This window comes from Lentisphaera marina (assembly GCF_028745505.1).
GTDB classification, from domain to species: domain Bacteria; phylum Verrucomicrobiota; class Lentisphaeria; order Lentisphaerales; family Lentisphaeraceae; genus Lentisphaera; species Lentisphaera marina.
On the sequence record NZ_JAQZZL010000002.1, the window covers coordinates 634,388 to 1,557,133 of the forward strand.

General features: G+C 40.2%; 666 protein-coding genes, 8 tRNA genes, 1 other RNA gene, 6 pseudogenes and 1 riboswitch (2 of these 682 only partly in view). Of the genes and pseudogenes, 333 read left to right on the top strand and 348 right to left on the bottom strand.

The window, feature by feature from the left end; all coding sequences use genetic code 11:
* From PQO01_RS13840 to PQO01_RS13915, 16 genes are all read left to right on the top strand, one after another.
* Positions 1–279 carry the final stretch of a glycoside hydrolase family 16 protein gene (locus tag PQO01_RS13840; protein WP_274314678.1) on the top strand. It extends 1,149 nt beyond the left edge of the window, so only the last 279 of its 1,428 coding nucleotides appear in the window; its start codon lies off the left edge, out of view; the stop codon is at positions 277–279.
* A 239-nt stretch (positions 280–518) separates the two neighbouring features.
* Complete coding sequence (locus PQO01_RS13845) at positions 519–1,532, top strand: AAA family ATPase (protein WP_274314679.1); 1,014 nt, start codon at positions 519–521, stop codon at positions 1,530–1,532.
* A 3-nt stretch (positions 1,533–1,535) separates the two neighbouring features.
* Positions 1,536–2,435, top strand: coding sequence for a DUF58 domain-containing protein (locus tag PQO01_RS13850; RefSeq protein WP_274314680.1), 900 nt, complete (start codon positions 1,536–1,538; stop codon positions 2,433–2,435).
* A gap of 3 nt (positions 2,436–2,438) precedes the next feature.
* Positions 2,439–4,556 carry a vWA domain-containing protein gene (locus PQO01_RS13855; protein WP_274314681.1) on the top strand — a complete coding sequence of 706 codons (2,118 nt, stop codon included), beginning with the start codon at positions 2,439–2,441 and terminating at the stop codon, positions 4,554–4,556.
* On the top strand, positions 4,553–6,877 hold the full coding sequence (locus PQO01_RS13860; RefSeq protein WP_274314682.1) for a vWA domain-containing protein: 2,325 nt from the start codon (positions 4,553–4,555) through the stop codon (positions 6,875–6,877). The genes PQO01_RS13855 and PQO01_RS13860 overlap by 4 nt, the downstream gene beginning before the upstream one ends.
* Entirely contained in the window at positions 6,874–8,496 is a 1,623-nt protein-coding gene (locus PQO01_RS13865; RefSeq protein WP_274314683.1) for a hypothetical protein, read from the top strand. Before PQO01_RS13860 ends, PQO01_RS13865 begins: the two co-directional genes overlap by 4 nt.
* Positions 8,496–10,271, top strand: coding sequence for a hypothetical protein (locus PQO01_RS13870; RefSeq protein WP_274314684.1), 1,776 nt, complete (start codon positions 8,496–8,498; stop codon positions 10,269–10,271). Before PQO01_RS13865 ends, PQO01_RS13870 begins: the two co-directional genes overlap by 1 nt.
* A 116-nt stretch (positions 10,272–10,387) precedes the next feature.
* Entirely contained in the window at positions 10,388–11,392 is a 1,005-nt protein-coding gene (locus tag PQO01_RS13875) for a prenyltransferase/squalene oxidase repeat-containing protein (protein WP_274314685.1), read from the top strand.
* Positions 11,392–12,468 (top strand): hypothetical protein, encoded by a 1,077-nt coding sequence (locus PQO01_RS13880; protein WP_274314686.1) that lies wholly within the window; start codon positions 11,392–11,394, stop codon positions 12,466–12,468. The genes PQO01_RS13875 and PQO01_RS13880 overlap by 1 nt, the downstream gene beginning before the upstream one ends.
* Entirely contained in the window at positions 12,468–18,539 is a 6,072-nt protein-coding gene (locus tag PQO01_RS13885; protein WP_274314687.1) for a hypothetical protein, read from the top strand. The genes PQO01_RS13880 and PQO01_RS13885 overlap by 1 nt, the downstream gene beginning before the upstream one ends.
* A gap of 328 nt (positions 18,540–18,867) precedes the next feature.
* Positions 18,868–21,384 (top strand): DUF1592 domain-containing protein, encoded by a 2,517-nt coding sequence (locus PQO01_RS13890; RefSeq protein WP_274314688.1) that lies wholly within the window; start codon positions 18,868–18,870, stop codon positions 21,382–21,384.
* A 9-nt stretch (positions 21,385–21,393) separates the two neighbouring features.
* Positions 21,394–22,653 (top strand): DUF1552 domain-containing protein, encoded by a 1,260-nt coding sequence (locus PQO01_RS13895; RefSeq protein WP_274314689.1) that lies wholly within the window; start codon positions 21,394–21,396, stop codon positions 22,651–22,653.
* 203 nt (positions 22,654–22,856) lie between these two features.
* Positions 22,857–23,753: a TIM barrel protein gene (locus tag PQO01_RS13900; protein ID WP_274314690.1), complete on the top strand. Its 897-nt coding sequence runs from the start codon at positions 22,857–22,859 to the stop codon at positions 23,751–23,753.
* An 8-nt stretch (positions 23,754–23,761) separates the two neighbouring features.
* Entirely contained in the window at positions 23,762–27,142 is a 3,381-nt protein-coding gene (locus tag PQO01_RS13905) for a DUF7133 domain-containing protein (RefSeq protein ID WP_274314691.1), read from the top strand.
* A 5-nt stretch (positions 27,143–27,147) separates the two neighbouring features.
* Positions 27,148–28,905 (top strand): arylsulfatase, encoded by a 1,758-nt coding sequence (locus PQO01_RS13910; protein WP_274314692.1) that lies wholly within the window; start codon positions 27,148–27,150, stop codon positions 28,903–28,905.
* 177 nt (positions 28,906–29,082) lie between these two features.
* Positions 29,083–30,213, top strand: a complete 1,131-nt coding sequence (locus PQO01_RS13915; protein WP_274314693.1) for a Gfo/Idh/MocA family protein — start codon at positions 29,083–29,085, stop codon at positions 30,211–30,213.
* Between the two features lie 33 nt (positions 30,214–30,246).
* Here PQO01_RS13915 and PQO01_RS13920 read toward each other — a convergent pair whose 3' ends face one another.
* The 4 genes from PQO01_RS13920 to PQO01_RS13935 form a co-directional block, all read right to left on the bottom strand.
* Positions 30,247–31,719 (bottom strand): sulfatase-like hydrolase/transferase, encoded by a 1,473-nt coding sequence (locus PQO01_RS13920; RefSeq protein ID WP_274314694.1) that lies wholly within the window; start codon positions 31,717–31,719, stop codon positions 30,247–30,249.
* A 4-nt stretch (positions 31,720–31,723) separates the two neighbouring features.
* Positions 31,724–32,743 (bottom strand): alpha/beta hydrolase family protein, encoded by a 1,020-nt coding sequence (locus PQO01_RS13925; RefSeq protein WP_274314695.1) that lies wholly within the window; start codon positions 32,741–32,743, stop codon positions 31,724–31,726.
* 156 nt (positions 32,744–32,899) lie between these two features.
* On the bottom strand, positions 32,900–33,463 hold the full coding sequence (locus PQO01_RS13930) for a 3-keto-disaccharide hydrolase (protein WP_274314696.1): 564 nt from the start codon (positions 33,461–33,463) through the stop codon (positions 32,900–32,902).
* A gap of 1 nt (position 33,464) precedes the next feature.
* Entirely contained in the window at positions 33,465–34,973 is a 1,509-nt protein-coding gene (locus PQO01_RS13935) for an arylsulfatase (protein ID WP_274314697.1), read from the bottom strand.
* 236 nt (positions 34,974–35,209) lie between these two features.
* Here PQO01_RS13935 and PQO01_RS13940 point away from each other — a divergent pair, with 236 nt between their 5' ends.
* Positions 35,210–37,051, top strand: coding sequence for a sulfatase family protein (locus PQO01_RS13940; protein ID WP_274314698.1), 1,842 nt, complete (start codon positions 35,210–35,212; stop codon positions 37,049–37,051).
* Positions 37,052–37,170: 119 nt separating this feature from the next.
* Positions 37,171–37,629: a hypothetical protein gene (locus tag PQO01_RS13945; RefSeq protein ID WP_274314699.1), complete on the top strand. Its 459-nt coding sequence runs from the start codon at positions 37,171–37,173 to the stop codon at positions 37,627–37,629.
* Positions 37,630–37,690: 61 nt separating this feature from the next.
* On the opposite strand, the gene PQO01_RS13950 is transcribed toward PQO01_RS13945, so the two are convergent.
* The 4 genes from PQO01_RS13950 to PQO01_RS13965 all read right to left on the bottom strand — a co-directional run bounded on the left by PQO01_RS13950 (position 37,691) and on the right by PQO01_RS13965 (position 40,522).
* Entirely contained in the window at positions 37,691–38,542 is an 852-nt protein-coding gene (locus PQO01_RS13950; RefSeq protein ID WP_274314700.1) for a PA4780 family RIO1-like protein kinase, read from the bottom strand.
* Positions 38,543–38,687: 145 nt separating this feature from the next.
* On the bottom strand, positions 38,688–39,383 hold the full coding sequence (locus tag PQO01_RS13955) for an SDR family NAD(P)-dependent oxidoreductase (RefSeq protein ID WP_274314701.1): 696 nt from the start codon (positions 39,381–39,383) through the stop codon (positions 38,688–38,690).
* Between the two features lie 19 nt (positions 39,384–39,402).
* Positions 39,403–39,828 carry a hypothetical protein gene (locus PQO01_RS13960; protein ID WP_274314702.1) on the bottom strand — a complete coding sequence of 142 codons (426 nt, stop codon included), beginning with the start codon at positions 39,826–39,828 and terminating at the stop codon, positions 39,403–39,405.
* A 235-nt stretch (positions 39,829–40,063) separates the two neighbouring features.
* Positions 40,064–40,522: an SRPBCC family protein gene (locus PQO01_RS13965; protein WP_274314703.1), complete on the bottom strand. Its 459-nt coding sequence runs from the start codon at positions 40,520–40,522 to the stop codon at positions 40,064–40,066.
* Between the two features lie 134 nt (positions 40,523–40,656).
* On the opposite strand from PQO01_RS13965, the gene PQO01_RS13970 reads away from it, so the two are divergent.
* Complete coding sequence (locus PQO01_RS13970; protein ID WP_274314704.1) at positions 40,657–41,928, top strand: heme-binding protein; 1,272 nt, start codon at positions 40,657–40,659, stop codon at positions 41,926–41,928.
* Between the two features lie 24 nt (positions 41,929–41,952).
* Here the strand turns inward: PQO01_RS13970 and PQO01_RS13975 are convergent, their stop codons facing one another.
* The 5 genes from PQO01_RS13975 to PQO01_RS13995 form a co-directional block, all read right to left on the bottom strand.
* A complete protein-coding gene (locus PQO01_RS13975; protein WP_274314705.1) occupies positions 41,953–42,717 on the bottom strand; it encodes a carboxylesterase family protein in 765 nt (254 codons plus the stop codon).
* Between the two features lie 81 nt (positions 42,718–42,798).
* On the bottom strand, positions 42,799–43,749 hold the full coding sequence (locus PQO01_RS13980; RefSeq protein WP_274314706.1) for a sugar phosphate isomerase/epimerase family protein: 951 nt from the start codon (positions 43,747–43,749) through the stop codon (positions 42,799–42,801).
* A 57-nt stretch (positions 43,750–43,806) separates the two neighbouring features.
* A complete protein-coding gene (locus PQO01_RS13985) occupies positions 43,807–45,324 on the bottom strand; it encodes a DUF5077 domain-containing protein (RefSeq protein ID WP_274314707.1) in 1,518 nt (505 codons plus the stop codon).
* Between the two features lie 143 nt (positions 45,325–45,467).
* A complete protein-coding gene (locus PQO01_RS13990; RefSeq protein WP_274314708.1) occupies positions 45,468–47,645 on the bottom strand; it encodes a glutamine synthetase III family protein in 2,178 nt (725 codons plus the stop codon).
* A 234-nt stretch (positions 47,646–47,879) separates the two neighbouring features.
* Positions 47,880–48,389, bottom strand: a complete 510-nt coding sequence (locus PQO01_RS13995) for a L,D-transpeptidase family protein (RefSeq protein ID WP_274314709.1) — start codon at positions 48,387–48,389, stop codon at positions 47,880–47,882.
* Between the two features lie 153 nt (positions 48,390–48,542).
* Here PQO01_RS13995 and PQO01_RS14000 point away from each other — a divergent pair, with 153 nt between their 5' ends.
* The gene (locus PQO01_RS14000; protein ID WP_274314710.1) at positions 48,543–50,012 is read left to right on the top strand and encodes an IS5 family transposase; all 1,470 of its coding nucleotides are present in this window, start codon (positions 48,543–48,545) and stop codon (positions 50,010–50,012) included.
* A 181-nt stretch (positions 50,013–50,193) separates the two neighbouring features.
* Here the strand turns inward: PQO01_RS14000 and PQO01_RS14005 are convergent, their stop codons facing one another.
* The 9 genes from PQO01_RS14005 to PQO01_RS14045 form a co-directional block, all read right to left on the bottom strand.
* Complete coding sequence (locus PQO01_RS14005; RefSeq protein WP_274314711.1) at positions 50,194–50,919, bottom strand: SIMPL domain-containing protein; 726 nt, start codon at positions 50,917–50,919, stop codon at positions 50,194–50,196.
* A 142-nt stretch (positions 50,920–51,061) separates the two neighbouring features.
* Positions 51,062–52,495 (bottom strand): SUMF1/EgtB/PvdO family nonheme iron enzyme, encoded by a 1,434-nt coding sequence (locus PQO01_RS14010; protein ID WP_274314712.1) that lies wholly within the window; start codon positions 52,493–52,495, stop codon positions 51,062–51,064.
* 11 nt (positions 52,496–52,506) lie between these two features.
* Positions 52,507–53,475: an FAD:protein FMN transferase gene (locus PQO01_RS14015; RefSeq protein ID WP_274314713.1), complete on the bottom strand. Its 969-nt coding sequence runs from the start codon at positions 53,473–53,475 to the stop codon at positions 52,507–52,509.
* Positions 53,476–53,553: 78 nt separating this feature from the next.
* Entirely contained in the window at positions 53,554–54,330 is a 777-nt protein-coding gene (locus tag PQO01_RS14020; protein ID WP_274314714.1) for an endonuclease/exonuclease/phosphatase family protein, read from the bottom strand.
* Positions 54,331–54,333: 3 nt separating this feature from the next.
* Positions 54,334–55,191, bottom strand: a complete 858-nt coding sequence (locus PQO01_RS14025) for a sugar phosphate isomerase/epimerase family protein (protein WP_274314715.1) — start codon at positions 55,189–55,191, stop codon at positions 54,334–54,336.
* Positions 55,192–55,197: 6 nt separating this feature from the next.
* Positions 55,198–56,475, bottom strand: a complete 1,278-nt coding sequence (locus tag PQO01_RS14030; RefSeq protein WP_274314716.1) for a Gfo/Idh/MocA family protein — start codon at positions 56,473–56,475, stop codon at positions 55,198–55,200.
* A 284-nt stretch (positions 56,476–56,759) separates the two neighbouring features.
* Entirely contained in the window at positions 56,760–57,044 is a 285-nt protein-coding gene (locus tag PQO01_RS14035; protein WP_274314717.1) for a hypothetical protein, read from the bottom strand.
* Positions 57,044–57,961 (bottom strand): hypothetical protein, encoded by a 918-nt coding sequence (locus PQO01_RS14040; RefSeq protein ID WP_274314718.1) that lies wholly within the window; start codon positions 57,959–57,961, stop codon positions 57,044–57,046. Before PQO01_RS14040 ends, PQO01_RS14035 begins: the two co-directional genes overlap by 1 nt.
* 55 nt (positions 57,962–58,016) lie before the next feature.
* Positions 58,017–58,736, bottom strand: a complete 720-nt coding sequence (locus PQO01_RS14045) for a Rossmann-fold NAD(P)-binding domain-containing protein (protein ID WP_274314719.1) — start codon at positions 58,734–58,736, stop codon at positions 58,017–58,019.
* A 91-nt stretch (positions 58,737–58,827) separates the two neighbouring features.
* Between PQO01_RS14045 and PQO01_RS14050 the strand changes: the two genes are divergently transcribed.
* Genes PQO01_RS14050 through PQO01_RS14065 form a run of 4 tightly spaced genes read left to right on the top strand, consistent with a single transcriptional unit; the run spans position 58,828 to position 63,200 of the window.
* The gene (locus PQO01_RS14050) at positions 58,828–59,502 is read left to right on the top strand and encodes a hypothetical protein (RefSeq protein ID WP_274314720.1); all 675 of its coding nucleotides are present in this window, start codon (positions 58,828–58,830) and stop codon (positions 59,500–59,502) included.
* A gap of 35 nt (positions 59,503–59,537) precedes the next feature.
* Positions 59,538–60,809, top strand: coding sequence for a hypothetical protein (locus PQO01_RS14055; RefSeq protein WP_274314721.1), 1,272 nt, complete (start codon positions 59,538–59,540; stop codon positions 60,807–60,809).
* 1 nt (position 60,810) lies between these two features.
* Positions 60,811–62,793 carry an excinuclease ABC subunit UvrB gene (uvrB, locus tag PQO01_RS14060; protein ID WP_274314722.1) on the top strand — a complete coding sequence of 661 codons (1,983 nt, stop codon included), beginning with the start codon at positions 60,811–60,813 and terminating at the stop codon, positions 62,791–62,793.
* A complete protein-coding gene (locus PQO01_RS14065; RefSeq protein WP_274314723.1) occupies positions 62,793–63,200 on the top strand; it encodes a DUF3293 domain-containing protein in 408 nt (135 codons plus the stop codon). The genes uvrB and PQO01_RS14065 overlap by 1 nt, the downstream gene beginning before the upstream one ends.
* Here the strand turns inward: PQO01_RS14065 and PQO01_RS14070 are convergent, their stop codons facing one another.
* From PQO01_RS14070 to PQO01_RS14080, 3 genes are all read right to left on the bottom strand, one after another.
* Complete coding sequence (locus PQO01_RS14070; RefSeq protein ID WP_274314724.1) at positions 63,201–64,169, bottom strand: DUF3500 domain-containing protein; 969 nt, start codon at positions 64,167–64,169, stop codon at positions 63,201–63,203.
* A 132-nt stretch (positions 64,170–64,301) separates the two neighbouring features.
* Positions 64,302–66,923, bottom strand: a complete 2,622-nt coding sequence (gene leuS, locus PQO01_RS14075; RefSeq protein WP_274314725.1) for a leucine--tRNA ligase — start codon at positions 66,921–66,923, stop codon at positions 64,302–64,304.
* Between the two features lie 126 nt (positions 66,924–67,049).
* Positions 67,050–68,387: a hypothetical protein gene (locus PQO01_RS14080; protein ID WP_274314726.1), complete on the bottom strand. Its 1,338-nt coding sequence runs from the start codon at positions 68,385–68,387 to the stop codon at positions 67,050–67,052.
* 327 nt (positions 68,388–68,714) lie between these two features.
* Between PQO01_RS14080 and PQO01_RS14085 the strand changes: the two genes are divergently transcribed.
* From PQO01_RS14085 to nspC, 4 genes are all read left to right on the top strand, one after another.
* Positions 68,715–70,337, top strand: coding sequence for an MFS transporter (locus PQO01_RS14085; protein ID WP_274314727.1), 1,623 nt, complete (start codon positions 68,715–68,717; stop codon positions 70,335–70,337).
* A 137-nt stretch (positions 70,338–70,474) separates the two neighbouring features.
* Entirely contained in the window at positions 70,475–72,622 is a 2,148-nt protein-coding gene (locus PQO01_RS14090) for a DUF4159 domain-containing protein (RefSeq protein ID WP_274314728.1), read from the top strand.
* A gap of 55 nt (positions 72,623–72,677) precedes the next feature.
* A complete protein-coding gene (gene moeB / locus PQO01_RS14095) occupies positions 72,678–73,763 on the top strand; it encodes a molybdopterin-synthase adenylyltransferase MoeB (RefSeq protein WP_274314729.1) in 1,086 nt (361 codons plus the stop codon).
* A gap of 8 nt (positions 73,764–73,771) precedes the next feature.
* Positions 73,772–74,941: a carboxynorspermidine decarboxylase gene (gene nspC, locus PQO01_RS14100; RefSeq protein ID WP_274314730.1), complete on the top strand. Its 1,170-nt coding sequence runs from the start codon at positions 73,772–73,774 to the stop codon at positions 74,939–74,941.
* On the opposite strand, the gene larC is transcribed toward nspC, so the two are convergent.
* From larC to PQO01_RS14115, 3 genes are all read right to left on the bottom strand, one after another.
* A complete protein-coding gene (gene larC, locus PQO01_RS14105) occupies positions 74,936–76,276 on the bottom strand; it encodes a nickel pincer cofactor biosynthesis protein LarC (protein ID WP_274314731.1) in 1,341 nt (446 codons plus the stop codon). The two genes, nspC and larC, sit on opposite strands and share 6 nt — an antisense overlap.
* Positions 76,277–76,402: 126 nt before the next feature.
* Positions 76,403–77,248 carry a sigma-70 family RNA polymerase sigma factor gene (locus PQO01_RS14110; protein WP_274314732.1) on the bottom strand — a complete coding sequence of 282 codons (846 nt, stop codon included), beginning with the start codon at positions 77,246–77,248 and terminating at the stop codon, positions 76,403–76,405.
* A 362-nt stretch (positions 77,249–77,610) separates the two neighbouring features.
* On the bottom strand, positions 77,611–78,126 hold the full coding sequence (locus PQO01_RS14115) for a DUF5063 domain-containing protein (RefSeq protein WP_274314733.1): 516 nt from the start codon (positions 78,124–78,126) through the stop codon (positions 77,611–77,613).
* A gap of 100 nt (positions 78,127–78,226) precedes the next feature.
* Between PQO01_RS14115 and PQO01_RS14120 the strand changes: the two genes are divergently transcribed.
* On the top strand, positions 78,227–78,754 hold the full coding sequence (locus PQO01_RS14120; RefSeq protein ID WP_274314734.1) for an NUDIX hydrolase: 528 nt from the start codon (positions 78,227–78,229) through the stop codon (positions 78,752–78,754).
* A gap of 237 nt (positions 78,755–78,991) precedes the next feature.
* On the opposite strand, the gene PQO01_RS14125 is transcribed toward PQO01_RS14120, so the two are convergent.
* From PQO01_RS14125 to PQO01_RS14150, 6 genes are all read right to left on the bottom strand, one after another.
* On the bottom strand, positions 78,992–80,680 hold the full coding sequence (locus PQO01_RS14125) for a hypothetical protein (RefSeq protein WP_274314735.1): 1,689 nt from the start codon (positions 80,678–80,680) through the stop codon (positions 78,992–78,994).
* A gap of 472 nt (positions 80,681–81,152) precedes the next feature.
* Positions 81,153–83,714, bottom strand: a complete 2,562-nt coding sequence (gene acnB / locus PQO01_RS14130; protein ID WP_274314736.1) for a bifunctional aconitate hydratase 2/2-methylisocitrate dehydratase — start codon at positions 83,712–83,714, stop codon at positions 81,153–81,155.
* A 205-nt stretch (positions 83,715–83,919) separates the two neighbouring features.
* A complete protein-coding gene (locus PQO01_RS14135; protein WP_274314737.1) occupies positions 83,920–85,809 on the bottom strand; it encodes an ATP-binding protein in 1,890 nt (629 codons plus the stop codon).
* Between the two features lie 15 nt (positions 85,810–85,824).
* Entirely contained in the window at positions 85,825–86,961 is a 1,137-nt protein-coding gene (locus tag PQO01_RS14140) for a cysteine desulfurase family protein (RefSeq protein WP_274314738.1), read from the bottom strand.
* A complete protein-coding gene (locus PQO01_RS14145; protein WP_274314739.1) occupies positions 86,948–87,478 on the bottom strand; it encodes an inosine/xanthosine triphosphatase in 531 nt (176 codons plus the stop codon). The genes PQO01_RS14140 and PQO01_RS14145 overlap by 14 nt, the downstream gene beginning before the upstream one ends.
* A gap of 27 nt (positions 87,479–87,505) precedes the next feature.
* A complete protein-coding gene (locus PQO01_RS14150) occupies positions 87,506–88,324 on the bottom strand; it encodes a hypothetical protein (RefSeq protein WP_274314740.1) in 819 nt (272 codons plus the stop codon).
* A gap of 225 nt (positions 88,325–88,549) precedes the next feature.
* On the opposite strand from PQO01_RS14150, the gene PQO01_RS14155 reads away from it, so the two are divergent.
* Positions 88,550–90,052 carry a glycerol-3-phosphate dehydrogenase/oxidase gene (locus tag PQO01_RS14155; RefSeq protein WP_274314741.1) on the top strand — a complete coding sequence of 501 codons (1,503 nt, stop codon included), beginning with the start codon at positions 88,550–88,552 and terminating at the stop codon, positions 90,050–90,052.
* Here the strand turns inward: PQO01_RS14155 and PQO01_RS14160 are convergent.
* The 6 genes from PQO01_RS14160 to PQO01_RS14185 form a co-directional block, all read right to left on the bottom strand.
* Positions 90,046–90,243, bottom strand: a complete 198-nt coding sequence (locus PQO01_RS14160) for a SlyX family protein (protein ID WP_274314742.1) — start codon at positions 90,241–90,243, stop codon at positions 90,046–90,048. The genes PQO01_RS14155 and PQO01_RS14160 overlap by 7 nt on opposite strands.
* Positions 90,227–90,958, bottom strand: coding sequence for a glycerophosphodiester phosphodiesterase family protein (locus PQO01_RS14165; protein ID WP_274314743.1), 732 nt, complete (start codon positions 90,956–90,958; stop codon positions 90,227–90,229). Before PQO01_RS14165 ends, PQO01_RS14160 begins: the two co-directional genes overlap by 17 nt.
* Before the next feature lie 2 nt (positions 90,959–90,960).
* Positions 90,961–92,106, bottom strand: a complete 1,146-nt coding sequence (locus tag PQO01_RS14170) for a leucine-rich repeat domain-containing protein (RefSeq protein WP_274314744.1) — start codon at positions 92,104–92,106, stop codon at positions 90,961–90,963.
* A gap of 110 nt (positions 92,107–92,216) precedes the next feature.
* Positions 92,217–92,735, bottom strand: coding sequence for a MerC domain-containing protein (locus tag PQO01_RS14175; RefSeq protein ID WP_274314745.1), 519 nt, complete (start codon positions 92,733–92,735; stop codon positions 92,217–92,219).
* 102 nt (positions 92,736–92,837) lie between these two features.
* Entirely contained in the window at positions 92,838–94,037 is a 1,200-nt protein-coding gene (gene arsJ, locus PQO01_RS14180) for an organoarsenical effux MFS transporter ArsJ (protein WP_274314746.1), read from the bottom strand.
* A gap of 10 nt (positions 94,038–94,047) precedes the next feature.
* On the bottom strand, positions 94,048–95,055 hold the full coding sequence (locus tag PQO01_RS14185; RefSeq protein ID WP_274314747.1) for an ArsJ-associated glyceraldehyde-3-phosphate dehydrogenase: 1,008 nt from the start codon (positions 95,053–95,055) through the stop codon (positions 94,048–94,050).
* Positions 95,056–95,364: 309 nt separating this feature from the next.
* On the opposite strand from PQO01_RS14185, the gene PQO01_RS14190 reads away from it, so the two are divergent.
* Positions 95,365–95,823, top strand: a complete 459-nt coding sequence (locus PQO01_RS14190) for a DUF6746 family protein (protein WP_274314748.1) — start codon at positions 95,365–95,367, stop codon at positions 95,821–95,823.
* Between the two features lie 163 nt (positions 95,824–95,986).
* Here the strand turns inward: PQO01_RS14190 and PQO01_RS14195 are convergent, their stop codons facing one another.
* From PQO01_RS14195 to PQO01_RS14255, 13 genes are all read right to left on the bottom strand, one after another.
* Positions 95,987–97,210 carry a tetratricopeptide repeat protein gene (locus PQO01_RS14195; RefSeq protein WP_274314749.1) on the bottom strand — a complete coding sequence of 408 codons (1,224 nt, stop codon included), beginning with the start codon at positions 97,208–97,210 and terminating at the stop codon, positions 95,987–95,989.
* Positions 97,210–97,962, bottom strand: a complete 753-nt coding sequence (locus tag PQO01_RS14200; protein WP_274314750.1) for an energy transducer TonB — start codon at positions 97,960–97,962, stop codon at positions 97,210–97,212. Before PQO01_RS14200 ends, PQO01_RS14195 begins: the two co-directional genes overlap by 1 nt.
* Complete coding sequence (locus tag PQO01_RS14205) at positions 97,962–98,369, bottom strand: ExbD/TolR family protein (RefSeq protein ID WP_274314751.1); 408 nt, start codon at positions 98,367–98,369, stop codon at positions 97,962–97,964. Before PQO01_RS14205 ends, PQO01_RS14200 begins: the two co-directional genes overlap by 1 nt.
* Positions 98,366–98,998, bottom strand: a complete 633-nt coding sequence (locus PQO01_RS14210) for a MotA/TolQ/ExbB proton channel family protein (RefSeq protein ID WP_274314752.1) — start codon at positions 98,996–98,998, stop codon at positions 98,366–98,368. Before PQO01_RS14210 ends, PQO01_RS14205 begins: the two co-directional genes overlap by 4 nt.
* Positions 98,998–100,338 (bottom strand): MotA/TolQ/ExbB proton channel family protein, encoded by a 1,341-nt coding sequence (locus PQO01_RS14215; RefSeq protein ID WP_274314753.1) that lies wholly within the window; start codon positions 100,336–100,338, stop codon positions 98,998–99,000. Before PQO01_RS14215 ends, PQO01_RS14210 begins: the two co-directional genes overlap by 1 nt.
* Entirely contained in the window at positions 100,338–101,075 is a 738-nt protein-coding gene (locus PQO01_RS14220) for a DUF3450 family protein (protein WP_274314754.1), read from the bottom strand. Before PQO01_RS14220 ends, PQO01_RS14215 begins: the two co-directional genes overlap by 1 nt.
* 336 nt (positions 101,076–101,411) lie before the next feature.
* Positions 101,412–103,994: an ATP-dependent chaperone ClpB gene (gene clpB / locus PQO01_RS14225; protein WP_274314755.1), complete on the bottom strand. Its 2,583-nt coding sequence runs from the start codon at positions 103,992–103,994 to the stop codon at positions 101,412–101,414.
* Positions 103,995–104,207: 213 nt separating this feature from the next.
* Positions 104,208–104,810, bottom strand: a complete 603-nt coding sequence (locus PQO01_RS14230) for a nitroreductase family protein (RefSeq protein WP_274314756.1) — start codon at positions 104,808–104,810, stop codon at positions 104,208–104,210.
* A gap of 80 nt (positions 104,811–104,890) precedes the next feature.
* Complete coding sequence (locus PQO01_RS14235; protein ID WP_274314757.1) at positions 104,891–105,850, bottom strand: FecCD family ABC transporter permease; 960 nt, start codon at positions 105,848–105,850, stop codon at positions 104,891–104,893.
* On the bottom strand, positions 105,840–106,697 hold the full coding sequence (locus PQO01_RS14240) for an ABC transporter substrate-binding protein (RefSeq protein WP_274314758.1): 858 nt from the start codon (positions 106,695–106,697) through the stop codon (positions 105,840–105,842). Before PQO01_RS14240 ends, PQO01_RS14235 begins: the two co-directional genes overlap by 11 nt.
* Positions 106,698–106,712: 15 nt before the next feature.
* A complete protein-coding gene (locus tag PQO01_RS14245) occupies positions 106,713–108,716 on the bottom strand; it encodes a TonB-dependent receptor (RefSeq protein WP_274314759.1) in 2,004 nt (667 codons plus the stop codon).
* Positions 108,717–108,840: 124 nt separating this feature from the next.
* Positions 108,841–108,970: riboswitch (cobalamin riboswitch) on the bottom strand.
* Positions 108,971–109,003: 33 nt separating this feature from the next.
* Complete coding sequence (locus tag PQO01_RS14250) at positions 109,004–109,744, bottom strand: ABC transporter ATP-binding protein (protein ID WP_274314760.1); 741 nt, start codon at positions 109,742–109,744, stop codon at positions 109,004–109,006.
* A 2-nt stretch (positions 109,745–109,746) separates the two neighbouring features.
* Entirely contained in the window at positions 109,747–111,261 is a 1,515-nt protein-coding gene (locus tag PQO01_RS14255; protein ID WP_274314761.1) for a serine/threonine-protein kinase, read from the bottom strand.
* A gap of 452 nt (positions 111,262–111,713) precedes the next feature.
* On the opposite strand from PQO01_RS14255, the gene PQO01_RS14260 reads away from it, so the two are divergent.
* The 5 genes from PQO01_RS14260 (at position 111,714) to ssrA (ending at position 118,103) form a co-directional block, all read left to right on the top strand.
* The gene (locus PQO01_RS14260; protein WP_274314762.1) at positions 111,714–113,216 is read left to right on the top strand and encodes an ammonium transporter; all 1,503 of its coding nucleotides are present in this window, start codon (positions 111,714–111,716) and stop codon (positions 113,214–113,216) included.
* 17 nt (positions 113,217–113,233) lie between these two features.
* Entirely contained in the window at positions 113,234–113,578 is a 345-nt protein-coding gene (locus PQO01_RS14265; RefSeq protein WP_274314763.1) for a P-II family nitrogen regulator, read from the top strand.
* A 316-nt stretch (positions 113,579–113,894) separates the two neighbouring features.
* A complete protein-coding gene (locus PQO01_RS14270; RefSeq protein WP_274314764.1) occupies positions 113,895–115,589 on the top strand; it encodes an alpha-L-fucosidase in 1,695 nt (564 codons plus the stop codon).
* Between the two features lie 9 nt (positions 115,590–115,598).
* Positions 115,599–117,353, top strand: coding sequence for an alpha-L-fucosidase (locus PQO01_RS14275; protein WP_274314765.1), 1,755 nt, complete (start codon positions 115,599–115,601; stop codon positions 117,351–117,353).
* A gap of 386 nt (positions 117,354–117,739) precedes the next feature.
* Positions 117,740–118,103: a transfer-messenger RNA gene (ssrA, locus tag PQO01_RS14280) on the top strand.
* Between the two features lie 376 nt (positions 118,104–118,479).
* On the opposite strand, the gene PQO01_RS14285 is transcribed toward ssrA, so the two are convergent.
* From PQO01_RS14285 to PQO01_RS14300, 4 genes are all read right to left on the bottom strand, one after another.
* A complete protein-coding gene (locus PQO01_RS14285; RefSeq protein ID WP_274314766.1) occupies positions 118,480–118,800 on the bottom strand; it encodes a hypothetical protein in 321 nt (106 codons plus the stop codon).
* 10 nt (positions 118,801–118,810) lie between these two features.
* A complete protein-coding gene (locus PQO01_RS14290) occupies positions 118,811–119,140 on the bottom strand; it encodes a hypothetical protein (RefSeq protein WP_274314767.1) in 330 nt (109 codons plus the stop codon).
* Positions 119,141–119,142: 2 nt separating this feature from the next.
* Complete coding sequence (locus PQO01_RS14295) at positions 119,143–119,271, bottom strand: hypothetical protein (RefSeq protein WP_274314768.1); 129 nt, start codon at positions 119,269–119,271, stop codon at positions 119,143–119,145.
* Between the two features lie 105 nt (positions 119,272–119,376).
* Complete coding sequence (locus PQO01_RS14300; RefSeq protein WP_274314769.1) at positions 119,377–119,916, bottom strand: hypothetical protein; 540 nt, start codon at positions 119,914–119,916, stop codon at positions 119,377–119,379.
* 268 nt (positions 119,917–120,184) lie between these two features.
* On the opposite strand from PQO01_RS14300, the gene PQO01_RS14305 reads away from it, so the two are divergent.
* The 4 genes from PQO01_RS14305 to PQO01_RS21660 all read left to right on the top strand — a co-directional run bounded on the left by PQO01_RS14305 (position 120,185) and on the right by PQO01_RS21660 (position 121,420).
* Complete coding sequence (locus PQO01_RS14305; protein WP_274314770.1) at positions 120,185–120,334, top strand: hypothetical protein; 150 nt, start codon at positions 120,185–120,187, stop codon at positions 120,332–120,334.
* Positions 120,318–120,647, top strand: a complete 330-nt coding sequence (locus tag PQO01_RS14310; protein ID WP_274314771.1) for an FAD-dependent oxidoreductase — start codon at positions 120,318–120,320, stop codon at positions 120,645–120,647. The genes PQO01_RS14305 and PQO01_RS14310 overlap by 17 nt, the downstream gene beginning before the upstream one ends.
* Before the next feature lie 132 nt (positions 120,648–120,779).
* A complete protein-coding gene (locus PQO01_RS14315) occupies positions 120,780–121,172 on the top strand; it encodes a hypothetical protein (RefSeq protein ID WP_274314772.1) in 393 nt (130 codons plus the stop codon).
* 23 nt (positions 121,173–121,195) lie between these two features.
* Entirely contained in the window at positions 121,196–121,420 is a 225-nt protein-coding gene (locus tag PQO01_RS21660; protein WP_420792921.1) for an FAD-dependent oxidoreductase, read from the top strand.
* A 2-nt stretch (positions 121,421–121,422) separates the two neighbouring features.
* Here PQO01_RS21660 and PQO01_RS14320 read toward each other — a convergent pair whose 3' ends face one another.
* Together PQO01_RS14320 and PQO01_RS14325 are read right to left on the bottom strand one after the other, a co-directional pair.
* A complete protein-coding gene (locus PQO01_RS14320; protein WP_274314773.1) occupies positions 121,423–124,539 on the bottom strand; it encodes a transporter substrate-binding protein in 3,117 nt (1,038 codons plus the stop codon).
* Between the two features lie 182 nt (positions 124,540–124,721).
* Positions 124,722–125,456 carry a hypothetical protein gene (locus PQO01_RS14325; protein WP_274314774.1) on the bottom strand — a complete coding sequence of 245 codons (735 nt, stop codon included), beginning with the start codon at positions 125,454–125,456 and terminating at the stop codon, positions 124,722–124,724.
* Between the two features lie 693 nt (positions 125,457–126,149).
* Between PQO01_RS14325 and PQO01_RS14330 the strand changes: the two genes are divergently transcribed.
* Positions 126,150–126,284: a hypothetical protein gene (locus tag PQO01_RS14330; RefSeq protein ID WP_274314775.1), complete on the top strand. Its 135-nt coding sequence runs from the start codon at positions 126,150–126,152 to the stop codon at positions 126,282–126,284.
* A 1,119-nt stretch (positions 126,285–127,403) separates the two neighbouring features.
* Here PQO01_RS14330 and PQO01_RS14335 read toward each other — a convergent pair.
* Positions 127,404–128,852, bottom strand: coding sequence for a cryptochrome/deoxyribodipyrimidine photo-lyase family protein (locus PQO01_RS14335; RefSeq protein WP_274314776.1), 1,449 nt, complete (start codon positions 128,850–128,852; stop codon positions 127,404–127,406).
* Positions 128,836–129,930, bottom strand: coding sequence for an FAD-binding domain-containing protein (locus tag PQO01_RS14340; protein ID WP_274314777.1), 1,095 nt, complete (start codon positions 129,928–129,930; stop codon positions 128,836–128,838). The genes PQO01_RS14335 and PQO01_RS14340 overlap by 17 nt, the downstream gene beginning before the upstream one ends.
* Positions 129,931–130,196: 266 nt before the next feature.
* On the opposite strand from PQO01_RS14340, the gene PQO01_RS14345 reads away from it, so the two are divergent.
* On the top strand, positions 130,197–130,589 hold the full coding sequence (locus PQO01_RS14345) for a hypothetical protein (RefSeq protein WP_274314778.1): 393 nt from the start codon (positions 130,197–130,199) through the stop codon (positions 130,587–130,589).
* A 197-nt stretch (positions 130,590–130,786) separates the two neighbouring features.
* Here PQO01_RS14345 and PQO01_RS14350 read toward each other — a convergent pair whose 3' ends face one another.
* The 7 genes from PQO01_RS14350 to PQO01_RS14380 all read right to left on the bottom strand — a co-directional run bounded on the left by PQO01_RS14350 (position 130,787) and on the right by PQO01_RS14380 (position 140,322).
* A complete protein-coding gene (locus PQO01_RS14350; protein ID WP_274314779.1) occupies positions 130,787–131,617 on the bottom strand; it encodes a DUF4114 domain-containing protein in 831 nt (276 codons plus the stop codon).
* A gap of 16 nt (positions 131,618–131,633) precedes the next feature.
* Positions 131,634–132,515, bottom strand: coding sequence for a DUF4114 domain-containing protein (locus PQO01_RS14355; RefSeq protein WP_274314780.1), 882 nt, complete (start codon positions 132,513–132,515; stop codon positions 131,634–131,636).
* Positions 132,512–134,158: an exosortase C-terminal domain/associated protein EpsI gene (locus PQO01_RS14360; RefSeq protein ID WP_274314781.1), complete on the bottom strand. Its 1,647-nt coding sequence runs from the start codon at positions 134,156–134,158 to the stop codon at positions 132,512–132,514. The genes PQO01_RS14355 and PQO01_RS14360 overlap by 4 nt, the downstream gene beginning before the upstream one ends.
* Positions 134,159–137,050 (bottom strand): tetratricopeptide repeat protein, encoded by a 2,892-nt coding sequence (locus PQO01_RS14365; RefSeq protein WP_274314782.1) that lies wholly within the window; start codon positions 137,048–137,050, stop codon positions 134,159–134,161.
* 456 nt (positions 137,051–137,506) lie between these two features.
* Positions 137,507–138,250: an IS3 family transposase gene (locus PQO01_RS14370; protein ID WP_274314783.1), complete on the bottom strand. Its 744-nt coding sequence runs from the start codon at positions 138,248–138,250 to the stop codon at positions 137,507–137,509.
* 14 nt (positions 138,251–138,264) lie between these two features.
* Positions 138,265–138,534 (bottom strand): transposase, encoded by a 270-nt coding sequence (locus PQO01_RS14375; protein ID WP_274314784.1) that lies wholly within the window; start codon positions 138,532–138,534, stop codon positions 138,265–138,267.
* Between the two features lie 468 nt (positions 138,535–139,002).
* Positions 139,003–140,322, bottom strand: a complete 1,320-nt coding sequence (locus tag PQO01_RS14380; protein ID WP_274311999.1) for an IS1380 family transposase — start codon at positions 140,320–140,322, stop codon at positions 139,003–139,005.
* Between the two features lie 409 nt (positions 140,323–140,731).
* On the opposite strand from PQO01_RS14380, the gene PQO01_RS14385 reads away from it, so the two are divergent.
* Positions 140,732–142,069: an IS1182 family transposase gene (locus PQO01_RS14385; protein ID WP_274312506.1), complete on the top strand. Its 1,338-nt coding sequence runs from the start codon at positions 140,732–140,734 to the stop codon at positions 142,067–142,069.
* A 513-nt stretch (positions 142,070–142,582) separates the two neighbouring features.
* Entirely contained in the window at positions 142,583–143,842 is a 1,260-nt protein-coding gene (locus PQO01_RS14390; RefSeq protein ID WP_274313421.1) for an IS110 family transposase, read from the top strand.
* A gap of 317 nt (positions 143,843–144,159) precedes the next feature.
* Here PQO01_RS14390 and PQO01_RS14395 read toward each other — a convergent pair whose 3' ends face one another.
* Positions 144,160–145,074, bottom strand: coding sequence for a GTP-binding protein (locus PQO01_RS14395; RefSeq protein ID WP_274314785.1), 915 nt, complete (start codon positions 145,072–145,074; stop codon positions 144,160–144,162).
* A 754-nt stretch (positions 145,075–145,828) separates the two neighbouring features.
* On the opposite strand from PQO01_RS14395, the gene ltrA (PQO01_RS14400) reads away from it, so the two are divergent.
* On the top strand, positions 145,829–147,175 hold the full coding sequence (ltrA, locus tag PQO01_RS14400; RefSeq protein WP_274312433.1) for a group II intron reverse transcriptase/maturase: 1,347 nt from the start codon (positions 145,829–145,831) through the stop codon (positions 147,173–147,175).
* A gap of 195 nt (positions 147,176–147,370) precedes the next feature.
* On the opposite strand, the gene PQO01_RS14405 is transcribed toward ltrA (PQO01_RS14400), so the two are convergent.
* Together PQO01_RS14405 and PQO01_RS14410 are read right to left on the bottom strand one after the other, a co-directional pair.
* On the bottom strand, positions 147,371–148,867 hold the full coding sequence (locus PQO01_RS14405) for a sulfatase (RefSeq protein ID WP_274314786.1): 1,497 nt from the start codon (positions 148,865–148,867) through the stop codon (positions 147,371–147,373).
* A 40-nt stretch (positions 148,868–148,907) separates the two neighbouring features.
* Positions 148,908–149,699, bottom strand: coding sequence for a type II secretion system protein (locus tag PQO01_RS14410; RefSeq protein WP_274314787.1), 792 nt, complete (start codon positions 149,697–149,699; stop codon positions 148,908–148,910).
* Positions 149,700–149,906: 207 nt separating this feature from the next.
* Here PQO01_RS14410 and PQO01_RS14415 point away from each other — a divergent pair, with 207 nt between their 5' ends.
* The 13 genes from PQO01_RS14415 to PQO01_RS14475 all read left to right on the top strand — a co-directional run bounded on the left by PQO01_RS14415 (position 149,907) and on the right by PQO01_RS14475 (position 169,830).
* Positions 149,907–150,701 carry a sugar phosphate isomerase/epimerase family protein gene (locus tag PQO01_RS14415; RefSeq protein WP_274314788.1) on the top strand — a complete coding sequence of 265 codons (795 nt, stop codon included), beginning with the start codon at positions 149,907–149,909 and terminating at the stop codon, positions 150,699–150,701.
* Between the two features lie 2 nt (positions 150,702–150,703).
* Entirely contained in the window at positions 150,704–151,327 is a 624-nt protein-coding gene (locus PQO01_RS14420) for a 3-keto-disaccharide hydrolase (RefSeq protein ID WP_274314789.1), read from the top strand.
* Between the two features lie 152 nt (positions 151,328–151,479).
* On the top strand, positions 151,480–153,528 hold the full coding sequence (locus tag PQO01_RS14425) for a beta-galactosidase (RefSeq protein WP_274314790.1): 2,049 nt from the start codon (positions 151,480–151,482) through the stop codon (positions 153,526–153,528).
* Positions 153,525–154,931: an MFS transporter gene (locus tag PQO01_RS14430; RefSeq protein ID WP_274314791.1), complete on the top strand. Its 1,407-nt coding sequence runs from the start codon at positions 153,525–153,527 to the stop codon at positions 154,929–154,931. The genes PQO01_RS14425 and PQO01_RS14430 overlap by 4 nt, the downstream gene beginning before the upstream one ends.
* 25 nt (positions 154,932–154,956) lie before the next feature.
* The gene (locus PQO01_RS14435; RefSeq protein ID WP_274314792.1) at positions 154,957–156,666 is read left to right on the top strand and encodes a hypothetical protein; all 1,710 of its coding nucleotides are present in this window, start codon (positions 154,957–154,959) and stop codon (positions 156,664–156,666) included.
* A gap of 219 nt (positions 156,667–156,885) precedes the next feature.
* On the top strand, positions 156,886–158,295 hold the full coding sequence (locus PQO01_RS14440) for a Gfo/Idh/MocA family protein (RefSeq protein WP_274314793.1): 1,410 nt from the start codon (positions 156,886–156,888) through the stop codon (positions 158,293–158,295).
* A 24-nt stretch (positions 158,296–158,319) separates the two neighbouring features.
* Positions 158,320–159,444, top strand: coding sequence for an N-acetylglucosamine-6-phosphate deacetylase (gene nagA / locus PQO01_RS14445; protein ID WP_274314794.1), 1,125 nt, complete (start codon positions 158,320–158,322; stop codon positions 159,442–159,444).
* Positions 159,445–159,629: 185 nt separating this feature from the next.
* Positions 159,630–161,429: a hypothetical protein gene (locus PQO01_RS14450; RefSeq protein WP_274314795.1), complete on the top strand. Its 1,800-nt coding sequence runs from the start codon at positions 159,630–159,632 to the stop codon at positions 161,427–161,429.
* 69 nt (positions 161,430–161,498) lie between these two features.
* Complete coding sequence (locus PQO01_RS14455) at positions 161,499–162,191, top strand: GDSL-type esterase/lipase family protein (RefSeq protein WP_274314796.1); 693 nt, start codon at positions 161,499–161,501, stop codon at positions 162,189–162,191.
* Positions 162,192–162,542: 351 nt separating this feature from the next.
* Positions 162,543–163,973: a hypothetical protein gene (locus PQO01_RS14460; protein ID WP_274314797.1), complete on the top strand. Its 1,431-nt coding sequence runs from the start codon at positions 162,543–162,545 to the stop codon at positions 163,971–163,973.
* A gap of 43 nt (positions 163,974–164,016) precedes the next feature.
* Positions 164,017–165,555: a DNRLRE domain-containing protein gene (locus PQO01_RS14465; RefSeq protein ID WP_274314798.1), complete on the top strand. Its 1,539-nt coding sequence runs from the start codon at positions 164,017–164,019 to the stop codon at positions 165,553–165,555.
* Positions 165,556–165,606: 51 nt separating this feature from the next.
* Entirely contained in the window at positions 165,607–167,496 is a 1,890-nt protein-coding gene (locus PQO01_RS14470) for a hypothetical protein (protein WP_274314799.1), read from the top strand.
* A 21-nt stretch (positions 167,497–167,517) separates the two neighbouring features.
* Positions 167,518–169,830: a hypothetical protein gene (locus PQO01_RS14475; protein ID WP_274314800.1), complete on the top strand. Its 2,313-nt coding sequence runs from the start codon at positions 167,518–167,520 to the stop codon at positions 169,828–169,830.
* A 55-nt stretch (positions 169,831–169,885) separates the two neighbouring features.
* Here the strand turns inward: PQO01_RS14475 and PQO01_RS14480 are convergent, their stop codons facing one another.
* Together PQO01_RS14480 and PQO01_RS14485 are read right to left on the bottom strand one after the other, a co-directional pair.
* Entirely contained in the window at positions 169,886–171,265 is a 1,380-nt protein-coding gene (locus tag PQO01_RS14480; RefSeq protein ID WP_274314801.1) for an arylsulfatase, read from the bottom strand.
* Positions 171,262–172,656 (bottom strand): TIM-barrel domain-containing protein, encoded by a 1,395-nt coding sequence (locus PQO01_RS14485; protein ID WP_274314802.1) that lies wholly within the window; start codon positions 172,654–172,656, stop codon positions 171,262–171,264. Before PQO01_RS14485 ends, PQO01_RS14480 begins: the two co-directional genes overlap by 4 nt.
* 154 nt (positions 172,657–172,810) lie before the next feature.
* Here PQO01_RS14485 and PQO01_RS14490 point away from each other — a divergent pair, with 154 nt between their 5' ends.
* Positions 172,811–174,871: a serine/threonine protein kinase gene (locus PQO01_RS14490; RefSeq protein ID WP_274314803.1), complete on the top strand. Its 2,061-nt coding sequence runs from the start codon at positions 172,811–172,813 to the stop codon at positions 174,869–174,871.
* A gap of 10 nt (positions 174,872–174,881) precedes the next feature.
* Here PQO01_RS14490 and PQO01_RS14495 read toward each other — a convergent pair whose 3' ends face one another.
* Positions 174,882–175,220 carry a beta-propeller fold lactonase family protein gene (locus tag PQO01_RS14495; protein ID WP_274314804.1) on the bottom strand — a complete coding sequence of 113 codons (339 nt, stop codon included), beginning with the start codon at positions 175,218–175,220 and terminating at the stop codon, positions 174,882–174,884.
* Positions 175,192–175,932, bottom strand: a complete 741-nt coding sequence (locus PQO01_RS14500) for a lactonase family protein (protein WP_274314805.1) — start codon at positions 175,930–175,932, stop codon at positions 175,192–175,194. Before PQO01_RS14500 ends, PQO01_RS14495 begins: the two co-directional genes overlap by 29 nt.
* A 107-nt stretch (positions 175,933–176,039) precedes the next feature.
* Between PQO01_RS14500 and PQO01_RS14505 the strand changes: the two genes are divergently transcribed.
* Positions 176,040–177,359, top strand: a complete 1,320-nt coding sequence (locus tag PQO01_RS14505) for an IS1380 family transposase (protein WP_274314806.1) — start codon at positions 176,040–176,042, stop codon at positions 177,357–177,359.
* 342 nt (positions 177,360–177,701) lie between these two features.
* Here the strand turns inward: PQO01_RS14505 and PQO01_RS14510 are convergent, their stop codons facing one another.
* Complete coding sequence (locus PQO01_RS14510; protein WP_274314807.1) at positions 177,702–180,278, bottom strand: DUF7133 domain-containing protein; 2,577 nt, start codon at positions 180,276–180,278, stop codon at positions 177,702–177,704.
* Between the two features lie 247 nt (positions 180,279–180,525).
* Here PQO01_RS14510 and PQO01_RS14515 point away from each other — a divergent pair, with 247 nt between their 5' ends.
* From PQO01_RS14515 to PQO01_RS14535, 5 genes are all read left to right on the top strand, one after another.
* The gene (locus PQO01_RS14515) at positions 180,526–182,115 is read left to right on the top strand and encodes an arylsulfatase (RefSeq protein ID WP_274314808.1); all 1,590 of its coding nucleotides are present in this window, start codon (positions 180,526–180,528) and stop codon (positions 182,113–182,115) included.
* Positions 182,116–182,125: 10 nt separating this feature from the next.
* Complete coding sequence (locus PQO01_RS14520; protein WP_274314809.1) at positions 182,126–183,520, top strand: sulfatase; 1,395 nt, start codon at positions 182,126–182,128, stop codon at positions 183,518–183,520.
* Between the two features lie 254 nt (positions 183,521–183,774).
* A complete protein-coding gene (locus tag PQO01_RS14525; RefSeq protein ID WP_274314810.1) occupies positions 183,775–185,373 on the top strand; it encodes an IS1182 family transposase in 1,599 nt (532 codons plus the stop codon).
* Positions 185,374–185,687: 314 nt separating this feature from the next.
* Positions 185,688–187,172, top strand: a complete 1,485-nt coding sequence (locus PQO01_RS14530) for a sulfatase (protein WP_274314811.1) — start codon at positions 185,688–185,690, stop codon at positions 187,170–187,172.
* A gap of 236 nt (positions 187,173–187,408) precedes the next feature.
* Positions 187,409–188,032, top strand: coding sequence for a discoidin domain-containing protein (locus tag PQO01_RS14535; protein ID WP_274314812.1), 624 nt, complete (start codon positions 187,409–187,411; stop codon positions 188,030–188,032).
* 308 nt (positions 188,033–188,340) lie between these two features.
* Here the strand turns inward: PQO01_RS14535 and PQO01_RS14540 are convergent, their stop codons facing one another.
* Entirely contained in the window at positions 188,341–189,828 is a 1,488-nt protein-coding gene (locus PQO01_RS14540) for a sulfatase (RefSeq protein ID WP_274314813.1), read from the bottom strand.
* Between the two features lie 213 nt (positions 189,829–190,041).
* Here PQO01_RS14540 and PQO01_RS14545 point away from each other — a divergent pair, with 213 nt between their 5' ends.
* The 5 genes from PQO01_RS14545 (at position 190,042) to PQO01_RS14565 (ending at position 199,118) form a co-directional block, all read left to right on the top strand.
* Entirely contained in the window at positions 190,042–191,613 is a 1,572-nt protein-coding gene (locus PQO01_RS14545; RefSeq protein WP_274314814.1) for a sulfatase family protein, read from the top strand.
* Entirely contained in the window at positions 191,613–193,019 is a 1,407-nt protein-coding gene (locus PQO01_RS14550; RefSeq protein ID WP_274314815.1) for an arylsulfatase, read from the top strand. The genes PQO01_RS14545 and PQO01_RS14550 overlap by 1 nt, the downstream gene beginning before the upstream one ends.
* Before the next feature lie 69 nt (positions 193,020–193,088).
* On the top strand, positions 193,089–194,756 hold the full coding sequence (locus PQO01_RS14555) for a hypothetical protein (RefSeq protein WP_274314816.1): 1,668 nt from the start codon (positions 193,089–193,091) through the stop codon (positions 194,754–194,756).
* 128 nt (positions 194,757–194,884) lie between these two features.
* Entirely contained in the window at positions 194,885–196,813 is a 1,929-nt protein-coding gene (locus PQO01_RS14560; protein WP_274314817.1) for a metallophosphoesterase family protein, read from the top strand.
* A gap of 355 nt (positions 196,814–197,168) precedes the next feature.
* A complete protein-coding gene (locus PQO01_RS14565; RefSeq protein WP_274314818.1) occupies positions 197,169–199,118 on the top strand; it encodes a sulfatase-like hydrolase/transferase in 1,950 nt (649 codons plus the stop codon).
* 629 nt (positions 199,119–199,747) lie between these two features.
* On the opposite strand, the gene PQO01_RS14570 is transcribed toward PQO01_RS14565, so the two are convergent.
* Entirely contained in the window at positions 199,748–200,827 is a 1,080-nt protein-coding gene (locus PQO01_RS14570) for an IS110 family RNA-guided transposase (RefSeq protein WP_274314819.1), read from the bottom strand.
* 356 nt (positions 200,828–201,183) lie between these two features.
* Here PQO01_RS14570 and PQO01_RS14575 point away from each other — a divergent pair, with 356 nt between their 5' ends.
* From PQO01_RS14575 to PQO01_RS14600, 6 genes are all read left to right on the top strand, one after another.
* The gene (locus tag PQO01_RS14575; protein WP_274314810.1) at positions 201,184–202,782 is read left to right on the top strand and encodes an IS1182 family transposase; all 1,599 of its coding nucleotides are present in this window, start codon (positions 201,184–201,186) and stop codon (positions 202,780–202,782) included.
* Between the two features lie 278 nt (positions 202,783–203,060).
* Positions 203,061–204,701, top strand: coding sequence for a glycoside hydrolase family 31 protein (locus tag PQO01_RS14580; RefSeq protein WP_274314820.1), 1,641 nt, complete (start codon positions 203,061–203,063; stop codon positions 204,699–204,701).
* Positions 204,702–204,714: 13 nt separating this feature from the next.
* Positions 204,715–206,433, top strand: a complete 1,719-nt coding sequence (locus PQO01_RS14585) for a beta-galactosidase (protein ID WP_274314821.1) — start codon at positions 204,715–204,717, stop codon at positions 206,431–206,433.
* Between the two features lie 10 nt (positions 206,434–206,443).
* On the top strand, positions 206,444–207,442 hold the full coding sequence (locus tag PQO01_RS14590; protein ID WP_274314822.1) for a ThuA domain-containing protein: 999 nt from the start codon (positions 206,444–206,446) through the stop codon (positions 207,440–207,442).
* Between the two features lie 252 nt (positions 207,443–207,694).
* A complete protein-coding gene (locus PQO01_RS14595) occupies positions 207,695–208,783 on the top strand; it encodes a transposase (protein ID WP_274312032.1) in 1,089 nt (362 codons plus the stop codon).
* Between the two features lie 114 nt (positions 208,784–208,897).
* Positions 208,898–210,508, top strand: coding sequence for an IS1182 family transposase (locus PQO01_RS14600; RefSeq protein ID WP_274314823.1), 1,611 nt, complete (start codon positions 208,898–208,900; stop codon positions 210,506–210,508).
* Positions 210,509–210,596: 88 nt separating this feature from the next.
* On the opposite strand, the gene PQO01_RS14605 is transcribed toward PQO01_RS14600, so the two are convergent.
* Together PQO01_RS14605 and PQO01_RS14610 are read right to left on the bottom strand one after the other, a co-directional pair.
* Positions 210,597–212,069 carry a sulfatase family protein gene (locus PQO01_RS14605; protein WP_274314824.1) on the bottom strand — a complete coding sequence of 491 codons (1,473 nt, stop codon included), beginning with the start codon at positions 212,067–212,069 and terminating at the stop codon, positions 210,597–210,599.
* Positions 212,070–212,216: 147 nt separating this feature from the next.
* Positions 212,217–213,788, bottom strand: a complete 1,572-nt coding sequence (locus PQO01_RS14610) for a sulfatase-like hydrolase/transferase (protein ID WP_274314825.1) — start codon at positions 213,786–213,788, stop codon at positions 212,217–212,219.
* A gap of 48 nt (positions 213,789–213,836) precedes the next feature.
* Between PQO01_RS14610 and PQO01_RS14615 the strand changes: the two are divergent.
* A pseudogene (locus PQO01_RS14615) lies at positions 213,837–215,108 on the top strand (IS1182 family transposase); the annotation flags it as partial.
* Positions 215,109–215,116: 8 nt separating this feature from the next.
* Here the strand turns inward: PQO01_RS14615 and PQO01_RS14620 are convergent.
* On the bottom strand, positions 215,117–216,109 hold the full coding sequence (locus tag PQO01_RS14620) for an IS30 family transposase (RefSeq protein WP_274312668.1): 993 nt from the start codon (positions 216,107–216,109) through the stop codon (positions 215,117–215,119).
* Positions 216,110–217,027: 918 nt separating this feature from the next.
* Here PQO01_RS14620 and PQO01_RS14625 point away from each other — a divergent pair.
* From PQO01_RS14625 to PQO01_RS14635, 3 genes are all read left to right on the top strand, one after another.
* Positions 217,028–218,278 carry a DUF1552 domain-containing protein gene (locus tag PQO01_RS14625; RefSeq protein ID WP_274314826.1) on the top strand — a complete coding sequence of 417 codons (1,251 nt, stop codon included), beginning with the start codon at positions 217,028–217,030 and terminating at the stop codon, positions 218,276–218,278.
* A 39-nt stretch (positions 218,279–218,317) separates the two neighbouring features.
* A complete protein-coding gene (locus tag PQO01_RS14630; protein ID WP_274314827.1) occupies positions 218,318–221,254 on the top strand; it encodes a DUF1592 domain-containing protein in 2,937 nt (978 codons plus the stop codon).
* A 156-nt stretch (positions 221,255–221,410) separates the two neighbouring features.
* Positions 221,411–222,013 carry a type II secretion system protein gene (locus PQO01_RS14635; RefSeq protein ID WP_274314828.1) on the top strand — a complete coding sequence of 201 codons (603 nt, stop codon included), beginning with the start codon at positions 221,411–221,413 and terminating at the stop codon, positions 222,011–222,013.
* A gap of 256 nt (positions 222,014–222,269) precedes the next feature.
* Here the strand turns inward: PQO01_RS14635 and PQO01_RS14640 are convergent, their stop codons facing one another.
* From PQO01_RS14640 to PQO01_RS14795, 34 genes and pseudogenes are all read right to left on the bottom strand, one after another.
* Positions 222,270–222,533, bottom strand: coding sequence for a Txe/YoeB family addiction module toxin (locus PQO01_RS14640; protein WP_274314829.1), 264 nt, complete (start codon positions 222,531–222,533; stop codon positions 222,270–222,272).
* On the bottom strand, positions 222,530–222,772 hold the full coding sequence (locus PQO01_RS14645) for a type II toxin-antitoxin system Phd/YefM family antitoxin (RefSeq protein ID WP_274314830.1): 243 nt from the start codon (positions 222,770–222,772) through the stop codon (positions 222,530–222,532). Before PQO01_RS14645 ends, PQO01_RS14640 begins: the two co-directional genes overlap by 4 nt.
* 431 nt (positions 222,773–223,203) lie before the next feature.
* Positions 223,204–224,442 carry an IS4 family transposase gene (locus PQO01_RS14650; RefSeq protein ID WP_274314831.1) on the bottom strand — a complete coding sequence of 413 codons (1,239 nt, stop codon included), beginning with the start codon at positions 224,440–224,442 and terminating at the stop codon, positions 223,204–223,206.
* Positions 224,443–224,682: 240 nt separating this feature from the next.
* Complete coding sequence (locus tag PQO01_RS14655) at positions 224,683–226,836, bottom strand: DUF7133 domain-containing protein (RefSeq protein ID WP_274314832.1); 2,154 nt, start codon at positions 226,834–226,836, stop codon at positions 224,683–224,685.
* Between the two features lie 236 nt (positions 226,837–227,072).
* Positions 227,073–227,219: pseudogene (locus tag PQO01_RS21665) on the bottom strand (carbohydrate-binding protein); the annotation flags it as partial.
* Positions 227,220–227,322: 103 nt separating this feature from the next.
* Positions 227,323–228,165, bottom strand: coding sequence for a hypothetical protein (locus tag PQO01_RS14660; RefSeq protein ID WP_274314833.1), 843 nt, complete (start codon positions 228,163–228,165; stop codon positions 227,323–227,325).
* A gap of 783 nt (positions 228,166–228,948) precedes the next feature.
* On the bottom strand, positions 228,949–229,719 hold the full coding sequence (locus PQO01_RS14665) for a LamG domain-containing protein (protein ID WP_274314834.1): 771 nt from the start codon (positions 229,717–229,719) through the stop codon (positions 228,949–228,951).
* A 511-nt stretch (positions 229,720–230,230) separates the two neighbouring features.
* Positions 230,231–230,668: a glycoside hydrolase family 95-like protein gene (locus PQO01_RS14670; protein WP_274314835.1), complete on the bottom strand. Its 438-nt coding sequence runs from the start codon at positions 230,666–230,668 to the stop codon at positions 230,231–230,233.
* Between the two features lie 157 nt (positions 230,669–230,825).
* Positions 230,826–233,762 (bottom strand): right-handed parallel beta-helix repeat-containing protein, encoded by a 2,937-nt coding sequence (locus PQO01_RS14675; RefSeq protein ID WP_274314836.1) that lies wholly within the window; start codon positions 233,760–233,762, stop codon positions 230,826–230,828.
* A gap of 34 nt (positions 233,763–233,796) precedes the next feature.
* Positions 233,797–235,680, bottom strand: a complete 1,884-nt coding sequence (locus PQO01_RS14680; RefSeq protein ID WP_274314837.1) for a sulfatase-like hydrolase/transferase — start codon at positions 235,678–235,680, stop codon at positions 233,797–233,799.
* A gap of 57 nt (positions 235,681–235,737) precedes the next feature.
* Positions 235,738–237,498, bottom strand: a complete 1,761-nt coding sequence (locus PQO01_RS14685) for an alpha-L-fucosidase (protein ID WP_274314838.1) — start codon at positions 237,496–237,498, stop codon at positions 235,738–235,740.
* 41 nt (positions 237,499–237,539) lie between these two features.
* A complete protein-coding gene (locus tag PQO01_RS14690; protein WP_274314839.1) occupies positions 237,540–239,468 on the bottom strand; it encodes a sulfatase family protein in 1,929 nt (642 codons plus the stop codon).
* Between the two features lie 65 nt (positions 239,469–239,533).
* Complete coding sequence (locus PQO01_RS14695; protein ID WP_274314840.1) at positions 239,534–242,251, bottom strand: glycosyl hydrolase family 95 catalytic domain-containing protein; 2,718 nt, start codon at positions 242,249–242,251, stop codon at positions 239,534–239,536.
* A 34-nt stretch (positions 242,252–242,285) separates the two neighbouring features.
* Positions 242,286–244,166 carry a sulfatase-like hydrolase/transferase gene (locus PQO01_RS14700; protein WP_274314841.1) on the bottom strand — a complete coding sequence of 627 codons (1,881 nt, stop codon included), beginning with the start codon at positions 244,164–244,166 and terminating at the stop codon, positions 242,286–242,288.
* Positions 244,167–244,203: 37 nt separating this feature from the next.
* A complete protein-coding gene (locus PQO01_RS14705; protein WP_274314842.1) occupies positions 244,204–246,978 on the bottom strand; it encodes a glycosyl hydrolase family 95 catalytic domain-containing protein in 2,775 nt (924 codons plus the stop codon).
* Between the two features lie 14 nt (positions 246,979–246,992).
* Positions 246,993–249,428, bottom strand: coding sequence for a sulfatase-like hydrolase/transferase (locus PQO01_RS14710; protein WP_274314843.1), 2,436 nt, complete (start codon positions 249,426–249,428; stop codon positions 246,993–246,995).
* 61 nt (positions 249,429–249,489) lie between these two features.
* Positions 249,490–252,378, bottom strand: coding sequence for a carbohydrate-binding protein (locus PQO01_RS14715; RefSeq protein WP_274314844.1), 2,889 nt, complete (start codon positions 252,376–252,378; stop codon positions 249,490–249,492).
* Positions 252,379–253,761: an MFS transporter gene (locus PQO01_RS14720; protein ID WP_274314845.1), complete on the bottom strand. Its 1,383-nt coding sequence runs from the start codon at positions 253,759–253,761 to the stop codon at positions 252,379–252,381.
* Positions 253,751–256,033 (bottom strand): hypothetical protein, encoded by a 2,283-nt coding sequence (locus PQO01_RS14725; protein ID WP_274314846.1) that lies wholly within the window; start codon positions 256,031–256,033, stop codon positions 253,751–253,753. Before PQO01_RS14725 ends, PQO01_RS14720 begins: the two co-directional genes overlap by 11 nt.
* On the bottom strand, positions 256,026–256,286 hold the full coding sequence (locus PQO01_RS14730) for a hypothetical protein (RefSeq protein WP_274314847.1): 261 nt from the start codon (positions 256,284–256,286) through the stop codon (positions 256,026–256,028). The genes PQO01_RS14725 and PQO01_RS14730 overlap by 8 nt, the downstream gene beginning before the upstream one ends.
* Positions 256,279–258,570, bottom strand: a complete 2,292-nt coding sequence (locus tag PQO01_RS14735) for a glycoside hydrolase family 31 protein (protein ID WP_274314848.1) — start codon at positions 258,568–258,570, stop codon at positions 256,279–256,281. Before PQO01_RS14735 ends, PQO01_RS14730 begins: the two co-directional genes overlap by 8 nt.
* Positions 258,571–258,575: 5 nt before the next feature.
* Positions 258,576–259,088 (bottom strand): hypothetical protein, encoded by a 513-nt coding sequence (locus PQO01_RS14740; protein ID WP_274314849.1) that lies wholly within the window; start codon positions 259,086–259,088, stop codon positions 258,576–258,578.
* Between the two features lie 132 nt (positions 259,089–259,220).
* Positions 259,221–259,292 (bottom strand): annotated as a pseudogene (locus PQO01_RS21670) (prepilin-type N-terminal cleavage/methylation domain-containing protein); the annotation flags it as partial.
* A gap of 169 nt (positions 259,293–259,461) precedes the next feature.
* Entirely contained in the window at positions 259,462–260,346 is an 885-nt protein-coding gene (locus tag PQO01_RS14745; RefSeq protein ID WP_274314850.1) for an AraC family transcriptional regulator, read from the bottom strand.
* A 599-nt stretch (positions 260,347–260,945) separates the two neighbouring features.
* Positions 260,946–262,850, bottom strand: a pseudogene (locus PQO01_RS14750) (sulfatase family protein).
* Between the two features lie 146 nt (positions 262,851–262,996).
* Entirely contained in the window at positions 262,997–264,403 is a 1,407-nt protein-coding gene (locus tag PQO01_RS14755) for a DUF7133 domain-containing protein (RefSeq protein WP_274314851.1), read from the bottom strand.
* On the bottom strand, positions 264,403–265,689 hold the full coding sequence (locus PQO01_RS14760; protein ID WP_274314852.1) for a c-type cytochrome: 1,287 nt from the start codon (positions 265,687–265,689) through the stop codon (positions 264,403–264,405). The genes PQO01_RS14755 and PQO01_RS14760 overlap by 1 nt, the downstream gene beginning before the upstream one ends.
* A gap of 77 nt (positions 265,690–265,766) precedes the next feature.
* Positions 265,767–267,920, bottom strand: coding sequence for a DUF7133 domain-containing protein (locus PQO01_RS14765; RefSeq protein WP_274314853.1), 2,154 nt, complete (start codon positions 267,918–267,920; stop codon positions 265,767–265,769).
* 112 nt (positions 267,921–268,032) lie between these two features.
* The gene (locus PQO01_RS14770; RefSeq protein WP_274314854.1) at positions 268,033–270,972 is read right to left on the bottom strand and encodes a hypothetical protein; all 2,940 of its coding nucleotides are present in this window, start codon (positions 270,970–270,972) and stop codon (positions 268,033–268,035) included.
* A gap of 104 nt (positions 270,973–271,076) precedes the next feature.
* A complete protein-coding gene (locus PQO01_RS14775) occupies positions 271,077–271,613 on the bottom strand; it encodes a carbohydrate-binding protein (RefSeq protein ID WP_274314855.1) in 537 nt (178 codons plus the stop codon).
* A 52-nt stretch (positions 271,614–271,665) separates the two neighbouring features.
* The gene (locus PQO01_RS14780) at positions 271,666–273,111 is read right to left on the bottom strand and encodes a sulfatase-like hydrolase/transferase (protein WP_274314856.1); all 1,446 of its coding nucleotides are present in this window, start codon (positions 273,109–273,111) and stop codon (positions 271,666–271,668) included.
* Between the two features lie 253 nt (positions 273,112–273,364).
* Positions 273,365–274,177 (bottom strand): ThuA domain-containing protein, encoded by an 813-nt coding sequence (locus PQO01_RS14785; protein WP_274314857.1) that lies wholly within the window; start codon positions 274,175–274,177, stop codon positions 273,365–273,367.
* 124 nt (positions 274,178–274,301) lie between these two features.
* Positions 274,302–276,473, bottom strand: a complete 2,172-nt coding sequence (locus tag PQO01_RS14790; RefSeq protein WP_274314858.1) for an MGH1-like glycoside hydrolase domain-containing protein — start codon at positions 276,471–276,473, stop codon at positions 274,302–274,304.
* A gap of 18 nt (positions 276,474–276,491) precedes the next feature.
* Positions 276,492–280,865: a discoidin domain-containing protein gene (locus PQO01_RS14795; RefSeq protein ID WP_274314859.1), complete on the bottom strand. Its 4,374-nt coding sequence runs from the start codon at positions 280,863–280,865 to the stop codon at positions 276,492–276,494.
* A 538-nt stretch (positions 280,866–281,403) separates the two neighbouring features.
* On the opposite strand from PQO01_RS14795, the gene PQO01_RS14800 reads away from it, so the two are divergent.
* From PQO01_RS14800 to PQO01_RS14820, 5 genes are all read left to right on the top strand, one after another.
* Positions 281,404–284,382 (top strand): DUF7133 domain-containing protein, encoded by a 2,979-nt coding sequence (locus tag PQO01_RS14800; RefSeq protein ID WP_274314860.1) that lies wholly within the window; start codon positions 281,404–281,406, stop codon positions 284,380–284,382.
* Positions 284,383–284,586: 204 nt separating this feature from the next.
* Positions 284,587–286,539 carry a serine/threonine-protein kinase gene (locus PQO01_RS14805; protein ID WP_274314861.1) on the top strand — a complete coding sequence of 651 codons (1,953 nt, stop codon included), beginning with the start codon at positions 284,587–284,589 and terminating at the stop codon, positions 286,537–286,539.
* Between the two features lie 126 nt (positions 286,540–286,665).
* Positions 286,666–288,171: a DUF6288 domain-containing protein gene (locus PQO01_RS14810; protein WP_274314862.1), complete on the top strand. Its 1,506-nt coding sequence runs from the start codon at positions 286,666–286,668 to the stop codon at positions 288,169–288,171.
* 314 nt (positions 288,172–288,485) lie between these two features.
* Positions 288,486–292,196, top strand: a complete 3,711-nt coding sequence (locus PQO01_RS14815; protein ID WP_274314863.1) for a 3-keto-alpha-glucoside-1,2-lyase-like domain-containing protein — start codon at positions 288,486–288,488, stop codon at positions 292,194–292,196.
* Between the two features lie 839 nt (positions 292,197–293,035).
* On the top strand, positions 293,036–293,827 hold the full coding sequence (locus tag PQO01_RS14820; RefSeq protein ID WP_274314864.1) for a type II secretion system protein: 792 nt from the start codon (positions 293,036–293,038) through the stop codon (positions 293,825–293,827).
* Between the two features lie 88 nt (positions 293,828–293,915).
* Here the strand turns inward: PQO01_RS14820 and PQO01_RS14825 are convergent, their stop codons facing one another.
* Entirely contained in the window at positions 293,916–294,521 is a 606-nt protein-coding gene (locus PQO01_RS14825; protein WP_274314865.1) for an RNA polymerase sigma factor, read from the bottom strand.
* Between the two features lie 178 nt (positions 294,522–294,699).
* Here PQO01_RS14825 and PQO01_RS14830 point away from each other — a divergent pair, with 178 nt between their 5' ends.
* The 7 genes from PQO01_RS14830 (at position 294,700) to PQO01_RS14860 (ending at position 303,624) form a co-directional block, all read left to right on the top strand.
* Positions 294,700–297,738 (top strand): hypothetical protein, encoded by a 3,039-nt coding sequence (locus PQO01_RS14830; RefSeq protein ID WP_274314866.1) that lies wholly within the window; start codon positions 294,700–294,702, stop codon positions 297,736–297,738.
* 37 nt (positions 297,739–297,775) lie between these two features.
* Complete coding sequence (locus tag PQO01_RS14835; protein ID WP_274314867.1) at positions 297,776–298,432, top strand: 3-keto-disaccharide hydrolase; 657 nt, start codon at positions 297,776–297,778, stop codon at positions 298,430–298,432.
* A gap of 96 nt (positions 298,433–298,528) precedes the next feature.
* A complete protein-coding gene (locus PQO01_RS14840) occupies positions 298,529–299,251 on the top strand; it encodes a prepilin-type N-terminal cleavage/methylation domain-containing protein (RefSeq protein ID WP_274314868.1) in 723 nt (240 codons plus the stop codon).
* Between the two features lie 585 nt (positions 299,252–299,836).
* The gene (locus PQO01_RS14845; protein WP_274314869.1) at positions 299,837–300,544 is read left to right on the top strand and encodes a type II secretion system protein; all 708 of its coding nucleotides are present in this window, start codon (positions 299,837–299,839) and stop codon (positions 300,542–300,544) included.
* 64 nt (positions 300,545–300,608) lie between these two features.
* The gene (locus PQO01_RS14850) at positions 300,609–301,130 is read left to right on the top strand and encodes a hypothetical protein (RefSeq protein ID WP_274314870.1); all 522 of its coding nucleotides are present in this window, start codon (positions 300,609–300,611) and stop codon (positions 301,128–301,130) included.
* Entirely contained in the window at positions 301,130–302,944 is a 1,815-nt protein-coding gene (locus PQO01_RS14855) for a DUF7133 domain-containing protein (protein ID WP_274314871.1), read from the top strand. The genes PQO01_RS14850 and PQO01_RS14855 overlap by 1 nt, the downstream gene beginning before the upstream one ends.
* Before the next feature lie 50 nt (positions 302,945–302,994).
* Positions 302,995–303,624: a 3-keto-disaccharide hydrolase gene (locus tag PQO01_RS14860; protein ID WP_274314872.1), complete on the top strand. Its 630-nt coding sequence runs from the start codon at positions 302,995–302,997 to the stop codon at positions 303,622–303,624.
* Between the two features lie 153 nt (positions 303,625–303,777).
* On the opposite strand, the gene PQO01_RS14865 is transcribed toward PQO01_RS14860, so the two are convergent.
* The 6 genes from PQO01_RS14865 to thrS all read right to left on the bottom strand — a co-directional run bounded on the left by PQO01_RS14865 (position 303,778) and on the right by thrS (position 313,675).
* Positions 303,778–303,859: transfer RNA gene (locus tag PQO01_RS14865), tRNA-Leu, on the bottom strand.
* 134 nt (positions 303,860–303,993) lie between these two features.
* Complete coding sequence (locus PQO01_RS14870) at positions 303,994–306,420, bottom strand: acyl-CoA dehydrogenase (RefSeq protein ID WP_274314873.1); 2,427 nt, start codon at positions 306,418–306,420, stop codon at positions 303,994–303,996.
* A gap of 51 nt (positions 306,421–306,471) precedes the next feature.
* Positions 306,472–307,653 (bottom strand): thiolase family protein, encoded by a 1,182-nt coding sequence (locus tag PQO01_RS14875; RefSeq protein WP_274314874.1) that lies wholly within the window; start codon positions 307,651–307,653, stop codon positions 306,472–306,474.
* A 10-nt stretch (positions 307,654–307,663) separates the two neighbouring features.
* Positions 307,664–309,952, bottom strand: coding sequence for a 3-hydroxyacyl-CoA dehydrogenase/enoyl-CoA hydratase family protein (locus PQO01_RS14880; protein ID WP_274314875.1), 2,289 nt, complete (start codon positions 309,950–309,952; stop codon positions 307,664–307,666).
* 11 nt (positions 309,953–309,963) lie between these two features.
* A complete protein-coding gene (locus PQO01_RS14885) occupies positions 309,964–311,709 on the bottom strand; it encodes an AMP-dependent synthetase/ligase (protein WP_274314876.1) in 1,746 nt (581 codons plus the stop codon).
* Positions 311,710–311,869: 160 nt separating this feature from the next.
* Positions 311,870–313,675 carry a threonine--tRNA ligase gene (gene thrS / locus PQO01_RS14890; RefSeq protein ID WP_274314877.1) on the bottom strand — a complete coding sequence of 602 codons (1,806 nt, stop codon included), beginning with the start codon at positions 313,673–313,675 and terminating at the stop codon, positions 311,870–311,872.
* A gap of 107 nt (positions 313,676–313,782) precedes the next feature.
* On the opposite strand from thrS, the gene PQO01_RS14895 reads away from it, so the two are divergent.
* Positions 313,783–314,418, top strand: a complete 636-nt coding sequence (locus tag PQO01_RS14895) for a thiamine phosphate synthase (RefSeq protein WP_274314878.1) — start codon at positions 313,783–313,785, stop codon at positions 314,416–314,418.
* Here PQO01_RS14895 and PQO01_RS14900 read toward each other — a convergent pair.
* From PQO01_RS14900 to PQO01_RS14910, 3 genes are read right to left on the bottom strand one after another with little or no spacing between them, the layout of a single operon-like run.
* On the bottom strand, positions 314,415–315,371 hold the full coding sequence (locus tag PQO01_RS14900) for a tyrosine recombinase XerC (protein ID WP_274314879.1): 957 nt from the start codon (positions 315,369–315,371) through the stop codon (positions 314,415–314,417). The genes PQO01_RS14895 and PQO01_RS14900 overlap by 4 nt on opposite strands.
* A 2-nt stretch (positions 315,372–315,373) precedes the next feature.
* A complete protein-coding gene (locus tag PQO01_RS14905) occupies positions 315,374–316,930 on the bottom strand; it encodes a formylglycine-generating enzyme family protein (protein WP_274314880.1) in 1,557 nt (518 codons plus the stop codon).
* A gap of 1 nt (position 316,931) precedes the next feature.
* Positions 316,932–317,384, bottom strand: a complete 453-nt coding sequence (locus PQO01_RS14910; protein ID WP_274314881.1) for a PTS sugar transporter subunit IIA — start codon at positions 317,382–317,384, stop codon at positions 316,932–316,934.
* Between the two features lie 220 nt (positions 317,385–317,604).
* Between PQO01_RS14910 and PQO01_RS14915 the strand changes: the two genes are divergently transcribed.
* The 5 genes from PQO01_RS14915 to bioF all read left to right on the top strand — a co-directional run bounded on the left by PQO01_RS14915 (position 317,605) and on the right by bioF (position 324,283).
* A complete protein-coding gene (locus tag PQO01_RS14915; RefSeq protein ID WP_420792934.1) occupies positions 317,605–318,777 on the top strand; it encodes a phosphoribosyltransferase family protein in 1,173 nt (390 codons plus the stop codon).
* 9 nt (positions 318,778–318,786) lie between these two features.
* A complete protein-coding gene (locus PQO01_RS14920; RefSeq protein WP_274314883.1) occupies positions 318,787–320,436 on the top strand; it encodes a fatty acid CoA ligase family protein in 1,650 nt (549 codons plus the stop codon).
* 11 nt (positions 320,437–320,447) lie between these two features.
* Complete coding sequence (locus PQO01_RS14925) at positions 320,448–321,161, top strand: hypothetical protein (RefSeq protein WP_274314884.1); 714 nt, start codon at positions 320,448–320,450, stop codon at positions 321,159–321,161.
* A gap of 88 nt (positions 321,162–321,249) precedes the next feature.
* Complete coding sequence (locus PQO01_RS14930) at positions 321,250–323,145, top strand: protein kinase domain-containing protein (protein ID WP_274314885.1); 1,896 nt, start codon at positions 321,250–321,252, stop codon at positions 323,143–323,145.
* A complete protein-coding gene (bioF, locus tag PQO01_RS14935; RefSeq protein ID WP_274314886.1) occupies positions 323,105–324,283 on the top strand; it encodes an 8-amino-7-oxononanoate synthase in 1,179 nt (392 codons plus the stop codon). Before PQO01_RS14930 ends, bioF begins: the two co-directional genes overlap by 41 nt.
* A 26-nt stretch (positions 324,284–324,309) precedes the next feature.
* On the opposite strand, the gene PQO01_RS14940 is transcribed toward bioF, so the two are convergent.
* Positions 324,310–325,563, bottom strand: a complete 1,254-nt coding sequence (locus PQO01_RS14940; RefSeq protein WP_274314887.1) for a Glu/Leu/Phe/Val family dehydrogenase — start codon at positions 325,561–325,563, stop codon at positions 324,310–324,312.
* 145 nt (positions 325,564–325,708) lie between these two features.
* Here PQO01_RS14940 and PQO01_RS14945 point away from each other — a divergent pair, with 145 nt between their 5' ends.
* The 11 genes from PQO01_RS14945 to PQO01_RS14995 all read left to right on the top strand — a co-directional run bounded on the left by PQO01_RS14945 (position 325,709) and on the right by PQO01_RS14995 (position 338,719).
* On the top strand, positions 325,709–326,161 hold the full coding sequence (locus PQO01_RS14945) for a hypothetical protein (protein WP_274314888.1): 453 nt from the start codon (positions 325,709–325,711) through the stop codon (positions 326,159–326,161).
* Between the two features lie 166 nt (positions 326,162–326,327).
* Positions 326,328–327,152 carry a sigma-70 family RNA polymerase sigma factor gene (locus PQO01_RS14950; protein WP_007281108.1) on the top strand — a complete coding sequence of 275 codons (825 nt, stop codon included), beginning with the start codon at positions 326,328–326,330 and terminating at the stop codon, positions 327,150–327,152.
* 9 nt (positions 327,153–327,161) lie between these two features.
* Positions 327,162–327,962 carry a pyrroline-5-carboxylate reductase gene (gene proC, locus PQO01_RS14955; RefSeq protein WP_274314889.1) on the top strand — a complete coding sequence of 267 codons (801 nt, stop codon included), beginning with the start codon at positions 327,162–327,164 and terminating at the stop codon, positions 327,960–327,962.
* 35 nt (positions 327,963–327,997) lie between these two features.
* Positions 327,998–329,005 carry an ROK family protein gene (locus tag PQO01_RS14960; RefSeq protein WP_274314890.1) on the top strand — a complete coding sequence of 336 codons (1,008 nt, stop codon included), beginning with the start codon at positions 327,998–328,000 and terminating at the stop codon, positions 329,003–329,005.
* 13 nt (positions 329,006–329,018) lie between these two features.
* The gene (locus PQO01_RS14965; protein ID WP_274314891.1) at positions 329,019–330,305 is read left to right on the top strand and encodes a protein kinase domain-containing protein; all 1,287 of its coding nucleotides are present in this window, start codon (positions 329,019–329,021) and stop codon (positions 330,303–330,305) included.
* Positions 330,283–331,137, top strand: a complete 855-nt coding sequence (locus PQO01_RS14970; RefSeq protein ID WP_274314892.1) for a uracil-DNA glycosylase family protein — start codon at positions 330,283–330,285, stop codon at positions 331,135–331,137. Before PQO01_RS14965 ends, PQO01_RS14970 begins: the two co-directional genes overlap by 23 nt.
* 69 nt (positions 331,138–331,206) lie before the next feature.
* The gene (locus PQO01_RS14975) at positions 331,207–332,748 is read left to right on the top strand and encodes a YifB family Mg chelatase-like AAA ATPase (RefSeq protein WP_274314893.1); all 1,542 of its coding nucleotides are present in this window, start codon (positions 331,207–331,209) and stop codon (positions 332,746–332,748) included.
* Positions 332,749–332,857: 109 nt separating this feature from the next.
* Positions 332,858–333,751 (top strand): NAD-dependent epimerase/dehydratase family protein, encoded by an 894-nt coding sequence (locus PQO01_RS14980; RefSeq protein WP_274314894.1) that lies wholly within the window; start codon positions 332,858–332,860, stop codon positions 333,749–333,751.
* A 137-nt stretch (positions 333,752–333,888) separates the two neighbouring features.
* On the top strand, positions 333,889–336,555 hold the full coding sequence (locus PQO01_RS14985) for a PSD1 and planctomycete cytochrome C domain-containing protein (protein ID WP_274314895.1): 2,667 nt from the start codon (positions 333,889–333,891) through the stop codon (positions 336,553–336,555).
* A gap of 10 nt (positions 336,556–336,565) precedes the next feature.
* On the top strand, positions 336,566–337,987 hold the full coding sequence (locus PQO01_RS14990) for a DUF1501 domain-containing protein (RefSeq protein WP_274314896.1): 1,422 nt from the start codon (positions 336,566–336,568) through the stop codon (positions 337,985–337,987).
* A gap of 3 nt (positions 337,988–337,990) precedes the next feature.
* Positions 337,991–338,719 carry a polysaccharide deacetylase family protein gene (locus PQO01_RS14995; RefSeq protein WP_274314897.1) on the top strand — a complete coding sequence of 243 codons (729 nt, stop codon included), beginning with the start codon at positions 337,991–337,993 and terminating at the stop codon, positions 338,717–338,719.
* A 4-nt stretch (positions 338,720–338,723) separates the two neighbouring features.
* On the opposite strand, the gene PQO01_RS15000 is transcribed toward PQO01_RS14995, so the two are convergent.
* Entirely contained in the window at positions 338,724–339,455 is a 732-nt protein-coding gene (locus PQO01_RS15000; RefSeq protein WP_274314898.1) for an AraC family transcriptional regulator, read from the bottom strand.
* Positions 339,456–339,565: 110 nt separating this feature from the next.
* On the opposite strand from PQO01_RS15000, the gene PQO01_RS15005 reads away from it, so the two are divergent.
* From PQO01_RS15005 to PQO01_RS15015, 3 genes are all read left to right on the top strand, one after another.
* Positions 339,566–342,367, top strand: a complete 2,802-nt coding sequence (locus tag PQO01_RS15005; protein ID WP_274314899.1) for a PSD1 and planctomycete cytochrome C domain-containing protein — start codon at positions 339,566–339,568, stop codon at positions 342,365–342,367.
* 11 nt (positions 342,368–342,378) lie between these two features.
* Positions 342,379–343,776, top strand: a complete 1,398-nt coding sequence (locus PQO01_RS15010; RefSeq protein ID WP_274314900.1) for a DUF1501 domain-containing protein — start codon at positions 342,379–342,381, stop codon at positions 343,774–343,776.
* Positions 343,777–343,893: 117 nt separating this feature from the next.
* Complete coding sequence (locus tag PQO01_RS15015; RefSeq protein WP_274314901.1) at positions 343,894–350,979, top strand: hypothetical protein; 7,086 nt, start codon at positions 343,894–343,896, stop codon at positions 350,977–350,979.
* A gap of 290 nt (positions 350,980–351,269) precedes the next feature.
* Here the strand turns inward: PQO01_RS15015 and PQO01_RS15020 are convergent, their stop codons facing one another.
* The 8 genes from PQO01_RS15020 to nadE form a co-directional block, all read right to left on the bottom strand.
* Entirely contained in the window at positions 351,270–352,625 is a 1,356-nt protein-coding gene (locus PQO01_RS15020) for a sulfatase family protein (RefSeq protein WP_274314902.1), read from the bottom strand.
* 11 nt (positions 352,626–352,636) lie between these two features.
* Positions 352,637–354,061: a sulfatase gene (locus PQO01_RS15025; protein ID WP_274314903.1), complete on the bottom strand. Its 1,425-nt coding sequence runs from the start codon at positions 354,059–354,061 to the stop codon at positions 352,637–352,639.
* Positions 354,058–354,996, bottom strand: coding sequence for an NHL repeat-containing protein (locus PQO01_RS15030; RefSeq protein WP_274314904.1), 939 nt, complete (start codon positions 354,994–354,996; stop codon positions 354,058–354,060). Before PQO01_RS15030 ends, PQO01_RS15025 begins: the two co-directional genes overlap by 4 nt.
* A gap of 41 nt (positions 354,997–355,037) precedes the next feature.
* Positions 355,038–356,375 carry a sulfatase family protein gene (locus PQO01_RS15035; protein ID WP_274314905.1) on the bottom strand — a complete coding sequence of 446 codons (1,338 nt, stop codon included), beginning with the start codon at positions 356,373–356,375 and terminating at the stop codon, positions 355,038–355,040.
* Positions 356,376–356,575: 200 nt separating this feature from the next.
* Entirely contained in the window at positions 356,576–357,913 is a 1,338-nt protein-coding gene (locus tag PQO01_RS15040) for a sulfatase family protein (RefSeq protein WP_274314906.1), read from the bottom strand.
* Positions 357,914–357,915: 2 nt separating this feature from the next.
* Positions 357,916–359,256 carry a sulfatase family protein gene (locus PQO01_RS15045; protein ID WP_274314907.1) on the bottom strand — a complete coding sequence of 447 codons (1,341 nt, stop codon included), beginning with the start codon at positions 359,254–359,256 and terminating at the stop codon, positions 357,916–357,918.
* Between the two features lie 227 nt (positions 359,257–359,483).
* Complete coding sequence (locus PQO01_RS15050) at positions 359,484–363,050, bottom strand: 3-keto-alpha-glucoside-1,2-lyase-like domain-containing protein (protein ID WP_274314908.1); 3,567 nt, start codon at positions 363,048–363,050, stop codon at positions 359,484–359,486.
* Positions 363,051–363,205: 155 nt separating this feature from the next.
* Positions 363,206–365,125, bottom strand: a complete 1,920-nt coding sequence (gene nadE / locus PQO01_RS15055; protein WP_274314909.1) for an NAD(+) synthase — start codon at positions 365,123–365,125, stop codon at positions 363,206–363,208.
* Between the two features lie 98 nt (positions 365,126–365,223).
* On the opposite strand from nadE, the gene PQO01_RS15060 reads away from it, so the two are divergent.
* Positions 365,224–365,523, top strand: coding sequence for a hypothetical protein (locus PQO01_RS15060; RefSeq protein ID WP_274314910.1), 300 nt, complete (start codon positions 365,224–365,226; stop codon positions 365,521–365,523).
* Here the strand turns inward: PQO01_RS15060 and PQO01_RS15065 are convergent.
* The 6 genes from PQO01_RS15065 to xylA form a co-directional block, all read right to left on the bottom strand.
* Entirely contained in the window at positions 365,520–366,371 is an 852-nt protein-coding gene (locus PQO01_RS15065) for an alpha/beta hydrolase (RefSeq protein ID WP_274314911.1), read from the bottom strand. The two genes, PQO01_RS15060 and PQO01_RS15065, sit on opposite strands and share 4 nt — an antisense overlap.
* Positions 366,372–366,422: 51 nt before the next feature.
* Positions 366,423–368,159: an aminodeoxychorismate synthase component I gene (gene pabB, locus PQO01_RS15070; RefSeq protein ID WP_274314912.1), complete on the bottom strand. Its 1,737-nt coding sequence runs from the start codon at positions 368,157–368,159 to the stop codon at positions 366,423–366,425.
* Entirely contained in the window at positions 368,152–368,814 is a 663-nt protein-coding gene (locus PQO01_RS15075) for a hypothetical protein (protein ID WP_274314913.1), read from the bottom strand. The genes pabB and PQO01_RS15075 overlap by 8 nt, the downstream gene beginning before the upstream one ends.
* Positions 368,815–368,885: 71 nt before the next feature.
* Positions 368,886–369,914, bottom strand: a complete 1,029-nt coding sequence (locus PQO01_RS15080; protein ID WP_274314914.1) for a serine/threonine protein kinase — start codon at positions 369,912–369,914, stop codon at positions 368,886–368,888.
* Positions 369,915–370,045: 131 nt separating this feature from the next.
* Entirely contained in the window at positions 370,046–371,560 is a 1,515-nt protein-coding gene (locus PQO01_RS15085; RefSeq protein ID WP_274314915.1) for a xylulokinase, read from the bottom strand.
* A gap of 3 nt (positions 371,561–371,563) precedes the next feature.
* Complete coding sequence (xylA, locus tag PQO01_RS15090) at positions 371,564–372,874, bottom strand: xylose isomerase (protein ID WP_274314916.1); 1,311 nt, start codon at positions 372,872–372,874, stop codon at positions 371,564–371,566.
* Between the two features lie 181 nt (positions 372,875–373,055).
* Between xylA and PQO01_RS15095 the strand changes: the two genes are divergently transcribed.
* A complete protein-coding gene (locus PQO01_RS15095; protein ID WP_274314917.1) occupies positions 373,056–374,087 on the top strand; it encodes a LacI family DNA-binding transcriptional regulator in 1,032 nt (343 codons plus the stop codon).
* A gap of 2 nt (positions 374,088–374,089) precedes the next feature.
* Here PQO01_RS15095 and PQO01_RS15100 read toward each other — a convergent pair whose 3' ends face one another.
* The 3 genes from PQO01_RS15100 to PQO01_RS15110 form a co-directional block, all read right to left on the bottom strand.
* Entirely contained in the window at positions 374,090–375,856 is a 1,767-nt protein-coding gene (locus PQO01_RS15100) for an O-antigen ligase family protein (RefSeq protein WP_274314918.1), read from the bottom strand.
* A 65-nt stretch (positions 375,857–375,921) separates the two neighbouring features.
* Positions 375,922–376,746 carry an undecaprenyl-diphosphate phosphatase gene (locus tag PQO01_RS15105; RefSeq protein ID WP_274314919.1) on the bottom strand — a complete coding sequence of 275 codons (825 nt, stop codon included), beginning with the start codon at positions 376,744–376,746 and terminating at the stop codon, positions 375,922–375,924.
* Between the two features lie 3 nt (positions 376,747–376,749).
* A complete protein-coding gene (locus PQO01_RS15110; protein WP_274314920.1) occupies positions 376,750–378,876 on the bottom strand; it encodes a polysaccharide biosynthesis tyrosine autokinase in 2,127 nt (708 codons plus the stop codon).
* Between the two features lie 290 nt (positions 378,877–379,166).
* Between PQO01_RS15110 and PQO01_RS15115 the strand changes: the two genes are divergently transcribed.
* From PQO01_RS15115 to eboE, 7 genes are all read left to right on the top strand, one after another.
* On the top strand, positions 379,167–379,820 hold the full coding sequence (locus tag PQO01_RS15115; protein WP_274314921.1) for a 2-hydroxychromene-2-carboxylate isomerase: 654 nt from the start codon (positions 379,167–379,169) through the stop codon (positions 379,818–379,820).
* Positions 379,820–380,368 carry a hypothetical protein gene (locus tag PQO01_RS15120; RefSeq protein ID WP_274314922.1) on the top strand — a complete coding sequence of 183 codons (549 nt, stop codon included), beginning with the start codon at positions 379,820–379,822 and terminating at the stop codon, positions 380,366–380,368. Before PQO01_RS15115 ends, PQO01_RS15120 begins: the two co-directional genes overlap by 1 nt.
* Before the next feature lie 2 nt (positions 380,369–380,370).
* Entirely contained in the window at positions 380,371–381,219 is an 849-nt protein-coding gene (locus PQO01_RS15125; RefSeq protein ID WP_274314923.1) for a PHP domain-containing protein, read from the top strand.
* On the top strand, positions 381,212–381,910 hold the full coding sequence (locus PQO01_RS15130; protein ID WP_274314924.1) for a TIGR01621 family pseudouridine synthase: 699 nt from the start codon (positions 381,212–381,214) through the stop codon (positions 381,908–381,910). The genes PQO01_RS15125 and PQO01_RS15130 overlap by 8 nt, the downstream gene beginning before the upstream one ends.
* Before the next feature lie 9 nt (positions 381,911–381,919).
* Positions 381,920–382,801: a UbiA family prenyltransferase gene (locus tag PQO01_RS15135; RefSeq protein WP_274314925.1), complete on the top strand. Its 882-nt coding sequence runs from the start codon at positions 381,920–381,922 to the stop codon at positions 382,799–382,801.
* Positions 382,802–383,043: 242 nt separating this feature from the next.
* The gene (locus PQO01_RS15140) at positions 383,044–384,198 is read left to right on the top strand and encodes a 3-dehydroquinate synthase (RefSeq protein WP_274314926.1); all 1,155 of its coding nucleotides are present in this window, start codon (positions 383,044–383,046) and stop codon (positions 384,196–384,198) included.
* Positions 384,189–385,289 carry a metabolite traffic protein EboE gene (gene eboE, locus PQO01_RS15145; RefSeq protein ID WP_274314927.1) on the top strand — a complete coding sequence of 367 codons (1,101 nt, stop codon included), beginning with the start codon at positions 384,189–384,191 and terminating at the stop codon, positions 385,287–385,289. Before PQO01_RS15140 ends, eboE begins: the two co-directional genes overlap by 10 nt.
* An 8-nt stretch (positions 385,290–385,297) precedes the next feature.
* Here the strand turns inward: eboE and PQO01_RS15150 are convergent, their stop codons facing one another.
* Positions 385,298–385,789 (bottom strand): hypothetical protein, encoded by a 492-nt coding sequence (locus tag PQO01_RS15150; protein WP_274314928.1) that lies wholly within the window; start codon positions 385,787–385,789, stop codon positions 385,298–385,300.
* A 279-nt stretch (positions 385,790–386,068) separates the two neighbouring features.
* Here PQO01_RS15150 and PQO01_RS15155 point away from each other — a divergent pair, with 279 nt between their 5' ends.
* Positions 386,069–387,031: an ROK family protein gene (locus tag PQO01_RS15155; RefSeq protein ID WP_274314929.1), complete on the top strand. Its 963-nt coding sequence runs from the start codon at positions 386,069–386,071 to the stop codon at positions 387,029–387,031.
* Positions 387,032–387,347: 316 nt separating this feature from the next.
* Here the strand turns inward: PQO01_RS15155 and PQO01_RS15160 are convergent, their stop codons facing one another.
* Positions 387,348–394,793 carry a glutamate synthase-related protein gene (locus PQO01_RS15160; RefSeq protein WP_274314930.1) on the bottom strand — a complete coding sequence of 2,482 codons (7,446 nt, stop codon included), beginning with the start codon at positions 394,791–394,793 and terminating at the stop codon, positions 387,348–387,350.
* 397 nt (positions 394,794–395,190) lie between these two features.
* Positions 395,191–396,129 carry an adenylate/guanylate cyclase domain-containing protein gene (locus tag PQO01_RS15165; protein WP_274314931.1) on the bottom strand — a complete coding sequence of 313 codons (939 nt, stop codon included), beginning with the start codon at positions 396,127–396,129 and terminating at the stop codon, positions 395,191–395,193.
* Positions 396,130–396,563: 434 nt separating this feature from the next.
* On the opposite strand from PQO01_RS15165, the gene nhaD reads away from it, so the two are divergent.
* Entirely contained in the window at positions 396,564–398,063 is a 1,500-nt protein-coding gene (gene nhaD / locus PQO01_RS15170; RefSeq protein WP_274314932.1) for a sodium:proton antiporter NhaD, read from the top strand.
* Between the two features lie 77 nt (positions 398,064–398,140).
* Here the strand turns inward: nhaD and PQO01_RS15175 are convergent, their stop codons facing one another.
* From PQO01_RS15175 to PQO01_RS15220, 10 genes are all read right to left on the bottom strand, one after another.
* Positions 398,141–398,452, bottom strand: a complete 312-nt coding sequence (locus tag PQO01_RS15175; RefSeq protein ID WP_274314933.1) for a hypothetical protein — start codon at positions 398,450–398,452, stop codon at positions 398,141–398,143.
* Between the two features lie 282 nt (positions 398,453–398,734).
* Positions 398,735–400,291: a sulfatase family protein gene (locus tag PQO01_RS15180; RefSeq protein WP_274314934.1), complete on the bottom strand. Its 1,557-nt coding sequence runs from the start codon at positions 400,289–400,291 to the stop codon at positions 398,735–398,737.
* Positions 400,292–400,364: 73 nt separating this feature from the next.
* Positions 400,365–401,828, bottom strand: coding sequence for a hypothetical protein (locus tag PQO01_RS15185; RefSeq protein WP_274314935.1), 1,464 nt, complete (start codon positions 401,826–401,828; stop codon positions 400,365–400,367).
* A gap of 124 nt (positions 401,829–401,952) precedes the next feature.
* On the bottom strand, positions 401,953–403,917 hold the full coding sequence (locus PQO01_RS15190; protein ID WP_274314936.1) for a protein kinase domain-containing protein: 1,965 nt from the start codon (positions 403,915–403,917) through the stop codon (positions 401,953–401,955).
* The gene (locus PQO01_RS15195; RefSeq protein WP_274314937.1) at positions 403,917–404,516 is read right to left on the bottom strand and encodes an RNA polymerase sigma factor; all 600 of its coding nucleotides are present in this window, start codon (positions 404,514–404,516) and stop codon (positions 403,917–403,919) included. The genes PQO01_RS15190 and PQO01_RS15195 overlap by 1 nt, the downstream gene beginning before the upstream one ends.
* 149 nt (positions 404,517–404,665) lie before the next feature.
* Complete coding sequence (locus PQO01_RS15200) at positions 404,666–406,078, bottom strand: glucoamylase family protein (protein ID WP_274314938.1); 1,413 nt, start codon at positions 406,076–406,078, stop codon at positions 404,666–404,668.
* 8 nt (positions 406,079–406,086) lie between these two features.
* Entirely contained in the window at positions 406,087–407,979 is a 1,893-nt protein-coding gene (locus PQO01_RS15205; protein ID WP_274314939.1) for a hypothetical protein, read from the bottom strand.
* Positions 407,976–411,710 carry a hypothetical protein gene (locus PQO01_RS21715; RefSeq protein ID WP_274314940.1) on the bottom strand — a complete coding sequence of 1,245 codons (3,735 nt, stop codon included), beginning with the start codon at positions 411,708–411,710 and terminating at the stop codon, positions 407,976–407,978. Before PQO01_RS21715 ends, PQO01_RS15205 begins: the two co-directional genes overlap by 4 nt.
* Positions 411,711–411,779: 69 nt before the next feature.
* The gene (locus PQO01_RS15215) at positions 411,780–415,193 is read right to left on the bottom strand and encodes a GH36-type glycosyl hydrolase domain-containing protein (protein ID WP_274314941.1); all 3,414 of its coding nucleotides are present in this window, start codon (positions 415,191–415,193) and stop codon (positions 411,780–411,782) included.
* A gap of 321 nt (positions 415,194–415,514) precedes the next feature.
* Complete coding sequence (locus PQO01_RS15220) at positions 415,515–417,173, bottom strand: MFS transporter (protein ID WP_274314942.1); 1,659 nt, start codon at positions 417,171–417,173, stop codon at positions 415,515–415,517.
* 160 nt (positions 417,174–417,333) lie between these two features.
* Here PQO01_RS15220 and PQO01_RS15225 point away from each other — a divergent pair, with 160 nt between their 5' ends.
* The gene (locus PQO01_RS15225) at positions 417,334–417,906 is read left to right on the top strand and encodes an RNA polymerase sigma factor (RefSeq protein ID WP_274314943.1); all 573 of its coding nucleotides are present in this window, start codon (positions 417,334–417,336) and stop codon (positions 417,904–417,906) included.
* Here PQO01_RS15225 and PQO01_RS15230 read toward each other — a convergent pair.
* The 4 genes from PQO01_RS15230 to ilvA form a co-directional block, all read right to left on the bottom strand.
* Positions 417,891–419,759, bottom strand: coding sequence for a serine/threonine-protein kinase (locus PQO01_RS15230; RefSeq protein WP_274314944.1), 1,869 nt, complete (start codon positions 419,757–419,759; stop codon positions 417,891–417,893). The genes PQO01_RS15225 and PQO01_RS15230 overlap by 16 nt on opposite strands.
* A 1-nt stretch (position 419,760) precedes the next feature.
* A complete protein-coding gene (locus tag PQO01_RS15235; protein ID WP_274314945.1) occupies positions 419,761–420,882 on the bottom strand; it encodes a mechanosensitive ion channel family protein in 1,122 nt (373 codons plus the stop codon).
* Positions 420,883–420,887: 5 nt separating this feature from the next.
* On the bottom strand, positions 420,888–423,314 hold the full coding sequence (locus tag PQO01_RS15240) for an ATP-binding protein (RefSeq protein WP_274314946.1): 2,427 nt from the start codon (positions 423,312–423,314) through the stop codon (positions 420,888–420,890).
* Between the two features lie 87 nt (positions 423,315–423,401).
* Complete coding sequence (gene ilvA, locus PQO01_RS15245; protein ID WP_274314947.1) at positions 423,402–424,913, bottom strand: threonine ammonia-lyase, biosynthetic; 1,512 nt, start codon at positions 424,911–424,913, stop codon at positions 423,402–423,404.
* Positions 424,914–425,076: 163 nt separating this feature from the next.
* Here ilvA and PQO01_RS15250 point away from each other — a divergent pair, with 163 nt between their 5' ends.
* The 9 genes from PQO01_RS15250 to PQO01_RS15290 all read left to right on the top strand — a co-directional run bounded on the left by PQO01_RS15250 (position 425,077) and on the right by PQO01_RS15290 (position 435,992).
* The gene (locus PQO01_RS15250) at positions 425,077–426,915 is read left to right on the top strand and encodes a 2-oxoacid:acceptor oxidoreductase subunit alpha (RefSeq protein WP_274314948.1); all 1,839 of its coding nucleotides are present in this window, start codon (positions 425,077–425,079) and stop codon (positions 426,913–426,915) included.
* A gap of 2 nt (positions 426,916–426,917) precedes the next feature.
* On the top strand, positions 426,918–427,970 hold the full coding sequence (locus PQO01_RS15255) for a 2-oxoacid:ferredoxin oxidoreductase subunit beta (protein WP_274314949.1): 1,053 nt from the start codon (positions 426,918–426,920) through the stop codon (positions 427,968–427,970).
* Between the two features lie 183 nt (positions 427,971–428,153).
* A complete protein-coding gene (locus PQO01_RS15260) occupies positions 428,154–429,128 on the top strand; it encodes a Fic family protein (protein WP_274314950.1) in 975 nt (324 codons plus the stop codon).
* Positions 429,129–429,290: 162 nt separating this feature from the next.
* Complete coding sequence (gene serB / locus PQO01_RS15265) at positions 429,291–430,178, top strand: phosphoserine phosphatase SerB (protein WP_274314951.1); 888 nt, start codon at positions 429,291–429,293, stop codon at positions 430,176–430,178.
* A 66-nt stretch (positions 430,179–430,244) separates the two neighbouring features.
* On the top strand, positions 430,245–431,363 hold the full coding sequence (locus PQO01_RS15270; protein WP_274314952.1) for a DnaJ-like cysteine-rich domain-containing protein: 1,119 nt from the start codon (positions 430,245–430,247) through the stop codon (positions 431,361–431,363).
* On the top strand, positions 431,360–432,337 hold the full coding sequence (locus PQO01_RS15275; protein ID WP_274314953.1) for a hypothetical protein: 978 nt from the start codon (positions 431,360–431,362) through the stop codon (positions 432,335–432,337). Before PQO01_RS15270 ends, PQO01_RS15275 begins: the two co-directional genes overlap by 4 nt.
* Positions 432,327–433,193 (top strand): EI24 domain-containing protein, encoded by an 867-nt coding sequence (locus tag PQO01_RS15280; protein ID WP_274314954.1) that lies wholly within the window; start codon positions 432,327–432,329, stop codon positions 433,191–433,193. Before PQO01_RS15275 ends, PQO01_RS15280 begins: the two co-directional genes overlap by 11 nt.
* Before the next feature lie 48 nt (positions 433,194–433,241).
* Positions 433,242–434,975, top strand: coding sequence for a DUF3592 domain-containing protein (locus tag PQO01_RS15285; protein WP_274314955.1), 1,734 nt, complete (start codon positions 433,242–433,244; stop codon positions 434,973–434,975).
* Between the two features lie 129 nt (positions 434,976–435,104).
* Positions 435,105–435,992: an alpha/beta hydrolase gene (locus PQO01_RS15290; RefSeq protein ID WP_274314956.1), complete on the top strand. Its 888-nt coding sequence runs from the start codon at positions 435,105–435,107 to the stop codon at positions 435,990–435,992.
* A gap of 116 nt (positions 435,993–436,108) precedes the next feature.
* Here the strand turns inward: PQO01_RS15290 and PQO01_RS15295 are convergent, their stop codons facing one another.
* The 7 genes from PQO01_RS15295 to PQO01_RS15325 all read right to left on the bottom strand — a co-directional run bounded on the left by PQO01_RS15295 (position 436,109) and on the right by PQO01_RS15325 (position 445,938).
* A complete protein-coding gene (locus PQO01_RS15295; RefSeq protein ID WP_274314957.1) occupies positions 436,109–437,272 on the bottom strand; it encodes a Shedu anti-phage system protein SduA domain-containing protein in 1,164 nt (387 codons plus the stop codon).
* 394 nt (positions 437,273–437,666) lie between these two features.
* Positions 437,667–440,366 (bottom strand): hsp70 family protein, encoded by a 2,700-nt coding sequence (locus PQO01_RS15300; RefSeq protein WP_274314958.1) that lies wholly within the window; start codon positions 440,364–440,366, stop codon positions 437,667–437,669.
* 2 nt (positions 440,367–440,368) lie between these two features.
* On the bottom strand, positions 440,369–442,135 hold the full coding sequence (locus PQO01_RS15305; RefSeq protein WP_274314959.1) for an Hsp70 family protein: 1,767 nt from the start codon (positions 442,133–442,135) through the stop codon (positions 440,369–440,371).
* Positions 442,136–442,325: 190 nt separating this feature from the next.
* The gene (locus PQO01_RS15310; protein WP_274314960.1) at positions 442,326–443,111 is read right to left on the bottom strand and encodes a LicD family protein; all 786 of its coding nucleotides are present in this window, start codon (positions 443,109–443,111) and stop codon (positions 442,326–442,328) included.
* Entirely contained in the window at positions 443,111–444,190 is a 1,080-nt protein-coding gene (locus tag PQO01_RS15315) for a pyridoxal-phosphate-dependent aminotransferase family protein (protein WP_274314961.1), read from the bottom strand. The genes PQO01_RS15310 and PQO01_RS15315 overlap by 1 nt, the downstream gene beginning before the upstream one ends.
* Positions 444,191–445,570: a Gfo/Idh/MocA family oxidoreductase gene (locus tag PQO01_RS15320; RefSeq protein WP_337994465.1), complete on the bottom strand. Its 1,380-nt coding sequence runs from the start codon at positions 445,568–445,570 to the stop codon at positions 444,191–444,193.
* 286 nt (positions 445,571–445,856) lie between these two features.
* Positions 445,857–445,938, bottom strand: a tRNA-Leu gene (locus tag PQO01_RS15325).
* A gap of 218 nt (positions 445,939–446,156) precedes the next feature.
* Here PQO01_RS15325 and PQO01_RS15330 point away from each other — a divergent pair.
* On the top strand, positions 446,157–446,792 hold the full coding sequence (locus PQO01_RS15330; RefSeq protein ID WP_274314962.1) for a transglutaminase-like cysteine peptidase: 636 nt from the start codon (positions 446,157–446,159) through the stop codon (positions 446,790–446,792).
* Between the two features lie 56 nt (positions 446,793–446,848).
* Here the strand turns inward: PQO01_RS15330 and PQO01_RS15335 are convergent.
* Positions 446,849–446,930 (bottom strand) — tRNA-Leu (locus tag PQO01_RS15335).
* Between the two features lie 244 nt (positions 446,931–447,174).
* Between PQO01_RS15335 and PQO01_RS15340 the strand changes: the two genes are divergently transcribed.
* From PQO01_RS15340 to PQO01_RS15365, 6 genes are read left to right on the top strand one after another with little or no spacing between them, the layout of a single operon-like run.
* Positions 447,175–449,322, top strand: coding sequence for a carboxy terminal-processing peptidase (locus tag PQO01_RS15340; protein WP_274314963.1), 2,148 nt, complete (start codon positions 447,175–447,177; stop codon positions 449,320–449,322).
* A gap of 8 nt (positions 449,323–449,330) precedes the next feature.
* Positions 449,331–449,912, top strand: coding sequence for a histidine phosphatase family protein (locus PQO01_RS15345; RefSeq protein ID WP_274314964.1), 582 nt, complete (start codon positions 449,331–449,333; stop codon positions 449,910–449,912).
* The gene (gene cobU / locus PQO01_RS15350) at positions 449,891–450,430 is read left to right on the top strand and encodes a bifunctional adenosylcobinamide kinase/adenosylcobinamide-phosphate guanylyltransferase (RefSeq protein WP_274314965.1); all 540 of its coding nucleotides are present in this window, start codon (positions 449,891–449,893) and stop codon (positions 450,428–450,430) included. Before PQO01_RS15345 ends, cobU begins: the two co-directional genes overlap by 22 nt.
* Positions 450,423–451,463 (top strand): nicotinate-nucleotide--dimethylbenzimidazole phosphoribosyltransferase, encoded by a 1,041-nt coding sequence (gene cobT, locus PQO01_RS15355; RefSeq protein ID WP_274314966.1) that lies wholly within the window; start codon positions 450,423–450,425, stop codon positions 451,461–451,463. Before cobU ends, cobT begins: the two co-directional genes overlap by 8 nt.
* On the top strand, positions 451,456–452,217 hold the full coding sequence (gene cobS, locus PQO01_RS15360; protein WP_274314967.1) for an adenosylcobinamide-GDP ribazoletransferase: 762 nt from the start codon (positions 451,456–451,458) through the stop codon (positions 452,215–452,217). Before cobT ends, cobS begins: the two co-directional genes overlap by 8 nt.
* A gap of 1 nt (position 452,218) precedes the next feature.
* Positions 452,219–453,280 (top strand): M28 family peptidase, encoded by a 1,062-nt coding sequence (locus tag PQO01_RS15365; protein WP_274314968.1) that lies wholly within the window; start codon positions 452,219–452,221, stop codon positions 453,278–453,280.
* Positions 453,281–453,322: 42 nt separating this feature from the next.
* Here the strand turns inward: PQO01_RS15365 and PQO01_RS15370 are convergent, their stop codons facing one another.
* From PQO01_RS15370 to PQO01_RS15390, 5 genes are all read right to left on the bottom strand, one after another.
* Positions 453,323–453,805 (bottom strand): chalcone isomerase family protein, encoded by a 483-nt coding sequence (locus PQO01_RS15370; RefSeq protein WP_274314969.1) that lies wholly within the window; start codon positions 453,803–453,805, stop codon positions 453,323–453,325.
* Positions 453,798–454,301, bottom strand: a complete 504-nt coding sequence (locus PQO01_RS15375; RefSeq protein WP_274314970.1) for a DUF2878 domain-containing protein — start codon at positions 454,299–454,301, stop codon at positions 453,798–453,800. The genes PQO01_RS15370 and PQO01_RS15375 overlap by 8 nt, the downstream gene beginning before the upstream one ends.
* Before the next feature lie 146 nt (positions 454,302–454,447).
* The gene (locus PQO01_RS15380; RefSeq protein ID WP_274314971.1) at positions 454,448–455,563 is read right to left on the bottom strand and encodes a phosphoserine transaminase; all 1,116 of its coding nucleotides are present in this window, start codon (positions 455,561–455,563) and stop codon (positions 454,448–454,450) included.
* A 15-nt stretch (positions 455,564–455,578) separates the two neighbouring features.
* Positions 455,579–456,136, bottom strand: coding sequence for a NifU family protein (locus tag PQO01_RS15385; protein ID WP_274314972.1), 558 nt, complete (start codon positions 456,134–456,136; stop codon positions 455,579–455,581).
* 124 nt (positions 456,137–456,260) lie between these two features.
* On the bottom strand, positions 456,261–457,124 hold the full coding sequence (locus tag PQO01_RS15390; protein WP_274314973.1) for a DMT family transporter: 864 nt from the start codon (positions 457,122–457,124) through the stop codon (positions 456,261–456,263).
* 411 nt (positions 457,125–457,535) lie between these two features.
* Between PQO01_RS15390 and PQO01_RS15395 the strand changes: the two genes are divergently transcribed.
* The 4 genes from PQO01_RS15395 to PQO01_RS15410 are packed head-to-tail and all read left to right on the top strand — an operon-like array spanning position 457,536 to position 461,333.
* Positions 457,536–458,993, top strand: coding sequence for a glycine--tRNA ligase (locus PQO01_RS15395; RefSeq protein WP_274314974.1), 1,458 nt, complete (start codon positions 457,536–457,538; stop codon positions 458,991–458,993).
* Positions 458,994–458,995: 2 nt separating this feature from the next.
* Complete coding sequence (locus tag PQO01_RS15400) at positions 458,996–459,574, top strand: anthranilate synthase component II (protein WP_274314975.1); 579 nt, start codon at positions 458,996–458,998, stop codon at positions 459,572–459,574.
* The gene (gene hisC / locus PQO01_RS15405) at positions 459,571–460,626 is read left to right on the top strand and encodes a histidinol-phosphate transaminase (RefSeq protein ID WP_274314976.1); all 1,056 of its coding nucleotides are present in this window, start codon (positions 459,571–459,573) and stop codon (positions 460,624–460,626) included. Before PQO01_RS15400 ends, hisC begins: the two co-directional genes overlap by 4 nt.
* The gene (locus PQO01_RS15410; protein WP_274314977.1) at positions 460,623–461,333 is read left to right on the top strand and encodes a pseudouridine synthase; all 711 of its coding nucleotides are present in this window, start codon (positions 460,623–460,625) and stop codon (positions 461,331–461,333) included. Before hisC ends, PQO01_RS15410 begins: the two co-directional genes overlap by 4 nt.
* A 52-nt stretch (positions 461,334–461,385) precedes the next feature.
* On the opposite strand, the gene PQO01_RS15415 is transcribed toward PQO01_RS15410, so the two are convergent.
* Positions 461,386–462,345 (bottom strand): Gfo/Idh/MocA family protein, encoded by a 960-nt coding sequence (locus tag PQO01_RS15415; protein ID WP_274314978.1) that lies wholly within the window; start codon positions 462,343–462,345, stop codon positions 461,386–461,388.
* A gap of 198 nt (positions 462,346–462,543) precedes the next feature.
* Between PQO01_RS15415 and PQO01_RS15420 the strand changes: the two genes are divergently transcribed.
* Both PQO01_RS15420 and PQO01_RS15425 read left to right on the top strand, forming a co-directional pair.
* Positions 462,544–462,849: a nucleoside triphosphate pyrophosphohydrolase family protein gene (locus PQO01_RS15420; RefSeq protein WP_274314979.1), complete on the top strand. Its 306-nt coding sequence runs from the start codon at positions 462,544–462,546 to the stop codon at positions 462,847–462,849.
* A gap of 349 nt (positions 462,850–463,198) precedes the next feature.
* On the top strand, positions 463,199–464,023 hold the full coding sequence (locus PQO01_RS15425; protein WP_274314980.1) for a hypothetical protein: 825 nt from the start codon (positions 463,199–463,201) through the stop codon (positions 464,021–464,023).
* A gap of 349 nt (positions 464,024–464,372) precedes the next feature.
* On the opposite strand, the gene PQO01_RS15430 is transcribed toward PQO01_RS15425, so the two are convergent.
* Positions 464,373–465,080 (bottom strand): type II secretion system protein, encoded by a 708-nt coding sequence (locus PQO01_RS15430; protein WP_274314981.1) that lies wholly within the window; start codon positions 465,078–465,080, stop codon positions 464,373–464,375.
* A gap of 822 nt (positions 465,081–465,902) precedes the next feature.
* Here PQO01_RS15430 and PQO01_RS15435 point away from each other — a divergent pair.
* The 4 genes from PQO01_RS15435 to PQO01_RS15450 all read left to right on the top strand — a co-directional run bounded on the left by PQO01_RS15435 (position 465,903) and on the right by PQO01_RS15450 (position 471,213).
* Positions 465,903–466,907 carry a Fic family protein gene (locus PQO01_RS15435; protein WP_420792936.1) on the top strand — a complete coding sequence of 335 codons (1,005 nt, stop codon included), beginning with the start codon at positions 465,903–465,905 and terminating at the stop codon, positions 466,905–466,907.
* Between the two features lie 344 nt (positions 466,908–467,251).
* Positions 467,252–468,283, top strand: a complete 1,032-nt coding sequence (locus PQO01_RS15440; RefSeq protein ID WP_274314983.1) for a virulence RhuM family protein — start codon at positions 467,252–467,254, stop codon at positions 468,281–468,283.
* A 326-nt stretch (positions 468,284–468,609) separates the two neighbouring features.
* The gene (locus PQO01_RS15445) at positions 468,610–470,373 is read left to right on the top strand and encodes an arylsulfatase (protein WP_274314984.1); all 1,764 of its coding nucleotides are present in this window, start codon (positions 468,610–468,612) and stop codon (positions 470,371–470,373) included.
* A 336-nt stretch (positions 470,374–470,709) separates the two neighbouring features.
* Positions 470,710–471,213 (top strand): hypothetical protein, encoded by a 504-nt coding sequence (locus PQO01_RS15450; RefSeq protein ID WP_274314985.1) that lies wholly within the window; start codon positions 470,710–470,712, stop codon positions 471,211–471,213.
* Positions 471,214–471,508: 295 nt separating this feature from the next.
* Here the strand turns inward: PQO01_RS15450 and purU are convergent, their stop codons facing one another.
* Together purU and PQO01_RS15460 are read right to left on the bottom strand one after the other, a co-directional pair.
* On the bottom strand, positions 471,509–472,360 hold the full coding sequence (gene purU / locus PQO01_RS15455; protein WP_274314986.1) for a formyltetrahydrofolate deformylase: 852 nt from the start codon (positions 472,358–472,360) through the stop codon (positions 471,509–471,511).
* 67 nt (positions 472,361–472,427) lie between these two features.
* The gene (locus PQO01_RS15460; RefSeq protein WP_274314987.1) at positions 472,428–472,805 is read right to left on the bottom strand and encodes a DUF423 domain-containing protein; all 378 of its coding nucleotides are present in this window, start codon (positions 472,803–472,805) and stop codon (positions 472,428–472,430) included.
* A gap of 95 nt (positions 472,806–472,900) precedes the next feature.
* Here PQO01_RS15460 and rimO point away from each other — a divergent pair, with 95 nt between their 5' ends.
* Both rimO and elbB read left to right on the top strand, forming a co-directional pair.
* Positions 472,901–474,310: a 30S ribosomal protein S12 methylthiotransferase RimO gene (gene rimO / locus PQO01_RS15465; protein WP_274314988.1), complete on the top strand. Its 1,410-nt coding sequence runs from the start codon at positions 472,901–472,903 to the stop codon at positions 474,308–474,310.
* A gap of 140 nt (positions 474,311–474,450) precedes the next feature.
* Entirely contained in the window at positions 474,451–475,098 is a 648-nt protein-coding gene (gene elbB / locus PQO01_RS15470; protein ID WP_274314989.1) for an isoprenoid biosynthesis glyoxalase ElbB, read from the top strand.
* A gap of 418 nt (positions 475,099–475,516) precedes the next feature.
* Here the strand turns inward: elbB and PQO01_RS15475 are convergent, their stop codons facing one another.
* The 4 genes from PQO01_RS15475 to PQO01_RS15490 all read right to left on the bottom strand — a co-directional run bounded on the left by PQO01_RS15475 (position 475,517) and on the right by PQO01_RS15490 (position 481,763).
* Positions 475,517–476,596, bottom strand: a complete 1,080-nt coding sequence (locus PQO01_RS15475) for a glycoside hydrolase family 5 protein (RefSeq protein WP_274314990.1) — start codon at positions 476,594–476,596, stop codon at positions 475,517–475,519.
* Positions 476,597–476,608: 12 nt separating this feature from the next.
* Positions 476,609–478,228 carry a sulfatase family protein gene (locus PQO01_RS15480; RefSeq protein WP_274314991.1) on the bottom strand — a complete coding sequence of 540 codons (1,620 nt, stop codon included), beginning with the start codon at positions 478,226–478,228 and terminating at the stop codon, positions 476,609–476,611.
* 8 nt (positions 478,229–478,236) lie between these two features.
* A complete protein-coding gene (locus PQO01_RS15485; protein WP_274314992.1) occupies positions 478,237–480,027 on the bottom strand; it encodes a glycoside hydrolase family 9 protein in 1,791 nt (596 codons plus the stop codon).
* A gap of 155 nt (positions 480,028–480,182) precedes the next feature.
* Positions 480,183–481,763: a glucose-6-phosphate isomerase gene (locus PQO01_RS15490; RefSeq protein ID WP_274314993.1), complete on the bottom strand. Its 1,581-nt coding sequence runs from the start codon at positions 481,761–481,763 to the stop codon at positions 480,183–480,185.
* A 114-nt stretch (positions 481,764–481,877) separates the two neighbouring features.
* On the opposite strand from PQO01_RS15490, the gene folP reads away from it, so the two are divergent.
* From folP to PQO01_RS15505, 3 genes are all read left to right on the top strand, one after another.
* Complete coding sequence (folP, locus tag PQO01_RS15495; protein WP_274314994.1) at positions 481,878–482,723, top strand: dihydropteroate synthase; 846 nt, start codon at positions 481,878–481,880, stop codon at positions 482,721–482,723.
* Between the two features lie 60 nt (positions 482,724–482,783).
* Positions 482,784–483,332, top strand: coding sequence for a hypothetical protein (locus tag PQO01_RS15500; protein WP_274314995.1), 549 nt, complete (start codon positions 482,784–482,786; stop codon positions 483,330–483,332).
* A gap of 153 nt (positions 483,333–483,485) precedes the next feature.
* Positions 483,486–483,620, top strand: coding sequence for a hypothetical protein (locus PQO01_RS15505; protein ID WP_274314996.1), 135 nt, complete (start codon positions 483,486–483,488; stop codon positions 483,618–483,620).
* A 77-nt stretch (positions 483,621–483,697) separates the two neighbouring features.
* Here the strand turns inward: PQO01_RS15505 and PQO01_RS15510 are convergent, their stop codons facing one another.
* Positions 483,698–484,780, bottom strand: a complete 1,083-nt coding sequence (locus PQO01_RS15510) for a YHYH protein (RefSeq protein ID WP_274314997.1) — start codon at positions 484,778–484,780, stop codon at positions 483,698–483,700.
* A 297-nt stretch (positions 484,781–485,077) separates the two neighbouring features.
* Between PQO01_RS15510 and PQO01_RS15515 the strand changes: the two genes are divergently transcribed.
* Entirely contained in the window at positions 485,078–485,800 is a 723-nt protein-coding gene (locus PQO01_RS15515; RefSeq protein WP_274314998.1) for a YebC/PmpR family DNA-binding transcriptional regulator, read from the top strand.
* A 77-nt stretch (positions 485,801–485,877) separates the two neighbouring features.
* Here the strand turns inward: PQO01_RS15515 and PQO01_RS15520 are convergent, their stop codons facing one another.
* The 5 genes from PQO01_RS15520 to trxA form a co-directional block, all read right to left on the bottom strand.
* Positions 485,878–486,891 (bottom strand): SDR family oxidoreductase, encoded by a 1,014-nt coding sequence (locus tag PQO01_RS15520; RefSeq protein WP_274314999.1) that lies wholly within the window; start codon positions 486,889–486,891, stop codon positions 485,878–485,880.
* Positions 486,891–488,138, bottom strand: a complete 1,248-nt coding sequence (locus PQO01_RS15525; protein ID WP_274315000.1) for a nucleotide sugar dehydrogenase — start codon at positions 488,136–488,138, stop codon at positions 486,891–486,893. Before PQO01_RS15525 ends, PQO01_RS15520 begins: the two co-directional genes overlap by 1 nt.
* 131 nt (positions 488,139–488,269) lie before the next feature.
* Positions 488,270–489,073, bottom strand: coding sequence for an enoyl-ACP reductase FabI (locus PQO01_RS15530; protein ID WP_274315001.1), 804 nt, complete (start codon positions 489,071–489,073; stop codon positions 488,270–488,272).
* Position 489,074: 1 nt separating this feature from the next.
* Positions 489,075–489,863 (bottom strand): tRNA threonylcarbamoyladenosine dehydratase, encoded by a 789-nt coding sequence (locus PQO01_RS15535; RefSeq protein ID WP_274315002.1) that lies wholly within the window; start codon positions 489,861–489,863, stop codon positions 489,075–489,077.
* 151 nt (positions 489,864–490,014) lie between these two features.
* On the bottom strand, positions 490,015–490,401 hold the full coding sequence (gene trxA, locus PQO01_RS15540) for a thioredoxin (protein ID WP_274315003.1): 387 nt from the start codon (positions 490,399–490,401) through the stop codon (positions 490,015–490,017).
* A gap of 162 nt (positions 490,402–490,563) precedes the next feature.
* On the opposite strand from trxA, the gene PQO01_RS15545 reads away from it, so the two are divergent.
* From PQO01_RS15545 to PQO01_RS15555, 3 genes are all read left to right on the top strand, one after another.
* Positions 490,564–491,601 carry a Gfo/Idh/MocA family protein gene (locus PQO01_RS15545; RefSeq protein ID WP_274315004.1) on the top strand — a complete coding sequence of 346 codons (1,038 nt, stop codon included), beginning with the start codon at positions 490,564–490,566 and terminating at the stop codon, positions 491,599–491,601.
* A 4-nt stretch (positions 491,602–491,605) separates the two neighbouring features.
* Positions 491,606–492,553 (top strand): D-2-hydroxyacid dehydrogenase, encoded by a 948-nt coding sequence (locus PQO01_RS15550; protein ID WP_274315005.1) that lies wholly within the window; start codon positions 491,606–491,608, stop codon positions 492,551–492,553.
* Positions 492,554–492,735: 182 nt separating this feature from the next.
* A complete protein-coding gene (locus PQO01_RS15555) occupies positions 492,736–493,515 on the top strand; it encodes an IclR family transcriptional regulator (protein WP_274315006.1) in 780 nt (259 codons plus the stop codon).
* Here the strand turns inward: PQO01_RS15555 and PQO01_RS15560 are convergent.
* A complete protein-coding gene (locus tag PQO01_RS15560; RefSeq protein ID WP_274315007.1) occupies positions 493,512–494,315 on the bottom strand; it encodes a helix-turn-helix domain-containing protein in 804 nt (267 codons plus the stop codon). The two genes, PQO01_RS15555 and PQO01_RS15560, sit on opposite strands and share 4 nt — an antisense overlap.
* Positions 494,316–494,397: 82 nt before the next feature.
* Here PQO01_RS15560 and PQO01_RS15565 point away from each other — a divergent pair, with 82 nt between their 5' ends.
* Complete coding sequence (locus PQO01_RS15565; RefSeq protein WP_274315008.1) at positions 494,398–497,379, top strand: glycoside hydrolase family 2 TIM barrel-domain containing protein; 2,982 nt, start codon at positions 494,398–494,400, stop codon at positions 497,377–497,379.
* Between the two features lie 50 nt (positions 497,380–497,429).
* Here PQO01_RS15565 and PQO01_RS15570 read toward each other — a convergent pair whose 3' ends face one another.
* Positions 497,430–498,407: a Gfo/Idh/MocA family protein gene (locus PQO01_RS15570; protein ID WP_274315009.1), complete on the bottom strand. Its 978-nt coding sequence runs from the start codon at positions 498,405–498,407 to the stop codon at positions 497,430–497,432.
* A 130-nt stretch (positions 498,408–498,537) separates the two neighbouring features.
* On the opposite strand from PQO01_RS15570, the gene PQO01_RS15575 reads away from it, so the two are divergent.
* Both PQO01_RS15575 and PQO01_RS15580 read left to right on the top strand, forming a co-directional pair.
* Positions 498,538–502,629, top strand: a complete 4,092-nt coding sequence (locus PQO01_RS15575) for a DUF1549 domain-containing protein (protein WP_274315010.1) — start codon at positions 498,538–498,540, stop codon at positions 502,627–502,629.
* A gap of 12 nt (positions 502,630–502,641) precedes the next feature.
* Positions 502,642–504,075, top strand: a complete 1,434-nt coding sequence (locus tag PQO01_RS15580) for a DUF1501 domain-containing protein (RefSeq protein WP_274315011.1) — start codon at positions 502,642–502,644, stop codon at positions 504,073–504,075.
* A 94-nt stretch (positions 504,076–504,169) separates the two neighbouring features.
* Here the strand turns inward: PQO01_RS15580 and PQO01_RS15585 are convergent, their stop codons facing one another.
* Together PQO01_RS15585 and PQO01_RS15590 are read right to left on the bottom strand one after the other, a co-directional pair.
* Positions 504,170–505,249 (bottom strand): tetratricopeptide repeat protein, encoded by a 1,080-nt coding sequence (locus tag PQO01_RS15585; RefSeq protein ID WP_274315012.1) that lies wholly within the window; start codon positions 505,247–505,249, stop codon positions 504,170–504,172.
* Between the two features lie 181 nt (positions 505,250–505,430).
* Complete coding sequence (locus tag PQO01_RS15590; protein ID WP_274315013.1) at positions 505,431–505,862, bottom strand: helix-turn-helix domain-containing protein; 432 nt, start codon at positions 505,860–505,862, stop codon at positions 505,431–505,433.
* Between the two features lie 175 nt (positions 505,863–506,037).
* Between PQO01_RS15590 and PQO01_RS15595 the strand changes: the two genes are divergently transcribed.
* On the top strand, positions 506,038–507,558 hold the full coding sequence (locus PQO01_RS15595; protein WP_274315014.1) for a hypothetical protein: 1,521 nt from the start codon (positions 506,038–506,040) through the stop codon (positions 507,556–507,558).
* A 10-nt stretch (positions 507,559–507,568) separates the two neighbouring features.
* On the opposite strand, the gene PQO01_RS15600 is transcribed toward PQO01_RS15595, so the two are convergent.
* Both PQO01_RS15600 and PQO01_RS15605 read right to left on the bottom strand, forming a co-directional pair.
* Entirely contained in the window at positions 507,569–509,410 is a 1,842-nt protein-coding gene (locus PQO01_RS15600; RefSeq protein ID WP_274315015.1) for a LamG-like jellyroll fold domain-containing protein, read from the bottom strand.
* Positions 509,407–509,919, bottom strand: a complete 513-nt coding sequence (locus tag PQO01_RS15605) for a sigma-70 family RNA polymerase sigma factor (RefSeq protein WP_274315016.1) — start codon at positions 509,917–509,919, stop codon at positions 509,407–509,409. Before PQO01_RS15605 ends, PQO01_RS15600 begins: the two co-directional genes overlap by 4 nt.
* A 168-nt stretch (positions 509,920–510,087) precedes the next feature.
* Between PQO01_RS15605 and PQO01_RS15610 the strand changes: the two genes are divergently transcribed.
* Complete coding sequence (locus PQO01_RS15610) at positions 510,088–512,949, top strand: PSD1 and planctomycete cytochrome C domain-containing protein (protein WP_274315017.1); 2,862 nt, start codon at positions 510,088–510,090, stop codon at positions 512,947–512,949.
* Between the two features lie 9 nt (positions 512,950–512,958).
* On the top strand, positions 512,959–514,323 hold the full coding sequence (locus PQO01_RS15615; RefSeq protein WP_274315018.1) for a DUF1501 domain-containing protein: 1,365 nt from the start codon (positions 512,959–512,961) through the stop codon (positions 514,321–514,323).
* 80 nt (positions 514,324–514,403) lie between these two features.
* Here PQO01_RS15615 and PQO01_RS15620 read toward each other — a convergent pair whose 3' ends face one another.
* Entirely contained in the window at positions 514,404–516,620 is a 2,217-nt protein-coding gene (locus tag PQO01_RS15620; protein WP_274315019.1) for a TonB-dependent receptor family protein, read from the bottom strand.
* Between the two features lie 288 nt (positions 516,621–516,908).
* Here PQO01_RS15620 and PQO01_RS15625 point away from each other — a divergent pair, with 288 nt between their 5' ends.
* The 12 genes from PQO01_RS15625 to PQO01_RS15680 all read left to right on the top strand — a co-directional run bounded on the left by PQO01_RS15625 (position 516,909) and on the right by PQO01_RS15680 (position 534,008).
* The gene (locus PQO01_RS15625; protein ID WP_274315020.1) at positions 516,909–518,606 is read left to right on the top strand and encodes an arylsulfatase; all 1,698 of its coding nucleotides are present in this window, start codon (positions 516,909–516,911) and stop codon (positions 518,604–518,606) included.
* Between the two features lie 147 nt (positions 518,607–518,753).
* Positions 518,754–520,010 (top strand): DUF1501 domain-containing protein, encoded by a 1,257-nt coding sequence (locus tag PQO01_RS15630; RefSeq protein WP_274315021.1) that lies wholly within the window; start codon positions 518,754–518,756, stop codon positions 520,008–520,010.
* Complete coding sequence (locus tag PQO01_RS15635; RefSeq protein ID WP_274315022.1) at positions 519,994–522,261, top strand: PPC domain-containing protein; 2,268 nt, start codon at positions 519,994–519,996, stop codon at positions 522,259–522,261. Before PQO01_RS15630 ends, PQO01_RS15635 begins: the two co-directional genes overlap by 17 nt.
* A gap of 2 nt (positions 522,262–522,263) precedes the next feature.
* Positions 522,264–524,669: a DUF1549 domain-containing protein gene (locus PQO01_RS15640; protein ID WP_274315023.1), complete on the top strand. Its 2,406-nt coding sequence runs from the start codon at positions 522,264–522,266 to the stop codon at positions 524,667–524,669.
* Positions 524,659–526,347, top strand: coding sequence for a WD40 domain-containing protein (locus PQO01_RS15645; RefSeq protein ID WP_274315024.1), 1,689 nt, complete (start codon positions 524,659–524,661; stop codon positions 526,345–526,347). Before PQO01_RS15640 ends, PQO01_RS15645 begins: the two co-directional genes overlap by 11 nt.
* A gap of 140 nt (positions 526,348–526,487) precedes the next feature.
* The gene (locus tag PQO01_RS15650; protein WP_274315025.1) at positions 526,488–528,203 is read left to right on the top strand and encodes a SulP family inorganic anion transporter; all 1,716 of its coding nucleotides are present in this window, start codon (positions 526,488–526,490) and stop codon (positions 528,201–528,203) included.
* Between the two features lie 186 nt (positions 528,204–528,389).
* Positions 528,390–529,076 (top strand): FadR/GntR family transcriptional regulator, encoded by a 687-nt coding sequence (locus tag PQO01_RS15655; protein WP_274315026.1) that lies wholly within the window; start codon positions 528,390–528,392, stop codon positions 529,074–529,076.
* A 15-nt stretch (positions 529,077–529,091) separates the two neighbouring features.
* Entirely contained in the window at positions 529,092–529,868 is a 777-nt protein-coding gene (locus PQO01_RS15660; RefSeq protein ID WP_274315027.1) for an SDR family NAD(P)-dependent oxidoreductase, read from the top strand.
* Between the two features lie 28 nt (positions 529,869–529,896).
* Positions 529,897–530,745 (top strand): fumarylacetoacetate hydrolase family protein, encoded by an 849-nt coding sequence (locus tag PQO01_RS15665; RefSeq protein ID WP_274315028.1) that lies wholly within the window; start codon positions 529,897–529,899, stop codon positions 530,743–530,745.
* 61 nt (positions 530,746–530,806) lie between these two features.
* Positions 530,807–531,589, top strand: a complete 783-nt coding sequence (locus tag PQO01_RS15670; protein ID WP_274315029.1) for an L-fucose dehydrogenase — start codon at positions 530,807–530,809, stop codon at positions 531,587–531,589.
* 9 nt (positions 531,590–531,598) lie between these two features.
* On the top strand, positions 531,599–532,738 hold the full coding sequence (locus PQO01_RS15675; RefSeq protein ID WP_274315030.1) for an alpha-hydroxy acid oxidase: 1,140 nt from the start codon (positions 531,599–531,601) through the stop codon (positions 532,736–532,738).
* A gap of 181 nt (positions 532,739–532,919) precedes the next feature.
* Positions 532,920–534,008, top strand: a complete 1,089-nt coding sequence (locus tag PQO01_RS15680) for a transposase (protein WP_274312032.1) — start codon at positions 532,920–532,922, stop codon at positions 534,006–534,008.
* A gap of 169 nt (positions 534,009–534,177) precedes the next feature.
* On the opposite strand, the gene ald is transcribed toward PQO01_RS15680, so the two are convergent.
* Positions 534,178–535,251, bottom strand: a complete 1,074-nt coding sequence (gene ald / locus PQO01_RS15685) for an alanine dehydrogenase (protein ID WP_274315031.1) — start codon at positions 535,249–535,251, stop codon at positions 534,178–534,180.
* Between the two features lie 173 nt (positions 535,252–535,424).
* Between ald and PQO01_RS15690 the strand changes: the two genes are divergently transcribed.
* The 5 genes from PQO01_RS15690 to PQO01_RS15710 all read left to right on the top strand — a co-directional run bounded on the left by PQO01_RS15690 (position 535,425) and on the right by PQO01_RS15710 (position 543,440).
* Positions 535,425–537,269, top strand: coding sequence for a BatA domain-containing protein (locus PQO01_RS15690; RefSeq protein WP_274315032.1), 1,845 nt, complete (start codon positions 535,425–535,427; stop codon positions 537,267–537,269).
* Complete coding sequence (locus tag PQO01_RS15695) at positions 537,269–539,353, top strand: hypothetical protein (protein ID WP_274315033.1); 2,085 nt, start codon at positions 537,269–537,271, stop codon at positions 539,351–539,353. Before PQO01_RS15690 ends, PQO01_RS15695 begins: the two co-directional genes overlap by 1 nt.
* 152 nt (positions 539,354–539,505) lie before the next feature.
* Positions 539,506–540,582, top strand: a complete 1,077-nt coding sequence (locus PQO01_RS15700; protein ID WP_274315034.1) for a DapH/DapD/GlmU-related protein — start codon at positions 539,506–539,508, stop codon at positions 540,580–540,582.
* Positions 540,583–540,941: 359 nt separating this feature from the next.
* Positions 540,942–542,594, top strand: coding sequence for a UxaA family hydrolase (locus tag PQO01_RS15705; protein WP_274315035.1), 1,653 nt, complete (start codon positions 540,942–540,944; stop codon positions 542,592–542,594).
* Between the two features lie 24 nt (positions 542,595–542,618).
* Positions 542,619–543,440, top strand: coding sequence for an amidohydrolase family protein (locus tag PQO01_RS15710; RefSeq protein WP_274315036.1), 822 nt, complete (start codon positions 542,619–542,621; stop codon positions 543,438–543,440).
* Between the two features lie 103 nt (positions 543,441–543,543).
* On the opposite strand, the gene PQO01_RS15715 is transcribed toward PQO01_RS15710, so the two are convergent.
* Positions 543,544–544,284: a type II secretion system protein gene (locus PQO01_RS15715; RefSeq protein ID WP_274315037.1), complete on the bottom strand. Its 741-nt coding sequence runs from the start codon at positions 544,282–544,284 to the stop codon at positions 543,544–543,546.
* 388 nt (positions 544,285–544,672) lie between these two features.
* Positions 544,673–545,515, bottom strand: a complete 843-nt coding sequence (locus PQO01_RS15720) for a helix-turn-helix domain-containing protein (protein WP_274315038.1) — start codon at positions 545,513–545,515, stop codon at positions 544,673–544,675.
* 145 nt (positions 545,516–545,660) lie between these two features.
* Between PQO01_RS15720 and galE the strand changes: the two genes are divergently transcribed.
* The 4 genes from galE to PQO01_RS15740 all read left to right on the top strand — a co-directional run bounded on the left by galE (position 545,661) and on the right by PQO01_RS15740 (position 550,785).
* The gene (gene galE / locus PQO01_RS15725) at positions 545,661–546,674 is read left to right on the top strand and encodes a UDP-glucose 4-epimerase GalE (RefSeq protein WP_274315039.1); all 1,014 of its coding nucleotides are present in this window, start codon (positions 545,661–545,663) and stop codon (positions 546,672–546,674) included.
* 12 nt (positions 546,675–546,686) lie between these two features.
* The gene (locus tag PQO01_RS15730) at positions 546,687–548,543 is read left to right on the top strand and encodes a sodium:solute symporter family protein (RefSeq protein ID WP_274315040.1); all 1,857 of its coding nucleotides are present in this window, start codon (positions 546,687–546,689) and stop codon (positions 548,541–548,543) included.
* 15 nt (positions 548,544–548,558) lie between these two features.
* Complete coding sequence (locus PQO01_RS15735) at positions 548,559–549,641, top strand: phosphotransferase enzyme family protein (RefSeq protein ID WP_274315041.1); 1,083 nt, start codon at positions 548,559–548,561, stop codon at positions 549,639–549,641.
* A gap of 232 nt (positions 549,642–549,873) precedes the next feature.
* Positions 549,874–550,785: a nucleotidyltransferase family protein gene (locus PQO01_RS15740; RefSeq protein ID WP_274315042.1), complete on the top strand. Its 912-nt coding sequence runs from the start codon at positions 549,874–549,876 to the stop codon at positions 550,783–550,785.
* 185 nt (positions 550,786–550,970) lie between these two features.
* On the opposite strand, the gene PQO01_RS15745 is transcribed toward PQO01_RS15740, so the two are convergent.
* The gene (locus PQO01_RS15745; protein WP_274315043.1) at positions 550,971–551,213 is read right to left on the bottom strand and encodes a hypothetical protein; all 243 of its coding nucleotides are present in this window, start codon (positions 551,211–551,213) and stop codon (positions 550,971–550,973) included.
* Positions 551,214–551,436: 223 nt separating this feature from the next.
* Between PQO01_RS15745 and PQO01_RS15750 the strand changes: the two genes are divergently transcribed.
* The gene (locus tag PQO01_RS15750; protein ID WP_274315044.1) at positions 551,437–553,689 is read left to right on the top strand and encodes a DUF1549 domain-containing protein; all 2,253 of its coding nucleotides are present in this window, start codon (positions 551,437–551,439) and stop codon (positions 553,687–553,689) included.
* A gap of 9 nt (positions 553,690–553,698) precedes the next feature.
* The gene (locus PQO01_RS15755) at positions 553,699–554,952 is read left to right on the top strand and encodes a DUF1501 domain-containing protein (RefSeq protein ID WP_274315045.1); all 1,254 of its coding nucleotides are present in this window, start codon (positions 553,699–553,701) and stop codon (positions 554,950–554,952) included.
* 7 nt (positions 554,953–554,959) lie between these two features.
* Here PQO01_RS15755 and PQO01_RS15760 read toward each other — a convergent pair whose 3' ends face one another.
* The 4 genes from PQO01_RS15760 to PQO01_RS15775 all read right to left on the bottom strand — a co-directional run bounded on the left by PQO01_RS15760 (position 554,960) and on the right by PQO01_RS15775 (position 558,570).
* On the bottom strand, positions 554,960–556,093 hold the full coding sequence (locus PQO01_RS15760; RefSeq protein WP_274315046.1) for a DNA-binding transcriptional regulator: 1,134 nt from the start codon (positions 556,091–556,093) through the stop codon (positions 554,960–554,962).
* A 110-nt stretch (positions 556,094–556,203) separates the two neighbouring features.
* Positions 556,204–556,770, bottom strand: coding sequence for a hypothetical protein (locus PQO01_RS15765; protein WP_274315047.1), 567 nt, complete (start codon positions 556,768–556,770; stop codon positions 556,204–556,206).
* A 94-nt stretch (positions 556,771–556,864) separates the two neighbouring features.
* Positions 556,865–557,656 carry a carboxylesterase family protein gene (locus PQO01_RS15770; RefSeq protein ID WP_274315048.1) on the bottom strand — a complete coding sequence of 264 codons (792 nt, stop codon included), beginning with the start codon at positions 557,654–557,656 and terminating at the stop codon, positions 556,865–556,867.
* On the bottom strand, positions 557,656–558,570 hold the full coding sequence (locus PQO01_RS15775) for a ThuA domain-containing protein (RefSeq protein WP_274315049.1): 915 nt from the start codon (positions 558,568–558,570) through the stop codon (positions 557,656–557,658). The genes PQO01_RS15770 and PQO01_RS15775 overlap by 1 nt, the downstream gene beginning before the upstream one ends.
* A gap of 182 nt (positions 558,571–558,752) precedes the next feature.
* On the opposite strand from PQO01_RS15775, the gene PQO01_RS15780 reads away from it, so the two are divergent.
* The 3 genes from PQO01_RS15780 (at position 558,753) to PQO01_RS15790 (ending at position 562,170) form a co-directional block, all read left to right on the top strand.
* Positions 558,753–559,337 carry an RNA polymerase sigma factor gene (locus tag PQO01_RS15780; protein ID WP_274315050.1) on the top strand — a complete coding sequence of 195 codons (585 nt, stop codon included), beginning with the start codon at positions 558,753–558,755 and terminating at the stop codon, positions 559,335–559,337.
* Positions 559,338–559,347: 10 nt separating this feature from the next.
* The gene (locus tag PQO01_RS15785) at positions 559,348–561,288 is read left to right on the top strand and encodes a serine/threonine-protein kinase (RefSeq protein ID WP_274315051.1); all 1,941 of its coding nucleotides are present in this window, start codon (positions 559,348–559,350) and stop codon (positions 561,286–561,288) included.
* A gap of 129 nt (positions 561,289–561,417) precedes the next feature.
* On the top strand, positions 561,418–562,170 hold the full coding sequence (locus tag PQO01_RS15790; RefSeq protein WP_274315052.1) for a type II secretion system protein: 753 nt from the start codon (positions 561,418–561,420) through the stop codon (positions 562,168–562,170).
* A 285-nt stretch (positions 562,171–562,455) separates the two neighbouring features.
* On the opposite strand, the gene PQO01_RS15795 is transcribed toward PQO01_RS15790, so the two are convergent.
* Positions 562,456–563,775 (bottom strand): IS1380 family transposase, encoded by a 1,320-nt coding sequence (locus PQO01_RS15795; RefSeq protein WP_274311999.1) that lies wholly within the window; start codon positions 563,773–563,775, stop codon positions 562,456–562,458.
* 227 nt (positions 563,776–564,002) lie between these two features.
* On the opposite strand from PQO01_RS15795, the gene PQO01_RS15800 reads away from it, so the two are divergent.
* Positions 564,003–564,782 (top strand): type II secretion system protein, encoded by a 780-nt coding sequence (locus tag PQO01_RS15800; RefSeq protein ID WP_274315053.1) that lies wholly within the window; start codon positions 564,003–564,005, stop codon positions 564,780–564,782.
* 272 nt (positions 564,783–565,054) lie between these two features.
* Here the strand turns inward: PQO01_RS15800 and PQO01_RS15805 are convergent, their stop codons facing one another.
* The 3 genes from PQO01_RS15805 to PQO01_RS15815 are packed head-to-tail and all read right to left on the bottom strand — an operon-like array spanning position 565,055 to position 567,947.
* On the bottom strand, positions 565,055–565,912 hold the full coding sequence (locus tag PQO01_RS15805; protein ID WP_274315054.1) for a sulfatase-like hydrolase/transferase: 858 nt from the start codon (positions 565,910–565,912) through the stop codon (positions 565,055–565,057).
* Positions 565,909–566,562, bottom strand: a complete 654-nt coding sequence (locus tag PQO01_RS15810) for a sulfatase-like hydrolase/transferase (RefSeq protein ID WP_274315055.1) — start codon at positions 566,560–566,562, stop codon at positions 565,909–565,911. The genes PQO01_RS15805 and PQO01_RS15810 overlap by 4 nt, the downstream gene beginning before the upstream one ends.
* A 35-nt stretch (positions 566,563–566,597) precedes the next feature.
* Positions 566,598–567,947, bottom strand: coding sequence for a glycoside hydrolase family 28 protein (locus PQO01_RS15815; protein ID WP_274315056.1), 1,350 nt, complete (start codon positions 567,945–567,947; stop codon positions 566,598–566,600).
* 223 nt (positions 567,948–568,170) lie between these two features.
* On the opposite strand from PQO01_RS15815, the gene PQO01_RS15820 reads away from it, so the two are divergent.
* From PQO01_RS15820 to uxaC (PQO01_RS15835), 4 genes are read left to right on the top strand one after another with little or no spacing between them, the layout of a single operon-like run.
* The gene (locus tag PQO01_RS15820) at positions 568,171–569,211 is read left to right on the top strand and encodes a TRAP transporter substrate-binding protein (RefSeq protein ID WP_274315057.1); all 1,041 of its coding nucleotides are present in this window, start codon (positions 568,171–568,173) and stop codon (positions 569,209–569,211) included.
* Positions 569,212–569,736, top strand: a complete 525-nt coding sequence (locus tag PQO01_RS15825; protein ID WP_274315058.1) for a TRAP transporter small permease — start codon at positions 569,212–569,214, stop codon at positions 569,734–569,736.
* Positions 569,736–571,031, top strand: coding sequence for a TRAP transporter large permease (locus PQO01_RS15830; protein WP_274315059.1), 1,296 nt, complete (start codon positions 569,736–569,738; stop codon positions 571,029–571,031). Before PQO01_RS15825 ends, PQO01_RS15830 begins: the two co-directional genes overlap by 1 nt.
* A gap of 35 nt (positions 571,032–571,066) precedes the next feature.
* Positions 571,067–572,476: a glucuronate isomerase gene (gene uxaC, locus PQO01_RS15835; RefSeq protein ID WP_274315060.1), complete on the top strand. Its 1,410-nt coding sequence runs from the start codon at positions 571,067–571,069 to the stop codon at positions 572,474–572,476.
* A gap of 76 nt (positions 572,477–572,552) precedes the next feature.
* Here uxaC (PQO01_RS15835) and PQO01_RS15840 read toward each other — a convergent pair whose 3' ends face one another.
* Both PQO01_RS15840 and PQO01_RS15845 read right to left on the bottom strand, forming a co-directional pair.
* The gene (locus tag PQO01_RS15840) at positions 572,553–574,160 is read right to left on the bottom strand and encodes a sulfatase family protein (RefSeq protein WP_274315061.1); all 1,608 of its coding nucleotides are present in this window, start codon (positions 574,158–574,160) and stop codon (positions 572,553–572,555) included.
* On the bottom strand, positions 574,157–576,034 hold the full coding sequence (locus PQO01_RS15845; RefSeq protein ID WP_274315062.1) for a sulfatase family protein: 1,878 nt from the start codon (positions 576,032–576,034) through the stop codon (positions 574,157–574,159). The genes PQO01_RS15840 and PQO01_RS15845 overlap by 4 nt, the downstream gene beginning before the upstream one ends.
* 169 nt (positions 576,035–576,203) lie before the next feature.
* Between PQO01_RS15845 and PQO01_RS15850 the strand changes: the two genes are divergently transcribed.
* Together PQO01_RS15850 and PQO01_RS15855 are read left to right on the top strand one after the other, a co-directional pair.
* Entirely contained in the window at positions 576,204–577,622 is a 1,419-nt protein-coding gene (locus tag PQO01_RS15850) for a c-type cytochrome (protein ID WP_274315063.1), read from the top strand.
* Between the two features lie 13 nt (positions 577,623–577,635).
* Complete coding sequence (locus tag PQO01_RS15855; protein WP_274315064.1) at positions 577,636–579,078, top strand: sulfatase; 1,443 nt, start codon at positions 577,636–577,638, stop codon at positions 579,076–579,078.
* 1 nt (position 579,079) lies between these two features.
* Here PQO01_RS15855 and PQO01_RS15860 read toward each other — a convergent pair whose 3' ends face one another.
* The 7 genes from PQO01_RS15860 to PQO01_RS15890 form a co-directional block, all read right to left on the bottom strand.
* Positions 579,080–580,468: a GH1 family beta-glucosidase gene (locus PQO01_RS15860; protein WP_274315065.1), complete on the bottom strand. Its 1,389-nt coding sequence runs from the start codon at positions 580,466–580,468 to the stop codon at positions 579,080–579,082.
* A 3-nt stretch (positions 580,469–580,471) separates the two neighbouring features.
* Complete coding sequence (locus PQO01_RS15865) at positions 580,472–581,866, bottom strand: sulfatase-like hydrolase/transferase (RefSeq protein ID WP_274315066.1); 1,395 nt, start codon at positions 581,864–581,866, stop codon at positions 580,472–580,474.
* 39 nt (positions 581,867–581,905) lie between these two features.
* Complete coding sequence (locus PQO01_RS15870; RefSeq protein WP_274315067.1) at positions 581,906–583,273, bottom strand: sulfatase; 1,368 nt, start codon at positions 583,271–583,273, stop codon at positions 581,906–581,908.
* Positions 583,274–583,403: 130 nt separating this feature from the next.
* Complete coding sequence (locus PQO01_RS15875) at positions 583,404–584,900, bottom strand: sulfatase (RefSeq protein ID WP_274315068.1); 1,497 nt, start codon at positions 584,898–584,900, stop codon at positions 583,404–583,406.
* A 59-nt stretch (positions 584,901–584,959) separates the two neighbouring features.
* The gene (locus PQO01_RS15880; RefSeq protein ID WP_274315069.1) at positions 584,960–587,386 is read right to left on the bottom strand and encodes a glycosyl hydrolase family 28-related protein; all 2,427 of its coding nucleotides are present in this window, start codon (positions 587,384–587,386) and stop codon (positions 584,960–584,962) included.
* Positions 587,387–587,610: 224 nt separating this feature from the next.
* Positions 587,611–589,239, bottom strand: a complete 1,629-nt coding sequence (locus tag PQO01_RS15885; protein WP_274315070.1) for a sulfatase family protein — start codon at positions 589,237–589,239, stop codon at positions 587,611–587,613.
* A 54-nt stretch (positions 589,240–589,293) separates the two neighbouring features.
* A complete protein-coding gene (locus PQO01_RS15890) occupies positions 589,294–591,006 on the bottom strand; it encodes an MFS transporter (RefSeq protein WP_274315071.1) in 1,713 nt (570 codons plus the stop codon).
* A 196-nt stretch (positions 591,007–591,202) separates the two neighbouring features.
* On the opposite strand from PQO01_RS15890, the gene PQO01_RS15895 reads away from it, so the two are divergent.
* Both PQO01_RS15895 and PQO01_RS15900 read left to right on the top strand, forming a co-directional pair.
* The gene (locus PQO01_RS15895; protein WP_274313841.1) at positions 591,203–591,586 is read left to right on the top strand and encodes a transposase; all 384 of its coding nucleotides are present in this window, start codon (positions 591,203–591,205) and stop codon (positions 591,584–591,586) included.
* Complete coding sequence (locus tag PQO01_RS15900) at positions 591,583–592,419, top strand: IS3 family transposase (protein WP_274315072.1); 837 nt, start codon at positions 591,583–591,585, stop codon at positions 592,417–592,419. The genes PQO01_RS15895 and PQO01_RS15900 overlap by 4 nt, the downstream gene beginning before the upstream one ends.
* A 98-nt stretch (positions 592,420–592,517) precedes the next feature.
* Here the strand turns inward: PQO01_RS15900 and PQO01_RS15905 are convergent, their stop codons facing one another.
* Together PQO01_RS15905 and PQO01_RS15910 are read right to left on the bottom strand one after the other, a co-directional pair.
* Positions 592,518–593,918, bottom strand: coding sequence for a sulfatase-like hydrolase/transferase (locus PQO01_RS15905; RefSeq protein WP_274315073.1), 1,401 nt, complete (start codon positions 593,916–593,918; stop codon positions 592,518–592,520).
* A gap of 18 nt (positions 593,919–593,936) precedes the next feature.
* Complete coding sequence (locus PQO01_RS15910) at positions 593,937–596,981, bottom strand: glycoside hydrolase family 2 protein (protein WP_274315074.1); 3,045 nt, start codon at positions 596,979–596,981, stop codon at positions 593,937–593,939.
* 214 nt (positions 596,982–597,195) lie between these two features.
* Here PQO01_RS15910 and PQO01_RS15915 point away from each other — a divergent pair, with 214 nt between their 5' ends.
* Genes PQO01_RS15915 through PQO01_RS15925 form a run of 3 tightly spaced genes read left to right on the top strand, consistent with a single transcriptional unit; the run spans position 597,196 to position 601,366 of the window.
* Positions 597,196–598,185: a c-type cytochrome gene (locus PQO01_RS15915; RefSeq protein ID WP_274315075.1), complete on the top strand. Its 990-nt coding sequence runs from the start codon at positions 597,196–597,198 to the stop codon at positions 598,183–598,185.
* Positions 598,185–600,545 carry a DUF6807 family protein gene (locus PQO01_RS15920; RefSeq protein WP_274315076.1) on the top strand — a complete coding sequence of 787 codons (2,361 nt, stop codon included), beginning with the start codon at positions 598,185–598,187 and terminating at the stop codon, positions 600,543–600,545. Before PQO01_RS15915 ends, PQO01_RS15920 begins: the two co-directional genes overlap by 1 nt.
* On the top strand, positions 600,542–601,366 hold the full coding sequence (locus PQO01_RS15925) for a sugar phosphate isomerase/epimerase family protein (protein ID WP_274315077.1): 825 nt from the start codon (positions 600,542–600,544) through the stop codon (positions 601,364–601,366). The genes PQO01_RS15920 and PQO01_RS15925 overlap by 4 nt, the downstream gene beginning before the upstream one ends.
* Here the strand turns inward: PQO01_RS15925 and PQO01_RS15930 are convergent.
* The 16 genes from PQO01_RS15930 to pepN all read right to left on the bottom strand — a co-directional run bounded on the left by PQO01_RS15930 (position 601,361) and on the right by pepN (position 616,774).
* Positions 601,361–601,684 carry a GNAT family N-acetyltransferase gene (locus PQO01_RS15930; RefSeq protein ID WP_337994466.1) on the bottom strand — a complete coding sequence of 108 codons (324 nt, stop codon included), beginning with the start codon at positions 601,682–601,684 and terminating at the stop codon, positions 601,361–601,363. The two genes, PQO01_RS15925 and PQO01_RS15930, sit on opposite strands and share 6 nt — an antisense overlap.
* Entirely contained in the window at positions 601,677–602,627 is a 951-nt protein-coding gene (locus PQO01_RS15935; protein ID WP_274315078.1) for an IS1595 family transposase, read from the bottom strand. Before PQO01_RS15935 ends, PQO01_RS15930 begins: the two co-directional genes overlap by 8 nt.
* Before the next feature lie 35 nt (positions 602,628–602,662).
* Complete coding sequence (locus tag PQO01_RS15940; protein WP_274315079.1) at positions 602,663–602,890, bottom strand: hypothetical protein; 228 nt, start codon at positions 602,888–602,890, stop codon at positions 602,663–602,665.
* Positions 602,891–602,899: 9 nt separating this feature from the next.
* On the bottom strand, positions 602,900–603,835 hold the full coding sequence (locus PQO01_RS15945) for an AEC family transporter (RefSeq protein ID WP_274315080.1): 936 nt from the start codon (positions 603,833–603,835) through the stop codon (positions 602,900–602,902).
* A gap of 9 nt (positions 603,836–603,844) precedes the next feature.
* On the bottom strand, positions 603,845–604,138 hold the full coding sequence (locus tag PQO01_RS15950) for a hypothetical protein (protein WP_274315081.1): 294 nt from the start codon (positions 604,136–604,138) through the stop codon (positions 603,845–603,847).
* Complete coding sequence (locus PQO01_RS15955; RefSeq protein ID WP_274315082.1) at positions 604,135–604,785, bottom strand: alpha/beta hydrolase; 651 nt, start codon at positions 604,783–604,785, stop codon at positions 604,135–604,137. Before PQO01_RS15955 ends, PQO01_RS15950 begins: the two co-directional genes overlap by 4 nt.
* Before the next feature lie 88 nt (positions 604,786–604,873).
* A complete protein-coding gene (locus tag PQO01_RS15960) occupies positions 604,874–605,617 on the bottom strand; it encodes a hypothetical protein (RefSeq protein ID WP_274315083.1) in 744 nt (247 codons plus the stop codon).
* The gene (locus tag PQO01_RS15965; RefSeq protein ID WP_274315084.1) at positions 605,617–606,315 is read right to left on the bottom strand and encodes a 16S rRNA (uracil(1498)-N(3))-methyltransferase; all 699 of its coding nucleotides are present in this window, start codon (positions 606,313–606,315) and stop codon (positions 605,617–605,619) included. The genes PQO01_RS15960 and PQO01_RS15965 overlap by 1 nt, the downstream gene beginning before the upstream one ends.
* Entirely contained in the window at positions 606,308–608,290 is a 1,983-nt protein-coding gene (locus tag PQO01_RS15970; RefSeq protein ID WP_274315085.1) for an ABC transporter permease subunit/CPBP intramembrane protease, read from the bottom strand. Before PQO01_RS15970 ends, PQO01_RS15965 begins: the two co-directional genes overlap by 8 nt.
* A gap of 87 nt (positions 608,291–608,377) precedes the next feature.
* Positions 608,378–608,524, bottom strand: coding sequence for a hypothetical protein (locus PQO01_RS15975; protein WP_274315086.1), 147 nt, complete (start codon positions 608,522–608,524; stop codon positions 608,378–608,380).
* A 9-nt stretch (positions 608,525–608,533) separates the two neighbouring features.
* The gene (locus PQO01_RS15980) at positions 608,534–609,115 is read right to left on the bottom strand and encodes a D-sedoheptulose-7-phosphate isomerase (RefSeq protein ID WP_274315087.1); all 582 of its coding nucleotides are present in this window, start codon (positions 609,113–609,115) and stop codon (positions 608,534–608,536) included.
* A gap of 34 nt (positions 609,116–609,149) precedes the next feature.
* Positions 609,150–610,253, bottom strand: coding sequence for a GSU2086 family protein (locus PQO01_RS15985; RefSeq protein WP_274315088.1), 1,104 nt, complete (start codon positions 610,251–610,253; stop codon positions 609,150–609,152).
* Positions 610,254–610,353: 100 nt separating this feature from the next.
* Positions 610,354–611,340 (bottom strand): histone deacetylase family protein, encoded by a 987-nt coding sequence (locus tag PQO01_RS15990; protein ID WP_274315089.1) that lies wholly within the window; start codon positions 611,338–611,340, stop codon positions 610,354–610,356.
* A complete protein-coding gene (locus PQO01_RS15995) occupies positions 611,330–613,147 on the bottom strand; it encodes a GNAT family N-acetyltransferase (protein WP_274315090.1) in 1,818 nt (605 codons plus the stop codon). Before PQO01_RS15995 ends, PQO01_RS15990 begins: the two co-directional genes overlap by 11 nt.
* Positions 613,148–613,171: 24 nt before the next feature.
* Positions 613,172–614,113, bottom strand: a complete 942-nt coding sequence (locus tag PQO01_RS16000; RefSeq protein WP_274315091.1) for an aldo/keto reductase — start codon at positions 614,111–614,113, stop codon at positions 613,172–613,174.
* 51 nt (positions 614,114–614,164) lie between these two features.
* Positions 614,165–616,774, bottom strand: coding sequence for an aminopeptidase N (pepN, locus tag PQO01_RS16005; protein ID WP_274315092.1), 2,610 nt, complete (start codon positions 616,772–616,774; stop codon positions 614,165–614,167).
* 68 nt (positions 616,775–616,842) lie between these two features.
* On the opposite strand from pepN, the gene PQO01_RS16010 reads away from it, so the two are divergent.
* Positions 616,843–617,496, top strand: a complete 654-nt coding sequence (locus PQO01_RS16010; protein WP_274315093.1) for a VOC family protein — start codon at positions 616,843–616,845, stop codon at positions 617,494–617,496.
* Here the strand turns inward: PQO01_RS16010 and PQO01_RS16015 are convergent.
* Positions 617,493–618,041 carry a thioredoxin-like domain-containing protein gene (locus PQO01_RS16015; protein ID WP_274315094.1) on the bottom strand — a complete coding sequence of 183 codons (549 nt, stop codon included), beginning with the start codon at positions 618,039–618,041 and terminating at the stop codon, positions 617,493–617,495. The two genes, PQO01_RS16010 and PQO01_RS16015, sit on opposite strands and share 4 nt — an antisense overlap.
* A gap of 198 nt (positions 618,042–618,239) precedes the next feature.
* Here PQO01_RS16015 and PQO01_RS16020 point away from each other — a divergent pair, with 198 nt between their 5' ends.
* The 3 genes from PQO01_RS16020 (at position 618,240) to PQO01_RS16030 (ending at position 626,405) form a co-directional block, all read left to right on the top strand.
* Positions 618,240–620,174 carry an ATP-dependent helicase gene (locus tag PQO01_RS16020; RefSeq protein ID WP_274315095.1) on the top strand — a complete coding sequence of 645 codons (1,935 nt, stop codon included), beginning with the start codon at positions 618,240–618,242 and terminating at the stop codon, positions 620,172–620,174.
* 207 nt (positions 620,175–620,381) lie between these two features.
* Positions 620,382–624,923: a glutamate synthase large subunit gene (gene gltB, locus PQO01_RS16025; RefSeq protein WP_274315096.1), complete on the top strand. Its 4,542-nt coding sequence runs from the start codon at positions 620,382–620,384 to the stop codon at positions 624,921–624,923.
* A 9-nt stretch (positions 624,924–624,932) separates the two neighbouring features.
* Complete coding sequence (locus tag PQO01_RS16030; protein WP_274315097.1) at positions 624,933–626,405, top strand: glutamate synthase subunit beta; 1,473 nt, start codon at positions 624,933–624,935, stop codon at positions 626,403–626,405.
* A 431-nt stretch (positions 626,406–626,836) separates the two neighbouring features.
* Here the strand turns inward: PQO01_RS16030 and PQO01_RS16035 are convergent, their stop codons facing one another.
* Both PQO01_RS16035 and PQO01_RS16040 read right to left on the bottom strand, forming a co-directional pair.
* Positions 626,837–627,181 carry a P-II family nitrogen regulator gene (locus tag PQO01_RS16035; protein ID WP_274315098.1) on the bottom strand — a complete coding sequence of 115 codons (345 nt, stop codon included), beginning with the start codon at positions 627,179–627,181 and terminating at the stop codon, positions 626,837–626,839.
* 18 nt (positions 627,182–627,199) lie between these two features.
* A complete protein-coding gene (locus PQO01_RS16040) occupies positions 627,200–628,702 on the bottom strand; it encodes an ammonium transporter (protein ID WP_274315099.1) in 1,503 nt (500 codons plus the stop codon).
* A 617-nt stretch (positions 628,703–629,319) separates the two neighbouring features.
* Here PQO01_RS16040 and PQO01_RS16045 point away from each other — a divergent pair.
* The 4 genes from PQO01_RS16045 (at position 629,320) to PQO01_RS16060 (ending at position 636,302) form a co-directional block, all read left to right on the top strand.
* Positions 629,320–630,021: a 3-keto-disaccharide hydrolase gene (locus tag PQO01_RS16045; RefSeq protein ID WP_274315100.1), complete on the top strand. Its 702-nt coding sequence runs from the start codon at positions 629,320–629,322 to the stop codon at positions 630,019–630,021.
* 1 nt (position 630,022) lies between these two features.
* Entirely contained in the window at positions 630,023–634,213 is a 4,191-nt protein-coding gene (locus PQO01_RS16050) for a c-type cytochrome (RefSeq protein ID WP_274315101.1), read from the top strand.
* Between the two features lie 95 nt (positions 634,214–634,308).
* Positions 634,309–634,827 carry a sigma-70 family RNA polymerase sigma factor gene (locus tag PQO01_RS16055; protein ID WP_274315102.1) on the top strand — a complete coding sequence of 173 codons (519 nt, stop codon included), beginning with the start codon at positions 634,309–634,311 and terminating at the stop codon, positions 634,825–634,827.
* On the top strand, positions 634,824–636,302 hold the full coding sequence (locus PQO01_RS16060) for a LamG-like jellyroll fold domain-containing protein (protein ID WP_274315103.1): 1,479 nt from the start codon (positions 634,824–634,826) through the stop codon (positions 636,300–636,302). The genes PQO01_RS16055 and PQO01_RS16060 overlap by 4 nt, the downstream gene beginning before the upstream one ends.
* Before the next feature lie 23 nt (positions 636,303–636,325).
* Here PQO01_RS16060 and PQO01_RS16065 read toward each other — a convergent pair whose 3' ends face one another.
* From PQO01_RS16065 to PQO01_RS16080, 4 genes are all read right to left on the bottom strand, one after another.
* A complete protein-coding gene (locus PQO01_RS16065; protein ID WP_337994444.1) occupies positions 636,326–637,258 on the bottom strand; it encodes an IS3 family transposase in 933 nt (310 codons plus the stop codon).
* A gap of 23 nt (positions 637,259–637,281) precedes the next feature.
* Positions 637,282–637,590, bottom strand: coding sequence for a transposase (locus PQO01_RS16070; RefSeq protein WP_274312221.1), 309 nt, complete (start codon positions 637,588–637,590; stop codon positions 637,282–637,284).
* Positions 637,591–637,812: 222 nt separating this feature from the next.
* Entirely contained in the window at positions 637,813–638,430 is a 618-nt protein-coding gene (gene can, locus PQO01_RS16075; protein ID WP_274315104.1) for a carbonate dehydratase, read from the bottom strand.
* A gap of 92 nt (positions 638,431–638,522) precedes the next feature.
* Positions 638,523–639,971, bottom strand: a complete 1,449-nt coding sequence (locus tag PQO01_RS16080; protein WP_274315105.1) for a sialate O-acetylesterase — start codon at positions 639,969–639,971, stop codon at positions 638,523–638,525.
* A gap of 152 nt (positions 639,972–640,123) precedes the next feature.
* Between PQO01_RS16080 and PQO01_RS16085 the strand changes: the two genes are divergently transcribed.
* Entirely contained in the window at positions 640,124–641,185 is a 1,062-nt protein-coding gene (locus PQO01_RS16085) for an Lnb N-terminal periplasmic domain-containing protein (RefSeq protein WP_274315106.1), read from the top strand.
* On the opposite strand, the gene PQO01_RS16090 is transcribed toward PQO01_RS16085, so the two are convergent.
* The 11 genes from PQO01_RS16090 to PQO01_RS16140 form a co-directional block, all read right to left on the bottom strand.
* Entirely contained in the window at positions 641,175–643,292 is a 2,118-nt protein-coding gene (locus PQO01_RS16090) for a Tex family protein (RefSeq protein ID WP_274315107.1), read from the bottom strand. The genes PQO01_RS16085 and PQO01_RS16090 overlap by 11 nt on opposite strands.
* A 115-nt stretch (positions 643,293–643,407) precedes the next feature.
* Entirely contained in the window at positions 643,408–643,995 is a 588-nt protein-coding gene (locus tag PQO01_RS16095; RefSeq protein ID WP_274315108.1) for an RNA polymerase sigma factor, read from the bottom strand.
* Positions 643,996–644,007: 12 nt separating this feature from the next.
* Positions 644,008–645,372 carry a DUF1501 domain-containing protein gene (locus PQO01_RS16100; protein ID WP_274315109.1) on the bottom strand — a complete coding sequence of 455 codons (1,365 nt, stop codon included), beginning with the start codon at positions 645,370–645,372 and terminating at the stop codon, positions 644,008–644,010.
* Between the two features lie 4 nt (positions 645,373–645,376).
* Positions 645,377–647,722, bottom strand: a complete 2,346-nt coding sequence (locus PQO01_RS16105) for a PSD1 and planctomycete cytochrome C domain-containing protein (protein ID WP_274315110.1) — start codon at positions 647,720–647,722, stop codon at positions 645,377–645,379.
* 61 nt (positions 647,723–647,783) lie between these two features.
* Positions 647,784–649,712, bottom strand: a complete 1,929-nt coding sequence (locus PQO01_RS16110; RefSeq protein WP_274315111.1) for a serine/threonine-protein kinase — start codon at positions 649,710–649,712, stop codon at positions 647,784–647,786.
* 186 nt (positions 649,713–649,898) lie between these two features.
* Positions 649,899–650,573 (bottom strand): class I SAM-dependent methyltransferase, encoded by a 675-nt coding sequence (locus tag PQO01_RS16115; RefSeq protein ID WP_274315112.1) that lies wholly within the window; start codon positions 650,571–650,573, stop codon positions 649,899–649,901.
* A gap of 23 nt (positions 650,574–650,596) precedes the next feature.
* Positions 650,597–650,983 carry a DUF3010 family protein gene (locus PQO01_RS16120; RefSeq protein ID WP_274315113.1) on the bottom strand — a complete coding sequence of 129 codons (387 nt, stop codon included), beginning with the start codon at positions 650,981–650,983 and terminating at the stop codon, positions 650,597–650,599.
* 7 nt (positions 650,984–650,990) lie between these two features.
* Positions 650,991–651,566: a thioredoxin family protein gene (locus tag PQO01_RS16125; RefSeq protein ID WP_274315114.1), complete on the bottom strand. Its 576-nt coding sequence runs from the start codon at positions 651,564–651,566 to the stop codon at positions 650,991–650,993.
* A gap of 1 nt (position 651,567) precedes the next feature.
* Positions 651,568–652,086 (bottom strand): NUDIX hydrolase, encoded by a 519-nt coding sequence (locus PQO01_RS16130; protein ID WP_274315115.1) that lies wholly within the window; start codon positions 652,084–652,086, stop codon positions 651,568–651,570.
* A gap of 8 nt (positions 652,087–652,094) precedes the next feature.
* Positions 652,095–652,910, bottom strand: a complete 816-nt coding sequence (locus tag PQO01_RS16135; protein ID WP_274315116.1) for an NAD(+)/NADH kinase — start codon at positions 652,908–652,910, stop codon at positions 652,095–652,097.
* Positions 652,911–652,939: 29 nt separating this feature from the next.
* On the bottom strand, positions 652,940–654,388 hold the full coding sequence (locus PQO01_RS16140) for a DEAD/DEAH box helicase (RefSeq protein WP_274315117.1): 1,449 nt from the start codon (positions 654,386–654,388) through the stop codon (positions 652,940–652,942).
* 145 nt (positions 654,389–654,533) lie between these two features.
* Here PQO01_RS16140 and PQO01_RS16145 point away from each other — a divergent pair, with 145 nt between their 5' ends.
* The 3 genes from PQO01_RS16145 to lpdA are packed head-to-tail and all read left to right on the top strand — an operon-like array spanning position 654,534 to position 659,983.
* Positions 654,534–657,299, top strand: a complete 2,766-nt coding sequence (locus tag PQO01_RS16145; RefSeq protein WP_274316150.1) for a 2-oxoglutarate dehydrogenase E1 component — start codon at positions 654,534–654,536, stop codon at positions 657,297–657,299.
* Between the two features lie 17 nt (positions 657,300–657,316).
* Positions 657,317–658,567 (top strand): 2-oxoglutarate dehydrogenase complex dihydrolipoyllysine-residue succinyltransferase, encoded by a 1,251-nt coding sequence (gene odhB, locus PQO01_RS16150; RefSeq protein ID WP_274315118.1) that lies wholly within the window; start codon positions 657,317–657,319, stop codon positions 658,565–658,567.
* 12 nt (positions 658,568–658,579) lie between these two features.
* The gene (gene lpdA / locus PQO01_RS16155; RefSeq protein WP_274315119.1) at positions 658,580–659,983 is read left to right on the top strand and encodes a dihydrolipoyl dehydrogenase; all 1,404 of its coding nucleotides are present in this window, start codon (positions 658,580–658,582) and stop codon (positions 659,981–659,983) included.
* Positions 659,984–660,132: 149 nt separating this feature from the next.
* Here the strand turns inward: lpdA and aat are convergent, their stop codons facing one another.
* Both aat and cobA read right to left on the bottom strand, forming a co-directional pair.
* Positions 660,133–660,816: a leucyl/phenylalanyl-tRNA--protein transferase gene (gene aat, locus PQO01_RS16160; RefSeq protein ID WP_274315120.1), complete on the bottom strand. Its 684-nt coding sequence runs from the start codon at positions 660,814–660,816 to the stop codon at positions 660,133–660,135.
* Positions 660,797–662,179: a uroporphyrinogen-III C-methyltransferase gene (cobA, locus tag PQO01_RS16165; protein WP_274315121.1), complete on the bottom strand. Its 1,383-nt coding sequence runs from the start codon at positions 662,177–662,179 to the stop codon at positions 660,797–660,799. Before cobA ends, aat begins: the two co-directional genes overlap by 20 nt.
* Positions 662,180–662,355: 176 nt before the next feature.
* Here cobA and PQO01_RS16170 point away from each other — a divergent pair, with 176 nt between their 5' ends.
* From PQO01_RS16170 to PQO01_RS16190, 5 genes are all read left to right on the top strand, one after another.
* Positions 662,356–663,219 carry a hypothetical protein gene (locus PQO01_RS16170; protein ID WP_274315122.1) on the top strand — a complete coding sequence of 288 codons (864 nt, stop codon included), beginning with the start codon at positions 662,356–662,358 and terminating at the stop codon, positions 663,217–663,219.
* A 2-nt stretch (positions 663,220–663,221) separates the two neighbouring features.
* A complete protein-coding gene (locus PQO01_RS16175; protein ID WP_274315123.1) occupies positions 663,222–663,686 on the top strand; it encodes a SixA phosphatase family protein in 465 nt (154 codons plus the stop codon).
* A complete protein-coding gene (gene rlmN, locus PQO01_RS16180) occupies positions 663,679–664,707 on the top strand; it encodes a dual-specificity RNA methyltransferase RlmN (RefSeq protein ID WP_274315124.1) in 1,029 nt (342 codons plus the stop codon). The genes PQO01_RS16175 and rlmN overlap by 8 nt, the downstream gene beginning before the upstream one ends.
* A 472-nt stretch (positions 664,708–665,179) precedes the next feature.
* Positions 665,180–665,812 carry a hypothetical protein gene (locus PQO01_RS16185; RefSeq protein ID WP_274315125.1) on the top strand — a complete coding sequence of 211 codons (633 nt, stop codon included), beginning with the start codon at positions 665,180–665,182 and terminating at the stop codon, positions 665,810–665,812.
* A 77-nt stretch (positions 665,813–665,889) separates the two neighbouring features.
* Positions 665,890–666,219, top strand: coding sequence for a hypothetical protein (locus tag PQO01_RS16190; protein WP_274315126.1), 330 nt, complete (start codon positions 665,890–665,892; stop codon positions 666,217–666,219).
* Between the two features lie 82 nt (positions 666,220–666,301).
* Here PQO01_RS16190 and PQO01_RS16195 read toward each other — a convergent pair whose 3' ends face one another.
* On the bottom strand, positions 666,302–667,540 hold the full coding sequence (locus tag PQO01_RS16195) for an IS4 family transposase (RefSeq protein ID WP_274312963.1): 1,239 nt from the start codon (positions 667,538–667,540) through the stop codon (positions 666,302–666,304).
* Between the two features lie 36 nt (positions 667,541–667,576).
* Between PQO01_RS16195 and PQO01_RS16200 the strand changes: the two genes are divergently transcribed.
* The 4 genes and pseudogenes from PQO01_RS16200 to PQO01_RS16215 all read left to right on the top strand — a co-directional run bounded on the left by PQO01_RS16200 (position 667,577) and on the right by PQO01_RS16215 (position 671,664).
* Entirely contained in the window at positions 667,577–667,975 is a 399-nt protein-coding gene (locus PQO01_RS16200; protein WP_274315127.1) for a hypothetical protein, read from the top strand.
* 86 nt (positions 667,976–668,061) lie between these two features.
* A pseudogene (locus tag PQO01_RS16205) lies at positions 668,062–669,381 on the top strand (IS1380 family transposase).
* 231 nt (positions 669,382–669,612) lie between these two features.
* Entirely contained in the window at positions 669,613–670,086 is a 474-nt protein-coding gene (locus tag PQO01_RS16210; protein ID WP_274315128.1) for a hypothetical protein, read from the top strand.
* 108 nt (positions 670,087–670,194) lie between these two features.
* Positions 670,195–671,664 carry an IS5 family transposase gene (locus tag PQO01_RS16215; RefSeq protein WP_274315129.1) on the top strand — a complete coding sequence of 490 codons (1,470 nt, stop codon included), beginning with the start codon at positions 670,195–670,197 and terminating at the stop codon, positions 671,662–671,664.
* A gap of 589 nt (positions 671,665–672,253) precedes the next feature.
* Here PQO01_RS16215 and PQO01_RS16220 read toward each other — a convergent pair.
* The 4 genes from PQO01_RS16220 to PQO01_RS16235 form a co-directional block, all read right to left on the bottom strand.
* Positions 672,254–672,325: transfer RNA gene (locus PQO01_RS16220), tRNA-Gly, on the bottom strand.
* 71 nt (positions 672,326–672,396) lie between these two features.
* Complete coding sequence (gene acpS / locus PQO01_RS16225) at positions 672,397–672,780, bottom strand: holo-ACP synthase (RefSeq protein ID WP_274315130.1); 384 nt, start codon at positions 672,778–672,780, stop codon at positions 672,397–672,399.
* The gene (locus PQO01_RS16230; RefSeq protein WP_274315131.1) at positions 672,777–674,159 is read right to left on the bottom strand and encodes a Mur ligase family protein; all 1,383 of its coding nucleotides are present in this window, start codon (positions 674,157–674,159) and stop codon (positions 672,777–672,779) included. The genes acpS and PQO01_RS16230 overlap by 4 nt, the downstream gene beginning before the upstream one ends.
* Positions 674,156–674,647, bottom strand: coding sequence for a hypothetical protein (locus PQO01_RS16235; protein WP_274315132.1), 492 nt, complete (start codon positions 674,645–674,647; stop codon positions 674,156–674,158). Before PQO01_RS16235 ends, PQO01_RS16230 begins: the two co-directional genes overlap by 4 nt.
* 139 nt (positions 674,648–674,786) lie before the next feature.
* On the opposite strand from PQO01_RS16235, the gene PQO01_RS16240 reads away from it, so the two are divergent.
* Positions 674,787–675,884 carry a phosphoribosylaminoimidazolesuccinocarboxamide synthase gene (locus PQO01_RS16240; RefSeq protein ID WP_274315133.1) on the top strand — a complete coding sequence of 366 codons (1,098 nt, stop codon included), beginning with the start codon at positions 674,787–674,789 and terminating at the stop codon, positions 675,882–675,884.
* A 110-nt stretch (positions 675,885–675,994) separates the two neighbouring features.
* On the opposite strand, the gene PQO01_RS16245 is transcribed toward PQO01_RS16240, so the two are convergent.
* The 3 genes from PQO01_RS16245 to murD form a co-directional block, all read right to left on the bottom strand.
* Positions 675,995–676,813: a 3-keto-disaccharide hydrolase gene (locus tag PQO01_RS16245; RefSeq protein ID WP_274315134.1), complete on the bottom strand. Its 819-nt coding sequence runs from the start codon at positions 676,811–676,813 to the stop codon at positions 675,995–675,997.
* 72 nt (positions 676,814–676,885) lie between these two features.
* A complete protein-coding gene (locus PQO01_RS16250) occupies positions 676,886–678,211 on the bottom strand; it encodes a LysM peptidoglycan-binding domain-containing protein (protein WP_274315135.1) in 1,326 nt (441 codons plus the stop codon).
* The gene (gene murD, locus PQO01_RS16255) at positions 678,208–679,524 is read right to left on the bottom strand and encodes a UDP-N-acetylmuramoyl-L-alanine--D-glutamate ligase (protein ID WP_274315136.1); all 1,317 of its coding nucleotides are present in this window, start codon (positions 679,522–679,524) and stop codon (positions 678,208–678,210) included. The genes PQO01_RS16250 and murD overlap by 4 nt, the downstream gene beginning before the upstream one ends.
* Before the next feature lie 88 nt (positions 679,525–679,612).
* Here murD and proB point away from each other — a divergent pair, with 88 nt between their 5' ends.
* The 9 genes from proB to PQO01_RS16300 all read left to right on the top strand — a co-directional run bounded on the left by proB (position 679,613) and on the right by PQO01_RS16300 (position 687,195).
* A complete protein-coding gene (gene proB / locus PQO01_RS16260; protein WP_274315137.1) occupies positions 679,613–680,761 on the top strand; it encodes a glutamate 5-kinase in 1,149 nt (382 codons plus the stop codon).
* On the top strand, positions 680,758–682,014 hold the full coding sequence (locus PQO01_RS16265) for a glutamate-5-semialdehyde dehydrogenase (protein WP_274315138.1): 1,257 nt from the start codon (positions 680,758–680,760) through the stop codon (positions 682,012–682,014). Before proB ends, PQO01_RS16265 begins: the two co-directional genes overlap by 4 nt.
* Positions 682,014–682,757 carry a TlyA family RNA methyltransferase gene (locus PQO01_RS16270; RefSeq protein ID WP_274315139.1) on the top strand — a complete coding sequence of 248 codons (744 nt, stop codon included), beginning with the start codon at positions 682,014–682,016 and terminating at the stop codon, positions 682,755–682,757. Before PQO01_RS16265 ends, PQO01_RS16270 begins: the two co-directional genes overlap by 1 nt.
* Positions 682,758–682,903: 146 nt before the next feature.
* On the top strand, positions 682,904–683,758 hold the full coding sequence (gene cdaA, locus PQO01_RS16275; RefSeq protein ID WP_274315140.1) for a diadenylate cyclase CdaA: 855 nt from the start codon (positions 682,904–682,906) through the stop codon (positions 683,756–683,758).
* Entirely contained in the window at positions 683,748–684,668 is a 921-nt protein-coding gene (locus PQO01_RS16280; RefSeq protein ID WP_274315141.1) for a CdaR family protein, read from the top strand. Before cdaA ends, PQO01_RS16280 begins: the two co-directional genes overlap by 11 nt.
* A gap of 1 nt (position 684,669) precedes the next feature.
* Entirely contained in the window at positions 684,670–685,233 is a 564-nt protein-coding gene (locus PQO01_RS16285) for a nitroreductase family protein (protein WP_274315143.1), read from the top strand.
* On the top strand, positions 685,233–685,991 hold the full coding sequence (locus PQO01_RS16290; RefSeq protein ID WP_274315144.1) for a TatD family hydrolase: 759 nt from the start codon (positions 685,233–685,235) through the stop codon (positions 685,989–685,991). The genes PQO01_RS16285 and PQO01_RS16290 overlap by 1 nt, the downstream gene beginning before the upstream one ends.
* 95 nt (positions 685,992–686,086) lie before the next feature.
* A complete protein-coding gene (gene folE / locus PQO01_RS16295) occupies positions 686,087–686,758 on the top strand; it encodes a GTP cyclohydrolase I FolE (RefSeq protein ID WP_274315145.1) in 672 nt (223 codons plus the stop codon).
* Positions 686,759–686,760: 2 nt separating this feature from the next.
* On the top strand, positions 686,761–687,195 hold the full coding sequence (locus PQO01_RS16300) for a 6-pyruvoyl trahydropterin synthase family protein (RefSeq protein ID WP_274315146.1): 435 nt from the start codon (positions 686,761–686,763) through the stop codon (positions 687,193–687,195).
* Here PQO01_RS16300 and PQO01_RS16305 read toward each other — a convergent pair.
* The 3 genes from PQO01_RS16305 to clpS are packed head-to-tail and all read right to left on the bottom strand — an operon-like array spanning position 687,192 to position 691,114.
* Positions 687,192–688,478 carry an MATE family efflux transporter gene (locus PQO01_RS16305; protein ID WP_274315147.1) on the bottom strand — a complete coding sequence of 429 codons (1,287 nt, stop codon included), beginning with the start codon at positions 688,476–688,478 and terminating at the stop codon, positions 687,192–687,194. The genes PQO01_RS16300 and PQO01_RS16305 overlap by 4 nt on opposite strands.
* Positions 688,479–688,481: 3 nt before the next feature.
* Complete coding sequence (gene clpA, locus PQO01_RS16310) at positions 688,482–690,746, bottom strand: ATP-dependent Clp protease ATP-binding subunit ClpA (protein ID WP_274315148.1); 2,265 nt, start codon at positions 690,744–690,746, stop codon at positions 688,482–688,484.
* 56 nt (positions 690,747–690,802) lie between these two features.
* Positions 690,803–691,114, bottom strand: a complete 312-nt coding sequence (gene clpS, locus PQO01_RS16315; RefSeq protein WP_274315149.1) for an ATP-dependent Clp protease adapter ClpS — start codon at positions 691,112–691,114, stop codon at positions 690,803–690,805.
* A 79-nt stretch (positions 691,115–691,193) separates the two neighbouring features.
* On the opposite strand from clpS, the gene PQO01_RS16320 reads away from it, so the two are divergent.
* Complete coding sequence (locus PQO01_RS16320; RefSeq protein ID WP_274315150.1) at positions 691,194–693,146, top strand: DUF455 family protein; 1,953 nt, start codon at positions 691,194–691,196, stop codon at positions 693,144–693,146.
* Positions 693,147–693,201: 55 nt separating this feature from the next.
* Here the strand turns inward: PQO01_RS16320 and PQO01_RS16325 are convergent, their stop codons facing one another.
* The 4 genes from PQO01_RS16325 to PQO01_RS16340 all read right to left on the bottom strand — a co-directional run bounded on the left by PQO01_RS16325 (position 693,202) and on the right by PQO01_RS16340 (position 697,350).
* Positions 693,202–693,375, bottom strand: a complete 174-nt coding sequence (locus tag PQO01_RS16325) for a hypothetical protein (RefSeq protein WP_274315151.1) — start codon at positions 693,373–693,375, stop codon at positions 693,202–693,204.
* Between the two features lie 123 nt (positions 693,376–693,498).
* Entirely contained in the window at positions 693,499–694,104 is a 606-nt protein-coding gene (locus PQO01_RS16330) for an RNA polymerase sigma factor (protein WP_274315154.1), read from the bottom strand.
* Positions 694,105–694,110: 6 nt separating this feature from the next.
* Positions 694,111–695,388, bottom strand: coding sequence for a serine--tRNA ligase (serS, locus tag PQO01_RS16335; protein WP_274315155.1), 1,278 nt, complete (start codon positions 695,386–695,388; stop codon positions 694,111–694,113).
* Positions 695,389–695,535: 147 nt separating this feature from the next.
* On the bottom strand, positions 695,536–697,350 hold the full coding sequence (locus PQO01_RS16340) for a UbiD family decarboxylase (protein WP_274315157.1): 1,815 nt from the start codon (positions 697,348–697,350) through the stop codon (positions 695,536–695,538).
* Between the two features lie 153 nt (positions 697,351–697,503).
* Here PQO01_RS16340 and PQO01_RS16345 point away from each other — a divergent pair, with 153 nt between their 5' ends.
* Both PQO01_RS16345 and PQO01_RS16350 read left to right on the top strand, forming a co-directional pair.
* A complete protein-coding gene (locus PQO01_RS16345; protein ID WP_274315159.1) occupies positions 697,504–698,046 on the top strand; it encodes a hypothetical protein in 543 nt (180 codons plus the stop codon).
* A 9-nt stretch (positions 698,047–698,055) separates the two neighbouring features.
* On the top strand, positions 698,056–698,826 hold the full coding sequence (locus tag PQO01_RS16350) for a DUF2071 domain-containing protein (protein ID WP_274315161.1): 771 nt from the start codon (positions 698,056–698,058) through the stop codon (positions 698,824–698,826).
* 177 nt (positions 698,827–699,003) lie between these two features.
* On the opposite strand, the gene PQO01_RS16355 is transcribed toward PQO01_RS16350, so the two are convergent.
* Positions 699,004–700,857, bottom strand: a complete 1,854-nt coding sequence (locus PQO01_RS16355) for an MFS transporter (RefSeq protein ID WP_274315162.1) — start codon at positions 700,855–700,857, stop codon at positions 699,004–699,006.
* 214 nt (positions 700,858–701,071) lie between these two features.
* On the opposite strand from PQO01_RS16355, the gene PQO01_RS16360 reads away from it, so the two are divergent.
* The gene (locus tag PQO01_RS16360) at positions 701,072–701,851 is read left to right on the top strand and encodes a substrate-binding periplasmic protein (protein WP_274315163.1); all 780 of its coding nucleotides are present in this window, start codon (positions 701,072–701,074) and stop codon (positions 701,849–701,851) included.
* On the opposite strand, the gene PQO01_RS16365 is transcribed toward PQO01_RS16360, so the two are convergent.
* The 7 genes from PQO01_RS16365 to PQO01_RS16395 form a co-directional block, all read right to left on the bottom strand.
* Positions 701,848–702,837: a GntR family transcriptional regulator gene (locus PQO01_RS16365; protein WP_274315165.1), complete on the bottom strand. Its 990-nt coding sequence runs from the start codon at positions 702,835–702,837 to the stop codon at positions 701,848–701,850. The genes PQO01_RS16360 and PQO01_RS16365 overlap by 4 nt on opposite strands.
* Before the next feature lie 21 nt (positions 702,838–702,858).
* Complete coding sequence (locus PQO01_RS16370) at positions 702,859–705,174, bottom strand: PVC-type heme-binding CxxCH protein (protein WP_274315166.1); 2,316 nt, start codon at positions 705,172–705,174, stop codon at positions 702,859–702,861.
* Positions 705,164–706,072 carry a sugar phosphate isomerase/epimerase family protein gene (locus PQO01_RS16375; RefSeq protein WP_274315167.1) on the bottom strand — a complete coding sequence of 303 codons (909 nt, stop codon included), beginning with the start codon at positions 706,070–706,072 and terminating at the stop codon, positions 705,164–705,166. Before PQO01_RS16375 ends, PQO01_RS16370 begins: the two co-directional genes overlap by 11 nt.
* Before the next feature lie 9 nt (positions 706,073–706,081).
* Positions 706,082–707,179, bottom strand: coding sequence for a Gfo/Idh/MocA family protein (locus PQO01_RS16380; RefSeq protein ID WP_274315168.1), 1,098 nt, complete (start codon positions 707,177–707,179; stop codon positions 706,082–706,084).
* 8 nt (positions 707,180–707,187) lie between these two features.
* Positions 707,188–708,606, bottom strand: coding sequence for a sulfatase (locus tag PQO01_RS16385; protein ID WP_274315170.1), 1,419 nt, complete (start codon positions 708,604–708,606; stop codon positions 707,188–707,190).
* Positions 708,607–708,716: 110 nt separating this feature from the next.
* Positions 708,717–710,411: a divalent metal cation transporter gene (locus PQO01_RS16390; RefSeq protein WP_274315172.1), complete on the bottom strand. Its 1,695-nt coding sequence runs from the start codon at positions 710,409–710,411 to the stop codon at positions 708,717–708,719.
* Positions 710,411–711,115: a 3-keto-disaccharide hydrolase gene (locus PQO01_RS16395; RefSeq protein ID WP_274315173.1), complete on the bottom strand. Its 705-nt coding sequence runs from the start codon at positions 711,113–711,115 to the stop codon at positions 710,411–710,413. The genes PQO01_RS16390 and PQO01_RS16395 overlap by 1 nt, the downstream gene beginning before the upstream one ends.
* Positions 711,116–711,293: 178 nt before the next feature.
* On the opposite strand from PQO01_RS16395, the gene PQO01_RS16400 reads away from it, so the two are divergent.
* A complete protein-coding gene (locus tag PQO01_RS16400) occupies positions 711,294–712,421 on the top strand; it encodes a DNA-binding transcriptional regulator (protein WP_274315175.1) in 1,128 nt (375 codons plus the stop codon).
* A gap of 399 nt (positions 712,422–712,820) precedes the next feature.
* On the opposite strand, the gene PQO01_RS16405 is transcribed toward PQO01_RS16400, so the two are convergent.
* From PQO01_RS16405 to uxaC (PQO01_RS16420), 4 genes are read right to left on the bottom strand one after another with little or no spacing between them, the layout of a single operon-like run.
* Positions 712,821–714,080, bottom strand: a complete 1,260-nt coding sequence (locus PQO01_RS16405; RefSeq protein ID WP_274315177.1) for a nickel-dependent putative hexonate epimerase — start codon at positions 714,078–714,080, stop codon at positions 712,821–712,823.
* The gene (locus tag PQO01_RS16410) at positions 714,070–714,549 is read right to left on the bottom strand and encodes a gluconokinase (RefSeq protein ID WP_274315178.1); all 480 of its coding nucleotides are present in this window, start codon (positions 714,547–714,549) and stop codon (positions 714,070–714,072) included. Before PQO01_RS16410 ends, PQO01_RS16405 begins: the two co-directional genes overlap by 11 nt.
* A 1-nt stretch (position 714,550) precedes the next feature.
* Entirely contained in the window at positions 714,551–715,378 is an 828-nt protein-coding gene (locus tag PQO01_RS16415) for an SDR family oxidoreductase (RefSeq protein WP_274315179.1), read from the bottom strand.
* A gap of 9 nt (positions 715,379–715,387) precedes the next feature.
* Positions 715,388–716,788, bottom strand: coding sequence for a glucuronate isomerase (uxaC, locus tag PQO01_RS16420; RefSeq protein WP_274315180.1), 1,401 nt, complete (start codon positions 716,786–716,788; stop codon positions 715,388–715,390).
* A 191-nt stretch (positions 716,789–716,979) separates the two neighbouring features.
* Between uxaC (PQO01_RS16420) and PQO01_RS16425 the strand changes: the two genes are divergently transcribed.
* A complete protein-coding gene (locus PQO01_RS16425) occupies positions 716,980–717,321 on the top strand; it encodes a cupin domain-containing protein (protein WP_274315182.1) in 342 nt (113 codons plus the stop codon).
* Here PQO01_RS16425 and PQO01_RS16430 read toward each other — a convergent pair.
* Positions 717,318–717,521: a hypothetical protein gene (locus tag PQO01_RS16430; RefSeq protein WP_274315183.1), complete on the bottom strand. Its 204-nt coding sequence runs from the start codon at positions 717,519–717,521 to the stop codon at positions 717,318–717,320. The genes PQO01_RS16425 and PQO01_RS16430 overlap by 4 nt on opposite strands.
* 548 nt (positions 717,522–718,069) lie before the next feature.
* Between PQO01_RS16430 and PQO01_RS16435 the strand changes: the two genes are divergently transcribed.
* From PQO01_RS16435 to PQO01_RS16450, 4 genes are all read left to right on the top strand, one after another.
* The gene (locus tag PQO01_RS16435) at positions 718,070–718,360 is read left to right on the top strand and encodes a Dabb family protein (protein ID WP_274315184.1); all 291 of its coding nucleotides are present in this window, start codon (positions 718,070–718,072) and stop codon (positions 718,358–718,360) included.
* A gap of 74 nt (positions 718,361–718,434) precedes the next feature.
* Complete coding sequence (locus PQO01_RS16440) at positions 718,435–719,844, top strand: sulfatase family protein (protein WP_274315185.1); 1,410 nt, start codon at positions 718,435–718,437, stop codon at positions 719,842–719,844.
* A gap of 2 nt (positions 719,845–719,846) precedes the next feature.
* Positions 719,847–721,229, top strand: coding sequence for a sulfatase family protein (locus tag PQO01_RS16445; protein ID WP_274315186.1), 1,383 nt, complete (start codon positions 719,847–719,849; stop codon positions 721,227–721,229).
* 320 nt (positions 721,230–721,549) lie between these two features.
* A complete protein-coding gene (locus tag PQO01_RS16450) occupies positions 721,550–723,406 on the top strand; it encodes a protein kinase (RefSeq protein WP_274315188.1) in 1,857 nt (618 codons plus the stop codon).
* A gap of 146 nt (positions 723,407–723,552) precedes the next feature.
* Here PQO01_RS16450 and PQO01_RS16455 read toward each other — a convergent pair whose 3' ends face one another.
* Together PQO01_RS16455 and PQO01_RS16460 are read right to left on the bottom strand one after the other, a co-directional pair.
* Positions 723,553–725,376 carry a glycoside hydrolase family 99 protein gene (locus tag PQO01_RS16455; RefSeq protein WP_274315190.1) on the bottom strand — a complete coding sequence of 608 codons (1,824 nt, stop codon included), beginning with the start codon at positions 725,374–725,376 and terminating at the stop codon, positions 723,553–723,555.
* A gap of 54 nt (positions 725,377–725,430) precedes the next feature.
* Complete coding sequence (locus tag PQO01_RS16460) at positions 725,431–726,876, bottom strand: sulfatase family protein (RefSeq protein WP_274315191.1); 1,446 nt, start codon at positions 726,874–726,876, stop codon at positions 725,431–725,433.
* A 165-nt stretch (positions 726,877–727,041) separates the two neighbouring features.
* Between PQO01_RS16460 and PQO01_RS16465 the strand changes: the two genes are divergently transcribed.
* The 3 genes from PQO01_RS16465 (at position 727,042) to PQO01_RS16475 (ending at position 730,211) form a co-directional block, all read left to right on the top strand.
* Positions 727,042–727,629: a sigma-70 family RNA polymerase sigma factor gene (locus tag PQO01_RS16465; protein ID WP_274315193.1), complete on the top strand. Its 588-nt coding sequence runs from the start codon at positions 727,042–727,044 to the stop codon at positions 727,627–727,629.
* Positions 727,626–729,455, top strand: coding sequence for a serine/threonine-protein kinase (locus PQO01_RS16470; protein WP_274315195.1), 1,830 nt, complete (start codon positions 727,626–727,628; stop codon positions 729,453–729,455). The genes PQO01_RS16465 and PQO01_RS16470 overlap by 4 nt, the downstream gene beginning before the upstream one ends.
* 72 nt (positions 729,456–729,527) lie before the next feature.
* Positions 729,528–730,211 carry a prepilin-type N-terminal cleavage/methylation domain-containing protein gene (locus PQO01_RS16475; RefSeq protein WP_274315196.1) on the top strand — a complete coding sequence of 228 codons (684 nt, stop codon included), beginning with the start codon at positions 729,528–729,530 and terminating at the stop codon, positions 730,209–730,211.
* 80 nt (positions 730,212–730,291) lie between these two features.
* Here the strand turns inward: PQO01_RS16475 and PQO01_RS16480 are convergent, their stop codons facing one another.
* From PQO01_RS16480 to PQO01_RS16495, 4 genes are all read right to left on the bottom strand, one after another.
* Complete coding sequence (locus tag PQO01_RS16480; protein WP_274315197.1) at positions 730,292–731,332, bottom strand: substrate-binding domain-containing protein; 1,041 nt, start codon at positions 731,330–731,332, stop codon at positions 730,292–730,294.
* Positions 731,333–731,463: 131 nt separating this feature from the next.
* Positions 731,464–733,047: a right-handed parallel beta-helix repeat-containing protein gene (locus PQO01_RS16485; protein WP_274315199.1), complete on the bottom strand. Its 1,584-nt coding sequence runs from the start codon at positions 733,045–733,047 to the stop codon at positions 731,464–731,466.
* Positions 733,031–735,046 carry a sodium:solute symporter family transporter gene (locus PQO01_RS16490; protein ID WP_274315200.1) on the bottom strand — a complete coding sequence of 672 codons (2,016 nt, stop codon included), beginning with the start codon at positions 735,044–735,046 and terminating at the stop codon, positions 733,031–733,033. Before PQO01_RS16490 ends, PQO01_RS16485 begins: the two co-directional genes overlap by 17 nt.
* Positions 735,047–735,050: 4 nt before the next feature.
* Positions 735,051–736,361, bottom strand: coding sequence for a glycoside hydrolase family 99 protein (locus tag PQO01_RS16495; protein WP_274315201.1), 1,311 nt, complete (start codon positions 736,359–736,361; stop codon positions 735,051–735,053).
* Between the two features lie 222 nt (positions 736,362–736,583).
* Here PQO01_RS16495 and PQO01_RS16500 point away from each other — a divergent pair, with 222 nt between their 5' ends.
* Both PQO01_RS16500 and PQO01_RS16505 read left to right on the top strand, forming a co-directional pair.
* Positions 736,584–739,706, top strand: coding sequence for an alpha-mannosidase (locus PQO01_RS16500; protein WP_274315202.1), 3,123 nt, complete (start codon positions 736,584–736,586; stop codon positions 739,704–739,706).
* A 150-nt stretch (positions 739,707–739,856) separates the two neighbouring features.
* Positions 739,857–741,443, top strand: coding sequence for an arylsulfatase (locus PQO01_RS16505; protein WP_274315204.1), 1,587 nt, complete (start codon positions 739,857–739,859; stop codon positions 741,441–741,443).
* 13 nt (positions 741,444–741,456) lie between these two features.
* Here the strand turns inward: PQO01_RS16505 and PQO01_RS16510 are convergent, their stop codons facing one another.
* Complete coding sequence (locus tag PQO01_RS16510; RefSeq protein WP_274315205.1) at positions 741,457–742,284, bottom strand: helix-turn-helix domain-containing protein; 828 nt, start codon at positions 742,282–742,284, stop codon at positions 741,457–741,459.
* 264 nt (positions 742,285–742,548) lie between these two features.
* Here PQO01_RS16510 and PQO01_RS16515 point away from each other — a divergent pair, with 264 nt between their 5' ends.
* Genes PQO01_RS16515 through PQO01_RS16535 form a run of 5 tightly spaced genes read left to right on the top strand, consistent with a single transcriptional unit; the run spans position 742,549 to position 749,254 of the window.
* A complete protein-coding gene (locus PQO01_RS16515) occupies positions 742,549–743,202 on the top strand; it encodes a cyclase family protein (RefSeq protein ID WP_274315207.1) in 654 nt (217 codons plus the stop codon).
* A gap of 21 nt (positions 743,203–743,223) precedes the next feature.
* The gene (locus PQO01_RS16520; protein WP_274315209.1) at positions 743,224–744,585 is read left to right on the top strand and encodes a hypothetical protein; all 1,362 of its coding nucleotides are present in this window, start codon (positions 743,224–743,226) and stop codon (positions 744,583–744,585) included.
* On the top strand, positions 744,586–745,971 hold the full coding sequence (locus tag PQO01_RS16525) for a tripartite tricarboxylate transporter substrate-binding protein (protein WP_274315210.1): 1,386 nt from the start codon (positions 744,586–744,588) through the stop codon (positions 745,969–745,971). It begins immediately after the preceding gene.
* Positions 745,971–747,479, top strand: a complete 1,509-nt coding sequence (locus tag PQO01_RS16530) for a tripartite tricarboxylate transporter permease (RefSeq protein ID WP_274315212.1) — start codon at positions 745,971–745,973, stop codon at positions 747,477–747,479. The genes PQO01_RS16525 and PQO01_RS16530 overlap by 1 nt, the downstream gene beginning before the upstream one ends.
* A 53-nt stretch (positions 747,480–747,532) precedes the next feature.
* Positions 747,533–749,254 carry an arylsulfatase gene (locus PQO01_RS16535; protein WP_274315213.1) on the top strand — a complete coding sequence of 574 codons (1,722 nt, stop codon included), beginning with the start codon at positions 747,533–747,535 and terminating at the stop codon, positions 749,252–749,254.
* A 68-nt stretch (positions 749,255–749,322) separates the two neighbouring features.
* Here the strand turns inward: PQO01_RS16535 and PQO01_RS16540 are convergent, their stop codons facing one another.
* On the bottom strand, positions 749,323–750,222 hold the full coding sequence (locus PQO01_RS16540; RefSeq protein ID WP_274315214.1) for an alpha/beta hydrolase: 900 nt from the start codon (positions 750,220–750,222) through the stop codon (positions 749,323–749,325).
* 281 nt (positions 750,223–750,503) lie between these two features.
* A complete protein-coding gene (locus tag PQO01_RS16545) occupies positions 750,504–751,496 on the bottom strand; it encodes an IS30 family transposase (protein WP_274312668.1) in 993 nt (330 codons plus the stop codon).
* A gap of 269 nt (positions 751,497–751,765) precedes the next feature.
* Here PQO01_RS16545 and PQO01_RS16550 point away from each other — a divergent pair, with 269 nt between their 5' ends.
* From PQO01_RS16550 to PQO01_RS16595, 10 genes are all read left to right on the top strand, one after another.
* Entirely contained in the window at positions 751,766–753,637 is a 1,872-nt protein-coding gene (locus PQO01_RS16550) for a sulfatase (protein WP_274315215.1), read from the top strand.
* A 74-nt stretch (positions 753,638–753,711) separates the two neighbouring features.
* Positions 753,712–754,455: an endonuclease/exonuclease/phosphatase family protein gene (locus PQO01_RS16555; RefSeq protein WP_274315216.1), complete on the top strand. Its 744-nt coding sequence runs from the start codon at positions 753,712–753,714 to the stop codon at positions 754,453–754,455.
* Between the two features lie 74 nt (positions 754,456–754,529).
* Entirely contained in the window at positions 754,530–755,174 is a 645-nt protein-coding gene (locus tag PQO01_RS16560) for a hypothetical protein (protein WP_274315217.1), read from the top strand.
* 191 nt (positions 755,175–755,365) lie between these two features.
* A complete protein-coding gene (locus tag PQO01_RS16565) occupies positions 755,366–756,919 on the top strand; it encodes a sulfatase (RefSeq protein WP_274315218.1) in 1,554 nt (517 codons plus the stop codon).
* Complete coding sequence (locus PQO01_RS16570; RefSeq protein ID WP_274315219.1) at positions 756,916–758,769, top strand: DUF1549 domain-containing protein; 1,854 nt, start codon at positions 756,916–756,918, stop codon at positions 758,767–758,769. Before PQO01_RS16565 ends, PQO01_RS16570 begins: the two co-directional genes overlap by 4 nt.
* Before the next feature lie 6 nt (positions 758,770–758,775).
* Entirely contained in the window at positions 758,776–760,056 is a 1,281-nt protein-coding gene (locus PQO01_RS16575) for a DUF1501 domain-containing protein (RefSeq protein WP_274315221.1), read from the top strand.
* A gap of 93 nt (positions 760,057–760,149) precedes the next feature.
* Positions 760,150–760,818: a 3-keto-disaccharide hydrolase gene (locus PQO01_RS16580; RefSeq protein ID WP_274315223.1), complete on the top strand. Its 669-nt coding sequence runs from the start codon at positions 760,150–760,152 to the stop codon at positions 760,816–760,818.
* 572 nt (positions 760,819–761,390) lie between these two features.
* Positions 761,391–764,702, top strand: coding sequence for a DUF7133 domain-containing protein (locus tag PQO01_RS16585; protein ID WP_274315224.1), 3,312 nt, complete (start codon positions 761,391–761,393; stop codon positions 764,700–764,702).
* An 89-nt stretch (positions 764,703–764,791) separates the two neighbouring features.
* A complete protein-coding gene (locus tag PQO01_RS16590) occupies positions 764,792–765,103 on the top strand; it encodes a hypothetical protein (protein ID WP_274315225.1) in 312 nt (103 codons plus the stop codon).
* Positions 765,104–765,260: 157 nt separating this feature from the next.
* On the top strand, positions 765,261–766,103 hold the full coding sequence (locus PQO01_RS16595) for a carboxylesterase family protein (protein ID WP_274315226.1): 843 nt from the start codon (positions 765,261–765,263) through the stop codon (positions 766,101–766,103).
* Positions 766,104–766,120: 17 nt separating this feature from the next.
* On the opposite strand, the gene PQO01_RS21680 is transcribed toward PQO01_RS16595, so the two are convergent.
* From PQO01_RS21680 to PQO01_RS16630, 8 genes are all read right to left on the bottom strand, one after another.
* Positions 766,121–766,282: a helix-turn-helix domain-containing protein gene (locus PQO01_RS21680; RefSeq protein WP_420792937.1), complete on the bottom strand. Its 162-nt coding sequence runs from the start codon at positions 766,280–766,282 to the stop codon at positions 766,121–766,123.
* Positions 766,283–766,563: 281 nt separating this feature from the next.
* Positions 766,564–767,250: a type II secretion system protein gene (locus tag PQO01_RS16600; protein WP_274315227.1), complete on the bottom strand. Its 687-nt coding sequence runs from the start codon at positions 767,248–767,250 to the stop codon at positions 766,564–766,566.
* Between the two features lie 181 nt (positions 767,251–767,431).
* A complete protein-coding gene (locus PQO01_RS16605) occupies positions 767,432–768,817 on the bottom strand; it encodes a hypothetical protein (protein WP_274315228.1) in 1,386 nt (461 codons plus the stop codon).
* A 174-nt stretch (positions 768,818–768,991) separates the two neighbouring features.
* Positions 768,992–770,464: a sulfatase-like hydrolase/transferase gene (locus PQO01_RS16610; RefSeq protein WP_274315229.1), complete on the bottom strand. Its 1,473-nt coding sequence runs from the start codon at positions 770,462–770,464 to the stop codon at positions 768,992–768,994.
* A 16-nt stretch (positions 770,465–770,480) separates the two neighbouring features.
* Positions 770,481–771,980, bottom strand: a complete 1,500-nt coding sequence (locus PQO01_RS16615; protein WP_274315230.1) for a sulfatase family protein — start codon at positions 771,978–771,980, stop codon at positions 770,481–770,483.
* A gap of 166 nt (positions 771,981–772,146) precedes the next feature.
* Positions 772,147–773,514, bottom strand: a complete 1,368-nt coding sequence (locus PQO01_RS16620) for a sulfatase family protein (protein WP_274315232.1) — start codon at positions 773,512–773,514, stop codon at positions 772,147–772,149.
* A gap of 18 nt (positions 773,515–773,532) precedes the next feature.
* On the bottom strand, positions 773,533–775,182 hold the full coding sequence (locus PQO01_RS16625; RefSeq protein ID WP_274315234.1) for a sulfatase family protein: 1,650 nt from the start codon (positions 775,180–775,182) through the stop codon (positions 773,533–773,535).
* A gap of 8 nt (positions 775,183–775,190) precedes the next feature.
* Positions 775,191–776,681, bottom strand: a complete 1,491-nt coding sequence (locus PQO01_RS16630; protein WP_274315236.1) for a sulfatase family protein — start codon at positions 776,679–776,681, stop codon at positions 775,191–775,193.
* 378 nt (positions 776,682–777,059) lie between these two features.
* Between PQO01_RS16630 and PQO01_RS16635 the strand changes: the two genes are divergently transcribed.
* The 15 genes from PQO01_RS16635 to PQO01_RS16705 all read left to right on the top strand — a co-directional run bounded on the left by PQO01_RS16635 (position 777,060) and on the right by PQO01_RS16705 (position 796,800).
* The gene (locus tag PQO01_RS16635; RefSeq protein ID WP_274315238.1) at positions 777,060–778,532 is read left to right on the top strand and encodes a sulfatase; all 1,473 of its coding nucleotides are present in this window, start codon (positions 777,060–777,062) and stop codon (positions 778,530–778,532) included.
* A gap of 58 nt (positions 778,533–778,590) precedes the next feature.
* Complete coding sequence (locus PQO01_RS16640; RefSeq protein ID WP_274315240.1) at positions 778,591–780,222, top strand: sulfatase family protein; 1,632 nt, start codon at positions 778,591–778,593, stop codon at positions 780,220–780,222.
* A gap of 267 nt (positions 780,223–780,489) precedes the next feature.
* Entirely contained in the window at positions 780,490–781,464 is a 975-nt protein-coding gene (locus tag PQO01_RS16645) for a hypothetical protein (protein WP_274315241.1), read from the top strand.
* A 28-nt stretch (positions 781,465–781,492) separates the two neighbouring features.
* The gene (locus PQO01_RS16650; protein ID WP_274315242.1) at positions 781,493–783,331 is read left to right on the top strand and encodes a hypothetical protein; all 1,839 of its coding nucleotides are present in this window, start codon (positions 781,493–781,495) and stop codon (positions 783,329–783,331) included.
* Between the two features lie 243 nt (positions 783,332–783,574).
* Entirely contained in the window at positions 783,575–784,963 is a 1,389-nt protein-coding gene (locus tag PQO01_RS16655; RefSeq protein ID WP_274315243.1) for a sulfatase, read from the top strand.
* Positions 784,964–786,352 (top strand): sulfatase, encoded by a 1,389-nt coding sequence (locus tag PQO01_RS16660; RefSeq protein WP_274315244.1) that lies wholly within the window; start codon positions 784,964–784,966, stop codon positions 786,350–786,352. It begins immediately after the preceding gene.
* 70 nt (positions 786,353–786,422) lie between these two features.
* Entirely contained in the window at positions 786,423–787,313 is an 891-nt protein-coding gene (locus PQO01_RS16665; protein ID WP_274315245.1) for a carboxylesterase family protein, read from the top strand.
* A gap of 13 nt (positions 787,314–787,326) precedes the next feature.
* On the top strand, positions 787,327–788,703 hold the full coding sequence (locus PQO01_RS16670) for a sulfatase-like hydrolase/transferase (RefSeq protein ID WP_274315247.1): 1,377 nt from the start codon (positions 787,327–787,329) through the stop codon (positions 788,701–788,703).
* Between the two features lie 145 nt (positions 788,704–788,848).
* Positions 788,849–789,547 (top strand): type II secretion system protein, encoded by a 699-nt coding sequence (locus PQO01_RS16675; protein WP_274315249.1) that lies wholly within the window; start codon positions 788,849–788,851, stop codon positions 789,545–789,547.
* A gap of 152 nt (positions 789,548–789,699) precedes the next feature.
* On the top strand, positions 789,700–790,398 hold the full coding sequence (locus tag PQO01_RS16680; RefSeq protein ID WP_274315250.1) for a type II secretion system protein: 699 nt from the start codon (positions 789,700–789,702) through the stop codon (positions 790,396–790,398).
* Positions 790,399–790,502: 104 nt separating this feature from the next.
* Positions 790,503–791,198 carry a type II secretion system protein gene (locus PQO01_RS16685; RefSeq protein ID WP_274315251.1) on the top strand — a complete coding sequence of 232 codons (696 nt, stop codon included), beginning with the start codon at positions 790,503–790,505 and terminating at the stop codon, positions 791,196–791,198.
* Positions 791,199–791,213: 15 nt separating this feature from the next.
* Positions 791,214–792,776, top strand: a complete 1,563-nt coding sequence (locus PQO01_RS16690; protein ID WP_274315252.1) for a sulfatase family protein — start codon at positions 791,214–791,216, stop codon at positions 792,774–792,776.
* 265 nt (positions 792,777–793,041) lie between these two features.
* Positions 793,042–793,563: a sigma-70 family RNA polymerase sigma factor gene (locus PQO01_RS16695; protein ID WP_274315253.1), complete on the top strand. Its 522-nt coding sequence runs from the start codon at positions 793,042–793,044 to the stop codon at positions 793,561–793,563.
* Positions 793,556–795,412: a LamG-like jellyroll fold domain-containing protein gene (locus PQO01_RS16700; RefSeq protein WP_274315254.1), complete on the top strand. Its 1,857-nt coding sequence runs from the start codon at positions 793,556–793,558 to the stop codon at positions 795,410–795,412. Before PQO01_RS16695 ends, PQO01_RS16700 begins: the two co-directional genes overlap by 8 nt.
* A gap of 230 nt (positions 795,413–795,642) precedes the next feature.
* Positions 795,643–796,800, top strand: a complete 1,158-nt coding sequence (locus PQO01_RS16705) for an alpha/beta hydrolase (protein WP_274315255.1) — start codon at positions 795,643–795,645, stop codon at positions 796,798–796,800.
* 67 nt (positions 796,801–796,867) lie between these two features.
* Here PQO01_RS16705 and PQO01_RS16710 read toward each other — a convergent pair whose 3' ends face one another.
* Positions 796,868–797,731: a helix-turn-helix domain-containing protein gene (locus PQO01_RS16710; protein ID WP_274315257.1), complete on the bottom strand. Its 864-nt coding sequence runs from the start codon at positions 797,729–797,731 to the stop codon at positions 796,868–796,870.
* A gap of 122 nt (positions 797,732–797,853) precedes the next feature.
* Here PQO01_RS16710 and PQO01_RS16715 point away from each other — a divergent pair, with 122 nt between their 5' ends.
* From PQO01_RS16715 to PQO01_RS16730, 4 genes are all read left to right on the top strand, one after another.
* Positions 797,854–799,032, top strand: a complete 1,179-nt coding sequence (locus PQO01_RS16715) for an AGE family epimerase/isomerase (protein WP_274315258.1) — start codon at positions 797,854–797,856, stop codon at positions 799,030–799,032.
* A complete protein-coding gene (locus tag PQO01_RS16720; RefSeq protein WP_274315259.1) occupies positions 799,029–799,874 on the top strand; it encodes a carbohydrate kinase family protein in 846 nt (281 codons plus the stop codon). The genes PQO01_RS16715 and PQO01_RS16720 overlap by 4 nt, the downstream gene beginning before the upstream one ends.
* A 6-nt stretch (positions 799,875–799,880) precedes the next feature.
* Positions 799,881–800,741, top strand: a complete 861-nt coding sequence (locus PQO01_RS16725; protein WP_274315260.1) for an aldose epimerase family protein — start codon at positions 799,881–799,883, stop codon at positions 800,739–800,741.
* Between the two features lie 346 nt (positions 800,742–801,087).
* Positions 801,088–801,450, top strand: coding sequence for a CoA-binding protein (locus tag PQO01_RS16730; RefSeq protein ID WP_274315261.1), 363 nt, complete (start codon positions 801,088–801,090; stop codon positions 801,448–801,450).
* 14 nt (positions 801,451–801,464) lie between these two features.
* Here the strand turns inward: PQO01_RS16730 and PQO01_RS16735 are convergent, their stop codons facing one another.
* The 3 genes from PQO01_RS16735 to PQO01_RS16745 all read right to left on the bottom strand — a co-directional run bounded on the left by PQO01_RS16735 (position 801,465) and on the right by PQO01_RS16745 (position 806,321).
* Positions 801,465–802,118 (bottom strand): YdcF family protein, encoded by a 654-nt coding sequence (locus tag PQO01_RS16735; RefSeq protein WP_274315262.1) that lies wholly within the window; start codon positions 802,116–802,118, stop codon positions 801,465–801,467.
* Positions 802,119–802,135: 17 nt separating this feature from the next.
* On the bottom strand, positions 802,136–802,801 hold the full coding sequence (locus PQO01_RS16740) for a type II secretion system protein (RefSeq protein ID WP_274315264.1): 666 nt from the start codon (positions 802,799–802,801) through the stop codon (positions 802,136–802,138).
* A 169-nt stretch (positions 802,802–802,970) separates the two neighbouring features.
* Positions 802,971–806,321, bottom strand: coding sequence for a glycoside hydrolase domain-containing protein (locus tag PQO01_RS16745; protein ID WP_274315265.1), 3,351 nt, complete (start codon positions 806,319–806,321; stop codon positions 802,971–802,973).
* Between the two features lie 179 nt (positions 806,322–806,500).
* Here PQO01_RS16745 and PQO01_RS16750 point away from each other — a divergent pair, with 179 nt between their 5' ends.
* Positions 806,501–808,078, top strand: a complete 1,578-nt coding sequence (locus PQO01_RS16750) for a beta-N-acetylhexosaminidase (RefSeq protein ID WP_274315267.1) — start codon at positions 806,501–806,503, stop codon at positions 808,076–808,078.
* Positions 808,079–808,103: 25 nt separating this feature from the next.
* Complete coding sequence (locus PQO01_RS16755) at positions 808,104–808,580, top strand: GNAT family N-acetyltransferase (protein ID WP_274315268.1); 477 nt, start codon at positions 808,104–808,106, stop codon at positions 808,578–808,580.
* A 57-nt stretch (positions 808,581–808,637) separates the two neighbouring features.
* Here PQO01_RS16755 and PQO01_RS16760 read toward each other — a convergent pair whose 3' ends face one another.
* Positions 808,638–809,708 (bottom strand): ROK family transcriptional regulator, encoded by a 1,071-nt coding sequence (locus PQO01_RS16760; protein WP_274315269.1) that lies wholly within the window; start codon positions 809,706–809,708, stop codon positions 808,638–808,640.
* 142 nt (positions 809,709–809,850) lie between these two features.
* Between PQO01_RS16760 and PQO01_RS16765 the strand changes: the two genes are divergently transcribed.
* From PQO01_RS16765 to PQO01_RS16800, 8 genes are all read left to right on the top strand, one after another.
* Entirely contained in the window at positions 809,851–810,903 is a 1,053-nt protein-coding gene (locus PQO01_RS16765) for a family 20 glycosylhydrolase (protein ID WP_274315270.1), read from the top strand.
* Between the two features lie 73 nt (positions 810,904–810,976).
* Positions 810,977–813,004 (top strand): sodium:solute symporter family protein, encoded by a 2,028-nt coding sequence (locus tag PQO01_RS16770; protein ID WP_274315272.1) that lies wholly within the window; start codon positions 810,977–810,979, stop codon positions 813,002–813,004.
* Between the two features lie 54 nt (positions 813,005–813,058).
* Entirely contained in the window at positions 813,059–814,186 is a 1,128-nt protein-coding gene (locus PQO01_RS16775) for an SGNH/GDSL hydrolase family protein (protein ID WP_274315273.1), read from the top strand.
* 160 nt (positions 814,187–814,346) lie between these two features.
* Complete coding sequence (locus PQO01_RS16780; protein ID WP_274315274.1) at positions 814,347–815,117, top strand: type II secretion system protein; 771 nt, start codon at positions 814,347–814,349, stop codon at positions 815,115–815,117.
* An 83-nt stretch (positions 815,118–815,200) separates the two neighbouring features.
* Positions 815,201–815,965 carry a type II secretion system protein gene (locus PQO01_RS16785; protein WP_274315276.1) on the top strand — a complete coding sequence of 255 codons (765 nt, stop codon included), beginning with the start codon at positions 815,201–815,203 and terminating at the stop codon, positions 815,963–815,965.
* A gap of 38 nt (positions 815,966–816,003) precedes the next feature.
* On the top strand, positions 816,004–817,449 hold the full coding sequence (locus PQO01_RS16790; protein WP_274315277.1) for a sulfatase: 1,446 nt from the start codon (positions 816,004–816,006) through the stop codon (positions 817,447–817,449).
* Between the two features lie 196 nt (positions 817,450–817,645).
* Positions 817,646–819,139: a sulfatase gene (locus PQO01_RS16795; RefSeq protein WP_274315278.1), complete on the top strand. Its 1,494-nt coding sequence runs from the start codon at positions 817,646–817,648 to the stop codon at positions 819,137–819,139.
* A gap of 108 nt (positions 819,140–819,247) precedes the next feature.
* A complete protein-coding gene (locus PQO01_RS16800) occupies positions 819,248–819,838 on the top strand; it encodes an RNA polymerase sigma factor (RefSeq protein WP_274315279.1) in 591 nt (196 codons plus the stop codon).
* Positions 819,839–820,132: 294 nt separating this feature from the next.
* On the opposite strand, the gene PQO01_RS16805 is transcribed toward PQO01_RS16800, so the two are convergent.
* Positions 820,133–821,452 carry an IS1380 family transposase gene (locus tag PQO01_RS16805; RefSeq protein ID WP_274315280.1) on the bottom strand — a complete coding sequence of 440 codons (1,320 nt, stop codon included), beginning with the start codon at positions 821,450–821,452 and terminating at the stop codon, positions 820,133–820,135.
* A 112-nt stretch (positions 821,453–821,564) separates the two neighbouring features.
* Between PQO01_RS16805 and PQO01_RS16810 the strand changes: the two genes are divergently transcribed.
* The 5 genes from PQO01_RS16810 (at position 821,565) to PQO01_RS16830 (ending at position 826,708) form a co-directional block, all read left to right on the top strand.
* On the top strand, positions 821,565–822,044 hold the full coding sequence (locus PQO01_RS16810) for a type II secretion system protein (RefSeq protein WP_274315281.1): 480 nt from the start codon (positions 821,565–821,567) through the stop codon (positions 822,042–822,044).
* A 153-nt stretch (positions 822,045–822,197) separates the two neighbouring features.
* A complete protein-coding gene (locus PQO01_RS16815) occupies positions 822,198–822,377 on the top strand; it encodes a hypothetical protein (RefSeq protein ID WP_274315282.1) in 180 nt (59 codons plus the stop codon).
* Positions 822,378–822,466: 89 nt separating this feature from the next.
* Positions 822,467–823,918 (top strand): sulfatase, encoded by a 1,452-nt coding sequence (locus PQO01_RS16820; protein ID WP_274315283.1) that lies wholly within the window; start codon positions 822,467–822,469, stop codon positions 823,916–823,918.
* Positions 823,919–823,993: 75 nt separating this feature from the next.
* Positions 823,994–825,364, top strand: coding sequence for a sulfatase family protein (locus tag PQO01_RS16825; protein ID WP_274315284.1), 1,371 nt, complete (start codon positions 823,994–823,996; stop codon positions 825,362–825,364).
* 177 nt (positions 825,365–825,541) lie between these two features.
* Entirely contained in the window at positions 825,542–826,708 is a 1,167-nt protein-coding gene (locus PQO01_RS16830) for an IS256 family transposase (protein ID WP_274312071.1), read from the top strand.
* Between the two features lie 161 nt (positions 826,709–826,869).
* On the opposite strand, the gene PQO01_RS16835 is transcribed toward PQO01_RS16830, so the two are convergent.
* From PQO01_RS16835 to PQO01_RS16850, 4 genes are all read right to left on the bottom strand, one after another.
* Positions 826,870–827,280, bottom strand: a complete 411-nt coding sequence (locus PQO01_RS16835) for a hypothetical protein (RefSeq protein ID WP_274315285.1) — start codon at positions 827,278–827,280, stop codon at positions 826,870–826,872.
* 195 nt (positions 827,281–827,475) lie between these two features.
* Positions 827,476–828,642: an IS256 family transposase gene (locus PQO01_RS16840; protein ID WP_274313618.1), complete on the bottom strand. Its 1,167-nt coding sequence runs from the start codon at positions 828,640–828,642 to the stop codon at positions 827,476–827,478.
* Between the two features lie 766 nt (positions 828,643–829,408).
* Positions 829,409–830,533, bottom strand: coding sequence for an ISL3 family transposase (locus tag PQO01_RS16845; protein ID WP_274315286.1), 1,125 nt, complete (start codon positions 830,531–830,533; stop codon positions 829,409–829,411).
* The gene (locus tag PQO01_RS16850) at positions 830,482–830,625 is read right to left on the bottom strand and encodes a hypothetical protein (RefSeq protein ID WP_274315287.1); all 144 of its coding nucleotides are present in this window, start codon (positions 830,623–830,625) and stop codon (positions 830,482–830,484) included. Before PQO01_RS16850 ends, PQO01_RS16845 begins: the two co-directional genes overlap by 52 nt.
* A gap of 418 nt (positions 830,626–831,043) precedes the next feature.
* On the opposite strand from PQO01_RS16850, the gene PQO01_RS16855 reads away from it, so the two are divergent.
* The 4 genes from PQO01_RS16855 (at position 831,044) to PQO01_RS16870 (ending at position 832,665) form a co-directional block, all read left to right on the top strand.
* Entirely contained in the window at positions 831,044–831,241 is a 198-nt protein-coding gene (locus PQO01_RS16855; RefSeq protein ID WP_274315289.1) for a type II toxin-antitoxin system VapB family antitoxin, read from the top strand.
* Entirely contained in the window at positions 831,238–831,636 is a 399-nt protein-coding gene (gene vapC, locus PQO01_RS16860; RefSeq protein WP_274315290.1) for a type II toxin-antitoxin system VapC family toxin, read from the top strand. The genes PQO01_RS16855 and vapC overlap by 4 nt, the downstream gene beginning before the upstream one ends.
* Positions 831,637–832,035: 399 nt before the next feature.
* Positions 832,036–832,356 carry a hypothetical protein gene (locus PQO01_RS16865; protein WP_274312900.1) on the top strand — a complete coding sequence of 107 codons (321 nt, stop codon included), beginning with the start codon at positions 832,036–832,038 and terminating at the stop codon, positions 832,354–832,356.
* Between the two features lie 87 nt (positions 832,357–832,443).
* Entirely contained in the window at positions 832,444–832,665 is a 222-nt protein-coding gene (locus tag PQO01_RS16870; protein WP_274315292.1) for a hypothetical protein, read from the top strand.
* Here PQO01_RS16870 and PQO01_RS16875 read toward each other — a convergent pair.
* Both PQO01_RS16875 and PQO01_RS16880 read right to left on the bottom strand, forming a co-directional pair.
* Positions 832,662–833,828: an IS256 family transposase gene (locus tag PQO01_RS16875; protein ID WP_274315293.1), complete on the bottom strand. Its 1,167-nt coding sequence runs from the start codon at positions 833,826–833,828 to the stop codon at positions 832,662–832,664. The two genes, PQO01_RS16870 and PQO01_RS16875, sit on opposite strands and share 4 nt — an antisense overlap.
* A 177-nt stretch (positions 833,829–834,005) precedes the next feature.
* Positions 834,006–834,236, bottom strand: a complete 231-nt coding sequence (locus PQO01_RS16880) for a hypothetical protein (RefSeq protein WP_274315295.1) — start codon at positions 834,234–834,236, stop codon at positions 834,006–834,008.
* Between the two features lie 518 nt (positions 834,237–834,754).
* On the opposite strand from PQO01_RS16880, the gene PQO01_RS16885 reads away from it, so the two are divergent.
* The gene (locus PQO01_RS16885; RefSeq protein ID WP_274315297.1) at positions 834,755–835,447 is read left to right on the top strand and encodes a response regulator; all 693 of its coding nucleotides are present in this window, start codon (positions 834,755–834,757) and stop codon (positions 835,445–835,447) included.
* Between the two features lie 74 nt (positions 835,448–835,521).
* Here the strand turns inward: PQO01_RS16885 and PQO01_RS16890 are convergent, their stop codons facing one another.
* Positions 835,522–836,346: an HAD-IIA family hydrolase gene (locus tag PQO01_RS16890; RefSeq protein WP_274315299.1), complete on the bottom strand. Its 825-nt coding sequence runs from the start codon at positions 836,344–836,346 to the stop codon at positions 835,522–835,524.
* Between the two features lie 208 nt (positions 836,347–836,554).
* Between PQO01_RS16890 and gcvH the strand changes: the two genes are divergently transcribed.
* The 3 genes from gcvH to PQO01_RS16905 are packed head-to-tail and all read left to right on the top strand — an operon-like array spanning position 836,555 to position 839,135.
* Positions 836,555–836,917, top strand: a complete 363-nt coding sequence (gene gcvH, locus PQO01_RS16895; RefSeq protein WP_274315301.1) for a glycine cleavage system protein GcvH — start codon at positions 836,555–836,557, stop codon at positions 836,915–836,917.
* Positions 836,917–838,215, top strand: a complete 1,299-nt coding sequence (locus PQO01_RS16900) for an aminopeptidase P family protein (RefSeq protein ID WP_274315303.1) — start codon at positions 836,917–836,919, stop codon at positions 838,213–838,215. The genes gcvH and PQO01_RS16900 overlap by 1 nt, the downstream gene beginning before the upstream one ends.
* Before the next feature lie 2 nt (positions 838,216–838,217).
* A complete protein-coding gene (locus PQO01_RS16905; protein WP_274315306.1) occupies positions 838,218–839,135 on the top strand; it encodes a hypothetical protein in 918 nt (305 codons plus the stop codon).
* Here the strand turns inward: PQO01_RS16905 and PQO01_RS16910 are convergent.
* Positions 839,128–839,919 carry a TrmH family RNA methyltransferase gene (locus PQO01_RS16910; RefSeq protein ID WP_274315308.1) on the bottom strand — a complete coding sequence of 264 codons (792 nt, stop codon included), beginning with the start codon at positions 839,917–839,919 and terminating at the stop codon, positions 839,128–839,130. The two genes, PQO01_RS16905 and PQO01_RS16910, sit on opposite strands and share 8 nt — an antisense overlap.
* 302 nt (positions 839,920–840,221) lie before the next feature.
* Here PQO01_RS16910 and PQO01_RS16915 point away from each other — a divergent pair, with 302 nt between their 5' ends.
* Positions 840,222–840,758, top strand: a complete 537-nt coding sequence (locus PQO01_RS16915; RefSeq protein WP_274315309.1) for a hypothetical protein — start codon at positions 840,222–840,224, stop codon at positions 840,756–840,758.
* A gap of 155 nt (positions 840,759–840,913) precedes the next feature.
* On the opposite strand, the gene ltrA (PQO01_RS16920) is transcribed toward PQO01_RS16915, so the two are convergent.
* Both ltrA (PQO01_RS16920) and PQO01_RS16925 read right to left on the bottom strand, forming a co-directional pair.
* Positions 840,914–842,245 carry a group II intron reverse transcriptase/maturase gene (ltrA, locus tag PQO01_RS16920; RefSeq protein WP_274312562.1) on the bottom strand — a complete coding sequence of 444 codons (1,332 nt, stop codon included), beginning with the start codon at positions 842,243–842,245 and terminating at the stop codon, positions 840,914–840,916.
* An 11-nt stretch (positions 842,246–842,256) separates the two neighbouring features.
* Positions 842,257–842,430, bottom strand: a complete 174-nt coding sequence (locus tag PQO01_RS16925; protein WP_274312561.1) for a hypothetical protein — start codon at positions 842,428–842,430, stop codon at positions 842,257–842,259.
* A gap of 460 nt (positions 842,431–842,890) precedes the next feature.
* Here PQO01_RS16925 and PQO01_RS16930 point away from each other — a divergent pair, with 460 nt between their 5' ends.
* The 5 genes from PQO01_RS16930 (at position 842,891) to PQO01_RS16950 (ending at position 853,556) form a co-directional block, all read left to right on the top strand.
* Positions 842,891–844,450, top strand: a complete 1,560-nt coding sequence (locus tag PQO01_RS16930) for an IS1182 family transposase (protein WP_274312601.1) — start codon at positions 842,891–842,893, stop codon at positions 844,448–844,450.
* 191 nt (positions 844,451–844,641) lie between these two features.
* Positions 844,642–847,512 (top strand): glycoside hydrolase family protein, encoded by a 2,871-nt coding sequence (locus tag PQO01_RS16935; protein ID WP_274315310.1) that lies wholly within the window; start codon positions 844,642–844,644, stop codon positions 847,510–847,512.
* A gap of 1 nt (position 847,513) precedes the next feature.
* Positions 847,514–849,319: a sulfatase gene (locus tag PQO01_RS16940; protein ID WP_274315311.1), complete on the top strand. Its 1,806-nt coding sequence runs from the start codon at positions 847,514–847,516 to the stop codon at positions 849,317–849,319.
* 108 nt (positions 849,320–849,427) lie between these two features.
* The gene (locus PQO01_RS16945) at positions 849,428–852,064 is read left to right on the top strand and encodes a PSD1 and planctomycete cytochrome C domain-containing protein (RefSeq protein WP_274315313.1); all 2,637 of its coding nucleotides are present in this window, start codon (positions 849,428–849,430) and stop codon (positions 852,062–852,064) included.
* 10 nt (positions 852,065–852,074) lie between these two features.
* Positions 852,075–853,556 carry a DUF1501 domain-containing protein gene (locus tag PQO01_RS16950; protein ID WP_274315314.1) on the top strand — a complete coding sequence of 494 codons (1,482 nt, stop codon included), beginning with the start codon at positions 852,075–852,077 and terminating at the stop codon, positions 853,554–853,556.
* Between the two features lie 69 nt (positions 853,557–853,625).
* Here the strand turns inward: PQO01_RS16950 and lptB are convergent, their stop codons facing one another.
* The 4 genes from lptB to kdsB are packed head-to-tail and all read right to left on the bottom strand — an operon-like array spanning position 853,626 to position 856,112.
* The gene (gene lptB, locus PQO01_RS16955) at positions 853,626–854,351 is read right to left on the bottom strand and encodes an LPS export ABC transporter ATP-binding protein (protein WP_274315316.1); all 726 of its coding nucleotides are present in this window, start codon (positions 854,349–854,351) and stop codon (positions 853,626–853,628) included.
* Positions 854,351–854,980, bottom strand: coding sequence for an LptA/OstA family protein (locus PQO01_RS16960; protein ID WP_274315318.1), 630 nt, complete (start codon positions 854,978–854,980; stop codon positions 854,351–854,353). Before PQO01_RS16960 ends, lptB begins: the two co-directional genes overlap by 1 nt.
* Positions 854,977–855,378, bottom strand: a complete 402-nt coding sequence (gene lptC, locus PQO01_RS16965; RefSeq protein WP_274315319.1) for an LPS export ABC transporter periplasmic protein LptC — start codon at positions 855,376–855,378, stop codon at positions 854,977–854,979. The genes PQO01_RS16960 and lptC overlap by 4 nt, the downstream gene beginning before the upstream one ends.
* Positions 855,378–856,112, bottom strand: coding sequence for a 3-deoxy-manno-octulosonate cytidylyltransferase (gene kdsB / locus PQO01_RS16970; protein ID WP_274315320.1), 735 nt, complete (start codon positions 856,110–856,112; stop codon positions 855,378–855,380). Before kdsB ends, lptC begins: the two co-directional genes overlap by 1 nt.
* A gap of 127 nt (positions 856,113–856,239) precedes the next feature.
* Here kdsB and PQO01_RS16975 point away from each other — a divergent pair, with 127 nt between their 5' ends.
* Genes PQO01_RS16975 through sfsA form a run of 3 tightly spaced genes read left to right on the top strand, consistent with a single transcriptional unit; the run spans position 856,240 to position 858,121 of the window.
* Positions 856,240–856,764 (top strand): hypothetical protein, encoded by a 525-nt coding sequence (locus PQO01_RS16975; protein ID WP_274315322.1) that lies wholly within the window; start codon positions 856,240–856,242, stop codon positions 856,762–856,764.
* Positions 856,692–857,432, top strand: a complete 741-nt coding sequence (gene rsmG / locus PQO01_RS16980; protein WP_274315324.1) for a 16S rRNA (guanine(527)-N(7))-methyltransferase RsmG — start codon at positions 856,692–856,694, stop codon at positions 857,430–857,432. The genes PQO01_RS16975 and rsmG overlap by 73 nt, the downstream gene beginning before the upstream one ends.
* Entirely contained in the window at positions 857,429–858,121 is a 693-nt protein-coding gene (gene sfsA, locus PQO01_RS16985) for a DNA/RNA nuclease SfsA (RefSeq protein ID WP_274315326.1), read from the top strand. Before rsmG ends, sfsA begins: the two co-directional genes overlap by 4 nt.
* A 3-nt stretch (positions 858,122–858,124) precedes the next feature.
* Here sfsA and PQO01_RS16990 read toward each other — a convergent pair whose 3' ends face one another.
* Together PQO01_RS16990 and PQO01_RS16995 are read right to left on the bottom strand one after the other, a co-directional pair.
* Positions 858,125–861,469 carry a DUF1588 domain-containing protein gene (locus PQO01_RS16990; protein WP_274315328.1) on the bottom strand — a complete coding sequence of 1,115 codons (3,345 nt, stop codon included), beginning with the start codon at positions 861,467–861,469 and terminating at the stop codon, positions 858,125–858,127.
* A 1-nt stretch (position 861,470) separates the two neighbouring features.
* Positions 861,471–862,679 carry a DUF1552 domain-containing protein gene (locus tag PQO01_RS16995; RefSeq protein ID WP_274315330.1) on the bottom strand — a complete coding sequence of 403 codons (1,209 nt, stop codon included), beginning with the start codon at positions 862,677–862,679 and terminating at the stop codon, positions 861,471–861,473.
* A gap of 396 nt (positions 862,680–863,075) precedes the next feature.
* Between PQO01_RS16995 and PQO01_RS17000 the strand changes: the two genes are divergently transcribed.
* The 4 genes from PQO01_RS17000 (at position 863,076) to PQO01_RS17015 (ending at position 867,242) form a co-directional block, all read left to right on the top strand.
* Complete coding sequence (locus PQO01_RS17000) at positions 863,076–864,089, top strand: inositol monophosphatase family protein (protein WP_274315332.1); 1,014 nt, start codon at positions 863,076–863,078, stop codon at positions 864,087–864,089.
* A gap of 118 nt (positions 864,090–864,207) precedes the next feature.
* A complete protein-coding gene (locus tag PQO01_RS17005; protein WP_274315334.1) occupies positions 864,208–865,725 on the top strand; it encodes a sulfatase in 1,518 nt (505 codons plus the stop codon).
* A gap of 81 nt (positions 865,726–865,806) precedes the next feature.
* Positions 865,807–866,463, top strand: coding sequence for a type II secretion system protein (locus tag PQO01_RS17010; protein ID WP_274315335.1), 657 nt, complete (start codon positions 865,807–865,809; stop codon positions 866,461–866,463).
* 134 nt (positions 866,464–866,597) lie between these two features.
* Positions 866,598–867,242, top strand: coding sequence for a prepilin-type N-terminal cleavage/methylation domain-containing protein (locus tag PQO01_RS17015; protein ID WP_274315337.1), 645 nt, complete (start codon positions 866,598–866,600; stop codon positions 867,240–867,242).
* Here the strand turns inward: PQO01_RS17015 and PQO01_RS17020 are convergent.
* Genes PQO01_RS17020 through PQO01_RS17035 form a run of 4 tightly spaced genes read right to left on the bottom strand, consistent with a single transcriptional unit; the run spans position 867,239 to position 874,238 of the window.
* Complete coding sequence (locus tag PQO01_RS17020; protein WP_274315339.1) at positions 867,239–869,482, bottom strand: efflux RND transporter permease subunit; 2,244 nt, start codon at positions 869,480–869,482, stop codon at positions 867,239–867,241. The two genes, PQO01_RS17015 and PQO01_RS17020, sit on opposite strands and share 4 nt — an antisense overlap.
* 3 nt (positions 869,483–869,485) lie before the next feature.
* Positions 869,486–870,319: a CvfB family protein gene (locus tag PQO01_RS17025; protein ID WP_274315340.1), complete on the bottom strand. Its 834-nt coding sequence runs from the start codon at positions 870,317–870,319 to the stop codon at positions 869,486–869,488.
* Between the two features lie 58 nt (positions 870,320–870,377).
* Positions 870,378–872,690: a RecQ family ATP-dependent DNA helicase gene (locus PQO01_RS17030; protein ID WP_274315342.1), complete on the bottom strand. Its 2,313-nt coding sequence runs from the start codon at positions 872,688–872,690 to the stop codon at positions 870,378–870,380.
* A 3-nt stretch (positions 872,691–872,693) separates the two neighbouring features.
* The gene (locus tag PQO01_RS17035; RefSeq protein WP_274315343.1) at positions 872,694–874,238 is read right to left on the bottom strand and encodes a sigma 54-interacting transcriptional regulator; all 1,545 of its coding nucleotides are present in this window, start codon (positions 874,236–874,238) and stop codon (positions 872,694–872,696) included.
* Positions 874,239–874,446: 208 nt separating this feature from the next.
* Between PQO01_RS17035 and PQO01_RS17040 the strand changes: the two genes are divergently transcribed.
* Positions 874,447–874,528, top strand: a tRNA-Tyr gene (locus PQO01_RS17040).
* Between the two features lie 44 nt (positions 874,529–874,572).
* Here the strand turns inward: PQO01_RS17040 and PQO01_RS17045 are convergent.
* Both PQO01_RS17045 and PQO01_RS17050 read right to left on the bottom strand, forming a co-directional pair.
* Positions 874,573–876,243, bottom strand: a complete 1,671-nt coding sequence (locus PQO01_RS17045; protein ID WP_274315345.1) for an Eco57I restriction-modification methylase domain-containing protein — start codon at positions 876,241–876,243, stop codon at positions 874,573–874,575.
* Positions 876,244–876,438: 195 nt separating this feature from the next.
* Complete coding sequence (locus tag PQO01_RS17050) at positions 876,439–877,998, bottom strand: IS1182 family transposase (RefSeq protein WP_274312601.1); 1,560 nt, start codon at positions 877,996–877,998, stop codon at positions 876,439–876,441.
* Between the two features lie 315 nt (positions 877,999–878,313).
* Here PQO01_RS17050 and PQO01_RS17055 point away from each other — a divergent pair, with 315 nt between their 5' ends.
* From PQO01_RS17055 to PQO01_RS17085, 8 genes and pseudogenes are all read left to right on the top strand, one after another.
* On the top strand, positions 878,314–879,840 hold the full coding sequence (locus PQO01_RS17055; RefSeq protein WP_274315346.1) for a sulfatase family protein: 1,527 nt from the start codon (positions 878,314–878,316) through the stop codon (positions 879,838–879,840).
* The gene (locus tag PQO01_RS17060) at positions 879,840–881,339 is read left to right on the top strand and encodes a sulfatase-like hydrolase/transferase (protein WP_274315348.1); all 1,500 of its coding nucleotides are present in this window, start codon (positions 879,840–879,842) and stop codon (positions 881,337–881,339) included. The genes PQO01_RS17055 and PQO01_RS17060 overlap by 1 nt, the downstream gene beginning before the upstream one ends.
* The gene (locus PQO01_RS17065) at positions 881,336–882,781 is read left to right on the top strand and encodes a sulfatase family protein (RefSeq protein WP_274315350.1); all 1,446 of its coding nucleotides are present in this window, start codon (positions 881,336–881,338) and stop codon (positions 882,779–882,781) included. The genes PQO01_RS17060 and PQO01_RS17065 overlap by 4 nt, the downstream gene beginning before the upstream one ends.
* Positions 882,782–883,096: 315 nt before the next feature.
* Positions 883,097–883,405 (top strand): transposase, encoded by a 309-nt coding sequence (locus PQO01_RS17070; protein WP_274312221.1) that lies wholly within the window; start codon positions 883,097–883,099, stop codon positions 883,403–883,405.
* Positions 883,406–883,452: 47 nt separating this feature from the next.
* The gene (locus tag PQO01_RS17075; protein ID WP_274314052.1) at positions 883,453–884,361 is read left to right on the top strand and encodes an IS3 family transposase; all 909 of its coding nucleotides are present in this window, start codon (positions 883,453–883,455) and stop codon (positions 884,359–884,361) included.
* Between the two features lie 97 nt (positions 884,362–884,458).
* Positions 884,459–884,554: pseudogene (locus tag PQO01_RS21560) on the top strand (transposase); the annotation flags it as partial.
* Positions 884,555–884,596: 42 nt separating this feature from the next.
* A complete protein-coding gene (locus PQO01_RS17080) occupies positions 884,597–884,800 on the top strand; it encodes a hypothetical protein (RefSeq protein WP_274315352.1) in 204 nt (67 codons plus the stop codon).
* A complete protein-coding gene (locus PQO01_RS17085; RefSeq protein WP_274315072.1) occupies positions 884,797–885,633 on the top strand; it encodes an IS3 family transposase in 837 nt (278 codons plus the stop codon). Before PQO01_RS17080 ends, PQO01_RS17085 begins: the two co-directional genes overlap by 4 nt.
* Before the next feature lie 324 nt (positions 885,634–885,957).
* Here the strand turns inward: PQO01_RS17085 and PQO01_RS17090 are convergent, their stop codons facing one another.
* On the bottom strand, positions 885,958–886,878 hold the full coding sequence (locus PQO01_RS17090) for a nucleotidyl transferase AbiEii/AbiGii toxin family protein (RefSeq protein WP_274315354.1): 921 nt from the start codon (positions 886,876–886,878) through the stop codon (positions 885,958–885,960).
* Entirely contained in the window at positions 886,875–887,468 is a 594-nt protein-coding gene (locus tag PQO01_RS17095) for a type IV toxin-antitoxin system AbiEi family antitoxin domain-containing protein (RefSeq protein WP_274315356.1), read from the bottom strand. The genes PQO01_RS17090 and PQO01_RS17095 overlap by 4 nt, the downstream gene beginning before the upstream one ends.
* 422 nt (positions 887,469–887,890) lie before the next feature.
* On the opposite strand from PQO01_RS17095, the gene recC reads away from it, so the two are divergent.
* The 4 genes from recC (at position 887,891) to PQO01_RS17115 (ending at position 897,983) form a co-directional block, all read left to right on the top strand.
* A complete protein-coding gene (gene recC / locus PQO01_RS17100) occupies positions 887,891–891,163 on the top strand; it encodes an exodeoxyribonuclease V subunit gamma (RefSeq protein WP_274315358.1) in 3,273 nt (1,090 codons plus the stop codon).
* Positions 891,163–894,942 (top strand): exodeoxyribonuclease V subunit beta, encoded by a 3,780-nt coding sequence (gene recB, locus PQO01_RS17105; protein ID WP_274315359.1) that lies wholly within the window; start codon positions 891,163–891,165, stop codon positions 894,940–894,942. Before recC ends, recB begins: the two co-directional genes overlap by 1 nt.
* Complete coding sequence (recD, locus tag PQO01_RS17110) at positions 894,935–896,773, top strand: exodeoxyribonuclease V subunit alpha (protein ID WP_274315360.1); 1,839 nt, start codon at positions 894,935–894,937, stop codon at positions 896,771–896,773. The genes recB and recD overlap by 8 nt, the downstream gene beginning before the upstream one ends.
* Positions 896,774–896,990: 217 nt before the next feature.
* Complete coding sequence (locus PQO01_RS17115; protein WP_274312668.1) at positions 896,991–897,983, top strand: IS30 family transposase; 993 nt, start codon at positions 896,991–896,993, stop codon at positions 897,981–897,983.
* Between the two features lie 292 nt (positions 897,984–898,275).
* On the opposite strand, the gene PQO01_RS17120 is transcribed toward PQO01_RS17115, so the two are convergent.
* The 19 genes from PQO01_RS17120 to PQO01_RS17210 all read right to left on the bottom strand — a co-directional run bounded on the left by PQO01_RS17120 (position 898,276) and on the right by PQO01_RS17210 (position 920,808).
* Complete coding sequence (locus tag PQO01_RS17120) at positions 898,276–899,355, bottom strand: IS110 family RNA-guided transposase (RefSeq protein WP_274315362.1); 1,080 nt, start codon at positions 899,353–899,355, stop codon at positions 898,276–898,278.
* A gap of 120 nt (positions 899,356–899,475) precedes the next feature.
* Positions 899,476–899,547: transfer RNA gene (locus tag PQO01_RS17125), tRNA-Cys, on the bottom strand.
* 3 nt (positions 899,548–899,550) lie between these two features.
* A tRNA-Gln gene (locus PQO01_RS17130) sits at positions 899,551–899,621 on the bottom strand.
* A gap of 4 nt (positions 899,622–899,625) precedes the next feature.
* Positions 899,626–899,698, bottom strand: a tRNA-Asn gene (locus tag PQO01_RS17135).
* 357 nt (positions 899,699–900,055) lie between these two features.
* Complete coding sequence (locus tag PQO01_RS17140; protein WP_274312071.1) at positions 900,056–901,222, bottom strand: IS256 family transposase; 1,167 nt, start codon at positions 901,220–901,222, stop codon at positions 900,056–900,058.
* Between the two features lie 469 nt (positions 901,223–901,691).
* Positions 901,692–903,674, bottom strand: coding sequence for a glycoside hydrolase 5 family protein (locus PQO01_RS17145; RefSeq protein ID WP_274315364.1), 1,983 nt, complete (start codon positions 903,672–903,674; stop codon positions 901,692–901,694).
* Between the two features lie 158 nt (positions 903,675–903,832).
* Positions 903,833–905,344, bottom strand: coding sequence for a sulfatase family protein (locus PQO01_RS17150; RefSeq protein WP_274315366.1), 1,512 nt, complete (start codon positions 905,342–905,344; stop codon positions 903,833–903,835).
* 9 nt (positions 905,345–905,353) lie between these two features.
* On the bottom strand, positions 905,354–907,015 hold the full coding sequence (locus PQO01_RS17155) for a glycoside hydrolase 5 family protein (protein WP_274315367.1): 1,662 nt from the start codon (positions 907,013–907,015) through the stop codon (positions 905,354–905,356).
* Position 907,016: 1 nt separating this feature from the next.
* Positions 907,017–908,855, bottom strand: coding sequence for a sulfatase-like hydrolase/transferase (locus tag PQO01_RS17160; RefSeq protein ID WP_274315369.1), 1,839 nt, complete (start codon positions 908,853–908,855; stop codon positions 907,017–907,019).
* A gap of 146 nt (positions 908,856–909,001) precedes the next feature.
* Entirely contained in the window at positions 909,002–910,564 is a 1,563-nt protein-coding gene (locus PQO01_RS17165) for a sulfatase (RefSeq protein WP_274315371.1), read from the bottom strand.
* 9 nt (positions 910,565–910,573) lie between these two features.
* Positions 910,574–912,085, bottom strand: coding sequence for a sulfatase (locus PQO01_RS17170; protein ID WP_274315373.1), 1,512 nt, complete (start codon positions 912,083–912,085; stop codon positions 910,574–910,576).
* Positions 912,086–912,195: 110 nt separating this feature from the next.
* Positions 912,196–912,789 (bottom strand): hypothetical protein, encoded by a 594-nt coding sequence (locus PQO01_RS17175; RefSeq protein WP_274315375.1) that lies wholly within the window; start codon positions 912,787–912,789, stop codon positions 912,196–912,198.
* Positions 912,790–912,892: 103 nt separating this feature from the next.
* Positions 912,893–913,996, bottom strand: coding sequence for a GntR family transcriptional regulator (locus PQO01_RS17180; protein WP_274315377.1), 1,104 nt, complete (start codon positions 913,994–913,996; stop codon positions 912,893–912,895).
* Between the two features lie 74 nt (positions 913,997–914,070).
* The gene (locus PQO01_RS17185) at positions 914,071–915,645 is read right to left on the bottom strand and encodes a sulfatase family protein (protein WP_274315379.1); all 1,575 of its coding nucleotides are present in this window, start codon (positions 915,643–915,645) and stop codon (positions 914,071–914,073) included.
* Between the two features lie 381 nt (positions 915,646–916,026).
* Complete coding sequence (gene nagB, locus PQO01_RS17190) at positions 916,027–916,812, bottom strand: glucosamine-6-phosphate deaminase (RefSeq protein ID WP_274315381.1); 786 nt, start codon at positions 916,810–916,812, stop codon at positions 916,027–916,029.
* 8 nt (positions 916,813–916,820) lie between these two features.
* Positions 916,821–917,669 (bottom strand): PIG-L deacetylase family protein, encoded by an 849-nt coding sequence (locus PQO01_RS17195; RefSeq protein ID WP_274315383.1) that lies wholly within the window; start codon positions 917,667–917,669, stop codon positions 916,821–916,823.
* An 8-nt stretch (positions 917,670–917,677) separates the two neighbouring features.
* Positions 917,678–919,066 (bottom strand): ROK family protein, encoded by a 1,389-nt coding sequence (locus PQO01_RS17200; RefSeq protein ID WP_274315384.1) that lies wholly within the window; start codon positions 919,064–919,066, stop codon positions 917,678–917,680.
* A gap of 179 nt (positions 919,067–919,245) precedes the next feature.
* Positions 919,246–919,977, bottom strand: coding sequence for an SGNH/GDSL hydrolase family protein (locus tag PQO01_RS17205; protein ID WP_274315385.1), 732 nt, complete (start codon positions 919,975–919,977; stop codon positions 919,246–919,248).
* Positions 919,978–920,004: 27 nt separating this feature from the next.
* Positions 920,005–920,808: a DUF1559 family PulG-like putative transporter gene (locus tag PQO01_RS17210; RefSeq protein ID WP_274315387.1), complete on the bottom strand. Its 804-nt coding sequence runs from the start codon at positions 920,806–920,808 to the stop codon at positions 920,005–920,007.
* 231 nt (positions 920,809–921,039) lie between these two features.
* On the opposite strand from PQO01_RS17210, the gene PQO01_RS17215 reads away from it, so the two are divergent.
* Positions 921,040–922,746 carry the 5' portion of a protein kinase domain-containing protein gene (locus PQO01_RS17215; RefSeq protein ID WP_274315389.1) on the top strand. The gene runs 351 nt beyond the window's last position, so only the first 1,707 of its 2,058 coding nucleotides appear in the window; the start codon lies at positions 921,040–921,042; its stop codon lies off the right edge, out of view.

A 922,746-nucleotide genomic window follows, 5' to 3' on the forward strand; every position in this document is an offset into this window, starting at 1 on the left:
AATAGTTTCGGTCAAGGCTGGGAAGATCACTTCCACGTATGGCGAATGGATTGGGATGAAAACTACATTAAAATTTATGTCGATGATGTCTTATTGAATAAGACAGACCTTTCTAAGACGATAAATCCTATGAACTGGGGACCTAAAAACCCTTTCCAAAGCGAACATCACTTTATCCTCAATATGGCTCTTGGTGGAGATAATGGTGGCACGCCTATTGAAAAGGAGTTCCCAGCTCATTTTATTGTCGACTACGTACGTATCTATCAGAAGAAGTAAGTAAACAGATAGAAAACGAGATAGGCTTTAACTTTTTATAGGCTTTATACTAAATTTTGTTAAACTATGGGCATTAGTCTCTGTTATAATACTTAATGAATCATTAGATTGTGTTTGAGATTGATGAAAAAGTGTTGTTTTACGAAAAAAAATCAAAATTCTATTGCAGGACGCACAATAAAAAGTAATCTAGTTCGTATATAGTATATATTTTAAACTAAACAATCAAGGAAAAAGTTATGAGTGAAGTTTTAGAAACACAAAGTAACGATGTGGAAATGGTCGCTGAAATTGGTCAGGCTTATGCCCGTATGAAAAAAGAGATTCATAAAAAGATTGTGGGTCAGGAAGAAGTGGTTAGCAATCTACTTATTTCAATTTTTGCCGGTGGTCACGTTTTACTCGTTGGTGTTCCTGGATTAGCAAAAACTTTACTTGTGACTTCATTGTGTGAAGCACTGGATCTTGATTTTAAACGTATTCAATTTACTCCAGATTTGATGCCTTCAGATATCGTGGGAACGGAAGTGATTCAGGATGATCCCGTGACTAAGGAGCGCATGTTTAAGTTCATGGCGGGTCCGATCTTTTCAAATATTATTCTTGCAGATGAGATTAACCGTACTCCTCCAAAAACTCAGGCAGCTCTTCTCGAAGCGATGCAGGAAAAGCAAGTTTCCGTTGGTGGTAAAGTTTATCCACTCTCTAAGCCTTTCTTTGTTATTGCCACGCAAAACCCCATTGATCAAGAAGGTACTTACCCACTTCCGGAAGCCCAACAGGACCGTTTCCTCTTTAACCTTTTCGTCGATTACCCAGAGGATCAAGAAGAAATGGATATCGTCCGTATGGTGACTTCTGGTGCCTTTGAAGATATTGAATCTGCAGTGAGTGGTGAAGATATTTTGCGTTATCAGCAAGTGATTAAAAAAGCACCCGTATCCGAACATGTTTTGCGCTATGCGATCAACCTTGTACGTGCAACTCGTCATAAGAAACCGGAAGCGACTGATTTTGTTCGTAAATGGATGGCGTTCGGGGCGGGACCTCGTGCTTCGCTTTCCTTGATTTCTGCGGCAAAATCCCGTGCGATACTCAACGGCAATTACCATGTTTCAACTGAAGATGTTGCGGCAGTGGCGGTCCCTGTACTTCGTCACCGTATTGCACCAAACTTTGCGGCTATGGCAGAGGGGATTAGTGCCGAAGACATAGTTAATCACCTTTTGGAAACTATTCCTCAAAACGCTTAATTGATGAAGGCTTTAGCTAAATACCTGAATCCAAGAGTTATCTCAAGGGTAGGGGCGTATAATATCGACCCCAAGAGCATCGTAGAAGGCAATATTGCCGGTGCTCATAAATCTCCCTTTCATGGTTTCTCTGTGGAGTTCGCTGGCCACCGCGAATACATGCCTGGTGATGACCCCAAGCATATTGACTGGAATGTGTACTACAAAAGAGATAAATACTTCTGTAAGCAGTATGAGGCGGAAACTAACCTTATTTCTCAGATCTTTTTGGATGCCTCAGAGTCCATGCGCTTTAAATCAGATGATCAATCCAAATTGGATTATGCAGCTTATCTCGCAGTTTCCTTATCTTACTTAATCACTAATGCACGCGATAGCGTAGGTATAGGCGTTTTTAATGATAAAATCGTCGATTATATGCCAGCGAGTAATGCCATGCAGATGGTCTACAAAATTAGTGATCTCATTGAAAAACGTGTTCCCGCCAAGAAGACCGCCATGGGTGCGAGTCTCATGGGTTTTGCTCAGCGTATTGGTAGAAGGCAAATTGTCGTCATCATCTCCGACTGCCTGCTAAAGCCTGAAGAACTTAACGACGGCTTATCGCGCTTGCGTTTTGACCACCATGAATTAGTGCTTTTTCACGTAATGGATCCCATGGAATGCGATTTTAACTTGCAGGGCATGGTAAAATTCAAAGGTCTTGAAAGTGGTGGAGAAGTTAAGCTCGATGCACAACGCGTTCGTAAGCTCTACATGGAAAAATTCAAAGCTCACCGTAGAGAGATTATGGGAGTGTGTGAAAAAAATCGCTGTGAATATGTGACTGCCAATACCGGTCAGCCACTAGAAGAACTTCTCATGTCATACCTCAGTTCAAGAATGACTCATATGGAAAGATGATTTATGTCCTTTATTAATCCTTTTTTACTCTGGGCTCTGCCTCTAATTTCTGTGCCGGTGATCATTCACTTGCTGCGCAAAAATAAGGTGATTGAGCTGGAATGGGCCGCAATAGATTTCCTTATGGATGCGGTTCAGGAACAGAAGAAGCGTTTTAAAATGGAAGATCTTTTACTTCTTCTACTAAGAACTCTGCTTATCTTATTTTTAATTCTTGCACTGGCCCGCCCAGTTACAAATTTAGTGAGTTCAGACAATAATGAACCCAAGCTGATTTCTATAGATGATAGTTTTTCTATGGCGAGTAAAACTGGTAGCCAAAGCCGCTTTGACCGTGCAGTGGAGGTCGCTAATAAACTCAATACATCAGATGATACAGCTAAGGCGCTCTTGATTAATAGCTCCAGCCCTAGAAGTTTGATAGCTAATTTTTCTAATGACAAAAGCCTCGTGACAGAAACCTTAAAGCAAATTAAGGTGGGAGATTTCGGGGGAGATGCACAGGCTTCTACACGTGCCTGTCTCGACTTTTTAAAGGATCAAAGTTCTCTGCCGCCAAGTATTTACTTTGTGTCAGATTTTCAAAAGACTCAATGGGAAGAGCCTTCAGCAGTATTAAATGAAATGCTGAAAGAGCTCCAGGGGAAATCCAACTTGGTCTTTGTTCATGTTGGTGATGAAAAACAGGAAAACTTATCAGTAGGCAATTTCCGTGCTTTGCAGGATGCGGCTAAGCTCAATGAAGATTCCTGGTTTACTGTTGATATAAGAAATCATGGTATGGAGGATGCCGAAGATGTGGAAGTGAAATTTCACCTCAATGATGAATTATATGAAAGTATTAGTACTAATGTGCCTGCTGGGCAGGCTATTACAGTTAATTTTAAATGTCGTGTCCAGCAGGCAGGATTTCATAAGATCAGCGCTGAAATTGCTGCGGATATCAATCTAAAAGATAATCGCAGCTACAGTCATTTTTATGCAACGGAGAAATTAAAAGTTCTCGTCGTTCAGAACTTTATTCCCGAGTCAGTTTATGAAAAAAAGAGCTTGTTCTTTGATTTTGCACTGAATCCTTATCCAGGTGGATCAAGTTCAGAAAAGGCACTTTACGAATTTGAATGGCAAGATGCTCAGGTATTGGAAACGGAAGATTTAAATGAATACGCCTTCATCATACTCGATGACCTTCAGGCGATAACTGCTTCTGAGTTTGATTCCGTTCAGCAATACATAGCTGAAGGTGGCGGCGTTTTAGTGAATTTGGGAGCAAGTACTGATGTCGAAAACTTTAACGATACATTCGTAGCAGGTGGACTTATTAGCTGGCCTTTATTTGAACAAAACTTCAAAATGAAGCAGGGCGGGGATTTTCTTCCTACGATCATTAGTAATGAGCAGAGCGAACTTTGGAGTTTTGCTGACTCTATAGATTCTTTGGAAAGCTTTAAGATCAAGCAAACATTTGGCATGAGTAAAGTTGATGGTAATGGTCAGTCTTTCATGGAGCTTAAAAGAGAAGAGGAGGAGAACCTCAGTCTTATTTCCTCATTTGATTATAAAAACGGTAAAATCATCGTCTTCGCCTCCGGAATGGATCTCGAATGGAATAACTTTGCGACTCGACCTTATTTTCTACCACTCTGTCGTCAGTTGAGTGCTCAGCTCATTAAAGATGAGCACAGAATCATTGAGCGTCGCGTGGGTGAATCTTTTTATAAAGAACTCAGTGATGATAAAAGCAGAAGTACTTTTGATCTTAGCACTCCCGATCAACTTAAAGAGACTTACAATGTTGAACTTAAAGATCAGAGATCATTCCTCAATATACCGGAATTTAAGCTGGCAGGGACTTATAAGCTTCAGGAAAGTGGAAGCAGTCAGCAGGACTTTATTTCTGTAAACCTTGATGAAGAGGAAAGCGCTGTAGCTTCTATGAGTATAGAGCAGTTGCAAAATACCTATCCAGAAATTACCGTTATTTCAGGTGATAATCAACTGGGTTCAGTTGGTTCTGCTCACGGCACAGACTTATCTAAATTCTTTTTGATCCTGGCTATCCTATGTTGGCTCGGAGAAAATATTTTGGGACTGATTATTAGTCGGAGGGCCGCAAGTTGAAAAGCCTACTCAAATTATTTTATGCTAATGAAAACACGGAAAGCATTAGCTCATACGAGCTCACTCTTGCAGGTGGATTACCTTCCTGGCTATTTGTTCTCTTTACAGCGGGCATCCTTGTTTATGCTTTTATAAGCTACCTCAAAGAAAGCCCACGCATGAATAAAAAGCTTCGAGCTATTATTTCCTTAACGCGTTTTGCTATAGGATTTGTACTTCTTCTCCTCCTTCTTCAGCCAACAATAAAAATGGATACACTGGAAAATAGCAGAACTGTTTTGCCGGTTCTCATCGATGTTTCTAGCAGTATGAGCATTATTGAAAGTAAAAGCAGTGATGATTACCTGCGCGATATGGCAGAAGTTTGCGGAGTCAGCAAAGAGGAAGTTTCCAAGTTTAAAAGAATCGATCTTGTTAAGGCCATTTTAAATAATGAAGATCTCGACCTGATTAATAAGTTGCAGGATAAATACAGTGTAAAACTTTATCTTTTTGATCAGCAGACTCGCCAGTTGAAAATAGCTGATGAAATTATTGAACTGCCGAAGGCTGAAGGTGAAGCAACATCGCTAAGTTCAGCGGTTCGTTATGTGGAACAAAGCCTGCGGGGTCTTCCACTTGCCGACATGATCATCTTTACTGATGGTGTTCACAACAAAGGAAGCTCACCTCAGGAAATGGCGGCTGAACTCAAAATTCGTGACATACGCTTGTTCCCCGTAGGCATTGGCATGCCAGAGAATATCGACGTCCGTATCGAAAAAATTGTCATGGATGACTTGTTGTTCATTGATGATGAAGTCGAAGTTAAAGTCAATTTCTCCGCCAGTGGTATTGAAGAAGGAATTCTTCCTGTGCAACTCAAACTTGGACCCAAAATAGTGAAGTCCAAAAACGTTGAATTCCGCAATGGCCGTTTTAGCGAAAGTTTTGTCATTCAGCCGAATCAGAAAGGCGACTTCAATTTCTCAGTGGAAGTTGAGCAGTATCCCGATGAGTTTTTCGTAGATAACAATATTCAAAACAAGCAAATTAAAGTTATTGATTCTGAAATCCGAGTTCTTCTTGCCGTGCAAAATCCGAGCTGGGAATACCGTTACCTCAAAGGCATGCTCGATGGCGATAAGCGTTTTAAAACAAAAGTATTTATTCGCACGGGTGATAGCAGTCGTAGTTCGCGTGACGATCAGTTCCTGGATGCATTTCCCATCGATGAACTCGAAGAAACAGATATCATCATCATTAATAACCTTGAACGCGATTACTTCAGTTTTGATGACATGAATAAACTCCAGGATTTTGTGGCAAAACAGGGTGGTTCACTACTCATGATTAGTGCTTCCAGTGGAACTCCATCGTCTTACGTTGGTACGCCAATTGAAGAGATGCTTCCTGTTACAATCAGTAAAGTTCAGGAGAGTGATGATCTGGACACTGAACGTAGCCGAACTCGTCCCTTTAAACTGGATTTAACTCCTGAGGGCCGTGATAGTATTATTACTCGCCTTGTGCCTCTTGCGGAGGATAACGTTAAAGTTTGGCAAAAGCTTCCTAGTCAGCACTGGTATTACAAGGGTATAAATCGCCTTAAGCCTGGTGCTACAGCTCTAGTTAAGCACGGAAGTGTGAAAAATGAGTTCGGAGCGATTCCACTCATGTCTTACCACCGCTTTGGTGATGGCCAGGTTCTCTTCCTCGGTTTTAATTCTGTCTGGCGCTGGCGTTACAAAGTTGGGTCACTCTACACGGACCGCTTTTGGTCACAGACAATTCACCACATGGGCCTCAATCACCTTCTTGGAACAAGTAAAGGCGTGCATTTCCAAACTTCGAAACGCGATTTTTCTGCTGGTGAAAAAATTCCTGTCTCAGTTAAAATTGTTGGCAATGCATTGCGAAGTGGTGATGAAAAATCAGTAGAAGTCACGGCAATAGAACTCGAGAGTGGTGAAGAGAAAAACTTTAAATTGGCCCATTCAGGTAGCAAGGGTAATTACGCCGGTCAGGTCGTTTTGCCTGAAGGTACCTGGGATCTTCAAATTGATGATGAAAAGCACCGTTTGAGCATCAGTAAATCACAGCTTGAATTTGAACGTGTTTCCATGGATAAAACTGGCCTCACTGAACTTGCGAAGCTCTCTGCGGGTCAATTTATCGAAATCGCTGATTTGAACAAAATTCCCGAGCTCATGCTTGAGAAACCGAGAACTCGTAGCGTTATTTTAGAACGCAGCCTTTGGGATAACTTTTTATTCATTTTATTGATAAGTTTACTGACAGCTACTGAGTGGCTGCTGAGAAAAAAGGAGAATTTGCCATGAGTCAAGCTCTTGATCAACTCAATGTCGAACTCGAAAGTCTAAGTAAAAAGCTTCGCCAGCAAGTTTTGATTAAAGCTGTTTTTGAGGGGGCGGCTTATTTCCTATTTGGCTTAGTTGCCTTTTTTATTCTGGATCGCTTTGGTGATTTTCCAATGGCTTTTAGAATCATTGTGTTACTTTCTGGAATAGGATGTCTGCTTTATTACCTAAAGACTAAATACTGGTTGAATTACACGAGTCCTTACAGCCGAGAAGAAGTCTCTCTTTTAGTCGAGAAAAAGTTTCCGCAATTTCGCAGTCGCTTAATTTCAACTCTGCAGTTTAGCAAAAATAAACCCGGAAAAATGGTTTCAGCTGACTTGGTGGATGGAATGATGGATCAGACTTTTGATATGTATGGAGATTATAATTTTTCTGAGGTGATCGATACTGAAGCCCTAAAGAAAGTACTTAAAGTTTTTGTTATTTCTTTAGCGGGCATAATACTTATGAGTATCATAGCACCACAGTCCTTTCCAATTTACCTCCAGCGTTTTTATTCACAATTGGCTTACCCGACTTCCACTCAATTCGAAGAGATTAACTTGCCTGAATATGCCATTGCGGGTGAAGAAACATCTATGAGCATAAAAATGACTGGTGAACTTCCAGCTTCAGGGTACATCACGGTTTATAGCTCTGAAAGCAAGGCTGAATATGATGTGGATCAGTCTGAAGAAAAGGGAGTTTATCAATTTGCGATTCCCGCACAAATGGAAAATCTTTCCATGCGTTTCAAAATAGGTGATTATTCCAGTCAAGCTTACGATCTACCCATCAAAAAACGTCCGGCAATTGCCGAGCTGAAAGTTGAGGTTATCCCACCTGCTTATACAGGTATAAAAGCTTACACAGAAGAATCAGGTAACCTGCAGGTGCCTTTTGGTTCAAAACTGAATTTCTCTCTTAAAACTAGTAAAGAATTGAATGAATTTAAACTCATTCCCAAAATTGATGAAGTCGTACTACCTAAGGTTCAAGGAGCTGGCAGTCAGTGGAATTTTAGTTTAAATGCTGAAACAAAAATGAAGTACACTTTCCAATTGTTGGATCAGGACTCACTGGAAAGTAAGGGGATTCCGGAATTCAGCTTGCGTGTCAAAGTAGACAAAGCACCACGAGTCAGACTTATTGAACCATCTGCCCTGAGAGAGTTGTCTCCGATTAGTCGTATGCCTTTGGAAGCTGAATTTGAAGACGATTACCAAATAGCTTCAGTCAAAGTTCTCTACACTGTAATTGATAGTGAGTACGACCAGGATTTGGATTTTGATGAATTTAAAGTTTGGAAATCATATGCCGATATTAATGATAAGACTTTTTCTCTCAAAGAGCTTTGGGATAATCGTTCCATAGAAGTTGAGGCAGGCCGAAATTTAAAAGTACGAATTCAGGTTACGGATAATGCACCAGAACCACAGACGAGCTTTTCTCAGGATATACTCATTCCGATTATTTCTCAGGAAGAACTTAAAGGGCGTCTTGCAGATGAGTTCCTAAACTCAGTTGAACCTGTCGAAGATATTTTACTGAAGCTCAATGATGTGAACCGAAAAATGGATAGATTAGGAGATAAATAATGAGAAAAGAATTCACTCTATCAATAACTTTATTTTTACTGACTTCTACTTTTGCGGACGACGCAAAAATCAAAGAAATGCGTCAGCATATGGCGAAAACTCGTCAACTTAAGCGCAGTACTTTGACCATCAAGAAAAATCTTACTGAAATCAGAAACCAAATGCTCTTGTCGGGGGTGATAGAAGAGTCGATGATTGAGGTGGTTGATATGGTATTGGAAGAAGCCGACAAGGCAGGGTCTCAGTCACTGCAATCAGCTGTGCAGAATATAATGTTGGCCTTGGATAACTCTGATCGCAAAGAAGAATACCTTAAGAACGCGTCTGCTGAGCAGAAAAAAGCGATTGTTTCCTACGAAACAATTCTTGAAAAGGCTATACGTGAGGCCGAGCATGAAAAGGCACAAGCAAAACTCGATGAGTTAATTGATCAGATGGAGAATCTCAATGAGCAAACTCAAGAAGCTTCTAATGAAGACATGTCTCAGGAGGAGCTCGAGAAACTCGCTGATCAGCAAAAGGAAATAAGTGACCAAGCCGAACAGCTTGAGAAATATCTAGAGAAATTCGAGGAGCTTAAACAAAAGGATAAAGGCTCTAAAGAAGAGCAAGAAGACGAAAAAGATCAGGACCCGCAAGAACAAAAAGATCAACAAGAAAAACAAGAAGATAAAGATCAACAAAAAGAGGGAAATCAGCAAGAAGAGAAAGAGGAGGATCAGCAAGCAGAAGAGCAGGAACAGAATGAATCCCAGGAATCTGGTGGTGAAAGTGAGGAAGAACAGGATCAGGAAGATGATGCTGAAGAAAATCACTCCGGTGCAGACCCCTTAAATCAGCAGAAAATGCAGGAAATCAATGAGAAATCAGACGATATTGCTGAAAAAATTCAAGATGGTGATTTAGCTGAAGCGGCACAGGAACAGGAAGCTCTTTTAGAAAAACTTAAAGAGATGAGTGAAAAAGCTCAAGCTTCTACCAATGACCCGCAATCTGGCGAAGATCCAGCAGAAAGTGAAGATGGTATCAGCCCTGAAATGAAGGAATTGGCTGACTCAATAGAAAATCAAATTGCTCAGCTCGAGGATTTAGAGGCTGATTCAGATGGTGCTCCAGAAGAAAGCGAGAGTTTTGATGATGCACTAGCGAATCAAGAAGAACTTAGTCAGGCTGGAGAGAACTCAGAAAACGAAGATGTTCAAGAGGCTCTTGAAAAAGCAGGAGAGAAGCTCGCTGAAGGTGACCTAGAAGCTGCGAAAGATGAATATGAGAAAGCGATGGCCTTAACATTAAAGCCAAATGAGCAGAGTGGCACGGGAGAAACTGATCCTACAAAAGAAAGTAAACAGGGTGATAAAGCTGGTAAACAAGGCGGTTCAGCACAGAGCACCCAGACGGCTTCCAGTAAAAATAAAATTAAAATGTTGGAGCAACAGGAAGGCAATGGTCAATCTTCTGAATCAGGCGATAAGGACCTTGCACAACAAGATCAGGATGGCGAAGGAAATGCATCTTCGTCTAGTATGACCGCAGGGAAAGGCGATAAGCCGGGGCAGGGTGGCAAAGGTGGCAAACCTGGTAAGTCTCAAACTGGTGGAGGATCCGAATCGATGCAGAATCAATTTAAAACTGCTTCCTATGAAAAGAAAAAGGCTTGGGAAAAGGAGTTTGAGAGCTTTGAAGGTCAAAAAATGCAGGGCAAACTCGAGCAGGCTCCGCAACAGTACCGTCAGCTTGTTAAACAATACTACGAAGCCATTGCGAGGCAAAAATGATCAGACATACTCAATCCACTAAATTAACGTCAGTTGATTTAGTAAAAGTTTCCGACTGGTCAAGGATTTGCAAATCCTTGCAGGGAGAGTGTGAGAGGGGCAGAGCCCATCTCACTATGAAAAACAAACTTGTTTGTTTTCTTCTCCTTTTTAGCTGTTTTAGCCTTTCTCTAACAGCACGCGAGACCACAGTGCCCATTTCAGCTGAACTCAGTAAGAGCCTTAATAAAGGCCTTAAATTCCTAGCGGCATCACAGCAGGATGATGGTTCCTGGAATGGTAATCATGGTCGCAATGTTGGTGAAACATCCCTTTGCCTTATGGCTTTTATGTCCATGGGTAATTTACCAGGCGAAGGGGAATACGGTCATGTTATTGGCAAGGGCGTCAACTGGGTTGTTGATCAGGCCAAGCCAAATGGTCTCATTCAGTATTCGAATCAGGAAAAGCAGGCGGCGGTTATGTATGGTCATGCTCTGGCGACACTGATGCTTTCAGAGGCTTGGGGACAAAGCCGTAATGAAAAAATTGGCAAAGTTCTACGCAATGCGGTGAAACTCATTCTTGAAGTACAGGGAAAAAAAGGTGGTTGGGGATACAAATCAGTGCCCGAAGATGGTGATACCTCAGTGATGGTTATGCAGATTATTGCCCTCAAATCAGCTCAGGACGCAGGTATTTATGTACCGCAAAAAACTATTCAAAAAGCCCTTTCATTGATTAAAACCCGTTTTAATGAGACTCAGAAGATGTATGGTTATTCATCGACAAAAATTAGTAAGAATAACTACGGATCCAGTGCTGCTGGTACATGCATTATGTTTATTTGTGGAGAGAATGAAAAGAAATATACTTCCGATACCGTGGGAGCACTTTTAAAGATTATGAAAAATGATCCCAAAAAACAAAAAGTAGGGCATATACCTTATTTCCTTTACTACGCGTCTGTTGCTTCTTATTTTGAAGGTGGAAACTCCTATCGTGAATGGGCAAAAATGTTGGAAAAATATCTTATTCGTGAACAGAAGAGCAAGGGTGAGTGGGGCTCTTACTATCAGACAGCTTTTTGTATTCTCGGGGCTAGTCTGCCGTATCAGTATATACCGGTGTATCAAAAGTAATGAAGAACCTAGTACTTAGCCTTTTATTTAGTTTCAGTCTTTTTGCTGATTCCGTTTTATTCAATGACGGCAAAAAGCAAGAAGGGAATATTGCCTGGTCAGCAAGTGGGTTCAGTATTGATAACAAAAAGCTGAATTTAGCTGAGCTTCTCAAAGTAGCTTTCGACCGCCCATTAATTTCAAATGAAGGTGAGTACATCATCTTTACGGATGGCAGTATGATAAAGGCGCAGAGTACAAAACTACTTAATGATGAAAAAGCCTTGCTTATTGATTATCGTGGAGAAGAAAAAAAACTAAGCCTAAGTCTAATTAGCTCGATATCATTTCAGGGAGCTCATTATTTCAATCAAGCTGAACCTGGTTTTTACACTTTAAATGATTTTCATTATCCTGGCGAAGCGGCGTACTTTACTAAATCCAGCATTGGCCAAAACAAGCCATCTAAGAAACGCCACAAGAAGGCTCTACTGAATTCACTTCATATACAAAAAATAACCAAGTCTTCATCAGAATATGTTTTTTACACTACATCACGAGAAATTATCTATGGTAAGCTTGTGAAGCAAAGTTCTGAAACGATTCAGATTGAAACAGTTTTTGGTATCATAGATTATCCTACAGTTGAAATTATCCAGTTAGCGAAGAACCATGTTTCAATAAGTTCTGAAGATATTAAAGAGATCAAGTACACGGCATTTATTGATCAGTGCAGAGAATTAAATTTTAATAAGTCTTGTACAAACTCCCAAATTTTAGATCAGGGTTTTTCAACGACTAATTTTATTTCTATGCATTCCAGAACTGAATTTGTGATTACTCCAAGAGCAGGGACGCGTGCCTTGCTTTTTTCAACGACTTTTGATCCATTGAGCCATAATGGGCACGTGCATTTAAGTATAAGTCAAAATGGCACGAGTCTTCTTAAAAAAGCTATATCTTCTTCTGAGTTTCATTCGGATCTATTTGTAGCTGTACGCCAGGGGGAAATCCGTGTTCTTCTCGATTACGGCAAAGGTGGTTCGGCCGGTGATTATTTTATTTTGCTGAATCCGCAATTTATTGGGGTTCAATAATGAAGTTTTTTAGTTTAATATGTTTGCTTAGCTTCGCAGCTTTTGCTGCAAATTGGCAAGAAAGTATTGCTGAACTAGCTCCGGAATTAGTGATTGATGCAGCTCATAACAATTCTTTATCTCAGGAATTACAAAAGTCTTTTGAAAAGAATAGCGCGGTAGCTTTCCCTTTTAAATCACCTGTTGGAAGTATCAAATTTGTTCAGGATAAAGGAGTAAAAACACTTGAGAAGTCGGCATCTTTTAAACAAGGTGTTCACCATCAGGGAAGAGATTATGCGGTATATCGCTACAGTACCACGGTTCCTAAAGACATGAAGATCTTGGCTAAAATCCAATATGGAAAACTCTTTAAAACATATTTGAATGGCAAAAGTCTTGCCCAACATGAAAATGGTATGTTGTATCATCGTGAGTCTCCCTACCAGACTTTGTCACTCAGAAAGGGGCGTAATGACCTGGTGTTTATTTCTATCACCAAAGATCATCACATACCACATTTAAGAACGGTTCCCTATACAGATAAAGTTATCGAGGGTTTTTATAAGTACCTAAATAAATTTAATGAAATTAAAGATGAGGATTTAGAGGAATGGCTTGGGATTCAATTAGCTTTGAGGAATACAGGCTTGATAGATGCTCAGGTCCACGGTTTAAATCAAATCCTTACTTTGGATTACAAGAAAGTTTCTCAAGGCCGTATTAGACACTTCTTTCATCTCGGAATTGATCCGCGCGTCATGGCTCAGGCGATGAGTAAAATTGATACTCAAAAATTAGTGGATTTGATGATTTATATTAATCACCCCCACACCAAAAGCTATTTTGATGTTCTGGCAATTGAAGGAAGAGGCAAAGAAATCGTTCATTTCTTCAATCTGTATGCAAAAAAATATAAAGCTAATAGTGGATATAGCTGGGGTAATAATCTTTATGGGATCGCTGAGTTTTTACTCATGCAAGGCGATACTAAATCAGCCCATGAAATGTTTTTACTTTTCGATAAAGTCGCTGAGAAAAAAAATAGCTCAACAAAGAAAAATATTGAATATGCTTTACTCGAATCTCAGGATGATTCAGGGGTACGTCCGCGTTTTACAGCTGATCCAGAAGTAGAAGTCTATGTAAATGATCTTGATCGCCTCTTTAAGCAAAAAGCCGATCGCGATACTTTAGCTCAAGTTTACAAAACGATTCGTGAGCACCAAGATAAGTTATTTAGCAGTGATCATCAGCTTTATTCACTTAAGACTTATTTTCAGCAAAAGCTGACCGCAAATCCTGACTTTGCCGAAAAGTTTTCAGCCTACTTAAAAGAACGTTACGACAGTCGCGTTGCTAAAGCCATAGAAAATTTTGACATCGATAAACTACAGGATTATTTGAGAGAAACATCGGGGCTTGCTTCTTTCCCCGAAGCAGAAGTACTTTTGATGCAGGAATACTACAATCGTGGTGATCTTTCCATTGCAAGAGCGTATGCTGGGCGTTTAATTCAATATGCGGACTACGCAAAACAGGCAGCTGCCTATTTACTTATCATTGAAGGTACTTTGGAAACACCGGAAAAACTTCGCCATGAATTTTCTAATGATCTTTTGGGAAGTAGCGTTCAGTTTAAAGGGCAAAGTATTCAGCTAAAAGAATTAGCCACCAAGTCATTTCCCAAAGCAAGTAGTTCAAAGGGGCCAGGAAGCCTAATAAGTAAAATTCCACTCAGTACAGATCTAAAAAGTACCATCGATGGACGGACCTCACAGTACGACTGGGACCAGTACTTTATCAATCGTTCTCAATGTAAAGTCATTTACAATAGCGATAAATGGTTCTCCTCAAGTCCCATGGGTACAGAAGTCTCTGATTCAAAAGGTCAGCAACTCTGGAGCACCTATTCATTTACACCGGCGGATACGCGCATTCAAAACGCTCCTAGATCCTTTAAAGGAACGCTTATCAATAAGTCTTATTATAATTTAAACTACAATGGCGCAAGTAAGACCTTTGCTCTCCAAAAGAGAAACTTGCAGGGTGAGCTGCAATGGGATAGTAGCTATTTGCAATCCTTCAAAAACTGGGAGCCCTGCAGCATACCTTATTCAAAAATGGGCAGTCAAATAATCCTACTTGTTGAAAGGGATCGTCAGGCTGCCCCAGTATTTGCGGTCGCTTTTATTGACCTTCAAAGTGGTGAGCTTGAGTCGGTAAAAGCTCTGGCAAAAATCCGTGATCCATTCCAAGAGGAAGGTCGTTACGACATTTTTAGAAGCTTACTTCAATATGATAATTTTTGCGATGACCGCGAATCCATTTATCTTTATTCAGGTTCTGGCTTAGTTGTAAAAGTCAATGCCTATGAAAAGCGAATTGAGTGGGTTCGTTCATATACCTACAAAACTCGCAAAAACCATGAGGGTGACTCCTTCGACTGGACAAACCCTGCCAGAACAGCATCACCTTATATTGGAATTATAAAAGGCAAATTGATTCACTTCGATAATGCCACTATGTCCTGGTATGCCTTAGATCCTGAAACTGGAAAAATCTTGTGGAAAAACCCTCTTGATTTACCAACATATATTCACTCGCGAGATGCTGATGAAATTATATTTTCTCGTTTAAATAGAAGAGGGCAGCATACTCTCAAGTCACTTTCTTTAAGTACTGGGAGTGTGATGTGGCAGCAAAACCTTGGTAACCTTTCTGTTAGAGGTGAGGGTGTAATCAAAAACAATAAGCTCTTCCTACCAGTTAAACGTGGCCTTGTAAGTTTTGATCTAAAAAAGAAAGAGCTCATTGCTCGCAAACTTCTCAATATATCCCCCTCGGCGATCGAGTCTCACAAGGATAAGTTCTTACTCTATACAGAAACAAATGCCTTTCTTTTAGCTTCTGATGATCAATTGCCTTCAACAATTGATGACGAAGCGCAGCCAAAAAATATCGCTTTTGAAAAAGCAGATGATGTTGATTTAAAGTTCTTCTCTAATGACGGTTTGATGACTTTCCCACTCACGGATATTTATTTCAAAGAGCGTCCATTTGCCCATTCTCTCGATAATTCAGCTTATTCCCTGATTCAATACTTGTCTGATTACATTCTTATCAAAGAAGCGACTCTTGTGAATGGTGAATATTCACCTTCCAGACTTCTATGGCAAAAGCGCCTGCCAAACTTTCAGCTCAAAGGTTCTAAAATATTAAATTACAGTTCTGGTTCAGTTGAGATTATGGATGCCTACACACTTCAATCTGAATTCACTTATAAAGCAAGTAATGGCGAAATAATCAACGCGGCTCGGTGGTCTGATGATCATCTCTATATTCTTTCCTCCAATGGATCTTTAAAGCAGCTTAATTTTAAATCGAAAAAGCTGATTAAGGAATTCCAATTATACGCTCGTGACTTTGTCGTTTTGGGGAATCGCTTATTGACTTTCCCGCAGAATCATTCCCACAAAAATAAAGTTTACGAAATTACTGATAAGCTAACTGAATTAAAAACACTAGATAAAGCTTATCGCATGGGAGATCAACTCCAGGGTAATTCTTTTGCACAGGGTTGGTTAAGTCATGGAGCCCTTCACGTTTTTGATTTTAAACAATTAAAAATGCATCAAAAGAAAATGGGCTATACCCCACATAGGTCTTGGCGTTTATGTGAGAAATATGCTGCGGAAAATTATGGTGAGCTCATTGATTTAAGTAATGGCAGTTTTAAAAAGCATAATTTTCATCTCCTCGGCAACAAGGGATCCATTTATGGTCAGGGCAACGATTATTATTATGCTTCAAATCGCGGGCTCATGAAGTTGGAGCGCTTTACGGATAAAATAAAGGTCTTCGATGATCACCTCACTAAAGGTAAAAAAGTGATCGGCTGGTGCCGTGAAGTGGGAGATCTACTCATCGTTTGTAGCAGTAAAATGCGAAATGTTTACGACCTCAATTCAGCTGAGTTAATTTCACGGCAGTCAATTGATGGCTCTCAAACTGAAAAAACGATTCTCACTGACCATAGCTTAATAAAAGTGCATAATGGTAATGCTTACCTCTATAATTCTTTAAAGCTGAGCAATGAAACTATTGCCTACAGTCCAGCAAAAATCGATTCACTTTTTTGGCAAAAAGTTGATAAAAAGTTCTGGCATGGAAAAAGTTCTTATCCAATGCCTCAGGTAGAATACCGTCTCAGTGACAGTTCAAAATACATTCATCTTCAGTTGCGAATGAAAGGCCATGAAAAGTTTGTTAATCACCTGGGCGTATCTCTCAATAGTCATCGCTTTCACGATGCCTTCTTTGCGGAGTTTACCGAGAAAGGCAACAATATTGGGCACATGCTTGGCGATAAACTAAAAGAATCTTTTAAGCACTACTTCTCTGCAGATGGATATGAGTACATGGAATTAAAAGTAGAAAAGCCTGACGCCCTTAATAACGCTTTTGATGGAGTTATAAGCTTTGAACTGTCATTGCTTGATCAAGGTAATAAAGTGGGCTCCATGCGCTTTGGGTCAACTTATCAGCCCAATACTTCCTATCGTGAGAATACATACTCAGCCAGATCCTATGAGTGTATGGATGCCGAACGTTATGCAAAGTTTGAGAAGCTCTATGCTGAAGCAACAGAACTGTTGGCAGATGGAAACAGTTTATCACAATTTATCAAAGCTCGTAGGACTCACCACTCTGTGCCGTCCAATGTCACTTATCTTGAAAAACTGTTGGCTAAGCATAACAAATCAGTTCAGGCGCATAACATTTTATCAGTTCTCTTTATTGAATACTTGAAGTCATTAAAAGCTTTTGATTTTACCGATGATGACCTTCGTAAGGCTTACTCTCACTGTAAAGCCCTTGCCGATAAACATGGCCTCAAAAACTATGAACGGGGGCTATCTTTTGTTGTCTTCGATTTTAACTCTAATGAAAATCCCTATATACAGCCGACGAGGGCTAAACTAGCTGGTAGGGGAGACGTTACCTTGGATTTAAGCGGTAGCCTACAATTTTCTGCATCAGACGGCCGAGTCGTTCTCCCAATGGGCTTCTTTGGCGATCAGCTTAAAGAATTGGATCGACTGGAATTAGATAGCCCAAGAAGATTTAAACCGGCCTTAGGCTCTATGGCGTTGTTCCACAAGGGCAATTTAACTGCAGTAATTGATAAAGAGGGCAAGGCTCAGTCGGGACTTAAAGAAAGTAATTGGAAGAATGCACACGAAAGCCTATTTAACTTTTATGGCCCCAATAGACTGAAGAGCTGGTTCCCTAAAGGTAACAGGATTCGGGTTCAGAAAATCACCTTTGATTCCCTGGAGACAATGTACAATTGGGATGAGAATTCTTTGTTACTCAACCTGAGATCTAACCCAGTTAATCGCTGGCGAGCCGATGAAATGCTCAGAGAATATATAGCGCTTAAGGGCTCCAGTGATTTATTTGAATTATGCACAGAAATATTGGCTAGTGATCCGAATAACGAACATCTTCTCGAGGCAATTCTAAGTAAATATGGTGAGAATGCTGGTAAGGATCTGAAAAAATATCAAAGCCTTATGAGTAAAGCGCGTGTGCCAGTGAATTTGCGTAAGACTATGTCCTTGGAGCTTTTTGCCGATCAAGACTGGTCACAATTAGGACCAGTTAAGCTGGAAGAGAGTAATGTAGAACTTCTGCAAAAGCCCGAAGAAAATTTCAGTAAATCGAGCTTTAAACTCTCTAACGAGACAGAACTTAAATTTGAGCCTCAGAAAGATAATGGCAAAGATTACGAAGGCTTCATGTACCTGCGTAAAGAATTTGACTCCACTTCATCTTCCAACGCCTATTTGCACATCAAGCCTGAAAGACGTAGAACAGCATTCAATAACCTGCGTATTTGGCACAATGGCAAAATTCTATCTGACACCATTATCAATACGGAAAAGAACCAAGCGACGTCATTAAAAATCCCACTCCGCAAAGGGAAAAATTCCATACTCATTAAGTACAGCTTCGAGCATTACACAAATCTGAAACTCAAACTCGGCAATGTTTACGGGGGCGACCTTTCCTATATCAGCAATTGAGATTAAACGCGAAGGATGATCGATATAGTGCTTCAAAGTTCAATTTTTAAAGCCAACAAAAATGATGGCTTGATATATATTTAAGATTCTCACGTTAATTCTCATCCATGATCTCATATAACTCGAGTCTTCAATTAAGCGAGAATGGTATTTAGAAAAGGTAGATCTAAAGCTTAAGTTTAGTGAAAGAATACAAATCAGCTGTAAGAATAGGGGGCGAATGCCCGTATAAAGCACATACTCAGTTAAGCTATTCTTGGGAAGAATTAGTCACTTTTTGTTTTACTGAGTGTTCTCTTTTTAGCTAAATCATTTTGTCGAGAATCGTATGTCATTGAAAGCCTTTACTTTATTCATTTTATTATCTGTTTATATCCAAGCAGATAAGCTCCATGACTATCAAAGTTTTTTTAAGGCCCATTGCCTTGATTGCCATAACGAAAAGAAGCAAAAAGGGAAAGTTCGTTTAGATAATATTTCGCTAAAAATCAGTAATCTTGAGGAAGCAGATCAATGGCAAGCGATTCTTGATGCGGTACAATCAGGAGAGATGCCACCAGAAGAAGAACCTGAGCCACCAGCGGCTGAGAAATTAGATTTTTTAAGTCAATTATCACATAAACTCGTTGAAGCGAGGACTGAACTCAGTGATTCGGGTGGAAAAGTCATTATGCGTCGCCTTAATCGCAATGAGTATGCCAATACTATAGAGTCTCTCTTAGGGGTGAAAGTTGAAGTGGGTAACCTGCCGGATGATCGCTCAGCGGAAAGTTTTGATACGGATGGCGGAGGACTCTTCATGTCCCCCGATCAGTTAGTTCAATATTTATCTATAGCTCGCGGAGCATTAGAAAAAACTTTTCGAAGAAGTCAGCCACAAAAAATCACTCAACAGCGTTATCAAGTGGAGAAGAAAAATGCTTTTATCAAGAAACAAAGAGAGAAATTGTTGAATGAATACAAGAGCGTTCAAGCTTTTCGAAATCGCACAAACCAAGAAGCGAAGCCCAGTGACTTTGGTATAAAAGATCTACGAGCTACACAAATTATTAGCAATGATTACAAACGTTTTTTTCCTGCATTCGAAAGATATTTAAATGATCCATTAAGCGAGCAGGGTTTTTTACTTGCTCTCTTTCGACCCATTCCTCAACTTGCGGTGGATTTAAAAACTCAAGTTAAGCAAAAAAATAATCCTCATAAAATGAAAACTATTTGGGCACCAGAGGGGATGTATAAGCTAAGAGCGCGTGTCGCAAAAACTGAAAATGCAGACCCCGAAAGATCATTTATGGATCTTAATATAATGACTGATGATGGTTTGAAGAGGGTAGATAGTTTTCATATAACGGCCTCAACAGATGATCCACAAATTATCGAAGCATTAATTGAAGTGAAAGAAGGTAGTCGACGGGTAGTACTATCAGAAAAATCGAATGAGGGTACAGCACGCGCTAAATTTGCTAAAAGTCGTATAGACAAAAGCAAGAATTACTCTGGACCAGGTCATGCAGTTTGGGTTGATTGGGTAGAGTGGGAAGGCCCCTTGGAGTTTAATCAAACGACGCAAGTACAAAAAATCCTTGAAGCAAGCCAATCAAAATTACCTGAGGAAGAATTGAAAGTTTTTCTCGAAGCTTTTGCGTATGAGGCCTTTCGAGGTGAACAGGCCAACGAAACTTTTATTGATAAGCTCATCAATATATACAATAAAGAAATGCAGTTAGGCAAAAATAGTCAGGAGGCACTTATTGAGCCCTTGGCGATTATTTTATCATCACCTAGTTTTTTATACCTGTCTGAAGCGAGCGTAGATAATGAGAAAAAACCTTTGTCACAAAGAGAACTGGCCAATCGTTTAGCCTATTTTTTATGGAGTTTCCCGCCAGATGAGCACTTGGTTTCATTAGCTAATAAAGGGCAACTCAAAGCTGAGGTTTTAAGAACTGAGGTCGATCGCATGCTGGCCAATTCTAAATCTAAAAATCTCTATCAATCCTTTGTATATCAATGGCTTGATATGGAGCGTCTTTACTTATTTCAGTTCGATCCTAAAAAGTACCCCAATTATGATGAAACTTTAAGAGATAACGCCGCCGAAGAAGTGTATCAAACAGTGAAATATATTGTCGATAATGATTTGAGCACTAAGAATTTAATTCAATCCAATTTTGCCATTTTAAACGGCATGATGGCAAGGCATTATGGTATGGGAAATGTTATTGGCGACGAATTTAGAAAGGTTGATTTGCCGAAGGACTCGGTTCGTGGAGGCCTCTTAGCTATGGCTGCGATATCCGCAATGGGCTCCGATGGTCAACATACCTCACCAGTGGAAAGAGGAGTGTGGGTCTTAAGAAAATTACTCAACAACCCACCGCCACCAGCACCTGCCAATGTACCGCAACTCAGTCGCTTGGAAGGGAAAGATTTAACGGTTCGAGAAATACTCAAAGTGCATCAAGAAGAGCCTCAATGCTCACATTGCCATAAAAAAATTGATCCCATAGGTTTAGGTCTAGAGAATTTTGATGCAACGGGACGTTGGCGCGCCGAAGATAATTACAGCAAAAAGAAGATCGCGATTAATCCTGCGGGATCTCTCTACAAGGGACCCTCATTTGCAAGCTATGAGGAACTGCGCGCAATTATTTATGAACGAGCCGATGACTTTAATTATGGACTCATCAGTAGTTTATTATCTTATAGCTTAGGGCGACCCATAGCATTTTCTGATCGAGCCTTAATGGATGACTTACATCTGAGAATGAAGAAAGACAACTTCAGTATGCGCAGTCTTATTCATGGAATAGTACAATCTAAAGAATTTCAAACAAAGAAGTAGAGGTAAATAATGGATAGAAGATATTTTCTAAAGGGTTTAGGGACGACTTTAGCCTTGCCATATATGAACTCCCTTCAGGGTGATGTGAAAAAAGATCATCAAAATAACAAAATGCTTTTCCTTTCTTTTGGCTGGGGCGTAACGAAACAGTCTTGGTATCCAAATAGTAAGCAAAGGGGCGCGGACTATGAACTGTCAGAAGGACTTAAACCCTTAGCCCGTCACAAAAAAGATTTTAGCTTAATACTTGGTACTGAGCATCAATTTAATAAACAGGGGCATTGGGGTAGCACCATGTTTTTAACAGGAGCAAATCGCTACGCAGTTCCAGGGCAAAGTTTTAGTAATACCATTTCTTGTGACCAAATAGCAGCTCAAGCCTGGGGAGCTAATAATCGTTTTTCATCTTTACAATTTGATTGTGCTAAGGCAAGTAGCTCGGGACATGGACCAGGGCTTTCAATGTCTTGGAATAGAAGTGGTAAACCCATGGCGGGAATGCAGAACCCGGTCTTGGTTTACAATAAACTTTTTGGTAATGAGGGAATGTCCATTGCAGAAAAGCAAGAACTGATTTCCAAGAGGGGAAGCTCATTAGATGCCATTTTATCTGATGCTAAAACAGTGAGTAAAAAACTTAATTCAGAAGATAAAGATAAATTAAATGAATACTTCGATTCCGTACGCGAAATAGAACTTCAGCTGAGTAAAGAACAAGCTTGGTTGGGTAAAGCAAAACCCAAAGCACCTTTGCAAGAACCGCAAAAAGGCTTAAAGGGCTATGATGAAATTAAGATAATGTATGACCTTTTAGTAGCGGCTTTACAAACGGACTCAACGCGAGTGATTACTTATCGCCAACCAGTAGAAAGCCTTTTACAAAGTTTAGATGTTGGTATTACCTCCCATAATATGAGTCATTACGGGCAGGGCGACCGCCTAGCAGTTTCTAAACTTCGTGATGAAAAGCAGAGTGAGCTTTTGGCCTATTTAATGGATCGTATGAAGCAGGTCAAAGATGTGAATGGTGTGAGCCTATTTGATTCAACTACATTAGTCTATGGCTCGAATATCTCTACCTCTCATACTCTTACGAACTGTCCAGTACTTGTGGCGGGTAATAAGAACATACTCAAATTAGGTGAGCATAAAATCATGCCCAATGGTACTCCTCTTAATAACCTATGGCTTACACTGCTCAATGCTAATGGACTCAAGCAAAAATCCTTTGGTGATAGCACTGGGATGATTGAAGACATTTTAGTCTAAGACTTTCTCGAGGATATTTTAGTCATTTTATTTAAAAAAAAAGTAACATCTGCATAATCAAGCCTGTAGTACTTTTATAGTCACTTTAAAAACTTCTTTTAAGTAATCGTATCTATTATTTTAGAAAAGATTAATAAAGCTGTCGCATTTTATTCTTGGGAAGCGAAAGAGGGTAAACGAGTAAAATAAAAAAGGAATATCATATGTTTAATCGCAGAAATTTTTTCAAAGGTGCGGGTGCTTTGACCGCAGGTTCACTTTTCACAGCTTCATGTGCAAGCCAAGAGCAAAAACCACTTTTTGATATTTCCTTGGCACAGTGGTCGCTTCACAGAAAACTAAAAGCCAAAGAATTAAACAATTTACAATTTCCTGAATTTACTAAAAAAACTTTTGGGATCAATGCAGTTGAGTACGTCAACAAATTTTTCCAAAGTACAGATGAGTCCTATTTGCGCGGCCTTAAGCAGCGTTGTGATGATAATGGAGTAAAGAGTTTGTTGATCATGTGCGATGGCTTAGGTCAACTTGGTGATGCTAATGAGAAAAAGCGTAAAATGGCTGTAGAAAAACACTTTGCATGGGTAGAAGCGGCAAAATACCTAGAATGCCATTCTATTCGCGTCAATGCTCGCTCAAATGGTACTTATGAAGAGCAAATGGGGCGCGCGGCCGATGGTTTAGCTTCCTTATCCGAATTTGCATCTAAGCACAATATTAACGTTATTGTAGAAAATCATGGTGGGCTCTCTTCTGATGGAGAATGGCTTGCCGGCGTGATGAAAAAAGTTAATATGAAAAACTGTGGTACTTTACCGGATTTTGGTAACTTCAAAGAATACGATCGCTATAAAGGGGTTGAATTGCTTATGCCTTATGCGAAAGGAGTTAGTGCCAAGAGTCATGATTTTGATGCTAATGGAAATGAAATACACACGGATTATCGCCGTATTATGAAGTTAGTTTTAGATGCGGGGTATCGCGGTCACGTAGGAGTAGAATACGAGGGTAAGACTCTCGGTGAAATTGAAGGGATAAAAGCCACACGTGACTTGCTCTTGAAAATCAGAGCCGAATTCAGCACTAAATACTCAGCATAGGTGAAACTATGCTGAAATTTCCAAAAAGATCTCTTTGGCTTTCTTCATGTTTAATTTTTTGTAGTCTGAGTTTATATTCAAAAAGTCCTCAGGACTATGAAAAAGCAGAAGCTCAAAAAATAAAAAACTTCAAGATGCCCGCAGGCTTTGAAGCCAAATTATGGGCAGATAAGTCGCAGATTACGAATCCCATGGCCATCGCTTTCGACTCGCGAGGTCGCCTCTTTGTGACCGAAATTCATCGCTGGCGTTTTGGTGTGGATGATATCCGCCACCGTCCCTATATGCTTTTAGATGATATACTCATTCAGTCAAATGAAGATCGTTTGACGATGTATAAAAAGCATTACGATAAGTTTCCAGAATCACATTACACAGCAAAGCAAGATGTGATCAAAGTTCTCGAGGATAAGAACGGCGATGGTCGGGCGGACAGCGCGCGAGTTTACGCTGATGGTTTTAATGATATTCTCGATGGGCCAGGTTTAGGTATCATCGAGCGCGATGGCAAAGTCTATTACACCAATATTCCTCATCTATGGATGATGGAGGATAGTAACGGAGATGGCCTTTCAGATAAAAGAACATCTCTACAAGATGGTTTTGGCATACGTATGAGCTATTCTGGTCATGATATGCATGGTTTAGCTTGGGGCCCCGATGGAAAACTCTATTGGTCAATTGGCGATCGTGGCTTCAGCTTCACAACAAAAGAGGGCAAGAAATTTCATGGACCTAATGAGGGGGCAGTTTTTCGCTGTGATCCCGATGGTTCGAATATGGAAGTGTTTTACGATCGTTTGCGCAATCCGCAAGAATTAGTTTTCGATGATTTTGGCAATCTTTTTACCGCTGACAATGATTCTGATAAAGGTGATCTAGAGCGCATCAACTACCTCATTGAGGGTGGTGACTCGGGTTGGCACGCAGGTCATCAAAATCTTTTGGCATTTGCCTCAAAACTTCAGTTTCGATCTTATGATTATGCAGAAAAAAGATCGTTGAACAGTGCATGGATAAGCGAGCGTTTATTTTACGCTAATGAAGAAAATCAACCTGCGTATGTAATGCCGACCATAGGTCAAATTTCTGGTGGACCATCAGGTTTTTTATTTAATCCTTCTAATTCATTTGGAGAAAAATTTAACAATAAATTTTTCGTCAACATTTTTAAGGGTGGTTCACCAAAGACTCGCATATCGATGTTTGATGTGGAGGAAAAAGGAGCAGGCTTTATAATGAAAAATTTAGAAGAATTTTTCACGGGCTCCAATCTCGTAGATCTCGACTTCGGCCCCGATGGCAAAATGTATATTTCTGAGTTCAATAATGGCGGTTACCTCAATCGTAATGAAGGTAATGTTTTTGTTCTCGATTTACCTGCTGAAACTAATAAAACTGAAGTTAAAGAAAATCAAAAAATCCTGACCAGTGACTTCACGAAATTAACTGCTTTAGAACTCTACGATTTACTCGCTCGTGATCACCAGCAAATTCGCTTACGAGCTCAATTTGAATTAGCTAAGCGTGATAATGCGGCCACATTTTTTGCGAAAGCCGCAAAAGATAGCTCTGCACCGCAGTTACAACGCGTTCATGGCGTATGGGGTCTAGGGATGGTAGCGCGTAAAAACTTAAAGCTCTTAAAGCCGCTTCAATCATTATTATTAGAAGACAAAGATGATCAGGTCCGAATTCAGTCGGCACGTGTACTGGGGGACCATCGTGACCCTTCAGCAGTCCAAGTCTTAGTTAAAGCTCTTAATGATTCTCATGCTCGAGTCGCCATGTACGCGGGGATTGGTCTTGGTAGAATTGCAGATGAGTCTGCGATCCCCGCAATAATTGAAGCGCAAAGAAGGAATGCAGCAGAGGATCGTTTTCTTCAACATGGTTTAATGATGGGGCTAGCGGGGCTGAAGAATTCTAAGGCATATGCGCAGTACGCCACAGATAAATCTTCCGCAGTGCGGATGATGGTACTTTTGGCCATGAGGAAAAACCTCAACCCGAACATTAAAGTATTTTTAAGTGATACAGATTCTAAAATTTCTTACGAAGCAATACGTGCGATTAACGATCGAGTCATCGAAGGCGGAGCCCAAGAAGCTTTGGCGCAGCTTTTAGTAAGTTTGCCTAAGCCAGAGAATAAAGTGGACGAGCTTATGCACTTACGAGTGATGAATGCCAATTTTTATTTAGGAGATGAAAAATCTGCCGAACGCCTGCTTAAATATGCTTGTCGTGAAGATCTATCCAGTGATATGATTCAAGAAGCAATTGCTACTTTACAGGCTTGGAATGACAAGGCTCCATTGGATAATACGACGGGTTTACCGCGAGACTATAAAAATGAACGTACAGAAATAAAAAATCTTCTTCATACATATTTAAGCAAACTCTTTAAAAGTGCAGAGGGCAAAGTTTTAGCTCAAATCAATCGTTTGGCAATAAGTTGTGATTTCCCTATAAATTCCGAGATTTTGTTAGTTCAATTAAATAATAATAAATTGATCGATGAAGTTCGTTTGGGAGCTTTAGACACATTAGTACAACGCAATGAATTGACATCTCTTCAATTGGAGAACTTACTTAAAGATAAAAGTGAGGCAATCAGATTAAGTTCTTTGCGACTATTAAATAAAGTCGATGTTTCAAAGGCTCAAAAAGCAGCTGCAAGAATAAGCCAAGCGGCTTCTACGGCGGAACGTCAGTTAGCTTATAGTTTAATGGCAAGTAACTCAGCCAATGATAAGCTTTTATTAGCTCAGCTCAATAAGATAATCAATGAGCAGGGTGATCCTTCCGTCATGCTGGAAATTTTAAATTCAGCACGTGCAAAAAAATCCCCTGAGTTTAAAAAGCTCTTGGAATCATATGATGCAAAAATGGCGAGTGCGAATACCACGCAAAAATTCTCTTATGCAATAGAAGGTGGCAATGTCGATCGAGGTCGCGATATATTTTTCAATCACGGCGCAGCACAATGTTTGCGTTGCCACAAAGTCAATGGCATGGGAGCAGATGTAGGCCCCGACTTGAGCCTCATGGGAAAAATGTATGATCGTCGCTATTTATTAGAAGCTATTGTAGATCCGGGTGCGGCCGTAGCGCCAGGCTTTGGTATTGCGAGCTTAAAGACTAATGATGGAAAAGTCCATAGCGGTACTTACATGGGAGAAAATGACAAAGAAGTCAAGATTAAGGGAGCTGATGGAAAAGTGATAAAGCATAAGCGCAAAGATATCAACACGATGATGCCACCCGTATCACCCATGCCACCGATGCATTTGTTGCTCAAAGGGGAAGAAATTCGCGATTTAGTAGCCTACCTAAAGAGCTTAGATAAGCCATTGAAAAAAAGAAAGCGGGATAAATCAGCCCATTAATTAATATGAAAAAAATCATTGTATTCATCTTCTTTTTAGCAAGTGTTTATGCGGACTCCGCAAAGCCCAATATCATTGTCTTTCTAAGTGATGATCAGGGCTGGGGAGATCTGAGCATTAATGGTAATAAAGATATTTCAACACCCCATATAGATTCCCTCGCTCAAGATGGTGCCTTGTTTGAAAACTTTTATGTTCAGCCAGTTTGTTCACCGACGCGGGCCGAGTTTCTCACAGGGCGTTATGCCTTTAGAAGTGGCGTTCAAAGTACATCAGAAGGAGGCGAACGCTTTAATCTGGATGAGCAAACAATCGCAGATGTTTTTCGTCAAGCAGCTTATGCAACAGCGGCATTTGGGAAGTGGCATAGTGGGATGCAGTATCCTTATCACCCAAATGGACGAGGGTTCGATGAGTTCTATGGCTTTTGTTCCGGTCATTGGGGGAATTATTATTCTCCCATGCTTGAACACAATGGCAAAATAGTTAAGGGCGAGGGTTTTTGTGTCGATGACTTTACTGAACGTGCGATGGCTTTCATGGAAGCCAATAAAGAGAAGCCTTTTTTTGTCTACCTGCCTTATAATACCCCTCACACTCCGATGCAGGTTCCGAGTCGTTTTTGGGACAAATTCAGTTCCAAAAAATTGAGTATGAAGAATAGCTTCAACAAGAAATCCGGACATGGTGAAGATTTTGTAAAAGCTGCTCTTGCCATGTGTGAAAATATTGACTGGAATGTGGGGCGCGTCCTCAACAAACTTGACGATTTGAATATCGCAGAAAATACAATCGTTTTATATTTTAGTGATAATGGACCCAATAGTCTTCGCTGGAATGGCAACATGAAGGGTAAAAAAGGAAGTACAGATGAAGGAGGGGTACGCTCACCTTTACATATGCGATGGCCGCGAAAAATCAAACCACAACAAAGAATCAAGGAAGTCACTGGAGCTATTGATTTACTAGCCACTTTAAGTTCTTTGGCAGGCGTCGAATTTCAGGGAAAAAAGCAATTAGATGGCTTAGATTTCAGTTCCTTATTGATTGATAAGAAAAGAGAATGGGACGAGGATCGCATGCTTTTGGCTTACTGGAAGGGAAAGTCGAGTTTACGATCTCAAAATTATCGTTTGGATACGCAAGGTAAACTTTATGATATGCGGAAAGACAGGCAACAAAAAAATGATCTATCAAAGCAATTACCAGAAACCCAAGCAAGACTTCAATCACATTTAAATGGCTTACTACAAGAAGTATCGGAGCAATTGCCCGCAAAGGATCAACGTCCCTTTCTTATCTGTCACGAAAATTTTGAATGGACTCAAATCCCGGCGCGAGATGGTCATGCCCATGGGGGGATAAAACGATCTAACCGTTGGCCGAATTGTAGCTTTTTTACTAATTGGACATCTTTGGACGATCGCATAATTTTTGATGCTTATGTCCAAGAACCAGGGACTTATGAACTTGAGATTTACTACACATGCCCAAAAGGCTCAGAGGGTTCTGAGTTTAAAATTAGTTTTGGAAAAAATTCCATTAAAGGTAAAATCATAGAAGCCCATGATCCACCCCTCTTTGGAATGAATCAGGACCGTAGCAAGAGAGCTGAATCATATGTCAAAAACTTTAAGCGTCTCAACTTGGGACAAATTGAATTAAATCAAGGAGCACAAAAAATAGAAATGCAGGCCCTTAAAATAGTAGCTGGCGAAGTGATGGATTTTCGTCTGCTCATGCTGCGTAGAGTTGAACAATAGGAATCTTTTCAGTCCTATAGGCTTTGATTAAATTTGACGTTTTTTTACTAAAAAAAAGCTTAGCCTACCAATATGATTTAATAAATGAATTTTATTGTTAAGACCATATCAGTGAATTGAAGTGTTCAGTCTTCAGTTCATATGAGAAATATGTTTAATTGCGAAAGGTCTTATATAATGAAAGATACAGTAAAAGTAGCCATTGTTGGTTTGGGTTTTGGTGCGGAATTTATTCCCATCTATCAAAGATATGCAGGTGTAGAATTGGCAGCAATCTGTCAACGTTCCGAAGAAAAATTAAATGAAGTTGGCGATCAATTTGGTATAAAAAAGCGCTATACTTCCTATGAAGAACTACTCGAAGATCCAGAGGTTGATGCAGTTCACATTAATACTCCGATTCCCAATCATGGTGAACAGTCCATAAAAGCTCTAAAGGCAGGTAAGCATGTGGCTTGTACTGTGCCGATGGCAACATCTGTAGAAGAATGTCGAGAGATTGTTCGTTTAACAGAAGAAAAAAAGCTTAAATACATGATGATGGAAACCGTTGTTTATGCCCGCGAATTCCTCTACATGAAAGAACTTTATGATAAAGGTGAGCTAGGGAAAATTCAATTTCTTAAAGCTACACATCAGCAAGATATGGACGGTTGGCCCAATTACTGGCCCGGACTACCCCCCATGCATTACGCGACTCATTGTGTGGGACCTGTTTTGGGCTTAACCCGAGCAGAAGCAGATGAAGTTTCATGCTTTGGGTCGGGAACAATTCGCGAAGAACTTATCAAAGAATATAATTCACCTTTCGCAGTAGAATCTTGCCACATAAAATTTAAAGATTCCGACCTCTCGGCTCATGTTTACCGTTCACTTTTTGATACGGCTCGCCAGTATCGCGAAAGTATTGAAGTTTATGGTTCTAAGAAATCGGTTGAATGGCCTTTGATTGAAGATGAGGGATTGGTTTTACATACAGCAAAAAAACCAGAGCCTGAAATTCCTGAAAAAATAGAATGTCCCGATTTTGCCCATTACTTACCAAAAGAGATTCAAAGTTTTACTAGTCATGGAGTATACAATAATGATGGTGATGAGCACCTTTCCTTTACACAAGGAGCTGGTCATGGCGGTTCACACCCACATTTAGTACATCAATTTGTCAGTATGTTACTCACTGGTGAAGACTCATACCCAAATGCACGAGAATCAGCGAATATTACTTGTGTGGGTATTTTGGCTCATGAATCAGCGCTACAGGGTGGCATCAATATAAAACTCCCAGATTTCACTTTTAGAAAGAAGTAAATTTTCTCTAATTATTTGGCGATGTAGCCCTAATCAGAACTCTTTAGGCTCGGGAAGTAAATCGACGAAGTCACCATCTTGTTTATGAAATTCTTCGATAGTTTTGGCGCGTAGCTTCTTGAGTATAGTTTTGTATTCGGGATTGACCGCGAGGTTATTGAGTTCTTTGGGATCTTTCTCGAGGTCATAGATTTCTTCAATAACATTATCCTTAAAGTGACGGATGTATTTATACTTGCCGTCGCGCATCATCATCCAGGCATAGAGTCCTTTGCGTTTAAAAGCATCGTAGTTTTTCGCTTTTAGCTCAGCATTAATTTTATCGCCATAAACATGAGTGGTATTGATCATTAGCATGGGAGAATTCAGCGAAGACTTAGGCTCTTTAAGTAGAGGCATAAGACTGCGGCCGTGCATTTTCCATTGCGATTTGATTCCAGCGAGATCGTGAATGGTGGTAGTGATGTCGACGCCACTTACGGGTTCTTTGCTCACAGTCCCCGCAGTCGTTAAATTCGGGGCTTTGATAATGAGTGGGGCCACAATATTAGCATCGTAGGGGAGCCACTTCTCCTTGGATCCATGCTGCCCCCAAGCAAAACCTTGATCAGAAGTAAAAATCACGATAGTGTTTTCCAGTTGGCCACTTTCTTCCAGAGTCTTCATCAAAGTTCCCACCGCTTCATCAAGAGATTTTACGGCGTTGTTGTATTTGATAACTGACTTACTGAAGTTTGCGGGTTGGCCATTTTTATCTTTTTTCCAGCGTGTCATGTTTTTTAAATGCTGTGGTTTTGTGGGGCGTGGACCAAAGATGTCTGAAGGAATTTCAACACTTACGTCCTTGTAAAAATCTTTGTGACGCTCAGCCGGGGTATAAGGACCATGAACACCAGGGTAGCAAAGCCACAGATACCAGGGCTTATCTTTAGGTTTTTTGATATAGTCCACGGCGATTTCAGTAAAACGGTCAGTTGTGTAGCCCCCAAGCGACTTACGTTCACCACCATTAGTGCGTACGAGAGAATTATTGAAGTATGCATATTTATTCTGCTTTGGTCCACCACGGTCCCAAATAACGGAGTAATCCCAATCGCGACCATGGCCCAGATCTTCACCTAAATGCCATTTGCCTATGCACGCAGTTTCGTAACCCTGCTGACGAAAAACAGAAGGAAAAAAGGGGAGTTTGTCTGGGTCATAAGATGCCATGGGGTAGTCAGTAATCTGAATAGAATCCAAGGAATGTTGAAGTAGGCCAGTAAGCTTACTGGCACGCGATGGCTGACACCAAGTTCCCGTGTAGCAAGAAGTAAACCGCATTCCCGAAGTAGCTAATTTATCGATATTTGGTGTTTGCACCCAATCATGAGCCTCATCATAGCAGGATACTGAACGATGAGTTTGATCGTCAGTAAAGATGTAGAGGATGTTGGCTCTTTTATCAGCTGCAGATATGGATGAATAAGCTAGAGATAGAAGTAAGAAATAGAGTGATTTTTTCATAGCTTTATAGCCCCGACTGATGACTGTTTTGAGTGGCAGATGTTTTAGAGATTTTTAATGGTTTCCAGACAGCAGAGTTTCCTTTTCTTTGCGCTTTCAACCAATTTAGAGCCGCGTGTGTAATAATTTGATGACCACCATCAAAGATATTAACCCTAGTGTGTTGAGTGAATTTTCGAGATAAAACCTTTTTTTTACCAAATAGCGGATCTTCACCTTTAAAAACTAATGTATTTGGAGGGATTTGGGTTTTGTAGAATTCTGTAATCAGATTATTGGGGATTTTGTGTTTTGGTTCAACAATTGCGTTAAAAGCATTTAAAGTGTGACAGAAGGGAACACTACCTCCTTTACGGCCGTCACTTATACCAGCACTTATATCAATATTGACTTCGCGTGCTTTATCTAAGTAAGTGATTGGAGAACGTCGTTTTGCCTGTGTTATTGCTAATTGATTTTTAGTGGGCTTTGCGTCAAGAACTTTTTCTATATGACGAGCATATTTGTCATACCGAGTGTTATTACATTCATTCCACCATTGGTTAAGATCAGAGATTGGTACCCAGGCAGAAACGCCCGCCCATATTTCAGGGTGACGCCCAGCCATGATCAAGGCCATATGTCCACCTCCAGATGAACCTATGAGGTATATCCGTTTATTATCCACTTGATAGTTTTTTTGCATGTATTGAACTGCATCAATTATATCTTGCACAGCTTTGTCAGAGGCGCATGCCTCAGAGTTGTTATTTGGACCCCGAAAGTTTGGGTGAATAAAGTGCCAATTATTCTCTAAACACCATTGTACTGCTTCTATTTGCCAGCCTGTTTGCTTGTAATCACCTGACCAACTATGAAGAGCAAGCAGTAGAGGGCGTTCTTTATTCCCTTTAGCGGAATATAGCTTCATTGGCTGCAGACTATTATCCATTGAGCTCGCGTATGTGATATCAATAATTGAATCTGGCCATTTTGCCTCAATATTAATTGATAGGATAATGAGAATAAGCAATAAAGTTTTCATTATTTTTTCTTTTTTAGAATAAAGAGTTGAGCAGAAAAATGCTGTTTTTAGCTATTTACTTCACACACGCTTTTAGCGTGAGGGAGAAGAGTTTGTGCGCAGCAGGAGCTGCGCGGTTCGAGGGTGATATGCAGGCGAGTCGTCTGCGATCCCGGATTAAAATTCTTTGAGAGAAAGAATTTCAAATTCCATTTTTTGGTGAACGCCAGAGTGAAGCTGTAGGCCGATGGGACCTTGATCCTTAATTTTCACACCATCATAGTTCACTGTTTGAGTACCATTGAGGAATACCTGCATGTTTTTACCTTTGACGATGATTTTCATCTCATTCCATTCACCGAGTTTATGTAATTCTTTAATTTGATTACTGGCAGCAGGATACTTCCCCTTTTTATCAGATGGAGCATAGATGCAGGCAGTTAGATCTTTTTTGAGTGAGCGAGAAACGCCGATTTGTACTTGGTGGCTATTACCTCGAAGGAAAACACCTGAGTCATAATCTTTTGAATCAGTTTTGAATTTAATGATGAGCTCATAATCTTTGAAGTTTTTCTTTGTCCAAAGAACGGAGTTTTTCTTGTCGGCATTTTCACCGATGATGAGTTGATCTTGACTTGTCCAGTAAGATTTCTCCGTTTTTTCTACCCATTTTTGACCGGCATTTTCTAATGCCAAAAGAGATGAGCTGAGAGCTAGTAGGGCGAGTGCGAATTTTTTCATATTACTTTCCTTGTGATTTGGTCTGGCTGTACCAGGTATTATAAGATTTTTTAAGAGCTTGAAGTTTTTCGGGGTATTGAGACGCGAGGTCATTGGACTCGTTTTGATCTTTAGACATATCAAATAATTCCCATTTCTTTCCCCAGAACACGGCTTTCCAATTTTTATCACGAACGCCACCTCCCTTTGACCATTGCCAAAAAAGTGGCTTGGCTCTATTAAGTACTTGAGCTGAAAAAGTGGGGGCAAGACTTGCTCCTTGCATGGGGGTGACTTTTGATGGATAGTTTGCACCTGTTAACTCAACATAAGTACTCATAATATCGATGAAATGAACAGGTTCACGATTAAATGAGCCGGGCTTAGATATTTTGTTGGGCCAATGAGCGATAAAAGGCGTGCGAATTCCACCTTCGTGAGAATAGTTTTTCCAGTTGCGGAGTGGGGTGTTTTGAACTGTCGCCCAAGCTTTGCCAACGGTTTCGAAACTGGCGACTTTCCCAAAGTCTTCGATCTTAGTTGATTTGCGTTTGGCGCCACTTCCTTCCGCGCAGGCACCATTATCTGAAGCAAACATGATGAGGGTATTTTCAAACTTGCCCTGAGATTTCAGCTTGGCAATAACTTTGCCGACACTGCGATCTACGTGCTCAAGCATAGCGGCGTAAATTTCCATTCTTAGCTTTTCTTTTTCGAGTTCAACTCCCTTGAGGCTAGACCATTGACGGTCAGGCCATTTTGCCAAAGGACTTTTTTCTGGATCAATGATTCCCAGTTTAAGCATGCGTTTGTAGCGTGCTTCACGAATGGCTTCGTAGCCCTCATCATATTTGCCTTTGTACTTTGCTATATCTTCCGGCCAGGCGTGGAGAGGGTAGTGGGGCGCAGTGTATGAAAGGTAAAGGAAGAAGGGCTGAGAATCGAGTTCTTTTTCGTCCATCCAGTCAAGAGCTTTGTTAGTGAAGGCATCAGTTACGTGAAAATTTCGATCTTCCGGAGTGTAGTTTGTGACAGTTTGTTCATCATCACACCAATAACGATCACGTCCTTTGTTTCCAGGTGCGGGTTCACCTTCGCGCTTCTTACCGGGGTTCCACATATTACAGCCGCCATCTCGCAAACCATAATAGTGATCAAAACCACGATCATAGAGATTTTCAGTGCCGTGATGTTTTCCCGAAGCAAAAGTTCTGTAGCCCGCTGTTTTGAGAACTTCGCCAAGGGTGGCGGAATTCAGCATCTTTGCATGTTTTTTATCCATGCCAGATTGCTGAGCGTAGATGCCTGTGAGCAAACAAGCACGAGAAGGAAAGCATTTAGCCGTATTATACATTTGAGTATAGCGCAAACCATTTTGCGCTAGGGAATCAATATTTGGGGTACTTATTTCGCCTCCATAGCAGCCCAAGTCTGAGTAGCCCATATCATCAACGAGGATGAAAATTATATTGGGTTTCTCTATGGCAATTAGACTAGAGACTAAGCTAAATAAGAGAAAATAGTACTTCATATGAGACCTTAAAAAATATTTGTTTTAAGATCATATAGGATAGAAATGGCTATTGCCTCAATCAAATCACGAAAAAAAGGTTAAATTTGCGCAAATACTTACTTTATATACAAAAATACGCTTTTTTTGTCAGATAGTTCTATTTAGTGTGTTATTTACATAAATAATCCGAAAGATTATCAAGTTTCCAGTGAATAAGCTTTATGAAACAATAATGAGATACCAAAAGAGATACGATGAATAAAATTTTAATGACCTTGCTGATTACTGTATTTTTGAGTTTTAATATTTACGCTCAGAATAAACCGAATATTCTTTGGCTATTTCAAGAAGACACTTCTCCCTGGATGGGCTCTTATGATTATGCTCCTCAAAAGGGCAAAACTCCCATCATTGATAAAATGGCTAGTGATGGAGTACTTTTTAATCGAGCTTTTGTACCTGCTCCCGTTTGTTCATCTTGTCGTTCAGCTGTGATCGTTGGTGCCAATCAATTTCGCTTTGGCGGTCATGAGCATCGCTCCCGCAGGGGTAAAGCGGGTTTGCCACTTCCAGAAGGAATGAAATTACTTCCTCAGCTATTTCAGGAAGCAGGTTATGCTACTTTTAATCAGGGCAAGGATGATTACAATTTTACCTATCCTTCGAGTACATATATCAAAGTTAATGGAAAACAAAGCTCTATGCCCTGGCGAGAGATGCCGAAAGACAAGCCTTTCTTTGGGCAGATTCAGCTCAAGGGAGGAAAGACTAATACCACGAAATTCCCTGAGGACAGAAGAACTGATCCTGCCAGTGTGACTGTTCCTGCAGATTATCCTCAGAATCAAATGTATCGCGAAATCGTGGCTCAGCATTGCGATACAATTCGCTCCGATGACGATCGTATTGGCCTCATCCTTTCGGAACTTAAGAAAGACGGTTTAATGGATAAGACGATAGTTGTGTATTTCTCTGACCACGGCGCTAATAATTTGATTCGTCACAAACAAATGCCAACTGAAGCAGGTTTGCACGTACCTCTTGTCATCATAGGTCCGGAAAAATGGGTGCCAAAGCAAGGCACTAGAAATGATTTAGTGAGTATATTGGATGTCTCTGCAACGACTTTAACATGGGGAGGAATTGAATATCCCGAATGGATTGAAGGACAAAATTTATTTGCTCCGGATTTTAAAGAACGCTCATTCGTTGGCTCAGGTCGCGACCGTTGTGACCACACGATTGATCGCGTTCGCACGATACGAACAGACAAGTATCGCTACACACGCAATTATAAGTTGGATAGAGTTTTTCTACAGCCACAATATCGCGATAATAAAGACTACCTTAAATTCATGCGAAGTGAATATGCCAAAGGAAGCCTGGATCCAAAGTTAGCAGAAATTTATTTTGGTGAACGCCCAGCTGAGGAACTCTATGATATTAGCCTTGACCCGGCTCAAGTGAATAACTTAGCAAAACTTCCTGAATATAAATCTGTGCTCGAGGAACATTGCCAGATTCTAGAATCGTGGCTTGCCAAAGGAGACCTTGGAGCAGGGCAGGAACCAGATATTGAGCTTGTGATGAACGGTAATGGACGATTTAAAGGTGTCAATGAAGAATATGAACGCGTGCGTACCGATTCAGATGGTGACGGTTTATCAGACCTCTGGGAAAAATATAACAATCGTGATGCTAATGATGGCAAGCTACAATTCGAATTTGATTGTGGTGGTTGGCAAACAGAAGGCTGGAAAGCTGAGGGTGAGCAAGAAAATATTGCAGGGCGTCAGGGCTTTTTAGATTTCGAGTTAAAAGCCGAGAAAGCAACAATCACTCGTAGTGGATTAAAAGTTGATACGAGCCGCAATCAAGGTCATTTACAGATAAGACTACGTTCAAACCAGCCTGCTGAGATTAAGTTTTATGCCAATGGCAAGCTTATTTCAACTACCAAGCTTTCAGGGGCTAATAAGTTCGATGACAAGCAATTTAAGCTCAGTGAAAATTGGTCTGGAATCATTAAAGACCTCAAACTCGAATTTAATGCTCCCAAAGGAACGAAATTTGAAATCGATTGGATGCGAATTTAATAAAATGCTTTAAATCTGTCTTTGGCTTTGTTATTTTAAATGTCTTTTGTATACTGGTGGCATCTATAATTAATTAGCCTTGAGCTAAATAAATAATTTGCCCAAAGGGACTTATAATCATGACAATACTTTCAATACGCCCGGCGGCTAAAGAAATAACTTACGTACTCATCAAAAATGATAAATCAGATAAACTTGATTTGATTGCACAAGGAAGCCTAAAATTAGCAAAGAGTACTTCTCGTACTGCTGATATAGCGGATCTCTATAAGCAATTAAAAAAGCTGATGACTACAGAGCAAGTCAACTATGTGTTGATTAAGGCAAGTGTGGTTTCGCAGGATATGACATTAGCCCATTTACAGACGGCTGAACTTCGAGGTAGTTGTGTGATTGCGGCGACAACGTCAAAAGTACAGCTTAAACTCATTACTCCAGCAGTGACTTTCGCTAAATCTGGGAAAGTAAAAGAGACCCTAAAAAATGACGATTTATTTGAAAGAAATATTTCTGGAGAGCTGCCAAAAACAAAGCGTGATTTAGCTCTTCTAGTAATCAATCATTTAGATAGAAAATAAGTCTAACTCATTACATTTTATGAGGCCTCTGACAATCATACTGTCGAGGCCTTTTTTGGTTTTAAGCTCTACTAGCTGCGTAAAGTCGAGCCGCTTCGGCCTCTTCTCTAGCGACTTCAATTTCCTCAAGAACTTCATCAACATTAGCGAGTTTTTCGTCAGCAGTAAATTTCCCACTCAAAATTGTCTCGGGTCTAAGTTCACCGCTTTCATAAATCTCCCAGATCTCGGGGCCATATTGAGTCTCCAAAATTTCGGGTACATGCGCACCAAAAAAGAGTCGTAAATTATTGACGTCGCGTTCAAAGATCATTTTTGCATTGTTATTTGCAGAGGCATCAACTGCTTGGGGCAAATCAATGATGACAGGTCCATGTTCGTCGACGAGGATATTGTACTCTGATAGGTCACCATGCACCAAGCCCGCACACAACATGCGTACGAGCTCAGTCAAAAGTATTTGATGAAACTCTGCTGCGATCTCCGCATTCATTTCCACTTCACTCAATCTTGGTGCAATATTACCATGTTCATCACTGACGAGATCCATGAGTAAAACGCCATCAAAGCAACCGTAAGTTATGGGAACTCTAACGCCCGCATCAGCTAAACGATTGAGGGCATGAACTTCGGCGTTTTGCCATGAATTCTCTTCTTCTTTTCTTCCGTAATTAGATCGCTTTGCCATGGCGCGGGCTTTACGAGAATTGCGCTCTTTGCGACCCTCGCGATAAATAGATGAATTCTGAAAACTTCTTTGGTGCACATCTTTATAAACTTTGGCACAGCGATACTCATCATTTACTTCGACAAGGTAAACTTTAGCTTCTTTACCGCTCATAATGGGGCGAATAACTTTATCGATTATACCATCTTCCAAAAGAGGTTTGAGGCTTTTTGGGGTTTTCTTCAAGTTAACTACCTAAATAAATGATTGTGTGATTAATGAATAAGTATCAATCACAAAAAGCCACATTTATATAAAAGCAAGTATTCATATTTAAATATGCAAAATAATGAATCATGTTTTATAGTTACGAACAAATAAGGGCGTTGATTCACCAAGGGATGGTATCTCCATTCCAATTTAAAAAGGATCCATTTTGTTCAGTATCTAGATTCGCAATGACATTATAAATCCTTTCAGCACTTTGCTCCGCAGAGTAAAGTTTGTCAGGTCTTACTTTAAATGGTTTAGACATTGGGGAATCTGTTGTACCTGGATGCAGGGCGATAACACAGTTTTCTCTATTTTTTCGTTTCCATTCTATGGATAGACCTTTCACGAACATATTTAAGGCAGATTTACTCATTCTATATGAGTACCACCCGCCTAAATGATTATCATTGATACTACCTACCATAGCGGAGAGAGAAACCCAGAAGAAACGATTACCGCTTATTTGTGTATCGATTAATTTTGCTAGTTGAATGTGAGTAAATAAGTTAACACGCAGACTTTCTTGAAGCCAAGCTAGATCTATATCACCGACTTGTTTTTCAGGCATATTGTTTTCATTGTGCAAAATCCCACAACAATTAATTATACCCGATAAGTTTAAGTTCATTTTACTTAATTCTTGCACAAAATTTTCATTTTGTGACTCATCAAATAGGTCTACAACAAAGTGTTGATCTCTTTGCTGATGAGCACGGCTCATAGTCCAAACCGAAAAGCCTTCCACCTCAAATTTACTTATTAAAGCTTTGGCAATTTCGCTTCTTGAACCAGCAATGAGAATATTGTCAGACATATTCAAAGGTGTCCTATGACTATTGTGCTACTCGATATTCTTCTACGTAAAAACGATCTGTATATTTGGTGTTGTGCCCGTGGTGGTCATCCATAACGTGATGCACGAGATCTCTGACTTTTAATTTTTTTGCAGGTACACTTAAATGTATCATTCCTTGCTCAAGGTCTGCAGTCAATTGATCAATCGCTTTTTCCTCTGCCTCACTGATGATCTTGTGTATTTTTCTTGATATCATGGGCCAGAAACCATGTTCAACACCAGTCGGATCAAAAGCTTTTACTCCCTCAGCACCATGTAGGATATAAAATTTGCTTTTGTCGAGTCCTTTATTCTCAAGATCTTCGAGTGCTTTGAGAAAATCTTCTTCAGTTTCAAAATCACAAGAAATGCGATTAACTTCGTATGCGACATACTTCTTAGGGTATTGATTGTAGTTTTTCATAATTTGTAATCCTTTGTTATTGAATAGATTAAATAACTTTCGCTTTTACAAAAAAAACAAATTAAATTATACTTTCTAAATTTGATCACATGAACATTTTCTTTTCTTAAATACTTATTTTAAATGGTTTATACTGAATAAAAAAATATTTTATTTTGCAAAATTAGCGTATGAAGGTGCTGAAACTAGATAATTATTTTGGTGAATGAGCAAAGTTGTAGGCACTGAAAATTAACTAATCTATTTTGCCAAAACGTTCAATAAGTACTTTTTCGCGGTAATCAAAAATTTCTTTAAGTTTGGATTGAATCGACAACTTGTTGATCATTGGTGCTATTAATTTAAAGGGAGGCAAATAATGAATTTCATCTATACACAAAGTTCCACCAGGTATTGATTTAAAAAAATGTTTGTGATGCCAAAATTTATATGGACCAAATCGTTGTTCATCAACGAAAAATTCACCTTCTCGAACATGAGTGATTTCTGTTACCCAATTAACCTTTATATTTAGGAGGGGACTAACAGTGTAAGCAATTATTTGTCCTTGATACATTTCTGTGCCTCCCCCTTCAATGATATCGAAACCCATGTAATCGGGTGTGATGATTTTGAGGTTCTCTGGTGCAGAAAAAAAATCCCAACACTCATCTTTACTTACCTTAAGTTTGATTTGCCTGTATAGCTTGTACATAATAATCCTTTTTTCATGCAAGTAATACCAAAAAGATTATAAAAAAATTCTACAAAGAATTTTTTTATTTATTCATTGGAAGAAGATTTAAGCAATGAACGTTTTGAACGTTTTAATAAACTAGGATACCAATCATGAAAATATTGACACTATTATTTTTAACATTAATGAGCACACATGTATTAACAGGCAATGATATCCTTGATGTGGCAAGGGATTCAGGGAAATTCAAAATACTACTAGCAGCTGCACAGGAAGCTGGCTTGAGTTCTGCGCTTCAAGGAGCAGGGCCTCTAACAATATTTGCCCCCAATGACGAAGCTTTTGGGAAATTACCAGAAGGCACAGTTGAGGACTTATTAAAAACAGAGAATAAGAAAAAGTTAATTGCCATTCTTAAATTACACATAATTCCTGCAAAGTTTGAAGCTAAAGATGTCATTAACAAAGAGCTAATATCACTTAATGGCGAAACCTTAAAAGCTTACATTAAAGGTGGTCAGTTGTACGTAAATAAAGCTAAATTAATTGCAAATGATATAAGTGCTTCAAACGGAATAATACACATTATAGATCGTGTTTTATTACCTGCAGCAAGTTTGAATAATGCTGAGAAAATGACTCAAATCATTGAGTCGGCAATAAATAAAGGAGTTCCACTCTACAACCACGGACAGCATCAAGCTTGCGTAGATGTCTATAGTTTGGCACTGGAATCTTTGGTTTTATGGGACGATAATTTAATTGAAGCTGAACTCAAATCATCAATAAAAAATAGTTTAAAGAATACTCAAAATAATCATAAGGCAGGTAAAAATGCTTGGGTACTTCGCAAGCTGTTGGACAAAGTCTATGGGGAAATAAATAATGAAAAACAAAAAGAAAAAATGATGAGCAATTTTAAACCCATTATAGAATCTAAAATGCCTAAGGGCTTTCCTAAACCTGGTCCACTGGGTGAATTAGTAGTGAAAAATTATCCGGAATATCGTATGGCAAGGGCAGAGTCAGGGGGGCAAAATAGTACATTCATGAAGTTGTTTTTTCATATCCAAAAATCTGGCATTGGAATGACTTCTCCAGTGGAAATGACCCTAGATGATAAAGATCAATCACGTGAGAATATGGCTTTCATCTACGCTAATAAAGAAATAGGCGAATTAGGAGATAGAGGCAATGGAGTTAATGTCTATGACATGCCTGCAAAAACTTACTTAAGTTTAGGCATCCGTGGAAGTCAGTCTAAGGAAAAAATATCTGATGCCATTGAGGAGATGAAAGCTTATTTACTCAAAAATCAGCAATGGCAACTAGATGGTGAAGCGCGTTTATTGGGCTACAATAGTCCAATGGTTCCGCAAGAAAATCGCTATTGGGAAGTACAGCTTCCCGTAATAGGAAAATAAGTTTGGAAACAAAATTTAAAGGCTTTACTTCTTTTTTTGATTAAAGAGCCAAGTCATGAACTGACTCTCTGGATCACAGCGTGGACCACTAAGCTCTGTCATCCCGCTGGAATGGCCATGAATAAAGCGGTCAGAAACGCCATGATTACCACCTTTCCAAGAAGTCAGTTTAAAATTGCCATTAAGCTGCTTCATTTCCTCAAGAACTTTGACAATTCGATCATAAGGACAAACTCGATCTTGATCACCATGACTAGCCCAAACCGGAATATCTTTGATGATTTTTGCTTTTATAAAGTCGGCGGTAGATTTTAAACCAGTTCCCGCAGAGGGTGCTGCAGCCGCAAAATAGGTGGGGTCCGCTTGGATATAAATAAAAGTCCCGTGCCCACCCATTGAATGGCCCAAAATATAAATGCGATCCAAATCGGCATTGGGAAGTGCAGCAATTACTTCTTTGATGAGGTCTAACATTTGAATGTCCCACAAGCCTGGTGATTGAGGCGCTAAAACATAAGCAGGGTAATCTTTTCTAATTTGATCTTCAGCGAGTTGTTGATTCCAAGCTTTGAGTTGACGCTTGTTGTCAGTACCTTTGCCTCCCGCACCATGGAGTGAAACAATGACGGGGTATTTCTTGCCGGAATCCATACTTATAGGGGACATTAGCCTGTAGGGCATAGTTTCATGCGTATGTGGTTTATAAAGTTCTTTCCACGGCGTGAATTTGTTTTGAGCACCCAAAGTCAAAGTGCTCACAAAGAAAAGTAAAGTAATCAGTTTATTCATCGTCTATCCTTAGTTAGTTGTACTAGTAGTACGTAAGGTCAAGTAAAGATATAACAGTTCTCGTGTAGAGATTTTTACTTTTTAGACTTTTTCTAAGACTGCGCGTGTTTTTTCGATGGCTTCGGCAAGAAAGGCTTTGGGTTCACGTTTACGATACTCTGGATTATAGAGTTCTAGTGAGATACAGCCTTTATAATTTATATCCTTGAGTGGCTTGAGGTAAGATACTAGGTCAATTTGTCCGTCTCCAGGAAGAACACGATGTTTATCAAGGCCTTTGGCATTGCTCGGTTTTAAACTTTTGGCCGCATCGGCAAATTGAAAAATAGTAATCATTTCTGGATTAAGGCGTTCAAGTCCAACGGGTGATTCACCCGTTAGAAACATGTGAAAGGTATCTGGGATAACTTGTGATTTTTCAACACCAGAGAGTAGCGCAATATGAACGGCATCAGCGAGTTTCTCTAAACCAGGGACAAAATTAAGAAAAATGATTCCGGGATCTAAATGATAGTCTTTAGCCATTTTACAGACTTCTGCATAGGCCCATGCGGCATTATAGTGATTTAGTGACTCTGTACGGTCAAATTTGGGGATGATTTGAGCGTGAGAGGCACCAACATCACTAATCATGCGTAAGCGCTCACGGTGTTGATCACGTTCATTTTCAAAAGTTTGTTTATCTGGAGCTAATGAGCCCCAGACTCCAATGACACTGGGAACAAATAAACCGAGATCTTTGATTTTTCGATTGAGATCTTTGAGGCTTTTTCCAGATTCTTCATGAGCTTTTAATTCGCGATCCCAAGGTTCAATTGCATCAAATCCAGCAGCGGCAGCGAGTTCAACTTTTTCTTCGAGTGAAATTTTTCCTGATAGGGTGGCAGTGTCGAGACAGATGGGCCAAGAACTTCGTCCTGATTGCCATGATTGACTGGGACGAGTTGTTTTTTGTATAGAATTACAAGAAGCGAGGCTCATCGAGGCTGCGCTTGCTGCTAGTGTTGATTTGAGGAAGTCTCTTCTTTGCATATTCTATCTCCTTAAACGGTTTACTATTGTTTACACCGACTAAAATAAATCTTTACATTAGATGTATATAAATTCTGATTTTTTAGTAACTTTTTCTACGTCGTGAATTTCTGTTGATTGTTTATTATTAGGGGCTTCTTGGGGCTTGTCTATTGGTGTAATACTTGATATGTCAGAGTTTTGTAAACTTGACGGCGGATGAACTTCTTTTTTTATGGAGTTTGTTAAATCATGGGCTTTTTCAGGAGCTGATACTATTTTGCTCGCATAGTTTTTTTCAGAATTAGCTGTGTAATGAAAAACGGTCTTATGTGTATCTGTGGTGAGCTTAAAAACAGGGAGACCACTGATTTTTAGATTGCGTAGATTCATAACGGCCACGCCAGGTTTATTCTTAGGGACTAGGGTGATGGTATAAGTACCTGGCTCATTTATATAGATTTTTCCGAGCTCTATTTTTTTGAAGCTTCCCCAACTTTCGGTTTGGACAACTTTGGCTTGGAGTTCTTCGGCACCAATATTTATACTATATTCTGCAAGCTGTTCATCTGGGAAAGCTTGTTCGATACTTACATCCACAAATCCAGGATGTTTGAGTTCGATTTGCCATTTAATCCAAGTTTGAGGATCATTCCAAAATTCTAGCGCACCATTGATGAATCGTGCTTCACCTTGATTGACGAGAGTACCTTGCTCTGCATTTAGGGTGTAGTGGAGTTGGCTGGCCGCTTCTTTTTTCTCTAAAAACTCTTCTACGCTATATAAAGATTCAGGCAGTTTTTTCCATTGTGCTGTGCTGTAAGTGCGATAGAGGCTTTTATGGTGGGTCTTAAAGATCTTCTTATTGATATACCAGGCTAAACTATGGATCGTGGGGTCTTTCAGATCACGATGTTGTTTAATGTATTTATATAGTTGAGCATGACTCGCAAGCGAACGCTTTACTGGCCGGAAAGTACCTTTGACGTGTATGGTCATTTTTTCACCATGACATTCAAAACATTGATTTTTATAGAGTTCATCAGTATGAGTGTAGAACTTTTGCTCGGTCTCAGGAGACATGAGAAAGAATTCTTTTATGCTAAATTTATTCAATGGTATAATACGCATGCGGTGAATGATGACGGGATGATCAAAGTTGAGGGTGATGAATTTTGTGTCTTCTTGATCTTGAACTAAGGATCCTTCAAAGTAGCTAGGGTTAAACTTTGCACCTTCACCAAAATATTGACTTTTTTGGCCGGAGAGGCGAATTGATCTTTGTTCGTCTTTTAATCGACGATAGGTGAAACTGAGGTGTTGAGACTCACTTTTGACTAAGTTAAGATTTTTAACAAGTTCTCCATCGACTTTCAAATGGGTGTCTGCCTTTACTGCCTGTATCATGATATCAATTTGTACTGCAGCTTCATTGCTCTCAATAAGTAAATTGCCAAGGCCCTTCAGACTACTTCCACTTTGTGTAAACTTATCAGCTTGTAGTGAGCTTAATTTTTTACCGTCAAACAGGTGAAGTCCTTGGTTGGAGCCAAATAGCATGAAGTGACTAATGGCTAATGCTAAAAATAATTTCATCGTAGTCTCCTTTTTTATTTACCATAAGATGTAAAAATAACAATATCAAATAGATCTAGTGTATATCTAGTATGTTTTTTAATTTATGCACAAAAAAAGACCGGCTAAAAAGCCGGCCTTTCGATCAATCAGATAATCTTAGATTATTTGATGAAAAGCATCTCTGTGTAGTTAGGGAGAGGCCATAGGTCGTCAGCAACAGATACTTCAAGAGCATCAGCAGCTGCACGTACTTCGAGCATTGCAGGAAGAAGTGTACCTGAGTAGTATACGCACTCTTCAGTTGCATCTTCTATGTGCTTGCTGCGGAGAGTCTTAAGATTAGCTATTGTAGAGCTAAGAGCTGCAATTTGACCAGTGATAGCTTGGAGAGCTGACTTGTCGCCTTCTACACCAGCTGCTGAGAGAGAAGCGATGTTTTCTGCGAGTTCAGTTTGGTAACGAACTGCAGCAGGAAGGATTTGAGTTTCAGCCATACGCTCAGTGAGGTTAGCTTCAACGTTAACCTTAGCAACATATTGCTCTTGATAGATGTTTTGACGTGATTCGAGTTCAACTTTAGAAAGAACGCCTTGTTTCTCGAACATAGCGATGTTTTCAGCAGAAGTAAGCTCAGGAAGTGCTTCAGCAGAAGTCTTAAGGTTTTTAAGTCCGCGCTTAGCAGCTTCAACTTGCCACTCATCAGAGTAACCATTGCCATTAAAGACAATTTGACCAGACTCGTCCATAACTTCTTTTACAGTTGCGAAAACTGCATCTTCGATTGAAGAACCACCAGAAATTTTAGCTTCGAGTGAATCACCGATAGAAGTAAGAGCATCAGCCATCATTGTGTTGAGTGCAACTAAAGGACCAGCGATTGATTGGAGTGAGCCAACAGCACGGAACTCGAAACGGTTACCAGTGAAAGCGAAAGGTGAAGTACGGTTACGGTCACCAGCATCACGTGGAAGCTGTGGCATTGAATCAACACCTAGGTTCATGATACCACCATCGATAGATGTAGTCGCTTTACCAGCGCTCTGGATTTGAGCAAAAACGTCAGCGAGTTGGTCACCGAGGAAGATAGAGAGAATTGCAGGAGGAGCTTCGTTAGCACCAAGACGGTGATCGTTAGAAGCAGAAGCAATAACAGCACGGAGTAAACCCTGGTTTTTCTCTACAGAAGAAATAACAGCAGCACAGAAAGTGATGAACTGAAGGTTATCGTGAGGAGTTTTGCCTGGATCGAGGAGGTTACCCTGTGTAGAGTTACCAAGTGACCAGTTGAGGTGCTTACCAGAACCATTAAGACCTGCGAAAGGCTTCTCGTGGAAGATAGCAGTCATGCCGTGCTTTTTAGCAGTAGCTTTAATGATGTGAACGAGGAGCTGCTGGTGATCAGTAGCAACGTTAGCAGTTTCGTATACAGGAGCGATTTCGAACTGACCAGGAGCAACTTCGTTGTGACGAGTTTTTACTGGGATAGCCAGTTTGAAAGCTTCTTGCTCAACTTCCATCATGAAGTTAAGAACACGTGCAGGAACTGCACCGAAGTAGTGATCGTCGAACTCTTGACCTTTAACTGGAGCAGCACCGAAAACGGTACGGTCAGCAGAGATAAGGTCAGGGCGTGCGTAGAAGAAGTTAGTGTCAACGAGGAAGTACTCTTGCTCAGGACCAGCGAAAGAAGTTACTTTGCTTACTTCTTGGTTACCGAGAAGCTTAAGAACTTTTTGAGCTGCTTTGTCAACAGCCTGCATTGAACGTAGAACTGGAGTCTTCTTATCGAGTGCTTCACCAGTCCAAGAAACGAAACAAGTAGGGATACAAAGAGTTGTACCATTGTCTGATTCGAGGATGTATGCAGGAGAAGTTACGTCCCAAGCAGTGTAACCACGTGCTTCGAAAGTGTCACGGATACCACCGTTAGGGAAAGATGATGCATCAGGCTCACCTTGAACGAGGAGTTTACCAGAGAACTCAGTGATACACTTGCCTTCGCCATCAGGAGAAAGGAAAGAGTCGTGCTTTTCAGCTGAAGAACCAGTGAGAGGGTAGAAAACGTGAGTGAAGTGAGTTGCGCCTTTTTCAAGTGCCCAGTCTTTCATAGCTGTAGCAACAACGTCTGCAGCGTTAAGATCAAGATCAGAACCAGCTTCAATAGTAGCTTTAACTGATTTGTAAGTGTTTTTAGGAAGACGAGCTTTCATTACTTCGTCAGTGAAAACATTGCAACCATAGAACTCAGTTACAGGATTGTCGATATAGTTCATTGGCTCGACGTAAGTACCGTCGATAACTGCCTGGATGGCATTTTGTCTAGAGATAGAACCACTCATTGTGTGTAGCCTCATTTTTTCTTGTTTAGGTTAAATTACAAAATTGTAAACTTTTCAATTTTTATGTCCGATACTGTAAAAGTGTAATTAATACTGTCAAGTAATTAGACTATCAAAAGTCTTAAAAAATGGCCTTTGCGAAAAAAAATAACATTATTGTAATGGGGATTCATTAAAATGAGTATAAATAAGGGCCTCAAGAAATATTAAGCGCTTGTATAAAAGGGATTAAGTTCATTGCCATGGAGTGTTATTAAAGGGCTTTAATTCATTGTGCAGCCGTTGATATTTGTGCTTTATCCAAGGCTTCATCTCGACTTTATAGGGATTTTTCTCTATTCGTATATTATTGGGAGCAATAATTAGCTTTGTGTTCGCTAAACCCACTTTATGAACGAGAAAAAAGAGTTTTTCTATATTTTCATCACCAATTGGAATGCAACCAATACTAAGCGAATTGCCATGAATGAAAATATTTGAACCTAGATTAGTACGGCCATCAGTTTTGGCGCTTTTTTGATCAAAGTTATTAGGGTAATTTATTTTTAGTGATAGGTGATAAGCACTGTTTGGATTTAAGGAAGTGATTTTGTAAATACCCTCAGGGATTTGACCATCACCTTCGCGTAGTTTTGGGCCTAATTGACCACTGGAACCAGTAAAAGGGAAATTGATAAGGTGAATAGCTTTGTTTGGAGTTTTTGCCCACAGTTCTAATCGTCGTTCTTGCTTTAAGGCAATCAAATATAAAGAAGACTCAGTTTCGTCTACTTCTTTACCTTTATATAGGGCTCACTTATTAAGTCATATATTACTTATAGTCAATGAGATAAGTGGTAATTATGCTATATTACATGCAAACAAAACCCCTCAAAACAATCATTAGGTTTGCATAAGATGTATAAAAATACGGGCACAGAGCCCAAAATGGCCAATCTACCTTATTTTCTAGACGGAACACTCAATATCAATAATCGCTGGGTCAAGCTAGCGGCAACAATACCATGGAAAGATGTAGAAGAAATTTATGCACTAAATTTCACCAGCCATACTGGGCCCAAAGCTCTACCTGCAAGAACTGCATTTGGTTCCCTGATCATTCAAGTAAAGCTGAGTTTAACTGATGAAGAAACTGTAGAAATGATTTCTGAAAACCCCTACCTTCAATATTTCTTGGGGTTTGAAAGATATAAGCAGGAATCACCTTTTGATCCGAGTATGATGACTCATTTTCGAAAGCGTTTTGGAGCTCAGGATATTAAAGATATTGATGATTTATTACATAAAACAACACGTCCAAAAGAAGAAGACTCCGATAAGGATTCAGACAATGATCCTCCGTCAAATAAGGGTGCTTTAATTGTTGACGCTAGTTGTGTCCCTGCTGATATTCACTATCCAACAGATCTTGGTTTACTAAACAAAGCCCGCGAAAAAACTGAAGAAATCATCGATATTCTTTGGCGTCATCACTTTAATACCGAAGATAAGGTCAAGCCTCGGACTTATCGTGAAGACGGCAGAAAAATCTTTTTAAGTGTTGTCCTAAAAAAACGTGTATCGAAAAAGAAAAGGCGTGAAGTGATTAATAGACAACTTCATTGTGTAAGGAGGAACCTCGCTAGTATAAATGAACTCAAAAAGCATGCCGATCTGGGGCTATTGAAACCTAGTTTATACCGCGAACTACTGGTGATCGGGACACTTTATCAACAACAGCAATACATGTATGATAATAAAGTAACAAGTGTTGATGATCGCATTGTAAGTATTCACCAACCACATATTCGTCCCATTGTTCGCGGGAAAGCTGGAGCTCATACAGAGTTCGGAGCTAAAATATCTATCAGTGTCGTCGATGGCTGGACCTTTGTCGATACGATTAGTTTTGATTCTTATAATGAAGGAACCGAACTAATTTCACAAGTTGAAAAATATAAAGAGCGTTTCGGTTATTATCCCGAATCAGCACATGCTGATAAAATCTACCGAACTAAAGAAAATCGAGCGTATTGTAAAAAACACGGAATAAGGATAAGTGGACCCAGTCTTGGAAGACCTCCCAAAGATGCGATTTTACGTGAAGAACAAAAGGAAATACAACGCCAGGATGAAGCTATAAGAAATGAAGTAGAGGGCTGTTTTGGTGTAGCCAAAAGACGCTATAAACTCGATCGAATCTTTACGAAAACCAGGACTTCATCCGAAACACTTATTGCTTTAGTATTCATGGTGATGAACTTGGATAAGGCTTTAGCCTTTTTGTCACTTTTCGGCCAGTATTATAAGCAGCTATTCGCGCACGTTTATTGTTTTATAAGTCTCATTAACGAGAATGAGCATTTCAAAAGGCGAGTAATTCAGTAAGCCCTATATATGTCATGCCAAAAAATACCATGTTTTACTTCTAAGTCTTGGCAGACTTCTTCAAGTGTTTTCTTTCCGAGTAGTTTTAGCTTTATAGGACTCCATAGAGAACGACCATAAATATAAACTAAACCGAAAGAAATGAGCGAGACATAGATAATGAGTCGCCATTTATGCTTTCTCATTTGTCTAAATAAAATGTTATGGTGGTGACGACGCGAACGTCTTTTTCTAATTTATTACTATCGCCATACTCACTGCCTGCATCACGTACATAAAAGTTGCCTTGACGGGCATTTCGAATACCACCAACTTTAACTCCGGCATGAGAGGCGAATTCACCCGCAGCAATTCGAGCATTTTGAGTGGCTTCTTTTAACATCTCAGGTTTAATTTTATTTAAATTTGTATAGTAATACTTGGGAGCCTGATTATTTAAATCTATACCTTGAGCAATGAGTTTATTCAATTCTGTTCGAGCTGCTTTGATGAGGTCAACTTTTTGTGAATCTATATGGATAGAAGAATTTAGGATATGGTTTTCGGAAAGGAGCTTTTGTTCTTTGTTACGAAGGACTTTGTGATGGTAGTCGATGACCCCGAGCTCAATTTCACCTTTGTCGAAACCGTGTTTTATTAATGTTTTTTGGATCATTTTCTGAATTTCTTCAGCTCGTTTATAGAGCAGGGGGAGTTCCGTTTTATGACTGGAGTTCACAGAAAAACTTAGTGTCCAGCTCACTAAGTTAGCTTTCACTCTGCGTTCAGCTAAGCCTTTGGCTTCAGCTGTATTTAATGCAACTTTCGCATTATACATGGTTTGACCAATAAAATATCCTGCACCTGTGATTCCGCTTGCTAGGACTATTCCACAGATGATGGCTGAAAGGGATTTTGTTTTGTTCATATTTCATTCTCCTGATTAGTTTTAATCAGTTTAAGTTTTACTGAATGAAAAACTTTGATGAGAATGAGAATTATTTGTGAAAAGTATGTGAATACTCTGAGCTAATTTAAGCTCAGAGTATTTAATAGATTCCTACTAAGAATTATTCGCCACGTTTGGGGATAGCTTTGATTTCCTCGTCTGTAGGCCAGTATTTATGCAGATCTTCCAGCTTAGGAACTGTACCTGATCTCACAACACGGAAACCAACCCACACGGCATCAGTATGATACCAAACCGACTTTGGAATTTGCGGATCTTGCACTTTCCATTCGGGGTTAGATATGAAGCGTTTAGCGGAGCGTAGTTCACTTGCATCATTTAAATAAGAACCACCACGAACCACGCGTTCATAAATTTTGTTTGGCCAAAATTCAGTTTCTTCAAATGGGTTTTCTAAGGGAGTGTTTGGGGCTAAATTTACGGGGTCTTTCTTGGGGCCATTTGCATAAAATTCTGGATCAAAGCTATCGAGAACCCATTCCGAAACATTACCATGCATGTCGTGTAATCCCCAAGCATTAGCTTTTTTCTGTCCGATGGGCTGATATGATTCATTTGCGTTGTCCGCAAACCACGCGTAGTCACCAAGTTTATCGGCATCATCGCCAAAACCATAAGCTGTTTTACTTCCTGCGCGGCAAGCATATTCCCACTCAGCTTCAGTTGGTAAACGGTAGAAGTGGCCAGTTTTTGCACTGAGCCACATGCAATAAGCTTTGGCAGCTAATTGCGTCATGCAAATGACAGGACGTTTTTCTTTGCCCATGCCAAAACTCATATCTAAGTAAGGTCCGGTTGGACGAGAGACGATGTCGGCATTTTTATCGAGCTCATTCATGGTGAAATTTTCTGGTGTTCGACGTTCAATATCGAGGTCGAATTGCCAAGCTTCATATTCTGCCCAAGTGACTTCGTGTTTACCCATCCAAAAAGGTGAGATCTCAATTTCTTTAAGGGGAGATTCATCTTCTTGATCTGATCCACGTTGATACTTTCCTCCAGGGATAGGCATCATGGTAAATTCGTTTTCAGCTCCTTTGTTTACTGTGTAAGAAGTTTCGACTTTAGGTGCTTTCCCAGCTTGAGCTTCAAAGCCTAGAGCTTTGTAAAGCTGTGTTGCCATAATGATTTCTCTTTCACCACTCGCAGAAGAAAGAGTTTTGACGAATTCGCCAGAACTTTGTTTTTCTTCTGGCCAATTCGCCCCTTGGTCAATCCACGTTTTGAGTGTTTCAGATTCTTTTTTACTGAGAGTTGTTGGCATCGGCATTTTTGGATCATTGGCGGGTAAAATGGCCAAGTTATAAATAGAGCTTTTACTGGCATCACCTGCGGTGATTCTAACCCCGTGTTTACCTTTGGCAAAAGCGCTTGCCTTATCAGTGATAATGAGTCCGCCAGCACCAAGGTTTTTATTGTGACAAGTCATACAATGTTTTTCAAAAATTGGCTGAATGTCTTTTTTGAAATCAACTGCAGATACATAGCTTGATAAAACTAAGCTTGTACTAACACACTTTGTGAGAAAGTTCATACTAGGGTCCTTTAATGAATGAGTGGAAAGTTATCAGATTTAATTATACTGTCTTGAGTCTTGATCATTACAGAGTTTTGAGGGTTTTTCTTTGAAAAGTTAATAGAATCAGCAGATTTCATTACGGATAAAGCGGATGCAAGTGCGTCGGCTTCCATTGCAGTGGGTGCTATCATGGTAATGCGTTGATGATGGGTGATGGCTTGGCCAGTTCGAGGATCAATAATATGTGAGTAAGTTTTATCGTTTTTCTTTAAGTTCTGCAGCGCACTTCCTGAGGTAGCGACGGCGCCTTGTTTGAGTCGGATAAAAGAAGCAGAGTTCGAACTGTTTTTATCATTGATAAATATTTTCCAAGTGGAAGTGGGGTGTGCACTCATGAGTAAGTCTCCAGATGCGTCTATCATGGCGTGTTTGATACCCTCACGATTAAGGGTTTTCATCGCTGCATCAGCGGCATAGCCTTTGGCGATAGCGCCTAAATCAAGTTTCATGTGAGCCGTATTCAAGCGTACGGTTTGCTTGTCTGAGTTGAGTTCAAGTTTTTTGTATGAACAACGCTTTAAAGCTTTTTCGATTGATGCGGGTTCAGGTAACTTATTTCTATAGCGAGCAATGCGCCATTGGATAGATAATGGGCCACAAGTCACATCGAAAGCTCCGTGAGTTTGCTGTGAAATTTTTTGTGAATAAGCTAAAATTTTCCAAAGATCGCTACTAACGGGAGTCCATTGCATATGAGTTTGGCTCAAACGATTTAATTCACTATCGCTCAAGTAATCGCTACATATCTTTTCTAATTGATCTATTCTTTGAAAGGCTTTTTGCGCTGCTTTTTGAGCTTGGCTAGGATCTGAGCTATAGATTTTAAGACGGAAATCACAACCCATGAGCTCTTTCTTGAAATTATATTCATTGAGCTCAGAAGAGGTAAGTGAGTGTGTCAGTAAACAACAGATTAATGTAAGAAAAATATTCACAGTTTCCTTGGTCTGGATTCATCTTAAAGTATGTATTCGCAATAATGAGAGAATCTTGTGTACTAAAAATAGAAAATATTAATTTTCAGAGAATTCAAACTCAGCAAAGATAGGGCGGTGATCAGATATTATACTTTCTTCAATAACATAATGATCGACCGTATGACTAGGTAAATGACGGGTCATGATGAAATCAATTTCAGTTTCGGGTTGATCACTGGGCCAAGTTTTGTTGGGGCTCTTTTGTAAAATCGACCAGTGATTAGCCTTTAAATGAATGAGTGCAGGATCTGCTTGATCACCATTGAAATCACCTGCTAAGATAGTAGCTCGATTTGATTTAAGTTTGTCATTTAGGATTTGGGTTTGCGCTAGTCTTATTTTATTCCTATTCCATTCGTTGTGAATATTGACAAAAGAAATCATTTGTGATGTGTAGGGAGTGATAAGTTGAACTTCAATGGCACATCGCGGCTCGCTTCCTTTGGGCAAGTCATGCCTAATGGATTCGAGGATCGGAAACTTTGATAAAATGGCCATACCATATTCGCCACCATCATAGTTCATGAATTTTTCAAAATGATAATGCATGCCGAGAAGGTTAGCGAGTTCTTGGGCGATATCTCTATTTTCACTTCGAGCACAGTTTTTATCAACTTCTTGCAGAGCAATGAGTTCAGCGCCACTTTTTCTGAGTAAATCCGCTATTCGTTTAATGTCGATTTTGCCATCCATACCTTCGCCATGGCGTATGTTATAAGAACATACTCTGAGACTATGTTTGGGTTTTTGACTGATACAAGCATTACATATGAGCAGGATTAAGACAGTAAGATAAAAAGAAGAGCGACGCATATCTTAGTGTGAAAATACGGTTCTCATATTTTTTAGGATTTCTGCAAGGCGATCCTTATTGCCACCACCGACTTCTGCTGTGGCCCAACCTGAATAATTGATAGCTTTCAAGGATTTACAAACCGCTGGCCAGTCATTACTATCTTGACCAATTTTTGCTTGAAAACCCTTCCAGACATTGCCACCTTCAGGCTGAATAATATAAGGCTTTACATCTAGTTTCATGATCTTGTTGCCAAGAACAGGGGCCCAAGAAGCGGGTGGGTTGTAGCGAACTGTATTGCCGATGTCAAAATATGATCCAACTAAGTCAGAGTTGAGCTCATTAATGTATCGAAGCGTCTCTTCAGGAGTCGTTAAGAAGTCATTCCAAACGTTCTCTAAGAGGATATTGATATTTAACTCTTTGGCTAAGGGGAGTGCTTTTTTGACTTCAACAATACTGCGTTGCCAGCATTCCTCGTAAGTAGTACCTTTTTTTACTTTGCCAGGAACTAAGAGGACGGAGCTAGCGCCATAAAATTTTGCATCGCGAATAGCTTGTTTAAAGCCTTCAAGTCCTTTGGCACGAGTTTCGGGATTTGGATCCGATAGCAGAAGTTTCCAGTGGGTACTACAAACGACACCATGGATGGGGAGGCCAGTAGCTTCACTTGCGGCTTTGAAGGCCTCGCGCTTACCAGAGGGGGCGTTGACTTCTATGCCATCGTAACCTAAATCTTTAACAAGCTGAAACTTTTCTTGTACGGAGCCTTTTTCTTTGATCATGCCGTATTTGAGGGCAAACTTGATCTCGAGTTTATCAGCCGAAACTGAAAAACAGACTAATAGGATTGAGAGCAGTAAACTTGACTTTTTCATCTTGGGTTACACAAACTTTGTGATGCCAGGTTGAGCCACTGGTGCAACAGAAATAGGCGTGTCTAATGTGTAGGCACTAGGACTTAAATCCTCTTTAGATTTCATGAGGTGATCCCAAGTAAGTTTCTTCCCTGTGTAACCTGACATACGACCTAAGATTCCTAAGCCACAACTTTTGATGGATTCTTCGCCATTGTTGAAATATTTACCTGCACGTAGGTGCTCAACTAAAACGCGTTGTTCATGCTGGTGCATCTGTTCAAATTTTCCTTTGACGGCCCAAATTTGCTCACCTTTGGAGTTGTAGATTCTACCGCGTTGAAAGTCCACTTTTCCTTTGGTACCATAGGCGACGTCACCTACATAACGATCTGTGCCCCCCTGTTGACGGCAAGTGAAATTACCGGTTATGCCATTCTGGAATTCGTAGTTTACTGAAAAATGATCATATACATTACCAAATTTTGCATCTGTTCTTGATTGACGACCTCCGAATGAAAGCACGGATTTAATATCGCCATCGCCAGCTAACCATTGCATTTTATCGATACTATGAATAGCTTGTTCCACAATATGGTCACCAGATAACCAAGTGAAGTAGAGCCAGTTTCTCATTTGCCATTCCATATCAGACCAATCTTCCTTGCGACCACGGTGCCAGAGGCCTCCCGCATTGTAAGAAGTTTGAATGTTGATGATGTCACCAATAATACCTTCTTTAATTTGTTTCATGGTTTCGACTTTGGGGCCGTCGAAACGATAACAGAAACCGCATAAGAAGTACAAGCCTTTTTCTTCACATTTACGAATGGCTTCGGCAGCTCTTTTTAAACCTGCAGGGTCGCAAGCTAGTGGTTTTTCAGCAAAAATGTGTTTTCCAGCATCAACGGCTGCTTCCATATGAATAGGGCGAAAGTGTGGGGGGCTTGCAAGAAGTACAATATCAACTTCAGGCATGGCCATGACTTTTTTGTAGGCATCAAAACCTGAAAAGCAGGTATCATCACTTAATTGTACTTTATCACCTAAGCGTGAGAAGCGTTTTTGAGCGGCAGCCACTTTGTCGGGGAAAAGATCAGCTAAAGCTACTAATTGAATATTGTTATCAACCTTAAGGATTTGGCTAGCTGCTCCTGAGCCACGACCGCCACAGCCAATTAATGCAACTTTAAGTTTTTTTGTCTTTGCTGCGGTGTCAGCAAAGGCAGATTGAGTAGCAATTGAAGAAGTGAGTAAGGCAGCAGAGCCTTTCATAAAGTTACGGCGATTGTGAGTTAAGTTCATGTTATTCTTCCTTGGCTAATGATTTATAATAGCTTTATATATCATGTGAAATATCTTAGGTCAAATCATTTCACATATAAAAAATTGTATTTTTTGGTAATTTAAACATTTTTCTTCTAGTCTTTAAGTAGGCTTATTGGTGTAAAAGACTTAGTTTGACTCGTGTCTAAGTGTATTTTTTATAGAGTGATTAATGAGTGCTTGATCTCGTATAGACGCCAGTGAACACCACTATGCATTGCTTAGTAGTGTCTATAATGAAAATAGAAGGGGAGAGTTGCTCTTTATTTACTTTCGAGTTCTTCTGGTGAAGGAAGTTTGTCGTGGATCGGCCAATTTGAGAAGGCTAATACCCAAAAGAAAATAAAGGGGCCTATAATAGGTATAAGGCAAATGGTGGCTTTGGAAGTGTGCAAGCCCGTTTTTTTGCAGGCAATCGAAGAAAGGATAAAGATGCTCAATGTGAGGCCGATTAAGATTAGCCAAGGAGACCATTGAGCGGGATTGACAGGTATGAGGTCTATTGAGCTTGAAGCATAAAATGTTTCAATATTTAATAAAGTACTCATTAGTTTTCTCCCTCTTGTGCACAGAAACTGGAGTGGAGTTTCCAATTATTAAAACAAATTATCCACATAAAAATAAAAGGTCCAAGAACAGGAATGATACAGACTGCAGCTAAAGAGCTTGAGAAACCAGCTTTTTTACAGATCGCAATAGCAGGCCAGAAAAGGGAAAGTCCCAAACCAAGGACGATTATCCATGCGACTGAAAAACTACTCTCTAATTTTTCTTGTAGGGCTACTTTTTCTTCAACGCTCATTACCTCTTTTTTGTTACGGTCTGAGAAATCAATGTTCATATTGAGATATGATTTAGCATCCTTCCAATTACTCTCTTGCCCGACTTCAGAAAAAATAATTCTCGAGATTGTATGTTCGTCTTTAAGAATTTTCGCGAAGGGGATGGCAATCTCCATGTAATTACCTTTGGAGGCATTCATGATACTGTCGGCGGAATAAGAAACAACTTTTTTGGGTGCAGTGCCCTTTTTGCTGATATTGTAAATGTCATAATAAGGCACGGCTTTATTATTGAGTTTTACTGGTATAGCGTATTCAAAACCAGGTGCTTTAACGTACTTGTTTAAACGCAGGTTTTCATCTGAACCAGTTGCTTTATTGTTGTCTACATCAAAAAGGATTTTTAAAAAGGCTTCGTCTTTAATGGCGCCAACATGGTTTTTTGTGTTGAGGAGTAGGTAAATGTGTTCTTGATCCATGGCCATTTTGATGGACATGATATCGGTATATGGAGGTTTGAGATTTATACCAAAATTTTTGCTCAAATAAGGTATAGATTTCCAGTCTTGAATAGAGCCATCAATTTTGATGCTTTTACTCACAGGAACCTTGTAGGCCTCAGTTTGGTCTTGTGCAAAACAAGTTGTATAAATTAATAAAAGAGAGAATAAAATATGTCTCAAAAAACACTCCACGTAGTTGTAATAAAGTTTACATAGTTTTTTCAGCTACGCAAGATCAACTCAAGCTAGAAAAGTCGGTGGCTCGTAAAAAAGAATGATTTTTTCCTAATAAAGTCTCTAATACTTCACTTTTTACGGTTTTGCGCAGAATTGTATCTTCTTTTAGTTCATCAGGAAAACGGTAAGCATAGTGCGCTGCCAATTTCGACCAAGAGTCACTGACGCCACTACATAAGTTTATTCTACGCGAACTTAGAGATAGATCCGCCAGCTCCAGCGTAAGTGTAATGATGTCATCCACATGAATGAGATTGACTGTTTTTTGAGGGTTTTTTATTAGGCCTTTTAGAAGCCAGTTTTTTGGATCGCGTTGGGGACCAAAAATCCCACTCAAAGTGAAGATGTTGGCGCCTAATTTTCGAAGCCTTTCTTCGGCAATAAGTCGTGGATTATCAAGTTTGAGTGGGGTGGATTCAGTGATCACTTGATTATCAAATTCATGTTTGTAGACTGATGAAGTTGAATAGATGATGATTTGCTGAGATTTCTTTAGCAAGTATTCATAAAAGAGAAGTTCATTTTCTTGGTTTTTGCAGGCAAAAGTCCAGATGACGATTTTTGCCTCAGGTAAGCTACTCCAAGAATCCTTATCGTTTAAGTCAAAATAGATCTGTTCGGAGGATTCTGGGATGCGGCTAGTTATACGAGCATTTTTTATTTTTTTGATTAAACGAGAGCCACAATAGCCATTGCCTAAAATTAGATAGTCATACATAGGTTAACTTAAAATATTTTTATTCGAAAGAGAGTTGTAAAAAAGGGTAATAGAATCAGTTTTTAATTAAACGTCAATAGGAGACTAGACTATGGAAAAACAAGAAGAAAAATCAAATGGCCTATTAAAATTTTTAGGCATAGGCTGCTTAGGTTTTATTATTTTAGGAGGCCTCACTACCTGGTATGTGGTGAATAATATAAAAAGTATCACAGCCGAAGTTGCCCAATCAATTGCCGAAACCTTGATTAGCAAAACTGAATTGTCGGAAGAGGATAAAAAGGAGCTCATGCTTATCCTAGATGAAATTACTGAAGAAGTTAAGAAAGGTGAAATCAGCGAAGCGCAATTCAGTGCCATGCTACAAAGCTTTAGTGAGAGTGGTTTATTACCAGCTTTGGCCTTACACTTTTTTGAGAATACATATCTGAGCAAGGCAGACTTGAGCCAAGAAGAAAAAGATGAGATGCTAAAGCACTTGAGTCGTTACCGTTGGGGCCTGATCAATGAAAAAATAGAATATTTCACTCAATCAAATACGAAGATAATGGATATCGTCAGCGTTAAAAATGGTGAGACGGATGAGCTTAAGCAAGAACTCACAAAGGAAGAGTTGGAGACGGCCATTCAAATTATGAAAGACGCGGCAGATACAAATAATATTGCAGATAAAAAGTATAAAATTGAAGTAGCCAAAGAGATTCGCAAAGTTCTGGATCGAGCTAAAAATAAAACTTTAGAACAAGAATCTTCCGAATTACAATAAACTCATAATATATTAAGAAAAAAGCGAGCCCATTTATGCGTTACCTTATCCTCTTATCCTTTTTCTTTTCAGCCTGTCAAGTTATTGATCCCGTAGATCAATATGAAGCGAAGCAGTTGAAATCAGAACAAGATCAATTCCTCGAACGGCAAGTTCGTTTAAAGAAAGAAGCTGAAAGCCATAACTTAGAAGAAAAAGCAGCGTATTTCGAAACTAATATTAAGCAAAGGTTGCCTGCTGGTCTGGCAATGATTCCCAAGGTTTACACTGAAAGTGGAAAGCAAGAACTACGAGTTGACTTAAATTGCCAATTATTAGCAGCAATGGCCTTTAAATATGATGTCACACGTGATGAAAAAGATTTGGAGTTTATCAAAAAGCTTTTTAATAGTTTCATCCAAGTTGATGCAGCTAATGGTATGGATGGCTACTTACCTGTTAAAGTTAAATATGATGACGAAAGAACGCAGATTTTAAATAACGAATGTCATGAAAATGTTTATGTACAGTTATTTTTTGCTTATCAAATTGTTTATGATAAAGTCCCGCAATTAAGAGAAGAAATCCGACAGCATTTAGAAGTTATTTTTAGACATTTCATGAAGAACAATTTTACTTTGCATGATCAACACGACCAGGAAGTTCCTTATAGTGATTTGAGCCCTAATGCCTGGCAGGTTTATAATAATCGTCGTTTGTCGTTGATTTCGATGATAGATTTAGGTCGTCGTTGTTTTGGCGGAGAATTACGTGCTGAATTAGAGTTGATTTATTTACAGTTGCTCAACCTTTCTTATCCGTATTTTGTGCAGCGCCAGACATATAGAAGTTTTGGCTTGGAATTTCCGACGCACTCAAGTTCTTGGCTGAACTACCTGAAAACATACAATGGCTATAATGCATCAGGCTCGAGTTTTTATAAGAAGACTTTTCAAAATTTAGAAAAATTTTACAAGGGGCAAAATAACCCTTTCAGTCAGTTGATAGGAGTGAAGATGGAGCTCTATGATTTAGAAGAAGTTAGTGGAGTGGTTAAACAAAGCTTAGAAAGCTTTCCATTAGATCTACGTCAATTTCCTACCTTTGGCTCAATGAATAGAGATCATAAATTAGGTAGGTATGTTAAATTAAAAGCACAGAATGAGTCAAGGGAATTCGTCCCTGTCTATGCACGCCCCTTAGAATCAATAGAATGGAAACACAATCAATTGCGTTTGGATGGTAATTTCAACTCCAAAGGAACAAAGACTTTTACTGGAGTGGATTACTTAATTGTATACTGGATGTGGCAGAGCTTAAAAAAATAGTATGGAAATCCCCTTTCAATTACAGTCTGATTTTGAACCTGCAGGTGACCAGCCGGAAGCAATAGAAAAACTTTTAGCAGGGCTTGAATCTGGACAGCAATTTCAGACTCTTTTGGGGGTGACTGGCTCAGGAAAAACCTTTACGGCAGCTCAACTTTTGGCGAAGGCGGGGCGCCCCGTTTTGGTATTGGCACAGAACAAAACTTTAGCAGCGCAGCTCTTTAGTGAATTTAAACATTTTTTCCCAAAAAATCGAGTCGAATACTTTGTTTCGTATTTTGATTATTATCAGCCCGAAGCCTACATACCGCAAACAGATACTTACATTGCTAAAGATAGCTCTGTAAATGATGAGATAGAGAAGTTTCGCTTGTCGGCAACTTGTTCCTTACTTGAGAGACGAGATGTCATTGTGATAGCGTCCGTTTCGTGTATTTATGGCTTAGGGGATCCCGAAATGCTGACACGAATGAGTGTGAAGCTCGCAGTTGGTGATGAAATGGACCGGGATGAACTCATCCACTTGTTGATTGACAGTCGTTATGAACGCAACGATACTGCGCCGAGTCGAGGTGAATTTTCGGTCAGTGGCGATGTGATTAATATTTTTCCATCTTACAAGGATGATTATATTCGCATTGAGTTTTTTGGTGATGAGATTGATGAAATTACGCTGCGTGATGAACTCAATCATTCGGTGATAGAGAGTATGGAAAATACTTTGATTTTCCCCGCATCACATTTTGCTACCTCAAAAGATCGTTTAGAAAAAATGGTTCCCCAAGTTTTGGAAGAATTAGATGAGCAAGTCTCTAAGTTCGAAAATGAAGGCAAGTTAGTAGAGGCCCAACGCATTTATCAAAGAACTAATTACGATATGGAAATGATTGCCGAGTTGGGGTATTGCCAAGGGATAGAAAACTATTCGCGCTATGTGACTGGGAGGCCGATTGGTTCGCGTCCATTTACCTTAATAGATTTCTTTCCGGATGATTACCTTACGATTGTCGATGAAAGCCATGTAACCATTCCGCAGTTTAGAGCGATGTATAATGGTGATAAAAGCCGTAAGTCGAGTTTGGTCGACCATGGCTTTCGACTTCCTTCAGCCTTAGATAATCGCCCTATGAAATTTGAAGAGTTTGAAGCGAAAATGGGACAAACTATTTTTGTGTCGGCAACTCCCACAAATTATGAAATAGATAAAAGTCAGGAAGTGGTGGAGTTAGTTGTTCGCCCGACAGGGCTTCTTGACCCAGTAGTAGAAATTCGTCCCCTTACGGGACAGGTGGATGATTTGTTAGCGGAGATAAGGGATCGTGCCGCAAGGAAAGAACGTGTAATCGTCACTTGTTTGACTAAGAAGACATCGGAAGACTTGAGTGATTACTTACAAGATTTGGGTGTAAAATGTACTTATATTCATTCTGGAATTGATACGATTGAAAGGATTGAGATTCTGCGTGAATTGAGATCGGGAGAAATTGATGTCGTTATAGGTATCAATCTCTTGCGAGAAGGCATGGATTTGCCCGAGGTATCTTTAGTGGCCGTTTTAGATGCCGATAAAGAGGGGTTCTTGCGTTCAACAACAGCGCTTCTACAGATTTCAGGTCGAGCGGCAAGGAATGCCAATGGTTGTTGCATACTCTATGCGGATAAAATAACTGGAAGTATGCAAAGATTCCTAGATGAGACCGGTAAGCGTCGCGAGAAACAAATAAAATTCAATGAAGAAAATGGTATTGAGCCCAAGACAATTATTCGCAAAGAACAAGAAAGCCTTTTCTCGGGTGGTGGCTCAGCTCCTGGAAAACGAAAGAATAAAAAAGAAAGTGTCGTCGAGTTGCGTGAAGAGGATATTAGTGAAGAGCTTTTGCGTGATTTGAAAAATGAAATGATTAAAGCTGCTGAAGCATTAGAATTTGAGCGTGCTGCAGAACTGAGAGATAAAATCAAAGAGCTGAAAGAAAAGCTTTACTGATGAATGACTTAATAAAAGCTTACAAGCAAACAGATTATTTAGTGCCTGAGTTTGATCTCTGTATTAAAATTGATCAATGTTCTGAGGATTTGAGGGCCTTTTGCGAGAAACGCAAAGTTGAATCTTGGGCTTTTATTACAGCACACAATCCCTATTCCAAACTCTTGAATCCTATGGAGAATGAGGCCAGAAATCAAAGCTTAGAGCAAGACCTTTTAGACTATGACTTTTTTCATGGCTTGGGACGTGGGAAAGATTCCGACTGGCCCATAGAGAATAGCTTTTTCGTCTTGAATATAAGTCTTGAAGAAGCTGTTTTATTAGCAAAAAAACATCAGCAAAACGCGATTGTTTATGGCCTCAAAAATTCAGAGGCCAAGCTCATCTTGAATCGAGATTTTGAGTAATTATTTACCACCAAAATCAGCTTTGCGACTTCTCCAGATTTGGTGAACGTGATTCACTTTAGTTTTTTGCGTGCCGTTTTGTGTATTAAATAAGAGGATCACTAAATCATTACCAATGATTTGGTAATGGTGAGGCTCCTGTAAGTTAGTTCCACCATAATAAGTGAAGCGCATGTTCTCCTTGTCGGCTTCAATTTCCTTCCATACTTGATTGGCATAAATTTCCTGTAAGTCATCAATATAGGCTTTGCGAATCAGAGTCATCAAATCCTTTTGTTGTTGTGACTTCAGTTGCTTCCAGTTAATGCCATCTTTATCATACTCACCTGGGCTAGCTTTTTTGCCTTCCTTCATGTCACGCATGGTGATTTTTTCTTTATGAGCTAAGGCTTTTTGTGAGGGATCAAAAGATTTAACTAAATCAAAGGCTGCGTCTTCCGCAAAAGCGAGAGGGCGTTCACCTTCTCGTAGGCTTGAGCTCGAGTTCTTAAAAATTTTTGCGGGATTCGCACCAAAAAACAGGGGGGTGCCGCTGATTAAGGTCTTGTCATTAAAAGTAAAATTGACTGAAATGTGGTGACCTTCAAAACTGAAGCCCCACTTACCCTGATTAACTTTGCCAAAGAGGGTGAAATAAAATTTCTTTGGGTCACGATGATCGCCTTCGACTTCACGGAGGATTTTTTCCATTTCGATCACAGCTTTAACTTTTTTAATTCCTTGATCAGAGAGCACATGAGCCATGATATGAAACATTTCGTCACTCTGCTCTTGAGTCATTGCGGAAATCGCTAAGCCCTTTCGTTCTTTCATGGGGACATAGTGCCATTGAGTTCGCTCAGCAGAATCAAAGTCTTTACTCACAAGGGCTTTTTGTTTTTCATCGAGCTCTTGGTACCATTCATCAAAACCGTGGGCAAAGAGAGCGCTGTTGAGGGTGAATAAACTTAATAGAAATACTTTTATCATGACAAACTCCGTTAATTGATATCTTATATTTATGCTGCAACTTCGCCTAGATTAACAGTGAATAGAAAATAAAACACAAAAAAAGGTCATAAGCTGAAAACTTATGACCTGATTATTGAAGTGTATGAGGCTTTATGTGGCGACGATATTAACTAATCGGCCAGGTACCGCAATAACTTTGCGAACAGTTTTACCTTCAATACGTGATTTAACATCAGTATCTTCCAAGGCAATAGCTTCAAGTTGCTTTGCATCGCAGTCAGCGGCTACCATAATTTTTTTAACTGGCTTACCAAGAACTTGAATCAAGATTTCTACCTCAGAGAGTTTGAGGTAATCTTCATTGAACTCCGGCCACTTAACATAAGCAATCGTTTCATTATGTCCGAGTTTCTCCCAAAGTTCTTCAGCAAGGTGAGGTGCAAATGGAGAGAGTATGGTAACAAAATCTTCAATGGCTGACTTTGGAATAGATTTTAGTTTACTAAATTCGTTGATGAAAATCATCATTTGTGAAATCGCTGTGTTAAAGCCAAAGCTTTCGATGTCTTCGCCAACTTTTTTGATTGTGGCGTGAAGTGTGCGACGTGACTCTTCGCTGAGTTCGGCATCGTCAGTAATATTTGAATTGAGTTGACCTTCTTCATTAACAACAAGTTTATGGCAGCGCGTCAAGAATTTATTGATGCCATTGATACTGCTAGTAATCCAAAGTTTAGAGTCCGCTAGGGCACCCATGAACATTTCGTAGAGGCGGAGTGAGTCAGCACCAAATTCTTTAACAATATCATCGGGGTTGACGACATTTGAGAGAGATTTAGACATTTTACCTGCCATTTGCTCGAGCTCTTCACCAGTGTCTTTATGGAAGTACTTTTTAGTTGAATCGAGTTCCATGTTAGAGGGGACGGGTTCGCCTTTTTCATCAACAACAAGATCCGTACCAACCCAAAAACCAGCTTTATTCTTATAAGAAACAGCGAGGATCATACCTTGGTTAAAGAGTTTCTGGAAAGGTTCTTTGACAGAGACAATGCCTAGATCATAGAGGACTTTATGCCAAAAACGAGCATAGAGAAGGTGAAGGACGGCGTGCTCAGCACCACCGATATAAAGATCGACAGGCATCCAGTATTTTTCAATCTCAGGATCAAAAGCTGCTTCGCTATTACCTGCATCAATATAACGTAGGTAATACCAACACGAACCCGCCCATTGTGGCATGGTGTTAGTTTCACGACGACCTTTCATGCCCGTTTCAGGACAAGTGTAATCAAGCCATTCAGTGGCGTTGGCTAAAGGAGATTCACCAGTAGAAGAAGGGTGGATGTTTTCCATTTCAGGAAGTCGTACGGGAAGTTCATTTTCAAGAGTTTTAATGGAACCGTCTTCCATGTGAACAATTGGGAAGGGCTCGCCCCAGTAACGCTGACGTGAGAAAATCCAGTCACGTAAACGGTAGTTGGTTTTTTCTTCGCCAAGGCCCTTGCTTACGAGCCAATCAGTGGCTTTGCGCTTGGAATCTTTAACTTCCAAGCCATTAAGATCTAAGCCATCTTCATTAGCGGAATTAATGAGTTCGCCATTGCCCGTCCAACAAGCTTTACCAGCAAGTGCTGCTTCAACATCCACACCTTCGTATTTAGCTTCTTTAAGGTTTGGCGAGATGATACATTTGATGGGGAGTTCAAAGGCTTGGGCAAATTCGAAGTCACGTTCATCATGTGCAGGTACAGACATAATGGCACCCGTGCCATAGCTTGAAAGGACGTAGTCAGATATCCAGATGGGAAGTTTTTCGCCATTAACGGGATTGATCGCATATGCTCCCGTGTGAACTCCAGTTTTTTCCTTATTCTCTGAACGGTCTTGTTCCGACATATTGCGAGCTCTAGTAACATAGGCTTCGATTTCGTCTTTTTTGTCAGTCGTAGTAATTTGAGAGACGAGATCATGTTCAGGAGCGAGAACCATATAAGTTGCTCCGAAGAGTGTGTCTGGACGTGTTGTATAAACGCGAATTTTTTCATCGTGGCCATCAACGGTGAAGTCGACTTCGGCTCCAATAGATTTACCTATCCAGTTACGCTGCATTTCTTTGATGCCTTCAGGCCAATCGAGATCATCAAGACCTTCTAGGAGCTGTTCGGCGTATTCGGTGATTTTGAAAACCCATTGTTTCATCGGTTTGCGTTCAACCGCATTGCCTTTTTCATCCATGCCGTTATTAACTTCTTCGTTGGCTAATACAGTGCGCGTCGCAGGACACCAGTTGACGTCGACATTATCGATTTTTGCAAGGCCTTTTTTGTAGAGCTGAAGGAAGATCCATTGAGTCCATTTATAATATTTCTCATCAGTCGTATTAATTTCGCGATCCCAGTCATAAGAAAAGCCGAGTTCCTGTATTTGACGACGGAAGTTATCGACGTTTTTCTCAGTCGTAATCGAAGGGTGAACACCCGTCTTCATGGCATATTGTTCAGCGGGAAGTCCGAAGGCGTCCCAGCCCATGGGGTGAAGCACATTGAAGCCTTTTTGACGTTTGTAGCGACAGATGATATCCGAAGCCGTGTAGCCTTCTGGGTGACCGACGTGAAGACCAGATCCTGAGGGGTAGGGGAACATGTCCAAAGCATAAAACTTTGCTTTGGTTTCGTCTTTTTCGACTTTAAAAGTTTTGTTTTCGAGCCAGAATTTTTGCCATTTACTCTCGATGGCTAGGTGGTCGTAATCTTTAATGATTTCAGACATAAATGATTCTCGTTTATAAATTTTAAAAAAATGTCGGGAAATCTATCATAAGAAGTCTAAAAACCAATAGGCAGATAGAAGAACTTTAAGTTCTTTTAAAGTGGATGAGATGATTGAGCTTGTGGACTAATTACGACCACGAATTTGTTGGATAATATCATTGATGAGTTTGTTATCCAAACGAGCGCCAGGAAAGTGCGAAAAGACTTCTTTGATATGATTGTAAATTAATACACTTACAGTCTTTAAAGAAGTGTGGACAGGGATGCAAATATCTAAAGTGATTTGGTCCGATTCACAGGGGCTGCCAAGAGGAAGGTGATAGTCGTAGTCAGTCCAGGATTCGAGTTTGCGGCCTTTCATACCACTGAGGACGATTTCAATATTGGCACTCTTATCGTCGGGGATATAGAAGACTCGTGCAAAGTTAATGCTAGCATCAATGATTTCGCAAATGCGAGTTATCAGACTTACTGGATCCATGCAGCGTTCTTTATGGAAATAGAGGTCGGAGTTCAAGACTCGCTTGTGGTAGAAGTAGCCTTCGGGACTCGCACGCCAGAAATCTAAGTGGCTCTTTTGTTCATGAATGGTGTCTTCCTTAAATAGGCGACAAATGTAGCCCTCAAAACAGTTATCATAGGGCTCGATTGTACTGCCTTCTTGACGCACATCCAACCAAAAGGGCCAGCCACTTAGGTTGCGATTTGCCCCTAGGAAACGCTCCAAAAAGCGTCCGTCTAAACTTTGCCCAATGCATTTGTGGTTCAAATTGACCGAGGCCTCTAAGTAGGCAAACTTACGATTAAGCTTGGGGCCGGCATTATACAAAAAACGTTGGCGAGAATTGAGGACGAAATTCTGGAAAGGGTTATAAAGGTCAATGCCTTCGCTCACATTGTTGAGTGCGGTGAATTGTTGCATCAGGTCATCGAAGTGACGGCGCATAAATCTTGCTATATTGGCCTCGCGATTATCAATACAGATTTCCATCATGAAATTCATTTCTTCGTACTCGGCCATCTTAGTTTCAAACTTGCCCGCCTTAAAAGCTCGTACATAAGCAACGTTTTGTTGAATGAGCATTTTATCACCCATCATTAAGGGCCTGCGGATACCAATAATTTTCTTTACACCTGAGCCTACGTTGAAGACGGGGTACTCGAGACCATCTTTTTTCCAGAAATTTAAAGTGACAGGGAAAGCAGAGGAGCAATAACGGTGGAGTAAAAGAAGGACAAAGTCAATTGAATAAATTTCGCGGATGTCCCCATCGGGTCTGCGTTCTAGGTCAGGGCGACAGTTGTCGTCGCAAAAGCCGATAATGAGCCGTCCACCATTGACGTTATAGAGGGCGGAAAGAGCCTTGATGATTTTTGCCTGATGTTCAGGATTGTCGAGATCTAACCAGGTTTTTAATTCGGTAGAAAGGTTTTCTACAGTGAATTCTAAAGGGTTGTACATGACGGATCCTTTTAATCAAACGTTTCTTTACTTTAAGTGCTTTATTGACTTTCTAAAAGGCTATGAAGCTCAGTGCGTTTGATTTATGATGAATTTTTCATGAATCCTTATTAGATGATAATTAAAAACCCTTTCTAAAATGATTATTAAAGATTAACTTGGCGAGTTTTGATTTGACTGAGTTCAAACAATTGCTTATGGTGGTTTTAACATAAAATTTGACGTAATCATACAATATAAATAATGATTTGAATTTATTGTAAGCATTGATTTTTTCAGATCTTAGAATTTTAAAAATCTTATAATAAAAATTAACGGAGTGTTTATATGAGTGATGTAACATGTAAGTCGGGGCTCACTGAGTCCGAGAAGTCCACGGTGTTTTGGGCATCTTTTTTAGCCCTATTAGCTTGTGGTGTTGGTTTTACTTTCCGAGTAATGACAATGGGTAACTGGCAAAAAGAATTTGGTATAAGTGGTCAAGAAGCTGGTGTTATATTTGGTTATTCCTTATGGCCAATTGCGGTTACAATGATTTTATTTAGTCTTATTGTAGACAAAGTTGGTTATAAGCCATCTATGTATTTAGCATTTATTTTACAAGCGATATCAGTAGTTATGTGTGCTATGGCCAATACCCCTGAGTTCTTAAAATGGGGTTGTTTCATGGCGGGTTTAGGCCATGGTATTGTTGAAGCTGTAATTAACCCAGCGTGTTCTTCTATGTACACCAATGACAAATCAACAAAGCTCAACATACTTCACGCGGCATGGCCTGCCGGTATTGTGGTTGCTTGCTTGTTCATCTTACCCGTAGGGGTTGCCGAATCAGCTGCAGGAGTTGCTGTTGTTGAAGGTTCTAGTGGCTTGGCATGGAGAACTCATTCATGGTGGATGTTGCTCCCCGTAGCTATTTATGGTGTGATGTTTCTTAAAGCTAAATTCCCAATTGATGAGCGTGTACGTGCAAATGTTACTTATAAAACCATGTTACAAGACGTTGGCTTTTTAGGTGTGTTGATTGCAGGAACATTATTGTTTTTCGAACTCTATAAAGTATTTACTGCAACTAATCCAGAAAATCTAATTTGGTGGAGCCTTGGTTTTGGCCTTGTTTTTTCTGCGGCCTTTGGTGCTTACACTAAAAGCATCGGTAAACCATTATTTTTCTTCTTATGCTTACTAATGATTCCCTTGGCGACAACTGAACTAGGTACTGACGCTTGGATTAAAGAACTTATGACTCCAGTAATGGGTGAATGGGCAGGTTGGGCGATTGCGTTATCTGCATTCATTATGATGTTTTTACGTTTCTTTGCGGGTACACTTCTTCACAGATTTAACCCTCCTATCGTATTGATGATTAGTTCCTTCTTCTCAATGTGTGGTTTGATTATGCTTTCTAAAGTTTCTGGTGGCGTTGTTTTTGCAGCATTTGTTCTCTATGCTATTGGTCAAACTTTTTACTGGCCAACAGTATTAGGGTTAGTGTCAGAGCGTTTCCCTAAAGGCGGCGCATTAACACTTAATACGGTGTCAGCAATTGGGCTTCTTTCAGTCGGTATTATTGGTACACCAATCATGGGTGCATTTTATGATAGTAATTTAGCTAAAGAAGTGAAAAAAGTTGATACGGTTATTTACGAGTCTGCTCAATCTGAGAAAAATTTCTTCTCTGCCAAGTACACTGGTATTGACAAGGCAAAAGCTGAGACTGCTGCGGTGACTGCAGGTAAAGATAAAGAGTTTGCAGTAGCTGTTGATAATGCTGGTCGTGGAGCTCTTCAAACTACTGCATTAGCATTTCCTTTAGTGATGCTCATTTGTTTTGGTTTGATTGCTTTTTACTTCAAAACCCAAGGTGGCTACAAACCTGTAATGCTTGAAGACGGTGACGATAACGTTCATGACGACCCAGAGGGTGAGCCTATCCCAGGTGTAGAACTCTAAGATTTTCTACTAGATCTTTTAGCGGCTGAGTTAATTCTCAGCCGCTTTTTTTTGTCTTGATCTTATGGAAAAGCTCTTATCACTTTGCTAAATATCTTCATAGACATTACTTTGCTTAAGTTAATGGAGCCTCTTTCATGTTTAAGCATTTTTTACTAAGTCTTTTTATTTCCTTGCAAGCTTTATTTGCAGTAACAGATCGAGACTTGGCGCAATCAATTAATTTATTGATCAATCAGATCAAGTCAGATCAGCTACCCAATGGTCATATTGGTAGAGGCAAGGGTTATACGGCTATCAATGCTTTAGCCTTGTCCTATGCCGGTGTTAAAGCCAGTGACCCAGTCATGAAGAAAGCTCTCAAGGCGCTTTTAGATGCGCCACCGTCACGTATCTATGACCTCTCTGTTTACATTATGCTCTTGGCAGAAGTGGACAAGGTTCGCTATAAAACCGAGATCAATAAGCAGGCACAAGTCTTAATTAGAACACAGGCAAATAATGGAACTTGGAATTATACGGGAAACGGCCCAGGAGATAATTCGGTCACTCAATTTGCTTTGTTGGGCTTGCATGCGGCACGTTCTGCAGGAGTTAAAATTCCCGCCGTGGTTTTCGAGCGTTCTCGAAATCATTATATAAATCAACAAAACAAAGACGGAGGCTGGGGTTATGTTTCTAGTCGCTCAGTAACTCCGAGTATGACGGCTGCGGGCCTCTCTTCTTTGAGCATATGTGGTGAAGAATTAGAAGAATCTTTAGAAGTTAAAAAAGGACCGCGTTTTATTGGTAAATACCTTTCGAACCCCAAGATTCAAAAATCGATGCAAAGACTAGAAGTCACACTTAAAACGTCTCCCCAAAGTATTTTTTCTGATGGTTACACAAGTTATGGCCTAGAACGAGTAGGGATATTCTTTGACCGTCGTTATATAGCGGGAGTCGATTGGTATCGTTATGGCGCCACGAGTATGATTCGCAATCAATTTCGTTTTCGTACTCATAGTGAAGCTTTTTTCCCCTTACTCTTTTTAGCAAAGGGTAATACGCCACTTTTGATGGGTAAACTCACCCCTAATTTTGCAAAAAACAACTCGGATTTACGTCGCAGTGACTGTCGAAATATGATGAAAGATTTGACGAATTTACTAGAGACAAAAGTGGATTGGGAAAAAGTTTCTTTGAGTTCTCAAAATACATCCTTGGGGAAATTGCCCATATTGTATTGGTCTGGTTACAATGTCACTCGTTTGACTGATGAAGAAAATCAAGTGTTAAAAAAGTTTCTTGATGATGGTGGCACACTCCTTATTGCACCTGCATTGGCGAGTCAAGCATTTGAAGATGGCGCCCTACAAGAGTTAAGAAAAATCTATCCAACGGCCGTCTTTGAGGATTTGCCTGGTGAGCATGAGCTACGTCAAATGTATTATGATTTACGTGATCAATATGTGCCTTTAAAAGTCTTAAGTTCTCATTGTTTAAAACATAAAGTCTTCTTATTGGAAGATGATTTTTCTATTCAGTATGAAGCCAAGAAAGTTCACAAAATCAATCGCTTAACTTTAGCTAATTTAGCTCGTTTTGCGATGGGAGAAAAACCTCTTTTAGGTCGCTTAGTCCAAAGGCAATTAGAAGTCAAAAAAGAAGTGAAAAACAAAGGCATTAATCTGGATGAAAAAGATGATCAGGATGGTATGCAGTTGGCTTACCTCGCTTACTCGGGAGTTCAATCCCTACAGAAAAAATCTCAAGGTTTAGAATTGATGCAAGCGTATTTCCGTCAATCTATGAACTTTCCTTCCCGCAACAAAGCCAAAGAAGTGGATTTACGTGATTTAAAAGCCATGCAGCAGTATCCCTTTATTTCTTTTTCAGGTTCAAAAGTACTAAAGCTGAGTACAGAAGAAAAGGCCAATCTAAAATATTATTTGGAAAATGGGGGCTTCATTTTTTGTGAAAATACCTGCTCGAAACCCGCTTTTAGTGAATCAGTCGAAGAACTCATTTTAGAACTCTTTCCTCAAGAGAAACTGACAAATGTCCCACTTGATCACGTACTCTACAAAGAGCCATATTCCCAAGACCTAACTTTGTTGGGGAAGGCAAAGGGACAGAGTCAGTTCCTCAAGGGTTTGCGACTCTCGCAACGCTACGTTTTGGTGCTTTCTCCCTATGATTTAAGTAGTTCAATTGGCGGCGGTGCTCACGACTTTGGTGGACTTGATACTGAATCTGCCATTCGCTTATTTACTAATATTATTTCTTATGCTTTAAGCTACTGACTTGTTCAAATCACTCATGAGAGTAAAATAGGCGCATAATAAACCACGGTAGAAAATGCTAACTGAAGAAGAAAAATTACGCTATAGTCGTCATCTACTCTTAGATGGCTTTGGAGAAGAAGCTCAAAACAAACTCAAAGAGAGTTCTGTGCTCTTAATTGGAGCAGGGGGCTTGGGTTGCCCTGTGGGGCTTTATTTGGCCGCCGCAGGAGTGGGGCAGATCACCATAGTTGATTTTGATTTAGTCGAAAATTCGAACTTGCAGCGACAAGTCGCTTTTGAAAGTGATGATTTAGGTTTACCGAAAGCAGAGCTTTTAGCAGCGAAAATGCGACAGTTAAATCCTTTCATAAAAGTGACCAGTATTTGTGAGCGCTTTGATCAAAAGAATGCCGCAGAACTTTTAGCTAAACACGATGTTTTAGTCGATGGTTCTGATAATTTTTCTACTAGATACCTCTGTAATGATGCGAGTTACCTCTATAAAAAACCACTGATTTTTGCGGCAGTTTCTCGTTATAGTGGGCAATTATCGGTGTTTAATCAAAATGAAGAAGCTCCATGTTATCGCTGTTTATTTCCCCAAGAGCCTGAGGCAGGTATTACTGCGAATTGTTCTGAAGCTGGAGTACTAGGTGCTTTGGTGGGCGTTTTAGGCACACTTCAGGCAGTTGAATGCTTGAAAGTCCTGGCAGATGTGGGAGAAAGTGCTTCCGGAAAATTTGTTACTTATGATATGCTGAATAGCCAGTTCAGTAGCTATAAATTAGCGAAGTCCGCAAATTGTCAATTATGCAGTGATAAAGCAAGTATAAAATCACTCATGACCCATGAAGAACATTGTGATTTAGAAGATAAAAGGTCCTTAGATTTAGATGAGTTTAAAAAGATTTATGAGCAAGAAAATGTTGAGCTTTTAGATATTCGTGAAAATGCTGAAAAGTCTTTATTTCCGATTCCCTACGAAAGCCAGCATATCCCTTTGAGTGAACTGAAAAACCGCATTGCTGAACTCGATGAAAACAAGCTTTATTGTAGCCTATGTCAATATGGCGAGCGTTCTCGCAAAGCGCATTTAGTTTTAAAAAAGAATAAAATAAAGTCCTATTACCTTAATGAGGGAATGGATAAATTACTTTAAATAAAAAGATGACTTACTACCAAGATATTTTTGTCCATCGTCCTTACTTGGAAGATATGAAGCTCAAGGATTTTCCTGAGTCACCAGCTTATATCATTGATGAGCTAGCGCTTGAGCGTAATTTAAAAATCCTCAAAGAAATTAAAGATCAAACGAATTGCAAAATTTTGTTAGCTCTCAAGGGCTTTGCCAATTATAAAACTTTTCCATTAATCAAACAATACTTGGACGGTTGTTGTGCATCTTCTTTATGGGAAGCACAATTAGCTCGTGAAGAATTTGGTCTCGAAGTGCATACTTATTCACCTGCATATAGCGCTGATGAAATCCAAGAAATCAGTCACATCTCTAATCATATTATTTTCAATTCTGTTCAACAAATTGAACGATACAAAGATTCAGTTGGCAATAAAGAGATAGGTCTGCGCATTAATCCAGAACATTCAGAAACGGAAGTCGAACTTTATAACCCTTGTTCTCAATCTTCGCGTTTGGGGGCAAAATTATCTGACTTAGGTGATTTAGATTGTTCAGCTATCTCGGGTTTCCATATGCATACTCTTTGTCAAAAAGGAGCCGATGCTTTGGCGAGAACTCTGGAAGTATTTGAAGATAAATTCAAATCATATCTTCCACAGCTCAAATGGCTTAACTTAGGTGGTGGGCATCATATTACTCAAGAAGGATATGATACTGACTTGCTGATTAAACTAATAAATGATTTTAAAAACAAGTATGACCTACAAGTTTATTTAGAGCCAGGAGAAGCCGTGGCAATTAACACGGGTTCTTTACTCTGTACGGTTTTAGAGACTTTTGAATCCGCAGGAACAAATCACGCTATTTTGGATATATCGGCAACTTGCCACATGCCAGATGTACTCGAAATGCCTTATCGTCCAGATATCAGAGATGCAGATGAAGCAGGGATTAAAGCTTTTACGTATTTATTGGGTGGAACTTCCTGTTTAGCAGGAGATTGCATTGGCAAATATTCCTTTGATGAGCGTCTAGAAGTTGGTCAGCGTTTATTGTTAGATGATATGAGCCATTACACCATGGTGAAAACACATTTTTTTAATGGCGTTAGGCATCCCGCTATTTATTTAAGAGATAAACAGCGAGACAATGTCCTTTTACGTGATTTTTCGTACTTAGATTATAAAAATAAATTATAAACTATCTAAGTAGTTTTGGCACAAGGCTTCGCACTTTCTATGGACATCGATAAGTGCTATGTCCTGCTGTAGAGCAATGGCTTTCATATCTTCAAATTCAGCACTCGCTTTGATAACTTTTCCCTTGTGTATACCAAGCTTGATATTTAGCTCTCCCCAAGGGCTTTCAATAGTTTCTATTCGACGTTCGAGAATGAGGCGTTTTTCTTCGCGAATCCTCAAGCCAAAGCTAGTCGTTTCTCGTAAAATTATATCGGCAAATTTATTCGTATCACTGACTTGGCAAATAACTTGTATCTGGCTCGCAGCACGAGACTTCTTCATTTGAATTGGAACTAAGCAAGCATCTAAGGCGCCTTCTTGCATGATTTTATCAAAGACCTGTGCCAGAATTTCAGGACTCATATCATCGATATTTGAAGTGAGAACAGTGACCAAATCACTGGCTTGCTTGTTGTCATTTTCCAAAAGCATGACTTTGAGTACGTTTGCGTGACTCGCAAAGGTTTTTTTGCCTGCCCCATAGGAGACTTTATTAATTGAACCCTTGAAAACGCCACTAAAATCAGAACAAAAAGTCTTTATTAGTGCTGCGCCAGTAGGGGTTGTGAGTTCAAACTTTGCAGGGCCCGCAAAAATGGGAAAGCCTTCTAGGAGAAGTGAAGTTGCCGGAGCGGGGATGGGTAAAATACCATGAGCCATTTTCATCGTGCCACTGCCAACTGCAATGGGTGTGGAACTACAGTTATCGACATGCAGTTCATAAAAAGCTGCACATGCAGTGCAGATGTCGGCAATCGCATCTATTGCACCCACTTCGTGGAAATGAACACTATCAAAAGTTTTGCCATGTATACGAGCTTCAGCATTCGCTAAATGAGTGAAAGCTTCAATAGCGAGCTTCTTGGCACCCTCAGGCATGGGAGATGATTCGATAAGAGCAATGATTTTTTTGGGAGTTCGCGAATCGTCGTGTGAGTGATCGTGTGAGTGATCGTGTGAGTGATCGTGTGAGTGATCGTGTGAGTGATCGTGTGAGTGATCGTGTGAGTGATCGTGTGAGTGATCGTGTGAGTGATCGTGTGAGTGATCGTGTGAGTGCAGATCGACATGCTGATTGTCCACAAACTCATTTTTATGGGGGTCTAAAACTTTAAATGAAAATGAACTTATACCATTTTTCATCGTGGCTTCTAAGCTGGTTTGATAGCCATTTAAGTCGGGGAGATAAGAAAAAATTTCTTCTTGTTTTTGCGGACTTAGTAGACCTAATAAAGCTGCGGAAAACATGTCGCCAGCTACACCAGAAAAGGGGTCGATAAATAAAGTTTTCATTGAGTTTCCATAAATTTAATTTTCTACAATTTAGCACTCTACAGGCACAAAACAAAAAACCCCAATAGATAGTCTATTGGGGCAGTAGATAAGTACGAGTTTTACGTTGAAGAGGATAAAGAGCTCTTAAGCAGCAGGGCGGTTAATGAGCCCTTGTAACTCGTGTGGTGCAAGCTTACAACGTAGGCGTCTAAGGGCCTCTTGTTGTAATTGGCGAACACGCTCTGACGTGAGTCCGACTAATTCGCTTGTTTCAGCTAGAGTTTTTGCCTCTCCATCTTCAAGACCGAAGCGTGCAGATAAAATGCTGTATTCACGCTCACTAAGTTCTTGTCGTACAATTTCCATCAAGGTTTTGTAACCATCGTGAAATTCCATTACTTCACCAGGGTTGGGCGAATGAGAATCAGGTAAGAGTTCGCCTTTTTCAGTCGCTTTACCATCTTGATTAATTTGTTCATTAATGGAGAATGAAGAAGTATCGACGTGAAGACTAGTAGATCTGACAAGCTTTGGGCTTATTCCCACTTCTTTAGCAACTTGGTGATCATCAGTTTTACCCGTATTCTGTTTGATTTTAAGGCGAGCATTTTTGATTTTTTGCATGCGAAGCAAAGATTGAACTGGAACTCTGACAATTCTTTTGTCGTCGCGAATAGCTCTGCGAATATTTTGTTTGATCCACCAAGCGGCATAGGAAGCGAATTTTGCGCCATGTCCGGGTCTGAAACGTTGAGCGGCTTTGACTAAACCATGATTGCCTTCTGCGATGAGTTCTGCAAGTGCAACACCGCGATTCATGAATTGTTTAGCAATCGTAACAACCAATCTCAAATTAGCGAGGGTTAGTTCTTGAATGGCAGATTCATCACCATTAGCAATTTTGTTTGCGAGCACAATTTCTTGATCACTATCAATGAGATCGTAATCACTCAGGTTTTTTAGGTAGTTATCCAATGCGTTGGCAACCATTTTGTTTCTCCGTTAGTTTTAATGTTCTATAGACAATTCAGAGAAAAAAGAAAATCCTTACAAGCTTTTACAAAAAAAATTAAATTTTTTATTATTTGAGCTCAAAAAAAAGTATTTTATTACTATTCAAGTATGTTTTTGGAGAAAAAAAGTTGCTGTGTCAACGGCACTGAGCATAATTCAGATTATGGTTTTAACCATAGATCATTAGTTTAGTTGTTTCATTCCGTTCTGCAGGAACGGCGAATAGACTAAAGTCCATCGTCAAGGGCGTGGAGTAGTTCTAAAAAGCTATCTTCTCTTTAGTGAAGGTATGAGGTAGCTACCTTATAAGAGCCCAGTCTATAGAAGATTTCTCTGATCTACTTTTTTGCGCTAGAAAAAACTTCCCAGTCAGCTTTGTCTTCAAAGTAGGCGTGCAGGGTATTCATTACCGATAAAAGGCGTCGACCCCAATGATATTCAAAAGTTAGCCTCCAGTGCCAAAGGCCATCATTCTTCAAACCAGATCTATAAAGTTCGAGCCCTTCCGCCACATCTTGATAGATGTCGGCCAATTCCTCTTGTATATCTGTTCGAATGAGTTCGTCATCACTTTGCAGTGGATTAATGACATCAACATATGAGGTGACTGGGAGCGAGTCAAAACGATCATAAACATTACGCCATTGATCAATGGGAATGCGCTTCTCAGAATGGAAATCTTCTTCATCAGGTAAATCGAGTCCAGCTAAGCCCAAAAGTGCAGCATAGAGTAGTGACATGTTCTGCAAGCCAATACGTGCTTCATTTTCAGTATCAGTAGGTTCGTTTTCAGCCCAATCACAAAAGTTTTGTGCTGCGGTCACTAAATTATCAAAGATTTCATTCGTAGACATGATTTACATCCCATTTGTTTGATACTTCAAACTAACTGAGAGTTTGACGCTTTCCAGTCATTAACTTATTTTTATCTTACTTAATAGATAGGGATATTTTATGCACAAATGGGAACAGAAAAGTTCGGACCTGGTTTTTGAAGCCGGTTTTATGAAATTACAGAAAAATAAATGTATTAATCCAAGGAATGGACACGAAGGGGATTATTACGTGTTTCACTTTCCCGATTGGGTTACAATTGTTCCCTTCACGAAAGAAGGCAATATTGTCATGATCCGCCAGTACCGTCACGGTAGTCAAGAATACGAACTGGAATTGCCAGGTGGTGCGATTGAAAAAGGAGAGGAAGTTTTAATCGCAGGTCTAAGAGAGCTGCAAGAAGAGACGGGAGGAACCTGTTCGGAATATAGCTTGGCAGGAAAAGTTCGCCCGAATTCTTCCATGCAAGATAATTGGTGTTACACAATGATTGCCAAAGATGTTTCCCTCGGCGCCGAGCGCAACTTAGACCCCGGTGAAGATATAGAAGTCTTAGAAATGACTCCCGAAGCCGTTCGCCAAGCCATTTTTTCAGGAGAAATCACTAATACCATGATGATCTCCTCACTCTATTTCGCCGGAGTGTAAGACTTCCCCCCCCCCAAGATTTACAAAAGCCTTACAATTTTCATCATGATATGATGAAAGCTTGTTATATAATCATATCACATCAAACAAGGTATTAAGTTTTGATTTCGGGACTAATGATCTAGGGGAATAAAGGATAGTTGATCTTGAGGTGCCAAGCTGTAAGCTTTTTGTAAATAATAAAAAAGGGAGCCCTTTGAGCTCCCTTTTTCTATGACTTAATGAGTCTAGTTCGACTTAATTATCAGTTTTAATAGAGTGAGCCTTCAACCACTCATTAAATTGTTCCTGAGTTCGAATGTTAGGGACGCGTTCGACATGGCCATCACCAAACAAAACAAGAATTGAGCCATCTTTTTGCATACCTGGGCGTGTTGCGATCATCGCAATATCAGGATCTTCAAAGTCATTGATATGCAGGCCAGGTTTAAAGAGGATACGGTAATCAGTTTCGTCTGCAATGACTTGTTCAAGAGTCGGGTTGGGGTGATCTTTAGAAGCAAACAAGGACATTTCGAATTCTAATTTATTTAAGTCGTCAGGGATGACGCTTTCCGAACCATCAGAAAAATACATTAAGATAAAAATACCCATTTGTTTAAGGTTGTTAATGTCTCTCTTTTGTACGGCTTTGGCTCGGGCTTTACCTAGTGCAGGAAGAACCATGGCAGCTACGACGCCTACATAGGCAGCCTGTAACTGTGTAGGAGATACGGCAAAGGCTGATTGACCATTTAAGGAAACCGCTCCAGGTTTAATCGTACTCGCAAACCAAAAATTACTCAATTGTTTCTCTTGCATTTTACTGACAATCATAGAAATGGATTTTTGGGCATCTTGATCGGGAATATTTGGGATGAGTTTTTCTGCCCAGTTGAGTGTTGACTGAGTGTTGAGAAAGCCGAAGGAGTTTCCAGAGTAACTTGATTCAGTAAGCTTAGTAGAACTCATGTCAGCAGCTTTTTGATTAAAGTCAGTTTTGGGAATGAGCCAGTCACTATCTGAGCTCAACATGATCCATTGATCATTGATGGCAAGAGTAGGACTTTTGTCGATAGGGAGCTTGTCTGCAGAAGCATAAGTTGTCCAACCATTTTTCTCTGCACTGGTGATTTTTTTAGCCTCAAGACCCTTTTTCAGAACCATCTTATTGAGGAGTTCTGCAAGATAGCCACTCTTGTTACCAATAAGTAGTTTGATTTTGAGTGAAGGAGCTTCTAAGCCAGGAAGAGCAATTTGCTTTCCTTCTTCAAAAGAAATGGCTAGAGCCATCTCTGTATCGAGGGCCAGTTTAAGTTTTTCAAAATCAATTTCCATCATATTCAACATAGCGGGGACTGATTGAACTTGTTGAGTGAACTCAGCTGCCTCAGGAATGGATTGAGACGTTTTAAGAATAAAGTCATAGAGCACGCCTGGATTAAAGCGGCCGGCAACCACTAAATCAGAATCAGAATCTATATACTTAAGTGATTCGAGTGTGGCATTTGCACCACCTGCTAATTGTGCCGCTGGCTTAGTTTCGTAACCATCTTTAGTCATCATATAAAACTTGACTGCGTAACCATTGTCTTGCTTCTTGTTACTTAAGGCATAGGCTTTACTATCAAACATTCCATAATCATCAAGTCCTTGATAGATTTTGTTGACAATAGCTTGTTTCGATGGATCTTGTTTAAAGTCATCCGTCGATAGAATGAAGTCGCGAATTCCTTCGTACATAGCATTATCTTGCTCTTCATACATGAGGAATGATCCGCCTGTATCGACATTTTGCATAGCTAAATTGAATTGGCTATTATCTGTTTGGATACTTTTTTCTGTTTCTTTGACAGTGTTATCTGCCTTGTTTACTTGTTCATTGTCTTTGCATGAACTGAGTAAGATGGAAGCAGCGAGTGTGCCTCCTAATAAAAGTTTCTTCAAATTAAATCCCTCCGAATTTCGTGCCAGATTTTGGCATCATTTAACAATGGCTTGCTGTCAAGTTTGGTAGCCCTCCAACAACCGTACTTAAAATTAACAAGTTATAGAATTTATACAATTGGATTAATTGAGTACTCAAGAGTTTTTACCACTCTTTCACAGTGTGAATAGTCATAAGGAAAAAATGAGAGCTTATCGGAGATAGGTCATTTTAAGATTTTTGTAGAATTGATTTTTTCGTTTTTTTTTTATGAAGTCGGTACGGATTTAAAATTTCACATCTTCCCTCTCAAAAGTTGGAGGAACCTTAAATTAAAAGGAGAAAAAATTATCCCCAAAAACCCCAAAAACCCCGAAGAGCTGATGGAGAGCGAGTAGATAAGTTTAATGAAATACTTGAATCTGATTACTGATAAGTGAATAAAAAAGGCCGATCATAGTGATCGGCCTTTTGAATCAGTTTAGAGTCTGATTAAACTGTTAAACCATCCTCGAGGAGGTGGAAGTTGAGGTATTGATAAATTGCATCATCTTTACCTTCAAGCTTTGGTGTCACAATGTCTTGGTATTCCTTTGGAGTAGGAATGTGGCCCAAGAGTGAAACTGCGGCTGCGAGTTCCGCAGAACCGAGGTAAACTTGTGCGCCATCACCGAGGCGGTTGTTGAAGTTACGTGTAGAAGTTGAGAATACGTGAGCATTGTCTTGTACACGAGCCTGGTTACCCATACAGAGTGAACAACCTGGCATTTCGATACGAGCACCAGCAGCTGAGAATTTTGAATAGTAGCCTTCTTTAGTGAGTTGCTCTGCATCCATTTTTGTTGGAGGGCAAACCCATAGGCGGGGCTCAACTTGACCTTCGCCTTCAAGTACAGTGGCAGCGGCACGGAAGTGACCGATGTTAGTCATACAAGAACCGATAAAGACTTCGTCGATTTTGTTACCAGCAACGTCAGAGATCTTTTTAACGTCATCTGGATCGTTAGGGCATGCTACGATAGGCTCAGTCATTGCATTGAGGTCGATTTCGATTACAGCAGCGTACTCAGCGTTAGCATCAGCTTCCATGAGCTCGCCATTAGCAATCCAATCTTTCACATCAGCAATACGCTTGCGAAGTGTATCAGGATCTTTATAACCACCCTCAATCATAGCTTCCATGAGCGTAATGTTTGAGTTGAGGTATTCTTCTATTGGCTCACGGTTGAGTTTGATTGTTGCGGCAGCGGCAGAACGCTCTGCAGCAGCATCAGTTAATTCAAATGCTTGTTCAACTTTAAGATCTGGAAGACCTTCGATTTCGAGAACACGGCCAGAGAAAATATTAACTTTACCTTGCTTTGCAACAGTGAGGTGACCCTCTTGGATAGCTTGGTAAGGAATCATGTTAACCACATCGCGAAGAGTAACACCAGGCTGAAGTTCTCCTTTGAAACGTACGAGTACTGATTCAGGCATATCGAGTGGCATAACGCCAAGTGCTGCAGCAAAAGCTACGAGACCAGAACCTGCAGGGAAAGAAATGCCGAGAGGGAAACGCGTGTGAGAATCACCACCAGTACCGACTGTGTCAGGTACGAGAAGGCGGTTGAGCCATGAGTGAATAACGCCATCACCAGGAGCAAGAGAAACGCCGCCGCGGTTGGAGATGTAGTCAGGGAGTGTTGCGTGAGTATTTACGTCAGTAGGCTTAGGGTAAGCCGCAGTGTGACAGAAAGACTGCATAACGAGGTCAGCGTTGAACTTTAAACAAGCGAGTTCAGTCATTTCTGACGCAGTCATTGGACCCGTAGTATCTTGTGAACCAACAGTCGTCATTTTTGGAAGACAAGCTGTACCAGGAAGGATACCTTCTACGCCACAAGCTTTACCGACCATTTTCTGTGCGAGTGAATAACCTTGACCCGCTGCTGGAGCTGGATTGTCAGGGTTGACAAAAAGACCGCTTTCTTCAATTGAACTAAGTCCGAGTACGCCACGAGCTTTCTCTGTGAGCTGTTTACCAATAATAAGTGGTACACGTCCACCTGCACGGAATTCGTCGAGGATAGTGTTAGGCTTAACTTCGAAAGAAGTGATTACAGAACCATCTTCTGCAAGGATTTTACCTTCGAGAGGTTTAACTGTGATCACTTGACCAGTAGAAAGTGCACTTACATCAGTTTGGATGGGGAGTGCACCAGAGTCTTCTGCAGTGTTGAAGAAAATTGGAGCAATGATGCCACCTATAATTACACCACCACGACGCTTATTTGGAATGAAGGGGATGTCGTCGCCAATGTGCCAGAGAAGTGAGTTACAAGCTGACTTACGTGAAGAACCTGTACCTACAACATCACCAACGAAAGAAACAGGAAGACCTTTTTCTTCGAGTTTTGCGATTTCCGCAGGACCTTCTGGGAAGAGGCTACCGCCCATGCAAGTTGAGTGAAGTGGAATATCCGCACGAGTGAAGGCGAATTTAGCAGGAGAGAAATCATCTGTATTGATTTCGCCATCTACTTTATAAATAACTGTTTTGATTTCTGCAGGAATGTCTTCAGCATTAGTGAACCATTCAGCATTTGCCCATGAAGTTACGACTTCCTTAGCTGTAGCGTTACCGCCTTCAGCGAGTACGTTCACATCTTCGAAGCAGTTAACTGCGAGAACCATGTTTTTGAGAGATTCAGCAGCAAGAGGTGCAAGCTCTGCATCTTCGCTAGCGACAACGTCGATAAGACCTTGGAGGTTATAACCACCAACCATTGTACCAAGAAGTTTTACAGCATCAGCTTTTGAGATAACTTCACATGTGTTAGCACCTTTGACAACACCAACGAGGAAATCAGCTTTTACGTGAGCTGCAGGGTCCACACCAGGGTTAATGCGATTAGTAAGGAGGTCAAGAAGTTCTTCACCTTTACCACTAGGGATATTTTGGAGGAGGCTTACTAGCTCTTCAGCTTGTGATTTACTTAGTGCGAGGGGAGGGATGCCTTGAGCTTCACGCTCAGCAACATGCTTGTAGTAGTCTTCGAAAAAAGTCGACATGAGGATCTCAAAATTTACAGTTAACAAATAAACATTTATGACGTAATAAGTACGTAAAAATAACCCGATAATAATAAATTCATTTTAGAGAAAAACAATCGTCAAAATCAAAAGCTTGAGAAATAATCGAAAATAGTTGGTTGAGTTAAGTTTTTTACGTTTTTGGAATTTTAACTCGAGATAAAAACTCAGTCAAATCAGTACTTTATTCAAAAACAAACTGATTGAGTGCTAAGAGAGTATTTTGGTGATTGAGTTCAAGGCTATCGTAGAGATCAAGAGCAGAATCAAAATTCCCTTTTCTTGTGCGCGCTTCCATTGTTTTGGCAATTTCTCTAATCGTATTAAAACCTAAACTAGCCGCACCACCCGCATACTTATGCGTGTAACGCATAAAGTTTTCTTGGTCGCGGTCTTTTTTTGCTGTTTTGATATTGCGAAGCATTTCTTGTACTTCTATTAAATATATTTCTATCAATTTATGGAAGCCTTCGGAACCGAGTGTTTGGTGGATGTCTAGTAACATTTTAGAGTCAATTAATTCTAGAGGGGTATTGGTGGGGTCTTTGTCGATGCTTAATTGGGAGGGAGAATTGAGGAGTTTGCTGACCGTTTTTAAGAGGAGTTCTTTAGAGTAAGGTTTAGGTAAATAGGCGTTCATCCCTAATTCGAGGTAGCGTTCACGGTCGCCTTCCATAGCATTTGCGGTGACCGCAATAATGGGAATGTTTTTATAATCTTCATCAGATTTTCGTATAAGTTCAGTTGTTTGAATGCCATCGAGTCCGGGCATTTGAATATCCATAAGGATTAGATCAAACTTATCTGACTCGAGGAATTCAATCACTTCAAAACCATTATCCGCAGTTTTTATATAGTGTGTTTCATCTGAGTTTAAGTATGAATACATGACACGTTGATTAACATGGTTGTCTTCGGCAATGAGTACGCGAAGAGGTGGTAGAGCGGGAGCACGAGTTTTAGTTTTTTCTGAAGGCTTTTTGGTGACGGGCAAAGTAATGGTGAAGCTAAAAGTAGAACCAGCGCCAGGTTGAGAGTTAAGCTCAAGGTTTGAATTCATGCACTGCAAAATCATTTCTGAAATAGGGATGCCAAGTCCCGTACCTTCATTTTGTCGTGAATGTGAGTTATCTACTTGAGTGAATTTTGAGAAAATTAGGTCATTTTCTTCGGAACTAATGCCGATACCGGTGTCGGCCACAGAAATAGTGACTTTGGCTTTTTTATCATTTTTTTCGATGAGGTCGAGTTTTAATTTAATATAGCCTTGGTCGGTGAATTTGACCGCATTTGAGACGAGGTTAGAGATGATTTGGCGCAAACGGTTTTTATCACCCATAAGCACGAGTTTTTCAAGTTCTTCGGGGGCATCAAGGTAGAGCTCTAATTTATCATTATTACAGCTCGTTTTAGCTAAATCGATCACTTGCAGGCAGAGTGAAAAAAGTGAAAAAGGTTCAGGCCGCAAGGTTAACTGCTTACCTTCGAGCTTGGCAAAATCCAGAATGTTGTTGACTAGGTTGAGTAGAGCCTCTGATGAATGAGAAATAATATTAACGAGCTCAGCCTGGCGTTTATTGAGATTGGTTTCTTGCAGGATATTGAGGATGCCAATAATTCCATTGAGAGGAGTGCGAATTTCGTGACTCATGGTGGCGGAAAACTCTGATTTTATACGTAATGCATTTTCTAGGTCGCGATTAACTTCATCTTGCGCTATCAAACATTGAACTCGAGATGAGAGTTCTTCCTTGCATATAGGAGGGTAAAGGAGGTCTGAGCAGTTAAGGCTGTAATAGTCTTGTATTTCTTCAGGATTAAATGCAGGTAACAATATTAAGGTATTTTGAGTATTTAAACTGGCAACTTTCTCAAGAAAAAAACTTTGCTGAGAAGCGGCTTGTGAGTGATCAATAATTACGAGAGATAGATGATGTTCTGCGTCAATATCCTCTAATTGAGTGAAATCTTTACAGAGATAGAGGTTGATAAGACTGTGATCAAGCTGGTGGCTGATTGTTTTAAAGCTTTCTGCAGTACTATTACAGACAGCGACGTGGGCAAGTTTTTTCATGGGAGTCTCTATTGATTAGTAATTCAGTATAAGCTCTTGTAATTGATTAATGAAATCTTTGATATCGTCTTCTGAATTTTGCCAAGCAAAGCTAATGCGTAAAACGCCAAAACCATTTTGATCGTTTAAACCTAGGCTTTTGAGTGCGGGGCTAATTTGTTTACTATCTGCAGAACAAGCACTACCCGTGCCGACGATAATGTTTTTACTTGAGAGGGCTCGCATTAAAATGGCTCCCTGCATATTTTTAAAATTCGCTAAAAGGATATAGGGGGAGGCGCTTTCACATGAAATGATTTCTACAGGACAATTTTGATCCTGCGTTTTGAGTTCTTTGAGTTTATTGCGACAAAGTTGATTCAGGGCTTTAATTTTATTACTTTGCTTAGTTTTTTCTTTTGCGTTAAATTGAGCACTAAAACCCAGTGCCGCCACGGCGGCAGCGTCAAGTGTGCCCGACCGTAAGCCATCTTGTTGTCCCCCACCAAATATCCTGGCTTTTGGAAGGTGTTTTTTGTGGACGATTAAAGCCCCGCTACTATTTGGACCATGAAATTTATGTCCTGCAAAAGATAGTGAGCTTATGCCCCAATCATCGATATCTAAAGGTGTTTTACCAAAACCTTGGACTGCATCTATATGTACGTGAATACCACTTCCGTAGGTGAGTTCACTTAAGCGATCGATATCCAAGAGACCGCCCGTCTCATTGTGAAGAAGGGTGAGGGAAATTAGACGAGTTTTGGAATTAATAGTTTTTTCTAAAATATCTAGATCTGGTGCGCCAGTGTGATCTAAGGGGATGTAATGAATTTTGACAGGTTGCTTCTCTATTTCTTTAAAAACATTTAAAATAGAGGGGTGCTCAGCTTCACAAGTAATTAGTTCATCACCCTCTTTAAATTCACTTCCCAGTAAGGCTAAGTTATTGGCTTCAGTTCCTCCACTAGTGAAAATGACGGTGTAATCATTCTTGTCGGCTTTTGATGCTTGGAGTATTTGTCCTCTGGCTTTGTCGGCTAGACGTAGGCATTCTCTAGAAAGTGCGTGTCCTGCATGAGGGTTGGCATAATAGCGTTCGATAGCATCGAAATAAAACTTTTTGATTTCGGACAAAAGGGGAGTTGATGCCGCGTTATCAAGATAAATCATTTTGGAGTTTCCAGCTGCTAAAAAGGTTGAGTAAAGCTTGGCGAGTATAGTTTTTTCTAATGAGCTGACCTTTGCTAATTACACTAATTGCGCCACCAAGAGAACCTATGTTAGGATTTGTACATAAGCCTGCTTTGACTAATGCTTCTGATAGTTCAAGGTGCTCATTTTCTATTATTGCCTGCACGTCGGAGGGTAATTGAAAAGATGAAGAACTAGCGAATAAGCTATTTTGACCATCCCATAGGCATACACAGCAAATGTTGAGAAGTTTTTTATCAATATGATAACAGCCATCTTCAATTCCAATGGAAAAATCGCTATCGTTTTGATAGGCTGCTTTAGCTCTATTGATTGCACCAGAAAAGCTCTCTTCTAAACTGCGAGGCTGTTTTTTAACTCCAGATTCGACATCAATAGAAATGACAGAAGCATCTATTCCTTGATTAGTGAGTTCTTCACTAAGTGCTTGGACTTTAGCTTGATTGCGAGTGCCGATGTGGACTCGCAAAGTCATTAGCGCTTTTTCTTGATGCTGATTTTTTTACGAGCACCAGGTGCGCGCATTTTTTTTGGCTGCGGTCGGTGCTGGTGCGGCACTTGCTGCTGGTGCGGCTTCTTCCACGGGTGGAGTGGAAGCATTGCCCGCTTTAGAGGCACTTCCAGCACGACGAGCATTGAGTTTGGATTTACCTGCTTTAAGTGATCGAGTAGGGCGCTTTGGTTTCTTCATGTTAGAAGAAGTTCCAGTATCGATACCAGATTGAGTTGCCTTTGTCTGAGAAGCAATAGGCTGAGGAGCTGGGACATCAGCAGGCATGGGGGCTGCGGCTAGAACATTGCCATTGCGAACTAAATAAACCATGTTAGAAACTTTTTCGTAGCCTTGGGCATCCGAAGCATGGTAACAATCATTGAGGTAAATGAGGAGGGCTTCAGGCACAGCGGCAGCAATAATCGTATTGCGATTAGGAACGGCGAAGCCGACTGATTTAGTGCCGAAATGCTGTTGGATTTCTACGAGGAGCTTTTTGCGAAGAATACTACTAGCCGTTAGGTCGTCACCTTCTCTTTTGAGTAGCGTGTGAGTAGCACCTTGGTACTTGACCTCGACCGGTTCCCATTCAGGTTCTTCGTGTTTATCTAAAGCTTGCATAGCTAGGCCTTCGACAAAATCAAGCGACCAGTTATTCTCGAGTGCTTCTCTTCGACCGATGAAGTGAGTTTCCCCATTTTGCTTAAAGCCATAAGAGACAAGGGCTCTATTATCATTGCTGTTGGCAATGAGATCGCGGTGAAGAATTTGGTCAATATTATGAATCGTCAAATTACTAAGGATGGGGACTGGTACAACTTCGGTCATTTTTAGCTCCTAAATTATTATGTGTATAAGTTAAGACGAGCTAGCTGATTATCAATTTTGTGATTTAGCTAAAAAATAAAAAATGTCAATAAAAATGAGGAAACTTAAGGGAAAAAGTAGAAACTTAAAAAGTCTTTGCCCTAATTTTTAGCCTAAGCCAATTTAAATTATTTATTTTTGAATTCAGAGGTCATATATTGAATTTAAATTATGGATTTTATATCAGTGAACGAATATGATGTTATTGTAGTTGGGGGAGGGATAAATGGCGCCACGAGTGTTGCGAATTTATCCTATCAAAACCTGAAAGTTGCTCTCATAGAACAAAATGACTACGCTTCGATGACAAGCCAGGCTTCCTCAAATATGATTTGGGGAGGAATAAAATATCTCCAATCAGCAGAATTCACTTTGGTGCGAGCACTTTGCGAATCTCGCAATCGCCTGCTGAAATCTTACCCCGACAGAGTGCGTGAAATCGCTTACTTTACCAGTTTTTACAAAGGTAACCCTTACTCATCCAAGCTCATTTATGCAGGAGCCTGGTTTTATTGGTTGATGGGGGGATGTCAAACTTTTAAACCTCGCTATGTCAAAGCCAAGCAAGTCCGACATGAAGCGCCTTTATTGAAGCAAGAGGGGTTGAATGGTGCGGTATCTTATGCCGATGCTTATTTACCAGATAATGATGCTCGATTTGTCTATCAATTCATTCGTGATTCTCAAAAAAGAGGAGCGGAGTGTTATAACTACACAAGAGTAGAAAAAACCCTTTACAAAAATGGTTTTTGGGAAGTGGATTTATTAGATTTGCGAACTCAGCAAAAACGTCAAATCCGAGCGCGAGCTCTGGTGAATGCCTGTGGGCCGCAATTGAAATCCTTGAGCGAAGATGTTCCCGTAAGTAATCAAGTCGCCTTTTCCAAAGGGGTGCATTTAATTGTGCCGAAAATAGGCCCATCCGACCGCGTTTTAACCTTTTTTTCTAAAGATGGACGTTTGTTCTTCGTCTTGCCGATGGGAAACCGTAGTTGTATAGGGACCACCGATACCCGTGTCGCCAGTCACGAATGTGAAGTGAGTCAGGGCGATCGTCAGTTTATTTTGGATAATATTAACTCTTATTTAAATGAATATAAAGACCTCAGTCTTAAAGATATAATTGCCGAACGTTGTGGTGTACGCACCTTGATAGTCGAAGGAGATGATCAGGGGGAAGATTGGATAAAGCTGACTCGCAAGCATAAAATAGAGTTAGACAAAGATAGAAAGTCATTGACGATTGTCGGAGGGAAAATTACTGATTGCCTCAATGTCGGAGAAGAAGTGGGGGAGGCCATTTGTGACTTGTTAAAAACTCAGTATCGCAAGGGTGTTTGGTATGGCGAAAGTACTGATAAAGATGATTTTCTCGAGGCTGCTAAGAAACTGAATTTACCAAGCTACTTTGATGGGCTAAGTTTACTTGCAGATCATTTGTGGAGACGTTACGGGAAAGAGGCTCTGAAGATTTTAGATCTTCTAAAAGACGATCCCAATTTAATGAATGAAGTTCATCCAGGAAGTGGATATATTAAAGCTGAATTTGTCTACATGGGAAAAGAAGAACAGGTGCATGAACTGGAAGACGTTTTACGTCGCCGTACGACTTTGGCCATGGAGTATAAATTAGATGAAATGGATCTAGATATGATGCGTGAACTGCTGGGGCTCGAGAAGCTTCAGTAGTGAGGCGGCCTTTGATTCATGTCGATGGGCTCTTGTTCTATCGTTTCCTGCATGTTTTTAAGTTCCCTTTGTAGTGCTTGTAAATCCATGTGTTGACGGGTAATAACTTCATTCAGAGTTTCAATCATATCATCTTGCATGCTAACTAGACTTTCGAGGCGTATGAGGCGCTTTTCAAAATCTGAGCTCATTTTTTAATTCCTTTAAACCTTTTCGTATGAAGCCTGGACAATTAGTGGAGATGGAGTGACAGCCAAGTTGTTCGAGTTCATGGTAACGTTCAGCTGAGTCAACTGTCCAGCAATTGATTTCTAGGTCTTTAAATTCGTTTATAAATTCTTTGTTTATGTGAGTTGCGTTTGAACTGATGCCATTAAATTTATGTTTTTCAATGACTGCGCGAGTTTCTTTTAAATCCGGAGAGATCCGTCCTTTACTTAAACGAAAGTGACGGATCCATAAAATCTTGATTTCTGGGCAGAGTTTTCTGAGGCGAATGAGTGTTGGAAGTCGAAAAGAAATGACTGTGACCTGGTCTAGAAGAATTTGCGAGCTTCGAAAAGTTTCGATAAGCTCTTGCTCAACTTGACGACCACACTTTAATTCAATAAAGATTTGCTTGCCTTGCGGCAGTATATCAAGAGTCTCGTGGAGTTCGGGGATGTAGTAGGGGCTGAATTGGCGTATTTCATCTAGAGCAAGAGATTTCGTGGCTAGATCTTTCCCGAGTAATCGTTTGGTGTTGAGGTCATGAAAGGCAATGATTTTGCGATCGCGAGTGAGTAGGAAATCTCCTTCAATGCCATCTGCACCTTGTTCGAAAGCTAAGTTAAAGGCCTCTAGGGTGTTTTCTTTAGCATCTGCACTCGCGCCACGATGAGCAATAAGACTCGTAGTCTGCCCCATTTTTAGTTATTAATGCGAAATTTACAGTCCGGTAAAAATTTCTTAAGTATAGAGATTTCTTCATCAGGAATCTTGAGACTATAACTTATGTGACGCAAAGATTTGCTCTTATGTAAAGGAGATAAATCTTGAATATTAGTTTTGCTGAGGTTTAAACTTTTTAAATTAGGACAGAAAGCCAGTGCTGAAAGATCCTTTATGGCCGTATCAGAGATATCTAAGGACTGCAATTGTTTACAAGATTTAAGCGGACTTAAATCAGTAACTTTAGTACCAGATATATCGAGATCTTCTAAGTGGATCTTATTTTGTAAAACAGTAATACTCGTAATTAAGCTATCTGTGAGATCGATATTTTTGATTTTTTGACAGTTTTTTAAAGCTTCAATATCTTGCAGTTTACGACACCACTTGAGTTTAAGTTTTACTAATTGTGTAGCGTTTTTCAGGAAGTTCACATGAGTGATGAGCTTATTATTGCTAGAACTGAATTCTTCTAAGGCCGTTAAATTGGCAAAGACCTGCATATTCTCGTTGCTAGCTTGAGTATTCATGTAGGTGTTGAGTTTTTTGATTGTGACAAGATTCTTGAGGGGGGCATAATCCTTGAAAGTATGTTTGAAACCGTATAGGTCTAATTCCTCTAAGTTAGTCAAGTTTTCAAGAAAACTTATATCATTGACTTCACTCATGTAGAGGCTGAGCTTCCTGAGCTTCGTAAGGTTTTTTAGACTGGCAGTGTTGTTAATACGGGTGGCATAAAAATTTAAAACTTCGATTTCAGTTAGATTTTCAAAAGGACTTAGGTCAATGGATGTTTCTTCTGACTGTGTCCAACTAATCGCTTCGAATTGACGTAAGTTCTTTAGCTTTGCGAGGGGGGCAAAAGAGTTGAGGTTCTTGTTGCCATACTCAGTACTTAAATCAGAAATCCATTTTATGTCTGAGCAGATTTTTGCAAAAGTCTTTTGGTCAATTGCTTGTCCAATACGAAGTGAGTAATTTTTACTCTCTTCAATATCTTTTAATTTCGATCTAGTTTCAGAACTATATTCTTTAATATTAGCTGAGTATTTAGAAATTTGACTTTGTTCTGCAAATAGGCTACTCAAGCTAAGTAAGCCACTGATTAAGAATTTTTTAAACATGCTTTTTCCCTCAAATTATTTTTCACATACAATAGCGCAAGCAGGGCAATTGTTTCAACTTAGCTGAGAGAAAATATAAGTTTTATGAAAAATTAATATAGTAGCTGGTTTTAACTGAGCGGCTTAGCACAACATCGAATTTTGCATTTTTTTCTATGTTTAAAGTTTAAAATATGTGCAAATAAAATAAAAGCGACACCCCATGGTACGGCTTTGAAATCAGTTTCAGTATTGGTGAAATCTATATCGAGAGAGTGTAGTTCCAAATCTGTCTCGGATGAGTGAATGATTGAGTCACAATCCGTACAGTCTGTAGTAGGTGTTTTTACTTCTAATTCATGAGGGCAACAGGCGTCATCAATAAAAGTGCCGTAACTCGTTAAACTCAGACCTAGAACTCCCAAAAAAAGTACTAGCTTTGAGTTGTACCTAAAATATGATCGAAGAAAGACTGGTACACCTATCAACAAAGCAACAATAAGCATTAAGTGATGGAAGAGTGGATGACTGAAGTATTGGCTTAACCAAGCACCTGAAAACATAAGAACCCACGGCATGAATAAACAGTGGATTAAGCAGACGACAGAAGCAATACTACCAATTAAATCGGCATCGAGTTTTTTGAACATAGTGAGATTTATTCCTAGAAAAATTGATATTGATAATTCATTATCAATAAAAATAGAGAAGTTTATTATCTATTCAAGCCGACTTTTTAAGTTAATACGGGCCTATTTTTCAAATTGAAGTTTTTTACTAATGACGCTGGTACTGATAAGGAAGATAAGTGAGCCGATTAAGCAGGCTATGAGTCCTCCGACTTGGTAGAGAATACCAGAGAGTAAAGTACCGAAGAGTCGCCCTATGGCATTCGCCATATAATAGAAGCCAACGCTCATAGCGGCTTTGTCTGAGTTTGAAAAAGATAAGATAAGGTAGGAGTGAAAGGAAGAGTTAAGTGCAAAGAAAAAACCGAATAGCATTAAGCCACCCACAAGCACAATGGACGTGTAGCCATAGCTGGCGGAGGCCACAATAATGAGGGCCATAGAAGCGCAAAGGGTCAGTGATAGTAAGAAAGCTTTATTATTATCACCGGCAGAACCATCGGCAGTTTTGAGGATTTTTGGGGCAGAAGATTGAACGGCACCATAGGCGATGACCCAAAGTGCGTGAAAGGTGCCCACCTGAGTGAAGGACCAATGAAGGTATTCGTGAAAGAAAACGGGTACAGCGACCACAAACCAAATATCTCGCGCACCAAAGAGGAAAACACGGGCAGCAGCCAAAAGATTGATTTTACGTCCTTGATTAAAGAAGTCCTTGAGGCGGTCTTTACTTTTTACTTGTCCAAGGTCGCCTTTTAATTTCCACAAGACCATTATTAAGATCACTGCGATTCCCGCAGCCATAATCAGTAAAGATTTGCTAAAGCCCCAGTTTTGTAAAAGGAAGGCACCAAAGAAGAAGCCCAATCCTTTAACGGCATTTTTTGACCCGGTTAAAACAGCGGTCCATTTGAAGAGCTTGGAGGAATCGTCTGGAACAAGGAATTTCACAGCAGTTTTTGAACTCATTTTGGTGAGGTCTTTTGCGACTCCCGCAAAAGCTTGTGCTCCCATGACAAAGGCCAAGGAGAGAGCGGGTTTCCAATTGTCACTTAATTGAGAAAGAGCTGATAGGGCAAAGACTTGTAAGCATAAACCACTAATCAAACTTTGACGTAAGCCTTTTCTTTGTGCATACCAACCGCCAAATAGGTTAGTTAAAACTCCGCAGAGTTCATAAAGCAAAAACATGAAAGCCAGTTCGACTGGAGAGAAGCCCTGGCTATGGAAGTATAAAAGACAGAGCATGCGCAGCGCACCATCTGTGAGCATGAAACTCCAGTAAGCGGCTGTGACAATGCAGTAATCTTTTATATTTTTCATGAGGATAAGCTTAAAGCGACTTTTCCACTTTATTGAGTAGGTCAACCATGCGGTTGATATAACCTATCTCATTATCGTACCAAGCTAGAATTTTCACTTGAGTTTCGTTGATGACCATTGTTGAGAGAGCATCGATTACCGAAGAACGCTTTTCGTCTTTGTAATCAACTGAAACGAGTGGTTTCTCTTCATAGCCTAAAATGCCTTTGAGGTAGCTTTCTGAAGCTTCTTTGAAAAACTGGTTGACTTCTTCTTTCGTGGTAGGGCGATTAAGTTCAAATACACAATCTGTCAAAGAGCCATTGAGAAGGGGAACGCGTACTGCCAAGCCATTGAGTTTGCCTTTAAGTTCTGGATAAATCACTGTTATAGCCGTAGCTGAACCAGTGGTGGTGGGAATTAAAGATTCTCCACAGGCACGAGCACGACGTAGATCTTTGTGCGGAGCATCAATAATAGTTTGAGTATTAGTGATGTCGTGAATAGTCGTCATACAACCGTGTTTGATACCGAACTTTTCATTAATAACTTTAACAACAGGAGCTAAGCAATTGGTCGTGCAAGAAGCAGCTGTCACAATATTTTGACTTCCATCATAGAGTTCATCATTAATACCATAAACAATATTGAGTGCCCCTTCTTCTTTGATGGGAGCTGAAACAACAACTTTTTTAACGCCCATGTCAAAGTAGGGCTGAAGGCTTGCGACTGTTTTGTGTACGCCAGTACACTCTAAAATGATATCTATTTGTTTGGCGGACCAATCATAGTCAGAAGGTGAACTCGCATTAGAAAAGCTAATTTCTTTACCATTGACAATGATCGAGTTTTCCGTGAAGCTGATATTACGATCCCAGCGACCATGAACAGAATCGAACTCGAGTAAGTGAGCGGCGCATTCGGCGTTGCCATGTAATTCATTGATGTGAACGATGTTGAGCTCATCACGATCAAAAGCTTCGCGAAAAGCAAGGCGACCCATACGACCAAAACCATTGATAGCTATTTTTGTAGACATAATATATTCCTTAATTGTTTTTGGGACTTTAGTCTTATCAGCTTATTATGAATAGTGCATTTAGTTAAAATCTGATTAAAACATACCTTTTTCTGAGTCTGGTGGTATGATTTATGAGCTTTACTAAAATCTATTCATTTCACTGATCTTCATTCAAAATACACTTATAAAAAGACTCTAAGAAGATGCTGTATGTTCAAATCAAAAAGTAGCAAAAAATGAAATTGAGATAAAGTTTCAGGATTGAATAATATTTCAGGTAGTATTACTCTTTTTGGATACAAAACATATGAAGACCAGGGAAAATCAATGAAAAAATTATTTATCTCCACACTCCTAGTAGCGACATTTATGTCCTGTAAGCAAGAAGAAGTAAAAGCACCTGTAGTTCCTGCTGAAGTAAAAGAATCAGTGGCACCATCTGTAGAAGATGCAAAAAAGCCTGTTCAGCACTTAAAGATTGCAGATATTAGCTCTATGGATAATGCTATAAAAGTTTTTAATGAAACAGTTGAGAAGCTTAAATCAAAAAACAAATTTGATGCAGCAGAACTTCACGATATTCATATGATCACCTACTCAACAGAAAAAGCTATTGCGTATTTTTCAGAAAACCTCACTGCTGAGCAGAAAGAAATTGCCAAAAAAGCTGCTGTTGTTTTAGAGGAAGTTCACCTCGCATCTGAAAGTAATAATAAAGAAGCTACGCAGAAAAATCTAACTGAGTTCTTAAGTTTAGCTGCTAAAATCGCGATAAACTTAAAATAGTTTTAGGCGTATCCATTTGTATAGCTCTTCTTAAGAAGGGCTTTATAAGTTATTTTACATATTGAATAAAAATTAAGACTTCTTTTTTGAAGTGATTTTCGAAATCATTATTACGAAGTGAAAGTCATAGTTTAGCACTAGCTTCTAAACTCACTTCATTAATTTAACGTTGGATACTATCAAGAATGTTTTGAGCAAAGGCTTTGGAGTTTTTGTTGGCCTGTGAATTAATGACGGCTTTGGCATCTTGCTCGGCAAGTGACCATTTCTCCTGGATCAGGTAGATTCGCGCTCTTCGCAAAAGTGCATTTATCATTAAATCTTTGTGTTTCAGACTACGAGTATAAAAATCAATTGCGAGCTCATAGTCCGCCTCTTGGTCGGCGACTTGTGCAATCGCCATGAGTGTGAGTCCACTATTAGCATTGTACTTGAGTGCCTCTTGATAGAGTTTAAGAGCTTCTTTGTTTTTACCTAAATTCATTTGGACTTGAGCGTAGACTTGGAAATAAGACTCTTTGTTATTGAATTCAATATCTCGGAGTTTAGCAAGAATATTTGCGGCCTCCGCAAATTTTTGAATATTCATCAAGGCATAGGCCTGTTTAAGTTTCGCACCGACTTCGAGTTCACCTGAAACTTGTCCAAAATACTTTGCAGCGGCCAAGTAATTTTCTTGCGAGTAATAGAGTCCCGCAAGATTTGATTTTTCTGAGTCATTGAGCTCAAAGAGTTGCTCGAATAAAATAAAGTTGGCTAAAGCCTCTTCCTGCTTGTCGAGTTGATTGAGGCAAGAAATGTAGGTGAGCCAAGTATTGCGATCTTGTGGTTTTTCTTCAATTATTTCTTTCGCAAGCAATTGTGCTTCTTGGTAGTTTTCCTGGTGCATGCGGATGTCGAGGAAATACTTTTTGAGCTGAGGGTTCTTTGGTTCAAAAAGGCGTACGTTTTCAAAGGCGAACCAAGCCGCTTGCCAGTTTTTTAGACTCATGTGGACATAGGCAAGGTTCTTCCAAGTACTTGCGTCGCCACTTCCTAGGCTAATGACTAAAGAGAGGTGTTTAAGTGCTTGTTCGTGTTTGTTTTGTTCCAAGTAGAGGAAAGCGAGGGCTTTGTGTGCACGAGTAAATTCGGGAAGCTTTTTTACGGCTTGAGAAAATTGAATGAGTGCTTTGCTTTGATCTTTTTTATCAAGGTAAATACTACCCTCGAGATAGTCAAAAATGGCTGAGCGTTGAGCATCCATATCCCCAAGTTCGACAAGAGCTTTGTCAGGGTCTTTGGAAATTAATGCAATGACTTCTTGGTATTGGTTTTTTTGCTCACGAGGAACCGTGGGCTCAAGTGCCAAGAGAGTGAAACTGAGGAAGTAGAGAAGGTACTTCATTATTTTAACCTAAAATCGTAATTTATAATTCTTTTTGAACTGACGGAGCGGCCATTTTTTGTGGCGGCTTTATAATTATCTGCAAGCAGAGCTTTAATGCAGGCTTTATCGAAAACCCCTCGGTGAGGGGATTTTAAAATCTTGTAGGTGGAAACTTGGCCATCTTTGGTGATTAAAACTTCTACACTCAGAGTTCCCGTTAGACCCCTTTGCATGGCGCGACGGGGATAGAGGGGTTGCACAAATTTGAGACGGCGCGCTTGTTGATCGACTTCATTAATTTCAAAAATGCCAGAGTAGTCGACAGCAGTCTCAGCACTAGCATTTGAACTTGCTTGTACAAGGGGAGGGCTAGCAGCTTCAATAGCAAAGTCAGTCTCAAAATTTTGACTTAAAGTCATTTTACTCAGTTGGACTTCGCTTGCAAAGGAAATCGGTGGCAAATCAACTTTCATGTTGATGGCTTTTACGGGCAGTGGCTTAGGCGGAGTCGGGACTTTTTTAAGTTCCTTTTTGACTTCCTTAGGATTATCTAATTTCTGATTTAACTTTTTGGCTTTTTTCTTTTTAGTGATTTGTGGGATTTCTCTAATCTTTATGTCTTTTTTGAGGACTTCGGGAGATTTGTTCATTAGGGGTAAGATAAGAAAAAAAGCAGAGCCAAACACGATCGCAAAGAGGCAGTTCATCCACGCTTGTTTATAAGATGACTTTGAGCTGCGGTAAATGAGGACTTCACTATTGTTGACCATTATTCAGTCTCCGTTGCGAGGCTGATTTTTTTGGCGCCAGCTAAACGACATTCATCCATGATATCGGCTAAGTCACCCACGTCGGCATCGATGTCGGCCATAATGACCACGGCTTGATCTTTTGAGTTAATTTTCTTTGCTACATAGGAGCGCAGGCTATTAAAGGAGATGTCACGGCCATCGGCACGTAGCTTGCCTTCTTTAGTAAGTGCAATCATAATATTTTCTTTGGCAACCTTGCCTGCAGATTGTTGTGAGGGACGTTCGATATCCATGCCTTTGTCTTTGGCAAAGACCGAAGTCACAATAAAGAAAATGAGTAGGATGAAAACCATATCAATGAGTGGGGTCATGTCGACGTTTTGAGTGTCGTCATCCATTTTGAGTCTGGAGTAAAGGCGCTTCATGCTTTGACCTCATCAGTGCTGTCGCCCAATTTAGCTATGTGGTATATGAGGCGTTCCAATTCCATGGACAAACGCAAAAACTTTCGTTTGAGGTAAGCAGAAGCAAAAACACCAGGCAAAGCAATCAGCAAGCCAAGTTGCGTTGTTAGCAAAGCCTTCGAGATTCCTTGGGAGACTAAGGTGATATCACCAGATTGGCTGAGGGCTGCAAAGGTTTGGATCATGCCTGCCACAGTTCCAAGTAAACCGAGTAGGGGCGCGGATTTGACTAGGGAATTGAGGACTCCAAATTCTTTGTGAATACTTGTGACCTCAGTGATACTCGCTTCTTCATAGCGTTCTTTGAGGGTAATTTTACGATGGTCTTTACTTGCGAGCACGTAATTGATAATATGTGGAACGACGCCTTTTTTATTACAAAGCCAAGTACGGATATCGTGTTTGCTTTTACCATCCAATAATAAGTGAGTAATGTCTTTACTCAGTTTACTCGTATTAAACCAAGTGCGTGTGAGCTTTTGGTGAAGCTTCAGTAGGTAGATCCAAGAAACAAAAGACAAAAACCACAGGGCTAAGGCAAACCAACCGGCCTCAGACCACATGTCTATAACTGTTTGCCAGTAAGTCATTATGCGCGGAGACCATTGATGAAGCTAAGACTAGCTTTTTCAAGATTGGAAACAATGCTGCGTAAGCGACGGTTGAGCAGGGAATAAGTAATGAGAGTAGGGATGGCAACGATAAGTCCAACTTCAGTCGTTACTAATGCTTCAGAAATTCCTAGGGAAAGTTGATTAGTATCGGCAGTGCCGTAGATGCCAATCATTTCAAAAGTTTTAATAATGCCCATCACTGTGCCGAGTAATCCCATAAGAGGAGCTGCACCTGCAGAAACTGATAAGATATGCATGAGGCGGTCGAGGCGTGGAAGTTCGCTAAGAATAGTTTCGTTGAGTAATTCTTCGAGGTCTTCACGGGGAGCGTCTTTGTATTTAAGTGCTTCGGAAAGCAAGGCGCGAATGGGTTTTTTAAGTGTGCTCACGTAGGCTTCGGCTTCTTCTTTCTTACCCTCTTTCAGTAGTATGATCAACTTGATGACTTTGTCGTCATACTGACTGCGGATACTGAAGAGTTGAACGAATTTATAGAGGGCAATAAGAATACAGATAGCGCCGAGAAGCAGTAGGGGGTAGACCATGATACCACCAGCTTTAAGGTGATCCTGGATTGTTTTCTTTTTGGCAGAGTCTTTGAAAACTAAGCCATTACTAAAATCCAAATTTAAAGAACAAGTTCCATTTTGGGCAAAATCATCAAAAGCGTGCTTAGATGATTCAATGGCAGTTATTTGCGGATAGATGGAGTCGCTCTTGTGTGTACCAATGCCACTGAGCTGATCTAAACGGTAGTAATTTTTAGCGCGTCCAATGGCCAAAACTTCAGCTTCTTTAATAAGGCCTTTATCATCAGCAACTTTGGCTTTGCTTAAATGAATCTCAAAACCTTTCGACATAATTGACTGACTTAGTTCAAGACTTTGAACGAGAGCTTCTTGGAATGATTTTTTCTCGAGTGACTGATCCCAGCTTTGAAGAGCTTCCTCGACTTCTTCGATTTCTCCCTGAGACAAAAGACTTTCGAATTGACGACGATTTTCTAAGAGGCCATCTTGGAAAAGTTCGGTCTCATTTTCGAGTTCTTCGATCGCCAAGATCGAATTGCTTAGTTCATCTTGCAAGGCTTTGATTTCTTCATCTAAACTTTGGACGGCCAAAGCGTTCAATTCATTTTTTGCCGCATCAATATCTGAGAGTAGAGTTTGGCGCTGAGAAAAAATATCTTCCTGTAGTGAACTTAGAGTTTTGTTGGCTTCTAAGTATTTGCTCTGTAATTGTTCAGAGGCTTTTTGTAAATCCACCGCATAAGTATTGCACAAGAATAAAACTAGAACGAGAATAACTTTTTTCATTATTTGTCTCCCAGTTTTAACTTCACGAGTTCAGGGCGACCATCACGGTTAAATTGTGCAAAGGCAGAATCAATTTCAGTCAGCATGTTTAAATCAGACTTTGCCGCCCATTTATTATTGGAAAAATTTAAAGTTCCACAGAGTGATTTGTCTTTGTTGATGAAGTAGCCCTGAGCGGTACCAATGTAAAGACAGGAGACTTGCCATTCTTTGCCGTCAATCATGTGTGTCTCAACAAGTAAATGAACTTTAGTTTGTAGCTCTAAGTAGCTTTGTGTGTAGACTTGAATATCTTCAAAACTTTGAATAAGTGCATGATCTTTACTCAGGGCTTCATGTTCACTTTCTAAAAGGTTTTGTAAAGCTTGGGGCAATTGTGGGTGCCATTTCTCAAGGAGTTCTTGCTTGTGCTTTTTTAGAGTTGCTTTGTACTGCTTAATATTTTTTTCTAAAAGAGCCTGTGTGTTTTTGGATTGAGCTAAACTTTCCTTGAGTTTTTTCACTAAGTCTTCTTTAGTGGATTTATCACTTTTAGCTGCAAGTGCTTGTTTCTTCAGAAGCTCGACTTGTAAGTTTAAAACTTGCTTTTCTTCTTTCCATTTAAGTTCTTCATTTTGAACTTGTAACTCAAGTTCATTTGTTTTTTTGATGAGTTCTAGCATGTCTTTTTGAGAGAGGTCTTTTGCAGTCAAAAGTAAACTGGGCAGACAAGCTAAAATAAGCCAAAGTTGTTTCATGTGAGTTCCGTATATAATCAGCTAATAAATTCCCGAGAATTTAGTCTAAAAAGAGGAATATTCTATACTAAATGAGATATATTCTCAATTTTAAAATCAGTCATGTTTTAAGGATAAAAAAAGGGAGACACGAAGTCTCCCTTTCAACACCATAAGATAAACAAACAAGTTCTAGAAGAACATTGATAAATCTATAATAGCCTGCTTAAAAAAGCTTACAAAATAAATTGAGATTTAATATCATTTATAAGCTAACTTATTTGATTTAGTGAAATTCATAGGACAAAAAAGTAGCGCCAGTAAAAATATTTTTACTGACGCTATCCCTAATAGGGCTTAATGAAGTTTAAGCTCACCATCCTTTAATTCGATATGGATGGATTTATCATCCTCGAGTTCGCCTGACAAGAGAGTTCGGGCAATCATAGTTTCCAATTGACGTTGGAGGTAACGTTTGAGGGGGCGAGCTCCGTAAACGGGGTCGTAGCCCTGTTCGCCAATAAAAGCTTTAGCTTCATCAGAAATACTCAAGTCGACTCCTTGATCCTTCAGTCGATGGCTGAGGTCTTGAGTCAAGAGAGAAACGATTTTGAGGATCTCAGATTTCTGCAATTGCTTGAAGAGCACGATCTCATCAATTCGGTTAAGGAACTCGGGACGGAAGGAGGATCGAAGTTGAGTCATCACTTCATTGCGCGCTTCTTTATCTTGTGCTTCATCTTCACCTTGGATTTTCAGCAAATGCTCAGAGCCAATATTTGATGTTAGGATAATGACGGTATTGCGGAAGTCTACAGTACGTCCACGTGAGTCAGTTAAGCGGCCATCATCGAGAAGCTGCAAGAGGATGTTAAAAACATCTGGGTGCGCTTTTTCAATCTCATCAAACAGCACGACAGAATAAGGCTTGCGACGAACGGCTTCTGTTAAGTAACCGCCTTCCTCATAACCAACGTAACCGGGAGGCGCCCCGACCAGGCGTGATACGGCATGTTTCTCCATGTATTCACTCATATCAATGCGAATGAGTTCTTCTGAATCAAAGAGTGAGTAGGCTAAAGTTTTTGCCAGTTCAGTTTTACCGACACCAGTAGGGCCGAGGAAAATAAAACTGCCAACAGGGCGTCGAGGGTCTTTGATACCAGCTCGAGCACGAATGACGGCATCGGCTACAGCTTGAACCGCTTCATCTTGCCCAATGACTTTTTCGTGAAGAGTTTCATCGAGCTTGAGTAGTTTTTGCTTTTCTCCTTCGACGAGACGCGTCACAGGTATGCCAGTCCAACGAGCGACGACATCGGCGATTTCGTCTTCTTCGACTCGTTCGTGGATAAGAGCATTTTCTTGAACTTTGGCGGCCGCTTCTTCGAGCTCTTTAATTTCAGCTTCGAGCTGAGGAATATCATTGTACTGAATTTGCGCGAGTCGTTCAAAGTCTTGACTATTCTGCACATTCTGAAACTCCGTGCGTAATTCATCTAGCTGTTCACGTTTATTGCTAACAGCTTGGATGGCCTCTTTTTCTTTTTGCCATTGAGCTCGCATGGAGGAAGAGCTTTCCTTGAGGTCGGCAAGTTCTTTACGAAGTTGAACAAGACGTTCTTTAGAAGCGCGATCTTTTTCTTTTTTGAGTGCGACTTCTTCAATCTCGAGGCGCATGATTCGTCGCGTGATTTCATCGAGTTCAGCGGGCATGGAATCAATCTCGGTACGAATAGAGGCACAGGCTTCGTCCATGAGGTCAATAGCTTTGTCCGGTAAAAAGCGGTCGGAAATATAACGATCGGAAAGCATCGCTGCGGCAACTAATGCGGTGTCCGCAATTTTGACCCCATGGTGAACTTCGAAACGTTCTTTGAGACCACGCAGGATAGAAATGGTATCTTCTACATTAGGAGCATCCACCATGACTGGTTGGAAACGGCGTTCAAGAGCAGCATCTTTTTCAATGTATTTGCGATGTTCGTCAAGGGTCGTTGCGCCAATACAGTAGAGTTCACCACGAGCTAGCATGGGTTTGAGCATGTTACCCGCATCTGAGGAACCCTCTGTTTTACCAGCTCCCACAATGGTGTGAATCTCATCGATGAAGAGAATGATGCGACCTTCAGCATTTTTGATTTCTTTGAGAACGGCTTTGAGTCTTTCTTCAAAGTCACCACGGAATTTAGCTCCAGCCATGAGTGCGGTCATGTCTAAAGAAAAAATTGTTTTATCTTTCAGCCCATCGGGGACATCGCCACGTACGATACGTTGTGCAAGTCCTTCGACAATGGCGGTTTTACCCACACCAGGTTCACCGATGAGAATGGGATTATTTTTTGTTTTACGAGAAAGAATTCGGACAATTGAGCGAATCTCTGTGTCGCGACCGATAACGGGATCTAATTTGCCACTGCGTGCTAATTCGACTAAGTCTGAGCCATATTTCTCTAGGGCTTCATAAGTATTTTCCGGATTGGGAGAATCGCATTTTTGTCCACCGCGAATGCTCATGCAGGCCTCACTTATTTTTTTATGATTGAGATTAAATTGTTTGAAGAGTTGACCAATATCGCTATTATTCCCTTCATGAGTAGAAGCAAGTAAGAAGTGTTCTGCGCTTAAGTAACTATCATCCATTTTCTTAGCTTCTTTTTCAGCTTTGCTGACAAAAGGTGTAAAGCGAGAAGAAAAGTAGACTTCGCTCGGCTGATCGAGTTTGCCTTTTGAATCGAGCGCTTTCTTTAGTTCTTGAATAAATTCCTGTGAAGAACTATCACAACGATCAATGATTCTAGCGCTCAAACTTCTTTCTTGATCAAGTAGGGCTAAAATAAAATGTTCAAGATCGAGTTGTTGATGATGCATTTCAGTCGCCAAATTTTTAGCTTCATTTAAAGCTTCACGGGACTTTTCGGTGAATTTGTTAATATCCATAATGTTATCCTTTTATTTAATTTGCCATTATAGAAAAGACTGAATGCCAGTGATCTTGTCTTGATCTTAAGGTTTTAATTATTAGTAGCTTATGTGATTTATGTTTAGCCTGTAGTTTTTTTGCTGTGTCACTTTGAGCAGTGCTGGCACAGAGTTTGGTAGCATTATGGCACTCCAAACTCTTGTGTTTAATGCTAGTTTTAGATAAGAGCTTTAGAAACGGTTTTCAATAACGACTTGCTCATAATCAAAACTACCAGGTCTCGGCCAAGCATCTTGAGTGCCTTTGCCTATGGCAATACACATGGTGATAATATGATCTTCGGGTAAATTGATGAGTTGAGCCACGGCATCAAAATCAAAGCCATCCATTGGGCATGAATCATAACCCATTTCTTTGGCAGCTAGCATGATGGTCTGAGCAGCAATACCACAGGAACGAAGTCCTTCGTCACGTTGAACAGAAGGCTTATCGCGATAATAACCGTCGATCGCGGGAACGAGGATGTCTTGCACAGCTTGCGGTGCACCCGTCCATAAAGCGGCGGGGTTTTTCTGCCAAGTTTGAGTGTCAGCACAAAGGACGATAAAAAGTGATGAGTCGGTAACTTGTGCTTGATCCCATGCGACTGCACGGATTTCTTTGCGGAGTTCTGGATCATTAACGTTAACAAAACGCCAATGTTGTAAGTTAAAAGCAGAGGGAGATAGACGAGCGAGCTCAAAGATTTGTTTAATTTCTTCATCGCTCATTTTGTGATTAGGATCGTAGTGTTTAACGGAACGGCGACTGCGGATAGCTTCGAGTGTATTCATAATAATCTCCTTTTTTTATAGACAGAGAGAAAGTATGTGGATAGGCTTTATAAATCAAATTTATGAGCGCTGGATTGAGCTTATTTTTTGAAGATTATATAAATGAAAAATGGAGTTCCAATGAGTGCGGTCATAATACCGATGGGGAGCTCTCCTTGTTTGGGGAGTACGCGACAGAGTAAATCACAGAAACAGAGGAAAGAGGCACCTAGGAAAAGACTTTGCCAAAAGAGCTTCTTGTGACTCGGACCATAAATTCTCCGTCCGATGTGTGGAACAACAAGGCCTACAAAACCGATGGGGCCACAAAGAGAAACTAAGCCTGCGCACATCAATGAGACAGCTAAGAAAATACGACCTTGGCATTTGCGTACTTGAACTCCGCGACTGGCGGCTAATTGTTCACAAGTAAAGAGCAAGTCGAGCTCATTACGCAATGAATAAATGATAAACATGGCGGGTAAAACAAGGGGGGCAATATACAGCAAAGGTTTGTAGCCGACGATTTGCATGCCACCCATCATCCAGTAAACCAAGCTCGTTATATCGTCGGGATTGGCCATGTATTGAATGAAAAGAATAAGGCTATTAAAGACAAAAGAAATAGCTACGCCTGCAAGTAGGAGGTCACCGATGGGAGCTCTAGGGCGTAACCGATGGAAAAGTAAGATGAATGCAATAGCAATGAGGCTACCCAAGAAAGCGGCTAAAGAGTAGAAGACGGAGCTATTATCATTAATGATCTGAATTTCGACCATAGTCATGATGGCGACACCCAATGCAGCGCCACCAGAGACCCCTAGAGTAAATGGACTCGCAAGTTCATTGCGAAAAAGTGCCTGAAAGGACATGCCACCGATAGCCAGCCCTGCACCACAGACCCAGCATAGTAAAATGCGAGGTACGCGAAACTGCCAAAATATAAAGTGCTGCTGGTGACCGGGGTCAAAAATATTAGCTAGCTCAATCTCGCTAAACCCATATAAAGGGCACAGAATAAGTGCCACAAGGCTAAGGAGAAAGGGAAGCTTATTTTTCATGAGAGGCTTTTTGTAAAATTTGACTAAAATCGTTCATGCTTCGAGAGATTTTAGGTCCGGGAATCATGATGTGGGAATTGCCAATAAAAAAGATTTTCTTCTCGCGAACAGCGCTCAGGGTGGGGACTTGTTGCCAGGCTTTTATTTCTTGTACTTGTTGTTCTTCGCTAAGTTCCCTAGGGGTGAGAATAATAATTAAATCGGGATTAGATAAAATGAGTTCTTCGGCGGGGATTTGGTAAAAGCATTTTTCATTTTGAACTGCAGATGGAGAATTGAGGCCTGCTAGTATTTCGCCATAAAAACTTTTGTTACTCGCTACCCAAGGAGCAAGCTTACCTGGGGTGGTACTGAGTCTAGAAATGAGGACTAATGATTTTTGTGACTTACCTTGATGGAGCTTTGCGAGCTCAGCAAAATTTTCTTTTGTTTGATCTACGAGTTTTTGAGCAGCTTCATCAGCTCCACAGAGTTCGCCGATTTTAATGTAGGATTGATAGATTTTCTCAAGAGAATCATTGTGGATGTTTAAGGTTTTGATTCCCGATTTATTCAGGTTGTTAATAGTTTTTTTATCACTGTGAAGAGTAATGACGAGATCTGGTTTTAAAACGACTAGGCCTTCAAGTGCGGGGTTCATACTGCCGACAAGAGTGATTTTTTTACCTGAAGGAGGGGTAGGGCAGTAATTAGTAATCCCCACTAATTTACTCTCGAGTCCAAGGGTATATAGGGTATCGGTAATTGAAGGAGCTAGCGAGATGATGCGCTGAACATTAACTGGTTTTTCAGCAAAGCAACTTAAAGCTAAAAATAGTGTTAAGCATATGAATTTATTCAGCGACATCATCATTTACCTTTCTTAGAATTCGTGAGTGATTACAAAGCCAGTAACAAAGTTACGATCTGGAGCTGTATATTCACTAGTGGCAGATGTGAATTCATTATATTCTTCATCAAATAGGTTGTTAATTCCACCATAAACCGAAAGCCAGTTCCATGTATAGGTAACTCTAGCGTCTACAGTTATGAAACTATCCTGTTTATCAGAACTGTTTGCATAATCGGATTCAGCGTATTGATCATCATTCCAATGAGCATTCATGTTGAGGTTCCAACTTTCAATGAAGTCCCAAGAAAAACCAAAATTGGCAAATTGCTCCGCTACACCAGGGATAGTGTTCCCGTCATTGGCGTTATTACTTGAACTATCCTTACCAAGTTCTGCGTCCATGTAGGTGTAGTTTGCATAAAGAGATAAGTTTTCAGTAAGTAAGTAGCTAGAACCAAGTTCAAAACCTACACGAGTTGTTTCACCATAAGATGTGTTTTGACCTGAGAAGATAATACCTGGTAGAGTTGTATCATAAAAAATTTCATTATCAGATTCTATATGAAATAGAGTTAAATCACCAGCCCATTTTTCGTTGAACTGATGCTGAATACCCGTTTGCCAAGTTTTAGAGATTTGAGGATCAAGGGCTTCGTCGAAAGCTAAGCCTCCGCCTTCATCGACACGCTGAGTTCTAAATGAACGATCGTAAGAGGCAAATATTTTACTGTTTGGAGCATAATTGTAGGTAAGTCCAGCACTGAAGGCATCAAGGTCATTCGTGTCGTAATTGTTACCATTATTAAGATTCATACGAACAGCTTCACGTCTATAACCCAAATCTAAAAATAAAGTTTCGTCTAAAAATGCACTTGTATTATAGATGTAAGCACCTGTTGAACGTCTGATTTTATCTGGGCCAAAATCTTCCATTTTACTATAACGATGGTCGAGGCCAACAATGAAAGTATTATTGATACCATTCCATTTCTCACGAATCGTAAGTTTTGGTGAGAGACTTAGGTCTTTTGATGTATAAGTGTCTGGAGATGGTCCCCATGCAGCAGGGTAGGTGTAATCAAATTCTGCTTCTCTATAGTTCATTTGAAGTTCGATATCGACATCGTTAGTGATCCACCATTTGGGTGTAATTGTTAAGTACTCTTCTTTTAAGTCCCCATAATAGCCGTCATATGAAGCGCTATCACGTTGGCCATTTCTTGGGCCGGGGATATCAAAGTGAGATTCGCTTTTTCCACCAGAAATAGCTAACTCTAGGTTCTCGAATTCAGTTGATAAAACACTGAAGCCCACTGTTTTTGTACGATAAGCACTATTGTCATGGTAGCCGTCGCTTTCAGTATAACTACTATCAATTGCATACTGTAGGTCCTCTGCAAAACCTTCTAAACTTGCACCTAATCTATAGTATTCGTATGAGCCGACTTCTGCATTTAAAGTAAGAGTGTTTGCTTTTTTACTTTCTTTTCTAGTTATTATGTTAATGACGCCACCAGTTGCATTGTCTCCATAGAGGACTGAACGACCGCCACGATAAACTTCTACTTTTTCAACACGATTAAGGGGGATAGTATCAAGATTCATACCACTTAGGTCAGGCATGTTTATTTTTCGACCATCAACTAAAACTAGAGTGTTAGCTGATGCAACTTCTCCAAAACCACGCACGTCAATACGGTATGAGCTTGGCGTGTTGAGTTTTTTCTTAACATCAACACCTGCTTCGTATTTCACGAGTTCAGCTACATTGCGAGCATTGCTTTGAGCAATTTTTTCTGGGCCAATGATAGTGACATTAGCAGCGAGTGTTTCGGGAGCTCTTTCATTACGACTTGCGGTAATGAAGTGAGTTTCATTTGGAAGGCTTTCTTGCGAGCTTTTGATCTCGTTTGGAGTTTCTTTTTCAGAAATTTCTTCTTTATTTGAAGGCTTTTGTGAATCTGAAAGATTGGCGTCCTGCGCAAAGAGGGCGCCGCCTAGAAATAGGCTTATAAAATAATGTTTGTAATTCATGTGTTATTTTGGTCTTGCTAAAAAAAATGTACGAATAACCAGCGTTATACGAAGGGGTAGAACGAGGCAGAACATTCGTGAACAATTTTTTTCTTTTGAGCTTTACCATTTTCAAGTCTTGTTTCGCGAAGACAATCATACCGAGGTGCTCTGACTTACCTTAATAAGGCTCACAGTGGCGCGTCCGTTCCCGAATTTCACGGGATTCCCCTGTTCATTTAAGCAGGAAAAGCTCAGGATGGGCGAATATTAGCGTCACAAGCCATTTAATCAAGTGAGTCTTAATTTTAGATTAAGTATTTTTTGCCTTGATCATCTTTGAGTACTTTGAATTGTTTATCAAAGACTTGTGAAAGAAAATGAGCATCTTCTAGAAGAGTGGGTTTATCATCAAAAATGAGTTCAGAGTTTTTTAAAATTAAAATTCTGTCGGCATAATTTAAGGCACTATTAATATCATGTGTAACCCATAGGTAAGTTAGCTCATGAGAAGTTCTAGTTTTGTGAATCAATTGACATAGTGAATCATGATGTGCAGGATCAAGCCCTGCAGTGACTTCATCCAATAAAATAATTGGACTGGCTTGATAGAGTGCCGATGCAAAGAGGCAGCGCTGCATCTCACCGCCACTAAGAGTGGAAATATCTTGTTGATCGATAGATTCTAATTCACAGGTCTTTAAAATTTCATCTAAACAAGGGATTTTTTGTTCCGCTGTATGTGAGTAAGAAGCTTGTTGGATGAATTCTTTAACAGAAAAAGCGGGTAGAGAAGATGATTTTTGCGGAACATAAGCAATCTCACTTGCTCGTTGGGTCTCATTCATTAAACTTATGTCTTTATTATTTATATATATAGACTCATGTTTAAGTTTGCTAAGCCCGCAAATTTGCTTTAGCAAAGTTGTTTTACCTGCACCATTTGGACCTAAAATACAAGTGATAGAATTTTTCTCTAAGTTGAAGTTAATATCTTTAAGTATGTTTTTGTTATCAATCGAATAGGACAAGTTTTTAACAGTCAGCATACTTATTTGATTTCATTTAAGAGATTGAGTAATTGAGTTTCGTTCGGATAATCTTGGAGAGCACGTTCAATTTCAGAATGTGCCTTATCGAAATTTGTAGCTAAGATATAAAGTTTAATCAATTTTATATTATTTTCTAAGTTGTCTTCTAAAATAATGAGTTTTTTACTGAGAAGAATAGCTCGTTCAAACTGGTCCTCTTGAACTAAATATTTGATATGATCATCAATATAGGGAACAATTTCTTTGCTCATACTTAAACGATTGCGTAATTTACGTTGCTGTGCTTTTTGTTTTAAGGTATAGAGGTTTCTTGAATCTGTTTGGATCAAGGCAGCTTCTTGATCTAATTGAGCAATTTTGAGTTTCGTGTTGATCTGAAAAATGAACACAATAATAGAAATCAGTAAAAGAGAAATGACTATGCCTAATCTTTGGTGTCGAATGAAGAGTAATTTAAGCAAGCGTACTTGGCTAGCGCCTTCAGCATCAGTTGCATAACCATTGATCCAGTTTTCCAAGTCATGTTTTAAATGACTTGCTTTTTGATAACGTTTTTCCGGATTTACTGCCATGGCTTTTTGAACCACAGATTCAAGAGAGCTAGGAACATTGAGATCTTTTTTCTTACTCAAAGACTTAACGCGTTTTGAGGCCGGAATAATATTGCCTTTGATTTTATCTTGAAAGATCTCTTTGAGCTTGGTGCTTGGGTGGGGGGCTTGAAGAGTTAATAATGCATACAGGATGCCTCCAAGTGCGTAAATATCAGCACGAGGATCAATCTCATAATCAAGACAAGTTTGTTCTGGAGCCATATAGATGGGGCTGCCAAGGATTTGACCATGAAAGGTAGAAGAGACGTTGACTTCACTATAAGCACTTAAGGTACGGATAAAAGAGTCGTCTAGTTCGGTGGGGAGTTTACTTCGCATCAGTTCTTTAGTTTCCATGAGATTGCAAACTTTAGATATGCCCCAATCCATGACAAAGACTTCACCATATTGCCCAATCATGATATTATCAGGCTTTAAATCCCGGTGCACAACATTTTTGGATGCCGCAAAACCGATAGCGTCACAGACTTTGATAAAGATATCAACTAGTCGTAGAAGAGGGTATTTCTTAACATAAGTCGTGTTGCCGTTTCTTAATTCGTTAATAATCTTTTCAAGGGTTTCCCCCTTGATCATCTTCATTACATAAAAGGGCTGTCCATTAGGAGCACGACTAAATTCGTATATGGGGACTATGGAAGGGTGATCGAGTTGAGAGGTGATTTGAGCTTCTTCGATAAAGCGACGTACAAGTTCATCTTCTTTATTGTTATCTTCAATCATCATTTTTAAGGCGACTGAACGTTGGCAATTGGTGTCAATGGCGTGGAATACATAAGCCATGCCACCTTTAGCAAGCATTTTTACAATTTTATATTTGTAGTCAGATTCGATGAGGCTCTTGGCGTCTACCAGAGCTTCTTCATTCGATTTTTCTATTTTTTTAAAATCTTCTTGCATTTTATCCCAATTATTATCCTACCCAATTTGTCCCTCAAATTATCGTATATTTTTTGTATGAAGTCAATCGTCTAAGCTTATTATAGCCATTTTTTTTATGTCTTTAAAAGAATTTTGTTTACTTTTGGTCGGGGTAGGATGCGAATATGGACTTGTTACTCCTTAGATTCAATGAGTTTCTAATATGCCAAAAAATGGAATTTACCCCAAAATAGATTACAAAAATGTAAATAATTGAACTGTTGTTTCTTGCTTTAGTTTTTTTTTGATTTTTTATATCTAGATAAAAATATAATATAAGCCATTGATTTTCAATTACTTAAGTTATATTTATTACACTTTATGTATCTTTTTATTTATATTTTACGTTTTTAGTGGGTTGTTGATTTTTCAATCTTTTTATGTATCTTCACTTCACCTAAACAAAAAATAACTACTTAGGAATCTAAGCTATGAATAAACTAATAATCAGCCTCTTATGTCTTATGACTTTGGGCGTTTTTTCCTCTCAAGCTGGTACGGAACTCGCGGTAAGCGGTGAAGGTATCACGTTAGAGAGTTTTAAGGGGAGTGTTAAAGCCTCTTGGGATGAACTAGAGACAAAAGAAGAAACTTCTGCATCAGTAGAAGGTAGCAAAACAGTTACCGATGATGGCATTAGCGAAACTTACACAGGTGTGATTACTTATACGATCGCAGCTGATGGTGAAGGTAGCTTAAGTTTTGAGTCAGACGACAAGTTCTGGACTTCAAACGTCTTCATGATGTTTTGTGCGGTTCTCGTATTCATCATGCACTTGGGCTTCTGTTGTTTAGAAGTTGGTTTTTCACGTGCGAAAAACTCGGTTAACATTATTTTCAAGAACTTCACAATTGTCGCGATTGCCACATTAATTTACGGAGCGATTGGTTTCAATATCATGTACCCAGGCGATTTTAGCATTGGTTCATTCTTCGGTTTTGCAGGTCCTGGTCTCGGCGGTACAGCTGGTGAAATGGGCATGACTTATAGCGATGGCTACACTTACTGGACTGACTTCCTTTTCCAAGCGATGTTTGCCGCTGCAACAGCTTCAATTGTTTCAGGTGCTGTATGTGAGCGTATCAAAATTAACTCTTTCCTTATTTTCTGCACAATTTTCGCAGGTGTAATTTACCCAATCATCGGCTCTTGGGGCTGGGGTGGTGGTTTCCTAGGTGACTGGGGTTTCCATGACCTTGCAGGTTCTGGTTTAGTTCACGCTACTGGTGGTGCAGGTGCTCTTGCAGGTGCAATTGTTCTCGGTCCACGTATCGGTAAATATGTCAATGGCAAAACTTTTGCTATCATGGGTCACAACATGCCCATCGCTGCTATTGGTGCTTTCCTTCTCTGGTTCGGATGGTTCGGTTTTAACGGCGGTTCACAACTTAATGGTGATCCAATGGGTACTTCTGGTATCATGGTTATGACTCTACTCGCTTCTACTGCAGGTGTTGTTGCAGCAATGATCCTTTCATGGATTCTTTCTGGTAAGCCTGACCTTTCTATGGTTCTCAATGGTGCTCTTGCAGGTCTAGTAGGTATCACTGCTGGTGCTGATGTTGTTAGTCCTTTATATGCTGTAATCATTGGTGCAGTTGCAGGTCTTCTCGTAGTTGTTGCTGTTATCGCACTCGACAAGCTTAAAATTGACGATCCCGTTGGTGCAGTCCCAGTTCACTTGGTTTGTGGTTCTTGGGGTGTTGTTGCAACAGGTATTTTTGGTACAGCTGAAGGTTGCACAGTACTCGGCCAGATTAAATCGATCCTCTGCATAGTAGTTTTCGCTTTTGTTTGTGCTTTTATCATCTTTACAATCATCAAAGTGACTATCGGTCTCCGTGTAAGTGAAGAAGAAGAACTCGAAGGTCTTGACCTTGGCGAACATGGTATGGAAGCTTATAGCGGTTTCCAAATCTTTACTAACCAGTAATTTAGGAGTATATAACAATGAAATTAATCGTAGCATATATTCAGCCACAAAAACTCAATGCAGTTAAACAGGCTTTGTATTCAAAAGAAATTTCTCGTATGTCAATTACCAATGCTCTTGGCGCTGGACAACAAGGCGGTTATACAGAGAATTACCGTGGAGTTGAAATTGAAGTAAACTTACGCAAGAAAGTAAGAATAGAAATTGCCGTTAATGATTCTTTTGTGGATTCCACTGTAGAAACTATTATCGAAGCTGCTCGCAGTGGTAAGATTGGTGACGGTAAAATCTTTATCTACCCCATCGAAGAATGCATCCGTATTCGTACCGGTGAGAAAGGTACAGATGCCATAGGCGGCTAAGTTTTAACTTAGTTTACTTTAAAAAGCCCTTAGCTTATGCTAGGGGCTTTTTTGGCTCTTCACGGAATTGAGTTAAAGGTGCTTTAATCTCTTTCCCCCAGATGCATAGAATAATATTAGCTATCAATATAATTTTTTAGCATGGTTTTGAGGAATTTGCAAAAATAGAGAGGCTGTTTGAGTAAATAGAAATTTCATAAATAAGTAAAAAATACAATATTTTAGATCTGTTTGAGGGAAAGATTTCTTCAGTACCACAAAGAATGCTTTGTTTACTTTGTTTGATTTGGAAAGATCAATTTATCCAAGGAAAATAATGAAGACTTTAACAAAATCATTCTTAACATTAATGCTCTCGACATCAGCGCTTTTTGGGGCAGCAGGGGATGACCGTCCCGTACACGCCGACCCCGAGGTGGGGTGTCAATTAGATAAGCAAGAAGCAGCTTACGTCAAAAGTTTTTCAGGTCAGTATAAGATCCCTATGTTTAAGCGTCCTGGTAAAGGCTTTGAAAATGACTGGGCCGAGATTGCTTCCAAAGAGATTCCAGAATGGATGATTGATGCGAAGTTTGGTATCTATACCCATTGGGGTCTGTACTCTCAGGCTGAGTTTGACGGTAATACTTACATACAACACATCTATAATCCGAAAGATCGCAAAGCAATTTCCAAAACAAACAACTTGACTCATTATGATTTTCACCGTCAGAAGTATGGTCCTGCAGAAGAGTTTGGCTATACAGATTTAGTTAAATCTTTCACTTGCGAAAAATACGATGCCGTAGAATATGTGGATCTAATGATGGAAGCTGGAGCAAAATTTGGTGGCTTAGGTGTTGTTCACCACGAGGGTTACCTAATGTGGGATTCCGATGTGGGGCGTTGGAATGCAGGGAAGACAGGACCTAAGCGCGATCTTTTCGGTGAGTTTATGAAAGCTGCCGATACTAAAGATTTCAAAACTTGTGCAACTTTTCACCATGCGAGGTCATATGATTACGCACTCAAATCACTACGTGTTAAAGGCAAAGAAGATCAACTCGAAACTATTTTAAATAATGCTGCTTACGATATCAACCAAGATGAATTTAAAGATTTCTTTTTTCCTGCCCACAAATATCCAGTAGAACAATTCGCACAAGAATGGCACGACAAGATCATTGAAGTTATGGATAAATATACTCCGGACATGATTTGGTTTGATGGTGTCGCTATTGACAAGCCCAACTCTCCAGAACATCATGTAGTAGATTTCCTTAAATTCTATTTTAAAAAAGCTGCAGAGCAGGGCAAGCAAGTAACTATTTGCAATAAATTACCTGGCAGTGATAAGAGTGGGGTTACGCGTTTCAATTTCCCTCAAGGCGTCGGTATTCGCTGTTATGAAAATGGAAGAAATATGCCACCTGATAATGCCGGTTACTGGCTTTGGGATCGCGCCATTAGCTACCCTTGGTCTTGGGTGAAAGATAAAAACTATAACCTAACTAGTGAATACCATGTACGTAGCTTAGTCGATATTGTCGCTCGTGGAGGAGTTTTTTTTCTTTCACTTACTCCTAAAGGCAATGGAGAAATTCCCGCTGAAGAAAAGCAGATTTGTCGTGAAATTGGAGCTTGGTTAAAAATTAATGGTGAGGCCATCTACTCCACTCGTCGCTGGGCAATTCCTGCCGAGGGCGACGTGAAGCTTAATGCCTATCAATATATTGCTAAGCGTAAAGGCTTTTGGTACAAGTACATGAAGACCTCTCCACAACAGATTCGCTTTACACAGAGCAAGGATGGCAAAGACCTTTTTGTCATGACCCTAGGATGGCCAAAATCGGGTGAGATTCTCGTGAAAAACTTAAAAACTAATTCACCACATTTCCCAGAAAAAATTACTTCAGTAAAAATGCTCGGTTCTGATGAAGAAATTCAATTCACACGCACAAGTGAAGGACTTAAAATTCACTTCCCTTCTCAAAAACCCTGTGACTTTGCCTTCAGTTTTAAAATTAATTAGGAAAAAATCATGAAATTCACACATAAAATTTGTTTAAACCTCGGTCTTGTCGTGAGCATTTGTGGCGCAGGGAAAAGCGACTTTAAACTTTACCCAGACCTCAATAGAACAGCATTGGGAGAAGATGCTCAGAAACGAGTAGCAGAAATGGAAGGGCAAAAATTTAATAAACCTCATTTCCGTATTCCCGATAAAAAATACCGTGAAGCATGGGAGGACTTACGCCATAAACAGGATCCCGAATGGTTAAAGGACGCCAAATTTGGGATATACACGCATTGGGGTCTATTCTCCATACCAGCTAATCGTGACGCCAGTAACACATATGTGCGTTATATGTATAAAGATGAAGTTAGTAACAAGAAAAAAAGTAAAGCGTATAAAAAGGGGGTCAGTTCCTTTCATAAGCAACGTTTTGGCGAACCCACCGAATTTGGCTACTCAAATTTTACTGACTTGTTTAAATGCCAAGATTTTAATGGTGCAGAATACGTTGAAATCATGAAAGATGCGGGGGCAAAATTTGGTGGACTAGGAATTGTTCACCACGATGGTTTCCTCATGTGGGATAGTGAAGTTGTACCTTGGAATGTTGGGAAAATGGGACCCAAACGCGATATCTTTGGTGAGTTTGTAGAAGCGGCAAAAGAGGAAGATTTCAAGACCTTCGCATCCTTCCATCATGCGCGCAGTTTTGGCTATGCAACTTCCTATTTAGAAGAGTCCGATTTTACTGAAGAAGAAAAATCTAAACTCGATATCTTTAATCCTAAATATGATTCTTGGTATTTTCCAAAATGGGGAACGGCAAAGGCCGCACAATTTGATGATTTATGGCTTAAAAAGGTACGAGAAGTTATTGATAAATATCAACCCGACAGTCTTTGGTTCGACGGTTTATCTCCTCAAGAACATTGCACCGAAGCAAGTCATGTGAACTTCATGAATCATTACTATAAAATGGGCGAAGAGCAGGGCAAGGATTTAGCAGTATTTAACAAACTTCCTGGGAGCGGTTTTTTTAATTTCCCTCAAGGGGTGGGTATAAAATGTTATGAGGGTGGTCGCGATATGCCTCCTTATACCACGGGCTCATTTTTAATTGACAAAGCTATCAGTTACCCTTGGTCTTATATCGAAAATAAAACTTATAAATTTGGTCCTGATTATCATGTGGACGCAATTATCGATGTTACTGCACGTGGTGGTTATTATCTCATGTCATTGACCCCTAAAGCATCAGGTGAAATTCCTCAAAAAGAAAAGGAGATTTGTGCAGAAATAGGTAAGTGGATGCGCATCAATGGAGAGGCTATCTATGGTACGCGTGAGTGGGTGATTCCTACAGAAGGCCCACTGAATACATTTATGTATAAACCTGAAAAAGGGGTCGTATACTGGGATTACCGTGCACCCAATAAGCAAGGTGAAATACGCTTCACAAAAAAAGGTGACGATATGTATGCGGTTTTCTTAGATTGGTGTGATGATAAGTTCGATATCCGATCACTGGGGAAACAGATGATTCCAAATGCCGAGATCGCAAGTGTAGAACTTCTTGGTCATAAGGGTGAACTCAGTTATGAACAAACTCCCGAAGCCCTAGTGATTCAAAGTCCAAAAGAAAAACCATGTAAATATGCCTATGCGTTCAAAATAAAACTAAAAGGCGATGTTGGTAATGCCATGGTGGCTAATAAACCAGTGAAGATGGAAGAGAATACCATGCTTTATGACGACATAGAGCAGAAATACTCCAAGTAAACTTCATTTATAATATATGCTTTGACTCATAAAGTGAGACATAGCCCCTAAGCGCTTGTGGCCACCTACATTTCTTATCCCCTGGGCTCACCAAGCATCAGCTTCGCATTTTTAGTTTCTATGTGATAGTAGGCGTCCCGCCTGCTTATTTAATCCCTAGCTTTAATTAAAAATTCATCATTCAAAATTATAAGCCAGGCCATTCTGCAGTGAGACCCGCGAACGATCTTTTAGCTGCCACCTGAAACCTAAGCGTCAGCGCCACCTCAGGAACTCCGTTCCGTTCTGCAGTGAACAAGGTGAACTACGAACTGATTTATCGAGGCTGTTATTTTGTGAAGAGCTTATTGAATTCCCCTTCAAGTCACCTATAGTAGAGTACTCATGGGGGCGCCCGGTTTCGACTGTTAGGGTCACTCTTGAGTTGCATGTCGAGGTTGGCCGGTTGGCCTCGTAAAAAGCCGTCCAAAACATAAATGCTAACGATACTGATTACGCATTAGCGGCATAAGATAAGCCCGCTGCCTTTCCCACTCGACGCCTAATAGAGTGACGACAGGCCCAAACTTATTAGGCTGGCTTCAAACCTGATCTTCAGGGGGGAGAAGTAAGACTTCACTGCAGATTGCCGCTTCACTGGTTTTGTTTTCCGACAGGTGAGGAGGTCAAGAAACAAAGGTAAACTACACATGTAGACGCTCCTGTAGTACTTTACTCAGGACGGGGGTTCGATTCCCCCCGCCTCCATTTAAAGGCGTGAATTGCTGATAATCAGTAATTCACGTCTTTTCTTTTATGAGTGTTCACGTCGCCCTATATCTTTTACTTTGGGAGCGCAGGCCTACCGCCAACTGAATGAGTTGCTGAGACCGCCAAGCTTCAGCTTGGCTCTTTATGTTCGCCCGTATGGCAATACCCAGTAATTGGCAATTGCGGACAACACTTCATCTACAGCAGGAAACAAAGACCTAAGCTATCCACAGATTACAAAGATTAAGTCAGATAATCAACAACTCCGTTTCATTCTTTAGTGAGCCCTACAAATCATCTTTTAGCTGTAACATCTTTCCTTAAAATCAGCCATAGGTCTAATAAATATTCTAACTATTGGATTATAAGTCTAAATTTAATCTAAATTCACGTAATAATCCCAGTCAATCCAGGTTTTACATCTAGATTTTAAATTCTTATCTAATTCATTTATGTTCTTTTTGAAATCTTCAGGGTCAGTGGTGTTAGATGAAATATCTATATACCATTTATAGTATTGACCATCAATATCTTCACCGCCGTAATTTTTGAATATTTCAATTTTCAAATTTTGTAGAAAAAAAATTGTTGGGTAATGAAAAAAAGTAGACTTTGTTTGTATACGTAATATTTTTTTTATGGATTGACTTAAATTTCTTTCTGAAATTTTATCACAAAATATAACGGCAGTTTTCATCGTCTCCTCCTTAGGCTACTTTCGTTTTTAAATGACTATAATTGAAGAGCTTCGATGGGCGATGATGAGCCGCTTTCATATCCTCATTACGCAGCTTACCAATAAAAGACTTTGTGTTTACATTCATTTCGTCACCAAAATTAATGCCATCGAAATCATAGTGGTAGAGAAATTTAAGAATGTCATGATCAATAACTTCGGGTTCACCTTTGGGTTTAAAGGAATTTTCATGTGAACCTAATGTAATGAAGATACGTCGTGCTCCAAATGATTTTACTTTTTCTATATCTGTAGATATGAGTTTAGTTCGGAGATGATTTTTAAGAAATTCTTGAGACATACTTACATACCTAAAATGTATATCTGAGTTGAAAAAATTAGAGCATCATAAGCATGTTCGGCCATTTGAGTAAAATTGCATTTGTGGTGACTCGACTCATTCATGTAACCAGTCATTATAGCGTTATCCATCATCTATCTCCTCATAATATTTGGTATCTTCTATCTCCTTAATAAGATATTGTTTTTGTCTTTCAGCTACAATAACAGAGATGGTTCAGATAGAGGTCAGTTGTCTTAGAGACGGTCAACTTGTTGAAAGTGCAGCTTTTTATCTGGGCTTTGCAATAAACTAAGTTTTAGTGGAATAGCCTTATTTCTCATGTTTGTCATAATAGCAACACAAGAAACAGAGAGTTTCAGGCCCTCTCCTTGTTTATCCAATCTGTAACCAAGAGGAAAGTATTTAACGCAGTTAGTACTTTTAATGAATTTCCTAAAAATACTAAGTGATAGTTTACACAATTCATTACCGACGGCTAAATCACCGTGAATTTTTAGGGGTTTTGTCGTTAAAACTTGAATGATTCCTCTTATACTTTCGGATATTTCTACGAGGAAGAACTTAATCTTTTTATTTATATATTTATAACATCTAAATTTTTTTATAGTTGGTTTTTTTATATTTGTCGATTTTGATAGGACTATGTAATCATCCCCTGTTAACTTCTTAAGTTGTTGATTAAAGAAATATGATGTTTGATTATTAAGAGTTGAAAATTCAGTCCAGCTTACATCTACATTAACAGTTATTTGATTTTTACTTTTTAAATTCATCTTATCAAAACCTTAATTTATTAAAAGTACATTTATAAGATAGGTTTTTATTTATTGATTCTCAAAATATGGAAAGGCTTACTTAGAGCTCAGTTTATTAATTACTCGATCTTAAACTGAACTTTAAATGAGCTATTCCTCTTGTTGATAGGGATAATTTTAAAGAGTAATTATTCTAGTTATTCTCTTTTTTCAACCAAATAAAAAAAATATGGGCTCTATGAGAATGTTGTAAATGTTGTGCCATTAACAATAAGGAGTAGTAAGAATGAAAGTTGAAAACATGTTCAAAAATAGTGGCTTTTTGCCAACTATTGAAGATTTATTTCCTGCACCCCAAATTAAAGAAGATTTTGTAGCTTGGCCATTTATTGATAATTTATTTGATTTCACAAAGCTTATTGGAAAAAAAACTTAGCCAAACATGTATCTCAAAAGTAAAATCTAAAAAAGTTGCAGTGATCGGCGCTGGTGTTGGCGGTATGTGCGCAGCGTACGAATTAAAGAAATGCGGAATCGATGTTGAGGTAATAGAAGCGGGAAACAGGATAGGAGGGCGATGCTGGTCCAAACGTTTTACAAACAGAGATGGTTCACTGTCAGATGTGTTCGCTGAATTAGGAGCGATGAGAATTCCACTTTCACAAAAAACTTTTTGGTCTTGTGTAAATGATTTGAAGTCTGCTTTAAGTTTCCCTGATCCTGGAACAGTAAGAACAAAGTTCTTTTAAGATAATAAATCATATGACTGGGAATCTGGGCAAGAAGCCCCCGGTTCATTTGGTGAAATTGCTAAAGATTTCGGGATATGGCTTAATTATTTAAAGGGAATCTTGTATAAACCTTTTGCTGAATGACTGCAATTGCCAAATAAAAAAGACTTATTAGAACTCACCCGTGTGTGGCAAGTCGAATTTATTGATAAATATAAAGGTTGTAGTTTTTTTAAAGCTGTTTCCGATGTTATGACTGATTGGGGAACTGAAGATTTTGGAGCTTTGGGAGTAGGGTTTGGGGACTTTGGTTCGCTCTATCCAGTTAATATGTTAGAATTAGCTCGAATTATCCTAATGCAGTGGGAGGAGAATCAGCAAATGTTTCCTTCTGGGGTGGAGGTACTTCCTAATGCATTTTATACCCATTCAATTGAAATTAATGGCGAGAATATTAATTCTTTGGAAAAATCTAAAGCTGTAAAATTTAATACAAGAGTTAAAAACATTTCATATAGAAATAGTTTAACAAGCCCTTGGTAACTTTTGAAAGTGGTGAAAAACGTATGTATGATGCAGTTGTTGTAGCGACTACGACAAGGGCTATGTCGTATATGGGTTTGATTATGCCTATGAGAGGTGTAAAGCAATCTATTATGCCCGACAGTGTTAAAGTCGCGATTAGAAATTTACATATTACTAGTTCATCAAAAAAGTTTATAAGAACTCGTTCAAAATTTTGGTTAGCTACTGAAACTAACAAAAACTCATTAGAGTTTAGCTTGTTCTGAAATTATATACCCCAGCCTCCATTCCAGCGAGTTTTTGAACTCTCAAGAAACCTAGACCAATCTTCTTTAGATCTAGATAGGGGGTAGGGGGTAGGGGCAATAGGCTGATCAGAAGACCATAAAATATGAAATAGTCCATCTTTGCCAACTTGAGCAATATGTGAATGTCTCCAAATATGTTGATTGTCTTCATCTATATACGCAATGCCGCCTGGACCATAATAAGATAGGCCCTTGATGGCTTCGGCTATTTTATGAGCTTCAAAGGATTGACATTTTTGTATAGCTTTGGCCCAAAGTTGAACGCCAACATAGGCGGACTCCATATAACCAGCAACTCTTTGCTGTTTGCCATATTTCAGTTTAAATTCTTGTAGAAAATCATTATTACTATACTCATCGTTATTTTGGAAATAAGTGAAAATACCATATAAGCCTTCGCAATGTTCTAAGGGGATGTGATTGATCTCATTATCAGATAGAACGAGAGAGATAATTATAGTATTATTGTTTTGATTCATGTTTGATTCATGATATTGTTTTAAAAAGGCTTTATTACTTTCTACAGAGGCTAAAGTTAATATGATTACCTCAGGTTTTTTATCTTGTATTTGTTCAATACATCTATGGAAATCAGTACTGCCAATGGCTAGATAATCTTCGCCTAATAAAACACTATCATGAACTGTAATAGCTTCTTTTAATATCTCATTAGTTACGACAGGATATATGTAATCGGAGCCCACAAAATAAAATGAATGCGGCTTTATTTTATCAAAGAGCCAATCAATGATTGGTAAAGCTTGAAGGTTGGAGGTTGGGCCTGTGTAAATAATGTTTTTTGATGACTCCAAGCCTTCGTAATGAAATGGATAAATAAGAAGCTTGTTACTTTGTTCAATAATAGGTTTTACTTGTTTACGAGTTGAAGACGTAGAACACCCAAATACAGAAGTGATATTATGATTCTTAACTATGTTTTTCGCTTGCTCTGCAAAAACATATTCATTTGATTGACCATCAAAGATCTCGTATGTGATTTTATGATCCAGTAAACCACCATTTTTATTAATTTCATCAAAAGCCACGATGTAAGATTTGATTACACCTTCTTCATGTTCTTTTAAAATACCACTTGCAGAATGTAGAAATGCGACCTTGTGTTGTTTTTCTAATGTGCTCTTTGTGTCCGGTCTTTTGACTTCATTGAAGTTTTGAATGCTAGTTTTGAAGGCTTTGGATTCTTGGTAGTTGATTTGTTTTGGTACGGTGTTTAAAGAATGAGTACATTGCTTGAGGTAAAATTGATATTTATCAATACTATTTTTATCCTCCGGGCTTAGTGTATCAGTAACAAGTTCTTTAGCTTTAGTTAGGTAATTGAAAGATAGTTCGAAGCGTTGATTTACCGCATAAATTTCTGTTAGTTCCATATATATTTGAAGTTTATTTTCAGAAAGCTCAGTTGTGTGTAAAGCTTTTTCTAAATATTGTGTAGCTTTGGCCGGAAGGTCAAGCATTTTTAATAAGACGCCCTTCATATAGTATAGGGCATACAACTGAGAATTATCTGGAAGAGCTAAAGCAATATCAATCTGATTAAGTGCCTCACAGTAGTCCTGTTTTTCATAAAGAATTCTGGCATGTTTTTTGATTTCATGAAGAGCTTTTTGAGTTTGATTAGCTTTTCTCAAATGTAGGGTGAGTTTAGCTTGGTCTAACTCTTTATAGAATGATGCCGCAGATTCATGAATTTCAATTTTGATTTCTTCTGGTATATTTTGATATATACTTTGCCTTATTAAGTCATGCTTAAATTCATAATTTGATGAATCTTTAGAGATGAAGAAGTTGTATTGAATGAGCTTAGATAAATCTAAATTGGCTATTTGGCTTATTTGTTCCACATCACTCAGCTTGAACTCATGCCCCAAGGCGGATGCATAAAATAAAAAATTCACAGCTTGTTCATCTAGTTTAGATAACTGTTGTCGAACGAGAGATGTTAATGATTGCGGAAGAGAATTATCTTTGTACTTGAATCCCATGTCTAATAAATATCTAAAAAATAGTGGGTTGCCATTAGACAATTTTATATATTTATCTTGAACCGCACTAGGAACTGAGAGTGTATTACTACCAACTTTGATTAGTTCATGTTTATTTAGTGGAGAGAGGTTAAAAAGCTCCAAAGGAGTATTTAATACTGTGTTATTCCAGATTTGATACAAGGGACTTTGAATCAAGCGACTCGAAAGTGTGAGTATTAATGGATAAAGTCTGATTTCATGAGTGAAACTTTGGATTGTGCTTATTATTTCACTAGAGGCCCAGTGTATATCCTCAAGAACAATATTTATAGGTCGATCGATCTGTTTGATTAAGGTGAAAACCAACTCAATTTCATTTATTATTGTTTCTTTATATTTTCTAGACTTATCAATGTCTGTATTTTGACCAAAAAGTGTAAAAAGTGTTTTTTTTGTTTTTTTATCTAAGCCAGTATTCAATGAAAAATACTCTAAACAGTCTGGATATATCCTCATTGAATTTTGGCTATAATTAAGGTTTGTGCATTGGGGATAGTGTGAGTTAGCTGCATGCTTGGAATTTATTATTTCAATAAATTCACGAACTAAATCTTGCAGTAATTGTCTCTTGCTAGTAACGCCATCATATATGGGGAGAGTGAAGTTGATGAAATTATACTTTTCGGCATAGCCAATCAGTTTACTAATAAAGTGAGTTTTTCCTATTCCCGGTTCACCTTGCACGAAAATGACACTCCCTCTTTTTTCGTCTTTGACACGAAAAATACTTGAACAAGCACGGTGTATTTGTTCATCTCTACTCAAGGGAGGTGTTTTCTTATCTGGGTTGGTGCTGCTTAGTGAGCTGTTTTTTAGTTCATCTATACTGACTTTTAGGATTGACGCAATATCTTGAGCAGTGCGATAATATATTTTATTACCTGCTTCCGCTCTCTTTAGTGTTGATACTGAAAGGTAACACCCCATTTCTTGACTCTTAGAAGAGAACATATCACGACTTAAGCATTGTTTTAAACGGAGTGCTTTTATCGTTTCTCCCTTTAAAATAACCCTTCCATCAAAATCCATATAAACTAAACCTTAAATAAATAAATAAACAGTCATGACCAAATGTTCTTGTCAAACATTTCTGTATAAAAACTGTATTAAGTTAATAAGATGTACTCTAAAAGGAATATTTTCCTATTTTTTAAAGATATTTTATGATGTTTTTAGTTGTTTTTTAATATGGACGTTTGAATTTAGGCTTTTTAAGGAGCTTGTGTATAAAATTCCGTTTGTTTAAATGGCTTAGAACTTAATTTAAGCCAACCAGAAGATGAGTATGAAAGATTTCTTTTACACATGATGTTATCAAAAAGATTTTTGTAATGAACCCAATATTTTTTTTGTGTATTTTGCGTGATTTCAATTAGTAAAACATTATGATTTATATCATCAAAAGCTTCCATCACACAATAAGCATTATTGCTATCTGTGTTGCCATATAAAGAGTTCTTATTGATATTAAATATCATAATTTCATCACTCCTATTATAATTATTCAGATTATACCTAAACCTATTTAAAGCTTTAGAATAATTAAGCTCATCATATTGTTTGTATTCAGAAACTAAGAGGTTAATTGAGTCGTTAATTTCATTAAAAGAAATTTCTTTGTATGAATTAATTTCGGTACTAATTTTTTTTAATTTAAACTTTGATTTATCATAGATATCAAGAGTGACAGACTCTAAATAGTAATTAAGACTATTGCCACGTTTACATCTGTCATTAATTTCATCTTCAAGTATTTTAATTTTTTCGTAGTCCAAGGAATTTAAAAGGTGCCTGTGCTCATTGTCATTATAGTCGATTACCAAAAGCTCACCTGGCGTATTTTGTGTAACACAACCATTAACCAATATAATTAACAATGCCCCAATAAGATATTTCATTATAAACCTCCATTTATTTGGTTTCACTTTTAGTAGTTTTTCTTTCATAGTTTATCCTCATATATAAAACATATGTTTTAAGTTTTTCAGTCACAAGTGAGTTATTGGTTCATTTAAAGTTCAGATGGATCAATGTGAATTTTTAGTTAAGATTTTAATGGGAGATGTAGTTATAAGTCTTTGATAAAAAGTATATTAAGATTTTGTTAAGTCGTTTTTAATACTCTTTCTTCTATGCAATAGAATAGGCAGTTGTTTTAAAAAATGGTTCAATAATCATTAATGCTTAAAACTCTTTCAAGTTTTTTGTTAAACGCTAATATTTTCCACCTTGATTAACAAAGACGAGAGTTTTGCCAACCGAGAATTTGTCTCATCTCTTTGATCAGATTATTCAATCTACTCAAGCACCGGCCCTACAACTAAAAATTCATCGTTACAATTAAAAATACTGGGGAGTCCCAGCAGGCATCACCTTCGACTTGTATCCTGTTAGCTCAGCGCAGCGTCAAATCAGAAACTCAGTTCCGTCCCTATACTGTTTTCTAGGGGGGAGTGTACCAATACCATACATAAGTTTAGAAATGGTATGGATTCTCACATTTATATCTGATTAAGAGAATAAATTCACTCCTACAAAGATCCGTAATATACTTATTATAAATAGTTTGTGAATTTTTTTATGTGGTTTAGCACGCGATCTTCTTTACTCCTTTCAATTAATAATAAGGAGATAGACAAATGAAATTAAGTGAAACAATGATTGTAAGTTCCAGCTTTGTTATGGATAGCAAAAAACATAAAAAAAATCCTGTAATGAACAAGATTTCTTATTTAGCTTTCAAGCTTGGCTTACTTCGTTCAAGAACATTCTAAGGGGGTGAAGTAATGAAATTAGATCATACAAGCGTAGTGTTTATCAATAATGATGATAGCAAAGTTAAAACTAGGCCTAAAGCGATCTTAGCGAAAGATTGTTCTTTATGTAATGATCAATGGATCTACTCTGGCTACCATCCAATTTTAGGCTTTATAAAAAAACTCTTTCACCCATCAAGTAGGTATTGTCAATGTCAGAATAATCGTGTTGATATGTTTTGATGGAGGAGGTGACTTTAACAGCCATAAATTTTAAATGGAGGCTAGATGTAGGTGACCCTGATATGTGGAGCTGGTTAATAACCTTTGCCTACTTCACCTGCTTTTTTATAACTATTTATAGCTATAAAAATCTTAAAAAGCTATATTCCAAGCAGTCTTTATTTAGCCATAAATTAGCTATTTACTTACTGCTATTTTTAGGACTCAACAAACAATTAGATATACAAGTTTTAGTCAATGATTACGCGGGTTATTTACTGAATACTTTTGAATTAAGAAGTTACAAATATCACATTTTAACAGTGGCCATGATCGTAATGATGACGATGATTATCCTTGTGGTTTATCATTTTTCAAAGAACTCTAAACATCAATTTAATAAGTATTTGATGGTAGCCTACAGTGTGTTGTTCTTATTTATTTCTCTCAAAATAATTTTTATTTATAAAGGTGATTTTATTGCTAAGCTTAGTTATAATGCACAAAGCAAATTACTGAAATCTTTAGAGAGCTTCAGCCTTTTATTAATTTTTTATGGTCAAGTTAAGCTCATACGAAGCTTCAATAAAACATTATCGAAAAAAACATAATCCCAATAATATTAGTACCTAGACGTACAGACATTTACCTCATTGATTAGTTCTTAGTTCCAATTCAAAATTGAGAATTTAAAAATTGCACCTGCCACCTATTTCCCTTTTCCTCAGCGCAGCGTCAACTCAGGCATCAGCCCTAAACTAAGCGCAGCGTCAACTCAGGAACTCCGTTCCGTCCTGCCGTGAGCCCGGCGAACGATCTGCCAGCGAATGTTATGAGCGATCTTTAGGCCGCAGGCCGTCCTGCAGTGAGTTCGCGAACGATACTCCACCTGGCAAATCTATAGTTCAGTATCAGTCAACGCGTGTGAGTATTCAAAATTCTTTTTCTTTCCTCTTGAACTAAAGGGTTCTTTCGCAGACCCCAGATGCGATCCCTAGCAGCACGATAAGTCAGTTTTAAGTCAATTATGGGTTTGGGGTAGGATTGAAAGAGTTTATACCCCTTCATTTGGACTTCCATAGGCTCAATTTTCCAAGGTTCATGAATTTCCTCTTTATTGAGTTCCACAAGTTCAGGCAGCCATTGACGAATAAAATCACCATCGGGATCATGATCCATCGATTGCTTGACGGGATTATAGATTCTCACCGTATTGATCCCAGTGGTTCCTGCCTGCATTTGAAATTGAGTGAAATGAATGCCGGGTTCATAATCCAAAAATAGTTTAGCCAAATGGTAGACTCCATCCCGCCAATCTTGTGCTAAATGATGGCAGAAAAAACTCGTCAGCATGGCTCGCATACGAAAATTGATCCATCCGGTTTTTTCGAGGCATCGCATACAAGCATCAACCAAGGGATAACCCGTGCGGCCTTTTTTCCAGGCCTGAATAAATTCTGCATTATAATCAGTACGCATTAATTCGTAAGCTTGGTTTAAGCATAAAAATTCATAAGAGCATTCCACCTCAAATTTTTGTATGAAATGACTACGCCATTTCACTCGAGTTAAAAAAGCACTATAGGCCCTTTTGTGACACTCATAAGCTTTGGATTCTTTCACCTTTTGATACACTTGTTTAGAACTAATATTTCCCCATGCCAAGTAGGGCGATATGCGACCACAATACTTTCGGCTCAGGCCCGGTTTAGAAATATGCTTTTGGTAATTTTTCCCTCGCTCTGACAAGAAATTGCTTAAATAGAGGTGAGCCGCATCTTCTCCGGGGATCTGCATTTCTTTAGGATTTCCCTTTATGCGCTCAAAAAAATCTTCTATAGGCTTAAATAAACCTTCATCAAATTCAAAATCACTTGAGCTGTAGCTATTTTCAATCAAGCTTTCCTGATGCCAAGAAAACCAAGCTTTATCCCAGTTATCTCGGTTTTGAATACCCCGTTTTATAGCACTAGTTTCGGCCTCGAGTAAATCAAGGCCTTGGCGTTTGCAAAAATCTAAAATACTGCGATCACGACGCCAAGTTCTTTGCGTACCATGTTCCTGATAAGCCAGGATATTTTTAATTTTGTATTCTGAAGCAATTCTTTCAAAAGCCTCCAGAGCCGAGCAATTCACTATGAAAACAGGACGATTGAAAGGCTTCAGTTTGGCTTGCATTTCCAATAGCGAAACTTTGATAAAGTGGAGGTGACGATCAGACAGATCTGGGGCTCGTATCAAATCCGGCTCAAAACAGTAGAGCAATAAATAGGGGGCCTGCATCAATTCCGCTGCAGCTAAGCAAGCGTGATCATTTAAGCGCAGGTCTCTCTTTAGCCAAACTACGTTAATTTCTTTCTTCAAGCAGCTGTCTCTTACATTGTTTCCAGAATTTAAAGAAAGATGAATAATTTCCTTCTAGGGAGGACAAGCTTTCGCGTTTGTCTTCCACACCAACATAATTGTTTAATGGATGCTGACGATAATAAATCTCACCACGGCATAATTTTTTGAGTTCGGCAAAATCACCCACAAAGATAATGAGATCATCAATATTTTTACTCAAGTTCATAAAAAACCTCATCACTCTTTCCGAAACGGGATAAGCTTCAAATACCTTGGGCTCAATGAGCAAGATCCGATTAGCCACTTGCCCAGAGCGCCACTTGGGATCCAAGTTATAATAGTTATAGATCAAGCTATCATCATGCTTAAGAGCATTAGGATTGTCACCAGATATTGGCTTCCACTTCAAATCAACCGTACTCAATTCCTGCAGTTCTTCGACCTCATCATAGCGCGTTAAATCTCTATAAGTTTTATCTAAAAAGTTATCGCCTTCATCGACTCGACAATACTTATTTATGTTCTCTTGGTTTGCAATATATTTTCTTCCATTTAAGCAAGCGGCTACCCACTGCCAACTCAAAGCATTAGAAGCCCAATCACCATCCAATAAATGATAATACATCCATCGAGCAGGCTCATACCAATGATAAGAAGCTATATTACAGATACTCATGGCTACATACATCCGCATATGATTGTGCATGTATCCTACATTGTACAGATCTTTTATAGCCTCGTTAAAGACTCCAATACTACTGCGAGCCTCCATTAAACTGGCCGGCATACCATCCTGCTTAGTCGCTTCTTGATTGAAGTTTAAATCCCTATTTATCTTTGTTCCATGATAATTCCATTGGCTCTGCCAATAATCTCGCCAAGCCAACTCTTGCACAAACTTTTCTACCTTTTCTAAGCTGTAACGCTTCATTAGAGAATCATAAACACTGCGTGTGCTAATAACACCACGAGAAATGTAGGGGGATAGGTAGGACACATCACCATCTAAAAAATTTCTCGTCCGAGCGTAATTTTTCACATCATATGACTCCAGTAAATCTATAATCTCATCATAAGCATATGTAAATTCATTCATTTTTTTGTCTCACTAAATTTTTAGTTTAAGTATGTTTGACTCATACTTAAAAACAAACAAAAAACATTCAAAACGTTCATTTTGTGAGATTTGTTTTAACTCATACACTCATGAAATAAAAATGGGTCGAATTATAGCGCTCTAAAGAAATTTGATTATCTAATCATGTGGAATATAACATTCAAATAATTGTAATGGGATTCTTCATATTGGAGGAACACATGACAGGTTAAGCAAAAGCAAATTATTTTAAGAGGACGGAAACCATGGCTAAGACAACTTTAATTTTTTCTTTGATTTACATAATAATGGGAGTGGGTGGTTACTTTGCTTCTGGTAAAGCGAGTGTTACTGCGCTTATCCCATCTTTTTTTGGTATCTTATTCTTTATATTTTCAATAATTGCCATTAAAAAACCAAGTTTGAATAAACACATGTTGCACGGCATCATGTTTCTCGTACTCGTGAGTCTAGGCGGGACTTTCAAGGGATTTGGTAAAATGCTTGCTTGGCTCAATGGACAAGAGATTGAGCGCTTACTTGCCGTACAAATCCAGGGTACTTTTTTTATTCTTAACTCAATTCTTTTGATCTGTGGAATTTATTCATTCATCCAAGCAAGAAAAACAAAAGATTCCGAAGTTCCAAGCCCTAATTAAAAATTAAACATTGCAACTCTGTTGCGTAATCTCAGCAAAGAGTTCTCCTGGGTACGCCAAGCTACAGCTTGGCATTTCCCGATAAACAACACCTTAATTCTTAGCCCAAATTAAAAATTTAAAATTCACCATTAAAAATTAAAAATTGCTGAGATCTATTGCGGGAAAAATATTATTAACATGTATTCGAGTACCTATTAAACTTTAGATAAACGATTCTGATTATTAAAATATTTTAAACAGAATAGGCCAACAATGATCATCAATAAAAACTCTTCAGGTTCAGGAACTAAAGCCGATGTTTCTATTAACTCTTGTACATTAGCCAATCCAATGTCCACTGCAAAAAGAAGGTCGTCATAATCTCGGTCGCCACCACCATAAATATCTTCAAAACCCAAAAATAAATATGCCGAATCTTGTACCGCAAAACTGACAACATGCTGTAAACCATCTCCATTTGCATCAGTATCTGTAGAGAAAACATTGGATCCGCCATTGGCACCATTAGCAATTAAAAAGAAATCAAGACTGGTCCCAGCACTAAAGGTACCAAGCTCTACAAAATCTCCGGTATTCACTGGGTAGTTTTCACTAGTGGAACCAGAACGTCTACTTGCGTCGGGAAATATCAATTGTGGGTTGCCATCACTAATTCCAGGCCCCTCAGTGTTGAACCCAAGGGTATTGTGATAACCAGCACCTTCGCCAACAAAATAAACGCGTAAATCAGAGTCGTAGGCTAAATCTAATTTCGTAGAATCTAGAGCTAAACTCGATACGGTTTCTGTACTCAAGGCAACTCCAGAAGCTAAATTATTTTGGACAATTTGCTGTATTTCTGGTAGATAATTGTTTTGGAAATCAATTGAGTCATCATCAGATGCTGCTGTGTAGACTTCACCAACAATATCCAAACCAAAGGGACGGTCAGTCGATTGATATGGGGATAAACTTCCTTCTGCATATAAGAAAGCGTTGAAGCATAGGGATAAACTTAAGATTCCTAGCTTGTGTTTTATTTTCATTTTTCCTTCTCCAAAATTACTCAATATTGAGTAGTTTATTATTGTTTATGTGTTGAGAGCCTTTCAAATATTTTAAAAGACAGAGAGCGAATATTATTGTCAGCAGGACTTCCTCAGGCTCAGGGACCAAAGCTGAAGTCTCAATTAGTTGATTCACATTCATTGTTCCGATATCTACCGCAAAAAGTAGATCATTGTAATCCCTGTCACCACCATTATAAAGATCTTCAAAACCCAAAAATAAATAGGAAGAATTTTCTATTGCAAAGCTAACTACATGCTGAATACCATCGGGATTTACGCTCTCATCAGTTGAATAAACATAGGAACCGCCATTGGCACCATTAGCAATAAGGAAAAAGTCCAGTTCTGTACCTTCGCTAAAAGTTCCTAGCTCAACAAAATCACCTTGAGCTAATGGAGTATTGTTATTCCTATTAACCGGATTATCGGGATTAAGGTAATCACTGCTCACGCTAGCGTCGGGAAAAATTAATTGTGGGTTTCCAGTTTGAATACCTCCAGCTTCAGTATTAAAACCCAGTGTATTATGATAACCAGCTCCCTCACCAACGAAATACACTCTTAGATCTGCATCATAGCTTAAATTTAATTTGTTGGGGTCTAGAGCAATACTATCCAGAGTCTCATTATTTAGACTCATTCTCTCGCCTAGATTATTCTGAACAATTTGATTGATTTCTGGGAGATAATTATTTTGAAAATCAACTGAAGCCTCGTCAGATGCAGCGATGTAGACTTCGCCAACAATGTCTAGCCCAAATGGTCGTTCACTCGCTTGATAAGGGGATAGGCTAGCATCTGCATAGGTGTTTTGTATAAAGTACATCAATACTATACAAAGAGCTTTAGTTAGTGATTTCTTTCCATTTCTCATTGTTGAACTCCTTTATCTATCAGTGTTTTGTTGAGTGCTAATTCATTATTTGATTTTTCTGCCATAAAATATTTTAAGAAGTTGATTATTTGCTCTTTATCTTGGGCTTTAACTCGGCTTAATACCCAATGACCCTGTTGGCCACGCAAGCGTAAATTGATATCTTCTTTGAGAACCTTGAGCATATCCGTATAAAATTCTCCATTTTGAGAAAACCAATACGCGTAATAATACTTTTCTTTCCCTTTTTCAGCTCTCACCAACTTGACTTGATGTCCTTTTGGGAACTGGCGAATTTCGGAGTCAACTATATCCCAATTAGCCCCTTTCAGGCAGTACTCTGGGGAATGCATACTATGACGTTCACTACTGTGGACAGAGACCATGAGCTGAACATCTTTATTACCTGATGTATAATTTCGACAGATAACATTACCATTCTCAAAAAAATTAATTAAATAAGCAGGGACATCACGTTTCTCTCCCGTCCATGGCCCAATGACATAGCTGGGGTAAGCTTGTTTGAATTCAGATTTTTCACTTGTTAAAACAAGACTAAAAGCCGCGTAAATGACAATCAATAAGTAAGAATGTTTAATTCGACTCAAAGCTTCAAACCTAGGCACATCCACTTTTTCTTTAGGTCGAATAGAATAATAAATAGCAAACATCAATACCGAGATTAATAATTTTATCACTAATGGATCAACCTGATAACTAGACCCCAAAGGCATGTAGGTCGCTATTACATAAGTACTCGCAGGAAAAGCACAAGATAAAACAACAAATGCAGGAATGAATAAGTAAAGGTTCTTTAAGCCTTTGTACTGGATTAAGTACGCGGATAGCAAGAATAAAAATGCCATCATCCACAAGGTGTTCATATCAAAAAATAATGCCGTAATAATCATGACTTGAACATGGTTAAAAGCAATCAGCCCCCCATTGATGAACGAGGATTTGTAAGTCAAGTTTTTTGACGTAAGCCTTACTAAATAGAGAGCCAAAATAAAGAATACCCATGAAAATTTATCTAAAGGTGAATCTAACCAAGCATCAAGAGTATCAGAGAAAAAAGGATAAAATAACGTCAAATAGCACAGTGCAATCACAAGTTCCTTTCTAAAGCCCTGTTTTTTCTCTTGAGTATCATTACTACTAAGCTCTTTGAGACCCATAAAAAAGTGAATGCTCATCATGCTAACAAAAAACCAGATCAAGCCCACAACACTATGTAAAGCACCTTCAATGGGCGCATCATTATAAATTCCCAAGATAATTAGAGTAGAAATTCTGAGGGAATTAAAGCAGAGTGCCATTAATACGAGAGTGAGTAAATAATAGAAGCAATTCTTTAAACAAATTTTACGCGACATAACGCATAAAATTGTACCAAAAGTTAAGATGTACTTCAAAGTGGAAGAGCCACTGCAAGCAGGGACTACATCAAACTTTATTCCATGTGAGCTAATTATCGTCCCACTAAGGCTTATATCCTCAATGAATAATTGCAGGAACGCATAAGAAAAATTACTGGAGAATTGACGGAGAGGAAAGTTAAGTATAGGCTCGCATATGCTTAGTAGCAAATACATTAAGGCACCAGATGACAAGGCACCAACAACTTGTTTCTTCCTAGTCATTCAATGCACCCCTTCGATTTGAGCTATATAAGTCTCTATTTTTTGCATCGATTCAGAACTCACTTGCCCAAAGCCTTCTTGAACACTTTTTAGGCAAGCCCTATAGCTAAATAGTGCTTCCTGATTGCGTTTTAAATGGCGATAACTTTCAGCTAAGTTGTAAAGTGTTTTTGGATCTTTATTAGCTAAATCAATCGAATTTTTAGGGGCCAAAATCTTTACCGTTTTTTCATACAATTCATTGGCGTTTAAAATAGATGTATAAGTATGCAGTATTCTGTAATCATAGGGAGATAGATCATGTGCTTCTTTAGCACTTATCAGAGCAGCTTCATACTGGCCGTCCAGAAATAAATTCCATGCAATATTATTGTGTATTTCAGCCTTTTGTTTACTGAATGGTAGGTGGAATTCATATAATTTGGCAGCCTCACTAAATAAATCAGTTGATTCACAGAGTAGGGCGAGTCGAAGAATATCGTTGGCATGTTTTTTACTCGTATGAAACTGCTTTTCAAGTAAATCAAAATTCCCCAAGTGTATCTGAGCTTCAGCCCAATAGTAAAATGCGGAAGCATTGTTTGTTTTGTATTCATCCAAGGATTCGACTACGGAGTCATATTTTTTTTCATATAGTTGAACCGCTACCTCAGCGAGAACCATTTTTGTGTCTTTAGCTATATCTTGATTCACCAGCAAAAGCTTTTTCGCCTTATTTAGGTCTTGCTTCTTCAAAGCCTCTTTAACTGAAAAATAACAGATTAAAGAAGAACTATTTTCGAGCAGGTCATGATCTTGAATATATTCATTAGCGAATTCGTATTGTCCCAAGCCAATATAACACTCGGCTAATAGTATTTTTTCTCTTCGCATGGAACATAGGTCCGCTTGGTGTTCAAAGAGGATGATTGCTTGCTTCCATTTACCCTCAAGCATTAATGCTTTTATATTTAGCAGTGTTATTTGTTTATGAGAACGGTAGTGAAGTGGTAGTTGAGCAATTAAAGCTAGTGCCTCTTTGCCTCTTTTATCGATGAGTTCGAAGTTGATTTTTAAGATCTCAAAATTAACAGAAACAAGCTCTTTATTCAATAATTCTTCATAGTGCTTTCGTGCTAAAGCAAGTTCATTTTTATGTAAATGAATTAGGCAAATACCAAGCTTAGCCTCATCCTCAAAATCTTTATTCTGCTTAAGTTGATCAAATAATTCATAAGCCTCATTAGTATTACCTTCGTACAAATAACGATAGGCCAGACTCAGACCATTCGTGCCCTGCTTGACCCAGAATTGTTTAGCCTCTTCATTTATATCTTTTAGTTCAATATTTTGCAGCAATAAAAAACTCAGACTTTCAGTTCTTTTACTACCTAGTTTACCTTCCTTCAAATCCTTTAAAATGACCTCGTGCCTTTGATGAATAAAAGCTTCATATAGACTCATTTCCTGTAGAGTAAAAAATGGACTCTCATGCAACTTTAATAATTCTTCTGCTTTTTCAAAATCTTTTTTCTGGAGATACAAAGTCATTAAATCATTAACAGATTTCTTATCTTTGGGAAAATACTTAACTTTAAGTTCCGCAAGTCGAAGTAGGGTATCATTCTTATTATTTAGCGCATATATAGAAGCTAGCTGATCGAAGAAAGCTTTGCTGTATACTCCCTTTCTAAATTGTCTTTTGATTATTTGTTCCGCAAGGACGTGCTGACTCTCTTTGATTAATGAACTTGCCCAAAGTGACGTTAATAATGGACTCGACTTCAGCACGGGATCACTCAAGCCATTGGCTAAGTCAATCAGCTTCTTATCTTCAGCCCTAGAATGATAATATTGAATTAATAACAAGCGACTCAAGGCTGTCTTAGGTAAAAGACGCTTAATTTTTTCTTCCGTCAAAGCTGAATCCATTTGGGGCTTTGTACAAATCTGATAAAGTAAACTTTCACCTTCCAATCTAGGATCATCAGACTTCAACTTGTCAAGCAAACTCGCTAGCTCAATAAAATTCTTTTGGGCAAAATAAATATTGCCCGCAAGTAGGCGACGATTAATCATTAAATTATCATCATTCTCTAAATTCAGCGTATCAATTTGACTTAAAATTTTTAAACTTTCGTCATACTGATTCATCAAAAATTTTGCATAGGCACCCTCAATCAAAACATTTGCTGATTGCGGGTATCGCATTCTAGATTCCACAAGTACAGACTCTGCAGCATCATAACGACCTGCAATCATGTAGAGTCGGCAATAACTTACAAGTCCTTTTTCTTCCAGGATTCCATTGCGATAACATTGAGCTAAAAACTCTATGGCGCCCTGGTAGTCATTTTTTATGATATAGCAATTGGCAATTCTTTGTGCCACTTTTGCATTTGGAAAATCTTTGAAAAAATATTCCCATAAATCCCAAGCTTTGTCAAGTTGTTTAAACTGAATGAGTAAGTCACCGTGAGTTAAGACTTTTTTCACGGGATCTTCGAGTTCATTGGCCATTTGAATTAGCCTTTCTTGTTCCCCGTAGTTGGATTGAATCTTGAGTTTATTTAGACTATAGATTCTCAATAGAACTTCTCTATTCTTCAGGCCGTTTTCCCAGGCCTTTTCTGCATAGGCAACACTATCACTTCTTTTTGATAGGGTTTGTGCAATTGAACTCGTTTCCCACAGTAAAGATTTATCTTTGGGTTTCAGTGACACCGCCTTTACAATAGCCTTGTAGGCTTGATGATAATGACCCGATTCTTTAAAACGATTAAAATTATTTATGTGATCTTCATAAGTGAGTGAAACCTTAACCTCTTTTGGGCTAAATTTCTTTTGAATAAAATAAAAACTAGCAGAGCTTACTACTAGTAATGAGACAAATAACAATAATTTTTTCAGCATAGTTCTAGATCTTTATGATTATAGATGAAAACGATAAAGCATGTCCAATTCTAGAGTTGTCTAATGAGGCGTAAGGTGTTAATTTTCTTGGATTTATATAATAAATCATTTTAGTTTATTTGGCTTTGTGTGGGTATGCATATATTATTTGTCTGACTTATGTAACATAATTCCGACCTTTTAACCTCCTAGATAACACACCCCGCGCATAGAATTAGCCCCTGGGATCTTCAAACTTCAGCTGGGCTCTTTAATCCGCCCGCGGAGGGCCCCATCACCCCGCCGGTCGATGGCTGACAAGCCTCGCAGGGAAGGGGACAGCGTCCCAAAACTAAAAATCAAAATTATCCCGTATCCCCTATAAGCATCAAGTACTATCTGTGTAATGCCCCCCTTTTTCAAGGGGTAACATTACGTAGTGCGAGTTAAGAGTCGCAACTTGTTGTTTTAAGGTAATCATGCAACTAGGCTCGCATTGAACCAAGCTTCATAATCGTATGGGGTCATGTAGCCCAAAGATGAATGAGGGAAGTCCTCATTATAATTTTGAATCCATTTAGTAAGTTCTTCTTTCAGCTCATAAATGTCCTTCCATTCTCGAGGCCAAACTAAATCCTCCTTAATGGTTCGGATAACTCTTTCAGTATCCGCATTTCCTTTAGGGTTATTATAGGAAGTGAAAATCTGCTGAATACCTAGAGATTTACACTCTGAAATAAAACGTTTTGAAGTAGGCTGACAACCATTGTCTGAAACCAATTGCAAATAAGGATTAGCTTCTTTAATCCCATTAGGAAATTGATTGTTTATCCCCATATGGAGAGCACTTAACCAATCATCCGTACGACTTGTTGATTCCAATGAATGACCAATGATTTTCTTGCTACCCCAGTCAATTAAAACATGAAGGTACACCCAGCCCGAGTTTGGAATTAAAATTTTAGTCATATCCGTACCCCAAATCGAATTAGGCTCAATGGTCCTAGGTTTGCTCCGAGTAGGAGTTCTCTTTGATTTAAGCTTAAGGTTGGGCGGAACTAAAAGGTTTTCTAGTTTCATGATTCTATGAATGCGTTTCTTATTCACATTAATATTTTTACGAAATTTTAGATATGCCCAAACTCTTCTATAACCCCAGGAAGGGTGTTCATTCTTCATCTTTTTGATCTTCACTAATAAATCCTGATTAGCAGCACTCAAAGTTCGTTTCCTTTTCAGAATTCGTTTTTTTTTAGTTCCACAGTCAAATCACCAATAATAGTTTTAAGCTTATTTACTTCACTTTTTAAACGTTCTTCAGTTTTATCTACACCACCATGAGCAAATACCTTTGAACCATCAGACAGAAGCTTGTCTCTCCACTGGTAGTACTGCGTTTGAGTTATCTGGTGGCGGTTGCAAAGCTCGCTGACAGTGCAGTCAGCTCTAAGCCCTTCCATAACGATTTTAAGTTTCTCTTCTGGTTTCCATTGGCGTCGTTTCATGTGATACTCCGTGTTTATATACTATCTAATTTACACGACTTCTTAAATGGGAGCACTATATCTGGGCTCTTTTATCCGCCCGTATTGCGATACCCAGCTTGGAAATTTCGGACTAAACTTCATGGTTAGCAGGACTTTGAACTGTGCTGCTTCAGCGGAAATTAGACAGTTAGGCATTTTTTCTTAGCTGAGATTTGTTACATTACTGGCTTCATTACTCCAAGCGATAAACTTATTCCTGAATCCGTGATCAGGTTTTGAGATTCATGAGATAATGGTTTGGTCGAGTAATTCTTAGATCGTTTTTATCCCAGATTGTGAGATGTCCTTATTTCTTAAGCCTATCGCTCGTGATCAGGTGTCTAAGGATAGTAAATATAGCAATTTCTAAGGCAATTCACCCAACTTGGACAGAGTAAAGCACAAAACTCAATAAAAGAGCTTTGCAATAAACTTCTTATTAGTGGATTAAAGGCTAAATGATATTTTTTGATACAGCTTAAACCAAGGGCTATGTCGACCAAACTTGAGAGTTTCATCTCCTGCGTGCTTTACGTGTTTACAAGCGGTTAAAATCAAGTCACGTATCACGCACCGTAGGCGGCGTCGTTGGGCTTTGATTTTAATTGGAGCCAAGGATTTATTATGGATAAGGTGATTACCAATGACTCTGAGCACATTAAAAGCGAGCATAGCGCAGTGCAAAAAGAATTGATTCGCTTTAAATTTCCCTGAGGGTAAACGCTCTACATTCATATCGCTCTTCAATTCGCTATGGAACTGCTCACTGGTTCCATGATCGTGATAAAGTTCGATCACATCCTCGGCTTCTAAAGGTAAATTCGTCCAATAGGTCTCCACTTCGATTTCTGGCATCAAAAGTCGATTGCCATCTTGATCTTCGAGTCGTTCCGTAACTTTAAAAATAACAGGAACCACTTTATGTTCTTCATTGTTTCCAGGATGTTTGTGATGGAGTTCACCGACAAAGACACTCTTACCATCTCGAGATTTAAGCTGTCGCCCTAAACGCCGTGCGTTGGATAGCCACTGTTCTTTAGATTCCTTTCTAAGGTTCCGTTTAATCAGAAAATATTGATCATCAGGAAGGTGTCCGAAATTAACCTCAGCATCGTGAGCGGAATCTAAACGAAGTAGTACGGGGTGCTTAAGCTTTAATTTTTTGATCATAGTAAAGCTGTCATCTAAGAACTCTGGCATCCCTTTTTGTGCATGCTGTGAACCTGGACGCAGCTCATTATTTAGCATAAAGCCCTCAGTTCCAAGGTAGGCAAACATGGGAGAAAATCCGTCATGATTTTTATATGTCCAACTCACATTTTCTTTATGGCTACCGGAGTTATCCATGGGTGATACATCCATATCGAGTGGAATAAAATTCATCCCCCCTTTTGATATATTACCTATACACTGTTTTTTGAGCAGGTTTGTATTCGCTGATTTTAAATGCACTTCATGCTCAGAAGACATGATTTCTAGTCGTTGACGCAAACGTTCCTCGGATGGAACTTTGTTTAATCCAAGTGATTTCATAAAGACTTCGTTTTCACGAAACTGACTAATATCTGTGAAGCGTTCACGCCCCTGAATCAGTAACCCCACCTGTGATTTGAAAATATCTAGATCTTGAAAGATATGATTGGCCTTGTGATCTGTATTGAACTCATCGTCAATTTCACTTTGTTGAAGGACTTGGCCACCTAAAAATATTCCGCCAATACTGTGAAGGGAATCATTGCCTGTGTCGAGTTTAAATGCTTTATTCATGAGAAAACCTGTTGGGTGATTTTGGTGTCGTAACTTAAATTACTATAAACCAACAGGTTTTCTTGTTTTTAAGCTGTTTTTTAAGATCAGCTCACGGATTCAGGTTATTGGTAAAGATGTGAGTATTATTCAAGAAAGAAAAAGAAAACTCGCTGAGGCAAAAATTCGTAGGTTAGAGTTCTTTGCAGAAGCTTCATAAGCCAGTAATGTAACAAATCTCAGCTAAGAAAAAATGCCTAACTGTCTAATTTCCGCTGAAGCAGCACAATTTTGAATTGTTGGATCAGTAGTTGAGTCATATAAAGCACAGATCGATCAGATGAGAAAGATGAAGCAACAGAGTTGCACAGACTGTTGACAAAGTCCTCCCGTGTGGAGGACTTTTTTATTGGTTAAATTATATTGACTAATGATTAAAAAACAGTCAAAACAGTCCGAGTTTGAATTCGTTTGCCTTGAGCAATTAGTTCCGCAAGACCACCTTTTGCGGAAGATCGACTCCATTGTCGATTTTGAATTCATTCACCACAAGGTGGCACACCTCTATTGCCCAACAAATGGTCGTCCCGGCGTTGATCCAGTCGTTCTTTTTAAGATGCTTTTTATTGGATATCTATTTGGTATTCGCAGCGAGCGTCAACTCATTCGTGAGATAGAAATGAATATGGCTTATCGCTGGTTTCTTGGTTATAACTTACAGGATAAAATTCCGCACCACTCAACCATCAGCCAAAACCGTCGCCGTCGTTTTCAAGAGAGCAATGTTTATCAAGAAATATTCGATGAGATCGTTCTCTTAGCTATGGAGCGTAAGCTTGTCGATGGAAAGCACCTTTATACCGACTCTACTCACTTAAAGGCTAATGCCAATAAGAATAAATTTGATAAGCAAGACGTTGAGAAGTCGACTCGAGATTATTTAGATGTTCTCAATAAAGATATCGCGAAAGATCGAGCTCAAAATGATAAGAAGCCTCTCAAAAAAAAAGATAGTAGCCCGGTGATTAAAGAAACGAAGATCAGCACCACTGATCCAGACAGTGGTTATATGGTCAGGGATGGTAAACCCAAAGGCTTTTTCTATCTAGATCACAGGACTGTCGATGGGAAGTTTAATATTATCACTGACAGTTTTGTCACCGCGGGAAATGTTCACGACAGTATCCCGTATCTCAAGCGCTTGGATCACCAACTTGAACGGTTTAATTTTAATGTCGAAGCTGTTGGTTTAGATGCCGGTTATTTCACCGCGGGAATCTGCAAAGGACTTGTGGATCGAGATATTTTCGGTGTGATAAGCTATCGACGCCCGAACCATATTAAAGGTTATTTCCGGAAAAGTCAGTTCATTTACAACTCTACAGACAATAGCTATACCTGCCCGGCAGAGCAGGTACTTCCTTATCGAACAACCACTCGCGAAGGCTTCCGCGAATATGCTTCAAACCCTAAAACCTGCACCAACTGCTCATTGCGAAGCCAGTGTACAAAAAGTGCGAATCACACAAAGATCGTCACACGACATATCTGGGAGGATCAAAAAGAGTGCATCAAGAAAAACCGACTCACACCAGAAGGTAAAATCCTATATAAACGAAGGCAGGAAACCGTGGAGAGGAGTTTCGCTGACTCAAAGCAATTACACGGTCACCGTTATGCGAAATTGCGTGGAATTAAAAAGGTTCAAGAGCAGTGTCTTTTAGCCGCCGCATGCCAAAATATGAAGAAAATTGCTATCGCTTCGTAAAGGAGCACTGCATTTCTTGATGAACGCAGAATTTCACTCAAGAAAACACCAACAAGCTCCTGCAAGACATTTCTACATACTGTAAGAACCTTTTGTTGAAATTATAAAATATTTGCTTTTCTGTACAAAAAGAAAACCCCTGTTACAAAAACGGGGGTTTATCAACAGTCTGAGCAACAGAGTTGCAATTTTTAATTTTAAATTCTCAATTTTGAATTTTTAATGTGGGTTAAGAATTAAGCAGGCGGGACGCCTGCGCTCCTATAGTAGTCCAAGTAATTAAATAGATAAATATAATGAGGGGGTCTGGGGGAGAAATTTTAGAATTAAAAAAGGAACATATAAATTTAATTATTCTCGGTACGAATTGGCGCTCCTGTCTTTGAAAGACTTTCTGGGCACTTCGACCGGGAATGATTATCAGCAAGACGAATACTCAGAAAGCTTCCACCACGAATGCTATAGGAATTTCGCACGCTGACTTTTAAATCTATATATTCCTAAGGAGTAAAAATGTATTATACAAGAACTAAAAAGCCATCTGAATACTCAGTTATTATTGCGATTGACTGGGCTGATCAAAAGCATGATCTACGAATCCTTCGGGATTGTGAAGAAGAATGTAAAGTTATCAGTAGTGATTTACTTACGCTCAAAAAATTCTTTAATGAACTCATACTTGAATCTGTTAATGATCCCATCGCGGTTGTCATCGAAAGCTGCCAATCTGCACTGATGAATTTATTGATATCCATTAGTGAATTTGATGTCTATACAGTTCACCCGACCACTTCTTCGAAGTTTGCTAAAACATTCCATCTTAGTGGCGCGAAAAGTGACCGAGCAGATACCAAATCATTACTTGAACTATACTTAAAACACCCTGATAAAGTTAAAAGAGTAGACGAATCTTTTTCAAAAGGAAAACTGAAGCGACTGAATACAAAAAGGCGTGATTTAGTAAATGATAGAACTCGTTTAACTAATCAACTCACTGCATTGTTGAAGATCTATTATCCAAATGCACTCAAAGTCGTGGGGAATCATTTATATGCAGACATGTTTCTAGATTTTTTGGATAAATATCCAAGCCCGCAGGATATCATTAATGCTCATCAAATCGGCATTACTAAATTCTTTAACAAACGCAGTACAAGCCATACAAAAACAAAAGTGAGGGTTCAAATATTACGCGCTTCTGTTATTGTTGTTAATGATGAAGATGAGGTGGATTACTACATATTTGAGATACAACAATTCTGCCACAGAATCCGGAGTTTAAATAAGGTTATTAAAGCTTATGACGAAAAAATTGAGCAAGCTTATAGGGAAAATGAAGATCATGAAATATTCCAATCATTTCCAGGAGCAGGTCCTAGTATCGGACCACGTCTTATGGCCTTCTTTGGAAACGATCGAGAAAAATTTCAGTCTGTAAATGAGGCTCTTAAAATCAGTGAAATAGCTCCTGTGACAATTCAGAGTGGGAAAATGAATATTGTCCGAAGACGTTTTTTATGCGACAGGTTCACTCAACTTAGTTTTGTTGAGTTTGCCAATAATTCCATAAGGTCATCAATATGGGCACATGAATTTTATTATCATAAGAAAGCTCTAAACATACCTCACTTCACAATACTTAGAGCTTTGGCGTACAAATGGATTCGTATCATGTACAGTTGTTGGAAAACGAGAACTCCATATAATGAAAAGACCTATCTAGAAGTATTGGAGCAGAGGCGACCAGCATGGTTTCAGAAATTCGTTAATTAATCTCGAATTCTAGTTGTAAGTGCACTCAGAAAAGCCCAGGGAAGTGCTTGCGCTGAGGAAGCAGGAAGCAGGAAGCAGGTGGTAGTGCAATGTTTAATTTTAAATTCTCAATTTTGAATTAAAGACAAGAGCAAGCTTGAAAAGACAAATCAGCTTAAAAAGCAAATCGATGACATCGCTCAAAAACATGACTGAGCCACTAAAAGTAGAAGCTAATCAGTCTTAGCCAGATTTTAATTCTTAAATCACACCAATTAGCTGACTAATCTCTGGGTTCTAAAATATGACTATTAATACCTATTTACTAAAATAAAGCTTCACTTTACGGTACGAAACTTAGCTTTTTCGAGACTAGTTGTAATGACTGATTTGAGAAGTTCAGGTTTACTGCCTGGCCCAACCGTTAAAAGTTTTGGGCCGGTTAGAGGTTTACTAGTTGAGGGCTTGATATAAACAGTACCATCAGGGCAACGCTCAAAATTGATATATTGCTGAGCTATTTTACAACAACCTTTGACGCGGAGAATACTATTCGGCAGGGCATTACAAATATCTTCAACACATTCTTTATCAGGAAGGTCTGGAAGATCTGACGAGCATGACGCCCAGTGAGCTTTTTTGTGATCAAGCTTTTGGGCCTCATTATGTGATGGCATAAGTTGAGGCAAAAGTGAAATATCCAACTCATTTAGTGAAAGAATCTTTGCAGTCGGATTAAGCTTATTGACTTGATTAATAACCTCCTCGCATCTATCCTCAGAAGCTTCATCCATGTGTGTAAGTACAATAAGAGAAGAGACCTGTACCTGGTTAGCTTCAAGTTCATTATGTTCTCCTCTAAGCTGCCAGTTTTTGACATCCACCACCGAGAGTTGAACAGGTGGGAGGAAGCGTTCTGCAATCCCAACTCCAAGAAAACCCATCAAGGCACAGGCATCAGAAGTTCCATTAGCTTCAATAAGTGTAATGCCTTGGTCGCGAGCTGGAATGCAATTTACAAATTCTCTCAATTCATTAATACCACTGCAGCATACGCAACTACCATTAAGGGCTCGAATCCACTGAGGCTCAATTTGACCGCTAAACTGCTGAAGGTCAACAAAGGCATTTTCGTAATCATTTAGAATAATAAATGGATTCCAACCTGCTTTACTATAGCTCATAGTAAGGTGCTTAAGTAAAGTTGTTTTCCCGGCCCCAAGAAAGCCAACAATAGCTACAATAGATTCCATTTTCCCAAACTATCTTTAGTTTTATAATCTTAATTTTTCACACCGCCCGCATAAAGATGAGCTAGCTTAACTGGCGGACAATTTAAATCAATTTTTTATAAACTAAAATGAATTTCTTGGTAATGTAACAAGTTTTGTGCTTTGAGTAGAAAAACCATGACGACCTTAATGAGATTCATGCAGGGCTTTCGAGTATTCAAGAAAGTCGGATTCCTATAAAAAGGTAAGCTCGTCTGAGATACTAAAATTTTTAATTTTTAATTTGGGCTAAGAATTAAGCAGGCGGGACGCCTGTGCTCGTGCGCCTGAGAGCGCACACAATCAATGAGGTGAAAGTCCTCATCAACAAAGGCTGATTATGTTGTAGTCGAACCTAACTGCGTTGTCGTGAGGCGGGGTGGAGAGCAAGGCAAGACGAAACAGCAGTCCGTAGGATGACGAACTCGATTCGGCTTTATAGTACTGGCGAGCCTGCGTGCGCTTGGCGAAGCTTGGAACAGAAAGAAAAAAAAAAAGGTAGTTCTGAAAATCCTCTATGCTGAATATCAGCGAGTAGCAAAGCAGTAGAGGAAGTCTATAGGGTGGTTGGAGACGGAATGCCGTGAAGGTTGTGTGACGTTAATCAGGGAGATCTGCATGTGCAGTGCAATAAGGCATGCAGAAGTCAGAGCTCTCATAGTAGTAAAGAAGGCGGTGAAAGCCGTCAGAGCGAAGGAGAGTAGGAAGATGAAACTGAGAAGAAAAGAATGAAGGAATGAAACAATTGTCAGAGACGACTAAACATTCATGGGAGCAGTTAGGGCGCACCGAAGAGATTCGTGCGTGGGCCTCAACTTCAGTCTGGACAGATCAGATGCTGGGAACTCTTGAAACAAGAGTTGAAGGTAGGAAATGGTATAGCTTAATAGATAAAGTAGCGCGAGAAGTGAACCTTGTAGAAGCCTGGGAATCTGTTCGTGCAAACGGCGGGAGTCACGGGGTGGATATGGTGAGCTTGGATCGTTATGAATCAGAGTTAGAGCACAATACTGAACAATTGATGAAGCAATTACAGGCGGGGACTTACCTTCCGCAATGCGTTCGCAGGGTAGAGATCCCAAAAGCCGACGGTAAAACGCGTGCATTGGGAATACCAACCGTGCGAGATAGAGTTGTTCAGACTGCGCTCAAGAATGTTATTGAACCGATATATGATGCGGAATTTTCTGCACAGAGTTTTGGTTTTCGTCCGCAACGGGGATGTAAAGACGCGCTTAGGCGGGTTCATCATCTACTTACGCAAGGACAGCTCTATGTCGTTGATGCGGACATTCAAAGTTACTTTGATATGATACCGCACGACAAACTCATGGCACGAGTCAAAGAGAAAATAAGTGATGGCAAGGTCCTTGACCTTATAGAAGCTTTCCTCAAAGCGGGGATATTCGACGGAATCAAGGAGTGGGAACCCGAGAAAGGGACTCCGCAAGGAGGCGTAATTAGCCCACTGCTCGCCAATATTTATCTCGATGAATTCGACCATAGGATGAGAGACGCTGGTTTTGAAATAGTGAGGTATGCGGATGACTTTCTGGTGATGTGCGATAATGCAAAATCGGCTAAACGGGGCTTGCGCAAGATAAAGCGTTGGATGAAGGCCCATGGTCTGAATCTTCACCCCGATAAAACCCGAATTGCCGACATGAATCAGCAAGATGAGTACTTTGAATTTCTAGGTTATCACTTTGAGCGTTCGAAAAGGACGGGCAGAATAAATAGGTGGCCCCGAAAACAGAGTATGGCTAAAATTAAGGATACTATACGCAAGCGTACGAGGCGTTGTCATTGGCAATCCATAGAAGAAATTATTAAAGCCCTCAGGCCTAGTCTCAAAGGTTGGTATGAGTACTTCAAGCATTCCAATCGTTGGACCATGCTCGAAGTTGATGCTTTCTTTCGAAGAAGGTTGCGCAGTATCATCGCTAAGTACAACCGTAAGAGAGGTACTCATCGGATTATCGATAACAAGAAATATACCAAGAAATACTTTGTAGAACTAGGGTTCTTTTCACTGGAAGAGGCCTGGTTACTGGAATCTCAGTCTCTTCGGAGTAAGCATTGACCGGAGAGCCGTATGCGGGAGATCCGCACGTACGGTTCGGAAGGAGGGGAGGCTCCGCAAGGAGCTTTCCCTACCCTTATCCAGGGACTTTCCACTTTGAGCGAAGCGCCACCTTGAGGACGCAGTCCGATACCTAAGTGAGCAACGTGAACGCTACCTTGAGCCGCTAGGCGCCACCTTGAGCGGAGTGACACCTTAATCCAAAGGTGGCTGAAGCCCTTCACTTTGGAAGGTTTTGTAGTGTTTTTTATAGCTTTGGATAACGCGCTCGGGACGGTCGGCATCGGCTACGTTGTAGAGTTTGATACCGGTTTTGATTTGCGGAGCTTCTTTTTTCGGAAGCCATTTATCGGCAAACTCTTTTTTGAGCGAAGCGTACTCTGGGTTGTCAGCGAGGTTGGTCCATTCATTGCTGTCCTGAGTTTTATTGTAGAGCTCTTCAGTGCCGTCGAAATAACGAGTGTAGCGCCACTTTTTTGTTCTCAGGGTGTAGTTACCACGGCCCCAGGTAGTCATAGCCGGAGATATTTTTTCCTTGGATGGATTATCGAGCCAGGGACGAAGGCTAATGCCGTCAACGTAGGATGGTGTGCCGATTCCTGCTAAGTCGCAGAGGGTTTTGTAAACATTGATGAGTCCTACTGGCTCATGACATTTCTGGCCATTGCCTTTGCGGCGTCTATCCCAAATGATAAAGGGAGTGCGTGTAGCTTCTTCCCAGAGAGAAAATTTACTAAAAGAGCGCTTTTCACCCAGGTGGAAGCCGTGATCAGACCACAGGATAACGATGGTGTTATCTGCGTACTCACTTTTCTCGAGGGCATTCATGACCATTCCGACATTATCGTCAGTAAAGTTAATGCTGGCTAAATAACCGCGTCGAACTTTTTCCCAGGCATTGTCACGAGCCATAGGAATTTCGACATAGAGTTGGGCATTACTTTGACCGGCAATGGGGATATCTGTCAGATCATTAGCCTTGATTTTTGGGGGCTGAATGGGGAAGTTAAAGCGGTCGTAGTTTTCTTTTGGAGTGATAAAGGGCGTGTGAGGAAGAATAAAACCTACTGAAAGGAAAAAGGGCTTGTAATGCTTTTTCTCAAGGAATTTCTTTGCGTACTTCGCAGTTTTGAAGTCGCGAAAATCTTCCTTGGGGTTTTCCGCAGGGCAGGCTACAAGACGCTTTTGGTAGGGTTCGGGGTAATAGCCGTAATCCTTGATGAGTTTTAGTTTTGAGTCACCAAAGGATTTGTAGTCGTCCCATTGAACATCCTGCATGTAGGCGTTGTCAGGGTTGTGGTACACTTTGGTGATACCCACGGTTTCATAGCCATTATTTTTGAAATGCAGTGGCATGGGAGTGAGACGGTCGAGTTCACCTGTGGTAATTTCAACTATATCGTAGAAAGGGTAGAGACCTGAGTTGTGGGGCTCTATGCCAAACATGAGGGCATTCCTACTCGGAGAACATCCCGGCGAAGTGCAGTGTGCGTTAGTGAAGTTTACGCCATTAGCAGCTAGCTTGTCCATGTTTGGGGTGAGTGCCTGGGGGTGACCATCCAGAAATCCCACCCAGTCATTCATATCGTCAACACAAAGCATGAGGATGTTGGGTTTTTCTGCTCCTTCCGCAAAGGAGTTAAAAGTTATGAATGTAAGTAGTAGGGATGCAAGAAGTTTAAGTTTATGCATAATTATCCTATGTTTTAATTTTAGCTTGTTTGAATGTATCTTAGTCTTGGCAGTCAAAAAGAGTATTCTGAGTGACGCCTGTGCTCCACATGTCTAGTCCGGAGTTCCCGGCGAGGGAAATGAGGTTTCTCAACTCAATGTGGCCATCTACAAACAAGTAGTTTGTGGCGTAAGTTTTTGTATGTTTTTTTGGTGTCCCAAGTAAGCTATCTCTAATGTTATCTAAAGTAGCATAATGAAGACTATTGAGTCCTACAGTCGAGTTTCCTGTTAAATTGTCAGGGTCGATCTCCACTTTGTAGATAGCTGAGTTAGGGCTATTAACTTCAGAAAACCTCATCGACCATGGTGTTTCATTATTATTTTCAACAGCCCAACCATTTAATGTGACTCCGCGCTCCCAAGTATTGTTGCCTAAGGATGGGTCCTTGGCTCTCATAAATGAATATGAACGACGAATGTTACTTGTGTTTGCCGCAATACCTTCATAATATTTGTCTTCTTCAGGGCAGTTAAAAAAAGATAAGCGATTTCCAATATCTTCATATCGGTAGGGCGCACTGAGCTGACTATTGCCATAGCTTAGGATTTTTCTATCAGTATTACCTACAGTCGTATCTGTCGCTGCAGGAAAGTGTCCTGTGTTATCATCTGCGTAGAGTAGGTACATTGTATTCAATGTTTTGAGATTGTTGATGCAAATAGACGCTCGACTTTTTTGACGAGCTTTACCTAATGTAGGTAGAAGAAGAGATGCCAGTATGCCAATTATGGCAATAACCACGAGCAACTCGATGAGAGTGAACTTTAAGCGGGTTCTATTTTTTATCATTATGCTCAATTCCATTTTTTAAATTAAGTGGCTCTCCTTAAGAAAAACAAATCCAAAGAGTCTGATGCCGAATATTTCTTATTTTTAATATTTATAACACGAAAAAATCACTATGTCAACCAATTTTATTTAAATGTTTAACATTTACTTGTAAGATCGCTATTTGCTTATTATTATGTAATATATTTAATATAATGGAGTCAAAAAATGAGTATTATTAAGATATCACTTGCGCAATGGTCTTTGCATAAACGTTTTCAAAGTGGAGCTCTAGAAAATTTAGATTTTCCAGCTTTTACTCGTGATCATTTTGATTTATCAGCACTTGAATACGTCAATATCTTTTTTAAACAGACAACAAATTCATATGTAAGAGAACTGAAACAAAGGTGCGATGACAATGGGGTTAAGAGTCTTTTAATTATGTGTGATGGCCTTGGACGTTTAGGAGATCCAGATAGAATTAAACGTGAAAAAGCGGTGGAAAATCACCTCATATGGTTAGAGCTTGCCAGTAAATTATCTTGCCATTCTATAAGAGTTAATGCGGAGTCGGAAGGAAGTTTTGAAGAGCAATGTCAATATTCCGTTGATGGTTTGCGGGAGCTAAGTCAAAAAGCCGACGATTTTGACTTGAATATCTTAGTAGAAAACCATGGGGGACTTTCATCGAATGGTGCTTGGCTAAGTCAGGTAATGCAGGGAGTTCATTTAGAGAATTGTGGAACTCTACCTGATTTTGGTAATTTTGATGATTATGATAAGTATAAAGGAGTAAAGGAGATGATGCCTTGGGCCAAGAGTGTGAGTGCTAAGAGTTTTGACTTCGATAATGAAGGAAATGAAATCAATATAGATTATCATAAAATGATGCAAATTGTTCTTTCACAAGGATATTCATCTTACTTTGGTATAGAGTATGAAGGCGATAAATATTCTGATATTGAAGGTGTGAATTTAACAATAGATCTTTTAAAAAGTTTTGAAAATACAGAGGTATGATTATGAAAGTTATTTGTACAGTAATATTGCTTGTTCTATCACTACAATCAGAAGATAAATGGTTAGTTTTGTTTGATGGGACAGATTTAAATCAATGGCAGAAAAGCACGGGTAATTGGCAGGTAGATAAAAATGAGACTTTGCTTATCCAACCTAGAAAGGGTGAGAGTGGTTGGGAGCGGTACAGTTCATACCTTTACACGAAGAAGCAGTTCTCAGACTTCACTATTGAATTTGAATACAGCTATCCCAAAGGAGGAAATAGTGGTCTTTATTTTCGCGTAGCGGACATGAAGGATGCAACAAAAAGTGGTATGGAAGTGCAAATCCTCGATTCTTTAAATAAGAAGGGTAAACTTTCCCATCACGATCATGGAGGAGTTATAAAAACTGTTGCACCGAGTAAAAACATGTCGAAGCCTGCAGGGTATTGGTTTAAGGCACAATTGAGTTTAAAAGGGCGCCATATTCTTTACATACTTGATGGTGAAAAAATTATTGATCATGACTTTTCTAAAAATCCAAACACAGGGAAGAAGCCACTAAAGGGTTACATTGCTTTGCAAGATCATGGATATGGTAATGACGTGCGCTTTCGGAATATTCGAATAAAAGAAATCAAATAAACGTAACAACAAGGTAAGCAGAGTAAAAGTTTCACGATAATAAAATGGTTAACATTTAATAATAAATGTTTATTTATTTCACCAATAAGGTTGACAAGTTTGCTCTCTTGCTTTAATTAAGGAAATGATTAACATTTAAGATGAGGTGCGATATGAGCTTACCTAGAATAGGATCCCAATTATTTATAAATCGTGGAGATAGTCCGGAACAGGCCCGTGAATGGGTTGATCAAATGAACACCGTAGGTTTGCGAGTTATTCGTTTATTCATGTTATGGGATTTAGTTGAATCCCGCGAAGGGCACTGGACTTGGGATGTGTTTGATGCGGTCTTTGATCAAGCAGCTAAGAATGACATGGGAGTAGTACCGACTCTTTGGGCATTGACCTCGCCAGGTTGGATGAGACGAGTTCGTTCCTTGCAAGGGATTGATGATTTAACGGATAAGAAATTCACGGATAGGGCAATGGATTATGTGGATCGCTGTGTTTTACGTTATGCTAATCACCCGGGTCTTGATTCTTGGATTATATGGAATGAAGCAAGTTTGGAACTGGTTCCAGAAAAGAAATGGCAAACGCAATATCGTGATTTTTTGAGTTCTTATCATGGAAGTATTGAAGAGTACAACCGCCTTTCATATCATCAATTTGAGAGTTTTGATGAAGTACAAATTCACGAGGGTGAGTTAAATGATTTTTGGGCCCCGCACATTGAACAACTGGATTGGGCGCGCTTCAATCGTTCACAGCTCCTGTACTGGATGAAAGTCATTACTGAGCGTATACGATCTAATGACCCGAATCATCCGATTCACGTTAACCCGCACGCATTAGTTAGTAATTATACTAAAACGGGACAAGAGGTTTGGGAGGAAGGCAAAGTTGTGGACTTTCTCGGATGCAGTGCTCACCCGGTTTGGCATTTTACCCGTTTTGAGAGAAAAGCTTGGCCCCAGGCAATTGCCATGTCGACAATTTTAATGCGCAGTGCCAGTAAAGGTCAGCAGTTCTGGTTGAGTGAACTTCAGGCTGGTCCGGCAATTGATTCGGGTTTGATTTACGATACTCCTACAGGGGATGATTTTCGAGTCTGGCTGTGGACGGGAATCGGTACAGGTGCAGATGCTTTGGTATTCTGGTGTTTTAATGATCGCAATGATGGCGCGGAAGCAGGTGAATGGCGTTTGATGGGACCGGCCGGTGGAGAAACAAAGCGCAGTAAAGTTACCACAGAAGTTTGTGAAAAGCTTATTCAACACAATGAATGGTTTGAAAATAGTCAGGCTAAAACACCATGCGCACACATTTTACATAGTACTCCAAGTAGAACTTTTGCGTACCTCGCAGAAGAAGGCCCCGTTGAAAATCCCCGTTCACAGGATTCGGCGGATGATGCACTTTGTGGAGCTTGGACTCTATTGGATGATTTGGGGATTGAGGCGGGTTTTGTCAATGAGGCAAAAGTGAAAAGTCTTGATCCAAAACAGAGTCCCTTGTTGATTTGTCCCAACGTGACCTGCGTAGAAGATAAGTCACTCATTGCTGAACTGCATCAATATGTTGAGCATGGGGGTACTCTTATTGTCGATGGCGCTTTCGCCAGTAAAGATCAGAACGGCTGGATGCTTCGTGAACAAGTTTTTGAATTGGAAAAACTCATTGGAGCTAAAAAAACTGATCAGACTTGCTTCAGAGAAAAGACTTTAATTCAGGGACAAAATTCCTACTACGAAGCTTTCTTTATGAGAAATGATTTTGTTCCAACTGAAGGTACTCAAGTTTTTGCGACATGGGAAGATGGTGATCCGGCTGGCTTATGTCATTCTTTTGGTCAGGGGCGCGTTATTACAATAGGAACCTGTTTTTTCCAAAAGTATTTTGTGAACCAGGATCCAGCCTTACTTAAGGAAATGCTGATCATGCTCGATATGGATGATTTATTACCAAGTTTAAGTTTTGCCAATCAGAACTTAAGATCACTTCGTCACAGCGTACTTGATTCTAAAAAAGGAGATTTGCATATGTTTATTAATGATTTTAGTCAAAGAGATGTAAAACTTATGGTTCATGTTGACGGAATAGTGGAATTTATGGATACTGAGGAGTTAAAGTCAGTAGCTAAAGGTGAAGTTTTTAATGTAAGTTTACCGTCAAAAGGTGTCCTTTTGCTCGGCTTTAAGGAGAATGAGTTAGTATGAGTGATTCACATATAACAGATCCTAAGGACATTGTTCCTTTAAAGCAAAAGCTCGCAGTGGGTGCCGGTGGTTTTCCCATCCAGAACGGTGGCCTAGTGGTTCAGTATATGGCGCAACCAATTTTCCAGATTTTCCTCGGTTTAAACCCCGCCTTGTTTGGATTAGCCATGACTATTCCGCGTATTTGGGATGCATTTACAGACCCTATTATGGGGCGTGTATCAGATCGCTATAAATCTAAATATGGTCGCCGTCGTCCCTTTGTCTTTGTGGGAGCAATAGCCGTTGCCTTATGCTTTTTGTCTATTTGGATGGTACCCGAAAGCATGGGAGAAACAGGTACTTTTTGGTGGTTAACTATTGGCAGTGTGCTCTTTTTTACTGCGTTCACAGTTTATTCGGTCCCTTATAATGCTTTAGTGTATGAACAAACACCAGATTATCATGAGAGAACTAGATTGATGTTCTATTTGGCCTTGTTTTATAATATTGGGAATTTATGCGTGAATTGGTATGTTCCTGCAACTAATTGGAGTGGCTTTGAAAACCCCTTAGTTGGAGCTCGATGGATTGCTGTGGGCCTAAGTGTTTTTGTCTTTTTAGGCTTGGGATTACTTCCTGCTATCTATGGTAAAGAACGTTTTTATGAAGTGGCACAAAAAGAAAATAATGAAATAGGCTTTTTTAAAGCAATTGGTCAAGCAGCATCATCCAAACCTATGATGGGCTTAGTAGGGATAGTTTTTGCACTGAATTTTTGTGGGACGATTGCAGGGAGTATTGCCATGTACATTGTAATTTATCACGTAAAGTCTGGCGATGTAGCCGGTGGTTTAGTACTCAATGCCTGGAATGGTACAGGTTTTGCGATTGTCGGTTTTGCAGGTATTTTTATTTTGCGCTGGTTGGCAATTAAATTTGGTAAGCGTAAAGCAATGTTTTATGTCTTGCTATTAACGGCTTTGGGAGGTGTTTCAAAATGGTTTATCTTTACGCCAGAGCATCCTTACCTACTTCTTTTAGATGCCGTTCTAAATGGTCCAGTGTGGGTTTCATTGGGAGTCATCGTTCCTTCTATGATTGCCGACCTCTGTGATTGGGATGAGCACAAATTTGGCGAACGTCGTGAAGGCATCATCAGTTCAGTATTTACCTGGATTACAAAGTTTGGTACATCATTCACTTTTTTGGTTTCGGGTATAGCACTTCATTTCAGCGGATTTGATGAGGCCTTAGGGGCAGATCAACCAGAGGGGACAATGACAACTCTACGCATATTTTTTGTAGGCGCTTCAGTTGCCGCACCAGTCTTAGCAATGTTTTGCTTAAAACTTTACAATATTAGCGAAGAAAGTGCCTACCAAGTTCGCAAGGAATTGGAAGAGCGTCGCGGTACAGTTTAACTTCAGTGTATTTGGAAAATATTATATGAAATATCTTTTTACTTTATTGTTTGTTCTTAACTTCTCACTTATTGCAGGATTGCAGCCGATTACGGCAAAAGACGGCGTACTCTATTATGCCGATGGCAAAGAGGTTAATCTATGGGGAGTAAATTTTCAGCCAAGTTTAAGTTTTGAGCATGCCGCTCGAATGGAGAACCAAAACTTGCTTATGCCCTTACGTGTGGAAGACTTAAAAAGTGTTACAGATGAAAGTTTTGATGAAGTGCAACTCATTGGTTCTGAACTTATTCGTATTCATCTCGATCCGGCGGATTATTCTGATGAAAAAGGTAACTTAGTCGAGACGATTTGGCTAGATATTCTTGATTATACAATGGCTGAATCTGAAAAGCGCGGCGTTTATGTCTATCTTACTTTTCTCAATCACTTAGCTCACGAAGGCAGTCAGCACCTAGGGCCTAAGGACTCTTACATCAAAGCGCCTCGCGAAGACTGGATGTTTGAAGATCATTTGATTAATGCGGGGAAAAATAATGTGCGTCAGCTACTGAATCGCCGCAATCCATATAATGGGCTCTTGTATAAGGAGCACACATCCCTAGGCCTGGTTGAGCCGATTAATGAGCCTGCCTTTGTTTGGTATGAAAAATGGCTACAAAAGAACCCAGGGCAAAGCAAAAAAAACTTCAGTGATTACAGGTACAAAGCAACCTTAAAGTATCTCAATGAAATGGTGGAGCTCTTTCGAGAGGAAGGGCTGAAAATTCCTGTTATCTGGAATAGCAATTGGCCTAAAATGATTCGCAACCATAAAGATGTCTTCCAGGCTATTGCCGATTCAAAAGTGGATGGCGTTTCCTTTTGTAATTACCCCGGGCAGGATGATTTAAAGGCACCTTTTTGGAAATACCCTAAATGTCTCGATGAAAATAATTATCTTCCCTACCTTCAGCAGTGTTTTGATGAATGGGACTATCTTGGTTGGGTTAAAGATGAGCGATTCAAAAAAAAGGCAAAAGTCGTTTATGAATATGAGACAATGTTTAATCAGACGGGCTATATGTATCCTGCCATGGCAAAGGTGTTTCGCGCACTTGGAGTTCAGGTTGCAGCTCAGTGGACCTATGGTTTGACTTCCTACATCACTCATCAGGGTGGCTCGCACGTGTTTAATCTCAAATCTATGCCATCCAAAACAGCATCATTTATGGTGGCTGGTGAAGTCTTTAAACAGGAAGTACGAGGTGGTGTATACAAAACTGATAGCAATAAAGGGCACAAAGAGGCTAATGTACTTTTTTCCTTTAGTGATAAGCTTTCAGCCTCGTATAAAGATGGTGTACTAACTTATAGCAATAATCTAGAATCCGCACTCGTACCGAAAGATGAATGGCCAACAAAAATATTTGGTTTAGGGAATTCAGAATTCGTTAACTACAGTGGGAATGGATTATACATACTCGAAGAGCAGGGGAATATAATTCGTTTAACTGTTTATCCAGATCGCGAATATGTAAATCCTCATTGGAAAGAGCTCCATACCGGTGAAGAAGTGATGAAACTCCATTCAAACCGCATGAATCAAATGAGTTTAAAGTTAAGGAATCCGGAAGCGCAGTATCGTGTTTTTAAGAAAGTAGCTTATCGCTGGGAAACGATGACTTTCGCCAAAACAGTTAATTCTCTTAATCTTCGTCTTAATGCAGGTGAATACCTTATAGAAAAGCTTTAGTGTGTTTAGGAAAATTATGGTTTCCCCCTAGGCCATGTTTTATGCGCTACAGGAATATGTCAATGACACCACATACATATTTCTGTAGCTCGATTTTTTTTGTTCATTAAGATGTATTTTTTATTTAGTTTTCAAAATATTTATACATGAAAACTTGTAAGTTTTAGTTTTTCTTATATTGTTTAATTCATTAAATGAACTAAATAGAGGTTTTTTACTGTGTCGACATTCATTAATAGAAGAGAATTTGTTAAGTTATCTGCTTTTGCAAGCGGGAGTCAATTACTGAATTCATGCTCTACACAAGCTACAAGTATGAGTCCTCATAATATGTGTGACTTTGCAGCTCCGAAAATAGAAAAAGTTAGAGTCGCCGTAGTGGGGCTAGGAAATCGCGGATATGGCGCGGTACAGAGGTTAATGAAGATTGCCGATCTAGAAATAGTGGCCTTTAGCGATTTGGAAGAAGCTAAAGTAAAAAAAGCCAATACGCTTTTAAGAAATGCAGGTCTAAAAGAAGCCAAAGAATTTTTCAGTGGGCCCGAAGACTATAAGAGCATTTGCGACATGGGAATAGATTTGATGTATTGTGTCACATCTTGGGATTATCACACACCAATTTCAGTTTACGCAATGGAGAGTGGTGTTCATGCCGCAACTGAAGTCCCGGCAGGTAAAACAATTGATGAGATGTGGGAATTGGTGGAAACATCGGAGAAAACACAGAAACACTGCATGATGCTGGAAAATTGCTGTTATGACTTTTTTGAACTGACGTCATTAAATATGGTGCGGCAGGGAGTTTTTGGTGAGCTCACTCATGCAGAGGGAGCTTATATTCATTGTTTGAGCGAGTCAATGATGGGCTCCAGTAGTGAAAATAGTGGAGGCTGGCGTACTAAAGAAAATGTTGGTATCCATGGTAACCTCTATCCAACACATGGTTTGGGGCCTGTAGCACAATGCTTGGATATCAATCGTGGTAATCGCTTTGAATATCTCGTGTCAATGTCGTCTCAGGAAGCGGCTTTTAGTTCCTTTGCTCGTAAGAAAGGTAGAAAGGATATGCTGAACATAAATTTTAGAGGAGACATGAATACCTCTGTGTTGAAAACAGTCAAAGGTCAAACAGTGATGATTCAGCACGATGTCAGTAGTCCACGTCCTTACAGTCGAATACACATGCTGCAGGGGAATCGTGGTATGGTGAGAAAATATCCACGAGAAGAGTACGCTTTACTTGACTATCATAAAGCGCATGAATTCTTGGATAAAGAAGAAAAAAAGGAGTTGGAGGCAAAATACCGTCACCCACTTATCAAAACTTTAGGCGATGTAGCTAAAAAAGTAGGTGGACATGGTGGCATGGACTTCATGATGGATTACCGCTTGATTTACTGTTTGAAAAATGGCTTGCCTTTGGATCAAAATGTCTATGATGCGGCGACATGGACGAGCCTGTACCCCTTGAGTATTGAATCAGTTAAACGGCGCTCAACTTCAGTTGATGTACCTGATTTCACTAGAGGAAAATGGAAGAACAATAAACAACTTCCCATCGTTGATGTGAACCCTAAAAAATTGAAGCTCTACAATACGGATACAGCAAGTGGGCAGTTGAGTGTTTAGTCTCATTAAGAAAAGGGTAGATTTGTGGAAACCATATTTGTAGAAAACTTCTTTGATGGAGATGAAATGCATAAGAATATGCATGTCTCTATTGAAAATGGCCTTATCAAAAAGTTAGAAAAGAAGCCTAGTCATGGTGCTGATATAATTAAAGGCTTTTTGGTTCCTGGCTTTGTGGACTTACAAGTCAATGGCGGAGGAGGAGTTCTCTTTAATCACAGTCCCAATTTGGCAAGCCTTAAAACAATGGTGAAAACTCATGCATCTTATGGTAGTACCTCGATCTTGCCGACAATTGTGAGTGATAGTAGCGAGGTGATGCTAAAAGCTGCTGATGCAGTGGCCGAAGCTATATCAGAAAAACTCTTAGGGATTGCAGGAATTCACTTTGAAGGTCCACAGATATCGAAAGCTAAAAAGGGAGCCCACTCTGAAGAACACATTCGTTCTATTTCAGATGAAGAATGGAAGATTTACGAGAGAAAAGATCTAGGAGCTATCTTGTTAACTGTTGCACCGGAAACTGTCACTCTAGATGATGTTCGACGTTTGGTGAAAATGGGCCTTAAAGTTAATATTGGTCATAGTGCAGCTAATTATGAACAAGTCGAGGAACTTTTAGATGCAGGAGCCGATGGTTTTACTCATTTATACAATGCGATGTCCCCACTAAATTCTCGGGATCCTGGTCTGGTGGGATCGGCCTTATTAAGTGAAAAAGCTGCCTGTGGTATTATCATGGATGGTATCCATGTGCATTATAAGTCCTTTGAGCTTGCGGCAAAAATTAAAGCTCCTGGAAAACTTTATTTAGTCACAGACTGCATGTCATTTTTAGGCTCAGAAGAAACTGAATTAAACTTTTTTAATAAGAAGATTTTTAGGCAGGGTAATGAATTACGCTCATCAACGGGTGAGCTTGCAGGCTCTAATTTAGACATGTGTTCGGCTGTGAGAAATTGTTTTAATAATACTGAGATGGAGCTCAGTGAACTGCTGCGCATGAGTTCCCTGTACCCAGCGCGACACATGGGTTTGGAGAAAGGCTGTTTAAAAAAGGGCATGGCGGCAGATATGCTTCTTCTATCTCATGATTTAAGAGTGGAAAATACCTGGCTCAATGGAATCCAGGTCAGCGAGATTTTTTAGATATAGTTGTTTTATACGAAATCAATCTCAGTATGTTTGATCGTGAATCAATCAATAAAATATTATATTCCCATCTTAAATAATTATTTATATTGTAAAATAATACAATTTATTAGTTTGGTGACTTGATTTAATTCTTTTTGTGAATAAAAGTAGGGTAAAGAAATAATATAAGGTGATTTATTATGATAAAGGCAAGTAAAAAACACGCCATCTTCCTTGTGACTTGGCTTGTGATTTGTTTAAATGTAGGGGCATGGGAGATTGTGGAATCAACTGAGTACCTCAACAAAAATACAGAGTATTCAAGTCTTGAAATAAAGAGTGGTGCTAGCCTCACAGTATCTAGTGGCGTGCAGCTGACTTTAAAGTCTTCGTCTAAGCTTCATGGAGAATTGATATTAGAACAGGGAGCCCAGCTAGAATTGGATTTTGCCAGTGCGGGAACTTTAGATATTTATTCATCAGGGGTTTTAAGAGTGAATGGAAGTATAGATTCTCGTTGTCGCGTTTTTGTCAAAGAAGGGTCGGCGTCGGCATATATAAGTGATGGTAAAAGTAATGGTGGAGGAAGTATTGTTGCTGCTTATTGTGATTTTGTCAGTTTAGGAGCTCAGCCGAATTACAAGGCGATTGAAACTTGGGTGAGTGCTGACTCAGAAGGCTTGATATTTACGGATTGCACTTTTGATAAATGTGCACAAATCAAACATCGTTATGGATTGCCCAAGGGAGCTAAACAAGAATTTTTACGTTGTAAATGGACGAACTCAGTTGAAAAACCTAAGTCAGAACGCAAGCAGTATGAGCTGTGGCACATTCTCGAAGTCCCCTCGGCGTTCGGTAGTGAGGGGAGTATAATTAATTGTGATTTTGATAAAAAAATTGGTTTTTTTAATGCGGCCGACTTTGTCCTAGAGGGAAATGTCTTTCGCGAGGGCATTCAAACCTACTCTCATTGGTGCCCCAAGTGGAAGTCCTTTAAGGGGAATTTTATTCAATCCATGGTGGATGGCATTGAGATGTCGATTTCTTATGGCAATAAGATAGAAGATTGTGTGTTTGTCAAAAACTCTAATAGTTGGAACCCTCATTTTATTGGCGTGGGTTTAGGTAGTGGAAAGGGTAGTGTGTCGGGATCGGTTTTTTGGTTTATTGCCCCTAAAAGTAGTTCAAAAACTCTTGAAGGCGATGGCTTAATGGTGGGAGCTGCTAAAGAAGGCACGCGTGAAGAAAATGTATTCACAATTAAAAATAATATTGTGCTGCCCAATACTAATGGTTTGGATCATAAAAATAATCTCTCATGTACCTTGTTGACAGTTTTATCAAAATCATCTAACTCAAGTATAGAAGTTTTAAATAATACGATTTTTAATGGCAATACGGGAGGGATTAATTTAGGAGAGACAAATCCTTGTGAAGTCGGACGCATAAAACAAATTCGCAATAATATTTTTGTAGGAAGAAATGGCGATGGCTATAAGATTAAAAATTTAGGTCATACTGAAGTCGATGTGATTACATATGAAAATACTTCCCATAATGCATCTTGGGATATAGCTCAGGGTGATTTGAGTTCAGCCAAAGGCTATGTAAACTTGAAGTTTTCAGGCACTCCTACACTTGGAGAGTATGATATAGATGATGTGAACCCGGATTTTGCGAATATGACTCGCACCCCTTACACTTGGGCTTTGAGCCAAGGAGATCAGGCCAATATTAATTCCGTTATGGATCAACTGTCTTGTACCAACAAAATAACCGATCTATTAGCGCATATTCGCGAAGGTTGGAGACCGCAGAATCTAAATTTTAAAGCCTCGGGAAACTATAATGGAGAATTAAAAGACTTGGGAGCCGTAAATCTATCTGGAGTAAGATCTGTCAAGAGTGAAGCAGTAGAAGTTTCAAAGAATAAGTCAGTCGAAAAAATTAATCAAGGACATAAGAAGCCAAAGAAAAGAGCTGTGATTTCTATTTAGGGAGCTCAGTCAAGTCCCTTGTTTGTACTTTTTACATGAACTATGAATTTTAAAAATATAAAGGAAAAAATGAAGAAAATACTCATGATATTAATTTTGCTTAGTATGAGCAATTTAGCTTTTGCTGAACTAGCAGAATATCCCTCTCCATTAAGATTCGAGGAGAGCATTAAAGCTTTTGGAAAATTAGAAAAAGAAAGTAATCCTCCTAAGGGAGCTATTGTGGTTACAGGTAGTTCCACCATCCGCATGTGGAACACAATTCATGCAGATCTCAAGCCACTTAAGCTTATTCATCGAGGTTTCGGTGGGAGTAACATGAATGACCTCTATCATTATTCAGATGAGCTAATTATAAAGCACAAAGCTAGAGCTGTTGTTATTTATGAAGGTGATAATGATTTAGCTGCGGGGGTTTCTCCAGAGCAAATTCATAATAAGTTTCTGGAATTGAAAAATAAACTCTTGAAATCGGATGAAAACTTAAGGATTTATCTCCTTTCTGTAAAGCCTAGTATTGCCCGTAAGTCTTTTTTAGATAAAACTAGAGAAGTTAATGACTTATTTAAAAAGACTTGTGCTTCGAACGAGCAGTTATTTTTTATTGATACCTTTAGTCAAATGATGGAAGACGATGAGATAAAGAGTGATGTTTTTATAAAGGATAAACTTCATTACAATAAAAGGGGTTATGAGATTTGGTCGAAAACTATTCGTCTAATTTTACTCAAGCATGAACTGAAATACGAACAAATACAATGAGAAGATAATCACGATTAGCGACTTAACGATGTATATACATTTACAGTATATATAAATTATGGTGAAACCATTAAACTTTAAATAGCTTAGGGCAAAGCCCTAAGGCAAACGAAGGGAGAAATATACACTATGCCTTCTCATAGAAGGCACACAATTTTTTGGCCCTCGCACTACCCCCCACATTACATGTGGGGCTATTTAAAGTGACATCGCTCTGCGATGATGATACTTGGTTTTCATTGTTAACTGGGCAACTGTAAAGATAGGAGCAGTAGTCATCTTTTATTTGATGATTGGCGTCGTTTTTAAAGCTTTAAGATAGATAGATTTAATAAATTTAAGGATTGAATTATGACTAAAAAAATTTACAGCATCATTTTGGCTTGCTTATGGCTGAGCTTATCTAGTACAGCAAGTAATGTTCCCGATTTGCGAACTTGGCATATTGATGAGGGCAAAGCTAGTCATAAATTTATGATTGAAGCGCAAGGAGAATTTCGTCTAGGATTTGTACGTTCCATGAATTATGGCTTGTCCGAGTGGTACGACCTACATCTTGACCCTGAGGCCAAAAGTAACCTAACTCGCAGAGATTTGGGTGAAGCAGCCAATGGTTTTCAAGGGGCTTTATTTAATCAGGTCATTAATCCCCATGATGTTATTGCCCATATTGGTTTGGCAGGTACGCGCTTTAAAGATGAACCGCGCAATTTTAAAATCATCGAGAATAATGCACGACGAGTGATTGTTGAAGCGACTTATTTTACCATGTTATCTTCAACCGTGACTAAGGATTTTAAATTAAAAACCCGTTACGTGATTTATCCTACGGGCCGCATTTATATACATAATACGATGATCTTTTTAAATGATTATACATTAACTACCTGGCGTCACGCAACAATTAGTTTGGGCGATCCCCAGCATTATGCGTACGGCTCGAAAGAGAAAGGAACTGTAGAAGTCAGTGGGAAGAATAAACTTCGTAATTCAGAGGCTAATTGGAAACCAGGAAGTTTAAAAAATATGGTCTTACAGCAACCTAAATGGAATAGCTGGTTGATCTTGGACAATACCGAGACTGAATTGACTATTGGCCAGCAAATTGGTGGTAGAGATCCTCTAAAATCAGGAACCTATGATATAGGTTCTCATGAAACGATTTATGGTTGGCTGCGAGGGGATAATAATACTAACCCTACTTCTTGGAGCAAGGATGAATCGAAATTTTGTTTTACTTACTGGGATAAAACGACTCCCGAACCCTACAGGGATTATTCGCGAGCAAGTATTTTGTTGGCTCCTTCGCCAGAGAACGAAATCAAGGGTACATCGCGACTTCATAGTTGGATAGGTTTTAAGCGTCAGTATTTTGGTGGAGACTTTAAGATTAGTCGAAAAAAGGGTGAAGAAATTCACCAGCATTATTTAATGCAACTTGGTGCTGAAAATAGTAAATTATTACCCAATATACGCAAGAAAGAAGTGGGCGCAATTTATGCGAATCCTTACCTAAATCCACAAGAAGATTTATCTTTTGATCGCAAAGACGGCGTCTATCTCGTGAACTTGCAGCAAGGTGCGGAATTTTCAGTACAGCGTCAAGACAGCAAGCCAGTATTACTCTGTACAGGTGCTGGGGGCGAGCCAAAAATAAGTTTGAACGAGAAGATACTCCTTGCCGGTAAGGACTATTTGTCAATGAAAACAGATAAAGGCTACTTGATTCAATTTCTAAGTGACTGGAAAGAGAGCGAGCTTTATAAGCTTCGACTTAAGTAATTGACCTTCATTAATCCACAGTGCCATGAATAAGCTGATCTTGATGATAAAAGAATTACATGATAGTGCGTTTGTAAGTCAATACAGTGCGAATGGATTTAGTCATGATTTTTCTGATATAGAGAAGAAACGGCAGGGGTCGGCCTCCTCACTCTTAGCTAGGCTTTCCTACTTATTCTTGCTTTGCATGGGCAGCACCTCATTACATTCAGGTGAAATCATTGATCTAGCACATTCAGAGATCCTATTTGACTTTGAGAGTGATATTAGTCATTCTTGGTTGAATCAAAATTTGAAAGGATATAGTGAAGGGAAAGTCACAATCGAGACCTCTGATCAACATCTAACAAGTGGATCAAAAAGTTTAAAATTGACTTTCCCTGAAGGACACTTGCCTAGTGTTTACACGGAAAAGATTGCGATTGCAGATTGGAGTCAGTACAAAACACTCTGTGCCGATGTCTTTTTAGAAAGGGATTCCCTAGTGGTCTTCAGGGCACTTCAGGAGAAAAGTACCCGGGATAATGGCTGGGATGGATACATGGGGCGCTTTGAAAGAGCCGCCCTTATGAAAAAAGGACATCATACTATGGTGGCTCTTTTAAACCACAAGCGTGATCATCAGTTTCGTCCTAAATACGGCGCAGTCATTCGTTTTGAAATCGCTTTATATGATGCGCAGCAAGGGGAATCCATTTTTATTGATAATATTCGCCTCTCAAAAGACCTTCCAAAGGCCAAGGATATTCCCTTATCTCAGCTCAATGAATACATCCCCACACGAGGAGAATTATTTGAGCTTATGGGAATGAATAGCAAAGTAAAAGATTTTGCGGACTTAGCAGAGCGCGTCAAAGGCAAGTGGGAAAAACCATATGAGCGTTCAGTTGAAGAAGTGGAAGCCTCATTTATTGAGAAATATAATGAAATTGTAAAAGAATACCCCAAGGCGAAATTAGCCATTCTGAGAAATGGGCAAAAGGCTTTTGATCGTGCGGACATGAACAAAAGCTACGAGGGTTGGGATGATACCTATATTACCTGCCATGAGCCCGAGAGTATGCTGATGTACTCAGGCTTGGTGAATCATGGCAAAGCTCCCATGTATGAAATGTTTATGAGACATAGGTCGGCATTAATGAGGGTCGATTTATCTCATCTCCCCAAGGAAAGTAAAATTCATCATGCTTCTTTGTTGGTGTGTAGAACGTCTCGATTTGAGCCCTCACGTTCTCACTTAAACCCCAATCTTTGGGTTGTGGAACTCTGTAACCGTCCATGGGTGGAAGATGAAGCCAATGCTTTTCAGTTCGCGAAACATAAGTATTGGAATAACTACAGTGGTAGAAATTGGGATGGCGAAAACCCTGACTCATTGCCCATTTATGCGGCTCATGGTCCAGGGCAGGGCCAGACCAATGTTTGGGATATGACTGAAGTGACAAGGAAATGGCTTAAGGGTGATATTGCTAATCACGGATTTTGGTTATATGGCGACTCGAAAGACTGGTTGCTGAGTGCTCACTATAGCGAAAGTAATGAACTTAATAAAAGGCCCACATTATATGTCATTTATGAATAAAAAGAATCAGCTCTTTCGCAAACAAGTCAAATCATATATACTGGAATTATTATGAGATACTTCGGCATAAAACAAAAAATTCTTGGCTTCTTCTTGCCCGCACTCGGGTTCATTAGCTTGAACCTACAGGCTGAGCTCATCACCAGCCAAAGTGATGGGAAGTGGGGGGATAAATCAACTTGGGATTCGAGTTCCATACCGAAGCTTGGTGACCAAATTATTATCAATCATCATGTGGAAGTTCACGGCAAAAAGGAAATCGGGCATTCTCCTAAGACGGTAGATGCGGAAGCCGCTATAATTATCCAAGATACAGGGAAACTCGAGCTTAAAAAAAGCTCAACTTTGCTTTCCAGAGGTGGCGTATTTGTCCATGGATCTTTAGTTTTAGCCGAAAATACGGATTTTCAAATAAATGCTGAGGGGGCAGGTGATGAAATTTCTTACCCCTTATGTCTTTCACCGACAAAAGAAGGTTTAGGCAAACTTATTCTTCGTGGCAGAAAAAATCAATTAGCCAAAATTTCTAGCGTTCCCCTCAATCGAGCTTTCATTACAGATGGCCATCGTGTGAAAAAACAGCAGGGTGGCTCATTTTATCGCTTTCCAGTAAAAGGGGGCAGTATTGATGCGGAATACGCGCATTTTTATGGGCTGGGTAATGATAAAGAACCTGCATGGCAATACTCCCAGAAAGATGGTATGGTCCTTAGAATCTTGCATTCTCTTTTCGAAAAATCGGGAAGGATTGAACCACGAGCACTGGCAAAAATTAAATTGAATATCGAGTACACAAAATGGCAGGACTCACTTCCCCTCAGTGAAAAAGATGTCGGTCGAGCGAAAGCTTTATTCAGGACCTCTGCCAAAGCGGGATCCGATTGTACCATCCGATTTTGTGATTTCGATGAATTAGTTTCCTTGTCAATGTGCTTCGGCTACAGTATAGAAGACTCTATTTTCAGGAAGGGTATCGTCCGTTATCAAGGGAAATGGCATGAGGGTGACCTCAAGAGTTTTGAACGGAATTTAGTTCGTTGGCCCGAGAAATATAGCAAGGGTGGTATCAGGTTAGCTTATGGCGAGACCTTCAAAGACTGTATCTTTATTCAAGATTATCAAAGCCACAATAATCCCCACTTTATGCATGTTGCGGGAAAAACGGGCATTGCCAAACTCAGTGGATGTATTTTCTGGTTTACGGGTCCCAATGACTTTAGTTTTGGTCCAGAAGGAGATGGCCCCATGACCGGGAGCGCTGACTACGGAAGTGTTGAAGATAATAAATTCATCATTGAGAAATGTATCATGATGCCCAATAGTTTGGGGCCGAATAAGGCTAGAAATTTATCTGCAAATCTGACAAGTGGAATTTTTGGGACGACCAATAGCACTGTCATCCTTAAAAGAAACACCGCTTTTTCCAGTGGATCGGGGGGCGTCTGTATCGGAGAGACGAATCCCACAGTGAAAGGAGCACTAACTTATGTAAAATCTAATCTTTTTGTCGGTAGTGAAAAGTATGATGGCATCAAAGTTCACGATTTTCACTTGGGGGTCAAGGGGGCAGTTCGAGCTCAAGATTGTGATTATAATGTCGGCTATCGCCTTAGAAAAGGCAGTAATTATGTTCAGGGCAAAACGGGCAAAGGTTATAATGACCTAAAACTCGTGGGAGATCTCGATATTGGGAAACATGATATCGATGATATTGACCCCGTCTTTGTCGACCCCTTTAGGACCCCATATACTTGGTCAAGTTCCCTTAAAGGAGATGGCACTATGGTTGATGCGATGAATCAAATGATGCCTACTGGGACTCGCAAGGTTCAGGATTTGTTAAACTATCTTCGCGAAGGCTTTCGCCCACAAAACCAGAAATTGAAAAATGCTGGTGATCCCGAGGACGGAAGTCCAGATGTCGGCGCAGTGGATTTATAATAGTAAAATGGATTTAGGAAAGTGAAAAAAATACTATTCCTAGTGTGTGGCTTGCTGATGTCGACCTTAGCGGCAGAAACGAAAATTCATCCTCAACACCCACGATTGTTGTTTAGGGAAGCAGATTTGGAGTGGATTCGGGAAAAGTGTAAAAAAGAACCTTATGCAAGTGTATACCAAGCGATGAAGTCCTGGGCAGATAGACATGTGGGCTCAAAGTCATCTAAAGAAGATATGACCATATATGGCTTCTTGTATCAAATTGAAAATGATAAGTCTTACTTAGAAGAAGCGAAGCGCCGTTTGATGGAGGCCTCCAATCATGAACTTCAGTTTCTTAAGCCCACCTATGAAATGAAGTACACCTATGACTTAATTTATAATGGTCTGGATAAGAAAGATCAGGCTTTTTTAGCGCAAAAATTATTAGCCATGCATGTGAGTAACCCCTATAAGCCAGATGTCATGGGGATTCACCAGATCTGTAATGAAGGCTCATCGACCCTAGCGGTCTGGGGGGATGAAGGTGTGGATATGGAGATGCTTAAAAAACGTTTTCAAAAGGAACGAGATGCTTACCTAGACAGGAATTTTAGAGTGGGGAACACAATTGCTCAGCGTTGGGGTGGTTGGCATAGAAGTTTCGAGTGCCGTTGCTGGAGAAAATATATTCCACGTTTTGCTGAGATGTGGTTAAATGCAACTGGGGAAGATACTTTTGACAATCCCTTGATTCGATCCCAAGGGGCTTGGTATTTATATCACACACTTCCAGGCTTTAAAGATCACAAAAATTTTCGCATTATTCCAGATAGTTATACAGCATTTGGTCAAGGCAATGATTACAACGATTGGGATAATCCTTTGATTTTGGCCAAACGTTTGAATGAAGGTCTTTCTCAGTGGTGGTGGCAGCAACCCTTGTCGAGAAATCAGATTTGGGGATATGGCGCGTATAGGATTTTTTTTGTGAATTTGAGTTTAGAGAATTTACGCGAAAAGGATATCGATCGTTTGGCGCAGACGGGGATTTTTTGGCGTATTATTTTATATCATGAACAAGAAGTGGAGACAGTATCTCCAGAGAAGTTTCCAGAAGATGCCTATCACGAGGGGATGGGCTTAGTAAGTATGAGATCGAGTTGGCAAGATGATGCCGCATTTGGCTTTTTTCACTGCGGTAGAATTGCTTCCGGGAAACCCGATGATTTAGATAATAATAATTTCTTCATCTATCGCAATGGCTACTTAGCTACGGATGGCTGGCCAAGGGGTAAAACGGCGCATTACGGTTATGAATGGGATAATTATCGACGTCGTACCATTGCGCATAATTTGATTACAGTTTATGACCCCGACGAACCCTTAGAAAACTTTTATAGTCAATATGCACGAGTTAACGTGCCTACGCATACGGCGGGTAAAGTAGAATCAAATGATGGAGGCCAGCTTGGTCAGCACGTTCTTGAGCTAGACCCCAATTTACACCCTTGGAAAGAAGAGAAAGCCACTAATATTTATAAGCAGAATGGCTTTATTCGAGCTTTTCGTTCTAGCCCTGAATACACCTACACTCTAGGAGATGCGACTGAGTCCTATTCAGCTCATAAACTCGAAGCTTTCACCCGTGAATTTGTCTTTTTAAAACCGGGGATATTCGTGGTCTTTGATCGTGTCGTCAGTAATAAGAAGGAATTTAAAAAGACCTGGCATATTCACCCCATGGAAAAGCCTGAGATTAATGGCAAAGATTTTAAATGGAAGGCATTCCGACCCAAAGCAGCTTATAGTAATAAATCCCCCTTAGGTTGGCTTGCAGGGACAACTTTATTGCCGAAAGAGTCAAGTACAGAACTTATTGGCGGCAAAGGCAAAGAATGTTGGGTTGATGGTAAGAATTATCATACCGTTCGCGGTGAGGATATCAGTCGGGGACACTTCACGAAACAAGATGAGGAAGAATGGAAAAATTCTTGGCGTATAGATATACGCGATAAAAATGAGGAAAAAGAAACTTTCTTCCTCCATGTTTTACAGACTTTTCCAGATGAGCCTGAAAAACTTGCTCAAGTCAAATTACTTGAAGAAAGTAATTCTTACGGGGTCCGCATCGAAGATGAAGGGAAAGTTTGGGAACTCACTTTTAATAAAGATGGTGGGGGTAAGGGAAAAATTTCACTCAAACAAGACGGCAAAAGCATTATCTCTGAGCACTTACCAAGTAAAGTAGAAGATACTTATAAGGCTTGGGAAAAAGATCCGCGATATGAGAACTGGATTCGTGACAAGCGTTACCGCTTGGTAATCCCCCAAGAAGATTTCATCAAAGAATAAAAAAAGCCCGTGAAGGTTCACGGGCTTTTTGATGTGTGCTATTTCTTGCGAAAAATTATTTCTTTGAAAAGAGGGGGAATTCAGTTGAGGGAGTACGACTGGCATCCATTTCTTTTTCGAGCTTCTGAACGATCTCGGGGTACTGTTGAGCGAGGTTGTTTTGCTCTGCAGGATCTTTTTTGAGGTTGAAGAGTAGAGTTTTCTTCTTATCGGGATTATTGATGAAGAGTTTGATGAGCTTCCAGTCACCCATGCGCAGCGCACGCTTACTTTCGTGAAGGTCGATTTCCCAATAGAGGCTACGGTGAGCCGGCTGAGAACCTTTGGCGAAAAGTGTTGGTGTCATTGAAATGCCATTGATATCAGCAGGTGCTTTGGCATCTGCGATGTCCGCAAAAGTAGGAAGGATATCCCAGAAAGCTGAGATATGATTGGATTCAGTGCCAGCTTTAATTTTTCCGGGCCAGCGCACGATAAATGGTGTGCGAATACCCCCTTCATAAAAATCGCGTTTGTGACCTGTGAAAACCCCATTAGAACCAAAGAACTCGGGATCAGCACCGCCTTCGATATGTGAACCATTATCGGAAGAAAACATAACAATTGTATTATCATCAATACCAAGTTCTTTGAGTAAATCCATAAGAACACCAATGTCTTTGTCCATGCGAGTCACCATGCCTGCAAACGCCGTTCTTGGCTTTTCTTGAGGGTAGTAGAATTTGTTACCTTTAAAAGTTTTTGTTTCTTTGATTTTACCATCATACTGAGCCATGGAATCCGCGGGGACATCGAGGTCAGCGTGGGGAATGATTTCCGCTAGGTAAAGGAAGAAAGGTTGCTTGTTTTTAGCGTGCTTACGGACAAAATCTTCGGCTTCGCGATGAATAATGTCATGAGCATAAACTTTGCCTTTGAGCATTACTTTTTTATCATTTTTCCAAAGGAAGTCGGGGTAGTAGTGATGCGCGTGCTTTTGGCATTTGAAGCCGTAGAATTCATCGACGCCATGGAGCGCGGGATTACCACTATTATGTGTGTAACCAAGCCCCCATTTACCAAATACACCTGTTGCGTAACCCGCATTTTTAAGCATGGTAGGAATACTCTGAGTTCCGGCAGCTAAAGGCGTTTGACCAAACTCGTATTTGCCGTTGGGAGAATTGGCACGAATTTGTGCGTAACCTGATGTTTTGCCTGTAAGTAGAACAGATCTAGAGGGCGCGCAAACTGTCGAACCCGAGTAGTGTTGATGAAACTTCATGCCCTCGGCAGCCATTTGATCTAGGTGAGGGGTTTTGATGATCTTTTGGCCATAAGTTCCTAGATCACCAATCCCAAGATCATCTGCAAGGATGTAGATGATGTTTGGCTTCTCAGAGGCCATGGTGCAAAAGCCCAGCATGAGAAGAAAACTGAAGAAGTAGTTAATCATTTTTGCTTACCATAAGCTACGAAGAGGCAAGCATTAGCAGGAATAGTTACCCAGTCGCCTTCCTTTAGCATTTTCTCGCCCCAAATATCGCGGAGGCTAAGGCCATCAAGACTATCTAAGCCTAAGTAATGCTTACTGAGCTTGATTTTACGCGTTTTTTCACCGCGATTAAAAATGCCAACCCAGCCTTTGCTCTCGTCAGATTTGTTTGGAGTGACCCATGTTTCCATCTCGCTACCTTCGAATTCAAGTGTGCCTTGAACACCATTTTGGTTACAAGCAAGCATGTCTTTATTAGTGATGAGTTTGAGAGAAAATTCATCGAGAGTTGGTAGATCACCACCCATCATCAAGGGAGATGCCGAAAGGGCACGCATGGTCATGAAAGTGTACATTTGTTCAGAAGTGAACTGAGACCAACGCTTGTAGCCGTGACCCGCAAGACGAACAGCTTTTTGATTCTTTTCTTTTACTTTGGGTTCGGGAGACATTAATTGAAGTTGACCGAAAGGAATCATGTCCATATCAATCCAGAAACCAGGTTCAGAGTACCCAGACCATTTACGCCAGGCTTCGAAGCATTGATCAAGACCTTTTTGTTCATCCCAGATATCCGCAGTTACGCGCAGCATATTACCCATTTTGAAGGATTTTACGGCTTCTTCGTTTTGCGGTGCATTATTACCCGGTGAGAGGGAGAGAAGCATTGGGCGACCTGTTTTCTTAATAGCTTTTGCGACGGCCGCAACTTCGTCCGGGTGAGGAACAATATCGTCGTACTTAATCATATCTACGCCCATATCAGCCATGTGTTGCATGAGTCCGTCGTACCATTCCTGAGCACCAGGTTTGGACATGTCAACTGCGTAATTATACTTACACCAAGTACAATTTTCTTTGGGGTCGGTATTGGCTATATCGCGAGCGGTGTAATTGGTTCCTTTGATTGGAAGATTGAGGTCGTAGGCTTTTCTTGGAATACCACGCATGAGGTGAATGCCAAATTTAATTCCGAGTTCATGACAGCGGTCGATAACTGGCTTGAGGCCATCTTTGAAATAAGTTTCAGAAGGTAGGAAGTGACCATATTCGTTGATCGCTATGTCGTGAGCATGTTTTTCGTTAGGTAAGTTGGTGCCTGGCTTTAATTTGTATTCGCCAAACCAGCCATTGTCGATAACGAAGTATTCGTAGCCATGTGGCTTAAGTTTTTTGGCAAAGTCTTCAAGGTTAGCCATGGCGGCTTCTTGAGGGATATATACACCATAACTATCAAAGCTATTCCACCCCATCGGTGGAGTTTGAGCGAGCTCTTGCTGTTTAGAGCTTTGGCAGGATGCAAGGAGTAGAGCCCCTGCCGTTAAAATAAATTTTTTTGTGATTAGTTTCATAAAATTCCCTTAGTGCTATTTGTTTTTAATAGTTTCACTAACAAACGTCTGGAAATTGGACTTCTATACACTCAAAAGTGATTATTTTTATTAAATCATCCGCAAGATTAGCTTTAAGACTTCGTATATTATAGATGAAACTAAATGAGAGCCTATGCCCAAAAATATACAGACTTTAGTAGATGATTTAGATCATGATTTATCTTCCTTGTATGATGCAGATGATAGTGAGATTGATGAAGCCGTGGTTTTTCCTCTTTGCTCATCTCTGAAAAATAATTTGAACTACTTGGATGAAGTCGAAATTGATCGAGGCGGGGAAAAGAGAATTTTTAAAGCCTATGACCCTCGTTCCGATCGCCATATTGCCTTGGCGCGGCCACTCAAAGATTCTAAAGAAAATGAAGAACGCTTTTTGCGAGAAGCGCGCATATGTGCAGGGTTGGAACACCCAAACATCATCCCTGTGTATGATATTGAATTAGATGACGACGAAAAGCCTTTTTTCACTATGGAACTCTTGAAGGGTCAGACCCTTAAGGACTTATTAAAAGACCATCATAGATCAGTTGAGTGCAAATCTGGCTTGGCACAATTACTAGATATTTTCGTCAAGGTATGTGATGCAGTAGCTTTCGCCCATTCTAAAAATGTCCTGCATTTAGATGTTAAACCGGAGAATATTAATGTAGGTGAATATGGGCAGGTCCTTTTAATTGACTGGGGCTTAGCCAAAATTCTCAATGATTCCTTGAGTGAGGATTTATTCTCTGATGATAACAGTCTAGATATGGATTTACTCAATGATATGACTCAAGTCGGGACTCTAAAAGGAAGTCCAGGCTTTATGGCGCCCGAACAAGCTGAAACTAAAGGAGTCAAAACCTCAGCCACAGATATTTATTCTTTAGGTGCTTTACTTTACTCTATATTAACCGCGGAAATGCATGTCCAAGGTGAATCAATTGAAGAATTATTGGTCAACACTCGACAGGGTGAACTTCGAGATTTTCCAAAGGATAAATATATACCGGATAGTTTAAAAGCGGTTTTTTATAAAGCTTGTCAACTAAAGCCAGAAGAACGCTATGATTCTGTGGAAAGCTTAAAAGGGGAGATTCAGTCCTTTTTAAGGGGCTATGCAACCCAAGCAGAAGAGGCAGGATTTTTAAAATTGCTAAAACTCGTTTACCATCGCAATCGCATTCGTTGTCAACTTATTTTTGGTTTCCTAATTTTTAGTTTGCTTGGAACATCTTTGTTTATCCAAGCCTTAAGGGAGAGCGAAGCGGAGGCAATTGTAGCGAGAAATAAGGCTGAGACTGCGTTGGTTCTATATGAAAAAGAAAAGAGAGGTCGCGAAAGTATTATTGCTGACTTTGATGAATCACTTGAAAATTTCAAAGAGAACTTGGGGAGTTCTAGTAATATCGAAGATCACTTTAATCGCTTATTAGTAGGCACGGCGATTAGCTCTAGTCGCCAGTTAGACTTTGATATGGCACTGGCTTTGACTGAATTGGCAATTCAAAAGAACCCTAATGACTATAATGCGATTGCCGAGAAAGGTTTTATTCATTTGGTAAGACATGAATTTAACAAAGCTAATGGGGAATTTAGAAAATGTTCGACTCATACGCCCCATATCTATGATCTCATTCGTATAGCAAATGATTATGCCCAGATTAAACCCAACGATGAGAAACGTTTGACAAATAAACAGTTTTTAGAGCTTGTTCGGACCTTACCGGATAATCGTTCGTGGTTAAAGCATTATATGTTGGTTTATGATCATAAAGTCAACCCTTCTTTGCAAGAACATAGCGAATTGGTAAAGGGCTACCTACTTATGTTAAACCCAGAACTTGATGAGAAGAATTTCAATTTTAATTTCATTCAAAGTCAAGATGGCAATCGTTTAGATCTTTCTGGCAACTCCAAGCTCCATACGCTTAAAAATATGGGCGGCAAATTTTTCCCCTATCGTTCAATATTACGCACTTTGGATTTAAAATATTTAGATTTAAGTCATAGTGGCTTATTAGGGTTTCAGCCTATTGTGGAGTTAGACTTAAAAGAACTTAATTTAGCCCACACACCGATAAAATATTTTAAGTTTTTGTCAGAATTTAAAGAAGTTCCGAAATTATATTTATCAAAATCGCAGGGGTTTAATGCTGGACCCACCAATGTGAAACCCATCATAGTTGAATGATTAAGTGGGCTTATTTTTTTAAGCAATTAATCCACATTGGTTTAGAAGCTACATCGTAAGTTTTTAAAATGGACAAAGTTCCTGTGGAGTTATTCATTTTGAAAATACTTAGGGTATTTGAATTAACTGCAGAACAAAGTACGAATTTGTTTTCTTTATCTATTGTTATGCAACGCGGCTTACTGCCGACACTAAATGTGCCGATGCGACTAATCAAAGAGCCCGATTCTGAATCGAGTTGATAAGCTACGATGCAATCTTTTCGCGACTGAATATTTTCGTCGGTGTAGTCTCTTTCTGCAATGTAGATAAAGCGCGCATCAGCACTTATGGCGGATATCCGAAGCACTAAAGCGTCGATCGCTTTTTTCAGGTAGAGTGGATACGGTTTGGACTAAATTAAGTTGACCTGTTTTAGACCGACTCCAAAGGGAAATCCCACCACCTTTTTCATTTGAACTATAAAGTAGGTTTTTAAAAGGATGAAAAACAAAATGACGAGGTTCATGATATTGCTTATCTGTATGGGGCCCCATACTAGCCTTCGGTGATAAAAAGCTTAAACGCTCATTCTTAAAACTAAATTGATAAATTTTATTAGGAGAAGTGTGAGGCGCGTAGACAAAAGATCCTGTTTTATCGATTCCGATTGAGTGGGCTCGATCATCTGTTTTAAGATCATCAAGAACTTGACCTTTGTATAAGTGATTTTCTAATTGATAAGACGTCACTCTACCATCTGAATAATGTGAAGCAAAAAGGTATTGACCATGACGATCTATAGCAAGAAAACCACAAAAATATGGTGTCTTTGCATACGCGACGCTTTTTAAAGTTCCATCATCATTAATTTGAAAAGTTTCAATTCCACAATTTTTCTTATCCTTAACTGAAACGTATAAGAATTTTTTATTGGGAGCCATGACCGAGTTACCTGGCGCAGCTTTGCTCATCGCACTTTGTTTAAAGGTTAATTCTCCATTTTCTAGAAGCTGATAGACTTCTATTTTTTTATCACCTTTGGATGATAAATAAACAAATTGCTCAGCTAAAATAGGCATGGACCTGAATCCGTGAGCTGATCTTAAAAAACAGCTTAAAAACAAGAAAACCTGTTGGTTTATAGTAATTTAAGTTACGACACCAAAATCACCCAACAGGTTTTCTCATGAATAAAGCATTTAAACTCGACACAGGCAATGATTCCCTTCACAGTATTGGCGGAATATTTTTAGGTGGCCAAGTCCTTCAACAAAGTGAAATTGACGATGAGTTCAATACAGATCACAAGGCCAATCATATCTTTCAAGATCTAGATATTTTCAAATCACAGGTGGGGTTACTGATTCAGAGGCGTGAACGCTTCACAGATATTAGTCAGTTTCGTGAAAACGAAGTCTTTATGAAATCACTTGGATTAAACAAAGTTCCATCCGAGGAACGTTTGCGTCAACGACTAGAAATCATGTCTTCTGAGCATGAAGTGCATTTAAAATCAGCGAATACAAACCTGCTCAAAAAACAGTGTATAGGTAATATATCAAAAGGGGGGATGAATTTTATTCCACTCGATATGGATGTATCACCCATGGATAACTCCGGTAGCCATAAAGAAAATGTGAGTTGGACATATAAAAATCATGACGGATTTTCTCCCATGTTTGCCTACCTTGGAACTGAGGGCTTTATGCTAAATAATGAGCTGCGTCCAGGTTCACAGCATGCACAAAAAGGGATGCCAGAGTTCTTAGATGACAGCTTTACTATGATCAAAAAATTAAAGCTTAAGCACCCCGTACTACTTCGTTTAGATTCCGCTCACGATGCTGAGGTTAATTTCGGACACCTTCCTGATGATCAATATTTTCTGATTAAACGGAACCTTAGAAAGGAATCTAAAGAACAGTGGCTATCCAACGCACGGCGTTTAGGGCGACAGCTTAAATCTCGAGATGGTAAGAGTGTCTTTGTCGGTGAACTCCATCACAAACATCCTGGAAACAATGAAGAACATAAAGTGGTTCCTGTTATTTTTAAAGTTACGGAACGACTCGAAGATCAAGATGGCAATCGACTTTTGATGCCAGAAATCGAAGTGGAGACCTATTGGACGAATTTACCTTTAGAAGCCGAGGATGTGATCGAACTTTATCACGATCATGGAACCAGTGAGCAGTTCCATAGCGAATTGAAGAGCGATATGAATGTAGAGCGTTTACCCTCAGGGAAATTTAAAGCGAATCAATTCTTTTTGCACTGCGCTATGCTCGCTTTTAATGTGCTCAGAGTCATTGGTAATCACCTTATCCATAATAAATCTTTGGCTCCAATTAAAATCAAAGCCCAACGACGCCGCCTACGGTGCGTGATACGTGACTTGATTTTAACCGCTTGTAAACACGTAAAGCACGCAGGAGATGAAACTCTCAAGTTTGGTCGACATAGCCCTTGGTTTAAGCTGTATCAAAAAATATCATTTAGCCTTTAATCCACTAATAAGAAGTTTATTGCAAAGCTCTTTTATTGAGTTTTGTGCTTTACTCTGTCCAAGTTGGGTGAATTGCCTTAGAAATTGCTATATTTACTATCCTTAGACACCTGATCACGAGCGATAGGCTTAAGAAATAAGGACATCTCACAATCTGGGATAAAAACGATCTAAGAATTACTCGACCAAACCATTATCTCATGAATCTCAAAACCTGATCACGGATTCAGGATGGATAAAAAAATCATCCCTATATAAATCCACTTCATCATTTACACGTTTCCTTAATCTACTTCATTCACAATTAAATTAAGCGTAATTTGTGAGTGAAATTAGCTTAACTTATTCGAGCTCTTTCTGAGTCCATGGTTTGCTCCGGCTACCATAGGAACTGCGAATTTTTTGAATTTGTCGAGCTTGAATAGCTGAGGCGCCATTTCCCCATTCATTGCGAATGTAAGTTGTGATAGAACTCATCCATTCGTCATCATTGGATCCCATGGGTGCCATGAGTCCACTATAGGTTTTGCCATCAATGGGTCCCGTCATTCCATGAAGTAAAATTTTGATCAGGGTATTTTGGTGTCCCTTAACTCTGGGGTTGTTTACTAGTGCAGGGGCGAGCAGGCTTTTACCATCGGTTCCGGTAATCCCCATGCCATCTTTACCATGGCAGGCATAACAAAGACTATCGTAAATGATTTTTCCTTTATCGAAGCGTTGTTTATCTTTACCTTTAAGTACGGCAAGACGTGGCTTGTCGTAGCCGGGCTGACCAGGCCAGGTATACCAATACAAAGCTTCGTTGATGAATGCATTTAGGGCTTTGTGATTTTTAGCTAGGGCTTCAATCTTTGTGATTGCGGCAGGCTTTTCGGTGAACTTATAGGCTTCGTGCTTGGTGTAATCGATTTCTCCTTTTCGGGTAAGTGGAAGGGCTTTTTCCATAGCCTGAATCATTGCGGGTTGGTACTTTTTGTCATTTGCTAGAATCGAGTCTAAGTATCGTAAAGCACGTTGCTTATTCTTGGATATTAGGATCATTCTCGTCATGCCGTTAATCCATTCTTTGGCATGTTTTACATCTGGATTCTGCGCCAAAAGGTTTTTCAAAACTAATTCTTCTTTATCTTTCATTGCGGTCATAGTACAGGCCGCTAAAACTCTGTTATCGAGATGTTTCATAATGGTTTGACTGATGAGATGGCTCGCTGCTTCGCGGTTTTCCTGAGCAATATCTTTTAATGAATTACAAAGACCGAGGGAGAGGACGATTTGCTTGGCAAGTTTTGGCTTGGAGTTATCTAACTTGCCGATCTCCTCAATGAAAGTCGTGTCTTTTTGCATCAGTGATTCACTGGCTCGGACGGCATTAACTTGAACAGATATGTGCTTGTCCTTAATGGCTTGTTTTGCGAGCTCCGCATTCCACTGTCCTAAGCCATGGAGGGTCCACATGGCGTGGAGTCGACCATAATGCGATGTACTGTTTAAGACCATTTCTTTCAAACTTGCGACAACAGATGTATCCTGGGCAAGAACTAGGCGTTTTTGAGCTTCATCACGCCACCAGCCATTGGGGTGAGCCAAAGCTTCAACGAGCTGTGTACTAGAGAATTCATCGAGTTTGGGTACGGCACCGGGTTTGAGACCTTTTTTGCTGATACGGTAAATACGTCCGCGCTGAATATTGTTTTGCAGCTTCCTGCGTTCTACTTCATTGCGTAAGTATGAACCCGGTTTTACCCAATTGCCGTCCTGGATAATACCGCGATACATATCAACGATATAGAGGCATCCGTCAGGACCGGTGTAAGCGTGGACAGGTCTAAAGTTTGCATCAGTTGAAGCAATGAATTCAACTTTTTGATCTTTATTTGGATTTGTGAGTCTGCGGTTACCTTGCTCATCTTCCACAAACTTAGCATGCCTAACTAAGCGGCCAACAGGCTCGGGGATCCAGTAACTTTCTTTCATTTCTTCACCGAGCTTGTCGCCTCGAAAAATGAGTTGACCGCCAATAGCAGTGAAGTTTTTTAGTGTATTATTTTCCGGGCGAATTGCGCCTTTGCCACCTTGGACATCGGGAGTGCCGACAATCGGGTATACTTCTTTAAAGTTGGATTCAACCATTTCTAAACCCTTAAGGAAATTCGCATTGGAAAGTCCTGCCGGTTCTAAATAATCCAGTCGGAATTGTTCGCCATACCAGGGATTGGTGTTGCCTGTGGAATAAAGGTTGCCTTCACTATCCTGAGTAATTCCCCACTGACCTCTGAAAACAGAGCGATGACTAGTGATTTTTCCGCCATCTTTGTCCGGCGTATAAGTGAATTTTTCAGCACTTTTGGCGTTGTACATATAATTATCAAGACCCCACATGAGACCATTGATTTTATGTTCCACATTACCGCTGCGCTTGGCAAATTTATCATAAATTGATTTGCGAACATCGGCAACTCCGTCGCCAGTTGTATCCTGACAAAAGAAGATTTCTGGTGGTGCACCAATGAGCATGCCTCCCTTTACGGCAGCAATTGTTCTTGGTTCAACGAGTTTATCGACAAATACACTTTGCTTATCCATGATGCCGTCGCCATTGGTATCAACTAAACGAACAACCTGGCCAACAGGGTCCTGAGCTCCGGTGTGATCCGCATCTTGCATATAACCACGCAGTTCCACGACGTAGAGGGCGCCGTCACCACCCCATGCCATGGCGATGGGTTCGTTCACCATGGGCTCGGCGGCAACTAGATCAATCTGAAATCCTTCTGGAACTTTGATCAGCTTGTGTGATTCCTGTGGGCTGAGTGGTGTAGCATCCGGATCCGGGTTAATACGGTTTGCGGACTGCGCAATACATAAATGACTTAGTGCTGTGAAGGCCATGAATTTAGCTAACAATGAAAATTTCATATTTATACCTGAACTTGTTTTTTAATATTAACTATTCATCGACTGCAAATTAAGTTTCTGACCCCTAACACTAAAAAATAGGCAACTTTTTTGAATTTCATATTATGTACAATATTGTATCCTTTTTAGATCCCCATAACTAACAGAGTTTAAAAATGCTCTGTATAGAAAGGACTTTGTCTTGCGTTTAGATATTATTAATAAGTAGTAGTCATTTAATAACAGTGTTCACTTTTAAGGAGAAGCTATGAGTCGTATATATTTTCTGATCATCTCATTATTGTCTTTGGGATTTGTTTTTGCACAAAGTCAAAAACCAAACATAGTATTAATCATGTTTGATGATATGGGTTATTCAGACCTGGGTTGTTATGGAGGAGAGGTAAAAACCCCTCATATTGATTCTTTAGCAGAGGGAGGTGTAAAATTCAGGAATTTTAAAAATACTGGTCGTTGTTGCCCAAGTCGAGCGTCTTTACTGACTGGGCGACATCAGCATGCCGTGGGGCTTGGTTGGATGACTGCGGTGGACGAATATCGTCCCGGGTACCGCGGTCAAATCAGCAGCAAAGTCCCTACAATTGCAGAAATTTTAAAAACAGAGGGCTACTCAACTTATATGTCCGGCAAGTGGCATGTGAGTGTAGATGGGGGCTGGAAACCTAAGGGTAGCAAACCAAATGGGAGTTATCCATTAGAAAGGGGCTTTGATAAATTTTATGGGACGATGAGTGGAGGCGGAAATTTTTATAAACCCAAATCACTTTATAAAAACGATAAACTAATAAGCCATTATGATAAAGATTATTATTACACTGATGCCATAACAGAAAACGCTTTGGAGTTCATTGAAAACCATGATGCTGCCAAGCCTTTTTTTCTTTATTTGGCACACTACGCACCCCATCGTCCGCTTCAAGCTCCTAAAGAAAGAGTAGAATTATGTCGAGAGCGCTACAAAGTTGGATATGATCGACTGATACAAGAACGCTTTGAGCGAATGAAGGGCTTGGGTTTAATCGACTCCAATCAAACACTTTCATCTGAAGTAGCTGAATATAAAGGCAAAGCTCGTCCGAATTGGGAATCTTTAAGTGATAAGATGAAAGAGAGCTGGATAAAAGAAATGGCGACTTATGCGGCGATGATTGAGATAATGGATGATGGTATTGGAGAACTCATACAGGAGCTCAAAAACCGTGGTCAAATTGAAAACACATGCTTTATCTTTTTGAGTGATAATGGTGCAACAAATGAGGGTGGGCAAATATCTCAACTGGCAGCTGATTTGAGTAATACGCCATTTAGATCCTATAAAGCAAAGACTCATATGGGTGGTATCAGTTCACCACTGATTTTTCATGGTTCTCATAAACTGAAAGGCAAGGGTGTCCGATCTGAATTTACCCACATCACAGATCTGCTTCCCACTTGCCTGGAATTAGCTGATGTAGATTATCCTAAAAGTTTCAATGGAGAAGAAATAGCATCAGTCGACGGTGTGAGTCTGCTTCCCAATATCAATAATGACAAAAAAATAACACGCGACTTTTTCTTTGAACACCAAACTTCCTGTGCCATCATTTCCGGTGATTGGAAGTTGGTACGCATGAACAACAACGTGTCATGGGAGTTATATAATATTAGCGAAGATCCATTTGAACATAAAAACCTAGCCAAAAGTAATCCTGAAAAAGTGATGAGTTTAGAGGGGAAATGGCATGCCTGGGGAGAGCAAAACAATGTCTTACCTTTGAACCCCAAAGGGCTTTCGTGGAATAAACGCGTTGAAAAATATACTAAGCTCAACCCTGATCAGCTTGGTCTCGACAAATAGGAGAAGCAAAATGACTTTTAAAATATTTCCCTTTGTATGCTTGGTATTGATATCAATAAATTCTGTATTTGCGGAATCAGGTAAGCCAAATGTTGTATTCTTTTTAGTTGATGATTTTGGCTGGGGAGCACTATCAAGTATGGGGAGCGATTTTCACGAAACGCCAAATATTGATCAGCTCGCCAAAAGCAGTATGGCTTTTACTGATGGCTACGCAGCCTGTACGGTTTGTTCTCCCAGCCGTGCGGCAATTTTAACTGGAGCATATCCGGGACGTACCAAGCTGACGGATTGGATAGCTGGTCACAAGAGACCCTATGCAAAACTTAGTGTGCCCGATTGGAATATGAAGATGGAGCACGAACGCATCCTCCTCCCAGAAGCTTTAAAAGAGGCTGGTTACGCAACGAGTTTTATTGGTAAATGGCACCTCTTACCAATAAAGGATGAAGAGTTAATGAAAGATCATTTTCCGGAGTCTCATGGTTTTGATCAAAATATTGGAGGACGTGAATGGGGACAGCCTAAAGGACGTGGTAAGTATTTTCACCCTTTTGATATGCCAAATATGACCAGTAAAGAGGGCGATTATCTCACGGATCGCTTAACTGATTACGCTGTTGAATTTATAGAAAAAAATCAAGACAATCCCTTCTTACTCTATTTTTCATACTACACTGTACACGGGCCCCTGCAGGCTAAGTCGGACTTGGTGGAAAAATATAAGGCTAAATGGAAATCAGGTAAATATAAACATAGAAACCCTGTTTACGCTGCTATGGTTCAGAGTTTAGATGAAAGCGTTGGGCGGGTTTTAAATAAACTGGATGAATTAGGGATTGCAGATAATACAATCGTAATTTTTACGGGTGATAATGGTGCAGTTGGAACAAATTACTGCGGAGGATTAAAAGGAGCGAAAGCACTTTCCCACGAAGGTGGTGTTCGTGAGCCATTTTTTATTAAAGGTCCGCGTATTGAAGCGGGAACTTCCAGTGTTCCTGTAATTGCTACGGATTTTTATCCAACAATTCTGGATTTGGCTGGTCTGGATCTGAAACCTGAAGAGCACGAAGATGGTGTGAGTTTGAAGCCTTTACTTCATCGTACGGGAAAGATAACAGAGCGCGCACTTTATTGGCACTACCCTCATTATCATAAGACCAATCCATATGGAGCTATTCGCAAAGGTGACTACAAACTCATTGAGTTTTTTGAAGATGGATCTCTGGAGCTCTATAATTTGAGAAATGATCAATCAGAGAAAAATAACCTCGCTGAAAAGCTGCCTGAAAAAGCTGCCGAGTTACTTAAAGACTTAAAAGAATGGCGAATCAGTGTTGAGGCACAGATGCCAACGCCAAATCCAAAGTTTGATCCAGCGAAGGATAAGAAGAAGCAGTAAGCGTTCGCGCTGCTCACTTAGGTATCGCTTCGCTCAAGGTTGCGTTCGCTTTGCTCACTTAGGTATCGCTTCGCTCAAGGTATCGAACTACGTCCTCAAGGTATCGCTTCGCTCAAAGTATCGGACTACGTCCTCAAGGTATCGCTTCGCTCAAGGTATGTAGTCCACGCTTGAGAGGCTGTGTGAAAAACAAACACAACTTTAATACTAATATATACATGGTATTTTATATTAGTATTAATTAGGAGAACAAAATGAACTTGATACAAGGTGATGATCGGAGAGAAAGTATTTTCTTTCCTCAATGTTTAGATGATTATATTGATTCAAATAGTGAAGTTCGTATAATTGATCAGTTTGTTGACTCTCTCAATTTAATGGAATGTGGTTTTGTATTTCCAAAAGAAGATCCTCTTGGACGAGGTCGAGCAGCTTATGACCCTGCTGATTTATTGAAGCTTTTTATTTATGGTTATTTCAATGGTATTCGTTCTGGCCGTAAACTTGAGAAAAACTGCCATATTAATCTCGAAGTCATTTGGTTGCTTAAGCGCTTGAAGCCAGACTTTAAAACTATCTGCGATTTTCGCAAAAATAACCGCAAAGCCTTTAAGCAAGCAACGACTAAATTCACCTTGTTATGTCAGAAGCTAAAGCTCATTGCGGGTGAAACCATTGCAGTAGATGGAACAATAATTAAAGCGTCAAATAATATTTCTAAAAGTTGGAGTTCAAAGAAGCTGGAGAAGAATTTAAAACAAACTGAAGTTCTGATTGAGCAGTACCTTAATGACCTTGAGGGATTAGATGATGATCCAGCTCCAGAGTCAGGACAACGAAAAGAAGCCCTTAAGCACAAGCTTGATTATGAACAGACAAAGGAAATTCAACTAAATGAAATTAAAAGTGTCTTGGATAAATCTTCTAAGAGTCACCTTTCCTTGACTGACCCAGACAGTAAAACAATAAGTAAACAGGGTAAATCATGCGTGGGTTATAACGTCCAAACTTCCGTAGACAGTTTACATAAACTCATCGTTTGTTGTGAAGTCACCGATAGAATTAACGATTTAGGGCTTCTCACTCCCATGGCTCAAGAAACAAAAAATCTCTTGGAATTGCAAGAACTATGTGACCTTACTGCGGACTCTGGTTACTATACTTTAGATGATTTGAAAGATTGTGAAGATATGGGGATGATTCCTTATTTACCGACAGTTAAAAAGTCATCGAATGTCCAACAAGGTCTATATGGTAAAGGCGCTTTTCTTTACAACTCCAAAGAAGATACATATCTCTGTCCCAATAAAATAACCTTAAAGAAAATCCGGACTACTGAGCAACGAGGAAAACGATTCCATCAATATACCCATAAGAGTGCCTGTGGAAATTGTCCTTTAAAACTCCGCTGTACAAAAGCAAAACAACGGGTGCTATCACGCTGGGAACATGAACAATATCAAGAGCGAGCAACAAAAAGAATTCTCGAAAACAAAGAAATGATGGCAACACGTAAAGGAACAGTGGAGCATCCATATGGGACTATCAAAACTCAGTTTCTTAGCAATGGTTTTTTAGTTCGCGGTAAGGAAATGGTTCAGGCTGAATGTTCTCTTGCACATTTGGCTTACAACTTGAAGCGAGTTTTAAACATTATGAAATTTGATGACTTGATTACAATCCTTGGCTACAGGACGGGACTATACTTCAAAAATGTCGCTATAAATGGGTTAATACGCCTTTGCACAAAGCCTATAGAGCTGAAATATAATAAAGGTAGACCACGATCATTGTGGTATACAAAATTTAAGAGGCTTCACCATGAAAGCTTGTTTTTCACACAGCCTCTTTAGCGTGAGGGAGAAACATTAATGCGAAGCAGGGGCTTCGCGGTTCAATACGTAGTCTTATCACCAGATTAATTAAATTTCTGTGTTAATCCGTGTTTTCATTACATTATCGAATTCTCAATTACCCTGAATATACCTTGAGCGTAGCGATACTTTAAGCCGAAGGCGCAACCTTGAAGACGAAGTCGGCTATCTTCTAACCTTGATGACGAAGTTTGAAATTTAAAACGTGAATTAAAACTTGATCTGTATAGATGGCTGTACTTGATTCGTTTAAACTTTAAAATTATGATAATAGATTGCTTAAAGGATTAGCTATGAACAAACAACTTCTCAATATGTCAGTAATAATGCTACTTTTTACTTTGTGTACTACTGGAGCGCTGCAGGCCAAATCTACTAAAGATATGAATGTGCTTTTTATTGCCATTGATGACCTCAATGATTGGATAGGCTGCTTTGAAGGCAATCCTCAAATCAAAACACCGAATTTTGATAAGTTTAATGCCAATGGAGGCATGGTGATGTTTGATGCCCATTGTTCATCAACCGTTTGCGGGCCATCGCGTTCCTCGCTCCTTACGGGTAAACACTGCTACAAAACCGGTGTGTACGGCAATACAACCAACCTTAAAGATGCACCAAAGATGAAAGACGTCCTGACTATTCCTGAATATTTCAGTCAGCATGGCTATCACTCACTATCAAAGGGTAAGATCTTCCATAAGCATGGAACAGCAGATAAACTTGATGAAGGCCAATGGGCCTTTGATGAGTGGCACCCAGCTAGTGGTTATGCAGCACCCATTAATAAGCAGCGACCTGCAAACGGCATCAAACCCCTAGACCATGAAAAAGGCTATCATAGAACCGGATTCGATTGGGGACCAACGGTCGGTAATGATGAAACAAAGATGAAAGATTACAACACGGTGAAATGGGCATCAGAGCAGTTCAATACTCGTGATTTCGATGGTAAGCCCTTCTTCATGGCCTTGGGGATAAGCAAGCCACATTTGCCTTGGTATGTTCCGCAAAAATACTTCGACATGTATCCCCTTGACAAAATTCAACTTCCTAAAACTCTCGCCAATGATCGCGATGATATTGTTAGCGATAAAGGGAAGCCCTTATATCACTTAAGCACCACTTGGGAGCGTTTTGAAAAAGCTGATAAGCACAAAGAAGTTGTACAGGCTTATATGGCAAATGTATCCTTCGTCGATGACTGTCTGGGTGTTTTGTTGGAAGGCTTAAATAAAAGTAAATACGCAGACAACACGATTGTTATTCTCTGGGGAGATCATGGTTGGCATCTAGGGGAAAAACAGCGCTATGGTAAAACCTTGCTTTGGCAAGAATCGGCTCGTGTACCGATGATGATTAAAGTGCCTGGAGTGACGCCAAAGAGTAAGCGCTGTAATGGTGTGGTTAATCTCATTGATATGTACCCAACACTTGCAGATTTATGTGGTTTGCCTCCCTATTCAGAAAATGATGGACGTAGCTTTGCTGATTTGATTCGCAATCCGGATATGAAATGGAATAAACCAACCTTGACGACCTATGGCATGGGTAACCATCGCATCTATGATGGTCGCTATAGTTACATCAATTATAAGGGTGGAGAAGAACTCTATGACCATAAAACTGATCCCATGGAATGGACCAATCAGGCCCGTAACCCCGAGTTTGCATCCATTAAAAAGAGCTTGCAGGCTTTCGTTCCAAAGACCAACGAGCCTATGTCTCCCATAAATAAATTTAATGGTAATAAAACGGCGAAGAAGAAAAAGAAGTAAAAAGTACGCGCATAGCGCTGAAGTAAAAAGTACGCGCAAAGCGCTGAAGTAAAAAGTACGCGCAAAGCGCTGAAGTAAAAAGCCACCAGCTATTAACTTCAGGCCTTTAGGCCTTTAGGCCGTACTCGCAACTTAAAACTCCGGATCCGGCTGATCTTCATCAAAAAAACTATCGAAACTTGTTTTGTCACCTAAATTATTGCATACTAAATGTGTAATCCAAAAATAGGTGAATTTTGAAACAATTTTTTCTTTTGTGTACGCTGCTCTGTTCCCAGTTATTTTCAGTCGATACAACGATTGTAAAAGTAACTTCAATGGAGAGACCTATACCGACCTTTAAAGGTGGAAATGTCCTTGATGGTAGCATGAAAAGTCGTTGGAGTTCAAAATTTGAAGATCATCAGGAATTGAAGATAGTACTTCCCAAAGCATTACTCATTGAATCTATAGAAATACATTGGGAGGCCTCTTATGCAAAGCACTACAAAATTAAGACTAGTGAAGATAAAAAGAAATGGTCTCTAGTTCACGTTCAAAAAGATAAAACCGACTCTAAAAAAGATTTAATAAAACTTAAAGAAGCAAAGAAAGTTCAATATATCAATTTTGATTTGGTTAAACGTGGCACTCAGTACGGTTTTTCTATTTTTGAAATTAAGTTAAATGGGAAAAAACTTAAAGACTTTTTAGCGCTTAATGGAATCGATAACTTTCATGTTGAATCAATCATTATAGGTGCAAACAAGAAAGTTGACGAACAAAATAAAGTAGAGCAGAAAACATCTAAATCTAAAGAATCTCCTAAACCCAAGTCCCCGCCTAAATCCAAAAAGACGGATGACTTCATTTATATTTAAGTATTGCTTCACTCAAAGTGTGAAGCTACGTAGTCAATCCTTCAGGTACGTTTAGAACAATCTGTGTACATCAGATGTTAATCTGTGGTTTTATTAAACTCAGAACCAATACAAAAATCCCCCAACTCTGCTGCTTAGTATCTCTGCGTGAGAATATCCAATTGCGAAAATAACAATTATTGCTTCTAAATTGATTTAATGTATGTAATACAATCTTAAATATATCTCTGTGTTCATTGGATCAACTGGCTAAATTAATCAATAGATAATTGTGGATTTCTCGATTAGACAAATCCACAGTTCACCAATTAATGACTCGCTACTTTCGAATTGTTGACTGAACTTATCTTAAGACGTTTTTCTACGATGGATTTATATTTTTCTGGGGGTGGAGGAAGGGTAGAGTAGGTCTCGGTCAATTTAGTCATGAGGGCTTTTTTGAGTTCCTCTGCTTTTTCAGGGTTTTGAGACAGGATATTTTTCATTTCTTCCTTGTCATTGCTGATGTTGTAGAGTTCATCTTCGTCACCATTGAAATACATGATGTATTTTAGGCCGGACTTGGTGTCGAAAATAGCGGCATTGGCACGCTGACCCCAATGTTCTCTAGAATCTGGGAAATACCAAACGAGCTGGCGATCCGTGTCGAGCTTTTTACCTTTGAGTACAGGCATAAGCGAGATGCCGTCGCCATTGAAGTCTTTGGGGAGTGTGGCCCCACTAGCTTCAACAATAGTATTAAAAACATCGGCAATGGAGATGATTTCCTGACTCACTGAACCAGCTTTAACTTTGCCAGGCCAGGTAATGATTGCAGGTATACGAACGCCGGCTTCGTAAGTCGAGTTCTTGCCGCCATTAAATGGCGCGCAGGGGACGTCGTCAGTAGTGGAACCATTATCCGATAGGAAGATAAAAAGAGTGTTTTCGTATTCGCCAATTTCCTTAAGTTTATTCACTACTCGGCCCACTGATTCATCGAGGCTTTGAATCATGGCGGCATAAGCGGGATTATTTTCGCTAGTAACTAGTTTTTTCCCCGTTTTAGGGTCGAGGCGGAAGCTGGGGGCTATGCCCATATCTTTAATTTTTTTGCTATACTTATTTACGAGTTCGGCTTTACCCTGTTTGCGAGGCTTAGTGATATAAACATTATGAACTGTGTAGTACCAGAAGTTCATGAAAATAGGTTTGTTTGGGTCGCGTTTATCAATGAGCTTTAGAGCTTCGTCAGTTAGGCGATCAGTAATGTACTCACCTTCTTTACCGGATTTTAGGCTATTGAAATTTGCGGAATCCGGCGGGATATTTTTTTGAGTCTTTTTCGGGAAACGGTAGGGCCAATGAAAGGAACCGGGCTCCCAGGCTTGCGTGCCGGCAATATTTTTGTCGAAGCCAACTTCGTGAGGCAAAGTTTTGTCTTCTGGCTTACCAAGGTGCCATTTGCCAATATGCCAAGTTTGATAGTTTTGCTCCTTAAGATACGCAGGTAAAATTTTACCAACATTTGGAGGGAGAATATGCAGGTGATTCCACATTTTTTGTTTCATGGGGTGTGTACCAGTCATAAGCGAGGCACGGGCGGGTGAACAGATGGGGGCAGTGGTATAGGCGCGTTCGAATTTCATCCCATCGGCACAGAGTTGGTCGATATTTGGAGTCTCGTAGAGTTCAGCACCATAGCAATTTAGATCCTTCCATCCTAGGTCATCAACGAGGAAAAATACGATATTTGAGGGCTTAGCCATGAGACTAAGTTGAGCAAGTAAGAAAAGTGATATGAATAATTTGATCATAGAGGCATCCAGTTAGTTTTTTTAAATTAAACGCAAGTAGGATGCGGCATCTTTACAGGCTGGTGAAATATTTCCTTTAGTTCAAGCTGGGGGAAGTGCAATTTGATTAGCTTAGCAATTAAATGAATATAATTACATAAAAGCCTGTAAAGGAAGTCCCAATTACTATCGTTTAATGGTGTAAGTATTGAAAAATTTATAGGGAAATTATTTATGATAAAGAAGTTTTTAACTTTACTACTTATGGCCTCAGCGGTCAATGCAAATGAAAAACCTAATGTCATTATCATCAATTCAGATGATTACGGTATAGGAGATGTGAATTGTTATAACCAAGAGTCAAAATTTTATACTCCTGCAATTGATGCCTTGGCTGCTCGTGGTATGCGTTTTACTGATCACCATACAACCGCATCTACTTGTGCTCCGACGCGCTACAGTATTCTTACAGGTAACTATGTACAACGTGGGCTGAATCCCCGCGGAGTTTGGAACTACAGTACCAAGAGTCAGATCCTAGAAGATCAAAAAATCACACTTGGTAAGCTTATGCAGCAAGCTGGGTATAATACGGCAATGCTGGGAAAATTTCATATTGGTGGAACCTTCTACGAGCGCGGATCAGATAATTTAGCCATGGATGAAAAAGATTATAAAAAACTGGATTTCAGCCGTCCATTTAAAATGGGACCCTTGGACTTGGGTTTTGATTATTCCTTTATTCTCCCCAATGGTATTCAGGAATCACCTTATGCGCACTTTGAGAACGACGTATTAGTGGGTGATCAGGAAGATCTTGTTTTACAAGAAGGTCGTTGGACGAGGGCAGAAAAGGGTCAAACAACTCATCGTGGTTACTATCAGGTGGGAATGCCTTATTGGGATTTTTTACAGGTAGGACCAGTTCTTGCCAATAAGGCTTTGGGTTTTATCGATAATCACTATAAAGAAAATCAAGATAAGCCCTTCTTTTTATATTTCTGTACGCAGAGTATTCATGGTCCGAATACAGCAGCTAAAGAAATAAATGGTATAAAAGTTGCAGGGATTACCGCCGAACGCCACCCTGAAATGAAGGGCAATTATAACTTTTGTTCCTATGGTGATTTTGTCTATGAAACCGATGTAACCATTCGTTTACTCATGGAAGATTTAGAGAAACGTGGAGAACTTAAAAATACACTTTTTGTTTTTACAGCAGATAATGGAGCATCACCAGGTGCACTCCCTTTTGGACAGGATTCAAGTGGTCTTTATTCTGGTTATAAAGGCTCAATTTGGGAAGGTGGTCACCGCGTTCCATTTATAGCAGCTTGGGGCGATGGAACAAAAGAAGGTTCGATTATTGAGCCAGGTTCAGTCAACAATAATCTGATTGGCCAGCAAGATATATACGGCACACTCGCTGAATTGACGGGACAAGCTATTCAGCAGGGTGGATGTGGTCAAGACTCCATTAGCTTTCTTTCTCAGCTTCAGGGAGATAGTAAATCAACGCGTGAATATATGTATTCTCAAGGGAAAATTGAGGCGCGAATTCGCAAGCCCAAAAAAGGGGCTTCCAAAGATCCGGAAGCGCGCATGATCCGTAAAGGTAAGTGGAAGCTCTGTGTTCACTGGGATATGAAAAACAAGTCACTTAACGACAAGCCCTTTGCACTCTATAATTTAGAAGACGACCCCCAAGAAGAAAATGATATGCTCAAGAATCCTGAGTACAAAAAAATGATTGAAGAAATGCTTCAAGAACTCAAGAAAATCACTAAGAAACAAGCGAAAATCTAATGACGAAATATATCTATACCTTACTGATTTTTATTTGCGGGAGCTATGCAGCAGATAAGCCCAATATCATATATTTATTGGTTGATGACCTAGGCTATGCAGATTTAAGTCTGTATGGACAAAAAAAGTTTTCTACCCCGAATATTGACCGCATTGGCAAAGAGGGCATGATCTTTTCGGATCATTACGCAGGATCTACCGTTTGTGCACCTTCACGTGCAGCTTTGATGACGGGTAAACATACTGGCCACGGTCTAGTTAGAGGTAATTACGAAGTGGGACCTCATGGCTTTGGCGGTGAGTTACCTCTACGACCAGAGGATCTAAGTTTAGCTGAAGTGATGAAATCTGCGGGTTACCGCACGGGACTCGTGGGCAAGTGGGGTATGGGTATGGATGGAACGACAGGCGAACCTCGCAAAAAGGGCTTTGATTATTCCTATGGTTTTTTAAATCAAGCTCATGCTCATCACTATTACCCTGAGTACATTTACAAAAATGGTGAAAAAGTAATGATACCAGAGAATAAAAATGGTGCTAGGGGGCTTTATATCTCGGATAAATTCGCTGAAAAAGGGATTGAATTTGTAGAAGAAAATAAAGATAAACCATTTTTCCTTTTTTGGGCTTTTGTGACTCCACATGCCGAGCTTTTAGTACCAGAAGATTCACTCAATAAGTTCAAAGGCAAATGGCAAGAAACGCCTTTTGTGATGGGCAAGCAGGGGGGAGATGGAACGGCAAATCCCTTTGGCGTCTATGCGAGTCAAAATCATCCACGAGCTGCATTCGCCGCTATGATCACACGTTTAGATCAACGAGTGGGGGAGCTTTTTGATAAGTTGCAAGAACTCGGTATTGATGATAATACCATCATTATGTTTTCCTCGGATAATGGCCCACACAAAGAGGGTGGAGCAGATCCAGATTTTTTTGATTCCAATGGTGACTTTAGCGGTTATAAAAGAGATTTAACTGAGGGTGGTATTCGAGTCCCATTTATGGTACGTTGGCCAGCGAAAATCAAAGCGGGAAGTCACTCTAATCATATCTCTGCTTTTTGGGATGTACTACCTACTTTTGCGGATATCGCAAAGGTAGATAGCCCAAGTGATATCGATGGTATTTCTTTCTTGCCAAGTTTGCTTAAGCAAAAACAAAAAGAGCATGACTACCTCTACTGGGAGTTCCATGAGCGCGGCTACACCGAGCAGGCACTTCGCATGGGCAAATGGAAAGCTTTACGTCACGGCCCTAATACCCCCGTAGTGCTCTATGATCTTTCAAAAGATATTTCTGAACAGAACGATCTAGCCAAAAATCATCATCAATTAAGAGCCAAAATCACCAAGATTTTGGATACAGAACGAAGTGAATCTAAACTTTGGCCTTTAAAAAATCGCTAAATTAAAGTAGAAGAAAAAATTTAATTCATCTATGTATACTTTATAGAGATGAAAAGAGGAAATTAAATAATGCTAAAGAAAATCCTTTCGGGCTTAATGTTCTTTTGCTTAGGACTACAGGCAGAGCCAACTAAGCCCTTTAATGAGCAAGCCGCAGGAATTTATTCTTGGGCCAATTGGAAGCCACACAAAGCCAACAGGGAACTCACTCCGGACCTTAGAGGTGTCGCGGTAATTTTGGGCTGGAAGAAACTTGAGCCAAGGGATGGGGAATACAAGTTTGATGAGCAATTTGGTGAACTTCTGAAAAAAGCTCATGCGAATGATTATTATGTGCACATCATGATTTGGGTGGCTCCAGGTACGCCTGAGTGGGTCTATGAAATAGGCGTGCCGAAAGTCTTCACTGACCGAAAAGTTAATGCCCTAGGTCATGCGACTAATCAGAATTACTTCCCATATTATTTTGATGCGCTCTATCAGAAAAGGTATTTTAAGCTTTTATCTGCTTGGGGTGAATATATTGATCAACTTCCGGATCATTTGCACAAGCGCATACTCTTTGTCCAGAGTTGTGAAGGATCAACGGGTGATGGTTGGGGCTACAAAGGCAAGCCTTTAGACAAAAAGTATGCTGTTAGCCGTGAACAATGGGACGATTTTCGTATCATGGTCTGGGGGAAGATGAAACAGATCTTTCAGGAGAAATCTAGAAGGCCTTTGTTGATTGCGGTTAATTCCGATGCCAACACCAGTAAATCTGATCAGTGGTTAAAGAATAATCTGGGTGATTTTGGTTTAAAAATGGGCATGTCCAGCCACGGTTATCACGTCAGTGATAATCAGCAACGTTATGATCTTTGGCAGGAGAAAAGAGCTGTCAACCCAAACCTTTTTTCGCGCGGTGAAATGGATGGCGAGCTCTACACGATGAATTGGTCAAAACACGATATCCCCACCGTTCTTTATTGGTCAGGCCTTTTTTCCCTACACATGAATCTGGATATTTGGAACATCCCGCAGAATGTTTTGCAGGATTCGAAAAACTCACCGGCATTTCAGTTCTTTAATGAGTATGCACCCATGCGGAATCCGCAAAAATCGACCAAGGGATTTTGCGCCCTCCGCAAAGGCTTAGATGCTGCGAATATCCAAGAGTTTCCTCAGCAAAGCTATGGTTCAGGGAAGGGCGCCATGCGCGTGGACCTAAAGCGTTACAAGGATATCGTCAAGAAGTATGCGGCTTATGGAGCCCAAATGGAAGATCCTAAAGCTGCGAGCTTAGGCGGAATGGCTAATCGTAACCGCAAGGGCATTAATGATGCTGGGTGGAAGATTATGCCTGGGAATTATGAACGCTTTGTGTACCAGCTCGATGCCGATGAAACGAGTCAGCCCTGGTGGAGTGTGGATGAATCAATTTACGGTCGCTTTGCCCGTTCTTTTGGAGACAAGGGGGGAAAGATGTTTTTTAAAATCAATGAGCAATTTGCGAAGTCCGCAAAAAAGATGAAGCTGACTATTACTTACCTAGATAAGGGGCAAGCGCAGTGGACGGTGAATCAAGCTGGGAAAGATCTACAAACGATCCGATGCCGTAATTCTGGTGAATGGAAAAAAGCTGAGTTTACTTATATCCCTAAGGCTAATGAGAATCAGGATGAACATGATTTTATTATCAAAAAAATCTCAGGAGTTGACGTAACTTTCCACCTTATCGAAGTGGAAAAAATATAAAGCTTTTTTCGGTCTGTTGGCTAGCAGTGCAAAGGAGTATAGATGATTAGCACAGGTATGCAGTCTGGGAGCTCGCTAGAAATCTCTAGCGAAGTCATTTTTTAAAATATATTAATAGAGGATTCTTCATGTTAAAAAAGTCATTTTTATTGAGCTGGGGCTTAAGCATATTCAGTAGTTTAGCTGCAGATCAAATCGACTACAATCCAAGACCTTTCGGGGATGGTGAACGTGCCGTTGTACTGGAAACTCTTACTACGGGGAAGTGGTGGAAAACAAAAGCAAAAAATATGCACCAGAAATTCATTGCCGAGCGCGAACGATCTAAGGCAATTGGATTTGCGTTTTACGCGAGTGATCATGGTGTCTTAAAACTAACTGTTCAATGCTTTCCTCTTTTGCCTAATGAACCTCGACAAATCGATTTGGAAATAAGAGATAAGGGTAAATGGAAGAAAATTGCGAGTCAAGCAGTTCTCTACCCAGGTTGGAGTGCTCACTTTCGTATTGAAAATTGGGATAATTCAAAAACGGTGGACTACCGTGTGAAATTAGGTGAGCTATCCAGTTTTGAAGGAACTTTCCGTAAAGACCCCAAGCATAAACAAGAGATTGTTGTGGCTTCATTATCCTGTAATTCACCGAAGGATGAAACGCCTTATCAACGAACTGAGTATATCGAAAATTTAACTTATCATGATCCAGACCTACTCTTTTTTGCAGGTGATCAAAGCTATAATCACCAAGAACATACCTACGCCTTTCTTCAGTTTGGGGTACAGTTTGCCGATGTTTTAAAAAATCGTCCCACAGTGATGATTCCCGATGATCATGATATTGGTCAAGCAAACTTTTGGGGCGAGGCCGGAGCGGTCGCAGATGCAATGGATGGCAGTTCAGGAGGTTACTACTTTCCTGCGGAATATGTCAAGATGGTGGAACGTCAGCAAACCTTTAATCTACCTGACGCTTATGATCCGACTCCTATTGCTCAGGGGATTGGAGTTTATTACACAGACCTAAATGTGGGTGGTATCGATTTTGCGATTATTGAAGATCGTAAATTTAAAACGGGCCCCAAAGGAACTATTCCTAATATGGGGCCGCGTCCAGATCACATCAATGATCCAAGCTATGATCGCAAATCAGTAGATTTACCAGGTTTAAAACTTCTCGGTGAACGTCAGCTAAATTTTCTGCATAATTGGGGACAAGATTGGACTAATTCTCAAATGAAGGCCGTTCTTTCTGCTACGGCTTTTACTGGTGCAGTGCACAAACATGGTCAACTAGATAATCGTTTACTAGCTGATTTAGATTCAAATGCCTGGCCTCAAACAGGGCGTAATAAAGCTCTCGTGGAAATTCGTCGTGGTCTAGCTACGCACCTTTGTGGGGATCAACATCTTGGTGTATCAGTACAACATGGTATAGATGACTTCCGAGATGGACCTTATGCTTTCACTAATCCAGCTATTGTTAACACTAAGTATGGTCGTTGGTGGTGGCCTGAGAGTGAATCCGCTGGTGGTGGGAAAAAAATAGATGGCCCACTCCCTTGGACAGGAGATTACTTGGATGGCTTAGGTAACAAAATGACCATGCTGGCTTACGCTAACCCAAAATATGCAACAAAAGAAGAACTTCAGAAAAACAGGACGTCACGTGCCGATGGTTATGGACTCATTCGTTTTAATAAATCTAACAACCAGGTTACCTTTGAATGCTGGCCTCGTTTTAGCGATGTTAGCAAAGGTGATTCAGAGCAGTTCCCTGGTTGGCCCATTGAGTTCAAAATGGAAGAAAATGATGGTAGAAAAGCAATTGGCTACTTAAGCAAACTAAAATTTGATACTCCAAATCCAGTTGTGCAGCTGATTGAGGAATCCACTGGTGAAATCCTTTACACACGCCGTATACAAGGTCATGAATTTAGTGCCCCCGTGTATAGTCAGGGAACTTACACAGTAAAAGCTGGAGTCGACAAAGCTAACTTATGGTCACGGAAAAAGTTGCGTCCAAATTCCAATGAAGTCATTAGCGTTTCTTTTCAATAATTAGATTCATCATCCATTAAAGACAATTCAGGTTTTACTTGGCACACGAGGAGGGACTCTGTCCCCCTCGTGCTCTCTTAGTAAGGCCTTGCCAATCCTTGATCTAGCAAAATTTGCATTATTTCCTCTCCGTATTGATAGCACTTGTCAGAAGTAATAAACAAAACCTTCATTTTTTCTTTAACGCTTATTTTTCATGCTTTGTCCCAAAATAATATTTCATTAGGTGATATGAGATAACACCCTGTGTACAAAACATACGAGGGGTACTTGAAGTAGGTGTAATTATTGGTGATTAAACCTAGCTTGAAGGCAAATAAATTTGTTTATGTAGCAGGAATTGAAGAGGAAATAAATGAAGCACTATAAAATCTTGAGTAAAGTTTTAATTGCCTGTGTACTTAGTATTTATACTCTTATTTGTCAGGCATCTGATTTAAAACGCCCGAATATTTTATGGCTGACAAGTGAAGATAATAATGCCTCTTGGTTGGGCTGTTATGGAAATGAAAATGCGAAGACTCCCAACCTAGATAAACTAGCGGCTGAGGGTTTTCTTTATGAGAATGCCTTTGCTAATGCTCCTGTTTGCGCACCATCACGCTGTACTTGGTTGACCGGTGTAAATGCGGTGTCCATGGGGACTCATCCCATGCGAAGTTCCCATAGTATCCCCTATGATAAGATTAAGTTGTACCCACAAGTCCTGCAAAAGACTGGGTATTTCACGGCAAATGGTTTTAAAACAGATTATAACCTTGGATCAAAGGGTCGCACGACTAAAAAGATTTGGGATTTTCAATCGAAAAAAGAAAATAAGGATGTTCGCAGCACTTTTCATTTTTGGCGTTTGCGCAAGAAGGATCAACCATTTTTTTGTGTGATCAACACGATGACGAGTCATGAAAGTAAAGCACAGGGTCTTAAGGGCTATAAGCATGATCCTGCTAAGGTGACGCTAGCAAAATATCATCCTGATACCCCGATTATGAGACAGAATTACGCTAAGTATCACGATCAGATTTCTTTGATGGATGCGGAAATTGGTTACACCTTGAAACTTTTGGAAGAGGATGGCTTAGCAGATGATACAATTGTTATCTACTGTTCAGATCACGGCGGTGTGTTACCACGCAGTAAGCGCTTCCTATTTGAAAGTGGGATTCATGCGCCTTTAATTATTCGTATACCTGAGAAATATAAGCATTTGTGGCCAGCGGATAAGCCGGGAGCACGTATTAAAGAGCTTGTGAGCTTTGTAGATATGCCCAAAACCTGGTTGAGCATTACGGGCTCGGAGATCCCAAAATCCATGCAGGGACGGGTGTTCTTAGGAAAAGATAAAGAGAACGAGCAAGAATATCATTTCAGTTTCCGTGGGCGCATGGATGAACGTGTGGATAACGAACGATCAGTTCGCAATGGTCGCTTTACTTATATAAGAAATTACATGCCCTTTGCACCTCGTGGAGCGATGTTAAACTACTTGTGGAAAATGCCAGCTACGCAATCCTGGATTGCAGAACACAAGGCTGGAAACACTGATGAAATTACCAGCCGATTTTTTAAGCACAAGACACATATCGAAGAACTTTACGATACGAGCTCGGACTCAGATAATATCAATAACCTCATTAATCACCCAGAGTTTAAAGAAGTAGCAGTACAGATGCGTAAGGCTTTGCGAAATGCGCAGGAAAAGTATTATGATGCGGGACTTCTTCCTGAATATGAAATGGTACGTTTAGCAGAAAAATATAAGACGACCATGTATGACTTAGTGCGTAACCCGCAACAATTTAAGCATTCAGCCTGTCTCGATGCCATTGATGTGGCATTGGCAAAGGACTCCGCGAACATAGAAATGCTAATTAAGTTGCTGGAGGATAAATCTCCTGAGCTTCGCTATTGGGGAGCAACGGGTTTGTTGCTTTTAGGTGAAGGTGCTAAGCCTGCGCGTGAACAGTTGATTGACGCTTTGAATGACGAATCAGATCACATACGCATTATGGCTGCTTGGACACTTTTGAAGATTGGTGAAGCAGAGAAATGCTATGCCACTATTGGTGAAATCATTGAGAAACAATCTCCCGCACTCATGTTTGCACTCAATGTCGTGGATTGGATGGGAGAGGAGGGCAGACCTTTGGCTAAACAAGCGCTTGCTTGTAAAGCAGGGGGCTATGTACCACGCATGCAGATGGCTATTGCAGATACGCTCGATTTAGAGTTATCAGCAACTAAAACTAAAACTAAAACTAAAACTAAAACTAAAAATAAAAAAACTAAGAAGAAAAAGAAGTAAGTCTTGCCTCGCTCAAAGAATCGGACTTCGTTCTCAAGGAATCGCTTCGCTCAAAGTATCTGACTTCGTCCTCAGGGTATCGCCTAGGGCTTAAGGTATCGCCTTCGGCTCAAAGTACGCATAGAATGCTGAAGTACGCGCAAAGCGCTAAAGTCACTCACCACTTCAGGCCCTTTGGGCCGTACTCACTACTTCAAACTCCAGCTCATCTGGTCTAATCAGTGTATATCTGTGGTGAGTTAATTAATAGTTTAACGGTTGAATTGGCTAATCTTATCAACAAACCTGGGTACGCCAAGCACCAGCTTCCATGAGAAGGCATTTGCAAGTTACGGTTTGCATTAAAGTTATATTTTTCTGAGAATTGAGAAAACCAGTTTTCAAATGCCATCAAATTGTCTTGCTTCCATTCGCATTCTTTTATGGACTGCCTAGTCCGATGCATGATTGTATCCTATTTGATGCTGCAATCTTGGCAACGAACTTTCAACAAGGTCTGGCAAACCTATCATTCTGCTGGTGCTCCGCAGTCATCGCATAAGACATTTGATAAACTCTTTTCTTTTTAAATTTCTTCCTTAATTGTGATTATAAGAAATATTGGGGAGGTTGGCTGGATTGGTGGATAATCATGATGCTTTTTTTAAAGCCTGTTTGTGGAGTGGTTCATAATTATCGCCACTGACCCAAAGTCGATGCATTAAAACAGCTAGCTTCCTAGCTATGGCTACTTTTGCTTTTTTTCTCCCCGCGCCACCACCTCGTGAGGCAATTCGATGTCCGTACCTCTTCAAATCAGAATCCGGGGATCTATCGCTAAAAATATGTTGAGCACAAATAACCAGTAATGATCTCAAGTACCTATCTCCATGCTTTGTTATTCTTAGTTGTTTATCTTTTTCTCCCGATTGGTCCCGCTTTGGAGTTAGGCCTAAAAAAGCACCTATATCACGACTCTTATTAAAACGGGTTGGATCATCAATAGTTAAAACAAATGCCAAGGCAGTAACTGGTCCCACTCCAGGAATCTGCCGCAGGTGCTGAGCCTCGGGACAAGACTCTTCACTAATCAGTTCAATTCGATCATCCAACCTCTCTATTCGATCAGTCAGTTCTTGACATTCGTATAGCATCTCACCTAAAGTTGGCAATAAATCATCACTTACATATTCATACATCTTTTCACTGAAACGATTAGCTTCGCACTTAGGGAGATCACTAACTCCTAAACTCTTTAGTATACCCCTTAATGAATTCATCGTTTGGGTTCGCATCTTCACAAAATGCTCACGAGCACGCAACACTGTAAGCATTTGCTGGGAGTCCATACTTCGGTGTTGAATGCCGTACAAAAGTGATGGATCCATTCGGGCTACCCGTGCTATCTTTTCAGCGTCTTTTTCATCGCACTTATTCGTGCTGTCCCATATCATTCGGAGCTTACGAGCATTTGCTACAATTACATTGAAGCCCATACTTTTGAGTTTACTCGATATCCATAAAGAGCTACTTCCTACTTCTAGAGCTACTCGGATTTTATGAGGGCGTTCATAATTCGAAAAATATACACTTAACGATTCCAGATTATTTTCAATTTTTGCTTGTTCGACGATTTTACCTTCAGAATTTAAAACACAAATATCGTGTTTTTGATTTCCAAGATCCATTCCAATTGTTATTTCAGGTACAGTGATAGTAGTTTTAGACATGGCAGTTCTCCGTTAATTTTGGTCGTAACTTAATTAATGTCAGGCAAGGTCTGCTAGCAAGTGGACTTTGCCGAGGGCTGCCTTCTCATACTATCTTGGCAAATGCGGATAAAGATGAGGTACTACACACAGATTCAGCAGGTTATTTTTCATGTATTCCGAGGCTGTAGTGATTAAAAAAATAGCCAACAGCCAATTTGACCTTCGACTTTTTTTAAACACAGCGTTTCAACGGCTCTGTGCGAGAAATAGAGAAGTTTAGTCGCGCACGCTTGAGAGGCTGTGTGAAAAACAAACACAACTTTAATACTAATATATACATGGTATTTTATATTAGTATTAATTAGGAGAACAAAATGAACTTGATACAAGGTGATGATCGGAGAGAAAGTATTTTCTTTCCTCAATGTTTAGATGATTATATTGATTCAAATAGTGAAGTTCGTATAATTGATCAGTTTGTTGACTCTCTCAATTTAATGGAATGTGGTTTTGTATTTCCAAAAGAAGATCCTCTTGGACGAGGTCGAGCAGCTTATGACCCTGCTGATTTATTGAAGCTTTTTATTTATGGTTATTTCAATGGTATTCGTTCTGGCCGTAAACTTGAGAAAAACTGCCATATTAATCTCGAAGTCATTTGGTTGCTTAAGCGCTTGAAGCCAGACTTTAAAACTATCTGCGATTTTCGCAAAAATAACCGCAAAGCCTTTAAGCAAGCAACGACTAAATTCACCTTGTTATGTCAGAAGCTAAAGCTCATTGCGGGTGAAACCATTGCAGTAGATGGAACAATAATTAAAGCGTCAAATAATATTTCTAAAAGTTGGAGTTCAAAAAAGCTGGAGAAGAATTTAAAACAAACTGAAGTTCTGATTGAGCAGTACCTTAATGACCTTGAGGGATTAGATGATGATCCAGCTCCAGAGTCAGGACAACGAAAAGAAGCCCTTAAGCACAAGCTTGATTATGAACAGACAAAGGAAATTCAACTAAATGAAATTAAAAGTGTCTTGGATAAATCTTCTAAGAGTCACCTTTCCTTGACTGACCCAGACAGTAAAACAATAAGTAAACAGGGTAAATCATGCGTGGGTTATAACGTCCAAACTTCCGTAGACAGTTTACATAAACTCATCGTTTGTTGTGAAGTCACCGATAGAATTAACGATTTAGGGCTTCTCACTCCCATGGCTCAAGAAACAAAAAATCTCTTGGAATTGCAAGAACTATGTGACCTTACTGCGGACTCTGGTTACTATACTTTAGATGATTTGAAAGATTGTGAAGATATGGGGATGATTCCTTATTTACCGACAGTTAAAAAGTCATCGAATGTCCAACAAGGTCTATATGGTAAAGGCGCTTTTCTTTACAACTCCAAAGAAGATACATATCTCTGTCCCAATAAAATAACCTTAAAGAAAATCCGGACTACTGAGCAACGAGGAAAACGATTCCATCAATATACCCATAAGAGTGCCTGTGGAAATTGTCCTTTAAAACTCCGCTGTACAAAAGCAAAACAACGGGTGCTATCACGCTGGGAACATGAACAATATCAAGAGCGAGCAACAAAAAGAATTCTCGAAAACAAAGAAATGATGGCAACACGTAAAGGAACAGTGGAGCATCCATATGGGACTATCAAAACTCAGTTTCTTAGCAATGGTTTTTTAGTTCGCGGTAAGGAAATGGTTCAGGCTGAATGTTCTCTTGCACATTTGGCTTACAACTTGAAGCGAGTTTTAAACATTATGAAATTTGATGACTTGATTACAATCCTTGGCTACAGGACGGGACTATACTTCAAAAATGTCGCTATAAATGGGTTAATACGCCTTTGCACAAAGCCTATAGAGCTGAAATATAATAAAGGTAGACCACGATCATTGTGGTATACAAAATTTAAGAGGCTTCACCATGAAAGCTTGTTTTTCACACAGCCTCTTTAGCGTGTGGGAGAAACATTAATGCGAAGCAGGGTCTTCGCGTTCCGATACGTAGCCTTATCACCAGATTAATTAAAACTTCTGTGTTTATCAGTGTCCATCCGTGGTTTCATTACACTATCGAATTCTCAATTAGATCTTACCTTCCCACCTTAAACCGCAGGCGCCACCTTGAGCGCAGCGATACTAATCTAAAAAAATTAAACAAAAAACACCAATGACTTGTAAAGATCTCCTTTTTGTTTGCGGTTAATTTCCCAAACAACTGGAGTTAATAAAAAATGAAAAAATTACTATTTACATTAGCTGCTCTCGGAGCAGTGGCAGCACAAGCAAAAGACAAAGAGTATAAAGTTGAAATCCCCCTCGAAAAAGGCGAAGCCTGGTGGGGCGGTTTAAGTGTTGATGGTCACAAAATGCCATACCTTGAAGAAACGAATTATACGAGAGATTTACTTGGTAATAACTACGGTAACCAAGCTCAGCCTTTGTTAGTATCTAATACTGGGCGTTACGTTTGGTGCGAAGAGCCCATGAAGTACGAATATAAGAGTGGTAAGCTCGTAGTTAGTTCTCAATTTTCTGAGATCAAATGGGGTGATGCAGGTGATACTCTAAAAGATGCATATGAGTATTCATCTAAAAATTTCTTTCCTACTGACGGTAAGATTCCAGATGAACTACTTTTCACTGAGCCTCAGTATAACACTTGGATTGAGCTCATGTATGACCAGAATGAAGAAGATATTCTCGAATACGCTCAAAAACTCATTGATCAGGGCTACCCACCAGGCGTGTTGATGATCGATGATAACTGGCAGGAAAATTATGGCGTCTGGGAGTTTTCCGCCAAGCGTTTTAAAGATCCAAAAGGCATGATTGAAAAACTCCATAAAATGGGCTTTAAAGTTATGATGTGGGTGTGTCCTTTTGTGACTGCAGATAGCGCAACTTATCGCTACCTTGCCCAAGAAGATTTACTCCTCCGTGACCCGGGGAAAACGCAAAATATTCTCTGGGCAAATACATCTAATAAACCAGCTATTGTACGCTGGTGGAATGGTGCGAGTGCTTGCCTTGATTTAAGTAACCCTAAGGCGATGGATTGGTTTAAAGATCAGCTCGACCACCTTGTAGAAGAGTATGGTGTTGATGGCTTTAAATTTGATGCAGGTGATGCGCGTTTTTATAAGAAGGGCGTGGTATCTAAAAATCATACACACGCTAATGATCACACGATTTACTTTTCTGAACTCGGTCTTCATTACCCTCTCAACGAATACCGTGCTTCTTGGAAGCTTGCCGGACGCCCACTAGCTCAGCGTCTTCGTGATAAAAAGCATAATTGGGGTGATATGCAACAGTTGATTCCCGGTATTATTGCTCAGGGTCTAATGGGCTATGCTTTTACTTGTCCGGACATGATTGGTGGCGGAGAGTATCAATCATTCCTGAAAACTGACAGTATTGACGAGGAACTCGTTGTTCGTTCAGCGCAGTGTAGTGCACTTATGCCCATGATGCAGTTTTCAGCGGCACCATGGAGAGTGTTAAGTCCTGAAAATGCAAAAATTTGTAAAGATATGGCAAAACTTCACTCTAAATTAGGGCAGGATATTTTAGCCATGGCTAAGAAATCAGCTAAAACGGGTGAACCAATTGTTAAATCTCTAGAGTACCTCTTCCCTGAAGGCGATTATGAAAAGATTCAGGATCAGTTCATCCTAGGTGATAAGATTATGGTCGCCCCGGTATTGGCTCAAGGCGCTCGTTCTAGAGAAGTTGTTTTTCCAAGAGGTACATGGAAAGGTGATGATGGTTCAACTGTAGTTGGTCCGACAAAAGTGACTATCAATGTACCGCTTGAGCGTTTACCTTGGTATGAAAAAGTTCAAGATTCCACATCTGTAGCATCTAAGTAATTAAAGGAAAATCATGAAGCTACTCACTTTTACAGCAACTTTAGCTTTAGCTTTATTTTCTTGTGATAATAACACGAAAGTAGATCAAAAAGTAGAAACAAAAGCAGAAGTAGCTTCTGCTTCCAAGGTGGTCCTAACGGAAGTAGCTTCTGCTCCTCTCCCACAAAGTCCTGGAGCTTATAAATACTGGCCCAAGTATGAAAAGACTCCAGTGACGGAGATGAGGGCAGCTGAATGGTTAGAAGGAGATCATATAAGTAGTGGTTGGGATTGGTCCTTACCTTCTCATGTCAAACCATCACCCAATGGCCGTTTGTGTATCGCAAGACTAAATCGTTTAAATTATAATACTGACAAAGCACTGAAAGAAATCAAGGCTCCAGTCACACCGGTTTTAGCTCTATGGCTAAAATGGAAAGATATGGAGCCGGTTGAGGGTCAGTACAACTTTGACTTGCTCAATCAAAAAATTAATGAAGCCGCAGAAAGAGGCTATAAGGTGGTTTACAGGCCATTATTTTCGGCGACGGTTTTTGCTCCCGATTGGCTTAAAAAATATAAGATTCCCCATCGCGAAGAGCACAAAGATGCAAAAGTTACTAACTACCAAGTAGATCACCCGGAATTTCATTCCAGATACTTGCGCTTCATTAATGCCATGGGCAAAAGTAAAATTGTCCAAAATCCTAACTTAGTTGGCGCCTTCTTTGGTTATGCTTCACCAAGTTATGGAGATGAGGGCATTGGGCCTCATGGAAAAGATCCAGATAAAGTCCCACATGTCATTGAGCGTATCAATGCCTGGGCCCAAGCCTTTAAAGGACATGAAAGTAAAGTCTTTATGGGTGGTTGGTCCAAGCTTGGGGTCAAGAAAGGCTTTGGTCTGCGTCGAGGCTTTGTAGAGATGTATCTCTACCATCTTCCCAGCGAAGAAACTGGTCAGCGTTTAGATAAAGATTTTTATCTTGATGTGGATGAAGATAGTTTTGCAGTTGATGGGCGCTTTAATGGTGATGAGAATGAGGAATATGAAGAAAGCTGGGCTAGCGCCAAAAGAGGCTTCCGCTTTGGCAAGAATACGGATTCCTTCTCTTACCGTTACTTCACCTCCAATTTGCGTGCTCTGCAAATGAGAAGTAATTATCTGCTCTACAATCATTTCAGTCTTATTCCTGAGCAGTTGGTTTGGGTCGGTCAAAGCATGGGTAAATCAATTGAAGATAGTCCGGATGTTTGGTGTGCACTTCGCGAAAGTTATATCAAGACTTGGGGATTCAGAAATTATAAACAGGATTATTTTTCGGAGAGTATTAAAGGTAAAGAATTTTTACCAGTGAAAAATTTTGAGAGGGGTTTAAAACAAAGAAATACGGCTGTTTCCAAGAGTGAAGCTCTCGTAAAAATCCCTCATGGAGTACATCAATGGATGACGCCAAAAGATCGCAGTTATGACTTAATTGCTCGTAAAGCCGATCAGCTGATCTTCAATATTGACAGTGCTTGGCTGGCAAAATGTGGTGAAAAAATAGCCGTAAAAATATCTTACTTTGATCACGCAAATGGCGAAATTTATTTAAAGGGTTTCAATAAAAGCAAAGTTATTCTAAAAGGATCAAACGATTTAAAGACCGTCACCTATTTCATTAACAAATCAGAACTTAAAGGTCAGCAAATAATCATTGAAGGTGCAGCTCCGCTTTCATTTGTTCGCTTGATTAAAGTTAATCCTTAAGGAAGATCATATGTTTAAATTAATTCTTACCATTTCTATTTGCTTAAGTATGTTTAGTCTTCAGGCTGAAGAATCGGTTGCGGAATTAAAAAAGAGGGGACAGGCTTTTATGAAACAGGCGAAGCCCCTCAAAGAAACTGATAAAGTTAAGCACTACAAACTCAGAGCACAAGGAAGTGAATTACTGGCCCAGGCCAAGATGATTGAGTATGCTCATGATTATGAAAAAATGATTCACAAACTTCATATCGTAAAACCCAAAAAGAAAAGAAAGTTACTTGCTTATTCACATACCACGGGCTTTCGTCATGGCTCAATTGAATTTGGCACAAAAATGCTGGCGGCAGTCGGAGAACAAACGGGGGCTTATGAGCTTGTTCATACTGAAGACGAAGCCGTTTTTACCGATGAATCGCTAGCACAATTTGATGGCATCATGATTATCAATGCGACTCACAATGCTATCGCATCACCTCAGCATCGAGCTGCCTTTGAGAAGTTTTTTGAATCGAAAAAAGGCTTGATAGGCATTCATGCTGCCACCGACTGTCACTCTGATTGGGCCAACTATAAAGAAGCCATGGGTGGCTTGTTCGACGGCCACCCCTGGTGGGCAAAAGAAACTGTGACTCTGTACAACGAATGTCCTGACCACCCTTGTTCGGATATGATTCCTCAGAGCTATAAAATCAACGATGAAATCTATCAGTATAAAGATGATTCACACTTTACTCGCGATAAGCTGCGTGTCCTCGTAAGTCTGGATGTCTTTGCTCCCGGAATGAAACGCGACAAGATGAAGCGCAAAGATAATGATTACCCCGTATCTTGGGTGAAAACTTATAAGAACTCAAATGTTTTTTACACCAATCTTGGGCATAACCAGTCTACTTACGAAAATCCCATCGCACTTCAGCACATGGTCACAGGCATTCAATTTGCCTTAGGCGACATCGAAGCCGACACAACTCCAAGTGCTAAAATTGGTAAGCTTCCGAAGAGTGAGTAAAAGGTATGTAGTCCACGCTTTGGAGGCTGTGTGAAAAACAAACACAACTTTAATACTAATATATACATGGTATTTTATATTAGTATTAATTAGGAGAACAAAATGAACTTGATACAAGGTGATGATCGGAGAGAAAGTATTTTCTTTCCTCAATGTTTAGATGATTGAGCCTTTTGCAAAAGTCATAAAACAAGCTGAATAAAAGTAGAAACATGTTATCTCAATAGTTACCAAAACAAAAAGAGAAAAAACATGAATCTACCCGGCTTATGGGATACCATAGAAAAGTATTTATTTCCAGGCTTAGAAGAACTTTTAGGCGGAGAATTAACTAAGAAAGAGAAAGAGTTTGTTCGCATCTGCACAATAACTGAGCTTGATCAGTTCAGCCATGAATTTGAATGGTGTGGATTTGGGCGACCTCCGAAAGATCATTTTAATATAGTGAAAGCTTACATAGCCAAATCCGTTTATAACTTCGATACAACAAGATCTTTTATAGACTTTCTCAAATCAAGTACAAAGATACGTCGTTTATGTGGTTGGGAATTTGCAAAACAGCTTCCTCATGAAAGTACTTTTTCTAGAGTATTTGCAGAAATCACCGCCTCTCAGCTCTGCCAAAGAATCCATGAATTCTTAGTGGTAAAACATTGTGGAGACACCTTAGTACCGCACATTAGTAGAGATTCTTCAGCAATTGAAGCTAGAGAAAAAGTCATGTCTGAACCAGGGGCTGAGCCTAAAGCCCCTAAGAAACGAGGGCGGCCTAAAAAAGGTGAGATCCGAATTAAAGAAAAAACCGTAGTGGAAAAGCAGGTCGACCGGTCACTTGAAGAAAACTTAAAAGAGCTCCCAACGCACTGTAATAAAGGGACAAAGAAAAACAGTAATGGTTATAAAGTTTCATGGAAAGGCTACAAGCTTCACTTAGATTGTATTGATGGAGATATACCAGTCGCAGGCCTATTGAGTTCAGCGTCTTTACACGACAGCCAAGCGGCAATCCCTTTAGCACAGATTAGCGCACAACGCATAACTAATTTATATGATTTAATGGATGCAGCCTATGATTCACCTTCTATCCATAAATTCAGCCATCTTTTAGGACATAAATCTATTATTGATCACAATCCTAGAAAAACTGGGGAGAAAAAGATTTTTGACCCGCCTGAAAAAGAACGGTACAAACAGCGGTCATCTGTTGAAAGAGTCTTTTCGAACTTAAAAGACAACTATGGTGGTAGGATGATCAGAGTACGAGGACATGCAAAAGTCATGACTCATCTAATGTTTGGCATTATTGCAATAACAGCAAACCAACTCTTCAAGACTATTTAGCAACTAACATAAAACTATACGTCATGATCAACTTGCGTCCATTTTTGGCTTGTTTATACTCACATGTATCCAATTTCGAGATACATGTGAGCGAGATCTTAAGATTTATCCTGGATGAACTTTTTAATCACTCTAATTCAGGACTTTTGCAAAAGGATCGATTATATTGATTCAAATAGTGAAGTTCGTATAATTGATCAGTTTGTTGACTCTCTCAATTTAATGGAATGTGGTTTTGTATTTCCAAAAGAAGATCCTCTTGGACGAGGTCGAGCAGCTTATGACCCTGCTGATTTATTGAAGCTTTTTATTTATGGTTATTTCAATGGTATTCGTTCTGGCCGTAAACTTGAGAAAAACTGCCATATTAATCTCGAAGTCATTTGGTTGCTTAAGCGCTTGAAGCCAGACTTTAAAACTATCTGCGATTTTCGCAAAAATAACCGCAAAGCCTTTAAGCAAGCAACGACTAAATTCACTTTGTTATGTCAGAAGCTAAAGCTCATTGCGGGTGAAACCATTGCAGTAGATGGAACAATAATTAAAGCGTCAAATAATATTTCTAAAAGTTGGAGTTCAAAAAAGCTGGAGAAGAATTTAAAACAAACTGAAGTTCTGATTGAGCAGTACCTTAATGACCTTGAGGGATTAGATGATGATCCAGCTCCAGAGTCAGGACAACGAAAAGAAGCCCTTAAGCACAAGCTTGATTATGAACAGACAAAGGAAATTCAACTAAATGAAATTAAAAGTGTCTTGGATAAATCTTCTAAGAGTCACCTTTCCTTGACTGACCCAGACAGTAAAACAATAAGTAAACAGGGTAAATCATGCGTGGGTTATAACGTCCAAACTTCCGTAGACAGTTTACATAAACTCATCGTTTGTTGTGAAGTCACCGATAGAATTAACGATTTAGGGCTTCTCACTCCCATGGCTCAAGAAACAAAAAATCTCTTGGAATTGCAAGAACTATGTGACCTTACTGCGGACTCTGGTTACTATACTTTAGATGATTTGAAAGATTGTGAAGATATGGGGATGATTCCTTATTTACCGACAGTTAAAAAGTCATCGAATGTCCAACAAGGTCTATATGTTAAAGGCGCTTTTCTTTACAACTCCAAAGAAGATACATATCTCTGTCCCAATAAAATAACCTTAAAGAAAATCCGGACTACTGAGCAACGAGGAAAACGATTCCATCAATATACCCATAAGAGTGCCTGTGGAAATTGTCCTTTAAAACTCCGCTGTACAAAAGCAAAACAACGGGTGCTATCACGCTGGGAACATGAACAATATCAAGAGCGAGCAACAAAAAGAATTCTCGAAAACAAAGAAATGATGGCAACACGTAAAGGAACAGTGGAGCATCCATATGGGACTATCAAAACTCAGTTTCTTAGCAATGGTTTTTTAGTTCGCGGTAAGGAAATGGTTCAGGCTGAATGTTCTCTTGCACATTTGGCTTACAACTTGAAGCGAGTTTTAAACATTATGAAATTTGATGACTTGATTACAATCCTTGGCTACAGGACGGGACTATACTTCAAAAATGTCGCTATAAATGGGTTAATACGCCTTTGCACAAAGCCTATAGAGCTGAAATATAATAAAGGTAGACCACGATCATTGTGGTATACAAAATTTAAGAGGCTTCACCATGAAAGCTTGTTTTTCACACAGCCTCTGAAGCGTGGACTACATGCTTTTGTCAATTGAAAATAGAAACTGGAGAATCGATAATTATCAATTCCCCGATTAGTCAAATTCACAGTTCACCAATCATCAGCCAACTAATTATTGAATTCTATTTCTTACGTTCTTTTTGGGGGATGTCTACGACTTTGTATTGAGCACGAAGCTTGGCGAGTTCTTTTTTGAGTTTTGCGATCTCAGCAGCGTATTCCGGGTTGTCGTACTGACTGGTCATTTCTTTGGGGTCATTTTTTAGATCAAAGAATTCCCATTCTTCGCCATTTGGAACATCTATGCCGTAGTAGCGAATAAGTTTAAAGCGCTTGCCTGATACACCTTCGTGACGTCGTACACTGTGGACTGCTGGGTATTCATAGTAATGGTAATAGAGGTGGCTGCGCCAATCTGCAGGAGTCTTGCCTTTGAGCAGGGGAACTAAGCTCTCGCCTTGCATATCCTTTGGGGCTTCAATGCCTGCAAGATCTAGGAAGGTCTCAGCGAAATCAATGTTTTGAACGAGATCGGAATTACGTGATCCGGCTGCAGTGACTCCCGGCCAATGAGCGAGAAGAGGCGTGCGGTAAGATTCTTCATACATGAAACGTTTATCAAACCAACCGTGTTCACCTAAATAGAACCCTTGATCAGCTGAATACATGACAATTGTGTTTTTGTCTAATCCGGTTTCTTTCAGATATTCGAGTAAGAAACCAATATTTTCATCCACACCGGCAATACAGGCAAGGTAGTCACGCATATACCACTGATACTTGAGGCTGATTAAGGCTTTTTTATCATTCTCATCAATTTTATTCAATTCTTGGGTACGTTCAGGAAGTTTTGCTTTTACATCACGACTCATGCGCATGGTTATGTCAATCGACATGTCTTGTTTATTAGCGGCAGTCCCACGCCCTTGATAGTTATCAAAAAGTGTATCTGGCTCAGGGAAAGTCATTGCCTTAAATTTTTCTTTCCAACGTGTGGTGGGTTGCCAAGCTCTGTGTGGAGCTTTGTAATGAACCATAAGCATGAAAGGCTTTTCTTGATCAGGATCATTCTTTAGCCAGTTCATAGCTCGTTTGGTAATCACATCAGTGGAATGCTCATCCTTGTAAGTTGTTTTTCCATTTGCAGTGATAAACTCTGGATTCCAGTATTTTCCCTGACCGGGTAGCACTTCCCAGTAATCAAAGCCCTGCATAGCACCTTTCAAATGAATTTTTCCAATCATCGCGGTCTGATAGCCTTCTTTTTGAAGGATCTTCTGAAATTGCTGCTGATCGTGATCAAATGAACCACCATTACTTGTCTGTCCATTGATATGACTATGCTTGCCCGTCAATAGAGTCGCTCGACTAGGTGCACAAATAGAGTTTCCCACATAGGCTCTCTCAAAGGTCATTCCACCTTTAGCAATGCGATCGATATTTGGAGTTAAATTGAGGTTTTCAAATCTGCCGCCATAAGCACCAATAGCTTGGAATGCGTGATCATCTGAAAACATCCAAACAATATTTGGTCGTTCACTGGCGAAACTTGCACCGCTCAGTAGTAGAAATAAAGCTGTAATAGTTTTTTTCATATGCTTCTCTTTGTTCAAATTAAGTGATTAATACTCTTACACAGATGGCTGATGAGATATGTGACTAAGGAAGTAAACTAACAACAATAATTTACGGGAAAATATGAGTTGTTCATTTATGTCGCTCAAGCAGCTATAGAAACGGCTTTAGTTTTTCCCTTTAGGCTTTTTGTCTTTTTTAGGCTTTTTATTCTTCTTCATTTTTTTCCTTTCTAAAGTGGGGTATTGATTGTGTAGCTCCATGGCTTTTTGGCGTAGTTCATTAGTTATTTCTGGCATGTTTGCCGAGAGGTCAGTCATTTCTGCAGGATCATTTTCAAGATCAAAAAGCTGCCAGTGGCCATCAGGGTATTTTTTCGAGTCCTTCACTGAACCAACAAGTTTCCATTTGTCTTTTCGTGCCATTCTATAATTCTTATAAGAAAAGACGAAATCACGATTCACTCTAGAATGACCTTTGAGTAGAGTTAAGATATTGGAGCCATCCATTGGATTGAGTTTACGTTCACCAATATTTGCAGGGTAGTTTGTACCTGTAGCCGCATAAATAGTTGGGGCTATGCCCATTATTTGCACCGGTTCCCGAATGTAAGTATCGGTGCTTGAACTTGCCATGTTTCCAGGCCAGTTAACGATCATTGAAGTACGCATTCCTCCTCCCCATAAAGATTGCTTGGCACCTCGTAATGGAGTGTTTTGAAAAGCAGCGACTGCTGAGCCACTATCTCCTGCATGGGCAAAAGGAGGGACACCTAGTTGAGCGATTTCTTCCATTTTCATGTCATTGATCTTGGTATTTCCATACTTACCACGCACTGCACAGGCACCATTGTCAGAAAGAAAAAATATCAGCGTATTTTCATACTGCTTCGTTTCTTTGAGCATAGTTATAATTCTACCTACTTGTTCATCTGCTACATCGAGCATGCCCGCAATCACTTCTAACTTACGAGTAAATAACCTTTGTTCTTTACTATTAAAACCTTCCCATTTAAAGGGCTTGGATTGTTCGCCATCATGTGAAAGTGGAGGGAGCTTCCAAGTCGCCGGATCAATAATACCTTTATCCACCATTTTATTATATCTTTGATTACTCATTTCACTGAGTCCTGCATCATAGCGACCCTTGTATTTATCAACATATTTCTTTGGCGCGTGAAAATCAAAATGAGGCGTATGGACTGAATAGTATAAAAAGAAGGGCTTGTCTTTATCAATGGCTTCTTCTTTGATCGTTTTGATAGCATGATCAGTGTAGGCAATAGTGCTGTACCAGTCATCTGGCAGGCTACTTTTATCAATGGATTGATCCTGATGCATTAATTGCTTCACTGAGTCCTTAAAATATGAGGCCCTGTAGCGTTCACCGAAACGATATTGGAAACCCGCCTCCAGTGGTTCTGTACGAATATGCCATTTGCCAGAGAGTATTGTTGTGTAACCTGAGTCACCAAGTACTTCAGCAATGCACGCAGCGTTGTTTTCGATAAAGTCTCCACCTGCTTCACCTTGGATGCCCAGTCGTTTAGAGTTCATTCCCGACATGAGTGCACATCGAGTGGGTGCGCATTTAGCATTATTCATACAATTTAGAAAAGTGACACCTTCATCAGCCAGTCTTGAGATGTGAGGCATTTGGGCTTCACCACCCATGTATTGAGGGTCAGAATAACCCATGTCATCAAATAAAATAATGATTACATTCCAGACTGTTGACAAAGTCCTCCCGTGTGGAGGACTTTTTTATTGGTTAAATTATATTGACTAATGATTAAAAAACAGTCAAAACAGTCCGAGTTTGAATTCGTTTGCCTTGAGCAATTAGTTCCGCAAGACCACCTTTTGCGGAAGATCGACTCCATTGTCGATTTTGAATTCATTCACCACAAGGTGGCACACCTCTATTGCCCAACAAATGGTCGTCCCGGCGTTGATCCAGTCGTTCTTTTTAAGATGCTTTTTATTGGATATCTATTTGGTATTCGCAGCGAGCGTCAACTCATTCGTGAGATAGAAATGAATATGGCTTATCGCTGGTTTCTTGGTTATAACTTACAGGATAAAATTCCGCACCACTCAACCATCAGCCAAAACCGTCGCCGTCGTTTTCAAGAGAGCAATGTTTATCAAGAAATATTCGATGAGATCGTTCTCTTAGCTATGGAGCGTAAGCTTGTCGATGGAAAGCACCTTTATACCGACTCTACTCACTTAAAGGCTAATGCCAATAAGAATAAATTTGATAAGCAAGACGTTGAGAAGTCGACTCGAGATTATTTAGATGTTCTCAATAAAGATATCGCGAAAGATCGAGCTCAAAATGATAAGAAGCCTCTCAAAAAAAAAGATAGTAGCCCGGTGATTAAAGAAACGAAGATCAGCACCACTGATCCAGACAGTGGTTATATGGTCAGGGATGGTAAACCCAAAGGCTTTTTCTATCTAGATCACAGGACTGTCGATGGGAAGTTTAATATTATCACTGACAGTTTTGTCACCGCGGGAAATGTTCACGACAGTATCCCGTATCTCAAGCGCTTGGATCACCAACTTGAACGGTTTAATTTTAATGTCGAAGCTGTTGGTTTAGATGCCGGTTATTTCACCGCGGGAATCTGCAAAGGACTTGTGGATCGAGATATTTTCGGTGTGATAAGCTATCGACGCCCGAACCATATTAAAGGTTATTTCCGGAAAAGTCAGTTCATTTACAACTCTACAGACAATAGCTATACCTGCCCGGCAGAGCAGGTACTTCCTTATCGAACAACCACTCGCGAAGGCTTCCGCGAATATGCTTCAAACCCTAAAACCTGCACCAACTGCTCATTGCGAAGCCAGTGTACAAAAAGTGCGAATCACACAAAGATCGTCACACGACATATCTGGGAGGATCAAAAAGAGTGCATCAAGAAAAACCGACTCACACCAGAAGGTAAAATCCTATATAAACGAAGGCAGGAAACCGTGGAGAGGAGTTTCGCTGACTCAAAGCAATTACACGGTCACCGTTATGCGAAATTGCGTGGAATTAAAAAGGCTTGAATTCAACTCATAAGTGCAACACCCACTTTTTTTGTTAAATCAATTCCAGTTAGTTTCTGAAATACTTCATAAGGTGTTTTAAACTTCAAGCATTTTCGAGGTCTATTATTAAGCTTGTGAACAGCAATTTCAACCTCTGAAACATTAACTTTATCAAGAGGCATATTCTTAGGGAAATATTGACGTAGCAAACCATTGGCATTTTCATTCTGCCCTCGCTCCCATGAATGATATGGTTTAGCAAAATAGCTTTTACATTCCAAGATTTCAGAAATACTTTCATGTTTAGCAAATTCTTTCCCATTATCAAATGTTAGGGTATGAACTTGTTCTTTAATGGGTTTTAACAAATTAATGATGGCTTCACTAACTAAAGAAGCCTTTTTTTGAGAAACAGGCAGTGCTAATCGTACTTTTGATTTACGGTCATCCATTGTTACTATTGCGCCTTTATGAGCTTTCCCTATGATTGTATCAAGCTCCCAATCACCAACTCGTTCTCTTTTATTAGCCGCTTCAGGGCGCTGATCTATATCAACTCTGTTGGGAATGCCATTCCTACTGTGTTGGTTACCATATCGCTTACGGTAAGGTTTACCTTGATGTCGAAGCAATTTATACAATTCGCCTCCAGACTGCTTGTCTTTGAGAATGTATTGGTAAATGGTTTCATGATGAAGAGACACTGCCTTATCATCTTTTAATCGACCTACTATTTGTTCAGGGCTCCAATCCATTTCAAGATGTTCATTGATATAAGTCTTAATCTCAACGTTTAACTTAACTGCTTTCGCTTTCTCTTTTTGTCGCCTTTGAGCTAGTTCATTAGCCTGTTTATTACGATATCCACGTTGGCCTATATTACGATTAATCTCACGTGATAACGTACTTGTTGAACGACTGAGCTTTTTTGCTATTTTATTGAGTGATTCGCCTGCCTTTCGCTCTAACTCAAGGTAATGTCTTTCTTCAAGACTCAGGTGTTTATAGGACATGATAGTCTCCTCTGTGTTTAGTTTGGTCACTAATACAGATTACATCTGAGTCTTGTTTTACTCGATATCTTACATACTAGTGACTAACAGAGGTGTTGCACTTACTACTCGAATTCAGCAGGTTCAAGAGCAGTGTCTTTTAGCCGCCGCATGCCAAAATATGAAGAAAATTGCTATCGCTTCGTAAAGGAGCACTGCATTTCTTGATGAACGCAGAATTTCACTCAAGAAAACACCAACAAGCTCCTGCAAGACATTTCTACATACTGTAAGAACCTTTTGTTGAAATTATAAAATATTTGCTTTTCTGTACAAAAAGAAAACCCCCGTTACAAAAACGGGGGTTTATCAACAGTCTGTAATGATTACATTCGTTTTTTCTTTTGCTTTTATGGTAGAAGTAAAAACAAGAGTGCTAGTAGCGATTAAGAACATTACTAAGGTTTTCACAGTGAGTCTCCTTATTGATTTATAGTATGTATTGATATAGTTCTACACCACAAATAAGTTGGCACTGGGACACAAGTTATTTACAAAAATGCTTGGATATGATGGTTCGCTTATCATGTATAAGTTCTGTTTTTCCCCTTAAAAGTGAAATAAATTAAAAAATACTGTTGCTCGATTAATAGTTTACCCCAAGCCATCTATGAATAAATTAAAGATGTTTTTTAATTCGTGTCCCAAAACTTTTGAACGCTTTGTGTATGAAGTGAAATACATGTTTTGATGATCCATAAATATGCCTTGAGGGTGGAGTATATTTACTTATGATAATCACGTGTTTTAATCCTTTATCTTACTCATGACTTGATGTGAGGTAGGACTTGTGAGTCATAGATATGCATAATCAATGACTTGGGAAGTTTTTTTGTGCGGCATATAATTATAGGATGAATATTTATCGTGAGTCTTAGAATGAATAGAAGAACATTACTGAAAGGTGCTGGTGTGGCACTTGCACTGCCTAACTTGGAAATGTTCGCGGATGTTAAAAAACCTGAAAAAATCAGACGTTTCGTAGGCTTCTGTGGACCTTTAGGCGTTTATCCACCGGCATTTTTCCCTGAGAAAGGCGGGAAGAATTATCAATTGACTGAAACAACTCAAGCCTTGGAAGTCCACAAAAAAGATATCACGATTTTTAAAAATTTAGACCATGGTTTAAGAGGTGGGCACAAGGCCATACACACTTTTTTGAGTGGAGTGAAATTGGAAGACGCGGCGTCAAATATTTTATACCCTGAAAAGAATATTAGCCTAGATCAAAAGTTTGCTGATCACTTTGGTCACAAAACGCGCTTTCACTCATTTGCGGTATGCCCATCAGAGAAAAATCGCTTGGGTTTAATGAATACGACCACATGGACGAAAAATGGAATCGCAGTTCCCAATATCGAAGATCCTCTGATTCTTTTTAATAAGTTGTTTAAACAGGATAGTCCTGAACAAATTCAACAAAATTTACGTAAAACCGATATTCGCAAAAGTATTTTAGATGCCGTTTTGGTACAGTCTAAAACGATGAATGCCAAGTTAGGTCGTGCAGATCAACAAAAAATGGATCAGTATTTCACTTCTATTCGTGAGTTGGAACAAAAAATTCAGCTCCGTAGGACTTGGATTACAAAAGACAAGCCTCAGGTCGGTGATTTTAATAATACAGCTGGTAGTCAGGATGAGTTGTTTGAAATCTTTTTTGAACTCCTTCATTTAGCTTTAGTAACTGACTCGACCAGATCGACAGTTTTTCACGTTCCCTTTGGAATTGACTTAAGTGGGATCGGAGTAGCTAATCGTGGTTATCACGGTTGTTCACACCACGGTAAGAGTCCTGAAATAGTAGCGGACCTTAAAAAGGTTGATAGCTTCCTAATGAAAAGCTTGGCAGATTTTATTGGCAAGCTCAAAGAGAGTCAAATATTAGATGACACTGTGGTATTATTTGGTAGCGGCATGAGTGATGGTTCACCCCATAGTAATGAGTGTCTCCCAGTCATTGTGGCTGGAGGTGGGTTTAATCATGGTGAACATAAAATCTATTCAACAGAGCCAGGAAAGAAAACGCCTTTGTGTAATCTTTATTTGACAATTTTACAGTCTTTGGGTTTGGAGATTGATCGCTTCTCAAATAGTACCGGAACTATCAATAGCTTTGGTATGGCCTAAAATGGGCTTGTTTAATCGTCAAAGACTGGAGCTGGAAAAATGGAAGTGAAGTTTTTCTGCCCGCATTGTGAACAAAAACTAGCTTGCGATTCAAATGTCGCAGGTAAAGAGATTCAATGCCCTCAATGTACGAATGCTATCACAGTACCAATGCCATCTGTACAAGAACCAGAGGTTCAGGAAGCCACAGAATTTACCCCACTTGAAGAAAGTCCACAGCGTAAGCCTTCACGTAAAAAAACGATGCGGGGAACTAATAGCAAACAACGAAGTTCCACAAAAAGGCGAATGCGACCCAAGCAGAAAAGTGGAAATGGGATTTTCGTCGTTCTAGGTGTTTTTGCTATTCTTATTGTTTCAGCAGTCTTTATTTTTAAAGATGATTTAGAGGCGGCCATAAATGGCGGTCAAAGAATTGCTGAAAAAGCTTCTTCACAAACAGAGGTTGGATTAGAGGGAGAAAAATCCTACCCTGAATTGGATGTAGATAAGCCTGAGGAAGTAAAGCAGGATGACCAGGAGATTATTGAAGAGGGTCCCTATGTAGAACAAGTGATCGAATCTACCGTACCTTTCTTGAAACCTGAACCGGTAGGGCCACCTGTGATTACAGGGGTAGATGAGAAAGTGAAACCCTTTTTAACTCAATACTGTCTCGATTGCCATAACAACAGCAAGGACAAAGGGGAGATAAACCTAGAACTGCTTAATGGCTTTCATACCAATGCAGATACCCTAGAGATGTGGCATGATATTTATGATCAAATCAAAGAGGGTGAGATGCCTCCAGAAGAGGAAAATCAGCCGAGTGATCAAGAGCGAAAAAATATTATGGCTTGGATTCAGGCGCAGATGATCGCTGGCAAAGAAGACATGAAGAAGGCGACCTATACTCATTTGCGTCGACTTAATAATGATGAGTACAATCGCACCATTGGTGACTTATTAAAGATAGATACTTCACTGCTCAATTTAAGTAGAAATTTCCCAACAGATGAGCGTAAAGAAAATTTTAAGAATAATGGCGAAGCCCTTCAGGTGTCGGCATTTCATTTAGAAGCGTATATAGAAGCCGCAGAAGAGGCCATCAATAAGGCTGTCTACTTTGGAGATAAGCCAGAAGTGGTCACAAATACTTTCCGCCCTCCCTATTCAAAAAGTAATAATGTCTTGAAAGCCGCAAGGGTTTTAGGGAAAGATAAGTTTATAGACCTTGTGGAGCAACGTTCCTATGCGTTTCATCCAGATCAGCTCAGTGGCGTCCCTGAATCCGGCTATTACAAGGTTACAGCAAAAGTTCAGGCACGTAATCGTAAGCACGACCTGAATCCCAAGGCCTTTTCCGTTCCAAAGGATCAGTTACTCAGAGCTTCTATTGTTTTGACGGATCCACGAACGGGTGACTCCAATTACTTCACGGCTTCCGATAGAACCGCACAAGAATTTGAACTAAAAGATGAAAAAGTCATGGAGGTTTCTGGTAAGTATTGGATCGATAAAGGTTACACAGCAAAAATTGGTTTTCCCAACTCGATCCCGTTCTTCAAGCCTGCAAAAGGGAAAATTGACCGCAAGAAATTTAAGAAATTCTTTAAGGGTAGGAAAGGGGCTTTTGGTGGTTTCCTAGGTGGTCAGGACGTGATGAGAGATCATGGCCCAGTCGTTCGAGTATTTGAGTACAAAATTGAGGGCCCTTTTTATGATGAATGGCCGATTGCATCACATAAAAATCTATTTGCTAAAAAGACTTTAAACGAGATCAATATCAATACAGCGATTGATTCTTTTGCGAACATGGCTTTTAGGCGATCGATTAAGTCCGAAGATACCCTAGCAATAAAAGCAATGATGAAACGCCTATTATCGAGTGGTTTCACGAAAGAGGAAAGTCTCAAGGCCGGTTTAGTTGCAGTCTTATCTTCACCACAATTCTTTTACTTACAGGAAAATGAGGGGCGCTTAAATGATTACTCTTTAGCCAATCGCCTTTCTTACTTCCTTTGGTCATCCATGCCCGATAAAGAGTTGATGGCTTATGCGAAAGCCGGGAAATTACGTCACCCAAGCGTATTAGAAAAGCAAGTTATACGTATGATGAAAAGTCCTAAGATTGAGGGCTTCATTAATAATTTCTCGGATGGTTGGTTACAACTCAATAAACTTGGTACAATGCCACCCGATCGCAAGCTGAATGTGGATTATTACGTCAATGATTTGGAGCATGCCGGGCGTCAAGAAACACTTCATTTTGTTAAAGATTTGCTGTATAGCAATGGGAAAATAAACAATTTTTTAAATTCGGATTACACTTTTATGAATCGTGGCTTGGCGACTTTTTATGGTCGAAAAGATGCTTCATCATTTAAGTATAATAGCTATAAAAAAGTAAAATTGTCAGACCCACGAAGAGGTGGGCTTCTAGGACAAATGAGTTTGCTTACCGCAACGGCTGATGGTATTGATACTATGCCCGTCATTCGAGGTGCTTGGGTGGTAGAAAATATTTTTGGAGAACACTTAAAAGAACCACCTGGAGTTCCTGCAATCGAGCCTGATATACGAGGGGCAAAAACTGTTCGTCAGCTTTTAATCCAACATACGACGGACAAAAACTGTGCTTCCTGCCACGACAAAATTGACCCTCCGGGTTTTGCCCTAGAGAACTATGACCATGTAGGGCGCTGGCGCGATAACTATAATGAAAACCGTAAGAAAATGCAGCTTATGCCAGTTGATGCTTCTGGGAGAATGTCGAGTGGTAAACGCTTTGATGATATAGTGGATTTTAAGAAAATCCTGATGTCCAAGCAGGATGTTTTTGCCAATGCCTTAACGACAAAATTGCTCACTTATGGTCTAGGGCGTGAAGTTCGTTCTTTCGAACAACATAAGGTAACGGGCATTGCGAGAAGTAAAAAGAACTTTAGAGACCTTATTGTCGCGGTAGTGAAATCAGAAATGTTTCAGAGGAAATAATTTCATATATTAAATGAGCTATTTGAGATAAAAATTCATCTATTTTTTATCCAAGATCTTACATCTGTATCACTTAAAACATATATTTTTTTCTATGAGCGTGTCCACTGGTGCTTGTGAGCCTTGTGTTTATGTATAAATGGGTAAGATAAACGTATGAAAAAATTCACTTTGATTGAACTACTTGTCGTTGTTGCCATTATTGGCATTTTGGCCTCTTTACTTTTACCGTCTTTAGGCAAAGCCCGTAAGAAAGCAAAAAAAGCGATCTGTGTTAATAATCAGAAGCAGATTGCTGTAGCCCTCTATATGTACACAGATGATTCAGATAGTCAATTTCCGATTAATACATCTGGAGACTCCATAGGGAATATCAGTTGGGCTGATCGTATATCTGCATATCTCAATTTAAATTTGACTGAAACTCAAATACAGAACAGAAACTTCGGTATAGTGGATGGAAAAAACCAGGTGACGAGTTATCCAGTTTTTGCCTGCCCGGAATTTGTACCAAGTGATATTTATACAAATTTAACTGTGAGCTCATATTCTCCTAGTAGGTATCAATTAAAGAATAACGGAGATGTGAAGGGCAAAAAAAGAGGCTGGATGGCTCCTTGGGAGGAAAATAAAACTGATGGGAGAAGTTTGACGCTAAATGAAGTGAATAATAACTCAATATTAGTGGGGGAAGGCAGAGAGCAGGTCCTTGGTACAGCATCGAATACTGATATGGATATTGAAGACTATGCAGGATAGCAAAATAATCCCAGCTTTTGGCTTCATGATGATTATAAACTCAATTGGTCTATGGTAGATGGGTCAGTTCAGTATATGAGTTTTATGCAAACGACTTACCCCCTTTTCGATGCCTGGACAACCGGTGATGTTCGTGAAACTTTGTGGGATTCCTGGCTGACAGAATAATAACTGATGAGTATTAAAATAACACAAGCCGAATTCACTTGAATTCTGCTTATTTTAATAAATAGCTCTCTGTAGTTATACATTTGTCTTATTCGTAATGAGTCCACATTCTTAGGACTTTGATCGTTTTTTGATCCTCAATTACTTCATATACTAATCGGTGTTGAATATTAATTCTTCTTGAATATGCACCACTTAAATCCCCGATTAATTTTTCGTAGGGTGGGGGAGTTTGATATGGATTGTCTTTGATTGTTTCAATAAGCTTTACAACTTTGTTTTTGAGTCCAGAGCTAGAAACTTTCTTGGCGTCTTTTTGAGCATGTTTTGTATATACTATTTTCCAGCTCACCAATCAAGATCCTCACTACAGTCTTCGACTGAAGTGGCTAATCCTTCTTTAATAGAATCAGTCATACCTGCAATTGATGTAAGCATGAGTGTTTCTTGAATTGACCCCCAATCTTCTTCTGAAATAAGAACTGCTGAATGTCTTTTTCCTGTTATATGAATTGGGTCATGTGATTCATGAACTGCATCAACAAGTTTATAAAGGTTAGTTCTTGCTTTTGTTACGGACATTGTAGTCATTTTAAAATCTCCTTATTATACGTACGCTTTAATGTACGTGTTGTTTTTGAGAATTCAATTTTTTATTTCATTCTGATCTAACGTCTAAGCTTACCTGAATTTGAGGAACGAGAATTTCAGGTTCATTTTCTGGTTCTACTTTTTCTTTTTAAATTGTTTGTTGAATCTATCTATTTCTGATTGAGGAATCGGTAATAATTTTTTGAATATTCTTTCCATTTCTTCAGTTGTTTGTAAGGTTCCATTGCCAATGGGATATTTGAAATCAAAGTTACTACAAAACCAACAAAATGTTGATTCAAAAATTAATACATTTTGTTCACAATCATCCCATAAATCTTTAAAATAGCCTTATCCGCTTAACCTTTGAGCTTAGAAACTTCTCTTTTCTAAAGAGGGGGTTTAACGGTTTTTACTAAAACTGAGCTTAATTAAACACATGCTGTCCCATAGAATGCTTTATCAAAGTTAGGTAAATACGCTTGATCTGGAACTGCTTTGATCTTTGGAGGATCACTGGCTGTCCCACAAGTTTTCAAAAGAGATGATAAATCGAAATAGCTCCACAAAACACCTCGGATTAGAGTCGTAATTCTTGAAAAGGAATGTGGCCACTGAGATCTAAAAGCTAAAAACCTTAGTAAAACATACGTAAGTAGAGCCGTCCAAACTTGCCATTGAATTGCATTTTTATTATGACCTAAGAAGTCAGCTAGCTTCAAGTTTTGTTTTAGTTGTTTAAAGAAAACTTCAATACCCCATCGCGATTGATAAATAGAAGCGATAGAGCTTGGTGCCCACTGTAAATTATTACTTAGAAATTTCAGGGTCTTCATTTTTCCATCAACCTCAACATTAGTGGTAACTAATCGGAGGACTTTGGGGTAATGTTTTTCGGTATTCACCCCATTCAGTTTAATGAGTTGATCTGAAATGATATCCCCTTTAGAGGGCCGTTCCTCAATTATATCATAAGTCATATTGTCTTTAGAACGAGTCACCCAATTGACTCCTCGGGCATCAAGGTGAAAAAGGTGCTTGAAATCAACATAAGCTTTATCGAAGACAACGATTTCACCATCTTTAATGGTAGCACACATCTCCTTGGCTTCTGTTGAATCATGAGTATTAGCTTCTTTAACAATTGCATAGGAAGGTAAAAAAGTTTGAAGGTTTAATTGCATATGACATTTAGCCGCAGCTTTGCGGCGACGATGTTTGGCCCAATTCAAACAATGAGCTACTAATTTAATTGTCGTAGAATCAACCGCATATACGGCTCTTTTGAAACGTTGTGGAAAGTTTGAATTCTGTTTATCTAAACCAAAGCTAGGAAGTTGAGACTGCAGTGACTTTAAAACTTCCCAAAACAAATCTTCCGCCATTGCTGCATTTCGTGTTCGATTGGCATTTGAGAAAGTGTTTCTTTTTGGTGCTGTCGCACCTCTAATCTGAAATAATGAACTGGAGTGATAATGCAAACCATCACATACATCATTTAAACTTAGAGCATGAGAGAGCTGAGTATACAATAAACTTACGACGTGACTCCACGAACTGAATTTACGAGTCTTTATTCCATGCTTCTTAGCAAGTTTATTAACTATGTGAGGTGGGATTAATTGGCAGATCTGTTTTAAGGTTGATAGATTACTTTTGTTTGGCTTCATTGTAGTTCCTTTATTTGTGGTAATTTAAAGTACTCAATGAAGCCAGACTTACTTTCAGTTAGTCCAATTTATCATTTCTTATGGGATGACTGTGGATTTTCTTGATCATATTGATCCCATTTTTTTAAGTTTAAAAGTTATTTTTATCTTTCACTTTGTTAAGTTGGAAGCATTATGTTTTTTATTAGCACTGACTTAAATTTTTAATAGATTTGAGTCTGATTTACCTAGAGCAATACTTTATTTAAGTTCGGCCAAGGTCCATGGCATTTTACGTTTTTTATTGTGTTTTCGAGTGTGCTTTACATCTTGCGGGGAAATTAATTTAGCTGAATTACCCCATGAATTGCGAATGTAAGTCAAAACCTCAGAAATGTACTTATCATCGTGGGAAGCAAGTGACTCCATGGCTCCTGGGTAGGTCTTGCCATCTATAGGGCCCATGAGGCCGTGAAGGGCTATTTTGATTAATTTATCTTTGTTGCCAAGAACTCTTTTTGAGCCTTTTAAAGGCGGTGCGAGCATGGTGTCAGTGCCAGCCATTGGGGTGCCTTCGCCATTTGAGCCGTGGCAGACAAAACACAATGATTTATAGTGCTTGTCGCCCGCAGTCATGATCTTTTGAAAGATGGGTCCCTTGCCGGCAAGAGCGTCTAACTGTTCTTGTTTTTTGCGCTTTTCATCTTTATCTTTGCGCCATTGAGCTAGATGATGTTTTAGTATTTCATCTTGTTCATATTTGGCGATGAATTCTTTGAGGTTTTCATGGGAATTTGAGTCTTTAAGGCTTAAAAAGACTTGAGTAAGAACTGGCTTGGACTGGGCATTTTTAATAATATTTTTTAATTCACTCAAGATATCTTTGTCAGCTTCTTCGATTAAGGATTCTGAACTTCTGATTGCGTGAATAGCAAGACGTTCATCGCTGGATTTTATCTGAGTAAGAATAAAATCTTTATCCAAAGCTTGTAGTCCTTCAAGAGTCCAGAGGATTTCAATTGTCTCTTGGGTATTAGTAGATTTAGATAAAGCTTTTTTGAGGAGGGGGACAATACTTTTGTCATTGCGAAGGATGAGTATCTTTCTAGCGGTACTTCTCATCCAGCCATTTTTCATGGCAAGCAGCGGGATGATCTCTTCAGAGCTTTTTTTCAAGATCTCGGGGCGAGCAAATTTAGCTGAGTAATCCTCTGGTATTAGGCGATAAATTCGTCCCATCTGAATGTTTTTTGCGAGTCCATATTGATCTATAATGTTACGGAGGTAAGAGCCTTTTTTTGTCCAGTTACCTTCCTGGATAATACCTCGGTACATATCCACGATATACAGAGCACCATCGGGGCCAGTTTTTAAGTTTACGGGGCGGAAATTAGCATCTGTGGATCGAATGAACTCTGAATTGGGGAAGACATTGCGCATTTGTTTGAAACCAAGTGAGGTATCGACTTTTGTCATGCGAATTAGGCGACCCACAGGTTCTGCAAGGAGGTAGTTGCCGTAAAACTCCGGCATGAGTTCTCCGCGATAGACAGTTTGCCCACAGGCAGCGGTGACATGATTGAGCGTATTATCTTCTCTTAGTCTTCTCTGACCACCTTGAGTGTCGGGAATGTTATCGATGGGCCAGACTTTATTAAAGTCCTTTTCCAGTTCATTGGGGAATCTGTAATTTGAATAGTGTACTGGAGCTTGAAAATATTCGAAACTTTTTTCAGGACCCGCAGCACCGATGGCAAGATTACCATCATCATCATGTCCCAAACCCCATTGTCCCTTTAGGTTTCCACGGAAAGCTTTTTGGACTTTACCATCGACAATTTTTAGACTGAAGTCGCTTTTAGTCGTATAAATCCAGTTGTCAATATTCCAAATTAAGCCGCTTGCCTGGTGCTCTAAATTACCGCCGCGGCGCCCCCCCTTAAACCATATTGTTTTTTCATCTGCAGAACCATCGCCATTGGTGTCGCGGTAGGCGTAGATATCGAATGTATTGGTTTCGCATACAAGAATTCGGTCATCCAATGGAAGAATCATGCGGGGGAGCACTAAACCGTCAATAAAAACGGAGGACTTATCCATGGTGCCATCGCCATCTAAATCAGTCAATTTCATGACGCGGCTAGTTTTGTTATATTGACCTTTGCCATCTGCATCCTGCATGTAGGTTTTCATCTCAATGACATACATGTCGCCATTGGCATCCCATACGCAGTCAACGGGTTCGGTGATCATGGGCTCAGAGGCAACAACTTGTAGTTTATAACCCTCGGGGACTTGAATAGTCTTCATGCTCTCTGTAGGGCTGAGTGCTTTGACTTGCTCATAAAGAGAAACTACTGGTTCCGCCATTAAGGAAGAGCCCAAAAGTATGAAGCTTAGAAATTTTTTGTTCATAAAAAAGCCGTGATATATTTAATATTAATAATATAAGAGCACTAAACTTAGTCTGTGTAACAAATTAGATTTCACAAAGCTATTAATTTTTTAAAATACTTAAAAAACAGCTTTGAGCTTTATATTTAAATGTATATCAATTCAGGGCTTTTCTTAATTGATCCCTTTTTTACATGCAATCTCTTGCTAATTGAGTTATTTTGTGGACCAGCGTTTATCTGCTATTCAGATGTGGACTATTTCTTCCACTCAACTTTCTTATCAAATACAAACCAGTCAATATTGAACATGCCGCCCCCTTGTCCGGTAAAGACTAGATAGAGATCCTGCTTGCCGCTCAGGCCGCTTACATCGCAGGACATCTCTTCCCAGAAACCCCAGTTTCCAGTAGGTTTCGTAAGAAAACAAGACGCTGGAGTTTAGGTATCGAAGGTTTTAATGTTGGGCCGGGAATATGGTAATATATATTTGAATAATTTTGCGTAATTACTTAATTTTTCTCATTTTATAGTCCGCGGCACCTTTAATTGCAGCCTCGATGTAATCTTTATGTAAGCGCACAGTAAGCTTTTTGCCGTTGGGGACGATAATTACGGCATCTTGAGAAGTAACAGACACAACAGTGGAAGAGAGTTTTTTGTAAATTTTACCATTCCATTTTACAGTAAGATTCACAGTCGGAAGCCTAGGATCTCGAGTCTGATTGATGGGTACCTTTTTAACTGCCTTTACTTTTGGTTTTACTTTTCCCTTACCATTACATCTGAGGCATGTACGAGTTCCCATTCCCTTCATTTTTGAGGTAAGTCTTTTCTTGCCTTTGCACTTTTCACAGGTGATATAATGAGATGTGTCTTTCACTGATTTTTTATCAACACTACCCTTTCCCTTACAGCGCTTACAGGGAGTCGGACCTGCCCCCTTAAAGGATGACTGACTTGTGGATAGGCCTAAACATTCAGGGCAGGAAGTGTATTCAATGTGTGGGTTCTTACAGGCTCTTCTCTGCAGTTTTCCTACACCATTACATTGAGTACATGTACGAGCTGTAGAATCTTTGAGGGTAGATTTAATGATGCCCTTTCCCTTACATTCATAGCAACTAATGATTTGCTCGCCATTTTTAATTGGATTAGCTTTTTCTTTTTTTGATTTTGGCGCCATTCCTTCCCCTCTGCAAGAAGTACATTTAAGGTCTTGACCACCTTTTAATGATGATTTAAGAATGCCCAATCCGTTACAGCGAACACATTTAAATAACTCTTCTGAAGATGCCTGAAGTGATAATGTAATAACAAAAGTCAGAATGATAATTAGTATGTTTTTCATATAAGACTCTTGTCGTTTGGCCTGAGCTTGGGGCTCTTGCTATTTTTAGCTCCACAGCATTTAGCATAGGCATTTCTTACACTGATGTGAATCAATATTACTTTAGGGTGTATCGCATAGGATTGTGACTTCATGAGAACTTCCTGGGAATTTGTGAGAATACCTAAAAGATATGTCAAAATGAAAGTAATAACCTTAACAATCCTCTCAAAAAACAGCATTATATAAACAGGGTGAGAAGAGGCTTTTTGAGAATAAAAAAGAAATGTTGCTGTAATACCGCTAATGCTAGGATAAGTAAAACTTAGACGAAGAAAATTTTTTTTTATAGAGTGGATCCTATAGTTTTATTGACTTGACCGCGGTTTATTTCTCCACAGCAAAGCTGATCTGCATTCTCCACAAATGGAAACAGCCTCAATCCACAATACGGGCTTCAGGGGGAGAGGAGAGTTCGCCGTAGCTGAGCACAGCCTGCGCTTATCCCATGTGATAACTACGTCAAAATTGCCTTGATCTATCAGCTTCATTGACTTACAGCTTTTTTCAAAAGACCTAGGGGAGTGTTCCTGCATAAAGTTGTAAAGTTCTGAAAACAAAATCACTACAGGATTATTTCAAAGCCAACTTATGGATAGCTTATACAAATTTGGCTCAACTCAATGGGATCACTAATCTCCAGCTTTTGTTTGAATGCAGTCAATCCAGTTTTAGAATCAAACATTAAAAAAAATATCCACCATCATCTTGCATGAGCTGAAGAATAAAGCGAACAATATCACCTTAGGGTCTTCCCATGTCATACCAATTTTCAATTTCCTGATCAGAAAGTGCTCGTGAATATATGGCTACCTCATCGATCCAACCATTCCACTCTCTGCCTGGCCGCTCGGAGTTTCCGCCAATCCATATCGGTTGGTAATCATACCTAATTGCTCCACTTCTTGCTCTACTATTTTCTAGTTTACCATCTACAAAAACCTTTGCTGTTGTCCCATCATAGGTGCCAGCCACCATATGCCATTGACCATCAGCCACGGATGTGGATGCTTGCAGATCAGCATCACCGCTTGGACCATTTAGGCTGAAAGCCACTGTATCAGTGTCTCCTTTTCGCGCTAAACGCCAAGTATGGTCGCCTTTTGTAATGATTCCTGTCCAAATTTCTGGCCAGTCAACCCACTTTACCCAGGCAATCAGTGTAATCGATTCAGTTATCGAAACAGATTGAGCTCCCAACTCGATGCGACCATCGTTCCCAGGAGGATTGTAAATAGCCACTTTCCCAGGCCAACGTCCAGTGTCCCTCAACAGACCATTAACCGCTTTTCCATCAAAAACCTCCGGATCGTACTTATCGATTCCGGTTCCTTCAGCCTCATTGCTAAGGACAGTCGAGTCACCGCCTGATAACATTCTGTGATGTGCAAGGTTCTGTTGGTCGATTCGTATATTATTGCTGAATCCAAGCCAGTTTGCATAACGGGCCTTAGCTCTCGATTGACTAAATACCGGCAACAGGATTGATGCCAATATTCCAATAATGGCTACCACCACAAGAACCTCAATTAAAGTAAATTTTGATTTTACAAAATGACCTTTTTTTCTTAAAAAGAAATCTTGCATGAAATTGCTCCTTTAGTTTTCGGTTTAGATATCTTTCTAAATATAAGACTCTTGTCGTTTGGCCTAAGCTTAGGGCGCTTGCTATTTTTAGCCCCACAGCATTTAGCATAGGCATCTCTTACACTGATGTGAATCAATATTACTTTAGGGTGGATCGCATAGGATTGTGACTTCATGAGAACTTCCTGACAATTTGAGAGATTAATTAAAAGATAAGTCAAAATCAAAGTAATAACCTTAACAATCCTCTCAAAAAACAGCATTATATAAACAGGGTGAGAAGAGGCTTTTTGAGAATAAAAAAGAAATGTTGCTGTAATACCGCTAATGCTAGGATAAGTAAAACTTAGAAGAAGAAAAATTTTATTTATAGAGTGGAGCCTATAGTTTTATTGACTTGACCGCGGATTATTTCTCCACAGCAAAGCTTATCTGTATTCTACACAAATGGAAACACCCGCAATCCGCAATCCGCAATCTGCAATACGGGCTTCAGGCGGAGAAGAGAGTTCACCGTAGCTGAGCACAGCTTGCCCTTATTCCATGTGATATCTACGTCAAAATTGCCTTGATCTTTCAAGTCCTTCACTCTGCCTTTTGGTAATTTCGAAGGTAGGGCAGGGCACATGTGCAGCTCACCCACGTTGGATTGCAGAAGCATTTCTACTAAGCCTGAGGTAGCTCCGGCATTCGCGTCGAGTTGAAAGGGCGTACACAGCGGATTGGCAAAGCATTGCTCAAAACACACTCCCTCGTCCGACAAAATATAGATAATATTCGGCCTGGATTGAGCCAAATCTTTGCTTTGCTCAGCTGCTGATGCCGACAGTGTTAATAGCCCGACTACTAATAGTGTTAGATATGATTTTGTTGACACTTGATTTCAACTCGTTTTTGTTATCTATAAAGAATGCTCTTTATAAAAAACAGAGCGGTAATACAGCACCGTCCCCGTTCACCGAGAATCCTAAAGGGGCTCCACAAAAGACCAGTCCCCTGCGGATTCCCTTTGATTTCATTTTTTTTGTTGTGATTCAACGACCTGAATACGATCCGATTTTATCTAATGGAATGAAATTCCAGGGAAGAAGGAGAGGCTTTATTGATTCCAAGGAATCTGCATTAACTTTCTTTTTCTCTATTTTATTGGCAAAGGAAAATGCATGTTTATGTCCTCCCAGACGGCTAGGAGCGAAAATCTGATTACCAATCAAGTAGCACAGATTATCATCACCGTTCATAAGGTCTTTAACCATCGGATATTTACTCTTCCAGGCTTCTGACTGCCAATCGGTCTCTTTCAACATTTGTCTTGAACGAGCATGCCCACGAATGTAACTCCCCCACTCTTCACCGACCAGAATACCTCCACTCCAACTAAATGCACTATGCCAGTCGATAAATATATTTCCTTCCGTATAGTTATCAGTTCCTCTGTTATTCTGAACAGCACCGAAGCCTTTATGAGACCCCTTACGGAAAACGTTCTCAGAAATCATGAAACCACAGATTGCATCATCGAAACGAACTGCGGCCGCTCCCATATGCGATGACTCGTTGATGATGCGGTCAAAATCATTCCAACGGATGATGTTGCCCCGGTAGAGTGGATTTGCCCACATATCGATTGCACCTTGATCTCCGGATTCGTAAACGCAATTGAAGAAATAATTCAATTCGATCAAAGCATCACATGCTTCCAAGCGAATCGCACTACTTGGAATATCGGTAAACGAGTTATGTCGCACTTTAATACCCATCCCTTCAAGTAGAAGAGCTGGCGTATACGTGCGATCAATGCGTGACAGGTTGGAGAGATGGCAGTTCTCAACAATTGAATTTGCCGGAATAAGTTTCTGCCAGTCACCACATAAAAGGTCAATGGCACCGCGTCCCGTGCTGTTTATACGGCATGAGTGCAACATGTGTCGTACTCCTCCCATGATCTTTATGCCCAGTCCGGAACAGTTCTGAATATCTACCCCGCTGATCAGTAGGTCAGAACAGTTCGTCATGGACAGAGCATCTCCACGAATAAAATTGAGTTTAAGATCACGCAACTGGAGAAAGGAACAGTTGTCAGCAACTAAAGGAGTATTGAATGATGAGATGATACATGTTTTGGGATCGAAACCTTCTGGGGGCAAAAAGTAAATTCTGCTATTCTTTGAGTCTAGGTGCCATTCTCCTGGCAGATCAATCTCACACAAAGCATTAATCACATGACCTAGCGAATGAGGACCATCAATCATTTTAACTCCAGAGATATTAATTGGTGGAGCAAGATTGATTTTTCCATTGGCTTCAATATCCGCTACTTTTTCATAAACATCTGCCCAGCTCCAAGCAATATATCCGTGTATCCATAGATCCTTTTCTTTAGCCCATTGTTCACTACGAGCTTCCTTTTTCTCGGGAACTCTATTCAAAAAGAAAGTTGTTTCTTTCTCATTCGGCCAGCGTGCCATCATTTGCACATTGTTATTGAGAAATAGTTCCGGAACAGGAAAGGTCTTAAAACGATGATCGGAACGAGGCGTAAGAGATGCCCGTGAACTTTGAAATCCACCAAAGACGAGTTCGCCCATATCTTTTATCCCATGAGCTTTCAAATCACAAACAAGTACTTTTTCCTTCACGCCATCTGGAAGACGCTCAAGAATAGACTTGTCTGTAACTTTTTCCCAATTCTTCAAAACAGTTCCACCTGTCAATTCCGCCGGGTTGTCAGGATGTTCTGATCTAATGATCAATGGACTTTCAGCCGTCCCAGAGTCATCTTTTGTCAGTTTCATCGTCTCTTTTATAAGATAGCGTCCAGAAGCTAGAACGATTTCAATCGAGCCGTTACCTGGAGACTTACGTAGTTGTCTTGCTCGTTTTATAGCACTTTCTATGGATGAAAATGGTTTAGCTTTGGAGCCAGCTCCACCAGGGCCAGCTGAAGCACTGACATAAATGCTTGACCGTACTTTGCCAATAGTCGGTATTGGGGTTCTTTGTAATCCCGGATTCGGCTTGCCGCTAATGACTACCTTCATCTCTTTGGCTGCCAGTGCATGGTGTTCAGGAACATAGTCCATCTTATCAAGAAGAGCTAATGTCTTCAGGCAGGCATCGTTATCACGTGACGCCAGTTGAGCCTTAGCTATGCGCATGATGATTAAAGACCTGAGCATTTGCATTTTATATCGTTCAGGCAGTGTTTCCAAAATTGTCTTATATATAGGTATGGCAGATTTAGGTGATTTTTTAAGCCACTCCTGATCCGCATGATCAAACAGGGACACAATCCTCGCATTCTCCTCAAGCACTCTTGCTGCTTCCCCCTCCTTAAATTCAGTCTCCTTAATCTTTGCTATTTGTACCTCGTTCAGTTTAGGAACTGTTAAATATTCACCTTTAATAACCCCTAGCTTAAGCTTGGGTCCTGACCATCCTGCGGAAAAATGACCGCCACCACTGCTTTGCTTCTGCAGCCCTCTAATTAAATATTTCCGGCCTTTTTCAAGACGAATTTCTTTCGACTTTTGGGATGCGTGGTTTTTAAACTGATTGCGATGCGTCCATCTCGACACACTTGCTATAAGTTTTAGATTTTTGGAAGTGTCGTCACTGCTAAGCCAAAGTTCACCGCAATCATCCGCTGCAGCATAGAAGGTATATTTCCCTGTTTCTGGCACTGTTATTAATGCTGTAAAACGAGCTCCGTAACTACTCGCGCCGGAATTTAATTCAACACTCTCGACAATCTTGACTCGATCTGCGATTTCCTTGTACTTTGCTGATTGAGTAAGATCTTCCACCTTGGCGCCATTAACTTTTTCCCAGACTTCTCTAAGAACGCCATTTTTCTCAGGTAGAAACTTTTGTTCTTGGGCAGGGTCATTGGCCGCATCCGCGGCGAACAACTGACCGGCAAAGGCCAGGGCAGCTACCGTGAGGATGGTTTTTATTTTTAGTGTGTTCATGTTATATCCTTTTTCTTTTCTCGATTGTTGCTGCCTACTTTGTGCCCAGATGTATCTCGGCGAATTGAAGACCAGAGGACTTTTTCACAGATTCTGTAACCACAAGTTTGTACTTGCTGAATGACTGGCTGGTGGCTATGGTGAAATCACGCGCTTGATGGCGGGAGGAAAATTTCTCATCCGTACGTTTGTCCAGCGACGTCCATTTTTTACCATCATTTGAGCCCAAAAGTTCCCACGACTTTGGATCGCGCTCAGGCATATCGTTGGCACTGACAATGGTGTATGTTGTTGCTGCCATTGAGGACCCTTTCAATGAGAAAACAAAGGAGGCCGGGAATGTGACATTGTCATGGTAATATTTTGTGCCGTAGTCCCCGTCCACCAGTGTCTTTGGGCTGTGTTTGCCTTCAGTGTTTGCACTGGCACTGACCGACGCATCCAGTCGGCGGCTTGTCGGTTTCGGATTGTCAACTTTATGATGAGATTTGTAGGTAACAGGCTTACCGAGTTTATCGACGTTTAAATTATCTCCCATCTCTTGCTGAAGTTCGGCAAATTCGCTCTTTAATTCCTTTATCTTTGTGGCGTACTCAGGGTTATCTATTAAGTCATTCATCTCAGCCGGATCGTTCTTGATGTTGAACAGGCGCATTTTCTTTGCCGCAGTTGGATAGAAAATAAGTTTCCAGTCATCCTTCAGAATCATACGCTGAGTGTTTTGGTAACTGCCGTAAATTCTGTCATATTGAACCTTCTTCTCTCCCTTGATCAAAGGCATCAGACTTTTGAATTCCACATGTGCCGGTTTTTCGGCACCGGCAATCTCAATAGCCGTTGCCATGGCATCCTGAAGGTAGATTGGCGTATCAATTTTAGAATTTGGTTTTATCCCTGGTCCAACAACAATAAATGGAGGACGCATCGAGTGTTCATACATACTCTGCTTGCCCATAAGACCGTGATGGCCTGCAGCCAGACCGTGGTCAGCAGTAAAGATGATGTAGGTATTATCCGCTTTTCCACTCGCTTCCAGTGCATCCAGCATACGCCCGATATGGTGATCCATATAGGTAATTGATGCGTAGTACTCCTGACGGTTGCGTTTGACAGCGTATTCTGTACGCGGGTAAGGAGCCAATCTCTCGTCACGTAGATTTTTCCCGCAGATCGCGTTGGCGTATGGATATTCAGGCAGATAGTTTTTCGGAACCTTGATCGAATCAAGCGGGTACATATCCACATACTCTTTTGGAGCCTGACGCGGGTCATGCGGCGCGTTAAAGGCCAGATACATGAAGAAGGGCTTGTCATCATTCTTGACCTGTTCAAAGAACGTAAGAGTATTATCGGCCACCACCTGAGTCCAATGGGTTTTCCCTGCCCAGAATCCCCCGTGTTTTTTGTCCCATGGCAGCCATTCGCTCTCATAGAGCTCAGGATTAAAAGTGCGCCTATAGCGTGCGGCAGCCTGATTCGGCATACTGCCACGCACATCCTTCAGTACGTCAAAACGCGGTTTGCCGGGACAATTGACGTGCCATTTTCCAGTGATATAGGTTTTATATCCGGCACCCTTCATAATTTCAGACCAGTGTGGATACTGTTTGACACCTTGATCGGCCCGGTGGACAAATTGGCCCGAGTTGAGCATGGCGCGACTGGCAACACATACCGCGGCGCTCCGAGATCCCATATTATAGGTGTGGGTAAACGATACCCCACGGTTAACCAAACGGTCAAGATTGGGCGTTTTAATATTCAATTGTCCGTACGCACCAATCGATTCATAGGTCTGATCATCTGCAAAGATAAACATGACGTTCGGCTTTTCCGCAGCACCTTCCGCGGCTGACAACTGGCCGGCAAAGGCCAGGGCAGCTACCGTGAGGATGTTTTTTATTTTTTGGGTTATCATGTTATATATCTTTTTTTCTTTTGATAAAATGAATAGCTTCGCGGGTAAATTTTCTCATTATTTATTGATAGGTCGTAAAATGACAGCCTTCAAATTGAACAAAGCCTCGCTCTTTTTTTCGGTCATCTTGAGACTGAATGTGTAATTGGTGATCTCTGGTAAATTCAAAACTCCAGCATTCAGCTCCTGATACTTTTCCCAAGCACCGGTTTGATTCACTGTGCCCGTAAGCTTCTGCTCAGCAGCTTCCAAGACAAACTGACTGCCTCCTTTGGGGGATGCACAAATTAGTAAGACCCTGTACTGACCAGGGATCACCACCTCTTGCTTCCAAGTGGCGACATTGTCTTCCGAGGACCAGTAACCCAGGTTCTTGTTTTTACCCTCATATTTGAGTGTGCCAGAACCCGTGATTTCAGCTTTTTTAGCACTTAACAATAGATCGCCCTCTTTCAATGGCACACTTGCATCTGGCAACTCGAAGGTTTTGATCGACCCCGGAGCTGCCACAAGTTTAATGACTGAGCTATACTCGTTGCTACCTTTAGCGGGTATACGAATCAGCAAAGACTTGTCCTTGTTCTCTGCACTCACTTTTTCCTCAGAATTCATGAGCATTAGCTCTTGAACGTCTGCATTTAAACCGGCCACCGTTAGCTTGCCATCTGCTGGCCAATCGAAAACGTGTAGATAAATCGTATCGCCTTTTTGAAGCACACGCCCCCAGTCTTGAAGAGGGATGTCTGCAAAATTCGTTTTATAAATCGCCTCACTATGGGTCTTGAGCCAGTCGCCCATTCCCGCTAATCGGTCAAGGCATCCTGGAGGAAACTCACCCTCGGTCGTCGGGCCAATATTGAGTAACAAGGCACCACCTTTAGAGTTGATATCTACCAGCTTTTGCACGAGCTGTTTGGTCGTCTTCCAGTTTTTATCGTGTTCTTTGTATCCCCACGAGTGATTGATGGTCCAGCAGGCTTCCCAGTAATAATCAAGTTTTGTGCCAGGTGTGAATTGCTCAGGGGTTCCGAAGTCGATTTTCGAACTGTTGCGTTTACTAACTCGGTTATTGATAATAGCTGTAGGCTGGATCTCGCGGAGGTAAGCATACAGGTCCTCACCGTCGGCCATACTCCAGTTCTTCCACCAATCCCCATCAAACCAGAAGATCTGAGTATCGTAGCGGTCGACCAACTCCTTGAGTTGATTCTTCATATATTGAACATACTCTTCCTTAGCATTGGGCCCGGCCCAATCAGGATTACCCCATTTTTTCCAAAAATCACCGCTAGCTGGTTTCTGAGTTGGGTGATGCCAATCGATGATGGAGTAGTAAGTGCCAAACTTTATACCGTGTTTTTTGCATGCCGCACTGAGCTCCCCCAGCAGGTCTTTTTCAACACCGGCCGCATCTTTGATATCGTACTCGGTGTACTTGGAATCCCATAAACAGAAGCCATCGTGGTGCTTGGTCGTGATGACCATGTACTTCATGCCGGCCTGCTTGGCCGTTTTGATCCACTCCTCGGCATTAAATTTTGAAGGATTGAATCGCTTAGCAACCTCAGAGTATTCCGCTTTAGGAATGTCTGCACCAGCTTGAATCCACTCGGCGTAACCATCGATCTGTTTACCATTCCAGGATCCTGCCAGTGTTGAGTAGGAACCCCAGTGAATGAAGAGCCCAAACTTAGCCTCATCAAACCACTGCATTCTAGCATCAAAGTCTTCTTTGCTTTCTTTAGCCGCTAGCGGACTTATACAAGCTAACGCAACTGCAGTTGCCATGAGTATGTTTTTTATTTTTGGGGTGATCATGTTATATCCTTTTATTAATTTTTTTTCGATCGCTGCTGAAATCATTTCACTTCAAACTTTACCAGATTGCCTCGGAATTCTCCTTTTGGAGCCTTGGGGTCTACGGGGTTGCCATAATCGAAACCAATACTCAAGTCTTCGGCAGGCCACTTGCTTATCCAATGGCCGCCTGTTTGAGAGCTCACGGTCTCGTTGTCGCCAACCTGCACAAACAGGTGCCCTTTATCATCCAACCCCGTCTCAAAGCTGAATTTCCCTGCTGGAGCTGGAGTTTTGACGCGCTCAAGGTGATTCTTGCCTGTCGCAACGGCAAACACCAGCTCTTTGCCGTTGAGATAGAGAGAGTAACCGACTGCGGTTCCACCATGGGCCAGAACAACTTGCTTCGCCTCGGCAGCAACTTCCATTTCTCCGCTGATTTTGAACGCCTTTTTCACTACTGCAGGTGCACTCTTTGATGCATAAACATCACCCGTCTTGATCTTCGACCAGACGAGTTTTGCGGCAACTTCCGCTTTGGTGCCTCCGGGCTTAATGCCAGTACCAATCTCCTTTTGCTTTTCGGTAATGAGACCCTCGAGGCGTTTGAAGACTTCAGGATACTTGTCTGCGACATTCTTTTTTTCTCCTGGATCAGACTCTAAATCGTACAATGCTCCTTTGCTTCCCGCCTTCCTCTTTAAGCCATAAGCGCCTCCACCGAGGAACTCCTGCAGCTTCCATTTGCCACTGCGAACGGCCTGTACATCCCAGCCATATACATAAAAGAAGTCTTTCTCAGGTACCTCTCCTTCTTCAAGGGCAAGGAGTGGCCAAATGTTTTGCCCATCGATCACTCTGTCGTTCGGCAGTGGCTGACCCGCCAGTGTTGCAATCGTTGGGAACAGATCCAACATGGAAGCGACCTGGGAACATTCTCTACCGGCAGCCACCTTCCCGGGCCAGCGCATGATCATCGGTACACGTTGACCACCCTCATGAGTTGAAAATTTTCCACCCTTCAGGGGCTTGGCTCTTCCACTCAGCTCCCCCAAACCAAGCCAGGGGCCGTTGTCCGAGGTGAAAATGACCAGGGTATTGTCGTCAATATTCAGTTCTTTCAATGTTGTCAGCAGACGCCCGACATTGAAATCCAGTTCCTCAATGGTATCACCATAGAAGCCCTGCTTGCTCTTGCCACGGAATGCGTTGCTCGCTGCAAGGGGGATGTGGGGCATCGCGTGCGGCAGATAGACAAAAAACGGCTTATTATCATTTGCATTGGTTTTGATAAATTTTATGGCTTCATCGGTATAACGCTGAGTCAGGGTCGTCTGAATCACCGGAAACTCAATCACCTCTTCATTGAGCATAAGAGGCAACTGAAATTTCTCATGGGGACTTGTTAAGCCACCGCCCTTCTTCGAATAGGCGCCAGATCTGATTTTATCCACCGTAGCTCCTCCGTTGAGCTTCAGGTCAGATGCCAGGGGTGCTGTTTTATCAATCCACATATCGTTGCTGTAGGGAATCCCCAAGTAGTAATCAAAGCCCTGGCGAGTAGGAAGAAACTCAGGCTTGTGCCCCAAGTGCCATTTCCCGATACAAGCCGTCGCATAACTGGCCTTCTTAAGAATTTCTGCAATGGTCACCTCTTTTGAGGGAAAACCATGGGAGTCACGCGGGAATAGCACTTTGGGTACATTACAGCGGGTCGGATAACGTCCGGTTAACATCGCAGCACGCGAAGGTGAGCATACTGCATTTGCCGAATAAAAATCGGTAAACCGAACACCTTCAGCAGCCATGCGGTCGAGGTTGGGTGTACTGATATCTTGCGCCCCATAGCATCCTGCATCGGCATACCCCATATCATCGGTGAAAATCAGTATCACGTTGGGGGTCTTTGCTGCAGTTTCCGCCGCGAACAACTGGCCGGCAAAGGCCAGTACAGCTACCGTGAGCATGGTTGTTATTTTTTGGGTTATCATGTTATATTCTTTTTTAGTTTTTCTACCCGTACTTTGACTGGTTTTTTCCCGAGCGACTCAAGGAGCTATTTCACACCCGTGCACGTGATTCTTTTGTCGTCAGAGCCGACGGCAACACCCGCTATCCGCAGCACGGGTTTCAGGCCGGAAAGAGATCTTACCGTCGCAGAAGTCAACTTCCCCTCATCCCATGCTATATCCACTTCAAAATTTCCCTGAGCTTTCAAGCCCTTCACACTGCCTTTGGGCCATTTGGAAGGCAAAGCTGGAAGCATGTGCACCTCACCCATGTGTGATTGGAGAAGCATCTCAGTCACTCCTGAGGTCGCACCGAAGTTTCCGTCAATTTGAAATGGCGGATGCGTGTCAAACAAATTAGCCATCACACTATGCTTCATCAGTTCTGAGAGGAGCCTATGTGACCTGTCGCCATCGGCCAAGCGGGCCCAGAAATTAATTTTCCAAGCTTTACTCCAGCCTGTTCCGCCATCTCCACGAGCGTTGAGAGATATTCTTGCTGCCTCTGCATATTTAGGTGTCAGCGCTGGAGAAATCTGTCTGCCAGGATGTAATGCGAATAAATGCGAAACGTGTCTATGTTTATTACCTCGGTTATCCCAATCTTCTTTCCACTCCTGCAATTGCCCCCAATGGCCGATCCGCAGTCCGGGATCCAGTTTAGCCAGCTTCGCTTTCAGAGTATCCCGAAAGGCGGCATCAACCCCTAACACCTCGGTTGCTGCAATGGTGTTTTCAAACAGTTCCAATACAATTTGCTGGTCCATACTGGAGCCGGCGCTATGCCTACCGTGTTCAGGTGAAAATGATGGCGAGGAAACGAGCTTGCCATCCCGCGGATCGGTGACCAGAAAATCGACCCAGAACAGGCAGGCCTCTTTCATGATCGGATAGCCAAGCTCCTTCAGGAATTTCTTGTCTTGGTTGAAGGTGTAATGCTGCCAGATATGCTGACAATTCCACGCCGCGCCTGCAGGTGCCCAGAAGGCATTAAAATAATGACTAAGCCCGGTCTTACCCCAAATACTCTGTCCATGCCCCGCGATAAAACCTTTGGCACCAAACTGAGCCGCGGTCTTTCTGCCAGGTACCAGTTGAGCGTTCATGAAATCAAAAAGCGGCAGGTGACATTCACCTAAGTTCGTCATCTCAGCCGGCCAATAATTCATCTGGAGGTTGATGTTATACCAGTAGCCTGAAGTCCAAGGGGGATTGTTACTATTGTTCCAGATACCCTGCAAATTGGCAGGCAGCGTCCCTTTACGGGATGAGCTGATCAGCAGGTATCGACCGTACTGGAAGAACAACCTTTCAAGGGCGCGATTATCCCCGTTGTAGGATGCTCTCTGCTCATTCGTTGGTTTGGATTGGGGTTTTTGATCGAGATTCAGACGAACGCGATCAAACAATGACTTGTAGTCTTTCTGGTGCGTTGCTTTGAGCAATTGGCGACCTTTTGCAGTGGCAGCGGCTAGCGTCTTTGTCACTCTATCATGTGGATGCTCCCCCTGATAATCCGGGTAGACATCAACGTAAGAAGTCCCTGCGGTCAGGATGATCGTTGCAGAATCAGCACCTGCCACCTCGATGCCTTCGCCATGTTCGGTCGTCGTTCCACCGCTAGCCAGCACTTTATACTGAGTCTCGTGCTGGAGCTTGTTCTTTAACGTGCCTGAAGATGTGACCACACCCTCTTTGACCGAAGAGCTTACCTTGTGAGCAAAGTCAAAACGGGTTTTAAAGGAAATAGAGCCAGGCTTATCCGCCTTCAAATGGATCACGAAAACATTGTCAGGATAGCTGACAAAATACTCGCGGCTGTAGTTGATGCCGCCCTTGGTATAGCGCACACCACCCGTTCCTTGTGCGAGATCAAGTTTTCTGCAGTAATGACTTATGCCACCTTTACCGCTATCAGGAGATTTAAAGCCACCAATATCAGCCAACTGCATCTCAGTGCCTTTGTTATTCTCCATCTCAAACCGATAATGCATATAAGCTTTCTTACTCGAGGTCGTGAATGACAGCTCCTGCTTCCTGTGAGGAAAATCGATTCCAGACCTGGTATCAATAACAGCCCAACTTTTGCCATCATTCGATGCTTTCACTGTCCAGTTAGCTGGATCTCGGTCTGGCGAGTCGTTCGCGGATGTAAAAGAATACTCCGGCAAGGCTCGGGCCTCAGTCAAATTAACCTGCACCCAAAAAGGGGCGTTATTCTCAGCTCCGGTAAACCATTTTGTGTTTGGATTATTATCCAATAGCATGGCACCAGTCTCCTTTGGAGCATTTTCGGAACTAGTGGCAACTTGCGTAGTCCCTCCAAAATCGAGGTAAAAGTTTCCCAGGGTCTGGTACGCACCCATATTTTGTTGTGTTCCTCGCAGTGCGTGCATAGCCTCCCTGGCACCATCCCAGTCTTTGGCGTTGATTTTTTTGCGCACCGTTTCGAGACTGGCAACATGCCCCCCAGGGCCCGCAGTATTGCCGTAGTGATAATTTTCCATGGATCCCGGTCCGCCTGACCAGAGGCTCTTTTCATTGATGTTGAATTGTTCGCTTTCTACTCCGCCAAAGAACATGGCACCAATACGACCATTGCCCAATGGCAAGGCCTCTTGTTCCCATTTCTTGGCAGGACTTGAATACCAAAGTTTAAGATCATCGGCTTTTTGAACCTTTTTTTCAGACTCAAAGGCGAATACAGCTCCAGAAAAAGCGAGTGCAGCTACCGTGAGCATGGTTTTTATTTTTTGGGTTATCATGTTATATCCTTTTTCTTTTCTTGATTGTTGCTGCCTACTTTGTGCCCAGATGTATCTCGGCGAATTGAAGACCAGAGGACTTTTTCACAGATTCTGTAACCACAAGTTTGTAATTGCTGAATGACTGGCTGGTGGCTATGGTGAAATCACGCGCTTGAAGGCGGGAGGAAAATTCCTCATCCGTACGTTTGTCCAGCGACGTCCATTTTTTACCATCATTTGAGCCCAAAAGTTCCCACGACTTTGGGTCGCGCTCAGGCATGTCGTTGGCACTGACAATGGTGTATGTTGTTGCTGCCATTGAGGACCCTTTCAATGAGAAAACAAACGACGCCGGGAATGTGACCTTGCCATGGTAATATTTTGTGCCGTAGTTCCCGTCCACCAAGGTCTTTGGGCTGTGATTGCCTTCAGTGTTTGCACTGGCACTGACCGACGCATCAAGTCTTGGTCTTGTTGGCTTTGGTGCTACAACCTTACGCCCCTTATTGTGTTTATCTTCCCATCGAACCAGCTTATCATCAGAGAGAGGATCTCCCATCTCTTTCTTAAGTTCAGCAAATTCGCTCTTTAATTCCTTTATCTTTGTGGCGTACTCAGGGTTATCGATTAAGTCATTCATCTCAGCCGGATCGTTCTTGATGTTGAACAGGCGCATTTTCTTTGCCGCAGTTGGATAGAAAATAAGTTTCCAGTCATCCTTTAGAATCATACGCTGAGTGTTCATGTACTTTCCGTAAATTCTATCGTACTGAACCGTCTTCTCTCCCTTGATCAAAGGCATCAGACTTTTGAATTCCACATGTGCCGGTTTTTCGGCACCGGCAAGCTCAATTGCTGTAGCCATGGCATCCTGAAGGTAGATTGGCGTATCAATTTTAGAATTTGGTTTTATTCCTGGTCCAACAACAATAAATGGAGGACGCATAGAGTGCTCGTACATACTCTGCTTACCCATAAGACCGTGATGTCCTGCAGCCAGACCGTGGTCAGCAGTAAAGATAATGTAGGTATTATCTGCTTTTCCACTCGCTTCCAAAGCATCCAGCATACGCCCGATATGGTGATCCATATAGGTGATTGATGCATAATACTCCTGACGGTTGCGCTTTACCGCATACTCCGTTCGAGGATAGGGTGCCAGAATCTCGTCTCGTAGTTTTTTCCCGCAAATCTCTGCTGCATACGGGTACTCAGGCAGATAATTTTTCGGAATTTTAATCGAATCAAGCGGGTACATATCCACATACTCTTTGGGAGCCTGACGCGGATCATGTGGCGCGTTAAAGGCAAGGTACATGAAGAAGGGCTTGTCATCATTCTTGACCTTGTCAAAGAACTTAAGGGTATCATCGGCCACCACCTGGGTCCAGTGGGTTCCTCCTGTCCAGAATCCCCCGTGTCTTTCGTCCCACGGTAGCCATTCGCTCTCATAGAGCTCAGGCTTAAAGGTGCGCCTATAGCGTACGTCAGCCTGGTTCGGCATTCCACCACGTACATTTTTCGTTACATTAAAGCGCGGCTTACCTGGAACGTGCCATTTACCTGTCATATACGTGGTATAGCCGGCGCCATTCATGATTTCAGACCAGTGCGGGTATTGTTTGACACCTTGCTCAGCACGGTTGACAAATCGGCCCGAGTTGAGCATGGCGCGGCTGGCAACACATACTGCTCCGCCCCAAGCTCCCATATTATAGGTATGGGTGAATGATACACCACGTTTCACCAAACGGTCAAGATTCGGCGTTTTAATATTCAATTGTCCGTAGGCACCAATCGATTCATAGGTTTGATCATCTGCAAAGATAAACATGACGTTCGGCTTTTCCGCAGCACCTTCCGCGGCGAACAACTGGCCGGCAAAGGCCAGTACAGCTACCGTGAGCATGGTTGTTATTTTTTGGGTTATCATGTTATATCCTTACTATTAAATTTTTCTTTTTTGATTTTCAAGGTTTGCTCAGCACGTAAATCGCGCCTTCCATGGTCTTAAATTCAATAACTCCCTCATTGACGGCTTTCTTAACGGATTGTCCAGAGGTGCTGATCTGCCACATTGCAGGTTCAGGTAGTTTGACTCTGCAGGGTTTTCCGGCGAGTGAATGAATCTTCACCTCGCTTACCTCCTCATCTGTCCAGCGCGCCGTAACCTCGAATCCCCCACGGGCGCATAGTCCAGAAAAATGACCACTGGACCAAGCCTTCGGGCAGGCGGGGAGCAATTGGATGTATCCGGAATGACTCTGGATCAGCATCTCTGCAATGCCTGCTGTACCGCCAAAATTGCCGTCGATCTGGAATGGCGGATGCGTGTCCCACAGGTTGGGCATGGTTCCACGTGAGAGCAGAGTATTAAGCAGTTTGTAGGTTCGCTCTCCATCTTGAATGCGCGCCCAGGTATTCAACCGATGCGCCATGGCCCAGCCTGTGCTCTTGTCGCCGCGCATATTGAGCGATACCCGTGCAGCAGCCAGCCATTCGGGCGTCGTGTTGTTAATCAGTCCACCCGGAAACAACCCCACCAGCTGTGAAATGTGCCGATGATTCTTTTCGTGGCCAAACTCCCCATACACCGTCTCCTTTCTAAACTCCTTGATCTGACCGGAAGCACCGATCTGAATAGGGTCCAACAACGGTAACTGCCGCTTGATTTCATCAATCAAGGGGTCATCTGAAATCCCAAGTAAGGCAGCCGCTTTTATGGTGAGTAAGTGTCCCTCGTAAATCAACGACTGGTCATACGTACTCCCTGGCTGAGGAGATTTCAGATGATTCTCAGGTGAATAGGATGGTGTACATAGCAGGAGCTCACCATAACCGGGAATGTTTTGCACGACCTTCGATGTAAACAGACTGGAAGCCCGCAAAAACGGCCAGATACGTTTTAGTATATCCTTGTCCTGTGTAAACGCATAGTATTCCCACATGTTTTGAATAATAAAAGGGCCCGTTCCAAACCCTGACGTATTTCCTATTCCACCACAGTGATAGGGGGAGTTCCCTGTGCCCGCCATCATTCCGCAGTCGTCGGCCAGGGCTTTAGGGTTATGCTTTTTTACAAGCTCCACTGCCATCCGGCTCCGGGCTTCCAGCCCGGCCTCAAAAAAATCCATGAATGGACCATAGGTTTCGCGAAGATTTGTATTAAATGCCGGCCAGTAGTTCATTTGCAGGTTGATATTCGCCCAATAACCACCGGTCCATGGCGCAAATTGATGAGCATTCCAGGTTCCCTGAAGGTTCGCGGGCAGACAGCCCAGACGCGATGAGGCGATCAAAAGATAACGGCCATAATGAAAATACAAAGCTTCAAGATAGGGGTTTTGGGGGGTCTTCTTGTACTGCTCCATAAGCACATCTGTCGGAACCTTTTCCTGAGCCTGCGATTCATCAAGCTTCAGGGCGACACGCGAAAACAGTTCTCGATAGTCCTTCCGATGTACATCGCGAAGCTGAGGCCAGGTCTTTTTGCATGCGGCATCCAGCACCTTTGTAAGCTCCTCATGCGGATGCGGAAACCCCTTAAGTTTCTGACCATAATTCTCATTTGAGAACACCGATGATTCCATTTTATAATTTGTGCCGATAGAGACTATCAGGCTAACCTCATCTGCGTTCTTTATCTCAATGCCATCCGGCAAAGTGCGCACATGTCCCCCCGTTGCCACCACCTCACATTGGCCTTCATACAGGAGTCCGAATGTTTTCATTTCTCCTTTGAAAAGAATTCTGTTCTCTGACACCTCCACTTTCCCTGTGCGTGAGCTACTAAGAAATGGTAGCTTTGCCTTGACGGTAAAATTGACACTCCCTTTTTCAGATGCTGTCTCGCGCAATACAAATACCCGATCCGGATAGGAAGCGAACATTTCACGCTGATATTTAATTTTGCCGACTCGGTAGGATACACCTGCAACAGCCTCGTTCAGGTCGAGGGTTCGTTCGTAGTCCTCTACCGCTTTAGATTCGCCAATGCCGACAAAGCCGCCAATATCAGCTAACTGACACGTAGCGCCTTTGTTATTCTCCAGTTCAAACAAGAAGTGCTTATAAATATCCTTACTTGAGGTCTTAAATGACATTTTCTGATGCCTACGAGGGAAATCTATTCCGGACCTGGCATCAATAACAGTCCAATTCTTGCCATCATTGGATGCTTTCACTTTCCAGTTCAAGGGGTCCCGGTCTGGGGAATCATTAGCGGACGTAAATGAGTACTCCGGTAAGGCCTGGGCCTGGGCATCGTGCAGGACAATACGAATCCAGTGAGGACCACGCCCCACTTCGGTAAACCATTTTGTTCCTGGATTATTATCCAATAGGTTCTTCGGTACTTCCTTAGGATTGGAGGCACTGGCGGTAATAGCTTTAGGACCGCCCATATCGAGATTAGAGATCAACATAATATCGGCGAAACTTGTCAAACAACGCCTTTTCCAGGAATCATATCCCCTGTCGGCCCACAGGGATTTATCGGTAAACTGCAGTCGCTCCTCTGTAACACCACCAAAAACGTTCACACCGAAATGACCGTTTCCGAGCGGCAGGGAATACTTCTCCCACCCATGCATGGTATTTTCGGCTGGCTTATTATACCGCATTACCCACGTAGACTCCGCCGCGTTTCCGTCCGGGGCGACGTCGAATGTTTCGGCGGCAAACAACTGGCCGGCAATGGCCAGAACAGCTACGGTGAGGATAATTCTGACTTTTGGTGTGTTCATAGTATTCCTTTGATCTATTTTATCTTGATGGTGTAGACGACCTTCTTGATGGTGCCGTCTTCGTTGAAATGCATCTCATCGAAGCATGCGGAACGGCGATGAAAGCTCCCATTGTTGACATCGCCACGATGGTAAAAGAAGTACCATTTGCCCCGGAACTCGATTGCAGAGGTGTGATTCGGCGCCTGCGGCGCAGCGGAAGCCAGGATGCCACGATGGCGGGCATAGCCTTCCGGGCTGGAGTGAGTCGGTGTCTTCGGGTTCTTCGGATTGCCTGGAAACGGCAAGGGGGTGTCCGCCATCCAGTAATCTGTGTTACTTCCCTTGCGCGCCATGAAATAGTAGATGCCGTTTCGCTTGAAAATCGTGACCGCCTCGTTGACGGTCTCTTTGGAAAGGCGCTGCCAGGGCCCGTCGAGTTCGATCATATTGTCTTTGAGCTTGGCTCCCATGATATGCCAGCCCTTGTCGCCGTTATCCACCTTGTGGTCGTTGCCATAAATATAGGCCTGGCCGTCGTCGTCAACGAAGACAGTAGGGTCAAAGATCGTTGTGATCTTGTCACTTGCCGCACTTTGCCAAGGTCCAATAGGTGTTTTGCTTTTCGCTACCCCAATATGGGTTTTGTCATAAGGGAAGTAATAATAATACCAGCCGTCTTTGTATGCAACATCCGGTGCATTCATCTGTCCTTTGGCGTACTCGAACCCCTTATCTGTTCGTGGGCGCAGCACCACGCCGTGGTTGATCCAGGTCTTGAGGTCCGGACTCTCGAGGACGGAGTAGTCCTGCATCGTACCGAAACCTTTTGCCCCTTTCACGTCGCGGGAACAGTAGACATACACCTTACCGTTGAAGACTTCCGCCGCGGGATCCGGGGTATAGATGAAATTCGGGTTGTCCTTCATCCTAATGATCGGGTTACCCGCAAACTCACTCCGGCCGGGCGCTTTGTGCGCTGTCTTATGCCCTTTATTAGCAGCCCAATGGCTCGTCAATTTGTCAGCGTATTCTTTGTGTTGTGACTCCCAAGTAACCAGTTTGCCGAGCTTACCAACATCGAGTGGATCTCCCATCTCTTTCTGAAGTTCAACAAATTCGCTCTTTAATTCCTTAATCTTTGTGGCGTACTCAGGGTTATCGATTAAATCATTCATCTCAGCCGGATCGTTCTTGATGTTGAACAGCCGCATTTTCTTTGCCGCATTTGGATAGAAGATAAGTTTCCAGTCATCCTTTAGAATCATGCGCTGAGTATTCATGTACTTCCCGTAAATTCTATCGTACTGAACCGTCTTCTCTCCCTTGATCAAAGGCATCAGACTTTTGAATTCCACATGTGCCGGTTTTTCGGCACCGGCAAGCTCAATTGCTGTGGCCATAGCATCCTGAAGGTAGATAGGCGTATCAATTTTGGAATTTGGTTTTATTCCCGGCCCGACAACAATAAACGGAGGACGCATAGAGTGTTCATACATACTCTGCTTGCCCATAAGACCGTGATGTCCTGCAGCCAGACCGTGGTCCGCAGTAAAGATAATGTAGGTATTATCTGCTTTTCCACTCGCTTCCAAAGCATCCAGCATACGCCCGATATGGTGATCCATATAGGTGATTGATGCATAATACTCCTGACGGTTGCGCTTTACCGCATACTCCGTTCGAGGATAGGGTGCCAGAATCTCGTCTCGTAGTTTTTTCCCGCAAATCTCTGCTGCATACGGGTACTCAGGCAGATAGTTTTTCGGAATTTTAATCGAATCAAGCGGGTACATATCCACATACTCTTTGGGAGCCTGACGCGGATCATGTGGCGCGTTAAAGGCAAGGTACATGAAGAAGGGCTTGTCATCATTCTTGACCTTGTCAAAGAACTCAAGGGTATCATCGGCCACCACCTGGGTCCAGTGGGTTCCTCCTGCCCAGAATCCCCCGTGTCTTTCGTCCCACGGTAGCCATTCGCTCTCATAGAGCTCAGGCTTAAAGGTGCGCCTATAGCGTACGTCAGCCTGGTTCGGCATTCCACCACGTACATTTTTCGTTACATTAAAGCGCGGCTTACCTGGAACGTGCCATTTACCTGTCATATACGTGGTATAGCCGGCGCCATTCATGATTTCAGACCAGTGCGGGTATTGTTTGACACCTTGCTCAGCACGGTTGACAAATCGGCCCGAGTTGAGCATGGCGCGGCTGGCAACACATACTGCTCCGCCCCAAGCTCCCATATTATAGGTATGGGTGAATGATACACCACGTTTCACCAAACGGTCAAGATTCGGCGTTTTAATATTCAATTGTCCGTAGGCACCAATCGATTCATAGGTTTGATCATCTGCAAAGATAAACATGACGTTCGGCTTTTCCGCAGCACCTTCCGCGGCGAACAACTGGCCGCCAAAGGCCAGTGCTGCTAGCGTGAGCATGGTTGTTATTTTTTGGGTGAACATAGTATCCTTTTATTAATTTTTGAATATTTATGATCGCTGCTGCTTACTTTTTAACAGCGGACTATTTCTTCCACTCAATTTTCTTATTAAACTCAAACCAATCCAGGTTAAACAAGCCGTCACCTTGCCCGGTAAAGACCAGGTAGAGGTCCTGCTTGCCGCTCAGGCCTTCTACCTCGCAGGTAAATGTTGTCCAGTTACCCCATCCACCAGTATTTGGGACGCGACAGGATCCAAGCAGTTTGCCGCTTTCGCTACCTAGCCTCAGCTCAATGGTACCACCATTGGTTCCGCTTGTCGCCCGAACCGTACACTTTGTTATTCCCTCAGGAAACGCCATGCCCTCATACATAATCCAGTGACCGTTGCTGATATGTCCGATAGCTTCTCCACCTAGACCATTGCCTTGAATACTCATTCCGTTGGATTTTTTACTATAAGATTCCGCCCCAACGACAACCTCACCAGAGTTGAATCTCTCAAGCATTTCTTCCTGTATCGCAGCACCGGAAGCATGAGGACTTTTGATTCCCGAATAGATCACCAGGTCGTCGCTTTTTTCAATGCCATTGCTCGAAGCTGTTGCGGTCAGGACAACCCGTCCGGTGCCCTTCAGTGCAACCAATCCTTTGCTGTCAATTGAAGCGATGGCAGGGTCACTGCTGGTGTAGGTGACCTTGGCAGATGAGAGATCGGCCTCATAAGATTTTTCTGTCTTGCCAGTTAGGCTTGTCTGTAGTGTGTCACCGGACTTAGCTTCCAGGTATATATCACTACCCTTGCCCTTTAGGAAAATACGGTGCAGTTTGCCATTCTTTGGTGTAAACGGGAAACTTTTGAGCAGACCGATTTTACTGGTATCAATGGATTTTATCCCCATCGCCAAAGCTGGAGAGCTCTCTTTTAGACGGTAATCACGGTCTTTGGCGTTGACAAAATTCGGGTCCGTAATCTTACTGTTTTGGTCGACATTTTTTGCCTTTTCCGCATTCTGCCACTTGCTGAGTGAACTTCCCCCTTTTGGAAAGTTAAATTTGCCCTGCTTGTTAAAGTAGATGTTGTAGTCCATCTCGCCAAGGGATCTGGTATTTCCAAAGCGGAAGACCTTGCGGTCTGCTCCGTCACCATGCACAGCTCCATTACCGTGAACTCTTTGTCCATGATCGCTGTAGAGGATATTGTTATAGAAGAACAGCTTCTTCGCCGGTTCAATATAGGGGTCGAGGTTAGCTGCTCCGTGTTGAGACAAACTTGCATCAAATACATTGTTATAAATCAGATTATCGACACCTTTTGACATGAGCTGAGCATTGACTGCTGGTACCTTCGTGTCATAGACAATATTATTCTTGATTGTCCAGTAATCAGAAGCATCGTCCAGGAAGATACTATGTCCGCGCCATCCAGTCTTGGGTTTTCCAGTGTAAGCGTTTATGATGATGTTGCTGTCAACTATATTACCACGGCCTCCTCCCCAACATTCGATACCCCCGCCATCGGCAGAATCGGCGCCAAGGTCATACATGTAGTTGTAACGAAAGATGTTTTTGTTGGAGTGTATATATTTGTCCCAATCAGAAAACCTCACGTGTCCCAAGCCCACAGAACCCCGTACGCCATAACGGGCTCCTTTCAGTGATATCCCATAACGTCGTGACTGATGAATGAGGTTGTGTTCGATAATATTCTCAGCGCTCTGATAAACCTGCACACCTGTTGCGTGATTCACGGTTGCCATGATATTAGAGATTTCATTATTGCTGATGATGTTGGCTTTATTGATCACTTCGGTGTTGTCTTTATGAAGCAGCAGGCCGGCGAGGTAGACTCCGCTGTAGCCGAGGTTTGTCATTTTGCAGCCGGATACCGTGTTGTTCTGTGCCCATCCATACATAGAGACTGCGTGGAGTGGTGCATCATGGAGATCGCAGTCAAGAACGTGAATATTCTTGGCGTTTTCCATCAGGATAAGCGACGTACGAAGCGTTTCCGGGTAGTCGGCATTATGACGTGCATACCCATCAATTTTTGTTCCACTGTAACAGGGCATGCTGGCAATAAAGTCAGTAAAGAGTATTTCCAGTCCCTGGATTTTTATGTTGCTGACTGCTTGCTTGCCACTTTCACCCTTGAACGTAAAGACGCTCATGACCGTTGGTCGGATAACAGCATCAAGTTCTTTTTTGTTTTTGGGATAGTAGTAGAGATATCCGGCGTCAGAATTTACCGCCCATTCTCCAGGTGTATTGATAAACTCAACATCGCCACGGTAGTGTCTTAAACTTCCGCTGTATCCACTTTTGGGATGATCATGTACAGGTTTATTATTGCCATTCAACTTGATTTTAAGGTATTCAGACATCCAGTCGCCTTGATAGTAGGCTTGGACGTTGCGGATCGACTTAGGCTGCTTCCATTTGTTTTCTTTGGCGATTGAGGCAAGCTTCCCATCGACAAGTAGAGACCAAAACTCAATATCTTTACCAATCTTGGCTTTCATAATGCCGTCTTTATACGGTTTCCAGTTCGTTACGGGCACCCCACCAATGATGACAGGTTTTTCATTCTTGTAATTTCGGTACGTGATATACTGGCCGTCTGGGCCGCTGTCGCGCTGATCAAACAGGATGCTCTCTTTGATGTGGTACACGCCACCTCGTATGTTGACGACTACGGATTCTTTTGAATCTTTATTGACCTTTCTCACCGCATCCCGGGCTTGGGTTATGGTGGCAAAGGGGCTCTTTAGGGTTCCCGGGTTTGTGTCTTTTCCGTCCGGGGCGACGTAGAATACTTCACCGGCGAACAACTGGCCGGCAAAGGCCAATGCTGCTACCGTGAGCAATGTCTTAATTTTTTGGTTGATCATGTTATATCCTTTTTTTAGATTTTTATTGAATGCTGCTGAAATCATTTCATTCGGGTGAAGCTCATAGTTTGTTATCGCCATCTATTTTCGTCGCTCTAGTAAATCATGTTCAATTTTTAGCATCGTTTTGCGATCGAGCTTATAAAAGAGCATGAGTATGGCTGCTAAAAAGAAGAATCCCGCCGGTACGATGTTCCACATGACATTGATACCCTCAAGCGTCTCCTGGCTCTGAGCTTGATTGTTGACAAAGCCGACAAATTCAAGGATGTATCCAGGAATCGCACTGCCAGCCGCCGCGCCAAATTTTATGGCAAATAAAGAGGCCGAAACAGTCAAGGCAGCAATATTTCGACCAGAAATCCATTCGCCATATTCGGAACAATCGGTATACATTACAAAAAGCAAGGTAATGATCAGTCCGAAGGCAAACATTCCCAGCGTATAAAAAGTCAATATCGCAGGGTAACTGTCAACCGGAATGAAAGCGGTGCCGATGATGGTGATTCCAAATAGGACATTGGCAAAAATCATGAGTTGCTTTTTATCACATATCTTGAGTATGCTAGGGGTTAAAAGTGCGCCAAAAAGCTGCCCCACAAAGCCCGCTGAGATAATCAGTGTGGTAGCGTCCATCCACCATAGGACTATTTCATCACCTAAGCCCATATTGTATTTTGTAAAAAAAGCAGTTGAAGCAATTCTGGCCACTAAACCGACGATCGACAAGATCGAACAGATGGCCAAAATGATCCAGGAGATGTTTTTAGTAAGTATACTAAGGTCACTTTTTATACTTGAGTTACTCTTTGGAGTTTGAATTCGCTCTTTGGTCACGGCAAATGTAAAAATGAACAAAGCCACCGACAAAACAGCAAAGAGAATAATCGTTAAACGAAAGCCCAAGAGCTCATCCCCGCCACCAAAAAAGGTGACTAGCGGTTTTGCGCTGGCGCCAACGATCAATGTTCCTAAGGCAGCACACACAAAGCGAAACTGGGTAGCCTTTGTGCGCTCCTCTGAGAGTGGTGAAATGACGGCCAATAAAGCAGAATAAGGCACATTAATCGCCGTAAAAGCCAACATGAGCAAGGAGTAGCTTACGTAAGCAAAGATCAGTTTTCCCGATTCAGACAAATCTGGCCCGAGGAAGAGCAAGTAGCCCAAGAGAGCATAGGGAAGAGACACCCCTATAAGAAAAGGGCGGTATTTCCCCCATCTGGTATTGACCCTATCGGCAATAATACCCATGGCGGGGTCACTTATGGCATCAATGATTTTTGTCACCAAGAACATGGTGGCTGCATCTCCTGGAGATATTCCCCAAACATCTACATAATAATAGAGGAGAAAAATATTGAAAAAGGTGATGTAAAAATTGGACGCCATATCACCAAGGCCATAGCCAAGTTTTTCCGTAAATGATAATGGGGCTAAGTTATTGGATGTTGATTTATTTGTCATGTTTATTTTCTATGATTGTATTTAAAGTATCTGAATTCAGTTGTACGCGTGCACCCTTGGCAATGGACACTACTTGCCAACTTTGGTTGGCATTAAGCGTCAGGGCATCTTTCGAATTGCGGGCGGATTCTACAAGAATCTTGACCTTAGCATCAAAGGCTGTGGGGTTGTAAAGGTTGAGGGTGATTTTTGATCCCTCGTGCTCAAGCGACTCGAGTTCGATATTGTCAAAAACGGTGACGTGGCCGGTGTCGGGCTGAACGTAGATTCCCGGTATTTCCAAAGTAGTCAGCATAAACGCCGTCTCTGGCCAACTGCTGGATCCGAACAGTGAGCCACCGACGCCATCGGACCCTTCCCAGTCACTGAGATTCACCCGTTCACACATCCAGCCGGGCTGCATGTGTGAGCTTAATGGACGATCAGCACGGGACAGGTACTGAGGAATTCCATGAGCAATATCTTTTATGAGATCGAGTGCTACTTCATCGCCAGTCAATCTCCAAAGCCTGAAGAGAGAATCCCCTGAAAAAGTGCAGATACCCGGTGCACCGTGTTTATTTTGAATGTTGGCCCATACCGCGCCGGTACTGCGGGCATCATCCAGTCCAAGTGATGAGTCGGTAGGGAAGCTATAATCGTAGGAAACCACCCAGGTGGCAGCTTGACGAACCATCTCTTTGGCGGCTTGAGCCCATTCCGCAGATCCGGTTTTCTCCAAAAGAGCCACAAAAGACTCCACCAAAGCAAACGCTGCTTCAGAATCCGGAGCAGATAAAATTTCTCCCGGACCGCCTGTGGTGATCCCCTTGAGGGAAAATTCTTGGTAATACTTTCTTGCAGAAGCTTCGGCTACCTGCAGATACGTGTTGTCATTAAAAAACTCAGAAGCAAGTACCAGTGCGCCTGGAACAATTCCTCCGGATGCAGAACCGCCAATGAGCAGTTCTCCGGTCTCAACATCGACCCATTGACCAAACTGACCAGATTGTTCCCATAAACGGACAAAGGCATCGGCGAGTTTTTTGAGAGCCTTGTTCCAGGATTCGGGTACTTCTACTCCCTGTTTCTGGAGCAGATCGAGTTGCTTGATACCAAAGTAGAGCCAGTCACCGCTTTTGCGCACCATGTGCAAGTTGTGATTGTAAGGCGTGTCTACTCCGTCGCTGTAAAACTGTTTACCGTCGCCTAGACCCATAAAGAATCCTGAGGCAGCTTGTGTTTTATCAAAGATCATTTGCAGATTGCGCATGGCTCGGGCACGGGTCTCGGCATTACCCTGTGCCAGCATTGGCAGCGACATTATACCGCCTCCTACCCAGCCAATCTGCCAGAGAAAGCAGAGCGGTTTATTTGCGGTCTCAAAGGTGGTATGGAAGTTAGGTGCCAATTTGTAATAACCGTCTTCGTCGACCCAGTTGTCGCGGTTGTATTTCTCTTCGATCATTTTCCAACCCGCGCTATAGGGAAGTTTACAGCGGGGTTCGGAGCTATAGAGTGAGCACTTGCGAAGGTCGCAAAAGCGGTCGAATAATACCTGCAGTTGGGGTGCTTCAAAAGCTGCTATCACCAGTTTGAGAGTGATTTCGTCACCTGCTGACCAGGCGACAGCTCGGTCGTCACTTGGGGTTGCCTCTTTGCAGTGATTATGGTAAAACTCGCGCACTGACGGAGCGGTCAAAAGAAATCGGCAGGAGCCCTCTCCGCAACGCTCTACCGTAAGGCCATGGTTGCCGAAGCGGGAACCCTGCTCGGAAAAGAGTAAAAATCCCTGCTTCTTTGAAGGGGAGTAAAAACCCATACAGGGAACGGATGTATCACCAGTGGTCTGCTCAATGCGCCCGGAAATCTTGCTCAATTGGGGGACAGTGGTCGTGGTGGTCGGCATATCAGGTCGAAACTGTGATTTATCCTTCCACATGGGAGGGTAGGGGGTGTCATAAGTATCGAAATTATTGCCATTGTAGACTGCAGAGGGAAGCAGAGTGTAATTGTCGTCCTGCCAGCCGGCAAACTCAAAGGCAAGGCCGACCCCGGCAGAATCGATATTCCCGGAGAGTACTTTGAAGCTCACTTCCAAATCCAAATACCCGGTTTCGCCCACTTTGTTTTCTGAGACTTTTACCACAGACTGCCATTGGGCTCCGCCAAAGGAGACGTTTTGATCGGCTTCAGCCGTGGTTTCTTGCTTCAGGCAATTTTGATCGTACCATCGCAGAACCGGACTCATATTGCCATCGAGGGAAGCGAGTATGTGTTGTAGTTTATCCATTATGAAGTTGCTTCGCCATTCGGAGAATCTTGCCGTTGATTTCCGCACATCGCTTGTGAGTCAAGGGGTAGAACCAGATGGCCGCCATGCCAAGCATAGCGACGCTGAAATGAAGACCATTGACGTAAATAACACTGACCAGACTTATAGTTCCATAAATGATCATATGATCCGTAAATTCTCCCATACCCGATAAATCATCTTGCTTTCGTAAGGTATTAGGACTGCTGGCCTTGGAGTATTCTTTAGACATAATCAATCACCTTCTTATCTTGAATTTGATAAGGGGATTTTTCCCAGAGCGTAGAACAAGTCGTCAAGCCTTGGAAACCTTCCTCGACTATAGTTTTTGTAATCATTTCAGGTTTCATCTCGTCAGTACATGATACTGCGTGCTGATAAACCGAAATACAGGCGCCTCGTTTTACGAAGAGCGGGATTTGGTGGAGTGAGTATTGTTGATTTAGAAGCCATTGCTGACCAGGAAGTTTTTCGCCTGTCCAAAAATTAATCCATTCACCAGCTGGTAAGTAGATGTCACGTTTTCCTTGATCATTCATTATGGGGGCGACTAAGAAATCGTCACCAAACATATATTGATCGTCAATATACCAGCAAGTAGGGTCCTGTTCGTTTTCTAAAATGAGAGCACGAAGTAGAGGTAAGCCGTTTTGAGTCGATTGTTTGGCCTGTTCGTTTATGTAGGGAATCAATGCATAGCGCAATTTCCACCAGTCACGAACAATATTGGAGACGGCCGGGAACTCATAGGGCTCACGAGGTGTAGTTCCGTGGTAGCGGAAATGAGAAGAAAAGACCCCAAATTGCGTCCAACGGACATATAAATTATCTGAAGGCCAGGTATTCATGAAATCAGGGGCGCCGTGAAAGCCAGGAACATCATGAGACCAATAAATAAAGCCTGATAAACCCAAATGTAATCCACCTCTGAGTGAGCCTGCCAACCCTTCCCATGAACTTTCTGCGTCGCCGCCCCAATGAAGCGGATAACGCTGAGATCCGGCCCAGCCGGCCCTAGCCCAAACTAAGGATTGGCCCTCACCATAGACTTCCTGAGTGGCTTCAAAAGCATTTTTTTGGTAAAGCAGGGCATAGAGATTGCGCAATTTTTCGGCGGGAATAGAATGGTAATCAGCATCCATGATGATATTTTCGCCAAAATCTGTTTTTATCGCTGCAGTACCCATTTCCAGTAAAGGTTTTAAGAGTTCGTTCTTATACCACTTACAAGCCTCGGGATTGCTGAAATCTATTTGACCGACGAGATCCTGCATTGAGAAATCCGAGCCGGATTCTCCAGTATCGTTTAATTGAGGGACATATCCTTTTTCTTGTGCAAGAGGAGCCAGGTCACTTTTTGAAGAAATATCAGGTGTTTGCCATAGTGTGACACGATAACCCTGATCTTTTAGGTCTTTAATAAACTGGCTTGGGTTTGGGAAACGCTCTGCGCTGAATTTCCATTCACAAACCCAGTCTTTCTCAAACCACCCAGTGTCGATGTGTAGGACATCACAGGGGAAGTCCTCTTTACGTAAACGTTGGCCGATTGTGGAGATTTCATCTGCTGAAAAATAACTCATTCGGCTCATCCATATACCATAACTCCAAAGGGGTAAGTCTGGAGAGAATCCAGTTATGCTGCAGTAATTGCGAAGGATGTTTTTGAGGTTTCCACCACCAATAATAAATAAATCGAGTTCACTATCTTCAATTAAACCCTGTGCGGAACGGGTTGAGATATCGGCTAAAGATAAGTGAGTTTTAGAACTTGTGTTGACAAATAGCCCATAGGGGCGATTGGACATGTAAAATGGAATGTTTTTATAAGTCCTGTGGGAGTTAACACCTAAGCCATCGGTGTTTTCTAAGGTGATCGTTCGCCCAGCTAAATCCATTTTGGAAAAGCGTTCGCCGGTGCCGACAAAACACTCATTATGCCGAGCCTCTAAGGAATAGATAGTACGTATGATTTTATCGTTTTTCTCAACATAAGCAAGAGGGAGTGAATCGCTTGAGCCATGAGCAAACATATCATAAGATTTAAAGGGGACAGCTACTTTACCGTCAGGAAACCACTCAATTTCCAGTGATTTTTCTCTTGCAGGAAGTAAGTCGCTCCAATGTTTGGTGGCAATCGGCTTGCAATTGATTTTGGCACGAATGTTTTGGTGACTATCTATGATTTCGAATCCGGTAGAGTTCTCTACGACTGACAGCTTTATTTTGTCAGCCATTGTCGACGGGTTTAGCATGTCGGAAGAGTCACTCATACTTTGAGTAGAAGAAAGAGATATTCTTAGGCAGTCGTGGCCATAGGCACTCACGCGTAATAATTGTATGACTGGCTGAGTTGCCTCGTTTCTAAAAAGGCAAGTATTACCAGAAATTTTTTTTACTGTATATTCATTAAATGGGATCTCTAAAATAACACTCTCATCTTGCTCATATACCCTTTGAGGTATATCCCCAACGCGTAGCTTTTCTGTTTTATCTAAGTGTAAAAATGACTTCATAATATTTATCTCTTCGCCGGGAAAAAGTGTGAGCCGAAAACATAAGGATGAAACGTCATTCGTTTATCCATCCACGTAATTCTTTTATATGTTTTAACGGAACCATCCGAGAAGAGGTAGTTATGGTCGACTTCACCTGTGAACGCTTCTCCAGTGAGACCTGTCCAAAGGCTTTTTGCCCAGTATCCGTTCTCATGTAACTCTTTATTTTCCATTGAGTTTCGCGTTTTGTGCCCTCCGAGGTTAGTCAGATTTTGATTATAATCCCCTGCCAATACTGTCTCGCCATTCGGCCAGGTCTGAGTTGTTTTTTTGGGGGCTGGCCCGATGGTATTACCAGCCCATATGCTTAAAGGAGCAGATGCTCGATCCTGGTTCATATCTCCAGAGCTTGTATAATTTCGATCTTTTGGTGCAAGAGGGTCATTGAACATGTAATTCAATGCTGCTCCATCCCCAGTGTAAGGAATCATTTTTCCGCGGAAGTTTCCGTCCCAGTTTACATATCCACCTTCCATAGCAGATGCGCTCGGGTATCTATTTTTATTATCGCTACTATAGTTATGAAGAAATAGTCCCCACGACTTAAATCTATTCGCGCAGTCTGATAATTTCGCTTGGTATCTCGCGCGCCTGAACGTCGGAAATAATAAGGATGCGAGAATGCAAATAACGGCGACAACGCACATGAGCTCTGTAAGCGTAAATTTTTTTTTCTTCATAAGATCTACCTGTTAATTATTGTTAACTAAAAATAGGCCAAAATGTAAGTGATAACCTTAACGATTCTCTCAAAAAACAGCATTATATAAACATAGTAAAAAAGGGTGTTTTTTTGGCCTCAAATCAAAGTTTGACTTAGAAAAAAAAAGCGAGTGTTTAAGCTTGATTTTACTTGTGCTTTTGCCTATATTGTCGCGGTGATTGAGCGTTAATTTTTTTAAAATGTCTAGTGAAATAGTTACTGTCATTAAAGCCGATGTGATAGGCGATTTCGGTGATTTGCATATTAGTACTTCTTAAAAGGCCCATGGCTTTTTGAATGCGTAAATGAATGAGATAGTCAATCGGAGATTGCTCAGTAGCTTCTTTGAAAATACGCATGAGATTACCTTCAGACATACAAGCGATTTTGGCTAATTCAGCTAATTTCCATTGCTTTTGGTAATTGCGTTCCATTTCTCCTATGACTTCCGTGACCCTTTGCAATGATTGACCGCGAGCACCAGTATCCATGTGAGCGTATTGACGAGAAAGATAAACAATGAGTTCAATAAGTTTAAAATAAAGACTTGCCTCAAAGCCTTGGCTTTTATGCTGAGCTTCGACAATCATTCCGTCCAAAATTGTTTGAACATAGGCTAAGGGTTTGCGAGAAAGGTGGAGCATATTCTCATATTTCTGTTTTAGATTGGATTTAGGAGATAGAATGAACATGGCATGGTAGCCAGGGATTTTTTTCAATTCATCAATGGGCAGTTTGAGTTCATCGACTTTGAACATGACATTATAAAAAATGAGTTCATTAAGCTCTTTGAAATAATGCTCTTGATTACCCTGAATGAGTAGGACATCTCCTGCCGTGACGGGAAACTCAATGCCTTCGACCCAGTGAACACCATCTCCACTAAGAATGATGACTAACTCATGAAAATTATGTGAGTGCTTCTTTTCGGTTAAATCTCGTTCCTCATTAGGATCTCTATCAACAACTTTCTTTAAAGTAATATGATAATTGGTGTCACAAAAGTAATTCTGTCCATTAGCCTGTTGCATAAAATTGTAACTACCTCTTTTAGAATTGCTTAAGTATCATGAATGAGAGAATAAAGCAATGGTTAAATTGTGTGTGGTCTGTTGACTATCTAAAACACAAGAGGAGTAATCGAGGAGGGCGTAACACTTTTTTAAAAGATTTGTCTGACATGCTGAAATCTTTTAGAGATCACTGTAACATTATTTTTTACGATTATAAATCCATGTACCCTCACATAATGAGACGATAAGCAGTTGGAATCAGCCCAAGCCAGGGGCCGTTGTTCGAGGTAAAAATGATCAGGGCTCACCTGTGAGTCCGCTAGAATGTAGAGTCCACCTTTTCCTGATAACACCGGCCACAAACTCACTCCGTCGCCCGGATAGTTTTCGGGCAAGGGGGCTCCGGTAACTTCACAAAATGTGGGTATGATGTCGGAGAACTCAAGTAGTTATTTGGATTCAAGCTTCGGAGAGATAACACCCGGCCAGTTGACGACGAGTGAACACGGGACCCCGTTTCTGCAAGCATTCGTTTAGCGTTTTTAATTTTTCGCCCTGACCATTTACTTGCAATCGGTCTCGTTATCTTTTATTGACTTCCTTGCTTGGAGTTGAAATCATTTCACTTCCAACTTTAGCAGCTTACCCTTGAATTTTCCTTTAGGCGACTTGGGGTCTACCGGATTACCATAATCGAAGCCTACGCTCAGGTCTTCGGCAGGCCACTTGTTTATCCAATGTCCGTTCGTATGTGAGCGCACTAGCTCCTTGTCACCGTGCTGTATAAACAGGTGACCCTTATCATCTAGTCCTGCGGAAAAGGTAAATCTTTTTGTGCGAATGGGCACTTTGAGGTGCTCAAGGTGTTTCTTGCCTGTTGCAAGGGCAAACACCAGCTCGCCATCGTCAAGATAAAGAGAGTAACCGACTGCGCTTCCACCATGAGCTACGATAATTTGTTTGGCACTTGCAGGGACATCCACTTCGCCACTTATTTTGAAGGCTTTTTTTATGACATGAGGTGCGCTGTCTGACGTGTAGACAGCACCTAGCTTGACATTAGACCAATCGAGTTTTGCGACAAGTTTTTGTGTTTTTCCATTTTTATTCGAAGCCAATTGAGGACCGATTCTTCCCGCCGGACGGGCATTACTCTTGAGTTCGGCATCGAAGTCGCTCATGGCTTTTTGAAGTCGCTTGACAATTTCCGGAAAAGCTGCGGCTTTGCTTTGCTTTTCGCTGATGTCTTCTTCGAGATTGTAAAGAAATGGTATGCCCTTGACGATACGCAGCTTCCATTTAACTGATCGTGTGGCTTCCAGCTTACCTCTTCTATAGTAGTAGAAATAGTCGTGTGGACTCTTGGCGCCTGGTTCAGCAGTCATGAGCTTAAGTATATTTTTGCCGTCGATCTTTTTTTCAGGTAGTGGCGAATCCGTAATATGCGCCATGGTGGGTAAGATATCGATAGTGGAAGCAATCTCGCTACAGGTCTTACCTGCGGGAATACGGTCTGGCCAACGCATAACACAGGGAACTCGTTGCCCGCCTTCTAAGGTTCCAAATTTATGCCCACTGAGAGGGTGGGCACTCCCCCCACGGCCACCACTGAGGCTCCACGGTCCATTGTCAGAGGTGAAGATAACGATGGTGTTTTCATCTATACCTTCATCCTTGAGCGCTTTCAGAACTTCGCCTACACTCCAGTCGACCTCTTCAATTGTATCACCGTAGGGGCCTCCTGCACTTTTACCCCTGAAAGCGGGAGAAGCGAATAGGGGGATGTGAGGCATAGTGTGCGCTAGGTAGAGGAAAAAGGGCTTATCCTTATTTGCTTTAATAAATGCTACCGACTCTTTGGTGTAGCGCTGGGTGAGAGTGGTTTGATCCACTGGGTATTAAATGACCTCTTCGTTGCGCATCAGTGGAACCCAATCTTTCTTCGTTTTAAGGTTTTCTCTGCTTTGACCTTCACGAAAGATAATATCATTAGCAAATGTGGCGCTACGATCTAGATCCATATCATTGCTGTAGGGTATGCCATAATAGGAGTGAAAACCGTGGCGAGTGGGAAGAAAATCAGGTTTGTGCCCGATATGCCATTTACCCACGCACATCGTGGCGTAGCCCTTGGCCTTGAGCACATCCGCAATAGTTGTTTCTGCAGGATTAAGGCCTTCTTTATGGCGAGGAAAGAGCACATTGGAAATTCCGACACGATCCGGATAGCAGCCTGTTAGAAGCGCGGCGCGTGAAGGTGAGCAGACTGAATTAGCTACATAGAAATCGGTAAAGCGCATGCCTTCTTTCGCCATGCGGTCGATATGAGGAGTCTTAATTTTTGGAGCACCAAAGCACCCCAGGTCCTCGTAACCTTGATCGTCGGTAAAGATGATGATTAGATTGGGGGGATGAAGCGTCCTGTTTGGACTTTTTTGTGCACATAGATATGACGTGTTTAGGCTCATTAACACGGCCATCATAATGTATGATTTCTGAAAGAATTTTAATGAAGGACACATAGGTTTTCTCTTTTAGATCTTGGGTATTTTATTTAGATATTTCAAATATCAGTTAGGATGAAATTACTTCTAATGGCAAGTGTTTACTCAGTGTATAGTTTAAATCTTAGTGATGTTTTTTAAGTCCCTATATGTAAAAGATTCTGTTATTCGATGAGGTTTATAATTGTGTAATAAGCTTTTTTATTCGCTAGTTTGTCATTGTTGAGTTCGCTGAAATCGAAACAGTAAACACGTTCTTTCATCAAGGCACAAGAAATAGTCATGCTCATTCCATCGGCGCTAATTTTAATTGCTTGTGGAGTGAGTTCTTCAAGTTCAGATTTAGGTGCGCCATACATACGGCTGTATTCGTACCACCAACGTGATATTTTGATTTTCTTGGCATCTTGGGGATTTATTTTTTGTGTGAAGTAAATTTTGAAAGACTCTTTTTGCAACTTTACATCGAGGATTTCAAAGGGGATAGTTTTTTGGTCCCAAACAACTTTTTGTAAGCCGTAGGGACGCGATCCACGAGAGGCCCAGCCGCGACTCGTCTGTCCAGCCCATAAATTACCCTCTAGATCAAATTTTAAGCGAATATTACCGCACTGAAATCCAGACATAAAATCAATAACAGCTCCCTGGTAACGACCAGCAACCTTTTGCAGTGAAACGCGAAAAATATTTGAGCGTGATTGATCACCGATAAAAAATTGATTCTCAAAGGGACCAAATTTGCCTTTTGTGGCATTCCACTCGGGATTGCCCGGTGAATTGGCGATTTCTTCTTGGGGGATCCATACAATGGGCAGGGTTCTCATTTTATCGAATTCCTGATCATCCATGTTTTTAAGAGTAGTCATGTTGTACTCAGGTTTATCCAGTAGTGAAATTGGGTGGCCGTAAAATTTTCCAGGTTCAAGTTGATTCAGAGTAGAGCTTGCCAGATAATCACCCTGGTTATCAGTAAAAAAGAGTTCTCCTTGCGGATTTTTTCCCAAGCCAGCTGGGGATCTTAAACCAGAGGCAATAGGGGTGAATTTTCCTTCGGGGCTCACCTTGTATGCCCAGCCACGGTAGCCACCCTCAGTGGACATGGCGCTTAGCTTCAGTCCGGGAACTTTGGGACCGGCCGCAAGGTTGAGTGAGCCTATAAAGTTGCCTTGCTTATCTTTTATACCACCAAAGTTAAATTCGTGGTAGTTGTTATGAAAGCCCCATTCATGGGAAAGGTTTAGGTAGAGGTCGGCTACACCATCTTGATCAGAATCGACCAAGCGAGTCATCTCTGGTTTCTGAGTCACCACAACAGAGCCGTCATCATCGATCACTAAACCACAGGGTTCTTGTAAACCTTTGGCAAATTGAATCCATTTTCCCTTATCCAAGATCCATACATCGCCGTATCTAGTGGCACAGTAAACGCGACCTTGTTTATCTATATCAAGACCTGCAATATGAAAGTAAACATCCTTGGGTGTGGTAATAGTTTCTATGCTATAACCTTTGGGGTTTGCCAATAAAAACTGCGTCAGTATGATTAAGCCTAAAAAGATAAATTTTTGCATTACTTAAGCTCCTTGATAGGGATAGAGATAAAAAAGTCTTGTGGTGATTCAGGAGTGAAGAGACCGTTTTTTGTTTTACCTTTTGATAGTTTTGTATTGAGTTCTTGGGGGATTTTTAAGTTGATGTCTAAGGCATGATTTGATTTTATACTGTAGCTCAACTTGAGGGCATTATTTTCAATTTTACTTTGGAGTGATATTTCACCTTCAGATGATTTAAAGATGAATTTAGGTAGGGGCTTGTCTGAATATCCAATATATTTGAGTTCAGCTGCTTTTCCGTTAATAAATAAGTTTATGGATTGCTCTGCAGAAAATAAATGTGTGCCAATAGGCTGTGCAAAGTGTTGCCCACGAGCATAAATATTGGGGCCTATATCTAATGATTTCCCAAGCCACATAGCTTTGATGTCCGAAGTCTTTGGGTCAATGGCATAACTTATCTTATCCATGTGATTAACGATGATGGAGCCAGGAGGTGCAGCAGTAATTCTTTTGCGATTAATCAAAAATGCATTTTCTGCTTTTGGAATATGGCTACTCGTGATCGACCTTCGGTAGGATTCAGACGTCAAGGGAATCGTTTCTTTGCCAACTAGATCAAGAAAAAAGACAGTACTCTTGAAATCCTTAATGTACTCAAGTCGAATATCATGGGTACCCGCTCTGAGGTTTAAAGGAATTTTGATGGCTCTATCTTTATTTGTTGGAAAAGGAATCTTGTCTCCATCAATATAGAGCGCTATGCCTCTATATTGCTTTCTTATACCAGAAAGTATGAAATCACCAGCTAAGTGTTTGGGGATTAAAAGTTGACCCTTGAAAGAAATGGCAAATTGATTAACCTCAGGGAGGTTAGGGTTGAAATGAGGCGGTTTTAATGATCTTTGTTTGTCTGCTTTATGTTTGTCCCACTCGAACTTGTCATTAAGCTGAATATCGTGGAAGATTTTGTATTCAACGTTTCTTAGGCCTTGTTGTCTAGAAAGGATGAAATTAACTAGATCATTTATCTGCTCTTGCTTATATAGTGCGCCAAAAGCTAGCATACCTTTTTCTGGGAATCCATTGGTGATACTTTTAATGATATCACTTTTTGAACTGCCGTGAAGCCATTCGTAATCCTTTAAATTAGGCCCCGTGGCTCCTTCTAGTTTATTGCCATGGCAAGAAAAACAGATGGTTTCATAGAGCTTTTGGCCCCTCAGTTCAGAAAGGTCATCTGCTTTTAATAACAGGCTGCTACTAAAGATTAGGACTAAGTTTAATATATTTTTTAGTTGCATAAGCCTTTTTTCTGGTTGAGTTTTATAGAGCTAGTTAAGTAGGACTGCTTGGCCTAAGATGAATAGGATAAATTCTCTTATTTAAGTTCCTTCAAAGTCCATGGTGTTTTACGTTTTTTATTGTGTTTTCGAGTATGCTTTACATCTTGCGGGGAAATTAATTTAGCTGAATTTCCCCATGAATTGCGAATGTAAGTCAAAACCTCAGAAATGTACTTATCATCGTGGGAAGCAAGTGACTCCATGGCGCCTGGGTAAGTTTTGCCGTCTACGGGCCCCATGAGACCGTGAAGAGCTATTTTTATCAACTTATCTTTGTTGCCAAGAACTCTTTTTGAGCCTTTAAAAGGCGGGGCGAGCATGGTGTCAGTGCCAGCCATTGGGGTGCCTTCGCCGTTAGCACCATGACAGGCGAAACACAATGATTTATAATGCTTGTCACCCGCAATCATAATCTTTTGAAAGATGGGGCCCTTACCAGCCAGAGAGTCTAACTGTTCTTGTTGTTTACGCTTGTTTTCCTTGTATTTATTCCATTGACTAAAATGATGTTTAAGTGCATCATTTTGATGATGTTTGGCGAAGAATTCTTGAAGACTTTGCTTGGCGCTTGAGTCTTTGAGACTCAAGAAAGCTTGCGTGAGTATCGAGTTAGATTGAGAATTGTTTATAATGCTTTTAAAGCTAGCTAAGATATCTTTATTGGCTTCTTTGAGCCAAGGCTCAGAAGCTCGCATGGCGTGAACCGCAAGGCGTTCATCATTTGAAGACATTTGTGTGACAAGAAAATTAGGATCCAAAGCTTGAAGTCCCTCAAGAGTCCAGAGGAGTTCGATTTTTTCTTGAGTATTTTTTGATTCTGACAAAGCCCTTTTGAGCTGAGGGGCAATACTCTTGTCATTGCGAAGTATGAGTACCTTCCTAGCGGTGCTCCTCATCCAGCCATTTTTCTTTGCGAGTAGGGGGATGATATCCTCGGAGCTTTTATTCAAGATATCGGGGCGAGTAAATTTGGCTGAGTAGTCTTTTGGTATTAAGCGATAAATACGGCCCATCTGGATATTTTTAGCGAGTCCATATTTATCGATAACTCCACGTAGGTAGGAACCTTTTTTTGTCCAGTTAGCTTCCTGAATGATACCACGGTACATATCCACGATATAGAGGGCTCCATCTGGGCCCGTTTTTAAATTGACGGGGCGAAAATTAGCATCTGTGGAGCGAATAAATTCTGAATTGGGGTAAGCGTTACGCATTTGTTTGAAAGCAAGTGAGGTATCGACTTTTGCCATGCGAATCAGGCGACCCACAGGTTCTGCAAGGAGGTAGTTTCCATAAAACTCAGGCATGAGCTCTCCGCGATAGACAGTTTGTCCACAGGCGGCAGTGACATTATTGAGCGTATTGTCTTTTCTTAGTCTTCTATGACCTCCTTGAGTGTCGGGAATATTATCGATGGGCCAGACTTTATTAAAATCCTTTTCCAGTTCATTGGGAAACTTGCTATTTGAATAAAGGACAGGGTTTTGGAAATGTTCAAAACTTTTTTCATAACCCGCAGCACCGATGGCAAGATTGCCGTCATCATCATGACCTAATCCCCATTGGCCCTTTAGATTTCCACGATAAGCTTTTTGGACTTTGCCATCGACGATTTTAAGGCTGAATTTACTTTTAGTAGTGTAAATCCAATTATCCATATTCCATATCAAGCCACTGGCTTGGTGCTCCATATTTCCACCCCGACGTCCACCCTTGAACCATATTTTTTTCTCGTCGGATTTCCCATCGCCATTGGTATCGCGGTAGGAGTAGATATCGAAAGTGTTGGTTTCGCACACAAGAATGCGATCATCAAGGGGGAGGATCATGCGGGGAAGCATTAAGCCGTCAATAAAAACGGAAGACATATCCATTGTGCCATCGCCATCTGTGTCAGTCAATTTCATAACGCGACTCGTCTTGTCAAACTGACCAGTCGCATTGGCATCTTGCATGTAGGTTTTCATCTCAATCACATACATGTCGCCATTGGCATCCCATACGCAGTCAACCGGCTCGGTGATCATGGGCTCAGAGGCGACAACTTGTAGCTTGTAGCCCTCGGGGACTTGGATAGTCTTCATGCTTTCTACAGGGCTGAGTGCTTTTACTTGCTGATAAAGAGAAGTGACTTGCTCAGCCATTAAGGAAGAGCTGATAAGCATGAGGCTTAGAAACGTTTTTTTCATAGAATTCAACCTAGTTAATAATTGTGTTATAAATACTAAGCGGTGAAAAATCATTAAGCGTAACAACTTTTGACGCTAATTCATGAAAAAGAAAATGAGTCTTCCTTAGGTCTTAGTCATGTTCCACAATGATAGGTTTGCCTTCGGTGAGAAAACGGGTTGACAACCATATCTTATCTGGGGTGTTATCTGCAGTAACTTGGAACTTCTGGTAACCGCGCTCGATGAGATATGAATCTTTTTCAACAGGTAAATTGGTTATGAGGTTCCAGTTTTTATCGTATTGTTGCGCCGTTTTTCCACCACGATAATCTAAGTATTGACCGCTTTTTATGGAACCTTTCACAGTGAGGCTACCTTTGCCACCGTTGAGAACAATGCGAGGATTATGAACGATTTCAAGGTGCTCTTTAAGTGCTTTTATGTTGTGTACCGTAATATTGACATTCGTATTTGCAGGCACGTGAGCTAGGCCAATTTGCATTTGCTTAGGCATGTAATTATCCGCTGCAACTCCGCATCTATGAGGACCTCCCCAATCACTGCCAGCCCAGTAGGCTTCTCCATTGGGGATCTCAATATATTTTTCTCCCTTAAAATCTATCTTAATGGCATAGTCGCGCTTAGTGCCACTTCGAATTAATAGAATAGCACCTGAATTGTCACCTTTTACCGTCATTCCGATGCCACGGTGTTGGCGCAAGTTAAGTGTCTTTTTCCAGGTGGCTAGCATGGGGTGACCCTTGCCATTAAAGGTACTTTTATTACGGTTATTAAAGTCGATGGTTAAGCCATTTTCTACTTGACTTAACTTCATTTCAGTAGGATTGGTAATTTCTTCAAAATGATCAAAAAGAGATATGTTTTCATGGTCTTTAGGGTCCACCTTGGACATCACGCGTAGCGTAAATTGAGGTGCTTGTTTTTGGAAAGGGTTTTCAAGTTCTAAGCTGTCTCCGAACTTAATGTATTGCTGAGGAGTTACCCATCCAACTTCTCCACCCTGACAGCCCCATTTTACATCGCCTTTACGTCGCGTCAGAGGGTTTTTTTGAGGGTAGATTTTTGTTTTGCCATCTTCTTTTTTCAAGCACCACACCATTTTGGATGTGAAGCCGCGATTTAGGGGTGGTTCCATCGTTGATCTAATTCTTTTCCGCTGCGAGTTACTTAATTTAGGGCTGATATCTTTCCAGTCACGTACAAGATCCACCAAGTCCTGGAAACGGCCATACTTCTCCCAGTCACCAGGGTAGTGTAGGGGTAGGTGCATAGAAAAATCACTATGCTTAACAGATGCGACCTGAGCCATGCGTAAATGAGCTTCGTCAACTGTGGCAGCAGCGCGAGAGATACTGGCGGTGCGTGGGCGAACGCCCATATCACCACGGAAGCCCATTCTCACAGGTTCAGCCTTTTTGAAAGCATTTATGTAGTGTTCAAAGTGCCCCCAAAGTTGACATCCGTGTCCGGTATCATAATAGGTGGGGTGATCAAATCTTTTGTAAGCTTCCTGAAGCCAAAGTCTAATCTGAATACCCTTGGCTCCGCTCCAGTAATGAGGGTTGGCGCCATCATAGTTCATGTTGGTCATTTGGGTTTCATTCCATAAGTCAGCCTGTTCATTGATCATTTCATAAAAAAGAGGACTGTGGGTTTTGGGAATAAACTGAGAGCCGTAATTAGCCAAGAGACCTTTAGCTGAATACCCTTTTGTGTGGTCTGCGGGGTTTGTTGAGCCGAAGCCCCGAGTGCAATTGCGTAAAACCCATACTTTGCCTTCGGTATTCAAAGCCTGCTCAAACTTGATAATTTCATCATTAACATGAATAAAGTTATAGTGCACCCAGTGATTGAGTGCGGGTGCGGGCTGATCATGCCATTCTCTGCTTGGCAATTCAAGTCCTTTTTCAGGGATAAAATAAATGGTTTGTTCATCTGCATCAATGGACTTTGCTAGAGTACCACTACCCCAGTCGGCTAGATCTTTTCGAGGAGAGGTCCCAATAAAAACAGGGTCATTTTGATTGATTTCACACCAGTTATAGTGCAGCGAGAGGCTTTTATCTCTTTTGTTTAAAGTTTGAGCAAACTTAACTAGATCTTCGCGACCATTGGCAAAGAAGCCTCCTTTTTTTACCCGACAGTGATGAGCGCTGTCGTGCCATGTCCAGTGGTAGAGATGAACCTCGCGCACCCCCATTTTATCGATGTGGGGAAGTAGCCTTTCAAATTCATCACTACCTTTGACATGTGAGTACCAAAAAGAACTGCGATCAGAGAAAGTGTTGGTCCAGTCTTTCATCCATCGCTTAACTCCTGCAATATCCCAATCGTATTCAACCTTTGGGTGGGGCAATTTTTCATTGGCCCAGATATTAATGAAGATCTCGTCCTCCGCTTCATCTCCTTCGTCGTAATAGAGTGCAAAACCACCTCGTGGTAAAGGCTCACCTAGGTAGTTTTCTGAACCCATCCAGAGTGCAGGCCATGTGACAGGGAATTTACGGTTTAATGGGTCCATGCCACTGAAAAAAGTCATGTAGTCTAATGGCATGGGACGTAAGCGATGGTCACCATTGATTCCAAAAGCAAGAGTGTAGTTGGACGATTTGGGGATACCCACAAGGGATTTAATTCGAAAAGCAATATACTCTTCTGATTCTATGACCGAAAAAATAACTTTCTGTGAGCCGCGTTTAGAGACCACCATATAGCTATTGCCCTCAAGCTTATGTAGAGAAGCAAATGCAATGGGCTTAGCATTGCGTCCAATGAGATGAAAACCCAAGCTAGGAAAATTTGTATTGAGAAGCTCTTTGCCGTCTGGGAGATGTTTAATGGAGACAAGTCTAGTATTGGCGGCAATACGAAGGCGTAAGTGATTGCACGAGAATTCAGCAGCTCCGCCTTTGATTTCATAAGTGCGGTAATGATCGTTGGCAGTTAAAACTGAATCTCCGCTTGCAATGAGTTCATTAACTGATGGGGCGACGTCTTTTGCAAGTAAGGAAGAGCTGATAAGCATGAGGCTTAGAAACGTTTTTTTCATAGGATTCAACCTAGTTAATACTTGTGTTATTAATACTAAGCGGTGAAAAATCAATAAGCGTAACAAATTAAAATTTCTTATGAGCACATATCAAAATGTTCAGTTCAAATATATATAAGCTTCGGACTTTTCTTGATTTTTGTGGGACCTATTTCAAAGCCAAAGTAATTTAAATTAAACATACCGGTGCCATTGCCAGTAAAAACAAGATAGAGATTTACGGTACCTTTCAGCTCCTTGATTTCACATGAGACAGTTTCCCAATTAGTCCAATCTCCTGTAGGTTTAACAGCGCAAGAGCCGATTAATTTACCTGTTTGACTTCCAATTCGAAGTTCAATGGTTCCACCACGATAATTACCGCAGGAGACCCGAGCTGTAAAACGATTAAAACCATCTGGGATATTTATCCCTTTGAACATAATCCAATGACCATTATTAATGTATGCAAGATGTTTTCCACCTTCTGAGCAGTTTTCAATTTTCATTCCTTGGGATTTTTTGTTAAAAGTTTCGGCCTCTATTTTTTTTACTGAACTTATAGTAAGAAAATAGTCACTTTTGTTAGAGTCGATTAAGGAGGGGTAATTTTGTGCATAGAGCGCAAAAGTTGTGATAAAAAAGATTAAGATATAATTCATATAAAGTCCTAATTAAGTGAGTTAGATTTCGTATGTTCGAATAGATATTTGCTTATTTCCATGTGTGTGAATCCTCAAGTAATTCCTGATATTGAATTTTGAGCAGACTAATCATTTGAGCTGATTTTTTGGGATTTTGATTGCTAAGATCATTAGCCTCTGATTTGTCTTTGCTGAGATTATAGAGTTGGTAATCAGATAAACTTGCTGCTGTGACTTTGGGGAAGTTTTTTGAAGTGATATTATGGTACCTAGGAAGATTTAATTTTGCACTGATCTTCCAATCGCCATGACGCATGGCGACTTGACGTTCATTAAGGGCGGCATAATAAACCCAGAGTAGGGGCTTATGGCGAGTCATTTTTTTATTGTGGAGAGCAGGGGTGAAATTACTGCCATCTAGATTTAATGACTTAGCTTTAGATGTCTGTGCTAAATCACAAAAAGTTGGAAAGAAATCTAAGGCTGAAATGACTTGGTCGCTGATTTGACCCGCAGCTATTTTTTCTGGCCAGTGCATGATAGCCGGTACGCGAAAACCAGCTTCGCTTGTCCAGAGTTTCATTCCCTTGAGTTCACCTGGTGAACCATAAGACCGACTCGCTGCGTCATAACGATTAAGCGTTTCGGGTCCATTATCTGAAGTGAAAATGACTAAGGTATTGTCATTTATTTTTAATTTTTTGAGTTGATTCATCAAGCTGCCAACAGCCTTGTCGAGGTTTTCTACATTAGCGAAATACTCAGCTTGTTTGGTATTTTTAGCAATTCCTTTGTAAGTGTCGACAATCTTTTGAGGAGAAGCAATGGGTTCATGGGGTTCATGAAAAGAAAGGTAAATGAAAAAGGGCTGCTTTTCATTTTGTTTGACGTGATCTTCCATCCAGTTAATGGCCTCGTTTGTGACGATTTGGCAGCTAAAACCCTCTATGGGGCCAAGCTCTACGCCATTTCGGATGAAATTAACGGGATTCTTATGAGATGGCGCAGCATTGTTTTGTGTGGCGAACCAGTAATCAAAGCCAGCGTCTTGGGGTTGAGCTTGATTTGTGTTTATTAGCGCTCCATTGCAATGCCATTTGCCCGATAAACACGTTGCGTAACCAGCTTTCTGTAATAATTGGGGAAAGGTGATTTCACTTTTGCGCATGTGGGGGCTGGAACTCTCTGAACTATGGGGGATCCAGTCGTAGACACCAGCACGATTCGGGCTGCGACCCGTTAATAGACCAACGCGAGATGCGGAGCAGACGGGTGCAGCTGAATAAAAATGGTTAAAGCGTATGCCTTCTTTAGCCATTTGATCGAGGTTTGGTGATTTTATTTGTTTGTGGCCATAGCAAGCCAGGTCGCCATAACCGAGATCGTCACAGAGTATGAGGACGATGTTTGGGCGCTCAGTATCTTGGTTTGTTTGAGATGATTGTGCATAAAGGTTCATTGAGATGAACAAGGCTAGTACACTTAAAACTCTATAGTTTAAACGACTTGATTTCATTGAATTCACCTTAAGTTACTTGTGTTTATTTTGGAGGGTAGATGAACTCAGTTTCCTTGAAGCTGAGTTCATTTATATCTGGGTTGTCCAATTCCCAAATTCGTGTTCTATACTAAGCTAAACTTCTTGATCTTTTGACTTCATTGACTTACAACTTTTTTAAGGCCAGGGGGTAATACTGCAAAAAGTTGTAAAGTTCTGAAAACAAAATCCTCTGATATTATTACAAGCTTAGCTCACGGATTCTACTTATTTACTTTAAAACAGTTATTTTCTTTTGGTATCCTGGACTTACTTTACCATCTTTGTCGAGCTTATTAGCCGCCCAAAGAATACCCAAGGCCATCATTTTTTTGTAGACATCTTGTTCCATAGTTGAAGTGTCATGACCTAGTGTGGTACCAAACATTTTAATCCCCAAATTAGTGTGAGAAAAAATACATTCCTCAGTATGTTTAGCGCCTGTAAGAGTGGTTCCTGTTGCTAGAGATTGAGTCGTTTTTTTAAGGCTTGTTTCGTAGAGTTCGCCTTTTTCTGTTTGCCAGCCATCGGTGCCGAGAGCTTTCATGACCGGGTGAGTTTTGTCCGTAACTTCTATTTTAAGCGGGGAATTGTGGTGGTGACGAACGCTGTTAAGACCGCAGATTTTATCCCATGCTTCACGTTTTGTTTTAAACCAAGTATGGAAAGAGCCATGAGTCATGATAACACCGACTTTGTTTTTGATGTGATTATCTATCACTTTATCAATGGCGTCATCATCCTTAAAAAAGACCTGGCAGTGATTGTGGAAAACTACATCATAAGCTTTGCAGAAGTCACCCTTGAAAACTTCTGGAAGTTTGTTTTCAGTGGGGCTAAGTGGATGTTCTTTGGTAGAAGTCCACTTTATGGTGACTTCAGCATTAATCTGACTTTCGATGGCCTCTTTTAATATAGGGGCTTGTTTTTCATAATCATGCCAGCCACCCCCTGTGATCATCAAGACTTTTATGGGTTTAACTTCACTGCTTACACACGCAATACTTGTACAAAGTATGATCAGCAACATTGTTATTTTTTTCATTTAATATCCTCAGCTTATTTTTATTTTAGCATCACTGCAGAGTGTTCTGAAGGTGCTGTTGTGTATTTCTGTCTAAAACTAGAGGCGGGGATGATGCGAGCGTATCACTTATATGAAATAAAAGTCATTTTTTTACTGGTTTAATCGTATTTACTTTTATTGATAAAATACCGAGTGCTTTAGCCTTGCTGGGTGTCATAACGATGCGTACATAGCGAGACTTTAGCGTTCTTCCGAACTGAACTGTATTATAGATGTCCTTCTTAACGCCGAACTTACCAGCAGAGGAGGGGACTTCAAGCCATGGACCGGTCTGATCATCAGATGCTTCGACATGCCACGATGCAGGAACTCTGACACCACCAGCATCCTGAAACCAGAATACCGCCAGAGATTTAACCGATGGTTTGTCGCCGAGATCCAACTCTACCCACTGGTTTTTGCCTGTCTGCGGCCATGAGGTCCATCGTTTGATGCTCTGATCACCTGAGCCATTGGGAACACTGCTTTGCATCATGACGCTTGTCGTGTCATTTGTGTATGTATGCGAAGCTCTTACCGCCAGCACTTTCAAATGAGTGGATTTATCCGCGGCAACGGGAGTTTTTTGCACGTCCCGGTTTCCCCCAGCAAGGGGAGCTTTTTGCACGTAAGGAGTAACCGCGGTACCCTCAAGCGTTCCCGTAAGCTTTGTCAGTGTTGGAGCTGCCGCGATTTTTACGCCGTTTGCATATACGGAAAGTCCTTTTCCTTTGCCATACTTCTCTCCGGTCTTATCCCAGATGATTGTGAGGATTCGGTCGTGATAGCGGACCTTATCCAAACAGAAATAGTCCCACGTATTCTCTGGTAACAAGGGGTTTACTTCTATCACATCGTCGGCACGAGGACGCAGTCCCACCAATCCGGTGATGATCAAATCATTATACGTGGAGTGATTATAATCCTTGCCGCGTTCCTTGCCGCCTTTACCTCTATCCCAGGTTCCATTCTTCCATTGCTTTAACCTTGTTCTGGAGATCCAATCACCTGTGTATGGATTCAGGTTCTCGTCAATCCACGAAACCACCTCTCCGTCTTCTCGCTTGAATTGGTGGCTTTTGGTGTAGATCTTCAAGGTTTCGAAGTAGTCCTCTTTCGATATTACATTCTGTGGGTAATTATTCAGCACGTTGATGAGAGCTGTTAAAGTTTGAGCTGTGGCAAATGGCCATGACGGCCCATTCCACTGACATTCATGACCCCTGTAGGATATTTGAAATCCAGGATGACGTTGCTCTGCGCTGGTTGGACCATATGGTGCGTAAAATCCCTTGGCATCCATCAGTTGCTCCCAGGCCGCTTCGTAGCCCTTGTTTTTATCCGGCAGATTGAAGTACCACGGAGTGTAGCCGTGAAGCTCACGGACTTTTTCCAATTGATTTTTATTAGGTCGCATAACTTTAAAGAACTTTGCGTCATTATCCCATAGTTTCGCCTGAACTTCATGCTTAATCTCTAAAGCTTTAGCCTTGTATTCTTGTGAGATATCAGTTTTACCAGCAAGCGTGGCAATTTCAGCAATAGCAAGGGCATCACCGTACATATAGGAGTTGATCGTCGGCCTGAACCCGTCGCCGCCAATTGCCATTTCCATGCCATCTCTGTCTGCAGATTGAGCGAATAGCACCTTGCCTTTTTTATGAGAATTTTCCCATGCCTGATAATTTTTAATTAAATCATCCAGAAAACCGATAACAAAGTCCTTGTTCGGAGTCACAAGGTAACGGTTATAAAATGAGTCGGCGATCCAGAAACTGTAGCGTCTCGGTTCTCCACCCTTGCGCAACCAGAAGGATGAGTAGTCATCCAGGATTTTAGTGTCATGAAGCCAGCGACCTTCATAATATTGATGCCCCGCCGGACAACTGATGGTATTATACTTCCCCGACCAATTTACTTTGGGTAGAAATTCGGTAACAACATAACCATCTGGCGTATACTTCACATGTTTACGAAAGGTCCACCAGCGGTAATACCAGTTTCGCTGAAAATCCTCATCCGGGCATTCAAACAGCGGAATATTGTTTTTAAGGTATTCAAAGGCATCCTTATTTTTGATGTTCGAGTACAGCTCCTCATCATCTGCATTAAAACGCTTCACGTATTCTTGTAAAAGATGTGAGTTGACGACCTGAAACTTATTAACTTTTGAAGTTTCCTCCTTCTTTTCTTCGGCAAACGAGAACTGCCCAAGAACCATCATGACTATTAGCGCAAGTAATGAACTACGTGTCATTTTTTCTGTAATTCTCATTATATTTTCCGCTTGATCTTATTTTTCTATAACTAACATTTTTTTGTCTTTGACGATGAACTGACATTCAAGCCAGGGTGAATTTTTTTGTTTTTGAGCGTTGATGGCAACACTATTTTTTCCTTTTGATGCAACAAAGGTTTTCTTTACTACTAGCAGATCTTTGATCTTATTCCAATTCAGGTCATAGACGCCAGCGCTTGATCCCCCATTAAACCAAAGGTATTGATCCGTTTTAATGCTGCCCTTGACCTGCAGACTGCCTTTTCCAATTTTGATCACTGGGTTCTTAAGTTCGCTTGCCAGTTCCCCAAGCAATCTTAGATTGGATACTTTAATATCAACATTTGTTTCTTTCGGAATCATTCCCAAGCCAAGACTTACCTGGGAAACTGAGCCATATTTCATATGTTTGGTATTGAAGCGGAAGCCCCATCGTAAATCACTCCACGATACCTCACCGCTGGGAATCACGATATCTTTTTTTCCTTTAAAATCCAAGGGGACAATGTAATCGCGATGCCCCCCGGCAGACACCTGTACCACCAGTATGGCTCCGCTTCCGTCTCCCTCTACGGTTAAACCGATTCCACGTGCACCACGCATACTTCCGCTTGCCCGCCAACTTGGGAATTTTTCGTTCTTTATGGCTTTGGACCTTTGATTGCTATAACGCAAGCGCAGAGCATTGTCTACGTCCGTAAATTGATAGTCACCAACTTGCTTGATTTGTTTAGCCTGTGGCTGCAATTTGTAACTTGGAGAAACCGGTTTCAGATGCACCCTGGGCCAGGGGCTCTTCCCAAAGGTGCCAAAACTATGGGCACCTTTCCAATTTGAATCATCGAATTTGATTTGATTCCATTCTCTCTGTGATTTTGAACTGGTCAACCAGGTCTTATCACTGAGAAAACTAAGAGCTTCTTTACTGGTCTCGATAGTTAGAGCACCAGTAAAGCAACCACCGCCATGATCGTTGCTTACCTCGGCTGCAAGGACATTATCCCCTTTTTTGAGGTATTTCTGCACGTCCACAATATGTCCCTTATCCCACCCACTAACATTGGCAACTTGATGTCCGTTTACATAAACTTGCACGGAATCATCGGCATGAAGAAACAAAAAACCTGACACGGCTTGCTCTTTTAGGGTGAATTTTTTCCTCATCCAGCAGTTACCATGTTTAGGTTCACCGCCAGCGACCCAAATATGCTTCGCGCCTTCGAGTGGGTGCCGTTTCTTTTGTAGCCCGGCTCCGATATTATAGGTGGCAATCGCATCATTTGCTTTTTCATTAATTTCTTTTCTTTTTTGAGGAGAATCAGTTTGACCATCTCCTAGTGCCGAAAGCACTCGAATAATGACTTCTGGTTCAGACTCCGGATATGGATTATTGAGTTTTAATGTGTCTCCGGATTGCAAGTATTGTCGGGGAGCGACCGGGCCAAATTCTGAACCAAGAGCCCATGGAGTTTCAATTCCCTCCCGACGCATCAATTGTTTGGGAGTTATTGCATAGCCGAGGTCAGTCTTGTCGATATCGAAAATTTCATGGGTAGCTGTTTGGGCATAAAGTACTTCTCGCTTACTTCGAATTCGTTTGCTCTGATCAGCGCTTAGTAGCTTAGTTGCTTTCTTCCAATGATTCTGTTTTTCTATAAACGTATCTGTTAAGCCGTGGCTGGAAAGAATGTCACGGGTGATACCGAACATGGGCTCATTCTTTTCCATTGAGAAGGTGCGTTTACCGGAAGCTGCAGCGCCAGACCACGTTGGGCTATTGTCATATGGCCCAGTAGACACACGAGCAATATAGTGAAGGTTCATGCCGAATTTTGAACCTTGACGGTTCTTCACAACGTTCCGGGATTTCCGAAATTTATACTCCATTTGGCTGGGCATTGGACGACCACTAGAGCTATTGCTGGTCACCATATGCTCAAGATTCTCATAGACGTACTCGGTAAATTTATGATACCCCCAATCGTTTTCTGCAGTATGAACTTCTGCTGCATCCTGTTCGCAATGAGTTACACCGTTCTTGTTGCAGAATTCTGCATAGCGTTTGGCAAGCTCTTCGACCATATCGGTATCATTGCCGGGAATAAAGACCATACCGTATGACCTGATTAAGCCCCTTGCTTTTATCTCGGCCTTATGCGCAGAGGCTTTTGTATTGATGCTACCGCGTTGGCAGTTATTCAATTTCCAAACACCAGTGTCTGTATCGGAAAAACTCCCCACTGTTACAAACTCATCAGCAATTTGAAAGGTATTAATATTGTCCCAGGGCTGGATACTCTCAGGGCCAAATACTCCTCCATGAATGGTTGGTAATTCTGAGCCTGGAGGTGCTTTAAAGTAAAGAGTTTTATCAGTCGCTGAAGCCGGTTTTGCCAGTGTGCCTTTGACCCAATCTGCAAGTCTGGGGTCTATCGTAGGTTTGGTATAGTCCGGATCTTCATTGGCAATAGGGCAGCTAAGAGTATGAATGGTTAAACCTATATTTTTTTCTTTTAAATACCCTGAGAAACGTTGGAAATCTTTTTCTCCATTAGGGAATATTTTAGGGTTTACGGTTAAAAAACCTCTTTTGATGGGCCAGTATTCTCCTCGCCACGTATCTGTGTGCAGGTAGATCTCTTTCATATCGAGTTGTTCTGCCTTATCTGCAAGGTAAAAGAGGTCATCCATGGAATGGGCGGTTAGAATAAATCGGCTCCGGTCCATGTTTTTTTCCTGCCATTCTTTCATCCATTGCTTTGATCTTTCAACTGTCCACTCTCCTTTTATTTTGGGGTGAGGCTGGTTTTCCTTCACCCAGATATGGTGAAGCGCTTCATCGTATTCGTCATCTGTTGTAGCATGGATAAATGCGAAACCACCACGGGGAAGATCTTTTCCTTTTGCCCACTTCCATTTCCACTTGACGTTAGTTTCTCCCGTGTGGCTTTTTCCACAATCAGTCATGTAATCGAGAGGAAACACATTGATAGCTGATTCAAGAAAACCAAAGAAACCGAAAATGGTCAAATCGCTACTATTGAAACCTTTTGTTTTCAAAATCTTAAATGCAAGGTAATGCTCTTCTGCTTTTACTTTAAAGACCACAGAAAATGGGCCATTTTTAAGAAATAGTTTACCGTTTTTATACTTGGCATTACCAAGTCGATACTTTTCGAATGATCTTTTTTCATGATTAAATCCGCTGACTTGGAATTCAGGTAAATTCTTGTTCTTTTTAATTAACTCTTTTCCGCCATACTTAAATGATTTGAATTGACCATCATTGCTGATTTCCAGGGAGTACTTACTTGTTTCTATACGAATGGGTTCTGCCTTAGATTTTACTACTTTATTGGGTCTTAATGCTGCGGCTAACATACTTGGCTTGCTTAAAGAGATGCCATTAATTTTTAAATCATGAATAGACCACCAAACGTTATTTGAACCTGTTTGTTCAATCTTAACAAATTTGGCTTTTTTATCGATACCTTCAATTTTGGTCAATTTTTGACCTGTCCCTTTTTTTATGCTTTCACCCCAGTTTTTACCATCTTCACTGACAAAAATGCGGTACTCCCGAGGATAATCACCAGCGGATTTTCCTGCATCGAGAATGAGTGTGTTTACGAGATAAGCTGCGCTGAATTCAATGACAAGCCACATGCCTGGTTTCATGTTGGATTCGGTGGTATAACGATTGCCTTTGTCTTGGTCCAAGAGATTTTGCAACGAACCTTCATTATTGGACGCAGTCAGCTTTACTGTAAAAGCTTTTTGTACTTTTTTATACCATTTATCTTTAAGCAACTTTGCCTTGAGATCACTCCACTTTGCTTTGCTCGGCAATTTAATACTTTGTGTGCTCGGAGTCAGTGCGAAGCTACCCATTGGCACAGTTTCACTTCTTTCCCATAACCAGGGGAGGGATACTTCTATACCTTGCTTACCCTTGTCACATTCCGTAACATAGTCGAGAGGGACTGCTTTAAGCGATGCATCACAGTTAAGTCCAAATTTCAGCCAGAGCTGATTTTTCTTAGAAAGCCCTTGTACGCGTTTTACACGAAAAACAAGTCCGCCATGCTTTTCTGTGACTTCCATCATTATGCTGATGTTGCCTTTTTTTGCTATTAAGTTGGTTCCATCATAGCTTAGTTTATCGAGATGGAATTTTCTTGGAGAAGTCCAGTTTAACGCAAAACCGCAGATCTCAAATCCTTTACCTGGATTACGAATATTGAGTAATTCTTTGCCTTTGTGGATGAGGGAATTTGGCTTGCCATCTGACGCAAATTTCATCGTCATATTTGCTGTTTTTATTTCAGTGGCATTGACCTCTGAGAAAGCTAGGAGTGTAAATGCGAGTAGCAATACCGTTTTTTTCATGGTCATTTTATCCAATTTTTTTTCATTAGTATTATAAGAAGCGTGGCACAAGCGAGCGTAACAAGTATTGGAAACAAATATTATTTTTTGTCTTTGAAGCTAGCAATTCGGCGATGAACTAGATGGCCTTCGAGTTGTGAAGAAAGGCTATAGATCAGCTTAGTTCGTCAGAGGCTGTGTGAAAAACACTTTTTCAGGTGCAGCGCACCGATAGACAATAGCGTGTGGTGTAGCCACACGTAGGTGATAATAAAATGAATGGAGGGCTCGCGGCTGTGAGTCCGGCATAGTGTGTCGGACCCAAGTTTGGGCCCAGGCTTAATTCCGAACCCATATCCATGCTCCTAAGGGAGCATGCTACATTCTATCGGACTCACAGGTGAGCCCTGACAATCTATATACTTGTCGAAGTAATAGCTCAAGGATTCAGCTTGCGGATTAATCATTGCGAAGATCTAAGTTTTTTTATAAAACTTGTTACGGTGCGGGAAAATTCACGCTTAATTCTAATAGAATGTAAAATCAAACTAGGTGTTTTATGAAAAAACTTTTCGTCTCCGCATTGCTTGGAGTTTCAATGTGTGGGATCGCCGCGGATCTGCAAAAAACTCGTTTCTCTAATGAAACTCAAACTCCTTCACCTGCTGTCATTGCAGCATCGCCTTATGGAGATGTTTTTGTTGGATTGGACTTGCAGGGCTCATTGGGTAAAAAGATTAATATGGGATCCATTAAACGTTTAAGGGATAATGATAATGATGGTGTTGCTGAAGAAATAAGTCATTATGTTAGCGTTGATAACCCACGTGGGATTATTTCCATTGGAAATAAATTAATTGTTCTTCACTGCACTCAGAAAGACGGTAAAGTCCATGGTCAGGACATATCTGTCTTTACAGATGCAAATGACGATGGTGTGGCTGATAGTCATGGGAAGGTCTTAGTTAAAGGCATTGGTAACCCGAAATTCATACAGGATCGTGGTGCCGATCATTGTACAAATAATATGCGTCTAGGTATAGATGGCTGGCTTTATATTTCTGTAGGAGATTTTGGTTTTGTTGACGCGGAGGGAACTGATGGCAAGAAGCTTACATGTTATGGTGGCGGTGTAGCACGCGTCAGACCCGATGGTACGGAACTGGAAATGTTTATTCACGGAACGAGAAATGTCTACGACGTGGCTATAGATCCTTTTATGAATGTTTTTTCAAGAGAGAACACGAACGACGGTGTTGGTTGGTGGGTTCGATTCACTCATTACATCCAATCGGGAGAATATGGCTACCCTTGTCTCTATAAAAACTTTATCGATGAAATGATTCCGGCTCTTGGCATGTATGGTGGTGGTTCCGGCACAGGTGCACTTTTTCTTCAGGAACCTTCCTGGCCAGCAAAATATAATAACAAAGCTTTAATGGCTGATTGGGGTCGCTCCCAGATTATTATTCACGAAGTCACTCCCGACGGGCCAAGCTTCACCAATAAACCCAAAGAATTTCTAGAAGTTCCTCAGGTAGCAGATTTAGACGTAGATGCTTCTGGGCGTATGTACGTGGCAGCGTGGGCAGGTGCTGGTTATACAGGTAGTTCTAGTAAGGGCTACGTAGAGCGTTATGTACCTGCAGACTGGCAGTATAAGGAGTTTCCTTCTTTAACAAAAATTTCTAAAGATCACTTGCTTGGCTTGATTAATTCTGAAAGTGCGACCGCACGCATTTATGCTCAGCAGGAAATTTTGCGAAGAAATGATACTTCCGTGATCAATGATTTATTCAAGTTAGCGTACAGTGCAAATACTCTCGAAGCACGAGTTGCCGCTGTGTATACTTTGGCACAGTTAGCAAAAGCTTCAGCTTTTCCTGCACTAGAAAAACTTGCAGAAGATCCACTACTTCGAGAACATGCGATTCGACTGCTTGGAGACCGCAAGAGTTTTAATCAATCAGCTAATATAAAAGCTGTGGTGAAATATCTTAATGATTCGAATCCTCGCGTTCGCGTGGCTGCCAGTGTGGCACTGGGTAGAATGAATAATGCCGCAGCGGCTGAAGAACTCGTTGTCATGGCCTTAGCACCCGAGTCAAAGGATGCCCCAAAAGACGAAAATGCAGATCAGATCAGTAAATTCACCTCTGACAAAGTCGATCCCAATAATCCACTTGTCGATATAGAATTTGATATTAGTGGGTTTAAGTCTCTTACACTCACGATCGATAGTCTTGACTGGGATACCGGCGATCATGCAGCCTGGGTGAATCCAATTATTATCCTGAAAAATGGTAAGGAAATTGATTTAACCAAAGTGAAATGGCAAGAGGCTAAAGGTGCTTGGGGTAAAACTCTAGTTAATAAAGATTGTCTCGGTAATGCACTTGAGAATCTTAAAGGTGAAACTTTAAAGGGAATCGGTACCCATGCGACATCCAATATTGTTTATAATATCCCTAAAGGTGCGACGACCTTCAATGCTCAAGGGACGATAACAAATGGTGCGAGTAGTAGCGCATCCTTTAAATTTATGGTCAGCGAAAAGGCAAAGATAGAGGGCCCCGTTGATTCAGGGACTAAGTGTTCAAATCCGAATCCTGACATGATTGTACCTCACGTCGCACGTCAGGCTTTGTTAAACTTAGGTGCCCATGATGCGGTAATCGATGCTTTAAATAGCGCGGATAGTAAACTACAGAAGAGTGCACTCAGTACTATGAAGTTTATGCATCATAAAAAAGTTATTGACGCTCTTGAACGAGTTTATGATAAAGCGAACTCTCAGCTCAAAAAGGATATCATTTCAACTCTTATGCGACTTCAGCAAAAAGATGTTGAATGGGATGGCAGTAGCTGGTGGAGTACTCGCCCTGATCCGACGGGTCCATATTTTGAGCCACGTAATTGGGAACAGTCGGCGCGTATTGCCAGTATTATAAAACTTCATTTAGCCTCTCTATCGGCAAGTGAGAGAGCTGTGGCCCAAAAGGCTATCGTTAAAAACCGCTGTAATCTCGATGGCAAAGTTAAAGTTGCGGATGCTAAACCCAAAAAGTTTGGTGATGCCAAAATCGCAGATTCTGCTATAGAAGATATTGTTATCTACATCGACAAAAATAAAGGTAATGCGAAGAAAGGTGCGCAAATTATTAATACCGTAGGGTGTATCAGTTGTCATAATACTGCTCCAGGTATGACGGTAAAGGGTCCGGATCTAAGTAAACTAAGTCACCTCAGTAAAGCTGCTCTGGTAGAATCTATCATTAAGCCAGGTGCGAGCATAGCAAAAAGTTGGGTCAACCTAAGTTTAAAAGACGGATCAGTTCATACGGGTACGATTGTTAAAGAATCCAAGAGCGAAGTCATTCTTCACAATATCGCTGGTGTGCCAAAGAAGATTGCTACATCACAAGTGGAGAAACGCGAACCGGGGCTCAATATGATGTCTGTCCACTTAACTGATGGTCTAAGCCTCCAGCAATTCACTGATCTTATTGCTTATCTGCAGTTTTTGAGTGAAAAGTAAGATGAACCCAGAGCATAATCTTATATATTCTATGTTTACTAAGGGGGAATTAAGGCCGTATCTCACCCGATCTGAGGGGTATCAATTGTATCTCGGCTGGTCGGCTTATCGGTGATAAGTGAAGTATGGGCTTGATTTATGAAGTTTGTACAATGATTGTAGGATTAAGTTTTAGATAACTGACAAGTAAAAGGAAGAGGCTCATTGAACGAAAGACGTGAAAATTTAGAAGACTTTTTTGATGAAGTCATCAATGGTGGTGATTGTTCAGCTTCGATTCTCGATTCTATACTGGACTGTCATCAGCGTTACACGGACTTTGATTTTTACGAAGAGGGTGGTAGTAAAGCCATTTTTAAAGCGCAGGACCAAATGACTCAGCGTCAGATTGCCTTTGCTAAACTGAAAGGAAATTCGACCAAAGGACAAACAGAAAACTTTCTTCGTGAAGCGCGTATAAATGCCTTGCTTCAACACCCCAATATTGTACCTGTTTATGATATAGGTATTAATGAAGATGAACCTTTTTTTGCAATGAAGTTTGTTCATGGTCGAACCTTGGCGTATATCATTCGCTCTTTGCGTAAAAATGAGAGTGCAACTTCAGCAGAGTATGGTCGAACAGAGTTGATTGATATCTTTATTAAAATTTGCGATGCCACTAGTTACGCTCATTCCAATGGGGTTTTACACCTCGATTTAAAACCTGAGAATATAAGAATAGATAATTTTGGAGATGTACAGCTTTGTGATTGGGGCTTAGCAAGATTGATTGATGGTACTGATGAAATTACTGATGAATTTGGCTCTCTTGAACAGTATTCGCTCAATCAAGAAGATATGAATAAATTGACTGTTGATGGATATATTAAGGGAACACCTGGCTTCATGGCTCCAGAGCAGGCAGGAAGCACAGAAGATCGTAAAGGCATTCCCACAGATGTTTACTCGCTGGGAGTCATTTTATATTTTATCCTCTCTTACAAAGAACCTTTTCGAGGCGAAATTAATACGGTTATCGCTAAAACCCTAGAGGGTGATTTTTGCAAGCCTTCAGTTCATAGAGAAAATATCCCCAAAGCTCTGGAATCCATTTGTCTCAAGGCAATGAGCCTGAGAGCTGCGGAGCGCTATAATTCCGTAGGTGCTATGAAAGATGATATATTATCTTACCGCAATGGCTACCTAACAAGTGCTGAAGAGAAAGGTCTTTGGAAGGTCTTTTCTTTATTCATTAAGCGCAATAAAGCCATTAGTTTCAGCTTATTAGCCAGTTTAATTTTAATGTTGATTTTATCATTAGCTTATGTTGATTCTCTCAAAAACGAACGAGATAAAGCCAATAAGGCCTTAACTTTAGCGCAAGAGGAAAAAGAAAAGCGGCAGTACCTCAGTGATCTTGGGGTTGATTTTTTCATCAAACAAGCGACACAGATGGTGGTATTTCACTCATTTGAAGAAGCGGAAAAGGTTATTGAAGAAATACCCGAAAGCGAATTTACTCAAGCTCAGAAAATACAGGTTAGAGACTTGTTTGGACGAGTCGCATTTTATCGGCAGCAATATAAGAAATCCCTTGATTTGTTAGAGGGAACTAAGGAACGAGATAATAAGTTTTTGCGAATGATGGCGAGAAAATATGCAAAAAGAAAATCTTCTGATGAAGTTTTGCTCAAAGGCGATGATTTTGTTGAATTGTTAGATGAATTGGAAGCATTCAATATACAGCATGCTTGGAGTTCTTATGAATATGAAATTCTTCATTACTCAGATATTTATGAGCATATCAAGGCTGTAGAGAAAATGATCCATGTCAAAAATAACAGTGTGGAAAATCTAAATATAAAACTCACTGAAAAAGAGGGGAAATACTTCTTAGATTTATCCAATAACCCAGATGTTCACAGTGTTGTGGGAATTCGCAGCATGCCACTTACGGGTTTGAACCTTTCCGGAAGTGGAATTAAGGATTTTAGAATGGCACTTCTCAAGGATTTACCACTCGAAGAGCTTGATGTCAGCTATTGCAGGCTGACTGATTATGGTTTTTTGAAACATTACAAAAACTTAAAAAAAATAACTGTAAATGCTAAAGAGGCTCAACATCCATCCTTTCTCAAATACGCTAAAGGTCTAGAAGTTATTATCAAACAATAATTAACTAAGTAAATATTCCTTGAATTTGTTACGCCGTGGAAAAATCATCTCTTACTTCTTAAAAGAATATAATATTAGAGTGATATGACCTCCATGAAATTCCCCACAAATCAGTTGTCTAGATTAATGACTAAATCCCTTATTTTAAGTTTAATAATTTCTTTTTTGAATTTTAATACTCTTTTGGCCCAGGTTCATTACAAAGATGATGGTCACCCATGGAATACACGGATAAAAAAAGGGCCCGATGCCGAGGTGCCTGGATGGTACTATAATTTGGGTGTTACTGGAATTAGAGTTCAGTTAGACCCTGTAAACCTAAAGGCACTTCAAGTTAAGTATGTCTTTGCAAAATCACCGGCTTCTAAAAAGCTTTATGTGAATGATTTAATTGTTGGTGTCAATGGCAAGAATTTTCAGAAAGATCATTTAAATGGTTATGGAATGGATAAATTTGGAGCGCAAGGTCCAATTGAAGAATTTGCTCATGTGCTGGATAAAGCACAGACTTTTCAGAGTAGGGGTTATTTAACATTAAATATTCTTCGGAAAAATAAGCCGATCCAGGTGAGATTAAAAGTTTCAACTAAGTATGGAGCTTATGCTGATAGCTATCCAGTCAATTGTAAAAAAAGTAAAAAAATCATCAAAGAACTTCTAGATTATATTATAAAAAATCAATTCCCTAATGGAGGATTTGGTCACCCAGTAGATGACCTTTGGTGTCCTCTCGCCTTGATGGCTAGCGGAGATCGCAAATCAATGAAGGCGGTGAAAAAGAACGTGTATCTACAAGCAAAATCGGTGAGGAATTATAAAAACAGGAATGAAGGGTTAATTAATTGGCATTACGTCACTGCTGGGATTGTATTGAGTGAATACTATTTAAAAACTCGGGATCGCAAGATTCTTCCAGCAATTCAGTTGACCTATGATTTTTTATATAAATCTCAGTATACAGATTATTCTCAGGTGAGTAAAAGGGATCCATTGGGTAATCCAAATCGTAAAAATCCAACAGAAGAGCAAGCGAAAGGTGGATGGGGGCATAATCCGGGTTATCAAGGTTATGGGCCGATCGCAATGATTACAGGTAAAGGCGCACTTGCACTGACACTCATGAGTCGTTGTGGGATCGAAGTTGATCAAGATAGATTGAAAATGGCCTTTGATTTTCTACATCGTGGAACGGGTAATAATGGTTACACATGGTATGCAGATAAGCATTCAGCTCATAATAAGTACGCAGACATGGGACGGACTGGAGTGAGTGCCATTGCTCACAGCCTATCATCAAGTTCCTCTAATGAATATAAAAAACACGCTTTATTACAATCAAAATTGATCGGTGATTTTCCACTCAGCTTTCCAGACACCCATGCATCACCCATATTAGGTATGGGTTACACTGCTTTGGGAGCTTTTGTTGATAAACAAAACTTTCAGAAATTGATGCAAGCCAATCGTTATTGGTTTACCTTATCGCAATGCTATGACGGAACTTTTTATTATCAACCTAATAGGGATAGTAATGGCTATGGTCAAAATTCGCGATTATTACCATCGGCCGTAACGGCGCTTATTTTTCTGATACCCCAAAAAAGCTTGTATATAACAGGGAGGCTTAAGTAAACCTTTACATGATTAGCCAGTTAACAGTAAGGTGGTTTGCGCTTTTTTAGGGTGAAGATTTACAGGTGACAATAATCTAGTGATAGCTAAGAAGATCATAGTACTCACTTTATGGATGTTTTTTGTTACGCCAGCTCTGAAATCTCCTCTTATACTACTAAATGACATAATTTGTTAATTATAATTATCATATAAATTTTTTCTAAAAACAGTTTTACACAATTAAATCTCTATCGAATCAAAGGCAGCCTATGCAAACCTCAGCACTTAAATTTTTTTTGAATTTAAATTTTTTATTAATGTCCCTGTGTTCTATGGGATATACTACGCCCTCTGATAAGATTTATGAAGCAGAAAATGAAAAAAGTGACCAACTCACACATATGAGTAACCATCTAGGTTTTTCTGGCAAAGGCTTTGTAGCTGGTTTCCATAAGAACAATAAGGGTATTCTAACTTTTAAAGTAAAGGCCAGCAAAGCCGGCAAGCAGGACATCACACTCCGTTATTCCGCAGGTTTTGGCAATGCTATAATTATCCTCGGGGTGAATGGTGAAACCCAAGATTTGTCCATTCCGAGTACTGGTAACTGGAAGGTCTGGAGCGATAGCTTCATACCCGTCACACTAAAGGAAGGTCAAAACATAATCACGGTCCAAATGAAGCACTCGACTCATAAGTGTGTGAATATTGATTATCTAGCCTTCGGCAAGCTTAAAACGAGTGAAAGATCCTCTCAAGTTGCAAGTGAATCCACCGAAAAAACTTTGCGTGATGCTTTTTTTAAACCTGGCGGATGGGAGAATATTGCTGATGCCAAAGCTGAGGGTCGCAAACTCATTGTGACTCAAGAAGGCGAAGGAATGATGATCAATGGGCGCAAAGGAAAGACTAATAATATTGCCACAAAGAAGCAGTACAAAGACATTGAATTTCACTTGGAGTTCATGCTCGCTGAAAAATCTAATGCGGGTGTTTATTTCATGGGACGTTACGAAATACAGATCCTCGATTCCTATGGAAAAGATAAATGGGGTTTTGACGTTTTGGGTGGTCTCTATCAACGCTGGCCTCCACAACGTGGTGCCGGTGTTCCAGCAAAAGTAAATGCCGCAAAAAAACCGGGTGAATGGCAAACCATGGACGTTATTTTCCGAGCACCCCGTTTTGATGAAACAGGCAGGAGAATCTCTCAGGCTTTCTTCAAAGAAGTCAAAATTAATGGCCAGTTAGTTCAAGAGAAGCTCTATGCTGTTGGGCCGACTCGCTCTTCTAAATACAACGACGAAGCTCCCACGGGGCCCATCATGATTCAAGGTGATCACGGTCCTATTGTCATCCGCAAAATGACTATTAAAGAAATTGACCTCAGCCATATCAAAACTAAGAAATTATCTCCAGATGAACAACAACCCTTAGCACAAAATGGTGAACCTATGATAGATATGGTCGCCATGGGTAAAGATGTCTTCTTAAACAAGGGCTGCATCGAGTGCCATAACACTACGACAAATGACCAAATCGTTAAAACTGGCCCTCAGATTTATGGTGTTTTTCAAAAGAAGCCCATAAGTATAAAAGTCATGGAAAGCGCCGAAAAACACTTTGTCGATCTGCCTGCCGATAAAGCCTACCTCTACCAATCTCTACGTGAACCTACCGCACACCTCTCTCTTAATAAAAAAGATAGTAACAAACCATTCCTACCTATCATGCCGGCCTTCACGCCTGAAACGCTAAAAGATAGTGAAATCGAAGCCTTATATCACTACCTTATCACTCTCAATGAAGAAAAAAATGCTGGCCCTAAAGTTAGCTGGCTTAATAAACCCAAGGATGAATACAATATCTGGAAAGATCGTGGTTCAGTCATTGTGCAAGATCGCCCTCGTATGCAAAGGGCAGACATTCCTGGGACATCGGCAAGATCCTATTTTGTTGGTTTGCCTGGAAACCTCAACTTCAGCTTTGATCCGCGCACAATGGGGATATCTATGATTTGGAATGGTCCTTTTGTGAGCATTAATGGCATGATGAACGGTCGCGGCAAGAGCAATTCAATCGGTGATAAAGCCGTCTTGTGGACGCAAGGAACGAGTGACTTCTTTACGCCCTATCTGAAAAATGGTAAATTGCTTGATCGTTCCTTTACTGAATCCGCAAAAGTCGATTCCCATTACGTCTCAAAGAACCTAAAGTTTGAGGGTGATTATTTAGAAGAGGTCCGCAAAATGGATAGCAAATTGCTATCTGTGGAAACACCAAAAGGCAAGCTCCCAAAATTCAACTATGAGGTAGAAGGCAATCAACTCGAGCTCACCTTTGAGGTCTTAAAAAACAACTCAATCAAAGCTACTTTTAATGCCAAACTCAAACGTGATCTAAGCCTTAGCATCCCCACTAGTAACTTCACCAATTTCACGGCTAGCGTGGGTTCTATTTTGGCTAATAAATGGACGATCCCTGCAGGCTCCCATGATAATATTAATTTCACTGCTAAGCGCAAGGTTAAGCTCAAAAAAATTCATACTGCAGGAGTGCATTCTGCCCCGGGAGAAAATCTCCAAGGACAAAAAGTTCAGTGGTCCAAAGTCAATGATGCTGAGCAGAAAAAAGCCGGCATGGACCAAGCCTACACACTGCATAATGCTGAAGTTCCTAAAGATATTCACGGTCGCAAACAACTCTTTGAGCCTCTGGGGATTGAGTTTCTTAATAAGGATATTGCTTTTGTAACAACCCGAACTGCTGGTGTATGGAAAGTTGTTAATGACAAGTGGTTTCTTTTCTCGGAAGGTCACTACGATTCACTCAACTTGATCATCGAATCAGAAAACTCTATAGTCATTGGCGAAAAGCCAGGGCTCACGCGCCTCATTGATAGTGATGGGGATAACTGGGCCGACAAGCGCGAAAATATTTCTGATCAATTCCGTTTCAGTGGTAATTACCACGAATACCTACACGGCCCCATTCCCTACAAAGGTGGCTACATCTACAACTTAAACCTTACACACAACTTACCCTCTAATTACAAAGCCGGTGGTAACTTTATGGGTACTGGTGGAGGCCTAAAGGGTTGGATGTGTTACGTCAACAAAGATGGTGATTTTTCTACTTTTGCCAATGGCTTCAGAAGTCCAGCAGGTTTATCGCTCTCACCTGATAAAGAAATCATTTATACCGAAAACCAAGGAGAATACGTCGGTACTTCAAAAGTTTTCAAAGTCGAAAAAGGGAAGTTCTACGGAAATCCTACTGGCCTCGTCGATCTCCCAGGGCTTACTTTCAAAAGTCCAGAGATTCAATGGGATGCGATTAAAGACAATCGTGAACTCGCCATGATCTTACTCCCTCATAATAAGGTCATGAATGCCCCTGGTAATCCAACTTGGGACCTCACAAAAGGCGCTTTTGGTCCATTTAAAGACCAAATGTTCCTTGGTGATCAAACTCAATCCTGCATCTATCGTATTGCCACTGAAACCATCAACGGCATTGAACAAGGCGTTGTCCTTCCCTTTGCAAATAGGTTGGCATCAGGAGTGATGCGTTTGACTTTCAACCCCAAAGACAAGAGCCTATGGGTTGGTCAAACTGGCCGAGGTTGGAGAGCAAGAGGTGGTGCAGAAAGTAGCCTACAGAAGATCACCTTTAATGGTCAACAACCCAATGCGATCTACACTGTAAAGGTAAATGCCAAGGGCTTCGATATTCATTTCACCAAAGCTCAAGACAGTCAAAATTTTGGTCCTATAAAAGTGAGTTCTTGGTATTACGAAGATTCCCGCCACTATGGATCCCCAGAGAAAGGTGGTCGTGCAGAAAAGATTTCATCAATTAAGTGGAGTGTTGACAAAAAGACTTGCGCGGTAGAATTTAAAAGCTTCAGGATTGACGATAAAAAAGTTGCGGGCCATACCTCTAGAGTCTATTACTTCGATTTAACGCAGACTAGCTTTGGCAAAGTTGTTGGTGCTTTTCTATCGAAAGCCTATTACACCCTCAATTCTATACCCAAATAGAGGCGGAGTGGGTAAGTTCTAAAAACAGTTATTTAGTTAGGGCTTGCTGAATAATTGCGTTTTTAAGGAAGAATGATTTGTGACAAGGCGAAGTTGTATAAAAAACTACGAGCCGTAGGCGTAATTATTCTTTCAAAAAACGATTTATAGGGATAGGTCATGCACTATAATTCCATAAAGCTTATTTATTCTCTTGCATAAAAACTCAAAATTAATTTCTTGACGCTTTGATAATTAGATAAAAACATCACGTTCCGTAAGCCCTAGTCATTCGGCAATAATATAGAAAAAGTGCTAGTAGTTAATGCTGAAAGTATACTTTAATCAAGCTCGATAGCGTAAGCTTTGCGAGGGACACTTTTTGTGAATAAAAAGGTTTCCCCCCTCAAACTTCCCCTTCAAAAAAACTTTAAACATTTTATGTTGAGTCCCACGTTTATAGAAACTTAATAGCATTGGGGATAGGTAGCTCATCTTTTTTGATTTATGTTTTTTAGATCCATATTTTTGTTCTGGGGAATGACTGAGAATCATTATTTCTGAAAAGAAAAGTTCCTTTTTGTTACGTCATAGCTATTAACTCCTCTTGTTTAGCTGTGGAGATATTAAATGTATGAGGCTTTGGCAAAAGACTCAGATATTCATCAAGTCATCTATGATAGTTGGTTTACGTGTAAGGAATAGTTGATTTAGTAAGGACAAAATACGGATCTCCTCTCTTTTGTTCATATAATGCTACTTATTGAGAGGATCGTTAAGGTTATGGTTTTTAAAATAGTATATATTTCTAATAATATCCTGTTGCAGAATTAGTTATAAATCTATTTGAGGCGTTGGCAATGAGAGTTATTTTAGAGAGTCGAGGAAGTTTATCAAAGCAAAAATTCACCTTAATAGAGGTTTTGGTTGTTATAGCCATAATCGGCATTTTGGCATCTCTCTTGTTGCCAAGTTTGAGTCATGCCAGAGAAAAAGCGAGAAGAGCCAGTTGTTTATCGGATAACCGCCAATTAGCTATGATGGCCTTTTTCTATGCAGATGATAATAATGGAGTTCTACCCTTGGACGGCAGGAGTGAGGCATCGAATGGATTAAAGCCTCATTTATGGCGCTCTGATATGTTTATGCCCTACATGAGTGGAGTGCCTTCTGTAGATGATCTTGATAATGGAGTCGTCAAATTTGAGGATGTTGGAGCATTTGAAATTTTTAATTGCTCGAGTGCAGATTTTCCATGGCCTGAAACGGATTGGCATACCAATCCCGATCATGGTTCATCAAAGGGTGATATAAGAGCCGTTAAGTTTTACCTCGGTAATGGACAGCAAGTAGAAGCTGGATATTTGCAAAACTGGGAAGATCTCCCCAAGACAATAAGTGATGATCGGCCTACAGAAAAGCTTGTAGTGTCTAGTCAAATTATGTACCAAGCGGCACAGCATAATGGTGCAGATGTTGAGTTTGGACCGACTAGTCACAAAAAAAATGGATGGCCTGAGGGTGCTAATCAGGTCTATTTAGATGGCAGTGGTCGTTGGAAAAGCTTTAAATCCTATCCCTTTATTCCCGATAATAACCATAGTGGCAGTCACGTCAACCCTGTATCTAACTGGGGCCAATGGTGGTGGTAGGATTTATTTCTTAATTTATAATGCACTTAGATAGGAGCACATTAGGTCTTTGAATTGTGCTTACAATGAGAGCTGATAAACGGAGTGATTACATATCCAGTTCAGTATTGAGCCTGAGCACTTCTTTTTTGAGTGCATTCGTACCGCGCTGCCTGTAGACTCTTATGGAAGCTTCCTTCGTACCAAGCTTTTCTGCGGTAGTTTTTGTTGGGGTATTGTTGAAAGAATCCTGTAGTACTATCATGATTCTTTCTGAGATCGATGATCTTAAATTATCGAGGGCTTTCTCTAAAATAAAAACCTTCCACTCTTTTTCGGCGATTTCTTCTATTTCGGAATCACTTATATTATCGACGGAGTGCAGGGCGCTCGAGTATTCAATATTTTGTTTTTCATTTCGACCGGCTTTGGATTTTAGATAAGTTCTAACGACATTTTTAGTAACAACACTCAACCAGGTGCGGAAGCGGCATTTATTTGGCCGGTATTCAAACTTGGGGAGATCCTTCCATAATTGAAGCAGGACATTTTGCAATAGGTCTTGGCAGAGAGATGGATTCAATTTAAAGTTTTTAATAATCACATAAATATAATTTTCGTAGGAATCTACAAAGTCTTCCCAAGTTGCGTCATCACGATCTTTTGTCTGAATACGCTGTATGAGGGTGAAGCGTGTTTTGTACTGATCTTTCATACTCTAATAGATATCATTTATTTTTTAAATACAAATTTGCCTAGGCTTTATAATTCAAAAGAGGCTTTTTTATTAAGTGATTATATGGAAAGCTTGAATTATTACTTGTTCATCTGTTACGCTATTAAACACTTTCCTCTTAATTTAGCAAATAACTTAATTAAATTAAAGGTAAAAAATGGTTTATAAAATTTTTCTCACGGTCTTTGTAAGTCTGACTCTCTTTGCGGACGTACATTTAAATTCGGGTTTAAGTAATTTTGACTTTGGCAATGATCAACTGAGTATAAGTATAGATTCAAATGGCAAACTTAGAAAAGTCCAGTCTCATGGTGAAAACTTAAATCAATACAATAAGCTAGGCCCTTTATTTAGTGTGACCTTGCTTGAACATGTCTATGGCCTCAAAGATGGAAAAAGACGGACAGTAGAACTGAAGCATGCTTCATACAATCAAGGAGAAATTACTCTATCTCCCGCAGCTGGAGAATTACCAAGTTTTACTTTTAAGACAATTGACAAGGGTGATTACTTCATTCTCAAGCTCATATCAATGAAAAATCTTGATAAGGAAAATGCCACAGTATTGACCATGAGAAAACTGGCACATACCACTTGGATGCCACTGGATAGCGTCACTAAAAAAAGCAGTCGTTTTAAGGATGATCCAAAGTTTTTTGGTGTGTTGCAGCGCTCTGATGACTTGCCGCTTGGCAGTATCGCTCTGTGGGCGTCAAAAGAAGGACTCGAAGAAGATGAAGTACTTTACAAAGTGTGGGCCAATGAAAATATGCCCCACCCAAAAGTTGAAGGCGAATGGACTGTGGAACGTGCCAAGCAGTGGATTGCTGATTATATAAAATTAGTTTGCAAAAAGCATACAAGTGAAATGATCATCGGTCCTCGTAAGCCGGAAGATTTGAAAGAAATTTCTCAGCTGGCAAATAAATTTGGTATTTCAAAACTTTATATGCATTTAAATTCCTGGGGAGGGCGTTATTGGGCAAGTGATCGTGATAATCTTGAGGTCAATCATGATATCTTTCCAGGTGGTCGCAAAGATATGGAGGCATTTGGTCAATTGCTCAAAAATAAAGATATGCAGCTCACTCTTAGAAGTATAAGTTATGCATTAGGTGGAAAGCACCCTGAGTACCTTGGCGAAATTCCCCATGCACAACTGGCGACTTGGTGGAAGGGCAAACTTGCTGCAGACATTAATTCACAGGCCACTGAAATCATAGTGGCTGAAACTAATGAGCAGAGAACAGAATTTGATTCTAACTATCGCTGGGACAATATTTTTGGTCGCAAATGTATTCAAATAGGCAATGAGCTCATCACTTTTAAATCATTTGTAGATAATGGTGACAAGACCTGGACTTTGAAAGGCTGCAAGCGTGGTTTTGGCAATTCCCTTGCTACTCATCATCAAGCTGATGTTCCCGCTCGTGGGCTCTACAGAATTTATGGCATTGCTTTTGCACCAGACCCTGACTCTAAGTTAATGAAAGAAATGGCAAAGAATTTTGGTGAATTTCATAACGATATAAATGCAGGTATTGTCAATTTTGATGCACTTGAGGTTCACGAAATGATGTACAATTACGGCGACACCAAATTCATGGGTGAAGTCTATAAGCATATTAAAACGCCCATGCATGGCAGTACCTCGGGACCAGGACTCACTTGGGGCTTTATTGAAGGAATGTTTAACTCAGTAAAAATGGCTGAAGATCCATGGAGAGCTACAAGACCAAAAGGCATTCCATACGCTGTGGATATGAAGCTAGGCTTACACCAAAGTCATTGGTCGGCGAGTAGTCCCTATGCCTATGTTTGGGCAATTCCAGCCAATGCAGCAGCGGGGCGTCAGCTCGCTGTATCAGCGCAAGCGGGTTTTCACGACGTGACAACAGAAATTATTAATCAACATGGCCTTATAGATCACTACGCCAAGGTTTTTAAGCAATGGAGTAAATACGGTTCCCAATTACCTGCGCACATTAGAGAGCGTATCTTTAATTCCTGGTATAAGAATCCTTGGGAAGCGCGTTATTCTTTGATCGATGAACTCTTTCGCTTCGAGGGTGAGGGTAGCTTTTTAAGTGTGGTTCCTTTTAGAATGATGAAGGGAGAGAACGATCGTGGATGGACTTATCATCAGGAGCATGGCACGATATATCCCTATCAGTACCTACGTCCCGGTCAAAGCATGAAGGTGGCGAATCCCTATGAAAATCAGAGCCCGGAGTTCATAATTCGCGTTATGCCTGACTTTAAAAGAAATGTTGATTTTGCTCGTAATCAGTCAAAAGGTGAGAGTGAACAAGATAAAAAATTTAATGATATGCTGGATAAATTTCAGGGAGCATCTGGTGTAGTGATTGAAGAGCAAAAAGTTAATAATGATAATAATACAAAAATTACTTATCGTATTATGCCAGACCCCATGGAGAAAAACCCCAAAAACAAAATACGAATTAAGGGGCCTGTGACTTTTGCTGAAGAGGCCAATGGCCTTCGCATTTCTTGCGCTAATGATTCGGATACACCGCTCAATCAAGTGAATAGTAAAAACGATTCCCTTTCCTGGTACCCTGTAAAGAGTGATATTACCAAAGCAGGGGGCTTAGGTCTGATTGTGCATGGAGATGGCAGTGGATCTATTTTAGTGATTCGAACCAAAGGACAAGGCTCCAGAGACTATATTGTCCATTTAGATTTTAAAGGTAAACGCTATATCGAGATTCCTTCGCCACAGGCTTCATGGGTAGATGCCCGCTGGTTTTTTACAAATGCTTATAAACGCTGGCGCGGAAACAGCATTACCAGCATTGCAATTGGTTTTAATAAGGTAGAAGCAAAATCTAAGACATCTGTACTTATTGAAGATATGCGTTTTTTACCTGAGAAAGAGTCAGTTTTAAAAGATGCTGTCATTCAGGTTGGTGAAGGAAAAATGACTATTCTTGGTGAAGTTGAATCAGGACATTACCTCTGGTATCAGGGAGGTGATTCCGTAAGTGTTTACGATCTGAACTGGAACAAACTAAAAGAGCTTCCCATCAAAAACAATTCATACCAGGCAAGCAATGGTGATAATGAAATTAAGATCATCAATAATAATGAAGGCAATAACCCCTGGCTAGAAGTTCAGTTCTTCGTTAAAGATAAGGCGATGCTTATCAATGAGAAACTCACTCAAGTCAAATAATTTTTTCAACAATATTTTAGTACATATAGGAATAAAAATGAAGTATATTTTAATCAGTTTAATAGTTCTATTGACCGGCTGTGTCTCAAATCAAAATAATGAATGGCAGAGCCTCTTAAATGGCCAGGATTTACAAGGCTGGAGAAATTATAACAGTCAGGAAATTAATGAAAAATGGATCGTGGAAGATGGTGCTATACACTTAACAGAAAAGGGAGGTAAGCACATTGTCTATAATCAGCCCTTTAAAGACTTTGAACTAAAATTACAGTGGAAGATTTCTGAGCGTGGCAATAGTGGGATTTTCCTAAGATCCAGTGAAGGAGATAAATACCCTTGGATGTCGGGGGTAGAAATGCAAATTCTCGATGATGAGAAACATCCCAATGCAAAAAATCCATTGACTAAAGCAGGGTCCTGCTATGATTTAATTGCAGCTCCTGAGGGAGCCGTTAATAAGGCAATGGAATGGAATGATGCGCATATCATTGTAAAGGGCAGTCATTACCAGTTTTTTCTAAATGGAGTCAAGACTGCCGATTTTGATGTGGAGAGTGCGGAATGGAAGGCCTTGATTGCGGGGTCAAAGTTCAAAAAGTATCCCGGTTTTTCAGAAAATAAGCAAGGATTTATTTGTTTGCAGGATCACGGCGATCAGGTTTGGTTCCGCAATATAAAAATTCGCGAATTATAATTCCTATAATTTTTATAGTTTAATTGTTACGCTGATTAAACATGCGCCTCTTATATTTTTAGTATTAGAATAATAAACTTTATTAACTAGGTAAAGATGAAACAGAAATTCACATTGATTGAACTATTGGTTGTAGTGGCCATTATCGGAATTTTGGGTTCGTTATTACTGCCCAGCCTTTCCAAGGCACGCATGACTTCGAGAATTGCTGTCTGCAAAAGTAATTTGAAGCAAGTTTACACGGCTCAAGTACTCTTTGCCGATGACAATGACGGTATGGTTTTTACAAATAACAAGGGTCCTGAATGGATGACTTTAACGAAGTTTAATAAAAATTTTGATTCTGATGGTTTCCCTAAAAATAAATACGCTGGACAGTTTATTCATTCAGATGGATCGCCTTTTTTAGTACCCTATTTAGGACCAAGTGATTCCGCGGTTTATGCTTGCCCGGCTACTGAAATAGATAAAACTTCAGATTACTATCCCACTAATAAATGGGGTTTTAAAGATAGGTCCTACGAGGGGTTTATGGATAGGAATAGTGGATACCCAGTTAAATGGGATCAAGTCTATGCTTTAGGTTTTGATAGTGCTAGTATACACACAAGGCTATGGGCTGAAAAAACGCGAAAGCCCTTTGTTATTGATGCATTTTCTCAATCAGGAGGGCTTGCAGGAGATTCCAAATTCCATAATAACACCGGAAATTATAATCTCTTGGTCACTGATGGCAGTGTCGTTAAATACTATCTACCTTATAGCTTGGCGGATACAGCTGCTAAAAAAATGTATATGGAAGCGGCTATGGGCTATTGATTTAGCTCATCATATATACTAATAAATTAATCACAAACATTATCATAAAACTTAAAAGGAAATCATGAAGTATTTCCTACTTTTGATCATGGCTATCAGTAGCCAAGTCTATGCTCAAGAAGGAGCTTTTTGCTGTAATTTAGATTTACCGGCAAGATTCTAGTATTTCAGTTTAGTAAGGATTTTATCGCTTACGACACTCATAAGGGGAGCTTTTGGAAGTATTGGCAGGCATCTGATAAAAAGCCTGGTGTTGAATTTGTAGGTGTTTACGACCTGAACTGGAATAAACTAAAAGAGCTTCCCATCAGAAATAATTCATGCCAGGCAAGCGATGGTGATAATGAAATTAAAATTATCAACATTAATGAAGGGAATAACCCTTGACTGGAAGTTCAGTTCTTCGTTAAAGATAAGGCGATGCTTATCAATGATAAACTCAGCCAAGTTAAATAATTTCACAGATGTCCGTGTAAAAACACCTAACTTTTAATCAAAAATTTTCTAGTCATTTGTTACGCTGATTAAACATGTGCCTCTTATATTTTTAGTATTAGAATAATAAACTTTATTAACGAGGTAAAGATGAAACAGAAATTCACATTGATTGAACTATTGGTTGTAGTGGCCATTATCGGAATTTTGGGTTCGTTATTACTGCCCAGCCTTTCCAAGGCACGCATGACTTCGAGAATTGCTGTCTGCAAAAGTAATTTGAAGCAAGTTTACACGGCTCAAGTACTCTTTGCCGATGACAATGACAATATGGTTTTTACAAATGATCAGGGCCCTGATTGGATGACCTTAAGCGTATACAATGTAAATACTAGTCCAAATGAATGGTCCAATGTGAATATCCACTCTGATGGCGCGCCCTTTTTAGAACCCTACTTAGGGCCAAGAGAGTCAGCTGTTTATGCCTGTCCGGCCACTGAAATAGATCAAAGTTCGGATTACTATCTTGCTAATAAATGGAATTTTAAAGACAGATCCTACCAGGGTTTTATGTCCCGCAATATTGGATACCCAGTAACATTGGATCAAGTCTATGCTTTAGGTTTTCATGCCGACCCCAATAATCACACATTATGGTCGGAAAAAACACGCAAACCCTTTGTTTATGATGCATTTACTCAATCAGGAGGACTTGCAGGGGATTCCAAATTCCATGATAACACCGGTAATTATAATCTCTTAGTCACTGATGGCAGTGTCATTAAATACTTTTTACCTTATGGATTGACGGATAGAGCTGCTAAAAAAATGTATATGGAAGCGGCTATGGGCTATTGATTTATCTCATCATATTTACTAATAAATTAATCACAAACATTATAATAAAACTTAAAAGGAAATTATGAAGTATTTACTACTTTTGATCATGGCTATCAGTAGCCAAGTCTATGCTCAAGAAGGAGCTTTTCGCTGTAATTTAGATTTACGGGCAAGAATTCTAGTTTTTCAGTTTAGCAAGGATTTTATCGCCTACGACACTCATAAGGGGAGCTTTTGGAAGTATTGGCAGGCATCTGATAAAAAGCCTGGTGTTGAATTTGTAGGTGCCGTGTATAATTCGGGGGGACATGGTCCTCAACCCATTTCACATGGTGAAATAATTGTGGAAAGTAAGACTCAGGATGTGTGGTCTCTAGGCGCGAAAGAAGCTCAATATGTCTCTTATTCACCAGTGAGAAAAACCCTGACATGTAAAATACTTAGGTCAGATGCTTCAAGTATTAAAATTATCGAAAGTCCCGAGTTCAAGCAAGGGAGATTTCACCGTAATTTTCTTATCTCAGGTCTCCAAAAGGGAGAGAAAATCAACTTGAATAAATTTGAAGTGAGCCAAAATGGTTCCATTACTTTGGAGGTTAAATAATGTACAAAACTATCTTATTAAGCCTCTTTAGTCTAATACCAGGTATTATGGCAGATCCCGTTAATGCCACTAGCCATGTATTTGATCGCTCTCCTGGCTTTGGTGAAAAATTACTCAGTATTAATCCAAGCATTGATTACCAAGATGTTAGCCCAAATATTTCGAAATTTCGCGTCAGTGGATTTGATTTCTTTTCCGATGGTCGTTTAGCCATTTCTCTATGGGATGCCAAGGGAAGGGTTTATATTCTAGAGAATCCTCTCGCACCACAAGAAGAGCACAAATACATTAAGTATGCAGAGGGCTTACATGAAGCTCTAGGGATAAAAGTAGTCGATGATCAAGTTTATGTTCTACAAAAAAGTGAATTGACGCGCTTGGATGATACCGACAAAGATGGTGTGGCAGATGAGTATGTCTGTATATCAAATAAATGGGACGTTACTACAAACTTTCATGAATTTTCTTTTGGACCACTTTATAAAGACGGTAAATTTTATATTGCTCTAGCTGTGGCAGTCAACCCTGGTGGGGTTACGACTAATCCGCAGACAAATGATCGTGGGACAATTATCGAGGTTGATCCAAAAAGTGGAGATTACCGAGTTGTTCTTGCTGGTTTGCGCACCCCAAATGGCTTAATGAGCAACGCTGCAGGAGATATGTTTGTAGCAGATAATCAGGGTGATTATTTACCCGCAAATAAAATAATGCATATTAAAGAAGGTGCTTTTTATAATCATACTTACTCGCCGAAACACGCCTTTGCGGATAAAGAAGTCACACAACCCGCCGCCTGGTTGCAGCAAAATGAAATAGCTAACTCACCAACTCAAGGTTCTTTTGTTCCCCATGGGATTTATAAGGATCAGCTACTCATAGGTGACATTCACCATGGTGGTCTAAAAAGAATTTTCTTTGAAAAAATTGATGGTGAATATCAATCAGCAGCCTTTCGTTTTACTCAGAACTTGAGATCGTCAATTAATAGAACGATTTTTGATAAAGATAATAACTTATATTTAGGCGGTTGTGGTATGGGGGGGAATTGGGCTACAGATGGTCTAAAGCATGATGGTATAATGCGTGTAAAACTCTATCAAAAACCGATTTTCGAGATGCTTGCGATTCGCGCAAAGAGCAATGGAATCGAAATCGAATTCACTGAACCAATAGCAGAAAATATTGCCTGGACTAAAAGCCTCTATCGTATTAATCAGTGGACTTATAAACCGACTCGTAATTACGGAGGCCCCAAAATTGATGCACAGCAATTACAGGTGCTTTCGGTAACACCAAGTCAAGATCTCAAGAAGGTCTTTGTTGAAATCGCTGGAATGAAAGAAAAGCATGTCATTAACTTGCGTTTAGCGAACAATTTTACATCGAAATCTGGAGCCAAAATCTTTACTGGTGATGCTTACTACACACTCAATAAAATACCTCAAAATAAAGTGATGATTGCCAAATCGGTACCATCTCATGTCCAGCTCATCTCAAATGTTGTCACGTCTAATAACGAGCACCCTGGTGCAGAAGTCTATCGTGCACTCTGCATGTCTTGTCATAGTCTCGATGGGTCTAAATTGGTGGGGCCGACTTTTAAAGGCTTGGCTAAAAGCATGAGAACGGTCATTAAAAATGGCCAGGAACAAAAAGTCCACGCGGATCGCGCTTACCTTCGTCGCTCAATTACTAAGCCAGCAGAAGAAGTAGCTAAAGGCTACCAGCCGATCATGCCGACTTTGGCACCGAATATGAGCAAAAAACAACTAAGTGATGTCATTGATTACATGGAGTCATTGGCAAAATAATAATCACAACAAAAACTTTATTTTACAATCTTAAATATTTGGAACCTAATATGAAAAAACTTCTTAAAATACAATTTTTAATTGCACTGAGCTTTCTATCCTTATCATCATTTGGCAAGAATGAAGCCATTAATTTATTAAGTACTGACGAGCTTGAAATGAATAGTAAATGGATATTAAAAGACGGCTTACTTTATCCATCGGAAAAACCAGGCTACATCATCTGGACTAAAAAGAGTTTCTCAGATTTCGAGCTCACTGTCGAGTTCAAAACTTCTGAAGAATGCAATAGTGGGATCTTTTTTAGAACAAATATAAACAACCCAGTACAGGAAGGTTTTGAAATACAGGTGGCATCACCAGGACTCTACAGTGGTAAGCATGTTGTGGGCTCTTTGTACGATGCTAAAGAACCTTCCGAAATCGCGGTTAAGCCCGATGGCGAATGGAATACTATGGTTTTAACCTGTAAAGGGCCAAAAATTAAGGTAGTACTCAATGGAGTCCAGGTTCAGAATCTAAATATCAATGACTGGGACACAGCAAAGAAAAACCCAGATGGTACGAAAAATAAATTTAAAACCGCTCTCAAGGATTTACCTCATAATGGTCGTATTGGCGTTCAATACCACGGCCAGCCCGTTTGGTACAGAAAACTCTCTTTGAAAGAGCTTAATTAAGGAATAGGCCAATACGACAGGCTTAGTAGCGGACTTTTTTTGTTAAAGGACTTTGTTCTTTAGTGTTGGATATAAGAGCAGGGTGCATAACTCTGTTTAGCGGATAAACAAAAAGCCTCAGTAACTCGTGTAAGTTACTGAAGCTTAGCTTAGTACCGAAGGTGGGACTTGAACCCACACGCCCGAGGGCGGGGGATTTTGAATCCCCTGCGTCTGCCAATTCCGCCACTTCGGCAAGTGAACTGAGCTAGGACAATACATATTTTCATGGGGCTTTCAAGTTGGGTTTTGATACAAAAGTCTATAATTTTTTACTTAAAAGAGCTTGTTGTAGCAGATGATCTTAGTAAGTGATTCAGTGAATGATATTTAAGTTAATGCAGTTGGGTGACGCGTTCCTACATAATCAGCTAATTCAAATTCGTCGACTTGAATAGCAGCTTCACATTTCTCTATGGTTTCTTCAAGGAAATGAGCTTCCTCAGTGGAAATAGAGCTATTGGCAAGGCCTTCTTTAATCATTGATGTTGGATGTTTAGATTTGATTCCCGATTTTTTTATCTTTGCAAAGAGAGAATCGGATTTACATAAATCGATAAAGGCTTCTTCGAGCTTTCCGAGACCAGGTCGCTCTAGGCTAGGAATGTACATGCCATATGAAAAACGATCGCGCTGTTCTCCGGGAGTCATCATTGCCAAAGCAATTTTTTGTCCGGTTCTATCATCTGGGCCTGATCCAAAGCTATTAAGGCGAAAGAAGGGACGATGAATGTATTTGAGGATGGGACTAAGCAGGGGGATTTCGATGTTTTGTAATATTCCATCAAAAGCAGTAGTCATATTCTCCATACAACGATCGAGGGCCCAAGTGGCATGTGCTAAATCTTCTTTTTTACAGCCCTCGTGTTCATAACGTTTGATGACGGTACAAGCGAAGTACATCCAGGAGAGCATATCACCAAAACGACCGGTTATACGTTCGGCGCGTTTGAGGTTACCTCCATAAGAACCCATGGCCATATCTGCGAAGACCGCAAAGAGCGAAGATGCCCAGTTAATTCGACGTAAGTATTTACTGAAGGGACCAGAGGGGACGGGGCTAAGCCAGCCACGTGTAAGGGTGAGTAGTTTTGCTCGAGTGACATTAGAAACGACAAATGAAATATGCGACCAAAGTGCTTTGTCGAAGGCTTGCGCATCACCATTTTCAATGGCATTGACTTCATCCATAGCTGTTGGATGACAACGAATGAGTCCTTGACCAAAGATAATCATCGTACGAGTTAAAATATTGGCTCCTTCTACTGTAATCGCAATAGGTGTGGATGTATAAGCATTAGCAAAAATATTTTTTGGTCCTCGAGAAATCCCCGAACCACCACTAATATCCATGGAGTGATTAATAGATTTACGCACTGTTTCAGTGAAATGATATTTGGCTAAAGCAGAAACGACTGAAGGCTTCTCTCCGCTATCGACGCCACCGCAGGTATAAATACGGGCTGCTTCAAGCATATAGTTGTAGCCACCAACTTCGCACATGGCTTCTTGTATGCCTTCGAACTGACCAATTGACATGCCAAATTGTTTACGAACTTTTGCATAAGCGCCAACTGCACGGTTACACATTTTACTGGTGCCAGTAGATGTTGCTGGTAGGGTAACAGCACGGCCGGCTGAAAGACAGTTCATGAGCATGCGCCAACCAATGCCCACACCACTAAGCCCGCCAATGACATGCTTTTCTAAAGGTAGTTCAACATTTTCGCCATTGATAGGACAATTGAAAAATGAGGAGCCTAGGGGATCATGACGACGACCCAAGCGAATGCCGGGAGCATCACTGGGGATAAGAGCACAGGTGATGCCCAGTTCTTTTTCTTTGCCAAGTAGATTTTGCGGGTCACGCAACTTGAAAGCTAGGCCAATGACAGTGGAGACTGCAGCTAGGGTGATATAGCGCTTTTTGAAATTGAACCTAAGATAGAGTTCACCATCTTCTTTTTTGAACACTTCAGCATGAGAAGAAATGGATCCCGCATCTGAGCCCGCCATGGGTTCAGTGAGGCCAAAGCAGGGGATCTCGCGCCCGTCAGCGAGTCGAGGTAAGTAGTAATCCTTTTGTTCTTGAGTACCAAAATGTGAAAGTAATTCACCAGGTCCTAAAGAGTTGGGAACCATAACGGTGATACTCAAGGGACCGCAATGAGAAGCTAATTTAGAGCAGACTGAACTAACGGCGAGGCCCGAGAAGGCGAGTCCACCATATTCTTTAGGAATAATCATCGAAAGGAAACCCGATTTCTTAATGAAATCCCAAGTTTCTGGAGTGAGATCGCCACGGCAAGCTACATCATAGTCGCTAACCATTTTACAGAGTTCTTCAACGGGGCCATCCATGAAGGCTTGTTCTTCTGCAGTTAATGAGGGGTATGATTGAGCAAGGATACGCTTGAAGTCAGGCTTGCCAGAGAAGAACTCTTTTTCTACCCAAACAGTGCCAGCATCAATGGCTTCTCGTTCGGTTTGGGAAATAGCGGGAAGTAAACCGATTTTGCCCAAAAAGCTCATTATGGGTTTGGAGATTAAAGCACAGCGAATAGCTGGAATGATAAAAATTGCGAAGATCGCAAGTACGATTATTAATGGGCTAATAGAAAGGGAATAACCTGCTACAAAAATAGCCGTAGCTATTGCCCACATAAAGCCCGGGAGATTCTTATATGCCAAGACTAAAAGAACAATCACAAAAATGGGGATTGATATATAGAGCGGGGTATTGGCTAAGTAATTCATTGTATTCTCCCTAGTTAATTTATTGAATAAGTATTGTTTGTAGGCCTTGTTTCATCGTTTTAAATTCTCAAAGATACCTGCGGCTCCCATACCGCCTCCGACACACATGGTGACCATGCCATAGCGAAGTGAGCGGCGTTCCATTTCGTGAAGTAAGGTGGCAGTAAGTTTTGCACCTGTACAGCCGAGGGGATGACCCAAAGCTATAGCGCCACCATTGACATTGATGATATCAGGATTTAAACCAAGTTCATTAATAACTGCAATGGATTGTGACGCAAAGGCTTCATTGAGCTCAATGAGTTCAATGTCCTTCAAGTCCAAGCCCGTTTGTTTGAGGACTTTTGGTATGGCCGCTACGGGACCCATTCCCATAAGACGAGCAGCTACAGGAGCAACAGCAAAACCCACAAGTCGAGCTTGAGGAGTCAATTCTCTTTCTTGCAATGTGTCTTCGTTTAACAAGATTGAAAAAGCGGCACCATCTGACATTTGAGAAGAACTCGCAGCAGTGACGGATCCACCAGCCCTAAAAACGGCGGGAAGTTTTGCTAAGCTTTCAAGGCTCGAGCCTGCTCGTGGTCCTTCATCTACTGCAAAGCGAAATTTACGATTAAGTAACTTGCCATTTTGGAACTGATTCACTTCTAGATCAAGGGGGATAATTTCATTTTTAAAGTAGCCTTTCTCTATAGCATTTAGTGCTTTTTCGTGGGAACGCAAAGAGAATTTATCCATGCTAGTTCGCGATACTTTGTATTGGCTGGCCACAGCCTCTGCAGTGTTTCCCATGTTGAGGTAAGCATCGGGGAAAATATCATTGAGCTTGGGGTTCGCGACAAAATTATTGCCACCTAAAGTTAGCAGACTCATGGATTCACAACCACCGGCAGCTAAGATGTCGGCATGACCGCAACTAATGGCTTGATGCGCCATGGCAATGGATTGTAAGCCTGAAGCACAAAAGCGGTTAATGGTAACACCAGTGATTTTGTTTCCAAGCCCCGCAGCTTGCCCAACTTGCATCGCCATATTCATACCTTGTTCGGCTTCAGGGGTGGCTGAGCCAAGGATGACATCCTCGATATCTTCTAGTTCAAGGTTATTGACTTTTTCGACGGCGCCTTTGAATACTGCAGTTGCGTAATCAACAGGGGGGATGTGGGCAAGACTTCCACGGTTAGCTTTTCCCACGGGGGTTCTAACTGAGCTGGCTATGTAAACATTATTCATTAGAGGCTCCTTAGTTTCGCAGTGGGCGGTTAAATTTTAAAATACTTTCGATACGAGCAAGGGTTTTTGGCTCCCCTAAGAGGGAGAGGAAAACTTCTCGTTCTAAATCAAGGATATACTGTTCGTCGACCATGGAGGCTCGCGTCAGGTCACCACCACAAATGACATGAGCCAGTTTACAGGCGAGGAAATAATCGTATTCGCTTATAAACTTACTTTGTAGCATGTTGTATGCCCCCGCTTTGAAAGTGCTAGAAGCATTGGTACCAAGTGCTAGGAAGCGATTGGCTTGTGGTGCTCGGTAGGGAAGTTCACTCAATTGTAATAAGACCTGAGCAGCTACATGTAGTCGCCTTTCGGAATTAGTGACGAGGGTGGCATTGGGATTCAAGTAATGCTTGCTTTGAGCATCGAGCGCGGAGGCACTAACTTTTGCCATCGCAATTGTCAACCAATTTTGTCGCAAGAAGGGTTCGACTAGAAAAGCTTTTTGTTCGCCAGCCATTTGGGCTGCTAGCTTAGCCATACGCATAGTACCACCCCCTGCAGGGATGAGTCCCACACCGAGTTCTACCAAGCCCATATAAGATTCTTGAGCAAGAACCGCATGTGGAGCGGCCATAATGATTTCGCAAGCACCACCCAGGGCACGTCCTTGGACCACGGGGATAACGGGCTTTGATGAATAATGAACCACTTGACTCATCTGCTGGAATTTGTTGACTACATCATTGATGGGGGCAAAGTCGCGATTTTGAACATGCCCTGCCATTTCGGCTAAATTAGCTCCTGCAGAGAACATGCTAGAATCATTAGCAATAAGTATGCCTTTAAAGTCGTTGTTATCTTCTACTAGTTTAACCGCGTCGATAATTCCATCGAGAACTCGAGAACTTATGGTGTTAGCTTTGCCAGTGAATTCAAAAAGACATATGCCTTGTTTCCACTTGAGTAAACGCGCATCTTTATAGTCCTTGATGAGGCGCATGCGCTTTTCTTTTATGGTGAATTGATCAACAAAGGGTGATTTTGAACTTGTGAAACCCACATCGGGGTTGATGCGATTGATCCATTCGGGGATGGGATAAGATAAACTTTTTAAATCGTCTAATATTTTCTTGAAGCCAATGGCTTGCCAGATTTCAAAAGGTCCCATTTCCCAAGCCCAACCCCATTTCATGGCCTTATCAATATCTTGATGGTTGTGGCAGATTTCTGGAATGCGTCGAGCGGAGTAAGAAAGTAATGCCAAGATGAATTTGCGATAGAATTCGCCGACTCGACCTGAGTCATCGTAAAGAGCTACTAATCGTTTTGCTAAGTTGGGGATCTTTTTGTAAAGCTTAATATTATCTAAGTTAAATTCTTTAGGGCTCTGATAGGAGTAATCTTCAAAATTTATAGAGCGTATTTCTCCACCGATTTTTGAGTAAAAGCCCTTTTTAGTTTTAGCTCCTAATTGTCCTTGTTTTACCATTTTTTTGATCTCGGTAGGCATCATGAATTCATTTCTGCATTCATCATTTTTAATGGCACTATGAAGATTGCTGGTAACATATAGTATGGTGTCTACACCAATGAGGTCTAGGGTTCTAAAAGTCGCAGATTTAGGTCTACCCATCAATGGGCCAGTGAGAAGATCTATTTCTTCAATAGTGAAACCATCTTCAAATAGGGGAATCATAGATTTTTGCATGGCATAGCAACCAATGCGGTTTCCTATAAAGTTGGGCGTGTCTTTAGCGATGACAATGCCTTTGCCTAAATGTAAGCGTGCGAACTCCGCAAATTCTTCAAGAAGTCCCTTTTGAGTTTTTGGTCCAGGAATTAATTCGAGGAGTTTTTGATAACGCGGTGGATTGAAGAAGTGTACGCCAAGAAAACGATTGAGTGATTTATTGGAGAATTCACGAGCAATATCCTTTAAGGGTAAACCGCTAGTGTTGGTAGCTAAGATGGCTTCGGGTTTAGCGTATTTGCATATTTGCGCCCATAAGTTTTGCTTGATGCTTAAGTCTTCAATTACGGCTTCAATAATCAAATCGGCTTCATTGAGATGTTGTAGATGATCGTCAAAATTGCCAGGGAAAATATTCTCAATGATTTGGGGAGAGAAAAGTGGTGAAGGTGAGATCTTTAATAATTTTTTCACGGCATTTTCACTAATTGCAGAAGGTCTATTTCCTGCACTCGTTAAATCTAAGAGGGCGACAGAGAAACCACAGTTTGCGAAGTGCGCAGCAATTTGAGATCCCATAACACCCGCACCTAGTACGGCTATGTGTTTAATTTTACTCATAGAGTGATTCCTTATTTTTGATAGATTTCTTGAATGATGTGATCGTAATTTATTTTGACAGCTTTTCTTTTAACTTTTAGGGTCGCAGTAAGTAAACCATTGAGGGGGCTGAGCTCTTCATGAATGATCTTAAACTTTTTGATTTGAGACCATTTGGGGAGTTGTTCATTAGCTTGGTCAATTCGACACTGGAAATAGGCGTTGAGTTGAGGGCTTTTACATATGGCATGAACATCTAGCGTATCGAGCTTGAGTTTTTTAGCGAAGCGAGGTAGCAGGGTGATTTCAGGGAAAATAAGAGCTGAACAAAAGCGTTTGTCTTCACCAATGACTAAAGCATGAGCAATGAAGGGGTCTGCTTTAAGCGCTGTTTCCAAAGGGGTAGGGATGACAAATTTACCTGTCGACATCTTAAAGATATTTTTCTTGCGATCAGTAATAAATAGGTAGCCATCGTCATCGAGATAACCAATATCCCCAGTATGTAACCATCCTTCTTTGAGCACTTCGGAAGTGGCGTTTGGATCTTTATAATAAGTTTCCATTATCTGAGGTCCGCTGACAAGGATTTCTCCATCTCTGGCGATTTTGATTTTCGTTTGACTGAAAGCTTTTCCCGCGGTGCCAGGCTTGGGGGATATGTAGGGATTTACGGAAATAACAGGAGCTTCAGTCATACCGTAGCCTTCCAATATAGGAATGCCGACATTATTTAAAAAGCGACAGAGTTCTGTTCGTAAATGAGCGCCACCGCTACAGATAAAAGTGAGTTCTCCACCAAAAATATTTTGCCATGCTTGATATATGGGCGAGAAGGCTTGATGCATGACTTGGTGCTCAGGGTTATTTTTGTCATAAACGTGAGCAAACTCAAAAGCTTTGTTGTATATGTCCGTGTCAACTTGTGGGTTGTTTTCTGCACCATTGGCAATGTGTAAGTATATTTTCTCCAAAAGATGTGGGACTGTAGAGAAAGTCTGCGGTTTAACCATGGCAATATGCATCATGATTTGATCGGGGTTAGTAAAGTAAACGCTAGTTCCATGCCAGAGCCAGCGATAAATTGCTGACTTCGCAAAAATATGACTTAGGGGAAGGAAGCTTATTTCTTTATCGTGTTTTTTGATGCAATTAGAAAGATCTGAGACAATAATCGAGTTGAGTTGGATTAGATTTTTGTGTTCGAGTAAGACACCTTTTGGTTGGCCTGTCGTTCCCGATGTGTAGATAATTGTTAAGGGAGATTCTCCGGTGCATGTAGGAAGTTCTACCTTTTGTGAATTTTCTATTAAATTCGGGCCGTGAAGAACATCGCTTATTTCTTCGCCAGCATCTGTAGTTAGGTATTGTATATTAGAGTTTAAAGCATTTAGACGATGGTATTGTTCTCTGTTATTTACAACGCAAAGACAGGCGTCACTATGTTCTAAGACATAAGAAATTGAAGAATCGTTAAAAGTTAAATGAAGTGGAACAGATACAAAGCCAGCCAAAGATATAGCTATATCGTATAGGCAGAAGTTAGAATTGTTATTGAGGAATAAAGCAATTTTTGCTTGTGGTTCAAGGTTTAGACTTTGTAGCGAACACGCGATTTCATGAGCTGTATTGTAAAACTCTTGATAAGTTAAGGTATCCCATGATTTACCATTCCAGTCGGAAAGTAAAGTATCGTTAGGGGAGTTTTTAATGCCTAATTCCAAGAGTTGTGAAACTGTAGATACAGAAGTGTCTATATATTCTTGTGCAGTCTTCATAACTAATGCCTTTTTTAAAGTATTGACTCTCTATAAAAAACATAATTCGGCAGAAATCAAAAAACAAATTTTTAGGCAATGAAAATTAAATAGCTATTTGATTAACAAAAAAAAGCCACTTTGATTTATCAAAGTGGCTTGAGTCAAGAATAAGGAAGTTTTAAATGATGGAACCCATGGGCTCGCGTAACATTTTTCTTTCTTTTACTTCTGCTTTAAAGGTCGCGACAAATTCATCACGTGAAATAGTGACTTGATCGCGTGAGCCATAGCGTCTTACTGTGACAGTTTGGTCTGCAACTTCTTGCTCACCAATAATAAGTAAGATAGGAATCTTACGTTTTGTATTGGTACGAATCTTTTTGTTGAAGGTATTGTTGCTGTTATCTACTTCGACTCTAAAGAAATCTTGGGTGAGTTCATCTGCAAGTGCATTGGTGAATTCTAAGCAAGAATCCTGGACTGGGAGCATGCAAACTTGCACTGGAGCACACCAAGTTGGGAAGGCACCACCGTAGTATTCGAGTAAGAAAGAAATGAAGCGCTCGTGAGTTGATAAAGGCGCACGGTGCATGATGACTGGGATTTGATCGTTCCCATCAGCATCAACGTATTTTAAATCAAACTTATCGCCAGATTGGAAGTCAACTTGGATAGTAGATACAGTTTCTTCACGACCCATGAGGTTCTTGAATTGGATGTCAATTTTTGGGCCGTAGAAAGCGGCTTCGCCTTCGCCTATGTAATAAGGAATTTCCATTTCATCCATTACTTTTGCGAGTAGAGCTTCTGCTTTAGCCCATAGAGCAGGATCACCGACAAATTTTTCTGAATCATCGCGAACAGAAAGTCGGAAACTGTATTGAGTTAATTTGAAGGTATCGTAAAACTCTTTATACATTTCCATGGTTCTACGGAATTCAGACTCGAATTGATCTAAGCTAATGTAGATGTGAGCGTCATTCATCGTCATGCATCGTACACGTAGTAGACCAGAGAGTTCACCTGATTGCTCATAGCGGTAACAAGTACCATATTCAGCTAAACGCAAAGGAAGGTCACGGTATGAGTGAGGGCGGCTCTTAAAAATTAAATGGTGATGAGGGCAGTTCATTGCTTTGAGGTAGAACTTTTCTGTACACTCATCATGGTCGTGTTCTTTGACTTCCATAGGAGGGAACATGGAGTCTGCGTAATGTGGCAAGTGGCCAGAAGTTAGGTAGAGTTCTTCTTTGGCGATATGAGGTGTGGAAACACGCTTGTAGCCATAACGGAATTCCATCTCATTGGCGTATTTTTCTACTTCGTCACGAATGACAGTGCCATTAGGTAGCCAAAGTGGGAGGCCTTTGCCAACCATGTCGTCGATGTGATAGATGTCGAGTTCTTTACCCAGCTTCTTATGGTCAAATTGCTCGGCAATACGACGTCTTTCTAAAAAGCCTTGAAGTTCTTCTGGTGTTTCAAAACAAAGGGCATAAATGCGTGTGAGTTGTTTGTTTTTTTCACTACCGAGCCAGTAAGCGCCAGCAACGCGGTCTAGTTTAAAAGCTTTTGCGGGAAGTGCACCAGTATCTGGAACGTGAGGGCCTTCACAGAGGTCAGCGAAATCACCGTTTTGGTAGAAAGAAAATTTTTCTACGCCACGTGAGTGAAGATTGCGAACGTTTTCGATTTTGTATTCGCCCTCGCCGAGTTCTTCAAGTTTGGCGACAGCACCATCGACATCAGTTTCGCTGTAGAGAAATTCCTGTTTGCGACCGATGATTTTTTTCATGCGTTTTTCGATTTCTTTGAGCTTATTCTCTGCGAATTCTTCTTCGCTAAAATCAAAATCGTAATAAAAGCCAGTGTCGATGGGAGGACCGAAACCAAGTTTTACTTTTGGGTACACTTCTTGTACTGCTTGAGCCAGCACATGTGCCATTGAGTGACGGATTTTATAGAGATTTGAATTTTCATCCATGAGTAATATTTCCAGAAAGCTTTAGATTAAAAAAAATTTGCTCATATTAATGCCTATATGCATTAGGGGCAAGTAGAAAAAATATTTCTCGAGGAATTAAGTGGACTATGAATCAATCACTTTTGAAAGCAGTTGAACCGTATTGGATTTATGATCATGAAGTGGCTCAAAAATTGGACCCGGATTATAGTATTTTAAAATGCTTGGCAAGAGACTTAAAACTCATTCAGCTACGTGTTAAAAACTTGTCAGGTGATGAGCTTTTTAAGCAAGTAGAAAAGTATAATGAGCTTATCAAAGAACAAAATTCTGATTGTTTAGTTATTATGAATGATCATATTCAGCTTTGTCAAGATTTAAATTTAGGAGGGGTGCACCTCGGTCAAAGTGATGCATCAGTCGTAGAGGCTCGAGAAGTTTTAGGAAGAGATGCGTTTATTGGTTTGACGGTTAGGTCACTAGAAGAGGCTCATGAGGCAAAGATCTTGATAGAGAATAACTGCATTGATTATGTTGGTGTGGGTACGGTGTTTGAAACCACTACAAAGAAGGGGCTAAGTGCTAAAGGGCCTAGTTTTATTGAGGATGTGTTTGCTCTGATTGAAGCAGAGCGAGTTTATCCAATTGGAGGCATCAATAAAGAGAATATAAATGAGCTTAGAGGCATTGGTGTTAAGCATGTCGCATTGTGCTCGGAACTTTATAAGTGTCCTAGATTAGAGCTCTATCATGGCGTGAACTAAGTCTGTGCGTGTGGATGAGCTTTGTCGTAAGCCTCTAGCAAGCGATCAGTAGAAATATGGGTATAGATTTGGGTTGTTGAGAGATTCTCGTGGCCTAAAAGCTCTTGAACAGAGCGTAAGTCAGCACCTGCATCTAGTAAATGAGTCGCAAAAGAGTGTCTCAATTTGTGTGGTGTGATATCAGGTGGTAGTTGACAAAAAGCTAGGTAGTTTTTTAAATTGCGCTGAATGGAGCGGGCATTGAGTTTTTTGAAGTCTTTGAGGTTGATAAAGACGGGGTCTTGTTGTGAAGTCCAGTTTAATTCGGCGTTTTTACGGCAAGACGAATAGTTTGCTAAAGCCTTTTTTGCAGGTTCACCTAGGTAGGCAATTCTTTGTTTTTTTCCTTTGCCTAAAATCCTCAGAGTTGATTCTTCCAAGTTAATTTGATCAAAAGATATGTCTAAGGCTTCTTGTATACGTAAGCCACCGCTATAGATGATTTCCAAGATTGCGGTGTCTCGTGCAGCGAGAAGATCGTTGTTTTTTCCTTTTTTTTGAGCCCAATAGGAGCTTGGAGAACTTAAAAGCGTGGAGATGTCTTCACGGGATAAGATGAGTGGTAAAGTCTTGTCTTTTTTTGCCGCTTTTATATCCTGAAATGGATTGTTGTTGTGCAGTTCTTCTTTCAAGAAAAAATTATAAAGACTACGGAGTGATGAACACTTTCTGAGTAGAGTGTTTTTCGAAGTATCATTTTCCTGTAAGGAAAAAATATAATTCTTTGCTTTATTCTTATCTATGGCGTTCCAAGCTAAAGATTGAGCTTCAATGGCTTCGTCGCCCCATGTTTGAGTGATGAACTCAATTATGTCAAAGAAGTAGGCTTTTTGCGTATGAATAGAAAAGTTCTTTTCAGTTTTTAGGTATTTAAAAAATGCTAAGAGAGTCTTATCTTTGAATGGCAAATCCATCTTTAGGTCATATTGGCAATGTAGTAATCTTTAAAGTACTCAGCAGGAACGTGGATAATGCGGAAGCCAAAGTAATCCTCGCGTCGACTTGGTGGATAGGAAACAACACTGGAGTGTGTGTTACAGAAGTCGATAGGCGAGCGCCATGAGCCGCCTTTGAGGATGTGTGGGTCGCGTTCGTCATCAAAGGAGTCGTTGGTCCATTCCATTGCATTGCCGACCATGCCAACAACACCGTAAGGACTTTTGTTGTGAGCATAATAATCAACGGATGAGCAAGATAGAGGTTCATTAACACCATCATTGAATAGGGCAATTTCTAAACTAGGAGCTTGCTCACCCCAAGGGTAATGGAGACCATATGTTCCACGGGCCGCAGCTTCCCATTCATAGGAAGTTGGGAGGTTGTAGTATTCACCAGTAACTTTGCGTAACCAGCGACAATAATTTTTTGCATCGTTCCAACTAACGTTTACAATTGGGCAGGTTGCGTAAGGAGCGATGGCATTGATTTGGTTGAGTTCTTCTTCTGGTAAACTCTGACCTGTTTCATTAAGGTAGTGAAAAAATTGTTCTTTTGTGATTTGAAATTTGCCAATGCCAAAGGGGATTGTGACCTCGTGAGGGCGGTTATCAGTGCCGACGACATAGTTTCCTGCAGGAATTAAGCAAAAGGCAGTCCCCTGACTATCTTGATAATCATTATAGTTACTAGGTGTACTTGTAGCAGGAGCTGGAGAAACAGGAGTAGTAGTCGGTGCTACAGGAGTAGTAGCCGGTGTTTCTTGAGTCGTGGCTTGGGCATCAGGTGTTGATAAGAGTGGATCAAGGACTGGTGCAGCTTTTTTAAGTGGCTTCGCTGGAGTCTCTTCCTTTTTTACCGCGGCTTTAATATTGCCAAATAAGCCATTACTTGGTGTGTGAGCGTGGAAAGCTTGCTCATTTAAAGTGTTGTTCCCTGAGGCTTTGAGTTGGAACTTTTGTGCCTCAGGAGTTGTTTCATTATTATTGAGTACGCTGGCTTGGATTTTTTCTAATTGGCCTTTGTCTTTACGACCGGATACTTTGAGTCCAACACCTTGTGTTTTTCCACCGGGACGTTTTACATTAAGTCCCTCAGGTGTGGCGGTGTCATTCCCACTCTTTTTACGCCTTAATATGTGTGAGGCAGTTTTTCCGTTTTTAATGGAAAGTCCAGTAGCGTTTGTTTGATTAGAAGCACTCTTGATTCGTAGACCAGTTGTTTTATTTCCTGGGACTTGCGAATCTTGCCCAGCTTTTTTGATTTTCAGAGCCCCCGTTTGGTTAGATGCGCTCTTGATTTTTAGTCCAGAAGTTTTGCTGCTAGCTGGTCTTGAATCTTGCCCAGCTTTTTTGATTTTCAGAGCTCCCGTTTGGTTGGAAGTACCCTTGATTTTTAATCCCCCTGTTTTTGTGTCTTTAACAGAGGAGGACTGAGAACCTGGTTTTCTGACTTTTAGACCACGCTTTGTATCGCCGGCATCAGATTTTTGCTTGCGAATAAATTTTTTGGCGCTGGGAGGACGTTTTTGATTCATTTTACTGCTTGAGTTTTTCTACTATAAATTGATAGAATGAGTCAATATCTTCACAGAAATTAGTGAGCTGGTCGTGAAGTTGACTATTTTTAAGAAAGCTAGATAATCCGGCTAAGAGTTTTAGGTAGACATCTTGTTGACCGTCGGGACCGCCAATCATAAATATAAGCTGAGCGTCTTTTTGATCGAAAGATTTCCAATCAATGCCTGATTTACTGATGCCAATAGTTACAAAGAATTCATCGATGTCAACTGTCTTAGCGTGCGGGTAAGCAATCCCAAAGCCAAAGCCTGTACTCATGAGTTCTTCTCTGTTGATTAAGGCTTCTAAGAAGTTTGCAGGCTTATTAATCTTGTTACGAGATGCGTCAACCATTTCCTGAAGAGCGGAATTGATGTCTGTAGCTTCAAGGAAGATGATGCGTTGGCGATCGATGTAATTGACTAGTTGCACGACAGGTAAAAACTCTGTTGGTTAATAATGATCGCTAATCTATCACTCAAGTTGATGATGTCTATAGATTTTTAAGTTCAAAACAAGACTAATTGTTGTATTTTTTAATGCCTGAAAGAATTAAAAAAGCAGTGACTTTAAAAAAGCATGTCTTGAAAAGAGTCCATATACCTTTAGTTTTTCGGGATTTTATTATCCAATCCATACAGGGCTTACAATTATTATGAATACGATTATAATCGGTAACACTTCAGACAACCCATTTGCAATCGATGTGGCACATTTCTGTGGCCAAATTGTTGATGTTTCAGACCTTATAGCATTGAAAGATTTTCAAAATACTGAGTTTTGCCCACGTTTCATTAATGATGAAAATGCGTTCGAAGACATTGGTTATTACCTAAAGGGGAAGACGGTTGTTATCGTTTCAACTCAGTCTTTAAATTTCTCTAGGAACTCATTGTCGATGCGTAACTTAGTTATTGCTAGAGCTGCAAAAGATAATGGCGCAGAGCAGGTTATTTTGATGGAGCCGGATTTGTTCTACTCATGTCAAGACCGTGGGCCTAGGCATGAGCATTCTTTTTTTAATGAAGATCGTGGAGCGGATTTAAGGAAAAAATTTGATGGTCAGCCTTTTACTGCCTTACTCTACGCGCAGTTACTTTCTCTAGCAGGTGTTGATCAAGTTTTTACGATACATAATCACTCATTTTCTACTCAAAACCTCTTTCAAAAAGAATTGAATGGTGCATTTCATAACTATGTTCCCTGCGATATATTCTCTCACTACTTAGCGAGTTCCGGCATTGTTGACCCAGGAAAAACAATTGTCTGTTCTCCAGATAAAGGAGCTGTTCCTTTTGTTCAGATGATTAAAGATGAGATGGCTCATATTAATCCTCCTATGCTAAAGATGGATAAGGTTCGTTCGGGTGAAAGAGCTATTGAGATGGAGCCTAGTGAAGACTCTGATATCGGGATGGAAGATATTGAAGGTAAAGACGTGATTGTTTTTGATGACATGGTGCGAACTGGTACAACAATTGTGAAGTGTTGCCGTATATTAAAGCAATATAAGCCAAGAAGGATTATCTTTTGCGTGACGCATTTTCATTCATCAGCTGAAAGTCGTGAAAAATTGGCAGATGAGTCAATTGATGAGATTGTAACTACTAATACAATCCCAGCCATTTTGAATCGTGACCAACAGGGGCGTTTACGTAAGAAAATCACAGTCTTGAAACTTGAAAATTGGATTGCTAATAAGTTGACTGAGATTACTGGTGGGCAAGAAATTGCATCTTCTCCTGGCGAGCTTTACAGCGTAGATATTAGCTCTAAAAACCCTCGCTGGAAACAGCATATTACTTCGGCATTCGGAAACAAATAAAGCTTTTTCATGAAGAACGCTAATGTAGCTTGTCGCTTAGAACAGCAGGTTGATCAGCAGCCCTATAAGCGTGCTGTTATTGAGCTCTGTAAACGTGATAAAATTACAGGAGCGGGGGTTTATAAACACTTAACTTTTTTGCAGCTAGAAGAGTTAAGTTCAAAATATGCACGTGCCTTTGCAGATTCTGGAATCAAAAAGGGTAGTCGAGTCTTGCTGGGGGTTAAGCCTGGGGCTGATTTGTGTGCCTTAACTTTTGCTTTGTTTAAAGTTGGGGCAGTGCCAGTATTTATTGATCCAGGGATGGGAAAAAAGCATTTGCTTAATTGTGTTGAGCAGGCCAAAGCAGATGCTTTAGTTGCTTTGCCGGCAGTATTTCTTTTTAAATTGTTTAACTCTAATGCTTTTAAAGGGGTTAAGATCAACTGGAGTTTGGGTTTCTGTCCTCTTTTTGGGGTTAAGAATTTAAACTCAGTGAGCTTTAAAGAGAAGTTCTACCCTGCTTGTCATATGGAAGAAGACGAACTAGCAGCGTTGCTGTTTACCAGTGGGAGTACAGGGCCAGCAAAAGGTGTCGTTTACACATGTAAAATCTTTAATTTTCAGCTGGATATAATTAAAGAGCAATACGAAGTGACGGTAAACGACATGGATATGAGTGTATTTCCTTTGTTTGCACTCTTTGCCGTATGTATGGGGATGCCAACACTGATTCCCGATATGGATACCTCGAAGCCTGCGGCGGCCGATCCTGTAAAAATCTTGCGAATTATGGAAGAGCAAAATGTAAGTTTCTCTTTTGGCTCACCAGCTTTTTGGAAAGTAATGGCAGATCATTGTGAGGAAAATAATCAAAGTTTGCCTTCTGTGCGTTGCTTAGTAATGGCAGGGTGTTCGGTTGAGCCGGAGTTGCATCGTCGCTACCTAAGATCAATTTTAAATGAGGATGCAGAGATTTTTGTTCCATACGGAGCCACGGAGTCTTTGCCCTTAACCAGTATGAAAGGTTCGGAGGTTTTGAATTTTAGTGCAGAGCGCTCCGAAGCAGGTGAGGGAACATGTGTAGGTAAGCCTATGTCTCCTGAGTACGATGTGAAAATCATAAAAATAAGTGATGAAGCCATAGAGAAGTGGTCAAGTGATTTAGTTTTGGGTTCAGGCGAAGTTGGCGAGATCGTTAACTCTGGTCCTATTACAACTCATGAATACTACAATAATGAAGAAGGTACTAAGAAATCTAAAATCTATGAGGAAGACCGTGTCTGGCACAGGATGGGAGACTTAGGTTATTTTGATGAGCAAGGTTATTTATGGTTTTGTGGCCGAAAAAATGAAAGAGTTGAGATTAAAGATAAGTTGCTTTGTACAGATAAGATTGAAAATGTTTTGAATCTTCATGAGAGTGTTAAGCGCAGTGCTTTGGTTCCCTATGGTGAAGAAAAAGCGGCTTTGATTGTCGAGCCAAATTGTTTAGAGCTCTTAGGGAGTAAAGAAAAGCAAGCTGTAAGTATTAAAGAATTTAGTGATTTGCTTGGAGAAAAATTACCTAATTTGAATATAGATAAATTTTTATTCAAAGAGAGTTTTCCTGTGGATGTACGGCATAATGCAAAAATAAAGCGCGATCTCTTGAGGGATTGGGCGCAAAAAGAAGTTTAGTAGGAGTTTTTATGAGGTTTAAGTTTTTATCTATTTTATGCTTTGTGTGTTTTTTGAGTTCATATGCTCAGGATGATCGATCAAAAATGAACACAGAAGATTTTATGAGCTTAGCTAGGAAGGCTTTGATTGGTGAGTCGTGGATCAAGATGCAGGGCAATATTAATACTCGACCAAAAGAGGGGAAGAGAGCTAGGTATCCTTTTACTTTAGTTGCCCTGATGCGAAAAGAGAGTTTGGTGGTCAAGACTAAATTGAAAGATGATGTGATGAAAGTTGCGTACAGCTTTGGTGATGTCCATGAGACTAAGGAGTTGGAGTCGAAAGGGAAGGAATTGTACAATCTACTGCAATTACGGCCTGGGGATTTTAGTTTGTCATTTATGTATTGGGACTTGATGAAAGAATATGAAGTTGACCATCTTGGTTTAGCTCGAATTAAATGTCGTGTATTTTTGTTAGCGGACCCTGATAATGATGAGTACGCCAAAGTTTGGATTTCAGAAAAATATTTAGGCCCAGTTAAAGTTATGTGGAAGACGGGGAGTTTAAATTTTGATAAACCTGATAGGCTTTTACAATTCGAGGGCTTTACCAAAAAAAATAACCGCTCAATGCCTAAAGAAGCGTACCTAAAAAATGCTTTTGGAGATATGCAGATAAAGTTTAATGAGCACGATGGCGATTATGGAGTGGAGTATCCTAAAGGTTTATTCGTTTTTTAAGTGATTTAAGTTCAAAAAAACTTTTATTGCTGTTTGTGGTAAAGTAGAGTATAGGCCTACGATTAATAGGATAGGTACAGTTTATTCAATGGAAAATGAAGCTAATAATCTAGTCGAAAAACTTAAGGCTTTGAAAAAGGGGCAAGACCTAGAAGATAGAGGTCTATTAGAAATAGGTGGAATGGGAGAAGTTCATCGCAAATATGATATTCCATTAAATCGTGATATAGCTTACAAAGTTATGCTAGATAAGATAGCTAAAGATGACGAAAGGATTCTGCAGTTTATTGAAGAAGCTAGGATTACAGGTCGACTAGAGCACCCCAATATTGTTCCTGTTCACAGTTTGGGTGTGGATGAAGAGGGCAAAGTTTTCTTTACAATGAAGTATGTTCAAGGTGACTCTCTCTCGGATGTTATTAAGCTCTTGTCGAGTGGAGAAGAGGAGTTCCTAAGCTTTTATAGCCAATTCACTCTACTTACGATATTTCGAAAAGTTTGCGATGCGGTGTCTTTCGCTCATTTTAACGGCGTGGTTCACCGTGATATAAAGCCTGAAAACATTATGGTAGGTTCCTTTGGTGAAGTTTTACTGATGGATTGGGGTTTAGCTAAATATTTAGGTGACGAAGAACGTGAGTATGATGAGGAGGACGGCGAGACACCGTACCATCCCACAAATACTTCGCTTACAATGGATGGTATTATTAAAGGTAGCCCAGGTTACATGTCACCAGAACAGGCTCGTGGTGATATTGATGATGTTGATCAGCTTTCGGATATATTTCTCTTAGGTGCAACCCTATATCATTTGTTTACTCATAGGCAGCCATTTAAAGGTTCTAGTTTAACTGATACCATTGAGCGGTCTGAGCTTAACAAATTAACACCAGTGGTTGATCTTTCATTAGAAAAGCAAATTCCAGTAGAGTTGTGTGAGATTATTGAAAAGGCTATGGCCTCTAAAAAAGATGAGCGTTTCCAGACTGTAGAAGAGTTTTCCACCGCTTTAGATGGCTTTATGTCTGGTCAAATTATTTCTAATAATAAAGAATATAAAAAGGGGCAGGTTATCGTTAAACATGGCGAGTTAGGTAACGATGCTTATTTGATTGTGGAGGGAGAAGTAGAAGTTTATAAACGAATAAACGGCAAAAAACATATCCTTACACATTTAGGTCCAGGTGATGTATTTGGAGAAATGGCTCTTATTACAGAGGAGACACGTTCGGCTACAGTGAGTACAACAACTAAGACAAAATGTATAAAAATTTCCAATGACTGCCTTTTACGCCAAATAGAGAAACTACCTCCGTGGTTTCAGGGGATGATGAGTTCTTTATTTAAGCGCTTGCGTCAGATGGATGATATAGCGCATCCAATGATAGTTGCAGATTGTACTTTTGAAGTCATCATGCAGGTTCGTTTGTTGATGGCTGTTTATGGGAGTTTGGATGCTGATGGGCATATAAGTATGCCGATGCAGGAGTTGATAAGTGAAGTTTCCAATAATTTAAAAATTCCTAAGAAAAGAATCCGTCCTGTTTTAGCAGGCTTGGTTGAAATGGGGTTAGCCGAAGATAATAACGCAACACGTTTGTCAATTACAAGTTGGACGCTGTTTTGTGACTTTGTCGATTACACGAAGAATGCACCTAGTATGGCTCGCACGTCAACGACGATTATAAGTTCATTGAATATAAATAGAACTTATACAGATGGGAAAAGTTTGGTGCATAGGAATTTACGTTTGTGGCCGAATGAAGCTATTCCTTCCTTTGGGAAATTACAGAGGATAAAAGAAGAATTTAGTGAAGGTGATATCAAAGACTTTCGTATTCACTTCGGTAAAAAGCTACAAGAACTGAAAAATTATTCGCTATACTCCGAATCTCTGCAGAATGCTCAAGGAAAAAAGCATAGAACAAAGGCTTTTAACCCAAGTGAACCGCCAAAAATACTGGATGCATTTAAGGATGCATGATGAGAGTAAGTATGGAAATTTCATACAGGGTATAAAGGATAAAGATTTATTTAGACAAGCTAAAGTCTATTATCATACTCACGATGCGGAGTACGATTATGAAGGAAAGAGGATAATAAATTTTTCCTCGAATAGTTATTTGGGTATGCATTTAGATCAGCAGCTTATTCAAGCTTCTGTAGAAGCTACTCAGCGTTATGGTGTGTCGTCTACGGCATCTCGCTTAGTTTGTGGAACTTTACCTTTACATGCTGATCTAGAGGCTGCTATTTGCGATTGGAAGGGGGCTGAAGCCTCTATTGTGTTTAATAGTGGCTTTCAAGCAAATGTAGGTTTATTGCAGGCTCTAGCGGATTCAGGAACTATGATTTTTGTTGATCGCCTAGTTCATGCATCTATTATTGATGGTGTTCGTTTGTCAGGTGCGAAGTTTCAGCGCTTTAAGCATAATGATATGAGCTCCTTGAATGACTTGTTGAAACGTTATGAGTCGGTGGAGAATAAAATCATTGTTTCAGAAACGGTCTTTAGTATGGATGGTGATATGGCGCCGGTGGATGATTTGATAGGTCTTTCCAAGCAATATAAAGCTTTTTTATATCTAGATGATGCTCATGGTGCGGGTGTCTATGGAGAGGCTGGTTGTGGACCTACAGGTAAGTGGGCAAAAGATGTCGACTTGTTATTAGGGACTTTCTCAAAAGCTTTTGGCAGCTTTGGCGCATATGCATGTATGAGTAAGAGTATAAAAGACTATTTACTCAATACTTGTCGTTCTTATATTTTTTCTACGGCTCTGCCGCCAGGAGTTGTTGCGGCAAATTTGAAAGCGGTGGAGTTGATGTGTACTAAAGAGTATGAGGCAAAGCGTAAATACGTCATGGATATGTCTAGAAAGCTTAGGTGTTCATTAGAAGCCAAAGCTTATAAGCTTGTGGATGGAGATGGCCCGATTGTTGCGATTATCATGGGAGAGGAAAAACTTGCTTTGGAGAAGTCTAAAAACTTATTGGATAAAGGTTTTTTAGTGCCGGCAATTAGACCTCCAACAGTGCCGAAAGGAACGGCTCGACTACGCTTGACTTTGTCAAGTCTTCACACAGAAGAGCAGGTAGTAGCCTTGCTAGATGTGTTGTGATAATCTGCTAAGATTTCACTGTACCGCTAAGGGAATATTCCTCGCTCTGTATAAACTTCATCAATGTTTTTTAAGGCTCGTATATAGGCCGCTTCTCTTTTACTGACATTGAGTTCGATACTTAGGTCGTGAACTATATGATAGGCTTGAGTTATTTTGTCATGGAGTTTTTCTAAGACGTGGTGCTCGTGCCAGTAATCATTTGAGCGGTTTTGCAGCCATTCAAAATAGGAGACGATAACGCCACCTGAGTTAGCAAGTATGTCTGGTATGACAGCAATACCCCTTTCTTCTAAAATGGCATCTGCTTTGTTGTTGATAGGGCCATTTGCGCCTTCAGCAATAAGTTCAACCTGGGCCATACGAGCTTCTTCTTCACCGATTTGGTTTTCTAGAGCGGCGGGAATCATGACATCAGCTTTCATGGAAAAGAAATCTTCGCGACTTAGTAATTCTTGACCCATGAAGTCTTCCAGGCTTCCTTTGTTTTGAATGTGTTCAGTGAGCTGACGTATGGGGATGCCGTCTTTCATGTAGAGTGTGCCGGCACAGTCATTTACAGCAATGACTTTGGCGCCTAGGGAATCGAGTCTTTTGGCGGCCCATGAGCCAACCTTGCCAAATCCCTGAATGATGAAGGTTTTTTGGCTTAAATCATAATTGTGTTGTTTGGCCCATTCTTCAATACACATGACGACACCGTAGCCCGTGGCTTGTGCGCGCCCTTTTGTGCCGCCGACTTTAACAGACTTGCCAGTGACTACGCCTTTTAAGCATTGTCTTTCGAGTGAACCAGAAGTGTTGAGGTAGGTGTCCATCATCCAGTTCATCGTCTGAGCACTCGTACCCATGTCGGGTGCGGGTATATCAAAGTTTGGTCCTATGTTATTTCCCAAAGCATGAACGAATCGTCGGGTGATTCTTTCCATTTCACTTTCGGAGTGATCTTTTGGATTGAATTTCACACCGCCTTTGGCACCACCAAAAGGTAGGTCCGCCAAAGAACATTTTAGGGTCATTAGCATTGCGAGACCCTTTACTTCGTCTAAATTCACTTGTGGATGAAAGCGAAAGCCTCCTTTGTAGGGTCCCAAGATATTATTGTGCTGAATACGGTAGCCTTTAAAAAGTTTCATTTCACCGGAGTCCATACGAACGGGGAAATTGACAATGAGTTCATTTTTAGGTTGTTTTAAAATGGTGTGTATGGTTTTGCCAATATCAGCTGTTTTGCAGGCTTCGTTGAAAATGTTAATGACGTTTTTGAATAGTTTATCCAAGGTGATCTCCCTTTTGTTTTTCTTATTCTACAGCATCGAGCTCGGCAAAGGAATAGGAAAGAGGGCTTTAAGTTAAAAAATAATTTCATTTTTTGTACTTTGTGTCATAAATTAACTACATTAGAAACCTAAGCAGGAGTTTATTATGTCCTTTTCTCAAACGAAAGAAATTATCCGGCAATGTCGAAGAGAGCATCTCGAGATGTCAGATACTATGGAAGAATTAGAAGAAATTTTTGTTAAACCAAAAACTCAAGCGATTAGTCATTTTTGCGCACGTCAGCAAAAGCATATTGCAAATTACTTAAAATGTTTCTTAGATTCGTCTCCGCAAGCCGTTTTGAATTCATGGTTTCAAAACACGCCGGATATGGGGAAGCCCCTAACTTTACTTGATGATTTGCCAGAAGATTTAAAGAGTTCAGATTTTGAAAAAGTAATTCATAAAATTTCTAAGGTGTTTGAGTTGAGATATGAGGCTTACTCAAAAATCTCTGAACTCGCCAAAACTAAAGAGCTCTTTACTCAGTTATCCGGTATCAATCATCACGCTTCGGAGCAATTTCACTGGTCTTTGATGGAGAATAGAGACTTATAATATGACTTACTTTAAGTAGGGGCTTGTTTTCTAAAAATCAGGCTTGTATTATATTGAACGTCCGTTACTATAGCACGCTTATTTCCGCACAGAACGTGAGGGGTGAAATATGCTATTGTATTTTACAAGTAAACATTAACAAATTTAAGTATCCGGGAAATTGCAGATGGATTCAAAAAGCGACGCCATTCGTAATTATATGCATAATATTAGTGATTATTCACTAGTAACAAAAGAAGAAGAGGTCGATTTAGCGGCTGATATTAAGTTAGGTAGTGATAAAGCACGTGAAAAGCTAATCGTTTCCAATCTTCGACTTGTTGTGAAAATTGCACATGATTTCAAAGGACTCGGCTTGCCCTTATCTGACCTTATTTCAGAAGGCAATATTGGATTGATGCGTGCGGTTGAAAAATTCGACCCCGCTAAAGGTGCAAAATTTTCTTCTTATGCAGCGTGGTGGATTAAACAGTCCATGCGCCGTGGTTTGGCTAATCAGAGCCGTACAATTCGTATTCCTGTCCAGTCGGCAGGTAAAATAAACAAGATTCGAAATGCTCGCATTGAATTGAAAGAAAAGCTCATGCGTGAGCCTACTGATCAAGAGATTGCAACCTATTTAGAGTTTTCAAAGAGAACAGTTTCAGGTCTCAGTACTGTTGGTGGATCAACTATTTCACTCCAAGCCAAACTACAAGATGGTGAAGATGGTGAAATTCAAGATATTGTAGCCGACAAAGCTTCTCAGACCGCTTCAGATATCATTGGTGAAGCAGAATCAATAAACTCCATGATGAAGTTTATTGTCTACTTAACTGATCGTGAAAAATTGGTATTAGAATTACGCTTTGGTTTATTGTCAGGTCGTCCAAAAACTTTGGAAGAAGTAAGTCAAGCTATTGGTAGAACACGTGAGCGTGTTCGTCAGATTCAAAACCAAGCGCTCAAGAAACTCAGAGAAAGAATGCAGCGTGAAAGTCTGCTTAATTAAGTAGAATATATGAAGCACTTATCATTTATTGGTACTGGCAAAATGGCCAGTGCTATTGCAAAAGGTATATGCCTTAATGGTGTATTGACTAGCGATCAAATTATTGGTACAGCACCAGATGAAAGTCGCAATGACTTTCACAAGTTAACAGATATACCTGTTAGTGAAAACAACTCAGATGCTATGAACTCACGAATGGTTGTTCTCGCGTTTAAGCCTCAAATGGCTGAGCAAATTTGTCGTTCTTTACAGCCAATGGTGAAAGATCAATACTTCGTATCTATTTGTGCAGGTATAACCTTAGAGAATCTACAAGAATGGTTGGGTAGTGATAAAGTGACTCGAACCATGCCTAATACACCTTTGTGTGTATCTAAAGGTGCGGTCGCGTACTGTTCAGCTGATGGCGTTAATAATGAAGATTTTGATTTATTGACAAAATATTTTGAATGTTCGGGTATTTTAGCTCAAGTTGCAGAAGAAGACATCAATACAATTACTGCACTGAGTGGAAGTGGACCTGCTTATGTATTTGAAATGATTGATACTTTTGCGCAATCCGCAAAAGAAAGTGGTTTGACTGATGAAGTTGCCTTGGCTTTTACGATTCAGACTTTTTTAGGAGCATCACAAATGCTCAGCGATAAATTGGGGAGTCCGGAAGAGTTACGCAATGCGGTGACATCTCCAAATGGAACGACTTATGCCGCCTTAGAGAATTTCAAAAAAAATAATTTGAGACAAGTTCTTAGAGATGGCTTTCAAGCGGCAAAAGATAGAGGCGACGAATTAAGTCGCGGTATAAAATAAATTTATTAGTGTATCAATTTTAGGGTAGATTAAACATGATTATTTGTGGATTAGATATTGGCGGAACAAAAGTTGAAGCCGCATTTTTTGAAGTTGTCAAAGAAACTCAAGATAATGACCATTGGCAAGAAATTCAGATTGCTGGAGAAGTTCTCTTTTTAAGAAACAGAGGTTCTAGAAGAATCCCTACAGAGAGAAGCAAAGGCTACCAAATTGTCATTGAAAATATCTCTAACCTTATAAAAGATCTATCCAAAGAGTTGACAATTTCCCTAGAAGAAATCAAAGGCATAGGCATAGGCCTACCTGGTTCTGTTGATCCCAAAAGAAAAGCAATGTCCAATGGTAATACGCGCATCTTTTTGGATAAGAATTTAGAAAATGACTTACAGATTTTACTTAAGTTGCCCATTCCAGTTGAAGTAAGCAATGACGCTAACTGCTTTGCTTTAGCAGAAGTGCTTGCAGGCGCAGGTATAAGCTTTGCAAAAGATAGTGGTAAACCAGTTAAGAAACAAAATGGCTTAGGGCTTATCCTCGGTACTGGTTTAGGTGGTGGTTGCATTATCAACGGCCAGTTAGTGGCAGGAGCATCTGGTTCAGCCTTCGAAGTTGGACATATGGCATTAGAGTTAGATGGTGGTTTACCTTGTCACTGTGGTGTAGCAGGTTGCGCTGAGCAGTATTTATCAGGTACGGCAATTGAAGCTGCATATTCTTCAAGAATGTATTCTCAAATTGCTGAACGCCCTGATGCGCGCAAGATCTTCGAAATGGCCGAAGCACAAGAACCTATGGCACAAGCTATAATTAAGCAATACAAGAAACGTTTAGCTAAATTCCTTGCGAATTTAACAAATATTATGGATCCCGACTATTTTGTTTTAGGCGGAGGTGTATCTTTACAGAGTACTGTTTATGAAGGTCTTGAAGAAGAAATGAGACGCTATATTTATAGTCCTGTTGCAAAGCCAAAAGTTTATTGTCACCAGTTAGGTGATTCAGCAGGTGTATTAGGAGCGGCTTTACTAGCATTAATATAAGAGGGGATTGTACATGAGTGCCGAGCAAATTAAAGCAGCTTGTCCATCTTGTGAAAACAGGATGTTTTTTGATTATAATAAAGCTTTAACTCAGCAGTCATGCTCCTCCTGTAATTACACTTTTACAGTACCAAAGTCTTTTGGCTCTTATGTTTTACAAGTTATAAAAGCCAATGACGAATTTTCAGACACTTATAATGCCCTAAATAAAGACGGGAAACTTTGCCGACTAAGAGTATTTAACAGTTTAGTTAGCGACTCTCTGCATGCTCAGCAAGCATTAAAGCTTAGTGTTCAAAAACAACAATTAGTTGAAAGTGATCATTTGCTTAAAATCCAAGATTCCTTTGAACATGAAAATCAGTTCTGTATTGAATACGACTTTATTAAAACAAGCCTTAAGGGGTACAGACAAAAAGAATCACTAAGCTTAGATAAATGTTTTGAAATTAGCTTAAAACTCATTCGAGCTTATAAAGATTTAGCTGATAAAGATCTGAATGCGGCCAACTTAAAGCCAAGTACGATAGCTTATCTCAATGAAAATATTTTATTTTATGATGTCGAAACTTCTTGGCCAGCTGCGCTAGAACTTTCCAAAAAAGATTTAGGATTCAATCCTATTAACAATGCTCAATATGTTGCTCCAGAGGTAATAACTGAACGTAAGGTCTCAGTAAATTCAGATATATATTCATTGGGATGTATTATTTACGAAATATTTTCATCGCATGCACCTTTTTATAAAATGCAGACGACGAATGAACTTTTAGAGGCGCATAAAAATATAAAACCTGAATCACTTAGAGATTCTAATAATCGAGTGCCAGAAAGTTTGGATCGCTTGATACTCTCTATGTTGGAAAAGAATCCAGAACACCGCCCCAAATTAGATGATTTAATAAAAGACTTTGAACGTGTCGACTTAAATCCCAGTAAAGAAATATTAAAAGAATTCGCGCCAAGTCCTAGCGATACTTTAGTTCCTAAAAAAACTGAAGAAATTGACCTGAGTTTATTAGCATCAGAGAGAAGTTTACATCCCCCGAGCTCAGTGACTCCAATGGAAGAAGATCAGGACAAAGTATATGGAATTGATCCAAATGATGAAGGTAATTTAGGCGATGAAAATTTGGAGCCCAAGAGTTTTCCAATAAGTGCAGTGTTTATTATCATTATGATAATACTTGTTCTTATTATGGCTTATTTCATGAAGAGTAGTTCTGATAGCAATACAGATGATCGAGAAAGCCTTTCTCATAACTTAGTGGATGCGTATGAAAATCATCGAAGCGCTTGAAGAAGTTTTACAAAATGAGCAACGTTTAGGTGATAAAAATTTTGAACTTTCTCACGATCAACTAAATGACTTCTTTTATTATGTGAATGAAACTCCGATTGAATTCCCTAATGCAAATCAGCCTGTCGTTGAAGCACATAAAAGCGAAGAAGAAACAAAAACACTAAGTCAACACAGCACTCCACCAGTTCTCCTTGAAAAACTAGAAGTGAAAGAACCGAAAGAAACTCCCATTCGTAAGCTTCCAGTACAAAAACCAGAAGAGGAATTTAGCCCAGAAGCAACTCCTCAGCCACAAGTTGATTTAAGTGGTTTAACATTGAGTGAGTTAAGAAAAACGGCTGTGTCCTGTAACAAGTGTACTGTGTCATTTAATGATGAGCACGAAGATAAGCAGGCTAAGGTAATGTTTGTTTTGGACTCCTCTCTAATAAAGGGAGAATTACAAGACCCTTTTGATGGTCCCTCTGGTGAGTTCTTCAAGAAAATGTTATTGGCCATGAAACTTAATCTAGAGAATGTTTATGTTGCTAAAATTCATCGCTGTCCACGTTCAAGCGATTTAAAAGAGCAAGTTGCAGCAATTTTACAGCAAATGAAAAATGTGAAGCCTCAATCATGTGTCGTATGTAGCCCGAGTATTATTAGAGAGATCTCTGATTTCGAGAGTATTAATCAATGCCGTGGTAAGTGGTTGGAGTGGGATGGCATAAAAATCATGCCAACCTATTCGCCAGCATTTTTAATGCGTTCAGAGAACGTTTACGGTAAAGTTAAAAAGAAAGAAGCTTGGTCAGATTTACAATTAGTGATGCACGACCTAGAGAATTAATACTTAAAAACTGGATTTTACCCTCATTCATACACTATATTATTCTGTAAAAGTACAGAGGAGTATGGAATGAAATTAGCCAAAACGTGGTCAATTGCTTTAAATGGCATAGAACCCTTTCGTGTTGAAGTCGAAGTCAGTACAAATGATGCCGCAGGGAGTGACAATTTTTTAAGTATTGTAGGAGTTCCCGATACAACTGTACGGGAGAGTAGAGAGCGGGTTAGATCAGCCATTAATGCGTCGGGTTTTCACTTTCCCATGGGATCTACCACAATTTCATTAGCACCTGCAGGAATAAAAAAATCTGGCTCTGCACTAGACCTCCCCATTGCCATGGCATTAATAGCGAGCTGTGATGAAAATTTTCCACTTGAAGCGCTCAATGAGACGGTATTTATCGGCGAGTTGGGCTTAGATGGTCATATACGCTCTGTGAAAGGCGCATTGGCCATGGCGCTTTATGCACGTGAGTTGGATTATAAGCAAATTTATATAGCTGAAGATAATGCTAAAGAAGCTGCTATCGCCGAAGGTGTGAAAGTCATTCCAGTCAAGAACCTATCGCAAGTTTATCAATCTTTACAAGGAACAATAAACCTATCACCAGTTCAAACGAATTTAGAGGCTTTATTTTCTCAAGAACAAAATCATTCACTAGTCGACTTTGCCTATATCAAGGGGCAAACTGCTTTGCGCCGAGGTTTAGAGATAGCCGCCTGTGGAAGTCATAACTTATTAATGATTGGTCCACCTGGTTGCGGAAAAACTCTAATGGCACGATCTTTTCCGACAATTCTGCCAAAACTAAGTTTAGAGGAAGCTCTTAAAGTCACACAGATTCATTCAATTGCAGGAACATTAGAAGCAGGACAATCGTTAATAACACAAAGACCGTATAGGTCACCACATCACACAATATCTGAAGCGGGCTTATTAGGTGGTTCATCTAATCCGAGACCAGGAGAAGTGAGTCTCGCACATCGAGGAGTACTGTTCTTAGATGAGCTGCCTGAGTATAAACGAAGTACTTTGGAAGTTCTCCGTCAACCTATGGAATCAGGAGATGTGGAAATTTCTCGAGCCAATGGTTCATGTCGTTTTCCAGCTGATTTTACTCTGATTTCTGCGATGAATCCATGCCCCTGTGGATTTTTTGGCTCATCACAGAAAGAGTGTCGTTGCACTTCAATGCAGATCCAAAGATATAGAAATAAAATTTCCGGGCCACTTCTTGATCGCATCGATTTACATTTGGAAGTGAATCCACTAAGTCAGGAAGAGCTTATGAAGAAGGCGGAAGGCGAGAGCTCTGCCTCGATTCGTGAGAGAGTGGAGCAGGCGAGAGAACTTCAGCATAAGCGTTTTGGTGATAGTCGTACAAATGCGAGTCTCAACGCCAAAGAACTCCAAGAGCTCTGTGAATTAGATTCTGGAAGTCGAGAACTTCTGCAGAATGCAATATCTAGTCTCGATTTATCAGCAAGAGCTTACGACCGTATTTTGCGAGTGTCGCGAACCATCGCCGATTTAGAAGCAAGCGAAGCTATCCAAGCCGAGCACATTGCCGAAGCCATCCAATACCGTAGTTTAGACCGCAAACTATGGTGAGCTTGGTTATTTTATCCTTTCATCAATTGATTTGTCATTCTATTTGTAAGTAAAGGCAATCAAAACGATAATAGAGTTATGAATAATTAATGATAAGCGAGATACATAGATGCAGGTAATGATTATCGGTGGGTCAGGCTGTGTGGGTGAAGAAACTGCTAAAGCTTTGTTGAAACGGCAGAAGTGTAAAGTTATTGCAGTTTCACGAGGTAAGTCAGCACATAAAGTAATTGAGGGAGTGATTTATGAGCAGGGGGATATTTTAGATAAAGATTCAATTTTGCGATTACTGCATAAGTATGAAGTGACGCATGTCTTACATACGGCGGCATTGCGAACTTCGCAATGTAAAACTGATCCAGTGCAAGCAGTAAGAGTGAATATTAATGGCACGGCAAATGTCTTGGAAGCCGTACGTGAATACGGCAAGTTAGAGCATTTTGTTTTTATCAGTACTGCGGCAGTTTATAAAGTGCCGAGTGACGGAAGCTTTCCAGATGAGAGTTCTCCTACTGAAGCTCTCAACCTCTACACTTCAACGAAACTTGCCGGCGAAGAACTCTGTGAATCATACGCCCATAGTTACGGAATTAAATGCACTGTGCTGAGACCGCAAATTATATATGGTCCCAGTAGAGGAGAAGAGGGCTCGACAGCTGGTTTGAGTATAGCTATGAAGGAAGCTAAAGCAGGGAACGCCTACACAATTCCCTTTAGTGGTCAATATGCTTTTACTTACAGTGGAGATGTAGGAAAGTTTTGCAAAGAAGTGATATCTAATAAACCTGTGAATGATTATGAACTCTATAATCTACCGGGTGAGAGTTTAGAAATTAGTGAAATTGTAAAGCAAATTAATCTTAAATGCGGTCGAGACTTAATTAGCTCTAAGGAAATAATTTATCCCTTCGCTAAAGGGGTTTCATCGAATAAGTTTTTTGAAATGTTTACACAATGTCGACTCAGTCATTTTGAAGATCTTTTGACCCAAAATTATAGGTAGCGAAAAAGGTATTTACTAAGCACATCATGAGGATTTGTGATAAAAACAACATTTTCTGCCGAAAATGCACAAGAATAAAGCTATAGGCATGAGCATGGTGTATATACTTTCAATGAATGAATTTTCTAGGATTTTAAATGAATCGTTTTTTAATACTTATCTTCGCTCTCATCACCTGTGTACACGCTAAAGAGATTAATTTTAATCAGGATATACGACCGATTCTCTCGGATCGTTGTTTTCATTGTCATGGTCCCGATAAACATGATCGTAAGAAAAAGCTTCGTCTCGATATAGCAGAGGGAGATGATGGGGCTTATCGAGTTCGTAGGGGGAAGCACGGTATCTTACCAGGTGATCTTGAAAAGAGTACTGTTTGGCAGCGCATCATTACTGATGACGAAGACGATATTATGCCACCTATTGATTCTCATAAAAAGCCTTTGAACGACAAAGAGAAAGCCCTTATTAAGCAGTGGATTGAAGAGGGCGCGAAATATGAAGATTTTTGGGCTTTTGTCCCAGCAAAGAAAGTTCAACCGAAGGTAAGTAATAAAAATTGGGGTAATGGAGAAATTGATCAATATATTTTATCCATTTTAGAAAAGAATCAGCATAGCCCTTCTGAAGAAGCTGATAAAAGAACTTTAATCCGTCGCCTAAGTTTTGATTTGACTGGTTTACCTCCAACAAGAGAAGAAATAAAACAGTTTCTTAGTGACTCCAGTGATAAAGCTTATGAGAACTTAGTTGATCGCCTGATTGCCAAGCCACAATATGGTGAACATATGACCAAATATTGGCTAGATTTAGTTCGCTTTGCCGATACAAATGGTCGCCACCACGATCACTACCGCGATATGACTCCTTATCGTGATTGGGTGATTAAATCTTTCAATGAAAATTTGCCCTATGATGATTTCATTCGTTACCAAGTGGCGGGTGATCTTTACGAAAAGCCGACACAAGATCAGTTAGTCGCTTCGGGCTTCAATCGCCTCCATTTAATTATTGATAAAGGTACAGCGCCACCAGAAGAAAGTTTGACACGCAATGTAATTGATCGAGTGACGGCAGTGGGCACGGCTTTTATGGGCTTAACAGTTCAATGTGCAGTCTGTCATGATCATAAATATGATCCCATTACTCAAAAAGATTTCTTTTCGCTGTATGCCTTTTTTAATAACTTTGATGGTGGAGCTGAAACTGGAGGTCGAAAGGGCGGGGACTTTAAAAAAGGTCTTCAGAAACCCTATATTTACTTAAAAGATGAAAGTGTGGGTGCAGCGGCTGAAATTAATCCCTACTGGATTTGGAAACAGGCCAAAGTTAAGACTGAAAAAGCCAACTTTAAAAAGCTTTTTAAACTCAAATCAAAACCCAAAAAAGCTTTGCTTCAAGCTACTTGTGACAATGATTTCAGCCTGAAGATTAATGGTCAGCAAGTTGCTCATTCGAAGGAATGGCATAAGCCTGTTAAAAAAGATGTTGCCTCCTATCTCAAAGAGGGTGAGAATGAGATTATTGTGGAAGCGGGGAACGTCGGAGGCTTAGGTGGTTTTATTATGCTTTTACGTGGTGAAAACTTTCATGTTATTAGTGATGATTCTTGGTTGGCACAGACTCCTGGTGCTGATTGGCATTCTGCAGTACAATTGCATCCCCATGGTGTAGATCCTTGGAAGTCAGTAATTGAAACTGTACCCGAAGATAATCGTCGAGCTGCAATGATAATGAAAGAACGCAAAGATATTCGTCCAGCTCATATATTGCTCAGGGGTGAGTATGATAAATTAGGTGAAGTGGTAGAACGCAATACACCAGGTTTTTTACCGCCCTTGAAAAAGCAAGGTGACATTGCCTCGAGAATGGATCTAGCGAATTGGTTGGTGAATGATCATCCCTTAACAGCTCGCATTGCAGTCAATCGTTTTTGGCAACAGCTCTTTGGAGTTGGTTTAGTGAAGACTTCAGAAGACTTTGGTGCGCAAGGAGAAGTCCCCAGTCATCCCAAATTACTCGATTATTTAACAGTGTCTTTCGAAGAATCGTCTTGGGATGTGAAAGCCTTAATGAAAAAAATAGTTTTATCAAAAACGTATCGCCAATCATCGAAGGCGAGTCAAGAAGAATTTAAGAGTGACGCAGAGAACCGACTCTTAGCACGTGGTTCGCGTTTCCGTATGGATTCAGAAATGATTCGCGATCAAATTTTGTTTAATAGTGGTTTGCTATCGAATAAGATGTACGGACGAAGTGTAAAGCCAGCTCAACCTGATGGCTTATGGAAAGCCGTAACAATGCCATATTCTTATCCCAAGACTTATACAGCCGATACTGGGGAAGCAACTCGTCGAAGAAGTGTTTACACTTTTTGGAAACGTGGTATGCCACCGCCCCAGATGAGTATTATGAATGCACCAGAACGCGAAGCCTGTATTGCTAGAAGAGAAAGAACTAATACTCCCTTGCAAGCCTTATTATTAATGAATGAACCTGAATTCTTTAAGATGCAGGGACTCTTAGCACAAAAGCTTTTAGCGGATACTCAATTAAGTGATTCAGAACGTATTCAAAAAATTTATGAGCAATTAACATCACAGTTGCTCAGTGAGTATCGAGAAAAAATCCTATTAGACTTACTCAATACGTTAAAAGCTAAATACAAAAAAATGCCTAAAGAAGCGAAAGAAACTTGTTTATCGCTTGGTATTAATAGTGCCTCAAATGAGGTCGATTTAGCTTCTTGGGCAATGCTGGTTAATACGCTGTATAGCTTAGATACAATGAAAACGAGAGAATAGAGAGATGACTATGTTTAAACAAAAATTATCACGCCGCAATTTTCTCAAACAGAGTGCATTGGGTTTAGGTGCTACCTCATTTGGTGGGTTTAATTCACAATTATTAGCTGGTGCGCAATTGGGTACTCATCATAAAGCTAAAGCTAAGAGGGTTATTTTTCTCTTTATGGCGGGTGGCCAAAGTCAGTTGGATTTATTTGACTACAAGCCTCAACTTAATAAACTTTTTAATACCAAACTTCCTCCTTCAGTCAGTAATGGGCAAAGAGTTACTCAGATGACCAAGGGGAAGGAACAGCTGATTCAGCCATCTAAATTCAAGTTTTCACAGCATGGACAATCGGGAACATGGATGAGTGAGTTATTGCCACACTTATCAAAACAAGTTGATGATATGTGTATTATTAAATCAATGCATACCAAATCAATTAATCACGACCCAGGCAAGACAATGTTCTGTACGGGTGACGAAATGCCAGGGAAACCCAGTATGGGCTCTTGGCTTAGTCATGGTTTACCATCAATGAATAAAGATTTACCTGGTTTTATCGTCATGCCTTCAGCTTTTTGGTCAGGCGGCACAGGAAATGTACAGGCACTCTATAGTCGCTTGTGGGGTAATGGCTTTCTACCTTCAAAATACCAAGGAACCGCTTTGCAAGCAGCCGGTGACCCTGTACTATTTTTATCAAACCCTAAGGGAGTTAGTCCCGAAATCCGTCGTGCATCACTGGATAGCCTATCGAAGTTGAATGATAATGACTATAGAATCATCGGCGACCCAGAAATTCAAACGAGTATTGCCCAGCAAGAGTTAGCGTTTCGCATGCAATCGTCAGTGCCCGAACTAACCGATTTAAGCCACGAATCTAAAGCCACGATGGCACTCTATGGACCAGAAGTCGAAAAGCAGGGTTCTTTTGCTAGAAACTGCCTTTTAGCACGCCGTATGGCAGAAAGAGGAGTGCGATTCATTCAACTCTTCCACCGTGGATGGGATCACCATTCAGGTTTGCCAGGAAAAATTAAAGGTCAGTGTTATGATGTCGACCAAGCTTCAGCAGGACTCATCCAAGATCTCAAGCAGCGTGGTATGCTCGAAGATACACTTGTGGTCTCTGTGGGGGAATTTGGGCGTACGGTTTATGGGCAAGGAAAACTCAATCGCGATAATTATGGACGCGATCACCACCCGCGTTGTTTCTCTGCTTGGATGGCAGGTGGAGGAATAAAAGCAGGTTTAAGCTACGGACAAACTGATGACTTTTCCTACAACGTTGTAGAGAATCCTGTTTCTGTTGCAGACTTTCACGCCACCATGCTGTGGCAGCTGGGAATTGATCATACGCGTTTAACTGTTCCTTTTCAGGGCTTAGACCAAAAGTTGACTGGTGTTGATCCTTGCGATGTGATCAATAATATCATAGCATAAGTCATGAATTTAAATCACTTTCGATTGCTGCTGACACTACTGGTGTTTGGAATTTATATAAAGGCTAGTGAAAATCATAAAACTGTGGTTTTGACTTTTGATGATTCAGTCAAAAGTCATTATGATTTTGTTGCGCCTTTATTAAAAAAACATGGCTTTAATGCCACCTTTTTCATTACCGAGGGCTTCTCCTTTCACAAGCGCAAAGATCTCTATATGACCTGGAGTGAAATTAAAGAACTTCATGATCAAGGTTTTGAAATAGGCAATCATACTAAGGCTCATCGCAATGTTAAAAAACTTTCTTCTGAGCAATTGCGTTTATCTTTGTCTCATATCGAAGAGAAGTGTAAAAAACATGGGATACCCAAACCCATTTCATTTTGTTACCCTGGCTATGTTACTGATCCGAAAGCTTTGAAAGTCTTGCAGGAGATGAATTATAAGTTTGCCCGAGCGGGAGGGGATCGTGCCAGTCAAGTAGGAAAAGATAAACTATTGCTTTTACCCCAAGCCTTTGACGCCAAGCCCCACTGTACTTTAGAACAATTCAAAAAAGCCGTCGATCAAGCTGATGAAAAACACATCCCGATTTTAACCTTTCATGGTGTGCCGGATATTGAGCACCCTTGGGTGAATACTGAGCCCGAGCTTTTTAAGAAATACATGAAATATCTTAAGGATAATAAGTTTAAAGTGATAAGCTTGCGAGAGTACCCCGCAGCACAATAAGCTTTTAGAGCTTATGATATTGTGAGCGATATTGACTCGGACTCATATCTTTAAGTCGTTTAAAATTCTTTGTGAAGTGGCTATGATCAAAAAAGCCGCAATCGTAGGCTATTGATGATAGGGTATCGTTAGTTTGAATCAAAAGTTCACAGGCTTTATCAATACGCATTTTATTAATGAATTTTAGAGGCGTGATATTCATGGTTCTTTTAAAACTTCGCTCAAATTGACTTAGAGATAAATTTGCGAGATCCGCAAGTTCTTGAATTTCGATTTGGCGGGTAATATTTTTTTTGACATAATTAAAAATAGGTGTGAATTTTTGATAGGGCGAGAGGAAACTTCCCGCTTGGTTGGAGTTGCGCATGATGCCCACTAAACCCATGCAGTTTTGATGAGAATCAAAGAGGGGGTATTTGCTAGATATATACCAGTCAACTCCACCCCGGCGATTATCAATGGCCCAAGTTCTATTATAAATAGGTTTTTCTGAATCAAATAACTCTCTATCTTCCCTAAGGAATAAGTCAGCTTGATTACGCTGAAAAAAATCGTAATCAGTTTTGCCTAAAACTTCACTTTCTGAGCTTAGATTTAGCTGTTTAAGAAGAGTTTTATTCATCATCGTGAATTTAAAATTGATATCTTTCGCAAAGGCAAAGATATCGGGTGAATTATCGAAGAAGTTCTGAATGAAATCATCCAGCTTAGCATGAGAGAAGAAGTTGTAGTCCATAAAAGCCCTTATATGCCGAAAATATACAAGTAAAAAATAGCTTTGTCCAAGTCCTTATTCATACAAGCCCTTTATTGATCTTATATTTTATCAAATTTAACAGGCTTAATATGAAAAGAATTTTATTGCTTCTTCTATTCACAAACTCAATATCAGCTGAGGTTAACTTTAACCGCGATGTACGCCCCATCTTGTCTAAGTACTGCTTTCATTGTCATGGACCCGATGAAGAGAGTCGTGAAAAGAAGTTGCGCCTAGATATAGCTGATGGCGAACTTGGAGCTTATCGCACGCGCAGGGGAAAAACGGCTATCAAACCAGGCGATGCTATGGCGAGTCATGTTTATTTACGTATGATCAGTGATGATGAAGATGACATCATGCCGCCACCAGATATTAAAAAGGAAATGAAGAAAGAGGAAATTGCTATAATCAAGCAGTGGATTGAGGAGGGTGCTGAATATCAAGGTCACTGGGCATTTCAAAAGCCCCAAAAACATTCTGCTCCTCAAGTAAAAAATGATAAGTGGCCGAAAAATCTGATTGATAGCTTCATTTTATCTGAGTTAGAAAAGAAAGATTTAAGTCCTGCGGATAAAGCGGATAAAAGAACTTTAATTAGACGCCTTTATTTGGATTTAACGGGCATGTCCCCAAGTCTTGAGGCCGTGAATGAATTCCTCAATGATAATTCATCGCAGGCTTATGAAAAATTAGTGGATAAGATTTTAGCCAGCCCAGCTCATGCCGAAAGATTGGCTCTCGACTGGTTGGATACGGCACGTTATGCCGACACAAATGGTTACTCCATTGATGATCACCGTGATATGTGGGCCTGGCGTGATTGGGTCATTAAAGCCTTTATTGATAATAAGCCTTACGACGAATTTATGACTGAGCAAGTCGCAGGTGATTTGTTGGTGAAGAAGCCCATTCATGAAATGCCAAAAACCTCGTGGATTTGGAAAAAGGAAGTTAAGCAAAACGAAAAAATTAATCTAAGGAAACGTTTTCATTTGGATAGCTTACCCAAAGAAGCCCACTTAGATGCGACCTGTGATGACAAGTTTACTATTATTCTAAACGGTAAAAAACTGGGTGGCTCAGATTTATGGAGCAAACCTTTATCCACAGATATCACCAAACACTTGAAGGAAGGTTGGAATGACATTTTAGTTCATGCAGAAAATGTGGCATCTTTAGGTGGTTTTGTCGCTGTTCTAAAAATCGATGATTATTATGTGGTGAGCGATAAATCATGGGATGTTCAATTTGATAATAAATCATGGGTTAAAGCGACGGAGCACAAAGCCTATGGCTCAACACCTTGGGCTACGGTTTTAAAGCTTGAGAAACAAGCTCAGTTGAGTGAAGAAGAAATTCAAAGAGTGGTCGCTACTGGTTTTTTACGCAATGGTATGAATACTCACGAAGGTGGTACTTTACCGGAAGAGTACATTACTTTTTATCACAATGATAAAGTCGATACTGTGTCTACAGCTTTTTTAGGCATGACGACTAAATGTGCTCAGTGTCATGACCACAAATTTGATCCCATTTCGCAAAAAGATTTTTACTCGATGTACGCGTTTTTTAACAACTCATCAGAAAGTGGTATGGGAGCAGGGCGAGGGGGGAATTCTAAGCCATTTATTCGAGTGAATTCATTACTTACTCCTAAGGACGAGATGCTTAAAAATTATAAGGAACGCATTAGTGAACTTAAAGAGCTTCAAGCTGAGATAAAAAAGCAAGAGAATTATTTGGGCTTTAAATCAATTAAGGGCGTAAAAAATATAGATAAAGAAATTCATGTCTTAGACGAACAGATTAAATCAGGAAAAACATCTGTCATGGTGATGGATTGGAGAGCTAAGAAAACCCATATCCGTATACGTGGCCAATATGACCAATTGGGTGAAGAAGTGAGTCCAGCTGCGCTAGGACAAATTCTTGCTTTTGATGATAAATACCCAAGCAATCGTTTAGGCCTAGCTCAATGGATCCTGGATAAAGAAAACCCCTTGACAGCACGCGTAGCGGTTAACCGTTATTGGCAGATGATTTTTGGCACGGGACTTGTCAAAACAAGTGAGGATTTCGGTTCTCAAGGTGAGTACCCCTCCCATTTGGAATTACTTGACGTGTTAGCCCTGGATTTTCGTGATAATAATTGGGATATACGTCGCCTCATTAAGAAAATTGTGATGTCCGCAACCTATCAGCAAATCTCAAAATATAATGCGAAAGCCGCAAAAATTGATCCTTATAATCGTCTTCATCACAGGGCACCAAGTTTCCGCCTGTCAGCTGAACTTGTAAGAGATAATGCTTTACAAATTTCGGGATTAATGAATCAGAAAGTAGGGGGGCCAAGTGTACACCCTGTTCAACCCTCGGGGCTTTGGGCCCAAGTAAGCCACTTCGGTCATGGTGGTGGCGGAGGTTTTAGTTCTCAAGCTTACTATGAAGGGAAGTCTTTACGACGTAGTATGTACACGGCCATCAAAAGAACGGCAGGCCATCCAGCGATGGCAGCTTTTGATGCTCCTAATAGAGAAGTTTGTACTGTGCGACGTCAACAAACGAATACGCCACTGCAGTCTTTAGTCATGCTCAATGACCCTCAGTTTATGGGGACGGCGCGATATTTAGCTAAACGCATGAAGCTAAAAACTCCTGTAGTAGATGAGCAACTAGCCTATGGATTTACCTTAAGTACAGGACGACCGCCAAGAGCGCAAGAAACAGCTTTATTATTACAGAACTATAAGCAGCAATTGAAATTTTATACTGAGCATAAAGAGGAGTTAGCTAAGTTAAAAAGTACTCAGGGTGACCCCGAGCATGGAGCTTTGATTATATCGGCTTCCATGATGATAAATCTCAGTGAAACAATGACGCGTAACTAAGGGTGAGCAATATGAAATTTAATCGTAGAAACTTTGTAAAAACTGGGGCCTTAGCTCTAGGTGCTCTAGGAAGTGAAAAAACTCTTTTAGCGGGGTCGAATAAGAACTCCTTGCCACACTTTGCACCTAAGGCGAAGTCAATCATTTACCTTTGTCAATCAGGTGGGCCTTCACACATTGATCTGTTTGATTACCACCCAGAAATGAAAAAACTCCACGGAACTGAGTTACCCGATTCAGTGAGAGGTGGGCAACGAGTCACGGGCATGACTGCAGGACAAAAGAATTTCCCTGTTTGCGCACCAATTAAAGAATTTAAACAGCACGGGCAATCGGGTACTTGGGTGAGTGAATTTTTACCTTATACTTCTAAAATTGTTGATGATATAACAGTGATTAAATCAATGCATACCGAGGCGATTAATCACGACCCTGGAATTACCTTTCTCAATACAGGATCACAAATTCCTGGAAGACCTAGCTTGGGAGCTTGGTTGAGTCATGGCTTGGGTAGTACTAATAAAAATATGCCGGCCTACAATATTCTCCTTTCTCAAGGGAATGGTAAGAAACCAGGACAACCGATTTTTTCTCGCCTATGGGGAAGTGGTTTTTTACCGTCGGTACACCAAGGAGTGCAATTGAGAAGTGCTGGAGATCCTATTTTGTATTTAAAAAATCCTGCAGGCGTGAGTCGTCCAAGTCGCCGGAATATGTTAGATTCTTTAAAATCATTAAATCATATGTATTATCAACAATCTCAGGATCCAGAAGTTCAAACGCGAATTGAACAGTATGAAATGGCTTATCGCATGCAGGAGTCAGCACCAGAAATTGCCGATATAAGTTCCGAACCTGAATCAACTTTTAAACTCTATGGAGAAGACGCTCGTAAGCCAGGGACCTATGCATACAATTGCCTTATGGCGCGTCGTATGATTGAGCGTGGTATCCGCATGGTACAACTCTTTCATCGCGGTTGGGATCAGCATGGTAGTTTGATGCCACATTTAACGGCTCAGTGCAAAGACACCGATCAGGCTTCGGCAGCCTTAGTGACGGATCTCAAACAACGTGGTTTATTAGATGAGACCATGGTTGTTTGGGGAGGAGAATTTGGTCGCAGTGTTTACTCACAGGGTAAGTTGGGTAATGGTCGGGACCACCACGGCAAGTGCTTTTCCATGTGGGTTGCCGGCGGAGGTTTCAAAGCTGGTTTATCTTATGGTCAAACAGATGAATATGCCTATAATATTGTTGAGGACGCAGTAAGCGTTAATGACCTCAACGCGACCATTTTGCATAATTTAGGTATTGATCATGAACGCTTTACTTATCCTTTCCAAGGCTTGGACAACAAACTAACTGGTGTTGATCATGCTTCAGTGATAGCGGATTTATTAAGTTAAGATTCAATTACCATTATTGATTAGGCTTATGGATTTGATTGATATTTTTGTATCTACAAAGGATATTAAGGGTTTATAATAAATTTCTTAATATTTAATTTGTAGATGAGGGTGATTTTGGAGGATCAAGAAAAGAACAATCAGGTTTTAGAGAGTTTACTCTATCTTTTGTTGTCGGGTAAAGTTTCTAATGATAAACTTATCCCTGCATTAAAGAAGTTTACGAATGAGTCATTAGATCTTGACGAAGTTTTATCAATTTTAAAAGCTACTTCTGGTGATGCTTTTCAAGATATCTGTCGACAAATCGAAGGGAGTCAGTTAGAAGACGCCAAAAAGTTTTACGAATTAAATCAAATATCGGCAATAGATGAAAAATACTTCAGTGAACAGCTCAAGGGCTTACCTCTTGATATGCCTAAAAATAATCAAGAACAAGGTATTTATAGTGAACTGGAGGATGCCTGCCTATTACTCAATGATTACTTCTCCCTCCTAAAAAAGCAGCGATCAATCCCCATACTTTTTACTTATATCGAGCAAAAGAGTTTAAAGAAAGTCGATTTTTTCACTGAGAATAAACACTTTTTAGCATGTCTAGATATAGAGAGATTAGTCGGCTACGCATGGCATCAAGCTAGTGATGATTTACGACTCGAATTACGTCAGTTAAAGCAACAAAGCCAAGAGTCTTATCTGCGTAATTTTGAAGAAGGGCTAGAGGCTATAAAGTCAAAAGAAAGTTCGTTTGTCCTTAGCAGTCCCAAAGCATTTCTCGATGCACTGATCGTCTATTTAGGTGAGGGTGGGGAACTTTCCCAGGAGCTGCTAGAGATTATTTTTAAGTGGCCAAGTTCTGATATTGTAAGTTTATTAAAAGTTTTGTGGCAGAAAACAGAAGATAAATCTAAGTTATCCTTACTCCTAACCATGAGATTTGGAGATCTTAATTCTTATAATCGTACTGAGTGGCCAGTCCTTTTGGATAAATTTGAAGGGGAGTATTTAAGTTTTGTAGACAGGATTAATCACCTCAGTAAAAAGTTCCCGATTCGTTTGCTATATATGTGGTGTATGGACCATGGTGAAGTAAGTGAAAAACTTCTTGATTTGCTAAAAGAATCTTGCTTAGAAGAGGCTGATCAGTACGATTGTAAAAATATTATTCAACGTTATCAAACTGAGCTACAGATTCCTCGTGCAGAGTACAATTTGCTCTTAGGGATTAAAGAAGATCCACTTATAAGTGTTGAATATGCTGAAGAACAAGGGCCCGAATTGGGCAATGACGATGACAAACTAGTCAGCGCTAAACCAAAAATTATTTTAAAAGATTATTTAGCTAAGAGAGATAAAGAGGCCGCCTTAACAGAGTCATTAAAACACGAGCCTAAAAAGTCTGATTCTTTAAAACCAGAGCCTAGAAAACCAGCAGTAAAGGCAGTGAAAACTGAGAAGCTTTCTAAGAGGTCCGTGTGGCAAGAACACATGAAGCCATTTATAAGCGAAAACTGGTTCATGATGGCGGGCTTACTACTTTTTGTCGCGGGGAGTTTGATTTTATCTTATTTTACTTGGGATAAACATTGGCTCTTTCGCTATAGTCTGATGCCTGGTTTATTGGCTTCATTTACCATGGGTTTAGCGTATTTAGGGAAATGGATTGAGAGTAAGAGTAGAGACTTTGTGAACTCAGCTAGCATTCTTCGTGGTGCCGCGATTCAATTACTGCCAATAAATTTCATGACAGTTGCCTTGATGTCTTCTGATGACATGGTGCGTTATAAACACTTTCTCATTCCCGTCATGGCCGCCATATACCTGAGCTTAACTTGGTATGGTCTAAGTCGTTGGTGCATGTCCGTATCCAAGCACCTAAGTCCCGTGCTCCCACGTACGCTTTTAGCGATTAATAGCTTGGTAATTTTAGCGCCATTAGCCGAAACTTTTGGACTGAAAAATAACGAAACTTTATTATTGATTTTGGCTTTTGGTTTTTATTTTGGTTTTGCTTTTCTGACATACTCATTTTATTCTTTTTCTTTGCGGATTAAGCAATTTAAGCTTCAACTTGAGCGTAGGATCATCTGGTTCTTTAGCCTGATGATTGCCGCTAGTTTTATTCAAGTTTTCTTATGGGTTCACAGTCATATCCGCTATTTGCCAGAGATTTATACCTATGCACCCTTAGTCCTTATTGCGGGTGCTTTAGTCTTAATGCTTGAGCGCTGTAGTGGAGACTTGGTTGGATCACTTAAATCATCACAAGAAGATGAGTCTTTTGTGGGTTATGTACTGATTGTTGTCGGTTTAGTTATGAGCTTTAATCATCCCATATTTCGAATTATTTGTTTATTTCTTTCCTCGTATATTTGGTTCCTGCAATCAAAACACCGGCAGAGGCATGTGCATTATTACATTACGGTTACTTTGCTGAGTGTCGGCTTCTTTGCCATTAGTGGATTAACTGGTTTTAAAGCTCAATATATGCCCGCACTCGGTCTAATAAATGTATTAGTGTTGAGCTTATTAACCCTGCAGTTTCGCCAGCAGAAATCTTATGGCTTTGCCAAGGCTTGTAGCAATACACAAGTAGTGGTTTTACTAGCTGTCGTCATTTTAGCTATGGTGAAGCACGCACAAATTCAGCATTCATTATTACTTACTTCTTTCTACCTTTTATTTCCCGCAATAATGTTCATGTTTCGTGCTTACCGCGACGAACAGCTTAAGTGGATTCATCTTAGTATGTTTGTGTTTGCACTTAGCCTCCCTTACATGGGTTGTGTGGATATGGAAGCAGGGACGCTGGTGGGTAATACTTTGGTTTTTGGCTTAGCCTGCTTATCCATAGTTTGGTTACTTGCAATTCGCTATATTCCCTTTTATTTACTCAAAGAAGCGAGATCTACTGTTTTGTGGTTCTACGGTTCCCTGTCAGTCGTGGTAATGTTTATACGGATTTTCATGGAACGTCACGTTCCTGTGGATCCTGAATGGTATAAGGGCTTTATGGATTACTCAGGGCCGCTGTTAATGACGGCAGTATTAGTTCTGGCAAGTTATCTTTCGCGCTCACTGATCCCATCTTTTATGGCTGCCATTATAGCCGTTATTTTATTCCCTGAATTAAAAGCAAATTTTCGTGCCACTTTTGATACTCTAGGTTTTGGTTCAGGGCTGGGCAGTGCATTTTCATCTTTAATTATGATCGCAGTCGCTTTTTTCTTAAGGCAAAATCAAAAGTTTAAGAACTTAGGCGAGGGTGATAAGTTTATGATGAGTTCTTACTTCCCCTTAAGGCGCTATGATCATACTTTGTTTACTTTGCCTTTAATTGGATCCGCCTGTTTTTTACTCGTAAAAACGGCCACGTTTAATCTGATTCGTCAGGAAGTGGTGGGTGGAGGCGTGAGTATGAAAGGCGCAGTGGCCTTAATAATATGTTCTCTTTGTGCCTGTTTTTTATATCTTTATTTCCGAAAACAAAAAATCACCTGGCTCTTTCACTTGGCTTGGATCTATTTAGCCATAGGTATGTGCTTTACTTTTGATTTGCTTGAAGGGGAATTCCATTGGACAGAGCCATGTTTCTGGACCCTGTTAAGCTTACAAGTGGCATACTTCTTGAATCTTAAACTTCGTGACTCTTATGAGTTTATAGATGACTTATTTATTCAACCCTTAAGTACGACTCTAGCGGGATTAAGTCACGTAAGTTCTGTACTGCTCATTGTGACTTTTGTGGGTTCAAATACCTTCGGGATGACATACCCTTTATTTTTCTTCATAGTTGGTCAGTTTTTATCGTATTTGAAAAGTCGAGAGAAAGTACATTTTGGCATTAATTTATATTTACTCATTTGTGCATGTGTAAGTCCTTGGGATAGTCATTCTTTTGAAGAGCTTCTAATGCCGAGTCTTTACTTCACATTAATTTGCTTATTGGCTCATGTTTTTGTGAGTCGCATCGAGGGGCTCTACAATCAGTACAAAGCCTTGTTTAAATCCTTTTTAATCATGGCGACTCTCTTCAGTTTAACTTTTACTTTATACTCATTGCCTTATCTAGCGCAAGTACTTGATTTGAGTGCGTTTTTTATTCTAATGACGAGCTGTATTTTGATTTTAGTTTATTTAGAAAATCAATCCAAAGTCTTTTTATTACTTTCCTTCATAAGCTTCTATTCCTATTTTCATCATGATCAGCTAGACTTGATTTTTGATCCAAAGCACTTGTCATTATTCGCCTTATTATTTAGCTTAGTATCCTATGGCCTCATGAACTTAGAAAAAGAAAAATCCGCTTGGATGAATACGGGATATTCACTAAGAGCTTTTAAAAGTGTGAGTGGGGCGGTGCTTTATGTGCCACTGATTTTAATCTGTGAATTTTCAGCAATACTGCATGTTCTGCATTGGCGTAATAATAGTGAATATATTGTGGCTACTTACATTGGGGCGATAACATTATCATTTATTGCGTGGGCTTGGAAACGCATCGAAGTAGGGGTTTTCTGTGTTATTACTTTAGCGTTAGCCAATGTTCATTTAATTCGTTGTTTCGGAAAAAATTATTTGAACGAACAAGGCCTATCAGAGATACACCTCTTGTGTTTAGCTCTGGGCTTAACTTTATTGATGACGAGTTTAGTTCGTAAATACAATCCAAATAAAGCGATCAAATCACTACTGGCTCATAGTGCTTTGGTTTTATCTCTCTTAGTTCTAGTCTTTCTCATTGGTAATTATATGAGTCACCCGAATTTGAATGAAGTGAGTTCATTCCGCTTCTTTATTTCGGGTGCAATGTCTTTCTTGGCGGCACTTTATTTCCGAAGTGCCTCACGCAAACCACAAGATGGAGAAGAGGCATATACAGAGATTTTTGAAGGGATTTATCATTTCGGTCTCAGTATGAGCTTTTGGTGTCTTACTTTAATGATCCCCTTTATGCGCAGTCCGCAAACGGCAATATTAGCTTTTGGTTTACCAGCAATTTATTTCTACTACATGACGGAGTGGTATTACGCTCAGGGGAAGAACCACAAGGTATATAGGAATTCTTCCGCTTTATTATTGTTGGTTCTTTTCCTCTTATACATTTTTAAAGGTGTTGTTCATATGACCTTTTATCCTGACATAGTTATGGATAATAGTTATTATCACAGCAATGCGCCCATTTTAATAATTTATGGGCTCTTATTATTTCGTTTACATGCTTTGGGTGCTCGCATTCAGATGCCTTTATACGGAGGATTTGCTTTGGTGTTAGGCTTCTTTTTTACTTTGAGTTCGGCTCCTAGCTTCAGTCCCTTTAATCACCCAATAAGAGCATCTTATCTTGCAATGATTAACGCGCACATATGGATCCTACTCAATTATCAAAAGTCACCACTTAGGGTCTATTTTATGCAATGGTCTAAGTTAGATGAAGAACAATGGCTTTCATTGAGGAAGACTTGGGCAATTTATTTATTTGTCCTCACTCAAATAATGGCTTGCATAGCTTTGCTAAATACCTGGGGGCAGAGTCATTTGTTTGCACCGGTATTACTGCTGGCGGCCAGTGTGGTAGCTCATCTTGCTTATGTGCGGAAATCAAAGTTTTTTGCAATTGTTACACTTTTAGAAATCCTAATCGCAATGCATTCAGGCTTTTTGATGGATAGTTACTTACGGGCAGACGATGTTATTTATGTACTCTTAGCAATTTGGGCCATATTTACCTTTGTCAGCTTCTATAAATATAATAATGTTCCAAGTAAACGAGCTTGGCCAGTAGCCATATTATTTATAGCTTTGCTTATTCCGCATATTATTTACCATGATCTATATAGTTTTAAATCATTGGCAGCAGTTGTGCTAATGGTGCTCTTAAGTTTATTGACCGCCTATTCACGGGAAAATATTAAACACAGCTTAGAGAAAATCATACCATTAACTTACTTGTGTGTCCCCGTTTATTTAGCGTATTTAGCTGCTTATGATGAAGAACTTCATTCGCCATTATACTTACAAAAAGAAGCTCTACCAGCGACTTTGTTTGCCCTGTTTTTAACAGCAAGTTCTATTCGCTATCTAGGGGGACAATCATCAGGCTTAATTAAGGAACTACTTTCTTTGCGTTATAAGGTTTTAAATTTAGTCTACCTTTTTTATAAGCATGAATCGACCAAAATCTCTTCCTGTATACTTTGGCTTCTTAGTGGATTAACGACGGTTCTCTTGGTGATCTTTATGGGTGAAGCTTTTACTCAAAAGCAATTTTTAATGCTCTTGATTACCTATGCGGGCCTCATTGTCATTTGGTATTTCAATGGCAGAAAAAAACGTAGTCAATTAGCATATTATATGGTGGCGTATTCGCTACTAATTTTTATGGCCTTTTTACGTCATCAAATGCTTACGGCTACAGACTTATGGCGAAATGAATACGATGTGTGGAGTAGCTTACTTGTATCATTAACAATTGCGGGGCTAAAACCTTTTATTGATGAGACTGAAAAAGAGATGAAAAACCCTCTCTTGGGAGTCCTTTTTCTCATGCCCATAATCGCTCTGGGGAAATCTTTTTATTACGGATTGGGAACAGATTATATTCTGATGATTCTCGGTGTGAATAGTTTGATATTTTCTTTTCTCGGAAAAGATGATCGAGAATCTCCTTATCACTTAATAGCCATGATAGGTTATGTCTCATTTACCTCAATGACTCTATGGAATAAGCTCGAATTGAGAACTCTTCATACTTATGTTATTCCATCGGGAGTTGGGGTTTTAATGATCTTACAATTGATGAAAAATAGTCTTTCAAGCCAGAAGAGAAACGTGATTCGTTTAGTCACTCTATTGATGATGGTGTCGACTTCGGCTTTTTATGCGGTAATAGCAGAACCACGGTCCATAGCATATAATTTAACGCTGATTACCCTTTGCCTTTTAGCAATGGCTTTTGGATCTTTATGGAAAATTCGTCTTTATTTAATTCTTGGTTTTACGGGTTTGCTCATAGATATTTTGTCGATATTTACGCGTGTATTGATCGATCTCCAAAGGGGGACACGTATGGCAATTCTGGGTAGCTGTATATTGCTGATAGGTGGCTCTTTGGTCTTTGCCAACCTCTACTACAAAACTCAGCAGGAGCGGATAAAGAAAATTATAAGTAAATGGCGACTCAAACTCTCCACTTGGGAATAATTCATACGTTTACCTAGAGGTACAAAGTACCGGAATTAAGCAGCGTGTGGTGTGAGCCACACGTACGACGTAATAAAATAAATGGAGGGCTCGCGGATGTGAGTCCGGAATAGAGTTTCGGACCCAAGTTTGGGTCCTTGCTTTATTTTAATTCAACTTTCATGCACCTCACGGTGCATGCTATATTCTGTGGGCTTGCAGCCCTAATGTGAACTGTATTTATTTTTCACACAGCCTCAGGTGATTAGGGACTTTGTCTCGCTTTATGGGTAATGATTAATTTAAAATATCTATTTTTTAGTGATAAAGGTTTTCCCCAGTGGATCGGCGGTTTCTCTAAGGCGCTTACGCATTTTTTTAAGGATCTCTTTATATTCCGGGTTTTTGGCAAAGTTTTGTAGTTGATTGGGGTCTTTTTGCAGGTCGTGAAGGAATTCATATCCTTCCTCTGGATAGGATGCATAAACATAACGCTCTCCACGTATTCCTTCCCATTTTGGAATGGATGTATGTTTACTGAAAAATTCGCCCATGAAGTCATTACGCCAATCTACAGCTTCGCCCTCAATAATTGGCTTTAGACTTTTACCATTATATTCTTTCGGCGTAGGCACTCCTGCGTAATCGAGCATAGTTGCACCAAGATCGATATTGAGAGCCATTTGCGTCGTTTTTTGTCCTTTTTTATTGCGACCATCGAAAATGATAAGTGGTACACGTAGTGATTGCTCGTAATGAGTCCATTTACCAGCAAAACCACGATCTCCGGCGTAGTAGCCATTATCAGCAGAGTAAACGATGATTGTGTTATCTAAAAAGCTTTTATCTTTTAAAGTCTCAACAACTCTTCCTAGTGCAAAATCAATACCTGAAGCCATACGTAGATAGTTACGCATGTTGTGCTGATATTTCTCTGGGGTATCCCAACGCCATTTATAGCGGTCGGCATGCATAGAGTTTTGCATAAAATCTGGCTGAGATTCAAAGATCTTGCGATCGTGAAGTTTAGGCAAAGGCATGGTCATGCCTGTATAGAGGTGAGCTGCTGATTCAGGGTAAGGAAAGTGATCCTTCTTATCCCCATCTTCTGCATGTGTCGCGTTAAAGTTTAAGCTGACAAAAAAGGGCTTTTCTACACTTTGATCTTTTATAAAATTGATTGCGTGGTCCGCAATAATATCGGTTTCGTGCTTAAGTGAGCCATCGCGCATTTTTTTATGAAAGGGATTTCTTCCTACCTGGATAAATTTATCAAACATCATCTTTTGTTGTTTTTTATCCAGCCTGAAGTGAGTTTTACCAAAATAAGCCATTTGATAACCGGCCTTTTTCAAACCCATTGGGTAAGAAGTTGTGATGAATTTAGGCTGAATCATTCCTCCCGTGAAGCGATGCTTGCGCATGTACATGCCCGTGAGAATAGAAGCACGACTTACCCAGCAAGTCGCTGTGGTCACGAAAGCATTTTCAAAAAGCGTGCCATTTTCTGCGAGCTTATCGATGTTTGGAGTCTTTACTACTGGGTGCCCCGTGCAGCCTAGAAAGTCGTTGCGCTGGTCATCAATTAAAAAGAAAACAATATTAGGTTTATCAGCTGCGGTGACCGCAAAAGTCATAAGACTTAATATTAGGAATAGGTATTTCATTGGCATCTCTCTTATTTATATTCAAAGTTTTTAACTTTTTGAATCATGCTTTTTTTGATGTGAGCATATTCAGGGTTTGAACTCAAGTTGGTCCATTCATGTGGGTCTTTTTGGTGATCGTAAAGTTCGTTACTACCATCCTCGTAAGAAATTAATCTATATCTCTCGGACTGCACCGCAGTATTTTCAGGACCATAACTCAAATAGGCCACATCTCGCTTAGCATTGGGGTCTTTCAATAAGGGGAGAATAGATGTTCCTTCTAAATGCTTTGGTTTGTTGACGCCGGCAAAATCACACAAAGTGGGGTAGATGTCAACATGTGAGATAGGCTGATTATTGATTGATCCCGGCTTGGCTATTCTGGGAGCAACAACAATGTAGGGGACGCGCGTCGTATTTCGCCATAGTGCAGCTTTGCACCAGTGTTCTTTTTCGCCGAGATTCCAACCATGATCACCAGTCAGGATAATCACTGTGTCGTTGCCACGTGGATTATTCTTAAGGGCTTCCAAAAAGAGACCGATTTGTGTGTCGACATAATTGATACAGGCAAGGTAAGACTGAATCATATATTTCCATTCATCTTCTCCACCCAAGTGAAGGATGTGTTCATGTACTGTTCTAGGTGCAAAGAGATCTTTATGGGCGTTTGAACGAGCCAATGCCTTGCCATATTCAGGTAGGTCAGCCAAGTCGTCAAATTCTGGACGCACAGGAAGTTGAATAGATTCAAGGGGGAACTTATTAAAGTATTTAACAGGTACATTAAAGGGACGATGCGGTCTGTAGAAACCCACGGACATCAAGAGAGGTTTATCACTCTTTGTGTTCCATTGTTTTATGGCCCACTGAGCGGTTTTATAATCTCCCGTTTCCGAATCCTTAAGGTTTTGAGGTCCGCCTTCACCCCAGAGGTTAACTCTGTCATCGGTGAAGTGCGCAACTTCTTTTGGTCGTGGAAAAAATTCGTCTATATTTTTGATTACTCCACCATGCTGAACTTTTCCTCCACTTACCACACGGTAGTTTTGTTTCATAAAGTGCTTGTGAAAATCGAAAGGCTTTTTAGGTGGGTTTTTAGATGTAATACCCTTGAGTGGCTGATCTTTATAAAAAGGCATTTTCTTTGGGCTATTAAAGTACTTCCCTGTGCTTTTTGGGTAGAGGCCTTGTAGAAAGCTAAGTCGAGAGGGTCCGCATTGGGGAGCATTGCAGTGGGCATTGGTAAAGAGTGTTCCACGAGCAGCAAGGGCATCTAGGTTTGGCGTTTTACTTTGGGGATGGCCGCCCATGACTCCAATCCAATCATTGAGGTCATCAACGACGATAAAGACAATATCTTTTTTATTTGAATTTGTGTCAGCAAAAACAAAGCTGTTGAAATATAATAATGAGCTTAATAAAATAGCCGATTTCTTAAGTATGTTCTTCACTTTATACCTTTGTTCATGATTTTATAGATTGTGTCACCTTTGGTCTTTGGAGCATGGTGAAAAATCGCCAGATAAAGAGCGTCGTCTTTGACGGTAAAATAGTACGGGGTTATACCACTTGGGATTAAGTGACTAAGATCTTCCCAAGCACCTTTCACAAAATCCTCTAAAGTTTTAAAACGAATAAGTTTATTTTTATCGAAATCAGTTTTGCCTGCGTAAGGCTTACAAAAATAACTACTGGCATACCAATAGCCATCGAAAAACTCCACATCATTGAGGACAAGTCCGGTGCGTTCCCACGAGCCAGCTGCTCCCTGACGCTTTGATGGATCAAAACTATCGTAGATCTTAAATTCTTTTTTGTCCCAATCGACGATCTCAACAACTCTTCCCTTTGATGAGCCAATTGCATAAAGTTTACCCTTAACTAAGCTTATGGAGCGGGAATAAGCATGAGTGGGAACTTTTAGAGCACTTTCATTCTCGCCTATGGCAGTAAAGCGAAAAACCGTCCCCGAATTGGGATTAATCGCATAAATCCACGAACTCTCAGAGTCCACAATAATGTCGTGCGGTCTTTGTAGTTGAACTCCTGCAATAGACTTTGTCTCCGCATGTATTTCTGCTTTTGAGAGATCCTTAACGGCGACGATACGATGATGTTCAGTGTCGTTTATATAATAGAGTTTGTCTTTGGGGTTATAGGCTACGGAATGTAGCCCTTTAAGTGGTAGAGGAGAAACCTTAAAGAGTTCATCCTTTTTATTGCGGTAGACAATACGATTATTCTTTAAATCAGAAATAATTTCCTGTTCACCAGGACCAAAGGCAATATGAGTTGGCCACTTAAACTCTATGGGATCTTGTTCAGAAATATAGTTTTCAGCTACAAGTGATGACTTGACATCAGCTAGTAAAGCAAAATTAAACATAGCTAAAAAACTAAGAGTATGGAGAAGTGGCAATTTCAATATTATTTAAACTCTGTTATTACTTTTCGTTTTTTGACTGGATACCAATCATTGATCAATTTTGCGAGTTCCGCAACTTTTTCAGCATTATCTTTTGCGAGGTTATTCTTTTCGGATGGATCATTGGAAAGGTCAAAAAGCTGAGGCCTTTGCTCTTTATCTTCATATGTGGGTTTCCCTTTGTCCGTCTTACCATCGTACGTTAGGAGCAATTTCCAGTTATCTTTAATTACCCAGCGATAAAGTAAACTGGCTTCATAGTCACTAATGTCAGCAATATCATGGGCAAATGTTTCACCAAAAATGTGATCACGAGGGATTTCTTTTTGCTCGGACATGAATGAGTTTAAGTCGAGACCTGGAAGGTCTTTTGGCATACGTGCTCCTGCTGCAGAAACGATCGTTGGAAATATATCGATGCTTGAGCAGAGTTCTTTACGGTCCTGAGCTTTAAATTTTGCCGGCCACGAAAAAAAGATCGGTGTACGCGTTCCACCTTCGAAGGGCGATCGTTTTGAGCGTGGTTCATAACCATTTTTTTGAGGATTTTGAATCCAGCCATTATCACATACATAGACAATTAAGGTGTTATCTCTTATACCTCTGTCTTCTATGGATTGGATAAGATCTCCACAGGCCTGATCAAACCATTCACACATAGCATAATATTTGGCAATGCTTGGAGGTAAGTTATAATCTTGATATCTTTTGAGAATGTCTTTAGGTGGTGTATGCGGTGTGTGGGGCATGAAAGGAGCATACCAAAGAAAGAATGGTTTTTTCTTTTTTATGGCCATATCCATGAAATCGGTAACGGGCTTATTTCCCTTACGACCAATTTTCAAGCCTTCATCACCATGACGGCCTTTCTTGTGAGCAGGATAGCCTTCAGTCATACCATGAGTGAAGCCTCCTCGTTGATAATTGCCTTCCCACCATTTACCACTCTGATGAGCTAAATAACCTTGTTCAACCAGAAGTTCTGCAATGGTATCAAATCTATCGATATTAGCTATTACAGAAGCTTTCAGGTCGGGGTTATTTGGGTTTTTACTATCTCCCTTTGGATTATTGCCCGTCACGCCGTTCACGCTGGAGTAACGGCCAGTCGCCAGAGTCATGAGTGATGGACGGCACAGTGCTGTGGGAACATAAGCACGTTTAAATAATACGGACTCAGAACTAAGTTTATCTAAATGAGGTGTCTTTATATGTTCATGTCCCATGAAACCATAATCAGTCCATGCCTGATCGTCTGAGAGGATGAGAAGGATGTTTGGCTTCTCTGCTGCTTGTGAACTAAATAGGTAGATAAATAATATAATAAAATAGCTTTTCATGTCTTTTTCCTTGATTCATTTTTATAGTATATGCTAAGCAAATCCTGAATCTTACCTTCCAATAGTGATTTTGGTTGATTTTTTATGCGAAATGCGGATTTTATTATATTTACAAGCGCGTTTTATTGCAGAGAATTGTTACTCATGGATTTTAGTCGAATCCATGAGGTAAATATACGACTTTAAATGATTGCTTGTGCTTATTTAAACTCGGTTAAAACTTTGCGTTTTGTCACTGGGTACCAATCATTGATCAATTTTGCGAGCTCCGCAACTTTTTCAGGGTGATCTTTAGCGATGTTAATGTGCTCTGCAGGATCTTTAGAAAGGTCGAAGAGTTGAGGGCGTTTCTCTGTACGTGGGTGAGTCGATATATATTTGCTGACTTTGCCATCGTAAGTGAGTAAAAGTTTATAATTGCCTTTGATCACCCAGCGGTACAATAAGGTTTTTTCATGATCACTGATATCGACAATGTCGTGAGCAAAGCCTTCGCCAAAAATATGATCGCGTGGAATCGCTTTTTTATTGATCATGTAAGAGTTGAGATCTAAACCAGGAAGCTTATTTGGCATACGAGCACCTGCCGCGGCTACGATGGTTGGGAAAATATCGAGGCTTGTGCAAAGTTCCGGGCGATCTTGTGGTTTTAGCTTATCGGGCCAAGAAAAGAAAATGGGAGTACGTGTTCCACCTTCGTAGGCAGTTTGCTTAGATCTTTGATCGTACCTGTTAAGCCTATTTGGGTCTTGAATCCAGCCATTATCGCATACATAGACAATGAGGGTGTTGTCTCTCACACCCTTGTCTTCTAGGTGTTGAATTAAGTCGCCACAAGCCTCATCAAACCATTCGCACATAGCATAATATTTTGCAACTGGAACTGGTAGGTCATATTTTTTATATTTTTTGAGGATGCGTTCTGGTGGTGTATGTGGAGTGTGAGGCATAAATGGAGCATACCAGAGGAAGAAAGGCTTTTTCTTTTCAATTGCCATATCCACAAAATCAGTAACAGGCTTATTACCTTCACGACCAATTTTTAAACCATCATCACCGTGACGACCGCCTTTTTGCGGATAACCGCGCGTCATACCATGAGTAAAACCACCACGCTTGTAATTACCTTCCCACCATTTGCCACTTTGATGGCTGAGATAGCCCTGTTCACCAAGTAGCTTTGCTAAAGTATCGTGCTGATCAACTTTAGAGATTAAGGATTCGCGCAAGTCCGGATCATTGGGGTTCTGACTATCACCTTTGGGATCATTCCCCGTAATGCCATGCTGGTGAACGTATTTCCCTGTGGCAAAAGTCATCAAAGAAGGGCGGCAAAGTGCAGTTGGTACATAAGCGCGCTTAAATAAAACGGATTCGGAAGCCAGCTTATCAAGATGCGGAGTCTTAATCTGTTCATGTCCCATGAAGCTGTAGTCAGTCCAAGCCTGATCATCCGAGAGAATCAGAAGAATATTTGGTTTATCAGCTGCCTGAAGGCAGAAGAGTGAGCTTAGTAATATGAAGAGTGCATGTTTCATTATTATTTCCTTTGACTATTGGATTGATTGACTGGATGCCATGATTGAATTTTTGATTTTAAATCCGATACGATTTCTGGGTGTTGCTCAGAAAGGTTTTTTAATTCTTGTGGGTCTTTAGACAAATCATACAAGTGGATAGGGGTTTTATCCCATTCATGAACTTTTTTATATTCGGTTGTATCGAGTCCATGATGGCGAATGATGAGTTTCCACTTACCCTTGATACACCATAAGTACTGTAGCGTTTCGTCAGGGTTTTTAGGGTTCATATTGTGAATTGAATTAGTGCAACCAAAAATAGTGTCTCGCTCAGAGCGTTGCTTCTCATTAAGAAGGTTTATGCCTGTGAGATTCGCAGGTGCTTGAACATTAATAATACTTGAAAGCGTTGGGAAGATGTCTATAGCATGGGCAAAGTCATTAGATCGTTGTGGAGTGATGTTTCCAGGCCAGGAGATCATAATCGGAGTGCGAATTCCATTATCATAGGGAGAACCTTTAGATTGAGCTGCAAAAGCTTTTTGAATAGATTCTTTATGATTTCCTTTTGGCACAGACTTTGCGACCCAGCCGTTATCACAGATGTAGAGAACTAAAGTATTTTTATAAACATCTTTTTCTTTTAGAAAAGAAAGTAATTCACCACAGGTTTCGTCAAACCATTCGCACATAGCAAAGTACTTGGCTTCATCTAATTTAGCCGTGACTTTTGTGTACTTATCTAGCAATCTTTGGGGTGGGTTGTGTGGTGTATGAGGTAGAAAAGGTGCATACCACAAGAAGAAAGGTTTATTTTCAGTTTTTGCTAATTCAACAAAGTCTTTGATTGGCTGCATTCCCTCTCGGCCAATTTTTAAGCCTACATCACCGTGGCGTCCTTTTCTCTTTGGGTCACCGTGTGTCATACCATGAGTGAAGCCACCGTCTTTGTAGGATCCTTCCCACCACTTTCCCGATTGGTGAGTGAGGTAGCCCTGATTTTTAAGCATTCTAATAAAGCTAGGGAGCTGATTAAATTTTTTCTGAACAGGTTTATCTAATTCAGCTCGCTTGTTTCTGCCGTCAACATCATTTCCGGTAATGCCATGTTCAAAGGGCTGAAGTCCCGTAATCATGGAAGCGAGTGAAGGACGACATAAAGGAGAAGCTACGTAGCCTCTTTCAAAGAGAATAGATTCTGAGGCTAACTTATCCAAATGTGGGGTTTTTATATGTTCGTGCCCCATGAAGCCGTAATCTGTCCAAGCTTGATCGTCAGATAAAATGAGCACGATGTTGGGCTTTTCAGCTGCTTCTAAACTGAAAAAGCCTATCAATAATACTAATAAGTTTAATCTCATATTTATTTCCCAACATTAGGATGACCGACGTAAATGTCTTTATCATATATTCGTAGTCAAAGTCTATAATCTTACAGAACTTCTCTTGATTGACTTAGTAAAAATATAAAGTGCTGAATTTATTATAAAAAAATATCTACTCAACAAAATTATTAAAGTTTTGTTGCTTCCATAAAAAAACACTATTTGCTAAAAGCTAACAAATAGTGTTCTCAAAATTTACTTAGTTAAAACTTCTTAAGTTGAATATTTTTGAACCAGGCTTTCATGGGTACACCGGCGTGAAGCTGCATGCCAATCATACCCTTAGCTAAACGTTCAGGGTGATTATCGGTGATATCAACCGTTACTTTACCATTAATTTTGTGAATCATGCGGTTACCTTTGCAGATGACTTCGTAGGTTTGCCACTGAGTTACGTCAATTTTTTCTGGTGCAGTAGTATTTCCAGTTACTTTCACTTTTTGATTAGCATCGATCTCAACTTTTTGTCCACGCTTAGCAATGATACCGCGCTTGCCGAGCCCCTCACCATAAAGCATAGCTAAAAATTCAGGTTTAGGGTGCATATCACATTGGTAACCACTGAGACGGAAAATGCTTTCGTCTTTCCAGAAAGCACGGTACATCATGCCTGAATTGTTGCCTTCAAAGCGACCTTCGAAGCTAAGGTGAAAATCTTCAACATCTCCACCTTCCCACACGAGGAAAGAGTTGGCTTTGAGCTTGTTGCCATGAGTGCTACCATAGATGACACCATCTTCGACTTTCCAGAGTTTTGAATCACCTTTCCAGCCAGACAGATCTTTACCATTAAAGAGCTTAGTTGCACCTTCTAAGCTAGCAGAACCTTTGAAGTAGTCGTGCTCAGGGTTACCTGCAGAGAATATGTAGGCAATGAGGTCACTAAGTTCTTCTGGGTTGAGTGAGTAGATGAGTGCTGGTGGCATTGGTGATACGTGCCATTCTTTTTCACTCTTAATATCTGCGACTTTGATTTCTGCTGTGTATTCAGCCGAGTAGGGGTTAGTCATCAAGTGAAGTAAACCATCTTCCTCTGTACCTTTACGTCCGACAAGTTCTGAACCGTCTTTCATTTTGAAGACTTTACTTCCATATTGATCAGAAATGACCTTAGAGGGCTCGATTATGTTTTCCATCATATCTTTAAGTGTGTAGCGGCTGGAGGAACCTGTGAGGTCAGGACCAATACCACTGCCTTCACCCGCAAAGCGGTGACAGCTCGCACAGGCAACTGCATGATAGAGATTTTCACCAGTCTTAAAATTACGTCCCTTAAGATTATCTTTGACTGCAGCAACGGCGGTTTCAACTGTCCAGACTTGGCCAGGGCCTTTAGGTGGTGTGATAGCACGAGGCTTAACAAGTGATTTACTAGAGATTTTATCATACTTTGATCTTTTTGCGGGGTCCGCAATATTGGCGAGAGCCTCTTTGCGAGTATTCTCAATAAATGGTGCAAAACTGTTCCCCCCTTGCCAGGTTTTAGCTTTTGGGAACCAAGAGAAGTACGTTGCGTAGTCCGCATCAGTCCAGCCATTCTTTATTGAGCGAAGTGAAAAAGCTAAAGAAACCTGCTGTGTATTGGGGCGGAACTGCTCGGTTCTTTTTGCGGCGGCTGCATAACGGTCGTTACGTTGTAAAATTTCATCAGAAAGAATCTTCTTTTGTTCTTCAGTAGCACTCACCATTTCGCGAACAGCGCGAGGAATAATATTCGGCGCATCGAGGTAAAGAAGAACTTGCACGAGTTCACGATTCTCAAAATTGCTTTTTGAGGGGTAATGAGGATTAAGGTTTTTTATAACAAGTTGAGCATCAGTGGTGCTAGGCTTTCCTAAGCGAGTGAATGCGAGTTGATAAGAGCGAATTGCGGCGAGTTTTTGATCTTCTTTTAAAGAAGTATAATTGATTTGGTTGAGCTTTTTCAGAATGAGTGATTGATCGCTTTGTTCGCCCATGCGAGCTAGTGCACAAGCACCTTCGATGATTGCCCAAGAATTACTTTCTGATTCAAATTTATTTTTCCAATCCGCAGTATTTTGCCTCTCGATAGCGACACGAGCAGCGTGACGAATGAAGCGGTCTGAATTAGAGAGGTGGGGCCAAGCCTTGTCAGCAATAGCTTTTGAAGCGGGTAGGGTGTGCAGTTCTTCGAGTTGTCTGCGCAACAAAATTTCTTTAGTTAAGTTTAAAGGCTTTACAGCTTTTGTTGACTCTTTACCTGTATAAGTCACTTTATAAAGTGCTGATGCGGTAAGGCGTCCGCCTACTGCAAAGTACATGTTGCCATCGCTGTGAATGATCACATCTGTAAGAGGGAGAGGTTTTCCTGAGATGAATTGTTCTTTTGTAGCGGTGTAACTCGCACCTTCTTGATTAAGGTGAATGGCGTACATAGTTCCGTAAGTCCAGTCATTGATAAAATAAGCACGTTGGTATTTTTCGGGAAATTTTGCGCCAGTGCCCATTACAGTGCCCGTGGGACTACCTGGACCAATATCAATTGTTGTTGGGACCGTGTCGGTGTAGTATTCAGGCCATTTACCTGAACCATGGCGCCAGCCGTAGTCTGCTCCTGATACAACGTGATTGACGCGGCATGGACGATACCAAGGTGAGCCAATATCATATTCCATGTCAGCATCATAGGTGAATAGCTCACCTTCAAGAGTAAAACCGGCATCAAATTGATTGCGGAAGCCATGTGCAATGAGTTCACGGTCTTTACCGTCAGGTGAAACTTTTAAGATAAGTCCACCTGGAGCTAGGCGTCCACGATTGTGGCCACGGCCATCAGCCATACGAGGAAGGATATGATCTTCGCTCCAGTTTTTTGCCATGCGGTATTTATTTATATAATCAGGTTGATCAGTATTGTTACCACCAATGAGGTAGATGGATTTTTTATCGGGTGAAAGTACCGCACTATGGATTCCGTGCTCACCACGTGTTTTGAATTGGATCAAAAATTCTTCTTTATCGTATTGATCATCACCATTTGTATCCGTCAGACGGTAAAGGCCCTTAGGGTCTTTTTCATTATTGATAACATAAAGGCTACCAAAAGCATAAAGTACACCATGTGCATGACTGACTTTTACATTGAGTTTCTCGACTTGAGCTTTTCCAGAACTTAAAGTGATTCGAAAGATTCCACCATATTGATCACAAGCAATGAGTCGCCCTTTATCATCAGAGCAGAGACCAACCCAAGAACCTTGTGTTTTAGCATCTACATCATAAATTTTCTCAGCTTTAAAGCCAGGAAGTGTAGTCACAGAAATAATGTTAGGTGTAGAAGTGACAGCTTTAGGTTTTTCTTTATCAAGAACTTTACCCCAAGGACCTTTGCCATATTTAGCGACTTCGTTAGCAGCTAACCATTGACCTTTTGGCGCACGTGCCTGCCAGTTTTTGTCAGAAGAATATTGTTTACCATCAATTTCGAGGCTAAAGACTAAACCCGCCATATTGCCTTCATTATCGGCCTGGATAAAGAACTTATTTTTACCTTTCTTCAGGTGTTGCGTCAAGTTTACTGTTTGCGCTTGCTGCCAGGTTTTTGAGCTAGCAAGTTTCTTGTCGTTGAGGTATAAGATAAATCCATTGTCACAAGTTATGACTATAGAGGCTTTTTTTGGTTTATTAGCTAAGTTGATAATTCTTTGAAACTCGGCTTTTTCAGTTTGTATTTTTCCTTGTTTCCAAATCCACATGGGTTCGGCTGCTGATAATACTGAGCAAAAAAGAATAAGCAGTATGTATTTCATATAAATCATCCCTAATAAATTTTATTTTAAAATATGATTAACACTAATCATCTATGAGAAGTTTATATATGAAAAAAATGGCTAAAAATATAATAAAATCGGCAAATGGTGTGTAAAGGATGCTTTCTTGTAACGTTTACAAAGAAATTGAGTTCTCAGTTCAGACATTCTTCGATTTCTTGTAGTTCAAGCTTGAAACCGCCAGATAAAATGGGGAAGCGACACCAGGTTTTTGGATCTAAACTTTCATCGTCTAAGTGAAAAGCAGGAGCATAGCGTTCACGCTTCCATTGATTGCGACTCCATAAGCTAAAAAATCGTTTAAGGAAAGCAAAAGACTGTTGTGAGTCATTGTTTTTACAGAGTTCGTCAAAAATCTCTTTTGGGCTCATGCGGTCGCGAATAGCCAATTTTTGTATTTGATCCAGAATTTCGTAGGGCATTAAATCTTCTTCGTCTTTTTGTTCTTCACCAGGGGGACGCAGTTCTGCCGTTGGTTCTTGTGCATTGACATAAGAAAGTTGAGCTATAGGACTCAGTTCACAGAGTTGATTCTTTTCTATATCTTTAAGGAACTCACGTAGAAAGACTTTACCAATACCTGCCAAGGGGGAAAGTCCACCACAAGTATCGCCATCCATTGTTGCGTAACCTACGGCGGCTTCAGAGCGATTAGAGGTAGTTAAAAGTAGGGCGCCTTTTAGGTTGGCCATCATCCAAACACCAGGTGCACGACCTCGGGCTTGAATGTTTTGCATTGCTAGGTCATCACTTTCCCAAGAAAGCTTACGATCCATAGCCCTTTCATTAAGTTGACGATATATATCCAAAACGGGTTCAATATTAAAGAAGTGGTAATTAGCGCCAATGCTCGTAGCTAACTCTGCGGCAGCTTTTTCAGTTACTGGACCACTATTTTTTGATGCTTGATACACGCATGTCAATAATAGATTACAGAGGCTTTTAGCCGAGTTAACAGCATCTATTCCAGGGATGTAGAATAAGGATGATTTTGTTTGATCAATACCTAATTCTTTAATAAGGCGTTCACACATATGATAAACTAAAGCTGCGCATGTAGCAGAGTCGACGCCACCAGAGAGGGAGAGGATAAAGCCTTTGCTCCAGCTTTTACGCATGTAATCATATAAACCTAAAGTTTCTGCTAATAAAAACTCTTCATGGGCATTTAAGTCAGTTTTTACTGGTGTTTGAATAAGAGGGAGAGAATTATCGGATCTTTTAAAGTTATGTGAAAAGTGAACAATACAGGGCGATTGTGTGTACTTCTCTTTAATTTCTATTTGAGTATCAAATTGATGCAGACGGAATTCTTCTAGATGCAGACGGCTAGATTCATAGTTTAGTTCATTGGCCTGAGCATAAAAAACGGCACCATCGTAAATGACTCGGCCAGCTTCATTGCCATTGAGATTGGCATAAAAATAATGACAATCAAAGTTTTTTGCACCGTCAATTATTAATTGCTTTCGGAGCTTTTGTTTTCCTAAGGCAAAATGAGAAGCGCTAGGATTAAAAATGATATCCAGTTGTAATTCACTTAAGTGTGAATCGAAACGTGTTTCTTCCCAGGCATCCTGACAAATTTCAAAGCCAAAACGCAAGTTATTAAATTGGAAGATACAGTCGCCAACAGGGATTGAGGCGCCATTTATATAAACTTTCTCGACATGGCGATCGGGCCATGGTTCGAACCAACGTTTTTCATAATGGAGTCCATCATTAGCTAGGTGTTTTTTACAGTAAAAGCCAATGATTTTTTCATTTGCGAGGACCGCAACGCTATTGTAAAGTTTGCCTTTTATTTCGAGGGGTAAACCAATGGCAACAATTTGCTCTTTGGTGTGGGGAAGCAATTCATCGAGGATTTGCAGGCTACGTTCTCTTAAGTGTGGGCTCAAAAAGACATCTTCGCAGCCATATGCCGTGAGAGCCATTTCGGGAAACAAAACAAAATCGCTTTCAGATGATTGCTTTATGGCGGATATGATTCGGTTTAGGTTTCCTTCCCAGTCGAGTGGCGTTTGATTTATGGTGACGGCCGAGGTCTTCATTTTTACTTTTCCTTAGTGAAATTTCGCAAATATACACCTTTTTGAGCGGAAAGAACTCTTGGAGGTGTTAGCTTTCAAGAAAAATAAGGATTTTTATTATGTCAGTTGAATTAAACTATTTAGAAGGTCGCAAATTATGCGTGGTTTTTTGTAAACTAGAAGAGGAAGATGAAAAGGGGCGTTGCACAAACCCTGAAGATCCTAAGTTTCAAATAAAAACGATGCATGGCCGTGCGAATGTGCTTAATAATCAATACTTAGAATGTGTGACTTCCGAAGGCGGGAGCTTTAAGATTCCACCAAGTGCCTATGATAAAATCTTTCCTAGTGATGGCACAGATATTCTTAAAGATGCAGAATACTTTGTTATGGTTAAAGTATCGGGAATGGATCTTTAACTTATACTCAAATCTTTTGGTGGATTACCACGCTTTAATAAGTGGTAATCAAAGAAGTTTTTGACTTCGCTATCTAACTTAGGATGAATAAATTTATGTCCATGCCCATCCATTGTGATGAGATGGCATGGAACTCCTAGTATGGTACTTTTTTCTTTTATAGCCAAGGATTGTTCATAAGGGACTGCTTCATCTTCTGTCCCATGAGCGAGTAGCAGAGGGCAGGCCTCTTCACTTAGGTGTTCATAAGGGCTTGCATCAAGTAATTTATAGGGCTCTTCCACGGGATCGCAGCCAATGAGGTGGATAACTGGAGAATCCGGCAAGGTGTGACTTTTAAGGCTGTGCTCTTCGGCCTCCAGTATATCTAAGAGCGGGTGAAAGTGCGATGGGGCACAGTAAGCCACAGTGGCTTGTATGCGTGAATCATTTACCATATGAAGACTCAAATGAGCTCCAGATGAAGATCCCCATACTGCAATTCGATCGCTATCAACCCCATAGAGATCGGCGTTTTCGATAAGGTGATTAAGTGCAGCTGTGCAGTCCTCAATTTGAGCAGGCCATGGAGCATGCTGACTAAAACGATAATTTAGTGCTACAGTTATGTACTCACCTGACTCGACGTAAGGAATTAGATGAGGAACCTGCAGGTCCTTGTCGCCATGATTCCATGCACCCCCATGAATGTAGATGATTAAGGGAAGTTTTTTATTTTGTTCTTTTGGCTTCATCAAATGAAGACTTTGACGAATATTTGTGGAGTGATTTTTATAAAATATATCGCTAAGGAATTCAATGCTTTCAGGTATTTCTAAAAGAATTTCTGGACGTTGGTATAATTGCATATTCTTCCTTGCTGATAAATAAAGTGTATTTTGAAATTGTATGTAAAGCGACTACTGAATTGTTTTAACCGTACCCCAATTGCGAACTGAATTACCCAGAGCAACAGATTGAGCATTTTGTAGATCTTCGATAGTTATGGTTCTTTGTATAATATCTTCGTTTTCTATTAAAACTTGTCTCGAAATACTTGGGAGAATGCCAGATTTTAGGCGTGGAACAACTTTATGCCCATCTTTATCAATGATCATAATGGCACTAATTGAGCCTTCGCAGACATGTCCTTGTTCATTGAGGATGATGACTTCATCTAAATTGTTCTGTTTGGCGTAGTCAAAAGCTTTGTTATAAATATCGCGTCGATCAGTTTTATGGTAAGTGTAGGGGTCTTTAGAATTGATGTGGCTTTCTGTGTAAATAGCAACCTTTAGGTCTTTCCAAAAGGGATTGGCTAAGTCTTGGTGATTGATTGTATATTGACCATCAAAATCAATCGAGATACGCACTTTAGCATAATCAAATTTTTCTTCTTCTAGGCGTTGTTTTAGTTTGGATAAACTTTCACGGCAGGCTTGTGCATCAAATGGACGTAGGAGCCATTGACAGCTTTGATCGATACGATTTAGATGCTTGTCTAAATGATTAAAGCCTTCTGTGCGAGACCAGAGGAAACTAGTGAAAACTTCAGAAGGAGGTGGGGGGAAGTTTAAAAATGAGCTTTTGAGTAAACACTCGTCCCATTCGGGCCCAGATCCAGAGTCTGCAACAATGCCACTACCGATACCAAGAAGTGTTTGTTCTTTGTGGCACTCAATTGTGCGGATACAAACATTGAAGTCAAAATCACCATTGGGATTGAGGTGGAAAATAGAGCCTGTGTAAACTCCGCGAGGAGAACTTTCTAATTCTTCAATAATTTCCATGGCACGGATTTTTGGTGCGCCGGTAATTGAGCCTGGAGGATAGGTCGCATCTAAAATATTGTGGAGAGATAAGTCGGCCTTGAGTTCACCTTGTACAGTACCAGTCATTTGATGTAAAGAAGGATAACGAGTAACGGTAAATAAATCTTTACTGGTGACTTTGTTGCAAATTCTTGACAAGTCATTGCGCATAAGGTCAACAATCATAATGTTTTCTGCACGGCCCTTGGGGCAAACACTTAAATCCTTTCGTCTTTGCTCATCTTGATCCCAACGTCCCGCACGTTTCGAAGTTCCTTTCATGGGCTTGGTGGTCAAAGTATTGTCACGACGACTTAAAAAGAGTTCCGGCGAAAGTGAAATAACTTGGTATTCATCTGTTTCGATATAAGCGGCATAGGGTACGGGGTGATTCTTAATTAAGTGAAGAAAAAAATCTTCTGGCGAGTTATTTAATCCGAGCTCACAGCGAAAAGTATAGTTGACTTGGTAGATGTCGCCATTTTTGATGTAATCAAGAGCTCTTTCGATAGCATCACAGTATTCCTCTTTATCAATTAAAGGCGATACAGAAACTTTATTGAGTGTTTGTTTAGGGGAAGGGCTTTCTTCTAATTCTTGAATAGAATCAAAAACCAAAGCCATAGCTAAAGGGAGCTGTTTATTTTCGATAATTTTATGTTTTTCATCAAAAGCTAAAGAAGCTTCATATGATAAAAAGCCTAGGGTGTGAAAGCCATTCTGTACTGATTCTTCAGCTTTATTTATAAATGGCTCGATTTGATTAACATCTTTACAGCTATGTATTTCTCTGATTTTATCAGAGTAAAAAAGTTTTCCTTTGTTTAAGAAATAAGCTTTAGTCATTTTTTCTGATTATGATATCATCAATATACACAGGGATGCTGCGTACAGGGTAAGTCAAAACACTGACTTGTCCTTTTAAATCAAGGTTTTGAAAATCGCCACTAATCATCCAGCTTTTTGGATGCTTACCTTCTTCATAGGCAACACACTGGAGAGTAGAAGTCGTTCCAACAGTTTTTAAATCAAGACGAATTTTATACCATGTGTCAGGAAGCATTTTCATTTCAACTTCATCATAGATTACGCCATTATAGATGAGACGAAGTTTGCCCATTTGATCACCAGTTGGGTAGAGATGGATTTTAAAACCGGCGATACCACCGCCACCAAGTCCTGCAGCAACAGTATTATTTGCAGTTGATTTGTAAAAGAAACTAGTTTCTAAACTATAATTACTGAGTTTCTCTGGGCCAAATAATAAAGCGTTTTCGCGATTGTTATTAAAACGACTTGTGAGAGCGTTTCTACCACCTAGTGCGTCTAATACATAATTTCCAGATAGTACAAAAAAACTATCTTTATAATCTTCGAGGTTTTTATGATCAAAGGTTTCACTAAAAATAACATCATTTGAGTTTGATGCTACCGATGATTTATACATACTACCGCATGAGGCGAGTAGGAGGACAAGAAGCGATAAGAGGGCAGTTTTCATGAAGGGAGTTCCTTTTTCTAATTGGCGCTGAATTTATCACCATTGAGAGGAACATAAAATCGTACTTAAGTTTAAAGTGATGAAAAAGTATCAATTCTCATCGTAGCCGTTTTCGTGAACTTTTTATTAAAGCTTGGTCGGATATTTAAATTCTCTACAGTACTTAGGGTGGATTGTAGTGTTTTTATCACTTCAGACCAAGTTTGAGGGCGCTCATCAATATCGTAGGCCATGAGCTTGTGCACCGCTTTTCTAACACTTGACGGCAAACCTGGCTGGATCTGTCCAATTGGAATAGCGTCTTCTTCAAGTTTTTTGACTAAAACTTCCATTGCCTTGTAGTCGTCATAAGGTGGAGAGCCACAAAGACAATGGTAGAGTGTAGCACCTAAGGCATAAATATCACACCTATGATCAAGTTCTTTACCTGCAGCTTGTTCAGGACTCATAAAGTGAGGCGAACCCAAGATCATGTCTTTTTGAGTTATGTCACTTGGCTCTTCTAAGCATTTAGCAATGCCTAAGTCGGTTAAATACGCCTGCTTTTCACTTTGATCGACCAGGATGTTGGAGGGTTTTATGTCGCGATGGATTAGCAAGTTTTGTGACCAAGCATATTGCATAGCTTCAGCAATTTGCAGTGCGTAAGTTAATGCTTCCGAAACTTCTAAGGGGCCACCAACTTGAATGAGATTCTTGCAGGTTTTACCATTGATTCGATCCATCGCTAAATAGTAGTCCTCATTAAATTTTCCTGCATAGAAAACGTGAATAAAATTGGGGTGGCGGTAACTAGAAAGGAGTTCTATTTCACGACGAAAACGTTGATGTTCTTCATGGTTAAGGCGATCGTGTCTAATGATTTTTATCGCACTAATGCGGTTCATGAGTTCGTGTTTTGATGAATAAACCTCAGCAGAACTTCCCGAGCCAATAAGAGCGTCGATTTTAAAGTCCCCAATGAAAGTTCCGCTAGCATAGTCTGGTGCGGGAGCGTGGAAATCACATTTGCATTTTGGGCAAGTGATTTCTGCACCGCGGAGGTGCTCATTTATTGAAAGCTTTAGGCCACATACGTGACAATAAAATTTGTAATCCATTTGATATGGCCATTTGAAATTATCTATAATAATTATTTTGCATCAAAATTAATTGATTTTCAAGAGGCCAAAGGAAAATACAATGTCATCAATCATTGAAAAATGTTGATGACATTGCTGAGTAAGATTAATTAAATAGTTTGAAGTAAATGGGCATAAGCTTTCAACTTATCTTCGTAAATTGATGCATTACTCGAGTTTGGTAGTAGTTGACTTTTTGCGGCTGTAAAATTCTTATTCAAAGAATCCCACGACTCTTGTCCTGAAGCATTAGCGGCGCGCATGGCAGAACCAAGAGCTGCTGAATTACTGATTTCAATGCGTTCTACCTTTGCTTGGAATACATCGGCAATCATCTGAGCGATGGCCGTATTCTGTGAGGCCCCACCAGTTAAACGAATAGTGTTTATGTTTTTTGCGTGTTTCGCAGCAAAAAAACGAAGGTTGAGTATTTGGCTTTCAATCAGACCAACTAAAGCTTTAGTTGGTAAAAAAGAACTTAGGCTTTCTTCGTTTATTTGAGCAGCACATGAAGGGTACATTTCATCTACGATAAAGGGAAGATAATTACTTTCTTTAAAGGGAGTGTTTTCAGAAATTAATTTCTCGCCTTCTTGCCAATTTAAACCAGTTGATTTAAGGGCTGCTTCGCGACTGAGAGAACCATTTCTGAAACAAATAAGGCTCATGAAGCCACCTGCAGGGTTGCCAAAAATATGGCCAATGCCCTTCGTGTCGATAGGTTCATTGCCTATAGCGCCGAAAAATGTATCCGAAGTTCCCATGCTAATGACAACAGTTCCGGGGTCAGTGGCACCACAACCGATTAAGCTGTTGGGGTTATCGCCTGAAGAGAGACAAATATCACAGTTAGGATTCAAAGAATATTTTTCTACAAAGTAGTTAGAGGCTTTAGCAGCAACAGTTGAAGCGGGCTCAATATTTGGGAGTTTTGCTTTTAAATTTGGTGCACATGCTTCTAATAGATTGTCATCCCATTGACTTGTGGCTAAGTTCATTAAATTCATGCCAGCCCCATCAGAACTATCGATGGAAACATTTTTTCCTGCGAAAACGGATGCACAAAAAGAACTTATTAAGTGAATGTATTGAGTTTCAGTGTAAGCTTCGGGCGAATTCTTGTAGAACTTGCGTATTTGTGCAGCAGTGAAGCGTTCACAATATAAAGAACCTGACAGCTCAGTGACTGAGCCATTTAGATTCTTGTCCATTTCTAGGCATTCTTCAGTAGTTGAATTGTCCATCCAGATAGGGACGATAGGACGACTAAAAGCAGGCGTAAGAGCTTCGCTTAATTGATCAGATTGATTTAGCTCAGCCAAGATTTTGGGTAGTGAAGCATTTAGATAAACTGAGGCATGTTGATGACCAGAAATTGAGATAGATTCAATTCTTGGATTAAACTCTTGTAAATCATGCATCATTTTATCAATAGCTTTTAAATAGAGCTGTGGGTAAGAATAAAATTCTTGTTTAGGCCCCCTGATGAAACCGTTTTCGGTTTCAAACTCAGGGAAACTTTCAGCAAAATTAATAGCATGCTCATGAATGATCTCTCCAGCAGTACTATCAATGAGCACTGCAGAAAGACTTTGTGTACTTAAATCGAGGCCGAGACTAATCATCTGTTAACCGAGGTGGATATTATAGATATTTTCGTATAGTTCTTGCTGACCGGAGATTTGTTTAGGCTCACCTTTTTCAGCAGCTAAATTGCGAAGATCAGTTAAGCTTAATTTACCCGCTTCAAAATCAGCACCTTTACCTGAGTCAAATGACGTGTAACGAGCTGTTTTCATTTTTGGGATATCACCTGCGTTCATTTCATCAGCAATAACTAATGCACGAGCAAAAGCATCCATAGCACCAATGTGACCGTAGAAAATATCTTCTAAGTCAGTTGAATTACGACGAGTTTTAGCATCAAAATTCAATCCACCAGGAGCTAGACCACCTTGTGCGAGAACAATTCTCATAATATCAACAGCACCATCGAGGTTTGTTGGGAACTGGTCAGTGTCCCAGCCATTTTGGTGATCGCCACGGTTAGCATCAATAGAACCGAGCATGCCAGCATCAGAAGCTACTTGGATATCGTGAGCAGGGTCATGTCCAGCTAGTGTACCATGGTTTGGTTCGTGGTTAATTTTAAAGTGATCTTGTAAACCGTGTTCACGTAAGAAGCCGATAACGGTAGCTGAATCCACATCGTATTGATGCTTCGTTGGTTCCATTGGCTTAGGTTCAATGAGGAATTGTCCTGTGAAGCCTGTTTCTTTAGCGTAGTTCACACATTGACGGAGGAATTCAGCGAAGTGAGCTTTCTCACGCTTCATATTTGTGTTGAGAAGTGAGTCATAACCTTCACGACCACCCCAGAAAACGTAGTTTTCACCACCGAGAAACTTAGTTGCATCTATAGCTGCTTTTACTTGTGCAGCACCATGACAAACAACATCAAAGTTCGGGTTAGTTGCTCCGCCATTCATATAACGTGGATTAGAGAATAGGTTAGCTGTACCCCAAAGAAGTTTAACTCCTGTTTCATCCTGTTTGTCTTTGGCTTTTTTAACTAAATCCCAAAGGTTAGCTTCGGATTCTTCTACAGTATTGCCTTCTGGCGCCATGTCGCGATCGTGGAAACAATAATAAGGAACACCTAACTTGGTGAAAAATTCAAAAGCAGCATCCATTTTTTGGTAAGCTTGTTCCATAGGGTTAGAAGCATCTAACCATGGTAGTTGTTGTGGACCAGGTCCGAAGGGATCTGCACCCGTACCACAAAAAGTGTGCCAGTAACAGACGGCAAAGCGTAAATGTTCTTTCATAGTTTTGCCAGCAACAATTCTGTTTTCATCATAGTAACGGAATGCAAGAGGATTGTGGCTTTTAAGCCCTTCGAATTGGATTTTCTCAATGTTTGGGAAGTAAGTCTTCATGTTCATTTTTCCTTATTTTTGTATGGTTATATATCATCATAATACCTGTTTGAAAGTAAATCAATAGCAAAATGGTAGAAATCATGTTAAATTATATATGTTAACTATGTTATTAAAAGAGATTGTAAATGTATTTTCACTTTATTAATTATGTTAATTAATAAAGAATTGGAATAATTTTATGAATCAAAGAGTGAGTTTACAGGACGTAGCAAAGGTGGCGGGAGTTTCTGCTATGACAGTTTCGCGAGTGATTAATAATCATCCACGAGTCTTAGCGAAAACATCAGAAAAAGTTCAAAAAGTTATAAAAGAATTAGGTTATACAGCAGTTCCATCACTACGTAAAAGAGGGCGTAGAAGTCGTGCTCACACGGGGATTCATACAGGACAAATTGCATTAGTATTGTTGGGAATGGAAGAAAGCTTTGCCAATAATCCAGTAATCGGAAAAACTTTACATGGAATAAGAAGTCACCTCTCAGCTAATGATATTTCTACTGTTCTCGTACCAGTTCAAGATCAGAAGAAAATCCCGGATATATTAGATAGACGAAGTATAGATGGAATGATTGTTACGGGTGAATTTCCAAAAGATTCATTTAAAGAATATTTTGCCGACATGCCTATCGTTTATGTTTATTGTTTGAGTAACGAAATTGAAATGTCTTATGATCAAATCATGCCAAACAACAAAAAAGTTGCAGGATTAGCTTCAGAAAACTTTTTAAAACAAGGTGTTAAACACTGTGCTTTTTTTGACCCATCTCCTAATCACCCTGAATTTAATATCCGAGGGCAAGAATTCATTAAATTCTTTGAGAAATCTGGGGGTAAGGTAGATATGTATTTGGATAAAGATCTTTCTGATGCGCCTGAATCTGCTGAGCAGGATGTGGATCGTTCTAAGTTTAAGAAAATGATAGATCGTTTTTTGTCTAATAAAGATAGGGCAAGAGCAATATTTTTACCATCAGATTCTGTTACGGCAATTTTTCATAGGGAACTAAGGCAGAAGGGAGAGGATCCCAGTGAGTATCAAATAATTTCTTGCAACCAAGAAAGACCATATCTAGAGGGTTTATACCCGATGCCAGAGTCGATTGATATTCAGTCAAAACAAATAGGAATTAAAGCCGCTGAGAGACTTCTTCTACGCTTGAGTGACTCTGCGTTGCAGACTGAAAAGATCTTGGTAGATCCTAAATTATAAATTTAGATCTTTCTGAAATTTTCTATTTCAAAATCAATGGGTGCGTGTTCTAGGTGTTTGATTTTTTCATACTGCTCATAGTTTAATTGCAGAACACCCATAGCTTCTGATTGGTGCTGTTTTCGTTCTCCGTGATTTAATAATTTAAAGTAGAATAAGTAAGCTTCTTGAGCACTTTTATCTAAACCTAATTGATCTCTAAGCATGAATAACATATACCAACTATCTTTATTGATGGGGGCATAGTGAGAGGCTTTTTGAAAACATTTCTCGGCAAAATCCATTCGTAAATAGTCCTCTGGATCACTTTGTAGTGTGCGTAAGCCTAGGAAATACCATTGATGCCAGACTGATGGCGCATAACTTATATTTTGACTAAGTTGATCAAGATTTAATTTAGAGCTGTTGTGGAATTTTTTCTTAACCGTCAGTTCAGAATTGAAGTTGCTCCATATAAGGCAAGTTGTACTTATTAGTATGAGGGGAGTAAAAAGAATAATGCTACTTAGAAGTAAGTGTTGTTTTGAGTGGTAATCTTTCTTGTAGCTTTTACCTTTAGTGAGCATTAATCCATAAAAGATAGCTATATGAAAGGCGTAGATTGGAATATGAAAGCCATAGTCATAGCTTGCATGACAAATAAAAACAACTAAAGCAACACTAGAAAAAGCCGCGAGGTTTGAACTAATTTTCTTTTTTCTAATATTGTCTATAACTTTATTAAAATAAAAGCCATTCAGAATGAGTAGTAGAACAAAAAACAGTAGCCCGAACTCTTGTATTATATTAAAATAAGTGTTTTCGCTATGATGAAAAAAACTTGTACTACTAATTGCGCCAGTATATGAAGGCGAGATATCACCATAAGCACCAGGCCCAACACCGAGAGGAAAGTTTTTTATCACACTTGGAACTGTAGCAAAAAGCTCTTTTCGAACATTATCATTTAAACCTCTTTCATTGAGTTCTCCTTCAAGCTGAAAGGGAGTGAGAGTCGAAAAGCTTAGGATAATGAATATAATAAAAAAAGTTTTTAATGGGTTAGAACTATTTTTTCTATAGTTAAATAAATATGAAAGAAATAAAGAGATCAAGCCCAAAAGGTATGCTCCCATGGAAGCGGAAAGCATGATTCCTAACATCAGGAAAAAACTCATGATAAGGGGAGTTATGAGTTTTCTATAATCTTGTTTTTGTAAGCGATCAAAAAACTGACAAACGGGAAAACCTAATAAAGCTGCGCAATAAGCGCCAAAGTGATTTGGATTTACAAAAGAGCCAGAGCTCTTTCCTGTTTGAGTATCCCAGACCCACCAAATATTTCCAGCGGTATCACGAATATTTACTTGATAGATAAAAGCTAATACGTTACAGACTCCCATGATAGCTATTGCATAAGCTAAATATATTTTATGTTGATGTTTAAGGCATGCACATAAATAGACAAGAGGAAGGATATTTAAAATTAAGATTAGGATAGAAAGAGATTTGATTAGATTTAAAGTGTTAGTAAATGAAAAATTAGGTTGATTGAAAAAACCTAATTGGCTTCCTTCGAGCAATAAATTTTGCGCGGTATAATAGTAACTAGCGTTATTTTGGTTTTCATTAAATAAGGGGATAAAAAAAAAGCTTATAGACAGCAATAATAAAATAGTGGTTGCCACAATAGGGATATTACATAGGCGCTGTTTTTTATGATTTAGATAAGCTTGATAAACGGCGCCAGAATTTAGTATTATTGATGTTAAAAATAAACTCTCGATCATTAGACCCCCTCCGCTAAGGTGGATAATAAGACAAGAAAGAATTATAATAGATAGAATAATCATATTTATAGATTCAATAAGAGTCCAATAATAGCTACGGCAAAACAGTAATATGCAAAGTATTCCAAGCGCTGTTTACGAATTAGGGCCATTAGAAATTTGATGGCAAAAAAACCCGATATAGCGGCGCTACTCATTGCGATTAGGTAATGAACTATTTCTGTACGTGAAATTGCTTCGTTAAGCAGGTCCTTTACCTCTAAGATAGTGATCCCAGCAATTACTGGTATAGACATTAAAAAAGAAAATTTAGCTGCAAGTTCTGATTTAATCCCAAGAGCCTCAGCAAGTGCAATGGTACTTCCAGAACGAGATATGCCAGGTAAGATAGCAAAGGCTTGAGCAAGACCGATTATAAAACTGTCTTTCGTAGACATGAATTCTTTTTTCTGTCTTTTCTTAGACCACTTTAATGATAAAAGAATGAAGCCAGTTAAGATCAAACAAGTAAAAACCAGGTAAAGATTGTGGTAATATTGCTCTAGGTAATCTTTAAAGAATAGACCAATAATCATAGCAGGAAGCATTGAGATTAAGATAAAGATATTTAATGAACAGTATTGCTCCTCATCTGTATTCTTCGGTAGTTTATTGGCTATGTGCCTTGGGATATTCGGGAGCTGCTTGATGAGTTTTAAAATGTCTTTATAAAAGCAGGTGCAAACAGCGACTAAGGTTCCAAAGTGGACAAAAACCTCTAGGGCAATACCATCATTTCCTACATTTAAAATATCACCAAAAATAACTAAGTGACCAGAACTCGAGACGGGTAGGAACTCGGTTAGGCCTTGTACTACACCTATGATAATCATACTAATTATGTCATTCATGTATCAGTATTCTTTGTTGTAATCTTTATAATTGTAGGTGTAGCCATATCCGTAACCATGTGAGGATTGGTCGCCACCTGTAAATTTAATATCTTTGCTCTTGAAGCCATTGATGACGAAGCCCAGTAGTTTTTCTTTTGGTAAACGTTTAACGGTTGCAGATACATTGGGTGCGAGGGTTTTTCCTGCGCGTACAACGATTACAGTAGAGTCAGCAATTTCTGCAAGGTGGACGGTGTCTATTACCCTAACTGCTGGCGCAGAGTCAATAATTATTAAGTCATAGATACTCCTTAGTTTACTAAAGAGTTCTTGGATTTTTTTACCATCTATTAGTTCAGTTATGTATTCATCCGACGTTCCCGCGGGTAAATAATCTAAGTTGCCCACGGCTTTCTTGGATATGTACTCATCTATATTTGAATTCTCTTTTTTGAGGTAATCCATTAAGCCTACTGTTTTTGCATTAGTAAAAACTTTTCGTAGAGTAACGCGACGAAAATCACCATCAATAAGTAAAACTTTTTTATCAGTCCAGGAACAACATAGGGCCGTGTTTAAAGAAGTGGATGTTTTTCCCTCACTAGGGCCGAATGAAGTAAAGAGGACAATTTTTCCATGCATGTTTTTTTCCATGAAAAGTCGCAGGCTTCTATACGACTCAGCTAATACGGAACTTTTCGAAATCTCGTTGAGGAAAAAGGGGTTTTTCTTGCTTTGTTTAGCAGGGAAGTGAGGGATAGTCGCTAGACATGGAAGTTTGTTTTCTCGAGAAATTCGTGAGAAGTTATAACGCTTAACTTTAAGAAAGAAATTGAGAAGGATTAAAGCCGAAGATATACAAAAACAGACTAGGAAACCTTTGGTGATGTATTTAGATTGTTGGGGCCAAACAGGACCACCATACATGAAGGGTTCACGAAGCATACGTGTAAAGTATTTGTCACCACCACTACCAGAGAGTGAGACTAGGGATTCATGTAGGCTAGCTCTTAAATCACTTAAACGTTGTTGTTTATTAACAAATGCTTCAAGTTGGGAGATGACTCCTGCATTTTGTCCAAAAGTATCTTCGATTTGGTCAGCTCTTAATAAATAATTTTTATTTTGAGCTTCCAAAGTTTTTATTTTTCCTTTAAGAGAACTCAAAATGTTTTTTCGATAAACTTCTTGTTCTACTTCAACTATTTCTAATTCATCTGTAAATGATACAACCTTTGGATGCGATAATTTATATTTTTTCAGCATTATTTTCAATTGAGCTTCAATTCTGAATTTAGAAAGTTGTCTTGATTTCCATTGCTGAATATCTTGTTCAAGCCCAGATTGGCTCATAGAAAAACGATTGTTAGTTTCAGTAACTATTTCAATTAATTGATCAAATACTTCATTGGCTAATTCGGGGTTTTTATCTAATCTCGCGAGTTCTGGTTTTAAAATATCTAGTGCAAATTGATTTTTGTTTGCCTTTTCTAGTAATTCGGCAATATATTTTTGATCAAATTCTGATTTTGTTGACACAAAGACAAAATTATTGCGAGTTTTAAAGTCAATGATTTCTTTTTCAACTTCATCAATTTGTTTGTCCAATAAGGATACCTCATTTTGAAGCCTTTTTTTAGTAGCTTCGACTTCACCACTATTACTGCTAATCCTTAGTTTTTCATAAGCAGGAATGAGTTGTTTTAAGTACTCCAAGGAAGCTTCTTTATCGTATGAGTCTACAGAAATATCTATGATGTCATACTGTGCGCCCTTAACAGGATTTAAGTTTAAACTAAATGAGGTTAAGTTTATTTGCTTTAATTTTGGGAATTTTTCTAATACAGATACCTGAATAGGGGTATTAAGTTTAGAACTCCGCAGCATGAGCATGTGCTTTTCCATGGGGTCTTCAACCCAATAATCATCTTTGATTCTATCAGAGATTTGAACGACTTGGTTTTCAAAAATTTCGAAACGGCATTCAGCACGGTATTTTTTGGGGAGGGTCATGGAGTAGGCCATCATAAGACCTGCGCCAATTAAAGACATGGGACCTATTATCCACCAATAGTGGAGTAAGACTTTCGCATACTGAAGTAAATCAATTTCTTGAGAAAATTCATTTTCGTTTACTTGCTGGCTCATTTATGGGCTCCCATACTTATGGTAAAGACAAATTTTGAAAAATCCTTGCACATATATTTCATCCTCAATAATGCATTTCTATTAAACTAATACTATATCTATCAATTACTGAGTGAGAATTATTGAAAAGTTTATTAATTAAGTAAAAAAACTAAAAAACCTTAGCTATACCTTATGATTTCTTCTGATTTACATAAGCCACTAAATTGTCTCTAGGATTAAATATCTTTAAGCTTGACTTTTTAAGCATGACTGAAATCTTCAGCCTTAATTAATTTAGGAATTATTTAATGAGTAAAATCGAAGTTTTTTATGATATTATTTCTCCCTATTCATTCTTGGCTCTAGAGCTCCTTGATCAATCAAGTTTAAAGAATGGAAATGAAATAATTTTAAGCCCTGTAGCTTTAGGTTCAATCTTACAAGTGACTGGTAATCCTGGGCCCGCAGGTATAGAAGTTAAGCGTGGTGAGGCTCTTAGAGATTGTTGTATGCAAGCTCAAAGGCAGGGAGTAAAACTTTTAGGACCACCTGCACACCCTTTCAATACATTGTCAGCATTGCGTTTTATATCCTGTATTGAAGATATAAAAGAAAGATATGAAGTGGCAATTGCACTTAATCGTGCCTGTTGGAGTGAATCAAAAGATATTAGCACTGACGAAGGCATAGAGACCGTTTTAAAAGATTTGGGTCTGATGAAAAATGAATGGCTAGATATCTATGAATTTATCAAGAAAAATCATGGGAGGAAAGTCCTTAAGCAAGCAACGGCTCGAGCACTCGACTTAAAAGTTTTTGGTGTGCCGACCTTTCGTATTAATGACGGAATGAACTTTTGGGGATCCGATCGTTTCGATTTAATAGAAGATTATATTCGTAGGCCTGACTTCTATAAGTTTGATGCTTATGAGCGAATGTTAAATATTAACTCAGGAATGTAATGATGGAATATGAAGATTGTGCACTCTATATTTTTGCTCAAGACTCTAATTGGGTTCCCGAAGCAAAATTAATGAACTTCCTTCTGAAAATGAATGAAGCTTATGACTATTCAGGGAATAATTCTCCTGTTTTTTATAATGGTTTAATAAAAAATGATAATGAAACCTTTATGGATTTCGAAGTTGAGGAAAAGCAACTTAGGAAATTATTAGCATTGTATAAACATTCTAATGTAGGTTTGCTGGACTGGTTGGGGGATGAATTACTAAAATCAATTGCGGATGACTTTGATGATGTAGCTCATCAAGAAAACTTAAGTATTGATGGGATTTCGTTTCTTTTAGGCCAACATGAGATCATGAATATAGAAAATAAACAAATTGCTAAAACAGCTTTTTCTTTTTCTTTTTATTGTCCAAATCCACCAAAAAGTGACTTATCTAGATTAAATAAAGCACTTCGCAGTGATGACGAATTTATGGACCACTTCACACAACTTCAGAACATCATCGGTACGGACTGTAATTTTATCATAGGGCCTGCTTAAATTTGAATTTACGACAAACAGTTGATTTGCATTGCCATTCGAATATTTCTGATGGTAAGTTGTCTCCTGTTGATTTAGTAAACTTGATGCATGAAAAAGAAGTTAAATTATTGTCATTAACGGATCACGATACTACAGCAGGCTGTGAAGAAGCTGCTCAGCAAGCCAAGAACTTAGATCTTCAATTTATCCCAGGTGTTGAAGTTTCTAGTGACTTTAATGATAAGTCATTACATATATTGGGCTTGGATATAGATCTAAAGAGTTCATCCCTACAAGATTTTTTATCTAATAATCGAAACTTACGCCGTCTCAGGCTGGAACAAATTTTATCAAGATTAGAACACTTTAATATTGATGTTCGAGAAGAATTAGGCTCCTTTGATGATGGAGCCTCTCCAGGTAGAACTCACTTTGCGGAAGCTTTAGTCAATAAGGGCTATGCCGCGGATAAAGCGGAAGCTTTTCGGCGCTATTTATTGAAGGGTGGTGCTGCTTATGTAAAATGCCCTTGGCCAAGTATGAAAAAAACCATTGATGCGATTCATGAAGCCGGCGGTAAAGCGGTACTCGCTCACCCAGGTAGGTATGGATACTCACTACCTGGATTAAGAGGCTTGTTTCGTCAGTTTCGAGATGCTGGTGGTGATGGTGCGGAAGTATCGAGTGGTCCACAAGCTTTGGGTGTTGTTCAGCGGCTTTCTCAGCTTTGTTCTAAGTTTGGACTTATGGTCTCAGGGGGCTCGGATTTTCATGATCCATCCTCGCGTTGGGTTAAAGCAGGTGAATATCAACAAATCCCAAAACGTTTACCGCGTATTTGGGATGAAATGGGATGGTTAGTTGAATAAGCTTTCAGAGGTTCTTGAAGAGAATCAAGATTTTTTACTGATAAATAAAAAATCAGGAGATAATTTTCATAGTGAAGGAAATGAAGCCGGACTATTTCAGCTATTAAAAAATACATATGGGGATTTATATCCCGTTCATCGTTTAGATAAGGTGACAAGTGGTTTGTTACTCATCGCGAAAAATATTGATGCTTGCAGAGCTCTAAATGAATTATTCGCTAAACGTGAAATTGAAAAATATTACTTGGCTATTAGTGATCGGAAACCTAAGAAAAAGCAAGGTTGGATTATTGGTGATATGGAAAAGTCGAGGAGGGGAGCTTGGAAACTTTGCGAAAGCCGCATAAATCCGGCTGTAAGTCAATTTTTCAGTTGTTCAATTGGAGTAGGTGAGAGGTTGTTTTTATTGAAGCCTCAAACTGGTAAGACGCATCAGCTTCGTGTTGCATTGAAGGCAATTGGTTCGCCAATTTGTGGTGACCCACTTTATTATCCAGGGAAAAATAAAAATTCTGAAGATAGGTGCTATCTGCACGCTTATGCAATGCGCTTCACCTTTAAATCAAAGCAATATAGCTTTATCCAGACGCCAAGACATGAAAGTTATCGTTTTGGGGATGAAAACTTTCTTAAATCACTTGACGAAAACTATCTTAAGCCATGGGATATAAATTGGCCCAAAAGGAAATAATTAAACTTTATGAATAAGAATGTTTTAAAAAATTGGGCCGAACTCGTGCGACTCCCAAATCTATTTACTGTACCAGGTGACATCCTTTTAGGGATGTGTGCTGTGTCCAGTGTAGCTAGCTTAAGTCTAACTAGCTATATATATGTTCTGTCAATATCACTACTTTTGTATGGTGGAGGCATGATTCTTAATGATATCATGGACTACGAAGAAGATAAGCAAGCTCGCTCACATCGCGTTTTACCTTCAGGACGTATAGCAATTGAATGGGCAAAAGTAGCTGTAGTTTCTTGCTTTAGTTTGGCCGTTATCTTAAGTCATTTCTATAGTCAGAGTGTATTTGTGATTACCATTCTCCTTATTGGAGTTATCTATCTATACGATGGCCCCAGTAGAAAAATCCCTCACTTGGGTTTTGTGACAATGGGAGCTTGTAGATCACTGAACATCCTATTAGGGGCTGTAGCTATAAGTAACATCAACTTCGCAGCTCTTTTAGTGGCCTTATGTGAAGGAGCTTATATCTACGGTGTATGTGTGATTGCACATAATGAAACAAAAGCTTTACCAAAACCCTTTTGGTGCAAATTCCCTCTCTTAGTTGTTGCGATCACAATTATTTATTTGATTTTCTACACTTCTTTTGCACTATTTAGTATTATCTCAGGGCTCTTTATTTTATTCACCACATACATGGTAGTAAAGGATTTAAATAAAATGTTACCTGTAAAGAGCATTCCTCCATATATAGGTAAACTTATTAGAAACCTAATACCACTACAATTTTGTTTAGCTCTTTGTGTTGCACCGCAATATTGGTACCTTTGTCTAGCTTTAATGTTGAGCTTGCCTTTATGCGTTAAACTAGCTAAAAAAATAACAATGAGCTAATGTACAATCCTGTATAACTTGGCGCAATTAAACAAAAAGTTGCCGAAATTATCCTATATGGATGTCCTGATCACACATATGATGAGTGTATAATATTAAATCAATATAAATGATCAAATTGTATATATTCCTAAGTGATTATTGGAATAATGTTTTTTAAATGATTTACTTTAAGTATATATTTAGGTTAATTAGTATTTAGGGATACAATTAAGTTTATAGAAAAATCAAAGAGTTTAACTATGAAGTATAAACAGAGCTTTCAGGTTGATTACACTTATGAAGTCCATTTCACTCATAATGTTTTTAGTTCTGACAATGAAACCTTAAAAGATGTATTTGGCGATACAGCAGCCAAAGCTATGTTTTTCATAGATGAAAATGTTTACAAATCATTTCCCACACTGAAAAAAGACATTCAACATTGGTGCGAAGAGCACCCTCAAAATATAAACCCTTGCTTACCAATTCATGTTGTTCCAGGGGGCGAAAAAATTAAAAATAATTTTAGTATTGTAGAAAATTTAATTTCAGCAATGCTTGAAGGTGGAATATGCCGTCACTCATACGTCGTTATAATTGGCGGAGGTGCCGTATTGGATGCGGTAGGTTTTGCCGCTGCTATATTCCATAGAGGTGTTAGACAAGTTCGTATCCCAACCACAATTTTAGCTCAAGATGACTCAGGTGTTGGAGTTAAAAATGCGGTAAACTTCTTGGGTTCAAAAAATCTCTTAGGTACTTTCGCTCCAGCAACTGCAGTGATTAATGATTCTTTGTTTATCAGTTCTTTAAGTGAAAAAGATCGCTTAGCTGGTATAGCTGAAGCCTTTAAAGTTGCTTTGATTAAAGATGAACATTTTTATGATTATTTAAAAGTTAACTCTGATGGAATTAAATCAGGTGATCCTTTAGTAATCGAAAATCTGATTAAACGTTCCGCAAAATTACATATGGATCATATATGTCAGAATGGTGATCCTTTTGAAAAAGGGTCATCACGCCCCTTAGATTTTGGTCATTGGTCAGCACATAAACTTGAAGCCTTAACTGATCATGCTATTTCACATGGAGAAGCTGTGGCAATCGGTATTTGTTTAGATATGTTGATTGCATCTCTTTTAGGAATGGTGGATCTGAAGACAAGTTTGGACGTTATTGGTACATTCCAAAAAACGGGCTACGCAATTTGGCATCCAGCTCTCGAGCAAAAAAATGAAAAGGGTGAATTAGCAGTAGTCAGAGGTCTTACTGAGTTTAAAGAGCACTTAGGGGGACGTCTGACGATTCCTATGCCTACACGCATAGGTGAGATGACTGATATACACGAACTTCCTGTAAATCTTGTGAAGGAGTCATTGATTCAATTAAAAGAACTCGCAGGCGTATGCAAATAAACCCTGGGCAGCACCTTTCCTTCTGTCTAAATGTATTTGCCTTAGATAATCTAGATAAGATTTTTTCAGTGCTTACTAATGAGTGTTTAAAAGTAAAAAACATTGTGAGTCAGAATCAAGAAATGGGCTTAGGCTTATGGCTTAGCGCTGAGGTAGTAGAAGAGCTTCAAGATTCAGGTAAGTTAGACGTGTTAAAGGCGAGTTTAAAAAATCATAATTTATATGTATTTACTTTAAATATTTTCCCTTACGGCAACTTTCATCAAAGCCCAGTAAAAGAGAAAGTCTATTATCCTGATTGGGGTGATAAAAGACGTTTAGATTACACTTGTAAAGCAGCTAGAGTTTTAACGAGTTTATGTCCTGATAAGTATGGCTCAATGAGCACAGTTCCTGTGACTTACGGCAAAGAACTCCCTGAACAGTCTGTAGAGTTCATTCGCCAATGCAGTCAATACTTAATGAGTTTAAAAGAAGAAACAGGTATAAAAATTGAATTAGCTTTTGAACCAGAGCCTGATTGTTATTTAGAGACATGCGACGAGACAGTTGATTTTTTTAACTTGCTAAAAGATAAGTGTACTAAAGAAGAAATGACTTATTTGGGTGTGTGCCTGGATACATGTCATTCAGCATTGCAGTTTGAGTCGCCAATTGAGAATATTCAAAAATATATTGACTGCGGTATTCAGCTTTCAAAAATCCAAATTTCAGCCGCACCAATTTTATATTACAGTGATGAAGAAGATAAGAACCAGCTTGTACCGTTTTCTGAACCTGTATACCTTCATCAGACTCGAGTTTTAAATGAGAGTGGTATTATTGAGAGTTATGCAGATTTACCGGAAGCTCTTTCTAATGCAAGCAAAGGTGAGTGGCGTTGTCATTTTCATATTCCTCTGCATTTCAAAGGAGATGGAGCGCTTCAATCAACAAATAAAGATTTGAATAAAGATTTCTTCGACCTGGCTAAAAAACACTGTCAGCATTTTGAAACGGAAACATATACTTATTTTGTTCTTCCCAATGCTACGGAGAGTATTACTGAATCAATAAGGAATGAATTAATGTGGGTAAAAGCGAAGTTGTAGAGCTGTGATTAGCTGAATTGTTTTCTCTTAACTCTTTTTCTTATTCCAGAAGTACAATCTTCTAAAGATTGTAGTAGTTCTTGAACATAGCTACTTTCAGTTTGAGAATTATTTATCCATTCAGTGAAATTTGAGGCCACTTTCTGAACGCTCATGTTTTCAGTGAAAATGATCCAAATACTATCTTTATCAGTATGGTCAATATATAAAAATTCTTTATGACTTCTGCCAATCATGCTACTATTTAGTAGTCTTTTTGGATGAATAAAACCTAGATCAGAAATAATGATATTGTCTTCTGAAGTTTCAATGAAAGTATTTATGTGTTGATTCATAATGACTTGAATATCAAAGAAATCCGAAAGTTTTTTTGGAGAAGAAAACAAAGTCCAAGTTCTAAGAGTTGTTTTAGATTTACTTAAATAGCGGGGGAATATATATATATCTGTGTGGTTGTGGTTTTCTATAAACTCTGAGTATCTAGATGTTTTTGTTTTCATAAATCTTTCCTTTTTAATTGTCATACCTGCGCCTTAGTAATTTTAATCAATGACAAAAAAAAACTAAAAGCAAGCCTTTTAAATATTAAAAATTTATTAGCAAAATTAATCTCTGTGTAAAAAAAAAAAACTTAATAAAAAATTTATCAAATAAGCTCTGATAAATCTTGAATTTATCATGATTATTCACTTTTAGCGGACTATTTATTATTTTTGAGACTGGTGGAATATGAGAAAATAATTTAAAATAGATCAAAGTTTAATTTTTAGGTGAAGTGAATGAAGAAAATTTTAGGTTTTGACTTAGGTGGTACGAAAGTCCTTGCGGCAGTTCTAGATAGTGACTTTAACGTTCTTTCTCGTGTGAAAATGAAAGCTAATGCAGATTTAGGCGTGAAATCAGTCTATAAAGTTATTTGTGCAGTTATCAATGATGCCTGTGATGAAGCGGGTATAAATACATCAGATTTAGCTGCTATAGGTGGTTGTGCACCAGGGCTAGTAGAACCTAAAACAGGTTTAGTTTACGACACGCCAAACCTGGGCTTCAAGAATTTTCCTTTACAAAAGAAATTATCCAAAGATTTTAATGTTCCAGTTCATATCGAAAATGACGTTAATGCGGGACTTTATGGTGAGCTTCATTTTGGCGCAGCTAAAGGCATGAAAAATGTTTTGGCACTATCTCCAGGGACCGGTATTGGTGGAGCGATAGTTATCGATGGTAAACTCTTCAGAGGTAGTCGTGGTGGAGCAGGTGAGTTTGGGCACATAATGGTACAACCAGATGGCCCTCTCTGTGGGTGTGGTCAGCGAGGGTGTATAGAGGCTATATCAAGTAGGACCGCCTTATCTCAACAAATATTATCCTTTGCTCTTAGGGGACGTATCCCCATGGTGATAGCTGAAGCTAAAGGTAATCTTAAAAAAGTAAAAAGTGGCTTAATTGCCCGTAGTTATAATTCTGGTGATGAAGATGTACAAGCAATAGTTGATTACTCCGCGCGTTACTTGGGTGTCGCTATGGCAAATTTAGCGAATACCTTTAATCCAGAGTCAATTATACTTGGAGGTGGCTTAATTGAAGCACTTCCCGAACCATTCCTAAGGATTTCAAGTCAAGAGATGCGTGACAAAGCGATGGGTATTAATGGTGAAGAAGTAAAAGTCTTAGCTGCTGAACTAGGTGATGATGCGGTGATTAAAGGTGCCGCCAAGCTAGCGGCCGAGTTACTTGATTAATCTTTGTGCCGTAAGTTATACCAAGTGAATAGTATCCATAACAAAAGGTGTACTAAAGCTATAATTAAATATAGACTTCGCTGCTTGTCTTGAGATAAAGCGGAGGCGAAAAACCATATCAAAGTACTGAGAAAAAATATTTTACTTGGTAGAATAGACTTTTTCATATTTTCCTAAATCATCTTTTAGAAAAATAAGTATATAAAAAGAAGATATCCAAGTGATATCTTTACATATGAGATTTATATCCCAATTAATCACAATAGAAAGACCTTTGCAGAATCCGCAAAAGCCTTTCTATGGATAATTAAGTAAGTTAGTAAACGTCTCTAACGTAACGTTTGTCGGACTTCATTTTATCAACATAAGCTACAGCGCTTGCTGAATCCATTTTACCATGTTCAGAAATGATTTCATGAAGTGCCTTGTCTACATCTTTAGCCATGCGATAGGCGTCGCCACAAACAAAGAAATAACCGCCGTCTTCAAGCCATTGGAAGAGCTCTGCACCATTTTCACGCATGCGATCTTGAACGTAGATTTTTTCTTCTTGGTCACGAGAGAAAGCAAGAGATAACTTTTCAAGGTAATTTTTCTCTTTTAATTCCTTAAGTTGATCTTTATAGAAGAAATCATTTGCTTCATTTCTATCACCAAAGAAAAGCCAGTTTTTACCACTTGCTTGTCGCATTTCACGCTCTTCTAAGAAAGCACGGAAAGGAGCTATGCCAGTACCAGGGCCTACCATTATCATAGGTAAGTTATCATCTTCAGGCACAGCAAAAGCTTTGTTTGCGTGCATATAGCAAAGAATGTCTGTTTCGTTTACTTTTACACGATCGGCTAGGAATGTGGATGCCACGCCATGACGAGTACGGCCGTGACTAGTATAACGGACACTTCCGACGGTTAAATGAACTTCACCAGGGTGCTTTTTCGGACTAGATGAAATTGAGTAAGCGCGAGCCTGAAGTTTTTTAAGTAGAGAGATCAAACTCTGAGCATTAAGTCCGTGTTTGTAGTGAGCGAGGAAGTCGATAAGGTCACGACCCCACAGGAAGTTACTTAAAGCTTCTTTATCTTCAATGATATTGAGTAAATCACTGTCTTGAGAGTTTTGAGCCACTTGCTTAATGAGGTCCTTTGTAGGAGTCTTGATTTCGAAATGATTAAGAAGAGCTTCACGGAAGCTCATTTCACCATCTTTACCAAGATCAACAAGAGTTTCGGCATCTTCTGCAAGAACTTCAATGATGTCATCTACTAGAGACGCCTCATTAACAGGAATTACATTTAATGCATCACCAGCTTTATAGTCATAGTCAGATCCATCGAGACTAATTTCATAGTGAACTACTTCTTTACTGGAATCATCAGAAGTTAAAACAACTTTTCTAATGAGTTTAGCAGGGAAAGGTTTTTTCTTACCAAAGGCATTATCGTCTTTTTTAACGCTAGTGTTAGCATTACCTACGAGGTCACCAGCGGATTGATCGCCTAGAGCAGATAAGGCAGGAAGAGATTCCTGAGCCCATTCTTCAAATGGATCCTCAAAGTCAACATCACAATCGACGCGCTTGAATGCGCGACTAGCTCCTTGCTTCTCCAAAACTTCGTCCCATTGCTTACCTGCTTCACAGAAAAGGTCGTAAGAACTATCGCCTAATGAACATATAGAAAAGAACATGCCTTCAAGACTGGGAGCATCTGCGGCAGTCATAGCAGTGTATAGAGCTTGGGCATTATCAGGTTGTTCACCTTCGCCATAAGTTGAAGTGATGATAATCACTCGTTCCATAAGCTTTAAATCATCGATCGATATATTGCCCATGTCGTGGACTTGAGCAAGCATACCAAAGTTTGTCGCTAATGCCGCGCAATCATTGGCGAGAGATTCAGAGTTTCCTGTTTGAGTGCCAAAGAGGATATGAAGTTCTTTACCTTTTGGTGATGAGTCTTCTGAACTCGCAACACCAAAACTTAGACCATTGAAGTAGCCATTGAGCCATTTTAGTTGACCTTCACTAAAAGGAACATTCTCTGGGATGAGTGGAAGTCCAGTTTCTTTATTGAGGGCGTCTTTTACTAGCGCCAAAGATATTTGCGCTGCAAAATCTTTTAAGAAAGTCATGCGTGCCGTAATCGCTTCTTGATTTTTTAGGTCTTGTTCAATAATCCATGCGTAGGAGCCAAGTGAATTATTTTCCAAAACATCGCGTAAGTAGAGTGCTTTTTTGTAATCATAAACGCGTTTGTCGGCTAAGCTTTTAGCTAAAAGTTCATCATCAAATTTGGAGAGAACATCACGAGATACTTTCAGCAAGAGCTCCATGAGTCCTTTATCTTCAGTGAAAATGATATTTTTGATGTACTTAGCCAAAGTTTCGTCTTTGAGTGCTAAATCAAATTTATTCATTTTATCTAAAGTAATGCGTGAAGCTTTGCAAAAAATCGAATAACGAGAAATTAAGCGGAAGATTAAAGCCGTATCAGTATCGCCAATTGCTGGAGTCTTACCTTTGAAAAGACGAGTCTCATTTTTGTAAGCATCTTTGATTTGTTCGAGTTGAACATGAGTATAATTACTAGCCAGCTCTTCAAGCATTTCTTTACGTGAAGTATTTTTAAGCAAGCAGTCCCAAGTTTGAGTCTCATATAAAGCCAATGGAATTGCGTAGTAGAAATGATTTTTTTCGACTTCCCAATTGGCGAGGATAGACTCAGCTATTTCAGAGTGATTGAATTTAACTTGTTCTTCCAGCAGGTACTTAATAATGTTTTCATGAACCTCAGAGCTGTCACTTCCATCACATTTTTTAATGATAACGGAGTCCTGATTGTAAAATAAGGGGAGCTTGTTATTTGGATCATACTGATAAGCGTTGCCGCCAGACATACCATTGCCCCAGCCCTTACCAAATGTACCAAGATTTAGTATGGTTCCCGAAGTCATGTATTCACAGAAGAAATCACCCACGCCTTCGACTACTGCCATGGCACCAGAGTTGCGAACAGCAAAACGGTCACCTGCTTCACCATTAATATAGCAACGTCCACCAGTAGCGCCAAATAGAGCAAAGTTACCGATGAGAACATTTTCGCCTGCTAAAGATGAGCCACCACCAGGTGATTTAACAGTGATGATACCACCCGACTGAAGTTTACCAACACCATCATTACATGTGCCGAAATGTTGTAATAACATACCATTATTGAGAAGTGCACCGTAGGATTGACCAGCGGAACCATTTGTTTGAATGGTTAAGCTTGAAGGAGCTAGGTAACGGCGGCCAGTATCATTTTCAATAACAGCTTCTGCATTATCAAAGTCGCTATCTTTAAAACGGTGATTGAGGATTCTTTCTATATCAACCGAGAGTTGACCGCCAACAGATTTATGACGGTTATTGAGTTTATACTCAGATCCCTTTAGAAGGAGTTCTTTTTCTTTGCCGTAGAGTAAATCTTTTTCGACTTTACCAAGGATTTTGTCATCTATAGAGAAATCAGCTTCAAGGTAAACGGGATCTTCAATTTTCAGTTCGTCAACTTCTGCCAAAAGTGCTGTAAAATCGAGTTGGCCGATGATTTTATCGTGATTAACTAAGTGAAGTAGCTCGGTTCTTCCACGGATCTCATCAATACTCTTATAACCTAGATAGGCCAATAGTTCACGTACTTCTTGTGCAACATTAAGAAAGTATTGTGCCAGTGCTCTAGCATCACCTTGGAAGAGTTCAGGGTTAGTTGTGATACCAGCAGGGCATTTGATATTACAGTTTTTAGCCATGACACATTTAAGCATCATCAAGGCAGATGTGCCGAATTCAAATGAATCAGCCCCAAGTATAGCAGATTTAATAACGTCTATACCAGTTTGGTGAGCGTTGGACGAGCGTAAAATAACTTTTTCACGTAAACCATTAAGAGCTAAAGCTTGGTGAACTTCTGCAATACCGAGTTCAGCTGAACGACCGGTGTTTTTGAGGGATGTTACTGCAGCTGCACCTGTGCCACCAGTATTACCCGCAACGTTAATTACATCTGCACCAGCTTTGGCGACGCCAACAGCAATAGTACCAATGCCTTCAGAGGACACAAGTTTAACAATAACTTTGGCACGAGAAGCTTTACAGTCGTGAATGAGTTGACCTAAATCTTCAATTGAGTATGTGTCGTGATGAGGAGGAGGGGAAACCAATTCGATTTGAGGTGTGCCACCACGACTTGATGCAATCATCACAGTGACTTTAAAGGAGGGGAGTTGACCTCCTTCACCGGGTTTGGCACCTTGGGCGATTTTGATCTCAACTTGCTCTAGGTAAGGATCTGCAAAATAGCCTGCCCATACACCAAAGCGACCAGAGGCAACCTGTTTAATTGAGCTTGCTTTGATTGTGTTGTAACGAACTCTTTTTTCGCCACCTTCACCAGAGTTTGATAGAGCACCCGCAATATTAGCACCTTGAGATACAGCTTCATGAGCTTCAGCAACAAGAGCACCGTGCGACATGGCAGCTGAAGAGAAGGTTGCCGTGATCTTATGGGCTTTTTGTACTTGTGACTTATCAATTGAATCACTAGCGGTGCGAATGTTTTTGAGGTAATTAAGGATTTCTGGGTTCTCTGTCTCAACAATGATACTAGCATCTTTTATTGTAGTGATAGCTTTAGAAGCAAAGCGCTCATCAAAATACTCTTTTAACCACTGTAGTCTTTCCTCGCTGCTAAGTGACATACTCAATTCAAAACTATTTGAACTAATTTCTTTATTAGATAAGCCTTTTACTTTAAAGCAGTTGTTACCTTTGAGTGCCTGTTTATTCAAAATCGCTTTGAATTTACTGGCATCTTTGGCTTTGTTGATATCCGCAGGGAAGTACATGATGTCACGTAAAGCGGCTGGACGAACTTTTCGTTCAGTATAGACATTGCGGGCAAATTGACGGTAGGCCTGGGTAATACGGTGTGAATCTATTTCTTCAGGAGTGCGTTGTCTTTCGCCGTATTTTTTATAAGTTAGATGACCAAGAGGATCATCTTCTGATTGATCTGACTCTGACAAGAATTCATCAATGTCAGAAGTGTAATCTTGTGAATCAGCGATTTCGGTGTCGCGGATTAAATTACGGTCCATGACACTGGCAATGGAACGCATGGCTGCTTGGTGCATGGAGAGTTCTGCATTCTCGAATATGCTGGATAAAGCGGCGATCAGGTCGCTTTCGTGCATGATGTCCTTGCCGATTCTTTTGTATATCTGTTTTAATTGCGAAAGGGCATCAGGGAAAGATTCTTTAAGTTCAAAACGTTCAAAGATATCCTCAAGTTCTTCATCAATTGAATAAAGTACTTCTTCTTCAGTCATGTTGATATATTCACGAACTGCAACTAAGCCGAATGAATGGCCTGCACCGCCTTGGCGTTCTTTAAATAGCCCAAGGTGTGGGATGTCATTTTCATCTTTGATGCCAAAAGCTTTGTAATGCCATTCACTAGCAGAAGCGGCAATTTTACTAAAGCCTACACCACCAACAGGCGAGGTGATATTAGGAAAGCGTTCTTTGAGTTGTGGGTCATTGGTATTGAGGTAGTTTGACTCGAATATTTCTCCACCAATGTAAGATTCTGCCGTACAAAGGCCAAATTTCCCCATGATTTTCATGAGCGATTTTGCAATGGCTTTTTTGTAATTGGCTAGAGCTTTATCAAGCTCCTTGGGCATAAGTGTAAGTGCGCGATCATGTATTGTTAGAGGGCACATTGCAGAGGCACCAAAACCTAAGGCTGTAGCAACATCGTGAGAGGATGCGATTTGTCCAGTTTCGGCGATTATGGAAGAGTTAAAGCGCAGACCTTTTTCGATGAGGTGTTGATTGCTAGAGGCAATGGCTAGCAAAAGAGGAATTGCCGCTTTTGATTTTGATATTCCCTTGTCGGAAAGGATGATGATGCCATTTTTTGCGATAGCAGCAGATTCTACCTCATTACAGAGCTCAGTGATGGCTGCGTTTAAATTAGCTTCGTTTTCTTTTGGATCTTTAGAAGGAGTGTAAAGACAGCTGATAGTACACGTGGCAATGTCTTTTTGTGAACGAATTGCGGACAATTCATTAACAGTCAGAAAAGGGTTTTGAATAACGATTTGTTTTGAATCCGATTCTGAAAAATTAGGCTTTGCACCAAGTGATACACGAAGGGTCATGCCATCTTTTTCACGAATTGAGTCGAGTGGAGGATTGGTGACCTGAGCAAATCGTTGAGAGAAATAGCGCGACATGCCACCTTCATCTGCGTTGAGGACGTTGAGGGAGACGCCGTAACCCATAGCCGATATTTTCTCTGCAGCACCCTGAATCATTGGGTCCAGGAGGAAGCGGAATGACTCTTGATTCATGCCATAAGCAACGGCACGTTCATATGTGTCGAGTTCTGGTTGTGTTTGATCGATTTCACCAGCTTCTAGATCTGCTAAATCAATTTTTTTCTTTTTTAGTAAAGATTTGAAATCTTCTTGACTCGCAAGTGACTTTTCTATACTTTCTGTAGTATAAGATTTGCCAGTTTCATGGTCAAAATAAAGCATGCCACCAGCTTCGATACGGCCTCGGGTAATGACTTCTTCAGGGGGAAAGTCTATTTGACCAGCTTCAGACATGACACAGACATATTCGTTTGTTTCAATTGATCTAAGTGGGCGTAAGCCAAGGCGGTCTAAACGTGCACCAACTTTTGTGCCATCAGAAAAAAGTAGGGCAGCGGGGCCATCATTTTTTTCTTCGTATAAAGAGAAGTACTCATACATATCTCTAATTAGCGGATCGATGTCTTGTTTATTTTCCCAAGCAGGGGGCATCATTGCGAGGACCGCAGTGGCTATATCCATTTTATCTTCAATCACGCGGCGTTGAAGAGTTTGATCAAGGCGAGCTGAGTCAGATTGACCTTTAGGAAAAATCACTTTTTTGTTTTTTTGCTTGGCTATAGCATCTTCTGAAAGGCGGTTTTTCTTGTCGGTATTTAACTCGCCATTGTGCGCCATGCGACGAAAGGGCTGTGCCATAAATGTTGCAGGAGCTGTGTTTGTGGAAAAACGAGTGTGGAATAAGAAAACACGGATTTCCATATCTAGGTCAGAGAGGTCTTTGAAATAAGGGACAACTTCGCCTGAATTTAAACGACCCTTGTAAACAATCGTTTTTGAACTTAGTGAAATAGGGTAGAAACCATGGAGTTTTTTGTTTGAATAAGCAGCCGATTCAATCTCATTTAAGGCTTCATCAATCAAGTTTTCAAATTCCAGTTGATCACGGCATGATTCAGGCTTAGCAAAAATAAGTTGATGAATGGGGAGCTGAGCTTTGGCTGCGGCTTCATTTAATGCTTTTTTATTAACGGGTACTTCGCGCCATTTTAGGATAAGGACGTTTAGTTTTTCGAAAGTGCTTTCAATTATTTCACGAGCTACATTATCCTGTGTGCTATCTTCAGGGAAAAAGAAATTACCGACGGCAAATTCACCAAGTTCTACTGAGTCATTCTCGAGGACTTTTTGGAAAAACTTCAGTGATAAGTCAATGTTGACACCCGCACCATCGCCAATGCCTTCAGCGCTCATGCCTCCACGGTGTGGTATAACACAGAGGGCTTCGTGACCTTTTAGTAAAACATCGTGGCTTTGCTTACCATCTTTACGAGTAATAAAGCCAACACCACAGTTATCGTGATATTTATCGGCATCGTATAATAATTTATCGTTCATAGTTTTGTTAACCTTAGTAAGATTTTACCTGTATATGACAGGCTAACCCTTATTTTTATATAAAGGTTTGATTGAATTTTATAAATCCAATAGGTCTATCATTATTGATATTACAATAATGTTCTATTTATTTTTCTTAAAAATATCTTTATACATTTTATTTTATAGTCATAAAATGTTTTTTATAATGTGTTTATGTTATTATCAAGGTCTATGATTTGGTGCTTAATCTTTCAGTTGTTTTACAATTTAGTTATTTTATTTAATGTAAAAAATAAAAAAAAGATTACAATTATGAAAAAATGAAAAAAATATTACATAAATATATCTAATCACTTTGGTTCATTCTAATAAGTAAAAACCATTAAGGGCTTGCGTATATTATCTAATATACGAACTACTTGCTTACAGGTCGGAATGGGTTGGGGTTTTTCTTTAGCCAAACTTGCAGCTCATCAAAAGACATAGAAGAAACCATTAAGCGACGAGTTTTACCTTTAACAGCAATTTTATATTCATTCTTAAAAGCCTCAGAATTACAAAGAGACGAAAAGGAATGATTCATAACAATATTTCCATGTAAAGTTTTTGAGGCTTCCTCTAAACGAAAAGCTGTATTAACGACATCACCTAAAATAGTATTTTCACTCATGGCAACAGAACCCATATTAATACCACAACCAATGTCTATATCTTTGGGGATTTCCGGGTGTATTTTTGGTAGAGTTTTAGTCAGTTGATGGATGTCATATGCGGCATCTAAAATCAAAGGCACTGCGGCAGGGTCAGGGTGTTTTAATTCCCACTTAGCAAGAACGCAATCACCAATGAATTTATCTACTACGCCAAAATTTCTCTCAATAATATTTCTTGTCGCTTTAAACCAGTAGGTCATGGCTTTAGTTAGGCTTTCTATAGGCAGATTTTCTGACATGTTAGTGAAATTACGTATATCTGCAACCAATATAATCACAGAGCGAATTTCTGCACTTACTGGAACATCACCATGGTCATAAGTTTCCATATCACTACTAGGTGCATTAGGGTGTTTATGAAAAACCATTTGAGTATTACCAATGATCAATTTATCTTGATCCGAAAGTAGTATTGGACTGATTACTCTTTGATTATTAAGATAGACACCATTTCGGCTTCCCATGTCGATGAGGTAGTAATTACCTTTACCAACATAATTGATTACTGCATGGTTCCTAGAGCAAAGAGGGTCAGTTAATTGTACGACATTTGTAGAATCTCTCCCGATAGGAGTGATTGGAAGGCAATTAACCTGTTGGACAGATTTATCGCAATTTATGATTTCTACGAATGAGGTCATTTTACTTAACATATTTTTATTTAATTAATACCTATGTAGATAGCAACATCAATAGGTACATGTTTTACAATGCTAGTTGAGTCAGAACTAAACAATTGTTTACTTCAGCGCTACTAATAAATTGTTACATATTAATTGTTTTTTCACTAAATCTGATTGAAAAACAAAGGTTTTCAAAAGTTTTAACAATTATATAATTGGATTTTTGTATATAAAAAAGAAACACAGTTAGGATTTATACCAACTTAGTAGTCCCCTGTGTTGATGTATGAAAAATGTTGATTTTTTGAGCTTTTTTACAAGATTGTCATAATCTTTAAAACTATGAAAAGTAGGGTATTCCAAAAATATTGTAAAAAAAAAACTTTTAAGCAAGACGCATAAATATATGGCTTTATAGTCCACGAAAATATATTAATTATTAAGGTATAAAAATGATAGACTCATTCTTGCTGGCGAGTTCTTCGGGACTTAATGCGACAGACCACCCATTAGGCTATTTAGCACTAGCCGTTTTTGTGCTATCCTATGCATGTGTGATTTTTGAAGAAATGCTTCACATGAAAAAATCCAAGCCAGTAATGTTAGCTGCTGGTTTAATTTGGATTATCGTCGGAATGATTATCTACACTAAAACTGATGATACTCCCATTAAAAAAGAAGCAGTCGAACATGTTCAACTCATCGACTCAAATAATACAGAACAAAGTCAGTCAGCTCCTTCCGTAATAGATGAAGAGTCAAAAAACTTAGATGAAGTCAATGTAGATGGCCATGGTGAAGAAGTCATAAAAACTGAACGTGAAGAAGCTTTTCATCATTATAACTTAGAAATCAAGCATCTACTTATAGAGTTTGCGGAACTGTTCTTTTTTCTATTTGTAGCTATGACATTTATTTTAACGATGGAAGAACGTGGTGTGTTTCGAGTCTTACGAGCCTACTTAGTTGGAAAGGGCTATAGCTTCCGTCAACTTTTTTGGATTACGGGTATCATCTCTTTCTTCCTTTCACCAATAGCAGATAACCTAACAACAGCTTTAATCATGGGCACAGTTGTATCACGTATGGCCGACGGTAATAAAAAATTCTTAATCCCTGCATTTGTGAATATCGTCGTAGCTTCCAACTCTGGTGGTGCCTTTTCACCATTTGGCGATATTACCACGCTTATGGTATGGCAGGCTGGGAAAGTGACTTTCTTTGAGTTTTTTGCTTTGTTTTTCCCTGCAGTCGTTAATTTCATTATACCAGCAGCCATTCTTTACTTCTTTGTTCCGAACGAAAAACCACACCCACTCAAAGAAGAAGTCAAAGTTTACTATGGTGCTAAAACTGTAAGTTTACTTTTTCTCGTAACCGTAGCTTTATCAGTAACTTTGCATAACCTTTTTCACATGCCTCCATTTTTGGGTATGATGACAGGAATGTCATTTCTTCTTATTTATAACTACACACAAATTGTTAGAAATCGTGAAAAACATAATGGTCAACCAGAGATCAATGTATTTAAATACATTGAGAAAACAGAGTTTGATACCTTATTCTTTTTCTTCGGAGTAATCTTTTGTATTGGTGGTTTAGCCTATATTGGTTATATCGACAAATTAGCATCAGTTATGTATGCAGCGGAAGATAAAACCATGGCGAATGTAATTGCAGGCCTCTTATCTGCGGTTATTGATAATATCCCAATGATGTTTGGTGTCTTAAAAATGGATCCCACCATGAGCCACTACCAATGGTTAATGATTACCTTAACGGCAGGTGTAGGTGGCTCCGTCTTAGCTTTGGGTTCTGCCGCAGGTGTTGGACTTATGGGAGTAGCTCGTGGAGAATACACTTTCATGGCTCACCTAAAATATTCATGGGTAATTTTAATCGGTTATGTAGCCGCTGTTTATTCACACTATTTAATTAATTATCCCGGTTAATCTATCCCACAATTTATTAAAAAAGCCTTGAGTGTACAACTCAGGGTTTTTTAGTTTTACATTGATCAAGTAAGCCTTTATGGACCAGAATAAAGATCATTCTCTTGTTCTGCTTTCATTTGTCGTTTTAAGTCATCCATTTTTCGATTGTGGTGAATGGTTTTAGCATCATTATATTTCTGTAAATATTCTGGAGAAGGAGAGCGATGTTCAGGAGTGTATTCTTGAATAAGTCTCTGACGCTCTAGAGCATTGGCTTTACGTTCAGCGCGTCTTTCGCGTTGTTCCTTGTCTTTGTAATACTTGCTACTGGAAGTTGAGCAATGGCAACCGCAGGAAGTTGCCACAAAGTAGATACTAGCAATAATTGAAAGGTATATGAATCTCATAAGAAAACTCCTTCTCTTTATTATGGCTTAAGCTATGTGCATAAAAGCTTTAAGACTAGAGTATAATAGGGATTCATCTTTTATTTAACAGATTTAAAATGATCATTCTTAAACAAGAATACTACAGTTGATTTCTTACTTACCATGTATTACTCATGTCATTTTTTATACAGTTCATTATTTTTTTGACCAGTAGTAAGAAGAAGATTTTATAGTGGAATGAGAAAAGGGTTCCAAGCTGAACTTGGAACCCTTTGAATGTTAATCAGTGCTTAAAAAGAATTATTTACCGTATACCCATGGAGCAGTAAAGGTGGACTCTGGAACATCAAACTCTTTGCGTTGAGCTTTAAGCTGTTTGAGTAATTTCTTTTTGATTTCTACATATTCAGGGTTGTTTGCGACACTATTAACTTCATTTGGATCATTCTTTAGATCGTAGAGTTCAAATTCTTTATTAGTATAGAAATTGATGAGTTTATAGCGTTCGGTGCGAATACCTTCATGGCGAGGGACATTATGGGCTCCGTGATGATAGTAATGGTAATAAATTGCATCGCGAACTTCTTTTTTCTCACCTGAAAAAATTGGGAGTAAAGATTTTCCTTGAAAACGCTCTGGGATATCAGCACCAGCTGCATCGAGGAAAGTTGGGGCATAATCAATATTTTGAATCATTGCCTGGGGTTTACTATGTGGCTTAATTTTCCCGGGCCAGCGAATTACGAAAGGCATTTTTAGTGCTTCTTCATACATCCAGCGTTTTTCAGCCCAACCATGCTCACCAATGAAATAGCTTTGATCTGAACTGTAAATTACGATAGTGTTTTCATCGAGATTATTGTCTTCTAACCAAGTTAGTAAGCGCCCCACATTATCATCGATTGCCTGAACGCAACGTAGATAGTTTTTAATAAAGAATTGATATTTAAGTTTACGTGCTTTGATGGGATCGTTAAAAGCACCTGACTTTTTGTACTCATAGTATTCACTATTTTGCGCATCCATTGCATCTAACAAAGCTTTGCGCTGTTCAGGAGTCATACGATCGAGGTGCTTTTGCTGTTTCTTATTGACGGGTTCAGTGGCATTTTTCGGTGGAAAATAAGCAAGAACTTCTTCATTTTGACCATTGATCTCCATCCAAGCAGTAGAGGCACCTTTGAGGCGATTTTGATAATTATCATAAAGAGTTTCAGGTTCAGCCACATCCTCAGTGTACATTTTCATGTATCGTGGATGGGGAATACGTGGGACATGAGGAGATTTAAATTGAACCATCATTAAAAATGGTTTGTTTTGGTCACGTTGATTAAGCCATTTAATGGATTCATCAGTCACAACGTCAGTTGAGTAACCCATGATTTTTTCATGACCCTTGTCGATAGACATGAAATCCGGATTGTAAAAATCACCTTGACCACCAGAACCTACCAATACTTTCCAGTAGTCGAATTCATTAGTAGGATTAGGATGTATATGCCACTTACCAATTAAAGCGGTTTGATAGCCAGCTTTTTTAAGCTCGCGTGGAAAAACGGTTTGATTGCCATTCCAATGAGCACCATTATAAGTGACGCCATTAATATGACTATGAACACCAGAAAGGATGGATGCACGACTTGGTTGACAGATAGAGTTTGTACAAAAGCTCTTTTCAAAAACTGCACCTTCATCTGCTATACGATCAATATTAGGAGTCGTGTTTATTTTGGAACCATATGCACCAATCGCATTAGTTGAGTGATCATCTGAAAAGATAAAGAGGATATTAGGTTTATCTTGAGCACTAATAAAGTTAGACAAGATTAGTCCACAAAGTGTTAGAAGTTTTTTCATTATAGTTCCTTTTATTATTGAATCTCTAAAAGTAATACGATAAGTAAAAGGTCTGCTTGACAATTAATATAATTTATTTGTAGTTTAACTTCGTTTTTTGTCTAAAAAAGTCTAAGCCCAATTCGGGATGCATGGAGGCTAAGCCAAAGAGGAGAGGAGATAAATCAATGCCTTGGACGGCTCGAGGTTGCCAAGCTCTATCCTCAAAACTTATGCGCCAAGGAATATGCATCTCATTTAATTTAAAAATCGCTGATGGATACAGTTTACTCGACATAAGGGCTTCTTCTGCCATTTCTTTATCAAAAGGAGCAAAGCCATACATGGCGGGTAGGTGTGCAATCATATCATGATTCTCTTCTGTAGCATTAACGGAGTAGCCCTTTAATCCGGTACCAGCACTACTTCCCCATATACCATTTTGTTTAGATTGTTTTTGCCACCAATCACGGTCGACTTCAGCTGCTTTAAGACTTTCTTTAATAAAGATGTCAGATGATATTCGGTAGGGGCTCAAATAGAGAGGAAATTGAAAGGTGAATAATGGAAGTTTTGCATGTTTGCGATCACTCAAAACAGCATTATTTCCGTAACTAGACCTAGTCCATTGTGGATTGATTTTCAAGTAAGGTTCCTGATTAGCATAAGAAACGTAGTCAGATAGGAGTAGGTACTCATTAAATATTTTTGTCTTACCAGAGTTTCTACCATTAGTTGATTGAGTAAGAGAAAAAGTATAAGGGTCAATTCTAGTACTTTCCCAGTTAATGCTAGACCATAATTCCTGGCTGAGTTGTTGAATCACCTGATTGTCAGTAAATGTGTTTCGGCAAATTGTCGCACCAGCAACCAAGAGAGCGGTATCAATTGTAGAAAACTCGGAATTCCACATTGTTTGACCTGTGTCTTTATCAAACCAATGACGATAGAGGCCGTTAAGATTTCGTTCCAACTTTATATTTGGAGATTTATTTAAGCAGGCTTTCAGGGTTTTGATGACCTTTTCTTCAGCCTGTGAGTCAATGTTTAATTCATGAGCAATAGCTAAAGAAGCTAAACCAATGCCCGTACTCGCAGAGGAAATACGTTTATCTTCAAGACCAGATTTGCGGTTATATGAATCGAGATAAAAACCTGAGTCTGAACGTATGTAATCATAAAACTTATAAGTGTCAATAAGTTGTTTGTATAAGACGGGATCCATTTTGTTGGTGCTCAAACTTTTTGATTGAGTATCATTTATAGTTACCGTCACTTCATTCTTATATTTAAAGATGAATAGGCTTGTTGCGGAAATCGCAAAAAAAATGAGAAGGCAAATGATTTTGATTTTATGGCCTCCTTGGCGAGTGATTGTTTCTTGTTTTTCAGGACTCGTTATAAGCCTTTCCGAGTCAGTCGATTTTGTGTCAGCCTTTTTTAAAGGTGCAGATATAATGAACTTTTCCCCACACTTATAACATTGCACTTTTCTTCCAGATAGATCTAATTCATCCTCAAAGGGAGCAGCACAGTGTGGGCATTGGTACTTATTCATTTTTTAAACTTCTCAGCTTCTTCTTAGTTAATTTTAGACCTTTAGCATAAAGGTTATGAAAGTTGTCCTTATTTATAATAAACTACGCTGATAAATAGTTTTTTTTGACAGCTAGAGCTAAGAATTATTCTCTGATAATGTTGACACCATTAATTTTGTTACGTTTAGATAAATCGGAATAATCCTTTTTAGAAATGATTAAGTTCTTAAGGCCCTTGAGTTTAGTTAAGCTTTGAAGCTCGGGGACTTTGGAGTTTTTTATTATTAATGTCTCTAGTGGCATGCGGCTTAAATCTAAAGTTATTTTTATGCTGGTATTGGAAATGTTTAATTTTTTGACTTTTAAATTCCTTATTCCAGACAGTGAACTGAGCTTTAAGTTGTCACTTAAATCAATATCTAAGACATCATCATTCAAGACCTTGATCTTCAAATTCATATTGGGAGCAGCCAATTTATTGGTGACCTTTAACATGTATTCGGCAATACTTATTTTATCTTTTACCGAAGTAGCTTTCTGTTCAGCAAAACCCGCCATCAAGAAGGACATTTGCATGTGTTTGAGCTCATTCATCAAATTTAAAAGCTCTTTAGTTTCGAGTAAATCTTCATCGTTTTTTGAACGGGAATACTTTTTAGCAAGTTCATACAACTTAGTATTTTGGCGTAAGCTTGGGGGTAATAAACTAAGTTCTTCAGCCGCAAGTTTGAATTCTTGGCGTATGAAATAAGTTCTCCCTAGAACGAGACGCGCTTCGTGGAAATCAGGGTCTCTAGCTACAGTTGTTTGCGCTATTCGCAAAGCTTTATCAAAGTCATAGGTACTACTCTCAGAGAGTTCCTTAAGAAGGTCATTGACCATATAGGGCGCAACTTCTTTACCCAGTTGTTTCGTTTGTTCTTTTTCGTTTTTATAGAGTTCAAGAGCCGCAATTGCTTCTTGCTCATTTTTTACAGCTCTACGTTCGCTAATAATAATTTGGGAAATACCGTAAATAACAATAATTGTCATTAGACTGAGGATGAAGGTCACATCTTTGTGCCTTTTCATGAGTAGCATTAGAGAACGAGAAAAGCTCGCGTTCTCCGCATGTGTAGCAAAGCCATTTAGCCATAAGTTGACTTCGCTTAATAAGTCATCTACACTCTCGTAACGATCTTCTTGCTTAAGAGATAAAGCTTTCATCGCGACGGCATCTAAACTTTCGGGAATAGAGAAATCGACTCTTTTCGAAGGCGAAATTATTTCACCATTAATCGTTTTGTTTAATGATTCCATTAAATCGTCATTGGATTTAATGGGTTTCAATCCAGAAAGGATATAATAGAGAATGCCTCCCAAGGCATAAACGTCGGTGCGTTCATCTTTTGTGCCGAATTTAGAATCAATTTGCTCAGGCGCCAAATAACCAGGTGAACCCTTGACGACGCCATTTAGAGTCGCATCATTATAAACTTGTGGATCGAGTAAACTTGCTGTCGGTAAATCTTCGAAATCGTCAATGATTTTGGCTATGCCCCAATCAAAAACAAGAACTTCACCATAGGCACCCACACCAATGTTTTCAGGCTTTAAGTCTAGGTGAATCACACCATTTGCATGTGCATAGGAAATAGCTTGACACACTTTAACAAAGATTTGGAGTGCTTCTTGAAAGGATTCTTCTTGTGCTTCACGAGTATTAATTTTCTCACGCCATTCATCCAAACGTAAGCCTTGGAAGAGTTTCATAGTGAAGAAAGGTTCACCATCATCATTTAAACCCATATCATAAATCGGCATAATACTGGGGTGTTGAAGAGAGGCAGTTAAGCGAGCTTCGCGAATAAAGCGATCAATGTTACTGGGATTGTCAGAATCTAATAGCTCAGCAAAAGCGACTTCGCGCATGGTGAAGCGATCAGAGTAGCTGGACACTTGTTTCATGCCACCATGATCAATGAGACTCTCTTTTTGATAGCGATCATGGAGATTACTTATTTCATCATAGAATAGGGTGTCCTTCGACGATTTTTCTTCAAAGGCGGCCTGAAAGTGATTCCCTAAAGGCTTAAAATTCTTATAGAGATCTTGATTTTCTTCGTTCATTAACTGAGTTCGTAGTAGAGACGACGTATTTCTTCATGGAATTTATTAGTCACTCGTTTGTTGTAAACATAAACGGTATTTAAGGGCATCCCTGATTCTTCGCTAAATTCTTTTGCCGTCTTTCCTTCATTGATTTCCATAAAGCATTTCATCACTGTTTCAGAGAATTTATCTTTTATATTATTGAGAGCCATGTTGCTAATATAGTTTTCCCATTCTTTTTCAGCAAATTCTTCGATTTCTGGACCGCTTGTTCGCTCTGGGTTCCAAACTTGATAATCGGCAGCTTTTTCTTTGCGATCTTGGCGACGTTTATAAGACCTAAAAAAATCCTTTACCGTATTGCCAGTGACCATACATAACCACCCGCGAAAGCGACGTTTTTTATCGTACTCGAATTCAGGGAGCTTATCCCATGCTTTCATCATAACTTTTTGAACTATTTCTTCCGAGTCATGATGATTCACATTCATTCCGCGGCAAATGATATAGACGTATTGACGGTAGTAGAACACAAAATCTTCCCACGAAGCTTCATCATGGCGATTGCGGATTTTCTCTAAAAGAGTTTCACGAGTATGGAATTGTTCTTCATTCATTATTTCAAACTAACATATTAATTTGACAAATACAATCACCTTTAAAGCTATAAAATACGGTCTAGTCTTTTTATTTACTCTTATGCTTGTTTAGCTTAATAAAACGTGGGTTAAGGAGTCTTTTACGGGAACTAAATTTTTGATGCGATTTAAATCTTTTCAAAACCAATATTTTTCAGAGCTTTTTGGATGTGTTGATTTTTCATGAATGTTTTCTGAATAAGTCCAGAGCGATGGTTTTCAATAGCCAATAGCATAGGTCCCAAATCAATACCTAGATATTGCTGTGCAACATAACCAGAGTCTAAATTAAAAGCATCATAAAAACCGTAGGGAGTCTCACCTTCATTATTCCAAACAATAGCTTTACCATTATCATCGTGAAGTCCGTAATAATAGCGAAGTGTTTTTATAGTCTTTTCAGGATCAAACATAATACAGGTTCCTGCTCCGTAGGGAGCAATTTCTCCATTGAGGGTAAAAGCTTGGTTTTGTTCACCTCGAGGAAGTATGGCGCCGACATTATAGCCATTAATTGAAGTGTGAGCCGTAAAGCCCCAACCAAAGGGACCATAAGTTCGGGATGCCTGAGAATTGTCCACGGCCACTAACCAAGCTGCTTCCGTTGCATCTTGGGAGTTCTTGTACCAATTGATAGCAGGAACATGATCAAGCTGATGTTGACGAGGTTGGTCTTTTCCAAGTTGTTTAAAGTCTAACCAAATATGAGCAAACTGATAGGTGAATAATGCTCCGCTATAACTGTAGACAAATTCGTCTGTGGATTTATATCCAGGTGTAGCGGGGTGGTATTGGCCTGTATTTCTGGCCCAGTGATAAAAGTAATCTGCGGGGAGCGCAAAATCTTCGTTGGGGTTGGCATTGCCGAGTAAACAGCAAATAATGCTTTCATCACTGAAGTAATCCCAGCGGACAGGATGAAATTTTCCTATACCTGAAAGCTCATCTTTACTATCTGGTTCCCAAGCCATAAAGACTTGCTTATGTTCGTGATCAGTAAAAGCGGACCAGTTACATTTTTCAAAAATTTGATCAGCATACTCTTTGCATTTACCACCGAAGTATTCTCCAGCAGTAATAGCACCCATAATCAAAAGACCCGTGTCTACAGTTGATATGGCCGTTTCATAGCCATCTGTTGTTACCTGAGAATCTTCATCGAGAAAATGATAGAACATGCCACCTTTAGTTTGAGTTTGGGTCAAAGAATGAAGCATAGTCTCGGTACGCTGCTCAACTTCTTTTGCATCTCTATAACCACGTTCAGCTGCCACCACCATTGCACTTAAGCCAAAGCCAATTGAAGCCGTAGAATAAGTGACGGGTTTATTTAAATTGTCGGCAATTATACCAGTTTTTGGTGAAGCTTCATGCCAGAAGTATTCAAAACTCGCTCGACTTACCATATCCAAAAAGTCATCATCATTCAAATGTGCACTACGTCCAAGTATTTCATAGACATTACGAGTCGCTGGCTGAACAAAGACATTTTTAGCAGCTTTCGGCGCTTCACCTAATAGGGAGTTGAATAATTTTTTCATAGGCAAACTTATGGTGTCTGAAGTTCGTAAGCAAAAGGTTTATAAGTTAAATTTTCTATTTTTACTTGCTCAGTCTTGGAGCCCAATTGTATGCTGCTAATATCATGTAGACTTAGTACTGCAGGAAGAGTGATGTTTAGAATGCCTGAATCGGTGGCTTTAAAATTCAAATAGATCTCGTTATCCATTTCCATTTTTCCATATTTAGAATCTGCCTTTCTCATAAAAGTTAGAACCACTTTTTCGTCTTGAGTAGCGGAATAACGAATACTTAATTGACCATTACTAAAGTTTTTCGCTTCTGAAAAATGTAGTGTATTACTCGTGATATTATCAATCTCAGTGAGCGAGCCAGCTTGATAAAATTCAGCAAGTTTATCGTTGAGCTTATAGTGATCCAAGAAACGCTTCATCTTTGTTGGACCAGTTTTTAATAAACCTAAACTAAGAGCAAGAGTATGTGCTGATGTTTGAAATTCAATCACTTTATTCTGTGTGGTATTGTAACCTTCCCATGGTCCATGATCCGTCATGAGAGATTCGATGATTGGCCAATTGCGTTCAAGTAATTTTTCTACACCTTCAGCTTGGTAAATGCTTGCGACTCCTAAAGCATAAAGTGATGCAGCATCAGTTATGCGATGTTCGCTAGATATACAGTTAGACGGTAAGCCAACATGTCCTGTATACTGAGTTTTATTCCCAGTATAGGATTCAGATAATAAGCCTGGTAAGTTATTCTGTTTAGAGAAATCTAAATGAATTTTTGCTGCGATAGTCATGAGCTTATGCCAAGCTGGATTATCTTGATCGCGTAAAAAGTTAGTTAGGCCAAGAAATTGGAAAGCTGAGCCATCCCAAGTTGCTAAAGTGTAAATATCTTTGCCAGAACTATGAGGATAGGGTTTAATCTTAAAGGCAGCATTTGCGAGCGTCGCAGGATTTAGATCGTAGTAGAGGACAACAAAAGTCCAAGGAGCACGGAATTCATTAATGAAAGAGTTCATATGCGCTTCTTGAAAAACACCATTAACTTCCCATCCCGTATATGTATCATTAGTTGCATCCCATGCAAAGTAAAAAGATTGTGTACGAGGATCAATGAGAGACTCATATCCTTCTTTTTGCTTATTTAGGAAAATCTTCAGTTTACTACGGATACCATTAGCTTGAGCATTATTGCTCAGTTTAGGATCAAGTAATGCTCCAATGGCTTTAGCTACAGAAGCCGTTAAGTTAACGTTGTCACCAAAAACAATATTAACTACGCGTTGATCAAGGACTTCCATGATTTGATATCTTTGTTCAAAGTAAGGCGTGAGTTCACCTTCAAAGTGCTCAGTACCGTACTTGTCTGAGCGTAGAATATTTGCCCATGTACCATCACTGGAGGGTTTAATCCACTTAGCTTCAATTAAGACATCCCAAAGCTTGTTGGTATCGATGCCTTCAAGATTCTTTTTGAATTTTTCTTTACTGATTTTTTCTCCAAGTGGGCCGACACGATGACCATTGCCTAAGTCGAGGAAATTTACTAATAAGCCTTTTGCAGAAAGAGCAGGATTGGCCTGGTCAGCTAAAAGCGTATCACTGATGTGATTGAGTTTTTCAAGTGAGTCTTCCTGACTGTAGTCATTCCCACAATAACCAGCCGACATATTAGCTAAGAGCTCAAGGTACTCACCAATTGCGGATAGCTGAGTGAAACTACGCAAATAAAGACCTCGCTCAGGATCTTGATTCCATCCCTCTACAGGGTAAGAAGAGTGAGGATCTATCATGCCGTGTTTATCATCGACAAAGTTTAATGAGTTATCTAGCAACTTTTCAGAGTAAGTTTTTGTACTAGTGCAGGAGGCTGAAACTAAGGCTAACAGCCCCAATGAGAGTAAATTTTTCATAGAGATTTCCTAGTGTTAGGTAAGAGATAAGATTTAACAAAGTTTTTGGCTTCATCTTCGTAAAAAGCACAGCCCATAATGAAACGGTTTTTATACTGTTCTTGATTATTTAAGCTGAAGTTTAAAATGAGACCAGTGGCAGGATCTGGGTGCCAGTGGCGTTGAGTCTTGGGCAATTCTTTCATTAAACTTGTTTCTTTAAAGTCAGTACGATGACGTAAATAAGCATCTGGAGCTGCCTGAGAGGCAAGTAAGCCCATCATTCCAGTAGTTGGTTGTAGGCAATAAAGTGCGTTTGACCCAGGAGAAAGGAGAATCTCCTGTGATTCACGTTTTTCTTGAACACGTACTTGATCTTCCTTAGCCTTATCCAAACTCCATTCTTGATAGAGTATAAGTTCTACATCTGCTTTTTTAAGATTTTGAATTTTTAAATCTATAAAGTAAACTGGGTCGCTCTTGACGGGAATAGTGACTGTGACTTCCGCGTTAAACTCAGCCGTTTCGAGATCAAAAATAAGACTATCCATCTCTTTTCTTACTTTGGCATCTTTAAAAAGGTTAAAGCTTTTGTTTTGATGACGGAGAATGAAGACTTGAGAGTTCTCATTAAGCTTATCTGAACGTGTTATTTGTATATTTGACCTTAGGCCATGCATTGTACTACTTATATGACCATTCTTACAAGATAAGTGTAATTCTTGCTTGCTTAGCTGTAGTGCATATTTCTCTCTATTCTTACGGATAGTTAAATAGATTTGGATCACTAGTAATACGGCTATAAATACGCCTGCTAGTATCGCCAGCTTAAGGGAGTTAAAGTTTTGATTGTTAGCTTGGATTGATAGGGCTTTGTTCCATGCATAATCCCAGTCTGCACCTGATCTAGGTATGTAGTAAGGGATAAGTAAAGGTGCCCAAGTCATGAAGCGTTTTACGCCTTCAGGAATTACTGATGAACCTTCTTTTCCAGTAAAGCGAGCAAATTTTTTATCTAAGTCATCCATACCAATGAAACTCAAATTGACCAATGTAGCAACACGTAGTCCCATGTGATCAAGCCATATGAGAATTCGGAATGCCTCGTATGCCATAATCCACATAAAAATCTCCAGTGACCATGAATGAAATTGCTCGGCAGTCATGGTGAAGCTTGCACCAATACAAAAGAGGGTATGGATAGCACCATCCTGATTGTACCAAGTGGGATCAGGCATTTGGCGTAAGAAAGTGAAAATGATTGGCGACATCCAAAGACCCCAACGTAAAACTCGGATAGTGCCTTCAGCAAGTTCCGTTAAACCATCTTGAGAAACAATGCGTTTTAGGTGAATACTATTGCGAGTAAAAATAGCTTTGAGTAAGGATTGGTTTAAGGCGAAGAGCCATGCAGCTACACCCCAAGCAATAACACCATTAAGTGCTTGGTTGAAGAAAAGTTTTGATCCCCCAGTATAAGTTCCTAGTTGAACGTGGCCCCACTTGGAGAGAAGTGTATCAAAAGAATAGTTTTGGGCACTTGTTGCGAAAGTGTTATAATTAAAGAATCTTTCAGCGACGACAGGCACTTGACCAGCATCAAAATAAAAGGCAAGGGCAGCACCAATAAAACCACCTTGTAGGGCGTTAATGAGAAATGATTTAGCACTCTTTTCTTTTAGTGCATTAATCCCAGCAAAAATAGCCGTTCCCGCAACAAAACCAAAAAGAGCTCGTAAAAATGTGTGCTGTGAACTGAGGTTCCATTGAATAGCAAGACCTAAAGATAAACCGACTAGTGCCCCTCGAGTGAAGAGATGGCCTTCTTTATAAGCAGATTTTGTACGAGCAAAGAATCCGTGACTACCGTCAAAACTTTCGATAATAACTTTAATGGCAGGGAAAACAAAAATCATAAGCAAACTCAAGCTGATGATTGGAGATGATTCAAAAAGTTGACGACTTAAGTTCCACTCACAGAGAATGCCGACGAGTTGTAGGATAGCCATGAGTACACCGGAATAAACACGACCATTATGGCGACCTTTAAAAGCATGGTCATGAATAGTGTGTGCTGCAGGACCTATACCGTTGATAGCATCGAGAAGTACACCCGTAATCATAAAGACAAAAGCCCATAACATACCTTGAGAGAAGATAGTAGTGATGACAGCTATAACTGCTTGAATGAGTCTAGGTAAATCACTGAGATATGGAGCACATCCCAAGTCGGCTACGTAAGGAGATAATACGATAGCTAGAGATAAGTAGGCCAGTTTTTTATGAGCATTTTTGTCGAATAAGGCATGCTTGTTAATGATGAATGAAAAAAATTGGCAAATAAATTCGACAAAGAAAAAGAGGATGAGAAAACGACTTGTTATTAAGCCTAAGTTTTCAGCAATGACTTGAATACTAATGAATTTTAAGGAAATAAGCTCGTTTAAAAATGCATTGTTTTGCATTAAAAGTAATAGCGAAATAAAACAAGGAAGTAAAGCTAAACCATAAAAACTGACTAGCGGCAATGACTTCTTGATTGATCTTAAGTAACAGACGCCAAAGTAAAGTGTTAAAAATAGGATAGTCCCAAAACCACCAGAATAGGGAAGGTCGCTAAAAGAATTAGGCATTGACCATACGGGTGAAGTAGATATGAAAGTGATGATAATTCCCAATATAGAGAAATGCGTAAATACTTCACAACGACTCGGTAATTTAGAGCTAGCAATAATGCTGATGAGAATACTTAAACTTACCGCACATAGTAAGGTGAGAAGCGGATAAAATGATCTCTCCAAACTCGATGTGTTGGATAAAGAGTAAACAAGCAAGATTAAACAAAGGTATAAACTAATCGCGAATGATCTATGCCAATTATTTACTTTAATAAGAGACCTTTTGGTGAAAAATTGAGAAAAAACTAAAGCACACACGAGTATAAGTAGAAGTGCGAGGATTTGGTCTTGGTTTACCTTCTCCAAAAAAGTCATTTTAGTACTTTGTAACTGGAAGGATAACTGATCACTGAGGTGGTGAGAACTAGCATTTTCAATCAAGAGAACGAGTTCATTGATCTTTCCAAGTTTATTATGATCAAGAACAGTGCGTGTGGAGGTTCTTAGTACTTGGACAATTTCTGTACTGTGTTCACCTTTGATTTCAATAGAGTATTGTAATTTAGGGTTCAGTTCTGGAAATAAATTAAACTCTAAAATATCCATATCTTGGAGTTCAAAGCCTTTTGCCCATACGCCACAAATATCACCAGGTGCAAGTGCAAATTTAAGTCTGTCTTCTTCAAGGATAGAAATGGCTGAGTTGATATTTAATGCACCAGATTCAGCTATGGAGAAACTTTCTTTTTTTTCTAAGACAGGAAAATCTTTAAGTTCAAAACTATAATCGAGTTCTCCCGAAACGGTATCTTGATTTGTATTGCTCACTAACAAGACAATTTCGTTTAAATTGCCAAGCAAATCCCATTGAATAAGGATGTCTTGACTTTCAGAACTCAAAGGAAAATGCTGTACGCCACCATCGCCTTTGAGCTCCAAGTTAATCTGCAGATCCTTCGCTTTTGAAGGATCCGTAATTTTAAAGTGAAGTAAATCTTTTCGGCTTATATCTTTTAAGCGATGCCAGTTACCTATGATCGCTAAATGTTTCAACTTGTAGGTCAGTTTCGATTCTTTTTCAGAAAAGGCTGAGTGACCCTCAGCACCATTCATATGAACGGTGCCAGAATCCACAAGATCAAGTCCTAGTAAACTAGAACAAAAAAGAAGGCTTAGTAAGAAATACTTAATCACAATTAATGTTTAGGAATAAATTTCTACAAGGTTGTTATCACCTTTGAGGAGAGACTGGAAAGTCGTCCATTTAGTTTTGAGGCCGCCATCGCGATAGGGGTTGTCGTTAGAAGTATTGAGCTCGAGTTCTTTACCGTTGAGAACAACCTTTTTGTCAGCAGACTTGTTGTATTTGAATACAACTGGCTTGCCGTCGATGTCGAAGTTGAAGTTAAGACCGTCGAGGTTTTCAGGGAGAACCGGGTCGATAACGAAATCTTCGTAGAAACGACGAATACCGAGTACACGTGTGATAAGAACGTTTACGTAGATACCAGGACCTGAAGAATAGATTCTCCATCCGCCTTTGGATTTAACTTTACCAGCGCGGAGGTCTTCTACTGTATCTTGAGCTTCGTAACGATCGTTGTAATCAGCATCAGAAGATGAGAAGTAGCAGTTAGACTGACGGATCTCAGCTGACTCGAAGCTGTCCTGGATATTTACAGGGTTAACAACTTCCATAGCAGTTAAGAGCTCTTCAGCTTTACCGAGTTTAGCCATTGCTTCCATGTAACGGAGGTGAGCGTGAACGTAGTGGTTACCGATTTCACGGCCTACAAAAGTAGCTGTTTCAGCACGTTGGAAGTTCTTGGAGATACCACCCGTGTATTGGGGTGGTGGGTCCATGAGGTGAACACCGTCAGCGAAAAGTAGCTTGTCTTGAATCATCTGGTAGTGAGCTTCAGCCTGTTCTGGCTCGAAGATCTCGGAGATGATACCGCGAATTGCAGGAAGAAGACGGTACTTAACACCTGTTTTTGTGTCAGTTGGGTGCAAGAGAAGATCTACGTCGTCTTCAGAGTTAAAGAAGGCGAAACCGGCAGTGAGCTCGTCTTTTACGAGGTACTTGTTGAAATCAACTTTCATTTGTTCGCAAGTCGCTTTGAGCTCAGCAGCGAGTTCAGTTTTACCAGCTTTTTCGCAAACAACTTGGTAACGAGTAAGAGTTTGGTAAAGGAGTTCAACTGTCCATACAGAAACGAGCTTCTCTTTCATCTCAGGGTTGTGAGGCTGAAGTGAGTCATTCCAGTCACCGTCGCCGTAGCTAATAAGCTTAGTGTCACCTACGAAAGCATTGCGGATGTGATCTAGTTCTTTGTTGATGTGATCGAAGAGAGTTTCTTCTTTATCAGTGAATTCGAAACCTTCGATGTTGGTGTAAGGGATCTTTTCGTCGAGGATAGAAACGTCGTTGGAGTATTCAACGTAATCACAAACAGCTTTGAGAGGCCATACGATGATATCACCGTGAGCGTGAGCCTGCTGGATGTCGTAGAATTTGTCGAACATGAACCACTGAGGCCATTCGCCGTTTTGCTCGTACTGGTGTTTGTAAACTTCGAGAACAACTTTTTTAACTGGTTCAGTTTTACCAAAAGCGAGAAGAAGTTCAACTGGACCCTGACAAACGTCACGGCTACCCCATGCAGCACCAGAGTACTGTTCGAGACCGTAAGGCTTAGTGTAGTGGATCATTGCGTTGTGTTGGAGCCAAGGGATGATTTCGCTGAGTTTGGAAACTGAGTTATTTTCGATGCCGGAGCATTTTGCATTGTTATTGAGTGAACGCCAGTATGCATCAGCTTCTACTTTGAAAACAGAAGTATCGAAATCAGCTGCAGTGTATTTTTTAGCGTTAGCTTCAGCTTTTACGTCGTCAGTAATTGTACCTGTGAGAACGAGCTCAAACTTGCCTGTTGCAGCAGTTTTGATTGTTGCGTAAGGATAGTTTTTGTTTTCGCCGTCGAGGAAGAGAACTTCGTCACCGCTAAGAGTAGCAGCTGCGTGGCCTTCTTTGATAGAGAGGTCGAAACGGCTGTTAGGGTATTTGTTCTTACCGAAGTAATCGTGACCTGGGAAGAAAGTGAAACGCTTGTCATCAACGCGACCAACAGTTTCATTGGCGTATTCGTTAACACCCATAATGATGTTGTTAGTAACGATGAACTCGAGTTCTTTACCAGACTCAACTTCGATGTTAGTAACGAGAACTGCGTCAGAGATAGCACACTGAGTTGTAACGATGATCGTTTCTTCTGCGCCTTTGTAGATCCAGCGACAAGCATTGAGGCTGATTTCGAAAGCAGAAGGTAAACGAAGCTGTTCGATTTTGTCACCATCTCTAACAAAGATACGCTGACCGGAAGCACGCTGGAAGTTAACCCAACCACGAACGATACCGATAGCTTTGTTGAAAGACGTGTTACCGAAAGTGACTTGTGAGTTGAAAACACCACCCATCCAGCAAGTGGAGGCAATAGCTTCGTCTGAAGGGAAGAGATCTTCGCCTGAACGTACGATGTGACCATGAGGACGTTCGCAGTGAACTTCTTTGTGCTTGAGAACAACGTGCTTAGAATCGTCACCGTAGAAGAACGCAGCCGTTTTACCTTCGATTTCTTCGAGGTTACGCTTTTCGCCAGCAAAGTATTTTTCGAGCTCAGCGTCGTTGAGGTCTTCAGTTTGGAAGAACTTACCTTCGCCGAAGAGGTTGTTGTAGCCAGTAGTCTGAGGCTCGGGAAGCGAAATTGCTGGGAGTGCAGCAAATTCAGACTTAGCGAGTTCAACTTTTTCGAGGTCAGCATCAGAACTTGTAGCTTCGTGATTAACTTCGAAGAAAGCGAAGAAAGTTTTTTCTGCTTTAGCACCAGAAGCGAGAGCTACGCGCTTGGACTGAAGTACGTGGCAAGAGAATTCGCCCTGACGACGGATGCTGCGGATTGTGTCGTCTTTAAGAGCTGCAATTTCAGCGTTCTCTTTGTAGTTGAGACCAAAGAAGTCGATACCGTCTGTAATGAAGCCTTCAGCTCCGTCAAGAGCACCTGACATAAGGAAAGGGAAACCAGTGTGTTGCTTGAGGTTCTGACGTGCACATAGAACGTAGCCGGTCGCTTTGTCACCGAGAACGCTTTGATCGATGTAGTGAGAAACGTAACCTTCGTTATTGAGGGGAGCGCCTTTAGCCGCAACAGCTGCGTCTTGAACGTAGATGAAATCAACTTCAAGATCAGAACCAGTGTTTTCTGCTTCAGCAGTCCAGAACCATGTCCCAGTATTTTCTGCGAGACGGAAAGTTAGTGAGTAGTCAATATCTTGGAAGCTACCTTTGAGGACATAAGCGCGATCATCAGTTGCGATGGCAAACTTAGAGTTTTTTGAAACCATAGGGGTAGAAAGAATTTCACCGTTTTTGAAAACGCGCAGGTAGATATTGCTAACCGCTTCATCAAAAATATTACCCATGAAAAGGTTAACGAGTACGTTGTCGTTTTCGATGCTGTAAGGTGTGCCGTCCTGGAGGATACGGAAGTGCATGCCAGTGTTATTGCGAAATTCTTTGAAGCCTAAAGTGTTTTCGTATTTGTATATGATGTCTTTCATAAAAGTTCCTTAATTGATGTTTGCTAAAACTACGAAAGCTTGATTGCCTTATTGACAACTTTCCTTAAGTATTTTTACAATTTTTTTTGGTTTGATTGTTTGGGTTTTTGACCACTTTTTATCATCGCGCCCTAAGCCATTTTTCTAAAAACAACTACGTCGTATAAAAATGAGTTTTGACAGGTCTAGAAGAAAAAAAACTGCCTCTAGATAAATAATTTCAAATAAAAAACACGGCTGATTTGTGGGACAAAAATCGAGTCAAATTCACTTGTGTTCTAAGTGGATTAGAGAAGGGTATTTAGTTTTTTTAGAGAGTGCTTAAGCTTCTGTAGGTTCTTGGTCTAACTGTGCTTTTATTTTGAGGACTTCTTTTTTACCGAGCGGGTAGATTAGACAAATAAAAGCGGAAATTAAACATAGAATAATAGGCAAAGCAATTTCGACGACTCTCATCCAGAGTAATGTATGACTGGATTGCTGAGCTAGCTTTTTACTTGTTAATTCGAGTTTTTCATAAAGCTCGGTACTATATTTTTGACTAATTCCAGTTTCTATTAAATTTAGATCTTTTATTAGTGTATCTTTATTCTTTGAATCATTTTCTTGTATGTGTGTTTTGAAAGCCTTGATGGTGTTCTTAATTTTAAGTAAAGTGTCTTCATCAAACTCTTTAACTGTCTTGATTTCACGAATGCTTTTAGTTATGGCTTCCGCTTTTTGGATCTGAGTTTCATCAAAATCAATGGAGTTAATTAAAAAACCAGTGATGATACTAGCAAAGGCCGTCCCAAGCTTGATGAACCACCAATAAATGGAATAATAACTTCCCTGATGTGCTTGGCCTGTTTTGACTGTGTTTTCATCACAAACGTCACCCACCATGGCAGCTCCTAAAGTAAAAAAGAAAGACATTCCTATGGAAAGAATAATGGTGGGGATGACTATTAAGTAAGGATGGTTTGGGTTATAACAGAATATTTTAGAGATTTGAGCAAAAATCATAATAATAATGGCAATAAACAAAGTTGATTTTTTCCCTAGTTTATGAGTAATCATATTTAATGGGAATACTGCTAATAGACCTGTGAAGCCCCATAACATGCCGTTGAAACCTAGTAGGGCACCAGCAGCTTCTTTATCTGCCGAAAATATATAATATATTGGAATGTAATACCCTAATAAACCGACAAAATTAAAGCCCATAGCTAAACTAAAAACAATAAAAATTAGCTTAACAAAAGTTTTGTTTTGCCAAGTTTTTTTGGATTCTTGAAAAAAACCAAGTTTGAGTTGAGACTTTGACTTATTTACGATTTTGGGTTCTTTAAGTGCCTTGTATGACCAAAAAGTTAAAGGGATCACGATCAAAGCAACGAGTAGAGAAACATAGCGCATACCATCAATTTCATTGCCTGTACCTTTGAAAAACTCTAAATTAGCTAAAAAGAAAAGCCAAGGTGTTCCCATGGCAAATAAATTCCCCATAAAACTCTTGGCAGAAAATAGGCGTGTGCGTTCATCTGGGTCGTGACTCAATTCCATGCCCAATGCACCATGAGGTATTTCGAAAACTGTGCATGAAGTGTAAAAAATGAGTAAAAAGACGAGAATGTAAGCTAACTGAAACCACTGAAATGCAGCGTCTGAGGGGAACATGCCCTGGAATTCTTCACCACGGGGAACCCACCACATAAGTACGAAACTGATACCTACGGCAATACCACCATATAAAATGAATGGGCGTCGGCGCCCTTTGGGTGACTTATGATTATCTGAAATATAGCCCATGACAGGATCTGAAAAGGCATCCCATAAACGTGGAATAAGCATAATGAAGCCCATGAGAATAGCGCTTAATCCCAAACTAATATTTCCCATGAGTCCCATGAGCTGGCCAGTAATGTTAAATAGGGCAATAGGTACGATGCCACCAGCACCATAAGCTAATAATTGATCAAACTTTAGTTTTTTAGTCATTCATCTCTCAGTTTTTTATTAACTACGCTGGACTTTGTGAGATTTTGACAAAGCTAGATGAATTTAGTAGAAATTATAATGTGATGAATGAGCGGATAGATTTAATAATCTTGGGCATTTTTTTAACTTTATAAATTTTGATAGCGATGTATAAATAACTATGAATGATAAAACGAGCCTAACCTTATTGGAAAAAGTGCGAAATAAGCATGATGAACAATCATGGGAAGATTTCGTTGAGACATACCGCCCCTTTATTTATTCTGTCTGCCGTAAAATGAATGTAGCTCATTACGAAGCAGAGGAATTAACTCAAGATATTCTATTGAAATTATGGGATAAATTACCCGAGTTTCAGTATGAAAAAAATGGTCGTTTTCGTGCATGGTTATGTACGGTTACAGGAAATCAGGTGAAAAATTTCTTTCGTAGCCATCAAAGAAGAAGTGAACGCAATCGTAAATACTTCGATGAATCAATTAGCGACCCTGAAATTGAGAGTATAACGGAAGAGAGTTGGAAAAAATATGCAGTTCTCAAAGCAATGGAAAATATCCGCCCTTTATTTTCAGAAAAAGTCATCAAGATTTTTGAGTTGTTACAAGAAGGAAAAAAACGTCCCGAAGTTGCGGACTTAATGGAAGTTAGCCCCAATCAAGTTTCGGTTTATAAGGAACGTGTTCTTAGGCGCTTAACGGCAGAAATAAGGCGTCTAGATCAAGAATGGGGTTGAGGCTCTTGAATAATGACTTTGATGTTTTGCTTTTCTAAATCTTTTAGAACTTCAGCCAAGTGGACTTTCTGAGACATTTTTTTGTCGACTATTAAAGTCTTTAAGTTTCCTAAAGTATACAAGAAACTAAAATCACTAACTTTTGTGAAAGCTAAATTAATGCTTTCTAAGGGCATGCCTTTCAGTACGTGAAAGTGTGTTTTAATAGGGCAATATGACAAGTCTAAATAATTTAACTTCATCTTTCTAACGGGTTCCCATCGTCGCATATTTGTGTTGTGTGAGAGGTCCATATAATGCTTGCCGTCAATGATATTGAAATCTATTTTTATATCGTCAATTGTATTATTGAGCAGAATCATTTTTTTAATGATGGGGACCTGAGCGTTATAATCACTGATGCGCAGGACTTGTTCTCTGAACAAGCAATGAGCTTGATGGATTTCTATTTGATAGAGTTGATCAATTAATTCTACTGTGTCATCACTAATTAATAAGTCCGAATCATTAGCTTTCTTTTTTGAAAAAATTCGCGCTAGTTTTAAAAGTTCATTATCTTTATAGATTTCACCCTTACTCAAGTAAATTAAAGATTTATGAAACTCTTGGCGATAAAAATAAATTCTACCATAGAGCATATTCATTTCTTTTAATTGCTTTTTATTTAAGCTTTTTGTAGGGATGGAATCTAATAACTCTAAAGCAATTTTACTTGAGTGAGCACTAATGAGTTGTGAGCTTTGTTGAAGAAAGTAATCAGCGCCTAGGGCAGCAATTTTTTTACGGCTCGACTTTTCTATATCATAAAGTTCTAAAGCCTGTTCAGCACGGTCACGTTGCGAAGCGGTTTGCTGTTCTTTTTCTTTTAAAGCTATGATGTAGTAAAAAGACAATCCGCTAATGAGCATCAAACTGAATAGTGTAAATAGACTCAAAGTCTTATGGCGAATTAAAAATAACCATAATTGTTTATTAATAGAGGCACCTTCTGCTTGAGGTGCGAAACCCGATAAAAATGCTTTTACATCTTTTATAAGAGCCGCACAATCATGATAGCGATTATGAGCATCTTTTGCCATGGCTTTTGTACATATGGCATCAAGTCCTAAAGGAACCTGTGGGTCAATATTTCTTGGGCTTGAATTTGTCTCAGAGGGAGATTCTTTGGTCAACATTTTATATAATAGGGCACCCAAGGAATAGATGTCCTGAGCAATGCTTGGAGCTTCCCCAGCTTTTTGTTCAGGGGACATAAAGCCCAGGGTTCCTTTACTTATGGGCGGGCTTAGTTGACCGACTTCCTGTTCTAAAGTCGAATCTTTAAGTATTTGAGCTGAGCCCCAGTCACATAATAAAACTTCACCAAATTCTCCTAAAAGAATATTATCATCTTTAATATCTCGATGAATAGCTCCTAAGCTATGAGCATAGGAAAGGGCTTCACATACTTTAAGAAAAATCTCTAATAAATCAAAAAGACTATTATTAGACTGCTTAAATAAATCACTTAGTTTTTTATTGCTACACAATTTCATAGTAAAGAAAGGTTGCCCGTCCTGGCGATAGCCTAAGTTATACACTTGAATAATATTTGGGTGCTGTAGAGAGGCATTGAGTCTGGCTTCTTCTAAAAAATTATTGATTTGTTCTTTAGATAGGTTTTTGTTGGGAAGCGCTAAGGCAACAGTGCGGCCACTACTTAAATCTAGGACTTTATAAATTTGTTTACTTGCACCAGAGTCAATTTCATTCATTTCCGTGTAGCGGTTTTCGTCGCTGTTATGGCTCAAAGCCACATCAAAAAGCGCCGTAGAAGTAGAATCTATTTTTTGGTAATACTCTTCGTTTTTCATTTTAATTATTACGGTGTAAAATTGAAGGAGGGTGTATCTCGTGTGTTTTAAAAGCTTTCATAATCCGCAAGTTCAAATCAGTTTCGAAGGCAGCTTCATATTGTATATCCAATACATAGGCCTTTACACGCACTCGGTAAGCCATGTAACTTTCAATGATAACTTGTTTAACCAAAACAACGACCGGCTTTGGCAAACAGATATAATGACTACTTGAGGTCGCCTCATTAACAATTTCGCAAGCTTTCTCAATGTCTTGATCAAGGCCGATATAAAAATCTATTGTCATTTGCATGGATAATTCACCATAATTACCACAAACAGTAACATCACTTAAGAATTTATTGTTGGGGATGGTTACAGTATCATCCGATAAGGTTTGCATGCGCACTGAACGTAGACCAATGGCAGTAATATCTCCATATTGACCATCAAAAGTAATGCGATCACCCACTTGGAAAGGGCGATCAATCATAATCATTAAGCCAGCAATAAATGAGGCGATGAGATCTTTGATGGCAAAGCCAAATGAGACGGCAACCGTACCACCTATAATACTTAATAGTTGCTCGTTAATCCTAAAGCTCAACAAGAAAATACTAATCGCCAATCCTACGTAAATGAAGAATTGTGCAATAGTCTCGATTTTGTGAAAGAGCATGCGTTTCTGAGGTATTTGAATACTAAATCGTTCAACCAAGCGATGCATTAAGCGCAATAACATAACCACAACGACTATTAGAGTTATGGAGAAAATAACTCCACTAACGCGAACGAAACGGGTGATTTTTGTTATGGTTAATTCATCTCCATCATCAGCACTTGCTTGAATAGTTTTTTTAAGGATTTCAGATGATTCATTTAAGGCTTTAGTCGGTTCTTGCACTTGGTCTCTACTAAAAGACTCTTTAGATTCTAAGGCATTTATAGCATCACTTGTTAACCCATCAGGATCTTGCTTAATTTCATTATCACTTAACTCTTCAGTTTTATCCCAACTAATATGCGAATCACTTTGCTCAAGCTTGGTCGTTTTTCCTGTGCTTGTGCTTAGTTCTTGAGCTTGTCCGGGGAGAAGTACTGAGAGTACAAAAAGTAGGCAATGTAAAATATATTTCTTCATAGTAATCATTTCGATAAAAGGTGTTGACGTTGAAGTATGATAATGATGGGACGAAACCACCTAGTACTTATGGAGTAGAGTTGATTGTTTTCTTTTATGAAACCATGAAAGAGGAGTAAGTTTAAGCAGTCATCAACAAGGTGTATCTTTTCTGCAGCACAAATTTTTAGGTCTTCACGATTACTTTTCCCCATTTGGGCAATGGTTCGAAGAATGAAATATGTCAAAGCAGGCATGGATTCTAATTTAGCTAAGGGGGGAGGATTAAATAAACGGACCTGTAAAGCCTCAGACTGCTCCTCTTTGTATATTGACATATTAAAACAGTACATCGCAATAGTTGGATTTCCCTCTGAATATTCATTGAGTATCCTGTAATAACTCAAATCCTTTTTTCTTCTTCCGTCTATCTGTGGACTATCTAAATGTTTGGGGATAATGAGTTTTTGAAAAGATATGTTATTCCCAATTTGTTTGACTCGAGAAGAAATGAGGGCTTGCAGCTGATCCATTTCCCATTTAGGTAAATTTGTGATCGACTCAAATAAAATTTTCTTTGCTCGGACTCGTTTTAAAAATTGCCAAGCTTCAATATTAATGGAACAATACCAAGTAATATGGTTTTGCCTCTTACGAACGAGTTTTATAAACTCATCGATAATATCGACACCACCAATAATTGGTTTCTGTAGGAGATGGATGTCATCTACAATAATAATTGTCCTTTTGTTAGCGTCGTTTCTATCCTCCATAAGCTGCTTCATGTCATTGATAAATTCTTTAGCCTTATTGCGGGAACATGAATAGAGAACAGTTGGCGTTTGTGTTTCTATTAGGTCCATTAAACGTTTTAAGAAGACAGTTTTACCTATGCCTTGTTCTCCAACAACTAAATGTAGTCCCGTATGTGATTCATTAGCCAAATAAACTAACTCATCTTTTGCATACTCTTCAACAGTCATTGGCTTTTCAATATTGACATACTCTTCGTCATTCAATGGAATGAGTCCATCCAATTTTTTTTCTTCTGGTTTAATAGCTTTTAGTGTTAAGAAAGAACTCATCATCGGGCGGAAAAAATCGATGCTAGATATAATGATCAACAACCATTGTAGACTTCCTTTGATGAAGAAATATACAGCTCCTAAAAGAGCAGATAACTCTTTAATTAATCTACTATCACTACTACTTTTGATTCTTTTGAGAAACAAATTAGAGTCTTTGCTGTCTTCAATTGCCGATAAAACAGTCTCCTTCCAGTACTTTAGTATGGTGAAAACTAAAGCAATGAAAAGAATAACCAAACACCAATACATCCACGATTGTACTATCCAACAACCAACGAGAAAGTGATAGCTGATTCCATTAAAAACATAAACCAATGCAATGTAAGAAATAATAAGCCGTAATGATTTTAAACGTAATTCGGGGTGATCTTCTTGGTTGAAAATAAAGTTTCGCCTAAACGCAACAGAATCACATATTTGGATTGCAAGTTTCGCAAACACGTAGATGTAACAGACCGTTATGTAGATTTTAATATCTGGGTAAGTGAATACAGCATAAAATGGTGAAGCAAAAACATAGACTAAAAGTATATGTTTTAGTGGATCACTTAAACGCCGAGAATACCACAAATACGAAGAAGGGTGTTTCTGTTCTCTTTTGTCAATCCAATTTACCCAAGAACGAAAGAGATAAAACAATAATAAAGATTTAAGTATGAGAGCTAATAAAGGTATTGGTGAAGTAATCAAATCACTAATTGATTTCTTAAAACGTTTATTGACAGTGAGGTAATAGAAATTTAACTCGGTACCTAGTTCTTTGATTTCCTTACGCAACCTAATAATTGAATCCGCATTGAAATTACTTAAAGACCTAATTTTAATATCACCCGTGTTCTTAAAACAAAAGTCACGGCTATTTTGAGCTTCATTTAAAGATTTACCTAAGTTGTGAAATATTTCTCGGTACTTCAAATCTTGCTTATTAAAATCAAGATTATTTTCCTGAGCATAAAGTTTTTCTTTTTTGTAAGATGTATGAATTTCTTTTGAGAGTTTTATGATCTGAATCATGGATTCTTCAATCTTGGGAAGTGCTTTGCGAGTGACTTCTTTAGAAGTGTTGTTGACGAGGTTTAGTTGCTGAAATTTTGTGATTTGCTCATTTAATTCACTTGTCATGGCTCTTAGCTTTAGCGCTTGAGCATAAAACACTTCTAATTGAGTTTTTTTCATGCTAGGTGATCTAAGCTTTGCTTTTTCTTCGGTGCTTATAGTGTTCTTGAGCTCTTCGACCTGAGGCTTGCTTTCGACCTGAGGTTTACTATCAATCTGTTGGCGATCATCCGTGGTGGCCTTTGGCTCACCCTGAGAAAATACCATTGTGGGTATAAAAAAAAGAATTACATAAACAAGTATTTTCACATCGGCTCCTATCGGTGTTCTTATAGAACATTAATTGACAAAGGTGATAAATCTAAACTTTTGAGTCTTTTCTTACGGTGAATTAGATTAATTTCTAGTAAATAAGTTACATGCAGGGTTAGAATCCTCGGGAAAGAAAGGGTAAGCAATTTCTTTAAGTCTGGCTTCGATAAGCTCTGAATCGGCGTGTTGAATCCCTAAAAGCACGCGGCCATGTGCTGACGCATGATTTCTATAATGAAATAAACTGATGTTAAAATCAGAACCTAAATCATTGAGGAATTTAAGTAGGGCGCCAGGTTTTTCAGGGAACTGAACGCGGTAGAAGTGTTCGTTTTTTACTTCGCTTTGACCACCAAGCATATGACGTAAGTGAAGCTTAGCAATTTCATTGTTACTCAAATCAATATGCTCAATCGAGGATTTGTTTAAGTTATCAATAATTGCGAGTCGACTTTGGTCGCCATTTTTCAGCTCAATTCCCACGAAAATCTGTGCCTTGTCGTCTTTACTATAACGATAATTGAATTCAGTAATGCTCGACCCACCTAAGAGCTGGCAGAAATGACGGAAACTTCCTTTCTTTTCTTCGATAGAGACGGCAAAAAGAGCTTCTTTTTCAGCGCCGAGTTCAGTTCTTTCAGAAATATGCCTCAAACGACCAAAGCTCGTGTTTGCACCACTTATGATGGTGACAATTTGTTTGTCTTCAATTTGTTTGTCTTTAATATATTTTATCACTCCAGCTAAAGCGGTTGCTCCAGCTGGTTCAGCAACGACTCGCGTTTCTTCAAATATATCTTTAACAGAAGAACAGATCTCATCAGTACTTACTGTGATCGCTTCATCTACATTACTTTTGAGTACTTCAAAAGTTTTATTTCCTATCTTTCCGACTGCAATCCCATCCGCAAATATGCCTACTTCTTGAAGCTGAGTTGGTTCACCTTTTTCAAAAGCTGCTTTAAAACAAGCTGAATCCTCGCATTCTACAGTAATGATCTTTGTTTTGGGACTGAGGTATTTTGCGAAGCTCGCAATTCCTGCAGCAATACCTCCACCTCCGACAGGAATGAAAATATAGTCAGGCTCATTGTTCAGTTGCTTTAGGATTTCCACTCCAATCGTCCCTTGCCCAGCAATAACATCCCAATCATCATAGGGATGAATAAAACTTAAATTGCGTTCATCGCGAATTTCAAAAGCTTTGGCACATGCTTGATCAAAGTTATCGCCGTGAAGAATCACTTCAGCACCTTTCTCCGCAACGGAATCAATTTTGATTTGTGGCGTCGTCGTGGGCATAACAATCGTCGCAGGTATATTTAAATGCTTGGCGGATTGCGCAACACCTTGTGCATGGTTGCCAGCAGATGCCGCTATGACCCCGCGTTCTAAAGATTTCTTGTCGAGTTTCCGCAACTTGTTATAGGCACCGCGAATTTTAAAAGAAAAGACAGATTGCAAATCTTCTCGCTTAAGGAAAATTTGATTATTGAGTGACTTAGATAACTTAAGCGCTTTGTTGAGAGGGGTTTCTATGGCGAGATCATAGATTTTAGCCGAGAGAATTTCTTTAATTAACTGAGTGGATTCCATAGTGAACTTTTGACTTTATAAATGCTTAGACAATTCTTTCTTTGTCAGAGAGAATAATTTATGAATATTTGTTAATAAAACTTCTTTATAAAGAATAGAAGTCATGTTACTGTCTGCGCAATCATTTAATTAGAATTTTATATATTTTGCAGGATTTTTTAATATGTCAGATAATAAGACAAATATTTTAGAAATTGAAAGTGCAGTTGTACGCTTCGTTGGGGATTCCGGCGATGGTATGCAGTTGACAGGTAATCAATTTACCGATACATCAGCGGTTTCTGGTAACGATGTAGTAACATTTCCAGACTTCCCCGCAGAGATTCGGGCTCCTGCTGGTACAGTAGGGGGCGTATCTGGCTTCCAAGTTAATTTTAGTTCAAATCCCGTAACTTCTCATGGTGATGCCCCTGATGCTCTAGTAGCAATGAACCCTGCTGCACTCATTATGAATGTTAAAGACCTCAAGCATGGCGGACTTTTAGTTGTAAACTCAGATTCCTTTGGTGCCATTGATTTACGTAAAGCGGGTATCGAAAGTAACCCCTTAGAAAATGACACGGTACTTCACGAGACTTATCAAGTTGTAGAAGTTGGCATGACGAGCTTAGTGCAAAAAGCACTCGAAGAAATTGACTTAAAAGCTTCAGACAAAAAACGTTGTAAAAACTTTTTTGCTCTTGGTTTAATGTACTGGGTTTATGATCGCTCTTTAGAGTTCTCGAAAAACTGGATCAAAAAGAAATTTGCTAAGAAGCCAATTTTAATTGAAGCCAACACGATTGCTCTTGAAGCGGGTTACGCTTATGGCGAAACTATCGAACTCTTTAATAATCGTTACACAATTAAAAGTAACGACATGCCTTCGGGAACTTACCGTCAAGTAACGGGTAACAGTGCCCTCGCATATGGTTTAACTACAGCAACGTTCTCAAGTGGCTTGAAGCTCGTTTACGGTTCTTACCCAATTACTCCTGCTTCTGATATTTTACACGAATTAGCAAAACTTAAGCACTATGATGTGCGTACAGTTCAAGCGGAAGATGAAATCGCTTCGATTGGTGTTGCTCTAGGAGCTTCTTATGCAGGTTCACTTGGTGTAACTGCAACTTCTGGTCCTGGCTTATGTCTTAAGACTGAGTTTGTTGGCCTAGCCGCGATGGTTGAGCTTCCCTTAGTGATTGTTAATGTTCAGCGTGGTGGTCCTTCTACCGGTCTCCCAACTAAGACAGAGCAATCTGACTTAATGTTAGCGATGTACGGTCACAATGGTGAGATTTCGGTTCCAGTTATTGCACCAAAATCTCCTGTAGATTGTTTCTACACTGCTCGTGAAGCTGTTAGGATCGCAGTCGAGTACATGACTCCAGTTATCGTTCTTTCCGATGGTTTTGTTGCTAATAGCTCTGACTTGTGGAGAGTTCCAGATATCAAAACTCTCGATAAAGTTGACGTGGAATTCTACGAAGGTGATGCGGAAGGTTACGAAGTTTTTGCTCGTGATGAAAAAGGCGCTCGTAAATGGGTTGTTCCTGGTACGCCAGATCTGCAACACACACTCACAGGTCTAGAGCACAATACTCTAGGTGATATTTCTTACGATGGTGAAAATCACCAGAAGATGACTTTAGAACGTGCAGAGAAAATCAAAAATATCGCTAAGTCTTTACCTTCACTAGAAGTTATGGGACCAGATTCAGGTGACGTTCTCGTTATTGGCTGGGGCGGTACATATGGTAGTATTTGCGCCGCAATTAAAGAATTGCGCAAAACGCATAAAACGCTTTCCTACACCCACCTAACACATTTAAACCCTCTTCACAATGATCTCGAAGCCCTCATGTCTCGCTTTAAGAAAGTTGTCGTTGTGGAAATCAACTTAGGTCAGCTTCACAAGATCCTTCGTTCAGAATTTGCGATTGACGCAGAATTAATTTGTAAAATCGAGGGTAAACCTTTCCTCGTTTCCGAACTTGTTAACAGTATTAGTGAGTACCTTTAATTATGTCTGAGAAAAAATACACTAAAAAAGATTTCACAGCCGATAAGCTCGTTAAATGGTGCCCAGGCTGTGGTGACTATGCCATTCTAGCTGCTGTACAAAAAACAATGGCTGATCTCGGTCGTCCAAAAGAGCAACAAGTTGTCATTTCAGGTATCGGTTGCTCAAGCCGTTTCCCCATTTACATGGACACTCATGGTTTTCACACTATTCACGGCCGTGCTCCTTCTGTAGCAACGGGTGTAAAAGTTGCTAATCCCGATTTAGATATCTGGTTGGTAACGGGTGATGGCGATGGCCTATCAATTGGTGGCAACCACCTTTTACATGCTATTCGCCGTAACGTTAACATGGTTGTACTTCTCTTTAATAATAAGGTTTATGGTTTAACTAAAGGTCAATACTCTCCAACTTCTGAAGTTGACACAGTGACTAAATCTACTCCTTATGGTTCTATTGATGAGCCTATCAATCCTTTATCTTTTGCTCTAAGTGCAGGTGCGACTTTTGTTGCTCGTACTTACGACACAAACCCTAAGCACATGCAGCACGTCTTCTCTGAAGCTCGTAATCACCGTGGTTTATCTTTCATCGAGATCTACCAGAATTGCGTTATTTTTAACGATGGTGCCCACGACAATGTTCTCGAAAGAACAATCCGTAGTGAGCGTTTAGTTGAGCTTATGAATGGCGAAAAATTGATCTTTGGTAAAGAGAAAGATAAATGCCTTGTTTTTGAAGGCCTAGAGCTCGCAGTTAAAAATGTAGCTGATGTAAATGAAGCAGATATCGTAACTCACGAAACGGCTCAAGCATCTCCAACTTATGCTAAAATCTTAGCAGATCTTCAAGGTGCGGATGTTCCTTCTCCGATTGGTATTTTCCGTCAGGTAGAACGTCCAGTTTACAATGACGCTGTTATTCAGCAGACTGAAGACGTTAAAGAAAAATATGGTATGGGCGACTTACAAAACCTCCTCAACGGCAATGCCTCTTGGGAAGTGAAGAGTGATGCTCATCCAATTGAAGAAGAATTTACGACGTTCACTCCGTAAGTTTTCTTTCATTACTCAAAAAAGGTCTCATCATGAGGCCTTTTTTTGTGCCTAGATAATTCTTGTAGTCAATGAATTTCATTCACAGTTACATAGAGCCTTCTAGCTTTGTATACAGATAATCAAAAAATCTAGATGATAGTATCATTTGATACTATCAAGTAATGACTTTATAGTCATCTCATGAAACCTCCTTATGAAATAACACCAACTATATTAAGCATACTTGCTGATGTAATGCATCAACTTGGGCGTTTAGAAGGTATGACTCTCAGTGTAAAAACTTCTCCGCAATTACGCCGTCAGAATCGAATAAAAACAATTTACTCTACCTTAGCAATAGAAGGGAATACACTAAGCCTGGATCAGGTCACCGCTCTAATAGATGATAAGCTGATTTTAGGTCCACAAAAAGATATTTTGGAAGTGAGTAATGCAATCAAACTTTATGAGCAACTGAACACATTCAATTGTACAGAAGTAGAAGATTTTCTCAAAGCACATGAAATTCTCATGTCTAAGCTCATTCATGATGCAGGTAAATTTCGTCGTGGTGGGGTCGGAATACAAAAAGGTAATGATATTGTCCATATTGCACCACCAGCCGAAAATGTACCCGGCTTATTAAATGACCTCTTTGCTTATATTCGATCTGATCTTGATCACAAACTAATTCAAAGCTGTGTCCTTCATTATGAACTAGAGTTTATTCATCCCTTTAGTGACGGCAATGGACGCATGGGGCGTTTATGGCAAACACTTAAGTTAATGGAATTATCTCCTCTTTTCGAATACCTCCCCGTAGAATCGCTCATTAAAAGTAATCAACCGCAATACTACCATGTACTGAAACTTTGTGATCAAGCAGGGGAATCAACTTTTTTTATTGAATTTATGCTGACTCAAATTCTCGACAGTCTTAATCAATATGAGGAGAAATCAGAACTTAAACCACATGATTATACTTCTCGAATTAAGCTTGCTAAAGATAACTTTCATCATAGAAACTTTGTGCGAGCGGACTATTTGAAATTATTCCCTAGCCTGTCCACTGCTAGTGCGAGTAGAGACCTGAAGAAAGCCTTACTAGAAAAAATCCTAATAAAACATGGCACTGGAAGAATGAGTTCTTATGAGTTCAATGAATCACCTTCCTAAGGTAGCGTGCAGTTATTGGAATAAGGTCTCATTATGAGGCCTTTTTTTGTGCCTAGACCCAAAGCATCTTCGGCAAAATTTTATAAAAATGCATAAACTCACTTCACTGATGAAGTAAACATGTTAATCTAGGCGAAATAAATTTTAAAAACCGAGATTCTTATGAAATATGACTTCTTTTTGATTTCCCCTTTTAATGATTCAGCTTCGGCAAAATCAGCCGTAGAGTACTTCTTCCAATCCGAAAAAATGGATTACACTTTAGCAGAAGAAAAAAACCATGATTACTACAACTGTTTCATCTATCACCTCGAACTCGAAGAAGTACAGATTCAGGTAATCAAGGAACGTTTAATTGCGAAGCTCCAGGCTAATTCAAAATCAGATGGCATCATCCTACCAATGGATTATTTCAAGACTAATACAGGCTTCATCGCTTTCGATATGGACTCAACACTCATTGAATGCGAATGCATCGATGAATTAGCAGTTAAAGCTGGTGTAGGCGATCAGGTAAAAGAAGTTACTGCAGCAGCTATGCGCGGTGAATTAGATTTCTCTGGAAGTTTTGTAAAACGTTTAAGTCTTTTGGATGGTTTAAAATTAGAAGCCTTAGATGAACTCAAAGAAGAACTTCCCCTCATGCCAGGTATGGAAAGTCTCGTGACAAAACTTGTTGCGAGCGAATGGAAGACAGCAGTTTTTTCTGGGGGCTTTACTTATTTCGCTGACTCACTTCAAGAGCGCTTTGGTTTTGATTATGTTCGTGCCAATGTTTTAGAATGTGGTCCCGAAGCTCTAACAGGTAAACACATTGGTCGTATCGTCGATAGCCAAGTTAAAAAAGAAAGTCTATTAGAACTATGTGAAAAAGAAGGCATTGACCCAGCTTTTACCGTAGCTGTTGGTGATGGAGCGAATGACCTTCCGATGATTCACGCATCAGGTCAAGGCTTTGCCTTCCATGCAAAACCAATTGTTTGTGCAGAAGCGCCTAATTCTGTTAAAAATTGCGACCTTTCTGCGCTTGAGTTCATTCTTAATCTCTAAATATTTTTGCCTATACGGCAATAAAGCGTAGCGTATATCGTTTTAAAAATAAACTTTTGGAAATTTATGCGCCTACTCTTATTACTGATTTTTTCTTTTAGCTTATTCTCCCAAGAAAATGAAACTAGTCATTATCAAAATGCCCTAGCATTCAAATCATCTTGGGTACTCTACAGAAATGCCCCAGATAACTACGCATCCTATCGTGCCTTTTTAAAGAGTGCAACGGCCTTGGAGAATTCAGAATTAAAAGCAGGGGCTTACGCCTATGCTACTTTGGGCGCTTACCTGCAAGGTAAAGTGGAATACGGAACTAAAATCCATGTTCTACTTAATGAATTGGGTCAGGAAATAGGTGATGTTAAATGGATGGACTTCTGTAATGTAGAACAATTTGGCGATGAATGTTCAGTTTGTGAAGGCTCAGCTAAGAATGATCGCCCCTGTAAAAAGTGTAATGGCACCAAAACTTGTCGCAATGCTGAGTGCCGCAAGGGACAAATTATTACCCTAGAGAAAATTGATCAAAAGTTTGAAGAAGTGAGCACCGATTGTCCCGTTTGTGAGGCCACAGGTTTTTGTCAAACTTGTAATGGTAGTGGCGTCTACAAAATACCTTGTAATATTTGTCGTAGTTTTGGCTACTTACTCAATAAAGTTAAGGTACGTGAACAATTTAAAAATGGCTTAGAATCCATGAATAGCTTAGTCGAAGCAAATTTAATGGAAGGCTTTTCCCAAGATCAATTGGCCTTAGGCAAAATCAAGCGTGGAGATCGCTGGTATACGGCTGCAGAAATAGCAAAAATGGATTCAGCGGCTCAGATGAAGTTGGATCGAAGCAATCAGGTTCAGCGTCGCCGCGAAGAACTCAAGCGTACTGAGGAACTTCGTGCTAAAATGGATGAAAAATTCAGAGCACTTGCTAATGACTCAATTTTAGAACCCGAAAAGTCCATCCGAGTGATAGAAAGTGATTTCTCCAATGAGCTCGACCCAAAGAAAAAGCAACTTTTAAATATTTACCTCAAACAAGCAGAGCTTGTCATTAAATCTCAAGAAGCTGAGAATAAAGGTCTGGAATTAGAGGCAATTAAATGGTTGCAAGAAGCGCAAAAATTACGTCATCATGATAGCCTGAAAGAGAAGGTCAAGGAATTAAAGTTGGGGAGTTTAGGACTATGAAGAATTTATCGACGCTCAACTTTTATATTAGAAATATAAAAATCCTTAGCTTCTTAGTATTCTTAAGTGGGCTGTTTTTATCAGCTTTAGAAATTGCCGATTATTTAAGTAAACTTAAAGTGAGTTCTTATGCGCCCAGCCATAGCCTGGGCAATGAAAGTGAGAAACTTCACCAAGAACTCAAGCGAGTAAAAACGAATCTCAGTGGACTCATGTTGCAGTTCGGTGAACAAGAAGTGGCTTATAGAAAAGAGCAACTCTACAAATCATATAGAGATGAAGCCGAGTTGGAGGATTTAATTGGTGAACTGGGTTTAATTGATGCAGATTTAATTGAGTATAAATCACTTCTAATTTCAACTCTTAATAAAGACATTGATGAAATGATAAAGCGTATTAATGGCGTTATCCAAGCTTATCAGCAAGAAGGCTTAATTGAAGTCAAAGAAGAAAAGGCAGCCGTAAAAGATTTTGAGCCTGTTTATGGTCCTAAAGCTTTAGAGAATTTACCTCTCATGCAAAATAAGTTAGATGAAACTTACACTTATATGGAAGAACTCGGCGCCCAAATGGATAAAAAAGAAAACCGTGATTTAGTTGATTCCTACTTGAGTAAATTAATGGTGTTAAAGAACTTTGTAGGCTCACATAAAAAGAAATTAGACGTCAAAGAAGATGAGATTAAAATCAAAGTGCTCCAAGTTCGTGACGACCTCACACAAATCCGCAATGACTTGCGTTTGAATTTGACCAGCCATTGGGCAATAGAAGAGCAAATCGAAAAAGTAAGAGAGATTGCGAGCCTCGAACTCAATAATGCCGAACAATCACAGAAAGTGCTTAAGAATTTGAGCTTTCGTTACTTAAAAGGGGTGCTACTGTTGCTCGTTTTTAGTTTCATGCTTCCCTTTGCTATGATGCTAGGAGCGGATTACATGAGATTAAAAATTGGAGATAGCTCGAATGGAGCCTAGTGGGCAAGCCCAAGATCAGCAACAAAAAGAATTAATTTTATCTGCTCTAAGCAGAGTGATAGCAAAAGAAAATAGTTTGAGTCTACTGAAAGGAGGATTAAAATTATTTTCCCGGGATAAACAATTATTTGCGAAGTACGCATTTGGTGTGACCATTTGTTTGTTTGCTTCAGTCTCGCTTTGTGTACTCTTTTATTTTATCTTCCAAGCCTTTGGACGTGAACCTTTAGAAGCAATGGTCCAAGGCAATATCAATTGGCCCAATTGGCTTTCGTGGCTCAGTACACCAGAGCAGTGGATTCGCGACTTTGGTGGTTTGATCATTTTAGCCATTAGCTATCTCATTATTGTATACCTTTCCGTTCGTTTAGCGTTCCTCTTTATGATTTATTGGACAGATGAAATGATTGCCTCAGTTATGAAAATCAGTCGAAACCGTCCCAATACACCCTTTAGTGTACGTTGGTTACTGCGTTTACTTAAAACGGGCTTACGCCTCACACTTCGAACTCTGGGGGTGACTCTCTTGTTTTTCTGCTTGAGCTGGATTCCCTTTATTGGATACCCCATTTTCCTCTTGGGTGTAGCTTGGAGTTCGGGTAAAGATATTATGGCTACAGTGGTGATGGTGTATGCTGAAGAAGAAATAGAAATTCCCAACTTATGCCAAATGCCCTTTAAAGACTCAGCTCGCTTAGGGTGGCTATTTTGCGTGGTGTATTCGGTTCCTCTGATCGGTATTTTATTTATGCCCTTATTGTATATTTTACAGGTCTGCGCATTTACCTTTGCAGTGGAATGCGAAATGCGCAACTTGTTGGGCGTCAATGAACAAGGGAATAAACTTATCTCATAATTGCTGTATAGTAAGCCTATTGTATAAAACTAAGTTTAGGAGGACTTTGTGAGTAAAAGCAAAAGTAATATTTTCGGATCTATTTTCTTAGCCATTTTTGGATTACCCTTCTTTGCTGCGGGAATATTTGTTATTGGACTCGCTTTGAAACCAGTATATCAAAACCATCAAGCGAAAGAGTGGTTAGAAACACCTGCTACTTTGACTCAATTAAAATTAGATGGTCGTGGTGATTCTGTAAAAGTTGTGGCGGAATACCGTTATGTATTTAAAGGCAAAGAATACACAGGCGATACAGTTGGCTTCAATATGACAACGGGAAATGTCTCTAAGTATCATCAGAACTTATATGCAAAGCTCAACAAAGCTTTAGACGAAGGTAGAACAGTGCCTTCTTATGTAAATCCAAGTAATCCTCAAGAAGCCGTTTTAGATCGTAAAAATCGCACTCGTATGCTTCTTTTTATGATTCCATTTGGCTCCGTATTTGCTCTAATTGGTGGAGGCATAATGTTTGCAGGCCTCTTTTCTAGTAAAGCTCGTAAAAAAGAAAAGTTATTGGAAGAACAAGCACCTGATGAACCATGGAAATGGAATAAGGATTGGCAAGATTCAGTCATTTTAGCCAAGACTTCAACAGGAGTGTGGGGCTTATTTGCAGTCGCAGTTTTTGTAAACCTTTTTATGATGCCTTTTTGGATGGGGATTTTAAATTCAGACAAAAAAGTGCCAATCTTTGCCTATGGAATTGTGGGTCTCTTTCAATTAATTGCCTTTGGCTTAATTGGGACCTTTATCTATCACTTCATAAGAAGTAAAAAGTATGGCAAAGTGAGTTTCCATATGGAGACCTTTCCCGGTGTAATAGGGGGGCAATGTAAAGGAGTAATTAAAGTTCCTGTGGAAGTTCAAACTTTGGATGGCTTTAAGCTTACCCTCAAAAACATTCACAAATACCGAACTGGTTCAGGGAAAAATTCGACGACACATAGGGATGTTCTTTGGGAAGATAGCAAAACTATCAAAGCTAAACATAATAGCGGTAGCAACTTCAGTACCAATATTGAAGTTGAATTCGATATCCCAAGTGGTGGCAAAATCTCACAATCAACTGGTGATAGTAAGTACTGGGAATTAACTGCCATTGCTGAGACACCTGGAGTTGATTTTAAAGAAGAATTCTTGGTTCCTGTTTTTGTTACCGAAGATTCACAAAATAAGCCCATAGAAATCTTTGAAGAAAAGAAACTAGCTGAATCAAATTATGATTTGGAAGCCGCCTTACCCACTTACAAAATCTATATGCAAGAAATGAGTAAAGGTCTACTGATTACCGTGCCTAGAATGCGCAGAATCAGCACCTCATTACTTACTTTTATCTTCACCTGCGGTATCGGCACGGGCATGGGCTTCGCTATCTACAATAAAGAGTACTTTGTCACTTTTGTCGTTGGTATATTTTTTCTTATCACATTAGCCTTTTTCTACTCAGCAACATTCATTAAAAGAGAATTCGCCCTCAAGGGAGAAAACTTGATTGTTAAACAAACTCACCCCCTGGGAACAAAGATTGTTGAATGCCAAAGAGATGATGCCAAGTTTGATATCAGTTGGAGTGCAAAAACTAATGATAAACCAACGTCTTGGGTGCTTAGCTTAAAATCTAATGGCAAAAAGATCACTCTTGTCAGCAACTGTAAAGATAAAGAGCTACTCATTGCTTTAAAGCACAAGCTTCTAAATCACGGTAAAGCACCGGGAACGGTAGATAGCTCAGCATAGTTTTTCATCTTATAAAATCTTAAAACCTCCTTATCTAAAGCCATTTAATAAGGCCTTCAAATAGACCTAATGTCACTTTTTTGTTAATGACATGTTCTTTTGACTATAGATTAATTTTAAGGTGGTTTTATGTACTTATTTCGTTCAGTATTATTTTTTTTATTATGTAACACTTTAATATCGGCAAAGCAGCCCGAGGGAAGAGCTCCCGCTAAAGAAATAAAAGTCCCCGATTCAATCAATTACACAGTACACAATTATCGCAAAGAAAAGGTACTTCGAGCCAATCAGATAGGCCTAGCTTACCTAAAAGACAGAAAGCAAGAAAAGCTCCCCGTTGTAATCTTCATTCATGGGGGTGGCTGGTCAAAAGGCGATAAGGATCAAATGGCGTACCTTGCGCTGAATTACGCTAAAGCGGGCTTTGTCGGAGTGACGATTTCTTATCGCTTGTTATCAGAAGCTCACTACCCAGCGCAGGTTCAAGATGCCAAAGAAGCCCTACGTTTTATTAAAAGTCTAGCTAAAGATCATCCCATAGATATTAATCGCATAGGTGTATGCGGTTATAGTGCAGGGGCACATCTAGCACTGTTAATAGCTTTGTCTGAGGGGGAAGCTTGGTACGATTCAGGTAAGTATGGCTCTTTTGATTCACGAGTGCGTTGCGCCGTTGGTATTTCGAGCCCAATCGACTTTAATACAAGAATTAAAGAGCAAAAAGGCAAGTTAAAAATCCTTACGGACGAACAACAGAAAGATAGCACTTTAGTTCATAAGTGTTCACCCTTAAATTTCATGTCTAAGGATCAAGTCCCCATCCTTTTATTTCATGGTGATAAAGATGCCTTAGTTCCCGCCTATCATTACAAAAACTTTGCTAAGAAAGCAAAATCTCTGGGGATTAACAATTTAGAACTAAATATTAATCCACAAGGTGATCATACTTACTTTTTTCGTGAGAGTAAAAAACTTCAGCCAATTATGATGAACTTCTTTAAAAAACAACTTATGTGAATATTATAACTATACCCGTCTTGTAAGATTAATGAGAATAAGGGACAGCTTTTTAAAATTACCTGCCTCCATTAACCCAGTCATTATTCCTTCAGATAGTGGCATAGATGCAAAAATCATGGGAGTTGGATAAATGTAGGCTGCTTTAATTTGTCTGGTTGATACATACCCTTTGAATCTTTAAACATAAAATGTTGACTTTCAAATCGTATCGCTTTGTCATCATTTTCGATAAGTTTTTTACATTTTAAGAAATAGTTCAATTTACTCTCATATTGAGTGATCTCACCCCAAAATGCATAGGTTTTTAAAGTGAAAACTGCACCTTGACTACCATCAAGTTTTGCTCCGACGGCAAATTGGTCATTGTCATAATTAAAATTAAACTGATATTTGGATATTCTTAGGTCTTGAATGTGGTTGTCCACATCTAATGACATGAAAAACCCATCCTCATCATTACAGAATTCTAATTTTAGATAAAAAAATTCATCTGTTTTTACCGCAGATTGTAAATAATTAATTTTTCCAGATGAGTCTTTAAAAATAAGTGATACTGAGCCATCTTCATATTCGAAAGTTAAGCTGTCACCGGATTGGGATTTAGCCTCAGAGATTACGTTTTTTCCATGGTTTTGTATACTATCTAAAGAGATAACGTAAGTAGCAGTTAAACCTCTTTTACCTACAGGCGTATTGGCGGACTCGTGGTACTTATTTAAAAGCATGTTCATTAGTGTATCAAAGTAAACAATTTGAGTAGGTGTTTTATATTCAGATAATAATTTCTCAACTTCATAAGTTTTATTTTCACTTTCAAGGCCAGCTATAAGAATAACATCAACATCTGAGATTTTTTCTAAAGAAAATAGACCCTTAAGATAATCTCTTGCTGATTCACGTTCTTTTATGGTTTGAGAATATTCAGTAGCTTGGGATCTGAAGCTTGATACTGCTGCAGTGAATTTACATCTATTTCCATCTTTCCTTGCAGTTGTACTTTGTTTTATAAAAGGCGTTTTGAGTTCAACTATCGTCAAAGTGGATGAGTGTTTTTTATGAGCTATAAAATCTGGTTCAGGAGTGAAATCCCTTTCTTTATCATAAGGTAAACAATATTCTGAACTTTTTTCGAATGATTTAGGGTTATACAGATTTAAGACGCTGAAAATAATTGAATGTCGCTCAAATAATTCTTGATAGTACTTTTCTAGATTTATTTTGTTGACCAATAAATAATGAAGGCTATAAATTGCTGACCATAATTCGTTATTATTCATATTTACTCACCTCATGTTTTTGTAGTATGTTAAAAAAGTTTATAATCATATCATCATCTAAAAATATATGAAGTGAAATAATTACATGAGTTCATCATCTCTGTATATCAGTATTTCTGTATGAGGCTTATGTGGGGGCGTGGGAATAGGTGTAGATAAGGGGTAGGTTATTTGAGAATGCCCCTGTGTTACAAGGAATATGGAACTGGGACTTAGGGTGATTTTGAATGAATATTATAAGCGAACGCTCTTCACCGTTTACTAATACCAAATTTCCGGTTCATTTTAACGCTAATGTTAACGGGAAGACTCGTACCTATAGAGAAAACGACAAAGCTAGAGGCTCATATGAGTCTCCTGTTATAAAATGATTCGTAGTTGAAGCCTAATTAACTTAACTATCGCTATGAAGCTTTAAACCTATTGGAATACTATCGCCTAGGACAATGCTTTGGTCTTCGACTTTTTCTTCTATCACTTCTAAGATGGCTTGAGAAAAATGTTTTGGAGCTTGATTCTTTTTGAGAAAGTTAATAGCTGCTTGACGATTTTTTTCTGCCACATCAAGAGCTGGATTACCCGTTAAACTCATAATACGACTCAAACAAAGAAAATGCATATTCGTTAATTTCTTAGCGTTAGTCTGCATAATGAGTGTAGCTAAAGAAGTAATGCTTTTCGCAGGTAGAATAAGGTCGAGTGGAGCATAAATGGGGCGACGTGCCGCCATGCGAGCAATCATCCAGAGTTCAACTTCATCCAAGCGCGTTGCTCGTTCGTTAAACTCACCGAGGATTTTACGACGAAATTTTATCGGGCTTAATTCTAAGGCACCTAGGCAACGTTTAATCTCGCGATTGAGTTGAGCGTTGGTATTCTTTTTAGAGGTGAGTTCAGTGGCCAGTTTATGTGCCATTTGCTCTTGGCGACCACGACTGAGGGCGCCTGCACAGCGACGCCATAGCGTCCACCATTCACATTGGCTCTGTAAGTCGTTTTGATTTTGCACACCTTTGAACCAAGAGGGCCATAGCTTATTAACGCGAAATTGATCGTGAGAATCACCGAATCCAGGTCGCATCATAAAACCTAAAATATTGTAGAAGCGAGCTTCTGTCAGCGCTTTTTTTCGTATTTCATCCAAGTCAAGCTCAAGAAGTAGATCAGCTAAACGTCGGCATAAGACGAGGGACCATTGCTTTCTTGCTAATTCCAAGTCAGCTTCGATTTGATTCATCAAAGATTTTAATAGTTTTGCATCAGCACTCGAGAAGGCTTTTTTGATTGATTCACTAGCTTTGGCGAGTAAGTCTTCATTAACAGTGACAGTCTCTTGACTTTCTTCTTTCGTTTCTTGTTCATGAAGCTGACGTAAATCAAAGCGCAGCTGCCATTTGTGATCTGTATCAATAGCTTCTAACCAGACTTCTAAAGAGTTACTCTCATTGACAGAGGCTTTAATTTTTACGCGAATATCTTGCACTTTTTTACCATGTGAAATGGAGGTGCTAAGTGGAGATAGAACCGAGATGTCATCGACATCACTATCGAGTAAATCTCCAGCTTTATCTTGGAGTCGTGTTTCTGAACTATAAAGGGGAAAACTGACAATTGAATTTGTTTTTAGGGTGAAGATTTTGTCACAGCTCTGAATGCTATGTTCTTCAGTATCACGTGGCATGATACAGATGAATTTATGATCATCTTCACTCGCTATTTGTAGGAAGTAGGAGCGCGCAATGCCTCCCTTAACTTGCGTGCCTAAGCCACTTTTACTCAGGCCATATGAGCTGGCACCATGGGCGACAGCTATATCGAGACCTTTTGAGTTTAATATATTGATGCTTTGTCCTGACCAAGCATTGAGTTGTGCAACAATTCGCTCACGGAAACTTAGTGGAATCATCGTCCCACCATTGAATAAAATATGCTCGGGGAACTTTATGGATTCTTCACCGCTAATTTGGGCATCTTTTCTTAGGAAGGAGAGTAGGTGAGTCGTTATAGATGGGTCGCGTTCATAGGGGAGGTCTAAAGTCCTTAAACCGACTTTGCGGTCGGGCTCTTCTGCGTCGAGCGCAATTTCAGGAAAGAAACCTTGGTGGATGATGTCTATGATTTCACTTCTTTGAAATTTAATGAGCGACATGCCTTTGAGTAGCGAGCTCCCACCCGAGTGTACGGACAAGTTGATCTCATTGAGTTCATTATTGCTTAGGACTTTTTCTTTGGCACGACGAGCTTCTTGAATTAAAGAACTCATTTCCCTATGATTAAATTTTCGATTCGCGCGTTTTTGTGCTTCAAAAGCAATAGTTCTATCAATGTTGTCGCCACCCAAAAGCAAATGGGGGCCAACGGTATTTCTGCGCAGTGACTCATCGGCACTGACTTCAATCATCGAGAAGTCACTCGTACCGCCACCAATATCAACAATGAGGACACGTTCACCCTTTTTGAGGCTTTCTTGCCAATTTTGATTGACCTGTAACCAAGAATAAAAGGCTGCCAGAGGTTCTTCTAGTAAGGTGACTTTTTTGAAGCCTGCTTCAAAAGCAGCTTTCAAACTCAATTCGCGCGCGACCTCATCAAAGGATGCGGGCACAGTGATAACTAAATCTTGTTCCTCAAGTAAGCAGGGCGAACCTTCTTTATCTTTCAGTTGACCGAATTGCTGATTCCAAGCTTCTCGCAAATGCTGAAGATAAAAAGAGGAAGCGGCGAGGGGGCTAATTTTCTCTTCTTCGTCAATGCCCCACGGTAAAATGGCTTGCTCGCGATCAACGGCTTTGTGGACTAGCCATGATTTCGCCGAATGAATAAAGCGGTCTGCTTTAGCTCCGCCAAAGCGACGTGCGTATTCACCGCAGACAAACTTCGGCTTTTTATTCCAAGCTAAAGCTAATTGACTCTGCTCATTTTCTTCACAGCGGTAGAGAAAGCTCGGCAAGTTATATTGCTGATGCTTCTCGCCGTAGGCGGTTACTTGTTCAATTTCAAAGAGCTGAGGCTCAGAGGACTTCTCTAAATCTACATAGGAGAGGGCACAATTGGTTGTGCCCAGGTCAATACCTACAATAAAGCGACTAGTCATTTCTATTGCTGATTTCCTTCATCACTTAAATCAAATTCCAAGCGCCATTTTTGTTCATTAGCTTTGGCTTCACCCCAAATTTGTATGGTGCCAATCTCGGTGAAAATAGCTTTCATGTTAATGGGAATTAGGCGAGGAGACTCATCGTCTTCGAGGTTTAAATTTTTGTGAAGTGCAGGTAACTCATCTAAGACTAAGTCCGCATCTTGGACAATGCTGCCCAATTCATATTCACTACGTGAATTCGTACAGAAAAAGCGGAACTGACTATCTTCACCTACTAGTAGAGCTAGGTCATCGATGGGGATATCAAAACTCGTGCCATCTTCAGCACCTTGAGGAATAACACAGATAGCATCAACTGGCGGAGCAAAGCCAGGCATTGCAGGCATAGATGATTCTAAGCCTACGTAGTAAGATAAGGCTGAACCCGCTTTGATACGGATAGAGTTTCCTTGACGAACAAAAGCATACCAAGCCGCCCCCTTGGCAACTGCGAGGTCGGGGTTCGAATCCGCTAAAACATCAATCTCTTCGCCACTCCAGGAGGAAATGATTGAGCTGACGCGCTGACGTAGTTGTTTGGCTTTTGTTACACCACCATTGAAAAGCACTGTTTTGGGCATCTTGTTATTATTTTTGAGAAATTCGGCTAAGTGACGAGAAATAGCTGCATCACTTTCAAAATTGAGGCCAAAAGAACGTAGGCCAGAGCGTTGTTGACGTTGGGCTTCATCACTCAAATCACATTCAGGTAAAAAGGCTTGGATAATAAATTGATCGACTTCTTCTTGGGTGAGTTCTGCTTTTAAACTGCCTCCAATGAGGCTTGAGCCCGTACCCAAAACAGTGATATCAATCTTTTCTAGACTCTCTTCACCGAGTATGCGTTCTTTGGCTTGACGACATTGGTGAACAAGTGAACTAAATTGGCGTGGGTTGAGGCGCTTGCCTAATTTTTGCTGCATAGCGTAAGCTAGGGTGAAGTCCATATTATCACCACCAAGGAGTAAGTGATTACCCACGGCCAAACGCTGCAATTCCATATTGCCATCTTTATTATCGACGCCAATGAGCGAGAAGTCAGTCGTACCACCACCAATATCGACAACGAGTACCGATGAATCCGCACTTACTTTTTCACGCCAATTACTTTCGTTTTCTTTAATCCATGAATAGAAGGCCGCTTGTGGTTCTTCTAAGAGGTTTGGAAAAATACCGCAAGCTTCGGCAGCCATGACTGTGAGCTCTCTGGCTAAGGCATTGAAAGAGGCAGGTACCGTAAGTACAACTTCTTGCTTATCGATGTACTCTTCGGGGCCACTAGCGACTTGGCTATTCCACGCATTCTTCAAGTGCTTGAGGTAAGAAGTCATTGCCTCGAGAGGGGAAATCTTTTTTTCTGCATCATCAATCGCAGGCAGGAAATCACTGGTGGGATCCTGTCCTGCACTGCAGAGCCAGGATTTTGCTGAGGAAATGACGCGGGAAGCCTGTTCACTGGCTACTTTGCGAGCGTAGGAACCGACGCAATAAGAGTTGTCTTCTTGACCATCAAAGTCAAACTTGCCCGAGTTAATGCTGTTTTCATCGGGTAAATAAAGGAATGAAGGTAAAGAATCGAGTGCTTCTATTTCGCCAGGAGCAATAATTTGGCGAATTTTTAAAATTTTAATACTTTTGTCAGGGTCTTGGGTATCTACATAGGCCAAAGCTGAGTTGGTTGTACCCAAGTCAATGCCAATCATATAGCGTTTTGTTTCAGACATTTTTATATCTCCGTATAGTTTTGCGATTTTCGCAAAAAGTAAATTCATATGGAAGATTTTAATGCCTCTAAATTCTAAGGCAAGTTACGCTATGATTTGAGCAAAAAAAAAGAGGCCTAAAAGTAGATTTAGGGCACTCTTTAAAAGTTGAAAATGGGAAGATTGAAAAGTTTTTACAAATGTGAAACTTTTAGGGCAATTCTCCATTACTCAAAGTGATGCTATGGGCATGGATCTTGCGTTGGTTTTCGGGCGGTAATTGCCTGTAGTCAAAACTGTATATCGCATCTAAATAATGACTTGGATTCTTGGGGACGGGGAAGTTTATGCCTTCGAAGGATAAAGTTCCAAGTGGGAAAACTTCTGCTAAATCAAAGTAAGCAGCGACGTCAGGCATTTCTCCGCCATAGATAACTACTGTATTTGATTGCTTCCAAGACAAGTGCTTTTGTTTTAAAGCCTTGACGAGTTCAGCTCTTTCTTTAGGTTTATCCAAACCATTGGGCGTATGTAAGCTAATGGAGGAAAGCTCTCTTATTTGTTTCAGGCTTTCTTTATAGAAGTCTAAGTTCTCTTCAGTCTTATCCATGTTTAACATCGGGAAAATATCGACAAAGACACCTTGGTGATAATTGACTGATTGATCCTTTTCGTGAAACTCAACTATGCTGGCTTGGTTTGATCGCAGTTTTATGTAATCAAATTTAAAATCGGGGTCTCTTTGCGAAGCCTGCAAATAAATTTTGTCCGACAGTTCGTTCGCTCCAATCTCCAAAAACTTTAAGTAGTCTTCTAGGGGCATAGAAATATCGATGTCATCGTCCCAAGGGATAAAACCTTGGTGACGAACCGCCCCCAATAAAGTTCCTGAGTCTAACCAGTACTGTAGAGCATGTTGCTTACAGACGGCATCAAACTCAATAAGCATATCGAGCATGATTAATTGAGCTTTACGAAGTAAATCGGCTTTAATCATTAAGGCGCTTTAACTCCATAATAATCGAGCAGAGCATTAATGAGTATGTCGGTGTATTCCTTGCTCATTTCACCCATGTGAGATACGCGGAAAATTAAGTCGCGTTCAGCACCGCCATTGGGGCAAACCATGACTTTATACTTTTCTTCCAAGTCATTAACTATATCCATAGCAGATTTACCGTCAGTGGGTGTTAGGGTAGTCATAGCGTTAGGCATGTAGGGTGAATACTCTTTAAGAGGTAGCGATTTTATGCTAGCCCTAAAGTAATCAGCAACTTCTTTGGCTTTAGCAATACTTTGGCTTATACCACCACGCCTATTAATTTGTTCGAGTCTTGCTTGAAGCTGTAACATGATGGTCACGGCAGGAGTGTAGGGTGTTTGACCTCGCTCGCCGTTTTTTAGGTAATCTTTGAAATTGAAATATAGCGAAGGAATATCTTGTAATCGCTCAATCGCTCGCGGTGATAAAATGACCATGGTAAGTCCAGGAGGAAGAGCCAAGCCCTTTTGTGAGCTAGCGATCACTAGGTCGATGTTCGACGCTTGCATATCTAGGTGGTCAGTCACTAGCATAGAAATAGCATCAACAATGTAGAGCAAATCATTCTTTTTGGCGTAAGCACCCATGGCGTCGAGGTCATAGAGGTGACCAACAGAGGTTTCATGAGCGTTGACAATTAAAGTCGAGAAATTTTCTTTAGGTGCCAAGTTTTCAATATCACTCAAATTAGTGTTTTTAACTTTAAAATCAGCATGAGGCACGCCGTGCGTTGCACATATATTCACAAAACGTGATCCAAAACCACCACCATTGACGACAAGAGCATTATCATTTTTAGTGAGTAGGTTCATCACTGCAGCTTCCATACCCGCCGTACCTGAGGCAGTTAGAAAGACAAGTTTTGAACCTTCGGGGGCATTAAGCATTTTAATGAGCTCTCTTTCACAATAAAAACTAACATCTGAAAAAGCACTATTACGAAAGTAAGGACATTGCTTGGCACCAATCTCTAATATTTCTTCAGACATTTTTACCGGTCCCGGTGTAAAAATGGCATAATCTTCGTAAATCATTTAAGCCTTTCCTAATTCTTTTAATTTTCTCTCGTTGTATTCTAAAAGCACGCGGTTAATACCAATCATATCCTTTGGCGAGAGCATTTTTGATTTGCGTTCATCGCGTTGAATCAAGGAAATGAATTCTGCGATCATGTAACGTAAGCCACAGCCATTAAATTCGTATTTGTATGTTTGGCTCTTGTGATCTTCCTCGTGATTAACTCGAAATTCTTTTGTGAGCCACCAAGGAGAAGGGATGTAAACATAACCATCGGTTCCCGAAATGACCGCATCACCTTCGGATTGAATCCCAGTAGCAACATTAGAGATGCCGATAGCGCCACCAATATGTTTACTAATGATCAGATTAGATACATCATAAGCTTCAGTACCTTGGTCAAAAAAAGTAATATCTTTACTTTTACCTAAGATTTTATTAACCAGTAGTGATGGGTAAGAAGAGAGTATATTGGTAGCTCCTTGAGCCATAAAAGTATCTGGGTAACTTTTATCTTTGAATAAGGAAGTCCTAGTTGCTCTAACTTCCTTGATTTCTCCAATTAAACCACCCTCGAGTTCACTTAAAAGTTGATTGAAAGCTGGGAGAAAGGCTGTTCTCAAGGCGGACAAAAGCAGGAGTTTTCTTTCTTTAGCTAAGTTTAAGAGTTCCCTAAGCTCGCTTTTGTGTAGGGCGAGGGGGTTTTCGCAGAGGACGTGCTTGTCGGCTAAAAGAGCCCTTTTAATTAATGGGTAATGTTCTTCTAAAGCTGTGTCGATGTAAACCGCTGAAATACTAGAATCTAAAAACTCTTCATATTTATCATGGCCATACTCAATACCGTTATTTTCATTAATAACTTGCTTTAAGTCGGAGACATCAGGTGAGTAAATGCGATTGATTTTTAAGTTGGGGATATGCTTAGCTTCATCAATGAAGGCTTTAGTTTCACGACCCAATCCAACGATACCCAATTTGATAATATCAAAGTTATCTTTTCTTAGTAGGGTGCTGGAAATACCCTCTGTACGGGTCAAATAAACAACTTGAGTAAATTCGTTGAGGTAATCAAAAGTGCCTTCCCAGTCATCGCCGATGGCAAAAATATCAATACCATACTTGACCATGTCTTCAGCTTTTTGTTTCTTGTGTGTTTCGAGGATGACTTTGTCTACGAAGTCTAAGGCTTCGATTATCTGCATGCGCTTCTCAGTGCTTTCGATCACATTTAATTTGCCACGCGAGCGGTCGTAGTTTTCATCTGTAACACCAACGATGAGTTCATCGCCAAGTGCTTTAGCTCGCTTTAATAATCTGAGATGACCTTCATGAAACATGTCGAAGGTGCCGTATGTAATGATTTTCTTTGTGGTACTGATAATATATCCCGTGTCTATATTTAAATTTCATACAATGATTTATAATACAGATCTCATAATTCTCGGTACAATAAAGCTATTGAGTTTTGGTAAGCTTAATACTAGCAGTTTTACTAAAATTTTGTAGACTTCAAAAATAGATTCAAGACCATTAGTGACTTATTTGTAGCACTCAGACGGATTTACGCGATAGGGATCTATTGAATTAACATATTTAAACACAATTCGTTTAGTAGATAATCGAAATCTTGAGTCTAGTGGACAAAAAAAGAGCCGCAAAATAAAATTTTGCGGCTCTTTCAAGTACTCGGAGTGGGAGTCGAACCCACACGGATTTCTCCACACGGCCCTCAACCGTGCGCGTCTGCCAATTCCGCCACCCGAGCGCATAACAGACCATCTCCTAAGAGATTTTGTCTCGTTCAAAATGAGCAGACTCATTGAGAACGGCCACATAATAGAGTCTTTTAGTTTTTAGTCAATCACCTTTTGTGGATAAATTTATATTTTATTCAAATCATTATTACAAACTGCAATCTTAGTACTATTATTAATTATAAGAATCTACAATCTTTAATAAATCAAAAAAATCCTAGGACCATAAATGAATAGTTTTAACTTAAAGTTGTCTCTCTTGTTGATGAGCTTAATAGTCTCATGTACTACAGAACCAAGTTTGTCTCAGAATTGGAACTATGATCGTGTTCCAGCTCATTCAGAACTATGGGAGCACCGCTATCAAAATGCACAAGACTCCATTTTATTAGAACAAAAAGATCTGGAAACCTCAAAGCGACCTGAGCTTGTTTGGTGGCGTGGAATGATTAAGCACTTACAAAATGCGGAACCAATCAAGCAATTAGAAAAGGTGAATTTTTTAGTTAATAAACACATAATATATCTAAGTGATTACAAGCATTATCAAAAAACAGATGCGTGGGGTTTTCCCTTAGAAACGCTTACTGTGGGTGGTGATTGTGAAGATATAGCATTTTTAAAAGCAATTACATTACTTCATTTGGGGTGGAAAGAAGAGGATCTAACTATTGTTGTTGGTTATTATCGTAAAGGTCAATCTATGGGGTATCATGCGATCTTGGAGGTTAAGACTGAGAATGGAGGTTATGAATTGTTAGATAATACTCGACCAGATATTGCAACGCCAAATCAAGAGCATTTTTTTACGCCTCGGTACGGAATCCAGAAGAATAAATTTTTTGTATACAAAGAGAAAAAGTAGTTGTTTAAATAAGATTTAAAAAAGGCTCAGATCAAACTTTGATCTGAGCCTCTAAGTACTCGGAGTGGGAGTCGAACCCACACGGATTTCTCCACACGGCCCTCAACCGTGCGCGTCTGCCAATTCCGCCACCCGAGCAGGTGATAAAAGGGCAAAACCTTTTGGTGCGCTTAGAATAAATTGACTTCCTTTTAAGTCAACGGCCATTTTACAAAAAAATATAAATTTCTGCTCTAGAGCTTATCTTCGTACAAGTACATAGCTGTCTAAGAGTAATTCTCCAATAAATCGGAGGTTTTTTTTACATATGTCTTGAGTGTCGTTGATTCGAATTAAAAACTACATACATTATAAAGATTAGAAAACTTAAAGAGAATGACATATGAACTTAAAGCATTTAAGCGCCTTACTATTATTTTTTACTTCTTTCAGTCTTTTTGCTGAGCAAGATTTTGTTGCTTCAGAAAAAGAGCGCCAAGTGACTCGTGTCGTTGCTCAGTTAATGACTCACCTACACTATGAGAAAAAGCCCTTAGATGATGAGATGAGTAAAGCAGTTTTTGATGAATTTTTCAAGAGAATGGACTATAGCAAACGCATCTTTCTCAAATCAGACTACGATCAATTTTCCAAATACCGTCCCTTCCTCGATGATATGTACCTTCAAGGTGACTTATCTTTCGCTGAACTCTACTTCAAACGTTTCAAGCAACGCGTCCAGGAAAGACTCGATTATGCAGAAAAGCGTTTAGCTGCTGGAATGGAACTTAAACATGGTGGCGTCTTAAGCTTAGATAGAGAAGAAGCTGAATGGAAGACCAGCCCAGAAGAACTCAACGACCTTTGGGATCGCTATATTGAGAATGAAATCATTAATATGCACATTGGTAACCTCGCTAAAAAAATGAAAATGGAAGATAAAGAGAAGAAAACTGAGGAAGAAGAAGCCGCGCTTAATGAAGATAATGGTTCAACTGAAGAACAAGTTCGTCGAAGAATTATTTTTCGTTTGACCAACTTATTGGAAATGGAGAGAGATAAATTTTTTGAAATGGCCATCTCTATGATGACTGGTTGCTTTGACCCTCATTCAACTTATTTCGGCCCAAAGAGCATGGAAGAGTTCGAGATTATGATGAAACTTTCTCTCAATGGTATTGGGGCAACCCTTAGAAATACAGATGGCTACACAAAAGTCGTTCGCATCATTTCTGGCGGGCCTGCAGATAAAGCCAAGCAACTCAAAAAGGGTGACAGAATTATTGAAGTTCAACAAGCTGGTAAAGAACCTGTCAATGTCATTGATATGCCTCTGTCTAAAACTATTAGCATGATTCGTGGCCCCAAGGGCAAGGTAGTTACTTTACATATTCTTCGTGGTGGCGTTAATGGTGTACGTCATGTCTTCAGCATTAAGCGTGATAAAATTGATATATCGGAATCGGCTGCAGCAAGAAGTAAATTGTTTGAAGTTGAGAGAGATGGAGCTACGCAAAAAGTTGGTGTCATCTACTTACCTTCTTTTTACTTCCACCCACAGACGAAAAAAAGCTGTGCAAATGATGTAAAAGATGAAATACTCAAACTCAAGAAAGAGGGGATGCAATCACTCGTTTTTGACCTTCGTGATAATGGTGGTGGTAGCTTAAGTGAAGTTATCAAAATGACTGGTTTCTTTATCAAAGAGGGCCCTGTAGTTCAGGTCAAAGATTATCGCGGTGAAATCGACGTTCAAAAAGATCGCTCAGATGATGTTGTTTACGGTGGGCCACTAACAGTTTTAGTCAACCAACACTCAGCTTCAGCCTCAGAGATTTTTGCAGCTGCAATCCAAGATTATGAGCGCGGTGTTGTCATTGGTAGTGCTGACCGCACTCACGGTAAAGGAACGGTACAACAAGTTTACGACTTAGAGCGCATTAAACAAATGAAAGAGCTCGCCAAAAAAGGTTTTAAACCAGGTGAGCTTAAATTCACTATTGCCAAGTTTTACAGAATCAATGGCGGATCAACCCAAAAGATGGGTGTTATTCCGGATATCATCTTACCTCACTTCTACGATAAAGAAAATGGCGGAGAAGCCTCTTTACGTCATTCATTAAAATACGATACAATTCCACGTGCACGCGTTAATAAAGATGTCTCAGTACGATCTGCACTGCCTGAATTAAAAGCTAATTCAGACAAACGCGTGAGTACTTGTTCAGATTTCTCTGAACTTCAAAAAGAGCTCGATTACTATAGAGAGCGTTATGAAGATAAGGAAATATCGCTCAATCAAGAAGAACGCATTGATGAGTTTAAAAAGCATTACCAAAGAAATCAGGATCGCAAAGAAGTTCTTCGCCGTATTTCTGGTAGAAAACCAAAATCTGATGAAGAGGATGATGAAGCGGAAGGTCTAGAAGCTTTTTCACAGGATGGACGCGACGAAGTTCTTCTCGACCTTTACCTAAAAGAGGCCGTTGAAATCGCTATTGATTTGGAAATCATGTCTCATGACAAAAACTCAAACCTCGTAATTCGTTAATTCTATAAATGCAGCTTCACCTGTTTCGCCACTTTGCCCACCAAGGCAAAGTGGGAGCCTTTTACGGCAGCACTGACTTAGCTTTAAAAAAGCTCATGCCAAAGCCACTAAAAATCCATGAGGGCACGAAAATATTTTCGAGTCCTCTTTTGCGTTGTCAGCAAAGCTTAGAGTGCCTAAACTTAAAAGCAGAAGATTATTTAGATCTTGCTAAAGAAGTTGACTTTGGAGCTTGGGAAGGACTCACTTATAGTGAGATAGAAAAAAATTATCCCCAAGAAGCTGACGATTGGCAAAGGCAAGAAGAGTTCGCTTTCCCTCAAGGAGAAAAACTAAAAGCTTTCCATAAACGAATAGAAGCTTTAGCGGAACTTATAAACTCCCAAGAACAAGATGTTTTTCTCATGACTCATGGCGGTGTCATTCGTCACCTTATTTGCCATTATTTAGGTTTGCCTTATGATAAGAGTCTTGCTTTCAAAGTCGATATGGGTTCCTTGTCATCAATCGAGATTTTCCCTGGAGGACTGGGAGTTTTAAATTCACTTAATCAAAAAGAGTTGGTATCATGGCAAGCATTACTTTCATAACTGGTGGTTGTCGTTCAGGTAAAAGTTCAAAAGCAGAAAGCCTCTGCTTATCTTCACCAGGACCGCATCATTATTTAGCAACTGCTACCGCTTTTGACGAAGGGATGAAAAGACGAATCGAGTCTCACAAGAAGCAAAGAGAAGCCTCCAATTGGAATAATATTGAAGAACCCTTGGATATTCTAGAGGCAATTGAATCAATAAAAGAAGGCAGTGTTTTACTCGAGTGCATAACCCTATGGATCAATAACCTGATGTGGGAAGCCGAACAAAATAAGCAAGAACTCAATGAGGAAATAATTAATCAAAAAACCCAAGAGTTAATCGATGCAATGCGCGCTAGTACATGTCATTTTTTTATTGTCTCCAACGAAACCGGTTTAGGGATAATGCCAATGAATGCTCAAGCACGTTTATTTGGAGATCTCGCAGGGCGCTGCAACCAACTACTTGCGAAGTCCGCAGATCGCGCCATCCTCATGGTGAGTGGTTTAGCTTTGGAATTAAAAGATGTTTGATATACCCCATATAGAAAAACTTGATCAGAATTTTGCGAAGTCCGCAGAAGATAAGTTGGCAAAGTTAGCGATTCCTAAAGGAGCGCTTGGTGAGTTGGGGGATTTAGCTGTGAAATTAATGACTTTCAGTCAATCATTCACCCCTAATTTCACTCATCGCGAATTATTTCTTTGTGCAGCAGATCATGGTGTTGCGATGAATAAAGTTAGTCAATATCCACAAATCAGTGATAAGATCCTTTCCTGTGCGAGTCATCGTGGTGCGGTTATTAATGCTTTGTGCGAGACTCATAACTGTCAGTTGTCTTTAATGGATTGCGGTTTAATCAATGAGCCAAAGCCTGGTAGTGTGAAAATTCATAATCGTGTCATTGCTAGAGGAGGGACGAAAGACTTTTCTTTAGTAGCTGCGATGAGCTCAGAGCAATGTAAAGAAGCTTTAGAAAATGGTATATCTATGGCAAGAAACTCTTCCGCACAATTGATTTTATTAGGCGAGATGGGGATTGGCAATACCTCCTCAGCAGCTGCGATGTTCGCAAAAAACTCTAATTTAAGTGTTGAAGAATGTGTCGGTGCGGGTACGGGATTGGATCCTGAGGGAATTAAACATAAAACAAAAGTCATCCAGCAGAGTTTGGATCGTTTTTCTATTGAAAACTTAAGCCCCGCTGAATCTGCTTTTGAAATAATTCGGCAAGTAGGTGGTTTTGAACTTGCGACCCTTGTTGGGATTTGTTTGGGAGCTGCAGAACAAGGAAAACTCATTCTCCTAGATGGCTTTTTATCTGCAGTGGTCGCCATCATGGCAAAATCCTTTAATCCAAATGTGCGTGATTATATGATTGCTAGTCACTTAAGTCATGAACAAGCCCATAAAAAAGCTTTGAAGATACTTGATAAAACAGCCTTATTAGACCTACAGATGCGATTGGGTGAGGGCAGTGGTGCTGTTTTAGCCCTGCCTTTAATCGATAGTGTGTGTGCCATTTTAAGTCAGTGCATGAGCTTAGATGAGGCCCTTAATGTTTAGACACTTTTTAATGGCTCTTTCGACTTTAAGCATTATCCCCATTCCTTATGATCTTTATAAAAATGCCTGCACTAAGGCGAGCGCTTATTACTTCCCAGTTGTGGGCATGATACTCGGGGGCTTACTTGCCTTGTCTTGCTGCCTTTTTCAAGCTTTTTTCAGCCCTCAATTTTCGGCTTTAGCCATTCTCTTTATTTCTGTGGCAATTTCCCGTGCCTTTCATTTAGACGGTCTCGCTGATTGTGCCGATGCCTTTTGGTCAAGCCGAGACCGTGAACGAAAGTTAGAGATCATGAAGGATAGTAGAATTGGCGTCATGGGTGTCTTAGCACTTATTTTTATTTTGGGAAGTAAATACATCTACCTCGAACGTTTAATGCATTTGTCCTTAGCAGATGTTTGCTTAACAGTATTTATCATGGTTTTAGTAGGTCGTTGTAGCATGAACTTACACATGATCTTAATAAGTCCTCAAGAAAAAGGATTGGGCAATGCCTTTTGGACCCCTAAATCCGCTTGGCTAGCCATGCTCGTTTTGTTTTTTACTTTATCTTATTTTTACCCCTTAAATAGTGCAGTGATTTTATTGGCGTGCATTATTCTTATGAATTTTCTATGGGCAAGTTATGTAAAAAAACATATCAATCGTGGTACGGGAGATACACTCGGCGCTGCTTGTGAATTATCGGAACTCATGTGGCTTATCACTGTGTTTGAATTTACCCCCTTAATTGAAGCTCTTATGGGAAACTAAGATGAAATTTCTAAAATCTATAATTTTTAAGTTTACTAAATCAATTTTAAGTATTGCTTTTCTTTTAATCCTTTGCTTAGCATCAATCTGGGCTTTTCTCCATAAGCCATGGCTAGAAGCTTCCGTGCCACTAGAGACAAAAGTAAAAGTTGATCCCGAGCGCATGAAGGAAATAGTTAAGCTTTTTTCCGTGCGCTTTCACCCTCGTTCCTACAGGGATCATGTTCAGCTTTTGGCCACGGGAAAAACTATTCAAAAACGTTTCGAGACTACCAAAGGCAAAGTCGAGATGCAAAAATTTTCAGTGAATATAGAAGAGAAGGGCAAAACTGTATCCAAGGAGTATTTTAACGTCTCCTGTCTTTTTGGGGAAGGAAAAGGACCACGCATTGTCATTGGTGCGCACTACGACTCGCATGACATGACTCCAGGTGCAGATGATAATGCTTCGGGTGTAGCTGGTTTATTAGAGTTAGCCTATTTACTTGACGCGGAAAAGACTTATGATTGCGAGATTGAATTAGTGGCTTACAGTCTTGAGGAACCGCCATTTTTTGCCAGCGAAGATATGGGCAGTGCTCACCATGCAAACAAGCTTTCTCGTGAAGGGATTGAGGTTAAATCAGTACTTATTTTGGAAATGATCGGCTACTTTTCGGAAGAAGAAAATTCTCAAGATTACCCCACACCACTATTTAAATTACTCTATCCTAGTAAAGGGAACTTTATTGCTATTGTTGGGAAGTTGGATCAGGGGAAATATACGGGGCAAGTCAAAGCTTCCTTTATGGCTGTAGAAGGATTAAATGTGGAGTCTATAAATGCACCCGTACAAATTCCAGGAATTGATTTTTCCGATCATCGCAATTATTGGGCAAAGGGGCATCAAGCAGTAATGATTACTGATACAGCTTTTTATCGAAACAAAGAGTATCACACAGCGAATGACACTTGGGATAGACTCAATTACCAAAAAATGGCACTTGTAGTAGAGGGCACTTTTAATGCGGTGATGAATTTATCGAAAACTAAAGTCGAAAAAGAAGAAAAACCGACTGAATAAATCTACAATAAAGCATCGCTAAGAGAATGTGCTTATCTATTCTTAATCTTCGTGAAGTTCAGTCATGCGACTATTTGGATCTAGCCAAATATTGAAAAAAGTGCGGGCAAAAATTGTACCTTTGATTTCTCCTAAATATTTACCTTGGTGATAATAGGATGTGCTCACACCATCAAAATATGCCGTTAGAGTTTCTCCTTTCTGGATATCTGGCCAAATTTTCTTAAGTTGCTCGGCCCATTTGATTGCATGCTCTTCTTTACAGAGTTGAAGGCGTTCCCACTCTTCTAAGGTTGATTCAAGTAAATCTTGGCAGTCAATATCGCGGTGATAGGTGTAGTGAAACACATGTGCTTTTTTGTAATCAACTTTACCTTTGTCTGGAGTGAGGATTTTTAAATCATAAACTTTGAAAAATAGGAACTTAAAGGTCTTGTCTTTGTAAACATCGAAACGACTGAAGTCAGGATGGTCGTTAGCCAAAACAAGCAAAGAACAAAAGCTAAATAATATAAACTTATTCATTAGTCGCACTAATTTTTTTATTCACTAGATAAAAGAATGACATTAAAGAACTGTACAAAAACATGTGGCTAATAATAGCTAGGTAGAGAGGGTCTGAATATTTCACTACACCAATTTTCTGAGCTAAAAAGTAGGATACAGGAGCAATTAAACCTAAGCCAAGTGAGCGTTGGTAAGTTTTTAGAATGAACTTAAATGATGATCTAAATGTACAAGCGAAAACTATCCAAATGATCAAGAGGTAAGTGCTGCTATTTGATTTAGCACTAGTATCTAGCAAGTTCAAAAAATCCATCAATTGGTCCATTGAATAACCCATGAGTGCAGCAATAATTATAATAATGAATTCTCTTAATCGTTCCTTCTGAAAGTGCAAATGTGTTGATAGAGTTATGGCCGCAGCAATCCATGCATAGAACTTATCTGGATAAAATATGCATAAAAACCAAGTGATTTGGTATAAGATGCCATTAGTTATGTACTGATACTTTTTCATAGATTAAGTTTATGGACTTTATTGAGAAAAACAAGCCAAAACGTTCAAAACGTTCATATAGCTAAACTTTTGTAATAACTTAAACTCATTGAGCACAAAAAAGCCCCTGAATAAATCAGAGGCTTTTGAAGACTTGTAACTAAAGTTTATTTAACTTCATTGTAAGCCCATTCTAACCAAGGCATGAGAGCTTCGAGGTCAGATGTTTCAACTGTAGCACCACACCAGATACGAAGTCCTGAAGGAGCGTCGCGGTAAGCACCGATATCATAGGCAGCATCTTCATCAGCGAGAAGCTTGATGAGGGCTTTAACTTGATCAGCTTCAAGTTTTAAAGTTAAGCAAACTGAAGTTGTAGAGTTGATATCATCAGACTTAGCAAGGAAATCAATCCAGTCATGCTTAGCAACAAAGTTAGCAATAACAGCAGCGTTAGCTTCTGAGCGCTTGATTAAACCAGCTACGCCACCTTCGCTTTCAGCCCAGTTAAGTGCGTCAACATAGTCAGCAACAGCAAGCATTGAAGGGGTATTGATAGTAGCACCAGTGAAGATACCTTCGATAAGTGCTCCGCCTTTAGTCATACGGAAGATTTTTGGAAGTGGACGACCAGCATCAAAGTTTTCAAGACGTTCAACAGCTCGAGGACTCAAGATAAGAACACCATGTCCACCTTCGCCACCGAGAACTTTCTGCCAAGAGTAAGTTACAACGTCGAGTTTTTCCCAAGGCATATCCATGGCGAAACAAGCAGAAGTTGCATCGCAAATAGTTAAACCTTTACGGTCGTCAGAAATCCAATCAGCATTAGGTACACGAACGCCAGAAGTTGTACCATTCCAAGTGAAAACAATATCGTGATCTGGGTTAGTTTGTGAAAGGTCAGGAAGCTCACCGTACTCAGCTTTGAACTGAGTTACATTTTCGAGTTTGAGTTGCTTAACAATATCAGTCATCCAACCTTGGCCGAATGATTCCCAGAAACAAACATCAACTGGACGCTCACCAAGAGCTGACCAAAGAAACATTTCAACGGCGCCTGTATCAGAAGCAGGAACAATACCGAGACGGTAACCTTCTGGAAGACCTAAAAGCTCTTTTGATTTTTCAATAGCATTTTTGAGCGTGCTTTTGCCCACGGCAGAACGGTGTGAACGACCAAGTGTGTCGAGTGTGAGTTTGTCCACAGAGTAACCGGGGTGCTTAGCGCAAGGACCGGAAGAGAAATTAGGGCAGGCTGGTTTTGCTGCTGGTTTATTCATAGTAGCTTCCTTTATTTAATAAGTATGATTTGCAATTTGAACTTTGATGCGAGGATCGAATTGTTCTTGAAGAATGTTTTCTATCGCCATGAGTGTACCTGTTGTCGAACTAGGGCAAGAACCACAGGCGCCTTGGTAACGAACGCTAAGTATCATCTCGTCAGATAAGTCAATGATATCAACTCCACCGCCATCCATAGCGAGACCAGGGCGAATTGTTTCGTCTAAAATGTCGTCAATCTCAAAAACGAGTGCCTGCTTATCCCCGAAATTAATTTCTGGTACCGCTTGGGCTTTAAACTCAATAGCTTCGACACGATTATTGATTTCGTCTTTGATCGCCATTTCAATTTCAAACCAATCGGCAGAATCATTTTTGGTAATCGTAATGTAATTATCTCTGTAGAAGATGCTAACAACGCCCTCCACGGCAAAACAAGCACGAGCTAAATCATCCGTAGCTTCTTCGGGAGTGGAAAATTGGCAGATGCCATCTTCAAGGATTGTTTCGTTTAAAACGTACTTCAACGCATTGGGATTTGGCGTTGTTTCCATATGGGTCACAAAAATCATGGTTTGTTCCTAAAAATAAAATTCACATAAAATACACGAAAACTTGTAAATAAAAGCCTGTTTAACAAGAGAAGTGCTTAGAATTTAGCGCAGTATGACAAGTTTAGGAATGAAACGACCTCGATTACTTGCGATTACAAATGAGCAAGCCCAAGATCGTCAGCACCAAAGCTATGGCAATATTTAGACTAAAACTCTCGTTTAAAAAGATGACTCCCAAGAATGTACCAATTAATGGAACTAAATAATTACTAAAGGAAGTAAAAGTAGGGCCGGCGATGCGCACCGACTGGATATAAAAGAGGTAAACAATCCCCGAGGCAAACATTCCGAGCACAAATAAGCAGATCCAAGCAGTCGAATCCGCAGGTAGATTGAAGCCCTCTACATAGAGCCAGTAAGCAAGAAAGGGAATTGAATAGATCATTAAAATAAAACGTGAGGCATGCAGGGCGGAGATTCGACTCGGAATGCGGTCCATAAACATGAAGGCCCAAGCAAAACAAAAGGCGGCACCCAGAATTGCGGCATAACCCGAAATTGAGCCCGAGAAATTATCGGCACTTGGATTAATTAAAACAAAGAGGCCAATGAAGGCAACTGCCATGCCGACGTATTCCCACTTGCCAGATTTTTTTCCTTTGCCAACTAAGTTTTGTAAGATCGCAGTAAATACGGGGATGATCCCCAAAATGATGGCGACCACGGCTGAATCCAATTGCGTTTGTCCATAGCCAATCAGATAAAAGGGGATGGCCGCGTCCGTAGCGCCAAGTGCAATAAATAAAATGAGGAGTTTTTTATCTAAGTGAACTTTCTTTTTGCGTTCCTTTGGGATCAAGAAAATCAAAATACTCAAAGTGATAAAGCCAAAAAACATGCGCAAAGCTGCGAGCCCAAGGGGAGAGAATGATTTCAGAATAAAATCATTAAGCAAGAATTGAGAGCCCCAAATCAGGCCGATGCATAACATCAAGATATATTTCATTTTGTTCCTTAAATAAATATCTCAGTAAAATACTGCACAGGACTAATTATTCATCAAGCAATTTCAATTAGTCATTAAAAAGCTTCTCAAGCACCGTTGATAAAGTCTTTAAAGCATTAAAAACAAAAAACTTGCAACAAAATCCATACAATCACTTTAAAAAATTTGGTTCTGTATTTTTATCAACATATCTTAAAAATGCGTAACGAGAGTTATGCAATCTTGCGTTTGTACTTAGTGTGGGTCCCCAGCGGTGGCTGGGGACTTTTTTTTGTCCCAACTTCTTTGCTCAGCCAAGTACGGCTTTTATGCCCAAGAAAAAACGCTTCTCCACAGTAAATCCATTAGGTAAAATTGAATTTGAGTGCTCTATTGTCGAGTTTTTAATTTAATAATTCATAGGATTAATTTATGTCTTCTCAAGTTACCTTGGAAAAGATTACAAATTTATGTAAACGTCGTGGTTTAATTTTTCAAAGTTCAGAACTCTATGGTGGCTTCAATGGCTTCTGGGATTATGGACCCTACGGCACCGCAATGCGCCGTGCAGTTGAAGCGACTTGGTGGGATTACATGGTTGAACAACGCGAGAACGTTGTTGGCCAAGATTCAACCATCATTTGTCACCCACAAGTTTGGAAAGCTTCTGGCCACGTAGACCAGTTTGCCGACATCATGGTAGACAATAAAGATAGTAAGAAGCGCTACAGAATCGACAATCTTCTCGAGCAACAGAGTGAAGAAGTTTTAGCGAAAGTCGCAGAACTCATGGGTTCAGAAACTGACATTGGTAAACTTGAAGCAGCTTTTGAGACAAAACTCCAAGAGGGCGAAAATATTGATTCGGTCTTACTTGATGCGAAAGTGATAGATCCTTCCACTGACAAAGTCGGTGACTGGACTCCACCACGTCAATTCAACTTGATGATGCAGACTTATGTTGGTCCCGTTTTCAGTGAAGAAAACAAAGCTTACTTACGTGCCGAAACTTGTCAGCCCATCTTCGTGAACTTCCAAACAATCTGTAACTCTACACGTCAAAAGCTTCCCTTTGGTATTGCTCAAACGGGTAAAGCTTTCCGTAACGAGATTAATCCACGTAACTTCACTTTCCGTTCACGCGAATTCAATCAGATGGAAATGGAATTCTTTTGTCATTCTGATGATTCTATGGATTGGTACAACTTCTGGCGTGACCAACGTTTAGCTTTTTACTCCGACGTTCTTAAGTTCAAGCCAGAAAGCATGAGAACTCATGATCACGATAAGCTTGCGCACTACGCAAAAGCTGCAATGGATATTGAGTTTGAATTCCCCTTCGGTTGGGGTGAGCTCGAAGGAATCCACCACAGAGGTACTTGGGACTTGAGCCAACACGCTGAATTCTCTGGTCAAAAACAAGAGTACTTTGATCAAGCTCGTAATGAAAAGTACATTCCCACAGTAGTCGAAACTTCTGTTGGTCTTGACCGCCTTATGCTCGCACTTCTCTGCGAAGCCTACGATGAAGATGAAGCAGAAACAGCTAAAGATGGTAAAGAAGTTGAAGGTCGTGTCGTTATGCGCTTCCCAGCCATTATTGCTCCCGTGCAAGTGGCTATTTTACCACTCTCGAAAAAACTGGCTGAGGGTGCACGTGAACTCCACGCGAAACTCAAACCATTTTTCCGTTCTGAATACGATGAAGCTCAAAGTATTGGTAAGCGCTACAGACGCCAAGATGAAATTGGTACACCTTTCTGCTTAACTTTTGACTTTGATTCACTAGAAGATAATTGCGTCACAGTACGTGAACGCGATAGTATGAGCCAAGAACGTGTTGCCATTGATAAATTGGCGAACTACCTCATGGATAAAATTAGAGGCTAATTATGTTAGTAATGATCGACAATTATGATTCCTTTACGTGGAATCTAGTTCAGTACTTTGGTGAATTGGGTCATCTTCCCAAAGTCATTCGCAATGATAAAGTCACTATTGCGGAATTAGAAGAACTCAATCCCCAGGCACTCATTATTTCTCCTGGACCTTGCTCTCCTAAAGAAGCAGGGATCTCCTGTGAAGCCATTGAGCACTTTGCCGCCAAAGGTGTCCCCGTCTTTGGTGTCTGCCTAGGTATGCAGTCGATCGTTGAAGTCTATGGTGGGACTGTTGGTCGTGCACCCATGTTGATGCATGGCAAAACTTCTCCCATAGAGCATAAGGGACAATCGGTATTTGCCGATATTCCTTCGCCTTATGATGCCACGCGTTATCACTCACTTTGTGCTTTGGGTGAATTACCCGAATGCTTAGAAATCACCGCGAAAAGTGATGATGGTGTCGTTCAAGGAGTCATGCACAAAACTCTACCTGTGCACGGAGTTCAATTTCACCCGGAATCCATCCTCACTGAACATGGTCACGACTTGCTCAATAATTTCTTGAAGATTGCGGGGATCGCTAAGTGAGCTATTTCCGCCCAGATATCGAGGCCATGACAGGCTACGTCCCCGGTGAACAACCTAAGGGACGTGTACTAGTTAAGTTAAACACTAACGAGAATCCTTTTCCGCCTTCTCCAAAAGTAGTAGAAGCCATTCGTAGCTACCCCTTTGAAGAACTTAGGAAGTATCCTGCACCTTATTCAGATCCCGTTCGTGAAGCTGCTTCACAAGTCTACAATATCCCTGCAGATCAAATTATTGCTGGCAATGGTTCAGATGATATTTTGACGATTCTCTTCCGCTCCTTTGTGGGCGAAGGCCATACCGTTGGCTGGCTCAACCCATCTTATTCTCTTTACCCCGTTTTAGCGAATATTCAGGGTGGAGAACATTTAACTGTTGATCTCAAAGAAGACTTTTCTCTGCCAGATAATTTATCTGAGAAAGCTAAAGGCTCAAAACTCTTCTTTATCACTCGTCCCAATGCTCCCACGGGCAATGCTTTTGAGAAAGATCGTTTAAGAAGCTTCATAGCCACTTATGATGGTATTGTCGTGATCGATGAAGCCTATGCAGATTTCTGCTCAGATAATTGCTTCGATATGATTGATGAGTTCCCCAATGTCATTATCACCCGCACTTTATCAAAGAGTTACTCTTTAGCGGGAATTCGCGCGGGCTTAGCCTTCTCGAATAAAGAAATTATCATGGGCCTCCACAAAGTTCGCGATTCCTATAATGTCAATGGTCTAACTCAAGCCGCAGCCGCAGCCGCACTTCTCGATCAGGACTACTTCAAAAACAATACGAATGTTGTGATTGAAACCCGTGAAAAAACGGCAAAGAGCTTAAGCGAATTAGGCTTTGATGTTAAACCTTCCGAAGCTAACTTTCTCTTCTGCATACCCCCCATCAATGCTGAAGAGTTCACTCAAAAAGTTAAAGAGGCTGGCTTTTTAATTCGCTATTTTAATACTGCTGGAATAGATAATTACGTTCGTATTTCAATTGGCAGTGAACAAGAAATGAATGACTTCCTCACACTTACTGAGTCAATTCTTAAGGATAATAAATGAGAATAGCTAAATTTATAGCCGCTTGTGGCGTCTGTTCACGACGCAAAGCAGAAGAACTCGTGAAGGAAGGACTTATTAGTATTAATAACCACCTTGTTAGCGAGCTCTCAACTCAAGTAGATGTGGATAACGATGAAGTTCGTTACCGCAAAAAAGTTTTAGTCCTAGAGAAAAAGCTCTACTACTTACTCAATAAACCCATCGGTTATGTTTGTACCAATGATGATCCATACGCTGAGAAAAAGGCCATTGACTTACTCCCAGATAAAGGACGACTCTACACAGTTGGTCGCTTGGACAAACCGTCCGAGGGCCTCATCGTCCTAACCAATGATGGTGACTTGGCAAAAATCATGACTCATCCATCTTTTGAACTCGAGAAAAAGTATCGCGTCACAGTGAAAGGTCGTGTCAGCCAGAAAAAACTCGATTATTTAGTTCGTGATGGCCTCACTTTCGAAGGCGTCAACTACCGTATCTTAGATGCAAAAATCAAGAAACAGGTCCCCGGTGGTTTCATGATTAACTTCACTCTAAACGAAGGTAAGAATCGCGAGATCCGCAAAATTTGTCAATCGCTTGATTTACAAGTTAAACGTTTGCGACGCTACGAAATTGCTGGTATTGCTTTAGGAAAATTACCTCCAGGTGCCTGGCGCCCCATGACTCAAGCAGAAGTTCGCTTCTTAAAGTCATTAGGTAATTAAATAAAAAAAGCCACTCTAAAAAGGGTGGCTTTTTTTATCGAAGTTCTAAAACTTATTTCTTAGCTTTAGAAAAAATCTCTTCAACTAATCGCGCTCGTTGCAAGCTATGCGAATGAGTCATAATAGGATTTTCTATAAGTCCCTTTTCCCAGGTCTCAGCAAAAGAGACGAGTTCATAATGAAGCCCAATACCAGGGTGCTCAAAGTTTAAGATCTCTTTATCACCATTGGCGTATGTGATTTCTAATTTATCGGGATGCCAAAAGTTCTGTGGAATGCGTATACTTCCCTGAGAACCATAAATTCTCGCTTCGTTTGAACCCATGGCCTGCAAACCAAAGGCTCCTTGGTAAAAACTTCCATCTGTGTAAGTAAAAGTGAATGAGCCTTGCTCATCAACATCACTCGCCCCGTGAATGAGTTCACTGGTGACCTTTTCAGGGTACTGGTTTCCATAGACAAATTGACTAACCACAAGTGGATAAACACCGAGGTCGAGTAGGGCGCCGCCACCTAATTCAGGATTAAATAAACGGTGATTAGCATCAAACTCTAAATAGAACTGAAAATCAGCCTGCGCATTGCGAATATCGCCAATTTTACCATCTTTAATGAGTTCTTGGAGCTTAATGATTGCGGGGAAGAAAGCCGTCCACATTGCTTCCATTAATAAAACACCATGCTTTTTAGCAAAGGCATAAAGTTCTTCAGAATCTTTTAGATTCATTGTCAAAGGTTTTTCGCATAAGACTGCTTTGCCAGCTAAAATAGCTCTTTCAGCAGTTTCTTTGTGCAGTGGGTGGGGGCTCGCAATATAAACCGCGTCAGCACCTTCCATGGCGGCATCTAAATCTGTAAAACCTTTTGCGCTGGGAGCATAATCCGCACAAAATTGATTCGCACTCTCAATTGTACGCGAAACAACACCATGAAGCTGGCAGTTAGGGGCGTATTTCATATCTTCGGCAAATTGTTTAGCAATAAAACCTGTGCCAATCATAACTAATCTCATAAGGACTCCTAAAATTTTGTTTTCCCATAATACACGCTCAGATTAATTTTCTATAGACGCTTCATCACAAATTAATCAAAAAGAAAAATTTACTCAAAGTTGCCTAGCTGAATTTAAAAGAAAAAGCTTGTGATCTATAGCGCAATTATTTAGATCCAAGTAAGTTCATCCATACAAGAAATTTGAATGGAGAGAATTATGACTTTAAATGAATTAATTTCAGAAATATGCCGTAATGCCGATTGGTACGCAGATAAATTTAAGGTAAAAGTCGATAAAGAATTTGCCGCTCTTAACTTAGTCAAAGAAATCGGACAATTTGCTGAAGCACGCTTAATCGAGCAGGGCATTTCTACAAAAAAATTAAATGCGGCCGATGCAAAAGATCGCATGACGCAAGAATTGGTCGATATCATTGCGCTAGCGATAATAAATGCTGACCTCTACGATATCGACTTAGAGAAAGCAATTACAGAGAAATGGATAAATAAAACCGGAAGCTAGCGACTAGTTAAGGAAGATTTAGGGGGAGTTTAAGTGCGAACCCTAAACTGTCGGCTCAATGACTTTCCCCCCAAACGGGGAAAGAGGAATAGGGTTCGCGCTCAGATTTTAAATCATAAAGAGCTAAAATCTAGCCCATCATTATAATTTATGCCGACTTATATTCTTTGTTCCCAGAATCGCAGGCTTCAGCCGTCAACTCAGCGAAGCGTCAACTCAGCGAAGCGTCAACTCAGGCCGTAGGCCGATCAAAACAAGTCTTTTTTAAACTTTGTAATAGGGCAGTTTTATAAAGCTCAATTATAGTAAGTCTTCATTACAAAACCCATCATTTTTAAGGCCTTGCACTATGAGTCATGTTATTGTTCCCGAAGTTATCATCGATCCCAACCCCTTGCTTCTTGAGCTCTGTTCCGATACTTTTGATTTAGAATCACTTGAATTAGATTTAGAGACTATTGAATCAGCCGCAAGCATGATAAAAGAAGCCTGCCATGCTTCTGCTTCAGCTATCAATACTTCCAAGACTAACTTGCTCCTAGCCTATATGGCAGAACCTAAATGTCGTCGTTGGCTTAAAAGTGACTTTTTGGATAGAGTAGATTGTGATAATGGACTTTTGACTAGAGCAGCACGAATCGGTAAATTCCGCTTTTACACGCCAGAAAAATTAGTCATAGAAGATCTTGATAATAATGGCGAGACTTCTCCCAATGAATCAGTGGCAGTACGCACTGGAGTTCCTGAAAAAACTGTCGTAAGAATCAAGAAAAAGCTCGAAAAGAAAAAGATTGAGGCCGAAGAAAAACGTGCTCAAGCATTGCAAGAAGCTTTAGAAGCCGATAAACAGGATGATTTACCTGAAGTTACCATGACGGTATTAGATGTGGCTATGCCCAGTGAGAGAAGTAAAGAACTTACTCAAAACTCAAGTTCTGGTGAAGAGGGCCAGGTGATTTCTCATGAATCAAGTGATTCAAGCCTTGAACCCGTAAATACAATTGAAGATCAATCATCAACTGAGCCTAAGAATGACGTATTAGTGAATGAAGAGCCCCTTTCTTCAGAAACACTAAGTCCTCGTGAATTAGCCCTTAAAAAAGAAATTGAACAGCTGCAATTAATGCTTGCTGAACGCGATGCGGAAATCGCAAACTTAAAAGCCTTAGTCTAATTCATCCTCAGAGTTGATTTTAAACCTTTATCGAGTTAAGGATGTGATTTGATTGTGCCAAAGGCACTGAGCATAGCTATGCTTTTAGAGGCTGTGTAAAAAATACTCTTTTAGTTGCAAAGCAACGACATGAAATATCCTGTGGCGTGAGCCACAGAGTATTAGTGAAAATGTTAATAAGGGCTCACTTGTGAGTCCGACATATAGTGTCGGACCCTAAAATCGGCCCTTTGTGCTTGATGTGAATATGAAACATGCAGCTCACGGCAGCATGCTACAATTTACTGTTTAATCGTATGACTTTATCCCTCACTTCAAAAAGCAATTAGTAGGCCCATACTCATCTATATTATGGGCCCGGATCTGGGAATTCATTTGTGAAATTAACTTTGTCTGATTCAAATCCCCAGCCCTCACTCTCGATTAATCGATGCTCATTAACATGTCCATCTAGAAAAAGAAAAGCCCAAGATGGCACCCCGGGTTTATGCAGTGTTTTAACCCATTGACTGGTGGAGTTCTTTGCGTATACCGAGGCATCCTTATCACTGAAGACAGTCATACTTACTGGTGTGTTAATTTCCTGGATTGTCGGAGCCCCAAGGCCATAGTTTCCATCCAGATCATAGACTAAATTGACAAAAGCCGATGCGCTGTAATAAGATCCTTTGTCAATATACACGTTCGACACTCCCTCTGCGGTAGGACAATTGGCGATTTTTACCTCAATGCCATCCACATCATACCCTAAGTAAACATTGAGTGGCTTCTGTGTCACTTCTAGGTTTTGTGTGCTCCCCTTTGTCCCCTTTCTTCCCACCCAAGCGTAATTCTGACTTTTATTACTGACCAGTAGAGAGCCATCAACAAAAGGGAATTTACTCTCATTGTCATCGGCATACATAATCACCGAGGTGCCAATCTGCTTGAGGTTATTTTTACATAGAAGTAGGCGGGTACTTTTGCGAGCTTTTCCTAAAGCAGGCAATAGTAGGCTGGCCAAGATAGCAATGATGCTCACAACTACTAGTAACTCAATAAGCGTAAAACGTTTCATAAAATATTCCAATTATGTTTCCAGAATCGATCACATAGGTAATACTTGAGTGTAATACATTTATGGCCGAAGGGGTAGTGAATTTTCGTCCTTTTTTGATATATGCGCAGATTTTATTCGTCGCTTATCAATTGGTACGTAGCTAACTTATCGAATTTTGACAGACTCATGACATGTAGAAGTTATTTTTTAACGAGGCAATCCCGTCACCTCAGGAACTCCTTTCCGAAAACTCAGGCGTCAGCCGGTCGATGGCTGGCAAACCTCGCAGGGAAGGGGACAGCGTCCCTAAACTACAAATCTAAATTACCCCTATGTACCTGGGATCGCCAAGCACTATCTTGGCATTTATATTTTCTATGGGAGCGCGGGCGTCTCGCCTGCTTAATTCTTAGTTCCAATTAAAAATTAAAAATTGCAACTGTCCCCTGTTACCTAAGCTATCCACAGATTTCACCGATTAACTCAGATCTTCAGGCATCAGCCGTCGACTCAGTGCAGCGTCCACTCAGCGCAGCGTCCACTCAGCGCAGCGTCAACTCAGCGAAGCGTCAACTCAGCGAAGCGTCAACTCAGCGAAGCGTCAACTCAGCGAAGCGTCAACTCAGGCGTCAGCCGTAACCTCAGCTTCAGCGTCCACTCAGCGCAGCGTTCTCAATTCCTTCAATTAAAAATTCATCATTCAAAATTAAAAATTGCTGAAAGCCTTCGCGAACGATCTGTCACCTGGTTGATTTTAAATATAATTAAACACTTCGAGACTTGAAACAATGCAAGTTGAAGGACAAGTTACAGGACAAGATAATTTTGAGTGAAAAGTTAATGTCTTACAATCCACCTTTTTCTATAGATGCAGAAATTCTGAATTTAGTTGCCGAGGTATCAGAACTTACTGCTGGTCTAAAATGGGCCCAAAGTCAGAGTCCATCTTTGCGTTTACGTCGAGTGAATCAAGTACGAACTATTCAAGGTTCCTTAGCCATAGAAGGCAATGCTTTAAGTTGTGAACAGGTGACCGCCATTTTAGAAGGCAAAAGGGTGCTTGCACCACTGAAAGAAATCCAAGAAGTCAAAAATGCGATAGACGTCTATGAATCTATGAGTAAATGGTCTTGTAATAATGAGTCAGATTTGTTAAAGGCACATAAAATACTTATGCAAGGCTTAATTGAATCCTACGGTAAATATCGCTCCAAAGGTGTCGGCGTTATGGGAAAGGAAGATATAATTCACGTCGCACCACCAGCCGAACAAGTCTCACCTCTCATTAAATCCTTATTTTCATGGTTGAAAACATCACAAGACCATCCTCTCATTAAAGCTTCGGTATTTCATTATGAGTTTGAATTTATTCACCCCTTTGATGATGGTAATGGTAGGATAGGACGGCTTTGGCAAACTTTGATCCTAAATCACTGGCATGATTTTTTTTCACTTATTCCCGTAGAAAGTATTATCTATGATCATCAGCAAGAATATTATCAAGCACTTAATCACAGTACGCAATTGGCGGATTGCGCACCTTTTATAAAGTTTACTTTGAAAATCATAAAAGAAGCGATACAACAATTCCTTGAAGAAACAGGACAAGTTACGTATCAAGTTACAGGGCAAGTTAAAAAGCTCCTTAAACTATGTAAAAATGACATGAGTCGCAAGGAACTTATGTCGAAGCTTAAACTCAAGGGCCGTGATAACTTTAATAAGCTTTACCTAAAGCCAGCCTTGCTACAAGGGCTCATAGAAATGACCACACCAGATAAACCCAATAGTCGTTCGCAAAAATATCGCCTGACAAGACTCGGTAGATCATTCTCTGATGACTAAAACTGAGATCGCCAAGCCTCAACTTGGCAATTGCGGATAAAACTTCATCCACAGATTTCACTGATTAACTCAGATCTTCAGGCATCAGCCGTCAACTCAGCGAAGCGTCAACTCAGCGAAGCGTCAACTCAGCGAAGCGTCAACTCAGGCGTCAGCCGTCAACTCAGGCATCAGCCGTCAACTCAGGAACTCCGTTCCGTCCTGCAGTGAACCCGCGAACGATCTTTTAGCGCAGCGCCACCCTTTAATTAATAATTTGTGATTAAGCTTTTTATAAGAAGGAAAGAATTGTTTTTAGGTGTAATTTTCACTATTAAAACCTTAGTGTAAAGAGTATTTAAATTATGTCTGATGATGAAAAGAAGAAACTCATTCGTTCTTCGGCTGCGGAATATCTAACTTTTGTTGCTTCAACTGCACAGAGTGGTGTTGAAGCTGTTTATGCAGATGAAAATATCTGGTTAACACAAAAGATGATGGGTGAACTCTACAGTGTAGAAACCAACACAATTAATTATCACCTTAAAAAAGTTTTTGCTGATAGCGAACTTGAAGAAAATTCAGTTATTCGAAAATTTCGAATAACTGCTACTGATGGTAAAAATTATAATACAAATCATTACAAGCTTTCGGCAGTTATTGCGGTGGGTTACAAAGTTAATTCAGAGCGTGCAGTACAGTTTCGAAAATGGGCAACGGAAATTATTCAAGAGTTTACCATTAAGGGTTTTACAATGGATGATGAGCGTTTGAAAAATGATGGCACCATTCTGGGGAAAAGGTATTTTGAAGAACAGTTAGCACGTATTCGTGAAATACGTCTAAGTGAACGTAAATTTTATCAAAAGATTACAGATATTTACATTACCGCTATTGATTATGATCTTACAGCACCAACCACCAAACGCTTTTTTGCCACCGTTCAGAATAAATTACATTGGGCGATCCATGGCCACACTGCCGCGGAAATGATTCTAGATAGAGCAAATCATCAGAAAGACAAGATGGGTTTATCTAATTGGAAAGATGCACCTGATGGTAAAATTCAAAAATTTGATGTTAGTATTGCAAAAAACTACCTTAAGGAAAATGAAATGGCCCAACTTCAGCGTTTAGTTTCAGCCTATTTAGATATTGCTGAAGATATGGCTTTGCGCCAAATTCCTCTCACGATGGAAGACTGGGAAATGCGTTTAAATCGCTTTATAGAAGCAACCGATCGAGATGTTTTGGAAGATGCAGGAAAGGTAAGCGCAGAAATAGCGCGAACTCATGCCGAAAGCGAATTTGAGAAGTATCGTATTATTCAAGATAGACTTTTTGTTAGTGATTTTGACAAAATGTTAGACAATTTAGAAGATCACTCTTCAAGTTAGCTTTCTCCCCCAAGCACGAAGTGCGCTATCCAAGTCGCAGGCGCTTCCCAAGCTCGTCCCTGGGATCGCAGGCGTCCCTCCTTCATCTATAGTAAGGAAATTTACAAATGGAGCTAAGCCTGCACGGGGGGTGAGACATTCGGATGTTGTTGATATTTTGGTGATAGAAGGCATGATGAATGGGTGGTGTTTTGAGTTTTTGTTTTTTGGTCGAAACTAATTTAACTCATTCACCACTTTTCACCTCACACGTGAACATTTTTCCTTCAAAGCGTATTTATTAGGTACCAGTAAATTTTAAGGAGTTATTTTAAGGAGTTATTTTTATGAGATTACTAAGCCTTTTCGCTTTCACCCTTTTGTATGGAGGGATAAATGCCGACGATTTACGCGGTACTAAACCCAATGTCATCATTATCCTGGCCGATGACCAGGGCTATGGTGACCTAAGTGTTTACGGCAACCCTATTTTAAAAACCCCGAATCTTGACCGACTCTGCCAGGAATCAGTTTCCTTTTCACAATTTCACGTAGCCCCCATGTGCACACCTACGCGTGGCATGTTGTTGACGGGAGTTGATGCCTTTTACAATGGTGCCACGGGAGTTGCATCGGGCATGACAACTTTGCGAAAAGATCTTCCTATGGCTCCCCAGTTTTTTAAACAAAATGGCTATCGTACAGCCTTGTTTGGTAAATGGCACCTAGGTGATACTTATCCCTATCGTCCTCAGGATCGCGGCTTTGATGACGTCTTAAGTTTTAATGGCTCCATGATTCCACTCATAGCCAACAAAATGAACGACAGCTATTTCAACCCTCACCTTCTTAAGAATGGAAACTGGATAAAACACGATGGCTATATCACAGATATATTTTTTGATGCAGCCATGTCCTGGATGAAAAAACAAAATCAAGAACGAAAGCCTTTTTTTCTCTTCCTCCCCACGCCGACTCCACACTTCCCGAATCAGGTCGCCAACAAGTACGCAAAGCCCTATAAAAACAGGTCTCATAAGGGGGAAGAAGTTCCTGCAAACTTTTACGGAATGATTGCCAATTTAGATGAAAACATGGGTCGGCTCAACACTTTTCTAGAGGATCAAAATTTACATAAAAACACCATCTTGATTTACTTAAGTGATAATGGCACTCAAAGTCACCAGGCCTATCAAATTCACAATGCAGGTATGAGAGGTAAAAAGATCTCCCCCTATGATGGTGGCCATAAAGTACCACTTTTTATTCGCTGGCCTGCTGGGAAGCTCATGCATGGGCAAGTTATAAAGCAACTTGCTACTGTTCAGGATATCTTGCCGACTCTTATTGATTTCTGTAAACTCAAAACTGAAAATTTAGCTTTCGATGGAATATCCATCGTAAGTACGCTACGCGATAAAAATAAAAAAATTCCTGAGCGCACTATCATCAATCAATATGTCGTTGTTTGGAAAGATCCATCAGGTAAAAAGTGGGATCACTGCTCGGTAATGCGAGGCCCCTGGCGCATGCTTTCCGCAACTGAACTATATAATATTCATGAAGATCCCACGCAAAAAAACAATATCTTCAGTCAGCACCCTGAAATAGCTCAACAACTGCATGAAGATTATAACAATTGGTATAAAGAAGCTATAAAGAGACATCAGAAAATTCAATGGCTCGAGGCCGGCGGTCAAGCTCCAAATCCAGCTCAATTCACGGCAATTGATTGGATGGGAACCTGTACCGACACATGGAAGCACGCCCATTCACAGCTTAATTCAAAGGGTTATTACAATATTCAAATAAATGAAAGCGGAGCTTATCAAATCAGCATGAGGCACTGGCCTGAGGGTAGCCACCTCCGCTTGAGTCCTAAATTCGCCAAAGCCAGATTAAGGATACAACAAGCACGTGAAGGCAAATTTGATAACGCAAATACTGCCATCCCACTTTATGAAAAAACGCTTCTTTTAAACGAAAGACAATCCGCTAAATTTGACGTAAACCTTCCAAAAGGTCATTACGAATTTGCCGCTGATTTTTTAACTGCCGAGGACCAATTTCACAAAAGCGCCCTCCACCTAATTATTAAAAAACTCGATTGACCAGTTAGCTCAGAAAAAGACCTGCGAAGCACTTATCGCCAGGTCAAGAAATGGCAATTCCTTGCGGGGATCTCGAGGGACAGAGTCCCTCGTGTGCGAAGCCTCAATAAAAATAAGCTTCTGCTTTATATGGATAAAATAAAAGAGTGGAAAGCTTTTATTCGCTCATCTTCTAGTCCAGACCTAGGGTAAACTTGTCTGAGATGCGTTAAAAATATTTTTATCTTATTTATTATTATTTATTTATAAAAAAAGTATCAAGCTAAATTTAGCGTATAAATTTGCACTAATAAAAAATAGCGTATTAATTATCTCTGAATTGAAAGGAGATGAACGATGAAACGCCAATATGATTTAGAAAGCGATGTGGTTTTCTATCATGTCATTATCAAGGTGCCGGATAATACACTGGGTAACTCGGCTTATGCCTTTGATCATAAGCATAAAACTTATTTACGTGATTTACTTTTTTGGCTTGAAAGTATCTATGAATTAGAAGTGATTAATTACTGTATAATGAGCACTCATGCTCATTTCGTGATCCGCAGGGAGCGGGAATCAAAACTGAGTTCAAAAGAAGTTTCTTATCGGTATAAGAAGTATAAATCACTTAAAGAAATTCCTGATGCTCGAACTTGCGAAGTCCGCAAATTTGCTAAGCGCCTAAATGACTTGGGGGATTTTATGGGTAATTTACAAAAGCGATTCACAGCTTGGTATAATCAGCAGTTTGATAAACATAGAAGAGGTCAGCTTTTTAATCATTGTTATAAGGCAATCCAACTCAAAAATGGTAAAGCTTTGCTAAGGTGTTGGGTAAGCTCGTATGAGACGCGATAAAAATATTTATATATAACTAATTATAAGTACCTTATACAAAAAGTATCAAGCCAAATTTAGTGCATAATTTTGCACTAAAGTAGGGCGCTGGGTTATAATTTTTAATTCTTAATTGTTGTAACTGTGGATACGGCGGGGGCTCCCCGCAATTTTTAATTCTCAATTTTAAATTGTCGATTCTTCGATTAGACAAATCCTCAGTTAGCCAATTAATTCCCATTAGATTATACATAACATATATTATGCGACATGGTAAATGTATGTGTTGACGATGGCTTATGTCGCTTAACTTGGATTAATCGAAAATAATGGTTCGTCCTTTGTAGACGATGATACGATCGGATGCGTGAGCTTTGACGGCATTAGCGAGAACGCGGTTTTCCATATCACGCCCTGCACGGACCATGTCTTCAGCTGAGTGAGCGTGAGTAACTGGCACAGTGACTTGATCAATGATCGGTCCCATATCGAGTTCTTCATTGGCGTAATGACTCGTTGAGCCAATGAGTTTAACTCCTTTGGCATAGGCCTGATGATAAGGTTTTGCACCTTTAAAGGCAGGTAAAAAGCCGTGGTGAACATTAATGATCTTATTGGGATACGCTTGAATTAGTATGGGAGTTAGAATCTGCATATAACGTGCCATGGCAATAAAGTCGACTTTTTCCTTAGCAAAAAGATCTACCGCCGCTTGGTCTGCTGCTTCGCGAATATCTTTATTTCTAGGAATATGATGATAGGCGACGCCAAAATGCTCTGCTGTTGCCTGTAAGTCTGGGTGATTACTCAAAATGAGCGCAATATCGACGTCTAATTCACCGTATTTATGCTTGAGAAGCAAGTCATAGAGGCAGTGATCATATTTGGATACCATGATAGCGAGGCGCTTTTTTTGATCTTTAAAACTGAGTGACCAATCGAAACCAATGAGTTCTGACTTCGCCTTGAGTCGGGTCTCAAGGATGCTGCGCTCGCAGTTTATCTCTGAGCAATCGAACTTCACATACATAAAAAATTGATTATCGAGGTCTTCGCGGTGCTGCTGAGCATCAATTATATTGGCGGAGCAATCGGCTAAAATCTGGCAAACCTCGGCAACAATTCCCTTGCGGTCGGGGCAACTAATCTTTAAAACGGCAGTGGACATTTTCTTTCCTAAAAATTTCAATTGAGAAAAAATAAACTCATATAAGCAAGAGGCTAGTGCCAGTTCCCTATTCTTTTATGGTATTCTCTGAATTCTTTTTAAAAGTACTAATAAATAGGCTGAGCCAAGCAAAAATCATGCATAGGCCTCCAATGGGAACAATCGCACCCAAGAATTTTGGCGCCCCCATAGCCATGGCATAGAGGCAGCCAGAGAAGATGAGGCAACCCAATAAATTGAGGTAAAAGCTAATACGATGCTTGTAAAGGGCGAGAAAGAGCATGAGACCAGTACTAAACATGTGATAACGGTTGGCTTTCTCAAACCAATCGAGCTGAGGCATTTCTAATTTGAGGCCATGGGCAGCAAAAGCGCCAATGAGTATGCAAAGAAAGCCCATAATCGATGCAATTCTCAGCGCCAGTGGATCTTGTAGATTTTTCATTTTATTATCTCATTCATTTCAATTGATGCTCGAGAGCTTGTATTTTTTGATAAAATCAATACTCTGTCAGCAAAATAATTTAAAGGAAATAACTTATGCCTAAAACAGCAAAAATCTGCGTCAGTAGTTTAGGTTGTGCAAAAAATCTTGTGGATACCGAAGTGATGCTTGGCAGCATGGCAAAAAGTGGCGTGATGATCACTGGTGATTTAAATGATGCCGACATCTTTGTGGTCAATACTTGTAGTTTTATTGAAGGTGCTCGTCAGGAGTCGAATGCGGCTATAATGGATGCGATTACCTGGAAGAAAAAACGTAAGAACCGCAAAGTTGTGGTTGCTGGTTGCCTTCCTCAACGTAGTCCCGAAGAAACAAAGAAAAATCACCCCGATGTGGATTTATTCTTAGGCCTCGATGATGTGGCGAGCATTGGTAAGATGGTCGATAATTTACTGCGTAAAATGCCGACGATGAATACCATACAAAAAGATGATTTACCCGTTTATCTCTACGATGAAAACACACCGCGTCTTTTAGTTACGCCTTCGCATTACGCCTACATCAAGATTTCTGAAGGTTGTAATCACAAGTGTAGTTTTTGTGCTATTCCAACTTTCCGCGGTAAACTTCGCAGTCGTACGATTCAGTCGATTGTCAAAGAAGCGCAAGCCCTGATCAATCGCGGTGTTCGCGAAATCATTCTCGTTTCTCAGGATTCAACTGGTTATGGCTCGGATTTGAAAGATGGCTCTAGTACAGCGGAATTACTCAAAGCCCTAGATCAGCTCGATTGTGATGAGTACTGGGTACGTTTGCTCTACCTCTACCCCACAACCGTGACTGATGAACTGATCGAAACTTTTGCTAATTCAAAGCACATTGCCAAGTACATCGACATGCCACTACAACATGGTGCTGATAATGTCTTGAAAACGATGCGTCGTGGTATCACTCGCAAGCGTACTGAGATTTTACTCGATAAGTTCCGCAAAGCAATGCCAGGCGTAGTGATGCGTACCACCCTACTCGTTGGTCATCCAGGAGAAGGTGAAGCCGAATTTGAGGAGTGCTTAGACTTTGTGAAGCAACAAAAATTTGACCGCTTGGGTGTATTCACTTATTCACATGAAGAAAATACTCACGCTAAATCCCTCGAAGATTTTGCCGATCCTGAAACTTCAGCCGCACGTCGCGATCAGATCATGGCTATTCAGCAAGAAATTTCTTATGAAAAGAATCAGCGCTTTGCTGGGCAGAATCTACGTGTAATCGTTGATGAGGCTTTCTTAAAGACTGATATTGATCCCAATGATGAGCGTTTCGACGAAGCGATTATGGAAGAGGAAGGTGACTACTACGTTTTATCACGTACTGAGGGTGATGCTCCTGATGTGGATAACCTAGTTCATTTCTCTGCAGATGAATCTATTCTCGATCAACAGTTCCTAACTGTTCACATTGAAGAAGCGACTGATTACGACCTCTATGGTCAATTAGTAAAGTAAGCTTTTATTCATTCTATTTAAGGCCTCTTCCAATGAATAGGCCTTTTTTTGTTTTTTGAAGAAGAATTCTTTTATGGAACTGGCAGTTTTTATTGAGTGGTTTTAATTTATTACAAACAATTAAATCAGTGAGGTTTTAGATGAAAATAGCAGTTATTTTAGCGGGATCAGGTGTCTTTGATGGTTCGGAAATCCACGAAGCTACTTTGACTTTATTAGCTTTGGATCAAGCAGGAGTTCAGTATCAGTGTATGGCTCCGAATATTGCGCAAAGCGCAAATGTGAATCACTTAAATAATGAGAGCTTATCGACGCCTAGAAATGTTTTCGAAGAATCGGCACGTATTGCTCGTGGCGATATCTTGGATCTGAAAGACGCTAAAGTCGCTGATTATGATGCTGTAATTATCCCCGGTGGTTTTGGCGTGGCACTCAATCTTTGTGATTTCGCCCTAAAGGGAAGTGATTGTCAGGTCGATAAGCAAGTGGAAGATTTAATCCTGGGCTTTTATCAAGAACGCAAAGTCATTGGGGCAATGTGCATTGCGCCTGCATTAATTGCCAAAGTTCTCGGCAAAGAAGATGTCTTAGTGAGTATCGGCAATGATGAAGGCACAGCAGATGCCATAGAAGCTTGTGGTGCCATTCATGAGAATTGTGCAGTTGATGAAATCCTTGTGGACGAAGCCAATCGCGTCGTAACGACCCCAGCTTATATGTTAGCTACAGGTCCAGCTGAGGCTTGGTCAGGTATCGAGAAATTAGTCAAAAAAGTAATCAACTTTTAAGTTAAAATGTATTCGGGGCCAGCGCCAACCCTCGTAAGGCTTGCCATACTCAATTGGCAAGTGAGGGCAATGCCATGATTATATATGATGAGCTTGTTATCTAGGTACGAGAGGGACGCTGTCCCCCTCGAGCTCCCCTAGCAAGGAAATGCCTTTCCTTGACCAGGCAACTTAAGGGCTAGGCCCTGATTATATATGAAGAGCTTGTTATCTAGGTACGAGAGGGACGCTGTCCCCCTCGAGCTCCCCTAGCAAGGAAATGCCTTTCCTTGACCAGGCAACTTGAGGGCTAGGCCCTGATTATATATGAAGAGTTTGTTATCTAGGTACGAGAGGGACGCTGTCCCCCTCGAGCACCCCTAGCAAGGAAATGCCTTTCCTTGACCAGGCAACTTAAGGGCTAGGCCCTGGTGAAGAACTATTCGCTTTTAGCTTGAACCGTGGGTTTAGCTTCTTCAAAGAAAGTAATCTTATTGGACATGACATCTTTAAAGAAAACGCCCTGTCCTTCCCTAGGAGAATAATCGCGTTCAATGAGGGATGGGGTCCAAGACCAATGGAAACACCAAACCGTCCAGCTCACATTATGCTTAGTGAAATAATTGACGAGGCGTTTGCCCCAGACTTCATCTCCAATACATGGAATATGAGCACCTTTATCGTCTTCTGACATGAAGCCAAACTCGGTTGCCACGAGGGGATATTTCTCTGACATGAAACCCCACATCTTATCCCATTTTTCTTCCATGGAACTATTCTTATCATCTTTTGATTTTTGAGGGTAAGGATGAACTGCATAGGCGAGATTATCGAGTAAAAAAGGTTTCTCTTTGGCCTCTCTTAAATCGTAAGCCCAGTTGAGCCCACCAGCAATAATCACTGTGTCATCATTATTATTGCGAATTGTGGCACCAATCATTTGGACGATTGCACGCCATTCATCCCAAGTCATCTCTCCAAGCTTACCAAAGAAAGTAGTTGGTTCATTGAAGATTTCGTAGAAAGCTACTGTGGGTTCATCTTTGTAACGCTTGGACATATGGTTCCAAAACTCTAGGGTTTCCTCTAAAGTGGTGATGTAGCCATCGCGTTGAAACTTCTTCTCTTTCAGGTTGCCAATAGAATGCCAGTCAATGATAATTGAGATATTGCGTGCCTTTGACCATTTGACGGCATTGTCGAAAGCTTCAAAGTAAAATTCTTTACCATGCTTTTGCCAGTTTTTGGGTGCAACTGGAATGCGAACCACATTGGCTCCCCAAGTGGCAATATGGTCAAAGTGAGCTTCATTCCATTCTTTTTCATTAGTTAATACGGCGGGGTCATTAAGTGCTAAGCCCTTGTAGATCATTTTTGAGCCATCCGCATTGATGAGCTGATTGCCTTCTACACGGACTTTCTGAACTTTTTTAGACTCATGATCACTCGTAGTGCTCTGACAGGAGCTAGTCATGAAGACAGATCCTAATAAGCTAGTGATTAATAAAAACTTCTTCATAATCATTCCTTTTTAGAGGTTAAAGTCGCCAGGCAATTCAGTTGTGAGCTCTTTGAGGACTTTTTGCATCTCTTTAAGTTTGGCCTGATACTCGGGATTCTGAGCAAGGTTTTTCTGTTCTTGCGGATCAAGCTCTAAGTTATAAAGTTGATCTTGATCATAATAAGCTGGGTAAGAACCTGTGGATCTTGATTCGGCATGACCACCACCAGGAAGTGCAGTTAAGTGACTGAAAGGTGCTTTGGGATCTTCTGTGACAATCTCAATATGTTTGCGGTGGCGCTCGGCATTCCATTCTTCTAGTGCTTTAGTTCTTTCTTCTAGAGTCATTTTATCATATTTCGCGGGGTAGCGAACCGCTAGGTATTTCCAATTACCGACGCGCACGGCACGAGCATAACCAAGTTCATGGTAGAGAACGCGCTCTTGGGGAGCATCTTTCTCTTTATTGAGGTAGGGAAGAAAACTGATGCCATCAAAAGCTTTGTCTGTGGATTTACCACCAGCCATGTCAACAATAGTTGGGGCGAAATCGACATTAGATACTAAAGCATCGAGTTTGTGCCCTGCTTTAAAACCACCCTTTTTCCAAACAATACTAGGGTTATGAACGCCACCTTGATAAAGAGTACCTTTTGAATTCTGACCATGATCATTAAAGAAGAAAATAATAGTGTTATCTAATTTCCCCTGTTCTTCTAGAGTTTTGAATAATGCGCCAAGTGAATCGTCGAGCCATAGCATATTGCAGGTGTCTTTATTTACAGGGAAACCTTTCTCTTTGAGCCTTTTTGGAATAGTACTACGAGCAGGCTGAACAGTTAAAGGCTTATCTAAATAACCGATTGGAGTAATCAGTGGATTGGCATTCCAAGAACGTTTAGCGGTCTCTGGTGCGTGAGGAATTGTGGTCGCGAGGTAAAGGAAGAAGGGGTTATCACGCTTTTGTTTGAGGAAATCCACTGAACTCTGAGTGATCCAGTCCATATTTTGCACAGCGACTTCGTGTAGACCTAAAAAGTCGGGATTATTGTGATAAACATTACCCACATGGTCAAAACCAGCTTCGCGCATGGCTTGTTGCACATGATCGTGATTGGCTTTGAGGATAGCTACATTTTTAGGATCTTTTGCACTACCATCAAAATCTTTTGGACGTTTGAGTCCATGTGCGTGAACAACATGATTTTTACCACTCATAGATGTCGTGTAACCAAGTTTCTGAAGATATTTAGGTAAACTCTGATCTTGTTTCGTTATGTGAGTATTAAATTCTACAACAGTTTGGTTATCATTAGCGGCAGTAACCTGCTTAAAGAAAGGGTTTGTGGCTCTGCTGGCATACTTACCTGTTAAGCAATTATAACGGCTTGGGGTACAAACTGGAGAGACAACGTGTTGCTCCTTAAGAACAATGCCTTCATTTGCCAAGCGATCTAAATTTGGCGTGTAGTTTTTGCCCTTGCCCTCTGGCAGGCAGTTAAAGTGCATGGGCAACATATCGTCGGCAATGAAAAAGATGATATTGGGACGTGAATCACCTGCAGGAACATCTTGATTTTTGTTAGCCACAGCAAATAAAGCTGTAGGCAGTGCGATAGCGCTTAAAACGAGTTTTGATAAAAGTTTCATGATTATCCTTACTTTGAGTCTTTACTTAAAACATAATCTAGGTATCCGCTGACAAACACCAGGGGGGCGTTCCAGTTGATGGCAGATTCATTAGTTGAAAAAGATTGTTTGTCATCGAGGTGAGCGAGTGCAGGCAATACTGAAGGGTATGCTTCAGGGCCCAAGTCCCAAATAATTTCCCAGGGATTGGGGCCACCAACAAGAATACCCGGAATAGGTTCTTCTATGCCATCGGACATACAGAGTCGATTGTGTACATTCATACTTGATTTTGAACCAAAAGAAGTGACGAAGCAATGGTTGAGAGGGTTTTTTCCCAATAAATAATCCATGTGCGAGATAGCAAAGTTTAGGTACTTCTTTTTACCAGTGAGTTTGTGGCACATGAGGGCGAGCATTGCCTGATTGGCAACAAAGCCATTGCTGCCCCACTCGTAGCGTTTATTTCCCATGCGGTAAGCTACGCCAGTTGCTTCCATGGCATCAAAAATGAGGTAGTCGACAAATTCTGTCATGCGTTGCTCAACGAGTTTCATGTCTACCTGAGATTTGACTTTGTCTGCATTATTAATTAAGGACACATAAGGAAGCGCATGAACATGAGTCCAAACGGGTGAATGAACATCTAATTGTGGGATACCGGCATTTTTTAAATATGATTTTTCACCACTAGTGATAAAAATCTCTGTTCCTGCCCAAGCAAATTCATCTGTGAAAGAATAGTTTTCATCTTCGTACTTACCCGTGGAGCAAGCCTTTGGCTGTACAAAGCGTGCCCAAGAATTCTTTTGAGCCCAAGCATAGGCCATTTTTGATTTCTTCATGGCGCGTTCAGCAAAACCAGGGAATTGTTTGGGGTATTTTGCATAGATGCGTGAAGCAACGGCCATAGTAGCGGCATAATTGAGTGTAGCTGAAGTCGTTTTACCCATCATCCAGCGTTTTGCATTATGCTGGTGGGGTAATTTATCAATAGGGGCAAACTGCATGGTGCTGAGTTTGTGATAAACACCGCCATCAGTGGGGTCTTGCATCTGTTCAAACCACTTGATATTCCACCAAGCTTCATCAAGTATGTCAGGGACGCCATTGCCACTCTCGGGAATATTCATGGATCCATCTGGAAAAACCTTGGGCTGCGCTTCGTACAGCGAGAGTAAACCAAAAGTCGTTATACCTGAATTTACTGAGTATTTGTTATAGTCACCAGCATCAAACCAACCACCCGGAGCCGACATTTTTGTCCCGGCTTTTTGACCCGTCCAAGCTGCATCCTCATGAACGAAGACTTCGGTATCGGGTTTGCCTGCAGGGCGATGCCATTTACCGCCATTTGCTTTAGGGATCTCACCAGAGCAACGGAAATAGAAAAGCATTTTCAAAGCTGATTTAGTTAATTCGCTATAGGGAGCATCATTAATTTCAAAAGAGAAGGATTTTTCATTCCCTATTTTAAGGTAATAAGTCCCCTGCTCTTTTAAGTCACTAAAGTCAGCAAGGCGAATGGCTTCTTTTGAAAAGGGGTAATAATTTGCTTGCATCAGCTTGCCACTGAAAACAGCTTTCTCTTGTCCACCCTCAACTTTTACAATTTCGAAAGTGGCTCCTGGTCCCCAGCGCTCTGAAGTTTTAAAAACACTGAGTGGCACTTGTACCGCTGCGGTTTTTTCTTCGCTCGTAAAGTAGCCGACTTGATTGACGCGAATTTTATCACTGAGTTTTGCGCTTTCTGCAAACACATACGAAGTCGTACAAGCTAAGCCAAGGAGAAGCGAGTTAAGTTTCTTTGAAAAGTTCATGAAGTAATATCCTAATAAATGTGATTTCTTACTTCATTTAATAACTGAGGGCCTTCGAAAATTGACAGAGAGTACAAAAAATACTTCTATTTAGTTTAAACAAAAAAGCGCCACCTCAAGAGGTGACGCCATATAAAGATCTTTATTTAAATGCTTTAGAGACCCAAAGTCTTTAAATATTGCTTAGCATTTTCAGCTTCTACATCTTGGCCAGTGAAGATGTCGATAATCTCATTAGCAAGTACTTTACCGAGTTGAACACCCTCTTGGTCGAAGGAATTTATATTCCAAATGAAACCTTGGAAAGCAATCTTGTTTTCATAAAGAGCCAGTAAGGCTCCCATGATTTCTGGAGTCAATTGCTCAGCAAATAACATTGAATTTGGACGGTTACCAGGGAAAACTTTGTTGGGATTATCAGAAGTCTTGCCCGTAGCTAAACCAATTGACTGAGCAATTAGGTTAGCTAAAAGTTTTTGTTGCGAAGAAGTCCCTTTCACATCGAGATCTTTTTGGTACTGAGACTTAGCAAAACCAATGAAATCGCAGGGGACAACAGTTTCACTCTGGTGAATTAATTGATAGAAAGCGTGCTGACCATTAGTACCTGGCTCACCCCAAACGATGGGACCCGTAGCAAAATCTACTGTTTCACCCTGACGGTCGACGCGTTTACCATTACTCTCCATGTCACACTGCTGAAGGTGAGCAGCGAAACGGCTGAGTGCTTGAGAATAAGGAAGCACAGCTAAAGTCTCGTGATCAAGGAAATTTCTATTCCAAATACCAATGAGAGCCATGAGTAGAGAGAGGTTATTGCGAACGTCGCGATTTTGTGAGTTGAGGTCAATTTTGCGAGCTCCGCGAAGGAAATCCATGAAGTTGTCGTAACCCAGACCAAAAGAAAGCATTACAGCACCAACCATTGAAGTCACACTATAGCGACCACCAACGTAATCGAACATATAGAATGAGCGTAAGTACTTATCTGGATTGTCCATGGGGCTACCTTTACCTGTAACACAGACAAAGTGGTCTTTGGGATTTAGACCTGCAGCTTCAAAGTTTGAGGCAACAAGTGTTTCGTTTGTCAGTGTCTCGAGAGTTGAACCAGATTTTGAAATCACACAAACGAGACTACGCTCTAAGTCAGCTTCTTTTAAAACGGCGGCAGCATCATCGGGGTCAACATTTGAAATGAAGTGAACTTTGCGGCCTTCTACGGCATAAGCTTTTAAAGCGAGGTAAACTGCGCGAGGACCTAAGTCGGAACCGCCAATACCAACTAGAATCATCTCGTTGAACTTTTCACCTTTAGCATTAACGATGCTACCATTTTCGAGTTCATCACAAAAAGTTTTAAGCTTAGCGATTTCAGCTTTTGCGCCATTGACCGCATCTTGATCGGAAAGGAAGCCCTCAGGGAGATCATCAAAAACATCACGCATAGCGGTGTGAAGTACTTGGCGATCTTCGCATTCAAAGCCATCAATCTTGTTCATGTTTTCGCCGCCCATCATGCGAGAGAATTGCTTTACCGCATCAGTTTCGTCTGCCAAAGCTTGTAATCCATCCACAACTTCATCGTTTAATCTTTGACATGCATAAACATAATCGATGCCAACGGCGCTAGATTTTAATGATTCGAAACGACCCTCAAGGGCTTTTTCTTGGGTCAAATCATAGGGATTCGCCGATAATTCTTTTAACAAAGCGTAAGATTTACTGTTTTTCATTGTTTATCCTTGTTTTTTGTATTTATAAACTAGATTGAAACTAATAAATCAGTTTTTTTTTACAAGCTTAGTGACACAGCTTAAGCTTAGATGAACATGCAAAAGATTAAATTTATGAAAAGAAAGAGATATACTTGGCAATGCCGCAACAAAAACCTAGTTCTTGGTGATCGTACTTTGATTATGGGGATCCTAAATTCTACCCCCGATTCATTTTCAGACGGCGGTCAGTTTTATTCTTTGGATAAAGCCCTCGAGCATTCATTAAAAATGGAATCGGATGGTGCCGACATAATTGATATTGGTGGTGAATCAACTCGTCCAGGAGCTGAGCGCGTTAGCTTAGAAGAGGAACTCAATAGGACAATCCCATTAATTGAAGCCTTGCGTGCAGAAAGTGATGTTGCCATAAGTATAGATACGACGAAAGCTGAAGTGGCTCGCCAGGCACTTTTGGCTGGAGCAAATATTATTAACGACGTCAGTGGGTTTCGTCTAGATGCTGAAATGACGAAAGTCGCGAAAGAACTCAATGCTGGTTGTGCCATTATGCATATGCGTGGAACTTCGGATAACATGCAAAAGCTCTGTGATTATGATGATTTAATTACTGATGTTAAAGCTGAATTGAAACAAAGTTTAGATATGATTTTACTCGCTGGTATAAGTGAGCAACAAGTCATCATTGACCCCGGTATAGGTTTTAGCAAAACGGCAGAGCAAAATATTGAACTGATGAAAAACTTATCTGAGTTTCATTCATTAAAGCGCCCCATCCTGCTTGGAACCTCGCAAAAATCCTTCATCGGTCATATCCTGAATGAAAGTAATGCGCAGGAACGAGTCTGGGGTACAGCTGCCTCACTTTGTGTTGGTATTCAGCATGGCGCCCATATTATGAGGGTTCATGACGTCAAAGAGATGGCTCAAGTATGCCAGGTCTACGATATCTGCAGTTGACGTAAGCACGCCTTCCACTATTGTAGGCGAAATTAAATTTTCATCTAAGGTTAAACCCACATGTTTCTCAAATCAGTATTGCCTATTTTTGTACTAGCATTGCTTTTTTCTTGTCAGTCCTTAAGTCCTGAACAACAAGACGCAAAGATTCAACTAAAAGAACAGAAATCCTTTTTAAAATCTCTGGAAAAACAATCTGATAAAATTGAAGATCAGTACTACGATGTCAAAGATGAATTAACTGAGATCATGCAACGTGAAGGTTTTTTAACTCGTCGTTTAGTGCGCGAGAAAAAACGTTATATCCGCTTCTCCAATCAGAAAACCAAACTCGACGCTAATATTGCCGACCAAGAAAAACGCGGTGTGGATGCAGGCACGATTAAAGTTAATAAACAAATTGGTGAATATATCCAAGCGGTAGTCGATAAAACAAAAGTTTATATTGCAGAACTCGAAACTGAGTTACTAGAGCGTACCAACAAGGGACTAGAAGTGCGAAAAGGTTTCGAGGGTATTGCAGCACAGCGTCAAGAAATCGAAATCAAAATCAGTCAAACAGAAAGTAGAATCGCTAGTTTAGAACTGATCTTAAATCCCGAAGACTAATTGTCTTTAGTTCATTGATATCCGTCTTTTAAACTTCATTAATAATTTGCTATTTACATAGAAAATAAAAGAAAAACTTTCTTTTTACCCATTTAGTGACTTTATTGATCCTGTGGTAATCCACAATATTTATAAAATTTATAGGAGCTTCACATGAAAAAACTTTTGATTTTAGGTGTGTTATTATTCGCGGCAGTTGGTTGTAATAGCTGTGGTCACGATGGCGATCATTCACATGCAGAAGGCAAAGAGTGTTGCGGTAAAGATGGTAAGTGCTGTAAAAAATAATTTACTTTGCCAAGTATAAAAAAAGCGGGATTCATTCCCGCTTTTTTTGTGCCCAATTAAAATCATAGATAATAAAGTTATAGGATTTCAATTTCCTTTAGAGGTCCGTCTTTACGACGGTGAGGCGGTGGATGAGGTGGGCGGAAATCTGAATCTCGATCTTGATTTGGTGGTCCTTGACGGCGATCTCTCCCCTGCTCCTGATTACTTTGTCTTGGCCCTCTCCTTTCCTCATTACCTTGTCTTTGCTGATTATTATTTGCGCCATTATTTCTCCCGCCACGACGATCTAGGAAGCTATCATCTGGAGTACCTTTCCAATAACGCGACACAAATGGGAAACTCTTGGTGATAATATAATAATACGTTCCATCGGGGTAATCTGGAGTAACACCGAAGCGTCCATTACATTCATCTAAATGACCACTTCCCTTCACGTATTCATAGTCATTGGCATAAGTCCCATCGTATCTTCCTGAAGGCCCATCTGAAGGACGTTTCCCTTTCTTTAACTGGTAAGATGATTTCATTTTAACTAAGCCTGAACGAGGGTTGTCAGCCGTTTTATAGGCGTATTCACTATATATCGGATAGCCATCTGCAGCATAGCCCACTAAAGCCATGCGTTGACGTGTAGCTTTTTGCTGACTTCGCACAAAATCTGTAGGCGTGCCATGGTAATGATAGAGACCAGAATGATCGACATGGCCATAATTATTATCGAGACCTAGCAACCTTTTGCCTCGACTACTAATAGCTTCCTCTACCCAATCACGGTTATTATTCCAGAATTCTGCTGTTGAGGGACGAAATGGCACCCCATTGAGTGCCACCCCAAAAGAATTGGGATTTGATTGAGTTGGTTCATTATTGGCTTTTGGATTTACAGGAACTCGATATGATTTACTTGTTTCTTGCATAGTATTTGGACTACGTCCACCGACACCTGCGCTATGACTGGGGATACTATTGGTTTCGATATAAAGGTAGGAAGCATCTTTTTTGATCTCTACTTTGTTTTGAATTTTTCCAGATGAAGCGGCAAAAATCAAGCTCGCAAATGATTCATCTTTTTCCTGTTGATATTGCTCATGTCCACCATCGTGTGCCATAGTTAGGCTTTGATACAAGAATATAGACGTACAGATTAGTTTTTTCATAAGAACCCCGTTTGATTAATTTCTATTGACTTAATCACTGCCAAAATTTAAAAGCTTTCATGCAGTGTAGAAAAAAGTCGAGTTTTCCTCAAGGTCTAAAAATATATTAAGGCTGTATAACTTGTTTCTTTAACTTAATAAGGCTCTAAACAAGTCTATAACCTTTATTCAGCTCCGTTCTTTTTCTCTTTACGAGAAAACATGGCGATATCTAGTTTTTTCGAGCTTGAGACACTTTCAAAAAAGCTAGCTCCAATTAGATTCAAGTAGAATATAAATACAAGCAAGAGATCTATTATGGGAAGAACCTTCGAAAACCGCAAGCACTCCATGGCTAAAACTGGGGCGATGAAAATTAAGCTTTATACAAAATTTGGTAAAGAAATTTACGTTTGTGCAAAAAACACGAGTGTCGACCCCGATAACAACCCTTTACTTCGTCGATTGATTGACAAGGCTAAAAAAAGTTCAGTGCCTTCTCACGTTATTGAAAATGCCCTCAAAAAAGCCAAAGGTGGCGGTGGCGAAGATTACCAACCTGCTCGATACGAGGGTTATGGGCCTGGTGGTTGTATGGTGATTGTCGATTGCCTTACCGATAATAACAACCGCACGATTTCTGAAGTTCGTAATTGCTTCACTAAATGTGATTGTAAATTAGGTGGTCCTGGTTCAGTTGCACACATGTTTGAGCACCAAGCTATTTTTGCTTTCCCTGGCGACGATGACGAAGCTGTTTTAGAAACACTGATGATGGCCGACGTTGATGTGACTGACGTTACTGTTGAAGAAGGTATGGTTACAGTTTTTGCTCCTCACACAGAATTCTACAAAGTTAAAACGGCTTTAACAGAAGAAAATCCAGAGATTAAATTTGAGCTTGAAGAAATTACTTTTGAACCTCAGTCAATGCATGCCGTAGCCGCTGCTGATGCTGCTCGTTTTGAAAAGTTCATCAATATGCTTGATGACTGTGATGACGTACAAGAAGTTTATCACAATGCAGAAGTCGAGAGCTAAGGTTCTCACTTCATAAGTAAAAAAGGCTATATGATTTATCATATAGCCTTTTTTGTAATTGATAAATGAAGAAGATGTTATTTTAAGTTATTCCAGTACCACTGCACGCAGTCTTTTATGCCCTGCTCAAAATGAATTACATCTGAGTAATTAAGTAGGTTTTTGGCTTTACTAACATCTGCTAGAGAATCTCGAATATCACCAACTCGCTCTGGGCCATAAGTTACTTCGGTGTTTGCGATCTCAGGATCAAAGTGACTCAATTCTTTGCGAAGAACGCTAAATAATTCATTGAGGCTAGTACTTGAGCCACAAGCACAATTGAAAACTTGTCCAAACGCTTCCGACTTAGGCGTCAAAGCCGCTAATTGATTCATTTTGATAACATTATCTATATAAGTAAAGTCCCTAGATGTAGCACCATCGCCATTAATCTGGGGTGACTTATGTTTAATAAGAGAATCGACGAATAAAGGAATGACGGCCGCATACGCTCCATTAGGAGTTTGACGACGGCCATAAACATTGAAATAACGTAGGCCGACAGTTTCTAAACCATATGTTTTGTAAAAAACATCAGCATAGAGTTCGTTGACATACTTAGTTACTGCATAGGGAGAAAGCGGTTTACCTATATTATCTTCTAGCTTTGGTAGCTCTTTTGAATCGCCATAAGTCGAAGAACTCGCAGCATAGACAAAGCGTTTCACTTTTGCATCTCTTGCTGCCACCAAAATATTTAAAAAGCCAGTAATATTTACAGAATTGGTTCTAATGGGATCATTGATGGATCGAGGAACTGAACCTAAAGCCGCTTGATGGAGGACATAATCAATCCCTTGGCAAGCCTTTGCACAAGTCGATTCGTCGCGAATATCTCCTCTGATTAAGTCGAAATGATTGTTTTTACTGAGCTCTTGCTGAAAATCATAATGATCCACCAAATTCTCTTCAAAACCCGTTGAAAAATCATCTAATACGCGGACATAGTTGCCTTGCTTTAGAAGAGCGTCCACCAAGTTAGAGCCGATAAAGCCGGCTCCGCCTGTAACTAAAACACGTGAGTTTTTTATGTGACTTGAAGCGTCCATTAAAGTCGGCCATCAACCTTGTTTTTATCAAGAGCGTACTTGATGTCGTAAATAACACTTGTTTCATGAGTAATGGATGACAGATCTAATTCTTGGAATTCACTGTGTCCCACTGTAAGTACCACAGCATCATAATCATCATCTAAGTTATCAATCAAATCAATATCGTATTCGTGTTTCACTTCTGCTGAATTCGCCCAAGGATCGTAAACATTGACTTGGCACCCAAACTCAGCTAATTCTTCAACAACTTTAACCGCTCCTGAGTTACGGACGTCAGGACAGTTTTCTTTAAAAGTAATCCCCAAGATGAGAACTTTAGCGTCACTCACGGCCTGAGATTTCTTAATCATCAACTTCACCACTTCTTGAGCGACGAAATTAGCCATATTATCATTTAAACGGCGACCAGCTAAAATAATTTCTGGGTGGTAACCAAGTTCTTGGGCTTTATGAGTTAAATAATATGGATCCACACTAATGCAATGTCCACCAACTAAACCCGGTCTAAAGGGGAGGAAGTTCCACTTGGTCCCCGCTGCTTCCAAGACTTCTAAAGTATCAATACCAATACGGTTAAAGATGAGTGATAACTCATTGACGAGGGCAATATTAACGTCTCTTTGAGTATTCTCGATGACTTTTGCGGCTTCAGCAACTTTGATGCTAGAGGCTTTGTGGGTTCCTGCAGTAATAATCGATGCATAAAGTTGATCAACTTTATCCGCCACTTCGGGAGTGGATCCAGAAGTTACTTTTAAAATACTTGGCAAACGGTGCTGTTTATCACCTGGATTGATGCGTTCAGGGGAATAACCCGCAAAAAAATCTTGATTAAATTTAAGTCCAGAAATTTCTTCAACTATTGGGATGCAAACTTCTTCACTAGCACCTGGGTAAACAGTGGATTCGTAAATGACTGTTGCACCCTTATCGATTACTGACCCCACTGTTTTTGATGCGGCAATTAGAGGATTTAAGTCGGGCTTCTTAGCCGAATCAATGGGTGTAGGTACAGTTACTATGTAATAGTCGAAGCCCTTCAGTCCCTCAATTTTAGATGTGAATGATAGTTTATTGGCAAGTTCAAATTCTGAATCTTCGACTTCAAAGGTACTATCTTTTCCTTCATTTAGTTCTGCTATTCTCGAAGCACTTATATCAAAGCCTATTGTATCAAATTTTTTACCAAACTCTACGGCTAGAGGCAAGCCCACATAACCCAAACCAATTATTGCTATTTTCATTACAATTCCTAAGTATTAATCATATTTTATTTAAGCTAACTTAGCTAAAGCCTAGTTCAATAGTGAATATGTCTTCACTCAGATTTTTACTAAGATGAACGATGATTTTTATGTGATTTGTCTGTGAATGCTTATCGCATGCAATCGTTAATCACATCTCGATCAAAATAATTGATGCTCATCCCAGCGTCCACCACAATTGTTTGAGCATTAATCCCACTTGAACGCGGGCTTAATAAAAAGAGTGCTGTATCAGCCGCTTCTTTGGTTTGCAAGGCTTTTTTACGAGGAATAACTTTTTCCGCAAAGAGATAAGAGTTGATGTAATTGGGAATACCCGCTGATGCAGATGTTTTCAAAAGTGATGCCCCTACTGCATTGACGCGAATATTCGTATCTTCACTCAATGATTTTGCGAGGAAAGCAACTGACGAATCTAGGGCCGCTTTTACAGGTCCCATGTAGCCATAATTTTCCGAAGCCATACGAGTCGTAGAAATTGATACTGTGACAATTGCGGCATCCGCATTAAATTGCTCTTTGAGTGCTTTGGTCATAGCCAGTAAAGAGAAGCATGAAATATCAACTGCCTGTAAAAAATCCTTTCTCACTGTTGAATGGAAAGGCTGTAAGCCCTCTGAATAATTCGCGAAAGCAATTGAATGAACAAAACCATCTAAACCATTGGGAGCGAGTTCTTTAATTTGTTCCGCAGCCGCGTCAATTTGATCTTGGTATTCAACATCACAAATAATGATTTCGCGATCCTTTAATAAACGAGCGGAAAGTTCTTCTTTGCGTTTTTCTGAACGTACAATATAAATCACTTTGGCACCCTCCCTTTCTAGGCCAGAAGCTATAGCCCATGCTACTGATTTTTTATTAGCAACACCGAGAACTACAAAAGTCTTTTCTTCAAGATTTAAAAATGACATCTTAACTATCCTTAATTTTCTTTAAAATTCCTGCAACTGCACGTTCAGCCATCATAAACCCCATAACTCCCGTAATAAATGTAGCTGTTCCATATCCACTTCTACAATCCAAATTTCTCGACTCATTTTCTTCCCTACTGACTTCGCATGCTTCGGGTAAAACGGGGAGTTCTTGCGTATAGATAGCTTCTACTTTAAACTTTTTCTTTTCGTAGCGAGTGAAGCCGTACTCCCCTCTCAGTTTCTTACGCACACGTGCCAATAGTGGATCATATTTAGTTCGAGACAAATCTTCTACTTCAATACGTGATGGATCTAGGCGACCACCCGCAGAGCCTGATACGACAAGACCTACATTGCGTTTCCTGCATTCGGCAATGAGGTGACATTTTGGACTTAGACTATCAATGGCGTCAACGACGAAATCAAAATCATGTGCAAAAATCTCGTCCGCATTGTCAGCAGTATAAAAATCTCTTACGGCATGCACTTGGCAATCGGGGTTAATCAGAGCAATGCGCTCTTTCAAGATATCAACTTTGGCTCGTCCAGCCATACCTGTCATTGCTTGTAATTGTCGATTGGAATTAGAAAAACAAACATCATCCCAATCTACTAAAGTTAATTGCCCTATTCCCGTACGGGCCAAAGCTTCTACTGCCCAGCAACCAACGCCACCAACGCCAACCACCATTACATGTGACTGTCTTAGATACTCAGCATTGGATTTACCATACAAGCGTTGTATTCCACTGAAACGATGTTCAAATGAACCTATTTCAAGTTCCATAAAGTCTTCCAAAATAAATAATTCTAAATCACCCGAGGGTGAAGCTCTCTAATGGCGACAAAATAGATTGATTTCTAGAAGTTCCAATTCCATCCGAACACAAAAAAAGTGCTCAATAAGTGAGCACTTTCAAGGACTTAATGAATTACGCTTATTTCATCGCTGATTCAATATCTTTACCAATACTTTTGGCATCGCGACCTTCGACGACTTTTACCACTTTGCCATCCTTAAACAAAACCACATGGGGAATGTATTGAATCTTGTATTTATCTGAGACTTTTGGAGCTTTATCGACATCAACTTTTACCACCGATGCCTTACCCTTATATTTCTCAGCGAGTTTTGATATTTCAGGACTAAGTTTTTTACAGGGTCCGCACCAAGTTGCGTGGAAATCAACAAGTACAATACCTTTCTTTTTAATCACTTCGGCATCAAAGTTTTTGTCTGTCGCATCAATAATGTTTTTATCCGCGGCACTCATTGTGAAAGTTAGAAAAACTGCACATGCGATTAAGATTGCTTTGATTTTCATTTTGTATTTCCTTTGTTTTTTTATTGTCTCTAAAGCTATTTCTAATTTTCGGGGGAATCATTACATACTTTTACAAAAAAAATTACACTTTTTTATTTACACTCCCATAATTCTCTTGTTCTCGTGCTTAATTACTCAATTAAATTTATTGGAGAGTCACTAATGAAAGTTCGCATTGGAATTATTGGTGCTGGCGAGAATACTCGCCTCAAACATATCCCTGGGTTTCAGGCTATTGATGAGGTTGAAATCATTGCCATTTGTAACCGTAGTTTAGAATCTGCTCAGAAAGTTTGTTCACAATTTAATATTCGCCAAGCATTTGAGAGTTGGCAAGACATCATTCATCACCCAGAGATTGATGCGATTATGATCGGTACTTGGCCAGATATGCATGCCTGTTTGACTGTCGAAGCTCTAAAAGCAGGTAAACACGTACTTTGCGAAGCCCGCATGGCTCGCAGTTTGAACGAGGCAAAAAGCATGCTTCATGAAGCCCGTTTGCGACCATCGCAAATCACCCAAGTGGTCCCTGCTCCCTTCACATTCAAATATGATGCTGAAATCATTCGATTATTAAAAACTGGCTTTTTTGGTGATCTCCTAGCAGTCAACGGTCGTTTTAACTTCAATACTTTTTATGAAAAAGACGCTCCCATGCACTGGAGAGAAAACCGTGAGATTTCTGGTGACAATATCATGCTCATGGGGATTTTGTACGAAAGTATGAGTCGCTGGTTGGGAACTGCAAAATCGCTTATGGCTTCGGGAAAGATTTTTAGTGCGACTAAAGTTTTTGAAGGAAAGGAGCTTAAAGTTGAAATTCCTGAACATCTAAACATCCTAGCCAAACTCCGAAGCGGAGTCGAAACTCATCTTCAGTTTTCCTCTGTCAGTGCATTAGAAAATGAGCCACAATCACTTTGGCTATTCGGCGCAGAGGGAACAGCGCACCTCGATTTTAAAAATGATCAATTGCTATTAGGCAAGAAGGAAGATAAAAAATTATATGAGCACAAATTCAATCCTCCTACAACTGCCGTATGGCGAGTGGAAGAAGAATTCATTAATGCAATTCGAGGATTAGAAGATATTAAGCTAACTTCATTCGATACGGCTATTGAATACATGGAATTTACCGAAGCCGTAAAACTGAGTCTACAAGAAAAGAAAAGTATTAATTTAGACGAAATAGGATAAAATCATGAAAACAGTTATACTCGATGCCTTTACAGCCAACCCAGGTGATCTCAACTGGGATGCCATTAATCAATTATGTGATCTTAGTATTTACCCTAGAACGGCTCCACAGGAAGTTCTAGAAAGGAGTCTGGATGCAGAGGCTTTACTCACAAATAAAGTTATTATATCTGATGAACTGATGACACAGTTGCCAAACTTAAAATACATCGGTGTTTTAGCTACAGGAACTAATGTTGTTGATCTTGAAGCTGCTGCTAAATTAGGCATTACAGTTACTAATATCCCTGCATATTCGACGCCTTTTGTCGCTCAGCATACCATCGCTCTTATCCTCAATATTTTCAATAAAGTATCTCAGCATTCCCAGTCAGCTAAAGATGGTGCTTGGGCAAATTGCCAAGATTTTTCTTACACACATGGCACGCTTAATGAACTCCAAGGGAAAACACTTGGTATTATTGGGCTAGGTTCAATTGGTAAAAATGTGGCTACTATTGCCCAAGCCTTTGGTATGAAAGTTGTCGCTTTAAAATCTGCGCGACCCGCAAAAGATTCTATTTCACGTTTGCCATTTGAAGATTTCTTTAGTCAGTGTGACATCATAAGTCTTCACTGCCCGCTAAGCCCAGAGAGTCAAGAAATCATCAGCTCAAAATCATTAAATCTCATGAAAAAATCTGCCGTTTTAATCAACACGGGTCGAGGTCCACTCATCAATGAAAATGACTTGGCAGAGGCATTGAATTCGGGAGTCATAGCTGCGGCAGGCTTAGATGTATTAAGCTCCGAACCTCCTACTCCAGATAATCCCCTACTTTCAGCCAAAAACTGTTTCATTACCCCCCATATTGCCTGGGCTGCGCAAGAATGTCGTGAACGCTTAATTCAGATTGCAGCTGATAATATCAAAGCTTTTTTGAATCGTGATAGCATCAATAAAGTCAACTAGAATTTTAGTACTCAAATAGATTCATTCCCTTTAAATACATTAGGAGGGAATGAATAGTCCTAGTTTTTTACGCTTGTGCTTATAAAATCAAGTAAAAACTCACGCAAAGTTAAACCCGTGTTCTATATATCAAAAAAACTAATGCTAGCTTGAAGCAATTAAAATTACCGAGACAAATCCTCATGGCTGCAGAAAAAGAAATCAAGAACTCTTATATCATCCCCAACCTTGACCGCGCTTTGCGAGTCATGGAATTACTTGCTGACAATCCAAAAGGTCTGACGATGTCGGAAATTTCTGAGGTACTCGATATACCAAAAAATTCTGCCTTTCGCATTACTGCCACGATGGAGCACCGTGGTTTTCTTGAAAGAGACCCCATAAACAAGGCTTTTATTCTCACCAATAAAATGACTAATATCTCACATTCTACAATAGCTGAAAAAAGCTTAGTTGAAAATGCTTGGCCAAGTATGCTAAAGTTGAGAGATGAATGTATGGAAACTGTTTTATTTGGAACACTTATTGATACCAAAGGAGTCGTTTTAGAACAAGCTCCTGCCCGCCATAGCTTCAAGTTCACTGTTGATATTGGAACCCAATTTGATCTCCATACTGCAGCACCAGGTAAAGCTATGCTCGCTTACATGAGTCAAAGAGAACAAGATCATTTCATTAAAGCTATGAGCTTCGAACAATTCACCAAAAACACCATTAGCAATGCCACTGATTACGAAAGTGAACTGAGTAAAGTCAAAACTCAGGCTTATGGAGTTGATTGTGATGAAGAACGTGAAGGCATGCGTTGTATAGCGGCTCCGGTTTTTAATTCAAAACGTCAACCCATTGCCGCTATTTGGCTAACGGGCCCCTCCAGCCGGCTTCCCATTAAGAACTTCCCAAAGTTAGGTCAACTCTGTATTGACGCCGCCACTGAGATCTCTAAAAAACTTGGCGCTTAATTCCTATACTGACTAGGAGAAATACCCTGGAACTTTTTAAATTGTTTGGAAAATTCAAAGGCATTACAGTACTTAAGTTCATCAGAGATATCTTCAATACTGAGATTAGTTTGGTTCAGTAACTCCACGGCCTTTTCCATTCTAAAGAGCTGTTGATATTGTCGTGGAGTACAGTTCATTTCCTCTTTGAACTTTTTACGTAGACTCTCATAGCCGACGGCTTCATCTCTACAGAAGGATTGTATTTTATCTGTGACCAAATAGTTCTGTCTCAAATAATAGCTCGCCTTTTGAACGATGGAGGTATTTTCTTTTGCGCTCTGCGCAAAACAGTCTTGTAATAAAGAAATGATTTCGGGTAATAAGTTGGCTGTTTGTGTACTTTCACAACTTTGCAATTTTTGAGTTAATTGAAAATGCTGCTCCACTAAATTTTTGCTTAGTTCGCAAAAACCGGTCAAGTTCTTATCTTGAATTATCTGACAAGCTAACATCATTTCATAAGTTTTGACTCCGAAATCAAAAAAGATTTCTTGCCAATCTTCGCTAGTATCTATGTAGGTGCTGTGAATTAACTGTGGAATTCTCTGAAAATACATGCCTGCCTTTAATGAATGTTGCTGCCCTTTATGGTCTAAATAAACCCCCTTGCCTTTGATAATAAAAACTACCGCGTACCAAGGCCATTTTAAATCTTCAAAATCCACGTGATCGTATTTAGATAACTGCCCCATCCCGACTCTCTCTGAACCATCAGAAAAGTAACGATGTGTCATGAAGTTCGTTTTACCAAAAAACATATAATTTTTACCAATAAGCTCATTCTTAAATTAAAATAAATGTATATCATATATACCAAATAGCAATAATTAAAGATAGTACATGAAAATTAATGATTGGGAAAACCCGCAGTTAGTCTCTATAAATACACTAGCTCCCCGTCCTCCACTCTACGCCTTTGACTCCATTGAGAATGCCTTGGATAAATCACAATCTCCTTATATCCATAGCTTAAATGGAATTTGGGATTTCAAGCTTTTTAATAGTCCCAATGAAGCTCATTATAATTTAAATGAATGGGATCAAATAAAAGTACCTTCATGCTGGACGAGAGAAGGTTTTGACGACCTGCCGATCTACAGCAATGTACAAATGCCCTTTGATTTATCCTACCCAAAAGTACCAAAGCAAAATCCTACGGCTATGTACCACCGAAAATTTCAAAGTCCTTGGCCCAATCGTCGAACTGTCATCCATTTTGCTGGTGTCGAAACTATGTTTTACCTATATCTCAATGGGCATGAAGTTGGCATGAGTAAGGGCTCAAGAACTCCAGTTGAGTTCGATATAAGTGACTATCTAAAAGAAGGTGATAATGATCTCTATGTGAAAGTGATTCGTTGGTCGGATATTTCCTACCTTGAGGATCAAGATCACTGGCGCATGGCAGGGATTTTTCGAGATGTTTATCTCTACTCGACTAATGACAAATATGTGGAAGATCTCTTTGCTAAAGCCGAGCTCAAAGAAGATTTAATAGGAGGGAAACTTACTTGTGATATTCGTCTCGCTAGTCGCCAAAGAAATCTCGACCCACACATAGTTAAAATCATGCTCTATGATAATAAAAAAAATGAAGTTTGGTCGGATGAAAGATCTTGTTATGTGAGACCGAGACCATCTCATAAATTTCATAAAACCCCTCAAGGTGAGATCATATATCACCATATATTAACTTTGGGAGCTGATTTAGAATCCATCATTCCTTGGAATGCTGAAAAGCCCTATCAATACACAGTAATTACTACTCTTTGCGATACACAGGATAAACTTATAGATTGCGTAAAAACTCGAATAGGTTTTAAGCGTATTGAAATTGAAAATCAACAATTACTGATCAATGGCCAGCCAGTACTCATCAAAGGTGTAAATCGTCATGAACATGATGAATATACGGGGAAAGTCGTCAGTCGTGAAACAATGATAAAAGATATTAAGTTGCTCAAACAGTTTAATTTTAATGCTGTGCGCAATGCTCATTATCCACAAATTGAATTGTGGTATGAACTTTGTAATGAATACGGCCTCTATGTCATGGATGAAGCCAATTTGGAAAGTCATAATGATTACGATACCATCTGTCGCGATCCTCAATACGCAGCTGTATTTCTCAACCGCGTCATGCGCATGTTCCATAGTCATAAAAACCACGCTTGTATATTTCAATGGTCTAGCGGTAATGAAAGTGGCTATGGCCCCAATCACGACATGGCTATTTCTTATTTAAAATCTGTGGATTCTAGTCGCATAGTCCAGTGTGAAGGAGCTATTCATGAAGATTGGAATCAAGGTGCTCCTGTAAACCAAGCTAATCATGGTATAGCCACCGATACTTTCCCACCCATGTATCCATCTATTGAGAGCATGGTAGATTGGGCTAAAGATCGTCAAAATGACCCACGCCCCTATATCCCCTGTGAATACAGTCACGCCATGGGTAACTCCAATGGCTCTCTCAAAGATTACTGGAAAGCCTTTCGAGAAGTCCACGGACTGCAAGGTGGCTTCATCTGGGATTGGGTTGATCAGGGACTCGCCGAACATGATGAGAACGGTGAAAAATACTGGGCCTATGGTGGGGATTATGGTGAAAAAATCCATGATTTTGATTTTTGTATCAATGGCTTAGTCTGGCCTGATCGCACACCTAAACCCGCCATGTACGAATTTAAAAAATGCGCCGAGCCGATTTTAGTCGAACAGATAAATCGTAAAACTTACCGTATTAAAAATGATCAATACTTTAGTGACTTTAGCAATATCATCATGCGCTGGACTCTAGAGGTCAATGGAATTGAAGTCCAAAGCGGAATTGAAGATTCATTAAAACTCAAGGCTCAAGAATTCGTAGATTATACACTTCCATTGAGTGAATTCACTGCTCCAGACAAGGCTAAAATCAGTCTTAACTTTTATTTTTTTTATCGTCAAGCGAGTGCATGGCATGAAGCAGGTCACGAAATCACCTTTAGTCAGTTTTTTATTAAAGCCGACCAATATCTAAAAGAAAAAGAAGAAAGACCTAAATTCGACTTAGTGCTTCAGGGTAAGAAGGTGATTTGTGGAAGCAGAGAAATTCTTATTCCGGAAATCAATATCTTTAGAGCCTGTACCGACAACGATACCATTCGTGGCTGGTCTGGTCAGGAACATAAAATTGGCTCACAATGGCTAGCTGCTGAACTAGATAAGCTCAAACTTCAGTCAGAAAACATTTCTCAACTAAACAATAAAATAATTATAGATCGAAACTATTTGGCAAAAGACAAAGAGATTCGCCATAAAATAACCCTTGATTCGAAGCTACAATTTTGTCATGAGTTTAACATCCCAGAAGATTTGCCTAGTTTAGCTAGAATCGGAGTTAAATATAAGATCCCAAAAAGATACCAAAGCGTTCAATGGCTCGGTTTAGGTCCCCATGAAAACTACAGGGATCGCGATTATGGAGCTCGCTTTTCTCTTTACACTAACACAGTCAGTGATCACTACGTGCCCTACATATTACCTCAAGCCCATGGCAACCGTTCCGGTGTTAAGGAACTTACTTTAAGCGATGGCCAAGAGACGTATGATTTTAAAGGTGATTTTGAATTCAGTATAAGTCCATGGTCAGATGAAGAACTCATCGGATCCTACCATAGCCATGATTTAAAGAAAAAGGGGCGGGAAGATTACTATTGGCTGAATTTAGATCTTATTCACCGCGGTGTTGGTACTGGAAGTTGCGGCCCCGATACACGACCTGAGTATTGTATTCCAGCAAAAAACTATAGCTTTAAATACTCCGTAAGAAACAACTAGATTCTTACTCTAATTGAGTTTTATAAAAGTCTTACTATTGCCTTTTAAATTTATTCTTTAAGTTTGTAATTGACTGCCATTTTTTCTCTTAAGTCATCCATGAGGTGCATCATGCTTAGGGTCCACTCAAAAGAATTGATGGAGCTCTCTTTCATACCTTTGTTTAAGCATTTATGCACTTCCTCGACTTGAAGTAAATAATCACTTCCTTCATATGAGGTATCAAAAGTCTCTACTTTGCCATTCTCTAATGTTACTTCCTTTAGAGTCCAAGCTTTGGGATGAATGATGATACGACCTTCTTCACCTTCAATAATTGCTTCGCCCTTACTCTCTTGTACCATACTTGAATATAATTCTGCTTTTGCGCCATTAGCAAATTCAAGATAGTAATGACTCGTTGCATCAACACCTTTATCTGTTAGGTCCGCTTTTGCCTCGAACTTAATTGGAAATCCAAAAAAACTACAAGCCAGAGTCAAGGGGTAAATCCCCACATCTAATAAAGCTCCGCCACCTAAACTTGGCTCAAATAATCTCGCTTTCTCTTGCGGGCTCGAGGTAAAACAAAAATCCGCGGTCATTTTCTTTACGGATCCAATAGCATTTTGTTCGAGTAAGTTCTTTACTTTCTTCATACCTGGAAGTAAACGGCTCCACATGGCCTCCATGAGAAAGACATTATTCTCTTTGGCACAGGTTATCATTTTTGTTGCTTCTTCAGCATCTAGGGCAAAGGGTTTTTCGCATAAAACGTTGCGTCCATGCTTCATCGCTAGTAAAGAATGTTCACAATGAAAGCTATGCGGTGTAGCAATATAAATAATATCGAGTTTATCATCTGCACAGAGTTCTTCGTAGGAAGTATAAGACTTACTGGCACCAAAACGTTTTGCGAAGTTCGCAGCTTTATCTAAACTTCTAGAACCAATGGCATAAACTTCCCCATTGTCACTTTGTTGTATAGCTTCCGCAAGTTTCTCTGCAATTCGTCCGGGACCGAGAATCCCCCATTTAAATTTTTTCATATGTAAAAACCAATTATTTGATATATAGAACTTTATTTATATTTTAAAAATTATGTTTGATTTTTTAAATTACTAGTACTATAATTGCTTAACTTTTAATATTTTATAAATTTTAAGGAGATGCCTAAGCATGAAGCTGACTTCACTACTCGCTTTCACCACCATCACTAGCTCTCTATTTGCCGTTGACTTTCATAGGGAAGTTAAGCCTATTTTAGAAAGTCAATGCATTAAGTGCCATGGGCCTAAAAAAGACAAAGGTTCATTGAGGCTTGATACTTTGGCCGCAGCTCTTAAAGGTGGCGACGAAGGCGAAGCTATTATTCCCGGTAATTGGGAGCATAGTCTCTTAGTAGAAAGAGTCGCACTCAAACCCAATCATGATGATATCATGCCTCCCAAAGGTGAGCCTTTAAACATCATTCAAATCGAAATCCTAAAGCAATGGATCCAAGATGGCGCCAAATGGCCTAAAGATGTGGTATTGGTCGATAAAAGTTCCAGTGGTAAAAAACTCAACAAAGATCAGATAGCTAATGTCATGCGCGGCATTGGGCACCGTGTGCTCACAGCCGGAAAGGGTAAAATTGCCATTGTCGATGAAAAAGGAACGATTGAGTGGCAGTATAAAATTGGTCCTTATCATGATCTTCATTATCTAGAAAATGGTAACATCTTGACGCAAACAAACATGCAAAAAATTATTGAGGTTGACCCAAAAAGCAACAAGCTTGTTTGGACTTATAATGCTGGAGTCATGAATGGCAACAAGGGTAAAAGCGTCGAAGTTCACGCCTTTCAAAGATTAGATAATGGTCATACGATGATTGTTGAGAGCGGTACCGCACGTATCATCGAAGTTGATCATCGAGGAAACATCCACCATGAAATCAAACTCAAAGTCAATAAGCCTAACTCCCATTCTGATACTCGACTCGCACGTAAATTAGCTAATGGCAACTACCTAGTTTCACATGAGAATGATGGTTTCATTCGCGAATACGATTCAAAAGGTTCAGTCATTTGGGAATACGAGATCCCCCTCTTTGGCAAAGCCAAAAAAGGTGGTCATGGGCCAACAGCTTGGGGCAATAAAACTTTTTCTTGCCTGCGCTTAAAAAATGGCAATACCCTTATTGCCACTGGCAATGGACACTCCGTAATAGAAGTCACGCCAAAAAAGGAAATCATGTGGCATTTAAAACAAAACGATATTCCTGGTGTCACTTTGGCTTGGGTCACAACACTGCAAGTCCTCGATAATGGTAACTACGTGATTGGTAACTGTCATGCGGGTCCCGATAATCCACAAATTATTGAAATCACTCGTGATAAAGAACTCGTATGGCAATTCAAAGATTATGCTGGTTTTGGCAATAGCGTCTCAAACTCATTAGTCATAAGTCCCAAACAAAGTGATGAGCAATTTTTTGCTGAAAAAGTTCACCCTATCCTCAAAAAGAATTGCTTCGAATGCCATGGTCATGATGAAAAACATATGAAATCTGATTTCTGGTTAGCCTCACGTACAGATCTATTGAAAGGTGGTGATTTGGGCCCCACGGTTAATCTTCAAAACCCATCACAATCACGCTTATTGCATTTTATTAATCACCTCGATGCAGACATGCAAATGCCTCCTAAGAAAAAACTCAAGGATTCTCAAATCGAAATTCTTACTGAATGGATTCGCCGTGGTGCTCCTTACAAAAATGAACTGGAACACGTGCTCGTAAAAAAGAATGAAGTGAACGAGCAAACTAAAAAGTTTTGGGCTTATCAGCCCGAAAAAATGCCGACCATTCCAAAAGTTAAAAACGAAAAATGGCTAAGTAATAATATTGATAGTTTTATTCTGAAAAAATTAGAAGACAAAGGTTTAAGCCCAGCTTCAAAAGCTGATAAAAAAACACTCATTCGCCGGGCTTATTACGACCTCATTGGCCTTGCTCCTTCTCAAGAAAAAGTTAAGGCTTTCCTTGCCGACAAATCGGCTAATGCCTTTGAAAAAGTCCTCGATGAACTTCTCGCCTCAAAACAATATGGTGAAAAATGGGGTCGTCACTGGTTAGATCTTGTACGCTATGCCGAAACTAACGGTTATGAACGCGATGGTGCTAAACCACAAGCGTGGCAATATCGTCAGTGGGTTATTGATGCTTTTAACAAAGATAAACCCTACGATCAAATGATCATGGAACAACTCGCTGGAGATGAACTCGATAAGCCTACACGAGAGACAATTACCGCAACAGGCTACTACCGCTTAGGCATCTTTGATGACGAACCTGCTGATCGACTACAATCTGTCTACGACGAATACGACGACACCTTAAAAACAACGACAGAAGTTTTCATGGGCATGACGGTTGGCTGTGCACGCTGTCATTCCCACAAAATTGATCCCATCCCCATGAAAGATTATTATGGCATGCTCGCCTTTTTTCACAATATTAAACCATATAGTCGGACTAATCACCAAAATAGTATCTTAAGCAATGTGATAAGCGATAAACGCAAACAGGAAATCACCGCTTATAACGCTAAGATCAATACCAAACGAGCCCCCTTATTAAAGGAAGTAAGTGAAATAGAGGACGAGCTATCGCGAATCAGTCTAATAGCGAAACCTGATATTAAAAATTTAAAATTTAAGTTCTACCGATCTTCTTGGACCAAGCTTCCCGACTTCGACATGATCAAAGCTGAGGAAGAAGGACAACTTGAACACGGTTTCTTTGACATTTCTAAAGCTTCCCGTAAAACTGCCTTTGGCTATGTTTTTGAAGGTAAATTACAGGTTCCGAAAGATGGCCTCTATGCTTTCTACTTAAACTCTGATGACGGGGCTCGACTTTCGATTAATGGTAATAAAATCTTAGAGTTTGATGGTATTCATAATTTTGCATCTAAAGACCATAGCCAGAGTATATCGCTCACGGCTGGTGAACAGGATATCAAACTTGAATATTTCCAAAATCTTCATGGTCTAGGCCTCAAGGTTCAATGGAGCGGACCCAGTTTTAAAAAGAGACATCTCTCACTTCCGAATGTAAGCTTAAATTCAAGTAGCCTTGCAAAAGTCATGCGTAGCGAAGGAGTTAAATTACTCGGTAAAAAGAAATTTGATCGCTATAATCAACTCAAAAATCAACTCAATACTAAATTAAAGCTTCGCACTCCAGCAGAATATGTTCTCTCCGTAAAAGAACATGGTCCAAGTCCACCCATAACGCACTTACTCATACGTGGCAGTGCTCATGCTAGAGGCGCAGTAGTTGAACCACATTTCCCAACTATTCTCACAGAGAAAAAACCCAATATTAGCCCCACAAATTCCAGTAGCGGACGTCGAAAAGCTCTCGCTGAATGGTTAGTAAAGGAAAGCCCCATGACAGCAAAAGTCATGATGAACCGCGTTTGGCAATTTCATTTTGGGCGAGGTATAGTTCGAAGTGCAAATGACTTTGGTAATCTAGGTGATAGTCCGACTCATGAAGACTTGCTTCACTACCTCTCGGTAAAGTTCAAAGAGAATGATTGGAGTTTCAAGAAAATGCATAAGCTCATTATGCTGAGTTCTACCTATCAAATGAGTTCAAAAGCTAATGATAAAGCTTTGGAAGAGGACCCTCGCAACGATCTTTTTTGGCGATTTAATATGCGTCGCTTGAGCTCTGAAGAAGTTCGTGATTCAATCCTAGATGCAACGGGTAAGTTGATGGACAAACATGGTGGTCCAAGTGTCTATCCCGAAATTAGTAAAGAGGTTTTAGCGGGGCAATCAAAAGTTACTTGGCCTGTTAATTACGCCAATAATCCCGACCACCAATACCGTCGATCCATCTACACTTTCACTAAGCGTTCACTCATTCTTCCCGTTATCGAGAGTTTTGACGGAGCTACGACAGATACTTCTTGTGCGGTTCGTTTTGAGACAACCACACCAACGCAGTCACTGAGTATGATCAACTCGGATTTTATTAATGAAGCCGCCGAGGACTTTTATCAACGTTTGAAAAAAGATGCTGGTGCGGATGAAACAAAAAGAATCCAACTTGCTTGGCAACTCATCACATCTTCAGAGGCTAGTAGCAAAGAAATTAAAATTGCCCAAGACTTTATTTCGAACTTTACAAAAAGTACTCAGAATCATGATAAGGCCTGGCAACAGTTTTGCCTCATCATGCTTAACCTCAATGAATTTATTTACTTAGACTAAGGAGCTCAGATTATGAATAGAAGAAATTTCCTCCGCGATATGGGTGCTGGCTTCACCTCATTAGCCCTAGCAGACATGCTCAGTAAAGATGGTTTTTTAAATTCGACTGCACATGCAGCAGATGGTTCAGCATGGCAAAACCCCCTCCTAGAAAAAGCTCCCATGTTTGCCCCAAAAGCAAAATCAGTTATCTTTCTTTTTATGTATGGTGGTCCTTCTCAAGTTGATACTTTTGACTATAAGCCCCTACTCTATAAACTTGATGGAAAAACTATTCCGGTTAAAACTCATGGTCGTGGCGGCCACAAAAACACTGGCCGAGTCGTTGGACCAAAGTGGAACTTCAAACAACACGGAAAAAGTGGTCAATGGGTTTCGGAGTTATTCCCTCATTTAGCGAAACACGTCGATGATATTGCCTTCATTAAATCGATGCAGGCCGACTCTCCCATCCATGGTTCGGCGATGCTGCAAATGAATTCGGGACAAATCATCTCTGGTAGCCCAACAATGGGTTCTTGGGTGAATTATGGTCTTGGCACTGTCAATCAAAACCTTCCTGGTTATGTCGTTATGCTCGACTCAAAAGGTGGTCCCATTAGTGGTGCAAAAAACTGGACATCCGGTTACATGCCTGCTTCATATCAAGGAACCATGATGCGCTCTAAGGGTGCTCCCATCCTTGACCTTAATCCACAAAAGGGAATGACGCGTGATCAACAAGGGCTCATGCTAGATACACTCAAACAGTATAACTCGCAGCATTTAGCCGACCGTATTGACAATACAAATCTCTCAGCTCGTGTGGCGTCTTATGAACTCGCTTTTAATATGCAGAAACACGCCCCCGAAGCTGTCGACTGGCAAAGCGAGAGTAAAGCGACTAAAGAGATGTATGGTATCAACGATAATTACACTCAAGAATTTGGGACCAAATGCCTCATGGCTAGAAGAATGGTCGAGCGAGGCGTGCGCTTTGTTCAACTCTACTCTGGTGGTGGTCATAATGATGACAACTGGGATGCTCATGGTGACCTAGTTAAAAACCATACGCATCACTGCCGAAGAACTGATCTTCCCATTGCTTCACTACTCAAAGACCTTAAGCAGCGTGGTTTACTGGACGAAACCCTCGTCGTTTGGGGCGGTGAATTTGGTCGTCAACCCACTGCGGAGTACGCAAAAGGTACTGGACGTGATCACAATGCTAAAGGCTTTACCATGTGGATGGCCGGTGGCGGTATAAAAGGTGGTGTCTCTGTAGGTCAAACCGATGAACTCGGCAACGAAGCCGTAGAAAATCCATATCACGTTAATAGCTTGCACGCAACGATTCTCCAGCTCATGGGACTCGATCCCAATGCCTTGAGTTACTTCTATGGTGGCCTCGATAGAAAACTTGTTGGTGTAGAACATACCAAACCCATCCATCAAATAATGGCTTAGAACTACCGCCTACTCAAGAAAAAGTCCTTGCGATCTCCGCAAGGGCTTTTTTAGTTAAACAAGACAAATTTCTTCTCAAAAACTGTCGTGTTAACTAATTAAGTTCTTGCTCATTTAAACTTTTTTGCGCTTTACTCTTTTTCTTAATTCGCTGTCTTATAATAAGTAGAATGATAATGACAATGACTGTTATCCAAGCCCCAAAGAAGATGGCACCTGCATCTAGTCTGTAGCCTTTATAAATCCCAACTGTCAGTGGGAGTTCTCGATATACCTCCTGCTTTTCCATTTCCTGAAGAACGCTATCAATGCTTTTAGCTTCACCAGTTCTTTCAATGAGTTCTGCATCAACTCTTTTAAATTCTTCTACCCAGACTTGAGCTTGCTGTGATGGTCTCCCGATTGAGCGATATAATTTATGACGATCTTCAACAACTTCGCCCGATTGTTTATGTTTTAACCATTGTTCACGTAATAATTTTACCTTGCTGTGAATGTTCATCGAACCTTCCAGGTTATAAGCTCTCCCATAAGCTAAAGCGGCTAATTGGTAATCGCCTTCTAGGTAAAGTACATCACCTAAAATAAGGTATGCATCGGCAAACATGTAGTCATTTTTTATTAGGCTAATGAGGTATTCCTTATTAGCGATCTCCGCATTTTCTTGTGCTTTTGCATCATAAGCCACACCAAGGAAGTTAACTGTAGGATCATCACTTGCCAAAGATTTACACATCTTCAGATAATAATCACCTAAACCCATGTGCCCCTCAGATTTTATCTCGAGTGATTTCTCTATGTATTCTGCGGCTTTCGCAAAGTCTTGTTTCTTTTTGTATAGAACTCCAAAGTTAGCAGCGGTCTCATATTTCCCCGGATGTAGTTCTTCATTCTTCTTAAGTTCATCTTCAGCCTTTCGATAATTCCCCAGTTTTATATAGGCCACCGCCAAATCATTCCGAGCAAAAAAGTTGCTATCATCATTTAGCAAGATACTTATAGCTTCCTTAGCTTGAAAGCGATAAAACTCTGGGCTTCGATGAGCGAACTGGCCCATAACTATATAAGCTAAATCATTCGTTATCCTCTTCTCATCTAAACGTGAGTATGTAGAATTTACACATGCATAAAGTTGAAATGCAACTAGGACTAAGACACAGAATAATTTTTTCATAAGAAACTCCCTATTGTTTTATCAAATACTATCATATAATATCAAAAACTATAATAAGTAATCATTCGAACTGCAAGTGTATTTTTCAATAAACCCAAAAAAGCGGATCACAAGGATCCGCTTTATAAGCTTTAATTAGTCCATCCACAGATTACTTCTATGTGGATGAAATAGACAAAGACTATTTATCTAGAGTTTTTGATTCAGTATCTATGTCCTTTGGTTTTAATGCCTTGAGTTTTTCTGTATCACCAAAAAAACTTATGTGCCCACACTTCTCACACATATAGGAAGTGTTGGGGATATTAGAGTCTTTTAAGGTCCAGAATTTGGATTTTTCTGGATAGAAATAGAGCTTGCCAGTCCCTCGATAAGAGCCTTTGCACATTTGATCACTGTGGCAAGCTGGACAGACTTTTTTGACTAATTGGATATCTTTTTGACTGGGAATCACCTGTATACAAGAATCTAAATCTTCTTGTAAGAAGCGCGTATTATCGCCTATCTTCCTTACTGTAATTTTGCCGTCACGCATCCAACGATACAAGGTAGGTTCGCCAATACTCAGGTATTCGGCAGCTTCTTTAATGGTGTACCAACGAGGACTAGTCATAATTTTCTCCTACTATCATTTGCTTTCATTAACTTTAGTCTGTTTTTAATAAAAACCCATAGAAAAGAGCTTTATTGACTCAGATTTCATCAAAAAGATCATAAAAAAGCTTGCGGAACCATATTTAGATAGTTTATGATAGTATATGATAGTTAAATAAACTAGGAGAAACAAAATGAATGATGAGATTGTGAAAAAAGTCAAAACCTACCTTTTTCAAAATGGAGGGAGTAGTATTTATTGTTTAAGCGCCCTTTCGATTATTTGGGGTATTTACCAGATTATGTCTCCCATTTTACTAACAGAGCAAATCCTCGAAAAGGTTTTAAGTATTGCTAGTCTTTACCTTTATGAAATTGCACTCATAGCTTGTTTTATATTCCTTCTCATCAAAGAAAAAATTCGCACCGCATCGCTGATTATTATCTTGGCAATTTTTTATATGGCCAGTGGCATCATCCTTAATTCCCTCGCCGGAGATGATGCCCCATTAAGCTTGAGTTTGGGAGCTGCCTTAAGTCTTTTTTCCTTGCTCAAATTATGGTTACTCAAAAAGCATGGGCAAATCAATTTTTCTAGAATAGAATTAATCGGGATCATTGCACTTTCGATCATCAACTTCATGCTCCCAGGTTATTTAGCCTTACAATTAGAAAGTAACCTCGACCCTAGCATGCCATGGCGTTATTCATTGATCGCCGCTTTTATTTGTCTTATTCTAAACTTCAAACCTCAGCTTAATCCTCTCCTTGAAAATAATTTCACTCTCGAAAAACTTTTCCTTTTGATCATTTCTTGCGTCAATTTATTAAATTTCTTAGCACTAGATTATATTTTCTCAATAGCCTATACAATCAGAGATTTCTATCCTCTAATTTTCATCGGTGCTTTTTATTTACTCGATTATTTTTGTATTAAAGTCAAGCAAGTTCGATTAGCCATAGCGCTCTGCCCTGCATTGCTATTATTCCTTTCAGAGTTGTACTGGAAGTTTTCTAATGAAATCATGCAAGTTAATGCTTTACTGAGCCTAAGTGCCGTAGCTTGCTTATTGCTTTGGAAAAAATACCGTTATGATAGCATGGCTTATGTAGCTGTCTTTTATTCCACCACCATCGTTTATCTCGACTTATTCAAACTTCATCATTACCGTAGTTCTGTTATTTTCGTACTTGCGGCCTATGCAACAATTCTCGCTTGGTCATGTTACCGCAAACATTTATTAGGCCTACTTATCTTTGCCTTAACAGTGAGTTATCACTTACTGGACAAAATGCCTGTACAAGAATTTTTACATAGTTTTAAATGGTCGGAGTCGTCAGCCTTCTTCACTATTCTAGCAATTATTTTACTTAGCCTCAACCGCATTTGCACTAAAGATAAATTCATTGACTCATTACTGATGTTCATGCTTGCTGGCTCACTCTTCTTTCTACCTTCAAGCCTATCTTTCGGCGGTAGTCTATTCTGCCTTGTTACTAGCTTGATCTATTATAAAAAGATCGACAACAAAACGGCTGCCTTAATTATATTAGCTCCACTCAGTAAACACCTGATATTTTACATACAGAGCATGAGCGGCTGGCATTATATTGCTTTTAGTTTCATACTCCTCAGCTTTGGCACTTGGGTCAATATTCGTAAAGCTAAACAAGAACCTTCTCCAAAAAAGAGGCCTTTAAAGACTGATACTTAAGATTTTAGATCTATAGCCCTGATATATTCTTAATTGATAAAGGTCGATTAAAGACTTTAACATCGCAAATGCGACCTTTCATGAAGTTAGCTCCCCAAGTCCCAATCTGTAATACCTGTTTTGAGTAAAGGTTACCATGCCCCTGAGAACTGGTGACTAATTCACCATCGATGAAAATGGATTGTACTCCTTTGTTAAAACGAAAACTTAAATCATACCAGCGTTTCTCTTTAAGAACTTGACTCGAAATTGTATCGTTACCAAAATGCGCTTGATATGGATGCCCCCTTCTAATCAAGAGTACAAGCGTAGAATTTCCTTCTACGGGTTTTTTATAAGCCGTTGAAAATATGCCATCATCTGGGCGGTTATTTGGCATCAATTCATCAAAATAAACACGGCAAGATACTGTATAAGGACCATTCAAACCAAGTTCATCAGCCTTAAGGTGTTGCAGGAAATCCGATTTGCCATTCAGCTCCAAGACCGCCCCCATCTCTGGGTCGTTGACAAATATGGGCTCACCTTTAACTGATACTTCTATGCCATTAGCACGGTCCACAAAATCTTTGCGCAAGGGCAAATCACAAGTTAAAGCGGATTGCATTTCATCTTGACTTAGATCCGGAACTTCTTTAGTACTTGTGTAAAATAAATCTTTGCTCTGAATGGCGGAGACTTGGCCTTCCGCGTCTATTTCCTCTAGGGAAATTAAAACTTCTCCAGAATCTTTTTCTTGTCCGCCAATTGTTCTGAGTTCTAAAAGGTTAAAGCCTTGCTTAAAGGGGACTTCTACTTGTCCCTTTTTATCTAAGTCATAACGTTTTTCATTCACACGTAAATGCGCTGATCGCAAACTCTTAACTCGCAATGTTTTGACGCTGGCTTCAGGAACAGAATAATGAGCTTTTAACACCATTAAAAAAGGATTTACACTCATAAAGCTTCGATGCGTTGGGGCGGCACGTACATAACCATCATAAGCTCCGCTGTAGTAATTAAAGTCACTCCTCACACCATGGTCAATCAATTCCATATCTGTCTCAAGAGTTAAAGTTTGAAGGTCACTTTTATAATAAAAGAATTCAACTCCCTGAAAGATATTGGGGATGATGTGTCCCCCATCTTTCTCTTCCACTCGGAATGATTCGGTGTCAATTCTTTGACCTGCTTCAACAAGTACTGAATCCTGCTGTCCTCGATTCAGTTTCACTTTCCCACTAGAGACCCAAAGCTGGGTTTCACCTTTGTCTGATAATGAAAATTCTGTGCCAATAATTTCTGCTTCACCTTCATTCGTTTTGATGATAAAGGGTGAATTTTGCTTTTCTAACTTAGCGCGAATCTCTCCTTGCTGTAAGTTGATGTAGTTACAATCTCGGTTGACAAAGTTTACACTACTATTTTCCATTAAGAAAATCTGGCTATCTTGCTCTTGAACATCTAAACGAACTTGTCCACCTTCTCCTACAAGAATTTGATCTCCTTGCTTAATTGCAAGGATATTGCTGATCATTTCACCTTGGCGAATTAATTTAAAATTCGTGCTCACTGAATGGATTTTCAAAATAATATCTGGTGATTGTTGATTGGATGTAAACAAGACAAAGCCCGTAATTAAAAGTGCGGCTATCGCAAAGCTCCACTGTAAAAAAGGAAATTTATGTACTTTTACAAGTTCCTCTTCTTGGCTGTCAGCCCACTCCTTTAAGTCACTGTGTTGTTGGATAGATTGAAGATAAAATTCAAAAGCTTCATCTGATTTGGAAATGAGTTTTTGCAAGTGTTTTTCTTCATCTTTTGTAGCTTCTCCATGCAGGCATTTATCAATAAGTAATTCGAGCTCTTTCATATGGAAATTTTCTCCACGACACAAACTTTTAAAACTTTTCTCAAACGAAATAATTGGATACGTACTTGCTCTGCACTGCGTTTGAATAAATCAGCTAACTCATAACTCTTTTTCTTATCACGGTAACGGCCAAGTAAGAGTTTTTTCTGTTCATCCGATAAGTTATTAATACATTCACTTAAGGCATCTTGGCGTTCATCACTATTGATAGAGCTATCATTTAAAAAGAATTGCTCAGCATTAATCATCTGAACTTCATTGAGTAAGTTTTGCGTGCGCAGAAAGCGTCTCTTAGAATGTAAAGCTTTGTTACGGGCAATCCCGAAGAGCCAAGATTTAAACTCCGCTTTTTGAGGATCAAAACTTTCAAACTTTGTCCATGCAGTCGCTGCAACTTCCTGCAAGAGGTCATCTGCATCACTGAAGTTGGGCACTAATGAACGAATGTACATGTGCAGGTGGTGCTGCGCAGGTGCAAACTGCCGTATAAACTCTGTATTATCTTTCATAAGCTCACCTTATCTTTATCTACTATTTCCCCAGACTTCATTTTTGTTACCAAAAAATATAATTAATCTGCATTTTTTATTATTATTAACATTTTTTGAAACATTGATGTAACAAAGCAGTTAATTTGGGAAAGAGAGTGTAATCAGAATTTAAAATACGGAGTTCTCATGAAGAAAATCTTTCTCAGCTCATTGATCCTATCCTCACTTGTGGGGCAGGCCCATGATATCAGTTTTAACAAAGATGTCCTACCCATCCTATCTGACAAATGTTATGCCTGCCATGGCCCAGATGCCCATGATATCAAGGGGAAACTTCAACTCCATACATTTGAAAATGCTGCTACTGAGCGTCATTATACGAGTAAGAGTGGCAAGAAGAAAATCCTTGACCCCGCTATTATACCAGGCAAACCCGATGAAAGTTTAGTCTGGGAACGTATTATCTCGGATGATGAAGATGAAGTCATGCCTCCACATAAGCATCACAAACCTTTAAGTAAAAAAGATAAAGAAATCATCCGCCAATGGATTGCAAGCGGAGCTGAATATGAACCACATTGGGCTTACACCAGTATAAAAGCGCCCAAAGCTAACATCGACCAACTGGTTGAAAAGAAGCTCAAAGAACACAAGCTCGAATTTAATACAGAAGCAGATAAACGTACCTTGATTCGTCGTCTGAGTTTTGATCTACGTGGATTGCCTGCGAGCCCTCAAGAGATCCAAGCTTTTCTTCAAGACAAATCCCCTGATGCTTGGCAAAAACTTATTGATCAATTCTTAGCTTCCCCCGCATTTGGGGAGAAAATGGCAGTTATGTGGCTCGATCTCGTACGCTATGCGGACACCGTAGGTTATCATGGCGATCAGATTCAACACGTCGAAGCCTACCGTGATTATGTGATTAAGGCTTTCAATCAAAACATGCCTTTTGATCAATTCACCAAAGAGCAATTAGCTGGTGATTTACTGCCAAATCCGACACAGGATCAATTAGTTGCCTCTGCCTATAATCGCCTCAACATGATGAGTCGCGAAGGTGGTGCCCAAGAAAACGAGTACCTTGCTAAATATGCCCAAGATCGCGTAGCTACGACTTCAATTGCATGGATGGGCAGCACTCTAGCTTGTGCCGAATGTCATGACCATAAATACGATCCCTTCACTGCGAAAGATTTCTATTCTTTTGCGGCCTTCTTTTCAGACATTCAGCAAGTTGGTGTTTACAATCGCAACCCCTCTGCTCCCGGTGGTTTAAGTAATAATGACCCCTTCCCTCCTTACATCACGCTGAATCAACCAGAAATCGACGCTGCTTTAAACCCGATAAAAGCAGATCTAGCCAAATCTGAGGCTATTGTCAAAAAACACCATGATGCCATGAAATTTGACTCTGCTGAACAAGAAAAACTTAACACTCTATTCACGGTGCATGCGGATGCACAGATTGACACTAATAAAATCACCCTGCCTGTTAAATTTGATAAAGCCACGGGACAAATTGCATTTGAATTCCCTAAATCCGATAAAGCTATCCCTAAACTCAAAGCTTTAAGTGTTACTAAAGATGGCAAAGCTATCACTTTTAAAAATGCAGATGCCAGCCATTCTCACGGAGGCTATCACCCCCACTTCCTCATTCATAAAAACCCTCAAGGCTGGAAGGCTAACCACAAACAAATGCAGGTTTTAGTAATAACTCCTCACCATAATTTGGAAGGCGACTACCAAATTAACCTTGAATTTGAAAAAGCCCCAGGGATTAAAGTAAAGGTATCTTCTTACACAGGCTGTTTTTATACGGGTAAGCACCTTAAAGCTTTACGTTCTGGCAAAGTAAATGAAAAGAAAAAAACTCTTCTCTATTTAAGCAATGCTGAGTACAGAACTCATGAAGGAAAAGTTGGCCAACTTAAAAACAAACTTAAATCGACCGAAAATAATACTCGCGAAATCTGTCAAATCACCGTCGCGGTAAAACCTCGTCCTATGCGCCTCCTACCAAAAGGGAATTGGCAAGATAATAGTGGCGAAATCGTCGAGCCCGCAGTCCCCAGTTTTTTAGGAAAAATCAATAAAGAAGGACGCGCCACACGCCTTGATTTAGCTGAGTGGCTTACTTCATCCAATAACCCACTAACTTCACGTGCCCTCGCAAATCGTCTATGGAAACAATTCTTTGGTCGTGGTCTCGCTGCTGATGTTACCGACCTCGGTGCCCAAGGTCAAGCTCCAGAGAATCCAGAATTACTCGACTACTTAGCAACTCAATTAAAGAGTAACTGGGATATAAAGGCCACCATTAAATCTATTGTTAGCTCCCGTGCTTATCGTCAAAGTAGTAACGCCAAAGATGAACTTAAAAAACAAGATCCTTTTAACGATTACTTAGCGCGCCAACAATCGCGCCGTTTAGATGCTGAGTTCCTACGTGACAACTTGTTAGAAATCTCTTCTTTACTCGTACATAATCAGGGTGGGAATGCAGTTAAGCCCTATCAACCCGTAGGTTATTATAAAGACCTTAATTTCCCAAGACGAGTTTATAAAGCAGATAAAAATGATCAACAGTACCGTCGAGGTGTTTACATGCATCGCCAACGTACTTTTCTCCACCCCATGTTAAAAGCTTTTGATGCTCCGAGTCGTGAACAATGTGTCGCTGCGCGTTCTGTATCCAATACTCCACTACAAGCCCTTAACTTACTCAATGACCCGAGCTTTGTGGAAGCCGCAAAAAACTTTGCACAAAGTACCATCACCCTATTTGAGAATAAAAACATGAGGCTGAACTGGATGTTCGAGAAAGCCACTGGGCGTACTCCAGACAATACAGAATTACTGCAACTACAAAACATCGCCGATAGTGAAATTGCTTATTATAGCAATAAACCCAAAGAAGCTTCTGAGCTCTTAAGTACGGGGCTCAAAACTGTTGATTCAAAACTTGATCAAAAGGAACTAGCTGCTTGGACCTCTGTCGCTCGAATCATGCTTAACCTTCACGAAACAATAACGGTATACTAGGAGATTATTATGAATAGAAGATCTTTTTTCAAAACTACTGGTGCTCTTGGTTTAAGTGCAGCTCTTCCCATCAATGCTCATGATGCCCTAGTCCCTGGCTTTCCAAATTACAATCCAAAAATAAAGCGCGTTATACACCTCTGTATGGCAGGTGGCATCTCACAATTAGAGAGCTTTGATAATAAACCTCTACTCAGAGAAATGGACGGCAAAGTCATGCCTGAATCCATGACCAAAGGTAAACAACTTGCTCAGTTACAAGGTGCAAAACTCAAATGCTTCGGTGGTCGCTTTGACTTTCAAAAACATGGTAAATCAGGACTCGAGATCAGTGATAAGTTCCCTCACCTTGCCAAGCATGCCGATAAACTGTGCGTCATAAACTCCATGCATACCGATCAGATTAATCACGACCCTGCTCATACGGTATTTAACACTGGAACAATTTTGCCTGGTCGCCCAAGTATGGGTTCTTGGGTCAATTATGCTGTAGGGAGTCAAACAAATGACTTACCTGGTTACGTTGTTCTTGTTTCACAAGGTGGCGGCCAAGGTCAGCCCATTTCTTCTCGTCAATGGAGTAACGGTTTCCTCCCGGGTAAAACTCAGGGAGTACAATTTAACTCAAAGGGGGATGCTGTACATTACGTTAACTCTCCCAAGGGAGTTACACTTGAGCATCAATCTCGCCTTATTGAGAATATCGCAAAACTTAATAAACACCTCCGTACAAAGAAAAATGATCCAGCAATTGAAACTCGTATAGCTCAATATGAGCTCGCACTTAAAATGCAAACTTCCGTCCCGGAATTAACTGACTCATCTAAAGAAAGTAAAGCCACCTTAGAAATGTACGGCTGTAAGCCTGGTGACGGCTCCTACGCTTCAAATTGTCTCATGGCTAGAAAACTTGCTGAAAATGGAGTGCGTTTTATTCAGCTCTACCACCGTGGTTGGGATCACCATGGAAATATAGAAGGTGCTTTCCCCAATGCAGCTAAACTCACTGATCAGGCAACTTCAGCGTTGATTACGGATCTTGATCAACGAGGCATGCTAGAGGACACTCTCATTATCTTTGGTGGTGAATTTGGCCGAACTCCCATGGCTCAGGGCACTGGCCGAGATCACCATATGTCAGCCTTTACCCACGTCGTACTCGGCGGCGGTATCAAGGGTGGGATGAACTACGGTAAAACTGATGAATTTGGATATGAAATTGCAGAGAACCCCGTTCATGTCCGCGATATGCACGCCACGATTCTCCATTTACTGGGAATTGATCACCATCGCCTATCGGTTAAATTCCAAGGTCTTGATAGTAAGCTCACTGGCGTACACAAAGCCAAAGTCATCAAAGAAATCCTTGCCTAAAAACATCTCTTAGCCTAAAACATAGACATAAAAAAAGAGTCCAATTGATGGACTCTTTTTTATTTTATTTTTCTATGTAATTAGAATTTATATTCAAATCCAGCATAGAATAAACGAGGTGAACCACCGCGAATGTCTGTTGGGTGGTGAGCAGCTTCGTACTCTTCGTCAAATACATTGTAGACATTGAAAAGTACGCGAGCATTTTTATCAATGCTATAATAAGCTGACCAGTCGACCACTACGTGAGCATCCGTTTTTGTATTATTTTCAGCTGAAACATACATCTCGTCAACAAAAGTAAGATTGACGTCTGTACCCCATCTTGAGAAATGAAGACCTGTACCGATGTTATATTGGAACTCAGGAATGTAAGGTGTGTCTGAACCATCTTTTACACCATCGTAGAATGAACCTGTATCACTTAGGTTATCGTTAACATCTGTCACTTCTGACTCAGTCCATGTGAAGGCAAATGTCCATGGGTTAGAGAAACCCCAGTTATTAATACGGCCTGCATCAGCATAAGCAGAAAGTTCTAAACCGTAAGTTTCGCCATCACCAATTGTACGACTTTCAGTGGCACCAGAAGCTTGTGAATCTGGATCGTAAATATCCTCAAGTTCACTAAAGAAAACAACAGCTTCCGCACCATATTTTCTATCAATTTGGTTATAACGTAGACCTAATTCATAGTTGATGGATGATTCATATTTAGCACCAACAACTGCATCGGGAGGTCCAACTACAGAGAAACCTTTGTGAACGCCACCAAAGAGTTGATACTCTTCATTGAAGTCATAAGCAAAACCGAGACTTGGTGCCCAGATGTCTACATCTGACTTACCATCATCTTCTTTACCTACTGTATCGTTGTTATAGTCATAACGAATATGCTCGAAACGCACACCTGGTGTTAAGGTTAACTTATCAGTTAACTTCATGGAATCGTAAAGGAAGAATGCCACTGAATCAGTGTGGTAATCTTTATTTCCGTCTGAACCTTTAGGATTTGTTGTTTTACCAGTTACACCATAATTACCATCTGTATCGATGTACTCAGACCAAGAGTAATCATCATACTTATCCGTATGTAAACGTGTACCAATTTTTAGATCGTGTTCAATACCAGCTGTATCAAAGTTCCAATCCACTTCAGACTGTAAACCAACCTGATAGTAATCACGGTTATTATTTTTCAAACGAATAGTTCCTGGGGCAGTACCACGAAGAACATCTGTACCAGGATCACCTTTAATTTTATGCCAGTTACGCTTAAAGCGATTGTAGTAAAGTGTATTCGTTAAGCTGATATCATTATTAAGTTCGATGTAATGCTTTAAATAAGTACGAACGGCTTCCGTATCCATGTGATCCCACTGAGTACCCCAGTAACGATCATTAGGATTACTATTAAAATCCTCTCTCTTTAGACCATTGTAAGAAAGGTTTCCTTCCATGTCAGTATAAGCAACTTTTAACTCTAAGTATTGATATTGAGAAGTTTTTGGCTCAAAGCGCAATTTGAGCATTGGCTCAATTTGGTGATTAATACCTGTATTACGATCGCTGTGTTGTATATCTTGAAAACCATCATTTTCACGGTAGTAACCTTCGAATAAAAGACTTAATTTACCTGCTTCTAAATCGTAAACATCGCCCCAGTACATATGAGTTTTCACGTCATTATCAGAACCAAAAAGCTGCTTCCAGTAAAAAGTTTCACCGTCAGTAGGAACTGGAGTCGATACATAGTTAACGACACCACCAGTTGTATGAGGTCCGTATTGTACTGAACCTGCACCTTTAATAACTTCGATACTATCCATGCGACCTGCGTTTGGTGCGTAGTAGGCATCTGGAGCTGAATAAGGAGCTGGAGCAGCCGTAATACCATCTTCCATCAAAGTGATTTTTGCAGAACGGTGAGAGTTTACACCACGCATAGAGATATTTGGAAAGAGACCATAACCATCTTCTTCACGAAGATTTACACCTGGTACTTGATAAAGAATGCGATTGATATCTGAGTAGGAGTGCTTTTGAAGATCTTCATTATCAATTCTTTTACTACTACCTGTGATTAAATGACCACCTTCGGGAATGATTTGTCCCGTGACGATAACTCTTTCACTTTCTACTGCTTCTGAAGTTGTTGCCTCTGCTGCTTTTGGAGCTGAAGCCTCTTTATCTTTATTTGTTTCGGGAGAAGCTTGGGCTGCTTTAGCTTCTTCTGCCATGACACTAGCACTTAGTGCGCAAGAAATTGCGAAGTACTTAATGAATTTTTGGAGCATTGCGTTTGTCCTATTGTTATTGAGATTTAATCACAAGTTTAGCTTACTGTAATTGATATTCAATCTTAATTAGATCTTTTTTTAGTCTTTTTTGACTTTAAATCAAACATTTGAAAATTACTCAAATAAAAAACACTTATGTAAATCCTATTGATAGACAGAAAATATAATTCTCTATTGGGTACTTAAAGTTTGAGGGATTTCATGAGATTTACAATGAAATGGGACACTATTCGCAACTCTGCGGTGTAAAGTTTTATAATTCTGTAATTAATATTTAGGTACGACATGCTAAGACAAATCATTTTTCTACTGACATTTAGTTTTTACATAAGCGCTGATGAACGCCCCAATATCATTGTTATTCTTTCTGATGACATGGGCTACACCGACTTGGGCTGTTATGGCGGCGAGATCAATACACCTAATCTCAATGATTTAGCTAAGGAAGGTTTGCGATTTACGCAATTTTACAACACTGGACGTTGTTGCCCTACTCGTGCCTCTTTGTTAACGGGTCTTTATCCACACCAAGCAGGAATTGGCCATATGATGAGTGACAGAGGTGAGAATGGCTACCGTGGTGATTTAAACAAAACTAGCGTCACTATTGCAGAAGTTTTAAAACCTGCAGGCTACACTAACTATATGGTTGGCAAATGGCACGTAACCAAAAACCTTCTCAATGATAAAGAAGAATCTCAATATAACTGGCCACTCAATCGAGGCTTTGACCGTTTTTATGGAACCATCCACGGAGCTGGTAGCTTTTTTGATCCCAACTCTTTAACACGAGATAATCGCTATATTACACCCGAAAATGATACCGAATACCAAACAAATGAATATTACTACACAGACGCCATTTCTGATAACGCTATAAAATATATCAATGAGCACGATTCAAAAAAACCATTTTTCATGTACGTCGCTTATACTGCAGCTCATTGGCCCTTGCACGCTTTGCCCGAGGACATCGCCAAATACGAAGGCAAATATGATCAAGGTTATGAAAGCATTCGTCAAGCTCGTTATAAAAAGGCTAAAGATTTGGGGGTTATTCCAAATGCTGAATACACTCCAACAATCGGAAATTGGGATGCTGTCGAAGATAAAGAATGGGAATCTGCTCAGATGGAAGTTTACGCCGCCATGGTTGATCGTATGGATCACGGGATTGGCAATATTGTTGATACTTTAAAACTCAATGGACAACTAGAAAATACACTCATTCTTTTCATGCAAGATAATGGTGGCTGTCAAGAAGCCTACGGACGTGACCCCAAGGGACCCCGTGTTGAGCGCAAAGCGAATATTGGTGCAATGGGAAAGGATGAGTTGCAATACGATATGACCCCACAAAAGAGTCGCGAGGGGTTCCCAATGCGCCGTGGCCACGTGATGCCTGGCCCAGCTGACACCGCTATTGGCTATGGTCTTAACTGGGCCAATGTCTCCAACACTCCCTTCCGCATGTACAAACACTATGTTCACGAAGGAGGTATTTCTACTCCACTCATAGCTCACTGGCCCAAGAGAATTACAAGCAAAAACCAATTACGTCACCAACCCAGTCACCTCATAGATATTATGGCCACCTGTGTTGAAATAGCCAAAGCTGACTACCCGAAAGAATTCAACGATGAAGATATTAGTCCTATGGAAGGCATCAGTCTAATACCGATCTTTGATGGACAAGGTCAAACACGTCCCTACCTGCTATGGGAGCATGAAGGAAACCGTGCTTTAAGAATAGGAGATTGGAAAATCGTCGCAAAGGGTCGCCATGGTCAGGATGACGTACCTTGGGAACTCTATAATTTGGCCGAAGATCGTAGTGAGGTAAATAATTTAGCCAAACAAAATCCTGAAAAACTCGCATCCATGATTAAGTTCTGGACTGAACAAGCCGAAAGAACACTCATTACTCCTTGGCCAAAGAACAATAAAAAAACTAAAAAGAAGAAAAAAACTAAGAAACCTTAATTGAAGTATAAACTCATGTGTTTGAAGAGCTTTTGAGTTAAAAAGGCCTCATTTCTTTAAAAAAATCCAAACTGAACAATTTTTATGTAAGAAAGCTTCCTGACTTTGCGTATATTAAATTATACTAATAAAGATCAATGGTGCATCATGATAAATCGCAGAAGTTTTTTTAGAACTGGGGCCGCTCTGGGTGGTGCACTTTCCATGCCAAGTTTAATGGCCAAGGAAAGTAGTGTAAAAGCCAAATCCGTTATTCACATTTACCTTCCTGGGGGTCTTTCCGCCCAAGAAAGTTTTGACCCCAAGCCCTACAACCCCTCTGAATATCGTGGTCCCTTTAGTTCTATCACTACAAAAATCACTGGTGAACGCTTTAGTGAAAACCTACGCCACACGGCTCAAATAGCCGATAAGATTTGCGTCATCCGCAGCATGACTCACGGCGAAGCCGCTCATGAACGTGGCACTCATAATATGCTTACGGGTTATCGCCCCAATCCAGCCGTGGTCTATCCAAGTTTAGGTTCAATTACTGCTCAGCAGTTAGGTACAAGAAATGCTATCCCCCCCTACATTTGTATTCCGAAAGCCTTCAACGAATATTCTGGAAGAGGTTTTTTAAGTAGTGCTTATTCTCCTTTCTCCACGGGTGGAGACCCCTCCAGCAGTAAATTTAAAGTTGAAAACTTGCAGCGCCACGGCAAGCTAGATAAAGAACGATTTGAGCGCAGGAGAGATATTCTAGCGAATATCAATCACATGTCTGAAATTAACCATGAGGCGGAAATAGTTGCTGCCATGAATTCATTTAATGATGAATCATATAAACTCATGAACTCTGCTTCGGCAGTGGCTGCTTTTGATTTAAGTAAAGAAAGCAATAAAACCAAAGATTGGTATGGTCGCAATCAAACTGGTCAGCGCCTACTACTTGCTCGACGCTTAGTCGAGGCCGGCTCTCGTTATGTAGCCCTCACTGCAGGTGGCTGGGATCACCACGACAAAATACGCGACGGGATTCGCAAGCACCTTCCCCCACTCGACCAAGCTTATGCAGCACTGATCAAAGACCTCGATCAACGTGGCTTGCTTGATTCTACTTTAGTGATTTTAAATTCTGAATTTGGTCGCACTCCGAAGATCAACAAAACTGCGGGACGTGATCATTACCCAAAAGTTTTCAGTATGGTCATGGCTGGTGGCGGCATTAAGCGTGGGTATATACATGGTAAATCCGATAGCACGTCGAGTACTGTAGAGGACAACCCCGTAGAAGTTGCGGACTACGCAAGAACGGTTTACACCTTAATGGGTATCGATCCAGATAAAGCTATTATGTCGCCAGGAGAAAGGCCCGTGCGTCTCGTTTATGGAGGTCAAGTCATCAATGACATCTTGGCTTAAGTTCTTATTCCTACTTCTTTCCTTTCAAATCAATAGTTTTGCCTTAGTTGAAGTCTCGAAACTATTCCCTGCCGGAGCTCAAAAAGGTACTGATGCTCATTTTTTATTAGAAGGTAAAAACTTGGCTCATGCCAAAGATATTTTATTCTACAAAACGGGCATCCATTTTGAAAAAATGGAATTAGAAAAGAATAAGTTAAAGCTTCACTTAAAAATCTCTAAAAAAGCCTCCACCGGTTTACACCCCTTTCGCATCCTTGGTGAGGATGGCTTGAGTAACATGCGTTACATTCATATTGCTCCTTTTCCTGAACACAAAAAAGCGTCCAACATATTCAGTTTTGATAAGGCTCAAGAAGTCAGCATTCCCTGCACTGTAAATGGCCAACTCAATGGTCGACAAATAGATCATTACCGTTTCGAACTTAAAAAGGGGCAGTCATTAAATGCTTCACTGACTTGTATGGACTTGGCTTTAACTTTCACTGATTGCCAAATTAAAATCTTTGATAAAGATAAAAAGCAAATTGCCTATAATGATGATTGCTTACTTCTTAAGCAAGATCCAATGATTAGCTTCACGGCGCCCTACACTGGCGTATATTATGTTCAAGTACATGATTTTCGTTTTGGTGGTGGCAATTATAGACTTCATCTATCTCCCAAATTTAATGGCGTACAAGTTTTCCCCGCAGGTGGTCCACTCAATCAAAAACAAAAAGTTCTTTGCCTATATCAAAATGGTACGAGTGCACAAAAAGAAATTGATCCACAAAATCAAACTGGAATCAATTCCGTTTACATTGATAAAGACTCCATTCACCACATCTCTTTTCATGTATCTAAACACAAAAACTTTTTCGATCAAGAAAAAGGTTACGAAAGAGATAAAGCCACTAGCTGCGATGCTTTTCCCCTCGCCCTGAATGGTCGCTTGGATCAAAAACAAGATGTTGATTGGTTTAGTTTCAAAGCTCCCAAGGATGGACAAATTGAAATTCAAGTTCTCGCCCGTCAGTTGCGCTCTCCCATCGATGCACTCTTGGAGTTCTATAGCAGTCAAGGAAAGCTCATCAAAAAGCAAGATGATAGTGGCTCACTTGATCCAAAAATCATTACTAAAGTTAAAAAAGACGAAACTTACTTTATAAAAATCCGCGACTTTAACAAGAACTTCTCTCCGCTTGCCGTTTATCGTATTTTAGTGGACTACCAAGAAGCTCAACTGAAATTAAGTCTGAGTCCTTCACAACAAAGAACTCATCAGGGGCAACTCCTCAATATAAGTCCAAATAACAATCAATTACTAATCTTCGATTTAAATAGAGAAAATGCGGATTCCGCAATTAGCTATCAATTTTCAAATCTTCCTTCAGCACTAACTTATAAAGTTTTAAGCCATCCTGAAAAAAGCACTAAAATACCGGTCTTATATTCACTTAAAAAGGATAGCCCTTTGCAAGCCCAACATATTTCTGCTCAGCTAAGTAACAAAGAACTTAGCAAGGGCGAATACAAAGAGAGTTTAATTATGCTCATGGGCCCCAATAACAAAGAATACCGACACTATTCAGGAAATACTTTAGCTTATGCAAGTACCGTTCCTTCACCATTTAGTCTAGAGGTGCTCCCCAATACTAGTCCCATGCCTCGATTTGGCACTCACACAAGTAAAATCCGCATTCATCGCCAGGAGGGTTTTAAAGGAGAAATCACGATCAAAGCAAAGTCCGTCTTAGCGGGCCTTTCCATGAGGGATCAAATAAAAATCCCCGCGGATAAAAACGAAGTCGATTATAGCATACAAGCATCATCCAGTACCCCACTTGGGAATTGGCCTTTTGTTTTCAATGCTACAGGCTATGACAAAGGCAAAGTTTTTACGCTGAGTTCTGATGCTCAAGAACGAAAAGTTGTCGAACATTATTTTGATCTAAAAATGCTTCAGTATTCTCTTCATCGCGGCAAAGAACGTGAAATCACCATTGATATAAATGTACATAAAACTCCCGACTTCCCCATAAAGGCCAGTCTCAAAGGTCTTCCCAATGGTGTCACTGCTGAAGATATTGTGATTAACAAAATTGATGAAAAACTAAGCTTTAAAATTTCTGCAAATGAGAATGCCAGTTATGGATATCACCGCAATTCCTATGTCTATTTTGAGTTCACTCATGAAGGGCATAAACTCAACCAAAGTTTGCGTACTAATGGAACTATCTATGTTCCCAAACCGAAAAAGAAGAAATAAAGATGAGAGTTCTTTTATCCCTATTTATTTTAATGTCATTGGAGCTCCTTGCCGAAAGTATTGAGCAACTCACAGTCTTGCCCGAAAAGATTTTCCTTGATCACAAAGATGATTTTCAAGCTTTTATTGCTCAAGGTACCCGTGGCGACCTGAGCACTATTGATCTAACTGACAAAGTCAAAATTGACATACTCGACAAAAGTATATGTAAGTATGAAGCTGGGCAATTCATTCCGTTAAAAACGGGAATAAGCCCCGTGAAAATAACTTATCAAAACAAAGAAAAAAACATTCACATAGAAGTCAAAAACACACAAGCAAAAGAAAGCACGAGCTTTGCCTTAGATGTCGTCCCCATATTAACTGGCGCAGGATGTAATAGCGGAGGCTGTCACGGCGCCTCTCGAGGTCAAGAAAAGTTTCACCTCTCACTTTTTGGCTACGATCCTGTAGGAGATTTTAAACGTATCAAATATGATCTTTCGGGTCGCCGCATTAATCTAGCAGTTCCCGCAGATAGTTTATTTCTACAAAAAGCCGTCAAAACAGTTCCGCACACCGGTGGGCAACTTTTAAATAAAGACTCGAAACATTATCAAACGATTCTGGCTTGGCTAAAAGAAGGGGCACTTGCCGATAAGAAAGATATCAAAAAAGCCATAAAACTCGAGGTCTTCCCGAAACAATCTGTCATGCTTGGAGATGCTCAACAAAAAATATCCGTTCGCGTGAGTTATTCAGATGGGACGGATCGCGATGTCACGGAACTGTGTGCTTTTTTTACAAGTGATTCGAGCTCAGCCGAAGTAATGGATAAATCCTACATCAAAACAAAAATCCCTGGGGAGGCCCACCTCATGGTGCGCTACGGAACTCTTAATGCCCTTAGCACCTGCATCGTGATTCCTGATAAAGTTGAAAAATTGATTCCCATAGTCGAAAAGAACTACATTGATAAAGCTAGTAATCAAAAGTGGCAACGTCTAAGGATGCAGCCTAACAAGCTTTGTAGTGACCAAGTCTTTGTCCGTCGTCTTTACTTGGATTTATGTGGACGTTTACCAAGTGAAGAAGAATATCAGGAGTTCATAGACGACAGCAATACTAACAAACGCGACAACTTAGTCGACCGCTTAGTTTTGAGTGAAGATTTCATGGACCTATGGTCAATGAAACTCAGTGAATTACTGCAAATACGCACAGATAATAATTACGACCTTAAGAATGTCATCTTATATTCTTCATGGATTCGAGAACAATTACGACAAGGAAAAAAGTATAACGAAATTGTCCATCAATTGATTACGGCATCAGGCAATAGCTTTGCGAACCCCGCAGCCAATTTCTATCAAATTCAAAATGACAATAAAATTATTAGCGAAAACGTCGCTCAAGTTTTCATGGGTATTCGCTTGCAGTGCACCCAATGCCATAACCACCCTTTTGATCGCTGGACGATGGACGACTATTATTCATACTCCTCGTTTTTCGCTCATATAGGCAGAAAAAATGCCGAAGACCCGCGTGCTCAGATTATTTATAATAAAAACTCTGGCGACATCAAACATCCCGTTTATAAAAAAGCCTTGGAACCCAAATTCCTTGGAGGAGATGCCCCCGAAGATACAAAGACGGATCGCCGCATAACTTTAGCTAATTGGCTAACGGCAAAAGAAAATCCTTACTTCGCATCCACCCTTTCGAATCGTATGTGGGAACATTTCTTCGGGCGTGGAATTATCCATCCCGTGGATGACCGTCGTCTCAGTAATCCCGCCGCTAATCCAGAATTGCTTGATGCACTCAGTCAGAAATTTATTGAATATGACTTTGATTTAATCCCTTTGGCAAAGGATATCTGTAAATCAAATACTTACAGTCTTTCGAGCGCCCAAACTCAATCAAAAGGTAATTTAGAGAAATATTTTGCTAGCGCTCCCATTCGTCGTATTCGAGCCGAAGTTTTGCTCAACGCCATCACTCAAATTACCGAAACAAAAAATTATTTTAGTAATAGCTACATCGACACAAAAGCAACACAATTAATGGTCAATAATTCTGGAAGTACTTTTCTCAATACTTTCGGTCGCGTTAATCGCAAAAGTCCCACAATTGCCTGCGAAACGATGACGGAGCCCAACTTAGCGCAATCCTTAGAGTTGTTGAATGGAAATACGATTAATAGTAAAATTAATGGCAGTCCCTTTATCCAACGAGCACTTAATGAAAAATGGACTCCAGAAAAGTTTATTAATACCTTGTATATCCGAGCTCTATCCCGTCCCGCTAGTCCTCAAGAAATGGAAAAACTTAAGGAATTATACACAAGTCCAGAAAAACTTCGCGATGTTCACCAAGATATTTTTTGGGCCATCTTAAATTCCAAGGAGTTTATTTTTGTACGCTAATTTTTTCAGTTCTCTCCTCACGATCCTCTTCATCAGTTCGCTCAATGCACAGAAAATCACATATGATGAACATATACGTCAAATATTTAAGGCCGACTGTAGTGAGTGCCATAATAGCAACAAAGCTAAAGGTGGTCTTGATCTAAGTTCTTACTTGCAAACGATGGCTGGTTCATCTGCAGGTGAAGTGGTAAGTGCAGGTGATCCTGAAAACTCAGTCCTTTTTGAGTGTATCACCACAGACGACAGTGATATTCGCATGCCTCCCAAGGGAGCTCGCATGAATAAAAATGACATCGAAATGATAAAAAATTGGATTCTAGCTGGAGCGCTAGAAAATCGTCATAGCAAAAAAAAGCTCTTTGTGAAAAATGATGCTTTCAAAGCTACTGAAACAAAGAAAGGCGAAGTCATTCTTCCGGATCATTTAAGTCTTCTTTCATGGCAAGAATACAGCTATCCTGGACCCGCAAAAACAATGGCTCTTAGTCCCTTCTCTCCTCTTGTTGCTTTTGGCTTGTATAAGCAGGTAGCGCTCTATAATAGTCAAACGCAAAATTTACTGGGCTATTTAGATTTTCCTGAGGGCAGTATAAATGGCCTCTCTTTCAGCTCAAATGGGCAATATATCATTGCCGTAGGTGGTCATATTGGTAATGAAGGTTTTTGTGTTATTTGGGATATAAAAAGTGGTCGACGTATTTTCTCGCTTAAACATGAGAGCATGGATATTCATGTGGCGCATGTGAGTCCTGACATGAAGCTACTTGCCATCGGCTCTAATGATAAAAAAATTAAAGTTTATAGCTTAGAAAACAAAGAACTTCTCCTAGAGGAAAAAGCTCATTCTGAGTGGGTTTCCGCTCTGCGCTTTAGTCCAGATGGCAAGTATATCGTCAGCGGAGATCGCAATGGGCAACTTATAATTTGGGATGCCAAAGAATTATCTAAGTTACACACACTCTACAAACATAAAGGTCGCATTAGTGCTTTAGCTTGGCGCCCTGACTCGAAAGTTTTTGCTTCTGCGAGTGATGATGCCAGCATTATGTTTTTTGATCCATTAAAGGCTAGCAATTTAAAAACGCTAAAGATTCATAAAGGCGCCGTCAATAGCCTGAGCTATAACGAAAAGGGACAATTATGCTCCACGGGAAACGATCACCAAATTCGCGTTTATGATTCCGCCTACAAGCAAGTTGCTCATTTAGATTGCAACAAGCGTGCACCTTTGCTAAACGCGGTCTATGTAAACGATAAAATCATTGCCAGTAATTATGCTGGTCGTATGGTCATAAAGGAAAAAGCTAATAAGGAAGCAGCCTTTCTTACTCTCTTTCCCAAAAACCTTCTGCAATTAAATAAGTCACAAACTATAAATTTAGAAAAAGAACGACTTAATAAAAAACGTCACCTCGAAATGTTTAAAGAATTTGAGTTCAAGGAAAAAATCCAAAGTTTAAAACTTGAGCAACTCTACCTTTTGGATGAAATAAAATCCGCACTAGATGATAAAACTGACCTCATTGCACTCAATCAACTTTACACAAAAAATTCTGAATACTTCCACCTTGCCTATGAGCTCAAATTACTCACCAAGAAATCGCAAGAGTCTCAGCTTAATTTACTGAAACAAATGAATAAAATGCCACAACAAATCACTAGTGCTGATCAATAAACCATATTATTGCATGCAATAATATTGACTTTCTTCAAGTTCTCCCTACTTTGCATAAAAGTTTAATAAACAGATTTGAACTTATAGAGTATTAATATCTAATAGATCTAACTTAATTCAGCTTAATAAGTAGTGATGAGATGATAAAGCGTTTATTTCCCTTCAGCAATTGGTTCCCCATTAAATCAATCGATCTAAAAGATGATCTCGTTGCCGGTATCACTGTCGCATTGCTTCTTGTTCCACAATCCATGGCCTACGCTGAACTTGCCGGTCTGCCCGTACGTTACGGCTTATACGCTGCTATTATTCCCGTAGCTCTCATGGCTCTCTTTGGTAGTATGGCACAGATTTCTGGTGGTCCAACTGCGATGACAGGTATTATTACTGCTTCTGTACTATTTCCCCTCGTTCAAGATATTCCTCCAGAGTTCAGAGATGCCCGTTACATTGAACTCGCCATTATTCTTTCCATGACAGTGGGGGTATGTCGCTTACTCATGGGGATTTTTAAGCTTTCGAGCTTGGTTAATTTACTCTCTCACCCAGTGGTGGCCGGCTTCACAAATGCTGCTGCCATCGTCATTGCCCTGTCGCAATTACCCAAATTGTTGGGTATTACTGATGTAGCTATCCAGCAAGAGTTTATGGGACTGATTAAGAGCTTGGCGAATTTCATTGATAAACTTGATCAAATTCATACTATCAGTGCCATTACGGGCGTACTCTCATTACTTGGCCTTGTTTATCTAAAAAAACTCTACCGAAAAGTCCCCTGGCCTCTAGTTATTGTGGCTGCTTCATGTTTCATTTTTTGGAAATTTGATGTTAGCAACGAAGCCCTCATCGTCGGTGAAATCCCCAGTTCTTTTCCCAGTTTGCGCTTCCCGCAAAATAGTCAGGGTCAGTGGCTCGATACTATTATTACCCTCATCCCTGCATCAATTATGATTACCTTAATTGGCTTCGTGGAAACCATTTCCATTTCCAAAGCCATTAGTTTTAAGACTCGTCAACCAATGAATTTAGACCAAGAACTGATTGGACAAGGTATTGGTTCCATTGCGGGTTCTTTTGCTCAGGCTTATCCTGTTGGTTCTTCTTTCACTCGCTCAGCACTCAACTTAGCAAGTGGTGCTCGAACGGGAATGAGTAATATTTTTGCGGTTATCACCGTAGTTTTAGTCCTACTCTTTTTAACTCCAGCACTCTACTTTCTGCCAAAAGCCACCCTTTCAGCTCTGATTATCAGTTCGACTTTTGGGCTTATTGACTTCGAGCCCATTCGCGTTTCATGGCGAGTCATGCGTCGTGAAGGCTTAGTTGCCATTTTTACTTTTGTTGCCACACTCTGCTTTGCCCCCTCCATTATGGATGGTTTCTTATGGGGCGCAGGCATTTCCATTGCCGCTTACCTATATAGAACCATGAAACCTCGTATTGAGCTCTATGACTGGAGTGACAATTGCCCTCTTCATTTACGTACTCGTTCAAGACATATTGCCGCGCTACGCTTTCGATGTGCCATATTTTTTGCCAGTGTCGAAGCCTTTGAAGAATCCATCATTAACTCCTTGACGCAGGGTAAAAATGTTCGTTTTATGCTAGTCGAAGCTCAATCAATAAATCGCATTGATGCTTCCGGTGAATGGGGTTTGAGAAACTTAGTTAACCAGCTCAAGACACATAAAGTTGAATTGATTTTTGCTGGCTTACCTGCAGAAGCCAGAGAGATGATGGAAAAAACTCAGCTCGATGAACTCATCGGTCTCGATAATTTTTACCCCAATACTGAAGACGCCATAAACGCACTACATGAACGTATCAATGGCAGTAACCTAGAATACATGATTTAATCTAGACGAAGTTTATTTCTACCAAAAGATATAGACTACTCACAGTCACCTCTCCTACCATCCTACTAAACTCTAATATATAGAATTTTAGCGTGAGATAAAAATTAAATTAAAAAACATTTGCATAATCTGTCATACAGATCTATAATACATGTATTACAGATTATAATTTGACCAAGAGATCACATGTTTAAAGCCGTCAGTGGAAAAGAAAAGCTTAGCGTACAAGTTGCTAAAGAACTTGAAAAAAGCATTTTAGATAAGCGCTTTCTTCCCGACCAACCGATACCATCTGAAGCGCGTTTGTGTGAATCTTTCAAAGTTAGTCGTACTGTAGTTCGCGAAGCTATACAACAACTTAAGTCACAGGGAATCATTCATTCGATTCCTGGTAGTGGCAACTACATTTCTAGAAATGACACATCCAATCTACAGCGCTCCCTTTCTTTATTGGCGAGCTTAAATTTGGATACTCCACTCTATTCCGAAATCATCCAACTCCGAGAATTACTAGAGGTGGATTGCATCAAAACGGTTTGTCAGACAAGCAACGAAGACTTAGTCCAAACATTAGAGTCTCACGTTGAGAACATGAGAACTAAATTTGATTCATTAGAAGAATTTGGCCGTATTGATCATGCTTTTCACTTAAGTATCATTAAGGCATCCGGCAATAACTTGTTCTATACAATTTTAGAATCTCTTTATCATGCTTTTGTTGAAATCAGCATGAAAGTTTACGACTCTCAGGAAATGCTAGAAACTCTTTGCAATGAACATGCTGCCATCACTGAGGCCATAAAGAATCAAGACGCTGACTTGGCATCAAGGCTTCTACTCAAACACATTCATCTATCAAAAGTAAATATATAACAAAGGAAATTATCCATGGGTAAATTAGACAATAAACTCGCTGTCGTCACAGGCGGTGGTTCTGGAATTGGTCGTGCGATCACTGAAAAATTTGCAGCTGAGGGTGCACTCGTTGCCCTCCTCGACTTTAATGAAGAGCAAGCTAATGAAACAGTCGATGCCATCAAAGCACAGGGCGGTAAAGTCCAATTTTACAAATGTGATGTTTCTGACTCTGCGGGTATTGCTTCTATTTTTGACTCAATCAAGAGCGAACATGGCTTAGTTGACATCTTAGTTAATAACGCTGGTATCGCTGCTGTCGGTAACTTAGAAACTTGTACTGAAGAAGAACTCGACCGTATCTATAATGTCAATGTAAAAGGTGTTTTCAACTGCCTAAAATCTGGCATTCCTCAAATGCTTGAAAATGGTGGTGGTTCAATTATCAACCTCGCATCCATTGCTTCTAGCATCGGTATTCCAGACCGTTTTGCTTACAGCATGAGTAAAGGCGCTGCTTATACAATGACTCTTTCAGTAGCTACAGACTATGTTGACCAGGGTATTCGTTGTAACTCAATTTCTCCTGCTCGTGTTCACACTCCATTTGTCGATGGTTTTATCGCCAAAAACTACCCAGGTCAAGAAGAAGAAGTCTTCAAAAAGCTTTCAGCTACACAGCCAATCGGACGCATGGGTCAGCCAGAAGAGATTGCAAACATGGCACTCTTTTTAGCTTCAGACGACGCAGCCTTTATCACCGCTACAGATTTCCCTGTTGATGGTGGCTTTATCAAAATCAAAAAATAATATTAATACATATACAAGGAACTAAATTATGAAACTAATTCGCTTTGGCGCTTTTGGCGCAGAAAAACCAGGTCTTCAACTCGAAGACGGAACTCGCATCGATGTAAGCTCTATCGTAGAAGATTACACTCCAGATTTTTTTGAAAATGGTGGCATTGCTAAACTTGAAGCTGCTGATCTTTCAAATTGCCCAAGTGTAGCTGCTGACGTGCGTTTAGGTGCAACTGTTAAACGTCCTGGTAAAATCATTTGTGTTGGTCTCAACTTCAAAGATCACGCTGAAGAAGGCGGCATGGAAGTTCCAGCTGAGCCAGTAATTTTCTTCAAAGCTTCTAGTGCACTCGTTGGCCCTAACGATGACTTAATCATCCCACGTGGCAGTGAGAAAACTGACTGGGAAGTTGAACTCGCTATCGTTATCGGTAAAAGAGCTTCCTACGTTACTAAAGAAGATTCACTCAACTATGTAGCTGGTTACTGCCTACACAACGATTACTCTGAACGTGCTTACCAACTCGAGCGTTGTGGTCAGTGGGTTAAAGGTAAGAGCTGCGACACTTTCGCACCTCTCGGTCCATTCATCGCAACAACTGACGAAATCGCTAATCCTAACAGCCTCAAAATGTGGTTAAAAGTTAATGGCGAAACTAAGCAAGACGGTACAACTGAAAACTTCATCTTTAACGTTCAGCACGTTGTTTCTTACCTTTCTGAGTTCATGACTCTTGAACCTGGCGATGTAATCTCTACTGGAACGCCTGCAGGTGTTGGTCTTGGTTTCAATCCTCCTCAATATATCAAGCCTGGCGATGTAATGGAGCTCGGTATTGAAGGTCTAGGATCTTCTACTCAAACGGCTAAAGCTTATCAAGCTTAATATAATTCTAGGCCTCTTTACTGAGGCCTAGTAAATTCAATTTATTATACAGGAGTCATTCATGGACCTCAATTTAAAAGACAAAGTTGTTATCGTAACTGGTGGTGCTCGTGGCATCGGTGGTGGTATTTCTGAATCATTTGCTGCTGAAGGCGCAAAATTAGTTATCCCTAGTCGTCCTTCTGCTGGTACAGAAGCAGCTATTGCCAAACTACAGGAAACTACTGAAGTTCTTTACATCCCAGGCGACCTTACGACTCCTGGTTTTTGCGAAAGTATCATTAAACAAACGGTTGAAAAATTTGGGACTGTTGATGTCCTAGTTAATAACGCGGGTATTAATGATGGCTGTAACATCACCGATTCGCTCGAGAAATTTCAACAATCTTTAAGCAACAACCTCATTCACGTTTTTGAGCTTGTTCACTACGCACTTCCACACTTGGAAAAATCGCAGGGTAACATCATCAACATCGGTTCAAAAGTTGCTGAAACGGGTCAAGGTAATGCTACTGGCTACGCTGCTGCAAAAGGTGCACTTAATGCCCTCACTCGTGAATGGGCCCTAGAATTCCGCATGAAGAATATTCGCGTTAATTCTATTATTCCTGCTGAATGCATGACACCTCTTTACGAAAACTGGCTCAGTACTTTAGATGATCCAAAAGCTGAAGAGCAACGTATCTCTAATATGATCCCACTTGGTGAGCGTATGACTACCACGGCAGAACTTGCAGACCTAACTGTTTTCATCGGTTCTACTCGTTCATCTCACACCACGGGACAAATTCTTTACGCTGATGGTGGATACACACACCTCGATCGTAAGTGCACCGTTAAATAAGGAGTAATCATGGACTCAAGATACCCATCAATTGAATGGCTTGCTGAGCGTGCAAAAAAACGCATGCCGGGCTTTGCTTATGACTACCTAACGGGAGGTTGCTTTTCTGAAGTCAACCTAGCGCGTAACACTAATGAAATTCGCGAGGTTCAATTACAACCTCACTACTTACGCGATTTTAAAGGTGCCTCGCAAACGACCACTCTTTTCGGTAAAACTTATGATGCTCCTTTTGGGATTGCTCCTGTAGGTCTCCAAGGTTTAATGTGGCCTAAGTCATGTGAAATTCTTGCGAAAGCCGCAAAAGAGCACAATGTACCTTTCTGCTTAAGTACTGTGGGTACGGCAAGTATCGAAACGATTGCCGAAATCACTGAAGGCGAATTTTGGTTCCAACTCTACCACCCCGCCGAAGACGAACTTAGAGATAAGCTACTCGAACGTGCTTGGGCCGCTGGTTGTAAAACTTTAGTCATCCTTGCGGACACACCAACTTTTGCGTATCGCCCCAAAGAGATCCGTAACGGTCTATCTATCCCACCTCGCATGACGATGCGTAACATTCTACAAATGATGGGAAGTCCACGTTGGGTTTGGGAACAATTACTTGCGGGTAAACCTGAGTTCCAAACCATGAAGCCTTATATTCCAAAGGGTCTCAACATGAAGCACCTCGGTCTATTCATGAACAAGACTTTCTCGGGTCGTTTGACTGAAGCTAAAATCAAACCTCTCCGCGATAAATGGAAAGGTAACTTAGTTATCAAAGGGATTGTTAACGAAGAAGATGCTAATAAGGCTATTGCTCTTGGTGTTGATGGTATGATTGTTTCGAATCACGGTGGTCGTCAACTCGACTCAGGTGAATCGACTATTAAGCCACTTCACAAATTGGCTAAGACACTCAAAGGAAAGACTACTCTACTCATGGATGGTGGTATACGTTCAGGTGTTGATGTGGCTTCCACTATTGCCTCTGGTGCTGACTTCACTTTCCTCGGACGTGCTCCTATGTTTGGCGCATGTGCGATGGGCGCAAAAGGTGGCGATCAAGCCATGCAGATCCTTAAGAAACAACTCCAACAAGTTATGGAACAAGTCGGTTGCGAAAAAATAGAAGACCTACATAAGCACTTGATCGAACAATAAGTCTTATCCCCATATCTAAAAAAGCGAAGTCCTCGGACTTCGCTTTTTTTATGTATTCAAAATCTAGCAAAATAGAAATAATTAAAACTTCATTCGAGCCTTTTGCAAAAGTCATAAAACAAGCTGAATAAAAGTAGAAACATGTTATCTCAATAGTTACCAAAACAAAAAGAGAAAAAACATGAATCTACCCGGCTTATGGGATACCATAGAAAAGTATTTATTTCCAGGCTTAGAAGAACTTTTAGGCGGAGAATTAACTAAGAAAGAGAAAGAGTTTGTTCGCATCTGCACAATAACTGAGCTTGATCAGTTCAGCCATGAATTTGAATGGTGTGGATTTGGGCGACCTCCGAAAGATCATTTTAATATAGTGAAAGCTTACATAGCCAAATCCGTTTATAACTTCGATACAACAAGATCTTTTATAGACTTTCTCAAATCAAGTACAAAGATACGTCGTTTATGTGGTTGGGAATTTGCAAAACAGCTTCCTCATGAAAGTACTTTTTCTAGAGTATTTGCAGAAATCACCGCCTCTCAGCTCTGCCAAAGAATCCATGAATTCTTAGTGGTAAAACATTGTGGAGACACCTTAGTACCGCACATTAGTAGAGATTCTTCAGCAATTGAAGCTAGAGAAAAAGTCATGTCTGAACCAGGGGCTGAGCCTAAAGCCCCTAAGAAACGAGGGCGGCCTAAAAAAGGTGAGATCCGAATTAAAGAAAAAACCGTAGTGGAAAAGCAGGTCGACCGGTCACTTGAAGAAAACTTAAAAGAGCTCCCAACGCACTGTAATAAAGGGACAAAGAAAAACAGTAATGGTTATAAAGTTTCATGGAAAGGCTACAAGCTTCACTTAGATTGTATTGATGGAGATATACCAGTCGCAGGCCTATTGAGTTCAGCGTCTTTACACGACAGCCAAGCGGCAATCCCTTTAGCACAGATTAGCGCACAACGCATAACTAATTTATATGATTTAATGGATGCAGCCTATGATTCACCTTCTATCCATAAATTCAGCCATCTTTTAGGACATAAATCTATTATTGATCACAATCCTAGAAAAACTGGGGAGAAAAAGATTTTTGACCCGCCTGAAAAAGAACGGTACAAACAGCGGTCATCTGTTGAAAGAGTCTTTTCGAACTTAAAAGACAACTATGGTGGTAGGATGATCAGAGTACGAGGACATGCAAAAGTCATGACTCATCTAATGTTTGGCATTATTGCAATAACAGCAAACCAACTCTTCAAGACTATTTAGCAACTAACATAAAACTATACGTCATGATCAACTTGCGTCCATTTTTGGCTTGTTTATACTCACATGTATCCAATTTCGAGATACATGTGAGCGAGATCTTAAGATTTATCCTGGATGAACTTTTTAATCACTCTAATTCAGGACTTTTGCAAAAGGATCATTCGTATTCCTATAATTTTAAAGCTGGATGAATAATTTTGCCCTTGCTCAAATTTAGCGCTCGCTGAAGTGCAGTACTAGATGTTAGGGCTTTCTCTAAGCCCATATCAGCAATCAGTTTAATATAGGGCAATGTTTGTGCCCAGAGTGCTTGACTCGAAGTTAAAGCCACTGCACCAGGCATGTTGCTGACGCAATAATGAAGGATTCCATCAACGACATAAGTGGGGTCTTCATGCGTTGTCGGCCTTGAGCTCTCCACACAACCACCTTGATCAACGGCTACATCGACAATTAAAGCACTCGTTTTCATCATCTTTAACATCTCCCGAGTGATAAGTACCGGTGCTTTACCCCCCGGGATCAAAACGGCTCCAATGAGTAAATCTATTTCGGGTAGTTCTCGAAGAATATTCTCACGACTCGCAAAGAGTGTTTGAACACGCCCCTCATACAATTCATCAATTTTGCTTAAAGGTCCTTCATTAATATCCATAATTGTTACTTGAGCGCCCATGCCCACGGCAATTTTCAAGGCATTCATGCCAACTACACCAGCCCCTAAAATGAGCACTTTGCCAGCCTGTACGCCTGGAACACCGCTCAACAGTACTCCGCGTCCTCCACTGGGTTTTTCTAGATATTTAGCTCCCTCTTGAACAGCTAAACGCCCTGCAATTTGCGACATGGGTTTTAAACATGGTAAGGAGCCATCGTCGACTTGTAAAGTTTCGTAAGCCAAGGCTTCGACACGCTTATCTAATAAACCATGCAGGAGTTCTTCATCTGCAGCTAAATGTAAGTAGGTGAAAATAATTTGATTTTCGTGATAGAGTGCGACTTCATCTTTTTGAGGTTCTTTTACCTTGATAATCATATCGGCCCAGTCATGCAGTTTTTTGCGATCATCGCAAATTACACATCCTGCTTGATCGTAAAAAATGTCGTTATAGCCAGCCCCAGCGCCTGCTTTACTTTCCACCATAAGTTCATGGCCTGCATCAATTAATGCTGCGGCTTCATCTGGACCTAAACCAACGCGATATTCGTGTTTTTTAATTTCTTTAGGAATCGCAATTTTCATTTTATTATCTCCGAATCAACATTTAGAAAATATATTCCTCTACTTATCAAAGGCTAATTTTTTTAATTTTTCTGTCTAGGAACTTATTTAAAAAATGTAAGCTTTGCGATCGCTTCTGTATAAATTGGCTTGTACTCAGTTTAGGATTATGTAGAATAGGCAAGGAGTCTTTTATGCAGTTTATTCACACCTCATTACTGTTTGGTTTATTAGCCATACTTATACCTATTTTGATTCATTTGTTTCAAAAGCAGAAACCAAAAACTGTTGCGATTCCTACCTTTCATTTTATTGAGCAAGCTCTCATCGAGAGTTCTTCTTCTCGCAAAATTAAATCCTCCCTCTTACTATTCTTAAGAATTCTACTCATTGCCCTACCCGTTCTGCTTTTAGCACAACCCTATGTCCCAGGTCTCAACTCTCAATCTGAAAAAAAACATGTCATCATCATCGATAATTCCTATTATTCGGCACAGGGACAACAATTGCAAGAAGCCAAAGCGCAAGCCTTAGAGATCATTAAATCACTCCCCGAAGGAAGCTCATTAAAATTGGCGAGCGTCAATAATTACCAAAGTGATTTTACCTACATTCACGATGACATTATTGAAGAAATCAACTCCCTAAGTCCCAGTAATTCTCTTATTAATTTTCATCAAATCATCAAAAGGTTGGATGATAAAGAGCAAGCCACACGCTTTCACTGCATTAGTGACCTCAATAGCCATGCTTGGAAAAATGAGATCAATACAGCAGCAAATGTAAGTCTCTATAGTATCAAAAAAAGACGCTTCAATAATTACATTCAATCCATTAGATACCCTGACACCTTCATACTCGATCAAAGCACAAGCTTTGAAGTAAACCTTACCGGAGACACCCCTCTAGCAGGCTTAAAAGTTCACCTATATGAAAACAAAGAACTTCTTCAAACTCGCACCATTCCTTTGAGCAATAATAATTCCATGAGTCTGAAATTTAATTACATTCCTCGCAAAGAGAATTTTGATTTACACTTTAAACTCGACATAGACGATGAATTCCAAGATGACAATTCTTTTTATTTTGTGGGTAAGTCTTCCCCTAGAAAGCAACTTCACATCATAGATCAAGCTGCTAAAGACCAGCTAAGTCCAGGCTTAGTTTGTCAATTGGCCCTTCAAGAAAATACTTATTTCGATATTCAGCGAATCGCCCTTCATCAGTTAAAGCCAGATGCCGACATCTACCTTTTTTCAGGTCTAAATCATTTAAAAGCTGAAGACTGGAATGAAGTCGATACTTTATCCCAAATGGGAAAAACCATTATCTTATGGCCCATGGATGATGATGACCCACAAAGCTTGAGTCCGCGAATCCTTCCCATTTTCAATAGTAATTTATATAAAATAAGCGATATCAGTCGCTTATTTAGTCAGCACCCAAAGCTCAAAGATTTTAATAATGAATTTGCTGACATTACTTTACCTCAATCCTTTCTACTGGATAAATCCGCAACACATCAAAACTTCTTAATGAGTTTTGATAAACAAGTACTCGTGAGCGCTAGCCACTACAGAAACTCTCGACTGATTTTTTGCGGAATTAGTATGAGCCCAAGTTTGATCAACTCGAATTTCATTGCTCCCCTCATTCATCTATTATGTGAGAGTCAAGATAATTCTAACCCCTTCAACCTGACGATTGGTGACTCAATTCAATTGGATTCAAACAAAGCTTTGAGCATCATTAACCCTGAGGGCATTAAAGACGATATTGCTGCTAATGAAAAATTTTATAACAAAACCTTGAGTAGTGGTTTCTATGAACTCAGTACAGGACAAACTTATGCCTTGAACCTCAATCGCCAAGATGGCATAAACTCCTACTTAGAAGCAGGAGAAAATAGGACTCTTGAAGAAGACAAAAAGAGTAAAGGTTTTCATATCTCCAGCTCACTTATGAGTCTTGTGCTGCTCTTGCTCGTTTTAGCAGTTAATTTGGTCGAGCTAAAACTCACACGAAAGGAGAATGCCTAATGCCCAATTTTTCTCCGATCATTCCCCTACCTATTTTGCTCATTGTTTTCGCTGCTTATTTATGGACTATGTGGGCTCTTTGGAAACAAGAAAAAGGCAAACGCCCCCTACATTTGATCTTTCGCTTAATGGCCACTTTACTCATTTTCTTTTGTGCTCTTAAGCCTGCCTGGAAAGTTTCGCAAACTATTAGCTCTAAGCAGAGTATTTATATTTTGATTGATTCATCTCAAAGTATGGAAGTAAAAGATGAATTTCCTTCAAGGTACAAAAATGCTTTAGCCCTATTGGAAAAACACCAAGATCAAATTGATAAACTCGATCGCGTCAATGTAGAGGTTCGCTTTTTTGATCTCAAGCTTCACGATACTGAACCGGCCGATTACGGGTCCGCAAGCTCAATCTCCAATGCCATTGCGAGCTGTTTACAAGAAGACAGTAAAATACGTGCCTTCATGATACTCAGTGACGGCATTCACAATTATGGCCAAGATTTAGAAAAAGTTATTTACACCATCAATCAAAATGAAAGCAATGTCTATTTTGTGCCCTTTGGTAAAGAAGAACTTCGAGGTGAATTTTCCGATGTCTCTATAAGTCAGCTAAGAAGTCCTGAATTCATTCAAGAAAAACAAGAACTGAAGATTAAGTTCAAAACGGAGATCAAAGGCCTCAAGGGACAAGCACAAATTTATGAGCTCATTCACGATGGACGCGTCCTTGCTTCTCAATCCCTCATCGCAAAGAGTAATCATGACATTGAGGAGATCGAAATGATTCTCCCTGCTAAAAAGCTTAAGCCCTCTTACAACTTACTCGAAATTAAGGCTCAGGCTCGAAAAAGCGAAATCACCCCTTTGGATAATCAAGCAAAGCGTTTAGTCTTTGTACGTGAAGAAGGTCTGAAGGTTTTACTTTTGGCTACCGCCCCATCCGCTGATTATAAATTTTTGCGACGGACGCTAGAAAGCAACCCTCACTTTACTTTAACTAGTCCTTCTCCCTTTTTGTTGCAAAGCTCAAAAGCGAAAGACTTTTGGGCAGCTCATTCATTAGATGATTTTGACTTGCTTATTTTATGTCGTCCCAATCCTAACTTATTAGCAAAGTCATTCTTTAACGACTTATATGAAGTCGCTACTTTGAACAAAAAGGGTTTACTCATTTTCAGTGGCACTGAACTTAATAAGTACCTAGCTCAGGACTTAGCTTTTGCCGATTCATTACCTAGTTCTCCCAATGGAGCACAGATTGAGCAAGAAATTGACTTTGACGCGATTGATGAAAGTCATTTTATCAGCAAAAATCTAAAAGATTTTAATTTGAATGAATTCTCCCTCTCGGGCATTACTTACCCCAGTCGACCACACCCTGGTAGCCAAGTGATTCTTAGCAGCCCTCTCTCACCTTTGATCATCACAAGAAACTGGAAACAATCTCGCTTAGGTGTCATTCAAACTAATGCACTTTGGCAATTTAACCTCAACAAGAAAAGCGATTTTTATCACGAGTTGATGACTCGCTTAGTCTACTACCTCTGTGCTCGTGAAGATGACTTAAAAGACATGCTCAATGTTAAGAGCAATAAGCTCAATTACTCCCAAGAAGAAAAAGTTTTCTTCACTGCTAATCTTAAAAATGAAGAAGGCGAGAAAGTTAAGGATGCTCAAATCAATTTGATCCTTGATGAAAAACTTCACCTCATGTCGGCTCAAGAACTCTCCTACTCCTACCAAAAAGTCTTCGATAGCAATGGTCTGTTGAACTACAAAGCTAAAAGCAAGGTGAAAGATGAACTTTTGGAATCACTCCCAGCACAACTTTATATCCAATCGGAATTCCACGAACTTAAAGACATCACCACCAATAGAAAATTACTGACCGCACTCAGTGAAAAAACTAAGGGTAGCGAAGTGGAACGATCTAAATTCTCTGATTGGCTCAACAAAATGAATCAAAGCGGACGGGTAAACTCCGTTTCATTACAGGTCAAAAAAACGCCTCTATGGGATAACTTCTATATCCTCAGTCTCATTCTTCTCTTCTTTTCACTAGAGTGGTATTGGAGAAAATTCCGCAATTAAACTCATCTGAATTTCTAATTATTATCCCAGAATATAAGCCAGCTTTCCGCTCTCTAAATTTATCCAAAGGAAAGCTCTCATTCATGGATGTTTTTCTCTGAGGTCGATCTATATTGCCGTCGATTCTTAATAAAACCCATTCGGAGATAAATATGAGTACTATCTATTGGGGTGTTGGCTTGCGCCGTGCCCATGACGAAAAAACCCTTGACGTCCTCTTCCCATTCATTAAAGCAAGCGACAGTGAAGAATTTGCGGAAATCGCAAAAATCACTGGTGTAAATGCTGATGCCATCAATAGCAAGGTTCTTTCTGAAGAACAACTTCAAGCACTTGTCGAAGCTAATTCCAATGACCTCAGCTTAGCGAACATGCTCGCTGATTTTGAGATGAATGATAACATTTATTCAATTACTGATCGCGTCATCACTGTACTCCCTAACTTCACTGATAGTTCTGTAGAAAGTACTGAGGATGCTTACTTACGTCTGCAAATGCTCTCACAACGCCTTGTTCAACCACATGGTGTTAGTCTCGATAGCATCTTCGGTAAACTTCCTAACTTAGCTTGGACAAACTACGGCCCAGTTTTCCCTGAAGACGTACAAGAATTAACCATTCAGACTTTTGCTTCAATCCAGCCCCTCTCAGTAAGCCACGTTGATAAATTCCCTTACATGGCAAATTACACGGTTCCTTCTGGTGTTCGCATTGGTAACGGATCAAAAATTCGCCTCGGTGCTTACCTCGGAGAAGGTACAACCGTTATGCAAGCAGGCTTCGTAAACTTCAATGCTGGTACAGAAGGCAATGCCATGATCGAAGGCCGTGTTTCTGCAGGTGTATTTGTTTCCAAAGATTCTGATGTTGGCGGTGGTGCTTCAATTATGGGCACACTCTCTGGCGGTGGCAAGCAAGTTGTAGCTATCGGTTCAAAATGTCTTCTTGGTGCCAATGCAGGTACAGGTATTTCTCTTGGCTTCGGCTGTACTGTTGGTGCGGGTACTTACGTAACGGCAAGCTCAAAAGTTTCACTCTATGATGAAAATGCTAACCCCATCAACCTCAATGGCGACTTAGTAGCTGAAGGCGAGAATGTAGTTAAAGGCCTCGACCTCAGTGGCAGAGATAAATTACTTATCTACACAGATTCAGTTTCAGGTAAACTTATCTGTCGTCCAAATCCAAAAACGGTCGAACTCAATAGCTCATTACACCTCAATGACTAAGACAGTCTGATCTATATTTTAAAAAGGGAGCTCACAAGGCTCCCTTTTTTATTGTAAATGATCCCTATCTAAAGCAAGGTAATTGATGAGTGAAATGCTTATCATTTCTTATCCTTTTGCGCTTACATAAAGATGTCACTCACAAAAGAAAGAGTGTTTTATATGAGGTATATTTTTACATGATTCAATGATTATATCTAAAAAAGACTTGAAACTAAGCAATAAAAATAAACTAAACTTATAAAATCCGACCATTTAAAAGTTTAATATTCTTAGTCTTACCTAATCAAGTCTTGTATTATATAGGCCACCCTCGTATTGTTTTGGAAATTATCAAAGATTAAAGTAGGAAAATTCACATGGCTAAACATAGTTTTCTCATTCTCCATCCTAAAGATGACCTTGCGGTTGCACTTGTTAACCTCGAGAAGGGACAAGTTATCGAACATGGTGATCAAAGCATTACACTTTTAACGGATGTTCAACTCAAGCACAAATTCGCCCTATGTGACTTCCCTAAAGATTCAATCATGACTCAATATGGTGTTCCAGTAGGACGTGCTCTTTGCCACATCAAAGCGGGCGAAGCCATCACCACGCAAAATACTGAACACAGTAGTGACGACATGTGTAACTGGATGCCTGGTTACCAAGAGCCTCCAACTGATGCTAGCAAATTCCAGGGTCAAACTTTCAAAGGCTTTCACCGCAATGATGGCCAAGTCGGCACTCGCAATAACTGGTTAGTTATTCCTTTAGTTTTCTGTGAAAATAATAATCTCATGACTCTCCGCGAAGTCTTTAACCGCGAACTAGGTTTCACTGATCATAGTTCATACCAAGATGAGTTGCGCAAATTGACTGAGCTATATAAAAATGGTGCCAGCGTCGATGATATTCTAAACTCAGCTGAGTCCTCAACTTCTCATCCACAGAGTTCCAATAACTTATTTCCAAATGTCGATGGTCTAAAATTCCTCTTTCACAACATGGGCTGTGGTGGAACAAATGAAGACTCACAAGTCCTAGCTAAACTCCTAGCAGGTTACATTAAACACCCAAATACTGCGGGTGCAACTATCCTCAGTCTTGGCTGCCAAAAGACTCAAATGGGCCTCCTCGAATCATATATGGAACAATTAAATGTTGGTGACAAACCCATTTATTTCCATGAACAGCAAAAAATTGGTACCGAGCAAGAACTTATTTCTGCTGCAATCAAATCAACTTTTGCTGGCCTTATTCAAGCTAACGAAAACAAACGCCAAGATGCGCCACTCAGTAAATTAGTCATTGGCGTTGAATGCGGTGCTTCCGATGGTTTCTCGGGCATTTCATCTAATCCTGCTATTGGTCAAGTTAGTGACCTCATCGTTAAACTTGGCGGTGCTGCCGTTCTTTCTGAATTCCCCGAACTCTTTGGTGTGGAAAAAGAAATGATCATGCGCTGCAAAGATGAAAACACTGCCAATACCTTTATTGACCTCATGCGTCGTTATGAAGCTCGTGCAGAAGCTGATGGCACTTCGATGTCCACCAACCCTTCACCGGGCAATATCAAAGACGGCCTTATCACTGATGCCATGAAATCTGCGGGTGCTGCAAAAAAAGGTGGCACAGCCATTATTCAAGATGTTCAAGATTACCCGGGTTATATCAACAAAACTGGTCTAAACCTACTCAATACTCCTGGGAACGACGTGGAATCTTGTACGGCCTTAGCCGGTGCTGGTTGTAACCTCATTCTCTTTTCTACTGGTTTAGGGACTCCTACAGGTAACCCCGTGACTCCTGTTATCAAAGTATCATCTAACTCAACTGTCGCTCAAAAAATGCCAGACATCATTGACTTCGATACGGGTTGCATTATTTCTGGTGACAAGTCACTCGAAGAAACAGGTCAGAACCTACTCGAGCACTGTATTGCAGTTGCTTCAGGTACGACCCTAAGTAAATCAGAGCAACTCGGTCAAGATGACTTCATTCCTTGGAAACGCGGCACTTCACTTTAATTTTTAGTTAGCAAGAGACTTTTTATGCGTATTGACTCACACCAACACTTTTGGAATTACTCTGTAGAAGAGTACGACTGGATCGATGATACCATGGCGGTTTTACGCCGTGATTTCTTACCCCCTCACCTAAAAACTGAATTTGAAGCCCACAAGCTCGATGCTTCTGTGGCTGTTCAGGCTCGCTGCACTCTAGAAGAAACTCGTTGGTTACTCGACTTCACGAAGCAGTACGACCACGTCGCTGGAGTCGTTGGCTGGGTTGATTTGAAAGATGAGAAACTCGCCGAAGTTCTCGAAGAATTTGATGGCGATAAAAAGCTTTGCGGCTTCCGCGAAATTCTACAAGGTCAAGAACCCGAGTTTATGCTTGATCCCGACTTTATTCGTGGAGTAAAGCTCCTCGCTGATAAAGGTTATAGCTACGATATTTTGGTATTCCCAAAACATTTAAAAGCGGTCAAACAACTCCTTAAAGAACTTCCCGACATGCGTTTAGTTATCGATCATATTGCCAAGCCTTTAATTGGTGAAGGTCAAATTGATCAATGGGCGGAAGACATGAACGAAATCGCTCTGCACGCTAATGTTTACTGCAAACTCTCTGGTATGGTGACTGAAACTAATCCAGGCTGGGAACAAGAAGATTTCACTCCCTACATGGAAGTTATCTTTAATGCCTTTGGGGAAGATCGTATTATGTATGGTTCCGATTGGCCCGTTTGCCTCCTCAATGCGAGCTATTCTGAGACCTACAAGATTGCCCACGACTTCACATGTCAATTTTCTGATACCGCAGAGAGTAAAGTTTTTGGCGCAAACGCCGCCAAATTCTATCAGCTTTAATCTAAAAAAGCCTTTCTAGTCTCACCAAAAGCCAGAGCATTACGCTCTAGCTTTTTTCGTATTTGGAAAATACCGAAACTCTAATAACAACTTTTACAGCAATTTAATCACCTGCAATTGAGCTCCAAGCGCCTTCGGGATTATTGGGGGTTCCATTTCCTATGTCACTATTGGCATGACGGGTAGCAGCCGAACCATCAAAATAGAGGTAATTCCATTTATAATTACCGTGAAGTCCTACAATGCCATCAAATGACTGATGTTCAGGATTACTTGTACTAGCAGCCCCATTTGAGCCAAAATAATTGCGGCTAAAAGGAACTTCAGACATAAGTAAACTATCATTTGCAATATTCGAAATTTTTATTGATTCACTCCAGACAAAAACTCCTAGTATCACACTATAACTACGAGGAATAAGGTCAGGGTTTTCCCTTACTCTTGTATCTGAAGGACAGCTAAATGCCTGAGTTGAACGAGAAACTAAATCAGCTTTATCCACCCCAAATTGGCGAATTTGATTGCGAGTCAAATCTATTTTCATATACTGAGAAATTAAGTTATCCCACATGCTCATTTGGTGAGATAAGTTCGGGTCAATTTCAGGCGCCAAAGCCTCCCATTCAAAACTCACTGGTGGTAATGCTCCTTCATGATCCTCGGTGAACATATTAAAACTAGTGCCAATTTGCCTTTGATTATTGAGGCAAACGGCTGATTGACTAGCATTTCTCGCTCGCCCTAACACTGGTAAAAGCATACTTACCAAAATCCCGATGATCGCAATGACTATAAGTAATTCTATGAGTGTAAAACTGTATCTATTATGAATATTTTTCTTCATGCTTATCTCATCCGTTTAATTATCTAATTAAACTCATTACTTCACCGTTTTGTCTTGTCTGACATGAAATTTTGTTTTTTATTTACCTCAATATACATCTTAAATTCATTTCAAGAAAAGTTCTAAATTTGAAATACAATCAAAGTTACTACGCCTAGGATCAGCTTAGCCATTTGCGGAATACGCAAAAAATGAGTTTAGCTAATTCAGTTTACACATAAGGCTTGTAGTAAAACTTTAGTTTATAAATCCCAAAATGAATGAGTTAGCGGCTCTTTATATTTAAGCACTTCTCGCTTGTCAGCGGGATGCGGGGCGCCCCCGTGAACGGATTCAAAGACAAAAGGACATGTTATCTAATTAGTTCACCGGTCCTAATCCCTATGAACTATGCCTCCAAGCTATTATCTAGGGGCAAGGCATTGCGGCGATATTCGAGGGGGGTCATATTATTGTATTTTTTGAAGCGGGCACAAAAATGTGATTTGGAACTAAAGCCAAGCATAAAAGTTATGTCTTTAATACTATGAGTCGTGGTACTCAAAAAATGGCAGGCATGGGTGATGCGAATGTGCTCTAAGTAGTTGATCGGACTTTTGCCCATTTCCTTTTTAAAGAGTCGGCAAAAAGCCGCTTCCGACAAACTGGCTCGTGCCGATAATATGGCTAAATTAATACTGCGTGAATAGTTTTCTTGAATGTAACGCACGGCTCCTACTATGCGTTGATCGAGCCCCGAATGTTCTAAATCTTGTTGAACTCGAGCAATGTGAATCAAAATCTCTTCTAAACGATTCATGGCTAATTGTTCCGAAAAAGCAATCTCTTCTTTTGCGAGTTCAACCGCTTCTTGAATTAAGTTAATGATTAGTTTATAAAGCTTTTGATTGGGGATTTTAAAATTAAATAAGCCATCCCTAACTTCACTCCATTGCAGGAAAGTCAGCCAATGAGGACGTGGAATAAAATGAGCCCAATAAGCCGCCCAATAACCTTCTTCAGAGTCGGGTATGCCATAATCATGTGCCACTCGTGGTGGTAGTAAGACACATTCTAGATCCTCCATGAATAAATCGCCATCGGGATGATGAAAAACGCCTTTGCCTTTGTGGTGAATGAGTAATTGCCAATCCTGTGTTCCCTCTTCGCGGTAACAGGTGTAAGCCTTGTTCAAACTAAAATGCCCAACGGTAATATCACGCAATGGCGGTGGTGGAACATTGTGTCTCATGAAAACTTCCTTATGTCAATATTATGATACACTATATCAAATTTCCATTATTGTAAAGCTAGCTATAAATCATTATGATTCATTGTGTGCGAATAATTTGGCTTAGTTTTTACTAAGCTCTCTAACCTTGAGTAAGGAAAGACCGATGAAAAAAATTCTGATTACTGGTGGTGCTGGCTATATTGCCTCACATACCAATATTGAACTATTAAAAGATGACTATGAATTAGTCTTGTTAGATAATTTTTCTAACTCCTGCATGGAAAGTGTTAAACGCGTCGAAGACTTGAGTAGCAAGAAAGTCAGTTTTTATCAAGCGGACTTACTCAATCAAGATGAACTTAATAATGTTTTTGAACAAGAAAAAGATATTGATGCAGTGATCCATTTTGCTGCCCTGAAATCTGTTGGAGAATCTGTAGAAAAGCCTTTGGATTATTATAAGAATAATATCTCTGGCTCACTCAATCTCTATCGTTCCATGCAAAAATACGGTGTAAGTAATATCGTTTTCAGTTCGTCGGCAACTGTCTATGGTGACCCTGCTGAGATCCCTGTAAAAGAAAGTGCTCCGACTTCCTGCACCAATCCCTATGGTCACACCAAACTCATGATGGAGCAAATCCTGCTTGATAGTGCTAAAGCCTATGATTGGAATGTGGTTATTTTACGTTACTTCAATCCTGTGGGAGCCCACGAATCTGGTCGCATTGGTGAAGATCCCGAATACCCCGCCAACCTACTCCCTTTTGTCAGCCAAGTCGCCGCAGGTGTACGAGAAAAAGTCATGGTCTTTGGCAATGATTGGGACACTCATGATGGTACAGGTGTACGCGACTACATTCATGTCGTTGATTTAGCTCAAGCTCACGTTAAATCTATCAACAAACTCGAAAAATCTACTGGTAGCTTCATTTACAATATCGGAACTGGGCAAGGCTATTCCGTTTTAGAAATGATTACTGCCTTCAGCCAAGCCTGTGGACAGGAAGTCCCCTATGAAGTTGGGCCACGACGTGCAGGTGATATTGGTGAAGTTATGGGCGATCCCCAAAAGAGTGCCAAAGAACTCGGCTGGAAAGCTCAGTACAAACTCAAAGACATGGTAGAAAGTGCCTGGAAGTGGCAAAGTATGAACCCCAATGGCTATAGAGCTTAATAAGGAACAATGATGAATTCAATTTTCACAGCTATAACTTTAACTCCCTTAGACTGGTCCTTTATAATCGGTTTCTTCCTAGTTGCGATAGGTATTGGGATTTATACTTCACGTTCCGCGGGGAAGTCTGAAGAAGATTTCTTTCTCGGTGGACGCTCAATGCCTTGGTGGCTCTTAGGTTTTTCCATGGTTGCCACAACCTTCTCGACGGATACCCCCAACTTCGTTACCGACATTGTTAGGAAAAATGGTGTTGCCTCTAACTGGATGTGGTGGGCCTTCTTGCTCACCGGCATGCTCACGGTCTTTGTCTATGCTGGCCTATGGCGACGTTCAGGAGTTACTACTGATGTCGAATTTTACGAGATGCGTTATTCGGGAAAACCAGCCGCCTTTTTACGTGCCTTCCGCGGCATTTATCTCGGGGTTATTTTTAATATTCTCATTATGGCTATGGTTTCTGTGGCCGCAATTAAAATTGGCGAAATCATGCTCGGTCTTAAGCCCTGGCAAACTTTGGGTTATTCAGCGGTTGTGACAGTAGTGTTTTCCGCACTTGGCGGTTTCAAAGGTGTTCTCTTAACTGACTTCTTACTCTTTATCATTGCTATGGTGGGTTCTGTGGGCGCGGCCTACTTTGCCTTAGATCACGAAGCCGTTGGTGGCATGCAGGGAATGATGGCACACTTCAATAGTAATCCTGAATTGAGCTCAAAGCTCAACATATTCCCTTCATCAGACAGCACTATTTTTATCTCGCTATTTATTATCCCTCTCGCCGTGCAATGGTGGGCCGCCTATTTCCCAGGTGCTGAACCTGGTGGTGGTGGATACTTAGTTCAGCGTATGTTGGCAGCTAAAGATGAAAAAAATGCGGTGAGCGCAACTCTTTTCTTTAATTTTGCGCATTACGCATTGCGTCCTTGGCCGTGGATCATTGTCGCGCTTTGTTCGATGATTGTTTTTCCTGACCTCGCTAGTATACAAGAAGCCTTTCCAAATGCTGAAAAGGTTGCCGATGACTCCGCTTATTCCGCCATGTTAACTTTCTTGCCTGCTGGTTGGATGGGGCTCGTACTCACTTCTCTCATTGCGGCTTATATGTCGACAATTTCAACACACCTCAACTGGGGTTCATCCTATGTTGTTAACGATATTTACATGCGTTTCATCAAACCAGATTCATCACCCAAAGAACAGGTTTGGGTTGGTCGTATCTCTACTGTTGTACTGATGATTGTTACGGCATTTGTTGCTATGGGAATCAATAGTGCAGGAGAAGCCTTCAACATCGTTATTATGATGGGTGCTGGTACTGGAGGGCTTCTCATCGTGCGTTGGTTTTGGTGGAGAATTAATGCCTTTTGCGAGATTGTAGCGATGATCGTTTCTTTTATAACTGCCATTGTCTTGAGCAAAGTTATTTCAGCTGAAACGGGTGCAGAGATCAGCCAGGTATTTGGCGGTTTAGACTGGAGTAACTTACAAATTCTAATTGGAGTTTTTATCACCACTAGTGCATGGGTCATCACTGCTTTTGTCGCTCCACAAACAGAGCAAAAAACGCTCTTTAAATTTATTGAGCAAGTTAACCCTGATGGACCCGGCTGGAGTAAAGTTCATGAGGATGCAAAAAATGCCAATCACGAACTTAAATTCACCCATGAGGCAGATAGCCTACCTAAGGGAATTCTCTGCATGATTTTAGGTTGTACAGGCGTTTATAGCTTGCTATTCGCTATCGGTTATTGGATTTACGGCAAGACTACTTTAATGCTTACACTTTTTGCCCTAAGTGCGATCTCCACGATCTTGCTCTTCAAAGTTTGGGGCTCAAAAAAGCCTAAACAAACAATTCAAAACAAATAATTTCTGGAGTATACAATGAGTAAATATGATTATGAAAGTGTGATCTTACAGTTTCAAACGGGAGCTGAATTTGTTAAAGGCGAGCCCTATGGCGGAGGTCACATCAACGACACCTTTAAAATTGACATGCAAAATGACGATGGCTCTGCAATTCGTTTCATTTTGCAGCGCATTAACCATTTGGTTTTTAAACGTCCCGATAAAATGATGGAGAATATCAGTCGTGTTACAGAGCATCTACGTGCCAAAGAAAATAGCGCCTTCAAAAGTCCTATGTACCTAATTAAATCACATGATGGCGGAATTTTTCATCAAGATCCCAATGGTAATTACTGGAGAGTCTACAATTTTATCGAAGGCGCCGCTACTTATGATATAATTGAATCGACTGAGCAAGCCTATCAAGGCGCCAAAGCCTTTGGTCTATTTCAGCTAGAGCTGGCAGACTTACCTGGTGGTGAACTTTTTGAAACCATTCCCGATTTTCATAATACCCCCCAGCGTTACAAGAATTTTGAACAAGCAGTTATTGAAGGCATACCACAACGCATTAACTCTGCTGAAGACGAAATCTCTCAAGCCAAAAAGCTACGTAAGTTTGCTCCCGCAATTACTGATCTTTTAAACTCGGGTGCCATTCCCGCACGTGTGACTCATAATGACACAAAACTCAATAATGTTATGCTTGATGATGAAAGTCATGTCGGCGTTTGTGTCATTGACTTAGACACGCTTATGACGGGTTCAGCTCTCTATGATTTTGGTGACTATATTCGTACGGCAGGACGCATTGGTGCCGAAGATGAAAAAGATTTAGATAAAGTGAGCTTTTGCCAAGAAATGTATGAGGCTTCTCTAAAGGGTTACCTCGAAACTTCGGGTGACGCTTTAAATGAAGTCGAAAAACAAAACTTAGGCGTAAGTGCTATTGTGATCACTTATGAAGTGGGTTTGCGTTTCCTCACCGATTATCTCATGGGCGACACTTACTTTAAAACAAAACATGAGACTCATAATCTTGAGCGTGCACGCGTGCAATTTAAAATGGCACGTGAAATCAAAAAAAACCTCAATTCACTTAATGCACTCGTGAAATAAAGTTTACATAATTCCCTGATGCAGTAAGGAGAGTGCGAAGCACCCTATTTGCGGGTTAAGGGCCGGCAGGTCCTTACGGGGAGCACGAGGGGCAGCGCTCCCTCGTGTGCGAAGCACCAATAAAGCAATTGGTGACCTTATCTGCTTAATCATAATAACAAATCATAATTGGGGCTTCTATAAGCCCTCCTAAAATCAATGTGCCCACATGGGTAAATTTGGAGAATAAAAAATGAAAAAAACTCTCGTACTTTTAGCAGCAGGAATGGGTTCACGTTATGGTGGCCTCAAACAAATCGATCAATTAGGTCCCTGTGGTGAAGCCCTTTTAGAATACTCAATTTTTGATGCTCTTCGGGCAGGATTTCAAAAAATCGTTTTCATCATTCGTCGTGACTTTGCACAAGAATTCGAAGAAAAAATCGGTTCTAAATTTACGGCTTTTGCAGAAGTCGATTACTGCTACCAAGAACTCAATGAATTACCCGCTGGTTTTGCGCTCCCCGCAGAAAGAACTAAACCATGGGGAACTGGGCATGCCCTACTCGCGATAAAGGAAGTCGTAACCGAGCCCTTCCTCATCATTAATGCCGATGATTTCTATGGGCCAGAGAGCTTTGTGATGGCTGCAAAAATGCTCGATTCTTGGGGCGAAACTCAAGAACTCAAGGCTGGTATGATTGGTTTTAAACTGGATCAAACGCTCTCTGAACACGGCACTGTTTCCAGAGGCATTAGTGAAGTGAAGGATAGTCAACTCGTCAAAGTTGTTGAGACTCATGGGATTCACGCCAGTGATGGCCGTATTCTAGATGAAGATGGTAATGATTTAGCCTCTAGTGCTATTGCTTCGATGAATATGTGGTGTTTAAACCCAGCAATCATCCGCGAATTTGAACAGAGTTTCATCGCTTTTCTCAAAGAGAAAATTGAGGTTCCTAAATCAGAGTTTTACTTGCCTTTCGTCATCGATGAACTGGTATCTCGTCAAGCATTAGATTGCGAAGTGGTACAGAGTTCCTGCCAATGGTTTGGCGTCACCTACAAAGAAGATAAAGAACTCGTTGTAAACTCACTCAAACAAGCCATCAAGGAAGAAATCTACCCTTCTTGTTTAGCCGAGGAATTCTCCTGTACAATTTAAAATACTTTATTACTAAAAGTAAAAAGCCTCAGTTTTTATACTGGGGCTTTTTATCTTTAATTATCCAGAATCCCTAAGCTCTCTTTGGGATAATCTACTATGTGTTTATTTTTTAGAGTCTTACAACTTTCCAAAGGCATACCCGTAAGGTTTTTATAGCAACAGAAATCAATAAAAAACACCCTCTACATGCAGGCTAATCCTTGCCTTTTAAATTCTTTCTGAACTTTCTTAAGTTTAAGAAAAAGCAATAATGAGCTTAGCATTAAAGCCACAGTGAATAAGGGCCACAGTAGGCAGAAAAACCATACATTAATTTCGTAATAAGTTAGCCCTACTAAATCACCGCTCCACAGTAATAAATCGACGCATGAATCAAAGAGTGTATTGATCCAAGCACTCTCAGAAATAAGTTCTTCTCTAAGCATAAAAAATCCTCAAATAGTTCTTTATATATAAGTCTAGGAGTTCATTTTTATGAGTGCAAATTTTCTAGGAGAAAGAAAGTCACTGTTTATTCTTATTTCTAAAGAATCCTTAAATTTGATTATTATCAAAGTAAGTATTTTTTTATAAAAACTCTTTTTCTCGAAAAAAATGCTGTAAGATAGATAAGAGTCTTTTCGTAAACTTTCAAAACGGAGCTTTTACATGAAACTTTACCTAACTTTACTTTTTCTACTGCCCTCTCTCATATTTTCAGCCACGCATCCATCTGATGCCATTGCGAAAATTAACAGTTTAGTTAATTCAGGTCTCGAAACTAGTTTAAATAAAAAATCTGATGACTCAACTTTTGTTCGTCGAATCTATTTAGACATCATTGGACGCATTCCTTCCATTGAGGAAAGTACTCAGTTTATTGAAAACAAAAGTCCCAACAAACGTCAGGCACTCATCAAAAACCTACTTATGTCAGAAGCTTATGTTTCTAACAACTTCAATTATTGGGCCGATATCTTGCGCATCACGAATGATGGCGGTAATAACATACGAGTCATGACCGCTGCTTATAGTCAATGGCTTAAAAAATCTCTTCGCGATAACAAACGCTACGATGACATGGTTTATGAACTTCTCTCTAGCGATGGCAATGTGTGGGAAAACCCTGCAGCGTCCTATTATTTACGTGATAATGGCATGCCTTTGGATAACACGGCTAATACCATCAGGGTTTTCCTCGGTACTCGACTCGAATGTGCTCAGTGCCACGATCACCCCTTTGATAACTGGACTCAAATGGAGTTCTATCAAACAGCCGCTTTCACTTATGGCTACAAAGGTGGAACCTTCCCCAATGACAAGGACTCAAACCTCAGTGGTTTAAAACGTCATATTGCAGCTCTTAACAAGGCAAAATTCGCTAAAGCAGCTGGAAGTGATAAAATCCGTCCTGTTAACAATGAGAAACAACTTCAAGATTTCATCAATAATAAAAAATCTGCTAGGTTTATAGAGCGCTCAGGCCTTAGTCGTGATGAGTATATTCGACGTTCAAGAAAAGGTATGGAAGCTACTAACGATATGAAACTCATTCAATACTCAACTAAAGAAACGATTGAATCACTATTTGGAAAAATGCGCAGCACAAATCTTAGTGTCCAAGAAAAAAATCTTCAGCTCCCTCATGATTACCAATATGATGATGCCAAACCAAAAGACATCGTAAAACCCGCTACCATGTTTGGAGATAAAATCACCGTTAAAGAAGGTGAGAGTCGTCGTGAAGCTTTTGCCCGCTGGCTCACTTCGCCCAATAACCCCACTTTTACTCGCGTCATTGCTAACCGCATGTGGAAAAAAGCTTTTGGAGTCGCCGTGTTCTCGCCTGTCGATGAAATCAATGACTTCACCCATGTTCGCAACAAAGAACTGATGGATTATCTCGAGCAACTTATGAAAGATTTAGATTATAATCTCAAAGCTTTTCAATTCATCATTTTCAATACCGATGCTTATCAAGCAAAAGTTACAGCAAGCCAAATTGGCACAAAAGATAAGTATGATTTTCGTGGTCCCATACTACGTCGCATGACTGCCGAGCAACTTTGGGATTCACTCATCACTTTGAGTATAGAAAATCCAGATATTTACCTAAATAGTTCAAAAAACGATGAGGCTCTAGTCAATAGCATTCGAGCTAAATACAATTCTATCGAAGGCATGGATACTGAGCTATTTGTCAATAAAATTATGGATATTGCCAGCTACACTGCATCTAGGGATAAAGAGATCCGCGATCTTCGTGTAAAATCACTTGAAGCACGCAAAGAACAAGATGTTGATTCAATAAAAAAATATCAGAAAGATATGAGGGAAATCACCAAAAGTATTGAGGAGAAAACAAAAAATACCCTCGCAATGAGTTCTTCTGGTAGCATGGATATGCAAATGATGGATAGCATGAACTACAACAACAAAGGGAATAAAAATAAATTCCAACTTATTAAACAAGAGCCTAGTGCGAACCTTTCGAAGAATCAATTAAAGGTACACCAATCACAGTTCAAGCAATTCGAAAAAATGCTAACCCATTTTTACCGAGCATCTGAACTTTCATCCCCATCTCCACGAGGTCATTTTTTACGTGACTTTGGGCAATCAGATCGCTTGAGTATACAAAACGCCAATAGCTCACCTACAATCACTCAGGCATTGAATCTAATGAATGGGCATGTTTATCGAGTGCTCAATAATCCCCATTCGCTACTCGGACGAAAACTCCATGCAAGTAATAGTACTCCAGAGAGTTTTGAGATCCTCTATCAAGCCTTTTTTAGCCGCAAACCCACGACTGATGAATGGAGCATTCTTGGCCAAGAAACAAAAATAAGTAAAAGTGAAGCTACAAAAAATGTGCTTTGGGCATTACTCAACTCTAAACAATTCACCTTTATACAATAGGAGCTTATCATGGACCGTCGACATTTCCTTAAAACTGCCGGAGCAAGCTTGGTAGGTTTCAATCTTCCCTTTAACGCCACTGCTTCTTCATTAGACTTCAAACAAACTCCTGGCGCCGCTAAGCACCTCATCTACCTATACATGGGTGGTGGCATGTCTCATATGGATACCTTTGATCACAAGGGAACTCATAAAAACCAAGGACCCGTAAAAGCGATAAAAACTCGCGCTAAAGGTGTGGAGATATCTGAATTTCTTCCTCTCACAGCTGAGCACACTGATAAGATGGCCATAGTCAATTCCATGACTTCTACAGCGGGAGCTCACTCTCAAGGCAATTACTTTATGCACACCAGCTATGAAATGCGTTCGACAATTCAACACCCTGGTGTTGGTGCTTGGTTTCAGAAATTTCACGGCAAACTTAATAAAACTCTACCGGGCTCCATTTTTGTAGGTGGTAATAGCCGTACTTTCGGTAATCGTGGTTTCTTCGAACCAGAATACGCTCCACTTTCCATTAGTAGTCCTGAAGCTGGCTTAAAAAATGCAAAAAATCCTTACTTTGAAGATGAAGAATTTCACCGTCTGACTTCTTTGACCAATAAATTGGATGCCCAATTTATGAAGAACTTTGATCTTGATAGTACAAAATCAGCCGTTTCAACTTACAAAGAAGCCATGGACCTCATGTCGAGCCCAGACCTCGCTGCGTTTAAACTCGATGATGTCACAGAAAAAGACAAAACGATTTATGGCGACAATAATTTTGGCATGGGTTGTTTACTTGCTAAACGTTTGATACAAAAAGGTGTTCGCACTGTTGAGGTATCTCTCGGTGGCTGGGATACCCACAGCAACAATTTTGACCGCGTCTCTATCAATACAAAAACTCTCGACCAAGCCTACAGTGCGCTACTAAGTGACCTCGCTGAAAGTGGCATGTTAAAAGATACCCTTGTGGTACTGGCTACTGAATTTGGTCGTACGCCCATTATCAACGTCAATGATGGTCGTGACCATTACCCCAAAGCCTTTTCATGTGTTTTAGCCGGCGGTCCTGTACGTGGTGGTCAAAAATACGGAATGACCACTGAAGATGGTCGATCTGTAGCGAAAGACCCCGTTAAAATACCAGACTTTAATGCGACCATCGCAAAAGCTCTAGGTATGCCTTGGCAACAAAAAGTCTTCAGCCCCTCTAAACGCCCTTTCCAAGTGGCGCATCGTGGTAAACCAGTCGACACTCTACTGACTATTTAATTGAAACTTAGTTTTGCTGATTATTGCGAATTTCTTTCGCCGTCATGCCATAGAATTTTACTAAGTATTTATTGAGCTGATTTGATGAAGAGAAGCCTAATTTAAAGGCGGCTTCACTAATTCTTTGAGAAGGATCAGATTCTAGGAGATCCTTGGCTTTTTCTGCTCGCACAGAGGAAATAAACTCCAAAGGAGTCTGCCTGAGTTCTTCTTTAAAGTGGTATTCTAACCAACGCCTTGAGCGACCAATATGTTTAGCCGCACTTTCCACGTTTACCTGCTGCATAACATTGAGGCGTATATACTCAATTACCTTAGCTATTTCAGGGTTATAAATGGACAAAACGGCAGTTGAATTGCGTTCTAAAATCTCCCCACTAGGGATGACAATATCTTCGACTCTCGTTTTATCATTCATTAAGTCTTCTAGAATCTCTGCAACTTTCAGTCCTAATTCCCTGCCATTTCTAGCTACACTACTCAAGCTCGGTGATATCAATTCACAATTCACCACGTCGTTATTCACCCCCATTACAGAAACTTTCTGAGGCACTTTGATGTTCATTTTTGAACATACTTGTAAAACCTCTACTGCACGAGGGTCGTGGGCTGCTAACAAGGCCGTTTGCTCAGGTAAATCAACTAGAAATTTCTCCAAACCATCATTGGTGAAACTCCAATCCACTGAAACCCCCGAAGGAGCCTCATACAACTGGGCTTCATAGCCATACTGATTAAGTACATCGGCATATGCCCGAAAAGTTTCACGTGAATACCAAACCGATTTTATCCCATAAAAAGCAAAATTCTTAAAGCCTTTTTTCAAAAAGAACTCAGCAGCTTTTTTTCCCATTCCATAGTAATCTGCCCTCACCCTACTCACCGGACTGCTTTCTAAGACTCCAGAAATATTGACACAAGGAATATTCAGACTTTTGATGATTTCAGCTTCTTCTTCAGTATTAATCTGTGCAATTATACCATCGCCATCCCAATTTTTTAAATCTCGAATTTCTAAACGGTGACGCTCGGGATTTGACAAGAACTGCCAATGATCACTTCCTTTAAAACTACGTATGCCAAAGGCGACCTCCGCTAAATGGTCCACCCCCAAGGGAAAAGCTAGTGCAATACGTTTCATAAAAAAGAGTAATCCTCAGTATTCGCATTTCAACCAAAAGGATATCACTTTGCGCAAATTGATTTTATCTTTGTATGATTTTTCAAAAATCATGAGTGCTAATTAGAATTTTATATGTCTACACTGACTTTAACTATTTTTTTTGCATAAAAAGATATTGTGACAGGTTTGTTAGCTTTAGTATTTACTAAAAAACTAAAACGCTCCTCTTTAGAGAGTTTAATGAAATTATTTCCTGCTTGCGCCTCTTGTGCATTTTTAAGCACAGCACCTGACTCTGTATTCATTATGTGTTTTGGTTTACCATTTGCAGATACAAGTTCAAAACTTCCATTGCTAATCTCTATTTGATCAGAACTAAATGAATCAAAAGCCGTATCACTGTCTCCTAAAGAATGTAAAACTATTCTTAATTTACCGTCCTTATTTGGAGTAAAAGAAAAACTAAATTCATTCCACTCATTGCTTAATTTTTTAAGATAAAGGTTACCTGCATATAGATGGGTATCCCCCCAGCTGGAACTGTCTTTTAGACCGATGGATTTACCAGAACAATTTGAAAGACTCAGGGTATCTTCTGCAAGAGTTTTTCTGAGTTGCAGCCGAACTTTAGCTTCCTCAGCAATCATATTCATTGAAAGCATGCATAAAACAAAAACTGAAATTAATTTCTTCATCTTTATAAAATCCTTTTTTTTAATTGTTTATTATTGGTCGCAAGTCAAGATTGGCTTTTGACAGCGAAGCTATTTTTTCTTTTGTAAAAAACTATTAATTTGATGCTTTTTTGTGCTTAAAAAGCCACTTTAAAGAATCCTCTTCCCCATCACATTTATCACTGCTAAAGTTAGTGACCTGATTTTCTTTGATCTTCAAAAATGCATTGGGAACATTATGCCCCTGCCCCTTGTAGGTAGTGAACTTCATAAGACCGCCAGATTTTTTGAAGTCTTCGAATAAATCTTTGCTTTTTACATAAGGACTTACGTTATCCTTCTCTCCATGAAAAGACCAAATTGGAAAATCACTTAAAAGTTCTGTATCAATAAAGGGCTCTGTATTTTTTAAGCCTGCACCAGCGATTGTAATGGCTGCAGCAAAGAAGTTATGATCTTCCATGAGAAAGCGAAAAGTTCCATGCCCACCCATTGAATAACCAATTAAATAAATTCGAGACCTATCAACGTTTTTTAAGGTTTTAATGATCTCCTTAAGTTTCTGAAGCTGGTCTTTATTCCACAAAGATTTAGATTGCGGACTCAGCAAATAAGTCGGGTATTGTTTTCTGATTTCATCTTTACTCAGGTACAAAATTGTTTTGTTCATCTGAGTTACATTGTCATTGCCTCGACCACCACCTCCGTGCAAATAAATAATCACGGGATATTGCTGACTATTCTTAAAGTTAAGGGGACGCAATAACCTGTAAGGCATATTTTTATATGTTTTCGCCTCGTGCTTTTTGATCCATGGCCACTCAACTTTTTTATTCTTTTCTGCGCATAAATTCACCGACATAAATACGGCTATACTTAGAAATAGTGTTTTCGCTATAAACTTCATTACTTACTCTTTTTATTATTTTTATATAAGTACTTAACTGAATCTTTTATTAGGTTTTGAAACTCTATTTGCTGCCATTCTGAGATATCGTGCCCAAGGCTCAAACCAATTAATTCAGATTTACCCTGAGGAACCTGCCACATAACCACCGCCTCAGACTTTTGCTTGGGAACTGCTAGCTCAGCTTCAGTAAGCTTCTTACCCATTAAGCGTTTTCTAGCTATATCATTGGGATACGCAACCTGAGTGCCTATTAAGAGTGGCTTCACTGAATCCAAGATATAGAAATTATTATAGAGTTCAGCAATCTCTGCCGTTGTGTAGCCCGCTTTGGGAACACTAGTGGTGGACTCGTGAGCACAACACTTAGTGACTTTGATCGCTGCTTTGGCTCCATGTGAAGTGGAGGCCACCCCCGTAAAATCGCCCCAAACGGGAAAGACCTCATGAGGATTTTGCTTCTTCCAGTCTTCATAGACCTTGGCATCAGCCATTGCACCTGATTCTGAAACCTGGATAAATTTATCCCCCTTTTTAAGAGATCCCTTGTAGCTTGCCCAAAAACTGTGCATGGCACAATGGATGACTAGCGCTGGTACACCTTTATTTCTTGTCTGATCTATAATATTTGAAGCTGCATTTAAATTGAGTGTCTTCGCAAAACAAAAGTTGTAAACCACCACATCATAACCATCGCAAAGTTGTGGGTCTTCTAATCTTATTAATTGATCATCATGCGTCCCGCTTGAAACAGTAAGTTTCCACCCAGCTTCTTTGCCTAAGCTAACAAAAATTTCTTTTTGAGGCGTGTACTCATGACTTTTACCCGGCTCATGAGTGATATATAAAACCTTTTGGCCATAGGCCTGAATAAACGACATTGCTACTACTAATAATAAAGCTAAGTATTTCATTTTTAATTCTCCTGTGAAAAGCATTTGGTAAATCTTAAAAAGTTATTTAACAGTCGTAAATTCTGGATTTTTTTTGACAGCATAGGAAGATATTTTTTTTTTGAATACTATCATTTATGATATGAACTGCTGATTTTAGTCTTTTTAATACAGCTTAATTTTAATCAGGAATAAACTACAATATGGATGATGATATCTACAAAACCAGACTCTCCCTATTACAAAGAGTACAGAAAAAAGATGACCATCAATCCTGGGAAGAATTCACTCATTTCTATGAAAAGTACATATATTTTATTTGCCGTAGAATGAAGCTATCGCATCATGATGCAGAGGAAGTATCACAAAAAGTAATGCTCAAATTGTGGAAGAAACTGCCTGAAATGGACTGCTCAAATTTCAAGAGATTTCGTAGCTGGCTATGCACTGTAACTAGCTGTACTGGAAAAGACTACATAAGAAAGCGCGTCTCACAAACTAATAAAGATGCAAAGACCGAAGCCCTCTTCGATTACTGTGAGCCTGAGATAGATGAAATTGCTGATCAGGAATGGAAAAAATTCATGGTTGCTCAAGCAACTGAGAACATCTCCAAAAACTTCTCTGGCCTTGTTATGAAAGTCTTTAGCGAGATCAATCAGGGCAAGGATTTCAAAGTCATTGCAGAAGAACTGGACTTGTCATTAAACACTGTTTATGTCTACAGGCAAAGAGTTGTTAAAGCTCTTGGGGAAGAAATTAAACGTCTTGAAGAACATTTAAGCTAAGAGAGGTAACTTGCCCAAACCAACTAGCAAAGAACTTGAAGCCTTATACGACCCCTCACTTCAAAATTTCGACGACCTCTACGACATAAGTCTTGAGTCTCTCAAGCAAGATAAGTCAATTAAGGGCGAAAGTTTTCTAACTTATGAAGAACGCTATGGTAAAGCAAAAAAATTAAATCAGGGGGGAATGAAAAACATTTTCCTAGTCAAAGACAAATCTACCGAACGCGATGTCGCTATGGCTAAGCTCCAGAACGATTTAAACGAAGAAGCCAATCAACATTTTATAAGAGAAGCCCTGTTAACCGCCTCCCTTGAACACCCCAACATCATGCCCATTTACGACATTGGATATGATCAGAACCATAAGCCCTACTTCACCATGAAGTTAACAGGTAAAAAAAACTTAGGGCAGATAATTCGAAATAAGGGACAAGACTTTGATAAATGGCCGCTCAATGAGAGACTAAGCTTATTTTTGCGGATATGTGATGGCATAGCCTACGCTCATTCTCGACACATTGTTCACCTCGATCTAAAACCTGAAAACATTCAAATCGGTGAATTTGGCGAAGAGCTTATATGTGATTGGGGTCTCGCATGGATCTTATTCGAAGAAGCCGGAGAAAAAATTAATTCCAACCTCTTTAATCCAGCTCCCTATGATCAAATTAAAGGGACGCCGGGCTACATGGCTCCCGAACAAATCAATATAGAAAATATTCATTTCGATAAACGTACAGACATCTATGCTCTCGGTGGCATTTTATACACCCTAACAAGCGGAAAATCTCCCATACCTGGCTCTAGTGTCAACACAATCATTGCCAAAACGATTAGCGGAAATATCCCCTCCCCCTCAAGTCGCTGTGACAAAGGAGTCATTCCAGAATCCATTGAAGCCGTTATTCAAAAATCCATGTCTTTGGATCCGAACCAGCGCTACCAGGATATTTCAGAGTTAAGTGCTGACATCAGATCCTACCTAAATGGCTTTGCGACTGAAGCTGAAGATGTCAGCTTATACAAATCTCTAAGCCTCTTGGTAAAAAGACATAAGACCTTGAGTATTTCTTTGGCTTTCATTTTCATACTAACAATTGGCTTTGTAATTAGCCTCCGTATTAGTGAGCAAAAAGCTATCAAATTATTAGATCTTTATACTCAAGAGCAAAAGAATTTAAATAAGCTCAAAGATGATACCATCCCTAACCTCTATAATCTAGCTTTATTCAATCTCGAAAACCTTGAGTTGGAGGCAACTCGCAACACCTTAAATTTTGCAGAAGGCCTCGCTAAAGATGACTACGACACCCAAAAGCTTTTAGCAGAAGTAAACTTTGCCCTTCATCGCTTCAAGGAGGCAAAAAACTACTTTGAAAAAATTTCAGATACCAATAATAAACTATATCAACTGAGCGTGAAATACGCTCCCGTAAAAGACGATAATGAACTATTAAACACCACAGATTCCCTGGAGCTCATCAAATCTTTGTATTCAAGTCTCCATGCCATTCGCTTTGCCAAGACATGCATAGACTCAAAAAAATACAGTTTTAAAGACAAGATTCATGTCTATGACCTGGCACTGCGTAAAAAAAATCGCTATAAGGGAAAATCTCTCATCAAGTTCGAGACTCATTCAGGTAAAAACTCTTTAGATCTCTCCGGATACAAAACCTTCATCGATTTCCAAATACGTGCACTGCAAGGACTGGAGGTCCACAAGCTCAATTTAAAAGATATCAATCTCGGCCAATGGGAACTTGCTCACTTAGCCAATGTGCCCTTGGAAGAAATTGACCTTCGACTTAAAAAGCCAATCCAAATAGACATCCTCACTGAGATGAAAAATCTAAAGAAAATAACTATCTACAAAGAGCAATATTCTGATCGAGTTCTAAAGAAATTACCTGCTAAAGTTCTAATTGAGCAAATGGATATCCACTAGCTCAACTGCAGCCCCATTTGACTTACTGAATATAAGAAAAAATCTTTTTTAAATTTTTTTATAAAAAGCAGTCAAATATCTAAAGTACCCATCGACTTGTACTTAGAAAATAAATTGGAGCACAGAACGATGACAAAAAAACATTTTAGTCTTATTGAATTATTAGTCGTTATTGCAGTTATTGGTATTCTCTTCAGCCTTTTGGCGCCGGCCTTAAGCTCAGCGCGTGAATCTGCAAAAACAGCCACATGTAAAAGCACACTCAAATCACTTCATACAGCTTCGTTGATGTACGCAGATGATAATAATGACGTCGCCATCTTTAAAGCCCGCCAGCCTGGCTATGATAATTATTCTCCGGGGTGGTCTGACTACTCCCGATTGGCCCAATACCTAATGGATACCGGTTCAGAACCCGATGGATATAGATACTACAATGAAAAATTTCTTTGTCCTAAAGCAGACTATGCTCGATCACAAGAGACTAATTTCGTGGAGGGTCGTCCCTATGAATTACGTTTTTCATACGGTATGAATACAAGTAATCAGGTCATTAATAAGGCCAGTCAATTTGCTGGTGTAAAATTCACTCAACTAAATGACCCTGCCAACAAAATCCTATTTAGTGACTCCATTTCCGAGGCGATTATCCAAAACAACGCTGAATATGGCATGTACCTCGGAGGTAATTACGAAAACCCCGCCAATAACTGGAATAGACAGGTTGCCTATCGACATAAAGAGCAAGCTAATACAGTTTTTTACGATGGCCACATCGGGCCAGTCAATCACCTTCAGCTCACTTCGAATGCCACAGATTATTGGACTCTCAGTGGCTATGTCCATATATCTAAGAACGGTACAAAGACAATCGTTCCCTGAACAGCCAAGTTAATCATTTACTGAACTCTACACAAAAAACAAAAATTATTGTAACCTGAATCCGTGATCAGGTTTTGAGATTCATGAGATAATGGTTTGGTCGAGTAATTCTTAGATCGTTTTTATCCCAGATTGTGAGATGTCCTTATTTCTTAAGCCTATCGCTCGTGATCAGGTGTCTAAGGATAGTAAATATAGCAATTTCTAAGGCAATTCACCCAACTTGGACAGAGTAAAGCACAAAACTCAATAAAAGAGCTTTGCAATAAACTTCTTATTAGTGGATTAAAGGCTAAATGATATTTTTTGATACAGCTTAAACCAAGGGCTATGTCGACCAAACTTGAGAGTTTCATCTCCTGCGTGCTTTACGTGTTTACAAGCGGTTAAAATCAAGTCACGTATCACGCACCGTAGGCGGCGTCGTTGGGCTTTGATTTTAATTGGAGCCAAAGATTTATTATGGATAAGGTGATTACCAATGACTCTGAGCACATTAAAAGCGAGCATAGCGCAGTGCAAAAAGAATTGATTCGCTTTAAATTTCCCTGAGGGTAAACGCTCTACATTCATATCGCTCTTCAATTCGCTATGGAACTGCTCACTGGTTCCATGATCGTGATAAAGTTCGATCACATCCTCGGCTTCTAAAGGTAAATTCGTCCAATAGGTCTCCACTTCGATTTCTGGCATCAAAAGTCGATTGCCATCTTGATCTTCGAGTCGTTCCGTAACTTTAAAAATAACAGGAACCACTTTATGTTCTTCATTGTTTCCAGGATGTTTGTGATGGAGTTCACCGACAAAGACACTCTTACCATCTCGAGATTTAAGCTGTCGCCCTAAACGCCGTGCGTTGGATAGCCACTGTTCTTTAGATTCCTTTCTAAGGTTCCGTTTAATCAGAAAATATTGATCATCAGGAAGGTGTCCGAAATTAACCTCAGCATCGTGAGCGGAATCTAAACGAAGTAGTACGGGGTGCTTAAGCTTTAATTTTTTGATCATAGTAAAGCTGTCATCTAAGAACTCTGGCATCCCTTTTTGTGCATGCTGTGAACCTGGACGCAGCTCATTATTTAGCATAAAGCCCTCAGTTCCAAGGTAGGCAAACATGGGAGAAAATCCGTCATGATTTTTATATGTCCAACTCACATTTTCTTTATGGCTACCGGAGTTATCCATGGGTGATACATCCATATCGAGTGGAATAAAATTCATCCCCCCTTTTGATATATTACCTATACACTGTTTTTTGAGCAGGTTTGTATTCGCTGATTTTAAATGCACTTCATGCTCAGAAGACATGATTTCTAGTCGTTGACGCAAACGTTCCTCGGATGGAACTTTGTTTAATCCAAGTGATTTCATAAAGACTTCGTTTTCACGAAACTGACTAATATCTGTGAAGCGTTCACGCCCCTGAATCAGTAACCCCACCTGTGATTTGAAAATATCTAGATCTTGAAAGATATGATTGGCCTTGTGATCTGTATTGAACTCATCGTCAATTTCACTTTGTTGAAGGACTTGGCCACCTAAAAATATTCCGCCAATACTGTGAAGGGAATCATTGCCTGTGTCGAGTTTAAATGCTTTATTCATGAGAAAACCTGTTGGGTGATTTTGGTGTCGTAACTTAAATTACTATAAACCAACAGGTTTTCTTGTTTTTAAGCTGTTTTTTAAGATCAGCTCACGGATTCAGGTGTAACTGTATTGAGCTAGAACAATAAAAATATTAAAGAAAATTACATTTTTTTCAAAATCAGTCAAATTTATAGAATGCTCATCGACTATTATATATAATAAGCCTTTGGAGAATGCTGAAAATGAAAAATAATTCTAATAAATTCACTTTAATTGAACTACTCGTCGTTATTGCAATTATAGGCATTCTCGTAAGTCTGCTTGCCCCAAGTCTAAAAGGCGCTCGGGAATCTGCGAAGTCCGCAGCATGTAAAAACACCTTAAAGTCACTCTACACGGCATCACTTCTCTACGCAGATGATAACGAGGATTGGGCTCTATTCAGAGCTGATATCGGCGTTACAGATTCACAACCCTGGGCTGCATGGGGCAACTATGGTCAATACCTCATGGATATCGGTTCTAATGACAACCAGAGATGGTTTCGCTTCTATAGTGAGAAATTCATCTGCGCCAATGCCGAATATGCACGCACAGAAGCTAATACCTCGGCAGAGGGCCGTCCCTATGACATTCGCTATAGCTACGGCATGAATACCAGCGGACAAGTGGTGGAAAAAAATTACCCTTTTGGGGGAATAAAATTCAACCAGGTCGATTCTCCATCAGACAAAATATTTATGAGTGATTCCCTATCAGAATCGATTCTTGAATCCAAAGCAAGATTTGGTCATTACATCGGAGGTAATTATGAAAGCCCTGCAAATAGCTGGAATCGACAAGTAGCCTACCGCCACAAAGATCAAACTAAGGCAAATATAACCTATTTTGATGGCCATATCGAAACCAATGATTACCTGCAAATAACCGTTGAAGGCGACTCAAATAACTTCGTTGATAAATGGAAGCTCCCCGGCTACACTTACATCGAACCCGATGGCACTGTCAACACAATTGAATAACCCCCCTGCTGTCTAAGCGTGGATTCGTCTAATCGGGGAATCGAATAATTAAAAATCGCTTCAAACTAAGCATACCACCCCCTAAAGTCCTATCAAGCCGAAGGCGTTCAATAGCTCACCCAGTGATCCCTCTCCCAGCGTAGCGGTCTTTCAGCGAATGAAATGAGCGATCTTACAGTGAGCCCAGCGTAGCTGGTCTTTCAACGAATAAAGTGAGCGATCCTATATAAATGCCATACTGCCCAAAAATAATTGTCTATCCTCCAGATGAATCAGCGCTGGGGCTTCTGGATGAGTCGCTTAAGGTCTCTTTCCAGTTCAGCCACTAATTCGGGCTTCTGCTGAGCCAAGTTATTGGTCTCGCCCGGATCTTTGGAAAGATCATAGAGTTGAGGCTCAGGACTCAATCCTCCCTCGATCTTTTTATTTTCCTCGATCCAAGGCTTGGATTCTTGAGCGGGAGGAATGTATTTGAGCTGCCCTTTCCTAAGAGAAAAATGACCACAGGATTCACGAAGCATCAAGTCACGACCATTGGATTTTTTACCTAAAAAAGTATCTAGTAAATCCAGGCTATCCAGAGCTTCGCCCTGCTCTAATTGATAATCCAGCAAAGACGCCAAAGAAGCGTATAAATCTAACTGATTCACCAGGGCATCACTTTTACCGGGCTTGATACGATTTGTCCAGGAAAGGATAAAAGGCACACGAGTTCCCGCCTCGAAAGTACTGTACTTACCTCCACGTAGTTTCCCGGCGGGCTTGTGTTTACCCAGCATTTCATAGCTCTTATCAAAATAACCATCACTCACTACGGGGCCGTTATCACTTGAAAAGACGATGAGTGTATTGTCTTTCAAAGCACGTTTTTCCAAGTGATCTATGAGCTGACCAGTGATATAATCCATTTGCTTAATGGCATCGCCGCGCGGACCTAATTTTGAAGAACCCTGAAAACGAATATCGGCCATATAGGGCACGTGAATATCGTGAAAGGAAAAATAGATAAAAAAGGGCTCATCTCGGTTTTGATCAATAAAAGTCCTAGCCTTGTGCAGCATCTGATAGGGAATTGTTTCATCTTTCCAACGCGCTGAATGACCACCCGTCATGTAGCCGATGCGACTCACGCCATTGACAATGTTTTCCGGTGTTGTTCATCAGCGGTGTATTTAACCAAGTTAGGGAAATCCAAGGCCGTTTTATCTTGCCCAATCTTTGCTCCATAACTAACCTCGATGGGATCCATGGGGTCGAGATTTAGAACTTTATGACCTTCAACTAGCACGCAGGGCACGCGATCACCTGTCGCCGGAATCAAAAAACTGTAATCAAAACCTATCTCGAGTGGTCCCGGTGCAATTTTACCATTCCAGTCGAGATCGCCATTGCCCAAACCCAAATGCCACTTACCAATCACCGCAGTTTTATAAGATTGACTTTGCAGCATTTTTGCCAAGTTGGTTTTATCAGGAGAGATCAACAAGGGCGCATCACCCGGCAAGATTTCTGCTTTACCTCGAAAGGCATAATTACCCGTTAATAAAGAATAACGCGATGGCGTACATGTCGCCGAGGATGAATGACCATCAGTAAAAACCAAGCACTGATCAGCCAACTTATCGATAGCTGGAGTTTTGATCTCTGTAGCTCCGTAGCAACTCAAATCGCCATAGCCCAAATCATCGACATAGATCACCACAATATTTGGTTTTTCTTTTGCAGAGAGTTGCACTGTTAATACTAATAAAAGTGTGAGTAAAACCCATATGCTTTTCATGTAAAGCGTCATAAATTATCTTTTCTGGACTGGGATTAGTAGCTCTTTTCGTTGATGCTTACTTCTTGCAGGTCAACCTGATCATGTGCGTTGATATCCAAGGCTTTTTGGGCTCTTTCAACTTTTACATTGCGGATAAAAACTCCCTTGATGGGTGACTCCACATGACCCTTAACTTCAATTGCCGTCTTGGTTTCCTTACAGGTGATATTCTCTATGTGGAAATTACGGAAAATCGGCGGGTGATGACCACCACGAAAGCTGTGGTAATCGGTCTGGAAACGTATTAAAGCCACGCTCGCTTTTTCTACATCGATGTTGCGAACATGAACATTTTCGATAAGTCCACCACGATCAAGGTTTGACTTGAAGTAAATAAGGTTGCGACCACTCTTGATCTTACAATTCTCAACGTAAACATTGCGTACTGAACCAGACATCTCGCTGCCAATGGCCATACCATTGTGCACCTCGAGACAGTTGTTATTGCGAATCACAATATTCTCAGACGGTCTGGCTAGCTCACGGCCTTCTCTATCGCGACCCGATTTAATGGCCACGGCATCGTCACCAGTCCTGAAAGTGGAATCTTCAATAAGCACATAACTGGAGGAGTCAATATCCACACCATCATTTTGCAGCCTTAAGCTTTCCACGTGAATATTGCGAATGGTAATATGCTTGGAATAAATGGGATGAATAATCCAGAATGGCGACTCAATAATTTTGATACCTTCTATCTTAATACGCTCACAATTGATGAACTGAATGAAAGAAGGACGCAGGTAATGACCCTTACCGAAAATGCGTTTCTCAAGGGGTGTTGCCTTATCACCCATGGTACGGAGCCTTTCCTGATCCGGGCGCTGGAGTTCAAACCAGCCCTTATAAACTCCCTGAGCGTTACCATCGATGGTGCCTTTTCCTGTAATAGCGATATTTTCACAGCTACTCGCATAGATTAATGAAGAGTAATTAAAGAGTTCCGTACCCTCCCAACGCGTGTACACCAAAGGAAGATAGTCATCTAAATTTTTACTAAACTTTAGCTTAGCCCCCTCTTCTAAATGAAGTTCAACATTGCTTTTAAAATGAATGGGGCCCTCAAGGTAGTAGACTCCTTTTGGAACGGTCACCCTTCCACCGCCAGCTGTATTGCACATGGTGATGGCGGACATAATTGCAGGTAAATCATTGCTCGTCCCATCTCCTTTTGCCCCTAATTCACGTATATCAAAAGAACGATCGGGGAAACTAGGCTCTTGAATATTTGCTAAAATTTCTTCTGCTTTGTCCCAGGGGTCATTCGCCAGTCCAGTACAGGATTGCGACAGAAATAAAACACAGTAGAAAATTGATAAAGTAAATATTTTTTTAAATAGCATAACAAGCTCCAAATAAGTTTTGTAAATGAGTTCAATAAACGAGTCGAGAACCAATGAGCTTTTTTGACAGGTCTGCATTTTTTTCTCAGGAAATGAATTTTTTACTATTTCTAAAAAGCCCCGCCCTGGTCCTTATCCCATTAGTTTTTCACCAGCAGTCAAAAAACAATTTTAGCTTTCGACCCATTCATACGAACAACTCAAATCATCTCAGAGAAAGCTTATGAAAAAAAATCAATCCTATTTCGTCGTGGGTCTCTTACTTGGTGCCCTACTCGCCAGTAGCGCTTTTGCCATGTTCCTGCGCATGCAAAAACAAGACGCCCTAAATGACGCCTTAGCCGGTAAGGGTAATAGCGCAAAAATCACCCTCAAACTAGGTCATAGCCTGGATGTGAACCATCCAGTGCATCAAGCTATGGAACACATGAAAAAACGCCTGGCTGAATTATCTGGTGGCAGCGTGGATGTGGACATCTACCCCAGTAGTGTTTTGGGTAATGAAACCCAATGCCTCGAACAGCTCCAAAACGGCTCCCTTGCGATGACCAAAACCGCGGCAGCAGCGATTGAGAACTTCATCCCCGAGATGCAGGTCTTTAGCTTGCCTTATGTCTTTAAGAGTCGTGATCATTACTGGAATGTACTCAATAGCGAAGTCGGCCAGGAGCTACTTCAAAAGGGTGAATCCAAGTACTTGCGCGGGCTCTGTTATTACGATGGTGGCAGTCGAAATTTTTACACCAAAGAAAAAGCTATTCAAAAACCCGATGATTTAAAGGGCGTCAAAATCCGCGTGCAAAATAATGCCACTGCCATTGCCATGGTGAAAGCCATGGGTGGCTCCCCCACCCCCATCGCCTGGGGCGAACTCTACTCGGCCTTAGCTCAGGGAACAGTAGACGGCGCCGAAAACAATTTACCCAGCTTTACTACCAATAAGCACTACGAGATCTGTAAACACTTATCCTTGGACGGTCATAGTCGCGTTCCGGACATTCTCTTAATGAGTAGTAAAGTTTGGCAAAAGCTGCCCCCGCATGTTCAAGAATGGGTTCAGCAAGCCGCCGATGAATCCCGTGAGTTCCAGAAAGAACTGTGGGCGCAAAAAACTTTAGAGGCCCTGGAAGAAGCTAAGAAACATGGCGTAACCATCTACGACGTCGATGTCCAGGCCTTTGCCGCCAAAGTCGCCCCCATGCTCGAGCAGGTCGAGAACCCAAAAGTTAAAGACTTACTCCACAGAATTAATGAGGTGGACTAAATGATTAAGCTAATTATCAAAGGAAAATCTTTCCTAGTTAAGATCCTCGAGCTCATGCTTATCTTCTCCGTGGGAGCCTTAGTCCTAGACGTGGTTTGGGGCGTCTTCACCCGCTATGTCATGGGCGAGCAAGCCAAGTGGACCGAGGAACTGGCACGTTTTTTACTGGTTTGGGTCTCCCTACTGGGTGGCGCTTTAGCCTTTGGCACCAAAGGTCACTTGGGCGTAGATTATTTTGTCGGAAAGCTCCATTGCGATGCCCGCAAATTAATGACTCTGATTTCCCACTTCATCGTACTCTTATTTTCTGTCTCCATCTTCCTTTACGGCGGATCTTACATCGTAGCCGAATCCTTAAAACTCGAGCAAATGACTCCGGCTCTGGGTTGGAAAATGGGTTACGTATATTTGGCCCTGCCGATCTCGGGCTTCTTCATGCTTTTATTCACACTGGAAAACCTCTACGAGACCATCATCACTCCTGCAGGTCAACTACACGAAGCCGATGGCGAGGAGCTCAACTAATGGAAATGACCGCTTTTATTTTAGTCACGGTTTTTGCCCTGCTCTTGATCATGAATGTGCCCATTGCGGTTTCCATTGCCCTGGCAAGTTTTGCCGCTATCCTGGTTGAGGGCTCCGATCCCTCTATCGTATTAGCTGGCAAGATGGTCAGCGGCGTGAACTCCTTTGCCCTACTCGCGATCCCCTTCTTTGTCTTTTCCGGTCACCTCATGGGTAAAGGAGGTATGGCACGGCGACTCATTGATTTTGCCGGTACGCTAGTGGGCTTCCTCCCCGGTGGTTTAGCTTACGTCAATACCTTGACCTGTATGCTCTTTGGCTCCATATCGGGCTCAGCTTCTGCCGCAGTTTCATCGGTGGGTGGCTTTATGATTCCAGAGATGAATCGCAAGGGCTACAATCGCGAATTTAACGTAGCGGTGACCACCACGGCAGCCACAACCGGCCTGATGATCCCCCCCAGCAATATTATGATCGTCTATTCCGTTGCGGCGGGTTCGGTTTCCATTGCCGCCATGTTTATGGCGGGAATCCTCCCCGGTGTTTTAACCGGCCTCTTTATCATGCTCGTCTGTGGCTACTTCGCTCTAAAAAAGAAATACAAAGCCGAACCACGCTCATCCATTAAAGAAATCTTCGTGGCTTTTAAGCACGCTTTCTTGAGTTTGTTTTTAATCGTTATAGTCATTGGCGGTATTCTTAAAGGCATCTTCACAGCGACCGAGGCCGCCGCTTTTGCCGTGGTCTATGCCTTTATTTTATCAGTTGTCATTTACCGCGAGATCAAGCTCAGTCAGATGCCGCAAATCATGCTGGAAACGGGTGTGACCACCGCCATTGTCATGCTACTCATTGGTGCCAGCACGGGTATGAGCTGGATCATGACCATGGCCAATATCCCCCAAACGGTCAGTGCCGCGCTCATCGCTCTTTCAGATAATCCCATTGTCATTTTGCTGACCATTAATTTACTGCTGCTGATTGTGGGCACTTTTATGGATATGACTCCCGCGGTATTGATCTTCACCCCGATCTTTCTTCCCGTAGTCACGGCTCTAGGCATGCACGAAGTTCAGTTCGGCATCATGCTCATCGTCAATTTGTGTATTGGACTTTGTACGCCGCCAGTGGGCACCTGTCTTTTCATTGGTTGCGGAGTTGGCAAAACCTCAATTGCCAAAGTCTCGCCCATCATGATCCCCTTCTTTATTGCGATGATCGCAGCTTTGCTTTGCGTCACCTACATCGACTCCATCACACTCTGGCTTCCACGCTTACTCAACTTAGTTGATTAGCCCCCTCACATCTTAATTTACAAGGATACTTAAGTATGAATTCATTTATTCACGATAACTTCTGTTTGGAGACAGAAGTCGCTCAAAATCTTTATCATAACTATGCGGCTAATCAGCCCATTATTGATTATCACTGCCACTTATCACCTCAGGAAATTGCCGAGGATAAACGCTGGGATAATATCACCCAGGTTTGGCTCTATGGCGATCACTACAAATGGCGTGCCATGCGTAGTAACGGCGTTTCGGAAAGACTCTGTACGGGCGACGCCTCGGATCGCGAAAAATTCAGTGCCTGGACTGAAACCGTGCCAGCAACCCTGCGCAACCCACTTTATCACTGGACGCATTTGGAGCTCAAGAAATACTTTGGCTATGAAAAACTGCTTTCTTCCAAAACGGAAGATGAGGTCTGGAATCTAAGTTTAGAACGCATGTCCGAAACAAGCTTCTCGACTCGCGGACTCATGAAAAGCAGCGGAGTTAAACTAGTCTGTACAACTGATGACCCCATCGATTCCCTGGAGCATCACGTCGCCATTAAAAACGACCCCACTTTTGACATTCAAGTACTTCCAACTTGGCGACCAGACAAGGGCATGGCAGTTGAAAGTGCAAGCGAATTTAATCAATGGCTCGACGCTTTAGCGGAGCGTTCCAATACCGACATCACTAACTTCGATTCCTACATGACCGCCCTCAATAAGCAGCATGATTTTTTCCATCAGGTAGGCTGTCGCTTATCTGATCACGGCATCGAAACGGCTTACGCGCTGGATTACACTGATCAGGAAATCACAATAATTTTCGATGAAATCCGCAGTGGCAAAGAACTCACTGAGCTCAAAATCCTAAAATTTAAATCAGCTATGCTCTATCACTTTGGGGTCATGGATGCCGCAAAGGGCTGGGCTCAGCAGTATCACCTTGGCGCTATTCGCAATAATAATTCTCGCCTCTTCAAAAGCCTTGGGCCAGATACCGGCTTTGACTCCATCGGCGACTTTGATTTGGCTCGTCCTTTAGCTAAACTACTAGATCGCCTGGACTCCAGTAATCAGCTCGCCAAAACAATTCTCTATAACCTCAACCCACGGGATAATGAAGTTCTAGCCACAATGATCGGCAACTTCCAGGACGGTAGTGTAGCAGGCAAAATGCAACTGGGATCCGGTTGGTGGTTCCTGGATCAAATGGAGGGTATGACTCGTCAGATTGAATCACTCTCTCAGTTGGGCCTACTCTCCCGCTTTGTGGGTATGCTCACCGATTCGCGCTCCTTCCTGAGTTATACGCGCCACGATTACTTCCGTCGTATTCTATGCAATATACTTGGCAACGATGTCAAAAAAGGCTTGCTACCAAACGATATCGCCCTCCTGGGAAATATGGTCCATGACATCTCCTACAACAACGCCTCCAATTACTTCGGCTTCGAACTCTAAATCATCTTAAAACACAAAAGCCTTACCCATTTTCATTTGGGTAAGGCTTTTTGTATCTTAAAGCAACTTTTGCTAGTTATTTTGGAGTCTTCTTGGCTTTTTTGGCGCTTTTATCTTTCTTGCTTGAATTATCTTTCTCAGTCTTATTCTTTTTGTCGTCTTTGGCCTTGCCGCTGCGGGAGTAAATGGCTTGGGTTCTTCTCTCCTCGGATTCCTTAGTGACTTTCTCCAAATGAGCTGAAATCGCTTTAGCATCTTCCCGATTTTCAAAGAGCTTTAGAAGTGGGTCACGGCTTTTCTGCATAAACTCAGCCATAATTCCCCTGAGTTCATTGAGCTTGGTTTCATACTCTTTTTTGGTGATTAAGTTATCTAGGGCATCGGGGTCTTTTTCGTAGTTATAGAGTTCTTCCGGAACTCTAAAGTTGAGCATATTTAAGCGTTGTTTCCAAAACTTATCACTCTTTGCGAGACGGCTCATTTCTTCGTAGGCGGCCATACCTTTTGTAGCAGTAGAGAACTTTCTCTCGCCATCGGACCAGAGGTTGCAAATATAGGCGAAGTCTCTTGAAATTATCGAGCGCGTGGGCTGGCGATTACCGCCAACATTTTCCTCGTACATAGTGTAAACATAGTCACGGTCCTCTTGCTTCTCACCCTTTAAAACAGGAGCAAAAGAACGTCCATCCAGGCCCGTGATTAGATCAAGACCAAGCATATCTAAGATCGATGGAAAGATATCAATGGTGCCAATCATGTGTTGTTTATCAATTGCCCCCTCTTTTGTGACACCCGGCCATCTCACAATAAGGGGAGTTCTTGAGCTATGGTAATAATTTGCGGTTTTGGCAAAGGGCTCGGGCATACCGTGATCTGACAAAAAAATAAAGATAGTTTTGTCGTAGACTCCTGTATCTTTTAAGGCTTTTATAACTTGGCCAAATGAATCATCTGCGCGGCGAACGGTGGAGTAATACGCCGCCAATTCCTGCTTCACCAAATCTGTTTTTGGTAAAAAATTAGGAACGACAATTTCATCTACAGAAAAAACCTTACTTGGCACATTATCCAGATCATCCTTGTTCATGCCTAGTCTAGATTCTTTTTTATCCCAGTTGTAGTAACCCGTGTGGGGATCATGAATATCCATAGAAAAAAAGAAGGGCTTCCTGGCTTTAATTGCCGCCTTTATGCCCATTTTTGTGTAGCGATAAAATGACTCCGGCTTGCGGATATTTTCTTTTGTCTCTTTCAAAATTACATCGTAATTCAAGTCGAAAGCCGGATAAGGATGATAGGGATATGAATGCTTAGACTTACCGCGAATTATGGTGAAGTAACCCTGCTTGCGAAGGACATCGGGAATTGTTTGAAAGACGACTTGCTCCTTTGGCAAAGCATAGAAGCCCTCTACTCCGCTATTGTACAGGTATCGCCCCGATGAAATGGCATTTCGCGAAGGGATACAGCTTGTGGCATGGACGTGGGCATAATTAAAGCGAAAAGAATCCTGGGCAAACTTATCAATATTTGGTGTGGTGCCTTTTACTGGCGCGCCAAAGGCTCCAATTGAATCAGCACTCATGTCATCGACAGTCAATAAGATGATATTGAACTTTTGTTCATTGGCCTGTGCCCCTATGGATAAGAACATTAGCCCCAAAGTGAAGATCAATAATTTCATTTTTTCTCCTTCTGTTTAGCTTTTCTTTTTAAGGCTTTTGCTTTAGCGGCAAAATTTGTACCCAGGAGGTAGTCAATGCGCCTGTAGGTGAAGTAGCTTTTGACATTTATTTTCTCCAATTCCACATCAAACTTGTAGCCATGACCATCGCGCAAAAGCACTAATGAATTGAGTGTTAGCAGAGTCTCTGTTTCGCTGGTGGATTTCTCTAAAACATCGAGGATGACTTGGGCGGGATCTTGGGCCTTTATGATGGCCAAAAACTCCGCTGCTCGAACGCGTACTAAAAGCTCTTCATCATGAGCTGCTAATTCTTTTGCTTTCGCCACAAAGGCGTGAGCTTGCTTGCCAAAGCGACTGCAATTGATCAAGGCCCAATAACGAAACCAGGGAGTTGTTGAATTTAAGGCCTCTAATAAATCCTCTTGAACTTCTTCAAAAGAACTTAGCTGTAAGTTAGCTAAATCAATGAGCTCAGCAATATCATCCTTCTTTTCTATGCCCAGTTGAGCAAAAACCTTTAAATCACCATCAACCATGATGGACTCCGGGAAAAAACTTAAATCAGAGATCTCTTTTAGGCGATCAGATAAACGCTCCCGCATCCAAAGCAGCTGCTCAGCGTATTGCGGGTTGGAAGCTAAGTTATTTGTTTCATAAGGGTCTTTTACTACATCGTAGAGTTCTTCCACTGGTCGGGACTTATAAAATTGACTTTGCAATTCATTTAGTTCTCCCTTTTCATGGAGTTCCCGCCATTCCCTGTAAGCCGCCATTTTATAGCGGTAGTTATTGTGCAAGCCACCATAATTAAAGGGTTGATAATTGCGCTTATACTTTAAGTCCCCTTTTCTCAAACTGCGCACTAAATCATATTTTTCATCAAAGCGATCAGCAAAGCCAAGGGTTTCGTCACGATTTTCTAAATCCTCTTTACTTATTCCCGGTCCCATGAAGGCTTTGCCATCAATTCCTGATGGCGGCTTAATGCCTGCCAAGTGCATTACGGTGGCGCCCACATCTACAAACTCGATAAAGCCATCGACGCGCGTGCCTTTTTCAAGGTCCACTAAGTGCTTAAAATTCTCGGGAATGCGCACGACAAATGGAACGTGAAGACCCGTTTCATATAAATAGCCCTTGCTCCCGGGCATGACTCCACCATGATCACCAAAATAAAACACAAAGGTATCTTCCAGAACACCATCTTCTTGGAGCATGGCGATGACATCCGCAATTTCTTCCTGCATGCTTTTGATCATCTTGTTATTAGCGCGATGGGCCTGGCGAAATAATGCGGTATTGGGGTGACGGGGAGAGACAAATTCTTCCACAACACCTTGGGCATCTTTTTCTCTATTTAATCTTTGCAGGTGGGATTCATGGGAACGCTGGAGTTGCTGCTTGTGAAAAAAGGGCTGAGCTTCTTTGCGCTTTCTCCAATCTTTTCTGGACATCCAAAAATTGTCATTATAAGTGAAGTTATAATCATTTTTGCTTTCGTAAGAAGTGTGATAACCCGCTTCGGCCATGACCGCATATATTGGTTTTACGTCTTCGGGGAGTCGTGTGTCTCTTACTGAACGGTGGTGCTGAATACCCATTCGCGGCGGGTAAGAGCCCAGTGCCAGTGTTGAGCGTGCCACCGAACAAACCGGTGCATTGGAAAAAGCATTATTGAAGATAACTCCCTGCTCGGCGAGCTTATCAATATTCGGTGCTTGAGCCCCCGTCTTGAAATACAGACTGGAATAATGAACCGAATTATCTTCTGAGATCAGCCATACAAAATTGGGTTTTTTAGCCTCGGCTATAGCATTGGGAGCGAGAGTAATCAAACAGAGAAAACTCTGTAAAATAAATTGTTTTGTCATGAAATATATCTCCGTCATTTTAATGAAAAAAAAATCTTTAAAACGAGTCGCTGAATGCGCAATTTTTTTGACTCAAAAATTAAAAAATAAATCAATCCGCGTGAAAGAATTAATCATTACATGTGGATTGAGATAATATATAATAATCACAAAATAGGTTTTAAGTAAAATGAAATATTTCATCATAGTTCTAGTAATCTTGGGGAGTTTACAAATCTCAGGAAAAGATAAAAAACAAAAAAACACGCGAGCATCGATTCAGGAAGAATACAGTGGTGAACGCGATGCTAAAACGATCCGTATGGCCATGGCCTCCAAAGCCTTTTCCTGGCTTAGTGGTTCACCCGCTGATAATGAAAAATTATCAGTTGGTAAATCTGCTCAATTCTTTGGCTTTGTTGCTTTGCGTTATACTAGTGGAAGAGCGGCAAAAAGAGGTAGTTTAGGAAGAGCTTTTGAAGCCATTGCTACAGAAAAACAAAAAACCTTAATGGTCGATGCAGTTGAGCAAGAAGCAGAAGTCATGAAATTGTGGTGGGATTGTCGCAGCAAAATTCTTCGGCATCTGGAAAATCATCTTTACACAGGCCAGGTTTTCAACACAAAGGAATTAAATGCTTTAGCCAAAGAGTTTGGCTACCTCAATGGAAAAGCGGGACTCATCGAGGCACGGGCTTTTGCTAAATTGGAAGATAGCCTTAGTGAAAGTCATTGGGCAAAAATGAAAAACTTTAGAAAAAACCCAGATCTTGCAAATTCCCAAGATAATAATAAAGGCAAAAAAAGTTCTAATTTAAGTCGAGAACAAGCCGCCCAATATGAAGATCTCTTTGCAAAATGCTTTACTTGGTTGACGGGCAGCATGAAGGACAATCAAGTAATCCCCCTTGGTCAACCTGCGCAGTTTTTTGGTTTTGTTTCTATTCGTCACAAGAGTGGGCATGGAGCAAGTCGAGGTCAAATTTCAAAAAGTTTTAGTAAGCTACTTAACCATGAGCAAAGTCAACTATTGGATAAGTCAGTTGCCGAATTACAGCCATGGATAGAAAAGTTTATTAAGCAGCGAAACGCGCTACTCCTGGAGATGGATAAATTACGCAATAGCCCAGGAAGTTTTGATGCCTCAGTTTATAAAAAAATATCTGAAGAGCTGGGACTAATTGAAGTTAAATGTGGTCTTATCGAAGCATCTTGTTATCATCAAATCCGCAAGATGATGAGCGACAATCAATTGGCTAAAATGATGGATATTCGGTCAAATTATATTGTGGACCAAGAGCAAATGGAAAAACTCAATACTGTTGAACGAGGTGCCAAACTTTATAATCTGTGTTCAGCTTGTCACAATAAAACTCTCGCACCAAGTCTAACAGGGGTTTTTGATCGAAAAATTGCCTCTTTGAAAAATTATGAATATTCATCGGCAATACAGGCTTATGCTAAGGGCGCATCGTGGGATGAAGTCAAGCTAGATCATTTCTTGAAAGCACCAACGCAGGTTGTGCCAGGTACGAAAATGGCTTTTCAGGGGATTCTGAATAAGGATGACCGCACAGCACTTATTGAATATCTTAAAAAACTTAAATAAAGGAATTTAATCAATGAATAAGATAACCTTATTGCTAACGGCATTCTGTTCCATGACTCTCGCGGCCGTAGAGAAGCCAAATATCATTTTCATTATCTCGGATGACCAGGCGTGGGATGGACTTTCCATAGCCATGCATCCAAATATGGACAAGTCTAAGCACGCTTATATTCAAACTCCCAATTTAGCGAAACTAGCTAATGAAGGCATGCGTTTTTCTGCCGCCTATGCTCCATCACCCGTTTGTGCAGCCACTCGGATTAGTCTCCAAACAGGGAAATCGCCAGCTGCGCTACATTGGACTAAGGCCGCCAAGTCAGTAACTGAAAAAAATAATTATCCACTTATCCCTCCAGTAAATATCAGAGATATTCCTGAATCTGAAGTCACTATAGGGGAGATCCTTCAATCTCAAAATTACCTGACGGCGCATTTTGGTAAGTGGCATATAAATGGAGGTGGGCCTGCAAAACATGGCTATGATGAGCATGATGGCGATATTGGCAATGAGTATGCCGCTAATTATGCGGGGGATAATCCAGTTGATATTTTTGGCATGGTAAAGCGATCGATTAATTTTATGGAAAGAGCTCAGCGTGAGCAAAAGCCCTTTTATCTCCAACTATCATTTCATGCCTTGCATGCGCCCCAAAATGCCCTTCAATCGACTATCGAAAAATATAAAACCCTAGTTCCAAAGGGGAATGAAAAAGAAATCGGACGCGCTGCTCTTTCAGAAAATCTTGATTCTGGAATAGGTCTTCTCTTAACTTCTCTTGAAAGACTTAAGCTCACAAAAAACACCTACATAATCTATATGTCTGATAATGGTTCTGGAGGAAAAAAGGGGCCATTACGAGGAGGCAAAGGCGATGCTTGGGAAGGTGGTATTCGTTCACCAATGATCGTTAAAGGGCCCCATATCAAAGCTGGGTCCTGGTGTCATCAAAGAGTAGTCGGGTACGATTGGTATCCAACTTTTTGTGATTGGGCTGGAATTAAAAAACTTCCAAAGCACATCGAAGGTGGCAAGCTTAATGATGTACTTACATCAAATAACAAGGGAAAAATCCACCGTACTCGTGAAGAACTGGTTTTTCACTTCCCTCACTATCAAGGAGATACTCCTCATACAGCTTTATTTTGGGGAGATTATAAACTCATGAAGTTTTATGAAAGCGAAAGGCTGTTTCTTTTTAACATCAAAAAAGACATTTCAGAATCAAATGATCTATCATCAATTTTACCAGAAATGACAGATCAAATGCACCAAAGAATGATTAAATACCTTGATGAAGTGAATGCGCAATTACCTACTTCAAATCAAAACTACGACCCCAATAAACCATCTATATCTAGTAAAGGAAAAAAAGGGTCGAAAGGAAAAAAAGGGGGTAAAGGAAAAAACAAAGCAAGTAAAAATCATCCGATTAACGATGAAATTAGACTTAATTGAGTTAAATATTTTCACCATTTTGCTTAATAGCTTCAGCAAACCACAGGGCTGAACTCTTGGGTGTTCGCTCCAAGCTTTCGTAGTCTACATAACACATTCCAAAGCGACGCTTATAACCGAATGACCACTCGAAGTTATCCATGAGTGACCAGGCAAAATAACCTCGCAGGTCAACGCCCTGCTCGATGGCATTTCGCGATCCCCGCAAATAGGATTCGTAGAAGTCTTTTCGCATCACATCATTGAGTGCCGATTCTTTGTCCGGCTCATCACAAGCACAGCCATTTTCGGTTATATAAATTATGGGATGATCATAACGCTGATCAATCCATTTCAAGAGGTCTCTGCAACCCTCTGGAACGATATTCCAGCCCATGTGCGTTTTTTGCCAAGCAGGGTCATTGCTCAAGTGGACATTTTGGTCATCAATCATACCACCATTGCCGGCTATATCGCTCACTTGTTCTTGGCCCTCTTTGGGTTCAGAAGCCATCATTGTACTGTAGTGATTGAGGCCAAAGAAGTCGCTAGAGCCCAGAATCTCTTTGCGTTCATCTGGAGAGAATTGCGGCAGTCTTTCACCTAAGCGCTGTCGCATAACTTGTGGATAATCACCCTTCCAAACGGGATCAGCAAACCAGGCCAGGAAAAACTCCAAGCTACGCTCGGCTGCGGCTCGATCCTCAGTGGAATCTGTAAGCGGGTAGCGGAAGTCGCAATTATTGGTGATGCCAATGGTTCCGCCCTGATGGGCAAATTCAGTTTTATAAATGCGGTAGGCACGGGCGTGACTGAGCAACAGGTGATGGGCGGCAATATAGGGTTCATCAGCTGAGACACGGCCGGGAGCGTGGGCGCCAATGCCATAACCCAAAACAGCTGAACACCAGGGTTCATTGAGGGTGATCCAATTTTTCACCCGATCACCAAAGGCCTCGAAGCAAATTCGAGCATATTTTTCAAAGTATTTTACCATGTCTTTATTGAGCCAACCATCGTGTTCGATCTGTAATGACAAAGGCAGATCCCAGTGATAGAGAGTCACCCAAGGTTCAATACCATGCTCGAGCAGGCAATCGATGAGGCGATTATAAAAATCTATGGCTTGCTGATTGGCCTCACCTTTGCCATCCGGCTGGATTCTGGGCCAGGCAATGGAGAAGCGGTAGGCTTTTAGCCCTAAGCTTTGCATCATTTTTACATCTTCTTCAAAGCGATGATAATGATCGCAGGCCACATCGCCATTGTGCCCCTCTTCAACTTTTCCCGGGGTATCGCAAAAAGCGTCCCAAATACTTGGCGCCCTGCCCCCTTCGCGACTAGCGCCTTCAATTTGGTAACTCGCGGTGGCTGAGCCCCAGACAAAATTTTTCGGAAATTCTTTGGACATGATTTATTTCTTTTTATTATTTTCTTTAAACTTCTGAGTATGCTCCAAGCCTAAATAAACGGGCTCTATGAGTCCCTTACTCCATTCGGCGCGGACATTGTCAATCTCTGTAAAGCGTTCTGGAAAGGACTTAATAATATTTTTTTCTTCGCTAATATCATCTTTCAAATTAAACATCTGATGACAAGTACCGCCATTATAGGTAATGAGCTTATAATCGCCCATGCGCACGGCGTAACTCCCTTCTGAACCGCCACCCCGTAGAAAAATAGCCTTATGCGGTGAGCCTTGCTTTGCTCCAGTTACGTAAGGAATGAGATTGACACCATCGAGGGGCTTTTCGGGATCAAGCGCAGCACCGGATAAGTCGGCTATGGTCGCCAGTACATCTAATGAGTTAACGGGCTGATCATAAATCGAAGGACTGGTAACTCCTTTCCACTTGAGGAGAAAGGGGACGCGCCAACCGCCCTCATAAGAAGAGCCTTTATCTTTACGTAAAATCCCGTTATCAGCACCCCATTTTTCTTTGCCGCCATTATCGGACATAAAAAATACCAGGGTGTTTTCTTCCAGTTGACAATCACGAAGCTTTTTCATAATCTGACCTACGCCATCATCCAGTCCCACAACTAAACCCGCGTAGAGTTGGCGTTGTTTATCTTGTATGTGGGAAACGCGCTCCAGGTCTTTTTTTGCGGGCTGTAATGGAGTGTGTGGAGCATTGTAGGACATGAAGAGGAAGAAAGGTTTTTCTTGATGGCGTTCAATAAAATCTAAGGCCTGATCCGTAAATTCTTCGGTCAAATGTTTTTCAAATTGCACGGGGGTGTGATCATCCAGGATCCAGGTTCTCATCTGCTGAATCTCTTCTTTATCTTTCGTGAGCTTGTAGGAGTCTTTAAATTTCATCTCTTTCTGAAAGTAATAATGACTCCCGCCCAAATGCCCGTAGAATTCATCGAAGCCACGGTTAAGTGGATGGTGGGTCTCTTTATGGGCGCCAAGATGCCATTTACCAATAATCTTCGAGCTGTATCCCAGGGGCTTGAGCACCTCGGCAATGGTCTTCTCACTTTTGGGAACTCCCATATTGGGATCTTCAGGGCGATACTGGGGATTGCGCTCAGACCCAAAGCGCTGTTGATAACGCCCCGTAATAAATCCTGCCCGGCTGGGTCCACAGACCGAATAGGCTGAATAGCCACTGGAAAACTGTACACCGCTTTTTGCTAAAGCATCGATATGTGGAGTCGGAATATCAGTACATCCATTATACCCCACATCCTTGTAGCCCAGGTCATCCGCCATAATAACAATGAGGTTGGGCTTGTTTTGTATTTGTTCAGCACCAAGACTTAAGCATGCTAGTGCGAATAGTATAGAGAAAATTTTCATGGTTGATTCAGTCCGGTTTTTTAAGTTTTTTACAGAGGATTAATGACTCATACTTTGTTGTAAATAAGCCTTCATCTTGTTCACGATTTCTTTATATTCAGGCTTAGATGCCACATTGACATTTTCATCGGGGTCAATTTTATGGTCAAAGAGCATGGAACCGTCGCTGTAACTTGTATAGGCGTAACGATCGCTTATGGCCGTATCACCATTACGAAAACGAGCATAAACGAATTCCTGTGTGCTTTTAGATAAGTCACCCAGCACAGGAACAAAACTCTTACCGTGCAGGTGTTGTGGCAAAGGCAGACCTGCCAACTCACACAGGGTCGGATAAATATCAACTGAAGAAACTAAAGCTTTGGCTTCACCCTGGAGCTTTCCCGGGGCATGAACGATTAAGGGCACTCTGAGGGAAATATCCATGGTGTTGTGTTTACTCCAGAAATTGTGTTCACCTAAATGAAAGCCGTGATCTCCCCAAAAGACAATTATGGTATTTTCCGCCAGATCTAAATCTTCTAATTCCTGCATGATTTTGCCAACTTGGGCATCGATATAACTTACACAAGCGTAATAGCCATGGATCATGGCACGATGCCAGGCCTCGGAATTCAGATCGTATTCATCTAAAACATAACCAGTTAACTCATTAGAAGATCTCAAAGACTTGGGAGCACCTTTTGGTCGGTAAAGGTTGGTCGCCACGCTGAAAGTCTTGGGATCATACATGTCCCAATATTTTTTAGGTACGTAAAAAGGCATATGAGGTTTTTTAAACCCACAGCCTAAAAAGAAAGGTTTGCCATCCTTTTTTAAACGGCGAAGTGCCTGTATGGTTTTAAGCGTTGTTTTGCCGTCGATATAGTCTTCATCGCCCACGTCGGCAGCTTCAAACATTAAGCCGCGCTTAGCTTTGGTGAGCCTCTTCAAGGTTATGTCTAGATTCGCATCCAGCCTTTCATTTCCCGGGAGCCATGCTTTCTCACTCCAGCTCCGTTTTTCCGCATCATATTTGTGGTGGAAGATCTTACCTAAGCTTAAAGTTGTGTAACCCGCTTCTTTAAAAACTTGAGGCAAGGTTGGTACATCGGGTGCATCTTGATCAATTGAAGTCTTATAATCGACAAAGCGCTTAGCGCTTGGCTGCAGTCCAGTAAAGACACTTGCACGCGAAGCTCCACAAGTTGGTACAGAGCAATAGGCCCTGGAAAATTGCACCGACCTAGAAGCCAACTTATCAATATTTGGTGAAATGACTTGTGATTCGCCATAACAGCCCAGTACAGGACGTAGATCATCAATAGCGATGAATAGTACATTGGGTTTAGTACTTGACTCAGCAAATGATGAATTGGCGATCAAAAATAAGGCAAGGACAGAAATTAGTGATAAGCATTTGTTCATTAATAGTTTCCTTTGGAGTTCAACATGAGAAATATGGAACTCGATTTTAAGTTTTTATCAAAAATATTCATTTATAAAAAAGCTCGCTGAAGATGTATCTTTTTTGACAAGTAAAGCGAAAAGTCCTTCGCTAAAAATATAATTTTAGTGATTCCTGGAGGAGTTTTAGGCCAGCTGAATCATTGTGTAAAATCTTAGTCATATCCTCAAGAACTTTAGTGTATTCAGGATTCATGGCCTGATTTTGGGTTTCATCTGGATCTTTTTGGTAGTCAAACAAATCTCTACCAATGACCTTTTTCGTCTCTGTATGCACCCATTCGATATAGCGATAACGCTCGTTGCGAACCGAATATCCGATATCCTTCCATCCCTTACGAATTGTCACGGCTCCTTCGCGCGGCTTAGCCTTTGGGTCTTCAAGTACAGGTGCTAGGCTTTCACCCTGTAAAAAGTCCGGTTTTGGAAGGCCAATTAGGTCGCATAGTGTGGGAAATACATCGGTAAATTCTGCAGGAGATTTGGATTTAGTTCCAGGGCTCGATTGACGTGGGTCCACAATAATTAAAGGTGCTCGTGCGGCCTGTTCGAAGGAAGTATTCTTGGCCCATTGGCCATGATCACCTAGGTGAAAGCCATGGTCGCCCCACAGTATGATTATTGTGTTATCATCTAGCTTTAGCCTTTTCAACTCATCGGTGAGCATTCCAACTAGAAAATCGATGTAGGAAACACAGGCATAATAGCCATGTATAAGCTCTTTCTGGAGTTGCGGAGAAAAATCTGTAGCTTCGCCTTCTTTTGGAATTCCCTCATACACCCGTAACTCACTACTCTTTCCATAGCCACGCCCAGAATTACCGGCCGCCTGTTTTTGAAAGGGGTGAATCTCGAATTGATCACGCTTGTAGAGGTCCCAATATTTTTTAGGTGCATAAAAAGGTAGGTGAGGTTTGGCAAAACCAACGGCTAAGAAAAAGGGCTCATCAGCGGCCGCTCTTTCGCGCATGCGCTTAATACCCTCTTGTGCTACACGGTAGTCCCTGAAGTCCACAAGTTTATTTATTGGTGCCGCAGCTACTTTGCTGTACTTGTAGGTGTAGCCCTCAATATTTTTTCGCTTCTGGTTGGCTTCGGCTTTACCTATTTGTTCCACATCTTTAGAAGATAAACCGGGCCTGAAGGAAAAAGCCTCACTCCAGGATTCTTTATCCATGATCTCTAGATTATCTACACAACGGTAATCATAAATTTTTCCTGTGCCAGTTGTAAAATATCCGTGTTCTTTAAGGTACTGAGGCAAAGAAACAATGTTAGGATTCGCCTCACGCCATTTGGTTTTTAGGTCCAATACGCCGGCACTTTCCGGACGAAGGCCACTCATAATACTAGCTCGGGAAGGACCGCATACAGGGTACTGACATTGAGCGTGGAGGAAAGTCGTTCCCCTGGCGGCCATGCGATCGATATGGGGGCTTTTAGCCAGCTTATCTCCATACACACCCAGGCGTGGAACTAAATCATCTACCGCTATGAATAATACATTGGGCTTATCCGAAGAAGCCAAAATACTTGTGTGAAATACTAGAGCGCAAAAGCTCAAGACTAAAGTTTTTATATTTATCATCATCATACCCTATTTTTTTGAATTGTTGTCGAATCGAAAGGCTAAGAGCACAGTCATTCTTATTTGGCTGTGATATTGTTTTTTGATGCACTGAATTTCGTCTTGCCGTCCACACGGAAAAGGCCGTAAACGCGATGGGTCATTTTTTTCAGGTAGCGCTGCTCGTCGTCATCCTTAAAGGGATCGTAGCCGGAGTACTTCTGCATTGTTGGAAAAATCGTAGCAGGAATCAATTCTTCATTCTTACCATCAAACTTCAAACGAGCAAAAGCATTCTTATGAGGGAAGGTGTGATTTCTCGTGCGCTCAGCACCAGACATACTACAGGCACTATCGGCTCCCTCTACTATGAGAATTGGCCCTTCTTTACTTGGTTCTAAGTAGCGCGATGTTTTTTCATTTAAGTAGATGGCAAGTAATTCTGTTTGGCCACCATTGCGAGTCAGACAGAAAGTGCCGCCGTGCTCACCGAGCTTTTGCCCTATGGTGAATAAGTGACCACCATCATTCACCATACGGGGAACTCTTGAGGCAGATAGGAAATTATGTGTTTCACCATTTAAACCAGGCAAGTTAAACTCACGATCTAGGATGGGCATCTCGACATTTAGATTGCGCCCCCAAACCGATTGCTTAGTGAAGACCATTAACTCCTGAGGGAAAGCTTTGAAATAGGCAAACTCACAGTTGTCGAAGAAGACATCCTGACCTTCTGCACTTATACCATTTCGGTAAGCGCGGGGACCAGCTTTTGCGCGGATATCTACAAAAGCCACAGTACAGGCGGCATCATTTTGAAATACAGTAAAGTCCTCGGCTCTCCAGTTACTACCCTCTGAACTTCTGGAAAGCAACTGTAAGCCATTAAAAATAAGCTGATCATGCTGACCTGTGTACAGGTGAATGCCTACATAATCATTTGCTTTTGTATAAGGTGCTTTACGACTGATATCTCCGTTAAAAATAACATTAGTCATGTGACCATAAATGAGCTCAACATTTCCTGGAGACTCTGGACCATTCACTTTCAGCGTTTGCTTCACGATAAAATCCTTTTCATTGAGAAGACCGACGTAACGTGCACCAGAGTTCAGAGCTGCCTGCAGTAAATCGGTATCATCCGTACCCGATGGCTGAACCAACACCCATTCGGTGGAAATGGAAAGTGCGCCAGCCTTGATATCCTTTTGTGAAACAGTTGTGTAATCTTTAGCTTTTAAGCGCTCCCAGGCAAGAGCCGGAATTTCCGGAGTCGGTTTTAATGGTAGGTTTAAAGATTGAGCAGGCGCTCCGTCTAGAGCAACAACAACATTGCTTTTTTCTTCCTTTGTATGACCATGCACCAAGACCAATTCCTCGCTACTAGCCGCACGCAGTCGACCATGATCTACAATCGGCTTATCACCATAGCCCTTAAAGTCCGCACCACGCATGTAGAGGTGACCCTTTTCAATCTTCACTGCAGGGACAGAAGCTTTTGCACTGCCAGTATAATGAAATTTGGGATCCAAGAGAGTCAGTTGGGCAATTACCCCACCGTAGATACTCTCACTGCGTGTTGCGCACATGAGTATGCCAGTAACAGAATCGTGTTTCTGCTCGATAGTTAAGTTTTCGATAGATGTGACTTTATCTGACAAGACCATGCCCACACCATTGGGCTTCTGATTCATTAACTCAATATTCTTGAGGTAAAAACAAACTCCGCAGGGATCATTGATGTCCATTCCCGTACTAAAACCATCAACACGGACATCTTCGACCATGCCCGGCCCGTTGTTATTCTGAACTAGAGCCAAACCCGTGTGACCGCCATTGCCTTCTGCCTTGATATGAACTCGCTTTACAGCGCCCATATTAGCCACGGCATAAGACAAACCTACGGCATGGGGCTGATCATCCGGTACTTCAATGGAGAGGTCCGTTACCCATAACTGAAATTTACTATTTCCGCTTTGCTTGCGGTCATAAGAGTAACGCGAGCTCTGCAAAACTGGTTTAGGCTGCTTTTCTGAACCAAATGTGCCAATCTCCTTGGCTGAACGCAGACGCAAAATTGTTTTACCTATACCGTCACCCCAAATCCATTGGAAGCCCTCGGAGCCAGGTATTTCATATCTTCCGATATGAGCCGGATTACCATTATTCATGACGCAGGCCAAAGTATCGCTGATATCGTAAGTTCCTTCCGGAAGGTAGATCACCTGTTGTTTGTAATACCTGCCCTTCTCCGACTTCTCTAGAGCAGCTGCTGCATCAATAGCCGCTTGAATCGCTTGAGTATCATCTTTACCATCGTTAGGTACAGCTCCGAAACGCTTGTCAGTTACGTCAAAAACAAAGGCATCTGGCAGAACAGGCATTGGCTGGCTAATTAATGACTTTTCTTCAACGGCAACTTTTCCAACTTTATCTTTAGGTTTTACACAGCCTGACAAAAAGAGGAACAAGCTAACAAACAAACTGGCCTTAATTAAATCTTTCATAAATGGTTTCTTCTTTTAATTTTTCTTGTTTAAAAATACGTCGATTAGCCTGGGGTATTTTTGACAAGAAAGCTTCATTTTATACAAAAAATATCTAAGTTAAAATATCTTATCAGGCTATTAATTGCTATAAACAGCTCGTATTCATCGCACAAAATGGATGGAGATTTAACTTTGAGCATAAGCTATAAGTCACTCTGCTCCCTTCATTAGCTACTAAGTAGCTACTTTTTTAGCTCCCCAAAAGTACCTGGAACTTTGTCCAAATGAGCCTTTAGCTCACGGCGCATTTCCTGGATTTTTTGAGCATACTCAGGATTTTTTACCAAATTAACTTGTTCGCCTGCGTCAGCCTCGAGATCATAGAGTTGCTCAAGATCAAAAAAGCCCGGCTTTTTCCCAAAGGTTTTATTTTCAGCACCACCGCCCCCGGGAAAAAGTTCCAAATGCCCATAGGGCAAAGTTGGATCTAAGTTAATAGCTTCACCCCCGAAAGAACGTCTTAAATTATTATAGCGATCAAGCATTTTCTTGCGTTCTTGAGCCGTAGCATTTTTTGCGTATTCAGGGTAGTTCAATTTAATATATTTGTACTTACCTTTGACCACGGCACGGGCATAGCCCAGCTCATAGTACATGCTCTTGCGATTTTCATATGCTTCGCACTCGAGCGCTGCCTTAAAACTCCTGCCATCCGAAAGTTCGTTAGGGTTTTCATGACCTGCATAATCTAGGAGCGTCGCTAAGAAATCAATATTAGAAACCACTGCGTCACTTGTAGAACCACATTCAAAACCGGCACTGCGCCAAATAATGCACTCTGACTGCAAACCACCTTCGTACAAAGTCCCCTTGTTGTGCAGACCGTGATCATTAAAGAATACAATGATTGTGTTATCTATTTTTTCCGTCTCCTCCAGTTTATTTAAGATCGCACCAAGTGAGTCATCCATCCATAGCAAGTTCGTTACGTCATCACCCTGGAGTCCAGCCTCTTTAATGCGCTCTTTAATGCTAGCTCGTGAAGGTAGGACATCGAGCTTATGGTCTAAAATCCCTTTAGCCGTAACTCTTGAATCACCATCGTAAGAATTCTCTGGATTCAATGGCGTGTGGGTTAATGTTGCGGCTACATAAAGAAAAACGGGTTCGTCTTTATAAATCTCCAAAAACCTTAGAGCACCCTCGGCAACCCAATCCATATTTTGAACTGCCAAGGCCTTAATGCCCAACCAGGTGGGATTGTTGTGATAGAGGTTATCGGCAAAATCAAAACCGCAATTTTTAATATCTTCTTGAAGTAATTGATGTCTGTGTTCCAGGCCGGCTTTTACTTTTGGATCCTTTGGATCGGCCTGGAGATCTGGCTTATCTCCAGGGTTGATTTGTGAAGGACTATCCACCACGTGATTTTTTCCCACAAAGCCCGTTTTGTACCCCAATTGCTGAAAGTAAGTTCCCATGGTTTTGTCTTTTCCCGGTACAATGTGCGTATTGAACTGCACTACTGCCTGCCCCTCATTAATTTTTGTGGACTCAAGAAAACCTCTATTAATTGCCCGGCTCGCATAATTTCCAGTTAAACAATTGTAACGGCTAGGCGTGCACACCGGTGAAGCCACGCGTTGATTGCTCATGAAAACCCCCTCTCGAGCAAGGCGATCAATATTGGGAGTCAGGTTTTTCCCCTTGCCTTCTGGTAAACAGTTAAACATTTCCGGGTACATATCATCAGCAATAAAGAAAATGATATTGGGGGATTGAGCTGTTTTTTCCTTAGCTAACGAACTGAATGAACACAAACAGCTCATTGCCATGCTCAATATTGCCGTTTTATAAATAAAACCTTTCATGGGCTCTCCTGTAAATAAATTAATTTGCTAAATCCTGATATAGACAAATTGTCTTTAGGCATCGTTCTGACGGCGTTCATCGAGGTCATTTTCGATAGATTTGAGTAAATCCTCATTGAGTGGATAAAACACCATCAAGACCACGCCCAAAGCACAGGGAAGTGCCGAAATCCAGCTCACCATGCCCTTAATCCCCGCAAGTGTTGCATCACTCTGTAATGAGTTTGCCTTGTAGCCAACATAGGAAAGTACTGCCAAGCCAAGAGCTCCGCCAAAAGTATAGCCAAACTTTTGAGCCATGGTGCAGGCCGACATCACAAGACCCGTAGCGCGACGCCCCGTCTTCCACTCACCATAATCAGCGGCATCGGTATACATCGCCCATACTAAGGCTGCAGTAGGACCAAACATGAGGTTGATGAGTACGTGAACAGTTATAAGTAAACCCGTATTACTTTCGGGAACAAGATAAAAAAGACCGGACAGCACAAAGGTTCCCAGCATGCAAAGGATATAGCCCTTCTTTTTACCCAAAGTGAACTCGATTTTAGAAACAATAAACATGGACACCAAGTTCGCAAGGGTACCAGCAAGCATGAATAAAGGACCTATTTTTTCATTGCCTAAGTTATACTTACACCAGTAGATGATAGCTCCATTTCGCAAGCATACATGAAACAAGGAAATTATGCCCACTGCAAATAATATCAGCCATGGTTTATTAGAAATTAAATCCTTTACATCGCGGCCAAGAGAGGTTTTTTGTGAGGGAGGAGGCTGAACGCGCTCCCTTGTTGTGGCAAAGGTGATAACAAAGAGTATGGCTGCAGCAAAGCCAAAGAGAGTCATTGTCGTGCTAAAACCTTTCTGTTCATTGATGACCTGAACTTCGATTGTTTTATCACTTAAATCCACGTCTTTAAAAATTTCTTTGAGTTCGAATTCCCGACTCGCAAACCCACTAGTTAAATAAGCAATATCTTCAAAAGCCCCACTCTGCTGGCCAGTACTTAATCCGGCCTCTTGATAATACTCTGGAGTGTTAACATAAATGGTTTTTTTCTTGGTTGCCTTACCCAAATCCTTTTCATTCACCAAACCAAATTGAAGACCTAATTTTTGTACTAAATTGGGATCCTTGTAGTCAGGACTGAGCGTCGACACTTCAAGTCGCGATGAGCCCTGAGACTGCTCTGTGATGAATACTTTTGACTCAATTAACTCAGTTTTAACAACCCCCTCTGCCGAAGCTCCAAAGCTCGCCACCATTGGCAAAGTTGTTGCCTGAACAATGAGGCCACCAGTGAAAGCCATAATGAAACGCATTTGCGAAAATTTTGTGCGCACGGATGGATCAGGCGAAACCACTCCCATAAGCGATGAGTAAGGGATGTTCACCACGGTATAAATCAACACCATGGATCCATAGGTCAGGTAGGCATAAATGAGCTTACCACCAGGTGAAAGATTGGGCGTCGTAAAAGTAAGTCCACCGACTATGGCAAAGGGAAGAGCTCCCCACAAAAGGTAGGGACGGAATTTACCCCACCTGGTGTTTGTCCGGTCGGCTATAATCCCAATGATAGGGTCATTTGCACTATCCCAGATACGAACCACAAGGATCATGGTTGCCAGTACTGCTGGAGCTAAACCAAAAACGTCTGTATAAAAGTAATTTAAAAACCATACGAACTGCATCCAAAATAAATTTGATGCCAAATCACCGAGGCCGTAGCCAAAACGTTCAAAAAAAGTAATTTCCTTCATCTTATTAAGCCAAATATTATTTTGTTCATTCTTATCCTTTGTTTTTTTGTTTTTAAAGGGTCGAAATGAACTCAGCTCATTTGACTGATTAAGTAAATTTTTTTACTAATTGTTTAGTTTAAAGGACATGGTGCTTCGCATACGAGAAGGACTGTCTTGTCCTGATATAGGTTGTCATCTAAATCAGGAACAACCCATGAAAGATACAATAAGATATAGTGAATCATTTAAACAAAAAGTGGTAAACGAAATCTCCAAAGGTAAATTTATAAGCTGTGGAGAAGCTAGCCAAGCTTATGGGATATCAGGCTCTTGTACAGTAAGAGGCTGGGTCAAAAAGTATGGTAGAACAGACTTATTACCAAAGGTGATTAAAGTGGAATCAGAAAATGATATTGATGAAATTAAAGCTCTTAAAAAGCATATTGCTGAGTTAGAGAAAACAGTAACTGAACTAGCTATAAGTGATGTTATGAATAAAGCTTACTTTGATATAGCGTGTGATAAGTTCGGTGTGTCAGATAAAGTCGCATTCAAAAAAAAAGTCGATGCGAAGCTGTCTGGAGAGTCAGAGAAATGAACAAATCTTTCACTGTTAAGCAACTCTGTGAGTATTTAAAAATGAGTCGGCAAAACTTCTATAAACATAGATCAATTAGCACTAAAAAAGAAGTGGATCAAAAGCTTATAGTCGAACTGATCAAAGAACAACGCTGCATCCAGTCAGAGCTCGGAGTTCGAAAGCTACATCATATATTAGCGGATGACTTCAAAGAGAATTCTATAAAAGTAGGACGAGATCGCTTGTTCGATATAGCTCGTGAAGAGCGACTATTAATCAAAAGAAAGAAGAAGTACTGTCGCACAACCGATTCTAGGCATTGTTTTAAAGTTTATAGAAACCTCATCAAAGATATGAATTTAACATCTCCTAACCAGGTTTGGGTATGCGATATCACCTATATTAGAGTAGTAAAAAGCTTTGTTTATTTAGCATTGATTACTGATGCATACTCTAGAAAAATCATTGCTTATAATGTGGGAGAGAACTTAGAAGCTGTTGGATGTATCAAGGCGTTGAAAATGGTTTTAAAAGATCTACCTAAAGGTTCTCACCCGATCCATCACTCTGACAGGGGGTCGCAGTATTGTTGTTATGACTATGTCGATATTCTAAAAAAGAAAAACCTTCTGATTAGTATGACAGAAGAAAATCATTGTTATGAAAACTCAAAAGCTGAAAGGGTTAATGGGATCCTAAAATATGAGTACCATTTGAGAAATACATTCAATGATCTAAAGAGCGCAAAAACAGCTATTAAACAAGCTATCTATTTGTATAATAATTGCCGTCCACACATCGCTTTGGGTTACTCATTCCCAAGTACTGTTCACGACAGACAATGTGCATAACAAAACAACAAATTGTGACAACTATTTTTCAGGACTTGACAACTCTGTCCCTCTCGAGTTCTCCCAGTAAGGAATTGCCATTCCTTAACCAGGCGGTGTTATTTTTGGTAGGGAAACGCTGAGTTTGCAGTGCGATCATTTTCAAAAATATCCTTAACTCTTTTGACTAATTCAGGATGCTGGTATGCTATATCATTTTCTTCTGATTCATCCTGAGCTAAATCAAAGATTTTTATTGGAGAATCCACACCATAACGAAGGGCTTTTAAGTCACCTATTCGTACTGCCTGACGAAAATGATCTGGGTTTTTTCCCATGCTGTGAAATTCCCAATTAAGGTAATCATATCGAGGCTCTTCCTTGCCCATCAACACGGGTGAAAATGAGACACCATTGCACTGCTCCGGAACTTCTAAGCCAACAATATCGGCAATTGTTGGCATAAAATCCTGAGCACTTCCCATATAATCAGTCACAAGCCCACCGTTTAATTTCCCTTTCCAATAAACCATGGTCGGTACGCGCATGCCACCTTCATAAACATCGCGCTTGTGGCCAGTTAAAACGCCATTACTTTGAAAGAATTCATGATCATGTCCGCCCTCAATGTGGGGGCCATTATCACTGGTAAAGAAAACGAGTGTATTATCCAGTTCACCACTCTCTTCCAGATGCTTGAGTAATCGCCCTACTTGCTGATCTAACAAAGTTATTTTTGCCGCATGGATCCGCTCTTTTTCTGGCCAGCCTTTATCGGCGTAAAGTGTGGTATTTCCTATAAGTTCTTCACGTGCATGGGGTGCACGGAAAGACATGAATAAAAAGAAGGGTCGATCAGCTCTCTTTTGGTATTTTAAATAATCCAGGGCTAATTCTGTACGCAGCTCATCTTTGCAGTTCCACTTCTTGTAATCAAACTCAATGAGCTTTTCCATGCCATTGACATACTCAATATTGGGTTTGAACATATTGAGTTTATCAATTTTAGCATCCCATTGTTCCTGAACAGCATAATCAAAACCACGACCTCTTGCCCAGGTCCGTAAATCATAGGGATAATCAAGGTGCCATTTGCCAAAGAAAGCGGTTTGGTAATCTGCTTTTTTTACGAGTTCTGCAATGGTCATTTCATCCATCTTTAAAGCGATACGATCAATATTTTTGCCGTCAACTAAACCGTAATTACCTCGAATGGTGTTGGTCGAAAGTTTCTTACCAGTCATCAACACTGCACGTGAAGGCGCACACACGGGTGCACCTGCGTAAAATTGAGTAAAGCGAATTCCATCTTTAGCCATTTGATCAAGATGGGGAGTCAGAATTTCTTTCTGGCCATAACAGCCTAATTCCCCATAGCCAAGATCATCCGCTAATAAAAAGAGAATATTTGGTTTTTTCTTCTGCATTTCCGAGGAGCTTTGTTTGGAGCTACCTAAAGCTGATAGAGTCAAAACAAGGCAACAGGCCAATAGAGTCATTTTAATGATAAGTTTTTTCATAGCTATCTCCTTTGTTAATTAAAGCTCACTTAGCATGTTTAAAACCACCTGCTCGGCAACCGGGTCACGACGTACACCATAAAGACCATCACTGCAGTGGCCATCAGCTAAACGTCCTGCTGTTAGCAACTGGGAAATGATCAGCTTACCTTGGCCCCTCTCTACTTTGACAACCGGAGTTCTCACCATGCCTTTACCAGCTATAGCCAATGACCTAATTGATAAGGATGAGTTGGTTTTTTGCTGAGCTAATTCAGCAGTTAAATCATAAGTTTTTATAGCGGCCTTAGGATTGACTGAACCGGCTAAAGCTGGCGCATCTTCGACAATGAAAGCGACCTTGTCGCGCAGTGTCTTTTTGACTTCTTCATCTTTCCCTGGTTCATGAGAAAAAGCATAAAAGCCTTCCAGCTCAAAGCCTTTGTAAGTCTTGCTCGTCTCTAGGTATTCTTCTTCGGCCCCCCTGGTCTTCCATATTTTTAGAAAGCCTTCTCTATCTTGGCCAATGACATCCATTGAGTCAGCGGGAACAATGAGTCCACCTTTGTAACCATTCCATAACCAGGTTTGATCAGCTCTGAGATAAGACCAAAGCGCCTTGCCCTCTTCATGGGCATGGATATGACTTTCCGGTTCCGCAATTTCTTTGAATGCAACCTTCACTTCATCCAACAACTCGAATTCATCGATTTGAGCATAGTCGACTTTATGTCCTCCCTGAAGGTTACCTAAACTTCCATCTTTGGGGTAACCCTGTCCCAAGTTCAATGGTCCGGCATTCAAGATCAAAACTGATTCCCCCTGCTCTACAAGCTCTTTTACTTTCGTTAACAGTACCGATTTGTCTTCTTTTATTTTTGCCCACGATTCTTTAGATAAAAGAAGGACATCAAATTCATCAGTCTGATTAGGATCCACCACTTTTAATTTATTTTTACTAGCAAAATCAATGAGTTCCTTTTCGTAGCTCGGAATAGCTAGAACTTTACTTTTCACTGACTCGGGAACGACCGCTTCACTAACATTAAAATCCCAGCGTGAGTGAACCGAGGTCTTTACTTCTTTTGGAGTATTCTTAAGACTTACTTGAAGACGATAACTTCCCTTTGACTTGGGCATAGTTATGCGAACACTTTTTTCAAGATCAGAAAAAGCTCCCACAGAGCATCTCAGCTCTTTGGATAAAATGACAAAGTCGCCTTCTTTAATCGTTATTTGCGCAACAAGATTTTGATCCTTTTCGGTATCATTGAACCAATGAAGTGGCAGGTCGATTTCCTGACCCGGAGTAAAATTTTGATCCCACAGATTCATGCTCACTGCAAGGGGTGAATAAACCACGGCTAACTCATTCCAAACGGGCTTGGGATTCCCTTCTTTTAAATCCCCTTCAAACCAATGACTGCCATCTTCGTGACTACCAAGGGCACAAAAAGGTGAATATCCTGCTGCACCCAAACGGCGCCAATACTCAGCTATTTTCACATTGGCTAAAGTATGATGCTCAGTTCTCAGTTCCTTTGTATGATCTGCTCCAAGGAAGCGACGAAAAGTATCTTTTACCGTCCAGTATTTTCCCTCGTCGTAATTTGCATCCAGGTAATTACCTCCAAATTCATCAACCATTATCGCTCGAGGAAACTGATCAAGTGAGTCGTAATAAATACCCACATTCTCAAACAAGCTCCACCAGTACTTATGAACGTGAATCACATCGCGTTCTTCTAAAACTAAAGGTGGATAATCCGTAATAATTTTATCAATTGCTGACCAAGCAACTTTTAATTGATCTCCATAAGTCTCGTTGTAGGGATGGATCAAACCCACGCTTGGGTGCTCAAGCCCCAAGTCAATCCAATCAGTCCATTGTTCAACTAGGCTTTCTTCAGAGGCAGGCATGCCATGAAAGAAGCTCCATTCGTACTGAACGAGCAAGCCGTATTTATCACACATATCAATAAATTTTTCAGGTGGATTCCCCAAGTGAAAACGAAGCATATTGGCGCCAAGGTCCTTCATGCGTAAAACAATATTTTTCTTAAACCATTCTTCATTCCATGCTAAATCATAGCCTTCTTTATTACGAACCCAGCGCGGCCATACCACACTTACCATACGTCCCTTAAAAGGCTTGCCATTTAAGCGAAATTGATAGCCCGATTCATCCATGGAAAACTCTTTAGCTCCATAATTATACTCGCGCTGATCCACAACTTTTTCATTATCTAAAAGAAAAACTCTAAGTTTATATAAGTTGGGTTCTTCTGGTGACCAAAGTTTTATCTTCCCATTAAAAGGAACCGATACGATATTTTTTTCGCTGGTCGATTTGTAGCTTACCTCACCAGAACAAATAACTTGCTCGCCCTTGAGTAACTCTGCTTTAACTAAATTCGGGGTGCCATTTTTACTTAAAGATTTAGCATAGATATGAAAATCAACTTTATCATCCTGAAGGTTCGTGAAGGGAATCATGCGCTCAATCACAGTATTGCCATGTAAAAACAACTCTACATCATCCCAGATCATCGAAGAAACATTGCTACGCCAGTGATCTGCCCTTGGAATGTAAGAGGCATTTTCTTCTGACATATCTTTTAGCGAAGCAAGCTCTATCTCAAGCTTCACTGAATTCCCTGGCTTTATGTCCTTATGGTCCAGTAAATGACGAGTCGGAGCCATTCCGCCTTTTTGTGAAGAGACTAATTCACCATTGATATAAACTTTCGGATTAAAACGAGCACCTTTCAAATTCAAAGTAGCCTTTGTCCAATTTCCCGAAGGCAATTTCACTTCTCTTTTTAGCCAAACTGAATTTTCGTCAATTTTTGCCGGATCATTTACTATACCAGGAACAATTCTTTCTGCACTATAATTACCTTGAGACCCGACTTCCCAAAGACCATTTAACATAAGATTTTGAGCCCTATTATCTATCGTACTACTGATCATTTTAACACCAGGGCTATCATTAAGCTTACTAGCTTGGTCTTTAAATTGACTACTTGCGAGTACAGGTAAAACTATTAATGTAAGTAAGACTTTTGGGGAACTAAATTTCATTTTTAACTACTCTTTGTTATTCATTGTTTTCCTATGAAGTCGAAAAGAACTTATTATTTTTGACAAGAACTAAAAAATAATCTGACAGCAAAAAAATGCGCTTATATGGATTAAATGCGTTAAATATGCGCATTTCTAATGTTTTTTTCGTTAAATGAATCATGATTTTTTTGTTTTGATCCTTCATAGTTGAATCAATCAACTAAGGAATTTTATGAACAAAACCATTTTCAGCTTTTTAACTTTAGCTCTTGCAGCTGGAGTTTCGGCCGATATAAAACGCGGCCAGCAAGTCTTTACACAATTTTGTGCCAACTGCCATGGAGATAAAGGTCAAGGTCTGGTTGGACCAAACTTAACTGACAAAGAAATTCTTCACGGCAGCTCAAAAGTCGAAATCGAAAAAGTCATCCGAGAAGGTGTACTGGCTAAAGCGATGCCCGCCTGGGGAACTATCCTCAATGAGCAACAAATTTCTGACGCTAGTGATTATGTAAAATCTATCATGGGCAAAAACTTAAAGAATGGTTTTGTCGTCGTTAAAACAACTGTAAGTTCATTTCCAACAGGTACTTTAGAAAAGCCTTATCTCATTCGTACTTACATGCCCGTAAACGGTCTTGATGACTCAATATTTGTCAACCATGGCAAAGGTGGCAATGTCAATAAATACAGCCCTGGGTCAGGCAAAGAAGATCCAAAAAAAGTGCAAAAGCCAATCAATGGAATCCCTTCCACCATTACAGTAAACTTTGGCCCAAAACTCTCTTACACTTTCGATACTCTTGAGTGTCGCCTGCTCTATACTTGGTCAGGAGATTTTTTGGATATGACTAAATACTGGGGTAAAGGCACTGGCGGTGGTCGCAGAGGCTTTGGCTACATACCAGATATTATGGGCAAGGTCCAATTTAAGACGAGTGGTGAACATCTCTTTCCAGGCAAAGTTCAGTTTATGGGTTATCGCAAAGAAAATGCTATTCCTATCATGCTCTACAAATCTGGAGATTTAAATATCAGCTTGAAAATTACTCCTGGTAAAAACTCAGGTGAAGCTATTTGCGAATATCGCACAGATTCCAGTGGTCCAATTACCCTACAATTAGCAAAAGGGATGACTTCAAACACAGGAAAGACCGGAACATTAAATTTAAGTTCTTCCGAGGCTAAAGCTTTTACACTTATTATCAAAGGAGTCAAATAATGAAAAAGTTCTTACTCTCAGTTTTTGCCCTTTCCACTAGCCTTGTAGCTGACAGCTACAAAGTAGACACCATCACGACTCCTCTAGAAATTGCTCCGGAAATTGGTGCTCTAGCGTTTAACCCCTCAGGTGAACTTGTTGTGGTCACACGTCGCTCAGGGATTCAGATTGCGAAACCCGCAAAAGATCCCAATGGCTTCCAATGGCGCAACTTTAGTGATGACTCACTCCACAACCCCTGTGGTGTTCAAGTCATTTCCGATTCAGAAATGTATGTATCACAAATGGCTGAGCTCACAAAAGTGTCTGATACCGATAAAGATGGTGTGGCAGATTCCTATGAGCTCATTTCAAATGAATTTGGCCTCAGTGGTAATTATCACGAAACCAATTACATCCTTCCCGATAAAAAAGGAGGATGGTACATAGCAGTAGGTACGGCCTCTCATAATGGTCCAACTTTCTATCATACTCAGGGTGAATACAAGCATAACGGCCGTCGTGGTCGCAACTATGCAGCTGTAAAATGGAAGGGCTGGGTCATGCACATTGATGCTAAAGGTAAGATGACTCCTTTTGCAAAAGGCTTTCGCATGCATAATGGTATGGGCATGAGTCCCGATGGTAAAATTTTTGCGGGTGATAATCAAGGAGACTGGCGCGGAACGTCTCCCATCTATCACGTGAAAAAAGATAAATTTTACGGTCACCCTTCTGCCCTTGTTTGGGACGAAAAGTTCGTGAAAGAAGTATCGGACAACCCTCTTTTCTACTACATGAAAAACATGGATCAATACGAAAAAGATCGCACTCCTGCAGCTATCGAACTTCCTCAGGGAATGATCTGTAATTCCCCAGGTGAAATCATTTTCGATACCAAAGGTCAATTCGGTCCATTCAAAGGTCAAGCCTTTGTGGGTGATATCGCCGGACCAAGACTCGTTCGCCTCATGTTTGAAGAAGTAGATGGAGTCATGCAAGGTGCTTGTATAAAGTTTGCTGAGAAAAAAGTACGCACGGGCAATAACCGTTTAGTTTTCAGTCCCAAAGGCGATGAGCTATATATAGGCCAAACTGTACGTGGATGGGGTAAACCATCTGAAGGAATTCAACGCATTTCTTTTAACGATGAAACGCCTGACTCTATCCTTAACGTGAAGCTTAAAAAAGAAGGTTTCCTCGTCACTTTCACCAAAGAGAAAGATAAAGCATTACTCGAAAACATAGCGAACTACGCGATTCAGTCCTATCATTACCCTTCAACGCATAAATACGGTTCTAAACCAATGGATCGAAAAAATATTGTGATTACAAAAGTCACTGTTACTAGTGATAAAAAGAGCGTTTTGCTTCATACCAATGGACTTAGAACAAAACGTCTATTCCAAATTGATGTTAAAAATTCTCTTGCTACAGGATTAGATCAGTCTCGTGTCGTTTATAAAATCAACCGCCTTCAAGCGGGAACGCCAGTTCAAGAAATCAAAAGTGACTCATCAACACCTGCAAAACCTGCCACAGTAAAACTCGACAAAACGAAAGACAAAGTAACTGTAACAGTTGATGGAAAACTCTTCACCGAATTCATTCAGGGACCAAATAAACCCTGTCTCTATCCGGTCAATGGCCCTAATCAGGAAAACCTTACTCGCCATTACCCTTTCAAAAAAGATATTCCTGGAGAAAGCGCCGATCACCCCTGGCATACCGGGATTTACTTCACCTTTGGCAAAGTGAATAACATCGACTTTTGGAATACTCGAACGGGGAAAGATAAATACATCAGAACTGTCGATCTCCAGACTGATGGCAAGAAAATTCTCGCACACAATCATTGGCTCCATAATGATAAAAAAGTACTCAGTGATATAACAGAAATCACTTTCTCCGCAGATTCAAAAACTCGTTACATCGACTACAAAATTACGCTCATTGCTGATACTCAAGATCTAGTTTTTGGGGACACAAAAGAAGGTATGATGGCCATTCGTATGGATCCATCCTTCCGCGTAAAAGATCGACACGCAAGCGTCCTTAATAGCAATGGCATAGAAGGGAAAAAGGTTTGGGGCAAACAAGCTCTTTGGGTAAGCTATGCAAACAGCTCTGGATCGGTTATTAGCATTATGGAAAGTTCGAAAAATTTCCGCTCCCCTACTCATTGGCACGCCCGCGATTATGGGCTCTGCTCTGCCAATCCCTTTGGAGCAAGGTCTTATACTAGGGACAAATCAAAGAATGGTACACACACACTTAAAAAAGGTCAACAAATGACTTTTCAATATCGCTTTGTTTTTCACAGAGAAGCTAACAATCAAAAGACAATCAATAAGCTCTATAACTCATGGTCACAAAAATGAAATATGCCATCTGTAACGAAACTTATCAAAACTGGACTTTTGAGGACACATGTAAGGATATAGCATCTCATGGTTACCAAGGGGTAGAAATTGCTCCCTTTACGCTTAAAAAGAACCCAGAAGAACTCACTATTTCAGAGGCTAAGGGCTTTACGAAGATCGCAAAAGATCATGACTTAGAAGTGGCGGGGCTTCATTGGTTGCTGACTAAGCCTGTTGGATTGCACATTTCAAGTGCGGATTGCGAAGTCCGCAAACGCACCACAAGCTTTCTGAAACATCTCGTAAGGTTAAATGCCGCAATGAACGGTGATGTTCTCGTTTTTGGCTCTCCCATGAGTCGTAATATTCCCGATGTTGAAAATTACAATGAATACTGGGATAGAGCTCGCGATTCAATTGCACTCATGGCAAAAGAAGCCGAAAAAGAAGGTGGTATCATTGCCATCGAACCCCTTGGTCATGTGGAAACAAACTTTTTCACTTCTGCCGCAGAAACCATCAAAATGATTAAGGAAATCAACTCTCCAAACTGTCGACTTCATCTTGATGTCAAGGCTATGTCCTATGAAGACAAAGCGATTGCGGACATCATTGCGGATTCCGCAGAATATTTGGAGCACTTCCACGCCAATGACCCCAATCTCCGCGGTCCAGGTACTGGAGAAATAGATTACGCTCCAATTTACCAAGCCCTCAATAAAATCAACTACTCAAAATGGATTTCAATCGAAGTCTTCAACTACGACGAAGGCCCTGAGAACATCGCTCGAAATGGAATCCAATTCCTTAAATCATGTGAAGGTACATTCACTTTATAGTTTTTTCTCAAGAAAAAGGGCTTGGCCAACACTGGGGTCGAGCTCATAAGCTGAGAAGCCAAACTTTTCATAGGCTCGATAAGCTACTTTATTGCCCGACAAGACTTCTAAAGTAATTTTACAAGAGCCCATTTCTTTAGCTCTTTCCTCTACCCTCTCTAAGAGTTTCTGACTCAGTCCTAATCCACGAAAGTCGCTATGGACCATGAGGTCGTGAATATTAATTAAAGGTTTTGCGGTAAAAGTCGATAAGCTTTCAAAACAATTCACTAAGCCCGCTGCCTGGTCGTCTACATAAATAATAACACGATTACCCAGTTAGCGAAGAATTGAGGTATTGAATAGGTTTCTGTTCACTTGCCATAGCTTTTGAAATGAGCCCAAAAAACATTTTTCTAAGATCGAATCTTCTATTTAACCTAAACTGTAAGTCAGCTAAATACCTGAATCCATACTTATCGAATTTTAGTGAATGAAATGTCCCAGAAATAGACGTTTTCACATTACTCAGAATGGTATTCACCCATTTGAAAGTATTTTCAATTTCTTCCTTTTTTGCTTTACTCGTAACTAAAACGGTGTGATTGCTCACTTCTTTTAAAGCACTGAAACCTCGAAGTCCGTCAGAAATAGTACAACAGTTTCTCTTAAGGTTTTTTTGAGCCCATTGTTTTACCGTTTCGTAGGTAAAATCGTGAACGGGTGTCAATTTTATAAAAATAGGATTGCGTTTTTCGTTAGTTTCAACAGCTGCGATAAAAGGAGATTTATTTTCTGAACCTCTTCCCCGTTTACCTCCTTCAAGTTTCCCACCCAAGTAAGCATCATCAATTTCTACAATGCCTTTGAGTCTGTATTTGTTGTCTTCCTCATACATCATTTGCATGATTTTTTGTTTCATCAACCACGCAGTTTTATAATTAACATCTATATGACGATGTAGTTCTAATGCTGAAACACTATTCTTAGATTGACTGATTTGGTGAATAGCTAAAAACCACTTTCGCAATTCAATTTTTGTTCGGTGGAACAAAGTTCCCGCTGTTAAACGATGGCTTTTTCTGCAGGATTTACATTCATATATGGTTCGAGAACCCGACTTATACTGGTAGCATTCTTTATGGCTACATTCTTCGCAATTGAAGCCGTTTGGCCATTTTAGATTTTCGAGATATTTAACACACTGCTCTTCTGAACCAAAATAATCAATAAACTCTAGAGCACTAAACCCTACTTGAAACTGAACTTTATTTTTAGACATAATACATCTCCTTGTTAGATGTAATTAATATGCTATTAAAAATAAGCTATATCAAGTTTTTCTTTCTTAACTGGGTAATCGTGAATAATAAAGCTAAAGGCATGACTCATTGCTGCTAATTTGTTCAGTAAGTTATCTTTCACATAATCACTGAGTCCTTGAGCGCCACCCATGGGATCTAAGGCATAATGATTCAGTAGGTAAATGAGATCATTCCTCATTTCTTTATTTGAATAATCAACAGATTTTATCGTTATTTTCATTTTAAGCCCTTATAAGACATAGATTAAGAAGGCCATCACTGGTAGAGAAATCAATGTACTTAAGACCACGACTGCAGAATTTAAATCACGCCATCCATTATATTTTGCTGTAAAGATATAAGACGACACCGCACTGGGGCATGCGGCATATATCAACAAGGCACTTTTATCTGCCTGCGAACTTTGGATAAAAGATAAAAACAAGGCTGCCATCAAAGGTGAGAGAACACATTTTATTATACTAAAACTCAATGCTTCAGCTAGAATTTTTCTACTTTGAGTAAAGGAAAGTGATGCACCTAAGGCCAATAAAACTAATGGAAAACTCATTGCTCCTAAGCTCTTTAATGTCGAGTAGGCAAAAGTGGGTAAATGAATTTTGAGACAGGCAAAAGCCAAGCCTAATAAACTCGAAATAATAAGTGGGTTTTTAAAGATTTGAAGCAGTAATTTTGAGAAACTAATTTTCTCTTTCGCATCATCTCCACGCATCGCCAAAACAAGGCCAAGGAAATTGTAAAAGATAATAACAGGCAGGATCATGACGACGGCTCGTGCTAAATCTGCTTCTGAGTAGGCCAAACTTGTAAACAGTAAAAATACCACTGGCATGCCTGCATAAGCTAAATTGCCGCGAAAGGCAACATGTGCACCTGTCATAGTTGCACTAAGATTTAGCTTCATATATTTCCCTACAAGCAGGGATATTGCCGCACAAGATAAAGCCGTAATAATTAAAACCCCACTGAATTTTAATGAACTCAAAATTTGCTGAGTATTGGCACCTGCTGCGGATATAAACAGTAATGATGGCAAGGCCATGTAATAAACTAAATCATTCGCCTGCTTAAAGAAATCTTCTTTAAAAATGCGATAATACTGCAATAGCTTGCCTAATATAATTAGTGCAAATACGGGCAAGATTGAGTCTATAACAGCCTGCAATTAAAACACCTAATTATCTTTTAGGATTTGTTCAGAACGTTCCAAAGCTCGATGAACTTGGGGGTCTTCTAACTTCAATGTTTCAACTTCTAAAAAACCATCTTGTTGTTCACTAAACCACTCACGGCAAGCATCATAGGGTTCACGTTCACTTTGACCTTGAAAGAGCTCACTCAGAGAAGAACCCTGGACGCACAAACCACTAAATCCCTGCTCCGCATTTTTGAATATGAGAATAATCGCATTCTCATAGCTATCCATGATAGAGATTTTTGCTGCTGCAATCAAATTGATTTTCTTCATTTACTCACCCGTGCAAACCAATTTTTCATGGCCTTAAAAACTTTTACTGGTATATCGTGACCACCTGGGAAGTCGACAAAATCAAAGCTTTTTTCATGGCTCATGTAAAACTCGCGAATCTTTTCGCCGGACTCATAAGGGATAACAAAGTCACTTTCACCATGACTCATAAAGAGATCTTTCTTGTTGATTTCTTGCCAATTAAAATCGCCTTCAAAGACTTCGTCAACAAAGCGACCACTAAGTGCGATACCACCATCAATCATTTGCGCTTCACGCAAAAGTAAGTGATGGACTAAACAAGCTCCCTGAGAAAAACCTAAGAGGTAGACTTTTGGTGCATTTTCTTTGGGAATAATTTCTTGAAGGAATTGCTTAACTGCCTGAGAAGAATCTTCCACATCTTCTAAATCGTACTCCATACCAAAAGGACTAGAGATTAAGTTAAACCAAGAACGCCCCATAATGGTTCCTTCTGGGGAAGGAAGCAAGCCCGGTGCATTGAGGCTATAAGTCACCACTCCTGGCCCAAACACCGATGATAAAGGCACTAAATCATGCATATCAGCTCCATAGCCGTGCATCATAATAACAAGGGCACGATCGGCTTTTTTACCACTTCTTTGCCACTCAGTAATTTCAAACATTTTTGACTCCAAATAAAATTGCCGTCAATATAGTTAGCCACTGAAATTTACATAGTCACGATTTTGAAAAACAACTTTAATGATTTGCCTATTTCTTGTACAAGCTTTCCACTTCTTCTATGAGGTATTCAATATTGCTTAATTTAGGCTCATCAGCACTGAAGATCATTTTTCCTGAATAGTTTAAAGCCTTTAATTGGCGAATCATTTCAAATAAAAGCTTTGAATTAAAACCTAGGGGCAAGAGCAAACGCAATTGTTTGATTTCAAAAGCGAACAAACGATTGAGGGATGGAAACTGGCTCAAATCATAGGGAAAGGGAATCGTTAAGCGAAACTTGATGCGTGGGCTCGAGATGAGTTTATACAAATAATTGATATCATCGCAGATTTCGGGAGAATTCTCTAGTGCATTGATCGATACGGGAAAGTAATAAGTCAATTTATTTTCTTGCTCTAAAATAGCATTAAAAAAACGTACTATTCTCGCCTGAACATCATGGTGGATTTGCGTTTTCTGATCGTTAAAGCATGCTTTGACTACAACGTATTTAATTCCTTGATTTGATAAGTAGTTAAAATAATCTAGGGAACTTTTTACAAATTCATCAAACTGTTCGTCATTCAATTGATTTAGTGAAGATAAGCTGGCTTCCTCCAGTGGATTCACCACGCCATGAATGAGTTCTTTACGTGAAAAGTTTTCCAACTGATCAGTATAGGCCTCCCATAGATCACCACTAAGTTCAAAAGAAAAAGGCCAAGCGTGATCGATTTCACTAAACCATTCATCTAGATCGAGTTCAGCTGTATTTAAACTAAAAACTGCCATTAGCTTTGACCATACTTAGACATTAAAACAGAACAGACCGAATTAACCGCAGTTTCTACGCGCAAAATATAAGGACCAATTGCTAGCGGACAGGCAGGTAAGCTTTGAACTTGCTCAAGTTCATCGTCAGAAAAGCCCCCTTCTGGACCAATCCACACACCTGCCTCCGTAAGAGTATTTTCGGGGTAAACAAAGTCATCACTTGGTACGGCACCGTAAAAATTATTCTCTGGTGCGAGTTTCAAGGCTTCTTTAAATGTCAATCCCGACACCACCTTAGGCAAATAGGGATTACCACTTTGCTTGGCTGCAGAAATTAATTCCGCGTGAACATTTTTTTCTTTTTTCGATTTACTCACCGAATACTTACAGGACATGAGATAGACACTATCAACTCCAAGCTCAACAGCTTGTTTTAAAATAAGGGCCAAAGTTCCATTCGAAGGAGGTGCGACAAACAAAGATATTTTCAATTTAGGACGTGGAGCTTGAGTCAAATCTTTGAGTTCGCATAACAAGGTGTTACGTCCCTCAATTTTTGCGATTACCGCATTGGCTAAAATACCTTCACCATTCATCAGCTGTAATTCATCGCCCTCTTTCATACGCAAGGTTTGCAGAATATGACGAGACTCAGTTTTATCAATTTTCACCAAATCACCAACTTGCTTTAACTCACTGCAAAAGAACTTACGCATCGAAAGACTCCCGTTTGCAGTTCTTTATGGAAAACATGGCAAAACATAAATACACAAAGGCCACTCCCATACAGAGCGGATGTTCAATAATAGCCATAAACTTTTCTTCGCTAATCATTTTTTCAGTAGAATAATAAATTAACAAAACCGCTAATGAGTTATTGATGAAGTGAACTAAAACCGAATGGAAAATGGATCCGCTCTTCCAGACAATATAAGCCATGTACGCCCCCATCAGGCTTAAAGCGGGCATATTGGCTATGGACATATGTAAGGCTCCAAACAATAAACCATTGAGCGCAATGGCAGAGAAAGTCTTCCAGCCTTTACTGGCATTTAGAAGGATTCCACGAAATAGAAATTCTTCACATATGGCCGGCGTTAAGGCTACGATTAGCAATGCATTTATCACTCCATTACTCTGAACAATATCCACCACAACTTGAGAAGCTTCATCTCCTTCTGAAGGGAAGCCAGCTGCGGTCAAGGCACGTTTCAGCGCTTGGGCCAAAACAATGATCGCCGGAACTGAAAAAGCCAAAATAATAGCTAGTTTGGGAGAACCTGGACGCAAGCTTAAAATATCTATAAACTTTGTACGTGTTTTCTTAAGGTAATAAAGCGGGATAAAAACAAAGATAAGGAATTGAGAAAGTGGCAAGCCCCAAGCCACATTCCAAGTCTGGAGGCGAGTTCCCAATAATAGAAAGAGTGCAGCGCAAGTAAGAAAAATCATTGCGCCCTCTTCGGGAATTATCTGCTGATTGGCTTGCTTATCTTTTAATTTGAAAGCAGCGCTAATCCCCCCACCCTTATTCCAATAAGATTCACTCTGCAATAAGTTGATGGTCATGCGTACGAAGAAAGCCAAGAAGATAAAGTTACTAATGAAAAATAAGCACAGTTGATCCCAATAGTACTTACCTAAAAAAAGGTCCTGCATGATCAAACAAAAGTTGAGGCCTGGTACTAATGAAAACTGCCAGGAACTCTCGACACCTGGCTGTGTACTGAACATAACGGGTAGCAACATGAGGACTAGCAAGGGACTTAGGTAATGAGAAGCCTCTTGGCGAGTTGAAGCCGATGAAGTGATAAAGACTATGAGAGCACTCAAAGTTAGTGCGGAAGCCACTAAAACGGCTAAAATGAGCGGGATAGAAACAAAGTCGGGCAAGAAAGTATCGGGAAGTACCATTTCTGTTCCGGTGGTATTTTTTGCTAAGAGGTAACCTATGTTACTAAAAGTTATCCCCATAAAAATCACATTGAGTAAGCCCGAGAAAAAGCCAATCGTCGTTACAGTAAATAATTTTCCCGTGACGATCTCGGCATATTTTGCCGGTGTACACAGTAGCGTTTCTAAAGTTCCCGATTCTCGTTCACCCGCCGTGATTTCTTGTGCCATTAAACCAGCCGCTACCGTGAGCATAATCAAGATCAAACCTGGCAAGATTTTCCCTGCTAGAAAACGCCCTTCTTGCTTCTCGGAATTTGTTTTTATGAAATCAATTTGCAGGGGCCGCAGAAAGCTTTCCTCCAGCCCCATCTTCTCCAGGTTTTCCTTTCGCAACTGACGATTAATTTTCTCCAATTCATCTTGAACTAAATCTAAGACATAAAGTGATTGACTATTGGTGCTATCATAGGAAATTGCTACTTTAGGAAGCTCTTCAGAGAGCTCGTTCTTGGAAAACTCTATAGAAAGTAAACTAGGAACTTCTTCATCTTTCGTGAAAGTAAGGTTTTCATTATCAATTTTTTCTAGGATTTGCCGATCATCTCCCTTCACTAAAACTGTATAAGTCTGTGATTGAAGTTTATTCTCTTGAACGGAACGCATTTGTGCCGTAACTAAGAGCAAACCTGGATACAAAAAGGCAGGAATAAAAATCATTAACATCAAGGTTCGAGTATCACGTACAAATTCACGTAATTCTTTGATGTAGATGAGCTGTATTAATTTCCAATTCACGAAAGTTTTAATCCCTTAGCATAAAAATAAAAATCACTTAGCAAAATTTAGATAAGTGATTATTTGGCTATGTATTTAACAAAAAGCTTAAACTGATTGCTTCTTACAAAAATAGGCGATGATGCCTAATGCAAGTAAAACCGTGACAGCTAAGATTTGAGCATTGTCAAATTCGTGATTGTGACTCAAAAAAGTCTCGTGTGCAAATAAGTTATTGTCAATTAATTTATTCATTATTCAGCCTTAGTAGTTTTCTGGGAAAAGTTTGCGTTCAACGACTTCAATTAAAATATGAAGAATTGCCATGTGAATTTCTTGGATGCGATCAGAAGTTATACCAGGAACAATCCATTCATAATCACAGCGTCCCTTGAGTTTACCACCATTTTTACCTAAAAGGCCAACGGTAATAAGTTTTGATGCTTCCGAGGAATCCATTGCTTTGATAATATTTTCTGAATTACCACTAGTACTTAGACCAATGAAAATATCGCCTTCTTGACCATAAGCTTCCACCATACGAGAAAAAATATATTCAAAGCCATAATCATTGGCAGTACATGTTATGTGCGCGCCATCACCTAGAGCAATTGCTGGTAAGGCTTTGCGTTCTTTACGGAAGCGACCAGTGAATTCTTCCGCAAAGTGCAAGGCATCACAGTGGCTACCACCATTACCTGCAATAAGGACCTTTTTACCATTGCTAAAAGCTTCGGCCATGGCTTCGCCAAGTTCGACTACTTTCTGAAAATTCTCTTCATCATTGATGAATTGATTGAGGCATGAATTGAGGTCATTAAATGCCTGACGAACGTGATTTAACATATTAAATTCCAAGTTTAAAAAATTGTTTCTTTTATTAAAGAAGTCCTTGAGATAAATGCAATAAGAAGTCTCGGTTATCTGCACAAACATATTCCATTGTGCCTCCCATTCTACTAAAACTTTTACAGTAGCGTAAATAGTAAGCGGGGTTGTCCATAGGTGGTTCACCATCATTAGCCCAATCCCACTGACTTTCCGCCAAGTCGACAACCACCATGTAATGATCATCCATGTGCTCACCATTTTGAATATGTAAGTTCTGCGACATGGAGAGTGATTTTTCAAAAACCATCGGACTCATTACTGCTGAACCAATGGACATGTAAACACCGCCATCTAAAAGTGAAACATTATGCGCATAACGCAAAAAATCCGTCTGTGCTGTTCTGCCAATTGATGCCCCGTGATTCATGGGATGATTATAAATAATATCATGGCCAATCATCGGATGACTCGTAAAAGGTACTCCTAGACGATAAGCAGCGGCTTGAGCACTATACTTTTTATAGGGGTGAGGAATTGACAAAAAGCCTGCTTCTAATTCAAACTTTTGAATGATAGTTAGTAAATCTGCGGCGGCCGCAACGGCTTCAGTATTTTGCTCAGACAAGACTAATATGCGTGACTTGAGTTCATCAATTGTCGGTATCGTAAGACCTTCATTTTCAATCATGGCACCCACCGATTCGCCATAGCCCTTGCCCTCATAAGCACCTACGTTGATCGCTAAGTTAATGTAATAGCCCGTTTCTTGCCAAATTCCGAATTGGCCTTTATCAACATATTCTTTCACATCTTCACTGGACTGGCCCTGGAAAGCAAACTCCCAGTCGTGGATGACGCCCGCTCCATTAGTAGCTAAATGATCTAAGTAGCCTCGTTCCATTAAGTCGATCAACACGGGACCCATACCATTTTTAATTGAATGAGCCCCAAAAGCAAGCATGACAGGCTTATCATTTTTCTTAGCTTCTTTAACACGCCTTAATAAGTTATTGATTACTTTTGAGCCATGCTCACCCAAGTTACTTGCCTGTGCATCTGTCGGAACATAACTCTCGGCAATCTTAACTTTATTAGTTCTTTCTGACAAAGGCAGAATGTGGAGTTGCTCCCTTTTCAATTCTGGGTACTTCATTATGGCTAAATCTCATTAAATTATTAGTTTTAAAAGATAAGATTCCACCTGCAATAATCAAGTTCAGCGAGTGTGTGACTTAAATAGATAAACTAAAAGATTAGGCCTGCTGAGAAGTCAAGTCTGCCAGCAGCTCAATTGAACCGGGAATTAAGCGTGAAAGTACTTCTAGGGAATAGCCTCCCTCTAAGAAAAAACCGATTTTACCATCGCAGTGTTGCTCTGCTAATTTATACAGGTACTCTGTGGCACGTAAATAATCGGCATCTTCAACTTTCATTATGGAAAAAGGATCATCCTTATGGGCATCATACCCCGCGCTCACCAAAAGGTAGTCGAAGGCAAAGTTCTCACAAATCTCGGACAGATTTCTTTGCAAACAAGCAAACCATTCAGTACCTGAACAGCCATTAGGCAAAGGTTTATTACTCACGGAGCCCAGGCCTTCCCCCTGTCCTCTTTCATCTTCATAACCGCTATGAGGATATATGTGCTCGGGATTGCCATGTAGTGAAAAATAAAATGTATTGGGGTCTTCATGATATAAAGCATCCGTGCCATTACCATGATGGACATCAAAATCAACAATCAAAATTTTTGCCCCTGACACTTCTTCACGAATCTTCTCCGCAGCAAGTGCCACATTGTTAGCAAAGCAAAAGCCCTCGGCTTTGGCTTTGCCCGCATGATGCCCCGGGGGTCGAATCAAGGCAAAACCACTGCGCCCTGCACAAAGGCTCTCTGCCAAGGCAAAACTTTGGCCCACTGCGGCTAAAATCGCTTCAATTGTTGCATCACAAATATAATTATCCACACTCATGAACTGCGATTTCCCACTCAAAACACAAGACTCAAAAGACCTTAAGTAGTCTTTTGAATGAACTAAACTCAAGTCTCTAAGTTTTGCTGCAGGTGCCTGCTGAAAACTCACTGAGCATGATTGATTAATCTCTTCGCAAGCCTTTAAAACATAGGCCAAACGTTGCGGTCGCTCTGGGTGATCAACAAATGCCTGATGCTCCAAGCAATCCATATGGTAAAAAACTTGGAAATAATCTTCTTTGTAGGGGAATTTTTTAGTCAGCATCTAAGTTCAACATATATTCAAATTCACTGCAATCACTGCCCTCTTGATGGGCAAAGCCAAACTTCTCCAAGAGGTGTTGCATTGCATAATTTGTATTAATCACATATCCCCAGAGTTCTTTTATCTGACGTTGCCTAGCTATTTGAATGAGATTTTCCATTAGTACGGACCCTAGTCCTTTACCTTGCAAACCATCTTCAACAACAAAAGAGATTTCTGCACGACTTTCACTCTCCATATAAAAACGCCCCACAGCACGAATAATTTCACGGGGTCCCTGTCTCTGAACCAAACAAATTGCCGCGTCTTTTTCCTGGTCAATATTCACCAATTTATAAGCACGGTCTCTTGCCATTTTCTTTGGAACCGAGCGGTAGCGGTTCATCAATGTTTTTTCTGAATGCGAATAGAAGAATTCTTGTAAACGTCTTTGGTCCGAAGTCTGGAGAGCTCTTAAATTATAGTTACGTCCTGATATCTTCATTTTTGTGGATTTCAGTTCTTTTAAACTATGAGGCATGCTCGCATGGTAGGCTGGCACCCAATAATGTTCTCTTATTTGGGCTAATAGTTCATCGCGAAATTTGGGGTGAGCCACTTGAATGAGCTCTAGGGCTCGTTCACGCACACTTCTTCCTCTTAAGGTTGCAATGCCATATTCAGTCACCACGTAATGCACATCGCCGCGACTTGTCACTACCCCCGACCCTGCTGATAAAACCGGTACGATTCGAGAAACTTCACCACCTTGCGCCGTAGAGGGTAAAGCTATAACTGGTTTGCCTCCCTTACTCATTCCCGCTCCACGAATGAAGTCAACTTGCCCGCCAATCCCACTGTAAAAGCGATTACCGATTGAGTCAGCAACTACTTGACCACTAAGATCAATTTGGATCGCACTATTAATAGAAATTACCTTGGGATTTTGTGCGATAATCGCAGGATTGTTAGTGTATTCACTAGGATGAAATTCAACATGCGGATTATCGTGGACAAAGTCATAAAGTTCTTCACTACCAAAACAAAACGAGGTCACTGTTTTGAAGCGATTTATAGCCTTTTTTGCATTGGTGATATTGCCATTTTTATAAAGTTCCAAAAGACCATCTGAAAACATTTCTGAGTGAATCCCAAGATCTGAACGGTCACCTAAATAAGATAAAACTGCATCAGGGATTTTACCTATCCCCATCTGAAGAGTTGAACCATCGTCTATGAGCATTGAACAATATTTACCTATCTTCAAAGTTATTTCATCAAGCTCAGCAACTGCGTGGCCATATATCGGGTAGTTCACATCCATATAGGCCGTAATCTTGGACATGTGTATAAAACTCTGTCCTAGAGTTTTAGGCATACGAGGGTTTATTTCTGCTATTACATATTTTGCGGTTCTCGCAGCTGCAGATGCAATATCGACAGAGACTCCCAATGAACAAAAGCCATGTTCATCCGGTGGGGTAACTTGAATAAAGGCTACATCAATTGGGTGTACCTTATCTTCCATAAGACCTGGGATTTCCGATAAAAAACATGGTGTATAATCAGCGTCTCCGCGGCTCACGGCTTCCCGTGTTCCTGGACCCAAGAAAAATGAATTAACTCGTAAACGATCACTATACTTTTCATCTGCCCATGGTGCTCCACCGAGAGTAAGTATATGCGTTAGCTCAATATCGCTAAATTGATCTGAATGGTCTAGAAAGCGTTTAATTAATTTATGTGGACATGCCGCGCCAGAACCGAAAAAAATTCTATCTCCTGAGCGGATATAATCGCTCCAGTCTGCATCCCTTAATTCTTTCATTTTTTTTCCTTTCCTAGAATAAATTTAAATAAAGCCAAGTTCACGTGAGGTCTGGCGCAAGTTATTTTTGAGCTCACTTGATAATGAACCCATTTCAACTGCTTCAATGGCCACTTTATAATCTCTTAAATTCTTCGCACCCAAAATAATTGTATGACTCGCGTCCTGATCCAGGATAAATCGACAAGCCAACTGGGCCATAGTCATCCCCTGCGGTATCAAGTCTTCAAAAACCTGAAAACGAGAATAATCTTCATCCCCCCAAGATCGCCGATCTCCCTCTTTACATTCAAGTTGACTATGGAAGTAACGACCACTCAAACAACCACCAGCCATCACGCCACGACTTATTCCCCCCAGCTTATTTTCAGTAATAAGTTTCTGCATTTCTTCTGCAGGCGAAAGAATTGAAGATACGAATTGCACAACATCCAACATGTCTCGTTTGATGAGCTCTTCTACAATACTCACTTTTGTTGTCGAAATCCCCAAAGCACGAATCTTCCCCTGATCTTTTGCTTTCTGCAAAATCTCCGCAGATTCATCCAAATAATCAATATCGGGAATTGTATGGTAGTGATAGATATCTATATAGTCCGTTTGCAACCTTCGCAATGAATCCTCTAAGGCAGGCATAATGGATTGAGGTGACGTATCAATATGTCGTTTATTCCCCTCACCCACTTTATGGCCAAACTTTGTCGATATTACCCAGTCATCTCGATCAGTTTTTATAGCTTCTCCAACTCGGCGTTCGCTTTCGCCATGGCTATATTGCTCTGCAGTATCAATAAAGTTAACGCCTAGGTCACCTAGATCTTTAATTAATTTAATAACATTGGCTTTGCCAGGGTCTGGATGACCATCATGCACACCATCCAAAATCAAAGGGCCGCCAAGCTGCCAAGCACCTATGCCAATTGATGATACGGAAATCCCCGTCTTACCTAATGAGTCATACTTCATTGCTTAACCTAAATTTGTTTATTTAATTAGAGAAACTCGGACAGCCTACTTTTACGCTTTTAAAGTCTTCGTCACAATCTCGTACACATCAGGAGAGAGCTCTTCTGTTGCGACAATCTTTTCCAGTGCCTGCTTCATGAACTTTCTTTGATCTCCCTTTAAGGCACCATACTTTTTAAAGGCTTTTGATAAACCCGCGGCTATTTGTGGATTAAAAGAATTTAATTCAATAATTTTATCTGCAATTAGTTCGTAGCCCGAACCATCTTCTTTGTGAAAAACCGGTAAGTTTGCGGCAAAAGCGCCATACAAGCAACGAACCTTATTGGGATTCTGAATATCAAAAGCTTCGACTTTCTCAAGTTCCTTAATCAACTTCACACTTGTACCTACACTAGCACCTGCTTGCGCAGCAAACCATTTGTTAATCACTATGGCATCATCTTTCCATAGGTCGTAGAAGTGTTCTAGAGCTTCTTCTCGAGCTGTAGATTGCGTTTGTAGTAATGCCAATAAGGCTGCAAAACGATCCGTTAAATTCGCTGAAGAATCGTATTGATCCTGTGCTAGCGAAACGTATTGCGGCTTATCCAATTTCAAGAGGTAAGTAAGGCACATGTTTTTGAAACTACGTAAACCCATACTTTCTGCATTAAAGACATATTCTTCGGGTTTATTGTACCTATTGAAGTGTTCTGCCAAATAATCTTCATTAGCTTCAGCTAAGGCATGAGATAATATTTTCCTAGCTTCTTGAGCTAAAACAGGTGAAAATTCTTTTTGCTGCTCAGTTATGCTCACTAGAGAAGGCACACTAAAGGCCAAAGCCTTAAAAGCTTCATCCGCATTGGATGATCGTATCAGCTTGCTAAAAGCATCTACTACTAAGTGATCAACTTGGGCAACTTTGTTATCTGCTAAAGCTTCACAAAGACTCTCAATCTCTAACTTGGCTAAACGCTGCCCTGCTTCATAACGATTAAAGCTATCTGAATCATAAGAGAGCAAGAAAGCTAAGTCTTCTCTTTTGGTTTCCATATCGAGAATAATTGGCGCCGAAAAAGATCTAAATAAAGATGGAACTGGCTTTTCTTTAAGCCCCTCAAAAACAAAACTCTGTGATTCTGTGTGGAGTTCTAAAATCGTCTCTGTGCCATAACTCTTACCCTGCATGATTAAGTCGAGTTCATCACCATTCGAATCAAGCAAGCCCAACTTCACGGGTAAGTGATACGCTTCGTCTGATGAGTTTTTTAAATACTGAGTGAAAGTCAAAGTAAAAGTATCTGCACCTTCATCAAACTTTGTTTTCACTTCAATTGTTGGAGTCCCAGATTGGCTATACCAACGCTTGAATTGCTTAAAATCACGACCTGAAGCAACTTCCATTGAGTGTACAAAATCTTCTGTCGTCACAGCTTTACCATCGAACAAATCAAAATACTTTTTCATACCAAGCTGAAAATTCTGCTCGCCAATCATTGTATGGATCATGCGAATAACTTCTGCGCCTTTTTCATAAACAGTGGGGGTATAGAAATTATTAATTTCCATATACGATGATGGTTTGATGGGGTGAGCATTGGGCCCGGCATCTTCAACAAATTGCGAATCTCGCAAAGCACGCACATCTTCGATACGACAAACTGAACGCGAATGATGATCAGCAGAAAACTCTTGATCGCGAAAAACAGTTAGCCCTTCTTTCAAAGTTAACTGAAACCAATCGCGACAAGTGACGCGATTGCCCGTCCAGTTATGGAAATATTCGTGTGCAATAATGCCTTCGATACGGAAAAAGTTGGCATCTGTAGCCGTGTCTGGATTAGCTAAAGCACAAGTCGAGTTAAAGATGTTTAAGCCCTTATTCTCCATTGCCCCCATATTAAAAGCATCTACTGCTACAATCATGTATAAGTCGAGATCGTACTCTAAACCAAAGCGATCTTCGTCCCATTTCATCGACTTTTTCAAAGATTCTAAAGCATGTTCACAGCGATCTTCATTGCCGTGATCTACAAAGATTTCCAAAGCAATAGAACGTCCACTCTTAGTAACAAATTCATCTTCAACTTTTGCCAGGTCACCCGCAACTAAAGCAAAGAGATAGCAAGGTTTTGGGAAGGGATCTTCCCAGACGGCAAAATGACGTCCATCCTGTAACTCACCATCTTCAATTAAATTACCATTTGATAAGAGCTGAGGGAATTCTACTTTATCCGCTTCAATCCTAGTGGTAAAAACTGACATCACATCTGAGCGATCCAAGTAATAACAAATCTTGCGAAAACCTTCGGGTTCATTTTGAGTGCAATAAATCTCTCCCGATTGATACAGGCCTTCGAGGGCCTTATTAGTCTTCGGATCAATTTCATTGACCACTTCTAAAATAAAATTGTCGCTCTTGGGGATAATAGTCAAGAATTTATCGCAAAGGTCATAGGCTATACTTTCTTCACCGACACATTTCACCGAAATAAAAGTCAAATTCTCTCCATTGAGTCGAAGATCACGGCGCTCTCCCGAATGATTCTTTTTGATGTGTAAACGAGAAGAGACTCGTGTTGATTCCTCAAAAATTTCTACGTTCAGTTCTGTTTTTGATATGAGATAATCTGGTTCTTGATAATCCTTCAAGTAAATTGTCTTTGCTTGACTCATTTCTTTGCCTTCCTAATTGATATAAATTTTTCCATAGATAGAATACTGCAACAAATTATATCTACACAATGAAACCTGACCTACGCTTACATAAATTTCACATACTTTCACAGGTAAAAGACCTAAAGGAGAGCTCTCAATTCTATCGAGCCCTCGGTTTAATTGCCCTAAAGGAAAATCTTTTTTCCGATGGCGAAGCCTGCATAGAACTAAGAGAGCACTGCCAAAACATCCCCAGCGTTTATATTGAAGCACACAATGATAAAGATGTATTTAATCACTATCAAGATCGAGGCATCATTTTTGATTGTTCGAGCCAAGACGATGGCTCAACTGAACTTTTTTTCACCGACCCCAATGGACTTAATATTTTCTTAGGCGAAAAAAGCCCTCAATACCCAAGAGGAAATTGTGATACAAAAATACTAGAACTTAGCCAGTCGACTAAATACTACCTTGATTCAATTAACTTTTGGGTTCAACTAGGTGCAAACTGTGATGCTATGCGTGCCGATTATCCACGCACACTAATGCGTAACGAGGCTTTCAAACTAGGACTTCACGATAACTCAAAATACAAGGGACAAGGTATTATCCTTTCAGTAAAAGAAGAGGCTATTAGCGAACTTAAGAAGAAGGGGTTTCCTGTTATGAAAAACCCCGATGGTAGTCATTTGTGCTTTTCCCCCGAAGGAATTAAGTGCACCCTCATCCTAGCTTAACGTAAGGAAACTTTACCAGATTTTTTTGGAAGTTTCTTAAAGGCCTCCAAAGCTTCCATCGCATGCATTTTACGACCATCCAAAACGACATTTCCAGAATTATCAAACACCGTTAAATTCGGGATTCCCCGCCCAGAATATTGACCTAAGCCTGATGATCTAATCTTATCAAAATCGATGGCATTAAAAGACATCTTTTTCATATAAGACAACATCGCCTGCTCTGAACGATCTGCGCAAACAAGCAAGACGTCAAAATTTTGCTTCTTTCTGTTCTCTAAATAATACTTATTCAAGATAGGTGTAAACTGCCTACACGGCGGACACCAAGACGCTGAATAATACACGAGAATATAGCCTCGATTCTCCAAACCATGCTTCGCCACACTCGCTCCGGTCTTATCGACAATACTTGAGTATATTTTCGAAATTGGGTACTTATCTCCCCCTCCTACTTTAACAGGCGAAGCCTCTTTCTTGTTGGAAAGGTTACTCAAAAACATCACTCCACAAATAAGAGCTAAGACAATCATTATTTTATTCATTAGAAAAACCCCATATATAAACTCGTCAATACTTATAAGATCAAATATCGCCTAATTTCAATTAATTCACATGAATACTTTATTAAAAATCAAAAAAAGTAACAAATCCCACCAATAAAGACAAGTTAAACATAAACAAAACTACCATTTAGGCATATTTATATTAGCTTATAAAAGATAATTTATGTGAGACAAACCATGAACCTCAATAGCAAACAGCAAGAAGCCGCGGATCACGACAAGGGTCCTCTACTTTTACTTGCTGGTGCCGGTACAGGTAAAACTCACACTCTATGCAGTCGTGTAGCGCAACTCATCAAACAAGGTGTCGAATCTCATAAAATCTTGATGTTGACCTTCACGAGAAAAGCAGCTGATGAAATGAAGCAGCGAATTGAAAATATTCTCGACAAAAACTGCTTCGTTATGAATGGGACATTTCACTCCATCGCTTTCAACGATCTCAAAAACCTTGGCATCCTCAATAACCTGTCCGGTATCTTTGACGATGCTTCACAAGCAAAATTCATTCGCAAAGAACTAAAAAAGAAAAACTTCGAAAATATAAGTAGCTATTCACCACGAGAATTCATGCGCTTCTTCTCCTTATGCACCAACACCATGGAAGATGAACTTAAAATAATTGCCACGCATTTCCCCAATTGGTTAAGCCATAGTGAGTCAGTACTTAAACTCAAAGATTCCTACACCCGACACAAAAACAAACTCAAAGCATACGACTACGATGATATTTTGTGCACTTGGCTAGACGCCCTACAAGGACACAAAACTAGCCTCTCTCAGCAATGTGAGTATATTTTAGTTGATGAATATCAAGACACCTCAAAACTACAGATTGAGATACTCAAAAAGCTCTGCAAAAACCATTCCAACATCATGGCAGTAGGCGACGATTGCCAAAGCATCTATTCATTCCGCGGCGCCTTACCCGAACAAATCTCTCAATTCTCAAACGATTTTCCCGGCGCCAAATCTTTAACCCTGGAAGAAAACTATCGTAGTACAAAGCAAATCTTAGACTTCGCCAATAAATCTATGATTGACGCCAAGGGCATCATCCAGAAAAAACTGCACTCCGCCATTGATTCTCAAGGAGAAAACCCCGACCTTTTTTTCAGTTCATATCACAACTCAAGTGAAAAAGAAATTTGTCGCGAGATCTATCTACAGCGCTCTATGGGAGTAAGATTTGATCAACAAGCCATCCTCTATAGATCCACACTGCACTGCCTAAGACTAGAAATGGAACTCACTCGCCAAGGCATTCCCTACAAGAAGTTTGGCAGTAAAAAAATCACTGATAAAAGCCACATTAAAAAATTTGCGGCTTTACTCTCCTTCACTTTTAGTGAAAAAGTTCACAAACTTGCGCTCATGCAATGCCTAGAAATCATCCCGGGTCTCGGGCCAAAAACCGTAGAGAAAACCCTCTTACAAATCGATGATGGCAAGACCTTAAAAGATATTAAATTTCCTACAAAATCAATTGATTCTATTCAAGAACTTTTGAGCTTCCAAAACATGGCTATCAACAAAAACAACCTAGAGGAATTGATTAGATTCGCCGAGCCATTAATCTTTAACTCTAAAGAAGATAACCGCAAGAAACTCAAGGATATCTTCACCATTTCAGAGGAGTTGCGCAAAGCACAAAACTGGGACGATTTTTATACTGACATCATTCTCAACATGGAAGTAGATAAATCGGATGACGGCGAAGCACTCACACTTTCCACCATACACTCCGCAAAAGGTAAAGAGTGGCAAAACGTTCATATTTTGGCAGTTAACGAAGGGGCCATCCCTCTACAAAACTCACAAAACATTGAAGAGGAAAGACGGCTACTCTACGTTGCCATAACCAGAGCGAAAAAACGCCTAAAACTCTACATAGAAAACACTAAAGAACTTCGCGAGACCTCACGTTTTCTCCATAAACTAAGAGAAAATCAAAACAGCTTAGCCAATATGGATAAATTTGAGACTATCACTATTCAGCCTCAAAACAAAAACTACACTGAAGAACTCTGCTATGTCAGCGAAGACAGCCCAGGCACCGCCCTGGCCCAGTCCGATATGGACGAATTGACTTACGTCCCTTTTTATGACTAATTCTTACACTTTCTCATAAGCAGATTTCATACATTTTCACTAGACTTTAAGCTCCATTCACTTACATAACAAGCTGAAGGATAACATCTTTTAAAACATGACATGGTTTTAGGCTGTTAATTTTTTAACAGCTATTGCAAAAAAAGCGCCAACCTTTATTTTAGCGAGCTATTTATTTTAAAAACATATTATGGAAAGATTATAACTATGGACAAAAAAGAACTTGGTTTTAATACACAAGAACTCGGTTTGTATTCTCCCTCCATGGAGAAAGACAACTGCGGTGCCGGTTTTATTTGTGACCTCAATGGCCGCAAATCCAATAAGATTATTCACAACGCCCTAGAAATCCTTGTTCGCCTTACTCACCGCGGTGCAGTTAGTGCTGACGGAAAAACTGGTGATGGCGCTGGTATCTTAATGAAAATCCCACACGATTTCTTTGTAAAAGATTGTCGTAAAAACGAAATTTTCCTCCCTGAAGAAGGTCGCTATGCAGTTGGTATGGTTTTCCTACCACAAGACAATGAGCAAAGACGCAAATGCATGGGTGCATTTAAACGTGCCGTAACTGAAGAAGGCCTCAACCTACTCGGCTGGCGTGAAGTCCCCGTAAACACTGACGCTCTTGGTAAAATTGCTAAGCAAACTGAACCTAAAGTCATGCAAGTATTTGTTGGACGTGGCGAAGAAGACCTCAGTGAACAAGAATTCGGCATCCGCCTCTATATCTCACGCAAGTCTGTTGAAAACGAGATTCGTGAATCTGACATGTGCGAGAAAAACTTCTTCTACTTACCTTCTTTCTCAACGACGACTATTATTTACAAAGGTCTTATTAAGCCTGAAGATATGTCTGACTACTACCCTGACTTAGTGAACGAAGAGTTCGTTACTAACTTGGCATTAGTTCACCAGCGTTTCTCAACTAATACTTTCCCCACTTGGGACCTCGCACAACCCTTCCGTTACATGTGCCACAATGGTGAAATCAATACTCTTCGTGGTAATGTAAACCGCATGCGTGCACGTCAAGAGCTTTTCGAGAGCGAACTATTCGGTGATCGCGTTGAAAAAATCAAACCTGTCGTTATCGAAGGCCGTTCTGACTCAGCTTGTTTAGACAATGCTGTTGAACTCATGGTTAACACTGGTCGCACACTTCCAGAAGTGATGATGACTCTCGTACCAGAAGCTTGGGAAAAACACCAAGATATGTCCGACGAAAAGAAAGCTTTCTACGAATATGCTTCTTGCATCATGGAACCATGGGATGGTCCTGCATCAATCCCTTTCACTGATGGTCACTGCATTGGCGCTATTCTCGACCGTAATGGTCTTCGTCCTTCGCGTTACACAGTAACAAAAGACGGCTTAGTCATTATGTCTTCAGAAATTGGCGTTGTTGATGTTGATCCAGCAAATGTTGACTACCATGGTCGCCTTGAGCCAGGACGTATGTTCCTCGTTGATATGGAAGAAGGTCGTATCGTTGGCGATGAAGAAATCAAAAACCGCGTTGTTAACTCACAGCCTTATGGTCAATGGGTAAAAGACAACCTCATTCATTTCGAACAAATCCCTGCTGTAGAATTTGAAAACAAAGTTGAAGAAACTCCCCTCAATGAGAGAAAGAAAGTTTTCGGCTACAGCTTAGAAGATGAAAAAATCATCCTTTCTGCAATGGGCGAAATGGGCAAAGAAGCTATCGGCTCAATGGGTACAGATACTCCATTAGCTGTACTCTCAGATAAACCGCGTCTTATCTTTGATTACTTCAAACAACTTTTCGCACAGGTAACTAACCCACCACTCGATGGTATTCGTGAAGAAGTTGTTACTTCACTTAAGCTCACAATTGGTTCTGCTCACAATGTATTTGAACAAGGTGGTCAGCACTGCAAAAAGCTTTCTGTGGAAACTCCTTTCCTCACTAATGGTGAATTAGAAAAACTTCGTTCACTCGATCAAGATGATTTGCGTGCGGTTACTATTCCTATCTTATTCAAAGCGAACACTGGCGTTAATGGTTTAGAGCAAGCGCTCAACGAAATCATTCTCAAAGCCATCAATGCTGTCGATGCAGGCAAAACACTTATCATCCTTTCGGATCGTGGTGTTGACAAAAAGAACGCTGCTATCCCAGTATTACTCGCTTCATCATTTATCCACCACGCTCTAACGCGTTTCGGACGTCGTTCAAGATGTGGTATCATTGTTGAAACTGCAGAAGCTCGTGAAATTCACCACTTCGCTACCCTCTTCGGATATGGCGTAAGTGCGATCAACCCTTACATGGCTTACGAAGTTCTCGACGAAATGATTGGTAAAGGCATGCTCACTGTTGACCATGACAAAGCTGTAGCCAACTACATCAAAGCTGCTGGTACTGGTCTAGTGAAAGTAATGACTAAGATCGGTATCTCGACACTTCACTCTTACCGTGGTGCTCAAATCTTCGAAATCCTTGGTCTCAAAAAAGATTTCGTAGACCGTTACTTCACTCATACTGCAACTCGTATTGAGGGTGCTGGCTTAAGTGAAGTTTACAAAGACACAATCAAACGTCACAACCAAGCTTTCCCAACTGAGGAAACTGCAGGCAAAATTGAAGTCAATGTTGGTGGTGATTATCAGTGGCGCCGTAATGGTGAACGCCACATGTTCAACCCTCACACAGTTTCTCGTTTACAGCTAGCTGTACGTGACAACTTACCACAGTCTTATGAGCAATTCGCAAAAATGATCAATGATCAATCTGAGCGTCTCATGACTATCCGGGGTCTTATGGAATTCAAAGACCAAAACCCAATTCCTCTTGAAGAAGTTGAGCCTTGGACTGAAATCGTTAAGCGCTTCAAAACTGGTGCTATGTCTTACGGTTCAATCTCTGCAGAAGCACACGAAAACCTCGCAATCGCAATGAACCGCATCGGTGGTAAATCTAACTCTGGTGAAGGTGGTGAAAACCCAGCTCGTTTCGAGAAAGACGAAAATGGCGACTGGCGTCGTTCTGCTATTAAGCAGGTTGCTTCTGGCCGTTTCGGTGTGACTTCACACTACCTCACTAATGCTGACGAAATTCAGATTAAAATGGCTCAGGGTGCTAAGCCTGGTGAAGGTGGTCAACTTCCTGGTGAAAAAGTATTCCCATGGATTGCTGAATGCCGTAACTCAACTCCTTACGTAGGTCTTATTTCTCCTCCTCCTCACCACGATATTTACTCAATCGAGGATTTGGCTCAACTTATTTATGACCTCAAAAATGCTAACCGCGCAGCTCGCGTTAACGTTAAGCTCGTTTCTGAAGTTGGCGTAGGCACGATTGCCGCTGGTGTTGCTAAAGCTAAAGCTGACGTTATCCTCGTTTCTGGTTTCGATGGCGGCACAGGTGCTTCACCATTAACTTCACTCAAGCACTGTGGTCTCCCTTGGGAACTCGGTATTGCAGAAGCTCAGCAAACTCTCGTTATGAATGACTTACGTAACCGTATCGTTCTCGAATGCGATGGTCAGCTCAAAACGGGTCGCGATGTTGCGATTGCCGCACTTCTAGGTGCAGAAGAATTTGGTTTCGCAACGGCTCCACTCGTTGCTTCTGGCTGTATCATGATGCGTGTTTGTCACCTCAATACTTGCCCTGTGGGTATCGCAACTCAGGATCCTGAGTTACGTAAGCGTTTCAAAGGTAAGCCCGAGCACGTAGTTAACTACATGCGCTTTGTTGCCGAAGAGCTTCGCCAAATCATGGCTGAACTTGGTTTCCGCACTATTGCTGAAATGGTTGGTAAATCAGAGAAGCTCGAAATGCGTAAAGCTATCGATCACTACAAGGCTCAAGGTCTTGACTACAGCAAAATTCTCTACAAACCAGAAGTTGCTGAAGGTACAAAACTCTATAATACTGAAGTACAAGATCACGAACTTGATGAAGTTATCGACTTCACTCTTTTAGAGAAAGCTCAAGTAGCTATCGAAAAGAAAGAAAAAGTTAGCTTCGAGATTGATACATGTAATACTGATAGATCAGTTGGTGCTATCCTTTCTAACGAAATCTCTAAAGTTCACGGTAAAGAAGGCCTTCCTGAAGATACTGTTGACATGACTTTCCATGGTTCTGCAGGTCAATCATTCGGTGCCTTCTCAACTAAAGGTCTCACAATGAGAGTTGAAGGCGAAACAAACGATTACCTCGGTAAAGGTTTGTCTGGTGCTAAACTTATCATCAAACCAGCTAAAACATCAACTTATGTCGCTAAAGACAACATCATTACTGGTAACGTAACACTCTATGGTGCTGTTACTGGTGAAGCTTACATCAATGGTATTGCTGGTGAACGTTTCTGCGTTCGTAACTCTGGTGCAAAAGCTGTCGTTGAAGGCGTTGGTGACCACGGTTGTGAATACATGACTGGTGGCGTTGCAGTTATCCTCGGTGAAACTGGACGTAACTTTGCAGCTGGCATGAGTGGTGGTGTTGCATACGTACTCGACCCAACTAACAAGTTCAAAGATCTCAACTGCAACATGGAAATGATCGGTTTCGAAAAAGTAGAAACTGAAGCGGATGTGGCTGAACTTAAACAATTAATTACAAATCACTTTAGTTACACAGATAGTTCCGTAGCCGAAGACATCCTCAATAACTGGGATGCGACACTCGAACAATTTGTTAAAGTGATGCCTCACGATTACAAACGCGCACTCGAACGAATTGCTCGTGAACAAGAAGAAGCGGCGCAGGTATAGGAGATTATCATGGGTAAAAAAACTGGATTTAAAGAATTTGATCGTCAAGTAGAAGCTAAGCGTCCCGTAAACGAACGCGTAGGCCACTACAACGAATTCACTGAGCCAATGAAAAAAGAAGAGCTCGAAACTCAGGGCGCACGCTGCATGGATTGCGGTATCCCCTTCTGTCACTCGGGCTGTCCTTTAGGGAACTTAATCCCTGATTTTAATGACCTCGTTTACACGGGTCAGTGGAAAGATGCACTAGCACGTCTTCACAGCACAAATAACTTCCCTGAGTTTACTGGTCGTCTCTGTCCAGCTCCTTGTGAAGAAGCTTGTGTTATGACTATTAACCAACCAGCGATCACAATCGAAAACATCGAGAAAAACATCGTTGAGAAAGGTTTCGCTGAAGGCTGGATCAAAGCTGAGCCACCCGCCGAGCGTACAGGCAAGAAAATTGCCGTTATCGGTTCTGGCCCTTCTGGTCTCGCTGCAGCTCAACAACTTAACCGCGCAGGTCATTTAGTAACTGTCCTCGAACGTGACGATCGCATTGGTGGTCTTCTTCGCTACGGTATTCCAGATTTCAAAATGGAAAAATGGGTTATTGACCGTCGTGTTAAAATCATGGAAGAAGAAGGTATTACTTTTATAACTGGCGCTCATGTTGGCGTTACTTACCCAAGTGACAAACTCAAAGATTTCGATGCCGTTGTTATTTGTGCAGGCGCAACTGTAAGACGTGCTCTTCCTATCGAAGGTGCTGACTTAGAAGGCGTTCACCAAGCCATGGAATTCCTTCCCCAACAAAACCGCAGAAATGCTAGTGATGGCGAAGACAAACTTGGCACTAACCTCACTGCAAAAGATAAAAACGTCATCGTAATTGGTGGTGGTGATACGGGTTCTGACTGTATCGGTACTTCTATCCGTCACGGCGCTGCAAGTGTATCAAACTTCGAACTCATGGGTAAAGCTACGACTGATCGTCCTGCGGGTCAGCCTTGGCCTTTCTGGCCAATGCGTTTACGTACATCAACTTCTCATGAAGAAGGTGTTGAACGTTTCTGGAGTATCTCTACCAAAAGATTCGTAGGTGATGAAAACGGTAAACTCAAAGGTCTCGTAACCACTGAAGTTACTGTAAATCGCGAAAATGGCGGTTTCAAAATCGAAGAAGTTCCTGGTACAGAAAAAGAATGGCCTTGTGAACTCGCTCTTCTCGCACTCGGTTTCACTGGTCCAGAGACTAACACAATGGTTAGTGACCTCGGACTTGAACTCGATGCTCGCGGCAACGTAAAAGCCGATGAAAAATCTTATATGACGAGCGTACCTGGCGTTTTTGCTGCCGGTGATGTTCGTCGTGGTCAGTCCCTCATCGTATGGGCTATTTCAGAAGGTCGTGAAGCGGCTCATCAAGTGGATCGTTTCCTCATGGGTCACTCTGACTTACCACAAAAAGATGCTGAATGGGATTTACCTCGCGTATAACTTCATCCACATCTTAAAAAAAAAGCCTTTGCGGACTCCGCAAAGGCTTTTTTATTACTTGTTTGAAGCACGACCATAATATACATCACCCACAGAGCTATAGTCAACTCACTCCCTATATGATACAACAGCTCCTTGCCCTCTTTTATTGAGAATAGTAATAGAATGGTAAATTATAAGTAGCTACAGAGCCTTGTAGAGAAAACTAACCATACACCGTTCACATACTCGACCCTTTAAACAATATCATATAAAGATAGCTTAGGTGAAAGCAGCCAATATGATTTCAAATAAAGGCTTCTAACTATCTAGCATAGGAATTTATATGATGTCATATCATATAAATACAGCTTATCTTTTTAATCAAAAAATACTAAAAAAAATCCCCCAAGTCGAAACTTGGAGGATTAATAGATAAACTAAGTTAAAACTTAGCCACCGATAGCGTCTTCGCCTTTTTCACCGGTACGAATACGGATGCATTCTTCGATTGGATAGATAAAGATTTTACCATCACCAATCTTACCTGTGCGAGCACCTTCTATAATAGCTTCAACAGTTTTATCAACATAACTATCGTTGATCGCTACTTCGATACGTACTTTTTTACGTAAGTTTACTTCTACATCAACTCCACGATAGTTTTCGTGAAATCCACCCTGTTGGCCGCAACCTAGAGCATTTGTAATTGACATACGAGAAATTTCTTTTGAATACAAAGCCTGCTTAACAGCGTTAAGTCTTTGTGGCTGAATATATGCTACGATTAATTTCATTGTTATATACTCCTAAAATTACTGATTGGTGAAGATTTGGAAACCACTATAAGCTTCCATACCATGTTCGCCAAGGTCAAGACCTTCGAGTTCTTCTTCTTCACTTACACGGAGACCGATAGTCACTTTGATGATTGTAAAGAGGATAAAAGCACAAACGAAAGCGAAAACTACGATACAGAGGATCGATTTAATCTGGCCGACTACTGTACAACCTTCAGCTGTACCAAAAATACCTGTTGCAACAACACCCCAAGAACCACAAACTAAGTGAACTGGGATAGCACCAACGGGATCGTCAATTTTAAGCTTATCGAGTACGAGTACAGCAATAACTACGAGAAGACCTGCAACTGCACCAATAATTACAGCATATAAAGGACTAACAACGTCAGCACCTGCAGTAATACCTACTAGACCTGCAAGAGCACCATTGAGTACCATTGAGAGGTCAGGCTTACCAGAAAGAATCCATGAAAGGATCATTGCTGCAACAACACCTGCACAAGAAGCGAGAAGAGTCATAACCATGATACCAGAAGTACCCATTGGATCACCATTAAGTTGTGAACCGCCGTTAAAACCGAACCATCCGAACCAGAGAAGGAAAGCACCAATCGCAGCGACAGGCATGTTGTGACCCATGATAGCAAAAGTTTTACCATTGACATATTTACCAATACGTGGACCGAGAACAATTGCACCTGCAAGAGCACCTGCACCACCAGTAGCGTGAACTAAACCAGAACCTGCAAGGTCATGGAAACCCCAGTCACCTAGGAAACCACCACCCCAGCCCCAAGAGCCGATGATTGGGTAAATTACACCTGCGAAAATTGTGCAGAAAATAAGGAAAGAGTTAATTTTGATACGTTCACATACAGCACCTGAAACAATTGAAGCTGTTGCAGCGGCGAACATCGCTTGGAAAAGGAAGTCAGTCCAGTAAGTGTAGCCATCGCTATAAGTCATGCCCATTTCACCAGCTGTACCGCCGATACCAGGACCTGCAAAACCAAAGAATGAACCAATACTAAAATCACCTGGGTACATGATATTGAAGCCTATTGCTCCGTAAACTAATGTGGCAATCGCTACAATTGTGAAGTTCTTGAAAATAATGTTAACCGAGTTTTTCGCACGCGAAAAACCAACTTCTAAACAACAGAAGCCCAAGTGCATGATGAATACGAGAACCGCACAAAACATCATGAAGACGTTTGAAGTCCAGAACTTGTCGTCTGACTCAAAACTTAAGCTACCTTCACCATCAGCTGCGATAGTATAAGTAATCACACCTGTGTAAGTTTCGCTAATGCCGTCATCAGTAACTGTTTTGCTACCTTCTATTGATGCAGAAACTTCTGCTTTCTCAGCTTGATCATTAAAATCAGCCTGTACTTTTTCTTGAAAGCTCTTGAGAGTCACACCCTCAGCAGCTGGTGCCAACTCAGTGCCGGCTGAAACACTAAAAATGCCTGTAGCCAAAAAGCATACAAAGGCAAACATCAGTTTTTTCATTATTTTACTCCTAGTTAGTTAATGATCTTCATTGATCTTGTTTAGGTAGGCTCATAATACTAAAAGGTATCTAAGTTTCAAGCTAGGTACAAAAATGTAATTTTATTGATAATTTTACCGATTTTCGTATATTTAAAACATAAACCACTCCTTATAAATAGTTTATAAAAAATTACATCAACTAATATTTCCTACAAAAAATAATCAAAAAAATGAAAGATTGTTATTTTAATTACATATTTGTAATTTATTAGTTATTTGATTTACATTATAGTAATTTTTGTGAAATATTTTAAACGTCTAATTTTTCCACATACGGAAAATGTAATGATTGTCTACTTATTAAAGGTATTTAGACAGATCTCCTGCTTATGCCGGACCGGCACAAAAGGCAAAGCAATAATTTATTTACTTTTCCCTTAATGCTAAACAAAATGGCTTCACGATGATTAATAATGCTTGTTAAAGGTGATTTTTTGGGGCTTTCTAAGTCTACTTACTAATAAAAGCTCGCATTCGTCTTTAAAATTTTTTATTCTTTTTGATAAATCCACCGTAACGTTTGAGTTTTCTACTTATATACGAGGGCAACTATATAAAAAAACACGGAGTACTACATGAAATTTCTCGCCTTCCTTTCCATTGCTGCAACTGCTTTAATAAATTCTTGTACAAGTGCACCTACACCCGACAACACATTATCCAAAGCCGAAGCCAAAGAAGGTTGGGAGCTCTTGTTTAATGGTCAAGACATGAATCAGTGGCGAAACTTCAAAAAACAAGATGTCAATGAAAAATGGATTGTTGAAAATGGCGTAATGAAGCTCACTGGACGTGGTGGTGGCGACATCATGACTAAGAAGCAGTATGAAAACTTCGATTTTCGCTTACAATGGAAAATCTCTGAAGCCGGAAATAGTGGCATCTTCATCCTCGCTGACGAAAAAGGTAAAAGAATCTATTCTCACGCCCCCGAGATCCAAATACTCGACAACGAAAAGCACAGCGACAGAAAAAAACCTAACCACCGTTCGGGTTCACTTTATGATATGATCACTTCACCCGCTGAATCACATAAAAAAGCTGGTGAATGGAACTACGTGCGCATTCTGCTCAACAAAGGTCATTTAAAGGTCTGGCAAAACGAAGTTCAAACAGTCGATATCATTATCGGCTCTGATAAGTGGAATGAACTTGTTGCTCAAAGTAAATTTAAATCTTGGAAGGGTTTTGCCCAAAATAAAAAGGGGCACCTAGGACTCCAAGACCACAACGATGTTGTTTACTTTAAAAACATTAAAGTTTTGGAGTTCAAATAATATGCTAAAAAGTTTAGTCAAATTTACAGCGAGCCTAGGTCTGTGTGCGATCTCGGTTCAAGCAGCTAATTGGTATGAGACCTATGATTTTAGTCAAGCCATTTCTCAAGTCGTATCTTATAAAAATGAACCGGCTATGGTTCGCGCCAAGGCTATCTTATTAGGAAGTAAAGACAAAACTTTCATGGCCTACTACGATGCCGGAAGTATGAATCTGCGCTACCTAACAGATAAACGTATGAAATTCCACGGAACCCCTTGGGATGGCCGTCATGGTGGCAACTCTTCAGTTGATGGCAATCTAATTTTCAGCTCATCTCCGAGTCTAGCTTGGGCCTACAAAGGCAAGTGGCAAGATCCGCGCAAAAATGATTATGCTCCTTTGCCTAAAAACTATGCTCATTTCAAAGGCACTTATCGTTTCGATGAAAAAGTCATCCTTACATATACTGTGGGGGATAAACAAACTCTAGTTTACGAAATGCCTGAAATGGCTGATCAGAATACCTTGGTACGCCATTTCACTATTCCTCAAAATCATGAGGAAATGTGGCTCAAAGTCATTGATGACAAATCGGCAAAATTAGGTCAAAATCTCTATCTTGAGAGTTCAAAATTCAAAATTCAAAACAATGGCCAGGGTCTTTATTTCATCCACATTCCTGCCGGACAAAAACAACTAAGCTTTTCCATTAGTCTTAGTAAGAAAAATATCAGTAAGCCTAGCTCAACACTCGATTTACAAAACTTCACTAAGGGCTCCAAGGGACGTTGGCCTAAAACCATCACTGTTCAAGGGAAAGTTAATGATTATGAATCCGAGATTTTTGCAGTGGATCAAATTCCCGTTCCAGAAAACAACCCCTATCAATCAAAAATTCGCTTCTCTGGTTTTGATTATTTTAAAGATGGTAAACGAGCGGCTTTTTGTACATGGAATGGCGATGTTTGGATCGTTTCAAACCTCAACAAGGATTTAAAAGATCTCGTATGGAAACGCTATGCAGCTGGCATGAACGAAACGCTTGGTTTACGAATTGTCGATGATGTGGTTTACGTCAATGGTAAAGATCAAATCACTCGTCTCCACGACTTTAATAATGATGATGAAGCCGATTTCTACGAAAACTTTAATAATGATTGTAAAATCACTAAAAACTTTCATGAGTTCACTTTTGACCTTCAAACTGATGATGCCGGAAATTTCTATTTCGCCAAAGCCGCTCCAGTTCGTGGTGGTGGACGTGGCTTTGATACTACACACGATAATCATGGCGTCGTTTTTAAAGTTAGTAAAGATGGTCAGCATTCAGAAATTTTTGCGAGTGGTTTACGAGCTCCAGGTGGTATGGCTATAAACGCTGAGGGCACTATTGCCACTACGGGTGAAAATGAGGGCACTTATGTCCCTGCATGTAAAATTAACTACCTTGAAAAAGGCGATTTTGCTGGCGTAATTCACCCTGGCAATGGCAAGAATGAATCTGAGGGATACAAAAAGCCGCTCTGCTTCCTTCCCATGAATAAAGATAATTCAGGTGGCGGACAAATTTGGGTCCCAAAAGATTCTTGGGGTGATTTAGGTGGCAAGCTTATTCACTTATCCTATGGTCAAAGTAAGGCCTACACTGTTTTTAAAGAAAAAGTCAATGGCCAATTCCAAGGTGGCGTTGTTGAACTCCCTATACGACTCATGTCTTCGGGGATGAGAATTCGCTTCAACCCTAAACATGGGGACAATGCCATTATAAGTGGCTTTAAGGGCTGGCAGACCAACGCGAGTCGTGGCACAGCACTCAATCGCGTTCGTTATAAAGGCAATAAAATGATTCGCCCCTTAGAAGTGAAAGCAACCACAAAAGGTTTATACCTTAGTTTTAATGAGATGCTCGATCCAGAAACACTTAAAAATGTTAATAATTTTTCCGTTCAAAGATGGAACTACCTCTATTGTGAACAATACGGCTCAGCACATTTTGCTACTGACACACCACAAGCTGAGTTAGATAAATTCAAAAAAACAGAGAGTAAACGTGCTGGGCGAGTGGGAATCCCCCGCAACCAAGAAGGAGAAAAAGTTTATGTAACTGCGGTAAAACTCATGCGTGATGGCAAAACAGTTTTTCTAAAATTAAATGATATGAAACCCGCTGACAACATGAAAGTGGTTTATCAACTCAAAACAGCAAAAGGTAAAGATTTACGCTCAGAAATCATCAATACTATCTACAATCTTTCTGATGATGACATTCAAGTGAATGATATGGTTTCAGTCAAAGATTTAGAATTGAAGGATAAAATCAATAATTATCCAACTGGCGTCACCATCGAAATGAAGGGTAAGCATGATTGGGAATACGATAACAAAATAGCACGACTCATCAATATTCAGTTGCAAAAAGGCGAGCTAGCAAGTCCTTTCCTAAACGCAGGTCCCTTCACGGCTACTTACAATGCCCACCTCATCGTCACAGAGAAAGAAAAAGTTTATTTCCAAACAGAACTCAAAGGTGCTTTGCGCTTTGAACTTAATGGCAAAGTCATTTTTGATGCAAGTAAAGATGGAGAAACTATTAAATCTGACTTTATAAAGCTAGATCCTGGTGCTCATGATTTGAAAATAAGTTTCAGATCAGACACCTCTAAAGATTCTTACTTCAACCTAAAGTGGCAGGGGAATAAATTTCCTCTCGAGCCAATAAGCCCCAATAACTTGCGTTATAGTTCGAGCCCAACGAGTGAAGAATTCAAAGCTTATCGCGAAGGTCGCAATGCTATAACAGAAGCTCGCTGTGTATCTTGCCACAAGAGCGACAATAAAGATATGATGCCTGAATTATACATGGATTCACCCTCACTTGCAAATGTTGGTGGCCGGCTTCATAAAAACTGGATGGCTGAATGGATTGCCAATCCAAAAAAACTCAATAAACACTCACATATGCCGAGCTTGGTCAACAAAAAAGAAGCGCAACATATTGCCGAATTCTTAGCGACAAAAAACGACAAAGATTTATCGGCAAAAGTCACTGGCGATAGTAAAAGAGGTTCACAACTCTTTTATGATTTAGGCTGTATTTCTTGCCATACGAGACCAGAAGAAACAAACACCAAAGGTGAACGTCTCTTACTGAGTAACTTAGGTAATAAATTCAAAGCTCAAGCACTTAAAGAATTCCTACTATCTCCGGAAAAACTCTATAAGTGGACTAAAATGCCCAACTTCAATTTATCTGATGAAGAAGCTTCTGACTTAACTAGCTTTTTACTTGATCGCGCTAAAGCAGGAAAAATTGCGGATTTCAAAGCAGACTCAATAATCGGACATAAGCTCTTTCAACAAAAAGGTTGTATTGATTGCCACGGTGGAGATGAACCCAGTCAATTAAGTGCTATTCCTTTTGAGAGTATTAAAGGTCAGAATAAGGGCTGTTTATCTAGGAAGCCAAAAATAAATTTTGGGAGAAATCGTAACGAAACTGTATCCATTCAACGAGTCTTCCAACACAAAATTCATTCCCTCAAGAACCATAGCATTAGTGAATTTGCTGAACGTCAGTTTAAAACACTCAATTGTAACGCTTGCCACACACGGGACAATGCGAATGCTAAATGGGAGACTTATGCGAATGACATTAAGGATCTAAAAACCCACTACAAAGATCGTGGTCACTTGGATCAAAGTCGTCCTCAACTCACCTTTGTAGGCGAGAAAATCAAAGAAGACACCATTAAAAAGTATTTAGATGGAAGTTTGGCTTACAATAGTCGTGAATGGCTTCTTGCGCGCATGCCAGCCTTCCCTGCACGAGCTGATTTAATGGCCAAAAGCCTTGCCATTCAACATGTGAATCACGCCAAGGTAGATTCTTTAAGCCAAGATAAAGAGAAAATTGCTATCGGCAAAAAACTCGTAGGCACTGGAGGTTTTGGCTGCATTGTTTGTCATGATATTGGCGCAGAAAAAGCGATTGCTGCTTTTGAAGTCAAAGGTATTAATTTAAAATACACTGCCGATAGACTTGGAAAAGATTTCTATATGCGCTGGATGTTAAACCCTGCTCACATTGTCCCCAACACCAAGATGCCCAAATATTCCGACGACCAGGGTAAATCTCCCCTGCCAGACTATAACAATGATGCAGAAAAACAATTCGAAGCTATCTTTGAATACATCAACACATTAAAATAAAACAAATTGCGCAGTTTCGGCTGCGCAATACTCCTCGAGAAGTAAGTAGAAACCCGAATTAACACATCAAACAACTGATAACTAACGACCTTAATATGCCTGATTCAAATACAGATCAATTTGTCGAACTGATGAGTTCCTTTCAGGGGCGCCTCTATGGATTAATTCTTAGCCTAGTCGCCAATCCTGATGCGGCTAATGATATCCTTCAGGAAACAAACCTTATTCTGTGGAGCAAGGCACATGAATTTGAATTGGGCACGAGTTTTAAGAGTTGGTCATTTCGTGTCGCCAGTTTTCAGGTTATGGCTTGGCGCCAAAAACAAATGCGCGACCCCCTAGTTTTTAATAATGAAATAATCTCACAGATGATTCATGAACAAAATGAACGTGAAGAAGATTATGAATTCAAGAAAAAGAAACTCGAACAATGCATTGCCAAACTTCCCGAGCGTCAACGTGAACTTATTCACCAGCGTTATGGGCTAGGAACTAGCATAGTCAACATTGCTGAAACTCTTAAAAGTAATGCCAATTCCATTCGCCAAGTTCTTTTTCGTGCGCGAACGAATATCAGTCAGTGCGTCAAAGATCTGCTCGAGGAATCAGTATGAATCAACGTTTAGAAGAACTCTGCGGCTTAATGTTCGAGCAAACACTATCGAAAAGTGAAGCTGAAGAACTCAATAAACTCTTGGATGAATCAACTGAGAATCGTCACTTTTATTACGACTTATGTGAAGCTCACGCCCTGCTTAAAGATCAATATCAAGATTTTAAACTTCCCCAAAATAATGACTTACCCAAGAGCACTAAAAAATGGAAAGTCATTATAAATATTACGAGTGCTCTGGCGGCTCTATTCATCGTGGCTTTTATCTTTACGAACATTTCCCAAAAAGCAGCCAAAAAAAATAACCCCCCTCAATTGCCCTATCGTGGCGTAAGTTTAGCCACACTCGACACCAGCATCGGTTCTCAATTTGAATTTGGGGATAGCCAAGGCCTACAACCAAAAGCAGGAGATAACTTTAAAGAAGGTGCTTACATTCTCAATCAAGGGATCATTCAACTCAATTACGGCAATGGGGCACAAGCTATTATTGAAGCACCTGCAGAATTTAATATGATTTCCGAAAAACTCATTACTTGTACTAATGGAAAAATCTCAGTTTATGCACCCGAAACGGCCAAAAACTTTACGGTTAGATCTCCAGTGGCCGATGTCGTAGACTTGGGAACAGAATTCTCTGTCTGGATAAAAGCCAATGAATTTGTCGAAGCTCACGTCTATAAAGGTTCTGTCAATGTAGATCTCAGCATCATTGGCTCTAATAAAAACCGCCAGCTACTTGCTCAAAATGCCGTACGTATTATATACGAAGAAAACGAAACTCATGGTAAAGAAAACATTTCCATCAATGATATTGATTTGAGGAATGACTTCTTTATCCGCAACCTGAAAGAACCTGACAACAAGTACTCAAAATTCATCACAAGCTTAGGCCCTGTCGCCTACTTCCCCATGGAAATGAGTAAGGATGGATCAAGCCTAAGTGATTGGTCAAGCTACAAAAATGATGCCTCTGCTAATCACATTGCTCACAAAGACAACCTTTTGGTACCCGGCAAGTCAGGTAATGCCCTTCATTTATCCGGAGCGAATCACAGGGGTTTCCTCTATGTTCCCGATTACCCCAAAAGTCCTTTAGGCGAACTCAGCGTTTCCGCTTGGGTCTACGCTAAAAGCAGAGCAAGCTGGGGAACGATCATCAAAAACTGGGGAAATAAAGAGTGGGGGCAATTTCATTTTGGTCTTAACGAAAAGGGATTTCTTGATGTAGAAATCATGACTAAAGATTATGAAAAAGTTCATATCCGTGAAAATATTAAATTACCCACGGGTTCATGGCAGCATGTTGCTTTTGTCCACAATGGATCAGAAGTTCATCTTTATAGAAATGGAAAACTCTTATCCTCAAAGAAAGTCAATGGACTCAGCTTAAGAGGCAAACTAAAGTCACTAGGTATTGGAACAAAAATCTGTGCTGCTTCAGCGGAAATTAGACAGTTAGGCATTTTTTCTTAGCTGAGATTTGTTACATTACTGGCTTATGAAGCTTCTGCAAAGAACTCTAACCTACGAATTTTTGCCTCAGCGAGTTTTCTTTTTCTTTCTTGAATAATACTCACATCTTTACCAATAAGTTTATCGCTTGGAGTAATGAAGCCAATAGAACTATGAAGACGGGTGTTGTTATAGTACTCCACGTACTGCGTGACAACTCTTCTCGCATCCTCTACACTCAAGGGAACTTTTGGCCGGATTGAGCCCTCTTTCAAAGTGTAATGAAAACGTTCTAACTTTCCATTGCTCTGTGGATAATATGGAGAAGTTCTAACATGAGTGAGACCATGGATGGCAATGAATTTTTTGAATTCCTGCCCTGTATACTGAGAACCATTATCAGTAATAATCCTAGGTCTTGCTTCTGGAAACTTCTCCAAAGATCTTTTAACCACTATTTCGGCATCCTGCTCATCCATTGATTCTCGAATTTCCCAATGAAGTAAACAACGACTATAACCATCTAAGACGCCTATAAAGAAGTAAAACCTTTTATTGATCTTCACGTAAGATATATCAGTATGCCAGTGTTCATGAGCTTGTAGTGGTTGCTCAAATCCATTTCCTTTACTGGATTTCTTTGTGGTTTTAGTACGCATAAGCCCTACATCTGATAAAATACGATAAACAGAGGAGCAACTCATATACGCAATATCTTCATCAATCATCATATACGTCACAGCTCGGTAGCCTTCTTGATGATGAGACTGGTAATACTCAATGACAGTTCGTTTTTCATCTTCAGTAATCCAAAAATCCTTGGGTTGTTTACCATTATGTTGATTATCCTTGCCTTCTCGTATTTTCCATTGATAAAATTTACTAGGATGAAGGGCTAAGGTTTTGAGCATACTACGAAGACTGATTTGCGTACGCTCATGCCAACTATACAGGTATTGAACGACCTGATCTCGGATGTTTTTACTAACCCAGTTTCCATTTAGATCAGGCCACGTTTCTTTTTTAAGCTTATATTCTCCGCCACGAGTTCAGCGATAACATCATTTTTCTGTGAAGTAGTCGCTTGGAGTAGTGTATTTTCTTTTTCTACCTTCTTTAAATTACTATCGTTATCCTTGGTGAAGGCTCGAGAACCATTTTCAAAGAACTCTTTTTGCCAACGATAAAATAGCGTCGTTGTAATATTGAGTTCATCACAAATATCAGATACAGGAGTTCGCTCAAGTAGGTGTTTACGAATGGCGACAACTTTCTGGTCGGCACTAAAATAACGGCGTTTTTTAGACATAATTCATTTCCTTTTCGGAGGGTTACAATTTTAAAGTAACTCAACTAAGAAAAAAAGTGATGTGTCCTATTTCAACTGAAGCGTAACAAATCTCAGACCAAGACCATGGTGCCTCAAGTACAGCACCTGGTCATTGGGATGGTAGCCTAGATGAAATTGCTATTTTCAACCATGTCCTGAGTGAAGAACAAATTATTCAACTCTATGAACTCGGTTTATAAATTATTCGAAATTATTTTTATAATCTGAATTATCGATTGAAATCTCTAAATCTTTTAGAAGACCATCTTTAAGATCGTAGATCACACCATTAACTGAAACCTCTTGACCTGCTGCCCAAGCATTTTTCACAATGTTGTTACTGGCAACGTTAATCACCTGCTCTTTTACATTGAGTTCGCAAAGGCGATCAAATTTTTCGTCTTCGTTTAGACCCTCGAGTTCAGATTCGTTAAGACGTGCTACATCTTTAATGTGACGAAGCCAGTTGTCAATTAATCCAAATTGATCTTCGCCCATAGAGGCTTTAACACCACCGCAGCCATAGTGACCACATACAACGATGTGTTTAACTTTTAGAACTTCGACCGCATACTGTAAAACAGAAAGGCTATTGAGGTCTGTATTAACCATAACATTGGCAATGTTGCGGTGAACAAACATTTCGCCAGGACCCAAAGATGTAACTACATTGGCAGGGACTCGACTATCGGCACAGCCAATCCAAAGGTACTCAGGACTTTGACCTTTTGCGGATTCCGTAAAAAAGTCAGCGTTTTCTTCAGTAATAGATGCGGCCCAATTCTGGTTGTTTTCCAATAGTTTAGCGAGGTGGCTCATAATTTAATCCTTTGATAATTTCATTGATTTCGACAACTATAATCCAATGTGGCCTAGTTCAAAGTTTAAATAAGTCAGTTTTTAACCATTTTCTAGGGAGTGAATGAATCCGTTCTAAAGGGACGTGCAGGCAAACCCGCTTCATTTATTAAATTCACCTTGGGCATGGCCGCAAATGCATAGCGTACATAGAGTGGCTTCTTGACTTCAGGGTGGCTAAGAACAATTTTATCTCCCACAATTTTAGCGCTAGCATTCTGCCAATTTTTACTATCATCGCAAATCCAAAAAGCTTTAATTGCCTCACCATCTTTTGTTTTCATTCCCTTAGCGTTCTCAAAGCTCACTTCAATATTTGACCCTTTGATTTGCTGTGATTTAAAAATGGGTCCTTCTGCCACAATAGCTTCCCCTAAAACATCTCGTCTCGCGATGAGAGCTAAACGTTCACCGATCGGTGCTTTATCTTTAGGGTGAATATTCTTTTCGTCACCTAAATCAATTGTTGTGGCAACTGATGTATTACCGAGTTTTAAAACTTTCATTTGCGATTCACGCATCCAGGCCCACGTGATTGCATCAGGAGAATCTAATGTTTTGCCTTTGCTGAAATTTCGTCCAAAACCTGGGAGCATCACTGCCATCAACTGCAGTTCATCATTAGCCCAAGCCTGACGGTAACGCTGAAACCACATGGGTAAAGTTTGACCATACTGTAACATAGCCTCCACACTCTTTGTGTTAGCTTCACCTTGATACCACACCACGCCACGGAGTGAGTAAGGGATTAGAGGGTGCATCATGGCATTATAAAGTAAGTTAGGGCGAGTTCTTAAAAAGATATTATCTTTGCCAGTCATTTTTTTCTTGGCTAAAATCTCATTGATTTTCTCTTTATCATTTGCTCGGCAATCTTCGAGCTCCTTTTTGAAATGAGGAAGTTTTTCCGCCATATCCATGGGCATCCAGCCTTCTACCGAAGAACTTCCCCAACAAGTTAAAATTATCCCCACGGGACAATTGATTTCTTTTTGAAGGTTCACTGCAAACGAGGCTGCCACGGCACTTCCAGGTGCAGATAAAGCCCAATTTCCTTGGCAATAATCTTCCTCTTTATAAGAAACAGTATTGTTCACTTTAAAAGTACGGATATTTTTTGCTTCAGCAGCCATTTTTTTAATTTCGGGAATACCACCATAGCCCATCTGCATGTTGGATTGACCGGAACATATCCATACTTCTCCAAGAACAGCATTTTTGATAATGATTTTTTCTGTGCCACTATTTACCTTAATGGAAAATTCTCCCTCAGCTTTAAGTGCCGGCAGCTTGATCATCCATTCACCTTTTTCCGAAACACTTATAGAAGCCTTTTGACCCGCGACTTCAATATTTACTTTTTTATTGGCTGCTGCTTCGCCCCAAATCACAAAATCCTGATCACGTTGAACCACCATATTGTCTTGAAAGAGCGAGCCTAATCGTAGGTCTCCGGCCAAAAGTGATAGAGAAAAGAAAAAGAGTGTTAAATAAATTTTCATACTGTTCATCCAATTAGTTTGATTACTATATTTATGTCCACCAAACTTAGATATTAACAGTTAAATTCAAGTTTGTGTAGCTTTTATTGATTTATTTACTCTCTCAAAGTTTTAAACATGGCATTTCTAGTTTCTCTACATAATTTTATGCTATGAAAATCATCGACAACATAACTAGCAAGCGCGCCTTTTTCCGCATATCACTTTTTGCTATTTGTGGCTTTTACGTGCCCGTATTGGCGACCCTCTCCTCTTTAATTATTCACTTCACTTTTCATGAGTACTTGCGTTTAATCGCTATTTTTGCTTATCTTATCGGCAGTTTAATCCTTTTGCTTCTCTCTAAGCGCTTTAGGAAAGGGCTTGCTATTTTCTCTGGAATAAGTTTTTTGCTCCTGCTTTGGTTTAGCTTTATCCCTGCCTCCAATGATCGCAATTGGGATGCGGAAGTCGCAAAATTACCGATAATTGAACGATACGATAATCTACTCACCATCAAAAATTTTCGTCATTTTAAATATCTTGAAAATAAAGTCGAAGCTCACTACAAAGATCGACAATTTAACCTCGATGAACTTCTTGGAACAGATCTACTCATTTCTTACTGGGATAACTACCGAACGATAAGCCACACCTTTCTCAGCTTTCGTTTCAAGAATGGACAAAACATTGCCATATCACTCGAGGTACGCAAAGAAGAAGGCGAAAGTTATCACCCCTTAAAGGGCATGTTTAAACAATATGAACTCATTTATGTTATCGGTGATGAACGCGATCTGATCCCCCTTCGAACTAAAGTTCGTAAAGAACAAACTTTCCTCTACCCCATAAACCTTAATAAAGAGCACTCCAAACTCTTCCTACTCGATATCCTTAAAGCCGCTAATAGCCTTCATGAGAAACCGCAGTTTTATCATTCCATTGGCCGTAACTGCACCACGGGCATGGTTAACCATCTCAATACAATTCGGGATTTCCAAATACCAACATCTAAAAAAATCATTCTCAACGGCATCTCAGATTATTATGCTTACCAACTTGAAGGCATTCCTACTGATCTCCCCTTCGATATTCTCAAGCGCTGCTGCTACATTAGCGAAACCGCCAATGCTATAGAACTCGATGAAAACTTTTCTTCTCAGCTGAGACAAGTGATTTATAATCGACTCGCAAAAGAGCGAACCAAAAGACAAGGAACGAAGCTCAGCCAATGAGCGATAAAGAAATCCTATTTCTTTTGGCGTCCACTTCCAAAACAGTTACTTCCACTTGTTGGCGTACACGTACCACTTCTACGGGGTCCGAAACAAAACCATGCTTGAGTTTACTAATGTGAATCAAGCCATCCTGATGCACACCAATATCCACAAAGGCACCAAATTTCGTCACATTGGTGACTAAACCAGGGACTTTCATTCCCACATGAAGATCACTTATCTCATGAATATCTTGCGAAAAACTAAAGGCACTAAAAGCTGGGCGTGGATCTCGCCCCGGCTTCTCTAACTCTTGCTTAATATCTTCAAGGGTAGGCAAACCGACTGATGCACTTATATATTTATCGAGCACTAATTGATCGCGCAAATTTTGCTGACTCAATAATTCACTCACAGAGCAGCATAAATCTTTCGCCATGGCTTTAACAATGGGGTACGATTCGGGGTGCACCCCACTTGCATCAAGGTTTTGATTACCATCATATACTCGTAAAAATCCTGCCGCTTGTTCAAAGACTTTCTCACCTAAACGAGGTACTTTTTTGAGTTCATTGCGATTTTTAAAGGAACCTTTCTCTGAACGGTAAGTTAGAATTGACTCCGCCAATTTTGGACCTATTCCCGAGACATAACTGAGCAATTCCACACTAGCGCTATTGAGATCTACTCCAACGGCATTCACACATGATAAAACTTGATCATCCAAAGCTTTTTTTAAGGCTACTTGGTCAACGTCGTGCTGATATTGCCCGACGCCAATAGTTTTTGGATCAAGTTTAACCAATTCTGCTAAGGGGTCTTGTAGGCGACGTCCAATTGAAACTGCTCCACGAACAGTTAAGTCCTGATCGGGAAATTCATTGCGTGCACTCTCACTTGCTGAGTAAATCGAAGCGCCACTTTCGTCAACAGAAATTACTGGGATGCTCAAATTTAAATCATTTAAGAACAGTTCAGTTTCTCGGCCAGCCGTGCCATTGCCAACTGCAATGGCTTCTAGCTCATATTTCTTTATCAAATGACACGTTTGCTCTGCGGCTTCTTGTTCTTGGGCTTTTGAACCTCTCACGGGGAATAAATTACAATAATTTAAAAGTTCGCCCCCTGCCCCCAAAGAAACTACTTTAGCTCCTGTTCGAAAACCTGGGTCAAAAGCTAAAATACGTTTGCGCCCCAAAGGTGCAGCCAACAATAACTCACGCAGATTGGCGACAAAGACTCGAATGGATTCAGCATCTGCTTTCTCTTGGGCTTTCTTTTGAATTTCCTTTTCTAAAGATGGAAGTAAAAGACGCTTATAAGAATCCTCTACTGCTAACTGAACTTGGCTAGAAGCTAAACCACGCCCTTTGACAAAAATACGCTCAACAATCCGCAAAGTCCGCTCTTGATCTGGTCGCATTTTTACACGTAAAAAACCATCGCGTTCACCTCGTAAAATGGCCAATAAACGGTGCGCTGGTACGCGGCTCAATTTTTCGTCCAAATCAAAATAATCGCGATACTTTTGCGCTTCATCGATTTTTGTTTTGACGACTTTAGAACTCAATCGAGCATGATCTTCAAAGGCTTGACGCAATTGCGCACGAGTTTTGCTATCTTCGCTAATTTCTTCCGCTAAAATATCGCGTGCACCTGCTAAAGCCTCATCGCGATTATTCACTTGCTTCTGACGATTAATATATTTCTGAAAATCAATGCGTTCGCCATTTTGTTGCATCAATTGCCTAGCTAAGCCTTCCAGACCTTGCTCTCGTGCTTGTGAGGCTCTAGTCTTCTTTTTGGGGCGGTAAGGTAAATACAAATCCTCTAATATATTGAGCTTTGTTGTTTCTTGCAGCTTGCTTTCTAAGGCCCCTGTGAGCAGGCCTCTTTCATCAAGCGATTTCAACATGGCTTTACGTCGCTTATCGAGCTCATCAAAGCTCAATTTCAAATCACGAATACTCGCAATTTGCACTTCGTCTAAGCCGCCCGTCATCTCTTTGCGGTAGCGCGCAATAAATGGCAGGGTTGCGCCCGACTCTAGGAGTTCAAGTGTTTTATTAACTTGATTAACTTTGATAGCTAATTCAGCACTTATTAAAGAAATGATATCTGACATTTGGGGACCTAATTAATTGAATTTTTCCCAAGTTAAATCCAGACGATGAAAAGAAAAATCATAATCCTTCCTTAATACCTTCTTCTGTAGATGTGACCGTTGGTTTACTGATGAATTAAGACCATAATTGCTCTAAACGGCGAACTTCGGAAATCAAACGATCTTTTACACGCTTGCTATAGACATAAACTGAACTCTCTGAGATCTCGAGCTTATTGGCGATCTCCGCAACTTCAACGCCCTGATTCATAAGTTTAAAGCATTCGGCTGCACTACCGCGAAAACCTTTTTGAATACTCTCCCAGGCCGTTGTTGTAACATGAGCTTTCCATTCAGCCTCTGCCATTTGCTCAACTTCAGGCAAAGTCATTTGCTCAGCTTTTTTGTAATAGTTTTCCACACGTTTACTTTCAGCATTAATTTTCCTAATATAATCGATAACCTGATTACGACAGATTTTAGATAACCATGTTCGGAACTTAGATGATTCTGGGCTGTATTCGTAATCAGCAATATTTTTATAAACTTTTAAAAGAACATCCTGAGTCAAATCTTCAGCGTCGTGATGATCCAAACTCATTCCTCGTACAATCAGATAAATATATCTTTCATAGGCTGTGCAAAACTCGTTCCAAGACAGTTGGTCCCTACTGTTCTTTAGACGATAGAGTAAACTTTCGCGCGTCTGATTAAGTTCTGCCATAAGAATCCAGTTTTAAGCAATAATACCCTTCATTATATGAGATTCCTCGACCCCCGTCAAGCGCTGATCCAAACCTTTAAATCTGAAGCTTACCTTTTCATGGTCCAATCCCATTAAGTGCATCATGGTGGCATGTAAATCCCTAACATGGGCCTTCTTATCGACCACATCATAACCGAGTTCATCTGTCGCACCATAACTAGTTCCTTTCTTAACACCGCCACCGGCCATCCAGATGGTAAAAGCTTCTTTATGGTGATCGCGGCCGCCGTTTTCATTTTTCCCGCCGCGAGTTTCCTTTAAGGGTGTCCTGCCAAATTCCCCGGCCCAAACCACAAGAGTATCTTCCAGTAAACCACGCTGCTTTAGATCCATAATCAAAGCTGTTTGAGCTTGATCAATTTCTTTACAGTTAGACCCCAAACGTTTATCCAAATTTAAATGATGATCCCAATCAGCGTTAAAAAGTTCTACGAAACGCACGCCTTTTTCGACTAATCGACGCGCAAGTAAACAATGACGAGCAAACTGACTATTGCCATACATTTTACGGATATGTTCCGGTTCAGTGCTTAAATCACTTATTTCGGGAACAGAAGACTGCATTCTCTCGGCCAGATCATATTGAGCCATCCGCGTTAAAATTTCCGGGTCACTTACATGATCATATTTTTTCTGATTAAGGCGATTTATACCAGCAATAATTTTACTTCTATGAGCCTTTGTCATACCATTGGGATTATTCAAGAAGAGAATGGGGTCACCAGTAGAACGCAATTCAACCCCCTGATGAACACTTGGTAAAAAAGCATTATTCCATAGTGCAGATCCAGCTCCTGGCATTTTACCAGATACCATAACCACATAGGGAGGAAGATTTTTATTTTCGCTTCCCAAGGCATAACTCATCCAAGAACCTATTCCTGGATTCCCATTACGGTTTAAGCCCGTATGAAAAGCCAACTGTGCAGGACCGTGATTAAAATCTTCAGTACACATGCTCTTCACAAAACAAAGCTCATCGGCAACTTTTTTAAGATGGGGCATTCTATCAGAAATCCATTGACCACTTTGACCGCACTGCTCGAATTTATAAGGCGTGCCCATAAGTTTTGGATGTCCTTTGATAAACGCCAGTCTCTTACCTTTAAACATGTGATCCGGCGCAAGCTTATCATCATATTTAATGAGTTCAGGCTTATAATCAAAAAGGTCTAACTGAGAGGGGCCTCCTACCATATGCATGAAAATAACTCTTTTGGCCTTGGCGGGGAAATGTGTTCCAGGAACATATTGGGCATCAGCTCTCAAAGAATTGTTGAATGATAAAGCTCCTAAAGAAAGAGCACCTGCACTTAAAAAGTTTCGTCTATTCATTTGATTAATCCCTGCTAATGGTTTCGTGTAAATTCAGTAAGGTCGTGGCCAGAGTGAACCACTTATCGTATTGGCTACTTTCCCCATTGTTGAGTATGTCAAGCATAATCTCCTGCTCTTCATCACTGGCGTGACGTGATGTACATAAGCGGAATGCTTTCTGAATCCTCTCCTTATCACTTTTCGCCAATAATTGAATACGTTTAGCAAAATGCTGCGCAATATCCACATAAACGGGGTCATTCATCAAAGTTAGAGCTTGCATAGGCGTATTACTGCGAGAGCGTTTAACCGTACATGCAGAACGGTTAGGGGCATCAAAATTAGCAAAAGATGGGTAATGAGCACTGCGTCTCCAAATTGTATAGAGACCTCTTCGGTACATGTCTTCACCTTTTGACGTCCTGTATGTATTATCTACACCTCCAGTAACACGCCAAATGTTATCGGGTTGAACTGGACGTACTGTTGGGCCATACATTTTAGGTGAAAGCTTTAAACTGATGGCTAGGGCATTATCCCTGATAGCTTCAGCCGTTAAACGACAGGAAGCACCACGAGCATAGAGACGATTGAATGGGTCTTTGGCTCTTTTTTCGTCAGATACAACTGAGCTCTGCTGATATGTCGATGACATCACTATTCGTTTCATCAATTTTTTCATAGACCAATTGTTCTCCATAAAGTCTAGAGCTAGAGCATCCAATAAGTTATGGTTCGTAGGCATCTCGCCCTGCTGCCCTATATCTTCCAAACTTTCATAAATTCCGGTTCCCATAAATTCACGCCAGAAGCGATTCACTGCCACACGTGCAGTTAAAGGATTGTCCTTAGTCGTCAGCCACTGAGCCAAACCAAGTCGATTTTCAGGAGCGCCTGCTGGCATTGGGTTGAGGAATTTAGGAACTGCTGATTTAACTTGCTGATCAGGATCTAAAAAATTTCCGCGGCGAAGTATTCTGGTATTGCGAGCAGTATCCATTTCCTTCATCACTTCCACATAAACTGGAGTATGCTTGGCCACTATCTTTCTATGCTCTTCAATTTGCTTCCAAAGATTATTTAAAACCACATTTTTCTTAAAACTTTTCTGGTGAATTTTTCGGGCTTCATTAATTTTTATATTCTTTTTACTGTTCTGTAGTTCCTTGAGCTTTCCCTGATAATTTTTTTCTAGCTTATTTAATTCAAGTTTACTGCTTTCATAGAAGTTAGGGTCTACCCCCTCTACATCCAACATCAGCCCATTGCCTGCATAACGCAATGTTGAACTTTTTTCATCCACTTCTTCAGCTTCTATGGGTGTATTATTGAAGAAGGAATAAAACTGATAATATTCTTTTATTGTGAAGGGATCATACTTGTGATTATGGCATTGAGCACAACTCACTGAACTCCCTAGCCACACGGTCCCCATTGTATTGACTCGTTCTGTCACTTGCTTCACTCGATCCTCTTCAATATCTGTACCAGCTTCAAGATTCAAAGTATTGCAGCGATTGAAGCCCGTTGCAATTAACTGATCTTGACTTGGATTTTCCAGTAAATCACCTGCTAACTGCTCAATAGTAAACTGATCGTAAGTTTTATCCTCATTAAAGGCCTTTATTACCCAATCCCTGTAGGGCCATAAAGTTTGAAAGCCATCGCGCTGATAGCCATTTGAATCCGCATAACGAGCTAAATCAAGCCAATGGCGAGCCCAGTTTTCTCCAAAAGTCTTTTGAGATAAAAGTTCATCTACAAGCTTTTCATAATTTTGATCATTCAAATTTTTGGAGTATTTATCGAGAAGTGCTAAACTTGGCGGAAGACCAGTTAAATCAAAACTCAGACGTCTAATTAAAGTTTCTGACGAAGCTCTTTCTTCAGGTTTTAAGCCTTCAGCCTCTAATTTATTCATCACATGATAATCAATAAAGTTTTTAGTCCAAGCTTTATCGCTGACCTTTGGTAAGGGCTTTTTTTCAGGTTTGATATAGGCCCAGTGTAGCTTTTCTGGCGGAGCCTTTTCATCAGAAGGCCAAACAGCTCCTTCTTTGATCCACTTTTTAATTAATTCTATCTCTGCGTGCGCTAAAGCTTTTTTGGGAGGCATACGAAAATCTTCATCTTCCTCCTCAATAACTTCAAGTAAAATACTCTCCATATTATGAGGAATAATAACTGGCTCACCCGCATCCGCTTCTTGGAAGGCTAAGTACTTTTTATAAAGAGCCACACCGGCCTTCTGCTTTTTTTCTCCGTGACATTTATAACAGTTTTTTTCAAAAATTGGTTTTATATCTTTTTCAAAATCCACTGCCCCATATGTACTTAGAGTAACAAGCAACATCGCTAAACTACGCATAAGAAAAATTCCCTTTGTCTTTTAGGTACAAACGGAGACGATTTATTCTTTCTTACACTTTTTAATAAAAAATAATTTTTACTGATTTCGGAACCAGCTTTAGGTGTTCTTCTTCAACGTATTCTTGTGGAAGATGAAGCTCCTCTAGTTCCTCACACTTCTGAATATAATAAAAGTATGTTCCAGGAACAGATCGAGGCCAAACAAGTTTCCTTAATGATAGACCTTTTATGGCGATAACATTACTGGAAATTTTTGATAGGCTCAAATCAAGCTCAGTAATCCCCGTTTTATAGAGAGCATTTATATCTATTAAGTTCTCCCAATCACAATCAAATTTATCCCCCTCAAAATGAATATACTTTAAATCAGGGTTTTGAATTTTGAGTACTATTTTTGCGTACTCTCTTCTCTGTTCCAGTGATAAAAAATCTAGTTTGGGGCTGAAAGTATGCTCATTGATCATCTGCTTCATTGGGATAGATCCGTAATGTTGAACTACCCAAATTATTTCATCAAAACTCAATTCAGTCCTATCAGCAAATTTATCAAAAAAAACTTTTGCAGCAATCTTACCCTTGTGGTTATTCTTTAAATCAGCCTTTGTGAAAGAGCTTAATGCTTCATTAAATTCAAAAAGGCTCAATTGAAAATAGCCCATTATTATGTGAGCTCTATTTAAATTTTCATTTAGATTCAAAGCTGTTTTTATGAGGTCTACGCCTTTGTCAAAATCATAAGTATGAAGAGCATCGCTAGCGAGTCCAAGAACATTATCCAAAGATTCACCTGCAATCAACTGCTTAAGCTCTTCAGATTTCTCCCATTTCTCCAAATTATCCAAAGCCTCTTTTTCAGCTTTTCGTGCCGATGCTTCAGATAAACGCGCTTGTTCCTCACGCTCCTTCAAAGATACAAAGAATAAAAATGTGATCACAATGATGGCTGATGTGAACAGACTTATTAAGGAAAAACTCAACTTGTTTCGTTTTACTAAAAGCTTGAGTTGACCTGCTAAACCCAAACCTTCTGCACTGGTAGCAAAGCCATGAAGGTAGGCCAATATATCTTCTTTTAAATCTTCTACACAGGCATATCTTCCTTCAGCATTTAAACTCATTGCTTTATTGCATACTGCTTGCAAAGCATTAGGCACCGTGGATTCTATTTTATCAGGGGAAATTATCTCTCCCTTTTTAGTCTGCTCTAAAACTTCCTCAACCGTTCCAGTTCCCGGACTCTCTAAAGTTAAAATAGAGTACAGTATCGCTCCCAAAGAATAAATATCGGAATGCTTACCACTCTTAGAAATGGCGCCCTCGGCTTGCTCAGGAGACATGTAACCAGGTGTGCCACGCACCAGTCCATCCATGGTTACAAATGCTTTTACATGTTCAGCAGAAATGAGTTTATCATCGGGCTTTTTTAAATTCCTTGCTAAGCCCCAATCACAAACGAGTACCTCACCAAACTGACTCACTTGAATATTTTCTGGTTTCAGATCCATATGAACAACTTCTTGAGAATGAGCGTAGGCTACCGCGTCACAGATCTTGACAAAAATATCTAACAGTGAGGCTCGATCAAATTGAAGGCTCTTAGATTTAATTTCATCCAATATTTTTTTGAGTGTCTTACCTTGAATGACCTTCATGGTGAAATAAGCTTCGCCATTTTTATCTATTCCCATATCATGTATAGGAACAATATTGGGGTGCTCGAGCATGGCGTTAATTCGCGCTTCGCGCAAAAAGCGTTCAACTGCCTGACTATCAGAAGTTTTTTTTAGAGTAGCCTTTGCAACTTTTCTTCCCGTTAGCTTATCTTCAACGAGAAAGATTTTTTTCATTCCTCCCTCACCGAGATCCCCGCTAGATTTATAGCGTTTTTCACATTGACTTACTTCTTGATAAAGAAGACTCTCAGACGGATCCAGTGCTTCATCATAAAAGTCAAGGAACTCTCTGTTTACTTGAAATTTATCTGACAATTACTTATTCCTTATTTCTATATTTTAAATATATAGCACTTACTGAATAATGACGCTACTAGGATGAATACCTAAAATAAGACGAAGTTATACTGAGATGGCAGATGTCTTATATTTTAAAAAATAGTTTATGGAACTCACACCTTTAGTTAAATTCTATTATAGAATATCAAGCAATTTAAGAGTTTACTTCTTTCCATAGATCAACATGTGCTGCCAAGGCAGTTGGTCGTAGGAACGAACTAGTTTGAACTGATTTGCACTCAGTTCCTTCTGAATTTGAGCCTTGCTCATCTTGTGATCTTCTTTGATGGGAACTTTCTTATCTTCTTTACGAAATTCTATGAGTACCAAAACACCATCGGCTTTGAGGCTCTCATGCATTTTTTTGAGCATTGCTTCTGGATCGGTAAATTCGTGATAGGCATCCACCAACAAAATTAAATCCAATGAATTTTTGGGCAGCATGGGATCCGTATATTTGCCAAGAATTGACACGCAATTTTTAATCCCAGCTTTCTTGGCACGCTCTTGAAGAAGCTTGAGCATTTCAGACTGAATATCAACGCAATAAACTTTTCCTTTTTCACCAACTAACTTGGCCATTTTTAAGGAGTGGTAACCATTTCCACAGCCCACGTCTCCCACAATCATGCCTGATTTGAGTTCGATAGCGCGAATCATTTCTTCCACGCTCTCCTCTTTTTCACGATTCGTTCGCGTCAGCCAATTCGCCGCAGAGGAATGCATTGTGTAAGCAATTTGCCTCCCCATATACACGTTGGGTTTCTTGGCATTGATTTTCTCTTCTGCGAAAATCGCAAAACTCAAAATACTGAGGATTAAAAGGAATTTTTTCATGTGCATGACCCCATAAGTCTAAATTATAAATTAGAAAGTGCAGCTAGATAAGCTTGTTCTTGATACTTTTTCATTGCGGGCAAAGTATCGACTGACTTCGCTAAGCGATTCAGTTCCGGGCCCGCAACTAATTTAACCGGTACCGAAGAAGCCAACTGAACCAAGCCTTCAATCTTAAACGAACTAGCCCCACCCGCAAACTTACCCTTCTCAAGACGTTTTTTAATGCTAATCACATCGGCATTCGTAGTCTCGAGCCATGCTTTTAAGTGCTCAAAAAAACTCTGCACACATACTGAATCATAGGAGTCTTCTAATTCAATCTTTGTCGCTTCTTTGATTTCGTCTGCCGATTCAAGTACGACTAAAACACAAGTACTACTCTTGATCTCGATACCTAAACTTTTCATTTAAGTTCTAAACTAAATCGCAGGCTTCGATGGGCATCCAGTGGTGATCTTTACCATCCCATTTCACATTGCAACCAATGGGATTGGTTTGAGGAGTTGAAACGGCTTGGCCTTCTTTAAGCTCTGTTAGTGTACGGTCAAGGTCAAAGATGGAGGGGCTTTGCCCTACACGAGGCTTATCGACGGCACGGCCAGTATAAACTAATTTGCGTTCTTGATCGAAAACATAAAAGTGCGGTGTGCGCAAAGCTCCATACGATTTTGCCACAGCTTGACTCTCGTCATGCAGGTAAGTCCATGGGAATTTATTTTCTTCCATGCGTGTGACCATATGATCAAATGAATCCTCGGCATATGTATTGACTGAGTTTGAGTTAATACCAACAAAGTCTGCGATATCCGCAAAACTTTCGGCAGTCTTACGGGTACTTTCATCTGAGCCAATAACATAGGGACAGTGATTACAAGTAAAGAAGATCACGAGAAAATCTTTTTTGAAATCATTGAGTGAATAGGTTTTTCCATCTGTTGCAGGAAGTGAGAACTCAATTGCTTGTTTGCCAATTTCTAGTGTAAATGCCATCTTAAATCAATCCTTCTTTTTGTAAAAAATAAACGCCCACAAAGACTTTTAAGTCTAGAGCACAACCCTCTGCTTGTTTTTTTGAGATAAATGAATGAAGCTCTTCAAAGGGTACCAAGTGAGTAATAATCTCTTCATCATCGACTCCTCCTCCCTCAGAAACTTTATCCAAGTCCCAGGCAATGTAAAGATCATTTGCCTCGTCGCTCATCCCTGCTGATACAGGACCATGAACTACTTTTTTGAAATTTTTGGCTAAATAACCCGTTTCTTCTTCTAATTCGCGTTGAGCAGCTTTATAGCTTTGCTCACCTTCGTAGCCGTCGTCGCCAACCAAGCCAGCGGGGAGTTCGATCACAGGCGCATTCATCGGCACACGGAATTGTTCAATCAGTATTAATTCTTTTTTGTCTGTAACGGCCGCAATCACAGCAGCTGAAATGTCATTGGGACGAGTCACCCATTCCCAGTTACCCGTCTTCCGGTAGTGTAAAAACTTGCCTTTGTAAATTTCTTCCACTGCGACCTCTAATGCGTTAAGCCACGTTCAACTGCTTCTGCGAGTTCACGTCGTCTTGCTTCAAAGTCGACACCTGTACGAAAGGCTAAAGTCACTTCGTGCTCAGTGGGTTCAATGATAATTTGATCAATCTCTTTCGCTTCTTGCTCATAACCGTCTGCATAAGCATTAATTTTACGACGAGAAGTACATTTTATGGTGATTTTTTGTGGTGAGCAAACGCTAGAAGGGTACGGGCCCGTTGCCACGCCTCCCACATACCAAGTACGTGTATCTAAAGGTAAAACTGCCGACGATCCACGTGCATTCAGAGCAAAGCCCGTCGTTCCCTGAGGACTCGAGACAAAAACCCCATTGCCTTTCACGGTACGATTGCGAAAATGGCTCAGTTCTCCCGTGATTTCAAAAGAAATAAAGTCGGCAATATTGCCACCACAGAAAATGTCATTAAAAGCTAGGTACGACACTTGATCGCCAGAGCGATTAATAAAATGTCCTTTCATCAGTTTTACACTCACTAAATGCAACTCTTCTTTGAACATGGGGATTTCGTGTGGATCCTGAATTTGATTCATCAAGAAACCCAAAGTCCCACAATTGACACCAAACAAAACTTTGCCGCTATCAAAAGTCGTTCTTGCCGCACGAGTCATACCACCGTCACCACAAGCAACCAAGTAGGCATTAGCTTTGGATTCATCATCCGTTACTAGACCTGCATCAAAAAGATCTTCCTCTATCCAACGGCGTACGAAATTAGAACGTTCGGAGCCCAACTCTGATAGATCGGGCAATAAGGGGTAATAGATAAGCTTTTCTTTCATAAGTCTCTCGTTAATCTTATTAAATCAATCTACCGACGTTTTTGCGTTCTTCGCAATTCAACCTTGAGGATATGGCCAGAAATCTTTGTTTTTTGTAGAGTTGTCAGCACTCGACTCGACTTTTCTCGTAAAACACCGAGCAATGTATGCTTGTCATTAACTTCTATGTAGCCAATATCTTCATCATTTAAACCACAGTTTTTTGCTAGTATCTTCTTCAGCAAGCCATTATTGAGCCCCTGTTTTTTACCGCCGTAAACGATAATGCGTGAGCAATCTTTCAAACTTGCTTTTTTGCGGACACCCTCTTTCTTTTTTGTTGTGAGAGGCTTTTTAGAAACCTGCTTTTCATCCATAATTTGATTGAAGCTGACACGCAACATTTCTCTACCTGTGCGTTCCTCAAAAGACTTAATAGTTTTTTCTTTACGGCCATTATAATAAGAAATCACTAAACCACTCTTGCCTGCACGAGCGGTACGCCCTGATCTGTGCACGTAGTCCGGAAAGTCATAAGGTAAGTCGTAATTGATAACTAATGGGAGCCCAGGAATATCAATCCCCCGCGACGCCACATCTGTTGCCACGAGAATTCGCACTTCTTTATCTCTAAAGAGTTTGAGTGCTTGATTCCGTACATTTTTCTCCATTCCTGAATGAAGGGGGTGAACATCTAAGCCTAAGTCATCAAGTTTTTCTGCGACTTCATCTACACGTTCTTTGTGATTACAAAAAACAATGACTTGATCTTTATTGTGCTTTTTAAGGAGTTTCTCTGTAAGCTTCAAATGGTTTTCAGGATAAACTGAAACCGCCCATTCCTCCAACTGCTCTTTATCTCCAATATTAGAGCGATCCTCAATAATAACGGGCTTCTTTAGTAGAGTTTTGGAAAAGTTCTTTATGTCGTCAGTAAAAGTAGCTGAACACAAAACCGTTTGAACCGATTTTGGCAAATCTTTAAGAATACTTGTCACTGCTTCTCTGAAGCCCATATCAAAAAGACGATCAGCTTCATCGATCACTAACATATTAATACAATTACTATTGAGTAAGCCCTGCCCTTTGATATCGACTAAACGTCCTGGAGTTGCCGAGATAACTTGTGCTCCTCGCAAAGATTTTTTTAATCCCGCTAATTTTGAGCCTCCCGTAACTTCGGCCACACGAAAATTGTCTAAGCCCTTACCCAATTTAATAAACTCTTGTGAGATCTGTTTACAGAGTTCACGACCAGGTGTCAGGACCAATACCTGTGGATGCTGAATATCACTGCGCAAATGCTGTAATGCGGGAATAGCAAACGCTGCTGTCTTACCCGTTCCCGTTTTTGCACGCACCAAGGCGTCTTGTCCCTGTAGGATCACCTTTAAGGATTTGTTTTGGATGGGAGTTGGTTTTTTATACCCAGCTGTATATATCGAGCTGAGGATAGATTTCTTTAGTCCCAAGTCCTGAAACTGTACATTTTTGTTCATTTTTTGGCCTTTATGAAAAAAAGTCTTTACAATATTGTTATAAGCTAGAAAACATTTACATTTTTTATCGAGAATTTATGACATCTCTTTGATTTCTTAAATACATGTTCCATTATAAGCAAGTTTATAAATTAATACCACATAAATACAACAAAAAAGACTAAATCACATGAGCAGCTCAAACGTCACGGACAACGCCAATCCGGCGTACATTGAAATGATGCTCCAAAAGTTCAAAACCGAACCCAATTCGGTAGATGCTTCTTGGCAGCAGTTTTTTCAAGGTTATGAACTAGGTATAGACAAGCAAGAAACACTCGAAGCCACCTCTTATGTAGAAAAAGAAGTTAAGATCATGAAATTGATCAATGCTTACAGATCTCGAGGTCACCTCATTTCAAAGACAAACCCGATTCGTCCCAGGCGTCTTCACCAAGCTGACTTAACCCTAGATTATTTTGGTCTAAGTGATGCTGATTTAGAGGAAGAATTTGACGTCGGTCATGAGATCCGTTTGGGTCGTGCAAAACTGAAAGATATTATCTCACATCTCGAAGACACTTATTGTGCTTCTATTGGTGTTGAATATCGCTATAGCCAAAGCTCAGAAATGCGTCAGTGGTTACACGAGCGTATGGAATCTAACGCCAACAAACCCAACTACAATAAAACACAAAAAATGGGTATCCTCAAGAAGCTCACACAAGGTGTGGGTTTCGAGAAATTCCTCGGCGTAAAATACGTTGGTCAAAAACGTTTCTCTCTTGAAGGTTTAGAGGCTTTCATTCCGGCAATGACCGAACTATTTAACGAAGGTGCACGCTTAGGCGTTCAAGAATTCGTGATGGGTATGGCTCACCGTGGTCGTCTCAATGTTTTAGCGAACCTTTTCGAAAAAGAATACAAAGCCCTTTTCCAAGAATTTGAAGGCCATGCACTTCCCGACGACGTCGGCGGTGATGGCGATGTAAAATATCACATGGGTCACTCAGCTGACGTAGTTACTGAAGATGGTAACCCACTTCACCTTTCTCTCGCAGCAAACCCTTCCCACCTCGAAGCTGTTAACCCAGTTGTTCTCGGTCGCGTTCGTGCGAAGATTGAAGAGCTCTACGAGAATGATCCCAACAAGATTGTCCCCATTCTCGTTCATGGTGATGCCGCTATCTCTGGTCAAGGTATTGTCTACGAAACCTGTAACATGGCGAACCTCGACGGTTACGGCGTTGGTGGTACTATTCACGTTGTACTTAACAACCAAGTTGGTTTCACAGCTAACTACCGTGAAAGCCGTTCAAGCCTTTACTGTACAGACATTGCTAAAGTTCTCAACTCTCCGGTTTTCCACGTTAATGCCGATGACCCTGAAGCAGTTGTTCATGCCTGTACTACGGCAATTCAACTCCGCCAAAAATTCGGTTGCGACGTCTACATCGATATCCTTGGTTACCGTCGTCATGGTCACAACGAAGGTGATGAGCCTCGTTTCACTCAGCCACTTCTTTATAATGCCATAACTAAGCACCCCACTGTCCTCGACATGTACATCAAGCGCCTAGTTAATGGTGGTCAGATCATCGAAAAAGAAGCTGACGGCATCGTTAAAAACTTTAATACACAACTGCAAAAAGCTTTAGATACGACTCGTGAACTCCAGGATAAAACTATTCAAGTTAACTTCCTCAAGAAACAGTGGAGCGGTATTCGCAAAGCCACTCAAGCAGAATTTGAGAAATCGCCAAAAACAGGCGTAAAGAAAACGACTCTTAACAAGATCGCTAAAGGCATTACAGATATTCCTGAAGACTTCAACATCCTCAGAAAACTCCGTAAAATCATTGAGCAACGTCGCCACCTCTATTTTGATAGCGATACGGTTGACTGGGGTATTGCCGAGCATTTAGCCTTTGGCTCTTTGCTTCTCGAAGGTCACCCTGTAAGAATTTCAGGTCAGGATTCACGTCGTGGTACTTTCTCCCACCGTCACTCCTATCTTATCGATGAAAAAGATGAAATGGAATACGTTCCACTAAACTCTATCGATAAAGACCAAGCTAAATACACAGCTTATAACTCCCACCTTTCTGAATACGGTGTTTTAGGCTTCGAATACGGTTACGCTCATACACTTCCTAGTTCATTAACTATTTGGGAAGCTCAGTTTGGTGACTTCGCCAATGGCGCACAAACCATTTTTGACCAATTCATTTCATCTGCCGAATCAAAATGGCAACGTATGAACGGTATCACTTGTTTCCTCCCTCACGGCTATGAAGGCCAAGGTCCAGAACACTCAAGTGCTCGTCTCGAACGTTTCCTCTTACTCGCAGCTGAAAATAACATGATTGTTGCTAACCCAACAACTCCTGCTAACCTTTTCCACCTCTTAAGACGTCAGTTAAAAGCCACATATAGACTTCCTCTTATTGTGATGACTCCAAAGAGTCTCTTGCGTCATCCCAAAGTTATCTCTCCTGTGAGTGAGTTAACTAAAGGTGAATTCAAAGAAACAATTGATGACGACTCTGTAAAAGACGCTAAAAAAATCGAACGCCTAGTTCTTTGCTCAGGCAAGATCTACTATGAGCTCCTGGCCGAAAAAGAAGAACAAGGCTACGATAACGTCGCTATCGTTCGTGTTGAACAATTCTACCCCACTCCTAAAGACCAAGATACTGCACTCCATAAGAAGTATGGCCATTGTAAAGATTGGTACTGGGTTCAAGAAGAACCACAAAACATGGGTGGATGGTATTTCATGAGAGCTCGTTTGGATCACTTACGTCACGACATCAAGTTCGTTTCGCGTAAAAAGAGCGCGAGTCCGGCAAACGGCCTCATGAAGCGTGAACTCGCCTTCCAGGATAAAGTTATTAAAGGGGCTTTCGATGGCCTCAGCAGCAAAAAATAAGCAAGGATTTTTGAAAAATGAGTATTGAAATTATAGTTCCCGCAGCTGGCGAATCAGTTACTGAAGCAGATATCGCTCGCTGGTTCAAAGAAGATGGTGAATACCTCGAGCTTGATGAACCTATGGTAGAACTCGAAACTGACAAAGCTTCACTTACGGTTACAGCTCCTGCAGCTGGTACTTTGCACATTAAAGTTGAAGAAGACGAAACAGTTCAAGTTGGCGATGTTATTGCTATTATTGAAGAAGGTGAAGGTTCATCTTCTGCAAGCACTGAAGCTGTTGAAGAAGAAGTCGAAGAAGAGACTACAAGTGCTCCAAGTATTGACATGGCTTCTCCTGCGGCTCGTAAATTGATTGCTGAAAATAACATTAGTGCACAAGACGTTGCCGCTACAGGTAAAGATGGTCGCATCACTAAAGAAGACGTTATTCAACATTTAGCAGCTCGCGAAAAAGTTCTCAATATCCCAAGCTCTATTCCAAATGTACAAGATGTTGCGAAGAAAGGCGCGAGCCCAGCTCCAAAAGCTGCTCCAGCACCTGCTCCAGTTGCTGCTACAGAAGCTCGCGGTATACGTACAGAAAAAATGTCTCGCCTCAGACGTACAATTGCTCAGCGCCTTGTTGATGCACAACAAGAAGCTGCCATTCTTTCAACTTTTAATGAAGTTGACATGTCTGCAGTTATGGACTTGCGTAAACAGCACAAAGACGAATTTAAAGACAAGCACGAAATCGGCCTAGGTTTCATGTCTTTCTTCACAAAAGCTGCCGCGATTGCCCTACAAGAATTCCCTATCATGAATGCTCAAGTAGATGGCAACTCTATCATCTATCACGATTTCGTTGACATGGGTATTGCCGTTTCAACTCCAAAGGGACTTGTGGTTCCAGTGATTCGTGACTGCGATCAATTAAACTTCAGTGGTATCGAAAGAAAAATCCGTGAACTCGCACTCAAGGGTCGCGACATGGATTTAACTCCGGAAGAAATGACGGGTGGAACTTTCACTATCACAAATGGCGGAACTTTCGGTTCTATGCTTTCTACTCCCATTTTAAATCGCCCGCAAAGCGCCATCCTCGGTATGCACAATATTGTTCAGCGTCCCGTGGCAGTTAACGGCCAAGTAGAAATCCGTCCTATCATGTACCTCGCAGTGAGCTATGATCACCGTATTATTGACGGTTCTGATGCGGTTCGTTTCCTCGTGAAGATCAAGACTCTTCTCGAAGACCCAACTCGCATGCTTTTAGAACTCTAGGATAATCGACTCATGGAAAAATTTGATTTAATCGTTATTGGCGGTGGCCCTGGTGGCTATGTATCAGCTATTCGTGGTGCACAAATGGGCATGAAAGTTGCTTGTGTTGAAAAATACTCAACACTTGGCGGCACATGCTTAAACGTCGGCTGTATCCCCTCAAAAGCTCTTCTCGATTCATCTGAGCACTTTCACCAAGCTAAAGAAAAATTTGCCGTTCACGGCATCCAAACTGGTGACTTAAAAGTTGACTTCACTCAAATGATCAAGAGAAAGACTGATGTTGTGGATAACACCACAGAAGGTATCAACTACCTCTTCAGCAAAAACCAAGTCACTCGTCTCGAAGGCTTAGGGTCATTTGTTGATGCCAACACTGTGAAAGTTACGGCACAAGACGGTTCTGAAACTCAATATCAAGCTGATAAGTTCATTATTGCCACTGGTTCAAAACCAGTCGATCTACCTTTCATGCCTTGTGACAAAAAGCGTATCATCACTTCTACAGAAGCCCTCACACTTGAGAAGCTTCCTGAATCAATGGTCGTTATTGGCGGTGGTGTTATTGGTCTCGAACTCGGTAGTGTTTATGCTCGCCTTGGAACAGAAGTCACTGTTATTGAATTTATGGATCGCATTGTTCCCCCCATGGATAAAGAACTCGGCAAGACACTCCAACGCTCACTCAAAAAGCTCGGTATCAAATTCCATCTCTCCACCAAAGTAACTGGTGCAACTGTCAAAGGTGATAAAGTCACTGTGACTGCCGAAGACAAGAAAGGCAAAGAACTTTCTTTCGAAACGGATCACGCCCTCGTTTCTGTTGGTCGTCGACCTTATACAGATGGCCTCAACCTTCAAGCTGCTGGCGTTGAAGTCGGTGAACGCGGATTCATCCCAGTGAATAATCACGGACAAACTTCTGCTTCGCATATTTTCGCTATTGGCGATGTTATTGGCGGTGCTATGCTCGCTCACAAAGCTGAAGAAGAAGGTGTATGTGCGGTAGAATTCATGAATGGCGAAAAACCTCACATGGATCACGATTTGATTCCAGGTGTTGTTTATACTTGGCCTGAAGTGGCAAGCGTAGGTAAATCTGAGGAACAACTCAAAGAAGCTGGTATTAAATTTAAAACTGGTAAATTCCCCTTCCGTGCTTCAGGTCGTGCTCGTGCATCTGAAGAATCCGAGGGATTTGTTAAAGTTCTTGCTGATGCTGAAACGGACAGAATCTTAGGCGTACACATGATTGGCCCACGTTGTGCCGATATGATTGCCGAGGCTGTTTTAGCTATGGAATACCGTGCTTCTGCGGAAGATATTGGTCGCGTTTGCCATGCTCACCCGACTTATACTGAATGTTTTAAAGAAGCTGCTTTAATGGCGACAGAAAATCGTCCCATTCATATTTAAAATAAACTTATGTTAATTAGTTAAGTTTAGGCTTGCCTAATTAATAAACACACTTAGTATGCTCTCATATGCGAACTCCATTGATCGCGTTTGTTTAGGTAGGGGCTAAGAATCAGGAACCTTTGATTTTTAGTCTTTTTTAAAAGAGCTTACAAAAAGATATCCTGGGGAGAGTACTTTTTCCAGGATTCATTTTTTTTAGGCTTAGCCAAAGCCTCTTTAAGTTGCTCCATATAATCTTCACGAGCAATATCGATCCCCCCAAGACTCAGTAAATGATCATTATTAATTTGGCAATCAAGTAAATTAAAATTCCACTTTTGCGATTGGCGCACTAAATAATGAAATGCCACTTTAGAAGCATCTGTCACTGTGTGGAACATGGACTCACCAAAGAAAGCCTGACCAATGGAAAGTCCATACAAGCCCCCTACTAATTGGCCATCTTTATAAGTTTCTATACTGTGGGCAATCCCCATTTCATGAAGTTTATTATAGGACTCTATAAAATCTTCTGATATCCAAGTATCATCACGTAGAGCTGCACAAGAACGAATCACAGCACCGAAGGCCTGATCATATTTAACTTCAAATTCGCCTTTCTTTATGCGTCGAAGTAAAGATTTTGATGGCTTATAATTTTCTAAATCGAGTACCATACGTGGATCGGGACTATACCACATGGGTGGCTCATCATGCCAAGGAAAAATCCCCGATTCATAAGCCAGGATTAATCGCTCTGGATGTAAGTCACCTCCAACGGCCAAAAGACCATTTTCGTCTGCGTAATCTACAGGAGGAAAACTAAGTTCTTCATTGAGCAGAAAGAGCATTAAGGTATTCCCTAGAGATCAATTGACGCAAAGATTCAGAAACCAAGCCCTTCGCCTCAGTAACTTGGGCAACTTGATTGTAGAGGCATTCAAAACTCACGGCCACTTCTTTGTTTAGACATGTGTAGTTAACGCCGTCCTCAAGCTCACTATGGATCCCATGGAAATCATAGACTGAGCGCGAATCTAAAAAGATCACATCATCAAACTCAGGGAACTTCATTTCACTAGCTTTATAGGCGCTTAAATCACCAAGGCAGATCGGTTTGGCTCCTGAGTATCGCAAAAACTTTTCTTCACGCTTCCATAATGCTTCATTATCGCCACAAACTATGACGCGACGTCCCAACAAGGGTGAATAAGATGGGAAGCTTTTTACCCCTGCAGTATCACCAAAAACGATCAAGCCGGGGGGACGTAAATTATTCTTTTCTGCGAGCTCCGCAATGTTAATGAGTTGACCACGTAATTCCTGACAATCACTACGCCCCAAGTTCATGGCGAGCATTGCTGGCAAATCTTCCGGATAACCTGCTTCCAGTAATTGAGAACATATTTTTTTGATGGAAAGGATCCCCATGTAGATCACTAATGTGGCACGATCAAAGTGCATCAGTTGATTCAGTCCACCACCCGCTTGGCGCGCTGTGGTTAAAATTACTCGATCACTAACCCCTCGTGAAGTTAAATAAGTGCCCGTACAGGGTGCTAAAGCTTGAGCCGCGGTAATCCCTGGGCTAATTGTCCAAGAGAGCTCATATTCCTGAAGAAAATCAACTTCATCCTGAATTCGTCCCAAAATCCCTGCGTCTCCACCCTTGAGGCGCAAAACTTTGCGACCATCGCGAACGGCATTAAAAATCAACTCATTTATTTCACCTTGATCAAAAGAAGTTGAGTCGCCACGCTTACCAACGTATTTTCTCTCGGTATTGGGGCCAATATGATTGAGAATTTGTGGATTCACTAAGGCATCGTAAAAACAGACATCGCAATTCTTTAAGTAATTGAGGCCTTCGACAGTGATCCACTCAGGTTCACCTGGCCCTGCTCCCACAAAACTCACTGGAAAAGTAAAAACTTGTCGCAGTTTTGTAAGTTCATCATTGCCCTTCAAAAACACCACGGCAGCAGTTTCGTGAATGAAGTAATCGTAAGGCTCCTTAACTGATCCCGGAAAATCTTCCTGAGGCCAAACAAAAAAATCTATCAGTCCATCTTTGACTTCAATCAACATTTTGTGATAGTCTTTGGGCTCAGAGTTTTCTTGTAAATTAAAATCTACCTCTGGCATCAAGTCGGCAAATTTCATCACTAAGTTTTTCGCCTGTGCCATACAGAAAAAGTTGCCTGCGTACTTCATATAAATCTCTTCAAATTAATCATGCATTGAGTATAAGCACTGAAGCGAATTAGTCAAAGTTAAGCCCTTTAACTGAAGCAGAATCCACGAAGAGTTATTAATTCGTCTTTACGCTTTAAGTTTTTGAGTTACTTTCCAAAAACATTTTTATATTTCATTAAATTTTAAGGACTCACATGAAATCATTTGTCATTGCTTTTATTGCAGGCATTATCGCTGGTGTTGCCTATAGCTTTTTACCTGACGCAAGTTGGGGAACAAGTATTGCCGGTCTCATCACAGCTCTAGCTGTTTACTTTATCGTTAACCGCAAGGTCAACGCAAAACTCATGCTCATCGTCAATGCAAGCCAAGACCACATTCAGGCTACGCAAGATAAAGTACGTAAAAAAATGAATGCCATGCAGAGCAAGCCAGGACTCAACCAAGCTGCTGCTCAAAAAACTCTTGAAGCCATGCAACAAGAAGGCATTGAAGAATCAATCAAAATGCTCGAAGCTGCTGATAGTCTCTTTTCTTGGAGTATTCTCGCTAGAAAGCAAGTCAGCACAATCAAATACCAACTCTACTTCAGCCTTAAAAAATTCAATAAGGCAGATGAGCTCGAAGGCGATATCCTGCTCTTTGATCCACAACTCGTGGCAATGAGAATGGCTCGCGAATGGATGAAAACACCTTTCACCAAAACAAGTAGCCCTAAAGAAATCGAAAGCTCAAGCATTGCTAAACTCTTCAAAAAAGGAACTTCACGTGCAAAGGGCACTACCGGAGCTTTCCTCTACAATACTTACGCTTGGATGCTCGTTAAAGCTGACAAAAGCAAGATGGCGCTCGAACTACTTACAAAAGGTTTGGATAAATGTGCCGACGACGTTACTAAAAGCAACCTCGATATCTTACGCAATAACCAAGCTTCTAAACTTTCAAACAAAGCTTACTCAGAACGTTGGTACTCATTGCATTTAGAAACACCTCCTCAAGCCAAACCACAAAAGCAAAAAATGCGCCGTGGCCGTAACCAAGGCTTCCAACCTTTCTAATAATGCTAGAACTCATCATACTGCGCCACGCCCATGCCGGCGAGGCCCTTACTGATTTTGAACGTCCTTTGCGAGACAAGGGACGCCAAGAAGCACTTGAAGTTGGCAAAGTTTTTGAAGACAAAGGCATTTTCCCCGATTACGCTGTCGTGAGTCCCGCAGCACGAACTAGCGAGACCTATAATCTCGCCAGCCAAAACTGGCCAGACTGCCCTCTTGTTCAACCACAAGCCATCTATAATGGTAGTCTCAATAGTTTGCTCGAAGCCTTAAGCCAAATTCCTGATACGGTTAAGCGTGCCATTATTGTTGCACACAATCCCGGAGTGAGCTACCTCGCTGAAGAGCTCAACAAAAACAATGATTACCTAGCTTTTAGTCCTGCTGACTGGTGCCACATGACTTTAGCCATCGACAAATGGGAAGATATACACCCCACTTGTGCGACAATCCTTAGTTATGCCTAGCCTGTTCGACCACCAAGAGCTAGAAAGCTTTTTTAATAAACATCAATTCCCCTTGCGAAAGCGTCGCAGTTTTAGACGACTTTTCTTTAGGGAATTCAATAGCCTTGACGAAGCCTTTGCTCAAAGTGATTTTGCCGATCAAGTTCGCCAGCATTTCGATATCCCAAAACTAAAAATAGTTTCTCGCCAGGATTCTCAGATTGATGGAGCCACAAAATTGCTTCTACAAACTGAAGATGGCCAGAATATCGAGACCGTTATTTTACGCATTGGAACTGGTCGTACATCCCTGTGCATATCGTCGCAAGCTGGTTGTACGGAAAAATGCACCTTCTGCTCAACTGCTACACTAGGCTTCAAACGCAATCTTAGCTTAGGCGAAATCATTGGCCAAGTCATGCTAGCAGGTGAAATATTACGTGAAGAAGATCGCAAAGTGCGCAATATCGTATTCATGGGTATGGGTGAACCTCTACGCAATACGGATAATGTCTTAAAGTCACTCGACATCATGCTTTCTTCTGCTTACATGGGTTTGAGTTCCAAACGCGTTACCGTTTCCACTATTGGTATCACCGAGAACATCAGCAAGCTCCGTGCGGCATTCCCCGAGGTCAATTTAGCGCTTTCGCTGCACGCCTCCAATGACGAAGTTCGTAACATCCTCATGCCCATCAACAAAACTTTCCCCATGGAGAAAATCAAAGAGTCCTTGCTCTCGGCCCAAGAAAGTAGCTCAGGCGATCTCATGATTCAGTACCTCCTCATCAAGGACTTAAATGATTCCCCTGAACAAGCCCTTGAGCTCGCTCAGTTTTTAAAAGGCATTGACTGTATCATCAATCTTATCCCGTATAACGACTCTATGGGTATGGGCAATTGGAAGAGCTCCAGCGAAGAAAAAATGTTTGCCTTTCAAGACATCCTGCAAGAACAAAACTTCCAAGTCACACGACGCCACTCATTAGGTCGCGATATCGACGCTGCCTGCGGCCAACTCGCCGCCAAAAATCAAAAATAATACCCCCACCACTTTTCACTAAGCCGACATTAGCTAAATAGTTTTGGAACGCCTGCTCTTGCCTCCCTATAATTTCTAGGTAATTGTTTGCCACTATCCAACTCTTGTGTAAGCTCACAAGTCTTAAAAAACACCCATCAAAACACTACGCTCTAAACTCCCTCATTATTTTGGCGCACTCCTTGGTAAGTTCATAATAAAATTTCGGGAACTTATTGCTCAGTGAGCAATAATTAGTTAATCCTCCTATTAATCAAGTTTTTAAACTCTTTCGCATCGCTTCGATCCTTGTAAATACGACAGCAAAATACTATCCTAAAACATACTGAAACTGGAGAGGAGTTTTTATATACATACTGACCATAGCCCCTTTTTCACATTGGTGCCCTCAGCACTTTTGATGCGGAGCCTGTCTAGCTATAATGAAAGGTATGCATAACCCTTGATTCCCCGAGTTAGCTAAATATACACAATGAAATTATTAAAAAACATAGAATCATTCTTAAAGAAGAAAGACATTGATATAGAATTGGAAATCAGTAAACCATTACCGAAATCAGAAGTAGATAAATTCTTTGATAAATTTTATCCAAAAGTTCATCTATCCATCAAATCGTTTTATATAGAAAATTGTAACGGATTTTCCTTATATTGGGAACACGGAAACGATTGTGGAAACATGGAGTTTGATTCATTAACAGATATACAAGAAGGGTACGCAGAATTTCAGGAATATGTAGCTTTCATAATCAACAATGCATATGAAAACTGTATTGAAGATCAGTATAAAAATCAGGCGAATGACATTCTTGAAAGAATGAAAAATTGGTCACCATTAAGATATGAAGGTAATGGGGACTCAATAATATTAGATTTAAAAACTGGTGAAATACTATTCAACTTTCATGATTGGTTTGACGGATTTGGAACATTAAAGAAAAACAATGGAATCTTTATATCTAAATCTATTACAGAGTATCTAGATAACTGGTCTAATTATTGTTTTGTAGAACCCAAAAATTTAATTGATGATCTAATTTTCGAAAACAAAAAAATCTCATTTAATGATCTGAATTTTAATAAAGAATTTAAAATAGAAAAATAGCTAACAAGAAGCCGGAAGGGAGATTTTCGCTAAGGATCAATCTCCCTCAGCTTAGACGTTATGGAATAATAAAAAAAATGACTTGGCAATATATAAAATTAAATAGCTCGAATAAGGATTTGACGATCAAGGCTCCTGACGGAGATATAAAAGATCTTCAATGTAATGTTATATCCTCTCCCACTGATGGCTACAAACAAGTAGTTAAAGATCCAAATAGCTTATTCACAACATACTCATTTCATCTTCCATATAAAAAATTTAAAAATCTGCTGGGAATAAGAAGTGGCTTAGAAAGTGGAGATAAAAGAATAAAAGGTGGCATAGATTTTTATTTATCCGAAAACGGTAAAAATGTAAATAAGAATGAAGATGACTCACAATCATCCCATAAATCTTTAAAATAGCCTTATCCGCTTAACCTTTGAGCTTAGAAACTTCTCTTTTCTAAAGAGGGGGTTTAACGGTTTTTACTAAAACTGAGCTTAATTAAACACATGCTGTCCCATAGAATGCTTTATCAAAGTTAGGTAAATACGCTTGATCTGGAACTGCTTTGATCTTTGGAGGATCACTGGCTGTCCCACAAGTTTTCAAAAGAGATGATAAATCGAAATAGCTCCACAAAACACCTCGGATTAGAGTCGTAATTCTTGAAAAGGAATGTGGCCACTGAGATCTAAAAGCTAAAAACCTTAGTAAAACATACGTAAGTAGAGCCGTCCAAACTTGCCATTGAATTGCATTTTTATTATGACCTAAGAAGTCAGCTAGCTTCAAGTTTTGTTTTAGTTGTTTAAAGAAAACTTCAATACCCCATCGCGATTGATAAATAGAAGCGATAGAGCTTGGTGCCCACTGTAAATTATTACTTAGAAATTTCAGGGTCTTCATTTTTCCATCAACCTCAACATTAGTGGTAACTAATCGGAGGACTTTGGGGTAATGTTTTTCGGTATTCACCCCATTCAGTTTAATGAGTTGATCTGAAATGATATCCCCTTTAGAGGGCCGTTCCTCAATTATATCATAAGTCATATTGTCTTTAGAACGAGTCACCCAATTGACTCCTCGGGCATCAAGGTGAAAAAGGTGCTTGAAATCAACATAAGCTTTATCGAAGACAACGATTTCACCATCTTTAATGGTAGCACACATCTCCTTGGCTTCTGTTGAATCATGAGTATTAGCTTCTTTAACAATTGCATAGGAAGGTAAAAAAGTTTGAAGGTTTAATTGCATATGACATTTAGCCGCAGCTTTGCGGCGACGATGTTTGGCCCAATTCAAACAATGAGCTACTAATTGAATTGTCGTAGAATCAACCGCATATACGGCTCTTTTGAAACGTTGTGGAAAGTTTGAATTCTGTTTATCTAAACCAAAGCTAGGAAGTTGAGACTGCAGTGACTTTAAAACTTCCCAAAACAAATCTTCCGCCATTGCTGCATTTCGTGTTCGATTGGCATTTGAGAAAGTGTTTCTTTTTGGTGCTGTCGCACCTCTAATCTGAAATAATGAACTGGAGTGATAATGCAAACCATCACATACATCATTTAAACTTAGAGCATGAGAGAGCTGAGTATACAATAAACTTACGACGTGACTCCACGAACTGAATTTACGAGTCTTTATTCCATGCTTCTTAGCAAGTTTATTAACTATGTGAGGTGGGATTAATTGGCAGATCTGTTTTAAGGTTGATAGATTACTTTTGTTTGGCTTCATTGTAGTTCCTTTATTTGTGGTAATTTAAAGTACTCAATGAAGCCAGACTTACTTTCAGTTAGTCCAATTTATCATTTCTTATGGGATGACTGTGAAGATGACTTTTTAATTAAACACATTGATCAAATGTTACCTAAATTCATTATTACTCATAAACACACAGAAATTGAGTTAAACAAAAAGTTTATTTTAGATGATTGCAAAACAAAAAAAGTTTTAGTACAAATATCTCTGAATAAAGGTATGGAATATATAGACGGTTATAATGTCAACAAAGTAACCGATGAAAAACAAATGCTGATTGATGCATGTAATAAATGCCTAAAACCTAAAGGGAAAAAGTACCCTATTATAAAATCTACTGATTTTGATACATATTCAAAAGACTATGGAAAACACCAAGATGAACAATATGTACCTGAATCCGTGAGCTGATCTTAAAAAACAGCTTAAAAACAAGAAAACCTGTTGGTTTATAGTAATTTAAGTTACGACACCAAAATCACCCAACAGGTTTTCTCATGAATAAAGCATTTAAACTCGACACAGGCAATGATTCCCTTCACAGTATTGGCGGAATATTTTTAGGTGGCCAAGTCCTTCAACAAAGTGAAATTGACGATGAGTTCAATACAGATCACAAGGCCAATCATATCTTTCAAGATCTAGATATTTTCAAATCACAGGTGGGGTTACTGATTCAGGGGCGTGAACGCTTCACAGATATTAGTCAGTTTCGTGAAAACGAAGTCTTTATGAAATCACTTGGATTAAACAAAGTTCCATCCGAGGAACGTTTGCGTCAACGACTAGAAATCATGTCTTCTGAGCATGAAGTGCATTTAAAATCAGCGAATACAAACCTGCTCAAAAAACAGTGTATAGGTAATATATCAAAAGGGGGGATGAATTTTATTCCACTCGATATGGATGTATAACCCATGGATAACTCCGGTAGCCATAAAGAAAATGTGAGTTGGACATATAAAAATCATGACGGATTTTCTCCCATGTTTGCCTACCTTGGAACTGAGGGCTTTATGCTAAATAATGAGCTGCGTCCAGGTTCACAGCATGTACAAAAAGGGATGCCAGAGTTCTTAGATGACAGCTTTACTATGATCAAAAAATTAAAGCTTAAGCACCCCGTACTACTTCGTTTAGATTCCGCTCACGATGCTGAGGTTAATTTCGGACACCTTCCTGATGATCAATATTTTCTGATTAAACGGAACCTTAGAAAGGAATCTAAAGAACAGTGGCTATCCAACGCACGGCGTTTAGGGCGACAGCTTAAATCTCGAGATGGTAAGAGTGTCTTTGTCGGTGAACTCCATCACAAACATCCTGGAAACAATGAAGAACATAAAGTGGTTCCTGTTATTTTTAAAGTTACGGAACGACTCGAAGATCAAGATGGCAATCGACTTTTGATGCCAGAAATCGAAGTGGAGACCTATTGGACGAATTTACCTTTAGAAGCCGAGGATGTGATCGAACTTTATCACGATCATGGAACCAGTGAGCAGTTCCATAGCGAATTGAAGAGCGATATGAATGTAGAGCGTTTACCCTCAGGGAAATTTAAAGCGAATCAATTCTTTTTGCACTGCGCTATGCTCGCTTTTAATGTGCTCAGAGTCATTGGTAATCACCTTATCCATAATAAATCTTTGGCTCCAATTAAAATCAAAGCCCAACGACGCCGCCTACGGTGCGTGATACGTGACTTGATTTTAACCGCTTGTAAACACGTAAAGCACGCAGGAGATGAAACTCTCAAGTTTGGTCGACATAGCCCTTGGTTTAAGCTGTATCAAAAAATATCATTTAGCCTTTAATCCACTAATAAGAAGTTTATTGCAAAGCTCTTTTATTGAGTTTTGTGCTTTACTCTGTCCAAGTTGGGTGAATTGCCTTAGAAATTGCTATATTTACTATCCTTAGACACCTGATCACGAGCGATAGGCTTAAGAAATAAGGACATCTCACAATCTGGGATAAAAACGATCTAAGAATTACTCGACCAAACCATTATCTCATGAATCTCAAAACCTGATCACGGATTCAGGATGTATTTCATCAGTTGTACTTTTTTACATATGAAGGGGCATTTACCAAAAAACTACAAGAATACTTTTTCCCGAATAAAAAAATTGATTTATCAAAACCAAAAATCAAAAATCAAAAATCAAAAAGATTTGGTTAATTACACAGTAAAAGTTATCGAAACAATAAATGATGAAATTAGTAGAACACGTCTTACAGAACCATTCTGGAATGAACAAAGAAAAAAAGGTGGTATTACTCATCCTAAATCTCCAAAAACAGAGCCAAATATTCAACCTACATTGTACTGGAGAATTCTATCTTTAATTTCAGGTACTGGAATCCATTGTTGTCGTGAGCCTTCAATTGGTTCAGGCGATTTAGATTTTCAATTTTCATATACAACAAAATCTAGCAAAGATTTGTTTCTCCCAGTAGAATTTAAGCTTGCACATGGAAATATTGATCATGGTATAGAAACTCAGTTACCTATTTAGGGCTCACTTATTAAGTCATATATTACTTATAGTCAATGAGATAAGTGGTAATTATTCTATATTACATGCAAACAAAACCCCTCAAAACAATCATTAGGTTTGCATAAGATGTATAAAAATACGGGCACAGAGCCCAAAATGGCCAATCTACCTTATTTTCTAGACGGAACACTCAATATCAATAATCGCTGGGTCAAGCTAGCGGCAACAATACCATGGAAAGATGTAGAAGAAATTTATGCACTAAATTTCACCAGCCATACTGGGCCCAAAGCTCTACCTGCAAGAACTGCATTTGGTTCCCTGATCATTCAAGTAAAGCTGAGTTTAACTGATGAAGAAACTGTAGAAATGATTTCTGAAAACCCCTACCTTCAATATTTCTTGGGGTTTGAAAGATATAAGCAGGAATCACCTTTTGATCCGAGTATGATGACTCATTTTCGAAAGCGTTTTGGAGCTCAGGATATTAAAGATATTGATGATTTATTACATAAAACAACACGTCCAAAAGAAGAAGACTCCGATAAGGATTCAGACAATGATCCTCCGTCAAATAAGGGTGCTTTAATTGTTGACGCTAGTTGTGTCCCTGCTGATATTCACTATCCAACAGATCTTGGTTTACTAAACAAAGCCCGCGAAAAAACTGAAGAAATCATCGATATTCTTTGGCGTCATCGCTTTAATACCGAAGATAAGGTCAAGCCTCGGACTTATCGTGAAGACGGCAGAAAAATCTTTTTAAGTGTTGTCCTAAAAAAACGTGTATCGAAAAAGAAAAGGCGTGAAGTGATTAATAGACAACTTCATTGTGTAAGGAGGAACCTCGCTAGTATAAATGAACTCAAAAAGCATGCCAATCTGGGGCTATTGAAACCTAGTTTATACCGCGAACTACTGGTGATCGGGACACTTTATCAACAACAGCAATACATGTATGATAATAAAGTAACAAGTGTTGATGATCGCATTGTAAGTATTCACCAACCACATATTCGTCCCATTGTTCGCGGGAAAGCTGGAGCTCATACAGAGTTCGGAGCTAAAATATCTATCAGTGTCGTCGATGGCTGGACCTTTGTCGATACGATTAGTTTTGATTCTTATAATGAAGGAACCGAACTAATTTCACAAGTTGAAAAATATAAAGAGCGTTTCGGTTATTATCCCGAATCAGCACATGCTGATAAAATCTACCGAACTAAAGAAAATCGAGCGTATTGTAAAAAACACGGAATAAGGATAAGTGGACCCAGTCTTGGAAGACCTCCCAAAGATGCGATTTTACGTGAAGAACAAAAGGAAATACAACGCCAGGATGAAGCTATAAGAAATGAAGTAGAGGGCTGTTTTGGTGTAGCCAAAAGACGCTATAAACTCGATCGAATCTTTACGAAAACCAGGACTTCATCCGAAACACTTATTGCTTTAGTATTCATGGTGATGAACTTGGATAAGGCTTTAGCCTTTTTGTCACTTTTCGGCCAGTATTATAAGCAGCTATTCGCCCACGTTTATTGTTTTATAAGTCTCATTAACGAGAATGAGCATTTCAAAAGGCGAGTAATTCAGTAAGCCCTATTTACATCAATGAGTTACAAGCTAAATCTGGTATTTATTGGGTTATGTGGTTTAAAGATCAAAAGGTATTTTTAGAACCGAAAACACACGAAACCTTAGAAGATTTAAAAACGTATCTTGAAAGCAAAGCTGAACTATCCAATTACAGAATAATAGTATCTACAGTAGACTGTTCTATAAAAAATAGTGCATCAAAAAAACAACCATAACCAACGAATCGAACTGATGGTTTAGCTACGCTTTGATATGCGCTTTAAAAGCTCATCTAGATTCTTCTAAAGCATCCTCACTCTCTTTCTAAGAAATGGGGCCACAACTTCCTGATTGTGGCCTTTTTTGTGCCTATATGGAACGAACAAAACACCGCTAAGATAAAAATATTAATGCTAATCGTCTTTATTATCTGAAGGATAAAAAGTCTCTGAACGACGTTATAGAAGAAAACTTCTGGAGTTTTTTCACAAGATTATTAGGCTTTTTAAAAAACTAGTTTTGGGCAAGGTTTAGGGAGGGGTTGTCAAGGTTTTTGGTCAAGCACAAAAAAACGGTTTATAGATAATTCTATAAACCGTTGATTTTTAAGAGCGAGTGATGAGACTCGAACTCACAACATTCTGCTTGGAAGGCAGATACTCTACCATTGAGTTACACTCGCGTTTTGTGTTAGTAAGATGCCTATTCCTGCTTAGAAAACAAGTTGAGTAAATAGAAAAACAATAAAAAAAATTAAAGTTTTTCTGCAATGACAAAAGCGATTGCATGACTCTTTTCGTGGCTAATGCTGAGGTGAAAATTTGTAAGTCCCAGTGAATCAGCAGTCTGAGCGGTTACGCCAGACAATTTAATCTCTGGCGCACCCGAATCTTTGCGATCAATGCAAATCTCTTGCCAGCGGCAAAATTCGCCAAATCCAGTACCCAAAGCTTTCGCCAAGGCCTCTTTTGCCGCCCAACGCCCCGCATAAAAAGCTATTTCAGCTTTTGAATTTGGTGCTAAATCTAATTCTCGGTCAGTAAAAGTTCTATCGAGGAAATGTTGACGCTTGAGTCCGCTCAATAATTTCTCTATACGCTCGAGAGCGCAAATATCTGTTCCCACCCCGCCAATCATGAGGCTCCATCCGTCAAACTGAGACTCCAAAGTGGAATCGATGGATCACGTGCACCGACAATAAGAATACATGAGTAATGTTTGGCTTCTTCTTCGAGGTAGTTTTGACACATATCGCGATGTTCGAGTTCATCGACACGTAAACCAGCTTTCGCATAAGACTCACAGACTTCTTTGGAAGTCGGTTTAAAGGAGGTCGTTCCCCCTGCATAAAAAACAGGAAGGAAAACAAACTTATCTTGAGAATTTAAAACGCCCTCTAATTCGCGCTGCAGTGCCTCTGCCATAAAACCCAAAGGCCCATAGCCATGAGGTTGAAAAAAGACTAATACCGGACCTGTGTAAATCTCTTGTGCGGCTGCAATGCAAGCGGCAATTTTTTGAGGGTTATGAGCATAGTCATCATACAAAGGGACATTCTGAATCCTACCTTTAAGTTCGAAGCGTCTGCGAACACCGCAAAAAGCCGCCATCGCAGGAATTATTTCTTCTAAACTAAAACCACATGTGGCTAAACTTGCGATAACGGCAAGAGCATTATCAGCAGAATGAACTCCCCATTGACTCGTTTGCACAAAGCTTTGCTCTTCATTTAAACAAAACGTGACGCCCTGCTGATTATGTTCGACTTTACTTAGGCTGAAATCAGCTTGATTAGAGAGAAAAGTATTTTTACTTGCATGGTCTTCTGCCAAATACGCTAAGTCATAATTGACGACGGCATGGCTCGCATTTTCTAAGAAAGTCTTGAACATGACTTCTAGTTTATCTTTACTATGATGGTCGTCTCCCATATTGAGTAAAAGTGATATTTCTGGAGTGAAGTTCACTAATGAGCCATCGCTTTCATCAGCTTCAAAAATAACGTAATCAGCACCCTCACCAAAATTACCTGGGTAGCTTACTGATTCTAAATCTGGAGAATAACCGCCATTGATCATGACGGGGGCTTTGCCCATGGCACGCATAGTCGCTGCAATCCACGCCGTGACAGATGTTTTCCCACAGCTTCCTGCCACTGCAATGGCTTTGAGCCCACTTTGATCTACAGCCGCGGCCATAGCTTGCGATCTATGCATACGTGAAGTCTGTGGTGCTGCTAAGAAATCGGGATTATCATCTTCTAGAGCCGATGAGAAAACTATGAGGTCGGGTGCAAAAGCTTTTACTCCTGAACCATCTTGGACAAAATGTTGAATACCTTGCTTTGCGAGCTTCGCAAATAGGTCCGCTTGACTCGGTGAGCTAATATCCCGATCACTGCCCGCAACTTGATAACCCAGGCTATTAATAAACTGAGCTAAAGCACTCATGCCTATCCCACCTAAACCCGCAAAAAATATTTTACTGCCTTTCTTAGGCAAAGAAAACTGACTCACTTTTTCCTTTTCTCCATCTCTGTATGAAAAATCATTAAAATTGCGGGGAGCGCAACACAAATACTGACAAACACCGCAAAAAAAGCGATACTAAAATTCTTTTGATCACCCCGTAAAAAATCAACCCCTAAAGACATCGAGTACACGGCAGTAACGCCTGAAACCATAATACAAAATATGGTGGTACGCATATCATCTTTATCCAATACGAAGGCATTAAAAACAAAAACGAGGGCACAGACAAAAATAAAAAACTTGGTATCAAAAACATTTAATATGGCAATCCCTGCAAGTCCCAGTCCCAATAGAATAGAAAAAGCACGAGTGAATTTGTAGAGCCCATCCCCTGACTTATTCTCTGCTTCTTTACGCTCCATATCTAAGAGCATTAATTTTAATTCCGCTTCTGAAGCTTGGGGAACTTCACGACAGTAATAACAGCTGCCATCTTTTAAACTAACTGCACGTCCACACGAACCACATTTCATTTTTATTCTTCCTTGCAAATTCCAGCTAAAAAAGGACTTCAGTAGATTTCCAAATAAATAATCTGCCGGTCTTTTTGCGCCCTTGACTTTTCCCACTATATTCCGGCATAATGATAATTCGATAAAGCAAGGATGAAATATGATTCCAAAAGTCTTGGAAATTAACGATAAACTCCCTATTCGCACTGATGGTCCTGTCCATTCGGGCAAAGTCCGCTCTGTTTACTGGCTAAGTGCGGAAGATAGTGCACGCCTTATTAAAGAAAAAAATTACGCCGTTAATGCCGATGCACGTTTAGCCGTCATGGTTATTTCCGATCGTATTTCAGCTTTTGATTGTATTTGGAAAGGTGAAGAAGGCCTCAATGGTATTCCTGGTAAAGGTGCAGCACTTAATTCAGTGGCTCTTCATTGGTTTAAGCTCTTTGAAGCTAATGGCCTCGCTGGCAATCACATTGTCGACTGCCCTCACCCACTCGTTTGGATTGTTCAACAAGCCAAGCCACTTCGCGTCGAAGCTATTTGCCGTCAGTATATCACTGGTAGCATGTGGCGTGACTACGCTAAGGGCATTCGCGAAATTTGCGGACTCCCCATTCCTGAAGGACTAGAGAACAACACGAAACTTCCCGAACTCATCATTACTCCTTCAACCAAAGGAATTATTCGCGGCTTAGACGATGTGCCACCAGTTGATGATGTGAACATCACTCGTAAGAACATCACTGATCATTTGGAAGAGTTTAATTTTGAATCTGCTGAAGATGTCGACCTCTATGAAAAACTTCTCAAAGAAGGCTTCAAAGTTATTTCCGATGCTCTAGCTAAGATCGATCAAATCTTTGTGGATACAAAATTCGAATTTGGCTACATAGAGAATGCTCAAGGCGAAAGAAAACTTATCTACATCGACGAAGTGGGCACACCTGATTCATCACGCATTTGGGATGGGGCGGCTTACCGCGAAGGTAAAATCTTGGAGAATTCGAAAGAAGGTTTCCGTCAAGCTCTGCTCAATCACTTCCCTGACCCCGATATTTTACTCAATAAAAACCGTATGGATGAACGTGAGGCTTTAGCCATTGATAATAAACTCCCCGTTGATTTAATGATGTCTGTATCGAAGACTTACACGGGTATTGCTGAAAAGATTGTCGGTCGCGAGATTCCTATCCCATCTGATCCCGAGAGTGAGATTATTGAGGCATTACGCCCATATGGCATAATCGAAGATTAGTTCACTGAAGTTATTTAGAAATCAATCATTTCTAATCATCTTATCAGAACAAAAAAGCCTTTGCGGAATTCGCAAAGGCTTTTTTCATTTCGAAGCAATCCTTATTTGAATTACTTACCTAATTTCATTTTGAGTGGTGCTACCCAAATATTGCGAAACATATTAGGATTACCATGATCTTGTAATTTGATATGATCCTTGGGTCCATGAGCTGAGTAAGAAGCTATCCTACGATAGTGAGTTGACCCCTTAATCTCGTAATTATCATGGATCTTCACTCCGTTGAAGATCACCGTTATATAAGCTGGTGTTTTAAGTTCTTTACCTTCAAAAACTGGCGCTTTGAAATGTATATCATAGGAATTCCACTCACCTGGTTTGCGACAAACATTAAACTTAGGTGGTTGCTGAGCATATATAGCTCCAGTCATCCCATCTGGATAAGTACGATTAGCCCAACAGTTTAAAACTTGAACTTCATAGCGTCCCATAAGAAAAACACCACTATTGCCCTGTTGCTGATGCCAACCTTTCATTCCTGTAGGAACCATCCATTCAACATGAAGGTGAATATCGCCAAATTTATCCTTACTTGTCTGCATACCTGATTTACGCACCACTTGCATGGCGTCATCAACAAGTGCCCACTTTTTGTTTTTCCAATTATCTAGATTTGAACCATCAAACAAAATAGTCGCATCTTTTGGTGCAGGTACTGGTTTACCATCATATTTTGGCTCAGCTACAGGAGGCTGAGTTCTATCGGGATCATGTACATGCCACTTTTCGTTTGGTGCTGGTTGCATGGGTGTATCTTTAAAACCATTTAAACTTGTCTGCTTAGGGTTACGAATGTTTTCATCCAAAACCTCATACTCTGCTGCGTTGGCACATAGTGCTGCAAGCGAGAGGAAAAAGAACTTTTTCATGTTATATATCCTGTTATTTTGACGACAAAAAAAAGGCAAGCCTAAGCTTGCCTAAAATAAAAAATCTACGAACTATTCTTTAAACGGAAGAGTTAACTTCATTCCTGGTTTAAGATCCGCATTAGATTTTACTGATGAATTATACTTCTTGATTTCCTCTGGACTCGTAGAGTAAATAAGTGATATACTTTCAAGAGTTTCTCCATCACTCACTTCAAGTGTGTAAGTATTGTGACTAAGTTCAGCAGGAGCTACTGCAGGAGCAGTCTCTGTTGTTGCTGCATCTGTTACTGAAGCTGTTGGGTCATTTGCTAGTGCTTCTGCACTTGGTTCTTGTGCTGGCTCGCTAAGTGGAGTTGTTGCTGGCTCGGAAGGAGCTGACTCAAAAAGGCCTTCAGTTGTAGTGCTATTATCAGCTACAGCCGTTTCATTGACGGTGTTATTTCCTCTGCCAGGAATCTTAACTTTTTGGTTGATCTGTAAAACAGTTGATGAATCAAAATTATTTACAGCCATAAAGTCAGCACGTTTAACTTTGAGCTTTTTAGGGATAGTCCAAAGATTATCGCCTTTTTGAACTGTGTAAGTATCTCCTGAAGGTACAGCATCACTTGAGTATGATTCAGTACTAGTATTCGAAGAACTTGATGAACTAGAAGATGAATCAAGATTTCCTGACTTTCCAGGAATGACTACTTTCTGACCAACATAGATTACTGAATCTTTATGAAAACCATTAGCATCCATGAAAGCACTGCGTTTAACAGAGAATTTCTTTGGGATCGTCCACAAGTTATCGCCTTTTTTTACGGTGTATGTGCCGCCTTTCGCGGTCTTGGCGGCGCCTGTCTTGGAGGACTTTTTTGCCTGTTTTTTCCTTGCTTCTTCAATCAGCATGGGATCAGCTTCAGCTAAAGCACCAGCAGGAAGCTTTAATTTTTTGCCAATAATGAGAGGTTTTTTGATATCCAAAGCATTAGCTTCAACTAATGCTTTTTGTGAAACACCATACATTGTTGCTACTTTCCAAATGCTATCACCACGAACAACTGTATAGTATTGGTCCTCAGCAGGAACTTCGACAATTCCAGTATCTGGTTCTAAAGGCTCTTCAATAACGATAGGTTCTTCTTGAAGTGGTTCATCAACTGCGATTTCACTTACTTCTGCATCGCCAATACCGATTCCCTGAACTTCTTCCGTAGGTTCTTCAATAACTGGGCTCGTATCCACTTCTGGGGCAGCTTCTTTTGGATTTACTGAAACAGGAGGCAGATCTTCATGTGGTCTAAGCAAGTAAGGGTTTTGGCTATTGCTATAATTATTCGATTGGCAACCACTCAACACGACGAGACCTAAAACTGATCCGCCAGTCACAAAAAACTTTTTAAAATTCATTCATTTACCTTTTGAACTAAACTTTTAAACTGATGCCCTCTTTCCTCATAGGATTTAAAGAGATCAAGACTTGAACACCCAGGTGAAAGTAAAACGATGTCGCCCTCTTTGGAACATTGAATTGCTTTATGTACTGCCACATCAAAACTTTCACATAAATTTGTGGGACATAATGCCTGCCAAAGAGTTTTCAATTTCTCTTTACACTCACCATAGGAAAAAACTTCTCTAACATACTTAGAAATCAGTGGATTAACAACTGATAAATCCATATTTTTATCTCTTCCGCCTGCGATTAAAACAATTTTTTTCTTTTTATCTGCAAAAGTCTCGATTGCCACCATTAAAGATGCGGGGTTAGTGGATTTAGAATCATTTATATAAAGTACCTTATCCTGAGAACTCACTTCTTCTAAACGATGCTCTGAGCAACGGAAATCACTTAGTGTATTCAAAGCCTGTTTCATATCAAAACCTTGCGTCTTTAGCAGCGCTAAAACAGCGAGGGCATTTTCCATGTTATGTTTACCATGAAAGGAAAAATTAGCGCTCCCAAGATAATCGCCTTCATAATAAAACTTATTATCCAAGAGGACAAAATCTGCCGTTTTCTTACTTGCAGAAAAATGTAAAGCTTGCTCTTTAGTGGGTAAATCATCTCGAGTAATCAGGACCTCACAAAAGTTTTCGATATTCAATTTTGAATCAAAGTATTTCCCAAAGCTTCCGTAGCGATCGATGTGGTCTTCAGTAATATTCAAAATAACTGCTGCTGAAAAATGTAACGAATTGAGTAAGTCTATCTGATATGAACTAATTTCAACTAAGGCATACTCAGGGTGACCTTCAGTTAGTGCGATTTCCGCAAGGGGCAAACCTATATTTCCACAAGCCATTGCACTTATTCCCATTTTTCTAAACGCGTGCTCTGCCATCTCAGTACAAGTCGTTTTACCATTCGTTCCCGTTATCGCCAAAAACTTAGTGTTCAACATAAATTGTGCGGCAAAATCCAACTCTCCCATCATGTCTTTAGATATTTTGCTGGCTTGCTGATAGAGTTCGCTCTTGGGACTAATCCCAGGACTCATCACACAAGAATCAAATTCTGTGGGCTTGTTTAATGGCAATGAGAGAAAGCTCGCTCCCTGCTTAATGAGATCTTGAATTTCTTGACGCTCAAGAACTTGCTCATTAGCATCACTCAAGCTTACTTCATAACCTTTATGCAGGGCTAGGTTTGCAGTAGAAACACCGCTTTTGCCAAGTCCGCAAACCAAGATGTTTTTTTGCTGTTCTGCAGAAGGATTCATCAACACTTACTTTCATTAGTTTTTTTTAATAAGTCCACTATATTTGCGCCGTTTATAAGTTCCAGTTAAAATTTGAGTATATGAGCAAATGACACCTAGAGAAAAAATATTCAGTTCCTCACAGAGAATCGTCGTTAAAGTTGGCAGCCGCCTCCTCGTTGATGAGTGTGGCGTACCATCGGCACAAAGAATAGAAGAACTGGTTGAAGCTTTACACAAACTTCGTCAAAGAGGTAAAGAAGTGATTTTGGTAAGCTCTGGGGCTATCGCTTCGGGTATGAGTTTACTAGGATTAACACAAAGACCTAAGCATCTCCCAGAATTACAAGTTTGTGCAGCCGCTGGTCAGAGCCGCCTGATGAGCTATTACGAACAAGCCTGTGCCAAGCGCGAATTCCACTGTGCTCAACTGCTATTGATGGCCGATGATGTTCGCAACCGCAACCGTCATTTGAATTTGAGCAATTGCATAAACGCAATGCTAAGAAAAGGCATCTTACCCATCATCAACGAAAATGATTCTTTAACTGTTAAAGAAATTCGCTTTGGTGAAAATGATGAACTTGCTGCCTTAGTAGGTATTTTATCCAAATCAGACCTCACGGTCCTCATGACTTCCATTAATGGTTTACACACTCTAGATAACAAGGGCCAACCTGATTACCGTATTTCGATTGTAGAAGAAATGAATGACGAGATACGAGCTCTTGCTGGTGACACCGACGGCAATCAACTTTCTACTGGTGGCATGCACACCAAACTCAATGCGGCCACAATGTTAAATCAAGTTGGCGAAAGCTTGTGGATTATTGATGGTCAAGACTTTTCATCTCTCGAAGACCTCGCCCAAGGCAAGGATATTGGTACCCTCTTCCCCGCAAGTATGGACAAAATGTCTTCATCCAAACGCTGGCTCGGTTTCTTCCCGGAAACCCAAGGTAGCATTGTTGTCGATTCTGGTGCAGAAGACGCACTTTGTCTCCGAGGAAAAAGTTTACTCCCTGGCGGCCTCATCAGTATATGTGGAGAATTTGAAAAAGGCGATGTCGTTAATATTTTGAATACGAATAGCACTGTCATTGCTCGTGGCCAAAGTAATTATACCAATTTGGAACTCAAGAAAATAAAAGGATGTCAATCATCAGAAATTGACCAAATCCTAGGTGGAAGTGCCAATTATGCAGAAGCGATCCACCGAGATAATTTAGTGATTTTAAAAGAGGAAGCTCAAAAATGAATTATAAAGAAGAATTAGAGATCATGGGCAAGCGTGCAAAGAAAGCATCTCTTGCACTATCCATCCTTAGTTGCCGTGTAAAAAACCGTGCCCTTGAAGCCATGGGTGCCGCACTCGAAGAACATACTGAAGAAATTTTGAAAGCCAATGAAATCGACCTCCAAAATGGTCGTGATGCAGGCATGAGCGAATCCCTTTTAGACCGACTCAAACTCACGCCTGAAAGAGTTGAAGACATAGCAAAAGGACTCATTGGCGTAGCGTCATTAACTGATCCCGTCGGCAGAATTGAATCAACTTTTCACCGCCCAAATGGCCTAGTGATTGAGAAAATCAAGGTTCCTATTGGAGTTATCGGTATTATCTATGAAGCACGTCCGAATGTTACTGCTGATGCTGCTGGCCTTTGTTTAAAGTCTGGTAACGCCTCTATTTTACGTGGCGGTCGAGAGGCCCTAAGTTCAAGTAAAGCTATCGTAAAAGTACTTTATCAAGCAGGTGTCGAAAATGGCCTGCCTGAGCATTTCATGCAGGTTATTCCATGGACTGATCGCGAAGCTGTTAACATCATGCTTAAACTCAATAAGTATATTCACTTGATTATCCCTCGTGGTGGCGAAGGTTTGATTGAAGCCGTCATGCGTGAAAGTACAATCCCTGTCATCAAGAACTACAAAGGTGTTTGTCACGTTTATGTCGACAAAGAAGCTGACCAAGACTTAGCTGTACAAATTGTAGTCAACTCTAAATGCCAAAGACCCAGTGTTTGTAACTCTGCCGAAGGCGTCATTGTTCATTCCGATATCGCAGCAGACTTCATCCCAAAAGTTCACAAAGCTCTCCAAGAAGCCAATTGCGAAGTTCGCGGTGATGAAAAATTCCGCCAGTTTGCTCCTGAATCAACGATTTTGCAAGAAAGTGACCGTGGTGAAGAGTTTTTAGATTACATCATTGCTGCAACTGTAGTGAACTCACTTGATGAAGCCATTTATTACATCAATGAATACAGCTCTGGCCATAGTGAGTCAATCGTAAGTACTAACAAAGAGTCCTGCCGACGCTTCCAAATGGAAATTGATTCCGCAGCCGTCTACTCGAACTCGTCCACACGCTTTACTGATGGTTCAGAGTTTGGTATGGGTGCAGAAATTGGTATTAGTACTGATAAGCTCCACGCTCGTGGCCCTATGGGTTTAGAAGAGTTGACGACCTACAAGTATATAATTGATGGTAACGGTCAACTTAAAGGCTAATGCCTAAAGTCAAAAAAAAACGTGCTGATCAGCTTCTGATTGAGCAAGGTTTAGTGGAATCTGCTGAAGAAGCAAAAAAAATGATTCTTCTTGGCCTCGTTCGCTCACGCGCTGATCATATTGTACGGAAATCAACAGAAACATATCCTGTTGATTCAACTATGAGTGTGGACCGCCCTTCTCCCTACGTGAGCCGTGGTGCCTTCAAGTTAAAAAAATCTCTACAGAAATTCGCCCCCGACTTATCTCACAAAATCGCAATGGATGTGGGGGCTTCCACAGGTGGCTTCACTGATTTAATGCTCAGTTTTGGTGCCCAAAAAGTCTATACAATTGATTCTGGCACTAATCAACTTCACTACAAACTAAGAAGTGATGAGCGAGTGGTCTGCCGTGAGAATTTTAATGCCAAGAACATCACTAAAAAAGAGGTTCCCGAAGAAATCGATTTAATGACTTGTGATGTCTCCTTTATTTCCGTCACCAAAATACTTCATGCTGCCGCCGGTCGCCTCAAAAAAAATGCCTTAGCATTCATTTTAGTAAAACCACAATTTGAATTGCCAAAGAATTTAGTAGGAGACGGAGTTGTACGCGATAATAACTTGCGATCACAGGCTTTAAGTAAGGTTTGTACATTTTGTGAAACCGAACTTAACTGGAAGCTTTTGGAGCAAATAGACTCTCCCTTGGCTGGCCCTAAGGGAAATGTTGAGTTTTTAGCTGTTTTTCAAGCTCCATAAAGACAAAGTAGATAGCTTTTCTTTTTAAGATGAGCTAAGTTTGATTAAATTTTAAATTTTTTACATAGAAGTCAATTCTTTATTTTTACAACAAGGGTTCACTAAATGTAAAAGCGCTTATTTTAAAAGAACACACTGGGTGAGAAATGGACTTTCTTTTTGATGAAAATTTATGGATAGTTAGCTTGAAAATGGGCATTGAAATTGCCCTTTTGTCAGTTGTTATCTATACCGTATTGCTTTTCATCAGAGGAACTAGAGCGGCGCCGATTTTAGCCGGTGCGGGCTTCATTTTCTTAGTCTCGTGGTTAATTTCATCCGTTTTTAACCTAGCAGTTCTAGGCTGGATTACAGCACAGATATCTACTCTTGTTGCATTCTTAGCCATCATTATTTTTCAGCCTGAAATTCGCCGTGCCTTTGCTGAGTTGGGAAAAGGACGCTTAAAAAGTAGCAATAATGTCCGCACAAAAGAAGTTATTCAGATTATTAACGAGAGTGCGCATTACTTAGCTGAACGAAAAATCGGCGCCCTCATTGCCATAGAGAGAAACATTGGAATGCGCTTTTTAATTGAATCTGGAGTTGAAGTTGAAGCTGAATTAAGTCGTGAATTACTCTGCACCATCTTCTACCCCAACACTCCATTGCATGATGGTGGTGTCGTCATTTCTGGTGACAAAATAAAAGCTTCTGCATGTTTTTTCCCTCTATCACAAGATGACGGTATTATTAAAAGCCTTGGAAGCCGACACCGTGCGGGAGTGGGTGTAACTGAAGAAACCGATTGTGTGTGCATTATTGTTTCAGAAGAAACTGGTGGAATTTCCATTGCCTATCGTGGTCGTTTAGCTCGAGGCGTTGATGAACAAAGACTTTTACGTCACTTAAATAATTTCTTACTAAACTCTAATGAAAATAAAAACTTTAGTGTATCCGATAATGTTGAACGTTTTAAAAAAGCTGTGAGCCAATCAGAGGAGTCAGAAGATGAAGTCTGAAATATTCATTAACTTGTTTACCAAAGATTTTCAGCGCAAATTAATTGCCATCTTTTTTGCTTTACTTATTTGGTTCATTGTTAACCAAAGAATCAGTAAGGTTCAAACTTTCTCTGGCATTCCCATAGTTTTGGTTAACCCTAATAGTAATATTATTATTTCTCAAACTAATCGCCCGACTGCCAACATCATTTTACGTGGTCCAGAGAAAATTCTTCAATCTCTTGAAAGTAAGGATATTGCCGTACGTCTAGTCCTACCTGAAGGTATTCGCCCCGGTGCTTTAAAGTTACTTTTGACCGAGGAAGATATCAGCATACCAAGAATGACGAAAATAGAAAACATTGTCAGTCAAACCATCATTGTCGAAGTCGATGAAATGCGTGAAAAAGAAGTACCCGTCAGATTATTATTCAATAATGCCATATCAGATAAATACCGTCTCATCGACAACCCGAAGATTGAACCGAAAACTAAACTCATCAATGGCCCGAGTAAACGCTTAGATTCAATAAACTATTTAACTACCAAACCTTTCTTGATCGATAGCTCGCGCAATAAAAGTTTTGTAAGCTCAGTATCCCTGAGCCTTCCCTCTGGCGTGAAGTGTGAGTTTGATAAAGTCAAAGTCCTCGTCGATATTGAAAGCGCGAGCAAAGTCCTACCAATGCGTCGCCAAAAACTTTCTATCCTTAGCCAAGGAAAAACTCTCGACACACCCTTGCCTCATGTTGATGCCGTCGTCAGTGGACCCCCAACGATTATTGACAAGCTCAAAAGTGAAGACATCAAGTTTTTCATCGAATACGGTGAGGATGAAAAGTTAAAAGTCAATTTTTGGTGCCCATACGAAGGCGTTTACTTACAATCTGTCATGCCTGAATATATCTCAAACCCATGGAAAAAATAAAATGGAATTAATTACCGCAATTAATAGACGAAGAAGCGCACGTAAATTCCTTCCCAAGTCACCTGAAAGGGAGCAAATTCTCCCAATCATGGAAGCTGCTAGATTTGCTCACTCCATTGCTAATCGTCAAGTTTTGCGCTATTCAGTTATTCTCAACAAAGTTAAAAGTCGTCACATAAGTGATTATGTCAATTTGAGTAGTAACACAGATAAAGAGGAATTCGCTCCACCATCTGCCTATATTATATGTTGCGGCCCTGAAGGAGATAGTCCTAGCCTCTTTGCTGATGTTGGCACAGCCTTCCAAAACATGTCCTTGGCGGCCATGACTGAAAAATTATCGATGTGTTTTATTACACAGTTCGATTCCGAGCAGATAAAACAGCAATTCGAACTTGAGAATGGCTATAAAATCTTGGCTATTTTTGCCCTTGGTTATGCCGCTGAAAGTTCAGTTGCCTACAACGCAGAAACTCTTCCTGAGCACATTGAAAACGCTTCAGATTCACGTATCATTCAAATCCCAAAACTCAGAGCTTCTCAAATAACTACCTGGATTGAATAATGTTTGACACCCACTTTCATCTCGACCCCGAGGATGATGCACAAGAAATTTACACTAATGCCCGAGCCGCAGGCGTAGAATACATGACGCTGATTGGCTGTGATCCAGAATCATGTGATCGAGCTCTTGAGACTTCACAAAAATACGAAAATATGTTCTTTTCTGCTGGTGTTCACCCTTTATATGTAAAAGACTTCACGGGAGAAGTCTCCGATTTCGATACTTATTATGAAAATGAAAACAATGTTGCCGTAGGTGAAATTGGCTTAGATTTTTACTATGATAAGGATGAAAATATCCAAAAAAGACAAGTTAATATTTTCGAAAGCTTCCTAAACAAATCTGTCGAATTAAAAAAACCAGCCATCATCCATAGCCGTGAAGCTTTTCCTGAAACTCTATCCTGTATCAAAAATACACTCAAAGGCCAGCAAGACTTCATTCTTCATTGTTATACGGGAGACGAAAACTGGGTCGGTGAGTTTATTGATGCAGGTGGCTATATTTCCTATTCTGGAATTGTTACTTTTAAAAATGCCGAGTCATTAAGAAAAAGTTTGGAAGGAGTCCCTAAGGACCGCATCCTCATTGAAACAGACTCACCCTACCTTGCGCCAGTCCCAATGCGAGGCAAGCGCAATCAACCTGCTTACGTCGTTCATGTTAGAGATAAAATCGCTCAACTGCTCAATATGGATTCCGAAGAATTAAGCGAATTAACCACAAGAAATGCTAAGGCAGTTTTCAATTTAAGCTAAAAGGTAGTAATAAGTTAATTTTTGACTTATTTTTGAAAACAATCGTTTTAAGTACATATTAAGCTGAAATATAATTAATACTCAGGAATAAACGTATGTTGGATACTAGTAAAACAGACACAAGTCTTGGCCATGAAGTAGAAGCCTATTTAGCAAGTAAAGGCCAATCCACACCTCTCATAAACAACACTTTAAGCAATAAAGAGAAAGTTAAAAAGATTGAATCCCTTTTTAGCGAAATCATGGAAACCCTTGGACTTGATTTGAATGATGACAGTCTCATGGAAAGCCCTTCTCGTGTTGCCAAAATGTATGTGAATGAAATTTTCCAAGGATTAAACCCAGACAACTTCCCAAAATGTACTGCTATTGAAAATAAAATGGCTTATGATGAAATGGTTACAGTTTCAGACATAAAAGTCATGTCGAATTGCGAACATCACTTTGTCGTCATTGATGGCTTTGCTCACATTTCATACATACCTAACAAAAAAGTTATTGGCCTTAGTAAAATAAATCGTATAGTTGATTACTTCAGCCGGCGTCCGCAGGTTCAAGAAAGACTAACTCACCAAATTTTCCATACCTTATGCTATATTCTCGATACTCAAGATGTTGCCGTAGTTATTGACGCCACACATTATTGTGTTAAATCACGTGGTGTTCAAGATGCAAGTTCACGAACTTCGACATCTAAAATTGGTGGTAAATTCAAACGTAACCCTGCCACACGTGCAGAGTTTTTCTCTCAAATTAACAAGAAGTAATTATGTATCGTTCAACTAAGAGTTTTTTCTACCTCCCCTGTGCCCATAGACAATGGCGTGATGATGGCGACTGCCAACTCGTTCATGGTTATGATAGATCAGTTCATTTTGTTTTTGAATCAGATGGCTTGGATGACAAATGCTGGGTTATGGACTTTGGAGGACTCAAACATATTAAAGCTTGGCTAGAAGATAAATTTGACCATACTCTGCTCATTAATGAAGATGATCCCGAAATGGCTTTTTTTGAAGAAATGGATCGCAAAGGACTCTGTCGCTTACGCGTACTTCCCAACATCGGGATGGAAGGCTCAGCAAAGTACATCTTTGACTATGTAGATCCATGGGTTCAAGAACAGACTCAAGGTCGCGTAAGAGTTTATTCTGTAGAATGTCGTGAAAACGAGAAGAATTCCGCTATCTACTACAGAGATTAATCACATTTGAACTGCTTGAGTTCATAGGCCATATAAGCGCTTCGCATTAGCATAAATAAGCTCATGCTTAGCCATAAGCCATGATTATCTAAGGACCAAAAGAGATAAATAGAGGGAAGATAGATTAGCAGTGAGCAGCGTGTCATTATCTTCCTCATCTCTTTGGCTTTCGCTAAGCCAATAAATATACCATCAATAACAAACGCTACTGGGTTGAGTATGCACGCCAACAACAACCAAGGTAAATAACGTTTCGCTTCATTCATGATAAGCTCCTGTGAAGTAAAAATCGACAAAATACTTTCACCCATAAAATAGAGTATTAGTAAAAAAACTAAGCCACTTCCCAAGCCCCAAGTAAATGATAATTTATATAGTGCTTTCAAACGACTCAAATCCTGCTTCCCATAAAGTTTACCACATAAACTTTCTGCCGCAAAAGCATAGCCATCTACCACATAAGCTAGACATGCGGCTAAACTCAATAAAATAGCATTAGCCCCCAAAGTTAGCGTACCGAACCTTTCGCTTAAAAAAGTAAAAGATGAAACGACCGCCAACAAGAAACCCGTACGAATAAATAGATCTCGGTTCAAACTTAAAAATGCTTTTATCTCGCTCCACTTAAAAATCTCTTGCCAATTCATTTTAGGCCATGACTTAAAATACTTCTTTGCTAAGACAATACTTAAAAACAAATTGATATACTGGGCACATAGAGTTCCCCATGCGACTCCAGCGACATCCATGTTTTTGTAGCGCACTAAATAAACACTAATTACTATGTTGATAAAATTACCGAGATAAGTAAGAACCAAAGGGAACCAAGAGTTTTGCATACCCAAAAACCAACCATGAAAAACATAGAGCATTAGAGTTGCTGGAGCCGCAAAAATTCTGATATCAAAATATGTTTTTGCATAAGCGCTTAATTCAATATCCAAGTCCAATAAATCGAAAGCTACTTTGGCTAAAGGGTATTGAAAAATTAGTAATAAAAGTGAAAGGCTAAGTGCTGTTAAGATCGCTCGATAAAAAACTAAATCTTCCCCATCACCTCTACCATGTGCCTGTGCAGTCAGCCCGGTTGTTCCCATTCGCAAAAAGCCAAAACTCCAATACAGACAAGTAAAGATTTGTCCAGAAATTGCCACGGCTCCCAGCATGACGGGATCAGGCATATGCCCCATCAAAGCTGTATCCGTTAAACTTAAAGCGGGAACAGCTAAGTTACTCAGAACATTGGGTATGGCTAAACGTAGAAAATCTCGATTTAAAGACATTGCTTAAGCAAGAGCGCGTACCTTTAGCGTGATTTTATCAGCATTCGTGTCGACTAAGACTTCGTGCCCTTCAGATATTTTCTCTTCTAAAATCAAGTCAGTCAATTGATGCTTAATCTTATTATCAATCAACCTTGCCAAAGGACGTGCTCCCATAACTGGATCGAAGCCCTTTTGAGCCAAGTATTTCTTAGCTCGATTACTCACTTTCATGGTGATTTTTTTAGCTTTCAATTTTTGCTCGAGAGCTGCAAGAAACTTCTCAACAACTTTGAGCATGAGTTCTTGAGTTAGAGGATTGAAACGCACAATTCCATCTAATCTATTTCTAAACTCAGGGGTAAAGTATTTTTCCACCGCCGCATCACTAGCATTGAGGTTTTCAAGATTCTCAAAACCAATCATTTTAGCAGCAGACTCTCTAGCACCAACATTTGAAGTCATAATAATAATCACATTGCGAAAGTCAGCTTCATGACCATTATTATCCGTCAGTTTACCGTGATCCATTACCTGGAGAAGAATATTGTATATTTCTTGGTGCGCTTTTTCAATTTCGTCTAAAAGAACCAAACTATAAGGATTTTTAGTGACTGCATCTGTCAGTAAGCCACCTTGCTCAAAACCAACATAACCAGGAGGCGAACCAATAAGTCTTGAAATGCTGTGTTTCTCACTATATTCACTCATATCAAAGCGAAGGAACTTAACACCGAGCAGACTCGATAATTGCTTGGCTAGTTCAGTTTTACCAACTCCAGTCGGCCCAGTGAACAAAAAGGAACCATAGGGTTTGTCTTCATCTCCCAAGCCAGATCGAGCTGTTTTAACGGCTTTAACCACGGCCTCAACGGCTTTATCTTGACCAAAGACTAACTTTTTCAAATCTTTTGCCAGAGTTAAAAGTTTCTGTTTATCATTGGAGTTTATTTTGGCTGAAGGAATCATTGCCATCGACGCAATTACTTCTTCAATCACATTTTTACTCACCATTTTTCTTTTTTGTGATGCTGGAAGCAAAGCCAAAGAGGCCCCTGCTTCGTCTAGGACATCAATTGCTTTGTCAGGTAAAAAACGATCATTGATAAAGCGATTAGATAATTCCGCCGCAGACTGCAAGGCTGTCACAGGATATTGCACTTCGTGGTGTTTTTCGTAATAGGATTTAATCCCTTTCAAAATAGAAACGGTCTCACTAACACTGGGTTCTTTAACATCTATTTTTTGGAATCGACGTGCTAATGCTCTGTCTTTTAAAATGTGATTTTTAAATTCTCCATATGTCGTCGCACCAATACAGCGAATTTCACCACTCGATAAAGCTGGTTTCAATAGATTCGAGGCATCCATGGTTCCACCACTCGTTGAACCTGCTCCGACAATTGTATGTAATTCATCAATAAAAAGTATCGCGCCATCACGCGCTTTTAAATCAGTAACGAGGTTTTTAAGGCGTTCTTCAAAATCACCACGGAACTTTGTTCCTGCTACTAATGAACCTAGATCCAAAGCAAAAATTTGCGCATTACGCAAACGTTCAGGTACTTTCCCCAAACAAATTAATTGAGCTAAACCTTCGACCACCGCTGTTTTCCCTACTCCGGGTTCCCCAACTAAAATGGGGTTATTCTTTCGACGGCGACAGAGAGTTTGCACTACGCGTTTGAGTTCATTTTTACGGCCAATAATTGAATCTAATTCACCATTTTTTGCACGCTCAGTCAAGTTCACTGTGTAGCGATCTAACATACTGCCTTTAGATGACTCGGATTCACCAAAGATATCTTCAAAATCATCATCTTCGTCTTCATCCTCATACATGAGGTCACCTTCTTCATCAGAGTCTCCTCCATGGGATAGATAGGTGACGATGTCAAAACGATCTATATCCTGATTTTGTAAGAAGAAAACTGCGTGTGAATCCTCTTCACTAAATAGAGCTACGAGAATATGAATTCCACTGATCGTCTCAATCTCCGAAGAAATAGCATGATCGGAAGCTCGTTTAATAACTCTTTGAAGCGCTAATGATTCATCTGGCAGGTAATCCTCGTCGCCGGGAAGATCTGGTAACTCATTCTCAAAGTATTCGAGTAAGTCTGCACGAAGTCGATTAATATCTGCTCCACAAACCTCTAAAACATTGCGAGATTCAGGGTCGTGGACGAGCGCAAAGAGAATATGTTCGGGTAACACAAACTCGTGACGGTATTGCTGAGCGGTTTTAAACGCCAACATGAAGGTGATTTGAAATTCTTTACTATACATTTTTCTCTCTTTGTTCTTACGCTAAAATATCTTCCAAAATTCAATAAAAGGAAACTTTATTCTTTCTGCATTGTACAGAGTAATGGGTGACCTTCTTTTTTTGCTAAACTCATTGCTTTATCAACTTTACTTTCGGCAATTTCTTTGGGATACACACCACAAATCGCCTTGCCCTTGACATGCACAGTCAGCATCAGTTGTGCCGCTTCATCTTCTGTTTTATGAAATACTTCTACAATTAAGTAAACGACAAAATCCATGGGAGTATAATCGTCGTTGTGCAATATAACTTTAAATAGACTTGGGCGTTTTACTTTACGCTTTTCCAATAAAGCCGTGTCCCCTTCAATCGAAATCTTTTCTGACATATCCACTTCACTATTTTTACATTTAATATAATATGGGGCTGTTTACCTTTTTGACTAATTTTTTATGCCGACAAAAATCATGAATTTATATCATTTTGCCCAGAACATTCTTGAATCAGCCGATATCGAAGAAAAACTCCGACATCCAGGCAAAATTGATTATTCTCCCTCAAAGAAAGTCTATTCATTTCCCACTAGTCCACAACGCTCCGATGCTTATGCTTTTGGAAAAAAAGAAAGTAAAAAATTGCACTTAGGTGAACTCAACTCGGAGCGAGATCGTGGCTTGCTCTTACTGATGTTTATGAATCACGAATTGCTTGCCATTGAACTCATGGCTCAAGCCATCCTCAAGTTCCATCAATCTGTACCCGAATCATTTCTGCGCGGCTTAGTACAAACTATTATTGATGAACAAAAACATTGCCGCCTTTACCTCAAGCGCTTGAGAGAGCTTTCCTGTAAACCGGGCGACTTACCCCTCAGTAGTTTCTTTTGGGATTGCTTATCACAAGTCGAATCTCCGCAAGCATATCTAGCCGGAATGAGCTTAACCCTTGAGCAAGCCAACTTGGATTTCACCTACCACTATAGAGAAGTCTTTTCCTCTGCGGGAGATAAAAAAACTGCTGATATACTAAAAACAGTTTATGACGATGAGATTCGCCATGTTCAATTTGGTGTCGATTGGATGAATAAATGGAACCACGATTCAAGTTTCTGGGATTATTATCTCCAGCACCTACCTAAGTCACTTGACCCCAATCGTGCCAAAGCTAATCAATACTTTGACATGAATGGACGTTTAGCGGCTAAAATGGATAAAGAAACTATACTCAAATTCAAGCTACACAGTAGCAGTAGAGGTCGAAGCCCTAATATTTGGATTTTTAATCCTGCAGCAGAACTCGAATCTCACAAAATCTCTGCGCCAAAGAGTTATACCACTGTCGAAAATGATTTAATTCCTCTTCTCATCCCTCTCTGCAAAAAAGACGATATACTGCTAAGCAATGAGTCCATAGATATCAATACTTTAGAAGTTTTTTATAATCTCAAATTTCCCTTGCCCGAAAACTTTTGCTTTTCTCAAATCGATCAACTGCTGAGTAAACACAAGCCCGGCCACATCAAGGCTTGGGGCAAAAGCCCCACTGTAGAACGTAAAACATCTTCTATTAAACAAGCCCAATCAAGTACCTTTAAACTTAGTAATTGGAAGGAGCCTTGGAAGGATTTATACTCAAAAAAATACCAAGCTAAAGTTTACTCCAAATTAAGTTCTGATAACCTAGCCCTCGATTTTTCTGCCGCTCATTATTTTTCAGACATAGATGATCTGAGTCGTTTATCACAAAGCAATGATGTTTTATTAAAGCAAGATCTCGCAAGTACCGGGCGTGGATGTAGAAGAGTATTTATTGATGCCTTAGAAGATGATGATCTAAAATGGATAAAGGGAGCTTTAAAACGACAAGGGGGAATCTTATTTGAACCCTACCGTGATCGACTTCTCGATTTCTCAGCTCAGTATGAAATAAATTCTGAGGGCAAATTAAAATTTCATGGCTTAACTCAAATTGAAACTAAAGCTTTCGCGAACACCGCAAATACTTGTGGCCCTTTTCATCACCAATGGCCTAATGAAATCAAAAGTTTTGTTTTTCACGGTGGTCAACACCTCATTCGAGACGGCTTTCATTTAGTCGCTCAAGAGTGGTCTCGAATTATGCAAGAAATGAACTTTACGGGTCCCTTTGCCTTGGATGGTTTCATTTGGCGAGACAATAAACAATTATATTTTCGACCTATCTGTGAATTAAATCCTCGCCTCACAATGGGCCGCTTAGCCTTAGAACTCAATCGTTCATGCCAAGCAGGCCTACTGACTCAACTTTCCATAAGTGACAAGTCATGCCTAAGTGACTGCCCTCAAGACTTTCAATTTAAAAAGCAAAACAAAATCTCTAGTGCCGACCTTATTCTAAATCCACATGCCAAGCAATTTTTCGCTCGTTTTAAAAGCCTATAGACACAAAAAAAGCCCGGTATAAACCGAGCTTTTTGAATTCAAATAAGTTTAAAACTTATTTAAGATCGCAAGTAACTTCTTCTTTGATCTCTGTACCTTCTTCGATAATATCGATGATTCTTTGGTACTCGTCAGAGATTGGGCAACCACATGCGTGATCTTGTGTAGCGTGAAGTCTAGCTTGTTCCATGTGCCATTGGGCAACTTTAAGGTGCTGGTCAACGTTCATAATGTCTTCCTTGTTGTTTGTAATGTTGGTTTAATATTTTACTAAGTTTTAATGTTTTTTCTATGTTAAATAAGGCTTTTTTTAACTTAAATGAAAGCTTTTAATGACTTTGGAGAACAAAACTCAACCCAGCTCATTCTCCAAGCGGCGAACTTCTTCTTTTAAGCGATCCAAAATTCGGCGTTTTGAAAGGTATACACTATTCACTGTCATCCCTAACTTCTTAGCGATTTCATCTGGTGCAATACCCTTGCTATGCATTAAAAAGCTTTCAATCGTATGACTTTTGAATTCTTCTTTAATGCGCTCGAGGGCCATGTTGGCAATATAATTTCTCCACTCACCATCGACGGCCTTACGCAATTCAGATTCTTCGATTTCTGGACTGAGTTCTAAAAGTGCGGCATTCCTTTTTTCATAAGCTTGCTGAGAACGCACAAAATCAATCATTTCATTACGCGAAACTCGATAAAGCCAATAACGGAACTTTCCTCTACCAGGATTGTATTTAAAGCGGGCAATTTTCTCCCAAACTTTTATCATCACACGTTGAACTACTTCTTCGCAATCATGGTGGTTGAGACCATTATTGCGAAGCGCTATGTAAATGAAGCGACGGTAGGCATCGGAAAAGTCTTCCCAACTGCTCGCAGTAGTATTATCATTCTGAATTCTTTCAATTAAACTTTCCCTCGTTTTATAAGGGTCATTTCCAGAATGTTTATTCACTCTTTCTTATCCCTCTGCAGTAATCTCAGTTAAACCGCCCATGTAAGGCACCAGAACGTCGGGAACTTCAATTGAACCATCTGCTCTTTGATAAGTTTCCATAAGAGCCACAATGCAGCGTGGGAGAGCTAAACCAGAACCATTGAGAGTATGCACAAGTTCAGCTTTCTTCTCTTTGTCTCCTTTGTAGCGAATTTTACAACGGCGTGACTGAAAGTCTTCAAAGTTTGAACATGAAGAAACTTCTAGGTAACGATCAGTACCTGGGGCCCATACTTCAATATCATAACAACGCGCTGCCGAGAAACCTAAATCACCCGAGCATAATTCAATGACACGATAATGAAGACCGAGTTGCTGTAAGAGGTGCTCAGCATCCGCTAATAACATTTCTAACTCAGTATAAGAAGTTGATGGCTCAACAAATTTGACCATTTCAACTTTTGAAAATTGGTGTACTCGAAGGATACCTCTGGAATCTTTACCTGCAGCACCTGCCTCTCGACGGAAACAAGGCGTGTAAGCCGTGTAAGCAATAGGTAAATCCTTCGCGTCTAAAATTTCATCTGCGTGAATATTCGTTACTGGAACTTCTGCAGTAGGCACGAGGTAAAGGTTATCTTCAGTGGCGTGATAAATTTCTTCCGAGAACTTAGGCAATTGACCCGTTCCAGTCATAGCCTTTGGATTCACCACGAAAGGAACCCAAGTTTCCTTATAGCCATTCTCAGTATTTTGATCCAAGAAAAAGTTAATCAAAGCACGCTCTAAACGCGCTCCAGCACCTTTCCAAAGGTAAAAACCTGAACCAGAAATTTTGGCTGCTCTTGGTAAATCTAAAATATCTAATTTTTGTCCTAAGTCCCAGTGTGCTTGGGGCGTGAAATCAAATTCTGCTTTTGTTCCCCAACGACGAACTTCAGGATTATCTTCTTCAGTCGTTCCCACTGGAGTAAATTCTGATGGAGGGTTGGGAAGAGAGAGAAGTTTTGAGCTGACTTTATTTGAAAGTTCCGCGGCTTTTGAATCGAGCTCTTTAATCTGCTCACCTAAATCGCGAACCGCATCCATGGCAGAAGTCGCATCTTCACCATTCTTTTTCATGATACCAATTTGCTTAGAAGCCACGTTTCTCTGAGACTTTAAGTCTTCGACTTTAACAGTACTTTCGCGCCATTCAGTATCCCAGGCAAGGATTTCGTTTACGTCAACGTCTAGGCCGCGAGCAGCCCATTTTTGCTTAAAGAAGTCAGCGTCTTCTCTAAATTTTTTGATATCTATCATGGAAGCTTGTCTCGTATATTTTATGAAATTTGAATAAAATAAACCGCTCTATACAAAAACCTATTGGTTTTCTCTTTTTTTCATCGAATTTTCTCCTCGATCTTTACTGAAAGAAAAATCGAGAAATTTCCAGTCTATAAATTTCGATTATTTAAGGTATTTACCCAAGACTTCATCTGCTCTTTTAGCAACCGCAGGATCTTCCTCTAGCACAGGCGCATGATGACTTTTTATACGAGCATCAATAATCATCGGAGCTTCGCAAGACCAATGCTTATCAATCACCTCTGAATTCAAACCATAGACATCTGCAGCTGGATCAGAGCGGGTAAAGGTCAACCACAAGAAGTTGCTTATTGATTGGGCACAAAACTCACTCTCTTCTGTCAAAACAATCATTGCCACGCCTTCTCCTGCGATTAATTCGCGAGCTAAGCGTTCACCTTCCTCTCGAGCTTGATCACTACTCTGCCATTTGCCAATATCTAAAGCAAGCACTCCGTCCATGACAAAATGTACATCTCCTTCAAAAGGACTTTTGAAAGTTTCTGGAATCGCTTTAGCTAAAGTTCGTTTAGGGTTCCCGCAAGCAATTGCCACCAATTTAGAACCCTTGTTCAACTCTGTACTAGAGTAATCAAGCGTATCCATTGTCGTACATGTATGAAAATGTAAATCCCTAGAGAAATCCAGGCGTTCTAATGCGTACTTAAAGAATTCTTCGTAATCGTGCACATGGGGTGCCACTTGATCTCCATCGCCTAGAAGAAATAAATACTTCGCAAGAGAAAGCTGCCCCTTGCCTAAAATCGCATGAGCAATTGTATGTAATTCATAAGGTTCACCATCATCACAATAAGGTAAATAGCGATCTTCCGCCGTGGCTAATAACAATGGGTGCACACCCGCTTCATCAACTGCATTCAACTCTCTTAAACCTGGCAACTCGGAGGGCAATACTTCTCCCGTCAAATGGTGAATCACATCGCCAAAGGAAGTATCTTCTTGTGGAGGACGCCCAACTACTGTAAATGGCCAGATGGCATCTTTCCTGTGAAAAACTTTTTCTACCTTCATATAGGGTAAGTTATGAGTCAAGCTATAATAACCTAGATGGTCGCCAAAGGGCCCTTCTGGTTTTAAATCATCTTCGTCTACGGTTCCCAATATACAAAAATCAGCTTCGGCTGCCACAGTCCATTCTTTGTACTTCGAATAGCGCCATCTACGACCTTGTAATAAGCCTGAAAAAACGACTTCTGGAAGGCCCTCAGGAAGTGGCATCACTGCAGAAAAAGTCATTGAGGGAGGGCCTCCTACAAATACAGCTACGCGAAAAGGCTTCTTTGCTTTGCGGTGAGATTCGTGATGGACGCCAATACCGCGATGAATCTGGTAATGCAGACCAATTTCTTCATCTTTTTTAAATTCATTTCCTGCCAGCTGAATTCTATACATCCCCAAATTCGAATTCATTGGGCCTGCATTTTCCACCGCTTCACTATAAACCTGTGGTAAAGTAACAAAAGAACCACCATCTTCTTGCCAACAGACGATTTGAGGTAAGTCACTGAGTTTCGCTTCACACTCCATCACCGGAGCTACTTTAATTTTCTTAGGCAAAGTATGGATCAATTCTTTTAATAGTGGGAAAACTTTCCAAGGTCGCTTCTTTAATTCATTAAGTTTTTCTTTGTCCGCCTTATAAGACAGAAGTTCTTTAACTTTCTCACAACGGCCCTGAAAAATACTTTCGGTCTGTTCTATACTCGCAAACAAATTCGAGACACAGGCAAACTGACTACCTTTCACATTTTCAAATAATACGGCTCCCCCACCGCGTTCATAAACGCGTCGCTGAATATAGGCCATTTCTAAATAAGGATCGACTTCTTCTTTGATGCGAATTAAACGCCCTTCGCTATCTAAGCCATCTACTAATTGTTTGGTACTTGTATACAACTTTTATTCCTATTGTTTTGGCCAACAATAGTCCATTTTCCTGCGGTATAAATTTTTATTGATAAAAAACCATGAAACTTAGTGCTTTTTCGTATTGCATCCCCCTACAAAATGCCTAATTTTAATTAAATACTAATAATTAATTGTAAGACTATGTCTAAACATCTATTCAATCTTTCCTGCCCACGCTGCGACACTGTAGTTAGAATACAACATAAAAAAACTGATTATGAATGCTCACGCTGTCATTTCAAAATTTTTATCAATGACTCCCACAACCTTTTAGAGTCCTACTCTAGCGGCAAAATCAAAGACCTCGAAATCATTGAAAATTCTGTCAACGAATTCGTTGACGGCACACGCAAAGAAGGTCTTAGCCTTAGTTTTCAAGAAATGCTTGAAGAGCAAGAGCCGGAAGAAGAAGCTGCTGAACCTAGCTTTGGCATGGTCGACGATATTGATGGCAAGTCTTCACATACTCAAGTTATCAACTTAAGTTTTGACCCCACAAAAGTTCTTGATGAATACACAGCGAAGAAAAACGCTTCCAAGAAAAAAATGAGCCTCAATCAGGCGATAGAAAATGCCAAGCATGCTAGAACGGAAGTCAGTAACTTTAATCGCTACCTTCTGATTGGTGGCATTGTACTAGCATTTGTCATTATTCTTATCATTTTCATTCTTGGTGCTAATTAAGGCTGAATTATGCCGCTTTGGAAACTCACCAAACAGGCTGATCGATTAACCTTATGCAACTACCGTATTAAGCCTGAGGCGCTTGATCATCTATTACCGGAAGGAACTCGCGCTCGCATTCATAATGGCCGAGCTTTTGGTGGCGTAACCATTAAAAACTATAATTGTCAGAAATACGATCTTGCGGCCTACTTAATGGGTTTCCCCTATGAAATAGTTCTGCACAGTGTTGCCATTGAATGGGACGAAGAGGAGGAAACAAAAAATGGCTTACTCATCCTAGCCTTACACAATTCCTCACGAGTAGCAGCCTTCCTATCAAAAAGCCTATACCCAGTAAAATGTCATTACTTACAGTTTGAGGCCGACGAACACTTCTCCTCCTACCAATTCAAAGCTCGTGCCAAAGATCACGACTTATACCTTCATGCTGGCATGGAACCTCAATTTGCCAAAGATTCCTTTTTCTCCTCAGCTCGTGAAGCAGGGAACTTCTTCCAAGAATCACTCATTCATCAGCATTCTATCAACCAAAAAACCGGACGCTTCTTTCAATCTTTAGCTGAGGGTCAATGGACATGCCAAGCTTTAGACATACGCGAGTTTAATTCACAATTTTTCGAAGCAAATTTTGACCCCAAAGACATTGAAATCGACCACGCCGTAATGATGCAAAAACTCGAACCCAGTTGGTGTGCCTCTAGCTTTGAAAGAAAAGAAGTTATCAGCTCCTCCTTTGCCATGAACCAAAAGAGTGCTCGCAAAGTAACACGGTCTTAATCCCCCTTTTATAAGATCCAATTCACTTCACCCTCCTCTTCGAGCAGAATTTACGAATAGCAATCCTAGCCTCTAGCTTATTAGCCGAACTTAGTGCTACTCTTCACAGCTTGGCAACAAACATAAAAAAAGGCCGAACTCGTGAGTTCGACCTTTTTGCGTTTATCTGTGGATCAATTAAGCTTCAGCTTTTTCCTCTGCAGCTTCACTTTCTTCACGACGTGATTTAAGTGCTTCACCAATTTCTTTTAATTTCTCTTCCGTGAGAGGGTAAAAGAGAATTAGTACAAATCCAAAGACACAAGGAAGTGCTGACATCCAGCTCACCATGCCGACAATACCATCTTTGGCTTGCTCAGTTTGAACTGCATTAGCTTGAAAACCAATCCAAGTTAGAGTTGCCATGGCAAGAACACCACCAAGAGTGTAACCAAATTTTTGAGCCATTGTACAAGCAGACATAACTAAGCCAGTTGCACGGCGACCTGTTTTCCATTCAGAATAATCAGCAGCATCAGTGTACATCGCCCAAACGAGTGCTGCAGTAGGGCCAAACATGAGGTTAATAAGTATATTCACGATAAAGAGCATCGTTGTGTTCTCTGGCGAAATAAAACCAAAGAGGAAGGTGAACGCTGAAGTCAATATGATAAGTACTGCAAAACCTTTTTTCTTGCCTAAGTATTTCTCAATAAAGCCCACTCCTAATAGTGAAACGAGGTTAGCTAAAGTTCCAGAGAGCATGAATAAGGGAACTACATCCGTATTGCCGACAACGTACTTGAAGTAATACATAATTGTTCCGTTCCTCAAGCACACGTGGAAAAGAGTGATGATACCAAGAGCGAAAAGAATTAACCAAGGTACATTTTTCAATAGATCACCAATATCTTGACCAAGGCTAGATTTTTCTTGTGTCTTAGGTGGCTTAACACGCTCTTTCGTTGTAACGAAGGTTACAAAGAACATGAAGGCTGCTGCAACGGCAAAAACACACATGGAGAGTTGGAAACCATTTTGTTCATTGACAACTTTTACTGAAACATCCGCTCCCGTAATATCGACTGGAATCATCTCATCTGAAATTTCATCCTTATTCTTTTTGAAGACAGTCTCAATTGGAATAATAGTCTTTGTAAAACCATCCATACAGTATTTAATCTGATTAAAATCTTCTGTATTATCACCCGTTTTGTATTCATTTTTAAGCTCGGGATCAAGGAACAACTTACCCTCAGTATTTTTATGTAAAATCTTAGACTCTAAAAAGTAGGTTTCGTTATTAATGTAAAATGACTTATTGCTCGTATAAAATAGGTTTTTATTTTGAGCATCTGGCACGTTTGCCACTTTCATCAAAATCTTTTTCATTATACTCGGTTCAGTATAACCAGGTAGTTTCGCTGTTGCTTCTAGGCGTGAAGCTCCGCTTCCCTGCTCGGTCACAACAATGACTTGTTTATTATTTTCCAGACTTTGGATTTTAGCGTCAATAACTGAAGTATCTCCACTACCGAAAGAAGCCACTAAAGGCAAAGTTGCGGCCTGAACAATGATACCACCAGAGAAAGCCATGATAAATCGCATTTGAGAAAAGCTTGTTCTCACCTTAGGGTCTGGTGAAACGACTCCCATGAGTGAAGAATAAGGAATATTTACAACTGTGTAGATCAATACCATGGCGCCATAAGTTATATAGGCCCATGTCAGTTTACCACCCGCAGAATAATTCGGAGTTGTAAACATGAGTATACCCGCTACCGCAAAAGGAATTGCTCCAAAAAGAAGATAAGGTCGGAATTTACCCCAGCGCGATTCTGTGCGGTCAGCAATAATGCCCACGACTGGATCATTAATACTATCCCAAATACGAGTGACAAACATCATTGTGGCGAGCACAGCAGGTGCCAAACCAAATACATCCGTATAGAAATAATTTAAATACCAAACGAACTGCATCCAAAAGAGGTTTGATGCCAAATCGCCTAGGCCGTAACCAAACTTTTCCTTAAAAGTAATTTTATCACTCATATTGATCCTAATCATTATTTAAAATTATATTTGCACTTATGAAAGCGCGCTTATATCAATCTAATTAATAGCCATGACCCCATTCGAATTGACAAGTTTTAGAAAGAATTATCTAAATAAATGCTAAAGCACCAGGAACTTGATGAAATTAAGTCATCTCCCCATGACATTTGACGGCTTGAGACTAGAATAAATAGATTAATAGGAGCTCACCATGAAACACTTTTTAACCCTGATCATTATTCTTTCATCTACACTTTTCCTTTCATCTTGCCAATCATCAAAGACGGAAGCTCGCCCCATTCGAGTGGGAACTTCTGCAGACTATTACCCCATCATCTTCAAAAAGGATGGTCAGTACCAAGGCGTAGAAGCGGATTTAGCTGAAGCATTAAGTATTGAACTCGGTCGCCCTATTGAATTCGTTGAGATGCCCTTTTCTTCTTTAATTCCCGCCCTTAACGGCCGTCGAATCGATATCATCATGGCAGGCATGTCGATTACTGAAGAAAGAAAAAAATATGTCAAGTTTACTGATCCCTACATGGAGATCAGTCAAATGATGCTCATTAGAACTAGTGAGATGGGGCGTTTCCGCAAACCTGGCAATGGTTATTATGTGAATTCTGGAATGAAGATGGGGGTCATTGGCGACACCACTGGCGAGGATCTCGCCAAAAAATATTTAAAAAAGGAAAAAGTTAAAGCTTACGCGAATATAGATGATGCCGTCAAAGCTTTGAAAACCAAACAAATTGACTGCTTCATTCACGATGCTCCCTATATTTGGTCTTATACCAACACTAATGAAGAACGAACTCTTACAGGCGTATATTGGGACTTGTCAAAAGAGCATTTAGCTTGGGGAGTTAGCTTAACTAACTTTGCTTTGCAAAAGGATCTAGAAACGGTCTTAATGAAATGGAAACTCAATGGCTTCAAGTCTAAGATTGTTCAAAAGTGGGTTCCCTACCGAGTCAATTACGCATATTAATAGAGAATAATTTCCGGCATCACAAGAACTTGCTTGTCAGTCAGTTCTTTAGAAGAAGCCCATTGAATAGCTTGTGCAAACATAGACTTCCAATCTTGACGTATGGTCATTGACCCTTTGTAAAATGAGTCTAATTCACCATCAAAAGTAATAATTTTTACTCTTTCTGAATGACCTTTCTCTGCCATATAAGTTAAGACGTAAGGTAGCATATCGTGATCAGGAACAAAGAGATAATCAAGATTTGTACCTTTGAAAACCGAACTCAACACCGCTAACACATCCTTAATGCTCTTACTCTTTGTTCTCTGATGAAGATAGAGTTGAAGACCATGGTGATGTAAACTCTCTTGGTAATAAATTTCTCTCACTGCCAAAAAGGGTTCTTCTTCACTCAATGGTGGTACCAAAATGGCTAACCTAGGATCACTATTAAGGTTTTTTATTTTAGTTACTACCGTATCAATAGCGCCGTATGAATCGGTAGAAAAATAATTGAAATGAGGATCAGAACGATTGATTAATACCTGAGCAATCTGACTCTCTTTCAATTTTTTAATGTAATAACGGGCACGAATTGAAGGACGACTCCATATCACACGACTACTGGGGTTAAGAATGATTTCGGAGAAATACTCTTCAATATTTGAACTACAGTGAATGCTATAGTTCAAATCATTGATTTCCGTCAACATCATGGATAGAATCGCATTAAACTTATTCGCTTCTAAACATTCCACATCATTGTTCAAAATAATATAAACATGTTGTTGGTCATCGGGAGACTTTACATAAGTCCCCGATCCCTGATGCGATTCTAAAACACCTTCTGAAACCAGCTGCTTAATAACTTTATCAATTGACCCACGCGAAACCTTATACTTTGCCATCAATTCATGACGTGTAGGCAACAGACTTCCTCCAGGATATAAGCCTGAATTTATCTCTTTGCGAAGATTTTGTTTGACTTGATCAGTTATACTCAAAGCAGCTTTTTCCTTTTTTAATTACTGTAGTTCCTTAACTTCATAAGGCGTACTTCTAGAACTAGTATCCTTGCGAACTTTTTTGAATACAGATTCCGATACGGCTCCGGATTTATTACCAAAATGATTGCGGATAAAGGTTGCGATTGCCGCGAGATCTTTATCTTTAAACATGGGATTCGCCCCTAAACCTGGCATCGGCATCGGAGTATTGTACTTTTTCTTATTAACCGTGATGGGACCATAAAGACCGTGCAACATGACTTTCGCTAGGCGTTCTTTAGAATCGTTGACCCACTCACTCTTCACAAGTGGAGGCCCCATATTAGGCAAGCCTTCTGCATCAGGTCCATGACAGCCAAAACAATTAGCATGGCCAAAGTAGAGTTCTTTACCCTTATTAAATAAGGCCTTATCATTTTTATTGAGTTTATTGTAATTACTCAGAACTTTCTTTTTCCCTACTTGGACATAAGTCTTTTGAGTACCTTTATCTTTAAGTAGTTTTGCGAAATCTGCAAAATTTTTATAGTCTTTTCCTAGACCACTAAGCAAAGATTCTTTGATATACTTTTTACCCTGAAATTTATTGGCAAGATCAACTAAGACTTGATAATCTTGTCCACTAAAGAAATCCGAGCCAAGCATTAAAATTTGTAAAGCTTCTTCATAATTAGTGGTCTTCGTATACTCAGTAAGTTCAGCTTTAAATGTATTTTTTTCAGAATCAGATAGGTACTCTGATACCGCCAAAGCATTGACTCGAACTTTGACATGATCGTGCTTGAGGCCTGCACGGACAGCTTGCAAGTTCACTGCACCAAGTCCTTCTAAAGTCCAGAGTGCATTAATCACGCCACGGTAATCACCTGCTTTTTCTATCAATTTATTAATTGCAGGCACCGCCGTCTTGTCGCCTTTGAAGACGATTTGTTGACGTGTGGTGTCGCGCCACCAACCATTGGGGTGATTGAGATAGTTTACGAGTTCGACCGCAGATAAGCCCGATAATTTCGGTTGCTTTCCAAGTCCTTTTTGCGTACTGCGCAAACGATAGATACGCCCACGGTCATTATTGCCTTTATCTAAACCACGAGCCAACATCTGCTTACGTAAGTATGTAGTTACAAAAACTTTGTGTTGCAGTATGCCATGATAAATATCGAGGATATAGAGTGAACCATCTGGAGCCGTAAATAGGTTTACGGGGCGAAAACGTTCATCAATTGAATTCAAAATCTCCGATTTAGGAAAGACTTCTTTACCTGATAAAGAACCTGGCTTTTCAATGATATAACGTGCAGAAATTAAATTTCCCGCAGGTTCGGGTGTTACTGCCATGCCATAGTATTTTTCTGGAAACTGATCACCGCGATACACCGTGCTACCACTCGCCGCTGTAAAGTTCTTTAATTTCCCTTCAGCTGTAAGCACACCTTTCATATAAGCTCGGTTAATACCGGGATTTATACGTGCTGAATACACGCCATTCCCACCAATTCTTGCTGAACCAACTTTCACAGAAAAATCTGGATTTTTGAGCAGTGAATTCGGGCGAAGGTACTCACCTGTTATTGGTGAGGAGTTACCATTATGATACAGGCGACCGAAATCATCCATACTGAGTCCCCACTGGCCACGATTATCGCTTTTGCGCTTTACTAATTTAAAGAATTTATTTTTATATATCTCTTTGGAATTGCGCGGTAACTTGGCATCTAAAGGCAGCGCTCTGTAAGAGTCTGATGACTTAGAGTTATAATACCAATTATCAAGAGCATAGAGCATGGAATTGGGCTTGTGCTCTAGAGAGCCTCCCTTAGCGTAATCCTTGTCGGCAACTTCCTGTAATCCAGCTTTTAAGCCGGGTAAGACTTCGCAAAAATAAAGCTGAGTATGATCTGCATAAAGAATTCCTCCTGGAACAAAACTTATAGCTCTTGGAAGCATAAGATCATTAAGAAATACTGTACGCTTATCAAGCTGGCCGTCACCATCTGTATCTTCGAGTACGACGATATTATTTTTTGATACTTCCTCATTTTCCCCGTCGACATTAGGCATAAGCGTATTCATTTCACAAACCCACATACGACCATCGGGATCAAAAACCATTGTTACTGGGTTGATAACCAAATTATCGCCCGCAACTAAATCAAGTGCAAAGTCATTTTGAACTTTAATTGTTTTCATGGCATCAGACACTTCTAAAACTGGCGCAGGGGGGATTTTATCTGCTGGAATGGGATCAGTCATCACATGCCCTTTTCTATCACCACTCTGAGCAAAAATATTCATTGAAAGAAAACCGCAAAGTAAAAATGTACTAAACTTCATTAATTAGCTCCTTATTTGTAGAGAACTTATTCCACTTCCAATTCATTCCTTCAAGAAGTTCTATTAATTTCTGACCGTATTGGACATAAACTTTGTAATTCCAATCCCAGTCAATACCATCCTTATCTTTAGCGTGAAAAACTGTAGCCATGTGAGGCTCGATCGAAATACCACCATCGTAATTACGCTCGTGTAAATCTTTCAAGATTTCTTTCACATAGCCCTGCCCTTCGCCAGGAAGGGTGTATTTTTCGGGCTTCCCATCGACAGGGTTGAGTGAATCTTTAATGTGAATGTAAGCAATATGTTCTTTTATCTGAGAATAAAACTCCCAGCTATCCTGCCACACATCAACGCCTTTCGAATAATCTTTCATAAAAGGACTATTGCCCGTATCATAAATCAACTTCAGACCAGGCACATTTTCCATAAGCTCATGGGTATGCTTCCAACTCATGCCTCCATAATTCATACAGTTTTCGTGAACGGGCTGAATACCTGCTTCTTTGAATAAACGAACCACTTCAGTCAAACGTTTAAAGCGTTCTTCTTTGTACTGCTCTTCACCCTCACAACGAGCATAAGACATGATACGAATCATCTTAGTTCCAAGGCGCTGCATACGGGGAATGGCACGCTCCACTTCTTCAAGAGTAATAGAAAAATCATCTTTGATGTTTTTCGCCCAATTCGCTACAGCTGAACCGAAGCAATTGATATAAACACCTTCTTTATCCAAAAGCTCGACCACTTTTTCAAAGTCAGCATCACTGATATCGTGAATATTTTTTCCATTAATATTTCTCGACTCAATAGCATTCCAGCCAAGTTCTTTTGTCGCTTTTATTTGAGTAGCAATATCCTGTGCCGCTTCATCTGCAAAACCTGTTAAATACATACAATATCCTTATTTAAAACTTCTAAGTTCAGGAGCTTTCTCGAGAGGCAAAGTCACCTTGGCACCACCATTGAGCGCAGATTGATAAATCGCTTGTATCAATTCTACCGATTTGCGACCTTCATAAGCATCGGCTGGTACTTTGCGACCTTCGCGAATGGCACTGAGAGCGGCTTCAAAGTTTTTTTGATGCCAAGAGAAGTCAATCGCAGACGGATCTGCAGCTCCGGCACCACCCGCATCGGGATTGAAACCAAATTCATTCATAAATTCTTTATCACCATCCTGCTCCTCACGGAATTCCCAATGAGTAAACTTATCATCTTTGAGGAAGGCAGAACCATTGACACCACAAATATTCACTTCCGCAGCATGCCCCTCTTCTGAATAACAGGCAGTTGAGCCCTGAATAATTCCTTTGGCACCATTTTTGAAATTGAGGATTGCCACAGCAGTATCTTCAACTTCGATATTATTATGAGCGAGAAGGTCAGCAAAAGCACATACTGAGTCGACTTCGCCAGCAACGTGAAGCAGTAAATCAATCGTATGAATAGACTGATTCATGAGTGCACCACCGCCGTCCAATTCCCAAGTCCCACGCCAGGCACCAGAGTCATAATATTCTTGAGTTCTATACCACTTCGTAACCGCCTCAATTAAACTGAGTTGACCAAAACGACCCGATTCTACTGCTTCTTTGAGTTTAATGGTACCACCATTGAATCGACGTGGCAGGATACTAGCGACTTGCACGCCATTTTCTTCTGCAGCTTGAATCATCGCATCTATTTTATCTATGCTAACATCTACCGGCTTCTCAACGAGGATATGCTTACCTGCTTTTGCCGCAGCAATGGCCGGTTCCATGTGAGCGCCACTAGGAGTACAAATCGTAACAACATCAACTGCGGAGTCCGCAAGCATTTCATCTAAATCAGTGTAGGCTTTACAGCCATATGTCTCGCCAAATTGAGCCCCTCGCTCAGGACTTCTTTCAAAACAGGCGACTAATTCGGCGCCTTCCATGGCGGCAATTGCCTTAGCGTGAAAATTGGCAATCATTCCACAGCCAATAATAGCGATTCCAAAGTTTTCTTTACTCATAATAATTCCTAGAGTTTATTTTCTTTTTTAATAATCTTTAAAAGCTCGTCGACCATTTCCGGTTTTTGAGAAGCAATATTTGAGCTCTCAAGCGGATCATTCTGGTGGTCATATAATTCAATGCTCGAATACTCACCGTTTTTACCTTTACTGGCAATTATTCTATAATTTTTATTTCTTAGAGATACCGCTTTACCCCAAAAAGAAAGGGCTGAGTCTCGGCCGAGAGTATCAACTGAATTAAAAATTGGCACGAGACTCTGCCCGGAGAGTTTATTTTCCGTTTGACTAAAAGAAGGTTGACAAAGATCAATCAGTGTTGGATAAATATCAGTCGTTTCAACCACTGCGGAACTCATTTTTGCCTGAGTACCAGGAACACGAAACATTAAAGGAGATTTCAAAGCTTGTTCATGCAGGTTGTGTTTGCCCCAGATTTGATGATCACCTAAATGCCAACCATGATCAGACCAGAGAACCACTACAGTATTTTTATCGAGTCCAAGTTCTTTAAGTTTATCCATCACTTTACCCAGTTGAGCGTCAACGTAAGACACACAAGCATAATAAGCTCGACGGGATTTAATCTGCTCTTCTTGGCTCAAGGGTTTAGTTTTATCACCTTGATACTTATAAAACTCACCACTTTTATGCCAGTATTTGGTATCACCTTTTTTATTATAAGGAGCCAATTTAATTTCTTTACCCTCGTACATATCCCAATATTTTTTGGGTGCAACGAAAGGTAAATGTGGCTTAAAAAAACCTAAGCTCAAAAAGAACCTCTTGTCTTTGAGTTCTTCGAGTTGGCGAATGGCTTCATCTGCATTCATTCCATCCGGCAATTCATTATCCTTAAGATCTTTGAATTCCATGCGAGGCATATATCCAGAACCGTCTTCACGGTGCTTACCATCGGCATAAGCAAAAAATACGCCCCAGCCTCTTTTCCAGGCGCCAAAAGGAGTTTTCTTCCAGTCCCAGGCAAAGGGCAACTCATCACTGCCATCGCCTTTACCATTATAAGCATAGTGGCGCCCGTCAGCTGTGTGAGAAACTTTGCCAATGACTGAAGTCAAGTATGAACTACGTTTAAACATTTCAGGAATGGTCTGAGCACCATCAAGCTGAGTTTTACTCAACTGTTTAAACGCTCCATTGCCCAAACTTTGTTTATTCCGAGGTCTCTGCCCTGTCAGGAGAGCATAGCGCGAAGCCCCACAAGTGGGAACCTGTACGTAGTGATGATCAAAAGTCAGAGATTCAGATGCCAATTTATCGAAGTTGGGACTAATAACATCCTGATTTCCATAACAGCCCAGTGAATTTCTTAAATCATCCACGCAGATCATCAGTACATTGTACTTATTCTCTGCTGAGATATTTGCGATTAGCGCAAATACACAGATGTAAAAGAATTTATTCACTCGATCTACCTGAAAATTTAGTTAAACATAAAACTGCTAGGCCGAAAACCATTATTGACGCAATCGCAGCCTCATTAAAGTGGTGCTGAATCGCATGACTGAAGATGATATTACTCACTCGCGGTTGCCCCTTCTAATGCGGCTTCCTTTTTGTGTTTATTCATGGTGTAAATTTGACCAATAATAACTAGGATAACAAAACCAATTAGGAAATACTTACCGAAAGCAACATCACTGCCCCCAATATTCATTTTTTTATTCCAGGCCGTATGTCCAGCTGCTACTCCTGTGATGAGTAAGGAGATACCGGTTAAGACATTCCAAATAATACGGTTTTTGCCTTTTGGTATATTATCTCCAAGTACCTTTTTGGAATTCATCATCATGAAGAATGCGAGGAAGGCCACGGGCAGCAGGATATAACCAAAGGTAGATGTAACAATAGCGAGGTAAGTTCCTGATCCTGAGCCCCAAATAAAGGGCCATAGTACACCAGTTGTTGCCAAAAAAGTTCCGCGCTTATGCGCCTTTCCACCATGCTCAAAGCCAAACATTTCACAGACAACAAAACCACTAATTAACATCAACATTGAAATTGTAGATAAGGCCATGGCTAAAACTCCGAAGCCAAAAATAATGTGAGCCATTTTCGGTCCCACAGCAACTTCTAGTGCTTTGGGAAATTCTTTGGTATCGCGCTTAACAAGCATACTAGCAAGAATGACTTCATCATTATCTAGCTCAGTACTTAAATTGCTAGATCTCTTATCGAGCATTGCCTGAACTTTAGGTGCCTGTTTGTGACCTTCGACTATCTGCACGATTCCTGCTTTTTGTTCAGTGAGGCCTTCAAAAGGTTTAGCGTGGAAGGTCACAGCAGCTGCGATAGCGACACAAGAAGTTGCTAAGACATAGGGTATAACCATGCCCGTCGACAAGTCAAAAATGGCTAATCCACGGTGCTTTTTCCCCCAGCCTTTATTGAGCATTGAGAAGGGAAGTAGGAAAGTCATATTAATCCCCACCGCAGTCGCCGCCGCAGAGACCATAATATCACGTTGAGTTTGAACGACATTTTGAGTCCAAAATTCACGAGCTGCAGGATCCGCAATTTGATTGATCACTGCTTGGATTTCTGACGCAGGCTGAACAAGTTTCTTTAAGTTTGGAATAAAGCCTTTAAGAATTTCACCAAAACCCACATTGCCAGCCGCAATCAATTTACCCGCTACAATCATGAAACATAAAACGATAGCGGCAACAATGAGTTTGAGTACGTTTTCATAGATCTTCATACCTTTACCCTGCTTACCGTAGCACATTGTAATAAAAGCTGAAAAAGCAAAAATGATCGCTGTAATCACTAATTTCGTACCTGTACTATCAGGATTTGGGATCGATGGGAAAAGATTTTGAGTCATTGCGGAGTACGCAAGAGAGTACTGCGGCAGCACCCAAATCATATTAGCCATTAGTGAGGCCAATAACCAACCCCAAGCTAAAACGGGATTTATACTCTCTTTCATTGATTTAAAGGGAGACTTCTCAGTACTCAAAGTCACGTAAGAAATCGCTGAAAGCATGATCACCCCCATGGCCATGGCAACGAGCTGCACCCACAAGAACTCCACACCACCAATGACACCTAAAAACAATGCACTGGCCAAAGAACCACCACCTAGTGTGATCGCCGATTGCAACCAACCTGGGCCAGACAACTTCATATAAGTTTTAATTGTCGCGCCACGCCCTGCAGCATGTGCTTCATCTAACATTTGAACTTCTGTGTTAATTTTGTCGCTCATTATTTTGCTGGCTCCAGTTCTTGAATCACAATATTACGAAATTGAATGATATTTTTGGTTTCACCTGTCTTAGCAAACACTTTGCTTCCGTGGTGTTGAATAGCGATATGGCCTTCTGTATCTTTAGTATCAATGACATGAGTCATCAGTGTTCCATTGAGGAAAATTTTGATATCAGAGCCACGACATTCAACGCGGTATTTATTCCATTCCAGGTGCTTGTAAACTTTCTTTTTCTCTTCAGTCCACTCAGGAAGCTGACTTCCTTTAAAATCGGCATCGGGCTTAGAACGCTTAGCGTGCTTGGGGTAGAGCCAGCCTCTTCTGCCTTGATCATAGAGACCGCCACTCCAAGCTCGCTCACTTGGATCTACCTCTGCTTGATAGCCAATGACTGACTTGCCAGTTTTACCTTCCTTAATCTGTGCTCTAAAAATGAGCCCTGAGTTAGAGTACTCATCAACATCTGGCATTTTCACTTCATACTCAAGGATAAAATCAGCGTAACGTTTCTTGGTAGGAAAGAAAAAATTCTTTTTCGAAGTTAAATGAACGACCCCGTCCTTTAATTCATACTGACCATCATTGTAGACATTCATACAATCCTTAAATTCAGGATCCGTATACAGCCTTTCTTTTTGTGGGGTACTGACACAAGAATACGCTAAACCTACAAGGAGGAGGAGTGAGGACTTCATTTTCATAATTTGCCTATTTTTAATCATTTTTATTGAATTTGATCAAAAAATACACGCTCAAACTTGCCTAAACAATTAAAGCATTTGTAGAAATCCACTAAACATTTGATTAATTTGTCTAAAAATATGATCAACTTGCAAAAACAACTATCTTTATGTATATTTTGCAAAAAATGAGTTTCTTATGATTAAAAAGCGAATCGTCTTAGCCTTCCCCATGGGATCAAGCCATTGGGAAAAAACAGCTTATGGCATTCGTGCTTACTGTAATGAGGAAAAAGAAAACTGGAAACTCATCACCAATCCCGAAACCCATATCTTAAAACTCTCCGATATACCCCCCGAATCTGCCGATGGGGTCATTGCCATGTTGCGGAATCAAGAGGACCTAGCTCTCGCAGAAAAACTCGCTATTCCCCTGATCAATATTTCTGGAACTCTACTGCGATCGGTGCACCCCAGAGTATGTCCCGATTTCTTTTCCATGGGAAAACTCGCTGCCGATCATTTTTTTGAACGTGGCTTTACGAACTTTGCCTTCTTTGGTCTCAACTCGACTCATTTTTCTAAAATGATGTATATGGGATTCCAACAGCAAGTTGAACAAAGACATCATGGCGTCCACGCTCTTGAAGTTCCCTTCGGAGCCGACTTTTTCAGCAATGATGATCAAGTCTTAAAATTCCTCAAAGAGCTTCCCAAGCCCTGTGCGATCCTAGCAGCTCATGACCCCCGAGCTCAGATGCTAATTCAAGCTTGTGAAGAACTTCATTTACGCGTTCCTGAAGACATTGCCATTCTCGGTTCCAATAACGACACCGTGAGCTGTGAGTTTTCCTCTCCCCCTCTCTCTAGTATTGAACGTGATGATAAAAAAGTCGGTTTTGAAGCGGCCAAGGCATTGGATATGCTCATGCGTGGAGAAGCTTGTCAACAAGAATTACTAATCCCACCCGTGAATATACAAACGCGCAAATCGACCGAAATCTTCACCCCCACTCATCCAGAGATTAAATTAGCGCTGAGCTTTATTGAAGAACAATTTACTCAAAGCTTAAATGTAAAAATGATCTGTGACTACCTCGGGCGATCTCGGCGCTGGCTTGAGTATGCTTTCCGAGAGGAACTGCAACAGAGTCCAAAACACTTCATTGATGAGCGCCGTTTAAAAAAGGCCATGCAATTACTGAAAAAATCAGCCCCATTAAATCTCTCGCAAATTGCCCACCAAAGTGGCTTTTCATCTGTCGACCAAATGAATCAACTCTTCATCAAAAAACACGGCAAGCGCGCCATTTTCTTTAAAGTTTAAAAGCTTGTGTAAAAAATATTATTTGAGGTACAAAGTACCGATGTAAAATAACGTGCGGCATGAGCCATACGGAAAATAACCTGATAAAATTCAGGGCTCACGGCTGTGAGCCCGGCATCTGTCGGACCCAAGCACGGGCCCTCACTTAATTCCGACCCCATTTTCATGCCCCTTACGGAGCACGCTACATTCTAGCAGACTCACAAATGAGTCCTTATTGACATTTTTACGAATATCCTGTGGCTCACGCCACATACCAATCCATGTCGGTGCTATGCACCCAAAAGAATGTTTTCCACACAGCCTCAAGCTTGCTTTACATTACAGAATATAAATCTTTACTGGATACAAAAATCTACGTTCTCAAAGGTTCACACACCGAACTCTGCCACCCTTTACTTAAACCGTCCAAAGACCGAGAGCCGGATTAGAAATGTAGAATATTTCTTCTCCATCCACTATGTTCCAGCCATCTTTCAGTTTGGTGGGGTCATATTTTTTGACAGTCTCTTCATAGGCTTGGTAATCAAAACCCACCATGAGGATTTCTTCTTCAGTCACTTTAGGGCCTGGGCAATAAGTAATATTGAAACGCCCATCAGAAGTCCCGTGGATGAGGTGTGCTGCAGCCGATAAATTATTGGCCAATTCTAGATTTTCTTCTACATCCTTCAGAGTCTGTTCCGTACCTAGGTAGCCGTATTTACGAATCAAGCGATCGATCTCCGGGTCTTCACCAAAGGTATGTAAATCAGGTGCCAAAACTAGTAACTGCCCATTATCTGCCATCGCTTTACGAGTGCGATATACCGCTTTGTTCCCTAGCCAAGTAGAATTAAATTCTTCTGGATCGAGGTAGACCACACATTTCTGAATGGGTTTAGGCAATTTATCTAAATTAACTTCTCGGCTTAATTCACAAGCCGTTTCAAAAACATCATCATTTTCACCTGAATAAAGCCCACGGAGAACGAGTTCATCTTCTTCTTTGCCAATCACAGTGAGAATAAACTCTAAATTAACTCTAGGACGCACATACTGATCATAGCTCTCATTAAGCGCTCTACGCACGGGGCTATCGGTCTCGCCCATAATCCGTTCCATACCATAAACGGCTCCGAGGTAATGAGATTTATTAATCGTATCGCCACCACCAACGCCAATCATCACATTCTTCGTGTAATTTGCCATGCCAATGACTTCATGTGGAACAATTTGACCTATGGAAATAATAAGATCATAATCATTTAAAACTTCTTTATTTACTGCCACTTCCATGGGGAAATTTAATTTTCCTTCTGAGAGTTCATTGATTCTCTGTGCAGATAATTCACCTAAGACTTCCAAGGCATTGCGCCAATCATGAGGCATGTAGGCCTCCAATGGAATATCCTTGCCAAACATCAAATGAAGCTGTTCAGGGGTCATGGGGACATGGGTTCCAAGCGCTGGCATGATGTTAATTTCGCACTGATCTTTTAAATTCTCATAGAGGTAAGCAGTGATTTCTCCGGCACGAGAATTTAAACGCGTGTGATCTGGTGGGAGTAAAAGGAGGCGTTTAATATCCTTTACATGTGTATTGATAAATTGATCTAAGTGAGCGTGAAGTTCATCACGGCTAATGACTCGATCTGCTGAACCATCATTAATTAGCATGGATAGACTCCTTTAATTCATTAATTATTTCCACTGTACTTTTACTGATATCGACTTCAATAGCTGTCGTAGGTTCTTCTAAAGTTTCAAATTGGCTATCAAGCATTTCTGGCTTCATAAAATGATTGCGTTGCTTCATCCTATCGAGAATTAATTCACGACTTCCTTTTAGATAAATGTAGGTCACATCGCCAAATTTTGATAGTGTGTCTCGGTATTTTTCTTTTAAAGCAGAACAGGCCAAGACAGCTCCATCTCCACGATTCCATAATTGAATGTTCACGGCCAAAATATCGAGCCAAGGCTGACGATCGTCATCATTAAGTGCTTGTCCCGAGGACATTTTATCAATGTTTGATTGGGGATGAAAATCGTCGCCATCATAAAAAGGAATTGCGAGTGCTTTGGCTAAACCATCGGCAATGGTGGATTTACCACAACCACTAACACCCATGACAACATAGACCATATTAGACTCCAGAGAATGCTGAAAAGCCACCATCAACAGGCAAGACAATGCCCGTTATAAAGCGCGACCCCGGCCCTGCTAAAAACTTAAGAGAACCTTTTAAATCTTCTGGCTCACCAAATTCATGCATCGGAGTATTATTGAAGATTTTTTGACCTCGAGCAGTTAAAGTTTTAGCATCTTTTTCATAGAGGAGGAAGCGATTTTGATCAGATACGAAGAAACCTGGCGCTATGGCATTAACGCGAATATTCTTCTCTGCCAAATGAACCGACAGCCATTGCGTAAAGCTATCAACGGCAGCCTTTGCATTTGAATATGCTCCCACTTTTGTCAGTGGACGAGAGGCTGACATGGAAGAGATATTAATAATATTGCCTTCTCCTGATTCAATCATATCTTCGCCAAAAATTTGTGCTGGAATAAAGGAACCCTTGAAATTCAAGTCAAAAACTTGGGAATAGGCATCGGCATCGAGCCCAAAAAAACTATCCGCCATGGCAGTTTGATCGCTCATTTGTTCTGCGGGAGCAGTCGCCTTCGGGTGATTTCCACCGGCGCCATTGACTAATAAGTAAACTTTACCCCAAGTCTTATTGATCTTAGCTTTTGCATCCTCTAAGCTCTTTCGATCAAGAACGTCTGCTGCGATTACTAAAGTTTGCTCGTAGCCTTTTTCTGCCAATCGGTTTTTTAGATCAATTAACTTACTTTCTGTCCTACCGAGTAGAGCTACTTTTGCGCCCTCTTCTAATAAAGCTTCCACTAAAGCTGAACAGAGCACTCCAGCTGCACCCGTAACTACACATATTTTTTCTTGTAAACTCATTGTACTCTCCTAAAATTTAAAATAATTTTTAGCGTTATTATAACAAATATCTTCAATCAATTGTGCCAGGAACTTACGATCATCTGGTAATTTCCCTTGTTCTACATCACGGGCAAACAAATCACATAAGAGGCGGCGGAAATATTCATGCCTTGGGAATGAAAGAAAGGAACGCGAATCCGTCAACATGCCCACAAACTTACTAATCAAACCAAAGTTTGAGAGATCATTCATTTGCTTTTCCATTCCATCTAACTGATCGAGAAACCACCAACCAGAACCGAACTGAATTTTCCCTGCTTGACCACCATCTTGGAAGTTGCCAATCATCGTACCTAAGACGGCATTATCTTTGGGGTTCAAGTTATATAAAATCGTTTTAGGAAGTTCATTTTTTATATCTAAGCTATCCATAAAACGTGAAAGTTTTTCCGCAATCGGCAAGTCATTCATCGAATCAAAACCCGCGTCGCGACCCACTGTCTCAAAGCGACGTGTACTATTATTACGCATGGGGCCGAGATGTAATTGCATTGCCCAATCTTTTTCCGCATTCCAACGGGCGAACTCCTGCATAAAGGCAGTACAGAGTACTTCTTTTTCTTGTTCACTGAGTTCCGTTTTAGCACGTGCTTTTGCGAAAGCCACATCTAAGTCACTCGCAGAATACTCTGTGTAGTAAGCTCTAGGTAAGCCATGGTCTGAAAGCCTGCATCCTCGCTCATGGAAATAATTATGTCGATCCTTAAGAACTTGCAGTGCACTGTCAAAAGTTCTCACTTCTTGATCGGCAATTTCTCCGAGTTTATCAATCCATTCATTCCAAGCTTGTAAATCATCCAGAGCCAAAGCTTTGTCTGGACGGAAAGTTGGTAATGCCTTGAAGTCATTAATCTCTTCACTACAAACTTGATGAAATTGCAAGTTATCCGTGGGATCATCTGTTGTACATAAAACCTCAACATTTTGCTGTCTAAGCAAATTGCGACATGAATGGGATTGTTGGCCTAACTGTTCATTGCAATTTTGGTAGATTTTGTGAGCGTTATCGCCATTAAGTAAATCTTTAACACCAAAATACCTCTGCAACTCCAAATGTTGCCAGTGATAAAGTGGGTTGCGCATTGTGTAGGGAATTGTCTCGGCCCATTTTTGCCATTTTTCTTCCGGCTTTGCAGAGCCCGTAATAAATTTTTCTTCAATACCATTGCTGCGCATGCCACGCCATTTGTAGTGATCTCCCTCTAAAGTAGCTTCTGCCATGTTCGCAAAACAACGATCGCTGGCAATATCTTCTGGGGGTAAATGATTGTGATAATCAATAATTGGCATCTTGGCCGCGTGATTGTGGTAAAGATCTTCTGCAACACTATTGTTGAGAAGAAAATTATCGTCCATAAATTTTTTCATTGCTTAGTCCTGTATTGTTTGATCTAAGCTAAAGAAAGAAATCCACAAGCACAATTTGCAAAATACGCAATTATATAGATTTTTACGCAAAAATCATATTGAGCAAATAATAGTCACATAACACTCATTGCAATAATTGCATGCAAACTAAACGGACTGTATTATTTCCTAAACAGACTTAAGAGAAAAGCATGAAAAAATATCGTGTCAGCCATTTTGATGAACTCGAAACCGTCAACTGTCCTTGTGGAACAACTCGTCGTGCGTTTATCGATGATCCAGATAAAATTGCCAGTATCCATATGGTTGATATCAAAAAGGATTCCGAACTTCACTATCACAAAAAAATGACTGAAATCTACCTCATTTTAGAGGGTGAAGGTCATATGGAACTCGATGGTGAGCTCATTCCTGTACGTAAAGACTCCACAATTCTGATTAAACCAGGTTGCCGACATCGCGCCATCGGAAAAATGAAAATTGTCAATATCCCCGTCCCCGCCTTTGATCCAAACGACGAATACTTTGATTAAGTTTTGGGTTTCCAGCGCGCAGCGTCCCAAATGGAGTAGATGTGAACTATCCAGCCCATCAAAATGACCCAAAGTAGCGAACACAAGACAAAATGTATGGCTGCAGGAATTAAACGCCCCTGAACTAATTGCCCTAAGCCGGGTATGAAAAAACTACATACGGCGGCGATTACGTTTCCAGTTGTTCCTTGATTTGACATATCTTTCCTCATTAATTTTCACAATCTACACTTAGTCAAAAAAAGCTCAATTCAAATTACCAAAGAAAAAAGCCACGCGCTTAAGCATTGATTTAATCAATGAATGGACAAGAGAATATTAACTTTCTCTAAGGCACATATTCATTTACAATATCTAAGTGATTAATAACTAAGTTGTGAGTGTGTCCCGTGAATAGTAAAATATGGTATCTAATAATAATTCTAAGCTGTTTTACATCATGTAAAAATGAAAAGAGTCATAGTCAGCTAAAACTTGATGACGAGTTTTATATTGAGAAGCTTTATGTGAACACAAGTTTCGAAGTAGCTCCATTTTAAAGAAAGTAGAATGGAAACCAGTATCAAAGTCCTAAGCTAGAGTTTGTATCTCGAAAAAGTTTCTAAAAAGCTCTTTGCTCTAATTTTTATCATCAAAAATTATTTGATAAATAATCTCATTTTCTTGTTACCAAGTTCTTATAAATACGTTACTTATAAGTAGTATAACTAAATGTAGATTTTTTAATTTTTTATTTTGGATAAATTCTATGATTACCCACGGTGTTGTTTTTACTCTCAAAACTGATTCCCCTCTTAGCAGAGAAGAATTTTTTGCTAAAGCACTCAAATTAAAAAAAATTGAGACCGTCAGCAAATTTAAAATTGTCCGTGAAACCAGTCCAAAAAATAAATTCGAATTTGGTTTATTCATGAAATTCAAAAGCCCTAAAGAATACGAATACTACAATAATCACCCTGATCATCTCGACTTTGTTCAAAACATTTGGATCCCCAATGTCGAAGACTTCATGGAAATTGATTTCGAAAAAATTCTCTAAAACTTTTTATTAAATGTAAGCTTAAGTTTTTGGCAGTGTAATTTATATAACACAAAATTTAACCTAGGCCTTTCATGAGACTTCATTTTTTAGTTTTATATCTATCTTTTTCGGCCCTACTTTACGCTCAAAAAACCAATATCGTTTTCATCCTTGCCGATGACATGAATCGTGATAGTTGGGGCATTTACGGTAACAAAGATTGCCAAACTCCAAATATTGACCGCATTGCTTCTGAAGGACTTATTTTTGAGAACCTCTATGCAACAGTAGCTATGTGTGCCCCTTTCCGCCAGGAACTTTATTCCGGCCGTTCTCCATGGAGAACAGGTACTCTGGCAAATCACTCAAAATCGACTCCAGAAACAAAAAGCCTACCTCATTACCTAAAGCCAATGGGCTATCGAGTGGCTTTACTAGGTAAAAGTCATGTCGGCCCAAGCAAAGCATACCCTTTTGAATATGTAAAAGGCATCTCCAAAAGTAAGGATGGCAATGATCACCTAGTTGCGGAGTCCGCAAAATTCATCGATTCTGCTAGAACAGAACAAAAGCCTTTCTGCCTATTTATTGCCTCAGATGATTCTCATGCACCCTTCACTACAGGTGATCCATCTCAATATTCAGCTGATCAACTTACTGTTCCTCCCTACTGGATTGACACACCCACCATGCGCGAAGCCATGGTTCAGTATTATGCTGAGGTCACTAATTTTGACTCCTTAGTTGGTCGTGTGGAAAATCTTTTAAAAGATAAGAATTTATTGGACAAGACCATTTTCATCGTTTGTAGTGAGCAAGGCTCACAATTCCCCTTCAGTAAATGGACCTGCTACGACACAGGACTTCATTCCGGCATGGTAGCGCATTGGCCCGGAGCCAAAAGTAAGCAAATCAATCAACTCATCTCTTTGTCCGATATTGCTCCTACCCTTGCGGAGGCCGCAAACTACAATGCTAAAGAAGATGATTTTGATGGTTTAAGTTTTCTTAAAGCTATTCAAGGAGATGAGACAGAAATCCGTCCTTATGTATACGGTGCATTTACAAACTGTAACATTATTGATAATCGCGAACGAATTTTTCCTATTCGCGTTATTCGCAATAAAGACTACTCACTGATTTACAATCCAAATCACACGGGTATAACATCAAATACGACCTTAAGCGCGGCTTTAGAAAATGATCTTAGTAAAACAAAAAAAGGCAAAGTTGACATAGCTTCGACTTGGCTTGAGCTCTCCATAAAAGACCCAATATACAAAAAGCGAGTCCAACAACTGAACAAGCGACCAGAGTACGAGTTTTTCAATCGGAAACTCGACCCTCATGAACTCAAAAATCAGATCGATAACCCAGAATACAAAAGCTTAATTCAAGACATGAAAGAAGCGCTTATTACTCAGCTCAGCACTCTCTCAGATGCTGATCCTATTGCTACCGAGCGTTCTTTAGTTAAAACAAAAAATAAAAAGAAGAAGTAAACATGAAATTATTTAGTCTACTCACTCTAATAAGTTTACAGTTTTTAATGGCTGTAGACAGCAGTAAACCCAATGTCATTATCATTTTAACTGATGACCAAGGATACAACGACCTCTCATGCTATGGATCAGAAACTATCAAAAGTCCTCGTATTGATCAACTTGCCGAAGAAGGTTTAAAACTCACGAGTTATTACGTGGCTTCACCTGTATGCTCGGCTTCACGTGCAGCACTTTTGACTGGTCGCTATCCAAAAAACGTCGGTGTTCCAGGTGTCTTTTTCCCCAACCGCGGACACAAAGGCCTTGCCCCCGAGCATCAAACCATTGCCGAACTCCTCAAATCAGTCGGTTACGCAACAAAAGCAGTCGGTAAATGGCATTTGGGCGATGAACTCGAATTTCTCCCCACCAATCAAGGTTTTGATTCTTACTATGGCATTCCCTACAGCAATGATATGTTCCCTGCTTCCAGCATGAAATATTCAAAAGATTGCCTTTTCCTCGAAGGCATGAATCAAGAACTACTCAAAAAAGCTTTTGATAAAAACAAACAACGTCCCGTGGGTATGAAAGACAAAGTACCTATCATGCGTAATGACGAGTGTGTAGAATTTCCTGCCGATCAAAGAACCATCACAAAACGTTTCACTGATGAAAGTCTACAATTCATTGATGAAAGTATAGAGAATAAAAAGCCCTTCTTCCTCTACCTAGCTCATAGTATGCCACACACACCTCTGTATGTATCGAAAGATTTTGAAGGTAAAAGTGCTGGAGGTATTTATGGAGATGTTATTGAAGAGATTGACTATAACGTGGGCAGAATCATCGATCATCTCAATGAAAAAAACATTGCTAAAAACACTCTCTTTATCTACACGAGTGATAATGGCCCGTGGCTTGTAAAGAAAACACATGGTGGTTCGGCACTCCCCCTTTTCGAAGGGAAAATGACGAGTTTCGAGGGTGGTCAAAGGGTTCCTGCCATCATAAGATGGCCTGCTAAAATCCCCAAAGGCTCCGTATCAGATGCCATGACGCTTTCCATGGATATCTTCCCCACACTAGCAGAAATCACTGGCGCTACTGCTCAAGACGCGGATTTGCTCAATGGTAAAAATGCCCTCGAACTTTATGAAGACCCTACAAACTTTAAAACTCTGCACGACTACTTTTTTTATAGCCCACGTGCAGTGCGCCATAAAAACTGGAAGTATCATCAAGTCGAAACTTTTAAACTCAAGAGTACTGCTCGAAAAACTAAGGGACCTAGCCTTTATGATCTCAGTAATGATATAGGTGAAAGTAAAAATCTTATCAATGATTACCCCGAAATTGCCGCTCAACTTAAGAAAGCACTCATGGAGCATAACAAAAAATAATTAAGGTCATAATTCTCTACTTTCGAAAGGGACGCTCTCCCTTTCGAGTTTTATCCACAAGAATTCACCTATCCTTGTCCAGGTGATTAAGGAGCATTTCCCCGTTTAATGCCTGAATCGCATGAAAAATTATAAAGCATCGTTTAGCAAGAAGCTATTTAATAAAAATAAACTCAATCATAATTATATATGAAAGTAATCTATAAATCATGGCCTCTTAGCCGCATAAATGTTTTCATTTTAAAGTCATAGCCACTAAATTCTTAGATGCCAAATATCCTGATTGAAAGGCTTCATTTATAAAAACATGAGAATTGAATATGGGTTCAGAAAAGAAAAAAGATGCTATAAAAACCATTCATGATGATTCTGAACTTAAGTTATGGAAGTCAGATAACTCTAACTCAGAGAAAGAAAGCTCACGCTACAGCAAAATTGATCTTGTTTCTTCCTGCGATAATAAGAACACTTATTCTGCCTATGACAATAAGTTTAAACGTAGTGTTACTCTGGTTGAATCCATTGGTGATAATCAGAATCAATTAGATTTCGTCAACGAAATTATCATTACTACATCTTTAAATCACCCCAATACACTTCAAATCCTCGACTTTGGTACTTGGAAAGAAGGCAAGCCCTATTTCACCATTCAACAAAGCGATAATAAACCTTTAAAAGATTATATCCGAAGTGCTGACTCTTCTGAAATTAAGAATTTGGAAATCTTTAAAAAAATCTGTGGCCTCATCAGTCATGCCCACGCACTAAACTTAAGTCATGAAAAGCTGAGTACGGATAATATCGTCTTAGCCGCCAATGGTGAAGTCATTGTGACGGAATGGGCACAAAATATTAAACTATCTGAACCTAAAACTACTGAGACTAAAGAACTAAATGAAGGTTCTGATTCTGACACAAGTAAAAACGCTGACAGCGAAGTGACTCTTGATGCAAGTTCAGACATTGCCAAACTCGGATCAATCCTAAAAAGCTTATATTCTAAAGACCGAAACACCCCACCCTCAGATGCCATAAGCTCAATCATCTCTAAAACTTCGTCCGACAATGCAGAAAACCGCTACCAAAGTATAAATGACTTAGAGGGGGATATCGAAAAATTTCTAAAAAGTCGAAACATAGAACCTCAAGAAAGCGGTTTCTTTAAAGGCTTTGCTAAGTTTTACCAAGAAAATCAGAGTGCCTGTTCATTTCTTTTAATGATCTTTGCCATACTTGTGGGCGTGGCCATTTATTCTTTCATTGATATCAACAACAAAAAGCAAAGCTTGACTCAGTCATTAGATAAGGCAAAAAAGGAGAGTCGTAAACTTAAACAGCAGCTTAAGAAAGAAGCTAAGATAAACGATCTCTTTTTAAAGTCTGAACTTAAAAGAGCAAAAAAACTCATGACTGGCCCCCTTTATTTCAATTCACCTCAAGAGTCATCCAAACAAGCAGTTGATATTTACTTGAGTCAAAAAGATCCAAAAAAACACCATAAAGACCTCTTTATGGCACTCATGATTCGCCAAGATTTTCAATCAATCTTAAAACAAAAAATCAAAGCCCCTGGCCCACTGATGAGAATAGCCAAAATCTGTGCAAAGAAAGAGAAGGGGGAGAATGGTTTACTTCAGGAAGATAAAGATTTTAATCATTTGTTTACACTCGTCAATAAACTAGCTTTTGAACATCAGGACTTTAAACAAGAATTCGCGGAAAGGGCTATTTCCTACAGGAACGCAGTCACCCAGGAATCGGCTGTCCCAGTCCATGGATTAAAGAGTTTAATACAAGCTTGGAATCCGGACTGGCTTCTTAAGGATCTTTATTACAATCCAAAGAATATGAATCTTCGCCTTAAAGGTGAGGCTGTAAGCATACTCAAAGTTGAATCCCCCTATTCTTCGGGACAATCATTTTTGCACTTACTAAATATTAATAACCTGGACATGAGGCAGGCAGGTGTTGAATCTCTTACACAGCTAGACGGCCTCCATATTCAACGATTGGATATTCGAGCAACACCTATTCAAGAATTCCCCACTCACAATGAAGCTCTAAAAGTAAATACTCTAGTTATTACGCCTGGGCAATTTGAAGAAGAGAACTTAAAACTTCTCCCTCAAGAAATGAAAGTTTACCAGAATAAACTAGCGCCTCAAGCGAAAAAATAACTGGATTTTACAATTGACCACAATAGGACATAATATTTTACATAAGAGCAAGACGATTGTCTCTCACGAAATCTCCTTTTAAGGGATTTAATATTCAGCAGGCGCTTAGAGCGCTTTGCCCACTTTATAGCTAATCGTAATAAATCTTATCTAGTTACCATTTGGGGCTTAGCTTTTAGCTCACCTTTGTACATTCGCTTGATTTGACCACTGAGCCAGAGGTAATGATCGCTGGGCAAACCTTCATAATCTGAAAATTTACTGGCTCCGACGGGTGGATTATTGGTGCATTTAAATAAAGCAGTCCCTTCGTCGACTTCATCAAACATTGCTAGGTAGAGCATCTTAGCACCAGCTTTTTTGTAGTGATAAGCTTGAGACCAAAGGAACTGTCCTTTGAGTCGAGGTATATGATTCAAGGGAGCATGCTTTCCTTTTTGTCGCATCAAATTCTGCCAACTAAAGCCCGGAAATGCGACTGGCATGAAATCGAGTCCTTTCGCTTCAGTCCAAGCTATATCCTTGGCAACGTATTGCTCCGCATGCTCCTTTGCTTCTTTCGGAGTACGGTAACGTCCAGGAGTCCACGGGCTCAAAATATCAGCTTTAGATAAAACCTCATGTAATCTGTCATGCTTTTCGGCATCCCTGTGCTGATCTCTCCAAAATGAGGGTATACCTAACATAATCGTGTTGCCACCATAACGTGGATCGTTCTTTAAGAAATCAATTAATTCCTCACATTCCTCTAAGCTATAATCACGCTCATCATCAAAGCCTACGCCCCAAATCGCAATCACAGGTTTGCCTTTGTGATACATATACGATTTATCGTGATCAATTTTTGCATTATCAATGAGTGCCTTCCAGTCCGGAATGAGATACTTTTGTATATCTCCCTTTCTTAAACCAGAAAGATCGTACATTGTTGCCCAAGCTCTACCGTGTTTATTCGCTGCTGCCTGAACAAAGCTCATAATCTGATTTCGACGATCATACATCTTAGAATTCTTTAAATTAACCCCAAAGCGTTGTAAGAATACACCATCTAAATCATGTTCTTTCATCCATCCAAAGTGACGATCCACTGTCTTTGGATTATAAGAACTAAATAGGTAAGCCGTACTGCCATCCGAATGTTTGAAAGGTGTAGCATATTTTTCGTCATCATCCATTTCAGACATATCGGGCCAAAGGTCAATAGTAATTTTCCCCGGCTTCATGTCATTACCAGCTCGATAATGAAACCAGTCATCGCCTGAACCATCGCCCTTTGCCGTAAACCAAGCTTGGTAACCCGCCATCACCTTTTTATCCAAAGTATTACAATCCACACCCGAAAAATGTGGCCCTGTGTAAGGCTTCAAATTCGCCCGAATATCATCTAACTCTTTTTGCTTATTGAAGTTCTTTTTTTCTAATTTATTTAATGATTTAAGGTCAATTATTATTCTTGAAGCTGCAACTTTGGGAGCTCTGGATTTTAAAAAACTATCGCGAGGATCAACAATCTCACTCACTAACACTGAACTAAGTTGAGGTTTATCCTCTTGAGCTGTGCTATTGTTCAATTCATTAGCTTTCAGGCGAAGTTTACTGAAGCTTAAACCTAGGCTAAAAGCTAGTATCAGTCCAAATAATACTAACTTTCCTGATGATGATTTTTGCTTAGTTCGCATAATTCTTCTTTTATTAGCCTTGGATTTACTCTTTAATTTTCTCGTTCGATTTACGGACAACGTCTTTTTACTCGAAGTCAATTCTTCACTTTGTCTCCTAGCGGCTTCTGTCATAAGACCTTCAATCTTAAGCATAGCCTCCGAAAGACATATTTCAGCTTCAGTAATTGATATATTCTTGGCCTTTAGTTGACCTTCAATTTTTTCAATTAATTCAAGTTTTTCCTGGATATAATCTTTTTCTTCTCGAGTCAAGTATACCTTAGCGAGTTCTTTCTCGGAATCATTCATTCAACACCTCAAATCATGTTTATAAAACAAAAGGAATGCTATTTCACTATGCATTTATTGTAATGTGCGACTACTTTTTGCATCGCGAATTTCCTGCAGTTCTTTCTGAAGTTCCATGGCAACTTCTGGATATTTTTTTATTTGATTTACACTTTCCAATGGATCAGATTCTAGGTCAAAAAGCATTTTATTCCCACGAGTTTCCCCTTTCTTATTGCCATTTTCAGGAAAATAATTGTCGACTAATTTCCATTTCCCTTTGCGGAAAGCCTGCCTACCCTGTGCATCGCGATGAACAATTGATTGACGTTGTTCTGTTTCATCTGTATTTAAAAGTATATGGGCAAAACTAAAGCTATCCGGAGCGGCGATTGACGCCTTCGGTAATGCTCCAGTTATGAGTTCCGAGAAAGTGCTGAAGAAATCGGCGGTGGTCACAAGCTCTTTAGACTCTATGCCCTTTTCTACTTTTGCAGGCCAACTTACAATGAAGGGTACCTTTAAGCCACCCTCATAAATTTGATGTTTATCACCGCGTAAAGGACCATTGAAATGAAAGCCCATTTCATATGCTTTATACTCAGGCCAATCCTTATTCGTTGGAATATCACCACCATTATCACTGGTGAAAATAAATATCGTATTTTCCAAAAGACCATTTTCTTCAAGAACAGTCATAAATTGCCCCACCGAATGATCGACATCATGAATAAAGTCGCCATAAAGCCCCACAGCACTTGTCCCTTTCATACGCTTAGAGGGCGTGATCGGATGATGAACGGCAGCCGCCGCATAATAAAGAAAAAATGGTTTTTTCTTATCTTTTTTCATCCATTCAATAGCTTTATTTCCCGTGTAATCCATAACCTCATCACAAACTCGCTGGGGTGCATCATAACCTTTGTAGGCTTGTCCACCATAAAAACTTTTTCCCCAGGCTTCAATTTTATTAGATCGCAAACCATAAATTTTGTTATTTTCAATGTAAACTTTATGAAGGTCGTCAAGGTTATTCGGTACTCCAAAATGATAATCAAAGCCGACATCATTTGGACCTGGAAAAATTTCACCTAAAAGATTATCAAATTTTTTTGAGAAATAACCTAAATGCCATTTTCCCACTGCAGCAGTTCGATAGCCTTGCTCTTGGAGCATTTTTCCTAGAGTTAGCGTTTCTGTGGATATGATCAATGGGTCACTATTATTAACCACCCCTTTCTTGAGCTTCGTTCGCCAGGAATACTGTCCGGTAAGCATCGTATATCGCGTGGGGCTACAGACTGAGGCCGTCGTGAAAGCATTTGTGAAATTGACCCCATTTTCTATTAGTTTATTTAGATTGGGAGTTTCCACAAACTCATGCTTAGCACCAAGGGCATTTATACTAGCTCGTCCAAAATCGTCCGCTACATATAAAACAATATTTGGTTTATCGGCAAAGACTAAAAGATTAAGACTTATTAAAGAATAGAATACTAGAAATTTGAGCTTACTAATCATGTTGTTCCCTTTTAAAAATACGGCTTGCCAACATATATCGAGTCAACTTATAAAACTTAATGAGCTCTAGTGGAATATTTAAAATTATAGCGTAAAAGTAAAATAATTTCCCATAAATTTATTTATTTTTGTTCTCTTTATTAATCCCAAGTACTAGGTTTCTTAATGACTGATCAATGGAAAACTAAGCTCACCTTAATTGAAAGAGCCAAGGCTGAACCCGAGGATATTGAAACTTGGGAAGAATTCGTAAAATTCTATGAGCCCTTTATTGGCATGGTTCTCAATAAACATCGAGTTGACGCCAGTACAAAAGATGATTTATCACAGATCATTCTTTTAAAAATCTGGAAATCTATCCCTACTTACCAGCAAGAAAAAGCGGGCTTCCGAACTTGGCTGAGCACCATCATTAGAAATACAATCGCTAGGCATTTCAATCAGCTCAAGGCGACAAAAAATCGTGAAAGCGCCTACCATGAGCTCGATGACAACATGAAGTCTACTAGCCTTGAAGAAATCATTGAAAACGAATGGAAAAAACACCTTACCAAACTTGCGTTTGAGCGACTTCGCGAATCCTTTTCAGAAAGCTCCATTCAGGTCTTTATTTTAAGTCTTGACGGTAAAGATAGCGAGACAATTGCCTCTGAACTAGAGCTCACAAAAGATAGCGTTTTTGTACTTCGTAGCCGAGTAAAAAAAGCTTTTAAAAAAGAAATAGATAACATCCGCAGGCACCTAGAACTGTGACTGAAGACTTCCCAAAATCCCTCAGTAATTTTCTGGATGAAGATCATGATATTTGGGAAGAAGAAAACTCTCTCTCCAAAAGAGATGATGCGCGTTACAGCAATGTTAAGCTAATCGCTTCAGGTGGCCAAAAAAACATCTATTCAGCTTATGATACACAACTCAATAGAGAAGTTGCGCTAGCCGAACTACAGGATGCGATACCAGAAAGAGAAGCTGAAAGTTTTATCAATGAAATTTTTCTAACTGCGTCATTCAAGCATCCCAACATCATTAAGATCCTTGATTTTGGCATTAGGAAAGAAGATACGCCATATTTTACTATGGAACTGATGCAGAACAGTACTCTAAATGATTACATCAAAAAACAGGAATCCAATGCATCTCAAAATCTAGAGATCTTCCTAAAAATCTGTGATGCTATATCTTATGCTCACTCCGAAGGCATCATTCATCTAGACCTCAAACCAGCTAATATACAGATTGGTTCACATGGTGAAGTTCTAATCAGTGACTGGGGTCTTAGCCAAAAAATTGAACCTAAATTAAAGTGTAAAAGTAAGAGAGGAACTCCGGGTTTCATGGCCCCTGAACAAAGCGAACCTGGAGCTTTATTAGGTACAAAAACTGACATCTACAGTCTTGGAGCTTTACTAAAATTCCTTTATTCCAATGTACCTAAAGAAAAAATCCCACAAAGCATTTCTGCTGTTATTAACAAAGCCATGTCGCACAAGGCGAATCTGCGCTATTCAAAAGTAGAAGAATTAAAAAACGAAATAAGTAATTACATGGGAGGATTCGCCACCACTGCTGAAAAGGCTGGTTTCTTCAAGGAGTTACACCTACTCTTCCGCCGCAACCTTCAGCTCTGTTGGACGATTGTTACAGCCTTCTGTCTAATCCTGGGGCTTTCCTCTTATTTCCTAATGAACCTCAAAGAAAAAAACCTCTCTCTGGCCGAATCCGTTCAAAAACTCGAAATCACTGGTAGAGAATTAAAAAAGTCAGTTCACAAAGAAAAGAGACTTAATACGGAACTCACTGATAGAGAATTAAAAGTTGCCAAAAACCTTATGCTCTACCCCCTTTACTTCAGTTCTCCTGAACGATCTTCCAAACAGGCAATGGAAATATATAAACGTCAGGATAATCCCCAAAACTTCCATAAAGAAATGTTCATGATCTACATGATCAGGCAGGATTTTGAATCGATTATAAAAGATAAAATTAAAGCTCCCGTTGAACTCATAAGCATTGCCAAAAAATTTAATAAAAAAACGAAAAGACCTGATGGCTTACTTGAAGCTGGCGATGATTTTGTTGATTTCCTTCGTGCTGTCAATAAACTACCTGATCGCTTTTTGGAATTTAAGCAGCAATTCATGGAACGAGCGGTTTGTTATCGGAACGATGTAAAAAAACCCATTGTCATGAGTCCTTTTGTCGTCAAACAAATCATTAAAACATGGAACCCAAATTGGGATGTAAATAATTTACATTATCATTTAGAAGAGGTTAAACTCACACTAAGAGGCAAAGAATTGATTCGCCTTAGCAATGAAGACCCATGGTCATCTAGCTTATGTTTTTTGAGATTTCTCAAAATTAATTACCTAGACTTTCAGCATACAGGAATCAACTCCCTCAGTCATATAAGAGGTATGGAAGTAGAAAGTGTGGATATCCGATCCACACCTATCTATGATTTACATCCCCATGAAGCCACTAGGGATGTTAATGTAGCAATAATTAAGCCTGGGCAATTCAAGCAAGAAGCTTTAAACCATTTACCTCCTGCAGTGAAAATTATAGAAAAAAAGTAATTTACTGATTAAGGTCCTTAAAATGACTTGATATCTATCGGTGAATAAATATTAAATTATGGGTTGTTAACTATGAAACACAAGAATTTCACCTTGATTGAACTGCTAGTTGTCATTGCTATCATTGGAGTACTCGCCTCTTTGATTCTACCTACTTTAGGAAAAGCCAGAAACCAAAGTAGAGAAGCACTTTCTAAAAACAACCTTAAACAAATATACTTAGGTTTAATGATTTATGCTGATGACAATGATAATTTCATACCCGAACCAACTAATACGGGAGGCTGGCCAAACGAACTTTTTTGGAGCTCTAAAAGTTACGAAGCAATGACAGGTATAACATTTGATAGAAGTAGCTGGCCAAATGCCAAACAGCAAATGTGGGATTCATCTTATGTGGACGTAATGTACTGCCCCATTCAACGGGCCAATAAAGGTCCATTAGAATTTGATGATATTCACCAAGCAGGAAGAAGTGATTATGGTCTAAATAAATATTTCTACGATACGTATACTCTAACAGAAGCACAGACATCTGGTAAAATAGAACCCATGATAAGTCCTATCAATCACTATACTAATCCCTTCATCCATAGATCCACTCTAGATGAAACAAACAATACAAATATTAATTATGACTATGGAAATGGTGCGCGAACTATAGCTTTATTTATCAATGGCAACGTAGGTACTATGAGCGTTACCTACGGAGCAAGTATTGATTCTTATATTTTCGATAGAAATGATTTCGAGTAATTAAAATATCATCGTCTCTTAGATCGATATATGAGCCAATTGATCATTAAAAATCACGCTAGTGAAAAACCCAAGCAAAATTAAGGAGTAGTGGATTCCCCTTTATGGAGGCGAACATTCGATGCTTCGAATAAAAGGTTACCGTTCCAGTCACTTTTAGAATCCAGAAGCCACTCAATACAAATTTTTAAGTAAGGCTTCATATCCGGACGCTCCAGTGAGCTTATTGATGGGCAGTGCAATTCCGCTTGAAGCTCGCCATCTGCCACACAAACTGCGACATCCTTTCCAACTTCTATACCATGGTCTCGCAAAGCTCTACAGGCACCGATAGCAGCTGGCATTGTTAGGCAAAACAAAGCAGAACTTTTAAATTCGCCATCTTTTATCAATTTGGAAATAAAATCACGACTGGCGACGCCCTCATGAGCCTCTGTACCATTAATATCGATTAAATCACCCTTGACACCATGCATTTTTTTCCAGAACTCCCAATGATCAATTCTCCGACTAATCGTAGAATTATGTGCCTGAACATTAAAGCAGTCAACTTTTTGATGACCTGCGGTCAAGAGACTATCGAGAAGTTGAGATATAAAAATATTGGAGAAAATATTAAGAGAAGGAAAACCCAGGTTAGACATATCGTAACCTAAAACAACTAAGCGCGTCTTGGCCTTTTTGAGTTTTTTAACGATCCATGCGGGTACATTATCGGAACGAGGAATAAAAAATAGACCATCAAAGCCCTCTAAAGCACTGTGAAAAACAATATCATCCCAACTGGAGTAAAACACTGGACAAATATTGATAGAAAGTTCCTGTGCAGCTTCTCTCAAATCTTTAAGCCAAAGAGCGACATCACTTGAACTTACACTTGGTGCTAAGAAGCAAATTTGTTTGTTTTTTACAATCAGTTTTTCATTGAATTCTAGGCGCCCAGTTGACTTCCTATTTAAATAGCCTTCTTCCACCAACTTCGTCAAGGCACGACGAGCCGTCATTCGAGCCACACCCAATTCATCGGCCAAATCGCGCTCAGAAGGGATCCCACTCATGGCGTAATAACCCTTTTCAAAACGCTTTTTAAGCATCTCTATGATATCTTTATTTCGTAACATTCTAATCTCCTAGATAATCCATTTAGTATACCACTGACAAAGCTCACTTACACGAACTAAGTAGACCAATTTTAACGAAAATACCTTTTTTGGTCTTATTTAATAAGTGAGATTTATAAAAATTAAACTTTTCAATGAACTTTCTCTGAAGCTTTCTCTTTGATACTCGAAGTCATTTTTGATCTTAGTTCTGAATTTAAGAGATCTTTTCTTAATTGATGATAAAGGTCCATGGCTTCCTTCTCACCGTTCATTTGCGCATGATCAATCAAAGTCAACCAAAGGGCCCAACGAAAATTCTGTAAACGACTTTCAGAGATACCTGGAAACTGATTTTTGAATTCTTTTGTATTCATCAAATCACGTCTGAGCCAATCTGAGTTAAGCAATTCATTTTGCAGGATGTTCACATATTTTGTCAACTCACGCAAATTGGGTTTGCGCCCTAACATTTCTTCATATGCCGTCCTAACCACTGCCTCTACTTCATCATCTCCATAGCGATAAACTCTGTAGCCAATTTTATTAGTCTTACCATGATTACAACGAAGTAGATGTAAGACATGACGTTCTGCTGGCTTAAACTCTTTTTGAAGTTTTGAATCTTTCACCGTTTCTGCATCAAAAATAAATGCTCCAGGCTTTTCTGGTAACTGATCACCAAGGCCATCGGCTAAACCTGAATAACTTGCAGTACTTTTATTGCCGACAATCGTGAAATTTTCCACATTATGCGCTATAAAGCCATAGGCTGCGGCTCCACCTGCCACTGTATTATCTCTAATTTCAGCACCGTGCAAAATTTTATCTTTTTTAGAGGGAACCCAAATGCCTGCGCCCATGGGGAAAGCCATATGAATTCTGCCACCCCAGGCATCCACATAATTATTAATCAACTTTGAACCGCGATAATCAGTACGTAGACCTTCTTCATCCATTTTATAATAAGCCAATGGATCCACCAAATTTATACCACCGAGTGACTCGCGTGAAATCGTCGCTATGACATTGTCTCGCACTATACTGCCAGCAGCACCAAAAAGCACCGCCCCTACATCGGTGGGATCAAGAATTAGGTTATTGGCAATTAGAGTATTTTTAGCTGCACAAGTAATGCCATCTCCCCATGCAAAGGGTTTCTCCCTCGCTTCGCGACCATTGCCACGAGGACCCACTCCAGCGCCAAGAATGATGTTGTTGATAATTTTACAATTATTTCCACCTTCGTGAATCTTTAGGGTCGACCAAGTTCGAGTATCCATAAATAGACAACTCTCCACAGTCTGATAGTTGGCGCCATTTCCGCCGAAGAATGCCAATGGTGATTGAGGAACTTTATAAATTTTCACTGCTCCTGAATAGAAGCGCCTATAACCATCTAAAAGCACATTTTTCAAAAGAATATGATCATAGGCATTGCCGTTCACTAATTGCTGAACCGAGTCATTTGCAGGGCGTAAAATTGCGTAATCCGCAATTGTCTTGGCACCAGGGGTCAATATTCTTTGACCATCTTTCTTAAAATTCAAAGCCTCCTCTAAATGGTAAACTTGTCCGGACTGCAAATGCAAATCATAACCGCTATTGAGTATTTTTTGTAGATCATCCCCAGGTTTTGCTAGAGTCGCAATACGATCATCCCAAGTTCCAAGATCATGAAAACTACACGATACACATAAGCTTATGATAAGAATCAGATTAAGGAGTGGCTTCACTTACAGTCTCCTCTGAATCATTTAAAAGACTGGGGTCCTCATCTTCATAAAAGTTAACTTCTGGTAGTTTGCTCCACCAAAAGAAATAGAGACCAGTACCACCTATGAGAAACAAGACCATAGTTCCCCAAAAAGCTGGCCAATGGTGTAATACTAAGAGCATGGGAGCAAGGAACATGGACACCTGCCAAAGCAAGGCAAAAGGCACTGAAATAAGGTCGTAAAAATGCTCTTTACTCACTTTTTTTTGTTCATCTTCAGGCAACATTCTTTTTAAATGTCCCCAGACTCCGAAAGGTCGAGTTTTCATATAAAAGGTTTTTAAAACTTCAGGTTCAGTTGGTTTATCCATATAGGTACCAATTATGCCACCAATTAAGCCCGCCACTAGCGAATAACCCAATTGCTCAAACTCGTTCATCTCAGGCCAAATAATACGTTGAATTACTGCCGCAGTCATCCCCACTAATGAACCTACTGCTGAACCGGTTCCATTAAAACGCCACCAGTAGAGACGAAGTAAGTTTGGAACGAGAAAGGCACCACCTAGCCCCATCATCAACCAACCCCAAATTTCGTGAATACTTGAAACGGAGTTAGCGAAAATCACACCACCAACAACTAAAATTGCTACCGTCACCCAACTTACGCGAATCAATTCTTTAGTTGGTGCATCGGGTCTAAAATATTTGCGATAAAGGTCATTGACCGTCATACCTGTTGCCATATTCACAGTACTATCAAATGTTGACATCGAGGCTGCAATTAAAGCTAAGACGACAATGCCACGTAGACCTTCTGTGACCGTTAATATGAGAACTGCTGGTAAAATCTTCTCCGGGTTCACCGTACCGTCGTAGGAAATAAGACTTAATTTTTCCACATATTGATCGGACCCTAGAAGTCCTTGAAGTTGAGAAATGAGCTCTGGTGAATAATTTTGAGGATTATTAGCAATTCCTGAAATCAACCCACCCCAGCCCTGCTCTTTTACATCGGGAAAATGACTATGGATGAGCTCCCCTGCTTGGCTGAGAACCGACATATCTGGAAATAAATCTTTTACGAGAAATAAACCTAGAACTGCTATGCCCATCATCATCGGCCAACGAAACGTCATCATTATGGTCCATAAAGCTGTGAGCTTACCGCATTCACGGTCATTTTTTGCTCCAAAATATTTAGGGTCACCAATGTTACCAATTCCATGAAAAACATTGCGGAACAAGTAGAAAAGCATCAGCGGTATCAGGGGTTTGTAGGATTCATAACCTTTGGGCATATTGGCGTTCCACTTGGGAACCGCACTCATCCAATCAGGATTATTTGTCACCTGCATCGCCACCGCAGAGATTTCCTCAGAACTTCCCACAAGGGCAAAAGCTTTTACACTTATATAAACCACCGCGACGAGTATGATTCCACCTTGAAACAAGTCTGTAAATATCACCCCATAAAAACCCGAAAACATCGTATAGACAGCTGCCAAAAAGATAAGTCCATAAGCACAGTACTCAGGTGAAAATGGTAAGAAAGTAGATAGAAAAATTCCCACACCTTTAGTGAGGTAGGCCAACATCCCTATAGTTGTCAAAACGACTGCTACTACACTGATGAGTTGAGCAAATCGTCCGCCCCAACAGTCACCGAAACGAAAAATATTCCATTGTGCACCGGTTAAACATCCTGAACGCCTGTGCCATTTACCAACCCAGAGCATCATAAAAGCGAGGATCAAAACAGCTCCGCCACGGAACTCAATAAATAAACCCTGTGGGCCGAGCATAAAAAGAAAGGAAACTATGAGGGCCGTTCCCGTTAAGTCTAAAAATTGCGCCATCCCAGAAATACCCATTGCCCACCAAGGAATCTTGCCTGCACCCGTAATGTAGTCTTCTATACTTTCCGATGCTTTACCTTTGAGGTATAAGCCCAAGCCTACGAGTACGCAGACGTATATCCCCATAAATATATAATCAATTGTTCCAAAATATCCCACAATATTATTCCTTATTTTTTAAAATTTGTGAACTGCGCACGGGCATTTCTTTACTATGAGCTTTTTCTCCACGAACCATTTTTGTTGCTTCACCTACTAGCCAGAGATAGTGATCCGAAGGTAAATCTCCGTAGGTTTTAAAGGGTATATCATTTTCAGGTGGATTATTATCAATTTTATAAATTTGGGTTCCCTCATCAAGCTCATCAAACATTGCTTGATAGACCATTGTCGCTCCCGTTTCCTTTACCAATGCCTCATATTGTGCCCAAAGGAACTTACCTCCTTCACGATCAATAAAGGCACCTGGATTAGCCTCGGGTTGCCCCTTTTTTAGGTTAGCCCAACAAAAACCGGGAAAAACCACTGGCATAAATTCTAATTTGCGTTGATCGCACCATTGCTTATCTTTCTTTGCGGTATCTGCCGCATAGCGCCGTGCTGCATCTTGTCCTCCAAAGCGACCAACCGTCCATGGGGAAATAATATCGGCTGCAGAATATACTTTTTCCCACTCACTTATGTCGCCAGCATCGCGTTCACCTGTCCTCCATCCCGTAGACGTTCCTAACATAACTGTGTTACCACCGTATTTTGGATCATTTTTGAAAAACTCAATGAGTTCCGCTACATCTTTAGAACCATAAGCACGACCATCATCTATACCTATTCCCCACAGTGCAATTACTGGCTTCCCTCTATGATACTGATAAGATTTATCCGCTGAATCTCGGCTTATTTTCATTTCATCAACCAGAAAACGCCAATCGTCTTTGAACTTCTCAAGGTAGTTATCTGGCATGGCCGTAAGATCGTACATTACCGCATAAGTTCTTCCGTATTGGTTCGCTCCCGCACGACAATGCTCTAAAACTTTATTATAAGCCTTACCGCTGAGCATTGCCTCTTGGTCGCCATTTATAGTCGTTTCCATAATAAATCGCTGTACAAAAACACCATCTATACCATAGTCTTTCATCCATTTAAAGTGACGCGCCGTTGTTTTCGGGTGATGCGAACTGTAGACATAGCCCGCTTCCCCATCTTTATACCGAAAAGCAGTCTTATATTTTTCATCTTCATCCAGCTCACTCATATCTGGCCAATAATCTATACCAGCTTCACCAGGCCAAAAATACATTGACTTTTGATTCCTATAGTGAACCCAGGCCAAGCCTGATCCATCACTAGGAGCTCGGTACCAACCTTGATACCCACACATCACCTTCCCTTTTAAACTGGAAGAGTCCACCCGTTCAACCGCAGTACAGGCATTCAAAAATAAGACACAAAGAAAAAGTATCACAAAGCGCATTTAGTCATTCTCCTTTAATTTTTTAAAGATACAAATAAGACGTATATAAAAAAAGTATACCTTAAAAGGTATATTTGTTGACATTTTTATTTTTAACTGTATAAAAAGATGGTATACAAATCAGAAAAACAACGTAATATTTAATTAAAATAAGCTATTTAACTTGCAAGTAGTCCTTAAAATGTATACATATAAGTTAATAACATAAATCTGGGTCCTATTATGCTCATTACTCAAAAAACACTTCAAAAAATAGAAAGACTCGTAAAAGTTTACGAAGAAAAGATCTTTAATCCCCTCCTTGAAATCAAGAATTTTAATATATTCGAATGCGAGGAACACCTCCGCAGCGTTCCAAACGATACCAAAAAGGACATTTCACTGCCCTACAACTGGGGTGGGGTATGGACTAACACTTGGTTCAAAACCAGCCTCCAAGTAGACCAGGGTTTGACAGGGAAAAAGCTCTACATTCAACCACAAACAGCTGGTCGCGAGACCATGCTCTGGGTAAACGATCAAGCCAAAGGGATCATTTCCAAAGAACTTGAAGTCGGCGCAAGAGGTTATCACCACACTCTATATATTGGCGATTCATTCCAAGAGGGACAAAGCATCGATATTGCACTGGAATGTTATGCTGGTCATCCCTGTATTGGCTGCCACCCGGGTGATGAACGTGAGTTCACGACTTTTACGACCGAAGAGTACGAGCACACCTTTAAATCATGCTTTATCCTTGAGCGCGATGAACTCATCAAAGATTTTGTCTTTGACCTCAAAACGCTTTTACAAATTACTCAGCACTTACCCGAAGAAAGCTTCCGTAAAGGCTCCACAGCAAGCTGCCTAGAGAAAGTCTTTGCACTTGTTTCACAAGCACCCGAAGACCTTCAATCCCCTATTCTGCGAAAAACCCTTGAAGCCGCATGCTCTGTGATGGAACCCGAACTCAGCAAAAAAAATAGCCCGAGCGCTCCTATAGCCGGTATCATTGGCCATAGCCATATGGATACCGCATGGCTGTGGACTACTCAGGAAACTCAGCGCAAATGTGCCCGCACTTTTTCCAACGCCCTCAACCTCATGGATCAGTACCCCGAGTATATGTTTCTTCAGAGCTCAGTACTGCACCTAGAAGATATAAAATCTAATTACCCGCAAATCTTCCAGCAGATCAAACAACGAGTCGCTGAAGGTCGCTGGGAGCCCAATGGTGCCTCCTATGTGGAAGCCGATGGCAATATCACTGGCGGTGAAGCTCAGATCAGACAATTTACTCGTGGTATAAAGTTCCTAAAAGATGAGTTCAACTACACACCAGATAGTTATTGGCTCCCGGATACCTTTGGTTACAATGCCGCTCTGCCTCAGATAATAAAAGGTTGTGGACTCAAGTACTTTTTAACCACAAAACTTTCCTGGAATGAGTCCAATACCTTTCCTTACGACAGCTTTAAATGGCAAGGAATTGATGGCTCTGAAGTTGTAGCTCATTTCAATGAAACCCATTGCTGGCCAGATCCTCAGACTCTTCTCAGCCGCCTCAATGGACTTGAAGAAGGTAAATACACTGGCAACAAATTTAGTATTCGCCATAAAGACATTGCGGACAAGAGGTTTATTGCTTACGGCTTTGGTGATGGCGGTGGCGGCCCCATGTACGAAATGTTGGAAATGGCTCGCCGTTGCGAAGATCTGGAAGGCATACCCAAAGCCCAACATATGACTTTGACAAAATTCATGGATCAAATGGTGGAGACTTGCCCAAATCTACCGGAACATCGCGGCGAGCTTTACCTAGAACTTCACCGTGGCACACTTACTCATCAGCACAAAATCAAACGCTACAACCGCAAACTTGAAGTGGCCCTTAGACTGCTAGATTACTTAAACGTAAAACAAAGACTTGCAGGTCAAAGTGGTATTTCCCAAGATAGCTTAGATGCTTTATGGAAAACTTTACTTGTCAACCAATTTCACGATATTCTACCTGGAACTTCCATTCCAGAAGTTCACGACCTTGCCATAGAGCAATACGAACAAGCTATGGAGGCCTGTAGAGAACTGGCTCAAATCCCCGCTGTTTATTCTGCAGGAGAATTCTCCTTACTAAATAGTCTCAATTGGAAAAGAAATGATTACTTCAGTATCCCCGTGAATCAGCTTCAACTTGTCGCTACTGGAGTAAACTCAGAGTCCTTTTGTGATGTAAAGGGGCAAAAACAACTTTTAATTGAGAACTCATCCGATGCTTTTAGTTCAAGAACTATCGAACTTGCCGAGTCCGCAAAGGAAGGTTCAAGCAGCTTTAGTATAGCTGAAAAAATTACCACCCCCTTCTACGAATTCACCCTTTCAAAAGATGGTAAAATCAAAGACATTTTTTCGACTAAACATCAGCGTCGCTTAACAAAAGAAAACCAGGCCTTTAATGAATTCCTCATTGGTGAAGATATCCCCGCCCTTTGGGATAGCTGGGACATCGATTTTGATCAGCAAGTAAAAATGGAGGCTTCCGCTGAGCACATCTCTACCGAGATCGTCAAAAATGGCGAACTTCACCTCCGTATTCGCAGTGAATTTAAAATCGGTCAAAACTCCAAAATCACTCAGGATATTGTTTTCTATCAGAACTCCGAAAGAATTGATTTCGAAACACTCGTTGACTGGAATGAAATGCATCAACTCCTTCAAACGAGTTTTGATTTGGACGTATTCTCCAATAGCATCAAATGCGAAATCCCCTTTGGATATATTGAGCGCCCAACGCACAACAACTCCATGGTCGATCGCGCGTGTTTTGAATTCTCTCAACACAAGTACAGCGACATCTCAGAGACTCGTTTCGGCATTGCCTTCCTCAACGATGGCAAATACGCCATCGACGCCAACGGCTCACGAGTGAAACTCAGCCTCGTCAAGAGTGGCGGTCACCCAGACCCCAGAGGTGATAAAGGTCAGCACTTCATGGTTTACAGTCTACTCCCCCACGAGGGTCAACTCTCTAGCGAAAACGTTATCCGTCCAGCTTACGAACTCAACCATCCACCAGTCTTACTCCCAATTGAACATAACTATAACGACAAGTTTTGCGAAGTCAGCGAAAGTAATATTATTGTTGAAAGCCTTAAGTGGGCGGATGATGAGAGTGGCTATGTACTGCGAATATACGAAGCAGAAGGCTCGACGACTCGCTGCAAGGCTAAATTCAATTTTGCGGGCTCCGCAATTCACGAATGTAATATGCTGGAAGACGAACTCTCTTCATTGACGTCAACAAATGGACAAATCGAACTTCACTTTCATCCATTTGAAATCAAAACCATAAAAGTAAAAAGCTAAGCAGTTTATTCAGCCCATTTAAAGTTTAATTTTTTAAATGGGGAAATTGCCTAATTTGTCTAAGTTTAAGACTTTGTGACTCTTAGACAAGAGTCATTTCTTTTTTACTGTGTATTTGTAATAAGAAATGACATCAAAAAGGAATCAAATATGAAAGGTTTTGCAACATTAATCTGTCTTCTGTTTAGCTTTACGACTTTGTTAGGCGAGTCAAAAAAGCCAAACATCATTTTCATTCTCGTGGATGATATGGGTTATAGTGATATAGGATGTTATGGTGGCGAAGTTAAAACTCCAAACCTCGACCGCCTGGCTCAAAACGGGCTGCGCTTTACCCAAATGCACAACACTTCAAAGTGTTTCCCTTCACGTGCGACATTACTTACTGGTCTATATGCTCAGGACTGTGGCATGTCCCAAAATTTCGAAAAATTCTCTAATGCCGTGACTTTAGCTGAAGTTTTAAAATCAGTGGGGTACCGCACTCTGGCATCGGGCAAACACCATTCAAGAGAGTCTTTATTTGACCGTGGTTTCGATCGTTATTTTGGTCTTTTAGATGGTGCAACTAATCATTTCAATCCCGGATTAACTCGCGATGGTGATGTGAAACCCTCTCAGAAAAAATACGGCCAACGCCTTTGGGCCATCGATGATAAAGTTTTGAAGCCCTACACACCAAAAGAAAAAGACTTTTATTCAACCGATTATTACACAAAGTATGCCATTGACTACTTGGAGGAATACAAAAATGAGGATAAGCCATTCTTTCTCTATTTGTCCTACACTGCACCGCATGACCCACTCCAGGCCTGGTGGGAAGATGTGGGAAAATATAAAGACACTTACAAAGTTGGTTACGAAGCCATTCGCTCTGCACGAATTGCTAAATTAAAGCAATTGGGCCTTATTCATTCCGATGTTTCAAAAGCGGTTCACAAACCCTGGGATTCACTGGATGAGAGAACTAAAGAAATCGAAGCCCGAAAAATGGCTATTTACGCCGCTATGATTGATCGTGTCGATCAGAAAATTGGTGAACTCATCACTAAACTCGAAGAGTTGGGTGAATTGAACAACACCTTGATCATGTTTGCTGCTGACAATGGTAATTCTGCAGAAAATGCTGAGAAAAGTGTTCAGAAAGGAAATACTGTAGAAGATGGTTTTCCACTGGATAAAATTCATACTATCGAGTACTGGGCGTCTCTGGGGAAAAACTGGGCGAATGTGTCTAATACCCCTTACGTTTCATATAAAAACAGCAGTCGCGAAGGGGGTATATGTACACCATTCATTGCTCATTGGCCAAAAGGCATCGCTAAGCCTGGCTCAATTAATAAAAAGTTCACTGGGCATTTCATTGATGTCATGGCAACTATTGTTGATATTACCGGCGCTCAATACCCTGCAGAGTTTAAAGGACAAGAAGTTAAGCCAATGGCTGGCGTGAGTTTTTTACCACAGTTGAAAGGAGACCTCAACTCTGTTCGCAACAAAAACATCTACTGGCAATGGTCAGTTGGCAAGGCTGTTCGCCAAGGAAAATGGAAAGCAGTTGCAGGTGGTTCCAAATGGAGCTTATTCGATATGGAGCAAGATTGCAACGAAACCAATGATCTCGCTAAAGATTTTCCCGAGAAACTTGAGTCAATGAAAAAGCAATGGCAGGATTGGTATGCATCAACGTCTGCTCCTGCGCTGAAGGCAAAGGGGAAAAAGAAGGGAAAGAAATAAAGTTGCAGGCTGCTTAGCAATCAGGGAATGCTCGGTATTGAAGAGGAGTGACGCCAATAAACTTTTTGAATTGTCGGCAAAAATCAGACACGTCGGGATAAGATAATTCAGCAGAAATTTCTAATACAGACCGCTTAGAATTCAAAAGTAATTCACGCGCTCGCTCAAGTCGTTTATTGATTATATAGCGCCCGGGAGAGGTGTGGGTGATTTCAGTGAATTTAAAACGAAAACTGGAAACACTCATAGCACAATAATTAGCTATGTCTTCGAGCTTTATTTTTGCTGATTGATGTTCGTCAAGATAGGCATCAACTTTACTTATCAATGGATCACTTTGCTCAGCATTCATAATGATTCGGCTAATAAAGGCTTGCATCTCATTAGAAATCTCCAAAAGCTTATCGTCGGAATATTCCATCATCATTTTTTTGATTTTCAGACAAGTCGCAATAAAGCGTTCGCCATCCCCATAATTTTTTAATATAGGATCACTTAAAACAGGGCTTTGACTCACGGTTTTAAGCAAGTCAAAGACCTGATGCGGAACAACCAAAACCGCCATTCGGGCTTGCTCATTCCAGCTGATCTTATGCCTTTGAGCTGGGAAACGTTGAACGATATCTCCTGATTCAAAAGGTATCTCCTGCCCACATGAAGTTTGGTAAACACCAGAACCATCGATCATGTACATGATGATATACTCACTAGTTTCAGCAACTTCCTGACCTATTTCTCTGATGCGAATTCCGCAACGAAGTTTAGGCAGGGAATTCTCTCCCGTAAACTCTTGTCGGTACAAGCGTCTTACAAAAAAAGGTTCTGTATTCTTATGTTTCATTGCGGAAGGCCTCTATATTTTCGAACACGGTTTATTAATCCTCTACTAAAGTCAAATAAACTTTTAGCTAAATAAAATAATCATATATAACAAATATAATATTTTTAACTAAGCTCAATTATTGTAATTATCTACTTTATATCATATATACAAAAATCACATATAACAATTTATATAACACAACTAACATTGTCCCTTATCAACATTGATATATGATGAGATAAGTCCAACTCATCAATCCTTTAATACTTTGCCACATACAATATGAAATATCTCAGCCATTTCCTCAATAAAAACACCCCTTTATATGGGAACCGTAAAGAAAATTTAAGCATAGAAAATGCCAGCTGTATTTGCAGTGGTGCAGTGGCCAATTCTTTGAAAATATCTTTTAACAATCATGTCGGGACTCATATCGATTTGCCCAAGCACTTTGATGATAATGGCCCCCTTTTAAATGATTACCCAGCGGATTTTTGGAAGTTTAGCAGTATTGAACTTTTAGACCTTCCCTGCCAGGAAGAATATCTCATTTCCATAGCAGATTTAGAAGGTAAGATTTCTGAAAAAACAGATTTCCTCATCATTAGAACAGGTTTTGAAAAGTTTCGCTATGAGGAAGCCTACTGGAAACACAATCCAGGAGTCGATAATAAAGTGGGTCTTTGGCTACGAGAAAACTTTCCCCAACTACGAGCAATAGGTTTTGACTTTATATCACTCAACTGTTTTCAGAAACCTGACATTGGTACTATTTCTCATCGTGAATTTCTCTCTATCGACTACACTGGTCATCCGATTCTTATCGTAGAAGACATGAAATTAGCAGAAATTACTGGACCGATAGATTCTTTAGTCGTAGCGCCATTACTGCTTGATAAAGCCGACGGCGTACCCGTAACTATTTTTGCCTTTTAATCAATTCAATCAGGACAAGTCATGAAGACCAATGGAATCACCATAATGCCCGAATATATACAAAGTGAAGGTATCGAGGCTATCCTTAATCGTTGTGAAGAAGCGGGCATTCGCCAAATTGCGACCTCACCGTATTACATGCATGAGGCTGAAGAAGGTTGCGGTTACCGCGAACCACCTATTGACGCCGGTAGTGGCAAAGTTAGATTACTGGACCGTCCATTGTGGGGAAAGAATGAGGTATGGTTTACCGTAACGCCATCCTTCAAACCGAACATTTCTCTATATGAGGGTTTGGCTTATGAACCCATGCCCTGTGAAACCGAACCTGGCACATTACTGCATTATTTTATCGATGCTGCTGCCGAACGTGGTATCGAAGTGTATTTTCAAATTATGGCAGCGATTCCACCGGCTTTGCGTGTGCAAGATGGTAACCCGTTGCCAGCCGACCTCCCCTTGTTACCTGATGGCAGTTCACTTAACAAGCCTCTGGCTCGTAACGGCTCTTTGGCTTCGTCAGAATTATTGAAATACACTCAATCCCTAAGTTGTGATCTAATCGAACAATACCCAAAACTGGCAGGAATTCGTTTCGATTGGCCGGAATATCCCTGCTACCACCTGGATGCAACATTCACTGATTTTAATCCGCAAGTACGCCCGATTGCCGAAGCTGCGGGTTTTGACTTCGACAAGGTTCAACAGACCGTTGACAAACTGTGGCAGCGACTGAAAAATCTCTCCAACGCAGATTTGGATGTAGACAGTCTTTTTGACTTATCCGACGACCTGCACACTATTGAACAATGGCAGCGCATGAAGGCCTATTTGGCGACACGATACAATCAAGCCCTGTGCGAATCCGTGCAAAAGAAGGGTAAAAAAGCCATCTTACATGCCTTTCCACCTCCTTTTTCCGGTCTGACCGGCTTCGACTTTGCTCAGTGCCATGAACTTGCCGATGGCATTGGTATGAAACTTTACACCATGCATCTACCAATGATTATGAATCATTATGGCAAACAATTAATGCAATGGAACCCTCATCTCAATGAAGAACGTTTAACAGCTAGCCTTAATCGATGGCTGGATCTCACCGATAAGCCGCTTAAGTCCTTAGCTGATTATGCCTACCCACAACCGGAAAAACCGCATCAGGTAGATTACACCGCACAGATCCGCAAAATCCAGGCTGCAAGATCCCGCTCTAGCAAAATCCACACAATGGTTCATACTTATGGGCCGGTATCCGACTTCGCGGAACGCCTCGCTCTTTCTCTGAATCATTCTCCAGATGGTATTTGGCTGAATCGATACTGTTACCTAGATGACACGAAACACTCTATACTTGTCGAAACAATGGAAGGAGTCACTAATTAAATGAGACTCATCAAATATTTTCTAAGGGTACCGGATCGCCTTATAGGACGATCAATATTTATGATATTGGCCACTTTGTGCATGACAGTAAGCTATGGACAAGATGCTGAGTGGCCTCAGCGTCCGGTTCGTGTCATTGTTCCCTTCAAGGCGGGCGGTGGCAGTGATACCTTGGTGCGTGTACTGCAGAAGTCTTTCCAGGACAATGACACCCTGCCCCACGGCATGGCGGTGATCAATGTTGGTGGCCATTATTCTGCGGGCTGCAGGAAAGCACTCCATGAGGCACCAGATGGTTATAATTTCCTAGTTGTACACCGAGCAATGATGGGTGGCAAGGCGACTGGAATCATTGATTTCGGTCATGAAGATTTCGAAGCTGTGGCAGAGGCCTCCAGCTTCTCCCTCGTTTTAGCTGTAGGACGCGATGCGCCATGGCAGACCCTTGACGACTTGCTCGATGATGCACTTAAACGGCCAGGTGAAATTGTCTTTGGTTGTAACAAGGGAGCACTCAATCATATGGCCGGCGTATCAATTGAGGGAATTCGTCCCGGTGCCGCATTCAATTACGTTCAAATTGGTGGCGGTGCAGCTAATTTTGATCAAATCAAAGGTGGACACGTATCAGTCAGTGTCTTCGGTGCCTCTGAGTATGTGAGTTTCAAGGACGATCTGAGACCATTGGCCTATACAGGTTCAAGTCGACACCCATCCATACCGGAGATCCCAACATTAAAGGAACTTGGGCACGACCTCACCTTTTCTATTGGCAGTTGGTGGTTTGCACCAAAGTCGACGCCACAAGTGGCTATTGATGGCATGGCAAATGCCCTTGAGCAGGCAATGAACGACCCCGAGGTCCAGGAACAATTAATAAATAGAGCCTACGATGCCAGTTTTTTCCGTGGAGATGAATTTACTTCACGCCTGAATAGTAATTGGCAGCAAGTGCAGGAAATCGCGCCGAAGATGAATGTGGGCGTCGGTAGCTTTGTCGTTCCTTCACTGATTATCGGAACGACCTGTTTACTGATCTTTATGGTGATTATCAGTCACTTGCGGGAGAAGCGACACCAGCGAATTGACGCCGAAAATAATACTGAACTTGAGGATGATAGTGAAGCATCCTCCTTTATTCCGCGACCATGGCTCGCCTTTGGCTATCTCGCTATGACAATCCTTTATACAATTCTCCTGGCTTTGCGCATCAGTGGCTTTGCTGTCTTGAGCTCAGTCTTTGTCTTTTTGGGAATTGCTCTATTGCTTCGATTCAATAAGACTCAGTTGTGGGTCGCTTTAGCATTGGCATTGATCATGGGCTTTGGCTGTGAGTACTTATTCACCGAGATCTTTACTTTAGATTTACCCACAGGAGCTGCATAATGAACGATCTGATACAGGCCACCGGCGAACTCTTTTCTTTTCTGCCCTTACTATTTCTGTTTATCGGAGTATTGCTGGGCATTGTGGGAGGGGCTTTGCCTGGCATTACCGGCGCCATGATGATTGCGCTCTGCCTCCCCTTAACATTTACGATGGAGCCGACAAATGCACTGACATTATTGATTAGCATCTATGTCGGTGCGATAAGTGGTGGGCTCATTACCGCTACGCTAATGCGAATGCCGGGGACACCGGCGGCTGTTATGACCACGCTGGATGGTTATCCTTTGGCACAGAGTGGACAACCTGGCCGGGCACTCGGCTTGAGTATCACGGCTTCCTTTGTTGGCGGCCTAATCTCATTCATTTTCCTTGTCCTCTTATCGCGACCCTTATCTGAGTTCGCCAGCCGATTTGGCCCATACGAACTCTTCTCCTTAGTGATGATGGCCTTGGTATTAATGGCCTCAGTCAGTCAGGGCTCAATGCTCAAAGGGCTGCTATCCGGCTTCCTCGGAATGGTAGTTGCAATTCCCGGCACAGATCCCTCCACGGGCTTCCCGCGACTCACCTTCGGTGTAACTGAAATGAACAGTGGGTTCGGCATGCTACCGGTATTAATAGGGGTGTATTGTATTAGCCAATTACTTAAGGATATCGTGGAAATCGGCCGCAAGCCTGTATCGTCCAATGCGACTAAGACGGGCATATTTATGAAACTGAAAGATTGGAAAGATCAAGCCGTCAACCTTATACGTTCCTCGCTCATCGGAACCTGGATAGGTATCCTGCCTGGCATTGGTGCCAACATCGGCTCGGTCGTGGCCTATTCGGCAGCTCAAAAAATGTCTAAAACACCCGAGAAATTCGGCAAGGGCTCAGAAGAAGGCATCGTCGCTTCAGAGGCAGCCAACAACGCCACTGTTGGCGGTGCTTTGATTCCACTGATCGCCATGGGCATTCCCGGAAGCGTCATCGACGCCATTCTGATTGGAGCATTGATGATCCACGGCATCACGCCAGGACCCTTGCTGTTTAAGCAGGAACCACAATTAGTGTACGGCATGATGTCGGCCTATTTTATCGCCAATATCATCATGTTTGTACTGATGATCCTACTGGCAGCAAGGATTGCCAAACTGATGTTTGTTAATCGCGCCTGGGTCTTACCGCCGATTACGGTACTGTGTATTCTAGGTGCTTACGCAACCAGCAACAGTTTCTTCTCGGTTTGGGTGATGTTCGCTTTTGGCGTATTTGGCTATTTCTTGGACCGTTGGGGAGTGCCATTGGGACCCTTTGTGATTGGATTCGTATTAGCCCCCATCGCCGAAACAAAACTACGCTCAGGTCTTGGTATTCATAGGGGAGACATCACGCCCTTGTTCACCAGCCCGCTCAGCTTGACCTTCTTAATCCTATCCGCTGTGTTGTTATTCTGGCCCATATTGAAACCCCTATGGGGAAAACTAAAAGATAGATCGCAAAAGACCCCAAGCCCATCATAAGACATTCTTTTATTATCTAACTTTCCTAATTAATTGATTTATAAGGAGAAAAAGTGAAAAACAATCCCTTGAAAAATGTATCCCGTTTAATCTTTGCGGCTGCCTTGCTAACAACGCTAATCGGCTGCCAATCAACACAAAATGCAAGCCACAAAACTGAAGCTAAGAACAAACAGCCCAATATCATTGTGATTATGGTCGACGACCTGGGGTATTCGGATCTGGGGAGCTTTGGCGGTGAAATCGAAACACCTCACTTGGACAGCTTGGCCGAGGATGGTTTGCGCATGACGCAGTTTTACAATTCGGCCCGTTGCTGCCCGTCACGTGTCAGTTTGCTAACTGGACTGCACCCCCAACAGGCAGGCATTGGCAATATGCTAATTGATCGTGGCTTCCCTGGGTATCGCGGTGTGATAGCCGACCACTGTGTCATGGTTCCCCAGCTGCTGCGTGAAGCTAATTACTTCACCGCTGTCTCCGGCAAGTGGCATGTCAATGTGCCAGGACCAATGTCGCGAGGTGTGGATGCTTATTACGGCTTCAAGAACATGCGTGCGCACAGCGAAGACTCCTGGGACGAAGGAGCATTCATTCGTCTACCCGAGGGAGAAGACAAGCGCTCTTACAAACCGGGCACTTTTTATGCTACAGATGCCATTACAGACCATGCGATTGATTTCCTCGCCGAAGCTCGTGAGCGCAAGCAACCCTGCTTTCTCTATATGGCATATAATGCACCACATTTCCCCTTGCACGCCCCTAAGGAATTGATCGATAAGTACCAGAAGACTTACGAAAAAGGCTGGGATAAAATTCGCGAACAACGCTATCAACGTATGCAAAAAATGGGACTAGTGAGCAAGCATTGGCCACTCACACCCAGAAGTATCGTTCTTCCCAACCGAATATCGGATGCACAAGGTCTTAGCAATACGCGCGTACCAGCATGGGATAGCCTGGATGAGGAGCGTCGCATTGATTTGGCTAGACGTATGGCCACTTATGCGGCCATGGTCGATTCAATTGATCAAAATATCGGCCGAATGATTGACGACTTAGAAAAGGCCGGCGAATTGGATAATACGCTGATTTTATTCTTTTCCGATAATGGCGCCTCAGGCGAACATGTACCTTTTGGTTTTGATATTCCCCCGGGAGAAAACAAATTCAACAAAGTCCCCATTTTAAACACAGGCAAGGCACTGGATAACATGGGCCAAGCAGGTACTTACATGGGCTATGGCACCGGTTGGGCTTGCGCCAGTAATACCCCCTTGAGTTTTTATAAGCGTTATGTGCATGAAGGGGGCATATCAACACCCTTTATTGCCCATTGGCCCAAAGGTATCCGTCGATCTGGAGAAATCGATAGACAGCCCGCTCATATCACCGACATCATGGCCACTTGTGTGGATATCAGCGGTGCGAACTACCCTAGACAATTTAACGGCAATAAGATCCTGCCAATGGAAGGACTGAGCTTGATGCCGATCTTCAAAGGCGAGAAGGCACCCCCACGTACTTTATGCTTCGACCATGAAAACACACGAGCCGTTCGCCAAGGAAAATGGAAGCTGGTTAAACTACGAGAAGAAGCTTGGGAGTTGTACGATATGGAACAGGACCGCGTTGAAATGAATAACCTTGCGAAAAAGCATCCTCAACGTGTTGAAGAAATGGCTGCTATTTGGAAAGTCTGGGCCAAGCGCTGCCAGGTCTTGCCTGGCCCGATATTCCCAAAATCAATTCCTGCCCCACCCGGGAAGCAATAAACTGGAAAGAAGTAAGTACTTTCCAAAAAAGGAAATTTAATTACTAAAGCTCTCGCTCTGAAATAAAATTACTTCTTAGCGTCAATGTAAGCCAGAGAAACGAGGAATTTATCAACGGCTTCGGTGGTTTTGTCCAACCAGGGCTGATTGTTGAAGAAGCCGTATCCCTGTTTATCGGCGGTATACATCTCGGCACGAAGGCCAAGTTCATTCGCCATCTTCATATAGATATCACCACCTTCCTTAAGTTTATCTGCTGTACCAAAGAGAATGAGTGCCGGTGGTGTCTTTGCATCTACATGATCAAGCGGTGACATTTTCTTAAGTCTCTCCATGGACATTTGCCCCTGTGCCACTCTTTCTTGAGCCTTGGAAAAACTCGATTTAAAAAGTGCGGGGTTATAAAGTACCATGACCTGAGGTATACAGGAAATCGATTTGTCGTCACTTGAAGCATCAAGTCCCTGCTTGATAGAGGTACAAAAGGCCAAATGTCCACCCGCTGAACCACCGGCAGCAATGACTTTATTTGTATCAATCCCCAGTTTAGCCGCATTTGCACGAAGCCAGCGTACGGCGCTGCGTGCATCCTCGACACATAGATTGGGACTTACACCATCTTTAGTTTTCACTCTGTAATCTGCACGCGCCGTAACAATTCCCCGTGAGGCAAAGTAGTCTGCCTGAATTAGGAATTGTTGAGTAGAACCGCCCTTCCAGCCTCCACCAAAGAAAAAGATCATAACTGGACGATTATCACTTGCTTTCCAGTCTTTAGGAAAATGGAAGTGCATCTGTAATTCGCGTTTAGCAATTGTTTTATACACCTCAGTTTTCTGAGTAAGTCCAGGTGCAGGAATGTATTTAACTCCTCTAAAGCCCGCTTGGGTTTTATTCGTATCTGCCATTAATACACTTGATAAGACCAACAAAGAACTAATAATCACTTTATAAACATCTAATTTCATCGTTGTACCCCCTGATTTTTAGAAACCTTTTTCTTAAAAGTTTTTTTAGTGAATTTTTCATACTATACGCAAATTAACACTTAATTTGGACACTATTCAGTAAGAAACTTTAATTTTCTTCTAAGCGAACAGACCACCCCGTCTCCCGCACAAGGCAAGGAGGGGAATTTCTATTGTAACATTAACCGAGGGCAGTTTGATCAAAAATCTTAAGATAATTTACCTCCAGTAGTTCAAATCATAGAAAAATAAACTTTGCCCAAATTTAATGAATCTTGAATTCAACTCATAAGTGCAACACCCACTTTTTTTGTTAAATCAATTCCAGTTAGTTTCTGAAATACTTCATAAGGTGTTTTAAACTTCAAGCATTTTCGAGGTCTATTATTAAGCTTGTGAACAGCAATTTCAACCTCTGAAACATTAACTTTATCAAGAGGCATATTCTTAGGGAAATATTGACGTAGCAAACCATTGGCATTTTCATTCTGCCCTCGCTCCCATGAATGATATGGTTTAGCAAAATAGCTTTTACATTCCAAGATTTCAGAAATACTTTCATGTTTAGCAAATTCTTTCCCATTATCAAATGTTAGGGTATGAACTTGTTCTTTAATGGGTTTTAACAAATTAATGATGGCTTCACTAACTAAAGAAGCCTTTTTTTGAGAAACAGGCAGTGCTAATCGTACTTTTGATTTACGGTCATCCATTGTTACTATTGCGCCTTTATGAGCTTTCCCTATGATTGTATCAAGCTCCCAATCACCAACTCGTTCTCTTTTATTAGCCGCTTCAGGGCGCTGATCTATATCAACTCTGTTGGGAATGCCATTCCTACTGTGTTGGTTACCATATCGCTTACGGTAAGGTTTACCTTGATGTCGAAGCAATTTATACAATTCGCCTCCAGACTGCTTGTCTTTGAGAATGTATTGGTAAATGGTTTCATGATGAAGAGACACTGCCTTATCATCTTTTAATCGACCTACTATTTGTTCAGGGCTCCAATCCATTTCAAGATGTTCATTGATATAAGTCTTAATCTCAACGTTTAACTTAACTGCTTTCGCTTTCTCTTTTTGTCGCCTTTGAGCTAGTTCATTAGCCTGTTTATTACGATATCCACGTTGGCCTATATTACGATTAATCTCACGTGATAACGTACTTGTTGAACGACTGAGCTTTTTTGCTATTTTATTGAGTGATTCGCCTGCCTTTCGCTCTAACTCAAGGTAATGTCTTTCTTCAAGACTCAGGTGTTTATAGGACATGATAGTCTCCTCTGTGTTTAGTTTGGTCACTAATACAGATTACATCTGAGTCTTGTTTTACTCGATATCTTACATACTAGTGACTAACAGAGGTGTTGCACTTACTACTCGAATTCAGCAATTAAGATTAAACTATTTTATGTGATTTGCGTAATATCTGCTGATTTCATCATATAGACTAAGTAAGAAAACATTTTGCCCGGTTCTTGATCCAACTCCTATATATGTTTGAGTTCTGGGCTTTTTTAATTTCAACAAGTAGGTTTTAAATGAAGAAACTCTTATTATCGACCTTAGTATTTTTTTCAGCACTCGTTTATGCTGAAGACTTTGATTTAAAGGGTCAAGTCAAAAAACTGGATTCTAAGCCAGGTGCATTTCAATCTAAGAACTTCACCATATCAGTCAAAGACAATACCTTTATTAAGGGTTCAGATGCTCTGCTCAGCTTCGATTATTTCGATGATAAAAAAACGACAATTACCATAACTTACTCTACTTCAGAAAAACTCTACGAAATGCTGTCTGATCCTTTGAAACGACGTACGGTCGATATCATTTCATGCCGCGGCACTCAAACCTGGAAAACTTATTACGTAAGACTCGACAAAGTCAACTTCGACAAAGAGTTCGCTAAGCACCATATCAATATCTCATCGAAAGATGGCATGGCAAAAATCCATAATCTTTCTTTACAAAATGCGCCAGCAAAAAAAGTCATCAAAGCCCAAAAAGATCGACTCAATGTTTTAATGATTGTTTCTGACGACTTAAATGATTACATCAAAGCTTACGGTGATCCACAAGCTGTAACGCCAAACGTCGACAAGTTACTTTCAATGGGAACACAGTTTAACAAAGCTTACTGCCAGTATCCAGTCTGCGGTCCATCGCGTGCTTCATTCTTATCTGGTCTATACCCAGAAAGTAGTCTCGTTATCGATAACACTCAATACCTTAGAGATGTTAATCCACAAGCTGACAATATGCTTGAGCACTTCCGTAATAATGGCTACTGGACAGGCGCAGCTGGAAAGATCTTTCACAGTAAATTCGGTATGATGGAAAAAGGCATTAGCTTGGACGAATATGAAGCCTTTGAAAACGCCGAAAACCCCCAACGCCTCTTATTGAAAAAGCGTTGGGAAAGCGAAGGAAAACCAGGTGATTTCAAAGCTTATTATAACAAAAATAAAGTAAGGGATCAAGCGGACCTTGTACTCGGTTACGGCACAGAACTTAGCGATGATCAACACGGCGATGGCCGTAACGCTCGTAGAGTAGCTCAGTGGATTAAAACTAATGCAGCTGGTGATAAGCCCTTCTTTATGGCATGTGGCATCGTAAAACCCCACACGCCATTTTACGCACCAAAAAAATACTTAGACCTCTACCCGAAAGACAAGCTCATCTTTGATGACGTCCCTGAGGATGACTGGTCCAATAGACCCAAAATTGCCGGTGTTAAACGCTATGAAGCTTTTCGAGGAAAACTCGGTGTAAATGATCGCGAAAATCGCAAATATTACCTCCAGTCTTACCTAGGCTGTATCAGCTTTATGGATGCTCAGGTTAAAGTGCTCGTGGATGCGCTCAAAGAAAGTGGACAAATGGATAACACGGTGATTGTTTTCATGAGTGACCACGGTTTTCAAATCGGTGAGCACTTCATGTATGGCAAAGTGACTTTATTCGAAGAGTGTGCACGCGTTCCTTTTGGCATCGTTTATCCTGGCAACCCTGGTGCTGGAAAGCAAACGGATAGCCTAGCTGAACTCATCGATGTTTACCCCACTCTAGTCGACCTTTGTCAACTTCCTCAACCCAGCCACGAGCTCCAGGGTAAAAGCCTGGTTCCTGTAACTAAGGATACTTCACACCAAGTTAGATCCGAGGCTTACACCGTTGTCCAACGCGGTAAACTTATGGGTCGCGCTATCCGTAAAGACTCTTGGGTTTATGCTCACTGGGGCAGCGACAAAGATGTGGAGCTCTATAACATGGACAAAGACCCAAATCAGTACAATAACTTGGCGAAGAACCCTGAGCACTCAAAAATCCTCAAAAAAACGGAGCAAGTTCTCAAACAAAAAGCCTCTGAGCAAACTCTCAATCAAAAACAACTCATTGGTCTAAAATGAGATTCACATTTTCATTTTTTGTCCTATTGAGCCTCAGCTCTTTTGCAGAAAGCGCAAAAGAGTCAATGAATATAATGTCATTTAATATTCGCTACGGAACAGCTAAAGATGGCGCAAATCATTGGGACAAAAGAAAACATCTCGTTCATGGACTCATCAAAAAACATTCTCCGGATATTATGGGGGTTCAGGAAGCCCTTGATTTTCAAATGCAGGCACTGCAAAAGCATATGCCCTCCTATTCCAGTTTAGGAATCCCGAGAGGAACAGAAGGTAATAACGAATACAGCGCCATCTTTTACAAAAAAGATCAATATTCCGTTCTAGATCATGGTACATTTTGGCTCTCAGATACACCGGATAAACCGAGTACATCATGGGGAAATAAATTTTATAGAATTTGTACCTGGGCAAAATTCCAAGCAAAAAATTCAGGAAAAACCTTTTACGTTTTCAATACGCATTGGGATCACAAATCAAAAGAATCTCATATCAATGCAGTCAAACTTATGATGAGTAAATTTGAAGGAATTAATGCCCCCATCTTTATCACGGGCGACTTTAATGCCGGGGAAAAAAGTAAGGCAATTTTAAAACTCAAAGAAAATGGTTTTAGAGATAGCTACAGAGTTTTACATCCAGATGAAAAAGTTGTTGGAACTTTTAATGCCTTTAAAGAAAAGAGAACTGGCAGCAAGATCGATTACGTATTTGTCTCGAAAAAAATCAAAGTAAAATCGGCAGATATCATCAAGAACATCGAAGGTGAACCTTCCCCCTCTGATCACTTCCCAGTCTTCGCCAAAGTCGAGTTTTAATCAACTCTCTAAATCCTCAGATTACCGCCTAATTTCAGCTTAAAATAAACTTAAAAAAGTCTTGATATATAATAATGTCTACTGATCAGCAACAGTTGCGTTTAACGCGTGAAGAAAAAGATTTTATCCAAACAAAAATCAATAAAGTCAATGAATTAGAAGCCTTGATTCAACAAGGTAAAGTTGATCAGACTTCCACCGTAAAAGAAATTGATCAATTGCTGGAAGAAATAGCTCAGGTCACTGATCAGGCTTTAGAACGCTCTAGTGAAAACGACATCCCTCTCGAGGCTAAAGAATTACCCCTACTCAAATCCACACAGAATTTAGGTGTTAATCAAAACGATCTGATTAACAAGGTAAAACAAGAGACTATTCAAAAAAATCTATCCCAAAATATTGATAAGAAGCCTTCTCAAAAACACCTTAGAGCTCAAAAAAACAATGCTTGGGACGAGCTCTTCAAAGAAGAAGAACAAGAAGAAGTCATCTACGAAAAAGCTAGAAGCAAGAAAAAGAAATTAAAGGTCGGCTCTCGTAAAGTGACAAGGTCAAAACCTAAACGCAAAGCAAAGTCATCTTTGCTTAAAATTTGCTTCACCTTAGCTGCCCTAGCCTGTACGTGCCTTTGGGCTTACGATCACTTTTTGAATGAATATAACTTAATTAAGCAGATAAAATTTACTATCAGTCAAATTCTTGAACCAATCATTAAATAATGCTCAGAAAGAAGGAAAAAATAATCCTCAAAAGCAAATCTATGATTATATAAATGTTCAGGTATATTTTATAAAACAGCTGAGTACTAGCTAGCCAAAATAGAATCTTCTAAAAAACTTTCTAAAAAACCGTAATAAATACTTCAGAATACTTATATACATCAAATGGCATAAGAAATCACAGGATGAACATGAATATTTTTTCTAAACTTTTATTCACTAATTTACTCATTAGCTCAATTTGTCTCATGGCTCAAGAAAAGCCTAATTTCATCTTCATCCTAGTCGATGACATGCCCTGGTTTGGAACTTCCGTTGAGCAAATGGAAGGTGAAAGCTCATCCAAAATGGTTTACAGAAGAACTCCACATATTGCTAGCATCGCAGAAAATGGCATGACTTTTTCAAATGCCTATGCAGCTGCAGGAATGTGTGCCCCATCCAGATCCTCAATTCAAAGTGGCGTTAGCCCAGCAAAAACACTGTTCAGTGGCAATGGCGGATTTGGTGAGAAGTCACCAAAAGAAGTTGAGTACCCGATCACTAAAAAAAATGAAAAATGCCTACTCATTGAGCCCACTCCTCTTGGTAACATCAACACTAAATATCCAACAATCGGAACTTATCTCAAAACTCAAGGCTATGCTACCGCGCACATTGGCAAATGGCATATCTATGGTGGTGGGCCGGAAAAACATGGCTACGATGTGAGCTCCGGCGAAACAAGTAATGACGAAGGCTCTCCAAAAAATATCACTGATCCCAATGACCCGAAACGAATCTTTAGTATAACAAAAGATTCCATAAAATTTATTGAGAAACAAAGTAAGAAAGAAAAACCTTTCTTTATACAAGTTTCTCACTATGCAGAGCACTCTGCTCAAATGAGTTTACCAGAAACATTAGCTATCTATGAAAAAGACCCAGCCATTAAGGCTATCAAAGATAAAAAATTTAAAAAAGAAGTTATTACTCATGGTTCTGCTGTGACCGACATGGATACATCTATTGGGATGATCATCGACAAACTCACAGAGCTCAATATTTTGGAAAATACTTACGTCATTTTTACTTCCGATAATGGCAAAGGTTTACTTCACGATAAACGCATACTTAGAGGCAGTAAATGGTCGCTTTGGGAAGGAGGCATCCGCGTTCCATTCATGGTCATGGGGCCAGGAATTGAAGCAAAAAGCCGCTGTACAGAAAACATTATCGGTTACGACATGCTTCCGACTCTATATGAACTCGCTGGAGGCAGCACAGAAGACATGCCAAACATTGATGGCGAGAGTATTGCCCCTCTTCTCACCCAGGCTGAAGACCATTCATTCCCAGCTAATAGAGCACTCTACTTTCACTACCCGCACTATAGAAATAACACGCCTCAATCCATGATTATCAAGGGTAACTTCAAACTCTTCCGATTCTATGAAATCCCTGGTCAACCTTATTTATTTAACCTCAAAAATGATATTTCAGAAGAAGTTAACCTCGCCTCTCAAATGCCTGAAAAAGTTCAGGAACTTCAAAAAAACCTTGATCAATACCTAGAAAGCTCCAAAGCTTATTTACCTAAACCGAATACTGAACTCGCTGAGACTGTTGAACCCGTCAATGTAGACAAACTTTTCCCTCCACTATCTGCCATGGGGGAATTTGATCAGGAAACTGCTAAGAAGAGTAAAAAAGCAGCTGAGAAAAATGAAAAAATTAAAGAAGATAACAAAGAGAGTGCTTCGTGAAAAAACTCATCATTTGTCTTTTAGCTGGAGCTTTTATAACTCCAGTCTTTGCTATTTCTAAGCAGACACAAACTAAAATTGCCTACACTATTGACAAATACGTTCTCCAAGGCCTCAAGGCTAACAACAAAAAGCCAATGCCTGCGCTGGACGACGAAACCTTTGTAAGAAGAATTTACCTTGACATTGCCGGTCGGATCCCTACCTACTGGGAATACCAAGATTTCATGAAGATGCCGGTAAAAACACGTCGCTCTGACATTATTGACAAACTCATGGATTCGCCAGCCTATGTCAGTCATTTCTATAATTACTGGGCGGATACGCTCAGAGCCACCACATGGATGAAAAAATCCGATGGTGGGCCCTACCTCCACTGGATAAAAAAGAGTATTGCCGATAATAAACCCTACAATCAATTTGTTTATGAACTCGTATCTGCAGAGGGTCCGCTCTACAAGCCTGGCAATGGCGCGGCAGGCTATTATTTACGCGACTATAGAATGCCCCTCGATAATGTAGCCAGTACTATGCAAGTTTTTCTTGCCACGAGTATGGTTTGTGCACAATGCCACGATCACCCTTACAATGACTGGTCGCAAATGGATTTCTACAAAATTGCGGCTTTCACTCATGGTACAGAGACCAATGCTAAAAATGTTGACATCCACACAGTAGCTAAAATACAAAATCACATGAAGCAATCATCTAGTAAGTCTAACAAAGGCAAAATTAATGATACCGCTTTACGTCCACTCTTTTTTGGGACTTATAATAGTGGCACGGGCAAAATCAGACTTCCTGCCGATTATGATTACGACGACGGCAAACCTAAGGATATCGTTCATGCTGGTGTTCCTTTTGCCCCCGAAGTGAAAATAAATTACGATTCAAGTAATGGTGCTGCTAATCGCCCCTACAAATTTAAGTTTGATAAAAAGAATACAGACACCCAAGTGAATTCCCGTAAATACTTTGCCAAATGGATTGTCTCACCTGAAAACCCTATGTTCACAAAAACCATTGTCAACCGCTTGTGGCACCGTATCATGGGTGCACCACTCATTGGTGAAAATCTGGACATCACTCCAGACGAGTTTGGCAAAAACCCTAACTTAAGCAAGTACCTCATCAAAGTCATGAACGGTCTAAAATACGATCAAAAAATGTTCATGAAGGTCATTTATAAAAGTCGAATCTACCAGCGTGCCAGTCATGATCAAATTCCAAACGATTATCTTTTCGGCGGCCCTATCATGAACCGTCTGAGTTCTGAACAAATTTGGGATTCACTCATCGCAATCCGTTCAAAAACCCCTGATGCCGGACTAGATGTTCCAGATAAAGTCATTGCTCATTATGTTTACGAAAACCTCGCGAGGAAATCTGTTGCTGAAAAAGCTGAATATATGAAAAACAGTAAATCTGAGATTAAAAAAATAGAAAAGTCTCTTGAAGAAAATCAAAATTTTGGGAGATACAGTAAAAGTAGAAAACTAGCTCGAGCCTCAGAAGGTAGGTCCCCTGCAAGCAGTGGTTCTATGCTTCACATCTTTGGTCAATCTTCCCGCGAAGTTACTGACGACAATAAAAAAGAAGCCAACATTCCCCAGGCTTTAGCATTATTAAACGATGATCAATTCAGCTTCAACAAAATCTCGACCTATGATTTAATTCAACAGACCTCTGACAAAGAAGAACAGCTCAAGCTTATTTATATTTCTCTACTTTCTCGCAAGCCTAATGAGCATGACTTAAATGTATTTAGACAGGCCATTTCCAATGGCTTCACGGTTGACGATTTTTACTGGACTTTGCTCAATTCATTTGAGTTTAAATTAAAGAGGTAAGATGTAATGAATAAGAAAACACAATTTACCAGAAGACAATTATTAAAAAATGGAGCTACAAGTGCTGCTGGCCTTGGTCTACTGCCATCCACTGCACAAGCTAATTCAGAACTTTTTGACGCGAGTAAAGCCACTGCAAAATCCGTTATTTATATACATGTTGATGGCGGACTAAGTCATGTTGATTCCTTTGACATCAAAGAAGCCAATCGAGATGCCATGAAAGCATCAGAACCCATAAAAACTTCTGCAGATGGGATTCGTATCGGTAAATATTTCCCAAAACTGGCAAAACAGATGCATCATTGTGCAATTATCAATTCTATGAGTAATACTCAAGGTGCCCACAAAGAAGCCAATTACCTACTCAACACAGGTTATGAACAGCGTGGTACCACATTGCACCCCGACTTAGGTGCCTGGATTGCACGCATGGCCCCACGAACTTCAGGAGAAATACCCCCTTTTGTCAAAATTGGCCGTAGTAGCAGTCTCGGTTCTGGTTTTATGGGCAGTAAATATGCCGCGCTACCAATAGGTAACCCCCAGCAAGGACTTCAAAATATTAAACGTCCCAGAGATGTTAACCAGGATCTATTTCATCGTCGTCTAGGTCTTATGAATTCTATCAATTCGGGTTTTGCCGAAAAACATAAACACCAACTCATCGATGACTACAGACAAACCTACTACGATGCTATTAAACTCATGCACAGCAAAGATCTAGAAGTCTTTAATATCAACAAAGAAAAAAGTTCAGTCTTTGATATGTATGGCAATGAAGAATTTGGACAAAGTTGTATCTTAGCTAGACGATTAGTTGAAAAAGGTGTTCGCTTCATTTCGCTTGCCCATAAAGGCTGGGATTTTCACTATGGGATTTATGATGAATTTGATGAATATGCAAATAGCCTTGACCAAGGTGTGGCAGCACTCATTAAGGACCTAGAAGAACGCGGTCTTCTAGAGTCAACTTTAGTTGTAGTCAACACCGAATTTGGCCGTAATCCTACGCTCAATGATCGCGCAGGACGTAACCACTTCCCCATTGCTTATAGTAGCTTCCTAGCTGGCGGAGGGATTATTGGTGGTCAAAAATATGGTAAAACAGATGAAATGGGCCAAAGAGTCGTATCGGGAAAAGTTCGAGTTTCTGACTTTAATGCGACCATCGCAAACGCAGTTGGTTTAAATCTTAAACACGTTGTCATGGCCCCCGATGGCCGTCCATTCACAGTGGGCGACAAGGGCCGACCCTTAACGCAACTGTTTAAAAAGCCTTCCTAACACTATTGATATATATTAAAAAGTCCTGCGAACTTTAATTAGCTTTAAAAGAAACACTGGAAGTTCCAGCTTTAAAAAATTAAGGATCTACAAATGAAATTATTATTTATTCTCAGCTTAAGTCTAATCAGCACTTTGATTGCTGAAGAAAGTAATTGGCTTGAATTATTCAATGGTAAAAACCTCGATGGTTGGACTGAGAAAACTAAAGAAGGTTCCTTTCGAGTTGAAGACGGAGCCATTATCGGAACCGCTAAAAGCGGCCTAGGAACAACCTTTTTGTGTTCAAACAAGGACTACACCGACTTTGAACTAGAATTTGAAACTAAGCTCATTAATAACGAAGTGAATTCCGGTGTACAAATCCGTTCGAAAACTCAAGAACCAAAAGGCTCACAGAAGTATGGCTCCGTTTGTGGACCTCAAATCGAAGTAGGCGGTCGCAATTATGCCAAAAATAGTTCTGGCTACATTTATGGTCAGGCTTGGAAAACATGGCTCACTCCCAAAGAGCAACGTAAACCCCATCAATTCTTAAAAGATGGCGAATGGAATCATTTCCGTGTAGTCGCGTTAGGTGATCAAATCACTACTTGGCTTAATGGTAATAAAGTCATTACAACAACCGTCCCAGCAGAACGCCACTCGACAAACTCCAGCGGTTTTATTGGCTTACAGATTCACGGCATCAAAAAAGGCACCGGTCCTTTCCAAATTGCCTGGAAAAACATCAAAATTAAAGAAATCAGCTCAAAGCAATAAATTTGATCATTTTATTGCCATTAAGCACAGCATTTTTTATCAATCTTCACCACACATCCACACTTGACACTAACACGTAGAATCCCTTCGGAATTAGTAATTACATGGCGCAGCCATGATATATATTAGCCTAGGGTGTCAGTGGCTGTGTGAAAAACACACTTTTAGGTGCAACGCACCGACAGAAAGTAGCGCGCAGCGATAGCTGCACGTAAAATATAACTAAGGGCACAAGGTGCAACGCACCGACACAAGATCTTGTATGTGTCGGACTTACAGCCCTCTGTGTTAGTAGGTATGACAACATGCACCTCACGGTGCACGCTATAATCTATCGGGCCTTCAGCCCTTTATATGATCTATGTTTATATTTTTCACACAGTCTCGTCAACCCTAGGAATACAATCACCCACGCCCCTCATGGTAAAACCATGACAGATTAATGAACTCTATCCCTAATCCCCAACATAGTAGCCTACTAAAAAGTACATTTTTTAGCTTAAAGAGCATAATATCATAGTCCTAATGCTTATAAACAAGAAAGAACATTTTGAATATAAGCAGGTTTCCAAATGCAAGATAAACGTAAATACCTACAAAGAAACTTTAGATCATTATTACTCTTTACTGGTCTTAGTCTTTCTCTAAGCTCATTAGCTCTCGACCAAGAAACAAAAGACAAAGTCATTGCAGCGAGTCAATCAAGTGAAGCAGTAAAAGTTAAATCAGCTCGCAAGCTACTGGCACTTAGTTCGGGTAAAAACACTCCCCTAAGTCACTACGCCCTGCAGCAACTAGGCGAACAAAAATCAGCTTTCACCGTAGATTTCAGTTCAGACCTCTCCAATTTAGACTTGAACACCTTAAAAAAATACGATGGTGTTTTCCTCAGCCAAAAAATAGCTGATGATATTTTCAAAAGTAAAAAAAGCAAATCAGCTGTACTGCAATACATCAATGAAGGTGGCAAACTGATTGCTACTGATGAGGCTATCGAAAGTAAATCTTCCGAATTCCATTCATTCATTGGTGCTGCAAGTAAAAATTACCCTTGGGATGAAAGTGGTACCTGGAGCATTGTCAACGAAGCTCCAAGCTCAGTAAGTACCAAGCACTTTGATCAACTCTTTAAAATCAAAGACCGCATCTATGCCCTCAATGATTTTGATCGTTCAAAAATGCGCATCCTTCTAGCATTAGACTTCGGGGATAGGCTTACTACGGGAACACATTCCAAATTGGCCGATGTCCCTGTGAGTTGGGTAAAAGAAGTGGGCAAAGGTCACATTTTTTACACCTCTCTAGGTTTTAATGACGAAACTTGGTATAACAAAGACTTTTTACAGCACCTACTCAGTGGCATCCAAATGACCCTTGGCGATCTACAAGGTGACTTCAGCCCCATAACAAAAAAGCCTCGTTCTCCGCATATTGCCAAAGCACTTCCCTTGACTGAAGAAGAGTCTATGAAAACTTTTGAAATTCAGGATGGCTATAATATTCAACTCAGTGCGGGAGACAAGTTCCTGAATGAACCCGTTCACATCGCCTGGGATGGTAATGGCAACCTCTATGTAGCACAAATGCAAACCTACATGCAGGATGCTGCTGCAAGTAGAGAAAAAGATCCCGTCTGTACCGTTCTCAAACTCGTAGATAGCGACTGGGATGGCGTTTACGATAAGAAAACAGTTTTTGCCAAAGACCTCATTCTTCCTCGTAAGTTGCTCTGTCTTGATGGCAAAATCATCATTGGTGAAACTGATACAACGACTCTATATGCCTACGAAGACACTAACGGCGATGGCGTAGCTGATAAAAAAGAACTCTTTTACAAAGGTGGACCTCAGGGCGGAAATATGGAACACCAGCCCCAGGGTTTCATGTGGAATTTAGATAACACTATTAATGCTACCTATGGTCTAAGTTATCGCTATAAAGACGGAACCTTTACTGAGCTTGAATATAAAGCTGCCTTTGGTTCACAATTCGGGCTCTCACAAACTGAAAGTGGTCAAATTGTTTCCGCTATCGCGGGTAACGAAAAAGCCACCATGCATTTTCAGCAACCACACCTTTACGGCGGCATGGAACTTGAAGGAGAAAAATCCAAAGAGTTTTATGAGCTCTGGCCTATCGATAGTATGCCTGACTCACAAGGTGGACTCAAAAGAATGCGTGAAGACAACACCCTCAATCACTTCACGGCGACTTCTGGTGCAGAATACTACCGCGGTGGTGTTCACAGCGATTTGAAACACGATTTTTTCCTAGCGGAACCCGTTGGCCGCCTCATCCGCCGAGCAAAAATTGAAAATAAAGGAGGCATGCGCATTCTCCACAACGCCTACCCGAAAAAAGAATTTATCCGTTCAACAGACCCAAACTTTCGTCCGGTGAACCTTGCCACTGGTCCCGATGGTAATCTCTACATTGTCGATATGTATCGCGGCATTATCCAACAGGCTGCCTATGCACGTCCCGGCATGTATATCTACCGTATCAACGACGTTTATGAACTGGACAAAAACATTGGTCGTGGCCGTCTTTACCGAGTCACTAAGGAAGGTCAAAAAAGCTTTTCTAAGCCAAATATGCTCAATGAAAGTAGCCAGCAACTTCTCGCTCACCTAAGTCATAAAAACGCCTGGTGGAGATTAAAGGCTCAAAAGCTCATTATTGTGAGAAAAGATCTCTCTGTCCTCACAAAACTTCAGAATATGGCTATAAATTCAAAATCAGAATTGGCACGTCTACATGCCTTATGGACGATTGACGGTCTTGGAAAAACTAATTTTGACATCCTCAAAAAAGCAGTAAAAGACTCAAGCCCTCTCGTTAGAGAAGCGGCTATTCGACTCTCTGAACCTTACCTAAAAAAAGATAAATCTGCTATTGCTGGATTCATTCCAATTAAAAGTGAAACTAACAGTCAGGTTCTCGTACAAATAAAAAACTCACTCAGAACACTTGGTCAATCTGACTTACTCAAAACTTTGTACGATACGCACAGAGACAAACACTATGGTCTTGGTCGCATGGAGCAATATCACGCTCAACAAGCTAAAGAAGAGGCTGAGAAAAAACTAGCCCGTAAAGCACTTTCGGCAGCCAATGCGGAAACTATTGAAAAAGGCGCCGCTCACTACAAGGCACTCTGCCAGAACTGTCACGGAAAGGATGGTATGGGCATGAAAGCTGGAGAAATTCTTTTAGGTGCACCTCTTGTGGGCTCACCCCGTGTACTCGGTGATATACAGCGCCTTACAGCAATTACTTTGAATGGTCTCAAAGGTCCTATCGATGGAAAAGACTACGGCGTCATGATGCCTCTAAATAACAATTCAGATGAATACATTGCTGAAGTCTTGAGTTTTATTCGTCATAGCTGGAATAACAAAGCTTCTATTGTCACCACAAAAGAGGTACAAACCACTCGTAAGGATCTTAAAAAACACAAAGAAATGTTCACTCTTGACACGCTTTATGATAGATACCCTTCATTGCTAAACAATCACAAAAAATGGAAATTAAGTGCCAACGTAAACAATGACAAAAACTCTTTGGATAAGCTTAAAAAAGCTAATAAACGTTGGACGAGTATGAAGCCTATGGTCAAAGGTCACTACGTTCAAATTCAACTGCCGGGGGAAGCCGAAATCAAGGGTCTTCAAATGATGACTAATGAATCAGCAGAATATGAAGTCCAACTTTCGCTGAATGGCAAGAACTGGACCAAGGCTGGAATTCTCAAAAGTAAAAAAGGTATTTCCTCATTAAGCTTCAAAACAAGCAAGGCTAAGTACCTTAAAGTAATGACCCTTACCAAGGCTGCTGACTCCTGGTTTATACGTGGGATAAACCTGATGACTACAAATCAATAAGTTTACTTAGAAGGACTTGTTTAAATCAAGTCCTTAATAAGTGCTCCGAATTCATATTTTATAACTTAACCAACAACAAAAGGAAAAACATGAAAACCATTATTGCCCTATTAGCATTCTTACTCTTTAGTTTGTCAGCTACTGCCGAGACCTTTGCCGATAAAGACACTGATCAAGATGGAAAACTTTCGCTTAATGAATATGCTGGCGATGATAAAAAGCTGAAAAAGAATTTTAATAAGCTCGACCAAGATGCCAATGGGGTCCTCAGTGAAGATGAATTCGCTGCTGATGATGCTGGCGATGAAAAGAAAGCTAAGAAAGACAAAAAGAAAGATAAGAAAAATAAAAAAGATAAGAAAAACAAAAAAGATAAGAAAGGCGATGATAACAACATCTAAAAAATTTCTTATTTAGAGACTTTATAGACTCAGGATTAAGTCAGTCTATTTGTCATAGATCAAACATCAGATTTTCGACACATATTCAAAGCCCTCAAGTAATTGACCTGAGGGCTTTTTATGTTAATTTTTCTAAAAAAAATCCAAATGAGATACAATGAAAAAATTATTAGTCCTATCACTATCACTGTTGTTACTAGCTTGTAATTCAAATTCACGAGAACGATTCGAAAAAGAAGATAAGGCTCAAAACACCGTAAAATTGACTAAAGGTAAGGCTTTAAATCGCTCTTACTTTTTCAAAGAAGCTAACAAAGATCAAACTTACGTTCTATATATCCCTACAACTTACGATGCTTCCGAAGTCTCTCCATTAATCATATTATTACATGGCCTGCGCAGTAACCCAAAGCAAATCATCAATTACAGCGGTGTTATTTCTGAAGCTGAAAAACGTGGCTATATAATTGCTGCTCCTTTCGGATACAATGACCGCGGGTGGTATGGCAGTCGAGGCAAAGGCAAGAGTGGCTTTGCATTTGGAAAAGCAGGCGATCCTGAGAATCTTGGGGAGTTGAGTGAGATGGACGTGATGAACGTTTTAAAAATTGTACAAAAAGATTTCTCGATTGACTCAAATCGAATCTTTTTGATGGGACATTCTATGGGGGGAGGAGGTGCTCTATATTTAGCTTCTGAACACCCAAACAAATGGTCTGGATTGGCATGTCTCGCCCCCGCATTTCAAAAACAATCAACAAATCTCGAGAGGGCAAAGCATCTCCCTGTATTCGTCACTACAGGAGACCGAGACTTTTTAGTTCCTGTTCGTGGGGTACGCCGTTGGGTTGAAGATATGAAATCCTTAAATATGGATGTGCACTATAAAGAAATAAAGGGAGGAAATCACTTTCGTACCATAACTCGTAATCCTAAGATGATTTCGGAGGTCTATGACTTCTTTGATAAATACGACAAGAAAAAAGTTTCTAAACCCTAAGAATTAAATTATAAACTTTACGCTTGATACTTGTTCCGAAATTGAGTCGGACTCTGCCCTACAAGCTGTTTAAAGTGGCGAGCAAAATAATTTTGTTCAGAAAAGCCACATTTTTCTGCGATTTCCGCAACTGATAGCGAAGTCGATCTCAATAATTTACAGGAAGCCTGAATACCTATACTACTTTGGGTCTACACAGTGAACCCCGAGGGAAACATCTCTCTTAAGGTCCCCCTCAGAAAGGGCGTAACATGGGAAGTAGGAAGTCATTAACTCAAAGCCGTATACACGCCCTCTATTTAATCTCATAGCTAAGGGCTTTTTAATTCGTTTAGAAAGCTCTATGGCCGGTACTTAGTTATGGGACACAGCAACTAGCTAAGTAATCATCGGTCAATACGTTGATATTGACCGATCTACTTTATTTTGAGAAGTTCGCACAGCATGATTTATACAGAGCTCATTCAAAATCATTTCTGGATTTAAACCAAGGATTGATATATTCACCATGGCCAATCGTAAAAGGTTTAACACTACCATCGATATACAGTCCTAAAGTTTTATCAAAATAATCATAATTGGCATGATCAGCTGATGAGGCATCATAACTTGTATTACCTATAGTACTTTGTGTCTGAGTCGAGTTCATAGCGTTTCCTGGAACGATAAACGGTTCGATTTTTCCTTTTCCCGCTAGACGAGTCAGCTTTACTCGAGCTTTTCTATTAAAGTATTTATTCATTCCATAATCTGTTCGACCATTTCCATGATGCTTTGCTGGGCCACGAACAGAGCGCTGCAAAGGACAGAAGAACATATCTTCGTATGAACTACCAGCCATTTCTTCTTTAGCCGTATTCCTATCTGAACTGAATTTAATACCTGACATACTTTCATAATAGTAGCGTGGGTAATCATATTTTTGATCGTCAGCTTCACTCGACCTGCAAAAATATTGGTCATTATTATCTGCATACATAAATGCAGCCGCATGAATTTGCTTTAAATTATTCATTGAGTGCACAATCCGCGACTGCTTTCTAGCTCTGCTCAAGACAGGTAATAATATTGAAACTAAAATCGCAATTATTGCCACCACCACGAGTAACTCTACAAGTGAGAATCTAAGCCTACTTATTTTTATCATGCTTTAACCTTATTTTATATACCATTAATGGTATATATGAGGTTTTTTGTTATATTACGCTAATATTTTTATGTTAATCAAATTTTAACTAACTTTCTGAAAGAAATCCTAATTGAGTGGGTAACAGTAGCCAATAAGTATAAATATCGTCAATAGTAATTTATTTTCCGATTCTCTTAAATTACTTACCGAGTCGAATACTTTTAATCTTTACCCATGCGCCCTTTTCCGTCTTTAAACTAGGTTTAAGCAAAAGGTAGTTCATGGCTCCCTCGTAACTCTTGGCAGAGGAGAGTTTCACCTCATAAGTACGGAATTGGCCATCACCCTTGATATCAAAATGCATGCGATTTCCCGGGGCAAAATTGGGTTTATAATTTTTACCATCGTAGTGACTCCACGCTACATCTGCCTTTTTTTGACTGCTTTTGAACGCGGCTTCTATATAAAGCTTCGGAGCCTCTTCAGCCTGCCATAAAGTCGGTGGACTCACTGCAGTCATGCCTTGTTTCGAGAGATCGAGTTCAATAAAGCCTTTGATGGGCCAACCCGCATCAGTTCCCTGATTATTCGCTGCACGGTAATGCCAGTGCTGACGGTCTTTAGCAAATACCCACTCAGGAGTTTTTGCATCTTTACCCTGCTCAACTGCGTAATCGCGAATTTCTTTTAAGTTACCCAAAATCAAGGAGTACTTGTAAGTATAGACAATATTGTGGTCAAGAATCTCAGTCTGTATTGGAGCAATATAGCCAGTGGGTGAATCATTCGTACCACCTTTGCCTTCTTTACCGGCGAAGCCACCAATAAAATAGGAATTGTTAGGCTTATAAATCCCCAGTCCCCAATCATCGTCATTTACGAGAGCCGCCCAATTCTCGGTAGCCAGCCAATAAGTCCAGGGAAAGCCTTTGCCCTGCTTTTTGGGGATTTGAGTAATCTTATCTCCAGTAAAAGGTTTTGATCCACTGTAGGTCATGAGTCGGTAGTAAGGGCCATTGGTGTAAACCGCCGGAAGTTCCTGATGCTTTGCTTTATATTTGGTCTTATCGGATCGCGCATTATTCAAGCGGGCTTTAACTTGAACAGTATTACCCTTTAATTCGATCCAGCATTCATAGCTGCACTCACCAGGAACATTGTTCAGTGGCCATTGCATGGGGGTACATTTTACGTAGATGCTACTACCTGTCTTCTTAAATGCGGTCACCTTGGAGCCATTACCAAAATCGTCACCAGCCTGAATGGGATTCCAGCCAATATGTTTCCAATGATCCTTAGGCTCCCGTCCCTTTTCTGTGTAAGGTGCGGGGTAAGAAAAAAAAGACATCTGAATCTGACGTCCCCAGTCCCAGTTATTAATTATATTCTCGCCACCTTTAGATTTGGAAATGTAGGTAATCGCTCCTCCAAGATCGGGACTGACCCCCAACTTAATGATGCCGTTATCTATGAACTCAAGTTTTGATGTATCAAACTTCTGCCTAGCCAAAACTGCTGGCGAAAATGCAAGCATAGCAACTAGCACTAATATCATTACTTGAACTAAGCGTATTCTAACTTTCACTTTATATATCCTTTAAATTGCCTAAAATTAATGAACTGAAGAAAACATTGATCCACTACTTGTTCTGACATGTCTATTTTCATATTCCTATGGATAAGTAAGACTAATTCAGGACTTATTATTGTTTCTTTGATGCTATTTTTTGAATAAAATCGTAAATAAAGCTGCTAGCGTTTATTTTTTGTTCTTTTTAGTCTTTTTGTCTTTTTTCTTCTTAGTGCCCTTTGCACCTTTCTCAGAAGCTTTAACTGAGCTACCCGCTAGACGTTCAATTTTGAAGTTTTTCTCTGCAAGATTTGAAGCATCACCGGCCGGTCTGCAGTTCTTATTAAATTCAGCCATGAACTGATCCATTTTTTTCTTCAAAGACTCGGCGATCTCGGGATGATGAGCAGATACATCAGTCGTTTCTCCGATGTCTTCTTTAAGATTAAAGAGAGCTCCCGCCTTGGCTGCTTGCAGTCCATACCAATCTTCAGGTTTTTTGTTATTGTAGGGATTTTGTTGTTTCGCATAATATTTCCAGCCATTGTGGATAATGGTCTTGCCAGGGACAATTTGCGTATCACGCAAAGCTTTGCTTTCTTTATCTCCAAGCAACTGTGGAAGAATATTAACACCATCTATCACGCGATCGCTAGGAATATCAACTCCTGCAATTTCGCAGAAAGTTGGCAGCATATCAATAATGCCGATCATTGCATCACTTGAGGCATCGACCTGTACTTTTCCGGGCCAACGAATAATAAATGGCACGCGCACACCGCCCTCAAAATCAGTCCATTTACCATCTCTCAAGGGACCGCTCAAACCAACGTCATAGCTTTTCTGACGTTCAACTGGGGGACCGTTATCTGAGGTAAAAATAACAATTGTATCTTCCTTCAGTCCCAATTCATCCAGGGCATTCATTAAATGCTTAAACTGCCAGTCGATTTCGTGAATGACTTCACCGTACTTACCGCGTTTCGATGTACCCTTAAATTGCTCAGAAGGAAAATAAGGAGCATGAGGCATGGGATCTGAATAAACCAGGAGGAAGGGATCCTCTTTGTGTTTCGTCATAAAATTGATAGCTGCTTTCACCATCCCCGGTGCCTGCCCTTCGGTCTTTTGAACTTTACTGGCGAGCTCTTTTCTATTTTCTACGAGTGATGGTTTTTCTGAACCCTCGATAATTTTGAGAAAGCCATAAAAGTAATCATAGCCATGATTTAAGGGGTGAAAAGGTTCCCACTCACCCAAATGCCATTTGCCAACGAGGGCTGTGTGATACCCCGCCGTTTTCATTAACTCGGGAAGTGTAATTTCCGCAGGGTTAAGACCTATGGGGCCCTCTCTGTGTTTGTAAATAACTTGTGGCAAACCAACTCGATGAGCATAAGAACCCGTCATGAATGATGCTCTACTGGGGCTGCATCGCTGATGGACGTAGAAGCTGGAAAATTTCGTACCCTCTTTTGCCAATTGATCAATTGCTGGTGTGTACTGACCTTCAGCTCCGTAACAGCCGATATCACCATAGCCGAGATCATCGGTAAGATAAAAAAGGATATTGGGCTTTCTTTCAGCCTGCAAGCTCAAGGCTCCCGTGAAAAATACGAGACACGCCAGGGATTTAAAAAAATGTCGATTCAGTTTAATCATAGTGAACTAGGCCTTTTTACTTTTCAGCTTTCTTCTTTTCACATTTTTTCTTTTTGTCCTCTTTGTCTGATTTGTCAGCTTTCCCCGTCTCCTGCTCTTTCTTCTTACTAGCCTTTTTCTTCTTGGGATCTTGACCAGCTTCTTTCTGCTTTGCTTTTTTGGCCTTTTTAGCCACTTTGGGATCTATAGTTGAAAACTCGTCATTGAGCTCCTTCATATCAGCTTTGAGCTCCTCATGCATCTGCTTGAGGATTTCTGCATATTCCGGATTTCTCGCTAAGTTATTCATTTCCCAGGGATCATTTAAAACATCGTAAAGCTCGAATTCAGGACTTAACAGAACGCGATTAGCTTTCATCTGTGCATCAGAATCGGTCTTAGCTTTATCCAACCATTCTCTCCAGGCCTGAGCAAAGATAGCGTTGCGCGAGGGGTTCATGATTGTGTCTACGTAGTAAGGATTATCCTGCTTAGGGCTCCAGATAAGCTTATATTCTTTTCCACGGATCGCTCTTTGAGTAAAACCTCCAGCTTGATGAACCAAAAAAGCGTGGTCGCGATGCTCTGAGGTTTCGCCTTTTAATACTGAATAAAAACTTTTACCATCAATCTTAGGAGCATCTCCACCTGCAATATCGATCAACGTTGCTGATACATCACAGTACATAGCTACCGCGTCTGTAACAGCAGGTTTTAATTGACCCGGCCAACGCACTAGACAGAGACCTTTGGTTCCATAGTCATAAATTGACCATTTCCCATTTGGCAAAGATGTGCCCTGCTCACTCAAAAAAATAAATACTGTGTTATCGGCAAGGTTCATTTCATCAATAATCTTCATTGTAGCCGCAAGCTGATTATCTAAATCTTTGACCTCAGCAATATGCCTTGCCAAAGATTCACGAGTCGCAGGAGTATCTACCATATGAGGAGGTATAACGACCTTGTCCAAGTAAGATTTATAATCCCCTATGGTCCAGGGATGGTGAGCATGTACAGAAGCCACAACCATACAAAAGGGTTTATTTTCTGATTTAGAAGTTTCTAGAAACTCTTTTATTCCGCTCATCTCCCATGTGGGTTCTTCGTGGTTTGCATCCTTCGCAAAACCTGGGATACTTATAAAATCAGTCACTCTTTTGAAATGACTCTTACCTGCTAAACCAACTCTATAACCTAAGTTACTCAGGTAATTAGCAATGTTATCAAATTCCCCAGTCGGCTTGTTGCCATTTGTATAAACACCACTGGTGGGTGGCAGTAAGCCTGTGTAAAGTTCATGACGTATCGGACCACACTGTGCCACAGCACCATGAAAATTGCTAAATCGAACACTTTCCTTCGCTAATTTATCTATCGTTGGCGTATCCGTATAGATCCCTGCATTATTGCAACCAAAGCTCGACCAAGCTACATCATCAGCCAATACAATGACGAAATTAGGCTTTTCTTCTGCAACAAGTGAAGATAAAAAAAGTGTTGCAAACACTGCTCCACTTAAAAGTTTTTTTAACATAATTTTCTTCTCCGTATCTCATGCCCTAATGAAAACTTCTCGACCTTCACTTATTTACCGGGCGTGGTCCTTAGTTAATGATTTAGATATCAGACTACTTAGTCTTTTTATCCTTCTTATTTTTTTTCGACTTTTTACTCTTTTTTGATTCAGTTTCACCAGCTTGCTATTTCTTCGCTTTTTTTGCTGCTTTGGGATCTACTGTAGAAAATTCATCATTCATTTTATCCATATCTGCTTTAAGCTGTGCATGCATTTGCTTAACAGTTTCGGCATACTCTGGATTAGTCGCAAGATTCTTTAATTCCCAGGGGTCATTTTTGATATTATAAAGTTCAAATTCAGGGTGCTTCACGACACGATCGACTTGTAGCTGAGCTGTAGAATCAGTCTTAGCGACTGACAACCATTCCTGCCATGTCTTCGCAAAAAACTTAGACTTAGCGCGCTGAGGGTCCATCATCACTTCCAAGTAGTAATCAATATCCTGCTTTGGGTTCCAAATAAGCTTATATTCTTTTGTGCGGATAGCTCTTTGGGTATACCCTCCTGCTTGATGAACCAGATAAGCATGATCACGGTGATCAGAAGTCTCGCCTTTCAACACTGAGTAAAAGCTTTTGCCGTCTACTGCGGGGGCCTCTCCACCTGCCATATCCACCATAGTTGGCACAATATCACAATACATAGCCACAGCATCTGTAACTGCCGCTTGCAGTTTTCCTGGCCAGCGAACAAGACATAGGGCTTTTGTTCCATAATCGTAAATTGACCACTTGCCATTTGGCATAGCTGTACCCTGCTCACTCAAAAAGATCAGTACAGTATTATCGGTCAAATCCATATCATCGATAAGTTTCATTGTCGCACCAACTTGCTCGTCAAGAACTTCAACTTCAGCTGCATGAATGGCCAAGGCCTCGCGAGTTAAAGGTGTATCCGCCATGTGAGGTGGAATCACAATTTTATCTAATGGAAAATTAGATTTATCACCAACTGTCCATGGGTGGTGAGCATTAACTGAACCAATTACGACACAAAAAGGTTTACTTTCAGTCTGAGATTTTTCTATGTAATCTTTTACCCCATCAAGTTCCCAAGTTGGTTTTTTATCATTGGCACCTTCGGTGAAACCGGGGATTTTCTTAAAAGTTGTACTGTTGCTAAAGTGCTCTTTACCTGTGATGGCAATATTATACCCAAGATCCTCCATGAAACTAACGACACTTTTTAAACCTGACTTCGGCTTGCTGCCATTGGAGTAAACACCACTCGTAGGAGGAAGCGTTCCAGTGTAAAGTTCGTGACGCAAAGGTCCACACTGAGCTACCGAAGCATGGAAATTAGTAAAACGTACCGCCTGAGTTGCCAGCTTATCGATATTTGGCGTTCGAGTATAAAAACCCGCCTCAGTACAGCCAAAACTAGACCAGCTCACATCATCAGCTATAACAATGACGAAATTCGGTTTTTCCTGTGCTGCAACTGATGTTACTAAAAGGCTAAAAAGAGCGGCAAATAATTGTTTAAACATAAGTGGCTTCTCCAAAAATTATTTTTTCTTTTTATTCTTTTTCTTTGCAGAGGCTTCTTTATTCTTAGAGTCACTTGGCTTTTTCTTACCCACATAGCCACCTGCTAAGATATGCGCCTTGAGTGAAGCGATTTGCTCATCGATTTGTCCAGGTGCTACCGCTCCGGGGCCTGCAATAAATTCACCGTAAGGACGATTAAATGGCTCAAGGTGCTTAGTCAGTTCAGCCTTCATCTCTTTCATTTTCTGAGCGTACTCAGGATTCTTTGCCAAGTTGTTTTTCTCCTTAAGATCCACCGCAACTTTGTAAAGCTGGTCATATTCCACGTATTCCGCATTGAACTTCATTCCACGTGTCCCTACGCCAATATGACCATCTGTGTAAGTCATCTTTGCCGCCAGGTTATCTTTACTTTGAGCTTTAATTATTTCGATTCGCTCCTGATTGTAACGGTTGGCGATGTACTTGTAATCACCTTTCAATACTGCACGTGCACTACCAAGTTGAAAAAAGAGGCTATCATGAACTTTAGCTTCAGGGTTCTCAAACACCGGGCGCATTGAAACATCATCAAGATGATAAGCTTCTGATGGAGTAACACCTGCATAATCAAAGAAGGTCGGCACAAAATCGATATTTTGAACGAGGGAATCTGAAACTGATCCAGCTTTGATACCATTAGGGTAGCGAACAACCATCGGAACATTGCTGCCATCCAAACTAAACATCGAGGCCTTTTTAATGGATCCGTGATCCGGAATAAAGATAAAAATAGTGTTGTCTGCAATGCCGAGCTCATCGAGCTTATTCAAAATTGCACCAATACCGTCGTCCATCCAAGTTAGACCTAAAGCATGGTCATAACCGGCTTCTTTAACACGCTTGGCGATGGTATCTCTAGAAGGCATCTCAGCGTCTAACTTACGAGTCACACGACCTTCTCCAGTAATTTCAGGGTGATCGAAACTCGCTTCCCATGATTGATCAGGGCCGTGAAGTAATGTAGTTGTTACATGAAGATAAAAGGGTTTTTCTTTGTTTTCTTCAAGGAAATCAAGAGCAGCTTCTACAGTCCACTCTAGGTTATGCTCACTGTAACCTTTAACCATGTTTCCTTCGTACATATGCTTTGCCCAGGACCAACCGAGTTTTTCCGTCACGTGTTTGCGAGTAGCCTCTTCCAAAGCCTTCATCACTTCATCAGACTCTTCTAATGTGGGATCAAGACCTTTGGCTTCGCCAAGCTTAGTTTTGAAATCCACACCACCAATATGATACTTACCCGTCCAACCTGTCACATAACCATTGTCAGCAAGAACTTTACCAATGTTCATACCATCCACTTCGAGGCCAACATTAAACTCTGGTGAACCCTGCCCTTTCTCTGGATAATCTGCTAAGTAAGATGGATATTTTGAGTGCCCCGGATGACGACCAGTTACGAAAGTATAACGCGATGGAACACAAACTGTGGAACTCACATAAGCTTGATTAAAAAGCATCCCTTCTTTAGCCAGTCGATCGAGATTGGGAGTTAAAACTTCTGCGCCATATAAACTGACCTGAGATTTGTCGGTATCATCCGCCAGAAAAACCACAAAGTTAGGCTTATCAGCACACAGTGCAGAACTTATAAAAGCAAAAAATGTTAATAAATAATACTTCATCATCTTCCCTATTTCTTATTCTTCTTTTTAGAAGATTTATCTTTCTTGCTAGTAGTTTTTTCTTTTTTATCCTTGGAGGATTTTTCTTTTTTGTTCTTAATCTCTACGTAAGCCGCCTGCCCCTCATCAAAGGGAGCCTCCATTGAGTTTTCATCGATATCTTTCTGAAATACTTCCATCGCCTTTTGAAGTTCCTGTAAAACTTCCGGATATTTATCCGCGACATTTTTTGTTTCGCCAATATCAGCGTGCATATCGTAAAGACCGGAAGTTTTAGTAGAATATTTGAAGCGATGATTGCGAACTCCAGTTATTTTTGGCGTATTTCCGGCATAATAAATGTATTTATTCGGCGACTTCACACCTGGCTCACACATCATAATAGGAAAGATATTTTTGCCATCAATTTTTTGTGGAGTTTTAGGCTCTATGCCTGTAAGTGCTGCATAAGTAGGAAAGATATCCATAAGCGAAGCAATCTCATTAGTTTTCTTCCCTTCCGGTAAAGTTCCCGGCCAACTAACTACAAAAGGAACGCGAACGCCGCCTTCTTCTGAACTCCCCTTCCAGCCTTTGAGAGGCAAGTTTGAACCCTTTTCGGCATGATCTTTATTGGGTTTTGAATCCGCTCCATTATCAGAAGTGAAAGCAATGATAGTATTTTTCTCAATGCCACTTTCTTTAAGTGCCTTAATCACTTCACCAACGGACCAGTCTATTTCCTCGATCATATCGCCATAAAGTCCATGGGCACTTTTTCCGCGAAATGCCGCGTCTACTGTATAAGGATGGTGAGGCGTACCATGAGCAAAGTAAAGGAAAAATGGTTTATCTTTATTTTCTTTAATGTATCTCACCGCATCGTGAGTATATCTCTTAGTCAGCTGAGTAATATCAGTGGGCCATTCAATAACTTTGTCATTGCGCATAAGAATTGTTGAATTCCCGTGGACGCCTTTACCCTTGTCGGCCCAATAATCTTCAATAGTGAAATCTCCACTAGGCTTAAAACCATCAATGACGGGTAATTTGTGTGTCTTTGCGTCGCCATGGTTAGTGCCAGGAACACCGAAATAATAATCAAAACCCTGATCTCTTGGAAGATAGCCCGCAGTGTGACCCAAATGCCATTTACCAATAAGAGCACTAGTGTAGCCTTTCTTTTTGAGCATCTCAGGAATGGTCACCACTTCTTTAATCAAACCTGTTGTTGAGTTTGGGTAAACAATAGAGCCCACGCCTACTCGAAAATTAAAGGCACCAGTCATAAGTGAAGCTCGAGCTGGTGAACATTTATGCCTCGCATAAAAGTCGGTAAAACGCACTCCCTTTTCAGCCATTTTATCTATATTTGGAGTTTTTATAGTCGGGTGACCATAACAGCCTAAATCCCCATAGCCCTGATCATCTGTCATAATAAAGATGAAATTGGGCTGTTCGACCTTAGCCGCAAGGCTAAGGATTAAAGAGAATGAAATGATAAGAGTTCGAAAAATCATGGCTATTCCTAAATTAGCTTTTTAAAATCTATAAAGTCAATAAGCCATACTCAATAAATATTACGCTACTCAACGCTTAATTTTTAGATAAAACCCAAATTCCTTCCTATCTTGTATACATAAAGGCACAACTGTTTTTGGGATGACACTTTAGCTCACGTCCACCGTGAGGCTAATACATTTCACTTCTTTGGCGTTTGTAATTTTACACAAACTCTAGGGCGGAACCATTTAACATAACACCGCCTATTTTGCTCATAATATCATTTAAATACTAATCTGTTTATAAATAAAAGATTCATTTTTCTCCTTCAGCAGCATAATATAAAGAACTCAATCCTTATTAACTAGTAAGATATATTTAGCAACAGGAATGTTATGAGATTCATTTTAATCACTTTATTATGCCTATGCGGCCTCCAAGCTGTAGAAAAACCCAATGTCATTTTCTTTGCTGTCGATGACATGAATGACTGGATTGGACCAATGGGATCCAAAATGGCCAAGACTCCTAATTTGGATCGCTTAGCTAATATGGGAGTCACTTTCACCAACGCGCATACAGCGGGTGTTTACTGCGCACCATCGCGCACAGCCATTTTCACTGGCCGCAACGCCACAACATCAGGCTGTTATACGGATCAAGTTTACTTTCACAACCACCCCGAATACATGCCTTTACAAGTGGCTTTCAAAAATGGCGGCTACGATACTTATGGAGTAGGCAAACTTTTCCATCATCCCGTAGGTTCCATTGATCCGAGAGGCTGGACGGAATATTACCTCAGAACTGAAGATCAGAAAAAAAATGGCTGGCCCGTAGAGACCTGGGGGTACGAAGCTCCCCTCCCCGCAAAAGTTCCTGCCAGTAAGTTCAATCAGGCCGACAAAAAATGGAAAGGCAGACCTTTCATGGAAGTTGGTGCTATCCCCAATGAAAAAGAAGAAGAAATCGTCGATACCCTTAGAACAAATTGGGCCTGCAAAATCATCAAGAAAAAACACGACAAACCCTTTTTCATGGCCTTAGGTTTATACGCTCCCCACTATCCCAACTATGCACCTCAAAGATTTTTTGACATGTATCCGCTCGAGAGTATTAAGCATGGCCCCTGGAAAGAAGATGACCTAGATGACATTCCTGAACCTGAACAAAAGAAAAAACGTGCTCGTAAAGCAGGCATCCACGACAAACTCATTAAACTAGGTATCGTTGAAGAAACCATTCAAGGTTACCTCGCGGCAATTTCCTATGCCGACTCAAATCTTGGTCGAGTACTCAACGCTCTAGAAAACAGCCCAAACAAAGACAATACAATTATCGTCTTCTGGTCAGATCATGGCTATGCCCAAGGTGAAAAAGGCAACTGGGGCAAACACACCATGTGGCAGCGCACAACCAATGTCCCATTTATCTGGGCTGGCCCCGGAATTACCAAAGGCCAAAAAACTGCTTACACCTCCAGCTTGATCGATATGTACCCCACGCTCACGGATCTCTGCTCTATCACTCCAGACAAAGACCTTGATGGTGAATCACTGAAAAGTATTTTAGCGAACCCCGCAAAAAGCCCTGAAAGAACGATCTTCATTCCGTACACGGAGCCAAAAAGCTACACAGTTGTAAACGAAAAATGGCGCTATATCAAATACAAAGAAGGCGGAGAAGAACTCTATGACCTTAGCAAAGATTTTCATGAGTGGAACAATCTTGCAGACAATCCCGAATACAAAGCTATCAAAGAAGAGATGATTACTCATGGCCCAAAAGAATTTGCCCTCATTGGAACATCTAAAAAGAAGCTCAAACTCGTCTTTAAAGGTGACTCTTATGAATGGGTCAAAAAGTAAATCCACTTTCGTTCAAATCTAAAAACATATAACTCATCAATTAAACCAGGAGACTATTTTGTATAAGACCCTATTACTCGCATTGCTCTTTCCTCTTGCGATCTTCGCAAAGAGTGAGCGCCCCAACATCATTTTTTTCATTGTCGATGACTACGACAAACATGACTGTAGTCTTTACACAGGTCCCAAAGGGCTAACTCCGAGTATGGAACTTCTGGCAAAAAACGGCATCACTTTTGATAATATGCACATGACCTCCACTGTCTGCACGCCTTCGCGCTACACTTGCTTGACTGGTCGTTATCCCGGCAACTCTTACTCCTCACAATACTTGGAAGCATGCCCAAAAGGCACACAGGGCCTCCCTGCTTTCAACATGGCACTGGAGCCCGATAATATGAATGTTGCGCAAATACTGTCGGACAATGGTTATGTCACTGGTCTAGTTGGCAAGTATCACGTTGGAGCTGGTCACTCCATCGGGCCTGAAAAAAACACTCCTTACAGTGAAAAAGTTAACCAGCAACAATACAAAGGTGAAAAACATGGACGCGAGCTCATAAAAGAAAGAGGTTTTGACTGGGCAAAAAACGTTTATATGGGCAACCTAAAATCTCCTTTCAATGCTCATAACCCTGAATGGACTACTGCAGCCGCTTTAGAATTTGTAACAGAAAATAAAGATAAACCTTTTTTCCTCTACTACGGTACAACACTCTCTCACGGCACTCCTAAAGGCTGGGATAAATCCCTTGACGAGCCGCTCATCACTGGTGAAGGCAGAATAAAAAAACCTATTGGCAATATGAACCGTGACACCGTACGTAGCCGTGTCGCAGCAATAGGTTTAGATCCTGCCGAAAAAGGTGGGATTCTTTGGATGGATGATGCTCTTGGCATCCTTATGGATCGTCTAGAGAAGCTCGGCATCGCTGATAACACACTCATCTGTTTTGTTGCCGACCATGGTAGCAAAGGCAAGGCATCGCTTCACAGAGCAGGTACTGAAGTTCCATGCATCATCAGCTGGCCTGCAGGCATAAAAAAGAACGTCCGCTGTGAAGAACTTGTTCAAAGCACTGACTTCGTTGCTACTTGGTTCGATATTACCGGTGCGAAAGTCCCCGAAAAATACCTCCTAGATGGCATTAGTTTTAAGAGTCTATTCCAAAACCCCACTCAAAAATTTCGTGACTATATTTACTGTGAAAATGGCCCAGCACGCGCTATCAAAACTAAAGACTGGAACTACGTCACGATTCGCTACACTAAGGAAGACCTAGATGCCATGAAAAAATCCGACAAATATGCCAAAAGACTTCTTGGACTTTCAGGTGGTATTGGACGCTCTTTCATGAAACCTGAAGCCGTGGAATATGACCAACTCTACAATGTAAGCAATGATCCAAAAGAGATGAAAAACCTTGCTTTAAACCCTGAGTACTCCCCTAAAGCCAAAGAAATGCAGGCTGTACTTACCAAACAACTAAAAACTTTCCCTGACCGCCCCTACGGTGAACTCATCCCCGGCTCCAACACTCTGGGTAAAGGTGAATTCGATATCATTCTCGATGGCATTAGAGACTTACGACCAAGTGATGGATCAAAGCCCACTAAAAATAAAAAGAAGAGCAAAAAGAAGAAAGATAACAAAGAAGATAATAAAAAGAAAGACAAAAAGAAAAAATAAATTTTGACACAACAAGCCCATTCTATGTAGTAATTCCTGGGTCTTGTAAAACGTCTATCACTTCCTAAAAGGCAAAAAGCTCCGGTTAATTGACCCGAGCTTTTTTTTGTATATTAACAAGCCACATAAACATGGCAAAAAACCAATAATACAAAATCACATAAACTTGTATTTAGATTACTGATTTTTTATAGTTTATATAATTTTTTACTTTGGCGGCGCAAGATATTAAATTGTTCGCGAAGACTAAAATGATCAGTATTTAGAATGAGTGATGTAAAAAAGGAATTTATGGATTCAGTCAAAGGCAGTTTTTTCTCAAGTGTTGCAAAACCCTTAAACTCTCTTTATAACAGTACCGATAAAAATGTTACAAGTCGAGAAAAACTCAATTTTTCAGTAGAAGGTCGCGGCATCAGTATCTTACGTTTAGGGACTTTGCTCTGTTTTTTAGCATGGGCTTGGGTTCACTTTTACTGGGAAGGACCTTATACTGTCCTCATATGGAATGAAACTACTTATGCTTGGGCTGAATCCCTTGGTTATAATTGGGATGAAATCGTAGGCACAGGTGCCAATGACGGGCTTTTTCAAACTCTTTTATCGCAATTGTATTGGGGCTACCTGATATGTGCAATAATGGCTTTAAGTGCTAGGAAAGAAAAACCTCTACAGCTAATAGTATTGTGTTTAGGCACCTTAATGATGAGTGTTTTGATGTATGCAAAATACTTAAAAGCTAATAGTCAACTTCCCATGTTTGTCGAACACGGTGGACAAATGTTAATGTCTGCCCTTTTGGCTTCTGCACTCTATTTTGGTATAAAGCATAAAGTAACTTTAACTGTTGCGATCATCGCATTTATCACAACCTTTGCCGGGCACGGTTGCTACGCGATGGGCTTATGGCCGACACCCTCACAATTTTATGGTATGACAACAATCATTTTGGGTTTTGAATATGAAACGACAACTACATTTTTACGCATAGCTGGCATTTTAGATTTTATCGTCTGCGTTGGGATTTTGATTCCAAAGACACGTTGGTACTGTGCTATTTATGCGACTGCTTGGGGCTTACTAACGGCTTTAGCTCGCCCCGTCTCCGGGATGTCAATGGAGCTGAATTATTTTGGAGCGGATCAATTTCTCCATGAAGCGCTTACTCGAGCTCCTCATTACCTGATTCCATTATTTTTAGTTTTACTGTTTAAAAAACAAAAAAACGCAGATCAATCATAATTTAAAAAAACAAAGTGAAGAGACAAAAATGATAAAACACAAATTCGTGCAAACGGCCATTCTAACATTTGGTTTGTTATTATGTTCAAATAATACATTAGCGAACAAGAAGAACGGAAGATATAAGCCGGTGGTTCCAAAAGTAGCAAAAAAAGATGTAATTTGCTTTGCTCTTTACACTGTTCACAGCAATACCTTAAAACTTACTGCACAGCTTTACCCACTCAGTGAATACTCAAATCGCAATGCCAGTTTAGAAATCAAAAAAGATGGTAAGTGGACCGAGGTCGCAAAGACACAAGTGATTGAAAAAGGATGGACAGCTCCATTTCGAGTAGAAAACTGGGATGATAGTCAAACTGTAGCTTACCGAGTTCGTTATGATAATGATGCTATTTATGAAGGGACAATTCGTAAAAACCCAAAAGACAAAAATGAAATTATTGTTGCAGGATTTACGGGAAACAGTAGTCACCCAATGTTTGGTGGAGATATCTCAAGACAGGATTTAGTTGAGAATGTAAAAAAAGTCGATGCAGACGTCCTCTTTTTCTCAGGTGATCAAGTCTACGATCATTACAAGCACTATGCAGAATGGTTAAAATTTGGTCGTGATTTCGGCGAGATCATAAAAGACAGACCAACTTTATGTTTACCAGATGACCACGATGCAGGCCAACCCAATCTCTGGGGTGAAAGTGGTAAAGTTTCTACTCTCGGCGGAGCTGCTGATGGAGGTTATAAACAGCCTGGTATCTATGTTCAGGAGGTCGAACGTGCGCAAACCAGCCACTTTCCAGATCCCGTTGATCCAGGCAATATCGGCCAGGGAATTGGAGTATGGTTCACGAACCTCAATTGGGGTAATATTGATTTCGCTATAATCGAAGACAGAAAATTCAAAACTGGTCCTGCCGGTCGTGTTCCAAAGCAAGGCCCACGTCCCGACCACATTCGCAACCCTGAGTACGATCCAGCGAGTGTGGATGTTAAAGGAGCAGTATTATTAGGTGAACGACAACTCAATTTCTTAGATAAATGGACTCAAAACTGGAAAGATGCCAATATGAAAGTTGTCCTCTCCGCGACTATTTTTTGCGGTGGTGCACATATTCATGGTTCTGCCAAAGGACGTCTACATGCCGATATGGATTCAAACGGCTGGCCCCAAACTGGCCGTAACCGAGCACTTGAAACTTTAAGAAAAGGCTTTGCTTTTCACTATGCTGGAGACCAACACTTAGCAACGATCTTCCATCATGGTGTTGAAGAGTTCCGTGATTCCATTTACTCATTCTGCGTTCCCTCAATTGCCAATCTTTACTTACGCTGGTGGGAACCACTCGAGCCTGGTGCAAATCGCAAACCAGGAGCTCCAAGCTACACGGGCGATCATTTAGATGGTTTTGCCAATAAGGTCACAAATTTTGCAGCAGCTAATCCAGAAAAAATGCCTTCTGGCAACAAATTAAGTACTCGCGCTGCCGGTTTTGGCATCGTTCGTTTTAATACAAAGAGTCGTGATATTACCATGGAATGCTGGCCAAGAAACGTAGATATAAGCAGTCCTACAGCAAAGCAGTACACAGGCTGGCCAAAAACTATTTCTCAATTCGATAACTACAGCCCCCTATCATGGGAAGTTTCGGGTAATTTAACTTTCGATGTAAACAACCCAGTCATTCAGCTTATTGATAACGAGTCAAATGAAATTTTATACACTCTCAGAATTAAGGGTAAAAACTATGCTCTTAAACTTCCAAAGGGAAAGAACTTTACTCTAAAAGCTGGAGTTGATACTCCTAGTAAAGTAATTTCTAAATCTGTAACTGTTGGCGGTTCAGACCAAACAATTAGTTTAAAGTAAATGGTAACCCTACCTTCAGTATTATAAACAATATCGAACTGAAGTTTATCATAAGCCGATAGCTTAACAGCTTAAAAAATGCCGATTAAAACTCGGCATTTTTTATTATATACACTTTACCAAGCTATATAAACAAAGAGTTATTAGACAATAATCAGCAATAATTCATTAAGCTTTTGTCTTTGTCTGCATAATAAAAGTCAATACAACGTTATTAACTTTTAATAGAGGCATAATTTCAAAATGCAGACAAATAAGCGAATGAATAAACTAACCATTACTCTCACAACATTATTACTCATGGCTTTCAGTGCCATTTGCGAACAAAGTCGTCCCAATGTTGTTTTTATTGTGTCAGATGACCTTAATTGCTATTTAGGCGCTTATGGAAACAAAGATGTCATCAGCCCCAACATCGACAAACTTGCCGCAAGAGGCACGGTTTTTACAAAGGCTGCTTGCCAATTCCCTGTATGCGGCCCCAGTCGATCATCTTTTATGACTGGGCTTCGTCCAAATACCGTTGGCATCGTTTCAAATGGCCCTTCCCTCTACGAAACTAATCCAGGCATAAAATCTATCCCCTCTTACTTTAAGAGTAGTGGTTATGTCACTGCTCGTGCAGGAAAAATTTTTAATCATGTTGATAATAACGAAAAAACTGATTGGGATTTTATTCTTGATGGCGGAATTAGTCCAGAAGGTCGTAAAAGAGCCAACACTGGTGAAGAAATTCTTGTGGATGCAGGACATATTCACTGGAACGCCATGTGGAGAAATCCGACATGTAAAGATGAAGACCTCCCTGATGGGGCTAATACTCTTTCGGTCACTAAATGGATCAAAAAGAAGAAAGATAAACCTTTTTTTCTAGCCATGGGTTTTCTAAAACCTCATAGACCTCTCATTATCCCCAAAAGGTATTATGACCTTTACGAGCCCAATAAGCTTTATCAGTCTTGGCAGAAATATGCTAATGAAGAACTCCCTTCCACGGCGAGAAATACCTCCGGCAAAAAACTCGAAGCAGCTATTAATGAAGAACAACGCATTGGACTTAATCACGCTTACTACGCATCCATTTCTTATGTCGATGCTCAAGTTGGAAAAATCATGATGGCTCTTGATGACGCCGGAGTAAAAGATAACACCATAGTTGTTTTATTTGGTGATAACGGTTACCACTTAGGTGAACATCGCACCTGGGGGAAAAACATGCTCTTTGAGCCCTCCGCTAGAGTCCCACTTATCATTGTGGACCCCGCAAAAAAAACGCTTCGTAGCTACGATAAAATCGTTGAGTTAATTGACCTCTTCCCTACTTTAATCGACATGTGCGATCTGCCAAAACTTAATGAGTTAGAAGGTGAGTCGCTACAAGCTGCCATACACGGAAACTCAAATCCTGTAAAACCTGTAAGCTATAGCCAAGTGGATGTACGTAAGGGTTGGACCATTAGAACCGAGCGCTGGAGACTTATCAATGCGGACCCCGCAAAAGAAACCTTACTCCTTTTCGATTTAAAAAATGATCCCTATGAACTCAACAATCAAATCAATAACCCAGAGCGCAGTGCTTTGGTTTCTAAACTCAAAAGCCTCGCGGCAAGCAAAGGATTTAAGGTAAAGTAAATGAAAAAACTATTATCATGTGCCATTCTTCTGAGCAGTTTCTTACTCCATGCTAAAGAAGATAAAATGAACGTCTTGTTTATTATGTCTGACGACCTCAACGTCGACATAGCCTCTTACGGACACCCCGTAGTTAAGACACCTAACTTGGATAAGTTGCGCTCCAAAAGTGTACTCTTTTCACAGGCCTATTCTCAATACCCACTCTGCAATCCTAGTCGCAATTCCATTCTCTCCGGAATGTACCCTGGTACAAGTGGTTGCCTAAGTAATGCTGATCAACTACGTAAGACAGCGCCAAATATCACAACCCTACCAGAGGCTTTTAAAAAACAAGGTTACGAAGTGATCTCTACAGGTAAAATCTTTCACCATGAAGACCCTCAGAGCTGGACTGGTATCACTAACCTGAGAACAGGAAAACTCCAGCCCAAGGGAAAACCGTACAGCTTTTACCGCCCAGCCTTTGATGAAAGACAAACTATCGGCGAAGGCCGCAATCTCACTGATGGCGAATTAGGCTTCATGACTTGGCGTTCTGTAACTGAAAAAGAAGAGATCTTATTTGATTCCAGAACAGCGCGCTGGACAAACAAGCACCTCGAAGGACTTGCTGAGAATAAAAAACCTTTTTTCCTCGGCGTAGGCTTCAGTCGCCCCCACGATCCTTTCTTTGCTCCCAAGCGATTTTTTGACATGTACCCACTCGAATCCATTAAACTGCCGGAAACCCCTGAGAATGCCTCTGAAGTTCCGATGATTGCCTATTACGATGTTTTCAAAAGAGCTTTCGATAAAATGGATACTCAGAAACGTATGGAATTTGTACGTTCTTACTACGCAAGTATCTCCTACATGGATGAACAACTTGGACTTGTTTTAGACAAACTCGATGAATTAAATTTAAGTCAAAACACCCTCATAGTTTTTATCAGTGACCATGGTTACCAGGTCGGTGAAAAAGATTATTTCAACAAAACTCTTCTCTTCGAACGCTCCTGCCGTGCTCCGCTCATGATCAGCAGCCCTAAACTCAAAACTAAGGTCACTAAAGTCGATAAGATCGTTCAGTTCCTTGATGTTTTACCTACTATCACAGAAATAAGTTCTGTTCCTACACCAGAAACTGCAGAGGGGCGCAGCCTACTCCCCCTAATGAAAGGTGAAAAAATAAAATGGGATGAGCATGCTTATTCTTATGTAAATGCCGACCGCTCAGTTCGCACTAAGCGTTACCGCTTGATCAACTGGAGAGGTCAAAAGGAAGCGCTCTACGATCACCAGCGCGATCCTGGCGAACATTTTAATCAAGTCGACAACCCTGAGTACAAAGAAGTTTTGACGAGACTCAGGAGTAAACTCAAAGAAATTCCCGAATTTAAAAAGTAAGAACGTAATATTTCCGCGAACTTACTTATTGACTCTATAAGAATTTTATTGATAAAAAAAGACATGATTCATGATTAAAACTTTACTCTCAATTATATACTCCTTATTTCTTTTCGGATTTTTAATTTACTCTCCGGCAGAAGCTAAAGACAAAGATAAAGTCCCAAAAAAGTTAAAGGGCCTTTTCGATAGCGGTCTTCATGAACCGGGGAAGTATGATTACATGCCCTACCGACTCATGAAGCCTATTGACTACGATTCTTCGAAGTCATACCCACTTATCCTAAGCCTTCACGGTGCCGGTGGAAGAGGCACAAATAATATCAAAAACCTCAAAGACTGGCACATCTATTTAAGTGAAGAAAAACTTCGTAGAAAACATCCCTGCTTTGTACTTTCCCCACAGATGAATTCCAATTGGACCTTCAAACACCGCAGGGATCCCAGTAAAAAAGGACCTTTGGCTGTAAGCCTTGAACTTATCGAAGAACTCAAAAAAGAATACTCGATTGATGCAGATCGCATCTATCTCATTGGTCATTCTCTTGGTGGGCAAGGAACCTGGCTCAGTATTTGGAATCGCCCCGAATATTTTGCCGCGGCTATACCTAGCGCAGGAGCGGGATTCCCAGAAGGCTGGCACATAAAACTTGATCCAAAGTACGACAACATCGATTACTCAAAATTTAAAAATGTCCCCGTTTGGGCCTTTCATAGTGACGATGATCAAACCATCCCCGTAGGTAAGAGCCGACTCATTTTTGACGCCATGAAAAAAGCTCAGGGCAACATGAAGTACACCGAAGTCAGTAAGGTAGGACACGCTGCATACGAATATGCCTATACTTACGAAGGCGATACTCAATCAGGATATAAAACAGAACTAGCCAGCCCTCAATGCGACACAAGTGAAAAGGTCTGGGATTGGCTCTTCTCAAAATCACTTAAGAATAGAAAATAAGGAAAAAATCACAATGATAAATTCATTTGAAAAAATATTTCTTGCTCTGCTTTGTGTGAACTTTGCAGCTTTGGCAAATTCTAAACCCAATGTCATTTTAATCGTTTCAGATGACCAAGGATACGCTGATGTGAGCTACAATCCTGAGCACGATGACTACATCAACACGCCGCACACCGATGCTCTGGCAAAATCAGGTATCATCTTTCATCGGGGTTATACCTCTGGTTCAGTTTGCTCAACCACACGTTCTGGTTTGATGACAGGTCGTTACCAGCAGCGTTATGGTATTTACACAGCTGGCGAAGGTGGTAACGGCACTGATCTAAGTGTAAAATTCATCCCTAATCACCTCAAAGACGCCGGCTACAAATCTATGGCCTTTGGCAAATGGCACCTTGGCCATGAAATGAAATACCACCCTCTTCACCGTGGTTTCGATGACTTCTACGGTTTCATGGGACGTGGTGCACGCGACTTTTTCCGTTTAGAAAAAGATTATGACGGAAAATTTGGGGGCCCTATCTTTCGCGGTCTCGAAGCCATTGACGATAAAGGATACCTCACTACGCGTATCACTGAAGAAACCGTGAAATTCATCGAAGAAAATAAAGATCAGCCATTCTTTGCCTATGTTGCTTACAATGCGGTTCACGCACCCGCTCAGGCTCCGGAAGAAGATGTAAAGCCTGTTTCCGGCAGTGAAACCCGCGATATTTTAGTTGGCATGCTCAAACACCTTGATCACGGCGTTGGCGAGATCGTTAAAACCCTTAAAAAGCATGACATCTACGAAAACACAATCATTTTTTACTTATCTGATAATGGTGGTGCTGGAGCAATGGACGCTGACAACACTCCTCTTCGAGGTCTAAAGCATGATATCTATGACGGCGGTATTCGAGTTCCTTTCCTCATGTCTTGGCCCGCACAAATCAAAGCTGGCCAAGAGACTCAATCCCCAATTATCTCACTTGATATTCTCCCTACAATATTAGATGCGGCTCAACTTCCTGCTCTATCTGATATTGACGGTGAAAGTATTCTTCCTGTGGTAAAAGGAAAAAAGGACAACCTAGATCGTCCTTTCTTTTGGAATCATGGTGATGGCAAAGCTGGTATACAACTCAACAACTGGAAACTAGTTTTTTATAAGGGCAAGTCTGAGCTTTATAAAATCGACGATGATATCTCTGAAACAAAAGACCTTATCAAAGCTCACCCTGAAAAAGCAGCTGAACTCACCAAGATCTACGAGAAGTGGCTTAACGAAATGGCTCCACCTAATGCCAGCAAAACAATTGTTAGGTGGGAAGGTTCTACTGATACTGATAAAAAGAAGAAGAAAAATCCTAAGAAGGGAAAAAACAAAAAAGAGAAAAAGTCTTAAGCTTCTTGATTATACAAAAATTCATCGAGCTCTTTCTTTGCGAAGTCCGCAAAAGAAAGGGCTCAAAATAGAAAAGAAAACTTGCGGAATAAATAAAACAATTATATAATATACCATTATTGGTTCATTTTAGGAATGTACTTAGATGAAAAAACATAGCAAATTCACTTTAGTTGAACTACTTGTCGTGATCGCAATCATTGGAATACTAGCATCCTTATTACTCCCCGCATTAGGTAAAGCTAGAAAAACGTCTCAAACGGCCTTATCCATTAATAATTTAAAACAAATATCTATCGCTTCAATGATTTACGCTGATAACAATAATGGCGTATTATGTAACTCCGACAGTAATGCCCATCCGAGAAACAATTCCGCAAGTACTAATTGGGCAAGAATGATTTACGAAGGCATGTTTGGAATGTTTTCCTTTAATTCAGCTACCGCAAGAGATGAAATGGATAATGATTCCAGATATAAAAAAATGATGTATTGCCCAGTCCTACTAGGTGAACGCGCGCCAATTGTCAGTAGTCAACATGGGCACTCAGGATACAGTATGAATAGATATTTTGGCAGAGATCAAAATGATTTTACCTTAAACAACCTATCAGGAAAAATTGAACCTTATATTATACCTGGTACAGCCTCAAGTGCTTCTAACGATGCTCATGCCGATATAGATTTTAGAGGCTCCAGACTCGAACTCAATAATGGCTACCCCGCTTATGCCTACAATGGAAAAACTCTTGCTTTATTCATAGGCGGCCATGTTGAATTCATGAGTGCGACACAAGGTGCATCGATCAACGAAATTGTGAATGACAGAAACGACTTTCAGTAGAATAGATCTAATCAAAGCTGCAAAATTAGTAATTACACTTTCCAATCAGCATTCAAAAAAGATTAACTTTTTTAACATTGGCACATAAATAGGCGTAATATTCTTATATAAACCAATATATACCATTAAAGGTATATAAAAGGTTTAACAAAATGACAACAAACAATACAAAGAAATTCACTTTAATTGAAGTTCTCGTCGTAGTTGCAATCATCGGAATCCTCGCATCATTATTACTCCCCGTATTAGGTAAAGCGAGAAAAACGTCTCGTGCAGCGTTGTCTATCAATAATTTAAAGCAGATTCATATGGCTACATTGGTCTATGCTGACAACAACAATGAAATATTATTTAACTCAGATAGCAACTCACATCCAAGAAATAATGGTGATGACACCTTCTGGGCGAGAATGGTCTACGAAAGCTCATTTGGAATGTTTTCATTAAATAACAATGACGCTCAAGATGAAATGGCTAGTAGCTCTTATAATTCAATGATGTTTTGCCCTCTTTTACTCGCTGAACGTGACCCTATTGAACACAATGCAAGTGGTCGATCAAGCTACAATATCAACAGGTATTTTGGCAGGGACCAAAATGATTTCACCTTAAACAATCTCGAGGGGAAGATTGAGCCTTTTATTATGCCAGGCACATCTTCAAACGCCAAGTCTGCCCATTCCGCCACAAATTTAAAACATACTGAATATGGTACGAGTCAAAGCCGACCAGCTTATGAATACAATGGAAAATCCCTCGCACTCTACCTAGCAGGCCATGTTAATTATATGACCGTTGGCCAAGGGGCACTTATTCAAGACTTAGTGAATGATAATCAAGATTTTCAGTAGAACGAGAATTCATATAAATTTAAAATTTTATCTAAAAATGATTAAGGTTTTTGGGATGACTTAATACATACTTACAAATGAATATTAATTGTATGGTGTACTAGATGAACTGCAAAAGAGCTATAAAATTCACTTTAATAGAATTACTCGTCGTGATCGCAATTATTGGAATTCTCGCATCACTGCTCTTACCTGTCCTTGGCAAAGCGAGAAACACTTCAAAAACTATTGTATCCAAAAATAATTTAAAACAATTATATACCGGTGTCTTAATGTATGCTGACAACTACGATGGCACAATTTGCTATCCTATCAGCAACCCATACCCGATTGCTGCAGGTTTTGTTCATTGGCGACGTTTAATTTATGAAGATATGACAGGCAAGCAATTTACTCTTAATCCAAATGCTGCAACTGAAATGGCCGAATCCAACTACAATCTTCTTATGAACTGCCCAATCATAAGAGCGAACCGAAATGAGACTATTCACAACGCAGCTGGAGAAGGAGATTATTCTATGAATCGTTATTTCCAAAACGACCAACAGGCTAATTTTAATAATTTAAGTGGTTTGGGAAAAATAGAACCTTTCCTTGTTCCAGGGGGAGGAGCTGCAAATCAAACTACTGCGGCAATTTTATATTCTTCTAACAATTTTTATAATGGGCATACAGGTGTAGGATATTACTACGATGGAGGTAGTTTTGGTTCATACATCGATGGATCTATACAAAGTTTTAGTTTTGCTCATGGCGCCTCTATACACTCCCAAATCTCAACCAAAGCTGATTTTCAATAAATTAAAGATTTATCTATGAAACAACTCTCTTTTCTCTACATCCTATTTATATCTTTTTTTCTTTATGCCGATAAACCTAATATTATTTTTATAGTTACTGATGATCAACTTTATAAGACTCTTGGCTGTTATGGAGGTAACTCTTTAACCCCAAATATTGATAGCCTCGCTGAAAACGGTATGAAATTTACTAATGCTAACGCGGCCAGTACGGTGTGCTCCCCTGCCCGCTATGCCATTTTGACGGGTCGTCATCCCTCTCATTGTAAAGACCCTCATTTCCTCAAAAGAATGCCAGAAAACACCGCTATGCGAATCGAGAATTTTGTCTCTCTGGAAAATGACAAAAGAAACATTGCCGGAGAACTACAAAAACACGGTTACACAACTGGCTTCGTGGGCAAGTCACATATTTCCGAACACTTTAGTGCAGGCGGAACTAAGCTTTGGGAAAAACACGGTCTAAAAGTCTACGGACAGCAAGACGACCCTAAAGACCCTAAAGTAAACGAAAAAATGCAACACAATCATCGTGTCGTCTGCGACATGATGAAGAAGCATGGCTTTGATTATGTCGATGCCTATTACCTAGCCAATACCCGTGAACTTTGGAATGATGCTCTCAATGTTCACAATGTTGAATGGACGGCAAATGCGGCAGCGAATTTCATCAATCAAAATAAAGACAAGCCCTTCTTTCTCTATTACTCCACTACTGCTCATCACGGTCCTGACCCAGACATTATGAAAGGCAAAGAATTCCCTTTTTCTTTGGACGCTGATATTCGCATGACTGGTGCCGGTTTTGTACCCGAAGGTTTCGATATCATGGAAGACAGGCAGAAAACTAAGGAAAGAGTACTCAAAGCCGGCTATCCTCTCCGAACTGCCGCCTATACTTGGCTCGACAATAGCATTGGCGTCATACTCAATAAACTTCGTGAACATAAAATAGAGGATAATACCATTATCGTTTACATGAGTGATCATGGCTTCGAAAAATATCAAAAGGCCACTTGTTTCGAAGGAGGACTAAAAATACCCATGATTATTCAATGGAAAAAGGGGGTCTCTCAAAGTCGAGTCAGTAATCAACTCATTCAATCCATTGACTTAGCGCCCACCCTCTTTGATATTTGTGGGATTGAGCCTGCGAAAGAGTTAAATCTCGATGGCAAAAGCATCCTGCCCATACTCAAAGGCAGCGAGAAAGAAATACATGACTTTATTTATGGAGAAATTGGTTATGCGAGAACCATAAAAAGCCAAAAATGGAAATACATCGCTGTGCGCTACACGGATAAAGTACACAAACAAATTGTCAAAGGCGGACAATTCTCATCTTACAAAGGCGATATCCTAGATGTACCTTATCTCGTCAAAAACTCTCATCTCGGTTATTATTCCTCTGCACAAAATAAAAATTACTTCATGAAAGATCAACTTTACCGTATTGATAAAGATCCTGAAGAAAAAAACAACCTATTTGAGAGCAACCCTGAGGTCGCTGAGAAAATAAAAAAAGCACTCTCTCAGCAACTATCCAAATTCAATCGCCCCTTTGGTGAATTGAATTAAGGTTTACAGAGAAAAAACCACTATACACAAATTCATTCATTACCGTCTTACCGCTTTATCCTCAAGAATAAAATGACTTTGACATGATTCTTGTATACAAAAAATATTGAAATAAATATTTTTTTCATCAAAATACCGTAATAAAGTCCCTATTCTGCATATTGAGCTAATATAGAGAAGTTATAATGAGCACTTTTCGTTCTAATGTTCTGTTTTTTATATAAGACCTTAGATCGTATAGTACGGCAAACATACAGGATTTATTATGGATATTGATCAAACAGAAGATTTCATCGAATTGATGACATCTTTTCAGGGTAGACTATACGCTTTTATTTTGAGCCTTACTGGTGATCCCAATGGAGCCAATGATATACTTCAGGAAACCAATATAATTTTATGGAAAAAATCTGGTGAATTTGAAATGGGTAGCAACTTCAAGGCTTGGTCTTTTCGAATTGCCAACTTTCAAGTCATGGCTCAACGCCAACGAAAAATGCGCGATCGCCTTGTCTTTGATGATGAAATGATTGAAGAAATTATTTCTGAGTCCACTGAAGCAGATGAACTTTACAATATTAAAAAGGGGAAAATTGATAGTTGCATGAGTCAACTCCCTGATAGACAGCGCGACCTCATAAAAATGCGTTATACCATAGGAAAAAGTGTTAATCAAATCGCAGAAGACCTGAAAAGTACAGCTAACTCAATCGCCCAAGCCCTCTTTCGAGCAAGAAATAATTTAACTCAATGCGTTAAAACTTTGAAAGGTCAGTCATATGAATAATGATGAATTACAAAAGCTGATTAATCAGCTGCTCGAACAATCAATTTCTGATGACGATTTTCAAATTCTCAAAAAAGAATTAAGGAACTCAAAACAATCTCGCCTTCACTACATAGAGCTCTGTCAGTCACACAGTATCCTAGCTGAAAAATTTAATGCTTTGATATTCGAACGTCCGTCCACAAGAAATATTCAAGAGGAAGCGCCGCAAGTGCCTCACAGTAGTATGGATAAAAATGAAGTGCACAAGCTTATCAATCAGCTGCTCGAACAATCAATTTCTGATGACGATTTTCAAGTTCTTAAAACTGAACTCAAAAAATCTAAAGAGGCTCGACTACACTATCTTGAGCTCTGTCAGACTCACAGCATCCTCGCCGAAAAATGTAATGCACTAATTTTTGAACGCCCTGAGCCAAGTGCATTCAAGCCTAAACTTGATGAAGATGAGGATGTAAATAAAAACCGAATTATCCCCTTCCTTTCCATCATCACCTCACTAGCAGCCCTTTTTATAGCCGTGTTTATTATAGACCAAAAAAGGCAACCGATTAGCACTCAGGGAGAAATTATTAATACGACTCCTTTTAGAGGAGAAGCTATTGCCAAGGTCAACAAGACCATAGGTACTAAATTTGAATATGGGGGACTCGATGGCCAGGAAATTAAACCTGGTTCCTGGCTTCCCGCTGGCCCCTATGAACTTAAAAGTGGTGTTTTAGAAATTTCCTATAACAATGGCGTTTCCACAATCATAGAAGCCCCCTCTCGTTTTATCATTGATTCCGAAAACACCCTTCATTGTCAGTCAGGACGACTTTCAGCCAATGTTCCTGAGAGTGGTCAAGGTTTCACCGTAGTTACTCCTTGTGCTTCAATTATTGATCTTGGCACTGAGTTTTCAGTTATAGTCAAAGAAAATGAATATGTAGAAGCTCATGTGTATAAAGGGCAAGTTCGCGTAGAATGGGGTGGTCAAGATAACCCCTCTGAAAAATTACTTAATGCGGAGAACGCACTACGAATTATCTATCAATTAGCTGACAATAGTAAATTCGTAGAAACAATTGCCGCTGGCATCGACCTTAAAAGAGATTTCTTTCTCAGAAACCTCAATGAACCCGAGTCTGAATACAGTAAAGAAATTTTATCTTTAAACCCTGTACTCTACTTACCCATGGATGTTACCGAAGATGGCAATATTTTTAAGGATTGGTCCAACTATAAAAATGATGGCAGGGCAAACATTCGTACGAATCAATCCACCATTCTTGCACGAGGTAAAAGTGGTAATGCTCTGCGTTTGGCAGGAGTCAATCACAAATCATTTATTCACGTTACCAATTATCCAAAAGCACAATTTAATGAAATCTCTGTTACGGCTTGGGTCAATGCTCACAGCCGCCCTGAATGGGCCACAATTCTTAAGAATTGGGACGCTTTTGAATATGGCCAATTTCACTTCGGCTTAAATAAAGAAGGACATCTAGATGTAGAAATCCAGGACCTTGAAGGCGAGCGGCACCACATTACTGAAGACATCCCTATTCCAACGGATTTATGGCATCATGTCGCTTTCGTTCATGATGGTACATTTGTCACGCTCTATCGCAACGGCAAAAAGCTTACTAAAGTTCGTGTTAATGGTTTAAAAGTAAACCCACATGTTAAAGGTCTTGGTATCGGCACCAAAGTATCTGGAACTGATGGTAAAGCTGACTATGGTAATCCTGGTCACTGGAATGGACGTCTTGATGAAATAGCGATTTTCAATCACGCACTTAGTTCTGACCAAATAAAGGTACTCAATAGATCTGGTCGACTTCTCAATAAAAAGCACGAAGATTAATTGAGCTTAGTTCAGTAAGTTTATTCATGATGAGCATAGCCTTTTGATCAAAGGCTAAAGAACTGACAAAAACAATTTCAGCTTCGAGAATTCTCATACAGGAAATCCTTTTACCAGCTTCAAAGCATAGATGATACTTTGAATTACAAAAGGTGCTGTTTACCTAAAGTCATTTTAGACATACTGTGGTGTATGATAATTAATCTAAACTTTAATCAAGCGAGACCTGAATGAAGAAGTTTTTAAGTTTACTCATCCCTTTTGCCCTTCTAAGCACCCCCTGCTTTGCTGATAATAAAACACCGCAGAAAACAAAAAAAGTTAAAGTTCAAAAAAAGAAACGTCCCTCTCCACCCACGCGATCTTACAAAGATGCTGGAGCACCGACATTCAGTTTATTAAGTGAAGTAAAATCACTCAGAGAAATCCTTGATAAGAATGGGAATTATGTCGCTAGCCCACTTTATAGCAAAGCTCCAGAAAGCCAAAAAAATGATACTGTCCCACAGGGGAAAATTCACCAATTTAAACTTTTTTCTAAAGACGGTTCTATCTACAATCCGGGTATTGCGAGAAAAGTATTTGGTACTCCCGACCCAAACAATCCCAATACACTCATTGTCGATACCCACGATATTGATTTCGAAAGAGTCATCACAGTTTATATTCCAACACAAAAAAGCCTCACAGCTGACTATCCTTTTACCATTGTCCACGACAGTACGAAATCGATGAATGCCAATTTAAAGGGACTTAATATTATTTGTGATAATTTGATCGCTCAAAAGCGCATCCCTCCTATGATTCTTATTGGAGTCGCTAATGGTGGTGGCGATGCTCAAGGTCATCAGCGTGGGAAAGAGTACGACACTATGTCAGGCCTCTTAGCCGAATATATAGAGTCTCATGTTTTACCTGAAGTTGAAAAGCGCTATCGAGTTAAATTGACAAAAAATTCTGATGCTCGCGCCGTTATGGGAGTTAGTTCGGGTGCTTCTGCGGCTCTCGCAATGGCTTGGTACCGCAATGACCTCTACAGCCGCGTAGTCAGCTTTTCAGGTACTTTTGTTAACCAACAATGGCCATACAACCCTGAAACACCCGGTGGTGCTTGGGAGTTTCATAAAAGTCTTATCCCCAATAGCCCCAAGAAAGACATTCGCATTTGGTTAGCTGTTGGTGACCGCGATCTACTAAATCCCAATGTCATGCGCGACGACATGCATGATTGGGTAGAAGCTAATCATAGTATGGCTAAAGTACTCAAAGCTAAAGGCTATGATTACCAGTACTTTTTCTGTGAAGATAATAAGCATGGCATGGGTCCAGCTAAGAACCAATTCATGCCCCATGCCATCGAATGGGTCTGGCGCGATTTCAAAAATTGAGCAAGTAAAGAATTAATGAGTGATCCTCTAGCTAGTTGTTCACCAATTAATTCATATAAAAATCATCTCAATTTTCACCAGTCTTATTTTCACTAATCCAACTGCCACCCAATACGGCAATATCTCGATCAGGTTCCACTAAGTAAGACTTATTCTTATCACGGTAGAGGCTTGGACTTTGTCCCACAATTTTCCTGAATTGTTTATTGAAATACTGCGGATCTTCAATTCCTACCAAGCTACCCACTTCGTTAATAGTCATATTACTTGTTGTTAATAGAGATTTAGCGGTATCGATGCGTTTTTTTAAGACATACTGAGCTACCGTACAGCCAAATTGCTTTTTAAATTTTTTCGCTAAAGTTGGAGAAGTAATATTCAACTTCTTCGCCAACCAGGCTGTCGTTATATAATTTTTTAGGTTGTCATCAATGAGCTTAGTCAACTCTGCCCAGTGAAAATTACTACTGCTTCTGGAATGGTCTTTAGGACGACTGAGTCGCGCCAGTGATAGAAGCAAGGCTTGTAAACGAAAAGAAGCTTCTAGCTTATCCACTGAACCTGACGAAGTATTAAACAAGCGGCTAATAAGTTTTATCTGTTCAAGAATACGCAGACTGTCTGTTCCTAATTTATGATAGCAGTTGACTGAGAAAGTATCACCCAAACCCTTCCAGAAAAAATGTATACACCAATGTCGACCGGGTTGATCTGACAAGTAAGCATAAGTCACTTCAGGCGCTTCCAGGGTAACATCTCCTGATTGAAAGGTGTATTCTTCATTTCCCAAACGTATAATACCATCATACTCATAAAAATGTATTGAATAGCTTTGCTGGTTGTAAGTAAAATCAAAACCGGAGTTGAGCAATGGGTACTCACCAGCACGATCAATTTCCGGGAGAGAGAGCAATGGACACGAAACAATCATTTTATACCAAAATAAACTTTATTATACCAGTTAAAAAATACCATATAAATAAGAATATCACAAAAGAAAGAGAAAACAAACACCTTATATTTACTACAATTAAAAAATAAAGGACTCACTCAATGAATGCATTTAGAACAACAGATTTTATTGATCAGCACATTAGCGGTATCGTCGATTTTTATCAAAATCACGCAATCGATCCTGACGGTGGTTTTTTTCAAACTCTTGACCCTGAAGGTAAAGTTAGTCATCCCGAACAAAAACACTTGGTCTCTTCGGCACGACTCAGTCTCGTTTTTGCTTTGAGTGGAAAATACTTTTCTAAGCCAGAACATCAAACACTTGCTAAAAGAGGCATCGATTTCATCGAAGAAAAGCACTGGAACGAGCAAGGTCAGGGCTATAACTGGTCGCTCATTAATAATCAAGTTGATGATGCTACGAACCACTGCTACGGCCTCGCTTTCATGTTATTGCTCTACTCGCAAGCTCACTTATCAGATGTGGCTGATTATAGTGATAAAATTCATCAAGTCTTTGACTTAATGGAAGAGCGCCTGTGGGAAACAGAATATGGACTCTATGCGGATCAAGTTAGTGCCGACTGGGCTGTAACTGATAGTTATCGCGGTCAAAACGCCAACATGCACGCCTGCGAAGCTATGATCTCCGCCTTTGAAGCTACTCAAGATGAAAAGTTCCTCAAACGTGCAATCACAATTGCAGAAAACATTTGCATCCGTCAAACCAAAGGCACCGATGGTTACATTTGGGAACACTATGATCAGGACTGGAATGTGGATTGGGATTACAATAAAGATGACCCAAAAAACCTCTATCGTCCCTGGGGGTATCAACCCGGTCACTTTATCGAGTGGAGTAAGCTCTTACTCTTGATTCATAAGCATTCTCCTCAGGACTGGTTAATTAAGCAAGCTGAGTATCTCTATGAACATGCCATGAAACAAAGCTGGGATGATGATTTTGGAGGCTTACTTTACGGCTTTGGCCCAAACGGTGATATTTGTGATGACGAAAAGTACTTTTGGGTACAAGCCGAAACCCTCGCCGCACAAGCCCTCTTGGCAGAAGCTACTAGCAAAGACTCTTACTGGCAGGACTACGACCGCCTTTGGTCTTACTGCTGGGAGAAATTTAGTCGCGAAAAACATCAGCCCTGGCTACGCCTACTCAACCGTGAAGGTGAATGCATAGATCCTAACGTTGCTTCACCGGGAGCAAAAATTGATTATCATACAACTTGCGCATGCTTTGAAATATTGAAGGTACTAAAATGAAAAAAGTAATTGCTATCGGAGAAGTCCTCTGGGACGTCTTCCCAACAGGAAAAGTTTGGGGTGGAGCCCCAGCCAACGCTATTTGCTATGCTCAGCAGCTCGGTCTTGATGCTTCCATGTTCAGTGCGATCGGTAAGGATCAACTGGGCGCAGAACTCCTGGAGGCTATTAAGAATGTAGACTTTAACTTAATTGCCTCTAAAGTTGATTACCCCACGGGTTCAGTCAATATCACCCTCGATGAAGACGGTAACGCTTCCTATGAGATCGTTGTGAATAGCGCCTGGGATTTTGTCCCCTTTGATGAGGATTTAAAACAGGCAAGTTCCCAAGCCGATTTAATCCTCTTTGGTACCCTGGCTCAACGCAATCAGGTAACACGCGAAACTATCCAGCAATCAGTCGCCAATAAAAAAAGTACTGCCAAAGTTCTTTGTGACCTCAACTTACGCCAAAAGTTTTATAACCGTGAAATCATTGAAAACTCTCTACAGATCTCCGACTTCCTTAAAATCAATGAAGAAGAACTAGTCGTTTTAGAAAAAATGTTTGATAAACCCCTTCAGGCTTTAATTGATCATTTCAATCTAGAATTAGTCATACTCACTCTTGGTGCTGATGGCAGTGAAATCCATCAAGGAGAACAATGCTTCAAACACGCAGCTATTCCTGGTAATGTCATTGATACTGTAGGAGCTGGCGATTCATTTACTTCCTGCTTCATTAGTCATTACCTGAATGATGGTGACATTGCATCAGCACAAGCTATCGCTTCTAAGTTAGCCGCCCACGTCTGCGCTCACAAAGGTGCTATAGTTAAACTTCCCGATGAATTTAAGTAGAAAAAAATGTACCAATTAAAAAACAAATTTCTATCAGTCGATGTAGTCGACCCCATCAATGACCTTGCGCTCTTAGGCTCTCGCTACTGTACAGGTGGCTACATCTACCAAATTTATAACCAAGACGGCAAGGCCCTACTCTCAGGACCCAGCTACCCGCAAGTACCTGACACCTTTGATGGCCAAGGTGCTCCTGAAACCTTCGTCAAAGCTCTGGAAGTATCTGATAACAAAAGTGGCGACAAGTTAGCTGTCATTGGTGTAGGGACAGTCGTACGTAGTATCGATGATCATCCCTTCGATCCTCGCTTCAATCGCCAAGTCATTGAGTGGCTGGACTGGGAAGTCAGTCAAACTGAGAATTCTATAAGCATGACTTCTCAACACTCATTCCAGGACTGGGCCTATGCAATCACCTGCGAAGTCTCGCTAGAAGGCAATACCATTCATTCGAAAACCTCAGTTACCTCACTGGGTAATGATCCCTTGCCTATCCAGTGGTTCCCTCATCCTTTTTTCCCAGTACCATCCACGCAGCAGCTCTTCACTAGCTCAGTAGACCTTACTGGAGAAATCACTCACCCTTACTCATTAGACGAGTCCGGCTTTATTAATCGCCACAGCGACTTCGATTGGAAGGCCGGAGCTTACCTAGCACTCGATTTCGATAATAAAGGTAAAAGTGGCACCGAAAACTACCAAAAACATGACCTCTCTAAGGACATCCAGGTAAAAACAGATTATTCGCCAAGTTTCTACCCCATCTGGGGTAATGATAAGTGCTTTTCTTTCGAGCCCTACTTCGAAGCTCAACTCACAGCAAATCAAAGTGCCAACTGGCAGGTTTCGTACTCTATTGCCAACTAAATATGCTGGATTATCTCTTAAATAATAAGCGTAGGGGTTGCTGCTACCAATAGACTCGCAAAGATTACGGGTAACGCGATAGATATAACTTTTATAGAGTTCTTCAAATTCTTGCCAACTAATCTCGTCGTTTTCGTCCTGCAATCGTTGTATGAGGGTAATTCTAGTGAGCTTATCTGACATTACTCAAATTGATCCTTATGATTTTTCATGAAGACTGATGATATAAACTTTATGAAAAAGTAAAATTCGGCCCTTATTATCAAGATATTTTTTTCTTAAAAACCACCTAATGTCGTACATAAAAACAAAACTAGCTATGCTCAAAGAAGACTTGGAGACCAAATTGAAAAATACACTCATCATAGGAGCGAGCCCACGTAGCTCAAGCTACGCCAATATGGCAATGCATGCCTTGGAAGAAGCAGGCCACAAAACTCTACTCTATAACCCCACAGGCCGCAAAGTTGATGATCGCGAAGTCTACACTGACATCAAGGATATTCAGGAGAAAATCCATACCATTAGCCTCTACGTACGTCCCAGTCGCTTGGCTTCCATAGTCAATGAGCTTATTGCTAGTAAGGCAAAAAGAATTATCTTCAATCCCGGTACAGAAGATGATGAAATAATGAGACAATTCAGCAATGCTGGTCTAGAAGTCTTAGAAGCCTGTACACTCGTCATGTTGCGTACTCAGCAATACTAATACATTAAATGACCTTAGTTAATCAGGTGCTTTGTGTAGCCCATTCGGCAAAGGCAATTAAATGATCCCCAAACTTCTTCTGGAATCACTTGAGGTATTTGAAAGCCCTTCTGAGCATAAACATCCATGCGTTGTAAGTCACCCATCATGGCATGGATCACTTCTTCGGCATCATTGGACCCGCTGAGAAATTCTTTTAAATTAATTTTAGGTGATGAGACCGTGAATTCGAGCTCAGGCCATTGCTTTTTTGCCGTTGCATAAGTGCGTCGTTCCATATAGGGTTTTTGTACTAGGATGGCACTTTTTATTACTAAGTTATGCTTCTCTATCAAGCTTCGTGTGAATTGCAAATTTTCACCTGTATTTGTGGCTTCTTTCTCCAGAAAGATACAATCTTTGGGTACTCCCTTTGCAATTGCGATTTCCGCAAAAGTTTCAGCTTCCGTTTGCTTAAATTGTCCTGTCGTCAATCTACCCTGGGCTCCAGAAAAAATAATCTTATTCACATAGCCCTTAAAGTAGAGTTCTGCTGCGTATTCGGCTACTCTTAAGTCATTACTACCTAACACTAAGATGCAGTCAGCACTACGCACTGGCATTTGAAGGAGATGATAATTCCAGATTATTTGGAGATGTTCTAAAACATTATTAGAAACGAGTTCCAATTCTGAACTCCAAGAATTTAATTAACGAGCCAAGGCTCTGACAGCCAAGTCAACAAATGATTTATTTTAGAGGGCTGAATGTGTCCGCCTAAGTATAAATAATTACCCGTGGAATTCTTATCATGCCATGGATAGACGCCATAAGTATTGGGATAAATATTTAGATTAAAAACACCTTCCGACTGTCCTTCCGTGTGAGCTATCATATTCCCATTCAAATCAGAAATCCTGCGTTCTTCACCTTGACCATTTTCTAAGTTATTCTGAATATGTACATTAGTCCCATAACCTGAATATCCAACTCGACTAGCTGTAGCTCCTACACCTCTCCCAGCTAATTCACTTTCATCAAAACTCGGACAAGTAAAAACACCACCGTTATCATATGAATCCTGCAAAGCTGGATTATGATCTGTACTTATGGTAGTCATAATGTATTGCGCTATACCGTCATGTAGTGACCTACTATAAATACCCACATTAGGAAATCTCGTCGCTGGATAAGCCCCATCGTTATCTGTTGTATAGGAATAAGTTGCATAATACATCTGTTTTAAGTTACTCGTGCAGACAGCTTGCCGAGCTTTAGCTCGACCCTTACTCAACACTGGGAGGAGCATGCTCGCCAGAATACCAATAATAGCCACGACGACTAAAACTTCGATCAAGGTGAATTTTTTCATTTCTTCTCCAGTTCTAAATAAATTACTTAATACACTAAGTATATACACATTGATATAACTTGTCAATACACTTTATTCATTTTTTGAATTAAATAGATTGTTTTATATAATTCTAGGTTTGAATTTCGCTTCCACAAGCATTCTACACTTCGAAAATGACCCCAGAACCTTATTGATTCACTAATTCCAAAATCATCTTGTACAAGAGCTCACGAAGCTCATCATTTTTATAGGTAAAGTTCATTTGTTTCGTCGAATACTTCACTGGCGCAGGATCATAATCGTAATAATGTTTATTTAGCCATTCACGTGCTTTTGCACCTTTTGCTCCTTTCGCTAAAGAATCGAGTAACTGTAATAGTCTATAATCTTCCACGCCCTGAGTAGCGAGCTCAAATTTAATCCCGTAATCAAGTCCACCATCCATTCTCGGATAAACCATCATTGCATCATTTTCTCGACCATCTAAATCATAATAAGGATAATTCTGATGCCCATTAAAGTACCATTGAATCATATGTGCCGCACCCTTTTTATGTAGCGTAAACATGGCTTGCCCAAAGACTTCTCTATTATATTCCTCTAAAGCAATTCCTTGATTATACATACCCCATTTCTTTCCTGTAGATTCGGCATGCTGTATACTTTCTTTATTTGCCGTTGAATAAGATAGTTCATCAAAAGTACTAAAGTTAATCTCTGTTCCATAGGCACCCTTTTTAATCTCATGTGTATAGCCTCCCGTTTTTAAGTAAGGATAAAATTCCTGTACCAAGTTCAAGCGTTTAACATCGCGCTCTACTTTTTGTGAGTAACCGTGTGCTTCATCAGAAATATTAAGAACAATTTCGATTGAAGGGTACTTTTTGATGACGCCCGCTAACAGTTCTCCCGCTTGTTTATGATATTCATCCTTAGGCATCCCATGAATATTGCCTTGAGTATCTAAATTAAGTGAGCCCATAAAAGCTCCTCCATAAGAGAAAATCTTTTTAAAACCGTACTCTTGAGCAGCTACTAAACTATCTTCAAATTCATAAGAATTTAAATTTAAGATTCCATCTTTAGAAGAAAAACGTACTGGGGGCAATTCGGTGAAAGAAGTGAAACCTCTTTTCTTCAAAATTTTGAGTGCCTTGCGTATATTTTCATCCTTGTACTTACTAATCCCCTCAACTTGTAAATTATGTGCTGGCACTGGGTTGAGTCCAAAATAACCCGAAGCTAAATTCATTTCAGGTAATTCAAATGGAAAAACCTGTAGCTTAACTTTAATTTTTTGCTGTCCATTTTGTCTCTTCATTAAAACATGGCCAGTATACAATCCTGGTTTCACGTCGGTCATGTCCACAGAGTAATACAAAACTCTCGTCAAGTCCTTTTCAAGCGTCCTGCCATTTTCTGGGAAATCTCGAAAAAACAAGGGCGCCAATACGTAAGATTCATGATTGAATGACTGACTCTGATACTGATTAATGCCGTAACGCAAGTGAATTGCTGATGAGCTTATAGTATGCCCCTCTTCACTTTTCAGACCGGATACACTAAGGTCAATATGCTCACTCTTATCCAATAAGCGCAAGGCTAACATCTTGCCTGGATTCCCATTGAGAGCCGATTTTAAATCAAGTGTATCAGAAAGCATCGCTGGAATTTCATTAATCTCGATTCGTTCTGAGGGGTAATCAATTACTTCAAAATAAACGCCGGATTTTATATGCTTAGCCTCAAGGTTTTCCTGCCCCTTAACTTTACCCGCTTGAATCAAGCGGTTGTCACTCAAAAACTCATTCTTCTGTAGTTCATAGAGTTTAGCTAGAAAGGCTTTACCTTGAGTCTTTTTCGCCTCAGGATAAATAATTAGTGAATTCAGGCAAATTGAGTAATCATCACCTTTAATCTCTATCAATATTTTTCCGTCTTTCACTTGAACTCTTTTCTCAATAGGCGAAAAAATTTCTTTCAAATAAAGGTCATAGGGATTATCATCCTGACTGGGCTCAATATCAGCAAAACGTAAGAAGCGCTTCAAGTAACCCTGATAGTCATCATAATTCTCATCGAGCACAAGTTCACCATTAATTCGCACCTGCCTTTTTTTCCAAAAATGCTCATACCACATACCCAATGAATTGACATTCAATATGACTTGGTATTCTCCATTGGGAACATTAACTCTAAACGCACCATCAGTAAGAAAAAGTCCATCCCTATCCAGAAGGCTCGCATATTTAGAATCCAACTCACGCGTGATACGGGCTTTTTCAAAACCAAAGCCTACATCATCATGGTAAGTATGCTGACTTTGTATACCTGTAAAACCTTCTTGTGTCCTAAACTTTTCAAGAACAAAATCAAATGCTCGCAAACCCTCAAATTTATCCAAAGCCACACCAGGAAGTAAACGAACGTTATCGACATAGAGTTCTTCACCATTATTGGGAACTTTAATCCCCGTTGCAAACCAAACTTTTTTGATATTCGCTAAATTCAAGTAACGCTTATAGGTAACAGAACCTCTTTCCCCTACGTAAGTGCGAATTTTGAATTTGAGTTTATTCCAACCAGGAGAAAGGCGAGTTAAATGATTCAACTGATCCCAATATCCACGATGGGACCCATCATTGATGGTGAGATAAAAATCGAGCATGATATCAGTCGGGTTATAAATATCTAAAGCAATATAATCATAGGCACTCCAGTCCTTAAGATTTATTTCACCTAGATTCAAATTATTGTACTTACCTGCCTTAATGACCCCAGAAGATTTACCTTCTGTATAAAACTCAGAATTAAATTCTCGTATATAGTGAGCTTTCTTCCCCTCTTCACTTGCTTCGAAATCCAAAAGGAGTTCAGCTTCATCTGTTCTCACTCGTTTGGCTTCTTGCTTCGGAAAGCTCATCCCACAAATCCCACAATAGGCACTCTCTCTGGGCAAATAACGATAACAGCCTTCACAACGCTTACCTTTTCCAGGCTTAAGAACTTTGAAAAAATCTTTTTTACTTTTTACGAAAGTATAGGCCTTGTCATTTTCGGCAGGGGAAAATTTTACATCATCAAACCAAATCACCCCAAGCGACTTGAGGCGCACCCACAGAACTAAGGGCTTATCTTTCACCTCCACGGTAAAGCTGATTTTACTCCATTCAAAGGTACCTTTGAGGTCCTTGGTCACAAATTCCGTCCCTGATCCATTATCATAAAATATCATTATAGACTGGCCCCATTGACCACTCTCGACGCCATAGGCTCGCAGAGATAATTCGACGAGGTATTTCCCCTCTGACAAGCTTTGTTTGATGTAAGTCGTCGCTTGCTTATTTTTTGTGCATGACATCTTTACAGATCCCGGACTTACACCGCCTAGATTTTTCTCATGAATAATGACTCCGTCACCATAAGAACGCCAAGGTTCAAGACCATTATCAAAAGAATAACTTACTGCATCCAATGCCTGCTTATCTGCAAATGTGAGAAAAGAAAACAGCAAGAATATGTAATATAGATATTTCATAGCACCTCAAAATTTGTATTATTTAATCAATTAAACCTCAAAGAAAGATTTAACAAGCACAAGTCCTGTTTATTTTATTCATTTTTGGAATTAAATGGGTTTATCCTACTTGTTTTTTACGTTAAATCAGTTTATAAATTAAATACAACTCCTTTTAAAAACGAAATAATGGACCTAAAATGAACTTATATAAAATTGTATTTTATTGTATATTATCTTATTCATCAATTTTTGCGTATGATTCAATAAACATAATCCCACAACCAAATTCAATAAAAATCTTAAATTCAAAATTTAAGATAAACAGCAACACTAAAATCGTTTATCAAGAAACAGACCTCGAAAGTATAAAAATACTCAATGAGGAAATTGAAAAAAGATTGGGTTATAAATTGAAGTTAACCCGTGAACCACTAGTCGCTAATTCTATAAAACTCTCTCATAAAAAGACTGTAATAGACGAGTCCTACCAGATGAATATACAAGAGGATATAATACTCATCACTGGCTCAAAAACAGGCAAATTTTATGCTATCCAAAGTCTCATCCAACTCATTCAAACTCATGGTGAGAATCTGCCTACTTGTGAAATCCAAGATTCGCCAAGATTTAAATGGCGTGGGATGCACCTTGATGTTGCTCGCCACATGTTTCCAGTCAAGGATATTAAGAAATTTCTCCGCTGGATGGCTTATCACAAACTCAACACCTTCCATTGGCATCTAACGGAAGACCAGGGCTGGAGAATTGAAATAAAAAAATACCCAAAACTCACACAAATTGGGGCATGGAGAAGATCTACTCCCCCTTACGGAACAAGAAAAAGTGATAACAACCGCCAATACGGTGGCTACTACAGTCAAGAAGAAATCAAGGATATCGTCGCCTATGCACAAGAACTTCACATCACCATTGTTCCAGAAATAGACATGCCTGGACATATGTCTGCCGCCATTGCATCCTACCCAGAACTGGGAAATACAGATATCCAATACTATAATCCTCAGGTCATGAACCGCTGGGGGGTCTACCCATACATCCTCGCGCCAAAAGAAGAAACTTTTAAATGGATTGAAGATGTCTTGCAAGAAGTCTGTGAGCTCTTCCCCTCTAAATACATTCACATCGGAGGTGACGAAGCCCCAAAAGACCAATGGGAAGAATCAAGTTTTGCCAAAGAATTTATGAAAAAAAACAAACTCAAAGATAGCCATGAACTACAATCCTATTTCATCCAAAGACTGGAAAGTATTTTAAAATCCAAGGGTCGCAAACTCATTGGTTGGGATGAAATTCGTGAAGGTGGCTTAAGTTCGGAGGCCACCGTCATGTCATGGCGTGGGGAAAAAGGTGGCATTGCTTCAGCAAAAGAAGGCCACGATGTTGTCATGACTCCCATTAACTTCACTTATTTCGATCACTACCAAGCTCCAGCTGAAGAGGAGTTAGCAAAAGGCGTGAAATATGAAGCTATTGGTGGCTTCACTCCGATTGAAGAAATTTATTCTTATAACCCTACCCCTCAGTCCCTTACTGAAAAAGAAAAGAAACACATACTCGGAACTCAGGCACAACTTTGGTCTGAATACATGCACACTTGGGATAAAGTTGAGTACATGGCCTTCCCACGTATGGCGGCGCTTGCCGAGGTCGCCTGGACTCAAATAGAGAATAAAGACATTAAGCATTTCAAGACACGACTAAAATCTATTCAGCTGCAGTATAAACGTGCAGGGATTAATTATTATCAAAAATAGCAATAAGCTTCCACTCACTTAACTAATGAAAAAATTACACATACGAGTAGCTCAAGAATCTGATTACGAGATAATTTGCCAATTGTTTGAACAAGGTGATCAACATCATGAAAACATCCTCCCAAAATATTTCTCTACTATTCCAAAGGCGAGACCTTTAAGTGATATAATGAGGTACATTGAAAAAGCTGACGCCGAGTTTTTCCTTGCTTTCAAAAATGATATTCCCGTGGGGATTCTCAACATAAAAAAATCTTGCCTCCCAGCATTAGATTTTTTTAGAGCGCAAGAATTTGCTTTGATTGATAGTATAATTATTGATCAAAAATTCCGTCAACAAGGCATCGGTAATGTCCTACTCAAGAAGGCAAAGGAGTGGAGTAAAAACCAGAAGCTTCAGCAATTACAGCTCGTGGTTTGGAGTGCCAATCAAGACGCCATCAATTTTTATACAAAAAATGGTTTTAAAACTTTAAGTCAAAAAATGCTTCTAGAGCTTTAACTTAAATAAGTCACTTCAAAATACAGCCATATGCTTAAGCTAGACAAAGTCAGAATTTTACAGACATACCTTCTCAAGTTGAGAAATAAACTGCTGACTTGAATCAAAATAACGATCCATGAGTAAGTGAACAGCACCACTCATGATTAACTCTTCATGATGATCGGAGAGAAGCACTTCTACGCTCGTGTATTTGAAGGCTTTTTGCATATTGATTTCGCGGGCAAAGGAAGTATAAAAACTATCCGCCAACACGTCCCCCTCAAACTGAACGATGACTTTTTGGGGAACCAAATAGTTAACTAATTTTGAAAATTTCTCAGCTAAATCAATCGCAAACTCATTCATCTGAACTTCGCTCAGTTCAAAAATATTTGATAAGTTATTTTTCTCTAAATAACCATAATAAAATTGTTCGAGTTCCCCAGCCTGACCAGAAATCCCTTGATATAACTCGCCTTTTAAAACCAAAGCAGAACCAAGACCTAATAGACCTTTTCCTTTGTCCGATTCAATAAACAAAGACATCAGGTCTCGCGTACCCTGAGCTTTACCGATCACCCGCTCTCCCCATAGAGCTGTGCGGGCATTATTTTCAAGAACCACTAATAAATCATTCAATTGAGGAATCTCACGGACTTTACTAAGTAGAGGATAAGATTTTAAATTCCATTCAGTAGAAGCTACAATTTCACCACTTTGTCCATCGACAATCCCACTGACAGACAGCACAATTCCGAGCAGCGATTTTTTCTTGCATACCTCTTCCAACTGAAGCAAGCACTCTTCCATGGTCTCACAAGCTTCTTCAACCCTCTCCTTGAGCAAAGCTCCACTAAAGTCATAAAAACTATAGCGGTTTCCTTTTTGAGTGAAGTACACTGACAAAAACTCACCTCCTTGACCATCAACTTGCCATAAAACACTTGGTCTACCTTTGGCAGGAGTTATCATATCGGAAACTTTTACAAGTCCTTGATTTTTCATGACTTCAAATAAATTAAAAATCGAAGTTCGCTTTAAATGCGTTTGTTTAGATAGGTCAACTTGTGTTCGGGGTCCTCCCAAGTGCAACTCATTCAAGATTCTCACGGCATTAGCCACTAGTTTTTTATCACTAATTCTCATTATTACATCAATCCAAATCAAAATTTTAAAAGCATCACTAACTTAGTTCATTTTCTGAAAAAACAAACTAGCCTTCAGCTCCGACTTGACTTAATTCATTTTATGAATTAAAATGATCCATAGTAATTTCAAGGAATAAATCATGTCTTCAAACAAACAGCACTGCAATTCATATGAATGGCGCGGCTTCATGCTCGATTGCGTACGTCACTTCATGCCCATTTCATTCATAAAAGAAATTCTTGATCAAATGGCACGCCTAAAACTCAACCGTTTCCACTGGCATTTAACCGACGATCAAGGCTGGCGCCTACCAATAAAAGCACGTCCCTTATTAATCGAAAAAGCTTCGACAAGAATTGATGGTGACCATTTTATCGGGGGCTTCTATACTGAAGAACAAATTCGCGACTTAGTAAAGTATGCCGAGGCTCGCGACATTGTCATCGTCCCTGAAATTGATATTCCTGGACATGTGTGCGCAGCCCTCCACGCTTACCCGAGTCTATCCTGTCCTGGACACGAGACACGTATCCCCAATACTTGGGGTATTTTTGAAGATGTTCTCTGTGCAGGATCTGGCGAAACTGCTATATTCCTTAACGATGTCTTTGAGACAGTTCTCGACTTATTTCCCTCTCCATGGATTCACATAGGAGGCGACGAAGTAAAAGATGATCGATGGAAAAATTGCCCTAAATGCCAAAAAGTCATAAGTGACAATAATTACCCCTCTGAAAGATCGCTCTACTCACATATCCTCAGTCCGATTTGCCAACTCATTCGTTCACATGGCCGTAGTGTTATCGGCTGGGACGAAATGCTTGAATCATGTCCACAAGAAGATATAATCATCATGTCATGGCGTGGAGAAGAAGGGGCTATTGAAGCCTCAAAACAGGGAAAGAAAAGTATTCTTTGCCCCCATGAGTACTTCTATCTTGACTACCCAGAGTCAAAGGATGACCCCATTCCTGGAGCTGATTGGATGCCCACTTTATCTGTGGAAAAAATGAAGACTTATGAAGTTCCAAAAATCGAGGGAATTTTAGGGCTTCAAAGTAATTTATGGACAGAAGAATTACTCGGGCCAAAAGAAGCGCGTCATCGCATCTTTCCGCGCCTAGAGACCCTAGCAAAAAAGTGTCATCAAAAAACCAGCCCCCAGCTAAAAACCAGTGAAAAAGTTAATTAAGCTTTCTAAAAACTAGCGGTAGCCCTAAAGAAAACTTACATTCACCCCTCAGAGTAACAAGGACCTCCCCTCTATGTTCGAAACAATTGATTGGCTTCTCATTATAGCCTACCTCATTTTTGCCTTTGCCACTGGTTTCATGATGAAAGCAAAAGCTGACGAAAGCGGTTTAGACTCTTATTTTGCCGCAGGAAGAAACCTTCCTTGGTGGTGGATTGGAACATCTATGGTCGCAACAACTTTTGCTGCAGATACCCCCCTATGGATTTCGGGAGTAGTTGCCAAATACGGCATTGCCGGCAACTGGTTTTGGTGGACTGCGGCCATTGGCACCACCTTCATGACCTTTTTCTTTGCCCGCAAATGGCGTGAGAGTGGTGTATTAACTGATGTTGAACTAACCGAGTTGCGTTATGGTGGCAAAGAAGCCGCTGCACTCAGAGTTATTAAAGCTTTTTTCAGTAGTATTTTTGTCAATTCTTTAGTCCTCGGCTGGGTCTTTGCGGCCATGGCAAAAATCACCCGCCCCTTCATTCACTGGGACAAAATCATTGGTGCCGATGCCTTTAGTTTCCTAGAATCAGTTTGGCCCAGTTTTTTTATGTTCAAAGATTTAAACAACACCTTAAGTATTTTAATTATTGCCCTCATCGTCATTATTTACAGTTCTGCGGGTGGTATATGTGGCGTCATTTTTACCGACCTATTCCAGTTTGTCATAGCCGTCTTTGCGGCCATCGCATTTGCCTACTTCGCAATTGATCATGTGGGAGGCTTGGAATCCATGTGGACAAAGATTGAAACCATCTACCCCGATACTCACCAAAACTACACCTCCTTCATGCCTTCCTTCACGGGCAATAATGCCCTTATGCCCCTCGCTGTATTCCTTGTGACAATTGGCTTCATCTGGTGGAATAAGGACTCCGTCGATGGCTCAGGTTACTTTGCCCAACGCATGTACACCGCAAAATCTCCTGCGGATGCTGAAAAGGGTTCCCTATGGTTCGCATTTGCGAACTTCGCATTGCGCACCTGGCCTTGGGTTATCATTGGCCTAGTTGCCATTGTCGTTTATCCCATTAACGACCCCAATTCTGCTCAAATCCTAGAAGGTGATAGAGAGATGGCTTACCCGATGCTGATGCGCGATATCTTGGGTCCCGGTTGGCTCGGCCTCGTTTTCCTCAGTCTCATGGCTGCCTTTATGAGTACCGTAGATACTCATATTAACTGGGGTGCCTCCTATATTGCCAATGATATTTATAAACGCTTCATCAACCCAAAAGCTGAGAAGAAAGACCTCGTCAAAATTAGTCGTTTTTCTGTCTTGGGAATCTCAGCTATTTCGATTACCATTGCCACTCAAATCAGCTCCATTGACTCAGTTGTGAAGTTTTATATGGGTATGGTTGCCGGCATGGGAGCCCCCCACTTATTGCGCTGGTTTTGGTGGCGTACGAATGCTTGGACAGAAATAAGTGGCATGATATCTGGAGCTCTTTCAGCCATCATCGTCTACTCCATGGACTTCAGCAAGGGGATCCCCGGAGAATACTTAATTACTGGCATCAGTTTATTCAGTATTTTCGTCTCAATTACTGTGACTCTTTTCACCCCCCCCGTGGATGATACAAAGCTCAAAAGTTTTGTCATGAAGATTCATCCTTTGGGTTTTTGGAAAGGTCTAAATGAAACCATTCCCCACAAAAGAACTTTGAAGAATAGCCTTATCTTGTGGTTTTCATCCTGTGTATCTATCTACTGTTTTCTTTTTGGTATTGGTTTCCTCCTCAAACTCCAGTTTCTTTACGGCTTACTTCTGCTCATTTTAGGTTTAGGCCTCTTGCTCTATGTCTTAAAACTGATCAATCAGCCCGACAGCGACTTTTATGGCTGGATATGCCCTAAGGGGAAAACTTATGCCTGTACCCAGGATTCGCATCAAAAGTTTGCAAGTCAGTTCCTCGATTCATCAGAACAGGATTTATTAAACGATGGCTGGATTAAGGTTTTTGCAGAGGGTCAAAACAGAAACTGGCAATGCCAGCAAGACCTCAATGAAGAAATGGGAAAAAGTTTAAAACAAATTGGACTCTGAAAGCTATATTACAAAAATAGCATAATCAAATCAACTTAAACGAGCACAATAACAATGAGATTTTTCACTTTACTCAGCCTACTTACTTTCAGTTTAATTTCACAAGAAATTAACATCGAGAAAATGGACAAAAAGATGGCCATTGCTCAAGCCGACGAAAATGGTATTATTTGGTACGATGTGAAATCCCCGCCATTTAAACTCGAAGGTTTTGCATGGTTTAAAGATGAGCAAATATTTAAGCGTCTAGCAAAGTTCCCTTCCCAACCCATTCGCATACATGTGGAAAACTTAGCTTATCATACAGCGGGAGGACAGGCTCACTTTCAAACGGATAGTTCCAAAATCCTTATCCGTGCCAAACTAAGCAATAAATCAAATATGTATCACATGCCTTCCACGGGTCAGAGTGGTTTTGATATTTACTCGGGTGCTCCAGGACATCAACTTTATTTAAAAACGAGTCGCTTTAAACTCAATCAAACACAAGTGACCAGTGAACTTTTTAAGGGCAACCCAAAACTTCGTAATTTTGTCATTAATTTCCCTTTATATAATGGGGTGAAATCTCTCGAAGTCGGCATCAAAGCCGGCAGTCAAATCACAGCTCCCCTCCCCCGAAAAAACAAAGGCAAAATACTTGTCTACGGAACTTCCATCACTCAAGGTGGCTGTGCCGCTCGACCAGGGCTTGCCTATACAAATATACTTAGCCGTCGACTCGATTATGAGTTCATTAACTTAGGCTTTTCTGGGAATGGTCGTGGCGAACCCGAACTCGCCAAATTGATTCAAGAAGTCGAAGATAAAACCATGATTATCCTCGATTACGAAGCCAATGCTAATGAAGGCATAAAAAATACGCTTGAAAATTTCATTGATATTATCCGTGAAAAACATCCCACAATCCCCCTGCTTATTATTTCAAGAATTTTACCTGCAGACGCTATTCACAATAAAGTAAAATATGAAAAGCTCCAATCTCTCAGTGACTTTCAAAAATCTTTAGTTACCCAAAAGAAAAAGTTCGGCGATAAAAATATTTATTTCTTAGATGGTAAATCACTCCTCGGAGAACATGCCCACGAGGCCACCGTAGATGGCACTCACCCCAACTCCTACGGCTTCATGATCATGGCTGAAAACATCCAGCCTACCATCGAAAAAATACTTAATAAATAAAATCCTGTTTTGACACGGATTATTAGTCTCTAAATAAGATCTGCTGAAGAAGTATTCTGCCATCTGAATTTATTAAATTAATAAAAAATAGTAAACTTGTGTATAGACTTTCTTTCGCCCCCCGTTTCATATATCATAATTGAATCTAATGGGAAAAATCATGAAGCGTTTTACACTCATAGAATTACTTGTTGTCATTGCCATTATTGGCATCTTAGCCTCTTTACTTCTACCCTCTCTTGGTAAAGCTCGCGGAAAATCGAAAGCAGTTGTTTGCCTCAATAATTTAAAATCATTAAACTACGCTATCTTCCTCTACGCAGATGATAACGAAGGGCATGTACCTGCTGCACCAAATGTAAACACACCCTGGGATGACCTGCTCATTGGCTACGATGGACAAGAACGAACTTTAGATGGCGGTGGGGGCTATAAATATGAAGATTACGGAAATTCAATAAAACGTTATCATTGCCCCGAAAATGACTATAAAAACAGCAATGACAAAATTAACCGTTCCTACTCAATTAACGGTGGAGCAGATCAATCAGTTCTTTGGTGGGGTCAGCCTGGTATAAGTATGAGTGGTTGGTGGACTGAAAATGCACTTGGTCCGAGTGTGTTAGCCCAGTGGTCCATGAAATTATCCGCTATAAACGATTCGGCTACTGCCATCATGATGACTGAACTCGATTCAAATTTAGGTGACATTGTATTAGGCTACAACGGTAAAGCTGCAGCAACCGGCAGTGATATTTCGACCCATGTACAATATAATCCCACGAAACATATCAAAGCCTATTCACAAAACTATCTCTTCGCCGATGGCCATGTCTCTTTAATGTACCTTCAAAGTCTCGCAGGTGACAGTGGAGTCGATATGTTCTCAGCTACTGATGTCGATGGCACATATTTCGATTGTCAAAATTAAGACAAAACAATGTCATTTTCTTTTATAGATTTGCTTTTGAGATGCGTTTCATTTATCATAAGTTTATGCATAGGAAAATGATTATGAAAAAATTCACTCTCATAGAACTACTCGTCGTTATCGCCATTATTGGCATTTTATCATCTCTTTTACTTCCCTCTTTAGGCAAAGCTAGATCTAAATCAAAAGCAGCGGTTTGTCTCAATAATCTAAAATCAATTAATTTTGCATTGTTAATGTATTCAGATGACAACTCAGACTATTTCGTCGCAGCCCCCAGTGTACAGGATTCATGGGATGACTTGCTCATTGGCTATGATGGTCAAAACAGGACATTAGATAATGGTGGGGGATATAAAACCGAAGATTATGGAGAATCCATAAAACTCTATCACTGCCCTGAAAATGGCTATGCAAATGACAACGGTAAAATCAATCGCTCCTATGCTATAAATGCAGGCATGGATTTAAATGTAGCTGGCTGGAAGGGTGTGCGTGGAGTCAGTATGTTAGGTTGGTGGACAGAGAATGGAATTACAACTGGTCCATGGTCTATGAGACTTTCAGAAGTTAACGATCCATCCACAGCTATAATCATGTCAGAACTTAATGATGATTATGAAACTATTGTTCTTGGTTACAATGGTCAAGCAGCTCTTGGGATACAGGGTTATATGAACCATTTAAAAGCTAATCCCACTAAACATGTAAAAGCTTACGCACAAAACTACCTCTTCGCCGATGGGCATATCGGCTTTCATTACGCACAAAGCCTCGCTGCTGACAGTGGAGTAGATGTACTAACGACAGACGATGCTAGAGGAACATTTTTCGACTGCCAGGATTAAATTCAACAACATTATCAATTATACAACTAAGGATACCTATGTCTTTTTTTAAAAGATTTCTTGTAGGCATATGTCTTGTTATTACAACTGGACTTAGTGCAAAAGAAAATATGAACGTGCTATTTATTGCTGTCGACGATCTCAATGACTGGATTGGCCCCATGGGCGGAAACCCACAAGTAAAAACTCCTCATTTGGATAATTTTGCAGGTAAATCAATTATTATGAGTAAAGCCTACTGTTCAGCAACAGTTTGCGGCCCCTCCAGATCGTCTTTGTTAACTGGCCGCCATTGCCATAACACGGGGGTCTACGGCAATAGCAATAACCTCAAGAAAGCAGCAAAGGCAAAAGACCTTGAAACTCTACCTGAATACTTCGGCAATCGCGGATATCACACCCTTACAACTGGTAAGATTTTTCATAAGCATATGACTTCTGAGGGTCTTGATGAAGGTCACTGGGCATTTCATGAAGTAGGTAAAACTAAAGGTGGTGCAGGTGGAATGCTATGGAAAAAAGCAGCCACTCACCCCGATCATAAATATGGTGGAAGTGCTATGCAATGGGGAGCAACTAAAGCCCCTTTGGAAGAAACGAAAGATTATATGAATGCAAAATGGGCTGCTGAGCAACTTGAACGCGACTTTGACGGTAAACCTTTCTTCATGGCTTTAGGGATCTCTCGCCCTCACCTGCCCTTTTTTGTTCCTCAAAAATACTTTGACATGTACCCACTCGATAAGGTAAAGCCCGCTCCGGTAAAGCTAGATGATTACGACGATATTGTTGATGCCAACGGCAATGCCCTTTTCAAAGGCCCGGACGCGACATGGTTAGCCGTGGACAAAAGCAATGCCCACACTGAGCTCAATCGTGCTTACATGGCTTCAGTAACTTATGCTGATGATTGCCTAGGTGTCGTATTTGATGCACTGGAAAAGAGTAAATACGCTGACAATACCATTGTTATACTTTGGGGTGATCACGGCTGGTATTTGGGCGAAAAACTTAAATATAGAAAAACAGGTCTTTGGGAAGAATCTGCACGAGTTCCCTTTATGGTGCGAGTCCCTGGAATTAATGAAGGTGTTAAAAGTGATGGTGTCATTAACTTAGTAGATATGTACCCGACTTTGATTGAGTTATGCGGCCTACCATCCAACCCTAATAATGATGGACGAAGTTTTGCTAAACTCATTGCTAATCCTGAAATGACATGGAACGAACCAACTCTAAGTACCATGGGCTACATGAACCATGCTTTAACAGATGGTCGCTACCGTTACATTTCTTATAAAAAGGGCGTTGAAGAACTCTATGATCACAATTCGGACCCACTTGAGCACAATAATCTGGCAAACAACCCTGAGTATGCTCAAATTATTGCTAAATTCAAAAAGTATTTACCCACTCACAACGAGCCTGAAAGCCCGAGAAATACCTTAGAGAAAAAGAAGTCTAAGACTTCAAAGAAAATCTAAACTTCAAATTCACTTTTCACTCTACACCGAAGCTAAACTTCGGCGTTTTTATTGCCTTCATAGAACTAACTCCTTACTTATAGAAAACCGTGAAATTATTTTCCAACTATGTATAGATCATTTTGTTCAATCCGTTTCATATACAAATACACACGAATTTAAGTAAATGACTACAAGTAAATAAATAGGAAAAAATATGTCTTTCATAAAAACTTTAATTTTAAGTTTCTGTCTCATGGGTAGCTTTGGAATAAGCGCTAAAGAAAACATGAATGTCTTATTCATTGCCATAGATGACCTTAATGACTGGATTGGTCCCATGGGTGGTAATCCCGCGGTCAAAACACCTAATTTTGACAAATTTTTCGCAAATGGTGGTATGTCCATGTACAAGGCACATTCCCCCTCTACGGTCTGTGGCCCTGCTCGCTCTGCTATCATGACGGGAAAACACTGCTTTAATACTGGTGTTTATGGCAATGAGACAAATCTTAAAAATGCTCCAAAAGCTAAAGATCTTTTAACGATTCCAGAATGGTTTAGCAAACATGGTTACCACAGCCTTAGCGCGGGAAAAATCTTTCATAAACACCCGACTGAAACTCAAATTGATCATGGCCAATGGGCCTTCGATGAACACCATGTCATTAAAGGTGGTTTAGGTTCCCTAAGTAAAGAAAAACCAGCTAATGGCCTACTTGATTTAGTCGGCAAAAAAATGCAAGGTAAAGGACTGGAGTTTGATTGGGGAGCAACGGTCAAAAATGACACCACAATGATGAAAGATTATAAGACGGCTGATTGGGCCGTCGACCAATTCCAAAATCGCTCTTTTGACAAGCCTTTCTTTATGGCTGTGGGTTTTTCCAAGCCACACCTACCCTGGTTTGTCCCACAAAAATATTTTGACATGTACCCTCTAGATAAAATCGAAATTCCCGAGATTAAAGATAATCCCCACGAAGAAATCATCACTTCAGAAGGGAAATTCATCTATGGCCAGAGCTTTAGAGAAGATGCTAAACGCTGGAGTCGTGCAGAAAAGTATGGTGTCACAAAAAATGCTATCCAAGCCTACATGGCTAACGTCACTTTTGTGGATGACTGCTTAGGACACCTGCTCGATGGCCTCAATAATAGCTCTTACGCAGAAAATACTATTGTAGTTCTTTGGGGAGATCACGGCTGGCATTTAGGAGAAAAGAAACGCTTTGGAAAATGTCTACTTTGGCAGGAATCCACTCGCGTCCCATTGATGATTAAAGTTCCCGGTGTAACACCCAATAAAAAACAGTGCGATGGAGTTGTGAACCTCATTGATCTCTACCCAACTTTATCGGAACTCTGCAATATCCCCGTCAATCCAACAAATGATGGCCGTAGCTTTGCGAAGCTCGTCAACAAACCCGATATGAAATGGAACCAACCCACGCTCACGACTTGGCTGGAAGGCAATCACCGTATATACGATGGTCGCTATAGCTACATTAACTGGAGAGGTGGCGATGAACTCTACGATCACAAAAATGATCCCATGGAACACAACAATCTAGCAAACAACCCCGAATATGCTAAAATCATGGCAAAACTAAAAGCCCATATTCCGACTCATAATGAGCCAGAAAGCCCCAAAAATAACTTTGATAAAAAGAAAATGAAAGAGCTCTATAAAAAACAAGCAGCTAAATAATACAATTGGGTTCAGAGTCGAAATTAAATAAAATTTCGACTCTTTTTTGTTTAAAGTCTAGTATATCACCTACTTATTTCATATACTATAATTTTATAGGAGAAGCTTATGAATCAAACTAGATTGACTTTAATACAAAGAGCTCAAAACCCCGATGATGAAACGGCTTGGAACGAATTCGTCGAGGTCTACAAAAATTATATATATGTCGTTATTCGCCAAATGGGCATTAATGACAAAGACTGCGAAGACATACTCCAACAAGTCCTTATAAAACTTTGGAAAAAATTACCCGACTTTGAATATGGCAAAAACAAATCAAAGTTTCGTACTTGGTTAGGTGTCATCACTCATTCGACAACAGTAGATTTTTTTCGTAAACAAAGCAGTCAAAATCGTCGTTTAGAAGATGCGACTCGCGAACAAGTTGCCCACCTCAACACCATTGATAAACCAGAAATCGAAGAGATGGCCGAGCGCGAATGGCGCCTATACATCACCAACCTTGCCATGGCAAACATCGAACAATTTTTCAGCGGTAAAGCCATTGACGTTTTTAAAATGAGTATGAAAGGCCAAAGCAACGAAAAAATCAGTTCTGAGTTAGAAATTAAAATCGACACCGTCTACATCCTCAAAAATCGCGTTAAAAAGCGTCTCACCGATGAAATTAAACGACTAAAAAATCAATTTGAGTGATTTTTATCAAAAACTGATAAGAAAATATTTTTGTTTTCGATTATTTATAAAAAATAAGGTCTACCTGAATCCGTGATCAGGTTTTGAGATTCATGAGATAATGGTTTGGTCGAGTAATTCTTAGATCGTTTTTATCCCAGATTGTGAGATGTCCTTATTTCTTAAGCCTATCGCTCGTGATCAGGTGTCTAAGGATAGTAAATATAGCAATTTCTAAGGCAATTCACCCAACTTGGACAGAGTAAAGCACAAAACTCAATAAAAGAGCTTTGCAATAAACTTCTTATTAGTGGATTAAAGGCTAAATGATATTTTTTGATACAGCTTAAACCAAGGGCTATGTCGACCAAACTTGAGAGTTTCATCTCCTGCGTGCTTTACGTGTTTACAAGCGGTTAAAATCAAGTCACGTATCACGCACCGTAGGCGGCGTCGTTGGGCTTTGATTTTAATTGGAGCCAAAGATTTATTATGGATAAGGTGATTACCAATGACTCTGAGCACATTAAAAGCGAGCATAGCGCAGTGCAAAAAGAATTGATTCGCTTTAAATTTCCCTGAGGGTAAACGCTCTACATTCATATCGCTCTTCAATTCGCTATGGAACTGCTCACTGGTTCCATGATCGTGATAAAGTTCGATCACATCCTCGGCTTCTAAAGGTAAATTCGTCCAATAGGTCTCCACTTCGATTTCTGGCATCAAAAGTCGATTGCCATCTTGATCTTCGAGTCGTTCCGTAACTTTAAAAATAACAGGAACCACTTTATGTTCTTCATTGTTTCCAGGATGTTTGTGATGGAGTTCACCGACAAAGACACTCTTACCATCTCGAGATTTAAGCTGTCGCCCTAAACGCCGTGCGTTGGATAGCCACTGTTCTTTAGATTCCTTTCTAAGGTTCCGTTTAATCAGAAAATATTGATCATCAGGAAGGTGTCCGAAATTAACCTCAGCATCGTGAGCGGAATCTAAACGAAGTAGTACGGGGTGCTTAAGCTTTAATTTTTTGATCATAGTAAAGCTGTCATCTAAGAACTCTGGCATCCCTTTTTGTGCATGCTGTGAACCTGGACGCAGCTCATTATTTAGCATAAAGCCCTCAGTTCCAAGGTAGGCAAACATGGGAGAAAATCCGTCATGATTTTTATATGTCCAACTCACATTTTCTTTATGGCTACCGGAGTTATCCATGGGTGATACATCCATATCGAGTGGAATAAAATTCATCCCCCCTTTTGATATATTACCTATACACTGTTTTTTGAGCAGGTTTGTATTCGCTGATTTTAAATGCACTTCATGCTCAGAAGACATGATTTCTAGTCGTTGACGCAAACGTTCCTCGGATAGAACTTTGTTTAATCCAAGTGATTTCATAAAGACTTCGTTTTCACGAAACTGACTAATATCTGTGAAGCGTTCACGCCCCTGAATCAGTAACCCCACCTGTGATTTGAAAATATCTAGATCTTGAAAGATATGATTGGCCTTGTGATCTGTATTGAACTCATCGTCAATTTCACTTTGTTGAAGGACTTGGCCACCTAAAAATATTCCGCCAATACTGTGAAGGGAATCATTGCCTGTGTCGAGTTTAAATGCTTTATTCATGAGAAAACCTGTTGGGTGATTTTGGTGTCGTAACTTAAATTACTATAAACCAACAGGTTTTCTTGTTTTTAAGCTGTTTTTTAAGATCAGCTCACGGATTCAGGGTCTACTAATGAAAAAAATCTCACTGAAATTTACTCTCATCGAGCTTTTAGTCGTTATTGCTATAATCGGAATTCTCTCTTCACTTCTCCTTCCCGTTTTAAAAGGTGCTCGTGAGACTGCTAAACGAGCTGCTTGTACCAATAAGCTCAAGCAAATTGGTATTTCTCTTGTTTTATATAGCGATGACTATAACTCAAAACTACCCGTTGAATATGAGACTAAACGTCCTTGGGACGACAGACTTGGCGTAGCTGGTGTTGACGGAAGAAAAATTTCAGAAGATGATGAGAATAGCTTTGGTTATGACTATGAAGAATGGGGTGATGCTCACCAACTGTATCGCTGCCCAAGTGACCCAAAATCCTGGGCCTGGGCCGGAAGGTCAGTGCGCTCATACACGGCTAATCAAGGTCACTGGAATGACGGAGCAGCGAATTCTCACGGCTGGGTTTTCCCTGGATTCAGTGCTGAATCTGATGGTGCATGATCATTAAAATTCACCGACATTAATGACCCTGCTACGGGTATTAGCCTTTTTGAAACAGATGATATTGGTGCTGACAATGACCCCGCAGTTAAACCCTGGAAATGGGTCGGAGCCCAGGGAGCTGTCACTAAGCCTAAAGATATTTATGCTAACATGATGGATGACATCAATGACTACTCCAATAAGCACGGCAAATTTCTCAAAATGAATTACCTCTTTATTGATGGTCATGTGGAGTTCCTTTACCTAGACGCCACCGTAACTGACGGCACCACTCCATGGTCAGCAGGTCGCACTGCACCTGATGGAACAATGTTTGACCTCCTTGATTAAGCAAAAATCACATTTACCCAATTAGCAAGTCCTAAAGTAGCCTGATCTTTTGTGTGTACCTTTATAAACTTTATAAACAAAGGACACCAATGAAAGTTTTCTTACATTTCTTTTTCATAGTATTGAGTTCAAACTTAATCGCTGACAATCGCCCTAACATCGTCTTTGTTCTCATCGATGACCTCGGCTGGAATGGCCTCAGTTCTTATGGCAATAAATATGTCGACACTCCACACCTAGATAAATTAGCTAAAGAAGGTGCCCGTTTTACCGATGCCTATGGAATGTCCCAATGCTCCCCTGCCCGTTTTGCCTTTTTAACTGGTCAATCAGCAGCAAGAACAAATCACACAGCTGTCTGCTTGGAGAAACACGTACTTCCCCATGCTCGTATGATTCAGCCGGAATCCAATCGTATGCTGGCTCATGACGCAGTGAATATCGGCCGCGAATTAAAAAAAACGGGTTATCGCGTTGGTGTTATTGGCAAATGGCATGTGGACGTCAATGAAAAGCGTCTGCGTCCTGAAATGAAGGATGATTATTTAGCACAATGGGATTTTGATTCCATCAAGCCGGAAAGAGCTGAGGATGATAAAAAGCTGGTCATGGGCTCAACTCTCGGCGTACTCAACTACCTCAAAGAAGATCAATCCAAACCAGTTTTTGCGTACCTCGCACATAGAACGGTTCACACGGGACTTGAAGCACCTAAGGCAATCATTCAGAAATATGTTGATATGGGCTACAATAAGAGTGCCTCTAAGGGTGGAAAAGAAAAAGAAAAGCCTATCGCAGACTACTTTGCCATGATTGATTACCTAGATCAAAGCATTGGAACTTTGATGCAAGGTATTGAGGACATGAAGAGTGAGCGCGAAACTGTAGTCATTTTCATGTCAGATAATGGCGGACTCTCCCGCGTATGGGACAACGCTCCACTTCGTCGAGGTAAGGGCTCTGAATACGAAGCTGGCATTCGTGTTCCCTTTATCATGCACTGGCCTGGCAAAATCAAAGCTGGCCAGACCATCACTGAACCAATTCACATCACCGACCTCTTCCCCACTTTTTTAAGCATAGCCAAAACTGAAGCACCAAATAATTACCCGCTTGATGGCGTAGACATTCTACCGCTCACCATGGGTGGCGAATTTAAGCGTGACTTTTTCTGCATTCACATGCCGGTTTACATCCCACACTACGCTCATACTCCGAGCACTATAATCCGCATGGGTGATTACAAGCTCATCAAATTTTATGGTGATTATCAGGAAGACCCCAATGAAAAAGTGATAACGGCGGGAGCCAAAGTGGAACTCTATAATCTTCGTGATGACTTAAGCGAAACTCAAGACCTCAGCAAATCTATGCCTGAGAAAACTCTGGAAATGGAGCGCAAGTTAATGGATTGGTTGCTGACAAGAAATGCACATTTACCAAGAATCAATCCTAATTACGATCCGGAAAGAGCGACTGAGTCAATTGCCAGCAAAGTAGATACTTTTGGGGAAATTGCTTACAAAAACACAAAAAAATAAGCTCAAAACAAGCTATTTATCACAAAGCCAAGATCAGACATCCTTCACAAATAATTTAAATCATTGGGAATTCATATGTTAAAACGACTTCTTCTATTTTTCTTAGTAGCCACTGTAATACAGGCAGATGATCGCCCCAGCATCATTTTGATTATGACCGATGATCAAGGCTGGGGTCAGGTGGGGTACAACAATCACCCTGTATTAAAAACCCCAAACCTTGATGCCATGGCAAAAAATGGCCTGCGTTTTGATCGCTTCTATGCTGGAGCTCCGGTTTGCTCCCCTACCAGAGCCAGCGTTTTAACGGGTCGCACCAATATGCGCACGGGGGTTTCTACTCATGGTTATGCCCTGCGCTTACAGGAGAAGTCCATTGCTACGGCTTTAAAAAAGGCTGGCTATGCTACCGGTCACTTTGGCAAATGGCACCTCAACGCACTTCGAGGACCCGGTATTCCGATTTTGGGCGATGATCTCTGGAGTCCTGGTGCATTCGGTTTCGAAACTTGGCTCACAGTGACAAACTTCTTTGATATCGACCCCTACATGAGTCGCAATGGTAAATTCGAGGATTTCAAAGGTGATTCCTCAGAAGTCATCGTTCGCGAATCACTCAAGTTCATTGCGAAGGCCGCAAAAGACAAAAAGCCTTTTTTAGCTGTTATTTGGGATGGCTCCCCTCACTACCCTTTCATTGCTAAAAACGAAGATAAAAAAGCTTTTGCCCACCTCGATCCCATGTCCCAAAGTCTCCATGGTGAGCTAGTGGCTTTCGACCGTTCAGTTGGCGCACTCCGCAAAGGCTTAAGAGACTTAAACATTGCTGACAACACCATCATCTGGTTTTGCAGTGATAATGGCGGTCTTGAAGTTAAACCGGAAAGTGTCTGTGGGCTCAGAGGAAAAAAAGGCGACTTCTTTGAGGGCGGTATTCGCGTACCTGGCATTATCGAATGGCCGGCAAAAATCAAGCCACGCGTGACTCAGGTCCCTGCCGTTACAATGGATATCTTTCCAACTATTGCTGATCTCGTGGATCTGCCTAAAGATTCCATGTTAGATATAATCGATGGTATAAGCTTAAAAGACCTCATGTTCGGTTCTGATGCCAAAAGAACAAAAGCCATCCCTTTCGCCATGGGTAAAAAAGGTGCCTTGATCGACAATGACTACAAATTATTAAGCGTTAAAAAGGGTAAGTTCGAGCTCTATAACTTGGCTGATGACCATTCTGAAGCCAATGACCTCTCCAATTCGAAGCCGGAAGTTTTCACTAAAATGAAAAAAGAGTTTTTAACACTTCAGGCCTCCATCGAACAAAGTCAAAATGGCAAAGACTATCCTGAAGGAAAAGTTAATCCTCAACCCAAGAGAGGTTTTTGGAAAGATGACGCCCGCTACAAAGACTACATAGAAGACTTTAATTCCCGCCTAAAAAGGTAGTGTCCCAAATTTTCTGTAAATTCTGCTATAGCTCTACTTTAAGAGTTATGAATAGCTTCCGAGACTTCGCGAGAATGGGAACTTTCTCGTCGGAGCGAAATTGAGGAAGTTGTTTGTAACTCGGGGTAAAGAAGATGCAGAGTGGTGTTGCACCAAAACAACCCACAAGGAATTATTATGCACCACTCTACACACGAGAACAGTAGTGTCTTATTAGAAATGATCCACCAAGTCACAGAAAACGGCGAAAGCGGAATGCTTGAAGCTATGAGAGTATTACTAAATGAAGCGATGAAAGTAGAGAGAAGTAATTCTCTTGATGCTGCTCCATATGAACGCAATGAAAATCGCTTAGGTTATGCTAATGGCTATAAAAACAAAACCGTAAACACTCGACTTGGAGCAATGAAGCTCAACATTCCTCAAGTCAGAGGTGAAATCGATTTTTATCCAAGTTCTTTAGAAAAAGGCTTACGAAGTGAGCGAGCTTTGATGACAGCTATGGCCGAGAGTTATATTCAGGGAACTTCGACAAGAAAAGTCACGAAACTTCTAGAGAAAATGTGTGGTCTTTCCGTGAGTAAATCACAGGTGTCACGAGTTGTATCTGAGCTAGATGAAAGCTTAGAAAAGTGGCGTAACCGTCCTTTAGGGAAATATCATTACCTTTTGGTGGATGCGAGATACGAAAAAGTTAGAGTAGATAAGACTGTTCGAGATTGTGCTTTGTTAATTGCTTATGGGATAGATGAATCAGGAAAACGCTCAGTTTTAGGTACAAGTGTCTCTTTAAGTGAAGCTGAGGTTCATTGGAGAAACTTTTTCCTATCATTGAATGCTCGAGGACTTCATGGTCTTAAGATGATCACGAGCGACAGTCATTCGGGACTGAAAGCCGCTTTAACAACTGTCTTTGGGTCAATCCCATGGCAGAGGTGTCAATTTCATTTACAGCAGAATGCGGGGGCTTATGTGCCTAAGAAAGCGATGCGTTCAGAAGTTGCACAAGACATTCGAGATATCTTTAATACCCCTTCAAAACAGGACGCCGAAAGACTTTTAAAGCTTACTTGCTTAAAGTATGAAAACAGTGCTTCTCAATTATCTGAATGGATGGAATCCGCACTTCCTGAAGGCTTTTCTGTATTTGATTTAGATCGTTCTTGTTGGACAAAACTGAGAACCACCAATATGATTGAAAGACAGAATCGAGAAATTCTAAGGCGAACTAGAACCGTGTCTATTTTCCCAAATGAAGCTTCACTGCTTAGATTAGCGTCCGCTATTCTTATGGAATTAGATGAAACCTGGATAGCTACAAAAAGAGTTTATCTGTCTGTTTAACTAAAATTGGTCAACACCAATTTACAGAAACAACGGGACTCTATCCCTAAAAAAACAAAAAGACATAAAAGAAACTCCCTACGTAGCTGAATAGAGTAGAAATATTTGGAAAAGCGCAGTGCTTCTGAAGTGGAATCTTAAGAAATACTTGTTCCCTAATCCTAGATTGTGGTGACCCAATCTTTTTTCACGGGGCCGATTTCTGAGTCCCAGAGCTCCATGAAACGAAGACCTGTAAAGTTATTTTTTTTGTAGAGGTAGTAAAAGCTTTGATCAAAATCCTCGTCTTCTGGGTCATAAACTGACAAAGTCTGATTTCCACCAAAATGGTATTTAAATAGGAAATTATTGCCAATGCGCTCAGTATGAAAAGCAAAATCATATATTTGAGCAATATCTTTTGATCCAGGAAAGTAACGAACTCGTGAATTGTCATGATCTAAACAGTTGTACCTTAAGTTAGGAACTATAGCAAAATATGGATCGTCTACTGTTTCAATTTCTATTTCAAAAAGATCGGAACATTCTGATATGAGCTCACCCATATCAGATCCCAGTACTTTGGGGCTCATTGCAAAACCGCCACAATTAACGGAAATAAAATCCCCTAAAATGGTTTTCTCAGGATCTCTTATGTAGTGCTTCTGAATTTCATATGAACTTATATCAAAGCCGTCACGATTAAAGTTATTCTTTTTAAAACTTTCAAAACAGACATTATTGATAGAGTCCCGTTGTTTCTGTAAATTGGTGTTGACCAATTTTAGTTAAACAGACAGATAAACTCTTTTTGTAGCTATCCAGTTTTCATCTAATTCCATAAGAATAGCGGACGCTAATCTAAGCAGTGAAGCTTCATTTGGGAAAATAGACACGGTTCTAGTTCGCCTTAGAATTTCTCGATTCTGTCTTTCAATCATATTGGTGGTTCTCAGTTTTGTCCAACAAGAACGATCTAAATCAAATACAGAAAAGCCTTCAGGAAGTGCGGATTCCATCCATTCAGATAATTGAGAAGCACTGTTTTCATACTTTAAGCAAGTAAGCTTTAAAAGTCTTTCGGCGTCCTGTTTTGAAGGGGTATTAAAGATATCTCGAATGTCTTGTGCAACTTCTGAACGCATCGCTTTCTTAGGCACATAAGCCCCCGCATTCTGCTGTAAATGAAATTGACACCTCTGCCATGGGATTGACCCAAAGACAGTTGTTAAAGCGGCTTTCAGTCCCGAATGACTGTCGCTCGTGATCATCTTAAGACCATGAAGTCCTCGAGCATTCAATGATAGGAAAAAGTTTCTCCAATGAACCTCAGCTTCACTTAAAGAGACACTTGTACCTAAAACTGAGCGTTTTCCTGATTCATCTATCCCATAAGCAATTAACAAAGCACAATCTCGAACAGTCTTATCTACTCTAACTTTTTCGTATCTCGCATCCACCAAAAGGTAATGATATTTCCCTAAAGGACGGTTACGCCACTTTTCTAAGCTTTCATCTAGCTCAGATACAACTCGTGACACCTGTGATTTACTCACGGAAAGACCACACATTTTCTCTAGAAGTTTCGTGACTTTTCTTGTCGAAGTTCCCTGAATATAACTCTCGGCCATAGCTGTCATCAAAGCTCGCTCACTTCGTAAGCCTTTTTCTAAAGAACTTGGATAAAAATCGATTTCACCTCTGACTTGAGGAATGTTGAGCTTCATTGCTCCAAGTCGAGTGTTTACGGTTTTGTTTTTATAGCCATTAGCATAACCTAAGCGATTTTCATTGCGTTCATATGGAGCAGCATCAAGAGAATTACTTCTCTCTACTTTCATCGCTTCATTTAGTAATACTCTCATAGCTTCAAGCATTCCGCTTTCGCCGTTTTCTGTGACTTGGTGGATCATTTCTAATAAGACACTACTGTTCTCGTGTGTAGAGTGGTGCATAATAATTCCTTGTGGGTTGTTTTGGTGCAACACCACTCTGCATCTTCTTTACCCCGAGTTACAAACAACTTCCTCAATTTCGCTCCGACGAGAAAGTTCCCATTCTCGCGAAGTCTCGGAAGCTATTCATAACTCTTAAAGTAGAGCTATAGCAGAATTTACAGAAAATTTGGGACACTACCATTAGGATTACAGAAGTGTATTCTTTTTGAGGGAATTTTATATTTTACATTACCTCTTACGATCATAATGAATTTCATTATCAAAAGTAAACATTTACCAGATAGTGTCTTTGAGTTAATAATTATTGATCTATTAGCAATCTTCATAATTGGATCAGTATATGGATTATCTATTTGGTCTATAAATGAAAGAAAATATAAAGAAATTGAATCAAACAATAGTCTAACAAGAAGCCGGAAGGAAGATTTTCGCTAAGGCTCAATCTCCCTCAGCTTAAACGTTAGAGTATAAATAAAAAATGAATAAAATCCCCATACTTTATTTTATCCTTACCTCACTGTTAACATGCTTTTTCATGTATATGTCTTGCTCAATAATAATGGAATGGGAATTATACAAAACAGGTTATTTTGAATATGGGCGAAGAGTACGTTATTTTCATGAATCCGCATGGGTGCGATATTACACAGCATTAATTATTTTGTTGACATCAGTAATTTCTATTCATTTTATTAAAAACAAAAAAATCAAAATTATCTCAACCTATATATCATTTATGCCTCTTCGCAGATATCTGTAAAATTCACAGGGTCTTGCTAGTTTTGAGATTAGGCAAATCAAAGATTTTGAGTATGAGATATTCTTCATCTCGGTAACCATATGCCTGCCTTGTTAACCAGCCGATTTTATTATTAAACCCTTCCATAATGGCCGACGTTATTTTTGTTTTCCAAAAAGCTAAAATTCCCGCGGCATGCTTGCGGATTGTTTTTGCCATAGAAATTAGTTCAGGGACTCCACTACAGTCAGCTTTTTCACACCAATATTGCAATGCATTTTCAACGAAAACTAAATCTTTGATACGATAAATCCTTCTCAACGCTTCTTTTAAAGCGTATGTAATACCCAGCTCTGAAAACAAGCTGCAACATTGTTTTATTTCAGCTTGAGCGGTTTCTTCAAGGTCTTCATTATTTCTGTTAAACTTCCATCTCAGGCCTTTGATTTCACCCTTGTCTTCATCTTCCAGTTCTCTGGAAATTCTTCTTCGAACTTTATTCAGCCTGTCATTCATAAGTTTGATGACATGAAAGTGATCATAAACAATTATAGACTGAGGCAAATTAACCTTAATCCATGCTGTAAAAGATGGAGCTAGATCCACAGCGACAAACTCAATGTTCGCTTTACTGGATTTCAATTTTTTCATAAAACCATCTAGGCACTCTCCCTTTTTTCCTTTACCTACAAATAACGTAGCCCCGCTTTTTAGATCTCGGACAATTGTCAAATAGCCTTTGTCGCCAATTCGTTTTCCCATATGGATTTCATCGATACCAATAGAACTGATATGTTTCAACGGGACTTTACTGTATTTCTTACTTAAATATGTTTTTTCAACAGCTTTAACTGTATGCCAATTTAGCTTGAAATATTTAGCTAAACTTTGAATACACATGTGCGCTCGTAGCTCTATGATATGCCTTTCTAATACTTTTGTGATTCTACTTTTAGAACTTGAAATGAACGAAAGCTTCTCCATTAAATATGAATCACAATCATGACAACGGACTCTATGCATTTGTACACAAAACGAAGTCTTTTTTGTGCCCACGGGTAATGATTTTATAAAACGAATACCTGTGGCAGTTGCGGTTACATCGGCGCTTTTACATTTGGAGCAGTTAAAGGTCTTTTTTTTCGACATATATGAATAATCAGTTCATTGCCTTTGTATTCAAAGCGCTTGTGCTCGTATCCAATGATTCCGTGTGTATGTTGATGTAGACTGCTTGACATGTTTTCTCCTTTTTGTAGTGATTAAAGAGAGGTGTGCAAGCAGTTTTTTGTATTTGAAACCTTTGGTTTCTGCCCGCTGGCGAAGTATTACGCCAGTAAAGCAACTGAAGATCAAATCTTTATCCATATAAATAACGAGCTTGCGAGTGGCTTTATGCCGGAGCAAAGGTTTGAACGAAGGCGGTAGTTTTACAGATTTCTACGAAGAACCTCATTTATTCTATTAGTCATATGGATTCTAAATTTCATTATTATAAAACAAATACCAAATATATATTATGGGAAACTCTAACCAAAAAATGAACCTGAAATTCTCGTTCCTCGAATTCAGGTAATTTAGGTCGTTAGCCATTAAAGTTGACAAACTACATATCTTTGTGTAAATTAATGTGTAAAAACAAAAACAAGGATTATCATCATGGCCACAAATTTAGCAATCGATGATCGACTTCTTGAACAAGCACAAGAAATTGGTCATTTTAAAACAAAAAAAGAAACTGTAAATCTCGCATTGAAAGAATTTGTCAATAGACGAAAACAGTTAGAAATAATTGATCTATTTAATCAAATGGAACCAGACTCAGACTATGATTACAAGAAAGCACGAAAGAGATGAAAGTAATTGTAGATACTTCTATTTGGTCTTTAGCATTTAGAAGGAAACAACCAGACCAAAAAATAAACCAATCATTGAGTGAATTAATCCAAGATCAAAGGTTAATAATGATTGGTCCAATAAAACAAGAAGTTTTATCAGGATATTCAGATATAAAGAAATTTAATTTATTAAAGGAAAAATTATCATTTTTCCCCAATGAATTAATCATCGATGAAGATTACGAGAAAGCCGCAAACTTCCATAATTTATGTAGAGCGAAAGGTATTCAGGGCTCACATATAGATTATTTAATTTGTTCTGTATCATATAGATTAAACGCAATGATTTACACAACTGATAAAGATTTTATTCATTATCAAAAAGTCTTACCTATTCAATTATTTGAAGAATAGAAAAAGGCTAACAAAGAGTCGCACCTGATATTCTCGCCTAGGCTCGAAAACAGGTAAACTCAGACGTTAGAATGGAAATTGGAATAATAAATCTAGAACAAATTGTTACTGACAAAGCAAATCACTTTATTCTTGGAATCACAGAATTAAGCTGACTAAATGCAGAGTCAACAATTCACCAAACTTAAACGCAAATCATCACTCAAAACACAATAAGTAAATGCGGAATCAGCAATTGATCGAATCATCTGTTTTATCCCTGATTTGGCTACTTATCAACAATCAAAATGGACAAATTCTAACCAAAAAATCGAACTGATATTTTCGTTTTGAATCAAATTTTAAATAGAAAATACAGCTCATTTAGATCGTTAGCTAACAAAAATATAGGAAATTATAATGAAAAAATTAATCATATTTTTAATGATACTTATTTTCACAGGATGTGATTTTGAAGTTAAAGGAGAAACTAGAGTTACAATAGGAGGTCATGAAGTAGTTATAAAAACTGAAGGATCAACGACAAGTAACACCAACATAAATTTAGGAAACAACTCCTCTTCTAGTGTTAAAGTTGGAAACATAGAAGTAAAAATTAAAAATAAAAAGTTATCAGTAAATGGTAAAAATTATGGTGAGCTTAAACAAAATGATTCAATTTTAATAGAAGGTCAGACTGTAAAAATAAACAATAAAGTAGTTAGTCCAACAATTGAATAGCTAACCAAAAAATCGAACTGATATTTTCGTTTTGAATCAAATTTTAAATAGAAAATACAGCTCATTTAAGTCGTTAGTCGGTAATAAATGAAACATATACTCACCATAACAATAATATTAACTACAATTGTAATCTTCTTGCTAACTCCGAAAATAAACATTGAAGAGGAGAAACAAAAGTTAAAAGAAGAACAACAAAATATTGACAAGAAGCTAGAAGATTTAAAACATCAAAAAGCAGTTGTAGATTCAAGAAAAACGATAGAGTCCCGTTGTTTCTGTAAATTGGTGTTGACCAATTTTAGTTAAACAGACAGATAAACTCTTTTTGTAGCTATCCAGGTTTCATCTAATTCCATAAGAATAGCGGACGCTAATCTAAGCAGTGAAGCTTCATTTGGGAAAATAGACACGGTTATAGTTCGCCTTAGAATTTCTCGATTCTGTCTTTCAATCATATTGGTGGTTCTCAGTTTTGTCCAACAAGAACGATCTAAATCAAATACAGAAAAGCCTTCAGGAAGTGCGGATTCCATCCATTCAGATAATTGAGAAGCACTGTTTTCATACTTTAAGCAAGTAAGCTTTAAAAGTCTTTCGGCGTCCTGTTTTGAAGGGGTATTAAAGATATCTCGAATGTCTTGTGCAACTTCTGAACGCATCGCTTTCTTAGGCACATAAGCCCCCGCATTCTGCTGTAAATGAAATTGACACCTCTGCCATGGGATTGACCCAAAGACAGTTGTTAAAGCGGCTTTCAGTCCCGAATGACTGTCGCTCGTGATCATCTTAAGACCATGAAGTCCTCGAGCATTCAATGATAGGAAAAAGTTTCTCCAATGAACCTCAGCTTCACTTAAAGAGACACTTGTACCTAAAACTGAGCGTTTTCCTGATTCATCTATCCCATAAGCAATTAACAAAGCACAATCTCGAACAGTCTTATCTACTCTAACTTTTTCGTATCTCGCATCCACCAAAAGGTAATGATATTTCCCTAAAGGACGGTTACGCCACTTTTCTAAGCTTTCATCTAGCTCAGATACAACTCGTGACACCTGTGATTTACTCACGGAAAGACCACACATTTTCTCTAGAAGTTTCGTGACTTTTCTTGTCGAAGTTCCCTGAATATAACTCTCGGCCATAGCTGTCATCAAAGCTCGCTCACTTCGTAAGCCTTTTTCTAAAGAACTTGGATAAAAATCGATTTCACCTCTGACTTGAGGAATGTTGAGCTTCATTGCTCCAAGTCGAGTGTTTACGGTTTTGTTTTTATAGCCATTAGCATAACCTAAGCGATTTTCATTGCGTTCATATGGAGCAGCATCAAGAGAATTACTTCTCTCTACTTTCATCGCTTCATTTAGTAATACTCTCATAGCTTCAAGCATTCCGCTTTCGCCGTTTTCTGTGACTTGGTGGATCATTTCTAATAAGACACTACTGTTCTCGTGTGTAGAGTGGTGCATAATAATTCCTTGTGGGTTGTTTTGGTGCAACACCACTCTGCATCTTCTTTACCCCGAGTTACAAACAACTTCCTCAATTTCGCTCCGACGAGAAAGTTCCCATTCTCGCGAAGTCTCGGAAGCTATTCATAACTCTTAAAGTAGAGCTATAGCAGAATTTACAGAAAATTTGGGACACTACCCTGCACTCAGGTAGCGAAAGTTCATTGAAGCTGAGTCGTAATAAGCCGTGACTTTGTTTTTCCCCTGATTAAACTCGATGGCATGACCGCGTAAAATGACCGGGTCATCTTTATAGGAAACTACCTGTGAAACTACAGGTCCGAAATCGTAGGTATTGTACCATGGACTCGCCATCACTTGAAATAAGGAACAGCTAAGCAAAGCGAATAAAGTTTTCTTGAACATAAGGCCTCTATAAAATTGGAATTAAACTTTCTATTCCTAGAGGAACCAAACTCAAAAACGTAACACTAAATAATGTAAATATTTTTTAATTATTACTAAATAAGAAAATCATCATTATTTGAGATTGATAAAAACGATCAAAAAAGCTCCAAAATAGCGGATGCATCACTCCGATTTTCGGTTGCACTTAGTACATGGAATAGTGATTCAAAATCCCCCGCCTTCGGTCGTATGGGTTCAAGTCCCACCTTCGGTATTCAAGCACTTACAGAAATGTAAGTGCTTTTTTCTTGCCAAGATCTATACGAGCTCCAATATTATCTAATTCAATCATAGGCTTAGACTTACTTGTTAGAAAATAACAAGTTTATTAAAATGACTTAGCTTCATATTAAAAATACGAAAGAGTCTAAAATTTAAGTATTCATTTGAAATTATTATTTTTTCTACTCGAAAAACTAAAACCCCACCTTATTGTTAAAATATAGTTTATTCAGTGAATCAGGGAGAAGGTCACTATGAAGAAGAGTATTTTAGTAGTAGAAGATGAACTCGTAACACAAGAGCTCATAAAACATGCACTCATCAACGCAGGGTTTGATGTAAAAATAACTTCTAAGGGTAAAGAAGCTATACAAATAGCTGAAAATGAACATCCAAGCCTTATACTTCTTGATGGAATGTTAGATGATATTGATGGCACAGAAGTTTGCCAAGCTTTGAAAAAGCATATCTCTACTTCAAGTATACCTATTTTTATGTTATCTGTGCGTTCTGATGAAAACCATCAGCTAACAGGTTTAGAACTCGGTGCAGATGATTACATTACAAAACCATTTAATCCTAAGATCCTAGTTGCTAAAATTAATGCTGCTTTCAGACGTGCTCATTTGGACCATACTGATTTTAGTAGTGATGATGTGATAACTCACAAGGGTTTAGTGATGAACTTAGCTGACTTCTCGGTCAAGTTGGATGGTCAGTTACTCAACTTAACGCCTGTTGAATACAAACTTTTATTTTTCCTCTGTAAACATCCTGGTCGTGTCTATTCTCGTGAGGCAATCTTAGAAAAGATCCGTGGCGAAGATGTGATTATTACAGAGAGAACTGTAGATGTACACATCCTATCTATCAGAAGAAAGGTTGGTGATTTTGCATCCAACATTGTTACGGTTCGTGGTATTGGCTATAAAGTTGCCGAAGAATAAAGCTACATAGAATTTATAAAAAAAACACTTATGAAAAATCATAAGTGTTTTTTTGTGTCGTAATATATCGTTATCTAGCCAAAGGTGATTAAATAATCTTCATCAATAGGTTTTTCATTTATGATTTCTTCTAGTTCCTCTACGGAAAAATCATCTAGGCTATTGATAACTTTATCTGGCAAAAAGGAATAGTTTTTCATTTCTTCCGCAGTAGCTCGACCACTCATAACCATAATACTATAATAACCCAATTGAATCCCACCATAGATATCGTTTTCCATGTGGTCACCAATCATCACCGTGAAGGATGCCCGCATGCCCAAAAGCTTGCGAGCTGAACGGAGCATCAGTGGACTAGGTTTACCTAGGTTTAGGGCCTTTTTATTGGTTTCATCTTCCAGTAGCTTTACAATAGAACCGCAACCACTACGCAAGCCAAAGGCTGTCGAACGCTGATTATCCATATTAACGGTAACAAGCCTAGCGCCCTCTTTGAGGAATTTAATTGCCACATCCAGCATTTCTAAAGTGTAATCACGCCCCTCTCCCACAATGACGTAATCTGGACGAGAATCCACAGGAGTAATATTGTTTTTTTCCAAGGCTGTCGTCAGGCCCCCACTCCCCAAAACATAAACCCTGGGGTTTTTGGTTTGTTTAGCCAAAAAACGCGCTGTCGCCATTGCGCTTGTGTAGATCTGTTCAACGTCAACTGGTAGGCCTAAACTCCTAAGGTGCTCAGACATATCAGTTCGTTTTTTTAAGGAGTTATTACTAAGACACATAAAGGGGATGTTCTTTTTAACGAGTGCATTGACGAATTCTTTTGCTCCCGCCATCAATCCCAATTGATCACAGAGTACACCATCTATATCTAAAAGTACGCCAAATTTACTCATTTTTCTGTCCCTTATTTATCACTTGTGACTATGTTCATTTATGTGAATATAATCTGTCTTTAATAAGAATTTAGTCATAGCTGCTTATTATTTATAAATTATACTTTGTTTTCGACTAAAAAATCGAGCCTCTTTTTATATTCACATATGGCAGCTCAAAACTTTTGAGTTACAGTAGAAAAACTAAAAATAAATAATACGGAATAATATGAAACACTTTTCTAAAGATCACGAATGGGTAAGCCTTGATGGCGATGTTGCAACTGTTGGTATTTCTATTCACGCTGCGGCCGAATTAGGCGATGTGACTTTTGTTGAATTACCTGAAACTGATGAAAGCGTTGAAGCTGGTGCAGCAGTAAGTGTAGTTGAATCAGTAAAAGCTGCTTCAGATATTTATGCTCCCATTGCTGGAACAATTTCTGAAGTTAACGAAGTTTTAGAAGATGAACCAGAAATCATTAATGAAGATGCTGAAGAAAAAGGCTGGATCTTTAAATTAACTGGTGTGGATGCATCTGCCCTAGAAGGTTTAATGACTGCAGAACAATACGCTGAATTTATTAAGTAATGATTCCTAGCTCAGCTCATCTTCGAGCTAGCGCTCAAAATCGTAAAAAACTCCTGGAGCTCTACGAGGATGAAATCCTTGTGATTCCAGGAAATTTTTTGCGCCAAAAGAACTCAGATGTTCACTACGCCTTTCGTCAGGACTCTGATTTCTCTTATTTATGCCCCTACCCCGAACCTGACTCCATCATGGTTTTGGACGCAAGCGACCATAGTTTTCACCTTTTTGTCCTACCAAAAGATCCTTTAAAGGAACTATGGGATGGACCTCGCTTTGGCATCGAGGGTGCCATAGAAATTTTCCAAGCAAATGAGTCTTATTCCAACAAAGACTTAGCTAAATTTATCCCTAAGTTAACACGAGCACGAAAGGTTCTTTGCTTCTTCCCCAATTTTTTGAGTCCACTTCTAGAAGAATTAAAAATCCTTTTGGAAACCTATAGCGAATCACTCAGTGAACTTGGTTTAAAAAGTCAAATTCATGATCTGCGGATCATTAAAAATGAATTTGATTTAAGCTGTATGAGGCGTTCTGCTGAAGTCTCTTCAATGGCACACAAACATTTAATGCAGTGCGCTCCTAAATATTCTAATGAAAGTCAATTAGAGGCAGAATTTCGTTATTTTTGTGCCATGAAACAGCAAGCTGATATGGCTTATCCGCCGATTGTGGCTTCCGGTGCTAATGCGACTTGTCTCCACTATGTGATTAATAATCGCGAGTATCAAGACTCCGAGTGCGTTTTGGTCGATGCGGGAAGTTCTTACTTAAATTATGCAGCTGACATAACGCGAGTTTTTCCCACAAAGGGAAAATTCAGTCCCCAAGCTAAAGAACTATATGAAGCTACTCTACGTGTTCAGAAACAGGTTTTAGCTCATATAAACACGAATATTTCTCTATTTGATTTAAATATTCTTGCACAAGAACTCTGCTGTAAAGAACTCTGTGACTTGGGTATTATAAAAGAGAATTATGAAGAAGCTGTAGAAAAGAAGTTGTTCCGAGATTACGTACCCCATGGCGTTGGGCATCATCTAGGACTAGATGTACACGATGTGAGTGAATCAACTATGTCTTATCGCAACACAGGCAAAAAGTCTCACCTAAAAGATGGGATGGTTATCACTATAGAACCGGGAATTTATATTCCTAAAGATGATCAAAGTGTTGATTCTAAATGGCGCGGAATTGGCATCCGTATAGAAGACAATATTCATATTCAAGAAGACTCATATGAAAATCTAACTATTTCTTGCCCAAAAGAAGTCGATGAAATAGAAGGCTTACAGGGCTGATAATGAAGAGAGTAATACCATTAGTTCTCTATACTGTATTACTTTTACTTTGCTCCTGTACGCAAATCCATGAGATGCCCATCGAAGGTGAAAACTGGAAACAAAGTGGGGATTACCAAGAGCATTCTTGGAGTGTCGTTAAAGAAGGCGATACAATCACTATTCACCTTGATGACATGGCTTACCAAGTCGCACCCCAAATTAAAATCCAAGGTCTAAGCATTGAAAGGTGTGGCCTTGCTTCTAGTGGCCCCGCTAGTCAAGACCACGGCATTGAATTAGCACAATACGGCAAGCTATATCATTCAAAACCCTATGCCCATTCTTTTAAAATAGATAAAGAACTTCATATTTTTAGTCTTTCTAAAGAGCAGACTTCAGAAGGCATCTTGTACATACAAAGCATCTTCAGTATAGATTTAGAAACGAAAGAAATAAGTCTCCAGGAAATTATTAATAATCCCAATAAAGATATACGTGAAGCACAATTTTCTTATCTAATCAAATCTGAAGAAGATCTCAAGGTTTTCCCAAATTATAACTCTGTCAGCCCCTTGCACACAGATCAGGAACGTGATTTATCTAAATGGCAAAAAGACAAAAACCTTAGCGATATGAATGCCTTGAATTATGCGAATAAGTCCGACTTAATTCTTTCTCAGAAGGACACTATATTCAGTATATCTCGCAAGGATTTGAAGCATGTTTCTTTGTTAAATCCCACGACTCTCAGCTTGGGAACGAGCTTATACCAAAAACGCCAACACGAAAGAATTCTCGGAAGAGTAGTCCTCCTCAAACCCTATACTGATTTAAAGCTTTCAACATGTATTAAAATTTCAAGTGAACTTCCCACCGACTCTCGTCCTGTAACTTATGTTCCCAAACTCGATGGTTTGGAAAGTCTGGAGATTAAGTAAGAGTTTTTCCTTGTTGGACCAATTGATACATCAAAATTGCTGACGCAACCCCTACGTTAAAACTTTTGACCTTCTCAGTCATTTCAATTTTTACAACACAATCACAGGCATCTTGTACTTCTTGGCTTAAACCAAGTCCTTCATGCCCCATGAGTAAGACCCACTTCTTAGGTACATTCAAAGTCGATAGGTTAATTGCCTGTGGACTTGCTTCGGCCGCAATAACTTTGTAACCCTTCGATTGTAAATCTTCTATACATTTGAGTAAATCATCATATATAGCCAACTTGAGTTGGCTAATGTAGCCCATTGAGACTCGTAGAGCTCGACGACCATAAGGGTGTGGCCCTTGCGAAGGGACTAAAAATGACTTAACGCCTAAAGCTGCAGCACTGCGTGCAATCGTACCCACATTATCATTCTTTGATAACTCAGCGATCATGATGATCTGATCATCAAGTTCATCAATTGCATGTTCTTCAGGACGAGTAGCGTGCATCATCACACCATGATGAATATTATAACCAGTGATTTTTTTCATTGTCGCTTTAGTTGCCACATAAAAAGTGACCTCTTTAAGTTTACTTAAGCGCCCTTCCTCATTTAGATAAAATTCATTAGTCGCTAATATGCTCTTTACATGAGCTCCCGAATCAATCAAAAGATTCACAACCTTTGGACTATCGGCAATAAAACTGTTATCGGCAGTGACAACATTGTCTCTAAGGTGACGGTAAACCTGTAAACTTTCTAAGTCAAAATTATCTACTTCTATTAAATCCAAGGAGGGCTCGCTTTTACAAGGTATTAAACATTTTGAAAAGTTACCCCTTTTTAAAGAATTACAAAGAAATTACAATTGTTAATTTTTGATTAATTTTTATTTGAAATAAAGCTTAATCATGAATATATTAGACTTAGTAAAACTAATTCCATTGATAATCTGAGCTTAAAATGATTAATAGTACTCCACTCAATAAAAAATATAGATTTGTCTTTTTTATGTTTTGATAAAGGGGATGAAACCTCATTAACAAGAACAAATTCACCTATGACAATAGCTTTTATATTAATGGAGACAGGAAAATGGCAACAGTATTAAAGTCAAATTACATATTAGAAATCAAACAATCTCAAAGACGTAAAATTGATAAAGAAATCCTTAACCTAGAAAGTTTAACAATAGATGTGGAAAGTAAGTACGCCCAAATTCACAAATCTATGAAAGGAATCAGTTATGGTCTTAAAGGGAGCTTGGCGCGTTGGGTAAAGTCTGCACAAGATTACTCTACCCTTTTAATCCAAGCTCAATCTATTAAGTTATATGTTGATGAGATCAAAAATATGGGTACAGAGAAAATTAAATACCCACCTATTTACATGACCAAAAGAGAAAAAATCTATTATGAATTGATGATCAATTACCATAAGGCAATTGCTCATTCAATCGAGATCATTATTAGTAACCTACAGATTATGGTTTTTAAAAAACAAGGTTTAAATCACCAAAAAACCTCCAAAGTAAACTATAATTCTAACCTTAATTACTATTTAGCATCACGATTAAACTGCAAAAAAATCGCCGCTAAATTAGCGCACTATAAAAGTTCTGTGACTCTCTGATTAGTCTTCGGCGATAGCTTTCCTTTCTATATTGACCGTAACACGATTATACAGTTGAGCGTGAAAGCTCATTTAATAAGGGTAGGGAAGACTCCTTGCGGAGTCTCCCCTCCTTCCGAACCGTACGTGCGGTTCTCCCGCATACGGCTCTCCAGTCAGTGCTTACTCCGAAGAGACTGAAATTCCAGTTTCCAGGCTTCTTCCAGTGAAAAGAAGCCTAGATCTGTAAAGTAGGCTTTATTGTATTTACGAGTATCAATCATGCGATGAGAACCTCTCTTGCGATTATATTTGGCTATAATGCTGCGCAGTCTTCTGCGTGTAAATTCATCTATCCCTCGCATTGCATACACAGTGGAGTGCTTGAAGTATTGATACCATCCGACAAGATTTGGCCGAAGGTAAGCAATTATGTCCTCTATTGAGTCCTTATTGCTTCTCCTCGTTTTCTTGCGTATGGCATCTTTGCATTTCTTCAGACTCTGCTTCCTTGGCCAACGTTTAATGCGATGTGTATTTCGCGTTCTCTCGAAATGGTATCCGAGAAACTCGAAGTACTCGCACTTCTCTGTCATGTCGGCAATTCGCGTTTTTTCTGGATGAAGTTTCAGCCCATTGGCTTTCATCCACCTTCGCGTTTTGCGCAATGCCCTTTTGGCTGATTCTTTACTTTTACACATGATCAGGAAATCGTCTGCATAGCGCACTATCTCGAATCCAGCCTCGGTCATCTTGTGATCAAAGGGATCAAGATAGATATTTGCTAACAGAGGACTGATAATTCCTCCCTGCGGTGTACCTTCTTCAGGTTCCCAATGTTTGAGACCATCAAAGATATTGGCTTTGAGGAATTGTTCGATCAGATCAAGAATTTTACCATCAATGATCTTTTCCTTGACTCGACTCATGAGTTTCTCATGTGGTATAGTATCGAAGTAGCTTTGGATGTCGGCATCCATAACATAGAGATAGCCCTGCTTTAACAATTCATTCACTCGTCTAAGTGCATCCTTGCAACCCAGCTTTGGACGAAATCCAAAACTGTAGGGCGAGAAGTCGATATCGAATATCGGCTCTATCACATGTTTCAGAGCTGTTTGAACTACTCGATCACGCACTGTGGGTATTCCCAGAGGTCTGGTCTTTCGACCATCACCTTTTGGGATTTCCACTCGGCGCACTGCACGGGGATCATACCTTCCATCTTGCAGTTCTTCGAGAAGCTTAGCATTATTATGCTCCAGCTCTGATTCGTAGCGCTCGATTGATACCATGTCCACTCCATGTTTGCCCTTATTTGAACACACTTTCTCCCAAGCCTCCATAATATTATTCTTACGCATCAGCTTATCTGATAAGCTGTACCACTTGCCTTTTTCAACTCCTCTATGAAGAGTTTTCAGCATCTGATCCGTCCAGACAGAAGGTGACGCCCACGCTTGTATTTCAACAAAGCGTTCATCTCGTCCTAATATTTGTTTAGCCATTTCTGACATTCTTACATTCCTTCTACTCTTTTCTTCTCAGTTTCACCTTCCTGCCCCCCTTTGCTCCAGTGGCTTTCACCACCTTCATCGCTACTATGGGGGCTCTGACTCCTGCGTGGCGGATTCATCCGTACTGCCCACACAGGTCTCCCTACTTGATCCACAACACCTTCACACCATTCCATCACCAATCACCTGTCAGCGTCTATACATCGCTTTTCTTTCCGCCTTTCTTCAGCGTGTACAGCTTGAGCAGTTGGCTTACTTCGCCCTCAGGCTACGCAGCTCTTCCACCCACTCTCTGGTCTTCGCCATGACATAGCGGGCTCGACACCCTAACCGGCCGAATCGTGTTCGTCATCCTACGGACTGGTATTTCATCTCGGCCCTACTACCCACCCCGTCTCACAACGACGCAGTTGGCTTCGACTACAGGGCTAACGGCCAACCCTGACGAGGTCTTTCACCTCGCTGATGTTGTGTACGCATAGGCGTACTACGCCGTTCCTTCAGAACGGTTGAACTTCTTTAATATAATTTCTATGGTTAAAGAGACTGTGTGAAAAACATTATCCACATACACTTACTTTAATAAGCTTATATATTATAGCATATAGAATTTTCAGTAACTGCTGTGAGGAATTTATGAGCTTTATAAAAAGAGTGTCACGCGATCAGGTTTTATTATTGCCGGACTGTCTTGATGATTATGTAGACGAAAACAATAAAGTTCGCTTTATAGATGAGTTTGTTAATGGTTTAGACTTGAGAGAATGTGGTTTTATTTATCCCAAAGAAAGAATCGATGGACGAGGTCGACCTGCTTATGATCCAGCCGATTTATTGAAACTGTTTATCTATGGCTATTCTTATGGAATTCGCAGTGGACGTAAACTCGAAAGGTCTTGTAAAGTGAACCTTGAGGTGATTTGGCTCATGGGTAAACTGAAGCCTGATTTTAAAACTATATGTGATTTTAGACTGAGTAATCGTAAGGCCTTTAAAAAGGTCAGTGCCCAATTCACTCTTTTGTGTAGTAAACTTAAGTTGATTTCTGGTGATTTTATAGCCGTTGATGGCACGAGTATCAAAGCCGTAAATAATATAAGTAAAAGCTGGACAAAAAATAAACTGAACTCGGCTCTTAATAAGTACGAACAAGAGGCAGAAAAATATCTAAAGGATTTAGAGGAACTGGATAAGTATCCATCTCCAAAAAAGGAAGATAAACAACAAAAACTAAAAAATTCACTGGTAATAAATCAGAAACTATCTCAAGAATTAACAAAAATCAAAAACCAACTAGAAGCGACGGGCAAAGAGAGCATTAGTTTTAATGACCCTGAAAGTCGCCCGATTAAAAAAGGACGAAAAAGTACAGTCGGTTATAATGTTCAACACGCTGTGGATGATAAAAACTACTTGATTGTCGCAGCTGAAGTAACATCGCAGGTTAATGATCTTGGTTCACTTTATTCAACTTTAAAAGCAACAAGTGATGTTATTGAAGAAGGAAAAGGAAGCAATGTCTTGGCAGATAAAGGTTATTTCAGCAATGAAGATATCAAAGCTTGTGAAGATAATGGCTATACCTGTTATGTTCCTGAACAGGGAGATCCTATGGAAGGTCGAGGCTTATATGGGAAAGACGACTTTATTTACGATAAGCATAATGACAGCTACATTTGTCCTGCGGGAAAAAGCCTTGCCAAATTTCAAAACAAGAAACGAGGAAGCAAACAATTTTGGATCTATAAAACGCCCGAAGCTTGTATCAACTGCTCCCTAAAAGCAAAATGTACAACATCAAAAAGCCGAAGTATTCAACGGTGGGAACACGAATACGTTTTAGAAAATGTTCGAAAAAGGATGAAAGCCAAACCAGGGGTAATGAAACGACGAGCTGCAATTGTTGAGCACCCATTTGGAACAATTAAAGAACATATTCTTACTGGTGGGTATAATCTAACTGGAAAAGAATCTGTACAGGCCGAGACTTCATTGGCACAACTTGTTTATAATTTGAACCGAGTTCTTAATATTATGAAGTTTTCAGAATTAATGTCCTTACTCAAGGATATACAGGGGGTTTTTCTAAAATATATTCACAATCACTTGTTAATCAGTCCTTATTTGAGTATGAAAGTGATGAAATTACTCCTCAGACGAAATAGTTATACAAACTCACTAATTATTCTAGTTTGATACAAAGGCAGATCTTTTTCACACAGTCTCTAAAACCATAGCCTGAGTTATGCTCAGTGCCTTTGGCACAATCAAATTAGATCCTTAAGTGGATAATCGTATAAAGCCGAAATATAAAAAACTCTCTAAATTTAAGTGATTTATTTTTTATAAATTTGTCACTTAAAAAGTTGTGTGCTTGTTTTCTTTTTATGAAAACATTAATCCATACAACCACACACAAAGCCAGGTTTTTATTCTTGGCCTTTTTCTTTACTTTTAACTTACTTAGTCAAACTCAGTCCTCAATTCCAAAGGAAATATGGATAAGTAAGCAAAGTCACATTGAATCAAAAAATGATTTTATGTCTCTTAAAGCCAATGGACATTTAAAAGAACTCATGCATTTTTCTGAGCTTTTGATCAAAGGTAGTAGCTTCCTCATAATCGATCAAAATGGAAAAAGTGAGCAAGTCCGACTCCCAGATAAAATCAAACTTGAGAAGAATGATAATAGCTTGACTTTTCAGAGTCAATTCAAGCATAAAGAAAGCGAGATTAACTTCCAAGGAAAAATCCTTATTGAAGGCGACAAGCTACAGATTTCATACAAGTTTTTAAGCCCTAAGTTTAAAATGAGCCATTTTATTATTCAGTTAAATCCAGAGAGCTTTTTTGGTGATTCTTTTCGTATTGATGGAAGAACTCTAAATTATCCAGCTCTTGAAAGCGAGTCTAAGAAATTATGGCAAACACTCATTACCGAGACCCCCTTCACAAACTTCACTGCTTCCCTATCAAAACATAAAAACTTGCGTATCACAACTGGCAACGATAGTAAAATAACGGTTAAATACATTAGTACTCGTTGGCAAAATAACTTCTCACTATTGCTTTCCTGTAAAGATCAAAAAAGCATTAATTTTAAGCTACAATTCCCCGAGTCAACAATCAATCCGAAGCCATTAAGTAATAATCAAGCTAATTTGCTTAGTAATGGCAGTTTTGAGGTCGGTATGAAGGACTGGGGTGTCAGCTTTTCGAGTTTAAATGATCGATCGACTTATTCGACTCAAATTACAAAAACTCCTACTGGCCAACGCGCATTAGTCATCGATCATAAAACAGTTAATCCAAAGTATAAACAAAATTATACTCAACTCAAAATCCAAAGTGAGTTCATTCAAATACCAGCTCGAACTCCTATTACTTACTCATTTGATGTAAAGAGTGCGGACAAAATCATTAATGCCAAAATGGTCGTTCGTTATCAATCGGTAGAAAATATTGCCAATGCGGGAACCAGTATTGAACGTAAATACATTCGCATAAGCCCGCTATGGAAACGTCATAGCTTCTCTTTACGCCTCCCACGCGGAATGAATAATGCCTACAGCTTTGGCCTTGAATACCAAGGCAAGAACGAAAACTGCAAGCAAAAAGTATTTTTTGATGGTGCCTGTGTTAAAATTGACCATTCAGCAGACTACTCAGCTCAGAAAGAACTGATAATTGGTGCTCATATCCCGCAAACGAACAACTTATTTGAATTGGGGCAAGAACTACATTTAAAGACTTACATCAAAAACAACTCCAAGAATAATCAAATAATAAAAGCCAAAGTCAAAATATTGGATCCCCATGACAAGATCACACATAGTCAAGTACAAAACTTTAAACTGAGTTCAGGCCAAGTTACAAATGACTTCTTAAAAGACTTTTATTATCGAGGGCAAAAACTAGGCCCTCATAAACTGGTTCTCGAAATCTATAAGAATAATGAATTGGTCGATAGCTACAAAAAAGCTTTTGGCTTCATACAAAGCAATCCAAAAAGTAGCTTTAAGCGAGCCTCAAAATTTGGTCTACACATGGGGGGTAATAATTACCAAAGGTCATTAAAACTGGCATCAAAAATAGGCTTCACCTGGACTAGAGGTGGTGCTTTTCACAATTCCTGGAAAGCGTATCAGCCTTCACAAAATCACTGGAATAAAAATTTCATGGATCGAAATTTAGCGATAATTGACGATCACGAACAATTGAATATGACTCCAATTGTGATTTTAGGAGTTAAAACTCCGAAGTGGGCCTCTAGTGCGCCACTCTTATCAAAGGAGTATAGCCTCTACCCACCCGCTGATGATAAATATACTGATTTTGGGAACTATGTAAAAAAAATCACTCAAACATATGGCAAGCGTATTCATGCTTATGAAATATGGAATGAACCCAACACAAGTGTTTTCTATCGCGGTAGTCCTGGAGAATTCGCCAAAATCATAGACTCATCATCCGCAAATATTACTTCAGAAAATCCTGATGCAAAAATCATTGGCTTTGGCTTGACCCACTACGATACTTCCTCTTCAGAATTCATGCTTAAAAGTTTAAAAAGAACACAAAGTAAAAAATTAAATGGTATCTCATTCCACCCCTATTCTGATGATCGTTTAAGCCCAGAAGAAACGAATGTCCAAAAACAGTTTGAATGGATTAAAAAAGATCTTAAAACGACAAAACTCAATCAAAACATGGAACTCTGGGCCACAGAATTTGGTTGGTTTGCACCGCACGAGAACTCCCAAAAATTCACGCCATACAAAAATGCGCAAGTCGCAAAGAAACTTGTTTCAGAACATGAATGTGCTCGTTTCTATGTACAAATGGTAAACACATCTCTCGCTCATGGCTTGGACAAACTCTTTTACTTCATTTTCCAAGAAGGTACAATGAGTAGTCGTTGGTTTCACGGTTTTGTGGGTCCAAATGCCGAATTCTTAAAAGCCCCCTACTATGCGGCGGCAATTGCGATTAAGAATTTAGATTTTAAAACCTGCCTAAAACAACACAGAGCGACTTCTGGCTTAGTTATCAATACCTACAAAGAAAACATGACTGTACTCTGGGCAAATAAAGACTTAAAAGTACAAATAAAATCTGCTCTTGCGCTACAATGCGAGGACCTCTATGGTAATCCTTTTGTTGTCAATCAAGTTAATGGGATCGTGGATTTATCCATTGGTAAAGATCCCATCTACATCAAAAAAACTCTTTCTCTCAATCAATTTATCGAGCCTTAAAATGAAAATATTTATCTTTCTATCTTTTATAATTCTAAATACTTTTGCTGCAAATAATAGACCAAACTTACTCTTCATTATTGTCGATGACCTTAATGACCTTCCCATTGGAAGTCCATTAGGTAATGTTATAAAAACACCCCATATCGATCGTTTAGACAAGAGAGGCGTCAGCTTTACTAATGCACACACTAATGACCCCATTTGTGCCCCTTCGCGAGCGAGTATGCTTTACGGTTTATATCCCCAAACGAGTGGTATGTTTTGGTTTGAAAAAATTAAAGATCGCAAAGTCCTACGGGAAAGTATTGATTTCCCTAATCATTTAAAAAATAATAATTATAAACTCTTTGGGACTGGTAAAATTTACCATGGAGGAATGCCAAAAAAGACTTTTGATTCCTATGGCATTCGCACAAATTTTGGTCCACATCCCATTAATGGCGATGCTTATATGGGACATCACTCCGATCAAGACTACCTCTTTAAAAAGTTTCCGGAACTTGGCTATAAATGGGAGCAAACCTTCGGGCCCCTTGAACAAGCTCCCGATTGGTCTCATTTAGCAAATGGTAAAAAAGGTTGGTTCCTAGGCAAGACGCCTTGGTCAATGAATGATGGCCATAATCGCGACCTACTGCCTGATGAAATTTCAGCCGATTACTGTAAGAAAATCCTGAATCAAAAACACGATAAAAACTTTGCTTTATTCGCAGGTTTAGTTCGCACTCACACCCCACTCTATGCTCCCCAAGAATATTTTGATCGCTTTCCTCTTGATTCCATTGTCGTTCCAAACAATCTAAATATAAGTGATTTTGCGCCCTCTATTGCTAACAAAAGTCGCTATGGCTTCCAACGTTACGAATTTCTTATGCAAGAAAAAGATCTTCTAAAAAAATGGATTCAAGCTTACCTCGCTTGTGTCTCCTTTGTTGATGACCAAGTTGGCAGCATTTTAGATGCACTAGAGGAATCAGATTATGCGAATAATACCATGATTATTTTCACTTCTGATCATGGATTCCATATGGGGGACAAGCAATTCCTTTATAAGCAAAGTTTATGGGATGGTGCTACTCGGGTACCCTTTATTATCAGTGCCCCAGGAATGACTACTGATCAAGAATGTTCTAAGCCTGTCTCTCATATTGACATCTACCCTACAATTATTGATATCTTAAAACTCAAGAAAGAACCTAATCATGGTAAAAGTAATACACCTCTCGATGGACATAGCCTAAAGACACTTTTACAAGATCCAAAAGGAGAATGGAAAGGCCCTAAGGTAGCTATTACTGCTTTACCGGGTAAAGACCATAGTATGAACAGAGTTTTTGAAGGAGCCATGCGTCCACATTTCTCTGTACGATCAGAGGATTTTCGCTATACTTTGAGTTCTGCTGGAGAAGAAGAACTTTTCCACTACCCTAAAGATCCCCTAGAGACCAAAAATTTAGCTGACAAAGCCGAATATAAAGACATAAAATCTACTTTAAAAAAAGAACTCCTTCAACTTCGAGATGGAAATGCTTGGCAGGCTTTTCCAAATTCATTGAATGCTAAGGATTTTGAACTAGAAGTCACATCGAAACAGAGTCAGTTCCCCATTCATATCTCTCCAAAGCTTGCTATTGCTAATGGACTTGAAGGAAGCCCTAATACTTGGCGCATTCGTCTCCAAGGTAAACGCCTAGAGATCTGGTTAAATAATAAGCTTCTCAAAGATGAATTAGTAAAACATGATTCTGAGTACGAAATCCAAGCTGAAAGCAACGTTTTACAAGGTCGTTTTAGACTACTGTAGAAATCATTTTTTTAGGATCTTGATTTTATTTTAAAAATTAAGAAGAAATTTGTCACTTCCACAAGTTCACTTTGGTTTCCTTAGCAAAGACAATTTACTGGAGTAACAATGAAAATCATCCCCTACTTTTTACTTATGGCGAGCTCGAGTTTTGCCGCCGTTGATTTTGATACACAAATCAAACCCATCTTTGATAAACACTGCATCAAATGTCATGGTCCTGAGAAACAGAAATCAGATTTACGCCTCGATAGCCGCGAAAGTATCCTCAAAGGTGGTGACCTTGGTGAGCCAGGTGCACACCCCGGTCATCCAGAGAAATCAACCATCATTGAATTTATATCTTTAGATCCAGATGACGATGAAATCATGCCTCCAAAAGGCGACCCCTTAACCGCCGAGCAAATTGCACTCATTTCCACTTGGATTAAAGAAGGGGCATTAATGCCCGAAAAAAAGATTGCTAAAAAAGAAAAACTTTGGTCATTACAGCAAGTCAAAAAGACTTCCATCCCTCCTGGTGAAAGCAATCCAGTTGACGCTTTCCTTGCCGCTAAACTCAAAGAAAAAAACCTTCAGTTTTCCCAACAAGCAGATCCCGTGATACTGTTACGTCGACTCCACACTGTTCTCATAGGCATTTTGCCAAGTCCGCAAGAAAAAGATACTTTCCTAGCTCAATGGGTTCAAGACTCCAACAAAGCATACGAAAACAAAGTAGAAGAGCTACTTGCTTCACCTCATTTTGGTGAAAGATGGGCTCAGCATTGGTTAGATGCTATACGTTGGGCGGAAACATCAGGCTCTGAATCGAACCTTTACCGCAATAGGTCTTGGGAATATCGCGACTATGTCGTGCGTTCATTTAATGAGGATAAGCCCTACAAAGATTTTATCGTCGATCAAATTGCTGGCGACAAAACAGGCTATCCAAGAGCAACTGGTTTTATGGTAGCGGGACCACACGTCCCTCCTGCAACAGTTGGTCAACAAGAATCTGCGATTGCCGAAGCTCGCTACGATCGTTTAGATCAAACACTACAAACGGTGGGTGCCTCAATGATGGGCATGACCTTGGGATGCGCACGTTGTCACACACACAAATTTGACCCCATAAAAATAGGTGATTATTATGCAATCCTCGCAAATTTCCAAGACTTAGAGTATGGCATACGCAAACCTGAATTGCCCGGGCACACTAATCCCGCCAAAGCTGAAGCTAAATACTTAAAATTAATTCGCGAACACCGCAAAACTCTTTCCCTTGATTCATGGAAAGAAATGTGGAATGACCGATACGAAGCACATATTCCACGAAACAATGTCACTGCCTTGCGTATTACAGCTCTAAACGGCGACATGGCCTTTGACGAAATGGAAGTTTTTGATCAAAACTACAAGAACCATATGCCCCAGGCTAAGCTCAGCACTAACTTAGAGAGTGATAAAAACAATGTTGAATTATTACGCGATGGAGAAATAGGTTATTTCTTTGCCTTCAAGGGTAAAAATAAAGGTGAAACTCCTGAGCTTCTTATTGAGTTTAATAAGGCTATAAAGCTGCAGTCGATCTCTTTTAGTAAAGATCGAAAAGCTAAATTAAATACTAGTTACTTGACTCCCGAAAAGTGGATGACTGAATTAGCGAAATATAAAATTGAGTACAAAACAAATGATGGAAAATGGCATCTCGCTATAAAAAATACTCAAACTGAAAAAGATGTGGAGGAACTCAACGAACTCATCGCCAAACAACTCAAGTATGGTATTCAGTACGAGTTCTTAGGACGCTTTATCGACCCCGTCGTAACTCATGTACTAAAGCGCGGCAGTCCAAATACTCCTGGTGCAGAAGTCGCCCCTAATGGCCTTGCAGAAATCACACCTACACTCAATATGACGAGCCAAACACCTGGCCCCGAAAGAAGACTGACATTCGCTAAATGGTTAGCAAACAAAGATAACCCACTGACTGCTCGCGTCATGGTTAATCGTCTTTGGTACCACACTTTCGGTAACGGTATTGTTTCTACGCTCTCTGATTTTGGTAATGCTGGTACTAAACCTTCTCACCCTGAGCTCTTAGATTTCCTTGCTAATGAATTTGTCGGAAATAATTGGTCTACTAAACAAATGCTTCGAACTTTTGTTTTATCACGAGCATTTAAACAAGACAACAAACCCAAAGTCGATGCGCTACGACTCGATGCAGGCAATCGTTTACTCTGGCGCTTTGCGCCAAAGAGAGCTGATGCCGAAGTGATTCGAGATTCAATCTTGAAGCTCTCAGGTAAACTCAATAACAAAATTGGTGGCCCCTCTTATCGCATTCACAATGTGAAAAGACGCTATGGCATGTGGAAAGTTGAAGATAATTATAGTGAAAAAACTTGGCGCCGTATGTTATATCAAGAACGTATGCGAGGTGTTGATGATCGCATGTTCACTGCATTTGATTTCCCTGACTGTGGTCAAGTTGTTTCCAAGCGCCCACAATCAACAACACCATTACAAGCACTCAACCTCATGAATAGTCAATTTATGATCAATCAGTGTAATCTAATTGCGGATCAAGCTCAATCTAAAGATATTGATGAATCAATAAGAACTGTCTTCATGTTGATTTACAACCGTCAACCCGCGGAAATTGAACTCGCCATGAGTCGTAAAATATTAAAAACAGAAAAGCTCAATATCTTGGTTAGAGCTCTTCTCAATAGTAACGAATTTATTTTCATTCAATAGAGGTAGATCAATGAATCCATTAAATATTAGCTCACAAGGACGCAATCTCCTAAATCGTCGTAATTTCCTTAAAAGTACTGGTGGCGCTCTAGGTTCACTTGGCTTAATGTCTCTACTAGGGCAGGATCAGTTGCTCGCAGCAGGTTCTGGCAAAAGTCCCATTCGTCCAAAAATTGACACTGCAAACCCCTACGCACCTAGACCAGGACATTTCCCCGCAAAAGCTAAACAGGTTCTAGTAGTTTATTGTCCCGGCGGCGTCAGTCATGTCGATACTTTTGACTACAAACCCGACCTTTGGAAATTTCATGGCCAAAAGCCACCAGGAATCCCCGCAGTAACCTTCGAAGGTCCTACAGGTGACATTGCCAAACCATTTTGGGATTTTAAGCCCCGTGGTAAAAGTGGTAAAATGGTTTCTGATTTAGTCCCGCATTTAGGTGAGCTCTCAGATGACCTTTGTTTTTTCCATTCCATGAAAACCAGTACAAGTGCCCACCCTCAGGGCGAGAATTTCTTTAATACTGGCTTCACAGTCGAAGGTCACCCCTCTCGTGGCGCTTGGGTTTCTTATGCACTGGGTACAGAAAATCAAAACTTACCTGCTTTTGTTGCCATCAACGATCCTCGTGGTAAACCTCGCTCAGCAAAAAACAATTGGGGTTCAGGCTTCTTACCTGCAGCTTATCAAGGGACTGATTTTAGTGCATCTGCTCTTCCCGCAAATCTAAACCTCCCAAAATCCATTACCAAAGGATCGGAAAAAAACACCAACGATCTCCTAAAGTTTTTAAACGAAAAACACATGGAGCAATTCCCTAATGACTCTAACCTAGCTGCTCGTGTAGCGACTTATGAATTAGCTGGGCGCATGCAAATGTCGATTCCAGAAGTTTCTAATATCGACGCCGAGCCAGATTATATTTTGGAACAATATGGAGCTAATAGCTCTAATAAAACGAAGAACGAATATGCTCGCAACTGTATTTTAGCTCGTCGTTTACTTGAACAAGGTGTACGCGTTGTTGAACTATATAATGGTGCCAACACGCCAAATGGTATTAATAACTGGGACTCGCATTCAAACATCAAAAAAACTCACCAAGCCCAAGCAGATATCATGGACCAGCCTACAGCTGCTTTGATTAAGGATATGAAAGATCGTGGCATGCTCGATGATGTACTCGTCGTTTGGTGCACTGAATTTGGTCGTATGCCTTTTCTTCAGGCCAATGGTTCCGGACGTGATCATAATCCAAGTGCTTTTACGTGCTTTATGGCGGGTGCAGGCGTAAAAAAAGGCTACAGTCATGGTTCCAGTGACAACTGGGGCTTCAAAGGTGCTGACAAGCCCGTTGACGTCTATGATTTTAACGCCACCATTCTTCATTTAATGGGACTCGACCATGAACGCCTATCCTATTATCACAATGGTATTGAAGCACGATTGACCAATGTGCATGGTTACGTTGTTAAAGACATCTTAGCCTAGTCACAAAAAAGCCGCTTAAATGATTAAGCGGCTTCTAATACCTATTGAGTATTTAATAGAAATTCGAGATTAAATTTCGAATTCAGAACCCAAGTAGATTTCACGAGCATTCTTATCGTTCACCAAGAAATCACTTGTGCCTTCACACAGAAGCTCCCCCTTGTTCATGATGTAGCCATAATCTACAATAGAAAGCATGTCACGAACTGAGTGGTCCGTAATAAGAATCGAGATACCGCGATCTTTAAGGCGGCGAATAATTTTTTGTACTTCACTAACAGCAATCGGATCGACCCCTGCAAAAGGTTCGTCCAACATCAAGAAGCTCGGGTTAGTTACGAGTGCACGAGCAATTTCCAAACGACGGCGTTCTCCACCAGACAGGGTTACTGCCGCTTGATCTGCCACTTTTTCGAGGCCAAGTTCATCAATTAAATTATGCATGCGTTTAAGGCGTTCAGCCTTATCTAATTTGAGCATTTCCAGGATTGCCATGATATTATCTTTCACGGTCAAACGTCTAAAAACTGACGGCTCTTGCGCTAGGTAACCCATGCCCATACGAGCACGTTTGTACATGGGAAGTTTGGTCACGTTCTCGCCATTAAAAAGCACTTTGCCTTCTTCTGGACGAACGAGTCCCACAACCATGTAAAAAGAAGTCGTTTTGCCGGCGCCATTAGGACCAAGTAAACCAACGATCTGACCCTTTTCAACGTTAAAGGAAACCCCTTTAACCACACGTTTCTTTTTATATTCTTTAACGAGCCCTTCGGCTTTAATAATGTATTCCACTACTTCGCCTTCTCTAAGCTAGCGTCACTCTCGATAGTAACAGGACCAGATTCAATTGTTTCAGTTTCGCGGTGAATAATGAAATGATCTGATTTCATTTTTTGGCCATCCTCACCGATCAAAACTGGATTGCCCGTTAGGGTAATCGTTTGGTCAGTCAGTAAGTAAACGGCCTTGTCAGAAGTTGCCGTATTGGGAGATTGACGAATTTTTACATTGTCGATTGCAACAATTTTTTCTATCCCACCTTTTTTTGTTTTAGTCGCCTTACTATAAAAAACGTGCATTTCATCACATTCTAAGTAAAAATCACCATCTTCTACAACGACGTTACGCTTAAAAATGGCCAAGCCTTTTTTTCCGTTATAACTCGATGATTCAGATTTAATACGCAAAGGAACCTTTTTCTTCTCTACTTTCTTTTCTTCATCTTTTTTAGCTTCAGTGTCTGATGATTTTTCAGTATCAGCCTTTTCAGTTTTAGTTTCTGAGCTCTCTTCCGTTTCTTTGGCCTTTTCAACTTCCTGCTCTGTAGGCTCAGGCTCACTAGTTTTTAAGGGTTCACCTAAACTCAGTTCTTGCGCTTGAAGCACTAAACCGAAACATAAAATCAATAAAAATTGTTTCATTTCTTTTTCTCTTCTTTACTTACTTTAAAAACTGCTTTCACTTGGCTACGAATACGAATATTCTGCTCATTTACGGCAACGTCGTAACCGACACCATCAATTTTTCCTTCATTGAAAATGATTTTGACTTTTTCTGTGGACTTAATTTTTTGTGTTGATTGATCATAAAAACACATCGGACTTTTCACTAATACTGGAGTCCCTTTCTTCTGGTATATATTTAAGGTGTAATTTATCAGTTTAATATCCTGACCAAAGAGGCGTGCTTCATCAGCAATTAAGTCCATTTTCTTAAAGCCCGTATCATCTATGTCAGAGTAACGCGCATTCTTAATTTTTAACTGCGTTTCTGCATGTGCACAAAATATGATAAACATCAAGACACAAAAAAATCTCATTAGACTTCTTCCTTTAGTAGTTTTTCTACTTTAGCAATATCTTCTGGAGCATCAACCCCCACACTTTCTTGGTCACTTATTGCAACAAGTATTTTCTCACCATGTTCCAAAACACGTAATTGTTCAAGTGATTCAATTTTTTCTAATGTTCCTTGAGGCCAAGTTATGAAGTCAAAAAGTAATTGACGACGATAAGCATAAATCCCCCAGTGAAGGTAAATACTCGCATCTTGATCTGGTGTATTTCGACTGAAAGGAATTGAGCAGCGTGAAAAATAAAGTGCTTGCTGATTCTTATCCAAAACTACTTTAACATTATTCGGATTTGTATATTCTTCACCATCAAAAGACTTCTTTACAGCCACAGTACCCATGTTGACTTCTGGCGAGTTCTTCATACGCTCTACTAATTCATCAATAACCGCTGTTGGTAAAAGAGGTTCATCTCCCTGTAAATTGATGATTAGATCACATTCTATATCTTTTATAGCTTCTGCAATTCTATCTGTCCCCGTGGGATGATCACTACGAGTCATCACCACTTCACCGCCGAATTCTTTGACACAATTAAAAATTTTCTCGTCATCTGTGGCGACTATAACACGATCAAGCTTGGATGCTGCCGCTTTTTCATAAGTCCACTGAATCATTGGGCGCCCTGCAATCAAGGCCAGAGGTTTACCTGGAAAACGTGTACTTCCGAATCGTGCTGGAATTACGGCTACTGTAGTCATTTGCTTCCTCGTTTTGTATCGCACTTGCTATATAAAAGCGTCAATGTATCCTGAATCTCTTATTTTTCACTTGTCTTTTAGACTGATGTGGGCAAATTGTGGCTACTAAATCACCTAGGAAAACTTAATGACTCTGCAAATCACTGCACTACTTATGGCTCTCTGCTTGATTGCACCCGGCATCGTACTTTTTTGTGCTAAAAATGAAAAAACTAAACGCATGCCCCGCGAACGTATTATCGGAAGTGTTTTAACACTCGCATCATTTGCTTGGGCAGGCCTCCAAGGTTATACACTTTTAAAAGAAGATTTCACTTCTATTGCCCGCATCCTTCCCTACGCAGTTCCAGCTTTGGCCATTGCCTCCTGTTTATTCATGGATTACCTCTTTACTCGTGGCCTGGGTTTTGCCTTATGTTTGCTAAGTACGCAATACCTAAACCAACTTTTTGCCGCGGACCCCAGTGCCCGCTTGCTCGCCTCTTTCGCAGGATATGTCGCTATAATTACGGGAATGTTTTTAGTCGGTCATCCATGGATGTTTCGCAAAGCCTTAGAAAAATGCCAAGCTGAAGAAAAATGGCGCAAATTACTGCCATCAGCTTTTGCGCTTACCGCAATTATTCTTGTCATCATACCTCTCAGCGCATGATCAACCTACAAGAAAGCGATGCTCCCTTACAGGAGCTTAAAGTCAAGTTACCCGATGGTTTTTCAGCAAAAGCTGAAGAAATCTACCAAGTTGTCACAGCTATTAATGAGACCCATAACCTCACTAGAATTACTTCTCCCGAAGACTTTAAGATTCGTCATTTAATTGATAGTATCTGTTCCGTCGCCTTCTACCCAGAACTGGCGACAGAGAGTCTCAAAATACTCGACCTCGGTTGTGGCGGCGGTTTCCCTTGTATTCCACTTTCAGCCTATAATCCAAACTTGAATATTACTGGTTTAGATTCTGAAGGAACTAAAGTCAAATGTGTAGCTCAAGCCGCAAGTGAACTCGGACTCGACAATCTAAAAACCATCCATGCTAGAGGCCGCGAACTCGCCATTAAGGAAGAACATAAAGCTCAGTATGATATTGTAACGGCTCGTGCGGTTGCTACTGCTGACAAACTCATTAAAGAATGTCGTCAATTTCTTAAACCAAAAGGTCGCATCCTGCTCTACAAAACTCCTGAGGCAATTAAGAAAGAAGAAAAACTCACTTTACGTGAAGCCAAGAAATATAAATTCGACATAGAACTTAGCCCTATTTTCACTTTACCTAATGATGCTGGCCAACGTCAATTTATTGTTTTTCATTCGCAAAGATGAACTTTGAATCCCCTTTGATTGCGGGAAAACTCATTCGTCGATGGAATCGTTTCCTCTCTGAAATCGAACTCGAAAATGGCGACATTGTTCGTGCTCATTGTGCCAACTCAGGACGAATGACGACTTGTTGCACACCTGGGTCAGATGTCCTGATTAGATTTGTCGATGACCCAAAAAGAAAACTCAAGTACACTTGGGAATACATTCATACGGGGAGTCATTGGGTTTGCATTAACACGAGCCGCGCTAATCAAGTGGTCAAAGAAGCTTTGATAAATCAATCAATCGCTGAGTTTAGCGACTTCCCCAAAGTGCGACCCGAATTTAAAATCGGCCAATCTCGCATCGATTTTTTAGTCGAAAACAAAGATCAAAAATGTTTTATCGAAGTCAAATCCGTCAGTTATATAGAGGGTGAAAAATGCTGTTTCCCCGACGCGGTTACGACCAGAGGACTCAAACATTTAAATGAACTGATGGAGATCAAAAAGCAAGGAGACCGTGCCGCCATGCTCTATCTTGTCATGTCCGATGAACCCCAAAGTTTTAGCCCTGCCGATCACGTTGATCCTGAATACGGCAAAGCTTTGCGAAAAGCGCAAAAAGCAGGTGTAGAAATCTATGTCTACACCTGCATCACTTCAGAACTTGCGATAAAACTTGGAAAAAGTATTCCCTACTCTCTGTAAATTCTAAAGAATGTACTGACGGATAATCGCGGTGTACAAATCACCGACTCTATAGCCCTCATCCTTACACTCAGTAAGTATTGCATCCAACTTGGACTCATCTTGAACACCTGTTTCACGACCGTAGATATAAGCAATCAATTTTTTACTAAAAGCACGTGCAGTTGCAGCTTCATATTTTGACAAATACTGCTTTAATTCCACAAAGCTAGAAATCTTTTGCCCATTGATTTTTACTGGATCATTTACATAGTGATTGTTTTCACCACCAATTGAATCAAAACGATCCATAATTATCGCCAGTGAATCCATACGCTTGTGACAACTATTACACGCAGGGTTTTGTGCATGAACAGCCAAACGCTCTCTGAGAGTTTTTGCATTATGATCCGCCTCAAATTGTTCAACATCTACATCAGGAGGTGTCGGCAAAGGTGAATCTAATATATTTTCAGATATCCAAGCAGCTCTTTTCAAAGGGAGGGGATCCACACCATTTCCTGTCGTTGTCAAAAAGGCTCCCATACTTAAAATACCACCGCGGTTTTCATCACTAATTTTTTTCATGGAGAAATCTGATTCAGACACTACTGGAGGTTTGTCCCGACCACGAAGCTTCGCCCAACCTACGCCATTATAAAAATCTTCTAAATCTGGATTAAGCATGGCGTAATCAGCTAAAACTAAATCTTTAATCGGACGATTATCTTTAAATAATTTTTGAACAAATAACTCTGCCTCAATTCTATAAGCATTCTCAAAGTTCTTGGCATAATATGTACTAAAAGCTTCTTCATCAGGCAAGTTATTTTTGATCTCGCCAAGTTTTAACCACTGATAAGTAAAGGGGGTAATAAAACGGCGGAAATGGTGATGCTTTCTAAGGTGATCACTCAAAAGTTGTGGGTTACGTGTCTTTTTTGCCTGATCGTAAACTTTTACATACTCTTCATTCGGAGGACTTTTCAATAAAGCATATGAACTAAAACGAACTAACTCCTCTTTCGTCTTTGGTGTATTATCGACAACTAAAAACTGCGGTGATAAAAAGAACATCATCATTGCATTTCTATACGCATCCTCATATTCGAGCTTATCGACTTGGAAGTCCTTAAACATATATTGATAGATTATATTATTCTTTAGACCGGCCAATTTGTGCAAAATCTTAAATTTGTCTCCGACTTGAGAAACACCTATATGTTTTTTACGCTGTTCTTCGTCAAATGAAAGTGGGTGCACCTGAACATCATATGGTCCTTCGATACTGACTCGTTTTAAACGCACCATGGGGAAGTCATACTTAATTGTGCGAAAATACTTCTGTCCCATTTCTTCTCTAGCTTTTTGATCGGCCTCTTCACCATATTTATGATAAGCTAAATCCCTTGCTAAACTAGCTTCATTAGGGTAATCCACATCTAAAGTGAAGCCAATAGCCGCACGACGTTTAAGCGTAAACTCAAGAGCATATTCACCTGCTGATGCAACTTCAATTGTTTCTAAATATTGCGTACTTGCATAAGCATCACCCACGCCAGGAGGTGCAATAAAAAACTTAATTGGTAAGCCGTAAGTATTTTCACCAATGCGCTCTTTCCACTCCTTGAAGGTATCAACTAAACTTTCACCATACTTTTTCTCAGTGACTTTTGATAAGTCCATATTCAGCGCTTCACCATGAAATCTCAAAGTATAAGTTCCCGGAGGTAAACTGTTTTTCAACATCAAGGCTTGCACTGCTGTATTTTCGTCAGCTGTGACTTTCCTTGATTGTTTAGCCGTAACTTTCTTTTCATCTAAATGTTTATAAGTCACTAAATCTATTCTATTTTGCCAATTCCAACGCAGATCTAAATAGTTTTTCCCATTAACGGATGTATGGACATTTCTACTGAGGGTCGGTTTCAGATTAAGTTTTTCTACCTGAGGTTTTAAGCCGACAAAACTTTTTAGTACATCATACATAATATGATAATACTGAGCTAAGTAATAAGGACTTAAAACCTTCCTTTGATGGGTATAAAACTCTTTATTTGAATAAGCTGTGTGTAGAGAGTCAAAAGGATTATAACTTCCCATATCAAAGTCAAATAGGTCCACCATGGTATTCTGTATTTCAAATGGTGTAAGTACGCGAGTATTGTTAGTTATCTTAAGTCCTTCATGCAAAAGTTTGATAGAACTTAAGACGAGTTCTTTTTCTTCTTCTTCAAGTTCTTTAGCATCAAGGTCATCTTGCGGAGGCATTTCTCCTTTATTAACACTGCGATAAACTTTTGCCCACGCACGAGTATTTAATGATTTAGAATTCATTAAAGCTACTATGTTGAAGTCACCTTCAATTTCTTTACCTTTTTCACCATGACAAGAAATACACTTATCTTTTAAGATCTGATTAAAGCTGTAATGCTTTAATTCACCCGTAAAAAGGTTTTCAACTACTTCGACAACTTCCTCAGGCTCTTCTTCTATCTTAACTTCCACTTTTGGCTTTGGCTTTGCTTTTGGCTTTGCTTTTGGCTTCGGTTTTGGCTTTGCTTTTGGCTTCGGCCTATTGCGCTCTGCCAGTTCATCACGTTGTTTTTGAACGTACTCCATAATAGGCTTAAAATTGTAGCCTATTGCGCCAATAATGGCGATGAAAATAATTAAGCCAACAGGTATTTTTTTCTTTTGCTGTGCTCGAGGGATTTTAGTTGGTACTTTAAGTTTTTTCTTCCTCGCACCTGCTTTAGAACTTTTTCTTTTTACATCAGTCTTAACTTTACTTTTTGAATTAGATTTATTGACTGACTTATTTTTTGTGGGCTTCGTTTCTAATTTTCTAGCTTCACCGTGGTTCTCTGCTAATGCTTCAGTCCCTAGATCTGATTTTTCAGACATAGGCTTAAGGTCTTCATTTAAGCTTATTTTAACTTCTGATTTTTCTTTTTTAAGCTTATCATCCCAAGGCTTTAAGTTTTGACTAGATTTCACAACTTTTAAACCTTCTAGTTCATTCGCTTCAGAGCTTTTTGAAGCAGGAACTTCCTCTTTTACTTCGGCTACTTTACCACTGTCACAGAGCATGCTTTCAATTTCTTCAACTTCTAAGGGTTCTTTGACAAGCTCGACGACTTCTTCTGCTGAAACCGCATTTTGACTCAGTACACGTTCTTCAATTTGGTTTAATTCATCCAAGACCTGACTCATTAGGCCTGAGGCATTTTCTTCTGATAATTCGCCTTTGGCGACTTTATCTTCTAAAATCTCTAGTTCTGCAAGTTTAAGTCTAAGGAGTTCCTTATCCTCTGCAGTCATTTGAATGAGGTTCTCTTCATTTTGTGCCATATCTTCTTCGCTCATTTTAAGCTCCAAAAAGTTCTGGAATTACAGCAGTATTGCCATTAAAAGTGAGATCTCTAAAACCAGACTGTTTGAGAACACTAGAAAACAATTGCGAACTAGTGATTTTGACGTCTTTCCCTTCAGCACACTGCAAATGATTCTTATGTTTAAAACCACCACCAAATAAGAAGGCTGCTCCATTTTTATTCGTGTGTTTACTGGCATCCGCCATACCACAGTGAAATAGAACGATGGTATCTTCTAATAGGTCACCTTCTTTTAAATCTCTGATAAAAGTTCTTAAACCACCTAATATTTTGTCATCTATAACTTCCAGTTCATATATTCTTTCAGGATAACCACCATGATGACTCAAAGTATGGTAGCCATGAGTGATTCCCGGAAGGTTACGAGTTAAGCCTCCACCAAATTGCAAAACAGCAATCTTAGATTGCTGATGTTTTAGCGCTTCATAAACCAAGCGGTAATTATGATGACAATTGGGTAAAGGAGATTGTTCTGCCGATTCAGAAAATTGTTTTTTAAGATAAGGTTTTTTAACCTTCAACCATTTTTCTCGTTCATTGAGGACTTCAATCTGATAAGCAACTGAAGCTTTCAAGTCTGCATCTTGCGGTCTACCCTTACTGTAGCGACGTAGATTACGCGCTAGAGATTCAAGGATATCTCGTTCTCTTTTTATGTAAGCTTTTTGTTTATTTAAATCAGTTTCCCCAAAAATTTGTTCGTGAAAGGCATTCAAACCTTGAGTCGCGGGCATGGGTTGAGCAAATTGATTCCAAGAGACAAATTTGCCCTTATTGACTTGATGATATAAGAGTTTATTTCGTGTTTCTTGAACTGACCCCATGGCTAGGCGCTGATCTAGACTAATGTACTGACGCTCCGGATAATGACTTCTATCTTTATAAGCTAAACCAGTAAAAGTCCCCTCTTCCACTTCATGACCTCCACCGAGTCCTGGCTGCGAGATTCCCTGTAAAAAGGTCATATCATTTTTAAACTCAGAAAAATATTGGGTCATGTATTTACATGACGCACCACCTTCTCTATGATTTCCTGCATATAAACCTAAATCGAGGCAGACTAAAACTACATTTTTCTTTAATTTAACTCTTGGGCCATAACTCTTAGTGGCTGCCAACATCTGGCTAGGTAACGCCATACCCATGGCTGAAAGTTTAAGTAAATCACGTCTATCAATCATTATCACACCTTATTAATCATCAATCAGCATTACCGTGAAATCGTGTTCCACAGCATCATTTAGTATCTAATGTCTATCTAAGAGAAAAAGTTGACAGCAATATTATTTTTATTGCCAACTTTCTTCTAAATAACACACCGCATGATGAGATATGACTGGGATTTAGAATTTTTATGAGTTTTTTTTCTACTCATAAAAAAAACTAAATAAACTTTAGCTGAGATTTTTAATTTCTTATATCAAGAGTTCATAACTCATATAAGTCGTCTTTAAAGACAAAATAAGATTTACACTCAAACCTTTGATTCTATACTAGGCTACAGTTCTTGTCATTAGTATATTCTGACCATAGGTCTATCTTTATAAATTAATAAGTAAATTACCTATAGACTACACATGAACTGGCCCGAAATTAACAAATTTTTACTTCAACTTGGAGAAGCGATTGCCATCCATGCACACACAAAAATATGCACCACTAATTCACAGCACCTCAGTCGTGTCCACACGGTTTCAAATAGTGATACTATTTACCAAATTGATCATTATGCAGAACAAGTAATTGTCGAGTTTTTGGAAGAACATGCCGAACGATTTGGTGGGATAGTTTTAATTGCTGAGGGTATTGGGACCGATGAAATTAGTTCATATCCCAATAAGCGCAGTCATCAAGATTGCGCACTTCGCATCATTATGGATCCCATCGATGGAACGCGCGGCCTCATGTATGATAAACGTTCTGCTTTCTTCCTTGCCGGTGCCGCAAAAAACCTAGGCCCACAGACTTGCTTAGGAGATATCAAAACTGCAGTCATGGTGGAAATCCCCACGAGCAAAATGATTTATGCCGATAGTTTAAGTGCCATCAAAAGTGAAGGTATTTGCGCTTATCGCAAAAATTTATTAAGCAATGAAAAAACTCCTTTCACAATTTCTCCTTCCACTGAAAATCACCTGCGGGGTGGTTTTGCGCAAATCGCAAGATTTTTTTCACCTGGTCGAACTGAACTCGCCCAAATTGAAGAGGAACTGATCTCAGGCCTATATCCAGATGCAAAAGATGGCGAGATCCTCAACTTCGAAGATCAGTATATCTCAACGGGAGGTCAACTCTACGAAATACTCATGGGAAAAGATCGCTTCATTGCAGATGTCCGCCCTGCGCTTTACAAGAGTATGAAACATTTAAGAAAAGGACATATTTGTCATCCCTATGATATGGCGGCGCTATTAATTGCCGAAGAAGCTGGAATCATCATTACTGATATTGATGAGAATCCCTTAAATGCCCCTATGGATACCCATTCTCCTGTCAATTGGATTGCTTACGCCAACAAGGCTATTCACCAAGAAGTATCTCCTCTCTTCCATGAAATCTTAAAGTCTCATGGTTTAATTAAATTAAATTAAATTAAATTAAATTAAATTAAATTAAATTAGCTAAAACACGAATTAAATCCTTTCAAGTGTAAAGATTTTCATTTTCAGTCTAGTATATAATTTATAAAAAAAATATCGGAGTCCCATTTTGAAACAACTTAGCTTTATTACTCTTTCCATTCTTTCTTTATTTTGCCATGCTGTGGATAGGCCCAACGTCATTATTTTCCTCGTCGATGACATGGGGATGATGGACACATCGGTCCCCTTTATTACTGACTCACAGGGAACACCACAAATCCAAGAACTCAACAAGTTTTTTCGAACCCCCGCAATGGAAAAATTAGCTAGTCAGGGAATCCGCTTTAATCAATTTTGCGCTCAAAGTGTTTGCTCACCTAGTCGCGCATCAATCATAAGTGGACAAAATGCCACTCGCCATCATACAACTACCTGGATTAATCCCTCACGCAATAACCGCGGAAACTTTGGTCCCCAAGGCTGGAATTGGACTGGTATCGAACCTGGCTCTCCCGTTTTACCAAAAGTATTTGCAGATGCGGGCTACACAACTATCCATATTGGCAAAGCGCATTTTGGCAATAAACAAGCAGCAGCCAACGATCCACTCAAGATTGGTTTCCAATACAATGTCGGAGGTGCTTGCTGGGGGCGTCCAAAAAGCTATTACTCAGAAGATCACTACGGTAATCACCCAAAATATAAAAATGGCAAAAAACCTGTAACTCATAATGTGCCTCACTTAGAAAAATATTATGACTCTGGAACTTTTTTAACTGAAGCACTCACGCTTGAAACACTTCCCTTAATTGAAAAATCAGTACAGGATAAAAAACCCTTTTTCCTCCACATGTCTCACTACGCTCTCCACAGTCCTTTCAATTCAGACCCTCGCTATGCTGAAAATTATAAGAATAGTGGAAAAGCTAAAAATGCTCAAGCTTTTGCAACTCTCGTGGAAGGCATGGATAAATCCCTCGGCGATGTCATGACAAAACTTAATGATTTAAACATTGCGGAAGATACTCTGATCATTTTCTTAGGAGATAATGGTTCCGATGCTCCCCTTGGCGGTACGCATGAAACCATTTGTGCAGCCCCCCTTAAAGGAAAGAAAGGCACACACTATGAAGGAGGCATGCGCATCCCATTTATAGCGGCTTGGGCAAAAGTAAACCCTGAGAACAAATTCCAAAAATCTTTACCCATTGCGCAAAACGCCATCCAAACACAAATAGCAACTATTATGGATATCTACCCCACTGTTCTCGAACTTGCGAATATCACAAGTCCAGACAGCCATATCGTCGATGGCAAATCTCTCAAAAAACTCATGACCGGTCAAAAAGACTCAGCTCACCCAAAAACTTTCCTCATGCATTTCCCTCACGAACACCGCAGTAGTTATTACACGACTTATCGCACGCAAGATTGGAAAATCATCTATCATTACAATCCCAAAAACGGCAAAGCTAATATTGAGCTTTATCATTTGAAAGAGGATCCTTACGAGACCAATAACCTCGCCCAAAAGAACCCTGAAAAAGCTGGTGCTTTAATCAAAGCGATGAATGCTCAACTCAAAGCAGAAGGTGCTTTATTCCCCACAGATAAAAATGGCAAGGAACTTAAGCCCATTCTTTAAAAAGTATTTTTTTTTAATATTCTTGTCACCTCTACTTATCTGCACCTGTTTATAATATATTAAGTAAAACAGGTGCAGATAATGAAAAAAAAATTTTCTCTCATAGAGCTACTCGTTGTTGTTGCCATTATAGGTATACTTGCTAGCATGCTACTCCCAGCACTAGGGCAAGCACGAAAAGCGGCTCAAGCAGCTTCATGTAAAAATAATATTAAACAAATTACTTTAGCTATTTTCAGCTACAGTATGGACAACGAAAGTTATGCCCCAACTGACAATAAGTCGAATTCAGCGTCAAACTTACAATGGCATCGAACACTATCGGAAAAAAATTATGTAGAGTTTAACACGGATATTGAAAACCCTGTTTATCATTGCCCTAATGGTCTTTCAATTTCCGAAAACTGGCACAATAACTATGCCATGAATTTCCGTCTTGTCCGAGGAGACAATCTTGGATCTTATGACCCATCACCTTTAAGCTACAATTACCTGTCTAGTCTTGAAAGTAGCCATGCCTCAGTCACTATGTTACTTCTCGATGGTTACAACAACAACCGCATACTTCAAAGTTCTGAAATAAACTCTAATAATATTTTCACTCTCGCTTCAGACTCAAAGATTGCCCGTCATAAAGATAAGCTCAACATCTCCTATCTCGATGGTCATATTGAGTCAATTGCCGGGTCAACTTTACTTCCAGAAACAAATTACCGAAGTGATTTCTGGACGCCTTAATTCCGTCTTAAATTCTAATAAACAAAAAGCTTTATTTTCCATTTAATAAATTATTCATCATTATAATTTTATTTGTCACTATTCTTGGGCACTCCTGTTTTCTTGAATATGTTTAATGATAGCCAGGAATATTAATGAAAAAGAAATTCACTCTCATAGAGCTATTAGTCGTCATTGCCATCATAGGCATTTTGGCTAGCCTACTTCTACCTGCCTTAGGGAAAGCTCGAAAAAAGGCTCAATCGACCGTATGTAAAAACAACCTTAAGCAAATTAGTATGGCTTCATTGACTTATGCCCATGACAACGACTACCTTGCTCCGGCTGACCTCGATTCCGGCTTATCAAGCACTCAATGGCCTGTTACACTATCAAACCTTAATTATCTACCCTATAACCCTCAAAATAGCAACACCTCTTATCACTGCCCCCAAGGAACTCCATTCACAAACGTATGGGAAAGTAACTACGCTTTAAACTTTCGTTTTGGTCGTTATACGGATGATGGTACTGACACACCGTGGAATTCACATGACGACCTATTCACTATTCAAAGTAATCATGCCTCATCTACCTTATTCCTCATTGATAGTGCCAATACACAGCGGTGGATATGGAGTAATTTGAACGCCAATACACTATATAATTTGGGTACAGGAAGTGTAGCTAGACATAACAACTCGGCCAATTTAGCATACTTAGATGGACACGTCAGTAGTTTATCGGGCACCGCAATACTATCTCGAAATGGCTTCGAAAATGAGTTTTGGATGCCCTAAAGTTTTTCTTTCAAACTCAATAATGCAGGTAAGAACAAACAACTCGCAACAAGCCCACACAGCAAGGTCAAGGCCCCACTTAAACCAAATTCGCGCATCGGTGGGTAAGGAGAAAAACAAAACAAAGCAAAGCACACACTCAAGATTAATGAGGTACAAATCATCGGCTTCAATTTTGTTTGAAAGCAATTGGCTAAAGATGATTGCGCTGAATGCCCCTGCTCAATTGAATGGCGATAATAAGATAAAAAATGAATCGCATCATCAACGACAATGCCCAAGAGGATTGTGCCACTCATCACCGTAATAGAATTAAGCTTAATATCGGCGATATACATAACTAAAATCAAGCTACACAGCGCACTCGCTGCAGTCAAAAAAGCGTAAACTGCGTACTTGCCACTGCGCCATAAGACAAGTAAAAGCACCAGCATACTCAATAAACTCAGCATTAAACTATCGAGCTGCGTCTCCAAAATTTCTTGATCTGATTTCAAAATAGATTGTAAGCCATTAGGAACAACAATCTCTAAGCCATCAGGCAAATTCTGTTTAGATATTTTGATAAACTCCTCAGCAATTTGAATAAATTCATGTGATCTCACATCATCAGTTCTCAAAATAAATAAACTCTCTGTCAGTTCATCATTTTGTAAAACATCTCTAAAGGGAAAGCGCTGACTATTGAGAATTAAGTTGTAGGTAAATAATGCCTCCTCGGGCGGAAACACGTTTCCGTGAGATAAACTATCTCCTAAAAATAGCTGATGAATTGTCGTATAAAACTGCGAGTAAGTATAGGCATTGCGAACCCCCGGCATCTTCATCGCGCGATTTCTTAAATCATGTAGGTATTTCACATTCTCATACTTTTGAATCCCCCCTTTATTCTTACTCACCACTTTCAGCTGAAAAATATTTAAGCCTCCAAAATGATCGTTCACTAGCTCCAAGGATTCTCGCGTTTCACTTTTAGGGGTTAAAAACTCACGCGCTCGCATATCCGTCTCTAAATCTGAAAAGAGAAAGAAACTAATCGTAAACAAAAGCGTTGCTCCCAAGTATAAAAAATACTTTCCTTTGATGATCGGCTTAGATAAAAAATGATGTGAGCTCTCTTTATCCTGCCAATCTGAATGCTCATCTTCATCACTTTTTTCATTGCGTGATACAAAATAAAAAGGAGCAAAACTCAAAACAAATACGAGCAACAAGTACTGCAGCCCCAACTGCCCCAAAACTTTTAAAACTTGTACTTCACTCAATAATAAACTTCCGAAGGCAATGAACGAAGTGAGCAAAGCAATGCAAGACGGCCTAAAAACTCGACTCAAGGCATAGGTCCATGGTCTTTTTGATTTCTTTTGCACCTGCTGATAAACCGCAAAAAAATGCACTAAAAATGTGAGCTGTAAGGAAAGAACTAGGGGGATGAGTATGCAAGTATAAACATTCAGATCGCAGTTATTTAAATAAAAAATCACCGGACAAATCATCGCTCCAAGTAACTCCAGAGCAAGCATCCACGCCAATATTTTTAATGACTTAAAACTCAGGAGAATAATGATAAAGATCAGTACTAAGCCTGCCAATAAAGTGTGACTGACAAAATCCTTGGTTAGATTAAAAAATTCTGCACTGAGTATCGGCTCACTAAGAAAAGATATGGCAATGCCTTGATCTTCAAATTCTTTGACATTTGATTGTAACTCATCCCACAAAAGCTTTTTGTCTTGGAGTTTCATCTCACTATTTTTAAGACGAGCTAAAACCATGGTGTATTGCCCATCGGCAGATATCATCAAATCGCGCGTCATGGGATAATGACAAATAAAATCTTTGAGTTCGGCCCATTGCTCGGGAGTTTTTTTCTCTAAATTCAGAAATACTTCCAGGCGGATATTTTTGCGAATATCAAAATGACTGCCTCGTTTAACGGGCCGAGCTGCATGAGTTAAACTGCGAATATCCACGAGTTCGGGCATATTCTTCAGCTTCTCACTTATCGCATAAAGTTTGCGTACCCCTGCATCAGAAAAGAGGTCATCAATCTTACATATGGCTAAAACAACTGTGCGCTCTTTAAAGGCCTCATCCATCTTTTCATAAGTCGCACGACTACGATGGTCTGTCCCCATAATGGCATTGACAGAGGTATCTAAACTAAGTTTTTGTAAGGAAAACCATGAACTTGCGACTATCGCAATCAGGGATATCAATATTGCAAAACGAAGCTTCATTTTTTAATTGAGTTTTGTACCGCCATCAACAAAATCAATCAACTTCTTTTTGTATAAAGCCCCCAAAGCTTTTTTAAACACTTTGCGACTCACGCCAAAAGTTTCCTGAACCATTTCAGCTGAAGATTTCGAATCCAAAGCCATAAACGAGTCATTATTTTTGAGCTGATTGATGATGAAAGATTCTAAATCATCTTGGACTGCATAATGAGGTGGAAATAAGGTAACATCCAGTTTCCCATCATTGCGTATTCCCTTAATGAAAACGTTGAGCACGTCTCCCTTTTCGGGTTGCTCCGTAAAATCACTATTAAAGATCATGGCATGATATTTATGGTCAACAACCATGCGCCAGCCCAATTCATGCTCTTCGTAAACAATTCCCTTGAAAGCTTCTCCAACTTCTAGTTGACTCACGTCATTTTTCAGTTGATTACGCACTTTACCTGTGCCAATCACACGCTGACTCACATCATCATATTTTAAGTAAACAAAAGCTTTTTGACCAAGGTTAAACTTATAAGGCTGGTGAGCAAAGGGAACAAAAAGATCTTTACTTAGTCCCCAATCCAAAAAGGCTCCAAAATCATTAACGTCTTTGACTTCCAGAAAAGCACATTCGCCAATGCGCGCCAAGGGCTTTTCAGTGGTCGCAATTATTCTATCTTCAGAATCAGTATACACAAAGACTTCTATCTCGTCACCCAATTTTAAATCTTTCGGAAAATAGCGTTTTGGAAGCAGGACTTCGCCTACTGTTTCAATGTTACCCAAGTAGGCTCCAAAGTCCACAAAGCGTGCCACGGGCAAAGTATTGTAGTCACCAATTTTAATCATATGTATTTACTCATTTTAATTTGTGCGCTAATCTAGTGCTCGAGGTGACTTAACAAAATCATTTCCCAGCAATAAGCTCTAAAAAGTCTTTTCCATAACGAGCCGCACGGTAATCACCCACACCCTTAATTTTTCTAAAAGCATCCAAATCTTTGGGCTTTTCATCTTCCAAGGCTTTTAGTGCCGCATTGCTCAAAACTAACCAAGGTTCCACATCATCGCGCTTGGCAAGCTGATTGCGTAATTGACGCATTTCCTCATACAGATCACCACCCTCCACTTTCTTTTTGCGCTGAAGTGCCGCTGTGGCACGAGAGGGTTCACGTTTAATTCTTTGCTTTTTACCGGGAACCATAAGCTCAAGTGCTTTAGGCCTTTCGATAAACTCATGCCCCATGGTCGTCACTTTGAGAACGGGGTACTTGTCTTTAGTTCTTTTCACTAAGCCCTTGCCTTCCAAGCTCTGTAAAAGTTCACGGACATGAGATTGATCAAGCATATCTAGGCAACCATAATGATCGGAATCTTTAAGTCGGCTCCCCAGTATAGAGGCATCGCGACTCCCCGTTACCAACATCGCAATCTTAGATAAGCCCAAGTAACCACTAAAGTTATCGACGGCTTCCATCAAACGCAAAGTTTGACGTGTTTCGACTTCAGTTAAGCGGCGGTACTCACCTCCCGTTCCCGAAGATGGTTGACAACGATCACAAGTCCCACAACGCCATGTCGAATCATCTGCACCAAAATATTTGATCAAGTAATCCTGGCGGCAATCACGAGTGTGAACATAGGAAATCATTTCGTCTAAGCGTTCAATTTCCGACTCACGTCTCTTGCGTAAACCAGTGAAATCAATCTCTAGTTCTTCTTGTGATAAAACTTCAAAACTTCTACCAGAAAAAGGTGGTTCCCAATGAATTTGCTCGCCTTTCAAGGCATTAACCACACGCTTAACTTGTTCCGGTTTTAAACCGGTGATCGAGCACATTTGATAATAGGAAATATCGATCATCGCGCCATTCATAATCGTTTCACCATAGCGTTCTATAAAGCGGTGAATAAAGATAGCGCGCTGTGTTTTTGCCGTTGGAAAGTCAGCCAAAAGCTCTTCTCGACTCTTAGCAAAGCCCATCTTACCCGTATTTTCTTGGCGAAAGCCACGGCGAATATAATTACTTTTCTCGAGTTCTTTCATAACGCCAGAAAGTTGTTGGTCGCCTTTTGCTTTGGGAATAGCCTCAGCTAATTCACTCAGGGTCATCTCGAAATAGTTTTCTCCCGTATCACGGCACATCTTGCGCAGCGTATCCCAAGTACTTTTTATAATGGATTCATCGGGATTATTGAGGTCAATTAAAAATTCATGTGTGTAGCGATCGGCAAAAGAAAAAAGTAAAACACAAGTCGATTGTTCACCATCGCGACCTGCACGTCCAACTTCTTGGTAATAAGCTTCAATAGCTCCTGGGAAATTATAGTGAATAACCTGACGAATATCTGCACGGTCAATGCCCATACCAAAAGCATTAGTCGCGGCTAAAACGGGATTGGGGTCATATAAAAAGTAATCTTGCGCATCATTTCGATCTTTATCACTCATCCCACCATGATAACCACGTACCGATAAACCATCCATCACTTCTTCTACAGCTTTGCGAGTCGCGCAATAGATAATCGTGGGTTTGCGTTCCTCCATGTGCTCGCGGATCTTTTCTAATTTCTGATCTTTCTTTGAACAATCTTCTATACTCAAGCTCAAATTCGGACGAGCAAAACCGGTGACGACCACATCCATTTGCGGGCGTCGCAATTGTGTCTTTATATCATCTCTAACTCGCGGAGTTGCCGTCGCCGTAAAGGCGCAAATTTGTTTAATACCCAGTTTTTCAGCGGCTTCACCTAAACGTGTATAATCGGGACGAAAATCGTGCCCCCATTGCGAGATACAGTGAGCTTCATCGACGACTAGACTTACGGGAGGATAATCTCTAATCAAGTCGCGAAAAGCTTGCGAACGCATTCTTTCGGGCGCTACATAAAGTAATTTGATCATCCCCTGTTGAGCTTGCATCAAAATGGCATTTTGCATGCTTTGGCTTTGGGTACTATTGATGTACTCGGCAACAATACCCTTATTTTTCAGCGCATCCACTTGGTCTTTCATCAAAGCAATCAAGGGAGAAATCACCACCGTATAACCGGGTCTAACTAAGGCCGGCAACTGATAACAAAGGGATTTACCCGCACCAGTAGGCATGACAACACAAATGTCATCCCCCTGATAAACTCTTTCTATTACCTGATCTTGACCTTCCAGGAAGGTATCAAAGGAGAAGAACTTTTTTAGTCCCTCACGCAGTTCCTTCATTGATTAGAAACGGTTACTCGAAGACTTCTTAAAGTCTTTGAGATTAATATTGAGCTTATTGAACTTATAATTAAGGACGCGAGGTGTCGTATTTAAGGCACGCGCTGCAGCGGCCGCATTACCACGATGACGCTTTAGGGCTTCGACTAAAAGCTCTCTTTCATAAGTCTCTAATGAGGCCTGTAAATCCGTCACCGTATTATTATCGGGATCATCTTCATTTAAACCAGCCGCTTGAAGTGAGGGTGGTAAATTATAACCGTGAATTACGTCATCATCTGTACTAAGCACTGCACGTTCAATACAGTTCTTTAATTCGAGAACGTTACCAGGCCAGTGGTAGGCCATGATCATATTGATTGCCGGTGTTGAAATACGAACAACTTTTTTACCGTAGGAACGGTTAAATTCGTCTAAAAAGTAATCGGCTAAAAGGGTGATATCGGATTTGCGGTCACGAAGTGGTGGAACCACGAGTGTATTCACGCTCAAACGGTAGTAAAAGCTCTCAGAAATCTCTTCGCTTTCAATAGCTTCATCCACATCTTTATAAGTACCAACGATTAAACGAACATTGGAATTCAAAGTCTCGGTGCCACCTACTCTCTTAAAAGTCTGATTTTGTAAGTAGTCCTCTAACTGATGCTGGATTTCCATTGACGTATCAGTGAGCTCATCAATATAAAGTGTTCCACCATGAGCTTTCTCAAGCATACCAGCTTTAATCAAGCGACCATCACGTTCAACACCAAAGAGTTCTTTTTCAACCATATTGATCGGTAGACCACTACAGTTTAAGGAAAGGAAGGTGCTCATCTTGCGGATACCGCTAAAGTGAATCGCACGCGAAGTCAACTCTTTACCAACACCACTTTCACCCATGATCAAAATTGATCCGTGGTTATTTCCCATGAGGTTGATATTTTCAAAAACTTTCTGCATAACGCGTGAGTTACCAACCATATTACTAGGATTATAACGGTTGCCCAATTCTTTTTGTAAGCGGCTATTTTCTGTCTTCAGAGTATTTTTTTCTTCTATGCCTTCACGGATCTGGAAAATGGCATCAGCAAGTAAGTTCGCAATAATCTCTAAAAGTTGCTTTTTACGCTCCCAGTCAATATCCGGAGTCGCTTCTAAATCCACAGAAATCGTGCCAATTAATTCATCATTGCGCATTACGGGAACACAGACAAAACCGATATCATTGCGTTTTCTCGCACGCGTTCTATCTAAAAAGCTTTCTTCTTCAGCAATATTTGGTATGACAATTGCTTGACGATTAAGACCCACTAAACCCGTCACACCCTCACCCAAGGAATATCGGCCACGAGCTTTCTCTTGGGCGCTTAAGCCTTTTGAAGCCTCAATAATCAGTGCATTTTCATTAACGTGAAATAAAGTCAAAGTGGCACGTTCTGTTTCCATCTCAGTTTCTAGGATATCTAAAACCTCGTTGAGTAGAGTATTGACATTCTTGTGCCTCAATAAAGACTGAGAAATCTTGTAAATGATCAAAAGATCGTTGGAAAACTTAGAACTTGCCATTTTGGCCCCCAAAAATAAAAAAGATTACAAAAATTGTATAAAATTATCATAAACTATACACTAGTCGTATTTTTTCTAGTTGTATCCTAAGCAGAAAAACGGAAAAAAATGTAATTTTTACAATTTCAAAATAATTTACTTAAAAAATCACAATTTTAGTGTTGCAGTAAATATTTTCTGAATTAACATAAGGCACTTCAAAACCCCTGGTGGGGTTCCCGAGCGGTCAAAGGGAGCAGACTGTAAATCTGCCGGCTACGCCTTCGAAGGTTCGAATCCTTCCCCCACCACTTCAAAGCCTTGACTTATTCAAGGCTTTTTTTGTGCCCCAATACTACACGCCAAAGGCCTGATCGACTAAATCATTAATTTGTTCTTTAACACGATCATCAAAAACTCCCAAATCATAAGTCTTTTTAACTAAGTCAATAATTGCTCGTGCGATTTCCCCCTGCGGATTGGGCAAAGGAAACTCTTTCACATACTGCGTAATAAAGCGACGACGACCTGAATAAAGTTTATTGTTAAACTTCGCATCATAAAACTGCTCAATGAAACGCGAGTTCCCCACCGCCAAAGCGAGATAAATCATATCCAAATTTTCCAAACCCATACTTGACAACCAATAACAATCCCCATTCACCACGGCACCAGATTTATCTAACCAAAACAAAGGTTTGGCAGAAATGTCCCGAAAGACAATCTTGGCATGCTTCCATTTTTCTGGATCGTGAGCCACCCAAATCTCGTACCAACGACGAGTCTTTGATTCCTGTAAATACTTTCGAGCTTTTAAAATTTTTGCATGAGCTTCTAAATAGGCTTTTGTTTTGGGATAAGTTTCCAGTTCAATCACTCGCTTATGCCCATCCCTGTATTCATGTGTATATAAAACTAATGATGCAGGATTGACTTCGGCAATATATTGCGCTGCTTCATAATGAGTAATCAAGGGCTTCAAGACTTCTGGTCGCTCATTTTCATCCATGGCTAACCAATCTTGTTTGATAAAAACCTTATCTGCCGTGCTTTTTATGCCTACCGAAATCTTGTTGATATCTCCAAAACGACAAAAAGTATGTTTCTCTACCTCTTGTAACCACCCATCTTTAATTGCCGTTTTTTGCGCCCAACGCGAATGCTCCCCTTGATCAAAGTCTAAATCCCCTTGCGTAATTCGCAAAGTCATACCTTGATAATTGACGACCTGATCTTTATCTAGCGCCTCAAACAAATCCATTTCCAAAGGCTTGCTTGAATCATGTGATTTGTCTTCATAAATCGTCGTGAAGGGACAAGCAGACTTCATGCGCCCCAAACCTGCCACAAACACGAGAGGTAAAACAGCCGCCTGAAATAACTTACTATCGCCAAAATCCCACACATGATCTACCTTAAAATTATCAACCATGTATTCACGTAGTGCCCAAGCCCCCTTTAAACTCAACAAGCGATTACTCACAAGTACAGCAAATTTACTCGTCTTTTTTAGGGACATCCCCATTGCCAAGATAAACGCATGCGATAAATCCAAACTACCCGACAAGTTAAATTCATTTGCCAAAGCTCGAGAAAGTTCAGCACCCAATTCCTGAGATCTCACATAGGGAGGGTTACTGATAATCAAATCGTATTTTTTCTTTCTTTTTTTAGCGAGAAAACCCTCTAAAAAGTCCTCATTGAAAAAACTAAACTTCACCTCGGGGTACATCGCTATGAGGCTTTGTTTACAATGCCTGATTGCTTCTAAGTCAGTATCATAAGCACTGACATGAATATTTATAAAGCCTTTTTTAATGAGCTCTTTGAGTAGGGAATGAATCAATTGACCATCACCTACAGCAGGATCTAAGACCTTTACTAAACTCTGCTTATCGACTCCTAGCCAAGACTTGAGAAGCTGCTGCGTCATAAAATCCGATAAACGACTCGGCGTATAATGGGCTCCAGTAGATTTTCGCTCCACTAAAGTTTTGTGTCCCTGTAGTTTTTTCGGGCCGCGCATAATAAGCTCTCATAAATTCCAATCAAAAAACGAATGTAATCGACTCAGCACATCTTACAAGATTCATGCCTTAAGTCCTCGCATAAAATCACTTTGCGATCTCCCCATTGTCGATGTAAAACGATTGTGCCATAGGCACTGAGCATAACTCAGCCTATGGTTTTAGAGACTGTGTGAAAAAGATCTGCCTTTGTATCAAACTAGAATAATTAGTGAGTTTGTATAACTATTTCGTCTGAGGAGTAATTTCATCACTTTCATACTCAAATAAGGACTGATTAACAAGTGATTGTGAATATATTTTAGAAAAACCCCCTGTATATCCTTGAGTAAGGACATTAATTCTGAAAACTTCATAATATTAAGAACTCGGTTCAAATTATAAACAAGTTGTGCCAATGAAGTCTCGGCCTGTACAGATTCTTTTCCAGTTAGATTATACCCACCAGTAAGAATATGTTCTTTAATTGTTCCAAATGGGTGCTCAACAATTGCAGCTCGTCGTTTCATTACCCCTGGTTTGGCTTTCATCCTTTTTCGAACATTTTCTAAAACGTATTCGTGTTCCCACCGTTGAATACTTCGGCTTTTTGATGTTGTACATTTTGCTTTTAGGGAGCAGTTGATACAAGCTTCGGGCGTTTTATAGATCCAAAATTGTTTGCTTCCTCGTTTCTTGTTTTGAAATTTGGCAAGGCTTTTTCCCGCAGGACAAATGTAGCTGTCATTATGCTTATCGTAAATAAAGTCGTCTTTCCCATATAAGCCTCGACCTTCCATAGGATCTCCCTGTTCAGGAACATAACAGGTATAGCCATTATCTTCACAAGCTTTGATATCTTCATTGCTGAAATAACCTTTATCTGCCAAGACATTGCTTCCTTTTCCTTCTTCAATAACATCACTTGTTGCTTTTAAAGTTGAATAAAGTGAACCAAGATCATTAACCTGCGATGTTACTTCAGCTGCGACAATCAAGTAGTTTTTATCATCCACAGCGTGTTGAACATTATAACCGACTGTACTTTTTCGTCCTTTTTTAATCGGGCGACTTTCAGGGTCATTAAAACTAATGCTCTCTTTGCCCGTCGCTTCTAGTTGGTTTTTGATTTTTGTTAATTCTTGAGATAGTTTCTGATTTATTACCAGTGAATTTTTTAGTTTTTGTTGTTTATCTTCCTTTTTTGGAGATGGATACTTATCCAGTTCCTCTAAATCCTTTAGATATTTTTCTGCCTCTTGTTCGTACTTATTAAGAGCCGAGTTCAGTTTATTTTTTGTCCAGCTTTTACTTATATTATTTACGGCTTTGATACTCGTGCCATCAACGGCTATAAAATCACCAGAAATCAACTTAAGTTTACTACACAAAAGAGTGAATTGGGCACTGACCTTTTTAAAGGCCTTACGATTACTCAGTCTAAAATCACATATAGTTTTAAAATCAGGCTTCAGTTTACCCATGAGCCAAATCACCTCAAGGTTCACTTTACAAGACCTTTCGAGTTTACGTCCACTGCGAATTCCATAAGAATAGCCATAGATAAACAGTTTCAATAAATCGGCTGGATCATAAGCAGGTCGACCTCGTCCATCGATTCTTTCTTTGGGATAAATAAAACCACATTCTCTCAAGTCTAAACCATTAACAAACTCATCTATAAAGCGAACTTTATTGTTTTCGTCTACATAATCATCAAGACAGTCCGGCAATAATAAAACCTGATCGCGTGACACTCTTTTTATAAAGCTCATAAATTCCTCACAGCAGTTACTGAAAATTCTATATGCTATAATATATAAGCTTATTAAAGTAAGTGTATGTGGATAATGTTTTTCACACAGTCTCTTTAACCATAGGAATTATGTTTAAGAAGAATTTCCGTTCTGAAGGAACGGCGTATAAATGATTTTTGACGCTTAGCTGCATAGTCCTGAACAATTTTGCTCCCATAAAAGATATCAAAACGAGACTTTTTATAAAAAAAAGCATTTTTTTTCTCTTCTGACATCCAAAGACTAAAAGCACAGGCGCATATAGTATCAACTGAATAAAAAATTAGGTGCTACATGAAGACAAAACCATTCCTTTTAGCTGCAGCAACAACTCTATTTTCCCCATTCATTTCTGCTGACACAAGTAAACCCAATGTCATCCTCATCATGGCCGATGACCTTGGCTGGGGAGACACTGGCTTCAATGGTAGCCCCGTCATCAAAACTCCACACCTCGACCAAATGGCCGCTGAAGGCTTGCAACTCGACCGCTTTTATTCAGCTTCCAGTGTCTGTTCCCCTACTCGTGCCAGCGTACTCTCTGGCCGCAATCCCTATCGCACCGGTGTTCCAACTGCCAATCAGGGCTTTCTCCGTCCTGAAGAACTTGTTCTCCCAGAAATCCTCAAGGAACAAGGTTACGCAACAGGTCACTTCGGCAAATGGCACCTTGGTACCTTGACTCACACTGAAAAAGACGCCAACCGCGGTAAACCTGGCAATACAAAGGATTTCAACCCTCCCAAACTCCACGGCTATGACGATGCCTTTGTGACTGAATCAAAAATTCCGACTTACGACCCCATGATTTACCCCGCTTCTTTTTCAGAAGGTGAAAATAAACACCTTGGTTGGGAATACGTCAAAGAAGGACAAGAAAGCAAGCCCTATGGAACCTTTTACTGGGACATTGATGGTAATAAAGTAAACGATAACCTCAAAGGCGATGATAGCCGTGTGATCATGGACCGTGTCTTGCCTTTTATCGATCAATCCATTTCTGAAGAAAAGCCTTTCCTCTCCGTAGTTTGGTTCCACACGCCTCACCTCCCCTGTGTTGCAGGCCCTCGTCATCAGGAGATGTACAAAGATCATCCCATTCACCTCCGTAATTACGCGGGTTGCATCACGGCTATGGATGAGCAAATTGGTCGCCTTAGGAAACACCTTGCTGATAAAGGCATTGCCGATAACACCATGATTTGGTTCTGTTCCGATAATGGCCCCGAAAGTAAAGAGCGCCCTGATAATGGTAGCGCAGGTCATTTCCGTGGTCGCAAACGCGATCTCTACGAAGGTGGCGTCCGCGTCCCTGCAGTCATGGTCTGGCCCGCAAAAGTCAAAGAAGCTCGAAAAATCACTGAACCCTGTATCACATCCGATTACCTTCCCACTATTCTCGATGCCTTAGACATCAAACACCCTAAGCCTTCCTACACTCTGGATGGTCGTTCACTAATGCCAATCATCAATAATGAAGACTTTAAAAGAGACAAAGAAATCGGCATCATGTATAGCTCGCGCATCGTCTGGCACAAAAATGAAAACAAACTCGTCTCCTATGATGGAGGAAAAACTTATGAACTCTACAATCTCGAAACTGATCCCTCAGAAAAATCTGATATCGCGGCTCATAACCCCGAACTCGTAGAACAACTCAAAAAAGATATGATTGCTTGGCACGACTCAGTTAAAAGTAGTTTCGAGGGTGCCGAATATGGCACAAAATCACTTGAACGCTTAGGAAAAAACTGGTCTTCTCCCTTGACGGCGAAAGCAAAAAAGCCTAAAAATAAGAAAACTAAAAAGGAGAAAAAGTAATGTTACTGCGCTCACTACTCATTATTTTCATTGGCAGTTTCACACTGCAAGCTCGTGAAGCTAGTGATAAGCCCAATATCATTTTTGTCCTACTCGATGACTTAGGCAAAGAATGGCTCAATTGCTATGGGGGAGAAAATATAAAGACCCCTCGTATTGATCAACTCGCAGCACAAGGGATTAAATTTGACAATGCTTATTCAATGCCACAATGCACCCCTAGTCGGGTCGCCTTCATGACTGGCCAATACCCCTATCGCAGTGGTTGGGTTAATCACTGGGATGCTCCACGCTGGGGCGCTGGTTATTATGACTGGAAATCAAATCCATCTATTGCCCGCACCATGAAATCTGCTGGTTACACCACTGCCGTAGCAGGTAAATGGCAACTCAATGACTTCCGCATTCACCCCGACGCTATGGTCAAACATGGTTTTGATGACTATTGCATGTGGACGGGTTGCGAAGGTTCCACTGATAAAAAACATGAACAAACTAGTACACAACGTTACTGGAATCCCTACATTCACACCAAAGAAGGCAGCAAAACTTATCCCGGTGAATTTGGTCCAGATATCTATAATCAGTTTGTCCTTGACTTTATCAGCGAAAATAAAGACAAGCCCTTTTTCATTTATTACCCCATGACATTACCCCACGGCCCCTTAGTTCACACTCCCCTCGAACCTGATGTCAAAGACAAATATGCTAAACATAAAGCCATGGTTCACTATATTGACCTACTTACCGGTAAACTCATTGACCAACTCGAAAAACTCCAGATCCGTGAAAATACCATTATTGTGTGGACTTGTGATAACGGCACTTCCGGTGGCATCAATAACAAAATGAATGGCCGTGAAGTCAAAGGTGGTAAAACTCAAACCACTGAGAATGGCGTCAATACTCCCTTCATTGTTAGCTGCCCAGGACTCATCCCCGAAGGTAAAACAACTAAGGCTATTGTCGATTTCACCGATATGCATCAAACTTTTGCGGACTTCGCAGGAACTCAACTCAACTCGCAATACACCTACGATGGCAAATCGGCTAAAGCAGTTTTCCTCGGCAAAGAAAAAAGTGATCGTGATTGGATTATGGCCATGGGATCTAAGCCCGCACGCATGACTGATGCTGGCGTTGAGAACGTCTACTACTTCCGTGATCGCGTTGTTCGTGATGCTCGCTACAAACTTTTTGTGAGCACCGACCGCAAGCCCGAAAAACTCATTGATCTAGAAAAAGACCCCGCTGAACAAAACAACCTTATCAATAATCCAGAGTACAAAGCCGTTCTCGACCGCTTGAGCCTGGCCATCGAAACTTTCCCAGAAAGCGATGCCGACCCCACCTACGCGAAACTAAGCACTAATCCCTGGGATAAAAAAGCCACTTTCCCCAGCAAGCTTCACAAGCAAGGTCACCCCAATCAAGTTGAAAAACATAAAGTCAAAGAAACATCTAAGAAAAAGAAAAAATCCAAAAAGGAGAAAAAATGAGCCGATTTCTAGCTGGCCTCTGTACCGCCCTAATGATTTTGAGCCTGCAAGCTCAAAACGAAAAACCTAACTTCCTCTTCATCTTTGCTGATGACATGAGTCTCGACACTATTGGTGCCATGCAACGCTACAGTTGTAAAACGCCCCACCTCGACAAAATGATGGCCTCTGGAGCTAGCTTTAACCGTGCCTATAACATGGGTGCTTGGGGTGGAGCTGTCTGTGTCGCTAGTCGCGCCATGCTCAACTCTGGTCTCTTTGTCAATAAGGCTCAAAAAGGCATTAATGAATTCCCCCATTGGTCGGAAATCATGAAAGCCAATGGTTACAAAACTTACATGACGGGTAAATGGCACGTTCCTGGCAACCCTCGCTTTGACGTCGTTCGCGATCCTCGCGGTGGTATGCCCAAGGGCTCAGGCTACAATCGTCCCAAGGATATGGATGACTATCTCAATGGCTGGAAGCCTTGGGATCCAGCTCATGGTGGTTTTTGGCAAGGTGGAACTCACTGGTCAGAAGTTACTGCAAATCATGGTGTAGACTTCATCAATGAAGCCGCAAAAGATGACACGCCCTTCTTTATGTACATTGCCTTCAATGCTACACATGATCCTCGTCAGGCTCCAAAAGAGTTTATCGACATGTACCCCCTCGACTCAATCAAAGTTCCCGAAAGCTTCCTAAGTAACTACCCATACGACGAAGAAATGGGCTGCAACCCAACAGGTCTTCGCGACGAGCGCCTCATGCCCTCTCCTCGTACCGAGTTTGCCGTTAAAGTTCACCGTCAGGAATACTTCGCACTCGCAACACATATGGACCGTGAAATTGGTCGCGTTTTTGAAGCCCTCGAAAAAAGTGGCAAAGCTGATAATACCTACATCATCTTTACTGCTGACCACGGCCTCTCAGTTGGTCACCACGGACTCGTTGGTAAGCAAAGCATGTATGATCACTCCATGCAGGTTCCCTTCTTCATCTCTGGCCCTGGCATTAAAGCTGAGCAAGAATTCAACATGCCCATTTACCTTCAAGATGCCATGGCTACCACCCTTGATCTTGCGAAGATCGCAAAACCTGAGCATGTACAATTCAATTCAGTTATGCCCCTTATTGAAGGTAAAAAGAAAGTTCAGTACGCCCCTATCTATGGTAAGTACACCCATACGCAGCGCATGATTCAAGAAGGCGATTTCAAATTAATTGTTTACCCAACCATCAAAGTTAGCCGTCTCTATAATACCTCAAAAGACCCCCAAGAGATGAATGACCTCGCTAAAAACCCTGAGTACGCCGCTAAAATTCAAGAGCTCACAGTGAAACTCAAAAAGCTCATGAAAGATATGGACGATGACATGGATCTCGATAATCCAAAGAAAGCAGCTGGCAATAAAAAGAAAAAAACTAAGAGCAAAAAGAAGAAAAAAGACGATCACTAATTTGCTAGAATCGCAAAACTAAGAATCATCAAGCCCCGATTTTCTAATCGGGGCTTTTTTTATATCCAAAGTCACTCCCACTTTCATCCCTCGGCTTGGCATTTCCGGACAAAAAGTACCTTAGTTCTTAGTTCTTAGTTCTTGGTTCTTAGTTCTTAGTTCTTAGTGTCTTGTCCTGATATAGGTTGTCATCTAAATCAGGAACAACCCATGAAAGATACAATAAGTGTTACGCTTCAGTTGAAATAGGACCCATCACTTTTTTTCTTAGTTGAGTTACTTTAAAATTGTAACCCTCCGAAAAGGAAATGAATTATGTCTAAAAAACGCCGTTATTTTAGTGCCGACCAGAAAGTTGTCGCCATTCGTAAACACCTACTTGAGCGAACTCCTGTATCTGATATTTGTGATGAACTCAATATTACAACGACGCTATTTTATCGTTGGCAAAAAGAGTTCTTTGAAAATGGTTCTCGAGCCTTCACCAAGGATAACGATAGTAATTTAAAGAAGGTAGAAAAAGAAAATACACTACTCCAAGCGACTACTTCACAGAAAAATGATGTTATCGCTGAACTCGTGGCGGAGAATATAAGCTTAAAAAAGAAACGTGGCCTGATCTAAATGGAAACTGGGTTAGTAAAAACATCCGAGATCAGGTCGTTCAATACCTGTATAGTTGGCATGAGCGTACGCAAATCAGTCTTCGTAGTATGCTCAAAACCTTAGCCCTTCATCCTAGTAAATTTTATCAATGGAAAATACGAGAAGGCAAGGATAATCAACATAATGGTAAACAACCCAAGGATTTTTGGATTACTGAAGATGAAAAACGAACTGTCATTGAGTATTACCAGTCTCATCATCAAGAAGGCTACCGAGCTGTGACGTATATGATGATTGATGAAGATATTGCGTATATGAGTTGCTCCTCTGTTTATCGTATTTTATCAGATGTAGGGCTTATGCGTACTAAAACCACAAAGAAATCCAGTAAAGGAAATGGATTTGAGCAACCACTACAAGCTCATGAACACTGGCATACTGATATATCTTACGTGAAGATCAATAAAAGGTTTTACTTCTTTATAGGCGTCTTAGATGGTTATAGTCGTTGTTTACTTCATTGGGAAATTCGAGAATCAATGGATGAGCAGGATGCCGAAATAGTGGTTAAAAGATCTTTGGAGAAGTTTCCAGAAGCAAGACCTAGGATTATTACTGATAATGGTTCTCAGTATACAGGGCAGGAATTCAAAAAATTCATTGCCATCCATGGTCTCACTCATGTTAGAACTTCTCCATATTATCCACAGAGCAATGGAAAGTTAGAACGTTTTCATTACACTTTGAAAGAGGGCTCAATCCGGCCAAAAGTTCCCTTGAGTGTAGAGGATGCGAGAAGAGTTGTCACGCAGTACGTGGAGTACTATAACAACACCCGTCTTCATAGTTCTATTGGCTTCATTACTCCAAGCGATAAACTTATTGGTAAAGATGTGAGTATTATTCAAGAAAGAAAAAGAAAACTCGCTGAGGCAAAAATTCGTAGGTTAGAGTTCTTTGCAGAAGCTTCATAAGCCAGTAATGTAACAAATCTCAGCTAAGAAAAAATGCCTAACTGTCTAATTTCCGCTGAAGCAGCACATAAGATATAGTGAATCATTTAAACAAAAAGTGGTAAACGAAATCTCCAAAGGTAAATTTATAAGCTGTGGAGAAGCTAGCCAAGCTTATGGGATATCAGGCTCTTGTACAGTAAGAGGCTGGGTCAAAAAGTATGGTAGAACAGACTTATTACCAAAGGTGATTAAAGTGGAATCAGAAAATGATATTGATGAAATTAAAGCTCTTAAAAAGCATATTGCTGAGTTAGAGAAAACAGTAACTGAACTAGCTATAAGTGATGTTATGAATAAAGCTTACTTTGATATAGCGTGTGATAAGTTCGGTGTGTCAGATAAAGTCGCATTCAAAAAAAAAGTCGATGCGAAGCTGTCTGGAGAGTCAGAGAAATGAACAAATCTTTCACTGTTAAGCAACTCTGTGAGTATTTAAAAATGAGTCGGCAAAACTTCTATAAACATAGATCAATTAGCACTAAAAAAGAAGTGGATCAAAAGCTTATAGTCGAACTGATCAAAGAACAACGCTGCATCCAGTCAGAGCTCGGAGTTCGAAAGCTACATCATATATTAGCGGATGACTTCAAAGAGAATTCTATAAAAGTAGGACGAGATCGCTTGTTCGATATAGCTCGTGAAGAGCGACTATTAATCAAAAGAAAGAAGAAGTACTGTCGCACAACCGATTCTAGGCATTGTTTTAAAGTTTATAGAAACCTCATCAAAGATATGAATTTAACATCTCCTAACCAGGTTTGGGTATGCGATATCACCTATATTAGAGTAGTAAAAAGCTTTGTTTATTTAGCATTGATTACTGATGCATACTCTAGAAAAATCATTGCTTATAATGTGGGAGAGAACTTAGAAGCTGTTGGATGTATCAAGGCGTTGAAAATGGTTTTAAAAGATCTACCTAAAGGTTCTCACCCGATCCATCACTCTGACAGGGGGTCGCAGTATTGTTGTTATGACTATGTCGATATTCTAAAAAAGAAAAACCTTCTGATTAGTATGACAGAAGAAAATCATTGTTATGAAAACTCAAAAGCTGAAAGGGTTAATGGGATCCTAAAATATGAGTACCATTTGAGAAATACATTCAATGATCTAAAGAGCGCAAAAACAGCTATTAAACAAGCTATCTATTTGTATAATAATTGCCGTCCACACATCGCTTTGGGTTACTCATTCCCAAGTACTGTTCACGACAGACAATGTGCATAACAAAACAACAAAACAACAAAACAACAAATTGTGACAACTATTTTTCAGGACTTGACAAGTTCCAATTCAAAATTGAGAATTTAAAATTAAACATTGCAACTCTGTTCCTTCATCTGTCACATCTGATCGATCTGTGGTTTATGTGACTCAACTACTGATCCAGCAATTCAAAATTGAGAATTTAAAATTAAACATTGCAACTCTCTTGCGTCACCTCAGCAACTCTGTTGCGTTCTACATAAAAACTACGGCAACAAGGTCGACAACTTGCTATAGAAAGTTTTGATCATCACCGAGATCATTAACAGCGTGTCTCAGACGAGTTTATTTCTCAATAAATGCCCAGGGCCCTTTGACCGGCCACGTGGCGTTAAAATCTTTTTGCTTTACCAATGCGTCTAGCACGGGTCCGATAAATTGTTTAATAAGGCTAATAATATCTTTGATATCCGCCGGAAGGTCTTCCTGCTTGAGCTTGCGTCGAAAGGCCGTCCATTGAACTTGTTTAGCATCTGTAAAAGCCTCAGTAAAAGCGGTTAATTCTACTTCCGCTTCAGTCTCTCTGTGTTGTAGTGTTTTGGAAATAGCCTCTGCCAGTACTGAGCCTTCATAACTAAAGTTGGAAGCTAATAAGAAGATATCATAAAAATCCTTCATTCGGCTATTGAGCATACCTAGAGCCATCATCGCTTGTAGCTTTTCGGCAATGACACTCTCTCGAGGATAACAGGCTAAAGAGGCCGCAGGAAGTTTAAGTAAGGGACTCAATGTTTCAGTGATAAAACCGGGATGAATAACATCCCCAAAGCCCACATCAATCTGCATACGGACCTTCGCAGTACCGAGCGAAGAAAAAAAGGTCAGACGCACGCCTTCGTAGTCAGCGTCTTCTTTAATTCTTAGAGCTTGCATCCGCTCACCAGCAAAGCTCAAACCATCTTCTTTACAATTGACTTGGCAGACTTCTTGAAAAATCCCTTTCAGTACTTCTAGCTCGTTTGAGCTATACGCCAGTAAATCAATATCCATAGTTGGACGTGTGACCGGACTATTCCAAACGTACAGCATCAGGCCACCTTTGAGAATAAAGCGATCCGCATAGTCAGAGCAGGACAAGCGATAGAGGTAACGCTCCATGGCATAGTACTGTAAAATTTCATTAAAGGGACGTTTCTCTTCACGAGCTTTATTCAATAGACGCTGCTTCACTGAGTGCGCCGTATTCTTAAACTGGCTGGAGCTCATAGCGAGGCCTCCAGGTACGGCATTATTACTTTTTCTACACGGCAAAGCTGTGCATACTCAATTAGTTTATCAACTTGTAGCTTCCGTTTAAATTTATACATTTTCAGGGCCTCTAGAACTACATCCAGCCCTATTTTATTACGGTATTTAAAGCAGTCTACTAGAGTTTTTTCCATACAGTAGACCTTCACATCCATTCCATCTATTTTATGTGTTTCAATTCCGGCTTCGTAAGCTTTTTTTGAGAATTGATAATAATCCACGGGAGGAAAATCAATCTTGGGACGCCAACTACCTCGAAGAACTGCTATGGACACACTATGAGGAATTTGAGTAGTGATATCATGATACGCCAGAGCGGAAATCAGACAGAGGACACCTTCTGGACAACGAGAACTTACAGTTAGGAGGTCGAGGTCTGACGGTTCGGGTAGTTCCCGAAGACGGTAAAGACCACGACTAATACACTCAAGCTCCCCACTATCACGTAGAGCATAAAGCTGAGCACGATTGATCCCCAGCGTCAGTGCATCGCTCATTCTAAGTGTCCCACCCTCACGGCGGAATATATCAATTGCTTTTTCTTTCATAACAAGACCTTTAGACAAAAACTACTCATATATTATTATATGAGGATGATTTGTCTTTTCAAGCTTGCTCTTGTCTTTAATTCAAAATTGAGAATTTAAAATTTCAACTCTCTTGCTTCACCTCAGCAACTCTGTTACGTCATCTGTCTCATCTGATCGATCTGTGGTTTATATGACTCAACTGCTGATCCAGCAATTCAAAATTGAGAATTTAAAATTAAAAATTGCAACTCTGTTGCGTCAGCGCAGCGTCACCTACCCAACTCATTCACTACGATATTTGATAAGTTTTCATCTCCAATCAGCAGATAAATACATGAAAAGCCTTTTCTAGTACTCTCTTTGTATTGCGTATCAGATATAAGAGGAGTAAAATTTTTGACTTGTTAATGTACCGACTTTTTACCTAGGAGGAATCGTCTATGAAAATTTTTGCCAGCAACCGATTGGAAACACTGGCTGCGCGACTAGCCGACTCACTAGTTTATGAAAAAAGCTCACCAGATCAACTCTTTTCAAAAGCCAATGATTTAGTCATCATCCAAAGTCGTGGCATGGCTAAATGGGTGGACTTACAAATTGCTGACAAAAACAACATTGCAACGCGCATTGATTACCCCTTCATTCGAACTTTCATCTCCCGAATCCTAGTTAAATGCGGCTACTCCCCTAAAGAAGATATTTGGGATCGCGAATCTCTAACGTGGAGAATTTTCAATACCCTACCCCAAGTTGAAGAAAGATTCACCGTTATCAATGACTACGTGAAGAAGAACAACTCACTGCGCTACCAATTGGCAGAGCAACTCTCTTCTCTCATAGATGAATACATGATTTACCGTCAGGATTGGTTAAATGCTTGGGAGAAGGGTTTCAATGCTAAGCAAAACTTCAAAGAACTCGGCAGTTCTAATGAAGAATGGCAGAAGTACCTTTGGCAAATTCTCTGCAAGGATGAACAAAACTCCTTTCAAAACGCCCTGAATAATTTCTTTGAGTCAGATTTCCAATCTCTCCCCGACTTAGAACTGCCTCATAAAATTTCTATCTTTGGCATCACCAATATGCCACCAGTCTTTATCACGTTCTTTGAAAAGCTCTCCGAAAATCACCAAGTCACACTCTACCACTTCAATCCTTGCCAGGAGTATTGGGGCGATGTTAAAAAAGACCAATTCTCCGGCATCCCCATTGAAAATAATCCTTCCCTGGGATTAAAAGACTCGATATTTTTCCGTGAAGAAGAAAATCAGGTCCCTGACCTCCCTCATTCCCTGCTAAAATCCATGGGACTGCTGGGACGCGATTTCCTCAACTTACTTATTGAAAACACCAACTTTGATTCGCTAGAAGACTACACAGAAACTTCTTCAGATAAACTTCTTCATCGTATCCAGAATGGCATTCTAAATATGAGTTTCGAATTTGAGTCAAAACTCGCAGTCGATAAAAGCATTAGCATTAACGCATGCCATTCCCCTCGGAGAGAGCTTGAGGTTCTCCATGATTATTTAGTCGAAGTTTTGGAGAGTGATCCAGAACTACGTCCTCAAGATATTGTTGTCATGGCTCCCAACATCCAGGATTATGCCCCCCACATCTCCGGAGTCTTTTCACACCCAGATGATAACCCCATAGAATTTTCCATTTCTGACCAACAAGTCAGTAGCAGACCCCTCGTCACAAGTTTCCTCAAAGTTCTAAAGCTTCATAAAACACGCTTAACAGCCAATAATATCTTGGAGATCATTGAATGTCCGGAATTTTTAGAGGCCTTTAATTTGGAGATTGATGCGATTGGAACCATCCGAACTTGGTTGGAAGAAACCCGTATACGCTGGGCTAAAGATGAAAAACAAAGAAAGGAATGGGGATTACCTGAATTTGAACAGAACTCCTGGAAGTTTGGCTTAGATCGCCTCCTCTCTGGCTATGCTTTTGATGATACTCTGATCTATGAAAATTCACTTGTCTACCCCGTAGCAGGCGATGGGCTACTACTCGGAAAATTCAAATCCGCAGTCGACGCACTTTTTAAAATTCACAGCACTCTGGAAAAGGAAAAGTTAAACCTCTTAAATTGGTCTGCCTTTTTCGCAAAATCACTAGAAGAATGCTTCATCAAAAGCCCTGATAGCCAAAATGAGTACTATATCATTTTGCAAAGCCTGCAAAAAATGACTGAGCATTCTGAGTTCCTAGATCCAGATAAAGTATTCGAAGCGGATGTCGCCATCAAGGCACTTGAGACCTCGCTTCAGGAGCAAAATAGTTCACATGGATTTATTTCCAGAGGAATAACTTTCTGTTCACTTCTGCCCATGCGTAGCATCCCCGTAAAAGTCATCTGCATGATTGGCCTCAACGAAGGCGCCTACCCACGCCATCGCCAACGCACGGGCTTTGACCTCATGAGTCGTCATTGGCGACAAGGCGATCGTACCATGAACCTAGATGATCGCTACCTCTTTCTCGAGAGTCTGATTTCTGCTAGGGACAAATTTTATTTATCCTACATAGGGAAAAGCAACAAGGATAATGAAGAAATTCCGCCCTCGGTTATCCTCGCGGAATTCATTGATTATTTAAACAAAATCACCTCAGATTTTAAAGTTCAAAAACACAAGCTCAATGTTTTCAATCCCCATTATTTTTATGATCAAAGTGAAGTCAAATCATTCTCACGCTTACATTATCAAGCGGCCCAAAGCCTAGCTCACCAAAAAGATCAAAGTGATTTTGAGTTTTGCCCTGATCAACTTGAGCTCCCCAAAGGTATTCGCGATTCCGAGGGTTACATAAATATTCAACTCAATGACCTAGCGAATTTCTTTAAGAGCCCCGCAAAAACTTTCCTTAAAAACCAATTGGGAACCGCTCTCTGGAAAGAAGAAATTAGCGAGTTAGCTGAAACTGAAGCTTTCGAACAAGTCGATAGCCTTGAAAAATGGAAGCTGAAAGATCAAATCCTGACAAACATCCTCACTTCACAGCTTCCCGAAGAAGAATTAGAGAACCATATCCGTGCACAGGTCTTAGCCGATGGTCTATTACCCTATGCCGATAGAGGTGAAGAGTGTTTTAATGAAGTCTACAGCAAATCAAATGACTTAGCTCAAAAGATCCTGCCTTTCATTGAAGAACACGAAGAGGATCAAGTAAATTTTACTTTGAAATTCACCTCCCCCGACAAGCTTAAGCTCCACTGTTCCATATCACAAATTTATAGCTCCAACTACCTGAGCTACCACTGTGGGGCCGATAAGCAAAAACATTACATGAGTAAACTCATTAGCTACTTAGCCTTAATTCAGAAAAGACCCGAACTTCACCTGAAATTCTGTAATGAAGAACATGTGCATGACTTATCGCCCTCAACTCAAAGTTCAAAAGCTTTAGAAGAAATTCTAGCTTTGTATTTAGAGGGTTTGCGGAAACCCTTGAACTTCTTTCCTGAATGTTACCAGGAATACTTTGAGAAAAGACAGCAAACGCCACCCGCTGACCATGACACAGCCATGCAGGCTGCCGCCGACAAGTGGCCACACGACACTTATAATAACCCCTTTGCCGATAGTACTAAAGCTGAAAATAAAGTCTGCTTTGGCAAAGATTTCCCCCATGATTCAGCTTCAGCTACATTCGAGGCTGTTTACAATATTGTTGAGAGTCTGAAAACCAAGGAAGTGGAATAATGCAGGACGAAGGACAAATGAAAGAACTCAACTTAAAAGAAAAGATCAGCGACTCCGGTATCACCCTCATCGAAGCAAGTGCGGGGACGGGAAAGACCTATTCCATCTCCAATATCTTTCTACATTTCATCCTCAAGGGCAAACAGGTTTCAGAAATCCTTGTGGTCACTTTTACTGAAGATGCCACCAAAGAACTGCGCGACCGCATTCGCACAAACCTTAGTCAAGCACTCAGTCAACATCACGGATCTGCAGAAAAAGATGACCCCACTATTTCGAGCATCCTAGATCTCTATACTAGCTCAGACATCAAACATCTCCTTGAACTTGCCTTGGTTAATTTTGATCAGGCGGCCATCTTTACTATACATAGCTTTTGTAAACGCATGCTCAAGGAAAATGCCTTCGAGAGTCATTCCACCTTTGATATGGAACTCATCCAAGATGACAAGAAAATCGTTGAGGAGGCCATCCATGATTTCATAAGGACCGAAAGCTATGTTGATCAAGTCTTTAAAGAAAAGGATTATTCACACCTCAAAGACCTGACGAAGTATATTCAACTCATCCCTCCGGCCTCCATAAACCGAGATCAAGCATTAGCTAAAGCTGCCCAACTCAATAAACTCGATAGTCGCAGCAATGATTTAAACAGAGACATCATCACCTACCTAGCTCCATTAAAGAATCTGCAAAGCCAATTAATTAATCAAACGAAGTCCAATCAATTTCTAGATGAACTCAGCGATTTAGTGGATGGACTAAAGGGCGTCGATTACAACGCAAAATTAGAGCTCACTATCTCAGGTTTACTGGCTGCATTACCCAAATTCCCTAAAGGCTTTAAAAGTAAAGTTTCCAAATTCTCTCAATCAGTCATCACTGCGAAAGGCGGACCTGATCATGAGTTTTTCAGAGGCTGCCAAAGCTTGTGTGACTCAGAGCTCGGATACAAAGAATTAACTGAAGAGCTCAAACAAATCAACGATGAAAAAAAGCTCATTAAAGAGGAACTCCACCTCTATTCCAAATCGGCATTTGCAGCTTATTTCCAAGCATCTTTCCAAAAGAAAAAGGACCTACTCAACGTCCTCACTTTTGATGACCTCATCAACAAATTACATGATGAGCTGCAAAACGAGGGGGCGCATGGCCCACTGCATCAAATCATCCGCAATAAATTCAAAGTCGCATTAGTAGATGAATTTCAAGATACCGATCCCATTCAGTATAAGATCTTCAAAAGCCTCTTTGGTGATCCTCAGCACTCACAAAAGCATGCTTTCTACATGATTGGCGACCCCAAGCAGAGTATCTACCGCTTCCGCGGCGCTGATATCTTTGCCTACCTCAATGCCAAAAATGATGCCGATGAGGCCTACACTTTAAAGGACAACTACCGCTCTGAACAAAGCATGGTCGATGCCGTCAATAGCTTCTTTGATTTCAAGGGCAAAAACGAGGCCTTTGCCTATGCACCGGAAGACGGAAAAGCGGGTATCACTTTTGAAGTCGTCGGCGCAAAAGCTGACAAGACCCCACTCATCATAGAAGGCCACAATGAAGCTTTACAACTGCACTGGCTCATCCCCGACGAACTTGACCCAGTGACAGAACAGAAAAAAACAACTATGCGTCCGCTCATGACAAAGCGCGTCAGTGAGGACATTATAAACCTTCTCAATCTTTCTCAAGATGGCAAGGCCTATTTTGGGCAAGAAGAAAGAGAGCCACTTAAACCCGGCGACATCTGTGTGCTTGTCAATATTAACAAGCAAGCCAGAGAAATTAAAAAACTACTTAACAGCGCGGGTATACCTGCGGTCGTCGCAAAATCGGGCAATATCTTTGATACTGAAGAAGCACAGGCCTTAGAGTGTTTTCTAGATGTCATACTCAATCCAAAAGAATCCACCATCACTCCTTTACTGCTGAGCTGTTTCTTTAATTTCACCGCTAAAGAACTTAAATCACTTGATGATAAGCAACGCTTTGATTACCTCATCGAATTCAAAGATTACAAAAAAGAATGGGAACGCCACGGTTTTTTGCGCAGCCTGCAAAAATTTATTGACAAGCATAATCTCTATACCGAGGGAGTGAAAAAAGATCAAGGCGAAAGACACATTGCCAATCTCTTTCAATTACGGGAAATCCTCCATTCCGAAGAACAAACAAAAGGGCTCGGCCCCGCTGGTCTACTCCGCTTCATCAAAGAAAAAATGCAGTCTAAAGATAAAGATGATGAGCAGTACCTGCAACGCCTAGAAACAGATGAAGATGCGGTCAAACTCATGACCATCCACAAATCCAAAGGCTTAGAATTCCCCATCGTTTTCTGCCCCTTCATGTGGGAGGAAAGCTACATGGAAACATCTGAAAAAGCTTATGGTGAGAAAAAGAAAGCGAATGACTTCGCCTTTCACAAGGAAGATGGTCAGGCAATGCTGAGCATAGATCCCAGTAGCCCCAAAAGAGAATTAAACAGAAAATTATGGCGCCGTGAAATTCTCGGCGACAAATTGCGCCTGCTCTATGTGGCCATGACTCGCTCCGCGAATCGCTGCTACCTCTACTGGGGGAATGTAGCGAATCAAAGAAAAACAAAAACGGGCTATTCCTCCAGTAATCAAAGCCCCTCCGTTTTCGAGTACCTTGTCAATGAAACATTAAAAGGCTCGCACATTGCTCAGCAAAACCCTACTTACCTAAGTCTTGGCGAACGGCGCTCTGCTTGGGAACAAAAGCTAGCGGGCTCAAACAGCAATATTGGCTTTCAAGAACTGCTCCCTGTAAAAGAATTAAGCAGCTGTCACTACAAGCCTAAAAAACAGCAGGAACTCAAAGAACCTCAAGCAATTGAACTGAGTTTCCCCTTGTGGATGGATGGCAGTTATTCAGCGCTTATTCGTAGCCATGCCAAAGTTCAGTTCACTCCTGATCTAGCGCCCCTGAATGACGAAGACGAACGCATCAAACCTAGTAATCAAGATGAAAAAGAAAACCCCGAGGGCTTCTTTGCTTTCCCCCGTGGTGCTATGCCGGGAACATGCATTCACGAAATCTTTGAACACATCAATTTCCAGAGTGAAGAAAAGTGGGATGAAGTCATCTCAGACAAACTCAAAAAGTATTACCTCCACGGCCCCCATCGATCCGATCACGAAGACTTCTTTACTCAACGAATCAATGACTGCAAAGATATGCTGCGCACCGTGCTGGGCACCCAACTTAAAAACTGTGATTTTTCTCTGAGTGCCGTCCCTTTCAAGCAACGCATGGATGAACTGGAATTTCATTACCCAGTAAAAGATATTAACTTGCACAAACTCCAGGCAATTTTCAGCAAGCATTACCAAGGAACGGATAAGCAAGACTACGCCCAGGACCTCAGTAATCTGAATTATAATATGGAAGAAGGTTACCTAAATGGTTCCATTGACCTCACTTTTCAGCATGATGGCAAGTTCTATATCGTCGACTGGAAGAGCAACTACCTGGGATCAAAATCGGAATATTACCATGAAGAAGAACTCAACAAAGCCGTTCGTGAGCATTTTTATTTTCTTCAGTATCACATCTACTCCCTGGCCTTACACCTCTACCTGGAGTCCAACTTGCAGGACTATGATTATGAAAACCATTTCGGTGCATGCATCTATGCCTTTGTCCGCGGCTTTAAAGACGGCACTAATTATGGCATGCACTATGATCGCGTCCCCCTTGACTTAATCAATGACCTTAAAGACTTTATCCTCACAGGAGCTGCCCATGTCTAAGCTTAAAGAACTCAAAATATTTTCCGATATTGACCGTCATTTTAGTGAGTTCATTTGTGAAAAACAAGCAGACCTCAATGAAGAGAACAAAAATCTCCTAGAAGAATTGGCCATTTGTTTAAGCTACTACGCTAATCAACAGCATAGTGTCTTACCCCTGTCGGAAATAAAACTTGACTACAGCGATGAGGAAGAAAAGCATCAGGCCAAAGTCCTTTCCTTTCAACTCACTGAGGCAGACCTCAATAAGTTCAATCGGGTCATGGGCACTGATGCCGATCCCCTACCACTCATTTTAGACCTCGACAATCAATTCCTCTACCTCAACAAGTATTACCGCGCCGAAAAAGCCGTCGCTGATTTTATTAGAGAAACTGCAGGTCAAACTGAAATAATTTCTTCCGAACTCACTGAGCAAGTCAACAAAGTTTTTGAAAACACCGTAAAAAACACCGGCGCAATTAATTGGCAGAAAATCGCCGCATTCATGGCCTTGCGCAGCCGCTTTTGCGTCATTTCTGGCGGGCCGGGCACAGGTAAAACCACCACAGTGGGAAAAATCCTTGCCCTGCTTCTGGAACAAAACCCCTCAACCAATATAGATTTGGTCGCTCCCACGGGCAAAGCCGCCGATCGCCTCGGTGGCTCTATCCGAAACTTTATTAACTCCGAAGAAAGCAGCGCACTCTTTGATCCGAGTACTCTAGCAAAAATCCCCGACTGCGCCCAAACTATCCACCGTTACCTGGGCTTTAATCCCGGGGGTGGATTTAAGCACAATACGCAAAATAAAACCGCATCAGATATCTTGCTCATTGATGAAAGCTCTATGGTTCCTCTCATCCTCTTTCGCTCTATTATCGATGCACTGCAAAGTGATTGTCGCGTCATTCTACTTGGTGATAAAGATCAGCTCGCAGCCGTGGAAACGGGCAATGTCTTAGGCGACCTAACTTCCGGCGAATCCATCAATGCTTTTTCTCAGACTTTTAATCAGCAGCTCAATAAGCTAAACAAGCATCTCGATATTGAAGTTGAAGAAGCCCCGAGCCCTCTTCAGGATATCATGGTCAAACTCGAGCATAGCTTCCGTTTTGACGCCGATTCGGGCATTGGCAATCTCGCAAGAGATGTCAATGACTGCCCCCATCCTCACCCCCTGGAAGACCTCGGCTACTTTGATCAATATCAGGATATAGAACTCCTCAAGCTTCCTGAAAAAGTTGAAAACCTACTGAAAAACGAATTGTTAAAAGATTTTAATCATTACAAAAATCTAGTGCAAAAAAGTACTGCAAAGGAAGCCAAACAAATCCTAGAAGCACTCAATAAATTCCGCATTCTTTGCGCTGGGCGCAATGGTTATTTCGGTTCCGAAAACCTCAATGAAATGATCAGTAAAAAAATCTTTAAGTGCTTGGATGATTCCCTCTATTTGGGACGAGCTATTATGATTACCCGCAATGACTATGGCATCAGCCTCTTTAATGGCGATATCGGCGTCATCCTAGAAGATGATGATCAACTACCCAAAGCCTATTTCACCGACGCCGATGGCGAAGTCCGCGCTTTCCCGCCTTCTGTGCTTCCCGATTACGAAACCGCCTTTGCCATGACCATCCATAAATCTCAGGGATCTGAATATAAAAATGTCTATCTACTCCTATCTGACAAATCCGAACGCCTACTCGGCAAAGAACTCATCTACACCGGTATAACACGCGCCAAAGAGAAGGTCACCCTCTACAGCGATCACGCCCCCTTGCTTCAAGCATGCAAAAAAGTCACTAAACGCCATTCAGGATTAAGTTTAAGAATAGAAAACCAGTAAACTCAGCAGGCGTCCCGCCTGCTTAATTCTTCCTCATTGGGTACGCCAAGCACCAGCTTCCATGAGAAGGCATTTACAAGTTACGGTTTGCATTAAAGGCTGAATTCGAGTAGTAAGTGCAACACTTCTGTTAGTCACTAGTATGTAAGATATCGAGTAAAACAAGACTCAGATGTAATCTGTATTAGTGACCAAACTAAACACAGAGGAGACTATCATGTCCTATAAACACCTGAGTCTTGAAGAAAGACATTACCTTGAGTTAGAGCGAAAGGCAGGCGAATCACTCAATAAAATAGCAAAAAAGCTCAGTCGTTCAACAAGTACGTTATCACGTGAGATTAATCGTAATATAGGCCAACGTGGATATCGTAATAAACAGGCTAATGAACTAGCTCAAAGGCGACAAAAAGAGAAAGCGAAAGCAGTTAAGTTAAACGTTGAGATTAAGACTTATATCAATGAACATCTTGAAATGGATTGGAGCCCTGAACAAATAGTAGGTCGATTAAAAGATGATAAGGCAGTGTCTCTTCATCATGAAACCATTTACCAATACATTCTCAAAGACAAGCAGTCTGGAGGCGAATTGTATAAATTGCTTCGACATCAAGGTAAACCTTACCGTAAGCGATATGGTAACCAACACAGTAGGAATGGCATTCCCAACAGAGTTGATATAGATCAGCGCCCTGAAGCGGCTAATAAAAGAGAACGAGTTGGTGATTGGGAGCTTGATACAATCATAGGGAAAGCTCATAAAGGCGCAATAGTAACAATGGATGACCGTAAATCAAAAGTACGATTAGCACTGCCTGTTTCTCAAAAAAAGGCTTCTTTAGTTAGTGAAGCCATCATTAATTTGTTAAAACCCATTAAAGAACAAGTTCATACCCTAACATTTGATAATGGGAAAGAATTTGCTAAACATGAAAGTATTTCTGAAATCTTGGAATGTAAAAGCTATTTTGCTAAACCATATCATTCATGGGAGCGAGGGCAGAATGAAAATGCCAATGGTTTGCTACGTCAATATTTCCCTAAGAATATGCCTCTTGATAAAGTTAATGTTTCAGAGGTTGAAATTGCTGTTCACAAGCTTAATAATAGACCTCGAAAATGCTTGAAGTTTAAAACACCTTATGAAGTATTTCAGAAACTAACTGGAATTGATTTAACAAAAAAAGTGGGTGTTGCACTTATGAGTTGAATTCAAGAAGTTATATTTTTCTGAGAATTGAGAAAACCAGTTTTCAAATGCCATCAAATTGTCTTGCTTCCATTCGCATTCTTTTATGGACTGCCTAGTCCGATGCATGATTGTATCCTATTTGATGCTGCAATCTTGGCAACGAACTTTCAACAAGGTCTGGCCAACCTATCGTTCAGCTGGTGCTCCGCAGTCATCGCATAAGACATTTGATAAACTCTTTTCTTTTTAAATTTCTTCCTTAATTGTGATTATAAGAAATATTGGGGAGGTTGGCTGGATTGGTGGATAATCATGATGCTTTTTTTAAAGCCTGTTTGTGGAGTGGTTCATAATTATCGCCACTGACCCAAAGTCGATGCATTAAAACAGCTAGCTTCCTAGCTATGGCTACTTTTGCTTTTTTTCTCCCCGCGCTACCACCTCGTGAGGCAATTCGATGTCCGTACCTCTTCAAATCAGAATCCGGGGATCTATCGCTAAAAATATGTTGAGCACAAATAACCAGTAATGATCTCAAGTACCTATCTCCATGCTTTGTTATTCTTAGTTGTTTATCTTTTTCTCCCGATTGGTCCCGCTTTGGAGTTAGGCCTAAAAAAGCACCTATATCACGACTCTTATTAAAACGGGTTGGATCATCAATAGTTAAAACAAATGCCAAGGCAGTAACTGGTCCCACTCCAGGAATCTGCCGCAGGTGCTGAGCCTCGGGACAAGACTCTTCACTAATCAGTTCAATTCGATCATCCAACCTCTCTATTCGATCAGTCAGTTCTTGACATTCGTATAGCATCTCACCTAAAGTTGGCAATAAATCATCACTTACATATTCATACATCTTTTCACTGAAACGATTAGCTTCGCACTTAGGGAGATCACTAACTCCTAAACTCTTTAGTATACCCCTTAATGAATTCATCGTTTGGGTTCGCATCTTCACAAAATGCTCACGAGCACGCAACACTGTAAGCATTTGCTGGGAGTCCATACTTCGGTGTTGAATGCCGTACAAAAGTGATGGATCCATTCGGGCTACCCGTGCTATTTTTTCAGCGTCTTTTTCATCGCACTTATTCGTGCTGTCCCATATCATTCGGAGCTTACGAGCATTTGCTACAATTACATTGAAGCCCATACTTTTGAGTTTGCTCGATATCCATAAAGAGCTACTTCCTACTTCTAGAGCTACTCGGATTTTATGAGGGCGTTCATAATTCGAAAAATATACACTTAACGATTCCAGATTATTTTCAATTTTTGCTTGTTCGACGATTTTACCTTCAGAATTTAAAACACAAATATCGTGTTTTTGATTTCCAAGATCCATTCCAATTGTTATTTCAGGTACACTGATAGTAGTTTTAGGCATGGCAGTTCTCCGTTAATTTTGGTCGTAACTTAATTAATGTCAGGCAAGGTCTGCTAGCAAGTGGACTTTGCCGAGGGCTGCCTTCTCATACTATCTTGGCAAACAGTTCAAAAGAATTAAAGAGCGTTGGGAGAATCGAACTCCCCTTTCTGGTTTTGCAGACCAGCACCTAAACCACTCGGCCAAACGCTCAAACTACTCTGTCGGGATTTGAACCTGAACTTCCTCAGTCAAAGTGAGGCGTGCTACCTTTACACTACAGAGCATTAGCACTCACGGCTGGACTTGAACCAGCAACATCCGGATTAACAGTCCGGCGGTCTACCAATTGACCTACATGAGTATGTTTTTAATTGAGATCTCCTTTGTTTTGATTTGTGATAAATGATTTACTTGGTATCAAATTTTGCCTGTTAGACAATAAAAAAGCCCCGGATCGCAAACGATCCGGGGCTTCAAATTGGGGGTGATTAAATTAATTAATCACGACAGAACAAAGCATCCAGATCCCTCGCCGGGATTGGTCTGACAATTATTCTGCTGTTGACATCTCAACATTATTTTTTAATCCTTAAAATTGTTTAATTCACTATGAATTTCTTTACTCATAAAACCCAAACAGATGATTATCAAGTCTGTTTTTATTTTTTTATGAGATAGAGTCCCGTTGTTTCTGTAAATTGGTGTTGACCAATTTTAGTTAAACAGACAGATAAACTCTTTTTGTAGCTATCCAGGTTTCATCTAATTCCATAAGAATAGCGGACGCTAATCTAAGCAGTGAAGCTTCATTTGGGAAAATAGACACGGTTCTAGTTCGCCTTAGAATTTCTCGATTCTGTCTTTCAATCATATTGGTGGTTCTCAGTTTTGTCCAACAAGAACGATCTAAATCAAATACAGAAAAGCCTTCAGGAAGTGCGGATTCCATCCATTCAGATAATTGAGAAGCACTGTTTTCATACTTTAAGCAAGTAAGCTTTAAAAGTCTTTCGGCGTCCTGTTTTGAAGGGGTATTAAAGATATCTCGAATGTCTTGTGCAACTTCTGAACGCATCGCTTTCTTAGGCACATAAGCCCCCGCATTCTGCTGTAAATGAAATTGACACCTCTGCCATGGGATTGACCCAAAGACAGTTGTTAAAGCGGCTTTCAGTCCCGAATGACTGTCGCTCGTGATCATCTTAAGACCATGAAGTCCTCGAGCATTCAATGATAGGAAAAAGTTTCTCCAATGAACCTCAGCTTCACTTAAAGAGACACTTGTACCTAAAACTGAGCGTTTTCCTGATTCATCTATCCCATAAGCAATTAACAAAGCACAATCTCGAACAGTCTTATCTACTCTAACTTTTTCGTATCTCGCATCCACCAAAAGGTAATGATATTTCCCTAAAGGACGGTTACGCCACTTTTCTAAGCTTTCATCTAGCTCAGATACAACTCGTGACACCTGTGATTTACTCACGGAAAGACCACACATTTTCTCTAGAAGTTTCGTGACTTTTCTTGTCGAAGTTCCCTGAATATAACTCTCGGCCATAGCTGTCATCAAAGCTCGCTCACTTCGTAAGCCTTTTTCTAAAGAACTTGGATAAAAATCGATTTCACCTCTGACTTGAGGAATGTTGAGCTTCATTGCTCCAAGTCGAGTGTTTACGGTTTTGTTTTTATAGCCATTAGCATAACCTAAGCGATTTTCATTGCGTTCATATGGAGCAGCATCAAGAGAATTACTTCTCTCTACTTTCATCGCTTCATTTAGTAATACTCTCATAGCTTCAAGCATTCCGCTTTCGCCGTTTTCTGTGACTTGGTGGATCATTTCTAATAAGACACTACTGTTCTCGTGTGTAGAGTGGTGCATAATAATTCCTTGTGGGTTGTTTTGGTGCAACACCACTCTGCATCTTCTTTACCCCGAGTTACAAACAACTTCCTCAATTTCGCTCCGACGAGAAAGTTCCCATTCTCGCGAAGTCTCGGAAGCTATTCATAACTCTTAAAGTAGAGCTATAGCAGAATTTACAGAAAATTTGGGACACTACCTTTTATGACACAAAGTTGGATGATCAACTAACTAGCCTAAAGGCTAAATATATATCACTTAGTTGGAGTGTTTTTAGAAATTGCCAAACTGGTGCTTGGCGTACCCAAGAGAATATTTTATAACTACAAAGCGGAGCTGGAGCTCCGCGGTCCGAATTAATACCTTGAGCGAAGCCATACCATGAGGACGTAGTCCGAATTAATACCTTGAGCGAAGCGATACCTTGAGGACGTAGTCCGAATTAATACCTTGAGCGAAGCGATACCTTGAGGACGTAGTCCGATACTTATTTAACCACATACTTCCCTGGCTTAGCCATGAATTTGAGCGGTGAATTTTTTTCACTTTTCACTAGAACTTCCCTGCCCCTTTCTATACGATAAACCTGTACGTTAGGTGGCAAATCAAAGTCCAATTTCATAGCATGCTCTTTATGAAAAGTGAATTTATTGGAGAGCTGACGGCGGTATTTACTCATGTTGGAGTAATACTCCTTATTGCTGGAATATGGCGGGTCATCATTCTTGGGTGCCTGACCATTTTCATTCAGCATTTTTCCTCCTGTAACCGGAGAGCGAACCCACTCAGTATCAGGCATAATTTCTATAGTTACTTCATCTTTATTTGAGCGATCAATAAAATAAAGTCCACTACCATAATATTTTACTAGTGGAGAACTTCCTAAACCAATAATTTCATCAAAGCCCCTAGCTACTTTTTGCGAAGTCAGCAAATGTTTTGTGTATGAATCTGGCATATCCCCTGAATAAATAAGGCTTTCATCATCTGCGTAAGCAGAAGTAAGGTGCTTAAAATCCAAAGCGGTATTTTTGAAATAATCAGCATCCTCAGCACTAGTCGTAAATTGCTGATAAAGAGGCGTATCTCTAAAAATTTTACCAGCGGCAATAAAAGAAGCAGACTTAGCAGGCGTCCCTTTAAGACTCAGCATGTGTTGTGCGGCAGCATAGTTGATAAGTCTTGGTGGAATATAAGTCCACATTGTCGCAATTTGAGCCCCCTGAGCACGGAAGTATTTTGCCATAGCAGGGTACATGTAAGACGTCATTGTCGCATGAAGCTCCCATTCATATATGAAATGAGCTTTTTTGCGGAATTCGCTACTGTTAGCCCAGCCCTGATGAATTAGGCTATTATAAGCTTCGTTGAGATAGGGTAGTGAGTTAGTCACTTTATCCATTTTTCTCAGGTCTTTCTTTGGGTCGTGAACGTATTGATAAACCACACTCTGAGTTGGATAGGTAGAAAAACTCACTGAAGGAATTTTTGACGACAAACTCGCTTGCCATTCAGCGTCACTGCCCGCATGCTTCATAGCCTGAACCCATTTATGCGACCAACCTACTGGAGTCTTACAGCCTATGCCCTCGATGAAATTACACATACTATCCAGGTAACCTTTCACCATATCGCGACGCCATAGCTGGAAGTTTTTATCGTTATTTTTCTTACCCTGCTTTTTCAACCACTTGGTGTAAACCTTATGATATTTTGTGTCGGGCTTATCTTCATGAGGTGTTTCCGGCTCATTTACCAACTCAATCAGACAAAAAGCCGGGTCGTCGATCATGCGCACACCATCGAACTGATTTTTTTTGATCAGCATATTTTTGATGTAGTTTTGTGAGCGTTTAATAAAATCTTGATCACTGAACCACTCAGTTTGTTCAAGCAAACCACCATCTCGATCTTCCAAAAGGGTTCCCCAAGCATTTTTTTTAGTAGCTCCGAGGTGATTTAAAAAAGCAAAATAATAATAGAGCTTACGCTTACGACATTCAGCCATGAGGTATTCGAGAATCTTAAGATTATCCGACTGCTTCAATGAGCCATCAAAATTCGCTAGTTCATGAGGTGAAAGATGCACACGAACCACGTCGCAACCGAGCTTTTCAATTTCATCTAAACCTTCATCAATAATGCGATAATATTTTGGTGAATCAAATTCATTCCAATCGAGGATTCCTGCTTTAACAAAGCGATTCATACAGTAATTGAGCGAGACCTGATAATTCACTCCCCAAAGACTAACATCACTGCCATCTTCATAGACGAAACGACCATTTTTCACATAAATTCTTTGAAGTTCTTTTTCCTTAGGGACTTCTTTTACAACTTTCTGAGTTTTCTTTTCAGTAAGTTCCTGAGTTTTCTTTTCGATAGTTTTTGTGGACTGTGGAAGCTTAATCCTCTGCTCACAGGATGTAAATATAAATAAACTAAGAAAACTAAAAACAAGTAATTTCATTTCACGACCAACATTTAGATATTTTTACCACAGAGGGCACTGAGCTCACTGAGGTTGATTTAATATTTATTATTAATTTTAGCATTTCATCAAATTCCTTTTGCAGAACAGCTATCTGTACCTACCTAAGAAATCTGTGGATTAAAAATCCAATGCAATTATTCAGTAAATTCTCCGAAAGGGCGACCAATACTTTTCACGTAAGTAGAGAGCTGCTTTTGGAGCTGACGCATCTTTTTGGTGTACTCAGGATTTCTAGCTAAGTTACGCTCTTCCTTGGAGTCCTTGCGAAGGTCATATAGCTGATCTGGATCAACTATTCCACCGATATTATCGCGCGGTTGACCAAAGGGGTTTTTCTCCCAAAGAATTTTAAACGTACCCTTCTTCAAGTGCTCAGGAATAGTTCCACTTTGCGGAGGTATAAAACCGCGTTTAAGTGATTCTTTATTATAGCGAATAGCAATATATTTAAAGTCTTTGGTAATTACTCCTTTCGCAAAACCACTTTCAATGAGTATCGCCGATTTAAGCTCATCTGTTTCACCTCTCCAAACTGGCTGAATACTCATACCATCAATGATGGCGCCCTCAACTGGTTCAGCATTTGCGATATCTAAAAATGTCGCCGCCATATCAGTCACATCCACGAGCGTATCATTCTGAGTTTTAGCTTCGATAGCTTCTGGCCAACGGGCAATGAAAGGTATATTCGCACCTCTTTCGTAAGGTGATGCCTTTCCGTGATTTTGCTGATCGGAAAGGAAAATAATCAAGGTATTATCCATCTTGCCCTGAGCTTCTAACTTATCTAAAATAACGCCAACGCCGGCATCCATCCAAGTAACCATTTCCTTCACCACATTGCGCCATTTAGCCGACTTATCGATAAACTTGCTGCGATCAGGCATAAGGCCAAAATGCTTCTCAGTGTAGCCCTGGGGAGTCATTCCCAAGCCAGCTGAATCAATGGGTTCGTGGGGGCCGTGAGCCACAGTAAAAGCCGTCCATAAAAAGAAAGGTTTTCCCTCTGGAACTTGATCAAGAAAATCCACTGCACCTTTGACTGTGTATTCCACATTATGGTGCTCTAAAGCCTTAGGGAAATGATCTAAATTACCGTCAGTGATGTACTCCGCATAATCAAAACCGTACACATCTAGACGGCGGCGCAATTCATCCTGAACGGCTTTGAGCATCGCAATTACCTGAGGATCTTTTGGGTCGGCATCCTTGGGTATTTTTTTCATCAAAGCTGCAAATTCTTTATCCAAGTCATTATGCCATTTCCCTGTAGCACCAGTGAAGTAACCGGCTTTTCGAAGAGCCTGAACCACCGTGCGATCCGTTTCACAAAAGGAGGAGCCATTGCGAATAGATGCATGACGAGTGAGGGGTCCATAAATCCAGTTTTTGCAGCGACTGGCGTAAGAGGCCGTCAAACAACTGTATCGTGCAGGCACACAGAGCGTCGCAGTGGTGTAAGCACGGTTGTGAACCACACCCTCGTTAGCTAGGCGATCGATATTTGGTGTTGAGTACTTACTGCCATACGCGCCAATACTATCTTTATTTTGATCATCGGTTATGAGAACCAAAATGTTTGGACGAGTATCCTCTGCCGTAAGACCTAGTACAAAAAGAAAAACAAATGCGGTAAATAACTTCATATAGGCTCCCTAAAAATTGATTGAGTAAGTTCCTGGAGCAGCGTTAAACCTTATGGGGTTACGTCCAGGTAATTTGAGTTCAAAAGGAAATTCAGTTTGATAATCCAGCTCCGTTACAATTCCTCCATCGGTGTGCCATTCACAGGGATTGCGGACGAATTCTGCATGAGGGTAAATTTCTATGTCTACTGATTCTTCATTAACATCGATAAAATAAAGCCCCCCACCCTCATAATTAACAAGTGGTGATGAACCAAAACCAATAATTTCTCTTAAGTCCTCTGATGGTAAGATCCCACACCAATCATTGTTACCAACACTAGCATAAACCCCACCGCGACTCATGAGACAGGAATCTGTTTCTCTCGAAAGAGCAAAACCACTAAAGCAGTCATCTTTGTCGCTGAAAATCTCAAAATTTGATCCACGATCCAGAGTTCTAAACACATTGCCGGCAATCATATAACTCAAAGCTTTTTTAGGTGTAGTCTTGAGATTAAGAACGTGGGAGCCACCTAAATACTGAGCATAAATATTAAAAGTATGAGTCCAACACATGGCCATTTGAACACCTAAAGAACGAAAGAGTTTTGCAATGGCTGGATGTAAGTAAGCACTCTTGGGGTTATACATGGTTTCAAACTCATAAACAACTTTTGCTTTGTTCGCAAATTGCGGACTTCGCAACCAGCCTAAGTGATCAAAATCTTCATAACAAAATTTGAGGAAAGGCAAGTAATTACGATCGCTCATATCCGCGGGGTGTTCCACAAAGGGAGCTGCCACATCATCCTGACCAGGGTATAGACAAAATGCCAATGCATCAGCTTTTGAATCTGCGATCCCCGCAAAAACATCTTTTCTTGAATCGATCATTCTCGGCCAATTACAGTTCCAAATTACTGGCTGCTGAGCGCCCTCCGATCTGAGTAAATCGTGGAGTCCGTCGATGTAATCTCGAACGACTTCGCGACGGTATTTGGCATAGTAAACATCGTTGAAAGGAAAATCATTATTTTGGAGCCAGTCAAAGAAAAGTTTCTTTTGCTTAACACTTTCATTCATTTGCTGAAAAGTCATGTACTCGGGTTCATTAATCAGACCCCAAACAGCGACAACAGGATCGTCTTTAAGCTTGATCCCAGTATAGGGATTTTCATAATTGATTAATTGACGAACCATATTGTGAGTACACTCAACGATTTCCGGATCAAAGATCCACTCTTCTCTTGTTGAATTAGCCACGAAGGATTCTTTAATTAATGTAAAATCCATGTGATTGATAAAAGTCAGATAAACATAAACACCGTTTTCCCGTGCCTTGGCAATGGTGTAGGCCAACATATCCAACCACATATTGTGAACAAGGTTGCCTTTAGCATCAGAAAAATCTGCCGGGGTTAAATGACAACGGATAACGTCGCTAGCCATTTTTTTCATATCGGCAAAGCCATCGTCACACATATCCTGCATGACCTCCAAAGTCATGGGAATACCTGCATGCTCCATGCGAAATTTATATTCCCAATAAAGATTTGGCTGAAAGTTATGCCCCCAAAGAGTTACCTCATCACCATTTTCGTAGCGAAGAACCCCCTCCTCTACTTTCATGAACATGAAGTCTTTTTGAAAATTTTTCAGGAACTCGTCCTCAATCATCACTGCTTCCATATTACTGCCCCTTTTTAGTGATATTCAGACTCCAGAAAGACATTTTCTTAAGTGCTTTTTTATCGTCAACGGCTAGAAGTTTAAAGCTCAAATCCTGAACACCTTTACTGAGATCTAAAACACCTAAGTCATGAAACTTGCCCTTACCGAGTTCAAAAGTCTTATTGACACCTTTGCCATTGAGTTGGAACTGAGTTCCATCGGGAGCATCTGTTGCACGAAGCATAACTTTGTATTTTCCTGCAGTGCGCACATCAACTTTCAAAACTTGCTCAGCACCAATTTCACCAAAGAAAGTATTAGCCCAGCTCACGCGGTTTTTACCTTTGGTTTTATACATACTTTCGATTTCTACATAAGAAGTTTTTTGATCTGGAAAACCAATGACCTGAACAGGTGCCGTGTAGGCATGAGCATCATTTAAAATTTCCTGCTTCTTAAGCTCATAACGCTCTTTCATCACTGCAAATTTTTCCGGCATGGATTTCTTAAGGTTTTTGACCTGACGGGGATCTTTAGCTAAGTTGAATAAGCCCCAGCTACCATTGTCATTCACCACAACCCAGTCACCGCTATAATAAGCACTGCAACGCTGATTAAATGGTAGTGTATTTTTTGTAAAGCGATGATCGTAGCCGTCTTCACCTGGAGTCGATTGCGGTGAACCAGTTTCTGCACAAAAGTACTCACGCTCAGGCCATTTCGATTTAGCATCTTTTAAAAGTGGTAAGAGACTTTTTCCGCTGAGTTTTGGTGCAGATGATTTTGCTGACAAACCTGCCATATCCAGGAGCGTTGGGTAGATGTCCATAACCAAGGAGAAATCATTGCTCACACGCCCTTTAAATTTTGCCGGCCAATACACTGAGAGACGATTACGAACGCCATTTTCCCAGGCAGTTGCTTTCTTAGATCTTAATCCAGAGGGGTTACGTTGCTTCCATTCCTCTTCATTTAAGTCATAAAATTTACCATTCTGCCAATAACCATGCTCATCTTCACGGAGTAAACGCGTGGTTGGAGTTGGACCGTTATCACCAAGGTAAAGAATTACTGTGTTATCGGAAATCCCTTCATCTTCAACGGCCTGCATAACACGGCCAACCTGGCTATCGAGATGCTCCATCATGCCCATGAACATGGCGTAGCTCTCGCCCAAACCTTTGTCTAAATACTTATGATGATATTCTTTAGGACAGATCCACGGCTCATGGGGCTGCGCATAAGGAAGATAGAGAAAAAATGGCGCCTGCTTATTTTCTTTAATAAATTTGATAGCCTTATCAGTAACAATTTCAGCCTGCCAGCCCTTTTCACGACCTGCATATTTACCGTTGTGGAAAAATGGCGGATTAAAATGCTCGTAACGGCCATAGCTACGAATATCTTGGCGAACCACCGGCCAAGCTTCATCAAATCCGCGACGAGAAGGGAGGTCAGCATCTGCCAAGCCCAGGTTCCATTTACCCATCATGCCAGTTTTATAACCGCCATCTCTTAGGGCTTCACTCAAATAATACTCATTTAGATGGGGACTTTCTGCACCAAAACCCACTGATGCAGTACTAACGCGCATAAAATCACGACCCGTCATCAAAGCTGCACGAGTTGGCGCACAAGCTGGTGCCGTATAGAAATTATCGAAACGCACGCCCTCTTGAGCCAACTTATCCATAAATGGCGTTTCAAGTTTATCCTGAACAAAGCCGTAATCGTCGTAACCTTGATCATCGGTGAGAATTAAAATGATGTTGGGGCGCTGATCCGCCGCAGACATGGCAAGAGCCGCCGTAAAAACAAAAGCTGTACCGAGCTTAATGAGCATATTTTTAAAATTCATATTCTTCCCTTTTGCTAAAATCATAAATCTATATAAACCCAAAACTTAGCCGCTTCAAGTTTTAAATGATTAATTTTTTAAATTAAATGTTAAACATTTGTTATTTTCACAGAAAAAAGCAGAGTTTCACCCCCTGCTCTATTCTATTACTTAAATTGCTTTGACTGTGTAAAGGCCATGTGTTCTTTGTGAAGCTTAGCCATTTTCTTCAAAATACCTGAATACTCCGAATTATCAGCCAGATTAGCTTTCTCTTCCGGATCTTTATCGTAATCATAGAGCTCCACATGCTCAGGGTTCTTCACGTACATATTACCTTTCGTAGCCTTATTTCTCCAGCCTTTGTACCAGGCGGTGTAACGGTAACGCTTGGTGCGAATTGTAATTCCCCAGCGCTTATCGTGAGTATAAATACTAGCTGCATATTCCTGCACGTCTTTCGAGCTATCTTTTAAAACCGGAACCAAGCTTTTACCATCAAGATTTACAGGCGTTTTAATTCCACTTAATTCACACACAGTTGGGAAAATATCGATGAGGTTCGCAGGCGTATTAGTCTTCTTTCCACATGGTAAACCTGCATTGGCGATAATTAAAGGTGTACGCGTTGCCTGTTCGTAATTGGTGTGTTTCGTCCACAGACCTTTATCACCGAGGTGAAAACCGTGATCCCCCCAAAAGACGATAACTGTATTTTTGTCCAAACCCGTTTCTTTTAATTTTTTCATGACTTTTCCAATCTGGGCATCCACATAAGAAACACAAGCCAGGTATCCATGGAGAAGTTCACGTTGAGTTGCTTCGTCAATTTTGCCTTTTGCCGGCACGCCGCCGTAACCACGAGCTTCAACATATTCTGTTTCAGCACATTTCGGCGCACCTTTAGGGTAAGACTGGTACTCCGCTAAGGGTAAGCTTGAACGGTCATATAAATCCCAATATTTTTTAGGCGCCACAAAAGGTAAATGAGGCTTTAAAAAGCCAAGAGCAAGAAAAAAAGGTTTATCTGAATTCTTTAGTTTCTCGAGTTGTTCTATGCCGCGATTAGCCACTCCGCCATCTTTGTAGGCATCATCGGGAACATCATAGCTTTCAACGGCAGGGCCGGCGCCATGCTCGCGCATGTAAAAACGCAAGGGTTTACCTTTTAGACCTTTAGCCTTCCCCTCTTTTTCAACTTGTTTCCCAAGTTTTATAATTTCTGGATTGTGGTAATGTCCCGCTTTTGGTGGACCTGTTTTTTTATTGTAGGGATTAGTTCCAAAAAACTCAGTCCAGGAAATTTTATCCTGTGGACCATGCCAATCATCTTCCACATTGCGAGGATCAAAAATCTTACCTGTTCCTAAGGTGATGTAGCCCTGATTTTTAAAGTGAAGAGGCAAGGTCAGTATATCCGGGTACCATTCGCGAAGAACAAATTTACCAGCTGCCATTCCGTAAATTCCAGTGGTATCCGGATAGTATCCTGTGAGTAAACTAATTCGAGAAGGCCCGCAGACAGCTTGCTGACAATGAGCATTCAGAAAGGCTGTGCCCGACTGGGCTAATTTATCTATATTGGGCGAGATTGCGTAATCGTAACCATAACAATTCAAAATGGGCTTAAGGTCATCTACGGCGATAAACAAAACATTCTTTGGCTTTGCGGAAGCCGCAAAACACATACCAAAGAATACACTCAGAGAAACTAATTTTTTTAATATCATCATGACTCCCTACTTTTTATTCTTTTTAGAGTGCGGGCCAAACGCAGCTTCTTTGCCCCATGGTACAAAAGGTGGTGCAACAGGATTATTGGAATTGTTCACAATACCTTTTGGTAACGCTGCTTTCCAACCTGCTTTAAGTTGCTTTTTAAGTTCAGCTACTACCGATTTATACTCCGGTGTGTTGGCTACATTGCGCGATTCTATGGCATCGTTTTTATGATCATAAAGTTCATGGCTTTTGAATGATCCATCCAGTTCGCGCCACTCAATGTAATGATAACGATCCGTTCTGATGGAAAAGCCCTCAAATTTTGCCTTCGGATAACCGCGTGGATACTGGCTAAATGCAGCAGACTTCCACTCTCTTTGCGGATTCCGCAAAAGCGGTTTTACGCTATTACCTTCCAAGTACTGGGGTACTTTAATTCCAGCAAGATCACAAAGAGTTGGGTAAACGTCAACATACTCAACTAAGGCCTTTGTTTTAGTACCTTGCGTATAACCAGGAGTCGATACAATCATTGGTGCGCGATTTGAGTTCTCAAAATTCGTAGATTTACCCCAGTGATTTTGGTCACCTAAATGCCAGCCGTGATCAGAAATAAAAGCAATGATAGTCTTTTCCTTTAAGCCTAAACGCTCAAGTTCAGCCATAACAATACCAATCTGAGCATCGATGTAAGACACGCAAGCAAAGTAAGCATGCTTCATTTTGCGGGCATATTCATCGTCACCCACTATGCGACCATTGCTTGGCTTGGGAATATTATATTTTTGTAAATTCGCCCAATCACGAGCGTACTTTGGAGCATCAATTGGCAAATCTTTGACTTCTGCTAAATCTATTTTTTCACGATCATATAGATCCCAGTATTTTTTGGGTGCATTCCAGGGTAAATGAGGCTTCCAATAACCTAGAGCAAGGAAAAATGGCTTATCCTGTTTGGCCATTCTACGGAGTGTTTTCAAAGCCTCTAAGGTATTTTGACCATCGTCATAAGCATCATCTTCCACATCCTCACATTCATAAGGGGGAAGCTCGCTTTTTTTCTTCCCTTTGGCAAAATTGACATACTTAGTTCCCCAGCCGGCACTCACAGATTTTTCAGTGAAATCCTCGTTATATACGTGGTGAATTTTTCCAACTGAACGAACGTAATAACCCTCATTCATAAAATGACGCATGACTGATGGGCGATTACCCTCCAAAAGCTCTTCAACCGTGTAGATTGAATAAGGATAATCAGAACCAGTGCTATCCGGTCTTAAACCAGTTAAAAAGCTGGCTCGCGATGCAGTACAAACCGGCTGCTGAACATAGGCACGCTCAAACAAAACCCCCTGCTCAGCGAGTTTATCAATATTCGGACTATGAATATACTCAGCACCATAGCAGTTCAGTTCAGGTCGCAGATCATCGACAACAATAAATAATACATTCTTTGGCTTCGCTTGAACAAAACTCAGTGCGAGAACCGCAAGAAATAAAAAGGCTCTTCCAGGGGATAACACAGTCATTCATTAATCTCTTTTTTAAAATTCACAGATAAAACTAAACGTTCACGGAGAAAATATCAAATGGTTATCTTAATATTTTAAATGATCAACATTTTAAATCTCCAAAAAAATTAGATACTTGCCTCGAGCTCAGCCTTCTTAATATTTTCTTTTTTGGGTGCACGGCACTTGAAGCTAATCGTCACTTTTGTTCCTTCTTTAACTTCAATCCACTGCTGAACCCATTTACTATTGCCGCCTGCAATAATATAATGCTCACCATTCGCCGCATCTCCTTTGATTAATTGATTGGAGTTAAATTTCCACCAACCTTCCGAAACTCCACTATTCTTTAATTGCTCAAAATCGCCATTTACTATATCTGAGCCGCTTATTTTTAGGTCATCATATTCGATCCAGTTCACCTTCCCCGATTTCTCATGATGACGTCCAGTGATTTTCAGACGCACTTTCCCTGCCTTTGATGCACGAAAGCTAAATTGCATTTCCTGCCATTTTTTCTCAGGCTCTTCAACACTCCTAAAAATCACCTTATTTTTTATGGCTTTATCATAATAATGATAGTCCATACCTTCACCAGGCTGAATCTTTACAAAATCAATTTCTTCCTTATCTCCGTAAAGGGTTATAACTGCCCTAGGGAAGTCTTCAGCAAAGGCCTGCCCCATGAGCAAAAGCAATGCTGTGAATAATAATTTTTTCATTATTTCCTCTTTTCATTACGCATTAATTTTAGGAATAGACAAAACCATTCCTTTTAAAAACAGTTGTTATTTAAATCAGAGCCAGGCTCTGTGCAATGCAGAATTAGTATTCTTTGATCTTAACCGGAATACATTTTTCCACAGTTTTTGTCGGATCTTTTTCAAGATCTGACAAGAAGACTTGAACAGCCTGACGCCCCATTTCTTCAATATCCTGTTCCACAGAATATTTAACATTTGGAACAGATTCAATACTCTCAAAATCAAAAGTCGCCACAGGAAGTGATGCCAGTTTTTCAGTAGACTCATTGGGATAAAGTTTACAGAAATCATTCATACCCTCGAGCATACTGCTATCATTTACAAAGAGTGCATCTGCCTCCAGGCGACGTGCTGCATAAAGACCTGCACATTCATTGCCCACATCTTCCAAGTAACTTAATGAATTACTGCATAAGATGTAGCGCTCATCAAATTCAAGACCATTTTTCTCGATAGCCGCCTTAAAGCCTTCGAGACGCTGCTTTCTTGCGAGAGTATTGAGATAGCCCCCCATGAAAGCAACTTTCTTAGCTCCATCATCTATCAGTTTCTGAGTTAGGTCAAAAGCCGCTTGGAAGTCATCAATATCGACCTTGTGAATTCCCTCACGACTTTCCAAGCTGGAACCGGCCCAAACGCTTGGACATTTCAGGTCATCTAAGAAATCGATCAATTGATTATGAGTCGACATAAAGGGATCAATAACTAGAGCACCTTCACATTTCACGGCATTAAATAAATCGCGAATTCTATTAAAGTTCTTACCCACTTCCTCTTCTTCATATTTGAAAGCGACATTCACTGTGGTGGCGTTGTTTAAAAGCGCCTCTGCATGAACCGCATATAGAAGTCTGGAGAAATACCAATTGGAGCTCTTTTCCCATGATGGCCAAGGTGAGATTACCAATATCAATCTAGTGTTGCTAGAAGGAGGCTTACGAGTAACCACTGTTCCATAACCAGCGCGACGATTGATGTAGCCTTCTTTTTTTAGCCAGGCCAAAGCTTTTGAAACAGTAAGACGGTTTATTCCAAGGTCTTCTGCAATGGACTTTTCAGTAGGAAGAAGGTCCCCCTCATCATACTTATCGGAACTTATCATTTCCCAGATATGATTGTAGGCAATCTCTTCTTTACGAGCAGGTTTTGACTTTTCTTCAGACATAATTGTTTACTTTTTAAAATTAATCACGACTTAAAATGATTAACATTTAGTTAATTACAAGGCTTTGAATTCAATCACTGACCGAATTCACCGAAAGTGTGAGGCAAGCCTTTAACGAACTTGGATAATTCACCTTTTAGCGTTTCTAGAACTGGGCGATATTCAGGATTATTGATAAGGTTTTTCATTTCGTAAACATCTGCTTTTAGATTGTAGAGCTGATCGGAATCCCAGTAATGCTTATACATGCGTTCATTGCCGTAGTTGTGGTGATCCACACCAGTCCAAAAAACTTTCTTGGGGTTCGCTTTCATTTTCTTTTCAATCTCAGGCGTCACACGATTAACCAGTAATTTCCAATCTTTACTGAACACAGCTTTAGTGTTTCCAGCTTCAACAAACATATACTTGCGCCAGTCGGCAGGCTCACCATTGCCCGTTAACTGAGGTACAATACTCTTACTGTCCTGAGCCATATCTGCAGCTAACGTTCCACCTGCAACCTCGACTAAAGTTGCAGCCATGTCAATGTTACCGCAAAGGGTATCATGTCTTGTCCCTGGAGCTATTTTGCCAGGCCAAACGGCTATGAGTGGAACTTTTGAACCACCTTCATAGCAGCTGTTTTTTCCTCTTCCTCCGTGATCACTAGTGAAAATAACAAGCGTATTGTCTAGTAGATCATTTTTCTTTAATGCATCCATTACCGCACCCACGTAATCATCCATACGAGTTGCCATGGCATTTTGATCCGGCACACCTGCTGCTCTGGTTCGTTTGAACACATCTTCAACTTTAGGCAGGAAGTAAAGTGGCTCATCCAAAAGACCGTCGGAGGTTACACGTTGATTGTAGGTAGTGATATCATTATAATCAAAGTAATATTGACCGTGGGGAACAGGAAGTGAGCAGTATAGAAAAAAGGGCTGATCTTTACTCTCATTAATAAATTTTACAGCTCCTTCACACTGCCAGTCGAGGTTTACAATCGAGTTACCCCACTCCATTCTATCGACTACGTCCCAACCAAAACCGTTGCTTAAATAATCAATTCCGGCTTGGTAATATTTCTTGATTGCTTTCTCAGATTTCTTAGTTTGCTCAAGGGTGGCATTTGGAGCATGATCTGCCTTTTTGCGCTTAGGCAGATCATTCCTTTTCATATTGTGCCACTTACCAATAATTCCCGTACGGTAGCCCTGCTTTTTCAATTCTTTAGGCAAGCTGGTCTCAGTATTGAGGATTGCTGGGCGCCACTCTAAAGTAGCATGAGTCCCCGCTGGATAATCATCTTGAAGCTCTATACCTCGAGTAGCGTAACGACCGGTGAGAAGACAGTAACGACTGGAACTACAAACGGTGGCATTTACGTAAAAGCGAGTCAAAATCATCCCTTCATCAGCAAGCTTGTCGATGTGAGGGGTTAATACCTTGGGAACTCCAGCTTTGTGACCTACACCATGAACTCTTTTCACACCACTGGGAGATGGCCAAATATCTACATCATTCATTGTGCAGTTGATCTCATCTGCATCCAGATCATCCGCATAAATAAAAACAATATTTGGCTTCTTATTTTCTGCATGAATACTAAATATTCCACTCAGCATAAATGCAACTAGCGCAAAAGAGCTCATTAACTTGGTCATAGGGGCATTCCTTAGTTTAATTTTCACGTCAAATTTCCGTATAATATGGCCTTGATGACGAAATATCAATCGTTTTTGGTGAAATAATTATCATTATTTATTAAATGTTAATCATTTTACCAGTTCATTCTTCTTTCATGTAGACTACATACACACAAAAAACATAGTGAAAGAATGAGAAAAAATTTACCATATAGTTTCCCTTAAGGATTAACTCTTATCAAACATTCTTGGAATTAAACGATAGAAGAATACAAAAAACACATCTATATGAGCAAAAAAAGCGAGCTACAGAAATATGTATGTGGTGTCATTGACATATTCCTGTAGCTCGTAAAACATGGCCTAGGGGGAAACCATTATTTTCCTAAACACACTAACTTAGTGATAGACTTGCCACTCGGGTTCATTTTCGAATATACGATAATAATACTCTTTACCTTCGAGTTCTTCGGCTGCATCTTCATCGCAGATGATGACACAGTTGGGGTGCAATTGTAATGCCGATGCAGAAATCATAGAAGTGATCGGACCTTCAACTGCTTTGGCTAAAATTGAAGCTTTGGATTTACCCGTCGCTAAAAGAATAATTTTCTTAGCATCAAGAATGGTGCCAACGCCCATAGTAAGAGCGCGCTTGGGCATTTCTTTTGGATCATCGAATAAAGGCCCATTTTGTTCAAGAGTAATGGGTGCTAAAGCTTTTTCTCGTGTACGGGAAGCCAAAGAGGACAAGGGCTCATTAAAGCCAATATGACCCGTATTACCAATACCCAAGAGTTGAATATCTATTCCACCTTTATCAGTAATTTTTTCTTCGTATTCCTTACACGCTTCAGCGAGATCGGCTGCCACACCATTTGGCAAATAAGTCTCTTCTAGGTCAATATTAATTTTATTGAATAGTAAGTCGTTCATGTAATACCGATAAGACTGATTATGATCTGGAGCTAAGCCCACGTACTCGTCGAGATTGAATGTTGAACAGCGCGAGAAACTAACTTCACCTTGATCGTAACGTTGGACTATATTGGCATACAAATTTTCCATTGTACGCCCCGTTGCTAGACCTAGAACACTATCTTTTTTATCTTGAACGGCATGGCAAATCAGACGAGCCGTGAGGTCAATGGCCGCGGCGGCATCTTTTTGAATTATAACTTCCATATCGACTCCTAAGATAAGTTATCTAATTTACTGGTGACATCATTTTGAAAACGCTCAATGGTCGCTTTTACGTAGTCACTAATTGACAAATTCTCATCTTCAATCAAAGGACTTAAGTCCATGGCAAAATTCATTGAATCGCAAGCATCCACTTCATGAGAGGCAAAGTATGTCGCATTGGCAACTCGACGACCAACAGTCGCTAAATCATAACGTTTTCCTCCACTTACTTGAGAGTCAAAAACTGCAATGAGGGCCTGTGCAATATGAGGGTACTGATCTGTGGGAAGAACGACTTTTTCATCGTCCATCATCCAGTCCAAGTCACGCCAAACCTCACAGCCATAAACTTTCTTGGGGCGTTGCTCTTTTGGGAGTGAACGAACGGCCTCAATAGAGCGCAACATCGTCGCCACATGCGTATCGTGCTTGTCTGCTGGATTGTGTAAATACAGAACTTCGGGCTGTGCGACTTGAAGAATAGCCCGAAGTTCTGCCACAGTGTTTTTGTTCTGTGAATCTTTGATTTCCGAACTCGGGTACGCCAACTGAACTTGGACTGCGAAATCTCCAAGTGAAGCCGCTTTATTCTGCTCGTCACGGCGAATCGCCTGCATCTCTTCATCTGAGTACTCGGCGTAAATCCCAGTACGTGGACTTCCTGAACCATTTGATAAAATAACGCTACTGAAATTGAGATCTTTTTGACCAAAACATTGTGCAATACCATTATATGCTAAAATCTCGGTATCGTCCTGGTGAGCGACAATCGCTAAATGAGTCGTACTTGAGAGTGCTGCCTCATAGGCTTTCCCAGATGGGATGTAAGCACTGGCTTTTGAATGAATAAATTCCATAATAATTCCTAGTTTAAAGGTGCTAGACTCGCCGCTGTCACTGCTTGACCATGGCGTTTATCGGTTTCATTGGGGATATGAAAATTAACTATCTTTGATAATTCAGGAAATTCCGTATCCAAAACTTCACGCGCTTTCTCTAGGATAAGTTCACCACCCTCACCCGATGTTACACGACCTAAGATGAGCAAGTTATCCATTTCATAAAACTCACCATAATGAGGAATCGTGTAACCCAAGTAAATGCCAATCGCCTCATAAATTTTACGAGCTCGAGGATCATTCGCTTTCATTAATTTTTGTACTTCTTTGAGTTGCTCGGGGAAAGGCATGCCCGGCTCAAAGTCTAAACCTGCTGCTGGTGCTAAACGCGCCACCGCCTGCTGAGAGAAAAACTGTACGCCACAACCTAGATCGCCTGACCATTCATCCACAGGTCCATTGTCGCGGTAATCTACTGGAGCAAAGGCGAGTTCATTGAGCCATCCAGTAATTTTGGCGTCTTTGTCGACGTAACCCACGGCCTCACTCGTTCCCATTGCTAGGCCCATACAGGGAGTGACACCACAACTTTGGGCGCCATTAAGAGCCGTCACATCACCATCATTGACCACGACTATTGGCACATCCCATTCAGATTTGAGTTCAATGAAAATATTTTTGACTTTAGAATCGAAATCTTCTTCTGCTACACCACGAAATAAAGAGGCAATTTTAACTTGGTTATCCACATAAACACCTGCAGCGCTACCACCAATCGCATCCACACGGGGAAGTTTTTCGGCTGCACGGCGAATCGAGTCTTTAATACCTTCCAAATGCCAGGATGGATCATTTTGAAAATAAGGATCCCATTCTACCTCTTCGGTATGAACCACTTGACCATCAATTGTTGCAGAACACTTTCTATCGGAGCCACCAAGGTCGAAGCCCACGCGGCAACCATCTGTATAACCACCGAGGGATTGAGCATTGCCACTACTTTGGGGAACCTCTTCTAAACTGCAGTGTATGAACTCAAATTCACTACCATAAACTTTTTCAGCTATAATTTCATTATCAAATTTGCGCTCTCCGCAATTCGAATAAGTCTGCTTGATGTAATCGAAGAGTTCCTGAGGCCCTGCAATATAGACTTTATTGCCGCCGACCATCCACAACATGGCTTTAAGAAAACGTTCAACAAACTTATGGTTGAGCTCTACATTCGCTCCAGTGTGTGCCAAGATCTTTTCATTGAGGGTGAAAACCGTACCATTGGCTTGGACTAAAGCCATGGCAAAATCACTGCTTTCAGCTTCAGATACTTTCTTGCGAAAAGCTTGATTCCACAAGTAGGCAGGTTGATAAGTCGGGTCTAATTCACTAATAACTTTTTGGTCAATATTTAAACTCATAGTAGTCTCCAGTTTGCTTAATTGAGCTAAACATACGGATACTAGCAGGAGATTACAATGACACTTATTTGATATATTATATCATAATATTGATATTTTTACTTAATTCACTTCTAGCCATTTTGATTCCAAGTCTTCGCAGCTCAACATTATTATTCATGCATAATAATTTTAGTGATTTACAGTTTCAAATTTAGTGCTTGTGCGATGTGCCTACTCACTTCTTTGGCTAATGACTGAGATCCCTTTGGAGTGAAATGAACGTTGACGGGAATTTGCAGTTCCTTTAAACGTGGCTGGGTGAATGTGTACAAATCATTAATCACAATCTGATTTTTTTGCATCAATTTCTGTGCGACCTCATTATAAATTTTTGCATCTTCTGGAATACGACAAGGCACCACACCTGAAGGATAAGCTGTCGTAGTCGCAAAAATCAATTTAGCTTCTGTCTGTTTCAAGACTTCAATTAATTTGCTCAGATTCTCTTGATATTTCTCTGGCGAATTTCGCGGAGCTACCTTGGGGTCTGTTGCTTTTTTAATTGCGGTACCTGGCTTTATCCTTTTTAAATCATGTAGACCCCAATTGAAATGAATGACATCCCATTTTTTCACTCCTTGGGTATTGAGCCATTTCTTCAAATTATTTAATCCACTCACTGTATCGCCGCAATTTAGAGGTTTATCACCCGCCACTGGACGATAGACATTGGCTTTACCAGCTAAGATTTTGCGGACGTCCAAAGTATATCCTATTGATATAGAGTCTCCCAAAATGAGTACATTTGGCAAGCCCTCCTCTGCTTGTAATTGCCATTTATAAGCCTTCGCTTGCTCTTCGAATGAGCCGGGCTCCACGCCGAAGCTATTAAGTCCGATAATGATAAGTATGTAATAAATATGATTCATAAAAATTCCTCGAAAGAGACCAATGGACTACTTTCCACAATCCCACATCGTATTGCGTGTATCTGTTGCTGACCAAGGGTCCGAACCGGAGCCGGCATAAGTAGAAGGAAAATATGTATAACTTACGTGACCATCTACAAACAAGTAATTACTCTTCCATAAACCGTGAACCCAGAATGATTTTTCCGCCTGATTAACTTGAAGATCTTGAACCGTTACATTTCCTCGCGATTGATGACCTGCGGTATTATTCTCATATGGATATTCAGTTATCACAATACTGTCTGAGGCTTGATTTATATCACTATATTTCCGTGAGTAAATTTTACTTGCATCTGTTTCCCAAGCAGTACTCGTAATCCCCCGCCCTGCCCAAGATGTAAAGGTATAAAGTGTGTTAAGTGAATACGATCGAGATCCCTGACCCAAACCACTTTCTTCTCCCCTAGAATCGGAAGGACAGCGATAGAGTTTGGCCCCATCACTCTGGCCACTACCTGCATTAAAACCCCAGCTGTTCTTATCTGCATCACTTAGATCACGGCCATCATAGTCACTTAATTTATCATCCCATGACCACGCATAATCAACTTGACCAGCAATATTATGGGAAACGGGGTAATAGCCCTCATTATTGTCGAGGTACATAAACATAACAACACCAATCTGTTTTTGATTATTAAGGCACTGAGTTCTTCTCGCGGATTCCCTAGCTTTTGATAATACGGGCAAAAGTAAAGAGGATAAAATTCCCACTATGGCGATAACGACCAAAAGCTCTATCAAAGAAAACGAGGACTTACTTTTTTTATTCAAAACTGATGTGACCATGATTCAAAATCCTTAAGTTATTGAAAACAAAAGCGAGAGATATAGCCTATTGTTACAGTAAAAAACATGAATCCTAAAATTTTCCTCTCCTATTTGCAACTTTCCCATAATTTAGTCGCTTAATTTTCACTTACTTAGAAAGAAAACGATTAAGCTTTCCATTATTAGTCATCAAATCCCTAGATAGAGTACTATAGTGGGAAAGCTTTAAGGATAAGTTCTGGAATGATTATGAATAAAAATGTCGTTACTAATAATAACTTCTCAAAAATTTTTGATGAAGCGACAGCTCTTTATAGCGATGAAGTTGAAACGCCGATAAGTGATTCAATTAAAAACGAAGCCGATCGTTACACACAATTAAAGAAACATGCAACTGGCGGGCATAAAGTTATCTACCAATGTCATGATGAGTATACCGACAGAACTGTTGCTTTAGCTCTGCCCCGTGATTCTTGCGATCATAAAAAAGAAGAAATCTTTTTGCGCGAAGGCCGCATAAACTCTTTATTACAGCATCCTAACATTATTCCCATCTATGATATGGGATATAGAAATGGCAGTCCTTTTTTCAGTATGAAGTTTATCCAAGGAAAAACTTTAGCAGATATTATTGAGGAAGGTAAAACTGAAAAAAATATTGCTTTAGACAGAAATGAACTGATCGATATTTTTCTCAAAGTTTGCGATGCCATTGCCTTTTGTCATTCAAAGGGAATTGCCCACCTAGATCTAAAACCAGAAAACATCTGTATCGATGAGTATGGCGAGGTCTATGTTTGTGATTGGGGCCTAGCCATCATTTTAGATGACTCAATTCCTCTTGATGAGAGTTTCCCCGAAGTCGAGAAATACTCACTCAATTCTATACACGAAGATAAATTAACCCTCGATGGCTACCTTAAGGGCACTCCGGGGTATATGGCTCCGGAACAAAGCCCTCTCATGGATGAACAAAAGGGCATACATAGCGATATTTTTTCTCTAGGCGCAATTTTGTATACTTTATTAACTTACAAAAAACCCTTCACGGCGAAAACTATTGAGTTAACATTACAAAAAACAGTAAATGGCGATTTTGTTTCTCCATCTTCCTTTGTGAACAACCTTCCTGCGCAACTCGAGCTCATTTGCCTTCAGTCGCTAAAAGTCCCCCTCGATCAACGCTATCAGTCTGTTGATGAACTTAAGAACGATATTCAAGCGTTTAGAAATGGCTACGCAATTTCTGCTGAAAAAAACTCAAACATCAAAATTTTATCACTCTTGATCAAGCGTAATAAAGCTTTATTCCTCACCGTTTTCATAGCTTTCATTATCATTTCTCTTTCAACATTATTCTTTACTATCAACCTGAAAAAGTCTGAAAAGCACGCCTTAGCTCTCGCTGAAAAATTCCGTTTGAAAACTGAAGAAAGTCAAGAACGAGGTGGCTTATTATCGAATAAACTTTACGGCGATGCGCTGATTCATTTTGAAGCAGACAATTTTGACAAGGCCATTGACTTACTCAATTATTCGCTACAACTCGACGCTAACAACCTCCTCGCAAAAGAACTTTTGGGGAAATTATATTTTATCAGTGAGGAATATGATCAAGCACTCAATCTATTGACTGATTTGGAGCCCAAAGATAAATTCAGCCAATTCATCATCAATTACTCGAGCAAAAATCAAGCTCCTCAAACGATAGATGAATTTTATCAACTTAATTTAATCATTAACAAAGTCTTTGGATCGTATAATCATCATTCCTCAAATTTAATTCACTACAAAATATACTCTGATTTAAACTACCAAGAACGACTCGAACTAGCCTCGCTATTGCTTCCCATCTACAATAAAAATCACAGCATTAATTTAAAGTATGATCACGAGAGTAAACTTTTGGATCTTTCAGATAATCCGAATTTACTATCCCCTTATATGCTACAGAAT

Bases quoted from the DNA above. Each gene is read 5' to 3' on its own strand.
- PQO01_RS16830 (WP_274312071.1), top strand. From the start codon at position 825,542: ATGCACCACTCTACACACGAGAACAGTAGTGTCTTATTAGAAATGATC.
- PQO01_RS14210 (WP_274314752.1), bottom strand. From the start codon at position 98,998: ATGACTTACTGGCAAACAGTTATAGACATGTGGTCTGAGGCCGGTTGG.
- PQO01_RS16030 (WP_274315097.1), top strand. From the start codon at position 624,933: ATGGGTAAAAAAACTGGATTTAAAGAATTTGATCGTCAAGTAGAAGCT.
- PQO01_RS14975 (WP_274314893.1), top strand. From the start codon at position 331,207: ATGAAATTAGCCAAAACGTGGTCAATTGCTTTAAATGGCATAGAACCC.
- nspC (WP_274314730.1), top strand. From the start codon at position 73,772: ATGACTTACTACCAAGATATTTTTGTCCATCGTCCTTACTTGGAAGAT.
- PQO01_RS13990 (WP_274314708.1), bottom strand. From the start codon at position 47,645: ATGAGTGGTTCTATCTCTAGACAAAATGCCATCCAGGCAGTTATCGAC.
- cobU (WP_274314965.1), top strand. From the start codon at position 449,891: ATGGCAAGCATTACTTTCATAACTGGTGGTTGTCGTTCAGGTAAAAGT.
- PQO01_RS15345 (WP_274314964.1), top strand. From the start codon at position 449,331: ATGCAGCTTCACCTGTTTCGCCACTTTGCCCACCAAGGCAAAGTGGGA.
- recD (WP_274315360.1), top strand. From the start codon at position 894,935: ATGTCTAAGCTTAAAGAACTCAAAATATTTTCCGATATTGACCGTCAT.
- PQO01_RS17195 (WP_274315383.1), bottom strand. From the start codon at position 917,669: ATGGAATTTATTCATTCAAAAGCCAGTGCTTACATCCCATCTGGGAAA.
- PQO01_RS14575 (WP_274314810.1), top strand. From the start codon at position 201,184: ATGAACTTGATACAAGGTGATGATCGGAGAGAAAGTATTTTCTTTCCT.
- PQO01_RS15250 (WP_274314948.1), top strand. From the start codon at position 425,077: ATGTCAGATAATAAGACAAATATTTTAGAAATTGAAAGTGCAGTTGTA.
- PQO01_RS14470 (WP_274314799.1), top strand. From the start codon at position 165,607: ATGAGATACTTCGGCATAAAACAAAAAATTCTTGGCTTCTTCTTGCCC.
- PQO01_RS15640 (WP_274315023.1), top strand. From the start codon at position 522,264: ATGAGAGTTCTTTTATCCCTATTTATTTTAATGTCATTGGAGCTCCTT.
- PQO01_RS16650 (WP_274315242.1), top strand. From the start codon at position 781,493: ATGATAAAACACAAATTCGTGCAAACGGCCATTCTAACATTTGGTTTG.
- PQO01_RS13930 (WP_274314696.1), bottom strand. From the start codon at position 33,463: ATGAAAAAATTCGCACTCGCCCTACTAGCTCTCAGCTCATCTCTTTTG.
- PQO01_RS14245 (WP_274314759.1), bottom strand. From the start codon at position 108,716: ATGAATTACAAACATTATTTTATAAGCCTATTTCTAGGCGGCGCCCTC.
- PQO01_RS14730 (WP_274314847.1), bottom strand. From the start codon at position 256,286: ATGTCTAAAGAATACTCCAAGGCCAGCAGTCCTAATACCTTACGAAAG.
- PQO01_RS16545 (WP_274312668.1), bottom strand. From the start codon at position 751,496: ATGTCCTATAAACACCTGAGTCTTGAAGAAAGACATTACCTTGAGTTA.
- PQO01_RS15195 (WP_274314937.1), bottom strand. From the start codon at position 404,516: ATGAATGAAGAACAATTCCATACTCGTGAAACTCTTTTAGAGAAAATC.
- PQO01_RS16355 (WP_274315162.1), bottom strand. From the start codon at position 700,857: ATGAGTGATAAAATTACTTTTAAGGAAAAGTTTGGTTACGGCCTAGGC.
- trxA (WP_274315003.1), bottom strand. From the start codon at position 490,401: ATGAAAATCAAAGCAATCTTAATCGCATGTGCAGTTTTTCTAACTTTC.
- PQO01_RS13850 (WP_274314680.1), top strand. From the start codon at position 1,536: ATGAAGGCTTTAGCTAAATACCTGAATCCAAGAGTTATCTCAAGGGTA.
- PQO01_RS17150 (WP_274315366.1), bottom strand. From the start codon at position 905,344: ATGAAGTTATTTACCGCATTTGTTTTTCTTTTTGTACTAGGTCTTACG.
- PQO01_RS14620 (WP_274312668.1), bottom strand. From the start codon at position 216,109: ATGTCCTATAAACACCTGAGTCTTGAAGAAAGACATTACCTTGAGTTA.
- PQO01_RS14830 (WP_274314866.1), top strand. From the start codon at position 294,700: ATGGTTTATAAAATTTTTCTCACGGTCTTTGTAAGTCTGACTCTCTTT.
- PQO01_RS15220 (WP_274314942.1), bottom strand. From the start codon at position 417,173: ATGACTAAAAAACTAAAGTTTGATCAATTATTAGCTTATGGTGCTGGT.
- PQO01_RS16995 (WP_274315330.1), bottom strand. From the start codon at position 862,679: ATGATTGATAGACGTGATTTACTTAAACTTTCAGCCATGGGTATGGCG.
- PQO01_RS15500 (WP_274314995.1), top strand. From the start codon at position 482,784: ATGTTTCTCAAATCAGTATTGCCTATTTTTGTACTAGCATTGCTTTTT.
- PQO01_RS16775 (WP_274315273.1), top strand. From the start codon at position 813,059: ATGAGATTTTTCACTTTACTCAGCCTACTTACTTTCAGTTTAATTTCA.
- PQO01_RS16445 (WP_274315186.1), top strand. From the start codon at position 719,847: ATGAAATTATTTAGTCTACTCACTCTAATAAGTTTACAGTTTTTAATG.
- PQO01_RS15510 (WP_274314997.1), bottom strand. From the start codon at position 484,780: ATGAAAAAACTAATCTGTACGTCTATATTCTTGTATCAAAGCCTAACT.
- proB (WP_274315137.1), top strand. From the start codon at position 679,613: ATGACACCTAGAGAAAAAATATTCAGTTCCTCACAGAGAATCGTCGTT.
- proC (WP_274314889.1), top strand. From the start codon at position 327,162: ATGAAGCACTTATCATTTATTGGTACTGGCAAAATGGCCAGTGCTATT.
- PQO01_RS13945 (WP_274314699.1), top strand. From the start codon at position 37,171: ATGACAATACTTTCAATACGCCCGGCGGCTAAAGAAATAACTTACGTA.
- PQO01_RS14270 (WP_274314764.1), top strand. From the start codon at position 113,895: ATGAAGACTTTAACAAAATCATTCTTAACATTAATGCTCTCGACATCA.
- PQO01_RS16685 (WP_274315251.1), top strand. From the start codon at position 790,503: ATGAACTGCAAAAGAGCTATAAAATTCACTTTAATAGAATTACTCGTC.
- PQO01_RS16765 (WP_274315270.1), top strand. From the start codon at position 809,851: ATGTCTTCAAACAAACAGCACTGCAATTCATATGAATGGCGCGGCTTC.
- PQO01_RS16975 (WP_274315322.1), top strand. From the start codon at position 856,240: ATGACTCTGCAAATCACTGCACTACTTATGGCTCTCTGCTTGATTGCA.
- PQO01_RS14775 (WP_274314855.1), bottom strand. From the start codon at position 271,613: ATGAATTATATCTTAATCTTTTTTATCACAACTTTTGCGCTCTATGCA.
- PQO01_RS15175 (WP_274314933.1), bottom strand. From the start codon at position 398,452: ATGAGATTCATATACCTTTCAATTATTGCTAGTATCTACTTTGTGGCA.
- leuS (WP_274314725.1), bottom strand. From the start codon at position 66,923: ATGTCTGAAATCATTAAAGATTACGACCACCTAGCCATCGAGAGTAAA.
- PQO01_RS14285 (WP_274314766.1), bottom strand. From the start codon at position 118,800: ATGAAAACTGCCGTTATATTTTGTGATAAAATTTCAGAAAGAAATTTA.
- PQO01_RS13940 (WP_274314698.1), top strand. From the start codon at position 35,210: ATGAATAAAATTTTAATGACCTTGCTGATTACTGTATTTTTGAGTTTT.
- PQO01_RS15720 (WP_274315038.1), bottom strand. From the start codon at position 545,515: ATGAGACACAATGTTCCACCACCGCCATTGCGTGATATTACCGTTGGG.
- PQO01_RS14980 (WP_274314894.1), top strand. From the start codon at position 332,858: ATGCAGGTAATGATTATCGGTGGGTCAGGCTGTGTGGGTGAAGAAACT.
- PQO01_RS15760 (WP_274315046.1), bottom strand. From the start codon at position 556,093: ATGAAACGTATTGCACTAGCTTTTCCCTTGGGGGTGGACCATTTAGCG.
- PQO01_RS14660 (WP_274314833.1), bottom strand. From the start codon at position 228,165: ATGAAAAACATACTAATTATCATTCTGACTTTTGTTATTACATTATCA.
- PQO01_RS14415 (WP_274314788.1), top strand. From the start codon at position 149,907: ATGAGTATTATTAAGATATCACTTGCGCAATGGTCTTTGCATAAACGT.
- PQO01_RS16595 (WP_274315226.1), top strand. From the start codon at position 765,261: ATGAAAAAATTATTAGTCCTATCACTATCACTGTTGTTACTAGCTTGT.
- PQO01_RS16720 (WP_274315259.1), top strand. From the start codon at position 799,029: ATGAAAAAAGTAATTGCTATCGGAGAAGTCCTCTGGGACGTCTTCCCA.
- PQO01_RS15830 (WP_274315059.1), top strand. From the start codon at position 569,736: ATGGAAATGACCGCTTTTATTTTAGTCACGGTTTTTGCCCTGCTCTTG.
- PQO01_RS14065 (WP_274314723.1), top strand. From the start codon at position 62,793: ATGAATGACTTAATAAAAGCTTACAAGCAAACAGATTATTTAGTGCCT.
- PQO01_RS15750 (WP_274315044.1), top strand. From the start codon at position 551,437: ATGAAACTTTACCTAACTTTACTTTTTCTACTGCCCTCTCTCATATTT.
- PQO01_RS16035 (WP_274315098.1), bottom strand. From the start codon at position 627,181: ATGAAATTAATCGTAGCATATATTCAGCCACAAAGACTTAACGCTGTT.
- PQO01_RS16020 (WP_274315095.1), top strand. From the start codon at position 618,240: ATGAACCTCAATAGCAAACAGCAAGAAGCCGCGGATCACGACAAGGGT.
- PQO01_RS15765 (WP_274315047.1), bottom strand. From the start codon at position 556,770: ATGAAGAAATTAATTTCAGTTTTTGTTTTATGCATGCTTTCAATGAAT.
- PQO01_RS17170 (WP_274315373.1), bottom strand. From the start codon at position 912,085: ATGACTGTGTTATCCCCTGGAAGAGCCTTTTTATTTCTTGCGGTTCTC.
- PQO01_RS15135 (WP_274314925.1), top strand. From the start codon at position 381,920: ATGAATAAGAATGTTTTAAAAAATTGGGCCGAACTCGTGCGACTCCCA.
- PQO01_RS16660 (WP_274315244.1), top strand. From the start codon at position 784,964: ATGAAAAAACTATTATCATGTGCCATTCTTCTGAGCAGTTTCTTACTC.
- PQO01_RS16670 (WP_274315247.1), top strand. From the start codon at position 787,327: ATGATAAATTCATTTGAAAAAATATTTCTTGCTCTGCTTTGTGTGAAC.
- PQO01_RS15530 (WP_274315001.1), bottom strand. From the start codon at position 489,073: ATGTCATTTTTAAATCTTGAAGAAAAGACTTTTGTAGTTCTCGGTGTT.
- PQO01_RS15715 (WP_274315037.1), bottom strand. From the start codon at position 544,284: ATGAAGAAAAATATTCATAATAGATACAGTTTTACACTCATAGAATTA.
- PQO01_RS14430 (WP_274314791.1), top strand. From the start codon at position 153,525: ATGAGTGATTCACATATAACAGATCCTAAGGACATTGTTCCTTTAAAG.
- PQO01_RS16655 (WP_274315243.1), top strand. From the start codon at position 783,575: ATGCAGACAAATAAGCGAATGAATAAACTAACCATTACTCTCACAACA.
- PQO01_RS16925 (WP_274312561.1), bottom strand. From the start codon at position 842,430: ATGGAATGGTGTGAAGGTGTTGTGGATCAAGTAGGGAGACCTGTGTGG.
- PQO01_RS15995 (WP_274315090.1), bottom strand. From the start codon at position 613,147: ATGAAAGAATTAAGGGATGCAGACTGGAGCGATTATATCCGCTCAGGA.
- PQO01_RS14360 (WP_274314781.1), bottom strand. From the start codon at position 134,158: ATGACTAGGAAGAAACAAGTTGTTGGTGCCTTGTCATCTGGTGCCTTA.
- PQO01_RS13985 (WP_274314707.1), bottom strand. From the start codon at position 45,324: ATGAAATTATTTTTAGCATTAGCCATTAGTCACTTCATGCTATTTGGC.
- PQO01_RS13875 (WP_274314685.1), top strand. From the start codon at position 10,388: ATGAAAAACAAACTTGTTTGTTTTCTTCTCCTTTTTAGCTGTTTTAGC.
- PQO01_RS15445 (WP_274314984.1), top strand. From the start codon at position 468,610: ATGAGATTACTAAGCCTTTTCGCTTTCACCCTTTTGTATGGAGGGATA.
- PQO01_RS14600 (WP_274314823.1), top strand. From the start codon at position 208,898: ATGAACTTTTTAATCACTCTAATTCAGGACTTTTGCAAAAGGATCGAT.
- PQO01_RS15910 (WP_274315074.1), bottom strand. From the start codon at position 596,981: ATGAAATTTAGTTCCCCAAAAGTCTTACTTACATTAATAGTTTTACCT.
- PQO01_RS15680 (WP_274312032.1), top strand. From the start codon at position 532,920: ATGAATCTACCCGGCTTATGGGATACCATAGAAAAGTATTTATTTCCA.
- xylA (WP_274314916.1), bottom strand. From the start codon at position 372,874: ATGAAGACTTACTTCCCAAACATTGAGAAAATCCAATTCGAAGGGCTT.
- PQO01_RS16890 (WP_274315299.1), bottom strand. From the start codon at position 836,346: ATGAGTAAATTTGGCGTACTTTTAGATATAGATGGTGTACTCTGTGAT.
- PQO01_RS16855 (WP_274315289.1), top strand. From the start codon at position 831,044: ATGGCCACAAATTTAGCAATCGATGATCGACTTCTTGAACAAGCACAA.
- PQO01_RS15795 (WP_274311999.1), bottom strand. From the start codon at position 563,775: ATGAATAAAGCATTTAAACTCGACACAGGCAATGATTCCCTTCACAGT.
- PQO01_RS15905 (WP_274315073.1), bottom strand. From the start codon at position 593,918: ATGAAAAAACTTATCATTAAAATGACTCTATTGGCCTGTTGCCTTGTT.
- PQO01_RS13865 (WP_274314683.1), top strand. From the start codon at position 6,874: ATGAGTCAAGCTCTTGATCAACTCAATGTCGAACTCGAAAGTCTAAGT.
- larC (WP_274314731.1), bottom strand. From the start codon at position 76,276: ATGAAAACTTTATTTATCGACCCCTTTTCTGGTGTAGCTGGCGACATG.
- PQO01_RS15865 (WP_274315066.1), bottom strand. From the start codon at position 581,866: ATGAAAATTTTCTCTATACTATTCGCACTAGCATGCTTAAGTCTTGGT.
- PQO01_RS16460 (WP_274315191.1), bottom strand. From the start codon at position 726,876: ATGATTAGTAAGCTCAAATTTCTAGTATTCTATTCTTTAATAAGTCTT.
- PQO01_RS14515 (WP_274314808.1), top strand. From the start codon at position 180,526: ATGAGTCGTATATATTTTCTGATCATCTCATTATTGTCTTTGGGATTT.
- PQO01_RS14330 (WP_274314775.1), top strand. From the start codon at position 126,150: ATGAAATTAAGTGAAACAATGATTGTAAGTTCCAGCTTTGTTATGGAT.
- PQO01_RS16780 (WP_274315274.1), top strand. From the start codon at position 814,347: ATGAAGCGTTTTACACTCATAGAATTACTTGTTGTCATTGCCATTATT.
- PQO01_RS14030 (WP_274314716.1), bottom strand. From the start codon at position 56,475: ATGAACTTAACTCACAATCGCCGTAACTTTATGAAAGGCTCTGCTGCC.
- PQO01_RS14450 (WP_274314795.1), top strand. From the start codon at position 159,630: ATGATAAAGGCAAGTAAAAAACACGCCATCTTCCTTGTGACTTGGCTT.
- PQO01_RS15955 (WP_274315082.1), bottom strand. From the start codon at position 604,785: ATGTTTGAAATTACTGAGTGGCAAAGAAGTGGTAAAAAAGCCGATCGT.
- PQO01_RS14325 (WP_274314774.1), bottom strand. From the start codon at position 125,456: ATGAAAGAAAAACTACTAAAAGTGAAACCAAATAAATGGAGGTTTATA.
- PQO01_RS16615 (WP_274315230.1), bottom strand. From the start codon at position 771,980: ATGTTAAAAAAACTTTTAAGTGGAGCAGTGTTTGCAACACTTTTTTTA.
- PQO01_RS13980 (WP_274314706.1), bottom strand. From the start codon at position 43,749: ATGCAAAGAAGAGACTTCCTCAAATCAACACTAGCAGCAAGCGCAGCC.
- uvrB (WP_274314722.1), top strand. From the start codon at position 60,811: ATGGAAATCCCCTTTCAATTACAGTCTGATTTTGAACCTGCAGGTGAC.
- PQO01_RS15420 (WP_274314979.1), top strand. From the start codon at position 462,544: ATGACTTTAAATGAATTAATTTCAGAAATATGCCGTAATGCCGATTGG.
- PQO01_RS14565 (WP_274314818.1), top strand. From the start codon at position 197,169: ATGAAGCACTATAAAATCTTGAGTAAAGTTTTAATTGCCTGTGTACTT.
- PQO01_RS14945 (WP_274314888.1), top strand. From the start codon at position 325,709: ATGTCCTTTTCTCAAACGAAAGAAATTATCCGGCAATGTCGAAGAGAG.
- PQO01_RS14810 (WP_274314862.1), top strand. From the start codon at position 286,666: ATGACTAAATCCCTTATTTTAAGTTTAATAATTTCTTTTTTGAATTTT.
- PQO01_RS16900 (WP_274315303.1), top strand. From the start codon at position 836,917: ATGATTCCTAGCTCAGCTCATCTTCGAGCTAGCGCTCAAAATCGTAAA.
- PQO01_RS13935 (WP_274314697.1), bottom strand. From the start codon at position 34,973: ATGAAGTACTATTTTCTCTTATTTAGCTTAGTCTCTAGTCTAATTGCC.
- PQO01_RS15060 (WP_274314910.1), top strand. From the start codon at position 365,224: ATGTCAGTTGAATTAAACTATTTAGAAGGTCGCAAATTATGCGTGGTT.
- PQO01_RS15415 (WP_274314978.1), bottom strand. From the start codon at position 462,345: ATGAGATTAGTTATGATTGGCACAGGTTTTATTGCTAAACAATTTGCC.
- PQO01_RS16795 (WP_274315278.1), top strand. From the start codon at position 817,646: ATGTCTTTCATAAAAACTTTAATTTTAAGTTTCTGTCTCATGGGTAGC.
- PQO01_RS15605 (WP_274315016.1), bottom strand. From the start codon at position 509,919: ATGAAAGATAATACAGAGTTTATACGGCAGTTTGCACCTGCGCAGCAC.
- PQO01_RS15860 (WP_274315065.1), bottom strand. From the start codon at position 580,468: ATGTCCAAAGAATTTCCGAAAAATTTTGTCTGGGGCTCAGCCACCGCG.
- PQO01_RS15045 (WP_274314907.1), bottom strand. From the start codon at position 359,256: ATGAGATTAAACTTATTAGTATTATTGATAGGCTTTTTCAGTTTAGAA.
- PQO01_RS14845 (WP_274314869.1), top strand. From the start codon at position 299,837: ATGAAACAGAAATTCACATTGATTGAACTATTGGTTGTAGTGGCCATT.
- PQO01_RS15005 (WP_274314899.1), top strand. From the start codon at position 339,566: ATGAAAAGAATTTTATTGCTTCTTCTATTCACAAACTCAATATCAGCT.
- PQO01_RS14160 (WP_274314742.1), bottom strand. From the start codon at position 90,243: ATGAGCTCAGATTTTGAAAAGCGCCTCATACGCCTCGAAAGTCTAGTT.
- PQO01_RS14200 (WP_274314750.1), bottom strand. From the start codon at position 97,962: ATGGTCAACAATAGTGAAGTCCTCATTTACCGCAGCTCAAAGTCATCT.
- PQO01_RS15705 (WP_274315035.1), top strand. From the start codon at position 540,942: ATGGCTAAACATAGTTTTCTCATTCTCCATCCTAAAGATGACCTTGCG.
- PQO01_RS14220 (WP_274314754.1), bottom strand. From the start codon at position 101,075: ATGAAACAACTTTGGCTTATTTTAGCTTGTCTGCCCAGTTTACTTTTG.
- PQO01_RS15595 (WP_274315014.1), top strand. From the start codon at position 506,038: ATGAATGATGAGATTGTGAAAAAAGTCAAAACCTACCTTTTTCAAAAT.
- PQO01_RS15520 (WP_274314999.1), bottom strand. From the start codon at position 486,891: ATGGACGCTTCAAGTCACATAAAAAACTCACGTGTTTTAGTTACAGGC.
- PQO01_RS15330 (WP_274314962.1), top strand. From the start codon at position 446,157: ATGAATAGTTTTAACTTAAAGTTGTCTCTCTTGTTGATGAGCTTAATA.
- PQO01_RS14410 (WP_274314787.1), bottom strand. From the start codon at position 149,699: ATGATAAAAAATAGAACCCGCTTAAAGTTCACTCTCATCGAGTTGCTC.
- PQO01_RS15990 (WP_274315089.1), bottom strand. From the start codon at position 611,340: ATGCTGACTAAAAAATTCCCCTACAAAGAAGATTATTTCCAAGTTTTT.
- galE (WP_274315039.1), top strand. From the start codon at position 545,661: ATGAAAAAAATTCTGATTACTGGTGGTGCTGGCTATATTGCCTCACAT.
- PQO01_RS14645 (WP_274314830.1), bottom strand. From the start codon at position 222,772: ATGACTACAATGTCCGTAACAAAAGCAAGAACTAACCTTTATAAACTT.
- PQO01_RS15490 (WP_274314993.1), bottom strand. From the start codon at position 481,763: ATGAAAAACAGTAAATCTTACGCTTTGTTAAAAGAATTATCGGCGAAT.
- PQO01_RS16710 (WP_274315257.1), bottom strand. From the start codon at position 797,731: ATGATTGTTTCGTGTCCATTGCTCTCTCTCCCGGAAATTGATCGTGCT.
- PQO01_RS14720 (WP_274314845.1), bottom strand. From the start codon at position 253,761: ATGACAAATAAATCAACATCCAATAACTTAGCCCCATTATCATTTACG.
- PQO01_RS15630 (WP_274315021.1), top strand. From the start codon at position 518,754: ATGATAAATCGCAGAAGTTTTTTTAGAACTGGGGCCGCTCTGGGTGGT.
- PQO01_RS17010 (WP_274315335.1), top strand. From the start codon at position 865,807: ATGAAAAAAAAATTTTCTCTCATAGAGCTACTCGTTGTTGTTGCCATT.
- PQO01_RS16790 (WP_274315277.1), top strand. From the start codon at position 816,004: ATGTCTTTTTTTAAAAGATTTCTTGTAGGCATATGTCTTGTTATTACA.
- rimO (WP_274314988.1), top strand. From the start codon at position 472,901: ATGCCTAAAACAGCAAAAATCTGCGTCAGTAGTTTAGGTTGTGCAAAA.
- PQO01_RS14300 (WP_274314769.1), bottom strand. From the start codon at position 119,916: ATGAATTTAAAAAGTAAAAATCAAATAACTGTTAATGTAGATGTAAGC.
- PQO01_RS14570 (WP_274314819.1), bottom strand. From the start codon at position 200,827: ATGTCTAAAACTACTATCACTGTACCTGAAATAACAATTGGAATGGAT.
- PQO01_RS15305 (WP_274314959.1), bottom strand. From the start codon at position 442,135: ATGTCTGAAACAAAACGCTATATGATTGGCATTGACTTGGGTACAACC.
- PQO01_RS14970 (WP_274314892.1), top strand. From the start codon at position 330,283: ATGAAAATCATCGAAGCGCTTGAAGAAGTTTTACAAAATGAGCAACGT.
- PQO01_RS16010 (WP_274315093.1), top strand. From the start codon at position 616,843: ATGAAACCTGACCTACGCTTACATAAATTTCACATACTTTCACAGGTA.
- ald (WP_274315031.1), bottom strand. From the start codon at position 535,251: ATGAAAATTGCGATTCCTAAAGAAATTAAAAAACACGAATATCGCGTT.
- PQO01_RS14490 (WP_274314803.1), top strand. From the start codon at position 172,811: ATGCCCAAAAATATACAGACTTTAGTAGATGATTTAGATCATGATTTA.
- PQO01_RS16325 (WP_274315151.1), bottom strand. From the start codon at position 693,375: ATGAACGTTGACCAGCACCTTAAAGTTGCCCAATGGCACATGGAACAA.
- PQO01_RS14930 (WP_274314885.1), top strand. From the start codon at position 321,250: ATGGAAAATGAAGCTAATAATCTAGTCGAAAAACTTAAGGCTTTGAAA.
- PQO01_RS16500 (WP_274315202.1), top strand. From the start codon at position 736,584: ATGCTCATTACTCAAAAAACACTTCAAAAAATAGAAAGACTCGTAAAA.
- PQO01_RS16240 (WP_274315133.1), top strand. From the start codon at position 674,787: ATGATTCCAAAAGTCTTGGAAATTAACGATAAACTCCCTATTCGCACT.
- PQO01_RS15675 (WP_274315030.1), top strand. From the start codon at position 531,599: ATGGACTCAAGATACCCATCAATTGAATGGCTTGCTGAGCGTGCAAAA.
- PQO01_RS17120 (WP_274315362.1), bottom strand. From the start codon at position 899,355: ATGCCTAAAACTACTATCAGTGTACCTGAAATAACAATTGGAATGGAT.
- PQO01_RS14110 (WP_274314732.1), bottom strand. From the start codon at position 77,248: ATGGTTGCCAACGCATTGGATAACTACCTAAAAAACCTGAGTGATTAC.
- PQO01_RS16250 (WP_274315135.1), bottom strand. From the start codon at position 678,211: ATGAATTTTAAAAAGTTTTTTGTGACTGGCGGATCAGTTTTAGGTCTC.
- PQO01_RS14925 (WP_274314884.1), top strand. From the start codon at position 320,448: ATGAGGTTTAAGTTTTTATCTATTTTATGCTTTGTGTGTTTTTTGAGT.
- PQO01_RS16015 (WP_274315094.1), bottom strand. From the start codon at position 618,041: ATGAATAAAATAATGATTGTCTTAGCTCTTATTTGTGGAGTGATGTTT.
- PQO01_RS15065 (WP_274314911.1), bottom strand. From the start codon at position 366,371: ATGCAATTATACCAACGTCCAGAAATTCTTTTAGAAATACCTGAAAGC.
- PQO01_RS16505 (WP_274315204.1), top strand. From the start codon at position 739,857: ATGAAAGGTTTTGCAACATTAATCTGTCTTCTGTTTAGCTTTACGACT.
- nagB (WP_274315381.1), bottom strand. From the start codon at position 916,812: ATGGAAGTTATAATTCAAAAAGATGCCGCCGCGGCCATTGACCTCACG.
- PQO01_RS16835 (WP_274315285.1), bottom strand. From the start codon at position 827,280: ATGAGCCCCAAAGTACTGGGATCTGATATGGGTGAGCTCATATCAGAA.
- PQO01_RS17140 (WP_274312071.1), bottom strand. From the start codon at position 901,222: ATGCACCACTCTACACACGAGAACAGTAGTGTCTTATTAGAAATGATC.
- PQO01_RS14230 (WP_274314756.1), bottom strand. From the start codon at position 104,810: ATGAATACACTCGAAGCTATCCGCAGTCGCCGTTCCGTTAAACACTAC.
- PQO01_RS15425 (WP_274314980.1), top strand. From the start codon at position 463,199: ATGAGTCATGTTATTGTTCCCGAAGTTATCATCGATCCCAACCCCTTG.
- eboE (WP_274314927.1), top strand. From the start codon at position 384,189: ATGCAAATAAACCCTGGGCAGCACCTTTCCTTCTGTCTAAATGTATTT.
- PQO01_RS15225 (WP_274314943.1), top strand. From the start codon at position 417,334: ATGAATGATAAAACGAGCCTAACCTTATTGGAAAAAGTGCGAAATAAG.
- PQO01_RS14880 (WP_274314875.1), bottom strand. From the start codon at position 309,952: ATGAGTAAAATTAAACACATAGCCGTACTAGGTGCGGGTGTTATGGGA.
- PQO01_RS13845 (WP_274314679.1), top strand. From the start codon at position 519: ATGAGTGAAGTTTTAGAAACACAAAGTAACGATGTGGAAATGGTCGCT.
- PQO01_RS17180 (WP_274315377.1), bottom strand. From the start codon at position 913,996: ATGTCTGAAGAAAAGTCAAAACCTGCTCGTAAAGAAGAGATTGCCTAC.
- PQO01_RS14530 (WP_274314811.1), top strand. From the start codon at position 185,688: ATGAACAAACAACTTCTCAATATGTCAGTAATAATGCTACTTTTTACT.
- PQO01_RS15235 (WP_274314945.1), bottom strand. From the start codon at position 420,882: ATGAAGAAATATATTTTACATTGCCTACTTTTTGTACTCTCAGTACTT.
- PQO01_RS14605 (WP_274314824.1), bottom strand. From the start codon at position 212,069: ATGAAAAAAACTATTACAGCTTTATTTCTACTACTGAGCGGTGCAAGT.
- PQO01_RS15215 (WP_274314941.1), bottom strand. From the start codon at position 415,193: ATGAAAGACATCATATACAAATACGAAAACACTTTAGGCTTCAAAGAA.
- PQO01_RS16170 (WP_274315122.1), top strand. From the start codon at position 662,356: ATGAAATCATTTGTCATTGCTTTTATTGCAGGCATTATCGCTGGTGTT.
- PQO01_RS14555 (WP_274314816.1), top strand. From the start codon at position 193,089: ATGCTAAAGAAAATCCTTTCGGGCTTAATGTTCTTTTGCTTAGGACTA.
- PQO01_RS14150 (WP_274314740.1), bottom strand. From the start codon at position 88,324: ATGACCGAAGTTGTACCAGTCCCCATCCTTAGTAATTTGACGATTCAT.
- PQO01_RS16555 (WP_274315216.1), top strand. From the start codon at position 753,712: ATGTCATTTAATATTCGCTACGGAACAGCTAAAGATGGCGCAAATCAT.
- PQO01_RS16425 (WP_274315182.1), top strand. From the start codon at position 716,980: ATGAAAAAATATCGTGTCAGCCATTTTGATGAACTCGAAACCGTCAAC.
- PQO01_RS15570 (WP_274315009.1), bottom strand. From the start codon at position 498,407: ATGAAAAAATTTAAATGGGGGATTCTCGGTCCCGGACGAATTGCAGAG.
- PQO01_RS16125 (WP_274315114.1), bottom strand. From the start codon at position 651,566: ATGGCATTTACACTAGAAATTGGCAAACAAGCAATTGAGTTCTCACTT.
- PQO01_RS16175 (WP_274315123.1), top strand. From the start codon at position 663,222: ATGCTAGAACTCATCATACTGCGCCACGCCCATGCCGGCGAGGCCCTT.
- PQO01_RS15390 (WP_274314973.1), bottom strand. From the start codon at position 457,124: ATGAAATATATCTTGATGTTATGCATCGGCCTGATTTGGGGCTCTCAA.
- PQO01_RS16785 (WP_274315276.1), top strand. From the start codon at position 815,201: ATGAAAAAATTCACTCTCATAGAACTACTCGTCGTTATCGCCATTATT.
- PQO01_RS16360 (WP_274315163.1), top strand. From the start codon at position 701,072: ATGAAACACTTTTTAACCCTGATCATTATTCTTTCATCTACACTTTTC.
- PQO01_RS16610 (WP_274315229.1), bottom strand. From the start codon at position 770,464: ATGATTAAACTGAATCGACATTTTTTTAAATCCCTGGCGTGTCTCGTA.
- PQO01_RS17205 (WP_274315385.1), bottom strand. From the start codon at position 919,977: ATGAATCATATTTATTACATACTTATCATTATCGGACTTAATAGCTTC.
- PQO01_RS16705 (WP_274315255.1), top strand. From the start codon at position 795,643: ATGAAGAAGTTTTTAAGTTTACTCATCCCTTTTGCCCTTCTAAGCACC.
- PQO01_RS15565 (WP_274315008.1), top strand. From the start codon at position 494,398: ATGAAAATTAATGATTGGGAAAACCCGCAGTTAGTCTCTATAAATACA.
- PQO01_RS21660 (WP_420792921.1), top strand. From the start codon at position 121,196: ATGTATGATGCAGTTGTTGTAGCGACTACGACAAGGGCTATGTCGTAT.
- PQO01_RS15260 (WP_274314950.1), top strand. From the start codon at position 428,154: ATGAAACCTCCTTATGAAATAACACCAACTATATTAAGCATACTTGCT.
- clpB (WP_274314755.1), bottom strand. From the start codon at position 103,994: ATGGATATTAACAAATTCACCGAAAAGTCCCGTGAAGCTTTAAATGAA.
- PQO01_RS15655 (WP_274315026.1), top strand. From the start codon at position 528,390: ATGTTTAAAGCCGTCAGTGGAAAAGAAAAGCTTAGCGTACAAGTTGCT.
- PQO01_RS14265 (WP_274314763.1), top strand. From the start codon at position 113,234: ATGAAATTAATCGTAGCATATATTCAGCCACAAAAACTCAATGCAGTT.
- PQO01_RS15575 (WP_274315010.1), top strand. From the start codon at position 498,538: ATGAAGCTGACTTCACTACTCGCTTTCACCACCATCACTAGCTCTCTA.
- PQO01_RS14700 (WP_274314841.1), bottom strand. From the start codon at position 244,166: ATGATAACCCAAAAAATAACAACCATGCTCACGGTAGCTGTACTGGCC.
- PQO01_RS15635 (WP_274315022.1), top strand. From the start codon at position 519,994: ATGACATCTTGGCTTAAGTTCTTATTCCTACTTCTTTCCTTTCAAATC.
- PQO01_RS15190 (WP_274314936.1), bottom strand. From the start codon at position 403,917: ATGAACGAAGAAAATCAAGATCTCTATAAGAATTTTAAGCCTTTAGGG.
- PQO01_RS15585 (WP_274315012.1), bottom strand. From the start codon at position 505,249: ATGAAAAAATTATTCTGTGTCTTAGTCCTAGTTGCATTTCAACTTTAT.
- PQO01_RS15180 (WP_274314934.1), bottom strand. From the start codon at position 400,291: ATGAAAAAACTTCTAACACTTTGTGGACTAATCTTGTCTAACTTTATT.
- PQO01_RS15230 (WP_274314944.1), bottom strand. From the start codon at position 419,759: ATGAAAAACGAAGAGTATTACCAAAAAATAGATTCTACTTCTACGGCG.
- PQO01_RS14295 (WP_274314768.1), bottom strand. From the start codon at position 119,271: ATGGATAACGCTATAATGACTGGTTACATGAATGAGTCGAGTCACCAC.
- PQO01_RS14785 (WP_274314857.1), bottom strand. From the start codon at position 274,177: ATGAAAAAAATAACAATGTTGCTGATCATACTTTGTACAAGTATTGCG.
- PQO01_RS14165 (WP_274314743.1), bottom strand. From the start codon at position 90,958: ATGGGGCAGACTACGAGTCTTATTGCTCATCGTGGCGCGAGTGCAGAT.
- PQO01_RS15400 (WP_274314975.1), top strand. From the start codon at position 458,996: ATGTTAGTAATGATCGACAATTATGATTCCTTTACGTGGAATCTAGTT.
- PQO01_RS17055 (WP_274315346.1), top strand. From the start codon at position 878,314: ATGAAGACAAAACCATTCCTTTTAGCTGCAGCAACAACTCTATTTTCC.
- PQO01_RS16480 (WP_274315197.1), bottom strand. From the start codon at position 731,332: ATGTTACGAAATAAAGATATCATAGAGATGCTTAAAAAGCGTTTTGAA.
- PQO01_RS16210 (WP_274315128.1), top strand. From the start codon at position 669,613: ATGTATTTCATCAGTTGTACTTTTTTACATATGAAGGGGCATTTACCA.
- PQO01_RS14020 (WP_274314714.1), bottom strand. From the start codon at position 54,330: ATGCGTCGCTCTTCTTTTTATCTTACTGTCTTAATCCTGCTCATATGT.
- PQO01_RS13915 (WP_274314693.1), top strand. From the start codon at position 29,083: ATGAAAGATACAGTAAAAGTAGCCATTGTTGGTTTGGGTTTTGGTGCG.
- PQO01_RS16960 (WP_274315318.1), bottom strand. From the start codon at position 854,980: ATGAAACAATTTTTATTGATTTTATGTTTCGGTTTAGTGCTTCAAGCG.
- PQO01_RS16430 (WP_274315183.1), bottom strand. From the start codon at position 717,521: ATGTCAAATCAAGGAACAACTGGAAACGTAATCGCCGCCGTATGTAGT.
- PQO01_RS15875 (WP_274315068.1), bottom strand. From the start codon at position 584,900: ATGATAAATATAAAAACTTTAGTCTTGAGCTTTTGCGCTCTAGTATTT.
- PQO01_RS14985 (WP_274314895.1), top strand. From the start codon at position 333,889: ATGAATCGTTTTTTAATACTTATCTTCGCTCTCATCACCTGTGTACAC.
- PQO01_RS16200 (WP_274315127.1), top strand. From the start codon at position 667,577: ATGAAGCCAGACTTACTTTCAGTTAGTCCAATTTATCATTTCTTATGG.
- acnB (WP_274314736.1), bottom strand. From the start codon at position 83,714: ATGTCGACTTTTTTCGAAGACTACTACAAGCATGTTGCTGAGCGTGAA.
- lptC (WP_274315319.1), bottom strand. From the start codon at position 855,378: ATGAGATTTTTTTGTGTCTTGATGTTTATCATATTTTGTGCACATGCA.
- PQO01_RS14305 (WP_274314770.1), top strand. From the start codon at position 120,185: ATGAAAGTTGAAAACATGTTCAAAAATAGTGGCTTTTTGCCAACTATT.
- PQO01_RS14755 (WP_274314851.1), bottom strand. From the start codon at position 264,403: ATGCAAAAATTTATCTTTTTAGGCTTAATCATACTGACGCAGTTTTTA.
- PQO01_RS14140 (WP_274314738.1), bottom strand. From the start codon at position 86,961: ATGATTTATCTTGATAACGCGGCATCAACTCCCCTTTTGTCCGAAATC.
- PQO01_RS16395 (WP_274315173.1), bottom strand. From the start codon at position 711,115: ATGAAAATGAAGTCCTCACTCCTCCTCCTTGTAGGTTTAGCGTATTCT.
- PQO01_RS16690 (WP_274315252.1), top strand. From the start codon at position 791,214: ATGAAACAACTCTCTTTTCTCTACATCCTATTTATATCTTTTTTTCTT.
- PQO01_RS15105 (WP_274314919.1), bottom strand. From the start codon at position 376,746: ATGAATGACATAATTAGTATGATTATCATAGGTGTAGTACAAGGCCTA.
- PQO01_RS13910 (WP_274314692.1), top strand. From the start codon at position 27,148: ATGAAAAAAATCATTGTATTCATCTTCTTTTTAGCAAGTGTTTATGCG.
- cobA (WP_274315121.1), bottom strand. From the start codon at position 662,179: ATGAAGTACGCAGGCAACTTTTTCTGTATGGCACAGGCGAAAAACTTA.
- PQO01_RS17015 (WP_274315337.1), top strand. From the start codon at position 866,598: ATGAAAAAGAAATTCACTCTCATAGAGCTATTAGTCGTCATTGCCATC.
- PQO01_RS14740 (WP_274314849.1), bottom strand. From the start codon at position 259,088: ATGGAAGGTGGATATGTAAACTGGGACGGAAACTTCCGCGGAAAAATG.
- PQO01_RS16120 (WP_274315113.1), bottom strand. From the start codon at position 650,983: ATGAAAAGTTTAGGTATCGAGATCAAGAGTAGTACTTGTGTTTTAGTC.
- PQO01_RS16565 (WP_274315218.1), top strand. From the start codon at position 755,366: ATGAATATTTTTTCTAAACTTTTATTCACTAATTTACTCATTAGCTCA.
- uxaC (WP_274315060.1), top strand. From the start codon at position 571,067: ATGAATTCATTTATTCACGATAACTTCTGTTTGGAGACAGAAGTCGCT.
- PQO01_RS16560 (WP_274315217.1), top strand. From the start codon at position 754,530: ATGTCTACTGATCAGCAACAGTTGCGTTTAACGCGTGAAGAAAAAGAT.
- PQO01_RS14005 (WP_274314711.1), bottom strand. From the start codon at position 50,919: ATGAACAAAACAAAATCCCTTTCAGCCATCATCTGTGGAATAGTCCTA.
- PQO01_RS15600 (WP_274315015.1), bottom strand. From the start codon at position 509,410: ATGAAAGAGCTCGAATTACTTATTGATAAATGCCTGCATGGAGAAGCT.
- PQO01_RS15550 (WP_274315005.1), top strand. From the start codon at position 491,606: ATGAAAACAGTTATACTCGATGCCTTTACAGCCAACCCAGGTGATCTC.
- PQO01_RS15110 (WP_274314920.1), bottom strand. From the start codon at position 378,876: ATGAGCCAGCAAGTAAACGAAAATGAATTTTCTCAAGAAATTGATTTA.
- PQO01_RS15850 (WP_274315063.1), top strand. From the start codon at position 576,204: ATGAAATATTTCATCATAGTTCTAGTAATCTTGGGGAGTTTACAAATC.
- PQO01_RS14425 (WP_274314790.1), top strand. From the start codon at position 151,480: ATGAGCTTACCTAGAATAGGATCCCAATTATTTATAAATCGTGGAGAT.
- PQO01_RS15925 (WP_274315077.1), top strand. From the start codon at position 600,542: ATGAAATATGCCATCTGTAACGAAACTTATCAAAACTGGACTTTTGAG.
- can (WP_274315104.1), bottom strand. From the start codon at position 638,430: ATGAGCCACCTCGCTAAACTATTGGAAAACAACCAGAATTGGGCCGCA.
- PQO01_RS14525 (WP_274314810.1), top strand. From the start codon at position 183,775: ATGAACTTGATACAAGGTGATGATCGGAGAGAAAGTATTTTCTTTCCT.
- PQO01_RS15820 (WP_274315057.1), top strand. From the start codon at position 568,171: ATGAAAAAAAATCAATCCTATTTCGTCGTGGGTCTCTTACTTGGTGCC.
- PQO01_RS16630 (WP_274315236.1), bottom strand. From the start codon at position 776,681: ATGATTTTTCGAACTCTTATCATTTCATTCTCTTTAATCCTTAGCCTT.
- PQO01_RS15095 (WP_274314917.1), top strand. From the start codon at position 373,056: ATGAATCAAAGAGTGAGTTTACAGGACGTAGCAAAGGTGGCGGGAGTT.
- PQO01_RS15475 (WP_274314990.1), bottom strand. From the start codon at position 476,596: ATGAAGAAGTTTTTATTAATCACTAGCTTATTAGGATCTGTCTTCATG.
- PQO01_RS16235 (WP_274315132.1), bottom strand. From the start codon at position 674,647: ATGAAATGTGGTTCGTGTGGACGTGCAGTTAGTTTAAAAGATGGCAGC.
- PQO01_RS15460 (WP_274314987.1), bottom strand. From the start codon at position 472,805: ATGAAAAATCTACAAGATCCACTGGCGCTGAGAATTGCATCGATTATG.
- PQO01_RS15555 (WP_274315006.1), top strand. From the start codon at position 492,736: ATGGCTGCAGAAAAAGAAATCAAGAACTCTTATATCATCCCCAACCTT.
- PQO01_RS17045 (WP_274315345.1), bottom strand. From the start codon at position 876,243: ATGCGCGGCCCGAAAAAACTACAGGGACACAAAACTTTAGTGGAGCGA.
- PQO01_RS15815 (WP_274315056.1), bottom strand. From the start codon at position 567,947: ATGCTATTTAAAAAAATATTTACTTTATCAATTTTCTACTGTGTTTTA.
- PQO01_RS15980 (WP_274315087.1), bottom strand. From the start codon at position 609,115: ATGTTAAATCACGTTCGTCAGGCATTTAATGACCTCAATTCATGCCTC.
- PQO01_RS14385 (WP_274312506.1), top strand. From the start codon at position 140,732: ATGATTAAAAAACAGTCAAAACAGTCCGAGTTTGAATTCGTTTGCCTT.
- thrS (WP_274314877.1), bottom strand. From the start codon at position 313,675: ATGGATGAAAATTCAAATCTCTATAAAATCCGTCACTCAATGGCACAT.
- PQO01_RS16380 (WP_274315168.1), bottom strand. From the start codon at position 707,179: ATGAGTAAAGAAAACTTTGGAATCGCTATTATTGGCTGTGGAATGATT.
- PQO01_RS16940 (WP_274315311.1), top strand. From the start codon at position 847,514: ATGAAAATATTTATCTTTCTATCTTTTATAATTCTAAATACTTTTGCT.
- PQO01_RS14390 (WP_274313421.1), top strand. From the start codon at position 142,583: ATGTATTATACAAGAACTAAAAAGCCATCTGAATACTCAGTTATTATT.
- PQO01_RS15340 (WP_274314963.1), top strand. From the start codon at position 447,175: ATGAACTTAAAGCATTTAAGCGCCTTACTATTATTTTTTACTTCTTTC.
- PQO01_RS15155 (WP_274314929.1), top strand. From the start codon at position 386,069: ATGAAGAAAATTTTAGGTTTTGACTTAGGTGGTACGAAAGTCCTTGCG.
- PQO01_RS16135 (WP_274315116.1), bottom strand. From the start codon at position 652,910: ATGAAAGAAAAGCTTATCTATTACCCCTTATTGCCCGATCTATCAGAG.
- PQO01_RS16905 (WP_274315306.1), top strand. From the start codon at position 838,218: ATGAAGAGAGTAATACCATTAGTTCTCTATACTGTATTACTTTTACTT.
- PQO01_RS15205 (WP_274314939.1), bottom strand. From the start codon at position 407,979: ATGAAAAATTTACTCTCATTGGGGCTGTTAGCCTTAGTTTCAGCCTCC.
- vapC (WP_274315290.1), top strand. From the start codon at position 831,238: ATGAAAGTAATTGTAGATACTTCTATTTGGTCTTTAGCATTTAGAAGG.
- PQO01_RS16280 (WP_274315141.1), top strand. From the start codon at position 683,748: ATGAAGTCTGAAATATTCATTAACTTGTTTACCAAAGATTTTCAGCGC.
- PQO01_RS14365 (WP_274314782.1), bottom strand. From the start codon at position 137,050: ATGCTGAAAAAATTATTGTTATTTGTCTCATTACTAGTAGTAAGCTCT.
- sfsA (WP_274315326.1), top strand. From the start codon at position 857,429: ATGAACTTTGAATCCCCTTTGATTGCGGGAAAACTCATTCGTCGATGG.
- PQO01_RS16870 (WP_274315292.1), top strand. From the start codon at position 832,444: ATGAAACATATACTCACCATAACAATAATATTAACTACAATTGTAATC.
- PQO01_RS15915 (WP_274315075.1), top strand. From the start codon at position 597,196: ATGAACAAAACCATTTTCAGCTTTTTAACTTTAGCTCTTGCAGCTGGA.
- PQO01_RS17085 (WP_274315072.1), top strand. From the start codon at position 884,797: ATGAACAAATCTTTCACTGTTAAGCAACTCTGTGAGTATTTAAAAATG.
- PQO01_RS14010 (WP_274314712.1), bottom strand. From the start codon at position 52,495: ATGAACTTTCTCACAAAGTGTGTTAGTACAAGCTTAGTTTTATCAAGC.
- PQO01_RS15770 (WP_274315048.1), bottom strand. From the start codon at position 557,656: ATGAAGTTTATAGCGAAAACACTATTTCTAAGTATAGCCGTATTTATG.
- PQO01_RS14990 (WP_274314896.1), top strand. From the start codon at position 336,566: ATGTTTAAACAAAAATTATCACGCCGCAATTTTCTCAAACAGAGTGCA.
- PQO01_RS15590 (WP_274315013.1), bottom strand. From the start codon at position 505,862: ATGACTAGTCCTCGTTGGTACACCATTAAAGAAGCTGCCGAATACCTG.
- PQO01_RS14485 (WP_274314802.1), bottom strand. From the start codon at position 172,656: ATGAAACTAATCACAAAAAAATTTATTTTAACGGCAGGGGCTCTACTC.
- PQO01_RS15665 (WP_274315028.1), top strand. From the start codon at position 529,897: ATGAAACTAATTCGCTTTGGCGCTTTTGGCGCAGAAAAACCAGGTCTT.
- arsJ (WP_274314746.1), bottom strand. From the start codon at position 94,037: ATGAAAAATATAAAAGATTACTGCATTGTCACAGCCGCTTACTGGAGT.
- PQO01_RS15810 (WP_274315055.1), bottom strand. From the start codon at position 566,562: ATGAAAAGCATATGGGTTTTACTCACACTTTTATTAGTATTAACAGTG.
- nadE (WP_274314909.1), bottom strand. From the start codon at position 365,125: ATGAAGACCTCGGCCGTCACCATAAATCAAACGCCACTCGACTGGGAA.
- PQO01_RS15690 (WP_274315032.1), top strand. From the start codon at position 535,425: ATGCAGTTTATTCACACCTCATTACTGTTTGGTTTATTAGCCATACTT.
- PQO01_RS16000 (WP_274315091.1), bottom strand. From the start codon at position 614,113: ATGAAGTATGACTCATTAGGTAAGACGGGGATTTCCGTATCATCAATT.
- PQO01_RS17025 (WP_274315340.1), bottom strand. From the start codon at position 870,319: ATGATTAAAATTGGTGACTACAATACTTTGCCCGTGGCACGCTTTGTG.
- PQO01_RS16100 (WP_274315109.1), bottom strand. From the start codon at position 645,372: ATGAATAGACGAAACTTTTTAAGTGCAGGTGCTCTTTCTTTAGGAGCT.
- PQO01_RS16105 (WP_274315110.1), bottom strand. From the start codon at position 647,722: ATGCGTAGTTTAGCGATGTTGCTTGTTACTCTAAGTACATATGGGGCA.
- PQO01_RS15985 (WP_274315088.1), bottom strand. From the start codon at position 610,253: ATGAAGTACCCAGAATTGAAAAGGGAGCAACTCCACATTCTGCCTTTG.
- PQO01_RS17065 (WP_274315350.1), top strand. From the start codon at position 881,336: ATGAGCCGATTTCTAGCTGGCCTCTGTACCGCCCTAATGATTTTGAGC.
- PQO01_RS14835 (WP_274314867.1), top strand. From the start codon at position 297,776: ATGAAGTATATTTTAATCAGTTTAATAGTTCTATTGACCGGCTGTGTC.
- PQO01_RS15430 (WP_274314981.1), bottom strand. From the start codon at position 465,080: ATGAAACGTTTTACGCTTATTGAGTTACTAGTAGTTGTGAGCATCATT.
- ltrA (WP_274312433.1), top strand. From the start codon at position 145,829: ATGAAACAATTGTCAGAGACGACTAAACATTCATGGGAGCAGTTAGGG.
- PQO01_RS14715 (WP_274314844.1), bottom strand. From the start codon at position 252,378: ATGGCGATAACAAACTATGAGCTTCACCCGAATGAAATGATTTCAGCA.
- PQO01_RS14035 (WP_274314717.1), bottom strand. From the start codon at position 57,044: ATGAGTACTTTATTAAATATTGAAACATTTTATGCTTCAAGCTCAATA.
- PQO01_RS14050 (WP_274314720.1), top strand. From the start codon at position 58,828: ATGGAAAAACAAGAAGAAAAATCAAATGGCCTATTAAAATTTTTAGGC.
- PQO01_RS16345 (WP_274315159.1), top strand. From the start codon at position 697,504: ATGTCTAAACATCTATTCAATCTTTCCTGCCCACGCTGCGACACTGTA.
- PQO01_RS14705 (WP_274314842.1), bottom strand. From the start codon at position 246,978: ATGAACACACCAAAAGTCAGAATTATCCTCACCGTAGCTGTTCTGGCC.
- PQO01_RS16825 (WP_274315284.1), top strand. From the start codon at position 823,994: ATGTTAAAACGACTTCTTCTATTTTTCTTAGTAGCCACTGTAATACAG.
- PQO01_RS14815 (WP_274314863.1), top strand. From the start codon at position 288,486: ATGGGATATACTACGCCCTCTGATAAGATTTATGAAGCAGAAAATGAA.
- PQO01_RS14135 (WP_274314737.1), bottom strand. From the start codon at position 85,809: ATGAAAAAACTTGCCCACGTCGCTGTCTGTAATAGTACTGCAGAAAGC.
- PQO01_RS16095 (WP_274315108.1), bottom strand. From the start codon at position 643,995: ATGGCAGAACTTAATCAGACGCGCGAAAGTTTACTCTATCGTCTAAAG.
- PQO01_RS14205 (WP_274314751.1), bottom strand. From the start codon at position 98,369: ATGAAGCGCCTTTACTCCAGACTCAAAATGGATGACGACACTCAAAAC.
- PQO01_RS16080 (WP_274315105.1), bottom strand. From the start codon at position 639,971: ATGAAAATTTATTTAACACTCTTTTTCTTTTCTCTATCACTTTTGGCC.
- PQO01_RS14380 (WP_274311999.1), bottom strand. From the start codon at position 140,322: ATGAATAAAGCATTTAAACTCGACACAGGCAATGATTCCCTTCACAGT.
- PQO01_RS15450 (WP_274314985.1), top strand. From the start codon at position 470,710: ATGAAACGCCAATATGATTTAGAAAGCGATGTGGTTTTCTATCATGTC.
- folP (WP_274314994.1), top strand. From the start codon at position 481,878: ATGAAAAGAAAGAGATATACTTGGCAATGCCGCAACAAAAACCTAGTT.
- PQO01_RS14875 (WP_274314874.1), bottom strand. From the start codon at position 307,653: ATGAATAATGTTTACATAGCCAGCTCAGTTAGAACCCCCGTGGGAAAA.
- PQO01_RS15545 (WP_274315004.1), top strand. From the start codon at position 490,564: ATGAAAGTTCGCATTGGAATTATTGGTGCTGGCGAGAATACTCGCCTC.
- PQO01_RS15700 (WP_274315034.1), top strand. From the start codon at position 539,506: ATGAGTACTATCTATTGGGGTGTTGGCTTGCGCCGTGCCCATGACGAA.
- PQO01_RS14175 (WP_274314745.1), bottom strand. From the start codon at position 92,735: ATGTTCAAAAAACTCGATGCCGATTTAATTGGTAGTATTGCTTCTGTC.
- PQO01_RS15185 (WP_274314935.1), bottom strand. From the start codon at position 401,828: ATGAATAAGTACCAATGCCCACACTGTGCTGCTCCCTTTGAGGATGAA.
- PQO01_RS14000 (WP_274314710.1), top strand. From the start codon at position 48,543: ATGTATAAAAATACGGGCACAGAGCCCAAAATGGCCAATCTACCTTAT.
- PQO01_RS16880 (WP_274315295.1), bottom strand. From the start codon at position 834,236: ATGTTCAAGAAAACTTTATTCGCTTTGCTTAGCTGTTCCTTATTTCAA.
- PQO01_RS17095 (WP_274315356.1), bottom strand. From the start codon at position 887,468: ATGAAAGAAAAAGCAATTGATATATTCCGCCGTGAGGGTGGGACACTT.
- PQO01_RS14320 (WP_274314773.1), bottom strand. From the start codon at position 124,539: ATGGATTTTGATGGAAGGGTTATTTTAAAGGGAGAAACGATAAAAGCA.
- PQO01_RS16400 (WP_274315175.1), top strand. From the start codon at position 711,294: ATGATTAAAAAGCGAATCGTCTTAGCCTTCCCCATGGGATCAAGCCAT.
- PQO01_RS16215 (WP_274315129.1), top strand. From the start codon at position 670,195: ATGTATAAAAATACGGGCACAGAGCCCAAAATGGCCAATCTACCTTAT.
- PQO01_RS14855 (WP_274314871.1), top strand. From the start codon at position 301,130: ATGTACAAAACTATCTTATTAAGCCTCTTTAGTCTAATACCAGGTATT.
- murD (WP_274315136.1), bottom strand. From the start codon at position 679,524: ATGAATCCTTCTGCAGAACAGCAAAAAAACATCTTGGTTTGCGGACTT.
- PQO01_RS16070 (WP_274312221.1), bottom strand. From the start codon at position 637,590: ATGTCTAAAAAACGCCGTTATTTTAGTGCCGACCAGAAAGTTGTCGCC.
- recC (WP_274315358.1), top strand. From the start codon at position 887,891: ATGAAAATTTTTGCCAGCAACCGATTGGAAACACTGGCTGCGCGACTA.
- PQO01_RS14085 (WP_274314727.1), top strand. From the start codon at position 68,715: ATGAGTGATGTAACATGTAAGTCGGGGCTCACTGAGTCCGAGAAGTCC.
- PQO01_RS14550 (WP_274314815.1), top strand. From the start codon at position 191,613: ATGACGAAATATATCTATACCTTACTGATTTTTATTTGCGGGAGCTAT.
- PQO01_RS15375 (WP_274314970.1), bottom strand. From the start codon at position 454,301: ATGAAAAAGTATCAGTACATAACTAATGGCATCTTATACCAAATCACT.
- PQO01_RS16700 (WP_274315254.1), top strand. From the start codon at position 793,556: ATGAATAATGATGAATTACAAAAGCTGATTAATCAGCTGCTCGAACAA.
- PQO01_RS17035 (WP_274315343.1), bottom strand. From the start codon at position 874,238: ATGGCAAGTTCTAAGTTTTCCAACGATCTTTTGATCATTTACAAGATT.
- PQO01_RS14590 (WP_274314822.1), top strand. From the start codon at position 206,444: ATGTTTAAATTAATTCTTACCATTTCTATTTGCTTAAGTATGTTTAGT.
- PQO01_RS16370 (WP_274315166.1), bottom strand. From the start codon at position 705,174: ATGAAGTTTAGTACATTTTTACTTTGCGGTTTTCTTTCAATGAATATT.
- PQO01_RS17060 (WP_274315348.1), top strand. From the start codon at position 879,840: ATGTTACTGCGCTCACTACTCATTATTTTCATTGGCAGTTTCACACTG.
- PQO01_RS15745 (WP_274315043.1), bottom strand. From the start codon at position 551,213: ATGCTTAGAGAAGAACTTATTTCTGAGAGTGCTTGGATCAATACACTC.
- PQO01_RS13960 (WP_274314702.1), bottom strand. From the start codon at position 39,828: ATGAAAAACTACAATCAATACCCTAAGAAGTATGTCGCATACGAAGTT.
- moeB (WP_274314729.1), top strand. From the start codon at position 72,678: ATGCTAACTGAAGAAGAAAAATTACGCTATAGTCGTCATCTACTCTTA.
- PQO01_RS15315 (WP_274314961.1), bottom strand. From the start codon at position 444,190: ATGATTTACGAAGATTATGCCATTTTTACACCGGGACCGGTAAAAATG.
- PQO01_RS16140 (WP_274315117.1), bottom strand. From the start codon at position 654,388: ATGAACAAAAATGTACAGTTTCAGGACTTGGGACTAAAGAAATCTATC.
- PQO01_RS16950 (WP_274315314.1), top strand. From the start codon at position 852,075: ATGAATCCATTAAATATTAGCTCACAAGGACGCAATCTCCTAAATCGT.
- PQO01_RS14170 (WP_274314744.1), bottom strand. From the start codon at position 92,106: ATGTTTAAAAAATTCTTAATCAGTGGCTTACTTAGCTTGAGTAGCCTA.
- rsmG (WP_274315324.1), top strand. From the start codon at position 856,692: ATGGCGCAAATTACTGCCATCAGCTTTTGCGCTTACCGCAATTATTCT.
- PQO01_RS15140 (WP_274314926.1), top strand. From the start codon at position 383,044: ATGAAGTATAAACAGAGCTTTCAGGTTGATTACACTTATGAAGTCCAT.
- PQO01_RS14650 (WP_274314831.1), bottom strand. From the start codon at position 224,442: ATGAAGCCAAACAAAAGTAATCTATCAACCTTAAAACAGATCTGCCAA.
- PQO01_RS15560 (WP_274315007.1), bottom strand. From the start codon at position 494,315: ATGTTTTTTGGTAAAACGAACTTCATGACACATCGTTACTTTTCTGAT.
- PQO01_RS16045 (WP_274315100.1), top strand. From the start codon at position 629,320: ATGAAATTTCTCGCCTTCCTTTCCATTGCTGCAACTGCTTTAATAAAT.
- PQO01_RS15580 (WP_274315011.1), top strand. From the start codon at position 502,642: ATGAATAGAAGAAATTTCCTCCGCGATATGGGTGCTGGCTTCACCTCA.
- PQO01_RS16375 (WP_274315167.1), bottom strand. From the start codon at position 706,072: ATGTATTTAACAGGTTTTGCAGATGAAGCGGCACAGGATATTGCTACT.
- PQO01_RS14580 (WP_274314820.1), top strand. From the start codon at position 203,061: ATGAAAAAATTACTATTTACATTAGCTGCTCTCGGAGCAGTGGCAGCA.
- PQO01_RS15885 (WP_274315070.1), bottom strand. From the start codon at position 589,239: ATGAAAGGTTTTATTTATAAAACGGCAATATTGAGCATGGCAATGAGC.
- PQO01_RS14950 (WP_007281108.1), top strand. From the start codon at position 326,328: ATGGATTCAAAAAGCGACGCCATTCGTAATTATATGCATAATATTAGT.
- PQO01_RS16450 (WP_274315188.1), top strand. From the start codon at position 721,550: ATGGGTTCAGAAAAGAAAAAAGATGCTATAAAAACCATTCATGATGAT.
- acpS (WP_274315130.1), bottom strand. From the start codon at position 672,780: ATGATTGGCGGGGTGGGAACAGATATTTGCGCTCTCGAGCGTATAGAG.
- PQO01_RS16820 (WP_274315283.1), top strand. From the start codon at position 822,467: ATGAAAGTTTTCTTACATTTCTTTTTCATAGTATTGAGTTCAAACTTA.
- PQO01_RS15010 (WP_274314900.1), top strand. From the start codon at position 342,379: ATGAAATTTAATCGTAGAAACTTTGTAAAAACTGGGGCCTTAGCTCTA.
- PQO01_RS15840 (WP_274315061.1), bottom strand. From the start codon at position 574,160: ATGAAATTATTGATCTTCACTTTGGGGCTAATGTTCTTATCCATAGGG.
- PQO01_RS14375 (WP_274314784.1), bottom strand. From the start codon at position 138,534: ATGAAACGACGCCAATGGAAACCAGAAGAGAAACTTAAAATCGTTATG.
- PQO01_RS16585 (WP_274315224.1), top strand. From the start codon at position 761,391: ATGCAAGATAAACGTAAATACCTACAAAGAAACTTTAGATCATTATTA.
- PQO01_RS16865 (WP_274312900.1), top strand. From the start codon at position 832,036: ATGAAAAAATTAATCATATTTTTAATGATACTTATTTTCACAGGATGT.
- PQO01_RS15695 (WP_274315033.1), top strand. From the start codon at position 537,269: ATGCCCAATTTTTCTCCGATCATTCCCCTACCTATTTTGCTCATTGTT.
- PQO01_RS14630 (WP_274314827.1), top strand. From the start codon at position 218,318: ATGGAAGTGAAGTTTTTCTGCCCGCATTGTGAACAAAAACTAGCTTGC.
- PQO01_RS13925 (WP_274314695.1), bottom strand. From the start codon at position 32,743: ATGAAAACTTTATTGCTTATTCTCATTATCCTATCAATTAATATTGAG.
- PQO01_RS16590 (WP_274315225.1), top strand. From the start codon at position 764,792: ATGAAAACCATTATTGCCCTATTAGCATTCTTACTCTTTAGTTTGTCA.
- purU (WP_274314986.1), bottom strand. From the start codon at position 472,360: ATGTCCACTGCCGTTTTAAAGATTAGTTGCCCCGACCGCAAGGGAATT.
- PQO01_RS16600 (WP_274315227.1), bottom strand. From the start codon at position 767,250: ATGATAAAAATAAGTAGGCTTAGATTCTCACTTGTAGAGTTACTCGTG.
- PQO01_RS14405 (WP_274314786.1), bottom strand. From the start codon at position 148,867: ATGCATAAACTTAAACTTCTTGCATCCCTACTACTTACATTCATAACT.
- PQO01_RS17020 (WP_274315339.1), bottom strand. From the start codon at position 869,482: ATGAAGCTTCGTTTTGCAATATTGATATCCCTGATTGCGATAGTCGCA.
- PQO01_RS16265 (WP_274315138.1), top strand. From the start codon at position 680,758: ATGAATTATAAAGAAGAATTAGAGATCATGGGCAAGCGTGCAAAGAAA.
- PQO01_RS14635 (WP_274314828.1), top strand. From the start codon at position 221,411: ATGAAAAAATTCACTTTGATTGAACTACTTGTCGTTGTTGCCATTATT.
- PQO01_RS14695 (WP_274314840.1), bottom strand. From the start codon at position 242,251: ATGATAACCCAAAAAATAAAAACCATGCTCACGGTAGCTGCACTCGCT.
- PQO01_RS13900 (WP_274314690.1), top strand. From the start codon at position 22,857: ATGTTTAATCGCAGAAATTTTTTCAAAGGTGCGGGTGCTTTGACCGCA.
- PQO01_RS15200 (WP_274314938.1), bottom strand. From the start codon at position 406,078: ATGAAAAAATTATTCAACTCCCTATTAGGTGAAGCGCCGAAAGCTGCT.
- PQO01_RS15735 (WP_274315041.1), top strand. From the start codon at position 548,559: ATGAGTAAATATGATTATGAAAGTGTGATCTTACAGTTTCAAACGGGA.
- PQO01_RS13870 (WP_274314684.1), top strand. From the start codon at position 8,496: ATGAGAAAAGAATTCACTCTATCAATAACTTTATTTTTACTGACTTCT.
- PQO01_RS14850 (WP_274314870.1), top strand. From the start codon at position 300,609: ATGAAGTATTTACTACTTTTGATCATGGCTATCAGTAGCCAAGTCTAT.
- PQO01_RS15365 (WP_274314968.1), top strand. From the start codon at position 452,219: ATGAAATTTCTAAAATCTATAATTTTTAAGTTTACTAAATCAATTTTA.
- PQO01_RS17090 (WP_274315354.1), bottom strand. From the start codon at position 886,878: ATGAGCTCCAGCCAGTTTAAGAATACGGCGCACTCAGTGAAGCAGCGT.
- PQO01_RS15920 (WP_274315076.1), top strand. From the start codon at position 598,185: ATGAAAAAGTTCTTACTCTCAGTTTTTGCCCTTTCCACTAGCCTTGTA.
- PQO01_RS14070 (WP_274314724.1), bottom strand. From the start codon at position 64,169: ATGATAAAAGTATTTCTATTAAGTTTATTCACCCTCAACAGCGCTCTC.
- PQO01_RS16465 (WP_274315193.1), top strand. From the start codon at position 727,042: ATGACTGATCAATGGAAAACTAAGCTCACCTTAATTGAAAGAGCCAAG.
- lpdA (WP_274315119.1), top strand. From the start codon at position 658,580: ATGGAAAAATTTGATTTAATCGTTATTGGCGGTGGCCCTGGTGGCTAT.
- serS (WP_274315155.1), bottom strand. From the start codon at position 695,388: ATGATAGATATCAAAAAATTTAGAGAAGACGCTGACTTCTTTAAGCAA.
- PQO01_RS14960 (WP_274314890.1), top strand. From the start codon at position 327,998: ATGATTATTTGTGGATTAGATATTGGCGGAACAAAAGTTGAAGCCGCA.
- PQO01_RS14545 (WP_274314814.1), top strand. From the start codon at position 190,042: ATGATAAAGAAGTTTTTAACTTTACTACTTATGGCCTCAGCGGTCAAT.
- PQO01_RS15730 (WP_274315040.1), top strand. From the start codon at position 546,687: ATGAATTCAATTTTCACAGCTATAACTTTAACTCCCTTAGACTGGTCC.
- PQO01_RS15660 (WP_274315027.1), top strand. From the start codon at position 529,092: ATGGGTAAATTAGACAATAAACTCGCTGTCGTCACAGGCGGTGGTTCT.
- PQO01_RS14435 (WP_274314792.1), top strand. From the start codon at position 154,957: ATGAAATATCTTTTTACTTTATTGTTTGTTCTTAACTTCTCACTTATT.
- PQO01_RS16800 (WP_274315279.1), top strand. From the start codon at position 819,248: ATGAATCAAACTAGATTGACTTTAATACAAAGAGCTCAAAACCCCGAT.
- PQO01_RS16695 (WP_274315253.1), top strand. From the start codon at position 793,042: ATGGATATTGATCAAACAGAAGATTTCATCGAATTGATGACATCTTTT.
- PQO01_RS17165 (WP_274315371.1), bottom strand. From the start codon at position 910,564: ATGATATTAAAAAAATTAGTTTCTCTGAGTGTATTCTTTGGTATGTGT.
- PQO01_RS15030 (WP_274314904.1), bottom strand. From the start codon at position 354,996: ATGTTTAATTTTGCTTTACTAGCTGATGTCAAGTCATCACTTGTAGCT.
- PQO01_RS16550 (WP_274315215.1), top strand. From the start codon at position 751,766: ATGAAGAAACTCTTATTATCGACCTTAGTATTTTTTTCAGCACTCGTT.
- cobS (WP_274314967.1), top strand. From the start codon at position 451,456: ATGTTTAGACACTTTTTAATGGCTCTTTCGACTTTAAGCATTATCCCC.
- PQO01_RS15165 (WP_274314931.1), bottom strand. From the start codon at position 396,129: ATGACCTCATTCGTAGAAATCATAAATTGCGATAAATCTGTCCAACAG.
- PQO01_RS15870 (WP_274315067.1), bottom strand. From the start codon at position 583,273: ATGAACAAATGCTTATCACTAATTTCTGTCCTTGCCTTATTTTTGATC.
- PQO01_RS15295 (WP_274314957.1), bottom strand. From the start codon at position 437,272: ATGAATAATAACGAATTATGGTCAGCAATTTATAGCCTTCATTATTTA.
- PQO01_RS13920 (WP_274314694.1), bottom strand. From the start codon at position 31,719: ATGAAAAAATCACTCTATTTCTTACTTCTATCTCTAGCTTATTCATCC.
- PQO01_RS15950 (WP_274315081.1), bottom strand. From the start codon at position 604,138: ATGAAGAAAATCAATTTGATTGCAGCAGCAAAAATCTCTATCATGGAT.
- PQO01_RS14455 (WP_274314796.1), top strand. From the start codon at position 161,499: ATGAAGAAAATACTCATGATATTAATTTTGCTTAGTATGAGCAATTTA.
- nhaD (WP_274314932.1), top strand. From the start codon at position 396,564: ATGATAGACTCATTCTTGCTGGCGAGTTCTTCGGGACTTAATGCGACA.
- PQO01_RS16675 (WP_274315249.1), top strand. From the start codon at position 788,849: ATGAAAAAACATAGCAAATTCACTTTAGTTGAACTACTTGTCGTGATC.
- PQO01_RS16680 (WP_274315250.1), top strand. From the start codon at position 789,700: ATGACAACAAACAATACAAAGAAATTCACTTTAATTGAAGTTCTCGTC.
- PQO01_RS14120 (WP_274314734.1), top strand. From the start codon at position 78,227: ATGCACAAATGGGAACAGAAAAGTTCGGACCTGGTTTTTGAAGCCGGT.
- PQO01_RS14255 (WP_274314761.1), bottom strand. From the start codon at position 111,261: ATGCAAGAAGATTTTAAAAAAATAGAAAAATCGAATGAAGAAGCTCTG.
- PQO01_RS16440 (WP_274315185.1), top strand. From the start codon at position 718,435: ATGAGACTTCATTTTTTAGTTTTATATCTATCTTTTTCGGCCCTACTT.
- PQO01_RS16290 (WP_274315144.1), top strand. From the start codon at position 685,233: ATGTTTGACACCCACTTTCATCTCGACCCCGAGGATGATGCACAAGAA.
- PQO01_RS15150 (WP_274314928.1), bottom strand. From the start codon at position 385,789: ATGAAAACAAAAACATCTAGATACTCAGAGTTTATAGAAAACCACAAC.
- PQO01_RS14190 (WP_274314748.1), top strand. From the start codon at position 95,365: ATGAAAAAATTATTTATCTCCACACTCCTAGTAGCGACATTTATGTCC.
- PQO01_RS14760 (WP_274314852.1), bottom strand. From the start codon at position 265,689: ATGCAACTAAAAAATATATTAAACTTAGTCCTAATCTTTAGTAGCAGC.
- PQO01_RS17000 (WP_274315332.1), top strand. From the start codon at position 863,076: ATGAACTGGCCCGAAATTAACAAATTTTTACTTCAACTTGGAGAAGCG.
- PQO01_RS16085 (WP_274315106.1), top strand. From the start codon at position 640,124: ATGAAAATCATCGACAACATAACTAGCAAGCGCGCCTTTTTCCGCATA.
- PQO01_RS15755 (WP_274315045.1), top strand. From the start codon at position 553,699: ATGGACCGTCGACATTTCCTTAAAACTGCCGGAGCAAGCTTGGTAGGT.
- PQO01_RS15100 (WP_274314918.1), bottom strand. From the start codon at position 375,856: ATGATCGAGAGTTTATTTTTAACATCAATAATACTAAATTCTGGCGCC.
- rlmN (WP_274315124.1), top strand. From the start codon at position 663,679: ATGCCTAGCCTGTTCGACCACCAAGAGCTAGAAAGCTTTTTTAATAAA.
- PQO01_RS15525 (WP_274315000.1), bottom strand. From the start codon at position 488,138: ATGAAAATAGCAATAATTGGTTTGGGTTATGTGGGCTTGCCTCTAGCC.
- PQO01_RS15935 (WP_274315078.1), bottom strand. From the start codon at position 602,627: ATGTCTAAAAATAAAGTTCAGTTTCAAGTAGGGTTTAGTGCTCTAGAG.
- PQO01_RS16885 (WP_274315297.1), top strand. From the start codon at position 834,755: ATGAAGAAGAGTATTTTAGTAGTAGAAGATGAACTCGTAACACAAGAG.
- PQO01_RS14540 (WP_274314813.1), bottom strand. From the start codon at position 189,828: ATGATCAAATTATTCATATCACTTTTCTTACTTGCTCAACTTAGTCTC.
- PQO01_RS15800 (WP_274315053.1), top strand. From the start codon at position 564,003: ATGAAAAATAATTCTAATAAATTCACTTTAATTGAACTACTCGTCGTT.
- PQO01_RS15975 (WP_274315086.1), bottom strand. From the start codon at position 608,524: ATGAATAAATTAATTGACAATAACTTATTTGCACACGAGACTTTTTTG.
- PQO01_RS16805 (WP_274315280.1), bottom strand. From the start codon at position 821,452: ATGAATAAAGCATTTAAACTCGACACAGGCAATGATTCCCTTCACAGT.
- PQO01_RS15075 (WP_274314913.1), bottom strand. From the start codon at position 368,814: ATGAAAACTGCCCTCTTATCGCTTCTTGTCCTCCTACTCGCCTCATGC.
- PQO01_RS15280 (WP_274314954.1), top strand. From the start codon at position 432,327: ATGGAGCCTAGTGGGCAAGCCCAAGATCAGCAACAAAAAGAATTAATT.
- PQO01_RS14395 (WP_274314785.1), bottom strand. From the start codon at position 145,074: ATGGAATCTATTGTAGCTATTGTTGGCTTTCTTGGGGCCGGGAAAACA.
- PQO01_RS14745 (WP_274314850.1), bottom strand. From the start codon at position 260,346: ATGCAACAGGCTAATGGACAGAATTACTTTTGTGACACCAATTATCAT.
- PQO01_RS16415 (WP_274315179.1), bottom strand. From the start codon at position 715,378: ATGAGTTTACAAGAAAAAATATGTGTAGTTACGGGTGCAGCTGGAGTG.
- PQO01_RS14820 (WP_274314864.1), top strand. From the start codon at position 293,036: ATGAGAGTTATTTTAGAGAGTCGAGGAAGTTTATCAAAGCAAAAATTC.
- PQO01_RS17155 (WP_274315367.1), bottom strand. From the start codon at position 907,015: ATGGAAGCAGTGATGATTGAGGACGAGTTCCTGAAAAATTTTCAAAAA.
- folE (WP_274315145.1), top strand. From the start codon at position 686,087: ATGTTGGATACTAGTAAAACAGACACAAGTCTTGGCCATGAAGTAGAA.
- PQO01_RS15900 (WP_274315072.1), top strand. From the start codon at position 591,583: ATGAACAAATCTTTCACTGTTAAGCAACTCTGTGAGTATTTAAAAATG.
- PQO01_RS16435 (WP_274315184.1), top strand. From the start codon at position 718,070: ATGATTACCCACGGTGTTGTTTTTACTCTCAAAACTGATTCCCCTCTT.
- PQO01_RS14505 (WP_274314806.1), top strand. From the start codon at position 176,040: ATGAATAAAGCATTTAAACTCGACACAGGCAATGATTCCCTTCACAGT.
- PQO01_RS14725 (WP_274314846.1), bottom strand. From the start codon at position 256,033: ATGGATAAACTACAACACATACTCGCTTCCCTCGATGGCAATATGAGT.
- PQO01_RS14145 (WP_274314739.1), bottom strand. From the start codon at position 87,478: ATGACTTTGCGAGTCCACATCGGCACTCGCAATCAAGCTAAAGTCCAA.
- PQO01_RS15615 (WP_274315018.1), top strand. From the start codon at position 512,959: ATGAATAGAAGATCTTTTTTCAAAACTACTGGTGCTCTTGGTTTAAGT.
- PQO01_RS16850 (WP_274315287.1), bottom strand. From the start codon at position 830,625: ATGTCAAGCAGTCTACATCAACATACACACGGAATCATTGGATACGAG.
- PQO01_RS16520 (WP_274315209.1), top strand. From the start codon at position 743,224: ATGAAGACCAATGGAATCACCATAATGCCCGAATATATACAAAGTGAA.
- pepN (WP_274315092.1), bottom strand. From the start codon at position 616,774: ATGAGTCAAGCAAAGACAATTTACTTGAAGGATTATCAAGAACCAGAT.
- PQO01_RS15275 (WP_274314953.1), top strand. From the start codon at position 431,360: ATGAAGAATTTATCGACGCTCAACTTTTATATTAGAAATATAAAAATC.
- PQO01_RS14885 (WP_274314876.1), bottom strand. From the start codon at position 311,709: ATGAAGACTGCACAAGAATATATAGACACTTCTGTATCTACAGTTTCA.
- PQO01_RS14690 (WP_274314839.1), bottom strand. From the start codon at position 239,468: ATGATAACCCAAAAAATAACAACCATGCTCACGGTAGCTGTACTGGCC.
- PQO01_RS14840 (WP_274314868.1), top strand. From the start codon at position 298,529: ATGAAACAGAAATTCACATTGATTGAACTATTGGTTGTAGTGGCCATT.
- PQO01_RS15310 (WP_274314960.1), bottom strand. From the start codon at position 443,111: ATGATTAAAGCCGATTTACTTCGTAAAGCTCAATTAATCATGCTCGAT.
- PQO01_RS15440 (WP_274314983.1), top strand. From the start codon at position 467,252: ATGTCTGATGATGAAAAGAAGAAACTCATTCGTTCTTCGGCTGCGGAA.
- PQO01_RS16495 (WP_274315201.1), bottom strand. From the start codon at position 736,361: ATGCGCTTTGTGATACTTTTTCTTTGTGTCTTATTTTTGAATGCCTGT.
- PQO01_RS14920 (WP_274314883.1), top strand. From the start codon at position 318,787: ATGAAGAACGCTAATGTAGCTTGTCGCTTAGAACAGCAGGTTGATCAG.
- PQO01_RS17115 (WP_274312668.1), top strand. From the start codon at position 896,991: ATGTCCTATAAACACCTGAGTCTTGAAGAAAGACATTACCTTGAGTTA.
- PQO01_RS14995 (WP_274314897.1), top strand. From the start codon at position 337,991: ATGAATTTAAATCACTTTCGATTGCTGCTGACACTACTGGTGTTTGGA.
- PQO01_RS13970 (WP_274314704.1), top strand. From the start codon at position 40,657: ATGAAAATATTGACACTATTATTTTTAACATTAATGAGCACACATGTA.
- PQO01_RS15740 (WP_274315042.1), top strand. From the start codon at position 549,874: ATGAAAAAAACTCTCGTACTTTTAGCAGCAGGAATGGGTTCACGTTAT.
- PQO01_RS14480 (WP_274314801.1), bottom strand. From the start codon at position 171,265: ATGATTAACTACTTCTTCAGTTTTCTTCTCATGCTGGGCTTTTGCACC.
- PQO01_RS16645 (WP_274315241.1), top strand. From the start codon at position 780,490: ATGAGTGATGTAAAAAAGGAATTTATGGATTCAGTCAAAGGCAGTTTT.
- PQO01_RS16625 (WP_274315234.1), bottom strand. From the start codon at position 775,182: ATGAAGTATTATTTATTAACATTTTTTGCTTTTATAAGTTCTGCACTG.
- PQO01_RS16055 (WP_274315102.1), top strand. From the start codon at position 634,309: ATGCCTGATTCAAATACAGATCAATTTGTCGAACTGATGAGTTCCTTT.
- PQO01_RS16510 (WP_274315205.1), bottom strand. From the start codon at position 742,284: ATGAAACATAAGAATACAGAACCTTTTTTTGTAAGACGCTTGTACCGA.
- PQO01_RS13880 (WP_274314686.1), top strand. From the start codon at position 11,392: ATGAAGAACCTAGTACTTAGCCTTTTATTTAGTTTCAGTCTTTTTGCT.
- PQO01_RS14115 (WP_274314733.1), bottom strand. From the start codon at position 78,126: ATGTCTACGAATGAAATCTTTGATAATTTAGTGACCGCAGCACAAAAC.
- PQO01_RS15255 (WP_274314949.1), top strand. From the start codon at position 426,918: ATGTCTGAGAAAAAATACACTAAAAAAGATTTCACAGCCGATAAGCTC.
- PQO01_RS14290 (WP_274314767.1), bottom strand. From the start codon at position 119,140: ATGTCTCAAGAATTTCTTAAAAATCATCTCCGAACTAAACTCATATCT.
- kdsB (WP_274315320.1), bottom strand. From the start codon at position 856,112: ATGACTACAGTAGCCGTAATTCCAGCACGATTCGGAAGTACACGTTTT.
- elbB (WP_274314989.1), top strand. From the start codon at position 474,451: ATGAAAATAGCAGTTATTTTAGCGGGATCAGGTGTCTTTGATGGTTCG.
- PQO01_RS14195 (WP_274314749.1), bottom strand. From the start codon at position 97,210: ATGAAGTACCTTCTCTACTTCCTCAGTTTCACTCTCTTGGCACTTGAG.
- PQO01_RS15960 (WP_274315083.1), bottom strand. From the start codon at position 605,617: ATGGCAGTTTTTAGTTTAAATACAGCTGAACTCGATCTAGATGAATGG.
- PQO01_RS14215 (WP_274314753.1), bottom strand. From the start codon at position 100,338: ATGAAAAAAGTTATTCTCGTTCTAGTTTTATTCTTGTGCAATACTTAT.
- PQO01_RS14655 (WP_274314832.1), bottom strand. From the start codon at position 226,836: ATGAACAAAAAATTTCTAAGCTTCATACTTTTGGGCTCTTCCTTAATG.
- PQO01_RS16665 (WP_274315245.1), top strand. From the start codon at position 786,423: ATGATTAAAACTTTACTCTCAATTATATACTCCTTATTTCTTTTCGGA.
- PQO01_RS15410 (WP_274314977.1), top strand. From the start codon at position 460,623: ATGAGAATAGCTAAATTTATAGCCGCTTGTGGCGTCTGTTCACGACGC.
- PQO01_RS15610 (WP_274315017.1), top strand. From the start codon at position 510,088: ATGAAGAAAATCTTTCTCAGCTCATTGATCCTATCCTCACTTGTGGGG.
- PQO01_RS17070 (WP_274312221.1), top strand. From the start codon at position 883,097: ATGTCTAAAAAACGCCGTTATTTTAGTGCCGACCAGAAAGTTGTCGCC.
- PQO01_RS15855 (WP_274315064.1), top strand. From the start codon at position 577,636: ATGAATAAGATAACCTTATTGCTAACGGCATTCTGTTCCATGACTCTC.
- PQO01_RS14860 (WP_274314872.1), top strand. From the start codon at position 302,995: ATGAAAAAACTTCTTAAAATACAATTTTTAATTGCACTGAGCTTTCTA.
- PQO01_RS14900 (WP_274314879.1), bottom strand. From the start codon at position 315,371: ATGGATTTGCCATTCAAAGATAAGACTCTCTTAGCATTTTTTAAATAC.
- PQO01_RS16945 (WP_274315313.1), top strand. From the start codon at position 849,428: ATGAAAATCATCCCCTACTTTTTACTTATGGCGAGCTCGAGTTTTGCC.
- PQO01_RS14520 (WP_274314809.1), top strand. From the start codon at position 182,126: ATGACTTTTAAAATATTTCCCTTTGTATGCTTGGTATTGATATCAATA.
- uxaC (WP_274315180.1), bottom strand. From the start codon at position 716,788: ATGAAAAAATTTATGGACGATAATTTTCTTCTCAACAATAGTGTTGCA.
- clpS (WP_274315149.1), bottom strand. From the start codon at position 691,114: ATGTCAGAAAAGATTTCGATTGAAGGGGACACGGCTTTATTGGAAAAG.
- PQO01_RS17175 (WP_274315375.1), bottom strand. From the start codon at position 912,789: ATGAAAAAATTATTATTCACAGCATTGCTTTTGCTCATGGGGCAGGCC.
- PQO01_RS15790 (WP_274315052.1), top strand. From the start codon at position 561,418: ATGACAAAAAAACATTTTAGTCTTATTGAATTATTAGTCGTTATTGCA.
- aat (WP_274315120.1), bottom strand. From the start codon at position 660,816: ATGCTCTTTCTGCTCAATGAAGAACTTAGTTTTCCTCCTGTAGATTAC.
- PQO01_RS15940 (WP_274315079.1), bottom strand. From the start codon at position 602,890: ATGAAAATAACGATAAAATCTGTTGATTATTCAAATAAAGAAATGAGG.
- PQO01_RS16305 (WP_274315147.1), bottom strand. From the start codon at position 688,478: ATGTCTTTAAATCGAGATTTTCTACGTTTAGCCATACCCAATGTTCTG.
- PQO01_RS16040 (WP_274315099.1), bottom strand. From the start codon at position 628,702: ATGAAAAAACTGATGTTTGCCTTTGTATGCTTTTTGGCTACAGGCATT.
- PQO01_RS17210 (WP_274315387.1), bottom strand. From the start codon at position 920,808: ATGGTCACATCAGTTTTGAATAAAAAAAGTAAGTCCTCGTTTTCTTTG.
- PQO01_RS16270 (WP_274315139.1), top strand. From the start codon at position 682,014: ATGCCTAAAGTCAAAAAAAAACGTGCTGATCAGCTTCTGATTGAGCAA.
- PQO01_RS16935 (WP_274315310.1), top strand. From the start codon at position 844,642: ATGAAAACATTAATCCATACAACCACACACAAAGCCAGGTTTTTATTC.
- PQO01_RS15080 (WP_274314914.1), bottom strand. From the start codon at position 369,914: ATGGATTACAAATTTTATTGTCACGTATGTGGCCTAAAGCTTTCAATA.
- clpA (WP_274315148.1), bottom strand. From the start codon at position 690,746: ATGTATAGTAAAGAATTTCAAATCACCTTCATGTTGGCGTTTAAAACC.
- PQO01_RS14795 (WP_274314859.1), bottom strand. From the start codon at position 280,865: ATGAAAAAAACGGTATTGCTACTCGCATTTACACTCCTAGCTTTCTCA.
- PQO01_RS14560 (WP_274314817.1), top strand. From the start codon at position 194,885: ATGTTAAAAAAGTCATTTTTATTGAGCTGGGGCTTAAGCATATTCAGT.
- PQO01_RS13890 (WP_274314688.1), top strand. From the start codon at position 18,868: ATGTCATTGAAAGCCTTTACTTTATTCATTTTATTATCTGTTTATATC.
- PQO01_RS13965 (WP_274314703.1), bottom strand. From the start codon at position 40,522: ATGTACAAGCTATACAGGCAAATCAAACTTAAGGTAAGTAAAGATGAG.
- PQO01_RS14895 (WP_274314878.1), top strand. From the start codon at position 313,783: ATGAATCAATCACTTTTGAAAGCAGTTGAACCGTATTGGATTTATGAT.
- PQO01_RS16845 (WP_274315286.1), bottom strand. From the start codon at position 830,533: ATGTCGAAAAAAAAGACCTTTAACTGCTCCAAATGTAAAAGCGCCGAT.
- PQO01_RS14055 (WP_274314721.1), top strand. From the start codon at position 59,538: ATGCGTTACCTTATCCTCTTATCCTTTTTCTTTTCAGCCTGTCAAGTT.
- PQO01_RS14905 (WP_274314880.1), bottom strand. From the start codon at position 316,930: ATGAATCAAAAACGTCCTCCCAGCGCCAAAAAATTTATTCGCAAGCAA.
- PQO01_RS15515 (WP_274314998.1), top strand. From the start codon at position 485,078: ATGGGAAGAACCTTCGAAAACCGCAAGCACTCCATGGCTAAAACTGGG.
- PQO01_RS16580 (WP_274315223.1), top strand. From the start codon at position 760,150: ATGAAATTATTATTTATTCTCAGCTTAAGTCTAATCAGCACTTTGATT.
- PQO01_RS16540 (WP_274315214.1), bottom strand. From the start codon at position 750,222: ATGAAATTAGATGTTTATAAAGTGATTATTAGTTCTTTGTTGGTCTTA.
- PQO01_RS16185 (WP_274315125.1), top strand. From the start codon at position 665,180: ATGAAATTATTAAAAAACATAGAATCATTCTTAAAGAAGAAAGACATT.
- PQO01_RS15890 (WP_274315071.1), bottom strand. From the start codon at position 591,006: ATGAAGGAAATTACTTTTTTTGAACGTTTTGGCTACGGCCTCGGTGAT.
- PQO01_RS14235 (WP_274314757.1), bottom strand. From the start codon at position 105,850: ATGAAAAATAAGCTTCCCTTTCTCCTTAGCCTTGTGGCACTTATTCTG.
- PQO01_RS16195 (WP_274312963.1), bottom strand. From the start codon at position 667,540: ATGAAGCCAAACAAAAGTAATCTATCAACCTTAAAACAGATCTGCCAA.
- PQO01_RS17145 (WP_274315364.1), bottom strand. From the start codon at position 903,674: ATGAAATTACTTGTTTTTAGTTTTCTTAGTTTATTTATATTTACATCC.
- PQO01_RS15380 (WP_274314971.1), bottom strand. From the start codon at position 455,563: ATGAATAAACCAGCAGCAAAACCAGCCTGCCCTAATTTCTCTTCCGGT.
- PQO01_RS16760 (WP_274315269.1), bottom strand. From the start codon at position 809,708: ATGAGAATTAGTGATAAAAAACTAGTGGCTAATGCCGTGAGAATCTTG.
- pabB (WP_274314912.1), bottom strand. From the start codon at position 368,159: ATGACTAAAGCTTATTTCTTAAACAAAGGAAAACTTTTTTACTCTGAT.
- PQO01_RS16810 (WP_274315281.1), top strand. From the start codon at position 821,565: ATGAAAAAAATCTCACTGAAATTTACTCTCATCGAGCTTTTAGTCGTT.
- PQO01_RS14770 (WP_274314854.1), bottom strand. From the start codon at position 270,972: ATGAAAAAAACGTTTCTAAGCCTCATGCTTATCAGCTCTTCCTTACTT.
- PQO01_RS16750 (WP_274315267.1), top strand. From the start codon at position 806,501: ATGAACTTATATAAAATTGTATTTTATTGTATATTATCTTATTCATCA.
- PQO01_RS15160 (WP_274314930.1), bottom strand. From the start codon at position 394,793: ATGAACGATAAATTATTATACGATGCCGATAAATATCACGATAACTGT.
- cdaA (WP_274315140.1), top strand. From the start codon at position 682,904: ATGGACTTTCTTTTTGATGAAAATTTATGGATAGTTAGCTTGAAAATG.
- PQO01_RS15480 (WP_274314991.1), bottom strand. From the start codon at position 478,228: ATGAAACTTTTATCAAAACTCGTTTTAAGCGCTATCGCACTGCCTACA.
- PQO01_RS16475 (WP_274315196.1), top strand. From the start codon at position 729,528: ATGAAACACAAGAATTTCACCTTGATTGAACTGCTAGTTGTCATTGCT.
- PQO01_RS14355 (WP_274314780.1), bottom strand. From the start codon at position 132,515: ATGAGAAATGGAAAGAAATCACTAACTAAAGCTCTTTGTATAGTATTG.
- PQO01_RS14710 (WP_274314843.1), bottom strand. From the start codon at position 249,428: ATGTTCACCCAAAAAATAACAACCATGCTCACGCTAGCAGCACTGGCC.
- recB (WP_274315359.1), top strand. From the start codon at position 891,163: ATGCAGGACGAAGGACAAATGAAAGAACTCAACTTAAAAGAAAAGATC.
- PQO01_RS14340 (WP_274314777.1), bottom strand. From the start codon at position 129,930: ATGAATGAATTTACATATGCTTATGATGAGATTATAGATTTACTGGAG.
- PQO01_RS14510 (WP_274314807.1), bottom strand. From the start codon at position 180,278: ATGAAATTTTCATTGTTAGCTAAATTCATGGCCTTCACAGCACTAAGT.
- PQO01_RS14045 (WP_274314719.1), bottom strand. From the start codon at position 58,736: ATGTATGACTATCTAATTTTAGGCAATGGCTATTGTGGCTCTCGTTTA.
- PQO01_RS16060 (WP_274315103.1), top strand. From the start codon at position 634,824: ATGAATCAACGTTTAGAAGAACTCTGCGGCTTAATGTTCGAGCAAACA.
- PQO01_RS16575 (WP_274315221.1), top strand. From the start codon at position 758,776: ATGAATAAGAAAACACAATTTACCAGAAGACAATTATTAAAAAATGGA.
- PQO01_RS14965 (WP_274314891.1), top strand. From the start codon at position 329,019: ATGAGTGCCGAGCAAATTAAAGCAGCTTGTCCATCTTGTGAAAACAGG.
- PQO01_RS15965 (WP_274315084.1), bottom strand. From the start codon at position 606,315: ATGCGTAAGTTCTTTTGCAGTGAGTTAAAGCAAGTTGGTGATTTGGTG.
- PQO01_RS16285 (WP_274315143.1), top strand. From the start codon at position 684,670: ATGGAATTAATTACCGCAATTAATAGACGAAGAAGCGCACGTAAATTC.
- PQO01_RS14260 (WP_274314762.1), top strand. From the start codon at position 111,714: ATGAATAAACTAATAATCAGCCTCTTATGTCTTATGACTTTGGGCGTT.
- PQO01_RS16725 (WP_274315260.1), top strand. From the start codon at position 799,881: ATGTACCAATTAAAAAACAAATTTCTATCAGTCGATGTAGTCGACCCC.
- PQO01_RS17160 (WP_274315369.1), bottom strand. From the start codon at position 908,855: ATGAATTTTAAAAATATGCTCATTAAGCTCGGTACAGCTTTTGTTTTT.
- PQO01_RS14790 (WP_274314858.1), bottom strand. From the start codon at position 276,473: ATGAGAATTACAGAAAAAATGACACGTAGTTCATTACTTGCGCTAATA.
- PQO01_RS16405 (WP_274315177.1), bottom strand. From the start codon at position 714,080: ATGCTAATTAATGATGGTTCAGCAGATCGAGTCATTAGCCGTGATGAA.
- PQO01_RS14680 (WP_274314837.1), bottom strand. From the start codon at position 235,680: ATGATAACCCAAAAAATAAAAAACATCCTCACGGTAGCTGCCCTGGCC.
- PQO01_RS15710 (WP_274315036.1), top strand. From the start codon at position 542,619: ATGCGTATTGACTCACACCAACACTTTTGGAATTACTCTGTAGAAGAG.
- PQO01_RS14465 (WP_274314798.1), top strand. From the start codon at position 164,017: ATGATAAAAGAATTACATGATAGTGCGTTTGTAAGTCAATACAGTGCG.
- PQO01_RS15650 (WP_274315025.1), top strand. From the start codon at position 526,488: ATGATAAAGCGTTTATTTCCCTTCAGCAATTGGTTCCCCATTAAATCA.
- PQO01_RS14460 (WP_274314797.1), top strand. From the start codon at position 162,543: ATGACTAAAAAAATTTACAGCATCATTTTGGCTTGCTTATGGCTGAGC.
- PQO01_RS16190 (WP_274315126.1), top strand. From the start codon at position 665,890: ATGACTTGGCAATATATAAAATTAAATAGCTCGAATAAGGATTTGACG.
- PQO01_RS15270 (WP_274314952.1), top strand. From the start codon at position 430,245: ATGCGCCTACTCTTATTACTGATTTTTTCTTTTAGCTTATTCTCCCAA.
- PQO01_RS16320 (WP_274315150.1), top strand. From the start codon at position 691,194: ATGAATTTATATCATTTTGCCCAGAACATTCTTGAATCAGCCGATATC.
- PQO01_RS14625 (WP_274314826.1), top strand. From the start codon at position 217,028: ATGAATAGAAGAACATTACTGAAAGGTGCTGGTGTGGCACTTGCACTG.
- PQO01_RS13855 (WP_274314681.1), top strand. From the start codon at position 2,439: ATGTCCTTTATTAATCCTTTTTTACTCTGGGCTCTGCCTCTAATTTCT.
- PQO01_RS14250 (WP_274314760.1), bottom strand. From the start codon at position 109,744: ATGCTGACTGTTAAAAACTTGTCCTATTCGATTGATAACAAAAACATA.
- PQO01_RS15775 (WP_274315049.1), bottom strand. From the start codon at position 558,570: ATGAAATACTTAGCTTTATTATTAGTAGTAGCAATGTCGTTTATTCAG.
- PQO01_RS14500 (WP_274314805.1), bottom strand. From the start codon at position 175,932: ATGCCTATTTTAGCTGAGCAATTTGTTTATTTATCATCCAAAGGTGAT.
- PQO01_RS15000 (WP_274314898.1), bottom strand. From the start codon at position 339,455: ATGGACTACAACTTCTTCTCTCATGCTAAGCTGGATGATTTCATTCAG.
- PQO01_RS15505 (WP_274314996.1), top strand. From the start codon at position 483,486: ATGAAAAAACTTTTGATTTTAGGTGTGTTATTATTCGCGGCAGTTGGT.
- PQO01_RS15115 (WP_274314921.1), top strand. From the start codon at position 379,167: ATGAGTAAAATCGAAGTTTTTTATGATATTATTTCTCCCTATTCATTC.
- PQO01_RS14825 (WP_274314865.1), bottom strand. From the start codon at position 294,521: ATGAAAGATCAGTACAAAACACGCTTCACCCTCATACAGCGTATTCAG.
- PQO01_RS16875 (WP_274315293.1), bottom strand. From the start codon at position 833,828: ATGCACCACTCTACACACGAGAACAGTAGTGTCTTATTAGAAATGATC.
- PQO01_RS15300 (WP_274314958.1), bottom strand. From the start codon at position 440,366: ATGACTAGTCGCTTTATTGTAGGTATTGACCTGGGCACAACCAATTGT.
- PQO01_RS15485 (WP_274314992.1), bottom strand. From the start codon at position 480,027: ATGAACTTTTCAAAGAAACTTAACTCGCTTCTCCTTGGCTTAGCTTGT.
- PQO01_RS15880 (WP_274315069.1), bottom strand. From the start codon at position 587,386: ATGAAAGATTTAATTAAGGCCAGTTTGTTTGTTAGCTTGTTCCTCTTT.
- PQO01_RS16515 (WP_274315207.1), top strand. From the start codon at position 742,549: ATGAAATATCTCAGCCATTTCCTCAATAAAAACACCCCTTTATATGGG.
- PQO01_RS15385 (WP_274314972.1), bottom strand. From the start codon at position 456,136: ATGATTTTTGTGACCCATATGGAAACAACGCCAAATCCCAATGCGTTG.
- PQO01_RS16620 (WP_274315232.1), bottom strand. From the start codon at position 773,514: ATGTTTAAACAATTATTTGCCGCTCTTTTTAGCCTTTTAGTAACATCA.
- PQO01_RS16525 (WP_274315210.1), top strand. From the start codon at position 744,586: ATGAGACTCATCAAATATTTTCTAAGGGTACCGGATCGCCTTATAGGA.
- PQO01_RS16115 (WP_274315112.1), bottom strand. From the start codon at position 650,573: ATGAAAAAATTCCTTTTAATCCTCAGTATTTTGAGTTTTGCGATTTTC.
- PQO01_RS16990 (WP_274315328.1), bottom strand. From the start codon at position 861,469: ATGAGCGAAGAAGATATGGCACAAAATGAAGAGAACCTCATTCAAATG.
- PQO01_RS16745 (WP_274315265.1), bottom strand. From the start codon at position 806,321: ATGAAATATCTATATTACATATTCTTGCTGTTTTCTTTTCTCACATTT.
- PQO01_RS14800 (WP_274314860.1), top strand. From the start codon at position 281,404: ATGAAAAAACTTTTCGTCTCCGCATTGCTTGGAGTTTCAATGTGTGGG.
- PQO01_RS14870 (WP_274314873.1), bottom strand. From the start codon at position 306,420: ATGAATTACTTAGCCAATACCCCGCTCTATATATCAATCCCCATTTTT.
- PQO01_RS16635 (WP_274315238.1), top strand. From the start codon at position 777,060: ATGAGATTCATTTTAATCACTTTATTATGCCTATGCGGCCTCCAAGCT.
- PQO01_RS15670 (WP_274315029.1), top strand. From the start codon at position 530,807: ATGGACCTCAATTTAAAAGACAAAGTTGTTATCGTAACTGGTGGTGCT.
- PQO01_RS13975 (WP_274314705.1), bottom strand. From the start codon at position 42,717: ATGAATAAACTGATTACTTTACTTTTCTTTGTGAGCACTTTGACTTTG.
- serB (WP_274314951.1), top strand. From the start codon at position 429,291: ATGAAATATGACTTCTTTTTGATTTCCCCTTTTAATGATTCAGCTTCG.
- PQO01_RS15040 (WP_274314906.1), bottom strand. From the start codon at position 357,913: ATGAAACATGCACTCTTCATATTACTAAGCTCACTCTTCTGCCTTCAG.
- PQO01_RS13895 (WP_274314689.1), top strand. From the start codon at position 21,394: ATGGATAGAAGATATTTTCTAAAGGGTTTAGGGACGACTTTAGCCTTG.
- PQO01_RS15625 (WP_274315020.1), top strand. From the start codon at position 516,909: ATGCTAAGACAAATCATTTTTCTACTGACATTTAGTTTTTACATAAGC.
- PQO01_RS16410 (WP_274315178.1), bottom strand. From the start codon at position 714,549: ATGGTCTATGTTGTCATGGGTGTTAGTGGTTGTGGTAAATCCACCATT.
- PQO01_RS15535 (WP_274315002.1), bottom strand. From the start codon at position 489,863: ATGGAACTTGAAATAGGTTCATTTGAACATCGTTTCAGTGGAATACAA.
- PQO01_RS15895 (WP_274313841.1), top strand. From the start codon at position 591,203: ATGAAAGATACAATAAGATATAGTGAATCATTTAAACAAAAAGTGGTA.
- PQO01_RS15825 (WP_274315058.1), top strand. From the start codon at position 569,212: ATGATTAAGCTAATTATCAAAGGAAAATCTTTCCTAGTTAAGATCCTC.
- PQO01_RS16770 (WP_274315272.1), top strand. From the start codon at position 810,977: ATGTTCGAAACAATTGATTGGCTTCTCATTATAGCCTACCTCATTTTT.
- PQO01_RS14675 (WP_274314836.1), bottom strand. From the start codon at position 233,762: ATGAACACACTAAAAATAAAAACCATCCTCACGGTAGCTGCCCTGGCC.
- PQO01_RS16840 (WP_274313618.1), bottom strand. From the start codon at position 828,642: ATGCACCACTCTACACACGAGAACAGTAGTGTCTTATTAGAAATGATC.
- PQO01_RS16090 (WP_274315107.1), bottom strand. From the start codon at position 643,292: ATGTCAGATATCATTTCTTTAATAAGTGCTGAATTAGCTATCAAAGTT.
- gcvH (WP_274315301.1), top strand. From the start codon at position 836,555: ATGAAACACTTTTCTAAAGATCACGAATGGGTAAGCCTTGATGGCGAT.
- ltrA (WP_274312562.1), bottom strand. From the start codon at position 842,245: ATGGCTAAACAAATATTAGGACGAGATGAACGCTTTGTTGAAATACAA.
- PQO01_RS15395 (WP_274314974.1), top strand. From the start codon at position 457,536: ATGTCTTCTCAAGTTACCTTGGAAAAGATTACAAATTTATGTAAACGT.
- PQO01_RS13955 (WP_274314701.1), bottom strand. From the start codon at position 39,383: ATGTCTGACAATATTCTCATTGCTGGTTCAAGAAGCGAAATTGCCAAA.
- PQO01_RS16300 (WP_274315146.1), top strand. From the start codon at position 686,761: ATGTATCGTTCAACTAAGAGTTTTTTCTACCTCCCCTGTGCCCATAGA.
- PQO01_RS15035 (WP_274314905.1), bottom strand. From the start codon at position 356,375: ATGAAAAGCTATTTTATTATATTATTTATCTACCTATTTAGTTCACAA.
- PQO01_RS14185 (WP_274314747.1), bottom strand. From the start codon at position 95,055: ATGTCTACAAAAATAGCTATCAATGGTTTTGGTCGTATGGGTCGCCTT.
- PQO01_RS15370 (WP_274314969.1), bottom strand. From the start codon at position 453,805: ATGAATAAGTTTATATTATTTAGCTTTTGTTCTTTGCTTGTTTTGGCT.
- PQO01_RS16530 (WP_274315212.1), top strand. From the start codon at position 745,971: ATGAACGATCTGATACAGGCCACCGGCGAACTCTTTTCTTTTCTGCCC.
- PQO01_RS16815 (WP_274315282.1), top strand. From the start codon at position 822,198: ATGATGGATGACATCAATGACTACTCCAATAAGCACGGCAAATTTCTC.
- PQO01_RS16455 (WP_274315190.1), bottom strand. From the start codon at position 725,376: ATGAATGATTCCGAGAAAGAACTCGCTAAGGTATACTTGACTCGAGAA.
- PQO01_RS16715 (WP_274315258.1), top strand. From the start codon at position 797,854: ATGAATGCATTTAGAACAACAGATTTTATTGATCAGCACATTAGCGGT.
- PQO01_RS14595 (WP_274312032.1), top strand. From the start codon at position 207,695: ATGAATCTACCCGGCTTATGGGATACCATAGAAAAGTATTTATTTCCA.
- PQO01_RS16245 (WP_274315134.1), bottom strand. From the start codon at position 676,813: ATGAAAAAGTTCTTTTTCCTCTCGCTTGCAGCACTATGTGCCAACGCA.
- PQO01_RS13905 (WP_274314691.1), top strand. From the start codon at position 23,762: ATGCTGAAATTTCCAAAAAGATCTCTTTGGCTTTCTTCATGTTTAATT.
- PQO01_RS14090 (WP_274314728.1), top strand. From the start codon at position 70,475: ATGTTTAAGCATTTTTTACTAAGTCTTTTTATTTCCTTGCAAGCTTTA.
- PQO01_RS15050 (WP_274314908.1), bottom strand. From the start codon at position 363,050: ATGAAATACATACTGCTTATTCTTTTTTGCTCAGTATTATCAGCAGCC.
- PQO01_RS15290 (WP_274314956.1), top strand. From the start codon at position 435,105: ATGTACTTATTTCGTTCAGTATTATTTTTTTTATTATGTAACACTTTA.
- PQO01_RS14345 (WP_274314778.1), top strand. From the start codon at position 130,197: ATGGCTAAGACAACTTTAATTTTTTCTTTGATTTACATAATAATGGGA.
- PQO01_RS15120 (WP_274314922.1), top strand. From the start codon at position 379,820: ATGATGGAATATGAAGATTGTGCACTCTATATTTTTGCTCAAGACTCT.
- cobT (WP_274314966.1), top strand. From the start codon at position 450,423: ATGTTTGATATACCCCATATAGAAAAACTTGATCAGAATTTTGCGAAG.
- PQO01_RS13885 (WP_274314687.1), top strand. From the start codon at position 12,468: ATGAAGTTTTTTAGTTTAATATGTTTGCTTAGCTTCGCAGCTTTTGCT.
- PQO01_RS17185 (WP_274315379.1), bottom strand. From the start codon at position 915,645: ATGACCAAGTTAATGAGCTCTTTTGCGCTAGTTGCATTTATGCTGAGT.
- PQO01_RS16390 (WP_274315172.1), bottom strand. From the start codon at position 710,411: ATGAGCGACAAAATTAACACAGAAGTTCAAATGTTAGATGAAGCACAT.
- PQO01_RS16350 (WP_274315161.1), top strand. From the start codon at position 698,056: ATGCCGCTTTGGAAACTCACCAAACAGGCTGATCGATTAACCTTATGC.
- PQO01_RS16050 (WP_274315101.1), top strand. From the start codon at position 630,023: ATGCTAAAAAGTTTAGTCAAATTTACAGCGAGCCTAGGTCTGTGTGCG.
- PQO01_RS15020 (WP_274314902.1), bottom strand. From the start codon at position 352,625: ATGAAATACCTATTCCTAATATTAAGTCTTATGACTTTTGCGGTCACC.
- PQO01_RS15845 (WP_274315062.1), bottom strand. From the start codon at position 576,034: ATGACAAAACAATTTATTTTACAGAGTTTTCTCTGTTTGATTACTCTC.
- PQO01_RS15620 (WP_274315019.1), bottom strand. From the start codon at position 516,620: ATGCTCCAAAAATTCATTAAGTACTTCGCAATTTCTTGCGCACTAAGT.
- PQO01_RS14780 (WP_274314856.1), bottom strand. From the start codon at position 273,111: ATGAAATCAAGTCGTTTAAACTATAGAGTTTTAAGTGTACTAGCCTTG.
- PQO01_RS14275 (WP_274314765.1), top strand. From the start codon at position 115,599: ATGAAATTCACACATAAAATTTGTTTAAACCTCGGTCTTGTCGTGAGC.
- PQO01_RS16755 (WP_274315268.1), top strand. From the start codon at position 808,104: ATGAAAAAATTACACATACGAGTAGCTCAAGAATCTGATTACGAGATA.
- PQO01_RS14420 (WP_274314789.1), top strand. From the start codon at position 150,704: ATGAAAGTTATTTGTACAGTAATATTGCTTGTTCTATCACTACAATCA.
- PQO01_RS17030 (WP_274315342.1), bottom strand. From the start codon at position 872,690: ATGAAGGAACTGCGTGAGGGACTAAAAAAGTTCTTCTCCTTTGATACC.
- gltB (WP_274315096.1), top strand. From the start codon at position 620,382: ATGGACAAAAAAGAACTTGGTTTTAATACACAAGAACTCGGTTTGTAT.
- odhB (WP_274315118.1), top strand. From the start codon at position 657,317: ATGAGTATTGAAATTATAGTTCCCGCAGCTGGCGAATCAGTTACTGAA.
- PQO01_RS16740 (WP_274315264.1), bottom strand. From the start codon at position 802,801: ATGAAAAAATTCACCTTGATCGAAGTTTTAGTCGTCGTGGCTATTATT.
- PQO01_RS14350 (WP_274314779.1), bottom strand. From the start codon at position 131,617: ATGAAAATAAAACACAAGCTAGGAATCTTAAGTTTATCCCTATGCTTC.
- PQO01_RS16915 (WP_274315309.1), top strand. From the start codon at position 840,222: ATGGCAACAGTATTAAAGTCAAATTACATATTAGAAATCAAACAATCT.
- PQO01_RS14080 (WP_274314726.1), bottom strand. From the start codon at position 68,387: ATGTACAACCCTTTAGAATTCACTGTAGAAAACCTTTCTACCGAATTA.
- PQO01_RS15435 (WP_420792936.1), top strand. From the start codon at position 465,903: ATGTCTTACAATCCACCTTTTTCTATAGATGCAGAAATTCTGAATTTA.
- PQO01_RS14765 (WP_274314853.1), bottom strand. From the start codon at position 267,920: ATGAAAAAAACGTTTCTAAGCCTCATGCTTATCAGCTCTTCCTTAATG.
- PQO01_RS14240 (WP_274314758.1), bottom strand. From the start codon at position 106,697: ATGTCGCTGAATAAATTCATATGCTTAACACTATTTTTAGCTTTAAGT.
- PQO01_RS17200 (WP_274315384.1), bottom strand. From the start codon at position 919,066: ATGAGTTTAAATATTGACCAAAAAGTTATTAGTGAATTAGACCCGACT.
- PQO01_RS15780 (WP_274315050.1), top strand. From the start codon at position 558,753: ATGGATGATGATATCTACAAAACCAGACTCTCCCTATTACAAAGAGTA.
- ilvA (WP_274314947.1), bottom strand. From the start codon at position 424,913: ATGGAATCCACTCAGTTAATTAAAGAAATTCTCTCGGCTAAAATCTAT.
- PQO01_RS14585 (WP_274314821.1), top strand. From the start codon at position 204,715: ATGAAGCTACTCACTTTTACAGCAACTTTAGCTTTAGCTTTATTTTCT.
- PQO01_RS14735 (WP_274314848.1), bottom strand. From the start codon at position 258,570: ATGAAGTCATTTTTACACTTAGATAAAACAGAAAAGCTACGCGTTGGG.
- PQO01_RS14025 (WP_274314715.1), bottom strand. From the start codon at position 55,191: ATGAAAAAGTCAAGTTTACTGCTCTCAATCCTATTAGTCTGTTTTTCA.
- PQO01_RS14685 (WP_274314838.1), bottom strand. From the start codon at position 237,498: ATGATCACCCCAAAAATAAAAAACATACTCATGGCAACTGCAGTTGCG.
- PQO01_RS16930 (WP_274312601.1), top strand. From the start codon at position 842,891: ATGAGCTTTATAAAAAGAGTGTCACGCGATCAGGTTTTATTATTGCCG.
- PQO01_RS15085 (WP_274314915.1), bottom strand. From the start codon at position 371,560: ATGATTAGTCTCGGCCTCGATTTAAGTACACAAAGTCTTTCTGCAGTG.
- PQO01_RS17050 (WP_274312601.1), bottom strand. From the start codon at position 877,998: ATGAGCTTTATAAAAAGAGTGTCACGCGATCAGGTTTTATTATTGCCG.